Source organism: Micromonospora sp. NBC_00858 (genome assembly GCF_045207365.1).
Taxonomy (GTDB): Bacteria; Actinomycetota; Actinomycetes; order Mycobacteriales; family Micromonosporaceae; genus Micromonospora.
Genome location: NZ_CP108828.1, coordinates 2,912,359 through 3,835,104 on the forward strand (window position 1 = coordinate 2,912,359; position 922,746 = coordinate 3,835,104).

The following is a 922,746-nucleotide window of genomic DNA, read 5'->3' on the forward strand; positions in this document are numbered from 1 at the left end:
TGCCTGCTCGCCCCGAAGCGGCTCGCCGCTCTGGTCGACCAGACCGGCCCACCGGCTGGTTGAGCGGCTGAACGGCACCCGCTGGGGCTGATGGTTTCGCCCGACACGGCCCGGGGATACCGCGCGGCAGGTGGTCGAGGCCGTCGGTCACCGGATGGAGGCCAGACGCCGTCGGGCGGGTGAGGAGCGGACCGATGTCCACGCTGCCCACCGAGGAGGATCCCCGGCTGACCCCGGTACTCACCGAGGACCGGGTGTGCACGGGCGTCACGACCCTGCGGGATCGGATCTTCCTGAGCTACCCGTCGGCGGACCGGCCGGGCGTGCAGGTGGCCGAGGCGCTGCCGGACGGCCGCCGCGACCCGTACCCGAATGCCGCGTGGAATCGGGCGGGCCAGGGACCGGACGGCGCGTTCGTCAACGTCAACGGGTTACGTGCCGGGCCGGACGGCCGCCTGTGGATCATCGACGCTGGGGCGCCACAGATCGGCACCCGGCAGGTGCCCGGCGGGGCTCGGCTCATCGTGGTCGACCCGGACGGCGACCGGGTGCATCGCGTCTACCACCTCGACGCGGCGGTGCACCCCACCAGCCACGTCGACGACGTCCGGTTCCACGACGGCGTCAGCTATCTCACCGACGCCGGAGCGCCCGGCCTGATCGTGCTCGACCTCGACTCCGGGCAGGTCCGGCGGGTACTGGACGGGCATCCGAGCACCGTCGGCGGGCCTCTGGTCGCCGACGGCCGGCCGTTGCGCGACCCGGACGGCGGTGAGGTCCAGCTGCACGCCGACCAACTGGAGGTCTCACCGGACGGTCGTTGGCTCTACTACCAACCGGCCTCCGGCGGGATGTCCCGGATCGGCACCCGGTGGCTGGACGACCCGTCGGTGTCCCCCGACGAGTTGGGCCGGCGGGTCGAACGGCGGTGCGACACGCCCGGCACCGGCGGCACGGCGATCGATGCCACCGGCACCATCTACGTCAGCGACGTCGAGCGACGGCGCGTCCTCGCCCTGGCACCGGACCGCAGTGTGCGCACGCTCATCGCCGATCCGCGGCTGGTCTGGGTGGATGCGATGTGGATCGACGCCGACTCCCGGCTCTGGCTGCCGGCCGCTCAGTTGCACCTGACCGCCGGGCTCAACGGTGGGCGGTCGGCCGTCGACTACCCGGTCCGGATCTTCCGGATGCCGGTCGATTCCGGCCCGCCAGCGCTGGACCACCTCTGAGCGGAGACCGGTCGGTGCGGACGCCGCCGCAGGTCCAGCAGGTCCAGCACCGGCATGGGTACGGAATCTCGGTGGAGCAGCCGAGGGCGGATCGGTGAGGATCGGGGCATGTCCGTTCCCGCCCGTCAGATTCGCGCTCGCTACTCCGCCGACACCGTCACCGTCTACCAGGCGTATCCCCCGCAGGTCGCGCTGCCGGCGGTGGCGGCCGGCCGCTTCGTGGCCCCCTTCAAGCGGGACCGGATGACGTGGATCAAGCCGTCCTTCCTGTGGATGATGTACCGCTGCGGCTGGGCCACCAAGCCGGGCCAGGAGCGGGTGCTGTCCATCGACATCACGCGGGAGGGATTCGAGTGGGCGCTGGCGCGAGCCTGCCTGAGTCACTACGACCGGGACGTGCACGGCGACAAGGCGACGTGGTCGCGTCAGCTGAAGGCCAGCCCGGTGCGGGTGCAGTGGGATCCGGAACGGACACTGCACCTGAAAGCTCTGCCATACCGGTCGCTGCAGGTCGGGTTGTCCGGCGAGGCTGTCGCCCGGTACGTCGACGACTGGATCGTCTCGGTCACCGACATCACCCCCACCGTCCACCGCGTACGGGAACTTCTGCGCGCCAACGACGCACATGCGGCGACAGACCACCTGCCGGTCGAACATCCCTACCCATTGCCGGCTCAGATCGCCGCCGGCCTCGGCCAGCGCAGACGTCACGGCCGGAGATACCCGGACAGTGACAACGCGCAGCTGGCCGCGTCGCTCGGCGGCAGAGGCGGACGTCGATTCTTGCGTGGCCGGCGATATCCTGCCTCGCATGCATCGAAGCCGTGTGTACGCGCTGCTGATCGACACCCCCGAGGCGGAGGCCGCGCGGGCGGCGCAGTTCTGGTCGGCGGCGCTGGGCGTCAGCACCCGGTCCGATCCCGCAGAGCCACAGTTCATTGGCCTGCACGAGGCGCTGCCCGGGCTGGTCACCGCGGTCCAGGCAGTCGACGACGCCCCGCGCTTTCACCTCGACATCGAGACCGACGATGTGCCGGCCGAGACCGCACGGCTGATCGACCTGGGCGCGACCGAGGTGTCGCAGTGGCTGGAGTGCCGGATTCTGCGGGCACCCGGGGGGCACCTGCTCTGCGTGCTGCCAGTGGCGAGCCCACCGGCGGTCTTCGCCGCCCAGGCCCGAACCTGGCCCTGATCCGCCGGGTTGTCGCAGGTCGGCGCTAGGGTTCCGGCCATGGCAGAGTTCGTACTGGTGGCGGGGGCGTGGCTGGGGTCGTGGGCGTGGGACGAGGTGCTGCCGCCGCTGCGCGCGGCCGGTCACGGCACCCACCCGCTGACCCTCTCCGGCCTCGCCGAGAAGCAGGGCGTGCCGGCCGGGCAGCAGACCCACGTGCAGGACATCGTCGGTGAGATCGAGCGGCGCGACCTGCGCGACGTGGTGCTGGTCGGGCACAGCTACTCGGGCATCCCGGTGGGTCAGGCCGCCGAGCGGATCGGCGACCGGCTGACCCGGGTGGTCTTCGTCGACTCGGAGGTGCCGGTCGACGGTGGCTCGTTCGCGTCCGGCTGGTGGCAGGGCCCGGCGGCGCTGGAGGCGTTGATCGCCGACAACGGCGGCTACTGGCCGCCGCTCGGCGCGTCCGACCTCGACGGCCAGGGTCTCACCGACGAGCAGGTCACCCGGCTGGTCGAGGGCTCCACCCCGCACCCCGGTGCCACGTTGACCGAGCCGGCCGTGCTGACCCGCCCGCTCGGCGAACTGCCGGCCACGTACGTCAAGTGCCTGCTCGACGGGCCCGAACCCAACGACACCGTGGCGAAGCTGCTGACCAGCGAGCACTGGCGACTGGTCACGATGGACACCGGCCACTGGCCGATGATCTCCCAGCCCGCCGAGCTGGCCCGGCTGCTGCTGGACGCGGCCGGCTGAGCTGCTCCGCCGGCCGGGTTCTCCCCCGGCCGGCGGTGTGCTGGCCGCCTGCCTGCTGCCCGCAGCGCGGTCAGGTCGCCAACTCGTCCCGCAGCGGCGCGGTCAGGTCACCGGCTCGTCCTGCCGCGGCGCGGTCGCTGGCTCGTCGATGGTGGTGATGTGGCGTACTGGCGACGCGAACAGCCAGAGCACGGCGAGCACGCCGCCCAGGCCGGCGACGACCAGTGTCGGCCGCAGCCCGATGGTGGTGCCCAACGCGCCGCCGACCAGCGCGCCGAGGGGCCGGATGCCGTAGTTGACGGCGCTGTACGCACCGGCCCGACGGCCCCGCGCATCGTCGGGCGTGACCGCGGTGATGAGGGCGTTCAGGTTGACGTCCATCAGCATCACCCCGACGCTGGAGACCAGTTCGATGGCGGCCAGCATGCCGACCTTCGCCCAGGTCGGGCCGGCCACCAGCGCGGTCAGCGCCAGCGGCGCGGGAAAGAGGACGACGCCGATCATCGCGGTACGCCCCAACCCGATGGCGCGGGAGACCCGGGGCGCCAGCGCCGCGCCCGCCAACCCACCGATCGCGCCGGCGCCGAACGCGATGCCGATGGCACCGGCGGACAGGTCGAGCTCGCGACTCGCGTAGAGCACCAACAACGCGCTGGCGATGAAGGTGAAGAAGTTGACGGTGCTGGTGCAGCCGAGCGCGGCGCGCAGCACCGGGTGGCGCAGCACCAGGACGAGACCTTCGCGGACGAGGCCGAGGGTGGACGACCGCCGCGGTGGCGGAGGCGCCTCGGTCACCGGGATGCGGCCGAGCATCAGCGCGGAGCCGAGGAACGACACCGCGTCGACGATGACGGCGACCGGCGCGGTCAGCGCCTGGACCAGTCCACCGCCGACGGCCGGGCCGGCCACGAACGACACGGCACGGCTCATGCTCAGCTTGCTGGTGGCGTCGACGTACGCCGACCGCGGCACCAACGCGACGAAGAACGCCTGGCGCGCCATGGCGAACAGCACCGCCCCGGCACCGGTGAGCAGCGCCACCAGGTAGAGCTGGGTGAGGGTGACCGCGTCGAAGAGGTAGGCCACCGGCAGGCTGAGCAGCACCGCCGCGCGGATCAGGTCGGCGATGATCAGGAGCCGGCGCTTGTGGGTGCGCTGGTCCACCCACGCGCCCAGGAACAGGCCCAGCAGGTTGGGCAGCCAGATCAGCGCGGTGAGGACGCTGACCTGCGCGGGCGTCGCGGCGAGCAACGAGACGGCGATCAGCGGCAGGGCCAGTTCGCTGATCCGATCACCGAACTGGGAGATCGTCTCGCCGATCCAGAAGGTGCGGAACCGCCGGTCGCGGTGCAGGGCGGGTGGGGGCGCGGTGCCGACGGTGGTCACGACGCGGCCGAGTCGTCGCCGGGCTCGGGCATTACGTAGCGCAGCATCCGGACGACCTGCGCGCCGGCCGGTGGCGCCTGGTCGTCCTTGCGCCGCACGTACGGGGCAAGCAGCTCCTCGATCGCGTCCTCCAGCTGCCGCATCTCGTCGGCGGTGGCCACGAACCGGGTGTCGGCCACCCCGGCCAGCCCGCGCCACTCGGCGTCCAGCCGGGGCTCGTCCTGGAGCAGCCACTGCTGCGGAGCGTCGGCGTACCGGGCGAACATCTCTCCCCGCAGCTGGCGGCCGGCGGCCTGTCCCTCGGCGTCGTCCGGGAGCGTGAAGCGGAAGCCCCGGGCTGCGGCCTGCCACCAGCGTTCCCGCTTGCTGGTGGCGCCGTCCCAGTCGGTGACCAGGCCGAACGTCGCGAGGTGCCGCAGGTGCCAGCTCACCACCGACGGCGTGGCGCCGACGTGCGGCGAGAGCCCGGTGGCGGTGGCCGGGCCGTGTCGCTGGAGACGGTCGAGGATGGCCAACCGGACCGGGTGCGCCAGCGCCCGCAGCGCCTGCGGCTCGGTGATCTCGAAATCCCCGTACGGATTCTTGAGAGACATGTTTCGAAAGTAGTCTCTCAGGTTCCGTCGGGCAACCCCGAACTTCGCCGGATGGCTTCGGTCAGCTCACCCCCAGCCGGGCCAGCGGCTCGACCAGCTCGCGCTCCTCGTAGCTGAGGTGGGACAGCAGGGTGTCGCTCAGCAGGTCCACCGCAGCACGCAGCTCGGCCAACCCGTCCGGCGCGCCGACGTACGCGACCAGGGCCTGGTCGACGCCCTCCAGCACGTCGTGGATGACGTGGTGTTCCTGCTCCAGCCGGTCGACGACCGGGGCGAGGCGGGGATCGCGCTGCCGCAGCCGCGGGAAGAGGGCCTGGTCCTCGATGGTGTGGTGGGTGGTGACGATGCGGCAGTAGGACTCGCAGTAGACGCCGAGCGTCCACCGGTTCTGCCGCATGGTCATCGTGTTGATGTGCGACCGGGCCGTGCCGGCATCGATCTCACCGGCGGCCACCTGCTCGATCAGGTCGTGGATCTGGGCCAGCTCGCCGCGCAGGCCGTCGTGCACCTGCACCAGGTGCTGGCCGTTGGCCTGCTCCTGCGGGGTGTAGGTACGCGTCGGGTCGGGTGCGGGTCCGCTCGGCCGGGTCGACTCGTCCCAGACCTGCCGGTCGCTGCGCCGCCCGCCGTCGTCAGGGGTCGGCACCACCGCGAAGGCGCCGCTCGGGCGGGCCGCCCGCACCGGCGCGGCGACAACCCTCGCCGGCTCAGGCTCAGGCTCAGGGTCCGGCGTGCGCTCCGGCGCCGTGCCGCGGTCACGCTCGGCGGCCACCAGCTCGCGAACGGCGGGGGCCACCTCGCCGGCGAACCGGCGCAGGTCGTCGGGGTCGTCGCTGCCGAGGATGAAGGTGCTGATGCCCTCGTCCAGCGCGAGCTCGGCCAGTTCCTGCACCCACTGCTCAGCCGGCCCGTGCAGCGGGCCGCGTCCGACCGAGGCGAACTGTCCGGAGACGTTGAGCAGCCGGCGGATGTCCTCGGGCGAGCGGCCCGCCTGCCGGGCGGCGTCGTCGATGATCGCGTTGCCCTTTTCCAGGTCACCGGGCTGGAGGTAACCCAGCGAGGGCAGCCAACCATCGGCCCGGCGACCGGTGAGCTCAAGCATCCGAGGCTTGTACGCGCCCAGCCAGATCGGCACCGCGTGCGCCGGCGCCGGGCCGCGCTTGGCACCGACCACCCGGTGGAACTCGCCATCGACACGCACTCCGCCGCGCGCCTCGGCGTCCCAGAGCTGGCGGATGACCTCGATGGCCTCCTCCAGCGCCCGTACGCCCTGGCCGGGGGTCAGCCGACGGCCGCCCATCGCCTCGATGGCCTCCCAGAACGCTCCCGCGCCGAGGCCGAGCTCGACCCGGCCGCCGCTGAGCAGGTCCAGGCTGGCGACGCTGCGGGCGAGCACCGCCGGAGGTCGCAGCGGCAGGTTCGTGACGTTCGCCGACAGGTGCACCCGGGTGGTCCGCGCGGCGACGTAGCTCAGCAGCGTCCACGTGTCGAGGAACTTCGGCTGGTACGGGTGGTCCTGGAAGGTGACCAGGTCCAGGCCGACCTGCTCGGCCAGGACCGCGAGACCGACGGTGTGTCCCGGATCGTCGGCGCCGGGCGTGGTGAACGATCCGAAGACCAGGTCGTGGCCGTAGTCGCTCATCTGCGAGCCTCCCGTGTCGCGCGATGCATCATGGCCTCAACCTTATGTCATACAGAACATCTGCTGCCAACAAGGTCTGCGACGCTGCGCTATTGTCGGCGTATGACGGGTGCCACCGACGCGCGGGACCGACCCGATCCCCTCGACGAAGACCTGGGCTGGATGCTCGGGATCGTCTTCCGTGGTTACGTCCGGGCGGCCGAGCACGCGCTCACCGACTTCCCCGGTGGCCCACGCGGCTACCAGGTGCTCACCGCCGCGATCAACGGGCCGACCCGGAACCAGGGTGCGATCGCCGAGGAACTCGGCATGGACCGCACCGTGCTCACCTACGTCATCGACGACCTCGAACGACCCGGGTTCGTCGCCCGCCGGGCGGACCCGGCCGACCGGCGCAGCCGACTGGTCGACGTCACCGACGCCGGCCGCGCGGCGTGGGAGCAGCGGCGGCGGGCGCTGCGCCAGGTCGAGTCGCACCTGTTGGGGGCGCTCTCGCCGGCCGAGTCGGCGACGCTGCGGGCCCTGCTCCAGCGGGTCGCCTGCTCGGCCCAGGCCGTCGACCCACTACGCGACCTCTGCGAGGTGGTCGCGCAGGTGCAGCCCGACCCGACCCCGCCCACGCTTTCGCCAAACGCACCACCGGCGTCCGCGCCCCCGCGGCGGACGCCGGCCACCCGCACCCGCCGTCGCGGCTGAGCCGGGCAGGCGGTCTGGTCAGGCGGTCGGGTCAGGCGGCGGCCCGCTCCGGCAGCGGACGACGCCGCAGCGCCGGATCGGTGAGCACCTGCGGCGCCCAGGCGCCGTCGGGCTGGTAGAGGTTCGTTCCGGGCGCGACGATCTCGTCGATCCGGTCCAGCACCGCGTCGTCGAGGGTGAGTTCCGCACCCGCCAACAGCCCGTCAAGCTGCTCCATGGTGCGCGGGCCGATGATGGCCGACGTGACACCCGGATGCGCGACAGTGAACGCCACGGCCAGCTCCGGCAGGGTGCAGCCGACCTCCTCGGCGAGCGCGACGAGACGGTCGACCGCGGCGTACTTGGCCGCGTTGCCCGGCAGCGCGGGGTCGAAACGGGCCGGGGTGAGGGCAGGTCGGCCGGCGCTGAGATCGACCGGTCGGCCGGCCCGGTACCGGCCGGAGAGGAAACCGGAGGCGAGCGGGCTCCAGACCAGCACCCCCATGCCGAGACGCTGGCAGACCGGCAGCACCGACGTCTCGATCCCCCGGGCCAGGATCGAGTACGGCGGCTGCTCGGTGCGGAACCGACCCAGCGCCCGCCGCTCGGCCACGTGGTACGCCCGCACGATCTCGTCCGCCGGGAACGTCGAGCAGCCGAAGGCCCGGATCTTTCCGGCCCGTACCAGGTCGGTGAGCGCGCCCAGCGTCTCCTCCACGTCGGTGGTGTGGTCCGGCCGGTGCACCTGGTAGAGGTCGATCCAGTCGGTGCCGAGCCGGCGCAGGCTCTCCTCCACCTCTCGGACGATCCAGCGCCGGGAGTTGCCCCCGCGGTTGGGGCCCTCCCCCATCGGAAAGTGGACCTTGGTGGCCAGCACCACGTCGTCGCGCCGGCCGTGCAGCGCCTTCCCGACAATCACCTCCGACTCCCCGGCGGAGTACATGTCGGCGGTGTCGACGACGTTGATCCCCCGGTCCAGTGCGGCGTGCACGATGCGGACGCAGTCGTCGTGGTCGGGGTTGCCGACCGCGCCGAACATCATCGTGCCGAGACAGTGGACGCTGACCTGGATGCCGGTGCCGCCGAGGACGCGGTAGCGCATGGAGTCCCCCGAAATGGTTGGAGCCGCGCGGACGGGGGCGGCTGGCCCGTCCAGCCAACCTAGGCATTCGAGCGCACTCGAGGTCAAGTGAGCACGGGCCGGGCCCGCCGGCACCGCTCGACCGTCGTGCGTCGAGCCGTACCGGCGGACCCGTGCCGGGGTCAGCGCACGTGCACGAACACCGGGTTCGAGTAGAACCACAGGTCGTCCCACGGGCTCTCCAGCCCGTCGGCCAGCGGCTCCGCCTCGTCCGTGCTGGTGCCGCGGACCCGCGCGTAGGTGTCGGCCTCCACGTTGCGCAGCGTGTGCCGGATGACGTAGTCCGCACCCTGCCGGCGCCAGTCCCGCGGGCCGAACCGGGCCACCACCTTGGTGGTGGGGTTGGTGTCGGCGTCCGGGTTGGCGCTCGGACCGGTGACCTGACCGACGATCAGGTCGACCCGGCGGACCTCGGGGCGGTCACCGTTGGCGTTCGCGCCGTTCAGCGGACGGAACTTGATCTCGATCTCGACATCGGTGCGGTTGCGACGGCTGACCGTGATGGTCTCGCCCACCTCGGCGGTCCGGCCCTGGGAGCTGGCGGTGACGTCGAGGCTGCTGATCAGGTCACCGGTGGTGACCCAGATCCGGCCGTTGCGCAGGCCGTCCATGATGTCGCCGTAGTCCTGGCGGGCGTGCACGTAGGTCTTGCTGTACTCGCCCGGCCAGAAGTCCGAGCCGCCGCGCGTCCAGTGCACATGCGAGTCCGAGGTCGCCGTGATCCACCAGCGGCGGCCCTCGCCGAGCAGCGAGTCCCACAGCCCACCGACCCGCGCGGTCATCTGGTCGAAGCCACCGTAGGTGGGGTGGTTGCCGTACCCGCCCCGCTTGCCGCCGTTGAGCGGACCCGCCTGGTGGCCGGGCGCACCCTCGAAGCCGATGTACACGTCCGGGGCGGCGTTGTTGCCGTTACGGAACTCCCGTGGGGTGTCCTGGCCGTAGACGCCGAGGCCGGGCGCCGAGCGCGACGCGTGGTGGGCGATCACCAGCGGCTTGTGCGGCATCCCCCGGGCGACCTTGAGGAACTCCACCATCCTGGCCTCGGTGTCCCGGGCCGGGTCGGTGGGGAACGCGTCGTACTTGGCGAACCGGCTCTCCAGCTCGAACAGCTGCTTCGCCTCGTCGTCGTGGCGGGGGATCATCAGCGTGTGGTGGTCCAGCGCCGGCGCGTCGAACTCCATGCCCCAGAACTGGAGCACCTCGGGGACCAGCTTGCGTGAGCGCAGCAGGTCGGGGTACGCCTGCTCGATGTTCACCTTGGAGTGGGTCGGTCCACCGTGGTCGGTGCACATCGCCCAGCTCAGGCCGAAGTTCTTCGCCATGATGGCGTTGGTGACGATCGGGTAGACCGCGTCCGCGCCCTTGTGGAACACGATCGGGGACTTCGTGGTGTCGAACTCGCCGCTGTACTCGGAGTGGACATGGTGGTCACCGGCACGCCACGCCCGGTTCTTGGAGTTGCCCCGGTCGCCCGTGTCGTCGCCGGGCCGCCGCTCCTCGTCGGCCCAGGCCGCGCCTCCGCCGATCAGCGGGCTGGCAGCGGCCAGCGTCGCGCCGACGCCCGCGTACTTGACCAGCTTGCGGCGCGACAGCTGCCCGCGCTCGGTCTCTTCGGGTTGCTTGTCCCTCACGTGAGAGCCTCTCCTCGATCAAGCGAATGCTCTTTCGATCAAGGAGCCTTGAAGAAGGTCGTGAACGCACTCTGTACGGTGCGCGGGCGCACGATGAACACCCGGCCCGGACCTCCCGACAGGCCCGGCGCCGCCCGCCCGAGGCTGCGGCCGGCACCCCGCGACAGCACGGGGTGCCGGACCAGGATCGCCAGGTCAGGGCACCTGCCGGGTATCCCGCGTGCTCCGGGCGGCCGACGAGTCGGCCGGTCCGGTGACCACCGGTGGCGCGACGTCGACCGAGGGCAGCCCGGCCCGGCCGGCGAGCGGCAGGATCAGCTCGCTGCGACCCAGGTCGACCCGGACGGTGGCGTCCTGGTCGTCGGTCTCGGTGAACTGCGGGTCGCTCTGGCCGAGCACCAGGCCGAGCACATGGCCGGCGGGCAGCACCGCGTCGTACGCGTTCAGCGGCACGGTCACCGTGTACCAGCGGTCCGGCCGCAGCGGGGTGCTGAACCGCAACGAGCGGTGGTGCGCCGCATCGAGCCAGCCCCGGGTGAGCACGGCATGGTCGGAGACCTCGGTGATCTCCTCGGTGTCCCGGTAGCAGGCGTCGTCCGCGTCCGTGGAAGCTCCCCAGCACGACTCGGTGCTCAACGTCCGCACCCCCTCCGAGCTGCCGTACCGGATCCGCTCCGCGGTGCCGTAGTCGACCAGCCGGGCGGTCAGCTCGGTGGTCGGCCGGTCCACCCGGATCCGTAGCCGCACCGAGGCGCTGCCGGAGATCCGCAACGGCGCGGTGAGCGCGCCGGAGAGGAAGACCAACCGGCCGGCGGTCGCAGTGCTCGGCTCGGCGACCAGCTCCGCCTCGCTCAGCGACTCGTCGACGTACGCCTGCTCGCGGCCCGGCCGCGCGCCGCGCCCGCCCAGGGTGCCGGTCACGCCGTCACCGGCACCGAGGGCCACCCGTACCTCCCGGGTGCCGGGTGCCGGCCAGTCCCGTTGCGTCGTCCAGGTTCCCGGCGCGGTCTCCAGGTCGACCCGCGGCTCGTCCATCACCCCGTTGCGCAGCCCCTGCAACCAGTAGTCGAACCAGCGGTGCAGGTCGGACACCCACTCGGCACGCCGGACGTCGAACGGGTCCTCGTGGCCGGCCTGGTAGAGCCAGAGCTTGCGGGGCACTCCCTGCTCGGCCAGCTCCTGCCACCAGCGGGCGAACTGGTTGGTGGTCACATTCAGGTCGTTGACGCCGTGCGCCACGAACACGCTGGCCCGCACCCGGCCGGCCGCGGGTCGGTAGTCGCGCTGCGCCCAGAACCCGTTGTAGTCGCCGGTCTCCTCGGCGCTGTCGGCGCGCAACCGGGCCAGCACCTCCGCGCAGGCCTCGTCTGTGCGGCCGTTGACGTACGAGTGCAGGTAGCCGGGATAGTCCGTGGCACGCAGCACCCCCTGATAGCGCATGTAGTCGTACCAGCTGGAGATCGCCGAGATCGGCACGATCGTCGCCAGCCCCGGCACGCCGGTGGCGGCAACCCCGTTGGCGACCGAGCCGTCCCACGACTTGCCGATCATGCCGACCCGCCCGGTGCTCCACGCCGCGCTGACCGGTTGACCGTCGGCGGTGAAGGCGCGGGCCCGCCCGTTAAGCCAGTCCACCACCGCCTTGGCGCTGCCCACCTCGGCCGGGCCGCCGACGTCCTCGCAGCCGGTGGAGCGGGCGGTGCCGGCGAGGTCCACCGCAGCGAACGCGTAGCCGCGCGGGACGAAGTAGTTGTCGTAGAACAGCGGCGCCTTGGCGATCACGCCTGCCGCGTCGTACGTCTTGCGCTCGCTCTCGTTGCCTCGGCCGCAGCAGAGGTAGTAGGGCGAGGCGTCCATGATGACCGGCACCCGGACCCCCGCAGCGGCGGCCTCCCGGGGCCGGACCAGGTCCACCGCCACCCGGTCCCGCACGCCGTCACCGTCGGTGTCGGCCCGGGTCTCCACCCAGACGCTCTCCCGGATCGCGTCGGCATAGGAGTACGCGGGGACGGTCTGGTCGCCGACGACATGCGGCGGGGCCGGGCGGTGCTGGGCGGCCGGGTCAGCGGTCGCCGGAGCGGCGGCCACCGAGTCTGCGGCCACCGGGGCGGCTGCCACCGGAGCGGTAGGCAGCGCCGCGAGCAACAGGCCGGCCAGGACGGCGGCGACCCGGGCGCGGGTGCCGGCGGTCAACGGAGTGGGCGACATCGGTGTCCTCCCCAGGATGCGGCGCGTGGATCACATTCCATCGCATCGATGCCCTGCTTGCCTAGTGCCCGCCCGATCGCCGCCCACGACCGGCGGGGCCGTCGTCAGATCCGGGCGCGGGGCAGCCAACCCAGGAATCGGTTCCGGACCCGGGGTAACGGCAGCGTCGGCAAGTCCTGGACGGCGGCGACGAGGCACGAGCCGAGGTACATGGCGAGGGCGGCGCGCGCCCCACCGAACTCGGCGAGGAGCTGGCTCTGTTTCGTGGCGCAGGGCCATTCGCGACCGCAGCCGGTGCAGGTCCAACTAGGCGGGTTGGGCAGGTGCTCGGGCAGTCTCGCCCGGCGGTACCGGCCCACGACACTGTTGTCCGAGCGCACGTCGCGTCGCTGGGCGGCTGGGCCGCCGTTGCGTGGCGCGAGCGGCCGAACGGGCGGCAGGTAGCGCCGGACGGTCCCGAGGAGTACGCCGACGCGGATCAGCGCGTCCGGCCCCACGTGGTGGGCCAGCAACGCCGTCATCACATGGTGCCCCAGCAGGTCGAGGGAGTCACGGTTCAGGCGCAGGTCGCGGCAGAGGTCGACGAATTCGAGGGTGGCCAGTGGCACGCGGTCGTCGAGCGCGCGGCGCAGCACCTCGCGCAAGGCGGTCCCGAGGCCCTCCAGCGCGTCACCCTCGCCCAGTCCCAGGCTGTCCTGGTCCGCCACCCGCGTCAGCGCCTCGGCCACGGCCAGCCGGACGACGCGGTCAGGGTCGGTACTGTCCACTGGTCACCCCGTTCGATGGCCGGTCGTCCGGCAAGGCCCGGCCGCGCTCCGGCGTCCGGGGAATTGTGGACAAGATTCCGGTGGGCGCAACCTGCATGGCTAGGCCAGCAGGCGCAGCGATACGAATGCGGTAGTCGGAATGCGAAGTCGACCAGCCGACACACCGAGGTGGAACGGCGGGCGGACCTCCACCTGTCCTATGGTGGAACTTCCATCAAAGCCTGTTGTGTAAGTGGGAATTGTTCACAGTTCGCTCCGGCCTCGCGGCCCGGTACGTCCCGCCGCCGGCCCCGGTCCAGCATCCGGCGACACCTTCCCCGGACGGAGACAGCGGATGACGTCACCAGTGCAGACCCGAGGATTCGAGAGCCGAGATCCGGCGGCCATTCGCCACTTCCTGGCCCGGACGTACGACACGGACCTGCGCATCCGCGGCGGGGACAACGGCTACCGGCTCGTACACCAACGCATAGACACCGGGTTGTTCGCTCTCGCGACGATCGCTCAAACGGCGCACCTCGACATCGACGTGAACGGTATCGACGCTCTGGTCATCTGCCGCACCCGCACCGCCCGGGTCGAGCGCGCCACCGACGGCGCGGTCCATCGGTTCGGCCCCGACGACGTCTTCCTCACCACCAGACCCGGTCTGCCGTTCAACGTGCACTGGCAACCCGGCGAGGTGGAACTCTGCGTGCTGGACCTGGCGGTGCTGGCGCAGGTCGCCACCGCCGCGCCGGCCCGGCGACCCGGTCAGGTCCGGTTCACCGACCTCGGGCCTGCCAGTGCCGCCCACGCCCGGCAGTGGCGGAACACCACCCGCTACATCAGCGACGTCGTGCTGACCAACGCGACCACCAACGCGGAGCCGCTGGTGATCGGCAACGCGGCGCGGATGCTCGCCGCGGCGGCACTCACGGTCTTCCCCAACACGGCGGTCACCGATCCGACCACCGAGGACCGGCGCGACGCCGGCACCGCCACGTTGCGCCGGGCGATCACCTTCATGGACGAGCACGCCGACCGGGACATCACCGCGGCCGACATCGCCAACGCCGCCGCCGTCTCCCTGCGGGCGGTGCAACTGGCCTTCCGCCGTCATCTCGGCACCACCCCGATGGCGCACCTGCGTCGGATCCGGCTCGATCGGGCCCACCACGACCTGGTGCGGGCCGACCCTCGCAGGGATACCGTGTCGGCGATCGCCAGTCGGTGGGGGTTCGCCAGCCACAGCAGATTCACCGCCCGGTACCACGCCAGCTACGGGGTGCCGCCCCGCGAGACCCTCCACGCCTGACCGACGCCAGCACCGCGCGGGCTAGTCCCGGTCGCGCTCGTGGGCGTCGCGGGCGGTCTGCAACTCGGGCACAGAGCCTTCCAACAGGTCGGCGAGGCCGCGCAACTGCTCGGCGACCCGGGCACCGAGGGGGGTCAACGAGTATTCGACGCGCGGTGGAATCGCCGTGAGGACCTCGCGGGTCAGCATGCCGTCGCGCTCAAGGGTCTGCAGGGTCTGGGAGAGCATCCGCTCGCTGACCCCGTCGATGCGCCGACGCAGCGCGTTGAACCGGTACCGACCCTCGCCGAGCGCCAGCAGGGCCAGCGAAGCCCATTTCGAGGTGACGTCCTCGAACGCGGCGCGGGAGGTGCACCCGCGCGCGAAGACATCGCTGACGAGTTCCTGGGTAGGCCCCGCCGGGTCCTGGGCCGGCACGTCGTTCACCTCAACAGCCTACCTCACGATTACGAGTTCGCATGTACTGTAGATTAGTAAGTGCCTACTGTTTCGTCATCGCCGCACCGGAGGTTTCCCATGCCCACCTATGCCGTCACCGGCGCCACCGGCCGCCTGGGCCGCCTGGTGATCGAGCACCTGCTCGACGCCGGCGTACCCGCCACCGAGATCGCCGCCGTCGTCCGCACCCCGGAGAAGGCCGCCGACTTCGCCGCGCGCGGCGTCGAGATCCGCCAGGCCAACTACGACGACCCGTCGACGCTGCCCGGCGCCGTGGCCGGAGTACGCCGCCTGCTGCTCATCTCCGGTGACAATCCCGGTCAGCGCGTTGCCCAGCACACCGCGGTCATCGACGCGGCCAAGCTCGCCGGGGTCGAGCGCCTGATCTACACCAGCATCCTGCGCGCCGACACCACCAGGAACCCCCTGGCGCCCGAGCACAAGGCCACCGAGGAGGTCATCGCCGCCTCGGGTCTGCCGTACACGATCCTGCGCAACAGCTGGTACACCGAGAACTACACCGACCAGCTGCCGCAGTATCTGCAGACCGGCGTGATCCTCGGCGCCACCGGTGGCAGCAGGGTCTCCGCCGCGACCCGGGCCGACTACGCGGCGGCGGCCGTCGCGGCGCTGACCCGCCAGGAGGACGGCAACGCCGTCTACGAGCTGGGCGGGACGGCCTTCACCTTCGACGAGCTGGCCGCCGCCGTTACCGAGGTCACCGGCACCACGGTCGCCCACCGGGACCTGTCCGCCACCGAGCTCGCCGCGACCCTGGAGAACGTCGGGCTCGACGCGGGCACCGCCGGGTTCGTCGCCGCGCTCGACCACTCGATCGCCATCGGTGAACTGACGACCGACAGCGACGACCTCAGCCGGCTGATCGGCCGCCCGAGCACCCCGCTGCACGACGCCGTCCGGGCCGCGCACGCCTGACCGGCGGCCGTCGGCCACGTCGACGAGCACCGGCGGGCGACGGGTGCGTCCCTGTCGCCCGCCTGCGCTCCGGGAGCCCCCACGGCCGACACGTGCCGGACGGGCGTTTACGCCCCGCGGCGCAGCGGTCGGAAGAAGTCTCGCAGGTCGTTGGCGAGCACGTCGGGTTCCTCCAAGGGCAGGAAGTGGCCTCCGCGGGTCGGGCCACGCCATTGGCGCAGGTCACGATAAACGCGCTCGGCGTACTCGCGGGGGTAGTCCCGGTCCTCCGGGGTGAGCCGGACTCCTGCTGGCACGTCAACAGCCCCCAGGGGCGGAGTCCGGGAGTCGTCGTAGTAGGGCCTGAAGGATGAGCCGATCGTCCCGGTCGCCCAGTAAAGAGTGGCGATGGTGAGTAGAAGGTCTTTGCTGAACCGAGATTCGAGGTCTCCGTCGCAGTCGCTCCAGGCCCGATACTTCTCCACGATCCAGGCGGCTAGGCCGGCGGGAGAGTCGAGCAGGGCCGCAGCGAGGGTGTCCGGTCGGGTGCTCTGGATGGCGGCGTAGCCGTCATCGCTGCCATCGTGCTCGTTCGCTCGCGCTTTCAGGTAGGCCTGCTCGGCTGCGGACAATGGGTGGGCGTCGTCGAGAATGGGGTGCAGGTTCGGATGGTGGGTGTGGATCCCGACCACCCGCTGCCGGTGCCGGGCGCCGAGAAAGCCGGTGACATGAGAGCCGATGTCGCCGCCGTACGCGCCGAACGTGGAGTAGCTCAGGACATCCGTCATCAGCCGTGCCCATAGGTCAGCAACTACCGGAGGGGTCACCAGGCCGTGGATCGGCAGGTCCGAGAACACGAAGCCGGGCAGGGACGGAACGACGACGTCGAAGGCGTCGTCCTGCTCGCCGCCGTAGGCAGCGGGATCGGCCAGCCGCGCCGCTAGCGGCAACATCTCCACGAAGCTGCTGGGCCAGCCATGGGTGAGCACCAGCGGCAGCGGGGAGCGGGTGCCGCTGGAGGTTGCCGCGCGCAGGTGCACGAAGTGCACGCGCCGGCCGTCCAGGGTCGCGGTGTAGTGCGGCACTGCGTTGAGTTCGCGTTCCCGGGCGCGCCAGTCGAAGCCGCTGCGCCAGTAGGTCACTAGCTCGCGAAGGTAGTCCGGATCCGTGCCGGCACACCACCCGCTCGCAGTCGGGCGGGGAAAGCGGGTGCGCCCCAACCGCTCGGCCAGGTCCGCCAGCAGGTCGTCGGAGACGTCGATGGTGAACGGCACAGCTTGTGGCAGGGACGACATGAAGAGGGCCTCCGTGACCTGGGACGGATGAAATCCACATTCCCCAGGTCAGCTCGCCATATCGGCTCGCCCGATGGCTGCAAGGGAAGCGATTCGCATGCTACCGGCCGCGACGCTGCCTGAAAAGTGCTCACTCGGCTGTGGCCGGGAGCGCCACGTCGCCGGTGGTCGGCTGGGGCCGGGATCCGGCTAGCTCGGTAAGCATCGGGTGCAGCCGGGGAGCAGGAACATCCGGCACACCGCCGCGGCAGGCTGGTCAAGGTCGCGCTCGTGGGCGTCGCAAGCGGTCTGCACGGCGACACGTGCCGGTCGGCTACTCCGTCTCGTCGTCCTGTTCGGTGAGGTCGGCCAGGACGTCGGCTGCGTCCCGGTTGCCGCCGTCGGCGAGCCGTCGAAGCTCGGCGACATCGACCCGCTCGGTCGCCAGCTCGACGAGCTGATCGGTCGCGTCCTGGTCGCCCCGGTCGGCCAGGCGCCGCAGCTCGTCCATGTCGCCGCGCTCAGTGGCGAGCTCGACGAGCTGAGCCGCCGCGTCGGTGTTGCCGCTCTCTGCGAGCTGGCGCAGCTCCGCCAGGTCGCCCCGCTCACCGGCGAGCTCGACGAGCTGGTCGACCGCGTCCCGGTCACCGTTCGCGGCCCGTTCCCGCAGGCCCGCAAGATCAGAATCTGACACGATCACGTACCTTTCACCAGGCTCACGCACGACGGTTCTCCATCGGCCCGCCGTCATCGTCGGCCGCCGCACCCGCCCGGTCGACCCGACCACTCCCCCGGGCTCACCACCGAAACCTAGACAACCGGCGCCGCGTCGGGCAGCCGAACGCCTCAACAGCATCGGCTGGTGGTGCGCCCTTCCGCCGTTGTCAGGGGGCCGTCTCCGTGGGGTCGGCGAGGAGCAACCCGGTCAGCAGACTGCGCACGGTCCGCTCGAAGAGGTCCGTCCGGGGCGCGGGCGCCGAGGGCTGGCTGAACGCCGCGACCATGTGCGGGTACGCGGTGAGGTCGCCACCAGCGAAGCTGAACGACCCGGAGGTGGCCTCGCTGCGGGCGAAGAGGCTCACCACGCCGGTCATCATGGCGATCGCCTCGAACTTGGCGGTGGCGGCGCAGCGGACGGGTTCCAGGACCCGCAGGCAGTTGTCGAACCAGGCGAGGCTGTCGGGGCCGATGCCGGACGGTCGGTGACTCACGTCGAACAACCACGGGTGGCGCCGGTGCAGCGCCAACTGCCGGCGGGCCAACAGCAGCATCGAGTGCAGCCAGTCGCCCTCCGCCTGCGGGTACGGCCGCAGCTCCCCCACGGCCCGGTCGGTCATCAGGTCCAGGAGGTCGTCACGGGAGGACAGGTACCGGTAGAGCGATCCGGCGCCGGTGCCCAGCGCGGTCGCGACGGCGCGCATCGACACCGCGGCGAGTCCTTCGGCGTCGGCCAGTGCGATGGCGGCCGCGACGATCTCGTCGCGGCTGTGCGCCGGAACGGGACCGCGGCTGCCGCGTTCGGGCCTGGTCCAGATCGGTTGCCGGTCGGTGTCACCGCCGCCGGACTTCCTCGGTGCGTCGCTCACCGATCTACTGTAAACTGCAAACGTCGTTCGCAGTTTAGACATGGCGGAAGGGCGGACCGATCATGGAACGGATCACGGCACGGGACGGCGCCAGCATCGTGCTGCACTCCACGGGCAGCGGACCCGGGATCGTCGTGGTGCACGGCGGCGGGGTCACCATCGACGTGTACGGCCGGCTGGCCACGGCCCTCGCCGACCGGTTCACCGTGCACCTCTACAACCGGCGGGGACGGGCCGACGCCCCGCCCAGGTCGATGCCCTACACGTTCGACCAGGACATCGACGACCTCGCCGTGGTGCTGGAGCACACCGGGTCCGGCAATGTCATCGGCCACAGCTCCGGCGGCTTCATCGCGCTCCGGGCCGCACTCCGGCTGCCGATCGACCGACTCGCCCTCTACGACGCCGCGATCTCCATCGACGGCGGCTCACCGTCCGCGTGGCTGGAGCCCGCCCGCGCGGCGCTGCGGCGTGGCGACACCGCTCGGGGCCTCGCCATCACGGCCGCCGGCATCAACCCGCAGATGGCGGCGGCGAAGCTCCCGCTCGGCGTACGGGTCGCGATCACTCGCGCGTTCATGCGTACCCCGATCGGGCGCACGATGGGCGAGCTGCTGCCGATGACTCTGGACGAGACGGCCCTGATCCTGGCGCACGACGGCCCGGCCACCCAGTGGGACGGGGTCACCTGCGAAGTGCTGCTGACGTGCGGCGCCGACGGCCCGCCCTGCTACGTCGATCTCAACGAGGCGTTGGCCCGCGCGCTGCCACGAGCCAGGACGCTGACGATTCCCCGGAGCGGGCACGACGCCATCAACCGGGCGTACCCGAGAATGGTCGAGCCGCTCGTCGACTTCTTCGCGGCCCCGGTGACGCCGCAGCGGACGCCCCACACCTGACGGGCCACGCGGCCGCCCGGCCTGGCCGTCCCCAATGGATCTCGGCGCCATCGCGCGGCACGCACGGCCGCCCACGGTTATTGATCTTGGCTTAGGCTGGGGGACATGCCCGAATGCCCCTCGCACCGCCATCATGACGGCCACAGGTCGGGCCGCCCAGCGGCCTCGGAACACACCACCGGGCCGGCCGGCTGGTGAGTGGAGCACCCGCGCCCGCCCAGCGAGGTGAGCCGGCCGCACCGACAGACGGCCGGTCGAGGCTGGTCGACGGCTGCCGGCGACTCGCCGACTCGCGCCCCTTCGAGATCGGCATCGTCGTCGTCATCCTCGCCAACGGGGTAGTCCTCGGTCTGGAGACGTACGACGGCCTGATCGCACCAGGTGCGGCGCTGCACTGGCTGGAGTTGTTCTTCCGCGCCGTCTTCGTCGTCGAGATCGGCATCCGGCTGGCTGCGTACGGCCGTCGTCCGCAGGACTTCTTCCGGCACGGCTGGAACGTCTTCGACTTCGTGGTGATCGCGGCGATCTTCATACCGGGCCTGCACGGTGACCCGGCGCTGCTGCGCGTGGTGCGGGTCGCACGGATGATCCGGTTGGTGCGGTTCTCGCCGGGCCTTCGCACCATCGTCGCCGCCCTGTGGCGCAGCCTGCCGGGCGTCGGCGGTTTCCTCGCCCTGGCCGTGGTGACGCTCTACGTGTACGGCATGGCGGGCTGGCTGATCTTCGGCAGCAGGTACCCGGAGGAGTACGGCGACATCGGCCGGTCCCTGCTGACGTTGTTCGTGCTGCTGTCGCTGGAGACGCTGCCGGACCTCATCGAGCAGGGCATGGCCATCTCGCCGTGGACCCTGCTCTACTACGTCAGCTACGTGATCATCACCGTCAACCTGCTGCTCAACATCCTCATCGCGGTCATCGTCAACTCGATGGAGGAGGCACGCCGGTTGGAGATGACCGAGCGGCTGGCCCCCGGGTACGACGAGGACGGTGACGGCGTACCGGACGAGCTGGACCGCATCGCGCTGACCCAACGGCTGGACGACCTGCGGGCGGTGATCGCCGAGTTGGAACGGGAACTGCGGATCGACCGCGACGACGGGCACGGCCGCCCACACCGGGAGGACGCCCGTGCCGGACGATGAACCGGCCGCCGGGTGCCGGATACACCCTCCGGTGCGGCGCATTCCAGCACGTGACGGTCATCCGACGTTCTTCCGTGGCGGTCCGCGTACCAGTTAGTCTCGATGGCGTCCTACAGGTCTGACTGAAGGGCATCCGCATGACGGCCAGTGTCGACAATGCCCGCACCAACACCGACACCCCGGACGCACTCGGCACGCTGATGGACGACGTGATCCGCCCCCAGGCGGCAACTGTCGACCGGGACGGTTCCTTTCCCCGGCAGGGCGTCGACGCCCTCGCCTCGGCTGGCCTGCTCGGCCTGGCCTCCTCGACCGAGGTCGGTGGCGGCGGCCAGGGGATGCGCGCGGTCGCCGAGGTCATCGAGCGGCTGGCCGCCGAGTGCGGCTCCACGGCGATGGTTGTTCTCATGCACTACGCGGCGACCGCCGTCATCGAGGCACACGGCACGCGCGAGGTCCGCACGGCCATCGCGGCCGGCGATCATCTGACCACGTTGGCCTTCTCCGAGTTCGGTTCGCGCAGCCACTTCTGGTCGCCGACCGGCACCGCGTCGGCCGCCGACGACGGCACCGTCCGGCTCGACGCCAGGAAGAGCTGGGTCACCTCGGCCGGCGAGGTGAACAGCTATGTCTGGTCGAGCCTCCCGCTGTCCCCGGGGGCGGGTCCGATGACCCTGTGGCTCGTCCCGGCCGACAGCGCCGGCCTCAGCATCACCGGCGACTTCGACGGGCTCGGCCTGCGCGGCAACGGCTCCCGACCGATGACGGCCGACGGGCTCCGGGTCCCCACCGGCGCGATGCTGGCCGCCGACGGTGCCGGCCTGGACACCGCGCTTGGCGCGGTCCTCCCCTGGTTCCTGGTGCTGAACGCCGCGTTCTGCCTCGGCCTCGCCGACAGCGCGGTCGCCGAGGCCGGCCGGCACCTCACCAGGACCACGCTCACGCACACCGGCGCGGCCCTGCGCGACGCGCCCGTCACCCGGCGCGGCTTCGCCCAACTGAAGATCCGCACCGACGCCCTGCGCGCCTTCCTCGGCGACACCCTCACCGCGCTGGAGACCGGCCGGGAGGACGCGATGCTGCGGGTGTTGCAGGTCAAGGCGCTCGCCGGCGAGACGGCCGCCGACGTGACTGACGGCGCGATGCAGCTCTGCGGCGGCAGCGCGTTCCGCAAGGAGTTGGGCCTCGAACGCCGATTCCGCGACTCTCGTGCGGCCCGGGTGATGGCACCTACGACCGACGCCCTGCACGACTTCGTCGGTCGCGTCGCTACCGGGCTGCCGCTGCTCGACGAGGCCAACCGCTGATGTCGGCGCCAGCGGTCCTGATGGGGGCGGTCGCCTACGACCCCAAGGTGGTGACCATCTGGGAGGGCTTCCGTGCCTGGCTCCGAGAGGGCGGGCTGGACTTCGACTTCGTCCTCTACTCCCACTACGAGCGGCAGGTCGAGGACCTCGTCGCCGGGCGGATCGACGCGGCGTGGAACTCCCCCCTCGCCTGGCTACGGGCCGAACGCCTGGCGGCGGCCAGCGGCAGCGCCGTGCGAGCACTCACCATGCGCGACACCGACCGGGACCTCACCTCGGTCGTGGTGGTGCGCGCCGACTCACCGGTGCGGCAGGTCGAGGACCTCGCCGGGATGCTGGTGGCCGTCGGTGCCGTGGACAGTCCACAGGCGACGCTGATCCCGCTCGGGCACCTCGCGGCCGCCGGGGTCGAGGTCGAGGTACGCCGGTTCGACGTCGGCGTCGGTCTGCACGGCGACCACATCGGCGGCGAGCGCGACGCCGCTCGGGCCCTCATGCCCAAGGAGGTGGACGCCGCCTGCATGATCGACGCCAACCACCTGGCGTTCGTTCAGGAAGGCACGCTGCCGGCCGATGGCACCCGGATCGTCGCGCAGACCGCACGATACGACCACTGCAACATGACGGTGCTCGACCCGACGTCCGCCGGGGTCCAGCTCTTCGGCACGCTGCTGCGTGGCATGTCGTACGCCGACCCGCAGGTACGGCCGTTGCTCGACCTCGAAGGGCTGACGGCCTGGGAAGACGGCCGGACCACGGGGTACGACGCCCTCGCCCGGGCGGTCGACGCGAGCGGGTTCTACGCCGCCGACGGGCGGGTGACGGCCGCGGACTATCGGCCGTGAGCCGCGTGCCGGCCGCCGACGTCGAGATCGACCTCGGCGGCCTGGGCTTCGGCCGGGGCGCACACCTGCTGGTGCAACGCGCCCTCGCCGGGCTACCGCCCGGCGGCCGGCTGGCGGTATCCGGCCGCGACCCGGCCCTGCCCGTGCACCTGCCCGCCTGGTGCCGGAGCCGGGGCCACCGGCTCGAATGGCCGGATCCGGCCGACCGGAGCGAGCTGGCGGCGGTGGTCGTCCGGGGCACGGCGGATGACGACCGCTGGTTCGGCGCGGAGCGGGCCGGGCCCGCCCTGCCGTCGGCGCTCAGCAGTCGTCCGCCGCCGCGCTGGGGGCTCGGCGCCCGCGGTGCGCTGCTGGAGGCCGGCGGCCCCGAGGCCCGGTTCGACCTGGACGAGCGCGATCTGGTCTGGGCCGACGTCGCGCCCAAGCTGTACGCGCAGGCGGCCGCGCGGCAGTGGGACCCGGAGACCGCGGTGTCGTGGGACGACGCGTTCACGCTGCCGGCCGACGTCGAGACCGCGGTCGTGCAGGTGATGACCTACCTCGTCGAGAACGAGCAGGCCGCACTCGTCGTGCCGGCGCGCTTCGTCGGGCGCATCCACCCGCACTTCCGCGAGGTGGTGCAGCTTCTCGCCGTACAGATGGCCGATGAGGCTCGGCACATGGAGGTGTTCAGCCGGCGGGCGCTGCTGCGCGGAGCGGAGCTGGGCACGTCGTCGGCCGGCGGCCGGCAGTCGCTCTTCACGCTCGTCGCCGAATCCGACTTCGCGCTGGCCTCGTTCCTGCTCTCGGTGCTCGGCGAGGGCAGCTTCGTCGACCTGCTCTCGTTCCTGGAGCAGAACGCTCCGGACCCGGTGACCCGCCGGATCTGCTGGCTGGCGATGCAGGACGAGCGCCGGCACGTGGTGTTCGGCATGGCGCACCTGGAGCACCAGGCATCCGTGGACCCGCGGCTGCGTGACCGACTGCGGGCGGCCATCCACCGCCGGCACGACGCGCTCGTCGACACCGCGGGCCTCAACGCGGACGTCTTCGACGCGCTCGTGGTGCTCGCGGCCGGCGGCTGGCGCCCCGATGACGTGTCCGCCGGCTTCGACCGGGTGCAGGACCTGCAGCGTGCGATGGATCAGGGCCGCCAGCGCCGGCTGGTACGGCTGGGTTTCCGACCCGACGAGGCGGCCGCGCTCTCCGCCCTGCACACCCGCAACTTCATGTAGATCCAGCGCGCGGGCCGCCGGCGGTCTGCGGGCCTGCGCAGTACCGTTGAACGGTCATGAACAGGGACAACGACTCGGTCCGTGCGGCACTGCTACGACTGCGCGCCGAGACCGAGGCTCAGGCCGCAGCCATGGACGGCGATCTGCGGAGCCTCTTCGAGGCATCCCGGTCGTCCAACGCCGATGACGAGCACGACCCCGAGGGCAGCACGATCGCGTTCGAACGGGCACAGCTCACCGCGGTCCTGGAGGCGGCGCGTCGGCGCCTCGCCGAGTTGGACGTCGCGTTGCAACGGGTCGACGCCGGCACGTACGGCGTGTGCGAACGCTGCTCCCGGCCGATTCCCGCCGAGCGGCTGGTCGCCCGCCCCTCGGCGCGTACGTGTGTCGCCTGCGCCAGCCGGCGGTGATGTGGTCAGCTGCCGCAGCTGCCGCCGGCCTGAGCGTCGGCGGGCGCGGCGTCGAGGGCGATGAGGGTGAGCGGCGCGGACGGCAGCCCACCGCTCGACGACCCGGCCGGCAAGGGCGTCGAGGCCGTCCGCCTGATCCGCGGCGAGATCCGTGTCCGGGTGGAGAAGCTCCTCACCGGCCGCCCGCGGCCAACTCGGCGAGCATCCCCTCGCAGCTCCGGACGACGACCTGCGCGCCGCGTCGCTGGGCCAGCGGGAGCAGGGGATCCTCCGCCCGGTCCCTCCATCGCCACTGAGCATCGGCGGCGACCTCCCAGAGCCGCTGCACGGTCGCCTCGTGCTCGACACCGAGTCGGGCGGCCAGCCCGACCCCGTCGCCCCCGATCAGTCGCTGCGCCTCGGCGACCAGGTCGGCGTCGAAGCCCAGCCGGGAGTTGCGCAGCGCCACCAGGAGGCGTAGCTCCCGAAACTCGTGTGCACCAGCGAGGATCTGCTCGATCGCGCCGACCAGCTCGTCGGTGCCCCGGGCGGGTTCGGCCCGCAGCAGGGCCTCCACGGCGGCCAGCGCCGACCGGGCCTTGAGCGTGTCTCGGCGGTCGATGAAGCAGCGGGTCACCGACTCCCGCAGCTCGGTGAGCCCGCTGCGCCGAATGAGTTCGGCGGAGAGTTTCACCCGGCTGTCGAACCCGGCGCGGACCAGGGTGGTCGCCAACCGGATCCCGAAGAGCCCGAACCGATCCAGCAGTTCGGCGCGGACCTCGGGGCCCAGCCGTACCGGCAGCTCGCCTCGGACGAAACGGTCGGCGGAGAGCAGGTGCGCCTCCAGTTCCGGTCGGGGCACCCGGGCCAGCATGGCGAGCGCGGCGAAAGCCGACTCGCCGAGCGTCCGGCCCGCGAGGCCGAGCGCCCCGCTGCACGCCACCACGTTCACGCAGAGCGCGCTCACCCGCGGTTCGCGGTGGTGCCGTCGGGCGAGCTGACGGGCGGTGAGCAACCCGTCGATCCGGCCGCCGCCGGTCTCGTCCGCCCGGGACAACACCATGATCACATTTACCGGGGCGGCCTGCCCGACGGCACTCTCCCGGCTGGACTCCAGCACCCGCAGATCGCTGTCGCGACCATCGCGGGTCAGGTACAACACCGCGTCCGCGTCCCGCAGCACGCGTTCCATCACCGGCACGTGGCCCTGCTCACCGGTGTCGGTGACCGCCGGGGTGTCGATCAGGGTGACCTGCCGCAGCGCCCGGGTCGGCCACTGCACCACGATGTCGCGGACCTCCCCCGCCCGCCAGCCGAGATCCACCCGCATCCCGGTCGCCGACTTGAGCACCGTCAGCTCCTGCGGAGGTTGACCGGCCGGGTAGGCGGTGGCGCGCGGCTGGGCACCGTCCTCGTACCAGGTGAAGACGCCGTCGGCGCCCTCGACCGGCGCGACCTCCTCACCCATCAGCGCGTTCAGCACCGTCGATTTGCCGGAACGCCAGGGACCCGCGACCGCGATCCGCAGCGGTTGCTCCAACCGGGCCACCTGGTGCCGCAACTCCCCCAGCGCCCGGGGATTGTCCTGGTAGAGGTCGATGGCCTGGTGCAGCAAGCCCCACGCCGCCTCATCCAACCGCAACCCGACGGTCATGCCCGGGGTTCCAACAGCACCGGCGCGGGGCGGGCACCGCTCAGCTGCTGAGCCTGCTCGTAGAGCGCGGCCAACCGGGTCATCCTCAGCCGGATCTCGCGCTGCCGCTGCTCGCGCAGGGCGGCATCGGTGTCAGCCTCCTGCTTCGCGCTGCGGAAGGACTGGACGATGGCCTCCTGCAACTCCTCGGTCAGCCCGGTGAAGTGGTCCCGCAGCATCCGCTGCACCTGCCGGGCGGCGTCCCGACAGTCTCTGATCATCTGGACGAAGAAGTCGTCGACATGCCGCTGAATCGCCGTCTTGGCGGTCGCCTGCCGGCGCCGGAGCAACTGCTTGCCCTCGTCGCGGATGCTCTTGCCGCCGAAGAGCGCGCCGATGCCGACCGAGACCGGATTGATCATCGGCATTCCGGCCAGCGTGGTCGCCAGACCGAACATCAGCATGCCGCCGTACGAGCCCTTCATGCCGGTGAACAGCTTCTGACCAGTGGTGAACCGGTCGATCCTCGGACGTTCCAGCTCTGGCAGGCGGTCGCCGAAATCCTCCGGCATCGTCATCGACCACGGCGGCAGCACGTCGTAGCCGTACCGGGTGAAGTTGGCGGCCACCCGGCGGGCGATCCAGTCGCAGCGCTGGATCAGCCACTCGTGGTTCGCCTCCGCCGCCTCCACCAGGCTTCGCTCCAGCCAGTCCTGGAAGGTGTCCCAGGCGACCAACGGATCGGCCGTGTCGAACGCCTCGTCCACCGTGCGCAGGATCTGCCGGGTCCGGTCGCGCAGGTCGTACTCGATGTCGGAGAGCAGGTCGGCCATCTCGTCGGTGAGGGTGTTCTGCCACCGGGTGGTGCAGCGGCGCAGCTCGTCCACCTCACGCTGGGCCGCGTGCAGCCGGGAGATCGGCCCGGACTGCACCTCGGCCTCCTGGGTCGCCAGCTCGGCGCGCAGCGGCGCGGCCAACTGCTCCACCACCGTCCGGGCCACCCCCTGCACCGAGGCCCGGGCCAGTTGGTCGGACTTGCCGGCCAGGTCCCGCTGCAAGCGGGCGATCAGCGCGGGAAAGCCGGACTCGGCATTGAGACCGCGGTCGTCGGCCGCGGCAGCGCGCAGCCGCAGCGCCGCCGAGACCGGGATCAGCGGCACCGGGACGCCGGCGTCCGCCAGGTGTTGCCGGTTGCGCTCGGCGACCGCGCGCCAGTCCGCCACGAGATCGGTCTTGCTCTGCACCACGACCACGTTCGGATGCGAGCGCATGACGTGCAGCAGCATGTTCAGTTCGGTTACCGAGAGTTCCCGAGTGGAGTCGGAGACCAGCAGCACGGTGTCCGCGCGGCTGGGAGCGGCGACCGGGGCGACGCTGCCGAGCACGGCGATCTCGTCGGTGCCCGGAGTGTCCACCAGCACCAGTCCGCCACCGAGCAGGGCGCGGGGCAGTCCGATCTCGACGTACACCGGGCCGCCACCGGGCCGACGCCCGATCGTGCCGGCCACCCCCGCGGCGACCTGGTTGAGTGCCACCGGGGTTCGCTCGACGATCGCCGCGGGCGCGGTGCCGGCAGGACGGCCCGGGGCCGGTGGGGGCGCCTGGACCACGGCGGCGGAGGTGACGTCGGCGTGCTGCACCACGGTTGGGAGAACGGTGGTACGCCCGTCGCCTACCGGGCAGGCCGGCGCGTTGATGATCGCGTTGATCAGCTGGCTCTTGCCCTGGTTCGGTTCGCCGATGACCAGGACGCGGAGCTTCGGGTCCAGCAGTTGGGTACGCCGCTGCCGCACCGTCTGGAGCAGGTCGCCACGTCCGTGTGTGTGGCACGTGCGGGCGATCTCGTCCAGCACGTCCAACCAGATCCCCGCCATCACCGCACCAAGTGTGCGGATTTCAGCTCAATTATCAAGAGGGGCCGGATGTGGAACCGGAGAGGGCCGGATCGCCCGAGGCGATCCGGCCTTCCGTTTCCACCGGGAATCCCGGTCAGAGCAGACCGCCGGTGATGCCCAGCAGTCCGTTGTCCGACGAGGCGTGCCCCCCGTCGTGCGAGTCGCCGAGCACGCCGCCGGTGACTCCACCGGTCACGTCACCGACCGTGCCGGTGACACCGGGGAGAAGCCCGTCCACCTGGTGCGTCACGCCGCCCACCACGGACGGCACGTCGACCGGCGGGACCACGCCGCCGACGCCGCCACCGTCACCCAGGCCCAGCCCGCCCAGGGTGTCGCCGACACCGAGCGAGCCGACGACACCGTCGAGCTGACCGGTGGTGCCGGAGAGGAGACCACCGGTCAGGTCGCCACCGAGCAGGCTCGGGTCGGTGGTGCCGAGCACGCCGGTCGGGTTGCCGACCGTGCCGGTGACGTCACCGAGCAGCGGGTCGGCGATGCCGTCCACCGGCGCCACCACGTCGGCGTCGAGGGTGTGCGCCACGTCGTTCACACCGGTGAGGTCGGTGTCGAGGCCGTTCGGACCGACGCCCAGGCCGATCCCGGGCAGCACGGTGACCCCGGCGGCGAGAGTCGCCGGGTCGACGGCGATGGCGCCCAGCACGCCGGCCTTGACGTCCAGGCCGGTGGGAGAGCTGGTGATGCTGATCTGCTGCGCCACGCTCTGCAGTTGGCCGACCGCGTCAGTGGCGTCGGTCACCAGCGGGTCGAACCCGAGCTGCCCGACCGGAGCCAGCGGCGCGAGACCCTGCCCCGGGGCGTAGTCGACCACGAGCGGAACCACGTCCTGCACGTCGGCGGCGGTGATGTCGGTCAGCCCCGCGGCGTTCAGTGCACCCTCCGGGTCGAGGTCGAACGCCGACCGCGCGTCCGGGTTCGTCAGCAGGTCGAGCACGAAGTCGTGAAGGGTCTGGTGCGAGTCCATGTGCCGGTTCTCCTCGGATTGGCATCGGCGACCGTCTTTCGTCGACAGCGACGTTATTGCGGGGAGCGACCGTGGACATCGGGGCTCGGCCCGCATCTGGTCCCGCCGCGTTGGGGCCTCCGGCGCCTCCTACGTTAGGGGGACTGGGGGAAACCGTCCCGGCCAGATTAGGGTCCCGATCGGGAGCCGATCTCTGGTACGAACGTAGGAGCCCGCGGGGGCTCGCCGGGGGTGGGTCGTCGGGCGGCACCGACGCCATCACCGCTGGTCAGCCAACTCACGGGGAGTTACGAGACGGATGCCTTACGTCCTGGGGATAGACATCGGAAACACCAACACGGCCGCTGCCGTCGCGCGGCGACACGGCACGACCTGGACGCGCCCCGAGGCGGTGCCGCTGAACGCCGACTCGGCTCTCGTACCGTCGGTGTTGTACCTGTCGACGGACGGTTCGCTGCACATCGGCGAGCCCGCGACCGACGACGGCAGCCGCACCACACGGGACTTCGTCCGGCGGATCGGCGACGACGTGCCCCTGCTGCTCGGCGGCGAGCCGTGCGCACCGCAGACGCTGGCCGCCGAGCTGGCAACGTGGGTGGTCGAGCAGGTGTACGCCGTGGAGGGCGGCCCGGCCGAGGCGATCGTGCTCAGCCACCCGGCGGGCTGGCGCCCGTACCGGCGGGAGTTGCTGCACCGGGCGCTGTTCGACCTCGGCCTGCGCAACGTGACGCTGCTGCCCCACACGGTCACGGTGGCCGAGAGCCACGCGGCGCACGGGTTCGCGGGCACCACGGCCGCCGTCTACGCACTGGGTGGAAACAGCTTCGAGGCGGCACTGGTGCGGCGCACGCCGCGGGGCACGTACGAGAGCTTCGGCACGCCCCAGGGCCTCGACCAGATCGGCGGCGCCGACTTCGACGAGGTGCTGGCCGGGCACGTACGCACCGTGCTGGCCCGGGAGTTGGCCACCACCGCACGCCGGGACACCAACGCCGCCCTGCGGGGGCTCCGGTCGGAGTGTGACCGGGTCAAGCGTGAGCTGACCGTCGATCTGGCGGCCGACGTGGTGCTGACCCTGCCGACCGGGCCGGCGCGGATACCGGTGACCCGGGCGCAGTTCGAGGACATGATCCGCCCGACGGTGCAGGCCACCGTCGACCTCCTGCTCCGGACCGTGTGCGGCGCCGGCCTGAAGCCGGCCCACCTCGACGGCGTCCTGCTCGCCGGCGGCTCCGCCCGCATCCCGCTCGTCACCGAGCTGATCACCGCGGCTCTCCCGGTCCCCGTCGAGGTGGAACCGGACTCGCAACTGACCGCCGCCACCGGGGCCGCGAGGGCGGCCTGCCAGGTGGTGTCGCCGCGCCCCCGCCGGCCGGACCCGGTACGTGAACCGGCGCCGGTCAGCGGCGCCGGCCGGGCAGCCATCCCGGCGCCGCGCCGCCCTCACCACGACAACACCGTTCCGGGCGATCCGCCACCTCGACCCCCGGTGCGGGTTCTCCCACTGGAACTGCCGAAGGCGTCCCGCGTGGCGCTGGCCCTCAGCCGGGGACGCGAAGGATGACCACAATGATCATGAATGACGTCGCCGAATCCAGGCTGGTCCTGGGCAAGGGTCCGAAGGCCCTGCTGGACATGGTCTCGGAGGACCCGACCGGCCCGCTCACCGTTGGTCTGGCCGGGCCGGGCGGCCACGGCAAGACCGCACTGCTCGCGGAGCTGGCGCGGCTCCACCGGCGGGCCGGGATCGCCGTGCGCACGGGCGCTCCGGAGCCGGGCGAACAGGTCGACCCCGACGCGCTGCTGCTGGTCGACGACGCGCACCTGCTCGACGACGCCCGGCTCGGGGCGCTGCTGGGCCTGGTGTCCACCCGTCGCCACCGCCTCGTGGTCGCCCACCGCCCGTGGCCCCGGTCGGCGGCCCTCATGGAGTTGGCCGACGCCCTGCGCCGGGACGGGCAGGCGGTGCTGCTCACCCCGTTCACCGGGGAGCAGACCGCCGCCTACCTCGCCGCCGCGCCGGAGCTGAGCAGGCGGAGCGACCTGGTCGACTTCGTACACACGCAGACCGGCGGCGTGCCCCGTGACGTCGAGCGGCTGGCCCGCGGACTGCGCGGGCCGGAGTGCCCGGCGGGCACCACGGTCGAGCCACCCCGGTCCGTCGTCCTTGAGTTCGGACCGGACCTGGAGGTGCTGCCCTCCGACGTCCGCCGACTGATGCTCGCCGTCGCGGCGGGCGTGCCGCTGCCGGTGAGCATGCTCGGCGCGCTCCTCGGTCAGGAGCCGGAGGCGGTCGACGAACTGATCGCCATGACCAGGGGAGCCGGGCTGCTCGGCGCCGACGGCCGGCTCGCGCCGATCGTCCGGCGATCCGTCACCGCGCTCAGCCCGGCCAACGATCGCGCCGCGGTCTGGCGGCGGCTCACCGAATTGCAGCTCGCGCGGGGCGGCGCGGTGCTGCCGCTGGTCCGCTCCCTGCTCGCGGCCGGCGTGCTCGGCGACTGCCCGGCCTCGACGCTGGCAGCCGCCGCGGAGGAGGCGCTGGCCGACGAGCCAGCCTTCGCCGCCGAACTGTTCGCCGGCGCCACGGCGGCCGGGCGACCGGCGAACGCGCGGCAGGCGCTCGCCGCCGCGCTAGCCGGCAACCTCGACGACGCCCTGCGGCTGGCCGACCGGCTGCTGAGCGCGACCGCTCCGGCCGACCGCACGGAGGCCGCCATGGTGTCCGCGACCGCCCTGGCGCACCGCGGTCACGTCGGTCGCAGCGTGGAGCTGTACCGGTGGTCGGGCACCGCGTCGTCGGTGGCATTCGCCACCGTCGGCGGGCTCGCCTCCGGTGACCTGACCGCCGTCGCCGAACCGGCGGCGGACGGCCCGGCCGGCGAACCGCCCACGCTGCACGCCAGCGCCGCCCGGCTGATGGCCGACGGGGTACGGGAGAGCGTCACCGGCCCGCCGACAGCCGCGCTCTCCGCGCTCGTGCAGGCCGCCGCGCTGCTGGAGCCGGCCGGGCGGGCGGCACTCCTGCCGGACAGCCCGGCCGCGCTGGCCGCCCTGACCGCGGTGCACTGCGGCGAGCTGGAGATCGCCGAGCGGGTGCTGCACCGGGCCCTGGTGGCCGGTGTCGGCGGCCCGCTGATGGCCCGCCGTCACCGGCTGTTGCAGGCCTGGATCCTGATGGTCCGGGGCCAGACGCACGCCGCAGCCGAACGCCTCGCCGCGGTGACGGTCGACGGGCGCCCGTTGGAGTCACGCGACCTGCTCTTCGCCGCCGCGCTCCGGATGGGCATCGGCCGGCGCAACAGCGACCTCGGGGCGCTCACGCGTGGCTGGGGGCAGGCGCTGGAGGCGGTGGTCCGGCACCCCGTCGACCTGTTCACGCTGCTGCCGCTGGGCGAGCTCGCCATCGCGGGCGCCCGGCTGGGTGACCTGGCCCGACTGGAGCCGTACCTGCGGGAGGGCCGGTCGCTGCTGGGCCGACTCGGCGGGCCGGCACTGTGGAGCATCCCGCTGCACTGGAGTGGGCTGCACGCCGCGATCCTGACCGACGAGCCGGCGGTCGCCGACGAACACGTCACCGCCCTCCTCGCCGCGGCGGGCCACAGCCGGTACGCCGCCGTGGTCGCCGCGGCCGCCGAGAGCTGGGTGGAGGTGCTCCGGGGCGTGGTCGACCCGGTCCGGGTGGAGGCCGCCGCCCGAGGGCTGCACGACACCGGACTGTGCTGGGACGGCGCCCGCCTCGCCGGGCAGGCAGCGATCCGGACCTCGGACCGGCGGGCGATGACCACCCTGCTGGAATGCGCCCGGGTTCTGCAGGGCCGGCCGGCCGGCGGCAACGGCGGGCAGCGACCCGCGGCCGGCGAGAGCACCGCCCAGGTCGCCGACGCCATCGCCGGCCCCACCCAGCAGGGGCTCAGCGACCGCGAGTACGAGGTGGCCGAGTTGGTGCTGGCCGGGCTGACCTATCGGGAGATCGGCGACCGACTCTTCATCTCGGCCAAGACCGTGGAGCACCACGTGGCCCGGATGCGCAACCGACTGAACTGCGCCAACCGCACGGAGCTGCTGGCTCTGCTGCGCACCGTCGTCGCCGACCGTGCCAGCAACGCGGCCGGGCAGCCGTGGCCGCAACGGTCGGCCCGATGAGGCCGTCGTGCGCCGGATGCCGGTGGGCCGAGCGGAGCGGAACGTGACGCGGCCCGAGGACCGGCCGATCCGGATGAGGCTCGTCGCGCTGGCGGTCGTGCTGCTCACGCTCTGGTCGTACGCGGCCTACCTGACCAGCCAGGACGCCGCCGACCTGCTCCGGGTGCGGGCCCTGGCGGACACTCTGGGCCAGCCGATCGACCGGCTGATCCTGAGCCTGCAGGCCGAACGCCGGCTCACCGCCGAGACGAGGGCTGGAGCCGGGCTGCCGGCGACCGCGCTGGGCGGGGCACGCGAGGGGACCGACCGGGCCGCGGCCGAGGTCCGCGCGTTCACCGAGGGCACCGACCTCCGGCTGCTCACCGCCGGCGCGGTCCGCGACCGGGCCGACGAGCTGGTCCGGCGGCTGAACGGACTGGGCACCATCCGGTCCCAGGTGGACGCCGAGCAACTCGACCCGGCCGAGGCGGTCGACGGGTACGACCAGCTCGTCGATGTCGCATTCGACGTGTACGGCCCCGAGTGGGGCGCGTACGAGAGCGAGCTGGCCGCCGACACCCGTGCGGTGATCGCGCTGGCCCGCGCCCGCGAACTGCTCGCCCGGGAGGACACCCTGGTCAGCGCCGCCCTGACCGGTGACCCGGTCGACGCCGACCAGCGGCGTCGTCTGGCCGAACTGATCAGCAACCAGCGGTACGCACGCGCCGAGGCGACCGCCGGGCTGCCCGTCGACGGTCGGGGCGAGCACCAGGGGTTCACGGCAGGCCCCCGATTCGCCGGCCTGCTCGCCCTGGAGGACATGCTGCTGCGGGCAGGCAGCGCCAACGCCCTGAGCGGGATCACCATGGCGGATTGGCGGGCCGCTGCGGACGACGCCCTCGGCGCGCTGCACGAGTTGGTGACGACCACCGCGCGGAGCAGTGTCGAGCGGGCCACGCCGGGTGCGGCCGTGGTCGTGGCGCGTACCGGCGCGGTGGTGGGGCTCGGACTCATCGCGGTGATCGCGGTCCTGTTGAGCTGGGCCGGCACGGTCCGCCGGTTGACCGAAGGGCTGGCCCGGTCGGGCACCGACCGCGATCGGCGGCAGCCACCGGGTGACCTGGCGGAGCCGGGCGGCACCGCGCTGACCCGCCCCGACGTCGCGGCGGAGGTCCACTCCCCGGTCCCGGCCCGGGATGCCTCGGCGGCGGAGCGCACCCAGGACCTGTTCCTGCGGGTGACCCGACGCAACCAGGTCCTGCTGCGCGACCAGCTCAACCTGCTGGACGGCATGCAGCGGCGGGAGCGGGCCGCCGAGGAGGCCGACGAGCTGTTCCAGCTCGACCACCTCACCACGCGGGTCCGGCGCAACGTGGAGAAGCTGATCGCCCTCGCCGGTGCGACCCCGGCCCGCCGATGGCGGCGCCCGGTGCCACTGCTCGACATCGCGCGCGGCGCGGTCGCCGAGGTGCCGGAGTACCACCGGATCCTGATCGCGCCGCACTGGCCGTGGTCGCTCGCGGGTCCCGCCGTCACGGACGTCATCCACCTGCTGGCCGAGCTGATCGAGAACGCCCTCGCCTTCTCGTCGACGGACACCACCGTCCGGATCGCCGGTGAGCACCGGCCGCAGGGCTGCGCGGTCGTGGTCGTCGACGACGGGCATGGCCTCGACGCGACCGCGCTGTCCGAGGCGAACCACCTGCTCGGCAACCCGCCACCGAACGGCCCGCCCGTTAGGCCGGCGGGGTTGTACACCGCCGCCCTGCTCGCCGCCCGCTGTGGCGCCCGGATCTCGCTGCGTCCCAGCCAGCGCGGCGGGACGGCGGCGATCGTGCTGCTCCCGGCCGGGTTGGTCACGGTGACCGGTGCCGGTGGTGGCCGGGCCGGCACCGGCGACGGAACGGCCACGTCGCCCCCCGGCCCCGCGTACCCGCCGGCCCGGGGCGGAGCCGACGCGGCCGACCCGAGCGGCCACGGCGAGCTGCCGATGCGATCCGCCAACCCGGGCCGACCGGCCGCGAAACCGGCGGCGCCGGCCCCGAGACCGTCGAACTGCCGGTAGCAAGAGCAACAAGGAGACATCGATGACGCATGCAGTGGCCACCAGCGACAGCCTGACCGGCGCCCTGGACCGCCTGGTCGACCGGGTACCCGGCGCGGAGTTCGCCGTGGTGCTCTCTCCGGACGGGCTGCCGCTCGGCGGTTCCCGGCATGTCGAGGCGAAGCTGGCCGAACAGATCTCCGGTGTGGTCGCCGGCCTGCTGGCGTTGGGGCAGGCCGCCACCCGGATGTGCGAGGCGGGCGGGCTGCGTCAGATCGTGGTGCAGATGTCGCGGTCGTTCCTGTTCATCGCCACCATCCGGAACGGGACCATCCTCACCGTTCGGATCGCCGGTGACGACGCCGAGGTCGGCGACATGGCGTACGAGGTGGCGCTCTTCGTGGGGCAGGCCGAAAGGCACCTGCCGGTCCGCCTGGTACCGGCCTCCTCGGCGACGAGCGGGGACACTGGTGTACACCACCGGCACGGCTGACGAGGCGTGGTACGACGACGACGCCGGCCCGGTGGCCCGCCCCTACACGATGACCGGCGGGCGCACCGCACCCGAGCGCGGGCAGTTCGATCTGATCTCACTGGTCGTCGCCCGGCGGGCGGCCACGCCTGACGCACCGCTCTTCCCCGAACAGGCGCGGATCGTCGAGCTGTGTCACCATCCACTGTCGGTGGCTGAGGTCGGCGCCGAGCTGGATCTGCCCCTGGGCACCGTCCGGGTACTGCTCAGCGACCTGCTGGCGGCCGGGCTGATCGAGACGCACCAACCGCCGTCGCTGTCGGAGCTGCCGTCCGAGGACCTGCTTGAGGCGATACTCGTCGGGCTTCGCGCGCTGTAGGCCGAGCGAACGCCACGGCGACTGGAAGGGTCGCGGGCGCCCGTCTGGGACGAACTGAAGGGGAGACAGGTAGTGCCGGCAACTCCGCCCCAGCCACGGCGTACCGCGGCGATCATTCTGCTGGACCGGATCGTGGCCATCGCCGCGGCCGTACGGCGGGCGCTCCCCGGTCGCGGCGACGGCTCGCGGGCCACCTGGGTGGCCCTGATCGCGGCGCTCGGGGTGCTGGTCGCGACTGCGGTCTCCATCATCGGGGTGCTGCGCACGCCGGAGCGGCTGGCACCGGTGACCCTCGCCCCGCCGCCGTCCGCCGAGCAGGTGGGCACGCCGCAGGTCGGTACGCCCCGGGCGCAGGCGAGACCGGCGGCCACCAGCCCGACGAGGTCCACTCCCCCGCCAGCCCCGTCCACCACCGAACCGTCGACCAGCGCCCCCGCACCGACCGCCTCGGCGGCCGCACCCACGCCGGCCGCCCTGCGCGGCGACTTTGCCATCGCGGAGAACGCCCTGCTCAGCTACGGCGCCGCCGTGACGATCAGCAATCCCGGACCGGTGCCGGTGACGCGGTGGACGTTGGTCGTCACCCTGCCCAGGGATTCGCTGCGGGTCACGTCGGTCGAGGGCGCTCGGGCCAGCCAGAACGGAGCGGTGTGGACGTTCGTACCGGACGGCAGCGCCGGACAGGTGGCCGGCAGCGCTTCGGTGCAGGTGACGTTCCGGGTCAACGGCTCGACGGTCGGCTCCGCCCCCACGGCGTGCACCATCGACGGGGTCGCGTGCACCGGTCTGCCGGACTGAGCAGCCGACGGTAGGGGTTTCCCCACCACCGAGATCATGGGTCGCCGTATGTTCCGGAAACGCGACCTCGACCAGGCTTTCCGCTATGCGAAACAGCGATGTGACCCCCGCTCGCGGGCCGGTCGTCGAGGTGCTCGACGTGACGAAGACCTATGCCGGCGGGGGCGGTGTCCGGGCGTTGGATGGCGTGTCGGTCGCCTTCGAGGCCGGTTCGTTCTGCGCGGTGATGGGTCCGTCGGGCTCGGGCAAATCGACGCTTCTGCACTGCGCGGCGGGCCTGGATCGGCCGGACAGCGGACGGGTGCTCCTCGCCGGTCAGGACATCGGCGGGCTGCGTGAGCCGCAGCTCACCCAGGCACGGCGGCGGCGGGTCGGGTTCGTCTTCCAGTCGTACAACCTGATGGACGCGTTGTCGGTCTGGCACAACGTCCTGCTGCCGCAGCGGCTGGCCGGGGTACGACCGGACCGGGACTGGGCGCGGGAGGTGATGCGCCGCGTCGGGCTCACCGGACGGGAGAACGACCGGCCCGGCCAACTGTCCGGCGGCCAGCGGCAGCGGGTCGCGCTCGCCCGCGCCCTGGCCAGCCGTCCGGAGGTCATCTTCGCCGACGAACCGACCGGGGCGCTGGACCTGTCGACCGGCCGCGAGGTGCTCGGGCTGCTGCGCGAAGCGGTGGACGGCATCGGCACGACGATCATCATGGTGACGCACGACCCGGCCGCGGCGGCGTGGGCCGACCGCGCGGTGTTCCTCGCAGACGGGCGGATCGTCACGGAACTCGCCGACCCGACCGCCGAGAAGGTCGCGGCGCAGATGATGGCGGTGACTGTCCGATGATCCGGCTCGCTCTCGGCACCCTGCGCCAGCACCGCGGCGCGTACGCCGGCACGTTCTTCGCCGCGCTGCTGGCCGTTGCCCTGCTCGCTGGCGGCGGTCTGCTGCTCGCCTCCGTGCTCACCGCGAAGCCGCCGGCCAACCGGTTCGCGGCCGCGCCGATCGTCGTCTCGGGCGACCGCGACGTCACCCTCGAGATGGTCACCACCAAGCAGAAGAAGGACAAGGTCAAGGTCAAGCGCAAGGTCAAGTCCGAGCGGCTCACCGGCGCCGCCTCGCTGCCAGCGGACCTCGCGGGCCGGCTGGGCAACCTTCCGGGCGTCGCGGCCGCCGTCGCGGACGTCGCCTTTCCGGTCCAGACAGGTACGCCGGACGGACGTCCACTGCGCGGTGCCGACGATGCTCCCGTGATCGGACACGGGTGGGCCTCCGCACCGCTGACCCCGTACTCGCTGCGCACCGGTGAGGCACCCGGCCCGGGCCAGGTCGTCATCGACGCCGACCTCGCCAACCGGTCGGGCACCACGGTGGGCGGACGTCTCGTCGTCACCACCAAGACCGGGGTCCGCACCATGCTCGTGTCCGGTGTCGCCGCACCGGCCGGGCGGGACGGGCTGCCCGCCCAGGGCGCGCTGTTCTTCGCCGACAGCGAGGTGGCGTCGGTGTCGGGGCTGCCCGGCCCGACCGCGGTGGCCGTCCTGGCCAGACCCGGCACCGATCCGGTCGCGCTCCGCGACGCCGTCGAAGGGGTCGCCGGAAAGGCGCCCGTGCTCACTGGCGCCGACCGGGTCCGGGCCGACCTGCCCGGCGCCCTGCCGGACTACATCGGTCCCATCTCGATCTTCGGCTTCGTCATCGGCATCACGGCGTTCTCGGCCGTCTTCGTCCTCACGGGCACGGTCACCCTCGGCGTACGCCAGCGCCTGCGCGAGCTGGCCCTCCTGCGCACCGCCGGCGCGACCCCCGGTCAGCTGCGCCGCCTCCTCGGCGTGGAAAGCCTCCTGCTCGCCGGAGTCGCCGCGCTGCCGGGCGCGCCGCTGGGTGTGGTGTTCGCCCACGTGGTGGCCGCCCGGTTCCGGGAGCTGGGCGCGGTGCCGGCCCAGTTCGTCGTACAGACCAACGTGATCGTGCTCCTCGCCGCCGCGGTGGCCGGGATGCTGGTGACCTTCGTCGGTGCCCGGATCGCCGGCCGCCGAGCGGTGCGGATCGCCCCGACGCAGGCACTCGCCGAGACCGCGAACGCACCGACCGGCGGCCTCGTCCTGCGGACCGCCGTCGCGGTGGTGACCACCGCCGGCGCGATCGCCCTGCTCATCTTCGTTCCGCTCGACGGGCCGCTCGGGATGGGCATGAGCTTCGTGTCGTCCGCCCTGTTGCTGTGCACGGTCGCGGCCCTCGGCCCGGTGCTGGTCCGGGTGCTAACGGCGCCGGTGTCCCGCCTCGTCGGCGCCGGCGGCCCGACCGGTTGGCTGGCCGGCCTGGTCACCCGGGCCGAGCCGCGACGGGTCGCGGCGGTCGCCGTCCCGCTCGTGCTCATGTTCGCGATCAACGCCACCATGCTGCTCAACAGCGCCCTGCTGGACGAGTTGACGGCGCAGGAACAGGCGGAACGGACCGCGGCCGCGACGGCTCAGGTGACCGCACAGGGCGGACTTCCGCTCGAAGTCGTCGAGAGGCTCACCGCTCTCGACGGGGTGACCGGTGCGGCGGCGACGTTGCCGACGCGGGCCATCGTCGAGCAGGGCGGCAAGCCCGAGGACTACGCGACGCAGGGTCTGCTGGTCGCCGGCACCGAGGCGGTGCTCGACCTCGATCTTCGCGCCGGGACGCTGCCGGGCACGGGCACGTTCGCCGCCAGCGAATACGTGACCGGCCAGTACGGCTGGCGGGTGGGCGACGACGTGCAGATCTGGCTCGCCGACGGCCACCAGGTCCAACTGCGCCTCGCCGGGGTGTACGCCCGAGCGCGTGGCTTCGGCGACCTGGCGCTACCCGCGGACCTGGTGGCGGCGCACGACCCGCGCGGACTGGTCAGTACGGTCGGGCTGCGTTACCGCGGCGACGTACCGGACCAGATTGCCGCCTCGTGGCCCGGCCTGCGGCTGACCCCCACGCTCGGTGCGGCACCCGCCGGTGACGCGCAGAACCAGCAGGGCGCCTGGGAGCTCATGGTGGTGATCTCCCTCGGCTTCACGGCGATCGCGGTCGTCAACACCTTCGCCATCGCCACCGCCGCGCGTCGCCGCGAGTTCGCCGGCCTGCGGCTGGCCGGGGCGACGACCGGGCAGCTCCACCGGCTCGTCGGGCGTGAGGCGACGATCACGGTCACCGTTGGGCTGGTGCTGGGCATCCTGGTCACCGCGATCGTGGTCGGCGCGTTCAGTACCGCGCAGGACGGCACGTTGCGGGTGTTCGTCGACGCCGGCACGTACGCGGGGATGCTCGGCGGTGTCGCGGCACTGGGGCTGGTCGCGGGTGCCGTACCGGCCCGGGTCCTGCTGCGGCGGCGCAGCCTGCCGGCCCCGAGCGACGGACGCTGACCGTGCGCACGGCCGGATCGCCGCTCGGACCCGTCCTCCGGATCGTCGGGGGCCGGGTCCGGCCGGCGGCCGCGGTCCGGTGCCGGCGCGCCGCCGGTACGATCGCCGCGATGATCCGCACAACGATGTCGGCGCTGGCGTACCTGTTCAGCAGCCTCGTCGCTGGTGTCGTCGGCCTCGCCTGGGCCGTGGCGTCCACCCTCGGCGTCGGTCTGCTGGCGATCACGCAGCTCGGCGGCCCGGCGTTCCTCGGCGCCGCCTGGGTGACCCGGCGCCTCGCCGACCTGGAGCGGCACCGGGCCGGTTGGGTGCTCGGCACCGCGATCGCCGCGCCGTACCTGCCGATCGAGGGCGCAACCATGCGGCAGCGGGTCAGCGCGGTCGCCGTGCAACCGGCCACCTGGCGGGACCTGGCCTGGCTGGTCGCGCTGTTTCCGCTGGGCATGGCAGGCGGGATCGCCGCCATCGTGATCACCGTCGTCGATCTCGCCGCCGTCGTGGCGCCGGCGTGGGCGTGGGCGGTGCCGAACCCGCACGCACCGTTCCCGATGCGTCCGCTCATGACGACGGTGCCGGGCCGGTTCGGCCTGACCGTCCTCGGCGTGCTGCTGTTGCCGGTCACCGCGTGGTTCCTGCGGACCGCCGGGCTGCTCCAGGCCCGTACGGCCCGGGTCCTCCTGGCGCCCGGCGCGCACCGGCACCTGGTCGAGGAAGCTGCCCGCCTCGCGCAGACCCGCCGTCGGGTCGTCGACGCCCAGGCGGCGGAGCTCCGTCGGATCGAGCGGGACCTGCACGACGGCGCCCAGGCCCGGATCGTGGCCGCCGGCATGACGCTGGCACTGGCTGCCCGCAAGCTGCGGGCCGGTGCGGCCGCCGCATCCGACGTGGACCTCGCCCGCCGGCAGCTCGACGACGCCCTCACCGAGCTGCGCCGGCTGGTACGCGGCATCCATCCGCCGATCCTCACCGACCGGGGGCTGCACGCCGCTGTCGCCGCCCTGGCCGGCGACAGCCCGCTCAGCGTCGAGATTCGGGGCGACCCGGACGACCGTTACCCGCCGGCGGTCGAGTCGGCGGCCTACTTCGTCATCGCCGAGGGTCTCGCCAACGCGGGCAAACACGCCGACGCCCGGACCTGCGTCGTCACCCTCGCCCGAACCGCCGGCACGGTCACCGTCACGCTCACCGACGACGGACAGGGCGGTGCCGACCCGTCCGGCTCCGGGCTCGACGGTCTACGCCGCCGCGTCGAGGCACTCGACGGCCGGCTCACCATCACCAGTCCACCCGGCGGTCCCACCGTCCTGTCCGCGGAGCTACCCCACTGATGCGCATCGTGATCGCCGAGGACCTGCTGCTGCTCCGGGACGGCATGGTTCGACTGCTGACCGACACCGGCCACACCGTCGTCGCCGCCGTCGACACCGCACCCGCCCTGCTGGCGGCCGTCACCGAGCACCGACCCGACCTGTCGATCGTCGACGTTCGACTGCCACCCGGCTTCCGCGACGAAGGGCTCCGCGCCGCTCTGACGCTGCGTGCCACGGATCCGGACACCAAGGTACTCATCGTCTCCCAGTACGTCGAACGGGCCTACGCCGTGGAACTGCTCGCCGACGGCCGGGGCGGTGTCGGTTACCTTCTCAAGGACCGCGTAACCGCTCTCGACGACTTCCTCGACGCGGTGGAGCGGGTCGCCCACGGTGGCACCGCCCTGGACCCGGAGGTGGTCCGCCAACTGTTCACCCGCAACAGCCGCAACCACGGAGTCGACGGGCTCACCGCACGGGAACGAGAGGTGCTCGGCCTCATGGCCCAGGGCCTGTCCAACGCGGCCATCTGCGCCGCGCTCGTCCTGGCGCCGGTGTCGGTGGAGAAGCACATCACCAACATCTTCGCCAAGCTCGACCTACCGCCGGCCGAGGACGCCAACCGGCGTGTTCGTGCGGTCCTCGCCTACCTCAACCACTAGCGAGCCGTACGCGGCTCGGCCCGGCCGGCCGCCTTGTCGGTCGCGTGTCGGTGCCGTGTCGGGGCGGTGTCAGGTGCCCCGCGCACGCTCTACGGCATGACAGCTGACCTGGTGATCGAGGCCGAGGGCCTCGTGAAGAACTTCGGGAAGACGAGGGCGCTCCAAGGCGTGGACCTCGCCGTGCCCCGAGGGACGGTGCTCGGGGTGCTCGGCCCCAACGGCGCCGGCAAGACCACCGCCGTACGCATCCTCTCCACGCTCCTGACCCCGGACGGTGGCACCGCCCGGATCGGCGGCTTCGATGTCGTACGCGACGCCGAGCGGGTCCGGCAGAGCATCGGCCTCACCGGCCAGTACGCCTCGGTCGACGAGGACCTGACCGGGCGGCAGAACCTGGAGCTGTTCGGCACCCTGCTGGAGCTGGGGCGCACCGGATCGCGGCGGCGGGCCGCCGAGCTGCTCGAATGGTTCGATCTGACCGCCGCCGCCGACCGGCAGGCCAAGACCTACTCCGGCGGTATGCGGCGGCGGCTGGACCTGGCCGCCAGTCTCGTCGGCTCGCCGGACGTGATCTTCCTGGACGAGCCGACGACCGGGCTCGACCCGGCCAAACGCGAGGACATGTGGGACGTGGTCCGGTCGCTGGTCACGAACGGCTCGACCGTCCTGCTCACCACGCAGTACCTGGAGGAGGCCGACGCGCTGGCGGACTCGATCACGGTGATCGACCACGGCCGGGTGATCGCGCACGACACGCCCGAAGGGCTCAAGCGGGTGGTCGGGGGGCAGACACTCGAGGTCCGGCCGTCCGACCCCGCGCACCTGTCCCGGATCGCGGCGATCCTGTCCGAAGTCGGCTCCGGGGCGCAGGCCGACGAGATCCGCAAGGGTGTGCTCGCGGTGCCGGTCGCCGACGACGCAGCCCTGACCGAGAGCGTCGCCCGGTTCGCCGCCGCCGGCATCGCGGTCACCGAACTCTCCCTGCACCTGCCGAGCCTCGACGAGGTGTTCTTCACCCTCACCGGGCGGACCGCATCCGAGGACGACACCACCAGCCTCAAGGAGGTCGCCGCATGAGCACCCTCGTCCGCACAGACCCCACGACGAGCCCTGTGCTCTCGACGGCCGCCCCGAACCCACGACCGTTCCGGCTGGTCCGGCACTCACTGGCGCTCGCCAAGCGCAGCCTCATCAAGACCTGGCGTACGCCCGAGGCGCTCATCGACGTCACGCTGCAACCGGTGCTGTTCCTGATCATCTTCGTCTACATCTTCGGCGGCGCGGTCGCCGGCTCCACCCACGACTACCTGCAGTTCCTGCTGCCCGGCATCCTGGCGCAGACCATCGCCACCGGCGCCATAGCGATCGGCGTCAACCTCAACACCGACATCGCCAAGGGCATCTTCGACCGGTTCCGGTCGCTGCCGATCCCGCGCTCCGCGCCACTGCTCGGCGCGGTCCTGGGCGACGTCGTCCGGTACGTGATCGTCACGATCTCGACCCTCGCGATCGGCTACCTGCTCGGTTTCCGGATCGACTCCGACCCGCTGCGTGCGATCGCCGGCTGCCTGCTCGCGGTGCTGTTCGCGCTCTGCCTGAGCTGGCTGCCGGTCTTCGTGGGCATGAAGGTGCGTACCCCGGGAGCGGTGCAGGGCCTGATGTTCGCGTTGATCATGCCGCTGAGCTTCGCGTCGAACGTGTTCGTCAGCGCCGACACCCTGCCCGGTTGGATGCAGGCCTTCGTGGACGTCAACCCGATGACCCACCTGGTGGCAGCGGTGCGCGGACTGTTCCTCGGCACGCCGGTCGGCTCGCACGTGTGGTGGACGCTCGCCTGGTGCGCCGGCTTCGTGGCGGTGTTCATGCCGCTGGCGCTGCGCGCGTACCGCAAGAAGATCTGACCTAGGCGAGCAGGTCGTCCATCAGCTCGCGGATCCGGGCGACGGCGGCGGCGACCGGCCGCACGCGCCACGCGGCCAGCAACGGCTCACGCTGCTCCTCGTCTCCGAGGGCGGCGATGAGCCGTTCGCCGTGCCCGGGCGGGAAGAACGTCTCGACGTGGGTGCCGATCCGCGTACCGAGCGCGGACAGTTCGCGGGCGGCGCCGACATCGCCCCGGTACGCGGCGAGTTCGGCGCCGCCCAGCGCCCACGCCCCAATCACCGGCAGGTCCCGCGAGGACAGCGCGTCGGCGGCGGCGAGAGCCAGCAACGTGGCGGCCTGGGAGACGGCGTCATCCGCCGACGACCGCCGTACCTCGGCCACCCGCACGTACAGGACCGCCACCGCGACCCGGAGCATGGCACGCGGCTGCGGCGGCGGCCCGGCCCACGCGGCGAGAGTGCGGGTCACCCCGTCGGCGTGGGCGAGTGCCTCGTCGTACCGGGCGCGCTGCCAGGCGAGGTGCGCCAGGCCGAGACGCGCCTGCGCGATGTCCATCTGCTCGGCCTGGCCCGATGTCGCCGTCTCGCCCACCCGCCGCTCCGCCTCCGGATCGCCGGCCAGGGCGAGCTGCACGTCCAGCCGCACCCGGATCGACCGCGCGTCCTGCGTGGCGCCGACCAGTTCCATGTGCCAAACGCTGCGCGCCAGCCACTCGGCCGACCGGGCCTCCCCGCCTGGCATCAGGAACTGCCCGACGGCTCCCGCCGCCATCGCCATGCCCCAGTGGTCACCGACAACCTCGAATCGGCGGTACGCCTGCTCGGCGTCGACGATCGACGCCAGCGGCATGCCGCCGTTCTCCCGTACCGCCGCGCGGGCGAACAGGCCGAGCGCCTGCACGTACGGGTCCGGGTGCGCGATCATCTCGGCCGCGCTCTTCAGGCTCTCTTCCGGATCGGACTCGTCGAAGCCAGGCAACGCCGACGCGAGCGCGGTCAGCCGGGGCGACACCTCGGCGGGCCGCTCGGCCAGGAGTGTCCGAAGGGCCCGCCGGGCCAGCACAGCGAGCCGCAGCTCACCGCTGATGCCGGCGTTCACCCCGATCACGAGGCACGTCCAGGCGAGCCGGTCGGCGTCGGGCAGTGGCCGGCCGGTGGCCCGGCCGCGCAGGGTCGCCGAGCGTCGCCGTCGCTCCGGGTCCTCGACGTGCAACAGGCCGCGTGCCCAACCGACGACCTCGAGGTGCAGGCCGCGCACTGTCCAGAGGTGGAGCAGAGCGGTGGCGACGTCGATCGCGGCCGGCTCGTCGTCGTGCCCGAGCGCCCAGCGGAGGCCCGCGATCAGGTTGTCCTGCTCGGCGGCGCAGTGGTCGAGCGCCTCGACCTGTCCGGGGCCGACGAACCGGCCGGCGAGGGCGACGGCCAGCTCCCGAGCCCAACCGACCAGGCCGGTCATGGCGCAGGCCCGGTTGCCGGCCGCGTCGAGGCGGGCTTCACCGTACTCGCGGACGGTTTCGAGCATCCGGTAGCGGGGCAGGCCCTCTCCCTCGATCAGGGTCAGCAGGGACTGTTCGACGAGCGTCGCCAGGCCGCGTCGTACGTCCGGGGTCTGCGCGACCGCGGCGGCGAGGTCCGCGGTGAACGGCGCGGGGATGACCGCGAGCCGCTGGAGCAGCGCCTGGTCGTCGGGGGTGAGCAGTTCCCGGCTCCAGTCGACCATCGCCCACAGGCTCGCGTGCCGTTCCGGCAGGCCGCGCAGCGCGTCGTCGAGCAGCGCGAACCGGTCGGTCAGCCCCGCGAGCACATCGTCGATCGGCATGTGGCGCAGTCGTGCGGCGGCCAGTTCGAGCGCCAGTGGCAGGTTGTCGAGCCGGTGGCACAGCGCGAGCGCCCGCTCGGCGTCCCAGGTCAGCACCGCACCGCCGGCTCTCGCCCGGGACTCGATGAGCCCGAGCGCGTCGGAGTCCGGCAACACGGTCAGTCGGTGGACCGTCTCGCCGGCCAGGCCCAACGGAGCCCGGCTGGTCGCGAGGACCGCGACCTCCGGCGAGGTCACCGCCAGCAGGTCGGCCACGACGGTGGCCGCCGCGTCGAGAACGTGCTCGCAGTTGTCCAGTACGACGAGCCCATCGACGTCCGGTGCCACGGCGCGCAGGCGCTCCTCGGGGCTGAGCACCCTCCGTTCGAGGCCCAGGTTGCCGCCGGTCGCCGAGGTGTCCGCGCCTCCAAGCGCCGCGAGCACCGTGGGCAGCACCTCGTCTGGCGAGCGCAGTCCGGCGAGTTCGACCACCCGTACCGACTGCCCGGCCGCCGCCGCGCGCCGCGCCACCTCGGCGGCGAGCCGGGTCTTTCCCGCACCGCCGGTCGCCACGATCGTCACCAGAGCCGCCTCAGTGAGTGCCGCACGCACCGCTTTGACGTCCTGCTCCCGGCCGACGAGAGCGGTTACCGGGCGGCGCCATGCGGCGGGCAGGGCGATCCGCGCCGGCTGCCGGGGCGGTGCCACGACGGCCGGGGTGGTGAGCTCGCCACGCAGTAGCGCCAGGTGGACCTGTGCGATCACGGGGGACGGGTCGGTGCCGTACCGGTCGGCCAGTTCGGCGCGCAGCCGCTCGACCACCTCCAGAGCCTCCGCGTCCCGGCCCTGGGCGGCGAGGACCCGGACGAGCAGGGCAACCGACGGCTCGTCCGGCGGTGTACGCGCGACAAGCCTGCGCAGGTCAGCCTCGTCGTACGGCCCCACACCGGCGAGTGCCGCCTCCGCGCGCAGCGCGGCGACGTCCGCGAACAGGCGCGCGTCCGCGGCGGTGACGAGCTCCGGGACCTCGGGGAACAGGGCACGGGCCTGGTCGGCTGAGCTGCGGGCGGCAAGGACATCACCGGTCCCGAGTACGGCACGCGCCCGCTCGACGAGCGCCCGCGCCTCGACCGCGTCAACGGTGACCTGCTCGGCGGGCAGGCGGTATCCCGCCGGCACCGCGACCACGGGCAGCCCGAGGCGGCGTACCCGGGACACGAGCGCCTGCACGGCACCGGGCGCGTCGTCGGGGGGCGCGCCGTCCCACACGGCGTCCACGAGCAGCGCGGTGGAGACTGCCCGCCCGCGCGCGTCGACGAGCGCGCGGAGCACCGTCGCAAGCCGCTCGCCCCGGACCGGCCGGCCGTCGACGGCGAGCGGGCCGAGGATCGTGATCTGCACGGACCCAGCATCCCCCACCGGTGGTCCGGGTCGCCGGCCACCCGCTTGTGGTCATCGCTTGCCCCGGGGATCGGGGTTCAGGTCGCGGGACGCATACCCGGAGCCCGAGCGGCTGCTGAAGGCGCGGGGTGGGCCGCCCGCCGATCCGTGGGCGTGTGAGGATGCAGCTCGTGCGTGCCGTGATCTTCGACGAGTTCGGTGTCCGACCCGAGGTCCGTGAGGTCCCGGACCCGGTGCCGCCGCCCGGGGGCGCCGTCATCCGTGTCGAGGCGACCGGGTTGTGCCGCAGCGACTGGCACGGTTGGCAGGGGCACGATTCCGACATCCGACCGCCACACGTCCCCGGTCACGAGTTCGCGGGCGTCGTCACGGCGGTCGGCACCGGCGTACGCGGCTGGCGGCCCGGCGACCGGGTCACCGCACCCTTCGTCTGCGCGTGTGGGCAGTGCGCGGCCTGCCTGGCGGGCGACCAGCAGGTCTGTGAACGCCAGACGCAGCCCGGCTTCACCCACTGGGGGTCGTTCGCCGAGTACGTCGCGCTGCACAATGCCGACGTCAACCTGGTCCGGCTCCCCGACGAGCTGGACTACCCGGCCGCGGCGGCGCTCGGCTGCCGGTTCGCCACGGCGTTCCGCGCGGTGGTCAGTCAGGGGCGGGTCGGCGCCGGCGAGTGGGTGGCGGTGCACGGCTGCGGCGGCGTGGGACTCTCCGCAGTGATGATCGCCGCGGCCTGCGGCGCGCGGGTGGTGGCGATCGACATCGCCCCCGCCGCGCTCGAGCTGGCCAGGAGCTTCGGTGCCACGGTCTGCCTGGACGGCAGCACCCTCACCGGCCCGGGCGCGGTGGCCGCCGCCGTTCGGGAGGCGACCGGCGGCGGGGCGCACCTGTCGCTCGACGCACTGGGCAGTCACGCCACCTGCATAGCCTCGGTGGAGTGCCTGCGGCGGCGGGGACGGCACGTTCAGGTCGGACTTCTTCCCACCGCCCAGGGCCGCCCGGCCGTGCCGATGGAGCTCGTGATCGCGTTCGAGCTGGAGCTGCGCGGCAGCCACGGGATGGCGGCGCACGCCTACCCGGAGCTACTCGGGCTGGTCACCGCCGGCGTGCTGCGCCCAGCCGAGCTGATCACCCGCACCATCGGCCTCGACGAGGTGCCCCACGCGTTGGCCACCATGGACCAGCCCGGTCACGGGGGAATGTGCCTCATCCACCCCCAATGAAGGGGATGTCCGACGTCACGGCGATGCGGACGTGGCAGCGCTGAGTGCGCCCTCGTTCCCGCTGCGATCCAGCGCGGACACGCAGTAGGAGAGCGGGCCGTCGGCTGGGGCGGTGCGGTCGACCCAGCCCGTACCTCGGGCGGTGCCGACGAGCTGGGCGGTGTCGCCGTCCACCCGGTAGACGGCGAAGCTCGCGGCGCCGTCCCCCCGCCAGGTCAGCGCCACCCCGCCGGTGTCCGCACGCCGCACGCCGGTGACCGTGGGCGCGGCCGGCGGCGCCGCCGGTAGCTGCGCCATCACGGGTACCAGCGCCGGGCCGGCGTAGTGCGCCGCGCTGTACCGGCTGACCGCCCCGAGTTTGTCGGCCCGCACCTGCCGGGCGCTGAAGTGCACGCTTCCGCTCACCCCGTGCCGGCGGTTGAGCGTGAGCTGGCGGTCCAGCTCGGCCGGGTCGCGCCAGGCGCCACGCTCGCCCACCCGGTAGTCGGCCTGCCCGATGTAGAGCTGCACCCGGGTGCCCTTCACCGTGGCCGCCCACCATGGCAGGAGCTTGGCGTAGTCGGCCTTGTCGAACCCGATGTGCCAGTAGAGCTGCGGTACGACGTAGTCCAGCCACTGCTTTCGTACCCACAGCCGGGTGTCGGCGTAGATGTCGTCGTAGCTCTGCAGACCGGCGGTGGCTGAGCCGGCCGGGTCGGTGCGCGCGTTGCGCCAGATGCCGAACGGGCTGATCCCGAACTTCACCCACGGCTTGATCGCCTTGATCCGCTCGCTCATCTCCCGGACCAGCGTGTTCACGTTGTCCCGCCGCCAGGCGTGTTTGTCCGCGAAACCCTTGCCGTACCGGGTGAACGCCGCGCCGTCCGGGAAGTCCTGCCCGGCCTCCGGGTACGGGTAGAAGAAGTCGTCGAAGTGCACCCCGTCGACGTCGTACCGCTGGACGGCCTCCAGCATCGCGTCCTCCACGAAGGTGCGCGCTTCGGGAATTCCCGGGTTGAAGTAGAGGCGGCTGCCGGGTCGGTCGGCGCTGGGATAGGTGACCACCCAGTCGCGGTGCCGCCGCAGCGGGTGTGTCGGCGCGAGCTGGTCCAGTTTGGGGCCGGGCCCGCCGACCGTGGCCGGCTGCCCGCCCCGGTACGGGTTGAACCAGGCGTGAAACTCCAGGTTGCGGGCGTGCGCCTCGGCGACCATGAACTCCATCGGGTCCCAGCCCGGGTCGCGGCCGTCGCGTCGTCCGGTCAGCCACTCCGACCAGGGCGCGTAGTTGGACGGCCAGAGTGCGTCCCCGCTTGGGCGTACGTGCACGAAGACCGCGTTGTGGTTGCGTCGCACGGCCAGGTCCAGCCACCCGCGGAACTCCGCCCGCACCGTCTCGGCTGGCAACCCCCGCCGACTCGGCCAATCGATGTTGTTCACCGTCGTGATCCACATGCCACGCAGTTCGCGGGGCGCCTGGGCCGGCCGGCCCGCACAGGTGGGGATGCCGCCCGCCGCGCCGGCGGCCGAGTCGCCCCGCTGCGGTGCGCCGCCTTCGCCCGCAACCCGGTCCCGCAACGACCAGGCGCCGACCACGATCGCCATGACGAACGCGACGACCACTGCGACGAGCGCTCGGGCACGAAGACGGCGAACGGGGGCGGCGGGCGGAGCGGCGGCGGGCATTGCCCCAGTCTGCCCAGGGTTGCCCGGCGGATGAAACACGATGGGCCGTTACTTAACGCTCAGCTAAGTCGGGCCGCTCATGCGGTGGCCGCTTCAGCCCACCCGCTTGCCGGGCCTCGACGCCCAGGAATGCTGGGGTGTCGAGGCCCGGCCGCAGGTCAGCAGTAGAGGTTGGCTCCGGCAGGCACACCGAGGATGGCAACGAACTGCTGGTACTTGGTGACGCGACTCTGCACCTGGGCGGGGTTCCCGCCGTTGCACTCGATCGAGCCGTTGATGCTGCGGATGGTCTCGCCGAACCCGGCGCCGGTGACCATCGCGTTGTGAGCGGTCATGCTGCCCGGCCCGTTCTGGGTCATCCAGTACCAGATGGCGGTCTTCCAGGCCACCGCGGCATCGTTCTGCACCAGCCAGGGGTTGGTCAGCAGGGGCAGCCCGAGGGCGTTCCCGGCGGCGTTGTAGTTGAAGTTCCAGCTCAGCTGGATCGGCCCGCGCCCGTAGTAGGCGGCCTGCCCGGCGGGGCAGCCGTAGGGCTGGCCGGCGTCGCAGTAGTGCGGGTAGTTCGCGGTGTTCTGCTCCACGATGTGGACGAGCCCGCCGGTCTCGTGGTGCGCGTTCGCCAGGAAGGCTGCGGCTTCCTGGCGCTGGACGGTGGCACTGCCGGTCCTGGTGAACGCCGAGTAGGCGTTGAGTGCGGCGACAAGGCCGGAGTACGTGTAGAAGGAGTTGCGGCCCGGGAACATCTGGTTGAACTGGGCCTCGGTGACCACGAAGCCGCCGGGGTTGGTGGGGGGCGGGGTGGTGGGCGGTTGGCCGCTGCAGGTGTAGGGCTCCCAGTACCAGGTGCTGATGGTGGGGTCGTAGCCGGGATTGTCGTGCTCGGCGATGTAGTACAGGCCGTTGGTGAACCGCACGATGGCCCCGGTGGTGTACCAGGTGCCGGCGACCCAGTTCGGGTGGTTGCAGCTTCCCGAGGGCGGCGGGGTGGTGCCGCCGCCGCAGGCGCCGAGATCCTCCCAGACGCCGGTGGTGCCCGGGGGCGCCTCGCTCTGGGTCCACCACTTGGCCTGGTAGTTGCGGCCGTTGTGGGAGACCTGGGCGCCTCCCGTGTAGACGGCCGAGGACTGCCACGATGCTGCACAGGCCGCGGCGGATGCGGCCGTCGACGGGATGATTGCCATCAGTCCGCTGGCGACAGCCAGTGCCGCCAGCGCGACCAGGGCGCGCAGTCTCGACATGTGATCACTCCTTCCTGGGATATGACCGGCCGACGACTCGGCCTCACATAGACAGGAGTGACTGTAATATCTTCTGTTCGGAATCTTTACTATTAGCCGAGGGTCGAAGGTCCGTGCCGCGAATGCCGCGTGCCTACTGCAGAGCCGGCCGGTCGGACGTCCAGCGTCCTGGGCAGCTACCGTCGAAGCGGTAACCAGGGCAGCGGTGCAAGGGGTCGGGTGATGACACGCCGGGACGAGGAGTCGGCATCGCCTCGAGACGGCGGCGGGTTTCTGCGGTGGGTGGAGCTGGCTGAGGGCGACGCGAACGTGTCGGACTACCCGTTCACGTTGCCCGTCGTTGCCGGGCTACGGGCGGCCGGTCGGCTGGAGCTGGATCCAGCGGTGACGTTCCTGGCCGGAGACAACGGCACCGGCAAGTCGACGCTGATCGAGGCGATCGCGGTAGCGGCGGGGTTCAACCCCGAGGGCGGATCAACCAACTTCCGGTTCAGCACCCGCGACACCGAGTCCGCTCTTGGTGAGCACCTGCAACTGGTCCGCGGGATCAGAAAGCCCCGCACCGGGTTCTTCCTGCGCGCCGAGTCCTTCTACAACGTGGCCACCGAGATCGACCGGCTCGGCGTCGCCGCCGGCTACGGCGGCGCCAGCCTGCACGAGCGATCCCACGGCGAGTCATTTCTCGACCTGGCCACGCACCGGTTCAAGCCCCGAGGCCTCTACCTGCTCGACGAACCGGAAGCCGCCCTGTCCGTGCACGGCTGCCTGGCGCTACTCACCCGCATCCACGATCTCACTCGGGCCGGCTCACAGTTCGTCATCGCCACCCACTCCCCCATCCTGCTGGCCGTCCCGCACGCCCGGATCCTGCAAATCGCACCCAGCGGCGTCATCAGCCATGTCGACTACGACGACGCCCAGCCGGTGCTGCTGACCCGATCATTCCTGGCCAACCCGCAGCGCTATCTGCATCACCTCTTCAGCGACGACGGCTGACCTGAACCAGACATCCATCACCTGGGAAATGGGTCGACCGGCGGGCGGGCAGTTCAGTCCAGGACCGCGGTGGCATCGACCTCGACCAGGAGGTCAGGGCCAGCGAGCGCGCTGACGCCCAGCCCGGTGATCGGCGGGACCGGAGTGATACCCAGCTTCGCGGCTGCCCGGGCAATCCCCTCCACCAGCAGAGACATCTTGTCTGGAGTGAAATCGACGATGTATACGGTCAGCTTCGCGATGTCATCGAAGGAGGCGCCGACCTCAGCCAGCGCGGTGCCGACGTTCAGGTAGCACTGCTCGACCTGAGCGGCGAGGTCGCCCACGCCGACCGTGCCGCCGTCGGCGTCCACGGCGACCTGGCCGGCGAGGAAGACCAGCTTCGAGCCGGTGGCGACTGCCACCTGCCGGTGGGTGTCGACCTTCGGAAGTCCTTCGGGGTTCACCAGAGTGATGGCCATGCGTCCTCCTCGTCGTGGAGCCAACGGGCTCGCTCAGATCAAAACATAGCATGGCAATGTTATGTATCCTGGTGTGATGGTGAGAACAAAGGATCCGGCCGTCCGCACCTTGCTCGTCGAACGTGCGGCAACGATGCTCCGCACGCGAGAGCCCGTCACCCTCCGCTCACTGGTGGCCGGGACGGGCATGTCAACGATGGCCGTCTACACCTACTTCGGCGGCATGGAGGGCGTATGGAAAGCCCTGCGACAGGAGGGCTTCACCCGCCTGGCAGCGAGGTTCGCCACGGTACCCACCTCCGAGGATCCGGTTCAGGACCTGACGGCCCTGACCGTCGCCTACCTCGGCAACGCCCTGGACCACCCCGACCTGTACCGGGTCATGTTCGACGCGAACTTCGACCTTGAGGACCTCAAGTCCGCAGACGCGACCCTGGAGTACATGGTGCAAGCCGTCGGACGGTCCAGGCAGGTCGGCCGCTTCCGCGCCGGCACCGATCCGCTGGAGGTGGCGACCCAGACCTGGACCATCGCCCACGGGCTGGCCTCCCTGGTCGCCAACGGTCCACTGTCGTCCCAAACGCTCGCCAACGGCGTCGCCCTCTTGACCGCGCTGTTCATCAACACCGGAGACGACCCCGGCAAATGCCGTTCCTCCGTCGAGAAGGGCTGGAAGCAGTTGCACCTGCCCGCCGGATAGCCCCCGTCAAACGCCTCGTCCGTTGGCCCGCGCCGGCGGTCAGCCCTGCCAGCGCACGATCCCACCGACCACGGTGAGCGCCACCCTCAGGTCGCGCAGGTCAGCCGGCTCCACGCGGTACGGGTCGGTGGGCAGCGCGATGAAGTCCGCGAGCATCCCGGGAGTCAGCCGCCCCTTCAGGTGCTCCTCGTAGGAGGCGTACGCGCCGGCCTCCGTGAAGCAGCGCAGTGCCGCGTCGAGATCCACCCGCTCGTGCGGGTCCACGCCGCCGGGTGGGGTGCCGTCGGGCTGCTGCCGGGTGACCGCGGCGTGGATGCCGAAGAACGGATCCGGGTCCTCCACCGGGGCGTCCGAGCCGAACGCCACCGTCGCGCCGGCGTCCAACAGGCTGCGCCAGGCGTACGAGGCCAGATCCCGCCCGGCGAGCATCCTGCTGGTCAGCGGGATGTCGCTGGTGCAGTGGGTGGGCTGCATCGAGGCGGTCACACCCAGCCGGGCCAGCAGCGGCACGTCCGCCGGCCGCAGGTGCTGTGTGTGTTCGATCCGATGCCGCAGCCGCCGTACCGCTCCGGCGACGGTGGGGTTGGTGCGCGCTGACTCCTGCCAGCGGGCGTACGCCCGCAGCACCATCTGGTTCGCCGCGTCGCCGATGGCGTGCGCCGCGACGGCCATGCCGGCAGCGGCCGCCTTCGCCACCAGCCGCTCGAACTCCTCCGCAGGGGTGACCGCGATGCCGTGGTTGCCCGGCTCGCCGTCGTACGGCTCGGTCATCAGGCAGGTGTGCGATCCGAGCGCGCCGTCGGTGAAGATCTTGACCGGGCCGGTGCTGAGCCAGCGGTTACCGTCGCCGGTCGCCCAGCCCTGGTCGATGGCCTCGTCCAGTGCGGTCGACGGAATCGTCTTGTGTACCCGCAGCGGCAGGTCACCCCCGGCGTACAGGGTCTCGTAGGCGGCCCGGCAGTCCTGCCCGTCGAGGTCGTGGATGCTGGTAAGGCCGACAGAGAGCAGCCGGGGCAGGTGGGTGCGCAACTGCGCGACCAGGTCACCGGCGTGCGAGGAGCGCAACATGTCGTACGCGGCGTCCCCCGCCGCCTCCCGCAGGATCCCGGTCGGCTCGCCGCGTTCGTCGCGGGCGATCTGCCCGCCGACCGGGTCGGGGGTGCCGGCGTCGATGCCGAGCCGCCGGAGGGCGGCACTGTTGACCCAGGTGGTGTGCCCGTCGATGCTGGGCAGCACGGCGGGCCGGTCAGGGCAGACCCGGTCCAGGTCCGCCCGGGTCGGCTGCACCGGCCGGTCCCACTTGTGGCTGTCCCAGCGTCCACCGAAGAGCCAGGCGTCGGGCGGCAGGGTTTCGGCGTGCCGGCCGATGCGCGCCAACGCCTCGTCGAGGCTGGTCGTACCGCGCAGGTCCACCTGTTCCAGGCCGCGCACGTAGAGCGCCGAGTGCAGGTGGCTGTCGATCAGCCCGGGCAGCACGGTCATCCCGCCGAGGTCGACCCGGCGCGCCCCGCCGCCGGCCCGGTCCCGGCACTCGTCGAGGTCCCCGACGGCGACGATGCGCTCGCCGCGCACGAGCATGGCCTCGGCGCGCGGACGGGTGGGGTCGAGCGTGCGGATCAGGGCGTTCTCGAAAACCGTACTGGTCATGGGGTGCCTGCTTCGACGGTCGGGCGGGGTCAACCATGCTAGACAGCCGCCGACCGCGGCACAGTGGTGCCTGGACGGCGTGATGCGGGGAGCGTCGACGCCGGCCCGGCCCTGTACACGGTTGATCGTCGCGGCGGGTGGCCGTTCCGTCGCCAGGCGGGCGGTCGGCCCCCGCCGTACCCTGGTGAAGGTTCTGGCCCCAGTGATCGTGGCAGATGCGTCGGCTCATGCCGACTGCTCGCCCGGAAGGAGCACAGTGAACCGACCCCTCAGGACCGCGCTCGGCGTCGCCCTGACCACCTCCCTCCTGACCTCCGTCGCCGTCGCGCCCGCGCAGGCGCACGCCGGGGGTCAGCCGCCCGCCGTCCTCGCCCTGCCCGACGGGTTCCAGCCCGAGGGCGTTGCCACCGCCGGCCGGTACGCGTACTTCGGCTCCCGCGTCACCGGCGCCATCCACCGCGTCGACCTGGTCACCGGTGCCGGCAAGACGATCGGCGCTCCCACCGGCACCCCGTCGCTCGGCCTCAAGGTCGACCCGCGCGGCCGGCTGTTCGTCTCCGGCGGCGCGGCCGGCGACGCCCGCGTACTCGACAGCCGCACCGGCAAGGTGCTGGCGCGCTACCAGTTCGCCACCGCCCCGACGTTCGTCAACGACGTCGTCCTGACCCACGACGCCGCGTACTTCACCGACTCCAACCGGCCGGTGTTGTACCGGCTGCCGCTCGGGCGCGGCGGCGCGTTGCCGCCCGCCGACGGCTTCACCACCATCGCGCTGACCGGCGCGTACGAGCAGGTCGGCACCGGAGTGAACCTCAACGGCATCGTCGCCACGCCGGACGGCAGGGCGCTGATCGTCGTTCAGTCCGCCACCGGCACGCTGTTCCGGGTCGACCCGGCGACCGGCGTGACCACCGTCGTGGACGTGCCCGGCTACACCTTCACCAACGGTGACGGGCTGCTGCTGCTCGGCCGCACCCTCCACGTCGTACAGAACCGCCTCAACCAGATCGCGGTGGTCACACTGAACCGCGCCGGCACCGCCGGAACGGTCACCGGCACCATCACCGACCCGAACTTCGACGTGCCGACCACCGTCGCCAAGGCGCTGGGCCGGCTCTACCTGCCCAACGCCCGCTTCACCACCCCACCGACCCCGACCACGCCGTACACGGCCGTCGCGGTCCGCACCCGCTGAGCATCCCGAGGGGTACGCGCACCGCGCGTGCCCCTCGGGCCAGCCAGCCACAGACGGTGCAGCCGGTGGACGCGACTGCCAGCCGTCCGGGCCGCAGGTGTGCCACGTCTGGCCCACTGCACCGCTTCGGCCGAGACCGGCGGCCAACGTCCGGAATGGCTCATGGCTCGTTGGGATCTGGGAATCGCCGATCGGCGAGGGGCGCCGTGCACGTCGTCGGCGTCTACCGACGTCGGGCACCACGAAGGGGGCAGGTGAGTCTTCGACGCTTTCTTCGTTCCAACAGCTTTGACGGCCGCATGACAGCAAATGAAGTCAGACCGGCGTGCGCTTTCCCGGTCGGCCGCCGCGTCGGCGGCCAGTCCGTGACCGGTGTGGCTCTCGGCGTCGGATCCCGGGCACACCGATCCGGTCTGATCAGCAGGGCCGAATCCAGCAAGAACCGAGCCGCAACTTGCATGCGGCCGGGGTTGGCGCGTCCGTTGCACCACGCAATAAGCGACGACCTACCAATTGATAGACGCCAATCTTGACTTGCTAGGCAAGTCGGCGCACCGTAAAGAGTCAGAGGCAGATGCGCGCCATTGTCGGCTCAACCGGGGTGGTGTGTCCAATGCGGGCAATGCCGGATTTTTGCAGTGCATCAGGAGGCCATCCATGCGGCTAGGTCCATTCACCGGGGCATATCTCACCGATCCGGCCAGTGTGTGGCGACGCATTCTTGACGATCCCGCCGAGGTTCACTACGCCGAGGATCTGGGACTGTGGTTGATCAGCAGGCACGCGCACGTCCGGCGGGCCCTCGCCGACCCCGCGACGTTCGGCAACGCGCTCACCCTGGCGCCGGTGTACGAGGCCTGCCCGGAGGCGATGAGCGTGGTCATGCAGCTCGATGCGCCACCCACGACGGCCGCCGCGGACCCTCCGGTGCACCCGCGCACCCGCCGGGCCCTCCGGGCGACCTTCGCGAACACCCACGACCGGGCCGAGGCCGAGTACGGCCCGATCGTCCGGCGCCGGGTCGACCAACTGGTGTCCCGGCTGGTCGCCCACCAGGGCGGGCAGGTCGACCTCATCCCTGAGTTCGCCACCGAACTTCCCCTGCTGGTCGTCCTGGACATTCTCGGGGTGCCCGACGCCGACATCGGGCGGATCAGGAGTTGGGCCGACGGCCAGATCGCCCTCATCTGGGGGCAGCCGGACCCGGCCGAGCAGGTGCGCCTGGCCCAGGATCTGCTGGAGTTCTGGCGCTACTGCCAGGAGCTGGTCCAGCAGCGGCTCGACAGCGGGCAGCCCGGCGACGACTTCATCAGCCGGGCCCTGGCCTTCCGCGACGACGACGACGCGGTGCTGACCGTGCCCGAGGTGGCGAGCTTGGCCTTCAATCTCCTGGTCGCCGGTCACGAGACCACCGCCGGGCTGCTCGCCCACACCCTCGACCAGGCGCTGTCCCACCCGCAACGGTGGCGGGCGATGACCACCGACCCGCGGTCCGTGCACGCGTTCGTGGCCGAGACGCTCCGGTTCGCACCCGCCATCGACGGCTGGCTCAGGGTGACCCGCCGAGACGTCACGCTGGGGAAGGTCACCATCCCGGCGGGGGCGCGCTGCCTGCTGTTGATCGGAGCGGCGAACCGCGACCCCGCGGTCTTCGCCCACCCGGATCGGTTCGACCCGCACCGTTCCGACGTGACGGATCACCTGTCCTTCGGCCACGGGCCACATTTCTGTATCGGCGCGGCATTGGCGCGACTCGAGGCCGGGATCGCCCTCACCCGACTCGCGTCGGCCATTCCTGGCCTCCGGCTGGCACCCGGGCAACATCGTTCGTTCAAGCCCAATGTTGCATTCCGCGCACACCACACGCTGCCCGCAATAATCGATATCATGGCACCGGTCAACGACCCGGCGGTACCGGGCGCGGCGAGCGCCGAGGTGCACTCCGCTTGACACTGACCGCGATCCGTCCGCACGACAACCGGGGCTGACCTGCGGACGGATCGGGTGTGCGGCGAGCCTGCCGGGCCTGCCACGTCCGTCGCGGCGCGGGCGCCGAGGGCGGGCTCCGTCCGCACCTGGTCGCTTTGCTTGACAATCCATGTCGGTGAACGTCTTCACACCCATCGGATCCTGGGTTAAGAATTGCCTCTATGAATTTTCAGCCCATCGGTCAACCTCGATCTGACGCCTGCTACTGATTCGCTGGTGCCATGAAGGTGAGCACATGGAGCACACACCCCCGTCGAACGTTGCTCACTCCGCGGCCAGTCAGCGGTTCCGGTGGGAACTGCGCAGCTGCCGTGTCCGGCGAGGGCTGACCCAACGGGCCCTGGCGGATCTGGTGCGGTTCAGCCGGGAGACGGTCGCGGCGGTGGAGTCGGGTCGCCGCTTCGGTAGCCACGAGTTCGCCGTCCGCTGCGATGACGTGCTCAGCACCGGCGGTCGGTTGGCGGCGCTGTGGCCAGAGGTCGCGGCCGAGCAGTTGGCGGCCGACGGTCGCCGCGGCCCCCGTTCCCCGGACCCGGTGCGACTTGGTCCCCCGGTGCCGCGCCAGCGCGGTCGGCGCGACGCGCGCGACCCGGGCGCCATGGTGGACGCCATCGACGAGTTGCGCGAGCTGATCGGCCAGGTGCTCAACGGCCAACCCGACCCGGACGACCACGGACGTCGCCAGGCGGGCGAACCCCTCGACGACCAGCACTGACCTCACGAACCCGGATCACCCGCACCGGCCCGCCGGCTGCTAACTCTGGGTACAGATGCTGGTACGGGCAGTTTGTACCACGGCCAGGTCTGGTCTCTGGGCTCGGGTTCCGGCGGAATGGGACGTGCATTCGGCAACGTGCAAATAGACCGTCATCGACGAGTCGCGGGAGTCAATCTTGGCGTCGAGCACGAGGTCCCACGCGGCCCGACCCTACCCGACCCGACGGCGCAGTTGGAAGATCGCCGGCCGGATGCGACTCATCGTCGCGGCGCCACTGGTCGCCGTTATCGGATTCGCCGGTCTCGCGCTGACCGAGAGCGCGCGCCAGACGTCCCGCGCCAGCGACCTGGAGGTCCTGGCGCGCCTCGGCTCAGAGGCCGGTGACCTGGCCTACCGGCTGCAACGCGAGCGCATCGCCGCCGCCGACCTGCTCACCTACGCCGCCCCGGAGCAGCAGGACGCCTTCAGCGCGGAGATGGCCGCCACCGACGCCGCCGCCGCTCGCTACCGCCGGCAGCGCGACCGGGTGCCCGCCGACGCCGACACCAGCCGGGCACTCCTGGGCCGCATCGACGCAGCGCTGGACGGCCTCGCCCCGCTGCGCACCCAGGTGCGTACGGCGGCGCACGCCTCGGTGTCGGCGATGACCTTCAGCTACCGCATCGCGATCGCCGATCTGATCAACTTCCGGGAGAACGTCTCGCACGGCGTGGTCAACGCCCAGCTCGCCGACGGGATCCGGGCCTCGGCGGCGCTGTCGAAGACGGCGGAGGCGATCGGTCAGCAGCAGATAGCCGTGCTCCGCGCGGTAGCGGCCGGCGAGCTGACCCCCGCCATGCAGCAGGACATCACCGGCGCGCGCACCAGTTACACCGAGTCGAGCCTGTCGTTCCTGGCCCTGGCCCCCACCGACTGGAGCCTCTGGTGGGAACAGGCCGGTACCGGCAAGGAAGCACTCGCCCTGCAACGGATGCAGGACGACGTGTCTCGGGCGCAGCCGGGGACGCGACTGGAACTGGCGACCACCTCCTGGGTGTCCACGACGCAGGAGCGCTCCGCCCGCCTTGCCGAACTGCGGGGCCGGGTCGACGCCGCGGTGCTCGACGACGTCCGGGCCGCGCATGCCGACCAGCGCCGCCGGGCCGTGGCCGAGGCGGTCGGCGTACTCCTGGCACTGCTGCTGACCGCGCTGGTGACCTGGGCCGTCGCCCGGCAGATCACCCGTCGCCTGCGTCGCCTGCGCGACGCGGCCAACGCCGTCGCATTCGAACAGCTCCCCGCCGTGGTGGCCCGACTTCAGCGTCCGGACAGCTCCACCGTCGACCCCCAGGAGCTGGCCCGCCAGCAGTCCACCACGGCGCTCGAACCGTCCAGCGACGACGAGATCGGCGAGCTGGGCCAGGCCTTCAGCGCGGTGCACCGGGCCGCCGTGCAGACCGCCGCCGAACAGGCCGTCATGCGCGCCAACACTGCCGACATCTTCATCCACCTGAGTCGCCGCGAACAGCGACTGGTCGACGCCGTCCTGGCCCAGGTCGACCGGGTCGAGCGGGACGAGACCGACCCCGATCGGCTGCACCAGCTGTACACGCTGGACAACCTGGCGACCCGGATGGGACGCATCAACGCCAGCCTGCTGGTGCTCGGCGGCGTCGGCGTGGGTCGGGTACGACAACACGACGTGCCGCTGCAACAGGTGCTCCAGGCGGCCCTGTCCCAGATCGAGCACTACGCGCGGATCCGGCTCGGCATGATCGACGGGGATGTCGCCGTAGCGGCCAAGGCCGTCGACGAGGTCGTGCACCTGCTCGCCGAACTCATGGACAACGCGACGGCGTACTCGCCGCCGGGCAGCGAGACATGGGTGACCGGCCGGAGCCTCGGGGACCGGGTCATCGTCCAGATCAGCGACGAAGGGGTCGGGTTGCCCCCACCCCGGCTCCAGCAGCTCAACGACCTGCTGGCCCGTCCACCCGCCATCGACGTCGCCGCCGTACGGGCGATGGGGCTGGTCGTCGTGGGCCAGCTCGCAGCCCGGCTCGGGGCCACTGTCCAACTGCGTCGCGGCCCCCGGCGCGGCACCTTGGCCGAGGCGACGCTGCCCGCGGCGATCATCCGGTCCCTGCCACCGGAGGAGTACCTGCTCGCACCCGGCCGGCTGTCGCGCCGGGCGGCCCGTACGGCCGGCCCCCCGCCGCCGTACCGGTCGCACCAGGAACCCACCGCCGGTCGCCCCCCGGCCGAGCGGACCCTGCCGGCGGCGCCGGTGTTCCGACCGGCCCCCACCCCCGTGGACCGGGGTGAGGCCCCGACCGAGGAGCTGCTCATCTTCGAAGAGGTCAACCACTGGTTCCACACCGATGTCGTCAACGGTCACGACAGCCGGGAGTGGTCGAGCCCGGCCGACGACGCCTGGCGTACCGCTGCCCAGGCGCACACCCCCGAGGTCGCCGCGACCACCAACTCCGGCCTGCCCAAGCGACAGCCGCAGCGGCATCTCGTACCCGGCGGCGTCACCGTGCCCCAGCAGCAGCAACGGTCGGAATACCGGGACCCGGCCCAGGTGGCCACGGCAATGGCCGCCTATGCGCGCGGCGTGGCGTCCCGCCGACGTACCCCGATCAACCTCGGCAACAGATGACGCGACAGGGAGAGCACGTGAGCGACCAACAGGACCTCGGCTGGCTGCTGGACACCTTCGCCGAGCGCGCGACCGAGGTCAGCCATGCGATCGCCATCTCCGCCGACGGCCTGATGGTGGCCGCCACCCGCGATCTGCCGCCGGACCGGGCCGACCAGCTCGCCGCGACGGGCAGCGGCCTGGTCAGCCTGCTGCGGGGCGCGGCGGCCTTCTTCGACGCCGGCGCGGTGATCTCCAACGTCACACAGCTCGAGGGCGGGTTCATGTTCTCGATGGCCTTCAACGACGGCGCCTCGCTGTTGGTGCTGGCCGCACCCGAGTGCGACGTCGGCAAGGTCTCGTACGAGATGACCGAGCTGGCCAACCGGATCGGGGACGCCCTGACCCCCGCGGCCCGAGCGGCGCTCGCCCGCAGCCGCTGACATCCCGGTACCCCACGCCGGAGACCCATCCCTTCCCCTGGAGAAGACATGTCTTTCACCACCCCTCGGCGCAGCCGTGTGCTCACCGCCACGCTGCTCGCGCTCGTGTTGACCGTTGGCACGGGCTGCGCCGACGACGAATCCGGTCCGAGTTCCAGCGGATCGATAAAGATCGGCCTGCTCGCGTCGCTGTCCGGGACGTACCAGGCCGTCGGCAAGGACATCCGCGACGGCTTCGAGCTCTACCTGGCCACCCACGACGGGAAGCTCGGTGGCCGGCAGGTCGACCTCGTCGTCGCCGACGAGGGCAACGGCACCCAGACGGCGGTGCCGGCGGCGACCAAGCTGCTCAAGCAGGACCACGTGGTCGCGCTCACCGGCATCGTCGGTGGTGGTTCGGTCGCCGGGGTCTACCCCCTGCTCAACGAGACCAAGGTGCCGCTCGTCGGCTCCAACGGCCGGCCGGAGCTCAAGGACGTCACCCGGGTCTGGCACACGTCGTACCTCTCCGACGAGCCCGGCGCGGCGATCGCCCAGCACGTCCGGGACAGCGTGAAGGGGTCGGTGTACGCGATCGGCCCGGACTACCAGGGCGGCTGGGACGAGCTGCGCGGCTTCACCGACGCGTTCGCCAAGATTGACGGGGAGCTCGCCAACCCCGACGGCAAGACCACCTTCACCCCGTTCCCGGCGACCACCAACTTCACCCCGTACTTCGCCCGGATCAAGGCCTCGGGTGCCTCGGCCGTCTACACCTTCTACGCCGGCAGCGCCGCCGTCGACTTCGTCAAGCAGTACGCCCAGTCCGAGATCAAGGACGTCCCGCTGTACGCGGCCGGGTTCCTCACCGAGGGCGGCGTGCTCAACGCACAGGGCGAGGCCGCCCGGGACATCTACTCGGTGCTCAACTACTCCCCCGACCTCGACAACGCCGAGAACCGTGCCTTCGTCGCGGCGTGGAAGGCCAAGCACGACGGCTCACCGACGACGTACGCGCTGGCGTCCTACGATGCCGCGGCGGTGTTGGACCGGGCCATCGCAGCCGCCGGGAACGACCCCACCCCGGAGGCCATCAACACGGCCATCGGTCAGCTCGGCCAGATCGCCAGTCCGCGCGGCACCTGGCAGTTCTCCACCGCCACGCACTCTCCCGTGCAGAAGTGGTACCTGCGGCAGGTCCGCCAGGACGGCCGGGCGCTGTCCAACACCGTCGTGGGTGACCTCGCGACCATCGGCCGATGACCGCGGTGGCGGCTGGCACGAACCGGATCGACCCGTACATCATCCCGGCGCTGGACGGAGTCGCCTACGGGCTGCTCGTCTTCGTCGCCGCGGCGGGCCTGGTCTTCTGCTTCGGCGTCGCCAACATCCTCAACCTGGCACACGGCACGCTCTACGCGATCGGCGGATACACGGCGGCCGCCCTGCTCGACGGAGGCTGGGCGAGTCTGGCGTTGGCGCTCGCGGTCGGTGTGCTGGCCGCCGCCGCGGCGGGTGTGCTGCTCGCTGGCCTGCTCACCCCGGTCGCCACTGGCAATCACCTCACCCAGGCGCTGCTGACCTTCGGGGTGGCGCTGGCCGGCGGCAGCCTGCTCGTCGCCGGCTTCGGACCCGACGATCCGCAGGTCCGGGTCCCCGCCGCCCTGGACGGGTCGGTGGTCGTCGCCGGCCACCGCTACGCCGCCTACCGGCTGGTCTTCATCGTGGTCGCCGCGGTGATCGCCGTGGCGCTCTACCTCACGGTGCGGCGTACCAGGGCGGGAATGCTGGTCCGGGCCGCCGTCGACGACGCGGAAATGGTCTCCTGCATGGGGGTGAGTCCTGCGCGGATCCGGGCCGGTGTGCTCGCCGCCGCCGGCGCGTTGGCCGGCGCGGCGGGGGTCCTGGGCGCGCCCATCATCGGCCCCGGCACGGACACCGCCGACACCGTGCTGTTGCTGTCGCTGGTGGTCGTCGTCCTCGGTGGCCTCGGGTCCATGGCGGGCACTCTGCTCGCCGCGCTCGCGATCGGGGAGATCCAGACCCTGGGAGTGGCGCTGTTGCCGTCCGCCGCACCGTTCCTGCTGTTCGCCGCCATGGCAGTCGTTCTCGCCGTGCGGGCACGGGGCCTGGCCATCACCCGGAGGGCGACATGAGGGACGAGGTGATCCGCCAGGTACGACGTACCGTCGCGGTCCTCGTCCTGGCCGGCCTGGTCGTGGCGCCCTGGGTGGTCGACGACTACACCGCGGCGATCCTCGCCCGGACGTTGGCGCTGGCCCTGGTCGGGGTGAGCGTGGCACTGCTCACCGGCGTCGCCGGCATGCCCACCCTCGGCCAGACCGCACCGTACGCGGCCGGCGCCTACGCCTGCGCCGTGCTCGGCAGTCAGGTCTCCGACGTCGGCGTCGTGCAGCTCGCCGTGGCCGCGGGCGCCGGGGCGGTGCTGGCCGCGCTGACCGTGCCGCTCGTCGTTTCGGCCCGGGGGGTGATCGTCCTGATGATCACCCTGGCCATCGGTGAACTGGTCGTGACCGTCCTCGGCCGATGGCGGTCGGTGACCGGAGGCACGGACGGGTTGGCCGGCATACCCGCGGTCCGCCCGTTCTGGGGCCTGCCGGTCCTGGCCACCGACCAGGCGCGTTACCTGTACACCCTGGTCGTCGTGGCCACGCTGGTCGGCGCGGTGGTGCTGCTGCTGCGTACCCGGCTCGGGCTGGTGCTGCGAGCCGGCCGGGACGACGAGACACGACTGCGGGCCAGCGGGCACCGGGTGCCGCTGCACCTGTCGGGTGCACACATCGCCGCCGGGGCGATAGCCGGTGCCGCCGGTTCACTGCTGGTCGTCGCCCAGCAGTACATCTCCCCCGCCGACTTCGGCTTCGACACCTCCGCCCTGCTGCTGCTCGGTGTCGTCATCGGTGGCACGGCCTCCGTTGGCGGCGCCCTGGTGGGTGCCGCGCTCGTCATCGCCGTCCGGGACTGGCTGTTCGGGGTGCTGCCCGGTCATGCGCCGCTGGTGCTGGGCGCGCTGTTCGTGGCGACGGTCTACCTGCTGCCCACCGGCGTCAACCGGGTCCGTGGCCCACTCGGGAAATTGCGTCTGCCGACAACCCCACCGAACCGGCCGGACGCCGTGCCCGCCCGTGACCATGCTGCGGTACCGGAGCTACGCGCATGACCTGCCTGCTCCACGCCCAGGACGTCAACGTGCGCTTCGGCTCGCTGGCCGCGCTCGCCGGCGTCGACCTGTGCATCCACGACGGCCAGCGACACGCGCTCATCGGCCCCAACGGAGCGGGCAAGACGACCCTGCTCAACGTGATCGGCGGGTCGACGAGGCCGCACCGCGGCTCGGTGAGGTTCGCCGGACGGGACATCAGTCGGCTCGGCCCGGCGGCGCGGGCGCGCCGAGGCATCAACCGGATACACCAACGACCCGCGGTGTTTCCGACGCTCACCGCGACGGAGAACGTCGTGGTCGCCGCGCTGCCCCGGACCATCCGGCGCCGCAGATGGTGGCCCGGGGGACGTCACCGCACCGCGCAACACCAGGCGGGCCCCCTGCTAGACCAGATGGGCCTGACCGACGTCGCGAGGGTGCCCGCCGGTCACCTCGCACACGGGCAACGACGTCAGTTGGAGATCGCGATGGCGCTTGCCGGTCGCCCCCGCCTGCTGCTGCTCGACGAACCGGCGGCAGGGCTGTCCGCCACCGACGTCGGCCGGCTGGTCGAGCTGCTCCGCGAGCTACCCAGGGCGGTCGCCGTGTTGCTGGTCGAACATCGACTGGACCTGGTGTACGCCCTCTCCGACACGGTCACCGTGCTGCGCGACGGCCAGACGTTGGCCGCCGGAACGCCGGACGAGATCCGTACCTCGCCGCTGGTGCGGCAGGCCTATGCCGACGGGATGTCGTGATGCTGTGCGTGGAGCAGCTGTGCGCCGGCTACGCCGGCGGGATCGTGCTGCACGAGGTGAGCCTGCGGGTGCACCCCGGCAGCATCCAGGCCGTGGTGGGTCGCAACGGGGCGGGCAAGAGCACGCTCGTGCACACCATCGCCGGGCTGGTGCGAGCCTCCAGTGGTCGCATCGAGATCGGCGGCGTGCACGTGGCCGGCCGGCAGCCCCATCGCGTCGCCCAGTCCGGGGTCGGTCTCGTCCCCCAGGGCCGCCGGGTCTTCTCCCGGTTGACCGTGGCCGAGCATCTCGTTCTGGCGGCGGCACCGTGGCGGGCCGCGACCCCCGGCGGCGAGGGGTGGACGGTGGCCCGGATCCTCGAACTGCTGCCGAGGCTGGCGGTGCGGCTGCGGCACCGCGGCTGCGAACTCTCCGGCGGCGAGCAGCAGATGCTGGCGATTGCCCGTGCGCTGCTCGGCCAGCCCCGGGTGCTGCTGCTCGACGAACCGTGTGAGGGCCTCGCCCCCGACCTGGCGGCGCGGGTCCGCGAACTCATCAGTGGCCTGGCCGCCGACGGGTTGACCGTGCTGCTCATCGAGCAGCAGATCCACCACGCGATCGAGATCGCCGACCGGGTGGCGGTGCTGGAGTACGGCCGGGTGGTCTACGACCGGCCCACGATCGAGGCCCGCGCCGATCCGGCCCCACTGGCGGCGATGTTGAGCGTCGCCGCCGTCCCGCCGCCCCCCGCCGCCCGATCAAACCCTCGGCTCTGGGCCGACACCCCGTAGACCAGCCGACCCCTCTCGGAGAGGTAGACACCGATGGCAACCGCTGCGAACGATGCTGCGTACACCTTTGACAACGGCTCACCGGACGCCGTCCCACAGATGCATGCGCTGGAGTCCTTCCTGGATCCGATCACGACGCGCCGCCTGGCCCGCCCGGTACTGCAACTCGGGGCGAGCTGCTGGGAGGTCGGGGCCGGTGGTGGCTCGATGGCCCGCCGGATCGCCCGGGCGGTCGGCGACGACGGTCACGTGCTGGCCACGGACATCGACCCCAGGCACCTCGTGGCGGAGGGCAACCTGCACGTACGCCAGCACGACGTACGCACCGAGCCGCCACCCGGGGACGCGTTCGACCTGATCCACGCCCGGCTGGTGCTGTTGCACCTGCCGGACCGACGACGGGTTCTCCGCACGCTCGCCGGCGCGCTGGCTCCCGGCGGGTGGTTGGTGGTCGAGGAGTTCGACTGCACCGCGCCGCTGCGGGTGCTGACCGCACCGACGGACGACGCCGCGAAGCTCTTCGCGCAGGTGATGGACACCATGATGAGCATCCTGCAGGACCACGGAGCCGACCTGGGGTGGGCGCAGGACGTGCACACCGAGATGGCCCTCTCCGGTCTGACCGACATCGACACCATCACCCACTCGCAGAGCTGGGTCAGCGGTTCGACGGGAACGTCGCTCTACGAGACCAACTCCCGCCAGTTGGAGCCGGACCTGCTCGCGGCCGGGCTGTCAGCCAACCAGCTCCAGGCCTTCCGCAAGCTGGTCCGCGACCCCGGGTTCGCCGTCATGTCGTACCACTTCGTGTCGACGCGCGGTCGTCTACCGGGCCGCGAGGGCAGGTAGAGCGCCGCGCGGAGAACGGTGGCGCCGCAGGCGCACCCGCACGGCGCAGCCCGGGTCGCAGAGCGGCCGGGCTCCCTCCCAGGGAGCCCGGCCGTCCGCGTACCGGCGGGTCAGTGGTGGCGGCCCTCCCCCACCCGGTAGGTGCGCAGGTTCGGGTCCGCCTTGATCTGTGCCTCGGTGTACTTGATCGTGTCCCAGCCCTTCCCGGAGTAGAGCGCCGTCTGGTCGCCGTACCAGGGGGAATTCGGGTTGGTCGACTGGGAGTAGGTGAGGATCTGCCGCCCGGACGGCCCGTGCGGGCCCAGTTCGACGGCCATCACGAAGGACGAGCCGTGCACCACCTTCGGGTAGCCGACGCCGGGCACCCGGTTGTTGACGATCATGTTGAAGATGCCAGCCTCGGCGCGTCCGCCGTGGATCGGGATGCGCCGGTCTCCGCGCGGCTCGGTCTGGACGGTGCCGAGACGGGCGTCGAGCGGGATGCCGGCGAGACGCTGCACGGCGTCGGCGAGCGCGGTGCGCACGGCCGGATTGGCCGTGTCCAGCCGGCGCGGCGTGCGCACCGGGTCGGTGACGGCGAAGGTGTCGGCGAAGCGCAGCCCGTTGGCCAGGACGAACTCGGTGAACAGGTGCGCGCCGCGACTGTCCAGGTCGACGTGCAGGTCCCAGCGGGCCAGTGCGGCGCAGGCGGCGCGCAGGTCGACGCTCGCGCCGTTCGAGGCGGTGCCGGTGGGCTGGGCGGTGCAGAGCGCGACGAGGTCGTCGCGGACCAGTTCACCGCCGTACACCCGGTTGCCGAAGACGGTCTGCCACAGCCGGTCGGCGGTGAACCCACGGCCGGGCAGCCCGTCGGTGCCGGCGAGGCGCTGCTGCACCTGATCCAGACCGAGACGGGTACGCAGGCTGCGCGGGGTGCGTTCGTCGCCGATGATGCGCGAGAAGCCCTCCAGTGGCGCCTTCGGGTTGGCCAGCCAGTAACTGTCGTTGGAGTTGGTGACGTAGTCGGCGCGGATGCTGACCGGCAGGTTCGCCGGGCCGAGGATGCCGGGCACGGCGGCGTCCGGGTCGGCGCCGAGCGCGCAGGCCGATCGGGAGCCGTCCAGGACGGCCTGGCCGCTGCTGGCGTAGAGCGGCTGGAACGGCGCTGGAATGCAGGCGGCGGCGAGGGCGTCGGTCACCCGGGGCACCACCGAGTGGTCGGCGTAGAGCGCCTCACCGCGGGCGTCGGCGGCGATCACGTTGACCCAGGGCAGGAACTGGTAGCGGTCGAGCACCCGATTCAGGTCGCGGACCGTCTCGGCGCGGCCCATCTGCAGCCAGCCGTCGAAGGCCCGGTTGTTGGTGGCGTTGGCGTCGGTGATGGCGTACGCGGTCCCGGCGGTCCAGTCGAAGGTGCCGGGCACCACCACGACCGGCCCGAAGTGGGTGTCGTGGAAGGTCCGGCTGACCGGCACGGTGCCGCCGTTCGGGCCGGGCACCTGGACGGTGACGGTACGGGTGGTCATCTTCCGGGGCTGACCGTCCAGGTAGTACGAGGTGGGATCGCCGGGGACCAGCGCGAGGCGGTGCCAGACGAACCGGCGTGCCGTGGAGACGGTGTGGCTCCAGGCGAGGGTGCGGTTGTGGCCGATCTCGACGATCGGATCGCCGATCAGGGCGGCGCCCTCGACGTCGTAGCGGCCGGGAACCTTGAGGTGCATCCGGTAGAAGCGTTCCGCGCCGTCCCACGGGAAGTGCGGGTTGGCCAGCACCATGCCGCCCCGATCGGCGGTCGCCGCCTCGCCGAGCCCGTACGCGTTGCTGCCCACCCCGGCGGGGGCGCCGTCGCGGGCGGCGAGCACGGCTGCCGCGCCGGGCGCGTCCTGCGCGGCGGCCGGGCCGGTGGCGGTGGGCGGGGCGGCGGCGACGATCCCGTCGAGCAGCGCCCGCGAGCCGGCCCGGATCATGCTGGCCCAGGTGGTGCGCCAGATGTCCAGCTCGGTCAGCGGGCGCACCCAGGGCTTGGCCCGGCACGCCGGGTCGGTGAGCTTCGTCGCGCCAGTGCGGCGCAGGTAGGAGTTGTAGCCGGCGACGAAGCCGCGGATCTGGTCGCGGACGTCGTTGGACGGTGAGTGGATGCCGTCGCGGCGGCCGTCGAGCAGGCGTTGCACCGTCCGGTCGTCGATGGCCTTGCGGAAGAACAGGTCGCTGCGCACGTTCGCGTCGGTCGGGCCGGTCGCGCCGAAGTAGCGGGAGCGCTCGGCGTTGACCGTCACCACCTTCTCGGCGATGACGCAGAGGTTGTCCTCCGCCTGCACGTATCCGACGCCGAAGCCGAGGTTGGCGTAGCTCGTGGCGGTGATGTGCGGCACGCCGTAGGACGCGCGGCGGATCTCGGCCGAATAGCCGCGATCACGCTGGTGCGCGCCGGCCGGTGGCGCGCTCAGCCCCACTATGACCAGGCCCAGAGCGGTCACCGCCGCGCCGAGGCATGTTGCTGCTTTCATCGCATCCTCCCCCCGTCACGTCCCCCAGACGCCGTCGTCAGAGAGACATTCACGTTGGTCGGCATTCTCGTCGCTGCCGTGCCGCCCCGTACACCCCGGCGCGCCGATCGACCGCCCCGGTGCGGTCAGCGGTCGAACAGATACGTTGGTCGACAACCGATAAATGGATCAACATAATGCCTGCTACGGTGGGTTGTGTGTCCACCACCGACCCGTGCGAGCTGCCCGCCGACCGCGAGCGAGGTTCGAACTTCGGCTGGTCTCTTGGCATGGTGCTGCGGCGCTGGCACGAGTACGTCGAGGAGGCGCTGAAGGATCTGCCGCACGGCAGCCGCGGTTATCACATCCTGGCCGTGGTCGTACACGAAGAGGTTCCGACCCAGGCGGCCCTGGCGTCGCGCCTGGTGATCGACCGCAGCGTCCTGACGTACGTGATCGACGACCTGGAGAACGCCGGCCTCATCGAGCGGCAGTTGGACCCGCGCGACCGGCGTGCCCGGCGCATCGTGGCCACCGAGCGTGGGCGGGAGACGCTCGCCGACGCCGAGCAGCGGGTCGCGCACGCCGAGGACCACGTGCTGGCGGGGCTGCCCGAGGAGCAGCGGGCCACCTTCCGCGACTTCGCCGAACGCGCCGCCGAGGCGATCCACTCCGCCGCGCCCGGCACCGACCCCTGTGCTGCGGTGACGGACGTCCTTCGCCCGGAGGATCAGCCCACCCGCTGACTCAGACCCGACCAGGCGCGGACGACCGTGGGCCGTCCCGAACTGGCGGCGGCCCGGTGGTCTCAGTCGGCATCGGCGATCTCCTCTTCGGTCCGCCGGGCACCCGCCGGTGGAATGGGGAAGTTGCGGTTGAAGATGTTGTCCGGGTCGTACGTCGCCTTGATGGCGCGCAACCGGCTGAGGGTCGGCTCGGGAAAGGCGTCCAGGAGCCGTTCCGGACTGGTGTCGGACTCGAAGCTGAGGTACATGCCGTCGAGGTGCTCGTACAGGTCAGCCCAGAGCTTGTCGAGTTGGGACCTGCGGTCCGCGACAGTGGCGGCGAGCACCGAGAAGTTCTGGTCCCGGTGTGCGTAGGCGGTCGCCTCGCGGGCGATGTCGTTGACCGCTCCCCCGACGGAACGGAACTGCATGATCATCACGTCACCCGAGCGGATCATGGCGGCCATGACGTCCGCCGCCTGCGGGGTGATGTGATGCAGCAGGCCGCTGTGGCTGTCGGACAGTCCCTGGCCCCGATGCTGGTTACCGGGCGGTGCGACGATCGCCGGGTACGGCACTAGCTGGGCCTGCTGGTCGAGGATCGGCCCGATCTCGAGGAACGGGCTCAGGGCGGCCTGCGCCGCTTCGACGTCGTCTCCGGCGTAGACGAGGGTGACCTGGGCCGCGGCGGAGTTGCCACGGCGGGCGGGGAACAGGGAGAGGAAGCTGGTGATCTCCCGCGGCGCGTCCTCGACGAGCTGGCCCCAACGACGGAGCAGGCCGGCCGTGTCGGTCGCATCAACGACGAGCTGGGCGTAGGCGACGTTGTCGACCTCGTACGCCTCCAGTTCGAGGGCGGTGACGACGCCGAAGTTGCCGCCGGCGCCACGGATCGCCCAGAACAGGTCGGGGTGATGGTGCTCGTCGACGCGGAGCAGGCTGCCGTCCGCGGTGACGATCTCCGCGGCGACGATGTGGTCGATGGTGAGGCCGTACCTGCGGACCAGATATCCGATGCCGGCGGTGGTGGCCAGGCCACCGACGCCCACGTCACCGTAGTCTCCCGAGCTCATCGCCAGGCCGTACGGGGCGAGCGCCCGGGCGACGTGGCCCCAGCGGGCTCCCGGCTCCAGGCGGATCCGGCGGGTGGCCCGGTCGAGCACCTCGACCTTGTTCATCGTGGACAGGTCGATGACGACTCCGCCGTCGTTCGTCGATCGGCCACTGATGCCGTGCCCGCCACTGCGTACGGAGATCGGAGCGCTCTGCGTCCGTGCATAGGCGACCGCGTCGACCACTTCGGCGGCACCCTGCGGACGGATCACCAGGGCCGGTGATCCCTGCCAGCTGTAGCTGTGCCGCACCCGCTCGTACTCCGGGTCGCCCGGCTCGACGGACCGGGTGGCCAGCGACGCGGGCAGCGCGTCGTAGTCGATGCCGGGCTGGCGCTTCGCCAGGGTGACGGCGGACCGGACCGGGCCGGTCGCGGCCGCGTTCCCCGGGCGCTCCCTGGCCACGGCCTCCCGCAGCGCGGGAGCGATCTCCTGCCCGAAGGTCTGGATGAGGCGTGGATCGTCGCGGCCGATCAGGAAGGCGCTGAACCCTTCCTCCAGCACCAGCGGGAGGAGTTGGTCGACCCACTGCTCGGCCGGTCCCCGGAGGAAGCCGCGGTTACGCGACGACACGTCGACCGTGAAGAGGTTGAGCAGCCGACGGATCTGGCGCGGGTCCCGTCCGGCCTCGACCGCCGCCTCGTCGATGAGGCGGTTGGCGGTGAACCGGTCCGGCGACCGGAGGTACTCCAGGGTCGGCAACCAGCCGTTGGCCGTCTGGCCGGTCAACGCCAGCATGCGTGGCTGGTAGGCGCCGAGCCAGATGTCGATCGCATGAGCCGGCACCGGGCCGCGCTGCATGCCCGGGATCGGGTAGTACTTCCCTTCCCTCCGCAGCGGTCCGGAGTCGGCGTCGTCCCAGACGCCGCGCAGGACGTCGATCGCCTCCCGCAGCGCGGTGACGCCCTGCCCCGCGGTCAACCGACGGCCACCCATGCCCTCGACGCCGTCCCAGAACGCGCCAGCGCCGAGGCCGAGTTCGAACCGGCCGTGCGACAGCCGGTCCAGGCTCGCCGCGGCCCGGGCCAGGACGGCCGGCGGGCGCAGCGGCAGGTTCAGGACGTTCGCCGAGACCTTGAGCCGCTCCGTGCGGGCGGCGACCCAGCTCAACAGGGTCCAGGTGTCGAGGAACTCGGCGTTGTACGGATGGTCCTGGAAGGTGGCGAGATCCAATCCGACCGTCTCGGTCAGTTCGGCCAGCGTCACCACCCGATCCGGGTCGTCCGCGCTCGGCGTGAGAAACGTCCCGAACAGGAGTTCGTGTCCGTAATCAGGCATGTGCGGTTGCCACCAATCTCACCATCGCTCGGGTATCTGTTGGTCAACAACTCATATGCTGGACAACGTATTCCCTACCCTCGCGGCGACGTCACGGCAGCAACTAGCCTGCGCAGATGCGACACACCCTCACCCCGGGCGACGAGACCCTGCACGGCCACTTCTCCCCCGACTTCCCGCCGGTGCTCACCATCGAGCCGGGCGACACCGTCACCTACCGCACCCTGGACTGCTGGTGGTCGGCCGGCCCGTACCCGGGCGGGAAGAACCGGGAACGGCCCCGGGCCCCGCAGTACCAGCCCGAGCACGGACACGCGCTGATCGGTCCGGTTGCGGTCCGCGGTGCACGCGCCGGCCAGACCCTTGAGGTACGCATCGACGCGATCGTCCCGGCCACCTGGGGGACCACTGTGGCCGGCGGCTGGCCGAGCAACTTCAACGAGCGGTACGGCGTCGAGACGGACGGCGTGGTGCACGCCTGGGCACTGGACCCGGTGACGATGACCGGCCGCAACCAGCACGGCCACACCATCGCGCTGCGCCCCTTCATGGGGGTGCTCGGCATGCCGCCGGCCGAGCCGGGGCAGCACTCGACGGTGCCGCCGCGACCCCACGGCGGCAACCTGGACTGCAAGGATCTGACCGCCGGCAGCACCCTGCTGCTGCCGATCCCGGTCGACGGGGCGCTGTTCTCGGTCGGAGACGGGCACGCCGCGCAGGGGGACGGAGAGGTCGGCGGTACCGCGATCGAGTGCCCGATGGACGAGGTGACGCTGACCGTCGACGTCCGCGACGACTTCCCGGTCACCGGCCCGGTGGCGCGCACTGCGGACGCCTGGCTGACCCTTGGCGTCGGCGCGTCCCTCGACGACGCCACGTTCATGGCCCTGGACTCGATGCTGACCCTGATGCAACGGCTGCACGGCATCAGTCGTCCGGACGCGGTGGCGCTGGCCAGCGTCGCGGTCGACGTACGGGTGACGCAGATCGTCAACCAGACCGTCGGCGCGCACGCGGTGCTCCGCCACGACGCGCTGCGCTGAGCCGGCGCGACCACGTCGGCGCTGTCAGCGCCTCGATGATCCCGTCAGTGCGGGCCGCCGTCCAGGATCGCGTACGCCAGCCACCGGATCCGCTGCACTCGGTGGCCAGGTCGGCGGCGGCCACCGCGCCGTTACTGCTCCGGCGTCGCGTGCTTCGTCACTGACGGTATGCCGCACATCGCCGCAGGCAGATCGCAGGCGGTCGCCGGAGGCCGCGCCGCGACAGCCGCGGTGCGAGGCGGGCGGCCGGAGCCAGGCCGTGACGCCTCGGCAAGCAGCATTCGCAGTCCCTCGGCGAGGCCGGCGTGCCCGGTGGCCCGGATGGGGAACGGCAGCCGGGCGTCGCTGTGTCCGTCCGCTGCCTCGACGCGGAGCACCATGCCGTCGGCGTCGACGGCGACCGGTACGACCCGAGTCGACCTGGCGGTCACCGCGGGGTCGACCAGCGTCGCGAGCTGGTCGAGAACGTCGCCGTGCCGCTGGACGAGGTGCTGCAGGTGTGCGGCCTCGACGGTCGCGAGCGGGTCCGGCAGGGCGGCACGATAGGCGCTGACGCTCACCGTCATTTCGTCGCCGTCACGGATGAGGCCGACCTCGACCGGTTCGACCGCCCACAGCGCGACGGGAGGCAGGTCGAGCAGGGACAGGACAGTGTCGTCGTCGCACGAGTCCAGGCTGGCCGGGTCGAACCGGCGGGCGGTACCCAACACCCACACCCTGTCCCGCACCCGGGACCGGACGGCAACCGGAATGAGCTGCGTCACGTCGAGCCGGACTGCCCCCGGTCGACCGCGGGCGGCGACCAACAGGCCGCCGGCCTGGGTCATCGCATCGACCGCGAGAACCACCGTGCCGTCGGGCAGTACGGCGTGCTCTTCGATGAGATCTATGGCGGTGTCGCCGAGCCGGAGCCGTAGTGACGCCGTGGCGGACAGGGCGGAGCGCACCATCACGCTGGTCAAACCGGTCGCTACGGCGCGTACTCCCGCCGCTGGCGCCTCTGCCGTCGCGTCGGAGCCGGGAGCGCCATCAGCCAGCTCCGCTCGATGCCCGGCGGGATGGAACACGATGTCGGGCCCCCTCGGCCATGAAGTGAAGACGAACTCGACCTAGGGGCATGACTTTAGTAGGCAAGGCTTACCTTGCCAAGTGAGGTGGTGTCGTATCGCCGCAAGACGGCACGGCACCGAGCCCGAGGCGCCGTCACCCGGTAGGGCGGCACCTGGTGACTCTCACGCGGGCTGGTAGGTGAGGCAGTCACTCGCGGTGGCGCCCGGACCGACGGTGATGGACTCGGCGGTGCAGGCGAGGTTGGTGTTGTAGACACACTCGGAACGCGCGCACGCGCCGACCGCGCCGGTGACCTCCGCGATCCCTCCGGCCACCGACGACTCGACAAACGTCGCACACGATGCGGCGTCCCCCGTCGAGGCCACGGTGATCGCCGGAGCGTGGCAGCCGCTGTCGTTGAAACTACAGGTCGTGGCGGCGCATTCGCGTACCGGAGGCGACTGCAGCAACGTTTTCATGGTGTCTCCCTTTGTCCGGGCCAGGCGGCGGGGCGTGTCCACCCGGCGTGTGGATCTGCCGTCAATATTTGCCGCTCAGATGGAGGGCAAACCCGTTACCAGCCATCCTGCATTTAAATCTGAATAGCAATCACCACTCTAGCGGCGAACGCCGGTGACAGCAGACTTGTCGCAGTTCCTGTCTGGGTCGTGAACAAGAAAGATTAGCCTTACCTTTGTTAGGCCAGTCTTGCTTTACCTGCCGAATATCGAAGAGCCCTTTTCATCATGCGTCGTGGCTGGTCTCCACACGGTGTAGGACGAGGGTGGATATGGGCGCTGCCGGAGAACGCGGGACCTGGGTAGCCTGGACACCATGATCTTCATTACCGCCAAGTTCCGCGTCCTGCCCGAGCACGCTGACCGGTGGCCGCAGATCGCCGCCGACTTCACCGAGGCGACCCGGGCCGAGCCGGGTTGCCTGTGGTTCGACTGGTCCCGCAGCCTGGACGACCCGACCGAGTACGTGCTGGTTGAGGCGTTTCGCGACGACGAGGCCGGCGGGGCACACGTGCAGTCCGCCCATTTCCGCACGGCGCAGAAGACCCTGCCGCCGCACCTGGCCGAGACGCCGCGCATCGTGAACGCCACGGTCCCGCAGGAGGACTGGTCTTTGCTCGGCGAGATGGCCGTGCCCGAGGGGCGCTGACCGCGCTGGCGCAGGCGCGCCGGGATGGCAACAGCATCGACCCGGCACGCCCCGCCGGCGTACGTCACCGGAAGAACGCGCGCACCGGGCGGACGAACCACAACATCCAGACCACGACGATCGTCACGACCGCGCCCATGATCAGCAGAAGCCTGATCCACGGATTGTCGATGAACGCGAAGACGAAGAACCGCCCGACGAACTGAATCGCGAGCAGCACCGTGACGAGCACCCGGGTCCAGGGGCGGCCGCTGAAGAGCTTGACCGCCAGCCACGCGTAGAAAAGCCCGAAGCTGAGGTGGAACGCTTGCGGAAACCGATTCCGTACGGCGGCGTGAACAGCGAGAACGCGTGCTCGGCCACCAGGACGAACAACAGCACCCGAACCGCGGCAAGCCCGGCCGGCGCCAACCGGGGGGAACGTTGCTGTGCGGGGCGTAGCAGGGAATCAGCCATCGCGAACACTCTCCCTCAGGGCGCTCGGTGTCGATCGGCAAGCCGATCGTCACCCCACCCGGTTCACCGGCACATCCGGGCGATCCCCGCGCCGCCCCCAGAGACAACCCCGAGGACGCACCCCTACAGGTGGTGGTGGCACACCCGCGATCGCCGGGACTACGGGATATCGGCATGCGTGCGTGGCCGCCTCGTGTGGTGCTCTTCGCCGCTGACCGCCGGCTGGCGGTGCTCCGGCGCGGCGGCCGATCGGCCGCCGCGCCGGAATGCGTGGACTCGGGTCAGCTCGCGCTACAGGAGACCGTCGGCCAGGTCCAGTTGCCGTTGGCCTGGATGGTGACACCGAAATTGTTGCCGTTGCCGTTGGGCCTGGCGGTCAGTACCTGGGCGCTGGGATAGCTGGCGCTGATGTTCCAGGTGGAGAGAATCTTCGCCGGGGACGGGACGTTCATCGTCACGGTCCAGTTGCTGGAGCCGGAGACCGAGACGTTGAGGTTGTACCGGTCGCTCCACTGCTGGCCGGCGGAGAGCGACGCGCTGCAGCCGCCCCCGCCGGGCGGCGGGGTGGTCGGGTTACCGCCGCCGGAGCCGCCCAGCGTGATGTTGGAGTTCCCGCTGCTCTGGTATCCCTCGGTGGCGAGAATCATGTAGTCATGACTGCCCAGGTTCATTCCATTGCGGGCCCAGGCATCAAAGTGGTTGCCCGAGGTGATGGTTCCACCCGTCCTCTTTGACTGCCGCACACTCCAGTACTGGTAGAAGGTCCTGATGCCCTCGATGGAGGGCTGGTTGACCCGCTGCGTCTGATAGATGTCGTACGTGCCGCCATCACTGGTCACCGTGCCCTTGTAGGTGCCGGTGGGCCGGTAGGTGCCCCAGTTGTCGACGACGTAGTACTCGATGAGCGGGTTTCTCGTCCACCCGTAGAGGGTCAGATACGCGTTGCCGGATGGATTGAAACTGCCCGAGTAGCTCACGCTCCTGCGCCCGCCGGTGCTCCAGCCCTTACCGGCGACGAAATTCCCGGTGTTCTGCCAGGAGGTGCTGTAGTTCCCCCCGGCTCCCAACTCCATGGAGACCGACCCGGGACTGTCGGTCCAGAACGAATAGAAGTAACCGTTGTTGGTGCCGGTCTGATTCGAGGTCACGGCCGCCTGAGCCGGGCCGGACAGGACCGCCGAGGCCGCGACCAGCACCAGGGCGCAGGCACCGCCGACGAACAGCCTGATGCGGCCGCGGATCCGGCCTTTCGGGTGGGTGGGGGCGTCGTTCAGGTGCATGCTTCCTCCTCGTGAAGGCTGGCAGGGCGGCCAGACAGCGTGGTGCGACCCGGCAAGGCGCTCGGCGCTCGGCGGTGACGGCCACCGGGCTTCGACGTCTCACAACGCGGTGGGGGTTGGCCGGTCGCCCTGCCGTCGGCGACCGGAGGACCAGGGCGCGGGACGTGTCCTGGATCGACATCGGTCGAGGTCTGTCGATGGCGAGAGTATTGATACGGCTCAGCCTGGATGTCAACGTCTTCCGGAAACATTGCGGAAACCAATCAGGGCCTCACTTGACCTTGGTACACCGTTTCCCCTGCGCAGCGACAAGGCCGAAAGATCGCCTTAAGTCGATGACCGAAGCTGCGGCCCAGGCGATCAAGATCTGATTCGGCGACGGCCGGTACTTTCCGGAAGTTGTTGACGTGCTTGAATTCTCGCTGCAATACTCCGATCCATCAAGGTCGATGCGCTCCGCTCCGCTGCGGTTTCGGTTGACCTCTCCGCTCACACCCACAGGTCCGGACCGTGCTGCCCACACACCGGAGCGCGCCCGGGCCCGGTAGAAGGGGCACCAGATGAGCAATGTCTCCGCTGGCACGGTCATCCGGACGGGGCGACTACGCGCGGCGCTGTCCGTGCTGGCCACTGCCATCGCGATGTGCGGCGTCGTCATCGCGGCCACCGCGGCCCCGTCGAGCGCCGCCGCCTGCAACGGCTACGTTGGGCTCACCTTCGACGACGGTCCGACCGGCAGCACCAGCGCCCTGCTGACCGTGCTGCGCAACAACGGCGTACGGGCCACGATGTTCAACGTCGGGCAGAACGTCCAGAACAACCGGGCTGCGGCGCAGGCGCAGGTGGCCGCCGGCATGTGGGTCGGCAACCACAGTTGGAACCACGCCCACATGACGTCGATGAGTCAGGCTCAGATGCAGTCCGACCTGTCCCAGACGAGCTCGGCGATCCAGTCGGCCACGGGCAGCCGGCCGCAACTGTTCCGCCCGCCGTACGGCGAGACCAACTCCACCCTCCAGTCCGTCGCCTCGTCACTCGGCATGCGGCAGGTGATCTGGGACGTGGATTCTCAGGACTGGAACGGCGCCAGCGTCGGCCAGATCGTGTCCAACGCCGGCCGTCTCCAGGCCGGCCAGGTCATCCTCATGCACGACGGGATCCAGAACACCCGAGACGCGATCCCGCAGATCATCGCCAACCTGACCAGCCGCAACCTGTGCCCCGGCATGATCTCGCCGTCGACCGGCCGCGCGGTGGCGCCCGACGGCACGAACCCGCCGCCTGGCGGTGGCACCCCGCCACCCACAGGCGGAAGCTGCACCGCGACGGCGACGACCACCAACGTCTGGGGCGACCGGTACAACACCTCGGTGACGGTCAGCGGCGCCAACACCTGGACCGTGGTCGTGGCCACCACCGCACCGCAGAGGATCTCCACCACCTGGAACGGCAGCGCCAGCTGGGACGGCAGCGGCAACGTCCTGACCATGCGGTCCAACGGCAGCGGTAACACCTTCGGCTTCACCACGATGTTCAACGGCAACAGCAGCGCCCGACCACAGATCCGCTCCTGCACGGCCGGCTGACAGAGGCGGGGACGCGGCAGGTACGGCTGCTGCTCCGGACGAGGCGCGTCAGCGTAGCCGTCGGGCGGTGAACCGGGCTGGCGGCTCGGCGATCGCGTCCTGGGCCGCGATCAGCTGGATCTCCCGGGTGCCCGCCGCGAGGGTCGCCTCGAGGACGGCGAAGACGGAGGCGATGGTGCGTTCCAGCGCCGTCGCGGGTGAGCCAGTCGTCCGCAGATGCGCCAGGTACAGCGCTGCGGTGACGTCACCCCCGCCGTTCGGGTTGATCGGCAGCAGGGGCGTGGTCACCGCCCAGGCGCCTTCGTCCGAGACGGCCACCACCTCCAGCGAGCCCACCGGCACGTCGCCGTGGAGCACGCTGGTGACCAGGACGTGCCGCGGCCCCGTCTCGCGCACCACGTCGACCGCGTCCAACAAGTCGGCCAGCGAGTTCGTCGTACGGCCGGCGAGGAAGTCCAGCTCGAACTGGTTCGGGGTGATGATGTCGGCGCGCGGGACGACGACGTCCCGCAGGTACTCCGGGATGCCTGCCCGGACGAACATCCCGCGGCCGGCATCGCCCATCACCGGGTCGCAGCAGTACACCGCGTCCGGGTTGGCCGCTTTGACCTTGTCCACCGCGTCGAGGATCACCGCACCCATCGCCGGGTCACCCTGGTAGCCCGACAGCACCGCGTCGGCGCTGCCGAGGGCCCCGCGGTCCGCGATGCCGGCAATCACCTCGGCCACGTCGGCCGGTGCCAGCATCGGCCCACGCCATGCGCCGTACCCGGTGTGGTTGGAGAAGTGGACCGTCAGGACCGGCCAGACCTCGTGGCCGAGCCGCTGAAGGGGGAACACGGCCGCCGAGTTGCCGACGTAGCCGTAGGCGACGGACGACTGGATGGACAGGATCTTCACCGGCTCATCATGGCGGTTCCCGCTGGTGCCGCACGTCCGGCCCGCCGTTTCTGTCGGGTGACCCACTCCGGTTCGTGTGCCCGGGCCGGGACAGCTCGGCGAATCGAGTCAGACGAGCGGGCCGGACGAGGACGGCACCGCGAGATCGGGCGTGCTCCAGGAACGCCACAGCCGGCTGTACCCTCCCCCGGCCTCCAGCAACTGGTCGTGCGTGCCCTGCTCGGCGACGTGCCCGTGCTCCAGGACAACGACGCGGTCCGCGGTGGCCGCCTGGCTGAGGCGGTGGGCGACGATCAGCGTGGTACGACCCTCGGTGGCCGCCGCTGCGGCACGGTCGAGGTCCCGCGCGCCCGCGCTGCCGGCCTCCGCGGTGGCCTCGTCGAGGATCGCGACGAAGGGGTCGGCGAGGACGAGGCGAGCGAGGGCGAGCTGCTGGGCCTGGGCGGCGGTGAGGTGCCGGCCGCCCTCCCCCACGCTGGTGGCGAGGCCGTCCGGCAGGGTGCGCAGCCAGGCGGTGGCGCCGACGAGGTCGAGGGCGGCGGTCATCTCGGCGTCGGTGGCGTCCGGGTCGGCGAGGCGCAGGTCATCTCGGAGCGGCCCGGCGAAGACGTGCACCTCCTGGCTGATCAGGGCGATCTCCCGACGAACGCGGTGCTCGCCCAGGTGCGCCAGCGGTACGCCTCGCAGGCACACCGACCCGTCGGCGGGCGCGATGATTCCGGCGGTGATGCTGGCGAGCGTGCTCTTGCCCGCTCCGCTCGCCCCGACGAGAGCGACACGTTCCCCGGGCGCGAGACGCAGGGCGATGTCCTGCAACACGACGGGTCCGTCGTCGTAGCAGTGCCGCGCGATGACCACCTCCAGCGCCGCAGGCTCAGGCTCCCCCGTCCCCACCGTCGCGGACGGTCCTGGGCGAGCGGGCACGGAGCCCTCGGGGGAGGCGGAGTCGGGCAGTGACGTGACGCCGACGAGCCGGGCGAGGCTTGCCCCGGCCTGCAGCACCGAATCGGACTCGAGCAGCAGCAGGCCGATCGGGTTGAACAGGCGGTGGAAGTAGAGCGCGGCAGTGGTGGCCGCTCCCACGGTGGACAGGTCGTCGCGAACCAGCAGGAAACCGGCGAGCAGCACGGCGGCAAGCCCCACGAACTCCGACCGGTTGATCCGCAGCCCGAATCGCGTGTGCAGGCCAAAGATCTCCAGCGACAGGTCGCGGGCAGTGGCAGAGCGATCGGCGATGCGAGCGACGTGGGCGTCTTCCATCCGGTACGCGCGGACGGTCGCCGCGCCGCGAAGTGCCCCGGCCATCGCCTGTGCTCGCTCGCCGGTCGCCACTCGCTCGCGGGCGTAGTACGGAACCGACCGCTTCAGATACCAGCGCAGCGCCAACGCGTACGCCGGGGCCGCGGCCAGCCCGGCGAGGCCGAGCCGCCAGTCGAGGACGAAGAGCCCTGCCGCGGTCAGCACGATGGACAGGAGCGCGCCGAGAAAGGCAGGGCCGCTGGTGGCGATCACATTCGTCACCACGGCCACGTCGTCGCCGGCGCGTGCTATCAGGTCCCCGGTCCCGGCACGCTCCAGGGTGGCGGATGGCAGGTGCAGGGCGCGGTCGAGGACCCGCTCCCGCAGCCGGGCGAGCACGGTCTCGCCGAGGCGAGCGGCGACCGCGGCCCCGGCCGCGGTGAGCAGGCCGGCGAGCACCGCGGCGCCCGCGATCACACCGGCCCAGGCCACGATCCGTGCCGTGTCGGACCCGGCCATGACGTCGTCGACGAGCCGGCCGAGCACCCAGGGGGCGACGAGCCCGGTCGCGGCCGCGGCGACCAGCAGCGTCACGGCGACGGCGCTGAGCCCGGGCAGCCGGGCGAATTCGGCGCGGAGGGCGGCCCAGGTCTGCCGGGCGGTGGCCGTCGGCAGCAGTTGCCGGGATTCGGCACCAATCATGGTCGGCTCATCGGTCACCGCAGGACCTCCTCCCGGTAGCGGGCGTCGCTGGCGAGCAGTTGGTCGTGCGAGCCCTCGGCGATGACCCGCCCACGGTCGATCACAGCCACCCGGTGCGTGATCCGCAGCAGGGCTGGACTGTTGGTGATGAGCACCGTGCCCCGGGCCGCCGCCCCGCGAGCGGAGGCCAATCCCTCGGCGAGCAGCACCTCGGTCACGGCGTCGACCGCCGTGGTGGGGTTGTGCAGCACCAGCACCGGCGGGTCGGCGACGAGTGCCCTGGCGAGCCCGATCCGCTGTCGCTGCCCGCCGGACAGGTTCGCCCCTCGCTCGGTGAGCACGCGGTCGATCCCGTGCGGGTGCGCGGCCAGCACGTCCTCGGCCGCCGCGGCCCGCACCGCGGCGTGCAGGACGGTCTCGTCGATGCTGGCACCGGCGGCGAGATTGGCGCGCAGCGTCCCTTCGAACAACGCCACGTCATGCTGCTCGACCAGGACGGTGCTGCGCAGGGCGTCGATGTGCAGCTCCTCGGCGGGCACGCCGTCGACGTACAGCGTTCCCTGGTAGTCCTCCCGGGGCACCCGGCCGGACAGCAGCGCGACCAGCGCCTCGGCCTCGCTCGGGTCGTAGGCGAGCACGCCCAGGACCTCACCGGCGTTGACCTGTACGCAGACTCCGTCGAGCCCGGCGTACCCGACCTTGTCGAGGGCGAGCCGCGACGGGCTCGGAGCAGGCGTCCCGGCGGTACCCGGCCGGATGAGCGGCGCGGCACCGAGTATCCGGGCGACCCGTCCCGCCGACGCGCGCGCCATGGCGAACACCTGCACGCAGTATCCGAGCGTCTGCACGGGCTCGGCGATGAACTGGGCCAGCCCGACGACGGCGACGAGCTCGCCGATGGTGAGCCGGCCCTGCAGCGCGAGCCAGCCGGCGACGCCGGCGACCGTCGCGAGGAAGAGTCCGTTGACCGTGGTGGTGAGCCCGAGGTGCAGGCCCTTCGTGGTGGCGGCACGCAAGGTGACGTCGAGGGCGTGGCGGCTGGCGGCCGCGTACTGGCGTGCGGCGTGGTGTTGTGCGCCGATGCCGCGCAGCACGCGTAGACCGGTGACGAGGTCGACGGCGAGCGAGGTTGTGGCAGCGAGAGCCTCCTGCTGCGATGCGCTGCGCCGGGTGAGCAACGGCGCCATCCGCTGCAGGGCGAAGACCACCAGAGGTACGCCGATGAGCACCCCGAGCCCGAGCGGAACGTCGACGATGAGCAGCGCGACGGCCGCGACCACGAGGGCGGTGATCGCCGCGGCGGAGAGCCCCGCGACCCGCACCACGAGCGCGGACAACTCGGCGTCGGAGGCGGTGACCGCCAGCAGATCCCCGTCCCGCATGCCGGAGCGGTGTCCGCGCGGGTCCAGGGCACTCCTGGCGATCTCGACCCGTACGGCGTGTGCCTCCTTCTCCAGGGCGGCGTATGACAGGCGGGCGCCGGATCGGTAGGCGAAGGCGAGAACGGTGAAGAGGACGGCAAGACCGGCGAGCGAGAGCACCAGCGCGCGCACATCCCCGGTGGCGACCGCGCGGTCGATGATCACGCCGATGGCGACCGGGACGAGGGCCTCGGTGGCCTGGTGGGTGCAGAGCAGCGCGGTGCCCGCCACCACCCGGCCGCGCTGGCGGCGCAGGACGCGGCGCAGCAGCATGCCACTGCTGATGTCGTCGCCTGCCATGAGGGTCAGGACCCGGCGAGCGGGGCGAGGGCGTCAGCCGGCCGGACGGCGGACGGGATGACGTGATGGCGGCCGATCGGCAGCATCAGCGGCTTCTCCGACGTCGGATCGATGATGACCTGGCTTTCGAGGCCGAACACGGCGCGGACGCACTCCTGCGTCAGGACCTGCGCCGGCTCTCCCGCGGCGTGCAGCTTACCGGCGGCCAGCGCGATGAGGTGGTCCGCGTACCGGGCGGCCAGGTTGAGGTCGTGCAGCACCATGACGATCGTCGTTCCGCGCGTCAGGTTGAGGTCGGTGAGCAGGTCGAGGACTTCGACCTGATGGCTGACGTCGAGGAATGTCGTCGGCTCGTCGAGCAGCAACAGGTCCGTCTGCTGGGCCAGGGCCATGGCGATCCAGACCCGCTGCCGCTGGCCGCCGGAGAGCTCGTCGACCGAGCGGTCCGCGAGGTCCGCCGTCTGTGTCGCGTCCAGGGCCGCCGCCACGGCGGCGTCGTCCTCCCTGCTCCAGCGCGAGAGTGCGCGCTGATGCGGATTGCGCCCGCGCCCGACGAGGTCGGCCACGGTGATCCCTTCCGGCGCCGTCGGTGACTGGGGAAGCAGGCCGAGGGTACGGGCCAGTTGCTTGGCCGGCAGCCGGTGCACCTGCTTGCCGTCGAGCAGGACGTGGCCGGCGCGGGGCGCGAGGAGGCGTGACATCGATCGCAGCAGGGTCGACTTGCCGCACGCGTTGGCGCCGACGATCGCCGTGATCTTTCCGGGCGGCACGACGAGGTCGAGCGACTCGATGACGACGCGGTCCTTGTAGCCGAGCATGAGACTCTCGACCGCGAGCGTATGAGTGGTGGTCACAGCGAGCCTCCCGCGCGGTTCGTACGGATGAGCAGGTAGATGAGGTAGGGCGCGCCGAGCACGCCGGTGACGACACCCACGGGGTAGCGCGTGTCGAAGGCGAACTGGCCGACGAAGTCCGCTACCAGCACCAGGAGGGCGCCGACCAGGGCGGACGGCAGCAGCAGCGACCCGGCCGGGCCGATGATCCGGGCGGCGATCGGGCCGGAGAGGAATGCCACGAAGGCGATCGGCCCGGTCGCCGCGGTGGCGAAGGCGATCAGGCCGACGGCCGCGATGATGACCAGGATCCGGGTGCGTTCGAGGCGGACCCCGAGCGCCGCCGCGGTGTCGTCGCCCAGCTGCATCATGGCGAGGTTGCGGGCCTGGCTCAGCAGCACCGGGACCAGGACGGCCACAGCAATGGCCACCGGAACGGTCTCCTCCCAGGTGGCGCCGTTGAGGCTGCCGGTCAGCCAGCGCAGGGCCTCCTGCAGGTCCCATTCGGCGGCCTGGGTCAGGACGTACGCGGTCAGGCTGTCGAGCATGGCGGCCATGCCGATGCCGATCAGGACGAGGCGGGTGCCGGCGACGCCGTCCTTGAACGACAGGAGGTAGATGACCAGCGCCACGGCCAGCCCGGCGACGATCGCGAAGGCGGACACGCCGGCCTCACCAAGGTGCAGCGTCACGATCGCGAAGGCGGCCGCGGCGCTCGCGCCGGAGCTGATGCCGATGAGGTCGGGGCTGGCGAGCGGGTTGCGCAGCATCGTCTGGAAGGTGACGCCGCCGATCCCGAAGCAGGCCCCGGCCAGAATCGCGAGGACCGCCCGCGGCAGGCGGAGCGTGCCCACCGTGAAGGAGGCCCCGGGGACGTCCTCGCCGGCGATCACCGCCAGGACGTCGGCTGGCGGATAGAAGGTGCGTCCCGCCATCAACGAGACGGCGAACGCCGCGACGACGAGGACGGCCAGCACGATGAGCACGCCGCGCCGTCGACGGGTACGGCGGACCCGGCCGTGGGTGACGGCCTCGAGAGTCGCAGTGCTCACAGCTCGCGCACCTTCTGCCGACGGACGATGTAGATGAAGAACGGGGCGCCGATCAGCGCCGTCACGATGCCCACATCGATCTCCGCTGGGCGTGCCACCACCCGTCCGACGACGTCGGCTGCGGTCAGCAACGACGCGCCGAGGAGCGCGGAGAACGGCAGCAGCCACCGGTGGTCGAGCCCGATGAGGAGGCGGCACACGTGCGGGACGACCAGGCCGACGAACCCGATGGGCCCCGCGACCGCCGTGGCGGCGCCGCACAGCAGCACGGAACCGGCACCCGCGATGCCCCGCACCACGGCGACCCGCTCGCCGAGCCCCGCCGCGAGGTCGTCACCGAGCGCGAGCGAGTTCAGGGCCCGACCCGACAGGAGGCAGATCACCAGACCCACGGCGAGGAACGGCAGGGCCTGCCGGATGCTGTCGTAGGTGGCACCGCCGACCCCGCCGATCTGCCAGGAACGGAAGTTGCCGGCGACGTCGTTGCGGGGCAGCACGAAGGCGCTGATCAGCGACGCGAGCGCGGCGGACGTGGCAGCGCCCGCGAGCGCGAGCTTGAGCGGCGTGGCGCCACCGCGTCCCAGGGAGCCGACGGCGTACACGAAGACAGCCGCGAGGCCGGCGCCGAGGATCGCCACCCAGAGGTAGCTGGTCGGCGAGGAGAGGCCGAACATGACCATTCCGGTGACGACGGCGAGCGACGCCCCCATGTTCACGCCCAGGATTCCGGGGTCGGCCAGCGGGTTGCGGGTCACGCCCTGCATCACCGCCCCGGCCAGGCCGAGCGCCGCGCCGACGATCACGGCGAGCAGGGTCCGCGGGATCCGTTTGGTGACGGCGGCCTGTTCCATGGTCTCGTCCACGCCCCGGAACGCGGCGAGGATGTCGGACCAGCCGACGTTGCGGGAACCCAGCGCGACCGATGCCGCCATGAGCGCCAGCAGCACCGCGGCCGCGACGAGAAACCACAGCAGGCGTACCCGTGCCGGACGCCGCACCACGGCGACGTCCGGCAGGGCACGCGAGTCGAGCTGGGTCATGACACCTGGTCGGCAGCCTTGGCGAGCATGGCGACGTAGTCGTTCAGCACGAACGGGATGGCCAGCGGGGTCGGGTTCGCCGCGGTGCCCAGCGGAGTGGTGCCGGAGAGCATGACCACCGACCCGCGCTTGATCGCGGGGATCTTCGACAGCAGCGGGTCGGCTTGCGCGGCGGCGAGGAGCTTGTCGTCACCGTAGGCGACGATGACGTCCACGTCGTTGAAGACCTGGATCTGCTCGGCGCTCTGGTTCAGGCTGAACTTGTCCGTGCCGGCGGAGAGCGTGGCGATGCTGCCCGGCACCTTCAGGCCGAGGTCGGCGAAGAACTGGGCCCGGGTGTCGTGCGTCGTGTAGAAGCCGATCTTGCTCAGGTCGGTCGGGTCGACGTGCGTCATGAACATCGCCGACTTGCCCGCCAACTGCGGGTACTTCGCGGTGGCGTCGGTCATCTGCTTCTCGAAGTCGGCGATGAGCGCGTCGCCCTCCTTCGCCAGGCCGAGGGCCTGGCTCTCCAGCTTGATGGTGTCGCGCCACGCCGTGGCCCAGGGCCCCTCGGGGTAGGCGACGACCGGAGCGATCTTGCTCAGGGTCTCGTACTCCTGCGCCGTCAGGCCCGAGTAGGCGGCAAGGATGACGTCGGGCCGGGTGTCCGCGACGGCCTCGAAGTTGATGCCGTCGTTCTCGTCGAACAGCACCGGCGCGGTCCCGCCGAGCGACTTGAGCTTCTCGGCCACCCACGGCAGGATGCCGTCGCCGTCGTCGTCGCCGAAGTTGGCCTTCGCCATTCCCACGGGAACGATGCCGAGGGCAAGCGGAACCTCGTGATTCGCCCAGGCCACGGTTGCGACCCGCTTCGGCTTCTCCTTGATGGTCGTCGTGCCGAGCGCGTGCTTGATCGTGATCGGGAACGCTGCGGTGCTGCTGCCGGCGGCGGCGTCCTCGTCCTTTGATGATCCGCCGCAGGCGGCGAGCGCCAACGTTGCGGCCAGGGCGACGACCCCGGTCAGGAAGCGGTTTTGGCGCATGGTTCTGAACTCCAGCACTAGGTTAGGGGAGGCTAAGCTAACACACCAACATGAGAGCCCTTCGTGATCAACCCCTGCGACCCAGTCGGCCACAGCGGGAGTGAGCAGACCAGGGCGGCGGGGGTTCTCCGAGCGCCAAAGCGAGGCTAGGCTAGCCTAACTTCGGACCAGGACATGGCTCACGATCCACAAAGGAGCGGCACATGACCGTCGCCACCATTCCGGTCGAGGCCGGGCTGATCAAACGCCCGATGCTCGCCGAGGTCGTCGCCAACCGGCCGCTCACACCTCATCTGCGGCGTATCACGCTGACCGGCATGGAGATCGACCGCTTCGGCTACGGCGGACCGGACCAGCTGGCGCGGATCTTCCTCACCGCACCCGGCGCCGAACTGCACCTGCCGGACTCCGAGCAGTGGTGGCCCGCCCTGCAGGCCATGCCGGCCGAGCTGCGGCCGGTGGTTCGCAACTACACGGTCCGGCGCCTGGACGCCGGACGGCGGGAGCTGGACATCGATTTCGTGCTCCACGGCGACGGCGGACCGGCCTCCGCCTGGGCGCGGAGAGCCGCACCCGGCGACCCGATCGGCGTGCTCAGTGACGGCTCCGACTACGCCCCGCCCGTGGACACCGAGTGGCAGTTGCTCATCGGCGACGAGACCGCCATGCCGGCGATCACCGCGGCTGTCGAGGCGCTGCCGCCGGGGACCCGGGCGATCGCGCTGATCGAGGTGGGTTCCACGGAACACGAGATCGAGGTACGCACGCCCGCCGGTGTCACGCTGACCTGGCTGCACCGCGGCGGCACACCGGCGGGCGGCAGTGCTGTGGTGATCCGCACGCTGCGTGAGCTGGCGTTGCCGGCCGGCACGCCGTACGCCTTCGTGGCGGGTGAGTCCGCAATGGTCACGACCGTCCGCCGGCATCTGTGCACCGAACGGGGCATGGCCAAGGACCGCGTCTACTTCTGCGGCTACTGGAAGGTCGCCGCACACTGAACCTTCCGCCTACGGCCGCCGTCGTCCGGCATCCGCACCCGGAGCTATTTGACCTTGCGGGTCGATCGGGCCACGATGCCCTCGTACTCCGGGTGCTTGCCCAGCCACTCGGCGAGGAACGGGCAGATCGGCACCACGGTCCGACCCTTGGCCCGCGCGTCGTCCATCACGGCACGAGCCAGGGTCGACCCGACGCCCTTGCCCTCGAACGCCGGATCAACCTCGGTGTGGGTGTAGACGATGATGGTGCCGGTCAGCTGGTAGGTGACCACCCCGGCGACCACGCCCGCCTCGTCGCGCGCCTCGAACCGCTCCCGCGTCGGCGCGTCTGTCACGGTGAACTGCACCGGACCATCCAACCACGCTGTCCAGCCGGCCAATTGGTCGGTGCGAGGGCACCGCGGACCGAAGCCCCGGGCCTGCTGTCGTCAGCGGTCCGGGGCTTCGTCGTGTCAGGGCTAGAAGTCGTCGTCGAAGGCGACGGTGCCGCTGACCCCGACCTGGTACGCCGACACCCGCCGCTCGAAGAAGTTGGACAGCTCCTGCACGTCCTGCAACTCCATGAAGGCGAACGGATTGGCCGACCCGTAGTGCGGGGCGATGCCGAGTTGGGCGAGGCGCCGGTCGGCGACGTGCTGGAGGTACTCCCGCATGTCGGTCAGGGTCAGTCCCGGCACACCGTGGTCGAGCAGGTCCTCGGCGAACTGGACCTCGCACTCGACTGCCTCGGTGAGCATCTGGCGGACCTGGTCGGCGAGGTCGTCGTCGAACAGGTCGGGTTCCTCGCGACGGACGGTGTCCACGACGTCGAATGCGAAGGCCATGTGCATGGACTCGTCGCGGAACACCCAGTTGGTGCCGGAGGCCAGGCCGTGGAGCAGGCCACGGGAGCGCAGGAAGTAGACGTAGGCGAAGGCGCCGTAGAAGAACAACCCCTCGATGCAGGCGGCGAAGCAGACCAGGTTGAGCAGGAACGTCCGGCGGTCCTCGCGGGTCCGCAGCTCCCGAAGATCGTTCAGGGAGTCGATCCAGCGGAAGCAGAACTCGGCTTTGCGGCGGATCGAGGGGATGTTCTCGATGGCCGCGAAGGCGGCGAACCGCTCGGTCTCGTCGGGCACGTACGTGTCGAGCAGGTTGAGATAGAACTGGACGTGTACCGCCTCCTCGAACAGCTGCCGGGACAGGTAGAGGCGACCCTCGGGGCTGTTGACGTGCTGGTAGAGATTGAGCACGAGGTTGTTGGCGACGATGGTGTCGCCGGTGGCGAAGAAGGCCACCAGGCGGCTGACCAGGTGCCGCTCGGCCGGGGAGAGCTTGTCGAGGTCGGCGAGGTCGGCGTGCAGGTCGACCTCCTCGACGGTCCAGGTGTTGCGGATGGCGTCGCGGAACCGGTCGAAGAAGTGCGGGTAACGCATCGGGCGGAGGGTGAGGTCCATCCCGGGGTCGAGCAGCATGTGCGTGGTCCTCGTGTCGGTGGTGGTGTGGGCGGCGGTCACTGGCAGGCCTCGCACGACTCGGGGTTCTCCAACGAGCAGGCCAGTGCCTCCGCGTCGGTGGCCACGGGTGCGACAAGGGCGACGGCGGTGGGCGCGACGGTGGCCTGCTGGATCCGGGTGGCGGGGCGGGAACGCAGGTAGTAGGTGGTCTTCAGCCCGGCCTTCCAGGCGTACAGGTACATCGAGGAGAGCTTGCCGATGGTGGGCGAGGCCAGGAACAGGTTCAGCGACTGGGACTGGTCGATGAACGGTGCGCGGGCGGCGGCCAGGTCGATCAGCGCCCGCTGCGGCAGCTCCCAGGCGGTGCGGAACAGCTCCCGGACGTCGGTCGGCAGCTCCGCGATGTCCTGCACCGACCCCTCGGCGCGCCTGATCGCCGACCTGATCCGGTCGGTCCACAGGCCACGGGTCTTCAGCTCGCGTACCAGAGCGGTGTTGACCTGGAGGAACTCCCCCGACAGCGTCTCCCGCTTGAACAGGTTGGACACCTGCGGCTCGACGCACTCGTAACATCCGGCGATCGACGCGATGGTGGCGGTCGGGGCGACGGCCACCAGCAGCGAGTTGCGCAGCCCGTGGGCCTCGACGCGCTCCCGCAGCTCGGCCCACCGTGCGGTCTGCGTTCCCTCGACCCCCCACAGGTCGGGCTGCAACTGCCCCCGCGCTGCCCGGGTCTGCCCGTACGCCGGGTGCGCGCCGAAACGGCGGGCCAGCTCGGCGGACGTCTCCAGGGCGGTCAGGTACAGCTCCTCGCTGATCCGGGTGGACAGCTCCCGGGCGGCCGGGGAGTCGAACGGCAGCCGCAGCGCGAAGAACACGTCCTGCAGGCCCATCAGCCCGAGCCCGACCGGCCGCCAGCGGGGGTTGCTCGCCGCCGCCTGCGGGGTCGGGTAGTAGTTGATGTCGATGACCCGGTCGAGGAACGTCACCGCGGTACGGACCGTGGCGCGCAGCCGTTCCCAGTCGACGCCGCCGTCGGTGAGGTGGGCGGCGAGGTTCACCGAGCCGAGGTTGCACACGGCGGTCTCGGCGTCGCTGGACACCTCGATGATCTCGGTGCAGAGGTTGGACAGGTGCACCACGTTGCCCGGCTCGGCGGTCTGGTTGCACAGCCGGTTCGCCGCGTCCTTGAAGGTCATCCACCCGTTGCCGGTCTGGGCCAGGGTGCGCATCATCTTCCCGTACAGCTCCCGCGCCGGGACCTGCCGCACGTAGCGGCCCTGCGCCTCGGCCGCCCGGTACGCGGCGTCGAACCGCTCCCCCCACAGGTCGGGCAGTTCCGGTACCTCGTGCGGGTCGAACAGCGACCACAGCTCGTCGGCCTCGACACGGCGCATGAACTCGTCCGGGATCCAGTTGGCCAGGTTCAGGTTGTGGGTACGCCGGGCGTCCTCGCCGGTGTTGTCCCGCAGTTGCAGGAACTCCTCGACGTCCGGGTGCCACGGCTCCAGGTAGACGCAGGCCGCGCCCTTGCGCCGGCCGCCCTGGTTGACCGCCGCGACGCTCGCGTCCAGTGTGCGCAGCCACGGCACGATCCCGTTGGACTGCCCGTTCGTGCCGCGGATCAGCGAGCCCCGGGACCGGACCCGGGAGTACGCGATGCCGATGCCGCCGGCGAACTTGGACAGGTTGGCGACCTGGGCGTACCGCTGGTAGATCGAGTCCAACTCGTCGCGCGGGGAGTCGACCAGGTAGCAGGAGGACATCTGGGTGTGCCGGGTACCGGAGTTGAACAGCGTCGGCGAGCTGGGCAGGTAGGCCAGGCTGGACATCAGCCGGTAGAAGTCGACCGCCTCGTTCGGCGTACGGGACAACCCGCAGGCCACCCGCAGCAGCCAGTACTGCGGGGTCTCCAGCACCAGCCGGCTGCTCGGGTGGCGCAGCAGATACCGGTCGTACACCGTGCGCAGGCCGAAGTACTCGAACCGCCGATCGCCGCCCAGGTCGACGGCATCGTCGAGGATACGGGCGTGCGTGGCGACGAACGCGGCGGTGTCGTCTCCGATCAGGCCCTCGGCGTGGCTGATCCGGATCGCCGCGCTGAACGAGGTGATGCCCTGCCGGCGGACCTCCTTGTCGACGTAGGCGGCCAGCAGCCGGGCGGCGAGGCGGGAGTACTGCGGTTCCTCGCCGATCATCTCGGCGGCGGTCTGAATGGACAGCCGGTCCAGTTCGGCCGTTGTCGCGCCGTCGTACAGGCCGCTGATCGTGCGGGTCGCCACCCGCAGCGGGTCGACGTCGGTGAGGTCGTCGGTCCACCGCTCGACCGCTCGGACGATCTTGTTCACGTCCACCGGTTCGCTGGCGCCGTCGCGTTTGCGGACATGCATCTGCGTCCGCCGCCGGCCGGGCGGGGCCGGGTCGCCGGTGACCGGAGCTACCTGGGTGACCGTCACTACTCACTCCTCGCGAGTTCGAGACCTGATGGCCCTCGGACACGAGGAGACAGACACCGGCGGACGCCACGCCGACGGGCGTGGGTCAGGTGGCGTCAGCCGTCCCACGCGGCGTCGGACCGCCGCCCACCCGGGTGCGGGTGCACGGCGCGCTGGCAGGTCTTCGGACTTGCGGGCACGACCGGACTCGCCGGTCTCCTACTGGCCGTCGCTTCCCAGGCCGCTTGGCGGCCCAGTGCTGATGACGGCGGTCGTTCCCACTCACCGCTGCGGGGCAGTCCCGGATTTCCACCAGGTTCCCTCTTGCCTCGACCCCCTGGATGAGCGGCCGAACCAGCTGCACTCGACACCATATATAGGGAGGGACGCCGTTGTCACACCCCACATGTCGGTCCCGGGCGTGTCGGTGGCCGGACTGGTGATGGCCGTCACCGACGCCTGAGACCGTCCACCCCGATGCCGCGGGGACCGGGTTGACCGTTCGGACCGGCACCGATACGGTCGACCCACTATCTGCGGCGACGCGAGGGAAGCCGGTGTGAATCCGGCGCGGTCGCGCCACTGTGAGCGGTCCCATCCTCTACGGGAAGGGCCGCGAGCCAGGACACTCGGTCGTCCGCAGCCTTGCGATGGGGACGCGTCATCCCCGAGGAGGTTCGCGTACGCATGTCCAGCTCCACTTCCAGCCAGCCGTTGGTGCATCCCGCTGGCACTACCCGTCTCCTGTGGACGGTTCTGGCCGCCGTCGCCGTGCTCACGCTGCTGGCCTATCTCGTCGCCTTTGACCAGGGGGCGGTCTCGCGCAGCGGGATGTACCTGCACGAGCTGATGCACGACGGTCGGCACCTGCTCGGTGTCCCGTGCCACTGACCGCCACCAGGGCCGCGCCCACGTTCGTCAGCGTTCTCCTTCGCGGGCTGCTCGCCGGCCTGGCCGCGGGTCTGCTCGCCGGAACGTTCGCCTACGTCGCCGGTGAACCACACGTCGAGGCGGCCATCGCCATCGAGGAGGCGGCGACGCACGCCGAGCCCGCCGGTGGCGGACACGATCACGAGGATGCCCTGGTCAGCAGGTCTGGCCAGCGTGGCGGCCTGTTCCTGGCCACCGGTCTGTTCGGCGCCGCGATGGGTGGCCTGCTGGCCACCGCGTACGTCCTGCTGTCTCGCCGGCGGCGGGCCTACGACGACGGACGGTCGGGTCTGCTGCTGGCCGGTGCCGCGCTGCTCGGCGTGGTGATCGTGCCGTTCATCAAGTACCCGGCCAATCCCCCGGCCGTCGGTGACCCGGCCACCATCGACCAGCGCACCGGCACCTACCTGCTGATGGTGGTGCTCGGCCTGGTGGCGGTCTGGGCCGGTTCGCTGGGCTACCGAGCGCTCGGCGACGAGGCGCCACAGTGGCTTCGGGCCACCACGGCCCTCGGCGGATTCCTGCTGGTCACCGCGGTGTCCTACGTGGTGCTGCCGTCGTTCCAGGAGGTCCCGGACGACTTCCCCGCCACCCTGCTGTGGGACTTCCGACTGGCCTCCCTCGGCACCCAGGTGGTGCTCTGGACCGGAATCGGCCTGCTGTTCGCGGCCCTGATGAACCACAAACGGCGTCGCGGAACCGCCAACGCACCCCTGAGCACGTGACCGCCACCAGCCTGCGGCTGGTTGCCCACGGTCACACCGCCGCCCTGCGGCGGACCCGGTTCGGCGGGAGGAACGACAGCCTGGACGAGGGCGGCCTGCGAGCCGCCCTCGCCCTGGCCCCCGCCGCGCCGGTCCAGCGGTCGATCCTGGGCGCCACCGACGTCTGCCTGTCCAGTCCAGCGGCGGCGGCCACCCAGACCGCACACGCCCTCGGCCTGACGCCCACCATCGAAGCGGCGCTGGCCGACTGCGACTACGGACACTGGTCCGGACGGCTGCTGGAGGAGGTCGGCACCGAGCAGCCCCAGGCGCTGCGCGAGTGGCTGTCCGCACCGGACGCCGCGCCGCACGGAGGGGAATCAGTCCGGTCGCTGCGGGAGCGGGTCGGCCGCTGGCTGGACGGGCAGCGCGGCCGTGGCCAGCGGATCACCGCCGTCACCCACCCGATCGTGCTCCGGGTTGCGATCGTCCACGCCCTCGACCTGCCGTTGGCGACGTTCCGGCAACTGGACGTCGAGCCGCTGGCGATCGTCCGGCTCACCGGCGACGGGGCACGGTGGCGGCTACGACTGGGCGCGCCGCCGGCGTGCGGGACAGCGAACGTCGGTGCGGACCACCAACCTACGACCACCTCGACGCGACCGGCATGAGAGGCGGGACCGCGCGTCAGGAGTCGGAGCGCCCGATCCGGACGGCGACGCCGTCGAGGATCAACTCCAGTCCGAGCGTGAAGTCCGCGTCAGCGATCGTCGCGTCAGGGGTGTCGGACGGCGGCGCCTCGAACAGCGTCGAGGAGAACAGCCGGGCTGTCTCGGGGAAGCGCTCGGGTTCGACGAGACGCACCAGCGCGCGGCCGTAGTCGCGCTCGGCGTCGGCCTGCCCCTGGCCTTCGGCCCTGCCCTCGGCGAGGTCGCTGTACTGCCGTACGGACTGGACCACGTAGCCGTTGATCAGCGACAGGACGCCGATCTTGTGTGCCCAGTCGAGTCGGGTACGGGACATGACCGCCAGCCCGGTCTCCATCCAGGCGATCTGATTCGGGCCGGAGGGCGGTCCGGAGGTGGGCACGCGTGTCAGCCACGGCCGACGCTGGAACACCGCGCGTTGCGCGAAGGCCCAACCGCTCAGCCCGTCCCGCCAGTCGTCGGTGCGGGGGTCCGGCGGTACGCCCATGGCGGCGTCGGCCATGAGCGTGAGCAGCTCGTCCTTGGAGCCGACGTACCGGTAGAGCGACATTCCGGTGAAGCCGAGGACCTTGGCAACCTTGGGCAGCGTCACGCCGCCGAGCCCGTCGCGGTCGGCGATCTCCACCGCCGTGGCGACGACCCGATTGACATCGAGGGCTGCCGGCCGCCCGAGCCGCGACGACTCGGACATGCCCCACAGCCGGCGCAGCCGAGCCGGAACGAAGTCGTCGCTGGTCATGGCCCCCTCGTTCGCCTCCGGAATTCAGGACTCATCATGCCAGACGGCATTAGTATGCCTGTGATACTTTCTCCGACATACTAAGCCGGACGGGGAGAGGGACGACATGAGCATCGACACCGCACCACGCACATCGAGAGGGCCGGCGCTTCGCGCCGAACGCGCCCTCGCACCGGACCTGGCCCGGGGAGCGATGCTGCTGATCATCGCGTTGGCCAACGTCGCCGGAGTCGTCTTCGCCGGCGAGCCGGGCCTCGACAGCACGCCGCAAGGTGTGGACCGCGGCCTCAACTTCCTGCTGTTCGAACTCGTCCACGCACGCGGCTACCCGGTCTTCGCCGTGATGTTCGGCTACGGACTCGTCCAGCTCGCCCGGCGCCAGGACGCTTCCGGCGCCACACGGCAGCAGGTCCGCTCCGTGCTGTTGCGCCGCAACCTGTGGCTCGTCGTCTTCGGGTTCGCGCACGCCGCTCTGCTCTACTACGGCGACTTCCTCGGCGCGTACGGGATCGTGGGGATCGTGATGACCCTGGCGCTGCTGCGCCGCGGTGACAGGTTCCACCGGATCGCGCTGGTGCTGTGGGCACTGGCGGTCGTGGAGATCCTGGTCCTCAGCGCCGTCGTGGTGAGCCGCATCGAGGGCTCGGGCGGATCGGGTCCGCTGCCGTCGGACCACGTCGACTCCCTCGCGGCGCCCGACTACGTCACGTCCATCCTGGACCGCCTCGCCGAGTGGCCGGCGCACACGCTGACCGTCTTGCCCTTCATCTTCATCACCTGGCTGGGCATGTGGGCGGCCCGCCGCCGCGTCCTCGAAGAGTTGGCCCGCCACCGGACCCTGCTCAGGTGGACCGCCGCCCTGGGACTGGGGATCGCCGTCACCGGAGGTCTCCCGGCTGCCCTGGTCAGCGCCGGGTGGCTGCACGTCGACACGTCGACCGCCAGTCTGAGCCTCATGCTCCACGGCGCCAGCGGCATGTTCGCCGGCCCCGGCTACGTGGCCGTCTTCGGCCTGGTCGCCATGCGGGTCATCCGGCCCGGTCCCGTCGTCGGCGCGCTCTCCGCCCTGGGCCAGCGCTCCCTGTCGGGATACCTGTTCCAGTCGGTGGCCTGGCTGGTCCTCCTGGCACCCTTCACGCTCGCCCTCGGCGACCGTTTCGGCAGCCATACCGTTGGCGGCCTGATCATCGCGATCGTCGTCTGGCTGGTGACCGTGCTGATCGCCCGCCTGCTCGACAAGCGCGGGCGGCCCGGGCCCGCCGAGGTCGTCCTGCGCAGACTGACCTACGGGCCCCGGACCTAGGACCCAGGTGTACGGCGCCCCTCCGGCTCACTGGCCGGAGGGGCGCGCGGTGCGCGCTGGAGTGGATCCCAGCGTGCACCGTACGGCGGTGCGGACTCGAATCACCTGCCACGCACAGGTTGTCCGACGTCAGCCGCCAGGAAGCTGGTTGCGTCTGTTCGACCAGCCGGAGTTCGGGCAGTCGACCCGCCGAGGCACCCGCCCGGAAGAAGACAGGTATCAGAATGCGCAAGTGGCTGCCGCTGCTGACGGTCTGCCTGGGTACGTTCATGCTCCTGATCGACGTCACGATCGTGATCGTCGCCCTGCCCGACATGGTCAACGACCTGGACGCGTCCTTCCGGGTATTGCAGTGGGTCATGGACGCCTACGCTCTCGCGCTGGGCGCACTGGTGCTCGGCGCCGGCTCGATCGCCGACCGGGTGGGCCACCGCCGGGCCTACGTCGTCGGGCTCGCGCTCTTCGCCGTCTCGTCGCTGGTGTGTGGTCTCGCTCCGAACTCGGGCGCGTTGATCGCCGCGCGCGCCGTACAGGGCGTCGGCGCGGCGGCCATGTTCGCCACCACGTTCGCCCTGCTCAACAACGCCTACACCGGTCGCGACCGGGGAAGCGCCTACGGCATCTGGGGCGCGGTGTCGGGTGCCTCGGCCGCGCTGGGGCCGATCCTCGGCGGGTTGCTCACCGAGGGCGCGTCGTGGCGCTGGATCTTCCTCGTCAACCTGCCGGTCAGCGCCGCCGCCATCCTGCTGTGTCGCAGGACGCTCACCGAAGCCCACGCGCCGGTCCGCCGCAGGATCGACGTCCCTGGCATGGCGAGTTTCAGCGCCGCCGCGGCCTGCGCGACCTACGGACTCATCCGCGCGAACGAGGACGGTTGGTCCTCCGTCGGTGTCTGGTGGCTGCTGGTGGGCGCAGCGCTCCTGCTGGCCGGGTTCGTCGCGATCGAGGCCCGCACCCGACACGCCATGTTCGATCTCGCCCTCCTGCGCAACCGCTCGTTCGTCGCGATGCTGGTCGCCGGGCTGCTGCTGACGTTCGCCGCTTTCACCACGTTCACCTATACCTCGATCTGGCTGCAGTCCGTGCTGGGAATGAGTCCGCTCGCGGCGGGGCTCACCGGCCTGCCGCTGTCCGTCACCGCGTTCGGCGTCTCGGCGGTGCTGGGGCGGGTGTTGCACGGCCGCCGGCCAGACCTGGTGATCGGCGCCGGGCTGCTGTTCGTCGGGCTCGGCAGCCTGCTCACGGCGGCGCTCCTGCGCGGTCCGGCCGGTTGGCCGTCGCTGCTGCCCGGGCTCGCTCTCGTCGGCGTCGGCGTCGGCCTCGCGACACCCATCCTCGGCTCGTTCTCCATGTCCCTGGTGCCCGCCGACCGCGGAGGCATGGCGGCCGGAGCGGTCAACACCGCCCGCCAACTCGGCTTCGCCTTCGGCATCGCCGCGCTCGGCAGCGTGTTCACCGCCCGCGCCCAGAGCATCCTGGCCGGACGTGACATTCCGGACCCGGGGCGCGTCGCGCACGCCATCGCCGGCGGGCAGACACCCGGCCTGCTGCGTGCCGCTCCGGCAGCCGGTCGGCAACTGCTGGAAAGCGCGGCACACGCCGCCGGAGTGGCCGGCGTCCAGGCGACCTTCGCCGTGGCCGGAGCCGTCGGGGTCATCGCCGGCCTGCTCGTGACCGTCCTCATGCGACCCGGCAGACCAGGCCCCGCCGCCTCGGCAGACCGTCCGCCCGTCGCGGAAGGCGCGGGGCGCTGACGGTGGCCCCGGGCCCGGGAGTCCTGCCCGGTTAGGTACCGGCAGGTGGGCGACCTGGCCGGCGCACAGCGACGGTGAGCAGGCATGGTCACGGCCGGAACGGGAATCGGAGAGCCGCCAGCAGGACTGACGGAGGAGATGCGCCATGACGGACCCACCGCGCACCGGGTCGACGGACGGCGGCTTCGCCCTCGTGGAGATGTTCACCTCCCAGGGCTGCTCGAGCTGTCCTCCCGCGGAGGAAGTGCTGACCGAGATCGAGCGCGATGCCCGGACCAGGGGACAGCCCGTCTTCGCCCTCGGATTCCACGTCGACTACTGGGACGATCTGGGCTGGCCGGACCCGTTCGCCGACGCGGCGTACACCGCGCGACAGCAGGCGTACGCGCGGGCCTTCGGCTCCGGGCGCTTGTACACCCCGCAGATGGTGGTCAACGGCACCGTCGAGTTCGTCGGTTCCGACCGTCGACGGGCGTCGGCCGCGATCGCGGCCGCGCTGACCTCGGCAACCCCCACACCGCTCGCCCTGTCGGTCCAGGACTCCGCCGGAGGCGCCGGCGGCGGACAGCGCGTGATGATCGACTATCAGACCGAGCGTCCGCCGCAGCGCGCGGTGGTGAACGTGGCGATCGTGGAACGCGGCCTGGAGAGCGACGTCGCCCGGGGTGAGAATGCCGGCCGGACGCTGCGGCAGGACAACGTGGTGCGCGCCTTCACGTCGTTGGGTCTGGACGCCGAGCGTGGGCGAGTGGAACTGGAGACGCCGCCAGATCTTGACCCTCGACGGGCCACGGTGGTCGGCTATGTGCAGAACGACGGCGACAAGGCCGTCGTCGGCGCCGTGGGCATCGACCTGTCCGCCGAGCCTCGGTAACAGCCCGGATCGCCGGGCGTCAGAGGCGCAGCCCTGCCGCGAGTTCGCCGATCGCCCTCGTCGCGTACCGCTGCATCCCCGGACCGAAGGTGATGCGCGTGGCGCCCAGCCGTCCCAACTCGGCCACCGACTCCTTGTCCGTGTCGGCCGCCATGTTGATAGGACCCTCGATGCCCTCCCGCAGCACCGGGAGCACCTCGAGCGGCGCCAGAAGCGGGTACACGCAGTCGGCGCCGGCGGCCACGTACAGACGGGCGCGCGCCACGGCGTCGGCCGGGTCACCCGTCCCGACGAGGAAGGTGTCGACGCGCGCGTTGATGAAGAGTGCGTTGCCCGCTTCCGCCCGTACCTCGGCCAGCCAGTCCGCGTGCCGCTGCGGATCCTTGAGCGTGGCGTGGTTCTCGGAGTCCTCCAGATTGCAGCCGACGGCGCCCGCCTCCAGCAGCCGCCCGACCAACTCCCGGGGAGCGAGGCCGTAACCGCCCTCGATGTCAGCGGACACGGGCACCGGGACGGCCCGGACGATCCTCGCCACCGCGGCGAACATCTCGTCCGGCGGGGTCGCGCCGTCCTCGTAACCGAGCGAAGCGGCGACCCCGGCGCTCGGGGTGGCGAGCGCCGGGAAGCCGGCGTCGGCGAAGACCCGGGCACTGGCCGCGTCCCACGGCCCGGGCAGGACCAACGGGTCACCGGCGGCACGGCCGTGATGCAGGGCGCGGAAGGTGGCGGCGGTCATCTTTTTCACGTCTCCCGAAGGGATGCGGACGGTGGTGGTACGGACCGAAGGTGCGCGGACCGCTCGGCCGATGTGCCCGCTCTGAGCGCAGCGGGACCCACAACGTACCTCCGGACAGCCGAGCACGAGACGCCTGGTTCCGATCCGGTCAGGCGGTGTACCCGCCGTTGGAGTCGAGCACGGCGCCGGTGATGTACGAGGCGGCCGGGCTGGCCAGGAAGGTGACGGCCGCCGCGGTCTCGGCCGGGTCGCTGAGCCGCTGGAGGGCGAGGCTCGACACCAGGGTCTTGAGGACCTCCGGGTTCGGCGGCTCCATGCCGGTCAGCATCAGGCCGGCCTGCACCATGTTGACGGTGATGCCGCGCGGTGCCAGGTCGCGGGCGGCGCCCCTGGTGTAGCCGATGAGCCCGGCTTTGGTCGCGGCGTAGTCAGCGAGGCCGGGGACCCCGACGCGGGAGCCGACGCCCGAGCCGATGTTGACGATCCGGCCGTTGTCGCGCAACACCTTCGCCGCAGAGCGGATGATTGCGATGACCCCGGTGTAGTTGGTGGCGTGCATCCGGTCCAGGGCGGCGATGTCCGCGTCGGGGTCGTCGACCGTTCTGCCCTGCTCCACGGAGATGGCGGCGTTGTTGACCAGGATGTCCAGGCCGCCGAACCGGGCCACAACATCGTTGATCAGCTGGGGTGCCCGCGAGGTGTCCGCTTGATCGTTCTGGAAGGCGGCGGCGCGTACGCCCCGGCCCATCAACTCCTCGACGACCTCGGCGGCCTTGTCGGCGGAGCCGACGTAGGTGATCGCGACGTCCGCGCCGGAGTCGGCCAACGAACGGGCCGTGGCCGCGCCGAGGCCCCGGGAACCGCCGGTGACGAGGGCGATCTTGCCTTGGAGAGGTTGTGACATGAGTGTTCCCTTCACGTGACCAGGTTTTTGACTGTCCGGTCCACCATACGGTTGGTGGACCGGTCGGTCAATAATTGCTACGCTGGTCACATGGCCAGACCGCGGCAGTTCGACGAGGAGCAGGTGCTACGCGCCGTCCGGGACCAGTTCTGGGACGCCGGCTACGCGGCGACCTCACTGGAGGACCTCATGCGCGTCAGCGGGCTGGGCAAGGGCAGCCTATACGGGGCCTTCGGCGACAAGCACCAGCTCTTCCTTCGGGCGCTGCGCAGCTACACCGACACCAGTGGGGGCTACCTGCGGGAGATGCTCACCTCCACTCCCCGTGCCCTGGACGCCCTGCGGGCGTTCGTGATGGCACCGGTGAGCGACCCGGGCGGAGCCGCCGCCCGCCGCGGCTGCCTCATGGCGAACAGCACCTGCGAGCTGGCCACCACCGACGCTGACGTCATGGCGGAGGCGCGGCGTACCTACGAAAGCACCACCGCCCTGGTCGCCGAGTGCGTCGTACGAGCCCAGGACGAGGGTGACATGCCGAGCGATGCCGACCCGGTCGAGACGGCGCGCGCACTGCTGGCCGCGCAGCAGGGGCTCGTGTTCATGGGCCGCACCGGCCTGGACATCGACAAACTGACGGCGACGGCGCGTACCCTCGCCGCCCAGTTCCTGCCGGAGGCCTGAGACCGGCGGTCACGCGCGGCCTCGCCGACCGCTCAGCCGCTCTTGCGGGCCACGGCGCAGTATTCGGAGACGGGTGTGGTGTCGTTGCCGTCCGGACGCCACTGGGAGCAGGTGAGCAGGCCGGGCTCGAGGATGTCGAGGCCGTCGAAGAACCTGGCGATCTCCTGCGGTGTCCGCACGCACATCGGCGCGGCGCCGCCGGCGTTCCACATCTCCACGGCCTGGTCGACCGCTTCCGGGTTGACCTCGCGGGTCGGGTGGGAGATGACCAGGTAGCTGCCGGTGGGTACGGCGTCCACGAGACGCCGGACGATCCGCGTCGCCTCGTCGTCGTCGACGACGAAGTTCAGGATCCCCAACAGCATGATCGCCACCGGCTGTCCGAAGTCCAGTGTCCGGCGGGCCTGCACGAGGATCGGGCCCGGGTCCCGCAGGTCGGCCTCGAGGTAGTCCGTGGCGCCCGCCGGGCTGCTGGTCAGCAGCGCCCGAGCGTGCACCAGCACCATCGGGTCGTTGTCGACGTAGACGATCCGCGATTCCGGGGCGGTCGCCTGGGCGACCTCGTGGGTGTTGTTCGCGGTGGGTAGGCCGGTGCCGATATCGAGGAACTGCCGGATGCCAGCGTCACCGGCGAGGTGCCGCACGGCACGGCCCAGAAACTCGCGGTTGAACCGGGCCGACTGGACCAACTCCGGCATGAAGGCGAGCACCTGCTCGGCCGCCTCCCGGTCAGCGGCGAAGTTGTCCTTGCCGCCGAGGAGGTAGTTCCACAACCGGGCCGAGTGCGGGACGCTGGTGTCCACTGTGCTCGCCCGGCCCCCGTCCGTGGAAGGCGCGTCCGTCACCGAGGCTCCTCTGGTTGTGACGTGGTTGGTCCCGGACACGATAGGCCCGCGCCCCGGTGACCTTCAATGCCTGAAGATCAAAGAAACAACTGAGACGGGCTGAGCCCTTTCGGGTGCCCGGGCATGTCCTGTTTTATAGGTTCAGAGGTGACAGGAACCTTGCCAGGTTGCCAGCGCCTCCGCTCCCGGTCCGGCGTCCCATAGGAGGCAGACGCCGTGACGTCGAGTCCGCTACCCCGGATTCTTCGCCGACCCGGCGCGCCCGAGTTTCCGACGTTCCTGGAGCTCTTCTTCGATCTGGTCTTCATCTTCATGTTCTCCCGGCTCTCCGCGGGACTGGTCCACGATCTCAGCGCTCGCAACGCGGCGCAGACCGCCGTCCTGCTGCTGGCCGCATGGTGGGTCTGGGTGTTGACCGCGTGGCTCACCGACCTGTTCAATCCGCGGCTGCCGCTGATCCAGGCCACCGTTCTCGTGGTCATGTTCGGCACCCTGTTGATGGCCGTCGCGGTGCCGCGTGCCTTCGGCACACACGCGTGGCTCTTCGTCGCGGCGTACTTCGCCATCCACCTCGCCCGGGATTCGGTTCTCATCCCCGGCACCCGGGTGAACCGGCCAATCCAGGCCAGGAGCATCCGGGTCTTCTTCTGGTTCGGTGTCACCGTCGGGCCCTGGGTGGCCGGCGTGTTCGTGGACGGCACGGCCAGGCTGGTGCTCTGGTCCATCGCGGTGGCGGTCGACCTCGGGTCGGCCCGGATTGGTTGGCCGACGCCGGGGCTCGGTCGCACCGAACTCGCCAGCCAGATCTTCACCGGCGCACACCTGTCCGAACGGCACCGGCAGATCTTCATCATCTCGCTCGGCGAGTTGATCCTGGCCATCGGGATGGGCCTGGCCGCCAGCGGCTTCGAGGCCGGCCGGGTGGTCGCGTGCACAATCGCGTTCGCCAACGCGCTCCTGCTGTTCCACATCTACTTCCACCGGATCCGGCAGCTACTGGCGCCGACCGCCGTCTCGACGGTGGAACGGTTCCGCTCCGGCACCGCCACCTCGTACACCCACCTGGTCATGGTGGCGGGGGTGGTGGTCATCTCGGCCAGTGACTCACTCGTCATCAACCGCCCGTTCGGCGAGGCACCGTCGGGCTGGATCGTCGCCATCCTGGGTGGGCCCGCGCTCTTCCTGCTCGGTGGATGCCTGTTCGACTTCGTGGTCACCGGTCGGATCCTCTGGTCACGGGTGGTGGGGATGGTCGTGCTGGTCGCCGTCGGGCCCGCGATGCCGCTGCTGCCACCGCTCGCCATCATGATCGTGGCGAACCTCGTCCTGCTGCTCACGCTGATCGTGGAGACGGCGGCCCCGCGCTCGCGGCTGACCAGTGCGCCGATGCCCGCCCGGTGAGCTGCGGGAGTGCCGGCGCTGCCGCCCGGTCGACGTCAGTTCAACGCCGGTGGCCTCGCCGTACGGGTGTGCACCCGGGTGCTCAGCAGGTTCGCCACGGCGACCAGGGCGAGAACGACCACGGCGAGGAGGACGACGATGAGCGGCGGCAGCAGGTGCGTCGCCGGTGCCACCCCGCCCAGCAGGACCAGACCAGCGAGCCGCGACCTGGACACCCGACCGAACACGGTGTAGTCGAGCAGCCCACGGCCGATCAGGAAGAGAGCCGGTCCACCGAGGATGACCGCGGCCCAGGACGGTGGGGTCTCGCCGAACGGGCGGTCGATGACGAGCTTGCTGGTGACTGCCGCGCCCCCGATACCGGCCACCATGATCAGGTGAGTGATCGCGGCGGACTGGCCCAGCAGGGCGGAGTTCGTCGACTTGGCGATCGCGTCGGTCAGGAGTTCTCCCGCACGGTAGATGTAGATCCGCCACATCAGCACCACGACCAGGAAGACGACCACAAGCGCCCAGACCCGCGGAACCGTGTAGTCGCTCTGACTGAAGGTCTCCGCTGTCGTGAATATCGAGACGCCGAGCGCGATGATGACGAACTGCCGGTACCGCTCGGAGAGTCTCTCGCTGGCCGGCCCCCACTCCTCGGAGCGCGGACGCCCCAGTCGCAGCACCGGCCAGCCGAGAGCGGCCGCGGTGTACTCCACCCCGACCGCCGCCGCCCAGAGCACCAGCCGAGCCGTGTCGCCGAGCAACCCTCCACTGATCCACCCGATTGCGGCGATGGCCTCCCAGAACAGGACCCGACCGTTCCTGCCACGCCGGGACGTCTCCCGCACGATCAGCAGGTGGTAGACGCCGGAGCCGACGTGGATCGCCACGTAGGTGATCGCGAACAGCAGGCCACGGCTGCCGTACGCGTCGGGGACCGTGGCCGCCAACAGCAGGCTCGCTGCCATCGCCCCGATGAACTGCAGCTGGACCGCTGGCCGGCCCCGGTCGAGCGACTCACCCGCCCACGCGGTCAGCGCCCAGATGAACGTGAACGCGAGCAGCAGCACCACGGTCTGTGCGGCACCCGTCCAGGTGAGCTCGGTGGCCAGCTTCTCCGCGAGGGAGATCAGCGCGAAGATGTAGACCAGGTCGAAGAAGAGTTCCAGGAGTGCCGGATGCACCGGATTCCTCCGGCCCGAAACCGCAACCCCGGCGTCGCCATCCGCTGTCATCGACCACCCTGCCGCGCCCGTCCACCGTCACCGCCACCGGATGACGACACTACGGGTAATGAGAGATTGACGTAGGGTGGTTGCCCGGGGCCGGGTGCCGCGTGAAGGACCTGACGCGGTCGGTGGTTAACTGTCGAGGCGCTGCGGTCCGAAAACGCTTTCGATTGGCTGTCGTCGGTATCGGCCGTCCACCTTGCCTCGGCGGCTTCGCGCCTTCCCCGGAGCCGGTCTGGGCACTACTCTTACGAGAACCAAGGGGCAGCAAGCAAGCCACCAACCACCCTGAAATGTTTGCGAAAGGCTTTCGGTGGGCCGACGACGATCCCAGTCAGTGACGTTGAGCGACGTGGCGAGCCGGGCTGGCACCTCCGTGGCCACCGCATCCAAGGCACTGAACAGCCGCGCCGAGGTCGCCCCGGAAACCCGGGAGCGGGTGCTGCGGGCCGCCGCCGAACTGTCCTTCCAGCCCAACGTGCTGGCCCGCGGTCTGATCTCCGGGCGCACCCGCACGGTCGGGCTGCTCACTGACGAACTCGGCGGCCGGTTCGCCATACCCATCCTGCTCGGCGCCGAGAACGCCCTCGGCAACGGGCAGATGTCCGTCCTGCTCTGCGACGCTCGCGGCGACGCGATCCGCCGCCAGCACTACATCCGCACCCTGCTCGCCCGCCAGGTCGACGGGTTCATCGTGGTCGGCGACAGCAACGACCTGCGCCCGTCATTGACACAGGACATCCCGGTCCCGGTGGTCTACGCCTACGCCGAGTCAACCGATCCGCGAGACCTGTCGATCGTCGCCGACGACGAGGGCGGCGCCCGGCTCGCCGCCGAACATCTGGTGTCACACGGCCGACGCAGGATCGGGCACATCACCGGGCCGGACACCTACCGCGCGGCACGCGATCGGGTCGCCGGACTACGAGCGGTGCTCGCCGAGGCGGGGCTCACCCCCGCCGGCGACCCGCTCTACGGCGAGTGGTCGCAACGGTGGGGCCGGCACGCCGCCCGGCTACTGCTCGCCGCCCGACCTGACGTGGACGCGATCTTCTGCGGCAACGACCAGGTCGCCGCTGGCGCCGCCGACACCCTGCGCGACCTCGGTCGGCGAATCCCGGACGACGTGGCGATCGTCGGATACGACAACTGGGAGTTCTTCGCCGCCGACTGTCGACCGCCCCTGACCACCGTGGACCTCAATCTCGAACAACTCGGCGCCGCCGCGGTCAATCACCTCTTCGCCGCCATGGACGGCAACGCCGGCGCCGGCGTCATCCGGCAACCCGGCCGCCTCGTGGTACGCGAGTCCACCGGCCCCGTGCTGCATCGCTGATACCCGCTCGCCGGGACCTCGACCACCCGCGCCGGCATCCACGCCCCGACACTCAGCCGACGGGCAGGGTCGACTCGCGCATCACGACGCGACCGGGGAACTCCTCCGAGCTGGCCGCGGCACCGTCGATAGCTGCGAAGAGCCGTTGGCCGGCCACCGCGCCGAGATGTTTGAGGTTCATGTCGATGCTGGTCAAACGCGGGCGTGAGTCGGCGGCGATGGCTTCCCAGTTGTCAAAGCCGATCACCGAGATCGTTCGCGGCACATCGCGTCCGAAGTCGCGCAGCGTCTCCAGGACACCCCGTGCGATCTGGTCGCTGCCGCAGAAGATCGCGTCGACCTCGGGATGTTGCTCGACGACCATGTGTGCCGCGGCTCTCCCCCAGGACTCGTCCCACGACCCGAAGTAGGGCCGGTCGCCGACCATTCTCAGGCCGGCGGCAGCGAGCATCGCCGTCGCGCCCTCGGCGCGGTCCCGGGCCGCCTGGAAACCGGCCTCCCCGGTGATGTGGGCGATGTTGCGCCGGCCGCACGCCAGCAGGTGCTCGATGGCGAGCCGTCCACCTCCCACGTTGTCGACGGTGATCGAGATGTCCGCCGGATCGGCGGAGGGGGCGTAGACGTACACGACCGGCACGGGGATGTTGCCGGCCAGCGGCGGGCGGGGGTCGGTGCGGGAGCCCACGACCATGAGGCCGTCCACGCGCCGGGACAGCAGCGCCTGTACGTGATGCTTCTCCCGGATCGCGTCGCCGCGCGCGTCGCACAGGAAGACCGAGACCTGACCGGCCCCGGATGCGTCCTCCGCGCCCATCAGGATGGGGATCGAGAAGCGCCCCTCCAGGTCGCTCGTCAGCAGGCCGACGGTCCCGGTCCGACCACTGAGAAGCCCGCGGGCCAGGGCGTTCGGCGCGAAGGACAGCAACTCCGCGGCCTCCAGCACTCGGACTCTCGTGGTCGTCCGCACCTCGCCGCGTCCGTTGATGGCCTTGGACGCGGTAGCCACCGACACCCCGGCGAGCTTGGCGACATCGGTGAGCGTGGGCGGGCGATAAGCGGGGACCTCAGGCTCGGTGGTCATGCTTGCTCCCTCCCAGCGACCCACACCGCAGCGGTGGGCGTCGGCGAGGCCGCCGCCGGAGTGTCGTGTCGGTCAGCCAGCGGAAGCACATCCTAAAACCTTTTCGGCGACGTTGCGGCGGGGTTGCAGCCCGAACACTACACGGGGATCCCGCCGCTCTTGTGGCAGGCGGGGTCGCGGCAACTCGCCTCCTCGAAACCTCTCTCGAAACCTTGAGCAGCCGGCCGTTGGGCCACCGGAACAGCCGAGGCCCGGTCGGGTCGACCGGGCCACGGCCATCCATGGAGTGGGCGGGCAACAGCCGGCACCGCCTACGGAGCGAGCTCCTTGTTCGATCGAGCGGCGCTCGTCACGACGATCGACCTCTCCCCCCGGCTGAAGATGCCGGCCTCGACGAACGCCTTCGCGATGTGGCTGACGGTCGACACGAACTGGCCGTGATTCTTGAAGGGCGCCTGATCCCAGACCAGGTCGAGGAAGGTGGGGCCGTCGCTGCCGGGCGACGGAATGCCCGCTACGGGTACGTCGTAGTTCGGCAGGCCGTCGTTCCGCTTGCGGTTCGGCACACCGGTGTCGACCGACCCGAACACGATCGTCGGCTCGACCCGCCGGAAGTACGTCGAGGCGGCCTGGGCGTCGCCGATGTGGTACGGCCGCAGGGTGAAGCCGTGCGTGGTGAACAGCGCGTCACCCGTCGCCGTGGTGCTGTCGTGAGTGATCGCCGAGCGGGCGTAGTCGCCGTCCCGCTTCAAGTGGCGGTACAGGGACAGTTCCCGGTAGTTGCCCACACCCGGGTTCCCCAGGATCTGCATGAGGAGGGGACCCCAGAAGACCGACTGCGTGTCGGGGCGGTCCAGGGCCCGCTCGATTCGGATGCTGAACGGCATCCGAATCTCGATCGTGTCGCCCGGCTTCCAGGTCCGGCTCAAGGTCAGGTAACTGCCGGGCTTGGCGGCGACCTTCTGAGCGACGCTGTTGATCGTGACGAAGAAGCCCTTCTGCACCCAGCCCGGCACCCGCAGCTTGATGTCGAGCCGGCCGCGGCCGTTGACGGTCAGCCTGGTGCGGTCGTCTCGCGGGTAGCTCGTCTCCTGAGTGACGACGAAGCCCTTCTCGGCCCAGGTCAGCGTCGACGGTGCGTACAGGTTGACCCAGAGCGTCCTGCCGTCGGCCGACTTGAAATAGATCGTCTCCTGGTACTTGGTGTGGTTCTCCATGCCGGTGCCGCCGCAGCAGGTGCCGGTGTTGCCGTAGCTGCGGGTGGCCCCCGGGGTCAGCGGCTGGAAGTAGGTGACCTGCGGGTTGTTGACGTTCGTGTTGTCGGCGCGCGAACCAAGGATCTGGTTGAGCAGGCCGCGCTCGTAGTAGTCCAGGTAGGCCGGGTTGTGCTCGTGGAGGAACAGGTTACGAGCCAGCTTGATCAGGTTGTAGGTGGTGCAGGTCTCCGCGCCGCCCTGGGCGATCGAGTTCGCGATGTTGCCCCGGTTCTGGAACAACTCGGTGTTGTTGTTGGAACCTGGGTAGTTGCCGCCCGTCCCGCCGTTGGCGTACATCCGGTGCGGGACGACCATTCCGAGGAAGTTCTTGGCGGCCTGGAGGTACTCGCGGTCGCCGCTGTGCTCGTAGACGCGCAGGTAGCCGACGAACTGCGGCACGTGCGAGTTGGCGTGCAGCCGGTCCGGCCGACGACGACCGGGACGGGTCTGTGGCGTCGTGACGAGGATGTCGCGGTTCTCGACGCAGGCGTCGAAGAGTGACTCCCGGTTGTCGAAGCGCTTGGCGGTGTCCAGGTGCCTCGCGTCGCCGGTGAGCGCGTAGATCTCGGGGAACACCTCGTTCGCGCCCCCGGTCTCGCCCGCGATGTAGAGGTCCCACATGTAGTTCAGGTTGTCCCGGGTGATCGGGCCCGAGTACGCGGGGTGGTTCTTGTCCCCGACGGTGAGCGCGAGGTGAGCCCAGTCGGCCATCCTGACGACCACGTCGAGGGCCTTCTGGTTGTCCGTGTGGTAGTACGCGTCGAGCAGACCACGCATGATCTTGTGCTGCGTGTACCACGGCGCCCAGGTGTTGGTGGTCAGGTCGCCGCCGTAGACGGCCCACCTCGGTGGACCGAGTCGGAGCACCGCGTCCTCCGGGATCGCGCCCAGATAACCCGGGTGGGTCGGGACCCAGACGGCGGCCCCGCCGCTCTGGCTCGCCACGATGCCGCCGTCCCGGCCGTTGGGCGAGGCGTCCCTGATCGTGGAGCCTTCCTCCTCCTCGAACCGGTACCAGGCGATCGACCCGCCGCCGGTGCTCCCGTCCGCCGAGTCCAGCAACGACTGGACCTCTGGCTGGCTCAGGGCACGGTCGAAGATGTGGAACTCGTCGACGGTCGCGTCCAGGAACGGATCGCCGTACTGCGACCGCCCGATCCACCGGTTTCCGGGGTTCCCGAGGTTGGCCGGACTGAGGGTCATGGTCGTGTTCTGGCCGGCCTGCTGGCCGTTCACGTACAGCGTGCCGGTGTTCTGGGTGAGGGTGACGGCCAGATGCACCCACTGGTTGGTCGGCAATGCCGCGGCGCCGTCGATCCGCTGCTCCCCGCCGCTTCCGCTGACCGTGATCGCGAACCTCGGCACGTTGCCGGTGACACCGGCACGCGGGGTCAGGAACATGTTGACCGTGGTGTTCTGGCCGAAGTCAAACAGCCGGCTCCAGCTCTGGGCGGATGCGAGATTCACCCAGGTGGCGATGGTGAAGTCGGCGAGCTGGCTGATCGCCTCCTGGGGAAGGGCCACGTGCTGTGCCCGGCTGGGGCCGTTCAGGCGGAGGCCACTTCCGAAGCGGCCCGGCACCCGGCCGATCTGCGGCTCCTCCGGTTCCTCACCGCCCGGGTCGCCGCCCATCCGCGCGGTGATAGCGGCCTGGCACGCCGCGAGCTCGTCGACCATCCAGTCGAGCTTGCTCTTGAAGATCGGCTCTCCATGGTCGGCGTAGCCCTGCGCCAGGGCTGTCATGAAGTGGCCGGCCCAGTGGCCGCTGAGCAGCCCGCCGTCCTCCCAGCCTCCGGGGACGGAGACGCCCGGCGGGTTCGGCCGGCCGGCCTGATTGTTGAACAGCACGAGGAAGCGCCGCTCGTCGAGCTGCCGAAGGTAGTTCTTCATCCGGTCGCGCTTCTCCTGGAGCAGGCCGTCGCCCAGCGTCACGTCACGCAGTTGGAACGGCCTGACCGGGGCGGTGCCGCCGGGGCCGGGATCGGCCGGGGTCGCGCCCCGTGCGGTCGGGCCGATTGTCGCCTCGGAGGTTGTTGCTGCCTGGGCAGCGGTCGTCGGGAGCGCGCCCGCGGTGGCCACCGCGGCGACACCGACGGCTGATGCCTGAAGTACCTGACGTCGACTGGCGGGCATTTTCTCGGATTGGACCACGTGAAAATCGTCCTTTCAGGCGGGGGTACATGCTGACGGTGCGGCCTGCCTCCGGGCTTCCGCCCGGCCCTCGTCCCGGGCGTCGGCGAGCAGCTGCGCGAGTCGCCGCCGGCGTCGCCGCGCGGCGCTCCGGATGGTGAGGGCGAGGGCTGCGAGGATGGCAGCGAGGGCCAGTTGCGGCCAGGGCAGAGCCCAGGTCGTGACGGTGGCGGTGGCGGACTGGATCTCGGCGCCGGTGGGGCCAGCGCCGGGGACGGCCGGGGTGACGTCGACGCTCGTCCGAAGTCGCCCCCATGCCCAGACTCCGTCGACGCGGGCGTCGACCTCCCGGCTGCCGCCGGGAAGCATCTCGTCGACCTTCGTTGAGGTCTGCCGCGTGCCCAGGCCGAGCGGCCCGGTGGCGGTCGTCCGGCCGGCACCGGTCACCGCCACGGTGCCGTTGTTCGTCGTGGTGTACCTGAGGTGGATGGCGCCGGCCGAGAAGGGGTTCCACGAGCGCTCGTACCTGGCGGTGAGACCGCTGATCGCCAGGGCGGCCGTGACCGTACCGCTGGCCCGCAGCATGACCCGGAACCCGACCCGGCTCTCGACGGCGACCGTGCCCCCCGCGCTCGTGACCGTCGCCGCGATGCCGGCCGGGTGGTCCCCCGGCGAGGCGTCGTGCGGCACGGTGATGGTGAACGGCACCACCTTCGTCTCCTTGGGCCCGACGGTGACCGTCCTCTGCACCGTGATCCAGGTGCCGCCGTCCTCCGACTCTCGGTCGGACGGGAGCATGTTGAAGCGCCCCTTGTCGGTGAGGTAGCCGTCGGCGGCCTTCAGGGCGAAGACCGCCCTGCCGTCGCTGAGGTTCCGCACGGCCAGGTGCTCGGTCACCACCTGACCCGGGTCGAGCGTGCGCTCGATCCACCGGCAGCCGTCGGGACCCTGCTGGTTGGCTGGCTGGACCGCCCAGGTCAGGGTCGGACTGGTCGGTTCCGCCACCGCGGTGGCGGGTGCGATCGGCACGGTGACGAGCACCGCGGCCAGCAGGGCGAGCAGCCGCATCAGCGTCCGCGGCAAGGTCCGGATCATCGCGGGGTCCTTCGACGAAGGGATGTGATGGTGGGGGCCGCGGCGAGACGGCCCCCACCCGTGCGTCATTCGAACAGGGACAGGGTCAACGTCGAGGTGTACGAGCCGGCGGCGACATCGGCCGGGGTCCGCAGGTACAGGTCGGCGTTGACGGAGTACGCGTCGCCGGTGACCGCCGCGGAGTCGAACGTCGACACCAACAGCTCCTGGTCGACCAGGCCCACGTTGTTGCCGGGCTGGGTCGGTTCGTCGAGGACGGTCACCACCTCCTCGCCTCCGGAGACCAGGCCGGTGTCGCCGCCGTCGAGCAGGCGCGGCTTCCAACCAAGGTGGCCGGCGCTGATCGGAGCCTGACCGGCGCCGCCGACGAAGTCGGTGGCGCTACCCAGCACGGCCCAGGCGGCGTTGTCGGGCACCTCCTCGGCCGTACGGGTGTCGGTGACCGTCACCGTCGGCAGGGTGCCGACAAACTGACGGACCAGCAGGGTCGAGCCGTCCTCGGACAGCGCGACCGAGTTGCCGGCGATCGACATGGCGAGCACACCAGGTTCGGTGATCTCCTCGATGTCGACCGTCACCTGCACGTCGGCGTTGTCACCGGGCTCCGCCCGGGCCGGCGACTGCAACGCCACCGTCCCGACCAGCACCGCGCCCGCCGCGATCAACCGCTTTCGATTCCACGTGTTCATCTGCTACTCCAATGTCACTAGTGGTTACGGGGCCTGACGGGGATCGCCGGCACAATCGACACCGGCGTGGTCGGCGGTGCGGACGGTCGTCACGTCCTCGCCGTTGATGGGCCCGGTGGCCCGGACGGTCGCCGAGCCGGCCGCCACCGAGACCGCCCGGGTCGCGAACGACTGGTAGGCGTTCGCACCCGGCGCCACGTTGGCGACCGAACGCTGGCCGTGCGCCGTCTCCAGGACGATGTCCACCGGCGCGTCGTGCTCGTTGCGCGCCTGCACGGCGACGTACGCCCTACCGCCGACGCACCGCGCCTGCGCGCTGACCGTGACGGGCACCTCCGGTGGTACGCCCGGGTCGTCGGCGAAGACCCGCCAGTCCGTGATCGCGACCGCCGAGTAGGTGGTGCCGTTCCCGTTGGCCCGGATCGTGGCCCGCACCCGGGGCGTGGTGACGGGGTCGAAGGTGACGGTGTTGAACGCGGTGGTGCTCGTGCCGTAGGCGGATGCGCCGGTCACGTCGCGCCAGGCCGAGCCGGGCTCGTCCCAGTACTGCAGCACCCACCCGTCGGGCTCGGCCACGCCGTCGCCGGTGCCGCGGTTGGCGTCCCGCCAGAACTTCAGTTCGGCGCCGGTGATTCGTACCGGGCGCGACCAGTCGTACTGGACCCACTGGGTCGCCGGACGGGTGCCGGACCAGGTGCCCCAGAGCTGGGCCTGGCTCGGGTTCGACGGGTCGGCGCCGTCGTTGAGGGCCGTGACGCTGTTCCAACCCGCCGTGTAGGAGGCGGTCGGGGTCGCGATGGGTCCGATGTTGCCCGTGAGTGGCCCGGACAGGTCCGCCGGGATGGTGACCGTCTTGGCGGTCTCCAGGTTTCCCGCCACGTCGAGGGCACGGAACAACACGGTGTGCCGGTTGGAGTCGGGTGCCGCGATGGCGCCGCTGTAGGCGGTCCACGCGCCGGTGCCGATGGAGTACTCGATGCGGGCGACCCCGGAGGTCGCGTCGCTGGCGGTCACCGTGACCGTCCGGGTGGCGCTGTTCGCGGTGGCGGTGCTGACCGGTGCCGTGGCGTCGATGCGTACGGGGACGTTCGCGGGCGCGGAGACGTTGCCGGCGCGGTCGGTCGCGGTAGCCCGCACGGTGTGCTGACCGTCTCCGGAGACGGTGACGTCAACCGACCGCACGTCACTCGCGGTGACCGGCTCGCCGTCGTCCACCCGCGACTCGATGGTCAGCCGACCGCCACGGTCGTCGGTACCGGCGACGCGCACCCGCACCGCGGACCGGAACCAGCCGGCACCGCCCGCGCTGCCGCTGGGCGTGAGCGTCAGTGTCGGCGGGGTCTCGTCGCCCTCGGTGTCGCCGGCCGAGATGACTCGGACCTGCGCGGATACGCGACTGGCGGCGTAGCCGAGCACACTGCCCTGGATGGTGAACGTTCCGGGCGTCGCGACGTCGTCGGGTTGCACCGGGTCCCAGAAGACCGGCACCCCCAGCGTTTCGGCGCCGAACGACACGGGAACGCTGCCGGGCAGTTCGGTCTCCCCCACCTCCACCGTCATTGTCGGTGCGCTGACGGTCTCCGGCTGCGCTGCGAGGATCTTCCACTCTTCGACCGCCACCGCCGAGTAGGTGCTGCCGTTGGTCGACGCGTCGAGCACGGCGCGTACCTGCGTGGTGGTCACCGGGTCGAACGTGGTGTCCTGGAAGCCCTGCGTGCCGGTCGGGAAGCCGCTCGGATTGGGCACCTCGGCCCACTGCCCGGTGTCGAGGTTCCAGTACTGGACGCGCCAGCGGGCGGGTGCGGCGACGCCGACGCCGCTGCCCTGCGGCTGGTCGTTCCAGAAGTCGATCTGCGAACCGGAGATCCGCATCGGCTGGGCCCACGTGTACTGCACCCACTGCTGTGGCGGGTTGTTGCCCGTCCAGGTCCCCCACATGTCCGGTGGCAGCGGGTTCGATCGGACGATCTCGTCGTTGAGCGCCTTGACCCAGTACTGGGTGGGCACCGGCTGGTTGGAGACGGTTACCGTCGCCTCCTGGGCGATGTTCGGCCGGGGAGTGCGGTCCGGTCCCCTGATCGGTGTCGGCGTGACGAGCTTCATCCGCGGCGGGGTCAGCGTGTCGTCCCACTCCAGCGGGTCGATCGCCACCGAGCGGCGGAAGTGGCCGCCGCCAACGGCGTCAGCGGTGTGGTAGACGAGGTACCACGTGCCGTTGAACTCCAGGATGCCCGGGTGACTCGTCGTCGAGGAGACCGGCCGGAGCACGGTCCCCCGGTAGGTCCACGGCCCCTGTGGCGACGAAGCCGTCCCGTACGCGATGCAGGCGTGGTAGTTCGCCGGCGTGCACTGCGAGGTCGGGCCGGCGTTGTTGCCGGCGTACGCCATGTAGTAGGTGTCGTTGCGCTTGAAGACCCAGGCGCCTTCGAAGAAGCCGGTCAGGCCGGTGACGGTGCGCTGGGTGCCGACCGGGGTCTTCATGTCCTGCTGGAATTCCTGCATGCGCAGCTGGCTGAACGAGCCCCACCAGACGTACACCCGCTGGTTCGGGGCGGTGCCGTCGATGAGGATCGTCGGGTCGATGTTGTGGATGTTGTTGGCCGCGGGCACCCGCTGGGAGATGATCGGCCCGCCCGCGTGGTCGGTCCACGGGCCGGTCGGGCTGTCCGAGACGGCCACGCCGATGGCGAACTTGTCGGCCGCCGGGCTGTCCCGCTCGTTGATCGGGACGTACCAGTAGTAGCGCTTGTCGACGCCCTGGATGACCTGGCCCGCGTACGCGCGTCCCGGCGTCGCCCACGCGAAGACCTGTTCCGGGCGCATCAGCGACGGATGGTGGGTCCACTCGCCGGCTTCGACGTCCGTGGTACGAAACGCGCCCCACTCGTTCATGATGAAGTCGTTGGTGGACGGTCCGGCCTGGTCATGGCCGGTGTAGATGTAGAGCTCGTCCCGGTCGGTGTCGTTACCGGGAGCGCCGGCCGGCACGACGACCGGCGCCGGATCGGCCGAGTAGTAACTGCCGTCGCCGAGGATCGGGTTGACGGTGTTGGTGAAGGTGTACGGATCGGCGGCGTAGGCCGGCGCGGCGACCCCGACCAGGCCAGCGGCGACGAGCCCGGCGACCGCCGTCGCGGCGGCCATCCTGCGGAGCCGACGCGACGGCCGGGCGGTTGGTGGGGCGGCGCCGCGCACCACGGTGGTGTTCACGGTGTCGATCTCCTCACTGTTGGGCGGGGGTGGTGGCGGCACCGGTGCGGCGCCGCCACCACGGATGCCTAGCCGCAGCTGAGTGCGCCGAACGGCGCCTCAAACTCCTCGGTTACCGGCTGGCCGTTGACGGTTCCGGTGGCCTTCACCGTCGCGATCCCGGCCTGCACCGTCCTGGCGCGGGTGTTGAACGCCTGGTAGGCGGCCTTCCCGGGCGCGACGTTGGCCACCGTGCGCGACCCGTACGGCGTGACCAGCTCGATGGTGAGCGGCACGTCCTCGGCGTTGCGAGCGTTGACCGAGACATAGACGTTGGTGCCGGTGCACTGTGTGCGTGCCTGCACCTCGACGTCCCACGCCGGGGTCTCCGGCGGGTCGCCCACGGTGAGCGTCAGCGTGGTCCGCGTGGCACCGGCCTCGCTGACGTAGTAGGGCAGGATCAGGTCACCGATGATGGTGTAGCGACCGGGGGTGTTGACGATGTTCTCGTCGAAGTCCCAGTCGACACCGATGGCCTGGTTGTCGCGGGAGCCGTCGTTGTAGGAGACCTCCACCTTGTTCGGCAGGTAGGGCAGCTCGCCCACCTCGACGGCCTGCTCGAACGCCTCGGCGCCCTGGATCGAGATGCCGCCTGGGGACATCTCGGGCCGCACGTAGATGCGGGCCTCGGCGATCTGGCCGTACGCGTCGTTCGTGCCGTAGACCACGAACGGGTCCACGTTGGGCTCCGCGACCATCGCTGGCGTGATCTCCTGCCAGTTGAACGCGACGGTGCCGCGAGCGCCGCTGGCGTAGATCGCGTCGAGCGTGCTCGGCAGGGCGGGCACCTGGCCCACGCCGGTCCGGATGAGCACCGGCGAGCGCACCGAGTTGACGGTCTCGCCGTTGGCGCGCCAGCGCAGCACGCCCGTGCCGGCACCGCCATCCATCAGGCCCCAGATGCGGATGCGCAGGTAACTGGTTGTGACGGGTTCGAAGTCGAAATGGTTGTAGGTGTTGGTGGTGAGCCCAGCGGCGTACGTCGAGCCCTTGGTGAGGGTGACCGGCGTCCAGGTGGTGCCGTTCTCGGAACTCTCGATCGCGTACGTCGTGGCCGTGGGCCGACGGGTGCCGCCGTTGTCGTCGTACCAGTAGATGTCGGTCGACGACAGCCGCACCGGTGCGGTCCACCGGTACTGGAGCCACGCGGCACGCTCGATGCTGGTGCCGTTCTGCGTCTGGCCCCAGTTGCCCCAGCCGTTTCCGGCACCCGGGTTGGAGCTGTTCGGGGTGCTGCTCTCGTTGACCCGCTGGTGGTTCTCCCACGACGAGGTCCCACTGGTGCTGATCGTCGCCGAGGAGCCGAACTCCGCGACGACCTCCCGCTTGGCGAGGGTCGCCGCCACGGTCGCCTCCGACCGCTTCTCGCCATCAGTGGCGAAGAGCCGGAACACGTAGTCACCCTCGACCGTGCCGGTCACCCGGGTCGCCAGCGCCTTCGCGTCGGAGAAGATGACGCCCGCGCCCTGCGGCGCCGAGACGGTCTCCCAGCCGAAGGTGAGCTCGCTGTCGTAGGGGACGCCGTCGTCGGACGCCGTGCCGACCAGCCTGGTGGACAGGTTGCCGTCCGCCGAGCCGTCGCGGGTGGCGGTGACCGCAGGTGCCTGGTTCGAGACCTCCGGTACGTCACGCCCCGAGTCGAACGCCTGGATCTCGGAGATCGCCGTGAAGAAGGTCGGGTTGTTCGTGAAGGCGATGCGCAGCTTGTTCGACGTCACGGTGTCGAACAACGCCTCGTTGAACTTCGCCGACGGGACGGTCGGGCTCTTGAACTGGCCGGGTACCTCCTTCCACCCTCCGTTGCCGTCGGGCACCTGGACCCACCAGCGCGCGGGCTCGCGGTAGCCACCGGCTTGACGGTCGCTGACGAAGAACACCCTCACGTTGTCGAAGGACTTGGCCGAACCCAGGTCGAGCTCGACGTAGCCGTTCTTGTCAGCCGTGCCGTAGTTGCCCCAGTACGGCTCGTTGGCGGTGACGCCGTCGGTCACGGCCGCCAGCGACACCGGCCGCTCGGTCTCCTTGATGGCGCCGGGCGTGTAGTTCATCGAGGTGGTGCTCCAGCCCGGCGTATGGAACTGCCGCCACGGCGTCGGCCGCACACCCTGCTGGGTGTACGACGAGCTGAGGTTGGCGCCCGCCGTCAGGTTCGGCGCGTCCTCGGTGAGGTCGATGCCGGCCGTCTTGAGGTACGAGACGACGCGGTCGTCCTGGATCGGGGCGTCGACCGCGCTCGGGAAGTTGGCCCCGGTCGTCGCGGTGAAGGTGACGGTGAGGCCGTCCTCGGCCTGGACCTGGTTGGTGCCCGGGTCGTAGGTGAACTTGCCGACCTTGTCGGTGCTGACCTTCTTCTCGCCGTTCAGGAACAGGCTGTAGCCGGCGCCCAGGCCGTACTTGCTGCCGTCGGGGTCCCAGACGATGGTGACGTCCTGCCCGTGGTAGCGAAGGTTGTTGGCCATGAAGTGTTCGTAGCCGAACGTGATCGGCGACAGCTCGATCTTGTCGTCGGAGCGCGGCTGCAGGCCCGCCATGTCCTCGACGAAGATGTAGTTCATGTTGCCGAGCATGATGTGGTTCGGGTTGTTGCGGTTGTAGGTCTTCGCGGTCGCGTTCCAGTTGGAGTAGTACTCCGCCTGGTTCGCGACCCGCATGTCCGCACCCGGGTAGATGCTCCAGGCCATCCAGTCCAGCAGCCGCTTGGCGTACGCCGGGGTGATGTACTTCTGCTCCGGGTCGTAGTGGCGCAGCGCGGAGCGGACGCTGCGGTACTGCACGGTGAAGTTGATGTTGGAGAAGTTGTTGGAGCCGCCCACCCCGTAGGCCGACCGGTCGTACTGGTTGGCGGTGTAGAACGGGAAGATCGGGAAGTTGTCGCCGTAGGTCAGGAAGCGGAACCCGTCGACGTAGGTCTGCCACTGGTCGAACGGGATGAGGTTCTCGGCGTAGATGTCGTAGAGGTTCGACTCCTTGGCCGGGATCAGGTCACGGGCCGACTGGGGCAGCGGGTTGGGCCGGCCGTTGGAGCTGGCCGCGCTGGTGGCTCCGTGCGACGTGCCGGCCAGGAACATCCGCGTGTCGGGGCTCCACAGCCGGTCGAGGATCGCTGCGCGGATCTCGTTGGCACCGGTCGCCATCTCGTCGACCTTGGCCTGGTCGGCGCCGGCGATCTGGTAGAGCTGGCGGGCGGCGTCGAACGCGCCCCACACGTACGCCGACTCGGGTCGCTCGATCGTGCGCGCCCCGGGTGCGCCGGCGTTGGTCTTCGGGTAGCCGAAGGTGATGGCGTCGGCGTCGTTGCCCGGCATGTAGTTGGTGTCGTACGCGATGAGCTTGTCGTCGTTGCCGTCGTAGTGCTCAAGCTGGCCGACGCCGTCGCCCTCGAAGTAGTGCGCGAACTTCCCGGCGATCTCCTTGCCACCGCCGTGCACGTTGTAGGCCTCGAGCCCCGCCGTGCCGAGGTACTGCGAGTAGTGGTTGTTCCAGCTCGTGTGCCCCGGGCTGTCCAGGAAGGCCGAGGAGCCGGACAGCTCGCCGATGTTGAGGATCTGGCCGTACGGCAGGTAGGGCGTGCGCAGCCACTTGGTGTCCTGCAGGTGCATCGGCTGGGTCAGCGCCACGGCGTTCTGGTAGAGGTTCACCCCCTCGATCGTCGTCGGGTACTGGTAGACGTGACCGGATGCGTTCGCGTCGAGGGTGTTGTACCGCTCGCCCCACCAGCGGTAGACGATGGCCTTTTCCAGGGCGGGGTCGGGCAGGTCGATGTAGGGGACGTCCTGTGCCCAGCGGCGGTTGAACGCGGTGATGCCGGTACGTACGGCCGTGGCCGCCGACATGCCGGCGTACTCCTGGTAGCTCTCGACCGTCTTGGTCAGCGTGGCCGAGGAGACGGCGCCGACGACCGACAGCGACAGCGAGCCGTCCGCGGGCACGGTGATCTCGCGGTCCAGGTTTGTGCCGGTACGGCTGAAACCGGCACCGGTGAGGTCGATCTTGATCGAGTTCCACGCGGTGTCGACGAGTCCGTTGTTGGCGCCGCTGGTGATGGTGCGCGTGCCGGTGAGCGTCGCCGTGCCCGTTCCGGGCTGGGTGGCCAGCGGGGAAGCGGCGCGGACGGTGAAGGTCGCCGGCGAGCCGCCGGGGTTCTTGAAGTCGATGGCGGTGACCGCGACGTTGTCGTCGGTGATGAACTTGGTCAGGTCGGCGGTGACGCCGGTGGTCCCGATCGTGTACCGGCTCCTGGCGTGGCTCGGCGCGTTGAACCGGTTCGCGTTGACCTCGGTGACGGTCTGCCCCGGCACCGTGACGGTGTACAGGTTGCCGAGGTTGTTGGGGCCACCGACGTAGGCGCTGCCGGCGAATCCCATGGTGGTGAAGTTGTTGTTGCTCGCGCCGCGCATGTACAGGGATCGGCCTCGGGTCATCAGCACCGCTGACCCGAGTGTCCCGTGGACACCCAGAATGCGGTCGAGGTAGTAGTCCGTGCCGCCAGCGGCGAGATCCTTCTCGAAGATCGACTGGTGCATGTTCCCCGCGGTGAACGGCACACCGGGCATGAGCTGGTTGGCGACGTCGCCGACGTTGCTGTAGGCCGGGTCGCCGATGTCCATGGCATGGCTCTGCCCGTCGGTGTAAACCCCGACGTCGCCCTCGTTGCCGGGCAAAATCGGGCTGGCGGCGTTGGCTGGGGATGGCACACCCACAGCCCCTCCGACCACCAGCGCGGCCAGGGCGGCCCAGAGGGGCACCCTCCGCACGCGTCCATGGATCATGTTCTTTCCTCCTTGTTGTCGGTGCGGCCGAACGGGTGGAGCGTTAGCGCTAACATCGGGCCTGCCCTTCAGCCCATGACGTCCGGGTCAGCGGTCCATGGGCAGCCAGACGCGCATCGTCGAGGGCCCGCGATTGGCCCAGGCGTGGTACTCCACCAGCGCCACCTCGTCGAGTACCTCGCCGACGATCGGCGCCGCCGAGGCCGCGTCGGGTCGGTAGGGCCAGCCGTGGTCCTGCGGGTGCACGCGCCGGCAGCGCACCGTGACCCGGCCATCGACCAGGCGGGGCGGCTGGCTGTCGTCGACGCGAAGCTCATCGACGGAATCGACGCCGGGTACGTCCACCGACTCCAGGGCGAACACCAGAGGGCCGCGCTCCACCGCGACGCAGCCACGGACCGAGTCGATCCGCGCGTCCGGGTAGGTGAACCGGGGCGCCATCGGCAGCGACAGGACAACCTCGTCGCCTCGTCGCCACGTCCGATTCTCGGTGACGAAGCCGGGACCGACCGGGCGGCTGTCTCCGTCGATGGTCACCGTCGCACCCTGGGCCGCCCAACCGGGCACGCGCAACGACAGCGACCAGGGACGGTCATCGTCGCTGTCGATCCGTACCCGGATCTGCCCATCGTGGGGGTAGTCGGTCGCAATGCTCACGCACACGTCACGCCCGTCAGCGAGGCGATGCTCAACGGTGCCGGGCATGTACTGGTGGAGTTGGAGGCCCTCGTCGTCGAACGTGGCGATGTACGCCGTCAGGCTCGCCAGGGTACGGGCGACGTTGGTCGGGCAGCAGGAAACCTCGAACCAGGGTGCCCGCAGCGAGGCCGCCGCACGAAGGCTGGGCCGGTCGGCGTCGGGAAGGGTGCCGAGCTCACGCCGGTGCAGCGTGTTGGTGTAGAAGAAGCTCCGCCCGTCGGCCGACGGTGAGGTCGACACCACATTGAACAGCGTCCGCTCGATGAGGTCGGCGTACGGGGGGTCGCCGTCGGCCAGCAGCAACCGCCACGCGAGCATCACCGAGCCGACCCCGGCGCAGGTCTCGGAGTACGCGCGGTCGGGGGCCAGCAACCAGTCCTCGCCGAAGGCTTCATCCTGGTGGCGGGAGCCCTGACCGCCGGTGACGTACGTGCGCCGGGCCACCGCGTTCTTCCACTGGTTGCGTACCGCCTCCAGCAGGCTGGCGTCTTTCAGCTCGACCGCGACGTCGGTGGCGCCGGCGGCAAGGTAGTTCGCCCGCACCGCGTGCCCGCGCAGGACTGTCGCCTGCCGCACGGGAAGCTCATCCTGGAAGTACTCGCGACCGTACTCCACATCGCTGAGCCGGCCATGGCCCCGCCGGTCGACGAAGAGAGCGGCCTGGGTCAGGTAGCGGTCGTCACCGGTGACCCGGGCGAACTCCACCAGCGCGGGCTCGATCTCCGGATGTCCGCAGAGGCCGTCGATGCCGTCCGGCCCGAACGTTTCGCACACGTTGTCGGCGGCACGGCGGGCGATGTCGAGCAGCCCGTCGTCCGCGCCTGGACGCGTTCGCGCGCGGGCGACCGCGGCTTGCAGAAGGTGACCGATGCAGTAGAGCTCGTGACCCCATTCGAGGTCGGACCACCGCGGTGCCTGGCCTGGGCGACCGAACCTGGTGTTGAGGTAGCCGTCGGACTCCTGTGCCGCGGCCACCCGGCGCACGATGGCGCGAAATCTCGTCTCGAGCTCCGCATCGCCGGTCCGGCCGATCTCCCACGCCATTGCTTCGAGGAACTTGTAGATCTCCGAGTCGGAGAACTCGCGTCCACGGCGTTCGCGCGAAAGGTCGCCCTGCACGGCGAGGTCGAAGTTTCGAATCCAGCCTTCCCGCTCAAGCCAGTGCTCGATGTGCTCGAGGGTCGCGACGCCGTTGATTGATTGACGCTCAGCCCAGAATCCGCCCGTGATCCGGACTTTGTCCAGCCCGACGGGCCGCAGCCGGCCACGAATCGGCAGGACAGGGGCGGCCGCAGGTACGGTGCCGCTCATGGTCATCCCTTCATCGCGCCGGACATGAAGCCGCGCACGTAGTGTCGTTGAAGCAGCAGGAACAGCACGATGCACGGAAGGGCGAGAACGACGACGCCCGCTTCAGTAGCCCCGTAGTCGACGACACCTTGAACCTGGCCCCGCAGATTGGAAACAGCGAGCGGAAGTGTCATGCGCTCGGTGTCGTTGATGAGGATCAGCGGTGCCATGAAGTCGTTCCACGCGGCGAGGAATGCGAACAGCCCCACGGTGATCAGACCCGGCTTCACGGCGGGTAACAGCACTCGCCACAGGGCGCTGAACGACGAGCACCCGTCGACCATCGCGGCCTCGTCCAGCTCACGCGGCACCGCTTCGAAGGAGATGCGCATCAGAAAGGTGGAGAACGGCAGTTGGAACATCGTGAGGACCAGGGCCACGCCGACGAGGGAATTCTCCAGCCCCACCTGGTTCAGCAGCACATAGAGCGGGATGAGCAACGTCGCGTACGGGACCATGAGGATGGCGAGCGTCACCAGGAACAGGATGTTCTTGCCCGGGAAGCGGAACCGCGCGAACGCGTAACCGCCGAACAGGGAGATCAGCAGCGTCAGGGTGACGGTGAGCAGGGAGACGAAGGTCGAGTTCGCGAGGTAGCGCCAGATGCCGGCCTGGTAGTTGGCCAACGTCTCGTAGTTGCCGAATCCCCAACCATCGACCTGGTTCGTGCCGGCCTGCGGGCCGACCGAGGCGACCGCCGTCCAGAGCAGCGGAGCCAGGAAGATCAATCCCACCGATCCGGTGAACACCCAGTACGGTGTGCGCAGCACTATGCCGAAGATGGTGACGCCCTTGGTGCTGCGCCGGCCGACTGGCGCCACGGGTGACAGAGGTGGCCCTCCGGCAGTGGTTGAAGTGGAACTGGGCAGGGCGACCATCGTCGTCAATTCTCCTCGGACCGGAAGGCGCGCAACTGCAGCGCATTGATGAGGACCAGGGCCACCAGCACGATGACAGAGAGGGCCGCCGCCACACCGAGGTCGTTCTGACCTTGGAACGCCACCATGTAGATGAGCTGAACGACCGTGATCGTGCTGTTGTCCGGCCCGCCCTTCGTCAGGATGTAGAACTGCTCGAAGGCGAGCAGGGAGCCGGTCACGCAGAGCACGGTCGTCAGTGCCAGGGTCGGACGCAGCAGCGGCAGGGTGATCTTCCGAAAGGTCTGCCAGCGGCTGGCTCCGTCCGCGCGTGCGGCCTCGTACACGTCCGCCGGTATGCCCTGCAAGCCGACCAGCATGAGCACCATGTAGAAGCCGGCGTAGCGCCACACGATGAGGAAGGTCGTCGAGAAGAGCGCCGCGTTCGGTGAACCGAGGAAGGTGACGCCCAGACGATCCATCACGGGCGCCAGTGGGCTCGCGTACGGCGAATAGAGCACGTAGAACAACAGGGACGCCGACGCCAGCCCGAGGGCACTGGGAATCAGAAACGAGGCACGGAGCAGGTTGTTCCACCGGCTCGACTCCTGCACGAGCAGGGCCAGCCCCAACCCGAGGGCCAGCAGCAGCACGGTCGCGAGCGCTGTGTACTTGATGGTGAACACCACCGAGTCGGTGAAGAACCGGTGGTTGATCGCCTTCACAAAGTTGTCGGGAGCGTTGATCCCCTGATCGCCGGCCAACAGCGGCCATCTCGACACCGACATCTTGATGACGAGCAGCAGCGGCACAGCGAACAACGCCACCACGAACACCGCGGTCGGTGTCGCGTAGAGCCAGCCAAGCAGGGCCTGACGGCCGCGTGGGCGGGCGCGGTCCCGCATCGCCGCACTGGGCGGGCGAGACGGTGCGGTGACTCTCATGGAAACCTCTCGTTCAGTCGCGACGGGCGGTCGTTAACACGTGCGAGTCGTGTCCCGCCGCAGGCGCATGCCGGCCGACAAGGCCGTTGGACGGCACACGCCTGCGGTGAACACCTACTGCTTGAGTACGGCGTTGATCTCGCCGTTGTCCTTCTGCAGGTCGCCGCTACCGTTCAGCACCCGATTACGGACGAGGGTCAGCCAAGGGCTGTTCGGCGCGTTGAACGCCTGCTGGAAGTTCAGCGCGACGGGCGTGTCGCCCTTACCAGCCGCGTCGTTGATGGTGACCAGCCGCGGGTCCTCGGCGGCGTACTTGTTGCTCGCGAGGTCGGCGCGGGAAACCACGTCCTTGTTCTTCGCCAGCACCTCGACCTGGGCGGCCTCGGACATCATCCAGCTGAGGAAGTTCCAGGCCTGCGCCGCCTTCTTCGAGTCCTTCGAGACGCCGATGCCGTCTCCACCGACAAAGGTGGAGCCGCCACCGGTCGGGCCGGGGATAGCGGCGACACCGGCGTCGAACGGGGTCGAGGAGAGCAGCGTCGCCGGGTAGAGCATCAGTCCGACCTTGCCCTCGGTGAATGCGGCAGTCCAGGTCGGACCCGTCTCGCCCGCCGAGGAGGGCAGCACGGCACCGGACTTCCACATGTCATGCCAGGTGCTGTAGACCTTCTGGGCGGTGTCGTCGCCGAGCTTGGATTCGGTGCCGTCCTCGCTCAGCACCTCACCGCCGCCCGCCCAGACGGAGGGGAACCAGGTGAAGACGAGGCAGCCGCCGCAGTTCAGACCGGCCGCCGTGCCGTAGACGCCGGGCTTCTTCATGGCCTGCACCGCCTTGGCGGCGGCGGCGTATTCGTCGAGCGTTGCCGGCGCCTTCTCCGGGTCCAGCCCGGCGTCCTTGAACAGCTGCTTGTTCCAGAACAGCATCGACAGGTCCAGCACGAAGGGTAGGACGTGCTTCTTGCCGTCGAGCGTGCCGGCCGAGAGGTGCCCCTTGTTGATGGAGTCCTTGAAGCTGAGGCCGTCGATGTTCGCGCTGAGATCCTGGAACAGGCCCTGGTTCACCCAGTTCGGCACATAGACGATGTCCGCGGCGAAGAGATCCGGCAGGCCGTCCGATCCTGCCGCCGCGCCGACCTTCGCGACGTAGTCGTCGTTGGGTACGACGGTCAGTTTGACCTTGTTCTGGTGGCTGGAGTTGTACGCCTCGACGAGCAGCTTCGCCTGCTTCTCCAGGGGGGCGCGGGTCCACAGGGTGAGCTCGCTGCCGTCGTCGACGCCGTTGGGTCCGGCCTCGGCCGCGCTCGAGCCGCCCGAGTCGTCGCCGCTGCACGCGGCCATGCCGACAGTCAGCGCCGCCACGAGGACTCCCGCCAGCGAACGAAGGGCAGTGCGTCTGCCCAAGGTTTTTCTCATGATTCCTCTCCTAGGGTTCATCGTTCGGAGGGAGCCGCCAGGCGGTCCCCGCGAGCTGAGGCTCAGACCGGATCATTGGTTCGCTCGGGTTGCTGAGACGGGGCTAGAGCCGCCGGTGGATCCGGTCCGCGTCGCCCGCGTCAGTCGCTTGCGGTGGCGTGCCGTGTTGCCGCCCTATGTGGATCGTCTGCGCCGCGCTGTCGCAGCTGACCGCTCGACGTATTGGGTTGACCCTCGACAACGCTGCTGATCGCACCGCCTCCGTGCGCGGTGCCGCGTACGTCCTCATCGCGCCTCCGCCTCCCGCCGGATCCGGCGCGGCTCGTGCGTCACGTCGTTACCGCCGCGACCGAGGTGGTGGATGTCACTCCGCCGCTAGCGTGTCGCACGAAAACGATTTCGGCAAGATGTCGAAGCAGTAAAAACTGAACGGCCTTCGCCGATGTCCTTGCCGGCCTCAGGACGATGCCTGCGCACTTCGGTTGCCGGAAGCATGGGACCGCAAACGACTGACGGGGCCGCTGAAAAGCTTGCGAAATGGTTTCGGCGGCCCGACGCCGACCACGGCCAGCTGCGCCGAGCGAGGTGCCGCCGGTGTCCCCCGAGTGACTGGCCGGCGGCAGAGAACGGCGTTGCACCTGGCGCGGATAGCACCATCACGGAGACGACGTGGCGAAAGCTCAGCTGGACAGTCGGCGCGCAGGGCGAACCCTGCGCGCAACCAGCGCTGCGACTGTGCTCAGCCCTGACCGGGCTCGCCGGTCTGGTCCCACATCGACTTCATCTCGCCGAACGCCTGCTCCATGATCTGCACCATGGCGGCCCGGGCACGGTCGCCGTCGTGCCGCTGAATCGCCTGCGCCACGTCGGCGTGCAGCTGGAGGGCCTGCTCGTGGGGGTAGTGCGGCATCAGGTCGTAGTGGTGGCGGCCGGTGAGCACCTCCGCCACCAACTCCTGCAGCTTGACGAACATCTCGTTGCCGGAGGCGGCCAGCACCCGCCGGTGGAACTCGATATCGAGCTGGAGGAAGCGCGCCTCGTCCCCGGCCTTCCCGGCGGCCCACATCTTGGCTGCCAACCCGACGAGATCGCTCGCCTCGTCGTGGTCGACCCGGCTGGCGGCCAGCCAGGCGGCGTGCGGTTCGACGGCGGTCCGCAACTCGGTGATCGAGCGCATCTGCGCCATCCGGCCGGCCGAGGCCAGTCGCCAGCGGATCACCTGCGGGTCGAAGACGTTCCAGTCGCGCGCCGGCCGGATCAGCACTCCGACCCGACGCCGGGTCTCGATGAAGCCCATGGAGGCGAGCACCCGCAGGACCTCGCGGACGACCGAGCGGGAAACCCCGTAGCGGTCGACCAGCTCGTCGATGTTCAGGACGGAGCCGGGCGTCACCTGACCACCGCAGATGGCGGTGCCGAGGTGGTCGAGAACTTGCGCGTGCAGCCCGGCCTCGGCAGGGGCCTTCTTCTGGACGGCTGCAACCCCTAATGAGGACGGGTCCACGCCATGAAGCATATCAGTTGAAGATCACCCCTTGAATAAATCCGCTTTATCGGCCTAGCATCCGGACGTTAAGCGGATGTAAACACGAGGTTCCGCCCTACCCCCGGGGCGGCGACCACGACAGAAGGAGAGATGGACGTGCGGCGTCGATCGATATTCGGAACTTCTCTGGCCGTGGTTGCCGCCATGGGCCTGTCGGCATGCGGCGGCGGTGACGACAGCGCCGCGTCGACGACGGTGCGGGTGACCCTGGCGAATCACGTGTGGACGGAGAACATCAAGAAGGCTCTGCCCGAGTTCGAGAAGCAGACCGGCCTGAAGGTCGAGATCACCCAGCTCGGCGAGGACCAGCTCTCCGACCAGTACAACGTCAAGCTGAACGCGGGCTCCAGCGACATCGACGTGATGATGTACCGCCCCCTGCAGGAGGGGAAGCTGTTCGCCAAGAACAAGTACCTCGCCGACCTGTCCGACGAGGTGAAGTCCAACAAGGACTGGGACTTCAGCGACTTCCAGGCCGGCCCGGTGACGGCCACCTCGTACGAGGACAAGGCGGTCGGCGTCCCGATCATCACCGAGCAGGAGGTCCTCTACTACCGCAAGGACCTGCTGGCCAAGGCCGGTCTGACCGCCCCGCCGAAGACCCTCGACGAGCTCAAGACGGCCGCAGCCAAGATCAAGGCCGCTGACCCGGGCATGGCGGGCTTCGTGGCCCGTACCGGCAAGTCGCCGGCGGTCACCCAGTTCTCCAGCTTCCTCTACAGCTTCGGCGGTGACTTCGTCGACAGCAGCGGCAAGGCCACCGTCAATAGCGAGCCGGCCAAGCAGGCGTACGCCTACTACGGCGGGCTCCTCAAGGACCACGGCCCGGCGAACGTCAGCACCGACATGAGCTGGCCCGAGGCGATGGCCATCTTCACCCAGGGCAAGGCGGCGTTCTACACCGAGGCCAACTCGCTCTACAAGAACGCCACCGACCCGGCCAAGTCGAAGGTCTCCGACACCGTCGGCTTCGCGCCCTTCCCGGCCGGTCCCGCCGGTTCGAAGCCGTACAACATCCCCTCCTGGGCGCTGGGCATCAACGACAACTCCGAGAACCAGAGCAACGCCTGGAAGTTCGTCGAGTGGGCGACCAGCAAGGAGCAGACGCTCGCGCAGCAGAAGTCCGGCGTGCCGGGCGCGCGTACCTCGGTCTGGGCCAACCCGGAGGGCACGGCGACGTACCCGAAGGACCTCGTCGAGGCCATCGCGGCCAGCACCAAGGAGGGCGTGGGTCACGACCGCCCGCTGGTCAACAAGGTCGCGCAGGCGCGGGAGATCGTCGGCCAGCCGATCGTCGACGCCATCGCCGGCAAGGACGCGGCGGCTGCGGCCGACACCGCCAACGAGGCGTTCCAGAAGTTCCTGGACGACGAGGCCAAGTAAGCCTGGCGCGGGGGTGGCGGGGCCGACCGGCTCCGCCACCCCCGTCCGGCCCGCCCACCCCGGAGATCTCATGGCAGCAGTGACCACTCCCACCAGACCGCCCCGCCGCGCCACCGAGACGCCGGACACTCCGGCGTGGGCACGCTGGGCCAACGACCACCGCAAGTGGCTCTTCGCGGCGCCGGCCATGGCCTTCGTCGCCGCACTGATCATCTTCCCGCTGGCCTGGACCGGCTATCTCAGCCTCACCGACGCCGAGGGCTCGGTCCGGGCGGAGTCCGAGTTCGTGGGCTTCCAGAACTACGTCGAGGTGCTCTCGGACACCGACCGGTTCTGGCCCGCCGTCGGCCGGACCGCCGGGTTCACCGTCGTGGCGTTGCTGTTCGAGGTGGTCCTCGGCATGGCGGTCGCCTTGCTGCTGTGGCGACCGTTCCGGGGCCAGAAATGGGTCCGGGTCGCCATCCTGATGCCGTTGGTCGCCACCCCGGTCGCGGTCGGCATGATGTGGCGGCTCATCTTCGACCCGAACATCGGTCTGGCGAACCAGGCCCTCGGCTGGATCGGCATCGGACCCCAGCCATGGTTGGCCGGCCAGCACTCGGCGCTGCCCACGACGATCTTCATCGACGTCTGGCAGTGGACCCCGATGGTGGTGCTGATCCTCCTCGCCGGCCTGACCTCGCTCTCCGACGAGCCCCAGGAGGCGGCGCGCATCGACGGCGCCAGCGCCTGGCAGCGGTTCCGGCACGTCACCCTGCCGCTGGTGATGCCGACCGTGGTCGTCGCGATCCTGCTGCGCGGCATCGACGCGCTGAAGACCTTCGACATCCTCTACGCCACGAAGGGTCGCGGCGGCGGCTCATTCCACGAGGTCGAGACGCTCAACGTGTACGCCTACGGCCTGAGCTTCGACTACAACGAGTACGGCATCTCATCGACAGTCCTCATCATCTTCTTCCTGATCATCATCGGGTCGATGTGGGCCCTGACGTCCCGTAGGAAGGAGTCGCAGCGATGAGGTCCAGCCCCGCCTACCGGGTGTTCCGCGTCGTGGCGCTCACCGTCGTGGTGATCGCGCTGCTCGCACCGCTGCTCTGGATGGTCGCCGCGTCGTTCAAGACGAACGTCGACATCTACGACACGGGCAAGGCGCTCGCCTTCTCGCCCACCCTGGACAACTACGCCAACGTCCTGGAGCAGGCCAACTACGTCCAGTTCATCGGCAACAGCCTCTGGGTGGCCTTCGCGGCGACCGCGCTCTCCCTCGTCCTCGGCATCCCCGCGGCCTACTCCATGAGCCGCTTCAACATGAAGAAGTCGGCGCTCGTGGTGCTGATGGCTCGGGTCATCCCCGGCGTCTCCCTGCTGGTCCCCTGGTACTACGTCTTCTCCAACCTGAAGATGGTCGGCGGGTTCAGCGTGCTCGTCCTCAGCCACATGTTCGTGTCGCTGCCGCTGGTGGTCTACATCATGATGGGCTACTTCGACAGCCTGCCCCACGAACTCGAGGAGGCGGCGCTCGTGGACGGGCTGACCCACATCGGCGCGTTCCGCCGGATCACACTGCCGCTGTCGATACCGGGCGTGGCCACTGCCGGCATCCTGTCGTTCATCTTCTCCTGGAACAACTTCATGTTCGCCCTCGTGCTCTCCGGCGCCGACACCAAGACCCTGCCCGTCGCGATCTTCGACTTCGTCGGCTACGCCAGCATCGACTGGGGCGGCCTGATGGCGGCGGCCAGCGTCGTCACCCTGCCGATCATGGTGATCGCCCTGTTCGTGCAGAAGTACGTCGTCTCCGGCCTCACCGCCGGCGCGACGAAGGGCTGAGGACATCGTGACGACAATCGCGCGGGTCGAAACCTTCCTGGTCGCCCCCCGCTGGCTCTTCGTCCGCGTCGAGACCGAATCCGGAATCGTCGGCTGGGGCGAGGCGACCTGCGAGGGCCGATCCGAAACCGTCCGGACCGCCGTCGAGCAGCTCAGCGAGCTCCTGATCGGGCGGGACGCGCTGCGGATCGAGGACCACTGGCAGACCATGACGAAGGGCTCCTTCTACCGGGGCGGCCCGATCCTGGCCAGCGCTGTGTCCGGCCTGGACCAGGCGCTGTGGGACATCGCCGGCAAGCGCTACGGAGCGCCGGTGCACCAACTGCTCGGCGGCCCGGTCCGGGACCGGATCCGGGTCTACGGCTGGGTCGGCGGCGACGAGCCCAACGAGGTCCGCGACCACATCGCCGCGCAGGTGGAGGCCGGGCTGACCGCGGTCAAGATGAACGCCTCCGGGCGGATGAGCCCGATCGCGTCGGTCGCCGAGCTGGACGGAGTGGTCCAGCGGGTCGCCGCCGCCCGGGAGGTGCTGGGCGACGAGCGTGACGTCGCCGTCGACTTCCACGGTCGGTTCACCCTCGCCAACGCCCGCCGCGTCGCCCCGCTGCTCGAGCCGTACCGGCCGCTCTTCCTCGAAGAGCCGGTCGTACCGGAGAACTCCCACCTCATCGGCGACTTCGTGCGGTCCACGACCACGCCCGTCTCGACCGGAGAGCGGCTCTACAGCCGGCAGGAGTTCCTGCCCGTCTTCCAGGCTGGCATCGCGGTCGCCCAGCCGGACCTCTCGCACGCCGGTGGGATTTCCGAGGTACGCCGGATCGCCGCGCTCGCCGAGGTCTACGACGTGCAGCTCGCCCCGCACTGCCCGCTCGGGCCGATCGCCCTCGCGGCGTGCCTGCAGGTCGGCTTCGCAACGCCCAACTACCTGATCCAGGAACAGAGCATCGGCATCCACTACAACCTCGGCGCCGAGGTGCTCGACTACGTCCTGGACACCACGCCGCTGACCTTCGTCGACGGGCACATCGAGCGACTCACCGCCCCCGGGCTCGGCATCGAGATCGACGAGCAGGCGGTACGGGCAGCGGACAAGCGCGGGCACGCCTGGCGCAGCCCCACCTTCCGGCACCCCGACGGCTCCTACGCGGAATGGTGAGCCTGCTCGACGGCCACGGGACCGCAAGCACCATCCGCTAACCCCGCCCAGGCGGCACCTGAGAAAGGCACCACGTGAAGATCGTCGCAGCGGACGTCATCGTCTCCAGCCCTGACCGCAACTTCGTCACCCTGAAGATCACCACAGATGACGGGCTCACCGGCCTGGGCGACGGCACCCTCAACGGGCGCGAACTGTCGGTCGCCTCGTACCTGCGCGATCACGTCGTCCCGCTGCTGATCGGGCGCGATCCGCACCGCATCGAGGACACCTGGCAGTTCTTGTACCGCTCGGCGTACTGGCGGCGCGGGCCGGTCACGATGGCGGCGATCGCGGCCGTGGACGTCGCGCTCTGGGACATCAAGGCCAAGGCCGCCGGCATGCCGCTCTACCAGTTGCTCGGCGGCGCGTCGCGGACCGGCATCATGGCGTACGGCCATGCCTCGGGTCGCGACATCCCGGAGCTGTTCGACTCGATCCGCAACCATCTCGACCTCGGCTTCCGTTCCATCCGGGTCCAGACCTCCGTCCCGGGCATCAACGCCGTCTACGGGGTGGCCGCGCAGCCCAGCGCCGACGGCAAGCGGTACGACTACGAACCGGCGCAGCGCACCCCGCTGCCGGCCGAGGAGGACTGGGACACCCGCGCCTACATGCGTCATCTGCCCGGCGTCTTCGAGGCGGTACGTAACGAGTTCGGGCCCGAGCTTCCGCTGCTGCACGACGGTCACCACCGGATGACGCCGATCCAGGCCGCCCGGCTCGGTAAGGATCTCGAACCGTACGACCTGTTCTGGCTTGAGGACTGCACTCCGGCGGAGAACCAGGAGGCGCTGCGGCTGGTACGCCAGCACACCACCACGCCGCTGGCGATCGGCGAGGTCTTCAACACCGTGTGGGACTACCAGACGCTCATCCGGGAACAGTTGATCGACTATGTCCGGTCCGCCGTGACCCACACCGGGGGCATCACTGCCATGCGCCGACTGCTGGACTTCGCGGCGCAGTACCAGATCAAGTCCGGTATCCACGGCCCGACCGACATCTCTCCCGTCGGCATGGCTGCCGCCCTGCACCTCGACCTGGCCATCCACAACTTCGGCATCCAGGAGTACATGCGGCACGGAGCCCTGACCAACGAGGTCTTCCGGCAGTCCTTCACGTTCGCCGACGGCTACCTCCATCCGGGTGAGCAGCCGGGGCTGGGCGTCGAGCTCGACGAGAAGGCCGCCGACCGGTTCCCGTACGTACCGGCCTACCTCCCGTTCAACCGCCTGAAGGACGGGACCGTCCATGACTGGTGAGCACCGTGCCACTCCCCCTCGCCACGACCCGCCCCGACATGTCGTCGTGATGGGCGTGTCCGGCGCGGGAAAGACGACCGTGGCCAGGGGAATCAGCGACCTGACCGGCCTGACCTTCGCCGAGGCCGACGAGTTCCACTCCGAGGCCAATGTGGCGAGAATGCGCTCGGGCGTACCTCTCGACGACGACGCCCGCTGGCCCTGGCTCCGCTCCCTCGCCGACTGGATGGCCAGCCGGGACGCCGAAGGCGTGTCGACGGTGCTGGCCTGCTCGGCGTTGAAGCGGTCCTACCGGGAGGTGCTCCGGGAAGGACCACCGACCGTGGACTTCCTCCACCTGGACGGGACGGCGGAGATCATCCGGGAGCGGATGTCCCAGCGCGCCGGGCACTACATGCCGGCAAGCCTCCTGGACTCCCAGCTGGCCATCCTGGAACGGTTCGGGCCGGGCGAGCCGGGTCTGGTGCTCGACCTCGCGCTGCCCCCGGCCTCGCTCGTGTCGACCGCAGTCGACCGTCTCGGTCTACTTCGCCGCGACGTGCTCGCCACATAGCGCGACGAACAGCACGGCTCGGGGGCTGTCCAGGCGCTCAGGTCACGGGGCCGTCCGTGTTTCGGATCATCTGCCGGAGCACCTTCAGGGCCGTCACGTAGTCGGTGTCCTCGATGCCCTGGTCGATTCGATCGCGGATCGCCGGAGCGTGCTTCTTGAGGTCGGCACGAGCCTCGTCGCCGTCCTCGGTGATCCACAACCGTCCCTGGTCATCACGGGTGAGCCAAGCCCGCTCCAGCAGAACCTCTGCCTCGGCCTCCAGATCGTCCTCGGGCCTGAGGTAACTGCTCATCGCGAGCTTCAGCTCGGTGATGGTCATGCCGTGGCCGTCCGGCGAGATGTCGTTCTTCGACAGGTTGCGCAGCAGCCAGAACTGGGGCTGGGTGAAGCCGAACTCGGCCTGCCGGGCCCGGGTGAAGGCGATGAGGGCCTCATAGGCCACGCCGGTCCAGTACGCGGCAGGCTGAGCCGCCAGCTCGGCATCGGAAAGGTGCTGCGTCGCCATGCGGAGCCTCCGTTGAAAGATCGCTTGTGGAGCGAATCTAGAACCTCGACTTTGGTTGAGGTCAAGGAGGCACGCAAAGCTGATGGCACGCCGGCCAGCGGTGGTGGGTGAGTCGGCTTTCAGCCCTGTCGGGCCTTCTGGCGCCGGTCGTTCTTGTTGATGACGAAAGTCCTGCCCCGGCGGCGTACCACGATCGAGTTCATCTTGTTCTTCAACCCGCGCAGAGAGTTCCTGACCTTCATCGCAACCACCCTCTCCTGGTCATACCCGCTCCCGCAGGACGATCCGGCACAGCCGTGCCGTTCCACCGTCGCGGCTGCGCTCGCCGCTGACTCGGCGTTGTGCTGCAAAGGTCGCTCCCCGTTCGCGTACCCGACGGGGCGTCGCTCATGCCACGACACTCCGTGTCAGCCGGTCTGGGTCAGGTCGGTCGCTGCCGCGAGTTCGGTGACCACGTCCACGAGCCGGCGCAGGACGGGTGAGGTGTTGCCCGACAACCACACCATCTCGGTGTGCACGAAGGCGCCGGTCAGCGGAACGAACACCACGCCGGTGCGGCGAAGGCTGCGTGCCGAGCGGGCCAGGCGGGTGACTCCCAGCCCGGCGGCGACCAGGCCGAGGAGACTCTGCACGCTGGCTTCCTCCTGGACGACGTTCGGTACGAAGCCCGCTTCCCGGAACTGATAGTCGAAGGTGCGGTGCCAGGGTTCCCAGGAGCTGTGCGGGGTCATCACCCACGGTTCGTCCGCGAGGTCGGAGAGCTTCAGTTCGGTCCGCTCGGCGAGCGGATGGCCCTCGGGCAGTACGGCGCACACCGGTTCGGTCGCCAGAGTCCTGGACTGCAGGCCGGGCACCAGCGGGGGTCGGGTGAAGGCGAGGTCATAGTGTCCGCCGAGGACACCCTGCACCAGGGGCGCGATGCCGGTGGACTCCGTCGTCAGGCGAAGGTCGGGGAGTTGGTGGCGCACGGCCCGGACCACCGGCGGCAGGAGGTGGTTGGCGACGGTGGTCAGGAAGGCCAGGCTGAGGTTTCCCACCTCGCCCCTGCGTGCCCGTCCCACGACGGCGACGGCCTCCTCGGCGCGGTCCGTCACGGCGCGGGCCTCGGGGACGAACAGGGCGCCGATGTCGGTCAGGGTGGTGCCGCGGGTGCCGCGGTCGAACAGCTTCACCCCGAGGGCGCGTTCCAGGGCGGTGATCTGCTGGGACAGCGACTGCTGGGCGATCATCAGGCGGGCGGCGGCCCGCGTGAAGCTCAGTTCCTCTGCGAGGACCAGGAAATACCGCAGTTGCCGCAGCTCAGGGGTGGTCACAGGATCAGACTGTAGCCACGCCAGGAAGCGTGTGTTGGACGCTTCGCGGGCCGCCGCGCAGGATCGTTCCGGGAGCCGCACCGGCGTGCGGACACGGCCCGGGCCGTGCGGACATGACCAGCCGGGCGGCAGGACAGGCCGGAATCGCCGGCCACGGCGAGCGCCGGAACCGGACACACGTGCAGTTGCCGACCCGGTTCGCACCGCCGGACACGCAACGACAAGATCTCGAAGGAAGCCCATTCATGAGTGCAGACCGCGTCACCACACCCTTCAACGCCCGATCCACCGCCAGTGACGTCGTGGCCGGTGTCGACCTCACCGGGCAACGCGCCATCGTCACCGGCGCCTCATCGGGCATCGGCGTCGAGACCGCCCGGGCGCTCGCCGCCGCGGGCGCCGAGGTGACCCTGGCGGTACGGAACGGGGAGGCCGGCGAGCGGACAGCGAAGGACATCCACGCCACCACGGGCCAACTGGTCCGGGTCGTCCCTCTGGACCTGTCCGACCAGGGGTCCGTCGCCGCCTTCGTCACCGCCTGGAAAGACCCCCTGCACATTCTGGTCAACAACGCCGGGGTGTCGGCGACCCCGGAGATGCGGACGCCGGAGGGCTGGGAGCTGCAGTTCGCCACCAACCACCTCGGCCACTTCGCGCTCACCACCGGGCTGCACCGGGCGCTCGCAGCGGCCGGCCGGGCCCGCGTGGTGTCGCTCAGCTCCATCGCACACGTGCAGGCGCCGATCGTCTTCGAGGACATCAACTTCCACGAACGCCCCTATGACCGCCTCCTCGCCTACGGCGAGTCCAAGACGGCCACCGCGCTGTTCGCGGTCGAGGCGAACAGGCGCTGGGCCGGCGACGGCATCACCGTCAACGCGGCCAACCCCGGCGCGGTCACCACCAACCTGGGGCGCCACCTCACCGAGGAGGACTACGCGCAGCTTCCGGAGTACGACTTCAAGAACCCGGAGCAGGGGGCGGCCACCTCGGTGCTGCTCGCAGCCTGGCCGCAGCTGGAGGGCATCGGCGGCCGGTACTTCGAGGACTGCAACCAGGCCGCGCGCCACACCGCCGAGACACCGCTGAGTGGCGTCGCCGACCATGCGATCGACCCCGCGGCGGCGGAGCGACTGTGGGAGGTCTCGCTCGGCCTGCTCGCCGACGCGCAGCGGGGCTGACCGCACCGATCCCCACCACATCCCGGTGGCCCATCCCGTCGCACCACGCCGCCGCCGGCCGTGTCTCGACCGGCGGCGGCGTGGGCGGGTGAATCAGGAGTACGGAAGGCGCAGCACCGACTGGTTGCCGATGCCCAGGGTGCTCGGGTTGTTGCCGATCGCCGACCAGACCTCGACCCGGACCGTGCCGTTGCTCAGCGCGCCCAACGTGCCGGTGGCCGAGGCCAGACCGGCGTTCTGGGTGTAGTGCTCGTAGCCGGAAACCGGGTCGGTGGCGAAGTAACGCGAGGTCTCCACCCTCTCCCAGCTGCCGTTGCCGGTCAGGTCGTAGGAGACCCGCACCTGCACGCCGTTACCGACCGCCGAGCCGGCGTCCAGGAACAGGTCGAACGCGGTCTGCCCTCCGGAGTAGGCGAGGTTGAGGCCGGTCGCGGTGAAGACCTGCGGGTTCGTCGGCGTACCGTCGTGGTTTCCGTTGGCCGCCGCGACCGTGGTGGTGGCGGCGCCGCCAGCGGCGCCCAGCCCGCCGCCCGGCAGCAGGTACCGCGTCGGAGTGCCCGGCGTTGGCGGCGGGGTGGTCGGCGGCGGGGTGGTGGGCGGTGGGGTGGTCGGGGGTACGCCGCCCGCGGCGCTGCCACCACTCCAGGTGTACGCACCGGTGGTGGCCGTCCGCCCGGCCGCTACGGCCAGCGTGGTGCCGTTGGAGAACGTCACCGTGATCGGCGTGGCGGTCGGGTTCGACGCCACGTAGGTGCGCGCCCCGTTGCGCGAGAAGACGGCTGACAGCGGATGGTTGGCGGTCACCGTCGTGTCGACGGTGCCCAGCGCCGCGAGGTTGCGGATCCAGTGGAAGGTGTGTGCGCGGCTCTCCCCCTCCTCGACGGCGTAGCCGGGGTTCGCACGGAGGTTCGCCAGCGCCGTGTCGCCGTCACCGAGGGCCTGGAACTGCCAGAGGATGTCCTGCCACACCGTCGGCTGGCCGCCGTTGTTGCGGACCAGTTCGGCGTAGTTCGTCCGCACGTACGCCGGGTTGTTGCCCAGGTAGAGGTGTCCGCCGGTGACCGGCAGCAGGTTGATGCCCTGGATCATCTCCGGTTCGGCACTGAACCAGGTGGCGTACGCGCCACCGTCGCCCCAGACCATGCCGACCGTCGAGTGCCCGAAGGCGGCGGGGAAGTTCTGGTCGCTGACGTCGAACCAGTACTCCTGGATGGCCGCGGCCTGTGTGGTGTAGAGGAAGATGCCGGCGTCACGGACGGCGGTGTCGCCGGTTGCCTGCCCCCACTGGATCAGGGCGTTGGCGAAGTTCATCCCCTCCGACGAGGACTCCTGGTTGTTGCCGGAGCCGAACGAGCCGTGCCCGGACGCCCAGTCGTGGCCGGCGTAGATGTCGAAGTCGCGCAGGTAGGGGAAGCGGGTGTCGTCGCGGCGGTAGTTGTTGGCGTCCCGAATCAGCAGGTCCACCATGCCGCCGTACCGGCCGGTGGCGGCCCATGCCGGGTCGAACTTGGCCAGCGTCGCGGCGGCCGCGATGAAGTAGCCGTAGTGGAAGTGGTGGTCGTTGAGTTCCTGGTCGGAGCCGTACGACGCCGGGTAGCCGATCAGCGTGCCCCAGTTGGCGTCGTAGTAGAAGACCTTCGCGGCCTTGCCGCTGGAGGCGGTGAACCAGTCGGTGAGCGTGGTGCGGATCGCGTTCAGCGCGCTGTCCCGCGTCGCGGTGTCATTGACCAGGTCGGCCACCTCGGCCAGTCGGGCAGCCCGGCCGAGCCCCTTGCCCGTCCAGTACGTGTCGCCACCGCGCTGGTCCATCGGGTTCGCGCGGGCGGCGGCCAGGTGGCTGTTGAGCGTCGCCAGGTCGGCGCCACTGCCGTCGCCGACGGCCGGCAGTTCCGGCAGGACGCCCTGGAACTTCATCGAGGTGCGGAACTGGTTGACGCCGGTGAGCACCTTCATGCGGCCACGCGCCGACGGGTATGTCGGAGTGATCGGGGTCGAGCCGGCCAGCGACTTCCACTGGTGCGGGTAGAGGCTGACCACGGTCTGCGTGGCGCTCCCCTCCCGGGCGGTCGTGGTGAACGCGTACGTGGTCGTCAGCCCGCTGGTCGCCTGGTCGTAGGCGTACGAGACGGTGGTGCCGGTGACGTGGGCGTGCGCGTACCGGCCGTAGGTCGTCGCCAGGTCGGCGCGCTCCGTGGCGTTCGCCGTGGGCGGCAGGAGGGCGACGGAGAAGTAGCCCCGACCGGCCAGGGTGGAGGAGATTCGGCCGGCGCCGACAGTCCAGCTGGCGCCGCTGGGGGCGTACCCGACGTAGTCGTGGCCGTTGACCCGGAAGCCGATGGTGGCGCCGCTGTTGGACCAGACGTCGGCGGTGCCGGCCGTACTGATCACCGCGTCCCCACCGCTGGTCTGGAAGTACGCGAAGGGCAGGCCGTGGCCGATGGTGGCGCGCATAGTCCGCGCTCCGTCGCTCCAGTGCGGGCTGACCGTCCAGTCGGTCCAGCCGTCGACCTTGACCACGGGCGCGCCGAGCCCGGCCACGCCGACCCGGATGTCCTGGACGTACGGGTAGTGGTACTCCCCGACGCCGGTCGAGGTGCCGCTGATGGCGGGAGTGGAGTTGGCGGAGAAGCCGAGGCCGTCGGTGAAGGTGTCGTACGAGAGCGGGTGGGCGTGCAGGGGCTCGCTGAAGGCGCAGTCGGTGCGCTTCCAGAGCAGCGAGGACCACCAGTCGTTGGTGGGTATCGCACCGGCTGGCGCGTTGGCGGTGGCGAACTGTCGGGGGTTGCTGGACATCGGGCCGCAGCCGGTGGGGAGCGGGCCGACCGGGGTGGTGGTGTAGCTGCCGGCGCCGACGGGGGCAGCCTCCGCGGGGCGGGTGACGGCGACCGCGAGGCCACTGACGGCCAGGACCAGAGCGGTGGTGGCGGCCAGGGCCCATCGGCGGTGTGGGACGGGAGGTTTCATGGTGCCTCCATCGCGCGCCGAAACGCCGGCTTACCGGCCTCGACGCGTTTCGTCGTAATTGAGGAGAAGGTTAGGTGAGAGAGCGCTCTCTCGATCGGCACGGTAATCGAGCACCGAGACCCTCGTCAATGTTTCCAAGGGGTTCCGCGCTGATGTCGGCGATTCGAACACCCGACGAGCGGAGACGTGGCCGTGGGCAAGCCGTTCACGGCAGCACGCCCCACGACGACGGTGGCGGCGGTGCTGCCAGCACCGCCGCCGCCTCAGATCGCCGCATCGCGGGCCGCCCACCCGGACCGCACTCTCACCTCGTGATCACCGTGATCTGCCACCGCGCGAAGGCGGTGCTGGGCGCGCGGATGTCAGCTTGTGCCGCTCGGGCGCGGCTGTCCCGTCGGAGGGGGCCCACCGGGTCCGCCGGGTCCACCGGACATGTCGGGGCGCGGGGGCGCGCCGGACGGGGCGCCGCCACCGGGCATACCGCCGCCGGTCGGGGTGGTGGCCGCGTCGACCCGGACGGCGAGGGACACGGCGTAGCCGTGGCTGACATCACCGGTCACGGTGCCAAGTTGGAGCGCGCCGCCGTCGTCGCCGAAGACGTTGTCGTTCTGCAGGGAGACCTGCGACATGTTCCTGACTGACACCTCGTAACCCTTTTCGGCGTACACCTTGTCGCAGACGTCCTTCGGAAGGGCGACCTGGGAGGTGGCTATCGCCTTCGTGGAGTCGCTGATGCTGGCCTGGTCGGGGTAGACCTCGAAATGGATGTGCGGCCAGCGACCGGTGTAACAGGCCGGGAAGATGCTGGTGAACCGCACCTTCCCTTGCGCGTCGGCGATCTGCACGCCGCGGAGGTAGTTCTGGTCGGTGACGCCCTCGGAATACAGTGAGTAGCGGCCTTCCCGATCACACTGCCAGACGTAGACGGCCGTTCCGGCGAAGGCTCCACCGCCTTTCGCCAGGTCCTGGATGGTCAACTCAAGCGTCATGGGGACACCCTCGGCGGTGCCGCTGGCCCCACCGAAGCTCGACCGGATGTCGCTGCGGACGACGCCGCTCTGCTCCAGAACGTCCGGGCCGTTCGAGCCGTCGCCCGGGTAGGGGCCAGCGGTCTCGTCGGGAATCTCACCGGTCGTGGCGCTCGCGCCCGCCGACGAGGACGTCGATGGTGACGGGCTGCCGCCCGACCCGTTCCCGCATGCCGCCAGGCCGAGAGTGGTCACGCCCAGGCCGACCGCCCGCAGCAACTGCCGGCGGCCCATCAGGGTTCCGATGTCGAAGCCGAGACCCTGGTCGACGACATCCTCCTCGGGCCGCTCCAGCGGGCGGCCCTCGTACATCGGCCCTGGCTGGCGCTGCTGGTCATGCTGCATCAGATACCTCCGGTCGCGGCTCACGGTGTCTCCGCGAGTTCGACGATGGCCGCGGTTCCGGGGAGCCAGCTATGCCGAGGCTAGGAAACTGCTGTGAGGCCGAACCCCGGCCGGTACTCGCCGCCGTCGCCGGCAACTGATCTTGTCGGGGGTGACGGTTAGTGTGTGGGCACTGTCGCCGCGCCGGCCACGTCGGGCCGGTCGCTGACCCCCTCGGAGGCCCCTATGTCCCAGGAGACGACCTACCTCGAACTGTCCGAAGTGGACGGTGCGCACAAGTTCTACGAGGTCGTTGTCGACGACGCCATGCTGACCGTGCGTTACGGCCGGATCGGCGACCAGGGGCAGATCAAGGCAAGCGCCTATCCGGACAACGCCCGGGCCCGGGCGGCCGCGGCGAAGAAGATCGGGGAGAAGGTCCGCAAGGGGTACGCCCCGGCGGTCCCCGGCGTCCGGCAGAGGCGGAGCGTCTCCCGCCGGCAGATCGTCAGCACCCGCTCCACCGCCCACACCGCCCCGGTGCTCTGGCGCTACGACTCCGGCGCCCCCGCCTTCGGCATCTTCGTCGACGATCAGCACTGCATGGTGGGCAACGAGCACGGGGTGATCACCACCCTCGGCCACGACGCCGAGGTCCGCAGCCAGGTCCGCCTCCCCGACGGGGTGAAGTGCATCGTCGCCGACGACGCCTGGATCTACGCCGGCTGCGACGACGGCAACGTCTACGACCTCTCCGGCAAGGTGCCCCGGGTGGCGTACGCGATCGCTCCCGAGATCGACATCTACTGGCTGGACATCCACGACGGCGTGCTGGGCGTCTCGGACGCCGACGGCGGGATCGCCGCCATCGACCACGAGGACGAGTTCCTCTGGCGCCGGCCCGGGCGGGGTCGCTCCGCCTGGATGGTGCGCTGCGACGCCGACGCGCTCTACCACGGCCACTCGCAGGGCGTGACCGGCTACGACTGGCGTACCGGCCGCGAGCTGTGGCACACCACGACCGGCTCCGTGCTCTTCGGGTGGCAGGAGCCCGGCAGCGTGTTCGCCGGGACGGGAACCCGTGAGGTGGTGCGGCTGGCCAAGGACGGTCGGGTCGAGCGCAGCTACCGGTGCGACGCCCCGGTCTTCTCCTGCGCCACCGCGGAGGGCGGCCGGTACGTCTTCGCCGGCGACAGCCAGTCCTCGATCTACTGCTTCGACGCGGCGGGCACCCGACTGTGGAAGCTCGGCACCGGCTGCGGCTCGGCGTACTCCATGCAGTACCGCGACGATCGGCTCTACGTCGTCACCACCGGCGGTCATCTGGCCTGCATCGACGCCAGCGAGCCGGCGATCCGGGCGGCCCAGGTCGGCGACGTGCCGGAGGTGCTGGACGTCAAGGCGCCCCGCCAGGCGCCGCGGACCGTGGAGCCGATGGTGGTCGAGGTGACCAGCGACGCCGGTGCGGGCGTGGTGGTGCAGTGCCTGGACGATCACGGGCGGCTGCGGGTCCAGGTGGTTTCCGACGGCTACCGGCGCGACTGGTCGGTGCAGTTCCCCAAGGGCATCCGCGAGCCGGGTGCCCGCTACCTGGTGACCGAGATCCGCGAGTCCGGCCGCGGCGGGTTCTACCGCGCGTACGGCGACATCCGCCGGCTGCGCTGAGCGAGGCGTCCAGGTTCAGGCGGTCAGTGGCTGTCGGGCGAGGCGGTGGCGGAACGGCTCCGGAACAGGCCGAGTCGGAGCGCCCGGAGCAGGGTGCCGGGCCGGCTCAGCGTCGCCGGGTGGTCGAGCATGGTGGTGACCCGGCTCAGCCGGGCGTTGAGCACCGGATCGGTCAGCGAGGTCCGGAAGAGCAGATCACCGAACCACTTCGTGACCTTGTAGCCGGGCGGGTACGGTCCGTCGACGTGCGGAAGCTCGATGTCGGCGGAGGTGGAGACCTGCCACGCGGCATCGACGATCACGCGGACCTGGTCGAAGTACGCCCGCGCCGGCTCGTCCAGCTCTGGGTTCGACCGCAGGTACGCCGACAGGCAGGAGGCGTGCAACGTCGCGGAGGTCATGCCCTGGCCGTACACCGGATTGAAGGAGGCGACCGCGTCGCCGGCGGCCACCAGGCCGGCGGGCATCCGGTCGAGCTTGTGGAAGTCCCGGCGTCGACTGTCTGCCTGGTGGTACGTGACCACCCCGCCGAGCATCTCGCCATGTTCGGCGATGTCGCCGAACATCCGGGGATAGTGCTCGCGGCAGCGGGCGGTGAAGTCGGCTACGTCGCGGCTGGGCCTGTCCTCGTCGTAGCCGGCCACCAACATGATCCAGCGGTTTCCCTCGACCGAGTTGATCCCGCCGATCCGCGCGGTACGGCCCTTGCCCGCCATGGTGTGGTAGACCACCACCCAGGTATCGCTGACCTTCTCGTCCTGCTTGTAGAGCGCGGTCGCGTAGTTCAGTTTGATCGGCATCCGCTGCATCGGCGGGCGAGGCCACCCGTTGTCCGCCAGCCAGTCGCTCAGCCGGCTGGACCGCCCCATCGCGTCGACCACCAGGTCCGCCGGTTCGACGACCGGCTCCTTGCCGCCCTCCGGCACGTAGGAGGCGCCGGTGGCGCGCCGGTCGGCGAGGACCAGGCCGTCCGCCCGGCCGTACACCATCCGGATGTTCCCGACGGCGAGGGTCCGCCGCCGGATCAGCGCTTCCAGGAACGGTCGCGTCGTGATCAGCGCCGGCCCGGTGCCGGACGGCTCCGGCGGCAGCCCCAGTTCACCGTTCACGAAGATCTTCGCCGTGCCCACGTCGCCTGGCGGCGGCGGGGCGCCGAGCGCGAGCGCCTCGTCGACGATGCCCGGAAACCAGCGTTCCAACTGGATCTGACCGGAGGGCAGCAACGCGTGCACCTGGCTGCCCTGCGGCACACCGGGCCGGGGCTCACCATCCATATCGGAGGGATCCCGCTCGATGATCAGCACTTCCTCGGCGTGGTCGCTCAGCACCCGGGCCGCCATCAGCCCGGCGATGCTGCCGCCGAGTACCACCGCACGCCGCATGACCACTGTGGTCTGAGCGGGACTTTCAGCCGTTGCTATCTCGGCGAAGAGCCGGGACGGGGAGGGTGGCATGCGGTCGCTCCTCAGGTGGTCGGGAAACCTCACCCACGACCGTAACCACGATATCCACCACAGTCATTGCTCCGAGCACACGCGGGCGGCCCGGGCCGTCGCCGGCCGGGCCGCCCGATCGGTCGTACGATCAGCCGCCGAGGCTTGCTGCGGCCGAGGCGATGGTCGAGGCGAAGTAGCTCACCTGGGTGTAGACCCCGGGGTAGTTGGGTCGCGCGCAGCCGTTGCCCCAGCTGACGATGCCGACCTGGATCCAGGCGTTGTTGGCGTCGCGGCGGAACATCGGGCCGCCCGAGTCACCCTGGCAGGTGTCCACGCCACCGCTGGCGTAGCCGGCGCAGATTTCCTGTGCGGGGATGAGATCGCCGCCGTAGTTGGAGTTGCAGACGGAGTCGCTGACGAACGGGACGGTCGCCTTGAGCAGGTACCGCTGCTGCGCCCCACCCTCGCGTGCGGCGCCCCAGCCGGCGACGGTGAAGGTGCCGGTGTCGTAGGCGGTCGTGTTGGCGATCTTCAGCGTGCTCAGCCCGGTGACGGGGGTGGCCAGCCGGATCAGCGCCCAGTCCCTGCCGCTGCCGTTGTAGCCGGGAGCCCGGTAGACGTAGTTCGACCGGACGGTGATCCGGCTGGACGACTGGAGGTCGACCGTCCCGAGCGTCGCGGTGATGCTGGTGTTGGTGCCGGTGGCACCCACGCAGTGCGCCGCGGTGAGCACCAACCGCGCGCTGTACAGGGCCCCACCGCACCCCATCGAGAGCCGCACCATGAACGGGAACTCGCCCTGGGCGGCGCGGGTGCCACCGACAACGTTCGGCGTGATGGGGCTGTCGGCCGCGGCCGCCGGCGCCGCGAGAGCCAGGTTGCCCGCGGTCACCGCGGCCAACACGGTGGCCAACAGGCCAGTGAGGGTACGCCAGCGAACCATGCATTCCTCCGCATCAGGAAGGCACGCCTCGTGAGCGCACCCGATTCGAGATTGCGGTCATCATATTGATATCAATGGATCAGACAGGACATCCCCTCTGGGTCCTACTGCCGACGCTATGGATCGCGGTGACGGGTCAGAGTTGGTGGCGGACCCACACGTTCGGCTCGACGTAGACGCCGTGGTCATGTTCCACGTCGCACCAGACCGGGACGAGCGCACCCGGCACGTGCACCTGGCCGGTGCGGTCGAACGGCAGACCGGTCCACCGCCGCCACTCCTGCAGCGTGCCCGGGATGGTCATCGACCGTGGCGCCACCGACTCGATCCTCCCGCCAGCGCGCACGTGCGTACGCAACCACGGGTCCACCGGCAGGCCGTCGTCGCGGACACGGAAGGCGTACCGCTCCATCGGCTCGTCGGGAACCTCGTGCTTGCCACTGGGGCGTACCGGGGCGACCAGGGTGTGGTAGCCAAGCCGGCGGGTGTTCTCGCGCATCGCGTCGAGCATCCGAGCGGACAGGCCTCGGCCGCGGGCCTCGGGACGGACGCAGATCTCCAGCGCCGACACGGTGTTCGCCGACGTGCCGGCGAGGCGGTTGATCGTCGCCCGCTGCACGATCCGATCCCATCCGCCCGGCGGCAGCCGTTCCTCGGTCCAGGACAGCGGCACGCTGTAGGCACGCGCCACCGCCCGGTCCGGCTCAGCGGGGTCGACGGCGAGGAGAACGAACTCCGGGTACAGCCTGTCGGCCACCGCGTAGTACAGCGATGCCATCGGATCCCAGCTCATGAACTCCGGCCAGGCACCGTCGAAGTCGTCGAGCAGCGGCGCCAGTTCGGGCCGCTGCGCGACCGTCACGATTTCAAGATCCATCCGCGGACCATAGCGGATCGGTCCGCCGGTAGCACCCGGGTTTCCGTCCACCCCTTCCCTTTCGCCAGCTCACGCCGACGACCGCACGGCGGGACCACCCGGTCACCCGCACGCACGACGATGGTGCCCCGCCGACCAGGGTCGGCGGGGCACCGGTGGAGGCGCGGTCGATCAGGCGGCGAAACGGGTGTGCCGACGGCGGGACAGGAGGTAGCCGCCCACGCCAAGGGCGATCAGTAGGCCGCCGAGGCCGGCGATCAGCCCAGTGGAGGCACCGGTGATCGGCAGCGAACCGCCCCCGCCGCCGGCCGGGTTGACCATGATCTTCGCGCTGTCGTTGGCGGGGTTCAGGTCCTTGAGCGGGCCGTCGCCGGAGTAGGTGTACAGCTTCACCGTGCCGGACTGGCTGCCGGGCCGGTCGATCCGCAGTCCGAACTCGAACGTCGCCCGCTCGCCGCGGGCGATCGTGTGGCCGGCCGTGCACTCGTAGTGCCGCGCGCCTGGCTTGCCCGGCAGCCATTCCTCCTCCGTCGGGTCGACGCAGGACTTCGACACGGTGACCGCGGTGACGCCCACGGGAAGGGTCACCATGGTCGCGATGGCGAGCCCCTGCTGGCCGTCGGCTCCGGCGCGCGCGGGGCCGTTGTTGGTGTAGCCGACGGTCATCGGGACGGTGGCGCCGACCGCACCGGTGACGGTGGCGCCCACCGCGGCGGCGTCGGCGCGCTGGTCGCCGGCCACGGTCAGCGTCACCGTGGTGTCGTTGTTGACGGACTCAGTGTCGGTCTGCCCGAGCGAGCGGGCCTGTGCGCCGCTGACCGGCACCAGCTTCAGAGCCGGGTCGGTCCCCTTGGGGCCCAGCGGCCCTTCCGGCCGGTACTGGTTACGGAACTCCGCCCAGTCGGCGGGGGTGAACCAGAAGGCCCAGCTGAGGTGCCGGTTCGGCGCCCAACTGTCGGCAGGGATCGTTCCGCCGAACGTCGGGTCCACGCCGACCGCCGCACCGGGTGCCAGCGAATCGTCGAACGTGCAGGCAAAGCCGCTCATCTCGGTGACGCTGTCGCTGTACTCGCAGTTCTCGTACCGCTTGGACGGCGTGAACCCGTAGGAGCCGAACACGTACAGCACTGCCCCGTTGACGGTCTTGGTACCAGCGTTCGCCACCCTGAGCGGTACGGTGACCGACGAGCCGAGCGTGCCGTCGAGCGACAACTCGGACTCGGTGGCGAGGTCGACGCCCTCGCCGATGGCGACGGTGGAGCGGTAGGTTCCGGTGCCCACGCCGGGCACGGTGACGGTGAACAGCAGTTCGCCTCGCTGACCCACCTCGGCACCCGCGCGAGCCGTCACACGCAGGCTGAGCAGGTCCGTGGAGTCCGGCTTGTCGTCGCCCGTGCAGGTGATGATGGCACCCTCCGTCGTGCAGGCACGTTCGCCTTCCTCCTCGACGTCGGCGAACGCGGCAACCGCACTGCGGTCCACCCGCACCGTGTAGGCGCTGGGACGCCGGCTGCCGACCGGGTTGAGCTCCACCCATTTCTGCGGGCCGTCCGGGGCGACGGTGACACTGTTGGCGTAGATCGCGACGTCAGCGGCCGGTGCCGCGGCAGCAGCAGGTGCCTCGGCAGCAGCGGGGATGCCCGTGGACGCGGTCAGGAGCGCGCCGACGACGGCCAACCCGGCAAGCCAGCGCCGGGCGGGATACGGTTTCATAGCGGGGTTCCTCCGGTTATTGACGGTGGGCAGGCGGAGTTCGGCGCGGGATGAGCGCGCCAACCACCGGCCGTCCGGTTGAGCCCCCGCCGAGCAAGGTGACGGAGCACGGCGGGGTACGTCGAGCTGCGGAGCGAGGTCAGACTCTCACGGATGTCACTGAAATGGGGCACCTGACCTCGCTGAACACGCCGGAAGCTGCCGCTACGCACCGCCGGCCTGATGGGGAAACGCCTGGTCGTCACGCGCCTGGTGTACCGGTGCTCTCCCGGCGGATCAGGCGGAACGGCGTCTGCACGGTCAGCGGTGCCGCGACCTCTGTGCCCTCGATCCGGGCGACCAGGCGGCGCACCGCGAGCCGGCCGATCTCCTCCTTGTCCGGCGCGATGGTGGTGAGGGTCGGGGTGCTGAACCGTCCCTCCTCGATGTCGTCGATGCCGATCACCGCGACGTCCTCCGGCACCCGGCAACCGGCCTCGGTCAAGGCCCGGAGCGCGCCGATGGCGATCAGGTCGTTGTAGCCGAAGACCGCGTCCGGGGGCTCACCGAGGGCGAGCAGGTCACGCATGGCCCTCCTGCCGTCCAGCCGGCCGAACTCGTCGGTACGGGCGACCAGCCACGGGCGGAACGGCAGGCCGGCTGCCTCCAGGGCCTCCCGGTAGCCGCGCATGCGCAGGTGCGCCGACTGCCTGTCGCCACCCGGAGCAGCGCCGATGAACGCGATCCGGCGGCGTCCGATCGCCACCAGATGCTGGATGGCCGCGTGACCCGCGGCGACGTTGTCGATGGCGATGTGGTCGTGCGGTACGTCGTAGACGCCCTCGCCGATCAGCACGAGCGGGCGGTCGGCGGTCCGGGCCAGCACCTCTTCCCGACCGATCCGCACCGGACTGAAGATCAGGCCGTCGATGATGTGTCGCCGGGAGCCGTCGAGGAGCAGCAGCTCCGCGTCCCGGTCCGCGGCGGTGTTCTCCATAAGGAGTGTGTAGCCGAGCCCGGCGGCTTCCCGGATGGCGATCTCGGCGAGCTCGGCGAAGTAGGGATTGTTCAACTCCGGAATGGCCAGGGCGATCAGGCCGGTACGCCCCCGGCGGAGGTGCCGGGCGCTCAGGTTGGGGCTGTAACCGAGTTCGTCGATCGCCTGCTGCACCCGCTGCCGGGTCTGCTCCCCCACCGGTCGGTACCCGTTGACCACGTTGGAGACCGTGGCCAGCGAGACGCCGGCGCGCTCGGCGATGTCCTTCAGGCTGACGCCCATCCACCGACCCTTCCGGGTGCCACCGGCGGCTGGCAAGGATTGACGGGACGTCCGCCGTGCCTCTATAACGTTAAACAGGTGGTGATGGATGTCAATATGATTGCCGTTGCTTGCTGATGGAAATCCCACGGACATCTGTCGATGAGGCCCGCCCCCGGTCGAGTGACCACCCGATGCCCACCGCCAACGCGCTTCGGGCCCAGCTGCACCGCCCGCGGCGACTCGCCCCTCGGAGACGGCATGACACGTCACGTCCCCATCCGCCCCGCCCTGCCCCTGCTGCTCATCCTCGCGCTGATCGCCGGCGTCCTCGCCGCGCCGGCGCCGCCAGCCCACGCCGTACCGCCCAAAACGCCGCCGCTGACCACCCCGTGGACCAACCAGGCGTTGCTCGGCACGCCACTGCCGGAGTACCCGCGACCGCAGATGACCCGGCCGGACTGGCTCAACCTCAACGGCGAGTGGCAGCTACGCCAGTCCGCCACCGACGACGCCCCGCAGTTCAACACCAACCTGCCCGAGCGGGTCAACGTGCCGTTCCCGGTGGAGAGCGCCCTCTCCGGCATTCAGCGGGCCGCCAACGACAACCGCAACTACCTGTTCTACCGACGCACCGTCACCATCCCGCCGAACTGGTCCGGCCGGCGGACGCTGCTGCACTTCGGCGCGGTCGACTGGCAGAGCACCGTCTGGGTCAACGGCGTCCGCGTCGGAGCGCACTCCGGTGGCTACGACGCCTTCACCTTCGACGTGACCCCGCAGCTCACCAGTGGAGCCAACGAGATCGTCGTCAAGGTGTGGGACCCCACCGACACCCGGCAGAACGGCAGCCTGCCCCCGATCGGCAAGCAGACCAAGCAACCCGGCGGGATCTTCTACACGCCCAGCTCCGGCATCTGGCAGACAGTGTGGATGGAGCCGGTGTCCACGGCCTCGATCAGCAGCGTGGACGTCTACCCCAACCTGAGCAACAACACCCTGCGGGTGCGGGTCTTCACCCGGGGCGACGTCAGCGGCCACAGTGTGCTCGCCGAGGCGTTGAACGGAAACACCGTGGTCGGCACCGCCACCGGCGGCTTCACCGACTTCAGCGTGCCGGTACCCAACGCCCGCCGCTGGTCACCCGACGACCCGTTCCTCTACAACCTCCGGATCACCCTGCGCAACGCCGGCGGTGCCGCCGTCGACCGGACCACGCACTACTTCGGCATGCGCGAGATCACCACCGGCCTGGTGAACGGGGTGCTGCGTCCCAAACTCAACGGTCAGTTCGTGTTCCAGGTCGGCACCCTCGACCAGGGCTTCTGGCCGGACGGGCTGTACACCGCGCCGACCGACGCCGCGCTCGCCTTCGACCTGCAGAAGCACAAGGACCTCGGCTTCAACATGGTGCGCAAGCACATCAAGGTCGAACCGCAGCGCTGGTTCTACCACGCCGACCGGCTCGGCCTGCTGGTCTGGCAGGACATCCCGTCGATGACGGCGCAGGACATCAACCCCACCGACGCGCAGCAGGCACAGTTCGAGACCGAGGCACGCGAGATCGTCGACGAGCACCGCAGCTCCCCCGCCGTCATCGAATACACGCCGTACAACGAGGGCTGGGGTGAACGGGCCCTGGCCGACACCCGTCGGGTCGCGCAGAACATCAAGAACCAGGACCCGACCCGCCTGGTCAACCCACACAGCGGCCACAACTGCTGCCAGTCCCTCGGCAACCCCGGTAACGGCGACATCGACGACTGGCACGTCTACCTCGGACCGGACTCCCCGGTACCGTCGAACAGCCGCGTCGCCGCGCTCGGCGAGTTCGGCGGCCTGGGCATCCACACCCCGGGCCACGAGTACAGCCCGAACGGCGAATTCTTCGCCTACGAGTGGCAGACCAGCTCGACCGCGCTCACGGACCGCTACGTGGGGCTGGTGCAGGGCACCCAGAACCTGATGCTCGGCAAGGGACTCAGCGCCTCGGTCTACACGGAGATCACCGACCTGGAGGGCGAGCTGAACGGTTTCCTCACCTATGACCGCCAGGTGATCAAGATGGATCAGGCCCGCGTCCGTGCCGCCAACACCGCACTGATCAACGCGTCGAAGACCATCGGCAGCTCGGCACCCGTCGCGCTCCCGGTCAACACCCGGCGGTCGTTGCAGGTGACGACGCCCGGCTACACCAACCGGTACCTGCGCCACCAGGACAGCCTGGCCTACACCGAGGTGGTCGACGCCGGCAGCCCGGACCTGCTCAAGAACGATGCCACCTACACCATCCGGCCCGGCCTGGCCGACACCAACTGCTACTCGTTCGAGTCGGTCAACTATCCGGGGCAGTACCTGCGCCATCAGGCGTCCCGGGTACGCAACTCGCCGAACGACGGCTCCGCGCTCACGCGCGCCGACGCCATCTGGTGCGCACGGGTGGGCCTGACCGGCACGGGGGTGTCGCTGGAGTCGTACAACTTCCGGGGCAGGTACCTGCGGCACTACAACTCGGAGGTCTGGCTCAGCAACGGCACCGGCGGCGACGCGTACAACACGCCGACGTTGTGGGCCGCGGACAGCACCTGGAACATCGCCGCTCCCTGGGCACCCTGACCAGTCAGCGGCCGACGGCAGGGTCTCGTAGCCATCGGCTGACCGCGGGGGTTCCGGCCTGGCCGGGACGCCCGCGGTCAGCCGGCGTGGCGAAGCGGTAGTACTGGATGCCCCCGGCGTTCTCGTTGTGGTCAGAGGGCGGTTTCTTCGTAGACGTCGCCGGTGTCGAATGCTGAGAGTGCCACCAAATCGATGATCGCCGTCAATGTCATCTGAAGATTTCCTTCATTGTGATGGCGATGAAGGTCAGGCATTGACATCCGCCACTGTCGCAGGTTAACTCGCCGGCAATCGATGTCCTGCCGCCGGGAAGGACGACCATGGGTATGCGTCGCCGCTCGTTCATCGGTCGCGTCGCCGCAGTTGGCGCGGTCGGCGCACTCGGTGGCGCCGGCGCCGTCCTGACGACCGCCGGTCCGGCCCAGGCGGCGGTGTGGAAGAAGCGGTTGACCGGCGCGGACCTCGACACCAACAGCCGGTGGCGGGTCGCCGGCACGGACCTGGGCATTCCCTACGTGCTGGAGAACGGGTCGATCGGCTACCTCTTCGGCGACACCTTCGACACACCGTGGCCGGAGGGCCCGCCCCTGCCGAACGACTGGCGATCACCGGTCATGTTGCGCTCCGCCGTCCACCCGGGCGCGCCGGGCGGCGTGGTCTTCGACAGCGCGGCACGGGTCGCCGGCAACGGACGCGCGCCGGAACTGATGCACAACGGCCACCATGGCATCGGCATCGACGGTCTTCCGGAGGTGACCGTCATCCCGAACGACGGCATCGGCTTTCCCGAGACGGGCCGGCAGCTCATCTCCTACATGAGCATCGAGAACTGGAACTCCGCCGGCCCGGCGGGACCGCACTGGAAGTCGCGCTACGCGGGGCTGGCCTACTCCGACAACGGCAACGACTTCATCCGTACGCCGCTCAAGTGGTGGAACAGCTCCGACAACAAGGACCCGTTCCAGATGTGGACCATGCAGCGGGATGGTGACCACGTCTACGTCTTCTCGGTGCGATCAGGGCGCCAGGACGGCCCGATGATGCTGCGTCGCGTCCGGTGGGACCGGCTGTTCTACCCCGAATCGTATGAGGGATGGGGCTGGAACGGCGCGAACTGGGGCTGGGGGCGGCCCTGCACACCCATTCTCACCGGCCGCTTCGGCGAGCCGTCGGTCCGTCGCCTGAGTGATGGCACCTGGGTGATGTCGTACCTGAACTGCCAGACCGGCTGCGTGGTCACCCGGACCGCCTCCGGCCCCGACCGGGCGTGGACGGCGGAGAAGATCCAGGTGACGAGCTGGCAGGAGCCCGCTCTCTACGGCGGGTTCATCCATCCCTGGTCGAGCCGCAACGCCAACGACCTGCACCTGATGGTCTCGAAGTGGACGCGTACGCCGGACGGCCGCAGCACCGCCTACCACGTCAGCTAGTTCGTCGGCTCGGTGTGACCGGGCCGCTGACCATGGCGCTTCAGGCGCGCGACGGTCAGCACCGCTCGTAGTGGTAGCCCTGGCGTCCGAGGGGAACGACGTCACGGTCGCGCAGGATGACGGAGATCCGGGCACCGCGAGTGGCGCAGGCCCGGAGGTACGCGCCCACCGGGTTGTCGGTGTACTCGATCTCGATCAGATGGTCACCGTACGCGTCGGTGTAGCTCTGGCACTCGTCGTGGTGCTGGCACTCCTCGACCACGGCGAAGTCGAAGCCGATCTGGTCGCGGCCATACGGCGCCAGCTCCGGCGTGTTCTTCTGCGCCACCGCCAGCCCCGCGTCGTGAGCATGTTCGACCAGCAACCGCGCCAGCGCCATGTTGTGGTCGTGGGTCAACCGGTCGCCGGACCGCGTCCAGGAGTCGAGGTTGTCCGGCTCGACCGCCCGGAACCCCTTCGCCGCGCACTCGTCCATCCAGCCTTGAACGACGCCGGCGATGGCGGTCCGGCGCGCCGGCGTCGTGGTGTCCAACAGAATCTCGCCCGGCCATTCTGGATCCTCGACATACGAGCCGTCCGCCGCCTTCAGCAACAGGTCGCGGTGTTCCGCCTTCCACCACGCCGCAGCCTCCGGCTGGGTTTGGAAGGCGTTGACGTAGCAGATGTTGTAGGCGGCGCCCGAGGGCACACCGGAGTGGTCCCGCTCGACGATGGTCACACCCACGTCCGGCTCGTAGGCGCCGCCGATCTGGTAGTCGAAGCTGCCGTTGGTTGGCGGCAGCACCACGGGCCGGCCGGCACCGCTGGCCGACGCCGGGGCTGCGGACCGGCCCGAGTGGTCAGCGCGAGTAGTACTCGACGACGAGTTGCTCGTCGCAGAGGATCGGAACCTCCGTCCGCAGCGGAACCCGGACCAGGCGTGCGGTCAGACCGGTCAGGTCGACCTCCAGATACGGCGCGGGACGCTCCGGGGCGTGCGCCCCGGCCGCCGCCACGACGAACGGGGCCTTGCCCCGGCTCCGGTCCGCCACCGCGATGACGTCGCCGGGGCTCAGCCGTGCCGACGGCCGGTCCAGCCGACGACCGTTCACTGTGAGGTGCTGGTGGGTGACGACCTGGCGGGCCTGATAGATCGTGCGCGCGAAACCTGCCCGCAGCACCAGCGCGTCGAGCCGGGTCTCCAGGTCGACGATCAACTCCTCACCGGTCTTGCCCGGCCGGCGTACGGCCCGGTCGAACGCGCGCCGTAGCTGGCCCTCGTGCAGGTCGTACTGCGCCTTGAGGCGCTGCTTCTCCAACAGGCGGACCTTGTAGTCACTGGTGGTACGGCGGGCACGGCCGTGCTGACCCGGCGGGAACGGACGGCGTTCGAAGTACCGCACGCACTTCGGAGTCAGGGCGATGCCCAACGCGCGGGAGCGCTTGACCTTGGGGCGGGTCTGATTCATCCTTCACCTCTCAACTAAGGTAAGCCTTACCTTATTAGGAGGTGATCGGGTTGAGCAACCAGCCGACCGACATGACGGACGCGACAGACAGCCCGGCAAGCCGGCTCCGATCGATGCTCGTCGCCGCCCAGTCCCTGGGCCTGCACACACCGGGCTATCGGGCGGACATCGCCGGCCGGCACTCCGTCACCGGCGACGGGCGGGTACGGGTCGAGCTGCCGGCAGGCTGCCGCATGGCGCAGGACATCGCGCACCAGCGGGAAACGGTGGCGATGATCGAGGTGACCGACCTGGCACCCACCCCGGTACGCGACCGGGTCCGGGCACGCGGCACGCTCACCGGCTGGCTGAGCCCGGCCGACACCATCGACTGTGACGCCGAGGACAACCAACTGGTGACCGTTCTCGACCTCGCCACCGCCGAGTTGACCACCAGCGAGGGCACCACCGCGATCGACCCGACCGACTTCACCACTGCCCAGCCCGACCCGCTGGCCGCCACCGAAGCCGAGCTGTTGTGCCACCTCGACCATCACCACCCGCACACGGTCGAACGACTGTGCCGGCTGGTGGATCCCCACCAGTTGCACGGCGTCCGCATGGTCCGCCCGGTGCGGCTGGACCGCCACGGCCTCGTGCTACGACTCGAACTGCTGAGCTGCGACCGGGACATCCGGCTGGGGTTTCCCGCCCCGGTACGCCATCCGGACCAACTCGGCGCCCAGATCGACGCACTGCTCAGGCAGAGCCGACGCTGCCGGCCTCCGCGGGCCCACCGGTGACCAGAGTGCCGTGCGGACCGATCCTCAGGTGAGGCTGGCCGACAAAGCGGCGCGGGATGCGTCGGAGGCCGCACGGTGCGTACAGTTCCTGGTCGGACGTGAGGTGGGCCGGGCGGAATCCGGTACAGGAACGGGACGAGACAGAGACGTATGACGGCGGACAACATTACCGAAAACGGTCAGCACGCGATTGACCGGAGCCGGCTGGAGACCTGTCTCAGCGTCTTCGAAGCGTTGGAGGCCCTGCCTCCCGATCACCCCGACGTGGTGCGGGTGCAGCGGGCCACCGCGAAGCTCTACAAGGTGATCAAGCAGCGGCGACGCGAGGAGCGGCGCGACGCCATCGCGGCAGCCGACCGCGCCGTGACGGCCGCCACCGCCACCGGTGCCCCCGGCCGGATCGACGACGAGACCCAGGGCATCCCGCTCGCCTCTCCCACCGCGAGTGCCACGGCCGGGCTCCTGCACAATCCGCGCGGCTGCTACGTCTGCAAGCAGCGATACCGCGAGGTGGACGCCTTCTATCACCAGCTCTGCCCTTCCTGCGCCGCGCTCAACCGTGAGCGCCGGGACGCCCGCACCGACCTGACCGGCCGGCGGGCGTTGCTCACCGGCGGCCGGGCGAAGATCGGCATGTACATCGCGCTGCGGCTGCTGCGTGACGGCGCGCACACCACGGTGACCACGCGGTTCCCGCACGACGCGGTCCGCCGGTTCGCCGCGATGCCCGACAGCGCGGACTGGCTGCACCGCCTGCGGATCGTCGGGATCGACCTGCGCGACCCCGCCCAGGTGATCGCCCTCGCCGATTCGGTCAGCAGCCAGGGTCCACTCGACATCCTGATCAACAATGCGGCGCAGACCGTCCGCCGCTCGCCCGGGGCGTACGCACAGCTCGTCGCCGCAGAGGCCGCGGCCCTGCCGGACGGCCCGCTGCCGGAGCTGATCACGTTCGCCAAGCCGGGAGGCCAGGGCGCGCCGGCGGGCAGCCTGACCGCCGGGCCGCAGTCGACCGCGCTCACCCCGCACGCGCTCACCGCACTGGCGTTGACCAGCGGCTCCGCCTCACCGGAGCGGATCGCGGCGTCCACGGCCATCGACGCCGGCGGTCTCGTGCCGGACCTTGACTCGGTCAACAGCTGGGTGCAGCGGGTGCACGAGGTGGACCCGGTCGAGCTGCTCGAAGTGCAGCTGTGCAACGTGACGGCGCCGTTCATGCTGGTCAGCCGGCTACGACCGGCGATGGCCGCAGCGAAGGCCCGCCGCAAGTATGTGGTGAACGTGTCGGCGATGGAGGGGCAGTTCGGCCGCGGGTACAAGGGGCCGGGGCATCCGCACACCAACATGGCCAAGGCCGCGCTGAACATGCTGACCCGGACCAGCGCCCAGGAGATGCTGACCGACGGCATCCTGATGACCAGCGTCGACACCGGCTGGATCACCGATGAGCGACCCCACCCGACGAAGATGCGACTGGCGGACGAGGGCTTCCACGCCCCGCTGGACCTGGTCGACGGAGCCGCCCGGGTGTACGACCCGATCGTCCGTGGCGAGCAGGGCGAAGACCTCTACGGCTGCTTCCTGAAGGACTACGCGCCCTGCGCCTGGTGATCGGCGCTTCCACCCGCCACGGCGCGTCCAGCGGGTTTGCGACAATCACCAGGTACGCACACGCGGCCCTACCCACACCCGGGCGGCCGCCACTCGATGAGGAGAAGGTACGCATGCCATCTGACCGTGACGCGTGGCCGACGTTGGACGAGCTGCAGCGTGAGGAGATCGAGCTGGAGCTGCCGGGCCTGTCGGAGACCGACGCGTACGAGTTGGGCATGCTGGCCGTCGCCGCCGCGAGCGAGCAGCGGCTCCCGGTCGCGGTGGGTGTGTGGCGGGCCGGGCGTCAGCTCTTCCACTGCGGCCTGCCTGGTTCGACCCTGGACAACGACGCGTGGCTGCGCCGCAAGGGACGCGTGGTGATGCGGTTCGAGCACTCGTCGCTGTACATGGCCCGGCTGTGCCAGGACAAGCAGACGACGCTGACGGAGAAGTACGGCCTGCCGGCCTCCCGGTACGCGGCCGCCGGAGGTGCGGTGCCGCTGCGCGTCCGCGGCACCGGCGTGGTGGGCTGGGTGGGTGTCTCCGGTCTTCCGCAACTGGACGACCACCGCTTCGTCGTCGACATCCTTCGCAAGCTCCCGCGATAACGCTCCGATCAGCGCGCTCGCCGGTTGGCGCGCAGGGCGCCCAGAATCACGCCGGGTGACGCCAGCGAACGCGGATGTTCCCGCAACGAGACGACCTCGTTGAACCGCCGCGCAATCGTCACGTCGGTGACCGTCGCCGCGATGATCTGCCTGCTGGCCCAACTGGAGACCCGGTAGCCACGTGGGTAGGGCCCGTCGACGTGGGGCAGCGCCAGGTCGGCGGAGGTCGACAACGACCAGGCAGCGTCGACCACGATCTTCTGCAGGGCGAGGTACTGGCGCGCGGGCACGCTCAGGTCCGGGTTCGTCCTCAGGTACGTCGACAAACAGGCCGCGTGCAGGGCCGCCGCCGTCATCCCCTGCCCGTACACCGGGTTGAACGACGCGACGGCGTCGCCAACGCTGACGAGCCGGGCCGGGAACCGCTTCACCGCATGAAAGTCCCGTCGCCGGCTGTCGGCATGGCGGTAGGTCTGGACGTCGCCGAGCATCTCGTTTGCGGCGACCTCGCCGAACTCCGGCGGGAACTGGTCCCGCAGCCGGCGCACGAAGTCCTCCGCGGTACGCCCCGGGCGGCTGTCCCCGTACCCGACCATCATGGCCATCCACCGGTCACCCTCGATGGCGAAGAATGCCGCGCCGGCGACATCCGACGACATCTCCGGGCTGTGCACTGCCAGGACGACCGCCGCATCGGGGTTCGCCTCGTGGCGGCGAAACAGGGCGGTCGCGTAGTTCAGGTGCACGGTCATCCGCCGCGTGACGGGCCGCTCCCAGCCGGCCTGCCCCAGCCACTCGGAGAGCCTGCTCGAACGCCCCATGGCATCCACCACAAGATCACCGCCCTCGACGCCGGGCACCCCATCGACGTCGTAGCGGACCCCGGTGACCTCGGCACCGTCGAACATCAGACCCGTGGCGCGGGCGGTGACCACCTTGACGTTGGGCAGTCGAAGCACCTGCTCACGGATCAGCCTCTCCAGGAGAGGCCGGCTGCCCGCCAGGCTGTCGGCGTCGTTGGGAACGACAACCTTCAGGCGGCCGTCGAGGTAGTTCCGCCGGGCCGCGGGTGGAGCCTCGATCGCCCCCTGGGCCAGTGCCTGTTCGCGGAATCCCGGAAACAGCTGCTCGAACTGGAGGAAGCCGCCGGGCAGCAACGCGTGCAGTTGCGTCCCCTGTGGCACGCCGGGCCGCTCGCCGGCCGTCTGTAGGTCGTCGCGGTCGAGGATGACCACGCTCTCGGCGTAGTCGGACAACACCCGCGCTGCCAGCATGCCGGCGATACTGCCGCCGACCACGACGGCCTTGTCCAGGATCGGGAGCGCCTGGTCGGGGGGTCGCACGGCGTTCAACGCGGCGAAGACCCGGGCCGGGGAGAGGGACATCGTGCTCTCCAAGGGGTACGAGGTGAGGCGCCCTCTGCCGTGCCTGCCGCGACTGGTGCGCGGAGAGACCGGTGGACGGCCGTTCGGCATGACGCCCGACGATCGTTGCACAGACGCCCATCGCTGGCCCGCCCGGCCGGGCGGCGATGGTAATCCCATCGCACACCCGGCTACGGCGGCTGCACGCGACCCTGTCGGGCGATTGTCGGAGGGCTGCACGCGCGGTATGGACGACCGGCCACCACCCTGACACGATACTTGCGCTCCTAGTGCATAAACTTTGTCGACCGAGGTGGAGGATCGATGCACACGTCTCGCCGGAGATTGCTCTCCCTGATGACCGGGCTTGCGCTCGCCGCCGGAATGTCCGTCGCTGGCGTTCCGCTCGCCGCCGGGGCTGCCGCCACTTCGTCGTACCGTCCAGTGGTCTTCGTGCACGGCAACGCCGGTGCGGCGTCACAGTTCCAGTCCCAGGCCAAGCGCCTGGCCAGCGACGGCTACCCGCTAGACATCATCGAGGCGCACGAGTACGACTCGCCGAACATCGCCACGATCCTGCCCCAGGTGTACGCGGGGATGGACGCGCGGATCTCCCGGCTGCTGGCGGCGAGCGGCGCGGACAAGGTGGACCTGCTCGCGCACTCCCTGGGCACCTTCGTCATGCAGGGCTACCTCAACAGCTCACCGGCGCGTGCCGCCCGCGTCGCGCACTACGTCAACCTGGACGGACGAACCGCGGCGTCACCACCGGGAGGCGTACCCACGCTCGCGATCTGGGGCGAGGGCGACCCGGCGCGGGCCGTCGTGGGCGCGACCAACGTGTACTTCCCGAACCAGTCCCACACGCAGACCGTGTCGTCGCCGGAGTCATTCAGCGAGATCTTCCGGTTCTTCCAGGGCCGCGCTCCCAGGACAACGCGGATCGTGCCCCAACTGTTCGGCACCGCGCAGGTCTCCGGCCGCGCGGCGCTCTTCCCGAGCAACGTCGGCGTCACCGACGCGACGCTTGAGGTCTACCCGGTCAGCTCCCTCACGGGCGGTCGGCTGTCGAACCGGCCCGCGCATCGGGTGCCCCTGAGCGGCGACGGCTCGTTCGGACCGTTCCCGGTGCTCGCCACAGCCCGGTACGAGTTCGCGATCGTGCGCGCTGGCGCGGCGACGCACCACTTCTACTTCCAGCCGTTCCTGCGGTCCGACTCGTTCGTACGCCTGGCGACCAGCCGGCCGGGCGAGGGGCTCGGCGCGCTGGTCGACACCAGCGACCGGCACACGGCGCTGATCATCCAGCGGCAGAAGGAGTGGTGGGGCGACCAGGGTGACGCTGGCGACAACCTATGGATCAACGGTCGGGATGTCCTGAACCCGGCGAACACACCGCGCGTCAAGCGGACGATCGGCATCTTCGCGTTCGACGACGGCAGCGACGGTGTCACCGACCTGACCGCGCCGCTGCCGGAGTTCTTCAGCCAGACCTTCATCACCGGCATGGACCTGTTCATCCCGGCCACGCCGGCACACCTCGGGATCGTGCGGATCACGGTCGGTCAACGCGGCGGCGGGTTCGACGCGGTCAACGTGCCCAACTGGAAGTCCAGCGAGCATCGCGTGACGGTGAACGTCGACGACTTCTGATCGGCGTCACCGATCGGCCGGGCGGAGCGGCGAGTTCGCCTCCACGAGCGCGGGCTCGCCGCGGCCGACAGTGTTCGGCCCTCAGCCGCGGAGGCGTTCCAGCCCGTCCAGGAGCAGGTCGAGCGTGAACTCGAACTCGGTCTGACTGTCGCACCAACCGAGCATGGGGTCGGTGACGTCGTGGATCTCGGATGCCACCATGGCCGTCAGGTGCGGTAGCGCCTCGGCCATGGCGGCCAGGTCCGCCTCCGCGACGTCGGCCTCCAGGCTCCCGCCCGCCGACGCCGGGCTGAAGATCTCCTGCGCGAACCCGAGAGGCAGACTGCCGAACGCGTGCAACGCCCGGTGCGCGAGGAGGTGCGAGAACCCGGCATCGACCAGGGTGCCCACGATCCCGTCGTAGTACGCGTACAGGCCGACGGGGATGGTCCGTCGCGAGCCCAACAGTCCGGGCATCCACGGGTGACGAAGCATGATCTGACGCGCCGCGAGGAACTGCCGGCGCAACCACCCTCGCCAGTCTCCATCGCCATCGTTCGTGGAGATACGACCAACAGCGGCAACGATCTCAGCGACCACGGTCTCCACGACGCCGTCGAGGAGGGCCTCCTTGGCGGGCAGGTGATGGTAGAGCGACATGGCCTCGACGCCGAGATCGGCAGCGAGGCGGCGCATCGTCAGCGCCTGAATCCCCTCAGCGTCCGCCAGTGCGACCGCCGCTGCCAGCACGCGCTCACGACTGAGCGGTTGTCGAATTGCCTTCGCTGCCACCTGTCCCCCACCTCTTGCCAGCACCTTACATCGTATGGTTGCCTTACATCGTAAGGTCGGTGGCCGGAGCGCGACCACCTCCACGAGCCGATACGGCCCCAAGGAGCCCCAATGCCCGCGCTGATCCGTACCGCCCGCGTGACCGGGCTGCTCTACCTCGCCCTCGCCATCAGCGGCGCACTCGGCTTTCTGCTCATCCGGTCGCGACTCTTCAATGCCGACGACCCCAACGCGACGCTCGCCAATCTGGTCCAGCACGAAACACTCGCGCGCGTCGGCGTCGCCTTCGAACTGCTCATCGTCGTCACCCAGGCCCTCGCCGCCGCATGGTTCTACCGGCTGTTCCGCACCGCAGACCCACGTGCCGCCGGCGCCATCGCCGCGTTCGGCCTCATCAACGCGGTCGTGGTCCTCGTCAGCGCAGCACTGCTCGCCACGGCGGTCGACATCGCGCTCGACCCCGTGGGGGACGCGGCGGCCACCGTCCAGGTCCTCTACCTGACCAGCGGCAACCTGTGGGGCGTCGGAGGGCTGTTCTTCGGCCTGTGGCTCATCCCCATGGGACGCTGCGTGCTCCGCTCGAACTGGATGCCCCGCCCGCTCGGCTGGATCCTCGTCGGCGGCGGCATCGGATACCTGCTCAGCGCATTCATCGGATACCTCGCCCCTGACGCACAGGGCGTCGCTGACGCTCTGGTCGTACCCGCGACCATCGGCGAATTCTGGATGGTCGGCTACCTGCTGACGCGCGGCGTCCACCGCCGCGCACTCGACCAGGCACCAGCCGACCGGCAACCGGAGGCCGCGCCCCTGACCGCCTGAGTCCCGATGGCCCGAACATGGCCGAGGGCGCTCGCACCATGGGGGCCCTGCCGGTGCGGGAGCGTCACACCGCGGCGGGGGGTGACAACGCCATCTTCTGCCAGTTCCGGAACACGAAGCGGTGTACCGACTTCAACCCGAACCAGAGCGCCGGCTCCACCGCGACACGGCCGAGCCCGCGGACCGTCACCGTCGTCGTCCGGGTGACCCTCGTGCCGGCACCGGCCGGCTCCAGCTCGAACAGATCCCCGAGATGGTCGACGAAACGGTGGAAGTAGAGGTCCGTCGACTCCATGTGGAACGCCAACCGGCTCGGTGGCTCCCAGAGGGTGATCCGCTGCCGCACCACACCCTGCTCCGAGACGCACTGTCGGGCCGCGCCCACCTCACCGGGACCATCGGGCAGCCGGCACGTCGTCGGCCGGGGCGTACCCAGGTAGAACACCGGGCACCGGGGTTGCAGCTCAAGGCGCGAGTCGCAGAGCGCGGGCCACAGCACCTCCGGTGAGTGGGGCATCCTCCAGCGCGTACGCACCATCATGTCGACAACCGTAGGCCCAGCGTCGCCGCCACCCAATCGGTCAGAAGTAGCCCTTCTCGCCGTCGAGCAGCTCCCGGATCGTGTCGGCGTGACCTGCGTGCCGGGCGGTCTCCTCGATCATGTGGATCAGCATCCAGCGCAGGCTGGCGGCCGCGGACCGGAAGTCCGGGTGCCGGCCGACGTCGTCCAGGGAGTGGGCGGCGACGATGTCGTTGGACACCGCGCACTGCCGGTCGTACTCCTCAAGCAGTTGGGCGAGCGGAACGCCGTCGACCCTCATGTCGGCGTCCTCCGGCTCGTCCACGAATTGCGGCCCCTCAGCCGGGCGGCCCAGAAAGAGGACCTCGAACCAGCAATGTTCGGTCCACCGCAGGTGGGAGACGAGACCCGCCATCGTCATCAGGGGCGAGGCCGGTAGGACCGCGCGATGGGCGTCCGTCTCCGACAGTCCTTCGCACTTCCAGCGAATGATCGCGCGCTGCATCTCCAGCCAACCGACCAGCTGGCTTCGCTCGTCGGCGGTGAAGGGTGGGCGTAGGCGGGTAGTAGGCACGGGGGCACGCTACTCATGACCGCGTCGGTGGGCACGCGATTTCCCCGCCGGCCGAGGGTACGAATCGCCGCATCGAGGACGCGGGACGGCACGGGCTTCGCCTCGCGTGCTACGCAGGTGCGGTTTCCATCCTGGTGCAACCGCTGGCCGGGCTCTGGCTGAGAACAATGACCGCGTCGAGCCGATCCCTGGCCTGCAGGAGTTGGTTGATCTGCTGGTCGATGCGCTCGCGCTCGGCGTTCAGCATGGCGCGGGACTCCGGGGTGTTGACCTTCGCGTCGACGCAGGGCAGGAGGTCCAGGATGGTCCTGCTGGACAGCCCGGATGCGTACAGCATCTGGATCAGGTGAACCCGCTCGATCGCGCGGTCGTCGTAGTGGCGCTGGCCTCCGCTGCTGCGTTCCGGGATCAGGAGTGCCTGCTCCTCGTAGTAGCGCAGGGCCCGTACTGACACGCTGGTCCTGGTGGCGAGTTCGCCAATTCGCACGGCCCCTCCCGCTGGTAGTGACGCCGGCCACACGGCTTGCATCTCACGTCTACGTCAGGTTTTAGCGTAGCCCGTGTACCGAACTACCTCGAATCCACCTGGAGGCAATCATGCAGATCGCTGGTTCGATCGCGCTGGTTACCGGCGCCAACCGTGGCATCGGTCGGCACTTCACCGACAACTCCTGGAGCGCGGCGCGACGAAGGTGTACGCCACGGCCCGCCACCCGGAACGGATCGACGTTCCCGGCGTCGAGAAGCTCCGACTGGACATCACCGACCCACGGTCGGTCGAGGACGCGGCGGCGGCCGCCTCCGATGTGACCCTGCTGATCAACAACGCCGGGATCTCCACCTGGACCAACCTCGTCACCGGCGACCTGAGCAAGATCCGGTCGGAGATGGACACCCACTTCTACGGCACCCTCAGCATGGTGCGGGCGTTCGCGCCGGTGCTCGCCGGCAACGGCGGCGGCGGGATCCTCAACGTCCTCTCCGCGTTGTCGTGGTTCTCGTACGACGGGACCAACGCCTACGGCGCGGCGAAGGCCGCCGAATGGAGCCTGACCAACGGAATCCGGATCGAACTGGCCGGCCAGGGCACCCTCGTCACCGGACTGCACCTGGGCAGCGCCGACACCGACATGTCGGCCGGCTATGACGGCGACAAGGTCGACCCTGCCGCGGTTGTCCGCGCCGCCCTCGACGGCGTCGAGGCCGGCAAACTCGAAGTCGTCGCCGACGAGTGGAGCGCCAACGTCAAGGCGTCTCTCGCTGCGGACCCCAGCGCCTTCTACACCGTCACCGCCAACTGACGGCACGGCTCACCGCGGTTCAGCGCGCCGCACATCGTGGCCATTCATTGGCAGACGCGCCACTCACCGCGTTCCTTGGCCAGTGGAACGGTTTGCGTGAACCGCCCGCCCGTCTCCTGAACCATCTGAACGGTGACGGCCCCGCTGACCCGGCCGTTGTAGTTGGAGACCGACGCACCGGTGATCTCGTAGCTTCTGATCTTCAGTTGCGCGGACTGGATCCGGGTGTACTCCTCCTGCGGCATGCCGTCGCGCACCTTCTCACACAGCCGGCCGTAGGCACCCGGGTAGTTGCCGGCCTGCACGTCGTCCAGGTACGCGGCAGTGGCCTCGCGAGCCGGCCCGACCGCGTTGTTGACGGTGCGGAAGAGCCAGAAGCCGCCACACACACCACCGAGACAACACACCAACAGCACCGCGCCAACAACGATCAGAACGGTACGGGTCGTCCGGTTGGGTTTCCGGTCGGGCACAAGCATCGGCTCGTACGTCATGGCCTGGATGGTAGGGACGGCAGGCAAGCCACCACGTCGTCCCTACCCGGGGGCAGGTGGCCGCTCGGTGCCGACACTGTCTGCCGATCGTGACCGCCAAGGGATCGGAGCGTGATGCCACCTGGGCATGCTGCAACCATGCGTAGACAGGCGGGTGCATGGATTCTGATTCCGCTAGTCGGACTCCTGGCGGCTTGCAGTCCGCCCGACGAGCCGGTTGTCGCTTTGGCTGTCCACGATGGCGAGCCGATCGGCGTTCTCGTCACCTGCGACGGTGCTTTCTCTCAGCTCGGCGTGTTCGAGAACGACAACAGGAACGACGCGAGTGCACGACCGTTGATCACGTGGGGCGTAAGCGGCACACCGATGAGCGAGGTTGTGGAGGTTCCCCTGTTCGGCCAGCCGCCGGATGGTTTTGAGGTCGACGAGATCCGCGACATCCCTGCGGAGGAGGCAGGCATGGCCGTCGATGTCGAACCGCTCACCAAACTCGAGCCCGAGGTGAGATACAGCCTCAGCGGGTCAAGTCGCCATGACGGCATATCGGTAGACTTCACTGTCGCGGACTTCGCCCGGATCGGTCGGGACGAGGTGCTGGCACCGAGGGGCCGCGAGACGATGAAGATCATGTCGCGGGAGGCCTTTGTACGCAACGCCCGAAGCATCTGCAACTGATCCATGCTGCACTGTGGTGACACAGCTGCGCGAGCAGACAACTGGATCCTCCCCCGCCGCCGGGCCGGACGTCCCATGACGTCCGGCCCGGTGTCGTCAGGGCGTTCGATCAACTAGAGCCGGGCGTCGCCGGCCGCGGTGGCCTCCTGCACCGCCACGGTACGGCGGGTCTCCGCCCGCTGATCGCCGGCGTCCTCCCGGTCCGGGACGGCCGCGGCTCGGGCCGACCGGTTGGTGGTCGCAGCCGCCTGGTCACCGGTGACGCCGCCGCGGATACGGTTGTTCGCGGCCACCTGGGCGGCCGGGTTGTTGGACGTCACGGTCAACTGGCCGTTGATGATGTTGTCGTCGACAGTGACACCGCCGGTGGTGCTGGTGATGCTGACGTCGCCGCCCCAGTAGCCGCCCGAAGCGCAGCTGTCGAGGTTGCCGTTCGGGCCGAGTTGCACGCCGCCCAGGTTGCCGGCGAAGGTCGCCCGGCCGCGGACCGCGCTGCCGCACACCACACTGCCGGTGGCGCTGTTCAGCACCGACAGCGTGCCGTCGACGAACGAGTCGTGCACGTCGGTGTAGTAGGTGCCGGTGCTGCTGAGGTTACGTTCCACCTGCGTGCCGCGGTCGAGCCGAACCTCACCGGCTCCGGCGTTGACGGTCCCGGCGATCGTCGACTCCTCCACGAACAGGAAGCTGTCGATGGTCGTGGTGCCCTTCGGCCGTACGGTCACGTTGCCGGTCCGGGCGTCCTTGAGGAAGGCGCCGTATCCGCCGGCGGCCAGCACCACCTGCCCGTTGATCGTCGTGTCGGTGGCGTCCAGGTAGCCGTTCGCGGCGACGCGTACCTCGCCGCTGACGTTGCCACCGGTGACCACCAGGTTGCCGCCGGCGGCGACGTTGACGTTGCCGGTGATCGTGGTGCCGGTGAGCGCGCAAGACTCGCCGGCCGGCACGTACAGATCGTTGGGCACCGTCACCGCACCGCCGGTGCCGATGCAGTAGGTGACCAGGTCGGCGTGTGCGCTGGGGGCCACCGCCAGCACCGAGGCGGCGACGACGGCGGTCACGGTGGCCAGCTTGGCGACGGTACGTCTGGGCATCGCTGTACTCCCTGTCGATGAGGTTTGAGGACTCATGCGCCGATGTCCGATCGGGCCGCGGCCCGGACGATGGCGCCCTGCTGCCGACGGTTCAGCGTGCCGGCGGTCACCAGCGCGGTGGTGACCGTTTCGACATGCCGGACGAATTCGGCGTGCCCGGGGTAGTCGGCGTGTTCGGCGATCAGGTCGTTGATGGTGCAGCCGTCGCCGGTGTCGACGTTGGGCACCCCGGTGTCGTCGCCGTCGATGATCACCGTGCCTCGTGTGTCCGACTCGGGGCAGGTGTCGGTGTCGTCGGCCACGACGGTGAACGTCGCCGACTGCTCGGTGGACGTGTTCCCGGCGACGTCGGTTGCCCGGTACCGCAGGGTGTGGGCTCCGGCGGTCCGGACGGACACCGGGCCGGCGTACGGGGTCCAGGCGCCGGTGTCGAGCGCGTACTCGATCTTTGCCACACCCGAGTCGTCGTCAGTCGCCGTGACGGTCACGGTCGCACCGCCGACGTACCCGCCGTCGTCGTCCCGCTCGCCGGTCACCGTGGCGGAGACCACGGGTGGGGTGGTGTCCTCGGCCGGCGGGGGGACCACGGTGAAGTGGGACATCTGCTCGGCCGAGGTGTTCCCGGCGACGTCGGTCGCCCGGTAGTGCAGCATGTGCATCCCAACCTCGTCGACCACGATCGGTTGGGCGTACGGGGTGAAGGCGGCCCCGTCCAGCGAGTACTCGATGGTGGCGACGCCGGACTGCGTGTCGGTGGCGGCCAGCGTGGCGGTGGCCGTACCGATGTAGTTGCCGTCGCCGTCCTGAGCTCCGGCCAGGGCGGCCGTCACCACCGGTGGGGTGGTGTCCTCCTCCCCCGGCTCGACGATCCGGAACGACACCGAGCCGACCGGACTGAGGTTGCCGGCCTGGTCGGTGGCGCGGAACTGCACCGAGTGGTCGCCGATCGCGGTGACCTGCACCGGCTGCGTGTAAGGCAGGAAGCTGGTGTCGTCGACCTGGTACTCGACGGTTTCCACGCCCGATCCGGCGTCGGTGGCCGTGACGGTCACCGTTGCCACACCGACGTAGTTGCCGTCCCCGTCGCGGTCGCCCGAAACGGCGGCCGTCACCGCCGGCGGGGTGGTGTCGCCTCCGCCGCCGTCGGTGACCACCAGTTCGCCGACCATCTGGCTGTGGCCGGGGATCGAGCAGAAGTAGCGGTAGCGGCCCGGGGTCAGGGTCACGGTCGCCTGGTGCCGTCCGTTGTTCACGTCGAACGGGTTGGCCAGGATGTTCAGCGTGACGTCGTGGTTGTAGCCGTCGGTGGTGGTGTCGAAGGTCAGCGTGTGCGGCATCCCGGTGGTGTTACCGGTGGCCGTGCTGTTCTCCCAGATGATCGTGGTTTCGCCGGCAACCGCCTGGGCGGGTGCGGACTTGTAGCGGGTGATGTCGTCGTCGGCGGTCCAGGTCAGCACCTGGGCGGCGGCGCGCGGGGCGGCTGCGGAGGCGGGCGTCCCGGCCAGTGGGAGGACGGTGAGCAGGAGCGCCGACAGCGCGGCCGTCAGTCGTCGGGTCATGGTTTCTCCTAGAGTTCCCGCGCGCGGATGTTGCGGAACTCGATCAGGTCGTTGTCGCCGTGGTTCTGCAGCCCGATGAAGCCGCTGAGGAACTGCCGCAGATCGGTCGGCGGGTCGCCGGCACGGGAGGACTGCTTGCCCGGTGTGTTGTCGAACTCGTTGATCACCACACCGTTGCGGATCATCGTGTAGTGCTGCCCGGCCACGCGGATCTCGTAGTCGTTCCACTGGTCCTTCGGGGTGACGCCGGCCTGGGCCAGCGGCACCGGGTCGAAGTTGTAGACCGAGCCGGTCTTCTGCGGCTCGCCGGTCTCACCGTCGTAGATCTGGATCTCGTGTCCGCAGTAGATCGCCACCCACGCCGGTGAGGTCCGGGCAGACCCGACCGTGCCGCAGCTGCCCGGCGGACGCTGGTCCAGCGGGATCCGCGGGTCCGGGAATCGGGTGAAGACGCCGCTGTTGGCCCGGCCGGTGCCTGGCGCGATGTCGCGGAACTGCAACTTCAGCGAGAAGTCGCCGAACTCCTTGGTGTGCCAGAGCATGCCCAGGCCACCGCTGGACCGCAGCGAGCCGTCCGGCTGGATGCCGAACGATCCGGACGGCGCCTGCTGCCAACCGAGCAGCGACTCGGCGGTGCCGTTGAAGAGCGGCTCGTACCCGGTGTGTCCATCGCGGCCGATCTCGGACGCGGCGGCCAGCCGGGTCAGCGTGCCGGATTCGCGGGCGCTGAGCAGACCGTCGTCCTGCAACGCGCGGGTCACCGCGGTCACGTGCCGGACGAAGCTGTTGTGGTCGGCCCAGGTGCTCTCGTCGTCGATCAGGTCGTTGATGGTGCAGCCCTGCCCGACCGTACGGCTGGGCACCCCGGTGTCCGTGTCGCCGAGCCACACGGTGTCCCGGTTGTCCGGCACCGCGCAGCCCACCGTGACCGTGGTCTGCACCGTCGCCGTCTCGCCGTCGGCGTACGTGACGGTCAGCTTCGCGGCGTAGGTGCCGACCCGGGCGTACGTGTGCCGAGGGTTCGCCTCGGTCGACGTGGCGCCGTCGCCGAACTCCCACCGGTAGCTGACGCCGCCGGAGCGAGAGCCGTTGAAGGCGATGGTCAGCGGCTTGTTCTGCACGGCTACCGACGTCGCGGCCGGCGCCGGGGTGGGTGCGCCTCCGGTGTAGGTGATCCGGATCAGCTTCTGGTTGGGGTGCAGGCTGAAGAAGCCGCCTCCGTAGTCCAGCAGGTAGAGCGCGCCGTCCGGGCCGAACTTGGCGTCCATCCAGCTCTGCAGCCGGGCGTCGCCGTTGCCGCTGGGGATGATGGCCCGCAGCGACTCGGCGAACACCGGCGGGGCGGCAGTCGGCACGCCGGCTGGGTCGACGGTGACCGCGACCCGGTTGGACGCGTTCGACTGGTCGCCGATGAACCACCTCTCGTCCCAGTACTCCGGCCAGGCCACGCCGCTGTTCGTGTCGACGAGGTCACGGTGGTAGGTCGGACCGGACATGATGGCCTGGCCGCCGCCGCGCAGGTACGGCTGGGTGTAGGTGGCGTCGGCCGCGACGTAGGTCGGGAGGCCGCTGCCGTCCGTCCGCTCCGGGAACACGGGTCCGCCGCCGTCCGGGGAGTACCAGATCATGTTGTCCCGGGCCGGCGGGATGTTCACCAGGCCGGTGTTGCGCGGCGACTCGTTCTTCAGGTCGTCGCAGTCGTACCAGCCGGTGAGCACGGTCGCGTCGGTGGTGCTGCGGTCCCGGTACGGCTGCCGGTTGCCCATGCAGTACGGCCAGCCATGGTTGCCGGCCGAGGTGATGATGGTGGCGGTCTCGTACTTGGCCGGGCCCAGCGTCGGGCTCGGCGACGAGGCGTCCGGGCCAACCCAGCCAGCGGTCAGCCACTGGTGCTCCGGGTCGACCTGGAGGCGGGCGATGTTGCGCACGCCCATCACGTAGATCTCCGGTCGGGTCTTCTCGGTGCCCGGCGGGAACAGGTTGCCCTCCGGGATGGTGTACGTGCCGTCCGGCTCCGGGTGAATCCGGATGATCTTGCCGGCCAGGTCGTTCGTGTTGCCCGAGGTGCGGCGGGCGTCCTGGAACGAGATCCCCTGGTACTCCTGGGTCCAGTTGTTGCCGGAGTAGCCCTGCGATCCCTCGGAGGAGTTGTTGTCGCCGGAGCCCACGTAGAGGTTGCCCTTGGCGTCGAACGCCATGCCGCCGCCGGCGTGGCAGCAGCTGTGGATCTGCACCGGGAACTGGAGCAGATCCTTGCGGGTGGCCTGGTCGATGGTCTGGGTCGCACGGTCGTAGGTGAATCGGGAGACGGTGCGCTGCCCGACCCGCTTCACCCGGTCAACCGAGTCGTGCGGCATCCAGTAGACGTAGAGCCAGCCGTTCTGGGCGAACGCAGGGTCGGGCACGATGCCGAGCAGGCCCTCCTCGTTCTTCACGAGTTCGGAGCCGCTGCCCCGGTTGCCCATCACCTCAAGGGTGGTGAGCAGCTTGGCCTGGTTGGTGCGCGGGTCCCACGAGTGGATGGTGCCGCAGCCCAGGCCGACGTTCGGGTTGTTCCAGTCCACGATCGGGCCGCTCGGGCAGGCCGCCTTGCCGACGTAGAACACGGTGTTGTCCGGTGCGACGGTGAGCCCGTGCGGCTCGCCGATCTGGTCCAGTTGCCCGGTCTGGTTGGCCGCGGTGAGCCGTTCCACCTTGTAGTTCGCGGCGATCGTCGCCTGGCAGTCACCGCGCTGAAGGCCGGTGGTCCACTTGAGCGCCCCAGCCAGGTGCGTACGGAACGCCGCCTCGCCGTAGCTGCCCTCGGTGTGGCCCATGCCGGTGTAGAACGACCGGCCGCCGTCGTAGTCCCGACACCAGGACACCGGGTGGAACGGCCCGTTGGCGCCCGGTCCCGCGTTGTAGTGGCGCTCCTCGACCTGGGCGACGGTGTGCACCGTGCCGATCGGGTTCGGGTCCCAGTTGTCCCAGCGATCCGACCGGGTGAGCGTCATCGGCAGCGAGGCCGTAGCCGGGTGTTTCCGGTCCAGGATGTCGACGACCGCCTGGTTCACCGCGGGCGGCTCTGGTGCGGTGGTGCTGCCGGTGAACAGGCGCAGGTCGGCGAGCTGGGTCAGCGGCTCGCCGCTGTTCGCGGTGATGTTCAGCCGGAAGTGCTTGAACTCCTGCGGCGTGGCGATGTCGAACCGGCGGGTCTGGAACCGGTCCGGGAAACTCTGGCCGGTGCGCCGGTCCAGATCGGTCCAGCTCTGGCCGTCCGCGGAGCCCTGCAGGGTCCAGTCCTTCGGGTCGCGGCCGGAGGAGTCGTTGGCCGAGGTCAACGCGTAGCCGGTGATCCGCTTGGGCGCGCTCAGCTCGTACCCCACCCAGGCCGTCGGGGTGCGGACGAGCCACTTGGTGTTGGCGTCGCCGTCGGTCAGCTTTTCCTTGGTCTCGTTCGGCGGGTTCTCGCCGCTGGCGGTCACCCGGGCGACCGGCTCGGCCACCGGGATGGCGCCCGCCGGGCGGGTGCCGATCAGGCCGGTGAACCAGGCCGAGTCGACCTGCGCGCGGGCGGCGTCGGCGATGCCGACGAAACCGCCGCCGGCCTTCATGTAGCTCTGCAGCGCCGCTTCCTGGTCACGGTTGAGCGCGGCGCCGGTCGCGGAGAGGAAAACCACGCTGCGGTACGCCGAGAGCCCGGCCGTGGTGAAGACGGCGGGGTTCGTGGTAGCCGTGACATCGATGTCATGGTCTGCGCCAAGATCCCGGATTGCCTCCGCAGCACGGGAAACCGGGTCCTGCTGCTCCGCCACCGGCCCGTGGAAAACGAGGACCGCTGTCTTGTTCTCCTGCGCCGCCTTCGATGCGGCTACCGCCTTCGGTGCGGCTACCGCCCCCGGTGCGGCTGCCGCCGCCGTTGCCGGCATCAGCGTTGCGATGGCCGCTACCGCGGCGAGTGCTCGTCGTACTGTTCTTGTCATCCCCGTCCCCACTTTCGGTTCAGTCAGCTTCCGTGTGTGTGGGTGTGGCCTTGGAACCGATGGATGGCCTCTTCGGCGCCCGGCGGCATGCTGCCGTCGGCGTTGCGCACCAGGAAGATCCCGGCCATGCCACCGTCGGAGTGGAACTGCACGTGGCAGTGGTACATCCACGCCCCGGGTCCGACGCCCTCGCCTGCCAGCACCTGAAAGCCGAACGAGCTGCCCGGATTGAGGTCCTTGTTGTCGATCACCAGGCTCGGGTCGCTCGGGCCCTCGAGCATTCCGGTGCGGTTGTCCGCCCAGCGGTGGGCGTGCAGGTGGAAGGTGTGGAAGGTGCCGCCGTGGCCGATGGCGATCCACTCCACCCGCTGACCCAGGTTCGCCTCGAACATCGGGGTGTCCGGGGCCATCCGGTTGTTGATCATCATGTCGTTGAACACGACCGTGTACTGCTTCTCCGGCAGGATGTCGCCGCGACGCCGGACGATCAGCGCCCCGTACAGTCCCTTGGCGACACCGCCGGTGCCGTGGTCGGTGCCCATGGCGTGGTCGTGGTAGTGCCAGTAGCCGGCGCTGCCCGGCATGAACCGCCGGCCTGAGGCGAGGAACATCTCCCGCGAGCGCCACACGTACGTCCGGGTCTCACCGGGATTGTTGAACGAGGCGTTGAGCGGGCTGCCGTCCGAGTCGGTGCTGTAGTCCACCCCGTGTGGATGGATGGACAGCCGCTGGTTGGTGGTGTTGACCAGGGTGATCTCCAGGGTGTCACCCTCGTACATCTCCAGCAGCGGCCCCGGCACCGTGGCCTGGCCGGGCGCCAGGCCGTACCCGAACAGCCCTCCGGGCAACTGCTCGGCGTAGATGGTGACCTTTTTCGTGACACCGGCCGCGGCCCGGGCTGGGCTGCCTCGGAACGCGGCGTCGATCGCGGGGGCGGACGCGCCCAGTGCTCCGGCGGCGAGGGCTCCGGTGGCGATCAGGGATCTGCGGGACAGGTGGCGGTGGGAGCCGACGGAATTGTCGTCCATGGGTCTCCGTTCACCGGGCGAAGCCGTGACGAGGGCACGGTGCAGCGACCGCCGAGCATGAAGGGCGGCAGCACGACTGCGTGGACCTCGTCGCGGACTTTGCTCGGAAGACTCAGAACTTTCGATGGATAACAGCAACTTATGTAATCCATCGACGAAAGTACAGGCCTGATTGCAAGAAGGTTACCTTGACATCACGACGACGCTCGATTGACCATGAATGCCCCGCACGCCAATCCGCCACGCTCAGTGACCCCAGCGGCAGCCAAGGGCTCGGGTTCGGGCCGGTGTCGAGGAGACGGTCGCATGTCGACAGTTGTCGCCGTTGACCCCCCTGGCCTCGTCCGAGGCTTGCAGGAGCGGTCGGCCCGGGCCCTTCCCGCGATGGTCCTCGACCACCTCGACGGCTGGTGGTTGCGGTACGGAGACAGCGGAGCGTGGTGGGCCAGCTCGGTGCTGCCGCACAGCGACGCCGTGCCGGCGGACCTGTCGGGCACGATCCGATCCGTTGAGGAGTTCTACGCCGGCCACGGGACGTGCACCCGATTCCAGATCAGCCCGGGGGCCTGCCCGGTCGGCCTCGACGACGCGCTGGCCGAGCGCGGTTACCGCGCCGACAGCACGATGTCGCTGCAGTCGGCCCCGACCGCGCAGGTCATCGACCGGCTACCCGGGGATGGGCTGCGAGTCCGCCTGGACGATCAACCGACCGCCGCGTGGTTCGACGCCTGGCTGGCGGTGCACGCCAGCGGGGGCGACCCCGGCCGTGAGTGGGACATGCTCCGCCGGGTACGCCAGCGCAGCGGGTACGCCTCGGTGCTGACCGAGGCCGGTGTCGTCGCGGCCGGCCGTGCGGTCATCGAAACCGGCTGGGCGGGCGTGTTCGGGATGGCCACGCTCCCGGCCGCCCGCGGCAGAGGCGCTGCCAGGACCATCCTCGCCGCCCTCGCCCGCTGGGCCGCCGACCACGGCACCGAGCACCTGTACCTCCAGGTCCAACCCGACAACACCGCCGCGCGGCGGCTGTACGACGGGGCGGGTTTCACCGAGCTGTGCCGGTACCACTACCGCATCGGCGGACAGCGTCGGGGCAGCCCGGCGGACAGACGTACGTGAGCGGTTGTCAGAGGTTGTGGCGGTCGTCCGCCGGCAGGCGAGGCGGCTCCGGTGGCTCGGGAGCCTGGTCGGGCTGACCGAGCTGCGCGACATGGGTCGGGTCGAGGACCCGGGAGAGGAACGAGCGGGTCCGCTCGTGCCGCGGCGCGCCGAGTACCTCCTGCGGCGGCCCCTGCTCGACCACCACGCCGCCGTCCATGAACACGACCCGGTCGGCGACGTCCCGGGCGAACGCCATCTCGTGGGTGACCACCATCATCGTCATGCCGTCCTCGGCAAGCTTGCGCATGACGGTGAGCACGTCGCCGACCAACTCCGGATCGAGCGCGGAGGTCGGCTCGTCGAAGAGCATCAGCTTGGGCTCCATCGACAGCGACCGGGCGATCGCCGCCCGCTGCTGCTGCCCCCCGGACAACTGTGCGGGGAACACGTCGGCCTTGTCGGTCAGACCGACGCGCTCCAGGTTGTCCCGCGCGATCCGCTCGGCCTCAGCGCGGCCACGCCGCAGCACCCGGCGCTGGGCGATGGTGAGGTTGTTCAGCACGGTCAGGTGCGGGAACAGGTTGAACGACTGGAAGACCATGCCGATGCCGCGGCGCACCGCGTCGATCTCGACATCCGGGTCGGTCATCTCGACCCCGTTCACCCAGATCTTGCCGGCGGTCGGCTCCTCCAGAAGGTCGACGCACCGCAGCAGCGTCGACTTGCCGGACCCGGACGGCCCGATGACACAGACCACCTCGCCCTGACCGACCTCGAAGTCGATGCCCTTGAGCACTTCGAGCGGCCCGAAGGACTTGTGCAGGTCGCGGATCTCGACGGCGGGGCGGGGCTGTGTGGTCGTCATGCGGGTCACCGAGCCTTGGCGTATCGGAGTTCGAGGCGTCGTACCACCTGGGACAGGGGCAGGGTGATGATCAGGTAGGCGAGGCCGGCCACCAGCAGCGGGGTGACGTTCACCCGGTCGTTCAGCATGTCCCGACCGAACTTGGTGACCTCGATGGTCTGCGCCGTCACGCCCAGCACGTACGCCAACGACGAATCCTTGGTGAGCAGGATGAGCTCGTTGGTCAGCGGCGGGATCACGATCCGGAACGCCTGCGGGATGACGATCGTGCGCATGGCGGTGAAGTGCGACATGCCGAGGGTGCGCGCCGCCTCCATCTGTCCCTTCGGCACGGCCTGGATGCCGGCCCGGATGGTCTCGGCCATGTATGCCGCAGCGGTCAACCCGAGACCGATCGCGATCGAACCGAAGACGCCGCCGGGGATCTCCCGCTCCGGGAAGGCGATGGGAATGCCGTACCCGACGAGGAAGAGCACCAGCAGCGCGGGCAGACCCCGGAACAGCTCGATGTACGCCGTGGCCACCCAGCGGTACGGAGCCACCCGGGACAGCCGCATCAGCGCGAGGATGGTGCCGAACACGAGACCGAAGGCGAACGCACCCAGCGTGTAGAGGACCGTGTTGCGCAGCGCGACGGTGATGATCGTCGGGAACATCGACTGGATGATGTCGACGCGGAAGAACGCGTCTTTCAGCCTGCCCCAGTCGGCGGCGAAGACCACCGTGGCGATGATGGCGATGAAGGCCAGGTACTGGAGCCAGAGGGACAGCCGCTCTCGCTGGCGGCGTCGCAGCTTCACGTTCTTCGCTCCTTGCCTTCCCGGAGGTTGCGTACGAGGAGGGCGCGCGAGCCGCGCGCCCTCCTGCCGTCAGCTTCGATCACGCGCTCGGCTGCTTGCCGATCCACTTCTCGTAGATCGTGTTGTACGAGCCGTCCTGCTTGGCCTTGGCCAGCACCTCGTTGATCTTCTTGAGCAGCTCCGGGTTGCTGTCCTTCTTCACCGAGAACCCGTACTGCTCGCCGGTGTCGAACTCGGCGGCCACCTCGAACCCGCCCGGGTTCTTCTTGAGGTACTCGGTCCAGACCGGCAGGTCGTTGATGGCGGCCTCGACCTGGCCGTTGGAGACGGCCTGCTGCAGGGCGGCGAGGTCTTCGAACTCGACGAGCTGCAGGCCCTTCTCCTGCTCGAACTTCCGGGCGTAGTCACGGCCCGTGGTGGCCGCCTGGACGCCGAGCTTCTTGCCCTTGAGGTCGTCGAGCGCCTTGTACGGCTTGCCCGTCTTGATCAGCATCGCCTGGGTCGCATCGAAGTACGGGTCGGAGAAGTTCATCACCTTCTGCCGTTCCTCAGTGATCGTCATGCCGGCAGCGGCCGCGTCACACTTGCCGGTGTTCAGATCCTGGCCGGACTTGATCCCCTCGAACGGCGTGTCGATGATCGTCTGCTCGACGCCCAGCTCCTTGGCGACCAGATCCATCAGCTCGACGTCGAACCCGGTGACCTTGCCGCTGGCGTCCTTGGACTGGAACGGCGGGTACGGCAGGTGGGTGCAGACCGTCAGCTTGCCGGCCTCGACCAGCTTGACTCCGCTCGCCTGGACCTCGCTGTCATCCTTCTTGGCACATCCCGCGCTCACCGCCAGGGCGGCAATCGCCACGACGAGGCCGGCACTGCGGACTGCGCTCTGGAACCTCACGGCTGTGTCCCTCCGGTTCGGCTTCCCTCGTGATGGGCAGCCAGGTTGGTGCAAAGACTGTGTGACAGGCGACGGTACCTGATCCGACGAGCCGTACCCAGATCACGCCGGGGCGTTGTGGCGAAGCAGCAATATCACGCTCAGTGAACCCGACACCTGACCAGCAACCGGACCGCGTGCGGCACCAACGGGCCCGGATCCAGGCGGCGACCCCCTCCTCCCGCCGCGCGGCAGTTGAGTAGCTGACCGGCCGCGAACAAGTAGGGATCCTCGCCGGCCGACGCGGCACGACGCCAGCAGGTGGGAGACGATCAATCGGAATCACCTCACGAGCCGCCGCTACCTGGGTCGGGCGATCAGATCCGACCATCGTCCGTGCCGAAGGCGAGACGGCCGCGTCAGTAAGCCGCGCTGCGGGCACGCAGAGCGTCTGGCCTTCGCTTTGAAGGTTTCGCCGAGCCCTCCTGCTGAAATCGACGAAAAGTTTGCGCCGTTGGTTCAACGATAACGTTCAGGGGTATGACTGCTGGTATCACCGACGCCGCCCACGCCGTCGACGCTGTGACCGTCATGGGGTTGCTCCCGGCCAGGCCGCGGCTGCTCGCCCTGGGCGAGCCCACCCATGGCGAGGACGTTCTGCTCGACGTGCGAAACGATCTCTTCCGGCAACTCGTCGAGCAGGAGGGCTACCGGACGATCGCCATCGAGAGCGACTGCGTGATGGGCCTGGTCGTGGACGACTACGTCACCTCGGGCACCGGCACCCTCGACGAGGTCATGGAGCGCGGCTTCAGCCACGGGTTCGGCGCGTCCGCGGCCAACCGCGAGCTGGTGCGTTGGATGCGCGCGTACAACGACGGCCGGCCCCCGTCACAGCAGCTCCGCTTCGCCGGTTTCGACGGCCCGCTGGAGATCACCGGCGCCGCGAGCCCTCGGCAGGCACTCACCGCACTCCACGCCTACCTCACCGCCTGGGTCGACGCCGACCTGCTTCCCCGCACCGCGGAAACGCTCGACCGCCTGCTCGGCGCCGACGACCGGTGGACCAATCCCGCCGCGATGATGGACCCGTCCCAGTCCGTGGGGCAGACGCCCGAGGCCAACGAGCTGCGTCTGCTCGCCGATGACCTGGTGGCCCTACTCGACGCGCAGACACCACACCTGATCGCGGCGTCCACTTGGGACGACTGGGACCGGGCACGCCTGTACGGGCGTACCGCCACCGGGCTGCTGCGCTACCACTTCTGGATGGCCGACACGTTACCGGGCCGGATGGCGAGGCTGCTGGGCTCGCGGGCTTCGATGATGGCCGCCAACCTGCTCGCTTTCGCCGAACGGCACCCGACCCTGGTGTACGCCCACAACGGCCACCTTCAGCGGGACAGGAGCACGATGCGGATGGGCGACCTGCCGCTGGAGTGGTGGAGCGCTGGCGCGATCGTCAGCGCCCACCAGGGCGAGGGGTACGCCTTCCTGGCCACGGCCCTCGGCACGATCCGCCACCAGGGGGTTGACGCCCCGCCCCCGGACACCGTCGAGGGACTGCTGTACGCGCTCCCGCAGCAGCGTTGCCTGGTCGACACCCGCCGGCTGGCAGCCGCCCTCGCCGACACCACGCCCGCCCCCCGCGTGTCGCCCTGGTACGGCTACTCCCCGCTGGACCCGGCCCACCTGGCCAACACCGACGGGATCGTGTTCGTCAAGGACACCCGGCGGACCTAGGCCCCCAGGCGTTCAGCAACAACTGAGAGGTCGGCCGACGGGCCCGTTCGCAAGCTGCGGGGCCGTCAGAAAGGGCGACCGGCGAGCGGGCTGCTAGCGTTCGGCGCGATGTGGACCGAGGAGATCGTGGCCGGGCGCCCGGCATGGCGGCACACCCCGTCGGGCGTGGTGTTCCGAAAGGTTCCGGGCGGCTCGTTCCGGATGGGCTTGTCCGACGAGGAGTTGGACGCGGTACGCGCCATCGAGCGCAGCGGCGGTGTCGAGGACACCGTCGAGCCGTTCCTCGCCGGCGCCGAGGACGCACAGCCGGTACGCGAGGTGCGGGTCGAGCCGTTCCTGATCGCCCGGCATCCGCTGACGGTGGCGCAGGTCCGGCACTGGCTGCCCGAGTATGAGGACGACTACGCCGAGACGGACACCGGCACGGCCCGGCTCGAAGACGACCTGGAGGACCTGCTCAAGCTGTTGCCGTTCCGGGTGCCCAGCGAGGCGCAGTGGGAATACGCGGCCCGGGCCGGCACCACCACGCTGACCTTCCGCGGTGACGGGAAACCCGGCGAGGACCAACTGCTCGACGACTTCGGCGACGAGGCGCGGACCGCTGCCGGCGAGAACGCGTTCGGGCTGGCGGCGATGGGGTCGGCGAACGAGCTCTGCGCCGATGTGTGGATCCCCGGGTTCGCGGGCGCGCCAGCAGACGCGCGTGCACGGACCGGAGACGGGCCCCGGACCGTACGCGGTGGAGCCGCCGACCTATACCCGTGGCAGGACTGCGACGAGTGGCTGCTGCTGCTCTCCGCCACCCGGTACGAGCACGCCCAGTTCACGGCAGTTCGCCCGGTCGCGCCACTGCCACCCCGCCAGGTCACGCAGGGGCGCCCGAGCCGATCCACTGCGCCTGTGTGAGCAGACCTCCGAACTGCAACCGGTAGGAGATCGCTGACTTGGTCGCCGCGTCCAGGGACTCTGGCAGCTGATCGAACGACGCGGGCCAGATATCCAACAGCGAAAAGACCTCCTGACCGTCGCGGACCCGCAGGAGCAGCATGCAACGCCAGTGGGGTGAGAACTCTGGCCGCCGACCGGCGTCGTGCACCATCGCCGGCCGTAGGTAGTGAACGGTGGACAGATCCGCGTTCGCGGCAAGCCATCCGGCTCCGTGGTGGCAGTTGAATCCGTGATCGCGCGCCTCGTCGTCCAAGCGCATCAGTTCGGCGGCGTCGATCGCCTTGACGGTGCGCGGAACGCTCGATGACATCGGGTCAGTGTTCCACGTACCGACCACTTGCCAGAGATCAATTCGACATCGATGTCCTGGTCGACTGGGCCAGCGGGCCGGTGGGGTCCAGGCTCATACGATCCACCGCCAAGTGGCCGGGGCGGTTGCTTGACCCCGCGCGGCGGCCCGCACGCTTTGCCGGCGGCAGAAGTGCACGCCCGGTTTTTGCATCACCAGGGACCCTGGCCGAGCGCGATCTCCGGCCGCGGCAACCAGGCGCTCGCCATCGCCGGCAGGTTCGTCACCCGCTGCCTCGCGGTCACCCTCGCCGCAACCAACACCCTGCGAGACCGGCGATAACGAAAGCGGGGTCACCGCCATCACCGGCAGCGGCTCATGCAACCGCGCCACAGTGGACCTGCTCACACGCTGAAGCCGTAGACCTCGACCCAGCTTGATGTCTTAGCGTGCGGACATGACCGCAGCACAGATCAACGAACCGACACGCGAAGCCGACATTGAAGCGATCAAGCAGGTGGTAGCCGCTGTCGAACATTCCCAGAACAACGAGCTCCCTGATGAGTTCGTCGACCTGTTCCGGGCCGACGCGATCTGGACAACGGGCCACGGCAGGCGGCTGTTCGGCCGCGAAGCGATCTCCGTATTCACCCGTCAGGTGCTGCCCGGCGCGATGCGAGACACCAGCGTGACGTTCGACATCGAACACGTGCTGTTCATTCGCCCCGACGTCGTGGCCGTCAAGGTCCGGCAGGTGTATCAGACGCCCGACGGTCAGGAGGTCGGCACTCCGATGTTCGTCATGGCGAAGGAAGAGGGGCAATGGCGTCTCACCGCATGCCAGAACACCAGCGTGCTCAACGACGAGTGACCCGGACCAAGCCGGCCCCCAGGAGAGCGGGCCGCCGCCCGGCCCGCCACGTCAGCAGACCTTCACTCACGTGCTCTGTCGACGGAGCAGATACGAGGCGCGGTCCACGGCCTGCCCGACTTCGGCCGGATCCACCGCGGTGACGATGACGCCGTAGACCATCCGATGTGCGAGCAGTATGTCGTCCACGGTGGCGCGGTGGTCGACCAGCCCGGCCGCCTGCGCGCGCGGGAGGGTGTCTTGAATCAGGGACTGCAGACGTGTGCCGCCGGTGTACTCCGGCACGTTGCGCCGGGCGTCCACCGCCATCTCCACGAACGCGGCGGACTCCACGGTCATTTGGATCAAGCGGTCCCAGAGCCGGCCGAACGCGCCCGCGTCCGGCTCGGCGGCGATCGCCTCCAGCTGCGCGAAGTTCTCCTCGAACACCGCGAACGCCAGATCGAGCCGGGTCGGGAAGTGCCGGTACAGCACACCCTGCCCGACCTCGGCGTCCTTGGCGATCGCGCTGAGCGGCACGTGATAGCCGCGCGCGGTGAACAACCGGCGCGCCGATCGGAGGATGGCCAGCCGATTTTGCGAGGCCGCAGCCGGACCACGATTGACGCGACCGCTGGTGGAGGGCATGCTGCACTATAACAACCGGACAGGATTGTCCGGTTGGTTGCATGCCTCGGGAAGGACCAGCCATGACCGACACCACCGCGCAGTCCGCCGGCACGTTCGACCACACCTACGACGTCGTCGTGGTCGGCAGCGGCGGGGCCGGATTCGCCACCGCGCTGGGCGCGATCGACGCGGGGCTGAGCGTCCTGATGATCGAGTCAAGCGACAAGTGGGGCGGAAGCACAGCGATGTCCGGCGGCGGGATGTGGTTGCCGAACAACCCCCTGATGCGGCGCGCCGGCGTCGGCGACTCTCGCGAGGAGGCGCTCACCTACCTCGAGGCCACGGTCGGTGACACCGGGCGCTCCACCTTCCGTGAGCGCAAGGAAGCCTTCGTCGACGGCATCGAGGACTTCGTCCTCACCGCAGAGAAGTACGGCATGACCTTCGCCCGCTCCACCGACTACCCCGACTACTACCCGGAGCTGCCCGGCGGGAAGATCGGCCGGGCGATCGAGGTGAAGCCGCTCAACTCGAAGGTCATCGGCGCATGGTGGAAGACCATCAGCGCGCCCGCCGGGATGCCGATCAAGACCGACGACGTGTGGCTGCTCGGCCGCGCCTGGTCCACTCCCGCCGGGTTCATCCGCGGCGCCCAGTTCGTGTTCCGTGCGCTCGGCGGCGTCGTCCGCGGCCAGCGCCTGGTCGGCATCGGCGCCGGACTGTCCAGCGCGTTCCTGCAGGCGGTGGTGCTCAAGCATCAGGTGCCGCTGTGGCTCAACGCCCCGCTGGAGGAACTGCTGATCAGCGACGGCAGGGTCACCGGCGTGCGCACCACCCGCGATGGAAAGCCGGTGACGGTGCGTGCCACGCGGGGCGTCATGCTGGCCGGCGGCGGGTTCGATCACAACACCGAGTGGCGGCGCAAGTACCACGGCATCGACGGCTTCCCGTCCGGCAACCCGGCCAACCTGGGCCGCCCCACCGAGCTGGCGCAGCAGGCCGGCGCGGCGGTCGAGCTGATGGACGACGCCTGGTGGGGTGCCTCCGTCGCCGCCACCCCCGGCCACGACCCGTCCTTCATCGTCGGCGAGCGCTCGCTGCCGTACTCGATCATCGTGGACGCCCGGGGCGACCGTTTCGCCAACGAGTCGGAGTCCTACGTCGACCTGGGCCACCACATGCTCGAACACGACAAGGACGGCGCGTACTGGATGATCGCCGACGTCCGCCACGCGCGCCGCTACCTGCGGACCTTCGCGCTGGACCCGAAGAACAACAAGGCGATGCGCGAGGCCGGGATCATGGCCAAGGGCAGCACCCTCGCCGAACTGGCGGGCCGGATCGGCATCGACCCAACGCGGCTGCAAGCAACCGTCGATCGGTTCAACGGCTTCGCCCGCTCTGGCGTCGACGGGGACTTCGGTCGCGGAAACTCGGCGTACGACCGCTACTACGGCGACCCGACCGTGCACCCCAACGCCTGCCTCGGTCCGCTCGAGAAGGGTCCGTTCACCGCCTTCAAGGTCGTCATCGGTGACCTCGGCACCAAGGGCGGAGTGCTCACCGACGCCAACGGCCGTGCGCTGCGCGAGGACGGCACGGTGATCGACGGCCTGTACTCGGCGGGCAACAACTCCGCCTCGGTGATGGGCAGCACCTATCCCGGCCCGGGATCCACGATCGGGCCCGCCGTGGTGTTCGGGATGCGCGCCGCCCGGCACATGGCTCGCTCCGACGTATAAAAGGACCGCCGCAGACAGGTGGGCGCTGATCCAGACGTAGGTGTTGCGTGGTCGCCGAGCAACCGGACGACCGCCCAGCGCCCACCCGCCTGCGGCACATCACCACGCGCTCGGCTGGGGCCTGGCGCTGGTCCACCGCCTGGTCCTCGTGCCGCAGCACTTCCGCCGGTGATCCCTCAACGCTCTCCTCACGACAACCGTTGCGCTGCGTCCCGAATGCTCCACGATCCCGCGCAAGGAGTCAGGGGCAGGTCAGATCCTGCCCGGCGACCAGGCTGTCTGCCCGGTGGTAGAGCTCCTCGGCGATGGTGTCCCAGTCCGGGCCAAAGGCGCGGAGGTCACTGGCCGCCACTCGCAACAGCTCAACATCCTCCGGCCGTTGAAGGCACGCCAGCCGGAACGCAAGGTTCCGCGCCCAGACCGGGAGACCCATCCAGTCCTCTTCGAGCATTACCTTCAGCATCGCCACGATCTCGTCGGCTGATGCGAAGGTAATGACCTCCACGTAGGCACTAGCGACCCTGTCGTGGTGCCGCCCAGCGAGCAACCGGGCCAACTCAAGCAGCGGCATGCACTCCGGCGCAGTGGGCGGGGCGGCAGCGGTCTCCCTGGCCGTCCCATGAAAAGCCTATCGAGCACGGCGCGAAGCCAACCGAGGGTCCTCACGGCCCAGAAGCTAGTCCACTCCCAGCTTTGAGCCCCAATCCAGAGCCGGCGCAGCTGACTGTCGGGACGCCGAATTCGAACCGACGACCCCTTGACCCCAGGCAACCATCATGACGCCCCAACCCGCGTCGACTGCCGACTTCGCTGGGCCGACTCGTCCACCGCTGTCCACCGGCGTCCAGTCTGGTGCTCTCCGATTGTCGCCCAGCTAGTCACTCAGGCAGGGCGGAATCGCCCTCCACCTTGCCCAGAGCCACGGCTCCATCCCCGGATCGGATCATCTCTTCCAGGGCTTCCGCCATCGTCGCGATGCCGGGTCTTGGAATGATGACGAGGTCCGAGCACCAGAAGTACCGGCCGCCGCCAGCCTCGCCAGTTTCAGCCCACCTTCTCAGGACGCGACCGATCGCATCCGGTGTCATCAAGGTGGCGTAGCGATGGGTGCCGTCAGCGAGGTAGACGTGGGCATCGATGTTGTCGGCCATCGCCGGATCGTCGTCTTGTCCAAGCATGAACTGGACCCGCGCGCCCTGGACCACGCATTCCCACCCTGTCAACTGACCCACCGCAACATCATCGCAGCCCCGGAGGGCCAGTTTGGAAGGTGCCCATCGGCAATACTCGGCGCATGTCTCTCCAGGAGATGCGCCTCGCGCTCTACCTCCTCTTAGCGCTGCTTTTCAACGGCTTAACGATCGCGGCTTTTGTCCTAGAGGGTGGTTGGGGGGCGGCGTTCCTACCCTTGATGGGCGCCATCTTCGCAATACAGCTTGGACGCACCCTGCCGCGGAGAGATATGGGACGCCCTGAAATATCGCGACACTCGCACGGCTAACGCAGAGTAAGTCAACGCTAGGTGGGGCAATCCGTGCCAGACCCGGAACCCGCCGGGTCGTCGTCTACGCCGGCACGCACTCCTTTGACAAGAGCGGCACCAACGACGTGCCCATCGACAGCAGCTCCGACTGCCGGTCGGTCGAGGTTCGCATCTCACCGTGACCGGTGCCTCCGAGGGCCAGCTAGTGCTCCGGTAGGCCGTCCAACCGGACGCAGCAGGCCCCGGGACGCGGCGCGAGCCGGGGCAGCAGGTCGGTACGTCCCGCACCGTCGATCATGCCGGCGAGGAACGCGTGGTTGAGCCCGCACACCAGGGCGGTCTGCCGGGTGGCGAGGGCGTGGAACGGGCAGTTGCGCAGCAGCACATGGTCGCTGAGCGTTTCGGGTTCGAAGCCGAGTCCTGCGAGCGCGGGGATGAGGTCCTCACCGGCGTCGCGTACCCGTGCGCCGATGTCCCGGCCGCGTTGCCGGGCATGCCGCCGCGCCGCCTCGGGGGCGTCGTGCGGGTCGTCGGCGACCGCGTCGGCGAGGATCTCGGCGATGAGCTCGTAGCGTCGCTCGGGAACGGTGATCGCCACGCCGTCGCCAGCGGCCTCGTAGACCTTCGGCGTCCGGCCGCGGCCCCGGGGCTGGTCGGCCGGCGTCTGGTAGTGGGCCCGCAGTAGGCCGGACTCGACGAGCTTGTCGAGGTGGAACGCGGCGAGGTTGCGGGACATGCCGTGCGCCTCGGCCGCCTCCTCCCGGGTGACGGGGTGATCGGCCCGGCACACGTAGTCGTACAGCGCCCGTCGGGACCGGTCGACGAGCGCTGCCATCGCGCTCCAGCGCTCCCCCGTGCTCACAGCCCCGAGATTATCACCAGCGAAGGCTATTGAAATTCCTGCCGTGCTGGGGCAGCATGATCGATAACACCAATGGGCGTTGGTGGAAATCCTCTGGGGGTTCCCGTGCGGCTCATCGGCGGCGAACTGGCCTACCGGTACGGCGTCCGCGTCGCCGACGCGACCAACCAGGCGCAGGGCTACAACAGCACAGACAGGGAGAACTCCTGATGGATATCGCCGCATTCGTCACCTGGCTCGCGGCCGTCGGCGCGGGAGGTCGCTGAGGTGAGTGCCACCGCCCTCCGGGTGCAGCACCAGCGTCCCCGCCGCGACCCGGCCGCCGCCGAACGGGCGGCGGCGGAGTTCCTGGCCGCGCTCGGCGTCGACCTCTCCGCCGACGGGCTCGCCGACACCCCGGGCCGGATGGCCCGCGCCTACGCCGAGCTGCTTACCCCGCGCGAGTTCCAGCTGACCACCTTCGACAACGACGAAGGCTACGACGAGCTGGTGCTGGCCCGGGCCATCCCGATCCGGTCGGTCTGCGAACATCACCTGCTGCCGTTCGTCGGCGTCGCGCACGTCGGCTACCTGCCCGGCGAACGCATCCTGGGACTGTCCAAACTGGCCCGGGTGGTCGAACTGTTCGCCCACGGCCCGCAGCTCCAGGAACGCTTGACCAAACAGATCGCCGACTGGCTGACCAACCAACTGCGCCCGCGCGGGGTCGGCGTGGTCATCGAAGCCGAACACCTGTGCATGACGCTGCGCGGCGTCCGGGCCGTGGGCAGCAGCACCATCACCTCCACCCTGCTCGGCACCCTGCGCGACGACCACCGCTCGCGCGCCGAGTTCTTCACCCTGACCGGGGTCGGCGCCCGCTGATCGACGTACCTCGAAAGGAGCTGGACCGATGTCGAAGACCGGCACGTTCGTGATCGTGGGAGCCGGGCTCGCCGGCGCGCGAGCCGCGCAGACGCTGCGGGAGGAGGGCTTCGACGGCGGGATCGTCGTGATCGGCGACGAGCCAGAGCGGCCGTACGAGCGGCCCCCACTGTCCAAGGGTCTGCTGACCGGCGGTGCCGAACCCGACAGCGTGTACGTGCACGACGCCGGGTGGTACGCAGAGCATGACGTCGACCTGCGCACCGCCGCCCGCGCCGTCGCCGTCGACCGCTCCGACGGAATGGTCCAGTTCGCCGACGGCCAGCAGATCCGCTACGACAAGCTGCTGCTGGCCACCGGCGCTAGACCCCGCGACCTCGCGGCACCCGGCGTCCACCTGGACGGGGTGCTGCGGCTGCGCACCCTCGCCGACAGCCGTCGAATCGCCGCGGCGCTGGTCGACGGCGCGCACATCGTGATCGTCGGAGCGGGGTGGATCGGCCTGGAGGTCGCCGCCGCCGCCCGGCAGCGTGGCGCCACCGTCGACATCGTCGAAACGGCCGCGCTGCCGTTGCGCCGAGTGCTCGGCGACGAGATCGCCCGGGTGTTCGCCAACCTGCACCGGGACCACGGCGTCACCTTCCACTTCGACGCCGAGGTCCGCGAGATCCGCGGCACCGGTCGAGTCTCCTCGGTCCTGCTGGCCGACGGAACCGAGGTGCCCGCCGACGCCGTGGTGGTCGCCGTGGGCGTACGGCCGAACACTGAGCTGGCGACAACGGCGGGCCTCACCGTCGAGAACGGAATCGTCGTCGACGCGTCCCTGCGCACCGCCGACCCGGAGATCTACGCCGCCGGTGACGTCGCCATCGCCTACCATCCCGTGCTGCGTCGGCGCCTGCGCGTCGAGCACTGGGCCAACGCACTCCACGGCGGTGCCGCGGCGGCCCGCGCCATGCTGGGACAGCCCGTCAGCTACGACGACCTGCCCTACTTCTACACCGACCAGTACGACCTGGGAATGGAGTACGTCGGACACGCCCCGCCCGAGGCGTTCGACCGGGTCGTCGTCCGGGGCGACGTCGCCAAGCGCGAGTTCATCGCCTTCTGGACCGCTGGCGGGCAGGTGCTCGCCGGCATGAACGTCAACGTGTGGGACGTCGTCCCGTCGATTCGGCGGCTCGTCGCGGCAGGTCAGCCGGTCGACGTCGACCGACTGGCCGACCCCGCAGTGCCGCTCGACGAGCTGCAGCCGCCGCCGGTGTCGGCACCCGGGACTCAGACCGGGTAGCCGACGTCCCGCCTTGCGGAACCGGCCGACACCTACCGGTGCCGGCCGGTTCCGACGTGACTAGTTGCTGCCTTGGTCGTGTGGAACGGTGACGGTGACGGTGCAGCCAAGCGGCCGTCCGATCTCGTCGTGGCCGGCATACGTGAGGTGGTACACCCGGTCCCCACCGTTCCCGGCTCGTTCGGCCCGTAGCTTGCCACTCGTGTCCGGCGTGCCGATGGCGAAGCCACTGACGTCCGCGGCGTCACCCCCGGTCACGCCGGTCAGGGTGAACGCGTTCGGGCCGAGCACGCCGTCGTGCAGGCCCACGGTGACGTTGACGTCGACCAGCATGTGGTTCGGCGGCCACAGGACCGGTCGGTCCGCCGCACAATCGAGCTGCCGTACCGGCAACGGGTTTGCCAGGGTGGCGGTGGCGTGTCCGATGGTCGCGGTGAGCCGGCCGCCGGCTTCGTAGTACATGTGCGCGGTACGCCCATCGAAGTAGAACGTCGGCGCGGCCGAGCGGCCGAGGTCGGGCGCGGCGGACATCGAGTCGTGCACGATGCCGAGGTGGATCTCCTGGTCCAAGTCCTGCCCGACGTCCACCGCGTGCATGTTGCCGTCGGCGGCGTGGTAGATCACCAGGTTGCGGTCGTTCCAGCGCAGGAAGAACGGTCCCGAGGCGTTCGGGCCTTCGATGCCCTGCGGGGTCACGATCGGGTCGGGCTGCATGGCCCAGGTCCGCGCGTCGTTGGAAACCGCCCAGCGGATCCGCCGCGACACGGGCCCGGTCGGTCCGGGCAGTGCCGCGGTCGGGTTGTCCATGAAGACCATCAGGTACCGGGTGCCCAGGCGGGGCACGGACTGCTCGAACACTCGGGCGTAAGAGGTCTCGCCACCGGTCGTGTCGTTCCGGCTGATCGCCGTCCCGCCGTAGCTGAAGTGGATGCCGTCGTCGGAGGTTGCGTACCGGGTGATGGAGTTCTCGCCGTGGAAGTAGAGGAAGAGCTTGCCCTCGCCCTCGATCCACACCGCGTGCGGCGAGGAGATGTGGCTGACCGTCGCGTAGTACGGCAGCCAGGTGTTGCTGATCAGGGGGTTGGCGACGTACTCGGTCCACGGACCGTTGATCGAGTCGGAGTACGCGAGGGCGATCCCGCCGGGACGCTCGTGCGGCGCGTAGTACAGGTAGTAGGTGCCGAGCGGGTTGGGGAAGTAGTCGGCGGCCCGGATGACGCTCGGGAAGATGAACTCGTTCGTCGGGTTGTAGGCGAGGGTGCCCTTGTCGAACGCGGTGCCCTGGTAGGTGAACTGGGGGAAGTCGAGCTGGGGTTCGGCGGCTGCTGGCTGGGCGCCGGCCACGGCGGCGACGAGCAGGCCGGCACTGGCGGCCGCCAGGACAGCGCGTCGGGACGACGGGGCGGATGGTCTCGTCATGCGGCTTCCTCTTCGGTCGGTCGGATCGGCGGCGTAAGCGGCGAAGGGTGACGCTCAGTTAGTACACAGGGGACATCGATCGGCGGGTGCCCCCTGGCACCGCCGAGCTAATACGTATTAGCATCTATGTTTCTCGAATGTTGCGCGCTCGGCGGCGTTTCTGTCAAGAGGCGGTTCGACTCCCCGCCGATCCACCCGGGCCACACGCCAATCCGCCGGGGGCCCGACCGCTAATGCGCATTACTCCAGCGGATTTACCGCGCGGAAATCTTGCGGCCACCTCTTGACACACGCCGGTCCACCCGCCAGGCTCCTCCCCAACACCGAGCGCTAATACGCATTAGCCGCACAGGAAGGACCCGACGTGACCGCTCCCCCCCGACGCGTCACCCAGCGTGACGTCGCGCGGATGGCCGGTGTCAGTCAGGCGACGGTGTCGCTGGTGCTCAACAATCGGACCGACGCCGAGGTCCGCATCGCCGCGGAGACCCGGGACCGGGTGTTGCGGGTCATCGCCGAGACCGGGTACGCCGCCGACCCCGTGGCCCGCCGCCTCGCCTCGCGGTTCAACCGGATCATCGGCGTCTTCACGTACGAGCCCGCCTTCCCCAGCGGCAGTCGGGACTTCTTCCACCCGTTCCTGCTGGGTATCGAGGAGTACGCCGAGCGGGTCGGCTGCGACCTGCTGCTGCTCACCAGCGCACCGGTGGTGGACGGCCGGCGACGCATCTTCCACCAGGACAACCGGCTGCGTCTGGCCGACGGGTGCCTCCTGCTCGGGCGCGAGATCGACGGCGCGGAGCTGCACCGGCTCAACCGTGACGGATATCCGTACGTCGCCGTCGGGCGCCGCGACGACGCCGGCGGGCCGGTCCCCTACGTCGGCGCCGACTACGCCTCGGCGGTAGCCCAGCTCGTCGAGGGGGCGCTGCGGCGCGGTCACCGCCGCCTGACGTACGTGAGCATGGGCACCACCGCGGAATCCTCCGAAGACCGGCTCCGTGGCTTCCACGCCACCGCGACGACCGCGGAGAGCGCCGGGCAGATGTCAGCGCAGGCCGGGGAGGCCGACACGACCGTCGACACCCTGCTGGCCGACGGAACCACCGCCGTCTTCGTGGAGGACTTCGCCACGGCGGTCGCGCTGGAGTCGGCCGCCCGTCGGCGCGGCCTGACCGTGCCCGGCGACCTGTCGATCGTGACCCTCGGCGACCCGACGTCCCCGGTCCCCACCGACATCGCGTTCACCGGGTTCCGCATCCCCCGCGAGGAGATGGGCCGACAGTCGGTCGAGGTGTTGACCGGCGTCATCGATGGCAGCGCAGCCGGCCTCCAGCAACGACTTCTCGCCTGCGAACTCGTCGAGGGCATCACCCTCGGCACCCCTGATCGGGCGGTCGACCGACGCTGAGCGGTCAGCCGCGCAACTGGAAGGAAGCAAGTGGTAACCATGCGTACGGACGTCCTCGTCGTCGGGGGCGGACTGGGCGGCGTCGCCGCGGCGCTCGCCGCGGCCCGGTCCGGCCGATCCGTCATCCTGACCGAGGAGTTCGACTGGCTCGGCGGGCAACTCACCAGCCAGGCCGTCCCGCCGGACGAACACTCCTGGATCGAGCAGTTCGGCGCCACCGCCAGCTACCGGGCGCTGCGCAACGGCATCCGCGACTACTACCGTCGCCACTACCCGTTGACCGAACGGTCCCGGGCCTGGACCGACCTCAACCCCGGTGCGGGTTGGGTGAGCCGGCTCTGCCACGAGCCGCGGGTGGCCGTCGCCGTCCTCGAACAGATGCTCGCCCCGTACCTCGGTTCGGGCCGGCTGCGGGTGCTGCAGCCGTACCGGCCGGTCGCCGCGGAGACCGACGGGGACCGGGTGACCGGCGTGACGCTGGCACACCGCGACCGGGACGAGCGGATCGACGTGGTCGCGCCGTACGTCCTGGACGCCACCGAGACCGGCGAGTTGCTGCCGCTGACGGGCACCGAGTACGTCACCGGGTTCGAGTCGCAGGCGATGACCGGTGAGCCGAGCGCCCCGGCCGAGGCCCAGCCGATGAACATGCAGGCGGTGTCCGTCTGCTTCGCCCTCGACCACGTCGACGGCGACCACACCATCGACCGCCCCGCAGGGTACGACTTCTGGCGCGACTACAAGCCCGACTTCTGGGGTGACCGGCTGCTGTCCTGGAAGTCGCCACACCCCCGCACGCTGGAGATCGTCGAGCGCAGCTTCACCCCCAACCCGGACGACGACCCGCTGAGCGTCAACGCCGATCAACGCGTCAACCCCGGTGACGGCAACCTGTGGACGTTCCGGCGGATCGCTGCGCGGCGCAACTTCACCGAAGGCGCGTACGGCAGCGACATCACGCTGGTCAACTGGCCGATGATCGACTACTTCGAGGGTCCGGTCATCGACGTGCCGAACGCGTCGTGGCACCTGTCCAAGGCCCGCGAGCTGTCGTACTCGGTGCTGTACTGGCTGCAGACGGAGGCGCCCCGGCCGGACGGCGGCACCGGCTTCCCGGGACTGCGGCTGCGCGGCGACGTGACCGGCAGCTCGGACGGCCTGGCACAGGCCCCGTACATCCGCGAGTCCCGCCGGATTCAGGCCGAGTACACGGTGGCCGAGCAGGACCTGTCCCTGGCGGTCCGGGGCGACCACGGCGCGGTCAGCTACCCGGACGCGGTGGGCGTGGGCATGTACCGGATCGACCTGCACCCGTCGACCGGCGGCGACAACTACATCGACGTCGGTTCCTGCCCGTTCGAGATCCCGCTCGGCGCGCTGATCCCGCGGCGGATGGAGAACCTGCTGCCGGCTGGCAAGAACATCGGCACCACCCACGTCACCAACGGCAGCTACCGGCTGCACCCGGTCGAGTGGAACGTCGGCGAGGTCGCCGGCCTGCTCGCCGACTTCTGTCTGGCGCGGGGCGAGTCCCCGCGTGCGGTCCGCAACACCCCCCGTCTGCTGGCCGATTTCCAGGACCGCCTTACCGCTGCCGGCGTGGAACAGCGCTGGCCGCGGATCGCGGGCTACTGAACACACACACCCCCGGTGAGGAGAAGATTGTGAGAGCAGGAAAGGCAATGCGCGGCGTCGCCGTGGCACTGGCCGGCGCGCTCGCCCTGACCGCTTGCGGCGGCGGCGACGATGCCGGCGACAGCGGCCCGGCGAAGCTGCGGATGACCGTCTGGTCGGCCAACGAGGCGCACCTCAAGCTGTTCAACGAGATCGCCGACGAGTACCGCAAGAGCCACCCGGACGTGGCCGAGATCAAGTTCGACCCGCTGCCGTTCGACACCTACACCACGACCCTGACCACCCAGATCGCGGGCGGGAACGCGCCCGACCTCGCGTGGGTGTTCGAGAACTCCGCGCCCGACTTCGTCGCCTCGGGCGCGCTGCTGCCCCTCGACGACACGCTCAAGAAGGCCGAGGGTTACCAGTACGAGGACATCTCCCCCGCCACCCTCAAGCTCTGGCAGAACGACGGGAAGCTGTACGCGTACCCCTTCTCCACCTCGCCGTTCGGGGTCTTCGTCAACACCGACATGCTCAAGAAGGCCGGGCAGAAGACCCCAGCCGAGCTGATCGCGGCCGGTCAGTGGACCTGGGACAACGCCCTGGCCACCGCCGCGGCGACGGCGGCGAACTCCGGCAAGGCCGGCATGGTCATTCGGGACTTCGACTACAAGGGCTGGGACAACCTGTCCACCTTCTGGACCGGGTGGGGAGCCCAGGCTTGGAGCGAGGACGGCAAGACCTGCGGCTTCAACAGCCCTGAGATGGTCGACGCGATGACCACCCTGCACAAGGCCACCTTCACCCAGAAGGCGCTGCCCGGCCCGGGCACGACTGCCGACTTCTTCGCCGGTGACTCGGCCATGACGGTCACCCAGATCTCCCGCGCCTCGCTGCTGAAGGACGGCGGCTTCGGGTGGGACCTGGTGCCGCTGCCGACCGGGCCGAAGGGGAACTACGCGGTGGTCGGCCAGGCCGGCCTCGGGGTGATGAAGAAGAGCCCGCACGCCAAGCAGGCGGCCGACTTCGTGGCCTTCTTCACCAACCCCACGAACTCGGCGAAGCTCGCCCAGTTCTTCCCGGCGCCCCGCCAGTCGCAGCTGACCGCCGAGACCCTCGCCAAGACGAACCCGAAGCTCAAGCCGGAGCAGCTGCAGAAGGTCGTCATCGACGGCATCACCAACGGCGTGGTCAAGCCCAGCCACTCCGGACAGGCCGAGTTGAGCCAGCAGGTCCGCGCCGGCCTCGACCCGCTGTGGCAGCCGAACGCGGACGTCAAGGCCGTACTCGACGGCGTCTGCACCAAGATCCAGCCGCTGCTGGCGAAGTAAGGCCAACGACCATGACCCAGACGGACACCAGGGTGGGCCCGGCTGCTGCCGGGCCCGCCCCGGGCCCGGCCCGGCCGTTCTGGACCAGCCGCCGCCGGGACCAGCTCGCCGGTTACCTGTTCATCGCCCCGCAACTGCTCGGCAGCATCGTCTTCGTGATCCTGCCGCTGATCCTCGTGCTCTGGTACAGCCTGCACGAGTGGAACGTGCTCGCCGGGACCTTCGACTTCGTCGGGACCGACAACTACAAGGCTCTCGCCGATGATCCCAACCTCGGCGCGGTGCTGCGCGCCACCGGGCTGTTCTCGGTCGGCCTGGTGGTGTTCAACCTCGGCCTGGCCTTGCTGCTGGCCGTCCTGCTCAACCAGAGGCTGCGGGGCACGATCGTGTTCCGCACGCTGTTCTTCTCCCCCGTGGTGGTCTCGCTGGTGGCCTGGACCATCGTCTGGGGCTTCCTGCTTCAGGACAACGGCGGGGTCAACGGGCTGCTCGACACCGTCGGCGTGGACGGGCCGAACTGGCTGCGCGGCGAGGGCACCGCGATGGTGTCCGTGATCGTCGTGCAGGTGTTCAAGAACGTCGGCCTGAACATGGTGCTGTTCCTGGCCGCCCTGCAGGGCGTGCCGGCCGAGCTGTACGAGGCCGCGGAGGTGGACGGCGCGAGCCGGATGCGCCAGTTCTGGCGGATCACCGTACCGCTGATCAGCCCGACGATCTTGCTGACCTCGATCATCACCGTGGTCGGGTCGCTGCAGGTCTTCGCGCAGATCGCGGTGCTCACCCAGGGCGGACCCGGCACATCGACGACGGTGCTCGTCTACTACCTGTACCAGCAGGCCTTCCAGTTCCATCACTTCGGCTACGGCGCCACGCTGTCGATCGTGCTGTTCGCCATCGTGCTCGCCCTCACTGTGCTGCAGTGGCAGATGCGCAAGAGGTGGGTCTTCCATGAATCGTGACCTGTCCCGGCGAACCAAGCTGGTGCTCTACGGTGTGCTGCTGGTCCTGGCGATCCCGTTCGTCTTCCCGACCTGGTGGATGGTCACCTCGTCGTTGAAGCCGGTGGCGGACATCTTCGCCTTCCCGCCGCAGCTCCTGCCGACCAACCCGCGGTTCGACGCCTACCAGCGGGTGTTCGAGTTGCAGCCGTTCGGGCAGCAGTACCTGAACAGCCTCTACATCGCGCTGGTCGTCACGGTTGGCACCATGGCCGTGGCGGCGCTGGCCGGGTACGCCTTCGCGCGCATCCGGTTCCGCGGCCAGAACGTGTTGTTCCTGGTCGTCCTCGCGGGCCTGCTCATTCCGAGCGAGGTGACGATCGTGCCGCTGTTCCAGATGTTCTTCAAACTCGGCCTGGTCGACACCCACTGGCCGCTGATCCTGGTGCCGATCTTCGGCGCGCCCAGCGTCCTGGCGACGTTCATCATGCGGCAGTTCTTCATCAGCCTCCCCGGTGAGCTGGAGGAGGCGGCCCGGGTCGACGGGCTGGGCCGCTTCGCCACCTTCTGGCGGATCGCCCTGCCGCTGTCGCGGCCGGCACTGGGCGCGGTGGCCATCTTCACCTTCCTGCACAGCTGGAACCTCTACCTGGAACCGATCGTGTTCCTCTCCTCTCCGGAGAAGTTCACCCTCCCCCAGGCGCTCACCCAGTTCGTCGACGCCTACGGCGGTCCCATGTGGGACGTCCAGATGGCTGCGGCGTCAATGACCGCGCTGCCCGTCCTGGTGGTCTTCGTCATCGCGCAGAAGCAGTTCGTCGAGGGCCTCGCGCACACCGGCCTCAAGGGGTGACGACACCGGTGGTCGGCATCGACATCGGCGGCACCAAGACGGCGGCCGCGCTGGTCGACCGGGACGGGCAGGTGCTGGAGCGCCGCGAGGTGCCCACGCCTGCCCGGTCCGGGCCCGGGGCCGTGCTGGACGCCGCCGCCCGGCTGGCCACCGACCTGCTTGGCGCGGCCGACGGGCCGGTGGGGGTGGGCACCGCCGGCACGGTCGACCCCGCAACCGGCGGCATCCGGTACGCCACCGACAGCCTGCCCGGCTGGACCGGCACCCCGGTGGCCGACGCGCTGGCCGCCCGGCTGGGTCGACCCGTGCGGGTCACCAACGACGTGAACGCCGCCGCGCTGGGCGAATGCTGGGCCGGCGCCGGACGGGACCGCGCTCAGGTGCTGCTGGTGGCCGTCGGCACCGGGCTGGGCGGGGCGGTCGTCCGGAACGGCCGCGTCGAGGCTGGTGCCCGCGGCGCCGCCGGCGAGGTCGGGCATCTGCCGGCCCCGGGCGCCGAACGGCTGCGCTGCGGGTGCGGCCGGTACGGGCATCTGGAGGCGATCGCCTCCGGCAGCGGGCTGGCCGCCGCGTACTCCATCGAGACCGGCACCCGCGTCACCGGGCGGACCGTGGCGGACCGCGCCGCGGCCGGGGACGGGGTCGCCCAGGGGGTTGTGGAGCGGGCCGGAGGTGTCCTCGGCGCGGCCCTGGCGGGTTTGGTGGCCCTGCTCGATCCGGAAGCTGTCCTGGTGGCCGGCGGGGCGGCCGGCGCCCTGCTGCCCGCCGCGTCGGCCGCCTACTCGGCCGAGTTGCCCGCGGGCTGGGCCGACGTTCCGCTGCTGCCCGCCACGCTGGGCGCTGACGCCGTCGTGGTCGGCGCCGCCCGACTGGCCATCGACAGACCCGATTTCGAAAGGACCAACGGGTGAACGTGCTCGACGAGTTGGCCGGCGGGCTGGTGGTGTCCTGCCAACCGCTGCCCGACGAGCCTGACGACCCGATGCGGGACCCGTACGTCCAGGCCCGGGTGGCGGCCGCGGTGGTACGCGGCGGCGCGGTGGCGGTCCGGGTCAACGGACCGGACGACGTCAGAGCGGTACGCGCCGCCGTCGACGTTCCGGTGATCGGGCTGTACAAGCACGGCACCGAGGGCGTCTTCATCACCCCGACCGCGGCCCACGCGCTCGAGATGGCGCTGGCCGGGGCGGACATCGTCGCGATCGACGCCACCGACCGCCCCCGACCGGACGGACGCCCCTTCGCCGACACGGTCCGCGTGATCCGCGAACGGACCGACGCACTGGTCCTGGCCGACGTCTCCACCACAACCGAGGGCGTCGCCGCCGTCGAGGCCGGCGCGGACGCCGTCGCCACCACACTGTCCGGTTACACCCCGGCCAGCCCACCGACTGACGGGCCCGACCTCGGGCTCGTGGAGCGACTCGTCGCACTGCTACCCGTGCCGGTGATCGCCGAAGGGCGGTACCGCAGCACGGAACAGATCGGCCGGGCCTTCGAGGCGGGTGCACACGCGGTGGTGATGGGCAACGCCGTCACCTCACCGCTGTGGATCACCCGGAGGCTCGTGCCGGCCACCCCCCGCGCGGCGAGCGCCCCAAGAAAGAGGGAGTGAGCATGAGAAGACGTACCCTCCTGGCCACCGGCGTGGCCGGGCTGACCACCGTGGCCGTCGGCCGGCCCGCCTTCGCAGGGCCGGCCAAACGGCAGTTGACCGTGGCACTGGTCCCGTTGGACGACCGGCCGGTCAACACCTACGCCCCGCAGATGACCGCGGCGAGCGCCGGCGCCCAGGTGCAGTTGCCGCCACGGGAACTGCTGGGCCGCTTCTTCACCCCGGGCGACGGGGCCGCCATCGCCCGCTGGCTCGGCACCACCGACGGCGTCAACGGGTACGTGATCTCGGTCAGCATGCTCGCCTACGGCGGCCTGATCGCCTCACGCACCGCCGCCCCGACCCTGGCGGCCGCCCTGGAGAACCTGGCCGCGATCCGAGCCCTGCGCTCGACCCAGCCGGGGGCGGTGATCGAGGTGCACGACACCATCCAACGCCTCGCCATCACCAGCACGGGCACTGAGCTGGACAAGTACCGCGACCTGCTGGTCACCTGGGCGAAGCTCTACGACCAGGTGATGAACCTCGGGCAGGAGGAGCTGCGGGCCCAACTCGACTCCGTCCGGGCGCGGATCCCCGACCAGGTCGTTGAGGACTATCTCGCCGCGCGGGCCCGCAACCACCAGGTCAACCGGCTGATGGTCGAGTGGGTCGCCGACGGCACCATCAGCCACCTCGTGCTCTCCGAGGACGACACCGCGCCGGTCGGCCTGGCCCGAGCCGAGCGGGTGGAACTGGAGGCGCTTGTCGCTCAACTCGGCGTCAGCAGCCGGGTGGAAATCTTCCCCGGCGCCGACGAGGTCGACGCGTTGCTGGTCGCGCGGGTGATCGCGGCCGGCACGGCGCCCACCTACCGGGTGGAGTACGCCGGCGTCTCCGGCGAGGACTGGACCGCTCAACTGGAGGGCATCCCGTTCGCGGAGAACATCCGCCGGCACGTGGCCACCGTGGGGGGACGGGTCGTCAGCGGCGACGCGGACATCGTGCTCGCCGTGAACACCCCCTCATCGGCACCCGGGCAGCGGGCCGCTGACCTGGACGCCTTCGTCGGGCGGATAGGCAAGCTGCTGGCCGCCGGCACCCCGGTCATCGTGGTGGACCCGCTCATCGTGAACAAGGCGGACCACGAACTGGTCGCGCGGATGGAGAGCGGCCTGGATCTCGCGGCGCTGCTGTCGTACTCGGGTTGGAACACCGGCGGCAACGCACTCGGCCTGGCGCTCGGCCACGGCACCGCCCGGTGGGCGTACCTCCGCTCCTCCGGCAGTGGGTTCGGCGTGCCCGCCCTGCGCGGGCCCGGCCAGGCGCACGCCGAGTACCTGCTCTACCGGTTCGTGAAGGACGACCCGTGGAAGAACATCGTGCAGGTCGAGGCGTACGCGCACGCACGGGCGCAGGGCTGGGACCCGCTCGCGCTCACCCCCGAGCAGAAGGTCTACTTCGACGGCTGGGTGAGTGAGCGGCTGGTGCCGCTGACCGAGCGGTACTTCGCCGACCACTTCGCCGGGCACCACATCGTGCTGGGCCAGCGCGGCGCGAAGACGTTCACGGCGACGCTGGCTCGCTTCGAGTCGGCGCGTGTCGAGCTGCCGTGGGACCGGCTCTTCGAGGTGATTCTCGAGCCTCGGCTGAAACTGTCCTGACAGGCGCCCGAGCACCGGGCGCTGCACATCGACGACGGCTTCGAGGAGCGCGGTCAACTGCCGCGCGGGCGGGATCCTTCTCCGCTGGCAGAACCGCGCCCTCGAGGTCGGCGATGAGCCGGGAGCATCAGATGGTCACCTCGCCGCGTACGAGTGCCTTCGCGACAACGGTTCGCAGGATGTCGTTCGTGCCCTCGCCGATGCTCATCAGGATCGAGTCCCGGTAGAGGCGCTCGACCTCGAACTCGGTGGAGTAGCCGTAGCCGCCGTGCACCTTCATCGCGTCGATCGCGGCTTCGAGGGCTACCTCCGAGCAGAACACCTTGGCCATCCCGGTCTGCGCGTCGGCGCGACCGCGTCGGACCGCGTCGGCCGCCCAGTACGCCATCAGGCGGGCGGCCTGCAACTGGATCGCGATGGTGGCGAGCTTGAGCTGGATCGCCTGGAACTCGGCGATGTGTTTGCCGAACGCCTTGCGCTGCTGGGCGTAGGCCAGCGCCTCGTCGTGGGCGCGCTGCGCGATGCCGACCGACCGCGCGGCGATGTTGACCCGGCCCCACTCCAGGGCGGACAACGCCTGCTTGAGGCCGACGCCCTCGACGCCGCCGAGCAACCGGTCTTTCGGTACCCGCACGTTGTCGAGGAGGATCTCGCAGGACTCGGTGCCCTTGTAGCCGAGCTTCGGGATGTCCCGCAGGACCTGGAAGCCCTCCAGCGTCGCGTCGACGAGCAGCACGCTCATGCCGGTGTGCGCGGGCGTGGCGTGCGGGTCGGTCTTGACCAGCACCGGCAGCGGGTCGGCGTACCGCGCGTTGGTGATCCACATCTTGGTGCCGTTGACGACGTAGTGGTCGCCGTCGAGCCGGGCGGTGGTGCGGATGCCCTGCAGGTCGGTGCCGGCGTCCGGCTCGGTAAGGCCGATGCCGGTCCGCCGGGCGCCGGTGGCAAGGTCGGGCAGGTAGGCCCGCTTCTGCTCCTCGGTACCGTGCACGGCGATCATCCGGCAGGCCAGGGAGTGGCTGCCGAGGATGCCAGCGATGCCCATCCAGCCGCGGGAGAGCTCCTCGAACACCAGCGCGAACGACACCGGGTCGAGGTCGAGGCCGCCGTACTCCTCCGGCACGGTGACGCCGAACAGCCCCATCTCGGCCATCCCCCGCACGATCTCCGTCGGGTACCGCCCGGCGTGCTCCCACTCCCGCGCGACCGGGATGATCTCGCGGTCGACGAACGTGCGGAGCAGGGCGCGGAAGTCCTGCTGCTCCTCGGTGAGCGTGAAGTCCATGCGTGAGCCTCCGTCAGCGGTGGAAGACCGGCAGTGCCCGGCCGTCGTCGAGATCGTGCCAGCCGACGCGGACCGGGTCCCCGATCCGCCAGCCATGACCATCCAGGGTGGACAGCACGATCGGCCCCTCGGCGAGCCGGATCCGGGCGACCGTGTAGGGCACGGCAACCCCCGGCACGGGTGCCCGGTGCACCACGGTGAACGTGTCCACGACGCCGTCGCCGGACGCCTCGACGAACCCCAGGTCGACCATGGATGAACAGGTGGTACACAGCGCTCGCGGCGGGTGCTGGACGTGCCCGCAGGACCCGCAGGTCTGCAGCGTGTAGCGGTGCTCCCGGGTGGCGTCCCACCAGCCGGCCGTCACGTCGTCGGGCGGCGGTACGTTCATCGCTGCGCTCCCAGCACGACCGTGGCGTGCGTTGACAGGATCCCGCCGGTGCCGTGCGCCACGGCCACCCGGGCGTCGGGCACCTGCCGGGCACCCGCCTCGCCGCGCAGCTGGCGGACCGCCTCCACCAGCAGCAACACCCCGTACTGACCGGGATGGCAGTACGACAGGCCGCCGCCGGAGGTGTCCAGCGCCAGCTCACCGCCGGGACGGATCCGGCCGTCCTGGATGAAGTCGAGCACCTCGCCCGGTCCGCAGAAGCCCAGCGCTTCGATGCTGAGCGCGGCGGTGATGGTGAACGAGTCGTACACCTCCAGGACGTCCACCTCGGATGGTGTGATGCCGGCCCGGGCGAACGCCTCCCGGCCGGACTCGCGCGCACCGGTGACCGTCAGGTCCTCGACGGCGGTCATCGACGTGTTCGTCGACCGCTCGCCGTAGCCGAGGACCCGTACCGGCGGGTGCCGCAGGTCGCGGGCCCGGTCCAGCGCGGTGAGCACGACGGCCCCGCCGCCGTCGGTCACCAGGCAGCAGTCAGCGACGGTCAACGGGCTGGAGACCATGGGCGCGGCGAGCACGTCGTCGACGGTCAGCGGCCCGGCGCCGTAGCGGAACGCGGCCGGGTTGAGCAGCGCCCACTCCCGGGCGGCGATCGCGATCTCGGCCAGCTTCTCCCGCGTCCCGCCGTACCGGTGGAAGTACTGCTGCGCCGCCATCGCGTAGTACGACAGCGGGTACAGCGGGCCGTACGGCGTCTCGAACTGGGCCTCCGGGGTGTGCGTCTCGACGACCCCGCCGAGGCTGCGCGAGCGCGCCGAGCGCTGGTTCGACGCGAAGCTGATGACCACGGTGGTGACCTGGCCGGCTTCGATCGCCTGCGTGGCGCGGGCGACCATCATCTCGGCGGCCGACCCGCCGACGAACGTCGAGTCGACCCAGCGGGGCCGCAGCCCGAGATACTCGGCGAGCTGTGTGGTGGAGAAGCGGGACACCCCGGTGGTGGCCAGTCCGTCGACGTCGGCGAGGGTCAGCCCGGCGTCGGCGAGCGCCCGGGTGACGGCCTGGGTCTGCAGCGTGAGCGTGGACTTCCCGGTGCTGCCGAGGTCGCACTCGGCCGCACCGACGATCGCGACGCCGGTCACCGCGCGCCCGGCCCGTCGGCCGCGCCCAGTAGGGCCGTCGCGTGGGCAGGGCGGGCCGCGGGACGCTGCGGGCCGTACTCGCTGGCCAGGATCGTGGCGGAGAGGTCGACCCGGACGCGGTCCGCACCGACCTCGACCACGGTGCCCTCGCACCGGACGGTTTCACCGGCGAACATCAGGTTGCGGAACGTGAACGACAGCTCGTGCACGAAGCAGCGCGGGCCGAGCGTGTCCTGCAGCAGCTCGACGAAGAGCGCCCCGAAGACCTGCCCGTCCACGACCGGGCCCGGGACCCGCGCGGCGGCCACGAATTCGGGGTCGAAGTGCAGGCGGTACCAGTCCCAGGTGGCGCCGGCGTAGGCGACCATGTTGGTGAGTGTGATGGTGCGCTCCAGCGCGGGCAGCGCATCCCCGGCGTTCGGTGGCATCCGAGATGTCATGCCGCACCGTCCAGGCTGACCAGGATGATCGTCTCCTCGTTGACGGCGAGCAACTCGCCGTCCTGGTTGGTGTACGTCGCGCGCGAGGAGACCACGAGCATGTCCGCGCCGGTGCGGGTCTGCTTCTCGGTCAGGTCGTGGATCTCCCAGGTCGCGGTGATGACGTCAGCGGGGCGTACCCGGCGGTGGAACGTGTAGCTGTTGCCGCCGCGGACCTGACGGGTGCCGGGGACGTCGAGGTGCCATGAGTGCCCGGCGTAGCCGTCGCTGTCCATCGGGAGGTTCGCGTACTGGTTGGTCTCGCAGATGAGCGTCGGCGGGGCGGTCACGCCCGGCAGGCCCTGCGCGCGGGCGAACTCGGGGTCCGAATACAGCGGGTTGTCGTCGCCGACGGCCATGCCGAAGTACCGGCCGGCCGCGGCGCCGAGCGGTTCCGGCGCGGTGTACACCTTCCTCGTGCCCAGCAGTGCGCGCAGTTCGTCGGTCAGCAGGCCCACGCCGTCTCCTCCGCTCCGCTCCGGACCGCGCTCATGCCGCCTTTTCCGCTTCGCTCCGGACCGCTCGTGCCGGGTATACCGCCGTCGGGAACACCTCGAACAGGAACTCGGGGCGCAGCAGGGCTTTGCAGATCGCCCCGGTCGACGCCGGCCAGGGCGGGCTGAGCAGCCGTTCCCGCACGCCGGCCACGCCCCGGTACGCCGGCAGCGCGGACTCGACGCAGTACTCGGTCGTCTCCAGCAGGTGCTCCGGTCCGAGGCCGGCGTAGCGCAGCAGGTGCAGGATCGCACCGTAGGTCGCCTCGGCCTGCGCCACGATGTCGTCGGGGTGCAGAGCCTGCTGCGTCTGCATGTCCAGCGCCGCGAAACCGGACATGTACAGCGTCCGACCGGCCCTGACCCCGGGGGCGTAGGTGAGCGTGTCGTAGCGGGACCAGCCCGGGTTGACCAGTTCCAGGGGGTGCCGGGAGGCGGTGACGTCGATCGCGACGAGCGCGTCCGGGTGGTGCAGCCGGCTCATCAGGATGCCGCCCGCGCCCGGGTAGACGCCGGCGCCGCCGAGTCGTTCCTGCCGCACGCGGTGCGTCCGGCGGTACACGTCGCGGGTCGCCGGGGTCGAGTAGTCGTAGGTCGTGACGGCAGCGTCGAGGGACAGCCCGACCGCCTTGAGCAGCTCCCCTGCCCGGTCCAGGCAGTAGGCGTACTGCGCGGCGAAGTCGCCCGGGTGGACCACGGCGCCGGTGGCGTCGACCGGGAGCATCGTCGGCAGGTACACCGCGCCGTCGTGGCCGGTCCGTACGGTGGAGGCCCGCCAGGTGCCGGCCCGCCGGGGCTCGCTGGCGGCCAGCACCTCGCCGCCGCCATGGACCGCGTGCAGCTCGACCTCCAGCAGCGCGGTACGCCGCACGAGCCGCTCGACGACGACCGTCCGTAGCACGGGCTCGTGGTCGCCGAAGACCTCCCGCCGGACCGCGGCGGCCGCCTCGTACTCGGCGAGCCCGGCGACGGTCACGTTTTCGGTGACCCGGGTGACGTCCTGCGGCCCGAACCCGGCGGCCGCCAGGATCGTCAGCACCTTCTCGTACGCGGTGCGCGCCTGCGCCGCCATGTCCCCGGTGACCGTCATCTTGCCGACGGCCTCGTCGAACGCGGCCGAGGTGTGGCCGGAGGTCCAGGCCGCGTCGCCCTCGGCGAGGCCGAGGCAGAACGTGAAGCCGTCGTACGGGAACCAGCGGAAGGACCGCGGTCTGATGGCGTGCAGTGTCACGGGCCGTCCTTGCCTGTACCGGCGGCGGCCAGCGCCGCCATGAGCGGTTCGATGGTGTCCAGCTCTTCGAGGCGGCGTAGCAGGTCGACGACTTCGGTGGTGTCGCCACCGGCGTTGCCGCGGAACTTCGCGACGAGCTGCTCGTCGGTCAGCGGGTTGTCCGGGCCGCCCGCGCTGCGCGGCACGCTGCCGGTGACGGCCGAGCCGTCGACGAGCGTGATGCGTGCGGCGCCGGGCGCGTCGGCCGCGGCCCCGCCGGTGGGGGTGACGTGCCAGCGCACCAGCCGGGCAACGCGTTCCACCTCGGGCCGGCCGAGCGAGTCCGGGTCGTACGTCCCGGTGGTCAGGTCACCGTCGACAACGGCGGCGGCGACGCTCCACGGCAGCGAGAACTTCGCCGCGTACGGCGACGCCGGTCGCGCCAGGTCCCGCCGGGTGTCGCAGACCGTGGGCACCGAGTCGGGGTGCACGTCGACGTCGATCGCGGCGATGTCGCCGGGACCGACCCCGCCGCGGCGCACCGCGTGCAGGACCGCGTCGATCGCGGCGTGCGAGAGCTGGCACGCCGGGTACGGCTTGACGCCGATCCGGGTGGTCTCCCAGCGCGTGCCGAGGTCGGCGGTGACGGACGCGAGGTCGACCGCGCCGGCGGCGAGCGCGTCGTACACACCGTGCGGGCCGTCGAAGACGTTCGCGGGGCCGCTGGCCCCGGCCGCGGCCAGCCGGGCGGCGAGGATGCCGGCGTGCGCGGCGAACCCGGGGTGCAGTTGCTTCGTCGACGCTCCACCGTGGAGAAATGCGAGGAGCCCACCGGCCTGGCTGCCGGCGATGCCGAGAACGTCGACGGTCCGCGCGGCGCCGAGGCCGAGCAGCCGGGCCGCAACGATCGCCGAGGAGAACACGCCGGCCACCATCGTGGCGTGCAGCCCGCGGGCGTGGAAGCCGTGCGGCGCGGCGGCGGCGACCCGGCACACGGTCTCGTAGCCGACGACGGCGGCCTCGAGAACGGCCCGGCCGGCCGCGCCGACCTGCTCACCGACGGCGAACGCGGCTGGCAGCACCACGGCCGTCGCGTGGACGAGGCCGCCGGCGTGGGTGTCGTCGAAGTCCAGAGCGTGCACGAGCGTGCCGTTGGCGAGCGCGGCGGCCGGCGCCCCGACCCGGCCCCGCGACCCGATGATCGTCGCCTCCGGCGGCCCGCCGAGCGCCCGGGCGACGGCGACGGCCGGAATCGGGGCCGGCCCGCCGGACTCCCCCGCCACCGAGCCGGCGCGCAACCCACCCAGCGCCGTGCCGACCCCGTCGAGCAGGTGCCGCAGCGCCGCGGCCCGCACCGCGGCCGGCACCTCGATGTGGCCGGTGCCCCACTCGGCAAGCTCCTCGGCGATCATCGTGACGCGGCCGTGGTGTCGAGGCTGTCGGGGGTGTCGGGGGTGTCCGCGCCGGGTGCCGGCCCGGCGTCGCCGAACGCGCCGGCCGCCCGCAGCGCCGCCACCTGCTGCGCATCCAGGCCCAGAATCTCCTCGGTGACGAGCGCGACGTCCTCGTTGCGCTGCGGCGCCCGGCGGTAGGTGGGCGTCTCGTCGCCGACCCGCACCGGGGACGCGAGCTGCCGTACCTCGCCGTACCGGGGGTGGTCGGTGGTGACCACGAGGTTTCGGGCGGCGGTGTGCTCGTCCACCAGGGCCGCGCCGACGTCGTTGATCGGGCCGCACGGGATCGACCCGGCATAGAACTGCGCGAGCCAGTCGTCGACGGTCTTCTGCCGGAAGATCGCCTCCAACCGGGGCACCAGGTCGGCGCTGTTCTCCCGGCGGGTGGCGAAGGTCGCGTACGGCGAGCCGGCCTCGGCCCACTCCGGGTGGCCGACGATCTGGCACAGCCGGGTCCAGAACTTCTCCTTCGCGCAGCCGACGACCATCCAGCCGTCCTTGGCCTCGAACGCCTGGAACGGCACGAGCGACGGGTGGGCCGAGTGGTGTGTGCGTACCGGCCGGAAGCCGGCGTTCAGGTGCCACGTCGCGGGGTAGGTCAGCATCGACACCGCGGTGTCGTACAGGCTGACGTCGCAGTCCATGCCGACGCCGTCGCGGCGGGCGGCGTGCACTCCGGCCAGGAGCGAGATCGCGGCCACGAAGCCGCCCGAGTAGTCCACAAGTGACAGCCCGGACTTGGTGGGCGGCCCGTCCGGCTCGCCGGTCAGCTCCATCCAGCCGGCGAGACCCTGTAACACGTAGTCGTAGCCGGGCTCCCGCTTGCGCGGCCCGGTCATCCCGAACCCGGTGAGCGCCACACACACGATGCGCGGGTTGAGGTGCTTGAGGTCGTCGTACCGGATGCGCATCTTCTCCGGCACGTCCCCGCGCAGGTTGGAGTAGACGACGTCGGAGACCGCGACGAGTTGCTCGAAGATGTCGCGCCCGGCGGCGGTATCCAGGTCGAGGGAGATGCTGCGCTTGTTGCGGTTGAACGTCTCGAAGAAGAGCGAGTCCTCGTCCTCGGCGTACGGCGGCACGTATCGGCCGACGTCGCCGCCGGCCCGCGGATCCTCGATCTTGATGACCTGGGCGCCGAGGTCGGCCAGGTGCACGCTGCCGAACGGCCCGGCGCCGTACTGCTCGACCGCGATGATGCGCAGGTCCTCCAGCGGTCTCATGCGGACGCTCCCGTCAGCTCACCGATCAGCGCGATGATCTCGTCCTGGGCCGCGCGGATCTCGGCGGGCGGCAGCCCATGGGTCGGCGGGCTCAGCTTCACGGTGTCGGCGATGCCGTCGTAGGCCGCGATCCGGGCGGCGACGTCGTCGCGGGTGCCGGCCATGGTGAGCGCGTCGACCATCCGGTCGCTGACGCTGCCGGCGAGGTGGTCCGCGCCAGCACCGGCCCGGAACGCGTCGATGACGGCCTGCTGGTCCTCGGCGAGGCCGTGGAAGGCGAAGAAGTCGGCGTACGTGCGGACCGTGGCGTAGAAGCTGACCACACCGGCGGCGCGGCGGCGGGCGAGCGCCGGGTCGGCGGCGACCGAGCAGCACGCGGAGACGACCACGTCGAGGTCATGGCGCGCCTTGCCGTTCGCGCGGTCGATGCCGAGCGTGAGGTCGGGCAGGATCTGCTCGCGCAGGTACGCCGGTGAGCACAGTTCGTGGCTGATCCAGCCGTCGCCGATCTCGCCGACCAGTCGGGTCATCAGGGGGCCCATCGCGGCCAGGTACACCGGGATCGGCCGCTGCGGCACGGGGTACGGCCGCTCGTAGCCGCGGATGTGCATCGGTTCGAACTCGCCGTCGGCACGGATCTCGGCGCCGGTGGTGCAGGTGTCCCAGAACAGCCGTATGTTGCGGACCGTCTCGCGCAGGTGACCGACCGGCTTGCCGAACGGGACGTTGTGCCAGTCCTCGTTGAGCCGGCGCACCCCGGAGCCGAGACCGAGCACGAACCGGCCGCCGGACAGCTCGTCCAGGTCGAGCGCCTCCAGCGCGGTGATCATCGAGCTGCGGGTGAACGCCAGGACGATCGAGGTGCCGATCCGTGCGGTTGACGTCGCCCCGGCCAGGGCCGCGGCGGTGCCTGTCGCGCTGCGGTGCAGCTCGGAGACCCACAGCACCTCGGCGCCCGCGCGTTCCGCCCGGCGCCCGGCGTCGGCCAGCTCCGCGAGCGTCGCACCCCACGGCTGGTACGTGAGCCTCATTCCGTTTCCCTGCTGTCGCGGTCGCTGTCGAGGGAGAGCGGGGACTTCCCGACGGGGAAGAGGTTCTCCAGCTGTTCGGCGCCCCGGCGGTACACATAGAACGTGCGCTTGAAGGAGCAGACCTCGTCGCCGTGCTGGTTCAGCGTGCGGGTGCGCACCGTGACGATGCCGGCATGCGGGCGGGACGCGGACTCGCGCTTCTCCAGCACGAGCGACTCGCTGTAGAGCGTGTCCCCGGCGAACACCGGGTGGGTCATCCGGATCTCGTCCCAGCCGAGGTTCGCGAACGCGTTCTGGGTCAGGTCGGTGACGCTCTGCCCGACCGCGATGGCCACCGTGAGCGTCGACACCACGAGCGGCTTGCCGAACTCCGACCGTGCGGCGTACTCGGCGTTGAAGTGCATCTCGTTGGTGTTCATGGTCAGCAGCGTGAACCAGGTGTTGTCGGTCTCCGTGACGGTGCGTCCCAGGGGATGCTGGTAGATATCTCCGATCTCGAAGTCCTCGAAGAACCGCCCGGTCCAGCCCTGCTTGAGCCCCATCAGCCGACCTCCTTTTGATACCGCGCGACGTAGTTGTCACGGATCACCCGCTTGAGGATCTTGCCGCTCGAGTTGCGCGGCAACACGTCGACGACATGCCACTCGCGGGGCACCTTGTAACGCGCCACGTGCTGCCGGACGTGACCCTCCAGGGCCCCGACGTCGATCCGCGTCCCCGGGCGGCCGACCACGAACGCGGCGACGCGCTCGCCGTACACCTCGTCGGGCACGCCGACCACGGCGACCTCGTCGACCGGCTCGTGGTGGGCGATGACCTCCTCGATCTCGCGCGGGAAGATGTTGACCCCACCCGCGATGATCATGTCTTTCTTCCGGTCGACGATGGTGATGAATCCCTGTTCATCGCGCACGGCTACGTCCCCGACGGAGAAGAACCCGTCCGCGTCGTACCCGGCCCGGGTGGCCTCCTCGTCGTCGAGGTACCCGGCCAGCAGCAGCGGTGAGCGGGCGAACAGCTCGCCGGGCTCACCCGGCCCGACCTCGTTGCCGTCGTCGTCGGTGAGCCGGACCTCGTTCCAGAACCAGGGATGCCCGACACTGCCGGCCCGTTCCAGGGCGAACTCCGGGCGCAGGTTGGTGACGATGGAGCATTCGGTCGAGCCGTACAGCTCGTGCACGTCGACGCCGGGGAACGCGGCGATCACCCACTCCTTCAGAGCGACCGGCAACGCGGCGGCGTTGAAGTACAGCGTCCGCAGCGCCGACAGGTCGTACCGGGCGGCCGGCTCCTCGCAGAACCGGCGGAGGTGCTGGGCGTGCGTGGGCACCAGGAACACCGTGGAGGCGCGGCTGGCCACCATCAGGTCCAGCAGCCGCTCCGGATCCCAGGTGGGCAGCACGGTGCACGAGCCGCCGAGCATCGGGGCGGTGTAGGCGAACGCGAACCCCGCGCCGTGGTACATCGGCGCGACGGCGATCGTGCTGCGGTTGGGGCCGAGCCCGTAGTCCAGCCCGACCCCGAACGCGGTGAGGACCCGTCCCCGGTGGGTCAGCAGGACGCCCTTGGGCCGCCCGGTCGTGCCGGACGTGTACGTGACGCAGAACGGGTCGAGCTCGTCGACGGGCACCTGCGGATCGACCGCACGGCCCTGACCCAGGAACGTCTCGTACCGCTCGCCGACCTGGCCGGCGAAGCTGAGCACGAGCGGCAGGTCGTCGAGCAGCCCGTCGACGTTGCCGGCCAGCTCGTCGGCCACGATGATCCCCTTCGCCCGCGAGTGGGCCAGGATGTAGGCGTTGTCCGAGCTGTTGTTCCTCGTGTTCAGCGGCACGGTCGGGATGCCGGCCTTGGCCATCGCCGCCGATATCTCGAAGTACTCGTAGCGGTTGTTGCTCAGCACCGCGATCCGCTCACCGGGGGCGATGCCGTGCGCGAGCGTCGCGGACGCGAGCCGGTTGGAGCGCTCGTCGAGCGCGCCGAACGTCACGGCGTGCTCGCCGTCGACGACCGCGACCCGGCCGGGCGTGGCCCGGCCGAACTCGCGGATCCCGGCGGCCATGTTGAGCTGCACACCCTTCACCCGGTGCCGTCCTTCCTGAGTCGAACCGGTCAGAGTCCGTAGCGGGCGAGCACGTCGCGCTTGCCGGGGGTGAGGGCCTTGCGGGTCATCCGGCCGGTGGTGAGCCACGCGATCGCGTCGCCGTTCCTGGTGCTCGCCAGCATCCGTTCGACCAGGTATGGCGCGACGTCGTCGACGTGGTCGCACAGGATGTTGAGCTGCCTGCGCTGCCGCGCCACCTGCTCCGGCGCGGCGGCGGCCTCGCGCAGCCACCCCTCGGTGATGAGGATGCCGGGGCGGATCTGGCCGACCCGCACGTCGGTACCGGTGACCTCCTTGACCAGTGCCCGGGTGAAGAGGTCCAGACCGCGCTTGGTGGCCGAGTAGACCCCCATGCCGGGGCGGATCCGGCCGTCGCTGCCGCCGCCGAGCACGTTGAAGACCTGGCCGCCGCCGGCGGCGAGCATGCCGCGGACGGCGACCTGGGACCCGTACACGGTGCCGAGCATGTTCGTGGTGACCATCGTCCGGACGTCCTCCGGCGCGGTCTCGGCGATCCGCCGGGTGGTGTTGGCGACACCGGCGTTGTTGATCCACAGGTCGACGCCGCCCAGCGCGTCGACCGCGGCGGTCCACAGCCGTTCGACCTGCGCGGCGTCGGTGACGTCCACGGCGAAGCCGTGCACGGCGGCCGCTGCGGCGGCCTGCGGGCGCAGCCGCGCGACGGCATCGTCCACGGCCGTTTGCGTGCGCCCCGAGACGACGACGGAGTGGCCTCGCGAGAGCAGCTCGCGGGCGAGCGCGAAGCCGATCCCCTTGGTGCTGCCGGTGATGACTGCCTTGTGCATGGCTGCTCCTGCCCACTCGAGTCGGGAGAACGGGTCCGGTCAGTCGCCGGCAAACCGGGCGACCGCGTCGTCCAGCGGCACCACGTCGGCATACTTGGCGTCGAGGTCGAAGAGGTTGGCCTCGTGCGGGCCGGGATCGCGGTCGGCGCACGCCTCGCGCACCACCATCGGGCGGAACCCGTGCTGCAGGGCGTCGACCGCCGACGCGCGGACGCAGCCGCTGGTGGAGAAGCCGCCGAGCACCACTGTGTCGACGCCGGCCGCGGTGAGCCAGGCGGCCAGCGCGGTGCCGGCGAAGGCGCTGGCGTAGTGCTTGTACACGATGTACTCGCCCCGGGCAGGCGTCACCTGGGCCGGGAAGTCGCCGAGCGGATTGCCGGCGGCGAACGCGGTCAGCGCCGGCACCTTCGCGGCGAACAGGGGCGCCTCGGCGCAGGACTCGTCGGCGTACCGCACCGCGGTGAAGGCCACCGGAACCTGGGCCGCGCGGGCCGCCGCCACCATCGCGGCCATCGCGGCCAGCGCGGCCTCCGCGGTGGCCAGAAACAGCGGCGACGAGGGTACGGCGTACGCGGCGACCGGGTCGACCAGCACGAGCGCGGGCCGGGTGCCCCAGCCGAGCCGGCGGGCGAACCCGGCGCCGGCGTAGTCGGCATCGAGCGTGCCGCCGCGCGCGGTACCGACGGACATCTCAGATCACCCCGTCCGCGCGCAGGGCCGCGCGCTGCTCGGCACGATTCATCGCCGCATCGTATGCGCTGGATACATCGTTTCGCTAGGGGGAACAATGCGGGCGACAGGCTTGCCGGGCTCGTGGAAACAGTGTTTCCATTACAGCCATGCTGGTCCCGGACGGCACCGATCTCACCATCGCCGGCCACCGGGCGCCCTGGCACCTCCGGGCAGGGGCGCCGCCCGCAACGCCGCCGGGAAGACCCTGAAACGCGAACTGAGGAGCAGCGGTGCGAGCGCACGTCGAACTGATTCACGAGAATGACTACATCTGGCACGTCGGGGAGCTGCCGCACGGCGAGGGCGGGGTCCGCGAACGCCGGCTCTCGACCGACGAGGAGGATGGATCGTCCTCGCTGTCGCTGCGGTTCGACAGCGACTGGGGGCGCGGGCCCGGCGTTCCGCACGCCGACACCGAGTTCTTCGTCCGGTCCGGATCGCTGACCTACGGCGGTCAGGAGATCGGCCCCGGCGGCTACCTGCAGGTGCCGCGGGGCGTGCCGATGGACTGGATCAAGATCCGCGAGGGCTCGTCGGTGCTGCACTGGCGTGAGTACGGCGACTGCGGTTTCGACGTCGAAAAGGCACAGTGGAGCCCGGCCTCAGCGCGGTGGGACACCGCCGTCGGCGAGGTGACGGTGGTGGACTCCAACGCCATGGAGTGGACCGCGGCCCCGACGGTCGGGCCGATCACCCCGCTCTACATCAAGCTGCTGCACCGCGACCCGGTGACCAACTTCTACACCCGGCTGATCCGCGCCCACAAGGGCTGGAGTGACCACCGGCTGGCCCACCACCCCTGCTACGAGGAGTTCTACACGCTCGGCGGGAAGATGGCGTACAACTTCGGCGACATCGACGAGGGCACCTACTGCTTCCGGCCGGCCGGGGTGAAGCACGGCCACTTCGTCGCCGAGACCGACATCGACTGGATCATCCGATCGGACGGCGAGCTGATCAACTGGTACACCACCGATGAGTGGATCAAGTGGGGCGGCACGGCGACCAACTACCACGAACACGACGAGGCGCCGGTCATCTCGACCCTGCCGGTGCGGTCCCGTTCGCGCGGCCCGTGGTCCGGCGACGGGATGTGATGGCGACGGGATGTGACGCAGCCGGTGGCCGCGGCCACGTCACATCCCGGTCACACCTACCTGGCGACGTACTCCCCTCGCGGTGGGCCGGTAACCGCGCCGTCGCGAAACGCGACGTGCCCACGGACCACCGTCGCGACCGGCCAGCCGCGGACCTTGCGCCCCTCGAACGGACAGTGGTCCTGCCCGGACAGCAGCAGGTCGGTCGTCACCTCCCGCTCCAGGTCGGGGTCGACGATCGCGAGGTCGGCGTCCGCGCCCACCACGAGGTTGCCCTTGCGCCCCCACAGCCCGTAGGCCCGCGCGGGGTTCGCCGAGGCCAGCTCTGCGACCCGGGCCGGCGACAGCCCGCGCTTGTGCATCCCCTCGCTGATCAGCAGCGGGTAGAGCAGCGCGGTGCCGCCGAAGCCGGGCAGGGCCGGCCAGAGCGCGTTGCCCTTGTGCTCCTCGAGGCAGCACGCGTGGTCGGAGGCCACCCAGTCGACCGAGCCGTCGAGCACGCCGGCCCACAGCGCCTCGGTATCGGCCACCGTACGGATCGGGGGGTTCACCTTGCCGCGCAGCCCGGTCAGCGCGTCGTAGGACAGGCAGAGGTGGTGCAGGGTGACCTCGGCCCGGATGTCGACGCCGGGCAGCCCGGCCCGGGCAGCCCGGGCCGCGTCCAGCGCGTCGGCCGAGGACAGGTGCAGCAGGTTGACCGGGCAGCCGGTGGCGCCGGCCAGGGTGGTGGCCTCGCCGATCGCGACCCGCTCGGTCAGCGGCGGGCGGGCGTCGGAGTATGCCTTGAGGGTCTGCGGATCGCCGGCCGCCCGGACCCGGTCGATGAACAGCCGCATCAGCTCGGACTGCTCGCAGTGCAGCGACAGCGAGACGCGCCGGTCCGGGCCGTTGGCCGCCGCGACCGCCTCCATGATCTGGTACAGGTGCCCAAGATCGTATTCGTCGCTCATGGTGAAGGCTTTTGCGTCGCGCGAGTCCGCGCTGAGGTTGAATCCCTTGTAGAACATGTAGTACTTGAACGACGACACGCCGTGCTCGCCGACCAGCGCGGGCACCTCGCCGACCTGCGCGGTGTCCATCGGCGCGAGGTGGAACCCGTAGTCGGTGTAGGCGCGCCCACCCACGGCTGCGAGCACCTCCGGGAAGATCTCGGCGTACGGGCCGGTGCGGTTGAGGTAGTGCTGCCCGGTCCGGAAGTACGACAGCACCGTGGTCGCGCCGCCAACCAGGGAGGAGCGGGTCTCCTCGGCGGCGTCCTCGGCGAGCGAGCGGTAGATGCCCAGGTGGTAGTGCGCGTCCACCGCGCCGGGGAAGACCAGCCTGGCGTCGGCGTCGAGCACCTCGGCGGCGTCGGCCGGGTCGAGGTCGTCCCCGATGGCGGCGATCCGGCCGTCACGGGTGGCGAGATCAGCCCGGACCGTTCCCACGTACGGCAGCACCAGCGTGCCGCCCTTGACCAGCAGGTCGTAACGCGCCACCGCGTACCCCCTTCACCTTCTGCGTTTCGGACAATGTAACGGGGTTTCCATTGTTGAGAAAGGGCGGTTAGATTGGCGTCCCAAACCTCGATCGGTCCCAGCGGAGGTCCCGTGCCCGGTGCACTGAACGGCATCACGGTGGTGGATGCCTCGACGCTCTTCGCCGGCCCCCTGGCCGCCACCATCCTGGGCGACTACGGCGCCGAGGTCATCAAGATCGAGCATCCGGTCAAGGGTGACCCCGCGCGGGGACACGGCCCAGCCAAGGACGGCGTGCCGCTGTGGTGGACCATGCTCGGCCGCAACAAGCAGACGGTCACCCTCGACCTCGGTCGACCCGAGGGCGCCGCGCTGGCTCGCCGCTTACTCGCCGAGGCCGACGTGCTGATCGAGAACTTCCGGCCCGGCACACTGGAGCGCTGGGGCCTGGCCCCACAATCGCTGCAGGAACACAATCCCGGGCTGGTCATCGCCCGGGTCACCGCGTTCGGCCAGCACGGGCCGTATCGTGACCGGCCCGGCTTCGGCACCCTCGCCGAGGCGATGAGCGGCTTCGCGGCCATCACCGGCCCGCCGGACGGACCACCCACACTGCCACCGTTCGGGCTCGCCGACGGCATCGCCGCGCTCACCTGCGCCCAGGCCGTCATGACCGCGCTCTACCACCGCGACGCCGGCCGACCCGCCGGCACCGGCCACGGACAGGTCATCGACCTGGCGATCATCGAGCCGCTGGTCACCGTGCTCGGCATGCAGGCGATGGCGTACGACCAACTCGGCACCGTGCAGCAGCGCAGCGGCAACCAGTCGGTCAACAACGCCCCGCGCAACACCTACCGCACCCGCGACGGCCGCTGGGTGGCGATCTCCACCAGCGCCCAGGCCATCGCCGAACGGGTGCTGCGGCTCGTCGGGCACCCCGAGGTGATCGACGAACCGTGGTTCGCCAGCGGCGTCACCCGGGCACAGCACGCCGACGAGCTCGACGGCTACGTCGGGGGCTGGATCGCCGAGCGGGACCTCGCCGAGGTGGTCGCCGAGTTCGAGGCGGCCCAGGCGGCGGTCGCCCCGATCTACGACATCGCCGACGTCTTCGCCGACCCGCAGTACCGGGCCCTGGACACCGTGACCACGGTGCAGGATCCGGTGCTCGGCCCGCTGCGGATGCCCAACGTGCTGTACCGGATGTCCGCGACGCCCGGCGTCATCGCGTGGACCGGGCGTCCGCCCGGCGCCGACAACCAATCCGTGTACGGCGACCGGCTCGGCCTCAGCGCCGACGAGCGAGCCGACCTGCAGTCGAGAGGCGTGATCTGAGTGGGCCCCCGCACCGGTGGACCGCAACCCGACCTCGACCCCGGCGCCACCGCGCTGTGGCCGGCGCTGGTCGGGGCCCGGGTCATCGACCTGGCCCAGCCGCTGCGCCGGGGAATGCCCCAGTCACCGAACCACCCGCCGTTCCGGATGGTGATCGAGCGCCGCCACGGCGACGTGGTGCGCGCCGACGGCGGCAGCTCCGCCAACGAGGTCATCATCACCGGCGGGCACGTCGGTACCCACGTCGACGCGCTGGCCCACGTCTCGCAGGACGGACTCGTGCACGCCGGCCGACCGGCTGCGGCAGCGCAGTCCCACGAAGGCTTCGCGGAGCTGGGCATCGAGACGTTCGACCCGTACGTCGGACGGGCCGTGCTGCTCGACGTGGCCGCCGTGCACTCCACCGCCGTGCTGCCGGCGGGTTACGAGATCACTCCGGACGACCTGGAGCGGGCCGCCGGGCACACCCGGATCGCACCGGGCGACGCGGTCCTGATCGGCACCGGCTGGTCGCGCCGGTGGGGCGACGGTGCGGCGTTCGTCGGGCTCGCCGACGGCGTTCCCGGCCCCGGGGCGGCCGCCGCGCGCTGGCTCGCCGAGCGCTCGCCCAGGGTCGTCGGCGGCGAGACGATCGCCTTCGAGCACGTCGCGCCCGGACGCGGGCACGCCACCCTGCCGGTGCACCGGATCCTGCTGGTGGAGCACGGGATCAACATCGTGGAGACGATGAACCTCGCCCCGCTGCTGGACACCGGGGCCCGGGAGTTCCTGTTCGTGCTCAACCCGCTGCCCATCGTCGGGGCCACCGGCGCCCCGGTCCGCCCGCTGGCGGTCCTGCCGTGACGGCGGCCGCAAGCACGGCCGGGACCGCGACCGCGCCGGGGGACGAGCCCACGCTCAGCGCCCGGCTGGCGCGTTTCGCGGTCGACTGCCGCGACCACGGGGTGCCCGACGCCGTCCGCGCCGACATCCCCGGCCGGGTGCTGGACATCCTGGGGCTGGCCCTGGCCGCGCACGCCGACCCGGGGGCCGACGCCGCGGCGGCGGCGCTGCGCTCCGTGCGGCGCTGGGGCGGCGTCGGCGAGGCCACCGTCATCGGCTCCGGCGACCGGCTGCCCGCTCCGGCCGCCGCGCTGGTCAACGGGGTGCTGGCCCACTCGCTGGACTTCGACGACACGCACCTGCCCTCGGTGCTGCATCCGAGTGCCAGCGTCGTGCCGGCTGCGCTCGCCGCCGCGGAGGCGGTCGGGACCGGTGCGGCTGCCGGCGACGCGGCCCTGGTCCCAGCGGTGGCCGCCGGGATCGAGATCACCAACCGGCTCGGCATGGCCGGCTACCTGCCCGAAACCGGGGTCAACGTCTACTTCGAGCGGGGCCAGCATGCCACCTCGATCTGCGGCACGATCGGCGCGGCCGTCGCGGCCGGCCTGCTCTACGGCCTGGACGCCACGGGCATCGGCCATGCCATCGGGATCGCCGCCAGCATGGGCGCCGGCATCCTGGAGGCCAACCGCACCGGCGGCTCGATCAAGCAGGCCCACTGCGGCTGGGCCGCCCACGCCGGGGTGAGCGCGGCGGTGCTGGCGGCCGACGGGCTGACCGGGCCACCGACCGTACTGGAGGGACGGTTCGGCTTCTTCACCGCGCACACCGGCGACTTCACCGCCGACGCGCTGCTGCGCAGGCTGGGCACCGACTGGGAGGTGCTGCGCACGGTCTACAAGCCGTACCCGTCGAACCACTTCACCCACCCCGGCGTCGACTGTGCACTGGCGCTGCGGGCCGGTGGGCTCGACCCGGCCGACGTCGCCGAGATCGAGCTGGGGGTGGCCGCCCCGGTCCTCCGTACCATCGCCGAACCCACCGCCGAGAAGATCCGCCCGCGCAGCGCGTACCACGCGAAGTTCTCCGGCCCGTACACGATCGCGGCGGCGCTGCTCGGCGGTGGCGGCCTGGGGCTGTCGCTCGACGACTTCGCCGGCGAGTTGTCGGCCGACCGACTGGCGCTGGCGGCCCGGGTCCGGTGCGTGGCCGACCCCCGGGCGTCGGAACTGTTCCCGCGTGCGTTCGCGGCGGTGCTGCGGGTCCGGACCCGCGGCGGCGCCCTCCTGGAGCACCGGGTCGACTCGTCACGCGGCGGGCCGCAGCATCCGTTGAGCGCGGCCGATCTGGCGACGAAGTTCCAGCTCAACGCCGAGCGGGCGCTTCCACCGGCGCGGATCGCCGCGCTGCGCGACGCCGTGCTCGGCGCCGGGGTGACGCCGTCGGCGCTACTTGCGCTGACCGCCTCGGCTGCCTGAGGCCGGTCCCGGCCGGCCATGCCCACCGCCGCATCCACGCCCGCCCGGGCCGCGAATGCCCGTGCCTTGCGCGGGCGCCTACTCCGCCAGGGCGAGCAGGCGCCGGGCGGAGCGGACCACCGCCTCGTCCACCAGCCGGCCCCGCGCGTCGAGGCAGACCCCGACGCCGTCGCGGACCGCCGCGTCGAAGCGGGCCAGCAGGTCCGCCGCCGTCGCCACCTCGTCCGGTGCGGGGGTGAACGCCTCGTTCACCACCGCGACCTGCGCCGGGTGGATGCAGGCCCGGCCGACGAAGCCGAGCCGCCGCAGCGCCATCGTCGACGCGCGCAGCGCGACCAGGTCTCGGAAGTCGGTGCTGACCGGCGCCACCGGGGGCTCGATGCCGACCGCCGCGCTGGCCAGCACCACCTGCGAGCGGACGAACAGCAGTTCCCGTTCGTCCGGCCCGAGTGTGACGCCGAGGTCGGCGCGCAGGTCCGCCTCGCCGAGCTGCAGCCGCCGTACCCGGGGTGCGCGGGCGATGTCGAGGGCCGCGACCACGGCCGCCGCCGACTCCAGCAGCGGCACCACGGCGGTCGTGCCCGCCGGCAACTCGGCCGCCGACTCGGCCGCGCCGAGCACCTCATCGAGGGCGGTCAGTTCGGCGGCGGACTCGGCCTTCGCCACGCAGAGCCCGGCGAGCCCCGGCCCAACAACGGTCGCCGCGTCGACGTGGCCCAGCCGGCCCGGGTTGATCCGCACCCACCAGGCGACCCCGGGCGGCGCGGAGCGCAGGAAGGCGGCGACCGCCGAGCGGGCGGCGTCCTTGCCGGCCGGCGGCACCGCGTCCTCCAGGTCGACGATCACTGCGTCCGCGCCGCGCCCCGCCGCCTTGGCCAGCTTGTCGGGCGCGTCCCCGGGCACGTACAGGTACGACCTCAACGGCTTCGGGCCCTTCCGCTCGACACCGCCCCGGCGAGGCGCGGCCCTTGTTTCGGCTACGGATACAGTGTTTCCATTGGTGGTCGAGACGTCAAGGAGGCCTCATGGGACCGCACCCGTACGGCTGGTGGATTCTGCTGCACATCGTGCTCTTCGTCTTCTGGCTGGGCGGAGATCTCGGGGTCTTCTGGTCGAGCCGGTTCGTCCTCAGGCCCGATCTCACGCCGGCCGCCCGGGCCACCGCACTGAAGATCATGAGCGGACTCGACCTGGGGCCCAAGATCTGCCTGGTGCTCTTCCTGCCCAGCGGCGTCACGCTGATGGCGCTGGACCCGCACGGCGCGCGGGCCTTCGGGATCAACCCGTTCGGCTGGCCGATCGTCGCGCTGCTCTGGGTGTTCGCGGCGGGCTGGCTGGCCGCCACGATCTCCGACCACCACCGCCCGGGCCACCGCCGGTGGGTGCGCCGGGCGGACTGGACGATCCGGATCGTGCTGATCGCCGGGCTGGCCGGGACCGCGCTCTACACGCTCTTCGCCGCCGCACCGTTCGGCGTGGACACCAACCCGAAGTGGCTGGGCGGCAAGATCCTGCTCTACAGCGTCGCGATCGCCTGCGGACTGGGCATCCGGCTCACCCTGCGCCCGTTCGGGCCGGCCTTCGGCACGCTGATGACGACCGGCTCCACACCGGAGGTGGAGCGCACGATGCGGCGGGCGATCGACGGCTGCCTACCCTACGTGTGGGGCATCTGGGGCAGCGTGCTGGCGGCCGCGGCGCTTGGCGTGCTGAAGCCGCTCGCGGCGCTGTGACCCGGGCAGGTCGGTCAGGCGCCGTGGTAGCCAAGCTGAGCGGAGATCCGGCTGGTCGCCTTCAGCAGCGACTTCGCCAGGTCGGGCGAGTCCGGCTTGAACCGCCCCACCGGCCCGGCCACGCTGACGACCGCCACCACGTGCCCGTCGTGGTCGAAGACCGGCGCCGCGATCGACGTCGCGCCGGGCTGGCGTTCACCGCGCGAGGTGGCATATCCGCGCTTACGGATGGCGGCCAGCTCCTTGCGCAGCTTCACCGGGTCGGTGATGGTGCGGTCGGTGAGCTCGTCGAGCCGGTGCCGCTCCAGGTAGGCATCGAGCTCGTCCTCGGCGACGAAGGCCAGGAACGCCTTGGACGAGCTGCCGGCATGCAGCGGGTACGGGATGCCGATGTTGACGTCCAGCCGCAGCTCGTGCTCGGGCACCACCTGGTCGACGTACAGCCGGGTGTCGCCCCGGCGCAGCGACAGCGTGGCGGTCTCGCCCGTCTCGGCCGCCAGCGCGCGCAGCTCCGGGCCGGCCATCGCGCGCAGGTCGGTGCGGGCCAGGTAGGCACGGCCGAGCGTGACGGCCGCGTGGCCCAGTGCGTAGCGACGGGTGCTCGGGTCGACAATGATCAGCTCCCGGCTGCGCAGCGCCGTGAGGATGCGGTGCACGGCGGCCTTGGTCAGGCCCAGCGCGGTCGCGATCTCGGTGACGCCCAGGTCCGGGCGCCCGCTGCGCCCGAAGTAGAGCAGCACGTCCATCGCCCGCTCGACCGCCGCGATCGAGCGGGACTGGCCGTCGCCGTCCTCCGCCACGGGCGGTGCCGTCGCCGCGGATGTCCGACTGGTCATGGGTGGGCCTCCACAGCGCTGTTCGTTCGTCCGGTCTCCAGAGCAGTGTAGGTCGCTCGATTCGCTCGATTCCACCTAGCGAAACAGCGTGTCCTGACCACCACCGAACGACGGTTGACACGGGACAACGCCCCTCGTTACGTTTGTGGTAACGACGTTTCCTAATGCGAAACGGAGAACCTGCCAGTGTCGGTTGACAGCATCACGTTCCGCTCGGCCCTCGCCCAGTGGCCCAGTGGCGTCGGTGTCGTGACCACGGTCATCGACGGCCGGCCGCATGGCATGACCGCGAGCTCGTTCTCCTCGGTCAGCCTCAACCCGCCGCTGGTCTCCGTCTGCGTGGGCGTCCACCTCCCCAGCCACGCCCTGGTGGAGCGGGCCGGCGTCTTCGCGATCAGCTTCCTCGGCAAGGGCCAGGCCGGCATCGGCCAGCGCTTCGCCGGCATGCACCCCGGGGTCACCGACCGCTTCGGCGGGCTGGACTGGGCGCACGCCGAGACCGGCTGCCCGGTCCTGGCCAACGCGACCGCCTGGCTGGACTGCCGGGTCGTGCACGCCTACCCCGGCGGCGACCACACGATCTTCGTCGGCGAGGTGCTCGCCGCCAGCACTCCCCGGGTCGGCGCCCCGCTGCTGTTCCACTCCAGCGCGTGGAGCCAGCTCGCCGACCCGCTGCCGGAGAGGATCGACATCGCGATCGGGGGTCGACTCTCCCGCCTACGCGCGAGCACCCTGGCGACGGCCGGCTTCACGGTGCGGGCAACCCCCGGCCCGATGATCGCCGACGCCTTCCGGGCCGGCGCCGAGGAGGCCACCCTCGCCGAGCTGGACCACCTGCTGCGCGCCGGACACACCGCCGTCACCCTGGTTGAGGAGGCCGACGCCAGCCCGGTGCAGGTGCGGGCCGTGCTCGCCGACGCCACCGTGCGCGCCCGCCGCGCCTCACTTCGGGTGCGGCTGCGGACCCAGCGCGGTCTCGGCCTGGTCAACGCCATGGTCGCGATGAAGAGCGGGGTCACCGGCTTCGACACCACCCTCAGTGGTCGCACGGGCGCCCTGCGGACCCGCGACGTGGTCTTTCTCGCCCGGCAACTCGGGGTGTCCTGTCCCCGGCTCCCCGCCAACAAACCAGAGGAGTGACCCACATGTCCACCGGTGGACGGCTCATCGACGACCTCACCCCGGCCGAGCAGGATCGCGCGGCCCGGGTGGAGAAGGTGCTGCCCGCGCTGCGGGCCGCCGCCGCGCAGGCCGACGCCGACGGGGTGTTTCCCGCCGCGCACGTCGCGCTGCTGCGCGATGCCGGGCTGCTCGGCCTGGTGGTTCCGCAGGAGTATGGCGGCCTCGGCGGCGGCCTGCGCGACCTCGCCGCCGCCACCTTCGCGATGGGCAGCGCGTGCCCGTCGACGGCGTTGGCCTTCTTCTTCCACAACACCAGCGCCTCCCGGGGCCTGCTGCCGCTGGAGGCGATCGAGCGCGGCCTCTTCGATGACGCCGACGTCCCCGCCGTGCGGGCCTTCGCCGAGAAGGTGCTGACCCGGATGGCCGGTGGGGTGTGGCTGGCCAACTTCGCCAGCGAGGCGGTGAAGAGTTCGTCGGCCAACATCGCCATCTCCACCACCGCCACTCCGGCCAGCCGCGACGGCGTCGACGGCTGGTCGCTCACCGGCGAGAAGTCGTTCGGTTGCGCCACCGGCGTAGCCGACACCTACCTGGTCACCGCCCGGCTCGCCGGGCACGAGACGGCGGACGGGCTGGCACTGTTCCTGGTGCCCCGCGATGCCGCCGGGGTCGCCTCACGGCCGACCTGGGACGGCATCGGCATGCGCGGCTCGGCCAACCACGGCATCCGGCTCGACGACGTCTTCATTCCGGCCGACGAGGCGCTCACCGTGCCCGGCGCGTTCGTGAAGATGCTGCAGTGCAGTCGCGGCAGCTTCGTCGGCAACCAGCTGGCCATCACGGCGGTCTACGTCGGCGCGGCGCAGAGTGTCTACGACGACACGCTGACCAAGCTCACCCAGAAGACCTTCGCCGACACCGGCCGGCCGATTGCGGAGAGCCCCATGCACCAGGTGATCATCGGTGACATGACCGAACGGTTGGAGACGGCGTATCTCTGGCTGCGCCGCCAGTTGCTGTTGGAGACCAGCGAGCCGCCGCTGCGCCCGCACGCCGAGGTCTACCGGCAGTGGCGGTTGGCCAAGGGCTCGATCTGCGAGGCGTGCTTCGACGTTGCGGTCGGCGCGCTCAAGGCGTCCGGCACGTCCGGTGCCACCATGAACGGGGCCGTCGGCCGGGCGCTGCGCGACCTGGCGATGGGGCTGGTGATGACGTTCCCGCCGGAGCGCGGCCGGTTGGAGGCGGCCGGCTCGGTCACCAGCGACCGGTCCAACAACCTGTTCGCGGCGGTGGCCGGGTGACCGGGTCCGATCAGCCGGACCAGCCCGACCTGCCCGATCTCGCCGACCTGGTCGACGGGGTCTGGACGCCCAGCGACGCACCGCTCGGGTTCGACCTGGAGGATCCGGCGACCGGGGCGGTGCGGCGGCCCGCCGCCGGCACGCCGCCGGACCGGATCGAGGCCGCCGTCGCCGCCGCCTCGGCGGTGCACGAGGCCGGGAGCTGGGCCGCTCTGCCGGCCCCAACTCGCGCCGACGTGCTGGACGGCGTCGCCGAGGCGGTCGAGGGCGTCGCGGCCGAGATCTGCGCGCTGGAGTCGACGACCACCGGTGTGCCGATCCGGCAGACCACACCGCTGGGCGTGATCCTCGGCGGCGCGTTCCGGCTCGCCGTCGCCCAGCTACGGCAGGGCCCGCAAAGCCAGGAGTTCCACCGCGAGGACGGCCGGATCGCGCACGTCGAACGGCTGCCCTGGGGTCCGGCCGCCTGCGTGGTGCCGTGGAACGCGCCCGCGCCGATGGCCGCGCACAAGGTCGCGAACGCGCTCGCCGCCGGCTGCCCCACGATCCTCAAACCCAGCGAGTACGCCCCGTACGGCAGCCAACGGCTCGCCGCCGTCATCGGGGCGGCGCTCGCAGCCTCCGGGGTGCCGGCCGGGGTGTTCCAGCTCGTGCACGGCGGGGCCGAGGCCGGCGCGGCCCTGGTCAGCGATCCCCGGATCCGGGCGGTCTCCTTCACCGGCGGGCTCGCCGCCGGGCGGGCGGTCGCGGCGGCCTGTGCCTACGACATCAAGCCAGTGCAGCTCGAGCTCGGCGGCAACAACCCGCTGGTCGTGCTCCCCGATGCCGATATCGCCGACGTCGCCCGGGCTGCGGTCGACCTGCTCAGCACGCTCAACGGCCAGTGGTGCCGGGCGCTGGGCCGGCTGATCGTGCCCGCCGACCGGCACGACGAGATCGTCGGGGCGATCGCCGACCGGCTCACCGGCCTGGTCGCCGGCGCGCCGCTGGACCCCGCGACCGACCTCGGTCCCCTGGTGCACTCCCGGCACCTGGCCCGGGTGGTGGCCGCCCGCGACGACCTGCTGGCCCGCGGCGGGACCGCGGTCACCGGCACCACGCTGCCGACCGCCGGGCCGCTGGCCGGCGGGAACTTCCTCGCCCCGACGCTGGTCACCGGCGTCGCCGCGGCGCACACCGGCGACGAGATCTTCGGACCGGTGGCGGCGGTGCACCCGTACGCCACCGAAGACGAGGCGGTGGCGCTGGCCAACGGCACGCCGTACGGGCTGGAGGCGTACGTGCTCGGAGCAGACGAGGAGGCCGCGCTGGCCGTGGCCCGCCGGATCCGGGCCGGCGAGGTCAAGGTCAACGGCTCCTCGGTGCTCAGCCTGCACCTGTTCAGCCCGCGCCCGGCGTTCGGGCTGTCCGGGTACGGCGAGGAGGGCACCGCCGAGACCCTGCGGTTCTTCACCAACCCGCGGGTGGTCGGCGTCGAGGGCGGCTTCGCGCTGCACGGCCGGCCATGAACCCGGGCGAGACCGTCCCGCCGAGGGATGCGCCCCCGGTCACGCCCGGCGGAGTCGCGCCCGCACGCCCGGCCGACGTGCTGCGGGCGCTGCTGGACGGCGCCTCGCCGGTACACGCCCCCGGCGTACACGACCCGCTCACCGCCGCGCTGGCCGTCGAGGCCGGGCACCGGGCCGTGCACCTGTCCGGTGCGGTCTGCGCTGCGGTCGAGCTGGGCCTTCCCGACCTGGGGTACCTGCACGGCACGCACGTCGCGGAGCGGGCCGCCCGGCTGGTCCCGGCACTGGCCGGCGTGCCGCTGATCGCCGACGCGGACACCGGCTACGGCAACCCGCTGCACGCGGTCTGGACCGCCCAGCGGTACGCGGCGGCCGGCGTCGCCGGGCTGCATCTGGAGGATCAGGTCAGCCCGAAGCGCTGTGGCCACCTGGCCGGCAAGGAACTGCTGGACCGGGCGGGTGCGACGGCGAAGATCCGGGCGGTCGCCGAGGCGGGTACCGGCCTGGTGCTGATCGCACGCACCGACGCCTACTCGGTGGCCGGCCTCGAGGAGGCGATCGAACGGGCCGGCCGGTTCGCCGCCGCGGGCGCGGACGCGGTCTTCCTGGAGGGCGTGGACACCGCCGAGGAGCTGGCGGCGGTGCGTACCGCGCTGCCCGGCGTACCCCTGGTGGTGAACCGCTCGGAGGCGGGCGGCGTGCGGCCCTTCCCGCCCGACGACGCGCTCGGCGCGCTCGGGGTCCGGGTCGTGCTGCACCCGGTCGCGCCGATGCGGGCCGCGCTCCGCGCGGCTGCCGCCGCCTACGCCGCGATCGGCCGGGACGGCCACGCTGACGCGGTGCCCCGGCTTGCCTGGTCGTCGTTCACCGCGCTGGTCGGCCAGGACGACGCGCTGACTCTCGATCGGAGGTACGCCTGATGCACGTGCTGGTCGCCGGAGCGGGGCCCGTCGGGCTGACCGCAGCGCTCGCGCTGGCCCGCAGGGGCTGCGAGGTGACCGTGCTGGAGGCCGGCGACCAGCTCGCCGCCGAGTCCCGCGCCTCCACGTTCCACCCGCCGACGTTGGAGATGCTCGACGCGCTGGGGGTCGGCGCGGATCTGTTGGCGCGTGGGCTGGTCGCGCCGACGTTCGCCTACCGGGACCGCCGGGAGGGGCTGATCGCGGAGCTGGACCTCGCGGTGCTCGCCGGTGACACTCCGTACCCGTACCGGGTGCAGTGCGAGCAGTCGAAGCTGACCCAGATTCTGCTGGCCCACCTGGCCCGGCACCCCGCGGTTCGGGTCCACTTCGGCTGGCCGGTCGACTCGGTACGACAGGCCACGGATCCGGCCGACGGCGGCGTGGTCGCGGTCGCCGAGGACGGCCGGGAAGTGGCCGGCGACTGGCTGATCGCGGCCGACGGCGCCAGTTCCGCGGTACGGCGGGCGCTGGAGCTGCCGTTCGACGGGATCACCTACCCCGAACGGTTCCTGGTGGCCTCCACCGACGAGGACCTGCCGGCGCTGCTCGGCCCGCTGGCGTACGTCAACTACGTCTTCGACCCGGTCGAGTGGTCGGTGCTGCTGCGCACGCCGGACCACTGGCGGGTGCTGCTGCCCACCCCCGAGGACACCCCCGACGCCCACGAGCTGGGCCGGCTCGACGAGCGGCTGCGGGCGATCGCCGACCCGGGCCGGCCGTGGCGGGTGGCGCACGCCAGTTTGTACCGGGTGCACCAGCGGGTCGCCGCGGCGTTCCGGCAGGGGCGGGTGCTGCTGGCCGGCGACGCCGCACACGTCAACAACCCGCTCGGCGGGCTGGGCATGAACTCGGGCATCCACGACGCGGTCGCCTACGCGGAGGTGCTGGCCTCGGGCCGCGCGGCACCGGACGGCGGGGAGCTGGACCGGGCGGTGACGGCGGTGGCCGACGAGCGGCGCCGGATCGCCCTGACCTACGTGCAGGAGGTCTCCGACCAGAACTACCGCCGGATCCGGGCCACCGATCCGCAGCTGCGGTCCGCGCAGCTGGCCGGCCTGCGCGCGCTGACCGAGGATCCGGCGGCCGCCCGGGCATACCTGCTGCGCAGCTCCATGATCGCCTCGCTGCGCCCCGACGCCGGACAGCCGGTGGCACGGGCATGACGGCACCCGGCGACGGCCCGCACGGCGCGGTGATCGAGCGGGAGAATCCGTCCAGGGCCAGCGAGCTGGTCGGCACGGTCGGTGTCAGCGGGCCCGACCGGGTGGACGCCCTGGTCCGCCGGGCCGACGCCGCGCAGCGGGCCTGGGCGGCCACCGACATCGCACGGCGGCTCGCCGCGCTGGCCGCCGGCGCCGACGCGATCGCCGGACGGCTCGAACCGCTGGCCGCACTGCTGGCCCGGGAGTCGGGCAAGGTGCTCGCCGACTGCCGCGGCGAGGTCGGGTTCGCCGCCACGTACCTGCGCTGGGTCGTCGAACATGCCCCGGCGGCGTACGCGGAGCGGGAGATCGACGACGCAGCCGGCCGGCTACTGCGGCTGCCCCGGCCGTACGGGGTGGTCGCCGCGATCACGCCGTGGAACGCGCCGATCATCCTCACCCTGCTCAAGGTGGCCCCGGCCCTCGGCGCCGGCAACACGGTGGTGGTCAAGCCCTCGCCGCTGGCCCCGCTGGCGGTCTCGGAGGCGCTGCACCTGCTCACCGGGGCGCTACCCGACGGGACGCTGGCGGTCGTCCACGGCGACGCCGCCGCCGGAGCGGCGCTGGTCGGGCACCCGCTGGTGCGCAAGGTGGCGTTCACCGGCGGCGGCGTGGCGGCCCGGCAGGTGGCGGCGACCGCGGCCACCCAGACCACCCCGGTCGTGCTGGAGCTGGGCGGCAACGATGCGGCGATCTTCCTGCCCGACGCCGACCTGGGCGCCGAGCCGATGCGCCGGCTGGTCCTGGCGAGCTTCGCCACCAGCGGCCAGGTGTGCATGGCGGCGAAGCGGCTGTACGTGCACCGCAGCCGCCGCGACGAGTTCGTGGCGGCGTACCGGTCCGCTGCGGCGGAGGTGCTGCGCGTCGGTGACGCGCTCACGCCCGGGGTGAGCATGGGCCCGGTCATCTCGGCCGGCGCCGCCGCCCGGATCGAGCGGATCGTTGCAGCGGCCGTCGCCCAGGGAGCCACCGCGCTGCCGCTGGGCACCGTCGACGGCGGCACCGACCTGGCCGGCGGGTACTTCGTGGCCCCGACGCTCGTGCTGGACGCTCCGGACGACGCCGAGGTGATCGCCGGGGAGCAGTTCGGGCCGACGGTACCGCTGCTGCTCTACGACGACGAGGAGGAACTGCTGGCCCGGGTCAACGCCGACGAGCTGGGCCTTGGCGGCTCGGTCTGGTCGGCCGACGAGGAGCGGGCGTTCGCGCTGGCCCGCCGGGTCGAGGCGGGCTTCGTCTTCGTCAACACGCACAACCGCACCGGGCTGTCGCTGCGGGCGCCGTTCGGTGGGGTGAAGCGCTCCGGCTACGGCCGGGAGTACGCCGAGGAGGGGCTGGCCGAGTACGCGCAGACCTGCGTCGTGCACGCCCCCGGCCCGTTCCGGCCCGGTGGCGCCGGGCTGCCCGCCAACGCGTACCCGGGCTGAGGCCGGGCGGCGTCGGGCGGGCCCTGTCCTCAGTAGTCGACGACGACGCGGGCCGCGAGGCGCGGCTTGAGCCAGCCCGCCACCTCCAGGTGGGCGGGGTGGGACTGGTAGGCGCGCAACGCGTCCGCGTCGGTGTGCGTGCTGATCATGCAGAGGTCGTAGGAGACCGGGGTCCGCAGCGTGTCCAGGGCGACCGTCAGCGTCGCGATCTCATCAATTGTGCTGGCCAGACCTTCCAGCAGCGACTTCGCCTTGGCAGCATCGGCCGCATCGGCGAACTTCATCAGTACCACGTGTGTAAACACCTGTTCTTCCCCCTGTTCCCCGGCGTCGCCCGAGTGTATGTTCTGGAAACAGCGTTTCGCCAGGGGAACCGGAGCGGGAATGACCATCAGGGTTGCCGCCGTACAGTTCGAGGCCGGCCAGGACATCGAGGCCAACCTGGCCACCTGTCTGCGCCTGATCGCCGACGCCGCCCGACAGGGCGCGCAGCTCGTGGTGCTGCCCGAGTTCTGCAACCACCTGTCCTGGTACACCGACCGCGCCCAGGCACGCGCCCTGGCCACCCGGCCGGGCGACACGTTCCTCACCGCGATCTCGGCGAGCGCCGCCGAGCACCGGGTGTACATCAAAATCAACGTCACGCACGCCTACCCCGACGGGCGCACCGGCGGCACCAACTTCCTCTTCGGACCGGACGGGGCGGTGCTCGGCAGCTGCGACAAGCAGGTCCTGATGGGCGCCGAGAACGACCACCTCGACCCGGCGACCGAGGTCGGCCCGGTGCTCGACACGCCGATCGGCCGGCTCGGCATGTACGCCTGCATGGAGGGCGTCATTTCCGAGGTCACCCGCGGGCTCACGCTACGCGGCGCGCAGGTGCTGCTGAACAGCCTGAACTCGTTCGCCACCGATGAAGCCGCACTGCACATCCCGGTGCGGGCCACGGAGAACCGGGCCTGGGTGATCGCCGCCAACAAGGTCGGCCCGCTGCTGCCCGCCGAGCACCTGCCGGCCATGAGCCGCGGCCTCGGCGTGCCGGAGCAGTGGCTGCACGGGGCCGGCGAGTCGCAGATCGTCGCACCGGACGGCACGGTGGTGGCCAAGGGCCCGCGCACCGGTGAGGCCGTCGTCATCGCCGACATCGCTCCGGAGCGCGCCGACGACAAGCAACGCCCGGACGGCACCGACATCCTCGCGGCCCGCCGGCCGGACCTCTACGGCCCGCTCGGGAACGCGCCGACCGGCCGCCGCCGGCCGCCCGGCGCGGCGAGCCTGCCGGTCGCCGTGGTCCGGCCGCAGGACCCCGGCCAGGCGGCCGACCTGCTCGGCAAGGCGGTCGCCGAGGGCGCGCTGCTCGCCGTGCTCGCCGAGGACGCCCTCGGCAAGCACGTCGGGCCGGCCGAGGTGGCCGCGACGCTGGTACCGGCACTGCGCGGCACCGACTCGTACGCCGTGGCCACCGCCCGCGGCGCCGACGGCCCGGTCGGGCTGCTCATCGGCCCGGATGGCGTGGTCGGCGAGCAGCCACAACTGCATCGGGCCGGCGCGGCCCGCGACGCCGCGCGGCCCGGCGACGCGCTGCGCACCTTCGACCTGCCCTGGGGACGGCTGGCGATCGTGGTCGGCGACGACGCGATCTTCCCGGAGACGTTCCGGCTCGCCGCGCTCGCCGACGCCGATGTGGTCGCCGTGCCGTTCACCCCGCGCGAGCCCTGGGAGCTGGCGCTGGGCCTGCCGGAGCGGGCCGCGGAGAACCGGCTCAACGTGATCGCCGCCGGGCCACTCGGCACGGGCGCCGCGGTCTTCGCGCTCAGCGCCGACTTCACCCTCTGGACCACCTGGGCCGGGCCGTTCACCGGCCGGATCAGCAGCCCGCTGCGCACCGACATCGCCGCCGACCGGCCCGTCACGCATGCCGTGGTGGCCCCGGCGCAGGCGGCGAACCGGCTCGTCTCCCGCCGAACCGACCTGGTCGACGGCCGCCCGTGGCGGCTCGTCCAGGCCCTCACCGAAAGGCGCTGACCCGTGGCCGACACCCTGAAACATGTCGAGGACATGCTCGACAACTCCCCCACGGTCGACGTCCACGAGACGTTCCACCGGTACCAGGTACTCCTGGGTGAGCTGAAGGCCAAGATCGCCGCGCGGTTCGCGCTGACCCGCGACCCGTCCACCGAGCCGCTGGAGCACTACGGGGACTACCCGAACGGGCCGGGCGGCTCGCTGGCCGCGTACACCGGGCCCGAGGTCGACTGGCTCGTGCACTCCTGGCTGGGCAACCCGGCGGCCAGCTTCGCCAACCTGCACCTGACGTGCTGGCTGGGCCCGCAGGTCAGGGTGCCGCACCTGGGGCTGGCCCTGCTGGTCTGGCCCGGCGGCTGGTTCTACATCGACTCGGTACCCCGGCTCAACATGGTCGAGCACGGCGACTACTACGACCGGTACTACGAGCCGGTCAACGAGGAGTGGCTGCAGCTACGCGCCGACCCGGCGTTCGACTACTTCGTCAGCCGGGCCGGGTTCATCCGGGCCAGCCTCTCGCCGACGGCGTACTGCTACTCCTTCGACCGCAGCCCGGAGAACATCGAGAAGGTCAGCCAGGTGACCCACGCCCACGTCGACCGCTGGCTGCGCTGGGTCGACGAGGCCGAGCCGGTGCCGGCCGAGGAGCGGGCCGCGCTCGCCGAGACCGATCTGCGGATCCGCCGCAACATCGCCGACCGCGACCCGGCGAACGTGATGGGCGTGCGCTACTTCGGCGAGGAGACCACCAACCGGCTCGTCCGCGCGCTCTGGGGCGGCGACCGCGAACTCCCCCGGCCGTCGGCATGAGCGGTCCGCAGCGAAGCGGCGTCCGGTCGGTCTGGTGGGCCGCACGCGTGCCCGGCGCGCCGGCCCCGTTCGACACCGCACACCTGCGGGTCTACTACCCGGCCCGGCCCACCGGCTCGGACGCCGAGCGGCTCAGCGGGGTGCTGGCGGCAGACCCGGCCGGGGCGCCGTACCCGGTGGTCCTGCTGGTTTCCGGGGTCAACGTCGGGCAGGACACCTACCGCTGGCTGGCGGTGGAGCTGGCCGCGCGGGGCGTCGTCGCGGTGACCTACGACTGGGTCGGAGTGCTCTTCGCCGGCCTGCACGGCATCACTCCCGGCGTCGACCTGGACGCGGCCCGGCCGGACGGCTACGGCAGCCGGCCGACCAGCCCGTCGCTGCGCCCGGTGCTCGACGCGCTGGCGCAGCTCACCGGACCGCTCGACGGGTTGCTCGACCTCGACCGGGTGGCGCTGTTGGGCCACTCGGCCGGCGGAACGGTGGCGCTGCAGTCGGCGCGGTTCCTGCCCGAGGTCCGTGCGGTGGCCACCTACGGGGCGCACACCATGGTGGCTACCATGCTCGGCTGGCCGGCCGGCACCGTGTTGCCGGCCCAGGTGGACTGCCCGGTCATGCTGCTCGCCGGCACCAACGACGGCGTGATCAACGGCTCGGCCGACCGGTATGGCGAGGATGCGACCACCCGCGCCGACCCGATCACCCGCACCTTCGACGAGGCGCTGCCCGACGCGGGCGGCACCAACCTGCTGGTGCGGCTGGCCGGTGCCAACCACTTCGGCATCGCGCACCCGCTCGACCCCACCTCGGCGCGCGCCTTCCTCGACGAGGAGGCGACCGGCGACCCGGAGACCACCCGCGCGCTCCTGGTCGACCTGCTGTCCGGGTTCCTCGCCGTCCACCTTCGCGGCCAAGCGGCCGACGGCTTCGACCGGTTGCTGGCAAAGCTCGACACCACCTCTTCGATCGCCTCGTTCCGTCGGAGGTAAGCCACCATGCTCAAGAACTTCTGGTACGCGGTCGAGTTCTCCGACCGGGTCACCAACAAGCCGACCCGGATCACCGTGCTCGGCCAGTACCTGGCCCTCTACCGCACCCCGCGCGGGCGCGTGGTGGCCCTGTCCGACCTGTGCGTGCACCGGGGTGCGGCGCTCTCCGGCGGCTGGACGGCCGGCGAGAACATCGTCTGCCCGTACCACGGCTGGGAGTACGAGCCGGGCGGGGCGTGCACGAAGATCCCGGCGAACCAGCCCGGCCGGGGCATCCCGAGCAAGGCCCGGGTCGACTCGTACCCCGTGCAGGAGCGCTACGGCTTCGTCTGGGTCTTCATGGGCGACCTGCCCGAGGCCGAGCGGCCGCCGATCCCGGTCTGGCCGGAGTTCGACAGCCTGGTGGAGAACGGCGGCAAGTACCGCGCGGTGACCGGCGAGTTCCTGTGGAAGGCCAACTACGAGCGGATCCTGGAGAACGGCTGCGACATCGCGCACGCGCCCTTCGTGCACGGCAGTGTGTTCGGCAACCGGGAGAAGCCCGAGGTTCCTGAGTACGAGGTCGAGGTGCGCGACGAGTGGTCGGCGTTCGCCACGGTCAGCCTGCACCCGCCGCGCTCCAAGGGCCTCTGGTCGCTGATCAGCCGCAACAACGCGGACCTGGCCAACCGCCCGCCGGTGGTCACCTCGGCCGGCTGGATGCTGCCCAACATGATCAAGCTGCACGTCCGGCTGCCGATCGGCGAGCTGATCATCTACGACACCAACATCCCGGTGGACGAGACGACCACACTGGTCAAGTGGGTCGCGCTGCGCACCTTCTTCACCGGGGCCTGGGCCAACCGCAACGCCGTGCAGCGCGTCATCCGGATCTTCTACCAGGACGCCGAGGTGGTGAACAAGGTCCGCCCCGAGCTGCTCCCGTTCGACCTCGGCGCGGAGCTGCACGTCAAGAGCGACCTCATCGCGGTGCACTACCGGCGACGCCGGCAGGAGCTGGCCGAGCAGGGCTGGATGCTCTCCGACGCCGACCGGGTGACGGGCGACGTGCCGCGCCGAGAGGCAACCGTCATCCCCTCGCCAGCCCGCCGGGAGAACCCGGAGCTGGCCCGCGCCTGGATACACAAGGCCAAGGGCGACCACCCGACCGTGGCGGAGTCGCAGCGGATCGGGCTCAAGCGCATCACCGAGGAGGAGGGCGCCGACGCCGCCGCAGGGGCCGAGGCGCAGGCGAGCCCCGAACCGACCAACAGCGCGCCGACGAAGGAGCAGGCATGAGTCTCCCGCTGGAACTCTGCGAGAACGCGGTGGCCCACCTGACCGCCCGGCACCCGCTCACCGCGGTCATCGACGAGCCGCTGAGCAGCCCGATGTCGCCCGACCCGGTGGGTTCGCTGCGGGTCTGGCGGGGCGCACCGGGCCAGCCGGTGGCCAAGGTGGTCTACGTCGGGCTGGTCGTCCCGATGATCCGCCTCGACAGCCACATGGTCTTCGCCTTCACCGCCGCCGACAGCGCGGTCCCGCACTTCACCCTGGACTCGGTGTACGGCGGCGACTACTACGCGTACCACCTCGACCTGATCCCCCGGGCCGAGCTGAGCAGCCACCTGCCCTACATGGACGCGGTGTACCAGCCGCTCACCGCGGTCTTCACCGAGGCCGACGCGATGGACGGGCTGAGCCGGGCCGACATCGGGCCACGCCAGCACGCGCTGATGTCGCCGTGGATGCTGGTCAGCCGGGCCACCGAGGAGGCGTTCCGGAAGATCGGAGCCGCCGTATCCGCGTACGCCGAGCACTGGTCCACGCTGGTGACCGACGGCCTGCCGGCCGACGTCGTGGCCGGCCTGGCCGACACCGACCTGGCCGCCCGGGACACCGCCGTGCGGGTCAACCTGTTCAGCCCCGACGTCGACCCGGTCTGGGCCCGGGTCTCCCGGCTGATCGGCGAGCCGGCAACCGACCGGATCCGGGCGGAGCTGATCGGCAATGAGTGAGCCGACCGAACCGACAACCGAACCGGCGGCCGCCGAGCCGAGCGGATGGCAGCAACGGATCGCCGGCGAATGGCACGGCCGACCGTCGCTGTTCACCGCCACCGGCGTCTGGCAGGGCTTCGAGGAGATCCGCCGCTCGTCGGTCTTCGCCGACGGCGTCACCACGTACTACATGGACGGTGGGCTGGTCGGCGGGGGCGAGCTGGCCGGGCGCTACCGGCTGGGCGCGCCCTTCGCTTTCGGCGTGATCGACTCCGACGCCGACCGGGTCTACACCGGCCCCGACTTCTTCGGCACCGGCCAGCCGTACGGGTCCTTCGTGGACTCGCACTACTACGGCCCCGGTTGGCAGGTCGACCTGAACACCTGGAACCAGGTGCTGCCCGACGGCGAGACCCAGGTCTACTCGTCGATGCTCTACCAGGGCTGGGCGGTGGTGGGCTGCTTCAACGGCGTCTACACCCGAAGCTTCGACCACGACACCAACCCGGACACCCGGGAGCGGGTGGCGCGGTTCCTGTCCGCCGAGGAGCGGCGCGGTCCGGTGCCGTACATCCTGCCGACCAAGCAGGCCGGCGCGTTCACCGGTAGCTGCGAGCTGTGGGGCGCCGACCAGCAGCTGCGCGGCAAGGTCGCGGTGCGCCTCGGCCTGGAGCCGATCGACCTGCTCCGTACCCGCCGGGTGGTGGGCTGGACCGGCGCCGGCCTGGACCGGCAGTACGTGGTCGAGCAGCGCCGCGACGGCGACCGGCTGTTCTTCGAGGGCCCGGACGCCTGGGGTAACGCGCAGGGCTTCGGCCGGGCCAGCTACCCGTCCTGGCACTTTCACGCCGACGGCGGCGACGTGTGGAAGGTCAAGGGTCGCGAGTTCGCCATCGACGCCGAGCCGGGCATGTCCGCCGGTGGGCGCCTCGCCGTGGTGTACGAGCTGTTCCGGGGCAACGTGCTGGACAGCGTCCTGCACGGCCTGCTCGCCTGGGAGCCGGCCGGATGACCGCGGTGGTGGTGACCGGCGGCACCCGCGGGATCGGCGCCGGCCTGGTGCGCGCGCTGCTGGCCCGCGGCGCCCGGGTCGCGTTCTGCGGACGCAGCGCGGAGTCGGTGGCCACGGCGCTCGTCGCGCTGCGCTCCGACGCCTCGGCGTCGGCCGGCGCCGAGGTGCTCGGGGTGCGCGCGGACGTCACCGACCGCGCCGACGTGTCCGCGCTGTGGTCGGCCGCCGCCGAGGCGTTCGGTGGCGTCGACATCTGGATCAACAACGCGGGCACGAACCATGCCCGCCGCCCGCTGTGGGAGCTGGCACCGGCGGAGCTGGACGGGGTGCTCGCGGCGAACCTCGGCGGGGTGGCCCGGGCCAGCGCGGTGGTGCTCGCCGCGATGGTCAGGCAGGGCCACGGCGCGCTGTGGAACATGGAGGGCTTCGGCTCCAACGGCCAGGCCCGGCCAGGGCTGACCGGGTACGGGGCGTCGAAGCGTGCGGTCACCTACCTGACCGACGGGCTGGCCAAGGAGCTCGCCGCAGCCGGGGTCGCCGACAAGGTCACCGTGCACCACCTCTCGCCCGGCATCGTCGTGACCGACCTGCTCACCCACGACTACCCGCCGGACGAGCTGGCGAAGGCCAAGAAGATCTTCAACATCCTCGGCGACCGGGTGGAGACGGTCACCCCGTGGCTGGCCGACCGGGTGCTCGCCGGGGGCCGCAACGGCAGCCGGGCCGCCTGGCTGACCAGCCGCAAGGCCGCCGCCCGGTTCGCTGGTGCCGGCTTCCGCAAGCGCGACCTCTTCGGGGACTCCGTCGGCGGCCGCGCATGACCCGGCGCGACCGTGTGCTGTGAACGGCAGCGACTACACCGTTCTCCTCGCGCTGGAGGACTTCGTGCCGACCGGTCTGGCGCTGGTCGGGTTCTGGATCCTGGCCGGGCTGTCCGGTCGGATCGTGCCCCGGGTGGGCCCGGTCGCCCGGGTCGGCGCCGTCCTGATCGGCCTCGGCGGCCTGGCCAAGTCGACCTGGAAGCTGCTGCTGGCCGGGTTCTCGGTCGACCTGCCCTGGTTGGAGGCGGCGCTGTTCCCGCTGATGGCGCTCGGCGCGGTCGGACTGATCTGGGGCCTGGCCGGCGCGCTGCGCGGGCGCAGCGTGCCGTGGTGGCCGTTCGCCGCCGTGCTGGCCACCACCGCTGGCGTGGCGATCGCGTACGCCATCCTCCAACCGGTGTTCGCCCTCGCCACCACGGGTGTGACCACCATCAGCGTCCTGGCCGCGGTCATCGCCGGCCGACGGCGCGCCTGGGGCGCGGTGGCGCTCTACGTCGCCGGGCTGGCCTGTGTGCTGCTGCTGGTGCCGCTGCGCAACCACCCCGATCACGAGACCTTGGCCATGCAGTGGGTGGAGCAGGGCACCAACACCCTCGGCCAGGCGGCGCTGCTGGTCGCGGCGTGGCTGACCGCGCGCGCCCACACCCTGGCCTCGGCCAATCCTCACCCGACCCCCGCCCAGGAAGGAGCCGTTACGTCATGACCGACGCGCTCGGCTGGCGCCGCAAGTTCGGCGTCATCGCCCCGTCGACCAACACCATCGTGGAGCCGGACTTCTACCGGATGACGGTGCCCGGTGTGACCGCACACTTCTCCCGGATCCACATCCGCAACCAGGACCTGTCCAGCGACAGCAACTTCGAGAACCTCCTGACGCAGATCCGCGACGAGATCGGCGGGGCCTGCGAGCGGGTACTGACCTGCGAGCCCGACTACATGGTGATGGGCATGTCCGCGGAGACGTTCTGGGGCGGCGTCGAGGGCAACCGGCAATTCGTCGCCCAGATCAAGGAGGTCACCGGGCTGGAGGTGGCGACCGGGGCGGAGGCGTGCGAGCGGGCACTGCGCCTCTACGGCGCGCGCCGGATCGGCGTGGTGACGCCGTACCAGCCGATCGGCGACACGAACGTGGTGCAGTTCTTCTCCGAGATCGGTTTCGAGGTGGCCGCGATCGAAGGGCTCAAGTGCCCGACCGCGGTCTCCATCGCCCACGTCACAGAGGACGAGTTGCGCCGGGCGCTGCTGGCGGTGGACGGCCCGGACGTGGACGCCCTGGTCCAGTGCGGCACCAACCTGTCGATGGTCGGGCTGGCCGACGAGGCCGAACGCTGGCTCGGCAAGCCGGTGATCGCCATCAACGCGGCGACCTGGTGGATGGCGCTGCGCGAGAACGGGATCCTCGACAAGGTCTACGGCGCCGGTTCCCTGCTGCGCGAGTACTGAGAGGGTGGTTCGAACCACCCTCTCAGGTTCCGGGTGTCACGGCACGGGTGATCCGGCCGGCAGGGCGAGCGTCACCACCGCCCGGAAGACCGGTGCCAGGTCGTAGAGCTGACTGGCGACGAACGCGGCCAGGTCATCGGCCGGTGGATCGCGCGGCGGCAGCCGCGTCCCGGTGGTCTGGGCATTGTCGATGCGGTCGATACGAAAGGTCCGCCAGTCGTTGCGCTCGTTGTCGTGGGCGAGCAGATACCAGCGACGGCCGACCACGACCAGCCGGTGTGGTTCGACGAGCCGCCGGCTGACGACGCCGTCGTGGTTGCGGTAGGTGAACCGGACGCGTTCGTTGGTCGAGGCCGCAGCGGCGAGGACTGTCAACTGCGTGGGGTCGACCAGCGAGGCCGAAGCTGCGGGTGTCGGCAGGGCGGTCGCGGTGAGGGCACTGACACGGCGGCCCAGCCGGGGCGGAAGCACCTGCTGTAGCTTGGCCAGCGCCCGCAGCGACGCCTCGGCGATTCCGGCGACCGGCTGCCGGGCCGCTGTGCGCAGGCCGACGGCGATGGCCACGGCCTCCTCATCATCGAGCAGCAGCGGCGGCATCGCCTTGCCCGCCACGAGCCGGTACCCGCCCTGCGCGCCCCTGGTGGCCTGAACCGGGTAGCCGAGCTCACGCAGTCGGTCGACGTCCCGGCGCACGGTGCGTGGGGCGACCTGGAGTCGTTCGGCGAGTTCGCTGCCCGGCCATTCCCGGGGCGTCTGGAGCAGGGACAGCAGTCGCAGCAGGCGGGCCGACGTGTCATTCACGTTCCCATGGTGCCCTCCTCATATAGGCCCGGAGTTGGCCTACATGAGCTCTAGCGTGGTTCCTGGCGGTGCACGGACAGTGTGCCGAAACGAGGAGATGAGCGATGAAGGTTGTCCCCGACAGCTACCACACCGTCACCCCGTGGATGATCTCTCCGGGGAACACGGCACAGTTGATCGACTTCGTCGTCAGTGTCTTCGACGCCACCGAGTTGGCTCGACTGGACGTGGGCGGGGTGATCGGCCATGCCGAGGTCCGCATCGGGGACTCCGTCGTGATGATGTTCGACAAGCCGGACTGGCCGCAGACGCCGGCCTTCCTGCGCCTCTACGTTGCCGACGACGCCGAGGTGCTACGCCGGGCGGTCGAACACGGCGCGACCGTTGTCACCGACCCGACCGAGCTGTTCTGGGGCGACCGGGTCAGCCGGTTCCGCGACCCGTTCGGCAACCTGTGGTGGATCCACCAGCGGGTGGCGGAGCCAACCGAGGAAGAGATGAATCGCAGGCTCAACGACCCCGAGTTCGTCAAGGCGATGGAGTACGTCCAAGGTGCCGAGTTCTCCCTCAACCGCTGAGCGACCCTCTGCCACCGGCGCTGTCGGCGGTACGCAACGGCGCCGGGGCGGGGACGCGTCCCCGCCCCGGCGCCGTTTGCTGGCTCAGCTCCGCGGGATACCGCGACGCCTCGGCAGCACCACGACGAGGCCGATACCGAGCACGAGCACCGCGCTCGACCAGAGCAGCAGCAGCGCCGTCACGCCTCCCTCGCCCGTGGTCGGCAGCGACCCGTCGCCTCCGCCGTCGCCTTCGCCCTCGTCGTCGGTCGCGGCCCGCGACTTCACCGTGAACTTGGCGACGATCGACGTCGCCTCCGGGCCGGTCACCGGGTCGACGCCCGCGTTGCACTCGGTGTCGACCTGGGCGTGGTCGAAGACGATGTTGGTGACCGTCAGCGAGACCAGCCCCGGCTGCGAGGTGGTGTAGGTCCCGGTCAGCGTCGCGCCGGGCAGGGCCGCGTAGGCGCCGATCGCGCCGTACGCCGGGCCCGTCAGGTTCACCGTGCCGCTGCCCACCCCGCCGACCTTGACGGTCGCCTTGGGCACCAGATCACCGGCGCCGACCGCCACCGGTCCGCTCTTCGGGCCGGCCGAGAACTTCAGGCTCACCGTCACCTTGGCACCCCGCCCGGGGTTGCTGGGCGACATGCTCAGCGTGTGCGTGGCGGTCCACGCCGAGAGGCTGCTCAGCGTCTTGCAGTTCAGCTTCACGCTCTTCGGGCCGAACGGCTGGGCCGGCGTGTCGACCTCATCGGTTGCCGTCGGCGCCGGGTCGTCCGTCGCGGACGGCGGAAGCGACGGCGACGGCGACGCGGACGGCGACGGCGTTGCGGAGGCGGACGGGCTCGGCGGTGGGGTCGCGGTGCCGGTACCGCCGATGGTGATGCTCTCCACGATGGACGTCGGTGCCGGTGCGGCCTTGTGGTCGCGGTCCCCTGCCGCCGAGCAGTGCGTCGTCGCCGAGGCATTGGCGAAGGTGACCCGCCCGACGGTGAGCGTCGCCGCTCCGGCGGCGGCGGCGAAGTAGGTGCCGGTCGCGGTGATCGGGCCGAGCGGGTCCGCCGGGGCGACGGCCCGCGCCGGGTACGAGGACATGCGCAGCGTCGCGCTGCCGGAGAGGGAGCCGCCCAGGGCCAGCGTGACGTTCACCGGAACGTCACCGGCATTCAGCCCCACCGGCCCGTTGTCGGGGCCGGCCTGCGCCGTGAGCGTGACGGTCACCGTGTCGCCGACCTTCGGCGCGGCCGGCGACTGGGTCAGGGTGAAGGTGTCCTGCCAGACCGTCGGCGAGCTGCCGCTACCGGCGTCGTTGAAGTAGAGCCGGCAGCCCAGCGTCGCGGCCGTGGGACCGACCGCCGCGGCCGGCAGCGTCGCCCGGGCGGGGACCGCCGCCGGAAACGTGAGCAGCAGCAGGGGCGCCAGGACAAGGGCGAGCGCCGCCGCCCGGACGGGGAAACGACGTCGGGTCATGTGGACCTCCGGTTCCGGTAGGGCATCAGCACGAGCAGGCCGATGCAGAGCAACAGCAGGCCGGAGCCGACCAGCACGGTGACGGCGTACCGGTCCGGGCCGGCGCTCACCGGGTTGGCGTTGACCAGTGACGGGGCCGACGTACCGGCGGCGACCGCCGGACTGGTCGAGGGTGATGTCGTGGCTGCCGGCGTGGCCGACGGTGCCGCAGACGTGGGTGGGGTTGCCGGTGAGGGCTTCTGCGCCGGCTTCTTGCCGAACGTCAACGCCACCGAGACCTTGTTGGCCTCGACCTGGTCGGCGTTGCCGCTGTTGGGCAGGATCTGCGCCGCGACCACGCACTCCTGCTTGGTGCAGTCGAACGCGCCGAACTTCTGGGCCAGCTTCAGGGTGACCGTGGGCAGCTTCCCGCTGCCGTCGGCGTTGACGAACGCGGCGCCGCCGGCGAGGTTGCAGTCGGTCGGGCCCTTGAAGCCGGCGACGCACTGGCCGACGGCGATCTGCTTCAGGCTCGGGGTGAAGCCCGAACCGTTGACGATGACCTGGTGCTTGTCCGTAAGCCCGGTGGTCGCGCTGACCGTGAGGGTCGGCGCGGCGAACGCGGCCGGGGGTGCCACCACGACGGCGAGGCCGCTGCTGGTGGCGAACAGGACGGCGAGCGTGAGCGCCCGGCAGCGGAAGGTTCGCACGGCGATCTCCTGACAGGTTCGGCGCAGGCCGGCACGGGCATGGGGCGGGGCGGGGCGGCGCGGGCAGGGCTCACGACGGCACCGCCGCACGCTGAGCGGGTGTGCCGGAGCGATTGACGGCGGCGTGGTCGGTACCGAGGTAGGAGCGGACCACGTCGGGGTGGCTGCGGACCTCCTGCGGGGTGCCATCGGCGATGACCTGGCCGCCGTCCATCGCGACCAGCCGGTCGGCGAGCCGGGCGAGCAGCGGCAGGTCGTGCTCGATGATGACCATGGTGACCCCGAGTTCGTCGTGGACCCGGCGCAGCACCTCGCCCAGCGCGACGCCGTCGGCCTGGGACACCCCCGACGAGGGCTCGTCGAGCAGCAGCAGTGCCGGCTCCAGCGCCAGCAGGCAGGTGATCTCGACGATCCGGCGGGTACCGGTGGACAGCTCCCCGACCAACCGGTCGGCGAGCGGGGCAAGACCCATCAGCGTGACGAGTTCCTCGGCCCGGCGGCGCTTGGCCCGGTCGGGGCCGGTGGCACCGAGAGCCGCCGCGACGAGGCTGGTCGGCGCGGCGCGTTCGCCGGCCACCATGACGGTCTCCAGCACCGTCATGGTGGCGAAGAGCCGGGCGTCCTGGAACGAGCGCACCAGCCCGAGACCGGCCCGCCGCTGCGGCGACAGCCCGGTGACCGGGCGGCCGGCGAACAGGACCGCGCCCCGGTCGGGGCGGGTGAAGCCGGCGATGATCTCGAACAGGGTGGTCTTGCCGGCCCCGTTCGGGCCAATGATGCCGACCACCTCGCCGGCGTCGACGTCGAGGCTGGCCCCGGCGACGGCCCGCACGCCGCCGTAGGAGCGGGCCACCCCGCGCACCGAGAGCAGCGGCTCGCCGGTCACCGCCGGTCGCAGCGGGACGGTGCGCGGCGGCAGCGTGATCGAGCCACCGGATCTGGCGGCGGCCGGCGGCGGCCCGGCCACGGATCCGGCCGCCTGATCGGCGGCGGACGGTGCCGGTGCGCTGCGGCCGCGGGCGATCAGCGCGGCGAACCGGTCCCGCAGCCACAGCACCGGTCCGCCGAGCCCGGCCGGCAGCGCGATCACCACGACCAGCCAGACCAGGGTCAGTGCGGCCTGGCCGATGATGTCCAACTCCAGGAATCCGGGCACGCCGACGATCAGGAACGCCCCGAGCAGCGGGCCGCCCAGTAGCGTGATCCCGCCGACCACCACGGTGGCGACGACGTCGATGCTGGCCGAGGCGGGGAACGTGTTGACGGTGAGCTGGGTCTGCCCGTGGCCGATCACTGCCCCACCGAGACCGGCCAGCGCACCCGCGACCGCGTACGCCTGCAGGACCCGCAGCGGCACCGCGACGGTGAACGCCCGGGCGGCGTCGGCGTTGTCGCGCAGCGCCACCAGGATCCGCCCGAAGGCACCGGTGCGCAGGTTGGCGGTGACCCACAGGCCGAGCAGCAGCACCACCAGCGCGAACAGGTAGTAGTCGGTAGCCAGGTCGAAGGTGTGGCCGAGGATGCGCGGCTTGGGTACCTGCGCACCGTCGCCGAGCAGCCAGCCCTGTCGCAGCAGGAACGCGCTGGTGGCCAGCGCGAAGGCGAGCGTGGTGACGGCGAGGGCGAGCCCGCGCAGGCGCAGCGCCGGCACTCCGACCGCGACTGCGGCCAGCGCTGCCGCCGCGCAGCCGGCGAGGATCCCGAGGAACAGGTTGCCGGTCCGCACGGAGACCTGCACCGACACCGCGGCGCCGATGCCGGCGAACGCGAACTGGCCCAGGGACAGCTCGCCGGCCACGCCGGTGACCAGCCCGATCGACAGGCCGACCAGGGTGAAGCCGATGATCGCGATGAGCACCGAGGCGCTCTCGTTGCTGATCACGAAGGCCAGCACGGCGGCGATGGCGAAGCCCACCCCGGCGACGACCCGGCCCAGGTTGCGCAGCAGCCAGACCCGCTGGTACGCGGCGGGCAGCGCCGGTGCGCCGATCCGGCCCCAGCCGCCGTCCTCGCCATCGCGGCGGGCGCGGACCGGCTGGGCGAGCAGCGCGACCAGGATGACCGCGACGAGGGCCAGCTCAACGAGGCCGCCGCTGGACCGACCGGACAGCAGGATCTGCTCCCCCACCCCGATGCCCAGCGAGGCGCCGAACGCGATCGGGACGGAGGAGAACCGGGCGATCACCGCGCCGGCGAGGCCCCGCACCAGCAGGGCCGGGCCGAGCGACTCGATCGACTGGGTGCCTTGGGTCGGCGCCACGAGGATCGCCGAGAAGGCGGCGACGGCGCCGGCGATCGACCAGGCCAGGGTCGCCATCCGGGCCGCGGTGACGCCGTTGAGGGTGGCCGCGTCGGGGGCGTCGGCGGCGGCCCGGATCGCCAGCCCGAACCGGCTGCGCTTGAGAAACATGGCGAGCCCGACCAGCAGCACCGGCGTGAGCAGCAGCATCGCGGTGAACGCCGGGCCGACCGGGGTGTTGCCGACGGTGAACGACGGCATGCCGGGCGGCGTCGGGAATGTTGGGCCGCTGGCCCCCGAGCTGTTCACCAGCAGGGCGAGCACGAGCACGAACTGGGACAGCCCGAGGGTGGCGATCATGCCGATCACCCGGGGCCGGTGCCGCAGCCGGCGGACCACGCTCAGCTCGATCGCGCCGGCGACCGCGGCGGCGGCGAGCATCCCGGCCGGCAGGGCGAGCCAGTACGGCAGCACGCCGTCACCGACCAGCCGGCCGAGCACGGCGGCGCCGAACACCCCGACCGCGCCGTGTGCGAAGTTGACGAACCGGCTGGACCGGTAGACCAGCACCAGCCCGACCGCCAGCAGCCCGTACGTGAGGCCGGTGAACAGGCCCAGCACGATGCGGTCCGGGCCGAAGTCGAATCCGTCGATCACCGGATCACCGCCCTGGCCGCCGGAGCGGCCTCCGGCGCGGGCGCGCCGCCCTGTGCCTGGGGCGCGGGCTCGGCGTCCTCGGCCGGCGCGTGGCCGCCGAGCATCAGGGCCCGGACCAGGTCCGGCCGACCGGCCAGTTCGCCCGCGGTGTGCTCGGCGACCATCGCACCCTTCTCCATGAAATAGATCCGGTCGGCCAGCGACAGCGCCACATTGACCGACTGCTCCACCACCAGCAGCGAGGTGCCCAGCGCGTTGAGCCGGCGCAGCATCTCCAGCAGGCCGCCGACGACGACCGGGGCCAGGCCGAGCGACAGCTCGTCGACCAGCAGCATCCGGGGGCGCTGGATCAGCGTCTTGGCGAGCACGAGCAGTTGCCGCTCACCGCCCGACAGGGTGGCGGCGACCTGGTCCCGCCGCTCGTAAAGGCGGGGGAAGACGGCGAACGCCCCGTCGACCCCCCGGTGCACGGCGTCGCTGCGCCGACCCAGCGCGTAGCCGTGCATGCGCAGGTTCTCGGTGACGGTGAGCGAGCCGAACACCGCCTGGCCGACCACTGTGGACATGCCGAGCTCGATCCGGCGGGGCGCGGTCAGCGCGGTCACGTCGACCCCGCCGAGCCGGACCACCCCGGCGGCGGGGCGGTGCAGCCCGGAGAGCACCCGCAGCAACGTGGTCTTGCCGACCCCGTTCGGGCCGCAGATCGCGACCAGCTCGCCGTCGTCGACGCGTACGGCCGCGTCGTAGAGCACCTGGACCGGACCGTACGCCGCGTCGATTCCGGAGCAGGAGAGAGCGACGGGACGCGCGCCGCTGTGCCGTAGCCGGGCGACCTCCGCCTCGTCGGCGAGCACCCGCGCCAACCGCTCGGCGTCGGCCGTGGCGGTGCGCCGCAGCCGCCGGGCGTAGCCGGCGCCGACCAGCACCGCCGCCGCGGCCACCGCCAACGCCGGAACGGCACCGTATCGGGTATTGAGCAGGGCGAGCAGACCGGCGCCGCCCAGGCCACCGGCCAGGGACAGCACCGACGCCGCCGCCGCGAACGCGGGGCGGGCGTCCGGATGGAGCACCTCGGCGGCGACGCGCTCGCCCGCGACGGCGAGCGCGACCAGCGCACCGACGGCGACGGCCAGGCCCGATGCGAACAGCACGACGCCGACCGCGGCGGGGGCGTCCCCGACGAGCAGCGCACCGGCGGCGACGAGCAGCCCGGCCGGGGCTGCGGCGACGGCGAGGCGCAGCGGCCGCTCGCCGCGCAGCAGCACCGCAAGCGCGGCTCCGGCGAGCAGCGCGTCGCCGACCACACCGACGGCGCCGCGCGGACCGAGGCCGAACCCGGCGCGCAGCACGTCGGCGGCGAAGACCAGCGCACCGGGCACGACCAGGCCGAGGCCGGCCTGGGCCAGCACGGCGGTACGTGCGGTGGGCGGGCGGGTGGCGTTGTCGAACAGAGTGCGCAGCGCCGGTGGCCAGCCGACATCGCCCGGCAGTTCCGCGGCGGTCACGCCGGCCAGTACGCCGAGCGCCGCGAGGACGCCCGCCTCCGCCCAGTGGTACCCGGACCCGCCGCCGGTGCCAGCGGCGAGCAGCGCGGCCAGGCCGAGCCCGTTCAGCAACCCCACGTGCCAGTACCGCAGGGTGGCCGTCGCGGCGGCGACCGCGCGGCCGGCCACCACCAGGACCGCCCAGGGCAGCCCGAGCGCGGTGAGCGCGAACAGCCCCGGCACCGGGGGCGCGACGTTGACCACCAGCAGCAGCGCGGCGCCCAGCCCTGCGCCGGCGAGCAGCGCGGCCCGTACCGGATGACGGTGCGGTACCCGCTGTACGACCGCGACGGTCGCGGCCGCGCCGACCACCGCGGCGGCGATCACCGCGGCCAGCACGCTGGTCAGGTCGACACCGAGACCCCGGGCGAGTCCTGCGGCGCCGAGCAGCGGCACCCCGGTCAGGAGGCCGCCGGCCGTACCCGCGCCCCAGCCCGCGCTCCGGGAACGCCATGCCCCCGCACCGTCACGGGCGATACCCGGCGGGACGCTGGGGCGGGTGTCATCATCGGGTCGCAAAGGACACGTCCTCCCCGCGGTAGGTGAAGCAGGCGCAGCCGCTGTCGTAGCCGAACGCCCGGTAGCCGTTCGAGGCGGCGAACCGGCCCGGGCCGAGCCGCCCGGAGAATCCGGTCGCCGGCTGGAACGGCGTGTCGAGCCTGCCCACGGCCGCCAGCCACCGGTGCGCGTTGAGGTCCGCGCCGAGGTCCTTCGCGCCGGCCTGCAGCAGCAGGACCGCGTCGCAGTACGGGAACGCCACCCGGGCGTTCTCGCGGGTGCCGAACGACTCACCCCCCGCGGCGAAGATGCCCAGGCAGGTGCGTTCGGCGTCGGTGGCGGGGAAGGCGTACTCCCGGTCGGCGACGTCCTGGCTGGGGTTGAAGCCGATGCCCACCGCCCCGGTCAGCGCCTCGCGCGGGATGATGTCCGGGTTGCCGATCAGGAAGCTGGGATTGTCGTAGCTGGAGATGCCGTACCGGGCGGTGAAGCCCTGCGCGGTGGCCGAGGTGAGGAAGAAGGAGGCCAGCCGGGTCCCGCCGAGGAAGAAGACCCGCTCGACGCGCTTGGCCCGCAGGTCGACGGCGGCCTGGTTGAGCCCCGTGTTGAGGGTGCCCAGGTCGGTGCTGTCGATCCAGGCCGGGGTCGGGGTGATTCCCCGCTGCTTCAGGTACGGCACCACGTGCTGCTCGTACATCGCCCGGTTGGCCGGTGCGTCCACCGCGACGATGCCCGCCTGCCTGGCCCCGTCGAAGAAGCCCTGCGCGGCCAGCGCCGGCAGGTACGCGCGTACGAAGTCGTCGTACGCGGGGTAGGCCGGGGCGAACAGGTACGGCGCGAGCCGCTCGTTCGTCGCCTGGTCGATGGTGATCAGGGTGGCGTCCAGCACCAGGGTGTGCCGCTGTGCGTAGCAGGGGCGGGCGTTGGCCTGCAACTGACCGGTGAGCACGACCGCGAACGCCCGGTCGTCCTGGGTGATCTGGTTGCAGAGCTTCTCCTCGGCGGCCGGTGAGTCGTCGCTCGCCTCGTAGTTGCGGAAGATCGCCCGCATCCGCCGGCCGCCGATGCCGCCGTTGGCGTTGACGTGGCTCTCCAGCGCCCGCATCTGGCGCACCGGGTCGCCGGCCGAGGCGGTGTTGAACCCGGTCAGGTTCGCCGTCTTGGTCAGGTCGGTGCCGACGAACACGACGGTGACCGCGTCGGCGGTGACGCCGGGCCCGACGCCGGTGCCGTCGGCGCCGCCCACGCCGGGCAGCACCGCGCCGCAGCCGACGAAGGCGAGCAGCGCGGCGACGGTGGCGACGGCCGCCCGTACCGTCAGGCTCCGGTCCCGGCCGACGGCGTGGGTGCCAGGATCGCGGCTCATCGATGGCTCCCGAGGTAGGTGTCGAGGGCGGCCAGATCGATCACGGCGGCGGCGGTCTGGTTGCCGCCGCGTGCTCCGGCCAGCGTGGCCGCGCCCGGGCGGGCGGCGAGCACCGCGTCGAGGGCGGCGAGGTCGATGACCGCGGCCCCCTCGGCGCTGGCTCCGTTTGGCAGTCCGGCGTCGCCGAGCAGGTCCCGCAGCGCGGCGACGCTCAGGTGGGCGCCGGCTCGCCGACGTAGCTGACCGGCACCGGGAGCGTCGTCGAAGACGAGGTACGCCCCGAGCGAGCCGACCCGCACGACGGACGGCAGCAGCGTGCCGGCCGGGGCGGCGGCCATCGCGGGCAGCGGCAGGTGGTTACGGCGGTTGGCGATGCGGCGGGCGACACCCACGACGATCAGCGCCCCGCCGAGCAGGTGCACCACGAACAGGCCCCAGGGGTACGTCCGGAGCGTCACCTCGAACCGGCCGAACCCACCCAGGTCGGCCTGCACGGTGTACCGGCCGAACGCGGCGAACGGGGTGATGACGGGCACCCGGTAGGTGCGCGTCTCGCCCGGCCGGATGTCGCCGGTACCGGGCGTGCTGACCCGGTCGCCGCCGCCGTCCCGGCCGACCCGGACGTTGAGGGGCGGGTTGGGCAGCGGCTGCGGCCCGGGGTTGTGCACGGTGTAGACGAGGGTCCGGGTCGCCGCCGCGCCGAACAGGCTCCGCCAGCCCGGCCGGCCGGCGATCCTCGCCTCGACCAGGTCGAGCCGGACCGGGGCGGCCGAGACCGTCGGCGTGTCCCCTATGGCGTGCCCGGTGAGTTCCAGGGGCGCGTCGGCCTGGCCGCGCGCGGCGCCGCCGACCAGCGTGGCGTGCACGACGCACGGGCAGGGCACCGGTGGGGTGCCGAGCACGAGCTGGACCGCGAAGGTGCCGTCCGGGCGCACCGGAACGGCCAGGGCGGCCCGGGTGTCGCAGGAGGCCGAACCGGCGATGGCAAGCTGCCCGCAGGTGACGAGTTGGACCAGCGCGCCGCCGGGCCAGCCGGTGCCGGTCACCCCGAGCCGGTCGCCCGGTGCCGCCGCCGGGGCGGCGAGGGTGAGTCCCTCGGCCGCCCACGCCGGGCCGGTGGGCAGTGCCAGCCCGGCGGCCAGCACGCACACGACGGCGGTCAGGGTGCGCCCGATCCTCGTCATCCGACCTCCGCATGCGCGCGGACGCGCCGGACGCCCCGGGGGCGGGCCACCTGGGTGCGGCGGCGCCTGCGCCAGGCCAGGACCCCGGCGGCGATCAGCGCGGCGAGTGCGGCGAGGCCGGTCCAGGAGACCACGACGGTACGGGTGGTCCGTACCGTCAGCACGCCACCGTCGGCCTTCGCCGTCACGGTGGCGGTGACGACGTCGACCGGCCACAGCCCGGTGAACTGGGCACGCATCCGCGACTCGGCGCCCGGAACCAGGTCGAGCTGTGGGGTGGCGCCACGTTGGCGGATCTGATGTCCGAACATGCCGGAGGCGGTGACCGTGATGGTGGGGGCGAGGCGCAGGTTGCCGGTGTTGGCCAGGGTGTATTCCAGGGCACCGTCGACCGGTGTGGGCAGCCACGGCGTCGGGTGCGTCAGGTCCAGATCGGCGAGGTTGAGCCCGGGCACCTCCGGCCCGGCGACGCGCAGGTAGATGCGGGCGCCGACGGCCCGCTGCACCGCGACGGCGACGCCGTTGCTCTCGCTCCGGCCGCCCGGGACGGACTCCATCGCGACAATGCCGCCGACGTGGTCGCCGGGGCTGGCGTTCGTCGGGATGGTGATGGCGAACGGGATGTCGGCCTGCGCCTTGGGCGGGATCACCACGGTGCCGGCGCCGACCGCCGTCCAGATCCCGACGTCCGACTGCTTCTCGTTGAGCTGGCGCAGCGCGAACCCGCCGTCGCGTGCGGTGTTGTAGGCGTCCGCGCCGTACACGGTGAAGGTGCGCTCGGTGTCGGTGCGGTTGATCACCCGCACCGAGTCGGTGAGGGTCCGGCCGGTGGGTGACTCGAGGAAGAAGTAGAGCCGGGGGGTGGGCCCGGCGTTGGCCGGCGGGGTGGGCACGACCGCCCATTCGCCGTTGTCCGCCGCGGCGGCCGGCCCGACCGGGACGACGGTCAGCGCGACGGCGGCGACAGTGGCGGCGAGGGCCGCCGCACCGGTGCGGAGGCGACGTGGCCAGAGGGGGTGACGCACGCGGTTCCACCCTTCGACTGCTCGGTGTGGGGGCGGCCGGCTCAGCCGACTGCCCCCACCTCGAGGCGGTCCTCAGCTCAGGGTGAGCGTGAGGGTCGCAGCGTAGGTACCGGCGAGTTGGTTCGCCGGCACGGAGAGGGTCAGCCCGGCCGAGGCGTCGAAGCTGCCGCCCGTACCGGTGGCGCTGGTCGGCGCGGAGCAGAGCGTCGCCGCGTCGACCGTGCCCGGGGTACCGGCCACCGCGGTGACCGCATTGGTCGCGCCAGCGGTGCCGACGCAGGCCGGTGTCCAGGACAGGTTGCTCTTGGCGATGGTTCCGCCCGGGGTGCCGGTGAAGTCGGTGACCGTGCCGACGAGGCTCCACCCGAAGGTGCTGCCCCGGTAGTCGGTCACCGTGACGGTCGACAGGTTGCCCGTCGCCGTCTGCACGCTGCCGCCGACGGTGACGCCGGAGAACGCGATGTTGCCGGTGCCGGCGGCGCGAGCCATCGACAGGTTTCCGGCGGTCACGGTCTCCGACAGGTTGTACGACAGGGTGCAGTTGCCGGTCGTGGCCGAGCCCGTCTTGGCGACGCACGAGTCAGCCGACCCCGTCCAGGCGGAGATCGCGAACAGGGCGCCGGACTGCGCGCCGATGTACGCGGTGCTGCCGTCGGTGACGGTGTAGGTGGCGTTGATCCCACCGGTGGCGCCGGCCGTGGCCGTCGTTGCCGGGTCGCTTGTCGCGGGCGGCGGCGGGGCCCCGGTGAGCGCCTTGTAGCCGCGGATCGTGACCGTGCTGCCCGGGTTCCAGTTGGTGCCGGTGACCGTCACCACGGTGCCGGAGCCGCCACCGCTGGGGGTGATCGCGATGCCCGGCGAGCCGAGGATCGTGATCGGGACGGAGACCGTGTTGGTCCCGTCCGAGACCGCCAGGGTACGTGCCCCCGTGGTGGCGCCGCTGGGCACCGTGAGCGTGCCGGTGCCGGCGCCAGCGGCGTCGGTCGTGCCTGCGCCGGAGCCTTCGGCCGTTCCGGTGCCGTCGGGCGCGCGCAGCGTTGCGGTCAGGGCGGCGGACGGCGCGAGACCGGTCACCGCGTAGTTGATGACGTTGCCGGCCCGGGCATGCCCGGTAACGGTCTGACCGGTCACCGAGGTGACCGAGACCGTGCCGCCGAAGACGGTGAAACTCTCCACGATGGGCGTCGGGACCGGCGCTGCCTTGTGGTCCCGGTCGCCCTCCGCCGAGCAGTACGTCTTGGCGATCGGGTTGTTGAGGATCACCCGGTTGACGGTCAGCGTCGCGGCTCCCGTCGCGCCGGCCACGTAGGTGCCGGTGGCGGTGATCGGGCCGGTTGGGGTGTTGCCGGGGATCGGACCGGCCGGGTAGTTGGGTTGGGTGAGAGTGACCGGGCCGCTCTGCGAGCCACCCAGCGCCGCCTCCACCACGATCGGCACGTCACCGGGGTTGATCGCGACCGGGCCGTTGTTCGGACCGGTCGCCGCGGTGAAGGTCACCGTCACGGTCTGCCCCGGGCTCGGCGTCGCCGGCGTCTGGGTGAGCCCGAACGAGTCGGCCCAGTTGCTCGGCGAGCTGCCGGTACCGGCGTCGTTGAAGTACAGCCGGCATCCCAGGTTGCCCGGGGTGGGGCCGTACGCCTGCGCGGGGGACACGCAGACCGCGGTCGCGGCGGCGGCCAAAGCCGCCACGCCCACCGCTGTAGCCGTAGTTCTGAGCAATCCCATTGCGGTCCCGCTCTCCTTCCTGTGGGGAACGGTGCACCCCTGGCCACTGTTTCGCTGATGGAAACACTGGTTTCCAAAATTGGATAGGTTCATAAAGGCAGCCGGCCCGCCCTCCTGTCAATAGCCCGACAGGCGATTTGACGCCGGCCGATTCGATCGACCCCGCGGACACCGCAGCGTCGTCGGCGGGCCCCGTGCGGCACGGTCTTGGCAGGGGGCCGGAGATGGGGCAGAGTGGGAAACAGCGTTTCCCTTTTGGAGGTCCAGGTGCGTTACGTGATCATCGGTTGCGGCAACGTCGGCATGGAGCTGGCCCGTCGCTGGATCTCGGCCGGCCACCACGTGGTCGGCACCACCACCTCCCCCGAGCGGGTGCCCGAGCTGGCGCCCGTCTGCACCGAGGTGGCGGTCCTCCGTGGCAGCGACCGCGCGGCCGTCGAGCGGGCCACCCGGGACGCCGACGCGGTCGTGCTCACCGTGAGCCCGCGCATCGCCCGAGCCTTCGACGCCGACCAGCGCATTGCCGAGTACGCCGACACGCTCACCGCGTCCGCGCGCACCGCCGCCGCCGCGCACCCCCGGGTCGTCTTCACCAGTTCGGTGTCGGTCTACGGGGCCGGCCATGGCGCGCTGGTCGACGAGGCCAGCCCGGTAACCGACGACCCGGACGCCTCACCCCGCAACTTCATCGCCGCCGAGGCCGCCGTGCTGGCCACCCCGCGCGGCGCCGCGCTGCGGATCCCCGACGTGTACGGGCATCCGCGCGACCTCGACTATCCGACCCGGGTGAAGCTGGCCCACGAGATGCTCGGCGGCAGCGTGCCGTTCTCGGCCGAGGCCCTGCACTATCGCATCGACTACCGCGACGCCGCCGCCGCGCTCGACTTCGTGGTGAGCCGCGACCTCACGGGCGTGTTCAACGCGGTACCGGACGCGGTCGTGCCGCAGACCAACCGGGCCGTCCTCGACGAACTCTGTGCCGCCGGAGGCTGGCCCGCGCTGACCTATCGGGGCGAGATCAGGACCCCGTTCGTGCCGATCAGCTCCGGCAAGCTGCGCGCGGAAGGTTTCGCCTTCGCGCATTGAAACCGGCCGGGTCATCCGTCCGCTGTGGACGCTCAGACCAAGACCGGCTCAGCTCGCGGTCCGCGCGAGGCGACGCCCGACCAGCCGACCGAAGGCCATGGCCGGCGTCAGGCACATGCCGGAGCAGAACGCGTTGCCATTGACGGCGGCGGAGCCGATCACCTCACCGACGGCGTACAGGCCGGGGATCGTCGTGCCGTCCGCGCGGCGTACCCGCAGCATCTCGTCCACGTCCAGGCCGGCGAACGTGATCAGGGTGACCGGATGGTTCTCCAGCGCGTAGAACGGCGGCTCGACGATCGGCGCCGGCAGGTACGCCCGGCCGAAGTCGGCATCCCGGCCGTCGGCGACGAAACCGTTGTAGCGGGCCACCGTGGCCGAAAGCCCCGCCGGGTCGATGCCGGCCAGCCCGGCGAGCTCCGCCAGCCCGGGCGCCCGGTGCACGCCCCGGCGTCGGCCGCACTGGGCGTCCAGCTCGGCCGCGCTCCAGCCGTGCACCATCGGGTACGACTCGCGCAAGGCGTGGGCGTCGAAGACCGTCCAGAAGGTCATCCGGTCGACCGTGGTCAGCACCCGCTCCTTGTGGTCGATGCTGGGCTCATCCTCGGCGATCCAGCGCCGCCCGGCCCGGTCGACGTAGATCTCCCAGGGCGGCCGCTCCGGCGCCACCAGGTGCGGCCGGTGCACCCAGTCGACCCGAAGGTCGCCGTCGATCGGGGGCAGCCCGCCGAAGGTGGGGATGTAGCGGCCCAGGCCTTGCAGGCCGGCGCCGACCGACCGGCCCATGAGCAGGCCGTCGCCGGTCGAGGTGGGCGCCGCCGAGGTGGTCAGCGGGGCGCCCTCCAGCTCGGCGAAGAGCTCCGGCGCGTACCCGAATCCGCCGGTGGCGAGCACCACAGCGGGCGCCCGCCACCGCGTGCCGTCGGCTGTGGCGACCCCGACCACCGCGCTGCCCTCGGTCAGCAGTTCGGTGACGCGTACCCCGCATCGCAGGTCGATGCGGCCGGTGGCCCGATGTGCGTCGAGCATCGGGCGCAGCGCGGCCAGGATCGCCGGACCGCCGGGGACGGTGGTGGCGTGGACGGTTCGCGGCGTGCGGTACGGCTCGTGCCCGTACACGATGCGGGGGGTACCCGGATCGACGGTGAGCCCGGCGGCGAGCAGCCACTCCAGCACCGCCGGCTGTTCGCGCAACGTCAGCCGGGTCAGGTCGGCCCGCGCGGCGCCCCGACTGATCCGCCAGACGTCGTCGAAGTGCCGCTCGGGGTCATCGCTGATGCCCCGCGCATGCTGCAGCGAGAAGCCGCCGGCGGACAGGTGCCCGCCCGAGTACGGCAGGGCGCCACCGACGTCCGACGCCTTCTCCAGCAGCAGCACGGTGCCGCCCGCGTCGGCGGCGGCGATGGCACAGGCCAGGCCACCCGGCCCGGCGCCCACAACGATCGTGGTCGGCACGCCCACCTCCGGCACTCGAGTCGCGTTTCCATGGAAGCAACAGTGTTTCCATTGGATCCGCGCGCCGTCAACCGCCCTGGGCGAGCCGTTCGGCAGCGATCACCGCCCGGCGCACATTGCGCACAATTGCGACTTTCGGCGAATCTCCTCGTCGGACAGTCGCAGAGGCAGTCCAGCCTGGCACCTGCGTCTCGCGAGCACCGGCGGCGCCGATCACCAATCGACAACTGAACGCGTCCGACGCAGTGGCAGGACGCCTCCCCCGCAGCAAACGTGGACTGCCTTGGCTCTCAGCGGAGCTTTGATCCACTGTGTAACGCTGCTGGCCGGAGGGCCGCCTAATCCCATGACGCGACGATCTTGTCGCAGGCCCGGCACCGGCTCCGCCGGCCGCCGCGGCATCACGGGGTTACCACCGAAAGGGGACCGCAGGTGCGATTCCGCACAGTGATCGGCTCAGTCCTGGCATCGACGATGGTCGCAGCAGTAGGCCTCGTCGCCACCGCCGCACCCGCCGCCGCCAGGGACACCGCCACCCTGATCCAAGGCGTTACCGGCGTCGTCGACACGGCCGCGGCCGGCGGCCGGGTCTTCGTCTCCGCGAACGACCGCATCGTGGTCGCCGACGCCCACGGCACGCTCACCGGTAGCATCACCGGCCTGGCCGGCCCGACCGGCCTGGCCGTCACGCCCGACGGCAACCGGGTCTACGCCGCGCTGTCCGGCTCGAACGAGATCGCCGAGATCGACGCGGCCACCCTCACCGTCATCCGACGGATCAACCTGGCCGCGTACCCGTCCCCGGCAAACCTGTCTCTCGACGGCGACCAGCTCTGGGTGGGCTACGGCATCAAGAACGACTTTGTCGGCGGCGTCCTCGGCCTCGATCTGTCCCTGGCGGCGCCCACGCCCGTCCAGGTCGCCACCCGGATGTATGGCGCGCCCCTGGTCGCCGGCGCCGGCAACACGGTCTTCACCGCCGAGGCGGGGATCAACCCCGCCAGCCCTCGGGTGTACGACGTCAGCACGATCCCGGCGACGCTGCGGGGCGTCATCGACGGCGCCGACAACGACCTGTCGAACCTGACCGACCTCACCATCACGCCCGACGGCGCCCAGGCCATCTCGGTCTTCGCCACCTCCGGCTTCGATGTCTGGGATACCACGACCCTGGCCAAGGTCCGCAGCTACGGATCGAGGGCCGACTACCCGGGCTCACCGGGCGCGATCGCGCTCAGCCCGAACGGCGCACACGTCGCCACCGCCTTCTACGGCTCGAGCTACGGCCCCTACGCCGAGGTGTACAACGCCGCCACGGGGGTGAAGACCCTGCAGGCCCAGATGACCTACAAGGGCGACCTGGTCACCGGCAGCCTCTCTGTGCTCGGCGATGACCTCTACGCCCTGCTCAACGACTGGCCGTACAACCGGTACTACCTGTGGCGCGTGGAGGGCGCCGTCCTGCCGACGTCCACGCTAAGCCTGTCGGCCACCACCGCAGCGACCGCGCTGGACCCATTCACCATGACCGGCCGGCTCGCCTTCCCCAACGACTCCGCGCCGGGCGCACAGCCGATCGAGATCACCCGCACGCTGCCCAACGGCACCACCGCCACCCTGCCCGGCGTGACCACTGCCGAGGACGGCACCTTCACCGTCACCGACACCTCGCCGGTCGGCGGCAGCGTCAACTACACCGCCATCTGGGATGGCAGCCCCGCCTTCCGCTGGTCAAAGACCACGACCAAGGTCGACGTGGCCCAGCACCCCACCTCGCTGCTCGTGACCGGCCCGACGACCGGGAACGCCACGAAGCCGCTCACGCTCACGGGTCAGATGAGTACCGCCGGCAACGTGCCCACGCCGGCCTCCGGGTCGATCGTGGTGTACCGGGTCTACACCAACAAGCATGGTTCCGTCGGGGCCGACCTGCCGATGGTGCCGCTCGCCGCTGGCGGCTCCTTCACCATCACCGACACGCCCCCGGTGTCCGGCCAGTACACGTACCACATCCGCTTCGACGGCGATGCCACCTACGCATACGCCTACACCAGCCAGGTTGTCACGGTTCGGGGCGCGAGCAGCTGAGCGACCCGCCGCAGTAGCGGCGACGGTGCCCGTCCTGGCCACGTACCGGGCGGGCACCGTCGCTCCGGAGTGTTTCGTGGAGAGCCAGGCGGCCGTGTCCGACCGCGCGGCCTCCGGCTCGTCGAGCCGGTGCAGTCCGCGCGCCCCGCCGACGCTGAGGAGGACCGCGGGCCGGGGGCCGAGCCTCGACCGATTGCCGGGTTCGGGTTTGAGGACGACTCCAACTCAGCCTGCGGAGCCGTACGCCCGCAGGAACGCGCGTACTCCGGCGGCGTTACGGCAAGGCATCGCGGGGCGGCCCGCCCAAGCGCCGCACCGTGCTGACGGTGCCGGAGATGGACTGGGTGGTCGAGGTCATCGACGCGTACGCCGATGAGGTCCGTCCCCTGTTCTCCCCTGGCAGGCACCCGGCTGTGGGTCACCGAGCGGCGCGGCCGAATGTCATTGCGGTCGGCAGTCAGCCACTTCCAGGCCAAAGTGGACACCGCCGCGAAACGGTGCAACGGGCGCCCCGTCTCGGGGTATCGCGCACACCACGGCGGGCCACTACAGTGCCGGGAAGTCCAGGGCCGAGATGTGCAGCGCGGGTCAGTCCAGGGAAATCTGGTCGCCGGTGAGCTTGATCGTCCTGGGCGGGAGCGGCCGCGTGGCCGGGGGCGCCTTGACCGAGCCGTCGACGATGGAGAACCTGCTCCCGTGGCAGAGGCAGTCGATCGTGCCGCCCTCGACACGCGAAACCGTGCAGTTCTGGTGGGTGCAGATCGAACTGAAGCCCTTGAATTCGCCCGGCTTCGGCTGCGTGACCACGACGCCTTCCTTGGCGAAGATCTTGCCGCCACCGACCGGGATGTCGGTGGTCTTGGCCAAAGGCTGGCCGGCAGCCGGACCGCCGCCGCCGGTGCTCGTGGCGGTGGGGCTAACGGCGGTGGTGGGGGCTCCAGCCCCGTCGCCAGAGTCGTCGCCGCCGCAGGCGGCCAGAACCGCCGCCGCGCCGACCGCGCCGACACCAGTGAGCAGGGCCCGACGGCTCTGCGTACCCGGCCCGGTGAGCACCTGATCATCGCTCATACCTCGCCCCACTCTGCCGCCGCGCCCGTCATGATTCGCGGTCATGTTCCTGCGCACAGAGACCACTCTGTCAGACGGTTCACCCGGTTTGCGGGGATTTTGGCCGGTCCGGTGGGCCGGCTAGCCCAGGACTAACCCCAACGCCGTTCAGCCAGCTCCCCTTGTCGTGCTGGTCGCCATGGCACCTGCCCTCGTCCTGGCCGGAATCCGCATCTCCGACGCAGCCCGTGCCCGAGGACGCCCACCCAAGCCGCCCTCACCACCTGGCCCGAATTGAGTACGTTGCCGGCAGCGGGTTGCTCGACGCGGTGCCACGCCTGCGGGATCAGCTCATCCAGCACGCCGGAATAGACCGGCGCGGCATCCGTGACCAGCTCGTTGGGCGTCACCCTGACCAGCAGCATCGCCGCCGCACGGGCTGTTTGGAGTCGTGATCATGCGGCCGGGAAAGGAGTGGACGGGATGATGCTCGGGCTTGTAGCTTGCAAACTGACCGTGACACCGCCCGAGGAGGTGAGACCCATGAACGCTGTATCGATGTGGGTGCTCCCCCTTCCCGTCACGGCCGGGCGATTGACGTAGGTGTCGCCGGGAGCGCCTCGCCAACAAGGCACTCCCGAAAGGCAACACGTATGCACTCTCTGCAGTTCACCGCCGAGCCGTCGTCGAACGATGTGGTCGAACGCGACTCCACTGTGGGCGACGTCCCCGGACTCCCATCGCCGGCCTCCGGCACCGATCGTGCGCCCCTCATCTTCGACGTGATCATTGCCGGTTGCGGGCCGACCGGTGCGATGCTGGCCGCCGAACTGCGGCTGCACGATGTACGGGTTCTCGTCCTGGAGAAGGAAACCGAGCCCGTGTCGTTCGTCCGCATAGTCGGTATGCATATTCGCAGTATCGAGCTGATGGCAATGCGCGGACTGCTGGATCGCATTCTCGAACACGGGAGACAGCGTCCGGCCGGCGGCTTCTTCGCCGCCATCAACAAACCCGCGCCCGACCTGGATTCCGCACACGCCTATCTGCTGGGCATCCCGCAGCCGGTCATCGTTCACCTGCTCGAAGAACATGCGATCGAACTGGGTGCGCAGGTCCGGCGCGGTTGCGCAGTGGCCGGTTTCGAGCAGGACGACGACGGTGTGACCGTCGAGCTGGCCGACGGGGAACAGCTGCGTTCGCGCTATCTCGTCGGCTGTGACGGCGGGCGCAGTACGGTGCGCAAACTGCTCGGCGTCGACTTCCCCGGCGAGCCCTCGCGGACCGAGACGCTGATGGGCGAGATGGAAGTGGGTGTGCCGCAGGAGGAGATCGCCGCCAAGGTGACCGAAATCCGCGAGACCAATAAGGTATTCAGCCTCGGGTCCTTCGGCGGAGGGGTCTATCGCGTCGTAGTCCCCGCCGAGGGAGTCAGCGATCGCGCGGAACCGCCCACCCTCGAAGATTTCAGACAACAGTTGCGCACCATCGCCGGAACCGATTTCGGCGTGCACTCACCGCGCTGGTTGTCCCGCTTCGGGGATGCCACACGGCTAGCCGAACGTTATCGGGTCGGGCGGGTGCTGCTGGCCGGCGATGCGGCACACATCCATCCACCCGCCGGCGGACAGGGCCTCAATCTGGGCGTTCAGGACGCATTCAACCTAGGCTGGAAACTGGCCGCACAGATCCGCGGCTGGGCGCCGGAAACACTGCTGGACACCTACCAGGCCGAACGTCATCCGGTCGCCGAGGACGTGCTGGACAACACCCGCGCCCAGATGGAACTGTCGTCCACCGAACCGGGCCCGCAGGCTGTGCGCAGGCTGCTCACCGAACTGATGGACTTCGACGAGGTGAACCGCTATCTGATCGAGAAGATCACCGCGATCAACATCCGCTACGACTTCGGCGAAGGCCCAGACCTGCTCGGCCGCCGCCTGCGCGACATCGACGTGAAACAGGGCCACCTCTACGGCCTGCTACATCGCGGCCGCGGCCTGCTGCTGGACCGCACCGAACGCCTGACCGTCGGCGGCTGGTCAGACCGGGTCGATTACCTCGGGGATCCCACTGCGGTACTGGATGTTCCGTGCGTCCTGCTACGCCCCGACGGCCACGTCGCCTGGATCGGCGACGACCAGCAGGACCTGGACAACCACCTCTCCCGCTGGTTCGGCAAGCCCGCGAACTAATTTCGCCTGAGCAACCGAAAATGACTGCGAACACGCCTGTCTCGGATCGAGACCATGACAGGGACTGGTTCGCGTGGTCACCCCGCATATACGTGGCGAGATAGCGAGCGAACCTGCGGCGCTGTCGTCCAGGAGCTGGGGGTGGTCGGCGTTCTCGTCGGACATCCACCGCCCGCTGGCTTGGCAGAAAGTGGCCATGCCGGCGGGCGGTGGCCGGTCGTGCTGTCCAGAGGGTTCCGGCGAGCGCTGGGCGCCCACGATCCTCGATGAGAGCGCCGCCGGCTACCTCGAACAGCAACCAGGCCGCCCGAGCGGGGTAGCCATCGGTCGTACTTTGGGACGATCTGGAGTCGCACCACCGTTCGTACGATGGGCCTATGCACCCTCGCCTGCACGCTGTGTTGGCCGAGCCGCGTGTCTCACATGCCCCGCCCCGTGTGTGGCGCGACTGGGCGTTGATCGCGGTCTTCGCGCCGGCGATCGTGTTGGAAGGGATCTTGAGGCCCGATCTGCCGTGGCGGGTGGGCTGCGTCGTCGTCGCGCTCGCGCTGCTGCCCACGCTCCTGTGGCGGCGTACGGAGCCGCTCGCGATGGTGGCGATCGCGTTCGGCTCCACGACGGTCGGCCCATTCGTGCTGCCCGGCGATGCCTGCCAGATGTTCACGGCGAGCTTCCTGGTCCTACTGGTTTGCGCGCTGTTCCGCTGGGGTTCCGGCCGGGATGCCGTAATCGGTTCGTTCTTCGTGGTGGCCAAGGTGGCCGCCGCCGGCCTGTCCGGCTCGATCAACGGCGGCGAGTTGGTCGCCGGCTTCGCGGTGATGTTCGCCGCCGCCACGCTGGGTACCGCAATCCGCTTCCGCGCCGCCGCCCGGCTGCGTGAGCTCGATCAGGTGAAGCTGTTGGAGCGCGAGCGGCTCGCCCGTGACCTGCACGACACGGTGGCCCACCACGTGTCGGCGATGGCGATCCGCGCCCAGGCCGGCATCGCCGCCTCGGCGAGCCAGCCGGGCACCGCCGTCGAGGCGCTCCGCGCAATCGAGGCCGAGGCGTCCCGTGCGCTTGCCGAGATGCGCGCGATGGTCCGCGTCCTGCGCCGCAACCAGCCCGCCGACCTGTGGCCCAGCCCGCGGGTCGCCGACATCGAGCGGCTCGCCGGCCGCTTCCGCACCGGGCCGGCCGTCGACGTGGATCTCCGCGGCGACCTCGGCGACCTTCCGCCCACGGTCGGCTCCGCGCTCTACCGCCTGGCTCAGGAGTCGGTCACCAATGCCCGTCGCCACGCCCGCCATGCCACCCGCATTGAGGTCAGCGTCGCGGCCGACGACACCTCCGTGCGCCTGCGGGTCAGCGACGATGGCGAGGCCGGCGCCGCCCGCCCGACCGGCTCGCCCGGTTTCGGCCTGGTGGGCATGATGGAGCGCGCCGACTTGCTCGGCGGCACCTGCGAGGCCGGCCCCAATCCGGACCGTGGGTGGACCGTCACGGCCGTGCTCCCGCGCGAGGGGGTCGGCGCGTGACGGTACGCGTGCTCGTGGCGGACGACCAGGAGATCGTCCGTACCGGCCTCACCATCATCCTGAACACTCAGCCCGGCATCGAGGTCGTCGGTGGGGCTGGCGACGGCCGTCAGGCGGTCGAGCTCGCCCAGCGGCTCCGCCCCGACGTGTGTCTCTTCGACATTCGCATGCCAGGCATGGACGGCATCGAGGCCACCCGGGCGCTCGCCGGGCCATCGGTCCCGGATCCGCTCGCGGTGGTCGTCATCACGACCTTCGACCTCGACGAGTACGTGTACGCGGCACTGCGTGCCGGCGCCCGCGGCTTCCTGCTCAAGGAGGCTGGTCCCGACCTGCTCAGCCAGGCCGTGCACGCGGCCGCCAACGGGGACGCGCTGATCGCGCCGAGCGTCACCACGCGGCTGCTGAAGGCGTTCGCCGACGCGGGTCCAGCCGCGCCGCGGAAGCAGCCAATCGAGGCGCTCACCGACCGGGAGGAGCAGGTGCTGGTCGCCGTCGCGCGGGGACGCACCAACAAGGAGATCGCCGACGAGCTCTACATCACGTTGAGCACGGTCAAGTCGCACATCACCAGCCTGATGACCAAGCTCGGTGTGCGTAACCGGGTCGAGGTGGCGATGTGGGCGTACGAGACCAACCGCAGACGGGCGCGCTGGTGACGGAGCCGATCGGGTTGGAGATGGCCACCGCCATTCCTCCAGCACCCGTTCGGCCGGCGTTACCGTCCCGCCCGTCGTCGGGGTTGGCGACGAGTGACCGGCGGAAGTACGACGACGGCGTACGACCATGGGCCGGTCCGATTGCGGCCCTTGTGCCGATGAGCAGGGTCGGGTGCGGCGTCCACCATCGATGGCATGACAATGCGCGAGTGGCGGCTACCGGCCGCGTTGATCCTGCTGGGCCTGATACCGATGGTCGCTGGTGCGGGACGGCTTACCGAGCTGGGCACCGGACCGGAGGTCACCCCCGCGAACGCTCGCTTCGTCGCCGAGCCGCTGCCGGTGGTGCTGCACATCGTCGGCGCGGTGGTCTACACGATTCTCGGCGCCTTCCAGTTCGTTCCCAGCCTGCGCCGCCGCCGCTGGCACCGCCTCGCCGGCCGGGTGCTTGTTCCCTGCGGACTGACGGTCGCGCTCTCCGGCCTGTGGATGACCTTCGCGTACGACCTGCCGGCCCATGACAACGACGTGCTCGCCGGCATGCGGCTCGTCTTCGGCTCGGCCATGGCCGGCGCGATCATGCTCGGCCTCGCCAGCGCGCTACGCCGGGACTTCGCCCGGCACCGCAGGTGGATGGTGCGCGGTTACGCGATCGGCCTCGGCGCCGGCACCCAGGCGTTCACGCACGCGCCGTACCTCGTCGCGACCGGCGAACAGCCCGACGGGAACGTTCGGGCCGTGCTGGTGCTCGCCGGTTGGTTGATCAACCTTGCCGTGGCCGAGTGGTACCTGCGGCGTCCGGCCCGCACAACGCAGTCTCGACCGGCTCGTCAGCCGCGTGCCGCTGCCCGGTGACCGCGCTGTTGCCCCTAGATCGACTCTGATTGGCGGGGTAACAGGCACGCGTCAGCGTGGTGGCGAGGCTTGCTCTAGTGGGCGTCCATGGGCGCGGATCGCGTCCGAGACGGCGACGCCGAGCAGGACGGCGGCAGCTGCTGCAGCGACCCCGAGTGGCGGCAGGCCGACCATCACCGGCGCTAAGGCCGCGAGGACGAGGATCCCGATCGGCCGTGGGCGGGACACGCGGGCGAAGGCCACGTGCTCGAATACGGAGCGCCCGGCGAGGTAGAGAGCGGGCCCGCCGAGGATGGCGCCGACCCAGGCGGGTTTGGCGTGTCCGGTTGGATCTATGAGGACGAGTTCGGAACCGGCTGAGGTGACGAGGATGCCGGACACCATGAGCAGGTGGGAGAACTCGGCCAACCGACCGAGCCGGCCGGGATCGGCGGATGCCGCGATGGCCTCGCCCAAGATCTGGCCGGCTCGGTAGAAGTAGATCCGCCACAGCAACACCGTGGTGAGGAACGACAATGCAAGGGCCGATGTTCGTTCAGCCACGATCGGACCGCGTAGAAGACTCGATCCGGAGGTCAGGATCGTCTCACCAAGCGCGACGATGACGAGCTGCCAGTAGCGTTCGGCTAGGTGCTCGCCCGCGACGGCCCACGGGGACACCTTCGAGCGACCCAGCCACGGAACCGGCCAGCCGAGCCTGCCCGCCACGTAGTCGATCGCCAGGGCCAGCGTCCACAGCGAGTTGCGCGTCAACTCTGGTGCGAAAGCTCCGGTGATCCACGGCACGGCCGACGCGCTGAACCAGACGAGCGCCAGCATGTTGACGCGGCGCAGATCGTGACCCCGCACGGTGAGTACGAAGAAGAGGGTGCGGCCCACCTGGATCACGACGTACGTGCTGGCGAAGAGCAGGCCGGTCTCGGCGAGAGCCCCGGATATCGCGACCGCAAGGAACAGGCTCCCGAGCATCGTTGCGAGGACGACGAACTGGATCGCCGGCTGGTACGGGTCGAATCTGCTGGTCGTCCAGGCCGTCTGGGCCCAGATCCACCAGAGGGCCAGGAGCAGCAGCAGAGTCTCGCCGTTTTCCGAGAGGGAAGTGGTCAACGTGTCGGCGACGTGACCCCTGGTGTAGTCCAGCACCAACTCGTGCACGATCCGGGTGAGCGCGAAGACGTACACCAGATCGAAGAACAGTTCCAGGAAGGTCGGCCGCTGCGGACTCTCACGCTTGCGCAGCAGATTGGCCACCCTGTTCGTCGTCACCAGCCCGCCCGCTTCGTCGGCTTGTCGCTGAAGCAGTCGTACCACGGCGCCGCGCCGCCCACGGATAAGACGCCCGTCCCGATGCCTGAAGGGCCTGACGGCCGACGACGGCTGCCGCCGCGCCCAGCGTCGTGCTCTCCCGTTCAGGCAACGGCCAGCTGACCGACGTGCTATGCGCGTTCCGCGCAGGGCTGACCCCACCGCAGGCAACGACTACAGGACGTGACAGCACGGGCCGGCCTTGCCCGCCCAGCGCCTGGTCACCGCACCCGCCGCCCTCGCCGCCCACCTGTCAACTCCCCCAGCAACCGCCACGCACGACGTCGGACCAATCGACCACCACGATCGCCCGGCCTGACGCACCACCCGAACCCCGAGACAGCCGTCGTGGTCCGGCTCCGGGTACGGCGGCGCCATCCGTCGACCCTCGCCGGGTGACGGGCGTGCTCAGGACGAGCGGAGCTGCTCGCGGAACCAGGCCCGGTCGGGGTTCACCACAGCCCGACCGCCGAGCACGACGGTGGGCACGGTCTCGTTGCCGCCGGCTACCGCCCGGACAGCGGCAGCACCCGCCGGATCGCGCCAGATGTCCACCCAGTGCGCCCGCCGGGCGAGCCGGCCAAGGGAGAACCGAAGCTGAAGGCAGTAGCGACAGCCAGGTCGCCAGTACACGATCGGCCGGCCATCCGCCGCGCTGGCCCGCTGCGCCTCGGCGGCGTCCACCGACCGGGGGAAGGCCCACGGCGACAGCAGCAGTGCCAGCGCCAAGAAGACCAGCAACTCGGCGCCGCCGACGGCGGGCAAGCCGGCGCCCAATTGCGCCACCGCCACCAGCACACCGCACGCCGCCATCAGGATCGTCAGAGTCCACCGCCGCAGCACGCCGGGGACACTACCGCCAGATACGCGGATGCGCCGTTCTCGCTCGCCACCCACGGCCCAAACGTGTCCCTCACCATCGATCAGAGCCTGGGCGGTAGCGCGGTCAGCCTCGATCGAATGATCGAACATTTGTACGACGCCATGGTGGGGGACGTGGCCGGGACGCTGGTGGAACGGCATCGCTGCCGGCTGCGCCGGGGCGGGCAGATCGGTGCAGGTGCGGCATGTGGACAACGGTGAACCCCACCGGACCGACAGCCATCAGTCGCGCTCGTGCGCCATCACCGGACGGCTCACGGAGGTCGGGCACAGAGCTGAACACCCTGCGCCCAATCTGCTCCCAAGTAGAACGAGACGGCCGGTCGGTGCGGCTTTCCGATCTCAGATTCGGGTCATGGTGGAGGCGTAGCCGCCTCCACCGGGGTAGGTCCATTCGCCGGTGACCGTGGTGTCGTCGGCGCTGAACGTGCCCTCGTAGTAGGCCGGACTGCCTTTCGCCCCGGCCCAGATGGTCAACTTGTCGCCGACGATTTCGTAGACGTAGTCGAAGGTGTTGCCGGCCGCGTCGTAGAACCGCGACACCACGTCCGTGCCGACCGGCTCACCGAACGGGTGCAGGTTGCCGATGACTTCCAGACCGGTTACGGGTTGGCCGAACTGGCTCAGTTCGACGTGCTGAAGCAGGAAGAACCGGCCGGCCATCCACTCGTACCGCACGCTTCCCTCTGCGCCGCCGGTCACCGACCAGGTGCCGACCAGACGGTCCAGGGCGGTCAGTTCGGCGCTCGGCTGGGTGTTCTCAGACATCGTGTCCTCCCGGTGGGTCGTTGCCGGTACCTCGGAGGCGACGCCTTGGGCTTTGACATCGACGTTCTGTGACCTGGGTCACGATCCCGGAATGTCAAAGTTCGCGGTGCGGCCACGAGGTAGCGGCAAGCACCCCACCAAGGAGGAAGTCATGGCCACCGTCGCCGCCACCGTTCCCGCCGTCCGCCGCTCGTCCGACCGCCTGCTCCTCGCCGGCGGCCTCGCCGGACCGGTCTTCTTCGCCTCGGCCGTGACGCAGATGCTCACCCGGGAGGGCTACGACATCACGCAGCACCCGATCAGCCAGCTGGCCACCGGAAGTCTCGGCTGGATCCAGATCACCACATTCGTGCTCGCCGGCCTCGGCGGGATCGCCCTCGCCGTCGGTGCCCGGCGCACGCTCACCGAGGGCACCGGTCGGCGGGCAATGCCGATCTTCGTCGGGATCTTCGGTGCCGGGCTCGTCGCGGCTGGGGTGTTCACCATGGATCCGGAGTACGGCTTCCCGGTAGGGACCCCTGACGGGCCGGTCGGCGAAATGTCCTGGCACAGCATCGCGCACTCGGCGGCGGCCGCCATCGCCTTCACCGCGCTGGCCATCGCCGCCATCCTGCTGACCATCCGGCACGTCCGCCGTCGGGCCGCCCTGCCGGCGGTGCTGAACGGCCTCGCCGCGCTCATCCTGCTGATGCCGATGTCGTCGAGCCACATGAGCATCCAGATCGCCGTGAACGGCCTGGTCGCCTTCACCTGGACGACGGTCGTCGCCCTCTCCCTGCGCCGTTCGAGTTGATCGGCGTAGCGTGATCCGACCCCGCGAACGAGGATGACCATGAAGTATCTACTGCTCAGCTACACGCCGTCCGCCGCCTGGAACGCCGCGACCGCCGACACCCCGTCGGAGGAGGCGCTGGCCGCGTTCGCCGCGTACCAGCGGTTCGAACAGGAGCTGATCGAGACCGGCGAGTTCGTCAGCAGCGAAGGACTCGGTCACCCGGCGGTCAGCACCACGGTCCGCAGGACCCCGACCGGCGTGGTGGCCACCGACGGCCCGTTCGTCGAGCTCAAGGAGGTTCTGGCCAGCTTCGCGGTGATCGACGTGGGCAGCCAGGAGCGCGCCGTCGAGATCGTCTCGCGGATGGTCGAGGCGCTGGGCGAGCCGATGGAGATCCGGCCGATCATGGGAGAGGACTTCGCGGCATGACCCGCCGCGTCCCGCGTCGCCGGACAGCGGCAGACCGGGAGGGCCCACGAACGGCAGCACAGGCGTGACGTCGGACGTCGAGCACCTGCTGCGTACCGAGGCGCCGCAGGTCCTCGGCGCGCTGGTGCGGCGCTTCGGCCACTTCGACATCGCCGAGGACGCGGTACAGGAAGCACTGCTCGTCGCCAGCAGGACGTGGACGGCCGAAGACGTGCCGGAGAACCCGCGGAGCTGGTTGATCCGGATCGGGTACCGGCGGATGGTCGACCTGCTCCGCACCGACCAGGCTCGACGCCGCCGCGAGCGGCTCGCCGGCGTGAGCGAGCTGGCGATGCAGGACCCGGCCCGACGGGCCCGTCCTGTACTGGAGACCGACGAAAGCCTCACGCTCCTGCTGCTGTGCTGCCACCCAGCGCTGAGCCCCACCTCTCAGGTGGCGCTCACGCTGCGTGCGGTCGGCGGCCTTACGACCACGGAGATCGCACACGCCTACGGGTCGGCCGAGAACACCATGGGCGCCCGGATCAGCCGCGCCAAGCAGCAACTGGTCCGCGCCGGCGCCCGGTTCACACCGCCGACCGACGCTGACCGCGTCAGCCGGATGGACGCCGTCATGCAGGTGCTGTACCTGATCTTCAATGAGGGCTACACCGCCTCTACCGGAGACGAGCTCGCCCGCGTGGACCTGACCCGTGAGGCGATCCGGCTGACCCGCATGCTCCGCGACTCCCTGCCGGACGACCCCGAGGTGACCGGGCTGCTAGCCCTGATGCTGCTGACCGAGTCGCGGCGCGCTGCCCGTACCGACGACGACGAGCTGGTGCCGCTGGACGAGCAGGACCGGGCCCGGTGGGATCCCGAGCTTATCCGCGAGGGCACCGAACTGATTGACAGCGTCTGGCGGCGGCGCGAGGTCGGCACGTACCAGCTGCAGGCGGCGATCGCGGCCGTGCACGCCGCGGCCGCGTCGCCGGACCGGACGGACTGGCCACAGATCGCGGCGCTGTACCTGGGTCTCGAACGGCTCAGTCCGACCGCGCCGGTACGGCTGAGCCGGGTCGTCGCAGTCGCGCACGCGTACGGGCCGGCCCGAGGGCTGGCCCTGCTCGACAACCTCAACCGGGTTTACCATCTGGACGAGGAACCGCTGACCCGGCAACGCGAACGCGCGATCCGCGCACATCTGCTCGAGATGACCGGAGACACGGCCGGCGCGGCGGCGCGGTACCGCGAAGCAGCCGCCCTGACCCAGAACCAGGTCGAACAGCGATACCTCCAACGCCGAGCCCACCGGCTCGGCTGACCGATGATCGTCGGCAGGGACCAGCTGCTCGACGCCCTTCAGTGGAGCGCCTCCACCCCCTCGGGCGGAACCTTCAGCCCCCGGGCGGCATGTCCCTGCGGCGCGGCGGATCCAACCTCGCCGCGTCGCAGGGTGTGCGCCCCGCCGTCGTGGTGGTGCTACCGGCCACCGACACCGGGTGGCGCGGGTGGGCGCGGGGTGGCGCGTCAGCACCAGCCGTTGACCGGGTTGGCCGCTCCGGTGTAGTGATACGCGTCGGGGATCCAGGTGCCGTCGGTGAGCCTGTTCCACAGGGCGGTGGTGCCCCAGCGGCCGGTGTGGGTGGTGCCGTTCGCCGAGCAGGCCACGGCCGCCGTGGCGCCGTCCGCGATCGAGCCGACGACGCCGTACCCGGTGCCTGGCCCGGACCGTCGACTGATCGATGTGCCGCCGTTGCTGTCGATGATTCCCTCGGTGAAGCCGAGCGGGCCGTAGTTGTAGAGCGCCCCGCCGACGTTGACGCGCTTCGAGCCGTGCAGCGCGTAGCCCTCGTAGGCCGTGCTGCCCTCTCTCGGCACCCACTTGCCCAGGTTGTGGGTGGCGATCGCCACGTATGCGCTGTTCTGCCGGAACCCCAGGTGTACGTGCCGACTGCTGGCGGAGCCGCCGCAGGTGATGTCGGTGCCGGTGTCGCCGAGGTAGGTGCCCGCCCCGACGAACGCGCCGTCGACGTTGATGTTGTTCCAGAGGTGGTAGTAGTCCGTGGTGTACCCCCGGTCGTGGACCACCCGGATCCAGCCCTTGCACATCGTGTACGCGGTGCCGGCGCGCACGGCCAGCACCCGCTGGTCACCGCCGAACAGGTCGATCGAGCTGAACGGTCGCGGGGAGCCGGACCAGCCGTGTGGGCCACCTCTGAGGGTCCAGGACTGGCCGAGGGCGAACGGCAGGCGCATGCCGGTGCGGAAGTCCCCGTTGGCGGCCAACGTGCCGGGGGCGGTGAAGGCGTCCCTTTCCCGTTGAGCGACGACGGAGGCGGGCGCGGCCGCGGCCAGTTCGGTGAAGTTGGCCTCGCCCTCGAAGGCGACCTGCCAGCCGCCGCGCTGCTGGTGGGCGACGAAGATCCAACCGGACGGGTAGAGCCCTTCCTCGTGCGGGGCGACGAGCACGGCGGTGCCGAAGGCCCAGGCCCGGCCGTCCCGGCGGGTGACGGTCACCCGGGTGTCCTCCACACCGGCGGTGCGGATTCCCGGGTCCGCCGCGACCGCGGCCTCCTCGACCAGCTTGTCTCGTACGGCGGTGGTGACGTCGGTGGCCGGCGCGGCGTGGGCACCGCTCGGCACGGTGCTGGTCATGGTGGCAACGAGCAGGATCGCCGTGGCGGTACCGACCCAGCGTCGAGTACTGATCATGTCCTCTCCAGAGGGGGTTGAGAGGCTGACATATACCCGAAGGACGATATACATGAAATTGATTTGTGTCTATAAAGTGTGGATCGTCGTGCCGTCGGAACGGTCAGCCCGGAGGGTGGAACCGCGCGGTGAATCGGCGCAAGCTCCAACCCAACACGACCTACGTCGAACGCACCACCGGCTATACCTACAAGACCGACTCCAAGGGCCGGGTCACGCACTTCAGCGGCCGTCTCCAACTGGTGGATGGAAACCGTAACGCCTACCAGCAGCGCGTCGCCGGCAAGCCCTTCCGCAAGCTAACCGACCAGGGCGGTCACCTGTTCGCCCATATCTTCCGCGGTCCGGGCGAGCGCATCAACCTCGTGGCGATGGACTCCAACCTCAACCTGTCCGCCTGGAAACGCATGGAGATCAGGTGGGCGCGAGCCCTGGACCCAGACCATCCAAGCCCCGGCTCGGGCTCCAGCCCAGTACGGGTCGAGGGCCGGGTGCACTACGATCCAAACTCAGCGTCAACCCGGCCCACCGCGTTCACCATCACGGAACAAATAGGCGACGGCCCCAAACGCACCAACCGATTCCGCAATCCATGAGAGGTGCCGTAAGTGCCCGACGGTAGTGACAGCGACATCATCACTAGGATCGGGCAGATCCTCATGTCGATCCTGCCCGACAACGCGGCAACAATCACCGTCAACGGCGAAGCCGACATTGACTACGCCAACGCTGCCCTAGAGCTCCGGGGCCTCGACGGCACTGTGTTCTATTTTGGATGGGACGACAACCCCGACGAGGCCGTCGACGAGATCGCCGACCTGCTCATCGACCTGCGGCAAGTGATGGCCGAAGACGGCAGCGAGCCGTGGTACGGGTTCACCATGGCCGTACAGAGTGACGGCACCTTCGAGGTCGACTTCTCGTACGAGCCCCCAACTGACTGATGCTCTCCGTGAACGCATCGATTGCCTCCGCTGCTAAGGTGCGCGCCGCTGACGAAAGCGACGCATCACCCACCTGCGGACGCTGACCCGCATCTGGTCGACCCACCACGCCCCAGCGTCGACCGGCGAGGACCCGGCCGGGCAGGTGTGGCGGAGTCCGGTTCCGGCAGGGCAGCGGGTGGATCCGCGGCAGGAGCGTCCGGTTCAGGTCGGGGCCTCCGATGTAGAGGCTCGTCCGCGGATCCATGATCCAACATCCGCTTTTCGGCACGACCGGGCGAGCTACGGCAGGAGCCACTCGTCACGGTATGTAGCGCGGCTCGCGGCAGATGTGCGCACGGACCTCTGCGACCGCGTCGGCAAGGGCTTCCACTCCGTCTGTGATGGCGCGTTCGGTGAGGGTGGCGTAGCCGAAGATCAGCCCGCCGGGTCCGGCGGGCCTCAGTCGGTACCGGGAGACGCCTTGCACGGCCAGCCCGTGCCGGGCGGCGGCAGCCACGACCGCGGCCTCGTCGAGGTCGTGCGGGAGCCAGGTTACGACGTGTTGGCCCGCCGCGACACCGACTGGTTCCAGTTCGGGCAGCCGTGTGCGCAGCGCGGCCAGGAGTGCATCGCGGCGGCGGCGGTAGACCGGGCGCATGCGCCGCAGGTGCCGGTCGAATTCGCCGCGGGTGAGGAAGTCGGCGAAGGTCAGTTGGTCGATGACGGGAGAGCCGCGGTCGGCCAGTACCTTGGCCGCCGTGATTTCGTCGACCAGGTGTGACGGCGCCAGCAGCCAGCCGAGGCGCAGCCCTGGCGCCAGGGTCTTGCTCGCTGTGCCGCAGTACACGACGGTGTCGGGCGCCAGCCCCTGCATGGCGCCGATGGGCGAGCGGTCGTAGCGGTACTCCGCGTCGTAGTCGTCCTCGATCACCACGGCGCGGCGACGCTGCGCCCAGCCGATCACCCGGGCCCGCGCGGTGGCCGACAGGACCCCGCCGGTGGGCCACTGGTGCGAGGGCGTCAGCACGACGGCGTCCGCGTCGGTCTGTTCGAGCTCCTCGACGAGAATGCCGTTCGGCCCGACCGGGACGCCGATCACGTCCAGGCCGGCGGCGGCCGCGACGAGGCGGGCGTCGTCGTCCGCGGATGGGTCCTCGACGGCCAGCCGGCGGGCGCCGCGCGCCGCGAGCACCTGGAGCAGCAGCGCGACGCCCTGGCCGTAGCCACTGCAGATCACGACGTTCTCCGGGCGGGCCGACGTGCCGCGGACCCGGTTGAGGTAGTCGGTCAGGGCTGCGTGCAGTTCGGGCACGCCACGCCCGTCGAGGTAGGCGAAGTGTTCGTTCGGCGTGGTGGTGAGGACCGTGCGCACCGAACGCAGCCAGGCGGCCCGGGGGAACGACGACACGTCGGTGCGGCCGTACCCGAAGTCGATCCGGGCCGCCGGCCGATCTCCGCCGCGGCGACCCGCCGGCGTCGGAATCGGCTCGACCGCGACCTGGGTGTAGCCGCCCGCCCGACTGGTGAGGTAGCCCTCGGCGACGAGTTGCTGGTAGGCCTCGACCACGACGCCGCGTGACACTCCCAGATCGGCTGCGATGGTGCGGGTGGGTGGCAGGGACGTCCCAAGACGCAACCGGCCGGCCCGGATGCTGCCCCGGATCGAGGCGGCGATCTGCCGGTGCAGCGGTTCGGCCGCGGACCGGTCGACATCGATGAGCAGGTCCTCCGCCGTGCTCGAATTGGTCCTGGTTCGGCCCATGCAATCGGACCTTACTGGGTGTACCGATTTCCGCCAGGCTCAGACGTATGACGACAGCGACCAGCCCCCGCTTCGACGGCCGCCTCCTCACCCCGGGCGACCCGGGTTACGACGCGGCCCGCACCGTCTGGAACGCCATGATTGACCGCCGCCCGCGGATGATCGTGCGGGCCGCGAGCGTCGCCGACGTGGTGACCGCGGTGCGCCTGGCCCGCGAACTCGACCTTGAGATCGGGGTGCGCTGCGGCGGGCACAACGTGGCCGGCCTCGCCGTCCCCGCGAACGGCCTGATGATCGACCTGACCCCGTTGAACGGCGTTCGGGTCGACCCGATCCGGCGGCGCGCCCGGGTCCAGGGCGGCGCGCTGCTCGGCGCACTCGACCGGGCGTCGCAGCCATACGGCCTCGCCACGACCGCGGGTAACGTCTCGCACACCGGAGTCGGCGGCCTGACCCTCGGCGGCGGCATGGGCTGGCTCGCCCGCCAACACGGGTTGGCCTGCGACAACGTCGTCTCCTACACGATGGTCGCCGCCGACGGGGAGGTTGTGACCGCGAGCCGAACCGAGAACCCCGACCTCTACTGGGGCCTGCGCGGCGGGGGCGGCAACTTCGGCATCGTCACCGACTTCGATTTCCAACTGCACCACACCGGAACGCAGACCCTGGTCGCCGAGTTCGATTTCCGCGCCGAGGACGCCGTGCCGGTGCTCGAAGGCTGGCGGGACCTCAACACCGTCGCGCCGCGGCAGGCGACCTTCACCGCCGATGTCCACAGCACGGCCAGCGGCCCTGTCGCCACCGTCGGCTTCGTATGGGTCGGCGACCCTGCACAGGGTCACCGGTTGCTGCCGGCGATGCGCGCGCTCGGGCGCCCGGTCGCCGAGCGGGTCACCACCCCGTCATACCTCGAACTCCAGCAACGCGACGACACCACCGGCGGCCACGCCTACCGCCGGTACTCCAGCGCGCACTACCTGCGGCAGTTCCCCACCGCCGCGATCGAGGCGTTCCTGCTGCGCGGCGCGTCGGACCTGCAGGCCGGCACTCAACTGCCCGGCGTCGGCCTGCAGGCGCACGGCGGCGCCATTGCCGACGTCGCCGACGCCGAAGCCGCCTTCAGCCACCGCGGCACCACGTTCGAGTTCGGCGCCGGCTCCCGCTGGACCGAGCCATCCGAAGACGAAACCCGGATGGCAGCGGCTCGCACTGCCGGAGCCGCGCTCGACCCGTACGCCGACGGCGTCTACGTCAACTCGCTCGCCGCCGACGAGGGGCAACGAGGGGTACGCCGTGCATACCCGGCCGCCAAGCTCGCCAGGCTCACCGCCCTCAAGACCATCTGGGACCCGCACAACGTCTTCCACCTCAACCACAACATCCGGCCCAGCCACGCCTGAGCGAACAAACACCCGAGACTGCCGACTGGATCAGCCACGCCGACCGACCCGAGTGATGAGTTGTCGAGCCCGCACTCGTCATACCTACGACGGGACACGACGAGACGGAAGGATGACGTGATGAGTGCGGACATGCGGCTGGAGGAGCTGGGCGTGAGCGGGCTGGGCGAGGTCGACGAGCCGGCGTTCTCAGGGCTGGCGGAGCGGCACCGGCGGGAGCTGCACGTGCACTGCTACCGGATGCTCGGGTCGTTCGAGGATGCCGAGGACACCGTGCAGGAGACGTTCCTTCGTGCCTGGCGGCGGCGGGAGACCTTCGAGGGGCGGTCGACGTTCCGGGCCTGGCTGTACCGGATCGCCACCAACGCCTGCCTGGACCTGCTCGCCAAGTGCCGCCCGGAGCCTGCGACCGGCGGCGAGGTGCTGTGGCTGCAGCCCTACCCGGACCGGCTGCTCGATGAGCTGCCCGCGGGCGACGCGGACGAGCCGGAGACCGTCGCCGTCGCGCGGGAGACGATCGAGCTGGCGTACCTGGTCGCAGTCCAGCACCTCGCGCCGCGCCCGCGGGCCGTGCTGATCCTGCGGGACGTGCTCGGCTGGCCGGCGAAGGACGTCGCGGAGCTCCTCGGGGACTCAGTCAACTCCGTGAACAGCGCGCTGCAGCGGGCCCGCGCCGGCATGCGGAAGCACCTGCCCGCCGAGCGGCAGGACTGGACCGGCGGCGAGGAGGCCGCCGGGACGCGCGAGCTGGTGCGCCGCTTCACCGACGCGAGCGTGGCCAAGGACATCGACGGGCTCGCCGCCATGCTGCGGGACGACGTCCGCTACTCGATGCCGCCCACGCCGGGCCTGCACGTCGGCCGCGACACGGTGGTGAACGACTGGGTCGAGGATGGCTTCGCAGACATGGGGCGCCTGCGGGGCGTTCTGACCGCCGTGAACCGGCAGCCCGCCGTCGCCTTCTACCTCTGGCGGGAGCAGGAGGGCGCGTACCTGCCGCTGACGATCGACGTCCTGCGCGTCACCGGCGGGGCGATCACCGAGATCGTCACGTTCCACGACGACCAGTTCCCGCGGCTCGGGCTGCCGGAGCGCCTGCCGGCGGACGGCACGGAGTAGTCCCGGTGTGGACGCTCGTGCTGCGCGGTGGCGCGCGTGTCGCGGTGGTCGCGGCGGAGTGGTGCGACGCGTTCGGCGTCGTCACCCGTGGGCGGGTGCAGCTGGAGCTGCGCGACGGCGAGCCCGGGCCGGTCCTCGGACGCGACGCCGGGTTCTGGCTCCGCGGCACCGGCGTCCGCGCCCTGCAGAACCCCGGCCGTCGCACGGCGAGGGTGCGCATCGTCACGCCCAGGGCCGGGACCGTCACATGCCAGGCAACACACCCCGTACGCCAGTTACCGAATGATGGAGGAACGACATGAACAGCATGAATGACAACGGGGTCGTCGCAGGCCCGGCATCGGGCCAGACCAGCCACACCCACCGACTCCGCGGGCTCGCCGGCACCGGCTTCATTGCCACGCTCGCAGCGATGGTGGCCACCACCCTCGCCGCTGCGCTTGCCCAGGCCGTTGGCGTCGACTTCGAGATCCCCGATGGTGGCGAGACGATCCCGTTGTCCGGGTTCACCGTGGTGACCGGCTTCTTCTCGGTCGTGGGCATCGTCATTGCCGTCGCTCTTCTTCGTTGGAGCGCTCGCCCCGCCGAGCGATTCGTGTGGACGGCAGTGTCGCTGACCGCGATCTCGTTGGTCCCGCCTCTCGTCTCCGGGGCAAACACCGCCACCACCATCGCCCTCCTCGGGCTACACCTCGTCCCTGCGACGGTGATGATCCCCACCCTGGCGCGGAGCCTCCGCACCCGGACCGACTGACGATCCCGCAACGGGACAACGTGCGGCGCAAGGGCGTGCGCGAGCGCAATGACGTGCCCCCCGGTGCTGCCACCCTCCATTCCAGGCGCCGGTACCAGCCGCTCGGCGGGCGAAACGCCAACGGGCCACCAGGGCGCCCGCACCTAACGGCGGGCCTTGGTGGACCGGTTATGGCGCAAACGCGGAGGGCAGGCCGAGTTCGGCCCGGGCCGCCTCGATGAATCGGCGCTCGACCTCCCACAGCGCGTCGAACCGGTCGGCCGGCAACGCCTCGACGCCGCTATCCGCCCGCACGGCCGCCAGGAGCCGGGCCTGGCGCACCAGCTCCGACGAGCCGCTCACCACCTCGGATCGCCCGGCCACCAGCCGGAGCGCGGTCTTGGTGCTCTCCAGCCGCTCCCGGTGGCGGCTGCCCTCGTCGTCGAAGAACGGCATGAGATCACCCGGATCACGTGGGCGCGGCACCGCGATGATGCGGGCGGCCGGGTTGAGGACGAAGGTCACCTATTCTCGGGCCGCGCCGATGAAATCGGTGTACGCGTTCAGCCGGATGTCACGCCACTGTCGGTCCTGGTCGCGCCGCCACAGCCGGTCCTGGTCCCGGACGGTGAGCCACCCGCCGATCAGGACCGCCAGCATCGTCGTCGTCGCGGGTGACACACGCCTGGATCAGACTCACCGACACCACCGTTCGTGTTGATCTGCAAGGCACCTGACCGTCCATTGTCGCCCGCTCCGGAAGTCTCGCAACGACCCGGACCCGGCAGGTGCCGGAGGCGTGGCTCAGGGAGGGGCGGGGCGGACGTGCCCGTACCGGAGATGGGCAGGGTGAGCGAAATACCCACCCTGCCCGCCGGGGGAAACGGAACCCGACGAACGCCGACTTCGGAGGCAGCCACGGGCCGGGGCGGGTCGATGACTTCGCTGCTCAAGCCTGCCTCGATCTTGCCAACGCTCAATGCAACGGCACCCGATGACGTGCCAAACGTTCACCCGAGCGAATCGCTGCGTCCATCACGGCTCAGTACGCCCGGCCTTGCGGGGCGTGCCCGAAACGGTCGGCGGTCGGCCGGGATGAGCCTGCTCGAGTCTGGCCTGCTCGGCCCTGAACTGTTCGGCCCGTTCCCGCAGCTCGGGCGGCACGAGCTCGAGTAGCTGGTCGGGGCGCAGCGGAAGGTCGAGCAGACTCAGCTGGACTCGTTTGCGCTGCTGGTGGATACCCGGATCGAACCGTACGACGTTGACCGCGTCTTCGTTGAGGCGCAACTTCAGCCCGTCGCCGGGCTTGAGCATGCCGACAGGCGTCCCGTCGGCCGTTATGCGCAACGACGCATCCTCCGACGAGTTGTACAGCTCTACGCCGTCTTTGCCGCCTAGCACGACCGACCGACTGATGCCCGTCATGGGTGCAACCGGGGTTAGCGCGATCGACGGTGCAGACGGTGAGATGACCGGCCCGCCAGCGGCGTAGTTGTAGGCCGTCGAGCCCGTCGGTGTGCATGCGATGACAGCGTCGCCGCAGTAGTAGCCGTGCCGCGAGCCGTTGACGAGCAAGTCGACTGTCATGCTCACCAGCGGCTCGGACGCCGTTACCACGACGTCGTTGAAGGCGGTAACGCCGTCGTCGTTGGTGATGATTTCCAAACAACTGTGGGGTTCCAGCGTGTAGTCGCCGACTACGAGGCGGTCCAACGCCGCTTCCAGGCCGGCGGGAGAGACCTCAACGAGGAAGCCGACCTTGCCGTAGTTGACCCCGAGGACCGGCTTGTCTCGCCCCACGACCAAGCGCATGGCGCCAAGCATCGTCCCATCGCCGCCCAGGCTCACCACAGCGTCCAGGCGGTCGACGAACGCGCCGGCGGCGACCGCCTCGATATCTGGCCCGACCAGCGGCGCATCGGCCTCCCGCACAAGAAGGGTGCCGCCATACTGATGCACGAAGCGCTTGATGATATTTACCGAGTCGAGGACCGGCTTGGACGGGTGAACCACCAACCCAAACGTGACCTGCCGCTGCCCCATGCGGCCATCATCCCCGTAGCGGCGCTTCCGTGTTGCCGAAAGCCGGGCAGGGTGCCATACAGCTTGCCGGTACCGATGACCAGGCTTGCTGGCCTTGGCTTCGTCCGCGGGAACGGGCGCCCGAGCAGGTCAGCTATTCGCGGCCGACCCAGGTGGCGACGCACGCCTCATTGCCTTCGGCGTCGGCCAGTACCCACCACATCGGCGCGTGCGCATCGGAGACCAGGTGGCCCCCGGCGGCAAGGGCGGCGGCGATGCGAGCCTTGGCCTGATCGTGCGGGACAGCGACATCGAGGTGCATGCGGTTGCGTTGTGGGCGCGCCGCGTTCATTTGCTGCAACCCGAAGCCCGGGCCGCGGCGCGACGGGTCGAACAGGTAGTCGTCGCCGATCTGGCGATAGCCGAGCAGGGCACGCCAGAACGGCAGCACTTCCGCGCCGACGAGTGCGTCGAGGGTGACGTTGATGAGCTGAACGGCGGTCGGGTCGGCAGGGATGTCCAGTTTCTTGGCGGCGGCCGAGATCCGCCGGGCCAGCGCGATGTCGCGCAGACTCAGGGTCACTGTGACGCCGGCGCTGCGCAGGTCGATGTTGAGATACTGATGCTGTGCCTCGTCTGCGAGCCGGCCGATCTCATCGACGAGCGCGACGCCCCTGGCCAGCGAGCCGGTCGGGAAATGGGCCGAGACCACGTGGTAGAGGCAACGCCAGTCCTCGACACCGTCAGCCGCATGGAACTGCCCAGCCGTGATCTGCACAGTCATGCCGGCGAACCTAACATCGGCGGCGCGTCGGACGCCCACGCGAGCAGCCAACACTGATTACCCCTCCCCCGCTCACGGTGGTCCGGAACTCACGAACCAAGAACCGGCCGCCGAGGGACCGATTGATGCACTCAGCTCTGCCTCATCTGCTCTTCTGAGCGTCGATTCAGACGTATCCAATGGCGTCGATCAGACCCCACCTGCCGGGAATGTCGAGCAGCTCGATCCGACTGAATTTCTCGGGCAGGGCCGGCGCCACCACCAGGTCATCCCCGTACGGCTCCAAGCCGAGCACGGTTCGCAACAACAGGAGTGGCGCACCGGTGGACCCGGCCTGAGGGCTGTCCGCCGTCGGGTACTGGACGGGGTTCCTCGTCAGCTCGCGGTCGTAACCGCCGAAGGCCTCTGGCAGTCGACCGTCGAAGAACTCGGCTGCGTCGATGATGCCCTGGGCGATGTGCGCGGCTTCCTGGGTGAAGCCGTAGCGGCGTAGTCCCCAGGCGATGAAGGAGTTGTCGAAGGGCCAGACGGTGCCGACGTGGTAGCCGAGCGGGTTGTATCGGGCCTCTCCCTTCGCGAGGGTGCGCACGCCCCAGCCGGAGAACAGTCGGGGGCCGAGGAGGTGTTCGGCGATCTTCGCGGCTCGGGACTGGTCGACGATGCCGCTCCACAGCAGGTGGCCGATGTTGGAGGACAGCGCGTCGACCTGGCCGCCGTCGGCGTCGAGAGCGAGTGCGTAGTATTCGCCGTCCTCCACCCAGAAGTCCCGGTTGAACCGTTCCTTGAGCTCGGCGGCTTCCCGTTCGAGGCGGTCGGCGTACGCCGGGTCGTTCCAGAACTCGCGGGCCAGGCGGGCGCCGCGGATCTTGGCGTCGTAGGCGTAGCCCTGCAACTCGCAGGTGGCGCGGGGCAGGCCGGGCAGCCTGCCGTCGCGGTAGGAGATCGCGTCCCAGGAGTCCTTCCAGCACTGGTTTTCCAGGCCATTGACCTCGTTGCGGCGCTGGTACCAGATGTAGCCGTTGCCCATGATGTCGCCGTACTCGCCGATCCAGTGCAGAGCCGCCCGCGCCTCGTCTTCGAACTCATGCACCAGGGCGGCATCTCCGGTCCACCGCTCGTACTCGTCGAGCAGGATCACGTAGAGCGGGGTGACGTCCGCGCTGCCGTAGTACGGCGACTGCGGGCGTTTTTCGAACGCGACCAGCTCGCCGTAGCGGAACTCGTGCAGGATCTTTCCCGGCTCCTCGTCGCGGAAGTCGTCCAGCACGGAGCCCTGATCGATCCCCAGCATGCGCAACGTGGCCATGGCGAGCTTTGGGGTGAAGGGCATCGCCTGCAGGCTGGCAAAGATGGGTTCACGCCCAGTGAGGGTCGCGGACCACGGCAGGCCGGCGGCGGGCATCGCCACCTTCGGGAGCGTCAGGGGCGAGTATCGCAACGCCGCAAGGTCGACGAGGCTACGCCGATACGTCCTCGTCAACGGCTCCCAGTCACACCTCAGTTGCGGCGCCTTATCGAGCCACTGGTCGAGGTCCCGCTGGAGTTGCTGCTCGCTTCGCCTGGGGCGGCCGGGATACACATGTTCACGAACATCCTCGCCGTCCGGACGCAGCACCAGTCCTCGGACCTGCAGTGTTGTGGTCCACTGTCCGTGCGGTCCGACGAGGATCTTGTACGTCAGCCCGTGTTCGTCGATCTGCGCCGGCTCGGTCGTGGAGATGACCGTCTCGCGCCGGAACTTCTCACGCTCGTAGCCGAGATGCAGGAACCCGTCCTCGACACGCCGGTGGATCCTTCCCACTGGCTGCTGCGGCTGCGCGACCGCGATCAGAGGCGTGAAGTCGGAGTCCGCCTCGACGCGGACGGTGAACTCGGCCGGTTCTTCGGAGTGGTTGAGGATGCTCAACCGCTCCTTGAAGCTGCCAGCGATCGACCGTTCACGGATGACCGACACCTTGGCGTCCAGGTAATGGGTCGGAGCGCCCGGAACCAGGAAGAAACGCACTACGAAATACCGCGAGTCGTCCACCGCCAGCGCGTGCAGCCGCTCACCGTTGACGCTCAGCTGCCAGAGCGACAGGAATCGGGTGTCGAACGAGAAGAACCCGCACGGGACGGTGGGCGTCGCTTCGATGTCGCCACTGTCATAGCTCAACACGAAGATGTTGCCGTCCAGGATCCTGACGAGCTTCGCACTCATCTATGCCCCCCACGTTCGCGGGCAAAGGTCCGCGGATGGCGCGCGCCGGGCGACCCGGGAAAGAGCCGCTCCAGCAGGACTATGAACCGAAATTTGCCTTCGCTCGTGATCTCGTTCCGCAGCCACGCCGGCAACGGTTTCTCCTCGCCGCGGGCCATGCGGTCGAAGAACGCGTTGTCGGTACGGATGACGCAGTCGGCGTCGCGCTTCTCCCTCGACACCTGAACATCACCATTGATGATGGTGACGAGCCAATGGTCGATCCCGTGATCGTGTTCGAGGTCGAAGCGTATGGTGCCGTTGGTCTTCTTCAGCAGGCGTTCGGACCCGCGGTGGTCGAGTTCGTCGAAGAACTCACTGGTCGCATCCGACATCAGCGCCACCCCTTACAGGTCGACCGGCTCAACAGGCAGCGTCGCTCACCCAGTGGTGCCGCGGCATCACCCGCAGCGGGTGAGATTGGAACACCGGTGTCGGCCGCACCAATCTCATCCGATACGGGTGATGCCGAGGTGCCCCGGCGCGGGTGATGCTGTGTTGGTCAGAACTGACCGAGGGAGTCTGATGTCGGATCCGACGGCGGAGTTCTTCGACGGGCTCGACCACCGCGGCTACGAACCCCTGCTTCAGGAGGCCACCGGCACCATACGCTTCGATCTCGAACACGATCACGGGGTCGACCGTTGGTTCGTGGTGATCCAGCAGGGTGATGTCCGCGTTTCGAGAGAGGAGCGCGAGGCCGACTCGGTCATCCGCGCCGACAAGGGGCTCTTCGACCGGATCGTCAGCGGCGAGGAGAACCTGTACGCGGCGTGGGTGCGTAACGAACTCAGGGCCGAGGGCGAGGTGCGGCTGGCCCGCCTCATTCAGCGAGCCTTCCCGGGGCCGCCTGGCGCGCACCACCCGCGGATGTTCGCCTGGGAGCGGAGACGGCAGGCATGACTGAGGATCTCGTCAGGCTTCTCGACGGCAACACTTTCGTGGTCAGTGAGGACACCGGCGACTTCGACGCGTCTCCCACCATCCCGACCGGCCTGTTCTCGTTTGATACCCGGTTCCTGTCGAAATGGCTGCTCAGCATCGACGGTGAACGACTCAGCGCGCTCACGGTCGACGACATCGAGTACTTCGAAACGCGGTTCTTTCTCGTCCCGGTTGCTCCGACTCCTCTTGTCGACCCCAAGATTTCGGCCATCCGCGAACGCTCGATCGGTGGCAGCTTCCACGAACGGTTGACGGTGGTCAACCACCAAGGTGAGCCGGTCGACCTCCGGATCCGGTTCGAGGTCGGCAGCGACTTCGCCGATCTGTTCGAGATCAAAGACGTGCGGGAGAAGAAGGGAGATTACTACACGCGGGTCGAAAACGGGTGCCTGCGCCTCGGCTACAAGCGCGAGCAGTTCCAGCGGGAGACAGTCATCTCCAGCACCGAGCCGGCCCGGATCGACGAGCACGGGCTGACGTACGACGTCAGGATCGGGCCACGTGCCGAATGGGTAACCGAGCTGCACGTGCAGACATTGGGCTTGAACGGCCGTGATATCCGGGAGAGCCTCCAGGGCAGTCCCGGTCGGGTCAAGAAGGAGATGCGCCTGGACCTGGACCGGTGGCTCGCCGAAAGACCCCGCCTGGTCTGCGACTCCGAATCACTGATGAGGACCTACCGGCGCAGCCTCGTCGACCTCGCCGCGCTGCGTTTCACGCCGCTCACGGCCGGCGGACAACGCCTGCCTGCCGCCGGGCTGCCGTGGTTCATGGCCATCTTCGGTCGTGACAGCATCTTCACCAGTCTGCAGGCGCTGCCGTTCGCACCGCATCTCGCCGCTACGACGCTGCGCCTTCTGACGCTGGTGCAGGGCGTCGTGTTGGACGATTTTCGCGAGGAGGAGCCGGGAAAGATCATGCACGAGTTGCGCTACGGGGAAACGGTCGGGTTCGAGGAGCAGCCGCACTCACCGTATTTCGGCAGCGCCGACGCGACGCCCCTTTACGTGATCCTCATCGACGAATATGAGCGGTGGACCGGAGACGACAATGCGGTGCGGCTTCTTGAGCGCTCTGCGCGGGCGGCTCTGCACTGGATCGGCGAGTACGGCGACATCATGGGCAACGGCTACATCTGGTACCAGCGCCGCAACGAGGTCAATGGCCTGGAAAACCAGTGCTGGAAGGACTCCTGGGACGCGATCTCCTACCGCGACGGCAGGCTGCCCGGCCTGCCCCGCGCCACCTGCGAGTTGCAGGGCTACGCCTACGACGCCAAGATCCGCGGCGCCCGCCTGGCCCGCGAGTTCTGGAACGACCCGGCGTACGCCGACCGCCTCGAACGGGAAGCCGCCGAGCTCAAGGAACGGTTCAACCGGGACTTCTGGGTGGAGGACGGCGAATACTACGCACTCGCTCTCGACGCCGACGGCGGCCAGGTCGACGCGCTGTCCTCCAACATCGGCCACCTGCTGTGGAGCGGCATCGTCGACCAGTCCCGAGCCGCGAAGATCGCCGAACACCTCCTCGGCCCCCGACTGTTCTCCGGCTGGGGCGTGCGCACCCTCGCGAAGGGAGAGGCCCGATACAACCCGCTCGGCTACCACGTCGGCACCGTCTGGCCCTTCGACAACTCCTTCATCGCCTGGGGACTACGCCGCTACGGCTTCACCCAGGAAGCCGCGCACATCGCCCAGGGCATCATCGACGCAGCCGAGTTCTTCGACGGTCGACTGCCAGAGGCCTTCGCCGGACATGACCGGGAGCTGACCAGGTATCCCGTGCGATATCCGACGGCTTGCAGTCCGCAGGCGTGGTCGACGGGCACCCCTTTGCTGCTGCTGCGGACCATGCTCGGGTTGGAGCCGCGCGGGGAGCACATGGTGACCAGACCGGCGGTGTCCCGAGAGATCGGCCGGATCGAACTGCGGGACATCCCTGGCCGGTGGGGTCGCGCCGACGCGTTCGGACGCGGGCGCATCAGCTGAGAGCCGACGGTGCTCAGGCGGCGTGCCGCGCGGCCATGTCGACGACGCGGAAGGCGGCGGCCACGACCAGGACGAAGGCCACCGTCGCGGCCGCCACCTGCAGCGCGGCGAGCGCCACTGCCCACCGAAGGTGGTCAACCCAGCTCGACCATGCGTCGGTCTCCAAACCCGGGTCGGCTCGCAACCCAGCTAGGGCGTGATCCGCTGCGGGGAGGTGTGTAGCCTCCGGCCGAAGCCAACGGGTGATGACCACCGCCAGAATGAGGCGGCCGTCGGCCGCCGGTGGCAGCGGCGCCGTCGCGAGGGCGGTGCGCGACCGGTTGATGTCCGGTCGCCGCAGGCGAGGGCGTCATTAGCACTCCGTGACCCGCGGCGATCGGCGACCCCGTCCACGGACACCCGTCGAGAACTCGATACGGCGCTGGAGGAGAGACAGGGTGTCAGATCGTCCGTGGACGGGAGGTCCATTCGTGAGTCGACTCAAACAGAACCTTCCACCGTGGTGACCGCGGTGGTGGGCGGTGGCGTCAGCGATGCCACGGCCATCGCGGCGTCCCGGGGTGACGCCGAACAGTTCGGGGTGCTGTACGACCGGTACGCCGCCCAGCTCTACCGATACGCCCACCGGCGGATCGGGCCGGAACGGGCCGAGGACGTGGTCGCCGAGACCTTCCTCGCCGCGTTCCGGCGGCGGGGGGCCTACGACCTCACCCGTACTGACGCCCGACCGTGGTTCTTCGGCATCCTCACCAAAGAGATCGCCCGGCACCGCCGGGCCGAGGAGGCCCGCTACCGGGCCATGGGACGGGCCGGGAGCGGCGACATCGCCGACGGGTTCGCCGACCGCGTCGCCGCCTCGGTCAGCGCCCAGGCGAACCGCCGCCCGCTGGTCGACGCGCTACGCCGACTCTCTCCCGGCGACCGCGACGTGCTGCTGCTCGTCGCCTGGAGCGATCTCAGCTATGAGGAGGTCGCCGAGACCCTGCACATCAAGATCGGCACGGTGCGCTCCCGACTGCACCGCGCCCGCCGGAAGCTGCGCGACGCGCTCGGCTACACCAACCCCGCTGACTTCCCCGAGGTGGACCGATGAACGACCTGAAGACCCTGGACGAATTCGGCAGGACGCTCGACCCGGACACGGCCGTCCCGCCGGCCCGGCTGCGACACCGCGTGCTGACCGAGGCGAGGCATCCCCACGGCCGGTTCCGGGCGCCCCGGTTCACCGCGCCCCGGTTCGGTTGGCGCATGGCCGCGGTGGGCGGGATGGCGGCGGTGCTCACCGCCGGCGTCCTGGTCACCCAGGTGGTGCCGATGGACGGCCAGGCCCCGGCGTCCAGTGCGTCGGCCGCTGAGCGGATCCTGGCCGGCGCCGCCGCCCAGGCGCAACGCCAGCCCGCCGTCACCGTGCGGGGCAACCAGTTCGTCTACATCGAGTCGATTGCCACGGCGCTGAGCCGGAACGAGGCCGAGCCCGGGCCGGGGACGTCCAGACCGACGCAGCGCCAGATCTGGCTCTCCGCCGACGGCACCCGGGACGGGCTGCTCCGCGAGCGTCCGCGCGGCGGTGCCGGTGACTGGGACGAGACCCCGCTGCCCGGCTGCCGCGACGGCAAGAGTGTCGCCACCAAGTACGGAAAGACCGCCGAGGTGGAGTGCACGCCCACCCCCGGCCACCACGCGGACGTGCCGACCGACGCCGACGCCATGCTGGTGTACCTCTACGCGAAGGGAGCGGGCACCAAGAACCCGCGCGACCAACAGGCGTTCACCGCGGCCGGCGACCTGATCCGGGAGGCGTACCTGTCGCCGGCGTCGCTCGCCGCGGTCTTCACCGCGGTCGCCAAGATTCCCGGTGTACGGGTGGTTGGCGACGTCACAGACGAGGCCGGGCGGGCCGGGGTGGCGCTGGCTCTGAACGAGGTGCAGGGCTTCCGCACCGAGCTGATCTTCGACCGGCAGAGCTACGCGTACCTCGGTGAGCGGTCGGTGGTCGTCCGCGACCAGGATGGGATGAAGGCCGGACAGACGATCAACTCGGCAGCGGTGCTGACCGTCGCAGTCGTCAGCAGCGCCGGCCAACTGCCGAAGTGACCGGTACGGGGCGAGCGGGCGCACGGGGCCTGCCCGCCCCGTACATCGGCACTCGGAGTACAGCTGGTCACACGGGTCGTCCATGCCCGAGCCACGCGCTGCCGGTTCACCGGCAGCGCCCAAGTCAGTGATACCAAGATCAGCGCGCCGCCATGGGCAGGCCGGCGTGCCACACGGGGGAGATATCAGGATGCTCGACTCTGCCACGACCCAGGTGATCGAACCGGTCCCGCCACAACCGCCGAGTCGGCGTCGCGCACGCGGCCTCTCGGCGCTGATCAGTGGCCTGCTGACCCTGCTCCTGGCCGGTACCGCGTTGGTCGCGGTCGAGCCGCTGCGCCGCCCGTTGCCCGCGCCGACCGTCACGCGGACCCTGCCGGCGTCGACGATCATCCCCGGCACGCCCCCGGCGGTGCCGTGGCCGAAGACCGGGCAGGCTGCCCTCTCGGTGGAAGGGCTGGGCTCGCTCGGCACGTCGGGCGGGAGCAACCCGGTGCCGATCGCGAGCGTGGCCAAGGTGATGACCGCGTACCTCATCCTGACCGAGCACCCCCTCATGCGAGGCCAGCAGGGACCGAAGCTCACCGTCAGCGCAGAGCAGGCAGCCGCATACCCGAGAGAGCTGGCGCGCGGCGAGTCCCTCGTGCCGGTCGTCGCGGGCGCGGTCTTCACCGAACGCCAGGCACTCCAGGCGGTGCTGCTCCCGTCGGCGAACAACATGGCGCGGATCCTCGCCGCCTGGGACGCCGGCAGCGTCGAGGCCTTCGTCGCCAAGATGAACGACACCGCCGCCGCGCTCGGCATGACCCACACCCACTACACCGATCCGGCCGGGCTCGACTCGGACACCATGAGCACCGCCGTCGACCAGGTGATCCTGGCCCGCAAGGCGATGCAACTGCCGGCGTTCGCGGAGATCGTGGCGCAGAAGAAGGCCACCCTGCCCGTCGCCGGCACCGTGCAGAACTACAACTCCCTGGTCGGCCACGACGGCGTCGTGGGGATCAAGACCGGGTCCACCGACGAGGCCGGCGGCTGCCTCGTCTTCGCCGCCGTCGTCAAGGTCGGTGGCCGGAAAATCACCGTCGTGGGCGCCGTCCTGGGGCAGCCCGGCGCCAACACCCCTGTGCAGCTGGACCGGGTGTTCCGGGCGACCCGTCCGCTGGTCCGCGCCGCCGCCGCCGCGATTACGGTGCACCCGATCGTCCAGGCCGGCGATCAGGTCGCCACCGTGCGGGGCCCGCTCGGCACCAGCACGACGATCAACGCCTCGCAGGACCTGACCGTGGTGGGATGGCCCGGCATGCGGGTAAGGCTGGACATCGACATCCCGGCCGTACCGGCACGGCTGCCGGCCAAGGCCGAACACGGCCGGGTCAGCGCGGTCGTCGGCGAGGGCACGCCGGTCGCCACCGCGCTACGCACCGGCGTACGGCTGGAGCCGCCCAGCACCTGGGATCGCATCCGACAGCACCGCTGAGCCGGCGGCGCTCTGGCCCGACGCCGCCGGCCAGGCGCTCGGGCGGCATGAGTCTCACGGAGTCGTAGCCCTGGGCTTGTCGATTGGATCGGGGTAGCGGATGCCGAGGGGCCGGAGCGACGTCGAGGTTGGCGTGCTGGTCGTCGGATGCGGACAGGTTGGTGGAGTGTTGGCGGGGCTTCTCGGTGTCCACGGAACCGGTGTGGTGGTGGTCGACCTGCGCCAGATGACGACAGCAACAGGTTGTTACTCAGCTCGCATCGGCCGTCAAACCCGCCTGCCGATTTGCCTCTGCCTTCAGCACTCCGGATGCTTGGAGCACTTCGCTGATGGCAAGACGTAGCCGCGAAGCGAGCACCTTCCCGCAGAACCCAATATCCTCGGCGCTGGCTTGGTTGACTTCCTCGATGGCCTGCTGTGCCCGTGCGCGCGCAAGGTCGGGCTCTCGGCCGGCGAGGAAGTCGCGATGCAGCAGCCTCACCGCCTGGCTGAGGTGCTCGATCGACGCTGGAAGGCTGGCCGGTATCGGCTCACGCTGCCGTAGCGTCGATACGACCCAATGCGACATCTCTCGGCTGTTGGAATAGGCGTATTGGAGGTGCTGGGAGGCATGCTGGTAGCGGCGCAGAATTCCTAATCGTCGCCACCGCCAGGGTGAGAGAACCGCGATCTCCGCCGCCGCAGCGACCATCTCGACCGTCTTGTTTCTCTCCTCCTCTGCCGCAACCAAGCGCTGCGAGGCGCCCTCGGCCTGTCGAACGTCACGCTGCTCCAATGCCTGAGCGGCAGCCGTGAGACTACGTGCGAAGACATCCAGCGTCGGGCCGGCAGAGCGATTGACGACGCGGACGGGGTTGGCCGGAATGATCAGCAGCGCCACGGCGATCGCGGTCGTCCCTCCGATCAGCCCGTTGACGGTCCGCGCCACAGCCAGCTGTGAATGTTCCGCAGACAGCGTTCCCAGCAGCAAGGCGGTGCTTCCTGCATGCACCATGACGGCGCCGCTCCCGTGGATCAACGCTGCCGACGAGATCGCAAACGCCACGATCAAGGCGGTTTGTACAGGTCCCGTCCCGATGATCTGGAGGATCAACTGTCCGATCAGCACCCCGACAATCACCCCGGCGATAAGTTCCGCCGCTCGCCTGATCCGATTGCCAAGAGCCGCTGCGATCGTGCCGATCGCGGCGGCAGGCGCAAACAACGGCTGCGGATTGTGCAGCACGTCGCGCGCGATGAACCAGGACAGACCGACCGCTGCACCCGCTTGAACCGCGATAATGAGGTAGGTGCGAAGCCGCTCGTAAGCCCCCCGGCTTTCTCGCCACACCATCTCCTCTCCCAGACCCCGATCTCGGCTACGCACGTTCAACCTCCGAGGAGCAACGGAGGCGCGGGGTCATGTCTGCGGTCACCGCTCGGGGTGGTGGTCCTGCGAGGTGTGGCCGGGCACGCTGATGCAGCGCTGGCCTGGTAGCGACGTGCGCATGGGGCAGGCCCGGAATTCCGGGCCCTCGGGGCACGGATGCCCCAGCTCACAGACCGCCTGGCTGATTTCGTGGGCCGCTGGAGTGCTTCTTGGTCCGAGGCCACCGGCTCCATTCTCCTGGATCCCAGTCGCCTGGTCCCGGCATCAACGGAATGGATCTGGTAAGGAAGCCCATGTAGTCAACCGAACCTTGACACGGGTTCTCGCACTGCCCGCGATGGGTTCGCGGTGTGCGACAAGGCCGGGGACGGGATGCGGCGCGTGCACCTCCGGGCGGGCCAGTGGCCTGCCGGCAATAGCCGGCCGGCACGAGGGGTCGCAGAGGCTCCGGGGTCAAGGGCGGCCCGCAGGGGCCGCCGTGCAGCGACTCCCCCGTGTCCCTGGAGGGGCGGCCCCCGCACACTCCACGCCGCATCCCCACCACGGCCGGTGATGACTCGCGCTACGACGCTACGGCCGCCGCGCCCCGGCTGGCTGCCCGCCCACCAGTTCGCCACCCCGCCGGCCTGTCATTCTCCGGCGGCCCCGGGTTCCCCGGGCTTGCGCGCCAAGCCGCCGGGCACCGGCGGGGCGCAGCGGCCGCGGAGCGCGAGCCCGGCTGTCGAACTCAGCGGAGTCGGCGGTGACCCGCTAGGTGCGGCACGTCGTTGGGCGATGCCGGTTGGTTGAAGGGTCGGTACTGGGGTTTCGGGCCTGGACCATGTGCGCGGGGTCGGCGCCGGAGTGTCGAGGATCACTTCGGGCGGGGCTGCGGTCACTCAACCATATGAAGAGGTCTTCAATTGCCGAATTGCTAGTCATGCTGGGAGGGCGTGTGGCGCTACCGCTGTACGAGAGAAAAGCGGAGTTCTTCCGCACGCTCGGGCATCCGGTGCGTATCCGGGTACTGGAGCTGCTTGGCGATGGGCCGATGCCGGTGCGGGATCTGCTGGCTGAGGTGGAGATCGAGGCGTCAAGCCTGTCTCAGCAGCTGTCGGTGCTGCGCCGGGCCGGGATCGTGACGTCCCGGCGGGACGGGTCGGCGGTCATCTACGCACTCGCGGGCCCGGACGTGGCTGATCTGATGCGGGCGGCCCGACGCTTCCTCACCGAGATGCTGACAGGTCAGGCTGAGCTGCTTGAGACGCTCCGCGAGGACCAGGACAACGCCGACGACCCGTCGCTCCCGGTGCCGCGGTGAGCGCCGCCGCCCTCGCCCGCTCAACCTGGCGCCGGGTGGCTGTCCTGCTGCCGACGAAGGCGGATGTCGCCGCGATGCGTCGGCAGCCCCGCCGCGACCTCATCGCTGGGCTCACGGTTGCGGTGGTCGCGCTGCCCTTGGCGCTCGGGTTCGGGGTGTCCTCCGGCCTGGGGGCGGCCGCCGGCCTGGCGACCGCCATCGTGGCCGGGATCCTCGCGGCACTGTTCGGCGGGTCCAATCTGCAGGTGTCTGGGCCTACCGGCGCGATGACGGTGGTGCTGGTGCCGATCGTGGCGACCTACGGACCCGGAGGTGTGCTCACCGTCGGTGTGCTGGCGGGCGTGATTCTGCTGGCTCTGGCCCTGCTCCGCGCCGGCCGGTACGTGCGTTACGTGCCGGCTCCGGTGGTGGAGGGCTTCACCGTGGGAATCGCTGCGGTGATCTTCCTGCAACAGGTTCCCGCCGCGTTGGGGGTGCCGAACCCGGACGGCGAGAAGGTCGCTGCGGTGGCCTGGCGAGCGTTGGTCGAGTTCGCCAGCCACCCGAACTGGCCGGCGCTGATACTGGCGCTCGGGGTGGCGGCGGCGATGCTGGCCGGTGCGCGTTGGCGCCCCACGGTGCCGTTCTCGCTGATCGCGGTGGCCACGGCCACCGTACTCGGGCAACTGTTGTCACTCGATGTCACCCGCATCGGTGTCCTGCCGGCCACCCTTCCCGTTCCCTCGCTGGGTTTTCTGGACCTGGCCGCGGTGCCGACGTTGTTCAGCTCGGCGTTGGCGGTCGCTGCCCTGGCTGCGTTGGAGAGCCTGCTGTCGGCGACCGTCGCCGACGGCATGACCGTCAACCAGCGCCACGACCCGGATCGGGAGCTGTTCGGTCAGGGAGTGGCGAACTTGGTGACCCCGCTTTTCGGCGGTGTACCGGCGACGGCGGCGATCGCCCGCACCGCGGTCAACGTCCGCTCCGGAGCCCAGTCGCGGCTCGCTTCGCTGACCCACGCGATTGCCCTGGCGGTGATCATCTTGGTGGCCGCCCCGCTGGTGGCCTACATTCCGCTCGCCGCGCTGGCCGGGGTGCTGCTGGCCACGGCTGTGCGCATGGTCGAGGTGGGTTCGTTGGCCGCGCTGGCCCGCTCGACCCGCTCTGACGCTCTCATCATGGCTCTGACCGCGATCGCCACCCTTGCCCTGGACCTGATCGCCGCGGTGGGAATCGGCCTCGTCCTCGCTGCCGCCCTGGCCATCCGCAAGATCGCGCGTGCGGCTCGGCTGGAGGAGGTCCCGCTCGACATCACCGATCATCACGTCGAGGAGGCCGCCCTGCTCCGCGAGCACATCGTGGCCTACCGCTTCGACGGGCCGCTGTTCTTCGCCGCCGCCCACCGGTTCCTGCTCGAACTGTCCCAGGTGGCGGACGTGCGGGTGATCATCTTGCGCATGTCAAGGGTGTCGACGATCGACGGCACCGGCGCGCTCGTGCTACGCGACGCGATCGAACGTCTCGAACACCGTGGCATCACGGTATACGTCTCCGGCGTCCCAGCCGGACACGAGAAGACCCTCGACGCGGTCGGCGTGCTCGACCGACTCCGCGCCGCAGACCGCGTTTTTCCCGGTACGCCAGAGGCGATCGCCGCAGCCCGAGCCCATCTGCATCACACCGGCGTCCTGGCCACCGCGCAGCGGACCGTACTCGACCCGCCCGGACGATCATGACGGCGGCGTTACCGCAGCCAGGAAGGCGGACATGGCGATGGAACCGGCCCGACGTGCGGCGTGGGACACCTATCTGACGTTGCGTGTCGGCCTGCTACCCGACCTTGACACGCTACCGGTGGGCGACCGAAGGGTCGCGGTGAAGCTGGCCGGGCTCGCGGTCCGCATCCACTGGCATGCCCCGCTGTGGGCCGACTACGGCAGAAGGCTCATCACCGTGGTCAGTCGTGCCCGCGAACTGCAGCGCGCCGGCGACCGTGCCGGCCTCACCGCCATGCTGCGGATCATGCTCCTGTGGCTGTTCAGACTCTCCCGAGGCGCAGTCCGGCTGCCGGGCGCCCAGCAATAGCCGACCGGGGTGTGGCGTTGGGAGCTTCTCCCTGCGTGGGTGGCCGCTGGAGACGACGCCGACAGACGGGCACGCCCCGGCATCCGGAGCGGGTGTGTGGCGAGATCAACCACCGATGGGTACGTCGGCCAGATGGCGCCACAAGTCGCGGATGCTGCCGTATTCCTGGTCGGGCAGCCGCTGTAGCACCGCGATCACCTGCGGCCGGGCATGGCTGCTCGCGGCTGCGGCGAGCAGCTCAGCCCGGCCGGCGCGGCCGGCGTCGAACGCCGTAGCGATGTGGCTGGCGAGTTCGGTGCGGGTGACTGAGAGCACGACTTCTCCTCGTTGATTGCCGGCCGCCCATCGGCGCCGAAGGGATGGTTGCCAACGCGAGGTAGTTCCGTTGCGGTAAGGCGGCATGGCCCGCCGTACGAGAGAAGGATCGGCGGGCCATGCCGGGTCAGAGCGCCGCTACGGCGCGGCGAGGTAACGGTGCACGGGGAGTCCGTTCCGCCTGACAGGGGTTGCGGGCGGAACGGACTCGGAGCTTTGCCATGAGCGGGTCACCAGTCACGCCTTCACAGCATCGGCTTCCTGGCTCTCTGATGACTTGCTAACTTTAGCAAGTCATGAGATTCGTTTGGGTCGAAGGGTGGCCGGACCGGGAACTGGCTTACGCCGCACCGGTCCGGATGACCGACGCCTGGACGTCGCGGATCGCCGAGGAGTAGGCGGCGTCACCGGATGGATGCCAATAGTGGAGGCCCGGCACGGCTGCAACGGCGGCCGGACCAGTTGGGGGCCGCGGGCGGACCGCCGAACGAAAGCCAACGAGCTGACCCGGGCGCGGCTGGCGAGGTGACCGGGCGGCGTAACCGGGTGGCGGTGGTGACCGATGGCACGGCGGTGCTGGGCCTGGGTGATGTGGGGCCGGCGGCGGCATTGGCGGTGATGGAGGGCAAGGCGGCCCTATTCGTCCACCTGGCCGGGATTGACGCGGTCCCGGTCTGCCTGGGCACCAAGCACCCGGACGAGTTCGTGGCGGCGGTGCGGGCTCTGGCCCCCTCGTTCGGGGGGATCGACCTGGAGGCGATTGCCGCGCCGGCCTGTTTCGAGGTGGAGCGGCGGCTGCAGGAGGCGCTGGACATTCCGGTGTTCCACGACGACCAGCACGGCACAGCGATCGTGGTCCTGGCCGCGCTGCGCAACGCATTGCGGGTGGTGGGCAAGCGTGTGGAGTCGGCGCGGCTGGTCGTGGTCGGGGCCGGCCCGGCGGGTACGGCGACGGCGAGGTTGCTGGTGGCGGGCGGCGCCACCGATGTGGTGGTGGTCGTCCGGGGCGGGGTGCTGCACTGCGACGACATGCCCTGGTTGCCGCCGCACGAGGCACGGCTGGCCGAATTGACCAACCGGCGACGGGTCCGTGGCGGACTGGCCGATGCCCTAGCGGGGGCGGACGCGGTGGTGGGATTGTCTCGGGCGGGGGTGCTAACCCGGGCATTGGTGGCGTCGATGGGCGAGGCGCCGGTGGTGTTCGCGTTGGCCGCCCCGGAGCCGGAGATTCGTCCTGAGCTGGTGAGTGACATCGCCGCAGTGGTAGCCACTGGGCACGGCGACTACCCGAACCGGGTCGACAACGCGCTGGCGTTCCCGGGCGTGTTCCGGGGTGCGTTGGATGCGCGGGCGCCGCGGATCACAATGCCGATGCGGCTGGCCGCCGCTGATGTGCTGGCCGGGCTGGTGCCGCGGGAGGCGCTGTCGACCACCCGGCTGCTACCCGAGGTGCTCGACGAACAGGTGGCGCCCACGGTGGCCGGGGCGGTGGCGGCGGTCGCGGCCGAGCGGCGGCGCCGTGTCGCTCCGGCGGCCGGTGGCGTGCTCCGGCAGGACACGGCTCGTAACGTATCCCCGCAGGAAGGGGTGGGCCCGTGAGCACGCCGTTGTATCAGGCTAAAGCTGAGTTTTTCAAGATTTTGGGGCATCCGGCGCGGATCCGGACCCTCGAACTCCTCGCCGAACGGGAGCACGCGGTCTCGGAGCTGCTGCCGCAGGTGGGTATCGAGGCGGCGCACCTGTCGCAGCAACTGGCGGTGCTGCGCCGGGCGAACCTGGTGGTGACCCGCCGAGATGGTTCGACCGTGTACTACTCGCTGGTCAGCCCGCACGTAGCCGAGTTGCTGGCGGTGGCGCGGCGGATCCTGACCGAGGTGTTGACCAGTCAGGCCGAACTGCTGGGTGACCTGCGTGCCGCGACCGAGCGCGCTGAACCCTCGTGAACAAGCGGTCAAGGTCGGCAGCACGGTGGCCCTCATGAGCAGGAGCCGATGGCGTCGATGATCGGAGCGGACATTGGGGCTGATCGGCAAAATCCGCCGCGTAGGTCGGACGGCCGAACCCGCGCCCGGGGCCCCGGTGGGGCCGCTGCCGGCTCAGCCTGGTGTATGACCTCGAGCGGCATGGGGTACGGCTGGTGGCCTCGCCGCGGCACGCTGACGTGTTGACCGGTGTCCGACGTGGTGCGGGTGGACGTGCAGGTGCCGGGCTGCCCGCCGGAACCCGCTGCAATCGTGTCCGCCCTGCGCGGCTCGACGGGCCGGTGAACCAGACTGCCGCCGCCGAGGGTTGGACGCTCGGGGAGGGGCTGCCGCCCGGCGGGAACTCTTCGTGCAGCCGGCCCGGCTCGGGAAGCTCGGCCCCTCTCCGGCAGGGCGTCCCGCCGTCCTTCGCGGCCGTAGACAGCTCTCCGCCGGGAGGGAGCCCTCCTTCCATGCCTACGCGCGCCGGCTCAGGGGCAGGACGACGATGCCGTCGTCGTCGCTGTGAACCTCGGCGCCGGGATTGAAGGTGCAGTTTCCGAACGCCACCGGCACGTTCCGCTCGCCGGCCCCGGTCTTGGCGCTCTTGCGCGGGTTGGAGCCGAGCGCCTTGATGCCGATCGGTAGGGCGCGCAGGGCGGCGACATCGCGGACGGCGCCGTTGATCACCACACCCGCCCAGCCGTTCTCCGCCGCCATACCGGCGATCACGTCGCCCATCAGAGCCGTGTGCACGGACCCGCCACCGTCCACCACCAGCACCCGCCCCTCACCCGGTGCGGAGACGACCGACTTCAGCAGGGCGTTGTCCTCAAAGCAACGCACGGTGACCGCCGGTCCGCTGAAGGCGTGGATTCCACCGAACTGGCGCAGCTGCGTGTCGCACGAGCCGAGTTCGTCCATGTACCGGTCGTAAAGGTCCGCGGTGGGGGCCTGCATGGTTCGTCCTTCTTCCACTTTGGGTGTCGGATCCAGGGGCGGTGACGGGTGTAGCCCGGTGGCGGTGACGGCCGCTGGGTGCGGTTTGCGGCTGGCACGAGGATTCCCTTCCGCTCCGGCTGGTTCAGGAAAGGGTCCCCGCGCACGGCAGGAAGCGTCGCACTTAGTCGACCTTGACGGCGAGCACCGGGCAGCGGGCGCCGAGCAGGATCTCCTGCGCGGTGGAGCCCATGATCATCTTGCCCACCGGCGTCCGGTGCCGGATCCCGATCACCACCAGCGACACGTCCTCGGACTCGGCCAGCTCGAGGATCTCATCGGCCGCGTCACGGCCCCGCACCAACTGCCGGACGCTGTGCCGCACGCCCAGCCCGGTCAACTCCCGGCGGACACGTTCGAGGTCGTGGTCCTGAGCGAACCGCGGGTCGACGTACGCCTCCCCGCGCGAGGTGTTGACCACGAGCAGCGGCTCATCGCGGAACCGGGCCTGCTCAACCGCCGCGCACAGGACCGCCTCGCCCAACGCCGACGGCACGTACCCCACAAGCACGGTCATCCGGTCACCAACCTTTCCCGAAGCGGTCGTACGAGGAACCGGCCGAGCAGTGGCCAGAGCAGCACCACCAGCACGGTGGCGTAGATCAGCCAGGACACCCAGCCACCGAGCAGCCCGGAGAGCTCGCCACCGGAGAGCTGCAGCGCCCGCCGGCCCTGAAGCTCCGCCCGGGGGCCGAGGATCACCCCGACGATCAGCGGCAGGATCGGCAGCCCGAAGCGCCGCATCCCGAACCCGATCAGGCCGAGGGTGAGCAACAGGAACAGGTCGAACGGCTGGGCGTTGACCGCGTACGCGCCCATCGAGGCGAAGAAGACGATCCCGGCGTAGAGGTACGGCCGCGGAACCCGCAGCAGCCGGGCCCAGGCGGGCGCGAGGGGCAGGTTGAGCACGAGCAACAGCAGGTTGCCGACGAAGAGGCTGGCGATCAGGGTCCAGACCAGGCCGGACTCCCGCTCGAAGAGCAGCGGGCCGGGCTGGATGCCGTACTGCTGAAAGGCGGCCAGCATGACTGCGGCCGTGGCGTTGGTCGGCAGGCCGATCGCCAGCATGGGCACCAGCGTTCCGGCGGCGGAGGCATTGTTTGCCGCCTCCGGCCCGGCGACACCCTCGATCGCGCCCTTGCCGAACTCCTCCGGGTGCTTCGACAGCTTCTTTTCGGTCGCGTACGACAGGAAGGTCGGGATCTCCGCCCCGCCCGCCGGCAGCGCCCCGAACGGGAACCCATACGCGGTGCCGCGCAGCCAGGGCTTCCAGGAACGCTTCCAGTCCTGCCGACCCATCCAGGGGCGGCCCACCGGGATCACCTCGGCGGCCTTGCGCCGCAGGTGCGCGGCGATCCAGAGTGCCTCGCCGACGGCGAAGATACCCACCGCGACCACCACCACGTCGATGCCGTCGGCGAGTTGCGGGATGCCGAAGGTGAGGCGCTGCTGGCCGGTCTGGTCGATCCCGATCACGCCGATGACCAGGCCGATCAGCAGCGAGGCGAAGCCGCGCACCCGGGACGCGCCGAGAACCGCGGTCACCGCCACGAACGAGAGCAGCATCAGTGCGAAGTAGTCCGGCGCGCCGAGGCTGATCGCGAATGCCACCACCGGTGGGGTGACCACGACCAGCAGCAGGGTGGCGATGGTGCCGGCGACGAAGGAGCCGATCGCGGCGGTGGCCAGTGCCTGCGCGGCCCGACCCGCCTTCGCCATCTTGTTGCCCTCGATCGCGGTCACCACTGAGGACGACTCGCCGGGGGTGTTCAGCAGGATCGAGGTGGTCGAGCCGCCGTACATGCCGCCGTAGAAGATGCCGGCGAACATGATGAACGCCTGCGTCGGCTCCATCCCGTAGGTGACCGGCAGCAGCAGCGCGACCGTCATCGCTGGGCCGATGCCGGGCAGCACACCGACGGCGGTGCCGATGGTCACGCCGAGCAGCGCGATCAGCAGGTTCATCGGGGTCAGCACATTGGCGAACCCGTCGAGGAGGTGGCCGAAGTTTTCCATCAGAGGATTCCTTGCAGGACGCCGGCGGGCAGGTTGACGCCCAGCCCGATGGCAAACGTGTAGAAGGTGATCAGCGACAGGGCGACGGCGATCAGCAGGTTGCGGATGTAGTGCCGGTTGCCCAGCGCGAACGCCGAACCCCAGAACAGCAGGGTGCCGCTGATCACCCATCCGAGCCGGTCGATCAGCACCGCGTTGACCAGGAAGGCGCCGATCAGCAGGAGAACCGTCCGCCAGTCGATCGGGCTGCTCAGGTCGACGTCCTCGCCGGCTTCGGGCTCACCCGCGCCGCCGCGCGCCACGTCCACTGCGTAGATCGCGGCGACCACCAGCAGCAGTGCGCCGAGCAGGATCGGCACCGGCTTCGGCCCGATTGGGTCGGCGCTGCTGATCGCGTGCCCGATCCGCAGCGCGTCGACGATGACCAGTGCGCCGACCACGGCGAGGAATGCGCAGACGCCGTACTGCGCCGGGTCCGGCTTCGCTGTCCGAACCACGCCGTCCGGCGCATCCGCAACCGGCGGCCGGTCGTCGGCCGCTGTTGGCCGCGCCACCGGGGGCAGGTCCGGCGTACGCTCCGCGGCCGTCTCGGTCTCCGTCGTGGGGGGCACCGGATCGGCGGCCCCCGCGGTCGGCTGTGCCGGGATCGGCGGTACGACGGGAGCGGTCGCCCCCGGCGCCGCCGGGCGGGGCGGCGGGTCGCCGCCCCGGTCCGGTCGGGTCGTCATGCCGGTCACGCCAGCCCGAGCTGCTTGAGCAGGTCGGCCACGGACGCGTCCTGGTCGGTGAGGAAGGTAGCGAAGGCGTCACCGGTCACGAAGGCGTCGTTCCAGCCTCGCTTGGCCAGCTCGGCCTTCCACTCCGCGGACTCGTGCATCTTCGTCAGCGCATCGATCCAGACCTTCTTGTCGCCGTCACTGATGCCGGGCGGGGCCACGATGCCGCGCCAGTTCGTGAAGACCAGGTCGATCCCGGACGCCTTGAGGGTCGGCACCTCTTTGAGCGCCTCAATCGGCTCCTCGCTGGTCACCGCGAGGACCCGGAGCTGGCCCGCCTCGACCTGGTCGAGGAACTCGCCGAAGCCGCTGGCGCCGAAGGCCACCTTGCCGCCGAGCACCGCCGGCAGCAGTTCGCCGCCGCCGTCGTACGAGACGAAGTTGACCTGGCGCGGGTCGATGCCGACCGTCTTGGCGAGCTGCATGGGCAGCAGGTGGTCCGGCCCGCCTGGCGAGGAGCCGCCGCCGACGGCAATCTTCTTCGGGTCCTTCTTCCAGGCGGTGACCAGATCGCCGATCGTCTTGTACGGCGAATCCTTCGGCACCACGATGGCACCGGCTTCCTCGATCATCTTGGCCAGCGGGGTCGTCTGGGTGAGCGTCGCGGACGACTTGGAGGTGTAGGAGGCACCGACCACGCCCAGCCCCATCTGCATGGCGAGCTTGCCGTTGCCCTTCTCGTTCACCATCCGCTGGAGGCCAACGGTGCCGCCCGCGCCGGGCAGGTTGAACACCTGCACGCCGGTGGCGATCTTCGCGTCCTCCATCACCTTGGCGGCGGTGCGGGCCGTGGTGTCGTATCCGCCGCCGGGGGTGTTCGGCACCATGATCCGCAGGCCGGCGATCGGCTTCCCGTCATCGCCGGACCCGCCCTCGTCTTGTCCGGCGGTGGCGCCGCAGGCGCCCAGCGCCAGCGCCGTCGCGGCGGCGACACCCATGACCAGCATGTTTCTCCGAGTTGCCATCATGTTTCTCTTCCGTTTCGAAGGAGTCCGGCGGCAAGATGATGGCCTCCTGGCGGACTCCGTGTCTGCCTTCTGTCACCAGCGGAAATTGAGGTCTTTGTGGTCGCGATCACGCCCCGACGCCGCACCCTGGCCGGGCAACTGCTGGTCCTCCAGCTCGCGATCATCGTCGTGGTGCTGCTGGCCGTGGCCGCCGTGTCCCTGGCCCAGTCGGCGGCGACCTTCAACCGGGTGGAGGGCCGCCGCGTCGCCGCCCTCGGCGAGCAGCTCGCCGGCAACCGGCTTCTGCGCGACCGCCTCACCCAGCCGGCACCGGCGGAGACGATCGCGCCGCTGGTGCAGAACGTGCTGACCCAGGCCGGCGTGACCACGGTCAGCGTCGCCGACGCCCGCGGCCGGGTGGTCAGCTCCACCAACCCCACCCTGGTGGGCACCGCGGTAGTGCTAGGCGATCCCCGAGTAACCGACGGCCGTAGCTGGTTCGGCGAGCTGGAAGTCGACCGATCGCGGGAACTGGTGGCCCAGGTTCCGGTACTCGACGACCGCAAGGAAAACCTCGGCCGCTACCTGGGTGCCGTGGTGATCGGTGAGGCCTCGCCGACGTGGTCACAGCGCATGGTCGGCGCCTCCTCGTACCTCCTCACCTATCTCGGCATCGCCAGCGCTCTCGGGGTGGTCGGGTCCTGGCTGCTGGCCCGGCGGATCAAGCGGCAGACCCTGGGCCTGGAGCCGCGGGAGATCGCCGGGCTGGCGGAGCACCGAGAGGCGCTGCTGCACGGCATCGCCGAGGGCGTCATCGCGCTGGACCCGCAACTGCGGGTCACCCTGGTGAACGCCGTCGGGCGGCGGCTGCTCGACCTGCCCGAGCACTGCCTCGGCCTCAGCCTCGCCGACCTGCGCATCTCCGGCCGGCTGCGGGACGTGCTGGCCGGCACCGGCGACGGTCCGGAGGCCCGCGACGAGGTCGTCGTCCGCGCCGGCCGGGTGCTGGTGATGAACCGGATGACGGTCAACAAGGACGGTCGCCGGCTCGGTTCGGTGACCACGCTGCGGGACCGCACCGAGCTGGCCCGGCTGGAACGGGAGATCGGATCATTCCGCAGCACCGCGGAGCTGCTCCGCGCGCAGACCCACGAGTTCGCCAATCAGTTGCACACCATCTCCGGGCTGATCCAGATCGGCGAACACGACGAGGTGGTCCGGTACGTGGACGCGCTGAGCCGGCACCGGGCGTCGCTCGACCTGACCGTGACCAGCCGGATCCACGACACCGCGGTCGCCGCGCTGCTGATGGCGAAATCCGCGGTGGCCGCCGAGCGTCGCGTGGAGCTGCGGGTCTCCGAACGGACCAGCCTGGACAGGATGGAGCCGGAGATCACCGCGGACGTCGCCACGGTGCTGGGCAACCTGGTCGACAACGCCGTGGACGCCGTCGTCGACGGCCGGGACGCCGGCGGCGCCGGCGCGGCGGACGGATCGGCGTGGGTGGAGGTTGAGCTGCGCCAGGACGCCTCGTCCGTGGAGATCATCGTCCGGGACTCGGGGCCGGGGATCGCCCCGGAGCTGGCCCAGGAAGTCTTCACCCAAGGCTTCACCACGAAGGCGGCGCAAGGCGGCGAGCGCGGTATCGGGCTGGCGCTCACCCGGCTGGTCTGCAACCGGCGCGGCGGGGAGATCGCGGTGACGAACACTGAGGAGGGCGCGATGTTCACCGCACGGATGTCGGTGGCCACCATGCTGGAGGGAGTTCGTTGATCGACGTCCTGGTCGTCGACGATGACTTCATGGTCGCCCGGATCCACCGGGGGTTCGTCGAGCGGATGGACGGCTTCCGGGTCGTCGGCACCGCGGGCACCGGCGAGCAGGCCGTCGCCGCTGTCGACGAGTTCCGGCCCGACCTGGTGCTGCTCGACCTCTACCTGCCGGACATGTTCGGCCTCGACGTGGTGACCCGGCTGCGCGCCGCCCAGCACGACTGCGACATCCTGGTGATCAGCGCCGCCCGGGAGGCCGAGGCGATCCGCCGGGCGGTCCGCTACGGCGCGGTCAACTATCTGCTCAAGCCCTTCGGGTTCGACGAGCTGCGCACCCGGCTGGAGCAGTACGCCGCGCGGCGCAACTCGCTGCGTGCGGCGGTGGTCAGCGACCAGGCCGACGTGGACCGGGTGTTGTCCCGTAGCAGCTCGCACGTCACCTCCGCCCTGCCCCGGGGCCTTAGCACTGAGACCGCGGAGCTGGTGGAACGCGCACTCCGGGAGAACTCCGGCACCCTCTCGGCAGCCGAATGCGGGGACCGGGTGGGAATCTCCCGGGTCAGCGCCCGTCGCTACCTGGAGCACTTCTCGGGTACCGGACGGGCGGCGGTGTCCCTGCGCTACGGTGCGGCCGGCCGGCCGGAACGCCGCTACAGCTGGGTCGGGTGACGACTGCTGCGGGCGTGCCGGCGGACCGCCGGCGGGACAGTAGCCGGCTGCTGCCGTGGCTGGAAGAGACTGCACGCCCGGATCTCATGGTGGCCGCCGCAAGTATCACCCTGACGGTTGGCGGATTCCGCCAGCACGATGTCGGCTGTCGGGCGACGATCGCTCCTGTAGGGCCGGCCGTTTGGCTGTGAAGCAGGTCGGGAATCCCGGCCCAGCCTTGACCGGGCCATCACCTCGGTATGGGTCCAGCCGCTCGTTGGCGGGGAGTAGGTCGGCGCTCCGGGTGCACCCGACGGATCACCAGCACGGCCAGGCCCACCAAAACCGCACCGACGCCGGCCCACACTCCGAACGCGAACGCGGTGGAGTGGTCATTTGCCAGCACTCCGAGCGCGGGGCGGGCCACGGCGATGCCAACCCCACCTATGCAGGTCATCACCCCAAAGATCATGGCGCGCACCGCTTGTGGGGTGACTTCATTGGTGAAGACCTCCAGCACCGTCGTGCCCAGGGCGTAACCGAATCCCATCACTGGCAAAAACATGAACGGGCCGAGCCAGATCACCTGACTCGTGGCCACCAAAGCGGCAAGGATGAGGATGAACGCCGTGGTCAGGGCCAACCGCCGGTGCAGTTCGCCCGTGTACCCGGCCACCAACCCACCCAGCACTGAGGCAGCCGCGAACGCCGCATACATCCACCCGGCGACCCGCACGGACATGCCCAGTTCCAGCGCCAACGGCTGGAACAGAATGCGGGCGCTCCACCCGACCAACAGCAGCAGGGCGCCCAGCCACACGGCCCGGCGCACCCTCGCGTCAGCCGCCGCGCCACGAATGTCCGCCATCACCGAGGTGAGGGTGGAGACCACCCGCGGCCCGCTGACTTCCGGCAGCGTGAACGCGAGCACGAGCGCTACTCCAGCCAGGACAGAGGTGACGGCGAACGGCAGCCGCGGATCCATTTCATACAGGTACCCGGCAGTCAGGAGTGAGAGCAGTATGGACACATGGCCCGTGGCCCGGACCAGCCCGAAGGCCTTGGACGGGTTGACGTCGAGTTCGTCGTGGGCGCACAGTTCGTACAAATAGGTGCTGGCCGCCCCAGATGTCAGCGCCCACAGCAAACCCCACAGCACCCATGCCCCGAACAGCAACTGCACGGACTGGATCTGGGTGATCACCGCGAACGTCAGCACTGTCCCACCGGTTAGGGCCAGGTAGGTGCGCCGCCGCCCGATCAGGTCCGCGACCACTCCCACCGGGAACTCACATACCACCGAGACGAGCCGGAATACCGCGTCGGCAAGCACTGCCGTTGTCAGCGGGAAGCCCAGGTCCAGCAGGTAGATAAGCCAGATCGGGAACCAGAACTGCACCTCGAGCAGGAACTGGGTGGCCGCAAAGGTGCGTATTGAACGGCTGCGAAGCGCTGTCCTCATGAGCCGTTGTCGCGACGGAAGAACAGGTACACCATCACTAGCAGCACTGAGACCAGCCCAGAGGTAATGAGGATAGCGTCCGCTGGCTGTGCGGCGATCCACTCCATTGCGGAGGACTGGCCCAGGTCGTATATTGCCGTGCCCGGATCGCTGGCTATCGACCGTCCGAACTCGGTCACCGCCAAGGCCGTGCCGAGGATCGACGTCACACCGATGCCCAACAGGATGAGGTCGGTGAACATCGTCGACCGAGCTGTGCGCCTCGAGGCAAGTTCGGCCAGGCGTCGGTCGCAAATCTCGATCTTGAACCGCACCGGCTGCTCCAGGACGTTCTCGTAGTCCCAGAACTCGAGGATCGCGTCCATCTCCACGCGTACGGCGCGCTTGAGGTATTTCGACAGGTCGCGGCGCTCCATGATGATCAGCTCGGCCCGCTTGCTCAGGCTCATCAGCTGCCCCTTGAGCTGCTCAAGGTCCCAGCGGGAAGCTGGCGCCGCTGAGTCCGCCACGATCTTCGACAGGCGGGTGTCGATGCGGTCCAGAACACCGTAGAACACCTGCGCGTAACGCAACGCGTCCCACTGGTCCCGGAACGGGTCACCGGGCAACATCCGACCGCCCGCACCAGTTCGATCCATGAAGATGTAGTTCAGCCAGCGCACGAGGTGGTCGAGGTCGCCGTCCAACAATCGGTCCGCCGGGGTCGTGTCGCCGTCTCCGGCCGTCACCACGTCCTTGACCCAGTGGCGCACCACCCTCTCGATACCCGACTCGGACGGGTCCACCACGAGGCTGCGGGTGACCCACAGCGACTCGCCGAACTCCGCCGTGATCGGGTCGCCCCCAGGTGTGGCCGCGACGAGGATCTGCTCGTCCCGGTCGGCCTGGCGAAGTAGGTCGAGCACCGGATTCAAGTATCGCTGAACGGTCTCACGCGCCACCCGCTCACCCATCGTCACCGCGCGGGCCTGGAGGTCGTCGAGGTGGGCCTCGAGGCCGTCGTTGGGCTCGGTAAGCGACCGTTGCACGTCTGCCAGCAACTCCAGCAGCATCAGGCCGTGGTCGTAGAGTCGAAAGCCGATCTCGGTGACCCCAACGTGCAGGGCGTCGGTGGCCCCGCCGAACTCGCCCGGCAGGTGCTCCGGGGCCAGCTTGCCGGTGAGGACGTGGAACGTACGCTCCACGGCGTGGTCGCTGATGGTGCGGTAGAGGTTCAGTGAGCTGGTGGCCCTGGTGTGTTCCAGCACGATGGCTGGGGACGTCCCGGGGCCCTCGTTTACAGAATCGGGGACCAGGAGCTCCAGCAGCTCGTCAACGGCCGGCTGCTGCTTGGCCCAGAACTGGGCGTAAGCCCTGGGATCACGCAGAGATGCTCCGGGCACGGCGTAGTAGTCCACCACCACTGGGGCGAGGATCCGCAGCTCGGTCATCGCCCTTCCGCCTCGAGTTGCAGCGCACGGGCGTCCACGTAGAGTACGCGGCCCTTCGCCGGGCCATTGGTGACCTTCACTTCGACGAGGATGTTTTCGGAGGGTGTTCCGGCGGAGCCGACGAACTCCTTGGGCCAGGTGAGCACGCGTGCCCGCGTACCTCCCGGGGCAAGCAGCACCAGCTTCCCATCGGCGTTCAGCAGTTCCACCAAACCCGTCTTACCGGACGGGGTCAAGGTAACGTCCCTGACCGCGGACGGCTCGAGCTCCGAGACGATCTCCTCGTACGCCGGGCCCTGACGCATCTTCGCCAGTTCCTTGTTGAACTCTTTCATCACGGAGGTGGCCGCACTAGTGTCCGCCATCATGAAGTGCAGGCCCTGCACCGAGTGCACCAGCGGGCCGCCGTCCTGCAGGTAGGAAAAGTTCCCGGCGTCCCCGGCGAAGGACGGATCGGTCAGCACCGCGTGGCCGGAGAGCAGACCTTCGGCGAGTAGGTCGATCCTGCCATCGGCCAGAGCCCGGAAGCCATCCAAAGCTGAGTCGAACTCCACGAAGTCGGTCACCGCCGACTCCAGTTCGTGCCAGTAGTCGTAGCCGGCGATCCTGCCCACCCGCAACGCGCTCAGGTTCGCAGCCGGGGAGATCTGCGGCTTGCCGCCACGACGGTCGTAGAACAGGACGTACTCGAAGTCGATGAGTGGATCGGAAATCAGGAAATTGGCGCGCCGCGATCCGCTGCTCACCAGTGGAAACACCCCGACAGCGGAGCCCGAGGCGACCTGTTCCTCGGCAAGGGACCACGACGTGTAGCTGATCTCGGGGGAATACCCAGATCTGTTGAGGACCTCGACGACCAACTTCGTGACCGGTCCGCCGTCGGGCAGCTCAGGCCCCACGAACGGAGCCCACGCTCCACTGGAGATCAGCACCGGCCGGGAGGGAGAGACGGGGGAAGAACGCAGCTTGACGGCCACGATCGCCCCGGACACGACCACCGCCATCGACAGGACCAGGACCATGCCCCAATTCCGTAGCGGTTTCAGCAATGCGGATAGCGTGCGCGAGTGAGGGGACACGGCCGATCATCCTATCCGGACGACGCCACCAGGGATGCCGGCGCCGATACGCCGTGCACCATCACGTCGCGCAATGCACGCCGCTACGCTCCCCCGGGCTGGATACATCCGCGCACGCGACGATCCATCCGAAGTAGACGGGAACGTGGCCACCGCGCTCCTGCGGCCACGGGCCTGCGGCGGGTCGGGTGTTGGCCGCGCGCACGGCATGTTTCGCCGCCGCAGTGCCTCGGACGCCACTAGACGGCGTCACGGTGGAGGACGCCAACAGCAGCCTGGACGGGCCGGAGCCGTTCAGCGTCGTCTACTGCGGCACCAACGAGCAGCCGGAGACCAGCGCGCGCTACCGCCGAGTCCTGGAGCAGGCCGGCTATCAGGTCGACGCGGACCCGCTCGGCGAGAACATGCTCTTGAGAGCCCGTCTTGTGCTGGTTGGACTCCGCGCCCCGCTCGGGTTCCCGCCCTGATTCCGGTTACGCCGCCCCGCGTCGCCGTAATATGCACGGCGGTGGCTCAGTGGCCACGGAACGCCTCCTCCAGCCACCACGAGCCGCGCGCGGCGCAGACCTTGGCGTCGACCACCAGCGGCCGGGTACGGGGACCAGCGAGCCAGCGGCGTACCGGCTCGAGATCGTCGACGGTCCGGACGGTCAACCCGTCGCAGCCGTAACCACGGGCGATCGCGGCCAGGTCGGTCTCGGGGAAGGTGACCGTCTCCAACGGGTGCCCGTCCGGGCCGAAGTGGTGCACCTCGGCGCCGTACGCCGCGTCGTCGTAGATCACCACGAGGAGGGGTAGCGCCAGCCGGACGGCGGTGACCAGTTCAGACGCGGACATGACGAAGCCACCGTCGCCGACCGCGGCGACCGTGAGCCGGTCCGGCCGGGCGACCGCCGCGCCGAGCGCACTGGCCAGGCCGAGCCCGATCGACTGGAACGCCTGGGTGAAACAGAATCCGGCCACGTCCGGCACGTCAAGCCACATCGACGGGTAGCCCATGAAGTTGCCGGAGTCGACCACCACCGTCCGGTCGGGCGGCAGCAGGTCGTCCAGGGCAGCCGAGAGCGTCCTCGGGTCGATCGTCGCCGGGGCGCCGGCCCGCGCCGACCCACCCTCGTCCCGGTACGGGACCGTCCGCCACCGGCCGTGGTCGCGAATCCGTTGTGCCAGCTCCGGCGTACGCCAGCCGCCGGTCCCGGCGTCCACGGGCCCCGTGGAGCCGGCGCCCAGCCGACCGCGCACCGCCTCGGCGACCGCCGCCACCTCGCCGGCCACCGTCAGGTCAACCGGGCGGTTCACCCCGAACGCGGCCGGGTCGTGGTCTACCTGGACGACGACGGCGGAGGGCGGGATCAGTTCGCCGTGCCGGGTGGTCCACATGTTCAGCGTGCTGCCCCATGCGACGACCAGGTCCGCCGCGCCGATCAGCTCGGCGGCGAGCGGGGTGGCGAAGCCGCCGGCCACGTCGATGTTCCACGGGTTCCCGGCGAACAATCCCTTCGCAGCGGCCGAGACCGCGAGCAGCGCGCCACACGCGTCGGCGAGCCGGGTCAGCGGTTCACGGGCCGCCCGGGCGCCCCGACCCGCGATGAAGACCGGTCGACGTGCGGCCTGGAGCGCGGCCAGCAACGGCTCGACCTGCGGGGCGGTGGCCGGGGTCGGCGCGACCGCAGGGACCGGGCCGGACCATGGTTCGGTCACGGTGTGCTGCACCTCCAACGGGAGGCCCAGCACCACCGTCGCGCCCCGGGCGGCGGCTCGGTACGCCGCGCCCGCGTCCTCGGCCGCGTGCGTCGCGCGTACCCGGTGGAAGTCGGCCCCGACCGAGGTGGCGAGCGCCGGCAGGTCGATGAAGAAGTTCGACCGGGGCGCGGTCGCCTCCGGGGCCAGGACCACCATCGGGGTACGGCTCTTCGCGGCCTCGGTGAGGCCGGTCAGCGCGTTGGTGACGCCCGGACCCTGGTGCACCGAGAGCAGGCCCACCGTCCCGGAGGTGCGGGCGTACCCGTCCGCCATGCTCGCCGCGCCGCCCTCGTGGGCCGCCGCCACGAACCGGGCGCCGGCCGCCACAAGCGCGTTCGTGACATGGAAGTTGCCGCTGCCGACCACCCCGAAGACGTACCGTGCGCCGTGTCCGTACAGAACCCGCCCGACCACCTCGGCTACCCGCATCTGTGGCCCGGTCCTACCGTTCGACCAGCGCGAGGACCCGGCACGGGCTGCCGGACCCGGAGACGATCGGCAGTGGTCCGGCAATCACCACCGCGCCGGTCGCCGGCAACTGCGCCAGGTTACGTAGCTGGGTCAGGCCGTACTTATCCTGGCCGAGCAGGAACGAGTGGCACGGGAACGGCGGGTCGAATGAATGCGCAGCGCCCGCGTCGGTCCCGACCGTCTCCACCCCGACGCCCTGGATCGGCGACTCCTCGGCCAGCCAGCGGGCGCACTCGACGGAGATGCCCGGGGTACGCCCGGCGTTGGCGTACCGCTCCGGGTCGTCGCCGTACGCGTCCCAGCCGGTGCGGTAGAGCAGCCAGCCACCGGTGGGCAGGGCACCGTGTTCCGCCTCCCACGCCTTGATGTGCTCGACCTCGAGCAGGAAATCAGGGTCGTCGGCGGCGTCGGCGGCGTGGTCGATCACCACCGCCGGGGCGATCAACTGGCTCACCGGAACCTGCGACACGTCCGCGCCCTTTTGACCGGTGACCCAGTGCACCGGGGCGTCGAAGTGGGTGCCGGTGTGCTCGCCGGTGGAGAAGTTGTTCCAGTACCAGGCCGGACCGCGGTCGTCGTACCGGCTGATCTCGCTGAGCCGGAACGGCCAGGTCTGGCCGAACTGCTCGGGCAGACCCAGGATCGGGGTCTGGTCCGAGAGCGGAGCGGTGAGGTCGACAACCTGGATCCGGCCGCTGGAAAGAGCGGCGACAAACTCCTGCAGCACCGTCATGCGGCGACGGTACACCGCACCCCCGCTCCACGATGGACCCTCGAACGGGGGCGTGTCAGCGGCGCTGCCCCGCCCCCGCGGCTCGTGGGCCGGGGAGCGGCTCCCAAGCCCCGTCGTGCGGCGCGGTCGTCGTACGCCCCCGGCGGTGGCCGCCCATTCCGGACGGGGGTGGTCCTCGCACACGGAGGCTCCGGCTGCAGGTCTTCATGCTGGCATGTTCGGTGAGTTCGCTCCCCTGGCGAGTTGGACGCTACCTCTGGGGACAGGTTCTGGAGGCGAACCTGACCCCGGTCCTCCTCTCGACGCGGACAGCATCCCGAAGTACCGCAGGGTGGTCCCCGCGAACGACAGTGGCAACGCCCCGTCATCGCCGCCTTGCCCGGCGCCGGCTGGTCGACACGACTAACGTCCTCGTGCCGCCAGGTGGCGTACCGCGCCCAGGCGACGAAATTGGCCCGGCGGTGGGTCAGTGCGGGGCAGACACCGCCTCGCGGGCCAGGATCACCGCGCCGAGCAGGGCGGCGTCGTCGGGGAACCCGGAGCGGACGACCTCCGGCGGGTACGGCAGGACCTCGGCCATCCGTTCGACCAGCATTCCCCGGATCAGGTCGCTGCCGGTCACCCCACCGACCAGCACCACCCGCTGCGGATCCACCAGCAGGCAGCAGGTGACCAGGTGGCGGGCCAGCTCGTCGACCCGGGCCAGCAACGCGTCCCGGATCCCGCCGGGCTGTCCGGCCCGGACGGCGAGCCCGGCCGCCCCACCGGGCAGGACCAGCTCCTCGGCGAGCTGATCCAACGCCCGACCGGAGAAGGTCGCCTCCAGCATGACGCCGGGCCGGGCGGCACCGGCGACGGCGTACCCGATCTCGCCGGCCGCGCCGTGGTGACCGGACAGCACCTCCCCGCGTACCGTGACCGCCGCCGCCACGCCGGTGCCGAGTCCGACCACCAGGCCGGGGTCGGCGTCGCGCAGCGCGCCGAGCCGCAGCTCGGCCAGGGCGGCGGCGTTCAGGTCGTTGTCGACGGCCACCGCCGGCACGTCAAGCCGCTCCCGGACCGCCTCGGCCAGCCGCAGCCGGTCCCAGCCGGGCACGTTCGGCGCCAGGTCGATGCCGTCCGGCCGGACCACCCCGGGCGAGGCGATGCCGGCCGCCGTCAGCGGGCCGCCGACCTGCGCCACCAGCTTCGCGGCCAGCTCCAGCGCACGGTCCAGGGCCTGCGGGGCACCCTGCTCGGCGTACGTGAGCACTCGCTCCCGGGCCAGCAGCCGGCCCTGGCGGTCGGCCACCCCGACCGCCATTTTCGTGCCGCCGAAGTCGATGCCGAGCAGCAGCGGGCCGGTGCCGGTCGGTGCGACAGGCTGAGCGGCCTGGCCGGCGAGCCGGACGTTCATCGGTCCCGCCGTTCGGCACTGGAGCTCGCGGGCGTCGCGCCGGGCCGTCGCGCGCTCACCGGGCAACCGGCGGTCAGCGGCCGCGGATCCTCCGACCACCGCGCGGTCACCGGGCCGCCTGCTCGGCGGCGACCGCGTCCAGCGCCGCGTCCGCCCGGGCGAGCCGGTCCCGGACCGCCGAGAGCCGGCCGGCGACCGTGTCTAAAGTGCCACGTACCACGCCCACCTGGGCGCGGACGGCGGTCGCGCCGGGGCCGTCGACCTGGACCCGGTCGAGGACGAGCTCCGGCCGGACTGCGGCGGCGATCAGGTCGGCGACGGCCGCGTCGTCGAGCCGGGCGGTGATCCCGTCAGCCGCGGCCCGCACCGAGTCGACGGTCCAGCCGTCCGGCGCACCGCCCCGGACCAGCCGTCCGACCACCGAGTGCGCGGCCCGGAACGGCACCCCGTGCCGGGTAAGCGCGTCGGCGGCGGCGGTCGTGGTGGCCCCGGAGGCGACGATCTCCTCCCGGGTCGGCGGCTCCAGCGGCTCCAGCTCGGCCAGGAAGCCGCCGAGCAGGGCGAAGAACCGGTCCGTGCGGTCGTTGCTGTCCCAGAGCCGCACCTGCACGTCGGTGGTGGCGTTGTTGGAGTCCTCCCACCAGGCCGCGCCGACGTTGTTGAGCACGGAGGCGGCGTCAGCGGCGGTGGCGCCGGCCATCGACACCAGGTGCTCCAGCACCACCGGGTTGCGCTTCTGCGGCATGATGCTGCTGCCCTGGGTGAAGTCGCCGGGGGTGGCCACCCAGCGCCAGGTGAGCCAGTCCATCAGGGTCCGGGCCAGCCGGGCGCCGGTGGCCAGCGCCTGGGCGTTGAGTGTGCCCACCCGGACCAGGTGGTCCGCGCCGGCGACCGCCTCGTACGAGTTGGTGACCAGGCCGGCGAAGCCGAGCAGTTCCGCCACCCGGGCCGGGGCGATGTCCAGGTCGGTGCCGGCGAAGGCGCAGGAGCCCAGCGGCGAGGTGTTGAGCTGGTCGATCAGGTCGGCGTAGGCGACCGCCTCGCCCGCGAGAGCCTCGGCGTAGCCGGCGAGGGCGTGGCCGATGGTGGTGGGCTGGGCCGGCCGGCGGTGGGTGTAGCCGGTGATGACCACGTCGGCGTACCGGTCGGCCCGCTCCAGCGCGGTCCGCCCGGCGGCCAGCACCCGGTCCAGCACGCCGAGGAGCTGGTCGCGCAGCAGCATCCGGAACACCCCGGCGTCGAGGTCGTTGCGGCTGCGGGCCATCTGCACGTCCAGCTCGGAGGTGGGGACACCGCACGCCTCGGCGAGCCGCTTCTCGAGCAGGTAGTAGGTGTCCTCGAAGCTGCCGTCGAATGCTGGCGCCGGTGTGGTGTCCGCGCGCAGCTCGGCCAGCCCGCGCAGCAGCCGGGCGCCCCGCTCGGCCGGGATCAGCCCCTGCTCGGTCAGCATCACCACGTGGGCCTGGCTGGCCCGGACCATCGCCGGGTACAGGTACCCGACGTGGTGGTCGTAGGTGGGCCGCAGGTGGTGCCGCTGGTATGTGGTCAGCGCGGGTGTGCTCATGGCGGTTCCTTACTTCCTTCCAGGCCGGACGCGGCCGGTTCGCCGCCCCCGGAGGGGTCAGCCGGTCAGTCGCTGAGGCCGAGCAGCCGTTCGGCGTTACCGGCGAAGATCGCGCGGAGGTGGTCGTCGGGTAGGCCCAGCTCGTGGCAGACCCGGAGCTGGTCGTCGAGGTATCGGGTGACGTAGCCGCGCGGGAACCAGGACGAGTCGCTGCCGAACACGATCCGCTCCGGGCCGATGGTCTCGTAGCAGCGGCGGAAGAGGTCCTCCAGCGTGAGCTTGTACGGCATCCAGCGCACCCACTGATTGGAGCCTGAGGTGTCGATGTGGATGTTCGGACAGCCCCAGGCGGCAAAGAACAGCTCCTGTACGTGCTGTACCCCGAAGTGCGGCACCACGACCGCGAGCTCAGGGAAGCGGCGGGCCATCCGGGCCAGCTCGTCCGGGCTTCCGTACCGGCCGACGGTGAGGCCGCCGGCGCTGCCGTAGTGCCCGATGTGGATCAGCACCGGCACGCCGAGTCGCTGGGCGGTGCCCCAGAGCGGATCGAGGGCCTCGTCGTCCAGCGGGCCGCGCAGCAACGGGGCGAAGAGCTTCAGCCCGCGCAGGCCGCGCTCGACCACCGCGCGCTCCAGCTCACCGGCGGCGTCCGGGCCGTACGGGTCGTGGTGGGCGAAGCCGAGCAGCAGGTCCGGATGCCGGTCCACCACGTCGGCCACGGTGTCGTTGCCGCCGCCGGTGACGAAGACCGCCCGGCGGATGTTGACCTCGCGCAGCTCCTGGGCCCACCGGTCAGCCTCGTCCTGCCAGCGCTGGGCGGGCGGTTCCGGGTCGGGGAAGCTCCAGGCGCGACGCCACTGCCGGGCGTATGGAGCGGAGCCGGCGGCCCGGACAGCCGCCTCGTGCTCGCCGCCGGGGTGCATGCCGGCGGCGTGCTCGCAACCTTTGACCGTCTCGTCGGCACCGATCCGGAAGTGCAGGTGGAAGTCGACGATGTCCAGTCCACGGTCCACGGTCATGCGCTCTCCTCTGGCAGTGGTCTGGCCGGCGCCGAGAACGGCGGCGAATCGGACGGCAGCGGGTCGGCGGTGGGCGGGGCGGGCAGCTCGGCGGCCACCCAGGCGGTCACGACCTCGCGCAGTCGGGCTCCGGCCAGTTCGCGGATCTGCCGCCCGGCGGCCTCGCTGGCCAACGAGACGTGCCCGGACCAGCCCTGCCAGGGGTCCGGCCGGGACTCGACCAGGACGTATGGCTGGGTCACCGGCAGCTTCGGCTTCGGCGGCAGGTCGGTCGCAGCGTCGAGGCGTACCGCGTCGGAGTCGAAGCCGAGCACGCCCGAGGTCTCGTACGCCCCGCCGTGCCCACGGGAGACCAGCGGGCCGTAGATCTCGGCGGTCTCCGCCGGGGTGACCAGCTGGAACCAGTTGACCAGCAGCAGGCTGGCCTGCCGACGGCCGGAGACCCACTCCATGGCGGCCCGGACGGTGGACATGTTGGCGTCGTGGCCGTTGACGATCAGCAGCCGGGGGAAGCCGGCCGCGACGATCCCCTCGATCACGTCGGCGAGGTAGCCGACCGCGATCTCGGGTCGGATCGCCACCGTGCCGGGCCACGGCCGGGTCTGTCCCGGGCAGGCCGCGTATGGCACGGCGGGGAAGAGCACCCCGCGCGGGCCGGTGTCGCCGGGCACGGCGCTCTCGGCGGCGAAGCCCTCGGCCAGGATCAGGTCGGTGCCCAGCGGCAGGTGCGGGCCGTGCCACTCGACGGCGCCGACCGGCAGGACCGCGAAGTCCGCCGCCGCGGCGACCGCCGCCAGCTCGCCGCCGGGTACCCGGGAGGCCGGGACGAGTCCCCCGGGTGCCAGCCAGGATGTCACGTGGTCCACTGTGCCGCCTCGCGGGTGGCTCGGCGACCGCTCTGCAGCCGGCCGGAGACCACCATCACCACGAAGATCAACACCACCTGGAGCATGCCGTATGCGGCGGCGGTGCCGACCTCGAACGAGTACATCCGGTTGTTGATCTCCACCGAGATCGGCGCGGTCTCCGAGGTGTAGATCAGCACCGAGGCGACGAACTCACCGACGCCGTGCACGAAGGCGAGCAGTGCGCCGGCGATCACGCCCGGCAGCATCAACCGCAGGGTCACCGTGCCGAACGCTCGCCACCAGGAGGCGCCGAGGTTGCGGGCGGCCTCCTCCAGCGAAGGGTCGATCTGGGCCAGCGTCGCCGAACTGGACCGGAAGACCAGCGGCAGGAATCGCACGAAGTACGCCAGCGGCATGATCCAGAAGGTGCCGATCAGCACCTGCCCGAAGCTGAACGCGTTTCCGGTGCTGAACGCCGAGATCAGGTTGATCGCGACCACCGTGCCGGGCAGCGCCCAGGCCAGCATGACCGCTACGTCCAGCAGGCCCCGGCCGCGGAAGTTGAGCCGACGCACCGCGTAAGCGATGAGCACGCCGATCACCACGCAGCCGACGGTGGCGAGCAGGCTCATCTGCAGCGAGTTGAGGATCGGTTGGAACGCGTCTGGGTCAGAGAAGATCGTGACGAAGTTCTGCCAGGTGTACGCGGCCGGGATTACCTCGGTGGTCCAGGAGCCGTCCTGGGAGAACGCGACCAGGGCGATGGTCGCCACCGGGGCGAGCAGCAGCGCGGTGGCCAGCAGCGAGGCGGCCAGGGCCAGCCACTTGCCGAAAGGGTTGGTGATCTCCCGGCGGTGCGCGGCGACGCCCTTGGACTGGGAGCGGTAGCTGCGCCGCCCCTCGTACCAGCGCATGCCGAGCAGGAAGAGTACCGAGACCACCGCGAGCACGGAGGCGTAGGTGGACGCCATCGGCAGGTCGTTGTTGGTGCGGTTGATGTAGATCTGCATGGTCATGGTCTGGTCCACCCCGAACAGCAGCGGGGCGGTGTACGAGGCCAGCGAGGTCATGAAGACCAGCAGCGAGGCGGAGACCAGCGCCGGGGTGAGCATCGGCAGCAGCACGGTGCGCCAGACCCGGACCCGGCCGGCGCCGAGGTTGTAGGCGGCCTCCTCCACCGATGGGTCCATCCCCGCGAGGGCTGCCGAGGCGGACAGGTAGAAGAAGGGGTACATGGTGAAGGTGTGCACCACCAGCACCCCGGCGATGCCGCTGAACGGCAGCACCGGGTTCTCGGTGCCGAAGAGCTGCTGGAGGCCGCGCGGCAGGATGCCGGTCTCGCTGTAGAGGAGCTGGAACGAGATCGCCCCGATCAGCGGTGGCAGCGCCGCCGGCACCAGGATGATCGCCTCGATCAGCCGGCGGCCGGGAAACGAGAAGCGCTTGAGCAGGAAGGCCATCGACACCCCGACGATCCCGCAGAGCAGCACGCTGGCCGCCGAGATGATCAGGGAGGTGACCAGCGACGACCGGGCCACCCCGGCGCCGGTGAGGAAGCTTGTGTAGTTCGCCGTGCCGTCCTCGCCGAAGCTCTCCACGAAGGTGGCGAACATCGGCTGGACCACGTACCCGAAGAGGATCAGGGCGAGCGGGAAGACGAGCAGGTATGGGAACCAGCGTGAGTTGGTACCCCCGGCGAAGCGGTCGGTGAACCGCGGCCGACGGCCGTCGTCGGAGGGCGTGCGGTCCTCGGTGATCGGCGGGACGGTCGCCGGGCTCGGCGTGGCCGGGATGGTCGTCACGGCCGCACCACCCACATCCGCTCCCGTGGCAGCCGCAGCCCGACCTGGTCGCCGACCGCGATCCCGGCCGGTACGTCCACAGCAGCGACCTGGACCGGTTCGCCGGCCACGTCGATCACCAGGTTGGTGGCCATGCCGGTGAACTCCAGGTCGGTGATCCGGCCGGGCAGGGCGTCCGGTGCGGTGGTCGAGGTGAGCCCGATGTGCTCCGGGCGGATCGAGACCAGGCCGGTCTCCCCCGCGCGCAGGCCGTGGTCGGCCGGGGCGGCGACGGTGACCTCGTTGCCGTCGGGCAGCCCCACCGTGACGGTCTCCGGGCCGGCGCCGAGCACCGGCAGGGTAAGCACGTTGCTGCGCCCGATGAACCGGGCGACGAATGTGGTCGCCGGCCGGTGGTAGATCTCCTGCGGCGACCCGATCTGCTGCACCCGGCCGGACTGCATCACCGCGATCCGGTCCGACATTGCCATCGCCTCGGCCTGGTCGTGTGTGACGTACAGGGCGGTGGTGCCGGTCTCCTTCTGGATCCGGCGGATCTCGGTCCGGGTCTCCTCGCGCAGCTTGGCGTCGAGGTTGGACAGTGGCTCGTCGAGCAGCAGGGTACGCGGCCGGATGACCAGCGCGCGGGCCAGCGCGACCCGCTGCTGCTGGCCGCCGGAGAGTTCGTCGATGCGCCGGCCGCCGTAACCGGCGAGGTCCACCTGGCCGAGCGCCTCCTCGATCCGCCGCTTCGACTCGGCCCTGCCGACCTTGCGGATCTTCAGCCCGTACGCGACGTTCTGCGCGACGCTCAGGTGCGGGAAGAGCGCGTAGTTCTGGAAGACCATGCCGGTGTCCCGCTTGTTCGGCGGGCGGCGGGTGACGTCCTCCTGTCCGAACCGGATTCGGCCGGAGGTCGGGAAGTAGAAGCCCGCCACCATGCGCAGCGTGGTGGTCTTACCGCAACCGCTCGGGCCGAGCAGGGTGAAGAACTGTCCGGCGGCGATGGTGATGTCGACGCCGTCGACGGCGGCCGTGTCGCCGGCGCGCGCGAAGCGCTTGCTCACCGACTCCAACGTGACATCGATCATGATGTCTCTCCTCTGTCTGGTACCGGGGCTGGCCGGTCGCAGGTGGTGGGGCCGGGCCCGGTGGGCGGTGCGGCCGGGTGGCGGCGGGCGCCGGGCCCGGGTAAACCCGGTCCGGCGCCCGTCCGGTCAGCCCTTGTTCTTGATCTGGCTGTTCCAGTGGTTGATCCACTCGGTCTCGTTCTTGCCGATCACGTCCCAGTCGACGTCGAGTGGCTTGAGGTTGAGCTGGGCCAGCCACTCTGGCTTCTGGGCGATGTCCACAGCCGGGATCTGGTAGTAGTCCTTGGCCAGGTCGGCGCGGAGCTTGTCGTCGAAGAGGAACTCCACGAACTTCTGCGCTCCGGTGGTGTTGCCGCCCTTGACCGCGGCCAGCCCGTCGACCAGCACGGGAGCGCCGGAGGTCGGCATCACGAAGCCGAACGGCATGTTCGACTGGTTGGCCTGGAGCAGGATGTCCTGGAGGTTCCAGGCGCTGAGCAGGCCCTGCTGGCGGGAGAGCTTCAGGTAGAGGTCGGCCGGGTTGGCGGCGTAGGCGCCCGTGTTGGCGTCGAGCTTCTTGAGCCAGTCGTAGCCGGGCTGCGGGTTGCTGCCGTCGGCGGACTGCCGCACGATCATCGAGGCGTAGATCGACCGCATCGTGCCGGACGCGGCGACATCCCGGATGAGGATCTTGTCCTTCCACTCCGGCTTGAGCAGGTCGTCCCAGTCCTTCGGGGCCTGCTCCGGGGTGAGCGCCTTGTTGTTGTACATGATGACCTCGGGCAGCAGGATCTCACCGAACCAACGGCCCTCGGAGTCCTTGTACTGCGCGTCCATCTTGGCAGCGAACGTCGGCTGCCAGGCGGTCAGCAGGTCCTCGGTCGCGCCGGCGGTGAGCCCTTGCTGGGTGCCTCCCCACCAGACGTCGGCCTGCGGGTTGGCCTTCTCGGCGCGAACCCGCTCCAGGATCTCCTGGGCGCCGAGGTTGAGGATCTCGACCTTGCCCTTGTACTCGGGGTACTTCGCGGTGAACTGGTCGACGACGAAGGTGGAGACCTTCTTGTCGCGGGCGGTGTAGATGGTCAGCTTCTCGGCGCTGGCGCCGTCGGCCGCGTCGTCTCCGCCTCCGCCTCCGCAGGCGGTGCCGGCGGCCAGCACGGTGGCGAGCGCTCCGGCAAGGAACAGGCGACGTTTCATGGGGTACCTCCGAGGGGGAAGGGAACTGCGAGGGGATCAGGGTGTGGGCAGCAGGTTGGGCAGGCCGGACGCGGCGGCCGAGAGGGCGTAGCTCACCGCCCCGTGCAGCACGGACCGGTCGCCGAGCACCGCCCGGCGTACTTCGGTGGTGGCCGGCGCGGCGGCGGTGACGTAGTCCTGGACCCGGGCGACGGCCGCGTCGTCGAGCTGGGCGGCGGCCCCGCTGAGCAGCACCCGGCCCGGGTCGATGACGCAGGCGCACGAGACGATCAGGCGGGACCAGGCGTGCAGCACCTCGTCCAGGTACGCGGCGGCGGCCGGGTCGGTGCCGGCAAGCTCGACCAGGGCACGGACGGGTGACTCGGGACGCCGGCCCGGGCGCAGCGCGACCACCCGCTCGGCGATGGCGCTTTCCGACCAGCGGGCCTCGAACGGGCCGATCCCGTCGTGCCCCCGGTCGGCCGGGTCCAGCGGCAGGAAGCCGACCTCGCCGGCGGCCCCGCCGGCACCGCGCCGGACCTGCCCGTCGAGCACCAGCCCGGCACCGATCCCGTCGGCCACGTGCAGCAGCAGCAGGTCGGCGACGTCGCTGCCGGCGCCGGCCGCGTGCTCGCCGGCCGCCATGAGGTTGACGTCGTTGTCGACGACCACCGGCACGCCGAGCCGCCGCTGCACCGACTCCCCTATCGGCAGCCCCTCGACCACGCCCACCGACGGGGCGAGCCGGACGGCACCGCCGGAGCTGACGCCGGGCGCCGCGATGGCCACGCCGCGCAGGGCGGGCAGGGCGTCACCGGCAAGTTCCGGGATGAACCGGCAGATGGTGTCGACGATGTCGCCGGTGAGCCGGACGCCGCGGTGGGCCACCACGTTGCCGTCGCTGTCGGCGATCTCGCAACTGATCCGGGACGGCTCCAGGGAGACCGCCGCGACCAGCTCGGCGCGCGGGTTGAACTCCAGCATGGCCCGGGGCCGGCCGGCGCGGGAGGCGCCCGGCCCCCGCTCGATCAGGTAGCCCTCGGCGATCAGCTCGCGGACCAGCGGGGTGAGCGTGGCGGGGCTGAGGCCGGTGAGTTCGGTCAGCTCGGCGCGCGAGAGCAACCGGACCTGACGGGCGGTGGAGATCACGGACAACCGCTTGATCTCCTTCGACCGCTCCCGGCTCACCGGGCTCGTTGGGGGTGTCACCACGTCAGTCACACTTCCTTCCTACGGCGAATAAAGTAATGAGTCAAGTAACGAATGCGTCTCGGGGTATCCGAAAGCTGCGCTGAGCTGCGTAGACGACCTCCGCTCGCGGGATGGACGGGAGAGCGCCCCCGGCGGATGGCCGCCGGGGGCGGGCCAGAGCGGACCGGCTTAGTTTCTTTCGCAAACGAAGAAAACCTTCTCCAAGGTATTGACGGTCCGTACCGCCGATCTTTAGCGTCACCCGGCGAAGGCCTTCCAGTGTGTACGGACCAGCCGTGCCGCTGTGCACCCCGGTGATCCGACGCCGTCGGCGTCCAGCACCGTCCGCTCCCCACCAGCCATCCGACCACCCTGCCCGGCGCCGACGCGGTTGTGCGTCCGCCGCCGGTCGACGCTGGTCGGATCCGTGGTCCGGAAGGATCTGCATGCGAGCAAAGGGATTCCTGCTACCCGCCGCCCTGGCCCTGGCCCTGACGGCGACCCCCACCACCGCGTTCGCCGCGCCCGCCGACGCCGCCCCGAAGCGGCCCACCGGCGCGGTCGACCTGGACGTGCTCTTCGTCAGCGCCCACCCCGACGACGAGGCGGGCAGCCTGGCCACCCTCGGCCAGTGGAAGGAGCAGTATGGCGCCCGGGCCGGCGTCGTCACCATCACCCGCGGCGAGGGCGGCGGCAACGCCGTCGGCCTGGAGGAGGGGCCGCCGCTGGGCATCATCCGGGAGCGCGAGGAGCGCTCCGCGATCGGCAAGGCCGGCGTGGCGAACCTGTACAACCTGGACCGGGTCGACTTCTGGTACACCGCGTCGGCTCCGCTGTCGGAGCAGATCTGGGGGCACGACGAGACCCTCGGCCAGATCGTCCGGGTGATCCGACAGACCCGGCCCGAGATCATCATGACGATGAACCCGTCGCCGACCCCGGGCAACCACGGCAACCACCAGCAGGCGGCCCGGTTCGCCGCCGAGGCGTTCCAGGCCGCGGCCGACCCGAATGCCTTCCCCGACCAGTTGCGCAAGGAGGGGCTGAAGCCGTTCCGGGCAGCGAAGTTCCTGCGTACCGGCGGCACCGGCAGCTCCTCGGCCGGCCCGCAGTGCGCGGCCAGCTTCACCCCGACCGTGCCGACCGACCAGGTCTTCGGCGTATGGGAGGGCACCCCGAGCAGTAGCGGGAAGAGCTGGGCGGAGATCGAGGTCGACGCCCGCCGGGAGTACGTCACCCAGGGCTGGGCCGGCACCGCCGCCGCCCCGACCGACCCCGCCGCACGGCGCTGCGACTTCTACACCCTGGTAGACAGCCGGGTGCCCTACGACCCGTCGGACACCTCACCCGCGGCGATCCTGCGCGGGCCGGTGCTGCCGCCGGTCAAGGGTGGCCTGCCCAAGGGCACCGAGCTGTACCTGACCACCGACCGGTTCGACGTCGCCCCCGGCGAGAGCGTCGAGGTCACCGCACACGTACGCGGCGGCGACCGGAAGCTCGACGTGCCCCGGGTCGCGCTGCGCGCCCCGGACGGCTGGCAGGTCTCCGCCGGCAAGGGCCTCGGCACCGTGGTCCCGGCGGGCCAAGAGCGGACGGCGACCTTCACGGTCACCGTGCCGAAGGGCGCCGACACCGGCGCGCAGAAGCTGCTCACCGCCACCCTGACCACCAAGGGCCAGGGCACCGGGACCACCGACGAGGCGCTCCGGGTGGTCGCCGATGTCAGGGGCACCCTGGAGCCGCTGCCCGAGGTTGGCCTGTTCCGCGAGTGGGCCGCCGAGGGCGGCTACGGCCAGCTCGACACGCTGATCAAGCCGGTGCTCACCATCGGCTCGGGTCAGGGCCGCGAGGTCCGGGTGGACCTGCGAAACGTCGGTGAGACCGTACAGCGCGGCACGGTCACCCTCGACCTGCCCGCCGGGTTCACCGCCGACGCGACCACCAAGAGTTACGCCGACCTGGCGGCCGGCGCCACCGGCGCGGTCACCTTCACCGTGACCAACACCGACGCCTCGCTGCCCACCGCCAACGAAGGCGGCGAGAACGGCGACTACGGCGTCACCATCACCACCACCAGCGCCGTCGGCAGCACGGTGGAGACCGGTGCGTTGGAGATCGTGCCGGCCAGCGAGGTGCCGCACGCCGGCGGCGACCACGCGGTCGACGGGGTGGCCAGCGCGGGCGAGTACCCCGGCCCGGAGCTGGACCTCTCCCGGATTTGGGAGGGTGAGGCCAGCACGCCGCAGGACGCCTCGGCGAAGGGCCGGATCGCGTACACCGAGGACGCGCTCAAGGTGATCGTCACGGTCACTGACGACGTGCTCGGCAGGAAGGTGGTACCGCAGGACTGCAAGCGGCAGCGGCGCACCGACAGCGTGGAGATCATCGTCGACCCGAAGGGAAACTCCTCGGACACCTCCACGGTGTTCAAGGCGGGCATCTTCCCGGTCACCGACGACCCGGCCAACGGCAACCCGCCGTGCTGGCAGCGCGACGCCGACAACCGGCAGGGGCCGGGCGCCGAGACCGCTCCAGGGATGACCGTGGTCAGCCGGGTCAGCTCGCCCTACACCGGCTACACCATCGAGACGAGCATCCCCTTCGCAGTGCTGCCGGACGCGGTGGACCCGACCCGGATGGGCTTCAACGTGCTGGTCTACGACTCGGACACCCAGGACCTGTCGTCCCAGTCCCGGCTCGGTTGGTCGACCTTCACCGGCGTCCGGGCCGACCCGTACCGGTACGGGCTGGTGACCCTGCCCGGCTACACCCCGGCGGGCCGGGCGCCGAGCGCCCCGGTCTTCCCGGACACCTCCGCGCGTAGCGTTCACAGCCCGCAGACGATCGCCCAGTCTGCCGTGGACGGGGTGGCCCCGGCCGCCGTGGCCCGGCTGCCCGAGCGGGCGCTCACCCTGACCGGGCAGCGCCCGGTAGCCGGTGGCGTCGAGGTGACCGTCAAGGCGGACCGGAAGGGTACGGCGTACCTCTACGGCTGGGACGGTGACCGGGCGCTGGGCAGCCGCACCGTCGAGCTGCGGCCCGGCCGAGCGGTGAAGGTGCTGATCCCGGTGTCCGACGGAACGGCCACCTCGGTTCTGGCCGCTTTCGAGGCGAATGGCGCGGCGCTGGCGAAGCAGGCCCCGATCCACCGCTGACTCCGCTCCGGACAGTGATCTTGGGCAGTTGTCGTTCCACCGGCGGGCTCAACCAGTGGTTGCAACACTCTTCTGTGATTTTCGTTAGGGTGGTTGTGGCCCAAGGTTGAGCCCGCTGGAGCGGGAACAGATCGGGTTGGGTCGGGCTGCGGGTGAGTCGTTGCGGTCGATCACGCGCAGGTTGGGACGGGCGTCGTCGACCGTTTCGCGACTAGCGAGGACCTCCAGAGTGCGCGGCTGAACCGCCAAGGCACGGGAGGGGCGACCCGACGCACTCGGCGTGGTATCTGAGAACTCCAATTCGGCCCGCAACCTTGTAGCATGCGGCGGACGACGGCCGGCAGCTGGAGCGCGGCTCTGGTACGACTCGGCGGGCGGCACCGCCGGGTCGGGTGGCCGCGGCGCCGGTCAGGCCGGGGCCGGCGTGAGAGAGGAACCTGCTCGGCGTGTTCCAGGAACCGGACCAGACTCGGATGATCGGCGGAAACTCAATTGGCGTGGCCTCAGGCGCCAGGGGCGGGGCGTCAGGCGCCGGGCCGCCGGAGGTGTGGGACGCGGAGCTAGCCAAGGCGATGCGGCACGTTGCCGTGCTGCGCACCGGGTTCTACGTTGTCGTGCTGCTGATCGCGCTCGGTGGCCAGGTGTCCGGGGCGATGGAAGGGCTCGGCATGCCGTGGTACGTCGCCCTTCCCGCGGTTGGGGCGTTGGAGCTGGGCGGCGTCGTGGTGCTGGCGAACGCTGACGTACGCCGTCGACTAGGCGAAGGGGCGATGCTGTCCCGGGTGTTGTCGGCCGGCATCGCCACCGCCGCTGTCGCCTTCAACTGGCTGGCTCACAGTAACCACCTCGAAGGCGGTTTCTACGCGGGCATGTCGCTACTCGGTTATCTCGTGTGGCTCATGAGCAGCGAGAATCAGCGGCGGGACCGGCTGCGCGCCAGGCAGCAGCTACCACCCACGACGCCGGGGTACGAACCAGCCGGGCACTGGTTGCGACACCCGTGGCTGACCCGCCGCGCCCGCTCGTTGGCCAAAGCCGATCCCGGCCTCGGGCTGTACGGTTCGCTCGACGCGGCCCGCGCGCAGATTCGCGCCGAGCGGCGGCAGACGGCGCTCAGAAAGGTGTTGCGCCGCAAGATCAGCCGAGCACTGGACGCCACCACCGCGGACATCGCCCTGGCGGTGTACGACCTCGACGAGATCGCCCAGCGGCTGGCCGAGCAGGCGGACTACGACGGGCTCACCGCGCTGATCGCCGCCGATCTGGCACCTGCGCGCGTGCTGGCCGGGAACCTGCCGGCTGGCGGCCGCCGCCGACGGTGGCGTCGGGCCGGCCACCCCGACCCCGCCGCACTAGCCTCGGCCGCGCGGCTCCTCGCCCACGCCCCCGAGCCGCTCATGGACGCGGCCCCCGTAGCCCCCGCGGCGGACGTGGCCTCCGGCGGCTCAGCGCGGCCAGAGTCGGCCGGGGACGCCGTTCAGCAGGCGGGAGGAGACGGTGACGAGCGCCCGGGATCGGAGCGGTCCCGGGCGGTGACGCCGGACCGTACCGACCGGCAGTCGGAGCGGTCCGAAGACACGGGCCAGCTCACCTCGACCACGGATCAGCCCGACCCGCCCCCCGCTTCCGACTGGGCGGCGCTGCACGCGGAACTCGCCCCGCTCCTACCGGCAGCCCCATCGCGCCGAACGCCGCGCAACACAGCAGGCCGGTCGGCCACCAGCCGGGCGGAATCGCCGTCGACCACGGACGCGCCAGGCTCCGTCGCGGAGCCGGCCGACACCGCGCCGCGGGCAACGACCCGCCGCGCGGCACCGATGCCGCGGACCGCGACGGGACAGGCAGGTGCCGCCCGAGTCGCCGACCTGGCGGGCGAGGCGGCGCCGACCGCGCAAGTCACGCGAGAGCTACCCCTGGTGGCCGGGCGGGACCTGCCGGATCTGGTAAACACCGCGGCGAGCCGCACCACACCGCCCGTCGCGGCCCCCGACGCGGTGGAGAAGGCCACCGAGCAACGATCAGCGTCGCGACCGCGGCCGCGTCGGCGGGACGACGGGGACCCGCGACCGAGCTCGGAGACCGTTCGGCGTCGGTCGAACACCCAGTCGGCCGAGGCCGGTCGGCCCTGACGGAAAGATCCTCAACGGCCTGATCAAACGAATACTCCCAGGCCGCAGTGACCATCACCTTCAGCGACCGCTTCCCAGCCGCTGAAACCTAGTAACCAAGATCGCCGGAAACACCGTTCACGAGGCAGTCCCCCGATCCCGCTTGTATCCAATCGCATTTCGTTGGCTGTCGGCTTGACGACACCACGCTGGACGCCGGTGCCCGCCAGGCGCACTTTTCTCGGTACACGATGCGTACACAAGGGCACGCTCACTGCGGTCGAGGAGCATCGAAATGTCCAACATCGAGGTGAAATCTTACCGCTACCTGCGAACGGCGATGGTCGCTTTGCTGCTGGGCCTAGGAGCAGCTGTCGTGTACCACAGCCTGCAAGCGGGTGCTTTCCTCGCATCCGTTAGTGCCTACTACTACACCCCTGCGCAGGCGATCTTCGTCGGTGCCCTCATCGCCCTCGGAACCTGCATGATCGCTCTGAAAGGGACCAACGAGGTCGAAGACGTATTCCTCAACCTCGGCGGCATGTTTGCGGCCGTGGTCGCGATCGTTCCCACGTCGCGCGGCGCGGACTATAGGACGGCGGTTCGTGCCTGCGAGCAGGCGGACAGTCCGGCGCTCGAAAAGCTGGACTGCCCCACTGTCCGGACGTTGGCCGAGGCCACCAATGCGAACGTCGAGAACAGCACGGTTGCTCTGCTGTTCGTGGGCGCGCTGGCTCTCCTCGCCGCCGTACTCTTCTACTCGTTGAAAGACCGGAGGATGCCTGGGGCAAAGTTCCCTCGGTGGGCATTCGTCGCGACGTTGGTGGTGTACGGGGGCTGCGCCGGTGCCTTCGCGGCGTCCAAGGCATGGTTTATTGATAACGCCCACTACATCGCCGCCGTCGGTCTGCTCGCGTGCATCATCGTCGTGGCGGTGGCCAACGCACTTCGACGCGACCAGGGGCGGCAGGAGACTCTAAACGCCATTCCCGGCGCGCTAGCCCGCTCCAGGGATTTCTACGCATGGTTCGCGCGGATCCTGCTAGGGGCCGCCGGTATAGGCATCTTGCTGTGGCTTGTCGACTGGATCAGCCTGTTCCTGCTCGAGATCGTCGTCGCCGCGTTCTTTGCCGTGTTCTGGATGGTGCAGACCATCGAACGGTGGCGCGACGAGCCCCGGCCCGATGGCGGCGATCCTGGAGAGCTGTCACCCATTAAAGCGCAGCGGTCCAGCCCAGGCAGCGGACGTCCTGACCACGACCAAACTGACCGGACAGTTGGACGGGCTTAGCCTCGATAATTCGCGCCGACGCCGGTTCCGTCCGCCCGGCAGATCTGATCGCTGTTGATGTATGCAGTTCTGGTCCTGGCATCGAGGCGGCGCAGCGCGTCTGCCTGGATCGGCCAGCCAGAGTTTCCCACGAGGAACCACACCTCGGTCATCCGTACGACCGCTGGTTCCTGTTGTTGGCGCGTCATACTGTCTCCGCGCTTATTTCGAAAGACGAGAACGACATCGACATCCAAAGCGATCGAACAACGAGCCGCAAGCCATCCTCGTCCTCAAGCCCGCCGAAGACGCCGCCACCTACGATGAAAATGGCTCAAATGTACGCCGCAAATGCAGCGAAGCCCGTTACCGGCTATTCCGGCAACGGGCTTCCTACCTGCACATTCCTGTCCGTCGCGCAACTGCCGCCCGTGCCCGATGCCGAGGACTCATGATCAGGCCGCGGTCCAGCGGCACCATCTGGCTACAGCCCTTGTTGGCGTCGGTTGTGCCCGGCTTGTACCCGATGATCTCGCCGGTCCATCGTTCGCCGGTCCAGGACCCTTCCGTTCTCCTACCAACCCGTCGGTCGGCACGAACAACCGGGGAAGGAGGTGGCGGCTCCGTCACCGTGGGCGCGGTCTTGGCTCGTCGACCGCCCACTCGACTTCACCCTCCCGCGGTGCAAGCTCCCCACGACGGGTGAGGTAGCGGCATGCAAAGTCGCTCAACAACCAACCGCCTAACCAAGCGACCGCGGCGACGAAGATGAGGTCAAGAAACGCGATCGACGTAAGGCGACCAGCCCCCCAGGCGAGCGCGGCGATTACGCCAGCTGGCCAAGTGATCCATCGGATTGGGACACCTTCGTCCGACCTCATCAAACACCTCCGAATCGGGCGGCCTCGACAGAGGCCTTGAGCGTGGACCAACACGATTAATCGGAATGGGTTATGCCGGAGGCCTGTCTCGTGGCATGTCGCTCGTCGACTTATGGGCTGAGAGTTTTCCAGGAGGCTACCCCTCGCGCCTGACTTGGTAAACCGTGATCGGACCTCACCTCGGCCTTTCGTTAAGGACTGTTCAGGTCCTTGACCGAAAATCAGGAAGGGTCACCACGATGGGCGGACATCCGGGCCCTGCGCTTGCAACCGTTATGCTCCAAATGTTCCGTCGCCGCTGGCCTGACCCACGCGCGGACAAAACGTCAGCCCGTCCTCCACCTGCTGATCACGAGTATGAGCGACTTGGACCGATGCCCAGCTCAGCCACGTAGCCAAGGTGTTGGTAGCCCACAGGCAGGCCTGCATGATGAGGCTCCTGCCGGCCAGCGAACCGGCCCAACCGTCGTCGATAGCCCCGTCGCAGGACCTGCTCCGGCCGCATCCCGCCAGCTCGGGCGTCCACAGAAGCCTATGTCGCACTCTCGCTCACCGCGCGGCCATGCCAGGTTGCCGAGGCGAACGCGGAGCACAAGGAGCTCCTGAACATCTACCAGCGGCGGGACGAACAGGCCGCCGTGCGCCTGACCGTCCAGCACCTGCAGGCCACCCTTGCGGCGATCGAGGAAGCTCACGCGGGACTGAGCCGAACGGCACAGCGCGCTCGGCGGATCCCCGATCAGCGGACTGTAAGCAGGCGCATCTAGAGCCGTCCGCCGGTGAACACCAGGATCTCGCGGACCCGCTTCTTTGCGAGCTCGCAGTAGTCGATGGCGGCCTGCCTTGCGGCGCGTGCGTCGCGCCGCTCGAACGCTTCCATCAGGCGCCCTTGAACCTTCACGAACTTCTGTGAGGTTTCGGGCGTCGACCCGAATGAGCGGGTCATCACGCTCTTGATGCTGAGCCGACCGAACGTCGACGTGAGCAGCGGATTGCGGGCGAGGGACACGAGGTGCTCGTGAAACGCGTAGTTGGCGTCGAGATAGCCGTGAAAGTCCACGAACCGCTCGCCGACGAGCAACGCGGCCATCGTGTCGAAACGGCGACGCAGCTCGGCCACCTCGTCATCGGTCACCCGATGCATCGATAGCGTGATGACGCCGAGTTCGATCGCGAGCCGGGCGTCGAAGGTCTCGTCGGAGGTGCGCACGTCGAGCGGCGCGATCACGTAGCCGCGGTCCGGGTCACGGCGGACCAGCCCATCCGACGACAGCCGGGTCAGCGCGTAGAACGCAGCTGCCTGGTCGACGTCGAGTTGCGTCGCCAGTTCCTCGAGCGGCAACGCGTGGTCGGCGGGGTACACCCGGCTCAGCACGAGCTCGCGCGCGCGTCCGTAGACCTCATCGTCGCGAGCGAACTCGAACCGGCCGAACCCGCCGCGGAAGTACGTCAGCGGCTGCCCCTGGCCGGCGGTCGCGGACACCACCCGCCCCAGAAAGATCGTGTGGGTACCGCCGGCGACCGACTCGACGACCTCGCACTCGATGTGCGCGAGGGCGTCGCTGAGCAGCGGCAGCCCGAGCGCCCCAATGTGGAGGGCGACACCGCGAAACTTGTCACTGCTCGCGATGCCGAACTGCTTGGCGAGCTCGCCCTGGTCCTCGCCGAGCACGTTGACGACGTACCGCCTGGACATCGACACCGCCTGTGCGGTTGGGACGGCGTTGTTGATGCAGGCGAGCATCATCGGCGGGTCGAGCGACAGCGACGTCACGGAACTCGCGGTCATGCCGTGACGCTTGCCGTCCGCCTCGGTCGTGACGACGGTGACCCCGCTGGCGAGGTGACCGACGACGTGCCGGAAGTTGGCCGCATCCACCGACGGGTCCGTGCTGGTGCTGGCGGGCTTCATTCCCCTACCTCCGTCGTCGCTGCCGGGACTGGCTGCGGACGGTGTCACGTCCTTCTTCCCGGTGCTGCTCATTGAACAAAGCGGGCGGATGGCGGGCACTCACGCAAGCCGTGAGATTGCGGGTGCCGGGGTGCCGGGGGCCGTAAGAAGGCTGCTGCTCCGCGTCGTACCCGGCGAGGTATCCGGTGGGACTGACGGATTCCGCCATCGCGGCGGGTGAATTTCACGTTGGGGGACACTCCGCTTTCCCCGGTCCCGAGGCTTGACTTCTAGGGTGATCAACGCAGCCGTCGTGGGCCTCGGATGGTGGGGCCAGAAGATCGTCGCCGACCTGGCCAACAGCGAGCACGTTCGAGTCGTACTGGGCGTGGACGTCGCCAAATCCGCCCGTGAGCGCGGAGCCGAGCACGGCATCCGCGTGGCGACCTCGCTGGACGAGGCCCTCGCGGACGAGGCCGTCGATGCGGTGATCCTTTGCACGCCGCACCGCTTGCACGGGGAACAGATTGTGGCCGCGGCCAGGGCTGACAAGCACGTGTTCTGCGAGAAGCCGCTGACCACCAACGGCCGCGAGGCCCGTGCCGCCATCGCGGCGGTGCAGGCGGCGGGCGTGCAGCTCGGCATCGGCCACGAGCGCCGCTTCGAGCCGGCCGTCCAGCAGCTGCGCGAGATGTGCCGCAGCGGCGAGGTAGGTACCCCGCTGGTGTTCGAGGGCAACTTCAGCCAGGACAAGTTCCTGGACCTGCCGGGCGACAACTGGCGGCTGTCCACCGCCGACGCGCCGGTCGGCCCGCTGTCGGCCACCGGCATCCACATGGTCGACCTGGCGATCGCGGTGTTCGGTCGACCGGTGGAGGTGTGGGCCCGCCTCGGCATCCACGCGACGACGTTCGAAAACGGTGACACTCTCACGATCACCATGGGCTTCGAGAACGGCCGAACTGCGATGATCACGGCCATCCTCACCACGCCGTTCGTCGGCCGGGTGACGGTGCTCGGGTCCAAGGCGTGGGTGGAGATCCGTGATCGCAACCACCCCGAGCTCCCGCGCGGCTGGGATGTCACCACCGTGCACCGGGGAGCGGAGCCGAAGACGGTGTTCTTTCCGCCGCACCCGAGCGTCCGCGAGAACATCGAAGCATTCGCCCGTGCCGCCGCCGGCGAAAAGCCGTACCCGGTGTTGTACGAGGAGATGCTGTACAACGTCGACGCGTTCGAGGCGATCACCCGCTCGGCGCACAGCGGGCTCGTTGAACGGGTGGGTGGTTCGTCGTGACGACCCCAGGCGCATCGTGGTTCGACAGCAGCCGGCTTCCCTAGCGGTCCGCGCCTAACCACTCCAGCGACGAAACGTTTCGCGCGATCACCACCGAGTCGACACGATGACCGAATGCACGATTGGCCCGGACACTCCGGCAGCGAGGTTCCCGCACCAACTCCTGTCGCGTGGCTGACGCTGGGCATGTTGCCCACCGAATGGATCCCTCGGTGGGCCGCGTTCTGGCTCGCAGGGGGATACGACGGGTCAGCCCTCGTCGAGCTCGCCGGACTTCACGGCGACGACCCGCACGAGGTCCGGGCCCTGCTCCCGGCAGTCACGTAGCGGCGGCAGAGCAGCTACGACTGCGGCGAGCGCACGGTGCGAAACCGGCTGCACAAGCCCGCGCTGCTCGGCCACTCCTTTCAGCGGCGGCGAACCCTGCCTGAGGTCGCCGTCCGGCTGGTACGGCTGCTCCTACGTCCCCCTCGCCCAGCCCGAACGCGAGGCGACGGCTTATCCGCACCGACGGTCAGGAGAGAAAGCCCGCCACCACGTCCGCAAAAGGCTTCGGGTTCTCGTATGCCGTGGCGTGCCCGCCCGGGAGCCACGCCACCGTCACCGCTGGAATCGTCGCGGCGAACCATTGGGTCGCTTGCCGGAACGGCGGCGCGTCGTCCTTGCCGCACGCCACGAGCACGGGCGCCGCAACCGATCCCACCAAGGCGGTGGTGTCCGCGATCGCCAACGCCTCACAGGTGCGGGCGTACCCCTCCGGGTCGCTGGCCAGCAGGATCCGGCGCACGCGCTCGACCGCATCGGTCGCGTCCCGGCGGAACGCCTCGGAGAACCACAGCGCCTCCATCGGCTCGACGACGGCCTCGATGCCCTCACGCCGCACCGTGGCCGCCCGGTTTCGCCACATCGCTCGCATGGCGTCGGGGTAGACCGCGACGGTGTCGGCGACGACGAGTCGCTTCACAAGGTCGGGCCGTCGAGCGGCGAGCACCTGGGCGACCAGGCCGCCGAGCGACACCCCTACGAGATGGATCTGGCTATGCCTGGCGATGTCAGCCTCGATCGCATCGGCGAAGTCATCAATTGTCGCGCCCTGCGGCGGCAGCGGGGCGGACCCGTGACCCAGCAGGTCGGGCACAACGACGTCGCCCACGTCGTCGGGCAGCGCTTCGACCACTGGGTTCCAGAACCGGTGGTCGACACCCAGCGGGTGCAGTAGGACCAGTGGGGCCTTCATGCGCGCTCCCGGGCCGGAAGTCGTGGCGCCCGGTCGGGCGGGGGTGTCCGGGCGGTGTTCATCGTCATTGCCAGAGTGGTGTAATAGCCGGCTGTGCCGACCACCTCGACGACCCGCGCCTCGCCCAGTGCCTCGACAGCGGAGGCGTACGTCGCGTCGGAGACCTGGCGCGTGGTGTGCAGTTCGTCGAGCAGGTCGTACACATAACCGACCTCCGGCCGGCCACCCGCCGGCCGCACGCCTCGCGCGACGGCGTCAACGACCTCCTCGGGGAGGCCGGCCTGCAACGCCAGCGGCTGGTGGTAGCCGAACTCGAACTCCTGGTCCCAAGCCCGCGCGACGTAGAGGATCACCAGCTCCACCAGGTCGTCGTCGAGTGCGCTGTCGAACCGCAGGTACTCGCCGACCAGTTGGAGCCGGGTCATCAGTTCGGGGCTGCGCAGCAGTGGCACGAACGGCCCGAAGACCATGCCGCGCGGACCGGCGGCGATCCGTGCGGCGGCCGCGCGCTGCTCATGGGTGAGCTCGGCGTCGGAGGGCAGTGGCAGGCGGTCGCTCACGCCGCGGAACCCAGGGCCGAGTTGACATCGGGCATGACCTTCTGCGCCATCAACTCCATCGAGCGGCGGGCCAGCCTCGGGTCGACCCAGTCCAGTCCGGCGTACACGAGTTCGCCGAACTCGCCGATCTCCTGGCGGAAGGCGAGGATCTGCTCGGTAACCGACTCCGGCGTGCCGGCGATGACCAGCTTGTCGAGAACGTAGTCGAGCGTGATCTCCTCGTCCGGCTGGTCCCGGTGGGTCTTGAACAGCTCGAGGCGGCCGAGTTTCCGCATCTTCTTCAGCATCTGCGAGTAGTAGAACCGGTACGGGCTGTCCTCGTTGTCGCGGCCGTAGGCCTGCGCCACGCTAGGGTCGTCGGCGACGAACACCGTACGAGCCACGCGCCAGTCGGCCGGGTCTGCCACTTCGCCGGCGGCTTGCTTGCCCTGAACATAGTTGGGCCAATGCGTGGCCACCCATTGCGGGAGCAGGAAGTTGGACGACAGCGGGTGGAAGTCCCGTTGGCCCATCGCGATGACGCCTTTGGAGAACGGCGCCACGACGGTGCCGACGATCTCGGGCCGGGGCTGTTGGAGCGGCTTCGGCATGATGCCGACGCCGAAGTCGAGGTCGATGGTGGTCTCGGTGGTGACCTTGAAGCGGTTGTCGGGCAGATCGATTGAGTACGGCGGGTCCAGCTCCCAGATCTTCGTGATCACGTCGATCGCCTCGGCGAAGATCCGGTTGCGGTCCTCGTGCAGGATGCCGAGCGCCTCCGCGTCGGACGTCAGCGCGCCCGGGCTGATGCCGAGGATGAACCGGCCGTTGCTGAGGTGGTCGAACATCGCTGAGTTCGCCGCTACCAGCACCGGGTGCTGCTGTGACAGGTTCGTGGTGCCGGTCGCCAGCCGAATGTGCTGCGTGTCGGAGATCAGCGTTGCCAGGAACAGCAGACTGTTGGTGATGTTCTCGTGCTGGTCGGTGAGGTGCTCTCCGATGAACGCGTCGTGGAAGCCCAGCGAGTCCGCCAGGATGACCGCCTCGCGGTCCTCCCGGAGGGTTTCGGCCCACGTCCGGCCGAGTGGGTGCAGCGGCATCGAGAAGTAACCCAGTCTCACGGCGTGCTCTCGCTTCCTGTGCGTCGCCCCGCGGTCTGTTCCGCGTATCGGCAGTCTCGTTCGCGATCCGTGTCTGGGCAGTGGCGCGGCCTGTGAATCCGCAGGCGGTGAATGACGCAAGTCGTCAGTGCCGGTGCGGTGGCCAGCGCTCCACCACAGCTGTCATGCGGCTGTCGATGACGTGCAGGCGGCCGGCTTCGGTGATCAGCCCGCGCACCGAGGGAGCCGGCAGGCGGCGTCGGTTCAGCGGCCGCCCGAAACGTCGAGCACGGTGCCGGTGATGTACGACGCCGATGTTGAGAGCAGCCACACGACGGCCTCTGCGACCTCGACGGCCGTGCCCGGCCGTCCCATCGGCTGCGCGGGGCCGAGCCGCGGCACGCGCCCCGGATCCCCACCACTCGCGTGAATCTCGGTGTCGATGATGCCGGGGCGCACGGCGTTCACCCGCACCCCGTGGCGGGCCACCTCCAGCGCGAGTCCCCGGGTCATCGTGTCGACGGCGGCCTTGCTGGCGGCGTAGTCGACGTACTCCAGGGGCGAGCCGAGCTGCGCGGCGCGCGACGACAGGTTGACGATCGCGCCACCCTTGCCGCCGGTCTGGGTGGACATACGGCGGACCGCGGCACGGCAGCACGCGGCCGCGCCGAAGACGTTGACGGAGAAGACCCGGCGCCAGCGAGCCATGTCGATTTCGACCATCGATCGTTGCTGTTCGAGGACTCCGGCGTTGTTGACCAGTGCGGCCAGCGGACCCAGCGCGTCGGCGACGGTGAACAGTCGCTCGACGTCGGCCTCGTCCGCGACGTCGCAGCGCACGGTGCGCACCTCGACGCCCCGCTCGCCCAGCTGTTCGGCCAGCTCGGCCGCCTCGGCGTCGCGCGACCGGTAGCCAAGCACCAGGTCGTGGCCGCGGTCGGCGAGGAGTTCGGCGGTGGCGGCCCCGATGCCACGCGTTCCGCCCGTGACGACGGCAACCGGGCGGCTCACCGCGCCCCCCACGGCTGGGGTACGGCGTGGGCGAGCGCCGCGATGTCGTCGCCGCCGTGGCCTGCCGCGGAGGCGGTCGCGAGCAGCTCGAGCGTGACGGCGGTGAGGGGCGCGGCGTCGCCGGCCGCGGCGAGGATGAACCGGGCGTCCTTGATCCCGCTGTCGACTGCGAAGGAGAGCGGGTAGTCGCCTGCCGCCATCAGGGTGCCCTTGGCCGCGACGAACGGCGACTCCATCGGGCCGCCGTGGATCGCGTCCAGGAACGCTGTCGGGGCGAGGCCGAGTGCGCCCGCCACCGCCATCGACTCGGCGATGGCCGCCGTCACGTTGAGCACGAACGCGTTGGCCGCGAGCTTGAGCCGCGAGGCCGTGCCGGCCTCGCCGAGCCAGACGGTCCGGGAGCCGATGGCGTCGAGCACTGGGGTGACCACGGCCCGCGTGTCGGCGGGCCCGGACGCCAGCACGACGAGGGTTCCCTGCTCGGCGGGATGTTTGGTGCCGAGGACTGGCGCGTCGACGTACCGCAACCCGAGCTCGGCCGCCACGTCGGCCAGGCGCGTGGCGCCGTCGACGCCGACGGTGCTGGTCTGCAGCAGCACCGCGCCCTGCGCGAACGCTCCGTCCGCGTCGCGGAGCACCTCCTCGACGGTGTCGGCGTCCCACAGCATCGTCAGCACGACGTCGGCGTCGCGGACAGCGTCGGCGACCGTCGGGGCCACGCGGGCGCCGGCCTTGGCCAGCGGGGCCGCCCGCTCGGGCGTGCGGTTCCAGACGTTGAGCGGCAGCCCGGCCGCGGCGAGGTTGCGCGCCATCCTGGCGCCCATCACCCCGGTGCCGAGCACGGAGACGCGGGGACCGTTGACCTGACCGGAACTCGTGTATACCTTCACGCCATGATGTATACCAAGCGAATGGCGCCGTGACCACGGCCCACATCCGGCCGACGGTGGCGCTCCCCTCTGGACCATTGGCGACCGGGCTACGCATCGGCGGCCGGGTCGTCGAGGGGCGGGGCCCTCGGCTCGATGTCGTCAATCCCGCGACGGGCGGCGTGCTCGCGGTCGCTGACAGTGCCGACCAGGCCGACGTCGAGGAGGCCGTCCGGGTCGCGCAAGCGGCCTTCGACTCCGGCGTGTGGAGCCGGATGCCAATCCACGAGCGGTCGCGGATCCTGCACCGGTTCGCTGACGGGATCGCGGCGCGGATGAGCGACCTCTACCAGCTGGAGACCGCCAACAACGGCCGGCCACTGACCGAGACGAAGGCGCAGATCACCCGGCTGCCGGAGTGGTACCGCTACAACGCCTCGCTGCTGCTCGCGGACCGCGACGCGGTGGTCCCGATGCCCGGGCCCTACCACTCGTACACCAGCCGGCTGCCCCTCGGCGTGGTCACGATCCTGGCGTCGTTCAACCACCCGATGATGATCGCGTCGAAGGCTCTCGCGCCCGCGCTGGCGACCGGCAACTCGGTGGTGCTGAAGCCGTCCGAGCAGACCCCCCTGACCGCGATGTTGCTGGCCGACATCGCCCACGAGGCCGGCATTCCCGACGGCGTACTCAACGTCGTCAACGGCCTCGGCCCGGTCGTGGGCGCCGCTCTCACCGAGCACCCGTTGGTGAAGAAGGTGGTGTTCACCGGCGGCACCGAGCCTGGCCGGTCGATCGCGCTCGCGGCGGCGAGGCGCTTCGCCAAGACCACACTCGAGCTCGGCGGCAAGTCACCGGTCATCATCTTCGGTGACACCCCCGTCGACGTGGCCGCGCGCGGCGCCGCGTTCGGCGGCTTCATCGGGGCCGGCCAGACCTGCATCGCGGGTAGCCGGCTGCTGGTGCACCGCAGCATCCACGACGGGTTCCTCGACGCGCTGACCGCGGTCGCCGAGGGAATTCGCATCGGCAACCCCAGCGACGAGTCCACACAGCTCGGCCCGGTGATCTCCGCCCGAGCCAGGGACCGGATCCTCGGCCGCATCGCCGAGGGCGTGCGGTCCGGCGCCCGCGTCGTCACGGGTGGCGCCGCCGCGACCGTGCCCGGGCTGGAGGACGGCTTCTTCGTGCAGCCGACCGTGCTGGCCAATGTCACCAACGACATGACCGTGGCCCGCGAGGAGATCTTCGGGCCCGTCGTCGTGGTGATCCCCTTCGACGAGGAGGACGAGGCCGTCGCGATCGCCAACGACTCGCCGTACGCCCTCGGCTCCGCGATATGGACCCGTGACATCGCCCGCGCCCACCGCGTGGCGTCCCGGCTCGAGGCCGGGATGGTCTGGATCAACGACCACCACCGCCTGGACCCGTCCTCCCCGTGGGGTGGTCTCAAGGAGAGCGGAATCGGCCGCGAGGGCGGCTGGGAGTCGTTCCACGACTTCACGCAGGTGCGTGCGGTGACCGTCCGGACGGCGACCGACGACGTTGACTGGTACGGCGGCAAAGCGACCGGAAGGCTGAACTGATGAGCGACCTGACCATCCACCCGGTCGAGAACGGCGTGATCCTGGCCGAGCTGTCCCGGCCCCCGGAGAACCTGTTCAGCATCGAGCTGTGCGGACAGCTGGCGGCCGTGCTCGACGACCCGCCGGAGGGCGCTCACGTGCTGCGCCTGCGGGCAACCGGTGACGTGTTCTGCCTTGGCCGCGACCGTGGCGGCTCGACTCCGGCCGAGGTGCGGGCGGAGGCCGAGGCGCTCGCCGGGCTCACCCGCTCGGCGCAGCGGACGAGGCTGGTGACCGTCGCCGAGGTGCAGGGCGACGCGGCCGGGTTCGGTGTCGGCCTGGTGGCGGCCTTCGACGTGTCGGTCGCGGTGCGGGACGCGGCCTTCCGGTTCCCCGAAGTCGGCATCGGCCTCGCGCCGGCCCTGGTCCTCGCCTGGCTGCCTCGCGTGGTCGGCCGCCGGAAGGCGTTCTGGCTCACCGCGACGGGAGAGCCACTGGCCGCCGAACAGGCGGCGGAGCTCGGCCTGCTCAACGAGGTGGTCGACACGCGTGACGCCCTGACCAAGCGGGTCGACGACATGGTTGCGCAGCTGCGCGCCCGCAGCCCGCGGGTGCACGGCGACATCAAGGACATGCTCCGGGTGTTCGGCGATGTTGGCGACGAGCGCGCTCTCGACGTGAGCATCGACCGGCTCGTGGTCGGGTCGCTACGCCGTGGCGAGGGCTGACGTGGCGGCATGACGGGTTCAACCGGCGTACGGCAGACTGCTCGGGTGTCCACCGAGTCGGCCGCCGCGCGAGTGGCGGGTAGCCTGCGCGAGCGTGTGTCCAGCGGGCAGCTCCTGCCGGGGACCGCGCTGTCGCAGGCAGGCCTGGCCGAGGAGTACGGCGTCAGCCGTATCCCGGTCCGCGACGCCCTCCAGCAGCTCGCCAGCGAAGGGCTCGTCGAGCTACGCGGCGCGACCGCGGTGGTGACCCCGCTGTCCATCGACGACCTGCAGGAACTCTACGAGCTGCGTGAGGCGGTCGAACCCGTCGCCACCCGGCTCGCCGTCCCGCGGGTGGGCCGGGCCGGCATCACGCGGATGACCCATCTGCTCGCGGTGATGGATGACCCGGCCATCGGTCCGGGCACCTGGGTGGAGACCAACGCGGCTTTCCACGCGGAGGTCTACACGCTGGCCGGACGGCCGCGCATGATCGCGATGGTCGAGCAGCTGCGGCGGCTCGCCGACCGCTACATCTATTTCCATCTCGACGTGGTCGGCCAGGCCGGGCACCTGCAGGAGGAGCACCGGCAGATCCTCGACGCGGTGAAGGCGCAGGAAGCGCGGGCTGCCGCCGAGCTCACCCGCGCCCACCTCGCGTCGTCACACGCCGTCGTGCTCGACTACCTGCTCACCCAGGAGCGGGACGGGGCTTAGCGCGCCACCATCCCCGCGGACAGGTCGATGTCGGCCGCGCAGAGGCCGGGCATGTGCAGCATCGCGACGACGGCCGCGGCCACCTCGTCCTCGGTGAGCATCCGGTGCAGCGCTGCCCGCGACACGAACGCCTCCTCGGCCTCCTCGTACGTCGTCCCGGTGCGCTCGGCCTCCAGGTTGAAGTTGCGGGTCATCCGCGGCCCCTGGACCGGACCCGGCGACAGGCAGTTCACCGAGACGCCCGCCGGTCCCACTTCGTACGCGAGCGTCGCGGTCAGCCCGATCACCGCCATTTTGGAGGCGGTGTACGGCGTGCGGCGGGTCAGCGGGCGCTTGCCGCTCACCGACGCGAGGTTGATCACGTCGCCGACGCCCCGCTCGACCATCGCCGGGAGGAACGCCCGGCACATCAGGTAGATGCCGCGGACGTTGGTCGCGAAGACGTCGTCCCACTCGTCGGGCTTGATGTCGACCAGCGGCGCGACGGGGCCAGGGACGCCGGCGTTGTTGACCAGGATCCCCACCGTCTCGTCGGCCACCTCCTCGGCGAGCGCGGCAACGCTCGCCGGGTCGGACACGTCGGCCGCCGTGACCCGGATGCTCCCGGACATCGCCTTGGCCTCGGCCGCCACGGCATCGAGCCGCTCCCGGTTGCGCCCGACCGCGACCACGCGGGCGCCGCGGGCCGCGAGAGCGAGCGTGATCGCACGGCCAAGCCCGCTGCCGGCACCGGTCACGACGGCGGTACGGCCCGCCACCCGGTCGCCCGGGAAGGCGGGCCCGTCGACGGTGGTCACGCCGGACCATCGAGCAGGGCGACCGCGCGGGTCGGGCCGCCGTGGGCGCCGAGCACCTTGAGCGGGAAGCCGACGAACGTGAACCGCTTGCCGATCAGCTGGTCGAGGTTGGTGAGGTTCTCGTAGTGGGTGATGTGGTGGCGGCGGCACATCATGTGGCACGGGTAGGACTTGCTGGTCGGGTTGTCGGGTGTCGGGCTGTCCACGCCGAACGTCTTCACCCCGTGCTCGACGATCCATTCGCTGCCGGTCTCCCCGAGGCCGGGGAATTCGGTGAGGTACTGCGGCTGCCCGGCGTACCGGCCGTGCGTCCCGGTGTGCAGCAGCAGGATGTCGCCGCGCTCGACGGTCACGTCGACGGCGTCCTGCGCCGCGTCGAGATGCTCGGCGGTGATGTCCTGGCCGGCGCCGACGTGCGAGACGTCGAGGCAGACCGCCGGCCCGTAGAACAGGTCGAGCGACATCTGGTCGATTGTCTGGGCCGACGGGTCGGGGTCGAGATGGGAGAACGAGTCGACGTGGGTCGGGCCGTTGTCGTTGAAGATGATGCCCTTGGTCTGGAACGAGAAGCCGCCCACGAAGCGCAGCGCCGTCTCTTCGTGCAACGCGTGGTCGAACACCACGGTCTTGAGGTGGCCGGGATAGACCTGCATGCCCTGGTAGATGTCCTGTGACAGGTCGACGAGCTGCACGTCGACACTCCCTTCCGTCGGGCCGGCCCCGCTGACCGGGGTGGCTGGGTGTCGGAACTCTAGGGCGGCCGCGCGCGGCGCGGACGCTTCAATCGGAGTAGGTTTACGGTCATGAACGCACCGATCGGTGAAGCGGTCCGACGCCCCGGTTCGGCAGCCAGGACACCGCCCCGGCCGGGGGCCACCGCGTCGCCGTTCGACATCGCGGACCGGATCGCCGAGGTGGTGGGCGGGCCGGTCATCCTGGAGGACCCGTCGTTCCGAGTGCTCGGCTACTCCGCTTTCGTCGGCCCGATGGACCGTGGCCGCGCCGAGGCGATCCTCGGCCGCAGGATCCCGGGTGTGTGGCTCGAGCATCTGACCCGGACCGGAAGCCTCGACCGGCTCCGCGGCACCGCGGACGTCGTCGACCTGTCCGACGGCCCGTGGAAGGCGCACCGCCGGCTGATCACGGCGTTCCGGGCTGGAGACCGCCTGCTGGGGTTTGCCTGGGTCGCGGAGGGCGAGCGGCCGCTCGGCGATGGGGCGGCCCGCGCCTTCCGCCGCGCCGTCGACGAGGAGACGCCCGCCCTGCTGCGGCACCTTGAGCGGCTCGACGCCGAGGAGGCGCACCGGTCGCGGCTCGCCTCCGCGCTGCTCGACGGACTGCCCGGGGCACCTGCCGCCGCCGACCGGCTCGGCTTCGACCGGGACGGCCGCTTCGTGGTCCTGTCCGTCGCCGGTCCGGCACAGGCGCGGGCACGGACGCAGGACGGGGAGGCCGGAAGGACGCGCCTGCTGGAGCACCTGCGTCTCTGTCTTGACTCGTTCCACCGCCGCTGGGTGGTGACCCCCCGCGGCGACGGCGGGCTCGCCCTGGTGGCCCTGCGGGCCGAAGAGTCCGAGAAGATGGCCGCGCGGCTCGGCCAGGAGGTGTTGAGGCTCGCTGGCGACGGCCCGCTGCGCACCATGCGGGTCGCGGCGAGCTCGGTCGGCGCCGGCCTCGCCGTCCTGCCGAGGCTGCGTGCCGAGGCGACCGCCGCGACAGTCGTGGCAGGCGACGACGGGTCGTTCGTCGCGTACGCGGACGTCGATGCCGAGGTGCTCGTCGCGGACGTGGTTGCCGCGCTGCCGGCGGGTGTCCGGCTGTCGGGGATCGATCGGCTGCGCGCGGCCGACCGCGGCACCGGGCCAGAAGGCGGCGAGCTGGAGCGCACTCTGCGCGCGTTCCTCGCAGCGTGCGGCAGCGCCTCGGCGACGGCCCGTGAGCTCGGCGTGCACGTCACCACCGTCCGGCACCGGCTCGACCGGATAGCCGCGATTTCGGGGCTCCGGCTCGACCGCCCCGAGGTCCGCATCGCCTGCGACCTTGTGCTGCGCCGCCCCTGAGCCTGGGACACCTGTCGCCCAGCAGTCCGGCGGCCCGGCACTGACGTTTGCTGACACCCCTGTTCACACCGGCTCGCAATAGGGTGGCCGGATGACGACAGCCCAGACGGACGTGACGACGGTCGGCGTGGTCGGCCTCGGGATCATGGGGTCGGCGATGTCCGGCCACCTGCTGACCGCCGGCTTCGACGTGACCGGCACCGACCTGGCCCGGCCCGCGGTCGACGAACTGGTCGCCCGCGGCGGCCGCCCGGCCCGCGACCTCGCCGCCCTCGCGCGCGAGTCGGCGGTCGTGGTCACCTCGCTTCCGTCCGCCGCGGCGGCGCTGGAGGTGTGCCGGGGCCTCGCCGCCGCAGAGCCGGCCGACCTCGTCGTCGTCGAGACGTCGACGCTGTCGCTGGCCGTGAAGCAGGAGTGCCGCGAGCTGCTCGCCGCGGTCGGCGTACCGCTGCTCGACTGCCCGCTCAGCGGTACCGGCGCGCAGGCCCGCGACCGCGACCTGGTGGTGCTCGGCAGCGGCGACGAGGCGGCGTTCGAGAAAGCCCGTCCGGTGATGGCAGCGTTCGCGCGGTCAGTACGGTTCGTCGGGCCCTTCGGCCACGGCATCACGATGAAGCTGGTCGCCAACCTGCTGGTGTCGATCCACAACGCGTCGACGGCGGAGGCGTTCGCGCTCGGCGTGGCCGCGGGCCTCGACCCGGCCGTCCTCTACGAGACAGTCCGCGAGGGGGCGGGCGGGTCGGTCATCTTCGACAAGCGCGGGTCGCTCATGGTCGAGCGTGCCTACCGGCCGGCGACCGCGCGGGTGTCGATGTTCGTCAAGGACGTTTCATTGGTGCAGGAGCTGGCCGCGTCGGTCGGCGTCGCCACGCCGGTGCTCGACGCGACACTGCCGCTGTACACGAAGGCGGTGGACGCCGGGTGGGCCGATGCCGACGCGGCCGCGCTGCTGGAGGTCGTCGAGGCGGAGGTGCGGGGTTGAGCGGGATGACCTTGGCGCAGGCGGAGGCGGTTGCCGCCGGGACGCTGCGACACGCCCGCGCGGCCGGGGCGGCGCCGCTCGCGGTGGCGGTGCTCGACCCGGGCGGCCATGTGGTCGTGGTGAAGCGCGAGGACGGCGCGGGCATCCTGCGCGTCGAGATCGCGACCGCCAAGGCCTTCGGCGCGCTCGGTATGGGCATGTCGTCGCGGGAGATCGCCCAGCGGGCGGAGCGGCAGCCGACGTTCTTCGCCTCGCTCGCCGCAGTGACCGGCGGTCGGCTGGCGCCCGCGGCGGGAGGTGTTCTGGTACGCGACGCCGACGGCTCCCTGCTGGGAGCCGTCGGCGCGAGTGGCGACGTCTCGGACGTGGACGAGGCGTGCGTGCTGGCCGGGATCGCGGCCGCCGGTTTGGTCTGACGGCGCGCGCCCCGGTCGGCGGATCAGTCGGTGAGCTTCAGCAACCGCGCTGCCGTCCGACCGCGGATGGCCTCCCGGTCGTCGTCGCTGAGCCCGCGGGTCCCGTCGATCTGGCCGAGCGGGTCGTAGTGGCCCATGTCGAACGGATAGTCGGTGCCGATGACGACGTGATCGGCGCCCATCTGCTCGACCAGGAACTCCAGGTGCGGCGCGTCGAACACCAGGCAGTCGACGTAGATCTGCTTGAGGTAGGTGCTCGGCGGTCGTGAGATGTGGTGCCGGCCTTCGGGCCGCAACTCGTAGGCGTGGTCCATTCGGGAGGAGTAGAACGGCAGGTAACCGCCGCCGTGCACGGCGACCAGCTTGAGGTTGGGGTGTTCCTCGAGGACCCCGCCATGGATGATTCGGGTCAGCGCGAGCGTGGTGTCGAGCGGGTTGCCGATGACGTTGGTCAGGTAGTACTTCCGGAACCGTTCGCCGCCCGTGAACCCGTTGGGGTGCAGCATCACGACGACGTCGAGCTCCTCCGCCTTGGCGAAGAACGGCCGGAACCGGCGGTCGTCGAGATCCATTCCCATGACGTTGGTGTTGATCTCGACGCCCCGGAAGTCGAACTCCGTGACGCACCGCTCGAGTTCCTCGACCGCCGATCGCACGTCCTGCATCGGTACGGTGGCCAACCCGACGAACCGATCGGGGTGGTCGCCGACGATCTTGGCGAGGTTCTCGTTCTGCATCCGGGCGAGCTCACGGGCAAGCTCCGGGTCGGCCCAGTAGAAGTAGCCGGCCGGGGCCACCGAGATGGCCTGGACGTCGATGCCCATCCGGTCCATGTCGGCGATCCGTGTCTGCGGGTCGGTTGCCTGCGGCATGATCTCGCGGACGTGCTCGAGCTGGTAGGCGTTGGTCTCGTCGCCGCCGTAGTAGCTGAACGGCTCCATCTCCGGCGCCATCAGCCCCTCCACGAGCGGCTGGCAGTCGGGCAGGATGACGTGGGCGTGGATGTCGACGGTTCGGTGGGATCCGCTGGGCATGGATGACCTTCTGTTCGTTGGGACGTGGGGCGAAAGCGGACTCAGCCGACGGGCGTGGGCGCCCAGGGCAGCTGCGCGCCGGCGTACTTCGCGGCCCGGACGTCGCCGGAGCGGGCGTGACCCTCGAAGAGCTCCACGCGTGCGGCGCGGCCGCACAGCTCGCCGAGCCGGGCGCTGGCGGCGGGATCGGTAACCTCCTGGTACGTCACCGTGCGCAGGTACTTCCCGACCCACAGCCCGCCGGTGTAGCGGGCGGCACCGCGGGTGGGCAGCACGTGGTTGGTGCCGATCACCTTGTCGCCATATGACACGCAGGTGCCTTCGCCGAGGAAGAGCGCGCCGTAGTGCCGCATCTTGTCCAGCGCCTCGCGCGGGTTGCGGGTGAGGATTTGCACGTGCTCGCTGGCGTAGGTGTCGGCGAGCGCGTACGCCGCGTCGAGGTTTTCGACGACGTGCACCTCCCCGTGGTCGCGCCACGCGGGGCCGGCCATGTCGTTGGTCGACATGCCCGGAAGGATCTCGTCGACGTGGACCATGACCGCTCGGGCGAGTGCCTCTGAGGTGGTGATGAGCACCGCCGGGGAGTCCGGCCCGTGCTCGGCCTGGCTGAGCAGGTCGACGGCCACCACGAACGGATCGGCGGCATCGTCGGCCACGACGAGGATCTCGGTCGGTCCGGCGAACAGGTCGATGCCGACCTCACCGAACAGCTGCCGCTTCGCCTCGGCGACGTACGCGTTGCCCGGTCCGGCGATCAGGTCGACCTTGCCGATCGACTCGGTGCCGATGGCCATCGCGGCGACCGCTTGGACACCGCCGAGCAGGAAGATCTCGTCCGCGCCGGCCATGTGTAGGGCGGCCACGGTCGCCGCTGGGATCTTTCCGCGCAGCGGCGGGGTGCAGGCAGTGACCCGCTCGACCCCGGCGACCTTTGCTGTCACGACGGTCATGTGCGCCGAGGCGGTCAGCGGGTAGCGGCCCCCGGGCACGTAGGCACCGGCCGCGACGATCGGCAGGTGCTTCTGGCCCAGGAACACGCCCGGCTGGGTCTCCACCTCCAGGTCCTGCAGGGTGTCGCGCTGGCGTTGGGCGAAGTCGCGGACGTTGGCCTGCACGGTTCGGATGTCGTCGACGACCTCGGACGTCAGTGACGCGACGAGCTCCTCGATCTGCTCCGGCCCGAGCCTGAACGACTCGGGCGACCAGTTGTCGAACTTCTCGGAGTAGCGGCGTACGGCCTCGTCGCCGTTCGCGCGAACGTCCTTGATCACCTCACGGACGACGGCGGAGACGTCGTCGTTGCCGTGGGCGGCGGGCACGCCGCCGGTGGGGGACTTCAGGTGGGTGCTCATGGTGCTCCTGTACTGGGCGGGTGCGGTCAGGCCACGGGCTCGGCAGTGGGGCTCATTTCCTTCATGGCCTCGAGACGCGCGAGCACCTCGGCCTGGAGGGTGGCCACCGTGGGGTCGGTCTGCCGGCGCGGGCGGGGCAGATCGATGGTGATGTCCTCGTAGATCCGGCCGCCGGGCTGGAGCACGATGATCCGGTCGGACAGCTCGACGGCCTCGACGACGTCGTGGGTCACGAAGACCACAGTCTTCTTCGACTGGGCCCAGATGTCCTGTAGCTGCGCGCGAAGCCCTCGGGCGGTGATCGCGTCGAGATGGCTGAACGGTTCGTCCATCAGCAGCAGGTCGGGCTCGACCGCGAAGGCACGGGCGATGCCGACGCGCTGCTGCATGCCGCCGGACAGCTGACCGGGATAGAAGTTGGCGTTCTTCGCCAGGCCCACCATCTCGAGGTACCGCTTGGCCCTGGCCACGGTGGCCTCGCTCCGGTCATCCTGGACGTACATCATGTTCCGCATGACGCTGCGCCAGGGAAGCAGCCGCGGGTCCTGGAAGACGTAGCCCATACGGGCCGGGCCGCCATCGTCACTGGTCAGGCTGATCTCGCCGGAGGTGTGCTCCTCCACGCCCGAGATGATGTTGAGCAGCGTGCTCTTGCCGCAGCCCGAGGGCCCGACGATCGACACGAATGTCTGGCCGCTCACCTCGAAGGAGATGTCGTCAAGGACCCGGCTCGCCCGGGGAGTGCCCAGGTTGAAGGTCTTGGCGAGGTTCTTGACGGTCAGGACTGCCACGAGAGCTCCCTAGGGCTGGGGGTGTGCAGGATGAGGGCGGACGGGATCATCAGCCATCCCGCCAGCGGAAGGCGCGCTTGATCGCGCGGTCGAGCACGAGCCGGTCGAGCAGCACGATGAAGCCGACGAACAGCACGACCCAGGCGGCGAACCCGCCGAACCGGTTGGCGTCGTACCAGAAGCGGGCCCGGTAACCGACACCCCCGCCGCCGCCGAACCATTCGGCGAGCAGGACGCCGTTCCATCCGATGATGATCGCGAAGCGCACGCCGGCCGCGATGTACCCGGTGACGGCTGGGAGGACGAGGTCGCGGATGCGGCGGGTGACCGGCACGTTGTACGTCGACGACATATCGCGCAGGTCGCGGGAGACGCCCCGCACGCCCTGGGCGACGTTGACGACCACGAACGGCACCGAGGTCAGAAACGTCGTGATGATCGGGCTCATGTCGCCGAAGCCGAACCACATCACCGTGAGAAACGACCAGATGATCGCCGGGATCGACAGGCCGACCAGGACCGGGCTCTCGAAGAACGCCCGGGACAGCGAGGAGAGGCCCATCAGCACACCGATCGCGATGCCCACGACGGTCGCGAGCAGCAACCCGACGCCGAAGCGGTAGAGCGTCGAGCCGAAGTTGCCGAAGACCTCGCCGCGGGAGAACTCCTCGCCGAGTCGCTGCACCACCTCGACCGGGCCCGGGACGCGGCCGAAGAGCAGCGACATCAGGACCCAGAACAGGAAGAAGGACAGCAGCGCGGCGACCCGGGCGGCCCCGTCGGAGGTGAGCCGCTTGCGCCAGGCCGGCGTGCTCTGCTCGATCTCGCTGGTCGAGCGGCGCCGGTTGGCGGTGGCCTGGAACGTGGTGCTCATAAGGCGGAACTCCTTTCCTCCGGACGCCATGCGAGGAGCCGTGCCTCGGCCTTGAACAGGACCAGGCGCTCAATGAGGAGCATGAACACGATGAACAGGGACGTCCACGCGAGCACGGCAGCGATGTCGTAGAGCTGGTACTCGGTGCGGATCTGGAAGCCGACACCGTTGCGGCCTCCGAACACCTCGGTCAGCGCCTCGACCTTCCAGGCCACTGCGAAGCACATCCGGATCGCGGCGAACACGAACGGCACGATCGTCGGGAGCAGCACCTCCCGGCGGATCTGGTGCGGGGCCCGCCCGAAGGCCTCGCTCATGGTGACCAGGGACTTGTCGACGCCCCGGATGCCCTCGGCGACGTTGAGCGCGACGTAGGGCGCGGACACGAGCGCGACCGCGAGGATCGGCCCGAAGTTCGACAGGCCGAACACGATCAGCGACATGACCGCGTAGACGATCGCGGGGATCGTGCCAGCGATGGTCACGCCACCGTGGAAGAACGCCCGCCAGTAGTTGTACCGGCCCATCAGATAGCCGACCGGCGCCCCGATGGCGGCGGCGACCCCGAAACCGGCGAAGGTCTTCAGCACGCTCGCCGAGAAGTCGGTGACGAAGTTGCCGTTCTCGACGATCTCGACCGCCGCTTGGAAGACCTCGTGCGGGCGGGGCAGCAGCCGGGATCCGTACCACCAAGAGCCGAACTCCCATAGCAGGAACATCGCGATCCAGCCCAGGACGAGCAGGCCGGTGCGCCGCCAGCGCCGCAGCCGGCCGATCCTGCGGGCGCTCGCCTCGCGGTCGTCGGGGTCCGCGGGGGGCGCGGCCGAAGCCGCGCCCACCAGCTGATCCGTCATCATCTCTCCTTCACTCGGCCCTACCGGGCCCACTCACCCGGCCACACCGGGCCTGCTGGATGCGTCGGGACTCGAGGTTCAGGACTTCGGGATGATGGTGAAGTCGGGGGCCGGCGTGTTCTTGTCGACGAAGCCGGTCTCCTTCATCAATTCGAACAGCTTGGTCTCGCTGTCGACCCACGCCTGGTCGAGGTAGGTCGTGTCGACGAACCAGTCGTACTTGTTGGCCAGCCAGTCCTGGATGAACGCCTTCTCCTCGGGCGTCTCGGCGGCGAAGTCCTCGGGGTAGGCCTTGACGATCGCGTCGCGGTTCTTGGCCCACTCCTGCACGCCGCGGTCCCAGATCTTGACCAGGAAGGCCGCCTCCTCGGGGTTCTTCTCGACCCAGGCCTTACGAGCGACGAAGACATTGTTCTGCGGGTGGGTGACGTTCTGCGGGTCGGAAGAGAACTTCTCGGCGTAGATCTGCGAGACCGACTTGGAGTCGTAGAGCGGCTTGATCGCGCCGCTGGACAGCTGCGGAATCGAGAAGTCGGGCAGCAGCAGACCGGCGTCGGCGTCACCACGCTCGATGAGGCCGGCGGCGTTCTGCGGGTCGGTCACGACGAGCTCGAAGTCGCCGCCCCCGGCGCGCAGGTCGAGGTTGCAGAACTTGCGGGCGTAGACGCCCCACATGATCGTGATCGAGACGGCGCTGTGCGTCACGATCTTCTTGCCCTTGAGGTCGCAGATGGTCTGGGCGCTGCTCTTTGCCGACACGGCCAGGATGCTTCTGTCCGAATTGAACTTGCCGAAGATTGTTGTTTTCTCGCCGGTCTGCTTTTCCAGGTCGGGTACCTCGTACGACGCGGCTGAGACGACGTCCGCGTGACCGCCGGCGTACACCCCGTACTCGTCCCAAGAGGACGAGGTGAGGACCTGGATCCCCGCCTCCTCCTCCATCTGCTGCTTGATGCCTTGGCTCTCCATCCACTTCCAGACCGGGTCGGGAGCCATCACCATGTTGACGACGCCGCCGGCGTCCTTTGCCTCGCCGCCCTTGGCGGCGCCTGGGCGCGATCCACAGCCGGAGACCAGCAGGGCAATGACACCGGCGGCGGCCACCAGGCGCGAGCGGTGGGGACGGAAGATGCGTGCAGTGCTCATATCGTGCCTCTCAGAGTCGTTCGACCGGTCCGAGGGTGCGATCAGGGGCGACGCGCTACGACGGGCCCGGTGGTGGTTGGGGGTGGGGGTGAAGCGGTGGGGGGTGAAGTGGTGGGGATGGAGTGGTGGGGATGTGGCGCCTGAGACTGCCGTGACTAATCTTGCAAGTCAAGCATTTCTCGGAAACTTATGCATGCTCCTGTTCTCGACCAAGCGCTCGACGGCCGCCGGGTTCGCGCCTGCGTAGCCGATATTTCCGGACTCAGACGGGGTGCTAGGAAGTTGACAGCCAACGAGATGATCGTCTATCTTCGTCGTGCATAGATTATGCATTTCTGCCCGCATCGAGGGCCGACGCCTGGACACGAGAAGGAAGTGAGACGGGTTGTGAGCGTGAATCCGGGCACGACGGGCGATGGTCCGGGACGACGGCGCCGCGCGCGCCCTGCGACGAACAGCTCGACCGTGGCGCAGGCCGCCGGCGTTTCCCAGTCGACGGTCTCGCGCGCCCTGCGGGGCGACCCCCGGGTGCGGGAGGACACCCGCCGCCTCATCGAGGAAACCGCCGAGCGGCTGGGTTACCGCCCATCTTGGGTGGCTCCCCCGACGCCACAGCGCACACGCACCATCGGCGTTGTCGTCTCCGACCTGACCAACCCGTTCTTCCCGACGCTGCTCACGCCGGTGCACGACGAGCTGCAGATCATGGGCTACCGGGTCGTGCTGTTTGCCGAGCGCACCGACATCCCGACCGGGCAGGAGGCCCTGGTCAACCTGCTCAACCGGTCGATCGACGGCGTCCTGGTCACGACGGCCACCCTCGACTCGCGGCTCGGCCAGGCCCTCGCCGGGCGGGACCTGCCGGTCGTGCTTCTCAACCGGTACGTCGACGGGATGGACGTCGACCGCGTCATTGCGGACAACTACCAGGGCGGACGCGCCGCCGCTCGCCATCTGCTGGACTTCGGCCACCGCACCATCGGCGTCATCCGTGGCCCCGCCAACACCTCGACGAGCAGGGACAGGCACGCCGGCATCGTCGACGCCGGGGTCGCACTCGACGAGCGTCTCGTCCGCGAAGGACCGTACTCGCACCAGTGCGGCTACCAGAACGCCCGAGAGCTGCTCCGGCTGGCCACTCCCCCGACCGCGCTGATCTGCGGCAACGACGTGATCGCGTTCGGCGCCATCGACGCCGCGAAGTCGCTTGGCCTGGACGTGCCGGGCGACGTTTCGGTGCTCGGCTTCGACGACGTTCCGATGGCAGCCTGGGAGGTGTTCCAGCTGACCACGGTCCGCCAGCCCCTGTCGGAGATGGCACGGACGGCCGCCCGACTGCTCGTGGAGCGCATCGAGCACGGCGGCGACATCGGCGCCGGGCGCGAGCGTCTGTTCGCCACCAGCCTCGTGCAGCGGTCGACCACCCAGCGGGTGGCCCGCTGACACCCGGTGCCCACAGGGCCCGGCCGTCGCTGGTGACATGGCATGTCCTCCTCGAGAGGGGGCGGTAGGTTCGGCACCGCCCCACGCGCCACAGCCTCGCCGCGTCACGCGACGCGCCACCATGTGGGGCCACCCATTTCTGAGGCGACAGTGTGGTGAGCGACACATCGGCACGGATCCGCGGCCGGCGGCACCGTGGCCTCATGACCTCCGCCTCGCTCCACCAGGTGACTACGCCCACACCAGCCCCACGACCGCGTCCAGACGCCGACGTGCGCCTGCCGACGTGGGCACGCGAGGCCTCCGACGGCGTGGATCTGGTGGCCCTGGCGGACCGGGTCGTCGAGGCGGACCTCGCGGCGGCGTTCGACACGTTGCGCGACAACGACGAGTTCGTGTCCCGGCTACGGGCCAGCGTGGTCGAGAACCTCCGCCACCTCCGCCAGGTCATCGCCGGGCGGATCCACCTCACTGAGGTGACGCTCGCCGAGCCGTTCGCCCTGGCCCGCCTGCAGGCCCGGCTCAGGTTGCCGCAGACGGCGCTGCAGCGGTCCTACCGTGTGGGCTTCCTGACCATGTGGCACGAGTGGAGCGACCGGCTGGTCGAGCGGGCCGACCGCAACGACGTCCCGCGCGCAGAGAGTCTCGAGGCACTACGCGGCATGACTGCGCTGCTGCTCGGCTACCAGCACCAGGTGGCATCGCAGGTCGCGGACAGCTTCGCCCGGGCCGACGAGGCGCTGAGCCGCTCGCGCGAGCACGTACGCAACGGCCTCGTCCAGCATCTGCTACGCGAGGACTCCACGCCACTCCCACCGTCGGACCTGGTTCTGCTCGACTATCCCCTCGACGCCAGCCACATCACCGTGTTGCTGCCGGCGATGCCCGAAGGCGCTGCGCGCCAGATCCTCAACGCGCTGCGCGAGGCGTGCCACACCCGCGACACCCTCGTCCATCCGGTCGACCTCACCAACACGGTGGTGTGGCTAGCACACCCCCGGCCACCGGGATGGCGCGCCGCGAGGATCGCCAACCTGACCGACTGCCTCCGCGGCCTCGGCGTCGAAGCGTCGGTCAGCGACCCGCACGTCGGCGTACAGGGCGTGCGGGCCGGCTGGCTCCAGGTGCGGGACGTGCAACGGGTGCGCGCGGCGTGGGGTGCGGCGGGCAGCCCCAGGGTGCTGGGCCACCCCGACGTTAGCCTCGAGATCCTGTTGATGGCCGACTCGGTCAAGGCCCGTGCGTTCGTCCACGCCGAACTCGGACAGCTAGGTGCCGACGACGACCTGGCCGCGCGGCTGCGCGAGACCGTCGAGGCGTCCCAACGGTGGGGCAGTCATGTGACCACCGCCGCGCACCTCCACCTGCATGAGCACACCGTGCGCAACCGGCTGCAGAAGGCCGCAGAGCTGCTGGGCCGCCCGCTGACGGAGCGACGGACCGAGCTCCAGGTCGCGCTGAGGCTCGCGCGGCTGCTGACCGAGAACAACAGTCGGGCCGACAGCCCGATACTGCCGCCGCCGGTCAGTCCCGGCACGCCGGGATGACGCCCGGCGTGAGTACACCGCTCGGTCGGACCTCCCATCCTGAGGGTCCCCGCATGAGGAGCGAGCAGATGAACGGCGACGTGGCGCGTGTGAACCACTGGATGGGGCAAGAATTCGCGGGTGCGAGCACCCGTACCGCCTCGGTCACCAACCCAGCGACCGGAGCGGTGACCGCCGCGGTGGCACTGGCGTCCACGCACGACGTGGCCCGCGTGGTCGACGCCGCCGTCGCGGCGTTCCCGGCGTGGCGCGACACGTCGTTAGCCCGCCGCACCCAGACACTGTTCGGTTTCCGCGAGCTGCTGAACACACGCAAGACGGAGCTTGCCGAGCTGATCACCGACGAGCACGGCAAGGTGATGGCGGACGCCGTCGCAGAGGTCAGCCGCGGCCAGGAGGTCGTCGAAGTCGCCTGCGGGATCGCCCAACTGCTGCACGGCGCCGTGAGTGAGAACGCCGCCACCGGTGTCGACGTGTCGACCGTGCGCCAGCCGTTGGGACCGGTCGCCGTGATCAACCCGTTCAACTTCCCGGCCATGGTGCCCCTGTGGTTCGTGCCGGTGGCCATCGCGGCGGGCAACACCGTCGTGCTCAAGCCCAGCGAAAAGACCCCGTCGGCCTCAATCTGGCTGGCGCGGCTGTGGGAGGAGGCAGGCCTGCCGGCCGGTGTGTTCAACGTCGTGCAGGGTGACGCCGAAGCGGTCGACGCGCTGCTCAGACATCCCGCGATCGAGGCGGTGTCGTTCGTGGGGTCGACGCACGTCGCGCGGCACGTCTACGAGACCGCAGCCGTGTCGGGCAAACGCGTGCAGGCCCTCGGCGGCGCCAAGAACCACATGGTCGTGCTCCCCGACGCCGACCTCGACGCCGCTGCGGACGCCGCCGTCAGCGCGGGCTACGGCTCAGCCGGCGAGCGGTGCATGGCGATCAGCGTTGTCGTCGCAGTGGGACCGGTAGCGGACGACCTGGTGACCCGAATCGCCGACCGGACACGTGCCCTGTCGGTCGGGTCCGGGCGCCGCGACGTCGACATGGGGCCACTCGTGACGCGCGAGCACCGCGATCGGGTTGCCTCGTACGTCGAGGCGGCGGAGGCGGAGGGCGGCAAGCTCGTCGTCGACGGCCGCGACTGGGACGTGGATGGCGAGGCGTCAGGCTTCTGGCTGGGGCCGACGCTGGTCGACCATGTCACCCCCGAGATGTCGGTCTACCGCGACGAGGTGTTCGGCCCGGTTCTCGCAGTCGTACGATCGGAATCCTTCGACGAGGCGCTTCGCCTGATCAACGCCAACCCCTATGGCAACGGCACCGCCCTGTTCACCTCCAGCGGCCCGGCCGCCCGGCGGTTCCAAAACGAGGTGCAGGTCGGCATGGTCGGGATCAACGTGCCGGTGCCGGTGCCGGTGGCGCACCACTCCTTCGGCGGCTGGAAGAACTCACTGTTCGGCGACACGCACGCCCACGGTGCCGAGGGGGTGCGGTTCTTCACCCGCGCCAAGGTCATCACGTCGCGGTGGGGCGCGCCGAGCGGCGGAGTGCAGCTCGGCTTCCCGCAGAACACCTGAAGTGGCGACCACGGCGGCGCCCCCCGCTCCGACGCTCCTTCTTGCCTGCCTGCTCGGCGGTTCGGCCGGCTGGGCGATGACGGCCGCGGGCGCCGCAGCGAGCACCATGGCGGCCGCCTACGGCGCCGACCTTCTCTGGGTCGGCCTGCTCACCGCCGCGCTGGCCGCGCCCTATGCCGCCCTCCAGTTCCCCGGCGGGATCCTGGTCGACCGGCTCGGCGTGCGAACGGCGGCGGCCGCCGGGCTGTCCCTCGTCGTCGCCGCGCACCTGCTGGCCCTGCTGGCTCCCCTGCCCTGGCTGGCGGTGGCGGCCAGGATCGCCTCCGGGACGGGATTCGCCGTCTGCTTCGTCTCCGGAGCCGAGCTGGCGCGCAGCAGCGGCCGCGGATCGTGGGGCATGGGGATCTTCGGTGGCGTGGCGCTCGCCGCGTCGGGAGCGGCCGTGCTCGTGGTGCCGTTCGCCGAGCTCGTGCTGGACTGGCGGGCTCCCTGGGTCACGACAGCTGCTGTGACGGCCCTCGCGCTGGTACTGGCGGCGCGGCAACCGCCGGACGGAGCCCGCCGAGCGACGCCCACGCATGGCGTCCACACCGCCGGATCACCACCGTCGACGCTGTTGCGCGACGGTGAGCTGTTCCGCCTCGCCGCCGTCCACGCCGTCACGCTCGGCGTGGGCCTCGTACTCTCGTCATGGGCCACCACGTTGCTCGTCGACATCTGGTCGTTCGAGTCCACGGCGGCCGCCGTGATCGGATCGGGCGTGCTCGGCCTCTCCGTGGTGAGCCGGCCCCTCGGCGGTCACATCGCGGCGATGTGGCCCACCCACAGCCGGACGATCTGTGTCCTCGCACTGATCGCGTGCTCGGCCGCCACCGTGGCGCTGTCCCGACCGACCGCGCCGGTGGTCGCGGTCCTGGCCGTGGTGGTGCTCGGGCTGTTCAGCGGACTGCCGTTCGCGAGCGTGGTCGGCGCCGCCCAGGCGCGCTACCCGCAGCGACCGGCGGCTGCCGTCGGGATGATGAACACGGCCGCGTTCGGTCTTGTCGTCACGGCGACCCCGGCCATGGGGTGGGCAGCCGACCACGGGCACGCCTCCTGGACACTGGTCGTCGTCGCCATGCTGTGGCTGGTGCCGTTGCTCGTGCTCCCGCGCGGTGCTCAGCCACGTGCCGTGCCGCCGTCCTGACCACGGGTCCCGAGCGCGTCGGCCACCTCGTCGGCACTCAGCGCGATCTGGAGTTCGGCGAGGGACCGCACGTGCGCGGTGGACACCCCCAGCAGCTGCTCGGCCTTGCGGATGCGCAGGCCGACCGTGTTGGGGTGCACGAACAGCGCTGCGGCAGTGGCAGCGGTGTTGAGGTCGTGGGCGACGTAGGCGCGCAGCGTCTGCTCGAGAGCAGTCCCGCGCGTAGCGTCGTGGGCGCGGATCGGGGCGAGCGTCTCGGCGGCGAAGCGACGTAGCTCCGAGACGTCCTCGAGCTGCAGCAGCAGCCCGTGCACGCCCAGCGACTCGAAGCTCGCGACCGTGTCGGCCTGCCCACGGAGCTGGGCGATCGTCGCCGCACCGCGGGCACGTCGGTAGGCCGCGGGGTAGTCGGCGAGCGTCGTGCAGAGCGGCGAGACTGCCACCCCGGTGTCCGCCCCGACGCCGATACGGCGCAGCTGCCGTTGGAGCTGACCGGCGCGGTCCAAGGCGTCGGCCTGGTCCTTCGCCGGCAACAGCAACACGACGTCGTCCGCGATCGCGCTGACCAACGCACGGGGCTGAGCGGTGGCCACCAGCGACCTCGCGACCGACAGGACGCGGGCGGACCCGGCACGCTGCGTGCCGCCGTGGACCACGATCACGGCATGCGGGTTCGTCAGGTCGAGACCGAGCCGGCCCGCCCGCTCGGCGGCCGTCACCAACCCGGCTGGGTTCCCGGTGAGCAGGTCCGTGACCACCTCGCCGGACAGGCGCCACTCGACCTCGAGTGCCGTGCGGGCCCGCAGCACCTCGAGGGCGCAGACCGTGGCGGCGTGCTCGAGCGCGCGGACGTCGATGGCGGGCAGCGGCAGCACGGACCGGGGGACCCAGATCCGAGCGACCGTGTCCAGGCCGAGCATCACCGGCGTCGAGTGCGCCTCCGTGTCTTGCGTGACGAGAGGGTTCTCGTCGCGCTTCACTGCGGCCAGCTCGGCCCCAGACGGTTCCTCGGTCACCACGACCGATGTACCCAGCACCTCGGTCAGCGCCGCCGCGACCCCCGCAACGCCACCGCCCCGGAGTGCGACCTGGGTGAACTGCTCATGCACCGCCTCCCCGCGACGCAGCAACTCGTGCTGCTCGGCGAGAGCGGTGTTGGCCGCGAGCAGCTCGGCGATGGTCGCGGCCTCGCGATCGCGTAGCCTGGTCGTTTCGATCGCGACGCCAGCCTGGTCGGCGAGCAGAGAGAGCAGATCCCGCTCGTCGGCGCCGTACTCGTGGGGAACCCGCTTGTAGCAGTTGAGCGTCCCGACGGGCACGCCCGACGACACAACGGGGACCGAGATCAACGAGCGGTAGCCCTGCTGGCGCGCCACCCCACCCCACGGGAGGAAGGTCGCGTCGGCCAGGGTATCAACCACCTGCACCGACCTACCGGTGAGGAACGCCTTGCTGGAGGGAGCCTGCAGCTCGTCGTCCGGGTCCAGCATCACCGGATGGTCGGCGTTGACCTGCTGGATGTAGCTCGACGAGAGGCCGTAAGTGCCGGTGATGGCCAGCGAATTGCCCTCCTCGTCGACGATCAAGACGGCGCAGAAGTCGTAGCCAAGCAGGCGAGCCGCCGTCTCGGACACGAGGTCGAGCACCTCTGGCAGCGAAACCGGTCGATTGATCACGGTGGCGATGGTCGCGATCGCCTCGAGCCAGGGGCGCAGGTGCAGGGCACCGCTCGTCTGCATGGCGCGACTGTGCCACGACACCCGACTCCGCGCCATACCTGTGTGGCGACACATGTCCGAACGGGGCCAGCGGAGGCCACAGTAGGCGCCATGAACGATCACCACCTGTCCGAGGCCGAGCCGCCCGGGAGGTCCCGCGAGGCCGACGTGCACATCATCCGCGGCGACGACCTATCCGACGAGACACCCCAGACGTCCGGCCTGAAGCGCTTCGAGGCCGTCTCCGCCCGCCGCCTCGGGTCCCAGGACCTGTGGATGGGGCTCTCGGTGCTCCCCCCGGGCAGCAAGACCGGTGTCCACCACCACGGCCAGTCCGAGACCGCGCTCTACGTGCTCAGCGGGGTGGGTCGCTGGTGGGTCGGCGACACCCTCGACGACATGCGGGAGGCGCACCCAGGCGACTTCGTCTACATCAAGCCCCACGTCGTGCACTGGGAGGAGAACGCCAGCGGCGTCGAGCCGGTGCGGATGATCGTCGCGCGCACCACCCAGGACGCCATCGTCGTCAACCTCGAGCACCACCCGTACGGACCCGCACTCGACAACAGCGAGAGGTACGACCATGACTGAGGCGCGCCGCGCGGTCGTCGTCGGCGGCTCGTTCGCCGGACTCACTGCGGCCCTGCTGCTGCGGGAGCAGGGCTTTGAGGTCGACGTCTTCGAGCGAACCCCGACGTACCTCGACGGCCGAGGCGGCGGCATCGTCCTCCAGCCCGACACCGTCCGCTGGATCGTCGAACGACCCCACAGCTTCGGCGTCGACGACATCAGCATCGGCTCGTCGGTGACGCGTTACCTGGGCGTAGGAAACAAGATCGTGCATGAGGAGCCCGCCGCCTGGCGATTCAGCTCCTGGACAACGATGTACCGCGTGCTGCTGGACGACTTCGGCACCGACCACTACCACATCGGCGAGTACGCCGTCGGAGTCAGTCAGGACGACGACGGCGTGGACATCCGCTTCACCAGCGGCCGGACCGAGAGGGCCGAGCTCGTGGTGTTCGCCGACGGAATCTCGTCGATCGGGCGCCGGCGGCTTCAGCCGCAGTTCCAGCCGCGCTACTCGGGCTACATCGGCTGGCGTGGAACCGTGCCCGAGCGCGCGGTGTCGGTCGAGACGGCCGACCTCATCCACAACGCGACGAGCTACGCCGTCATCGACGCCTCGCACCTCTGCATGTACCCGATCCCCGACAGCAACGGCAGCCTCGCCCGAGGGGACCGGCAGCTCAACTACGTCTGGTACCGCAACGTGCCCGAGGGTCCGGAACTGGACGAGATGGTCACCGACCAGCGCGGCTTCACCGCGCCCGTCTCGGTGCACCCGGGCCAGGTGCAGCAGCGGTACGTCGACCGGATGCGTTCCGACGCCTTGGAGCTGCTGCCGCCCGCGGCAGCCGAGCTGGTGACCCGGAGCGCGCAGCCGTACATCCAGATCGTTCTCGACATCGCGGTGCGCAAGATGGCCTTCGGACGCGTGGCCTTAATCGGCGACGCTGCGTTCGCCGCGCGACCCCACGCAGCGGCCGGCACCGCCAAGGCGGCCGCCGACGCCTGGGCGCTCGCAGATGCGCTCTCTGCTGAGCCCGACATTCCGCGCGCGCTGGCCGCCTGGGAGCCGGCCCGGCTGGCGTTGGGCAACAACCTTCTCAGTCGAGTTGCCGAGATGGGTGCACGGTCGCAGTTCACGAACACCTGGGATCCGGCTGACCCAGCGCTGCATTTCGGCCTCTACGGCCCCGACCAGTAGGACGCCTCAGGTGGGGCTGTGCGACGCAGGCAACCTGGGAAGACCCCTCGACTGCGGCCTACCTGACCGCCTGGGGCTGGGCGGACGAAGAGACGGTGGGCGACGTAGCCTTCCTGTCCTCGCGGGCCCAAGGCGACCGCACCAGCGAATTCGTCACCATACGCACCGCGCTGATCCGCGTCGGTGCGGCGCATCACTCGGTTCGGGCCGCGCGGGGCGCTTGTGCCGCTGCCGCGGGGTTCACTGCCTCTGGGGATATGCGGGCGGCGGCGCGGCGGGATCGGAGTAGTTGGATGCCGATCGGCAGTACGGAGACCACGACGATGCCGATCAGGATGGCCTCGATGTTCGCCTTGACGAACGCGACCTGGCCGAGGAAGTAGCCCAGGACGGTGACGCCGACGCCCCAGAGGGTCCCGCCGAGGACGTTGTAGATGAGGAACGTCCCGTAGCGCATCCGGCTGACCCCGGCGATGATCGGGGTGAACGTCCGCACGATGGGCACGAATCGGGCCAAGATCACGGATCGGGCACCGTAGCGGGCAAAGAAGTCGTTGGCCCGGTGCACGTTTTCCTGTTTGAACAGGCGAGAGTTGGGTCGGCGGAACAGGCTCGGACCGATGCGCTTACCGAACAGGTACCCGACCTGATCTCCGGCGATCGCAGCGACGGCCACCAGCAGGCAGAGCAGCCAGAGCGGTTGGTGCAGGTAGTGGCCGTCGGCGACGAGCAGCCCGGCGGTGAACAGCAGTGAGTCACCGGGCAGGAAAAACCCGATCAGCAGCCCGGACTCGGCGAAGACGATGGCGAGGATGCCGATCAGCCCGAAGGTGGAGATCAGCCACTCCGGGTTGAGAAAGCTGGGACCCACGGCCGCCAAGGCGAGGGACGTTGACACGAGGAGACCTCCGAGAGGGGCGTGACGGGTGGAGCGGGCGGGCAGACGGGCCGGAGCGGCTAGTGGTGGCTGGCAGCCGCGCCGGAACGGTGTTGATGGGCACGCCGGTCGAGGACGCGTACGGCAAGCGCGATGATCAGGACGGCTCCCGCTCCGATGACCGCGCCGGCGAGGATGTCCGTCGGGTAATGCACACCTGACCAGACGCGGGCGAGTCCGATGACAGTGGCCAGCACCGACAGCAGGAGTCCCCAGCGCCAGGACAGGAACACCCCGACAGCGAAGGCCACCGCGAATGCCGCCGTGGCGTGGTCGCTGGGCAGGGATCCGCCTGGGTCGTGCGGAATCAGCTGGTGCACAGGGTGCGTCTGGAACGGGCGGACCTCGGTGCTGGCGAGGGCGACCACCTGACCGACGACGAACGCCAGGGCCAGCGACGCCCCGACGCGTACGAATATCGACCAACTACGCGACCTCGGGGCGAGTAGCAGCGCGACCGCCGCCAGAGCGCCGAGAAGGTAGATCAGCCAGACGGCGCACCACTCCAGCACGTCGTCGAGCGGATCGTGGTGTCCGGCGGCTGCGTTGATGAGGTGAAACAGGTGGTAGTTCATCGGGCGTCCGATCCCGTGGCCGACCCGGCTCCCTCGACCGGCTGAGCTGACCCTCTCCGCTCGCGACTGAGAGGACCCTGAAGAGCGAGGCGCAAAATCTCTCGCGGGTCATTCGCTCGATTCGCCGTCGCTGGTCAGCGGCAGTCGGACCTGGATCGTCATTGGCGGGCCGGGCAGCACCTGCACTGTCCCGCCGTGCGCCGCGACGATCTCCCGGGTGATCGGCAGGCCGAGACCACTCCCGCCGTCGACGCGGGCTCTGCTTTCGTCGAGCCGGACGAACCGTTCGAAGATGCGTTCCCGCTGGGCCTCTGGAACGCCCGGCCCGTCGTCGGTGACCTCCAAACATCCCCACCCGTCCTCGACCCGGACCCGTAGGAGCACCTCGTGGCGCGCATGATGGGCGGCGTTGTCGGCGAGGTTGCGCAGCGCCCGCCCGAGGTCGTGAGGGTCGCCGGTCACCCGGACCGGGGTGAGCTGGGTTCGGACGGTCAGGTCAGGTCGGCGGGCGGAGAGGTGGTCCCGCTCGGTGTAGGCCAGGTCGTCGAGGTCGACGTCCTCGCGGCGCAGGGCGAGGCCGTGTTCGTCGATGCGGGCGAGTAGCAGCAGGTCGGCGATCAGCCGGCCCAGTCGCTGCGACTCGTGTCGCATCAGTCGGACCAGGTCGTCGTTCGCGCCGGGTAGGGGTGTCATCGTGAGGCGGTCGAGGCCGGCCTGCAAGGTTGCCAGGGGGCCGCGTAGTTCGTGGCTGGCGTCGGCGACGAACCGCCGTTGGCTGGTCGCCGCCATCTGTAATCGGTCGAGCATGCTGTTCATCGTCTGCGCGAGTGCCGCCACCTCGTCGTGTGCTTGCGGCACCGGCACCCGGGCGTGCAGGTCGCGGGCGGTGATGCCCGCGACCCGGCGGCGGATCGCCTCCACCGGGCGCAGTGACAGGCCGACGAACAGGAACACGGCCGCGCCGATCAGCAGCAGCATCGGCGGCAAACCGGTGACCAGGATCGCGGCGATCACCTCGGTGCTCTCGTGTACTGGTCGCAACGACTGGGCCACCAGCACTGTGCGGGTGCCCGAGTTGGTGCCGACACCGATCGCGACCATTCGGTAGGGGTCTTCGACAGCAAAGGGCAACGTCCGCTGTTCCCGTAGCGTTTGACCGGCGGCGGGGCGCAGTGAGGACAGCGGCTCCGCGCCGCCGAGCGTCGGCGATGCCGCCTGCACCTCACCCGACGGCGCCAGTACCTGCACCAGGCTCTGCTCCCCCGGGCTGAGCTTCAGCGTCCGAGCGATGGTGTCGGAGTCGCCGTCAGCTACCGCGGTGGCCACCTCAGCGGCGCGTTGCCGGGCGGCCGCATCCACGGTGTGGACCAGGTTGGCCCGGGCCAGGTAGATGAAGGCGGCTGCGCCGATTCCGAAGGCCACCGCCACCACCATGGTGGCGGCCAGCGCCGAGCGCAGCCGCACGCCCAAGCGGCGGCGTGCCCACCGGGCCGGGGCCCGCAACGAGGTGCGCATGGCGGCCATATCCGCAGCCTAGGGTCCTCAGGGCTGAGAAGGCGCTGAGAGACGGCGGGGTGGTGCGATTCCCCGCCGTCTCTCGCGATCATTCGCTGCGCGGGATTTCGGGATCGGCGTCACGGGCTCCGCGCACCGCGACCAGCGCCACGCCGGCGACGAAAACTAAGCCGGCGCAGAGTGCGGCGCCGACGTCATGCGGCGGTCTGGCCGGCCAGATCCACGGCGTGGTCACCGCCGGCCCGTGCCACTGCGTGTACAGCGCGTAGAGGGCGACCATCAGGTAGGCGGTAGGGCCGGCCCATGCCTGCGCGCCGCCGAACAGGGCAGCGCACAACAGGCCGATGCCCGTCAGCCCGGCGACGTTGCGCAGCACCTCCAGGGCGCCGCCGGCCACGTGGCCACCGGCTCCGGCGGCGGCCAGCGCACCGACAGCGGCGACGGTCAGTGCCACCGCGGTGGCCAACCGGAGGAACGGTAGCCACCGTCCGGTGACGCGTTCCGGCTCGCCGAGGAGACTGGTGGCGGTGACAGCGATGGCCACGGCGCAACCGGTCTCGAAGATCAGCGGCAGCTGGAGCGCCCCGTATGCCTCCCACTGCCACCGCAGCGCGACCCTCAGGCCGACTGCGCAGGCCGCCACCGCTGCCAGGGCCGCCGGGACGCGGCGGTTGACCAGGTACAGGCGAGCCAACCGCAGCCTCGCCCGCCCCGCACCGCCCGGCGCCACCGCCGACAAGAGATTACGCGTTTCGTCCCCGGTCACGGCAGCTGCGCCAGGGTGAGCTGGCCCGCTCGCAGCGCCGCCACGTGCTCCAGGAGCCAGGCGCGCCGGGCAGTAGTCGGCAGCGCGGCTAACCGCTGCGCCGCAGCGGCGGTCGGGCTACCGGGCGGCGCCACGCTGGACGTGCCCAGGATGGCCTCCGTGACCGCCTGCTGCGCCGGATTCGCGTCGCGGCCGCCGCCCACGACGCTGTTCACGATGCTGTGCCCGGCGGCCGCGCGTAGCTCGACAGCAAATTCGTCGGTGGTCATCTGGTGGGGCAGGAGCAGGTGAAACACCGGCGGCGTGCCGCTCGTAGGAGGGCCAGCCCGACTGATGGTGACGCGATTGTCGGGCCCCTGTTCATATATCGCGGCGGATTGGCTGATCCGCACGGGTGCGCCGGGCAGGCCGACCACCTCGGTAAGTATCGGTTCGAGGGCTTCCGTCACGGCGGGCAGGTAGCCGGTGTAGGCGGGGTGCAGGCAGACCGGGATCGGGGTGTGGCTGCAGACCGGCGTGTAGCGCACCGGACGGTCGTTGCCCGCATTGTGCAGCAGCGGAATGGCGATCATGCCGTGGGCGTCGAGCCGGCCGGTGCCGGCCAGCATAACCGCGGTTCCGGCTGCCACCAGCCCGGCCGCGGTGATGGCCGCCGCGCACCGGCGTAGGCACCGCCCGCCAGCGCCGGCCGGCAGGCCGAGGGCGCCCAGCAGTGCCGCGGTCAGGCCGGCGAGGAACAGCACCTGGGCGATGGGAAGGTCGGGCAGGTAGCGGTAGAAGGTCGCCACACCCGGGTCGGGCCCGATCTCCCAGGGGCCGGCGACCAACGGCGAGATCTGCCAGTACGAGTGGTCGCCGTGAATGAATTGCAGGCTGATCTGCAGCGCGAGGAACACGCCGATCGCGACCAGCGGGGCGGTGAACCGGCTGGGGCGAAGCACCCCGGCTACGAACCCGAGCGCGGAGAACGCTGGCATGCTCACGGCGCCCACCACGGCCGGCCACCACAACGGCCCGCCCCAGGCACCCTGCCACGCGGTCACCCCGTACAGGACACCCACGCATCCCAGGTAGGCGACGATCGCCCACCAGGTGGTCGCGGCCCAGGTCGCGAGCTGGCGAGCCCATCGCGGCCGGGCCGTACCGATCACCAGGTCGGCCATGCGATGACGACGCTCCCGCCAACCCAGCCAGGCGGCGGCGCCAACCACCGTCGGCGCGAAAACCGCCAGGGTGGTCGTCTGCATGGCCATGGCCCGGACGTTCCACAACGGCGGGGACGCCATGCTCGGGCGGTAGGTGATGAACCAGAACAGCATGGCGACCAGCGGCAGCATCCACAGCATCACGCTGCGGCGCGTCTCCAGCCGCAGCAGCCCTCCCGTCACCGTGAGCGCCAGGCGCGTACGACGAGCTGTTTCGCCCGGCGCAGGCATTACTGATGCGGCGGTCACGCGCGTGCCTGCGCTAACACCGCGCTGTATCCGCGCTCCAGGGGAGCATCGCCGGCCGCGGCGGTTCCCTCGGCGCGCGCGGTCAACTCCTCCGGCGTCCCCTGGAAAACGATCTTTCCCCGGTCCATCAGGGCGACCTCGCTGCAGGCGGCACCGACATCCTCGACGAGGTGCGTGCTGACCATGACGGTGGCCCGCTGCCCCAGGTCGCGCAGCAGAGCACGGAACGCCACCCGCTGCTCGGGATCCAACCCGGCGGTCGGCTCGTCCAGCAGGAGCAGTTCGGGATCGTTGACGATGGCCTGCGCGATTCCCACCCGGCGCAGCATTCCGCCGGAGAGCGTGCGTAGCTTCGCCGTCGCCTTGTCGCCCAGGCCCACACGCTCAATCGCGGCCGCTACAGCGTGATGCACTCGCGCTGGCGGCATCTCTTTGAGCAGTGCGAAATACTCGACGAACTCCACGACGGTGAACCGCGGGTAGTAGCCGAGGGTCTGCGGCACGTAGCCGAGCCGGCGCCGGATCTGCCGGCGCTGCCCGTGCTGGTCGGGATCTCGGCCGAGCAGCCGTAACCGACCCGAGGACGGTGGGATCACCGTGGCCATCATCCGCAACAGCGATGTCTTTCCCGCCCCGTTCGGTCCCAACAAACCGAACACTCCGGGGCCGGTCTGCATCGTCACCCCGGCGACGGCCTCGGTGCGGCCGAAGCGTCGGGTGAGATCGCTGATCTCGACGTTCATGACGTTCCTCTCGGTGTCCGGGTCACGTAGAGGACGATCGCCGCGCAGCAGACGGCGAACGCCAGGTAGGCAGGCCAGAGGGCGGATTCGGTGACCGCGGCGGTGAGGCGACCGGCGGCCACCTGCCCGGACAGAACGGTGATCGTCCAGCCGAGCAGGCCCGCGGCCACGCCCACGTTCGCCGACCGGGCGACGGTCGCGGCGGCCAGGGCCAGCGCGCACACCGCGGTCATCGGGACCAGCCAGCCGAGCGTGACCACAGTGGCGGATCCCGAGGCGCCCGAGGCGGCCAGCCCGAGCGCCGCGTTCACACCGAACACCGCCATTGCCCGGACCAGCAGCACCATGCGATCGCTGACCGCCATGCTGCACGACAGCTCCCACGTGGGGTCGATCCCCGGGCCGTAGGCGAACGCGATGCCCACGGCGGCGACCGCGGGCGCGAGGAGGGCCACGTACGGCGTTCCGGTGCTCAGCGTGGCGAGCAGTCCGGCGAGCAGCACCACCGCAGTAGCGCTGACCCACCCGAGCAGCAGCGACGGCGTCGTCACTAACGCCCGGGCCAGGCCCGGCGAGCGGAGCAGGTGGCGCGCCAGCCGCTCCACCACCCCGGGATGGCGACGCCACACCTGGGCGGCCACCCCAATCCAGACCCGACCAAGATCGACGTCTTCTGGCCCGGGGCCGCGTTCCTGGGGCTCTTGGGCCTGGCGCGTCGCATCACCGCTGGTCACCGCCCACCTCCATCGTGCGCCGGCTCGTGGCGCCGCAGGGCAGCGCGCATCAGCCGGCGGATCTGGTACGCGCGGCTCTTCACCGTCCCCGCGGGAACACCCATCAACTCAGCCACCTCAGCCACGGACATGTCCTCGACGTACATCAACCGCCAGGTCTCGCGCTGCAGGCTGCCCTCCGGCCCCAGCACCTTCACGGCGTCGGCAAGCTCGGCCCTGGACAGCGCCGCATCAGCCGGGTCTGCGCCGTGCTGGTCAACGGATTCGGCCAGGGCGGAGAGCAGCAGTTCTGGTTGCCCTCGTCGGCGCAGCCACAGCGCGGCCTGGCGGCGGGCTATCCCCCACAGCCAGCCGCCGGCACCCTCACGTCGGTACGCCGCGGCGCCTCGCCAGGCGGCCAGAAAGGTCTCCTGCAGGACGTCCTCCACGTCGGGGGGCGGCAGCACCGTGCGCAGCCGAACAGCCAGCCACGGGGCGTGCCGCGAGAACAGTTCCCGCAGCGCGCTCTCGTCACCGCCAGCCACGGCAGCGATCAGATCCTCGTTGTCCATCGCCACTACTGTTGCGTTCCAGAGCGGATCGGTTCACTGATCACACACGCATTTTGTGAACTTGGCCCCCCGACGCTGTCACCCGCCGTCGGCGGCCAGCCGGTAGCCCATGCCCCGTTCCGTCTGGATGGCCCGCCGGCCGAACGGCTGGTCAATCTTGCGGCGCAAGTAGCCGACGTACACCTCGACGATGTTGGGATCGCCGTCGAAGTTGGCGTCCCAGACGTTCTCGATGATCTGCCGCTTGGACACCACGTCGCCGCAGTGGCGCATGAGGAACTCCAGCAGCGCGAACTCCCGGGCGGTCACCCGGATCGGTTGCCCGGCGCGGGTCACCTGCCGCCGGGCCGGGTCCACTGCCAGGTCGCCGGCGGTCAGGATCACCGGTCGGGCGGGAGCGCCGCGGCGGATCAGGGCCCGCAGGCGGGCCACCAGCACCACGAACGAGAACGGCTTGATCAGGTAGTCGTCGGCGCCGAGATCGAACGCGTCGGCCTGGTCGTACTCGCCGTCCTTGGCGGTCAACATCAGCACCGGCGTCCACACATCCCGCGAGCGCAGCTGGCGGCACACTTCATAGCCGTTGAGACCGGGCAGCATGATGTCGAGCACCACCACGTCGTACGGGTTCTCGGTGGCCGCCCACAGCCCATCGGTCCCGTTGTGCTGCACATCGACAGCGAATCCCTCGTCGGTCAGGCCGGTGCGGATCACCTCCGCCAGGGCGGTCTCGTCCTCGACGACCAGCACGCGCACGCCGTTCGTTCCTTCCCGCCCGTAGTCCCCGGCGGGCCCGGCCGGGTCCGCGTCACCTCCGATCATCGCGTGCAAAGGGGCGGGGCAGGCCTGCTACCCCGATGGTGAGGTGCCGTCACCGGAGCGGGGCGCCGGTGTCCTGGTCCGACACGTCCCGCTTCGTGACGTTCAGGTACGCGACCAGTCCCCGGATCGTCGCGACGAACAGGCGCTGGTGAAGACCGTGCCCAGCCCGAGACCGCCGTCGTTGGGTGCCTGGGACAGGTAGCCACGGCCATGCTGCCCACGACGATCGGCACACCGGCCCACCAGCCTCGGGCACCGCCCGTGACACGCCGACCGGAGGTGCCAGCCGCCACCGCGCACATCAGGACCACAAACGCGGCCGTGGCCCACAGCGACACCACGATGCCCGCGATCAGCAGCGACACGCCACCCAGCTGGATCGCGGCACGGACGGCGGCGACCATGACCTGCCGACCGTGGCCCAGTTTTCCGAGGGTCACGACGGCGGCAGCCACGAGGGTCAGGACGACCAGCGCGACACCGAGCTTCGGGCCGACCACGAGCATCGTCGAGGACATGCCATCAGTTGCCCGCCACGCCCGACCAGGGGCGTAGGCGCTGCCGGTCCCGACGGTTGTGACAGACATGCCGGCGCTGTCGAATGATCACCCCCTGTCCGGCGGGAGCGTCGAACAGCCGGGCAATAGCTGACGAAGTTTGCCCCGGAAATCGGCGGTGGCCATCCGGCGTACCGCCTCGGTGATCAGCTCCGGTGCGGTGGCCAGATTCAGCCGGACGTGGCCGCCGCCGGTGCCAAGGCCAAACCGGAGTTGGGCGCCACCGAGTAACGCCATGGTCCACGGTGAGGCGAGCCAGATCCCGGGCGATTTCGACCCGTCCAATGCCGCCCGCGTGCTCGCCGCGCGCGCCGCCGACCCCACCGCCACCGTGGCGGAGACATCGCCCGGCGAGCTGGCGTCACCGACCGGGACGGCGCGACGACACCTCAACGGAACGCCGGTCGGTTAGCAGCCCTCGCCTGCCTCGGACAACGACCGCATCAGCCTGCGCCTGAGCTGTCAGTCGTCGTCTTCCTCGTCCCGCGCCTGCGAGTACCCGGCGAGCAGGTCCTGAAGGCGGGTGGCGGTGTCGGCGCTGATCCGGCCCCCGTCGGCCGCGTCGGCGACCCGCTCGCTCAGTTCCCGAATCCGTTTGGCGCGGTCCTTGGGCTTGCCCCGGTCCAGATCGGCGAGCTTGTCCCGCAGCTCCTCGGCCGTCTTTGGGTCGATCTCGCTCCGGCTCTCCGCGTTGTCGATCACCGCCGTCAGCTGGGCGGCCAGCTGCCGCAGGGTGACCGGGGTGGGCCCGCCGGTCGTTGGCGGAGCGCTACCCGGATCGGACGAATCACCCGGTGCATCCGACGCCGGCTGCTCGACGGGTGTGACGGCGACCGGTGGCGCGGCGGGCGGATTGTCCGGTTCGCCGCCGAGGGTAAGCATTCCAACCACCCCGACGGCGAGGGCGAGGCCGGCCGCGACGAGCACCGCGAGCAGCCGATTCGACCGGCGCGACTGGCCTGCCGGCGATGCGGCGCGCACCGGTCGCGCCGTGGGCAGCGACCGGTCGATCAGCGTGGGCGGGTGCGCGGGCGCGACGGCCGCCCGGCTGGCCGGCAGGGTGGGCAGGACCGCGGTGGGCGGATCGGCCGGCTGGCCGGCGCCGAACCGGGTGGCGAGCTGTGCCGCCGTAGGCCGGCGGGCCGGGTCGGCCGCCAGGCAGGCGAGGCTGAGCTCTGTGATGTCGGTGGGCAGGCCGGGGATGCGCAGCGGCGGTACCGGGGTGCGCCCGGCGTGCACCTCCATCGCGTCCTCCCAGGTCTGCACGGGCAGCGGGGCCCGGCCGGCCAGGGAGCGGTAGAGCACCGCACCGAGGGCGTAGACGTCGCTGGCCGGGTTGGGCGGGCCGGCGGCCAGCCGCTCCGGGGCGAAGTAGGCCGGGGTGCCCATCAGCAGTTCGCCTGTCTGTCCGGCGAGCGGGTGGTGCGGGCCGGCGAGCGCGGCGATGCCGAAGTCGAGCACCTTGGCGCCGGTGTCGGTGAGCATGACGTTGCCCGGCTTGATGTCGCGGTGCACCACCCCGATCCGGTGTGCGGCGGCGAGCGCCGCGGCGACCTGGCCGGCCATCCGGACCGCCTCCGGCCAGGCGAGCGGGCCGCCGGTGAGCCGATCGGCGAGGTTGCGCCCGTCGACCAGCTCCATCACCAGGTACGGCACCACCGCGCCGCCGGCCAGGGTCGCCTCGCCGTAGTCGTACACCTGGGTCACGTGCGGGTGGGTCAGCCGGGCGGCCGCGCGGGCCTCGCGCTGGATGGTGGCCCGCAGCTGCGGGTCGACGGCGAACTCACCGGCGAGCGCCTTCACGGCGACGGGCCGGCCGAGCACCTCGTCGTCGGCGCGCCACACCTCGGACATCCCGCCGAGGCCGATGCGCTCGCGCAGGACGTACCGATCGTGCAACCGGAGGGTGGGCGTGAACGGCGACATGGCCGTCCAGTGTGCCCGCCCGGCGGCACCAGCCATCAACCGCCCTGCCGCCGCCGGGCTGAGCGCGCCGAGGAGACAGCGCTGGGGTACGGCGGCGGCGCTGAAAGGAGCCGCCCGCATCGGCATCGGCTGCGCCTGGCGCGGACACCACCTCACCGCCATCCGCGACCACCACCACATCACCGTCTACACCGCGGACGGCCACCCCATCGGCCATGCCACCACCAACGACACCCGCTACGTCCGCCTCACCCCCACCCCATGACACACGTCCCGGGACACACGTTTGACACACCTTCCGGGACATGACACTCCTGCCACGCTTGACTGTGGGCCACGGCTGCACAGCCCGGGCGTGCCGAGGTCGCGCTCTGGGTATCAGGAAGGCGTGGACATGGACCTGGAGCAGTGGCAGGTGTTGGCGGAGCGGCACCGGCAGTGTGATGACGACCCCCGCCGGTGTCGAGACTGCCAGGCCTACTGGCCGTGCTCCTACCGGCTTCGAGCCGATCGCCAGTTGCTCACGACGGTTGGCGAGGGTACCGCGGCGGCTCAGAGCCCGTCCATGATCGTCTAGCGCTGCAGGCCGAGGCAGGATCATGTAACAGCGGTGCGCTAGCAACTATTGCCGACGCGACCGTCGCAGCGTCGGTCGGCAAAGGCCTAAGGATCGCGGTGGCCTGCCCGACCTCGCACCTGGCCGTGGCCGACTACCTGGCGTAGGCGTTGAACGCCCGTGGCCGGGCCTGCCGCTGCCTAACAGCAAGTAAGAAACGGCGCCCCGCGGGCTACCTGGCCAGCAGGACGACCACTATCGCCAAGCACCCGAGCAGTAGGGTCCCTGCGCCGAACACCGCATAGGGCCACCACTCGCCCGAGCGTTGCGGCTGTTGGGGAAGTGGCTGGGTTGGCAGGTTCCAGACGGCGGGTGCGGCGACGCCGTTGTGGCTGCCCGGCCAGCGCGGCGGTGGGGTACGAGGTGTCGAATTAGCCATAGGGATATCTCCCGACGGGCTTCATGGTGCGCTGTTCGGTCCAGGTACCGGGCGAGATCGCGGGGGTGGTGCGGTTCCGCCCGTTCGTCAGGCCGCGCACCCGACCTTTCCATCATTTAGAGGCGTCGCGGGAATGTGGGGCGTTACATCTACACCGTCCAACGCTGCCCCCTTCGCCACCTTCGCCGCACTCACCGTGCACGACCTTGGCCCGGGTACGGCCAGGAGCGGCAGGGCGTAGCGGTGGGCACAAGTGATGATCGGTTGCTCCGTTCCGCCGGGGTTGGGGACTTATCAGTCGCACACCACGCCGTCCTTGTTGCGGTCGGTGTACCAGGCGTACTCGGGGTCGAGGCCGCGGTAGTACGGGCCGTAGCCGGCGTTGTTGGCCTCTTTGCAGGTGCCGAATCGCGGGTCGATCGTGGGCGCGGGTGGAGGCTTCGGCCGAGAGCTGGTGGGCGCCGGCCGTGGCGTGGTGTTGTGGGTGGCGGTCGGATTCGGCCGGGCTGATGACGGGCTCGGCCGCGCCGCCGACGTGGTGGGGGTAGATCGTGTCGGTGTGGGCAGTTGCTGGAGGACGTTCGAGTCGGTGGTGGCGGTCGCGCCGCCGTCGGGGGGTGCAGCGGCGGAGGGGCCGGCCTGGGTGGGGCTGTTTCCGGCGGAGGGGCGGCTCGGTTCGTCGTCGTTGGCGGCGACGATGAAACCCCCCCAGCAGCAGAGACCGAGGAGGACGGAGGCGGCGATCACCCATGGGACCGCCTTCTTCCTGGCTGCTGACGGGGGCTGGTAGATGGGTAGCTGCACGGTGTCACCGTGCGGCGCCTGGTGGGGGTCGGGTGTCATCAGTGGCGGCTTCCCTGTCGGTTGGGTAGGAGACGAATCTGGTAGGCCACGGTCCGGGCCTGACGGGCAGCAGTATTTCTTAGCTTCCCGTGTCGTCGAGGCCCGTGATGAGGAGCACGGGTGTGGCGCCCGTGGCGGGCGGCTCGGTGAGAGCGACCCGCAGCGTCACCTGGTTGGGTGCCGGCGTCGCCGCGCCGCGCTGTGCGTCATGTGCGTCCAAACTGCTGCGCCTGGGGCGGGCCGGGTCCGTGGATGCGGGCGAAGAGCGTGGGCGGCACCTGCACCCCGGCCTGGCCGGGTCAGGGAAGCGGTGGCAGGTCCGCGAGGGCGGTTGGCCGAGGTGGTCTCTGAACGGTGATGCGCCCGATGGCGACCCGCCAGGAGGCCGCCGCACGATCGGCGGCGTAAGCGACTGCCCGGCCTGCGGCTATGGGAGCGGTGGTGATGTCATCGGCCATGACACTCAGGGTCACCTCGCAGGTGTCTGTTTCGATCATGCAGCGAACGGTCGGCGCGATGACGCCTTCCCACCGGTGCTGAAGCTGCGTCAGCTGATCGCGCAGATCGTCAATGAATGCCGGCAGCGAGGCGTCCTCGGGTGCGGTGATCAAAAGGATGAGACTGACCTGAAAGACCTGCACAGAGGATTTCCCCCTTCCCGCAATGAGAGCGGGTCCGGTCGGCGACCGCGGCTGCAGGCCCGAGCAGGTCCGACACGCCCTGCTCCAGGTCGGGCTCTGCGCCGCCCCGGGCGGACCCAGTGGCCACGCCCGTACAGCTTCGCGGGTGAAGCGCTGACGGCGGTGGTGATGACCTACTCGTGAAGGTGCTGCAGGTACCAGTCGAATATCGGAACGGTCATGGGTACTTCCTCGATGAGGATGCTGCGGGTCGTGGCACACCGGCGGTGGTGAACGTCGATTCCTCGATGCCCCGACCGTACATAGAGTACATGTGAAACACTTCGCCATCAACCTGGAGGAACGCGCTAATCCCGGGCATTTCGGTGCCGCGCATGTCTTCCGTCCAAGGGCCGCCGGTCCACGGCGGACCTTTCTCCTCGGCCAGCTCATCCTGGGTGCGGAAGGTCACCGTCTTCCCGCTGTGCCACGCCGGTCACCTCGACGCCGAATGGATCTACCTCATCGACCCGGGCGCCGCCGCCATCGCCCTGCACACCGGCGGCGACACCCGTGTTGACTCCTATCGGCTCGCCGGCTGCCTGACCCGCCCAGCGTGGACCGCGGTCCACAGCTGCTCCGCCATACCCGCGGCTCGCGGTTGACCAGCGCGCGAGCCTACCGACTCCATCGGCAATCGCGCACGAAGAGCTACTTTCGTCCGTCTCGGACGAAAGTTCGGTTGAGTCGAAGGAAAGCTATAGACACGCCTACATGTCTTTTGTAGCGTCGGCCAGGTCGATGGTGTTTCGTCGCGGTTAACCGCGACGTTGGCGGCCCTGGCTGCCGGGCGACATCTGACCGCACCTGTCCCCCCTACCCCTGTCCTCCGCCCGTTCCCGACCACGCAGCCGCAGGCCGTCGGCAACCTGCTCGACGCCGCGGTGGCGGCGTGCGTCGCGACGGGCGACTCAGCCATGCCCGCACAGGTCCATCAAGGAGTTGTTGGCTTCCTCGACCTGCCCCGACCAGTCCCGAGCAAGGAGAGGCAGATGAAGAGACGACTCGCGCTCGCAGTAGCGGGTCTGACGACCATCGCGCTCGTCGCTACCCCCACCGTCGCGATGGCCGCGCCGACCAGCCCGCCGCCCGAGAGCGACTTCCAGAAGGTGACCCTCAACGACAACCCGGGCGAGCCGATGGACCTCGCGGTGCTGCCCGACCGCCGGGTGCTGCACGTGACCCGCGCCGGTGAGGTCCGGCTGCACGACCCGGACACCGGCCGCAACACGATCGCCGCGACCCTGGACGTCTACCGGCACGACGAGGAGGGCCTGCAGAACGTCGCGATCGACCCGAACTTCGGCAAGGCCGGCAACAACTGGGTCTACCTGTACTACTCCCCGCCCATGAACACCCCGGTCGACGACCCGTCGACGCCGAACGTCAACGAGGGCGACGCACCGGCCTGGGGCACCGCCGCGGACTTCGCGAAGTTCAAGGGCGCCCTCCGGCTATCCCGGTTCCGGCTGGTCAAGGACAAGCTGGACCTCACCACCGAGCAGCAGATCCTCGACGTACCGGTCGACCGGGGCATCTGCTGCCACGTCGGCGGCGACATCGGCTTCGACGCCGAGGGCAATCTGTACCTGTCCACCGGCGACGACACCAACCCCTTCGAGTCCGGTGGCTACGCGCCGGTGGACGAGCGCCTGGGCCGAAACCCGGCATACGACGCGCAGCGCACCTCGGCCAACACCAACGACCTGCGCGGCAAGATCCTGCGCATCAAGGTCGGCGCCAACGGCGGATACAGCATCCCGGACGGGAACCTGTTCCCGCAGGGCACGGCCGGCACCCGTCCGGAGATCTACCTGATGGGCCTGCGCAACCCGTTCCGGATCGAGCTGAACCGCGAGACCGGCGACCTGTACGTCGCCGACTACTCGCCGGACGCGCGCCAGGCGGATCCGCTGCGCGGGCCGGCCGGGCACGGCAAGTGGCTCGCCGCCCGCGAGGCCGGCAACTACGGGTGGCCCTACTGCGCCACCGCGGCGCTGCCGTACACCGACTACGACTTCGCGACGGGCGTGTCCGGGGCGCCGTTCAACTGCTCCGCGCCGGTCAACGAGTCGCCGCACAACACCGGCCTGCGGGAACTGCCGCCGGTGGCGCAGCCCCAGGTGTGGTACAGCTACGGCCAGTCGGCGCAGTTCCCCGAGCTGGGCACCGGCGGCATCGGCCCGATGGCCGGGCCGGCGTACCAGTTCAGCCCGCCAGGGACGCAGGGACGCGCGCCGGTGGCGTGGCCGGCCTACTACGACGGCGTCCCGCTCCTGGCCGAGTGGACCCGCGACTACGTGAAGGGCCTGCGGCTGGACGCCAGCGGCGACTTGACCGGAATCGAGCCGGTGCTGCCGTCGTTCACATTCGACAACCCGATGGACCTGGAGTTCGGTCCGGACGGGGCGCTGTACGTGCTGGAGTACGGCGACGGCTACTTCAGTGAGAACCCGGACGCGCAGCTGGCCCGGATCGACTACACGGGCTGGACGGGCAACCACACTCCGGCGCCGCAGGTCTCGGCCACGCCCACCGCCGGGCTCGCGCCGCTGACCGTCACGTTCTCCAGCGACGGCACCACGGACTACGACGGCGACCGGCTGAAGTATGCGTGGGACTTCGACAACGACGGCAAGGTCGACTCGCGCGCGGCGAACCCGACGTTCACGTACCGGGACAACGGGCTCTACAACGCCACCCTGCGGGTGACCGACCCGGGTGGGCTCTCGGCCGCCGCGTCGGTGCGGGTGGTGGTCGGTAACGCCCCGCCGGTGGTGGAGCTCGTCAAGCCGGTCGCGGGCCAGCCCTTCGCCTTCGGCGACACCGTGCAGTTCGAGGTACGGGTGACCGACGACCAGCCGGTGGACTGCTCCCGGGTCAGCGTCACGTACATCCTCGGCCACGACACCCACGGGCACCCGCAGACCACCGCGAACGGCTGCACCGGCTCGATCCAGACGACGGTGCCGTCCGGTCACGACCCGGCGACCGACCACCTGACCGGGGTGTTCGTCGCGTCCTACACCGACCCCGGCGGTGACGGCCTGCCGTCCCTGACCGGCACCGATGAGGTCGTCCTCGTCCCCAGCGCATAACGTTCGAGAAGGAGAGACCATGTGTTACGGACATGACGGGATGGCCGCGCTGCGGCGCTCCGTCGACCGGCGCAGCCTGCTGCGCGGCACGCTGGCCGCCGTCGGCGTCGGGCTCGCCTCGTCCGGCCTCGGCGCGACGGCCGCGTCGGCCACCGGCCACCGGACCGGACGGCACCACGTACCCCCGGGTCTGATCAGCATCCAGCTGTGGACCGTGCGCGACGCCCTGTGGGGTGCGCCCGGCTACGACGCCACCCTCACCCACCTGGCCCGGATCGGATATCCGCGCGTGGAGCTGGCGCTCGGCTACTTCGGTCGGACCGCCGCCCAGCTGCGCCAGTTCCTGGACGGTATCGGCATCAGGGCCAGCTCCAGCCACGACGGGATCAGCGGTACTGCCGCGGAGCTGGAGCAGAAGGTCCAGAACGCGGTCACCCTGGGCCAGCAGTTCATGGTGGTGCCTTACCTGTACTCCGAAAGCACGGACGACTGGAAACGCTGGGCGGAGCAGATGAACGTCGAGGCCGCCGCGGCGCGGGCAGTCGGCCTGCGCTACGGCTACCACAACCACGCCCACGAGTTCACCATCGACCTCGGCGGCGGCAAGCGGCCGTGGGACGTGCTGACCGCCGAACTCGACCCGAAACTCGTGCACCTGGAGGTCGACCTCTACTGGGCGGTCACCGGCGGCATCAACTCCGGCGACGGCGTCGCGGACCCCGAGGGCTTTACCCTCGACGTCATCCGCTCCGCGCCGCAGCGCGTCCTGCAGTACCACGTCAAGGACCGGGACGAGACCACCGGCGACATGGCCGACCTCGGTACCGGGACCGTCGACTTCGCCCGGATCTTCCGCGAGCACTCGGTCCTGGAATACATCGTCGAGAACGACACGCCCGACGTGACACCGCAGCAGACGGCCGAGATCGGCTACCGCTACCTGCGCAAGCTGCGGTTCTGAGGAACCGCCGACGGGAGTGCTGACGGGCACCAGGGCCGGCGGCCGGAAATCTCGGCTCTGGTGCCCGACCAGCATTTATTGTCGATAAAACTGACCGCGATAACCACTCCCTCTTCGCGAGGAGAGTGGTTATCGGCATGCCATGAAACGGCAGCAAGAAATGCGCCAACGCCGAATGCGGGCGCCGTCAGAATATTGACCTGCCAAAATTGATCTCGTAGGGTTCAGAGCACGTGGAAAGCGCTTTCTTACCACCGACCCTCGCCAAGGAGCGCGTGTATGAGACGCCAACGCACGCTACTGTTCGCCCTGCTCGCGGCCGTCACACTTCTGTTGCCGAGCACCGCAGCGACCGCCGCCGAATCCGCGACCGCCGCCAATTACCGGGTGCTGGTCTTCTCCAAGGTCACTAACTTCTACCATGACTCCATCCCGGCCGGCGTCGCCGCCATCCGGCAGCTCGGAGACCAACAGGGATTCGCCGTCGAGGCGACCACCGACGCGGGCGCGTTCACCGACGCCAACCTCGCCCGCTTCGACGCTCTCGTGTTCAACAACACCAACTCCACCCCGGCGTCCGGCGACCTCCTCGACGCCGACCAGCGGGCCGCGCTGCAGAGGTTCATCCGTAACGGCGGTGGCTGGGTCGGCCTGCACGCCGCGTCGGCGAGCGAGCGGAACTGGACCTGGTACGAGGGATTGGTCGGGACCATCTTCGACCAGCACCCGGACTTCTCCGCCACGGGCGGCACCTTCCCGGGCCGGATCAAGGTCCTCGACCACGCCCACCCGTCCACCAAGGACCTGCCGGAGCTCTGGGAGCGCAGCGAGGAGTGGTACAACTGGCGGACCAACCCCACCGGCAAGGTCCACACGCTCGCCCAGATCAAGGTGCGCGACGGCATTCCCGGGCTCGACGAGGGCACCGACCATGCCTACTCGTGGTGCCAGAACTACGACGGCGGGCGCTCCTGGTTCACCGCCGGCGGGCACAGCTCCTCGTCGTTCCAGGAGCCGGCCTTCCTCGCGCACCTGCTGGGCGGCATCAAGTGGGCCGCCGGCGCCGCCCCCGGTGACTGCGGCGCCACCAGGACCACCAACTTCGAGCGGATCCCCCTGGTCAACCAGGACCTCTCCGACCCGTTCGAACTGGCAGTGGCGCCCGACCGCCGGGTCTTCTACATCGAGCGCACCGGCGCACTGAAGGTCGTCAACCAGGACACCCTCGCGGTCACCACCCTGCTGGACTTCGCCTACACGCCGGCGCAGACCAGTCAGTCCGACGGCCTGCTCGGCATGACTCTGGACCGACACTTCGCCAACAACAACTGGCTCTATCTGCTCTGGTCCGACCGGGTGGAGAAGCAGCTGAACCTGTCCCGCTTCACCGTCGACGGCGACAGCGTCAGTCTCGCCTCGGAGAAGCGCCTGCTCACGATCCCGACCTGGCGCGGTGAGGCTCGCGCCAACTCGCACATGGGCGGCTCGGTGACGATGGACCAGCAGGGCAACCTGTACGCCGCGATCGGTGACAACACCGACCCCTTCGAGTCCAGCGGCTTCACCCCAATCGACGAGCGGAACGGCCGTCGCGCGTACGACGCCCAGGGCACCGCCGGCAACACCAACGACCTGCGCGGCAAGATCCTGCGGATCAAGCCCCTGCCCAACGGCAAGTACGCCATTCCCGACGGTAACCTGTTCGCCCCGGGCACGGCCCGCACCAAGCCCGAGATCTATGCGATGGGTATGCGGAACCCGTTCCGCATCACCGTCGACTCCAAGACGAACGCGCTGCTCATCGCCGACTACGGCCCCGACGCCCGGTCCGCCAACCCGGCCCGCGGGCCGGAGGGCACGGTCGAGTTCAACCGGATCACCAGCGCCGGCAACTATGGCTGGCCCTACTGCATCGGCAACAACATCCCGTTCAACGACTACGACTTCGCCACCGCCACCTCGGGGCCGAAGTTCGACTGCGCCGCGCCGGTCAACGACTCCCCCAACAACACCGGCCTGACCAACCTCCCGGCAACCCGGCCGGCCCTGGTCTCGTACGCCTACTCGGCCTCCCCACAGTTCCCGGAGCTGGGCACGGGCGGCGGCGGCCCCATGAGCGGGCCCGTCTACGACTACGACCCGTCCAACAAGCGGCTGACCAAGTTCCCCCAGTACTACGAGGGCAAGTGGATCGTCTACGAGCTGACCCGCAGGTGGTTCAAGACGCTGTCGATCCACGACACCGCCCAGACCTTCAGCGATCCCCGCTTCGGCCCCACCAACGCCGGTGACCTGCAGTCCATCAACGGGATCCTCGGCAACATGTCGTGGATTCAGCCGTTCGAGGCGGAGTTCGGGCCGGACGGCTCCCTCTACGTCATCGACTTCGGCGAGGGCAGCGGCAGCGGTCGGGGCGGCAGCAACGAGGGCGCCGGCATCTACCGCATCGACTACGTCGCCAACAGCCGGCCGCCGGTGGCCAAGCTGGCCGTCGACAAGGACAGCGGCCCGGCGCCACTGAGCGTCGCCTTCTCCAGCACCGGCTCCAGCGGGCCGGACGGCACCGCGATCCAGTACGCCTGGGACTTCGACGGCAACGGCAGCGTCGACTCCACCGCCGCCAACCCCAGCCACACCTACGGCACACCGGGGCGCTTCACCGCCCGGCTCACCGTCACCGCCACCAACGGGCAGACCGCCGTCGCCGTACAGGAGATCACGGCCGGCAACACGCGCCCGACGGTGACCCTCAGCGTCCCCGACGGGGCCTTCTTCGATTTCGGTGACCGCATCCCGTACACGGTGACAGTCACCGACCCGGAGGAGAGCACCATCGATTGCTCCAACGTGGTCGTGCAGACCCAGCTCGGCCATGACTCACACGCCCACCCGCTGGACAACTACGTCGGGTGCGCCGGGGTGGCAGTGACCGAGAGCAACGGCGGCGACGGGCACGGCCCGGGACAGAACCTCTACACGCTGCTCTCCGCCCAGTACACCGACGGCGGGGCGAACGGGGCACCGAAACTGGTCGGCTCGACCCGGGCCGAGCTGCAGACCAAGAGCAAGGAGGCCGAGCACTTCGACGGCCAGAGCGGCATCCAGGTCCTCGACCGCGCGACAGCGAGCGCCGGCAAGCGCATCGGCGACATCGACAACGGCGAGTGGATCAACTTCGGCCCGGTCAACCTCCGCAACATCGACTCGGTCACCTTCGGAGTCGCCTCGGGCAGCAGCGGCGGCGACATCGAGATCAGGGCCGACTCCCCCACCGGCCAGCTCCTCGGCCGGGCCACCATCGGCGGCACCGGCGGCTGGGACAACGTCGTCTCGCCCACTGTCGAGCTGACCGATCCGGGCCGCACGACCACCCTCTACCTCGTCTTCCTCAACCCGAACCAGACGGGTGGCACCCCCGACCTGATGGCGCTGGACTGGCTGCGCTTCAACGGCGCCGGGGTACGCGAACAGACCGACGCCACCGTTTCGGCCTCGGCCACTCCCACCACCGGCACCGCGCCGCTGGCGGTCGCCTTCGCCGGGACAGCCTCGCCGGCGGCTGGGCGCACCATCACGGATCACGCGTGGGACTTCGGCGACAACTCAGCCGTCGTGCACGGGGCGTCAGCCAGTCACACGTACGCCCGCCGAGGCACGTACACGGCACGACTGACCGTCACCGACAGCGTCGGGGCGACGACGTCCTCGATCGTGGTCGTGACGGTGAGCTGAGCGTCACGGGTGGCGGGGCGGAACGCCGCTCCGCCACCACCGACCCGGCGCGGCCCCGACAGCCTCCGGCAACCGCCATCCGTGGCGCTGCACTCGGTGGCCTGACCACCTTCCCCTCCGACTTCCGGGAGACAAACGATGAACTCCAGCTCCGCCCGCCCGTCCCACCATCGACCGCGAGCCCGTCACCTCGCCGTGTTGCTCGCAGCGACACTCCTGCCGCTCACCGCGGCTCCGGCGTCGGCCGCCGAACCCGACACGTCCGCCGCGGAACAGGTCGCCGCCGACCTCTGCCCGTGGGGCTACACCACCTCGTCCACGGTCTTCTTCGGCCGCGCCGGCGCCGACTCAGGCGTACCCAACCGCGACCTCGGCAACGGGTGCACCATCCTGGACGCCGTCTGGGCGAAGGCCCCGTTCGCCGACCACGGCAGCTTCGTGAGCACTGTCAGCGGCCTGACCAAAACGCTCCGGCAGGACGACGTCATCACACCGGAGGAGAGCGCGAGCATCGTACGAGCGGCGGCCGGCTCCGAGATCGGCACACCGCAGCCGGCATCGGGGACCCGCGCGCTGCCCGACGACCGCATCGGCCTCGTCCTCTACACGGTCCGGGCCACCATGTCGAGCGCACCCGAAGCCACCCTCGGCGCGCTCGCCGCCTGCGGCTACCGCAACGCGGAACCCTCGGGCGCGGTCAACAACTTCTACGGCAAGACGGCCACCGCGCTCGCGCCCCTGGTGGCCGACGCCGGACTGTCCGTTCCCTCTATCGGGATCGGCCTCGGCGACCTCCAGAACAACCTCGACGGCGTCATCGCCAACGCCAAGGCATTCGGCGCGAAGTACGTCCGCATCTCCGGATCGGGCTCCTGGACCCTCGCTGACTACTCCAGGGTGGCCGTGACCCTCAACACCGTCGGCGCCACGCTCAAGCAGGCTGGCATCACCGTCGCGTACCACAACCACGGCTTCGAGTTCACCGCCCAGAACGGCGTACGCGGCTACGACGTGCTGGTCCGCGAGACCGACCCGAACCTGGTGGCGATGGAGCTCGACCTCTACTGGGCGGCCAGCGTCGGCGTCGACCCGGTGGAGCTGATCAAGCAGTACCCGGGCCGGTTCTCGCTGTTCCACGTCAAGGACATGGCCGCCGACGGCTCCTTCGCCGACGTGGGCGAGGGCACCATCGACTTCGCCCGCATCTTCGCCTACAGCCAGATGAGCGGCATCGGCCTCTACCTGACCGAGAACGACAGCCCCCGCCCGGACGGCGTCTCGTCCGCCTGCGACAGCTACGCAAACCTCCGCGCCCTGCGCTACTGACAACTCCCACAGATTCGCCCGCTCCGGCCGACCCGCCCTGTCGGCCGGAGCGGGCGATCTTCTGCCTAGCGCCGCCGTCGGCTTCCTCAAGACAACTCGATGCGCCTACCCGTCACGACCCCGTCTACCGCAGGCATGGGGGTTCGTGTCGGCGGGGCGACGTCGACCACAAGTCCATGGTCGTCGTCCATGGTGACCTACAGCTCACGCCCAGATGACCCCCATCAGCCCTGCTGGGCCGGATTGACGGACATCACCCGGCCAGGCTCGGACCGAGCACCCCGGGCCCGCCCTGGTGGCGCAAGCTCTTCAGAACCGGTCCCGGGTTCCGAGGAGGGCGTTGTGTGCGGCGCGGCGCCACGGCGCGAGTTCAGTATCGATTTCGGCCCAACGGATGTCGTCAACGCAGGGAGCTCCGTCGATGTCAGGCAGGGCCTCGATCAGCCGCATTCGCTGGTCTTCGCTCGGGTGGGTACTCCACAGGTCGGTGGTTCGCCGGCTGAGCTGACGGGCCAGCGGCAGGTGGGCGGCCAGGCGTTGCCGGGCTTCAGCAGCCATCGTCTCCAACTGCTCGCCGTCGATGCGCGGCGCCAGATGCCACAAGTCCTGCCAGATCCGGCCGGCGAGCAGGACCGTCTCGGAGGATCGGAGGAAGGCCGCGCTGCCGGCGACCCGGCGGGCGACCAGATCCGCCCGGTACTCGGAGCGGCGGCCGTCGGGCATCGCCACACTGTCGACGAGCAGCTGAGCCGTCGCGCCGGCGACATTGGCCAGAGCGACGATTCCATGAACGATCATCCCGAGGAGAACGACCGTCCTCCTCCCCCGCTCAGCTAGCGAGTCAGCCGCGCGAACGGGGCGTCGCCAGGGGTTCCGCCCACCGGTGGCCGCTACCGCCCGGGTGCCGAACGTCCTCGCCAGCAGGGTCCTCCGTACGCCGGATCCCGGTCCACCGCGGCCAGCTCAAGGCTGTGCAGGCCACGGGGCAGCCGCACCTCGCGAACATCCGCACCGGACAGCGACAGGTGCTGCAGACCGGTGTCGGTCAGACCCACGACTGGCGGGGCGTCCTGCCACGTCAGTGACGAGACAACAGGGCGGTCTGCTAACGCGCGGGCGAGGCCACGGTCCGGGCCGGCCCACGTTAACGCCGTGCAGCGGGGCAGCTGATCGAGAGCGGACCATTGCACCGGCCCGGACGTAGGCACTCGCATCGACCCCTCACCGCTCAGGTCGAGTCGAGGCGTGGCCGCGCCGAGCGTCGCCGCCCCGGCGCCGAAGTCGACGTCGACCTGACCGCGGGTGGCGGCCGCACGGTAGGCGGCCTTCACTGCCGCCGGTAGCTTCCGGTCCCAGCGGCGCTGCCCGACCACATCGTCGGCAAGTGACTGCCAGCCCGAGTACGTGTTCGACAACGCCGGCACACCGTCAGGAACGGGCAGGGTTCCGATCCAGGTGAACCCCGGCGGCACCGCATGCCAGCTGCCAATCGACAAGTGAGCAAGGCGCCCGTCGTGGGCATGGTGATCAAGCGTCAGTGGCTCAACGCCGCGCAGCTCGTCTAGGCTCGGCCGATCTACCGAGTGCCAGCGCAGCGCATACGCCGACGTCACACGGCCTGCGACACCGGTGACCTGACATGCCCCAAATCCACCGTCTGACAACCTCATCGCGGCGACATCGCCGGGTCGTACCACTCGATCAACCACGCGGCGAAGCTACCCGACCGGGACGACGGCCGCGCTTCCCCGACCTGTGCGCCGCGGAGCCGGTGGTGATGATCTCGGAGTACGAGCGACTCGGCCCCGCCGCCCGCACGCCGACCCGCCCGCCCGCCCGCCATCGCGATCGTGGCTCCTCGCCGCAGGCGTCTAGTCACCCATAGCTCTCTTCGCCCTACCGGAAGCCGCTGTCGACCCGGCGGTGCATCTGGCCGTAGGGGGTAGACCGCGGCGGCGGCGGTAACCACCTCGCTGGGCGTGACCTTAAACGTCGACAGCGCCTGTCGGAAGAACCGTCGGGCCGCGTCGGCATCGCGGCGTGCCGAGACGAGCACGTCGATGACTTTCCGTGCTGGTCGACCGCCCGGTACACGTGCCGCCAAACCCCGTTCACCTTGACGTACGTCTCATCAACGAACCACCTGTCGCCTGGTGAGTGCCGGCAGAACCGGGCGGCGTCGGCCAGCAGCAGGGTGAATCGCTGCACCCACCGGTAGATGGTGACGTGATCGACCTCGGCGCCACGTTCGGCCAGCAACTCGTCAACGTCGCGATAGGACAGGTTGAACCGCAGATACCAGCGGACCGCGACCACGATCACCTCGGTCGGGAACCGGAACCCGGCGATCGCCGACCTCGGAGGCAGCCATGGGCCAGGACGGGTCGATGACTTCACTGCTCAAGTCTGCCTCGATCTTGCCAACGCTCAATGCAACGGCGCCGAACCGCCCGGGTGGGGCCGAGGAAGACCGTCACAACCAGCCCGTTCCTTCGGCGTTTGCCCGGCGGAGGCGGGGGAAGACCCGGCCGACCGGGCCGGGCGAGTCTGCACCCGCCATGCCCGTCGTCCGGCAGTACTGGCGATGCCGGGAGACGCGAGGATGAGCGAGGATGACCGCAGGCAGGAGCGCCGTCCCGGCGGGCAGCCGGCCGACCGGGGCCCGCAAGGCCACCTGGGCGAAGAAGGCTCCGATGAGCCGGAAGGCGGCGGCGAAGAAGGCTAGCCGTCACCGCCACGAAGCGGGCCACCGGCGCGAGAGTGGCCAAGAGCCCCGGCGAGAAGCCCACCCCGACCACGGCCCGCGTCGCGCGGAAGAAGGACACCTCCGCCACCACGGCCACGCCCACCCGCAGGCCGACGGCGAAGGCGGCCGCCGCGAAGAACGCCCCGCCGAAGAAGGCGCCCGCGACGAGGGCCGCGGCGAAGAAGGCGGCGGCGAAGAAGGCGGCGGCGAAGAAGGCCGCGGCGACCCGGGCTCGCACCACGTCCGCCACCAGGGCCCCGGCCAAGAAGGCGACCACCATGGAGTCGTTCGGCAGCCGGCGTGCGGCGCGCAAGACCTGAGCACCAACGGCAGTGCCGGGTACGGAGGGTAGGTCCCCCGTACCCGGCACGCCCTCCGCTTACAGCTCGCGAACCCTGACGTCGCGGATCTCGATCAGGTCGTTGGTGCCGTGGTTCTGCAACCCGATGTACCCGCTGAGGAACTGCCGCAGGTCCGTGGGCGGGTCGCCCTGGCGGGACGACGCCTTGCCCGGGGTGTTGTCGAACTCGTTGATCACCACACCGTTCCGGATGATTGTGTAGTGCTGGCCGACCACCCGGATCTCGTAGTCGTTCCACTGGCCCTTCGGGGTCGCCCCCGCCTGGTCCAGCCCGTTCGGGTCGAAGTTGTAGATCGAACCGGTCTTCTGCGGTTCACCGGTGGGTCCGTCGTAGATCTGGATCTCGTGACCGCAGTAGATGGCGACCCACGCCTCCGAGCTCCGGGCCGAGCCGAACGTGCCGCAGCTGCCCTCCGTCCGCTCGGCCAGCGGCGTCCTCGGGTCCGGGAACCGGACGAAGGCGCCGCTGTTGGCGTAGACGCTGCCGGCGGAGACGTCCCTGAACTGCATCCGCAGCGAGAAGTCGGCGAACTCGTCCTTGGCGTACCAGAGCATGCCCAGCCCGCCGGAGCTGCGGATCGACCCGTCCGGCCGGAGCGCGAACGATCCGCCCGGTGCTTGTCGCCAGTCGGCGAGGGAACCCGCCGTTCCGTCGAAGATGGGCTGGTAGCCGGCGACCTTGCCGATCTCCGACTGCGCCGCCGCCCGGTTCAGCGTCGTCGCCTCACGGTTGTCGACGACGCCGTCCGCCCGCAGGTCGTTGACCACGTCGCTGACGTGGCTGACGAACTGGCCGTGGTTGGACCACATCCGCTCGTCGTCGATCAGGTCGTTGATGGTGCAGCCGCCGCCGGCCTGGTGGTTGGCCACGCCGGTGTCGGTGTCGAGCATCCGCACCGTCTGCCGGCCGCCGGGCGCGGCGCACCCGACGACGACCTGGACCGTGCCGGTGGCGACCTCGCCGTTGGCGTAGGTGACCTTCACCGTCGCCTGGTAGGTGCCGTAGTCCGCGTACCTGTGGGTGGGCTTCGCCTCGTGTGACGGCGCGCTGCCGTCACCGAAGTTCCACTCCCACTTCAGGCCACCGGTCCGGGCATTGGAGAAGGCGATCGTCTTCGGGTTGCTCTGCGCCACCGCCCGCGCCGTGGCGTCGTTCGGGTTCGGCGTCGCCGGGCCGCCCTGGTAGGCGATCCGGATCAGCTTCTGGTTGGGGTGCAGGCTGAAGAACCCGCCGGCGTAGTCGAGCATGTACAGCGCACCGTCGGGTCCGAACTTGGCGTCCATCCAGGACTGGAGCTGGGTGGTGCCGCTGCCCGAACGGATGATGCTGCGCAGGTCCTCGGCGAAGGCCGGCGGCCCGTGGCTGTCGACCTTGCTCGGGTCGACGGTGACCGCGATCCGGTTGTTGGCGTTGGACTGGTCACCGATGAACCACTTGTTGTCCCAGTATGCCGGCCACGCCACGCCGCTGGCGGTGTCGACGTTCTCCCGCTGGTAGGTCGGGCCATCCATGATGGCCTGCCCGCCGCCCTTGAGGTACGGCTGGGTGAAGGTCTCCTGACCCGCCTGGTACGTCGGCAGGCCGCTCCCGTCGGTGCGCTTCGGGTAGACCGGCCCACCGCCCTGCGGCGAGTACCAGATCATGTTGTCCCGCGCCGGCGGGATGTTGACCAGACCGGTGTTGCGAGGGGACTCGTTCTTCAGGTTGTCGCAGTCGTACCAGCCGGTCAGCACTGTGGCGTCGACGTTGCTGCGGTCCCGGTAGGGCTGCCGGTTGCCCATGCAGTACGGCCAGCCCTGGTTGCCAGCGGAGGTGATGATGGTCGCCGTCTCGTACTTGGCCGGGCCGAGGTTCGGGTCCGGGCCACCGGCGTCCGGGCCGACCCACGCCGCGGTGAGCCAGTCGTTGACCGGGTCCCAGGCGATCCGCGCGATGTTGCGGACGCCCATCACGTAGATCTCCGGGCGGGTCATGCCGCCGCCCTGCTCCTTGCCGGTGAACAGGTTGCCGGCCGGCACGGTGTACGTACCGTCGGGCTCCGGGTGGATGCGGAGGATCTTGCCGTTCAGGTCGTTGGTGTTGCCGGAGGTACGCCGGGCGTCCTGGAACGACACGCCCTTGTACTCCTGCGTCCAGTTGTTGCCGGCGTAGCCGTTGGAGCCGCCGGAGGAGTTGCTGTCTCCGCTACCGATGTAGAGGTTGCCGGACTCGTCGAAGGTCATCCCGCCGCCCGCGTGGCAGCAGCTGTGAATCTGTGTGTCCCAGTGCAGCAGGTCCTTGCGGGTGCCCTGGTCGAGGGACTGCTTCGCCGCGTCGTAGGTGAACCGGGAGACGGTCCGCTGGCCGATCCGCCGGTCCCGGTCGATCGACTCGTGCGGCATCCAGTAGGCGTACACCCAGCCGTTCTGGGCGAACTTCGGATCCAGGGTGATGCCGACCAGGCCCTCCTCGTTCTTGACCAGCTCGCTGCCGCTGCCCCGGTTGCCCATCACTGCGAGGGTGGTCAGCAGTTTGACCTGCTTGGTCTTCGGGTCCCACTGGTGGATCGTGCCGCAGCCGAGGCCGACCTTCGGGTCGTCCCAGTTGACGACCGGCCCGGACGCGCAGGCCGCCTTGCCGATGTAGAACACCTTGCCGTCCGGCGCGACGGTCAGGCCGTGCGGCTCGCCGATCTGGTCGAGCTGCCCGGGCTGGTTGGTGGTGGTGAGCCGCTCGATGCGGTAGTTCGACGCGATGGTCGCCTGGCAGTCACCGCGCACCATGCCGGTGGTCCACTGGATGGCGCCGACCAGGTGGCTCTGGAACTTCGTGTCGCTCGTCCAGCTGGCCTCGGTGCGACCCATCCCGGTGTAGAAGGACCGGCCGCCGTCGTAGTCCTGACACCAGGAGATCGGGTGGAACGCGCCGTTGCCGCTCAGCCCCGGGTTGTAGGTCCCCTCCTCGACCTGGGCTAGGGTGTGCACCCGGCCGGTCGGGCTCGGGTCCCAGTTGATCCACTGGTCGGAGCGGGTCAAGGTCAGCGGCTGCCCCTTGTTCGCTGGGTGCTGACGGTCGGTGAAGTCCACCACGGCCTGCTGCACCGTGGTGTCCGGGGCCGGTCCGGCGTCCGGGCCGATCAGCCACAGCTCGGCGAGCTGGATCAACGGCTCGCCGCCGTTGGCCGTGATGTTCAGCCGGTAGTGCTGGTACGCCGTGGTGTTGGTGAAGCTGTATTGCTTGGTCTGGAACCGCTGGGGGAAGGACTCCCCGCTGCGCGTGTCCAGGTCCGTCCAGGTGGTGCCGTCCTGGGAGCCCTGCAGGGTCCAGTTCTTCGGGTCCCGGCCGGGGAAGTCGTTGGCCGAGGTCAGCGCGTAGCGGCTCACCACGACCGGCTTCGCCAGCTTTGCCGCGAGCCAGCCGGTCGGGTTGAAGGTGAGCCACTTGGTGCCGGTCGACCCGTCGATCGCCTTCGCGGCGGTCTCGTTCGGCGCGTTCTCGGCGCTCGCGGTGGCGGAGACGGGCTTCTCGGCGTTCGGCAGGCTGGCGGCCGGCCGGGTGCCGATCAGGCCGGTGAACCAGGCCGAGCTGGGCTGCGCGCGGGCGGCGTCGTGCACACCGACGAACCCGCCGCCACCCTTGACGTACGCCTGGAACGCGGCCTCCTGGGCGTCGTTGAGCGTCACCCCGTTGGCGGAGAGGAACACCAAGCCCCGGTACCGGGACAGGTTACCGAAGGTGAAGATACCGGGGTCACTGGAGTCGTCGACGGAGAATCCGTGGTCCGCGCCGAGGCTCCGGATCGCGGTGACGGCCCGGTTGACCGGGTCGTCCTGCTGGGCCACCGGACCGTGGAACACCAGCACCTTGACCGCCGCGGCGGCCTCGGCGGCCGCGGCCTTGACCGGGGTTGGGCTCGCGGCCTGGGCGGGCAGACCCAGCACGCCGAGGGCCAGCGCGGCGCTCGACGCGAGGGCACCGGCGCGGCGCAGGGCCCGCCGTCGGGCAGGCGGTGGTGGGGTGGCCGTCGAGTCGGACCGTAGCCGTCGTCCGACCCAGCGGGATAACCGGAAATGGCGTCCTTGAGCCATCTCGACTCCTCTTCAGGTTGGGATGTGGCGGACATGCGCTGCCGAGCGGTCGTGCCGGGATCGACCGGACACCGGTGTGTGGGACCACCGGCGACGCCCGGACGGGTTGGGGGTGGGTGCGGGGACGTTGCGGCGGACTGGTGGATGGCTGGGGAACCCGCCGTGGGCGCGGGGTCCCGCCGGTGGCTGCTGGTCCGCCGACAGACCAGCAGCCACCGGCCCGGTCACCGGCGCGGTGGCGCCGGTGCTCAGTTGTGCTGGTGTTCGCCGGTATCGGTGGCGGCACCGGTGCCGGCGGCGGTCGCCGGGTGGGAGTGGTCGTGGCCCGGGGGCATCGCCCCGGACTCGTCCAGGACGTGCAGCATCGTCGACATGCCGCCGTCGGAGTGGAACTGCATGTGGCAGTGCAGCATCCAGTGCCCCGGCCCGACGGAGTCGCCCGCCGCCACCTGGAACCCGAACGAGTCGCCCGGCCCGAGCGGCTTGTTGTCGATGACCGGGACGCTGTCGGCGAACGGTTCCCCGTTGCTCACCAGGCCGGTCCGGGTGTCCGCCCAGGAATGCCCGTGCAGGTGGAAGGTGTGCATGTCGTTGCCGATCCCGACGACGATGAACTCCACCTTCTCCCCCTTGCGGGCGACCAGGCAGGTCGGGCCGGGCTGCGGGTTCTGCGCGTCGCAGGTGTCAGTGGCCGCGCCGCGGCGCAGGTTGATGCTCTGCCGGTCACCGAAGACCACGGTGTAGGTGCGGTCGGGCTTCGGGTCGCCGGGTCGGCGTACCACCAGCCCGCCGAAGAGTCCCGCGCCGAGGCCCTGGGTGCCGTGCGGGCCGCCCACCACGTGATCGTGGTACCACCAGTAGCCGGCCGTGCCCGGCGACCCGGTCTTCCTGTTCCGCTGCTGGGCGAACCAGGTGTACGTGCGTGACTCGCCGGGCGGGACGAACGAGCCGCTCTGCACGGTGCCGTCGGAGAGCTGGGTGTACTTGACCCCGTGCACGTGCAGCGACACACCCAGCGGGTGCGCCGGGTCGGTGCGCAGCTGCTCCAGCGTCGCGGCGGGTACCAGGTTGTGCAGGGTGATGGCGAGGCACTCCCCCTCCATCATCTCCATGGTCGGCCCCGGGTAGGAGGCGGTCTGCGGGCTGGTGCCGTAGCCGAGCCGGATCTGGGTGCCATCCCTGGGTAACTCCACCGCGTAGAGCTGCATGCTGCGGTCCGGCTTGACGCAGCCCTCCGGCCGCTCCGCCGAGAGCACGCCGGTGCCGGCGATCGCCAGGCCGCCCGCGCCGACCAGGGTCAGCAGCACGGTCGCCGCCACCACCAGCAGCCGGCGGGTGCTCGACCGCGGGCGGCGGGGGTCGGCCGAGTGGCCCTCCTCAGCCGCCGCTGCGCCCTCGGGCGGCGGAGCGTCCTCGATCGGCGGAGCGTCCTCGGTGAGCCGCCAGGCCGTCACCGCTCACCCCGCAGGTCGACCATCCGCTGGTAGCTGCGCTCGGCGGCGCCCAGCGAGCCGGGCGGGTTGGGCTGCGCGTTCGGCCCGGTGTCCTGCTCCCACAGGTAGGTGAACCGTCCGCCCCCGTCGAGCTCTGTGAAGAACTCCGCGAACGGGATCACCCCGGCGCCGAACTCCACATCCAGGTACGAGTTGCCCTGCTGAGGGTCGGGCAGTGGGACGCCGTCCTTGACGTGGAACAGCGGGTAGCGGTGCGGGTGGGCGTTGACGTAGTCGACCGGGCGGAAGCCCGGATACTTCCGCGCCCCGCCGTACGCCCACAGGATGTCCATCTCCAGGAACACGTACCGCGGGTCGGTGAGCTCCAGGAACAGGTCGTAGAGCCGCACGTCGGGCCGGTCGGTCGCGAAGCTGAACTCGATGGTGTGGTTGTGCTGGTAGAGCTTGATCCCGCGGGCCGTGGCGGCGGCGCCCCACGCGTTGAACTCCGCCGCGGCCGCCTGGTAGCCGGCGATGGTGCGGTTGCCGGTCGGCGCGGACGCGGTGCCGATCGCCGACATGCCGAGCGTCTCGGCGGCGTCCAGCTCCCACTCCAGGTTGGTGCGGAAGTCACCCAGCCCACGGTGGCTGCCCGCCGCCTTCAGCCCGTTGTCGTCGAGCAGCTGCCGGATCTGCTCCGGAGTGATCGGGCCGACGTTGCCCTGGGTGTAGCCGGCGAACTCCACCTCCCGGTAGCCGATGCGGGACAGCTCCTCGAAGACCGCCGCGAAGCCGAGCTGGGCGATCTTGTCGCGGACGCTGTAGAGCTGGATGCCCAGATGCCCCTGCGGGATCAGGCGGCCGCTCGATTCGCCCGCCGCGACGGCCGGCAGCGCGCCGGCGAGGCTCGCCGCGCCGACCGCGACGGTGGATCCGGCGAGGCCGCGGAGCAGCGCCCGGCGGTCGATCCTGTTCTTCGCCATGGTGTTGTGGTCCTTTCGCTCGGTCAGCAGCAACTGGTGGAGGCGGACGGCATCCCGTCCGGGCAGCACGGGCTCAGCGGCGCGATCCGGACGTTGCGGAAGCTGACGACATCGGCGGTGCCGTGGTTCTGCAGGCCGATGTAGCCGCGGGCGCTCTGCCGTCCGGCCCCGCCCGGGTCATCCGCGCGGGGCGGGCTGAACACGGCTTCCGGGGTGTTGACGTACTCGTTGATCAGCTCGCCGTTGCGGTAGACCGAGTAGTGCTGCCCCACCACCCGGATCTCGTAGTCGTTCCAGGTGCCCTTCGGGGTGACCCGCGCGCCGGCCAGGTCGACCCGGTCGAACCCGTACACCGACCCGCTCTTGTACTGGTCGCCGTCGGGCCGGTCGTAGATCTGCAGTTCGTGGCCGTACTTGATGGCCACCCACTCGGGCCGGGACTCGGCCGGGTGCCCGTGCACGTCCGGGAAGCGGACGAAGACTCCGCTGTTGGCGCGACCGTCGCCGGGCGCGTCGTCGCGCCACTGCAGCTTTAGCGAGAAGTCCCCGTACGTCGCCGTGGGCAGCCAGAGCATGCCGAGGCCGGCGACCGGGCGACTGGTGATCGACCCGTCAGCGTCGCGGGTGAAGCCGCCCGCCCCGACGTGCTCCCACCGGTTGAACGACGCCGCCGAGGTGTCCAGCAGTGGCTGGTAGCCGCTCTTGTCGTCCGACTTGCCGACGCCCGAGCGGGCGGCGGCGCTGGCCAGGCGGCCGTGCTCCTTGTGGTCGATCACGCCCAGGTGGTGCAGGTGCTCGGCGACATCGGTGACGTGCTTGACGAACTGGCCGTGGTTCGGCCAGGCCCGCTCGTCCTGGATGGCGTTGTTGATCGTGCAGGCGTCCGCGACCAGCCGGTTGGGTACGCCGCTGTCCACCGTGCCGAGCCAGACCGTCGGACGGGTGTCTGGCACCGGGCAGGCGGCAGGACCGCTGGCGACCACGGTGAAGGTGATCGAGGCGGCGCCCGAGGTGTTGCCGGCCTTGTCGGTGGCCCGATAGCTGAGCGTGCGCGCGCCCGGCTGGTCGACGGTGACCGGCGCCGAGTACCGGGCGTACGTGCCACCGTCGAGGGCGTACTCGATCCGGTCGACGCCCGAGCCCGCGTCCGCGGCGGTGAGGGTGATGGTGGCGCTGCCGAGGTAGGCGCCGGTGTCGTCCTGCTGGCCGGAGAGCGTGGCGGTGGCGGTGGGCGGGGTGGTGTCCGGGGCCGGCGGGTCGACCACGGTGAACGACACCGACTGCGCGGCCGAGGTGTTGCCGGCCTTGTCGGTGGCCCGGTAACTGACCGTGTGCTGGCCGACCTGGTTGACGGTGACCGGCGCCGGGTAGCCGGCGTACGGCTGCCCGTCCAGGGAGTACTCGATCCGGTCCACGCCGCTGCCCGCGTCGGTGGCCGAGATGGTGACCGTGGCGGACCCGACGTACGCCCCGGCGCTGTTCCGCTCGCCGGTCACCGCGGCGGTCGCGGTGGGCGGCGTAGTGTCCTGGGCCGGCGGCTCCACCACCGTGAACGACACCGACTGCGCGGCCGAGGTGTTCCCTGCCTTGTCCGTCGCCCGGTAGCTCACCGTGTGCTGGCCCGGCTGATTCACGCTCACCGGCGCCGAGTAGGCGGCGTACGCGCCGCCGTCGAGGGCGTACTCGATCCGGTCGACGCCCGACTCGGTGTCGGTGGCCGACAAGGTCACCGTCGCCGACCCCACGTACGCGCCGGCGTCGTTCCGCTGGCCGGTCACGCCGGCCGAGGCGGTGGGCGGGGTGGTGTCCGGCGCGGGCGGCCGCACCACGGTGAACGACACCGACTGCGCGGCCGAGGTGTTGCCCGCCTTGTCGGTGGCCCGGTAACTCAGCGTGTGCTGACCCGGCTGGCTCACGGTGACCGGCGCCGAGTAGCCGGCGTACGGCCCGCCGTCCAGGGAGTACTCGACCCGATCGACGCCCGACTCGGTGTCGGTGGCCGACAAGGTCACCGTCGCCGACCCCACGTACGCCCCGTTGTCGTCGCGCTCACCGGTGAGCGCGGCCGAGGCGGTGGGTGGGGTGGTGTCCGGTTTCGGGGGTTCGACCACGGTGAACGACACCGACTGCGCGGCCGAGGTGTTCCCCGCCTTGTCGGTGGCCCGGTAACTCACCGTGTGCTGACCCGACTGGCTCACCGTGACCGGCGCTGAGTAGCCGGCGTACGGCCCGCCGTCCAGGGAGTACTCGACCCGGTCGACACCGGACTCGGTGTCGACAGCGGTGAGGGTGACGGTGGCGGTGCCGACGTACGCGCCGGCGCCGTCGCGCTGGCCGGTGACCGCGGCGGTCACGGTCGGCGGGGTGGTGTCCGGGGCCGGCGGCTCCACCACCGTGAACGACACCGACTGCGGCGTCGAGGTGTTTCCCGCCTGGTCGGTGGCCCGGTAGGTCAGCGTGTGCGAGCCCGGCTGGTTCACGGTGACCGGCGCCGAGTAGGTGCCGTAGGTCCCGCCGTCCAGGGAGTACTCGACCCGGCTCACTCCCGATCCGCTGTCGGTCGCCGACAGCGTCACCGTCGCCGCGCCCAGGTAGGCGCCGTTGCCGTCGCGCTCACCGGTGACCGCGGCCGCCACGGTCGGCGGGGTGGTGTCCGAGTTGCCACCGGTGACGACCAGGAGCCCGGTCATTCCGCCGTGGCCGGGGATCGCGCAGAAGTAGCGGTAGGTGCCCGGGGAGAGGACCACGTCGACGGTCCATCGGCCGCCGTTGGCGTCCGTCGGATCGGCCAGGATGTTCACGTCGACGTCGCTGTTGTACGCCGGGTTGCCGGTGTCGAACGTCAGGGTGTGCTGCATGCCGGTGGTGTTGCCGGTCGCGGCGCTGTTCTCGAAGACGAGCGTCGTCGGCCCGGCGACCGCTGTGGTCGGGGCGGAGCGGTACGCCAGGAAGTTGTCACCGGCGGTCCAGGTGAGCACCTGGGCCTGCAACTGGCGCGGCGACGGCGCGACGGCGGTGGTCGACGGTTGCGGGTCGACCGGGCGCGCGCTCGCCGGCACCGCCACCAGCCCGGCGGTCACCCACACCAGGGCGGCCGTGGCGACGGCCGCGATCGATTTCCGCAAACGGCCGGCCGGGAGCCGGCCGGGAGGTGGGTATCCGTTCATCAATGCCTCTCTCCCAGGTTCGAGGCGTGCGCCGGCAGGGCAGACGTCCCCCGTCGGTGCCAGATCACCTCTTGTCGAGATATGTCGCCCGAGCGACGAATCGCGTGGCCCCCTCCTGGCCGCACGGGATCCCCGGCCGGGGCGGATGCCACGGCCGTCCGGTGTGGATGGACTCCGTCCTGGTCCGCGGGCGAGCCGGATCGCACGCGTCGTCGGACGGCGTTCAGCGTGGAGCTGATGGGGTGAGGGTTGCGCCTCGGAGCTGAGGAGGCGTCATCGAGTAGGGACGGACATCGGTCAAACCCACCGCATCTGCGGGCCACGGGTCATACCGCTGACCCGGGGTGCCATCCCTGGTTGGGTCGGTGGCCGCCGGACGTGTTGCGCCGCCTGGGGCCATCGATCGAGACTCACCGCGCCGTCGGTTAATCTCGATGAAACATATTGATGGTTACGGACACTACTAAGTTGGTTTCGAGGTGTCCAGAGCTTTCGTCGCCCCCGGCTCTACTTTTCTATAAAGCGACGAAAGTCGCCAGCGTTGCCGACCACAAATGCGTTACACCAGGTCAGACATCCATATCGAACGATGAATTGGTGGGGAGGGTCAGGTGCGCCTGCACGTGGGTTGCGCTCTGTGGACACACAAGTCCTGGCAGGGGCGCTTCCTGGCGCACCCGCTGCCGGCCCACGAGCGGCTACGCGCCTACGCCGGCCGCGTGCACCGCGGTCAAGGGGAACACCACCTTCTACGCCACCCGGGCATGGGAGACGGTGGCGTCGTGGGCGCGGCAGACCGACCCCGACTTCCGGTTCGTGCTCAAGCCGCCGAAGGTCGTCACCCACGAACGCCGACTCACCGGCGCCGAGGAGGAGGACCGGGTCTTCCTGGACGCGATCGAACCCCTCGGCCCAGGAGCCCACGCCCTCTGGATCCAGCTTCCGGGCTCATTCCGCCCCGCCGACGTACCCGCGCTGGCTCGATTCCTACGCGGGCCGCCGACCGACCACCGGTACGCCGTGGAGGTCCGCCACCCCGTGTTCTTCGACGACCCCCGGGCAGTGCGGACGCTCGAGGAAGCGCTCGACCCGGTCGGCACGAAGTGGATCCCCTTCGACACCACCGCGTTCTTCCGCACCCCGCCGACCACCGACGCGGAACGGGAGGCGTAGACCAGGAAGCCGCGTACATCGCTGCGCACCCGCGCGCTGACCGACCGGCCCATCGTCCGGTACCTCGGCCGGGACGACCCCGCGCGGACGGTCGAGGGCTGGCAACCGTGGCTCGACGTGGTGACTGGCTGGCTGCGCGAGGAGGGCCGCTCGCCGACCATGTTCCTGCACACCCCGGACAACGCCGACGCGCCCGACCTCGCCCGCAGGGTCCACGACGAGGTCCGGGCGTGCCTGCCCGAGGTCGAGCCGCGGCCCGAGCCGACGCCGGTCGGGCCGTCGACGCTGTTCTGACCGGACGCGGCCGGCGTCGGCCAGGCGGGGGGCTCGGGGCAGCAGACGGTGCGGGTGCCGGGCACCGAGCGCACCTTGAGCCTCCGGACCGCGGTACGCGCCCAGCCCTGACCGCAGCCACACCATCCGCTCAAGACAGGCCGGCGGCGGCACCGACGCCACGCTCACTGTCCGAGATCAACTGGAACAGGGTGGTAGGGCACCGCCGTTCGAGCGGGCGAGCGGCGGGACAGTAGGTGTCCGGTCAGTGCGGCGGCGAGGCCGGCCAGCCCGGCCGCCGCGAAGCCGCCCGCCGGCACGGAGAGGTCGATCGCCACGCCGACGAGCGGGGATCCGAGCGCGAAACCAGCGCTCTGCGCTGACGATTGCAGACCTGTCGCCTCACCCCGCACGGCGGCCGGCGCCAGCCGGCTCACCGCGTCGGCCACCGTGGCAAGGGTCGGCGCGGTGAGTAGCCCGCTGCCGACGACGGCCACGCACAACCAGGGCCAGTCCTGGGCGAGCCCGGCGGGAATCGTCACAAGCCCGAGCAAGCCGAGCAGCAGCCACGTGGGCAGCGGCCGGGTCAGCGCGCCGTAGAACAGTCCGCCGACGACGGACGACACGCCGAACACCACTACGACCACGGCAGCCCAGGACACCTGACCTGCTTCTTGCAGCGTGGCGACGATGGCGAGGTCGACGCCGCTGAGCAGCGTCGTCGTGCCGAACGCCATCGTCAGCGTGGCGATCATTCCGGCGCCCAGCCACTGCCTGCGCGGGGGCCGTCCGGCCGCGCTGGCATCCGCCTCGGCATCGGCACGCACCGGGGGGTTGAGCAAGGCGATTCCGGCTCCGCCGGCCACGATCGCGGCACCGACCCCCCACGCCACCACATCGGGGGACATCGTCGCCGCACACAGGATCACCACCGCCGGGCCCACGATGTACGACAGTTCGCCCTGCACTGATTCCAGCGCAAACGCGGCCCGGCGCTGCTCCGTTGTCGTCATCGCGGCGATCGCCTGCCTGCTCACGGCCTGGGCCGGCACCATCAGCAGACCCGCCACGAAGCTGGCGACCAGCAGGAACCCATACGGCAGGATCGGTACGCTCAGCCAGAACACGACTTGCACTACGACGGTTACCAGCAGCACGGTGCGCGGGCCCCGCGAGTCGATCATGCGGCCGAGCAGCGGCCCGCCCAGCGCCACTCCGGCGGTCAGGGCCGCGGCGACCCCGCCCGCTGCCGCGTAGCTCAGCTCCAGGCCCAGCACGACATACATCGTCAGCGCCATCACGTCAGCCGTGATCGCGGCCCGGGCGAGCAGCGAAACACCCAGCAGCGATGCCATCCCTGGCACGGCTAGCACCTGTCGGTATCCGGTCACCAGCGTGACGCTAAATCATCCCTCACGTCATAAGAAGTGGGCAATTTGTTGGAGCTGGCATAATGAATGCTTATGGCCAGAGATCTTGAGACCGCGTTGCTGCGGTCGTTCGTCACCGCCGTGCGGGCGGGCAGCATCAGCCGCGCCGCGACCGCGCTCGGACATACCCAGCCCGCGCTCAGCCAGCAGTTGCGCAAGCTCGAGAGCGTTGTCGGCCATCCACTGCTTTACCGGTCGCCGTCTGGCGTCTCGCCGACCCGGGCGGGTGAGGAGCTCCTGCCGTACGCCGAACGCATTCTCTCGCTCTCCGCACAGGCACTCACCGAAACCGGACGCGCGCTTACCGGCCACTGCGTCGTCGGGTTGCTCGAAGACCTCGCCGCGTCCCAGCTTCCGCAGGCCCTCGCCGACCTCGCCCGGCTGCACCCCGGCGCGACGCTGGAGGTGCTCAGTATTTCCAGCGCCGCGATGCGGGAGGCCTACGACGCGGGCCGCGTCCAACTCGTGCTCGACGCGGTGCCGGACGTTCCCGGGCCGCCGCGCTGGACGGTACGCCGCCCGCTGGTCTGGGCGATCGGCCAGGGTGTGGACGTGGCTGCCGATCCGCTGCCGGTGGTGCTGTTCTCGAACCCGTGCTCCTGGCGTACGTCAGTGCTGGAAACGCTGGAACGTGCCGATCGGCGCTGGCGGGTGGCGTTCGAAAGCAACAGCCTGATCGGTGTGCTCGCCGCGGTACGGGCCGGGCTCGGCGTCGCGGCGCTCATGCCCGCGAACCTCGAACCGGTCATGGCCTGCCACGACGCGGACGCCCTGCCCACCCTGCCGGACGTCGAACTCGGTCTCGCACGGCACCCACGGACCGAAGGTAATCCGCTGATCGATGCCGTGGAGACCGCGTTACGTCGCATGGTCTGAGCACGAGCCCGTCGAGACCCCGAGCATGTCGTGCCCACCTTCGAACGCACGCACATCGGCTACTTGTTTCATTGACCTGCGACCGTGGCCCGGCCAGGCAGACCTCGCTGGGTGGCTCTCGAAGCACCGGGGTCGGGCACGGACAATACCGTTCGTGCCCGACCCCGGGTGCGTCAGCTCAGCCCGCGCCTACGCCTACCGGCGCGGCCGGCCGTTGCCGTCCAGCCACGGGTCCTCCGGCCGCGGCCGGTCGAACGTGGGGCGTGCCTCCGTCCAGTGGCCGCGGGTGAAGTCGGGCACCTTGACCGACTTGAAACCCTTGCCCTTCAGCGACTCGTGGCTGAGCGGGATTACCGAGCACCACGCCGCCGAGTCGTAGACGTCGATGTCCGGGGTCATGCCCAGGCGCATCAACTGGACCATCCGGAAGATGGAGATGAAGTCGCCGCCGCCGTGCCCACCGTACTGGCTGGCCAGGTTCTGCAGGGCCGGCCAGATCCAGTGGTCGTGCTGGTTCATGATCGTGCTGAAGGCACTGCCGGTCCGCCACGCGTGGTTCGTGTGACCGAGCGACTCCAGGTAGATCCGGGCGTTGTCCAGTTCCAGGGAACCCCGGGTCCCGGTGAGCGTGGTCTCCCGGCTGTACGGGTGGGGCGAGTTCACGTCGTGCTCGACCCGGATGAACCGGTCGTTGACGGTCTTGATGAAGACCTGCTTGCGGTCCCCGGAGATGTAGGGATCGTCGTCCCAGGCCGGGTGGTCCGCGCCGACCCGCGGGTCCTCCTCGCGGAACAGGGCCAGCGCCTTGGGCCGCGAGGCGACCGCGACGAGTTCGTCGAAGCGGTCGCCTCGGTTGATGTCCAGGCAGGCCGAGACCGGCCCGAGCCCGTGCATCGGGTAGTGGGCGGCGTTCATCCGGGTTTGCCAGCGCCGCCGCCAGTGCTCCGGGTAGTAGGCACCCCCGAAGGTGTACGGCCAGCGCAGGTCGTGGACGTATCCACCGGAGGCGTGCTGCAACTCGCCGAAAAGCCCCGCCTTGGCCATGTTGAACATCTGCATCTCGGGGCGGAAGTAGTTCACGTTCTCCAGCAGCATGCAGTGCTTGCCGGTGCGCTCGGAGGTGCGGACCAGGTCCCAGATGTCGTCCAGGTGCGGCGCGATCGGCAGCTCGATGGCAACGTGCTTGCCGTGCTCCATAGCCGCCTTGGCCATCGGGTGGTGCCACTCCCACGGCGTGGCGATATAGATCAGGTCGATATCGTCACGGCGGACGAGCCGCTCGAAGTCCTCCTCGCCGTTGGAGTAGCCGACCGGCTCCTTGTCCTGGAAGCCCTGGGCCATGACTCGGCTGATGGTCTCCGCGACGTGGTCGGGCCGGATGTCGCAGACCGCGGTGATCGTGGAGACGGCGGCCCACCGCATGGCCTGGTCTCCGCCGCGGTTGCCAAGGCCGATGATGCCGACGCGCACCTCGTCGAAGCCCTCAAAGGGCACGTTGGCCATGGACTTCTCTTTGCCCTTGATCCGGGCAGGTTCGGCCGCGGGCGCCGCACTGGCCGCCGCGCCCGGCAGTAGGGCACCGCCCAGTCCGGCCGCGGCGCCCAGCGCGCCCACGCCCTTCAGGACGTTGCGACGCGACGGGTGGGATCTGGCCGCCTCGGTGGACTCGCTCGGGATGGCTTCGTTGGGACTCACGTGGATCAGCTCCTCTGCGGGAATGTGACGTGTCACGCGAAATTTCAAGCAGTATCGATCACTCCACTTGCGAGCGCAATGGTCGATCAGAGATCTTCTGCTTGAAGGTGATCGTTTGGCGCACGATCCTGGCACGATTGCTTAACCATGCCGGCCGACGCGGGGAGTCAGTCAGCGCCGGACCACCCGGGCCCGGCTACCTCCGGCACCCTGGCCCGGGTGCCCAGCGGTCAGCCGTCGAGGATGACCGACCGGGACAGATTGCGCGGCTGATCGGGGTCGAGCCCTGCTGCCCCGGCTCGCAGCAGGCACAACTGTTGGACGCGGACCAGATCGGCGAGCGGATCCACCTCGGACCACTCGAAGTGTCCGCCGGTGGCCCGGACCTGGTCCGCCAGGCCGACGGGAACCTCTCCGAGCGCCCAGACGACTCGGCCGGGCCCGGTGATGCTGAGCGGACCGTGCCGGTACTCCATGGCGGGGTAGGACTCGGTCCACAGTTGGGTCGTCTCGCGTAGCTTCAGGGCCGCCTCGTGCGCGAGCCCGACCGTCCAGCCGCGTCCGAGGAAGGTGATCTGGTCGGCCGTCGCGGCCGGGCTCGTCGCGTCGACGCCACGGTCGAGAACCTGCCGTGCCTGTTCGGCGACCGGACGTAGGTCGTGACCGAGGGCCGCCCGCAACAGCGCGAGCGTGGTCGTCGCGAAGCGGGTCTGTACGACCGAACGCTCGTCGACGTCGCTGAGCACGACCGGACGGGCCATGCTCACCGCCGGGGATGTCGCGTCGGCGGTGATGACGGTGCTCGGCGCGCTGTCCCGGCGCTGCTTGAGGACGTCGAGCACCTCGGTCGTGGTGCCCGAGCGGCTAATGCAGAGCACCCGGTCGTAGCCACGGCCGAGTTGGTGTTCACTGGCCGGCCACGCGTCGGTGATGCCCTCGCCGGCGTTCTCGCGCAGGGCCGCGTAGGCCTGGGCGACGAATAGCGATGTTCCACATCCGAGCACCGCGACTCGCTCGCCGGGCTGCGGAAGGTCCATCGCCACGGACGGCAGCACGTCCAAGACACGGAGCCAGTCATCCGGCTGGGTCTTGATCTCGGCCGCCAGGAAGGTTCCTTCACTCATCGGGTGCCTCGTCCTCGTGGTTCATGCGAGCGGGTTTGGAGAGCCTCCAGAATGGAGCGATCTGATCAAGTCTGTCAAGAAAGTCACGGAATCAGTCAGGAACACGCATCGAGGCCCGGGAGGGACCGTCCACGACCGGAGCAGCAGTTACAGCGGAAGGCCTTGACGTTGCTCGGGGCGGCAACGCAGAATTCCCCCCAGCGGCGGCTTGATCGTGGAAGATTCCGACCAGAACCGGTCACGAACGATCACAGCCAGCCAGGATTCCGATCACGACTTTGGCGATGTCCTTGCGCCGGTGGAGGCGGATATGAAGAGATTCGTGCGTTCGTGGGCAGCCGTAGCGGTTGCCGGCCTGGCGCTGACAGGTTGCGGGTTCGGCGGCGATGACGGGCAGAGTGAGGGCGGCAGCACGCTGTCGTTCCTTGTGCCCAGCTACAGCGACGGCACCAAGGCGCTCTGGGAGGGCATCATCGCCGACTTTGAGGCGGCTCACCCGGACATCAACGTGGAGCTCGAGATCCAGTCCTGGGACAACATCAACGATGTTGTCCGTACCAAGGTCCAGTCGAACGCTGCACCGGACATCCTCAACATCGACGCCTTCTCCGGTTTCGCGGCGGACGACCTGTTGTACTCCGCAGACGAAGTGGTCTCGGCGAACACCAGGGCGGACTTCCAGCAGTCCTTTGCGGACAACGCCTCGATCGACGGCACTATGTACGGCCTGCCACTGATCGCCTCGGCCCGCACCATGCTCTACAACACCGAACTGTTCGAGCGGGCCGCCGTCGCGGCACCGCCGAAGACGTGGGACCAGTTGCTCGACGCGGCGAAGAAGGTGGCCGGTCTCGGCGACGGCGTCTACGGCTACGGCATGCCGCTGGGCAGCGAGGAGGCCCAGGCGGAGACTTCAATCTGGACCTTCGGCAACGGCGGATCGTGGACCAACGGGTCGACCATCGCGGTCAACACCCCCGCGAACCTCGAAGCCGTCACGTTCATGAAACGGATGATCGACGAAAAGGCCACCCAGCCCGACCCCGGGGCGTCCGACCGGACCCCCATGCTGGACGTGTTCATCCAGGGCAAGATTGGCATGGTGGTGGCGCTCCCGCCAACCGTCAGGCAGATCGCGGAGAAGAACCCGAGCCTCAAGTACGCGAGCGCGCCGATTCCCACCAAGGACGGTCAGCCGATGACCCTCGGGGTCGCCGACCACCTGATGGCGTTCAAGAACGAGGGTGACAAGCAGGAAGCGCTCAAGACCTTCCTGGACTACGTGTTCAGCGCACCGGTCTACACGAAGTTCGTCGACACCGAGGGATTCCTGCCCACCACCAAGTCCGGTGCAGCGGCGCAGGCGGGCAAGACGGAGATCGCGAGCTTCCTCGAGGTCCTGCCGAACGCCAGGTTCTACCCCAGCACGAACCCGCAATGGGCGGCGACCCAGGGCGCGATGCAGAGCCTGATGGGACAGATTGGGCAGGGCAAGGATCCCAGGGCGGTGCTGGATGAAATTCAGGCCAAGGCCAACGGCTAGCCTGCGCGGTTAACGAATGATGACCAACCAACTGGTGGAAGTGCCGGCACCCGCGGTCTCGGCGCGTCGTCAGGCACGCCGGGACCTGGTGGCGGCACTTCCATGGCTGTTGCCGACGCTGACGCTGATTGTCACTATCGTCCTGTTCCCGGCCGGCTATCTGGTCTGGACCTCGACCCGGGACGTGTCGCCAGTCGGGGTCGACCGCGGCTCGGCCGGGCTCGACAATTATGTGACGCTGTTCGACTCCCCCGCGTTGGGCAGGGTGCTGCTCAACACCGCGATATGGGTGGTCGGCGTCGTCGTGGTGACGCTGCTCGTCTCGATGGCGCTCGCGCAATTCCTTGACAAGGCCTTCCCTGGACGCCGACTGGTTCGACTCGCGGTCATCGTTCCGTGGGCGGCCAGTGTCGTGATGACGTCTACCGTCTTTTACTACGGACTCGATCCCTTTTACGGCGTCATGAACCAGTTCCTGGTCGACCTCGGGATTTTGGATACCGGGTTCGGCTTCACCCGACAGCCGGTGCCGGCCTTCCTGGTGGCCATGGGAGTGGCGGTGTTCGTCTCGCTGCCGTTCACCACGTACACGATCCTCGCCGGGCTGCAGATGGTGCCGCGCGAGGTGGTGGAAGCCGCCTCAGTGGACGGCGCCGGCTCGGTGCGGACCTACTGGAGCGTGATCTTCCCGGTCCTGCGGCCAGCGATCGCCGTCGCCGTGCTGATCAACATCATCAACGTCTTCAACTCGCTGCCCATCCTCCGCACGCTGACCGGCAGCATTCCCGGGTACGACGCAGACACCACCACTACGTTGATCTTCAAATACATCCAGCAGGACCGCCAGGTCGAGACGGCGAGCGCACTGAGTGTCGTGAACTTCGTCATCGTCCTCGCGGTCATCGGTATCTACCTCCGGGTTGTCCGGCCGATGAGGGACGAGTGAGCCTTGGCGACGACGGCAACGAGATCTCAGGGCGATGAGCGCGCCAAGAAATCGGTGCGCGCCAGCGGAGACAACGGTCGCACCCGGAGCCGTGGCGGGCAGCGCCACGGCCGCCGCCGATGGTTGATGACATTGGCCGGCGCGGTGGTGGCGTTGTTCTTCCTGGCGCCCTACCTGGTGATGTTGATCGGCTCGTTCAAGCGGCACTCGGAGATCCTGCGCATTCCGGCCACATACCTGCCGACCGAATGGGTGCCATCGAACTACGCGTCGATGTGGTCCACGCCGGAGACGCCGCTCGCCTACAACCTCGTCTCCACCGTCATCATCTCTGCCTGCGGGACACTGCTGGTCCTGGTGGTGGCCATGCCCGCCGCCTATTACACGGCCAAGCACCGCTTTCCCGGACGACTGGCGTTCCTGCTCCTGGTGCTGGTGACCCAGATGCTCCAGCCGACCGTACTCGCGGCGGGACTGTTCCGGCAGTTCCTCGCGATCGGCATCGACGACACCTGGCTCGCTATGATCCTCGTCAACGGCGCGTTCAACCTCAGCTTCGCGGTGTGGATCATGCACAGCTTCTTCGCCGGGGTGCCCAAGGAGATAGACGAGGCGGCAATGATCGACGGTGCCAGCAAACTGCAGACGCTGCGGCGGGTAACCCTGCCGGTGGTCTGGCCGGGCATCGTCACCGCGATCATCTTCACGTTCGTCGCGTGCTGGAACGAGTTCGCGGCCAGCCTCGTCATCTTGACCACGGCGGAGAACCAGCCGCTGACCGTCGCCATCACAAAATTCGTCGGTCAGTACGATTCGGCGTGGCAATACGTCTTTGGAGTCTCTATCGTCGGCATCGTGCCCGTGATCATTCTCTTCGCGTTGGTTGAAAAGCGCCTGGTGGCAGGTCTCACGGCGGGGGCCATCAAGTGAGCACGGCCGAGGCCGCCACCGACCGGGCGGACGGCCGCGACCGCGCCCAGCGCCTGCAGGCGCTGCTCGACATCCTGGGCGCGCGCGGCAGGCTGTCCGTCGCCGAGGCGGCCAGCGCCCTGCAGGTCTCCGAAGCGACGGTCCGCCGGGACTTCACCACCCTGGCGGAGCAACAATTGGCGGCTCGGACGCACGGCGGTGTCGTGGCCACGTCCGTCTCGTACGACCTGCCGGTCCGCTACCGGGGCCGGGGCGACAACGGCGCCAAGGAGCGCATCGCCGCGATCGCCTGCGAGCTCGTCGAACTGGGCGACGTGGTCGCGTTCAACGGTGGCACCACCACGTCCGCGACGGCCCGACGCCTCGCCGCGCGGGTCGACCTCGCCCAGGCCGTTCAGCGGCCGGCCGTGACGGTAGTGACGAACGCACTCAACATCGCCACCGAGATGGTGCTGCGACGCCACGTCCGTACCGTCATCCTCGGCGGTGTGGCACTGCCCCAGTCGTACGAGCTGACCGGGCCGCTGGCGACGATGGTCCTGAACGAGCTGTGGCTCGACGTGCTGATCCTCGGGGTCGACGCGTTCTCCCCCGACGGCGGCACGTCCTGTCACGACGAGGGCGAGGCCGGCATCGACGCGACGATGGTCCGGCGGTCCCGTCGGGTCGTCGTCGTGGCCGGCTCGGAAAAGCTGGGCCGGCACTCCTTTGCCCGGATCTGCGACGTCAACGCGGTGGACATCCTGGTGACCGACGACGGCGCGGACGCGAAGGTCGTCGCCGACCTACGTGCCGCCGGGGTCAACGTGTTGCTGGCCTGAGGCCGGCCCGGCGGGCCGGAGTTGGCGAGGTCGATGCGCCAGTCAATGTGGCTATCGTTCGCCAGGTATGCCCATTAGGGTCGGCGGCATGACGCCAGCCCTTGCCGCCAGCGCCTTCGACTCGCTGCGCCTCGACGCCGTGCCCGACCAGGAGGCGCTGCGCCGGGCCTACGAACTCCCCAGCGACGCGGCCGTGCGGAAGCAGATGACCGAACTCACCGAGCAGACCCGGCGGTTGATCGGCTGCTCGTCGCTGGTCCTGGTCGCCAGCGTGGACGCCGAGGGCAACTGTGACGTTTCCCCGCGCGGCGGCCCCGCCGGGTTCGTCGCCGTCCTGGACGCACGGACCGTGGCGATACCGGACGCGACTGGCAACAAGCGTCTGGACACCCTGCAGAACGTCATCGCGACCGGACGGGCCGGGCTGCTGTTCATCATCCCGGGGCGCACCACGACGCTCAGACTGAACGGCCGGGCCTGCGTCTCCACTCGCCCCGATCTGCTGTCGCAGCTGACCGCCGTGGGCAAGCCGCCGGCCAGTGCGCTGGTGGTGGGAATCGACGAGGTCTACCCGCACTGCCCCAAGTCGCTCCTGCGCACCGGCGTCTGGGAGCCGGAGAAGTGGCTGCCAGCGAACGCGCAGCCGACCTCGGCCGAGGTGACGCTGGCCCAGCTGCGGATGCCGGAGCTGACGATCGCTGACATCGAGCAGGCGGAGGCGGACTCGCTGAAGTACCGGTACGAGTAACGAGCCGCACAGCGATTGCGCCGAGCACCGCCCTTGTCAATCGGACCTTGACGACGCTCGGACGCTGCGGGGGCGGGTGGCGCTGGTCGCGATGAGGCCGTGGCGGGGATGCGGCGCGTGCACCCCGGGCAGGCCCCCGAGTGCCGCCGCCGGCGGCGGGAGTGCCGGCGCCTCACAGCCGGCGGCACCACGCCGCAGGCCTGGCCCGATTACCAGCGCTGGTCGAAGGCGCTTCAGGAGTACGGGCCGACCTCGGGAGCCTTCTAACCGCGCTCGTCCGGAGGCTGCTCTTTCGTCAGGTGCAGCAGCCAACCCTCACCGGTCCGGATGAGCGCGTATCGCCGACGGCCGGCGCGGCCGTTCAACGTGAACAGCATTCGACGCTCGGTGCGGTCGTGCTCCTCCCAGGTGCCGATGTCGGCGATCGACTTGTCGGCGTCCTCATAGGTGAGGTGATCGAGGTGGTGATCGGGCACGGCGATCGCGAGCCGGTTGTCGTCGGGACTGTCCGGCAGGCCGCGAGGCACCGCCCAGGAGCGCAGCACACCGTCCTCCTCGAGCCGCAGGTCAAAATGCGGTCGTGGTTTGCGGTGGTGGTGCAGGACGAATGCAGGTGCCACTCTCACCATTGTCCGCACACACCGGCCCCACCGCCTGCCGATGGATGCGCTACTGCTCAACCTGTTCAACGCAGACTCGCCCGGCGCCCGCAGACCTCAGTCTTCCTCCGGTCTCGTCCCGGATCTTGTCGCCGCTGACTACGACGGAGAGTTGCGTCGGCTCGGCACGACGCCTGGTGATGTGGTCCACGTCTATCGCCGTGCAGCCGCCGATGGCAGCCAGAAGCAGCTCCACCGGCGTGAAGCTGGTTCCCGGTGACATCGCACGGACGAGGACGCACTGACCACGTCGGCAGGGCTGATCCGGCTACAGGAGGTCGATGAGCTGCGGCGGGACCTCGCACGTCAGCCCCACCGAGTTCATCCGATCGGTGAGCGGCTCGCCATCCGCGGTCGGCACCACGAAGCGCGGCCGGCGGCCGGCGGCGAGATCGGCGGCATACCGCTCGCGGGCCTCGACGAGGGTCTCCCAGTCGCCCAGCCACGCGTTGACCGGATGATCGCCCGCCAACAGGTCGCGGTCCAGGTCACGCACCCGCGCCACCATGGCGGTCACTGCGTCGTTCTGCTCCCGGATCGAGCGCGCCCGCGCGTCGGCGGGTGCGTCGGGAGGTACAGCCTTCGCCGCCACGGTGGCGCGCATCGTGGCGCACGCGCTCTCGGCCACCTCGCTGACCGGTGGATTGTCGATCAGCTCGGGCCGGTCGTGGTTCGCGTACGTCCAGAGGCCGGCGCAAAACACGACGACGCCTCCGACCGCGATCACGACGACCAGGGCGGCGCCGAGGACCCACCACCCCGCGCTCCCCCGCCCCGACGGCGCGGGGCGGGCACCGGGGTACGGCGGGAGTGTGGGTGGACGGCTCACGCCTGCATCGTGTCGACCCCGGTCAAGGACCGCCAGCAGGCCGTCGAACCGATCACGATGCTCAGCTGGGCGCGAGCCTCGCGGAACTCGACCCTGCGAGCCAAGCTGGCCGGAGCACCCGTGTCGGCGAGTACCGGCGCGGGCACGGGTGAGCGAGCGGTGCCACCGACGGCGAGCAGATCCGTGTCACTCCTCAGCGCTTGTCGGGTGGGAAGACACCCGTTTCCTTCACGCCCATCGCACAACCCATTTCGGGCCTGCCGGTTCCATCGATCACTCGTCCTCGTCATCGCCTTCTGCCGGACACGCTCGCGTCAACCCATGGGGCCGCGACTGGCGGTGCTGACGACCGCCATCATGATCAGGGTGCGCTGCCGCCGTCGACTCATCAGTGCGAAGCAGGCGGTGAGCGCCACCAGCTCCACCTCGGCCCACTCACCGGTTACGTCGACGCGGATCGGCCCGCCGAGCCGGCCGGGGAGGCGCACCGCGAGTCGGTGCCTGTCGCGGACCAGCTCGCCACCGCAGCGGCCGGGCGCCCAGCGCGTCACCCCGCCAGGTCCCGGCACGTGCGACTGGCGCGGGTCGAGCCGTACCGCGGCGCCGTGCTCGGCCTGGGCGGTGACCCCGATGCGTCGGCGGTCGGTCGGCTCGACCGTCCAGAGGCCCGCGCCGGTGCGGATCTCGCCGCACCGCCACGTCCAGCCGGTATGCAGCGAGGCGCGCGGTCCGGCATCGGAGTCGAGGACGAAGGCGCCGTCCTGCTTGCGTATGGTCAGCGCGGTCATCGGTTCAGCCCTTCCGGGCGCGGCCGGGGCAGGCCGAGGATGAGGACGACGCCGACGCTCAGGTGTAGCAGCGCGAGCGTCGTCTTCGCTCCCCCGCCGACGCCGCTCGGCGGCCCGACCAGCAGTGACAGCAGCAGGACCGCGACCGCGATCGAGGTCCACCAGGCGCGCGCCCGGTTGGTGAGGCGTTCCAGCAGCGCGAGCAGCGCCCAGGCGGCCAGTGCAGCGACCGCGGCGGCCACCACGACTGCGGCCACCGTGATCTGCCGGGTCGCGTTTGCGGTGCCGGCTGCCAGGTCGACGCCGGCCGCCGAGTGCAGGATCGCGAACTCCGCCGTCGCTACCAGGGTCGCGCCGGCCGCCACTGCGGTTCGGCGCAGGAGAAGGTTGTTCGTCATGCCCTGAGTCTGTGGACCGGCCCGGGTCGGGCACGTCGGTCCGGACGCCGCGGCGGGTACATCCGTCGGCGGCGCCGCGTACTACCAAAGGAGGTGGTCCGGCGCTCCGCGAGCCCAGTAGCCTGCGCTGGTGGATGCGGCGACGTGCGACGTGGACCCGCCGCGGACGTGGCGTTCCGTCCCGGTGGGTGTGGCGACCGTGACGATGGGCGTGCTCATCGCGACCGTGCTGTGGTCCGCCACCCGCTCCGAGTCGACCGCCCTGGTCCGCGCCGATGTCGCGCTGGCGGTGGCCGCCCTGGCCCTCGTCCCGGTGGTCGTCCGCCGCCCGGAGGTCGCTGGCGTGCTGGCGGGTCTGCTGGTGGCGCTGTCGCCGGTGGCCACTCCGGTGGCGAGCTTCGCGGTGCTGTTCACCGCCCGCAACCGGCCGTTCCGGCAGGCCGCGGTGGTGGCAGCGGTCGGCGTGGTAGGCGAGGCGGTGCAGGCGGTGTGGCGGCCGATGCCCAGCCTGCCGTACGCGTGGCGGCTGGTGCTGATGACGGCCGCGTACGCGGCCTTGCTTGGCTGGGGCACCTGGGCGCAGGCCCGGTACGCCCTGCTGGCGGCACTGCGGGACCGGGCCTGGCGGGCGGAGCAGGAGCAGGAACGGCGGGTCGTCGAGGCCCGGGCGGCCGAGCGCACCCGGATTGCGCGGGAGATGCACGACGTGCTGGCCCATCGGCTGTCGCTGCTGGCAGCGGCCGCCGGCGCGATGGAGTACCGGCCGGACGCGCCACCCGAGCGGCTCAGCGCCGCCGCCGGGGTGATCCGCGCCAGCGCACACCACGCCCTCGACGAACTGCGCGAGGTCATCACGCTGCTGCGCACCGACGACGCCGAGGCGCCAGCGGACGCACCGCCCGGGCAGACCCTCGCAGACCTGCCGCGCCTGGTCGAGGAGGCTCGGGCCGCCGGGCAGCACATCGAGGTCGACGACCCGCTCGGCCCGCCGGTCGAGGTCCCCCCGACGGTCGGCCGCACCGCCTACCGGATCGCGCAGGAGGCGCTGACCAACGCCCGCAAGCACGCCGCCGGGCAGCCGGTCCGACTCGCCGTCGGCGGGGCGCCCGGCTCCGGCCTGAGCATCGCGGTGAGCAACCCGACCACACCCGACGGCGGTGCCGCCGGGCACGACGGCGCGGGTCTGATCGGTCTCGCCGAGCGGGCCGCCCTCACCGGCGGCCGCGTCGCCCACCACATCGACGCCTCGGGTCGGTTCCACCTCACCGCGTGGCTGCCGTGGCCGACGTGACGGGCCCGGTTCGGGTCGTCATCGTCGACGACGATCCCCTCGTGCGGGGAATGCTGACGATGATGCTCGACGGCGCCGACGGGATCGTCGTTGTGGGCGAGGCCGCCGACGGTGGTGCGGCGATCACCGCGGTGGACCGGCACATACCCGACGTGGTGCTGATGGACATCCGGATGCCCGGCGTCAACGGCATCACCGCCACCGAGCGCCTGCGCCGCCGCCCCCGGCCACCGGAGATCATCGTGCTCACCACGTTCGACACCGACGAGCACGTGGTGCGGGCCCTGCGGGCCGGCGCCAGCGGGTTCCTGCTCAAGGACACCCCGCCGGAGCGGATCAGCCAGGCCGTCCGCGCCGTCGCCGCCGGCAACCCGATGCTGTCGCCGGGCGTCACGCGCCGCCTCATGCAGCGGGTCGCGTCCGGCGCCGAGTCCTACGAGCAGGCGCGTACCCGACTGGCCCTGCTCACGCCCCGGGAACGCGACGTCGTCCTGGCCATCGCGCAGGGACGCTCCAACGCCGAGATCGCCACCGAGCTGCTGATGAGCGTGACCACCGTGAAGGCCCACGTCTCGCACATCCTGACCAAGCTGGACCTCGACAACCGCACCCAGATCGCCCTGCTCGCCCACGACGGTCGGCTGGCCTGATCAGGAGGTCAGCCCGTTGCGCGGACGCGGTCGGGCGCGATGGTGAGCAGGACCCGCGCCTGGTCGCGGCCCGTAGCCGTCATGGTCAAGCTCCGGGTACGGCGGCGCCATCCGTCGATCCTTGCCGGGAGGCAGTAGCGACAGCCGGGGCGCCAGTACACGATCGTCCGTCCGTCGCGCTGACCCGCTGCGCTTCGGCGGCGTCCACCGAAATGCGCGCAGCGGGTCAGATTGATCAGACTCTTCCAGGCAGATGCGCTGGCAACTACAAGGCAGCCGTGGTCTTTCCCAGGATGCTGGCGAGTGCGCCGTAGTCGACGTCTTGCCCTTCTTTGATGTCGACAGTTTTGCGTTCACCGTTGCCCATTGCCCGGAGGAACCCCTTGACCTCAGGGATGTCCGTTGCGTTGAAGACCATGAACGAGACCTTGGACTTGGCTACCGCGATGACGGCCGCGTAGTGGCCGTTCTTCAGGTAGTGCGGCTTGCCGTACTGAAGCCGTTCCTCGACACCTGGAATGGTTTGGTCGATCATCGCACGTAGTTTGTCACATACGTCGATCTGCCACGGCTGCGTCTTGTTGATGTACTGGGTGACGTCGTCGTCCACGGTCTTCTCCTTCATCACTGTTCGCTGGAAAGCATGGGCCTACAGAACGTGTCGTAGCCGAGGGTCGAGCGCCGCCTCGCTCTTACCCTTCACCGCCTGGGGCCCCGGGCTCCTGCTCCCACCCGACGAGCTTGTCCCCGGTGGGAGCGTAGGTCAGCACGACCACGCCCGAGTTGAACGCCTGCGCGCCGACCAGCCGGAGGACCACCGGCTCGCCCGACTCCTCGAAGAGGCGCACGCCACCGCCCATCACGACGGGGTAGGTGACCAGGCGCAGTTCGTCGACGAGTTCATTACGCAGCAGCCACCTGACCAGTGCGACGCTGCCGTAGACCAGGATGTCGCCGCTCACCTCGGCCTTCAGCTTGGTGATCGTCTCGGCGACGTTCTCGCTGATGACGGTGGTGTTCTTCCACTCGCCCCGGTCCAGTGTCGTCGAGACGACGTACTTGGGCATGCTGTTCATCTTGTCGGCGAAGCCCGCCTCGTCGGTCATGTTCGGCCAGGACGCGGCGAACCCCTCATAGGTGACCCGGCCGAGCAGCAGCGCGTCGGCGGCCTGCAGTTGCGCCAGCCCGGTCCGCATGGAGTCCTCGCTGACGAACTGGAAGGTGAACCGCTGCGGGTCGTCGACGACCCCATCGGCGGTGGTGAAGATGGACAGAACGACGCGTCCCATGATGTCTCCCACGTAGTTTCGGTGACCTCAGGTAGAGCCTGCTGCACGGGGGGCGGGACGGGCATCGGCGGCGACCACGCATTCCACCACTCATTGGACTACGCACTACGGAGCCAGCGTCGGGCAGGATGGTGCGATGGACGTCACGCATCCCGCCGGAGCGTCGAAGCGAGAGATCGAGGTGCTCGTCATGCTCGGCGCGCGCCTGTCCAACGCCGACATCGCCGGCAGGCTGCACATCTCCGTACGGACCGTGGAGAATCACGTCTCCTCGCTGCTGCGCAAGTACGGCGTCGCCGACCGGCGGGCGCTCGGCGAGCTCGCCGTACAGGTGCAGGCGGGGGCGCCGGTACCTGGGCGGCTGGCCGGCCTGCCATCGGCGCTCACCACCTTCATCGGCAGGAGCGCGGAGCGCGAGCACCTGATGGAGACGCTGCGCGGCGCCCGACTCGTGACCGTGGTGGGACCAGGCGGGATGGGGAAGACCCGACTGGCGGGCCAGATCGCCGGGGCGGCGGGGTCCTCCTTTCCCTCCGGTGGCGCGTTCGTCGACCTCGTCCCCGCCCGTGGCGGGTACATCGCACAGGCGGTGGCCACGGTGCTCGGCGTCAGCGAGCGCCCCCAGCAGTCGCTGGAGGACGCTGTGGTGGAGCGGCTCGGAGAGAGTCGATCGCTGCTGGTGCTGGACAACTGCGAGCATGTGATCGACGTGGTGGCACCGTTCGTGGAGCGGGTGCTGGCCGCCTGCCCGGCTACCCACATCCTCGCCACCAGCAGGGAACGCCTCGGTGTACGGGGTGAGCGTGCCGTACCGCTGGGCCCGCTGCCGCTGGAGTCCGACGCCGAGCGACTCTTCATCGACCGCGCTACCGCCGCGGACCCCGGGTTCGGGGCGGACCCCGTGGTGGTGGCCAAGCTGTGCGCGCGGCTGGACGGTATGCCGCTGGCGATCGAGTTGGCCGCGGCGCGCAGTGCCGGCCTGGGCGAGAACGGGTTGTTGGCCGCGCTCGATGACCAGCTACGGCTGGTGGCCGGCGGTAGGGGTGTGGACGAGCGGCACCGCTCGCTGCGCGCCGTCATCGGCTGGAGCTACGACCTGCTCGATGACGAGGAACAGGCACTGTTCCGGCGGCTCGCCGTCTTCGCCGGGGCGTTCGACCTCGCCGCCGTCGCCGGGGTGAGCTCTGCCGGGAGCACCCACGGTGCGATTGCCGACGTGCTTGGCAGGCTCGCGGACAAGAGCCTGGTCAGCGTGCACCGCCGAGGCGGAGCGGTCCGGTGGCGACTGCTACAGACCGTGCGCGCGTTCGCCATCGAACAGTTGGACGTCTCGGGCGAGCGGCCGGAGATCCAGGACCGGCACCTGCGCTGGGCGGCGGACGTCGCCACCGAGCTGGAGACAAGGCTGGATGGCGACGAGTGGTACGAAGAGTTCGACGGTGTCGCCGACGATCTGAGAGCCGCCCTCGCCGTCGCCCCCGAAGGCCCGGGTGAGCTGCCGCACCGGCTGGCGCAGGCACTGGCACACCTCGCCTACACGCGGCGGTTCCTGATGGAATCGCTCGGCCACTACCGGACCGCCGCCGAACGGGCCCCCGCTCCGGGCGAGGCCGCGGCGGACCTGTACGCGGCCTCCGCCGTTTCCCATGCGATCGGCGACGACGGTCAGCGGCCCTTCGACCTGCTGCTGGCCGCCGCGCAGCGGGCCCGGGTGGCCGGGGATCGTGGGGCCACGGCCATCGCGCTGGCGCAGGCGGTCACCACTGCGCGGCGGCACCCGGCAGGGTTCGCCGCCGAGGTTCCGTACGAGCGCCTGCGTGATCTCCTCGACGAGGCGGCGTCGGCAGCCGACGGGTCGAGCGACGCCGTGGTGGCGGCCCGCCTCGCCGAGGCGGCGGCCTGGGCCGCGACCGCAGACAGGTATGAGGCCGACCTGGTGCTCGCCGAGGCCGCCGTGGCAGCCGCCCGGGCCACCGGCGATCCGGTGCTGATCAGCGCGGCTCTGGACACGGTGGCCACCGCCGACATCGTGGCGGGGCGGGGCGGGGCGGTTCGCCAGATCATGGACGAACGGTTGACCCTGCTGCCCGCGATGTCCCGGCACGACCCGAACGCCGCCCCGGAGATCGTCGACACGTACCGGATGGCCCACCTGGCTGCCCTCGGCGTCGGTGACCTGCCGGCTGCCCTGTCGATCGGCCAGCGGACCATGGACGACGACCTCGCTGGCAGCTCCTATTACTCGGCCGCCCTTCTGATCACGCCGCTGGTGCTCAGCGGACGCTTCGATGAGGCGCTGCGGATGGCGGGCACCGCGTGGGAGGGTTGGCGGCGGGCCGGCCGTCCGCGCACCGGCACGATGTCGCCGCCGATGGCCGCGGTCGCCCTCGTCCACGGGCTGCGCGGCGACGACGAGGGGTACGCGCTGTGGCGTTCCCGCGCGATCGAGGTTATCGGGGAGCTACCCCCGCACTCCACGTTCGTGTCGATGGTCGACGCGCGGCTCGCCGTACACGCCGGGCGGGCCGAGGACGCCGCCGCGCTTGTCCGCCTGACGTTCAACGGCATCCGCAGCTGGTCTCCGCCCTACTCGCGGGCGGTGGGCGCCGAGCTGGCCGTCGTCGCCGGGCTTCCCGACGCGCCGGAGCTGCTGTCGGCCGCCGAGCGGCACGAGAGCGCGTGGGCCGCCGCCTGCACCGCCCGGGCCCGAGGCCGCCTCCACGGCGACACCGCAGCCCTCACCGCCGCCGTGGCGGGGTGGGAGCACATCGGCGCCCGGTTCGAACGGGCATCCACGCTCCTGCTGCTGCCGGACCGTGCCGCCGAAGGCCGCCGGGACCTCGACGCCCTCGGCGTCGAGGTCCCGGCTCAACGAGTTTGATAAAACGCCGGGCCCGTCCCGCTGCGACCGTCAGCGTTCTCCTACCACGTCGGACAGTGAATAGCCGGCTGCGCTGAACGTGCCACTGCGCTCAGAGCCCGCCGTGAAATTGGTTGATCCGTTTCGGGACGGATGCGCTGTCTGGTGTGGTGTCGGTGACAGATCCACAGTGCACCGTGTAGTTCCAGTCGCAGCGGAAGGGGTCCCTGAGGGGACGCCCGTCTCCCTCGATTCAGCAACTGACCCACCACAGTCAGCTCACTCAGGCGGCGGCGCGGTCGGCGAGTGGGCGGCGACGCCGTGCGGTGTCGGTCAGTGAACGCGGGGGCAGAGGAGCGTTGGGGTTGTACAGGTTGGTTCCGGGCGGCACGATCTCGTCGATTCGGTCGAGGGTCGCATCGTCCAGAGTGAGTGCGGCGCCCTTGAGGAGATCCTCCAGCTGGGGCATGGTCCGCGGTCCGATGATCGCCGAGGTGATGGCCGGATGGGCCACGGTGAACGCAATGGCGAGCTGCGGGAGGGTGCAGCCGATGGTTTCCGCGAGTTCGACGAGCTGCTCGACGACGTCGAGCTTCGCGGCGTTTTCTGCGATCGTGGGATCGAATCGTTCCGGCCGGATTGTGGGACGGCCGGTTGACAGGTCGATGGGCTGGTTCTTGCGGTACTTGCCGGTGAGGAACCCGAAGGCCAGTGGGCTCCAGACCAGCACACCCATTCCGTAGCGCTGGCAGACGGGCAGGACCGAGGCCTCGATCCCGCGGGCCAGGATCGAATACGGCGGCTGCTCGGTGCGGAAGCGTCCGAGGCCACGACGCTCGGAGACGTGATGCGCCTCGACGATCTCCTCAGCCGGGAACGTCGAGCAGCCGAAAGCGCGGATCTTCCCCTGGTGCACGAGGTCGCTGAGCCACCGAGAGCGTCTCCTCGATGTCGGTCGAGTCGTCGGGGCGGTGGACCTGGTAGAGGTCGATCCAGTCGGTGTTTAGGCGCCTGAGGCTGTCCTCAACCGCCTTGAGGATCCAACGGCGCGAGTTGCCACTTCGGTTGCGGCCCTCGCCCATCTGGAAGTGCACCTTGGTGGCGAGTACGACGTCATCACGGCGCCCCCGCAGCGCCTTCCCCACGATCTCTTCGGACTCTCCCCGTCCATACATGTCAGCGGTATCGACGAAGTTGATCCCCTCGTCCAGAGCCGTGTGAATAATACGGACACAATCGTCGTGGTCGGAGTTGCAGCCATCCTGGAACATCATGGTCCCGAGGCAGTAGGCACTGACTTCGATACCGGTTCCGCCGAGGGTGCGATAGCGCATGGTGATGCTTCCCTTACTGGTTCAGCCGTGGTTACACAGAGCGACAGAAGCGTCGATAGCACGGGGAACCCTAGGATCTAGAGTCGGCTCTAGGTCAAGCCGCTACCCTGAGCGGCATGGCTGAGGTCACCACGAGTCTGAGCATCGGGCAGGTCGCCGAACGCACCGGATTGAGCGTGCACGCGCTGCGCTTCTACGAGCACGAGGGCCTCTTCATCAACCCTGTGCGGCGCGGACCTGGCGGGCGCCGCGTCTACAGCCAGGATGACGTGGACTGGCTCACCGTCTGCATCATCTTGCGCGCCTCCGGCATGCCCCTGCCCGCGCTACGCCGATACGCCGACCTCGTGCGGCAAGGAGCCGGAAACGAGGAGGAACGACTCACGCTCATGCGTGAGCACCAAGCCCACGTCACCACTCAGATCGGCAAACTCGCCGAATGCCTGGACCTGATCAGATTCAAGGTCGGAGTGTATGAGGACCTCCTCGACCCAGGCAGCGCCGCCGACCACCAATGCCACGCTCCAACCCCTTCGGCACCGGAGCACCCGACCGAGATCCGCATCGGCTACGCGCGGGTGTCGGGCTCGTGAACGCGGCGCCGTGCGGGCTGACGCCACCAGCGCCGACGTCATCCTGCTGATCGCGCCCAACTACGTCACCAGCTACGTTCCGGACGCCTCGCCCGACCCGCTACGTGCTGACGCCTCTGGCGGCTGCTCGGCACTGCTGTAGGAACGGAAACTTCGGCCGCAGCTGGTTGAGCAGATTGACAGGCACCGTCATGGACATGTCCACGATGCGCCATCGCCGAGGAACCCACTAGCCGACTGGCTGACCCAAGATAAACGGCGAGCTGGTGGTGTGGGGAAGGCGAGCGGACTAACTTCGCCCCATTGCAGCGACGAGTCACCGCTGGCGTGCGGCTCCCGGGTTTCGCTCGGCGCATGCGTAGACATCGTCTACGCCGAGATGGTAGACAACGTCTACCTACTGGTCTTGGCGTGGGCTGAAGGGAAGCACTGGTGCGCGGTTCGAAGGTCGTCGGCGCAGGTCACTACCAGCCTGCGAAAGTGCTGTCCAACCATGACCTCGCCACGATGGTGGAGACGAGCGACGAGTGGATCCGCAGTCGGGTCGGCATCCGGGAACGGCGGATCGCCGGGCCCGCCGAGCCGCTCGACCTGATGGCGGCCGAGGCGGCGGCCGCGGCCCTGCGTGATGCCGGCGTGGCCGTCGAGGCGGTCGATTTGGTGGTGGTGGCGACCTGCACGGCGGTCGACCGCAGTCCCAACGTCGCCGCCCGGGTCGCGCGTCGGCTCGGCATGCCGTCACCTGCGACGATCGACGTCAACGTCGCCTGTTCCGGGTTCACCCACGCGTTGGCCACGGCTGACGGCGCCGTTCGGCTCGGCTCGGCGACGAACGCGGTGGTGATCGGCGTGGAGCGGCTGAGTGACTTCACCGACTGGACCGACCGGACGACGTGCGTGCTGGTCGGTGACGGAGCCGGCGCGGTGGTGCTGACCGCCGCCGAGCAGCCCGAGATCAGCCCGGTGGTGTGGGGCTCCTACCCAGACATGGGCGAGGCCGTGGTGATCGAGCGTGATCGCAAGTTCACCCAGGCTGGACAGACCGTCTACCGGTGGGCCACCACCACGCTGCCCGACATCGCCCGCCGGATCTGCGCCGCCGCCGGCATAACGCCGGACGATCTCGGCGGCATCGTCCTGCACCAGGCCAATCTGCGCATCATCGAGCCGGTCGCACAGCGGATCGGGGCGACGAAGGCCGTCGTTGCCCGTGACGTCATCGAATCGGGCAACACCTCGGCGGCAAGCATCCCGATCGCGCTGTCGAAACTGCTCCAACGCGGAGAGTTGCAGCCCGGTGCACCGGTGCTGCTTCTGGGCTTTGGCGGAGGATTGTCGTACGCCGGGCAGATCATCCGCTGCCCATGACCATGACTATGAACCGCGGGGGAACGGGGAGCGGATGAGCACGTACGAGAGCATCGCCGCGTTCCTCAAGCACGAGGGCGAGCTGCTCGGCACTACCGAGTGGCAGGTCATCGACCAGAGCAGGATCAACGCGTTCGCGGACGTCACCGGCGACCATCAGTGGATTCACGTAGACGAGCGGCGCGCCCTTGTGGAGAGCCCTTTCGGGAAGACCGTCGCGCACGGCGCGCTCACGCTCTCGCTATGCTCCGCCTTCCTGTCCGAGCTGATCCACGTCGACGGCGTTCGCCTGGTGGTCAACGGTGGTCTGAACAAGGTCCGTTTCCGCACGCCAGTGCTGGTCGGTTCGCGCGTCCGCGGTGTGGCCACGCTTACGCAGGCCCGACCCCTGTCCAACGGCGCCCGCGTGGTCGTACAAGTGAAGGTGGAGATCGAGGGCGAGACCAAGCCTGCGTGCATCGCGGACCAGGTGTTGGTGTTCTATGAGTGAGGGCTGCCGGAACTTCCGCCAGCGATCCGGCCTCGTATCAATTCCTGCAGAAGAATCCGGCCGGAGGTAGCCGGCGGGCAGTATCCGCATGTCGGCAGTTCAGGGTGTCGGCTCGCCAAGTGAGCCGCTACCGCCCTCCTGAGGGGGCGTGGGTGTTGAAAGGCAGCGCGAGCAGGTTTGCCGGTGCTGCCGTACCACCCGCCTTCAACACGCGGCGGGTGGTACGCGCCTATCACATCCGTCGATTCCGCTTGTCGGTTAGGGACGTCAATCACTTCCGACAATTCCTGTCTACGCCGGCTCCGGCGGCATGGTGGCCCTGACGTACGCGGTCGGTGTGGCGGCGCTCGCTGTTGACACCGGGAGCCGCGTGCTGACAATGGGCTCCACCATCGGATCAGCCGCTTCGGCGGTTACCCCACTGGCGCGGGCTCTGGACCGAGCTCCGGCCGCCGAGGTGCTGACCCTTTCCATGCGGTTGAGGCGAGGCGACCTTGCCCTTCGCGCGTCGGGCAGCCCGGTTTGCGTGAGCGGCAGGCTGGTCGGTCTCGGCCGTGGTTGAGGTGTCGGCATCTGCCGCGTGGTCGTCTTGGACGGGCTCAGGCTCCGGCATCGGTATCTCCCTGGATTCGTGGGGCGCCCTGCGGACCATCGACAGCCGACGGACGCGGACCACTCGACGCCGGCGCGGGCGCCTTGACGGTATCGCAACGCCAAGCCCGTCCGATCGACGGTCTCTAGCCCGCGTGAGGGTGGCGCCCGTCTGTGGCAGCCGATACGCGACCGAGAGTTGACCGGAAGGGCCATCCCAACCGCCGAACTGACCTTCAACTGCCGAGCGCACGGCCCGCCGCGCTTGACGGCTTCCCAGGTTGTCTTTGAAGAGCTGCGCGTAGCTCTCCATCGCCACCGAGAAAGCAGGCATGCCAGAGAACCCGCATGGCGACTCTCGGGTGGACGTCGAGGTCGGCCGGCAGCCTGGCACAGGTACGCCGCGCGCCGTCAGCGACTCGGCGGTGCAGCACAGGAGGGCTTATATGGCTCCGTGGAAATGTGTGTAGCCCATTCCTGTCGGGTCAGGTTGCGGTCGACGGCGACGCAGATCTGGGCCTTGGCAGCATGGAGATTAAACGACCAGCTGATGATTCGGCCGTCCTCGGCGCCGGAAATGAGGCTTCCGGCCGGGGTGAATGCGAGCCCGCGGATTCTTGCGGTATGGCCGGTGAGGGTGACGACGTGCTGGCGGGTGCTGGTGTCCCAGACGATGATGGTGTGGTCGTCGCCGGCGGAGGCGAGACGGCGGCCGTCTCGGCTGATGGCGAGGACCTGGACGGGCGCGGTATGGCCACTCAGTACGGCTGTTTCCCGACCGGTCGCGGCGTCCCACAGTTTGATGGTGCGGCTGTCACCCGCGGTGGCCAGCCAGCTGCCGTCGGGGCTGACCACGATATCCTGCACCGTGCTCTGCTGGGCGTTGACCCGGTTGAGCAGCTTTCCAGTAGTGATATCCCACGTGTTGACGTAGCCGCCCACGCTCGCCCCCAGGAGTCGATGCCCGTCCGGGGTGAAGGCCAACGACGTGACGATGCGGGCCGGGAACCTGGCGGTTATTTCGGACGGTTTGTTTATGTCCGTGACGTCCCACAAGGCAGGGCCGAGAGTGGCGGCTGCGAGGATACGGCCACCGGGATCGAAGTCAACGTCCGTCGAGGCACCGACTCCTTTGGTCGGGAAGGGCCGGGTCACATGCTTTCGCCCCTGGATGTCCCAGATCGTGACGATGTTATTTCGGGTGACCGCGGCGAGCAGGCGTCCGTCCGGGCTGAAAGCGACGGCCTGAACCTCGTCTGGATGCCCACCCAGTGTGACCAGGAACTTCCCGTGTGCGTCCCACAGCCGAACTGTCCTGTCGCTGCCCGCTGAGGCGATGGTGCTTCCGTCCGGACTGACCTTGACGTCCTTCACCTGTGCCGTGAACCCGGTGAATGGGGCGTGGCCGAGGTCGTGGAGCACGATGGTTCCGTTGAACCCGGCTGAGGCGAGCATGGCTCCGTCCTGGCTCATCGCGACGGAGGCCGTCTCGCTGCGGCCCCGGTCCTGGTAGGTCTGCAGGGGCTCGCGGCGTCGCAGGTCCCAGATGGTGATCACGCCGTTTTCGTCGGCCACGGCGAGCTTGTCGTCCACAGGAGCGGAGATCGACCACGCATAGCGGCCCGACAGTGGCAACGGCGGGAGCGGAACCGGCCGGTCGTCGCCAAGGTTCCACAGGTACACCCCTCGATCGTGCGCCAAACCGGCGAGAACATATCCGGAATGCCCGAAGGCGACCGAGAAGATGTGCTCGGTGGGCAGGTGGGCAATCGGTCTGCGTTTTGCCACGTCCCACACGGTCGGGTTCTCTTTCCCGTTGGCGGACACGAGGAGCCTGCCGTCGTGGCTGAAGGTCAGGGACGCGACCGGCACGTGGTGCCCGCGGAGCAGCGTGCGGGTCCCGGCCCTCAGGTCGTATAGGGCAATGTCGCCGGGTTTTGGGGTGTCCGCGCTGGCCCCGGAGCCGCCCGCGCCACTCGCGAAGCCGACGGCGACCTTTGTTCCGTCGGAGCTGAAGGCCGTGCCGGAGGCGAGGTTGTTCTCCTCCAGCCAGGTGATCTGCTGGCGTGTGTGAACGTCCCAGACGATGATGGAACCTTTGGTTCCATCAACCCCGACGGAAACGAGCAGCTTTCCATCGCTGGCGAAGGCCAGGTTCGCGACCCGGCCGGGGTGCCCCGGCAGTGTGGCGGTGCGTTCACCGCGCGCGGGGTCCCACAGCCCGATCGTGCCGTCCGCGGTGGCGGAGGCGAGTAGGGAATGGTCAGGGTTGAACGCGACGGCGTAGATAGACGGTCCGCCGACGTTGAGTTCGGTGTGGCGAGGCGCGGCTGCCGCGCTCAGCACGCTCCCCCGACTCTCGTTGCTGGAGTGGAGGTGATCCGCTTCGACGGCCAGCAGGCCGGCCAGTTCCGGATCGGTGGCGAGCAGAGATCGCGCCTGTAGCGACAGCTCGCTGGAGTGCGCGACCACCTGCTGCCGGCGGGCGTCCTGGCGCTGCCGCACCGCCACCGCGCCGCCCAGTAGGGCGAGTACCAAGAGGACGGAAACGCCTGCGACGAGGCGCTTGAGGAGACGGGCGTGCCGCCGGGCCTTGTCCTGTTCGGCTTCGGCGAGAGCGTTGCTGGCGCGCAGGAAGTCGCGCTCGTGCTGGTTCAACTCGTCGCGACGGTCATCGGCGAACGCACGCGCGGTAACCAACTGGGCGCCCCGGTACAGGGCTCCGGAATCGCGGTGCAATGAAGTCCAGGTGTGGGCGGCGTCGGTGAGCCGCCGGTGGATGAGCAGGCTCGCACGGTCGTCGGTGAGCCATCGGTGTAGCCGTGGCCAGGCACTGATCAGCGCCTCATGGGCCACCGATACAGTGCCGTCGCCCAGGACCACCAGCCGGGCCGCGGCCAACTGGTCCAGGACCCTGATCGTGACGGCCTCATCGGCGATACCCTCGAGTTCCGTTCGCGCGACGGGCCGGCGGGTGTCCTCGGTGCCATCGCCCAAGGCCGTGAGCCGGAGAAAAATCCGGCGAGCGGCTCGCTGCTCCGCTGCCCCGAACTCGGCATAAACCCGCTCGGCGGTCTGGGCGACCGCCCCCCGTACGCCCCCGCTTGCGTGATAGGCCGACAGGGTGAGGGTCGCCCCGCTTCGTCGGTGCCACGTCTCCAGCAGCGCGTGCGACACCAGCGGCAACGCGCCCGGCTCGTCGGCGGCATCAGCGAGCACCGTGGTCAGCAGATCGGATTCCACTCCCATTCCGACTTGCGCGGCGGGCCGGGTAACAATCTCACGCAGATCAGCGGTGGTCACCGGGCCCACCATCAGGTGCCCTTCGTCGCCCAGTGCGTCGGTCAGCCCCGAATAATTCATGAGGTGAGCGAGGAAGTCGGCGCGCACGCCGAGCATCACAGTGGCACGACGGTCCGCACCCTGAGTGGCGTCCAGCAGCGCTTCGATGAACTTGCGGCGTTCGTCCTTGTCGACGCAGAGGGTGAAGATCTCCTCGAACTGGTCCACCACCAACAGTGCCCGGGTTTGCGAGTGACCGGCGGCCAAGGTCGTACGTAGGGCAATGTCCAGGCCGGCTGAGTCCTCCGTCAGCTCTTCGCGCACCTGCTCGACGTCCTGACCGGACAACTTCGCAACCTCGGCCGACAAGGCCTCGAGCGGGTGCTCGGTCGGCGTCATCAACATGGTCCGCCAACGCTGCGGCGCCCGGCGATCGGCTGCGATGGTGCCCAGCAGACCAGCCCGCAGCAACGAGGACTTCCCGCTACCGGATGCCCCGATGAGGCAGCTCAGTGGCAGCCGCTCGACTCGATTCAGTAGCCGGTCAACCAACTCTGACCGGCCGAAGAACCACTCCGCCTGCTCAGGCTGGAACGACGTCAACCCCTGATAGGGGCAGCGCTCCTCATCGCGAACCGGCGTCGCCGATGCAGCCATTGCATTCGCGATGGCCGACCACCTTGCCCGCCACTCGTCGGCATCGCCACCGCACGCCTCGACGTACGCCAACGTCACCTCCAGCGAGGGCAGCCGGTCACCCTTCGCCGCATCCGCCAAGGTGCTCGCCGAGTAGTGCGCGCGCCGAGCCAGAACCCGATAGCTCGGGCTGCCAGCCCGCTCCCGCAACTGGCGCAGCTGCCACGCCAACCGGTGGACCGGGCCCGCCTTCGGGTCCAGGGGCGTTTCCCGACGGCCCAACACCAACCTCCAAGTCCTGCCTCCAGGCAGACTCCCCCGCCGCGCACCCGTGGCGGGCTTCGTGCCGTCAGGCGTCCGCTGCCCATCGTTTGGATCGAGGGCAGTATCAGGGACTTCGCGTGCCGGGTGCGGGGCGGGGGTCGCCGTTCAAGGGGTCGGTAGCTGGTCGCTCCATGCGGCCTGCGGGCACGCCTCTGACCAGCGCAGACGCCAAGCTTTGTCCGACGTTGTTTGTCCGGTGCGTGCCACGCTACCGGTCAACGCATGCACGGTCCACGGTGGACGCGGCGAACAACCTCGGTGGCCGCCACCACGAGGGATTGCCGTGCGGGATCCGTCATAAGCCCCCGCGGAGTCAATGTCTGGCCACTGAAGTAGCTACGGCCCGCTGACCGATGGCGGCCCCGCATCGCGGTGTTCGGCCCAGACGTGAGGAGAAGGGAGCGAAACAGCTTTCGGGGCGCGCCGAAAATTGATGGAAATCAAGGAGCAGCGTGACGGAAAAACGGACGCCAGTAACACACGCGGCATCATGATTCCGTTCACCTTTCGAGAACAGGGTCTATATGAATCAAACCGAGAGTACGGTCCGGCGGCGCAGCAAGGTACTCGCATCGCGGGTGGTCCTCGCGCTGACTGTGGTGCTGGGAGCCTCCCTGGTCACAGCGAGCCCCGCGTCGGCGCATACCGCTTACCCCGGCCTTCACATGCTCTGCAAAGAAGCCACCCCATGCATCAACAGCGGCAATCTGGTGCGCTTCTGGCAGCGGCACCTCTGGGCGGATGAAGGCTACAGCGACATTGACGGGGCGTTTGGATCTAACACTCACAACGCCACGGTCCGTTGGCAGCAGCTCTACAACGCCGCACACCCGGTTGACATCGACGTCGACGGCTGGGTTGGTCCGGAGACCTGGGAAGCGGCAAGCCAGAACTCCGTTTGGGGCTACCACTTCGACAAGTCGGACGGCACTTACTTGTACTACACGTATTACGGACGCAAGGAGGGCCGAACCTTCCTCATCCGGGACAGGATCTCGGACGGAGTCACCTGGTTCAAGATGCCCGGCGACAGATTGTGGACCGACACGAGCCATGGCAGCTGAGGGTTCGAAGGAGAACAAGGGATGAAGCTTCAATTCGCCGTACCGCGAAAGGCGAAGGGCGCCGGCGCGGCCCATGCATCGATGCATGGCCCGGATAAAATTGCGATGAAAAGGGGTTCCATGAAACGTCTGGCAGCACTGTGCACATTGCTCGCGGCCGTGATCGCGGGCACGCTCGTCTCCGCCAACCCCGCCTACGCTCGCAGCCAACCCGAGTGCGAGTCGTATACGTACGTCTCGAACCAGGCGGGCTACACGGTCGCCGCGCCGATCGGCAAGTACGGCGCCCTGCCGTGCTCGCTGCTCTGGGGCGACGGCGGGCCAGGCACGTTGGCCCTCCAGTGGGCCCTGAACGACTGCTACCTCGCACCCGCGGGCAAGGCGCGGCTTCAAGAGGACGCGTCGTTCGGCCAATTGACCTTCAACGCGCTGAAGTTCGCCCAGAGCAAGGCGGGCATCAGCGCGGACGGCCAGTTCGGGCCGCAGTCACGCGCGTCCCTGAAGTTCCCCTCCGAAGCCGGCGGCACCAACACCTGCGCCCGCCTGGGGCGTCCGATCGTGTAGTGGTTGATCGCTGACGATGTGTCGGTGGTGCGTCGCGGCGAGTTGACCGATAAGGCGTGGGCGGTGATCGCGCCGCTGCTTCCCGAGCCGGGTGAGGCGTGGGGGCGGTGGCGGGATCACCGTCAGGTCATCAACGGGATCCTGTGGAAACTGCGAACGGGTGCGCCGTGGCGCGACCTGCCCGAACTGTATGGGCCGTGGAAGACCCGTCACGAACGCCTGCGCCGATGGACGGCGGACGGGACATGTGATCGGATTCTGGCCGCGGCGCAGGTGCATGACGACGGCACAGCGGTGCGGTTCGCCCGGGCGAAGGTCTTCACCCAGCGCGGCTCGCTCATCTTGTGCTGGAGGGCAGTGGCGCAAGCAGGCCAGCGAAAGCCCAGCGTCTCCGCCAGAGCAGGCATAGTCCGGCCGGCGGTGCGTCCCGGAGGAGCACCGCCGGCCGAGGGGGCTGTGTCAGGAGCTGCAGGTGTTGAGCATGCTCTGCAGGGCGGACTTCTCCGACGACTGCAGCTTCAGGCTCCAGTTGTACTTCACGGTGATCCACATTTTGCTGTAGGTGCACCGGTAGGAGGACAGGGACGGCTGCCAGGTGGAGGGGTCCTGGTCGCCCTTGGATTGGTTGACGTTGTCCGTCACCGCGATCAGTTGCGGGCGGGTGAGGTCGTTGGCGAAGCTCTGCCGGCGGCTGGTCGTCCAGGAGTTGGCGCCGGAGCGCCACGCCTCGGCGAGGGGCACGACGTGGTCGATGTCGACGTCGGAGGCCGCCGTCCAGGTCGCGCCGTCGTAGGGGCTGTACCAGCGGCCGGAGGTGGCGGCGCAGGAGCTGTCGACGACGACGGAGGTGCCGTCGCGCTTGAGGACCTGCTCGCGGGTGTTGCAGCTACCACTGATCGTGATCCAGTGCGGGAACAGGTCCCGCGAGTAGCCGCTGGTCGAGCCCTGCGCCGCTACGGTCAGGGCGTTGAGCTGAGACTGCGCCGTCGCCTTCGACGGAATCCCGGGAGGTGCGGCCGACGCCGGCTGCGCGCTGACGCCGACCAGACCGGCGCCCGCGAGCGCGGCCAAGACGACTGCGGCAGCGTGACGCGTGACGCGTGGAAAACGGGCAGAGATTCGGGTTACCCCCATGAGAGCCTCCTCGGCACTGGGTGGACGGCAACCGTCTCTGACGATCATGGCCATCGAAGGATGCGTTTGTGAAGAGGCGAGGAAGTAGCCACGAAACTTCGAAGCGCTTTGCACCCGCATCTCGATCCGCTTCGGCAAGCGCAACCACTGCACCATGTAGCGGTTCACCCTGCGCGGCGACGCCCGGTCGCTCGCGCCGCTCATGCTCAACATGCGTAAGGGCGGGGCGATGTGGATCGACGCGAGCCTGGCCACCGCCGGGTACGGCCACAACGTCCTCGGGTACGGCGCGCGGCTCGGCCGCCTCACCACCGACCTGTGGGATCACGTCTGCGCCGGCACCCACCCGACGTGCTTAGCCTCGCCACCTGGCACGCCTCGGCGCGGTCGACCGAATCGTCGTCACGCACGCCGAACGCACCGCCACGCAGGTGCCGGTCGGCCGCAGCGCCGAGACCGTCGCCGCGGTCAGGACGACGGCGACCCGCAACGCCGGGGAGTGCAGGTCGCTGCGGCCCGAGGCCGCGAAGACGCGACGGTGGACCAGGATCGGCAGACGGCGAGATGGCCGACCGCTCCGCCGCCCTGCTGCTGTATGGGCGAGCCGGAGCAACGTGGAACCCGCTGCCCGCCGCAGACCTGGCCGCCGGGCTTGTGCCGCTGCAGCCGCCATACCGGCATCGGCACCAGACCCGTACGTTGATGCGGTGGCGACCATCGTGAGAATGCCGATCACGGCCCGCAAGGTGCGGCTGCTCATGCCGTTAGCCGCGCTGCTGTTCCTGGGCTCCGCACTGCTGATCCGCGCCGTCGACGACGGGGCACTACGGCAGTACTCCGGCACCGCGCTGTACGCGTCGATGGTCTGGGCCGGGGTGCTGTTCCTGTGGCCACGGACGGCGCCGGTGCCGGCCGGGACGCTCGCGATCGTCGTTTGCTGGGTGGTGGAGTGCGCGCAGCTGACCGGGATACCGGCCGAGCTGTCAGCCCAGAGCTTGGCGGCGAGACTGGCGCTGGGAGTGCAGTTCGACCCCGTCGATCTGGCCTGGTATCCGGCCGGCGTGGCCCCCCTGGTGGTGCTGCACCACTGGCTGCGCGCCCGGACCCGCCCCGCGTCGCGACCGCCGCACGACATTGTCCCGCCACCGACGCTGAACGACCTGCTCGACGTGGAGGCCGACGCCTGGCGCCGCCGGTAGAGCGCCTCAGCCCGAGATGGCTGCGACGTGGATCGTCGTCACCGCCCGGACCGCCGGTCCCTCGATCGCATTCGGGAGAGCGTGCAGGCCCCGCCCGCCGGCCGTGGCGCTGCGCACGCCCCGCAGGGGCCGGCGGGTGGTTCCCGCCGGCCCTCCGGCCGAGGTCACCGTCCATAGAGCTCGAATTCGTAGAGCGAGAACCCGTACGAGGTGGCCCGGTTGACCCCGTACACCCGCACGTAGCGGGCGCTGACCGGGGTGAAGGTGGCGTTGTCGACGCCGCCGTTGCCGGTGGTGGTGCTGAACACCGGCTGCCAGGAGGTACCGTCGCCGGAGACCTCGATCCGGTACCCGATGCCGTACGCGGCTTCCCAGCGCAGCACCGCCCGGCTGACCGTCCGGGCCGCACCGAGGTCAACCCGGAGCCACTGGTTGTCCTTGTAGCTGCTGGACCACCGGCTGCCGAGACTGCCGTCGACCGCCTTGTCCGGGGTGTTGCTGGTCAGGAACTGGGTGCTCGACGCGGTGGCCGGACGGCCCTGCGCCAGGTTGGTGACGTTGTCGCCGCGTCGCGCCGGAAACGAGACGACCTGCTGGTAGGTGGGACGGTTCTGCCAGGCGATCAGCGGGTGGGTGATGCCGCCGAGCCCGGACTGGGCGATGGAGTCGGCGCACCACTGGTCGCCGGCCCCGCAGGACGTGTCACCCGGGTAGACCGTCGTGCGCGGCACCGCGGTGGCGCGGCCGAGCGTGTCGAGCAGCGCCTGCCGGCACGCGCCAAGGTTGCCGTTGCCGCAGTACGCGCGCCCCAGCCCGCCGGCGACGGGGTCGCCGAGCACGGTCCGCAGGTCCTTGTCGACGTAGCCCCACCAGCCGTACTGGAACGACGAACCCTTGTGCGCCTGCCCTTGCAACGCCCAGCTCACGGCGCCGTCACGCCCGCCGTTCTGGCCGCCTGACGGCGCCTCGTTCACCTCGATGGCATCGACCAGGGCGGCATACAGGTCGGGCCCGAGGCCGGGTCGGAACTGGGCCGCGGCCAGCAGCGGCCACCAGGCGTCGAAGATCCGGATAGCCTCGGCGTGCTGGTAGACCTTGGAGCCGGGTGACGTCTCCACCCGGCGGGAGCCGGCCTGCTGCCAGGCCCGCAGTTTGCTCACGGCGGCGGCCAGCGCCGGGTCGGTGACCGGCGTGCTGTCGAGCACCCGCAGCAGTTCGCCGAGAACCTGCTGGCCACGCAGGTCGGTCACCGCCGCCTCGGCGGTGATCTTCACAATGTCGGCGCGGCCGAGCTTGCGCTGGGCGATGGCTGCGCGCACCGGACCGTCGAGCAGTTGGCCCCGGTGCACCGCGCCGTAGCTGAAGTTGCCGTCGGCCGCGGCGAAGTCCTGCGCCTGCTTGTTGTTCCAGCTGACGTAGTAGTCCTGGTTGACTGACTGCGGGTGGGCCGACGCCGGGGTGTAGGTGGCGTCGTTGGTGTCCGGGTTCCAGCCCACCCACTCGTAGGCCGGCTCGGCCTTCGTCGGCAGGTTCGGGTCGGCGGTGGCGGGCCGGACCGGGTTCGAGCCGGAGTTGAAGTACGCCGCCTCGGTCGAGTTGACGTAGAACCAGTTGAACGCGTACCCGACGTTGGCCGCGGACGCCTGGAACGCCGCCGCGCTGCCCATGGCCGACGGGTCGTTGTACGCCTGGAAGCCGATCGCCGAGTCGGCCTCGTGCCGGTAGGTCGAGCGCAGCTTGGTGAACGCGGTCGGCTGCCCGTTCACCAGGCCCCGGTAGGCCACCAGCCCGTACTTGGTGCGCAGCGCGCGCAGCGTGTACGAGCCGGCAGGGGTGGAGTCGGCCAGCGTCGGCGACCAGGAGTTGCGCCGCTCCAGCACCTCCATAGCCAGGCACTGGCCCCGGTGGAGGTAGCGGTTGGAGCGTAGCGTCGGGGCACTGCCGTCGGTGGTGCACAGCGGCACCGCGTACGTGTCGGTCAGGTCCTGGGAGGCCGAGGTGGCGCTCCAGGCGTAGTCCTGACCGCGACCGAGCAGCACGTAGAGGTTCAGCCCGGCGAACGCGGCGCCGCGCGCGCTGATCCCCGGCCCTTGGAGTTCCTGGAGCATGAGCAGCTGCGGGGCGAAGTAGCCGGTCTGCGGGCCGAACACGGCGACTGGGTTGCCGGTGGTGGTGTTCCGGCCGGAGACCACCACCGCGTTGGACATGCCGTGTGCGCGCAGGTTGGACAGCCCGCCGAGCAGCCCGTGGGTGGCTGTGCTGGCACCGGCGCGGGCGGCGGCCCCGCCGCTCTGTTCGTAGGCGAGGGGCTCGGCGATCACCGTGCCGGCGTCGGGGAGTACCGCGCTGGTCGCGCCCGGGGGTGTCGCGCCGTAAGGGAAGCTCTGCCCGTCGTGCAGCGTGAGCACGGTTTCCGGGTCGTTCTGCGAGCGGAACGCCTGCCAGACCCGGTCGCCCTCGGTGGTGCCGTACTTGGCCCGGGCGGCCACCCGGACCAGCGCGGACTGGATCTCGCTGCCACCGCCCCCGCCGAAGAGCCCACCAACCACACCGGCGGTGGCGATCAAATCGGTCATGGTGAAGTGCTTCGGCTTGCCAGCGCCGGTCAGCACGTATTCGCCGGGGTAATTGTCGTCGGCGATCGACTTGTCAATGTAGGCGTTGATGCCGGTGATGTAGTCGACCACGTCGGTGTAGAGCTGCTGGCCCCGGGTGCCCTTGAGGCGCAGCGCGTCCACCTGCGCCTGGAGGTCCGCCTCCGCGTAGGGCGAGTTGGCCCAGATGCTCTGCTCCAGCTCACGGTTGCCCGGCGCGCCGCCGGCGAACGAGGTGAGCGTGCCGCGACCGGCGTGCCGCAGCAGGTCCATCACCCAGAGCCGGTCCTGGGCCCCGGCGTAGCCGGCGCCGAACATGGTGCCGGCGCGGGTGGTGCCGGTGACGTGCGGGACGCCGGTGGCCTTGTCCCGCACGATGGTGACGTCCGCCCGCGGTGAAATGGTGCTTTCGACCTGCGCGGCGGGGACGCCGAACGAGGCGTCGTTGTAGAAGTGGACGATCTGCTCGTCGGTCAGCCCGGCGTAGTTGTAGACCAGGTTCGCGTACTCGTCGAGCTGGTCGCTGGAGTGTGCCGGGCGGGTGCCGAGCGTCTGGTGGGCCAGGATGGCGACCAGCGTGGCGTTGCCGTTCTGCCCGGGGGGCAGGATGTCGGCGCACTGGCCGAGGCAGTAGTCGTCGGGGGTGAAGGTGGCGGCGAGCGCCGGTGACGGCGGGATGACCGTCAGGACGCTCGTGGTCAGGGCGGCGGCGGTGAGCGCCGCGAGCCGGGCGCGAAGGGCGGGTCTGGGCATGGCGATCCTCCGGGGGACGCGGAGTCGGGCCGTTCGGTACGCCCGGCTGCTGGTGCCGACCTCTCGCCTCCGTGCCCGGGCGTTCCGCCTGGAGGTGAGAATGACTCATGTCAATCTGGGGCAATGATCGGCGCAGGACCGCCGTCCGGGATAGCCGTCGTTCACCACGAGCCAATGCCGACGTTTCGCCGTCTTCCGCCGGCCGGAACCGGCACGGTGGGGGTGGCGCCGTTGCCACCCCGTGTTGCTCTTCCGCTGGTGCGACCAGTCACCAACTCCGTCCGCCGAGCAGTTCCAGCGGAGCGGTGACGGGTCCATAGCTGCGCAGCGCGTCCTGGAAGCCGCTGGTGTAGCTGGGCGGGCGATGCGAGTCGGACGCGGGCCCGAATGGCTCATCGACAGGACCGGTAGGGCTGGTTGGGGCGATGGCCACGAGATGCCCCGCTGCTGGGTCCTCGTACGTGATACTGGGTCAGTGCGAGGATCATGGGTTCATGTCGGCCGGCTGTGGACCAACGGTGAACCGTTCCTCGCTATCGACGCCATGCGTCGGAGCGAATGGTGCGGTTACAGCAACGACGACTTCGAACGGGTCGTTGACATGGCGACGGAGGACACCGCCATCGTCGTCGGGGCTGGCAGGGCGGCTCTGGTCGGCGGGGACGGGGTTGTCCGCGACGACAGTTGGGTTGAGGTCTTCCAGTCCGAGGGCGGCACGCTCGCCTTCGTGCAGGCATCTGGGCCCGACTACCCGCGTGTGCTCGCTGCAGCACTGGAGTATCCGGACGCCGAGGACGACGAGGGTGATGACCTCGCCGTCGGCAGTGGTGAACTGGCGGTCTTCAGCACAGCAATCGACGGCGCCGGCGAGTACTCGGCCCCGTTGTTGCCGGCACGGCCAGGGCCGGTGCCAATCGTTCACGGTCCACCGCAGCAAGAGCCTGACCCGGGCATGCTGATCCAGACGGGTGACATCACCGCGTATCGGTTCAAGATCCGGTGGTACACCGAGCTGGACGACGAAAGCTGCTTTGCGCGCTGGCTCCTTATCCCTGCTGGAGACGATCGCTGAGGGCGCTACAGGCGCGGCCGCTGAACCCGGACCTCGCACCAGTGCAACGTTGCCCTGGTGTCGTGTGCCCTTGGTGGTCCGCTCCCGTCGAGTGTGGGCCGCAGCGCTGGTCGTCGTCTCGTTCTGCGCAGTCGCGGTTACAGCAAGCGGTGACGGGTCATGTGGCGGAGGGCCAGGTAGCCCGGCGGCACCGGGAGCCAGAAGGTCGCGAGACGGTAGATCAGGACGCCGGCGACGGCGGTGTCCAGCGGCACTCCGTAGAGCAGCAGGCCGGAGACGAGCGCGGCCTCGGTGGCACCGAGCCCGCCGGGGGTGGGCGCGGCGGAGGCGACGCCCTCGCCGATGACGCAGACCAGGATCACCGGAGGTAGTAGCGCGATGTCGACGGGCTGGCCGGTGGCGAGTAGGGCGAGGTAGAGGCAGAGGCCGTAGGTGAGTGTGAGCGTCACGGACGCGGCGACGAGCCGCCGGAGACGGTGCTGGTGAGTCAAGGTGCGCAGGGCGGCGATGACACGGCCGGCCGCCGCGCGTGCGCGCCGCCGGATGCGGGGTGCGGCGAGGACGGCCGCGAGGACGAGCAGCGCGACGAGGGCGCCCAGCAGCAGCGGCAGCGCCTTGGTCGCGCCGTGGGTGAGGGTACGGGCGGGCTGCCGCGCGAAGGGCAGCAGGATCGGCAGCAGCAACACGAGCGAGACCACGCCGGCGGTGCGGGAGACGACCACGGCGGTGACCGCCGCCGCGGTGTCGAGTCCTTTCTGGTGCAGGTAGCGCAGGCTGAGCGCGGCACCGCCGAGGCTGCCGGGGGCCAGCCGGTTCGCGAACGACGCTGCGACCTGCACCAGAGTGGCCTCGCCGAGCGGTACCCGGTTGGCCGCGGCCAACCGGAGCACGACGGCGCTGAGCAGGTAGGTGAGGGCCGAGCCGAGCAGCGTTGCCACGACGGCCACCGGGTTCGCGTGCACCATCAGGTGGATTGCGGTGCGTAGCTCGCCAAGTTGCGGGAGCAGGAGGTGCACGATCAGCCCGAGGACCACCAGCAGGAGGATGTCCCGTGGCGCTGTCCGGACCACCTTGGCCGGGGGCCGCTCCCGGTCCGGGCAGCGCCGCAGGATCTCCTCGCGGAGGCACTTCAACAGGTCGGGGTGGGCGTGTAGGACGTTGCGGCCGGCGCGGGAGAGCACCGGCGGTTGCAGGAACGGGACGCTGTCCGCGACCGTTTCGGCGCCGAGTCGGTCGACTGCGGCTGCGACCACACTGGCCGAGTCGACCCGGGTGGCGAGGGCGACCAGTAGTTCGACGATGTCCCGGGCCCGCTGGTCGGCCGGGGCGTCGTCGACGCCGAACCCGAGGTCGACCAGGTACGCGCGGTCGCCGTCGACGAGCACGTTGGCGGCCCGCAGGTCGCGGTGGGCAATGCCCGCCCGGTGCAGCAGCGCCACCTGTCCCCATGCGTCCCGCACGGCGGCGATCGGGACCGGCCCGACGATGGCGCTGAGCGGGGCCGCGTCGATGAACTCCTGCACCAGCAGGGCGTTTCCGCCGGGTGCGGTGGCGGTCGTGACGACGGCCGGGACTCGGACGCCGGCGCGTTCGGCCAGCAGGGTCAGGTAGGTTTCGTGTTCGCTCTGCTGCTCGGGACTCAGGTATGGCGGTGTGTCGGCGACGTGCCGGTAGCGCAGGCTCCGGTAGAGCTTGTAGGCCCAGTCCGCATCGCGTTGCTGGCCGCCGGTCACCTTCACGAACAGCCGCCGTCCATCGGTGGTGACCGCCTGCCACGGCTGGGAGCCGCGGGCGTCACCGCCGATCGGTTCCAGCCGCCGCACGTCGAATCCGCGTCGCCGCAGCGTCTCGCGTAGATCGTGGGTGGACTGCTGCGGTCCGACCTCGCCGACGGCGAGCCGGGTCAGGCCTACCGCGAGCCAACCGACGAGGATCCCACCGACCGCGTCGACTGGCAGATGAGCGCCGACGTGGATCCGCGCTACGGCGACCAGAGCGATCACCGCCCAGGCCAGGCGGTGCCAGCGGGAGTTGCCGGCCTGCGCCGCGACGAGGGCCAGGGCGGTGGCGACCGCGACGTGCCCCGAGGGGTAGCCGAGCGCTCCGGTGATCGTGTCCCGGAGGGTCAGTTCGGTCAGCAGCGCCGCCGGTCGTTGCCGGGCGACCGCGGCCTTGACGGCGACGGCGAGCCAGTACGCGAGGTTGCCGGCCAGCAGGAAACGCCACGCGACGCCGGTGCGCCGCAGGATGACGGCCGTCGCGGCGGCGACGAACACCGCCGCATACGAGCCGGCCTGCATGACGACGACCAGCACCGGCGTCAGCCCTGAGGGTAGGTGGTTGATCAGGACGAACAGGTCCCGCTCCCACAGCGCTACGGGTCGGTGCCGCACCAAGACGCTGACGACGACCAGCAGACTGGCCGAGACGGCCAGGCTGACCAGCAGCGCCGGCGACGGTCGATGCCTCCGCGTTACCACCGGTCCTCGGCTGACCCCTCATCCGGCTCGATTCCCGCTGTCGGTCCGAACCCTACGGACCGCCCGCGGGCGGAACGGTTCTTGCCCGAAAATCAACCCGCTCGGGGCGACAATCAGCAGGTGGACAAGGTGATCGCGGTGCTCAGCGGTTACCGCCGGGCCTCGTCCTGGCCCTGGTGCTCGTGTTGCCGGCGCTGGAGTCCGCTCGCGGGAGTGCACTCGCCGGACCTTGCCGCAGCCTGCTCGATTTCGAGCGACTACACACCAGACTCCCGGGGCTTGTGAGCTGACGGCGATCGCGGTCGCGCGGAGGATGTTGTGGGCGGCGGTCAGGTCCGCATCTTGGTGGAGCACGTCTTGGAATCCGGCCGACTGTCTCGAGAACAGTGGTTACGGCATCGGTGTGGGCACTTTGAGTCGGCCGTCGTGGACCTCGGCGATCTGGTCCACTGCGGCGAGGCGGGTGTGGTCGTGGGTGACGAGCACGGTGGCGGTGGCCTGTTGATGGGTGAGTCGGGTGATCAGGTCGATGATGGCGGCACCCGCTTGGTGGTCGAGGGCGCTGGTGGGTTCGTCGACTAGGAGCACGGTGGGGTCGTTCATCAACGCCCGGGCGATGTTGACGCGCTGGCGCTGGCCGCCGGACAGCTGGTGGGGGCGCCGTTCTGCCTGTGCGGCAAGGCCGACGTTGTCGAGCAGTTCCATGGCTCGGCTGCGGGCCTTGGCCGGGGAGCGTCCGTCGAGGTGTGCCATGACTTGGAGTTGTTCGGCTGCGGTGAGCGACGGCAGCAGGTTGGGCTGCTGGAACACGATGCCGATCTTGTTCCGGCGCAGGGTCGTCAGTTCGCGGCGGCTCAGGCCGGTGGTCGTGGTGCCGTCGATGTTGACGGTGCCGGCGTCGGGGCTGATGAGGGTGGCGGCGACGGCGAGCAGGGTGGACTTTCCGGAGCCGGAGGGGCCGACGACGGCGGTCAGGCTGCCCTTGGGCACGTTCAGGGTGACGTGGTCGAGGGCGGTCAGGCGGGTGTCGCCGTCGGGGTAGGTGAGGGTGATGTCGTGCACCTTGAGGCTCATCGGGCGCTCCCCAGGGCGGTCAGCGGGTCGACGGAGGTGATGCGACGGATGGACAGGGCGGCCCCGAGTGCTCCGAGCGCGATCATCACGGCGGCCGGGACGAGGATGGTGGCGGGAGTGAGGATGAAGGGCACGGCGGCGCCGGCGACGAGGGCGCCGAGGCCGGCGGCGAGGCCGGTGCCGAGCAGTGTGCCGCCGGTCAGCAGGACGATGGCTTGGCCGAGCGCGTCCTTGAGCAGGTTGGTGGTGGGGGCGCCCAGGGCTTTGAGTACGGCGAGGTCGGCGCTGCGCTGGATGGTCCAGACGGTGAAGAAGGCGCCGATGACGAGTGCGGAGATCGCGAACAGGAAGCCGCGCATGAGCTGCAGGGAGCCGTTTTCGGAGGTGTAGGAGCCGATCGCGGACAGTGAGTTGGTCTTGGCGACCGTTGTGGTGCCGGCTGCCTTGTCGGCGGCCCGTACGTCGGCGTCGGTGGTGGTGTTCAGGGCGATGACGGTGGCGGTGGGCCCGTTGGGCTTGTCGGTGGGAGGTGTCAGCTTCTGCCACTGGTCCAGGCTGGTCCAGACGACGGGGGTGTGGCTGAAGGAGGCGTCTCCGTGCACGGCGGCGACGGTCACCTGCTGCCCGCCGAGGGTGAAGGTGTCGCCCATGGCTACATCGAGGTTGTCGGCGGCGGTGATGGACAGGACCGCCGCGCGCTCGTTGATCTTGCTGCTTGCCGGGGCAAGCGTCGAGCCGGGCTGGACGCCGAATGCGGAGACCCCGATGGTCTTGTCGCCGGCGGCGGCCTTGGTGGTAGTGATGCCCAGTGGTTGGGCGTTCTGTACGCCCGGGGTCCGGGCCCACTGCTGCCATTGGTTCTCGGTGACGGTGGAGTTCGTAAACGACAGCTTCTCACCGGTGCCCGTCGCGTTGAAAGCGATCTTGTTGGCCGCCAGGCCGGTGATCGCGGAGATGTTCTGCTCACCGAGGCCGGCGGTCAGCCCTGACAGCAGCCCGACCATCAGGGTGATCAGCACGATGACGGCTCCCATCAGGGCAAAACGCCCTTTGGCGAACTTCAGATCTCTCCAGGCGACGAACACGGCTTTGGCCTGCCCTTCATGGGGTGGAAGCGGTAGGTCCCTAGCGTCGCCGCACACCCTCGAAGTCCGCGTCTGGCGCAGGGCAGCTCCTGGTGCGTCGAAAGGCTGCACGCCGGTTCTAACTTTTGATCGAGGCCGTCCCCGGAGATGACTGCCTAGGCTGGAAGAACTGTGAGGATGACTGCTACGGCCTTGACGCCCGCCACCCGCACCCTGACCTGGTGTGTGCACGTGCTGGTCGTCGGCCTGCTCGCCCTGACCGCCGGACGGGCGGTCGTTGACAGCCGTCCGCACGCCGGGGCGGTCATCGCTGTGGCCGCAGCGTGTGGGCTGGTCTACGCGGCCGGACCTTTCCTGCCCCGCATCAGCCGCTCCCGGCGCGCCGCCGCGGTATGGCTGACCGCCGTGGTCGCCATGTGGCTGATGCTGCTGGTTCTATCTGCCGACGCGGTGTGGGTGGCCTTCCCGCTCTACTTCCTGCAACTGCACCTGCTGTCACGCCGCGGCGGCCTGGCCGCCGTCGTGATCACCGCGGCGGCAGCCATCGCAGGCTTCGGCGCTCACCAGAGTTCCGTCAGCCCGGCGATGGCGATCGGCCCGGCACTCGGCGCCGCCGTGTCGATCGCGGTGGTTTGGGGGTACCAGGCCCTGTACCGCGAGAGCGAACACCGCCGGAAGCTGATCGACGAGCTCATTGCGGCCCGCACCGACTTGGCCACGGCACAGCACACCGCCGGCGTGCTCGCCGAACGCGAGCGCCTCGCCCGGGAAATCCACGACACCCTCGCTCAAGGCCTATCCAGCATCCAACTGCTGCTGCGCGCCGCTGAACGGGCACTGCCCTCCACACCGCAGAAGGCCACCCGCTACGTCGAGCAGGCCCGCCAGGCCGCCGTTGACAACCTCGCCGAGGCTCGCCGTTTCGTCGCCGCCCTCGCCCCACTTGCCCTCGAAGACACGGCCTTGACTGGCGCCCTGGAACGACTGTGCGCCACCACCAGCGCTCGCCACCGGCTTACCGCACGTTTCCACCTCACCGGCGAGCCCCGGCCGCTGCCAACCGAGCACGAGGCGGCCCTGCTGCGCATCGTCCAGTCCGCCCTCGCGAACACCGTGCGCCACGCCGAGGCAACCACCGCCGACGTCACCCTCAGCTACCTCGGCGACCACGTCGCCGTGGACATCATCGACAACGGGCACGGCTTCGACCCTCACCGGCTTCCCGCACCCGACGCCCAGAACGGCGGATTCGGGATGCCCGCGATGCGCGCCCGCGTCCTGGCCCTCGGCGGCACCCTTACCGTCGAATCCGCCCCGGGCCACGGCACCGCCCTGGCCGCCCAGTTGCCCCTTGCCTCCCCCGCCGACAACAGCGTCGAGGCAAACTCGTGACCGACACCCCCATCCGCCTGCTCCTGGCCGACGATCACCCCATAGTCCGGGCCGGGCTGCGCGCCGTACTGGAAACCGAACCCGGCATCACAGTCGTGGCCGAAGCCGCCACCGCCGAGGAAGCCGTCACCCGCGCCGGCCACGGTGACATCGACGTCGTCCTCATGGACCTGCAATTCGGCAAAGGAATGAACGGCGCTCAGGCCACCGCCGCCATTACCGCCCGCCCCGGCGCACCCCGCGTACTGATCGTCACCACCTACGACACCGACGCCGACACTCTGCCCGCCATCGAAGCCGGCGCCACCGGCTACCTCCTCAAAGACGCTCCACCTGAAGACCTCGCCGCCGCCGTACGCACCGCCGCCACCGGCCGCACCACCCTGGCCCCCGCTGTCGCCGACCGGCTCATGAGTCGGCTACGCGACCCCCGCACCGCCCTGACCCGCCGCGAGATCGAAGTCCTCACCCTGGTCGCCGACGGCCTGTCCAACCAGGCGATCGGCTCCCGGCTTCACCTCACCGAAGGCACAGTCAAGTCCCATCTCGCCCGCATCTACACCAAGCTCGGCGTCGAGTCCCGCACCTCCGCCGTCGCAACCGCAACCCAGCTCGGCCTCATCCGACGCTGACCTGACCGACCGCCCGCTGCTGGGGAGGCTCAGGCCATGGCTTCACGGTCGCTGCCGAATCTGCAGATGACGACGTGCTGCTGGCGGTGCCGATGGCGGCAGGGTCGTGGGCGGCGATCGTCGGGATGCCTCGACTCGGTGTGATCGCGGCCGCCGAGTACGAGCCGGATCTCGTGCGTCTCGTGCATCCCCGACCCAGGCACGCAGTAGCAACCGCCATCGCGGCGCTCACTGCCGGCGCCGACGTGGTCGGGCCACCCAGCCGAGATTCCCGCTGGTGTCGCTCACTGTTGGGGCGGCCCGGCAATGCCTACCCCGCAAGACGACCACCGCGACGCCGAGGAAACACAAGGGGTCACTAGGTATCCCTGAGAAGACGCCCCGACGCCTTGAGCCTCGTCCGAACGAGCCTCAACGTTTGCAAGCACGTCAGGCTCGGGACCTGGCGGACTGTCGCGGTCAGGCACAGCGCCGGCGGTCGACGCGTTTGCTCGATTGCAGCGGACGTGTGACCTGTTGATCTGCAGAACCCTCCGAAGAGGACCCGAACCTACGACACACGGTTTAGGAAACCGATGCTCTATCCCCTGAGCTATGAGGGCGCGAGGGCCTAGTCTCGCGACCTGGGCGTTCACCGGGGGTGGCAGGGAGTGGCCCGCGTTCATCCACGTCACCCGGGCCCCTGTTCGCCCAGCCTAGGACCACACCCGGAGCACACGAACCTCGGTTTGCGACCAGCGGTCGGTCGCGGTGACCCGCGTTGGCACCGGTTCACCCTGGTTGGCATCCGCTGGAGAGCACACACCGCGCACATCATCGAAGATCAACAACGTCGCGTCCATATACCCACCTTCGGCGTCGCCACCGGAGGACCACGGAGCGTTCACGCCGGGGCGCTCGGACCCCGCCGTGATACCGACTACGACGGTCCCCACCGAGCGTTCGCTCATGCCGAAGAGCGCGCACACGGCAGGGGAAGCGGCGTCTCCCCGCCCGGCTCATCACAAGCCGACGAGGCCCGGTAGGTCTCGGGAACCTCGTCCGCGCGGCGGCAATGCGTTTACGCCCGTGGCTGGATGAAGAGCGGCCGGAAGAACGATGCCTCCTCGGGGTCGGCGTGGAGGTGCCGACGCCAACCGAGAGATAACCAGAAGCCGTCGGCGCCCTCGGAGAAGGCCACGAGGCGACGGTCTGGGTGGCGGTTGTGAAGGAGGCCGATGACAGCGCGGCCGGTGCCGCGGCCGCGGTGATCGTCGTGCACCTCAATGAACTGAATCTCGAGTGCAGTGGCTCCAAGTGGCGGCACGTCGGCATAGTGATCGATCTCGACCTCGTTGTCGAGGTGAACCCGCGCGACCTCGCTGTTGTTCTCTAGGACACGCAGAAAGATGCTCTTGGAATGGGGATAGACGGGGCTGCCGTACCACCATTGGTCGTTGAATCCGAGGCCTGCTTCCTCGTACGTGAACGGGGAACCAAAACCGCTCGCCCACTGAAGTGATCTCAACAAGATTCGTGTAGGTAGCGGTATTCGAAGTGGGTGAGGTGGAGGGCGGCGCGGACGATGTCGCCGAGGCTTCGAGGGCTGGCGGTGCTGTGGTGCAGCGTGCGCCAGCGGCCGGTGAGGATCGCGAAGCCGCGTTCTCCAAGGCATCGCATTGATCGAAGTGCGGCGTTGTATGCGCGGTTGTCGACCGCGAGGTGGCGGCCGTCGGCGGGCTGCTTGTACGGGTGTGGATGCCCTGGCCAGCGCTTTCGTAGCCGGAGTCGGCCAGGGTCGGCAGATCCAGTGCCGAAGCGGCCCAGTAGAGGGCACCGGTGATGTCGAGATGCTGGGCGCAGGTCAGGTCGTGCAGGTGTCCGGGTAGCGCCTCGGAGGTCCGGATCGGCAGCCCGTCCGGGCGCATGATCGCTTGGATGTTCGCACCTGCTCCAGCGGCCGCGCGACGTCCCGAACCGCACCGCCCTGGGCGCGATGGCCATCTCGTTCTACGTGGTGCTGACCCTGTCCGGCGGTAACGACGTGATCGCCGACAATTTCCACATCAGCCTGAACGCGATGACCTGGGCGGGCCGGATCGGGCTGATCCTGCTCCCGCCGCTGGCCTACTACGTCACCTACCGGATCTGCCTCGGCCTACAGCAGCACGACCGGGAGGTGCTGGCCCACGGGCGTGGAGACCGGCATCATCCGGCGGCTGCCGGACGGTCGGTTCATCGAGGTGCACCAGCCCCTCGGCGCGACCGACGAGCACGGCCACGGCGAGTTGGAGTACGCCGGTTGGGTCGTACCGAAGAAGCTGAACCGGCTCGGCGCGCTCGGCCCGGCCATCAAGGGCTTCTTCGTGCCGATCGAGAAGCCGGCCGAGGCGCTGGTCTCCCCCGGCCACCCGCCGGTCTCGGCCCCTCCGAAGGAGAAGGAGATCAGCGGAAAGCGCTGACCGCCCGCAACACACGACCGTGGCGCCCGCCGGAATCGGCGGGCGCCAGGGTCGTTTCCGTTGCCGTACGTGCCCGCCTCCATCCCGGGTCAACTGCCGGGATCCTGCCCTTGACCAGGGCGAAACCTTGCTGACTCATGAACCCGCGCCAGAATTCGGCTACCACCCGGTCACACAAAGTTAATGAACAACGGACTGTTGACTACCCGGCAAGCCTGCCTCTAGCGTTCCCCTCAATCGAACGGCGTACGGCACATCGGAACAGTGTCGGATCCGTTCGGTCGAGTGGGACAGCCTGGACAGGAGGTCCGGTCGTGGCCATCGATGATCTACACCGTCTATTCGCGCCGGTCCAACTCGGCCAGGTCGCGCTGCGCAACCGGGTCTTCGTGCCCGGACACACCACCAACTTCGGGCGGGCCAACCAGCCCACCGACCGCCATGTCGCGTACCACGCCGAGCGGGCCCGCGGCGGCGTCGGCCTGATCATCACCGAGGCCGTCCGGGTGCACCCGACCAGCGCCGGCCGGCACATCAGCCTCGGCAGCTTCGACGACGCCTCGATCCCCGCCTACGCGGCGGTGGCGACGGCCGTACACGAGCACGGGGCGGCGATCTTCGCCCAGATCATGCACGCCGGCCGGCAGGCCAACGGGGACGCGACCCGGACCGCGGCCTGGTCCGCGTCGCCGCTGCCGTGGGCCGCCGGCGCGCACGTGCCGCACGCGATGGGCCACGACGACATCGCGGTGGTCGTCGAGGCGTTCGCCGCCGCCGCCCGCCGGATGCGCGCGGCCGGCTACGACGGGCTGGAGGTCCACGCCGGACACGGCCACCTGCTCCAGCAGTTCCTCTCCCCCAGCACCAACCTGCGCGACGACCGGTACGGCGGCAGCCCGGCCAACCGGCTGCGGCTGACCCGCGAGGTGTTGGCCGCGGTGTTCGCCACCGCCGGCGACCTGCCGGTCGGGTTGCGGGTCAGCGCCGACGAGTTCCTGCCCGGCGGCCTCGACCCGCGGGCCGTGGTGGAGATCGTCGCCCAGCTCCGCGCCGAGTTCCCGCTCGCCTTCGTGCACGTCAGCCACTCCGCCTACCACGGCAGCTACTCGCTGGCCACGCAGATGGCCGACATGAGCTTCGGGCACGCCCCGTTCCGCCACCACGCCGCCCTGTTCAAGCGGGAGTTCGCCGACCTGCCCGTACTGGCCGTCTGCCGGCTGGACAGCCTGCCCGAGGCGGCCGAACTGGTCGCGGCCGGCGACGCCGACCTGGTCGGCCTGGCCCGCCCGCACATCGCCGACCCGCACCTGGTCCGCAAGGCGATGACCGGCCGGCAGCACGAGGTGCGCTCCTGCCTGGCCTGCAACCAGGGCTGCATCGGGCGGCTGGAGACCGGGCTGCCGATCTCCTGCGTGGTCAACCCCGAGGTGGGCGCGGAACGCGAGTGGGCCGCGGCCTGGTCGGACCGGCCCGCCGTACGGCGGGTGCTGGTGATCGGTGGCGGTCCGGCGGGGCTTTCGGCGGCGCTCGGCGCGAACCGGGCCGGCCACCGGGTGACCCTGGTCGAGGCCGCCGACCGGCTCGGCGGTCAGGTCGAACTGGCCGCCCGCGTACCCGGCCGGGAACGCCTCGGGCTGCTCACCGACGACTTGGTCCGGGACGTTACCGCGGCCGGGATCGAGGTACGGCTCGGCGAACGGGTGGACGCCGCGACGGTAATGACCGGCGACTTCCAGGACGTGATCGTGGCGACCGGTGCCCGGCCGGCCCGCCGCGAACTGCCCGGCGGCCCGCCGGTGCTCGACCTGGCCGACGCGGTGGCGGACCTGATCGAGCCGGCCGGGCCGGTCACCGGCACCGTCGTGGTGCTCGACGACGACGGCACCTGGGCGGCGGCGTCGGTCGCCGAGCAGCTGGCCCGGCTCGGGGCCAGGGTGCACCTGGTCTCGCCGACCGCGAGCGTCTGCGCCCGGATCACCACCTACTCCAAGCTCGCCCTGCTGCGCCGGTTCGCCGAGCTGGGCGTACGGGCCCAGCCGATGCGCACGGTCCGTGGCGTCGACGGGTCGACGGTGGAGTTCGTCGACGTGCTCAGCGGCGACGCCGTACGCGTGGACGGGGTCAGCGCCGTCGTCGACGCCGGCTCGGCGATCGCCGACGACGAGCTCTACCGCGCGCTGGAGGCCCGACCGGACGGCCCCCGGACACACCTGGTCGGCGACGCCAACGCACCCCGCACCGCTTTCGAAGCCATCTACGAGGGACGCCTCGCCGGCGCGTTCCTCGGCCAGTACGACACCGAGCCGGCCCGCCGGGTGCTGCTCGCCCACTAGCTCGTGTTCCACCTGGCCGGACGACCAAACTGATCGATCAACCAAGGGAGACCGACATGTTCGATGTCGAGGAACGGCTCACCCTGGACGAGCGTTCCGCCGTCGACTTCGTACTCAATCTGCGCAAGCGGTGGGCCGACACGGTCTACCCGGCGCTGCGCCAGGAGTTCAACGCCGTCGGGGAACCGGCGACGACCATCGCCGACGCCGAGACCCGGCTGCGCGAGCTGCCGCTCTATCCGTGGTTCAGCCACCTGGAGCGGGTGCAGCAGAAGATGCTGTGGAAGCTGGCCGGCGACGCGGTGCTGAGCCGCCGTACGGAGCTGGTGGACCAGTTGGCCCAGCCGGCGCAGCCGAAGGGCGCGCTCAAGCTGGACGCCGACCTGGACCTGCCCGGCTGGTACACCGACTACGACATCCACATCCAGCCCGGCGGATTCTTCTCCGACGACATGTCGGCCTATGTGTACGAGTTCGGCGCCCGCATCGTGATGCTGCGCGACAACGACGGATACAAGTTCCACTCGCTGTTCACCAGCACCGCCCTGCCGGAGGTGCCCGCGGCGACCCGGGTGGTCGACATCGGCTGCGGGTTCGGCAAGAGCACCCGCCCGTTGGTCGGCAAGTACCCGGACGCGGAGGTGATCGGCGTCGACTTCGCCGCCCCCGGGCTGCGGCTGGCGCACGTCGAGGCCGAGGCGGCCGAACTGGCCATCGACTTCCGGCAGGCCGACGGCCGGGACACCGGCATCGACGCGGACTCCTGCGACGTGGTCACCGGAACGATGGTGCTGCACGAGATGCCGGCCGAGGCGATCAGGGAAACCATCGTCGAGGCGGCCCGGCTGCTCAAGCCCGGCGGTGCGCTGCGGTTCCTGGAGTTTCAGCTCACCGGCGACCCGCTGCGCGACGCGACCGTCTACGAGCACGCCGAACGCAACAACGAACCCTTCTTCCACGCGCTGTTCGGCAGCGACCTGCTGCAGATCTGCGCCGAGGCCGGCCTCACCGAGGCCTCCTGGACCCCGTTCGACGAGCGCATGCACGGCGTACGGCCGGAGGGCTGGGGCGACCGGTTCGAGTGGCACTTCCCGTGGGCGGTCCTGTCCGCCACCAAGCCGGAGGCATGATGAGCACCGAATTCGACTACCTGGGCGACGCGAAGTCCAGCAAGCTGTTCGACCTGGTCCTGCAGCTCGCCACCGACCTGCACGTGACCCGGCAGCGGCTGCGGGCGGTCGAGGCCCTGCTGGTCCGCGGCGGGCAACTCGACGGCGACGCCGTCGACGGGTTCACCGCGACGCCCGCCGAGCAGCCGGCGTTCAACGCCGACCGGGACGGGTTGCAGGCCCGCCTGCTCCGGATCCTCACCGAGGACGGCCCCGCCGAGCACCCGCTGCGCAACCAGTGGGAAGCGGCCATCGAGACGCGCAGCCGCTGATGGGCACCGAAGATCCGGCCGGCCTGATCGACCGCTACCTGCAGTTGTGCGAGGACCGGCAGTTGGCCGAGGCGAGCCGGCTGCTCGCCCCCGGCGTACTGATCGTCTTTCCGGGTGGTCGGGTCTTCGGCTCGCTCACCGAGATGGCCGCGGCGGCCACCGGGCGGTACCGCTGGGTACGCAAGCACCGGGACCGCTACCTGGTCGGGACCGAGGCCGGCGGCGACCGGACCTCGGTGACCTCGCTCGGCACGCTCTACGGCGAGGACAACGACGGGTCGCCCTTCGACCGGATCCGCTACGCGGACGTGTTCCTGCTACAGGACGGGCTGATCACCGAGCAACACGTCTACAACGACCTGGCGGTCGACCTTCCGACCAGCCGCAGCTGATCCCGACTTGTGACGAGGTATCGAGATGAGACATGGACTACGGGTGCTCGTGGGGGCCATGGCCGCCACGCTGGTACTGACCGGTTGCAACAGCGGCGACTCCGGCGGCGACGGCGCCGCCGGTGAGCCGGCCAAGCTGACCTTCGCCATCGCCTCAGCGGTGATCGGGCCGAAGGAGGAGGTGGCCGCGTTCGCGGTCGCCAAGGAACTCGGCTACTACGCCGAGGAGAAGCTGACCGTCGAGACCATCAACACCGACGGCTCGGTCGCCGCGCTGCAGGCGGTCGCCAGCGGCAGCGGCAGCGTCACCGCCGCCGACAGCGGCTCGATCCTCGGCGCGGTGGAGAAGAACGTGCCGGTCAAGGCGGTCGGCGGGCTGGTGCAGAACTGGCCCTGGGTGATCGCCGTCAAGCCGGACAGCACGATCACCGGCGGGGCCGACCTGAAGGGCAAGAAGATCGGCGTGATCAGCCTTGCGTCGGGCTCCGCGCCGTACGCCCGGGCCTTCGTCCGCGCGGCCGGGCTCGACCCGGAGAAGGACGTCGAACTGCTCCCGGTCGGTGTGGGTGCGCCGGCGGCGGCCGCGCTCAACGGCGGCCAGGTCGACATGCTGGCGCTCTACACCCAGGCGTACACGGTCATCGAGAACGCCGGCACCACGCTGAAGTACCTGCCCAACCCCGACTCGCTGACCGGCATCCGGTCGCTGTCGTGGGCGGTCAGCTCGCGCAACGAGAACAGCGACGTCAACACCCGGTTCCTGCGGGCGTCGTACAAGGCGATGCTCTTCTCGGCGAAGAACCCCGAGGCGGCCATGCGGATCGGCTACAAGGTCTTCCCGCAGATCCTCGCCGGCCAGTCGGTCGAGTCGCGGCTGGCGGCGGATACCGCGAGCCTGCAGGCCTGGCTGAAGACGGCCACCCCGGCCACCGGTACGCCGGAGGACTTCCCGGCCTGGGGTGCGATCAGCGACCAGGAGTGGGCCAAGACCCAGGCGTACACCAAGGAAGCCGGGCAGATCACCGGCGAGGTCGAGCTGAGCAAGGTGTGGGACCCGAGCCTGCTCGCCGGCGCCAACGAGTTCGACAAGGCCGCTGTCCTGCAGCAGGCCACCAGTTACACCGCGAAGTAGCCGACCGGACACGCGGAGGGATACCCGATGGCCTACCGAACAACGGCCCGCCAACTACCGACGCCCACAGTGGTCGAGGAAAGCACCTGGATCGAGGTTGATGGCCTGCACAAGCTCTATCAACCCAAGAAGTCCGATCCGACGCTGGCCCTGAGCGACGTCAGCTTCTCCGTACGGCGGGGCGAGTTCATTTCGGTCGTCGGGCCCTCCGGGTGCGGCAAGACCACCCTGCTGAAGATCCTGGCCGGGCTGAGCCCGAAGTCGCAGGGCGTGGTGAGGATCGCCGGCCAGGAGGTGACCAAGCCGCTCCCCCAGGTCGGGATGGTCTTCCAGGCCCCGACGCTGCTGCCCTGGCGAACCATCTTCGAGAACGTGATGGTGCCGGCCGAGGTCCAGAAACTGGACCCGGCCCGGCACCGAAAGCGGGCCCAGGAACTGCTGGAGATGGTCGGTCTCGACGGCTTCGAGCAGAAGTACCCGCACGAGCTCAGCGGCGGCATGCAGCAGCGCGCCGGGATCTGCCGGGCACTGGTGCACGACCCGGCCGTACTGCTGATGGACGAGCCGTTCGGCGCGCTGGACGCGATGACCCGCGAGTACATGAACGTCGAACTGCTGCGGATCTGGCGGGAGAGCGGGCAGACGGCGGTTCTGGTCACCCACTCGATCCCGGAGGCGGTCTTCCTGTCCGACCGGGTGGTCGTGCTCAGCCCGCGGCCCGGCCGGATCGCCGAGATCATCTCCATCGACCTGGAGCGGCCACGGGAGCTCGGCGTAATGTCCTCGGACCGCGCCGGCGTCTACGTGGAACGCATCCGCCGACACTTCAACGCCGCCGGCGTTATCGACTGACGGGGTTCGTCATGGCTACCACCAATCCGGTAAAGGATCCGGTCCGCCCGCGTACCGGGTCGCCCGCGCCCGCGCCGAAACCCGCCTGGCCAAAGCTGGACCTGCGGGACCGCCCCCAGCTCTGGCTGGTCCCGACGGTCTTCGTCGTGGTCGTCCTGGCCTGGGAGTACGGCGTACAGGTGTTCGGCGTGGACGAGTACGTGCTGCCGCGCCCGACGCAGATCGTCGACGCGCTCTGGCTGCAACTCAACGACGACCTGTTCTGGGGGCACCTGTGGGTGACCACCCAGGAGTCGCTGGTCGGCTTCGCGATCGGGGTGGGTGCGGCGGTCCTGCTGGGCACGTTCATCTCCCAGATCAAGATCGTCGAAGCCACCCTGATGCCGTACATCGTGGCCTTCCAGACGGTGCCGAAGGTCGCGCTGGCCCCGCTGTTCGTGGTCTGGTTCGGCTTCGGCCTGACCAGCAAGATCGTGATGGCCGCGGTGATCTCGTTCTTCCCGATGCTGGTCAACGTGATCGAGGGGCTGCGGGCCGCCGACGCCGACAAGATCCAGATGCTGACCGTGTTCGGCGCCAACAAGATGCAGATCTTCCGGATGGTCCGGCTGCCCAGTGCCCTGCCGTTCATCTTCGCCGGGCTGGACATCGGCATCGTCTTCGCCATCCTCGGCGCCGTGGTCGGTGAGTTCATCGGCGCCAAGGAGGGGCTGGGTTACCTGCTCCTACAGACCAACTACAACTTCGACATCGCCGGCATGTTCGCCGTGCTGGTGGTGCTGTCGGTAATGGGCCTGCTGGCCCACTTCGTGATCCGGCTCATCCAGCGCAAGGTCGCGTTCTGGGCCGAGGACACGAAAGTCATCGGCGCGTGAGCCGGCCGGGGGCCGACCCAAATCGCTTCGACGGGCGGGTCGCGCTGGTCACCGGCGCGGCCCGGGGCATCGGGGCGCGGATCGCGGCGACCCTGGCCGAACGCGGCGCGACCGTCGCCCAGGCCGACGTCGTCGAGCCCGACGGGTGGGCGGCGGCCGAGCTGGCCGGCGCGCACAGCCGGCACCACGTCGACGTCCGGTCGGCCGCCTCCTGCACCGACCTGGCGGCGGCCGTACTGGACCGGCACGGCCGGCTCGACCTGCTGGTCAACAACGCCGGCGTGGTCCGGCGCGGACCGGCGGCCACTATGTCCGAACATGACTTCACCGACGTCCTCGACATCAACCTGACCGGCACGTTCCGGATGTGCCAGGCCGCGTACCCGGCCCTCCGCCGGGCGGGTGGAGCCGTGGTCAACATCGGCTCCACCAACGGGCACATCGCGGTGCTGGACACGCTCGGCTACTGCGTCAGCAAGGCCGGGGTGATGCACATGGCCCGGGTGCTGGCGCTGGAATGGGCGCCCGACCAGATCCGGGTCAACGCGGTCGGCCCGACCATCGTGCCCACCGACATGACCAGCGACCTGCGCGGCGACCCGGACTACCTGGCCGCCAAGCTGGCCACCATCCCGCTGGGCCGGATGGCCGGCGAGCAGGACGTCGCGAACGCGGTCGCCTACCTGCTCAGCGACGCCGCGGCCATGACCACCGGTCAGACGATCTTCGTCGACGGCGGCGTCACCATCCACTGAGCCCGACCTCCCAAGAGGAGCTACCACCATGTCTTCGCCGGATATCAAGGCGGTCCTCGACGCGGTCGACGAGCACTTCGACACCTTCGTCGAGGAACTGCAACAGCTGTGCCGGATCCGCAGCCGCCGGCAGGAGCCGGACCAGATGGCGGCCGCCGCCGAGTTCCTCGCCGGTTCGGTACACCGCTGGGGCGGCACCGCCGACGTCGTCCCCTGGGCCGACTCGCACCCGTACGTGCTCGGCGAACTCGCCGGCGGGCAGCGCTCGCTGCTGCACTTCAACCACTACGACGTCGAGGTCGAGCCGGCCGGGGACGACGCCGACTGGATCAGCCCGCCGTACGCAGCGGAGATCCACGACGGCAGGCTGTACGCCCGCGGCGTCGCCGACGACAAGGGCGCGCTGATGTCCCGGATCCACGCCGCCGCGGCCTGGCGGCTGGCCGGTCTCGCGCCCCCGGTCACCAGCCGGTTCCTGATCGAGGGCAAGCAGTGGCTGCACAGCCCCGGCCTCGGCTCGTTCGTCGAGGCGCACGCCGACCGGCTGGAAAGCGACGGGACGCTGTGGGAGAACTCCTGGCTGGACGCGGACGGCCGGCCACTGCTCAAGCTCAGCGAGAAGGGCGTGCTCTACCTGCGCCTGTCGTTGCGGACCCTGCCCCGCGACCTGACCAGCCAGAACACCGCCCTGCTCGCATCGGCCACGATCCGGCTCGCCGCCGCGCTGGCCGCGCTACAGGACCCGGACGGCACGGTGCTGGTCCCCGGCTTCGCAGCCGGCGCCCGCCCGGTGACCGACGCGGAACGCGAACTGCTGGCCCAGGTCGCCTTCGACGGTGACTTCCTGCGCGCCCGCGCCGGCGTCGACGGGTTCCTCGGCGGGCTGGACGACCGGGCGGCCGCGGTGGCGATCCGTACCGTGCCCACGCTCACCGTGGCCGGCTTCGACGGCGGCGACATGCGCGACGACGTGACCCTGGGCATCCCGTCGCTGGCCCGGGCCAAGGTGGAGATCCGGCTGATCGCCGGCCAGGCCCCGGAGCGGGTCCTGGACGCGCTGCGCAGGCACCTGGCCGAAAGCGGCTTCGGCGACGTCGACATCGAGGTGATGGCGACCAGCCGGCCGAACATCACCGACCACCGGGACCCGTTCGTCACCCTGGTCGCCGACGCGGCCCGCCGGGCTTACGGCAACGAGCCGGTGATCGAGCCGTACACCCAGTGGATCGGCAACCAGGGCGTGCTGCCCGGCCGGCCGATCGTCGGCATCGGGGTGTCCCGGGCCGACTCCGGTGTCGACGGTCCGAACGAACAGATCCGGCTGGACGACTACCGCACCGGCATCAGGCACGTCATCGAGGTAATGGCAGCGATGGCCGCCAGTGCCGAGCGAAGCGAGGTGACGGCGTGAGCAGGATCCGGGGCACTGCCCAGCGTGGATACGTCGACCTGCCCTGGGGGCAGGTGCACTACCGGCACGGCGGTACGGCCGACCAGCCGGTGCTGCTGGTGCTGCACCAGTCGCCGCTGTCGTCGGCGACGTACGACGCCGTGATCGCGCCGCTGGCCGAGCGTGGCGTGCGGACGATCGTCGTCGACACCCCCGGGTTCGGGATGTCCGACGCACCGCCACGGCCGTGGTCGATTCCCGAGTACGCCGACGCGGTGTGGCAGGTCGCGGACGCGCTGGGGCTGGGCGCCGTACACCTGCTCGGGCAGCACACCGGGGCGACGATCGGCGCCGAGGCGGCACTGCTCGCCCCGGCCCGGGTGCACCGGCTGATCCTGCAGGGCCTGCCGCTCTACGACGACGCCGAGCGCAAGGCCAAGGTGGAGTCGTACGCCCCCGGATACGTCCCGGACCGCGACGGCAGCCACCTGCGGGTGATCTGGGACCGGGTGTACGGCCTGTACCCGCGGCTGACCCCGGACGAGGCGAACCGGCAGGTGGCCGAATACCTGATGACCGGGCCGGACTACGCGACCGCGTACCGGGCGGTCTTCGCGCACCGGTTGGACACCGCGGCGCTGGCCGCGATCCCGACGGTGCTGCTGCACGGCGGCGACGACCTGGTGGACCGGATGACGCCGGTGGTGACGGCTGCCCTGCCGCACGCGCCGCTGGTCACCATCCCGGGCGGCACGGACTTCGTCGCCGACGAGCAGCCCGAGGCGTTCGCCGACGCGGTCGCCGCCCAGGTCGTCGGGCAGGCGTCGTGAGCGAGCGCAGCGAGGTGGCGTCGTGACCGAGATTCCGGCCGGGCCCGCGAGCGTGGTGCCGGACAACGTCGTCTACACCGCGACCGTACAGGTCTCGGGTGGCCGGGGCGGGCGGGCGGAGTCGCTGACCGGCTCGTTCCGGGCCACCCTGACCCGCCCGGCACAGCGCGGCCCCGACGCCCCGGGCACCGACCCGGAGGAGTTGTTCGCCGCCGGCTACGCGGCCTGCTTCGACAGTGCGCTGACGGCGGTCGGCCGGCAGGAGCGGATCAGCCTCGGGGCGACCCGGGTCACCGCCTCGGTCTCGCTCGGCACCACCGACGGCGGCGGGTACGCGATCGCCGTACTGCTGGAGGTGAGCGCTCCGGAGTGTCCGCAGGCCGACCTGGAACGGGCCGTCCACGCGGCACACCGGATGTGCCCGTACTCGAACGCCATCCGGGGCAACACACCGGTGACGATCCGGGTCGATGGTCGACACTGAGTCCGCGCCTGTCCGGACCACCGCCACCGGCGGTGGTCCGGACAGTGGCGGCGGCCGGACGGCGCTGGTGGTCGGCCTCGCCCTGATCTACACCCTGTGGGGTTCGACCTACCTGGGCAACCGGATCGCCCTGGAGAGCCTGCCGCCGATGGTCACCACCGCCGGCCGGTTCCTGCTCGCCGCGGTGGTACTGCTGGTGATCGCCGGGTTGCGGCGGTCGCCCCAGTTGGTGCCGACCCGGGCGCAGTTCCCCGGCGTCGCGGTCACCGGCATCCTGCTGATCGGGGTAGGCAGCACCCTGCTGGCAGTCGGGCAGCAGTACGTCGACTCCGGCCTGGCCTCGCTCGTGGTCGCCGCCGTACCGCTGTGGGTGTTGGCGCTGCGGGTCTGCACCGGACAGCGACCGTCGGCGCTGGTCGTGGCCGGGGTGTTCGGCGGGGTGGCCGGGCTGGCCCTGCTACTGCTCGCGCCGGGCACCCAACTGCACCTGGCTGGCACGTTGACGGTGCTCGCGTCCAGCGGGGTGTGGGCGGTCGGTTCGTGGCTGTCGCAGCGGATGGCGCAGCCGGCCGATCCGCTGGTCGGCATCGCCTGGCAGATGCTGATCGGCGGGCTGGCGGTCGCCGTGGCCAGCGCACTGACCGGTGAGCTGGGCGGGCTGCGGCTGGCCGAGGTGTCCGGCCGTTCCTGGATCGCCTGGGGATATCTGCTGGTGGTCTGCACGATCGTCGGCTACACCGTCTACTCCTGGCTGTTGCGGCGGGCGCCGCTGCAACTCGTGGCCACCTACGCCTATGTGAACCCGGTCGTCGCGGTCGGTTTGGGGATGATGGTGCTCGACGAGCGGTTGACCGGCCGCCAGGTGCTGGCCGGGGTGTTCGTGCTCGCCTCGGTGGCGGTCGTGGTCGCGGTGGAACGCCCCCGGCAACGCGGACCGTCGTCGCCCGCCGCACCGGCCACGCCCACCTAGGCTCCGGTTGCCCGCACAGCACATTGGACAGACAGCGAGGACCACGATGACCATCACACCTGCCGTCGACAGCGAGGACAGCCGTACCAGGTCTGGCCTGGGCCGGGCGCTCTCGGTGATCAACATGATCGCCGAGCGCTCGCCGCAGACCCTGGGCGTGTCGACGATCGCGCGTGAACTGGAGCTGCCCAAGGCGGTGGCGCACCGGATCCTCAAGGAGCTGGTCGGCGACGGTTTCCTGAGCTTCGACGAGGAGACCAAGCAGTACCGGCTCGGCCCCGGCGCGCTGGCGGTGGGGTTGGCCGCGTTGCGGGCCCTGAACGTGCCGGACATCGCCCGCCGCTACATGGTGCGGCTGGTCCGGGCCACCGGCGAGACGGCGACGCTGTCGATGCGGCAGGGCTGGTCCCGGGTGTACGTCGACCAGGTGCTGTCGCCGCACGAGGTGCGGATGTCGGTGTCGTTGGGCACCAGCCATTCGCTGCACTCGGGTTCGTCGTCGAAGGCGATCCTGGCGGCCCTGCCGGACACCGAGGTCGAGGACTATCTCGACAACCACCGGCTGGAGCAGGTGACGGCGGCGACGATCACCTCGGTGGACCGGTTGCGGGCGGAGATCGCCCACATCCGGCAGCAGGGGTACGCGGTCAGCCTCGGCGAGCGGCAGTCGGGTGCGGGCAGTGTGGCGGCCGCGGTGCTCTATTCGACCGGTCAGGTGTTCGGCTCGCTGTCGTTGTGCGGGCCGCAGGACCGCTTCGACGCGCGGGCGTGTGCGGCGCACGGTGCCCTGGTCGCGGAGGCGGCCGGCGAGATCTCGGCCGAGATCGGCTTCCGTCCGGTACCGCGCCAGGCCGGTACCCGTGATCACACGACCACTGGCTCACAGCCGCTGGTCCTGCGGTTGTGAGCGTGGTTAGGATGACGACGATTCTGTTCAGCGGACCGGCGTTTCCCTCAGCCGAACAGACCGATTGTGTGGGAGGTACCCGTGGGTGACGGACCGCTCGAAGGACTCCGGGTGCTCGACATCTCGACGATCCTGGCCGGCCCCCTGTGCTGCCAGATCCTGGGCGACTTCGGCGCCGAGGTGGTCAAGGTCGAGCACCCGCAGGCCGGCGACAGCATGCGCGGGCACGGCAGCGCCAAGGACGGCCATCCACTGTGGTGGAAGGAGATCTCCCGCAACAAGCGCACGATCGGCCTCAAGCTCTCGGCGCCGGCCGGCGCGGATCTGCTGCTGCGCCTGGCCGAACAGGCCGACGTGCTGGTGGAGAACTTCCGGCCCGGCACGCTGGAACGCTGGGGCATCGGGCCGACCGAGCTGCACCGGGTCAACCCGCGCCTGGTGATCGTCCGGATCACCGGGTTCGGGCAGACCGGGCCGTACGCCGCCCGGGCCGGCTTCGGCACCTTGGCCGAGGCGATGAGCGGCTTCGCGCACCTGACCGGCGCGCCCGACGGACCGCCGACCCTGCCGGCGTTCGGGCTGGCCGACAGCATCTGCGGGATCGCCGCCTCGTCCGCGGTGATGATGGCGCTCTGGCGCCGCGACCGCCCCGGCGGGGCCGGCGGCGGGCAGGTCATCGACATGAACCTGCTCGAACCGATCATGACCGCCGTGGGACCGGGCCCGACCGTGTACGACCAGCTCGGCATCATCGGCCAGCGCAACGGCAACCGGTCGAGCAACAACGCGCCCCGCAACACGTACCGGACCAAGGACGGCGCCTGGGTCGCCGTGTCGACCAGCGCGCAGACCATCGCCGAACGGGTGCTCGAACTGGTCGGCCACCCCGAGGTGATCGACGAGCCGTGGTTCCGGACCGGCAGCGGGCGGGCCGCGCACGCCGACGAACTCGACGCGTACGTCGGGTCCTGGATCGGCGAACGGACCCGCGACGAGGTGTCCGACGCCTTCGCGGCGGCCGGTGCGGCCGTAGCCCCGGTCTACACCGCCCGGGACATCGTCGAGGACCCGCACGTCCAGGCCACCGAGATGATCACCACGGTGGACGATCCGGACCTCGGGCCGATGCGGATGCACAACGTCATGTGGCGGATGTCGGACACCCCGGGCCGGATCAGGTTCACCGGCCGGAGTCCAGGCGCCGACACCGAAGCCCTGCTGGTCGACGAACTCGGCTGCGACCCGGCCGAGATCGCCGACCTACGCAGCCGCCAGATCGTCGCCTGACCGCAACCGTCGCCGACCGCGACAGGAACCCGATGGTCGCCACCGGCGACAGGAACCAGACCGTCGCCCCGGCGACAAGGAACGCGAGGAACCGTGACCGCCACCAGCTCCACCACCACCGATCGCCTGCTCGCCGCCGTGCAGGAGGGGGTCGAGGTCTACGACCTCGGCCGGCGACTGTTCTTCGGCATGCCGCAGTCGCCGAACCACCCGGCGTTCCTGCTGACCCTGCCGCGCCGGCACGGGGACTCGGTACGCGCCGACGGCGGCTCGGCGGCCAACGACCTGCTGGTGATGGGCACCCACGTCGGGACGCACGTCGACGCCCTCGCCCACGTCTCGCAGGACGGCCGGCTGTACGGCGGCGCGGACGCGGCGGCGGCCGGTACCGGCGGCCGGTACGTCGAACTGGGGGCGCACACGATCGAGCCGATGGTCCGCCGGGGCGTACTGCTCGACGTGCCGGCCGCGCTGGGCCAGGACGTCAGCCCCGACGGGTACGAGATCACCCCCGACGACCTCGACGCCACGGTGGCCCGACAGGGCAGCCCGGTCGGTGCCGGCGACGTGGTGCTGATCCGGACCGGCTGGGGCCGGCACTTCGACGACCCGGACCGGACCCGGTACATCGGGCACGACTCCGGCGTACCCGGGGTGAGCGCGGCCGGGGCCCGCTGGCTCGCCGACCGGGAGGTGCACGCGGCCGGCGCGGACACCATCGCCTTCGAGCGGCTCGCCCCCGGCGCCGGGCACAGCTCCCTGCCGGCGCACCGGATCCTGCTGGTCGAACACGGCATCTATCTCATCGAGGCGATGGACCTGGAACCGATCGCCGCCGCCGGGGTGCACGAGTTCACCTTCATCATGGCGCCGTTGCCCCTGTTCGGGGCCACTGGTTCGCCGGTCCGGCCGCTCGCGGTGGTCTCCCGTGGCTGAGCCGACGCTGGCCCGCCAACTCGCCGAGTTCGCCGCCGGCACCGGATACGACTCGCTGCCGGCCCCGGTCGTCGACAGCGTCCGGAAACGGATCCTGGACATCCTCGGGCTGTGCGTCGCGGCCGGACCACTGCCAACCAGCCAGGCCGCCCTGGCGTACGTCGCCGAGCAGGGCGGGCGCGGGCAGGCCCGGGTCATCGGCCTGGCCGAGGCGGTGCCGGCGCCGCTGGCCGCGTTCGGCAACGGGGTGCTGGCGCACTCGCTGGACTACGACGACACCCACCTGCCGTCGGTGCTGCACCCGAGCGCGGCGGTCGTACCGGCCGCGCTGGCCGCCGCCGAACTCGCCGGCGCGTCCGGTCAGGACACCGTCGCCGCGATCGCGGTGGGCCTGGAGGTCTGCGTCCGGCTCGGTATGGCCGGCTACGACCTCGAGGCCGGCAACTCGGTGTTCTTCGAGCACGGCCAACACGCCACCTCGATCTGCGGGGCGCTCGGCGGCGCGGCCGCGGCGGCCCGGCTGCTCGGGCTCGACGCGGCCGGCATCCTCGACTCGCTCGGCATCGCCGCCTCGATGGCGTCGGGCCTGATCGAGGCGAACCGCACCGGCGGCACCGTCAAGCGCATCCACTGTGGATGGTCGGCACATTCCGCGGTCAGCGCCGCACTGCTGGCCAGGCGCGGCATCACCGGACCGCCGACCGTACTGGAGGGCCGGTTCGGCTTCTTCGAGGCGTTCCTGCGCGGCGAGTACGACGCCACCGCGATCAGCCGTGGGCTGGGCACGCAGTGGGCCGTACCCGGGATCTTCTTCAAGCCCTATCCGGCGAACCACTTCACCCATGCCGGCATCGACGCGGCCGGCGCACTGCGCGCCCGGGGGCTGGACGTCGACGACATCGAGACGATCACGCTCGGCGTGCCGACCGCGGTCATCCGCACCATCGGGCAGCCGATCGAGGTCAAGCGGGCGCCGGAGACCGGCTACCAGGCACAGTTCAGCGGTCCGTACACGGTCGTCGCCGGGCTGCTCGGTGGCGGCGGACTCGGGGTCGGGCTCGCCGACTTCACCGACGAACTGGCCCGCGACCCGTACCGCCGGGCCCTGATGGCCAAGGTCGAGGTGGTCGCCGACGAACGCTGCGACGCGATCTTCCCGAACCAGTTCCCGGCCGTGCTGCGGATCCGGACCCGGCAGGGCACGGACTGGACCGAGGAGATCCTGACCAACCGAGGGGGACCGGACCGGCCGCTGTCGGACGCGGAACTGGCGACCAAGTTCCGGGACAACGTCACCGGCCGGCTACCCGCGGCGACCATCGCCGGAATCGAAGCGGAGGTCGCCCGGCTCGACCAGGCGACCGGAATCGACGTACTGATGGCTCTGGCCGCAGGCCCGGGCAACGATAAGGAGGAGACATCATGACGGCCCTGGACCTGTTGCTGCGCAATGTACGGGTGGTCCGGCACGACAGCGCCGAGACCGAGCTGACCGACATCGGCGTGGTCGACGGCCGGATCGAGCGGATCGCCGCCGGCATCGACCCGGCCACCGCGAAGTCCGTTGTGGACGGTGGCGGCAAGCTCGCCTTCCCCGGCGTGGTCGATGCCCACCAGCACTGGGGCATCTACAACCCACTGTCGGAGGACACCGCGTCGGAGAGCCGCGCGTCGGTGCAGGGCGGGGTGACCACCGCGCTGAACTACATGCGCACCGGGCAGTACTACCTGAACCGGGGTGGGGCGTACTCGGACTTCTTTCCCGAGGTGCTGGCCGCGTCGGCCGGCCGGGCGTACGTCGACTACGGCTTCCACCTGGCGCCGATGTCCCGCCAGCACATCACCGAACTCCCCGACCTGGTCGAGTCCGGTGTCACCTCGTTCAAGATCTTCATGTTCTACGGCAGCCACGGCCTGCACGGCCGCTCGACCGACCAGAACTCGTTCCTGATGATCCCCGAGGGCGAGCGGTACGACTACGCGCACTTCGAGTTCGTCATGCGCGGTGTGCAGGCGGTCCGCGAACGGTTCCCCGACCTCGCCGACCAGATCTCGCTGTCGCTGCACTGCGAGACCGCCGAGATCATGAGCGCGTACACAAAGATGGTCGAGGAGGACGGGACCCTGACCGGGCTGGCCGCGTACCACGCCTCCCGGCCGCCGCACTCCGAGGGACTGGCCGTGTCGATCGCCGCCTACCTGGCGCACGAGACCGGGCTGCCCAACATCAACCTGCTGCACCTGTCGTCGGCCAAGGCCGTCGACGCCGCGCTGCGGATGGCGAAGGCGTTCCCGCACATCAACTTCCGGCGCGAGGTCACCATCGGCCACCTGGTCGCCGACATCACCACCGCACACGGCCTCGGCGGCAAGGTCAACCCGCCGCTGCGTCCCCGCGAGGACGTCGAGGCACTGTGGACACACGTGCTGAACGGCGAGATCGACTGGGTGGTCAGCGACCATGCCTGCTGCCGCGACGAGCAGAAGTTCGGCACCCCACGCGACGACATCTTCATCGCCAAGTCCGGCTTCGGCGGCGCCGAATACCTGCTGCCCGGCCTGCTCACCGAAGCCGCCCAGCGCGGTCTGTCGCACCAGCGGGTCGCCCAGCTCACCTCGTGGAACCCGGCCCAGCGGTTCGGCCTGACCCGCAAGGGCGCGCTCGCCGAAGGCTACGACGCGGACCTCTGCCTGGTCGACGAGGGCAGCCCGTGGACGGTCCGGGCGCAGGACTCCGAGTCGACCCAGGAATACACCCCGTTCGAGGGCTTCAAGATGACCGCCCGGGTCACCGACACGTTCCTGCGCGGTCAGCAGGTGCTCGCCGCCGGCAAGGTCGTCGGCGACCCCGTCGGCCGGTACGTCTCCCGGTCGGACCGGTAGCCGCGATGGCCCCGGTCGCCCGCAGCTATCTGTACGTCCCGGCCGACCGGGAGAAGCTGCTCGCCAAGGCGCACCTGCGCGGCGCCGACGCCCTCATCCTCGACCTCGAGGACGCCGTCACCCCGGCGAACAAGGCGGTCGCCCGTACGTCGGCCGCCGCCCACCTGGCCGACCCGCGGCCCGGCCAACTCTGGGTACGGGTCAACAGCGACCGGGCGGCCGAGGACATCGCCGCGGTGGCCAGCCCGGCGCTGGCCGGTGTCTGGGTGCCGAAGGCCGAACCGGAACTGCTCGCCGCCGTCGACGTAGCGCTGGGCGCGGCGGAGCGGCGACTCGGGCTGCCCGACCGGACGTTCCAGGTGATCGCCCTGATCGAGACCGCGCGCGGGGTGCTCGACGTGGCCCGGGTGGCGACCTCTCCCCGGGTCCTGCGACTCGGGCTCGGCGAGGCCGACCTGGCCGGCGAACTCGGCCTGCAGCCCGGTCCGGACGGGGCGGAACTCGCACCGATCCGGTCCCAGGTGGTCGTCGCCTCGGCCGCGGCCGGGATCACCGCCCCGGTCGGCCCGGTCGAGACCGTACTCGGCGACGCGGTCCGGCTCGCGGCGAGCACCCGGGCTCTGCTGCGGCAGGGCTTCCGGGCCCGGACCGCCGTACACCCCGACCAACTCGCCACCATCAACGAGGTGTTCACCCCGAGCGCCGCCGAGATCGAGGCGGCCCGGGGGGTGCTGGCCGCCCTGGCCGAGGCGGAACGCCAGGGCACCGGCATCGCCACCCAGGCGAACGGCCAGATGCTCGACCGCGCCGTGGTTCGCGCCGCCGCCGAGGTACTCGACCGGGCGGCCGGGATGGGTGACCATCCCGGCCCGCCGTCGTAGTTCCGAACTGTCAGTCAGACGGGGTAGAGGATCTTCACCCCGTTAAGGTTCAGCGCCGATACGGAGCTAAAGCCGGCGAAGCCGGCATGATCCAGTCAAGTTTGTTGATCGGCGTGCTGGATTTGGTGTGGGTGTTGTGTTTCAGGTCGCCAGTCCTGCCTGCCTGGTGAGGCGGTCGAGGGCAGTGTTGTAGGCGCGGGCCGCCGGGTGGAGTGGTGATCGGGTTGGCGGGTCGGGGTCGGTCAGTTGCGCGGTGGCGGGGCGGATGAGTCGGTCGTGCAGCCGGGTCAGCAGCATGGCGTGGTCCAGGCCGGTGTCGGTGACCTGGTAGCGGTGGGTGCCGGGGATGCGGGTGATGAGTCCGTGCAGGCGCAGTCGGCGCAGGTCGTAGGTGGCGCGGCCGGCGGGCCGGGTGTCGGGGTCGGTGCCCAGCAGCCCGGCGAGGTGGGTGCGTAGGTCGGCGTTGGTGAATCCGCCTGGGTGTAGCCGGAAGGTGAGCAGGGTTGACAGGAGGGCTTGGGCGCGGGGGTCGCCGAAGCGCAGGCCGGCGGCGTGTTGGCCGCCTACGTCGATGGGGTTGTTGACCGCGGTGAACGCGTCGGCTCCGTCATCGTGCGTAACACGCTGCTCGGCTTGGCCCCCATGGCGGGAGCAGTCAGTCAGTTCGCGGACGGAGGCGGCCGGACCGCAGCCGGCCTGGTTGCTGCTTTGCTGGCTTCCCTCGCGGGTTCGGTGACCGCATTCGAGGCGCTCATCGGTTTCGCCCCGACAGCGAAGTTGTACGTCGACGCCGCGGTCAGCCTGGAGGAGGCATGCCTGCGTTGGGACACCGGCGATGACCTCGCCACCGACGTCGAGCGAATCGAGCAGGTCTTCCATGCCGAGGCCGGCCAGTGGGGGCAGCTGACGATCCCCTCCGCCTCGACCGTCCCGGCGTCGACAGCAGCATCTGACACCCGAGACGACGGCGCCGTCGAATCTCCGCACGGCCTCTGCGGGCTACGCCGAGCATGCACTGACACAAGATGATCTTTCGCTTGGTCACGGTCCGGCCGTACCTCTGTTTGGGTGAAACGTAGGCATGGGAACGTGGTGGGTGCCGCGATGGTTCTCGGCGCCGCGGCGCTGTGGGGAACGATTGGTCCGGCGCAGACGTTGGCGGCGAGCGGCATCGGCATGGCCGCTCTGGCCGGGTGGCGACATGCGGTAGGCGGCATCTGTCTGGTGGTTCTCGGGTTCTGCCGTTCGAAGATCTCTCCATCGCCGGCAAGACGACAGTCGTGGGTCCTGCTGCTGGTGACGGGAGTAGCGAGCGCCGCGTACCAATTCAGCTTCATGTCGTCGGTGTCACACAGCGGAGCCGCAATGGGCACCGTCGTAGCCATCAGCGCAGTCCCCCTGTTCACCGGCATCGCCGGCCGCGTGCTGGACGGTGAGCGGCTGAGCGCGTTGTGGTGCAGCGGCACCGTCGGCGCAGTGGGGGGCTGCGTGGTTCTACTGCGACCCGAGACCGGGCTGGTGGACGTGGTGGGTCTTTGCTGGGGCGGCCTTGCCGGCATCACCTTCGCGGCGTACACCACAGCGATGAAACGGCTGTCGGCGCGCACCCCATCGCTGATCATGGCCACCGCCGGCAGCATGGCAGCCGGCGCGCTCGTACTGGCGCCGTGGATCCACATGGACATCGCCATGGTGGTGGATGTCCGCACCGGATTACTCGTCGTGTGGTTGGGTCTCGCCGCGACAGCCGTTCCGTACCTGTTGTACGCACGAGGTTTGCGCACCGTCAAGTCCGGTACGGCCGGTGCCCTTACGCTCGCGGAGCCGTTGACTGCGGCGTTGTTGAGCGTCGCGCTGCTCGGCGAGCGGATCGCCATGGCGCAGGCCGCCGGTTGTCTGATCATCCTCAGCGGGATGCTCGCCATCGTGGTCGATGCGCGGAGACGAACGGCCGTGGCCCAACCGACTGGTCGCGGAATGGCCATCGGTGATTCCGTAACGATGGAACTGCCGTTGATGCCTTTCGCGTCCCCGGCGCTTGGCACCACCGCCACTGTGGAGATCCCGGTCATTCGCAGGGCGCCGGCCCGCATCGAGAATCCGCGAGCCGGGCCGGCAGCAACTCCGGTCGAGGTTCCGCTTCCTGGTGCCAGGTTGAGCAGCCGTGATCACCCGTGGTTTCCGGGAATCCACCGCGGCGGTGATGGTGTGTGAGGGGTGCACGACGATGCGGTTCTGGCGGGGCAGGGCGGCCAGGAGCACGGGATCGCCGATGGCGATGCGGCACAGATGCCGGGCGGCGGCCGGTAGGGGTAGTTCCTCGCGGGCTCCCACGACGTGCGCGCCATCGGCGGCCGGGATGACCAGGATCGCGTCGGTCACGACGTCGACGTGCAGCGTGAGGCCCGGTGTCCAGCTCAAGGCCCGTACCAGTGGACGAGCGGTGACCCGGCCGGCGGCATCGGGGCGGCCCAGGTCGAACAGCACGCCATCGCCATTGCGGGCGGCGGGCTCGGGCAATGTCGGCAGCGGCGCCGGCTCCGGCGATGCGACTGGCAGGGGGCAAGTACGAGCGCCTCGACGAGCTGCTCGTCGGGCGGGCGAGGACGCGGATTGCCACCACTCACCTTGCTCCTGCCAGCGCGGAGGCCTGCCTGCGGGAGCAGCAACGCTTGGCTCGTACGCAAAGCGCGGAAACCGCAGTGGTACCTGCGAGGTGCAGCTGACGACTTCCCAGAGGCGCCCGGCGGCGGTGCCGCGTTGCTAAACCCAGCACGTAACGTAACGACGGTCAGCTATGTTGTCACGCTGCGTCGCCCGGCGCTGTCCGTCAGCCGCTGTCTGTGCAAGCACCTGTCGGCCTACTGGTCGTATGCAGAGCCAGGTACGCCAGGCCTACACAGCCCGGGAAATTTGGCGCTTCGGCTCCGTCGATGGACTGCCGGCCCAGCGGCCTACATGCGCTCGTTACCAAAGAGTCGGGCCGGCGCGCCGGTCGCGGCAGATCCGGTTGTTCCGTTCACTACCGGAGGGCTGACTTTCAGGAAGCCAGCGCCAAATAGGCCGCTGGTTTACAGCGAGGACGACATCCGACGCCTCGTCGGCGGCCTCGATGACATGCGCAACACCCTGCGAGACGCCCACAGCGAGACAAAGGCAATGTCTACCGCGAGCTACGGCTCGCCCTCACCTACAACCCCGGTGAAAACAAAATCAGCGTCGAAGCTAGGCCCGACGCTGATTACTGTGGGGTAACTGTACGTGTCCGAGGGGCCACACGAACCAATGCCCCACCGCTGGTGACGATCGGCAAGACTTTGACGCTCACACAGGTATAGCTGCCCGGCGACCTCTTCGGGTCCGCCGAAGAGGTCACCGAGCATGAAGCCCTGCTCAACGGGTGCCGGCGATGGCCCGGACCATCACGCCCAGACGTGTGCGGGCGACTGGAAACGCATGGCGGCGTGACCAACCTGACGGCCGACCGGCTCGAGGCGCTGACAGCGCCGGTCAGCCCCGCGTTCCGTGACTTCCATTGACCCGCCGAAATCCGTCAGGCGGGGACCTCGCTTGGTTGCTGGGCCGCCTCGGCGGGCTCCACGTCGGCGATCTTGCCCAGCCGGCTGGGCCACCACATGTGCCGTCCGATGTCGAGGTTCAGCGCGGTGACCAGGACCGCCCGGACGATGATCGTGTCAAGCAGGACGCCGAACGCCACCGCAAAGCCGATCTCGGCGAAGGCGGTCAGCGGGAGGGTGGCCAGCACCGCGAAGGTGCCGGCGAGGACGAGACCCGCGGACGTGATCACGCCACCGGTCGCGGCGAGGCCGATGAGTGCGGCGCGTCGGGTGCCATACCTCGCGGTTTCCTCGCGTACCCGGGTCATCAGGAAGATGTTGTAGTCGATGCCCAGTGCGACGAGGAACACGAACACGAACAGTGGCAACGACGTGTCGGCGCCGCCGAAGCCGAAAATGTGCCGGAAGACCAGCGCGCTCGCGCCCAGGGCGGCACCGAACGACAGCACTACCGTCGCTACCAGCACCAACGGCGCGACGACGGCTCGCAGCAGCAGCGCCAGGATGACGAGGACCACGACGAGCACGATCGGGATGATGAGGTTGCGGTCGTATCGGGCCGCCCGCTGCAGGTCGAGGTTGATCGCGGTGTTGCCGCCGACCTGAGCGTCCGCGCCGGGCACGGCGTGCACGCGGTCGCGTACCCGGTCGACCGTGTCGTAGGCCGCCGGGCTGTCGGCCGCGGCGTTGAGGGTGCCCACGACATAGGCGAGGCCACCCTTGGCGACGGGTTCGCTGACCGACGCCGGGTCGATGCCCTCAGTCGACGCGAGCGCCGCCTTCACCGCGGGGCCTTGCTCCGCCTTGCTGATTACGACGACCGGGTTGCCCGCACCGGCCGGGAAGTGCCGGGCGAGCACTTCCTCGCCCACGATCGAGTCCGGGTTGCCACGGAACGATTCCTTCTGGGTCAGCCCGGTCGCATCGAGCTGGACGAGGCCGATCGCCATGACGGCCAGTGCCAGGCCGGTGGCGACCCAGGTGATTCGGGGGCGGTTGGCTATCCGCTTGCCGATGTTGGCCCACAACCCGGTGGTGGTGGGCTCCGCGGAGCCGAACCGGGGCCGCACCGGCCAGAAGATCCAGCGGCCGACCGTCACGAGCATGGCCGGGAGCAGGGTCAGCATGACCGCGAGCCCCACCAGGACACCGATCGCGGCGACCGGGCCGAGGCCCTTGGTGGAGTTGGTCTCAGCGAAGAGCAGGCATAGCATGCCGATCACGACGGTGCCGGCGCTCGCGATGATCGCCGGGCCGGCGCGGTGCAGCGCGACCGCCATGGCCTCATGCCGGTCTGAGTGGCGCCGCAACTCCTCGCGGTACCGCGCCACGAGCAGCAGCGCGTAGTCCGTGCCCGCGCCGAACACGAGCACGGTCAGGATGCCCGCACTCTGCGCGTTGACGGTGAGGCCGGCGTTCTTCGCCAGCAGGTAGATGACCGCCTGGGCGGCCGTCAGCGCGACGCCGGCGGAGACGACGGGCAGCAGCCACAGCCCGGGACTGCGGTAGGTGAGCAACAGGATCACCACGACCACACCGATCGTGGCGAACAGCAGCCTGCCGTCAATGCCCGCGAAGGCCTCGCTGGAGTCCGCCGCGCTGCCAGCGGGCCCCGTGACGTGCACCGACAGCCCGCTGGCGCCGGCCTTCGCGACGTCCTTCATCGAGGTGACAATATCGCCCGCCTTGTCCCACCCCTCAGGGCCGAGATTGAGCGGGACGATGATCTGCGCCGCCTGACCGTCGCCGGAGAAGATCGGGCCGCCGACCTGACCGTCGACTTCGGCCATCTGGCCGAACCTGTGCGCATCGGACACTGTCTGCGCCCGGTCGGTCTCGGTCAGTCCGGAAGACCGCTGGTAGACGACAACGGCCGGGATCGTGTCGGCCGACGCGAACGCCGCCTGCCGGTCGAGCACCTGAGTCGACTCCGCGCTACCCGGCAGCCAGGACTTGGCCTCATTGTCCTCGACGCTGGTGAGCTTGCCGGCAAGCGGCCCAGCCACCGCGACGAGAGCCAGCCAGAACACGATGATGAGGTACTTCGTCTTGCGTCCTGTGATCAAGCTCGCGACCGACCTGGCCATGATCCCCCCGTTTGGACGTCCAATCCCCGATGGACCAGGTTATGTTCCCGTCTACCCAAGCGTCCCGACATCGGCAGTACGCACCGACACCACTGCCCCAAACCCCTAGGGGCCGACACCCTCCGGCCGCTCCCGAACCGAGGTGCCAACTGTCGGATTCGGTGAACGTCTCCCGTGGCACGAGCGGGTTCGTCGCCTGCTCCCCGCGCACGCGGCGGTGATCCGGCCGGCGACAACGAGGGTGACCCCATGGTGCGAGCGCGATTGTGTTTTCGTGCGGTTCGGCGTCGAGGTCGGGGGCCTCCGGTGCGCCGGTCGTTGGTCGTTCGTCGTTGATGGGTGATCGCCAGTTGCAGACGGAGTGCCTGCGGCGCCGGTTGTAGAAGTCGGTGATCCAGGTGGCGATTTTCAGGCGCGCCTCGGTACGGCCACGGAACTGGCGGCGGTGGACGTACTCGACCTTGATGGTGGAGAAGGTCGCCTCGGCGACGGCGTTGTCGAAGCATCCGACGCGGCCCATCGACTGGCGCACCCTCAACGGGCGCAGGCCCGGGCGAAGTCAGCCGAGGTGTACTCGCTGCCCCTGTCGCTGTGGAAGATCACCCCCGCGTGATGAGCACACTCGGACAAGACCTGCTGGCGCCGCCACGCCAATCGACCGACAATCAGACTGAACCGTCGGACTTGTGGCGGGGCCGCCTGCGTTAAGGAGGCGTCGCGCGTGCCGATCAAATTCGCTTCCTGGTCACGCACAAAAGATCTGGACCTGCATGTGCTGAGGGGCCAGACGGGGCCGGACCTGAGCGCCAGCCACCTGGCCTTCAGGAGGATGGACGACACTATCGTCTGGGCCCGGCAATACCTGGTTGATCCGACGAACGCCCACGATGTGAGCCTGACGTTCAGGCCGTTGATCCAGGGCGTGCTGACGGGCGACAGCTTCCGCGGCGCCGGAGTCCGGGTCAACAGGATCACCGGCGTCGTCCGGGTCGAAGACCTCCTGCCTCCGCTCCACCTGCGCAACTTCATCCTGGTGGCCGACGTCACCAACAACGCCGACGGCACGCAGTATCACCTGCCCATCCGCTTCCACATTCACGAGTCGGTCGCCCAGGTCTGGCTGACCCCGCCCAGCCTGACCATCCGCCCTGACGGTGCGAACCGTCCGGACGAGACCGACTACAAGTTTTCGGTTCGGGCCCGGTTCGACGACGGGGTGGTGGGCGACCTGACCGAAAGCCACGGTGTCACCTGGGGACCGGATGCCAACGTCCACGCGGGCACCGGGCGGATCTTCCTCACCCTCTTCGATTCCCCTCCGGATACGATCACCCTCACCGCCACCCTGCCGGCCGCTTTGGGCGGCGGCTCGGCGAGCGGAGACGTCCATCTGGTTGAGCCCTGGAACAGCACCAACTTCGCCAGCATCGTGCCGGGCGGGGGCTGGCCGGGCTTTATCAACCCCGCCGTCGTCCCGAACTTCCTGTTCATTGGCGACGGCTTCACCCCCGCTGATTCCGGCACCTTCGAGCAACTTGCCGTCTCTCTCGTTCACCGCTTCAAGACCAGCCACCTAACCACCCCGTTCGACCTGCTCGCGACCTCGATGAATTTCTGGCAGGTCTTCGTACCCTCCAGCGTGCGCGGCATCTCGATTCGCTGCGAGGTGTACACGACGGGCGTGGACGAGAAGCGGCGAGGCTTCATGGTCCCCAACCCGGAGAGACCGCCCGACGCCGGGGAATGGCGCCTGGAGCACCTCATCTACGCGGCCGGTCTGCCGGTCTCGACCGACCTACCCTCCAACACGGCCCGGACCAACGCGGACATCAAGACCGACTGGACCGCCTTGTATCACCCCGATCCCGCTCCGCACGCCACCGACTCACTGATCAACCGCTGGCGCCAGCTGGGCAACCGCAGCCTGGTGGAGGAGAAGGACACAACCCTGGGCATGGCGTACGGGAACCCGCCGCGCGTCAACAGCGAGAGCGACGACGAGTTCATCGCCTTCCACCCCTACCGCCTGGACCGCGACCGGCTGGATCGCTTCCTCACAACCCTGCGCGGCGACCAGGGCCACGACCTGACGGCTCTGTGGGCCGCCAGCCAGGACGGCAACCGGCCCACCAACTACGACTACGTCTTTGTCCTCTCAAGCTGCAAATGGGATCGCGGCATAAACCACGACGGCTATATCGCCATGAATGTCGAGGACTCCGCAGAGCTGCGCGGCCTGTCCATTGTCAGCGGAACGGGTGCCTACCACTGGGACCCGCCCAGCATCCCGAACTCCGTCAGCAGCCTGCGCAGTGGCCGGGCGTTGCATGAGATCGCCCACTCCTATGGGCTGGGCGATGAATATGCCCTCGCGGAGGACGCTTTCACCGGCTCGGCAGCCGACCTGGACAGGTACGGCAACCTTCAGGTGGAGACCGACGCCCAGACCGGCGGCCAGCTCGACGGCGAACAGATCAAGTGGAACTGGCTTCGGGCCCGCAAGGGGGCCCTGGTGCGCGACCTGGTCACGTCGACCGGCGCGAACCGCTGGAATGTGAAGCTCCAGCCCGGGCAGGGCGCACAGTTCGCCGTTGGCGACAAGGTCGTCCTGCGCAAGCGCGACTACCCCAATCCGCTCAGGAAGAACCCTATCGAGACCGTCTTGAGGGCGCCGGACGGCCGGACCACCGTCCTAGAGATCGACGAGCCGCGCTCGGCCGACGAGGTGACCGTGGTCGGCGCGATCAACCCGGACCTGACGTTCCTCGAGGGCGACGTGCTCTACATGCCGGCGCTCGCGCCCGACTCGGTCCGCTCAGAGACCTATCCGTTTGCGGGACTCGTGGCCAAGCACATCAAAGATTTCATCACAACCAACCATAGGCCGCTCACCCCCGACCCGTGCGACCCGGCCGAGGCCATGAAAGCGGTGCAGGACCCGATCCTGAACGGGGTCAACCTGCCCATCTGCTTCAGCGAGAAGCCCCGCATCGTCGGCCTGTACCACGGGGGAGGCACCAAGTCCTGCGGCATCTTCCATCCGGCTGGCACCTGCATGATGCACGGCACGGCGTTAGACAGCCTAGAGTTCTGCGCCGTCTGCCGTTATGTCCTGGTGGAGATCATCGATCCCTTCAAACACTTCCAGATCGACCTCCAGTACGACGACTTCTACCCGCTGCGATGAGCGACAACGCCAGCACCCTCGAGCTGATCGCCCGCCACCTGACCCTGGCGCTCAGGCCGCTTCAGCAGGCGGTCTCCGGCCCCGACGCCTTCAAGCAGTTCATGCTGCGGCTGGGCTGGGGGGTCACGTCCCTGCCGCCCGAATACACCGCCCTGGGCGCGCGGGTCGAAGCGGCCGTGCAGACCCTGGAGGCCCTGGCCGACGAGCCCTCCCCCGAGGAGGTGCTGGCGCTGTTGGGCCAGGTCAAAGATGTGTACGACGCGATCCAGTCCCTCTCGGTCGCGCCGGCCGGGGTCGACGCCGCGACGTTCCTGGCCGAGATCGGCGAGCGACTGTTCGAGTTGCTGTGGACGGAGTACCTGGCCACCAGCCTCCCCGCGGCTTACAACCTGTTCCAGGCCATGGACGTGATCCAGCTTGAAAGCGTCCCCTCGGGCTCGGGCCGCCCGGCCTTCATGCGGGCCCATTTCAGATGGGACCGGATCCCGCAGATCGCCGCCGATCCGCTCTCGCTGATCAAGGGTGTCTACGGCTGGGGCACCTCCGACTTGAACTACATCCGCATCCTCGAGCACTCGGCCGAGTTGCTGGTCGCCTTCCGCCTGCCGGCCGCTCTGCGCAATGCCGAGGAGGAGTTGACCCGCGAGTACAGCGGCATCTTCGACGACCCGCTCCATGGGACGAGCGTCGTGCTGCGGCTCCCCTTCTACTACCTCACAATCGCCGGGACCCGCCGGGAATTTGCCTTCGTCATGCGGGAGCTTCCGGCCGCGGGGGCCAGCCTGCCGGGCCTGGTGATCGAGCCGGACGTGCCCTCCGAGCTGCCGTTGACCCTGCGGCTCGCTCAGGACCTGGACCTGAAGATCCGCGCCGGCAGCGACATCGCCTCCCGCTTTGGCATCCTGGTCCGCCCGGACGGGATCAGCGTCAAGTACCCCTTCATGCCGGGGCAGGAGCTTCCGCGCGCCGGCTTCGGCCTCTCCTTCGATTTCCACCCTCCGAGCAGCGTTCTCCTGCTGGGCTCGGCGGGCGCCACCCGCCTCGAGGTGTCGGGCGCGGAGGCTGGCCTGCAGGCGAACTACCTCTCGGGTCAGCTTGAGCTGATCATGGCAGCAGACGTCCGCGGCCTGGCGCTGGTGCTGGCGGCCGGCGAAGGGGACAGCTTCGTACGCGACCTGCTGGGGGACGGCGAGAAGCGGGTGGACATCCCGCTCGGCGTGGAGTGGTCGAGCACCCGCGGCCTCCGCTTCAAGGGCGGGGGCGGATTCGAGGTCGAGCTTCCCTCTCACCTGGAGCTCGGCCCGATCCTGGTCGAAGCCGTGCAGATCCGGCTCTACCTTCCGCCCGACGCCGGGCCGCGCCTGCGGACCCGGCTCGGCGCCAACCTGACCGGCCAGCTCGGGCCGCTGACTGCCACCGTCCAGGGCATCGGCATCCAGTTGGAACTGCTCTTTGAGGACGGTAACGCCGGCCCATTTGACGTGGGGGTCGGCCTCCAATCGCCCGACGGGGTGGGGCTGGCGATCAGCGGCGGCGGGTTCACCGGCGGCGGCTTCCTCCGGTTCGACGTCGAGAAGGGCGAGTACTCCGGGCTGCTCGAGCTGGAATTCCAGGGCACCCTGGCGCTCAAGGCAGTCGGCCTGCTGAACACCATCCTGCCTGGCGGCCAGCCCGGCTTCTCGCTCATTGTCATCATCACGGCCGAGTTCCCACCCGTCCAGCTCGGCTTCGGGTTCACGCTGACGGGAGTGGGCGGGCTGCTGGGGTTCAACCGCTCAGTAATGGTCGAGCGCCTCCGCAGCGGGTTGCGGGACGGCACCCTCGACTCGATCCTGTTCCCCGAGGACGTGGTCGCCAACGCCAACCGCATCCTGTCGGACATGCGGCAGGTCTTCCCCCCCACGCCCGGCCGGTTCGTCCTCGGCCCGATGGCGCGCATCGAGTGGGGCACGCCCACCCTGATCACGATCGACCTGGGGCTGATCGTCGAGCTGCCCAACCCGGTCCGTTTGCTGATCCTCGGCATCGTGCGCATGGTCCTCCCCGACGAGAAGGCCCGCATCCTCCAGCTGCAGGTCAACTTCCTGGGCGTGATCGACTTCGAGGCCGGGACACTCGCCTTCGACGCGTCGATCTTCGATTCACGCCTGCTGAGCTTCCCCCTGTCCGGCGACATGGCGGTGCGCCTGAAGTGGTTCGGGGACGCCAACTTCCTGCTCACGGTGGGCGGCTTCCACCCGCTCTATCAGCCCCCGCCCCTCGACCTGCCCCAGATTCGGCGCATCACCCTGCAGCTGCTTGACGCCGACAACCCGCGCCTCACCCTGGAGACGTATTTCGCCCTGACCTCGAACACCGTCCAGTTCGGTGCCCGGCTGGAGTTGTACGCCGCGGCTGGCTCGTTCAGCGTCTACGGCTTCCTGTCGTTCGACGTCCTGTTCCAGTTCAACCCCTTCTACTTCATCGCCGACATCGGCGCCATGCTGGCGTTGCGGGCGGGCTCGTCCACCATCGCCTCCATCTCGCTCGCGTTCACCCTGGAAGGGCCCACCCCTTGGCACGCCCACGGCAAGGCGACCCTGAAGATCTGTTGGTTCCTCTCCATCACGGTGCGCTTCGACCGCACCTGGGGCGAACAGCGCGACACGCGGCTCGACGACATCGCCGTATTGCCGCTGCTGCGGGCCGCCCTGTCCGACCCGGGCAACTGGCAGGCGTCGCTGGCGCCCGACAAGAACCTGATGGTGACCCTCAAGCAGATCGATCCGGGCGGCCCCCCGGTGGTCTCGCCAGCCGGCGTGCTGACGATCTCGCAAAAGGTCGTCCCCCTCAACGTCGAGGTCCAGAAGTTCGGGGCCCAGACGCCAGCCGACGCCACCCACTTCCGCATCCAGGAAGTGACCGTCGGACCGGCGGGCGACGCGGCGTCGCTGGGGACGGCGGCGGCCAGAGAAGACTTTGCCCCGGCTCAGTTCTTCGAGCGTTCGGATACCCAGAAGCTGACCGGCAAGTCGTTCGAGAAATACGACGCCGGGGTCCGCATCCAGGCCTCTGAGGAACTGAAATCGGACTACGCGGCGCTCCGACTGGTGGAGTACGAGCTGTTCTACAAGGACGACCAGCGCGCCCTGGCGCCGTGGTTCGACCTGTTCCAGGTCGAACCGCTGTCCTTCGAGGCCTGGTCGGTCGGTGGCGCCGTGGCCAGGTCGCCCCTCTCGCATGCCAGGAAGGCCAAGCCCGCCGACGCCCCCGGCGAAGTCAATCTCCGGCAGGAAGAGTTCGCGGTGGTCTTCGCGCGTGACCTGAGCCCGGTGCCCACCGCAGCTTTCCACGCTTCCGAGGCCGCGGCGAATGCCCTGCTGGAGCAGATGCTGCGCCAGCAGCCGGGCCTGGCCAACGAGATCCTGGTCGTCCCCGCCTTCGAGGTGAACCGGTCATGAGCGACCCGATCGCCGCCTACACGTTCCTACCCTGGCTGCGCCAGGGAATCGCCGCGCAGATTCGACAGCCCGATACGCTGGGTCCTGGCGGGCCCGCCGAACGCGCCGAGGTGCGCATCTCCCTCAACGTCAACAACCAGGCCGATTTCGCCACCAACGACGTTCTCCTTCTCGGCCCCGGCGACGTGATCGGAATCCACCCACAGGCAGTGGTCCGGACAGAGCCGCGCAACTGGGTCACCGACTACGAGCCGAACTACCTGGCCGCCATCGACTTCTACGACGAGGACTTCCCCTGGCGGTACACCCCGGCCAGTGCAGTGCGAGTCGACGCGGCCGGTGGCCCGGTGACCGACAACGGCCAGAGCAAGCTGCGCCCGTGGATCTTCCTGCTCGCCTTGGATGAGACCGAATTCACCGAAGGTCGGCCGCCAGGCGCGCCGCTGGCGGGCATCACACTAACCGGCGACCCGAACGCGGTGTTCCCTCCGGCGGACCAGGCCTGGGCATGGGCGCACGTCCACGTCTCCCGCGACATCACCAATGCGGGGGCCAACACCCCGCAGCAGACCGTCGTCGCTCTCAAGAGCCTGGTGCACGCCAACCCCGATTCCGCCCTGTCGCGGCTGGTCTGCCCGCGCAAGCTCAAGGAGGATACGGCCTACCACGCCTTCGTGATCCCGGCCTTCGAGATCGGGCGGCTGGCCGGCTTGGCGCTGCCCACCGTCGGGCAGGATGCCCTTGCCCCTTCATGGGGGAACGGGCAGACCGAGTATCCGGTCTACTACCGCTGGTTCTTCCGCACCGCCAGGCGCGGCGACTTCGAGTACCTCGTCAACCTGCTCGAGCCGCGCCGCGTGGACGAGCGGGTGGGCATCCGGGGTATGGATATGCAGGCCCCGGGCTTCGGCGTGCCCGGCATGCGAGACGCGCCGGGCGATTCGGCCGTCATGGGGCTTGAAGGCGCGCTGAAGAGCCCGCAGGCCCGAACCCGCCCGGCCGAGTGGCCGCCTGCACCCCACCCCGCTTTCCTGACTGAGTTGGCCGCCAGGGTGAACCTGCAGGAAGACGCGCTCCAGCCCCCGGCCGATGGCGGAGAGCACCCCGACCCGGTCATCAGCCCGCCGCTGTACGGGCGCTGGCACGCCCTGCAGAGCCACCTGCACGTCGATGACCCCGGCTGGGCCAACGAACTCAACCGGGATCCGCGCCTGCGCGTTCCGGCCGGCCTCGGCACCCAGGTGATCCAGGCCAACCAGGAAGACTACATGCAGAAGGCCTGGCAGCAGCTCGGCGACGTGCTGGCCGCCAACCAGAAGATCCGCCAGTTCCAGGTCTCGATAACGGCGGGCGCCCGCGTACTCGAACGCTTCTTGAAGCCCCTTGGTCGGGACCAGAAGCTGGCGGTGACCGCCCAGGTCCACCGCCGGGTTCTGGGAAGCCCGACGACCGTCGCCCGTCAGGTGGAAAAGAGCCGCCTGCCAGCCGCCTCCCTCGACCCTGCCTTTCGCCGGATGACGCGGCCGCGCGGCGCGCTGATGCGCAAGGCCTTTCCCCAGCAGCGTGGCAGGCCGGGGGCCATGCTTTCGCGCATGAACACCCCCGGCGGAATCACCGCGGCCCCGCCCAAGCGGGCGCCGGAGAAGGAGATCCTGCTCGAGGGGGTAGCCCGATCCCTGCTGCCGTTCCCGCTGCCCGGCTGGCTTCGCGCGGTGTTGCTGTGGAAACCGCTGCGCGCGGCGATGGTGACGGCGGCTGTGCTGCTGCTCCTGTTCTCTGTCGTCACCCTCGGGCTCGGGCTGCCGGTAACCCTGCTGGGACTCGCAGCGCTCGGCGTGATCGAGTATCTGCGCGGCCGCCTGGAAGCCGCCACGCGCCTCGGCAACCAGAACCGCACGGTCGCGGCCGTGCAGGCGATCCCACCCCGGCCCGGGTTCGTGCTCACCGAGCCGGGCAACCGGTTGCCTCCGGGCATCGGCCGCAGCGGCTCGTCCGACAGCCCCGAAGCCGCTCGCTTCCGCCAGGCGCTGGTCGACGTGAACGCGCGATTCGAGAGCCCGCTGCCGGTCAAGACCATCGGCCCGCCGCTCGACTTCGACCGCGCGGCGGCCGTCGTGGAGCAGGCCCTCAATCCGGTCACGGCGATCCCGCGCCGGGCCTTGAGCCTGATTGCCATCCCGCCGACCTTCACGTATCTCAAGCCGACCGGCACCATCGTGCCGGTCATGGCTCACCCCGTGCTCAACGAGCCGATGTACCGGCCGCTGCGCGATCTCTCCAGCGAGCTGCTCATCCCGAACCTGCACCTGATCCCCAACAACACCATCACGCTGCTGGAGACCAACCCGCGCTTCATCGAGGCGTACGTCGTTGGCCTGAACCACGAGTTCGCCCGCGAGCTGCTGTGGCGCGAGTATCCGACCGACCTGCGCCCGAGCAGCTTCCTGCTGTTCTGGGAGCCGGCCGAAAGGGCCAGCCGCGACAGGCGGGTGGATCCCGCGACCCGCGCCCGGCAGTTGCGCGACTTCAAGCCACTGCACGAGTGGGGACCATCCACCGACCTGGGAACGCACGAGAACAAGCCGCTGCCCACCGGGAGCGAGCCGGGCGAGTCGCGCCTGGTGCTGGTGATCCGCGGCGACCTACTCAAGCGCTATCCGAGCGCCATCCTCTACGCCCAGAAGGCGAAGTGGGTCGAAGACCCCGACGATCCCGTCCTGCCCCGGCGGATGATCCGGGTGTTGAACGAGAGCGACCCCGATGTGAACCTCCTGGAGCCGATCTTCAAGGCCGAGGTCCTGCCCGACCTGCGCTTCATCGGGTTCGACCTAACGGCCTCACAGGCCAAGGGGTCGATCGAGCCGGAAGACGGCGACCCCGGCTGGTTCTTCGTGATCCAGGAGCGGCCCGGCGAGCCGCGCTTCGGGCTCGATATCCACGACACGACGCCGCCCACCCCGACCCGATGGACGGACCTGTCCTGGAACCACCTGGGTGACCCCGCGCAGATCGGCCTCATCGATCTGACCACCGTCCCGACCACCAACATCACGACCGTCGCCGACGACGCCATCCAGTGGGGCGTCAACGCGGCCGACATGGCGTACATCCTCTACCAGGTGCCGGTGATGGTGGCCGTGCACGCGGAGCGGATGCTGGTATGACTGATCTCGGCGAGCTTCGACAGGGCGCCGCGGCCGCCCGGCAGGCGCTGGCCAGCGCCGAAGAGAACCTGGCCGAACTGCGCCGGCGGCTGCGTGGCGGGCAGAACCGGCTCGAGCACGTCCTGCGTCGGGGCCAAGCCGGCGAGCAGGAGGCGCGAGCCATTCAGGCAGAGCTCGAGCGGCTGCAAGCCGCACGGGCTGACGGCGAGCGGGCCGCCGCAGCGGCGAAGGAGGAATTCCATCGCCTCTGGCAGTCGATCCCCGAGTCCCCCTGGGACCTGGTCGAGCAGCTCCCCGACGACCTGCCGTTCCTGCTCCTGCCGGTGCGGGTCGAGGCGCGCTTCATGCCGGGCGCGGCGGGCAGGGAACTGTGGGTGCGCATCTTCCCCGACGACATCGCGGTGCACACCCACGAGAAGGAGCTGACCGCCGCGGAGGTGAGCGACGGCCATGCCTTCTGGCGCGAGATGTGGACGGCCTCGCGTGAGACGGACCAACCTACCCGGCAGGCGCTCGAGCAGGGAGCATGGGCGAAGCTGGCCCGCTCGTCGGACAGCCGTCGGGCGGCCTGGATCGCGGCCCAGACCCGTCCCGAAACGCTGGACGTGTCCTCGGCCGACGACCTGAGCTTCCCGGCCGTCGACCCGCAGAGCCTCAAGTCGGAGAGCTGGAGCCGGGCGCCGTGCTCAACCGTCATGCCCGACCGATTCGTGGTGATGGGTTACATCGGGGGCGAGCGAGTCTTCCGGCAGGCCGGCGCGCCGGTGCCCGACCCGCTCGTCCTCGGTCCCGACCCGCTCCGGTTGGAGGCCGAATATCGGCAGACGGGCGGCGAGCTCCAGACCGGCGCGGACTTTGCCTGGGTCGGCGATTTCGATCAGGCGGTCGCGAAGGGCATGGGCCTGCGAATCCCGCTTGATGCGACCGCCGCAGAGCGCGGGTTGGACCGCCTGCTCGTGCTCGGCCTACGGCTGTCGTCCGACGCGGTCGCCGGCCAAGACCTGCTGGAGGAGCTGTTCGACAACCACCACTACGCCGCCGACGGAATGAGCCTGCTGCCGCAGGGGACGCCCACCAACAACGCCGACGGGAAAGGTTCCGGCTTTTCGAGCGCGGGCCCCGACCCGGCCGAGAGCTTCGCCCTCGAGGTCGGCCCGCCCGCTTTCGAGCCGACCGGTCAGCCACACGAGAAGACGGACGCCCAACGGCTGGCCGAGGCGCTCGGCATCGGCTACGCCCCCTTGCAGCGGCTAGACGGCGCCGGGGGGCGCGACCTGCGCGAGGCCCGGCGGTTCAACACCGCCCTCTTCCCCGCCACGCTTGGCTATTACCTAGAGGAGATGCTGGACCTGGACCTGGGCCTCATCGCCCGCGTACGGGATTTCTTCACCGGCTACGTCACCGGGCGCGGCCCGCTGCCGGCGGTGCGGGTGGGTCGCCAGCCCTACGGGGTGCTCCTGAGCTCCGATTTTTCCGCCTGGCAGTGGTCCGAGCGCGAGTTGGGCCGCCAGCCTGGATTCCTGAACGGGATGCTCGGGGTGATCCGCCGCTTGCAGGAGACCTGGCGGCAGCTAGCCGCGAGCGCTTCCCGAATCGGCGCAACCGCCGACCCGGATCAGGACTTCTTGCGCGCCCTGGGCCTGAACGCGGCCTCGATCGAGTTCTATCGCCGGCACGCGACCGGGAAAGAGACGATCTGGAACTTCTACGCCTTCACCCCTGGCAGGTTCTACGGCCCGGCCCTCATGGAGAACATCCGCCGCCAGGCCCTGGCGCTGCTGCAGGAGCTGGGGCTGCCCCTCGACCCGCCGCCGCGACTGTTCGACCTGGCCTTCTTCGTGGACCACGACCAGATCCTCGACCCGCTGGTGGACGACGTCGCAGCGGACGAGACCGAGAAGCTGTCGGAGACGAAGCTGCTCAAGAAGGCTTATCGCATCCCCGACCCCGCGAACCCGGATGGCTTCACCGAAAGCAGTTACCTGGGCTGGCTTGCCCACAGCGCCTATGACGACCTGAAGCAGCAGCGCCTTCGACACCTGTCCGGCGAAGACCAGCCGGTGCCCCGCCCCCTGCTCTACCGCCTGCTGCGCTCTGCGCTGCTGCTCTCGGTCCACGATGCGGCGACGCGCCTGTACGCCCGGTTCGACGTGCTTCCTCTCACCGCCCGCCGGGAGGTCGAGATCGCGAACGTCACGCAGGACCGGACGGTCACCCGATGGGAGCTGTTGGACGCCGAGGTCGGCCATGTCCTGCCTGCCCTGTCGCAGGCCAACCTGCCGGTGGGCGCCTGGCTGTTGACCCCCGACGGTCACGGTCAGCCCGAAGCCCTCACCATCGAGGCCGTGCGCGCCGCGCTCGCGGACCTGGTGGACCTGCCGACCGCGCGCCTGGAGCGAATCCTCGTCGAGCACCTGGACCTGTGCTCGTACCGGCTGGACGCCTGGCAGATGGGCTTCTTCGCCCGCCGTCTGGAGTTGCAGCGCTTCGTTTCGGGGAACGAGGGCCCCGGCGACGGCGAAGCCCCGCCCGATTCGCTGCGCCGCACGGGTCTCTATCTGGGCGCCTTCGGCTGGCTGGAGGACCTGCGCCCGGGCCCGTCTCAGCAGAAGGCCGACACCACCGGAATCCCGGTCACCCTTTACGACCCGACGAGCGACGGCGACCTGTTCGAGCAGCCCGACAATGGCGGCTTCATCCACGCGCCGTCGCTCAACCACGCCGTGGCGGCGGCGGTACTGCGCGGCGCCTACCTCACCCATTTCGACCCGGCCCGCCCGGAGAAGATGGCGGTCAACCTGTCTTCGGATCGGGTGCGGACCGCGCTGTCCTTCATCGAAGGGGTCCGCAACGGCCAGGAGCTTGGCGCGCTGCTGGGCTACCAGTTCGAGCGCGGCCTGCATGATCGGTATGACGACCCGTCCCTCAACCAGTACCTCCCCCTCTTCCGGGTTCAGTACCCGCTGCTGGCCGACAAGATCACGCCTGACGAGAGCGGCAGCCCCATCGAGACCAAGGAATCTCGCAATGTGCTGGACGGTTACGCCCTGGTCGAAGCCGCCTTCCTACGGGCCACCCCGGTGGCCTATCCATTCGGCGTCGAGGGCCTGCCCGCCGACTCAGCCTCGCCACACGCGGTTGCCGTCCAGGCCGAGGTCGCCCGCCTGGCCGACAGCCTCGACGCCATCGCCGACCTCCTCCTGGCGGAAGGCGTCTTCCAGGTGACCGAGGGCAACTTCGAACGGGCCGCGGCCTCGATCAAGACTCTCGCCGAGGGCGGGCTGCCGCCCGAACCCGAGATCGCTCGAACCCCGCGCAGCGGCCTCGCTATCACCCAGCGCGTAGCGCTGCACCTGCCGGGCGAAACGGGACCTGGGTCCTGGCCGGGGGCACCAACCGAGCGGGCGCGGGTCGAACCGGGCCTGAACCGCTGGCTGGGCGAGCACCTCCCCGCGCCCGACCGCATCGTCGTTAAGGTGAGTTGGGAGGGGCACCCTCCGCACGAGCAGAGCTTGGCCGGCTTGGGGCTTCAGCCCATCGACCTGGTCCTGCTGGCGGGGGATGAGATTTTGAGCCAGGAGACGGAACTGGAGAAGCGCCTGGCCTCCGCCATCCGCGTGGACCAGCACGACGACGACCTGCAGGTCACGTTCGAGTTCATGGCCGAGCCTGCCGATCCGGCAAGCGCCAACCTGTTCCAACTTCTGCCGCTGCTGCGCCGCCTGCGGAATCTGGTCACCACCGCCCGCCCGCTCTCGGCCCTCGATTTCCGCCTGCCCTCCGAAGCGAACACCAACCCGGCGGAGAACCTCAACCCTCAGGGCTACGACCTGGACGAGCTCGATGGCCGTCTGCAGACGGCCATCGGTCGGTTCGACACGGCCTTGGCAGACCTGGCCACCGCCATCCCCGTGGACGTCAACGGGGACCCGGTGGTGGGCGCCATCGTCGCGGATACCGTGCGAGGCTTCATCCTGGCTCTGGCACGTTTCGGCCTGCCCGACGCCGTACCGCTCGGCGCGGCGGGCGACTCGGACCGCGCCCGCCAGACCCTGGGCGACCAGGGACTGCGTCTGCTGAAGATCGGCCATGCGAGGCTGGTGCTAGCGACTGCGGCGCGGACCTCCGCGGCCGACGCCAGCCGGCCACCCAGCGAACGCCTCGCCGACTACCGCCAGGCCGCACAGGAGCTCTTCGGGCCGTCGTTCAACCTTGTGCCGCGCTTCTCGCTCAGCGCGCTGAGCGAGGTCCAGGCCGCCGCCGCCTTCCGCGATGCGCCGCCCGACCAAGGCCTGACCCGGTTCCATCACGAGAACCCCCTGCTCGTCGACGAGTGGCTACAAGGGGTGGCCCGGGCCCGCCAAAGCATGGGCGACCTCGAGCAGGTCCTCATCCTCAGCGAGCTGTTCGCAACCCCGGGCGGCATCCTCAAGCCGCTGCAGCTTCCCTTCCGCGCCGGAGACCATTGGGTGGCGGTCGAGTTTCCTCCCGTCCGGCCGGAGCAGATCGGCCAGCCAGGGGTGTTCTACCCGCAAGGCGAGTTCGTGTCGCTCGTGCAGTGCCTGCCGGCGAGCGGCTTCGACCCGGCCGCCCAGCAGAGCGGCCTTCTCGTCGACGAATGGAGCGAGGTGATACCCGGCAAGGTCGAGACCACCGGCATCGCTGTGCATTACAACCAGCCCAGCACCGAGCCGCCGCAGGTCCTGCTGCTTGCCGTCACGCCACAGATCACCGGACAGTGGACGTGGGGCAAGCTGGAGGGAATCCTCAACGACACCCTGGAGCGCGTGAGACAGCGGGCCGTCGAGCCAGACCAGCTCGGGAGCACTGCGCTTGGCCACCTGTTGCCGGCGGTGCTCTCGGCCGTCACCACCCGCCGCTTCGCCACCATCTCCACCGATCTGATCCACCAGACGGCGATCCGGGAATAGCCGGGCACATCTGGCGCAGACACGCGAAGGAGGGCCTGTGCCACAGATTCCGATTCCGCGCGCCACCAAGGCACTGTTTCTCTCCGAGGTCTTCTTCCCCAGCATCACCACCTGGAACAGGCTGGAGGGCCGGCCGCGCGGCCACGACTTCGACCGCAGCCTGCGAGCGGAGGTGCGCGACCCGCTGTGGATGATCTGCCGTCAGTGGCAGTTCGGCGAGTTCGACGGGGAAGACGCAGGCTCGGCGGTGGAAGCCAAGGTCCAGCTTGCGACCGCCCGGGTGAACCGCTTCGCCGGGCTCGATGGGCCCGCCATCGCCTACGACGAGCGCCTACCGCTGGAGGCCCAGGTCGAGCGCGAGCCCATCCCCCTCGACCTGATGACGCGCGCCCAGCTGGGCCGCCACTGGCTCAAACTCATCGCCGCGCTCGGCGACTTCAAGGCCCTCTATCTAGGGCAATACCCGTTCGACGACCCGCCCGCCGGTAGCGAGGCCGAGGCGCACCTGCGCAGTGACCCGCAGTCCTGGTCGACCCTGCACGCCCTGCAAAGGCGCATGCCAGACGGCGGAAAGCTGTATGAGGCCATCAAGGCCGTCCCCGACGAGCACGCCGCATGGCTGGCAGCCGCCGTGCCGGACCCGGACACGCGCCAGGCGCTGGGCGACGCGGGCCAGAGGTTCGTGGACTGGTTCAGGCGGACCTACAGCCAGTCCGAGACCGGCGACCCGGTCACATGGTCGCCCGGCTATCTGGAGTATCAGTTCGCCTGCTCCGCCCCCGCCGCCGTGGCTGGTGAGCGCCAGACCGTGCTGGTGGCCGAGCAGTACGCCCAGGGGCATCTGGACTGGTATGCCTTCGACGTGGACGCTCAGTCGGTCGGCCTCTCCGACGCGAATGGGGCGGAGATCCCGCCTGCGGTCGTAGAGGTCCAGCCGCCGCTGAGCTTCGTCCCCAGCCCGATCGTCTTCGGGGGAATGCCGGCCGCGCGCTGGTGGGAGTTCGAGGATCGCAGGACCGATTTGGGTGATTTGAAGCCCAGCACCACCGACCTGGCGACGCTGGTGCTGGCGGAGTTTGGACTGGTGTTCGGCAACGACTGGAGCCTCGTGCCCTATGTGCTCCCGATCGGCACGCTCAGCGAGGTGTTTGGGGTAGTCGTCAAAGACGTCTTTGGGGCGAGGACCCTGGTCCGCGCAGCCGGGCAGCCTGACGGCGCGGAGCGGACGCGCTGGGGAATGTACGACCTGAGCCTGCACCGTGAGGGCCGGGTGTTGGAGCGACTGTTCCTGCCTCCCGCGGTGGGGAAACTGCAGGAGAGCGCGCCGCTCGAAAAAGTCATCCTGGCGCGGGATGAGATGGCCAACATGGTCTGGGGCGTCGAGCAGACCATCCCGGCGCTGGCCGGCGGAGGCGCGAACGGCTTCGAGGCCGCCAAGGCCCTGGAGCGGCATCTGGTCTCGCTTGGGCTGCCCCACGTCGAGCCACCCAGGCTCGACACCGGCGCGCTGATTCAGTACAAACTCGGCCGCGGCGTCCCGGAGAACTGGATTCCCTTCATCCCGGTCCACAACCCCGGCTCGAGTCGGGACGTCCGCCTGCAGCGGGCGGCCATGCCGCGCCTGATCCCGGGCGCGCTGGAGGCGCCTGTGGAGCCGCGCGGCTCGTTCCTTCGCCCCGGGCTGGACGAGACTGCGCGCCGGCCCTACTTCGTCCACGAGGAGGAAGTGCCCAAGGCCGGCGTGGTCCTCACCCGCACCTACCAGCGCACCCGGTGGAGTGATGGTCAGGTCGTCACCTGGCTCGGCCGCCGCAAGCAGGTCGGCCTGGGTCAGGGCTCGAGCGGCCTCGCCTGGGACCGGATCGAGCCGCTCACCACAACGTCAACATCAGCAGGAGATCAAACGGCGCCGCTGCATTGAGTGTTGGCAGGGTCGAGGCAGGTCAGTCTTCTCCACTACATGATCGTCCTCCATGAAGAACTGCAACTGATATGAGGCCTGGTCATTGGGGAGCTGCCGCCGGCCGACAGGCTGATGCTGGACGCGTACGTGGCGCAGACCGCGGACCGGGTCTGGACCCTGCGTGACGCGACGCTGCTGACCGCTTTGGACGCCGGACGCAGGCTCGACCAGCTGCGCCAGTTTCTCGCCGACCGCGCCACCCATGAGCTGCCCAACCCGGTAACCACGCTGCTCGCCGACGTCGAGGCGCGGACCGGGAGGCTGCGTAACCTGGGCGTGGTCCGGTTGATCGAGTGCGCCGACCCTCGCCACCGACCGCGGCGCCCGATTCACCTACGTCTACGACTTCGGCGACGAGTGGACGCACACCGTCACCGTCGACGACATCCGGCCCGGTGGCCCCGACAACGCGTTCACGTTCCTCGACGGCGGTGGGGCCTGCCCGCCGGAAGAGGTCGGCGGCGCTGCCTGGTGTCAACACCTGCTCGCCGCTCTGGCCGACCCGGCCAGCCCAGACCGCGACGACGCTGTTGAGACGCTCGGCGCGGGCTTCGATCCCGCCCGTTACCACCGCGCAACGGCCGGATAGGGCAGCCGTGAGCACCAGTCGACACCGCGCGGCACTCGGCGAATTCCTGGACGCGCTGGTAACCCGGCCGCAGAGCCTGGGCGTGGAGGGGATCGTGGTGGCACTCGTCGCGCACGCCCAGCGGCTACCCGCCAGCAGTCGCCGGGAACTCGCCCGGATCGGCGCGGAACTCACCGAGCGCTACGCACGCTGACAGCCCACCGTCGACACCGTCAGCTAGCCGGACGATGTTGCCTGACGGCAAGTTAAGTTTTCCTTATCGGGTTGTCGATCTACGAGGGAAGCTCGGTACCTTGCCCGAATGCGACACATCAAGACCGTAATCGCCGCGCTCTTCGTGGGTCCGCTGGCCTGGGTCCTGCTCGCTGCTGGACAGGGCCGGTCCCTGCGGGTGTTCGCGGATGCGCAGGACAGTGGTGATGCGCTCGACCCTGACGCTCTGCTGAAGCCGTTGCTGGTACTGGCGGCTGCTGGCCTTCTCCTCGGGCTCATCGCCACCGTCCGGATCTCCCCGATCGGCTCGGTGCTGACCGGACTTGCGTACACGGTCAGCTACGCAGGCCTGTTGTTCAGCCCGGCACGGCTGCTGGACCTACTCAGTCACAAGCTGAGCGTGGCGGGTTACCAGATTGACTTGCTTACCCCCGTACGGACCGGGACGACGCTGCTGCTGGGCTCGCTGCTCCTGGTCGGGGTCGCCAGTGTCCAGCGGTGGCGGCGCTGGCCGCAGTCGGACGCCGATGAGCCGACGATCGTTGTCCCGGACACGATCAATCCGCCGGTATCGGAACGGGACCGCCCGCTCGGCGCGGACGGGCTCGGCTCGACGAAGCAGGGTGAGGATCCGACGAAGCCGGGTAAGTCCGACGAACCTGCGCCGGTGATGTCCGGCGGTTCACGCTGGACCGATTCGCCGCGCAGCCATTCCACGAACGAGCCCTGGCAGTCAGACGCGACGCGCTGGCAGTCCCCGCCGCGGGGGACGGGCTACCCGAGCTGACCGGGAAGCCCGCGGGCGCTGTTGCGTTAGGGATCGTCAAGATCACTTGTCGCAAGACTTCCTGCAAGATCGAGCTTGGGGCCCACAACTCGGTCTACAGGATCGGGACAAAAGGTGTCCTACTGGCAGCCTGTCCAGCAACCGATGGCCGCCCTTCCGCCCGTCTGGAACCTCGTGACGGGAAGATCTGCGGCGCCGAGACGGCGCGATGGCTTAATGCAACAGCGTCGTCGTGGCCGGCCCGCTCTGCCCCTGGCAAATCGGCGGTTACCGGGTAATGCGGGTCTTTCCTGACTACGATATCTGCGGAGGCGATGCCGGTGACGATGGAAGCAGAGCGCACCCTACGCGCGGAGGAGCTCACCCGACTGGGTGAACTCGCCGCCCAGCTCCGAGTGGACGCGATCCGGTGCAGCACCAGGGCGGGATCGGGGCATCCGACCTCGAGTCTGTCCGCCGCGGACCTGCTCGCGGTGCTGATCTCCCGGCACCTGCGTTACCAGTGGACGGACCCGCACGGTCGGACCAACGACCACCTGATCTTCTCCAAGGGCCACGCCTCGCCGCTGCTGTATGCGGTCTTCAAGGCGGTAGGCGCGATCACCGATCAGGAGTTGATCGAGACCTACCGCCAGTTCGGGTCGCGCCTGCAGGGACACCCCACGCCGGCCCTGCCCTGGGTCGACGTGGCCACCGGGTCGCTCGGTCAGGGACTGCCCGTCGGGGTCGGGATCGCGCTCGCCGGCCGGTACCTCGACCACCTGCCGTTCCACGTGTGGGCGCTGTGCGGCGACAGCGAGATGGCCGAGGGCTCCATCTGGGAGGCGCTGGACAAGGCCGGCCACTACGGACTGCGCAACCTCACCGCGATCGTCGACATCAACCGGCTCGGGCAGCGGGGTCCGACCGAGTTGGAATGGGACCTGGACACCTACCGCCGCCGGGTCGAGGCGTTCGGCTGCCAGGCGCTCGTCATCGACGGCCACGACCTGGCCGCGATCGACGAGGCGTTCGGCCGGGCGCGGCAGGCGACGGGTCCGACCGTGGTGCTCGCCCGGACGGTCAAGGGCAAGGGGGTGCCGGAGGTCGAGAACCAGCCCGGGTGGCACGGCAAGCCGCTGAAACCCGACATGGCCGAGCGGGCCGTGGAGGCTCTCGGCGGGGTACGCCAGATCCGCGTCACCGGGCCGCAACCCGAGTCCGCCCCGCCCGCCGGCGCCCCCGTCGGCGAGCCGCCCACGCTGCCGCGGTACGACAAGGGGGCGAAGGTGGCCACCCGGAACGCGTACGGTGACGCGCTGCGCGCGCTGGGCTCGCGGCCGGACGTGGTCGCCCTAGACGGTGAGGTCAGCGACTCCACCCGCGCCGACAAGTTCGGCGAGGCGTATCCCGACCGGTTCTTCGAGATGTTCATCTCCGAACAGCAACTGGTCGCCGCCGCGGTCGGGCTGCAGGTACGCGGCTATCGGCCCTTCGCGGCGACCTTCGCGGCGTTCTTCTCCCGCGCCTACGACTTCGTGCGGATGGCCGGCATCTCCCGGGCCGACATCGCCCTGTCCGGGTCGCACTGCGGGGTGGAGATCGGGGCGGACGGTCCCTCGCAGATGGGGCTGGAGGACCTGGCGGCCATGCGCGCCGTGCAGGGGTCGACGGTGCTGTATCCCAGCGACGCCGTGTCCTGCGCGGCCCTCGTCGCGCAGATGGTCGACCGCAAGGGCGTCAACTACCTGCGCACCACCCGAGGCAAGTACCCGGTGCTCTACGACAACGAGGACGCCTTCCCGGTCGGCGGCAGCAAACTGCTCCGCGGCGGCGACGACGACGACGTCGCGCTGATCGGCGCCGGGGTGACGGTGCACAACTGCCTCGCCGCCGCCGACGAGCTGGCGCGCGAGGGGATCAAGGCCCGGGTCATCGACCTGTATTCGGTCAAGCCGCTGGACCAGGATCGGTTGCTCGACGCCGTCCGGGCCACCGGCGGTCGGCTGCTGGTGGTCGAGGATCACTACCCGGAGGGTGGCGTGGGGTCGGCGGTCCTCGAGTCCCTGGCCGACCTCGCCGAGCCGGTGCGGGTGAAGCACCTGGCGGTACGGGGTCTCCCCACCTCCGGTACCCCGACCCAGCTGATGGACCAGGCCGGGATCGGGGTGAGCGCCATCGTCGCGGCGGCACGCGCCGCGGAGGCCCCCGGCCAATGACGCGGCGGGCGCCGTTTCACCCGTGGACGCGCGGGTAGACGCAGCATTCGCGGCAGGAGGGGGTTCGAGGTGAAGTACGCGGAGTTCATCCAGTCGGTGTCGACGCGACCGAAGATGTCACCGACGCTGGCCGAGCCGATCACCCGTGCCACGCTCGCGACGTTGGCGGAGCGGCTCAGCGGCGGCCAGGCACGGGATCTCGCCGTGCAGCTCCCCGAGGGGCTGCGGGGAGACCTACGCAAGCCCGACGAGGAGGCCGAACCGTTCGGGCTTCCCGAGTTCTTCGAGCGGGTGCAGCAACGCGCCGCGGTGGAGTTCCAGACGGCGACCGACGGGGTGCGCGCCGTGTTGGACACGCTGCGGGACGCGGTCAGCGCGAAGGAGTACGAGGACTCCATCGCCCAGTTGCCGAAGGAGTTCTGGCAGCTGACGGGGCCGGCGGCCACCCGGCTCGAACCCCGCCGGATTGGCACGTAGGGCCGGCGGCGCCGTTGCGTTATCGGATCGGCGGACGTGTTGAACCCGGGTCCAGGCCCCGCGGTTCACATCAGATCGCTTGGGCGAGTTCGGTGAACGCAGCGGCGACCCGCGAAGCGGGCGGGCGTCGACGGCGAGTTCGTAGTGGCCGCGTCGGAGGTTCTGCATGAACGCGTGTCCGGCGATGATTACCTGTGCTGTCTTGTCCGTTCGTAGCCCGCGGATCGGTCTCCACCGCTGTTTGAGCTGGCTGTGATCAGCCTCGATCGCGTTGTTCGCGTACCGTTCGACGTGGTGCCACGCGGACGGGATCAGCTCGTCGAGCACGCCGGGTAGACCGGCGCGGCGTCGGTGACGACCTCGCCGGGTGTCACCTTCAACGTCGACAGCGCTCGTCGGAAGAATCGCCGGGCCGCGCCGGCGTCGCGGCGGGCCGAAACCAGCACATCGATGACCTGCCCGTCCTGGCCGACCGCCCGGTACGCGTACCGCCACACACCGTTCACCTTGACATACGTCTCATCAACGAACCACCTGTCGCCAGGTGAGTGCCGGCAGAAGCGGGCGGCGTCGGGCAACAGCGGCGTGAACCGCTGGACCCACCGGTAGACCGTGACGTGATCGAACTCGACCCCACGTTTGGCCAGCAGTTCCTCAACGTCGCGATAGGACAGGTTGAACCGCAGATACTAGTGGACCGCGACCACGATCACCTCAGGCGGGAACCGGAAGCCCGCGAACGCGGACGTCGGAGGCAGCCACGAGTCAGGCCGGGTCGACGACTTCACTGCTCAAGTCTGCCTCTATCTTGGCGACGCTCAACGCAACTGTGAGTCAGTCAGGCAAAGGGGTTGTTGGCAGTTCCTGATTCTGTGATCAGGCATGCGAATATGTGAGTGTTAGTGTCGGTGTCGTGAAGCTTGCTGAGTGGGCGCGCCGCAACGGGGTGCACCCACAGACCGCGTACCGATGGTTCCGCGAGGGAACCATGCCGGTGCCCGCTCGGCGTCTTCCGTCGGGAACGATCATGGTGGACGTTGTCAGTGTCGACACCCAGGGCCAGGTGGTTGTCTACGCCCGGGTGTCGTCGGTCGATCAGCGAGGCGACCTTGACCGGCAGGTCGCCCGGGTGGCCGCCTGGGTCACCGGGCAGAACATGGTCGTCTCCAGCGTGGTGACCGAGGTCGGCTCCGCCTTGAACGGCCGAGGTAAGAAGTTCCTCGGGCTGCTGCGCGACCCGTCCGTGACGACGATCGTGGTCGAGCACCGGGACCGGTTCGCCCGGTTCGGCGCCGAGTACGTTGAGGCGGCGCTGGCCGCCCAGGGCCGCCGGCTGCTGGTCGCCGACCCGGCCGAGGTGGACGACGACCTGGTGCGGGACGTGACGGAGATCCTGACCAGCCTGTGCGCCCGGCTGTACGGCCGCCGGGCCGCGGCGAACCGGGCCAGCCGCGCGGTGGCCGCGGCCACCGCCAAGGACGAGTCGTGAAGCGGTACGAGCCGCCGGCCGGCTGGACCGTGCAGGCATACCGGTTCGCCCTGGACCCGAGTGACGCCCAGGTTCTCGGCCTGCGCCGCAACACCGGTGCGGCCCGGTTCGCCTACAACCATATGCTGCGCCGGGTCAGCGCGGTGAAGGCGCAACGGGCTGCCGAGGCCAGCTACGGGGTGGCCGAGGCCGACCTGACGCCGTGGCAGGGCTGGTCCCTGCCGGACCTGCGGCGCACCTGGAACGAGATCAAGCAGTGGGCGGCGCGGTGGTGGGCGCAGTGCTCCAAGGAGGCGTTCAACACCGGGCTGGCGAACCTGTCCGCGGCGCTGGGCAACTGGCACGCCTCGCGTACCGGTGCCCGCAAGGGCCGCCGGATGGGCTGGCCCCGGACCAAGAGGAAGCACGGTCGCAGGTCGGCCCGGTTCACCACCGGCGCGATCCGGGTCGACCCTGGCTACCGGCACGTGGTGCTGCCCCGGCTGGGCCGCATCCGCACCCACGAGTCCACCCGTAAGCTGGCCCGCCGGGTGAAGGCCGGCACCGCGACGATCCTGTCCGCCACGGTCACCGAGACCGCCGGACGGTGGTCCTGCTCGTTCCAGGTCGCCGTCCGGCGCACGGTCGGACGGACGGCGCACGCGCCGAAGGCCGGCCGGGTGGTCGGGGTGGACGCCGGGATCAAGCACCTGGCCGTGTTGTCCACCGGCGAGATGGTGCCGAACCCGGCGCCGTTCAAAGCCGCGTTGAAGAAACTCGGCAAGGCGCAGCGCCGTGCCGCCCGGCGGATCGGCCCCTACGACCCGCAGGCCAGGCGCAAGCGGACCGCGTCGAACAGGTGGCAGCGGGCACAGGAGGCGGTGGCTCGACTGCACGCCACGGTCGCGGCCGTCCGCGCCGACTCGTGGCACCAGCTCACCACCCGCCTGGCGCAGCAGTTCACCACGGTCGTCGTGGAGGACCTCCACGTGGCCGGGATGGTTCGTAACCGCAAACTGGCTCGGTCCCTGACCGACGCCGCCCCGGCGACGCTGCGCCGGCACCTCGGCTACAAGACCGGCTGGTACGGCGCCACGCTGTACGTCGCCGACCGGTGGTACCCCAGCTCCAAGACATGCTCCGCCTGCAAGACGGTGAAACCCAAGCTGTCACTGGCCGAGCGCACGTTCCACTGCACCGCGTGCAGGCTGTCCCTCGACCGGGACGTCAACGCCGCACGTAATCTTGCCGCGCTCGTGCGGCACGTCGACCTGGAGTCGCTGGGCGACGCAAAAACAGGACGTGGAGCCCACGTAAGACCCGTAAGACCTGCATGCGCAGGCGGGGCGGCGGGCCGTGAAGCGTCTAGGGCGTGTCCTGCCGATCATGGAAGCCAGATGATGGCGGCGATGAGGACGAGGCTGGCGCGGTAGAGAGATGCGCGTTTGGCGTAGCGGGTGGCCAGGTCACGCCATTGCTTGAACCGGTTGAAGCAGCGTTCCACGACGTTGCGCTTGCGGTAGATCGCCTTGTCGAAGGCTGGTGGCCGCCCGCCGTTGCTGCCCTTGGCGGCGCGGCGGGCGACCTGGTCGGATCGTTCGGGGATGACGTGCCGGATCCCGCGGTGACGCAACGCTCGGCGGGTCGAGTCGTGCGCGTAGCCCTTGTCCGCGATCAGCACCTCGGGACGTTTGCGGGGTCGACCCGGTCCGGGCTCGTTGACGCAGATCGCGTCCAGCAACGCCAACAGTTGAGGGTTGTCGCCGGCCTGGCCGGGAGTGAGCAGGATCGACAGCGGCCTGCCGCGTCCGTCGACGGCGAGGTGAATCTTCGTGCTCAGTCCTCCGCGGGATCGGCCGATGGCCTCGCCATCTTGCGTACCAGGCGTCGCCGCACGTGTTGCGGAGCCCCCTTTTTGCGGGCGCCAGCGGCATGCTGGTGCGCCCGCACGATCGACGAGTCCACGCTGATCGTCCACTGCACCGGTGTCCCGTCGTCATGCACCTGTGCCGCCGCGAGGATCCGATCCCACGTCCCGTCGGCCGTCCAGCGCCGCAGCCGCTCATGGCAGGTCTTCCACGGCCCATACCGTTCGGGCAGGTCACGCCACGGCGCACCGGTCCGCAGCTTCCACAAGATCCCGTTAACGACCTGACGGTGATCGCGCCACCGCCCCCGCGCACCGCCCGGCTCCGGCAGCAGCGGCGCGATCACCGCCCACGCTTCATCGGTCAACTCACCACGACGCACCACCGGCACATCGTCAACGATCAACCACTACAAGATCGGCAGGACACGCCCTAGACCGGCTCATCCGGTCAACGTCGCCCGGCAACGGACGACTGCCAATCAGGAGTCACGTTTGCTCACTGAAAGGTAACGGGAGAAACAACCGACGAAGCCCTACCGACCGGCCACATACCGCAGGCCGACGCCGCGCTCGAGCGGCAGCAGCGGAAACGCGGCGCCGGTTGTCCGCGGTCAGACGAGGATGGCGTTCACGACCTCGGTGGCCCGCCACTCGTGCTGGGCGTACAGCCAACCGAACGCCGACACCTGCACCGCCTGGGCCGCGGCGGTCAGCGGGAGGTCCTGCCAGCCGGGGATCGCCTCCAGGGCGGTGAGGAACTGACGGGTCGCGAACTCCGGCTTCATCAGGTCCCGCACGCTCCCCCAGCCGGTGCTGGGCCGCTGCTGGAAGAGCCCGACTGAGTCGTGGTCCCAGCCGATCGCCTGGTGCGGGTAGTCCTGCGACTCCGGCAGCACGCCACTGGCGTAGTTGTAGAGGTTGCTCTCCTGCATCGCGGTGGCCACCGCGATCACCAGCCCCCGGCGCGGCACACCCATGTCCCGGCCGGTACGCACGATCGCCTTGGCGTTGTCCATCTGCGCCTGGTCCAGCCCGGCGACCGGGACGATCCGCTTGGGCTTGGGCTTGGGCTTTGGTTTCGACGTCGCCTTGGGCTTGGGCGCGGGCGTTGTCGTCGACGGGGAGCTCTCCGGGGTGGGGGTTTCAGTGACCGGGGCGGCGGGCTGGCGGGCCTGCCCGCGGGAGGCCGCGTCGGCCTCGGCCCGCTGGGCGATCTCGGCGCGCTGGTCGGGGGTGCGTGACTCGCCGGCGGGGTCGGCGCCGATGAAGGTGACGCCCACGAGACCGAGGCAGCACACGGCGCCGGTGGCCACCGCCATGCGGGTCCGGCCGGGTCGGGCGGCGAAGGGGTTTCCGAGGCCGCCGAGGCGGGTACGCAGCCAACCGGTGGAGAGTCGGGGTTGGGACGTGCCGACTGGCTGATCGATGGAGGGGATATCGTCCGAACGGTCAGCCGGGCCGCCGAGGCCGCGCGGGTGGTCGGGATTGCCGTCGTTACGCATCCGCCGAGGCTAGGCATGAGAAACCATGGTCACCCAGGGTGATCAGGTGGCGGTGCTCACACTTCACCCCTGCGCAACGGGATCCCCCACCCCAGTCCGGCGGCGCCGGTAGGGATCCTCGCCATCCGGGCATACCGCCCCTCCCTCTGTCACCCGACAGCGCAGGGTACGAACGGCGCGCGCGGACGTCCCTCGCCAGGTGATCCACTAACTCGTCCGTTCGGGCGATGTCGGACTCCACCAGTTGCGACGGACGAGCGCCAGATCAGGGGATTCACCTGTATCTGATCATGGCTTCCTGGTTTATGATCATCCCCGGTTCCCCCGCTGTTCACCGGACCGACGTTCGATGCTCAGATGCCCGCCGCCACATTCCAGAGCAGGCCTGCGGCGACACCCACCACGAGGCTGAGCGCGGCAGCTCTCGCCGCGAGCCTCGCCGACCACCGCCTCGCTGGTTGCTCGGGCGGCGGAGCGGAGTGATCGCTGCCGGATGACGCTGGCGGGCGCTGTTGCGTTGCCGGTGGCCAGGGGCCGAGGCAGGCTTGGTGGGTGAAGCTACCGAGCCGTCGTCGCGCTTCGTCGCCGCCGAGGTCGGCGTACGCCGGGTTCCGTTTCCCGTCCGAGGTGATCGTCGTCGCGGTCCGGTGGTACCTGCGCTACCGGGTGGGTGGTGACTACCGCTGGACCATCACCCCCGGCCACGTGGCGGCGGGCACCTTCCGGGAGGTGGAGCCCGGCAAGCGTGTCGTGTTCGGTTGGGGTTGGGAAGGCAACCCGGACCTCGCCCCCGACGCCTCGACCGTCTCGATCACGGTCGAGCCGGTCGCCGACGGCACCAAGGTCACCCTCACCCATGAGGGGCTGACCGATCAGCAGGCGGCGATGCACGCCGAGGGCTGGAACCACTACCTCGGCCGTCTCGAGAAGACTGCCGTCGTCGGGGACGCCGGCCCGGACGAGTGGTCCGCCGCTCCCGAGCGGCTTGATGAGCTGTCCGCCGCCGACGCCACGCTGGCCGTGCTCCAGACGGTCCTGCGTGAGCTGACCTCCGAGGACCGCGCCAAGCAGACCCCCTGCGCGGAGTTCACCTGCCACGACCTCGCCGAGCACCTGTTCGGCTCCATGATCGCCTTCGGCGCGATGGCCGGCGTCAAGGTCGTGAACCCCGAGACGGGTTCGCTGGAGAACCGGGTGGCCACCATGGCGGCGCAGGCCATCGAGGGATGGCGCGCCCGCGGCCTCGACGGCACCGTCCCCGCCCCCTGCGGCGGCGAAATGCCGGCCGCCTTCGCGGCGGGCATCATGCCGGTGGAATTCCTGTTGCACGCCTGGGACATGGCCCAGGGCAGCGGCACGCGCCTGGTCGTCAGCGACGAGGTCGTGGCCTACGTCCACAAGCTCGCCGAGCGGCTCGTCCCCGGTGCCCGCGGTTCCTCGTTCAGCGACGAGGTCACCCCGCCCGCGGGTGCCGACCCGATGGAGCGGCTGGCCGCCTTCACGGGCCGTCGCCCCGTGGCCGGATGACAGGATCCGACGATGCAGATGCCCAAGACCACCGACGCTGACAAGCAGTTCTTCCGGTCCGTCGTATCCGACGCCCCAGGGGTCGAGGTCAAGCCGATGTTCGGCAATCTCGGCGCCTTTGTGAACGGCAACATGTTCGCCGGGCTGTTCGGCTCGTCGGTCGGCGTGAAGCTCGCCGCCGACGATCTGGCCGAGCTGGCGACGATCGAGGGGGCGGGACCCTTCGGTCCCGCCGAGCGACCGATGGGTGGATACCTGTCGCTGCCCCCGTCGTTCACCACCGAGCAGGCGACCGTGTGGGTCAACAAGGCTCAGGCGTACGTCGCGACGCTGCCTCCCAAGCTCAGAAAGAAGAACTAGCAGCCACAAGGGTCGGCGACGCAACGTCCCGCGCCGGGAGTCGCCGTGCGGTAGCGGGCGTCTGGCGACGTCCGCTCGTCGGCGAGATGAGGACGTCACCCGATGGACATGAGCCACCGAAGTTGACGCCTTCGGGTCCGCCGAAGAGGTCATCAAGCAGGAAGCCCTGGTCAGCGCACTGCCGATGGGATCGGAGTCTCAGCTCCCGGGAGCACCGGCGGCTGCGCGTTTGGCCGCAGAGTCAGGCGTCGATCCAGCAGCCCCGCTCCTGGCCCGCCCAGGCATCCGACAGGGCTATCGACGCGGGGCGATCATGGAGCCGCTGCGGAGTGACCACTTCGGTCTTCACTGGGAGGTCAAGCAAGCCAGATCGCCACATCGTTGCTGCTCAGCGCCGTGCCCGCGCCGAGGCCGGTTGAGCACTTCGCTAGCGGTGACCACTTCGGAGGCGTGCACCCAATCTGCTCCCAGCGCAAGGCCCGGCCCGCCTACCGGGTCGTTACCGCCCGGACCTACGCACGCTCCCCTACCAGGCGAGATAGAGCGCCGTTGAAGTCCTTTCAGCGCCGTTGAGCGCTGCGTGTGAAACAGGACGCCGCACAGACTCTGACCTGCGGAAACGAGAACCCGCAGGCAGGGGTGGGTGCAGTTGAGTGCTGTTCGGTGCGGTTGGGTGCCGTTCGGAGCCGTTCAGGGCACGCTGTTGCTCCCAACCTGCTCCCCCGATCCGGGCTCGCACCGGGCTAGTGCCGACCGGCCACCTCCGTGCTTGTTGCGCCAGGTCGTCCGCCATCCGGATCGGATGCCACCGCGCCGAATGACCTCGGCTGGCGCCGCGCTGGCCCCTGGCCGTAGGCCTCAGCCGCTCCCGATCTGCTCCCACAGCCCGTCGGATTGCAGCCGAAGCCGCCGCACTGCCCACACGAAGCCGACCAGGTCCGGACCGAGTATGGCAGGCCAACCGTGGCAACTTCGCCCAGCAACCCCGACACCTCGGACGGACCGGCAACGAGGATGCCCGAAGGTTTCAGGGGCGGCGGGTATGACGCTCACGCTTCGAACAGCAGCTGCACCGCCCGGGCGAGCCTGACCAGCCATGGTTCGGCGTCGGCGCCCAACGGACCGGAACCGTCAATCGCCCAGCTTCGGACCGCGTCCGAGCTGAGGAGGGCCGTGCCGAGCACCAGGTGGCGCAGACGGCGGGATATCCGGATGCCGTCGAGTTCCGCGAGCAGCACCGCGTCGTACAGGTCCTTCCCCGCGGAAACCCCTCTTTCAGCCTGGTCGGTGCAGAGCCATCGCAGCTTCCAGACCAGTGACAGCTCCCGGCTCGCTGTCCACAGAGCCGCGGGGGGCCGGCCGTCACGGCGCGGCACGGCGGTAAGCACCGGCGGCTCGGACTCACCGACCGGCGGCCGGGTCGACCCAGGCTTGATCCGGATCGGCGTAGGGGTCCTGCGCGATCGGGTACTGCGCGGTCGGGTACTGCGCGGTCGGCGCCGTGTGAAGGCCGGGCGTGCCGTACACGCCGGGGCTACCGGCCTGCCTCGGCACCTCGTCGCCGGCGACCTGGGTGGGCGCGTGCGGGTATGCCGGCTCGCCGTACTGCTGCGGTTCGTCCCAATCGGTCTCGACACGCTGAGGTCCGCGCCGCCACACCAGCGTGCCGATCACGCCGATCCCGCCGAGCGACAGCAGCGCGCCGATCGTGTACGCCAGCCAGATCAGCGAGCCATCGCCACCTGACGAGCCGGCACCGGCAAGCGGTGACTGTTCGATCGGAGCTGTGCCGTCGGTCGATGCCAGGGAATCGCTGACCGTCGGTGACGAAGTCGGCGTCGAAGCCGGCTGAGTCTGGGTCGGCTGTCCCGCCGCCACGATCGAGGACTCGTACGGGCCAGCCGAGCGGACGCCCCTGCGGTCCCGCCTGGGCTGCACCTGCATCGAAAGCGTCAGTGCGGTGCTCGGCAACTTCTTGCTGAACGACAGCTGGTAGGTGATGTTCAGTCCGCCGCCGGGCGGCACCGCGAGCACCCCGAAGTCGATCTGCTCGGTTGCGGTGACGGCACCGCTGTGCACACCGCGCTGGGTGAACGTCCCCACGTCGTGCAGTCCGCCGGGCATGCGCCGACGCTGTAAGTCCACCAGGTCACCGACGAGGCCATCCGCCTGTAGCAGGAACGACACGTCGACGTAGCGGAGGATCTCCTGGGATTGGTTGACCAGGTGCACGGTGAAGGGCGTGGGGTCGCCTCCGCCGGGGAACTGTGCGGGCAGGTTGTCGATGCTCACCTGACAGCATCCCTCGCCCTCGGCGAATGCCGGCGACGCCACGGTGAGGACCGTGGCCGGCACGGCGATGAGTAGGCCGAACAGGGCCGTCACGACGCTGCGACTGAACCGTTTACGCATATACCCGATCCTTGCCGACGCGCGCCGACGCCCGCCATCGGCAACCGGCCACGCTACGTCGATGCGCTACGCCAGGCAAGCCGAGATGCCCCCCAAGCCGCGCCGGGTCAGGCACCTGCTGCCAGCGCTCATCTGCCTCTTGCGCTGGTCAAACACCCGGCCAATGGGCCACCAGCGATCTGCGTGGGGCGGTTCGCATGGTGCATCGTGCGGTCCACCTTTGGCCTTGAGCTGTGCAGGAGCCGTGTGTTCAGTCCCATGGCCTCTGTCGCAGTTCATGTCCCGGTTCCCGTGTCACAAGATCAGCATTCTGGGTGGGGGCGCGCTGCCAGGCTTGACTGCAAGGCGTGGCGAATCGGCGTCAGGTGATGAGTGCGGTGGATGCCCTGCTGACCGCGGGGGTGAAGATCGATAACGTGCAGCAGTGGTGTCGAGACAACGCGCGACCGCGACACCAAGTTCACCGCGGCCTTCGACGCGGTGTTCGCCGCCGAGGGCATCGAGGTGATCAGGACTCCGCCCCGGCCGCCCCAGGCGAATGCATTCGCGGAGCGCTGGGTGGGCACGGTTCGCCGCGAATGCACGGACCGAATGCTGATCGTCGGCGAGCGTCACCTGGCGGCAGTGCTCAACGAGTACACCTCGCACTACAATGGCCACCGTCCACATCGCTCGCTGAGCCAGCAGCCACCGAACCCGCCAACGAGAGTCGTTGACCTGAACGCCGCCCGGGTCCAACGGCGACCGATTCTGGGTGGGCTGATCAACGAGTATTCGCAGGCAGCGTAGCCCGAACCGACTTTACGAGCCCCACACGCCGGCTGCAGCATGATCCGTTCGATCATGCCGCCGCGCTGGGCGGTAAGCGCGATGACCAGGCCGCACAGTTCGACGACCGGGTCACGCGAGGCCGGCCACCAACCGCCGCTCCGACACCGTCCTCATCTGGGCGCCTCGCGGTTGAGGTCCGCCGCGCGAGCAGCCGGGCCATCAGCCACCAGGCGGCGAGCGCCAGGAAGAAGTTCAGGGCGAGAGGACCTCCTGCAGGTGGAACAGGCTGGCCACCCGCTTCCCGACCGGGTCGCTGCGGTAGCCGGTCAGTACCTGGTCAGCGGCCACCTAACAGCGTTGTCAGCAGCAACGGCAGGAGCAGGACGGTCACGAGCAGGATCACTCGGACCCGACCCGAGCGCCGTTCGACGGCCCGCTTCACCCGTACGCCCAGCCGCACCGGGATGGATCCCCCTGTGCGAATGACGGAGGGCTCAGTCGTGACGGACGGACCAACTGCCATCGAGGTCCTCTCGTGATCGTTTGACGCTCTCCTCCGGGCGACCGCATACGACCGGGACGACGGCCCGTCAGCTGGGCATTCCGGCCCTGAGCTGGGCCAGGGAACGCTTCAGCAGCCGGGATACGTGCATCTGCGATATTCCGACTTCGGTCGCGATCCGCGCCTGGGTCATGTGGCGATAGAACCGCATGGTGAAAATCCGACGCTCACGCAGGGGAAGGGCGGCGAGTAACGGCAGTAGTGTCAGGTGATCGTCCACGCCCGCGTAGCCGGGATCGAAGGCGCCGATGAGGTCGATGGTCTCGATGTCGTCGGCGCCGCGGTGGGGCGCGTTGAGGGATGTCAGGCGGTAGGCCTGCGATGCGGTGAGGGCTGCCAGGACTTCGTCGACGCTCACTTCCAGGTGGTCGGCGAGTTCCGCGGTGGTCGGGTGGTGGCCCTGTCGCTGCGTGAGGTCCCCCGTGGCGGCTCGCACTCTGCTGTTCAGCTCCTGGGCTCGGCGCGGGACCCGCATCGCCCACGCCGTGTCGCGGAAGTGCCTGCGGAGGGCGCCGAGGATGGTCGGGACCGCGTAACAGGAGAACGGTACGCCTCGGCTGACGTCGAATCCGTCGACGGCCTTGACCAAGGCGAGGGCCGCGACCTGGGCTAGGTCGTCGTAGGGCTCTCCGCGTCCGGTGTATCGGCGGGCCAGTCGGCCGGCCATTGGCAGGTTGCCCTCGATGATCCGGGCCCGCAGCCTCGTACGATCGGGATGGTCGCAGCTCAGGGCAGCGTGTCGACGCAGCAGCTGCTCGCTGGTCGCTGGTCCTTCACCCGCCGGCGGATGTCGGGGAATGGTCGTCGCGGTCGTGGTGGGGGTGACCATTGTTCAACGCCCCTCACGGCTGGTGGCGGCGAAATTGACGGCCACCGGGGGCCCGGGCGACAACCTCACCGTACGCCTCATCGTGGCGATCGGCACCGCCGGAAGTCGACCGGCGGGACAGGACCCCCGCGGTGGCGGTCGGGCGGCATCGACCTGACCGGGCAGTCAGTCGGACAGGTTGGCTACCGTTCCTGGCGCGGCGTGCTCGGAACCGTCGACGATCGCCTGAGCCAGATCGGACAGCCGCCGGTTGTGGCTGCGGGCGCTGTTGCGCAGCAGCGCGAAGGCCTCACCCACGTCGACGTGGAGGCGCTCGGCGAGCACCCCCTTGGCCTGCTCGATCAGGACTCGGCTGTTGAGTGCGGTCTGCAGCTGTTCGGTGAGGATGTCGCGGCGGTGGATGGCGCGTTGCTGGAGCAGGCCGATGGTGGCCACGTCGGCCAGGGCCTGACCGATGCGGAGCTTGCCTTCGTCGAGTGCGCCCGGCTGGGTGTCGAAGAGATTCAGCGCGCCGATCACCTCGGAGCGCAGGCGCATGGGTAGAGCGTGTACCGCGGCGAACCCAACTTCGGCCGCCGCGGCGGTGAACCGCGGCCACCGGCCGGCGGCGGGCAGGTCGACCACCGACACGGATTGGCCAGTGCGGAAGCAGTCCACACAGGGCCCCTGGTCGGTCTGCAGCTGAAACAGCTCCAGCAGCCTCGTGCGTTCGGAGGAGGCGGCCACCACCTGCAGGGTGCCCTGCTGGTCGGTCAGCAGCAGCCCGGCCGCCGAGATGCCCAGCACCTCGACACACCGTTCGGTCAGCACGTGCAGGAACTCAAGCACGTCGAAATCGTCGACGAGCGTGTCGGCCATTTCCACGAACACGTCGGACAGCTGGCTCTCGCCCATGTCACTCACCCTTGTCGTACGATAGTCCCGCCAGCTCTTCGGCGGTACGGGGCCGTGGTCGGCACCGCCGCCTCGCGACGACCGGGGCCCGGCTCTCACCCGGTCCCGCCGTCGCACGCGTCGTCGGTGGAGTCGAAACGCAGCCGGCGGGCAACCACGTCACCTGCCACATCCCGCAGCCGCCGGTCGTGGGAGAAGGCGAAGGCGCGTAACCGGATGAGCGCCACCGCCGCGGTCACCCCCAACTGGACCGTGACCATTCCCGTGGCCTGGTGCACCTCGGGATGCTGCAGACCGGCCTGCTCCGGCCAACCCTCGTCCTGGTCCGACCGGTGGCGCCACCCGCCGTCCAGCAGTACCGCGCAGGCCGTGTCCGCCAACACCAGCGCGTCGGCCAACTGCTCGCCGTCGAGGCCGCCAGACCGCGCGCGGTAGAGGTCCAGCACACCGAGGCGGATCCCGCCGACCTGGAGCGGCAGCGCGAACACCGCGTGGACCCCGGCGAGCACCGCCGCCGGAGCGAACACCGGCCAGCGGGCCAGACATTCCGGCGCCGCCAGGTCGACGACCAGATCGGGACCACCGGAGCTGGCGTCCACGCACGGCCCCTCACCGAGCGTGAGGGTCAGCTCCTCGAGGTCCGACGCGGTCCGGTGACTGGCACACAGCACCTCCCGTGGGGTGGCGCGCAGCGTCACGGCGACGGCGGCGGAGTCGACGCCGGTGGCCTGAACCGACGCGGCGCAGACGTGGTCGACCGCGACCGTTCCGCCGCGGGCCGCGTCGACGACCAGGGCCCACAGCCGGGTCCTGCGTGCGGAGCTCATCGATCCGCCGTACCGGCGGCGGTCCCGCCACCGCGATTCGAGCCGGGCAGCCCCCGCGCGCTCACCGGGGAGACAACTCTGAAGCGGAGACGCGTCGCGCTGGTTCGCTCGTCCACAGCCGGCTCCGACCTGATCGTCCTCAACGGACATCCACCCTGCGGCCACCGGGATCCCGGGCGACGCTCACACCGTACTCCTGAGCGGCGCCCCGGCGCGGTCTGGCACCCGTCGACGTGGACCGCGAAGGCGGTGGCCGCCACGATCGCCGGCAGCGCGCGCGGAGGCGTACGATGATAGTTGTCGCTCGGGACCCCGGTGGCTGACAGTTCGCCGCTGGCGGACGCGCCCCACCGATCGAGGTCACCGTGTTGGCCGGCCGACGCACGACATCAACGGTCACCTCGCTGAATCTCTCGCGCCTCCAGGTCCCGCTCCGTCCTGCCGGACCGATATGCCGGCCCCGCGACACCGCGTCACACGCCCGCCATCGCCCATGCCTGCGCTGGCTCCCCACGGCATTCAGGCATGTCAGCTGCTTGTTGGAGGGCGGCGGTTCGTGATGACCGCACCGCGCAACCATTCTCACCCGGCTCCCCCGGTCGACGGCCACGACGGCACCGACGCCGCTTCCTGGCCCACGCCGGACCGACCGGTGGCGGCACGCTCGCGGATGGGCGGCCTGTGGGTCGCCGCCGTGGTGTTCGCGTTCGTGCTCCTGCTGCTCCTGATCTTCGTGCTGCAGAACGGCCAGCGTGCCGAGGTGTCGTTCCTCGGCGCGCACGGACACCTCCCGATGGGCGTGGCGCTGGTGCTGGCCGCGGTCTTCGGGATCCTGCTCGTCGCCCTTCCCGGCACGGCCCGCATCGTGCAACTCCGGATGCTCCATGGCCGTACCGCCGGACATCCCGGCGCCCGGTCCATGCCGGTTCCGCTCTCCTCGACGGCGGCCGGCACCGCCCGAGTGACGTCGCCGCGCACTATCGCCAGGACGGATGAGCCATGCCCACCACCACACAACGCCCCACGATGATCCCCCCGTCACCGCCCTCCCAACCCCGACTGCGCCTCGCCCCCACCCGGGGGCAGGCGGTCGTCGACGGCGGATGGTGGCCGCGTTCCTGGGACCCGGTGGCCGAACTCCCCGGCCTCGTCCTCGCCCTGTCCGAACGCTATGGACGGATCCGGCACATCATGCTCAACATCCACACCTGGGACAGCCGGATCCGCCGGTTGACGGTCGGGCCGGACGTGGTCCGGATCGGCTGGTTCGACACCCTCGACCCCGCCCTCCTGGTCGCCACCACCGGCCGCGACGACCAGGTCGACCTGCTCGTCGTCCCGCCCGCCACGACACCTGCGACAGCCGAGCGGGCCCTGGCCACCGCCGCCGACCCGGCCAACCTCAGACACGCACCCGACATCCTCGCCGCCGGACCGACCCCGCAGGACGCGACAACGACGACCGGCTCCGACCCGTACGCGGTGTGGGACAACGAGGGCGGCGGCCCCGCGTCAGGCGGAATCCACCGAAGCCACACCGAATCCACCACCCGTCCCCGCACCGGAGTGCCCGCATGAACGCTCTACAGACAGCCATCGTGATCGCGATCGTGGCGATCGGCATCATCGGCCTCAGCACCGCCGCCCGGGCGGTGCGGGTCGTCCAGCAGTACGAACGCGGGGTGGTCTTCCGCTTCGGCGGGGTGCGCGACGGCAGCCCGGCCCCGGCCTCACCCTCATCGTCCCCGGCGTCGACCGGCTGGTGAAGGTCAACCTGCAGATCACCACCCTCAGCGTTCCCGCCCAGGACGGCATCACCCGCGACAACGTCTCCGGACGCGTCGACGCGGTCGTCTACTTCCGCGTCGTCGATCCCGTCAAGGCTCTGGTGAACGTGCAGAACTACCTCTACGCCGTATCCCAGGTTGCCCAGACCTCGCTGCGCGCGGTGATCGGCCGCGCCGACCTCGACGAACTGCTCTCCGACCGGGACAAGCTCAACGCCGAACTCACCAGCATCATCGACACACCGACCGAAGGACCGTGGGGTGTGAAGGTCGAACGTGTCGAGGTCAAGGACGTCGCTCTGCCCGAATCCATGAAGCGGTCCATGTCCCGCCAGGCGGAGGCCGAACGCGAACGCCGCGCCCGGATCATCGCCGCGGACGGCGAATACCAGGCCGCCACCAAACTCGCCCAAGCCGCCGCCACCATGGCCGCCGACCCCGCCGCCCTGCAACTGCGACTGCTGCAGACAGTCGTAGAGGTCGCCGCCGAGAAGAACAGCACCCTCGTCATGCCGTTCCCCGTCGAACTCCTGCGCTTCCTGGACCGCGTCACGCCCGCCGCGAGCGCGCCGGCGGCGGCCGTCGCGAGCCGCCCCCCGGCCCCGGCGACGGCGGCGATGCCGGACGTGCGACGCGTGACCAGCGAGCCCGAACCGGAGGCCGCACCGATGCCGGTGGGCTGACCGGACGTGACCCCGGCCCGGTGACCCCGCCGGTCACCGGGCCGGCGCCGGTGGGATCGGCTACGACCCGGGTGCCAACCCCAGGATCGGATGTCCGGCGATGACGGCTGGCAGCGAGCCGCGAGTCAGTAAGCGGCAGGCAGGCAATCAGTCAGTCAGTCGGTGTGCGGAAGGAAGTCCCGAGCTGTGCCGGCGGTTCGGCTCCCAGCGCGACGGCGAGTTCGCGACCGAGGAGATCGTCATAGGCGGCGCCGAGGGCCGGCGTAGGGCCGTTGATCTCGCGGAGCCGGTCAGCGGCCCGGCGAGCGGCGATGGCGGTCACCCAGGCGATGCCGTCGAGCTGACGGGAGGCGGGCATCGGCGCGAGCCGCCACACCTCGACGAACACCGCCCGGGTCACCGCCACGGCGAGCGCCCGGCTGCCGAGGCTCTCACACACCTGCGCGAAGACGGCGCGGACGAGACGACGGTAAAAACGGCGGAAAGCGGCTTGGTCGCGGTCGGCGATCCGCTTGACGAGATCATTGACGGACTCAGTAGCCGGCACGACGTAGCTGGGTGGGACAGGCATCCGATGCTCCTGGTGGTGTGCCTGCGGTTGGGGCACCACCGGGGACCAGGGCAGCTACTGCGTCCCTCACCCTACGCCACCGGTCAGGTCACGGAGCGCATCGGGCGTCCCCAGTTCGCGGTCGGCGGCTCGGCGGGGAGCAGCCCGTGCGGACGCCTGGGGCTTCTAGCAAGGCCGTGGCGGTCATGTCGACGCCACCGCTCCCTCCCCATCGCCACCCAGGTTCGTCCACCTGGTCCGCTGACCCGGCGCCATCACAAATCCGCACCCGGCAGGGGTTGGCTGACACCTGCTAGACGCCGGCGCTGCTGCGCCCAGCGTGGTGCCCGAGACCCCGCGCGGCCCCACCTGTGGCTCCGGTGGGGCCGCGGCCACGGCCGGGTCAGCGCGCCGCGCCCTCCAGCACGGTGCGGGCCCGGTCGCCGTACCCAGCGGCGACGAGAACCTCGAAACGACTGGGTACGGTGGTCCTGGATGTGAAATCGCGATGCCCGCCGGTCAGGGCATAGCCGGCCGCGGCGAACGCCATCCCGAACAGCGCACCCCAGGCGAGACCCAGGGCCATGGCCCGGACGAATGCGATGGTGCTCAGGACGCCGAGGAGCAGCCCGACGAAGACGCCGAACCAGGCGCCGCTCGCGGCACCGGACAGCAGCGCCCGCGGCCAGGTCAGCCGCCCGGTGATCTGCTCCACCAAGCGCAGGTCGCTGCCGATGATCTGAGTCGTCCCCACCTCGAAGGGATGGTCGGCGGGACAGTCGACCACCTGCTGGGCCTGGGCGTAGGTGGGATAGCTGCCCAGGGACACCTGCTCAGCGGGGGCCGGGCAGGCAGTACGCCCCGACCAGCCGATGTGGTCATTCGCATCATGATCCCTCCCGGCCTGCTCGAGCTCCTCGATGTTGTTGCCCGCGTTCTCCATGGCGACCAGCCAGTCCCTACTTCAGCCAGGCGGTGCGTCGCACGAACGAGATCTCGGCCCAGATGGCGCCGAGTCCGAGGGTGCTGCCGGCGCCCAGCAGGGCCAAGACGATCAGCACGGCGGCGTAGATGAGGTGATCGTCCATGAACGGATTGCTGGCCGGCGGGAGGACCGCGGTCCACATCATCAGGGTCAGCAGCGCTCCCGCCCCGGCGACCAACCGCATCGCGACACCCAGGATCAGCGCGGCGCCGATGGCGAGCAGAGCGCCCATGAACAGCAGGTCGGTCAGGCCGGCGCCGGCGATCGAGTGGCAGAAGCCGGCGAACGGGCCCTTGGCGGCGGTTCCCAGGAACCCCTCCGTCGGGCTGCCACCGTTGACCCAAGACTTCGCGGCGGTCGTCTCGTGTCCCAGGCCGAACATCTTGTCCAGGAACGCCCATAGGAAGATCCAGCCCAAGGCGAGCCGGATGCCCGCGAGCAGATACCGGACCGCCGCGCTCAGGTGTGGGCCGACCTCGGTCCTGGGGGTCGGCGCCGATCCACGGCCACCGTCGGTGGCGGTACCGATCGGCCTGACCTGCTCCCCTGCGGGCTGGTGCCCGGCAACGTCCGGCACCAGCGGTGCCATGCCGGCGCTCAGCACGGATGTGTGTACGGCGCTGTCGTGGTCCTTGGCGATGTAGGCCATCGCGCTCACATTCCTTCGATGCTCATCGAGCAGTCCCACGACGCGAACGGCCGTGTGTGAGTCACGCGGTCGGGCCGGCGAATCGGTGCCACAACCGGGCGGCCGGCCGTGCACAGCGCGGTGCGACAGCAACGGGATCTGGTCGGCTCGTGGGCGGGTCGACGGCGGCGGGCGGTCAGCCACCGGGGGCCCGAGCGACACCCTCACCATACGCGCAGTCAGCGGGAAAGGCTTCGCGCTGACCGGGGCGAATCAGCCGGGCTGGTGGGGAAGCGGGTTCGATCCGATCATCGCCGCCTGCGGTGTGGGAGCGGTAGGCTGCGGGTGTCGCTCGGGACCCCGGTGGCTGACAGTCCACCGCTGGTGCACACGCCCTCGGTTAAGGCCCCGATGACGGCCCGATCCCGTTCTGGGAAGCAATTGCGGCGCTGCCTCGCGGACCACTCCTGCCGCAGGCCTCGCCGGTCGCGCCGGGCGGGATGAACCGATGCCGCCAACCGCTGGGCCTCGGGCCGCGCCCGTTATGAGCCGAGCGAGGTGGGTGACCGGCATCGCCAGACGACATAGAGATCCACGAAGGGACGCTGTCGTGCCGACCCAGACTCAACCGACCGACGCTCGGGCCGTGATCCAGGCGCTGGTCGGAGCAGCAACCGTGGCGGGCTACGCGCCGTCGATCCACAACACCCAGCCGTGGCGGTGGCGGGTGGGCGGGACCCGGTTGGACCTCTTCGCCGACTGCGCCCGGGCGCTCGCCGTCACGGACCCTGACAGCCGGCTCGCGACGCTGAGCTGCGGGGCCGCTCTGCAGCACCCCCGGATCGCCCTGGCCGCGCAAGGCTGGCGCCATCGTGACCCGGATGCCGGATCCGACCGACCCCGGCCATCTCGCCCGCCTGCGCGTCGTCGGGCGGGCGCCGGTCGAACTGCGGGCGGTCCGCCGTACGCACACCATCCGGCTGCGCCACACCGATCGCCGTCCCGTCACCGGCCCGGCGGTCGGACCCGACGACCTGCGCGCCATCACCGCCGCGGTGCAGGCCGAAGGAGCGTGGCTGCACATCCTGCGACCCGACCAACTGCTGGACCTCGCCGCCGCCGCCAGTCACGCCCAACAGGCGGAGACCGCCGATCCGGCGTGGCAGGCGGAGCTGGCGTGCTGGACCGGTGGCACCCGACCAGCGGGCACCGGTGTTCCCGACGACACGATTCCCCTCCGTGCTCCGCAGACGACCGTGCCCGGCCGCGACTTCGGCCACCACGGCGACCTACCGGTGAGCACCGGGCACGGCCGCATTGCCGTGTACGCGGTGCTCTACGGTCCCAATGACCAGTCAGTGGACTGGCTGCGCGCGGGTGAAGCCCTGTCGTCGGCCTGGCTCACCGCGGTCGAGCTCGGGGTGTCCGTCCTGCCGCTCAGCGCCGCCGTCGAGATGGCCGGCACCCGCCAGTCGATGCGGCGGCTGGCGGCCGACCTCGGTCATCCGTACCTGGTGCTGCGACTGGGGATGCTCGACACCGACGACGTCGGGCCGCCGCACGCGCCGCGACTGCCCGCCCAGCAGCGCATCGACCGGCCGACGCCGAAGGCATCTCGTCCCGGCCGGGCTGAAGACGACAGGCCCTCCGGGCCGAAGGGTGGCGGCCGACATGACCCCGCATCACCACCGACACCCCGCCGACCAGTACCGGCACGATCACCGCACGTCCGGACAACGCCTGGCCGACTCGGTCACCTCGGTGTTCGGGTCCTGGCGGTTCATCTCGTCCAGACCGCTGTCGTCGCGGTCTGGATAGCCATCAACGTCGTCGCCGTGCTGTACCGATGGGATCCCTACCCGTTCATCCTGCTCAACCTGCTCTTCTCCACCCAGGCCGCCTACGCCGCCCCGCTGATCCTGCTCAGCCAGAACCGCCAGGCCGACACCGACCGGGTCAAGGCCGAACACGACTACCAGGTCAACCAGCTCGCTCTGCAGTACCTCATCGCCTGGCACCGCGACACCCACGGGGCAGACTGCGACTGCATACGCCACGCCGAACCGGTCGTCCACGGGATGCTCACCGCGCTCGCGCGCGACTTGTGATGCGGCATGTCCGGGGGCACGAGGCGATCGCGCACGCCCTGCGCCCACCCTTGACCCCTCGCCGGGAAGCGCACGGGGTGTGTCTGATGGGTCGTGTCACGGACCTGAACCCCACAAGCCAAGCGCAGGCGGAGATAGCGGCGCTGCCCGCCTGCGCCGCGGGCAGCGGAGGTATGGCGAGCGGCCTGCCGGTCATCGTGGACATGCGATCGGCCAACGTTCACTGAACTCCGCTGCAGACTCACGTCTGCGCATGGAACCGGTTGGCTGCAGCGCACCCACGTTCAACGCGGCCGCCGATGAGGGAACGCAACGACCCCCAAGAGCACCAAGCGCGCCAGGCCGAACAAGCGTACGATCGAGTTATCCCGGAATCGACGACATCCCACTCCTGAGGTGCCAGCCACACCGGCCCTACCCCAAGGGGATGTCATGTCCGTCAATCGCACCCGAAACGCACCGGCAGACCCGGCCACCACAGCGCCGCCGCGGGCCGCAGCAGGCCCCACCAGCCAGGTGCCCCCCACCCTGGCGAGCGCCGCCTGGATCAGCCGCGCGAACAGCCTGCCCGGGACGTGTGGAAGACCGACGGGGACAGCCTGGCTGCCATGATTCCGACCGACCGGCGGACCGGGCCCCGATCCTGCGCGCGTGGATCGGAACAGTGATGGCAGCAATGACGGAAGCAGCCACCCGTGTCAGCGTCGGGCGCCGGTTTGCCGCGCACCCATCCCCGCCCTCACCCGACTCCGGCGAACGCCCCGCCGCCGGCACGAAGATCCACGATAGGAAGGAAACCAGCATGGCAACCATGGTCGACCGCATCCGTACATTCCTGCACAACCCGCAAGGACAACGGCTCACCCGCCAAGCGCGTGAGCAGCTCAACAAGCCCGACAACCAGCAGCGGCTGCGGAAGCTTGCGCAACGACTCCGGCGACGCGGGTGACTCCCGGCGAGCCCGTCAGATAGCCAGAGCGGCGCTGTTGCGTTGCCGGATCGATGAACGCGTTGTACCCGGGTGGGGGCCGAGATCAGATCGCCTGGGCGCCCGCGTCGAGCAGCGCACGCAGCCGCGTTAGATCGATCCGGGCAACCATCAGCCGGCCGCCAAGGCGGACTGCCGGCGCTGCAGGGCGGCCAGGATCCACTGATCGGGCGGGGTGCCGCAAACGCCATCCTCGGTGGGGTAGAGCCGGCACTGCAGGCCGTAATCCGTGCGTTGCGCGGCCGTTGTGTCGACGTCCACGCCGTCGATTCGCAGCGTCGGCGATCCGAGGAAACCGTGTGCCTGCGCGTCGACGTCAGTCTCCACCGCGCGCTCGTGGATCGGATCATCCACCCCAGCGGTGTCGAGCAGCGCCCGCAGATGCGGCACGAAGCCCTCGTGGTTCGGGCAGCCGTCGAAGTACAACACCTCGATCACGCTCATCCGTCCTTCCTCCCCGGCAGGCCGAACGGCAGCAGTCGGTGTGCGGGTAGACGACCTGGCCCTGCGGCAGCCGATGGCCCTGGTCGGCCGGCTGCATGTCCACCCCCTCCAGGATAGGTCTTTGAGGGGGCGGTGGCGGCGATGGCGGTTCATCTCGGCCGGTGACAGGTCGCAGAGGATGTCGACTTCAGCCATACACCACGGTTTGTCCTGGTCCGCCGTCACTCGTTCCACGGGCGGCACTCCGGGCCATCCGGACGCCAAGCAGGCGTGCCGGACCGGTTACCCGGCGACGGGAAGGTCACTGGTGGGCGGCGTGGCGGCGTCCACCGCAGGATGGTCATTCCGTCTGGCCGGCGGTGGGGTCTTTGGTGGCCGTGCCGGAGCGGTCCCCCGGGGAGGTTGTGCGCCGCAGCGCGTGCCGGCGTTCGGCCTCGGACTTCACCGTGGCGAGCGAGTCGGCGACCGTCGCCTCCCATCGCCGTGCGACAACCGCCGCCCACCCGGCACCCAGCGCCCAGCCATCGGTGCCCATCTCGCCGGTGTACTCCAGTCGGGTGTGGCCGCCGTCGTCGGTGAGGGTGAAGCGTTCCCGTACGTGCGGCACGGGGCCGCGTACGAGGCGGAAGTCGACGGTGTTGGGGCGGGTGAAGGCAACCGTCTCGATCGTCTGGGTGACCAGACCACGGCCGACCGCCGTACGGTGGGCGGCCAGGACCATCCCGTCACCGCGTTCCAGCACCTGGATCTTCTCCTGCTGGGCCCGGGTGGCCCGGCCGAGGTACGGCTGGGCGATCACGTCGAAGACCAGCTCACGGGGCGCGGCGATCTCGAACACCTGCGGCCCGAGCGCACGTGTCCGCCGGCCGATGCCGAGATCGAGGGTGAGCCAGCCGGTGACCAGCCCCAGGTACCCGACCGCGCCGGCCGCTGCCGCGGTCATGGCCGCCAGGGTCCAGCTCGCGCGCAGCGGTCCTGCCATGATCGTCTCCAATCTCCTGTCCGGTGCCGGAGCACCGGTTTCGCGTCAACGCGGTTTTATGGCCGTCAGCAGCGCGTAGCCGAGAACACCGTCGGCGACCGCGGCGCGGGCGGCGGCCAGCACCGCCGGGGCGCGTGCGAAGTCCACGCCGAGGGCATCGGCCCGCGCTCGGGCAGTCATCCGCACGACGGTGAGGCGGGCCTCGATCTGATCGATCATCGCGGCGATCGCGTCGTCGTGGCGTTCGGTGTGGGTGACTGTCAGCCCCGCATCGGTCAGCAGGGCGGCGTACTCGTCGAGGGGGCGCGCGTCGGCGACGCACGCGATCCACGCCCCCATCCCGGTCAGCTCGGGCGGGAGCCGGTCGGGCTCGACGGTGACGTCGGTGATCCCGACCCGGCCGCCCGGGCGGAGCACCCGGGTCAGTTCGCTGGCGGCTGTGGGCTTGTCGGGGAAGGTGCAGAACGCGCACTCGCACACGACCGCGTCGACCGACTGCGCGTCGACGGGGAGCCGCTCGGCGTCGCCTACCCGGAACCGGGCCTGGTTGCCGAGGCCGGCGGACTGCGCCGCGCCGGTGGCGAGCGCGACATTGGCACCGGAAAGCTCGACACCGGTGACATCGACACCGCACTCGGCCGCGAGCGTCAGCGCCGTGGTGCCCCGACCGCTGGCCACGTCCAGGACCCGCTCGCCGGCGCGCAGGGCGAGCCGATCGGCCAGCCGGCGGGTCAGCGCCAGGCCACCGGGGTGGTAGGAGTCGTCCAGCAGCAGCGCCGCCACGTCGGAGCCGTAGGTGGCTGCACAGCACGCCTTGGCCTGCGCCGCCGCGGCGGGTTCAATTGTCCGGTTCACCGGATGCGCCTCCCCACGTTGGTGGTGTCACGCGCCACGCCCCGTTGATCATTGCCCGCGGCGTTGGTGGTGGTGTGGCGGGCGATCTTCGACCCGTACGGTGAGTTGCTCAGCATCGGCTGCAATCCGACGGCGTTGGGGACGACGTCGGCGACGGGGACGCCGGACATGTGCTCGCGGACCTGTTCTCGGTAGCCGACGGAGTTGTAGGCGCAGAACGGGATCAGCCGGCCGTCGGGGGTGATCTCCTCGACGCAGCACTTCATCAGCTGCTTGACATTGAGCGTGTACGGATCCTGGAAATCCTGAATGACGATCATGAAGGCTCGGTCGGTGAGATTCGCGGTCGCCTCGGGCAGGTTGACCCCGCAGGCGTCGGCGCAATCGAGGGCCGCCGCCGCGGCGGCGAGTTTCTCGTTGGTGGTGTCGGTGCCCATGAACGCCGAGGCGGACCACAGCTTCTCCAAGACCTCGCGGATGGCGTCGTCCGGCACCACTCGGTTGGAGACGTAGTCAAGGTAGTCGGCGACGTTGAGCAACCTGGGGATCGGTACCACGCCGAAGTCCGGGCTGCCGGGAGCGCCGTCGGTGAGCAGGTACGTGATCGACCGGCAGGTCGGGAAGCAGCAGGGTACGGGAAAGAAGTCGCTGGCGCGGAACCAGCCGGGTAGCTGGGCGACGATCCGGTGGATGATGTCGGAGTTGGTCAACCGGGTCAGTGGGTCGAACTCGACGTGCCGGCCGGAGTGGGTGACCGGCTGGAACGACACGCTGCGCACCGCTGGATGGGTCAGCCCGTACTCGATGACCGCGCCGAGCTCGTGCTCGTTGAGGCCGCGCTCCACGGCAGCGACCAGGGTGACGGTCAGACCGGCCGCGGCACAGTTGTCCAGGGCGCGCTGTTTGATCTCGCGCAGGTCCCGGCCGCGGATCTCGCGGTGGGTGCGCTCATCAAACCCGTCGAACTGCAGGTAGATGTTGACCGCCCGGCCGGGCCGGTTGCGCTCGCCCAGAGCGTCAACGAAGCGTTTGTCGCTGGCCAGCCGGATACCGTTGGTGTTGAGGTTGACCGCCTTGATCGGGCGGACCTGCGCGGCGTCGATGAACTCCAGGACCTGCTTGTGGATGGTGGGTTCGCCGCCCGAGAACATCACCACCTCGGCCTCACCCTCGGCGGCCACGAACGCGTCGAGCATCCGTTCGCACTGCTCGAGGCTGATGGAGTAGCCATCGGGCTGGTGGCCGGAGTCGGCGAAGCAGATCGGGCAGTCCAGGTTGCAGCCGGTGTTGACCTCGATGATGCCAAGGCAGGCGTGCTGCTTGTGCTCCGGACACAGCCCGCAGTCGGACGGGCAGCCCTCGTTGACCTCGGTCTGGAAGGCCAGCGGGATCGTGCCCGGCTTGTTGAACCTGGCCGAGTCCACGTACATCTGCGCGTCGCCGTACACCAGAGCCTCGAACTGGCCGTGCTCGCGACAGCACTTACGCAGGTACACCCCGCCGTCCCGGATGTTGACCTGCGCGTCCACGACCACCTTGCACACCGGACAGATCGACTTGGTGTACTCGACGAAGATCTCATTCCGGTCCCGCTTCACCGGCGCTGAGGCGGCCGCGAAAGGTGTGGCGGCTGGTTCGACAGCGGTCATGGGCGACACTCCTTGTGAATGGCAATGGCGATGGTCCGCTTGTGCCGGGGTTGGCCTCGCTCAAGCCGACCACACCGTTGCCGGTCGCGCTTAGGTATCTGGCGCTGCGCGTGACGCCGGTCGCGCCCGGCATGGGCGACCCGATGCGACGCCAAGGCTGGACTGGCTCAGCGCTGACCCGGTCCTGGCCTCAGCCCTGGCGCGGGTGCCGTCGGCCTGATCAGGGTTTACCTGGCCGGCTGATCTCACTCCGGTCCTGCTGGCTGAGGTGGCACCGACGAGCACGGCCACGAGCTTGATCAACCAGTTGTTGCCGGTCTTGTGAATCGAGGCCTGCGACGGCGAGGGCACCTACGCGGCACCGACACGAACATCCGCCTCGCCTCCGGCCGCCGCTCTACCCGAACCTTCTCGTTGGGGCGAGCAGAACTCACATCAGCAACGGCAGCAGGCAGCGTGGCCGTTGGTCGTGCCTTGATCGTCGCCTCGTCATGCGCAGGACCGCCACTAGCGGCTTCGATACCCTCCACCGGTCTGTGCGGGACGAGACGGACAAGTCCAGAACTCAGGCGGATCTCGCCGAAACAACCGACGACCCGCGTACCGGCATGCACGACACGAGCACGGCTGGTCCGTGCTGCGCGGGTTTCGGCAGCGCGCGTAGCCGATTGGGAAGGAATGCCTCGGGCGCGGCAGCCACCGCCTACCGTGTAAGAAGGATCCGCGAACAGGGAGCAGCCAATGGCCGGCACAGTCGCTCGCGTCACCGAGATCAGCGCAACGTCCGATTTGAGCTTCGAGGACGCCATCATGATCGGCGTCGCCCGCGCCAACCAGACGTTACGGAAGGTGACCAGCGCCTGGGTCAAGGAGCAGCGGATAAACTTCGATGGCGCGGGTACCGCGACGGGCTACCAGGTGAACCTGCTGATCACATTCGTTCTCGACACATAGTGATCTCCGCCCGATCCGGTAGCCCGAGGAAGGCTCTGATGCCGGCGCTGTTGCGTTGTCGCCGGGCGCCTCGCTGGTACTCGTTGATCATGCCACCGAGGACTCGGCGGCGCCGTATCGGGGCGTCGATCGGGATGACGACGGCCGGATCGTGGTCCGGTGGGTGTTGGACGAGGCTCTGGTGTGGACGATGGCCGTTGAACTGGGCCGTATTCGTCGAGCACGGTGCGGGCGTGGCGACGTTCCTATACCTCGACGTTCCACGACCTCAAGAATGTTGATGTGCGTGGATGATTGATCGTCGTGGGGTGCGGGTTTGGGCATGAGGGCGTGCCGGTGGTGCCGAGTGTCGCCTCGGTGGGCGCCGTTCTCCAGTCGGGGGTGGTTGCCGCAGCCCTTCCGCCGCGGCCAGGTCCGCGCGCAGCGTGGTGACCTCCCCACAGGGCACCAGGACCTCCTTCTCGTTCCAATTGGCGACCCACGAGCGGACGTCGGCTTCCAGTGCCTGCACGGATTTGTGGGTGCCGCGGCGGATCATCTGGTCGGTCAGGAAGCCGAACCAGCGTTTCACCTGGTTGATCCAGGACGAGCTGGTCGGGGTGAAGTGCCGCGAAACCATGCCCTCGGGGCGTCGGTGCCGCCTGGCGTTCCCCTTCGCCCATCACACCGACGCTGCGTACAACTTCAGGCACATGTGCACCGAGACCCGACTTCGACACGTTCGTCGAGCGTCACGGCGGGCCCGGCGACGGCCAGGTGGTGGCCGGCGGCGGGGAAACCGTCGTCTGGCGGGCGTGCCTGTACGAGATCACGCCCGAGTTCGCCCACCGGCGGGGACGCGACCTGCGGGTGTACCGGCACCGCCCCGACTGCTGCGAGGCGCACGGCCGGGGCGCCGACGACCGCTGCGAGTGACCAGTTCGATCTGGCTACCGTGTACCGGACGGCGAGCAGGGCTGCCCAAGTGCGCCCTGCTCGCCCGGTCGTGCGCCATAGGCGATCAGTACATCGTTCCCGCTCCCGGCGCGCGGGTAACGACTGCCAGATGCCTCCAGGTGAAACTCATCTGCGGCGAGTCGACCGGGATCCGCTCGTGCTGGTATCGCTCGCCGTGCTGGCGCCTAACGGCTCTCGAGTCGCTGCTTCAGTGTCGCGAGGTTGGTCGGCATCTCCTTGCGTGCTTCGCGGCGGACGATGAGCGGGACGAGTAGCTTGCCGATGCCGTGGCCCTGGAAGTCGACGGCGATGGTGAGGCGGGATCGGTGGGCGGTCAGGGGTTCGACGGTGACGTCGACGATGGCCCTGATGGGGTCGGCGATGCCGCGGACGCCCAGGTCGTGGGTGGGTTGATGTGCACGACTTCGGCGGTGCTGGGACGGTTGGCGCCGCCGATGCGCCGGGTGGTCTGGCACCGCGCTCCGACGGCGGGGGTGCCCGGCTGGTCCATGTGGCCGTCGATGACACCTTTCTGCCACTCGTGGAAGCGGGTCGGGTCGGTGGCGTAGGCGAACACGTCCTCCGCCGACCGGTCCACTTCTGTAGTGGCGGTGATCGGCGGCATTCAGCTGCCCTCGGTGAACAGTGCGGCGTACCGGGTGAGGTACAGCGGCCATCCCTGGTCGTGGGCGACGCCGTCGCTGACGGCCTGCCAGCCGGGGCCGTGCCGGTCGAGGTGGCGGTGCTCCAGTTCCACCCGAGTGCGGTCTGGGGTTTCGGCGATGAACTTGACCTCGACCTCGCTGGTGTTGTCCGGGTCGGTCTCGATCTGCCATTGCGGGCTGATGTCCCAGCTGAACACGACGCGGTCCGGTGGCTCGTAGGCCAGCACCCGCGCCCAGCGGCACTCGCGGCCGTCGACGCTCCGGTCGTAGATGTGTCCGCCGACCTTCGGTTCGAACACGGTCTCGGCAATAGCTGCACCGAGGAGGTTGTGCTCCGGCGGTTTGAAGTCGCCGAACCGCTCGGTGAACACGGTGAAGGCCCGTTCGATCGGTGCCTCGACGACGATGTGCCGGCGCACCACGACTTCAGCTGCTTGGGTCATGACCTCTCCTCGGTCGGTTGTTCGGCGACGTCCTGGTAACTGTCCAGCGCGCGGTTCCAGTACGTCTCGAGCTGATCGCGCAGCGCGGCCACGCCCGCCGGGTTGAGCCGGTAGACCCGGCGGGTGCCGGCAGCGCGGTCAGTGACCAGTCCGGCGTCCTTGAGCACCTTGAGGTGCTGGGATACCGCTGGCCGGCTGATCGGCAGCGCCTCGGCGAGCTCGCCGACGGCCCGCGGTCGTTCGGCCAGGCACGCCACGATGGCGCGCCTGGTGGGATCTCCCAATGCGTCCCAGCCGTCGCCAGCATGGTAAGTAGCCACGAACGGTAAGCTACGGCTTACGGCGTTTCCGGTCAAGGAGGCCGCTGCTGGTGCGGCGGCGCCGGTGGCTGCTCGCCGTGGTCGGGATCTTGTCGATCGTCGCCGGCGTCCTTCTGCTGCTCCGCCCCGACGTCGGCGCAGTGGCCATAGCACAGGTTATCGGCGCCTACGCCATCGTGGCCGGCGTGCTGATGCTCGCCGAGGCGTGGCGACGCCGCCGCACTGCAACGAACCCTTCACGCACCGCTCGCTAACACGAACACCACCTGCAGTCCCGGACATGCTCTCGCCGGCGCGGACGCGGTCGGCCCCTTCGAGCGATGGGTGGGGCTGGACCTGTACGACCCGGAGACAAGGGCCGGCTGGCTACGGCGGCTACCGGCGAGGCGATGGTGTGCTGGCCGCGGGCTCCTGGTTCATGGTCGTCGGGCAGGTGCCGCTCGACGATCGGTGGAAGTCCGACCGTTGGCATTGCCGCCCGTCGGCGACGGCGAGGGAGGCGGCGTGGGCCGCCGTTGGCCGATGTATCGCGGGCTTCTCCGAATCTGAACAAGGGTCCTTCGATGTGGTGGTGGCGGGGTCAGTGGCCGCGGTAGAGGGCGTCGATGTCGGCGGTGTAGCGTGACTGAACCGCCTCTCGTTTGATCTTGAGGGTGGGGGTGAGTTCGCCGTCGGCTTCGGTGAGGTCTCGGGGCAGGATGCGGAAGGTCTTGACCTGTTCCGCCCGGGACACCGTCTCGTTGGCCTGGTCGACGGCTTCCTGGATCTGCTCGCGCAGCTCGGCGTTGTCTCGCTGGTCCGTCAGGGACGCGCGGGGGTAGCCATGGGTGTCGCTCCAGCGTTCCCACGCCTGCGGGTCGATGGTGACCAGCGCGGCGACATACGGCCGGTCGTCGCCGACGAGCATGCACTGACTGATCAGGGGATGCGCGCGAATGCTCTCCTCGATGGGGGCGGGGGCGAGGTTGGTGCCCGCCGCCGTCACGATGATCTCTTTCGTGCGGCCGGTGATGCGCAGGAAGCCGTCGTCGTCGAGGCTGCCCAGGTCCCCGGTGCGCAGCCACCCGTCGTCGGTGAATGTCGCCGCGGTGGCGTCAGGGTTGTTCCAATAGCCGGGGAACACCACCTCGCCGCGTGCGAGGACCTCCCTGTCGTCGGCGATGCGGATCTCCACGCCGGGTATCGGGCGGCCGACCGTACCGATCCGCATCGCGGACGGCAGGTTCAGCGTCAACGCCGGTGACGTCTCGGTCAGCCCGTATCCTTCCAGCGCTGTCAGCCCGGCGCCGCGGAAGAAATGCCCGAGCCGCTCCCCCAGCGGGGCGCCGCCGACGATCGCGGTGCGGCAGCGTCCGCCCAGCGTGGCCCGCAGTTTCCGGTAGGCGATTACGTCGAACACCACGCGCGCCAGCCGCAGCAGTACTCCTGGACCCTTTGGCGTGTCCATGGCGCGGCTGTAGCGCACGGCGACGGTGTCCGCGACCGTGAACAGCCGTTCCTGGTGCGCGTCGGCGGCCTTCTGCCGTGCCTGGGTGTGCATCTTCTCGAAAACCCTCGGCACGGCGAGGATGAAGGTGGGGCGGTGCTGCCGTAGTTGCTCGAGTACGCCGGTCATGTCGGCGCTGTGCACCAGGGTGGCGCGGGCGTGCACCATGCCGACCTGGATGAGCCGGGCGAACGCATGCGCCAACGGCAGGAACAGCACCGTCGACGCCCCCGGATGCAACAGCTCCGGCAGCACGGCGGTGGCGTTGGTGATGTCGCAGTAGATGTTGCGGTGCGTCAGCACACAGCCCTTCGGCCGGCCGGTCGTGCCACTGGTGTAGACAATCGTCGCCACATCGCTGCCCGAGACCGCCGTGCGGCGGGCGTCGACCTGAGCGTCGTCGACGGCGCGACCCCGACCGGCCAGCGCGATCAGGTCCCCGGCGTCGATCCGCCATACCTGGCGTACCGCGGGCAGGTCATCACGCAGGCCGGCGAGCATCGCGGCGTGCTTGTCGGCCTCCACCACACATCCCACCGCACCGGAGTCAGCCAGAATCCATTCCATCTGCTCCGGGCTGGACGTGTCGTAGATCGGGACGGTGACCGCCCCGATCGACCACAACGCGTAATCGACGAGGGTCCATTCGTAGCGGGTGCGGCTCATCAACCCCACCCGGTCACCGTGCCCGATCCCTGCGGCGAGCAGGCCCCGTGCGAGGGAAAGCACGTCGTCGCGGAACTGCGCGCACGTCACCGGCACGCCCCCGCCCCGCACAGATCGCGGGGCCGGCCAGGACCGGGGAACCGGATGCGGGCGCACGAACTGCACACCTTCGGGATCCTGGCGCGCGTTGTCCCACACCATGTCCGCCAGGCCCGCCGACGTGGCGCCGGTGACCACCGGCGCTACCACCACCTCCTGCACGTCCGTCCACCCCCTCCACCCACCGACGCCCGGACGGCAACCGAAGCAGCTACGCGGTCATGATGACGCGACCGGCTGCCGCCAGGACGGTGAACGACGAAACGGCGCTGTTGCGTTGCCGGTGGCCAGGGGTCGAGGCAGGCTTGGCGGGTGAAGCTATCGAGCCGTCGTCGCCCTTGGTCGCCACCGACGTCGGCGTTCACCGGGTTCCGTTTCCCCTCCGAGGTGATCGTCGTCGCGGTCCGGTGGTACCTGCACTACAACCTGTCCTACCGAAACGTGGAGAACTGCTCATCGAACGCGGAGTTGAGGTTGACCACGTCACCGTGTTCCGGTGGGTGCAACGGTTCACCCCGCTGTTGGCCGATGCCGCCCGGTTCGCCCGTCACTCGCCCGGTGATCGGTGGTTTGTCGACGAGACCTACGTCAGGGTCAACGGCGTGTGGCGCTACGTCTACCGCGCGATCGACCAACACGGGCAGGTAATTGACGTGCTCGTCTCGGCTCCCGAGATGCCGCCGCGGCCCGGCGGTTCTTCCAACGTGCACTGCGGATGCTGAAGGTGACGCCCAGCGAAGTCGTCACCGACGCCGCCCCGGTCTACCCCGCCGTGCTCGACGACCTCATCCCCTCGGCCCGGCACCACCTCGAGCAGCACGCCAACAATCCGATCGAGGCCGATCACAGCCAACTCAAACACCGGCTACGACCCATGCGCGGGCTCCGGACCGACCAGACCGCACAAGTGATCATCGCCGGACACGCCTTCATGCAAAACATACGACGCGGACACTACGAACTCGGACTCGACAGTCAGCCCAAGCTCCGAGTCGCTACGGCGTTCAGTGAGCTCGCCCAGGTGATCTGACCGCCGGACCCGATCCGGCCTGACGGCATCTCCCGATCAGACAACGCAACGGACCCTCGCCCATGCGCTCGACAATGAGCAGCGTCAGACTCTGGCCGCTTTGTGCAGGGGTGATTCCGCCGGTAGGCAAGGTCCGTCTGCACGTCAACGGGAGCAGGGCCAGGCGCGATTTGGCACTCGTCAGGCGATCTCCGCACCGCCGGGGTGATCTTTCAGTAAAATTTCAGGAGTGGACGGCGATTCGAACACTCGGCTTGAGCGCATTCTCGGCGTACCGCTCGCGCAGGATGCGGTGCGCCAGTGGCCGCAGTCTGGCGAGCTGATCCGGGGACGGGCGCGAATAGCGGAAGTGGAGTCACACTTCGTCGGGCTGCGGCTCGGCGTCGGCATGCGGCACTCCTGCGGAGACACCTTGGTCGTCGAGTGGAGCAACGATTATGGTGACGGCCGGATCTACCGCAACGTCTCGATCGCCGAGCTGCGCAATGGCGAGGCGATCCGGGTGACCGACTACTGGGGCGAGCCGTTCACCGCGCCCGAGTGGCGGCAAGCGCTAGGCGAGAAACTGGACCTGCGAGGCAGCGACGTGTGGCCAACATCCGACGACCTAACCGTCAGCTGACGCGCTGAGTCGATCCCCGAAGGTCATCGACATCGCGACCTACCTCGGCGTCACCGAGGAGGCCATAGGCCAGATCATCGCCGCCGCCCGGCTCACTGACCCGACCATCCGCTTTTGATCAACTCGGGGCGTGGCACGCGCAAGCCGGCACCTCACCACCCTCGCCCTGGCAGCCCTCACCGGCCGCACTCGACTCCGTGGCGCTGCTGGTAGATGGTGGGGTCGAAGCGTCGGTGGCCGGCGAGTCGCGAGCTGACCGTGGCAGTGAGCGCGCGTGGGATCCACCAGCCGACGCGCGCACCGGCTCCAGCGCAGGCCGTAGTCGCGCGTCAAGGTCGGGCTCGTGATAACCGAAGTTCGAGGGCGGCCTCGGGTCGGACTTAATCGGCCCAGCCTTACGGTCACCCACGGCCCGGCCTGGCAGCCCAAAAGCGGACCCGGAACCGTTCCACGTCCATGATGGGGATGGGGTGGTCCGGTTGGGCCTCGATCCGGCGCAGTTCGGCACGCCCGGTGACACTGACCTGAGCGTGGTAGCGGCCCGGCGGCCCGAGGGTCAGAATCGAGCTGGCCTGGAACTCCAACATGCCGGAGACGTGCACGGTGCCGTCGCTCAGGGCCAGGGTCACCTGCTGCTGAGCGTCCACGTCCCACCGGTCGTCGGGCGGGACGGCGGCCCACGACTCGAGCACCACCCGGGCACGGTGGTAGGAGCCGGAGGCGCTCAACAGGTACAGGACGTCGTCGCTGGCGTAGCAAAGCGCGCTGGCCCTGGCGGGCAGGTCCAGGAACTCGGCAGCCACACCCGCGACGATGATGACGCGGTGATCTGGCGCCAGCAGCGCCTCGACGCTGCCCAGTGGTTCAGTCATCGTCCCTCGCATTGGTTGCGGGGCCGGACGAACCGCCGGCCCCGCAACCGTAAGTGTCTCGTCAGGGCGCCGTGCTGGCGATGACGCTGTGGCGCCATGCCTCGAATGCTCGCCGCAAGCTCACGAACGCTGGGGTGCAGATCGGGATGGATTACCCGAAATCGCCTCGCCGCATCGACAGTGTGATGGCCGCGGTGCTCAGTTTCGAGGCGCGCGGCGACGCGATCGCCGCCAACGTGAAGCCGCGCCGGCGCAAGGCGTACGCCGCGAAGCGGATCCGGTAAATGCCGGACGCCGCCCGTTGCGGGGGATACGGGCGGCGCCGGCATCGGGCCGCGACCCGAACGCGGACCGAGGTTTGGACGGAAGGCCCGGGGTCGTTGCCCTCGGCGTTCACTGCCTCGGGCGGCCGGGTGCAGAAGTCCTTCGGACCCCGACCTTCCGCGTGGTGAAGAGTATCGGCGCCCGCTGACACTCGGGCGCCGATTATGGCGGATTTAATCCGCTAATAAGCCGTCGATTAGCCATAGCCGATCGCGCACCGAGGAGGTGCGCGGCGTGCCGATCGACGTGGAGCAGCGCAACTCTCCCGGCTGGTGGATGAAGCGGCTGCTCTTCCAGCTCAACGACCGGAACCGGCGCCAGCGGCTGTGGAAGCTGCACAACTACTACGCCGGATCGCCGCCGATGCCCGAGGGCGCGGAGGCGGCCCGGGAGTCCTTCGAGGCGTTGCACAGCCGGTGGAACTTCGCCGAGCTGATCACCTCGGCCGGGTCGGAGCGGATGACCCCGGTCGGGTTCCGCACCGCGCGGGACGCCGACGTCACCGGCGACGCCGAGGCCGCGGCGGTCTGGGAGCGGGCCGGCCTGTCGGTGGTGGCCTCGGATACCCACAACAAGATGCTCTGGCTGCACGAGTCCTACGTCATCGTCGGCGAACTGGACGACGAGACCGGCGCCCCGCTGATCACCGCGGAGGATCCGCGGACGATGGTGGGCGAGGCCGACCCGGGCAACCCGTCGCGGCTGCGCGCGGCGATCAAGGTGCTGCACGACGACGCCGACGAACAGGACAGGATCTACCCCTACCTGCCCGGCGAGGTCGTCGTCGCCTCCCGCAAGCAGCGCACCCGACGATGGGCGGCCACCCCGGACGCGTTGCCGATGCTGAGCAGCGCCCTGGGCATCCACTTCGACCCGCGCGGCTGCGACATCGACGAGAATTGCAGCGGCCGGCTGGTACCCGGCTGCCCGGCGTCCAGCGCGACGCGCCAGTCCCCAGCCGAGCCGGTCAGCCAGGCCGGCGGGTCGATGGCCAGGTCCACGCCGCCGACCGCCCGCGCTTCTCCATGCCGGTCAGCATTTCCGGCTCGGCGAGCCGGGCAACAGGGCGTTGATCTCCGCCGCATCGGCGCGCTCGTCCGACATGTCGGTCTGGTGGCTGCCTCGGCCGCCGCATGCCTGATTGGTGGTGATCCCGGTCACCCCCGCCGTCCGGCCATTGGCGGTCGCGCATGGCGGGCGGCAGGGTCGGGGGTCGACGTCGTCGCGCCAGCTCAGTCGTCCCAGCAGGTCAGGAGTGTTCGTTGCCCGCCCACCGGCGTCCCCGCCCACCCCGTTCGGCCGCGCTGCCCGTCGCGACCGGAGCCCTCGCCGCCCTGCTGGTCGGCGGAGCGGGCCTCGGCTTCGCGCTGATCGGAGACGCCGAGGCTGACTCCGGCGGCGCCGTACAGGCGCGGGCCGCCGACGCGCCGGACCTCCGGCCGGCACCGGCCACCCCCACGCCGGATCTCCCGGCGACGCCCAGTGCGGACGTCGTCTCCGGTCCGTCTCCCACCGACATCGCACCACCGACCGTTCCGGTGGCCCAGACCGAGTCGCTGCGCCAGCCGACCGCCGACCCGGCGACTCCGCGCTCGGCGACCAGCGCACCGAAGCCGACGGCCACGAGCCCGGCCATCAGGCCACCGACCACGAAGCCGACGGTGCGTCCGACGCCCGGATCGACCGGCGCCCCCTCGTTGCCGCCGCCCACCGCCACTCCCAGCCCGTCCGGCAGCCCCACCCCGGCCCCGTCCACACCTGGTCCGACCCCGTCGGGCGGCACGCCGGGGCCGAGCAGCCCGGCGCCCAGCGGCTCCCCGTCCACCGACCCGGCGTCGCCACCGGCAAGCCCCACAGGTACGACGACACCGGTCACCTCCTGACGGTCGCCGCCGTCGGAGCAGGCCGGAGCCCACGCGCTTGAGGTAGTCCGGCCGTGAAATCGCGGCGTCCCGGATGGCATTACCAAACGTCCGGCGACCGCCGCGGCCTGATCGCGTGCGGTCAAGGCCAGTGCCAGCGGTGATCGCAGGCATCGCTGATGTGAGAGTTGATCACCAAGTGATCGCGTCTACCGTGAGCCACACTGCCGCAGGGTCGCTTGCCCAGGGACCTTCCGGAAGCCAGGCGCCCGGTCGCGGCGCGGGTGAGGTCGAGGCCGACAGCAGGGCGATCCGCCAGCGGCTGGCGAACGATTCCGTTCCTGCGGAGGCGAAGCGCCACATCCTGGACCTGTTGCGGTACCTCGCCCACCGCGTATGGCGAGCGGACCTACCGCCGCAGGCGGTCCCGCCGGCCGGGGCGGGTGGCGGGGCGGATCGGGCAGCCGGCACGATGGTTGCCGTGACCGCCGCCGCCCGTGTGCCGCTTGCCACGCTGGACGCGGTGCTGGAGCGGCTGACGTATGTCAACGAGGAGACGGGCTACACCGTGGCCCGGGTGGCTACCGACCGCAGCAGCGACCTGTTGACCGTGGTGGGGTCGTTGTTGGGGGCGCAGCCTGGGGAGAGCCTGCGGTTGTCGGGGTGGTGGTCGTCGCATCCGAAGTACGGCCGGCAGTTCGAGGTCGACTCCTACACCACGGTCCTGCCGGCCACGATCCAGGGCATCCAGCGCTACCTCGGCTCCGGCCTGGTCAAAGGTATCGGGCCGGTGTTCGCCGAGCGGATCGTGGCCCACTTCGGCCTGGACACCCTGCAGGTGATCGAGGAGGAACCCGCCCGGCTGGTCGAGGTGCCCGGGCTGGGGCCGAAACGCACCGCGAAGATCACCGCGGCGTGGGAGGAGCAGCAAGCCATCAAAGAGGTGATGGTCTTCCTGCAAGGCGTCGGGGTGTCGACGTCCCTAGGAGTGCGGATCTTCAAGCAGTACGGCGACGCTTCCATCGGCGTGGTCACGAAGGAGCCGTACCGGCTGGCCGCGGACGTGTGGGGCATCGGGTTCAAGACCGCCGACACCATCGCCCAAGCCGTCGGGATCCCCCACGACAGCCCCCAGCGGGTCATGGCCGGGCTGCAGTACACCCTTTCCGAGGCCACCGACAGCGGCCACTGCTTCCTGCCTGCCACGCAGCTCGTCGCCGACGCCACGAAGATCCTCGACGTGCCCGGCGACCTCGTCACCCGCTGCCTCGACGACCTCGCCGCCGACGAGGGCGTCGTCCGCGAGACGCTGCCCGGCCCGGACGGGGAGCCGGTGCAGGCGGTGTATCTGGTGCCGTTCCACCGCGCCGAGCAGTCCCTCGCTGGCTCCCTGCTGCGCCTGCTCAACGACCGGGCCGACCGGCTGCCCCACTTCGCCGGCGTTGCGTGGGGCAAGGCCCTCGCGTGGTTGAAGGTGCGCACCCGCGCCGACCTGGCCCCGGAGCAGGAACAGGCCGTCCGCCTGGCGCTGACGTCGAAGGTGGCGGTGCTGACGGGCGGGCCGGGCTGCGGCAAGAGCTTCACCGTCCGCTCGATCGTCGAACTCGCCGCCGCTAAGAAAGCCAAGGTCACCCTCGTCGCCCCGACCGGCCGCGCCGCCAAACGACTGTCCGAGCTCACCGGGCACCCCGCGGCCACCGTGCACCGGCTGCTGCAACTACGCCCCGGCGGCGACGCCTCCTACGACCGGGACAACCCCCTCGACGTGGACCTGCTCGTCGTCGACGAGGCCTCCATGCTCGACCTGATTCTGGCCAACAAACTCGTCAAAGCTATTCCGCCCGGCGCGCACCTACTGCTGGTCGGTGACGTCGACCAACTCCCCTCCGTCGGCGCCGGAGAGGTCCTGCGCGACCTGCTCGCCGCCCCCGCGATCCCGCGGGTGCGGTTGACGCAGATCTTCCGCCAGGCCGCCCAGTCCGGCGTCGTCACCAACGCCCACCGCATCAACGCCGGCCGCTCACCCCTCCTGGAAGGCCTGTCGGATTTCTTCCTGTTCGCCTGCGACGACACCGACGCCACCGCCGCTCTGACCGTCGACGTCGCATACACCCGCATCCCCGCAAAGTTCGGGCTCGACCCGCGCCGGGACGTTCAGGTCCTCACCCCCATGCACCGCGGCCCCGCCGGCGCCGGCGCACTCAACACCCTGCTCCAGCAGCGCCTCACCCCGCACCGCGAGGGCCAGCCGGAGCGGCGAATGGGTGGGCGGGTGTTCCGCATCGGCGACAAGGTCACCCAGATTCGCAACAACTACGACAAGGGCCAGGCTGGTGTCTTCAATGGCACCCTCGGCATCGTCACCGCCCTCTCCCCAGACGAACAGACCCTCACGGTGCGCACCGACGAGGACGAAAGCATCGACTACGACTTCGACGAACTCGACGAACTCGCCCACGCCTACGCCATGACCATCCACCGATCCCAGGGCTCCGAATACCCCGCAGTGGTCATCCCCCTCACCACGAGCGCCTGGATGATGCTGCAACGCAACCTGCTCTACACCGCCGTCACCCGCGCCAAGAAACTCGTCGTCCTCGTCGGCTCGCGGCGGGCTCTCGCCGCCGCCGTGCGCACCGTCGGCGCCGGCCGCCGCCACACCGCCCTCGACCACCGGCTCACCTGACAGCTAATCGAACCGGCAGCCGGTCGACGGACGGGACGCTGAGGTCGCCGAGCACCTGGGCGCGAGCAGGGCGAAGGCGGCAAAGCGATCGGGCACGCAGCGGGCACGAAGCCCCGGAAGGCGGAACAGCGATCGTTGATCAAGGCGTTGACCTGGTGCCCCCGGCAGGATTCGAACCTGCGACACACGGTTTAGAAAGTGTGGACACGCCCGGGAGTCGCGGGGCAGTGACCTGGCTTGACCTGCGTCGCCATGCCGGCACCCACGCCCAGAAGCTGACCGCCGTTGACCCTCGACTCCCGCGCCAACGGCCACGCAACGGGCACGCCACTCCCCTGCCTTGCAAAGATCACCGGTATGAACGCTTGACCGGCAACCAGCTGGTGAGCAGAGGTTCCAGCTTCGGCCTCAGGCGGGGGCCGAAGATGCAGAGGGTCTGCTCCCACGGGTGGCCGAAGGTGCCTTCGGTCATGTCCTCCCTGAGGAAGGCGTAGTAGTCCCCGTCCGGAAACACCTCGACCGGCCACGCCCGCCTCGCCGGCCACACCTGGTCGTCGCCGGTGGCCTCTCGGTGGGGCCAGAACCATTAACTGGGATGTTGCCAATCCAGCACGAGGATCCGCTCGGAGTCGGGAAAGGCCTGCGTCATGGCCAGTAGCGCGAGGGCGTTGACCGCCGCTCGGCCCGCCGCGAACGTAGGGCGCGGGCTGGTGAACAGTGGGCCGAGGTCGATGGTTACCGAGGGCTGGGGCTCGACGATCGCGGGACCCGGTTCGGTGTAGCGAGGAGAGAAGTCGAACCTGGCCTGAAACGGTGCCCAAAAGTCCTCGTAGCGCTCGCTTGAGATCTCTTCCCACGCGGGTGCTATCACCAGAGCAACTTACCCCGGTGCGGATTTCCTCGTCGGGCAGTCGCAGACCGTCCAGGCTCCCCGGGCGGGGACAAGGTGGAGCGCCCGACCGGACGAGTCTCAATGGCGTTCGTCAAGACCGACGTGGCGACCGAGGGATTGTGAGATCAAAACGCCCCGCCGCCCTGGCACGTGGGGGTCTAGCAGCGGAAATGCTTCTCGACATCTCACACCACTCCCCCGCTGTCCGTCGACCTCTTGCCGACTAGATACGGACCGCTCGGTCAAGGGGCGGCTGACGGCTACTCCTCCACCGGCAAGTAGGCGTCCCATTCCGCGTAGTGGATTACGGCGGCGCACGCCTCGGCTGGGCCTGGTGTTCGGCCACCGCGCCACGCCGACCAGACCTCAAGCACCTCACGCGCCAGGCTGACTTCAAGCAGGTAGTCAGACCGCTGGTTCTCATCGTCCACCACAGCCTCGGCGCGCGCCTCCGGGGACCAGGGTCGGCCGGCGTAGATCGTCGCCTCATCGGGGAGCTGGTCTAGGCGCTCCACCAAGTCGATCAACCGCATACTCACACCCACCGACGCCGCGCCGGTCTACCGCAGAGTGCTCGACGAGCTGATCCCGCAGGCGTGGCACCACGTCGAGCAGTACGCGAACAACCCGATCGAGGCCGACCACAGCCAGCTCAAACACCGGTTGAGACCGATGCGCGGACTACGAACCGACAGGACAACGCAGGTGATCATCGCTGGACACGCCTTCATGCAGAACCTACGACGTGGCCACTACGAACTCGCCGTCGATGCCCCGCCGGCAACGCGGGTGTCGACGGCGTTTGCTGAGCTCGCCCAGCCGATCTGACCTCGGCCCCCACCCGGGGGACAACGCGTTCATCGATCCGGCAACGCAACAGGACCCCAGCGGATTTAGCGATCGCGGCGAGGGGCCACCAGTGGCAGGCGATTGGCGGCCGCGAAGCGCCTACGCGGCAGCGACCTCGACGTGCCGACTTCCGATCGCGAGCAGTTGCAGCAATCCGTCGACACCCCAGGCGGCCCGGCCGACGAAGAGCCCGTCCGCGGGCGTGTCACGCAGCAGGAGGGCGGCATTGTCGAGGTCGACGCCCCCCCCATACAGCAGGGCGTGGCATCCGCCTCCGTCGCTGAGACGGCGGATCTCTTCGGCGATCAGGTCCATGACAGGCGCGACCTGTTCGGGGGTCGCAGGTGTTCCGCGAGCGCCGATGGCCCACACCGGCTCGTACGCGATCAGCGCTCCTCCGATCTCGTCGGGACGCAGCAGGGACAGGGCCACCCGTACCTGCTCGGTGACGAACCGCTCCGCGCGACCGGCCGCGCGGACCGACCGCGGCTCACCGACGCAGATCAGCGGCAGCAGGCCCAGGTCGACGGCCGCGCGGGCCCTGCGCGCCACGGTCTCATCGGTTTCCCCGAACTGCTCCCGCCGTTCGGAGTGGCCCATTTCGACGACTTGGGCGCCCGCGTCGGCGACCATGCGCATGGAGATCTCGCCCGTGCAAGCCCCCTCCTCTGCCCAGTGCGCGTTCTGTGCGCCGAGCATCACGGGCGCGCCGGCGAGCTGGTCGCGGACGGCCGCGAGACTGGTGTGCGGCGGCAGGATGAAGGGTTGCACTCCCTGGGGCAGCGGCGCCTCGGCCAGTGCCGCGGCCAGCCGCCGGGCGTAGTCGCGGCTCTCCCCGATGGTCTTGTTCATCTTCCAGCTCGTACCGATCCAGAGCATGGTCGACAGACCCCTTCCTCGTCAGTGCTCAGGCGAGCGGGTGGCTGGCGAGGAACGCCTCCACCTCGTCGCGGCTCGGCATAGCGGACTGCGTGCCCTGGCGGGTCACCGCCACCGCGGCGGCGGCGTTGGCAAAGCGGAGGGCATCCGCTGGGGGGCGACGTGCGGCGAGGGCCATCGTGAGCGCGGCGACGAAGCAGTCACCCGCTCCGGTGGTGTCGACCGGACGCACCGGGAAGCCCGCGGCGGTGACGCGTTCGTCGCCGCGCAGCATCAGGGCGCCGTCGGCACCGAGCGTGACCACGACTGCAGCGGCGCCGCGGCCGCACAGGTGGACGGCCGCCGCCTCCACATCGGTACGGTCGGACAGCTCCCGCGCCTCGTGCTCATTGACGACGAGTACGTCCACGAGTGCCAGCAGTTCGTCGGGCAGGGGCCGCGCCGGCGCCGCATTGAGCACGACGAGTGCCCCGCTCGCCGCTCCGCGGCTTAGAGCCGCCTCCACTGCCGACATCGGAATCTCGAGCTGCGCGAGCAGCACGTCGCACCCGTCGATCGCCCCGGCGCCAGCCGGCACGGCTGCCTTGTCCACGCTGTCGTTCGCGCCCGGCACGACCACGATGGCGTTGTCACCGTTGGCATCCACCATGACCAGGGCGAGTCCCGTCGGCTCGTGGGCGTCGACGGCGACATGGCGGGCCGACACGCCGGCTGCGGCCAGCTCATCCAGCATCCTCCGGCCGTCGGCATCGTTCCCGACGGCGCCGACCATGTCGACCGTTGCGCCCAGCCGGGCGAGCGCCACAGCCTGGTTCGCGCCCTTGCCGCCGGCCGACCGACGCACCGCGGTGGCCTGCAGCGTCTGCCCGACCGGCGGGATTCGGGGCACCTCGGTGACGAGATCGGCGTTCAGGCTGCCCACCACGACAGCGCGGACACCGGCCCGGTCACCCACGATCGCCGTCCTTCACGCCTCGGTTCCGGACTCGTACTCGCTGATGGCGGCGACCTTTTCTGCCGAGGCGGATCCGGGGTCGAAGCGGTAGCCCAGCCACTCCTTCGCCAGCCGGCGGGCGACCTCCAAGCCGACCACCCGCTCGCCCATGCAAAGCACCTGCGCATTGTTGCTCAGCACCGCCCGCTCCACGGAGTAGCTGTCGTGGGCGGTCACTGCTCGGATTCCGGGGATCTTGTTCGCGGTGATCGCCACTCCGAGGCCGGTGCCGCAGATGAGCAGGGCCCGGTCGGCCCTTCCCTCGGCGATGAGCCGGGCCGCCGCCGCGGCAACGTGCGGGTAGTGGGTGTCCTCGTCCTGGTCGACGCCGAGGTCGATGACCTCGCTCACCCGGTCGTCGGCCCGCAGGTCCGCCGTCAGTTGCGTCTTGTAGCGTGCACCGGCGTCATCGCTGCCGAGCACAATACGTAGCTTGTCAGACATTGCCTTCTCCTTGCTTGTCACTGCTGCGCCGCAGCCGACGGCAGCCGTCCCGCCCTGTTTCAGTGCCCGTCTCCAAGTACGTCTGCGACCGCACGCAGGCACAGCGCCATCGACACCGCGCCGGGGTCCGGGGTGCCGAGGCTGCGCTCGGCCAGCGGGCGGGCCCTGCCCACCTGCGGCCGTAGCGAGGCCGTCGCCGCGGCGGCACGCTCCGCCTCCCGGGCGGCCTCCGCCCATGCCGTGGCCAGTGGTTCACCCGCAGCCACCGCGGTAGAAAGCCACTCGGTGAAGGGCAGCAGCGCGTCGAGCATCGTCTTGTCGCCGGGCTTGGCGCCGCCGGTGCTGATAAGGCTGAGGTACCCGTCACGCACGCCGGCCGCCACGGTCGCCTCGTCAGGTCGTCCGGCATCGCCGACGCGTCGGCCCATCGCCGCGATCGCCGCGCCCCACAGCACCCCCGACGTCCCGCCCGCCTTGGACGCCCACGCATCGCCTGCGGCGATGAGAAGGGAACCCGGGCCGGCTCCAGCGTCGAGGGTATGGCGTGCGGCCTGTACGGCGGCCGCGCTCCCCCGGACCATTCCCCGGCCGTGGTCCCCGTCTCCGGCGACGGCGTCGAGGCGGCCAAGTTCCTCCTCGGCCTCGCCCACGGCGTGCGCCATCGCCTCTAGGGCGGTGAGGGCGGTGGCCGCACATCTAAGGGCCGCCTCGTCGGCGGGCCGCTCCGAACGGTCCGGCACGATAGCCGGATCCCGCTCGCCGGCGATGGCGGTCGTCGCATCGGACGCGCGGCGGCGCTCGCCGGTCGCCCCGGCCACCGTTCCGGCCCCTTTCCGGTACGCCGGGGTGTCGGCCGGAGCGGACCATAGCCGCTCCAGTTCGTCGTCGAGCCACATCAGGGTTAGCGAGCAGCCCGCCATGTCAAGGCTGGTGACGAGCTCCCCCACCTCGGGTTCGACAACGTCGAGTCCGGCCTCGCGCAGCAGCCGGCTCACCGTGGCCCAGAGGATGAAGAGTTCCTCGTACTTTGTGCGGCCCAGCCCGTTCAGGATCGCCGTGACTCTCGTCCCGGCACCGTCCGGCTGCTCGGCGAGCACCCCGTTGACAAGCGTCCGGGCGAGGTCCGCCGCCCGGGGCAGTGCCTCGTCGGCGATGCCGGGCTCGCCGTGGATGCCGAGACCGAGCCCCATCCGGCCGGGCTCCACCATGAACAGCGGCTCCCGCGCGCCCGGCATCGTGCACCCGTCGAACGCGACGCCGAGGGTACGCGTGCGGCCGTTGGCGTGTTCCGCCACGCGTACGACGCCGTCAAGGTCGTAGCCCTCCTCGGCTGCCGCGGAGGCCACCTTGAACACCGTGAAGTCGCCCGCGATGCCCCGCCGCCGGGACCGTTCCGTCGCCGGGGCGCTGGCCACGTCGTCGGTGACGAGCACGTACCGCGCTTCGATCCCCTCGGCGGCGAGCCGCTGCACCGCCTGGTTGAAGTTCATCACGTCACCGGCGTAGTTGCCGGTGCTGAACACCACGCCGGCACCGCCGTCGGCGCCACGCCCAACCGACGCCGCATCGGCCGCCGATGGGGAGGTGAAAACGTTGCCGACGACAGCGCCATCGGCGAAGCCTGGCCCGACGATGCCGCAGAACGCGGGATAGTGGCCGGAGCCGCCGCCCACCACGACCGCCACCTTGCCGGGCCGGGTGGTGGTGGCCCGAACCACCCCGCCCGGCACCCCCGTCACGTACCGGGCGTTGGCGTCGAGGAAGCCCACCAGCATGTCGTCGGTGAAGTTCGCGGGGTCGTCGAAGATGCGGGTCATCTGCACTCCTTGAGGGGCGTGGGTGGCAGCGGGTCGTCCCCTGCGGCCGGCGATGTCAGCCGGGGATCAGGGAAACCTTGATCGACTTGGTGCCTTCGGCGACCAGGTCGAGCCCCTCCTGGAACTTGCTCAAAGGGAGCTGATGGGTGCAGATCTTGTCCATCGGCAGCTTCCCGGACTCGAGCATCCGGATGGCCGCCGGCCAGCAGTGCGGACCCAGGTGGGCGCCCAACACGTCCAGCTCCTTGTCGTCGCTGATGATGCTCCAGTCGACGGTGACGTCGGAGCCGAAGACGCTGTACTCGACGTAGCGGCCGAGCTTGCGGAGCAGGTTCAGACCCTGCGCCACCGCCGAGGGATGCCCGGTGCCCTCCAGGTAGACGTCCGCACCGTAGCCATCGGTGAGTTCCTTGATCAGCGCCACGGCGTCCTGCTCGGAGATGTTGATGGTCCGAGTGGCGCCGCACTGCTTGGCCAGTTCGAGCTTGGCCGGCGACATGTCCAGGGCGATCACTTCGACCGGGAACTTCGCGGCCGCGCCGGCGATCATGCCGAGGCCGATGGGGCCGCAGCCGGCGACGACCACGACGTCCTCGAACTTGATGTTGGCCCGCTCGACGGCGTGCAGCGCGCACGACAGCGGCTCGGTGAAGGCGGCGTGGGCCGGGGGCAGGTCCTTGCTGATCTTGTGGACGAGCGCCTCCGCCGGGAAGACCATGTAGGACGCCATCCCGCCCGGGTTGCGGCGCTTGAACCCGTACATGTCGTGCGGCGCGCACATCCAGTACTCGCCACGGACGCAGTACCGGCACTTCCAACACGGCACGATCTGCTCGGACACGACGCGGTCGCCGACAGCCACACCCCAGCGCCGGGCGGCCTCATCGTCGAGCTGCACGATCTCGCCGACGAACTCGTGGCCCGGGATGACCTCGGTCTCGGCCCAGGCGGGCCGGTTGGCGTCGCCCCAGAATTTCGCAGCGCCGTGGTAGCACTTCAGGTCGCTGGCGCAGATGCCCACGGCCTCGACGCGGACGAGCGCTTCGCCCAGGCCCGGCTGCGGAACCGGCACCTCCTCCAAGCGGTAATCCTCCGGGCCGTGGCAGACGACTGCCTGCATGGTCTCGGGCACGGGCTGGATGCTTGTCGCGGTCATCGTGCTTCTCCTTCATCGAGGGGTGGGCGCGCACCGCCGTGGCGGTGGTTGCTGCAAGCCGAAGAGGCAAGGGATCGGGAGTGCGGTTGCTCATCGGCCGCAGTCGGCCTGCTCGCGAGCACCTCCCCGACGGCGGTGAGGATCAGCCCCATGGAGACAGCGCCGGCGTCAGGGGTGCCGACGCTTCGCTCGGCCAGCGGTCGCGCCCGGCCGACCCGCGCGCGCTGGGATGCGGTGGCGGCGCCGGCCTCGACGGCGACGGCGGCGGCCCCCCGCCACGCGTCGGTCAGGGGGGAGCCGGCATCGAGCCGCTCCTCAAGCTCGTCGACGAAGGGCAACAGCGCGTCGAGCATGGTCTTGTCGCCCCGCTCCGCTTTGCCGACCCGCTGGATCGTCGCCGCGCCGGCACAAACGGCATCCCGCAGGCGTTCCGGTGTTACCTGGTCGGTGTTTCCGAGGGCGGCACCGACGGCGGCGAGGCTGACTCCCCACAGCAAGCCACTGGTGCCGCCGGCCTTGTCGCTGAAGGCGTCCCCGGCTGCGGTCAGCACATCGCCGACCCCGCCGTCGGTCGCCTCGGCTGCCACCTGCGCCGCACGCAGGCCACGTACCATGCCGATGCCGTGGTCGCCGTCGCCCGCTACGGCGTCGATGCGGCCGAGGGCCTCCTCGTTCTCCACGACGACATCCGCCATCGCTGCGATGGCCCGCCGAGCGACGTCGGCGGCCGCCCGGGATGCGGCGCTTGCCTCGGCCGAACCACAGTCGCCGCGCTCGTGCTCTATCGCGCCGGCCCGCCGTTCGTAGGCCGGCAGCGCCGAGGTTTCACCGCGACGGAAGGCGGCGGTGTCGGCCGGTGCAACCCAGTACCGTTCCAGCTCCTCGTCCAGCCACGTGACCGACAGCGAACAGCCGGCCATGTCGAGGCTGGTCACCAGCTCGCCGATCTCGGGCAGCACGGGTTCGATCCCGGCGGTGGCGAGCCGGCGCTGGACGTGTCGGTAGAGCACGAAGAGTTCCTCGTACTTGGTGCTTCCCAGTCCGTTGAGGATCACCGCCGCCCGGCCACCGGCGCCGGCGGGACGCTCGGCGAGAACGGCTTCGACCAGGACCTTCGCCAACTCCTCGGCGGGCACCCAGGAGGCCGCCCGGATGCCGGGTTCGCCGTGGATGCCCAGGCCGAATTCCATCTGGTTCTTGTCGACGGAGAACAGCGGCTCGGCCCGCCCGGGCAGCGTGCAGCCGCCGAACGCGACGCCGAACGAGAAGGTGGCGGCGTTGGCCGAACGCATCACCCGCTCCACGGTGTCGAGGTCGCATCCGGTGTCGGCGGCGGCACCGCCGATCTTGTAGACGAGGAAGGTGCCGGCGATGCCACGACGCCGGTCGGCCTCGTCGGGGCCGGCAGAGGCGATGTCGTCGGTTACGTACACGTTGCGGCAGTCCACACCGGCCGCCCGCAGCCGCTCCTGTGCGGCGCCGAAGTTGAGCCGGTCCCCGGCGTAGTTGCCGTAGGACAGCACCACGCCGGCGCCACCGTCGGCTGCCCGGGCGACGCGGACGATCTGCTCGGCTGACGGGGACGCGAAGACGTCGCCCAACACGCAGCCGTCGGCGAAACCGGGACCAACCGTGCCGGAGTACGACGGGTAGTGGCCGGAGCCGCCGCCCACCACGAGGCTGACCTTTCCCGCTCGAGGTCCGCCCCGCCGGAGGAAGCCCGACGCCCCGGGCACCCGCTCGACATAGCGACCGTACGCCGCGGCGAAACCAGCGATCACCTGGTCCTTGAAATCCGCCGGGTTGTCGTAGATGTGTGTCATCGCCAGCTCTCCTGCCCGCGTGTGCTCAAGGTGCGGCGGTACTTGTGGACCGTCATGAGGCCACCTCGTACCGGATGCCCGCCGCGTCCCACGCGGCCAGCACCTTCGGATCCGCTCCCGCGTCGGTGATGACGAGGTCGAACACGTCGAGCGGCACGATTTTGTGCAGGGCGACCCGGCCGAGCTTGCTGTGGTCGACCAGGAGGTACCGCCGGGTCGCGGCCTGCACCATGGCCCGTTTGAGGGCCACGATGCGCTCCTCCTGGTGGAAGGCGTCGGTCAGCGAGATCGCCGAGGTCGACAGGAACAGAGCGTCGGCCTGCAGGCCGGCGATCTGTTCGATGGTCTGCAGTCCCACAAAGGAGTCGTGCGGTACGTCGTAGACCCCACCCAGGCCGATGACGGTCAGGTCCGTCTCGGTGGCGAGCTGGCTGAGCCGGCGCAGGCCCTCCAGGAAGGTCGTCGCGACGTGCAGGGGCGCCCGCTCGCCCAGGCCTTCGATCATGTGCATGACCGTGGTCGAGTCGTCGAGTAGCACCGACATGCCTGCGTCGACGTGGCGCATCGCCGCTGCGGCGATGGCACTCTTCTCCTCGGTCCTGGACATCATCCGGTACGACATCTGGGACTCGAAGACCCCGGACGGCTGTGCGGTCACCCCGCCGTGGAAGCGGCGCACGATCCCCCGTCGTTCCAGTTGTTCGAGGTCGCGGTGGATGGTCATGATGCTCACGTTGAACGCGCTGGCGAGTTCCTGTGGAGAGCAGGAACCCTCCGCGGCCACGCGCTCGGCAATCTGCCGTTGCCGCGTCTCCGTCTTGCGCTCGCGCTGACGGACTGTTCCCTGGGCGTTGGACCGGGCGTTGTTCATGTGGTGTCCCTTGCAGGGCCGGGGGTCGGTCATGGACTGGCAGCGTGCACCGGCAATTCGCCGTGTGCCGCTTCGACAAGCTCCATCTTGATGGAGGTCATCTGCCGGGGCCCACGACCGACCCGTCGACGCGTCGTCGGAAGGGCCCGTCGGACCGCCGGATCAGCCGGCGACGACGAAGTTGTTCAGCTTGTCCGCGTTGTCCTTGGTGACAAGCACGCAGTCCAGTGCCTGCTTCTCCTGGGCCGCACCGGTCTTGCCGTTCTTGAGGAACTGGTCGGCCTGCTGCACCGCGAGCGTGGTGCCCTGGACGATGGGCTGCAGCACGGTGGCCACCATCTCCCCCGCCTTGACGGCGTTGACCGCGTCCTGGTTGCCGTCGAACCCGAGAACCTTGATCTTCGACAGCTTGCCGGCATCCTTGAGTGCCTGGATCGCGCCGAGGGCCATCTCATCGTTGCCGGCCACCACGCCGGTGATGTCGGGGTGCGCCCGGAGCATGACCTCCATCTTCTGCTTGCCCTCCGCCCGGTCCCAGTTCGCGGTCTCCCGCTGCACCGACTTCAGGTCCGGGTACTGGGCCAGCACCTCGGCGTAACCGTCGGAGCGGACCTTGGCGTTGTTGTCGGTCGGGTTGCCGAAGAGCTCGACGTACTTGCCCTTGCCGCCCATGGCCTTGGCCCACTCCTGAGCACCTACGGTGGCGCCCTGAGCGTTGTTGGACACGATCTGGGACTTCGCGATGCCCTGCTCGGCGATCTCGGCGTTGACCAGGAACACCGGGATACCGGCGTCAGTGGCCTTCCGCACCGCCCCGACGCTCTCCTTGGCGCCGGCCGGGTCGAGGATGATCGCCTTGACCTTCTTCGAGATGGCCCCGTCGATGAACTGGTTCTGCTTGTCGGGGTCGTTGTTGTGGGCGTCGACCGTGGTGTCGTACCCGAGCTTCTTGGCCTCGGCGACCGCAGTGTCGACCTCGGCCTTCCAGTACGGGTTGGAGGGGTCGACCGTGATGACGGCGACGGTTCCGCCTGCCTTGTCGCCGCCGGAGCCGGAGCCGGAGCCGCCACAAGCGGCGACGCCGAAAACCACCGCCATCGGCAGGGCGAGCAGGGCGAGTCTGCGCTTCATCGAACACCTTCTTTTTCGAGGGATGGGGGATGGGGGATGGACGTCTGTGAACGGGTGGAACGACGTCACCGGGCACCGGCCAGTGCCGGGTCGCCGGCAGTGGACGTAGGGTCGGCCGGCGGGTTCGGGGCGGCGGCGCGCTTGAGGTCGCGGCGCTTCTGCAGCATCTGCTGGATCTGGTCAACAGCGACGGCGAGGATGATGACCGCCCCCTTGATCACCTGCTGCCAGAAGACGGACACCCCGACCAGGACGAGACCGTCAACGAGGAAGCCGATGACGAAAGCGCCGATGAGTGTTCCCCGGATCGTGCCTCGGCCACCGGAGAGGGCGGCGCCGCCGATGACCACCGCCGCGATTGCATTGAGCTCGTAGAATTCGCCGCCCCGCGGGGTGGCTGCCGGCAGGTCGGCGGCGAGCAGCAGACCGACGGTGCCGGCGCAGAAGCCGGAGATGACGTAGATGAGGACCTTGACCCGCCGCACCGGTACGCCGGACAGTTCCGCCGCTCGCTCGTTGCCACCGGTGGCGTAGAGCCACCGGCCGAACGCGGTGCGGTTGAGCACCAGGGAGAACACGATGGCGAAGACGACCATCAGCCACACCGGCATGGGAATGCCGAGCGGGGTGCCGGCGAGGACCGGGATGAAGCCTCTGTTTCCCAGTGTCTCCTCACCGCGCAGCTTGGTGAAGGTCTCCCCGTTGGTGATCAGCAGCGCGATGCCACGGGCGACATAGAGCATGCCGAGGGTGGCGATGAACGGCGCGACGTTCAGCCGGGCGACCAGCAGCCCGTTGACATAGCCGACCAGGGCCCCCACCGCCAGCGAGACCAGGATCACCACCCACACCGACGGGTAGGCGACCATGTCCGAGAAGGGAACGTTGGAGCCCTGCAGCAGATAGCCGGCCATCACGCCTGACAGGCCGACGGTGGAGCCGACCGAGAGGTCGATGCCGCCGTTGAGGATCACCATCAGCATGCCGATGGCCAGGATCGCGTTCATGGCGACGTGCCGGGTCATCAGGATGAGGTTGTCCGGCTGCAGGAAGTTTGACGACAGCGACGAGAAGACGATGATGATGATCGCCAGCGCTACCAGGGCCCGTCCCTCGACGAGCAGCTTGTTGAGGTTCACCCGACGGCCGAGGATCCGAGGGCCGATGGCGGCCTGTGTGTCGCTCATTCCGATGCTCCGATGTGTAGGGCCTCAGGCTCGGGCTCGCCGGAGGCGGCCATGACTTCCTCTCGAGTGGCGGTGCCCGGGTCGAACTCCCGCACGATGCGGCCCTTCGACATGACGACCAGCCGATGCGAGGCGGTCAGCGCCTCGCTGATCTCGGACGTCGCGTACAGCACGGCGAGACCCTTGCGCGCCTCGTGGAACAGCAGGGCGAAGATCTCGCCCTTCGCTCCGACGTCGATGCCGCGGGTGGGCTCGTCGAGCAGCAGGACCTTGGGCCGGGTCATCAGCATCTTGCCGATGACGACCTTCTGCTGGTTGCCGCCGCTGAGGGAGGTGAGCGGGGCACCCGGTCCGGCGGTCTTCACCCGCACCTCCTTGATCATGGTCTGGACGTCGGCGTTCTCCCTGCCGCGGGAGACGAACGTGCGTTTGACCATGGACAGCAGGCTGGACAGCGACATGTTCGCCCCGACGGACATGAGCTGGACGAGACCGTCGCGCTGGCGATCCTCGGGGACGAGCCCGATGCCGCCGGAGATCCGCTCCTCGATCGAGAGCCGACGCAGATCCCGGCCTTCCAGGAGCGCCCGGCCGGCCGCGATGGGCTGCCGCCCGGCAAGCGCTTCCAACAATTCGGTACGGCCTGCGCCCATCAGACCGTAGAGGCACACGATCTCTCCGGCGCGCACCTGCAACGAGACGTCGTTGACTGCCAGCCGACCGCTGGCGTCCGGATCGGGTACCCGGACTTTCTCGATGGAAAGGGCGACCTCCCCGTGGCCGCGCGGCTCGCCGGTGAAGTCGTACTCGGCGGCGCGCCCGACCATCTTGGACACCACCCAGGGCAGGTCGATGTCGGCCGCGTCCTTCTTGGCGACCAGCGCCCCGTCGCGGAAGACCACCGCGTGGTCGGCGATCTCGATCGCCTCCTCAAGGTGGTGGGAGATGTACACGATCGCCACGCCCTGGGACTTCAGCTCGCGAATGACCTTGAACAGGACCATGACCTCGGCCGCGCTCAACGCTGATGTCGGCTCATCCATGATCAGGATTCGAGCGTTGGTGGCGAGGGCCCGCGCGATCTCCACCACCTGTTGCTGACCGAGGCGCAAGTCAGCCACCAGGGTGGTGGGTGCAATGTCCTCCTCCAGCCTCGCCATGAGCTCTCGGGTGATCTCCCCCTCGCGCGCGTAGGCCACGCCACCGCGGCGCGAGCGCAGCTCGCGCCCGACGAAGATGTTGTCCCGGACGTTCAGGTTCGGACAGAGGTTGAGCTCCTGGTGGATGATCGAGATGCCGCGGTCGACCGCCTGGGTGGTCGACCGCAGGTCGACAACCTTGCCGTCGAGTTCGAGGTGGCCGCTCGTCGGCCGCTCGACGCCGGAGAGGATCTTCATCAGCGTGGACTTGCCGGCGCCGTTTTCACCAAACAGAACGGTGACTTTCCCACGTCGCACCTCGAAGTTGACGCCCTTCAGCGCTCGGGTGACACCGTATGTCTTGGTGATGTCGACCGCGCGCAGCACCACGTCGTCGTCCATGCCGGGAGGCGCGTCACCGGGTACCGAGGACGCGCTGGGCGCGATCACGACCGCGCCTCGATTTCGACCGGCTGGATGACGAAGGATTTCGGCGGTCCCCCCGTCGACCAGGCTCCGTAGACCGTCACTCGCTTGCCCTTCAGCGACGCCGGGTCGATCTTGGCGAGCACGTCCTGCTGCATCCGGAGCTTGAACTGGTTGGCCACCGACTGGTAATCACTCTGTCCTGCGAAATCACCAAACTTGATGGTTCCAGTGGCGTCCCGGACCGGCGTTCCACTGAGGGCCGGCCCGACCGGGACGCGAACCGCGGTACTGTCCGGCACGCCGGAGACTTTCAGCTGCATGAAGTTCTCATCGACCTGGTCCACCGTGCCGGTCACCTTGACCGGAATGGCGTAGGAACCACTGCCCAGGTCCTGGCCGTACTGCTTGCCGGCGGCCGCAGGGTCCGCTTCGACGGCTGGCGCCAGCACCTCGAGGTCCGTTGCCTTCTCCTTGATTGCGCCCGCGACCTCGGGAAATGCTTTCGCAGCGTAGCTTTCCGCATTGAACGGTGCCGGGTTCAGCTCCGCCGCCTGCTGGGGCGAGAGGAACTTGGTGTCGAGCGCCGCCGCAACCAGGAGGGCAGCAATGACGGCGAGACCCACGAGCCTTTTCATCGATCTCGACCGATGTCCCTTCTCGGAACTCATACAGTCACCTCAAATCGGGGGTTGCCGCAGGGGCGGCGAGCGTGTGGGGAAACGCCCAAGAAGATCTGTGATGTTCGCAGCCTAGGATGTGAACTCTTGGGAGCACAAGTGTTAAGACAAGATTTCTTGGGGACACCTGCCGGACGCCTGCCCGGCCTTTCGGCGGTAGGTTTTGCCCGTTTGATACGGAACCTGACCTCGCCCCAATCCTGACGGGGTGGCCGGGTCCGGCAGCCGCCTCAGGGAAACCTGTGACTCGACCAGGCCAAGTTGCACAGGGGCGGGTTACCGGCCGGGCGGAAGCGCCGACTGCGTTCCGGGGTATCGCGGGTTGCCCGTCGCCTCGCGGCACCCTCTCTAGACGGCGACGGCAAGACGGTCAACGACGGCGCCTACCCTCGTCTGGGCCGCCTCCCCGACGAGCGCAACAACGACCTTGTGAGCTTGGTGTGGCACCGTTCCCGCGCTGAGCGGCGCGGACTGCCGCCGCCAGACCACCAAATTTCGCTGCCGTCGCTGCCAGATGTCGGTGAGGACGAAGATCCGCTGCGGCCCTGGCCAAGGCAGTGGCGGCCATCCGTACGCGTCCCGCGACGCTGCTGGTCGAGGTCCCACGAGTGCACGACATAAGCGGGGGTGTGACCCCTGCCAGCCGGACACCCCGGATTCCTGTCAGTCGCGCAGTACCGCTGTCTCCTTCGGTGCCGCCGAAGAGTTCTCCAACCAGAAGGGCCTGGTCAAGGCATCGCCGGTGGGATCGGTGTCTCAGATGAAGGGACCGCCGACAGCTCCAGGACGATCGACCCCAACGCTACTCATCGACCTACGCCGCGCTGCCGCGGTGATTTTCGGCGTCCCGTGGCACTGGCCGGCGTCAGACAGCCTGGGGGCAGCAGTACGTGACCCCTTCGACCTCTACTGGGAGGTCAAGCGGCCCGAAGCGCGGCATCGTTGCTGGTCAGCAGCCTGACCGGGAAACAGCCTAGTGAGCTCTTCGCTGCGGTGACCACTTCGCCGGCCTGCACCCAATCTGCTCCCAACGCAAGGCCCAGCCGCCACACCGGGTCCTTACCGCCCCGAGCGGCTCACACTCCCCCACCAGGCGACGCAGGCAGCAGTTGAAGTACGTTCAGAGCCGTTGAGCACTGCTGTGTGAAACAGGACGCCGCACCTACTCTGACCTGCGAAAACGAGGACCCGCACGTCGTGGTGGGTGCAGTTGGATGCCGTTCAGTGCCGTTGAGCGCTGTTTAACGCCGTTCAGTGCACCCGGTTGCTCCCAACCTGCTCCCCAATTTCGGCCCGCGAAACCGGCGGCGGTCGATCGGCTGACACGGCCAACTCGACCGGGGCGGGGTAAGAGAGCTGCTGGACCCGACCCGACCATCGCCGGTGTGACATCGAGAAGCGCGCCCTTGTCCGGCTGGTCGAGGCAGCGCAGGGTATGCCCGACGGGACCCGGGCGATGGGGTCACCAGATCGAGCGGTGACGTCTCTTGGTCGAACGCCTAGTTGATGCCTGCTCGACGTTGCAGCCAGTTCGGATCGGGTTCCGGTTGCGAGGGGCGCTGTCGCCGAGTCGTCTGGCTCCGAGGTCCGGGCTGCGTCGATGTCGGCGCCCCGAGATGGGCTGACCACTTCGATGGTCGGCACCGCCGCTTCGCGGGTGACCCGCCCGTCCGACATGCCGGGCGGGCGGGTCACCGGGTCAGGTTTGACACTCGTCAGCGGCGGTAGACCGTGTAGACCGCGCCGTTGGTCAGCGAGAGGACGGACAGGTTCCCGTCCGGGGCGGTCTCGATGTCCGTGACGACCCCGAAGTCACGGCCGATCAGAAGGCTCTCGCTCTCGGTGATCTCGTGCTTGGCGAGGTTGTCCGCCACCCGGTCGTTCAGTCGTGGGTCGTCGACGGCGATCTTCTGGCCATTGCCGGTCAGGTTGAAGTGGAACAGGTAGCCGCCGTTGAGGGCGGGCGTCGCGGCGCCCATGAACAGGTCACCCTTGAACTGCGGCCCGAGCGCTCGGCTGTTGAGGAAGCCCATCCCGCCGGGTGCGACCTCCCACTTCCAGCTGAACTCGGGATCGCTGTAGTGCGCCCCGGGGAGCATGTACAGCCTGCCGAGCGCTTGTTGCGTGCTGTCGGCGATGTTGCTCGGCGGCCAGCGCAGTTGCTGAAGGTTCTGCCCGCCGAACGTCGTCTCGATCTCCTTGAACTGGGCGACGCGCTGCACCGGTCCTGCGATCTGGATCCAGCCGCCGTTCATGCCCGGCTCCAGCCGGTTGATCTCGCTGAAGCTGTCGTCGCCGTTCTCCTGCATCCACACGTTGCCGGTGTCGGGGTCGACGGCCATGCCGAAGCCGTTGCGGTGACCGTAGGAGAAGATCTTCTGTAAGGTGGCGCCGACCTCGCCGCCCATGGCGGCGCCGGGACCGTAGAAGGGGTTGTCGGTGGGTGTGGTGCCGTCGTCGTTGAGGCGCAGGACGACGCCGCTGAGGTGGGCGTTGTCTGTTTGCGGGCCGCCGAACTGGTCGTCGGGCACGGTCGGTCCGGGGCAGACGGCGGTGGGGCCGCAGGTGAGGTTTTGCAGGTGGCCACGCCGGCCGAGGTCGCCGGTGAAGGTGTACAGCTTCCCGTCGCGGCCGAAGTCGATCACTCCGCCGTTGTGGTTGGCGCGTGCGGGCTGGCCGGCGTCCTCCTGACGGGCTCGGATGCGGATCAGGTTGCGGTCGAAGGTGAGTGTGCTGCCGTTCCACACGAACCGGTCGACCCGGTTGCCGAGCAGTGGGGTTTCGCTGAGGACGGTGGTGTCCGCGCCGGTCGTGCTCTCCGTCCAGTACAGGTAGACCCCGGGGTTCGCGGGGAAGTTGGGGTGTAGGGCGATCCCGAGCAGGCCTCGCTCGGAGCCGGAGTTGACGGCAAGGTCCAGTGGCGTGCTGGCGACGGCTCCGTTGACCACGCGTTGGATCCGCCCGGTCGTCTTCTCGAGCACGAACATGTCGTTGTCGCCGATGAATGCCAGGCCGGTGGGGCTGGTCAACCCCGTTGCGGCAGTCCGCACGGCCAGCTTCGGGTCGAGCATTGTCGGGCCGCCCTCGGCGTGGGCTGGGGCGCCGATGGCGGTCATGGACAGGGCTGATGCGGCCAGGGCCAGCATCACGGTGGCGGCTCGGGTTCGGCGGCGGGCGGGTGTTACGCGGCCGTTGGGTGATCCATTCGGCACTTGCAGGGTCTTGCGGCGTGGGACGACGGTACGGCGAGGTCGTGCGTGCATGCCAAGCTCCCTCTTGCCCGAGTGGTGGCGAGTGTTCTGCGGGCGGCGGGGGCCGGCGTGCCATCCGACTGCCGCCGCTTGGCGCGGTTGGGTTGTGGTGCTCCCCCTTCCGTTCAATCCGGGCGCGGCCGACGGCCGGGGGGCCGTTGCGTCCGGGCGAGTCTGCTGGTGGCTACCGGGTCTCCCGCCGTGGACACCCGGCATGGCCCGAGGTCGACAGCCCGCAGAACGATCGTCGGGGAAGGCGCGCCGGGACCTCGGGTCTCACTGGTAGGCACGCACCCCTGGTACACCCGGTTCACCTTCGATCGAAGAAATTCGACGGAGGCAGGGCAGGGCAGGGCACGAAGAGGCCCCTGGCCAGCGGTCATGCCGGCCAGGGGCCCCTTTGAGGCGATCAGCCTACGTCAGCCGTCGGACTCGCCGACGGGATGTAGGCGCCCGGCACGTCCTCCGGCGCGAAGATCTTGTCCTCGCCGGGGTACGGCTTCGTCCACGCGTGCGCCTGGTACCACGTGAAGTGGTTCATCTGCGCGGGGTTCGCGTAGTCGGGCTTGGCGTCGGGCCCGGTCAGCCGCTGGTGCGACTTCCACTCGTCCCACTGCGCTGCCACCTGCTGCTTGTCCGCCGGCACCGTCGCCGGCGGCACGGCTGCGGCGAGGGGGTTCTGCGGCGCGGGGGTGTCCACGCCGCAGGCAGGCGGGGTGGCCAGACCCGCGGTCAGCGAGGTCCGGTTCGGCAGCGCGGTGAACGGCGTGAAGTCTGCGTTCTGGGTGAACGCCTGACGCATCGGGCTGGCGGCGCTGTCCTTCTGGTTCATCGGGTGGATCCCGAGGATCTGCTCGATGGTCCGGATCATCGTGATCTGCGTGTAGTAGTGGCTGTCGACGACGCCGCGCTGGGCCCAGGGGCTGATGATCTGGATCGGGGCGCGGTGGCCGCCGACGTGGTCGAGGCCCGCCTGGGAGTCGTCCTCGACCACGAAGATTGCCGACCCTGCATGCCCGACGGGCGCGGGTAGCCGAGCGAACCGCAATCGTCCTGCCTGACGGGGTTCTCGACATCGGCGGGGTCCGGCACACCACGCCATCCGCAGCGGCGCGAGCCGTGACTGGGACAGCGGAAAACGGCTGGTCGTTCTGGCTGGTTGACCGAAAGAGCCGCCGCTGCCTCAGCGATCTTTGGCATCAGTACGTCGACCAGCGTGATGTCGATGTCGATGATGATGACGCCCCCGAGGAGGACGACTAACGGCCACCGAGGTTCGGACCGAGGGCCATGCCCGCCGCGGTACCGACCGCTTCTCCAACCTGGGCATCCATCGGTGGGTCGTGGAGCAAACATGGCTGGGTCGCGACTGGTCCGGACTTCTTTGGCGGCCTGCTATCGCCAAGGGTGACGACCTGAGATCCCCCCGCTTTGATGGAGCGGTGGTTACCTGCTGCCGGCTGGTGCAGGGGTGGCGATAGTTGGTTCGGCTGGTTGCGTCTGGCGGGTGTGCCAGGCGTTTTCGTACTCGTTGGGGCTGAGGTAGCCCAGTTCCTTCTGGATACGGCGGGTGTTGTACCAGCCGTCGATGTAGGCGAAGATCGCGTTCTCGGCCTCGTCGCGGGTCCGCCAGCTGGTGCGGTAGACGAGTTCGATCTTCAGCGTTGACCAGAAGTTCTCCATGAGCGCGTTGTCGTATGAGTCGCCGACGGAGCCCATCGACGGCAGGATCCCGTTGTCCTGTAAGCGTTCCGCGAAGCGGAAGGACGTGTAGTTGGCCCGCGGTCTGAGTGATGGATCAACTGGCCGTCGCGGACGTCGCGTGACCAGATGCCGTATTCGAGGGCGGCGAGGATCAGGTCGGTGTCGCAGCGGTCGGAGGTCTTCCACCCGACGATCCGGCGGGAGAACACGTCGCGGACTGCGGCGAGCCAGAACCCACCCTCCCCGCAGGGAATGCGGGTGGCATCGGCGACCCAGAGCCGGTTCGGCCCGTCGGCGGTGAACTGCCGGTTGACCAGATCCGGCGCCGGCGTGTGCCGCGGGTCCTGCTTCGTGGAACCGCCGCGCCAGCCTCGACGCAGGAACGCACCCTGCCAGCCCTGGCCGGCCATCAACCGCTCCACCCGCTTGCGGCCCACGCGAATGCCGTCACGGCGTAGCTGCCGGTGCACCCGGTCCGCGCCATAGGTGTACCCGGACGCCTCCCAGATCTCGTGGATGTTGGAGATCAGCCCCAGGTCGACCACGTCGCGGTCGCAGGGCTGTTCGGCCTGCTTGACCCACGCGTAGTAGGTCGAGGCGCCGACATTGAGGACCCGTAGCAGGAGCGCGACCGCGAACTGGTCACGGTGTTCATAAATGAACGTCATGACCGTCGCCGGGTCGGGTCGAGCTCCGCCGCGAAATACGCGCTCGCCGCTTTCAGGATCTCGTTCGCCCGGCGCAGCTCAGCGACTTCCTTGCGCAGCCGCCGGTTCTCCTCGGCCATCTCACTCATCGGTCAACTCACCACGACGCACCACCGGCACATCGTCAACGATCAACCACTACAAGATCGGCAGGACACGCCCTAGTCCGATGCTCCCTATCTGCTGGTAGCAGCGTGACCGGGCACCGGACCGATGCCCAGCCAGCGCCGCGATTCGCTGCCCTCTCAGCATGATCAGGTCTGCCGCGACCGCCCGCTCGATGACTGCATCGGCCGGCAAGATCACGCCAGCACGGATTCACATTCAGGGCTGGGCGCGCATCCCAGATTGAACCAGAAACTCAGAGCGTTTCGGCGCGAGAGACCCATGCCGGTCGCCGACCCGGGCCGCCGCCTCATCGTCAGCGCCGCCGGGCGGCCGGCATCGGCGCCACCAACGTCGCGGGTCCAATGTAGCCACGGATGAAGGAAAGGCGCAGCGCCGGTTCAGCGGCGGCATCTTGGACGATCTCCACGACCCAGCAGTCCAGACTCGACGAGTGGGGGATCACCACCGTGGGCGCCACGTTCCCGATCTTGCTTCTCCCCTACCAGCCCGAGACCCCACCGGGCCCACGCCCAACTCTGCTCGGAAGGTCGCTGGGTACGGCCGGTCGGCTCACTCGGCGCCCTGCTCCCAAACTGCTCCCAAAGTAAGGGGCGATAGCAGAAAAGCTCGTTACCGGCGACTCCGGCAACGAGCTTTCCACCTGCGGGTATTGATGGTGGGCGATGCTGGTATCGAACCAGCGACCTCTTCGGTGTGAACCGGGACGCCGCACCCCCTCTGACCAGGCGAAACCTGCAACCCCAGGTAGGGGCCAGCGCCGTTCAGAGCAGTTCAACGCGGTTGAGTGCGGTTGCACGCCGTTCAGCGCATCCCGCTGCTCCCAATTCGCTCCCCCATCACCCGGCCGGGGCCAGCACTCGGGGGGGCTCGACAGGGCGGGCCGACGTTCAGCCCGTGGGCAGGTCGACCGGTGGGCGAATCTCCGTGACGGTGCAATGGCGCCGGCCGAGCTGGACTCGTACATCCCAACGGTGTCGCCGACCACCAGGTGCCGCCACCGCGCCGGGGTCAGCGGGGCCAGCCGTATCCCGCCGCTACCGCCCGACGGGATCTCCGGCGCGTACTCGACCCACACTCGGGCCGCGTGCAGACCGGTGCCATCGCCGAGGTCCCACATCGGACGGAGCTGGCCCTGACCCGACAACGCCAGCCGCCGGCCGCCGCGCTCCGGCGAAAAGAGTTCCAAATCAGCGCGGATGACTCCGTGCTCGGCCTCCTGTCGCCGCCAGTGGCACCAGAGCACCGAACGGTCCAGCCATAGCAGCGAGGCGACCTCCGCCTACAGCTTCCAGAACAGGCACGGGACGGGACAGTCCTCACCGAGTTCCTGCAGCAGGTCGAGAGCGAGCTCCCATTCCCCTTACCGCAGGTACTCCCGGACGTCCACAGCGGTCACGCCGTTCTCGGCTCTGGCCCCCTCGGGCAGGCTCGCCTCAGCACGGGTAAGCAACGCGTGAACGGGCACGGATTACGATATCCGGTCGAGGTGGGAGCCCATCGCCCCGCCACTTCCGGCCAGGGGCGTCATCCCCTGACCGGGATGGCGACGTATTTGTACTCGAGGAACTCCTCGATCCCGACCCGTCCCCCCTCCCGTCCCAGTCCCGACTGCTTGACGCCCCCGAAGGGTGCCGCCGGGGTCGAGACGAGCCCGGTGTTGAGTCCCACCATCCCCACGTCGAGCCGTTCGCACAGGCGCAGCGCGCGGTCGATATCCCGGGTAAACACGTATCCGACCAGGCCCCAGTCCGTGGCGTTGGCAGTCCGGACGATCTCGGCCTCGTCGTCGAAAGCGACGATCGGTGCCACCGGTCCGAAAATCTCCGTCTTCAGCATTTCGCTCGACAGGTCCACTTCGGTCAGCACGGTGGGAGAGTAGAAGTAGCCAGGGCCCTCAATCGCCGTGCCGCCGGTCAGCACGCGGGCGCCACGTGAGACTGCGTCGTTGACGAGCGCGCTGATCTTGCGCCGGCTGGCCTCGTCGATGAGCGGGCCAACGTCGGTGTCATCAGCCGTGCCGGCTCCGACGCGTAGGGATCTCATGCGAGCCGCCAGCCGCCATCCAAACTCGTCTGCGATTCTTCTATGTACGAACAGGCGGTTGGCTGCCGTGCACGCCTCACCCATGTTGCGCATCTTGGCCGTCATCGCACCCTCGACGGCCAGGTCCAAATCGGCGTCCGGGAAGACGATGAACGGTGCGTTGCCACCGAGCTCCATCGACGTACGGACCACGGCCTCCGCGCACTGGGCGAGGAGGACCCGACCGACCTGCGTCGAGCCCGTGAACGACAGTTTGCGGATCTGGCCGCTGCGCAGCAGCGGCGCGACCACATCGCCGGGCCGCGAGGTGGTGATGACCTGAAGGACACCGTCGGGCAGTCCCGCCTCCTGCAGGATCCGTGCCAGAGCCAGACTGGACAGTGGGGTCTGGGGTGCCGGCTTGAGCACCATGGTGCACCCGGCCGCGATCGCCGGGCCGATCTTGCGGGTGCCCATCGCGAGTGGGAAGTTCCAGGGCGTTATGAGCAGGCACGGCCCTACCGGCTGGCGCATGACCAGGATGCGATTGCGCCCGTCGGGTGTCCTGGAAAACCCTCCGTCAACGCGGACCGCCTCCTCAGAGAACCACCGGAAGAACTCGGCCGCGTAGGCGACCTCACCGCGCGCCTCGGCAAGCGGCTTGCCCATCTCGAGGGTCATGAGGAGCGCCAGATCCTCGGTCCGGCTGAGGATGATCTCGTATGCGCGACGGAGAATGTCGCTGCGCTCCCGCGCGGGGGTGTCCGCCCAGCCGTCTTGGGCCTCGAACGCCGCGTCGAGGGCCTGCCTACCGTCCTCGACGTCGGCATCGGCGATCTCGCAGAGCACGGTCCCGGTGGCGGGGTCGTCCACGGCCAAAGTCCGCCTCGTGGCACCCGCAACCCAACGGCCACCGATCAGCAGGTGCTTGGGTACCGACGCGATCAGCTCGTCGGCGGAAAGGGTCGTTGGCATGTGTCTTCCTCTCAGCTGACCCGGCCAGAGACGACATCCGCGCAGCGGGCGATAGCCGATGTGCGGTGGCCACCCCTGCTCTCGTGCCGGTCAGCGAGCCGGTATGCGACGTACAGGGTTCGGACGCCCAGCCAACGCAGCGGCTCGGGCTCCCAGGACCGCACCCGGTCGTGGACCCACGGCAGCCGGGTCAAATCGGTGTCGTGGCGAAGAACGAGATCGCGGAGCGTGCGGGCGGCGAGGTTCGCGCTGGTCACGCCGTGCCCGACGTACCCGCCGGCCCAGCCGAGCCCGGTTTCCTGGTCGACGTGGACGGTGGCGCACCAGTCCCGCGGCACGCCTAGAACCCCGGACCATGTGTGGGCGACCTGCGCGGCGGCGGCTGCCGGGAACAGTCGCGCGAGCTGATCACGCAGCGATCGCACGGTCGTGTGGTGTGTCTGGCCGTTGTGATCCCACCGGGAGCCGAACCGGTACGGGACTCCGCGGCCCCCGATCGCGATGCGCCCGTCGGGGGTGCGCTGCAGGTAGCAGTATGCATGGGCCTCGTCGCCGAGCAACTCGGCCCCGGACCAACCAATCTCGGACCAGACGCTGTCCGGCAGTGGTTCGGTGACAATCAGGCTGCTGTTCATCGGCAGCCACGTCCGCTGGTGCCCCTTCATGGCGGCGGTGAACCCTTCGGTGGCGCGCAGGACGTAGGACGCCCGCACCCTTCCGTGCGGGGTCACGGCCAGATGAGGCCGGATCTCGGTCACCTCGGTACGTTCGAAGATCTGTACCCCGAGGCGCTCGACGACGTCGGCCAGACCACGAACGAGCTTCGCCGGCTGGATCCGGGCGCAGTGCGGAGTGAACGCCGCGGAGCGGGCCCCGGCCACTCGTACCCGCTCGTCGGTTTCCGCCCGGGACAGCAGCACTAGGTCCTCTGCACCCCAGCCCCACTCGCGCCAGCGGCTGACGCGCTCTGCCAGGCGCGCGTGCTGCGCGTCGTTGGTCGCGACGTGCAGCAGCCCGTCCTTGACGACATCGGCGTCAATGCCCTCCGCAGCGGCGCGGGCGATCACCTCCTCGACGGCGTCGAACATCGCGTGCTGCATGGCCACCGCGGCTTGGCGCCCCTGTCGTTTCGCCCAGCGCGTGACCTGCCCGGCCGGTTCTGCGCTCAGCCAGCCGCCGTTGCGCCCGGACGCCCCGAACCCGGAGAACTCCTTCTCGAGAACGGCGAGGCGGAGGTCCGGGCAAGCACGCTTGAGGTAGTAGGCGGTCCACAGCCCGGTCAGCCCCGCCCCGACGATGCACACGTCGACGTCGACGTCACCGCCGAGCCTGGGTCGGGACCTCGGCAGGCCCGCCTCCTGGTACCAGTACGAGACGTCCCCGTTGGCGTATGGCAACCCGACCCTCTTGGCAGTCATCGATGCATTCCCAACTTTAAAGATCGAAGGTGGTTTTGTCAGGCGCGGCCGCGCGCACCGACCGTTGATGCCTGGACTGACAAGGCGCTCAGCTAATGAACGTCTGCCGCGCGGCAGCGAGCCGTTCGATTCCGAGCCGGAGCCTCGGCGGAGTCGCGGCGAAGGAAACCCGGAGCCGGTCGCCGTAGCCACCGTCGTAGGCGAACATGTCCCCGGGGATCACACTGACGCCGTGCCGCAGGGCCACGGACGCGAACTCGGCGGCGTTGGCCCGCGGAAGCTGCACCCACAACGCCAGCCCGCCGGAACAGGAAGCGACCTGCCAGTCGGGGATGAGCTGACGCAAGTTACCCACCGCCAGGTCGTGCGCGGCGCTGACCTGCGCGCGGCGGTCCCGCTCGAGCTCAGCGCCGCGGCTAGCGAGCGCGTGCGCGGCGACCTCCTGCAGTAGCACCGGTGAGCCGAGGTCGATCGCGCCCTTGAGCCGGGTCAGGTTCCGGATGACGGGGATGTCGGCTCGCAGCCACCCGAGCCGCAGGCCGCCCCACAGCAGCTTGCTCAGCGAACCGACGACGACCGACTGGCCGGGCCGGCAGTGCTGGGCGAGGTACCCGGGGTCCGGTTCGTCGCCCAGCAGCAGCTGCTGTTGAGCGGCGTCCTCCATGAGCAGAACGTTCGCCCGTCGGCATGCCGCCGCGATCTCCCGCCGGCGCCCGGTGGGCAGGGTGCGTCCCGACGGATTGCTGCACGTGGCAGACAAGAGCAGGAAGCGCGGCTGATGCTCGCGGGTCAGCCGCTCGATGTCATCGGGGCGGGGCCCGACGACATCGTTCGGTACGTGCACCACACGAGCGCCGAGGGAACGCAGCGCCTCCAAAGCCCCCGCGTACAGCGGTGTCTCCGCGAGCACCGTGTCCCCGGTCGACAGCCACGCGGACGCCGCCAGAAAGATCGCCTGTTGGGCGCCGGCGGTAATCAGGATCTGGCCCGGCTCGGTCGGCAGGCCGCGCTCGGATACCTGCGCCGCGACCGCGGCGCGCAGCGCCGGCAGCCCCGCCGGGAGGTAGCCGTGGGCCCCGGCCCACGTCTGCGGAGCGTCCCGGACGACCCTCGTCCACGACTCCCACAGCGCCGGGTGGGGGTCGAGCCCCGCCGCAGCCAGGTTGACCACCCCGTCATCGGCGCCGTCCGGCTGCCGGAACACCGGCATCATGCCGAGGACGTTGGTCCAGCTGAGCCCGTCGAAAGGCGCCGAGGGGTCACGGACGACCGTGCCGCTCCCGCGGCGCGCTTCGACGAAGCCCTCCCGAGACAGGATCTGCAGCGCCGCGGCCAGCGTGCTGCGGCTGACGGAAAGGGCCTGCGCCAACTCCCGTTGCGGCGGCACCGGGGTGTGCGCCCGCAGGTCGCCCTGCTGGATGGCCAACCGGATCCGTTCGGCGAGCTGCCGGTACAGCTCACCCGTGCCGCCCTGCCAGCGGCCGAGCAAGGTGGCGAACTCGTGCGCTGTCACCCGCCGCGGGTGCCGTGAGGTCGCCGCCATGCTCGTCACCCCCTTCGTGAGGCCTCGTACGCCCAGGGCGGGGCTGCCGATGCTTCGGTGCTGGCCCCGCGACCCAGTGTCCGCGGCGCCGCGCGTCGCCGGCCAACCGCCCGGCGTCGTGGCGTCCCCAACCGTGACCAACGATCGCAAGGCCGGCATATCAGGACGCGGCCGTTCCCGCCGGCGTCAGGGTCGGGACGGCCGCGCCAGCGCGACTTGGCGCCCTGACCGCGATCATCAGTATCGACGCGGTGAACAGCGCCCCGGCCAGGAACAGGAACGCGGCCCCCTGGCCGAAGTCGCCGGTCAGCCACCCGATCACATAGGTGCCAGCAAACGAACCGACCGCACCGCAGCTGTTAATGAGCGCGGTCGCCGCACCTGCCACGTTGCGCGGCAGCATCTCCGTGATTGCGGCGAAATACGTTCCATAGGGCGCATACATCAGACCGCATGCCAGCGACAGCGACAGGAACGAGACCGCGAAGTGGTCCTCGCCAACCTGGTACGACACGTAGAACAGTACCGCGCTGGCCAGCAGGACCGGCCACACGAACCGACCACGGGATGCACTCGACCGGTCCGACCAACGGCTGTTGAGCACCATGAAAATGACGGCCAGCAGGTACGGGAAGGCGCTCAGCAGACCCGTGTTCCCGATGCCTTCCTTGGAGCCGGCCTTGATGATCGTCGGCAGCCAGAACACGAGCCCGTAGATGCCGATCGTCCAGCAGGCGTACTGGACGCAAAGGATGAGCACCCGGGGCTGGCGGAACGCCTGCGCGTACCCGGCCACCTTCGGCAGGGCCGCCTGCTCACGCTCCAGGTCAGCCTCGAGCGCGACCGTCTCACCCTTGGACATCCACGCGGCCCGGCTCGGCATGTCCTGGACGAGCTTGCGGAATACGAACGCGAACAGGATCGCCGGCACGCCCTCGATGACGAACATGGCCCGCCAACTCGTGACCTCGATCAGGTACCCCGTCACTGCGGACATCCACATCACCGTGACCGGGCTGCCGAGGATCAGGAGTGTGTTGGCGCGGCCGCGCTCACGAGCACGGAACCAGCGGGTCAGCAGGATGATCAGCGCCGGGAACACCGCCGCCTCGGTCACGCCGAGCAGGAAGCGCGTGACTATGAGGGCGGTCGGGGAAGACACGAACCCCTGAAGCGAGGAGAACAGGCCCCACAGGATCAGGCACCAGAAGGTGACGCTGACGGCGCTGCGCCGCTCCGCGAAGTGGGCGGCTGGAATCTGGAAGAGGAAGTAGCCGGCGAAGAAGCTGGCCGCGACGAGGCTGGAGATGCTCGCCGTGATGCCGAGATCCTCCGCGAGCCCCCCGGCCGTGGCGAACGAGTAGTTCGCCCGGTCGACGAAGGCGAGGCTGTAGGTGATGAACACGATTGGCATGAGACGGGACCATCGGAGCGAACCCGACTCGCGTTGAACTGCACTCATGTGAACTCCCGATGACCTTACAATCTGGCACGTCCTGGAGGTTGATCAGAGTGACACCACCCCCGCCCGCGGCAGCGGCGGTGGTGTCACCCCTGGTGCTGCGCGGTTGCTCAGACGTGGTCGGTCGGCCATCCCTTTACCTGGCAGACCTCAGGTTCGTCGGTCAGGTTCATGAGCCGCTCAAAGTACTCGTAGTCCAGCTCGAGCACGTCCAGGGTCTTGGGGTGCTGCCGACGGAGGAACACGCTCTGACCCGGCTTGGTCAGCAGTACGACAAAAGCCCGGAATCCCTCGTCCCCGGACTGAGGGATGTGGGTAGAACCCACGCCCTCGATGATGGTCGTCCCCTCCACCAGGGACTCACGCGAGTCGTACCACCAGGCACCAGAAATCGTGTACGCGATGACGCGGCACTTGTGCTCGTGGATGGGGAATTGGGTGTTCGGCGCCATGTCGTACAGGAAGATGATCTCGCCGTTCTCCCGGTCAACGGAGACGACCTTGATGAACGACCCTGTGTAGCCCAGGTCGCGCATCTCAACCCAGGGCTTGTCATCGAAGTAGACCACCGAGTCGTCGTCGCCCTGAATTACCGGCCAAGGCACTCCCGCGACAAGCCGGGCATCCTGCGCATTCATCATTTCCGTCCTACCTCTCATTGGCTCCGGAAGGGTTGAACGGGATATTGGTCCGTGCACAACAGGCCAATCAACGACTCATTGGCTTGCCGATGGGTCAGTGGGTGGACACCAGCCCTCGCCGAAGATCGCCAAGACCGGTAGATGGGGCAGCTGCTGCGCGGACACGACCTCGCTGGGACGTCCGACGAGGTGGCCGGGGATGAACGTCGCGCCGGGGCGGAGGAGGGCGACGAAGAATGGGTGGTTTGTGCCCCCCGCCATCGCCCGGCCGCCCGGCTGACCCTCAGGGGCCCTGAGGGCTGCCATCCGCCGGTCCGCCGGGGCTGCCGCAGTATCGGCAGTTCACGACCTAGAATTCCGGGCTACGAGCCCACAGCCCGGCAGCCATGCCGCCGGCTTGGCGCTGGCACACCACCGTCCAGTACCTCACCGGCGGCACCTATGTCCTCACATGACCCGCGACCTGTCCGTCGGCCGAGTTCCCTTCGAGTGCGCCGAAGAGGTCAGCAGCGCCAAAGCCCTGGTCGGCGCGTTGCCGGTGGGAACGCCGTCCCACTTCGCAGGACTCGTCATGACGTCCGCCGACCTGCCTCCAGAGCTACAAGTCGATACGACACCCTCGCCACTGACTGCCCGGTGGCCCGTCGGCGCCATCGGCGCGAGCCGACCACGAACCAGCAGCGACCTGACCACTTCGACCTTCAGAAAGTGGTCTTCGGAGCGTCGCTAGTCCACGCAGACGCGCACCAGCAAGCCTGTACCGCTCGAATAGTCGGTCAGAGCTACGCCACCTGGGAGTATTCGTTGATCAGCCCGTTGAGGATCTTCCTACGGCGCACTCGTGTGGCCGTCAGGTCGGCGACCGGTCGTGGCGGTACGTTGGTGGCGTTGGGCGGTTGTTGGCCCCGGGCTTGGTGCGGCCGGTGGTCGTTGTAGTGAGCCACGTACTCCCCGAGGGTGGCGAGGAGGTGCCGCCTGTTGTAGATCAGCATCCGGTCGAGGCACTCACGGCGGACCGTGCGGACCCACCGCTCCGCGTACGCGTTCGCCCGCGGCGCCCGAGGCGGGGTTCGCAGGATCTCGATCCCCTCGGTGGTGAAGACCTCGTCGAACGGCGCGGTGTACTTGCTGTCACGGTCCCGGATCAAGAACCTGAACCGGGCGACTCTGCCGCCGAGGTCCATCAACAGGTTCCGGGCCTGCTGAGTGACCCTGTGGGGCTCGAATATTCGGCCATGGCCCTGACCTGCAGCGTCATAGGACCAAGATCTCCGAGCCGCGCTGTTTGAGCGAACGCTCAAGGAATTTGAGCCCTCGCTCAAACAGCGCCGGTCGAAGGTAGCTCGTCCGCGAAGAACTGCAGGTCAGGGCCCGCAACCGAGTATTCGAGCCCCACAGGTCGCCGTTGGTCACCATCGGTCCACCCTTGACGGCCTGGTGACGGCCTGGGCGGGCGGGCCGCTCATCACTGCCGTGGCTCTCCGGTGAAGAAGTCGGTGAGATCGCCCAATGGCGTACCGGGCGGGGCCAAAGCGGCCGAGAAGAGCAACCACATACCGCGCGGCGGACTGAAAAGCGCCTCCATCATGCTATTTCCGCCCATGTGAGCCGGCTGCCAGCCGTGCTTCCTCATGATTGTCAAAGCCAACCGGATTTGTCGCCGAGCCGGTGGGCTTAGGGTGACGCCGTCTGGGGGTTTCGAGGTGGAAGCAAAAAGGACGCTATGGACGGTATTGGGAAGTTTGGCACCGGTGAGGATGCCGTCTCCGTAGAGATGGTGTCGAAGCGCTTGGCACATGAGCTCGCCGGCGCGCATCATGATCGGGTAGTCGTCGCCCACTTGGTCGTACAACTGCTTACCCAGCAGCCACGATTGAAGATCCGCCGCCTCATCGAGGTCTTCATTTGGCCACTCCTTGCGTATCGACTCGGGGTCCGACCAGTCGATGTTAGGGCGGTCGTCTTCCTGCTGCGGCTCCTTCTTCCGGAACACCCTGGCCTCCTCAATGAATCACATCATGTGCCCACACGTACAACGCGGCAGCTCACCGGCGAGCCGCCAAAAAAGGTGCCGCCGTCTTCGAATGGATGTCGTTCGCCGTGTCGGCCATGCGAGCGCCCACCGGCCTTGAGTCCAACGAGTGCTGCAGCGCCACCGACGTCCGGCGGCGAAGACCAACTCATGTCAACAGCATGGTGGCGCACAACAGCGACGGACATTGGACGGCCGGCCACGATGGTGTCTAAAACCAGACAGCTGTTTGAGGTCCCCAAGGTAGAGGCCTGCGTCGTTCGCAACAGCCTCGGATCCCTCGCTTGTAAGTTCTGGGCAGCCTTCCGACCGCGTCCATCCCAGGCCGGCCTGCCCCCGTCCGACCCGCTAGCAGCACATGATGGTGCGCCGTCGTCTGTCCTCGTTGCTACAGCCGCTGCTACATCCGGCATTCGCCCGACCAGCGGATTAAGAGGCACATGCCAAGTAATGGCCGCATCCGGGCAGCCTCGGTTGATGTGACCGCCGGGTCGCTCGCAAGTGTGGCTGCTCGGCACGCTGACGCCATCCTTGTATGCGTCGTCGCTGTCTCACCCGAGGGTTGCCTGCGGCCCACACATTCGGCCGATGATGTCCAGGGCGTAGACGCCGTAACGTCACCCAAGAGAGATGGAGGTGTCGGCGTGGTGGTATGTCAGTGCGGGAACTGCGGCATTCCCGCCATCGGGCGATGCGCTAATCCCCGTTGCTCAATCGCTGGTGGAGCTCCGTACTGCATGTCTCATGGCCCAATTCCAAGCGGCTGGTGTGCACTGTGCACTTGGGCGCAGAAGGCCGCTCGGCAGGCGCACTCCGACAAGGTAGACGCGCTGCGCTCAAGAGTGCGGATGATCGCTTCCGAGTTGAATGCGGCCGGGGTCCGGAGGAACGAACGCTACTTTGCGCCAATGACGACCCAGAAGACCTTATTCGGACGGCTCAAGGACGTCCGAGACCCAGCACGCGATCTCTTCGGCTGGTACGTCGGCGACTACCTCTGGGTGTTCCCTAACCGCGAGACGTCTTGGTCGATCGGCAAGAGCATCGGTCGCCTCCGGACGGTTGTCTGTCTCCGAGGTGACGTGCTGCCCGTCGGACATGGACCCGAGGCCAAGGACTGCAGCCTTTATGCCAAGGGCCTCTATCTTGGTTTTTCGGCGTTCGCCACTTCTGAGGAAGAGCCCGATCCGGTCGACCTTTGGCAACAGATCATTGACCGGTTGCACGCAGTGGCTCGGTCATCGGGGGTAACGCTCTCTACGGGGGCCTCGCCGACCGTCGATGGGCTTTGAGGGTGCGACAAGCAATTGGAGCAAGGCTTGCTCTGACGACGCATCAGGGCGATCAGGCCTGACGGGAAGTCTCCGCTCCTCCTGAGCCTGATAGCTCGATTACAAGCTGTGTGCAGCACATCCTGTCGGGCTCGTAAACTCGGTTCGGGCTGTGACGTGCGGTTTTGTACGAGGTCTGCCCGGCGGCAGCGAGGACGATCTAAACCATGACCGCTTCGCTGGTGTACCTGCTCCTGCGTCAGATTCTGCAGATGCTCACCCAACTCGCCCGCGACGGCGGCGCTAAAGACGTCGAACTGCTCGTGTTGCGCCATCAGGTCGCGGTCCTGCGCCGACAGATCCACCGCCCCGACCTGCAGCCCGCCGACCGGGTGGTGCTGGCGGCGCTGTCGCGGCTGCTGCCCCGACCGCAGTGGTCGGCGTTCTTCGTCACCCCGGCAACGTTGTTGCGCTGACATCGGCAGCTCATCGCCCGGCACTGGACCTATCCGCACGCACGCCCCGGCCGACCACCCATCGACCGGGAACTCCGCGACCTGGTGCTACGCCTGGCAACGGACAACACGACCTGGGGCCATCGCCGAATACAGGGCGAATTGGCTCGCCTGGGCTACCAGATCGCAGCAAGCACGGTCTGGAAGATCCTGCACCAGGCCGGCGTCGGCCCGGCACCCCACCGGACCGGACCCACCTGGCAGCAGTTCCTCACCGCCCAGGCCCACACGATCCTGGCCTGCGACTTCTTCACCGTCGACACCGTGCTGCTCAAACGAATCTACGTGCTCTTCTTTATCGAACTCGCCACCCGCCAGGTCCACGTCGTCGGTGTCACCGCGCACCCGACCGGTAGCTGGGTGGCGCAGCAAGCACGGAACCTGCTGATGGGCCTCGACCAGCGGGCAGACGGGCTGCAGTTCCTGCTGCGTGACCGTGATGCGAAGTTCACGGCCGCGTTCGACACGGTCTTTACCGCGGCGGGTATCGACGTACTCCGCACACCTCCGCAAGCCCCGATGGCGAACGCCTTCGCAGAGCGCTGGGTCGGCACGGTACGACGCGAGTGCACCGACCGGATGCTCATCCTCGGCGAACGGCACCTGACGAAGGTCCTGACCGAGTACACCGAGCACTACAACGGCCACCGGCCACACCGATCACTCGGCCAACGACCGCCCAACCCGCCACCGCAGGTCGTCGACCTCACCGCCGCCCGGGTCCAACGACGCCCGATCCTCGGCGGACTGATCAACGAATACTCGCAGGCAGCGTAGCCAAACTGGATTTACGAGCCCCACAGGGAAAGGTGCTGCAGTGGGAGTACGAGACCGAGCGGGAAGCCATGCTCATGGTTGATCGCCTTCTGCGCGCCGACACCGCCGGCCAGTGGCGCGAGCAGGATTCTAGGGCATCCCGAGCGTCCGGCGGCGGGAGTAGCACCCGCAGCGGCACCCCGGCCCAAACGTGTCCAGAATGACCATTGTTGGCCGGTTGATTTAAGGGGATGACTGCGCCGAGGAGTTGGCTCGCCCTGAGTCTCGTCAAGCCGAGATGCGAGGCGCCTCCTGGGCGTGGCTATGGAGCCGGCGGACAGATGACCTGTGCCAATCGTTTGATCGCCTCGTCCCAGCCAAGCGCCGCGATGTCCAGGCATTGCAGCGTGTCGAGGGTTTGCCCACCGCCGATGGAGAAGCTCGGCACGCTGATCGGTTGCAGCAGTACTGGCAGGAACCAGATCATGTCCGGCCGGCGCAGCCGCAGCTGTTCGATTGCAACGAGGACTTCATCGTTCATAAACGTCTTCGTGCGCGTTAAGTACGCGGCGGAAAAGCAGGCGACGAAGAAATCACCTTCGTTGATTTCCTTGCGGATCACGGACGCCCATCGTTGGCCAGGCAGTAGATGTGTGCGGTCGAGCCAGACTTCGACGCCCGCGCTGCGAAGCGCCGCGGCGATGCGGTCAACGTCTGCGGAGTCCTCCCTGACGTATGAAATGAAGACGCGCTTGCGGCTCATGGTCGGACGTTCTTCCTTCTGATGTGAGGTGACGCGTGGATCAAGCGCTGGGGGGAGCTGGCCGGTGCGTGCGGTCGGCCGCCGGGTCCGGGTGAGGAACTCATCGAGCGGAAGCTCGGCGAGCAGTTGCTGACACATGTTGCGGACCGCCTCGGCATCGAAGTTGCTGTCGCCGTGCTCCCCGACGACCAGTCGTTGGTGGAGGTGGGTGGTCGCCTCGAAGCCATCGACGAGCAGCGGCAGAAGCTCCGAGTGCCCGGTTTCCAGCAGGCCGAGGTTTCGCAGCATGGGGTCCTGTGGGAGGAAGAAGGTGTTCCATAGACAGGTGGCAAGCGCTACCCGGGCGACGAATCCGTGCTCTCTATGGGCGAGAGCCGGGGTCGTGAGGGTCGCAAGCCAACGCCACACGTCGGATGGCAACCGGCGCGCCCGTTGGGCGGCGGCGAGGAGCGCACGGACGGCTTCGGCGGCCTCCGCGTGTCGGCGCGCGGCGACCAGGTCGATCAGCGCCTGCTCGACCGCCCGGACCGAGGCGCGGTCCGGCGGGGCGACCGGCGGCGGTTCGGGCGTCGGGATCGCCACCGATGGCAGGCTGGCCCATCCTCGTGCGCCAGTCATGACCCGCTGGGTGACCTCTCGGGCGACGGGGTCGCGGTGACTTCGCTGCCGTACGGCCTTGACGATCTCCTCGGTGCCAGTCGGGTCGATCCCCATGCAGCTGGCCGCGTACTGGACGAACTCTTGCGCGAACCGGTGGGTTGGGATGACGTCCGCCTGCCACGCCGTGTTGGTGGCCGCCATGATCTCCAGCCATCGGTGCACGGGGTCCTCGGCGACCTGGGGTGAGTCCGGCGCGCAGCGGTTCACTGTGCCGGCCTCTATCAAATGGTCTGCTACCTGCAGTGGCGTCGGCTCGACGAGCGCCCGGTCGTCGAGCCATCGAGGACTGGTGTGCCGTCGCTGCGCGCCAGGTGTCCGGAAAGACACGCTGAGCACTGGCTCGATTTCACCCACGTCGATGTCAATGTAGGCGGCGATGTGGACTCCGCCGCGCTGCAGCTGGTCCAGCCCCGCGATGCCGATGGGCGCCGTTACCACGGCCTCGCCCCTTGCCGAGATGGCCAGTTCCCGCACGTGCATCGGCAGGCCGGTCGGCGATGCCAGCCTGCGCCGCTCCGTGAGCCGGTCGGTTGACAAATCGTAGTCGTGGATGACTAGCCCGCCGGTCCGACTGTCGACCGTCATCACGGTCATGTCGCCTGCGTCGAGGCGAGGATTGAACGCGACGGCGCCAGAGCGCACCGGCAACGGCACCACCGTCCCGTCGTCCGTGCGAACAAGCAGGTTACGACCCTGGCTCCAGTCACACAGGTGGATCCAGCGGCCATCCGGGGAATACGTCAGCTCGACGAAGTCCAGCCGGACGGCAGCGGGAAAGCCAACGACAAGCCGACGACTGCCGACCCCGAGCTCGTACTCCCAAAGCAGGTACTTCGCCATGCCCGAGTCGTCCGCGAGGCGACCGAGCCGCTCCTCCATTACACACACCCGCGAGCCGTCGTCGCTCCAGGCCACCGCATGCGCAGCGGACACAGGGACCAGCATCTGTGTGTCGGCGCTGCCGAACCGCTGCAGGTACAGCTGATGGTGCAGATGCGGGGTGCTCGGGTACGGCGAGCCGGCCTCGAACAACAGATGCAGGGCCTGCCAACGGATCCAGTCCGTGCCTGAGGGTAGGCCGAACGCCTCAGCAGTCTGCGCACGGGAGAACGCCCACGCGCCAGCCCGCTGGTGCGCTACGCCCATGCGATCCACGTAGTCGGGGTGCGACAGCACCGCTCCGCGCTCGTCGACCACGACTGACGGTGCGCGATGGCCGCGTTCCTCAGCCACACGGAAGAAGACCTGCAGCGCCTCGTAGTCGCTTATGTCCCCGCTCGTCATGACCGACTCGCCGATCGCCAGCCTACCCATGATCCGCCTCGTCCCCGTCGCGGAAGATCTGCCCCATCGTCGGGTTCCGCCAGAATGTCCGGCTCACGTTGATATCCGGCGCGATCTGGCCGAGCCGGGTCAGCGCGGTGAGGTACCGCGACGGGTCAATCCCGGCATCCTGGCACGCCGTTGAGATGGTCCGCAGCCGATGCGTCACCTCCTGCACCGAAGCCGCCACCGGCGCGGTCGGCCGCTCGGCCCGTATCGAGGCGAGCGTGTCGAGGTAAGCGTCAGTGATCTGCCCGTCGACATCGGATGGTCGCCGTCTGCTCATTTCGTTGACGACATGATGGGTGTGCAGCAGGTCAATGGCCTTCTGGAAGAAGAACAACGCGGCGGCCTGGTCACCCGCCCGCAGCCGCTGGACGCCTCCCGCGGCGATAGTCTCGGGCGAGCCGTAGTGCCGGCTAACGAGCCGCTGGTAGCGCTCCTCGCCTTCCTGCAACCACCTGCCGTCGTCTACTCCGGGGCGAACGCCGGGGCTCTGGCCACCTGCTCCCCTGGCTCGGCTCCAAACGAAATAGAACAGGGCGCACATGACAGTGACCGCCAGCACGAGGCAGAACCCGGTCGACTCCATGACGGCTCATCACATCCTGCAATATCAGGATCAACGGTGGGTACAAACATTCGAGCCTGCCGCGACGCCCGCCGGTACCCCCGAATGGGTGCCGATCGATCGCCGTCCTGGGTGCCCACCCGCCTCCACGTACATGGCACGCTGCCTCACGGCGGAGTCCTCCGACCCACCGCTGCGAGATGAGGACCTGTTCTACGGGCAACTATCGGCACCGTTGCATTGAGCGTTGGCAAGATCGAGGCAGGCTTGAGCAGTGAAGTCACTGACCAGCTCTCGGCCGTCGCTGCCTCCAAAGTCCGCGTTCGCCGGGTTCCGGTTCCCGCCGGAGGTGATCGTGGTCGCGGTCCGCTGGTATCTGCGGTTCAACCTGTCGTATCGGGACGTTGAGGAACTGCTGGTCGAACGTGGGGTGGAGTTCGATCACGTTACGGTCTACCGGTGGGTGCAGCGGTTCACGCCGCTGCTGGCCGATGCCGCCCGATTCAGCCGCCACTCACCAGGCGATAGGTGGTTCGCCGACGAGACGTACGTCAAGGTCAATGGGGTGTGGCGGTACGTGTATCGGGCGGTCGACCAGCACGGGCAGGTCATAGACGTGCTGGTCTCGGCCCGCCGTGATGCCGGCGCGGCGCGGCGGTTCTTCCGACGCGCGCTGTCGGCGTTGAAGGTGACGCCCAGCGAAGTCGTCACGGACGCCGCGGTCTACCCCGGCGTGCTGGATGAGCTGGTCCCGTCGGCGTGGCACCACGTCGAGCAGTACGCCAACAATCCGATCGAGGCTGATCACAGCCAGCTGAAACACCGGTTGAGACCGATGCGCGGTCTACGAACCGACAAGACAGCACAAGTGATCATCGCCGGCCACGCGTTCATGCAGAACCTCCGACGCGGACACTACGAACTCGCTGCCGACGCCCCGCCGGTAACACGGGTGTCTGTGGCGTTCGCCGCCCTCGCCCTGGCGATCTGACCTCGGACCGACACGGGTTCAACGCGTCGTCGATCCCACGACGCAACGGCGCCTCGGCGGCAGCTGAGGGTGCAGCCGGGTAGCCATCAGCGGTCGACCCGGCGTGGTCCGCTGGTGGTCCACGCCTCAAGGTCAGGTCAAGCCGAGGTCCGACGCCGGCACGGGACCGACTCGGTCTCCAGCCTGACCCAAATCGGAACGCATAACCATCCGCTCAACGACGCGATTGCGTGGACGACTGACCGGTAGGGGTTCGCCGTCGCCGGCTCACCAACGCGCGACTTCCGATTTCGGCGCAACGGCCGAATCATGCTTGTCGAGGAGAACGGGAAATCATTGCAGCGTGTCGATCAATTCGCGAAGCTTGTCGTCGGTTGCAGCATCCGTGCTGGCGTGCGCCATCGTTCCGTCGGAGGCGACGAAACCAACCGCGGTTGGCTTGGTCTGCCCGGCTTCGATACCGGTTGCCTGGCTGATCTGGTATCCGGCCGCACCCTTGATGTCCACGCCAACCGGCACGGGGAACGGGCCTGCCGCCTTCGACGCCTCCTCGGCCAAGGACGCGGCGTCGGCCGGGTTGAGCAGGCTGCCCTTCCAATCCGCAGGCGGTACTGCGACGAGCATGCCGATCACCCGCGGTCGGACGCCGCCCTGCGTCAACGGTAGGAGCCGGGCCACCATCTTTCGGATGCCCGTCGCGTCTCCGACGACGATCACCAACGGCGGCGGATAGTCAGCCGATGCCAGCTCGCCGCCGCCCACCCGCGGCAGGCGGAAGTCCTCGATCCTCGGACCAGACCCGTCTTGCCCGCCAGCGAGTAGCTCAGTGGAGAACGTGCCAACGTCCACAGTGTGAACGAAATCGACGTCGCTAGCCGCAATGGACAGTGTGGCTCCGTCGTCCTTGAGTAGGAGGCCTGTCGCCTGATCCAGCGACATCTCGTGCGGCTCGGGCATCCCGCCCTCGTCAGTCGAGCCGGCGCACGCATAGCGGACGGCGATGTGCCCGAGTAGGGTGTGCGTCCCCAAGCGGCGGGCATCCGGGCACGCCCGCCGGAAATGCTGCGAGCCCTCCCGAAGGACGTAGACCGGCCGCTGGCCGGCGTCCGGGTCGTCGACCCGGGTGTACGCCGGCTCGCCATTCGGGTTGTAGTCGAGCAGGACCTGGCCGTCCCAGACCGTCCAACTGCCGTCCGTCCTCTTCTCCCAATCCGTCTCCGGTTCCCCAAAGTAGTTAATGCGGGTACGCCGATCGCCGTCGGCGATCACCTCGTACTCCTGACGGAACTCCTGTCCGTCCTGCCTCATGATCATGGTGTAGCGCCCGCGAATCACGTCAAGCGTCTGCTTGACGACCCCGGTCGAAGTTCCCGCCGGCGGAGCCTGCCGCACCGGCCGCCCACAGCTGCTGATTGCCAGCACCACTACGACCCAACCGCCGATGACCGGCCACCACGCGCGCTGCGCAGGCCGGCGAGATTCCCGGGTTGTTGACTTGGGAGGTCGCGGGTCGTCCATGGCAGGACTTCCTAACGTCGTCGATGCCGGACGTTGTCGATGCCGGCCGAAACGCCTTCCCCGCCAGCGTGGCGGGTGCCACCTGCTTCGGAGGGCTGCCCCCGCTCCCAGCGTTCTCCCCGAACGCGCCGCCGTCAATTGGCTGATAGTTGTCATCGATTCGACCGCCGGCCCCGCCAAGAACCATCTCGCAGCGGCCTCTGGCCACGGATTCGAAGCCGGGCACGGTGCATGACCAGGTACTCGGTCGGCGACATGACGTGCCTGCGGCCATCGATCTCGTCTAGGGTGAGGCGGTCGAGTGCCGTCCACCCGGTGCTGGCTCTGCGACGGGCGGCGCTGCTTTGGAACTGCCTGCCCGCTGGCAAGATCGGGGCCATGGCGAGCGAGACGTCTCGGTAAGGAGGCGGCGATCGGTCACGGTCATGAGCTGAGGACGGAGCGGCTGCGGCTGCGGCGTTGGCGGGAGGCCGACCGGGCACCGTTCGCGCAAATGAACGCCGACCCCGAGGTCATGGAACACTTTCCCGCACCGCTCACCCGCCGCGTCAGTGATTTGCTGGTCGACCGTATCGAGGCCGACTTCGAGTAGCATGGGTTCGGGCTGTGGGCCATCGAGGTGGTTACGACCGGGCAGTTCGTCGGGTTCACCGGCCTGTCGGTGCCCGGGTTCGAGGCTCACTTCACACCCGCGGTGGAGATTGGCTGGCGGCTTGCGCGACCGGCCTGGGGCCAGGGGTATGCGACGGAGGCAGCCCGAGCGGCGATCGACTACGGGTTCACCCGCGCGGCGCTTCCGATGATCGTCTCTTTCACGGCCGCTACCAATGCTAGGTCCCGGGCGGTCATGGAGCGGCTCGGCATGACCCGCGACTCGGCCGACGACTTCGACCACCCCGGCGTGCCGCCGGGCCATCGGCTCCGCCGGCACGTCCTGTACCGAATCTCTCCTGGCTGGCAGCAGACGGCGGCTGTCCTGAGCAACGCACTCATTCCGCAGATGAGGACGTCGAGATAAGGACACCGCCAGGCGGACCAGCGAAAGGCCACGGATGTTGACCCCTTCGGGGCTGCCGAAGAGGTCACCACGACGGATGCGATGGTTGGTTATGGCGTTGCGGGTGGGATCCGGGCCTCAGCTGACGGGACCCGCTACCGGCTCGGCACGACGGGCAAGACGGGCCTTGTCGGTAAATGGCGCCGCACCGCAGACTCGCCTCCGGTGCGTCTGGGGCCTATGGCACAGTCCTGAGTGTGCAGCTGGACGAGTTGCCGGACTGGTTACCGGCTTGGTGTCGTGACCATCTGGGAGGCGAACCCGCCGGCGTGCTGTTCCAGTCGCATCAGGTCTCGATGGTGTTCGGTCTGCGGTTGGCCGGTGGCCGGGACGTCGTGGTCAAGGCGCGCGCCGACGACGGCCGGGCCGCTTCGTGTGTCGCGGCGCAGGCCCGGTTGGCCGAGCGCGGGTTTGCATGTGCCCGGCCGCTCACGCCGGTGGTCGGTGTCGGTGCGCTGGCCGTGCACGCCGAGGAATTCCGGCCCGGCGGCGAAGTACTGCGGGGGGACTCGCTGGACATAGCCAGGCGCTGCGCTGAGGTGTTCGCCCGGCTGATGGCCGAGCTTTCCGGCGTGACCGTCGCGCCGCCGCTGCCGAGTCCGCCCTGGGTCCGCTGGGACCACACCGATTCTGGGGTGTGGCCGACGATCGACTTTCTTGACAGCCGGGACCAGGGTGCGGTGTCCGAGCACATTGTCCAGACGGCTGAGCGGGCCCGGGGGCGCCTGCTGGCCGCCGGCTTGCCGTGCGTGCTCGGCCACGCCGACTTCGAGGCGCAGAACCTGCGGTGGCGGGGTAGGCGGGTGTGGGCGGTGCACGACTGGGACAGCCTGGCGTGGCAGCCGGAGGCGGCGCTGGTGGGAGCGGCGAGCGGGTCTTTCGCCAGTGCCGGGCCGCCCATGCTGGCGCCGATCGATAGCTCCGAGGCGTTCCTGTTGGCCTATCAAGACATTCGAGGGCGCCTGTTCTCGGCCGTGGAACTGGAGATCGCGTGGGCGGCCAGCCTGTGGATGGCTGCGTACAACGCCCGGGAAATGGCACTGTGCGGGGGCACCCCGGCAGGTGGTGATGCACTGCGGGCACAGGCGGCCGAACGCCTCCACCGGGCCAATGCGTAACATCAGCACACAAACTCAGCGAGCGCCTGCCCCCGCCGTAACGTCGGGGCACATCCGCCCTTCGAGATCATCACCGCCGCCAATACCCTCCTCGACGACCTCGGCCAAGCCCACGACACAATCAAATCGTCCAAACCAGTTGCGCACCAATCTGAGTCAACTCGGGATCCAAGATCATCAGAGTCCGGAGAAGTCGGCGCGCCGGATATCCCGCCAGCGTGGCCGGAGCAGCTCGCTCCCGACGGCCGGCTCGTCGTACCGCTGCGTCTGCGCAACCTCACCCGCGCAGTCGTCTTCGAACGCAACGGCCACCACCTGACCGGTCGCGGGTACGGCGTCTGCGGGTTCGTGCCGATGCAGGGCGCAGGCCAGTGGCGAGAGCGCCTGCAGCTGCTGGCGGGCGAGCAGGTGGGGCTTCGGTTCGACCGAGCCGTCCACATCGACGTGGAACCGCTGAGGCAGGCGTTGACCCAGCGCGGGGTCGAGGTCTGGACAGGCGTGACCGTCGGCGAACAGGAGCCCTTCGACGATCTCGACCTCTACCTGATGACCGCCCTGCCGTCGTTCTGCATGCTGGCCGCCCAGAAACCTGCAGTCGACAGCGGACTGGTCAACGCGCCGTGGATGGTCGCCACCCCCGCCGTGGTCGACGGCGCAAGCTTCGCATACCGAATGCGGCCCCGATCCACCGACGACACCCCGCACCCGAGGCAGGCCGACCGGGGGGCGGCGGTGTCAGCCGGTGCCTGCTGCGGGGGCGAAGGGTCCGTCCAGGGCAGCCCATTGCAGGAGCAGGATCGTTTTGCCGTCGGCGATGCGTCCGTCACGGACCATGGCGAGCGCCTCTGTGAAGGGCAGTTCGAGCACTTCGATGTCCTCGCCGTCCTCGTCAAGACCGCCGCCGGTTCCGGTGCGGTCGGCCGGGGTGTAGGGGGCGGCGTAGAAGTGCAGGCGCTCGGTGACCGAACCGGGGCTCATATAGGCGTCGAGGACGTGGGCGATCGGGCCGAGCGTGACGCCGAGCTCCTCGGCGGCCTCGCGCCGGATGGCGGCGAGCGGGTCGTCGCCGTCGAGCAGTCCGGCGGCGGCCTCGACGAGCATGCCGTCCCGGTGGTCGTTGACGTAGGCCGGGTAGCGGAACTGACGGGTGAGCAGCACACGGCCGCGCTCGGCGTCGTACGGCAGGACGACCGCGCCGTTGCCGCGGTCGTACGTCTCGCGCTGCTGGGTTTCCCAGCGTCCGTGGCGGCGGCGGTAGTCGAAGGTGGTGCGGCGCAGGATGTGCCAGCCCTGGGAGGTGAGCTCCACGTCGCGGACCACGATGTCGGCGTTGCGGTCCAGGTCGCGTCCGGCCCGGTCGAGGCCGGTGCGGCCGCGGTGGTCGGGGATGTCGATGCCGGGGCGGGCCATCACGCGGCCCTGCCTTCCTGCGGAGTGCGGCGCGGGATCTCGGCCGCGTCGTGGTAGACGGGCAGGCCGCGGCGGCGGGCCGTGGCGACGTCCTGGTCGGCTCCGGTGGAGTCACCGGGGAGCCGGAGCACGGCGTCGCAGTGGGTGAGCAGGCGCTCGGCGGTCGGGTAGAGCACCTGGTCGGCGAGGGGGTCCGTGGGGCCCGCGCCGGCCGAGCGCAGGACGGGCAGGGCCACCCACTCCCCGATCATGGGCACGTGGCCGGCGGCGAAGACCGGCCACGCTGCCGCTTCGAGGCGGCCGAGGTTGGCGGCCATGGCCCGCGGGTCGCCGTCGGTGCCGGAGCGGTAGGGCCCGGCGATGAGGATGAGCATCGGCTTGTCGGTCATGACGCGCTACGATACATGCAGAAACGTGCAAGAACATGAAGGAGTGTGGATGCTGGCCGCTCAACGGCGTGCTCACCTGCTGGACCTGCTCGCCCGGCAGGGCAAGATCGTCGCCAAGGACGTCGCCGCAGACCTGGGCATCTCCGAGGACAGCGTGCGCCGCGACCTGCGCGACCTTGCCGCCGAGGGACTGTGCCAGCGTGTCTACGGCGGGGCATTGCCCGTCTCCCCGGCCGTGGCGGACTACGCCGCCCGGAAGACGGTCACCCCCGCCGGCAAGCAGAAGGTCGCCGCGGCGGCCGCCGCGCTGGTGCGGCCGGGCAGCGCCCTGATCCTGGACGGCGGCACCACCGCCCTCGCTGTAGCTCATGCCCTTCCGCCGGACCTGGACTGCACCGTGATCACCCACAGCCCGACCGTCACGGCCGCGCTGCTGGAGCATCCGCAGGCCGAGGTTTTCCTGCTCGGCGGCCGCATCTTCAAGCACTCCGCGGTTGCCTGCGGCGCGGCCGCGGTCGAGGCCGCTCAGAACATCTCCGCCGACCTTTGCCTGTTGGGCGTCACCGGCGTCCACCCAGACGCGGGGCTTACCACCGGCGACGCTGAAGAGGCCGCGATGAAGCGCACCCTGGCCGCGCGGGCCGCGGACACCTACATCCTCGCCTCGTCCGAGAAGATCGGCACAGCATCACGGTTCCGCGTCCTGCCCTGGGAAGACATCAGCGGACTGATCACCGACGCCGACCCCCACCACGCAGTCGTCGAGTGGCTCACGGCGCGCGGCGTGGAAGTCCTGGCAGCCGGCTGAAACTATCGGGCCGAACAGCATGGGATCGCAGGAGATTCAAGGCACCAGCCCGCCACCGTGGTTCAGCCATCCACAGGAATCGACAATTGCTCTGCGCAAGCGCCTGCACCAGCTGTAGCTGACCGCCACGCCAGCCCCGGCGACGAGCCCTGGTTCGCGGCCAGGGCTGGCCATCCCCCGAGGTGAAGCTGATGCACGAGCACCTAGACGCCGCCGTGTGCCAGGCTCATGAGCGCACCGTAGCGGCTGATGCTGGCCCGAAGCACCGCTAGCCGTGTCAGCTGTTGAAGCGGAAATGAGAGCGGCTGTCCCACCACCAGCGGGAACGGCCCGCGACGCCTGCTCACACGGCGTCTGCGGCTGTCATGGTTCCTCGCTGGTTGACGACGTTTCACGGCGTCTTGTGCCCCGGATGACTCTCCGACCCCATTCCGCCGTCGCCCGGACTGCTAGCGGGAGACGCTCGGGTAGAACAGACGGTTCAGCGAGACTTAAATCTCGTTATCCAGTCTGCGTTGAGTTGATCGGCCTGTCGACGGTGCCCGACCACCAGTTGCCGATCCGGCGGAACATTCAGACCGAGATAGTCGAGCACCTTTTGTGCAGTGCGGGGCGGATCTGCCGCCAACTCCTCATACGTCACCTCGCAAGGCACGATGCTGTGAGAGGCGAACCAGACTGTCCAGTCCGCCTCGGATCTCTCGATCGTGGCGACAAGCCGACCAATCAGCTCTTCGTCGTAATGAGGATCCTGACCTCCGGGCGCGATGGCTTCGCCCGGATGCCAGAAATGGGTTTGCAGTGACTTTGCCCACGACACCGCCTGGGCCACGACGTCGCGTCGACGCAGGTGAACGAATCCGAGTTGACCCAACTGGGCGCTCAATAGGTCTACATCCGTCACCGCTGGTATAGATGCGGCGGCGGCAAGGCCACTTATCAGTTCCGGCAGCGTATCTGCCATGATCCTCCCGCCAAAGACACCGTTCGAAGTCTTGCCGGCGGTTAGCGCCGCTCGAACGAACGCTTCGTCGATCCGTCCATCACGCGGTCGTGCTATACGCCAGTCGTCGGCGTACTCATTCAAACTCTTGCGATTGAAGTAGGAGGCTGGGTGGCCGGCAACCCCGGACGAGTCCAGCAGACCGCACAGCAAGGTACTTCCCGAGCGGGGCGTCGCGCAGATCAGGTACGAGTCAAAACCTGGGCGTGTCACAGAGGAAGACCGTAACCAAGCGTTGACCTGGGACCAACCGAATTCCCGCACGTCGGTGGGCGAGTGAAGACGGCTCTCCGGCGCCGCCTGACCGGCTCGATGGGATGAGGAAATCGAACAGCTGGCAACGGTCGATTGGGCGTCAGTTACGTATGGCTGCGCCAGCTGGCCGGCGAGCTTCCCGGAGGTCAGCGTGGGCCACGGCCAACTGCTCACGGATCTCGGTGAGTTCGCGGGTGAGGCCGTCCTCACCGTTCGCACGTACGGCGACACGGCCGACAAGCCTAGAGGCCACGATTAGTGCGCAACCTCCCGACCGGAACCCCAGGTCAACGCCCTACGACCCGCCGAAAACCGACCCAGTGATAAGAGTCAGGTTCTAACCAGCTCAACTCGAAGGCCGGCCGCTGGCCCACATCCAGGTCCGCCGCTACCGCAAAGGGTTCGGGCGTGCCGACCTCGCCGGCGCCCGACCGCCCCGCCGTTCGTTCTTTCCTGGCGCTGGCACTGGCGTTCGCCGCCGCGGCCGTCGGCGTGCTCGGCGGGATGATCGGCCTCGGCGGCGCCGAGTTCCCTCTGCCCCTGCTGATCATGCTGTTCGGGTTCGCCGCTCTGCAGGCCGTGATCCTCAACAAGGCCCTCAGCCTGGTCGTGGTCCTCACCGCCCTACCCGCCCGGCCGTGCTGGCGCTTGTCAGCGTGCCGCCGTCCGGCGGCGTTGCTGTCAGCGTTGCTGTCGACAGCCGTTCCGCCGCGACCCAGGCCGACCTCCACCGTGGGAGTCGTCGTGGTCCGGTCCCCACGCACGTAGGTCGTCGCGCAGGTGAGCCGAATGCGGATGTGCAACGATGATCGGCATGTCGACTCCACGAAAGGGCAATGCCGCGTAGGCGCCCCGCACAACTGCGTGCCCACTCCATCTACCGGCGACCGCTTGACGGATCAACCTCTGTCATCCCCGGGCTCTCGGTCCGGGGATTGAGAGCCATCGCCTACCTCGAACGCACCCGCCTCTGGAACCAGGCCGTCACTGATGCACTGCGGACCTGGTCATGGTTCGTGCGCCACCCATGGCATCGCTTGTGGGACCCCACCTCCGGCTGTGGGGTGATGGAGTGCTGTCCGAATCCGCCCGAGCTGCGCTGGATCCTGGACGTCGCCGTTGTGGTCCTGCCTCCGAAGGATGCCCGAACCCTCCGCAAGCAGATCGCAGCCCTCGATGAGCAGTGGTGACACGCCCCAAGGGAATCTCGTCGGCTCGGGCGCGTCCGATCCGTCGTTCATGACCCCCGTCGGGGGGATGCGGACCGAAGCTGTCGAGCGCTGCCGGCTGTTGGTGTCCCGCGCCGGGGAGCAGGTGCAGGCCGTCATCGTTTGATGTTTGGCACCGGCCCAGATCGAGGCTCGCGCTGCTTCCTCGCTGCCTCAGTGCTGCCTGACGCCTCGCCTACAAGCCCTGATTACGGCGGGCCTGGTGCGGCGCTTCCGTAGGAGGAGGCCGCGCCCTCGTTCGAGCTATCGGCTGCCGTACCAGTACCGCGCCGGCTGCCCCGCCTTGTTCTGCTGCTTGCCTTAGCGATTTGCCGGGCGGCACGCTTGGCCTGCCGCAACTGCTCCTCCCGGCCCAAGGCCCGGGATACCCGCCGGTGCCTGGCCAACATTGCCACGCCGACGAGCACCACCGAGACGAACACAACCACAATGCCCCATGCCAAGCGGTGGCCATCCATACCCGCACAGTAAGGGAGACGGGCAATCTAGTATCCGGCGTACAGGTCGACTCGTCCGTCGCCCACCAGCTCAGCAACTTTCACTTGGCGGCTGAGCTGCTGTTTCGTGGGTGTTGGTGGCCGTTGTCGGTCATGGTTGGTCGGCGTTCGACGGCCCGGCGGCGGCCCGGACGGCCCGAAGACGGCCTAGGTGGACCCCTCGCTTGTAAGTTCTGGGCGCTTCGTGCGGCGACATCCGTCCTCGTACGCGACCTCGGGCGACGATCCGCACTCCGCCGTCGGTGGCCGTCCTCGTTCGGGGTCGTTGCTGTCACCGTTGCTGTCGACAGCCTGAGAGCCGTCATCGGTTAACGCTGATCGGCGCTCGACACTTGCTGCCCAAGGAACTCGCGAAAGACCCGGCAGACGTGAGAGATGGCCCGCTTGTGGTCGTCATCGCTGGCAAGGCGCCGCCCTTCAGACCACGCATCTGTCCGAAAGCCGACGAAGAAGCTGATCACGCTTGCGGCCCGCGACGCGCTGTCAGACCATACGGCTTCGCGCTGAAGGCGGGGTTGCCGTGGGGATCTTGGACCGAATTCGTGGGCGATTGAGCACGACCAACACTCCACCTTTACCAAGGCAGCCCTCGGATGCTGGCCAGCACACTGCTCCCTTCGCCCCACCCGTAGGCGGCTTTGCTGTTGTCGACGTCGAGACCACCGGCTTGGTGGCGTCTAGAGATCGCGTGGTCGAGGTCGCCGTCATCGCTACCGACCCGTTCGGGCGGGTCGTGGACGAGTGGACGACACTCGTGAACCCGGGTGGCCCCGTAGGTGCCACCAAGATCCATGGGATCACCGCCGGCGAGGTCAGGAGAGCACCCCGGTTCGCCGAACTCATCGGCGAGATGAACGCCCGTCTAGCCGGCCGCGCCCTAGTCGCTCACAACGCCCGGTTCGACCTCGGTTTCCTTGGCAGTGAGTACGAGCGAGCAGGTTGGGCCATGCCCACTTGTCCACACCTCTGCACCTTTGAGGCGAGCTGGATCTACCTCCCACGCCTAGACCGTCGTCGCCTGTCCGACTGCTGCTGGGCCACTGGAATCCGGCTCGACAACGCTCACTCGGCACTCGGAGATGCGCGCGCAACTGCCACCCTGCTGATGTCTTATCTCGATCGGAACTTTGGGCGCCCCCCGGAGCCCGACCACCTCCACCTGCCCGCCCACGCCGCTGAGGTCACGTGGCCAGTGATCCCGCGTCAAGCTCTCAACGTGACCCTGCGACGCCCGGCTGGTCCTACGCCCGTACCGGCCGAGACTGGACTCGCCGCCCTTCTCGACGACCTGCCCTTGTCATCCGCAATCGAAGAAGGCGCACCCACCAACACAACCGGGTACCTGGAGCTGTTGGCGGAGGTACTGGAAGACGGGGTGCTGACGGACGATGAAGCAGCTTCCCTCGCGGGCCTTGCAAAGACCTACTCACTGAGCCGGGAGCAGGTCGATGCGGCTCACCGCGGCTTCCTCTTGGCGCTGGCACACAAGGCCATCGAAGACGGCAAGGTCACTCGCGACGAGCGCCAAGAGTTGCTCGCCGCCGCTCAGGCCATCGGCTTCACCGACGGGATCGTCAAGGCCGTTCTCGACGAAGCTCGCACCGCTCTCGCCGAGCAACGCGGGAAGGGTTGCTTGCCGCTGCCAGATTCATGGCTGCACGGCGAACCTCTACGCATCGGCGAGGGCGTCGCCTTCACCGGTTGCGACGAGCTGCTGCGCGCTCGTCTGGAAGGCCGAGCACAAGCTGCCGGCCTCCGCGTAACCGGCTCCGTGTCCCGCAAGACCGCCGTTCTCGTAACCGACGGGGTGGACCCATACACGACCAAGGCCCAGGCAGCCCGCGAGTTCAAGACGCGGATCGTGACTCCAGAGGTCTTCGCCGAGCTGGTCCACTACGTCCAGCCGGCAAAGACTGAGGCGGCAACTCGCACCCCGGCGATAACTGTTCCCTCGCCCACCCCAGCGACCACCGCACGGATGGCCGCCACTACGACAGACTCCACCCTGCCGGCTTCCGGCCCTACGATCCGTGCCTGGGCCCGAGCCAACGGGCTGCCAGTAGGGGTAAGGGGTCGGCTCGCTACCGAGATCGTCAATGCATACGCCGTCGCCCACAGACTCGACATGGACCCAACTGGTGGCACCGCTGCCCGCAACCCGGTGAGTTGAAGCGGAACTTAGAGCCGCTACGCCGCCACCAGCGGGAATGGCCCTCGACACCTGCTCACGGGGCGTCTCAGGCTGCCATCGTTGGTGGCTGGTTGACGACGTTTGACAGTGTCTTGTGCCCCCTGTGTGCCCCACACTGCCAGGAGCGGGCGATGCCGGGTCAGCATCGCCCGGCGCTGCTCACCGAGTCCGCCAGCGTGCGGCGCCCTTCCGTCGAGATGCACCGCCTTGGCTACTCGCCTGGCTACCCGGACACCGCCCAGAGCAGCGAATTAAGAGGCACGGCCGGAGCCGCTGTCCCCGGACTGCTAGCTGGGGCAACATCGTCCGCCTGGACCCGGCTCAAGTGGTCGTCGGTTGCACCGGTTGCTGTCGGGGTTGCTGTCGTAGCGGCACGCCTGTTGGCTACCCCGACGCTGGTAGGAGACGGCACGAAGGGGTCAAACCTTGCCCGGACCTGCTCATCCCGTCCGCCGGGATGCAGGCTCATCCGGCCGGAGGACATGGCCTTAGCTACTCGCCCCTGCGATCCGCGCACGAGGGGTTGGTGCCTGCAGGACAGCTTCGGCGTCAAGGACGTCACAGAACCTCCGGACCGGCGGTGACCTTCCATGACTGGCACTGCTCTGGTACTGATGGTCACAAGATCAGGACGGCGAGATCGATCGGGCCGCCAAGAGGCAGAACGAAAGAAGCTGGCATGGGTTGGTTGAACGGAGACAGGATTACCGAGTCGTATGGTAATGGCGCATTTGCGAGTGGTCCAGTCAGGCTGAATATCGATGACGTCAAAGAGATTTGCCAGGCCATCAAAGATGCTGGTATTAGCCCTATAAAAATTGAAGGGGCACCACTGAGCCGGTTCAACATGACACCTCCTCATCCAATAAATGATTTGGGACTTGCTAGCGCCGCAGAGGTATATCACGTCCGCATATGGGGAGAGGTGGATGCAACAGATCAGTCGACGTGGAAGCGGATTGACGTGGCCTTCTCGCCGGACGGCGTTCGCTTAGAGAGTCTGATTGCCCCCAGCGAACACCAGGAGCAGATAAGGGCGACCGCCACAAGAATTCGTCGTATCGTGGAGAACGCACCGCGAGGACCCTTGGCACCTGAACGGCGAGCAAGGATTTTGGCCGCCTGCCTTAACCTCCTATTGGCCGGCGCACTGGTTGCCTGCTGGATATGGCTAGCCTCGGAGTGGAGCAGTTGGCCTGGAAGGCTCTTGGGTGCAGTCGTCGTCGCGCTGGCGTTGAAGTCCGGCATGGTTCATAGGTCTCACCTCGAAACTCGCTTCCGGCAGAATCCCGGACGGTGGTGGCTTGACCAGACGTCACGAGCGGAAATTTACAGGGAGCGGGCGAATACACGACGAGACATTAAGGTCGGACTCTGGGTCGGACTTATTTCGGGAACCATTGGTACCACGCTAGGAGCAGTCTTGGCCTGGTGGCTGGGAGGAGACAAGTAACCAACTCCGCCGGCCAGCAGACACCAACTCACCCAGGGCCCCGGCAAAGTCGTGGCGGTGTCCGACTTGAGTGGACTGGAGCAGAAGCGCCGTTGTTGATGGCAGCAAGACGGGCATGACCCATTCAGAAGATCATCAAGGTTCCTACGCCGTGTTGATCGCCGAAGTGAGTCATGCCCGCCCTGCTATCATCGCTGATCTCGTCGGTGTCGCGTGCACCGGCACTGGCCGTGTCCGAAGCCGCTGGCGGACTGCTCGCAGCGCTGGCCGATCTGCCTGACCCGCGGGCCCGGCGAGGCGTCCGGCACCGGCTGACGGTCGTGGTGAGCGCTGCGGTGTGTGCGGGTCGTACACCGCGATCGCTGAGTGGATCGCCGACGTGCCGGCGGCGACCGCGCTCGCGCTGGGCATGGCCCCGGACCGACGCCCGTCCGAGGCGATGATCCGTCGGCTGTTGCAGGCCATAGACCCGCAGCTACTGACCGCGGCGGTCAGCGTCTGGCTTACCGGCCGGGCTGCTGCCGGCACGTCGACGTCCCGGCGAGCGATCGCGGTCGACGGCAAAACCCTGCGCGGCTCGCGCACCACCGACGCCGCGGCCCGGCATGTGATGGCCGCCTGCGATCAGGCGGTCGGCGTGATCCTGGCCAGTACCGACGTCGACGGCAAGACCAATGAGATCACCCGGTTCCAGCCGCTGCTCGACCAGATCGGCGACCTGCGCGACACCGTGATCACCGCCGACGCGCTGCACTGCCAGCGTGAGCACGTCGACTACCTCGCCGAACGCGGCGCGCACTGGATCCTGACCGTCAAGGGCAACCAGCCGAGCCTGCACAGCCAGCTCGCTGGCCTGCCCTGGCGGGCCGTCCCGGACGGCACCCGCGACACCGACCGCGGGCACGGCCGCCGCGAGATCCGCACCTTGAAGGTCCTGACCCTCTCCACCGGCATCGACTTCCCACACGCCGCCCAAGCACTGCAGATCCGCCGCCGCAGACGTCGCCTGGACCAGCCGAAACGCTTCACCACCGAGACCGTCTACGCCATCACCGACCTGCGGGTGCACCAAGCGAAACCGGCGCAACTGGCCACGTGGATTCGCGGCCACTGGTCCATCGAAAACAAGATCCACTGGGTGCGGGACGTCACCTACGACGAAGACCGCTGCCAGATTCGCACCGGAACCGGGCCCGAGGTCATGGCCGCCCTACGCAACGCCGCCATCGGCGCCCTCCGCACCGCCGGAATCGCCAACATCGCCGCCGCCAACCGACATCACGCCCGCGACAGCACCCGGCCCCTGGCCCTACTCGGCATCACCTGACGACTTTACCGGGGCCCTGAGCGGGCATGACTCTCGATTCAGACTCACCCAAACTGCTTGGCCCACCCGCCACGCCGCGTCAGCTCGTCACTCGTTGCGAGAACCCTGGGCATCGTCTTGTCGGCACCGGGAGGCGCGGCAGCGTGGTACGACTGCTTCAACGCTGCCACGAAGCCGACAGAACGGGCGAGCCGATGACGACGAGCCGGGCGGGCGAGCTGCTGCGCATGCCTGGGGATCCGCAGATGGCAACGTTCCTGGAACTGTTCTACGACCTGGCGTTTGTCTTCGCGCTCACCCAACTCTCGCACGCGCTGATCCAGGATCTCACCTGGAGCGGCGCCTTCCAGACGCTGTTGCTGCTGCTGACAGTGTGGCGGGTCTGGTTCAACACGGCGTGGATAACCGACAGGTTCGACCCGCAACAACCGGCGATACAGCTGCTGGTCATCGCGACTTTGGTGGGCACCCTGGTGATCGCGATCGCGCTGCCCGACGCGTTCGGCAGGCAAGGCCTGGTCTTCGCAGGGGTATTCGTCGCAATATTCATCGGCACCAACATCTTCCTCGTGATCGCCCTGCGGGGCCACGCACCGCGGCGCACCTCCGGGCGGATACTGTTCTGGTACGGCGTGGCCGCGGTGCCGTGGATCGCCGGGGCGCTCTCGCATGGGACGGCGCGTGTGGCGCTGTGGACACTCGCGGTGGCCCTGGACTACGCCGCATACGCGCTTTGCTACCCCGCGCCGGGGATCGGCCGCACGCCCCCGTCGGATTTGCCGACCGTGGCCGAACACCTGTCCGAGCGCTACCGGCAGTTCTACATCATCGCGCTCGGCGAGTTGATCCTGGTCACCGGACTGGCGCTTCGCGGCACCGCCTTCACGCCCGACCGGACCGCTGCGTTCCTCGTGACGATCGCCACCACCGTGCTGCTGTGGCGGATCTACATCTACCGCGCCGGGGAACTGGCGGCCGCAGCCATCAAAGCGGCCCCCGACCCGGCCCGCCTTGCCGGATCGACGTCATACGCCCACCTTGTCATGGTGGCCGGCATCGTCGTCACCGCCGTCGGCGACGAACTCGTCATCACCCACCCGTTCGGACATACGCAACCGGCCTGGATCGCCGTCATCCTCGGCGGACCCGCACTCTTCCTCGCCGGGCGTGCCGGCTTCGAGTACGCGGTCTTCGCCCGCGTATCCCGGGATCGGCCGATCGGCCTGGTCGTGCTGGCTGCCCTGACACCGGCGATGCTCCTCCTGCCGCCGCTGCTGGTCGCCCTCGCCGCCACCGCAGTCCTCGCCGGGGTCGCCATCTCCGACGCCACTCGCGCTCGAGCACATCCAGCCGAACCACCGTCGCCACCAGGCGCACCATCGTGACAGGTCGCGGGCAGCTACCCCCCGGTCCGATCCACACAGAATCCCGGCCGGCCGCCGGCTGTCCGCCGGCACGACTTTGCCGGGGCCCTGCCAACTCACCGCCGACGATCCCTCGCTTGTAAGGCGCGTCCGGCGATGGTCACTGCGTCCACCACCGTTCGGCACATCCGCGAACTCCATTTGGTCCGTCCGCTGCTGTTCGGCGGCGGTCGGCTGCGCTGATGTCACCTGATGATGTCAGACACGCGCTGACCCCCACACTGCCAGGAGCGGGCAGCGGCCGGTCAACCTCGTTTGCCCATGCTCAGCTAGTGCGCCGAGGTCCAGGTACGTCCGTCGGAATCCTCCGCCTTGGCTACTCACGTAGCTACTCGCACCGCAGCGGCGTCGGCTCCTGCGGCTGGGTGCCGCGATCCGCGCTCATTCCTCTTAAGACCACCCTTCAGTGCATCGCCGGCGTCGCCCAGTTGGCCGCAACCCCCTAGCCTTGGCAGAGCCTGGTCGAGTCGAAGCGAAACGAAGAGCCCGACCGGGCTACCATTCACGGTCCATCTCTGCGTCACCACCAGGCGGCATCAACGACCCGTTGGGAGAGCAGTGGAAGTTTCCCGAGCGAAGCTCGTAACCGACGCATCTGGCGACGTAATTGTCGAGCTTCAAACTGATGCAGCGCCACCAGCTACAGAAAGTCATGACCTGAACGTCACGCTTGTATCGCACGAGGAAATCGCTTCTGAGTTTTTCGCAAACCTCAACTGCAAGCACCAGGGGGAATTCTGGTTAGGTAAATTCAGGCCGGAGCCGACCAACTCACGACGCATCCTGGAGGTGACGTCTGTAAGGCACGCGAGCCAAAGCCTTCCTATTCGGTGCGAGGCGCTCTTTGTTGAGCCCGAGAGCCCGGGCGAATGGATCAATGGGGACGGCGCTTACGAGCAATTGGACGACGTCAAGGAGAGGCGTCGCCAACTCTTCGAGGTACCCATAAAGACAGAAGGCGCGGCCGAGGATTGCCCGTCGTTCCGGGTTGTGATGCTGGTAGACAACCTACTCTTGACGCGACCGCAGCTAGTGCCAGGAATTCAGGTCTTACCAATATCAGGACCGCTCGTTAGCGCAAGTAATATCGCTGCACTCAACTCTATTCTGGGATCATTCGGCTTTGACCAATCCTGGGATCCAAATCGGCTGCCACCCCATATCGCACAGCAAAGGCCTACGGCGGCTCTAGTTGCGCCGCACGTGCTCGCCCCCACTGGAGAAGAAGCACAGAGAAAGTGCGTAGGCCTTGCTCGGCGCCTACTCGATCTGTTTGCCTTGCGCAGGGGCGACACACCTCGCCTGCTCCTGGGGGCGATCGGCAGGAATCATGACGGGAGCGTGCTTCTTGAGGGCCTTTGGCTCGAAGGTGCCGGCTACAAAGGGAACCTGGCCGGGGGCTTCATCTCCGGAGAAGATCAACATGGGCTTCTCGCGCAATGGAACATGCTGGACACAAATCCACGGATCAGGCTATGGATCTCGTTATACGCGGATGCACTCGCCGATCCGCGGTGGGATTACCGGGCACTCCGGTGCTTCAACCTTCTCGAAGGCATAGCCTCTGAGATTTTGCCCCAGGCGGCCCAGGTTCTGGACCCTTCCGGTGCCCCCTTCCCTCAACCGAACGGGCGGCCCTACACAACCACCCATGCTAGGGGAAAGATCTACCAACTGGTATGCATGGTAACCGATGCCATGAACGAGGCTACGGGTAGCCACGTGCCGAATGCCCACGCCTCTACTGCCCCGTCACTTTGGGAGTGGATCGGGATGTGGGTAAGCATCCGCAACGAGGTCGCCCACACTGGTAGCTGGGATATCCCCGACGGTCAGACAGCCAGCGCAAAGCATGAGGCGATCAAAAGGGAAATAGAATCCATCGGGGGTGAGCATGGGTTCGCTGGCGGCGTCGAGGTAATCTTGGGGGTAATGATGCGCACCGTAGATAGCACCCTAATTGCTTTCTTGAGTGGGCGGCTCTAAAACATCTCGAATGCCGGGCGTTTCAGGTCCACGAACGGCAGTCCACGCTCGGCCCCTACCCGGTTCCCGGCCTCAGCCGCCTGCGTCCGAAGTGCAGGCGACACTTGGCGTTGCATTGATGGGCGGCGGGACCGTAGTCAATCAAAGCGGACGAGTTGACGCCTGAGCTGCTGTTACGCCTGGCATTGGTGGTCAGCAGTGGGCACTGCGGGTTCCCCTCCGACGGCCTGGGAACGGCATGATCTTGACCTACTGTCGGTCCGCTAGGCATGCATCGGCGATGCATCGGCCATCCCTGACCGTCACTCAGTTAGTCACCCGCGCGAGCTTCGAATGGCTCGTCGTCCGGCCGGGGTTGAATCCTCCCCATCGTGCCTCGGCGTCGTGACGCTCCACGAAAACGGCTCGACGGAGTGCAGTCCGGGGGTAGATTGCCCCGGAACAGACTCCATCCAGCTGTCGGCTAACGTGCACGCTTGCGGCCCGCCGGACTGCGATCGGTGCCCTGCCCGCGAAGCGCCTAGCCGCGTTTGAGGTGAGCGAACCGGGTGCGGGCGTCAAGCCGGCGCCGCTCGCGGGTCAGCCGCGCGTGCAACTGGTCGCGCATGGCGATCGCTTCCGCTTCGTTGAGGTCGTCGTTGCGTTCTGCGGGGTGCACACCGTTCATTCGTCGCCAGCTGATCTCCGTATCGAGGTCGGCATACGCCTGCTCCCAGTCAGCGACGCGTTCCTCTGCGGTCTCGTATTCGTCGACCGGCTCGGGCTCTAGCGACAGCAGGTAGTCATCGAGGCGTTGGCCCACCGCGCTAGTCTCGCCGCGAAGCTGCTTCTCCTTGGAAGCCAGCTCGTTACGCAGCGTGGGCAAGTCCTTCTCCAGCTGCTCGACCCGGTCGTAGAGTGCCGGGTCCGGCCAGCGCATCTCCATCTCCCGCAGGTTGCCGTTGGGCAGCACCCCGAGGATGCCAGCGATTACGATTAGCACGCCGAGCACGACCAGGGTGATCGGTGTACCCCATGGCCACTCGATTACCGTGCCGAGGATCCCGACGCCGAACACTAGGGCGCCGAACAGCACCAGCAAGACGCGGTTCGATCTGCTTAGCCGCATGTCCTGTAGCGTAGCGGGGGCGCCAAGCAGTACCGCCGGGCCGACCGGTAGACGTGGGCTTGCGGATGTCAACGAAGACATGACTCCTTGCCCCCCAGGCAACCAACACGGCCCCTTGAACTGCTACTTACGGCCCTTGACCTGCCGGGATAGTCCGTCACCGTCCAGGCTCGTCCGATGGCGTCCGCGCCGATCGTCACTCACTTTGTCACCCAGCGCGGTGGGGTCAGACGTTGAAGTGGAACTAAGGGCAGTCGGCGCGGCATCAGCGGCAACGACGCTTCCGACCTGCTCGCACCGCGTTTCGGGCGGCCACATGGCCGGCTGGACCGACTGGCCTATGGTCGAGCAGTGCCACGACGCCTCCTCTCAAGAGCAACTAGGTTGCTCAATCGGCTGCGACCCTGGTTGCGACTTGCTCGACCGCGACGCTGGTTTCGGCTTGCTCAACGCTGGCCTAGGTGGTCCACTCTGCTCGCCAGCGCCGGTGCAGTCGGTGTCGCGTTCTTTGTGGTTATCGTCGCGCCCGGATTGATGTATCCGTCCTTCAACGCCGACGACCTTCAGAAGGCAGGCGTGACCGGGAAAGACGCCTTCACCATGCAGAACGACCGGGCAAAATTGCAGAACGACGTACGCACCACTCTTCTCCAGGGACTGGCTGGTGTTGTTGTTGCGATCGGCGCATATGCAACGTGGAGGCAGGTCAGGAATTCGCAGGAAGTGCATTCAACGGATAGGTTCATACGGGCAATCGACCAACTTGGGCGGCCCGATAAAACCCTAGAGATTTCGCTTGGTGGAATTCTTGGACTCGAAAGGGTGGCCAGGGATTCATCTAGAGATAAGAGAAGTATCGGTGAGATCCTTACCGCCTATATAAGATCACGGGAACGCGAATTCGCAGACGCGGGGGATGTTGGCCTACCCAGCCTCGCACGTCGCTCACCTGACACACAGGCAGCAATCTCGGTTCTTGGAAGGAACGGTTTTTCGGACGTAAAGCTCTACGTCGAGGACGATGTTCGGGTCCTTGACCTATCGGGCACCGACTTGCGACACGCAGACCTAAGCAATCTCGATCTTCGGGCTGCGGACTTACATAGCGCCCGGCTGTACCGTGCGTTTGTGATCAGGGCCGACTTCTCCTATGTTGACTTCGGAAGTGCCGATATGGCTCATTTCATCGGAAACGCAAGCCGCTTCGACAACGCGTGGTTCCATAACGCAGACTGCACGGATGGCCATTTCGACAGCGCCGCCTTCAAGCATGCGATTTTACAAGGCGCAGATTTTCAGGGCGCACACCTGGTGCGGGCAGACTTTCGCTTCGCTCTTCTAGGAGAGGCTAATTTTAGCGGAGCAAATTTGCGTGAAGCGCGATTCGAGGGTGCTGTGGCGGATGAAACGACAGTGTGGCCAGCCGGATTCGATCCAAGTTCTGCGGGCATCCATCTGACAAGGTTCAACAGCAGACACACGCCGTTCACGCCAGCGACTACGTCTCCAGCGGAGCGACAAAGGCTCGCTGAGGGAGGTTGACCCCTTCGTCCCGAAAGAATGATCAGCCCTCGATGAGCTGGACGACTGGCCCTGGCGAGCTGCCGGGACAGCCCATTATCGTCCGTGGACGTCCGGCATCGGCCACCTCCGTCGTCACCCAGTTGGTCACTCAGCCGCCGGCCTCGGCGTCGGCTGGCCGTAGTCTCACATGCCAGTTGTGAGCGGCATCGTCGACAATGGCCCGATTCAGGTAGACGCCAACAGCCGGAAGCGGCCCGGACTATGTCCACTAGTTCCAATCGTCAGACACACCCAACTCGGAACGGATTGCGTTCATCAACCTTTTTTCCTGCCGGCGATATGACTCAAGGAATTCCTTCTGACCCTGTCTAGATTTGTCGCCACCCCGGTTTTTTTCAACACCCTCGGCAATCGTAAACCAAAGGGCTTGGACTTCGTTCCTTACGGGCTTGGAAGCAATCAGATCCAGTTCGTATTTATGTACCTTTGCTTTCCGCACCGCATCGGTAATATCCTTCCAGGCAACCTCACTATTGGTCCAGTTTTTGTGAACCACGGACATTCCGTTATCCATGTTTTGGATGAATTCAGCATAAATTCGACGACGCTCACTGTCCCATCGGCGGGCATCCTCGCGCCGCTGCTTCCGACCCTCGAGCAAGGCGGAGATAATCTGTGTAAGAATGGCGGCCAATAGGGTGAAACCGCCAACCAGCAACGGAGTCCACCAAGCCTGTTGGTTTACTTGCTGATGCATTCCAGCCCACCAAGACATTGATACAAGGTACATTCGCCACCATCCCGTCTGCCGCCGACCCGCCCATCTGGGGAGCGGGCCGCCGCCCGGCCCGCCACGTCATCCATGAAGGAGCGGGGCCGGTCAAGGCTGGGGTTTTGACTTGCTGACGTTGTTTTGCCCGTCTTCCGGCATGGGTTTTCGGGCAGGCGTGTGTGCGGCGTCGGGGTCAAGGCTGGGCCGTGGGCCCACCCCGGCAGGGGCTTGGCCTTGATGCCGGCGCCGTGGACGCCATGCTGGTGATGCCGGAAGTCGGTGTTGTGGGTGTGGTCGCGTCGCCAGGTTCCGAGCGATGCCGGAAGGGCAGGCCGAGGTTCGGCTGCCGGTCATCCATTCGCCCCGCGAGGGTTCGGGGGCATGGTGGTGTGCGACCGTGACCGGACGGGGTCAATCAAGCGGGCGGCCTCGCCGTCGGCCGACGGGGGCCAGACGTGGCACGACCACGCGTCCGGTCACGTCCGAACCTGTTCACGCCGCCGTCTGGGCCGGTGCGAGGGCACGGATGTGCCCGTCGCGCAGGCCGTAGTAGACGAGGGTGAGCAGCTTGCGGGCCACCGCGACGGTGGCGATATTGCCTCCGCGTCGCTCGGCGACGCGGGCGCGGGTGCAGGGTCAGCCAGCCGGCCGTGTGCGGGACGCCGTGGGCGGCCTCGACCGCGGCCCACCGCACCAGGGTGGAGCCCTGCTTGGTGATCCGTCCCCGGTGCACGACGAGGTCAGACTCGCGGTGCCGCGGGGTCAGCCCGGCCCACGAGGTCAGCTGCGCCGGGCCGGGGAACCGGTCGACCTCGCCGACCTCAGCGACGAACACCGCCGCCAGGACGGGGCCGACCCCGGGGATGGCCTGGATCGCGGTGTAACCGGCGTGCCCGGAGAGTCTGGCCCGGATCGGCCCGGCGACCGCGGCGATCTCGAAATCGACCGTGTCGATCAGCCGGCACAGCGAGCTCACCCGACCCCGATACGCGCCGTCCAGCGGTGCCCGGGACAGCAGCTCCCGCCCACCGACGCCGAACAGATCCGATACGGCGATGTGCACGCCCTGCTTGGCCAACACCGCGTGCACCGATGCCTTCAACCCGCTGCGCCACGCGACCAGCTTGGCTCGATACCGCACCAGCTCCCGCAACTCGCGCACCGCCGGTGGGGCCACGTATGCCTCAGGCAACCTGCCCATCCGCAGCAGATCCGCCAGGTCCGCGGCGTCACGGGCGTCGTTCTTCACCCGCCGGTAGGCGAACCCCTTCACCCCCAACGGATGCGCCAAATGCACCCGGGCACCGCCCGCGGCCAGCACATCCGCGGCCCAGTACCAGCCATACGTGGCCTCCAGCACCACCTCGGGACCCGGACCAGCCTTCGCGATCTCCAACCCCAACGCGACCGGGTCATTGTCAATCCGCACCGTCGCGAGCTTCTCGCCCGCCTCCGTCATCCGCACGATCACCGACCGACGGCGATGCAGATCGATACCCACGATCTGCCGACCGTCGTACTCTGCCTGCATGAGGGGCCTCCTTCGTCGTGAGACGTGAGCACCCCGAGCATCCCGCCCGGGACCCACGAGGAGCGAGGCCCCGCTCCTTCATGCCATCAAGCGGACCTTGACAGCTCGTACGGACGCTGGCGGGCCGGGTGGTGGTCTGCTCGGCTCGCCCGGGTCGTCGGCTGGCGGGATGGCCCAGCGCAACCACCGGCGGACCGCGACCCGCCGACGGACCCCCGACCATCTCGGAGTCGTTGCGCCCCCGCCAGAGGCGCGGTAACCGCGACCAACCCGCCGCCGCGATCCGCCGCGCGGACCCGGCGTGCCCTTCCCTGCGCCGCGCCGATCGGGCGCGGCCCGGCCGGCTGCCGGCCCACGAACCTCAACCACCCTCGGCGCTACCGTCAGCGGCGGCCCCTGGGCTTCCCGCTCTCCGCGCCAGCCGACGGGCGATGGCGTGGCTGGCCCCGACCGGCTAAGGGAGGGGTCAGACGCGCGCCCAGGCGGCGGCGCGTGCGGCCCGTCTCGGGCCGCCTTGAAGACGTACAGAAACTTTGCACAACATCGCCGGCACGCCGGTCCTGCCCCGGTTGATGGTTGACACTGCGGCCTCGGTTGACGTTTGACACCTGGTCGTCCCGGCGCTCTTCTCGTCTGTAACCCAGGCGGGAGGAGCACCGGGTGGGACTCGCGGAGTTGAGCGTCATGGAACAGCGGTTTCACGCCGTCATGGAATGCCTCGGTGGGACTCCGAAAACGGAGGTCGCCGCCCGGTATGGGGTGTCGCGGCAGACGATCCACAACTGGCTGGCCCGGTATGCCGCCGAGGGCGTCAAGGGCTTGGAGGACCGGTCTCGCCGCCCGCATGTCTGCCCGCACCGGGTTGACGCCTCCACGGAGGCGCTGGTGTGCGAGCTGCGCCGGGATCATCCGCGGTGGGGTCCGCGTCGGCTGCGGTTCGAGGCCGGCCGTCGCGGCGTGACTCCTGCCCCGGCTCGGGCGAAGGTGTATCGGATCCTGCGCCGGAACAATCTCATCCCAGCGGTGCCCCGGAAGCGCCGGCGGGAGGACTATCGGCGGTGGGTACGTCCAGAGCCGATGGAGCTGTGGCAGATGGACATCGTCGGTGGTGTCCTCCTCGCTGACGGCACCGAGGCGAAGGTCGTCACCGGCCTGGATGACCACTCCCGCTACTGCGTGATCGCCACGGTGGTGCGTCGGGCCACCGGCCGGGCTGTGTGCGCCGCGCTCGCCGCCGCCCTGACCCGGTTCGGGACGCCGGGTGAGGTGCTGACAGACAACGGCAAGCAGTTCACCGGCCGGTTCACCAAGCCCCGCCCGGGTGAGGTGCTGTTCGAGCGGATCTGCCGAGAGAACGGCATCGTGGCCCGCAACACCAAACCCCGCTCCCCAACCACCACCGGCAAGGTGGAACGCTTCCACCAGAGCCTGCAGGGCGAATGCCTGGCGGGACGGGTGTTCGCCACCGTCGAGCAGGCCCAGGCCGCGGTAGACGCGTTCGTCGCCGAATACAACTACGACCGGCCTCACCAGGGCATCGACGACGCCTTCCCCGCCGACCGATTCCACCGGCCCACTCCAGGCCGGGACCGGACCGTGGCAGAGGCTCTGCCGCTGCACCTGCCGTCCGGGCTGCTGCCTGCCGCGCCACCGGCCCCCAGGAAGCCAGCGCCCGTCGAGGTCGACACCGCATCGGTGACCGTGTCCACCGGCCATTCCCAGCCGGTGCAACTCGTCCGGGTGGTGCCACCGTCGGGCAACCTGACCGTCGCCCAGCAGCAGGTGTGGCTCGGCCCCACCCTCGCCGGCACCCCACTCACCATCTGGGTCGACACCGACCAACTGCACGTCCTGACCGCCGACGGCGCCCGCATCAAGTCCAGCCCATCAAGGCTGTCCCAACGCGACCTCGCCCGCCTCCTGGCCGAGGGCGGCGCACCCGCCGGGCCACCGCCATTGCCGCAGCCCGAGCCGCAAAACACCGCCGTCGAGGTCGACCGGATCGTCAACGCCTGCGGCGGCATCAGCATCGCCGGCCGGCCGATCAGCGTCGGCATGCCCCTCGCAGGACAGCGGGTCCGGGTCCGCCTCGACGGCATCCTCCTGCACGTCGTTGACGAGGCCGGGCAGCTGCGCCGCACCCTGCGCTGCCCCTTGCCGCCCACCGCGCTCGGCCGCATCCGCGACGCCCGACCCGCTTCCCCAATCCCACCACCGGCCACTGCCCCCACCGTCGAGCGGGTCGTGTCCATCAACGGCAGCATCCAAGTCGCCGGACAGAAGATCCAAGTCGGAAAGGTCCACGCCCGCAAGCTCGTCACCGTCGCCCTCGACGAGCACATCATTACCGTCTACGACGCGGACAGCCCGATCAAAGCCGTCCCCCGCCGCAGCACCACCGACCTCAACCGCACCAGGGCCAAACACCAGATCATCACGGGCGCAGATCCGGGCATCAGATCTCGCAGCCCCAGGTGACGCCGAGCAGAACCTGTGGCAGGTTGACCAGGCCCGCAAACGTGAAGGCATGGGGGTGACCAATGGGCGCCTGGGGGCCTGGCCTGTTCTCCGACGACACGGCATGCGACGTGCGCGACGAGTACCGCGAAATGCTCGAAGACGGCGTGGACGACGATGAGGCCACGCAACGGATGCTCGACTCCTACGCCGATGCGCTCGACGACCCGGACGAGGCGACGTCCGTCTGGCTGGCGCTGGCCGTCACCCAATCCAAGCTCGGCCGCCTCCACCCCACGGTTCGCGACCGCGCCATCGCCGCCATCGACAGCGGAGCCGACCTGGCCAGATGGTCGGACACTCCTCGCCTTGCCGCCAAGCGCCGCGACGTCCTCGAGAAGGCACGTGCACAACTGACCGGCCCACAGCCGCAACGCAAGAAGGTGCGCCGGCCAAGCCGCCACGTCACTGACCTGCAACCCGGCGACGTTCTCAGTCACCGCGCCGCCAACGGCAACCTGGCCCTGTTGCGGGTAGCCCGGATCGACGTCGAACGGCACTCCGTCGCACCCGTCCTCGTCGCCCTCGACTTCACAGGCACCAGCATGCCGACCCAACCGGAACTCGACAGCCTCGCTGACAAACCCCAAACGCCATTCAAGCTCGACGGGCGTCCCCTGCCCTCCTGGGCCAGCGCCAGCTGGCTGGTCGCCGTCAACCAGCGGGTCGACTACAACGCCGCCGGATTCCACCGCGCTGGACGCACCATCGCACGGCCAGGTGACCCGACATTCGACACCAGGACCTACACCTCCTGGCAGCTGCTGCAACGCGAACTGGAACGCACCCTCACTGACGCGCCGGTACCCGAGCCGTGACGCCTACCATCGACCCAAGCACCTGACCTATTCGATCATGACCCCCGGCGTCAAACATCCTGCGACGCCGTTCCGTCAACCATCATGCGAGACCAGGCATCGCCGGCACGCCGGCACGCCGGCACGCCGGCACGCCGGCAGTCCGCTGTCGTACCCCGGTTGATGCGTTACACGTTGACTCCGCTTGATGGGTTACGCGATCCCCCGGCTCGCCGGCTACCGACTGTGAACCCCGGTGGTCTAGGACGCGGATGCGGCAACATCCGCTTCTGCCGATGAGCGGATGCCTTCGCTCGGGTGCTCGGCACTATCGTGATCGCATGATCATGGTGCGGAAGCTGAAGGACTACTTCGATGCCCTCGACTGGGTAACGCACCTGATGACGGAGATGCCGAGTGAGTCCCTGGGATTGCTACTCCCTGCGACGAATTCGATGTCCGGAGCCTGCTCGGCCACCTGATCGGCACAACACCAGCCGCCGCGCGCTGCCTCGGCGTTGCACCTGATCCCAGGTGGCTATTCCGCGACCGGTGTTCATCGCAGGGTAAGGGGGGTCTCGGCTTCGACGCGGGTCAGCTTCTCCGGGTTGCGGACGTAGTAGAGGCCGGTGATGCTGGCGTTCTCGACGCGGATCGCCATGACGCCGTCGATCTCGCCGTCTAGGCGTACGAGGAGTGCCGGGTTGCCGTTGACCACGGTCGGTTCACCGGTGAGCGTGCCTTCGACCTTGCCTAGACCACCGAAGAACATGCGGACCACCTTCTCAGCGCCGGTGATCGGCCGCAGTGCGGCCTGCTTTACGCCGCCGCCGTCGCTGACAAGGACGACCTCAGGGGCGAGCACGTCAAGGAGGCCCTGCAGGTCCCCGGTTTCGAACGCGCGCTGGAACGACTCCAGAGCCGCCCGGGTCTCGGTCGGGGAGACCACGTCGCGAGGGCGTCGGGCATCGACGTGCTGGCGGGCGCGGTGGGCGATCTGGCGGACGGCCGCGGGGCTCTTGTCGACGGCGGCCGCGATCTCGTCGTAGCTGACATCGAAGGCCTCGCGCAGCACGAAGACGGCGCGCTCGGTCGGCGACAGCGTTTCGAGGACGATCATGAGCGCCATCGACACACTCTCGGCGAGTTCGACGTCCTGGGCCACGTCCGGCGTGGTGAGCAGCGGCTCGGGCAGCCAGGGGCCGACATACGCCTCCTTGCGGCGCTTCATGGTGCGCAGCCGGTTGAGCGACTGCCGGGTCGTGATCCGGACCAGGTAGGCGCGCTGGTCGCGCACCTGCGCCACGTCGACCTTGACCCACCGCAGCCAGGTTTCCTGGAGGACGTCTTCGGCGTCGGCCGCCGATCCGAGCATCTCGTATGCGACGGTGAAGAGCAGGTTGCGGTGGGCGACGAAAGTCTCGGTCGCCGCGTTGGTGGCGTGGTCGCTCATCTCTCGATCCTCTCCTTCGCGGCCGGCCCCTGGTTGCCGAAGGCCTTCAAGCGTGCATCCACACAAGGTCCTTTTCGTTGGTAGCCGTTCGATCTGACCCACCTGTTTGATGCGATCGAGAATGGGACACCACCCGGCGCACGGCTGTGACACACCGAGCTGCCGACGATCCGTTGCTCAAAGGGCCGCCGATGAACGCATGCGTGCAGCGGCCCCCGCAATAAGGGCGCCGCCTCACGACATGCAGACCAGATCCGGTGACGGTCGACCAGACCGGCCACGAATGCCCGGCTAGGCCGCCCGCTCAGCGGTGGCCGGCGCCTCGCCGCGCTTGGCCCGCAGCAACTCCTGGCGCTCGTCATCCTTCACCCAGGTGAGCGAGCCGGGCTTGCGTGCCTCGTCCGCCAGATGCTTGATGGTGTGCTTGCAGACGAACTCCTTGAGCTTCGCGCCCGGGCCGCCGCCGATGTACAACCCGTTCGCGGTGTCGTCCTTGGAGGCGAACTGGAAGATACCGGCGCGACGACCCAGGCTGATGCACTGGCCGAAGAACCCCAGGTTGATGGGCACGGGCTGCTCACCCGCGAGCCGGCTGAGCACCGTGTCGGCGGCGTGCGCGCCGATCCTCGTGGCGGCCTGGCAGCTCATCCGGAACGGCAGGTCCGACGGTGCCGCCGAATCCCCGGCCGCGACGATGCGCACGTCGTCCACGCTCGTCAACGTCTCGTCCGTGAGCAGGCGGCCCAAGGCGTCGGTGCTCAGCCCGCTGCGCGCGGCCAGGTCCGGCACGCCGAACCCGGCGGTCCAGATGGTCACCGTGCTCGACAGCTCGCGGCCGCCACTGAGCTGCACGGCATCGCGAGTGACAGCCGTCACCGTCGCGTCGGGGCCTTCCGAGCACGGTCACACCGAGCCTGGCCAGCCGCTTGGCGACGGAGCGCCGACCCCGCGCGTGCAGGTACGGGCCCAGCACCCCGCCGCAGACCAGGGTCACGGTGCGGCCCGCCTCCGCCAGCTCGGCGGCGGTCTCGATGCCGGTCGGACCGACTCCGACCACCGTCACCGGGGCCGTTGCGGGAGCGGCGTCGACGACAGGCCGCAGCCGCTGCGCCTCCTCAAGGCTGGCAATCGGGTAGGCGAACTCGGCCGCTCCGGGCACGCCCGGGTCGGCGCTGCCACTGCCCACCGCGTAGATCAGGTAGTCGTAGCCGACCGTGCCGCCCGTCGCCAACGTCACGCTGCGCCCGGCCGCGTCAATACCGTTCACGGTGTCGACCACCAGCCGAACGCCCTCGCCCAGGACGTCTCGGTAGTCGACGACCGCGTCGTCGGACCCGCCCACCAGCTGGTGCAGGCGGATCCGCTCGACGAAGGTCGGGCGCGGGTTGATCAGGGTCACTGTCACGTCGTCGCGCTTCGTCAGGCGATTAGCCGCCAACACACCGGCGTATCCGCCGCCGATCACGACCACATCAGTGTTCCCAGTCATGGTGTCTCCTCCGTTTCAAGGGGTTCTGAGCCACCCCCGCTTTCATGGAGCTTCTTGATCATGGTCTGATGGCCGTGGGGAGGAAGTCGTCCGTGGCAGCACCGAAGAAGTACCCCGACGAGCTACGTCAGCGCGCTGTGCGCTTGTACCGCGAGTCGGACCCGAAGCCGGTGATCCGGCGCCTGGCCGAGCAGCTCGGCGTGCATCATGAGGCGTTGCGGAACTGGATCCGGCAGGCCGAGGCCGACGCGGGTGAGCGTTACGACCGGCCCACCAGCGAGATGGCCGAGGAGAACCGGCGGCTGCGCAAAGAGGTCGCCGAGCTGCGTCGGGCGAACGAGATCCTGAAGGCGGCGAGCGCGTATTTCGCGGCGGAGCTCGACCCGACCCGGCGACGGTCATGACGTTCATTTATGAACACCGTGACCAGTTCGCGGTCGCGCTCCTGCTACGGGTCCTGAACATCGGCGCCTCGACGTACTACGCGTGGGTCAAGCAGGCCGAACGGCCCTGCGACCGCGATGTGGTCGACTTGGGGCTGATCTCCAACATCCACGAGATCTGGGCCGCGTCCGGGCACACCTACGGCGCGGACCGTGTGCACCGGCAGCTACGCCGTGACGGCATTCGCGTCGGCCGCAAGCGGGTGGAGCGGCTGATGGCCGACCAGGGCTGGCAGGGCGCGTTCCTGCGCCGCGGCTGGCGCGGCGGCTCCACGAAGCAGGATCCACGGCACACGCTGGCGCCGGATCTGGTCAACCGGCAGTTCACCGCCGCCGGGCCGAACCGGCTCTGGGTCGCCGATGCCACCCGCATTCCCTGCGGCGAGGGCGTGTTCTGGCTGGCCGCGGTCCGCGACGCGTTCTCCCGCCGAATCGTCGGGTGGAAGACCTCCGACCGCTGCGACACCGACCTGATCCTCGCCGCCCTCGAATACGGCATCTGGTCTCGCGACGTCCGTGACGGCCAGTTGATCCATCACAGCGACAGGGGATCGAACTACACGTCTTTCCGCTTCGGGGAGCGCTTACAGGACAACGGGATTCTGCCGTCGATGGGCTCTGTCGGCGACTCGTTCGACAACGCGCTGATGGAGAACTTCTGGTCGACGTTGAAGATCGAACTCGTCTACCGCACGAGCTGGCGGACCCGCGACGAGGCCGAGAACGCGATCTTCGCCTACATCGACGGCTGGTACAACACCCGCCGCATCCAGAAGGAACTCGGCTACCTCAGCCCCGACGAATACGAGACCGCCTGGCATACCCGCCAGCACGACCCAGCCGCGCCACCTATCGTCACCCCTGCGCCAGCCGGCAGCAGGTAACCACCGCTCCATCAAAGCGGGGGGAACTCAGTTCGGCCTCAAGACACCGCGTGCCCGATCGTTGTGACATGCGTGAGACAGATCACTCCACAGGCGTGGGCTCGGCACGCGGAGTCGTCGTTCAGCCGGTGAAGGACTCGGGACCGAAGCGGCCCCACGCGATGAATGCCGCAAGAGCGAGATAGATCGAGACCACCACCACGACCTTGGCGCCGTCGTGGTAGCGCACATGGGTGATTACCGCGCCGACCATCAGCAAGACCCAGCAGACGGCAGTCACCGGCACCATGACCGGTGCGATGTCGACCACGGCGGGCAGGATCAGGCCAACCGCGGCCAGGAGTTCGAGGACCCCGAGGGTCTTGAAGAAGCCGACGCTGGCGTCTTGGTACCATGCCGCGCCAGGGATCCCGGCCAGTTTCTTCTTGGGCACGAACGTCTTGGTGATGCCGCTGCCTAGGGCGACTAGGGCGAGCAGTCCGGCGGCGATCCACAGTGCGAGGTTCATGAGGTTCTCCTTCGTTTCTAGGGGTTCGGCCTCAAGACACCGCGTTTTCGATCGTTGTGACAGTGCGTGAACCAGGTCACTCCACAGGCGTGGGATCGGCATGCGGAGCCCTTACGGTCGGAGCTGAGGCCTGGTCCCGTTCCAGCTCGGCCTCGTCGACTTCAAGGTGGACAACATCTCCCCTGAACAGCCCAGCGGCGCAACCCCGGAACAGCGGTATGAGGGCTATCTCCTACCCACGGCCGACGGCCTCCGGTTCGAGCCAGCCAACCGATGATTGAGACGCCGTGACGTCCTCCGTGAGGCGGGCCGGTATCCGGATCTGCCGCGATCCGCGCGTTACGCAAGGTGACCTCGGACGCTGCCGATCGGTGTCCGGAACTGCCGATGAGCGGACGTTTGGTTCTGGGGTGTGCCGGTAGGGTCCGCTCGTGGATCCGTCATGGGTTGAAGCTGGAGCCGTGTTCCGATGGCCGGACCGCGACGGGCTGATGCGTGCACTCGTACACGACGGTGCTGTCGTCATGTACGACGCCTGGTGGTCGCATTTGGGCAACTGGGGACTGGCGGACCCTCAGAAGGTCAAGCAGGGGCGTGTCAGCTACTACGTCGTGCACAGTTCCGTGTTGGCGGAGAAGGCAACGTTCGTGCGGTCGGAGCCGTTGACGGCCGACGAGCGGGCGGTCCATCGTCCTGACCTCCCGTTCGCCGTCGCGCAGAGCGCCAGGCTGTCTTGGCCGGCCGAGGTGTCGCAGACACCGGCCTGGGCTGCCGAGTTCTGCGCCACCACCGGCCGCCTGGAAGGTGCAGGGTTGCAGACGCCCGAGGTGTACCTGTGCCCGTTCGGTCCCAAAGGCGGCTCGAAGGCGGGTGTCCGCGTGCGAGCGGACAACGGGACCTCCTTCACCGCCGAGGAATTGATACGGAAGGCCGCTACCATCCAGGCGCCGAACGTCGGGGATGCAGTGCCGGTGCATGGAGTCGGGATCTACCGACTGGGACTGCAGCGCGGTGTCCCTGCCTTCTACCTGTGGGGAGTCGAGAGCAGGATGCTGTGATTCCGTCCGGCGGCGTCGTCGAGCCCGCGCTCTCATGCTGCGTCGCGCGCGACCACGCCGATTTTGCTGGTAGACGACCTGCTCGCGGTCAGGTGCTATAGAGCCCGTCCCACGGCTCGGAGAACCCGAGACCGTCTGGGTACAACTCAACCCAGTCGCCCCGCTCGACATCGGATTCGTCGATCAGACCGAACGTGACACCATCGTAGAGCATGTGAAACGGCCGGATCGAGACGTCGGTGAACTGGCGGTCAGACAGCTGATCGAGCAGTGCCGTCAGGCGGCGCTCAGCCTGCTCGCCGAGTTCGCCTCGCAAGTTCGGGGCGATGCCGATCAGCGAAATCTCGGATCTGCGGTGACGCCCGTCAGCGTCGAAGAGATGTAGGTAGGCATACCACCGGATGCGTTCCCGGCCCATGTCAGGCTCGTGATCGTCATCGCGGCGGGCGCCGTGCACCGCCGCGTAAAACTGGCCGTCGGCGTACCGTCCGATCGTGTCTGTGCGGTAGCCGGGTTCGCGCGCTATCGGGATGAGGTCTGGGGCTGGCATGCTGGCGAGGATAACGACCAGTGAGTGCGCTCTTCTGCCGCTGACCGCGCGTTGCTGGTGGGCACCATCCATCGCGCACCCCGTCAACAGGCGGCGGATCAGTCACACGGTGTGACGACCAGGCACTACCGGCCGACGAACTGTCACCCATCAACTAGAATAGATGCGTAACGCATCAACTGGAGCCTGACATCGCCGGCAGTCCGCCGGCAGTCCGACATCGCCGGCAGTCCGATGTCCGGTCTTGGGACCTGCGTGATGGCAGATCGATATCAGGACCTGCGTGACACTCCGCCGACTGCTGGGGTCTCAGTCCGGCAGGAGTTCGACGGCATCCTCCAGCCCGATACGACCAGGGCGTTCGACTGTTGCCCACACCCCGAACGTCATGTCGTGGTGCTCGGCAACAGTCCTCAAGAGGTGTCCGTGCTCCTGGGCGCCCTCCTGCGCGAGGTCGATCATGACGCATCGGGTAAGCCGCCGATGTGGTCGCAACACAACGTCGGAACCAATACGGACGGCTCGCCCGAGCCAGCCATCCTCCGGGAAGCCGCTGCCCGGCACGTCGACGAGCAGATTCGCCCTGAACCGCATCGAGTCGACCGGCTCCCCCACCAGGTCATGGAGTCGCCGTAGGGCGGCCGTGCTGATCAGGCTCACCGGGCCCTCGTCATGGTGCATGACCTCCGCTTCGCGCTCGATCGTCACTCGACGGCCCAACACCTCGCTGACAGCCGCATGTCCGGCAGGCTCATCCGCGGCGAAGCGGCGTCCGTCGGGCAGCTCCACGACCGGCACCGGATCGCCAACTTGCCCTCGCAGCATGAACAGACCGGGCATCCGCCGGAAGCGACGGGTGTTCTTTCCGCTGCCCAACTTCCCGTCTGCGTCACGTACCGCCCACAAGCGGTCACCAGCTAGTCCGCGCTGGTCGACCTCGGCTGTTGCGAGCTGCTCACCGAGCAGTGACTTGATCGGGTACCGGCGGATCTCGGCTAGCTTCATCGACCTCACTGTAGATCGCCGGACTGAGCAAGATCGTCTAGTTGGATGTGTCACCCACGTCCCGAGACTGATCTGTCACGGACGTCATGAGACTGGACATCGGGCTACGCCGGCATGCAAATGTCTGCATGGTGCCGGTTGATCCCGCGCAGGGCGGCACGTTCGTCTCCTCGATGAGCGCGCGGGCGGTTCCAACGTCGGGGAGTCGAGCCGCCTGACTAGGCTCGGGTGCACCGGAACGACGGTGCTCAGTCCCGGCATACTGGCCCGGTGATCGACAACGGATCGCCGGGCCGACCGGACCTCTCCTCCGCGCTGCGGTTCCTCAGCGAGCTGATCGCCTGGGTGGCCACGCCGTGGGCGCTCGCCCCGCACTCGGTGCCGCTGGCGGTCGCCTCGGTGGTCGTCCTCGTGGGGCTGCCGACCGTTTTCGCCACCCCCGGCGACAAGAACCACGTCCTGGTCCCCGTGCCCGGGGCGGTCACCATCGCGCTGGTGGGGTTGCAACTGGTCGCTGCGGCGGTCTCGGCCTGGTTCGCGTGGCCGTGGCCGGCCGCCCTGGTCGTGACCGCCGTGGCGCTGTCCACCGTGGTCACCGAGCTGCCGCGCTGGCGTCGGCTCGCCCCACTCGGCCCCGAGGGCCGGCCCTCGCACCGACCTGCCTAACCCGCCCGCGGCCGGCGACTACCTCGCCGGCCGGGCCGAGCGGGAGCTGTGCCAGCGGGCCCACCGACGGGCGGCGACCCGACCGCGCGTCGGCGGACCGGGCCGGGCGGCGTCAGGCCACCCGGCGGATGCTGCCCGCCGGCGGGGCCGGCACGGCGTCCGGGTGCAGGATCCCCGCGATCGCCTCGACCCCGTCGACCAGCCGGGGTCCGGCCCGCACGATCAGCCCGTCCGCGTCGACGGCCCAGACCTCCGCGTCCGGGAAGTGCGGGACCACCGCCGCGGCCTGCTCGGCCGCCCCGTCGAGGTGGAAGCCGCACGGGGTGACCAGCACGACCTCCGGCGCCGCCGCCCGCAGCGCCGCCCAGGTGGTGGGTGTCGAGCGGGCGCCGGGGTGGGTGGCCACCGGCTTGCCGCCGGCGGCCCGGACCTGGTCTGGGATCCAGTGACCGGCGCCGAACGGCGGGTCCACCCACTCCACCACCGCGACCCGGCGCCGGGCCCGGCCGGCCACCGCCGCGCTGACCCCGGCCAGCCGCGCCCGCAGGCCGTCCACCAGGGCCTCCGCCCGATCCGGTACGTGGGCCGCCGCCCCGACCGCGAGGATGGTGCCGAGCACCTCCTCCAGGGTGTACGGGTCCAGCGACAGCACGTCGGCCCGGCAGCCGAGGTGGTCCACGGCGTCGGCGACCCGCCCGGCGGGCAGGGCGCAGACCCGGCACAGGTCCTGGGTGAGGATCAGGTCGGGGTCGAGCCCGGCGAGCGCGCCCGCGTGCAGGGTGTAGAGGTCGGCACCCGCGGCGAGCTGCCCCTTGACGTACGCGTCGATCTCGCCGGGGCTCATCCCCCGGGTGTCCCGGCCGCCCACGACGACGGTCTTGCCGGCCCGGTCGGCCGCCGGCACCTCGCACTCGAAGGTCACCCCGACCAGGTCCTCGGCGAGGCCCAGGGCGTAGACGATCTCGGTGGCGGACGGCAGCAGGGAGACCAGGCGCATCCCGCCATCCTGCCCGCCCGCGCCCCGCGCCCCGCACCGCCCCGGCAGTTGCCCGATCCGGCCTCCGCGCCAGGGCACGGCGATAGGCTGGGGCGGCGCGCCGGCTGGCCGGTCTCTCGGGTGACCACCCCCCGGACGCCATCCGCTACGCCGCCGCCCAGGTCGACTACACCACCCCCGCCCACCCCGACCAACCCGCCGGCTGGCCTGTCGCCTGGGGCAGACAACTCGACATCCGCCCCATCTCGCTGACTGGTCGCGGTGAGGTCACTGATGGGATGGTCGCCGGCTACCTTGCCAAGTACGCCACCAAGAGCACCGAGGTAACCGGGCACCGCTCCGTCAGGCTCGACGCCGACAGCATCGGCGACTACGCCGACCCCGACGGCGACCACACCGCCCGCCTCATCGACGCCTGCTGGCGACTCGGCCGACCCACCGGCACACCCGTCCCGCTCTCCCAGCGGCCCCGGGACCACCGGCCCACACCCGGCTTCGTCGAGCCATGGGAGTGCCCCGACTGCGGCACCCACACCCGCTACGCCGCCTGCCCCGTCTGCGTCGCCCACCGTCAAGCCAGCCTTGACGCCGAACCGACGAAACCGGCGACCGGCAACCCTTACGCCCGGCTGCGGCGGTGGGCGCACATGCTCGGCTTCGGCGGCCACTTCCTCACCAAAGCCCGCCGCTACTCAGTGACGTTTCAACTGTTGCGCGATACCCGCGTGAGCTTCCGGCGGCACGAGGACCAGGTCGACGAGCAGCCCGGGATCGTCCACGCCGTCGACCACCTCGACGACACCACCCTCATCGTCGGCACCCTCACCTTCGCCGGCGTCGGCTGGCACACCACCGGTGACGCCCTGCTCGCCAACACCGCCGCCGCCATGGCACGCGAACGACGAGCCACCGGCCGCGAAGAACTCGCCCACGAACTTGGCACCAACCCGGCTGGCACCGTGCCCGCCGCTGCCTGACCCGACAGACCTGGAGGAGGTCAACCGTCATGAGCACCACCGCCCGCAGAAGCCCTGTCATCCGGCTCGTTCCCCGCACCGTCGGCACCGTCGTCGAGCCGGTCACCTACACCGTCCGCGAGGTCGCCAAGCTGCTCGGTCTCTCTCTCGGCAGCACCTACGCCCTGGTCCGGGACGGCACGATCCCCGCCACCCGCCTCGGTGGCCGCTGGGTCATTCCCCGCGCCCGTTTCCACGCCTGGCTCGACGCGGGCCTCATCGACGCGAACGCGGCTACCGGCACCGATCAGGGGCGGCGGCGCTGATGGGCCACATCGTCAAGACTCCCGCTGGCACCTACCGGGCCAACTGGCGCGATGCGTCGGGCCGGCAGAAGGCAAAGTCCTTCCGTACCAAGAAGGAGGCAGGCACGTTCCTGGCGCAAACGGAAGCCGCGCTCAGTCGGGGCATTTACGTCAATCCGCACGCGGGCCGGACCGGCTTCGGTGACTTCGCCCAGCAGTGGCTCGCCGCCAGGACGGTGGAGGCGCGGACCACCGAGCGGACTGTCTCCATGCTCCGGGCCCACGTGCTGCCCAAGTGGGGTGACTGGCCGCTGGGCAAGGTCGACTTCATGTCGGTGCAGGAGTGGGTGACGAGTTTGAGCCGGGAGCTTGCCCCGACCACGGTCGCCAAGTGCTACCAGCTGTTGTCGATGATCCTCCGCACGGCTGTGCAGGCGCGGCTGATCGCCACCAACCCTGCCGAGGGGGTGAAGCTCCCGCGCGACCGGTCGCGCGACGTCAAGCCGGTCACGATCAGCCGGGAGGACTTCTTCCGCAAGCTGCTCCCAGCCGTGCCGGCCCGCCACCGGGCGATCGTCTGCGTTGCCGCCGGGGCGGGCCTGCGCTGGGGCGAGTGCGCCGGGTTGGCCTGGTCGTCAGTTGACCTCGATCGCGCCCTGCTGCGCGTGGTCCAGGTCGCCGAGGAGACTCACGGCGAGATCCTGCTCCGCCCGTACCCTAAGAGCCGAGCCGCAGTCCGAGCCGTCCCGCTGCCGGGCTTCCTGGTGTCCGCATTGGGCCGGCTCCGCGCCAATGCCGCGGATCCGGATCCGCGAACACTCGTCTTCCGCGACCGGGTCGGGCGCCCACTGCGCCGCTCGAATTTCCGCCGTCGGGTCTGGCTGCCCTCGCTGGTCCGTGCCGGCCTGCTCGGCCAGGTCGCCAACACCGGGCCGCACCGGTACCGGGCGGTCTGGCCCGATCGCGAGGGCGTCGAGTGGTCGGCGGAGTTCACCACTGAGCGAGAGGCGGTGGCCTGCGTGGCGGCCAAGGCCGTCGGTGGGATGCGATTTCACGACCTGCGGCACGCGTACGCCACCTGGCTGGTCACTGACGGCGTACCCATCAATCTGGTACAGCGGGTCATGGGCCACGAGCAGGCGTCGACGACGCTGGATCGTTATACGCATACTCCGGCTGACTATGCCGCCCGGATCTTGGATGCCTTCACGCTGCCTGCTGACGATCTGCTGACTCCGGCGGCCGAACGGCCCAGCGAGAGCCTGTCTGACGGCCTGGAAGAGTCGCCGTGACCTGCGTTGGAGCACTCGCGCCGGAAAGGGACGACCCCCGTCGGGGGGAAGCGGACACAGCTCGTCGACTCGTGCCGGGCGTTGTCGACCAGTGCGAACGAGCAGCTGACGCGAGATGTTCTCTGCTGCCTCCTACCCGCCTAGATCAAAGGGCCTGCTGCCTCGTCGCTGCCTCCAGCCCTCGGCTTGGTCGTCTCCGCCGTAGCCCGAAACTTGTACCGGATGCGGTCGCCGACGGCCTGGGCCTCGTACGCACGTTGCCAAGCGGGCACCAATCCAATGCAGTCGCTGCGTAGGGTGAACGTCGTGAATGGCCAGCCTCATCCTCGTTGGCGAGCGCGGTTCTTGAGGATTGCGGCCAGCCTCGCCGTCATGCTCGTCGTATGCGCTGTCGGTGGCTACCTCGCGCGACCTGTCGTGGCTAAGGCGGTCTACACGCTTCTCTCACCGATCACGGGCGGGTGCATCGCCGCACCAAACGAGCCGACGAAGCTAGCTGATGAGGCGGTGTTTCAGCGGGTGCCGGCAGGCGCTTCGTCGATTGGCGGGCCGACCGTGCAGCAGCCGTGCGCCGACGGTCGCCGCGACAGTGAGAGCAAGATCTTCGGCGAGGTGACCGTCGAGTATCGCAGTGACCTGTCGGACGAGGAGATTCGAGGCCACTATGAGGCGGTTGCCCGCGAGTCGGGGTGGACGTTCGACGTCTCAGACCGGCGGCTTGTATTCGCCATGAAGACGCTGCGGGATCGTTGCCTATGGTTGAGCGTCTTCCGCGATGAAGGCGGTCGGCCCGGCTACTACAGCGTCGAGGTCACCTTCTGGCCCAAGTACGAGGACTCCTTCTGCGACGACTGAGCCAGCGGCGGTTACGACCAGGCCAGCCGAACCCCGCGGCTACATCTCGCTTACAAGCTCTGTGCGGGTCGTCCGGCGTCGTCTGTCCGCGTTCGCGACCTCGGGCGACTGTCCGCACGCTTCTGCCGACGGGCGTCCTCGTCCAGCCCGGTTGCTGTCGCCGTTGCTGTCGACGGCTGGCTATGGTCGTCATCGTGAAGACGCGGGTACGTATCCTCGCCGCCTCGATCGCCGCGCTGGCCGTGTCGGGGTGCGACGCCCCCACGATGCCGACTGCCCAAGGGACAGCTCAACCAAACGCGTCGCCGACTTGTCCCCCAGGGCTGGTTCCCGTCGATCTCACCGTACCCAGGCCGGACGGGACCAGGCTGAACGTGCTCAATGCGAGCGACGTCAAAGGACTTGAGCTCACGGTGTTCGTGGAGCTCGGGAAGCGGGGCTTCCAGATGCTCTCCACAACCGACCGGTACCGGGACGGGCGACGCTATCCCGAAGCGGCCGTGATCCGCTACGGGCCGCAGACAGTCGGGGCCGGCTGGCTCGTGTCGTCATACATCCAAGGACAGGTGAAGACCGAGTTCGACATCCACCGCTCCAACGACCGGATTGATGTCATTCTGGGAAGCGCGTTCGAGAGCATCCGCACGCCAACGGAGGCCAACCAGGCGGTTGCGGCGGCCGGGCAGCCTTCCTTACCGCCTGGCACCTGCCCTGTCCCCGACTGAGCGGGCCAGTCAGCCGTCGCAGGTCCCGAGACCCGACGTGACGTCCTAGTCGTCACTGTGGTGGGTGCGCCTTCGTCCCTGGCCGCCCGCGATCGTTGATGTCAGCCGCAGATGTCAGGCGCGCGGGGCCGACACACGGTTTAGGAATTGTCGGCGCTCGGGATTCCTCGACCCTGCTACCTGCCGTTGCCGCTGACCAGACGCCTCGCGAGGCAGCATGCCTTAACCGTCGTTGCCCGTCGGCGACTGCGGCATCGGGCACGCAACGGGCACGCCAGGGCTTTCCCCTCCTGACCACTCGCTTGTAAGGCGCGCCCGGCGATAGTCGCGGCGTCTGTCACCGTCCGGGACGTCCGCAAGCTTGACCGGTCACCGAGACCTACGCATTACGAGTCGCTAGCGACCCCGACGGTCTTGGCGCTGCGCCGCTCGATCCGGCGGGCGCCGGTGTGCGCACCAGTCCGCTGACGTCCGCGGACTTGGCTGCTCGGTTGGCGGCTCCTCGCCACTGCCGGTAGCAAAGCTCCCACGGGCGATCACCCGGACGGCAACGCGACCGGTGAGACAGCGGATCTGTTCACCACCTGGCCGCCAAAGGCAGAGGTAAGCAGGAACTGGCCCCGCCCGGCGCCGTCCGCGAGCCAAATCGGCTAACGGGTAGATTGACGCCGATGAGCGGTCTGTTGCGTCAGGAGTTGCGCGGGTTGGCCCGCAGTCGGGCGCTGTGGCTCCTGCCGCCCCTGGTCGCGCTCGCCGGCCTGAGCAGTCTTTCGTTCAACGACGACGCCTACATGTTCTACGTCTACTACGACCCGCAGACTTTCGAGGAACAGCTTGACGCGTATCACTTCGACGTCAAGGCGATCCACACCTCGGGCCTCGGCTGGGCTCAACTGGCCGCGCTGGCGGCCGGGGCGTTCCTGGTACTGCGTGATCCACGGCTGACCGGCCGCCCGGCCCGGCGCTCCCTGCCGGCCCTGGAATCGTCGCCGGCCCGGCTCCCCCCGCCGCCCCGTCCCGGCCGGTACTTAATAGCGAAGGCGGGCGTGGCCGCGCTGTTCGGTGTGCTCCTCGCCGTGGCCGACCTCGCCGCAGTACTGCCACTGGCGCCCAGAGTGGTCGCCGACCACTGGGTTCGGCGCGAAGTGGCCTCGAAGGACATCTTCTTGCCGGTACAGATCTTGGCCGACGAGTCGGTGTGGCCGGTGGTGCTTCGCGCAGCGGCCGGTGTCCCGCTGTTCGCGATCGTTGGGATCGGCCTGGCCGCGCTACTCAACCGCTGGTGGGCGGTTACGGTGGCCGTCGTCGTCCCAATCTGCGGGTCGCTGTACATGACCGCTGACCCGTTCTTCGGCGCCCTGACTGCTCCGAACCGACCGGCCCTCGCCGCGACCATGATTCCGAGCCTGGAAGCGGCCGCGATCGTCTTCCTGCTCGGCTACGGCGCGACGCGGTGGCGACTCGCCCGGGCGCCCGCAGTCCGGCCGACCGGCGCGAAAGCTTGAGGCTTCGGCCGCATACGGGCCAGAGACGGCCCGACGCTTGGCCACGGACACTCGCTTACAAGCTGTGTGCAGGTCGTCCGGCGTCGCTGTCCGCGTTCGCGACCTCGGACGACTGTGCGCGCCCCGCGGCGGGCGGCTGTCCCTGTCGTGGCTCGTTGCTGTCGACAGCCACCCGGGGTGAAAGAGTGAGCGCGTGGGGCTGGACAAGGAGGCCGCAGCGCAGCTCGCCGAGGCACGCCTGGCGGAATGGCGACGCACCGGGTATGGCGAGTGGCGCGCGATCCTCGACGACAAGGAGATGCGCCTGGTCGTCGGCGAGGACGGCAAGCGGTGCAGCGTGGTCAGCTACGCCATTGATGACGGCGAGGGTCGGATCCGCCTGTCGGTCGCCGTGGACGACGGCGGCTTGTCGGCGTCGATACCGCTGGCGCGAGACGAAATTATGAGTCCGGCCGGCACCTTCGTCACGTGACCTCTTCGTCCCGAACGCCGCTGCGACGCATCGTCTGTTGCCATCGGTTACCGTCCCGTCCCTCTCAGCCTAGCTACGACCCCGCCTGCTGTCGTTACGTGTCGGCCGCAGGTGACACGTCTGCTGCCTCCTCGCTGCTTCCGAGAGTGGCCGGAGCATGCTTCCCGGCATCCATCTGGTCCAGCTGCGGGAGGCGGTGCCCGGTTAGGCGGCGGTCTCGGGAACGAGGGCGGTCAGCTCCGCGACCTCAGCGTCGCTCAGCGCGATCCGCGCCGCCGCGAGGTTCTCCCGCAGGTGGGCCAGGCTCGTGGTGCCGGGGATGGGCAGCATCGCCGAAGAGCGGTGCAGCAGCCAGGCCAGCGCGATCTGCTGGGGCGTGGCCGCGTGCCGGGCGGCGATCGGCGCGAGGGCGGCGGCGACCTGGCCGGCGTTGTCCCCGCCGTCGCGCAGGCTGACCGGGTGCCAGGGCGAGAACACCGCTCTGGTCCGCTCCGCCGCCGCAAGCAGGTCCGCACCGGTGCGGTTGCCGATGTTGTACAGGGCGGTCACCGCGGCGATCTCCGCAATCGACCGGGCGAGTTCGAACTGCGCCACGGTGACGTTGGACAGCCCGATGTGCCGGATCCAGCCCTCGTCCTGCAGCTTCCTCAGCTCGCCGACCTGGTCCTCGAACGGGGCGTCGGTCGCGTACCCGCTGTGCAGGTAGTAGAGGTCGAACCGATCCACGCCGAGGCGGCGCAGGCTCAGCATGGCTGACTGCCGCAGGTACTTCGGGTTGCCCACCCAGCCCAGGGTCGAGTAGTCGTGGCCGCCCCGGACGAAGCCGCCCTTGCTCGCCACCACCAGCCCCGCCGGGTAGGGGTGCAGCGCCTCGCGGATCAGCAGCTCGTTGGTGTGCGGCCCGTAGACATCGGCGGTGTCGATGAAGGTGACGCCCTCCGCCACCACCGCGCGCAGCAGCGCCAGCCCACGCTCGTGGTCGGGGTACGGGCCCCAGACCTGGTCGCCGGTGAGCTGCATCGCCCCGAAGCCGACCCGTCCGACCGGAAGGTCGCCGCCAATGATGATCGTGGGCGGGGTGGACGGGGAGCCAGACGTCATGGTCATCTCGATTCTGGGTCGACGGCGGCCCCGTCGCCGACGCCGCCCCGCAACTTCGACGCCATCCTGCGCACGGCCCGCGACGTCTTCGGCGAACCGGGCGCGGAGGCCACCCTGGAGGAGGTGACCCGCCGGACGGGGTCCGTATCGGTACTCTCGACCATAACTGATTCAACCGGGATGAATTGGTCGAAGCGGTCTACCTGGCGGAGGTTCAGGCGGTCTACGACCACGGCGGAACGCCCGGGCCTATCCGTGGGGATCGACCGGGGCGTTTTCGCAATCACGAGCGGTGGCGGCGGGATTTGAACCCGCGGAGGGCGTTAACCCTCACACGCTTTCGAGGTCTGCGATCGTCCGTCTGCGATCGTCCGTCTGCGACGGTTCGGCCGGGACCGTGAGCTGGAATGCCGCCCTCTGATGAACGGCAGCATGCCCCTGCGTACGAGGGCGAACGAGACCACAACTGAGACCACTTGACGCGGCCCGCGGCACGATGGGCCAGCGGCGGTGGTCGAGGCATGGTTTACAAGCTTGACGCGTCTTGTTGCCCGCGTCGGGCTCCCTCGTCTGCCTCGTCCCGCTGGGCACCGGTAGCAGGTTGCGCGGGGGTAGCCGGCTGTGCCAAGTCCACGTGCCCAGAGGTCTCGCCAAGGTCCTCGGATGCCCCGGCGGGCAAAGCGAGTTGCCTAGTCGGTGCTGCTGCTTCCACTTCAAGCAGCCGCGCCTGCGCCACGGCAACCCGGTCGGCTAGAAGGGTCGGCTTCCACTTGGGCGAGCTCGCGTCGAGTCGACTCGATGGCGGCGGTGTCTGCCTGAGCGGCTGGCCGATCGCCGCGACGAACTCGGCCGGGCCCGCACCGACATCATCAGCCGCATCCATCACCTGCTACTGGAGCTCATCCCCGGCGGAGCGAAGAAGCTCCTCACCCGCGGCCAGGCCAGCTACCTGCTGCGCACCGCCCCACCGCCGAAGAACATCGTGGCCCAGACCCGCCACGATCTGGCCCGCGAACTCATCGAGGAACTCACCCTGATCGACGCCAAGATCCGGGGCGCCGACAGCAGTTGCGCCAGCTCGTCACCGAGCACGGCAGCTCCCTGTCCGATCGGCCCGTCCGGCGCAGCCCGGCTAATCGGCGACATCGGTGACATCCACCGGTTCCGCACCGCCGCGCATTTCGCGTCCTGGAACGGCACCGCCCCACTCGAGGCGTCCTCCGGCGACCAGCGCCGTCACCGACTGTCCCGCGCCGGCAACCGTCGCATCAACCGAGTCCTGCACACCATGGCCGTCGTCCAGCTACGCCGTGACGCGCCCGGCCGCGCCTACTACCGGCGCCGCCTCACCGAAGGCAAAACCACGATGGAAGCGCTCCGCGCTCTCAAACGCCACCTGTCCGACGTCGTCTACAAGCGAATGATCCACGACGCAAGACGTGGCCGAGCTGGTGAAACGGGTCCGGGAGGACACTCGGGAGCGACTCTGCAATCCAGCGCGGACGGCCTTATCCCGACAGCCGCCTCTTCGGACAAGTCACAACCCGGACCCGCCACCAAGAAGCCTAGAACAAAGTTGCCATGATCCCTTGACCTAGAGGGAAACCAGATGTGTGTGTCTGATCTTCGGCGAGGGGCAACGATCGGCGTGATCCGTTGGGTAGCGGTCGTCATCGTCGTGGCCGCCTTTATGAAAGCCCACATTGACGTCCTTGCACAAAGGGCTACGGCGTCAACAGCGGCTCCACGAACATCACCGACTGCCCGCGGGAGCCGACTGCGGGTAACCGCTCGATCGCGCCGTCGCGCACCGACAGCCGTACTCCGCTCGCGGGTTCGCGCGGGAAGTGCCAGGGGTGGTAGCCGAACAGCACGTGTTCGGTGTCCTCCCAGACCGGCTCCCGATACGTCCCCTGTGGGGACCGGCGGTCCTCAGGCAACCACCACACCTGCGGCTGCACCGTAGCTCCCGGCTCGACCGGGAACAGCGTGAGCGCCGGCGGGTTGGAGCGCACCGTCCACAACCGGTCACCGCCGGGCGCGAGCCGGGCCATCTGGTCGACCGGCACCGTCACCGTCGTCCCGTCTGGCCGAACTACGATGATCCCCTCCACCTTCCGCGCACTGCCGGTGCCCGTGAGCGGGTCGACCTGCTGCACCGGGTGCGCGTACCGCTCCGGGTCGGTGCCGGGTGTCCAGCGCATTGTGGCCCACCGGGCCTGGTGGTCGGCGAAGAAGACCGTGTCGCGGTACGCCCCGACGAGGCCGATCCCCCGGTCGTCTGGCCACGGCATGGTCTCCACCGGGCCGCCGCCCAGGTCGATCACCCGCAGCTGGTACCGCGACACCCGCCGGCGGTGCTTGCTGTCGACCACCGCCACCCGCCGGCCGTCGCCCAGCAGCATCACGCCCGGCATCCGCACCTCGTCGATCTCGGTCACCTCGTCGATCTCGGTCACCTCGCCGGCCGCGGAGACCAACCGGGCCGGGTGCCCGTGGCTCACCACAAGCACGCCCTGCCTGGTTTGGAGTGCCCGGCTCCAGCGCGCGGCTTCGAGCCGGGCCAGGTCCACCCGCGCGCCGTCGCGCCACCCGACCAGGGTGCCGTTCGCCTCGATCACGCCGGCCCGCGGCGGCGCACCGAACGGCGGGCCGGGCGGCTCCTCCCGGTTGCGCTGCGGGAACCTCACGAACATCCCGCGGCCGTCCGCCGCGTCGCCCGCCACCCGCGCCATCGCGCCCAGCAGGAAGCTTCTGGTCGACGGGCCGTCCGAGTTCGGCGCCGGACCGGACAGCATCGGCGCGGCGACCGACGTCCTGGTCGGTGTAACGGGCGCGGCCGGCGCGGTTGGGACGGCCGGTACGGTTGGGGTGGCCGGCGCGGTCGGGGCGGCCGACGCCGGGCTCGGGCGGCGTCCCAGCCACAGCCGCAGCGGCTCCCCGCCGTCGGCGTGCAGCAGGCCCGTCCGCTGCGCGAAGGCCAGCCCGTCGCGCAGCTCTGCCTCGCTCACCAGCAGCCGTTCGGCCAGCTCGGCGGCCGTGGTCTCCAGCGGTGCCCGGGATGCCCACCTCAGCACCGCCTCGAGATCCTCCGCCAGCGGGCCGAACCGGCTGCGGGCGTCCTGCAGCCGGACGGAACGGACCCGGTTGGGCGGTAACGACAGCACCGTGTCCACCCGGGCCGGCCGCCCGGCGCGGTAGCCGTCCGGGCCCTCGCGAACCAGGATGCCGGCGGCGGCCAGCAGCGGCAGCAGGTCACGCTTGCGGCGCACCGGCGGCACGCCCAGCTCGGCAGCGATTCCGTCAAGCCGGCGCTGCTGCCCGGCCAGCCGAGCCACCACCTCCGCGCGCTGGGCGGCGTTGCGCTCGTCGAGGTCGGCGTGGCCGGTGGTCAACGGCTCCCGGGGTGGTTGCCACAGCGGCGCGTCGAGCCATCCCGGCAGGCGCGAGTGCGCGCGGCCCCAGTCGTCGATGTGCTCCACGGTCACCGGCCCGGCGTGCTCACGGGCCGCGGCGTTGACAATGCCGGCCAATTCCATCGGCTCGTACTGCAGCTCGGACTGCCAGCCGTTGTAGCCCGGACCGACGGCGGGCCGGCCGCGCGCCAGCCAGACCGGCGGCTCGGGTGCCGGATCCGGCCAGAAGCGCAGCAACCATCGATCCCCGAACCCGTCCTCGGTGTCGCCCCGCCGGCGTGCCACCCGGACCCGGTAGCAGCCGGCGCCACCCAGCTCGAGGTCGGCCGGACCGGCGCCGCCGGTCAGCACGGTCAGCGACAGCCCCCGGGAGCTCGCACGGTAGGGAGTCTCCAGCACGTCGTCGAAGCCTGCGTGGTCAGCTGGCGGCGGGCCGTCGTGCAGCTCCACACGCACCATGTGGTGGCCGTCGCCGGCCTGACACAGGATCCAGCCGGCGCCAGCTCCGGCGAACGTGCCGGTCGGCTCGTCTTCACAGTCACGCCCGCGCGGCAACTCCGGATCGTCGCCCGGCTCCCCCGAGTCGTCCGGGTCCCGCAGGACGACGAGTCCATACTCGGGAGAGTAATCGTCGTGCTCGAACGCCCGTACGACGGCCACGGCGGTCAACGTAGCAAAATCCGGCCGTGACCGTAAGGCGGCAGCCGGGGCAGCGACAAGCGCGTCAGGCGAACCAGTCGTGAACCGCCCCGTCGGCCCCGACGGTCCACAGCACCGGAGCCACCACCACGAAGAGCGCGCCGATGACCAGCACCACCGTGGCCGCGATGCCCATCAGCGACGCCACGCCAGCGAGCGACCGGCTACGGCCAGTGGTGTGCATACCGGCGGCCGACGCGCACGAACGGCGGCAGAAGAGTGATCGGGTGGGCCCTCGTACATCTCCGGGTGGCCCTACGGCCGCTCGTCCGATGCGCCGCACCACGCTGCGGAGGTGTGCTGCAACCATGCTGGGGGATTGCGCGTCTTAAGCAACGATGGGAACCCTCGATCAGCCGTCCAGCCCAGTCCGATGGGCGGACGGCGCCGCCGTTGTCGCCGTCGTTGTCACACTGATCCTGACTGCCCGCCAGCTACGTCCGCTCGCCGAGGCGGCGGCCTTTCTCGCCCGTACAGGCGAAACGGTGGCCTCCGTGCCGGCGGCGACCTGGCCCCGCGCCGCCGCGTGGGTCGCGATTAGCATTGCCATCCTCGCGCGGTGGCGGACCGCTGCGGTGCTGGGCGCATGGTCGGCCGTGTTGTACGAGATCGTCGTGGTGGCAACGCGCCTCAAGGGCGACCAAGGCTGCGACGCGCCGCTTGACCTGCTGGTATGGCCGCTGCTGCTGGCGGTCGCGGCAGCAGTGCTGTTGAGCACCACCGCTTCGGTCGGCCGCGGCCTGGACCTGCTGACACGCCGTGGGCGTTGGCTGCTCGCAGTCGCCGCAGCGGTCACCGCGCTCACGGCGACGGCGATTCCTCTACTCGGGGAGTACAACGGGCCGTCACAAGCAGACTCCATCGATCCGGGGTTCCACGCCGTATTCGTCGTCTCGTCGCGGCTCGGCGGCGCTGTTGGCGGCCTGACATTCGCGGTCGTGCTGACCCTGGCCCTGGCCACCGTCATTGGCGTCGATCGGGCCGTGCGCAGTCGAGTCCTGACGCTGATGGGGGCGGGCGCGGCCGGGTTCGTTGCGATCCACCTGGGGCTGCCAAGGCCATTCGGTGTGTGGGACGTGCCGTTGGTGTCGGGACCCACGGAGGCCGTGCTGCTCGTAATGGGACCGGGGCTCGTCCTCGGCGCTGGACTGTTGTTGGTCCGGTCTAGCGAGCGGCCGCCACTGGTGGAACCAACCGCACCTTGACCCAACCATCGTGCGGCGCCGTCCGGACCTACGCGCCGGACGTGCCGGTTATCGAGAGCGACGATCAAGGCTCGTCCCGCGACCTTCGTCTCGCCTGCCCCACGATCTGAACATCCGCTCATCGACACGTCCGGACGGCAACCGGGCCAGCTCGGCGTGACGCTGCGTAGCGCGCGGATCGCGGCATGAGTAGCCCTGTGTCAAGCGGGGGAGGCGAGGACGGCCTGCAGAGCTCGGTGGCGGGTGGGGTCGTAGGCGACGCCTTCTTGCCAGCAGCGCCAGATCACGTGCAGCCAAGCGCGGGCGAGGATTCGAGTCGCGTGGGGGTGGTCGTGGCCCCGGGCCCGGGCCCGCCGGTAAAGGTCGGCGGCCCAGGGGTTGGCGTGGTGGGAGTCGCCGGCGAAGTCGATGATCGCTGCACGGAGTTGTTTGTCGACGGCCCAGCGAAAGCCGACGACTTTCACCTTCCCGGACTGCCTGGTCGAGGGCGCAGCCCCGGCCAGGCAGGTGAGTGCCTCGGGCGTCGGGAAGCGGCCGCGGGCGTCACCGATCTCAGCCAGAAGCCGGGCCGCTCGCACGATCCCTGCCCGGGGCAGGGACGTGAACACTGCCGCGTCGGGATGCTGCAGCAGCTGGAGCTCAATGTGCTCCTCCAGCGCGCTGATCTGCTCCCGCAGGGCAGTGAGCCCAGCCACCAACGCGGCGGTGACGTGCGCCCGGGCGGTGGCTTCAGGACCGGTGGTCCCGCGGGTAGCCACAAGCAGGTGGGCGTGCAGCAGCCCGGCTCGTGCCGGGTTGGGGTAGGAGACGCTGCGCAGCCAGTTCTGCAGTCTGCGTGGCGACAGCCAGTCGACCTTGTCCTGAGTCGCGAACCGGGTGAGGAAACTCAGGGTGATCGCGGAGTCGATGTCGCGGAACAGCCCGATCACGCCGGGCAGAACATGTTCGAGGTGGGCGCGGAGCTGATTGGCCATCGCGACACGGGCGGCGATGAGGTCCTTGCGGGCGCGGACGGTCATCCGCAACGTGAGTGTCGCGGGAGAGTCAACGGTGAGGGGACGCAGGCGATGGTGGTCGGTGCGGACGGTGTCGGCCAGGACGTAGGCATCGAAGCGGTCGTCCTTGTTACCGGCTGCGCCGTAGCGGCGGCGCAGGTGCTTGATCTGGTTCGGGGCGATCACGAAGACCGTGAGCCCCGCATCGAGGAGAGCCTCGACGATGGGCCCGTCGGGGCGTTCGATACCGACCTCGAGCACAGTGGCTTGCTGCAGGCATCGCAGCAGCTTCCGCAGCCCCCGCAGCGGTGTGCTCGACGAGCATCCGTTGGACCTCGACACCGTCGGGGCCAACGATCGCGAGGGCGTGCTCAGTACTGGCCCAGTCGATGCCCGCAGTGGGTCGACGCATCGAGGGATGGTGTCTGACACTCATCGTGTCCTCCTTGCTGTTGCAGCAGCAGGTGGGCACCCAGTGGTCTCAGGACACGGAAGCCGGTCGCTCACTGATCGGCGCTCGACGGCGCGCAGCCCTGTCGCCAGTCATACGTGCCCTGGGACCACCGGGCCCCGCGGCACTCATGCCAGACCTCTCACGGTCGAGCGGACGAGGCGGTGGCCCGGTGGAGACCAGGTGCGCCGACGACCCGAGATCGCCGGCACCAGACACGGTGCCCGACGAGACCGCCGACAGGAAGAGTCTGCGCAGTGAGCGGATACCGGCGCGACGGGCCGGCGCGTCGGTATCCGCTGGCTGCGACGATGCGTGCGGCGTGCCGGCTCAGGCTGATGGCGGGTCGGCGATGATGCGCGCGAGAGTGCGTCGGCCCATCCGACTCATGGCCGGGTTGGTCTGGTGGTAGTACCAAATTGCCCCCATTGCCTGCTCGAAGGCCCACGCTCTGCCGCGTTCCCATTCGAGATCGTCGCAGCCGAGTTGTTGCCGAAGCGCCTGGCGTGGCCCGCGTTCTAGCAGGTGCCAGGCACTCACGAGGTCAAGGGCAGGGTCGGCCGGCCCCAGCCCACCCACGTCGAGAACCCCGGCCAGCCGCCCGTCGGAGACGAGGACGTTTCCCGGAATGAGATCACCATGGGTCATTCTGTCCGGGGACTCGCCCCGCGGCAGTTCCCTCATTACCGCCCAGATCCGGCGGAGCACCGGGACGTCCAGCAGCGTCTCGCTGTGCCGGAAGCAGGTCTCCATCCACCCGTCGTGCGCTTGTAGCTCGCCCCCGCGACCCTGGCCTTCGAAACTGCGTCCCCTTGTGTCGATGGCGCGCACGCCACTGACGAACTCGGCCAGATCGTACGCGAACGCGAACGAGTCACCTGGGTCCTGCTCCGTGGCTATCACACCGGGTACCCACGTCTGTACCGACCATGGAAGCGGGTAGCCGGCGCCAGGCTCACCGACGGCGACCGGCTTGGGGGTGGGAAATCGCGTACGGCCCAGCAGCTCTCGGGCCGCTTCCGCTTCGCATTCCAGCCAGCGCCGCGCTGCCTCGACCTCACGAGGCTGAAGAGGGAACCGAGCCGTGAACCGTTCTCCGAGACGGAAGATGGCATTGACCGTTCCCTGCGAAGCGACGCGCCTGACAGGCAGGCTCCGCCACTCGGGGAACTGCGCATCCACCAGCTCACGCACCGTCTTGAGGGGGACCCTGAGCTGGCCCTCGTGCATCGACACATCCGGCAGCGTGGAGGCGGACTCCGGGCAACGACCGGTGCTGGCTGCTCGGATCATGAGCGATAGGGGTTGGCGGTGGTAAGAGGCTGGCAAGACAACCATCCTTTGTCAGGTGTTCTGGGCGGCGACTGTGGCTCGAGGGTGGCGGGTGGCGGTGGTCGCCGGCAGGTGGCAGGCCAGAGCTACCGCGGCGAGCAGCGCCAGGAAGGTGCATACACCCAGCCAACCGAAGTGGGCGTGGGCCCGGGCGCCGAGCCAGGAACCGACGCCACCCCCCAGGTAGGCGCAGGTCATGTAGGCGGTGTTGAGTCTGCTTCGCACCTCGGGGCGCAGGGCGTAGATCCGCACCTGGTTGGCGACCATGCCGGACTGCATCCCGACATCGAGCAGTAACGTGCCCAGGACCAAGGCCGCCAGGCCCAGCGCCCCGCCGAGGCTGCCGAACGCGAGGACGGCGGCCGAGGCGATGACCACGAGCATGCAGATCAGGTTGACCGCGTCGCTGCCCCGACGGTCCACCTGGCGTCCCGCGACCGGGGTGCACAGCATGGTCACCGCGTTGACCAGGGCGAGCATACCGACCGCCGGTGCGCCCAGGCCGTACGTCGGGCCCGTCAGCAGCAGCGCGACGGTGGTCCAGACCGCCGAGAAACCGGCGAAGACCGTCGCCTGGTAGAAGCAGGAGCGGCGCAGGTCGGGCTCGGTACGCAGCAAGCGCAGCGACTCGGCCAGCAGCTCCGGATACCGGTGCCCGGACGGCGGTCGTGTCGTCGGCAGTACGCGGGCCATGACCACCGCGATGAGCAGCACGACCGCTGCGGCCATAAGGTAGGGGCCCCGCCATCCCCACCAGTCGCCGATGGTTCCCGCGGCGGTGCGGGACAGCAGCATGCCGCCGATCGAGCCGCTCAGCAGCGTGCCGCTGACCACTCCGCGTTGGTCGTCGGCCACGAGGCCGGCTGCCATCGGGCCGATGATTGGCGCGACCACGGTCGTGACCCCGACGAGGGCGCTCGCGCCGATGAGCGGCGGCAGCGCGGGCGCGACGCTCGCGGCGAGCAGTCCTAACCCGGTGAGGCCGAGCAGGGTGACGACCAGCGGGCGGTGCGGGAGCCGGTCGCCGAGCGGCACCAGCAGGAAGATCCCGGCGGCGTAGCCGAACTGCACAGCGGTCACCACCAGGGCGGCCGAGTCGGGGCTGACGTGCAGGGCGGAGGCGACCAACGGGCTGATCGCCTGGGGGAAGTAGATGTTTCCGACGGCGACCCCGCAGGTGAGGGCCAGCAGCAGGATCAGCCGGCGGCTCATGCGGCACCTGCACCTTCGGGGTCGTTGGCCACGTCAGTCCACCTTCCCGCCGGTGACGTAGATGACCTGGCCGGTGACGAACCCCGCCTCGGGGCTCACGAGGTAGGACGCGGTGTGCGCGATGTCCTCGGGCTGGCCGACCCGGCCGACCCGGCCGACCGGGATGGTCTGCGCCACGATCCGCTGGTGCTCTTCGAAGCTGCGGCCTCGCCGCTGGGCCGCGACCCTGGTCATGTCGCTAACCACGAAGCCCGGGGCGATGGCGTTGGCGGTGACGCCATGCCGTCCGAGCTGGAGGGCGAGTGATTTGGTGAAGCCGATCAGACCGGCCTTCGCGGCGGCGTAGTCGACGCGGCCGGAATCGCCGAGCGCGGAGATGCTCGACATGTTGACGATCCGTCCCCAGCCGGCCGCCGTCATGTAGGGGCTCACGGCCCGGGTGAGGAAGAACGCCCCCCGCAGACTGACCCCCGTGACCGCATGCCACTGCTGGGTGCTCGTCTCCTCGACGCCGGCGTTGGGGCCGCCGATGCCGGCGTTGTTGATCAGCACCGTCGGTGATCCCAACTCGGCGGCGATCCGGGCGACGGCAGTGGCCACGGCCGTCTCGTCGTCGACGTCGGCGGCGAACGCCGCCGCTGTTCCGCCGTCGCCGGTGATGGCTTCCACGGTGCCGGCGCACTCTTCCTCGCTCAGGTCGATCACGGCGACCGCGAGGCCATCGCGCGCCAAACGCTTGGCCACCCCAGCGCCGATGCCGCGTGCCGCACCCGTGACGATCGCCGTGCGCTGCCGATTGGCCTGGTCTGTCATGTTGATCTGGTGTGTCATGCCTGGAAGTCCACGGCACGAGTCGGCGGTCACCAAATGATGTAGCATATGACTTAATGATCAGCTTCCTGCTCAGCGTCGAGGACCTCGCGGACACCCGCTTCGCGATCTCACCGATCTACCAGACCGTGCTCAGCCTGCGGGTATTGCGCGAGCCCGGCTTGTACGCGCTGCACCTGCCGTGGCGCAGGTCGGTTCTCGGCAGACTCGATGCGCCCGGTGCCGACCTGCTGATGTCCCTGGTCGGGCCAGACCGCGCCGTTGCGGATTTCCTGACGCCCCGGCCGACGGAGTTCGCCGTGACCTTCGAAGAAGAGTTGGCCGCAGTACGCCGGACGCCTCCGGATGTCGTTCGCCGCGACGTGTTGGCCGTGTACGTAGGTGGCCGGCTTCCGGACGTCTTGCAGGAGATCACCGCGGACGACGATGCTCCTGTCCTCGCACTCCGCGATGCCATCTGCGACCACCTGCAGCGTTACTGGGAGATCGCGATCAAGCCGACCTGGCCGCAGATGCGACTCGTCCTGGAAGCAGACATGACCTACCGCGCCCGACAACTGGCCGTTGGAGGCGCGCGCCTGCTCTTCGCCGACATGCACCCGAACCTGCGATGGCACGACGGCGTGCTGCACATCGACAAGATGATCGGCAGGCACCGCGTCGCGGCGTCCGGCCGAGGGCTGCTGCTGGTGCCGTCCGTGTTCTCCTACAAGCCCGCCCCGCCAGTCAGCCCGGACGAGCCGCCAGTGCTGGCATACCCCTGCCGCGGAGTAGCGACGCTCTGGGCGCCGACGCCGACCCCCGACGCGACCGCGCTCACGTCGCTCCTCGGCGCGCCCAGAACGCGGCTGCTCGGCCTCCTCGACGAGCCGCTGCCGACGGTCGAGATCGCTCGCCGGCTCACGGTGACGCCCAGTGCCGTGTCACAGCACCTGCAGGTGCTCCACGCGACAGGCCTGATCACCCGCGCCCGCGATGGACGGCACGTGCTGTACCGGCGCAGCTTTCTTGGCGATCAGCTAGCCGGCCAGTCGGTCAACCGATGACCAGGCACCGACCTGTCGGACTGCAGATCAACTCTCGGCACTGTCCACGCATCGACAGAGCCGAGTCGCTCATCCGATAAAGATCAGCTTCCCGACAGCCGCAAGATCATTAGCGAATGTCCGGGTATGCCCGGGTCCCTCCAAGTGGATCTGCATCAGATGCACTGCAAATGATCTCGATCAAACGAGGCGGACGCTGATCCACGCCGGAATCATTGCGATCGACGAAGTCGAACGCCACCCAATTCACGCTGAACACGACGTACCCACATCGGCATGTGCGCATGCTGGCCGAGTCGGCACGTCGTGACGCTGCGTAGCGCGCGGATCGCGGCAGAAGAGTGCACTGCCTGCTCTCGACCCTGTCGGCTCGGGGCCTGCGGTATCTGCGTCCGTAGGCCCCGAGGCGACGGCTCACTCGTTGTGGAGCACCTTGGCGATCGTGAGCCGGGCCGCGCCGCGGACCGGGACCAGTGCACCGAGGAGCGCGATCACGACGCCGGCGAGGGCCATGAGCGCGAGCGTCGGCGCCTGCCACACCTCCAGCACCGAGTGTGGGATGGCGATCCGGGCCGCGTCGGCGGCGGTCGGCACGATGTACCGGTGCGCAACGATCCCCAGGGGGATGCCGAGCACACTGCCGGCCGCGCCGACGACGGCCATCGACGTCAGCACCATCGTGACGACCTGGCGTGGCGTCATCCCGATCGACTTGAGCATGCCGAGGTCGCGGCGGCGTTCCCGGACGTTGAGCACGACCGTGTTGAAGACGCCGAGGGCCGCGACGGTGGACAGCAGCAGCGAGAGCACCGACGAGAAGCCGATCACGGTCACCGCGAAGTCGCTGAGCTGGGAGGTGTCCCACGCGTCGATCGCCGGGTCGGCCGCCTTGACCGCGGCGACGTACGCCGCGACATCGCCGCCACGCTTGAGCTGGACCTGGTAGTACACCTCGTGTGGTTTGACGGCGCGGTCCGGCGCGAGGTCGGTGAGGACGCGCCAGTCCACGAACACGCCGGGCGGTCCGGGCGCGCCGTCCATCGTCTCGCCGATCACGGTCAGCACCGTCCGCCGTCCGCCGAGATCCAGGGTGAGCTTGTCTCCGACGCTCAGTCCGCGCTCACGCATGAGTTCCGACGGCACGACTGTCTCGTGCACCCGTGTCATCCAGCGTCCGGCGGTGAGCTCGTCCTGGTAGCCCATCGACGAGTAGTCACCGCGGACGAAGTTGATGGTCAGCGGCTGGGTCTGCCCGATGGTGGGGACCGGCAGTCTGAAGACGGGGGTGACCCGGGCCACGTCCGGCAGCCCGCGCAGCAGTTGCTCGACCTGGGCGTCGGTCCGACTGGTGGTGGCCTGCGGCCCCGTGGGCGGCAGCTGACCGTCGGGGGCGATCCGCGTCCGGCCGTCGGACGGCCGGACCCCGATCTGTCCCGAGGCCCGGTCTTCGATCGTGGAGATCCGGGTCAGCGTGTCGGCCAGCCCGGTCGCGAACGTCACGGTGGTCACGCCGAGCAGGACGGCCACGACGGTGAAGGCGGTCCGGCCCGGTCGCGCGAACGGCAGGCCCAGCCCGAGGGTGACCGGACGCGACAGCCGGAAACCGGCGAGCCAGCGCTGGATCCGCGTCCCATGCCCGGTCCGTGGGGAGCTGCCGGCGCTGATCGCCTCGGCGGCCGACAGTCGGTGTGCCCGGCCGGCCGGCACGAACGCCGCCAGGGCGACGAGTGCCGGCACGCCGACCAGCCCGGCGACCCAGATCCAGACGCCGACGTTGATGCCGACGTCGAGCCCGAATCCCTCGAACCCGTCGCTCAGCAGCGGCTGGGCGGCGAGGGTGCCGGCGACGGTGCCAAGGACACAGCCGATGAGGGCGGGTACCGACACCATGACGAGGTAGACGGCGACAACCTGGCGCGGTGTGAATCCGAGCGCCTTGAGGATCCCGATGTGCCGGAAGCTGGAGACGACCGCGCCGCTGACCACGTTGCCCACGATGACGACCGCGACGATCAGTCCGAGCATGCCGAACGTGGCGAGGAACGGCACGTACACGCCGATGTCCGAGGCGACCTTTTCCTTGACCACGAGGTACGGCTGCGCGGCGATCAGCGCGCCCGCCGGCAGGCCGGCCGTGACGGCGGCCAGGTCGGCGTGGACCGCGGACTTCGTAGACACGTCACCGGTGAACCGGTAGAGCATCTGAACCGACGTGGGGTGCAGCGCGGTCATCTGCTCCGGTGACACCCAGGCGTCGGCGGTCTGGCTCAGACTGTGGGCCCGGCCGACGACGGTGTACCGCTTGCCGCCGAGGGTCACCTCTCCGCTGTCCGGCGGAAATCCCCTCGAGTCGGCGCCGGGTTCGGGCTGGTTGAGGACGATCTCGCCGGAGGCCGTGGGCCAGCGCCCCTGCCAGAGGTTAAGACGGTCCACCAAGCCGCCCGGGTCGGCGCGTCCCACGACGGTCAGCGGACCCCGTGGGCCCGGCCCACCGCCCTCGGTAAGGTCGAGCGTTACCTGCCCGAACGGTCCCGCCGCGGCCGCCACGCCGGTTCGCTGGCCGGTGAGCTGCACGTCGTTGACCTTGGTCGGGTCGTACACGGCGATCGCGTGTGGTCCCTGCTGCCTGGCGAAGGCGCGGTCGAACGGCGCCGAGGACGCCTCGAGCAGCGCCAGCGCCACGACAATCGTCGTGGTGGAGAGCAGGACGACCAGGCCGATGACGAACGTCTGCACCCGGCGTCGCCGGACTGCGGCCCGCGAGGCCCGCCACACGGCGCTCATGCGCGTTCCAGACTGCGTTCGCGGGTGATCCGCCCGTCGGCCAGTTCGACCACGCGGCTCGCACACCGCGTCGCGAGCCGCTCGTCGTGGGTGACGATGAGCAGGGTCTGTCCGATCTGGTTGAGGTCCAGCAGCAGGTCCATCACCTGCTCGCCGGAGCGGCTGTCCAGAGCGCCAGTCGGCTCGTCGGCGAGCAGCAGTGCCGGGCGGTTCATGAGGGCCCGGGCCACCGCGACGCGCTGGCGCTCGCCGCCACTGAGGGCCGCCGGATACGCGTTGCGCCGGTCGGCGATGCCGAGTTCGTCGAGCAGTTCCATGGCCCGCTGGCGTGCCGGGCCTGCCTTGGTACCGGTCAGCTGGGCGGCGAGCGCCACGTTGTCTATCGCCGGTAGGTCGTCGAGCAGGTTGAAGAACTGGAAGATCATGCCGATCCGGTGCCGCCGGAACAGCGCCAGCTTCGTTTCGTTCAGGCGGCTCAGCTCCTCGTGGTGGACGCGCACCGACCCGGATGTCGGCCGGTCCAACCCGGCGATCATGTTCAGCATGGTGGACTTGCCGCAGCCCGACGGGCCCATCACCGCCACCGCCTCACCGGTGCGGATCTCGAGCGACACGCCGTCCAGGGCGGTCGTGTCACCGTACTCTTTGCGGACGTTGTCCAGCTGCACGACGCAGGTGTCAGTGGTCATGGCAGCACGCTATGGCCGCGGGTAGCGCCCGGTCGTCGGTCCCGGGATGTAAACCACCGGGGCTGTCATCCCAGGGATGTACCGGCTAAGCACCGGGGATGATGTGGCACCGATCTGCGTTTGCGAAGATTCTTGGGTGGGATTGGGGGCGGTGTGGCTGGTCGGCGCTCTCGTCGCAGCCTGCGCGACCGCGGTATGGCTCGGTGTCGCACTCGTCCGGGCCCGGCGCGCGCACCGTCGGGCGCTGGAGGAGCGGGGTTGGCTCCTTGAACGGGAGCGGGAGAGCGCAGCCCGTACCGCAGTCGACGCCGAGCGTGCCCGCATCGCCCGGGAGCTGCACGACATCGTGAGCCACAACGTGAGCCTCATGATCGTGCAGGCCGCCGCCGCGCGCGAGGTGCTCACGACCATGCCCGACGATGCCGCAGCGGCGCTGTCGGCAGTGGAGGGCGCCGGACGGACCACGATGACCGAGCTACGGCACCTGCTCGGCTTGCTGGCGCCCGCGGCGGACGGCGACGATGCCACGGACGGCGCCGACCTGGCGCCCCAGCCCAGCCTGAGCAGGCTCAGCCCGTTGATCGACCGAATCGCGTTCGCCGGCCTGCCGGTAGAGGTGCGGATCTCCGGTGAGGCCCGGCCACTGCCGTCCGGGATCGACGTCACTGCGTACCGAATCGTGCAGGAGGCACTGACGAACGCGCTGAAGCACGGCACCGGAGGGAAGGCGGAGGTGACGATCCGCTACGCCGAGCACTCGCTGCGGGTGGAGGTGCTCACCAGAGGTCCCAGCGTGCTGACGGGCGACCAGCCTGCACCGCGCAGCGGAGACGGCGCCGGGCGGGGATTGCTGGGGCTGCGACAGCGCGTTGGGGTCTACGGTGGCGATCTCGACGCCCGCCGGCGGCTCGGCGGCGGGTACCGGGTCCGCGCCCGCATCCCGGTGGAGCACCCGTGAAGGCCCAGCCCGACCCTGCCAGACCGCCCGGGCCGGCGCCTTTGCCCTCGCCGCGTGTGCTCATCGCCGACGACCAGGAGCTGATCCGCACCGGCTTCCGGCTGATCCTCACCGCCCGCGGCATCGACGTGGTCGGCGAGGCCGCTGACGGCGCCGAGGCGGTGGCGGCCGAGCGGCGGCTGCGTCCCAACGTCGTGCTCATGGACATCCGCATGCCGACGATGGACGGGCTCGAGGCAACCCGGCGCATCCTGGAGTACAGCGCCCGCTGCCGGGTGCTCATGCTCACCACGTTCGACCTCGACCGATACGTCTACGCCGCCCTGGCACTCGGCGCAAGCGGCTTCCTCCTCAAGGACGTCACCGCTGACCACCTCGCCGCCGCCGTACGCCTCGTCGACACCGGCGACGCCCTCCTCGCGCCCTCGATAACCCGGCGGCTCGTCCAGCGCTTCGCCAGCGCGGACCAATCGGCCGGCGACGGACCGACTCCCGCCATCCACCGGGATCTCGCCGCGCTGACGCCGCGCGAACTGGAAGTGCTGACGCTCCTCGGCCGCGGTCTCTCCAACACCGAACTGGCCCAGGCGCTGACCCTGAGCGAGGCGACGGTGAAGACCCACGTGGCGCGGATCTTCGCCAAACTCGCCCTCCGCGACCGGGCGCAGGCGGTCGTCCTGGCCTACGAGACCGGCCTCGTCACGCCCGGCGACGCCTGATCGCACCCCACGCGTGGAGGACGGGCACGATCGATGGTCCGAAACGGTCGCTATCGGCGGGCCTGCGGGCCTGGAACAGCCCCAGCCACTGGTCGCCCGACCGGCGCGTTCTTCGCCGGCCGGGGCTGCTCGGCTCCCACAGGGATCCCAGCTACATCCCTCGGATAAGTCGTCCAGCGAGTGTCCTGTATTCGGCATGGGTCTGTGGATCTAAAGGTGTTTCCGGCCTGACCTGCCGGGCGTTGTGCCTGGTGAGGAGGGTGCCGTGATGACCGCGACACTGAACGACCAGACTGGACGTAAGAAGCGGCCCGAGCCGTCGGCGGAGGCGAAAGCCGCGGCCGAGTTGGTGCGGGCCGCGAAGGAGCAGGGCCTGTCGCTGACCGGCCCGGATGGGCTGCTGAAGCAGTTGACCAAGACGGTCCTGGAGACCGCGTTGAACGAGGAGATGACCGAGCACCTCGGCTACGAGAAACATGATCCGGCCGGCGTCGGCGCGGGCAACATCCGCAACGGCACCAGGCCGAAGACGGTGCTGACCGACGCATCGGGGCCGGTGCCAATCGATGTGCCGCGGGATCGGGCTGGCACGTTCGAGCCCCAGATTGTCCGTAAGCGGCAGCGCCGCCTGTCGGGGGTCGACGAGGTGGTGTTGTCGTTGTATGCCAAAGGTTTGACGACTGGGGAGATCAGCGCGCACTTCGCCGAGATCTATGGCGCCTCGGTCAGCAAGGAGACCATCTCCCGGATCACTGACAAGGTGATCGAGGAGATGACCGACTGGTCGCACCGGCCCCTGGATGAGATCTACGCGGCCGTGTTCATCGACGCCATCGTGGTCAAGGTCCGCGATGGGCAGGTCGCGAACCGGCCGTTCTACGCCGCGATCGGGGTCACCCTCGACGGGGAGAAGGACATCCTCGGGCTGTGGGCCGGCACGGGTGGTGAGGGTGCGAAGTTCTGGATGAGCGTGTTGACCGACCTGCGCAACCGGGGCGTGAAGGACGTGTTCTTCCTCGTCTGCGACGGCCTGAAAGGCCTGCCGGAGGTCGTCACGAACGTGTGGCCCCGCACGGTGGTGCAGACCTGCATCATCCATCTGATCCGCAACACGTTCCGGCTGACCTCACGCAGGTACTGGGACGAGTTGAAGCGGGACATCAAGCCGATCTACACCGCGGTCAACGCCACCGCGGCCCGGGCCGCGTTCGACGACCTGGCCGACAAGTGGGGCGGGCGGTATCCCGCGGTGATCCGGTTGTGGGACAACGCCTGGGCCGAGTTCATCCCGTTCCTCGACTACGACCTCGAAATCCGCACGGTCATCTGCTCGACCAACGCGATCGAGTCCCTCAACGCCCGCTACCGCCGAGCGGTCAAAGCCCGTGGGCATTTCCCGAACGAGCTGGCCGCGTTGAAGTGTCTGTACCTGGTGACCCGGTCCCTGGACCCCACCGGAGCAGGAAGAACCCGATGGACGATGCGCTGGAAACCCGCGTTGAACGCCTTCGCCATCACCTTCAGCGACCGCTTCCCAGCCGCTGAAACCTACTAACCAAGATCGCCGGAAACACCGTTAGCGAGACAGCCCCTTCGGCGTGTCCGGAAGCTGGGCGGCCCAACTCGTCATGACGTTCTGTAGCGCGCGGTTCGCGGCATGTGCGGACGACTAGTAAGGATCTTCGTGATCGATCGATCTGGTCCAGGAGCTTGTCCGCGCTGGGCGTGCTTGAGGAGGCGGAGCGCAATCGCTGCGAAACTGCCGTGTTGTCGGAGCGATGACGACCGGCGTCCCGGAAAATTCTTCAAAGAAGTCCGGGAGGGGGTGTCGGATCGGGGCGGTGGTGTTCGTAGCAGGGGTGAGGCCGCCCACAAGGGGCGGCGCCAAGGCAAAGGAACCGCGATCATGAAGCTGACGACCATGACCCAGGTCACCCTCGATGGAGTGATGCAGGGAAACGGCGCCGCGTCGGATGACCGCAGGAACGGATTCGAGCGCGGCGGATGGGCCCGGGGGGCGGGTGACGACGAGACCAGGACGTTCATCACGCAGACCTACCAGCGCGCCGACGCGTTCCTGTTCGGCCGGCGCACCTACGAGTTGTTCGCCGGCTCCTGGGGATCGATCGACCAGATGCGCGCACATCCCATCGGCGTGGCCTTGAACGAGGCCCCCAAGTACGTTGCCTCGACCACGCTCACCGCGCCGCGTTGGGAGGACACGACCGTTCTCCGCGGTGACCTCGCGGCGGCCATCAGTGAGCTGAAGGCCAAGCCCGGGGGTGAGCTGCAGGTGCACGGGAGTGGCGCCCTGGTCCGGTGGCTGTTGGAGAACGATCTGGTCGATGAGATGACTCTGATCGTGATCCCGGTGATCCTCGGCCAGGGCGCGAGACTGTTCCCGGAGACCGGTCCGGATCTTGCGCTCGACCTGGTCGAGTCGCGGGTCGACTCGAAGGGCGTGACGATCCAGGTCTACCGGCCGGCCGGGCGCCCGCGGTATGCAACGGCCTGAAGTCCCTGACCGCCGAACCACGCTGTCTTGATACCAGAGGAGATGATCTTCAGATGCAGTACCTGGTTTCCGTGATCGATGACAAGAGCAATCCCGGCAGCACGGACGGGCGGCCTGCCATCAGCGCGTTCAACGAACGGCTGAGCGCCGAGGGCTACTGGGTTTTCGCGGGCGGACTCGCGGACACCGACGCGGCCACGGTCATCGACAACCGGGGCGAGCAGGCGGTGTTCAGCGACGGGCCTTTCGTGGAGTCGAAGGAGTACCTCGCCGGCGTCTGGGTGTGGGAGGTCCCCGATCTGGATGTGGCGCTCAAGCTCGCCGCCGAGGCGTCGAAGGTCTGCGATCGGAAGATCGAGGTGCGGCCGTTCCAGTGAGCGACGTCGAGGAGGCGGTCACCCGGGCCCACCACGACGAGTGGGCCCGGGTGGTCGCCTCGCTGACCCGGCGTTTCGGTGACCTCGACATCGCCGAGGAGGCAGCGGCCGAGGCGTTCGCGACCGCCGTGGAGCGGTGGCCGGCCGACGGCGTACCCCCCAACCCCGGCGCCTGGCTGACCACCACCGCCAACCGCAAGGCCATCGACCGGATACGGCGTGAGAGCAAACGCGACGACAAGCACAAGGAGGCTCAGATGGTGTACGACGACCCGCCCGAGCCTCGCGGCGCCATCGACGACGACCGGCTGCGGCTGATCTTCACCTGCTGTCACCCGGCGCTGGCGATGGAAGCCCGCGTGGCGCTGACGCTGCGCATGGTCGGCGGGCTGACCGTGCCCGATATCGCCCGCGCCTTCCTGGTGCGGGAGACCACCTTGGAGCAGCGGATCACCCGCGCGAAGGCCAAGATCAAGGCGGCTCGGATCCCCTATCGCGTGCCGGCCGCCGAGGATCTCCCGGCACGCGTCGCCGCCGTCCTCACCGTGCTGTATCTCGTGTTCAACGAGGGCTACCTGGCGACCGGCCCCGACACCGATCCGGTGCGTCACGACCTGACCGCCGAGGCGATCCGGCTCACCCGCCTGATCAGCGCTCTGCTGCCGGAGGACGGTGAGGTGGCCGGGCTGCTGGCGCTGATGCTGCTCACCGAGGCCCGCCGCCCCGCCCGGGTCTCGGCCAGCGGCGAACTGGTCACCCTCGACGAGCAGGACCGTGGGGCCTGGGACAAGGCGCTGACCGCCGAGGGCCACCGGCTCGTGCGCGAGCGCCTCGCCGCTGCCGCCGCCGGGGTGGCCCCGGGTCGCTACCAGATCCTCGCCGCGATCAACGCCGTGCACACCTCCGCCCGCGACATCCGCGACACCGACTGGTCACAGGTCCTCGCCCTCTACGACCAACTCGTCCACCTCGACTCCTCGCCGATCGTCGCCCTCAACCGGGCCATCGCGGTCGCCGAGCTCGACGGACCGGAGGTGGCGCTGGCGGCCGTCGACCGTCTTGAGGACAAGCTGGCCGGCTATCACGCCTACCACGCGACCCGCGCCGACCTGCTGCGCCGGCTGGGCCAGAGTCAGCAGTCGCGTGCGGCCTACGACAAAGCCATCGAGCTGGCGGGCAACACCGCCGAGACCGCCTACCTGACCCGCCGCCGCGACCAACTGCGGTAGCGCCCACGGATCCCGATCGAAACCCCGCGCGCAGCGGCGGCCGGCCCCGACGCAATCAGATCGGCCCGATACCCGCATGAGATCGTCAGCTTCTACGGTCGGCACTGCACTGTCATCGGCTACTTGTTTCATTGACCTGCGACCGTGGCCCGGCCAGGCTTCGGTCGAGGCGCCCGGGCTGTCGCTCTCTTTTCGGCTGCCCACGCTGGTCGTGTGGCTCTCATTTGGCCTGCGCGGCCCGGGCGTCGCCCCAGGGCGGGGAGAGGCTCCAGAGGGGTTTGCTTGGCTCGAAGTAGCGTTGCCCTCCCGGCTCGACAACCAGGTGAATCGAGCTTCGGAGGGCGCGTTGACTGTCACATCAGACCGTGTGGTCATCGGGATGGACCCGCACAAACGCTCTGCCACGATCGAGGTCATGGCCGGCGACGAGACCATCGTCGGCGGCGGTCGCTTCGACACGGGCCGGGACGGCTACACCACGATGAGGAAGTACGCCAAGCAGTGGCCGAACCGGGTCTGGGCGATCGAGGGCTGCCAGGGCATCGGTCGGCACATCGCCAACCGGCTACTCACCGACGGCGAACAGGTCGTCGACGTCCCGCCGAAGCTGTCGGCCAGGGCGCGGGTGTTCGCGACCGGGCAGGGCCGCAAGACCGACGCCACCGACGCCCACTCCATCGCGCTGGTCGGCACCCGCATGGCCGGCCTGCGTCCAGTGGTCAACGACGAGCAGCTCGCCTTGCTGCGGATCCTGGTAGACCGCCGCCGCTCACTTGGTGAAGACCACACCCGGATGGTGTCCCAGCTGCACCAACTGCTCCTCGAACTCATCCCGGGTGGCGCGAAGAAGAGCCTGTCCGCCGCCCAGGCCAAAGCACTACTGGCCACGGTCCGGCCCCGTGACGCCGTCGGCAAGACCCGCCGGCGGGTCGCCGCAGAGCTGATCAGTGACCTCGAACGCGTCTACCAACGCTCCAAGGAAGCCGACAAGGAACTAAAGGAGCTCGTGGCGTCCACCGGAACCACGCTGATGGACCTGCACGGCATCGGACCCTCCGGCGCCGCCCGGCTGCTGGTCGAGGTCGGCGCCATCACCCGGTTCCCCAACCGGGCCCACTTCGCCTCCTGGAACGGCACCGCCCCCATCGACGCGTCCTCCGGCGAGCAGGTACGCCACCGCCTATCCCGCGCCGGGAACCGGCAGATCAACCGGGTGCTGCACATCATGGCCACCGTCCAGCTCCGCAACCCCACCGAAGGCCGCGCTTACTTCGACCGCAAGAAAGCCACCGGGAAGACATCGATGGAAGCGATGCGCGCGCTGAAACGACGCCTGTCCGACATCGTCTACCGACAGATGATCGACGACGCCACGATGGCCACGGCGACGGGCCCGGGAGGACAACGGGAGACGACTACTGACTCCAGCGTGACCAGCTCACATCCCCATGCCGGCTCTTCGGAGAAGTCACTTCCCGGACCCGCCAGACCCCAGCCTAGAACAACCCTCGCCGCGGCCTCTTGACACAGAGGGGAGCCATGTGCGCATGCTGGCCGAGTCGGCACGTCGTGACGCTGCGTAGCGCGCGGATCGCGGCATGATTGGATGCTCAGCTGCGGGTCAAGGGCCACCGTCCGTAGCAAGCTGGCTCACGGGTAGGGCGTGAGGCCACGTTGACGACGGGCACAAGCCCATCTCGCTTCTCACGTCACGAGCGTGCCCGAACTACTCGAGGTTTTCGCGGGAGATCGGCGGCCCGATCCGAAGGTCCCGGAATGTAGCTTGCAGACCGGCACGCTCCGGCGAGCAGCACATGATGCCGACGTCCACAGTGGCGGGAAGGTCGAGATAACCAAGGCGCAACAACTGCCAGGGACCGTCGCCGCTGCGGCAGTGCACGGTCACTGCGGCGCCGAAGCGGGTGACTCGCATCGAGACCTCGCTGGGAACCCCCGCGATCGGCGCCATCGACACGTCTGAGAAATCACGTGTGAAGACCGTGCTGATCTGCACAGCGTCCGACGTGACCTCCAAGCCGGCCTTCAGCCAGTTGCGCTCGTCGGCTCGGATCATCATGCCGGCCTGGTCGAACCGTGTCGTATGCGTGGCAGACACGATGACCTCGGCCGTGAAGTCACCAGTCGTCGGCTGGTAGAAGAAGTGCCCGTTGTCGGTGGTCCAGCCGTAGAACGTCTCGCGCCAGAAATCGGTCCTTAGTTCCGTGACTGCGCGGAGGACGCCGTCCTCCAGTGACCAGTCACGCGGCTCGTTCAACCACGACATGTTCTTCAGCACGGCGGAGAGCGTAATCGCCAGGCGGCCCCCGCGCAGACCCTTACGACGCCGTCCAATCTCGAAGGACGCTCAGCACGGCACATCCGGTCATCGGCATGATGGGACGCCCAAGCCGGCAACCTTCGGCTACAGCCAGTGACGGGCCCTTCAACGACCGGCGGGCGCGGTCGGCGGCAGAAGCGGATGCTGCGCGGGCTGGCCAGATGCGTCGGCCGCTGCCACCGCTGCTGTGCTACGGGGCAACGTGAGGGGATACATGATCCAATGGCGCGATGGAACTCACCAAGCAGTTCAGCGAGCAGCAATACGCTCGGGCGCTGGAGTCATGGACCTGGCTGGATCTCGACGGTAAGGCTCCGCGGTTTACCTCGCTGTTCGGCGATGTGTTCCTTGAGTCTACGGAAGGGGCATGGTGGTTCCTCGACAGCTTCGAAGGGGACCTCGTACGGGGGTGGAACACCCGTGCCGACCTCACTGCCGAGCTGGACACCGAAGCTGGCCAGGACAGGTACCTTCTGGCCAGCCTCGCTATGGCCGCATACCACCGGCGCGGGCTTCGCCTGGACGCCGGCCAGATCTATGCCTATGCGCCGCCGCCGATCGTCACCGGTAGCTTCGACGTCGACCAAATTGAGGTGTTCGACTTCGTTGCGGTGGTCAATACCGCTGGCCAGCTCCACGAGCAGCTACGGAGCACGCCCAGTTAGGAGCTGGCCCATCGAAACGGTCGGCAGACCCGCCCGTGGTGACTGCCACGGCGCTGGTCGCGGCAACCAGCGACGAACGCGCTCACATCGGCACGACCGGACGCTGATCGAGCGCGCGGTCAGCGGCAGGTGCGGATGTCACGCGGGCCTCTCCGGTATCCGTGCAAGGATCTTCTGGTGGTCATGGAACCGGTCCCAGCTACGAGGACCTGGCTGTTCGAGGCGGAGCCGGTCCATCGGTACGCGGACGACGAGCGTGAGGCCGGATACGAGTTCGACCGGCGAGAGCTGTGGCCCTAAACGGCAGTGACGTTCCGAACCACGCGAGCCGGCTACGCCATCGAGATGTACATCGAGCCGGGATACGAGGTCGTTCGGCTACGGTTGCGGACCGTCCCGGAAAGACCTGAGCTGCTCGACCTGGATTTGCGTGGCGTTCAAAGCGTCCGAGTCGAGCGCATCCATTGTCGCGAGCTGGTACGGGTCGATTTCCCGGATGACTCGCCGGCTTCCGCCCTGTGGCTACGGATGAAGCCTGCCGTCGCGCTGCACTGGTCGTATGGCGTGGCGAGTTGAGGTGGCCGCCCGGAGAGCGGCATGACCCAGCCTTCATCCAATCCGGGACCTGAGTTGACTGCCGTGTCGTGGGACCGAACGTACGCCGAGCTGCCGCTCGCCGACACTGCCCTGTTCTCCTGGATCCACGAGCGAGGGTTGCGCCCGCTGGCGCCGGTGCGGGAGGCGTACCTCGTCACGCCCGGCGAGACCGAGCCGCACGAGCGGGCGACCAGGATCGCCGTCCCGGTGGCCGAGTAATGCGGCTACTCGATGATGTAGAGCGCGCCTTCGGCGAGCACGTGCGCCGCCTTGATCCCGTCGGGCACACCGGGAGCCTCCAGCCACTCCGGCTCCAGCCGATCGGCCCAGCCGACGATCTCCGTCGCGAGTGCAAGCGCCCGCTCGTCGCGGCCGTGCACGAGCTCTAGGTGTTCTGTTCATGGACGTTGGTGACGCGTCGGGATCTTGAAATGGTGAGGACCTCCCGGGTAGGTGTGGAGCTACCAGACAGCCGCACCTGACCCATGGAGGTCCTCGTGGTTCACCGTAATGCTCCGTTGTCCGAGACTGGCAGGCTGCGTCTGGCCCGCTGTGTGGTAGACGATGAATGGCCGTTACGCCGCGCTGCGGAACGGTTCCAGGTCAGCCCGAACACGGCGAAGCGGTGGGCGGATCGGTACCGCGTCGAGGGTCCGGCGGGGATGGCCGACCGGTCCAGCCGCCCGCACCGCTCACCGCGGCGCACTGCGGCACCCATCGAACGGAAGGTGCTGCATCTGCGGGCCAAACGGCGATGGGGACCCGCTCGCATCGGGGGTCGGCTCGGGTTGGCGGCCTCGACGTGCCACGCGGTGCTGCGCCGAGCCAAGGCGCCTCGCCTGGCGCACCTGGACCGAGCCACCGGCCGACCGATACGCCGCTACGAGCACGCCGCGCCCGGAGACCTGGTCCACGTCGATATCAAGAAGTTGGGCAACATCCCCGACGGCGGCGGATGGCGCACCCAAGGCCGCCGGCAAGGGAAACTCAACCGCACCGCCACCAAAGGCCATGCCACCGACCGCTGGGGCGGTGCCCGACTCGGCTACGCCTACCTGCACACCGCGATCGACGATCACTCTCGGTTGGCCTACACCGAGATCCTCGATGACGAACGCAAAGAAACCGCTGCGGCGTTCTGGCAGCGGGCCCAGACCTGGTTCTCCGCCCACGGCATCGCCGTGCGTCGAGTCATCACCGACAACGGATCCTGCTACAAGTCGTTCCTATGGCGCGACACCCTGCGCGATCTGGGCGTCAGCGTAAAGAAGACACGCCCGTTCCGACCACAGACCAACGGCAAAGTTGAACGCTTCCACCGCACCATGACCGAGGAATGGGCCTACGCCAAGCCGTACTCCTCAGAGACCGCCCGCCGAGCAGCTCTACCCGCCTGGCTGCACGCCTACAATCACCACCGGCACCACACCGCGCTCGGCGGCCCACCCGCCAACCGCGTCCCCAACCTCTCCGGGCAGAACATCTAGGGCGAGCCGCAGGTACGCGCCCTGCTGCGTCCCGTCGAGCTCGGCGGCCAGGGCGGCGATCCGGTCGGCGGCCCGCACCCCGTGACCGGGATGTTGCGCGGCGAGGACGGCGAGCACGAACCGGATCCCCTGCGGCTCGGCGTCCCACCGGTCCAGCAACACCGGAACCTGGTCGCCGACGGTCCGGAAGACCTCCTCCGTCCAGGCGCCCGGCTGGAGGGTCTCCCCCTCGTCCCGGGCGAGCTCGGCGAACCCGACCAGGTTGTCGTTGCGGCGGCCACCGGCCACCATCAGCCACAGGTAGAGATCGCGGCGCTGCCGCGCCGGCACTACGTCCGCGACGATCAGCTCAGTCAGGAACGGCAACGCCGGGGCCGTGGCCTCGTAGCAGTCGCCCTGGTGCAGCAGGTCGTCGCCGAACAGCTCGTCGAGGACCCCGTCCCACTCCTGCGTCCCGCCTGCCAGCTCGCGCAGCAGGTCGGGAATGTCGTCGGCGGAGCCGTGCGCATGCTCCAGATCGGCCCACGGCACGTCGTCGAGCCCGGTCAGCTCCACGGTCCCGGGCGCGGAGAAGTCCGGCGTGAGCGCCAAGGGCCCCAGGGGCGGCGCCGGGACGACGGTGACCTCCGGGACCGGTGGACGCGCCTTGGTGCCGATCACCTTGATCGGGGCGGTCCAGGCGCGATGCTCAGCGATCCGGCTGACGTCGAACCGGCCGCCACCACTGGGCCGTCCGCCGTGCGCCCGCGCGATCACCGCCGCTTCGCGGCTCACCGCCTCGATCTGCCGGCGGCCAACGGTGTCAACCGGATAGGGGCCCTCGTCGAGCGCCATCACCAGCCAGCCGCCGTCCGGGTGCGGCCGGGCGAGGACGCGCGGGAACCCGTACGCCGCCAGCTCCTCAGCGGACGCCTGTGCGGCTGCCTCGTCCGGTACGACGAAGTCGTGCATTCCCGCAATCGCGCTCCAGCCCGCCACGTGCACGTCTCCGTCCTGCCGCCGATGCTTCTCCCTGCCAGCCTGCCAGCTGGCCAGTTCGGCCGTCCCGGTACACCCGACGGCCCCCGACGCCTGTAGTCGCAAGTCTGGCCGATGCCGCGCCGGTCGCGCGATGTGGAGTGGTCGCTGTCATCGTTGCTGTCCGGCGCATGACTCGCGTCGAGCACTACTGCGCGCCTGCCACGCACAGTGACGCCCGATCTGCGGCATGAGAGTGCACGTGGTCGGCAGAAAACGAGTGGCCGGGACTAGTGGCTGCTGAGATTCTGCAGGGCATGTACGGATTCCAGCCCAGTGAGAGCTTCGGCCCGGAAGTGGCCGGCCGCTATGATGACAGCCCTCGCGGGGATGAAGAGGCGGCAACCGATCTGCTTGCCCAACTAGCCGGGGATGGCGCAGCCCTGGAGTTCGCCATCGGCACCGGACGGATCGCGCTTCCCCTCGCCCAGCGTGGGGTGCCGGTCGACGGCGTCGAACTGTCCCAGTCGATGGTCGACGTACTCCGTTCCAAGCCGGGAGGTGCTGCGCTCGACGTGACCGTCGGCGACATGACCTCGATTCACACCGGGAAGAAGTACGAGGTCGTTTACCTGGTCTACAACACCATCTTCAACCTGCTGACCCAGGACGATCAGGTCCGATGCTTCGAGAACGCCGCCGCTCACCTGACAGGCACCGGTGTGTTCCTGGTCGAGGCCGCAGTTCCAAGCGCGTGGCTACCGACCCACTCTTACGCGAACCCCGAAAAGGTCGACCTCGACGCCGTGACCCTCGACGTGTGCACCTACGACCCGGTGACGCAGATCCTCGACGAGAACCATGTCCGCATTTCGAAGGACGAAGGAATCAGGTTCGGGCCGATCTCCTGCCGGCTGGCATGGCCGTCCGAGCTCGACCTCATGGCACGACTCGCCGGGCTTCGCCTGGCGGACCGCTGGGGAGGTTGGCATCGCCAGCCGTACACCGGCAAGGACATGCACGTCTCCGCCTACCGCCTTGTCTGACGACCTTCAACCAGCGCCGTCTCATGAAAGGAGCCGGGCCTGTCGCGCAGAAGAGCAATGCGCGCACATCGGCACGTCCGGACGCCCAGCGGGACGCTGGCAGTCACGGTCTGTAAGGCGCGGATCGCGGCATAGCGGATGCCGTCGGGCGACGTTGCGCGCTGCGATGGAGTCGTGATCTGGTCGCCCGTCGCTGGACGGGCGCGGCGGCCGTCGGAATCAGTCGCCCGAGTAGCCCCAGAAGTAGATCTCCGCACGTTGACCAGCGTCGTCGTGCAGCACCGCACAGCGACCGAACCATCGTCCCCTGACAAGTCCATCGATGGCGTCGATATGCGCCCGCGTCAGGCGGTCGGTTCCCGCCCGTTCCTTGGCTTCGTCTGCCGACACCGGCTCCACGGTGCGGTAATCCGGGCGTTCCTCGGGACCCAACACGTGGTCCATGTCGAGTATCGAGTGTGTCCCACACTCCTGGACGTATTCGTCAGCGAAGAGCTCCGCTATCCTTTGCGGCCGCGGACGCCGCTCCTCCGGAGGCACCCAGTCTGCGGTGAGGCCCCAGTAGTAGTCGCCCTCCGCGAACACTTTCTGACGCAGCGCCTGAAGCGCGAGGTCTAGGTCTGGCTGGTAGGGGACAAAGTAGCCCCACGCAGATGCGCCCACGACATCCTGCTTTCCGTCACGGCCTCTGCGGTGGCAGCGGCTCGGCCTGTGCGGGGACCATAGCGGCGAAGTCCGACAACCCTCGCTGAACGCCAACCCGGGGCATGAGCGCGCGGTCAGCGGCGTGAGCGTGCGTCTCTACCTGGCGCTGCCCTCGGACGCCTCGGGGCCGACGTAGTGCGGCAGCACCAACGCTTGAGCGGCGATGACGCGTTCACCGTTGGAGGTCAGCGCCGGGGACCCATACAGCTGACAGCCCTGGTCGAGAAGGCCGCTGACGCGGGCGCAGAATTCAGCATCATCGGGTCCGGTGATAAGGCGGTAGCCGAGCGGCTCAGAGAGATCTGACACTGTCCCCAGTGGCGGCCAGATAGTTCCCCGCCGTGGGGTGGTGCTGGGGTCAGTGCAAGGCTTTGACTCCTTGTCTGGCGGTGGCTTGGTTGAACCGGTAGCTGTCACCCTGAGTCACGACGACGTGGGCGTGGTGCAGGAGCCGGTCGACGGTGGCGGTGGCCAGGGTCTTGGGCATGATCTCGTGGAAGCCGGAGGGGTGCAGGTTCGAGCTGACCGCGAGACTGCGTCGCTCGTAGGCGGCGTCGACGAGGCGGTAGAAGCCTTCGGCGGCGTCCGGGGAGACCGGTAACAGGCCGATGTCGTCGATGATGATCAGGTCGGTGCGGATCAGTCTGGTCATCGCGCGGGCGACGGAGTCGTCGGGGCGGTGGCGGCGGACCATGACGCCGAGGTCTTCGATGGTGAACGAAGTGCTCTCCACAGCATTGCTAGTTCACGCAATGTGCAACACCAAGCCTCGGCATCGGCCTAGCCACCAACGGCGTCTGCACCCTCTTGCGTCGTGGGCTGCGGTGCCCTCCCAACGGTGATCAAGTTTCCGATGTCGGCGGTGGGACAGGCGGAACTGTGCCACCGCCGACATCGCTATCTACTTATGATCTTGGGGCTTGGGTTGGTGGCTGCTGAGCATGCGTACGGTGGTGCTCAACCGGATCGGCGCATCGTCGGGGCCCCTGAGGAACGGGTGGATGTAGACAGGGCGGCGCAGCAACCGGCCGGGGCCGTGGGCTTGGTTGCGCCAGTGACCGGAGACCCAGAACCGGCTGGTCTGGGAGCGCCCTTGGCTGTCTGGCGTTGGTTCCCCGTCCGGCGCTGGGATGGTGCGGCGGCCGCGGATGCGCACGATGCGCAGTTCGGGTATGGGCCGGTTGGTGCGGGCGTAGGTCTTGGCGACGGTTTTGTCGACTCGCACCGTGGTGACTTCTGCGGTTTGCTGTGCGATCAGCAGCCATGTCGCGACCAGCGCTGCCGCCGGATGGTCACCGGGGGTCAGGTGCTGTTCGGGGAGGTGGGCTGCGCTCATCGGTGCGAGCCAGCCGACCTGTTCGCGTAGCCGTTGCAGTGGTTTGCCGTGCAGTCCGGCGCCGATGGTGCGGTAGAGGACGACGGGGCGGCCTTCGGTGGTGTCGGTCCAGGATGCGGCGGTGATCTGTCGGTGTGTGACTGGCCGGGGCCAGATCAGCATTCCGTCGGTCGAGGGGATGAGGTCGCGGCTGATGCGTACGTCGGGAAGCTGCGCTGCGGCGTGTTCGGCCAGGTCGGTGAAGTCGTTGTCGATCCAGTACAGGTGTGATCGTTCGAGACCGGCGGCTATCTGCTGACGTCCGTCGGTGATTCCGAGTGCGGCGGGCAGGTTGTCGGTGCTTCGGTAGAAGCGGGTGAGCCGGTCACGGACCTTGGGCAGCTCTCCGGCGGCGATGGTGGTTGCCGGCCAGGCGGTCGTCGTGATGAGCGTTCGGCTGGGGAGTCGAGCGTCGAGGAACGCTAGGTGCAGTTCCTCGATTCGTTGTCGTGCCTGTAGATGGTTGGCGAGGCCAAGTGCCCGTACCGCGCGGTCGATGACCTTGTCGTTGCGGCCGTCGTCGATGTGGGTTTGGCAGGCCGCGCATGCTGCCCAGGAGTGGCCGAAGTCTTGGACCAGCCCTGCGGTGGGGCCGATGGTAATGGCGGTCACCTCGCCGCCGTGCAGTGTCCAGATCGGGTACGGGTCGCCGCAGAAGTCGCAGCTTCGGCGCACGGTGTCGAGCTGGCTGACCGGGACGGGCGCTGGTTCGTGTCCGTCGGTGGCGAGGTGGGTCGGGTGTACGTAGGTGGGTGGCACGCCGAGGGTGTTCAGCGGTGAGAGGCAGGTCTGACAGGCCATCTCTTCGTGCGGGGCGGTCATGCCGTGGCCCCATCGGTGGGCTGGCGGCGGTCGCGCAGGCGAGGTCCGCGACGGTGCTGTGCGGGCGGCATGGTCATGCCCAGCTGGTAGATGGCGTGGCGGTTCCGGCCCTGTCGCTTGGCGTGGTACATGGCGATGTCGGCGTGGTGCAGGGCCACTTCAGTGAAGGGGTCGCCGGCGTCGACGAGGGCCAGGCCCACGCTGGCGGTGACCGTGGCGGGGCTGTCGTCTGCGGAAAGTGCGATGGGCTGGGAGATGATCGTGGCGAGGGTGTCGGCGATGCGGTTCAGGTCGTCGGTGTGGGCCGGCAGGAGCGCGGCGTATTCGTCGCCGGCGAGCCGCGCGGCGGCGCCTCCGTGAAGGGCGGCGATGTCGGTGATGCGGTCGCCGACGTCGATGAGGAGGTCGTCTCCCCGGCCGTGGCCGTGGGTGTCGTTGATGTGTTTGAAGTCGTCGAGGTCGATCAGGGCGACGATGATGGGCTGTGCGGGGGCGGTTTTGGCGAGGGTTGCGTGCGCGGCCTGCAGGCCGGCGCGGTTGAGCATGCCGGTGAGCGGGTCGTGGAGCATCGCCGAGGTGGCGTCGGCGAGTTGGGTGCGGAGGCCGTGGATTCTCGGCCAGGCGGTGAGCCTGCCCAGGGCGAACGCCACCACTGCGGTGGCGATCATGATCAGTGATAGGGACACTGGGTTCCTCCTTCAGTGGAGAACCCGGGACGCGATCGTTTGGTAGGCGGCGCGTCCCGGGTCCTGATACGACGACGGCCCGCCTGTGGCGGGCCTCGTTTACGGGTTGGTGCCGCTCGGGCTCACGGCGTCGGTGATGACGACGACCTCCCCGAGGAGGCGTCATCGGGGTGGTTCAGTCAGCAGCGCTCGTGCCGGCGTAACTGCGAGTTGGTTGCAGCCGTTGGCGCGCGATGCGACGTCCGCCGACCGGGAGTTGGTGTCAGCGGCGCACCGGGTGTTCGGTCTGGTCGGCGCGAAGTCTGGCGGGTAGGTCGGCTGGTATCTCGGCGTAGGGTTCGACGGCCAGAAGCACCTCGGCCGGGTCGAGAATCGTCTCGATCCGGCCGAGGTGGATGGTGTCGGGTTCGTGGCGGGGTTCGGTGACCGGGTCCCAGGTGAAGTCGACGACGGTGGGGAAGTACGTGCGGTGAGGGTTCCAGCCGACCTGGATGGTGTACCGCTCGGACCCGGGTTTGGGTGTGAGGGTGTACAGGCTCATGTGTTCCTTTCCTGGGGTTGCTGCCCCTGCCCGGCACGTCCTGCGCCCACGGCTGGTCGTGCAGCAGCGGCCGCTGACCTGGATGGTTTTGCCGGGCGGGACGTTGCGTCGTCGTGGCTCACTCCCCCGTCGTGGCCCACGCTGTAAGTCGCCGGCGGGGTCTGGTCCGCCACGCCGGTGAGGGAGCACGGCGTGCTGCTGCGCCCCTGGTAGGAGGGCGAGTGGGGGCGCCGGCGGCAGGTGCGCCGATGCTCATGCCGGCAGGTGGCGGGCGCGTTCCTCTGCCACTTCGATGATCTTGTCGCGTCGCGCGGCGGGCAGGTCGACGAGCAGGTCGACGTAGTGCTGTTCCTGCGCGGTGAGCGGCTCGGCGAACGCCGCCTTGTAGGCCAGCCGCGCTGCCTCGTGTGCGGCCTCGATCGGGCCACTGTGGTCGTAGGCGGAGGTGACCTGGCGAAGCTGTGCGGCTGCCGCGAGCGGGTCTCGGGACAGCGTGGTGTCGTAGAGGCGGAAGTTCACCGGAAGGTCGGCCGCGGTGATCGCGGTGATCAGGCACAGGTTGGCCTGGACGTCGTAGGCGAATGCCTCGCTGCGGGTGGGCGTTTCCCCGCGGGCGCGCAGGGCGGCGCGTTCGGCGTGCCAGCGCAGTCGGGCTTCTTCGGCGGTGCGGGCGAGAGACAGCAGGATGCTGCGAATGGGATCCACGGTGGTTACTCCTGTTCTGAGGGGTGTTCGGGTTCCGGGTCGACGGGCTGGGGTGGGCGCCGGTGATCGCCTGCTCGACGACGGAGGGCGGCAGACCGGCGTGCAGGGCCTGCACGAGCAGGCCGGCGAGCTGGTAGGCGGGGTCGACCTGCAGGGCACGCTCGGCGGCCATGACGGCCAGGAGGCCGTCACCGCAGCGCCACGCGGTGAGCGCGAGCACGGCCGCGGGCGCCGGCACGAGCGGCTCGTCGGGCGGCGGGTGACCTCGGCTCAGAAGGTGACGTGCTGTTCGTGCGGTTGACTGTCAACGGCGAGGTCCCGCACCGGCCTGTGCGTCAGCGGCACGGTCAGCCAGGCCACCTCGTCGTCCCGTCGGTCATCGCTGCACCGCCCGACTGCCGGCAGTAGCCGAGGGCGTGCCCGCGACCAACCCGGCGCGCGAAGCCAGCCGATCGGTGGCCACGTCGTGGGCTGGGCGCGCTGCGGCGTGTCTGCCGACCACCGCGGAGGTGCTGGGGCGGAGGCTAAGTGGGGTGGCGTAGTGGATGTCGGCTGGAGGCTCGCTGTCTCTCAGGCGCCAGGTGGGACGAAGCATGTTGTCCTCCACAGGACAGCAAGAAGGCGGCCACCGGTTGGTGGCCGCCTGAAGGGATGGGGGTGCCGCGCCCCTGTCGCGTGGGCGAGGGGCGTGGGCTCTGTGCGTGCCAGATCCGAAGCTGGCGGCGGCGGCCGACCGTGACTGGTGGGCGCGATGCCGTCGCGGGAGGCGTCGGATCAGTGGCACTTGGAAAGTAGGAGAACCCTCAAGTTAGCCGTGCGGGGAGCACCGTTGGCCGGGCTGTCAGGTTCGGCCTCCTGGCAGAACCTGACAGCCCGCAATTGCCTGGCCGCTACCATCCCGTTCGCCCTCGACTTCCGAACGGGGTGCAGATCCGCGCGGATCCGGCCCGGCAGGGCAGAAATTCCGACGGCCAACGGCACGGTGGGTGGACGGCACCATCACGTCTGGAGTTGCTCCCCGGCCACGCCTCTGCTGGCAGGCGGAAAGGCGCGGCGCGGCGCGGCGGTGACGATCGCTTGTTCAGGAGCTCCAGGTGTCGAGCATGCCGTGCAGGCGGTCTTCTCGGACGACTGCAGGGGCAGGCCCCACCTGTATCTCACGGCGGTCCACATCATGCTGTAGGTGCACCGATAGGACGACAGCGGCGCTGCCATGTCGACCGATCCTGGTCGCCCCTAACCTGATTCACGTTTTCGGCCACCGCGACCAGTTGCGGAGGGTGCGGTCGTTGGCGAAGCTCAGCCGGCGGCTGGTGGTCCGCGGCACCGCCTGTGCCTGTCGGTTTGTCCGCCCCGCCGACACCCGGCCCATAGCCTGGCTTCATGACCGAATCGGACGAGCAGTCGCAGAGCGTCCGCACAGTGATCGTGGCCGGTTCCGTCAACGTCGCTGTCGCCGCAGCCAAGGTGGTTGCGGGTCTACTCTCGGGTTCGGCGGCCATGCTGTCGGAAGCCGCGCATTCGTTCGCCGACACCACGACCGAGGTGCTGCTGTTCGTGGCGCTGCGTCGTGGCCGCCGCCGGGCCGACCCCGGGCGCCCTTTCGGCTACGGTCGGGAGAGCTACATCTGGGCCCTCCTCGCCGCGGTCTTCACCTTCGTCAGCGGCGCCGGCTTCTCCATCACCCACGGCGTGCACGTCATCGCATCGGCCAAGGAGACCGGAGATTACCTCGTCTCGTACGCGGTGCTGGTCGTCTCCTTCGTCCTGGAGTCGGTGTCCCTGATGCGGACGGTGCGGCAGGTACGGCGCCGGGCCAAACGCTGGGGCATCAGTCCAGCTAGGGTCCTGCGGCGCACGCCCAACACCGCCATCAAGGCGATATTCCTGGAGGACAGCGCCGCCCTGATCGGCCTGGGGATAGCGGGTGCAGGCCTGGGGCTCGCCGAGCTGACCGGTGACCCGGTTTGGGATGGCATCGCATCGGTCGCCATCGGTGTACTGCTCCTCGTGGTGGCCACCATTCTGGCCCGCAACAACCTCGCCCTGCTCGTCGGCCGGTCAGCAAGGGAGCCAGTTCAAGACGAGATTCGCCGGGAATTGGCCGCCCTGCCAAACGTGCAAGGCATCGTGGAGCTGCTGACCCTGCAGCTCGGTCTCGACGACATTCTCGTTGTCGCGAAGATCGACTTCTCCGACCAAGTCAGGGCCGCCGACATCGAGGACGTGGCCGACGAGGCCAGACGACGGCTCACCGCGCGTAACCCGGCGATCCGGTTCGTCTTCCTCAACCCGACGGGCGCCGGCTCCTAACCCGCGGACAGTTGATGAGGGCTGGGCAGTCGGCGCCCCGGTGCTCGGCTGGTGACCATCGCCCCGCCACCGCAGGTCGACGAGCACGGTGCCGCCACCCCGTGGGCGAACCTGGCCGGCATCCTCACCCCGTCGCGCCGCCGCCGGCTGTTCTACGGCACGCCGCACGTCGTCCTGCAGTACATCTGGACCGGCCGGCCGCTGGTCATCTCCCTGTGGGTGCCCGCTGGTATTCATCCGCCCGTCCCAGCGCGTGTGTAAGCAGACGAGCGCGGCGAGCAGGACCTGATCTTCCCGCCACGGCGCGGTCGCCCTGAACCCGCCACGATCCGGCGCCCTCGGCACCGGCCAGGCATCCGCCGCGCGCACCCCGCGGTGCCGATGGGGTGGCACCAATGCGTCGGATCCCCACCGCCGGGCCGGCTGTTCCTGGGATCGTCGGTACGGCTGGCGAGTGTTGAGCAGTAGGGGCGGGCGTGGGCAAGGAGCGGGACGGTGCGGGCGGCCGGGATCGACCGACGACTTCTCTGAGCCCATCAGCGGAGTTTCCGCCCATGTCGGCGCAGGACCTTGAGGCGCTGCGCCGGCTCGGTGACCAGTGGCGGGCCGAGGAACCGGTGCGGGCGCTGCCGGTGGATCCCGAGCTTCGGCCCTCCAGGCAGGGCGCTGGCCACACCCGAGGGCCAAACGAAGAGTTCCGGCCCGACCAACCCGGTGAGCTCACCGCGACGCCAGCGGCGGAACGGCCCGACAGGCTCCTGGGCCGGCTCGCCGTGCGGGCACGTCGGGTGCTGCTCGGGCCACCCCTGTCCAGCGCGTCCACGCTGCGGGAACGCATGCGCAAACTGATCGCGCTGCCGATCCTCTCGTCCGACCTGTTGTCGTCGGTGGCGTACGGGCCGGAGGCGATGCTGACCATTCTGGTCCTCGCCGGAAGTGCGGCCCTGGGGCTGTCCTTGCCGATCGCCGGCGCTCTGGTGGTGTTGATGATCGCGGTCGGCGTTTCGTACCGGCAGACCGTGCGCGCCTACCCGCACGGCGCGGGCTCCTACCTAGTGGCCAGCGACAGCATCGGCCCCCGGGCCGGCCTGACCGCGGCGGCCGGTCTCATCCTCGACTACGTGCTGACCGTGTCCGTGTCGGTGGCGGCCGGAATCGCCGCGATCACCTCGGCTCTGCCGGCGCTGACCCCACTGTCCGTACCTCTGTCGTTGGCGGCCATCGCCGCCCTGCTGACCGGGAACCTGCGCGGGGTCCGCGTCGCGGGAAACATCTTCGCCGCCCCCACCTACCTGTTCCTGATCGCGATCGGGGGGCTGACGCTTGTCGGGCTCGCGCAGGCCGGGGCACGCGGCTTCACCGTGACCCCGACGCCACCGGTGCCCGCGACGGAGGCTCTCGGCGTGCTGCTCATCGCGCGCGCATTCGCCTCCGGCGCCACCTCGATGACCGGCATCGAGGCAGTGTCCAACGCCGTACCGGCCCTGCGTCCCACCGAGTGGCGCAACGCCCGCACCGTGCTCACCTGGATGGTCAGCCTCCTGGTCCTCCTCTTCGCGGGCCTGATAGTCCTGATCCACCTCAACGGCCTGGTCCCGCGAGCGGACGAGACCCTGCTGTCCCAACTCGCTCACCGCACCTTCCCCCACGGACCGTGGTACGCGATCGTCCAGGCAGCCACCGCGCTGGTCCTGCTGCTGGCCGCGAACACCGCGTACAACGATCTGCCCCGGTTGCTGTACTTCATGGCCCGCGACGCCTACGTCCCGCGCCGATTCCTGCACATGGGTGAACGGCTGGCCCTCAGCAACGGTCTGGTTGCCCTCTCGGTCGCCGCCGCGGTGATCCTCACCGCGTTCGGCGGTCGCACGCAGGCCCTGATCCCGCTCTTCGCGGTCGGTGTCTTCCTGGCGTTCACGCTCTCGCAGGTCGGCATGGTGAACCATTGGCGGCGCCACCGTGAACCGGGCTGGCGGCGCAGGGCCGCGATAAACGCGTTTGGAGCGGTGCTATCGGCAATCGTGCTGGTGACCGCCGCAATCACCAAATTCACCGCGGGCGCCTGGGTGGTCGTCATCGCCGTGCCGGTGCTGGTGCTCCTGTGCCTACGGACACGACGGCACTACGACCAGGTACGGCAGACGGTGTCCCTGCGCCCCGCCCCCGCGCCAACACAGTTGCCCTCCGAAAACAAGAGTGAGCCGGACATGACACAAGAATTCCTGCCCCAACACATACGCCACCTCCTCGTCGTCCCGGTCGCCCGGTTCGACCAGACAACCCTGCGTGCTCTCGCCTACGTGGTGTCGCTCGGCCAGCCGTCACTCGCCGTGCACGTCAGCCCCGAAGATCAGGAAGCCGACCGGCTCCGCGACGAGTGGACAGCCTGGGGCGACCACATCCGGCTGGAGACCGTGGCGTCACCGCACCGCGAGATCCTCGAACCCCTGGCCCAGTACATCGCCCAACTGCACGACAGAAATCCCGACATCACTCTCACGGTGGTCATACCCGAGGTGGTGGTGGACCATCCCTGGCAGAAGATCCTGCATACACGAGTCGAGCACCGCCTCCGCAAGGCCCTGCGCCGCCTACCCCGCGTCGTCATCACCAGCATGCCCATACACCTGTCCGAGGCCCCTGCCCAGACCGCTCGCTGACACGCGCTCGGGCCGACCGCATCGGCGACGTGAGCCGCACCGCCGGGGACATCCTCGCCGCCGGCTGCATCACACCGGTCATCGTCTGCGGACGCAACGATGACGCCGCCCGATTCTGCCGCCACTCTCCGGGTGACCGATGGTTCGTCGACGAGACGTACGTCATGGTCAATGGTGTGGCGGTACGTGTACCGGCCAGTTGACCAGTACGGGCAGGTCATCGACGTGCTCGTCTCTGCCCGCCGGGACGCTGGTGCGGCCCGGCGGTTCTTCCGTCGGGCGCTATCGGCGTTTGAAGGTGACACCCAGCGAGGTGGTCACCGACGCCGCCGCGGTCTACCCGGGCATGCTTGACGAGCTGATCCCGTCCGCGTGGCACCACGTCGAGCAGTACGCCAATAATCCGATCGAGGCTGATCACAGCCGGCTCAAACAGCGGTTGAGACCGATGCGCGGGCTTCGGACCGATGAGACAGCGCAAGTGGTCATTGGCGGGCACGCCTTCATGCAGAACCTGCGCTGCGGACACTACGAACTCGCCGTCGACGCCCCGCGGGCTACACGGGTCGCTGCTTCGTTCACCGAACTCGCTCAAGCGATCTGACCGCGGACCCTCGCGGGTTCAACACGTCCGCCGATCCGATAACGCAATGGCGCCGGCGGGAGACGGTGGCTTGAGCCCTGGCCCTCCTTTGACCGGGCCGCCATGGACCACGACCGCACGGTTGGTCACGTTTCCCGGCGTCTGCCTTGCCAGGTTCAGAACTGATGAACTCGGCAAGGCTTTCAACGGCGGCGAAGGACCAGCACGTCCTCGTGCGCCACCAGGTGCACGGGGATGCCGTCGTCGCGGCTGCGGCGGACGGCCATCATCCCGAACATGCTGGCCCGGTGCACGACCTGCCCGTCGCGGACGGCGGCGAGCATCGCCGCCGTCCGCTCCACCGGGGTCAGTCCGGCTGACTGCGCGGCGGCGAGCAGTTGGCCGGGCAGGTCGATCAGGTCATCGCGTTGGCGGCGTACCGGTCGGGAGGTGATCACCACGGTTCCGCCGGGACGCAGCAGTCGGTAGCTGGCGGCCAGGATGGAGGCGAACCCGTCGAGCAGGCGGGACCATCCCGTATAGGCGAGGTTGCCTCGTTCCCGGTCGGCATACAGGTGGTCCCGCTTGCGTACCCCGGTCCTCGTCGTCTGCACGAGGCCATGTGTCCCGCGCCCGTACGGCGGTGACGTGAGCACGAGGCTCACCTGGCCGACCGCCGACGCGGGCACCAGGTCGAGCAAGCCGGTGGCATCCCCGGTGAGCACCGTCGCCGTGCCGGCGGCGTCCTGCGACGTGGCAAGGGCAACGTTGGCCTCGGCGAGGGCGGTGTAGCGGGGCTCGATGTCGATCCCGATGCCCTGCCGGCCGAGGTGCATGGCTTCCACCAACGTGGTGCCGCACCCGCACATCGGGTCGAACACCACATCGCCCGGCGCGGTGTACGCGCTGATCGCGTGTGCGGCCAGGTGCGGCAGCATCTTGGCCGGATGGCTGGAGGTCTCCCGGACGTAGCGTCCTCGCCGCTGGTCACGGGCGGGTATTTGGCAGGTCAGCCACACCGAGGTGATCGGCAGGCTCTCAGCCATTGGCGCTCCCGCTCTTTATCGCGCTGCGGGTCAGGATCAGTACGTCGGTGTGGATCGCCAGCTGCGCTTGCTGGCCACGGCGGGGCGGCCGGTCGGCTGCCACGATGTGCTGCAGGTACGCCAGCCCGGCCCGCTTGGCGGCGATGACGACGTCGACCGGCAGGGCGACGTCGCCGTGTGCCAGCAACACCGCCACGCAGCCGCCCGGCGCGAGGTGGGCGCGGCAGCGGAGGAAGAAGTCGACCGGTGAGGTGTCGTCTACCGGCCAGCCGGTGACGATCAGTGTCGCCGACTCGCGGCCCCAGCCGGCGGGGCGGGCCGTCTGGAGGTGGCTGCGGCGGTGTGCCGCGATGACTGCGCGGGCCAGCTGTGGTCCTTTGGCCAGGTCGATGATGAGGTCGGATGGGTGGGTGAGGTTGTGGACCAGCCGCACGCCCATCGCGTTGGACATGGTCTCCCCCTCGTGCGGGGCGGGGACCGGCCAGACAGTGATCGGCACGGGTGGGTCGCCGGGCACCACGTCCCCCACGGGGACCGGCGCGCGGTGATGGTTTCTGTCGGTCATGGGCACGGTGGCCCCCGGACCGGCGGGCGTACTGACGATTTCCAGTGCGCCGCTGACAGGCCGATCGAACCCGCCCCTGACCTGACAGCACCGGTCATCCGGGCCGGTCTGACAGCCACGTCAGCGGGTCGGCGGTGGTGAGCACAGTGGCGAACCTGACACGACCGGTCACGACCTATCCGGGTCTGACAGACGCTCGTGGTGTCAGGTCGCGCTGTCCCAATCGGAGGTCTCGGAGCCTTCGCACTGGGCGAGGCGCTCCCGTCAAGGGGGAACATCACCATGGCAACGACCACCCGCACGAGGACCGCCAACACGGCGCTGACCACCGCCGAGAAGGCTTTCGAGCTGCTGACCTGCGAACCGGCGCCGCTGGTGTTCGACGCCCGGCTGGTGCCGGGCCTGCCAGACACCACAATGCCGTTGGACGAGCTGCGCAAGCTGCTCATGCTCGGGCGCTACGACAGCGACACCACCGACGAGCTGTGGCGGCAGCTGGCCCACCACGCCCGCGAATGCGGACCGGCCTGGGTCGTGGGCGCGATCGGCGTGGCGTTGCCCGCGTTGACGCACCTCGCGGCGAAGATCAGCCGCGGCTACGCCCGGCACACCGACGACATCGACTCCGAAGTCCTGGCCGGATTTCTGCAATCTCTGCGTAGAGCGGATCTCGCCCCACCCCGGCTATGGCTGCGGCTGTGCTGGGCGGCCTGGCGCGCCGGAGCCGCGGTCGTCAAGGCCGACGACGGCGAGGAACTGCCGCTGGACCTGTCCACCGGGTCGCGCTCACCAAGGATGCCCTACGGGCACCCGGACCTGCTGCTCGGCCGGGCAGCCGCCGCCGGCCTGATCACGGCCGAGGCCGCTGAGCTGATCAGCGCCACCCGGTTCGGCGACGCGCTGATCGAGCACCTGGCTGCCGAGAAAGGCGTGACCGCGCCAGTCCTGCGGATGCGCCGCCGCCGCGCCGAACGCGTCGTGGCCGCCGCCGTCACGCAGGGCGACCTGTCCGGACCGATCCCCCCGTCCGGCCGCTGCGAAGCCGCCATGGGGGCCCGACAACACCACCCGCTCGGCAACAGGCCGAGTACATACCGGTAACGCTGCGACAGATCAAGATCCATTTTCAACGCGATCATTGCACCTACTCGGGCACTGCTCTCGCTACCAAGCCGACCACTCCAGCCGGCGAGACCTGATCCCCGCCCCGCCATGGCAAGCGCGCGGATCGCGGCATGACCGGATGCCAAGATCGATCGGGGACTGCAGCCCAGTCTGGCCGCGCCGCTGGCGACCGGGCTTGTAGAGCTGATGAAACGCGCGTCCTGCCGGTCATCGGTCCCGACGGTGGTAGGCCACTGGAGTCGTCGAGGACGAGGAAGCCGCGGGAAGGACCGGCGAGTTGGTGAAGGCTGATCCCGGGCACGTGTTCGTGCGCCGGCCTGCTGGATGGAGCGCAATGTGGCCGCGAAGGGTGCGGGACTCAGTCGATGGTGCCTTCGATCTTGTCGGTCAGGTCGAGGATGTCAGGGACGGCGTCCAAAACGGTGACCTCGACCAAGGCGCCATCGCGGCCAAATCGGCGGCGGTACTCGTCGTAGGGGTAGTCGGCGATCGGCAGCCAGGACCGGTGTCCTCGTAGGGGGTGGTTCTTCTGCGTTACCGCCCCGGAGTTGAGCCGGCAGAGCTCGATTCGTGGGCCGTATCCGCTTGACGAGGGCGCGGGTGTCGACGTGCAGGACGACTTGGTCCTCGGTGCGGTACTCCTTCGCTTGACGCAGCCGGTCCAGTCGCTCAGCGCTGGCCCAGAAGAAGACCCGGGAGTTGATGGCGGCGAGGTACTCGGTCAGCGAGGAGCGTGGATCAATCTTCTCCGCGACGAATTTCATCGGCTTCTGATCGCGGATCACGGCCGGCGGCAGGCCGAGCGCGCGCAGAACCGTGGACTGCTTGCGAGGTGCACTCAGGAGTCGCTCACGCTCGCCGGCGTCAAGGCCGAACAGATCGATCAGTTGCTGCGTGGACAGCAGGCCGTGCCGTTGCACCGATGGCCAAGCGATCGCCGACATCGTGTGGAAGACCCGCGGATGGCGCGCGATCAGTTCCTCGACGTCCATGCCAGTCATGATGCCGGACGTCCGCGATTACGGGCCATCAGGGATCCGGTCCGACATCCTCCATCACCTGGTTCACGGGTGTTCTGCAGCGCTGGCGGTCCTCGGCGCTACGCCTACGCCTACCGAGACAACCGCTACCTGTAGCGACCGGGTGAGAGGACGTTCGACGGCCAACAGCGCGGCACGTCACCGAGGCAATCCGGACGTGCATCGTCCGCAACCGCCCGTACCATGGCCGGCGTGGCCATCGCTCGCTTCCCCAGCATCGTCATCGACTGTCCCGATCCTGGTGCGCTCGCAAGGTTCTACGGCGCGATGTTGGATTGGAAGATCGACGTCTCCTCCGACTGGGCTGAGGCCCGCGCGGAGTACGGTCAGTGCATCTCGTTCCAGCAGGTAGATGGGTACACGCCGCCGACGTGGCCAACCCAGGAACTGCCCCAGCAGATGCACCTCGATGTGATCGTTGACGACCTCGATGCCGCCGAGGCGGCAGTGCTCGATCTCGGCGCAACCAAACACCCGCACCAACCCGGTACGTCGTTCCGGGTCTTCCTCGACCCGGCAGGTCACCCCTTCTGCCTCTGCATGAACTGATCCGGACGGGCAATCCTCAATTGCAACAAGCCCTGGGCGGCTCGGCGTGATGTTCACGCTCATCGGCAAAGCCGGACGTGTCCTGCAGGTCGATCCACCAACGCCGCCCCATCAGCGGCAGATCCGGATATCTGATCGAGGCTCGCCCGCTGTGGGCCGGACGGCAGTTCCCACTCGGAACCCGCCCGATCTATTGTGCGTGCATGTCGATCAACGATCGGGATCTGGTCATCAAGGCGGCGGAAGCGGGGGCTGCGGTCGTGCGCTCTCACTACGGGATAACCCTGACACGCTTCGAGAAGTCTGCAGGGGACTTCGCCACGACGGCCGACATCGAAGCGGAGAAGGCCATCCTCGACGTCCTGCACGCTGCCCTGCCGGACGACGTCGTGGTGGGAGAGGAAAGCGGGCGCACGGGAACCGGCGGGAATGGTCGTACGTGGCTGGTCGACCCGTTGTGCGGGACGCTGAACTATGCCGTACACAACATGCTGGTCTCGGTCAACGTAGCTCTGCGAACCGGCACGCAGGTCGTCGTGGCAGCCTCGGCGGACCCGTTCGCCGATGAGGTGTTCTGGACTGATGGCGCTGGTGCGAACGTGCGTCGCGACGGCGTGGACGAGCGACTCGCCCCATCGGCCGAGTCGAGGCTGGTAGACGTCAATCTCGATCCGCCGTTCCCCAACGAGCGAGTCTTCCGGGCCGCCCGGTTACTTGCCGACGAAGGGTTCATCGAGCAGTTTCGCCCGCGCGTCGTCTCCACCACCCTGGCGGTGGCTTGGGTCGCTGCCGGCCGACGCGCCGCCTACGTGACCGATGGCCACCTACGCGACAGCGTCCACTTCGCGGCCGGTATCGCCCTCTGCCAAGCGGCCGGCTGTGTGGTCACCGGGATCGACGGCCAGCCACTTCACACCGGAGCGGGCGGTCTCGTCGTGGCCGCCGACGAACAAACGCACTCTGCCCTGCTGACCCTTGTTGAGAACCAGCGTGCAGGAAGGGATTGATCGGGTATCCCCATCTCGACACGAACGGACGCTGACCGGGCGTGCGGTCTGCGGCAGATCAGGCTGCCGGCGGTGGTCGGCGGTGACGACAAGGCCCAAAGTCGGGTCGGCACATGTACGGCTGGGATGATCGTGGCCATGTGGTTGGAGTCGCGGTGACGGCTACATCTGATCGTAGAGCGGGACCGGTACGCGGTTCGTTGGCGGTCTATCCCGGTACGTTCGATCCGTTCACCCCGGGGCACCGCGACCTGGTGGCCCGTGCTCGGGTGATGTTCGACCGGATCATCGTGTTGCTGGCGGTGAACGCCGACAAGCGACCAACCGCCGAGGCCACGGCCAGGGCCGTACGCGTGCGCGACGCCATGCCGGCAGTCTGGGGCAATGTCGAGGTGGACACCTGGACCGGCCTGACCGCTGCCTACTGCCTGCGCCGCGGCGCCACGGTCATCGTCCGCGGCGTGCGCACGGCCGCGGACCTTCGCTACGAGTACCAGCTCGCTGCGATGAACGAGCAACTCGGCATTCAGACCGTCTGGTTGCCGTCCCGTCCGCAGCTCGCCGCCACTTCGTCCACGGTCGCACGCGCATACCGCTCAGCACAGTCGACCCGTCCGTGGCATAACGCTGAATAGTGAGGCCTAGGGGGTACCGGGACGGTGGCAACGCCTCAAGGTGGGTTGCACTCTCATCGGCTAAAGCCGCGAGCGCTGGTTATGTCCCGGAGGCCATGTAGGCGGCCAGGATGTAGTTGGGGTGCCGGTCGAGGTTCTTGCGGGCCCGGTCGTAGCGCATGGTGGTTCGCGGGCGGACGTAGTCGGCCGGCGAGTGCTCCAGGATGGCGTCGATGACGCAGACCCGGTAGAAGCCGACCACGACTGACAGGCGCCGTGAGACCGTCGAGGGCTGGTACCAGCGCACGTCCTGCAGCCAGCGCACGTACCGCTCCACGTCCACCCGTGCCGCAGCCAGCGGGTCGAGGTTCTGGTCGGTGCACCAGCGCAGGAAGACTCGCAGGTCCGACTCGGTATGAATGCGAGTCTGCCCACGGTAGCGGCCCAGGAAGGCGAACACCGCGGCGCGCAGAAGGAGCTGGTCGGCAAGTATGACGCTGGAAGCGGAAGCGGAGAGGCAGTCATACATCACCGTGCGTCACCAGCTGCGATGAACACCAGCCCACCCGGCGCGGCAGATCAGTGCGCCTCACCGGCGCTGCCGAGGTGGAGCGGCAGGACCGCGGCAGTCGTCACGGCCAGTTCGCGGTGGAGAACCTCATCCCGCGGGACGAACACCATTGCGCGGCCCTCGCCGACCACCACATCCTGTTGCCGAGCATCGGTCCTTCCGCGAAAGACGTGAACAGTCACCGCATGCGGGAAGCCGGCCTCGTACGGGCGTGGGCCGCTCCACAACGCACGCAACTCACCCGTCGTCAGGCCCGTCTCCTCCAATAACTCCCGGTGCGCCGCCTGTTCAGGCGTCTCGCCCGGCTCGACATGGCCACCCGGCAGGCTCCACTGGTTCGGAGAAGCCGAGGTTTGATCATCGCGATGCTGCATGAGTACCGCCTCTGAGGAATCGACGAGGAGCACCAACGCAACTTCATAGGTCGCCATGGCGAGATCGTGCCAGGCCCCGCTGCCGGGCCGGCACCATGCGGCGCACTCATCGCGGCAGAAGCGGACGTCAGCCTCGATCATTCGAGATGGCACATACTCGGCAGCTCAGCTGGCGGGCGTCGGCGCCCGTGGCGCCAGCCGACCGCTGCGAAGGTTTCATTGCGCTGTCTGGCCGGAACCGTGTGAGGGCCTACCCGCGCTGCGAAGGTTTGACCAGACCGAGCCAATGCGCGGCCTCATCGGCCGGAAGCATGCCATCCACGGTTACCGTCGGGCGCATCAACGGGTATGGCCGGCCGGCGTTCCAGCTCCGCGGGTACGGCGGCGGATCGATGACGACGACTCGCTTTCCTTCCAGCTTCGGGATATCCGCGGGACGGCCCTCGTTCCAGATCCATTCGCCGTGGGCGTCGACCAGGTTGAAGTTCCCTCGGATGCCGCCTGCCGGTATCAGGTCCTCGCCGTCGGAGGCCGCCGCGATCTCCGCGGCGCTTGGCCGTTGACCGGGCACCAGGCCCCGCGACTCGTCGCCGATCAGGGCGGCGGCGAGGAGCGTGTGCAGCTGAAAGTTGTCGCCGACGCCGCTTATCGTCACCCGATAGCCGCGTCGGGTCGCGCGGTGCAGCACGACCAGCGGTTCGTCGTCCAGGACAAGCATCAGCCCGTACAACCAATGCGCCGTGCCGATGTGCTCACGCGTCGCGTCGATGGCGGCGGTAAGCCGCGGTCGCTCGGGCAGCACGGCCCGCACGTCCTTGCGCTGCGAGAGATACAGCACCGGCTGAACCCACTTGTCGCCGGAGAACCACGCCTGCACCAGGTTATAGGCGTCCGGCTGGGCCATCCCCCGGTTGGGCGCCGTCTCGACGAACCGCCCGATCGTCGGGCCGATCTGCTCTGCATCATCGGGGTCGGGCAGGTCCCCGAACACCGCACCGTACAACTCGGCGAAGCGGGCCGCCTGCTCCAACGCGTTGGTGGCCCGCCTGACGAGCGTCGGCACCACCACCGCCGCATCGGTGCCGTAGTCCGCCATGCTGCCGGCAATCTGGGCCAGGTCGCCGCCCATCCCGAGCGGGATCTCGGCAAGCACCGAAGTCAACCTGGCCAGGGCCGCGTCGACCTCGTCAGGGCGCGCCTTCGGCGTGGCGCCCACGATGCCCCGCAGGGCCGCGAAGAACCGCTTGTCGTCGCGGCTGTCCACCGCGCCGACCAGGTTGTCGACCCGCTTGCCCAGGTCCGCCTTGAACAGCATCAGGCGATCTTAGCGTTCGGTCTCAGGGAGTCCTTCCCGTGCCGAAGACCAAGTGAGACTGCGACCAACGCCCTCAATTCGGCATGTGCGCATGCTGGCCGAGTCGGCACGTCGTGACGCTGCGTAGCGCGCGGATCGCGGCAGATCCGGGCACTTGCTTATCGCGGCTTCGATGCGCTACCCGGGTCCTGAGCGGGCTGCGAGTCGGGTATACGCCTGGGTCGACGGGTCGGCCGGGCGTTCACGATGTCGTTCAGGGTGGATAGTCATAAGGTCGGGGCAGGGAACGGCGGTCAGGCGGTGAAGAAGCGGTGCAGTGCGGGCGCGACGACCGCCGGGGAGGCTACGTGTCCCTGGCCGGCGAACGTCTGGCGCACCGCGTTCGGGAGGAGCGCGGCAACGGCGTCCGCCGCGGGGGCGAAGAAGCCGTTGTGCTCGCCGGTGGCGATCAGCGCCGGCTGGGTGACCGTCGCGAGGCGGTCGGCCGGCGGCGGGCCGTACAGGGTGGCGTCATTGGCCAGTGTCGGGGCGAGGGTTTCCAGGCCCGGCCAGTACGGCGACTGGCGGGCGCTCTCGAGGTCGGTCTCGGACGAGCCGGCTAGCCTCATGAACAGCGCCACCGCGTCGCCGCGCCGGTCCGCCGCGAGGGCCGCGGCGAGGCGCTGCCGATACTCGTCGTAGTGGGGAGCAGAGTCTGGGTCCGGGTCGTACGGGACGTCGTACACCGCAAGCTTGTCGATCGGCAGCCCAGCCGCGGCGGCCTCCAAGGCGAACATTCCGCCGGACGAGACGCCGTACACGAAAACGGGTGGGCCGGCCTCGGCGATAAGCGCCGCGATGTCCTCAATCTCGCGCTGCACGGCGTACGGCGCGGTGTCTCCGCTGCCGGCGCGGCCACGGCGGGCGTAGTTGTAGACGGTGAAGTGCTCGGCTAGCGCCGGGACAAGCGGGGCGTTCTCGGAGCCGTCGTCCAGGCCCCCACCAACCAGGACCAGCGCCGGCCCGGTGCCCTGCCGCTCGTACACGATCGACGTGCCGTCTTTCGAGATCACCTTCATGATGCCCCCTCGTGTCGGCCGTGCCACACAGGCGCGGATCCAGGACGCCGCCAGCCCAGGACGGACGATCCGCGCGGCGACGGTACGTCATCACGACTATCCCAGTGCTCGTAACACGCCAGCGGACACGTTGCTGCGCGCTCATCGGCAGAGTCGGGCGGTAGCGGCTGGTGGGCGCGCGCTCGGCGGCATGAGTCTGCGCAGTGAGCGGATGCGTCGGCTCATCCACTACCGTCCGGGCTGTGACAGCCAAAGCAGCGGGAGCGTTTCGTCGGACGTCGATCGAGCGATCAGACCAGCGGGTCGCATGGGAACGGACGGACCATGCCTTCTTCGCTGCCGGAGCGTGTCACATCCTCGCCTGGGTCTGCCGGGATTCCTATCCAGACCGGCCCATCGAGATAACCGCGGTGCGCTTCCCGGGCGAGCGGCACGTCTTCCACACCTACGCGGCCTGGGATGGCTGGGCGTTCGACCACTCGGGCTGGAATCCCGAGCCGCAACTGCTGGCGGTCAACACAGACTTCGAAGGCCATCCGCTAGAACGCATCAAGATCACAGACAGTCTCGCTGAGTTCTGCGAGAAGCACCACCACCGCATGCCGAACCAGTACTGGCATGGCCCGCTCCCCCGTGCTCACGACTACGTCGGCCGATACACCCCGCCCTGGGCGTAGCCCCTTACCCGGGCACTCACACCGGCGAAGCACATCTGTCGAGCTGGCTGGGGCTGTCTCGCTAACGGTGTTTCCGGCGATCTTGGTTAGTAGGTTTCAGCGGCTGGGAAGCGGTCGCTGAAGGTGATGGCGAAGGCGTTCAACGCGGGTTTCCAGCGCATCGTCCATCGGGTTCTTCCTGCTCCGGTGGGATCCAGGGACCGGGTCACCAGGTACAGACACTTCAACGCGGCCAGCTCGTTCGGGAAATGCCCACGGGCTTTGACCGCTCGGCGGTAGCGGGCGTTGAGGGACTCGATCGCGTTGGTCGAGCAGATGACCGTGCGGATTTCGAGGTCGTAGTCGAGGAACGGGATGAACTCGGCCCAGGCGTTGTCCCACAACCGGATCACCGCGGGATACCGCCCGCCCCACTTGTCGGCCAGGTCGTCGAACGCGGCCCGGGCCGCGGTGGCGTTGACCGCGGTGTAGATCGGCTTGATGTCCCGCTTCAACTCGTCCCAGTACCTGCGTGAGGTCAGCCGGAACGTGTTGCGGATCAGATGGATGATGCAGGTCTGCACCACCGTGCGGGGCCACACGTTCGTGACGACCTCCGGCAGGCCTTTCAGGCCGTCGCAGACGAGGAAGAACACGTCCTTCACGCCCCGGTTGCGCAGGTCGGTCAACACGCTCATCCAGAACTTCGCACCCTCACCACCCGTGCCGGCCCACAGCCCGAGGATGTCCTTCTCCCCGTCGAGGGTGACCCCGATCGCGGCGTAGAACGGCCGGTTCGCGACCTGCCCATCGCGGACCTTGACCACGATGGCGTCGATGAACACGGCCGCGTAGATCTCATCCAGGGGCCGGTGCGACCAGTCGGTCATCTCCTCGATCACCTTGTCAGTGATCCGGGAGATGGTCTCCTTGCTGACCGAGGCGCCATAGATCTCGGCGAAGTGCGCGCTGATCTCCCCAGTCGTCAAACCTTTGGCATACAACGACAACACCACCTCGTCGACCCCCGACAGGCGGCGCTGCCGCTTACGGACAATCTGGGGCTCGAACGTGCCAGCCCGATCCCGCGGCACATCGATTGGCACCGGCCCCGATGCGTCGGTCAGCACCGTCTTCGGCCTGGTGCCGTTGCGGATGTTGCCCGCGCCGACGCCGGCCGGATCATGTTTCTCGTAGCCGAGGTGCTCGGTCATCTCCTCGTTCAACGCGGTCTCCAGGACCGTCTTGGTCAACTGCTTCAGCAGCCCATCCGGGCCGGTCAGCGACAGGCCCTGCTCCTTCGCGGCCCGCACCAACTCGGCCGCGGCTTTCGCCTCCGCCGACGGCTCGGGCCGCTTCTTACGTCCAGTCTGGTCGTTCAGTGTCGCGGTCATCACGGCACCCTCCTCACCAGGCACAACGCCCGGCAGGTCAGGCCGGAAACACCTTTAGATCCACAGACCCAGCTGGCTTAGCTACGCACGGTGATGGCCGCATCGGCCGCCTACGCGCTCGATCCGTGTCAGAAGAGAACGCGCCGCTACGCGGCATAGAAAGAGGTTCTGCGTGTCGATGCAGGACGTAGGAACGTCCCCCTGATGCGCTTGTCGGGCTTGGTGTCCCATCGCAGGAGGAGGAGGTTCATGGGTAACGGTAGCGGTGTGTCCCGGGGTGATCGCAACCGCAACGCGCGGCTTGCTCGGCTGCGGGCGTTGGTGCCGGTGACCAACGCGATCGTGGGGATCGACTTGGCCGACGCGAAGCAGATCGTCGTAGTCACCGGTCACGACTCGAAAGTGTTGGCCCGTAAGACATTCCGCTGCCGGGCCTGGTATCTGGGTGCAGCGTTGGACTGGGCGGCCGAGCGGGCCGCGGCGAAAGGGTGGGCGGGGGTGACGGTGGCGTGCGAGCCGACCGGGCACCGCTGGCGGGTCCTCGGCCAGCTCGCTGCGGACCGGGCGATGCCGTTCGTGTGCGTGCAGCCGATGCTGACGTCGTGGGCGCGGCGCAGTGAGGACCTGACCTCGGACAAGACCGACGAGAAGGACGCGGTGCTCATCGCTCGGCTGCCGTAGCGGTCTGGGCATCAGTGGCCGAAAATATCTCGCACCCCGCGTGAGCTGCTCCGCGGTCGCCGCCCAGTCCACTGACAGGAGATGTCACCTGACCGACGTAGCGTGCGGGCATGACCGAACAGATCACCGCTGAACAGAGCACTGACGGCCGGGACGACTTCGACTTCTTCTTCGGCCGGTGGCATGGCGCGATCCGCAAACTCGCCGACGTCACCGACCGCGACTGCACCGAGTGGGTCGAGTTCGAGGCAAGCTGCGATTGCGCCCCGATCCTGGATGGACTGGGCAACTTTGAGACCGCGATCATGCGTCCCGGCAGCGAGGCCGTTGAGGGAGCGACCCTGCGCCTGTTCGACCCGGCCAGCCGGACGTGGCGGATCTGGTGGATGTCGGCGCGGCTGCCGGGAGTCCTTGACGCGCCGGTCGAGGGGCGCTTCGAGGGCGACCGTGGGATCTTCGAAGGCCCGGATGAGTTCCATGGCAAGCCAATCCTCGTGCGCTACGAGTGGGATCTACTCGGCGCGGACAAGGTCCGGTGGGCGCAGCGCTTCTCCTGGGACGGCGGCGCCACCTGGGATGATCTAAATTGGACCACCATCTGGACCAGGCTCGCTTGACCTCAGACCGCTGCGTTGTGACGTACCTACGCCATACCGCTGGTGGGTGCACCGCCGGTCCCCTCGTCGCGGGTGCCTTGGTCCATGGTCCTGCCCCGTCCTAGTCTCGCGACGGTCGCCGGGCGTGCAACTGGCGCAGGATCGCCGCGGCGATGACGGTCTGGGCTTGGGTTGCGGTGAGTTTGTTGGTCTCCCGGGTGGTCAAATGCTGGTAGCGGGCGGCATGGACGGCATTGCTGCGCTGGGCGCCCCAGACCGCCCGCCAGGCGGCCAGACGCAGCGCGGGTCGGCCCTGGCCGGTGAGTTTGGTGCGACCAACGAACGTCCCGGACAGTTTGTCCCGCGGTGCGAGGCCGGCGTGCTTGACCAGGGCAGGGGCGGAAGCGAACCGGCTCGGGTCACCGGTCTCGGCGAGGATCGCCGCCGCGCCAACCACGGATAGGCCGGGGATGGAGGTGACCAGTTCGGTCAGCTTGAGCTCGTCGAGGACGCGGGTCATCCGGGTCTCGGTGTCGGCGAGCTTGTCGGCGGCGGTGTGCCAGTCCTGCAGCAGGAACGCGACCCGCTCCAGCGCACCGGGCCGGTGGGCGGTCACCCCGGTGGGGTCGGCCAGCGCGGTGAACGGGTGCCGCAGTATGCGCAGCGAGGGTTTGCACCCGCCGCGGCGGGTGATCTCACGGCGCACGGCCTGCTCGAACCGGGCCGCACCGAGGCGTCGGGTGCGGGCGAGGTCGCCGCCGTCACGCTGGCAGATCACCGTCATCGCTGCAGCCCAGGTGCGGGACCGAACGGCTGCTTGGCGGTATCGAGCGCGGCGGGCCAGACACGGCTCGGCGAGAATCCGAACGCCGATCCCTGGAACTGACCCGGTTGACGAGTAACCCTCGACCGACGCTGTTCCACCGCTGTGACCGCTTGATCTGGTCCGCCTGCACGCGCACTGTCATCGGCACGTCCGGACGATAACCGGGCCAGCTCGGCGTAACGCTATGTAGCGCGCGGATCGCGGCAGAAGCGGATGCGCCACGCGCCTCTTGTCGGGCGGGGCTAGGTTCGGCTCAGGTCTGTTGGAGAAATTGCATGAGCTGCGCGGTGAGTTCGGCCGGCTGTTCCTCGAAGATCCAGTGGCCAGAGTCCTCGATGACGCCACCAGTTACCGTCGTGGCGTACTGCGCGACCTGGGTAGGTACCGCTTCCCCGAGGCTGGCTCGGGCGCCGAGTGCGAGAACCGGCATGGTCAGCTTTGTCTTGCCGTACTCGGCGTTGTCGGCGACATCTCGGGGCAGTGCTCGGAAGTAGTCGAAGCTGGCCCGCAGATGAGCGTCGTCTTGCAGGTACCGGGCGTACTCGCGGACATCGTCATCGCCGATGCCGGTCTTCTGGACTTCCATCGAATCGGTGAACCGATCCACCCAGAGGGCCTCGCGACCGTCCACGATCTGTTCCGGCAGGCCGTTTGGGAGGCTGAAGAAGCCGAAGTTCCAGAAACCCGGTCCCTTCGGGGTCAGTGACGGGGCCTGGTACAGGCTCTGGTCAGGGATAGGCGCTTCCGTGAGCACGAGCTTGCGCACGTGATCGCGGTGAGCGGCGGCATACGCGTACGCGACCATGGTCCCAATGTCGTGTCCGACGATGCTGACGTCGTCATCGAGGCCGAGTTGGGTGAGCAGGCCGTACACGTCGCCGGCGAGGGTCTTCTTGTCGTAGCCTCCTGCCGGGGCGTCGCTGCCGCCGGCTCCCCGAAGGTCAGGCGCGATGACCGTGTAGTGCTCGGCAAGCTCCAGCAGAACCTTGCGCCACATGTACCACGTCTGGGGATAGCCGTGCAGCAGGACCAGTGTCCTGCCCCGACCGCCCCGAACATAGTTGATCGTGACGTCGCCGACCTGCGCCGTCTGCTCCGTGAAGGAACCCGGAATACGTTCGCCGCCCATTGCCACTCCCTCTGATGACACACGCGGTCCGTGGGCTACCCAACCCCGGGGCTCGTACACCTCCCGAGCGCCGGTGTATCCCCGGGGCGTACCTGACTGGCTGGGCAACGCGATGCCCCGGAAGCGACGCGGCGGGGCCGGGCTGAACGGATAGCCACACTCTCATCGGCACGACCGGGCGTTCTCGCGCCTGGATGCGCCATGGTCGACGGCTACCGATAGTGACGGACGCGCCAGCACTGCTGCGCCTTGCCTGCGGCAGATGACTGCGGTTGACCGTTCTGTTTGGCTGTCCAGAGGCGCGCGGACAGCAAGGGTCGGGCCCCGCGCGTAGCCCGGGCCAGAGCCGACGAGACCAGCCATGCCCGTACCCACTGGCCAAGGCCTGTGCGTTCCGGCCGGAATGCTCACCTGGCCGGTCGTCCCTAGTGCCCTGACCACAAACGTTGGCCGGGTTGGGTGACACACCGAGCCGGGTCCGCGACGTGGGCCCGGTGTCGGTCGAGGCTGTGCGGGTGGCAGAACCTGTTCGAGTACGCCGATTAAGCGATCCTGAAGGTCAGAAGCTGCAACGTCTCGTCCGTCGGGGGACGGGCTCAGCGGTGCGACTTCGCCGGGCGATGGTGGTGCTCGCCTCGGCCGGCGGTAATAGCGTGCCGGTCATCGCCCGTCTGGTCCAGGCCGACGAGGACTCCGTCCGCGGTGTCATTCACCGGTTCAACGAGATGGGCATGCCCAGCCTGGACCCTCAGTGGGCGGGTGGCCGTCCCCGCCAGATCAGTCCTGACGACGAACAGTTCATCGTCTCGACGGCTAACACCCGCCCGACGAAGCTCGGGCGACCGTTCACTCGGTGGAGTATCCGCAAGCTCGTCGACTACCTGGCCGGCAACCCCGACCGGACCGTAGTCGTGGGCCGCGAACGGCTGCGGCAGCTCCTGCGCAAACACGAGATCACCTTCCAACGGACCAAGACGTGGAAGGAGTCGAACGACCCGCAGCGGGAAGCAAAACTGGCCCGGATCGAGCACGTCATGCACCATTTCCCGCAGCGGGTGTTCGCGTTCGACGAGTTCGGGCCGCTGACGATCCGTCCGCAGGCCGGCTCGGGATGGCAGCCGAAGAACCATCCGGACCGGCTCCCGGCGAACTATCACAAGCTGCACGGCGTCCGGCAGTTCCACGGCTGCTACTCCGTCGGTGACGACACCATGTGGGGTGCCATCCACCGGCAGAAATCCACGGTCAACACCCTCGCTGCCCTCAAGTCGATCCGCGCGAAACGGCCGGACGGTGCGCCGATCTACGTCATCCTCGACAACCTGTCGGCACACAAGGGCATCGCCATCCGGCAGTGGGCGGCCCGGAACAAGGTCGAACTCTGCTTCACCCCGACCTACGCGTCCTGGGCCAACCCGATCGAAGCCCACTTCGGGCCGCTACGCACTTTCGTGGTCGCCGGATCCGACCACCAAAACCACGTCGCACTGGGCCGTCACCTGCACCGATACCTGCGCTGGCGCAACGCCAACGCCCGCCACCCCGACGTCCTGGCCGCTCAACGCCGCGAACGCGCACGCGTCCGCAGCGAACGACAACACCGCTGGGGCCACCCGACAACGAAAGCGGCGTAACCAACCCGGCCAACGTTTGTGGTCAGGGCACTAGCGGCATCTCCTCATGGTCGAATCCGGCGTCGTCGCCTCCGGTGACTGGCCCGTCGCTTGCGGCGGGCGAACCACTCGATGCGCGACCGGGCATCAGTGATGGTCTGCCGGCTTACGCGCGAGGATGAGCCGGTACCGTGGGCTGCTGTCCCGGTGCCGGCCCAGGCCGGTCAAGGCGACGGCCGTCGCGGTGAAGCCAGCCGCCGTCAGTTCGTCGAGGACTGCGGGCAGCGGGCTGCTGCGGTAGTACATGACGAATGGGGGGCGCCACACGGCATTGCGGACCCGCATGGCCAGGTCGAATCCGAGCGTGGCCCAGTGCGATACCGAGGTGAGGGGCGGCGGCGCGCCGACCGCGAAGGTGAAGAGCCCGCCGGGCCGCAGCGCGCGGTACACCCCCTCGAAGAGCGCAGTCCGTTCGGTGGGCAGGAAGTGCCCGAGCGCTCCGAAGGTGACCGCGAGGTCGAAGTTCTCAGCGAAAGGCAGGGCCCGGGCGTCGGCCTGCACCCACGTCGCGTCCGGATGTGCGCTGCGCGCCTGCGCGAGCATGCCCGCGCTGAAGTCGACGCCCGTGATCCGTCCTTGGCACAGCGGCCTGAGAACCTGCATGCCCGCACCAGTACCGCAGCACACATCCAGTCCCTGGCTGAACGGTCCGAGTTCGGACAGCACGTGGGCGGTCGCGCCGAGAATGCTCTCCGGGGTGCGAAAGGGCGTGTGGTCGAACTTCGGAGCCAGGAGGTCGTAGCCCCGCTGGACCGAGGACAGCGCCTGTATGCACAGTTCACGCAGAGACGGGCCTTGAGGCGAGAACACCGGCCGAGGGTACCTGCCGGACGGCGGTCCTGCCGGCTGGGCGAAGCCCGGGCAGCGTCGGCCGGAATCAAGACATCGAGGAAACGCGCACTCCACGCCCGGATCCGTTGCCCCGTCGCCGACGTCTGACCACCAGCGCGAGAACACTCACCCCAACGTCGTCGTGCACGGCTGAACGCGTCCGACCAGCGGCAGTTCGGCAAAGCCGCGAGCGGCTGGCTATGTCCCGGAGGCCATGTACGCGGCCAGGATGTAGTTGGGGTGCCGGTCGAGGTTCTTGCGGGCCCGGTCGTAGCGCTGGTGGTTCGCGGTCGGCGTGGCGGCGGCGATCTGCACGTCGCGCAGGCTGACGCCGGCGGGCGGCGGCGTGCCGGTCCATCCGCACGCCGAGGGTGTTGCGCAGGATCGGCCCGCCGGTGCGGTCGTCAACGGCCCGGTCGATGGCTCCGGCCACTGCAGGTGGCAGCGGGACGAGCACGACCTTGCCACCCTTGCCGCGCATGCGCAGTACCCGGTGGCCGTGCTCCTCACCCAGGTCGGCGATGCTGGCCCGCAGGCTTCGAAGATCCGCAAGCCGAGCAGGCCCAGAAGCGCGACCAGGGCGAAGTCGTTCGGGTTGGTCGACAGCCGGGCGGTGGTGATCAGGGCCTCGAACTGCAGGTGACCCAGCCCGAGGGTCGGCGAGGCCGGCACCGTGGGCCGGCGGACGTCGTCGGCCGGCGAGTGGTCCAGGACGGCGTCGATGACGCAGACCCGATAGATCGCGACCACGACGGACAGGCGCCGCGAGACCGTCGAGGGCTGATGCCGGCGTACGTCGTTGTGGCTACTCGTTCCGCAGTGTGTGACCTCGACGTTGCGATGCCAGCGTCGGGCGCCAAGCGTCGGGGCGTCCGGTGCCGATCGTGCTGGCCAACTTCGACCGCTTCGGGAACGGGAGGCGAGTCCCTGGCCGCCGGCAAATCCGTAGGGGTCCCGCGCTGCGGGGCCGCTTCTGCCAGGATGGCGGCCATGTCTGAGCTGGCGCTGACGATTCCCGGGTACGAGCTGCCGGACGGTGCCCGGCTTGTCGACGGGAATGTCTTACTGGAACGGCCCGGGTTCTGGCCGGTGTACCTGACCTACATGGGCGGCGAGGTGTATGACACGTCGGCGGCGTTCGACGTACCCGAGTCCGAACGCTCTGACATGGAGCGGGCGCTTCTGGATGGGGCGCGGTGGCCGGTGTTGTCGGTGCGGCTGACGCCGGCGACTCAGCGGTGGTGGCGCTGGTTGCGCATCGTCAATCGCAACATGCCCGGCGATGGCGGGCTCGACGTGCTGGTCACCTCGGATCTGGGCGGGTCGGCTGTCCGGATCGCCGGGTTGGGCGAGTTCTACGGTCCCGCATTGTGCTGGGAAGAGCTGCACGCGCTGGCCGACATGCCCGATCCGGTGCTGACCCGCGAGCAGCGGCTCTTGTTGGCATTGCCGTTCATGGGCGACGGAGTGGTGCCGGCGGATGCCCGTACGGTCGTTGCGGAGGCCTTGCGGCCCGTGGGGGCGACCGGCGACGTCGACACGCTCGTCAGTGATCTCGTGGATCCGGAGGGGTGGGGTCCGGGGATGTGGGAGATCCGGCACGGCGTACGGATGTGTCGGGCCCGGCACGCGCTGCGGCACATGCAGGACGCGTCGCTGAACGAGCTGCGGGAGGTCGATCTCGCGTTCGGTGGCCGGTTCTTTCGCAGTCGATCGGGTAGCCGGGAGTACCGGCCGCGCGCGGCGGGCCGCACGGTGCCGCGATGGCGGTTCGAGGTGGCTGAGGCCTTGGCGGACGGTGCGGGTGTGCACCTGCTGGGCCGCCTCGACGGCGAGATCCGAGACGGGGAACCGGCGCGACTCGTGGACGGTGAGGCCGACGTACCGATCGCGGCGGTTCGCGTCGGGGAGGATCCGGCGACGCGGAGGCTGGTCCTGACCATCGACGCCGAGGTGGCACCGCCGGAGCCCGGGGCGCTGATGCATCCCGTGGACGGATAGTGCATCCGTGCCTGGTGCCGGATTCCGCGGCCGAGCTGCCGCCACCTGGGCTCCCTCTGGCGGCCGGTCGCCTGCACCGTCCTGAGCCGGCGGAAAATCTGCGTGGACCGTTGCTAGCCCCGCCGCCTGGTGTGTTGTGGCTCCATGCTGCGCCCGGACGGCCGCAGCACGATCGCGATGGCGAACCTTACCGGCGACGACGTGGCCGGAGATCCGCTCGTTGTGGTCGCTACGTTCCGGAGGCCATGTAGGCGGCGAGGATGTAGTTGGGGTGCCGGTCGAGGTTCTTGCGGGCGCGGTCGCGCATGGTGATGCGAAGGTCGGCGTGGCGGGTGGCGATCTGTACGTCGCGCAGGCTCACGCCGGCGTCGAGCATGGTCGTGACGAAGGTGTGGCGCAGCATGTGCGGGTGCATCCTCGGCATCCGGATCCCGGCGGCGGCAGCCAGGTGCTTGAGCCGGCGGGTCGCCGCATGCCGGTCGATCCGCGCCCCGATGGCATTGCGCAGAATCGGACCGTCGATGCGGCCGTCCACCGCACGGTCCACGGGCCCTGGCCACCGCGGGCGGGAGCGGGACGAGGACGACTTTGCCGCCCTTGCCGAGGACGCGAAGGACGCGGTGGCCGTGTTCCTCGCCGAGGTCGCCGATGTTGGCGCCGCAGGCTTCGCAGATCCGCAGCCCAAGGAGTCCGAGCATGGCGATCAGCGCGAAGTCGTTCGGGTTGGCCGACTGTCGTGCGGTGGTAATCAGGGCTTCGAACTGTAGGTGGCCCAGCCCGAGGGTGGGTGATTCGGGTGGCACGAACGGTCGACGGACGTAGTCGGCCGGTGAGTGCGGCAGGATGTGGTCGATGACGCAGACGCGGTAGAAGCCGACCACCACCGACAGTTGGCGGGAGACGGTCGAGGGCTGAAAGCGGCGTACGTCCTGGAGCCAGCGCACGTACCGCTCGTCCGCCATGAGGCCGACTTGGTTCGGCATGGTCAGAAAGGTGCGTGTGTCACGGGTCTACTTGGGGCTGTGGTGTGCAATAGATGGCGAACGCGCTGATCGCGTAGGCCCAGGCCGCGTCGAGGTCGGCGTTGGGTGGGAATCGGTTGGCCAGCTCGAGATCGACAAGGCCGTGCGCGAGGCCCCAGATAGCACGCGCGGCTGCGATGTTGCCGCCGGTGACCTTCAGCAGGGGCGCGGCCGCCGCGGCCTCGACGCCGGGCGCGAGACGTGGACGATCCACGGAATGGCGGGCACTGAGCTCGTAGAGGTGAGGGTGCTCAAGCGCCCACCGCCGGTAGGCAGCAACGAGCGTGGCCAGGTCGGCGCCGGCCCCGGCCAGCACGGCACCGAGCCGTTCCAGCGCGCGCTGTTGCAGTGCAGCTTCGATCTCGGTCTTGCCGGCGATGTGCTTGTACAGCGAGGGTGCCTGGATCCGCAGTTCGTCGGCGAGGCGCCGCATGGTCACCGCGTCTGGGCCTTCACGTTCCAGGATCCGCTCGGCCGCGTCGACCACCTCGCCGCGGCGGTTCACCAGCGCCTCGGACAAGCCTGGATCGCTACCAGTGTCCTCATCCGGCGCGCTGGGTGGTGCCGCGCCAGCCCGGGGACGACGTCCAACCGCGACTCAACACGTAGGCGCCGACGAGGAGCACCGAGACGGTGCCATCCCAACCGACGATCGTTGCGGTGTCGGCGATGCCGCCGTGGCCGGCGTAGAGCAAGGCGGTCACCGTGAGCGCGACCTTGTGGAAGATCACCAGCTCCCACACACCTCGGTAGCTGCGCGGTGCCAGCGCAAGCAGCACGAACAGGCCCGCGAAGACGACGAGGCCGTAGGCTCGCCAGGTCTCGACGACTTTGGTCCCGCCATCGGCGTCCCAAACCGTGCCGGCCGCGGTGAGCGCGGCGCCGGCGGCGCCGACGGCGGCAAGCCACAACATGATCCTTGCGATCCGATCGCGGCCAGATCGCGGCGACCGCGCCGATGTGGTCGACACTGTGGAACTGCTGGTGATCATAAACTCTCCTCGGATCTGGCTAACATCGTTAGCCAGACCGTAGGCTAACGCTGTTAGCCGAGTCAAGAGGTAGTCGGCCCCGGGCGCGGGCTGCGAGAACTGCCGCCGCGAGTTCCTCGAGGCCTGCGACCAGGCGGGCTTCGTCCCCCCCATCGCGTACACCAGCGACGACATCATCGTCCAGCAGGCACTGGTCGCCGCGGGCATGGGCGTGACCACGATGCCGGGGCTGGCACTGCGCACCCACCACGCGCACGGAATCGAGGCCAGCGTCCTTCGCGACTTCCGGCGGCACGTCTATCTGGCCACCTATGGCGACCCGCCGGATCCGCCCGCGACCACGGCCTTCGTCAGCGCACTGCGCCACGCCGTCCAGCAGGCCCGACCAGGCGAGCCGACCCCACCCACGTAGGGTCCCGCACTCGACGAACACCAAGGAGGCGGCAGAAGATCCACCGAATCCACAAAGCCATCCCGGACGTCCGCTGACCAGATGGCGGACAAGCGTCGTCGTCGCCGTACCACTCAACCTGATCGCAGCCGTGCACTACCTGTCCGCCACCGTGAACGGGGGCGAATACATGCGCACCGTCCGGGCTGAGAACACTCTGCTACTGGTCGCCGCATTCGTGGCACTCGTGATCAGCACGACCGCCGGTATCCAGGTCGTCCGGTGCACCGCAGCAGACCACTGTCGCGTGCCGTAACACGATGTGACGCGCGGCCCGCGGCAGAAAAGTGCGCCGCCGGGTTGCCGGAGATCCTCGCTCGCCGTTGGGGGAACTGTCGTAGCCGGAATTTAGGCTGGCGCCGTGAGCATGAACGGCAACTGGCTGCGCGTTTCCCCGGACGAACTGGAGCAGGCCAGGACCGACCTCGGCTGGGCCTACGAACTCGCCATGACGGAACGGGACGACAACTCCGAACGCTGGACCGCCACCGACAAGGCATGGAACGGACTCGATTTCCTACTCGACCGGCTTGGCCTCGAGATTCCGCTGGTCCTAGGAGCGGAGGGATTCGTGGAACTGCCAGACGTCGAACCCGACAGCGAGGAGATGTTCGATTTCCTGGAGAACCTCGAAGACGACTGGGGCTACGGGCCGCCCTCCTATCTGACACCGGTCCAGGTAGAGGCTGCGGCCTCGCGGCTGGCCGCGCTCACCGAAGACGACCTCATCTGCGGCGTCGACCCGCTGGAGTTGAACCGGGCCGAGATCTACCCCGGAACCTGGGAAAGACCCGGCGAGCTGGCGTGGGTGGCACACTATCTGCCAGGCGTCAGAAGCTTCTTCGCTGCAGCCGCCAAGGATGGCGACGCGGTGATCTGCTGGCTTGACTGAGCGGCGGCTCAGCCCGCCAGGGCACCCCGAGTGGGTAGGACCGCGTTCACGAGCTAGCCGAAGGGGCATCGTGTGCCGGCTGGTGCGGGAAGCCGCAGAGCGATCGGAACCCGCGGCAAAACCCTACAAACGGTGATGGAACTTCTCATCCCGCGCGCACCGCTCACGGCAGATCAGTGCGGCGGGCGAATACGGCCATTCGACGATCGCCAGTGCTTGAGCGCGGAATCGGTGAGCCGTCGACGCGCGGACGGCACCAGCACGAACGCGCCCGCGACCACCGTACCGATCGCCAGCGGGATCACCTGCCCGTAGGGCCAACCATCGGCGAAGATGACGTCGTTGGCACCGGGTTCAGGGTCGTAGACGATCTGAATCCGGTCACCGGCGGCCAGATGTGGATCGCCCCTAACGGTCTCCAGCACGCCCAACCGATCGCCATCCCGCGCCGCGACAGCGACCGTGACGAAGCTACCATCGACCTTCGTCACGACCGCCTCCGCCGTCACACCATACTGGTCGAACCGCCACCCGTCGTAGAAACTGACCGCGGTCCCCGCCAGCAGCCCGAGGAAGAGCAGCCAGAGGAACACCGAACTGGCCCTCAGCAACGCCATGTCCCAATTCCACCGCATCCTGTCGTTCGCACGACGGTCGCGATGCCGGCCTCTGAGCAGCCAGTGCCAGGCGTACACAGCGGCGATCGTCATGAGTACGCCGAACAGCGCACCGCACGACACGAAGCCGATGGCCGCCTCCGGGACCGCGAACGCGGCCACGAGCACGGTCGTCCAGCACGCCACCGCGGCGGTGGTCGTGGACATCATGTAGACGTAGGGGTGCTTGCCCCACCACCCGAGGTCCGATCCTCGAACCATGAGGCCATGGTGCTGGACCTGTCAACACGGCGATCGCAGGCCACGGCAAGGGCTTCGCCGCGCACGAGGCCAGCCCACGGCACAAGGTCCAATTGGAGGACGCACCACCGGGCCTCGACGGCTGACCCTTGCGCCGCTACGTCCTTGTTGGACAACGATGATTCGAAGCGCTACGCGGGGAAATGGAGGCCGCCGCGAATGATTGCCGAATTTTCAGCGCACTCTCATCAGCAGTTCAGGGTGTCGGCCCGCCAAGTGAGCCGCTACCGAGCGTGACGGCTTGCCGCTGGCTACCACGCGCGGACGGCGGATGCCAGAAGCGATGCCAGAATCCACGCCTCAGTCCTTCCGGCGATTGGGTGAGCGGGGCCGGTAGGCTGCGCCGGAGCATCGCCTCCGTGCATCGATGGGAAGTATGAGTCATGGCCACGGTCTGTGTCGAAGTCACGATCGACATCCCGGCGCAGCGGGTGTGGGAGGCCGTCGCGGATGTTGGTGCGGTACACCGGCGACTGTTGCCCGGCCGGGTGGCTGATGCCCAGATCGAGGGTGACGTCCGCATCCTGACCATGCCGGACGGGTCGCGGGTCCGCGAACTCATTCTCGCGATCGACCACACCATCCGCAGGATGGCGTACACGGTGACGGACGGGCAAAGTTTGCCGTTGACCTACCACCACGCGGCGTTCCAAGTATTCGACGACGGCGATCACAGCCGGCTAGTCTGGCTGACCGATGTCCTCCCACATGCCATGATCGATGCGGTGCGGGGCCGGGTCGAGCGAGGAATCGAGGAGATGAAGGAAGTCCTCGAGTCCAACGAAGCCAAACGATAGGCAGCGCACTCTTCTCGGCACGATCGGGTTTGCTCTGCTCGAAGTAGCGTTGCCCTCCCGGCTCGACAATCCAGGCGGTTCGAGCATCGGAGGCCCCGTTGAGTGCCATTTCTGATCGTGTGGTCATCGGGATGGACCCGCACAAGCGCTCCGCCACGATCGAGGTCATGGCCGGCGACGAGACCATCGTCGGCGGCGGTCGCTTCGACACCGGCCGGGACGGCTACGCGGCGATGAGGCAGTATGCCAGCCAATGGCCGCACCGGGTCTGGGCGATCGAGGGCTGCCAGGGCATCGGCCGGCACATCGCCCACCGGCTACTGGCCGAGGGCGAGCAGGTCGTCGACGTGCCACCGAAGCTGTCCGCTAGGGCGCGGGTGTTCGCCACCGGGCAGGGCCGCAAAACTGATGCCACCGACGCCCACTCCATCGCGCTGGTCGGCACCCGAATGGCCGGACTGCGCCCGGTCGTCAACGACGAGCAGCTCGCCCTGCTGCTAATCCTGGTCGACCGGCGCCGCTCCCTCGGCGAGGACCACACCTGGATGGTTTCCCAGCTGCACCAGCTGCTGCTGGAGCTGATCCCCAGCAGAGCGAAGAAGAGCCTGTCCGCCGCCCAGGCCAAAGCACTACTTGCCACAGTCAGACCCCGTGACGTGGTCGGCAAGGCCCGACGCCGGGTCGCCGCGGAGCTGATCGGGGACCTCGAGCGGATCTACCGACGATCCAAGGAAGCCGACAAAGAACTCAACGAACTGGTGGCCTCCGCCGGCACCACGCTGATGGACCTGCACGGCATCGGACCCTCCGGCGCCGCCCGGCTGCTGGTCGAGGTCGGCGACATCACCCGGTTCCCCAACCGGGCCCACTTCGCCTCCTGGAACGGCACCGTCCCCATCGACGCATCATCCGGCGAACAGGTACGCCACCGACTCTCCCGCGCCGGCAACCGACAGATCAACCGGGTACTGCACATCATGGCCACCGTCCAGCTGCGCAACCTCACCGAAGGACGCGCCTACTTCGACCGCAAGAAAACCGGCGGCAAGGCATCGATGGAAGCGATGCGCGCGCTGAAACGACGCCTGTCCGACATCATCTACCGGCGCATGAGCAACGACGCGGTGGCCACGGCGGCGGGCCCGGGAGGACAACGGGGAACGACTACTGACTCCAGCGTGACCAGCTCCCATCCCCAAGCCGGCTCTTTGGAGAAGTCACGTCCCGGACCCGCCGAGACCCAGCTTAGAACCCCGCTCGCGGCGGTGTCTTGACACAGAGGGCGGCAGAACTGGGCATCAGCTGGGCTGTGTTCGATGGCGCGACCCGCTTCATGTGAGCATGGTGGGTGCAGGCCGGCCGTTCCCGATAGGTGGTGTTCACGTGGTGAAGGCGCGACCCGCCGCGGGTGGCGGGCGGTGGGTGGAGATCTCACCGGAGCGGATTCGTGGTTGGCTCGACGGCTTCTACAGCCGCCACGACGGCGCCACCGAGCAGGGCCTCGTGTTGACCGGCGTGAGCAACGGTGATACCGCCACGCTGTATCCGCCGCCAGGGCTTGCCGACGTGCAGGATGTCGACACGCTGCTGGCCCGCATCATCCGACCGCCCCGGATCGCCGTGCTGCTGGCCCGTAAGGGCGCGGTTGCCGCCGGTGTCGCGGACGGTGCGACCATCACCGTCTCGAAGGTCGAGCGCTTCTACGTGCAGGGTCGCACCGCGGCCGGCGGTTCCTCGCAGCAGCGCTACGCACGTCGCCGCGCCAACCAGGCCCAGGCTGCTACTCAGCGGGCTGCGGACATCGCCGCGCGGATCATGCTGCCCCACGCGCCGGGTGTTATCGCCGACCCTCACGATGCAGTCAGTGCCCTGGTCTGTGGCGGCGACCGGTCGATGATCGACGCGGTGCTGACGGACCGGCGTCTGTCGCCACTGGCGCTACTGCGTCATCCACACCTGCTCGAATCCGCCGAGCCCCGTCTGGCCATCCTGGAGGATGCGGCGGTTACGGCCAGACGGATCCGCGTCCATCTGATGCCGTGACCACGATCAGGTCCAGCAGGTCGGACCTGTACGCGATGTCCCGTAACCCGCCCGCTCTGCGGCATGAGAGTGAATCCTTGCTAGTCGCACGCAACCTCGTGGCGAGGGTCATGATCCGAGTAGATCGAGGTCACGAACGCAGAAACCGTGGTGCGCCCACTCCTCGTCCAGTACCACCTGAACGCACTCCAGCACCGACTTTCCGCTGGCATACGGCGGCCAACCCGGGCCCGCCGGCACTGGCGCGGGCGCCGAGAGCTGGTCGGCCGTCACCGTCGACAGCCAACGCTCTAGCTCAGCGCCTTGCACGTCTCGCGCGGCCAGCACCTCGTCGAGACTGGGGGCCGCCGCTCGGTCCAGGCCCTGCTCCTCCTGGTCAGGGACGAACTCGGACGCCAGCCCGATCGCGGTGAACGGCTCGGTCGATCCCAGACAGCAGCGGCGGAACCACGAGTCGTGCACGAACACCAGATGGCGCTGGGTCTCTACCGCCGACCATTCGCCGCCGACGCGCTGCTGCTCCGAACCCCTGGGCATCGCTCGCAGCCGCTCGATCGTCTCCGCCCAGCCGGCCCGCAGCTGCCGGACAGCCTGCAGCAGATCCGCCGGATCGGCTGAGCGGAGCAGCAGCCGCACCGGATACCGGCGGTCAAGCTCGGCTTCGACGTACGACGTCACCTCGACTCCGTTGACCACCAGATTGGTGACCAGCCCGTCGATCACAGCGTCCTGCATTACCACCCCGATCAGACGAGCGCGGGTCAAGTCACACTCGCGGAACTCGGCATCAGTCAGGTCCTGGTCCGTGAAGCTCGCCATGCCGGGCAGTATCCACCGGCGTACCGACAACCGCGCAGTACCGCGGGTAGAGGGTGCTGTAGCCGGGCCTGGAGGCTGCCAGCGGAAACACGCCGCCCGGCACCCCGACCGCGTCGGTCGTCTCGCGCTGATCACGCCCAGTCCGCGGCCGGTCGACGTGGAGGTCAGCGACCTGGATCGCCGGGAGCTGGCCGAGCTCCGACGGGGAGAGCCCTGGTTCCCGGCGGCCTTCGCCGCCTTCGAACGCATCTGGTCGGGCCAGCCCACCGCCGCCGACTGGGAGGCGATCACACCGTTCACCCACGGCCGGTGGGACGCCGACCGTCGGGCCCGGGTCGCCGGGGAGGCAGGGCAGCGCAACGACGACGCAGCGGCCGTCTACTACTCGGCCGGGGCCGTCGACCCGGAGGCTGTCAGGTCCGCCCTCGGTCACCTTCAGGCGCCGGTCTTGCTGCTCGCCGGCGAGTACGACGTCGAGCTCCCGCCGAAGCGCGCCGCCGAGTACGCCGGCCTGTTCCCGCGGGCCGAGTTGGCGGTGCAGCCGGGCGCCGGGCACTATCCGTGGCTCGACGATCCGGAGTGGTTCGTGGAGACGATGGCCGGATTCCTGTGTTGAGCGGTGACGGCCGCGGTGCCCAGGAGCGCCGCGGCCGTCCCTACCTGCCGTGATTCGTCAGCTGGTCGGCAGGACCGCCTGGCCCTTGCGGTAGTTCTTGCCGCTGCCGTCCGGGGTGTAGTTGTTCTCGACGTTGCCGGCCGAGTCGACCGAGAACCAGTTGATCCGGGTGCCGGCCGGGATCGTCAGGGTCTCCCCGCCCTCGCGGATGCCCGCCGAGCCGTAGAGCGTCGACGAGTACGTCGGCGTAGCGCCGTCGAGGGTGTAGAAGACCGAGGCGGGCTCGGAGACGCCGAAGGTCACGTTCACCATGCCCGGTGTCGAGCTGGGGGCGACCGTGAGGGTGCTCCCCGGGCGGGTCCGGTCCTTGGCGAAGTCCCGGGCCACCCGCATCAGCTCGACCAGGCCATTGGAGAACTCCATCGCCTCGGAGTGCGCCTCCTCCCAGTCAGGTTGGAAGGACGTGCCGACCTCGAAGTTCCAGGCGTAGATGCCGTACTTGTACCAGAGCATGTCGCCGGAGTTGCCCGCCGCCGAGTAGAGCACGTCGGAGATCGGGCCCGTGCGGGCCGGGGTGACCGCCATGTTCCGGTGCTGCTTGATGGCGGTCAGGATCCGCGAGGACGCGCCCCAGAAGGCCGACTCCTCGGCCAGCGTCGGCCGCGGCGCCGAGGTCCGGTCCGGCAGGGCGTACGCGCCCGGCGACCACATGAAGTAGTTCCCGGAGGAGTGCAGGTTCATCGAAAACTTGATGTTGGGGCGGGCAGCCAGCCAGTCGACGTTGCGGTTCTCCGGCTCGGAGAGCTCGCTCGGCCCGGCGTAGGTGCCGCTGGTGCAGCTGCTCGACGCGCCCGAGTACCCGTCGAAGAGGCTGTACTCGGTGTAGTTGCGGTTGTTGTCGACGCCCCACGAGTCCCGGCCGAGGAAGTCTGCGGCCCCGGTCGACGGGCAGTGGTTGGTCATGTTCTTGCGCTGGGAGTTGAAGTCGTAGAAGGAGTAGTGGCCGCCGTCCGGGTTGACCGACGGAGCGATCCAGATGTCCAGGTTGTTCAGCAGCTGCTTGGTCTGCCCGTCGTGCGCGTAGTTGCGCAGCAACCGCTCGGCGGTCTCGACGGTGACCAGCGGCGGCACCCACTCCCGCGCGTGCTCCTGCGCGTAGGCGAGCACCCCCGGCTTCGAACCGTCCCGAACCTTGCCGATCCGGATGGCGTACACCGGCTGCGGATCGCGGGAGACGGAGGCCGGCGCACTCAGGTCGTCGGTGAGCAGGGTCCGCGCCGCCGGCGCGACCACGCCGCCGCCCGGGCTGCCGCGATAGGTGTACGCCTTGACCAGCGACCCGGCCGCGGCGTTGAGCGCCGCGACGACCTCGGCCGCGGTGCTGGTCACCGCGCCCGCGCCGTCGGTACCGAGGGCCACCCGGATGGCCTTACCGCTCACGGTCACCGCCAGCGCCGCGTTGCCGACGCCCGGGTTCACCAGCTCCACCGAGATGTCGTTGCCACCCTGGTGCCCCCAGGCCAGGGAGTCCACCGCGACCCGGCTGGCGTTGGCGCTGCCGAGGACGGCCTGGGCGTGCCGCCGGTAGCCGTTCGTCTTGTACGGCAGCTCGACGATCTCGGCCAGGTTGGGGAACTCGGCGGCGAGCTGGTGGATCCGCGCGTACAGCTCGGTCGGCGTGAGGTAGCTGGTGACGAAGTCCTTCTGGTAGCCCGGCCCCTCCGGGCTGGTCTCCGGCGTGGGCAGCCACTCCTGCACCTTGACCTCGGCCACATCCCCGGTGGGGCTGGTGATCCGGATACGGTCCGGCCGGCTGGTCACCGCCGAGGCGCCACGGTGGTAGAGGTAGACGCCGGCGTCGACGAAGCGGGAGATGGTCTGCGTGCCGCCGGAGCCGATCGCGGTTCCCGGCCCACTGTCCCGCTCGACGGTGAGCGTGTTGCTGGCTGTCTGGCCCTGCGCCCACTTCGCCTCGACGGAGAGGACCTGGCTGGTCCCGGAGGTGTAGTAGTCCGCGCGGATGATCTTGATGTCGGAGACGTCCGGAGCGGTCGGGTCGGCCGCGGCGGCGGCGAACTCCCGGTTCTCGGCGAGGTGCGCGGCGATGGTCGACTCGCGCTCCTCGACGCGGGCCCGGGCGTCCTCGGGGCGATGCAGCACGTCGCCGAGGGTGAAGCCGGCCGCGGTCAGCCGGGCGGCTTCGCTCGGCGTGAGCACCGCGTGCGCGACCACGCCGTTCTCCGAGCGTTCGACATGGTGGTCGAGGTCCACTCCGGTGGCGACCAGCGCGTCCAGCTCCGCGGTGCCGGCGAGCAGCACCTCCACGACGTTCGCCGGCTCACCGGCGACCGGGCCGGAATCGGCCGGTGCGCCGGCGTCCGGCGCGGTCGCCGAGGCCGGACTGACCAGCAGCACGACGGCCATGGCGGCGGCCAGCGCCGCCGGGACCGGGAGGCGGCGTCGCCACCGCGCGGGTAGGGATTTCGGCATGGTGATGTCTGCCCTTCTGGCTACTCGGCCTGATGGCCGTAGGAGATGGCCGAGGGGCACGCCCGGGGTACGCGGCTCCATCCGTTGGGTCGCGTGCGGTCGTTGCGGCAACCGAGCGCGCGACACGCTGAGAAAGGGAAGGTGACGTCGTCCGGCTCCGTCGCCTCGACAGGACCCGCATCGCCGAATTGCGGGGTGTCGAACGATGGTGACGGAGGTTCTCTGGTGACAGTTGGTGGACTGAGGCAATCCTCAGCTGTCACAGCGTGAACTGTCAATCCTCTGCTGGGCCCGTTGACTCTCGGGCGGGGTCAGGTCACCGCGGAGCGGACGCCGAGGCCGATGAGGACGGTGCCGGTGAGCCGGTCGAGGGTACGGCGCACGCGTGGGGTGCGCAGCAGCCGTGCGGCTGCGCCGGTGACCGCGGTCCAGCCGGCCAGCCAGAAGGTGTGCAGCAGGGCGTGTGCGGTAGCGACCGTCACTCATCCGGCCCCGCGAGGAGCCCATGGCCCGGTCCATGACAGTTACGTACATAGATGTAGACGGTCGCTCAAACCGCATCTGGTGGATAAATGTTGCCCTCTTGACGAGGCACTTCTGTCGCAGTCTAATTGGTGATCATGTAGGGAGGCCACGCGTGGGAGAGTTCCAGTTCGCCGTTCTGACGTGGCAGGGTTTCCTTATTTTCTCTCGACCGGCGCGTGTAGATCATGGGGCTGGGACGCAACAGGCCGCCCCGGTCCGTTAGAGATATCGACCCATCGGGAAGGAGACGGAGATGAGCATGAGGTCCACGAATCGGCGGCAGTTCCTGCGGCGACTGGGAGGCACCCTTGCTGCCGGAGTAGGCATCGCGTTTTTTCCGGCTGGGTTCGCCTCGGCATCGTCCAAGACCGGTCCGACATCGACCCCTGGCTATGCGGGCGGCGGGCCGGCGTACCCGGAAGACCCCGGCTTTGTCGCCACGAGTCCAGGGGAACTAGATGCCGCTAAAGCCAGTTGGGAAACGCCGGAATATGGTTATTATACCGGCCATAATCCTTCTACTCCTGGCACAGCGGTCAATTCCCCATGGCAGCTCGTCGCGGTAAACGCGTCCACCGCCTACGCCCTAGGGTACTGGGGGCAGGGCGTCACGCTGGGCATGATGGATTCGGGCTACAGGGCTACACACGAAGCATTTCAGACCGGGCTGATCGCTTCGGTGAGAGCGGAGGGTGTCTACGGCACGTCCGGCTTCGGGTATCGTAACGCAGCAACCCCGGCGAACCCGTTTACTGCGGGCGAGCCGTTCACTGTGGCCGGCGATCAGGCGAGAACAAGTGACTACGGGCACGGGACCGGCATGCTTGGGGTTACCTCCGGCATGCGCGATGGTAAAGACCAGCACGGCATCGCCTTTGGATCGAAGATGTATGTTGCCAAGACCGGCGGTTCCGATACCCAGTCCCACGGCCCCTTCCACGATTACGTGTACTGGCATACAGCCAATAAGGCCCTGGTCGACGCAGGCGCCCGGGTCATCAACAGCAGTTGGGGCTCTTTTGTCCAGACTATTGACAGAACCCGCTTTGACGGCTTAGGAAACGACCTTGGAGTCAACGGCAACCTCGCCAACGCTTACCAACTGCCTGGCAAAGACAGCGCCAGCGCCACGGCAATGGCGACCATTATCCCCAACGAGTACCTGAAGGATCTGGAGTACCAGTATTTCTTCTTCAAGAAAAGCTATTCGAAAGGCGGCATTCAATACAATCCGAACTACCCCGGACGTTCCTTTATGGACGCCATCTGGGACGCCATCAAGGACAGCGGTACCGTCAACGTAAGGTCGTCCGGCAACAACGACTGGAGCAACCCGTATTTTCGCCCGGCGTATCCCTTCTTCAATCCCTTGGCGGAAAAGCAGTGGATAGCCGTCGGCGGGGTGCAACCGCCCACTGCGGCCAATCCCGAATACACAAAGCAGTTCGGGTATAACGAGGCGGCGCTCGCCAAATGGTGGACCGTGTCTACCCCTTCAAACAGCGTTCGGACCACGAACAGCGGTGGTGACACTAACTATTCAAACTCAAGCGGCACGTCACCGGCAACGCCCGTTGCGACAGCGGTGATGGGGGTTCTGCTCTCCCGCTATCCGAACATGGACGCGAAGCAGGTGCGTGAGCTGATGTTCACCACGGCGAACAACAAGATGTCCGACGGCGTGAGATTCCTCGGCACCGGGCAAACCTCCCCCTCCGGCGCATCCATCGCCTGGACCGCTCCCGACGGTCTTCCGGACGAACGCTGGGGCTGGGGGATTCCCGATCTGGCCAAGGGCATGTACGGCCCCGGCCAACTCCTGAGCCCCATGACCTACAACATGGATAAAGCGCCCCTGGACGTCTGGTCGAACGACATCAGCCAGATCGCGATCAAGGAAAGGGAAAGCGAAGATCTGGAGTGGCTGGCGGGCTACAAGGAGCAAGGCATTGCCTACGCCGGTGAATTCAGCCCCAACGTGCTGAACCCGGACGGCACGCTTAACGAACAGGCCTTCATGCTTCAGGGCATTTTGGCTGATCCTTACATCCAAGCTATCACTAACGGCCATCCCGAGTTGTACGACAAGATCACCTATGAAGACGCCGTCAAGTGGCGCAAGGAATGGATGGACGAGCGCGCGGCCTACATTCAGAACAACATCGACAACAACCTCTACACGGCTTCTCTGACCAAGCAAGGCCCCGGGACGCTGATCATGACGGGCGGCGACACCTACGAGGGCGGCACGACGGTTGAAGGCGGTAAGCTTTCGATCACCGGCTCGCACGCAAGCTCGATCGACGTCAAGGGCGGCACGCTCGGCGGCAGCGGTTTCGTGGCAGGCAGCATCGACGTCGACAGCGGCGTGCTGCAGCCCGGCCTGTCGTCCGGGGAAGCGGCGTCCGCGGCGTCCATCACCCTCACCGACGTCGCGCCCGGCAACGTCCTGAACGTCGGCGGCGGCGTGACCGTCAGCCGAGCGGGTCGCCTCGCCATCACCATCACCGGCGACCACGACTACACGAGCGTGCGGGCCGCGGGTGACCTGGTGCTGGACGGCGAACTCGCCCTAGACATTCGCGCGCCCCTCACTCCGGGCACGGTACTGACGATCATGCGCGGCGACTCGATCCAGGGCAACTTCCATTCCCTGCCGGAACGGCGGATCCTGAACGCGGGCCACCACCTGTTCAGGGTGTCCTACCAGGACGGCGATGTGACGCTGACCGTCGTGCGGACGCTGCCCAGGGCAGGGTCCGGCGGCGTCTAGCCGCACGTGGCCTGGCCAGCCAGGCTCAGGTTCGCCTGAGCCTGGCTGGCCAGGCCTTCGCCCAGGTTCAGCCGAGCTTCTCCAGCACGCGGGCAGATGCCACGTTGCGCGTATCGGCCTCAGCTGATAGCGCTGCATGAACGGCCACGGCAGGTCGGCGACCGGCCATAGGGTGCCGATCATGGATCCTGCGCCGGCTCGCAGGAAGCCTGCGGGCGGGCCGACCGTCTCGTTCGGCAGCCGCCGGACGTCGGTCACGGCCGTCTGGCATTCCCGATATCCGCCGCTTGCCACCGGATCTGATGACACTCTGAACGCGGAGAGTGCGGTCGCGAGCCCAGGAGAGGCGGCATCGGGATCACGGTGAACGGCTTCTGATGCGTACCGCGTTGATCGTGTTGGCCGCGCTGGCGACGGCCGTGGTCGTGGACCTGGTCTCCGGCGTGCTGATCCGCCGGGGTGCCCGTGGCCGCTACAAGTGGCTGCTGGAGCCGCTGCGGGACGCCTGCCGCCGCCCGGCGACCGCGATCCTGCTGGTCGGGGCGCTGTACTACGCGCTGCCGCCCGGACCGGCCGAGTGGCAGCGTTATCTGCGGCACGCCATCCAGCTGGTCCTGGTCGCCGTCAGTGCGTGGCTGGTGATCAAGGCATTGAACGTTGCCGAAGCGGTCGCGTTCAGCCGACTGCCGAGCGATCCGGTCACCAACCGGCGGATCCGGCGGGCCCGGACCCAGATCCGCCCGGTGCGGCGGCTCACGGTGGCCGTTATCACGGTCCTCGCAGTCGGGCTGATCCTGATCACCTTCCGGCCGGTACGCCTCTTCGGCATCTCCGTGCTGACGTCGGCGGGAGTGGTCGGCGCGGTGATCGGCCTCTCCGCCCGAACCGCGCTCGGCAACGCGTTCGCCGGCATCCAGGTCGCCTTCGCCGACGGGCTGCACGTCGGCGACGTACTGGTGGTCGACGGCGAATGGGGCCGGGTCGAAGAGGTGAAACTGACCAACGTGGTAATCCGGCTCTGGGACGAACGGATGCTCATCCTGCCGACCACGTACTTCACCGAGCGGCCGTTCCAGAACTGGACCCGGAACGAGTCGCGGGTAATCGGCAAGATCCAGATCCATGTCGACCACACCGCCGACCTGGACGACCTGCGCCGGGAGGCACGCCGACTGGTCGAGTCCTCACCGCTGTGGGATCGAGACCGGTGGGTGCTCCAGATGGTCGACGCCACCCCGCAGACCGTGGTCATCCAGGTGCAGGCCTCGGCCGCGGACGGCGCCAGCGCCTGGGACCTACGCTGCGACCTACGCGAGGGACTGATCCGCTACCTGCGCGACCAGCACCCCCAGTGGCTGCCCCGCACCCGCAGCCAGTACCAGCCCTGACCGGCGGGTTCGGCGTGGCCGCCCGGGCGCCGATGAATGAGTCGGCGCCTACCGGGGACTAGCTGGACCAGGCTGAAAGGGACGGGAGGCGGCGATGGGCGTCGACCGGGACTGCACCGAGGTGGGGGACGACTTCGTCCGGGTCACCCGTACCGTCAACGCTCCCATCGGCCAGGTTTTCGAGCACGTCATCGACGTCGACCTGAGCCACATCTTTCCCAGATTTGGACACTCGCCGGCAATCGTGGCCAGCAGCGTCACCACCGGCTGGAACACCCCAGGCGTGCGCCGGACGAACACCTCTGACGACGGCTCGACCAACGAGGACGAACTACTGACGGTGGAGCCGCCGAACTCGTTCTCGTACCGGGTCGACAATTTCAGCTCGCAGCGGCTGCGCGAGGTGGTCGACAGCATCGAGGGGTCCTGGTACTTCAGCGACCAGGAGGACGGCACCACGAGCATCGAGTGGACGTACGCCCTGAACCCGGTGGACGAGCCGGCCCGGGGCGGCCATCAAGGAGGATCTGCTGCCGCTCTACACCGAGCGGCTGAAGATGGCGATGAGCATCCTGAAGGACGACCTCGAGTGTTGACGACGGCGCCACGGACCGGCGCCACGCCCGAGGGAGCGGCCGGGCCGGCTCCGGGAGTGTGGTGACCGGGCGCGGGTCCGTCGTCGTGGGTGTCGTGGCCGCCCCCGGGGCCGCGGCCGACCTGGCACGGGAGGCCGCCACGGAGCTCGCCGACCGGCTCCGCCGCCGCGTCCCGGAGGTCGACTGGACGGTACGCCTCCAGGTGGCACGGCTCGTCGAAGGGCCGGCCGACCTCGGTCAGCTCATCGAGGCAACCCGGCGCCGGATGCTGGCCGAGGGCTGGAGTCTGGTCCTCTGTGTGACGGACCTGCCGTTGCAGACCGCGCGGCGGCCCGTGGTCGCGCACGCCAGCACCACCCACGGCGTCGCGGTCCTTTCCATGCCCGCGCTCGGCCCCGTCGCCGTGGCCCGGCGGATGGCCGAGGCCGGGGACCGGCTCCTCGCGGCACTGCTCGGCGATACCGACGCAGTCGGCGACCCAGTACGGGCCGGCCCGCGCCGGCGGCGCCTGGCCACCGGACGGCGGGCCCAGGAACTCGGCGCGCGCGTGAACCACCAGGCGTCCGGCATCGGCCTGCTGGCCGGGGTGATCGGCGGCAACCTGCGGCTGCTGCTCGGCATGCTCCGGGCGAACCGGCCGTGGCGGCTGGCCGTCCGGCTCTCCCGGCTGCTGGTCGGTGCCTTCGCGACCGCCGTCCTCGCCCTGGTGAGCGCCGATATTTGGCAGCTGTCGGCGGCCTTGGGCAACCTGCGGCTCGGCCTGCTCGCGGCCGGCTCCGTCCTGGCGGTGGTGCTGACCATGGTGCTCGGCGCGCGCCTCTGGGAGCGGGTTCCGCGCGACCCGGGTGCCCGGGAGCAGGTCGTCCTCTTCAACGTGGTCACCGTGCTCACCGTGGTGACCGGCGTCCTCGCGCTGTACGTGGCGCTCGCCGCGCTGACCATCATCGGGGCGATCGCCCTCGTCCCCTGGGACCTGCTCGCTGAATCCACCGGCCGACCGGCCGGCGTCGCCCACCAGGTCAAGCTGGGCTGGCTGGCCAGCTCGCTGGCGACGGTCGGCGGCGCGCTCGGCGCCGGACTGGAGTCCGACTCGGCGGTACGGGAGGCGGCGTACCGCTATCAGCCCGACGCGGAGCTGACCGGCGAGCAGGGTGGGCCGGACCCGACCGGCGGGGCCGGACCGGGACCGAGCGGCGAGTCCGGGTCACCGCGCAGAGACAGGTCTGAGCCGGAGCGGAACCACGAGGCCGGCTGACGGCCCCGGTCAGCGCTGTGATCAGGACCCGGTCGCGGTTGCCCCCGGCGGCGCGGATCGCCAGCAGGGCGATGTCATCCGTGGGCTGGTCCACGCGGTGAGGCTGGCCATCACGGTGGCGCAGACCACCGCGGGCCGGGACGGGGCGTGGGTGCACGCCCAACGGAGTAACAAACCGCGACGCACGCCGACGGGCGGTGGCGAACGACGGCGGACTTCGACCGGGCGTTCGTCTACCCAGCGAACCGCCGCTGACCTGGTGCGGACGGTCGCCGAGCGGGAGCCGCGGATCCCGGCGCCGTGGCCCGGCTGCCCGCGGTCGATTCGGAGCTGCTGAACCTCGCTGGCCCTTGGTACTGGGGGCCCCCACCCAGTCCTTACCACGTTGACCTGCTCACACTCCCCCACCAGCCACTATTGACAGCGCTCGACGTCCGCCCGGAGCCGTTGAGCACTCCGCGGTGAAACAGGACGCTGCACCGACTCTGACCTGCGAAAACGAGGAGGCGCAGCTCAGGGTGGGTGCAGTTGAGCGCGGTTCGGTGCCGTTGAGCGCTGTTCAACGCCATTCAGTGCAGCCGGTTGCTCCCAATCTGCTCCCCGGTTTCGGGCCGCGAATCCGGGGACAAACTGATCGCCTGGACCGGTCTCCCGTCAGAGGCCGACCCCGTGCGGACCGCCTCGCCACCGCGCGGCGCCGACCCTCGGCTGCGTGGCAGGCGCTGCCGCGGGCGAGCGCGCCCATACCTCCCAACCCGCTCCCCCACGGATACGCCAATAGGATCGTCGAGCCGGCCGCGGCCGCCCCAGCGCACGAGCAACTCCAGCCCTCCATGGGGTCCCCGCATGTGCGGGCGATTCTTTAGGCGTCTAGAAGATTGAGCGCAGTGATAATCGACAATGTGTGCCTGCAGCACCATTGCCTCGTGATTGGCCATTGCCAATATCGCGTTCCGGACGGTGCGCTGGTTCGTCGTCGTCGCGGTCAGCGGCGGCCAGGTCACCACCGTCGCTCACCGATCTTGGTACTCGTCCACCGCCCTGCCCGAGCAGCGCCACCCCGGCCAGGGCTGCCGGCGCAGGCCCAACTCGCCGCCCGGCGGGCGGTGAACACGACAACGCCAGCGGGCCGAGGACGCGGCCGCCTGATTCATCACTTCGGGCAGGTGGCGACGGTGAATGGACGCATTGGACAGTCACCACGACGGCACTGAATGCCCGAAGGTGCCGTTGCGCCTCGTGAGACGCCCCCGGATCATGGCCGTGGCACATCGTTACGCACGGGCCATTCTTCGGGGGAAACCGCCGTGGCGGAGATCAATCACTTTGAGTACGGGTGGATCACGCCCGCGTTGAGCTACGCGCTATCGGTGCTCGGCTCGTTCCTGGGCCTGATCTGTGCCACCCGCATCCGCATCGCGAGCAGCGCAGGCCAGCGGGTCTGGTGGGGCGGGTTGGCCGCCCTGGCGATCGGCGGCACCGCGATCTGGACCATGCACTTCATGGCGATGCTCGGCTTCGCCGTCGAGGGTACCCGGATCCGGTACGACCTGCCGATCACCGCGGCCAGCGCGGTCTTCGCCGTGGTGGCGGTCGGCATCGGACTGGCCATTGCCGGCACCGGGCGGGTGTCCGTACTGCGCATCGTCGGCGGCGGCCTCTTCACCGGCGCCGGGGTCGCGGCGATGCACTACACCGGCATGGCGGCGATGCGGCTCGACGGACGGCTCAGCTACGACCGGACCCGGGCGGTGCTCTCGATTGTCATCGCGGTGGTCGCCGCCGCGGTGGCGCTCTGGCTGGCGGTGACCGTCCGCCGAGGCCTGGCGATTTTCGGCTCCGCGCTGGTGATGGGCGTTGCGGTCAACGGCATGCATTTCACCGGGATGAGTGCCCTCTCTGCGCACCTGCATCCGGGCGGGGGCGAGGTCACCGGTGCGGATGTGAGCACCCTGCTGGTGCCGATCATCCTGGCGGTGATCTTCGTGGTGGTCGGCCTGGTCTACGCGCTGCTTGCGGCCCCCACGGACGAGGACCGGGCCGCAGCGGCGTACCTGAACGGCCGGCTCACCGCCGAGCCCGCCGACCGATCGGGCGAAGTGACTGCGGACCCGGTAGGGCTCCGCGCCCGGCCGACCCTGGGGCGGCCGGGCACGCCGTTCCCGTCCCGCCCGGACCGTGCTCCCCTCTGACGGATCGCGTCGGTCGTCCGTGAGGTGGGCGGCTCTAGCTGGCGTCCTGCCGGGCAGCCAGCGCATCGACGAGGCGGCGGCCGAGGCCGTGGACTATCGGGCCGCGAACATCCGCGCCGGATTCGTCTACGTGATCTCCAACATCGGGGCGTTCGGCGAGGACGTCGGAACTGGTGACGCGACCACCCACAACGCCTTCCGGCATCACGAGCATGGCGCGCACGGCGCCAGCGTCAAGGCCAAGCCCCTGCGGGGTGGGCCTACGGCCCAGCCGTTGACCCCGGCACCGCACACACGCCTGCCCGAAACCCAATGCCGGAGCCGGAAAAATCAACGTCAGCCGATCAAAATCCCAGCCTTGACCGGCCCTGCTCCTTCATGGATGACACAGAGAGGTGCCAGATCCGGTCGTTGCGCGGCCACGACCGACGCGCTGATCGCGGCACGAGAGTGCTGATGATCTTCCGGCCGGGAGGCTCTACCGCCCGGCCAACCGGCCGCGGGCTGGACTCAGGCATTGCCCGGCGCTTAGGTGTCTTTGCTGACGAGGTAGGGCCGATATGCATGCGGCGTAGGTCGGAGCCGGCCAGGACGGTGAGGGCGTCGTGGCGGGCGTACAGGCGGGCGCAGAACGAGGTGAGCAGACCTCACCGTCTCGCCTGCTGACTCAATCGGTGGTACGGCCATAGACAATCAGAGCCCAGGTGAGGCAGCCGAACGCGGCCGTGCTGGCCAGCGCGCGGACGATGTTCCAGGTGACCCAGCTGGATTCGAAGTGCTCGCGTACGGCTGCGAGATCGGCGATGTGGCCGGGATTGCCGGCCGCCGCGAGCTTGTCGTTGAGCGGGACGTTGACGGCGGTGGTGATGATGAACATCGTCAGGTACAGGGCGAACCCGCCGATGATCCACGGCAGTGCCGGGCGGCCTTCTCCGCGCCAGGCCAGGAGAGCCGACAGTGCGGCGAACACCAGTGCGCCCAGGAAGCTCAGCATGAACCAGCCGTTGACGATGGTCACGTTGATCCGCTGCATCGTGTCCACGAACGTCCGGTCGTCGGCCCCTTTGAGTGCGGGCATGACTGCGTAGGCGAAGGCGGCGAACAGCCCTGCCATGAGCCCGGTGGTGATGATGGCGGCGACCAGCGACACGTTCTGTGCGAGTCTCATGGTGTCCTATTCCTTGTCCCAGATGCCGGTGGCGGCGGTGTCGGTGGCGTAGTCGGCGAAGTCCCGGGGCTGCCGGCCCAGGGCGCGCTGAACCCCGTCGCCCAGATGGGCGTTGCGCCCGTCCAGCACGGTCGTGAACAGGTACGTCAGCAGCTCGACGACCCCCTGCGGAACCCCGTCGGCGGTGAGCGCGTCCGCGTAGTCCGCAGAGGATACCTGGACGAATTCGATCCGCCGGCCCGTCGCTGTGGAGATCTCGGCGATCGCCTGGGCGAAGGTGAGCAGCCGGGGTCCGGTCAGCTCGTAGACCTGCCCCGCGTGCCCGTCCTCCGTCAGCGCCGCCACGGCCACCTCGGCGATGTCGTCGGCGTCCACAAATGGCTCGGGCACGTTCCCGACCGGGAGGACGACCTCGCCGCCCAGCACCGGCTCCAGCAGATAGTCCTCGCTGAAGTTCTGGCTGAACCAACTGGACCGCAGGATCGTCCACTCGACCCCGGCCGACTGGATGAGCTTCTCGCTCGCCTGGGCCTCGTCCTCACCGCGGCCGGACAGCAGTACCAGCCGGGAGACGCCCGACGCCACCGCTAGCTCGGTGAACGCGCCGACCGTCTCGGGTGCGCCCGGCACGGCCAGGTCCGGGTAGTAGGACACGTACACCGTGCCGACGCCCTGCAGCACCGGCACCCAGGTCGCCCGGTCCGCCCAGTCGAACGGCTGCCCTGCGGAGCGGGAACCGACCCGAACGGGCACTCCGCTCTCCTGCAACCGCTCCACGATGCGGCGGCCGGTCTTGCCGGTTCCGCCGAGGACCAGGATCGTCTGCTGCTCTCGTTCGTTGGTCATATCGATCATTGAAGTGCAGCGGCGTGAGACTTTACATAGCCATAGCGCGCAGCTTTGTGTTTAATCGTCTACGTGGACGCAGTTGCCGGTCTTCTCGACGGACCCCGAGCCCAAGGAGCTTTCCTGCTTCGCTCGGTCCTGACCCCGCCCTGGTCGATGCGGATCGAGGACCAGGCGCCGCTCACCCTGGTGGCCATGGTCCGGGGCGATGCCTGGGTCGTTCCCGAGGAGAGTTCGGCTGTCCGGCTCAGTCCTGGGGATGTGGCGATCATTCGCGGCCCCGGCCCGTACACCGTCGCCGACGAGCCGGCCACGCCGCCGCAGGTCGTCATTCATCCGGGACAGCTCTGCACCACCCCAGACGGGCAGGAGGTGCCCGAGATGATGGAGCTGGGCGTACGCACCTGGGGCAACAGCCCGGACGGCCCAACAATGCTGCTCACCGGCACCTACACCATGCAGGGCGAGGTCAGCCAGCGGCTCCTGAGCGCACTGCCGCCACTGCTGCTCGTCCCGGGCGACTCCTGGGACTCCCCACTGGTCCCGCTGCTGGCCACCGAGATCGTTAAGGACGACCCCGGTCAGGAAGCGGTCCTCGACCGGCTGCTCGACCTGCTGCTCATCGCCGCGCTACGCGAGTGGTTCGCCCGACCCGCGGCCAAAGCCCCCGCCTGGTACAGGGCGCACAGCGATCCCGTCGTCGGCCGGGCCCTGCAGATGCTCCACAACAACCCGGCCCAGCCCTGGACCGTGGCGTCACTGGCCGCCAAGACCGGGGTCTCCCGGGCGGCGCTGGCCCGCCGGTTCACCGCGCTAGTCGGCGAACCGCCCATGTCATACCTCACCGAGTGGCGGCTGGCCCTGGCCGCCGACCTGCTCCGCGAGCCGGACGCCACCGTCGGCGCGGTCGCCCGGCAGGTCGGCTACGGCAGCTCCTTCGCCCTGAGCACCGCCTTCAAACGCATCCGCGGCGTCAGCCCCCGGGAACACCGCCTGGCCGCCCGAACGTAGCGGGCCACCGGCATCGAGGCGGCGATGCCCAACGACAACGGCGTCGCGACCCTGGTTCATGGCCCATACGTGGTGGCCGGGAAATAGGCTTGCGTCCTGCGCCGCCGGCCCCGCCCGCTCATCGCTGCCCGGCGGCTCCTCGCAGCCAGTCGGCCCACTGGTCGGCCTCCTCCAGCCGAGCGAACCCGTTTAGCGCCGCGGCCGCCAGCCCGGCTGGCAGTGGACCGCGCTCACGCAGCTCCCGCCACTGGGCCAGGTTGAGTTCCAGTACCCGGAGGCCGGGCAAATCCGCGACCCGGTGCAGGTCGCTGACGTCGGCCCCGGACAGGTCGAGGTGGGCGAGGGCCGGCAGGCCGGCCAGCGCCACGATCGCAATCGGGGAGCGGGAGGCGAGCTTCAGCCCCCACAGGGTCGGATGCCCGCCCAGCGGCGGAAGGTTGATCTCGGCGGCGTCGATCGACAGCCACTCGACTGGCACGCCGGGCGGGAGGGCCGCCGTGACCGCGGTCGCACGGTTGATCGAGACATTGCGCAGATAGTGGAGTGGCGCAAGCTCCGCCAGATCGAGGACAGCGCCGTCGTTGAGGTAGAGCTCCTGCACGTCGAGCCCCGCGAGGACGTCGGCGACCCGCCGCTGCCCCACCTGCTCGGAGTGGCTGTACTGCGGATGGACCGAGGCGCGCCGGGAGGTAACGTCGTCGCGCAGCACCGCGAGCACGTTGTGCAGCGCCGCCGCTACGGACTCGGCGAAATACCCCACCGGTCCATAGAAGTCCCTGCCGTACTGGATGATCTGCCCGGACGCGCCGTTCGGCCCGGGGTCGAGGTCGACCGCGCAGTAGTTGCCGCCCCAGTCGGTGCCGACCTTCACCCACCAGTCGTTGCGGGACACCCGCCGCACCCGGCCGGGCGGGTACGCCTCGTAGACGACCGGGAACACCGCGAACAGGTCGTCGGGACCGAAGTCGGTCCCGGGCGTGCCGGCCAGGTACTCCGCCACCACGGAGTCCAACGACAGCAGGGCCCCCGCGCCGAGCAGCCCGTACTCATCGGTGGACACGGTGCGGTACAGGGCCCGAAGGTCCTCGGGCAGCCGCAGGCCCATGGCGGCCTCGGCGGCGTGAATATCCTCTTCCGAATGCCCGGCACCGAAGTCGGGCGTGCCCCCCGTGTTCCGCGTGTACTCGGACACGAACTCCGCGACGAGGCCCCGGATAGCGGTGAGAACCTCCGGGTCGGTGGGACGGTCGGTGACGGCGACACCGGGCGGTGCCGGCATCGGCGAGGCTGGGTGGTTGGGGGGTCGGTAGTCGGGGTCGAGTACCAGCCGCACCGGCGCGACGGTGGGCAGGTCGAAGGTGTACCGCAGCTCGGCGCGTCCGGCCCCGTCGCGGGCGAGTTCGACGACGAGCGGGCGGTCCTCCCCGTCCGGGCGCAGCATCTCGTCCACCTGGCGGAGCAGGTCGTGCATGGCGAACCCGGTGTCCGCGAACGCTGACCGGCCGGCGGCGTCGAACGTGTGCAGCGAGCTGCCGGCCCGGGGCTGGTGGCGCCCTTGCAGGATCGCAATGTCGGTGCCGGCCAGCGCCGACGCCATCCCTCCCGCCAGCCCCCGCAGATCCGTCATCGCCGGTCCCCTCCACATGATCCGCGGAACAAGATAGACGGTGTTCGGCTGGCCGTGGGGGACGTGGTCAGACGCGGGCCGGGCGCCGGTCCGGGGAGCGGAAGTAGACAGCCCAGGTGACCAGCACGCAGAGCGCGTAGAAGGCGATGAATGCGAGGTACGGCATGTCTGCGCCGGCGCGGAATCAAGGCCACCATCCCGTCGAAGACCGATCAGGACGCCAACCGGCGTAAACGGGGCTCGAAGGGCGGCCGGCCACCCGCCTTCGACCCCGAGCGGTACAAGCAGCGTCATGCCGTGGAATGCGGCATCAACCGGCTCAAGCGCAACCGCGCCGTGGCCACCCGATTCGACAAGCTCGCCGTGCGCTACGAAGCCACCGTGCACGTCGCCGCGATCAGCGAGTGGCTGTGACCGACTTCGACACAGGCTCTAGAGCCGGTCGACGGCGAGACGCACCCCGAGCCCGACGAACACGACGCCGGTCGCCCGCTCGAACCATATCTTGACGCGCGGCCGCATCAGCACCGTCCGCACCCGGTCCACAAGCAGGACCAGCACCCCGCACCACAGGACGCCTTCGACCAGGTGCACGCCAACCAGGGCGACCGAGGCTGGCAGCGGCGCATAGCCGGGCGGGATGAACTGCGGCAGCAGCGACAGGTACACGAAGCCGACCTTTGGGTTGAGCAGGTTCGTCACGACGCCCTGGCGGAACGCTCCCCCGACAGTGACCCACGTCTGCTCGGCCGGATCGAGCGTGGCGATGGCTGCGCGGCTGCGCAGCGCCTGGATACCAAGCCATAGCAGGTAACCGGCACCGGCGTAGCGCACCGCATCGTACGCGAGTTGGGAGGCGGCGAGCAGGGCCGTGAGCCCGACCGCGCTCGCGATGCCCCAAACGAGGCAGCCGAACGAGATGCCGGCGTTTGCGGCGAACGCTACCGGCCGGCCAGAGACGGCCGCAGTGCGGACCATGAGGAGCGTGTCGACGCCCGGAGTGACGGTGAGGACGGCCGCGACGGCGGCGAACGCGAGTAAGGAGGCAAGCACGGAACCCCATCCAACCATGCCCCTGTTACCCCCCGGGTCACGTCCTCGGAGCCACGCAACGAACCAGGCTCGCCCCGATGACAGCTGCCAACGTCGAGCAACGCCAACGATCCAACGCCGCGGGCGGACGTTCAGTCGCGCAACCATGCCGAGGCATGCGACATCCGCGTGAGAAAGGCCAATGACAAACCGTTGAGACAAAGTGCCAAGCCTGCAGGCCCGAGACGACGTGTCTCGGGCGTCGTCAGAGGGGGCGGCCCGCTATCAAGATCCGACATCCGCTCTTCGGCAGATCCGGTCGTTCAGCGACCGGTGAGCCGGCGCCCTGATCGCGGCAGAACCGCGCACGTGATCTCGGGCTCATTGCGTCTCAGGACGTGGCGGGCCGCTCAGGTGCAAGTGATCTACTCGACGGGTGAGCAACCTGCGAGATCTCATCGTCCGCTGGCAGCGCGGCTGGGGCGTGGCTCGCGCGCTGCCCGTCGCGAAGACGTAGGCGGCGCGTTGCGGGTCCGGTGCATGCAGCCCGGCGTTGTGACGCCTGGTGGCCGGCAGCCTGCTACAGCTGCCGGCCACCAGGCGTTTGTCTGTGCTATTTCGCCGTTGCCGCCGTAGGGAAGGCGCGCAGCCGGCTCACGGGTGATGCGACGAGCACGATCACCACTGCGGCCGAGGCGGTGGCCGCGACGGCCAGCGCTGCTTTGGCGCCGATGGCTCCGGTGAGTAGGCCTGCGGTGAGTCCGCCGAGCGCTCCGCCGCCGAAGAGCAGGGTGCGGAAGACGGCGGTCATCCGGCCCATCATCGATTGCGGGGTGACCGCTTGGCGGAGGCTGACGATGATGACGCCGGCCACGCCGAGTCCGAGGTACGTGGTGAAGAAAGACAGGGCGCACAGCCCGACAACCAGCGGTCGCGGACCGGCTGCCACGACGATCAGCGTCGGGCCGAGCAGCAGGGCTGACTGGGCGACGAGGTAGACCCGCCCGATGGGGAACCGTTGGATCACCTTGCGCGAGATGACCGCGCCGAGCAGCCCACCGACCGACGCCGTTGCGAAGACGCCACCAAGGATGGTCGAGCTCAGCTGCAGATCACGGGTGCCGTAGAGGAGGAACATCGTCCACACGGTGATCATCGAGAAATTGCAGCAGAAGCCGATTCCCGCAAGCCAGCGCAGGATGCGGCTGTCGATCACCCACCGTAGGCCGTCGCGCAACTCGGTCCTCAGGTGGCGGCGTTCGGCAGCCGGCGGTTGGGGTTCTCGGGTGCGTATCAGCAGAAGCAACACCAGCGAGACCAGATACGAGACAGCGTTCACGACAATGGCCACCGGCGCGGTCACCGCGCTGATCAGGGCCCCGGCGAGACCCGGCCCGGCGATGTCGGCGGCCGAGGAGCTGATGCCCATCTTGGCGCTGGCCTCGACGTAGTGCCTGGGGTCACGAACGAGCGTGGGCACATACGACATCCAGCTCACGTCGAACAGCACCGAGGCGACACCGACAGCGCACGCGATGATCATCAGCGGAGTTATGCTCAGCGCGCCTGTCCAGTACAGCGCGGGCACCAGGGCCAGCAGCAGCATCCGGGCCAGGTTGGCGGCGAGCATGATCGGTCTGCGCCGGGCGCGGTCGACCCATACCCCGAACAGCACGGCGAGCCCGAGGTACGGGACGAGCTGCAGGAAGCGCAGGAGGCCGACCTGTTCGTCGGTGGCGCCGAAGGCGTTTATCGCGGTCAGTGGTATGGCAAGGGTGGTGACCTGCGTGCCGAGCAGGGAGATGCTCTCGCCGAGCCAGAACTTGAGGAAGTCCCGGTTGTGCCGCAGGCTTGCCGGTGGGCCGACCGTCGATGCCTGGTCTGTCATGTCCAGGGTCTGCACGACCTTGCTACCTTTCGTTGGTGCGCCGGCTGGCGGTGAGGTGGGCGACGGCCTCGGCGACGGCGTCGACCTCGTCCTCGCTGTTGTAGTAGTGCGGCGAGAGCCGCAGCGCCCAGGCGACGTCCTTGTCGGCGAAGTCGTACTGGGCGAAGTGCTGGTAACTGAGTGCCGAGTTGATCCGGTGTGTATCCAGGGCCTGCTTGAACGGCACCGGTTCCCAGCCGGCGACGTCGAAGGTGACCAGCGCGGCGGGGTTCGGACCGCGGTCGAGCACGCGTACGCCGGGAATCTGCGTGAGCTGGTCGCGTAGCCGGGCGGCCAGGGCGGGAGTGCGCCGGGAGATCGGCTCGATGCCCACGCGTAGCGCGTAGCGGGTGGCGGCGGCGCTGCCGATGACGGCTGCGTAGGGGAACTCCCAGTCCTCGAACCGCGCCGCGGTGTCGACCGGGCGATAGGTGTCAGGACCGGTCCAGCGCGCGCCGTACATGTCGATGAACAACGGCTCGAAGCCGTCGCGCAGGATCCGGTCGGCGACGTAGAGGAAGCCGGTGCCGCGTGGTCCACGCAGGAACTTGCGGCAGGTGGCGGTCAGGAAGTCGCAGCCGATCTCGTCGACGTCGATCGGGTACTGGCCGACCGACTGGCAGGCATCGACCAGATACACCAGTCCCAGGTCCCGGCAGTGACGGCCGATCTCCGCGATGGGCTGGACCAGCCCGGAGTTGGTGGGGATGTGGGTTACCGCGACCAATCGCGGACGCCGTGTTCGCATGAGCTGCGCCATCGCGTCGACGTCAACGCCGCTGCCGTCATGGTGGTCGGGTGCGTGCACGATCTCGATGCCGAACCGCTTGCGTAGCGACAGGAAGGCGATCTGGTTGGAGATGAAGTCGTTGCGGGTGGTCAGGATGACGTCACCGGGCTGGAACGGGATGGACGACAGCGCCCGGGTGTAGGCATCGGTGGCGCTGGCCGCGAAGGCGATCTCGCCTGGCTGACTACCGATCAGCTCCGCGGTGGCGGCATAGAAATCGCTGATCTCGCCGGCGCGGACGTCGGCGGCCTCGTAGCCGCCGATACGCGCCTCCAGGTCCAGGTGCTCGACCATCGCCTGGTGTACCGGCCGGGCGAGCAGGCCGCAGCCGGCGTTGTTGAAGTGGATTGCCGACTCGCAGCCGGGGGTGTCGGCCCGTAGGGCGGTGAGGTCGAGGAGCGTTTCTCCAGAAGCGGTGATAGCGCTATCATGTTCTCTCATGGTCGAGAGTAGCACTATTGTCGTTCTGGTCTCCGCGCTGCGGGCAGAGATCGCCCGCCTGGCACCCGGTGACCGGCTGCCCAGCAATCGTGACCTGGTACGTAGTCACAGCGTGAGCCCAGTGACGGTGGCGCGGGCAGTTGCGGCGCTGGCCGCCGAAGGCACAGTGGTGACCAGGCCTGGAAGCGGGACCTTCGTGGCGCCCCGCCGGTCACGCACGCCCCACGCCGCGATTGATACGTCGTGGCAGACGGTCGCGCTCGGCGACCGCAGCGTCGACGCCCGCACCGCCACCGACCTGCTCAGCCCGCCACCGACGAGCACGATTACACTGGCGGGCGGCTACCTGCACCGCTCCCTGCAGCCGACCAAAGCCCTGGGCGGGGCACTGAGCCGGGCAGCCCGGCGACCCGACGCCTGGGACCGCGCACCAACCGCCGGACTGGAAACACTGCGTTCGCTCTTCGCTCGGCTCGTCGACGCCAACGTCGACGCCGACGACGTGCTGATCACCAGTGGCGGACAAGACGCCCTTTCCATGGCGTTTCGATCCATCGCCGCGCCCGGTAGCCCGATCCTGGTCGAGTCGCCCACCTACCAAGGCGCCCTGGCCGCCGCGCGTGCCGCCGGACTACGCCCCATTCCCGTCCCGATCGATGCCGACGGCATCCGCCCCGACCTGCTCGCAGACGCGTTCGCGACGACCGGCGCCCGGCTGCTCTACTGCCAACCGACCTTCCACAACCCAACCGGCGCGGTTCTGCCACCCGAGCGCCGCCGCCAGGTCCTCGACATCGCCCGCGCCGTCGGGGCGTTCATTCTCGAAGACGACTTCGCGCGGCTGCTCGGCCACGGCGGACAGATGCCCCGCCCTCTGCTAGCCGACGACGACGACGGCACAGTGGTCTACCTGACCTCCCTGACCAAGCCCGCGTCACCGAGCCTGCGCATCGGCGCGCTGATAGCCCGCGGCCCCGTGGCTCACCGGCTGCGCGCGACCAGGCTCGTCGACGACTTCTTCCTCGCCCGACCGCTGCAGGAAGCCGCCGTCGAACTGATCAGCACACCGTCATGGGATCGGCACCTGCGCGGGCTGGCCACCGCGCTGCGCGAACGCAGCGCGGCCCTCGCCGCCGCACTCGCCACGGAGATTCCGGAATGGACGCTCTCCAGCGTCCCCCAGGGCGGCCTGCATCTGTGGGTACGCGTACCGGGACCCCTCCAGTCGGCTACCGCGATCGCCGATGCTGCCCACGCCCGAGACGTCGCAGTCAGCGTCGGCAGCGGCTACTTCGCCGCCGAACCATCAGGGGCGTATCTACGTCTCGGCTTCGCGGCTACGGCCGACCTGGCCCAGCTATCCGAAGGCGTGCACCGACTGAGCAAGGCGACAAGACACTTGCGTAGTGCCGATTCGTAAAGTGCCCGTCGCTCGCCGGCACATCATGCTCCAACCCTGGGCCGGTGCCCCCGTCCCCGGTCAGCCGGCGGTGGGCGCCCAGCCCGGCCCGGTGGCGAGCTGGATCGGCGAGCGTGAGCAGGCAGCCGGCCCCTCGACGCCGACCTCGACGTGGCCGTGGCCCGGGTTCGCCGGGCCGTCGGCTGCGGTCGCGGCTGAGCCGCCTGCCTGCCGAGGCATCGGTTCTCAGAGCGGCATTCCTGACGAGGCATGCGCCGCCATCCCCGTACGCCCTCATCTCGGCATGTGCGTATGCCGGCCGAGTCAGCACTTCGTGACGCCGCATAGCGCGCGGATCGCGGCAGATGTGCGAACCCGATCAAGCAGCCAGATCGTCTCCTCCTGGCGTTGTTGTCGAGATCGGGACAGCCCCTGGGAGGGCGCCGCAGCCATGCTGCGGAGGCGTTGCGGCAGCGGTTGGTCGCCGTGGTGGTTGATCGTTACTGTGCATTGGTGGCCCGTACACAGCTCACCGCCGAGTTGGTGGTTGACGGTCGTGTTCCGCGCGCATTGGCGCTGTCGCCGGACGGCAAGTGGGTCGCCTACGTGGTCGCCCCGGTCGGACGGGCTGGTGATCACCCCGTTAGCGAACTCTGGGTCGCCGCCACCGACGGGACCGGGTCGCCGCGACGATTAACTTCGGGTGAGGCGCACGATTCGGTGCCGCGGTGGGCCGCGGATTCGCTGCTGGTCTACTTTCTCTCCGACCGGGCCGAGCGTGGCACGGCGCAAGTACACCGGGTCGGGCTGGTCGACGGTGTCGTGGAGGCGGTCACGTCCTGGTCCAGTGGGGTGTCAGGTCACCTCCCACTGGCCGATCCCGACCTGGTCATCGTGATCGCAGCCGATGAACCGTCCGCTGAGGACCAGCGTCGGGACAGGGAGCGCGACGACGCTCGGGTGTGGGGCGAACGCGTACTCCCGGACCGGCTGCGGCTGCTCGACGTACGGAGCCGGGAGGTCCGGACACCGGATGCATTCGGCGATCGCCATGTCGTCGAGGTGGCCCAGCGGCCCGACGATGGGATGCTGGCGGTACTGACCTGGTCGACCCCCGACGTGGACCCGGGCCTGGTCAAGCCCGGTCTCCACCTGCTCGACCCGGACAGCGGCATGACACGGGACCTCGGCCCGGCCGCGGCGGACGCGTCGTCGCTCGTCTGGTGGCCCGCCGACGACGGCTGGCACCTGGCATATGTCGCGAAGACCCCGCCAGCTCTGGTGGGCGGACACGCGGTTCTCGATGTCGCCGTACCGGTGAGCGGGCCGGTGGGCGAGCACCGTAACCTGACCGCCGGCACGACCGGCTGCCCGAGCAACCTGGTCCAGGTCGACACCGGTCCGCCGCTGGCGCTGGTCGCCGACGGGCTCGATACCGCGATCCACCGGCTCGATCCGGTCGGGCCCAACCTCGTCGAGCTGTCCCGGGTCGACGGCCTCGCGACGTCGTTGACCACGAACCGGCACGGTGACGTTGTCGCGGCGGTGGTCAGCACGTCCTACGAGCCCGGAAACGTCTACGCCGGCCCCACTTGCGGGCCGCTGACGCGGCTGACCGACCTCAGGCCCGAACTCCACGACATCCCCTGGGGTGTCCAGGAACGCCTGTCATACGAGGCATCCGACGGGCTGGCCCTCGACGGCCTGCTGATCCTGCCCGCCGGCCGGTCCCACAAGGACGGGCCCTTTCCACTGGTGACACTGGTCCACGGCGGCCCGTACCACCGGCACGCCGACCGGCTCATGCTCGGCTGGGACCCGTCCGGTCAGTGGCTGGCGACCGCCGGCTACGCCGTGTTCCTACCGAACCCGCGCGGCGGCCAAGGGCACGGCCACGACTTCGCGGTGCGCGTCGCCGGCGCGGTCGGCCTCGACGAGTGGACCGACATTTGCGTCGGCATCGACCTGCTCATCGCCGACGGCGTCGCCAACCCCGACCGGCTGGGCATCGGCGGCTGGAGCCACGGCGGGTTCATGGCCGCCTGGGCGGTCGGCCAGACCAACCGGTTCAAGGCCGCCGTGATGGGCGCCGGCATCAGCGACTGGGGAATGCTCGCCGCAACCGGAGAAGGGGGAACGTTCGAGTCCGCCCTCGGCGGCAGCAGCGGCTGGGAAGGAACAGGTCCACACCGCCACGACCGGCTCAGCCCGATCTCGTACGCCTCCAAGGTCCGCACGCCGGTGCTGATCCTTCACGGCGAGAACGACACGAACGTCCCGGTATCACAGGCGGAGTTCTTCCACCGCGCGCTACGCAGGTTCGGAGTCGAGCACAAGTACGTCGTATATCCCCGAGAGAACCACTCGATCCGCGAACGCAACCACCAACTCGACGTGCTCCGCCGCACCCGCGCCTGGTTCGACCGGTGGCTCGGATTACCCCGACGTCCGACCGCCACGACCGCCACGACCGATGCGGCTGACCGCGGCAGCTAGGGCACCTCTTCCAGATACAGAGCGGCAAGCCGCGGCAGGCGTTACCGCAGTTGCTGATCAACGTCGAGGTTCCACAGCAGCCACGCACCCATCTCGGCACGAGCGGGTGGCGCAGCCCGCCAGGCGACCGTGACAGAACGTAGCGCCCGGTCGGCTGATGCAATCGGCGTACCGGGCCGCCGGCATCTCCACCCCGCGGGTCACCACCAACCAGGTCAACGCCGGAAAGCCGGTGGCCGACCCGACGCTTCTGCTACCCGGCGACCTCGTCTTCATCCCCGGCAGCCAAGGCACCATGGCCAACCCCCGCCACGCCGGCACGTACCTCGGCGACGGGCTCATCATCCAAGCCCCGAGAACCGGCGACATCGTCAAGATCACCAAGTTGAGCAGCTGGATCGATGACATCGCAGCGATTCGTCGTTTCGAGACCCGATGATCACAGATGGGTCGAACCACCGCTGGCGGATTGCCACGATCTTCTCAGCCGCTATGGCGGATTTGCCAAGTTTGCGAGAGCCGACCGACGCGGCGTCTCCGGATCGCGGCTACGTAGAGACTTTCCGCAGGATCGATGTCCGGCCATGACCGGACGTTCCTCAAACAGCTGCGTGATGCCAACCAATCCGGGTACCTACCTTGGGCACGCGAGCCTGTCCGTCGACGCCGTCACCCCGACTGGCTCCCGGTACACCGACCAGAACGGACGGCCGATCGGGTACCGGTGAGTGGTGGGCGAAGAAGAGGGGCCTATGAGGCGTATCTTCCGGTCCCGACCGGTGTTGACCGAGGAGACGCACCGGGCGACCACGTTCGAGATCTTCTTCGACATCGTGTTCGTCTTCGCCCTCACCCGGGCTCATCGCGTTCATGGGGGAACCACCAACGCTCCTGTCCATGGCGCAGGGGATGCTCCTGCTGCTGCTCCTCATGATCTCCTGGGGGGCCTACACCTGGCTGGGCAACCAGGCCCGCGCCGACACGGGTTTGGTCCCCGCCGGCACGGTGATCGCGATGGCTGCCATCTTCGTAGCCGCCCTGGTGATACCCGATGCCTGGCGGCACGGTCGCGACGTGAACGCACCGCTGACCCTGGCCGTGGCCTACATCGTGATACGGGCGGTGCAACTTGCCCTCTACTTCTACGCGGCGGCGGAAGACCGGCAATTGCGCGGCAAACTGCTCATCTTCGCGATCCCGACGGCGCTGGGCTGGATAGCGCTCATCCTCGGCGCGCTGCAGGGCGGCACCGCGCAGACCCTCCTGTGGGCGGCGGCGTTCGTCATCGACATCGGCGGCGGACGCGTCGCCTACGTCTTCCGCGGGGGGTGGCCGCTACGCAGCCCGAGGCATTTCGCCGAACGGCACGGCCTCGTGCTCATCATCGCCCTTGGCGAGTCCCTCATCTCGGTGGGAACCGGGGCCGGGACGGCGGTGGCCCGCTGGCCGGTCCTGGTAGCGGCGCTGCTCGGCCTCAGCATGACGGTGTGCCTGTGGTGGCTCTACTTCGCCAACGCCGCAGCGGCCGCCGCCCAAGCCTTGGCGCAGGCGACGGGGATTCGGCGCGACAAGATAGCCAGCGACGCGTACAGCCTGGGTCTCCTACCGCTGATCGCCGGGGTTATCTACCTTGCGCTGGGCACCGAGCAGGTCCTCGCCGACCTGGCCCGCAACCGGCCTCAGCACCCCTTCGGGGAGCCGTTGGACTGGACCTCGACTACCGCGCTGTACGGCGGGGTGGTCCTCTACCTCACCGGCCGACTGCTGTTCCTACGGCTTGCCGTCCGATCCGCCCCGACAGCGCAACTCGTCGCCGTCGGCGTGGCGCTCCTCCTCCTGCCCGCGGCCCGAGGCATGCCCTCCCTGGCCGCGCTCGGCCTGCTCACCGCCTTCCTCATCGCACTGGCCAGCTACGAGCTGCTGGCCCAGGGATCCGAGGCGGTGACGCCCTCGGGCTGAGACCGGCGCCGCGTCGTCCCTGGTGGTCCACTCGAAGGCGGCCGGCCGCATCACCCGGGGTCGACCCGCCCGACGCCAAGCCCGCCGCACCTTCATCTGGACCTGATCAGCCCATCTCAAACACGCTCTAAGGGTTGGTCATCCTCGCGAAGCCGGGTGGAGATGGCTATGCAGGAAGGTGAGGATTTCGCGTCGCGCTGGCCGGGCGGCCGGCACCAGACCGGGGATGCTCAGGAAGGTGTGGGTGGCCCTCGGGTAGCAGGTCAGGTGAGCGTCGGTGCCGTCTTCGCGGAGTCGTTCGACGTAGCGGCGTCCATGGTCGGCCAGCGGATCCAGCGCGGCCGTGACGACCAGTGCCGATGGCAGCCCGGCGAGGCTGTCGAACGTGAGGGGCGACACGCCGCGAGCGTCGAGGCCCGGTGGGACGCTCAGCTTGCGGGCTGCGCGCAACCGGGACAGCGGCAGGGTGGGATTGTCGGCGTTCTCGTCAATCGACGAGTACTCGGTCATGGTCTCGGTCCAGTCCGTGACGGGGTAGTTCAGCACCTGGGCAAGGAGCGGTGGGCCGTCCTTGCCGGCGCGCACAGCGATGAGCGCGGCGATCGTGCCGCCGGCGCTCTCGCCCATTACCGCGACAGCGCCGGGATCGACGCCCCAATCGGCGGCGTCTTCGACGAGCCGGACGAGGGTGTCGAAGCCGTCTTCGATCGGCTGGGGCAGCGGGTGCTCCGGGGCGAGGCGGTACTCCACCGATACGACCACCGCGGGGCACCGGACCGCGAGGTGGCTGTTGAGCCAGTCGTTCTGTGTGGCGGTCCCCGCGATGAAGCCTCCACCATGAAACGACACGATCAGCGGCAGTTTCCGACCTGCGTCCTTCGGTCGGTGTACGCGCAGCATCAGGCGGCGGCCAGGAAGATCGATCCTGGTCTCCTTGATGTGCGCGCGGCGGTCGGGCAAGCCAGTGACGATCCGGGCGGCACGGGACAATGCTGCCCGATTGGTCTTCTCACGCGCGGTGATCACCTGATCGTCGCTCAGGGCCTCCCAGTCCTGGGTGTCCCTGAGGATGCGGGTACCTAGTGGAGCCTTGCTTCTCATGTGTCCTCCGCGGTGCAACGACGCTATGAACCCACTGTCACAGCCAGGGCCCGCCGGTGGATTGGACGAATGTTCCCGGGCCGTCAGCCACGGACTCCGATCGAGTGCTGCGTCACGGCCGGGCAGACCACGCGACATCGTCGACGGCGAGGAACGGCGCGCTCGCCACCGCCCCAGGCGTCACCCCGGTGAAGGTCATGACGTCGCGATGAAGGTGGGACTGGTCCGCGTAACCGCTATCCACCGCCACCGCGGCGGCGGCGTGACCAGCGGCGAGGCGATGGGCCGCGTGATCGAACCGGATGAGCTGGGCGGCGCGCTTGGGGGTGATGCCGATCTGCGACCGGAACCGTGACCACAACCGTTTGCGGCTCCATCCGACCTCAGCGGCCAACCGCTCGACCCGTGTCTGCCCCCGGCCGTTCACCATCCGTCCCCAACAGAACGCGACTTCCGGATCGACCGCGTGGCCCGCGCCGTGACGCCGGGCCAACGCGACCTCCACGATCGCGAACCGGTCTTCCCACGACTTGGCGGCGCGCAGCCGCTCCTGGGTCCGCACGGCGTCGCCTCCCCAGAGGTCGTCGAGGTTGAGTACCGCCCCGCTCAGCTCCGACGCAGCACCTAGGACCGTGTGTGCGATCACGGGCGACATCCGCACCTGAAGGCACGTGAAGCTGCCAGCCTGGCCCTGCCCTCGAGCGCGGTTGGGCGCCAGTCCGGCGACGACACACCCTCGTTGTTCCCGCCCATTGCCGTCATCGACGACCAGAGCCCGGTCGCCGAGGTCGAAGACCATCATGACGGCCGGATGCGGCACCACCTCAACGTCGACGAAGCTGTTGGCCCGATCGCTGAACCCCGCCATGGTGGTGCCCGCCAGCCGACTCGGCCGCATCGGGACCGCGATGTCCCACGTAGGTGCACCGACGCGAACCGTCCCCGTAGAACGCACGTCACGATCGTACGTGTCGTCGCAGGCGGCTCCGGGTCAGTGCATCCGCACATCGGCATGTCCGGATCCCACGACGCCCGACCAGCGGCCACGTCCCGACGGCAACTGGGCCCGCTCGGCGTGACGCTGCGTAGCGCGCGGATCGCGGTTTGAGAGTGCCCGGTGCCGACCCCTCGACGCAGCGAAGCGAAGCACCCGGATGCCGGGCGACTGCGCGCGAGGGAGCGAGGACTCAGCGGGCGGGCACCGGCTCGGACGACGGCCGCCACTCTCGCCTGATCAGCCCGTAGACCCACGAGTCAGAGACCTCGCCGTTCACGACGCAGTCTTCCCGCAACGTCCCTTCACGCACGAACCCGAGCTTCTCGAGCACGCGGGCAGATGCCACGTGCGTGTATCGGTCTCAGCCTGGACGCGATTCAGGTCCAGCGTGTCGAATGCCCACCGCAGCAAAGCGCGCGCGGCCTCGGTCGCATAGCCGTGGCCCCATGCCTCATCGTCGAAGCAGTAGCCCAGCGATGCGCTGCGGTAATCCGGATTCCACCGGTTCAGGCTGCACCAGCCGATGAACGCCCCGTCGGAGTCACGATCCACGGCCAGCCGCGCCCCGGTGCCCCCCTCTGCCATCTGCCGGCAAGCCGTGATGAACCGCTCGGCGCGCACGCGCTCGCTCCACGGTGGCGCGTCCCAGTAGCGCAGCACGTAGGCGCTGCTGTGCAGCGCGAAGAGGTCGTTCGCATCCGCGTCGTCGAAGGGACGCAGTCTAAGGCGAGTGGTGTGCAGCGTGGGGGTGGGCAGCGCATGGGCGTCATGTTCCCTCCTGTGATTGGTGGCCGATCAACCAGACATCCGGTGCCGGCCACTCGCAATGGGTTTTCTTCGGCGGGCGGGCGGAACGACGTGCTCGCTCATCGGCACGTCCGGATGTATGCACCCGGACGTTCACCTTCGTCGCCGGTATCGGGCCGGCCCTGACCTTCGTTCGCGCCCGGTCATGAGCGACCGCGCGCTGACCGCCGCGTGATGCAGTCCGGGGCAAGGCCACCTTGCCTCTCGCCCCGGTTCAGGCCCACGGCGGCGGCTCATGGCAGGACGAACGAGAGGTCCCTGTGAGTTCTGCGGTTCAGCGGAATGCCGATCTTGACGCGGCGAGCGATCTCCCCGCAGCTGATGCCCAGCCCCTTGGGCGATGAGCCGTTCGGGGCGAAGAGGTACGGGGTCGTCGAAGATGACCGGAACCTGGACGGGCCAGGGGCTTTCGGGAGGGGACGGGGCGAGCAGTTCCCAGCATGAGTCCCACTCCAGGGCGAACCGGTTGCGCCGGGCGACCAGCGGGTCGAGAGGGACGCGGGCGACGAGGGCAGAGGAGTTGCCGGAGTAGCCCTCCAGAAGGATCGGATCCAGGTACCGGACCGGGACGCGACCGTGAACGGTGATTTTGCTGGTTCGGTCGCAGGAAACGCAGGCAACCAGGAGCCAGATGTCGAGGAGTTTGCCGTCGGCATTGACGCGGAACTTCCCGTCGCCGGTGCTGGCGAGGCCGGAATGGCAGTGGACGCAGTGGAACGCGAGCAGGGGAAGGCGCGTGCGCCGAAGGGTCCAGGACAGCACGATATGAGGACGCATAGACATGATCTCTCTGAAGACCTGACGGAAGGCATGGGAAAAGAGCCGACGGCGACGTCGGCGACCGATGCACGGGGAAGGTGTCAGGTCTAAAGAGCAGGCGGTGTCACGCGGGGTGAAGTCCTCTTGTGAGTGGGTCGGAGAAGAAGATCCAGTTACAACTTAGGGTGGGACGGGCTGGCGAGGCCACCCATTTTTGTCCTGGTGCCGAGCACTGAGGGGCGGTCGGCGAGTTGGGCGTGAACCACGCGCCGATCGCCGCCGCGGCCCCTTTCTGCGCTGGCCTGATGTGGGTCACCGAGCAGCCGGTCGGCGCCTTGGCGGACGGTGTCCCAGTCGGTCTTGGGTGTGCGGTCGAGGTTCCTGGCGAGCCAATGCGCGCGGTCCTCGTGTTCCCGCCGCAGTCCGGCGAGGTCAAGGTCCACGCCGGGCAGGCCGCCACGGCGTTCCAACTCCTCGACCCGCTGCAGCACCGCCGTCATCAGCCCTCGGTCGAGCGTGTGTACAGCCTCGAGGTACGCGGCGGTCGGGACGCAGAACCGGACGGCCGGGCCGGCAGTGAAACCGATCTCGCCGTTGTCCTCGTGCCGCCAGTCCACGGTGATCTCGTCGCTGTCGCCGCGGACGGTGCGCCAGAACCGCAGACTCGGAGCATTCCGCAGGTAGCCGAGGTCCAGGTAGTGCTCGCCGTGCCAGTTCGCGGCCGTGACCACCGGGTGGTCGGGCGCATTCGGGTCGATGTCCCCGAATCCGTCCTCGCCACCGGCGGTGACGAATGCGAGCGGATCGCATGCCCACTGCGCGGGGTCGGAGGCGATGAACAGCTGCAGATCGGCGGGCACCGGCTCGAGGACGTCCGGTGTGAGGACATTGACGTCTTCCCAGAGCCGGGCCAGGTAGTAGTCGACGTAGGGATGCGGATGATCGAGGCGGGTCCGCCGCAGCAGCTGGTGCCCGCCGACCTCGAGCCAGTACCAGCCCTCGGTGAGCCCGAACGAGTGCAGCGTTGGTGGGTCACCGCCCCACGACGACACCTCGTCCAGCGGATACAACTCGAAGCGGAACCTGATCATCGAGGCAGTATCCCGTACGCCTCGCCGCGTCAGCGGATGTCGACATGGCGGTCGCGACCCGGTCCGCACGGATCGCGGCATGAGCGTGCGTCCTGTGCTGCCGAGGAGACGGGGCGGGGCCACCAGATAGTGCGCCATGTCGGGCCGGGCGGACCGATATTCGGGCGTCTCGCCGGGATGCGTCCACTAGCGTCCCGCCTCATGGAGAACACCACCGTACGCACCGAACGCCTCGAGCTTCGCCCGGTGCGGGACGAGGACGTCGACCGGATCCTGGAGTACCGCAACCTGCCGCAGGCCACGCGCTGGCTACTCCGCACGCAGGTCGACCCTGCATCCTTCCGCGCGGCATGGCGACGCGCGGCCGCAGACCCCGACGACTACAGCATGGCGGCCACGCTCAACGGCGTGGTGATCGGAACCGTCTCGCTCGACGTCGTCGACGGCATGGGTCAACCCGGCATGCCACCACGGACCGAGGCCCAGCTCGGCTACATCTTCGATCCAGCCTACGGCGGAAATGGCTACGCGACCGAGGCGGTCACCGCGGTGGTGGCGCACGCATTCGACCGGCTGGGCATTCGGAGAATCACCGCTGGCTGCTTCGCGGACAACCTCGCCTCGGTGCGAATCCTCGAAAAGGTCGGCATGCGTCGTGAGCAGCACGGCGTCGGCGATTCCTGGCACGCCGAACTGGGCTGGGTGGACGGCTACACCTACGCCCTCCTCGCCGAGACATGGCATCGAGAGGCAGCACCGTAGGAGCAGCCGAAGGTTCTCAGGCTGCCATGAAGCCCTGGCCAGAATGTTCTCAGTGGGACCCAGCTCGGTAGTGCCTGTCGAGGAAAGCTGCGTAGTGTCCGGGGTCGTACGCCTCCTCCACCCACGTGATCACATCGAGGATCTCTCGGGCTTCCTCGGTGCATACGGTGGTGAGATAGTCCTTGGTCCTGGCGATGCCCGCCCCCAGCATCAGTTCCGCGTCGATGGCGCCGGCCGCGTCCATACTGGTGCCGCGAGCGCGGTGAACCAACAGCGCGTCCTCGACGGCGCCGACGTGCCACAGCTGGACGGCGCACATCCGCATCAACTGCGTGTTGCCGGGTACGGTGCCCGTTCCAGAGTAGGTCTCCGCCTCGCGTCGGGCTTCGCGCACGAGGACATCCCGCACGATCGAGACCTGGTCAGCGCCGACCCGCAAACCGTAGGCGGCCAGGTGCTGGTCGGCGTCCCGCTCGTACTGGTCATAGATGTCCATCCCCATGCACCGTGTGTAGCAGGAGCCAAGCGCTTCGGCCAGACAGCGCTCCCGAACCGCGGCAGAGCCGGATGTCTGCGCGTGCCCTCTGGCTGGAGCGAGCTTGTCCTATCCCTGTGCTCTAATCCCGTCATGCATGTCGTCGTCTGCGGCGCACTCGTGGAGAACGGCGCGGTCCTGCTGGTACACCGCAGCCCGACCCGCCGGGCATACCCGGATCTCTGGGACCTGCCCGGGGGGCACATCGAAGCGGGTGAGTCGGAACTGCAGGCCCTCGCGCGTGAGATGCACGAGGAGCTAGGGGTTCACGTTGTGGCGGAGTCCTCGTCACGGTTGGGCGACCTGCATGCCGGCAGTGGCGAGGACGCCGTCCACGTGGGCGTCTGGCAAATCAGAGACTGGGTCGGCTCTCCCACCAACCGTGCACCTGAGGAGCATGACGACATCGCATGGGTCGGGATCAGCGAGCTGGGCGGCCTTCCCCTCGTGTTTGGCGCCCTGCCGGCATTGCTTCGTTCCCTGCCTGAGCCTGACCGGCTGCCTCGTCCCGACGAAGCACGGACAACCGCATCGCCGAGCGGCCCGTAGATCCATCGCTGCTCGGCACTTCCGTCCGGTTGAATCCCCTGCATCCGGTCATCGGCTACTTGTTTTATTGACCTGCGACCGTGGCCCGGCCAGGCTTCGGTCGAGGCGCCCGGGCTGTCGCTCTCTTTTCGGCTGCCCACGCTGGTCGTGTGGCTCTCATTTGGCCTGCGCGGCCCGGGCGTCGCCCCAGGGCGGGGAGAGGCTCCAGAGGGGTTTGCTTGGCTCGAAGTAGCGTTGCCCTCCCGGCTCGACAACCAGGTGAATCGAGCTTCGGAGGGCGCGTTGACTGTCACATCAGACCGTGTGGTCATCGGGATGGACCCGCACAAACGCTCTGCCACGATCGAGGTCATGGCCGGCGACGAGACCATCGTCGGCGGCGGTCGCTTCGACACGGGCCGGGACGGCTACACCACGATGAGGAAGTACGCCAAGCAGTGGCCGAACCGGGTCTGGGCGATCGAGGGCTGCCAGGGCATCGGTCGGCACATCGCCAACCGGCTACTCACCGACGGCGAACAGGTCGTCGACGTCCCGCCGAAGCTGTCGGCCAGGGCGCGGGTGTTCGCGACCGGGCAGGGCCGCAAGACCGACGCCACCGACGCCCACTCCATCGCGCTGGTCGGCACCCGCATGGCCGGCCTGCGTCCAGTGGTCAACGACGAGCAGCTCGCCTTGCTGCGGATCCTGGTAGACCGCCGCCGCTCACTTGGTGAAGACCACACCCGGATGGTGTCCCAGCTGCACCAACTGCTCCTCGAACTCATCCCGGGTGGCGCGAAGAAGAGCCTGTCCGCCGCCCAGGCCAAAGCACTACTGGCCACGGTCCGGCCCCGTGACGCCGTCGGCAAGACCCGCCGGCGGGTCGCCGCAGAGCTGATCAGTGACCTCGAACGCGTCTACCAACGCTCCAAGGAAGCCGACAAGGAACTAAAGGAGCTCGTGGCGTCCACCGGAACCACGCTGATGGACCTGCACGGCATCGGACCCTCCGGCGCCGCCCGGCTGCTGGTCGAGGTCGGCGCCATCACCCGGTTCCCCAACCGGGCCCACTTCGCCTCCTGGAACGGCACCGCCCCCATCGACGCGTCCTCCGGCGAGCAGGTACGCCACCGCCTATCCCGCGCCGGGAACCGGCAGATCAACCGGGTGCTGCACATCATGGCCACCGTCCAGCTCCGCAACCCCACCGAAGGCCGCGCTTACTTCGACCGCAAGAAAGCCACCGGGAAGACATCGATGGAAGCGATGCGCGCGCTGAAACGACGCCTGTCCGACATCGTCTACCGACAGATGATCGACGACGCCACGATGGCCACGGCGACGGGCCCGGGAGGACAACGGGAGACGACTACTGACTCCAGCGTGACCAGCTCACATCCCCATGCCGGCTCTTCGGAGAAGTCACTTCCCGGACCCGCCAGACCCCAGCCTAGAACAACCCTCGCCGCGGCCTCTTGACACAGAGGGGAGCCAGATCCGAGAGTTAAGCGGTCAGCCGCGCACAGGGCATCTGACACGCGGGGTCACCCACCCGCGCTGACCGTCAGATCCCTCGGACGTCAAATAGCTGCTCTCTGAAGGAATGGCTACCTGCTGCCCAGCTTCACTCCGAGCACTCTCCTGGCTCTGTTTTTGGGCCACACGCCGATCCCTTGCTGGTCTCGGCACAAGGCCGTCTCGTGCGAACGCCCGGGACGGCCTCTTGGCGTTTCGGTCCGCGCCAACCTTCCTGGTTCGGACTGCGTGAGTCGCTGACCGGTCTTGTCAGGTCGTGACAGGCACCAGGCGAGTTCGATCGGCCTGACAGCCGAGACCTGGACGGTGCATGTCATCCACGGCATGCCCGCCCGGTGGGGATCTCCCAGGCTTCTGCCACGTCTGGGGCCTTCCAAGCCGTCGCAGTTGTCGGGAGTGATACTTGCCGATCTAGTGCGGACACGGACCTGCCATCGCGTCGTGGAACTCGCCGCTGGGACCGTTGTCGTCGAGCAGCGCGAACCGTATGGCGACGGCCGCGCCGTGGGCGGGGTCACCGGCACCGGGCGTCGGCGTGCCGCCGTGGAGGTCGGTCGCGACGTACCTGGGACTGCGTTGACGGCCGATGAGCTGGTGGTGAGAGCAGGTGCCTGCCGGGTCCATGATTGTGGGATGGGTGGCGAGGCATCGTTCGGGGCGACGTTGCGACAGGCGCGGCATGCCGCTGGGTTGACGTTGGAGGAGCTGGCCGAGACCTCGGGGGTGAGCGTGCGGGCGCTCAGCGACATGGAACGCGGGCGGGCGCTCGGGCCGCAACGGCGGACAGTGGCGTTGATCGCCGACGCGCTCAAACTCGAAGGCGCCCAACAGGATGAGCTGGTCGCGCTGGCCAAGGCCGGTCGGACGAGGCCGGCGTACCTGGCGGCCGCAGCGGGCCTGTCCGAGCTACCGGGGTCCATCGCCGATTTCACCGGCCGGACGGCCGAGCAGGCGTGGATCTTCCGCCAGGTGGACGCGCTTACCGGCTCCGCCGACCGGTCGGGCGCGGCAGTGATCACCGGCGGCGCCGGGATGGGCAAGACAACGCTGGTGGTAAGAGCCGCTCACCATATGCGTGACCGGTTCCCCGGTGGGGTGTGCTTTGTCGATGCGTTGGGGATGAGCAAGCGGCCGGTCGCCGAGGACGAAATCCTGGCGCGGGTCCTGCGGGCCCTGGGCGTACGGGATCAGCAGATTCCCGACGACACGGCCGAGCGTGCAGGGCGCTACCGGCAGATGCTGCGCGACGAGCGTGTGCTCGTGGTCGTGGATGACGCCGCATCAGAGGCACAGGTACGCCCGTTGCTTCCCGGTAGTGGGAACAGCCAACTCCTGGTCACCAGCCGGCGACTGCTAGCCGGACTCGAAGGCGTGCAACGGCTTCACCTGGACCCGATGCCGCCGGGCGACTCCACCGACCTGCTGCGGCGGATTCTCGCCGAGCGGGCGGACCTGCAACACGACAACGACCTGCATGGCTTGGTGGACCTGCTGGGTGGGCTGCCGCTGGCGGTACGCATCGTGGGAAACCGGCTCGTCTCACGGCCGATCTGGAGCGTCGCCGACCTGACCACACGGTTGTCGGTCGCCGAGCGACGGCTCGACCAGCTCAGCGCTGGCGATCTGAAGGTCGCCGCGGCCTTCGGGATGTCCTACGAGCAACTGCCCAAGATGACCCGGCAGGTGTTCCGCCGCACGGCACTGTCGCTCGGGCCGGACTTCAGCGCCGCGCTGGCCGCGGCGACCGGCGAAGTGACGGTCCCGGAGGCTGAGGACCACCTCGACGATCTGGTGGATCTCGGGCTGGTCGAGGCGGCGCAGGCAAGCCGGTACCGGTTGCATGACCTGGTGCGGCTGTACGCGCAGCAACGCCTTGAGCATGACGACGATGCCGCCGCGGTAGCGGCCAGCCACCGCCGGATGGTCACCTGGCTCCTGTCGACGCTCATCGCGGCGGGAAAGTGGTTCGCGCAGCACCCGGCTGAGGCAGCCGGCTCCGATTTCCGCTCCCGTGAGGAAGCCGTGGCCTGGATCCGGGCCGAGGCCGGACACTGGTTCCCGGCGCTCGCCGATGCCGCGGCGGCCGGCGACCATCGCCTGGTCGTCCAGGCCGTTGCCGCCACGCGACGGCTCGTCGGCCGCCTGCGCTACTGGCCTCACTGGGCCGAGGTGTACCTGCTCGGGCACGACTCGGCCGCCGCGATCGGCGACACCGCGCGGCAGGCGGCGTTTCTCAACGGGCTTGCGCGCACCCACACGGTGCTCGAGCAGGATGGTCAACCGGCGCTGGCCTATGCCGAACACGCGCTGGCCCTGGCGCGCCAAAGCGGCGACGTCCAGGAGGAGGCGTGGGCGTGGCAGAACATCGGCCGCGCCCGGATGAGAATGGGCCAACTGCGCACCGCCATGGATGCGGTGCGTGCCGCGGCCGAGCTGTTCGAACAGCTCGGCGACGCCGACGCCATCTGCCAGACCCTGATCGGGCGCGGCGACATCGGGATGCGACTCGGGGAAGTCGACGAAGCGCTGGCCTGCTTCCAGCGCGCGCTTGAGATGACCGAGGATCCCGCCTCGGGCATGGCACCTTCGACCGTCGAGATGACCCAGCCTTACGTACTGGGCATGACGGCACGGGCGCTGGGACAGCTCGGCCGCGGCAGCGACGGTGTCCCCCTGGCGCGGCAGGCCGCGGCCCTGTTTGAGCGCATGCAAATGCTTGATGCCCATGCGACAGCGCTGCGCATACTCGGCGAAAATCTGTACGGGGACGGCAACGCCGCCGAGGCGCGGGAGGTACTGCGGCGGGCCGCCACGATCTACGAGTCGATCGGGCGGCACGACGACGCGGCCGACTGCCGGGACAAGGCCGCCGCGAATGGCGACGGCGCCGGCAGTTCCTAGTTCTGCATCCTGTTCTGCCTGGGCCGGCGCTGCCGCAGCGGCTTGCATGGGAAGCAAAAGCGGCAAGGGCGATCGGCCCGCCGCCCTGGACGCAGGAGCATCCCATGAGCACAGCAACTGTCCGCAACGTCGTGCTGGTGCACGGCGGTTTCGTTGACGGGTCCGGCTGGCAGGCGGTACACCGGCTGCTGACCCGCGACGGGTACACCGTCAAGGTCGTGCAGAACCCGACCCTGTCCCTTGACGGCGACTCCGCCGCGACCCGCTTCATCCTCGACGGCCTCGACGGCCCGGCCGTCCTGGTGGGCCACTCCTACGGCGGAGCGGTCATCAGCGAAGCCGGCACCCACGACGCCGTGGCGACGCTGGTATACATCGCCGCCTTCGCCCCGGACAAAGGCGAATCGGTCAACACCCTGATCGCCGACCCGCCATCCGGCGCTCCCGTACCGCCCATCCTGCCCCCGCGCGACGGATTCCTGTTCCTGGACCGGGACAAGTTCCACGCCTCGTTCGCCGCCGACCTGTCCCCCGAGGACGCCACCTTCCTCGCCGACAGCCAGGTGCCCTGGGGCGTCGGCGCGCTCAGCGGCGCGGTCACCGAGCCCGCGTGGCGGCACAAGCCCAGCTGGTACCTGGTCGCCACCGAAGACCACATGATCCCGCCGCCGGCGCAGCGCTCAATGGCCCAGCGCGCCGGCGCCACCGTCGTGGAAGCCATCGGCAGCCACGCCGTCTACGCCTCCCAGCCCGGCGCCGTCGCCGACCTCATCCGCCAAGCCGCCACCTCGGTCACGCTGTAGGAGTTTCTCTTGTCTGCCAACATGTCCCGCCGTACCTTCGTCGGCGCCGCCGGCGTCGCGTTAGCCGCCACCGCCACCGGTATCGTGGCCAGCCCTGCCACCGCCGACAGCACCAGCTCGACCGGCTCGAGCGGCTCGGCCAAGCCAACCGTCGTGCTTGTGCATGGTGGCTTCGCCGACGCCAGCGCCAGCTGGAACGACGTCGTCGCACAGTTGCAACGGCGCGGCTACACCGTCATCGCCCCGGCCAACCCGCTGCGCAGCCTACCGACCGATGCCGCCTACCTGGCCAGCGTCCTGGCCGGCATCAACGGCCCGGTCATCCTCGCCGGACACTCCTACGGCGGCGCCGTCATCACCAACGCCGCGGCCGCCGCACCCAACGTCAAAGCCCTCGTGTACGTCGCCGCGTTCGTCCCGGACACCGGCGAGTCACTCGGCGAGCTCATCTCCAAGTACCCGGGCAGCGAAATCCAGGCCGCCCTCAACCCGGTCCCGTACCCGAACCCCGACGGCACCACCGGCACCGACCTGTACCTACAGGCCGACAAGCTGCGCCAGGTGTTCGCCGCCGACCTGCCCGCCTCCACCACCAGAATCATGGCGGCAACACAGCGGCCCTTCAACGCGCAATGCTTCGCCGACCTGACCCAGGGCGCCGCTTGGAAGACCATCCCCTCGTGGGGGCTGATCGCCACCGAGGACAAGGCCATCCCGCCCGCGTTGCAGCGCTTCGAATACCAGCGGGCCAACGCGCGCAAGACGGTGTCGGTGGCAGCGTCGCACTGCGCGATGGTCAGCCACCCCGATCTGGTCACCCAGCTCATCATCGACGCGGACCGGCGTACCAGATAATCATCTGAAACCCAGCAGGTCGGGTAGTGCCATGCCTGCAGGCATGGCACTACCCGGCCTCACGCCTTTGAGCTAGCCGACCGCCTGCGCCGCCTGCTTGATTAGGTGAGCCACGGCCTCGGAAACCCGACGCGCGCTGGCACGACCTGCGGGACGCGATCTCCACGCTTCCCGGCGCACTGCCGGACGACGCGCCGCCGGCGACCGGGTCATAGGACCAGTTCCGGTACGGGCTCGGGCCGCTCATCTCCGGAATCCGCGCCCACGAAGGATCCGGTCGAGAGAGTCGAACGTCGGCCCCGATTGCTCCGGCATCGCCGGGCGATCACTGCCCACGCCTCACCGTCAGTGCCACGACGAGCGCCGGCAGGACCGCGCCGCGCCGGGACACGTTTCTCATTGCCGGTTCTTGCCCGAACTCCTCCCGCCGGTCAGTTGCCGGTTGGGAGACCGGCCGAACCATCCGCGGATAAGCGCGAAACTCCGGACCGAGTCACCGTCGTCGCAATGGCGTGCCGGTCACCAGGGCAGGATGCCGCTCGCGTCGTGGAACTCGCCGCTGGGACCGTTGTCGTCGAGCAGCGCAAACCGTACGGCGACGGCCGCGCCGCGGGCGGGGTCACCAGCACCGGGCGTCGGCCTGCCCCCGTAGAGGTCGGTCGCGACGTACCCGGGTGTGACTGCGTTGATCTTTACGGGCGTGTCGCGGAGTTCCTTGGCGTAGAGGATGGTCAGCGCGTTCAGCGCGGCCTTCGACGACTGGTACGCGCCGACGTTGATCGGTATCCGGTTCCTCATCAGGGTGAGGGAGCCGACCTCGCTGGACACGTTGACGATCCGCGGTGACGGGGAGCGCAGCAGCACGGGCAGGAAGGCGTTGATGACGGCGACGACGCCGAACACGTTCGTCTCGTAGGTGCGGCGCAGGTCCTCCGGCGACGTCCGGGACGGGGTGTCGTAGCCGCTGCTGATGCCGGCGTTGTTGACGAGGATGTCCAACGCCGTGACATGCGCGGCGGCAGCCGCGACGGAGGCGGCGTCGGTGACGTCCAGCTGGAGCAGCTGCACGTCGAGCCCTTCGGCGCGCAGTTCGTCGACCGTGCGCTGGCCGCGCGAGGTGTCGCGGGAGCCGGCCAGCACGCTGACCCCTGCCTGTGCCAGCTGCCGGGCGATGTGCCGGCCGACGCCCTTGTTTGCCCCGGTGACGAGCGCGATCTTGCTGTGGTGAGCCATGGCTCGAGGCTGCCCGGCGGGGTGGGCCGGGCGACAGGCCCAGCCAGTACCAGTCTCGGCGGGCACCTTTGGGTGGTGTACGGCCGACTGTCTGGTTCATCCAGGTACCGTTTGTACCTGGCAGCTGGGCGAGCGCGGGCGATACTTGCGGCCATGGACCGTACCGAGCTTGGCGAGTTCCTGCGCAGCAAGCGGGAGCGAACGCGACCGCAGGACGTCGGCCTGCCGGCCGGCACCGTGCGCCGGACCCCGGGGCTGCGCCGGGAGGAGGTCGCCCGGCTCGCGCACATCTCGGTCGAGTACTACACGCGGCTGGAACAGGCCCGCGGGTCCAGCCCGTCCCGGCGAGTGCTCGGCGAGCTGGCCCGGGCTCTGCGCCTGAGCGCGGACGAACGCGACCATTTGTTCGACCTTGCCGGTGTCGCACCGGAATCGGCGGCCGGACCCCGCTCCGACGTCCCGGCGACCGTGTTGAACCTGCTGGAGCACATGACGGACGTCGCGGCGTTCGTGGTCAACGCCCGCTACGACGTGATCGCGTGGAACGGCCTGGCCGCGGCCCTGTTCGAGGACTTCTCCGCGGTTCCACCGGCCCGCCGCAACCTCATCTACCGCCACTTCCTGCACCCCGACCCCGCCGCGCGGCACTACGGGATGAGCGGCGCGGAGGAGTTCGGCAGGCTGGCGGTGGGCCAGTTGCGAGCGGCCGCTGGCCGGTACCCGACCGACCCGCAGATCCACGCAATGGTCGACACGCTGTACCGGGGCAGCGCCGAGTTCGCGCAGCTGTGGGACGTCCACCATGTGGAGACCGGACACCACCACCGCAAGACGATGCACCATCCGATGGTGGGCACCCTTGAGCTGAACTGCGACACGCTCGCCGTGCCCATGCGCGACCAGTACCTCGTCTGCTTAACCGCTCAGCGGGGCAGCCCGTCCCATGACGCACTGCGCCTGCTGTCGGTGGTCGGCACGCAGGACATGAGCGTTGCCGTGGACACCGAGTGACGACGTTCCGGCTGGGGCAGTTCCCGGTCGCGCGCGTCGGGTACGGCGCCATGCAGCTGACCGGGCCCGGTGTGTTCGGCCCACCGGCCAGCCGTGACGATGCCATCGCCGTACTCAGGACCGCGGTGGAGATCGGTGTGAACCACATCGACACCGCCGAGTACTACGGACCCCGGGTCGTCAATGAACTGATCCGTGAGGCCTTGCACCCGTACCCGGACGGGCTGGCGATTGTCAGCAAGGTGGGGGCCCGGCGGGACGACGCGGGTGCGGTACTGCCCTACGACGAGCCCGACGAACTGCGCAGGGGCATCGAGGACAACCTCCGGACGCTGCGGGTCGACCGCCTTGCCGCGGTCAACCTCAGGCTGATGGACGACTCACCTCCAGACGGCCGGTTCGATGCCCAACTGGCCGCGATGGTCACGGCTCGAGAGGAAGGTCTGATCGACGGAATCGGTCTCAGCAATGTCTCGCTCGCCCACCTGCGGCGGGCGCTCGCGGTCGCCGAGATCGTGTGCGTACAGAACTCGTTCAGCTTGCTCGACCGCGCTTCGATGCCGGTGCTGCAGGAGTGCGCGCGGCGCGGCATCGCGTTCGTGCCCTACGTTCCGCTGGGCTGGCCGCGAGATCGGCGCGAGGCCATCTTCAACAACCCGGCGACCGCCTCGCCCGCCGGCACCAGGCCACGCCGGCGCAGATCGCGCTGGCATGGCTGCTCGCGCTGTCCCCGAACGTCCTGCTGATACCGGGCACCGCCTCGCTGCGGCACCTGCGGGAGAACCTCGCGGTGGATCGCATCGAGCTGGACCGGGACGCCACGAACCAGCTCGACTCGGCGTTCGCCTGAGCGGCCGGGCGGCTGGGACCTACCGCCGAAGGCCCCGATGTCCCGCGACCCCGGGAGCCGGCGGCTGGCCGGCACCCGGGGAGAGCGGCGTTGCGGCGGGCATCGTTCAGGGATGGATCTGGGATCCGAAGCCGAGGTCGAGACGGACGGATTCGAGGATGGTCAGGGTGCTGCTCGTGGTGAAAACGTCGGCCGCAGCCAGCACCCCGGTGTATTTCGCGATGACGGGGGCGGCGGCTTGGTCGGTGACCGCGTCCAGGTAGGTCTTCACCGCGGCCCACGGGTTCGGGCCGTACTTCACGAAGTATGGCGTCGGATCGACCGTGGCGAGCGCGGTCTTCACGTTGTCGACGATGTCGGTCACGTACTGCTGGTGCAGGCCGATGTCGGCGCGAGTGCCGAGCCGGCCCAGGTGGCCGCCGATGTAGTGCTTCCAGGGGTAGGAAAGGGCGGTGGTGGGGGCGGAGATGAATCCGGGTATGTCGGCGCTGAGGTTGAGGTTGTAGATGGGTACCCAACCGGGCAACGCGATGTCGACGAGCATGAGGGTGTCGTGCTCCGGCAGGTGGATGTAGATGTTGTCTGGCGCGTGGTTAGAGCCGCGCCAGGCCAACTCGACGCGTTCCCCGCCGACGCGCAGGGTGCGACGGTCCTGGAAGGTGACATCGGGGGCGGGTCGGGTCGGGTCGTTGTACTGCAGCAGCAGCCTGCGAGTCTCCGCGTGGCCGACGCGCACGACATGCTTGCCGAACAACGCCGACGCGCCGATATGGTCGGCATGGTGGTGGGAGTACACCAGGTGCGTCACCCTGTTGCTGACGCCGTTGGCGGCAGCGATCTCGTCCACGGCCCGCCGGAGGTTGTGGCCGATGGTCGGCGGCGCGTCGAACAGCACGACGCCGTCGCGGGTGGTCAGGAACGCGGACTGGTAGGTGCCATCGGTGACCCAGTACAGGTTCCGCTCCACCCGTCCGACGTAGTAACCCTGACTGTTGAGGGCGGGTCCGAGCGCCGACGGGGGTACGGGCGCGTAGTCCTGCAGGGCCGAGTCGGCCTCGGCCGGCGACGGTCCCGCCACCGCGGCCATGATGGCGCCGATCGACGGCGCCGCCGCGAGCGCCGCGCCGCGGGCGAGCAACGACCGCCGGCTCGTACCGGACCGGTCGGTATTGGTTGGTGCCACAGTGACTCCTTGGAACGTGATGGTCTGAGCTTCGCGAGTCCACCGCGAGCCGTCCATAGCGGACGGCCTGCGGTGGACGGGGTCCGCTGGCTAGTCGACGCTGACGGCGTCCTTGTGTTCGAGCAGCCACTGGTGGAATGTGCGCAGTCCGGGGTGCAGCGCGCGCACCACGGTCAGGTCGCGGGCGCCGGTGAAGGTGCCGGCGGCCTCGGTGTAGTACTGGAACATGTTTCCGATCTCCGCCGCGGCGGGGATGCCGAGAGCTCGGAACTGGTCGTGGGTCAGCGGCCGGTAGGCCACCGGCTCGCCCAGTACGTCGGCGAACACGGCCGCGATCTGCGCGCCGGTCAGGTGCTCGCCGGCGATGCTGACCGTCGCACCGAGGTAGTCCTCGCCGGCGGCGAAGATGCCGAGCGCGGTGCGGCCAATGTCCTCGGCGGCGATCCCGGCCAACGCGCTGTTACCCATCGGCAGCGTGAGCACCAGCTGTCCGGACTCGTCGCGGAGCGGCCCGAACCCTTGCAGAAACGCCTCCCAATAGAAGGTGGTGCGCAGGAACGTCGTCGGCACACCGAGGTCGAGGAAGAACCGGTCCGCCTCCGCCTTCGCGTCGAAGTGCGGCACGGTGTAGGAGCCGTCGAGCACCGGTACCCGGGGATCGGTGACCGGGAGTCGTTCGCGGGTGTCCTCCAGCGTTGACCAGATCACGTGCCGCAGGTCGGCCTGCTTCGCCGCCCGGGCCGCGTTGCGTGCGTGGCCCAACTCGGTCTGCGCCGACATGCCTTCCCAGTAGTTCGTCACCACATAGGCGCCGTACGCGCCGACGAACGCGCGCCGCAGGCTCGACTCGTCGTCGAGGTCAGCCTCGACCACCTGCGCGCCACGGGAGGCCAACTCACGGGCGGCATCGGAGTCCGGCCGGCGGGTCAGCGCCCGGAGCGTGAACTCACCGCGTGGATCCGCCAGGATGGCGTTGGCCAGGCCACCGCCCTGCGCGCCGGTGGCGCCCACCACCGCGATGGTTTTCGTTTCGGACATGCCAATTCCTCCCGTGTCGGGGTCTTTGCGCGAAACCCATGCGCCGGATAGCGCACGGGCGACGGGGAGCTGTGTGCTGTGTCAGCCCGCCACGGGTCCAGCGTCGCGTGCCGGTGGACGACCAACCAGGTACAGCCTGGGCACGGCTAGCGGCAGGAATGCCCGCATTGCCGGGAATGGCGGTGGTCGGTGGTCGACAGCCGCAGGGGCCACCCGCGGCGGAACCTGCTCAGGCTGTGGCGGAATGAAAGCCAAGCTGACCCTGTCCGAGCGGACCTACACCTTCACCACCTGCGCACTGACCCTCGACCGAGCCGTCAACGCCGCCCGAAACCTCGCCGCACTCGCGACGCAGGTCAACACCACCGGGAGTGGGCCGATGACAGGACGTGGAGCAGACCGTGAGCCGGGCGAGCATCGGCTATCAGCGTCTTCGCTGTTCCGACCCCGAAGCCTGAGTCAGGGACCAACGGTCGTTTGCCCGTTCGGCTAATGGGAACAAGCCGCGGGCCCGACGCGAAGTCTGCCAGCAGTACAGCACCGGCAAGGAGATCAGATGGATGCGAGCGTAACCGCCGGACCGGACGAGACGTCACCCTCGCCGGCACCCGACCGGGTCGCCGTACTCGCCCAGTTCATCGCGAAGCCCGGCCGGGAAGCCGACGTGTGTGACGCTCTACTGCACCTGGTCGGGCCCTCGCGCGCCGATCCAGGGAACCTCAGCTACGACCTGCATCGGCTGAAGAACAATCCAGCGGCGTTTTACCTTCTGGCCAACTGGGCGGACCAGTCTGCCCTCGATCAGCACATGGCGAGCGCGCACGTACGGACTCTGCTGCGCGAGCAGACTGTGCCAGAGCTGGTGGCTCCGCCCATGGTGCGCTCCGCGCGGCTACTTTCCAGCCCGGACACCAGACCGGACAGTCCGCGGGCGACCGCGAACTCCAGCGCCCAAGTGACCCTCGTCCCGTTCTTCACCATCAGTCCGGGTGCGGTCGACGTGGTACGCCAGGCCCACCTGGCGATGGTGGAGCCGACCCGGGCTGAACCGGGTTGTCTCGACTATGACCTGTACCAGACCCGGGAGGACCCGCGGGTGATGTTCTTCTACGAGAACTGGACTGACCAGGATGCGCTCGCCAGACACATGAACACGCCGAACTTTCTTCGTTATGTGCGGGGCGAGGTCGACGGGCGACTGGTTGTCCCGTGGACCGCGCACATGATGGCGATGATCAGCCAGCCTCCCCCGGTAACGAGCCGGACCGCATCGGAGGGAGGACGTTAGGTCGGGACGGCGCCTTCTCGGCTCGCTTCGCCGCCGGAACCGCTGTACGCGAGCATGGTGCTCTCCGTCGCGCAGCACATCACGCCGGCTTGTACGGAGATCCACCACGAACGGCTGCCACATGTAGCTCCATGCGTTATCCCGCCGGAACCGGATCACGGCAGGCCCACGTGGCTCGACGTCGCTGGAGCAAAGTGGGCATGTCAGCACAGATCAAACATCGTCTACCCGAGCCCACGGCCGCCACGCCCATATCCGACTGCGGCGACCTTCCCGTCCTCGCCACCGACAACCCGGGCGTTTGGACCGACGCTGAAGCAACCGAGCTGCTCCACCCCGACAACGCCCGTCGAGTCAGGCTCCGCCGGTCGAGCTTCCGCCGGCGCGTCTGGCTCCTATCGCTGGTCCGCGCCGACCTTCGCCTCCATCAATATGCGTCTGCCTAGGTTCTGCGCTGGCGGTAGCCCCTCTGGGTCTGCCGGTCAGGCGTCCCTCGTCGGTCTGGGCTAGCGTGCGGGAAAGCGCAGGATGCGGTCGTCGCCATCGCGTACGTCGCTGTGGCCGTCGGTGTTGGACGTGGTCACCCAGAGCGCGCCGTCCGGGGCGATCTGCACTGTCCGCAGGCGGCCGTAGCGTCCTACCAGCTGTGCGGAGGGATCACCGGCCGTGTCGCCGTTGAGGGGAATGGCCCACAGCCGCTGGCCTCGCAGTGCGGCCACGTAGGCCGTGTCTCCGGCGATCGCGATGCCCGACGGCGAGGCGTCGCTGACTGGCCAGGTGACGACCGGGTTCGTGTACCGCCCCCCGTCGCTGTCGCCGTCGCCTTCCACCTGGGGCCAGCCGTAGTTGTGTCCCGGCTCGATGCGGTTGACCTCGTCAAGCTCGTTCTGCCCCAACTCGGCCGCGAACAACCGGCCGTCGGAGTCCCAGGCGAGACCTTGCACGTTGCGGTGCCCGAGGCTGTACACCGGCGATCCGGCGGTCGGGTTTCCCGGCGCCGGCGTGCCGTCGGGTGTCAGGCGCAGGATCTTGCCGTTCGGGCTCGCCGGATCCTGCGACCGGCCTGTGTCGCCGGCGTCTCCGGTGCCGACGTACAGCATGCCGTCGGGGCCGAACGCGATGCGTCCGCCGTTATGGTTCCCGCCCTTGGCGATACCGCCGAAGATCACCTCAGGCTCTCCGCCGTCGAGGTGGAAGCGGACGATCCGATTGTCCTGCTCGGCTGTGTAGTAGGCGTAGATCAGGTTGTCCTCGGCGAAGTGGGGCGACACGGCAAGGCCCAGTAGGCCGCCCTCACCGCCTGCCACCACACCGGGCACCTGGTAGACCTGCCGGGGCGCGCCGCCGCCGGGGGTCAGCTGCAGCACCAAGCCGGTGTTCCGTTCGGCGATCAAGGCGTCGCCGTTTGGCAGGAACGCCAGGCCCCACGGGACGTCGAAGCCCTGCGCGATCTCTTCGCCGGCGTCCAGATCCGGCGTTCCGGACCGGATGCTGGCCGCCATATTGGTGGCGGTGGCCGTTGGAGAGTGAGCTCGGTCGCCGGCGCCACCACACCCGGCGACGGCGCCCAATACCAATAGAGCCGCGCATACCCGTTGCCACCGTTTGCCTGCCCTAACGACTGTCATGCTGATCCTCCGAAGCCGTGATGAGGTGCCCCTTCCGTGGCCTGCGGCGCGTCTGCCGCGACCAGCGACCAAGGAGCGGTCGGATTCCAGCTGCCGACGGCGACGGCGGCAGCTGGCGCCCGAGAGAACGGGGAGCTAGGGGCTGAGGTTGGCGGTGGGTGTCGGGGATGGCGCCGCAGTGCCTAGGTACTCCTGGACGGTGTCGTGGGCGATCGCCTGGTAAAGCTCCTTAGCCTTCGCGGTGTCCGCCAGCACCACGCTCTGACCGCTCTTCATGCCGGTGCCCGCGCTCGGGCTGCCCAGGAAGGTGAGGTTGTCGCTGCGCAGGTCCCGCAGCTCCATCGCGACGTCCACCAGGTTGAAGTCCTGGTCTACCGTCATCGACTTCGTCACGGCCTGGAGGAAGGAGTTGAGCTTCACCGGGTTCGACAGGGTGCCGAGGCCAGCCGCCCGGTCGAGCAGGGCCTCAAGAAACTCGCGCTGGTGTCGTTCGCGGCTGAAGTCGCCGTCACTGAACTGGTACCGCTGGCGTATGTAGTCCAGCGCCGCGACGCCGTCCAGGTGCTGCCTGCCCTTCGTGAAGGTCCGGTGCGGAGCGTGGATCGACGTGATGGTCTTCTCGATGGCCATGTCGACCCCGCCCAGGGCGTCGACCACCTGCGCGAACCCGGCGAAGTCGATCAGGGCCACGTGGTCGATGTGCACGCCGGTGAAGGACTCGACGGTCTGCACGGTCAGCGGGGTCCCGCCCCAGGCGTACGCAGCGTTGATCTTCGCCATGGTGTCGCCGTGCCGCCCGTCCGGCGAGCGCGGGACGAAGACCCAGGTGTCCCGGGGAATCGAGACGATCTCCGCCTTCTGATGGTCGGCATCGAGGTGTAGGAGCATGATCGCGTCGGTACGGGAGTCCGCCGTCTTGTCCGGGTCACGGGAGTCGCTGCCGAGCAGGAGCACGTTCATGGCGCCGGTGACCGCCCGGGTCGGGCGCGACTCCTGCGGAAGACCCGCGAAGGCGTCGGTGCGGGCGAGGTTGCCGTCGAGCGAACGACCGTAGACGCCGACGGCGACGCCGCCTCCGCCGCCGAGCGTCAGCAGCGCCGCCAGTACGCCGATCAGAATCCGTCGAGATCGTCTTTGCACCCGCTCCAGCCCTTCCCGCCCTACCAGGGAGATCACCCCGGCCATCAGCTGGTCACCCAAAGTAATGGGGAAAGCTGGGAGGCGGCTTAGAGTTGTTCTGGCGCGCAGCAGATCACAACCGAACCCCTGCTGACCGCGGACATTGCTCAACGGAAATCCTGGGCAAATTCGGTCAGCCTCTCCGGCCTGACCCAAGTTGACGGCCGACGGGCAGCCAACGGTGGCGCCGACGGGCGACCACAGCGTTGGACCGGTCACCTGAGAGCGATGGGCTCGCAGCCTCCTGTTCTGGCTTGCCGTCAAGGTCGTGGCGATGCAGGTCGCTCTCGCGCCGCCGCGGTAGACGCCAGTGGCGCCCGGGTGGGTCGGGGCGTACCGGCGCGTCGGGCAGCGCGGAGCGGGCCAGGTCGGCTAAGCCGGCGTTGATCAGGAAGGGGACTAGGGGGGTCATGGTGGTCCCTCGGGTTCGGGCCGCGGCGTCGGGTGGCGTCGCGGCGAAAGTCACTGATGCCACCCTCCGCTACCGCGGTTAAGCTGTCCAACAGAAGAGTCCGATCCGAGCAATCATCGTTGGTGATTAATCGTGGAGCTACGCCAGCTCGAGTACTTCGTGGCGGTCGCCGAGGAGCGTCACTTCACGCGGGCCGCCGCGCGGATGCACGTAGCGCGGTCCGGGCCGTTCCGCGTCGATCCGCTCCCTTGAGCGCGAGCCCGGCGAGAGCCTGTTCGTGCGCAACACGCGCAACGTCGAGCTGACCAACGAAGGACAGGCACTGCTCACCCAGGCGCGGCACGCACTCGCCAACGTTGCCGCCGCCAAGGACGCGGTCGCCGCGGTGCAGGGACTGCTGCGCGGTCGAACAAGGCGTCAGCCCGAGCGGTCAAGCAAGTCGTAGAACTTCCGCCGGAACCCGCCAACTCCCCGACGGCATCAGCCAGGCCGGCGGCTGGGCAAGGCGAAACTTGAGGAAGGGATCGCGGGGATCGCTCGGCTGCACGCGCTGATCGGCGAGCATGTCGGCGCTAACGATGAGCCGCGCAGGTGGTGGTCGGTATCGAGACTGACCGGGGTCCGTGGGTGCAGGGCGTGATCGCTGCCGGCTACCAGGTGTATGCGATCAACCCGCTGCAGGTGGCCCGGTATCGGGAACGGCACGCCGTCTCGGGGGCCAAGAGCGACGCCGGTGACGCGCACGCCTTGGCCGACATGGTGCGCACCGACCGGCATCAGCTACGCCCGGTCGCCGGTGATCCAGGCCAAGGCCCCGGGGTAATCGCCCCTTCAGCATCGCCAGCGCCCGGCGAGGTTTAGTCGTGAACTCCACCTTCTCAGGACGCCGGCGCACCCATCGACTGCCTTCAAAGGTGGACTAACGTCGATGACCCGGTTTCGCCGGTGTCATCGACTGCCATTGCCCGGTAACCCGTCTGCCTCCGCAGCCACGACAGGCTGCGGGAACCTCCGGCGATCGCAGCCGTGGCGTAGACGTCCGCCCAGGTCAAGGAGGGACCGATCACGGTCACCGAGGCCAGGGCGTTGACCGGCCGGCCGGTGTGCGGGTCGAGGATGTGGGCGCCCCGGCGACCGGTACCGGATGTGGCGACGGCGCCGCGGCGTACCGGCAGCACGGCCAGCAGCCGGCGCGGGTCGGCGGGGTCCTCCACTCCGACCCGCCACTCCGGCTGGCCCGGCCCGGTCCGCAGGATGATGTCCCCACCAGCGTTGAGGCTGAAGTCGGCCACCGCCCGCTCGGCGAGCAACCAGCCGGCCCGCTCCACCGCCCAGCCCTTGACCAGGCCGGACGGGTCGAATCGAATCCGCCCGTCGACGCCGGGCAGCATCGCGTCGAAGTAGCCGTCGGTGCGCCAGCGGGCCTCCTCACACAGTTCCAGCACCTCGCGCACGGGCTGGTCGCAGTCCGCGAGGCGCCGCAGACCACGGTTCAGTTCGCTGATCTGGCTGTCCGGCCGGTACGTGCTGAACATCCGGTCGACCGCACGCAAATCGTCGAAGGCTGCGCCCACTGCGGCGGCAATGCCGGGTGTTTCCGCCCCGGCTCGTACGTGGACCGAGATCGGCATGCCCATGATTTGCTCGACCCACGCCCGCCGAGCGGCGGCTTCCAGGCCAGACGTCGTCACGATCCACCGCCCAGGTGCGCCGCATCCAACGCGGCCTGGATCGACTGGAGGTAGGCGTCGGTGGTGGCGGTGGCGCCGCTGACGGTGTCCACCTGCACGTCCTGCGCGCTGAGTACCTCCTGGCGCAGTTGCGGCACCGCGTAGGAGTTGATCCGCCGCGAATGGCCGTCCTCGGGCAACGCCAGCGTCGTCACGTCGGTGATCCGGCCCGCCGTGACCTGCAGCCGCACCTGGACCGGGCCGTACCCGTTGTCGACCACGCTTCCATTGACCGTCACCGTGTCGGTGGGCCGAGCCGGGGCCGCACCGCCTTGGGCGGCACCGCCCGGTGACGCGGTGCCACTCGAACCGGTCGGCGGCGCCTCGGCCGGTACGGCCGGGCCGACGATGCCAGGTGGGGCGGTACCTGATCCGTTGGGGATGCCGGACGTGCTGGTCCGGTAGCTGAAGAGCAGCACCAGTACGGCGACGGTGCTGACCAGGGCGAGCGTGATTCGCCTCATGCCACTTTCTCCTCGTCTCCCCGGCGAACATCACCGGATGAATGTCTGCCTCGGCGCAGGCCCGCCTTCCTTGAGGCCCACGGCATCTGACCTGGCGGGCGTCCGGCTCACCAGGCGAATGCTTCGCAATGGATCTGCTTGGCAGGCACGCGGGCCGCCCGCAATGCGGCCCGTACGGCGGCCATCCACTGCGGCGGGCCGCACAGGTAGACGTCGCGCTCCCGCACGTCGGGCGCTATTCGGAGCAATGCCTCCTGGTCGGACAGGTGCGCCAGCCCGGCGGGCAGCCACGACCCGCGGGCCAGCGCCGGACCGGCGAGGTAATGGATCGACGCGCCCCGGCGGCGGGCAACGGCGTCCAGCTCAGCGCGGAGGGCGAAGTCGTCCGCGCGGGTGGCGCGGTACACCAGGGCGGCCTCACCGGGCTGGTACGGCAGATCCTCCAGCAGCGCGCGGAGCGGGGTGATCCCGATTCCGGCGGCGAGCAGCAGGATCTGCGGCCGGCTGCGTACGGCGCTGGTGAGGCGCCCGTATGGGCCCTCGATGAGGACACGGGTCCCGGGGCGGGCGCGGGTGATGCGGTCCGCGTCGTCGCCGTTGGCCCGTACGGTGATCCGGAGCAGGTCTCCCCCAGCTGGGGCGGACAGCGAGTACGGGTGTGCCCGGCTCCAGCCCCTACCGGTGAGGAAACGCCAGTTGAGGAACTGCCCTGCGCGGATCGGCAGCCGGTGCAGGTCGCGACCGGAAATGTGGACCGAGAAGACCCCGGGCGACTCCCAGGTGACCTGCCGCACCCGCAACCGGTGCCGCTGGCTGCGCCATAGCGGCAGGCCCAGGCGGAACACCAGCACGCTGCCCGCACAGAGCAGGTAGCTGGTCCACCAGTAGACCCGGGTGGCCGGCGAGCCGATGAATTCGGCCCCGGTCCAGAGTTGGTGCGGCAGGGCCAGGCCGACGCCCAGGTAGGCGTAAAGGTGCAGGAGATGCCAGGACTCGTAGCGCAGCCTGCGCCGCGCCGCCCGGATGGACAGGCCCACCACCGCGATCAACAGAACGGTGCCGGCGACCGCGAGCAGCATCCCAGGGTAGGTGGTGGTCAACTGCCAGGACTCGGACACCACGTTGGTCTGGCCGGTTCCGGCGTAACCGACGACGATCAGCACGATGTGCCCCAGCATCAACCAGAACGAGCTGAACCCGGTGTACCGGTGCCACCGAGTCAGCCGGTCCTGGCCGAAGGCGCGCTCCACCCAAGGCATCCGGGCCATCAGGAGGACCTGGATCAGCAGCAGGTCACTGGCGAGCAGGCCGGTCAATCGGCCCAGCGACGACGTTGCCGCGACGCCGCCCATGGTCAGTGCCTGCAGTCCGGTGCCGTGCAGCCACAGCGCGAGCACCACGACCAGGGATGCGATTGCTCCGGCGCCTACCGCGTCCGCCCGCCACCGGGCCGGTTCCCGCAGCCGTTCCGCCGTGTGTCGACCGATCACGCTGCAAGCCTGACGGCGGAACCTAAGAAGTCGATGAGGAGCCGCTGTGGTCAGCTTGTGAACGCCGGCAGACGTACCGTGAGCAGGGCGCCCCCGGTCTCCGACCGGCCCGCCGCCACAGTGCCGCCATGGAGCTCCACAGCTTGGGCCACGATCGCCAGACCGAGCCCGGAACCGGGCATGGCGCGGGCTGCGGTGGCCCGGTAGAACCGTTCGAAGATCCGGGGCAAGTCCGCTTCCTCGATGCCGGGCCCGGAGTCGGCAACGGTCAGCTCCGCCCAGGGCGGAGTCCTGGGCTGGCCCGTACCCGGAAGACCGGTGACCGGGCGCAGACGGATCCGGACCAGTCCGCTCTCAGCGCTCCATTTGGCCGCGTTGTCGAGCAAGTTGGTGACCATGCGTTCCAGGGACGCAGGCCGGCCGGTGACCGTCACCTCGGCCAGGTCGGTAGCGAAGTCAACCCGCGGCCAGCGCTGGCGTAGCCGATGCACCGATAACCCGATCAGATCGGCCAGGTCGACCGGCTCCGCCGGCTCGGCACCGCTGTCTTCCCGGGCGAGTTCCACAAGCTCACCCACCAGCTGGGTCAGGTCGGTCGTCTGGGCGTCCAAGTCGCGCAGCAGCCCCGCACGATCTTCCGCGGACAGCGTACGGCCGGCCCCAGCCGGCCCGTCTGCCCGGATGAGTAGCTCGATGTTGGCCCGCAGGCTGGTCAGCGGGGTCCGCAGTTCGTGACCCGCGTCCTCCACCAGCAGCCGCTGCGCGGCCCGCGAGGACTGCAACGCGGCGAGCATGACATTGAAGGCCTGCGCCAGCCGGGCGATCTCGTCGCGGCCGTCAACGGTGATCCGGCTGCTCAGGTCGTTGGTCGCTGCGACATGCTCCACCGCCCCGGTAAGCCGGTGTACCGGCGCCAGTCCGGTCCTGGCCACCAGGAAGCCGAGCGCGGTGGCGGCCGCCACCCCGCAGGTGCTGACCAGCACGAGCGCCAAGCCGATCCGGGCGAGCGAGTGCTCGACCCCCGCCGTACTGATCGCGACCTGCACGGTCCCGCCATGCTCGGCCGCGGTGGTGAGCATCCGGTATTCCTGGCCACCGATGTGGATCTCCTCGAAGGTCTTCCCCTGAGTGCCGTGCGCCACGGTCAGGGCCGCCGGGGTGACCGGCAGCGGTGCGGGCCCGCCCGCCGCCAGGATCGGCCGGCCCCCGTCGTCGAGCAGCTGCGCCCGAGGACCTATGTCGTCGTCGTGGTCGCCGTCCGGATCGTCGCTGCCGTTCCACGGGTGTCCGGGCCGCTCGGCGACCGCGTGCGCGTCCGTCACGAGCTGACTGTCCAGCTGCTGATGGAGCTGGCTGGCGACCACGAAGAAGACGACCGCGGAGACCGCGACCACCGCGATCGCTACCGCGGTCGCGGACGCCACCGCAATGCGGGACCGCAGAGACAGCCGGCGCCACCGCAGGCGGCCCCGGCGGCCGCCTCTCCGACCCCGGCTCGGCCTACTCACTGCGTCCCGGTACGCAGCGCGTAGCCGACGCCCCGCACGGTCTGCAGCAACCGGGGCTCCCCCTCGGCCTCCAGTTTCCGTCGCAGATAGCCGATGTAGACGTCCAGGCTGTTGGAAGCGGCGCCGAAGTCGTAGCCCCACACCTGCTCGAACAGCACCGCGCGGGTGAGCACCTGACGGGGGTGCCGCAGGAACACCTCCAGGATCGTGAACTCGGTACGGGTCAGTTGGATCTCGCGAGCGCCCCGGCGTACCTCCCGGGTGAGGGGGTGCAGGCACAGGTCGCCATACCGCAGCGGTGGGCCCGCATCCCGGCCGGCGCTCGCGTCGGTGCCCGCCGACCGGCGCAGCAGCGCGCGGATCCGAGCCAGCAACTCCTGCGACGCGAACGGTTTCACCAGATAGTCGTCGGCTCCGGCGTCGAGCCCGGCGACCCGGTCGCCGACGCTCTCCCGAGCGGTCAACATCAACACCGGTACGTGGTTCCCGTCGGCCCGCAGCGCCTGACACATCTCCAGACCATCCCGGCGCGGCATCATGACGTCGAGGATCACCGCGTCCGGTCCCCGGTCACGTACCTCCTGCAGGCCCGACACCCCATCTGCGGCCAGGCCAACCTCATATCCGTCGAATCGAAGCATACGGGACAGAGCATCACGCACCGCCGCATCGTCATCCACAACCAAGATCCGCACGAGTAGCCCCGCCATCTCGTAGAAGCCCTGGTAGCCGTCATAGCTCACGAGGATGAGAACCAGATGAGAGTTGCCTGTGTGCGGCGATCGCTCGCCCGGCTCGGCACTCGGCCGTCCGGCCGTCCAGGCAGGCGGGCGGGCGGGCGGGCGGTGCAATCTCCGACGGCCTCGCTCGTACGACCAGCAGACGACGCGGGCTCCGGGAGCCGCTCACTACCCGGCCGGCAACCCACGCCAGGCCGGCCGGTCAGCCGGCGCACGGGTTCGTCAATCGGACCGCACAGGGAGCCAGCAGCGCGGGGATCATGACCATGGGGAACGCGGATATCCACGGCACCGCGACCAGCGTCATCGACGCTGCGAAGCGGCGGCCGGTCAGCGCCCGGGGCCGCCCGGCCCGGGTCGCACGCCGGGTGCGGAGGCATGCGCGCGATGCCGGGCGCGCAGTAGTTCGATGGCGATGGGTACGACCGAGACGAGCACGATGCCGATGAGGATGAATTCGATGTGGGAGCGGACGAACGTGACCTGACCGAGAAGGGCGCCGAGCACGGTGACCCCGGCTCCCCAGAGGCTGCCGCCGATGATGTTGTAGGCGACGAACCTGCGGTAGTGCATCCGGCTCGCGCCAGCGACGATCGGAGTGAAGGTGCGCACGATCGGCACGAACCGGGCCAGCATGATGGAGCGGGCCCCATACCGGTCGAAGAAGCCCTGCGCCCGGTGCAGGTTCTCCTGGCGGAACAGTCGGGAGTTCGGGCGTCGAAACAGCCGCGGTCCGACGCGGCGTCCGAACAGGTAGCCGACCTGGTCACCGGCGATGGCCGCCACCACGACGAGGAGGCACACCAGCCACAGCGGATACGGCAGGTAACGGCTGCCGGCGACCAGCAGCCCGGTGGTGAACAGCAGCGAGTCGCCGGGCAGGAAGAACCCAAGCAACAGTCCCGATTCGGCGAACACGATCGCGAGGATGCCGACGAGGCCGAAGGTGGAAATGAGCCACTGCGGGTCCAGGACGTTCATTCAGCTACTCCATCCGCTCAAACCGGAAGCGCCGGCCGTCGGTTGATCAAGCTCCCGTCGTCGGGCTATTGCCCAGGTGACCGGCTGATCCTCCAAAGCCGTGATGAGGTGCCCTTTCTGTGGCCCGCCGGGCGTCTGCCGGGGGACTCGCGAAAACGGAGCCCTCGGTTCCCGGCTGCCGACGGCGACGGCGGCAGTGGCGCCATGGAAAGGGGGAGCCAGGGGTCAGGCTGGCGGTGGGCGTCGGGATGGCGCGGCGGCCCCCAGGTGCTCCTGCACCGTGTCGTCCACGACCGCCTGGTAGAGCGCCTTGGCCTTGGCGGTGTCCGACAGGACGACGCTCTGGCCGCTCTTCACCCCGGTGCCCGCGCTGGGGCTGCCCAGGAAGGTCAGGTCGTCGCTGCGCAGGTCCCGCAGTTCCAGCGCCACGTTGACCAGGTTGAAGTCCTCGTCCACGGTCACCGACTTCGTGACGGCCTGGAGGAACGAGTTGAGCTTGACCGGGTTCGAGAGCGTGCCGACGCTGGCCGCCCGATCGAGCAGCGCCTGCAGGAACTCCCGCTGGTGCCGTTCCCGGCTGAAGTCGCCGTCGCTGAACTGGTAGCGCTGGCGCACGTAGTCCAGCGCCGCCGCGCCGTCCAGATGCCGGACGCCCTTCTGGAACGTCCGGTGCGGCTCGTGGATCGAGGTGATGGTCTTCTCGATCGTCAGGTCGACCCCGCCCAGGGCGTTGACCACCTGCGCGAAGCCGGCGAAGTCGACCAGCGCCACGTGGTCGATGTGCACGCCGGTGAAGGACTCCACGGTCTGCACGGTCAGCGGGGTGCCGCCCCAGGCGTACGCGGAATTGATCTTCGCCATCGTGTTGCCATGCCGCCCGTCGGCCGACTTCGGTACGAAGACCCAGGTGTCCCGGGGGATCGAGATGACCTCCGCCTTCTGGTGGTCGGCATCGAGGTGCAGCACCATGATCGTGTCGGTGCGGGAATCCGCCGTCCGGTCCGGGTCACGGGAGTCGCTGCCGAGCAGCAGCACGTTCATCGCGCCGGTGACCGCCTGGGCGGGGCGGGCGCTCTCGGGAAGCCCGGCGAAGGCGTCGGTGCGCGCCAGGTTGCCGTCGAGCGAACGCCCGTACGCCCCGATGGCGATCGTCGCACCACCGCCGAGCACCAGCAGTGCCGCCAGCACAGCGATCAGAATGCGTCGTAATCGTCGTTGCACTCGCTCCAACCCTTCACCGCCCCAGAGGGGGAACCACCCGGTGTTCGATGGTTACCCAACGTAATGGGGAAAGCTGGGAGGCGGCTTAGAGTTGTTGTAGCGCGCAGCAGATCTCAACCGAACCCCTGCTGACCGCGGACGTTGCTCAACCGAAAGCCTGGGCAAATTCGGTCATCCTTTCCGGCCGAGCGCAGTTTGACGGCCGCCGGGCCGTCAAAGGTAGCGCCGGCGGACGACCACAGCCTTCGACCGGGTGATCCGCAAGAAACGGTTGCACGTCGTCGACCGGACCGAGAGAGCCCAGCGGACGGCCGGCACAACGAGCGGACCCGGAGGCGGGGCCGGGGCCAGCGACACTCGCGCTTCTGGGCTCGGAGACGGACGTGTCGCCGCCGCCGTCGTCGCGGCCCGGATCACCTCCTCGCCGGGGTCGGATCGCCTGTTCAGGAGGTTCAGGGCCCGCCCATAGGTGCCGCACAGGAACGGCAGTGACTCTTGCCTGGCTGTCCGAGTGAGAGGAGCGCGATGATGAACGAGCACAAGTCGACACACTCACACGAAACCTTTTCCGCTGGCCCGGTTACGACCGCCACATCAGGACCGTCGGCCGCTGGACGTTCAGGCGGGGGCGCTGCGCCGCCTCCTGCAGGACAGGCAGGCCGGTCGAGGGTCTGGCGGTTGCTGCCGAGCAGGAAGGGTGGCTGGATTGCGGGCGCCGCACTGATGTCTGCGGTGATTGGACTCTCCGCCTGTACCGCTACGTCTACCGCTACGTCCTCCCCGGCGACAGCCGCTTCCCCCACGGCGACCGCCGAGTCAGGCGCCCCCGGCAGCGGCCCCGCTGGCGGTCCCCAACCCGCTGGCGCGGGATCCAACGCCCGGTCCGGACCGGCCGAAGGGGGATCGATCGGCACGGTCGACAGCGTGTCCACGCCGGGTTTCACCATTGCGACATCAGCGGGTCAGAAGGTGACCGTCAACGAGACAGCCTCCACCACGTACCAGAAGGGGACGACCTCATCCTCGGCGAGTGCCCTCACCACGGGTGAGCCTGTGCTCGTACTCGGGACGACCAGCGGAACCACGATCACGGCCACCCAGGTCGTCGTGCAACCGGCTGCCGGCGAGGGATCTGCGACGGCCTCCGCCGCAGATGTGGTCCCCTTCCAACGTGGCGCACCCAGCACGCCGAAGCAGCTCGGCCAGGTCCCAGCAAACTACACCGAGGGTTCAGGAACGGTCGTCGACGGAACGGCAGCGGACAACGCCACGAAAGCCGCGTTGGCCGCCTACCCGGGAGGCGTCGTCGACCGCGTGGTGCAGCTGAGCAGCGGCGAGTACGAGGTGCATTACATCGGTGTCAACTGGCCGCACCACATCTTCGTCGACCAGGACTTCCACGTCATGGGCGCCGAGTAGCCCTCGACCCTCACGATTGGAGCGCGCCGCCGACCGGGCGCCATGAAGTGGACCGTGACAATAGGGACGCTCGCGCCCCGGGCGGTGGTCTGCTTGGCTTTGCTCCCGGCCGGCGCGGTGGCCTGATGTGCTTTCCCCCCAAACCGCCCAGGGCCGCTCCTACGCCCCCTTCCCCTCAAGACACGAGTTCCCCTGGACACCAGTGGACTGTCGGCGGCGGGTGAATCTGAACCTGTGGGGCTCGTATTGTCGGTCTGGCTACGCTGCCTGCGAATACTCGTTGATCAATACCGACAGCCGAACCCATCACCGGTCTTGCGGACGCATTCGCTCGAATGATGCTCGGTGGGTCGGTCGCCGGTCTCTGTTCTGCGTCTGCCGCCTGCAGTAATCCCGATGTAAGCGATAGGCAAACGTGGCCTGTCCGGGGAGCAGCCGAGCGGTCACGGGCACGGCGGGTCTGACTGGCGAAGATCTGGGTATTCAGGGCGGCGTGGGGGGGCCGCCGATTGCCGACTACGGCTTTCTGTCCGACTGTCGCTCGGCGGCGCTGGTCAGCCGGGACGGCTCGGTGGACTGGTGGTGCCCGGCGCGGTTCGACAGCCCGTCGGTCTTCGGCCGGATCCTCGACTCCGACGCCGGCCACTGGGTCCTGCGCCCGAGCGGCGAGCGGGACGGCCGGCGCATCGAGCGGGCGTACATCGGCGACAGCCTCGTGCTGCGCACCGTGCACCAGACCGACGGCGGCAGCGTCGCGGTCACCGAGGCGCTCGCCACCGAGCCGGGTGCCCGCGGCCACGAGCTGGGCTCCGCGTCACCCGCGGTGCTGTTGCGCACGGTCGAGGGGCTGAGCGGCCGGGTGCGCATGTCGACCGACTTCGTGCCCCGCCCCGAATACGGCCTGCTCACGCCGTTCCTGCACAGCCAGCCGGACCGAGTTGTGGCAGCCGCCGGACCGGTCAGCCTGACCTTACGGGCAGGCGTACCGCTGACCTGCGAGCGCGGCCGTGCCCACGCTGACTTCGACGTCTCTGTCGGCCAAGTGGTCGGGTTCGACTTGGCGTACGCCCCGTCGTTCGGTGGCCCGCCGGCTGCAGAGTTGGATCCGGTCGCGGCGATCGCTGAAACCGTCGAAGCGTGGCAGGTTTTGCAGGACAGCCATCACTACGACGGCCGCTATCCCGATCTTGTCCGCCGCAGCTCCGTGATCCTGCAGGGCCTGACCTATCGGCCCAGCGGTGCGGTCGTGGCCGCCGCGACCACCTCGCTGCCCGAGCAGCTCGGCGGCGACCGCAACTACGACTACCGGTTCGCCTGGCTGCGCGACTTCTCGTACACCCTGCACGCGCTGTGGGTCGCCGCCTGCACCGAGGACACATCGCGGCACTTCGGCTGGGCGGTCCGCTCCGCGGGCCGACTCGGAATAGAGCCCGCGCCGATCATGTACGGCGTCGGGAGTGAACGGGACCTGTCCGAACACGTCCTCGATCATCTAGGCGGTTACGCGGGCAGCCGGCCGGTACGCACCGGAAACGACGCCTGGCGGCAGCGACAATTGGATGTGCCCGGCGAGGTTCTCGAGGCCGCCTACCTGCTCCGAGACCGGTTGGGGCAGTTCGACGAGGAGCTGCGGCAGATGCTGATAGATCTCGCGCATCAGACGGTGGACATCTGGCACAGGCCCGACGCCGGCATGTGGGAGATCCGAGGGGAGCAGCGGCACTACACGTCGTCGAAGGTGGGGTGTTGGGTGGCGCTGGACCGGGCGGTGCGGCTCGCGCCGCGGCTCGGGGAGGGGGCGGACCCTCGGCGGTGGGCCGCGGCCCGTGACGAGATCCACCGGACGGTGCTGGAGCGGGGCTGGAACGAGCGTATTGGGGCCTTCACGGGCGCGTTCGGGTCGGACGAGTTGGATGCCTCGGTGCTGTTGATGCCGCTGGTGAACTTCCTCCCGGCCACCGATGGGCGTATGCGGGCGACGATCGAGGCCATCGAGCGGGAACTCGCCACCGACGGCGTCGTCCGGCGCTCGGCGAACGAACCCGCCGGCTTCGTGTGGTGCTCGTTCTGGCTGGTGGGGTGCCTGGTGCTCGCCGGCGACAACCAACGAGCGACGGAGCTGTTCGAGCGCACCAGCACCAAAGCCAACGACCTCGGCATCTTCGCCGAGCAGATCGACCTGGTGACCGGTGAACACCTGGGCAATACGCCCCAGGCGCTGTCGCACATAGGCCAGATCATCGCCGCCGCCCGGCTCACTGACCCGACCATGCACTTCTGATCAACTCGGGCGTGGCGCGCGCAGGCCGGTCCTCAGACTTCAAGATCACGAGGCCGAACAAAGCCAGCGGTCAGCATCGGACCGGGAGCAATTTTGGGGTCATGGAATCGCGGTAACAGATGGTCGCGCCGGTTTGGGCGTCGGCAGCACCATTTTGAGGAGTGCATCCCTGGCTGGGCTCGACGGAGCGGCCGCGGGGACGGCGACGGACACCTGCCACCTGGGGGCGGCCGGGTCGCTGAGGGTGAGGGCATGGAGCCGCTTCGCGGATGGTTTGCGGGCGACGGGGGCTGGGACCATTGCGACGCCAAGTCCCTGCTCGACGCATTCGAGCAGGGTGTGTACGTCATTCACCTCCAGAGGTACCTGCCGTTCGAGGCCGACGGCGGTGAAGGCCCGGTCGGTGAGTTGGCGGGCACCCCAGTCGGAGGAGAAGTCGACGAACAACTCGTTACGCAGCGATTCCCAGTCGACGGTGTCACGGGCCGACAGTGGGTGCTCCGGGTGGCAGAGCAGCAGCATCGGCTCGGTCGCCAGCGGCATGAGCGTCACACCGTCTGGTGGTTGCCCCGGCAAGGCGACGAAGGCGACATCGAGGCGTCCCAGGCGAACCTGATCGGCCAGGTGTGTTGATCCGCCGTGCCGCAGCCGGATCTCTACTCCTGGATAGGTGCGCCGGAAGCAGGCTAGCAACGGGGGGAGGTTGATCACACCGAGGCACTGCTCGGTGCCGACGGACACCGTGCCCCGCAGGAGCCCCTGCACAGCAGCGACGGCATCCCGCGCGGCGTCGACGCTGGCCAGGGTGCGGTGCGCCTCGATCAGCAGCGCCCGTCCCGCCTCGGTCAGCTCGACGCGGCGGGTGCTGCGGATGAACAGATCCGCGCCGAGCTCCCGCTCCAGCGTGCGGATCGACGCCGACAGGCCCGACTGGGCGACGCGCATGCGTTCCGCGGCCCGGGTGAAGTGCCTCTCCTCGGCGACCGCGATGAAGTACTCAAGGTGTCGCAGCTCCATGATTGAGCATCATATCTGCTCAATCTCAGCGGTTTTTGCTGTTGGACGGCAGGATGTGGGTGGGTGAGTCTGGTGCCTGCCGCTTTGACGAGCAGGCCAGTGGACTGTGAAATCGGAGGTTGTCACATGCAGGCCCGCCACATCGGCGAGGCGCAGGTAGGGCAGATCGGGTTGGGCGCCATGCCCATGTCGATCGAGGGCCGTCCCGACGAACGCCGCTCCATCGCCACAATTCACGCCGCGTTGGACGTGGGCGTCACGCTGCACAACTTTCACCGCGTTCCAGCGGGTCGCCCGGCAGCACGACGTGAGTCCACAGCAGGTCTGCCTCGCCTGGATGCTCGCCAAGTCGCCGATGGTCGTGCCGATCCCTGGAGCCAGCCGACCCCAGACGATCCGCGACTCGGCGGCTGCGGCGGACCTGGTCCTCACCCACGAGGAAATCGCTGATCTCGACGGCGCCGGCGCAGCGGCCTGACCGTCACTACACATATCTGGGGACTTTCTGATGAGTTACACCGCCGAACCCACCCGCTACGGCAGCATGAGCTACCGCCGCTGCGGACGCAGCGGGCTTCGCCTACCGGCCATGTCGCTCGGCTTGTGGCACAACTTCGGGGACGATCGGCCGATCGAGAGCCAGCGCGCGATTCTGCGTCGCGCCTTCGACCTCGGGATTACGCATTTCGACCTCGCGAACAACTATGGCCCACCTTACGGGTCCGCTGAGCAGAACTTCGGACGCCTGCTCGCCGAAGATTTTCGGCCGTACCGCGACGAGTTGGTCATCTCGACGAAGGCCGGGTACGACATGTGGCCCGGCCCGTACGGCGAAGGGGGCTCGCGAAAGTACCTGCTCGCCAGCCTTGATCAAAGCCTGCAGCGGATGGGGTTGGATTACGTCGACATCTTCTATTCGCACCGCTTCGACCCGCAGACCCCACTTGAAGAGACAATGGGAGCCTTGGACAGCGCCGTACGGCAAGGCAAGGCTCTGCACGTCGGGATCTCGTCCTACTCACCCGGCAAGACCGCCGAGGCGGCCGCAATCCTGAAGGATCTCGGCACGCCGCTGCTCATCCACCAGCCCTCGTATTCCATGCTCAACCGCTGGATCGAGCAGGATCTCCTCAGAGTGCTTGAGCAGGAGGGTGTCGGCTGCATCGGATTCTCGCCGCTCGCCCAGGGGATGCTTACTGACCGTTACCTTGGCGGTGTGCCCGAAGGTTCGCGCGCCAGCCGAGACAGCTCGCTGTCGCCGGAAGCGCTGAACGAGGAGAACCTCGCCAAAATCCGGGCATTGAACGAGATCGCCGCACGACGTGGACAAACGCTGGCCCAGATGGCGCTCGCCTGGTCGCTACGCGATCCGCGAATGACCTCGACCCTGATCGGCGCCAGCAGCGTCGCACAACTGGAGGCCAACGTGGCTGCCCTCGACAACCTGACGTTCACCGAGGACGAACTGACCGAGATCGACAGATTCGCCACGGAGTCCGGCATCAATCTCTGGGCGCGTTCCAGCAGCGAGTAGTCCCCGCCCGGGGCGTCCTTTCAAGAGGACGCCCACCAACGCTCCACCAGATGCTGGTGCTCATTGCCGACGCACGCATCGATCCACACCGCCGCATGATGGCCATCGGCGGCGATGCGACGTACCTGAAGATGCCAGTCCTCGGGTATTCCTTACTACACCGCATCAAAGCCGACCTGAATCCGTTCACGGCTCTGCGGCAGCCCGTACACCATGTTTCCAGCCAGCAGATCGCTGAGCCGATGCCAGTCGCGCTGCTCGGCGCTCGCTGCGTAAGCGCGCACAGCGCCTCGGGTTCTCGATGTCTCACCCAGGGGCCGCACGCTACAGAGCAGCACCGACAGCGGGTCAGGTTCACAGGCGCCGGCAAGATTCATCGCGCTCAACGATCGAACTGATCAGTTCCTTCTGTTGGACAGCTCAATCCGGGTCAATCAGACTCCGGGGTGGATCTCGAGGGAGGCAGACCGATGGAATACCGCACCTTGGGCAACACCGGCACGGTGGTGTCCTCGCAGTGCCTGGGCACGATGACGTTCGGCAACGAGAGCAGCGAGGAGGTGTCGCACGCCCAGCTCGACCGGTTCACCGAACGCGGCGGGAACTTCATCGACACCGCCAACGTGTACTCCCGAGGCTTGTCCGAGGAGATCGTCGGCCGCTGGCTGGCGGCCCGGCGGGGGGTACGGGATCAGCTGGTCATCGCGACAAAGGGACGTTTTCCCATGGGGGACGGGCCCAATGATGCGGGCCTCACCCGCACCAACCTGTCCCGGGCGTTGGAAGCGAGCCTGCGCCGGCTCGGGGTCGAGACCATCGACCTCTACCAGGCGCACGCCTGGGACCCCCTGACCCCGATCGAGGAGACCCTCGGCTTCTTTGACGACGCGGTGCGCGCCGGCAAGATCCGATACGCGGGCGTCAGCAACTTCCTCGGCTGGCAGTTGCAGAAAGCAGCGCTGCTGACCCAGTTCCGCGGGCTCGCGCCGATCGTGACGCTGCAGCCCCAGTACAACCTGCTGGTGCGCGACATCGAGTTTGAACTGGCGGATGTGTGCCGCAACGAGAACATCGGGATCCTGCCGTGGTCCCCGCTGGCCGGTGGCTGGTTGACCGGAAAGTACACGCGTGACCATGTGCCGACCGGCGCGACCCGGCTCGGCGAGGACCCGAAGCGTGGCATGGAGGCCTATGCCCCGCGCAACGCAGAGGAACGCACGTGGCGGGTCATCGACACGGTGCGGCAGGTCGCCGAGGGGCGTGGTGCATCCATGTCACAGGTGGCGCTGGCCTGGGTCGCGGACCGCCCCGCCGTCACGTCGGTGATCCTCGGCGCACGCACGCTCGAACAGCTCGACGACAACCTCGGCGCCGCCGATCTGCACCTGTCGGAAAAGGAGACAGCTCTGCTCACCGAGGCAAGCTCGCCGAGCGTGTCCGATTATCCGTACGGCGCACCGGGCGTCCAGCAACGCTCGCGTACCCTGCCCCTCTCCATCTGAGCGACTCCAGCGGCCGCCGGGCTCAGCAGCGTCACCGTGGCTGCGCCCGGGTCTCGGGACCGGGACGCGTAGAGCTGCGGTACACCTTTGACCTGCCCACCGTGGCGCCGGTGCGGCTGGTGCTCGACCACGACTACCGACACCCCAACCACTCTGCCTCGCCGATGCCGGCGCCGCCCGTGTCGGCGTCGGCGTCGGGTGATCCCGACGATGCCCCGTTCCCGCTCAGGAGAAGTGGGTCTGCGGCCGGATGAGTCGCTCCCCGTCGATGATCAGGTCGACCTTCTCGTTGTAGAAGGCGATCAGCCCGGCGATCGGCAGGAGCGGGCCTGTGGGGAAGTCGTACGACCAGGCCAGGTCCGGGTAGACCGTGCCGTCGACACGCACGGACCAGTAGCGGCTGACCCGGCCCTTGTACGGGCAGGAGGTCGTCGTCTCTGACGGCACGAGGTGCCCGAAGTTCACCTCAGTCCGGTTGAGGTAGTAGCGAGTCGGCAGACCGGTCTCGAAGACCAGCACCGGCGACGCCGACTCGGCCAGCACGACCCCGTCGCGTTCCACCCGTACGTGGCGGGTGGACCGCAGTGCGTCCACCCGGGCATACGGATTCCGGGGGTGCACGAAGACCTCTTCGTCCTCTTCGAACCAGCTGTCCATGGCGGCCCAGTCGAACCGGACGGTGTCCGCCAACCCGGGCAGCGCGTCGTCTCCGTAGCACCGGGCGGACGAAGGACGGGAAGTCTCGCCGACGCGCAGCCCGTGCACCCGCCCGGTTCCACATCGGATCCGCTCCGTGCGGTGCTCATCGACCAGGAGGCTGCGGTTCACGTCGGCGATCGGGATGTAGTACTGGGGGTAGAAGGGCCACTCCCACACGTACTGCGCCCGCCTGGTGTCCAGCACCAGTTCGCCGGCGAAGTAGGCGCGGATCCGGCGGGGCACCGGCTCAACGCGGTCGTCCGGGGCGATCGCCTTCGGATAGTCCGGCACCTTGTCCTCCAGTTCAGCAACAGCCCCGGTTTCGGGGGATATTGGCTCAACGATCAGGAGGCGTGGGTGTCTCGCCGGTTCGGTGACGCGCCGGTACGCCTTCGCGCCGGGGCGCCCGGCGAAGGCGGGGTACCGCCAAGGCCAGGGCCCCGGCCGCTGCGGTCCATGCGGATGCCCACCGATCGGTTTGGCCAGCGCGAACCCCGCGAGGCGTGCCGCCCACGACTGCGAACGCGTACTGCGGCGGGCGGGAAGGGGTGCCCATGGCGGTGCCTGCGCCGGGGTGGCCAGGTCGACCGCGAACACCCGCCGGAAGATCGCATACTCGATGGCGATCACCGCCAGCCACGGCAGGGCCATCAGCGGTGCGAACCAGGTAAAGCTCAACCCGCTGACGGCGAAGGCGAGCAGGTTGCTCACATTGGAGATCGGCAGCAGCAGCGACGCGGAGTTGGCCAGGTTCCCGCAGGCGTACAGGTGCGGTTTCGGCCGCACCCCCACCCGAGCGGTGGTGGTCAGCACCGCCGGGGTCAGCAGCACCACCGTGGCGTCGAGGCTCAACACGGCGGTCACGATCGAGACGAGTACGAAGACCAGCCGCAGCAGACGTCGTGGTGAGCCCCGGCTGGCACGGCCGACGACCGCTCCGGCGTAGCCGAGCACACCGTGTTCGTCGGCGAGGTGCGCCAGGACCAGTACGGTGGTCAGGAACCCCACCGTCGGCCCACGCGCCACCAGTTCGCCGCGCACCTGTGGCCGGGAGACCAGCCCAACGCGACCAGCAGCCCGGCGCCGGGCACCGCGTCCGGCAGCCCGCGCGGCGGGGCTACCGCGAAGCCGAGCACCGCGGCCAACACCAGCAGACCGACGGCGGCGCTCACCGCGCCAACCCGAACCGGTCGCCGGCCCACTCGAGCACGATTAGGACGCTACCCGGCCCGTTCGGGTCGGTCGTCCCGCTGCGTTGGGATCGGACGGAACACCTCACTCGGCGGCGGGAGTTGTCTGCCGGTGCCGGAGTGATCGGAGGCCGCCGTCGGCGCGGACAGGCTCGAGCCGTACGGCCGGAGACGATCTCGGGGGGTTTCCTCCATTGCGGGACGACACGTGGTGCATGGCCTTCGTAGTCACCATTGGGGTCGAGGCTCCATAGCGCCGTTGCGAATATCCTGGGACTTTTCAAGGCGCACATGGCGGGTAACCGCGGCACAGACAACGGACAGTTGAAGGGAGCAGACGATGACCGCTAGCGTCACTGCAACTCATGACGTCCACTACAACGTGATCAGCCTCTTGTACCACACCTTGCAGGAAGCCGACACGCTACAGCAGTACATCGACGACGCTCAACGTAGTGGTGATCCGGCGGCTGCGCAGTTCTTCAAGGACGTGCAGTCGAATGACCGGGACCGGGCCCAGCGAGCGAAGGAGCTCCTGCGTTCCCAATTGGCAAGCTGACGCGGACACCGGGGCTGACGCCATCGGAAGGTTGAGGCGGCAGCCCCCTGCGCCGTTTTTCTCGTGCCTCAGGCGTCCCGGAACAGGGAGTAACCCAGTGATTGCCGGTCTACATCAGCGTCTTGAGGCCGATGAGTACGAACATCCCCGCGGGCAAAACGCCGATGGAGGCCATGCGCGCACTCAAGCGTCGTCTACAAGCAAATGATCAAAGACGCTAACAAGGCTGGGGCGGGCCCGGGAGGACACGTGGGGACGACTCTTCAATCCAGCGTGGCCAACCCGATCCCCATGATCGACACTTCGGAACAGTCACTTCCCGGACCCGCCGAACCCCAGCCTAGAGCACCGCTCCTCGCCGCCTCTTGACACAGAGGGGTGCCAGATGCGTGCACATGATCATGAAGATGCCGATTACGGCGAGTTCGGAGGCTTGGCCTTTTGCGGGTAAATCGTCTCGTGACGGGCCAGCATGGCGACGAACTCGCCGATCTTCCGCTCGCGGGTCTGCGCCCGTTTGACGGCATTGACTCGGTGGATGAGAGCGTACCGGTTGGTTTTGGTGAGTACGTCGAACATGGCTTGGGCGGTGGGGTCGGCGGCAATGGCGGCGAGGAGGTCGGCCGGCACCTCGGCTTCGGACGGCGGGGCGTAGGCGGCCGCCCACCGCCCGTCCGCCTTCGCGGCTTCCACCGCGGCGCGGCCTGGGGGCAGCATTCGCTCCTGCACCTCCAGCCGGGCCACGTGGGAGACGTTGCGTTGTGACCAGGAACTGCGGGGCCTGCGAGGGGTGAACCGGATCCAGGAGGTTTCCTGATCCCGTTTACGGGTTTGCCCGTCGATCCAGCCGAAACACAGGGCCTCGTCGACAGCCTGCTGCCAGGTCAGCGTCGTGACTGTGCCGCCCTTCTTGGTCAGGGCGAGCCAGACACCAGGCGACGTGGCGTGGTTGGCCGACAACCACGCGCGCAGCGCCTCGGCGTCCGCGACGATCAACTCATCCAGTTCGGCACTCGCCATAACGGCAGGCTAACCGCTGCGCCGTGGCCGCAGCCTCTGCCCGTCGACCAGCCCGACTCGCCGGGCTGCCGGCGCGCAGGCAGCCCGGCAGACCGTCGGGGGCAGGACCTCGACGCTCAGGACGATCTCGACGCCGGGCCGGCATGTGTGAGACTCCACGTGCACGCGCCGCGTATGGCGAGCGTCGTCCACGACCACGGGCCTCTGACAATCAACAGCGCCCCGTACGAGCCGACGACGCCCGGCGATCCAGCCGCGCACCTCACCCGCTCGATCTGCAGCAGTTGAGGATGACCTGGCTGTGGGAGGTGTGGCAATCAGCCGTGATTGTCTCCCCGTGATCGGCGGAAGTAGGAGACCGTCGTCACGGCGAGCAGCACCGCGCCAATAAAGAAATAGGTGTTGATCCCAAGGCCGGCCCACAGCTCAGCCGTGGAGATGTCTTCCGCCCCCAAAGCCGCCTCGGCGGATGCCTGTAGCCATCAGCAGGTTTTCGACCATCCCGGGAACCCCTCGGACGACGAGTAGCGCGCTGCCAAACCACAGCGGCGTGAGGAGCACCCGCCGAGGGATGCGTCGTCCCCATGGCCGGACGGTGGCTACAACGACAGCCGCCCCGACGGCCGACATGAGGATGAGAGTGATGTTGAAGATTACGTACGCCCTTAGGCCCCAAGGTCCGTCGCCGGTCGGATCGTTACCGGGGAGGAACACCGCTACCACGTGGGACACGACGAAAAAGATCAGCCACGCGAACGTGCCGTACGCCCAACGAGGGCTGCCGTGAACTCTCATATCATCAAGATCGTCCCCTCGGGCGCCATGGCGCCTCCCATCCTGAGGGGACTCATCTCCCTCACTAGAGGGAGGCTCGAATTCTCGGGCACACCCAACTTGGCACGACCGCCACCAGCGGCATGCGCCCCGAACTGATGGCCTAGTGCTCGCGGGCCACGGGCGAGTCGGATTGTGGTTGGCCTTCGATCACGGTGGACATGCTCAATTCGGCACGTGCGGGAGCACGCCAGGGCGGCGACGGTTCCCGGACCGGTTCCCGCGTCCAGCAGCCGGATGCCGGCTTCGACACCGGCGGCACCGCCTCGCCGGAGAGACATGGACTGTGGCGGCAGAGGCCATGCCGCAAGACGAGGTGCTTGTCGTGAACGGCGAGCAAGCAGCACTGGTCTACCTCACCTGGAGACGCCAGCAGGAGACCCCGCCCTGGCCGTTCCCATCCAGTAACGGCGGTAACGGCATCCAGCGGTTAGAGCCCGGCATGGAGGCCAGGCGGCCGACCGCGAGGGGTCGCCTCACCATGGGAGGCGACCCCTCGCGGTCGCTCCGGGCGGGCGGTAGGCGCGCAGCGAGGGCCTAGCCTGCGAGCGAACACACGGGCATAGCTGTTAAGGGTCGGGAGTGTGTCGATTTCCCTGTTGGGGCTCGCAAAGTGATCAATGTTCTTAGATGGCAGTCCGGTCGCCACAGGCGAGAATCAGCGCGTTGAGGGCCTTGGCCCAACAGAGCCAGTCGCTGGGTGGCGTCCGGCCAGGCGGCGGGCCGAAAGACGGACGAAAAAGCTTGACACAAGGTGTCAGATTTTGGGCCGAGGATGGTCTCACCGGTCGGCGTCGATGGTGGGCGTGGGGACCGCGCCCACAGATAGCTACGGAAAGATGCGGACTGCATGCGCGAAACGTCAGAAGATCTCAAAGAGCTTCAGGCCCTCCTCGGCGCCTCCCTCTCCCGCTCTGCCTCGCACCTCCGCTCGATCATCAACACTGAGCGCACACTGAACGCCGAGCAGCTCACCCAGGTCCTCACCGGCATCTGCACCCTCGCCTTGTCCACCGTGACGGCGAAGGGCGAGCCGCGGATCAGCGGTGTAGACGGGCGCTTCCTGCACGGCAAGTGGTATTTCGGCACGGCGCGCGGCGCCGCCAAGGCACGCCACCTCGCGGCGCGGCCCGCCGTCAGCGCCGCGCACCTGCGCGGTGAGGACCTGGGCGTGTTCACGCACGGGAAGGTGGAGGTCCTCAACCCACAGGACGGAGAGCCGGCCGCGGGCTGGCCGGACCTGCTCGCGTACTTGAAGGACTTCTACGGCGACAACTTCTTCGACTGGGACAACGACGTGCTCTATTACCGGCTGCATCCGCAATGGATGACTGGCTACGCCCCGGGCATCGCAAAGCTCACTGCGGCCTCCCTGTCCTGATCCCCAGCACGGGCCGCATTGGGACCGGCCACGTGCTGAGAGATCTGGTGAAGCGGCCGCTCAGCCCCATTTGATGACGATCTGCCGCGTAGTGGCGTGATCGGTTTGATTGACATGGGTGGGGGCCTCTCCGCCCGTGTCCTGCTGCGTTGCGAGAGGGTGGACGAAGGTTGACTGCATTGGTCAGGGGCGGCGCGAGTATGGGGGGCGAGACCATCGAGGTGGTGGGGGCTCGTACCAACAATCTGCGGGACGTGTCCGTGAGTATTCCCAAGGGGCGGCTCGTCGCCTTCACCGGCGTGAGCGGCAGCGGCAAGACTTCGCTGGCCATCGACACCCTGCACAACGAAGCCCAGCTGCGGTATCTGGAAGGGCTTTCGCCGTTCGTACGGCAGTACATCACCCAACGTAATCGGCCGAAGGTGGACCGCATCCTGGGCCTCGGCGCGACGCTCGCGGTCGACCAGCGCCGTCTGAACCGCAACCCCCGCTCCACGGTCGCGACGATCACCGGCATCGACGGGCACCTAGGGCTGCTGTACTCGCGCCTTCCAGGGATCGGCGCAGACCCGGCGGTGGAGAGTGGGGACGGGCATCTGACGACCGCTCACTTCGACCGCAATAGCCTGGAAGGGAGTTGTGCGGACTGCCACGGTGTGGGTGGGCGCTGGCAGGCGCAGGAGGACCTGGTCATCACCCACCCGGAGCGTCCGCTCTTCGAGGGGGCCTCGCCCTGGTACGCGAAATGGCGATCAGGGGAGCACGCGTTCGTACCGGCGCTTGCCGAGAAGCGGGGCGTGGACCTCGGCCGGTCGTGGCAGTCGCTGCCCGAGGAGTTCCGTCACTGCGTGCTCTACGGCACGGGTGACGAGAACATCGAGGCGACCGTCGACATGACGAACAAGAATGAGACGGCCCTGGTGACCTACACCTCGAGCCAGCCGCTGCGGGGCGCGCTCGCCGAGGTGGAGCGGGTGTTCGTGAACGCCCAGACGTCCAGCGCCAAGCAGCGCTACCTGCCGTACATGCGCAAGCAGCCCTGCGGCACCTGCGGCGGCAGCGGGTACGACCAGGTGGCCCGGTCCGTGCGGCTCGGCGGGCTGACCTACCCCGACCTGCTCGAGGTGGAAGTACGGGAGGTGCGCCGCTGGGCGAAGCGCGTGGCGGACGACCTGGGCGCCCGGCAGCGGGAGGTGGGTGAGCCACTGCTGCAGGACCTGGGCCGCAGGCTCGGAATCCTTGACCGGCTCGGCCTGGCCCATCTCCAGCTGTCCCGGAGCGCGGCAACGCTGTCCGGGGGTGAGTTGCAGCGGACCCGACTCGCCGCGCAGCTCAGCACCGAGCTGAGCGACATCATCTTCGTCCTGGACGAGCCCGGGACCGGGCTGCACCCGGCGGACAAGGCACAGTTGCTCGACATCGCCCTGGAGCTGCGCGAGGCTGGCAACACGGTGCTCCTCGTCGAGCACGACCCTGAGCTGATCGCCCGGGCCGACTGGGTCATCGACATGGGACCCGGCGCGGGCCGCCTCGGCGGTGAGATCCTGGTGTCCGGCCCTCCCGCCGACGTGGCCGCCCACCCGACGTCGCTGACCGGGCGCTATCTGGCCGGTGAGGGACCGCGGCTGCACCGGACCCCCCGCCCGACCGGCGATGACACCGGCTGGGTCGAACTGCACGGCCTGCGTGCGCACAACGTGAGCGCGGATCTGGTGAGTTTCCCCTCCGGTCGGCTCACCTGCCTGACCGGGCTGAGCGGCAGCGGCAAGAGCAGCCTACTTGGCGCGCTCGGGGCGAGCGTGGAGGCCGCCCTGAACGGGACGGCGAGCGACACGGTGCGGGAGGTCACCGGCATCGAGGGGTTCAGCTGGGTCGCCGTCGTCGATCAGGAACCGCTGGGACGGACGCCGCGATCCAACCCGGCCACCTACAGCAAGGCGTTCGACATCATCCGCAAGCTGTTCGCCGAGACCGACGTGGCGCACGGGCGCGGGACCAACGCCTCCTGGTTCAGCTTCAACACCGCGGATGGCGGCCGCTGCGAGACGTGCACCGGTTATGGCCGCAAGCTGGTCGACATGCACTTCCTGCCAGATGTGTGGGTGGTCTGCGACGCGTGCGAGGGTCGGCGTTACCAGCCGGAGGCTTTGGAGATCAGGTATCAGGGGTTGGCCATCGATCAGGTGCTGGAGCTGACCGTCGCCGAGGCTGCGGAGCATTTCTCCGCGCCCCGACAGCTCGCGGAAACGCTCGGAGCCCTGAACCAGGTGGGGCTTGGCTATCTCCAACTCGGGCAGAGCGCCACAGAGTTGTCCGGCGGCGAGGCGCAGCGGCTGAAGCTGGCCTCCGCGATCCAGCGCGGCGCTGCGAGCCGCAAGGCCGGCCTCGTCGTTCTCGACGAGCCCGTCTCGGGCCTGCACCCGTCTGACATCCAGCGTGTGGTGGATGCGCTCGATGTGTTGCTCGACTCGGGCAACACCGTCGTCGTGGCCGAACATCACATCCCCGTCGCCGCGTCGGCGGACTGGGTGATCGACCTGGGACCGGGAGCCGGCCCGGACGGGGGTGCGGTGGTCGCGCAGGGCCCCCCGGACGCCGTCGCAACAGCGGACACCCCGACCGCCGGCTTCCTCCGGCGGTACGCGGCGGGCCTGCCCCTGCTACAGGCGCGGGAAGGCGCGCGCCGCTGAGGACGAGGCCCGCCCAACACAATGGGCTCGACCAACGGGTCAGCCGCTTCGGCGGTTACCCCACTGGCGCGGGCTCTGGACCGAGCCCCGGCCACCGAGGTGCTGACCCTTTCCATGCGGTTGAGGCGAGGCGACCTTGCCCTTCGCGCGTCGGGCAGCCCGGTTTGCGTGAGCGGCAGGCTGGTCGGTCTCGGCCGTGGTTGAGGTGTCGGCATCCGCCGCGCGGGCGTCTTGAACGGGCTCAGGCTCCGGCATCGGTATCTCCCTGGATTCGTGGGGCGCCCTGCGGACCATCGACAGCCGACGGACGCGGACCACTCGACGCCGGTGCGGGCGCCTTGACGGTATCGCAACGCCAAGCCCGTCCGGTCGACGGTCTCTAGCCGCGCCTGAGGGTGGCGCCCGTCTGTGGCAGCCGATACGCGACCGAGAGTTGACCGGAAGGGCCGCCCAACCGCCCGACTGACCGTCAACTGCCGAGCGCACGGCCGCCGGTTGCGACCCAAGAATCGAGGCCAAAGACCAAGAACCGCTGGTAACAGGCTTGCAGAGACAGATAGAGCACCGCTGACACCCACGGCTGGGACTTTCAGTCCACCGGGTGGTTAGGGATCCTCGATCGGACGGCCAGGCCGTACAGGCAGGCCAGCCCGGCCAGGATGCCGAACAGGACGAACGGGCCGGCGGGGCGCCAGTTGTCGTACAGGGTGCCACCGGCGGCGAACGCGATCATGATGCCGATGCCGCCGCTGAGCGCGAACGTTCCGATGACCGAGCCCCGGGTACGGCTGGGAGCCTGTTCGGCGATCAGCACCTGACTGGAGATGACGGCGCTGACCTGGCCGAGCCCGATCAGCGCGGCGACGGCGTAGCCGAGCGGGCTGAACGGGTCTCCGACGAAGATCGTGGCGGTGTAGCCGAGGGCGGCGGTCCCCAGGGAGATCAGCACCGCGTCGGTGCGGGACAGCCGGTCGGCGATGATGCCGATGGCCGGTGCCCCGATCAGCGCGACGCCGTTGGCCACTCCCAGCAACAGACCTGCCTTGGCCAGCGCCTCGGCCTCGCTGAGCCCGAGGTGCTGGGTGCCGTACTGCTGTGCCCAGAGGGTGAGGTAGGCGCCGACGAGCGCCAGGTCGGCCCGGGCGACGAAGGCGCTGAGGTAGGCGAAGGAGACGCCGGGGCGCCGGATCTCGGCGACGCCCTCGCGCAGCAGCCTGGGGATCGGGATGTGCTCGGAGTGCGTTGTCGCCAGGCCGCCCCGGAGGGTGAGCCGCATCAGGATCGCGGTGAGCAGGGCCAGCCCGCCGACGATGAGGTAGGTCGCCCGCAGCGCGGCGGTCGCGTCCATCCCGATGCCCTCGAAGATGTCGGGCAGTTTGATCAGCACGAAGAACGTGACGAGCGCGCCGAGACCGTTGCAGAAGCCGAGGATGCCGTTGGCCCTGCCGCGGGTGGTGTCTTGGACGTAGTCGGCGACCACGGCCGTGAGCATCACGGTGACCATCGCCATGCCGACGGCGGCGACACCCCGGGCCAGGTAGTAGGGCAGGACCGAGCCGAGGAACGGTGCCATGCCGACGCCGAGGCCGAGCAGGATGTAGCCGCCGACCACGATCGGGCGCCGTCCGAGGCGGTCGGACCAGGCGCCGGCCAGGCCGACCGCCGCGATCAGGACGATCTCGCTGATCAGCCCAGCGGTGCCCACGATCGAACCCTGCTCGCCCTTGGGCACGCCCAGGATGGAGGTGAGTAGCGCGGTCTGCGCGGCCGGGATGAACGTGAACGTCATGATCGACGTCAGCGCCAGCCAGTAGTACCCGCTGATGTTGGTCCGGGTCGTGCCCGGTGAGAGCCGGAGTGGGCCGAACGTGGTGGTCTGCTCGCCGGCCTCCGGCGCGGCGGCGGTGCCTTCCTGGCTGCGCTGCACGTTGGCCCCTCTGCCCTGTTGTGGCACGAATGGAAACGCTGTTTCCACACCCTAGCGGGTCAGGGCCCGGAGGTGATCGCGTCGGTGCGGCGCATTTCTCGTCGCCCGGTCCCGGTCCGGCGCCGTCGACCCGTCCCTGGTGTCGCAACCGGCCAGCTCAGGGGCCGACGACGCCGCGGGCGTGTTCGAGGGGAAGCGGGTCAACGGCCCGAAGCGGTTCATTGTCACCGACACCCTCGGGCTGCTGGTCACGGTCTGGGTCCTGGCCGCGTCCTGGCAGGACCGCGACGGTGCCAAGGGCGCGCTGCTCGCCGCGGTGGCGGCCACCCCGATCCGGCACATGTTCGCCGACCAGGGCTTCGCCGGCCGGCTCGTCGGCTGGGCCGCCGCGATGCTGAACCTGACGTTGGACATCGTCCGGAAACCGGCTGATCAGAAGGGATTCGCTGTCCACCCCAGGCGGTGGGTGGTCGAGAGGAGTCTGGGCTGGCTGATGGGCCACCACCGGCCGGCCCGCGACCACGAACGCCGGCCGGAGACATCCGAGGACATGATCCGGTGGGCGGCCTGCGTGCGGCTGACGCTAACAGGGCCTGCTGACCAGGTGATTCGGAGCTGGCCGAACTCCTTGCTGGCCCCCGTTCTCAGACCCTGACCTTAGGCCTCGTGACCCGTACCGGAAGATTCGTGACGCCATCCCGCGGTTCCTAGGTCGATGAGAGCGAATATCTGAGGAGGGCCGAGGTTCAGGGCGGAGCCCCGAGGTCTTCGGGGTCTTGGTCTTCCGAAAACGCGGTCGGCCGGGCCGGCGCGGCCCGCTTGCGGGCCGTCTTTGATACGTCGAGAGAACAATTCGGCGGTGTCCTGCGCCGGGTGATGCTTGACGTCGTGGCCTCGGACGACGCCTGACATGATCGCGAGGCGACAACCGCGCGACTCGCGGCATGACCGGTCACGCTATACCGAGCGACCAGCGCCGGCATGACAGTCCTTCTGCGCCGCGACCGCAGCCACTTCCACATGCGGCAATCTCGCTCACTCGGATAGTGGCGCGCGCGAAGAGCCTGGCGCGCATAAGGTCGGCTCGACATGGCGACCTTCGCGAGACTAGGACCGGGCCAGGACATGGACCAAGGCACCCGCGACGAGTTGCTCGGCCGCCTGGCTGAGGCAGTCGGCTCCGTCACAGTCGCACACCCGACGCGGGTTGCCATCGACGGACCGCCCGCCGCCGGCAAGACCACCCTCGCCGACGAACTGGCCGTCGCCTTGCGCACACAGGGCCGCGACGTCATCCGCGCGACGATCGACGATTTCCTCTTCCCCCGGGCACAGCGCTATCCGCGCGGCGAGTATTCGGCCGAAGGATGCTACTTCGACGCCCACGACTACGACGCGCTGAACCGAGTTCTGCTCGATCCGCTCGGCCCAGGCGGAGATCGACGCTTCCAACACGCGGTGTACGACCGCACCGCGGATATTGCCCTGTCGCCGCCGGTCATGACTGCCCCCGGCGACGCCGTGCTGGTCTTCGACGGCGTCTTCCTCATGCGCCCGGAACTGATTGGTCGGTGGGACCTGCGCATCTTCGTGTCGACCGCGCTCGAGAAGACTGTGGATCGTGCCGTGATCCGAGAGCGCCGGGTGTTATCTCGGGCCGACGTCGAACGGCGCTGGCGCGAGCGTTACATCCCCTCCCAACAGCTCTACTTCGCTACGGTCCGCCCGACCGATCACGTCGACATCATCGTGCACAACGACGAGCCTCAGCAGCCGGTATGGGCGACCCCAACACACTGACCGCGCTCAGTTCGGCTACTTGGACACTCTCCGCAGGATCGATGTCCGGCCAGACTCCGCCCAGGTGCTCGGCGAGACGCTCCCCCGCCACCTGCGTCGGGACGGCCGGATTCGAACCGACGACCCCTTGACCCCCAGGACGATTCGCCACACGCACCAACTCATTGAGCCGATGTTGACGGCGGTGGGCCGTCGCAGGGTCCAGGAGTACCTCATCTCGGTCGTCACCTCTGGATCGCTCCTGCAACGCGTCTGCGCAGTCCGCGCCTCGTACTGGGACTAGACATGTTCGGCGCCGCCGGTCCTCCGTCGGCTGATGTGCGACAGTCGTCCGCCAACTGATCCGCGACGTCCGCGCGGATCGCGGTTACCTGTTGACTGGTGGTACGACCGCATCGCGGCACATCCGGATGCCGGGCGTTGGTGGAGGATGGGTGCATGATCGGTGACCGGTGGGGCGTGACCGACAGCGAGAAATTGCGCTGCTATCCGTGCGACGACTTCGTCGTCTCACCCGCGCTGCAGGCGTGGCGGGGTGTGCGCGTCGAGGCGTCTGCCGAAGTGGTGTGGCCGTGGGTTGCACAAGTGCGGCTTGCGCCGTACTCCTATGACTGGATCGACAACCTCGGCTGCCGTTCACCTCGAGAGCTCGTAGGCCTTCCCGAGCCGCAAGTCGGAGAGAGATTCACTACTGCTGGCGGGCGGGAGCTGGGCAGGATCGTCTCGGTCGACCCGGGGAAACAGCTGACGGGCACCATCATGGGCGCCTTCATGTCCTACGTCCTCGTGCCCCAGGAGCACGACACGCGCTTGCTGCTCAAGGTCGTCATGCAGACCACCCGCTGGGCCGCCCTCGGGCTGTCCGTCGGCGACCTGATCATGGCTCGACGTCAGCTACTGAACCTGAAGCAACTCGCCGAGCGTCACCACCACCGGGGCACGGCCAAGGATTGAGGATCAAGCCTCATCGGCAGGAGCGGACGCTGGCGGGGCGCGGTCAGCGGCAGTTGAGTGCATCTGCAACGAAGGGCAGGGGCAATTGATAACGCAGGTAATGGGTACCCGCCGTAAACCGAGGACTGCCGGTTGATGACGAACGTTGATGAGCTGTTCGCGGCACGTTTCGCCTTCCCGGTGGGCGACCGGGTGCGAGGCACCGTGTGTGCCGTCCCGATGGGTGCGGGACGGTCAGGGGTTCTGGTAGACCTTGGTCGGCCGCCGCAGGGGTGGGTCGACGTCCTGCACCTGCCGGACGACCCGACCGACTGGCCCGCGGTCGGCAAGGCTGGACTCTTTGAGGTGTTGCAACACCGGCCCGGCCAGGTGCGGCTGTTTCCGTTGGACGCCGGGATGCGCAGTCGTAGGACCCGCTTCTCGCGCTGGTCGGGTGAGGAATGGGCCGCGATCACCCGCCGGTACCCCGAGGGCGAAGCTGTCGTGGGAACCGTCACCAACGTTTTCCCAGGCAACCGCGAGTACACAGTCGCGTTCGACGACTGCTGGTCGGCGGTCGAGTATGAGGACAATGCGCCCTCGGTCGGCTGGAGCGGCCCGTTCCGCGTGACCCGACTGCTGGAGTGGACCCACCGAATCCTGCTAACGCCGGCGGCGTAGCGATCGACCAGATGGATGGGCAAAACCACGTCGATCGGGCCGAACCCCTCGGGTTCCGACGGACCGGCTGACTCACTCAACTCGGCAGATCCGTGCGCTCATGCTCCGCCGACCTGCCGCTAGGCCCTAGATCCCCTGTCGCACATCACCTGGCGGAGATGTGTAGCGGATCAGTTGGCGGATCACATGTTCGGCGCCGTCTGTCGTGTCTCAGGACCTGCATGACAGATCGGTATCAGGACCTGGGTAACACTCCGCCACCTGTGGCACTGGCCCGACGCCTGGCCAAGGTCGACGAGCTGGTCAGAACCGGCGGCGACGGCTGGAAGGAACTGATCGGCCTCTACCGTCGCCCGCCACGGGCGAGGCCGTTCGACCCCAGGCCACAACAGCACATCCGCATCCACCAGCGTTGCCGGGTGGTACGACTGTTTCAGAGGCTGACAGAAGCGGCAGAACGGGGCGAACCGATGACGGGTGGCGCAGCCCGGCTGGTGCGGGGATCGGAGGAGAAGCGGGCGACGTTCCTGGACCTGTTCTTCGACCTGGTGTTTGTCTTCGCGATCTTCCGGTTCTCGCAGGAGCTGCTGGACCATCTGAACTGGACCGGCGCCTTCCAGACGCTGGTGCCGCTGCTCGCCCTGTGGTGGGTATGGAACGAGACGTCGGGGGTAGCCGACAGATTCGACCCGCGACGGCCGGCGATACAGGTGCTGTTCATCGGGTGCATGTTCGGCAGCTTGGTGCTGGTGGCCGCGGCGCCTGAGGCGTTCGGCGAACATGGCCTGGTCTTCGCCGGCGGATACGTCGCCGTCCAGGTCGGTCGCAGCCTGTTTCTCGTGATCGTTACGCGTGGCGACGAGCGGCAGCGTCCCGAGATGCGGATGCTGTTCTGGTTCGGCGTGTCGGCGGTGCCGTGGCTCGCAGGCGCTGCCCTACAGGGTTGGCCACGTGGGGTGCTGTGGACGCTGGCGGTGGCCGTGGATTACACGGTGGCCAGACTCGGCTGGCCCACGCCGAGACTGGGCCGCGCCAGCGCGGCGGAGTTTTCGGTCTCGGGCGAGTTCCTGGCCGAGCGACATCGGCAGGGCTTCATCATCGCGCTCGGCGAGCTGATTCTGGTGACGGGGTTGGGGCTCAGCAGCAACGCCTTCGAGGCAGACCGCAGCGCGGCGGTCGTGGTGGCGTTCGCGACCACGGTGCTGCTGTGGCGGATCTACATCCACCGTGCCGGGGAGGTGTTCGGCGGGGCCGTCGCCGCGGCCCCTGAAACGCTCCGCGTCACTGTGTCGGTGCAATACGCCCACCTGGTCATGGTCGCCGGCATCGTCGCGATCTCCGTCGGCGACGAGCTCGTCATCGAGCACCCGCTCGGGCACACACAACCGGCCTGGGCCACCGTCATCCTCGGCGGACCCGCACTGTTCCTCGCCGGACGGGCCGCCTTAGAGTACGAGGTGTTCGGCCGGGTGTCCCGAGACCGCGTGGCCGGGGTCCTCGCGCTCGCCGCCATCTCGCCGGCAACGATCTTCCTGCCGCCCGTGCTGGTCGCCGCCGCCGCTGCTCTCGTCCTGGCCGCGATCGCCGTATCCGACGCAGCCCGTGCCCCACGACGCCCACCCGAGCCGCCCGGTTAGCCGGAAAGTGTCACCCACGTCCCGAGACTGGTTCTGTCACGGACCTCCTGAGACCCGACGTTGTTCGGCGCCGTCCTGTCCCGTCACGGCTGATGCTTTACATCTGCGTCCCACCAGACGCTTGACATGATTGGCTTCGGGAACCGTGGGTCAGAACAATCGGAGGCCGTACCCTGCCGACGTGATCACACGCTTCCTCGCGGTCGCAGGGCGTCGCCGCCGGATCATCCTGGTCGTCGCCCTGGTCCTGTCCATTGGTTACCTTCTGGTCCACGTCTGGGTGCCGTCCCTGAGACAACGCACGTTTCCGGCGATGGCGGCCGCTTCCGCGGTTTTCCTGATGCTGGGGATCGTCTCGTCGTGAGTTCCCCCCGCTTTGATGGAGCGGTGGTTACCTGCTGCCGGCTGGCGCAGGGGTGACGATAGGTGGCGCGGCTGGGTCGTGCTGGCGGGTATGCCAGGCGGTCTCGTATTCGTCGGGGCTGAGGTAGCCGAGTTCCTTCTGGATGCGGCGGGTGTTGTACCAGCCGTCGATGTAGGCGAAGATCGCGTTCTCGGCCTCGTCGCGGGTCCGCCAGCTCGTGCGGTAGACGAGTTCGATCTTCAACGTCGACCAGAAGTTCTCCATCAGCGCGTTGTCGAACGAGTCGCCGACAGAGCCCATCGACGGCAGAATCCCGTTGTCCTGTAAGCGCTCCCCGAAGCGGAAAGACGTGTAGTTCGATCCCCTGTCGCTGTGATGGATCAACTGGCCGTCACGGACGTCGCGAGACCAGATGCCGTATTCGAGGGCGGCGAGGATCAGGTCGGTGTCGCAGCGGTCGGAGGTCTTCCACCCGACGATTCGGCGGGAGAACGCGTCGCGGACCGCGGCCAGCCAGAACACGCCCTCGCCGCAGGGAATGCGGGTGGCATCGGCGACCCAGAGCCGGTTCGGCCCGGCGGCGGTGAACTGCCGGTTGACCAGATCCGGCGCCAGCGTGTGCCGTGGATCCTGCTTCGTGGAGCCGCCGCGCCAGCCGCGGCGCAGGAACGCGCCCTGCCAGCCCTGGTCGGCCATCAGCCGCTCCACCCGCTTGCGGCCGACGCGAATGCCGTCACGGCGTAGCTGCCGGTGCACACGGTCCGCGCCGTAGGTGTGCCCGGACGCGGCCCAGATCTCGTGGATGTTGGAGATCAGCCCCAAGTCGACCACATCGCGGTCGCAGGGCCGTTCGGCCTGCTTGACCCACGCGTAGTACGTCGAGGCGCCGATGTTCAGGACCCGTAGCAGGAGCGCGACCGCGAACTGGTCACGGTGTTCATAAATGAACGTCATGACCGTCGCCGGGTCGGGTCGAGCTCCGCCGCGAAATACGCGCTCGCCGCCTTCAGGATCTCGTTCGCCCGACGCAGCTCGGCGACCTCTTTGCGCAGCCGCCGGTTCTCCTCGGCCATCTCGCTGGTGGGCCGGTCGTAACGCTCACCCGCGTCGGCCTCGGCCTGCCGGATCCAGTTCCGCAACGCCTCATGATGCACGCCGAGCTGCTCGGCCAGGCGCCGGATCACCGGCTTCGGGTCCGACTCGCGGTACAAGCGCACAGCGCGCTGACGTAGCTCGTCGGGGTACTTCTTCGGTGCTGCCACGGACGACTTCCTCCCCACGGCCATCAGACCATGATCAAGAAGCTCCATGAAAGCGGGGGTGGCTCATCGACCTGGGACCGTCCGAAGGCCTTCCTGGTCCAACCACGCGTGCCGGCATTTAGCACTTCGCCACAGCCCGCGCTCGTCTTCGGGGCGCTGGCTTTTCCCGATTGCCACCGGCATGGTTGGCAACGTCATCCGCGACTGGGGATCAGAGCCATTCCTGCCAGACCAGCAGCTCAAGCTGAGCTGGGCGGCTTCACTGGCTGGAACAGCGTCTCGGCCCACTCCCGATGGTGCTGTCGTCGTGGATCCGCATCGTGGATGACGTATGGCTGGTCGGAACGCACCCGCAGATCAGATAAGGACCGGACTGTCAATAAGCGAATCAAGATTGGGTGAGGCCACAAGCGACCCGGAACTGCAAGGCATTGAGATCCCCATCTCTGCCGGCGGAGTTCCTGGCCGACAAGGGAAACCAGCCCTATGCTTGCCGCCGGAATGCACTGCGGCTCATCCGGGCCGAGGGGACACCAATACAAGGATTTGCGAATGCGCCGGAAGTCTGCTCACCACACTGCTGGCGTCAGCGAAATAACACCGGACGGCGAACCGCCGACCTCTACCGCAGAGGGCGTCGCGCGCCGATCCGCGGTCGCCGAGGAACAGGCGTTTCTCGACTTGGCCACGACCCGGCGCGACAGGCTGGCCGACCACCTGCAGGTCGAGCTTTCGTCCGAGGCCGTGGACGCGTTGGAACGGGCCCGGCAGCGCATGCTCCGCCAGCAGTACGAAGAGCTGCGGCGAGCACGGGAAGGGCTGGTCTTCGGCCGCCTCGACGGCCTTGATGGCACCGTGCGACACGTAGGCCGTGTCGGTGTCCGCAACGATGGCGAGGACAGTGAGCCACTGCTGGTCGATTGGCGCGCTCCCGCAGCTCGGCCGTTCTACACCGCGACGGCTGTCGACCCACAAGGTCAGGCACGGCGCCGTCACATACGCACGACGGGATCGACCGTCGTCGGCGTGGACGACGAGCCACTGGACGGGACCATAACGGCGGAACTCGTCGGTGAAGGCGCTCTACTCGCCGCCCTCGACCAGCGGCGCACCGGCCGCATGTCGACGGCGATCTCCACGCTGCAACGCGAACAGGACGACATCATCCGGGCTGAGGCGACCGGCCCGCTGATCGTTCAGGGCGGTCCCGGCACCGGTAAGACCGTGGTTGCTCTGCACCGCGTCGCCTACCTGCTGTTCGCCCACCGAAAGATGGCCGACCAAGCGGTCCTGGTCCTCGGCCCCTCGCCGCGGTTCCTCCAGTACATCGGCCAGGTGCTACCCGCGCTCGGTGAGACCGCCGTCGTCTCGGCGACCTGCGACACTCTGCTGACCGAGGTCCGCGTGGGCCGCGACGAGAGCCGGCTTCTCGCCGAAATCAAGGGCCGCGCCCTCTGGCAGATCGCGCTCGAAAACTACGTCACGTCGCTGCTCCCCCGGCCTCGCGAGCTGAAGCTGCGCTGGGAGGGCGAGTTCTACGTCGTCACAGCCGCAACAGTGGCGCAGGCGCTCGCCTCGGCGGTGCAGGGACGCCCGTACCACCGCGCCCGCGCGGCGTTCGCCGAGCAGTTGCACCACCTCCTTGCCGAAGTCGTCGTCGAGCAGCGCGAGGCGCTGATGAACGAGATGGAGGAGGGCTTCGAGGACATCCTCGCCCGCGTCGACAGGGGCATGCGGCATGACCACCACTCCGGCAGGACGTCCACCGGCAGTGACATCGACGGATTGTTCTCCGAGGAGGAGATCGAACACCTCCGTCTTCGTATCGCCGAGAACGCCACCATCGCCCGGTTCATCGAGGCATGGTGGCCCACCCTCGACGCCGAAACCCTGCTGGGTGATCTCCTGACCGACCGCACCCTGCTGGCCCGGTTCGCCCCGCAACTGTCCCCGGAGGAGATCACCGCTGTCTCGGCCGAGCCCGCCCCATGGGCATCGAGCGATATTCCCCTGCTCGACGCCCTCGCCGACCTACTCGGCGAGGTCGACGCCCCGCAACCACAGGGCGAGTTCGTCGCCGACCGCGCTCGCCGACAGCGCGGCTGGGTGTATGGCCACGTCGTCATCGACGAGGCGCAAGAGCTGTCCGAGATGCAGTGGCAAATGGCCGTACGGCGCTGTCCCAGTCGATCCATCACCGCCGTCGGCGACATCGACCAGGCGGAGGCAGCGCACCGGCACACCAGCTGGGCACAAGCGGTGCAGGCTGTTTTCGGAGACCGCTGGACCGCCGCGGAACTGACCATCTGCTACCGGACCCCACGTGAGGTTATGGACCTCACCGAACCGGTCTTGACGAAAGCTGGCAGCCACAACACTCCGCCACGGGCGGTACGCTCCTCCGGCATCGCCCCCTGGGAGCTCACGATCACGTCCGCCGAGCTTGCCGACGCCGCCGCCCAAGCTGCGCGACGGCTGCAGCAACGGTGGCATGGTGGCACGGTCGGCGTCATCGCCCCCGCGGACCGCATCGCCGAACTCCTAGCCGTGCTGAGTGATGTGCCAGTGCTCACCGCGACCCAGTCCAAGGGATTGGAATGGGACGCGACGCTACTCATCGACCCCCAAGGCATCGCCGCTGAGCCGCGCGGCTGGAACGGCCTCTACGTCGCGCTCACCCGATGCACCCAGGAACTCGGACAGCTGATACTCACGCAGCAATCGCGACACCCTGGGACAACATCTCCAGATGTTTGGCGTGTCCTCGGGACGTGAGGATCGTCCTGTCTCAACGTAAGGAGCGGTGAGCAGCCGCCGTGGATCGCCTCTGACGAGCTGTGGGCCGAGATCGCGCCGCTGTTACCGCCTCGACCACCACGTCGGCGCCGCTAACCCTGGTCGCAAGCCCCTTGATGACCGCAAGGTGCCTACCCAGGATCTGGGCTTCGGGTCGGGCATGACCTGCTGGCGGCGGTTGCTCGACTGGACCGACGCCGGCGTGCGGCAACGCCTGCACGAAGTGCTGCTGGGCAAGCTGAGAGCCGCCGAGCAGCTGAACATCTCCCGGGCGGTGATCGACGGCACGCACATCCGGGCGCTCAGGGTGCCCAAAACCGGCCAGAGCCCGGTCGACCGCCGCAAACCTCTGAGCGCATCGCCTTCGACCGACTGCACCGCGATCGTCGGCCCGCCAAACAGTTCACCCCGGCCAGGAGGCAGGGTCGGGCGCTACCAAGCGGTCACCGAGCGGGGAACGGCGGTAGAGCACGGACCGACCGTCGCGTACCCCGACAAGCAGACCACCGTCGCGCAGCGCGCGCAGGTGCTGGTTGACCGCAGTTGGCGTGACGCCGAGGCGGGACGCGAGTTCGGTGGATGACGCCGGCGTCTCCAACGCGACGAGCAGACCGGCCCGGACAACGCCCAGCAGAGCCGCCAACGCGCCCGGCGCGGCCAGCGGCTGCGGCTCCCACAGCGTCGCCACCCCACGCCCCGCATAGATGATCATCGGCGGTTCGGCTTCGGAGGCCGGCGTCGATGCGTTGAGCGTCCAGAGGCTCGGCACGAGGGTCAGGCCGCCGTTGGTCGCCCGCGTGTATTGCAGACGGGATCGCAGCCGCACCTCGACGGTCGCGTCGACGAGCCGGACTGCAGGCGAGAGCCCGTTGAACATTGCCGCAAGTCCGTGTTGGGAGATCTGCCGCGCGCGGAACGTCACATCGCCCTCAAGTAGAGCCCGCATGCGCGGCCAGTGCGGCGCAAAGCAGTGCCGCCAGTAGCCGGCCAGGGCATCGATGATCCTGGACAGCACCCGAGGGACGGGACCACGCAACGCGCGGGGCAGCGACCCCGCGCTGTGCACGGCCCGCAGGTCGCGGACGACCACGGCCGGGTCGATGGTGGCCAGCCTCGCCAGTTCATCATCGAAGTGGGTCAGCGGGGAGGACGGCCGGGGATTGAGGAAGTCAGGCGTCCAAAGTCTCGAATCAGTCAGGGCCAGCAGTGTCTCGTGGTCCAGCGCGCTTCGCGACTCGTTGACGGAGCGCACCCAACGCAAATGCAAGGGATACCGACCCGGGTCTCGCCACGCCCGCAGCGACAGCACCACTTCGTTGAGTGGCGACACCGCGAACCGGACATCAGCCAAGTCGTTATCGACCAACTCATAGCGGACCATGAAGCACAACGCTACATCGTTGGCGGCAAGGAACCGGACAGTGCGACAACTGCGATCATGCTTCCCGCAACGGTCCGGCGGCCATCCATCACGGAGTGGCTTGCCCCATACCTGAACCCGGTCGACCCAACCGCCCGGGCGCTGACCTGGTCGACGATCGCGTCCTCACTGTCAAAGGGCGTGTTCTTCAGCGTCAGCGTGCTGTACTTCACGCGCGTGGCCGGCTTCCCCGCCACGACCGTCGGGCTCGGGCTGACCATCGCCGGATGCCTCGGGGTCGGAGCGGCACTGGGCGCCGGCTACCTTGCCCGGGCGATCGGCGCGCGGCAGGTGATGGTTCTGGCCACCGCCGGACAGGGTATAGCGCTGCTTGCTTACCTGTTGGCCCGGACGCCGGCTGCGTTCGTCGTCGTCGCGAGCGTCGCGGTCTGCGGACAGGCCATGCAGCGCACCGCACTCACGACGATGATTGCGGAGTCCTTCACCGCGGCAGACCGGCTCGCCGTGCGGGCCCGGCTGCGGGTCGTGATGAATGTCTTCATCGCCCTGGGGACCGCGCTGGCGGCGATCGCCCTCGCCATCGACACGAGACCCGCGTACCAGGTGGCCATGCTGGCCACCGGAGCGTTGACGCTCGTCGCCGCCTACACGCTCGTCCGGGCACGGCGGCAGCCCCAGGCGACCCACGTAGACACCGACCCTACACAGCGGACCCAATCCGGTCGGCCCATGCGACGCTCACCGCTGCGAGACCGCACCTATCTGGCGATCACCGCCCTCTACGCGCTCCTATCCATGCAGTTCGGATTATTGACGGTCGGGATGCCACTGTGGGTCGTTGGCCATACCCAGACGCCAGCGGTGACCGTGGCGGTGCTGCTGGCCGCGAACACCGCCATCGTGTCGGTCCTGCAGCTCTGGGCGGCGCACCGAACAACCGACCTGCATTCCTCCGGCCGCGCAATCGCGCAAGCCGGCGCACTCCTGGCGCTCGCCTGCGCCCTGTACTCCATCGCCGCTTTCGGCTCACTCGCGATCGCCGTGGCCGTCCTGGTCCTCGCAGCTATCGCGCACAGTCTCGCGGAGATCCTCTCCGAGGCCGGCAGCTGGACACTCGCCTTCGAACTGGCCGACCCTGCCAACGCCGGCGCCTACCAGGGCGTCAGCCAGACCGGCGCAGCACTCGGCGCCATGCTCGCGCCCCTCGTCGTCACCGCCGCCATCGAATACGGCGCGGCGGGCTGGGCCATCCTCGCCGCCGTCTTTCTTGCCGCAGCGCTGATGACCCAGGCGCTTATCAGGGCTCGCGAAGGCCGCATGGCATGAATCAGCGCGGCCCAATCGGGCACGGTGACAGCCGGTGCGTCGGACAAGGACGAGATCAGCGTTGATGGCAGCGCGGGCATGACTCACTTCGGACGATCGATAAGGCGTAGGAACCTCGATGATCATCTGAACCGGTCATGCCCGCCTGCTACCACCAGCACGGGCGCGTCTACACCAACCACATCAAGCCGGGCACCCTCACGACGTTGCCGGGGCCCTGCACCGCGCATGCCTCTCGTGCGCGGTGCAGAACTTCCGGTTCACACGCGTCACACGATGGAGATCGACCGCACCTGGGTGTTGCCCTTGGTTTCGACGTATACCTTGTAATCGCCGACGGTGTAAGTGCCAGCAGCGTTGTTGTCGATGGTGAACGTGGCCGTCACAGGCGACTCGCTGCCGTCGATGTGGGTCTGCTTCACCGTGATGGTCAACTCGTTCTTGTTGCCCTTCAACTTCTTCACCACCGCCGACGGCTTCGCATCGGTGACCGCGTTGGCGACTGTCACGTAGACCGCGTCGGGTGAAGAGAACTCCGCGTTCTTCTGCCCATCACCGAAGGTGAAGAAGCCCCGTTGTTCGATGGCTCCGCGCCCGGGGAACGGATCAGGGTTTGAAGCCAGGTACGTCGGATTGACCGTGTACAGGTCCGTCTTGGAATCCGCGAGGACGCCCTGCACCCCGGTGTACGGGGCATCGGTGATCGCGAGGTTGACCGACAGGTAGATGGCGTCGGGGTTGTTGGCCGAGATGCGCGAGGAGAAGTACTTGTCCGCACTCTGCCCCGCAGGAACGGCCAGCGGGACAACCGCGTCGCCGACGAGAATGTTGAACTGGAAGTCGCCGTAGCCGCCGGCGACGAACTTCGCCCAAGCCGCGTCCGACATGTGGTCGGGGCGCTCCACCTTGAACTCCAGACGCATCGGCGCCACGTACGTGTTGTTCAGGTACTCGGTGTCGGTCAGGGGCAAGTAGACCCCTCCCGGGGCGTGCCCCAGTGCGAAAGCCGACGCCGTCGGGGCCGAGTTGCCGCGCCCGTTCCACATCGGGATGTTGAACGAGGTAGCGCCGAGCAGGGCCTGGGTGCCCAACTGGCTCGTGCCGACAGCGGCCGACGCGTCCTTGTAGGTTCCGACCGTGACGTCGAGCAGGTCGAGGTCCGCCCGGTCGGCGTTCAGCCCAGGGATGTTTGCCGACATGAACTTGGCACCGGCGGGCCCGGAGTACCGGGCCATCTCCAGCATGCCATCGGCCATGATCTTGGTCATCTGCACTGCCGAGTCGACCTTCATCCGCTCGTTGGCCGTGTGCCACCAGCGCTCGTTACCCGGGATGACGGCGCCGAAGGCGGTCATCTTATTGCGGAAGCTGCTGGCCAGGGTGCCACCGGTCGTGCCCTGCGGATAGACCACGTCCCTGAGGGAATAGGGATCCGCGAACTCCGCCGGATTGCGGTTGATCGAGGCTTCGTAGCTCCCGAACTGAAGAGCCGTCAGCGGGTTGTCGTGAGTAACGTACAACCCGGCGCCGACGGGCGAGCCGAGGTTGCCGATGGTGAACCCCTTCGCCTGGAAGGCGGCCGTGACCGCCGCCGTTGCCTGGCCGGAGTCAGCCGCGGTGACGTGCATGCTGCGCACATACATCGGCATGCTGAGACTGCCGGAGGCGTCCGTGTAAAAGCTCGTCGGGGTCTCTGAATTGATGCCTCCCATGAGGGCAAAGGTCAGGTTCGGCGTGCCGTTGCTCGGGTTGCGCAACAGGCTCGCCGGGATGCCCATGTACTTGCCGATATAGGCTTCGCCTTCGACACCGTCGCGGAAGAACAGGTCGGCGATGCCGTCGGCGGCCTTCTTCAATTGCATGTCGGCGGCCGTGGTTCCCAATGCGCCGAGTCCCTTGGAGAGGATGAACATTCCCCACACGATGGCATTCTTGCCATACTGCGGGGTCGGCATCTCCATCGCCACATCGGTGTTGATCTCCAGCGTGAGCGAGTCGCCGGTGATCGTGGTCTGCACCTTGGGCGTGGTGCGGGGAGCAGCCGGGAGCCAACCCTTCGTGGTCGCGGCAGCGGTGATCGCCGACACGAATCGGTCGCGCTCGGCGGAGCCGGCCCCCGCCACGTCGAGGGTGAAAATGGCCCGCGAGGCGATCTGCGTGGTGCTGCCGTAGGCGATGTCCTTGAGCGTCGGGTCGCCTTCGCGCCGGGTGACGCCAGCTGTGGCATCCGTCAACCGGAAGGCCTTGGTGCTGTCTGCGGACAAGCTCATCGACACCGACGGGGTCACCGATCCGGAGTTGCCGACGATGACCGGGAACCGCGAGTCGGAGGTGTAGCCCGCGATCGGGATCTCCTCCCGGTTGAGGTTCTTGTAGGCCCAGTTGTCGTAGAAGCTCGGGTTCGAGTTGTACGGGATGGACTGGAAGGTGGCGGTGTTCGTCGTCGAGGGCGTGCCGGGACCGCCGTCTTCGTAGATTCCCATGACGATGCGGATGCGTCGGTCGAGGGGCAACCCCGCCTCGAGCAGCGCCTTGGCCGCGAGCAGCGTCGCCAGCGTCGGCCCGCTGTCGTCCTGCAGGCCCGCCCCGTAGACCCAGCCGTCCTGGACATAGGGCGAGTGGTACGCACCAGGAGTGCCGAGGTTGCCATCGGCGTCCCGCCAGCGCGCCAGCTGGGCTGGCGAAACGGAAGCCGTCGGCGAGTCGAGGTGGCTCAACGCCATGACCATCTCCGGGGCGTCCGGGTCACCGATCTCTGCGTAGACGTACTTGTCGGGCTGGCGTTGGACGACCACCGGGAAACCCAGGTCGGTGGCCAGCTTGACCACCCAGGCGAGCTTGGCGACCTTGCGGTCGTACTCGTTCTGGTTGGCTTCGGTGTTGCTGACCGGGAAGGGGTACGCCGTCGCGGCCGTGCCGCCTCGGGAGATGGAGTCGTAGCTCGACCCGTCCAGCATCGCCCCGATCAGACTGAGCGGGTCGTAGGTGCCGTCCCCCGCCCGCGCGCTGTTGACGCGCCCAGCCAACGCCTCGACTTCCGCGTGGATCGCGTCGCGCTCGGCGTCGGACACCGACAGATCGTAGGTGGCGCTCGGCTGGAAGCGCTCCTCACCGACGCTGGTCGCGGACGCGTCAGCCGCTACACCCATGGACAGGAGCAATGACATGCCAAGTGTCATTGCAAGAGGTTTCTTCCGCAGCACCGTGATCTCCCTGAATGGTCAGACCAAAAAACGTCGGATGAATTTCGTTGTACGCGAGACACTTTCAGGCGCTTCCCAGCTTGTCAATGAGCCTTTCTGAGCAACGGTTGTAGCGCTGCGTGACCAGGTGGTGCGGTGCGGTCGTGTCCGAAGTGGACGGCGACGAGCGCGGCGGACACAAACATCGATACTTTTCAAAGGGTGACTGAACAGGTGGATCCTCGATGTCCCCCCATTGATACTTTTCAGGGCCTCCCATCGATGTCTCTTAGGGGTCACCTCGTTCATTCAGGAGCTTTAAGATCGATGATTACCCATTTTTCGATGGCCCCTCATGAATCGGGGCGGCCCTCTCGACGGCTGCGCAGAGCAGACAGCCACCGCGCGCCCCATTGCGCGGCCCTGTAGTCAACGCTGCGGGCCGACCGTCGCCCGACACACCGTCAGCCGCCGATCGGCGTACCGCTTGCCTCCGATATGGAGGTTCGGGCCGGCCGGGAACATCCCTGCCGGGTCCGGGTTCGGTGGGTCGACGCGACGACCAAGCGCCGCCTGTCCCAGTCAACATCGGTGGCGACACCGGAAGAGGCGCACGCGTGGATCGACGCAATGGTCAGCGCGGCGCAAGGAGGCGTCGATCCGGTGGCCGCGACAAGGCGACTGGCCGAGTACGGCGAGAGCGTGATGACGCTGGCGCTGCGACCGTGCAGCTGGTTGAGGGCGGCGATCCGGGCCTTAGCGGCGAGGGCGCGGTTGGGGGCGACGGTGGCGAAGGGCTCTGGCGTGGCGGGCAACGCGCTTCGTCGTCTGACGCGTCGCCACTGACGAGGAACTCGGATTCTTGCCACCACGTGCGCGAGTACGGTCCGAAGCCGCACACTCGGTAGTCGTGGGCAGAGCCTCCCCGGTGATCCTTTCCGAGGAGGCTCTGCCCACTGCTGGCGGATAGGTTGGCTATCTCATAGGCGCGGGTCCTGCTGGACCTTCAGGGCGTTGAGGATCGGGTCGCTCTCGCCGATCTCGCGGCGAAGCTCGACCTTCAGATCGCCACCGGCGTGCTCGACGGTGACCGTGTTCACGTCCGCGGTCAGCGCACCCACCTTCGCCTGCACGTCGTGGTCGTAGAGCACGACCTTGCCGTCGACCAGAACATCGAAGGCACGCTTGCCGGCCTTGACCTTCTCGATCTCCGCGAAGTCGAGGCCGATCCGGTACGTCCCGGCGGGGGCGTTCTTGAACACGTAGCTGAACGTCTCGCCGGTCCGCTGGGTGCGGAACAGCGCGTCGTCCTCGGTGCCGGCGATGTCGGCCTTGGTGGCACGCGCCTTGCCGCCGACGTAGCCCCACGGCCGCGAGCCGAGCTGCTGGTCGGGCGCCCAGACGAAGCCGTCGGCACCGACGTACCCGGACCCGCCGGCGTCGACGCCCTCCCAGTAGGCCGAGGTCGCCAGGCGGACCGGCTTGAACTGGGCTTCGCCCTTGCCGGCGTTCGACGCCACGAGCACGTCCCCGACGAGCACGCCGGGCTCGACGTCGGCGTTGTCGGCCGTCGCCGTGACCGTGGTGGACTCGCCGGCCGCCAGCTTGACCGTGCCGGCCGCGGCCGCGCCCGTGAGGGTCAGCCACGGAAGGTCGGCGGCCTCGTGCCCGTCGTCGCTGGTGCGCTTCTGCTCACTGAGCCGCACCTCGAGTGGGGCGGAGCCGGTGTTGGTCACGGTCACGTCGGCCGTCGCCTTCTGGTCCTTGTCGAGGAGCCAGTCGAAGTCACCTCCGGTGACGGTGGCGACGCCCGTGGTCAACGCCGTGTCGACCACCTCGGCCTGATCCTTCTTGGCGATGGTCACGGGGTGACTGGCGGTGACATAGTTCGGCGCCGACACCTCCACGGTGTTCTCGCCGACCAGCGCCTGGGCCTTCCACCGGCCCTTCTCGTCGGCGGTGATGACCCGCTCACCGCTCGGCCCCTTGAGCGTGACGATCGCGCCCGCGATCGGCTTGCGGTCGTTCGCGTCGGTGACCGTTCCCTCGATCGTGCCCGCAGCCGGGAGGGTGTACTCCAGCCCCAGGCCGGCCTTGAGGATGGGCTGGTTGAAGGAGTACTGGCTCGCGGGGTTGCGGTTCAGGCTCTCCACACCGACCGTCGTCGACGACCCTCGGGTGAGGGGGTTGTCGCCGCCGACGCCGTCGCCGTATCCGATCTGGATCCGTCCGTCGGCGATCAGGGTGACCGAGAAGCTCACGCGAGCCGTCCGGTCGCTGTAGAAGGTGACGTTGCGCCATTCGATGACCTGCGCCGCCAGCCCGTCCACCTCGGTCGTGCCGAAATAGATGCCCGCCTCGTCGTCGACGATGAGGTCGTCCCAGAGCGGATAGATCGCGTCGATCGGGTACGGCGACGGCAGTGCGGTGTTGTTCCCCAGCGTGCTGGCGCGGTCGAAGGTCAGCGTGCCGTTCGTCGTCACGCACACCCCGTCCCAGGCCGTGTCGTAGAACGGTTGCAGGAAGCTGGAGTCGAACCACAGCACGCCGCAGAGGTCATCGCCGTGCCACCCGGACTCCTCCGTGCCCTGGCGGTAGAGCCCGTCGGTCACCTTCATCGAGTACGAGCGACCGGCGGGGGCCACCGGCACGGGGCCCGGCTCCGGCTGCTCGGGCTGGGGCTCCGGCTCCGCCTTGTCTGCGCGCGGGTCGAGCGTCACACGCAGCGCGGCAATGGTCGGGGCCTTTAGGCCCTTCGAGCCCCGCAGCTCCACGGTCAGCGGACCGCCCTCGTGCTTCACGACGGCGGTGCGCCAGTCGGCGGCGTTCGGCCCCACGGCCGCGGCCGCGTCGTACGCGTACTCCGTCAGCGATCCGTCCACGAGGACGTCGAACACCCGCTTCCCCTTGGCCACCTTCTCGATCTCGGCGAACCCGAAGTCGATCGCGTAGGTGCCCTTGGGCGCGTCGGGAAAGCGGTAGAACAACTGCTTGTCCGGCGTGGTGCGCTGCGACTGGAACAGGGCGTCGTCCGTCGTGCCGTCGATCCCGGCCTTCGTGGAGGCGACCTTCGTCTTCCCCTCGTAGCCCCACGCCGCCTTGCCGCCGGCCTGGTCGCCGGACCAGGTGTAGCCGGAGCCGTCGGTGAACGATGGGCCGCCGGCGTTGACGCCGACCTGGTACTTCGTGGTCGTGAGCGTCACCGGGATGTAGGTCTTGGACTGGCGTCCGGAGTCGGACCTCACCACGATGTTCGCGCCGAGGACTCCTGGCTTGGCGTCCTTCGAGGAGATCGAGACCTTGACGGTCGTCGACTGACCCGGGGCAAGGGTGCCGCCGGTCGAGGAGAGCGACAGCCACGGCAGGTCGGTGAGCAGGTCGTCCTCGACGTCGACCAGCACGACGTCATCGGCGAGCTGGTCGGCCGCCCACAGCGCCCCGGTCGAGTCGGTCTCGAGGCCGCCGCCCTGGCCCACCTTCTGGCCGGGGAACCACCACGCGTTCACCAGCGAGCAGTCGTCGGGGTCGACCTGCAGCAGGCGGGTGGGCCTGTTCGAGGTGAGGTCGGTGTACCAGATGGTGTCGGACGCCTGGTTGTAGGCCAGGCCCATCACCTCGGGCAGCGGCGGGGCGCAGAAGGACAGCAGCGCACCCGCGTTGTCGTGCGACGTCCCGGCGACGGTTCCGATCATGCCGTTCCTTCGACCGCCGACGTAGAACACGTCCTCCGTCGGGTTGTAGGCGAGTCCGGTCAGCTGCAGCGTGGACCAGTCACCCTTGATCTGCCGGGTCTCCTTCCCGGTCTCCCGGTCGAAGCAGTGGATGTAGCTGGCCGGGCTGTCCTCCATCTGGCACATGTCGCCGGTCTTGGTGTCGAGCGCCATGTCGAACGCCCGGTACGCGGGGTTCCACGACGCGTCGAAGACCTTCCCGGTCGGCTTGCCCGTCACCGTGTAGGCGGTGTTGGTCCGCGCGTTGTAGTCGTGGACCCAAACGTCGCCGTCGTACCCGATGCCGGAGGGCTCCTTGTTTTCAATCTTGCCCGGGATGGCGATCCGGGTGATGACCTCACCGCCGGAGGTCGCGCCGACCTTGCCAGCCGCCTGTGCTTCCGCGGCGCTCGCCGTCGCCGCCTTGCCGTCGACGTTCGACGGCTTCATGCCGCTCGCACCGGCCTTCCACGCGGTGAGGTCGATCGTGCTGTCCGCACCCTTCCCGGTGCGCCCGGTGCGCCCGGTGGCGCCGGCGGCGTCAAGGTCGGGGTGGCGCGCGGCCTCGCCCAGGTTGTACGTGAGTGGGGCGGAACCGTTGTTGGTCAGCGTCAGCGAGCCGACACCGTTCTGGTCGGTGCCCAACAGCGCGTCGAGGCCGTCAGCCTTCAGGCCGGCGACACCCGTGGTCAGACGCGCGTCGATCTTGGCGTTCGCGTAGAGCTTGTCGAGGGAGAAGGGGTATGCCGCGGTCGTGTAGTTCGGCGCGTCGACCGTCATGGTGTAGTCGCCGACCGGAAGCTGGCGATGCACGATGCCCGTCCCGTTGGTCGTGACGCTCTCGACGAGCCCATTCTTGTTCGTGAAGGAGACCTTGGCCCCGGCCACCGGCAGCCCGTCGTTCTGGTCGACGACGGTCGCGTCGAGGTACCCGAAGTCAGGCATGTCGTAGGTGACGATCATCTCGTCGCGCAGCACCGGGGCGCTGTCGGAGAACCGGATGCCGTCGACGCCGGCCCAGCCCTGTATGCCGGTGGTGGCGTGCGCGCCGGCGGTCACCGGGTCGTTGGTTCCGATGCCGTCGCCGTACCCGAAGATCACCGTGCCGGAGCGGGTGAGCGTGGCCGAATAGCTGACCGGCTCCGTGTACTCCGACCGGTCCGGATAGGCCCAGAGTTTGGCGTTGCGGAACTCGACGACGAACGCGTCCTCGCCGTTGACCTTGGTGGCTGCCGTGAAGACTCCCCCGCCGGGGGCGAACTCGACCGGGGTCTGGACGTAGAACGGGAAGATGCCCGCACCGCCGCTGCCGGGTCCGGTGGAGGTGTCCGGGGAGATCACGCCGCGCAGGCTGATGCCAAGGGTGTCGTGGCTGCCGTTGTAGAGCGCGATCGGGAAGGGCAGCTTCACCGTCGCCCACACGCCGCTGGTGAACGTGACCGGGTCGGTGCCGCGCAGGTACTCGCCGTCGGAGACGGCGCAGCTGTAGCCGCCCTTGTCGACGACGAGCCCGACTGGGATCTCGCGCGACTCGTTCTGCGCGCCGACGGTCAGCGGGACCGTCGTGGGCGAGAAGCAGGCGTTGGGCTTGATGCCCAGCGTGTACCCGCCCTCGGGGACAGCGGCGATCGTGAACGCGCCGTTGGCATCCGTGCGTACCGGCTTCAGCGGCGTGTCCTTGACGGAGACGTCGGCGTTCGGGACGGGCTGTTTCTTGTCGTCGACAACCCTGCCGCTGATGTCGTGCCTAGCGGCGGCCGTGAGCGGCAGCTTGACGGAGGTGTCCTGGCCGAGGGAGATCGTGACGTTGGCGGTCGCGGTCAGGTAGCCGAAGACCTTGGTGCTGAGCTGGTAGTCGCCGACCGGGAGGTTCGTCGTGAACCGGCCGTCCTTGTCGGTTCCGATCGACCGGCTGAACGGCCCGCTGATCGTCACCTCGGCAGCGGGGACCGGGGCGCCGTTGGCGGTGACGACACCGGTGAGGGTGCCACCCTGCCGGGGCGCGAGCTCGAGCAGGCGGACGAGGTCGAGCCGGCCTTCGCCGTACTTGTTGTTGACGTCGGCGGTGCCGCCGCACTCGGTGTCGTCGACGTCGACGGCCGACTCGGCGAGCAGGCGGCGGGTCTCCTCCACCTGCCCGATGAGGGTCGGGTCGTAGCTCCACAGCGCCGCGACGGCGCCAGCCACGTGGGGGGCCGCCATCGAGGTGCCGGACATCTCGGTGTAGCTGTTGTTCGGGTAGGACGAACGGACAGCGACGCCCGGAGCGGAGATCTCGGGCTTGATCCGGCCACCTTCACCCTCGCCCTTGCGGGAGAACGACGCGAGCGTGCCGTCCGATGAGTAGGCGCCGACGGAGTAGGCACTCTCGGCGGAGCCGGGCGAGGAGACGGTGTCGCAGGCCGCGTACGGCGTGGTGTTGCCCGATGACCAGACGCTGAAGACGCCTGCGGCGCTCCAGGCCTCGTCGATGGCCTGGAAGAAGTCGTTGAAGCTGTGCTCGTCGGTTTGGCCCCACGAGTTGTTGATGACGTGCGGGCGCTTGGACGGGTCAGGGTTGTTCCCATGCACGTCGGTCGGGGCGAGCAGCCACCAGCCGGACTGGAGCAGCGTTTCGACGCCGGTGCTGTCGCAGCAGCCGTTTGTCGCGATCCACTGCGCGTCCGGCGCGACGCCGACGTGGTTGGTGCCGTCGTCGCCGACCATGGTGCCCATGGTGTGCGTGCCGTGTCCGTTGTCGTCGCACGGTGCGCCGGTGCACGTGCCCCGGGTGGCCATCCAGTTGTAGTTGTGGTCGACGGTGCCGTCGGGCTTCGTGCCGCGGTACTGGTGCATCAGGGCGGGGTGGTCGAATTGGACGCCCGAGTCGAGGTTGGACACGGTGATGCCCGCACCGGTGGCGCCCATGGCCCACGCCTGGGGGCCGTGGATGGCGTCCAGACCCCACGAGACGGTGCCATCCTCGGCGGCGGCCTTCGGGGCGGCGGGGCGGGCAGCCTGGTCAGCTGGGATCTTCTTGTCCACGGGCTCGACCAGCGCGACCTGCGGCGTCGCGTGGATCTCGGCGACCTGCACCCTCGAGGCCACGTTGAGGGCGAGCTTTTCGGTGCCCCCCTTGACGAACACGGTGTTGGCGATCGGGTAGGAGGTGTATTTGACGCCTGCCCGGTCGAGTTCGGTGGAGACAGATGCCAGGGAGTTCTTCGCCGCTGCGGTCAGCGCGTCGTAGACGAACTGACCACGAGCGGTCCAGTCGGTGATCTTCTTCGCCGGCCCGAGGTCGGCTTTGGTGTCAAACGTGATCCAGAAGTCGGACGCCGGCTCCGTGCGGAAGCGGTCCTTCAGGTTCGACGCGATCTTGTTGGCGGCAGCGCCAGGATCCGGCTCAGCGGCGGACGCCGGCGATGGCTGGATCATGCTCAGGCTGACCACTGCGGCCAGCGAAGCCGCGAGGGCTTTGAGTCTCATATGAGTCCTTGGCCTACAGGGGTTGATAGGGGTCGTGGTTCTTGTGGTCATCGGCACCGTCGGCACCGTCGGCGTCGGGGGCGCTGACGCGCGGCTCCCGGGGCAGCTCGGGTGGTGGCGGGTGCTCGATGGCGGCGTCGTCACGCGCGACTGGTCGCTCAGGCATACATTGCCCTACGGCTATGAATCATGGAGTCATGCTCGAGGGGACGAGTGGCCGTCGCTATCCAGCGGATACGTCAATTTTCACGACGGGTCGTCGAGGGAGTCCTCTTCTGCGAACACTCCGGCCTCTACCGCCTTGACCGCGAGCGCGGTCCGGGAGGTTACCTTCAACTTGCGCATCGCCGCACGCAGCTGTTGATCCACCGTGGCCGGCGACTTGGCCAGGATCCGGCCGATCTCCCGGTTCGTCTTGCCGGCGACAACCAGTTGGACCACGTCGAGCTCGCGCGGTGAGAGCTGGTCGCCGTACCCTCGTCGGCCGCCGCGCCACAGTCGCGGAACCTCGGCGCCGTGTTCGCGAAGCCGCTGTGCGACACGGTCTGCGTCGCCGCGGGCTCCGAGCCTGAACAGTTGCTCGTACTGTGCGGCCAGCAGCTCTCGACCTTGTTCGATCTGGCCTTGCGCTATGAGCGCCTCGGATTGACGCTCGCGGGCGAGCATGGCGTCGTAGGGGCGCGGCAACGCGCTCCAGGCGCGCGCCGCCCGGTCGTATGCCGTCGCCGCGCGGGCGTGGTCTCCGGCTGCGGCGACCAGCAGGGCACGGCATACGGTGAGGGCGGCGCGAGGCGCAGGCGCCGTACGGCCACGCAGTCCTCTGGCGAACTGGTCGCCCAGGCGTGTCGCGGCCTTCAGGTCGCCCGCGGCGAGGTGCGCCTCGATCCGGGCGGGGACGAGGTCCGTCGCCCAGACCCAGATGCCTTTTCTCCGGACGGTGTCCATCGGCTCGTTCGTGATCTGCAGCGCCCGGCCGCTGTTTCCGTCCGTCAGCCACAGTCTGGCCAGCGCAGCGGCGGCCTCCATCGTGTCGTCGGCTGCGCCGAGACGGGCAGACTCCTCGAGGACCAGCCGGAACTGCTCCTCCGCAGCGCGCCGCCGTCCGGCTGCGGCTGCCAGCCGGGCCGCGAGGCGAATGCTGCCGAGGTAGTGCGCCGGCCGGTCTCGGTCGGCATCGGCGAGTGCCGCGCTTCGCTCCGCGAGACCCTCCCACCGGCCGGTGAGCCACGCCAGGTTGGCCTGTTCGAGTCGGACGTTGTGTTGCAACCGGGACGCCTGCTCGGCCTCGGCAAGGCGCATGGCCACGGCGAGGTGTTCTTCCGCGTCGGCGTACCGACCCCAGATCAATGCGCCGGTCCCGACATTTGCGTGGATGCGGGCCACGTCGAGACGCTCCGCCGAGGTCGCGCCGTCGATGGGCAGGCCGGCGACGACGTCCCAGGCCTCCTCTTCGCCGAGCATGAGCAACGCCGCGGCTCGGTTGCCGGCCAGGTTCAGCCGCTCTGCGGGAGAATCGAATTCAGCGGTGAGCTCAGCGGCGCGATCCAGCCAACGCCGATGGGTCGACGCCGGCCACGGCCCCGCATAGGCCCATCCCAGATAGGTCATTGCCCGAGCCGCCTCGACCGGCTCATGGTCGAGGTTGGCCACCGCTTGCTCGAGCTCGCTGAGTGCGGCCTGCGCCTCACCCCCGGTGATCAGGAGCCGACCCAGGGGGTTGCGGATCTCGGCCTGCTGGCGCGCGGAGAGACCGGGGGTCTCCAACACCGAACGCAAGGTACGGATCACGCGGTGATAGACCTCGTCGACCTGTTCACGACGGCCCAGTGCGGCAACTCCAGCGATGCGCGCGACTCGTGCCCGATCCGTCGGCGGCAACACAGCCCACGACAACAGATCGACCAGCAAGTCGACCGCCTTGGTGTGGTCACCCGAGGCCATCGCCAGCTCGGCACCCTGCTCGGCGTACCGCGCCCAGGACTGCGTCTCGCCCGCCTCACGGAAGTGGTGGGCAAGGCGTGCGACAGGCGGCGGATGGATGTCCTCCAAGGCCCGGCCGGCCAGCAGGTGGAAGTGTCTGCGGTCGGTCAACGGGATCGCTTCGTAGACAGCCGTGGCGGCGAGCACATGCCGGAATCGCCACTGGCCGCGGTCGTCTCCGTCCAGGACGCCAGCGTTGGCCGCCTCCGCGATAGCGCCTCGACACGCCACTGGTGACAGACCAGCGGTCACCGCGATCGTGGCCACCGATGACCGCTCAGCCAACGTAGCCGCGGCTCGCAACACCTGCTGCGCCGTCGCCGACAGACGGCCCACCCGCTCCCGCGTGGAGTCGCGCACCGTTGGCGGCACCTGTAGCTCGCGCAGCTTCAGCCGGACCCACTGTCCGTCGCGGAAGACGAGGTCGGCGCGGTCGCACATGAGGCGAACCGACTCCTCCAGCGCCAGAGGAACGCCACCGGTCCGCTCGTGCATGAACGTCGTGAACTCCTGCGATATAGGGTTGCCGTCCAGCATCGAGGACACCAGCGCTGCCGTGTCGTTGGGTCGCATCGGCGCCAGGGCGATCCTCAGCTGGGTCACGCCAGCAGGCAACCGGGACGTCAGCCGCAGCAACAGCGATCCGACGTCCACCTCCTCCGGCCGATAGGAGATCACGAGGCTCGGCCCGTGCGATTGCTGTCGGGAGGCGACGAACAGCAGGAACTCCAAGGTCACCTCGTCGGCCCAGTGAGCGTCCTCGAGCACGAGAACGTCGACACGCAGAGCCCGCAGCAGCTCGTCCAGGGCGCGGAACAGGCGATGCCGTGCCGCCTTCGCATCGTCCAAGGGCTGCAATGCGGGCGGCAGGTCCGAGGACCATTCAGGGAACAGGGGCCGTAACGCACCCGCAAGCTCGGTGAGCCGCAATCGCGACACCGGGCGGTCGATCCCACGGAACGCGTCGACGATCGGCCCCAACGTCAGCGACTCGCGAAGCGGTGGGCACACCGAGACCAAGGCAGTGCGCTGGTCCGGCGCGGCCAACCACTCTCGCAGCAGTCGGCTCTTCCCGATCCCCGCCTCGCCCTCTACCAGCACGATCGCCGGTGGCCGGGCCAAGGCGACCCGAAGCGCCGCCATCTCCCGATCACGACCCACGAAATGCGGCGTAGAAACGGTCGGTGAAGTCCGTTCGTCCTCGTGCGAGGGGTCGAGCATGCGTGATGATCTCGCTTTTCGATGCTCGGGCGCAACGTGTCTGGTTCTGAAAGTTCCGGAATCGTCGGACCCAACGGCGGTCCACCATGTAGTCCGCAGTAGACATATCGCGTGGCCGAGCCACCCGCCTACCCCTCCGACCTGTCCGACGCCCGCTGAGCCCTGATCGCACCATGGCTGACCGCCTGGCGCCAGGCCCGCACCGACGCCGGGATCGGCGGACGTACCGCCACCCACGACCTGCGGGAGATCTTCAACGCGATCCTCTACGTCAACCGCACCGGCATCGCCTGGCGCTACCTGGCCCACGACTTCCCGCCATGGCAGACCGTCTACGGCTACTTCACCGCCTGGACCAGCGACGACCTCTTCACCCAACTCAACTACGACCTCACCGACCTGGCACGCGCCAAGGCCGGACGCGCCACCCAGCCGTCGGCCTGCGTCATCGGCACGTAGAGCGTGAAGACCTCCACCAACGCATCACTGGCCAGCCAGGGCATCGACGCCGGCAAGAAGATCGTCGGACGCAAACGCGGCATCGTCACCGACACTCTCGGCCTGCTGCTCGCGGTCATCGTCACCGCCGCCAGCGCCAGCGACAACACCATCGGCATCAACCTCATCGACCAGGCCAAAGCCATCCACCCCGCCCTGACCAAGACCTGGGTCGACGCCGGCTTCAAGAACAGGGTGATCGAACACGGGTGCCATGAGCGGACGTCACCCGTCCACTAATCGCGACGGGCCGAGCCGCCCGAGGTCGCCGACGTCACCGGTCGACGCCGCACACCGGGCTGTGGTCACCTCCAGGCCGTGGAAGCAAGCTAACGGGAGGTTCCCCCGCGCGGAATCACGCCGAGACCCAGGCCGCGCAGAGACTTCACCCATCTCTGGTGCGTGCCGGTCCAGCCGCAGGGAGCGGACATCGGACGACGCGGCCGGGGCCGTGGCCATGCTCGAGCAGACTGCGGTTCCATGTCGCCCGGGGCGGTCAGCTCAGCGACGGCGCAGCCGTTCGTCGTCGAAAACGATCTCGATCAGCGGGCTGTGCTTGAGCCAGTCCTCCAGGCGCTGGCGCTGGGTGACGCGCATGCGCAAACCGGGCTCGTCCTGCAGAGCGACTACCGCAGACAGTACGCGATGGCGCACCGCGGGATCCTTGACCGGCACTGCCGTGGCCGGCAGGTCCGCCCGAACGCCGTTCTTGAGGTGGAAGGTGAAATGCGGGTGCGCCGACAGGTTGGCGTGCCAGCTTCGCGGCACCGGCATCCCGCTGAGGTACCAGCGACCGCCGACATGGTGGAACCAGATCTCGATGCGCCTTGGGCGACCAGTGCGCCGGCCCAGGGTGGTGATGTCGATGGTGCGTGCCTCGCGCGGCGAGCCCGGACCGATGGCCAGAGCGCGCCTGACCGCGCCCACGTCGTAGCTTCTGTCCGCGGTGTCGGTCATGGTCGGCTGCCTCACTCGTGCCTGACGGAAATGGCTTTTGGGGCAAGTCAACCGTCACGCCGGGAGGGCTGCTAGGGACATCCTGGCGGATCCTTGCACGATCCTGCCCACGCGCAGGCACAGCACGGCGACGAGCCGGGCAGTCACGCAAGGCCAACGCTCCGCTGCACGGCTGACATGGCCCTGCCCCGTCCATCCAAGAGGATTGGGCAAGAGGCGAAGAGGATCATTCTTTTCGCGGGCCCGGCGCAGCGGTCTCCTGGAAGGGACACACTCCCCACGGATTCCGACGAATCCTCAGGCCCAGGAGGCACACCATGAAGGTAGCCGTCGTCACCGGTGCAAGCTCCGGCATCGGCGAGAGCGCCGCCCTGCAGATCGCCCGGCGCGGTACCGGCGTCATCCTGACCTACAGCTCCAACGAACAGGGCGCCAAGGACACCGTCGCGCGGATCGAGCAGCGGGGCGGCACTGCCGTGGCGCTGCACCTGGATCTCGGCGATACGGCGGGATTCACCATCTTCCGGGAGACCGTTGCCGAGGTGCTGCGCGAGACCTTCCAGCGGGACTCCTTCGACCACCTGGTCAACAATGCCGGATTCGCCGGCATGGCGATGATCGAGGACACCCGCGAGGAGCAATTCGACCGGCTCACGGACGGCCTGTTCAAGGGGCCCTTCTTCCTCACCCAGGCCCTGCTGCCGCTCCTCGCCGACGGCGGCGCCATCGTCAACCTGACCAGCAACTCCACGCTGCCCCAGGTGACCGCGCCGGGATACTCCGTCTACGCGGCTCTCAAGGGCGCCGTGGCGGTGCTCACCCGCTACATGGCCAAGGAGTTCGGTCCCCGCGGCATTCGCGTGAACTCGGTCGCACCGGGAGCCACCGTTACCCGCTTCGCCGACGACGCGTTCAGCAAGAACCCGCAGATCATCCCGGAACTGGCGAAGACCTTCACTCTCGGCCGCGTCGGCGAGCCCGACGACATCGGCATGGTCATCGCCATGTTGGTCTCCGAGGAAGGCCGGTGGATCACCGCCCAGGACACCGAAGTCTCCGGAGGTCAGAACCTCTGAACCACTCCTGCTGTGAGCTGTGAGCCACGCCAAGCCCCTTCCGTCCGCACACGCCGCCCACGGCTCACTCCGCGACGGGCCAAGACAGCCGCCCACAGGCCGCCCTGCCTGGTGGGGGCACCTGCGGGATCATGAATGTGTGCCCAATCCTGCCCGGCCAGCGACCCCGTGTGGAGGTTCGTGCAAAAATGAATTCATGTCTGCCCTGGACGAAATGCGTGAGCTTCTTAACCGGCATGCGCGGCCCGACATGAGCACGGCGATCGATGGCATTCAGGTATGTAAATTCACCCATCCGAATGCTTCGGCAGCCGGGATGTCCGGGACCGTGCTCGCAGTCATCGCCCAGGGCGGCAAACGCCTCGCCCTGGGCGAGCGCCTCTACGAGTATGGGCCCGGCGAGTACCTGATCGCCTCCGCCGACCTCCCCGTCACCGGCCATGTCCTGGACACCGGGCAGCCCACCCTCGGCTTCGGCATGACTCTCGCTCCCTCAGCCCTTGCTGAACTCCTCCTGGAAGCCGACCCCCGAGACCTGCCGGCCACCCCACGCACCGCATCACCCGGCATTGCCGTCTCCACGGCCTCACCTTCACTGCTGGACGCCATCGTGCGCCTGCTGCGGCTGCTGGAGCAGCCTGCAGACCGCAAGATCCTCGCTCCCATGGTTAAGCGGGAAATCCTCTGGCATCTCCTGCGCGGCGAGCAGGGAGTCTCCATCCGCCAACTCGGTCTCGCCGACAGCGGACTGGCCCACATCAACCGCGCCGTGCGTCAGATCCGGGAGAACTACGCCACCGCCTTCCGCGTGGAGGACCTGGCGGAAATCGCCGGCATGAGCGTTTCCGCGTTCCACCGCAACTTTCAGACCGTCACAGGGATGAGCCCCATCCAGTTCCAAAAACGCATCCGCCTGCAAGAAGCCCGGCTCCTGCTCGCCAGCCGCCCCACAGACATCACCGGTGTGGGCCTCAGCGTCGGCTACGACAGCCCTTCCCAGTTCAGCCGTGAATACCGCCGCATGTTCGGCACACCGCCCAGCAAGGACACCCAACTCCGCACTCCGCCAGCAGAACTCGTCACTGCGCTGCCCTGAGCTTGACCCTGTCGGGGATCTTGGTGTTTCCCGGTGCGGCAGCATGACGGACTAAGGCCTCCGTTTGGCCCTTACGCTGGGGCTGTCTCGCTAACGGTGTTTCCGGCGATCTTGGTTAGTAGGTTTCAGCGGCTGGGAAGCGGTCGCTGAAGGTGATGGCGAAGGCGTTCAACGCGGGTTTCCAGCGCATCGTCCATCGGGTTCTTCCTGCTCCGGTGGGGTCCAGGGACCGGGTCACCAGGTACAGACACTTCAACGCGGCCAGCTCGTTCGGGAAATGCCCACGGGCTTTGACCGCTCGGCGGTAGCGGGCGTTGAGGGACTCGATCGCGTTGGTCGAGCAGATGACCGTGCGGATTTCGAGGTCGTAGTCGAGGAACGGGATGAACTCGGCCCAGGCGTTGTCCCACAACCGGATCACCGCGGGATACCGCCCGCCCCACTTGTCGGCCAGGTCGTCGAACGCGGCCCGGGCCGCGGTGGCGTTGACCGCGGTGTAGATCGGCTTGATGTCCCGCTTCAACTCGTCCCAGTACCTGCGTGAGGTCAGCCGGAACGTGTTGCGGATCAGATGGATGATGCAGGTCTGCACCACCGTGCGGGGCCACACGTTCGTGACGACCTCCGGCAGGCCTTTCAGGCCGTCGCAGACGAGGAAGAACACGTCCTTCACGCCCCGGTTGCGCAGGTCGGTCAACACGCTCATCCAGAACTTCGCACCCTCACCACCCGTGCCGGCCCACAGCCCGAGGATGTCCTTCTCCCCGTCGAGGGTGACCCCGATCGCGGCGTAGAACGGCCGGTTCGCGACCTGCCCATCGCGGACCTTGACCACGATGGCGTCGATGAACACGGCCGCGTAGATCTCATCCAGGGGCCGGTGCGACCAGTCGGTCATCTCCTCGATCACCTTGTCAGTGATCCGGGAGATGGTCTCCTTGCTGACCGAGGCGCCATAGATCTCGGCGAAGTGCGCGCTGATCTCCCCAGTCGTCAAACCTTTGGCATACAACGACAACACCACCTCGTCGACCCCCGACAGGCGGCGCTGCCGCTTACGGACAATCTGGGGCTCGAACGTGCCAGCCCGATCCCGCGGCACATCGATTGGCACCGGCCCCGATGCGTCGGTCAGCACCGTCTTCGGCCTGGTGCCGTTGCGGATGTTGCCCGCGCCGACGCCGGCCGGATCATGTTTCTCGTAGCCGAGGTGCTCGGTCATCTCCTCGTTCAACGCGGTCTCCAGGACCGTCTTGGTCAACTGCTTCAGCAGCCCATCCGGGCCGGTCAGCGACAGGCCCTGCTCCTTCGCGGCCCGCACCAACTCGGCCGCGGCTTTCGCCTCCGCCGACGGCTCGGGCCGCTTCTTACGTCCAGTCTGGTCGTTCAGTGTCGCGGTCATCACGGCACCCTCCTCACCAGGCACAACGCCCGGCAGGTCAGGCCGGAAACACCTTTAGATCCACAGACCCCTTACGCTTGGCGGACCGGCGGGTTCCGGTGAACTGCGGACCGCCTCGTCGATGTCGTGCTCGGTGATGAGTGCGGGAAACCAGCTGACGTCCTCAGGGGTGCCGTCCTGAGTGCCGTGGTTGTTGTTGGCCATGTCAGCGGCCCGTTGTGCATCGTTGAGGGTGGTCAGCAGCGCAGCATCCCCCGGCCGGATGCCGAGCTTGTCGAGTGTCTGGGTATCCAGCCGGTAGCAGAGCCAGCTGTGGAAGCGGCCGGCGTCAAAGCCGAGTACCTCGAATCCGAGAATCGTGCCGGGTGGAGCGGCCGCAGGTTGCGCGAGGTTCATCCGGATTGGATGCGGAAGGTCGCCGATCCACATCTCGATCATGGTCGCCAGCTCGGTGGCCACCGGTTGCCGCCACGCTCATGCTCAGCACGTGAGCGGTGCGGGAGTCCGAAGGCGCGTGCCTGACGGCATTAGCTGCCTGTCGGAAGGATCGGTGCCACGGCTCGAACAGAGGCTGTTGCCACGGCTCGATGTCCCGGTCCGTCGGGAGAAAATCGGCGAGGCAGTCGCTGACAGTGGGGACGACGCGCGGTAGGTCGGCGGTCCAGTCCTGTCCGGCTGGTATCCAGCGGAAGCCAGCCGCGAACCCGGCGAGCGTGTAGCTCTCGGTACGCGTCACCTGCTCATGATCGACGAAGCCGAGGTCCGACGCAGAGGATTATTCGCTGGTGTGCCGTTCCCGATTGGATTCCAGGAGCTGGCGGGCAGTGGTGGCGTAGCGGATCGCGTCTTGGCGTCGAGGCCGAAGACCGCAGCCAGGTGCACCGGGTCACCGCCGTGGGCGAGGGCTTCTTCGAGTTGTCGGTCTCCGCACAGACGCTCCAGGGTGGGCGGTGTGGCTGCGGAGCGCGTTCTTGGTCCAGAAGGTGCTCACCGGGCCGACCTCCGTCGCGGTCTGCTGGTTGATCAGGAGGTATGGATTCGCGGTGCCTGGCCAGCGGCGGTTCCGGTGATCCAGCCATTGGCGCAGGAGTTGGTGGGTGAGGTCGTCCAGTGGCCGGACCCAGCCGGCGACGACGATGCGCCGGTTGCCGAGGTCGACGTCATCAAGGCGCAACGCGCGGATCTGACTGGTGCGCGCTGCGTGCATGGCGGCCAAGGCGAGCACGAGCCGGCCGCAGGGGTGGTCGCGGCGGCGACGGCCTGGTCGACGTTCGCTTCACGGTTGTGGCCAGGGCGGCATCGATGAAGCAGACAAGTGACCAGGTCCACTCACCTCCATGGGATCGACGACGGATCATGTGCTACGGTAGCCGAGTTGCAGTTTTGATTTCCGTAGACGTTTTCCAGCGCCTGATGGGGCATCTGAAACCCATCCAGGCGCTTTTCGTTTTTCGTGTCGTTTCGACGCGGGTGATCAACGCGGCGGCGTAAGGGTCCGCACAGTGCGGTCTCTAACAGCCTGCGAGGAGCAGACATGACTACAGGTACCGTGAAGTGGTTCAACGCCGACAAGGGCTTCGGCTTCATCAGCCCGGACGACGGCGGCGCCGACGTCTTCGCCCACTTCTCCGCGATCTCGGCGAGCGGCTTCCGCAGCCTCGACGAGAATCAGAAGGTGGAGTTCGACATCACCCAAGGCCAGAAGGGCCCGCAGGCGGAGAACATCCGCCCGCTTTGATCCACACTCTGCGAACGGCGGCCCGACTGATTCAGCGGGCCGCCGTTCGGCGTTTCATGCGCTCACCACGGCATCTCAAAATCGTCTGATCGGCAGAAGTCCGGCCATCTCGGTGTAGCGAGTGGGTGGCGCAAACGAGCGCCGCAGCACCGACGCTGCCTGCGGCCGAAATGGATCGGCTACTCACCCTCGCAGCTGTCTAACCAGACAGCTCAGCGGACCGGGGCGATTTGAACCCACGAGAACCTCATGTCAAGCCTCCTCCTTCAAGGCTTGTCATTGGTTGTCAAAACCCCTTGTTACCAACCGTAGCCGCCCCGACCTTGTCATTGACTGTCAGAAATGGGCGCTGAGCTGCACAGACACGATCCAGCAATGATCGCATCTTGTCACTGGTTGTCATCCGCAGGCGGGGTTTTCGGGGGGTAAACGGGGCAGGCCGACAGGGCGTCGCCAGGACCCCGCCGCACCCCACGCCCCCACCATGGGACCTAAGGTCACCGAGAAAACGACCCATCGCGACCCGCCTACCGTAGGGATGGGGGTTCGTGTCGGTGGGGCGACACGATCTATTGCCCCACCACCGGCGATGCACTTCCCAACGTCGGCAAGAGCTGGAACAGCGTAGGGTCGGCGTGCAGTGAAGGATTCGCGCCCGCCGCGCGGGTCTTCCGTCACCTGCACGCCGCGATCAGGCGAGTACCACGCTGCACGTTCACCGACCTGCTCCAGGAGGTTCGATCATGTCCAAGGACTCGACGACCAAGGCGAACGTCAAGAAGAAGGGTAAGACGATCAAGGAGAAGCAGACTGCGAAGCGCCTGAAGCGCGACGAGCAGAACGGGCATTCCTCAAACATCGTGTCCACCGGGCGCTGACGCCGGCAGCATCGCTCAATTGTCCGAATGCGGCGATGAAGGTGGGGGCTGACGATCGTCGGATCCCCACCTGCCGCTGCGGCCGTAGAGCTGCGGCAGGGCCGCTCGGGTGGTGCACAGGGTGACGACCGCGAAGTTTCGCCGGGTTCGGATCCATCGGCTGCCTCACGGGTCGGATCACCCGCCGGGCGGTCGCCAGCGGCCCGGCGGGCGATGGAATGGCGGGGGATGGAGGAAGGTCAGTCCGTGGCTCGCGCAGCCTTCATGATGAGGCCGCTGACCGGCCCTGGCTGAGTGATCAGGGACAGGTGCCCGGCGCGAACCTGCACGGTACGGGCGTGGGCGCGAGAAGCCATGAACCGCTGCGCCGCGGGTGTGATGATCTCGTCCTTGGCGCCAACCAGGTACCAGGACGGAATGGGCTTCCAGGCCGGTGTGGAATTCCTCGGTCTCGCCGGCACCGAAATCCTCCTGCAAAGCCGGACCGCCCACGGCGCCGAACTGGTCGCCGCCGACCCAGCTACCGGCCAGCGCCGAGTGCTGACCTCACTACCCGACTATGCGCGGCTGATCGTCCCCGGCGACTAGAAGTGTTCGAGCCAGCACCAGCAGGGCCCAGCGCTCGTGAACAACGAGGGATTCGAACCCACGACAACTATTCGCCGACGCCAGCCCGGCCAGACGCCGCGAGTCCTACGCACTCTTGCGCCCGGACACCGTCAGCGGGCCTGGCTGACTACTCAGTGGTCTCGTTGTCGATCAGCCGACCAGCGGGAAGCCGGCTAGGGCGTGTCCTGCCGATCTTGTAGTGGTTGATCGTTGACGATGTGCCGGTGGTGCGTCGTGGTGAGTTGACCGATGAAGCGTGGGCGGTGATCGCGCCGCTGCTGCCGGAGCCGGGCGGTGCGCGGGGGCGGTGGCGCGATCACCGTCAGGTCGTTAACGGGATCTTGTGGAAGCTGCGGACCGGTGCGCCGTGGCGTGACCTGCCCGAACGGTATGGGCCGTGGAAGACCTGCCATGAGCGGCTGCGGCGCTGGACGGCCGACGGGACGTGGGATCGGATCCTCGCGGCGGCACAGGTGCATGACGACGGGACACCGGTGCAGTGGACGATCAGCGTGGACTCGTCGATCGTGCGGGCGCACGCCGCTGGCGCCCGCAAAAAGGGGGCTCCCCAACAAGTCCGGCGACGCCTGGTACGCAAGATGGCGAGGCCATCGGCCGATCCCGCGGAGGACTGAGCACGAAGATTCACCTCGCCGTCGACGGACGCGGCAGGCCGCTGTCGATCCTGCTCACTCCCGGCCAGGCCGGCGACAACCCTCAACTGTTGGCGTTGCTGGACGCGATCTGCGTCAACGAGCCCGGACCGGGTCGACCCCGCAAACGTCCCGAGGTGCTGATCGCGGACAAGGGCTACGCGCACGACTCGACCCGCCGAGCGTTGCGTCACCGCGGGATCCGGCACGTCATCCCCGAACGATCCGACCAGGTCGCCCGCCGCGCCGCCAAGGGCAGCAACGGAGGGCGGCCACCAGCCTTCGACAAGGCGATCTACCGCAAGCGCAACGTCGTGGAACGCTGCTTCAACCGGTTCAAGCAATGGCGTGACCTGGCCACCCGCTACGCCAAACGCGCATCTCTCTACCGCGCCAGCCTCGTCCTCATCGCCGCCATCATCTGGCTTCCATGATCGGCAGGACACGCCCTAATCCGATGCAGCTCTGTACGACAAGTCGTACCGGAATCTGCATCGGAGCCAGTACGCCGAACGCAGCCCTGACTCGACTCAGATACGCCGATCGATGACGAGGACAACGCGGTCGGCCAAGCCGGCATTCGAATCGACCGACCGCGTTGCCCGCGTCTACACCCCCTCCCCGATGCCCAGTTGCACCTGGATCTCCTGGGCGCGTTCGGCCGCCGCGCTGGCGCCGTAGTGCCGAGGCATGTCCTCGGAGGTCCAGCCCAGCAGCATCAGGTCGCCCGTGTTCCCGCCGGCACGCTTCCACTCATGGGCGAAGTTGTGCCGCCAGCGGTGGGCGTGCACGTTCGCGACGCCCGCGGCGAGACCCAACCGCTTCAGCCGAATCTTGATGCCGTTGGCCGCCAACCTCCGGCCGCCACGGTCGGCGAGCCACAGATCCGGCAGTTCCGAACCCTTGTGCTTGCCTCGCGCGCGCAGGTAGCGGCTGATGGCCCGTGCCGTCTTCGGCCCGAATCGCAGCCGGCGGTCGTTGGCACCCTTGCCGTGGTAGTGCACCGACTCCGTGTTGAGGTCGACGTCATCGAGCAGGAGGTTGCCGACCTCCGACAGACGCGCTCCGGTGTTGTAGTACAGGCGGATGATCGCCTCGTCGCGCAGGTGCGGAAAGGTCTTGCCCTTGCAGGCGTCGAGGAGCTTCTTCGTGTCCTCGTCCCGCATGATCGGGATCAGCTTCTGTGGCGTCTTGGGCTGTCGGACCCGATCCATCGGAGAGCGTTCGATGTCCTCCTCAGCCAGCAACCACTTGAAGAACTGCTGCAGACCTTTGTGCTTGTTCAGCGCGGTCGAGGGCGACCGGGTCTCGATCATCCACGCCTGAAACGCCTCCGCATGCCCCCGGGTCACTTCGGTGGGGTCCTCCGCAGCGTCGGCGGCATCGGGGTCGGGCGAGTGCTCGGCCAGGTAGCGGGCCAGTTGCGCCGCAGCGAGGCGGTAGTTGTACCGCGTCGTCTCCGGGTAGTTGCCCGCCCGGAGCGTCCGGTCCCAGTCGCGGAGGTATCCCGCCCAGGTCGTGGACAGGTCGGCGGTGAGCTTGTTGAGGTCCAGTAGAGGCATGTCCGGTCACCCGTCGAGTCATGGGGTCGATAAGCGGCGTGCTCGACCTCGACGAACCACCTTGAACACGAAAAAGAGGGTTTCCACAGGCTCTGACCTGTGGAAACCCTCTCGCTGTCGGGACGGCCGGATTCGAACCGACGACCCCTTGACCCCCAGTCAAGTGCGCTACCAAGCTGCGCCACGTCCCGCCCCCGCGTGGTTTCCCCCGCGACAGCCGGTACAGCTTAGCGCAGCAGCCCCTGGCCGTCCGCACAGGCCCCACCCGGGTCGCGGCACCACCGAACCACCGCACAACCCCTACAGCGTCCTAGGAGGATAGGTGGGAGGTTGGGTGGAAAAGTGCCGGATGGGCTAGGGCCCATCCGGCACTTTGCAGAGAGAACGTCAGCCGTGTGCCTTGCCTCGGCCGCCGGGGCCGAGCTTCTTGCGGGGGCGGACCGAGATCTCGATCGGGCTGCCCTCGTACCCGAACTCCTCGCGGAGCTTGCGCTCGACGAAGCGCTGGTAGCCGGCGTCCAGCGGGGCGGTGGTGAAGAGCACGAATCGCGGCGGTGCCACTCCGGCCTGGGTGGCGAACAGGATGCGCGGCGCGCGCCCACCGCGGATCGGGTGCGGGGTGGCCTGCACCAGCGCGGTCAGCCACTGGTTGAGGTGCGCGGTCGGTACCCGGGTCTCCCAGCTGGCCAGCGCCTTGTTCAGCGCCGGGGCCAGCTTGTCGACCGCCCGGCCGGTCATCGCCGACAGGTTCAACCGGATCGCCCAGGGGATGCGGCGCAGCTCCCGGTCGATCTCCTTGTCCAGGTAGTACCGGCGGTCGGCGTCGACCAGGTCCCACTTGTTGAACGCGATGACCAGCGCCCGGCCGGTTTCGGTGACCATCGACAGGATCCGCTGGTCCTGCTCGCTGATCGGTTCGCTGGCGTCCAGCAGCACCACGGCCACCTCGGCGGCCTCGATCGCCGCCGCGGTGCGCAGGCTGGCGTAGTACTCGGTGCCGCTGGCCTGGCCGACCCGCTTGCGCAGCCCGGCCGTGTCCACCAGCTGCCAGGTCTGACCGCCGATCTCGACCAGGCTGTCCACCGGGTCGACAGTGGTACCGGCGACCGAGTCGACGACCGCCCGCTCCTCGCCGGAGAAGCGGTTGAGCAGGCTGGACTTGCCCACGTTCGGCCGCCCGACCAGCGCCACCCGGCGCGGCCCGCGCGGCCGGTTCTCCACGATCGCCGGCGCCTCCGGCAGCGCGGCGAGGATGGCGTCCAGCAGGTCGCCGGAGCCCCGTCCGTGCAGCGCGGAGACCGGGAACGGCTCGCCGAGGCCCAGCGACCAGAGCGACGTCGCCTCCATCTCGATGGAGGTGTTGTCGGCCTTGTTCGCCACCAGGATCACCGGCTTGGCGCTGCGGCGCAGCATCTTCACCGCGGCCTCGTCCACGTCGGTGGAGCCCACCATCGCGTCGACCACGAAGAGCACCACGTCGGCGGTCACCACCGCCGTCTCGGCCTGCGCCGCGATGGCCGCAGCCCGATCCTTCGCGTCCGGTTCCCAACCGCCGGTGTCCACCACGGTGAACGCCCGGCCGTTCCACTGCGCGTCGTACGGCACCCGGTCCCGGGTCACCCCGGGGATGTCCTCGACGACCGCCTGCCGGCGGCCGATGATCCGGTTGACCAGTGTGGACTTACCCACGTTGGGGCGGCCGACCACGGCCACCACCGGCTGCGGGCCGGTCGGTTCCTCGACGGTGATGTCGGGCTCACGCAGCTCGACCCACCCTGCACCCTCGCTCATGCCACGCTCCGTTCGCTGAGCAGGTCCCGCAGCTGGGCCACGACCTCGTCGATGCCCAACTCGGTGGTGTCCAGCACCACGGCGTCCGGGGCCTGGGCCAGCGGGTTGACCTTGCGGGTCGAGTCGAGCCGGTCCCGGCGGGCCAGGTCCGCGGCGGTGGCCGCCACGTCGGCGGCGTCCTCGGCGCTGCGCCGGGCCGCCCGGGCCGCCTCAGAGGCGGTCAGGAAGACCTTCAGGTCGGCGTCCGGAGCCACCACCGAACCGATGTCACGGCCCTCGACCACGATCCGACCGGCGTTGCCGATCATCTCGCGCTGCCGGCCGACCAGCAGCTCACGGACCGCCGGCACCGCGGCGACGGCGGAGACCGCCCCGGTCACCTCGGCACCGCGGATCTCCGCGTCCACGCCAACCCCGTCGACGGTCACGCCGTACCCCTGCGGGTCGGTGCCGACGCGCAGGTCCACCTCGCCGGCGACCTTCGCCACCGACGCGGCGTCGGCGAGGTCGACGCCGGAGCGCAGCACGGCCCACGTGATCGCCCGGTACATCGCCCCGGTGTCCAGGTAGCGCGCACCGATGCTGACGGCGAGCCGCCGCGAGACGGTGGACTTACCCGAACCGGACGGCCCGTCCACAGCGACCACACATCGCCCGGCCCGTACGTTTTCCTCCACCGTCGTCCTCCTCAGCCCGTACCTCACGGATCGCCGGCCTTCCGGCGCCGCAAGCGGTTTGTTTATCGTCATCAATCATGCCCGCAGCTCGCCGCGCACCGCGCGCGGTGCCGCGCGACGCGACCCGCGCCACCCGCGCGGCCGCGTCCGGGCCGTCGGGGAGCCTACCGAAAGCCGTACCCCGAACCCGGGGGTCAGTCACCCACCGCGTTGAACAGCGCGGCGACCTCGGCGTTGGTCAACCGCCGGATCCGCCCGGTCCGCAGGTCACCCAGCCGGATGGGCCCGATCGAGGTACGCACCAGCCGCGTGACCGGGTGTCCGACCTCGGCCAGCAACCGCCGGACGATGTGTTTGCGCCCCTCGTGCAGGCTCAGCTCCACCTGGGCGGTCTTGCCCAGGGTGTCGACCACCTTGAACGAGTCGACCTTGACCGGCCCGTCCTCCAGCTCGACGCCGGCCAGCAGCCGCTTGCTCAGGTTGCGCGGGATCGGCCCAACCACCTCCGCGAGGTAGGTCTTCAGCACCTCGTACGAGGGGTGCATGAGCTTGTGCGCGAGGGTGCCGTCGTTGGTGAGCAGCAGCAGGCCCTCGCTGTCCGCGTCGAGCCGCCCGACGTGGTAGACCCGCTGCTCCACCCGGTTGCCAATGAACTCGGCCAGCTCGTTGCGTCCCTTATCGTCCGCCATGGTGGTAACCACCCCGCGCGGCTTGTTCATCGCCACGTAGACCAGGCGAGTGTCGACCTGGAGGCGCTCGCCGTCCACGTGGATCACCGCGATGGCCGGGTCGACCTTGTCGCCGAGCTTGGCCACCCGCCCGTCCACGGTGACCCGGCGGCGGAAGATCAGGTCCTCGCAGGCACGCCGGGAACCCACGCCGGCGGCGGCGAGCACCTTCTGCAGGCGCTCGGCACCCTCGTAGACGGGGGCGTCGGGTTTGGGGGAACGGTTATCGGGTCGCATCAGCAAGCTCTTCTACGTCGTCGGGCAGGAAGGGTGCGAGTGGCGGCAGCTCGTCGACGGTGTTCAGCCCGAGCTTTTCCAGGAACAGCGTGGTGGTCCGGTAGAGGAACGCCCCGCTGTCCGGTTCGGCGCCGCACTCCTCGACAAGGCCGCGAGTTACCAGCGTACGGATGACCCCATCGCAGTTCACACCCCGGATGGCCGAGATCCGCGAACGGGTCACCGGCTGCTTGTAGGCGACCACGGCCAGCGTCTCCAGCGCCGCCTGGGTCAGCCGTACGGACTGCCCGTCCAACACGAACCGTTCGACATAGGTCGCGTATTCCGGCCGGGTGTACAGCCGCCAACCACCAGCCGCCCTACGCAGCTCGAACCCGTGCCCGGCGGCGGTGTAGCCGGCCGCGATCTCGTCGAGCATCGGCCCGACCCGCTCAGCCGGCTGCTCCAGCACCTGGGCCAGGATCAACTCGCTGACCGGCTCGTCCACCACCAGCAGGATCGCCTCCAACGCGCCGCGCAGCTCGGCGTCGGACAGCTCCGGCGCAGGCTCCGGCGCGACCGGCGCCCGCCGCCGCGCCACCACTTGCCGACGGCGTACGTCCCCAGCCCCGCCCCCGTCCGATTCGCCAACGCCCGCCTCCCCCACGTCAGGCTCCCCCGAGTTCTCGGAGGATTTCGGTCCCTGAAGGGGCAGTTCCTCTCCGAGATCTTGCGCGGCGGGTGCTAGAGCCGACACCCCCGGGGGGACGTCCTCGCTGTCCGAATCGGGCGTGGTGGGGGCGGGCGGGCGCGGGCGTTCCCATGGCGGGACCCAGGCAGAGGCCTGGTCGGCCAGCGAGTCCCGGCGTTCCTCGTCACTCATCCCGCTCACCGTCACCTTTCAGTGTGCTTTGCTGAGCACACGGTTGGTAGTCCCGCCTTGCGGTGGGACGGTCCCGGTCTGACCCGCGGGTGCGGTGCCGGGTTCACGCTTCACAGCCACCTGCCCACGTACGCGGGTCTTCTGGTCGGCTCCACGTGCTGCCACCGGGCCACTCCCGGCGGTGTCGCACTCAGCCGCCAGGGCGGCCAAGTTGAGCGCGGCGTTGCGGTCACGATTCATGACCAGGCCGCACGCCTCACAGTGGTATGCACGCTCGGACAGGGCGAGCTTGGTTTTCACCGCGCCGCAACCCGAGCAGGTCTTCGAGGACGGATACCAGCGGTCGGCCACGATCAGCCGACCGCCGTTCCAGGTGGTCTTGTAGGCGAGCTGGCGGCGGATCTCGGCGAATCCGGCGTCGGCAAGGTGTCGGGCCAGGCGTCGGTTGCGCAGCATCCCGGCGACGTGGAGGTCTTCTACCACGATGGTGCCGTGCTCGCGCGCAAGGCGGGTGGTGAGCTTGTGCAGGCCGTCGCGGCGCAGGTTCGCCACCCGGGCGTGCCCTCGGGCCAGCAGCGCGGACGCTCGCTGCCACCGGTTCGAGGGCCGCCGGCCGGTGCGCCGATCCGGGCCGATCTTGCGGGACAGAGCTCGTCCGAGGGTCCGCAGCCGACCCTGAGCAGCGTCGAGGTACCGCGGGTTCGGTACCAGCTCACCCGTTGATAGCGCCGCGAGGTGCTTGATGCCGACGTCCACGCCGACAACGCTGGTCGGCCGAGCCGGGGGGCGCTCGGCGCGCTCGACCTCGACGCAGAAGGAGACGTGCCACCGGCCGCAGTCACGCCGGACGATGGCGGACATAATCCGAGCGGTGCCGTTGTCAATGCGCCGGGCCAGCTTGCGGGCCGACTCGTGCAGCTTCAACCGGCCCAGCCGCGGCAGCACTACATGCTTGCGGTCCGGCTCGACGCGGATCGTGCCAGTGGTGAACCGCACCGAAGGGGTGGTGCGGCGGCGGGACTTGAAGCGCGGAAAGCCGACCGGCCGTCCCGCGCGTCTGCCGCTGCGGAAATCGGTCCAGTTCTTTAACGAGCGGGCGAGGGCGTCGAGGCCGGTGTTGAACGCCTCTTTCGAGCACTCCCGCCACCACGGTGCCACATCCGCTTTGGCGGCGTTCCACGCCTTGCGCAGGGCGGGCAGCGACCACGAGATCGGCTCAGTTAGCTGGTCGTCCGCGACACCGTAGGTACGCTCAGCGGCCCGCTGGTCCATAACTGCCTTCACGCGGGCGAGCGCCCAGTTGTGCACAACCCGGGCCGCCCCAGCGTGAGCGAGCACGTCGCGCTCCCGAGCTGGTGTGAGGTCAAGCGCGAACCGGTACGCCTGCATCGTCCTCATGCCGAGCCGCCCCGTACGGAGGCTTCGACCGCGCGGCGGGCGCGGCTTCCGGTGGCGCGGCGACCGTACAAACACGCGCACGACGAGGTGAGGATTTCCGTCACGTCACGCACCAAGTCGTCGGCACCCTCGGCCGGTCGACTACCAGCAGTCGACGGCCCCGAGCGGCGAGCGCGGCCGCCACGTACTCGGCGCCGAAGCGAGCGAACCGGCCCCGGTGTTCGACCACAGTCGTTGACATGCTCGGCTTACGCAGCAGCCCGGAGAACCTCTTGCGGTGGCCGTTGACTGCGGACCCAACCTCGGTCAGCACCCGCGAAACCGCAAGCTGAGGGCCCGTTGTCCACCTAACGACCCGGGCGACCTGCCAATCCAAGTCTGCCTCTTGCTCGGCCGACGAGACGCGGGCGTACACAACGACCAGCCCGCCAACCGGCACGACCCCAGCCATCGGCTCACCGACCATGATGAGCCGACCCAACCGGTATGTGAAAACAGACAATGCCCCGACCGCACACTGCCGCCGCGCGGTGATATGCGCGACACCCTGCGGCGCCGTCCACTCCTTCAGGTTCACAGCGATCACCAGCTCATCTAAGAGCGCCAAAGTTGCTCGACACGCAAACTACTGGAAACCCTCCGTCGCTCCCGCCCCGCCCGGTGCCTCGACTTCCCCGGCCTCCCCCATCACCGCCGACTCGGCCTCGCCGGTCGGCTCCGGGTCGGCCGGGGTGCCGGCGTACTCGTCGACGTGCAGGTCGGTGTCGCCGTCGACCGGGCCGGTCCAGCGCACAGTCAGCTCCTCCAGAGCCTGCTCCTGCACGAACGCCACCAGCCCCTCCCGGTACAGCTCCAGCAGCGCGAGGAACCGGGCTACCACCTCCAGCGTGGCCTCGCAGTCGGCGCAGAGCAGCGAGAAGGTTGCCGTGCCGGCCCGGCGCAGCCGGCCGGCGAGGATCGCCGCGTGCTCCCGGACGCTGACCCGGACCATGTGCACGTGGGCGATGGAGACCTCCGGCACCGGTTTCGGGGTCATCGCCTTCACGGCCAGTTTCAGCAGTCGCTGTGGGCCGATGCCGAGCACCAGGTCGGGCAGTGCCTCGGCGTACCGGGGCTCCAGGCTGACCGCCCGTGGGTACCGCCGACCGCCGACCGCCTCCAGCTCGGCGATGTGCGCCGCCGCCTCCTTGTACGCCTTGTACTGCAACAGCCGGGCGAAGAGCAGGTCCCGTGCCTCCAGCAGGGCGAGGTCCGCCTCGTCCTCCACCTCGGCGGCGGGCAGCAGGCGCGCGGCCTTCAGGTCGAGCAGGGTGGCGGCGATCAGCAGGAACTCGCTGGCCTCGTCCAGGTCCCATTTGTCGCCCATGGCGCGGATGTAGGCGATGAACTCGTCGGTGACCTTGTGCAGGGCCACCTCGGTGACGTCGAGTTTGTGCTTGCCGATCAGTTGCAGCAGCAGGTCGAACGGGCCGGTGAAGTTGGCCAGCCGGACGGTGAACCCGGAGGTCTCGGGGGCGTCCCCGGCGGGCAGCACACCGTCGACCTCGGCGGCCAGCTCGGCGGCGACCGTCGGGGCGGTGGCCTCGGGCGGCCCGGCCGGCGGGTCGAGGGGTGGCGCGGTCACCGGACGACCGTAGTCCACGAGACGGACACCGGGCGTTCCGGCTACCGCTCCGACTGGGCGGCGATCACCTCACGGGCCAGCTGACGGTAGTTACGCGCCCCGGAGGACGCCGGGTCCAGGGTGGTGATCGGCGCACCGGCCACGGTGGACTCGGGGAACTTCACCGTCTTGGTGATGACGGTCTGGTAGACCTTGTCGCCGAACGCCTCCACGACCCGCTGGAGCACCTGCCGGCAGTGCGTGGTGCGGCTGTCGTACATGGTGGCGAGGATGCCCTCGAGCTCCAGGTCGAAGTTGAGCCGCTCGCGCACCTTGTCGATGGTGTCCAGCAGCAGCGCCACACCGCGCAGGCTGAAGAACTCGCATTCGAGCGGGATGAGCACCCCGTGCGCGACGGTCAGCGCGTTGATCGCCAGCAGGCCGAGCGAGGGCTGGCAGTCGATCAGGATGTAGTCGTACTCCTTGCGGACGTTGCGCAGCACCCGGGCCAGGGCCATCTCCCGGGCCACCTCGTTGACGAGCTGGATCTCGGCGGCGGAGAGGTCGATGTTGGCCGGCAGCAGGTGCAGGCCCGCCACGTCGGTCTTGATGAGGACGTCCTCGGCGATGACGTCGTCCTGCATGAGCAGGTTGTAGACGGACAGGTCGAGGTTGTGCGGGTTGACCCCCAGCCCCACCGAGAGCGCGCCCTGCGGGTCGAAGTCGACCAGCAGCACCTTGCGGCCGTACTCGGCCAGCGCCGCGCCCAGGTTGATGGTCGTGGTGGTCTTGCCGACGCCGCCCTTCTGGTTGGCCATCGCGATGATGCGCGCCGGACCGTGCCGATCAGTGGGCATCGGCTCGGGAATGGGCTTGCGCATCGTGTAGGCCGCCGGATCCGCCGGACCCAGGTCCGCACCGAGCGTGGCCTGCTGCTCGCGGAGCTCCGACGTCCAGGTCTCGGCACGGTCACCGTTGCCAGCCATGTCCTCGTTTGCCCCCTCCCGACGACCCACCCGGCGTCGGAGCCGTCCGACGTCCTTCGCGGCGCCGCTGCGCACCCCGGTCGTGTCGCCCCAGGAGGTCCGCGCCGATGCCGACTGTACGCCACCGACCAGCAGGGGGTTCGGCACCGGCCCGGCGTGTCGGGACCGACCCCGACCGGGCTCAGCCGAGGGCGCGCGGGTGGGCGGTGGCGTACACCTCGCGCAGCCGCTCCACAGTGACCAGGGTGTAGACCTGGGTGGTGGTCACCGACGCATGACCGAGCAACTCCTGGACCACCCGTACGTCGGCGCCGCCGTCGAGCAGGTGGGTGGCGTAGGAGTGGCGCAGGGTGTGCGGGGAGACCGCGGCGGGCCCGTCGACCGGTAGCCCGGCTCGGCCGGCGGCGCGGCGCAGGATGGCCCAGGCGCCCTGCCGGGTCAGTGCTCCGCCGCGCGCGTTGAGGAAGACCGCCGGGGTGCCCCGGCCGGCGGCGGCCAGCCCGGGCCGGGCCCGGACCAGGTAGGCGCGCACCGCCTCGACGGCGTACCCGCCGATCGGCACCAGCCGCATCCGGCCGCCCTTGCCGCGCAGCAGCGCGGTGCCCTCGTCGGTGTCGAGGTCGTCCACGGCGGCGCCGACCGCCTCGGAGATCCGCGCGCCGGTGCCGTACAGGAATTCCAGCAGCGCCCGGTCGCGCAGCGCCAGCGGCGCGCCGTCACCGGTCGCGGTGACCGGGCCGGCGGTCTCCAGCAGCCGGACCACGTCGTCGACCGGCAACGCGCGGGGCAGCCGGCGCGGCGGGGTGGGCGGGCGGACGTCGCGGCTGGGGTCGGCGCCGGCCAGGCCCTCCCGCAGGGCGAAGCGGTGCAGGCCGCGCACCGCGCTGGCCGCGCGGGCGGCGGAGGAGACCGCCAGCGGGGGGTGCGCGTCGTCGCCGGCGCGCAGCCGGGCCAGGTGCGATTCGACGACGCCGGCGCCGACCGACGCGAGGTCGGCGACGCCGGCGTCGACCAGGGTCGCGAGGTAACGGTCCAGATCCCGGCGGTACGAGGCCAGGGTGTTCGCGGACAGGCCACGCTCGACGGTGAGGTGGTCGAGGTAGCCGCGCACGGCGCGGCGCAGGGCCGGCGCGGGCTGCTCGCCCGCGCCGGCCGGGGCCGCAATGCCGGTCAGCCCGCCACCGCTCAGGCCAGCGCGTCGGCCAGCGGGAGCACGCTCATGCCGTGCGCCTCGGCGACCGGGCCGTAGGTGACCTGGCCGTCGTGGGTGTTCAGGCCCAGCGCCAGCGCCGGGTCGCGGCGCAGCGCCTCGCGCCAGCCCTGGTTGGCCAGCTCGAGGGCGTACGGCAGGGTGACGTTGGTCAGCGCGTAGGTGCTGGTGTTCGGCACCGCGCCGGGCATGTTCGCCACGCAGTAGAAGATCGACTCGTGGACCTTGTAGACCGGGTCGGCGTGCGTGGTCGGGCGCGAGTCCTCGAAGCAGCCGCCCTGGTCGATGGCGATGTCGACGAGAACGCTGCCCTGCTTCATCCGGGAGACCAACTCGTTGGAGATCAGGGTCGGCGCCTTGGCGCCGGGCACGAGCACGGCGCCGATGACCAGGTCGGCGTCGAGCACGGCCCGCTCGATCTCGTACGCGTTGGACGCGACGGTCTGCAGGTGGCCGCGGTAGATGGCGTCGGCCTGGCGCAGCCGGGCGACGTTCTTGTCCAGCAGCAGCACCTCGGACTGGAGGCCCAGCGCGATGGCGGCGGCGTTCATGCCGGAGACGCCGGCGCCGATGACCACGGTCTTGGCCGCGTACACGCCGGAGACGCCGCCGGGCAGTACGCCGCGTCCACCGCCGGTACGCATCATGTAGAAGGCGCCCACCTGCGGGGCGAGCCGGCCGGCCACCTCGGACATCGGGGCGAGCAGCGGCAGCGACCGGTCGGGCAGCTCGACGGTCTCGTACGCGATGGCGGTGACCTTCCGGTCGACCAGCGCGTCGGTGCAGACCTTGGAGGCGGCCAGGTGCAGGTAGGTGAAGAGCACCTGCCCCTCGCGCATCCGGTGGTACTCCTCGGCGATCGGCTCCTTGACCTTGAGCACCAGCTCGGCGGTCTCCCACACCTCGTCGGCGGTGGCCAGGATCTTGGCGCCCGCCGCGGCGAACTCCTCATCGGTGATGCTGGAGCCGACCCCGGCGCCGGACTCGACGAAGACCTGGTGACCGCTGCGGGTGAACTCGTTGACGCCCGCCGGCGTGATCGCCACGCGGTACTCGTGGTTCTTGACCTCGCGAGGGATTCCGACCTTCACGATGCAGACACCTCTCTTCGGGGCTGCTCTCCCCCGACTGCTCGGTGCCGCGATGGCCCCATTGCCACCACGGTCCACCGGTCCTGCCGGCGGCAGTCTAGGCGCGCCCGGCGCCGCCGCGAGCCAGCACAGTGGCAATCGGTGCCCGGGTGTCCTGACGGAGTGTCAGGGCGACCGACCGGGCCGGCGGTGGGAGGCCACCTCAGCCGACAGGACAATGTTCGCCCATTATCGTCCCATCTGGCGGATACCGGTGCGGACAAGGAGCGAGTGGATCACTAGTGTGTCGGCCCATGACCACTCCTCAATACCAGCCGGGGTACGCCCCCGGTTACTCCGACAAGAGCAAGGTCGTCGCGGGCATCCTCGGCATCCTGCTCGGCACCTTCGGCGCCGGTCGGTTCTACACCGGACACACCAAGATCGCTGTGCTGCAGCTCGTGGTGAGCCTCGTGACCTGTGGCGTCGGGGCGCTCTGGGGCGTCATCGACGGCATCCTCATCCTGGTGAACGGCGGCACGGACGCGCAGGGCCGGCCGCTGCGCGACTGACCGTCGGACCAACGCGAAGGGGCCCCGCGGCACGCCGCGGGGCCCCTCTGCGTGTACTCCTCGCCGGTGCCACGTGTGCGGCCCCGGCGACTCTCAGCGCGGCAACGGCGCGTCCGCGCGGCGCAGCGCCGACCAGCCGGTGTCCCGGGCGCGAGCCGCGGCCAGCAGCCCGGCCACCGCGGAGGCGTTGGTGATCTCGCCGGCCAGGACCATGCCGACCGCCTCGTCCAGGTCGATCCGGACGATCTGGAGGTCGGCCTCCTCGTCGCTGCGCTCATGGCGCTCATCGGCCGGCACGTCGGCCAACTCCCGGGCCAGGTAGACCCGGACCAGCTCGTTGGTGAACCCGGGCGAGCTGTGCAGGTCGACCAGCGCGTCGATGCGGCCGGCGGTGAGGTCGGCCTCCTCGGCCAACTCCCGCAACGCGGCGGCCGGCAACTCCTCGCCGGAGACGTCCATCAGCCCGGCCGGCAGCTCCCACAGGTGCCGCCCGACCGGGTGCCGGTACTGCCGGATCAGCACCACCTGGCCGGCGTCGTCGAGCGCCACCACGGCCACCGCCCCGACGTGCCGAACGAGGTCCCGCCGCGCGGTCCCGCCGCCCGGCATGGTCACCTCCTCGCTGACCACGTTGAAGATCCGGCCCCGATAACGCTCCTCGCTGGAGCGCACCTCGTAGCGGTGCTCGACAGCGCTCACGACGCGGACGTCGCCTTCGTCGCGGCGCCGTTGCGGGCCGCCTTACGCGCCGTCGGGGCCTCCGTGGCCGCGTCCAGGTCGACCGGCAACTGGTCGGCCTGCGAGTACGCCACGGCGGCCTTGACGAACGAGGCGAACAGCGGGTGCGGGCGGGTGGGGCGGCTCTTCAGCTCCGGGTGCGCCTGGGTGGCCACGAAGAACGGGTGCAGACCCCGGTCCAGCTCGATGAACTCGACCAGCCGACCGTCCGGCGAGGTGCCGGAGATGTGCAGGCCGGCCTTGGTCAGCGCGTCCCGGTAGGCGTTGTTCACCTCGTAGCGGTGCCGGTGCCGCTCACTGATGTCAGTGCTGCCGTACGCCTCGGCGACGATCGAGCCCTCGGTCAACGTCGCCGGGTACGCCCCGAGCCGCATGGTGCCGCCCAGGTCGCCCTTGCCGGCGACGATGTCCTCCTGGTCGGCCATCGTGGCGATGACCGGATGCTTGGCCTGCTCGTCGAACTCCAGGGAGTTGGCGCCGTCCAGGCCGGCCAGGTGCCGGGCCACGTCGATCGTCATGCACTGCAGGCCGAGACAGAGGCCGAGCAGCGGGATGCCGTTCTCCCGGGCGTACCGGGCGGTGCCGATCTTGCCCTCGATGCCGCGTACCCCGAACCCGCCGGGGATGAGGATGCCGTCCACGCCGGCCAGGGCCGCCGCGGCGCCGGCCGGGGTGACGCACTCGTCGCTGGGCACCCAGCGCAGCTGCACCCGGGCCCGGTGGCCGAAGCCGGCCGCCCGGATCGCCTCACTCACCGACAGGTACGCGTCGGGCAGGTCGACGTACTTGCCGACCACCGCGACCGTGACCGTGTGCCGGGGCCGGTGCACCCGCTCCAGCAGGTCGTCCCAGCTGGCCCAGTCCACGTCCCGGAAGGAGAGCCCGAGCCGGCGCACCACGTACGCGTCCAGCCCCTCACGGTGCAGCACCTTCGGGATGTCGTAGATGCTCGGCGCGTCCGGCGCCGCGACGACCGCCTCGGCGTCGACGTCGCAGTAGAGCGACAGCTTCTCCTTGAGCTTCTGCGGGATCTCCCGGTCGCAGCGCAGCACGATGGCGTCCGGCTGGATGCCGATGTTGCGCAACTGCGCCACCGAGTGCTGGGTCGGCTTGGTCTTCAGCTCACCCGACGGCGCCAGGTACGGCACCAGCGAAACGTGCAGGTAGAAGCAGTTGTCCCGGCCCAGGTCGTGGCGGACCTGACGGATCGCCTCCAGGAACGGCAGCGACTCGATGTCGCCGACCGTGCCGCCGACCTCGGTGATCACCACGTCGGGCAGGTGACCGTCGTCGTCCGGGTCGGCCATCGCCACGATCCGCGACTTGATCTCGTTGGTGATGTGCGGGATGACCTGGACGGTGTCACCCAGGTACTCGCCGCGCCGCTCCTTGGCGATCACGTCGGAGTAGATCTGGCCGGTGGTGACGTTCGCCTTACCGGACAACGCCCGGTCCAGGAACCGCTCGTAGTGCCCGACGTCGAGGTCGGTCTCGGCGCCGTCCTCGGTGACGAAGACCTCGCCGTGCTGGAACGGGTTCATCGTTCCGGGGTCGACGTTGAGGTAGGGGTCGAGTTTCTGCATCACCACGCGCAGCCCGCGCGCGGTCAACAGGTTGCCGAGGCTGGAGGCGGTGAGGCCCTTACCCAGCGAGGAGGCGACGCCCCCGGTGACGAAAATGTGCCTGGTCGTCCGTGCTGATGGGGCCAAGGCCTGCTCCCGTGTCGTCTGTCGCGGTCATGCAGACCGCCGTGCTTGATCAGCAAAATTGATCACGCGATCCACGGGATTCCACGGTAACACCTCCCGAGCGGGTACTCGCAGGCCGCACCCGGCTGGGACACCAACGGGCCATCACGACGACGCCCGACGCTCAGGGAGCGGCCACCTCGCTCGACGACCGGGTGCCCTCCCGGGGCGGCCCCGCCACCGTCGGGGTGACCTCCTCCGACGGATCGGCCGGTCGCTGCGCCGGCGCCACGGGCGACCCCGCCGGGGCGTTCGGCATCGGCCCTCCCGAGGGCGGCTCAACCGGTTCGTCAGCGCTGGAGCCGTCGCTGGCCCGGTCAGCCGGCACGTCGGGAACCGCGGGTGACGCGACCGGCCGTGGTGGACCGGCGGGTGCGCCGCTGATCGGACGGGGGTGCACCGCGCCCAAGGGCCCACCACCGCCGGTCGGGCCGTCGCCACCACCGGCCGGACCAGCGCCGCCGGAGCCGGAGCCGGAATCGTCGTCGGCACCGTCGTCGCGAGCGCGGCTCCCGCCCGGACGGGTCCGGTCGGCGGCGTGCCCGAGCACCCGCAGCGAGGCCAGCGCGGCCATCGGCACCACCAACGCGGCGGCGGCGCCCGCGACGTCCAGCGCCGCGCCGTCGAGCACGCCACCGAGCACCGCGGCGACCGCGGTGCCGGCCAGTGCGGCCCGGACGGCCGGGTAGATGCCGAACAGCCGCATCAGCCCGCCCCACGGCTGCAACAGGGCGAACCACACCAACAGCGCCCCGGCCAGAGCCAGCACGGTCAGCGGACTGTTGACCAACGTCTCGAAGTTCTCCGTGCTGGACCGGTGCATGGCGAACCCGCCGGTGCCGTCGCCGATGGCGGACAGGAACCGGCCCAGGCTGCCCCGCTCCGCCGCCGGACGGCGCAGGTCCACCACGGCGAAGCCGATGCCGACCGCCAGGGCGGCCATGGTGGCCCAGGCCAGCCGGCTGATCGTCAACCAACCGCCAGCGCTGATCACCGCGGCCACGCTCAGCCCGGCGGTGAGCGCGATCGCACCGATCGGGTCGGCACCCAGATACGGGCTCCCGACCACCACCACGGCGAGCCCACCCACGGCCACCATCACCGCCGGCCGCCAACCGCGGTGCACCCGCTGGGCGAGCCAGCCACCACTCAACAGCGCGCCGGCCAGGAACACCCCCAGCCCGACCGTGCTCAGGCCGGCGTACCGGCCACCCTGCAACGCCGAGTAACCGACCACCCCGTTGAGCTGGAGGCGGGCGCCGGTGAGCACGTCCAGCCCGACGACAAGGGTGGTGAGGCCGGCCACCGCGCCGAACGGGCCGAGGGTGCCGGCGTACCCGGGGGTGAACCGGACCGCCGCGGTGCCGGCCGCCACCAGCAGCGCGGTGACACCGGCGAAGATCCAACCGGGGTGCTCGCCCCGCCACCAGGGCACCGCGTCGGCGAGCAGCGCGGCCGGCACGGTCAACGCCGCCGCCACCAGCACCAGCTCCGCCACCGACATGACCCGCCCGGACACCGGCATCGGCCCACTCGGGCCCGCGTGCGGGCGTGCCCGGCGCAGCAGCGGCAGCACCGCGAGGGCCAGCAGCACCTGCACCCCGGCGAGCAGGGTGAAGAACCCACCGGAGACCGTCCGCTGGGCGGCCGCCTCCCGGTCGGCGTCCGCCGGAGCGTTGATCGCCTCCGCCAGGTCGGCCGGACGACCGTCCGTACTCACCGCCGGCCGACCGAGGAAGAGCCGCTCCGGCATCGGCCGACCCAGCGCGGCCAGGGCGGTCGGTGCGAGGTCGACAAGTTGCAGATACCCGTCCCGCCCCGTGCTGGCCGAGGTGAGCCAGCCCCGCTCCCAGCCCGGCCCGTCGGCGACCGCCACGTGCAACCGGGACGGCTGGGCGGTATCGGAGATCCCGGCGACCAGCACCAGCGACCGCGGCGGCCGGGCAGCCAGCACCCGAGCCAGCTGAGCGTCCGCCGCACGGGCCTCCTCGGCGCGCACCGCAGGATCGGACCCGTCGACCGTGCCCAGGTCGACGATGCTCAGCACACACGAGCCGAGCAGCCCACGCGGATCCTCCGGCAGCGCGGAGGCGTACCGGTCGACCCGGCCGAACGGACGGGCGGCCGCCACGGCCGCGCCCGGGCCGACCGCGACCGAGCAGCGCACCGACTCCGCCAGCGACCCCGGCACTGTGCCCCAGGGCAGCACCTGCTGGTTGTAGTGGACCACGCTCTCCTGGTCGGGCAGGTTCGCGCCGATGCCGTCCGGTTGCTCGACGGCCACCCCCGTCGCCGGGCAGCCACCGGCCGTCCGGCTGCCGTTCCAGGCCGCGAAGCTGCCCGCACCCAGGGTCAACCACCCGTCCACCGGGCAGGTGGGCCGGTGCGCGGAGCGCACCGACAGCGAACCGATCGACCCGTCCTGGGCCATCCGCCACAGCGTCGGGGTGCTCTGCGGATCCACGTCCTCCCAGCGCAGCCCCGCGATCCCGGCGAGCACCACGAAGTCGGCGGTGCGCTGCGGGGTGCCCTGGGGTGGGCGGGCCGCCAACGCGGTGATGCCCAGCGCCACCACGAGCACGGTCAACAGGGCAGGGGCGAGTCGGCGCAGCATCACCGGTGTCCCGTCATCGGGGCGTCGGAGTCCGGGGCCGCCGGACCGGCAGGGTCCGCAGCCAACTCGCCGTACAGGGCGGCCAGCGCCGCGACGGTGTCCGCCTCGGTGGGCCACGTCGCCGCCCGCTCGGCGCCACGCCGGCCCAACTCGGCGCGGGCCGCCGGGTCGTCCAGCAGCGCGCGCACCGCCGCGTCGACCGCGTCCACGTCGCCGGCGGGGACCAGCGTGGCGGCGTCGCCGACCAGCTCCGGCAGCCCGCCGACCGCGGTGGCCACCAGCGGTACGCCGGCCCGCAGCGCCTCCTGCGCGAAGAGCTGCCGGGCCTCCCAGTCGCTGGTCACCACCGCGAGGTCCGCGCCGGCGAGCAGGTCGGCCACATCGGTGCGGTGCCCCAGCAGGGTCACCGGGGCGCGGGCCGCGGACGTCCGGGCGGCCAACGGCAGGTAGGCCGGGCCACTCCCGGCGATCACCACGACCGGCGGCGGTGTGCGGGTACGCCAGCGGGCCGCCGCGTCGATCAGCACGTCGTAGCGCTTCTGCGGGTGCAGCCGACCGACCGAGACGATCAGCGGCTGATCCGGGCGGACACTGAACTCGGCCCGGACGGCGGCCGGCCGTCGGCGCGGCGCGGGCAGCGTCGGCGCGGCGACCGGGGCGAGCCGGGCATCGGCGGCGCCCAGCGCGGCAGCCCGTTGCACCAGGTCCGCGGAGGCGCCGAGGGCCACCCGGGCACCCCGGGCCACCACCCGCTCGGCGAGCCGGGACACACCGCCCCGCAGCCCGCCCGCGAGCACCGCGTTGTGCCAGGTGACGATCAGCGGGGCGGACGGGCGGGCCAGCACGGCCACCAACCCGGCCCGCAGCCCGTGCGCGTGCACCACATCGACCTGCTCGGCGGCGAGCGTCCGGCGCAGGGCGAGCACCGCGCGCGCGTCGGCCGGGGTCGGGCTGGCCGGGATCTCCACCGGCTGGAAACGCGCGCCGACACCGGTGAAGTCGAACTGCTCCTGCGTCGCCGCCGGCCCGCAGACCAGCACGCTGGCGCCGGCCGCCACGAGACCACGCGCCACCGAACGGACGTGCTGGCCCACTCCGCCGGTGCTGGAGGCGAGCAGCAGCGCAATGGTGCCCGACCATCCGGTGGGCAGAATGGGCAGGCCCGGCTCACTCCTCGCGCTCACCGAGCCGCCGCCGTTCGCGACTGCGGGGCTCGCAAATCCGGCTCACTCCTCGCGCTCACCGAGACACCGTCTCCTTCCCGTCGCCCCGCTCCGGGGGGACCGTGCCCGGCGGCGGCGTGCCGGCCCGGTCCCGCGACCCCCGCCGGCCCGCCCGGCCCAGGCGCCGCAGCACCCCGGCGAGCAGTGGCCGTACGTCCCGCCGGTCGACGAACCAGACCACGGCGAGGAACACGGCCCCGACCAGAACCCCGGACAGCATGCCCTGACCGAGTGCCGCCGCCATCGTCGGGGTGCCGCCGCCCGGCGTGTCGAGCCAGCGGGTGAGGCCGAGCCCGGCGAGCGCGGCGAGCACCCCACCGAGGCCGCCGGCCGCCCCGGCCCGAGCCGCGCCGGCCAACGCCGGACGGCCGGCGCTGCGCCACACCGCCACGACCAGCAGCGCCCCGAGCACCAGCATGCCCACCGAGTTGGCGGCCGTCACCGCGAGCACCCGCTCCCGCAGCGGCAGCAGCACGCCGAGCAGCAGGACGGCGGCGGGAACCACCAGCCAGCCGACCGCCGTGGCCACGGTCGCCGCCCGGGTCTCCCCCCGGGCGTAGAGCGCCCGGGTGAGCACCGCGAACAGGCCGTAGCCGAGCAGACCCGGGGCGAACCCGATGATCGCGGCGGCGGCGGTCGACGCGGTCGACGCGTTGTTGAAGAAGAACTGCCCGATCGGCCCGGAGGTACCGATCAGCGCGGCCGCGCCGAGGCAGCTGAACAGGAGCACCCCGCGCACGGCCGGCGCGAGGGTCGCCCGGTAGGTGTCCTCGTCCCCGGCGGCCTGGGCGGCGACCAGGGTCGGGTACGCGGCGATGGCCAGCGGCACCGCCAGCACCGCCCAGGGCAGCAGATAGACGGTCTGCGCCAGGTTGTACACCCCGGGGTTGGTCTGCGCGCCGTAGGTGACCTGGTGGAGGCTGACGATCAGCGCGATCTGCTGCGCGGTGACGGTGACCGCGCCGGCCACCGCCAGGCCGCCGACCCGGGCCCGCGCGGCGGCGGGGAACCCGAACCCGGGCCGCAGGCGCAGCCGCAGCCGCCGGACCGGAATCAGCAGCGACAGCGACAGCACCACCACGCCGAGGGTGGTGCCGGCCGAGAGCAGCAGCTCGCCGCTGGGGGTCACCCCGCCGACGGTGGCCAGTCGGCCCTGGGTCGCGGTGAACCCCAGGTAGACGACGATCACGGTGAGGCTGGACAGCAGCGGGGCGAGCACCGGCCAGGCGAAGCGGCGGTGCGCCTGGAGCACCCCGGTGAGCACGATGCCGACGCCGTACAGCGGCAACTGCGGGGCGAAGACCCGTAGCATCCGGGCGCCGCTCTGCTGCTGGGCGGTGGTCAGTCCGTCGCCCAGCGACCCGATCAGCGGCCCGGCGAACAGCACGACGAGCACGGCGAGCGGCACCAGCAGGGCCAGCGTCCAGGTCAGCAATGCCCCGGTGGTCCGGGCCACCGCCGTGCGGTCGCCGACGGCGACCGCGCCGGCCAGCAGCGGTACGACCAGGCTGGCCAGCGCTCCCCCGGCGACGATCTCGAAGATGAAGTTCGGCACCGCGTTGGCCACCACGTAGGCGCCGCCGAGGTCGGTGGGCGCCAGGCTCCAGGTGAACACGGCGGTACGGCCGAAGCCGGCGAGCCGGCTGAACACGGTGAGGACGGCGATGAGTGCGGCTGCCCCGGCCAGCCGGCCGGCGCCGGCGAGGGGTGCCGGTTTGGTCACGTCAGTCGGCGAGCCGGCCCAGTGCGTCAAGCTCCCGCAGCCCCGGGGTCCGCTGGATCACCGACGTGAAGCTGACCTTCTCACTGGCGGCGGTGAGACCGGCGAGCACGGCGAGCAGCCCCGCCCGGCCGAGCGGGCCCGTCCGGGCGGCGAGCGCGACGCCGAGCAGCGCACCGAGCGCGTTCGCGCCGCTGTCGCCGACCATCACCTCCTCGCTCAGGTCATCGCGGAGCAGGCCGGCGGCGGCGCCGACCGCGCCCGCGGCGATCCCGCCGTGCGGGCCTGTGGTCAGTGGCGCGCCGAGCAGAAGCCCGGACTTGAGGGCCCGGCCGGGCCGCAGGTCGAGCAGGTTGAGCAGGTTGGCGGTGCCGGCGATCACCCCGGCGCCGAGCAGCACGTCCACGCCGCGGCCGAACGCGCCGTGGCGCTGGCGGCGCGGGTGCGCGGCGACCCGGGGGTCGGCGGCAAGCAGCGCGGCGGCACCCAGCCCGGCGGCGCCCACGCCGACGACCTTGACCAGCCCGGCGGTGACCCGCCCCTCGCGCAGCGCGGCGAGGTGGCCGGCGAAGCCCTTCGACGCCTTCTGCTCCGGCCGCGCGCCGACCACGTCGTCATACAGCCCGACGCCGCCGGCGCCGAGGCCGGCGACCAGGGCGGCCCCACCGGAGGCGGCGCTGGTGGAGCCGAACGCGCTGGCGGCGGCCGCACCGGCGGCGAGCGCCGGCCCGGCGGCCAGGGTCACCGTCCGGCCGCGGAAGTTGGTGCGCTCCAGCGCGGGCGCGACCGGGGCGGTGCGGACCTCGCGCAGCGCGTAGCGGGCGGCGGCGGCACCGGCGCCGGCGATCAACAGCCGGCCCAGCCCACTCACGCCGACGCCTCGTCGGTTTCGGACACGGAGGTACGTCGTTCGCTCACTGGGGCAGTCTAGGCAGCAGCGAGGCGGCGTTGTCGCCGACGCCGTACTGCCCGGCCTTCTTCTCGGTGAGTTGCTGCACCAGGGCGAGGCTGGTGACCAGCTGGCCCTGCACGGTGTTGGCGTTGTCGACGGTGGAGATGGTCTGGGCCAGCACCGGGTCACCGCGGACCACGGCCACCAGGTTGCCGCCGACGGAACCGTTGCCGCCCACCACGATCGACCCGGTCCGGTCGAACTGCTCGGCGATCTTGACGACCGACTCGTCCCGCTTCTCGGAGTCCTTGTCGACGTACGGCTGGCCGCTGACCACGACAACGGCCTCCGCCGAGCCGGTGACCTTGTTGTTGTCGGTGGTCAGGTAACCGGCGTTGTTGTACGCGGCGAGCACCGCCCGCCGGTCGGCGTCGCTGACCGGTGCGGCGCCCTGGGCCCGGTCCAGCAGGACACTGGCCAGCAGCGCGCTGGAGGTCTCCACACCGTGCCCGTTGCCCGGCAGGCCGGTGGTCTGCGCGGTCGGCCGGGCGGCGGTGACGGCCAGCTCCAGGAGGTTGGAGTTGTTGTCCGGGTTGATGAACTTGTCCTGCAGGTCGACCCGGCCGGTGATGGTGGCCCCGGCGAGCTGGAGCTTCTTGAGTACGCCGTCGGTGTGGTCGCGCCCGTTGGGCAGGCTGAGCACCACGACCCGGCGCCCGGCGAGGGTGCCCGGCAGGACGACCTGGGACATCTCCTCGGCGAACTCCTCCTCCAGACCGAGCTGCTTCTCCATGTTGTTGACCGTCTGGCGCCACTGCTGGTTGTCCTTGCGCAGCCCGGTGACCTGCTCCTTGAGCGAGTCGGCGACCGGGCCGTTGAGGGCGGCTGTGCCGACCACCAGGCCGATCGCCAGAGCCAGGAAGACCGCGGTGAGGGACACCACGTGGTAGCGGAAGTTGATCACGCTTGCAGCCTCTTGATCGGTCGGGAACTAGAAAAGCCGGTACAGCTGGAACACGAAATTGTCCCACCACTCGGCGGCCACGCCCAGGTAAGCCTTACCGACGGTGGAGACGGCCACCGCGGAAGCCATCGCCGCGATCGCCGAGAGCACCAGCAGCAGCAGCGACGAACCGGAGATGCTCTGCCGGTAGAGCCGGCTCACGCCCTTGGCGTCGACCAGCTTGCCGCCGACCTTCAGCCGGGTCAGGAACGTCGAGGCCATTCCGCCGCGACCCTTGTCCAGGAATTCGACCAGCGTGGCGTGGGTGCCGACCGCGACCAGCAGCGAGGCGCCCTTCTCGTCGGCCAGCAGCATGGCCAGGTCCTCGCTGGTCGCCGCGGCCGGGAAGGTCACGGCCGGGACACCGAGGCCGTTGACCCGGGGCAGGCCGGGCGCCCGCCCGTCCGGGTAGGCGTGCACGATCACCTCGGCGCCGCAGCGCAGCACGTCGTCGGTGACCGAATCCATGTCCCCGATGATCATGTCGGGGGTGTACCCGGCCTCGACCAGCGCGTCCGCGCCGCCGTCGACGCCGATCAGCACCGGCTTGAACTCCCGGATGTACGGGCGCAGCACGTCCAGGTCGGCCTTGTAGTCGTAGCCGCGCACCACGATCAGGCAGTGCCGGCCCTGCATCTGGGTCTGGATCTCCGGCACGCCCACGCCGTCGAGCAGCAGGTCGCGCTCCTGGCGGAGGTAGTCCATGGTGTTGGCGGCGAACGCCTCCAACTGGACCGAGAGCCCCTCCCGGGCGTCGGCCATCGCCTTGGCGACCGACTCGGCGTCCTGCAGGCTGCCGTGCGCCACCGGCTCGTCACCGGCGAAGACCGTGTTGCCCTCGATCCGGACCTGGTCGCCCTCGCGGATCTGCTCGAAGACACCCTCCCCGAGGTCATCCAGGAGCGGAATGCCGGCGGCGATCAACACCTCCGGGCCGAGGTTGGGGTAACGGCCGGAGACCGACGGCTTGGCGTTGAGCACCGCCGCGACCCCGACGGCGACCAACGAATCGGCCGCCACCCGGTCCAGGTCGACGTGGTCGATGACCGCGATGTCACCCGGGCGCAGCCGGCCGACCAGGCGTTTTGTCCGGCGATCAAGGCGCGCGGTGCCGAGGACTCTGCCCGGCTCCGCGTTCCGGTGCCGGCGCAACGTGGGTAGACGCATCGTGACCATCCTGGCATGTGGGGCAGGCTTTTCTGTCGCGACATGCCTGAGCAGGGCCGCCTACCCAGGGAAGCACACGTCGGCGCACGCCGGTGTGCTTGCCATCACAATACGCGGCGTCACGGACGCCTTTCCTTCGCCGCCACGGCCAGAAGCTCCTCGGCGTGGGCGATACCCAGATCCGAATCGGGTAAACCAGCTAGCATCCGAGCCAGCTCCCGGGCCCGTTCGGTGTCCTCCACCACCCGCACCCCGCTGGTGGTCACCGCGCCACCGGTGTCCTTCGCCACCACCAGGTGCCGGTCGGCGAATGCGGCAACCTGCGGCAGGTGGGTGACGACCAGCACCTGGTGGCTGCGGGCCAACCGGGCCAGCCGCCGGCCGATCTCCACCGCCGCCTGACCGCCGACCCCCGCGTCGACCTCGTCGAAGACCAGCGTGGGCGGGCCACCCGAGCCGGCGAAGACCACCTCGATGGCGAGCATCACCCGGGACAGCTCACCGCCGGAGGCACCCCGCTGCAACGGCAGCGACGGCGCGCCCGGATGGGCCAGCAACCGCAGCTCCACCTCGTCGCCGCCGTCCGGGGCGACACCCACCTCGACGCCGTTGACCGACAGCGCCGGCTCGGCCCGCCCCGCCGGGCGGGGCAGGACGGCCACCTCGATCCGGGCGTGCGGCATGGCCAGCCCGGCCAGCTCGACGGTGACCTGGTCGGCGAAGCGGACCGCCGCCTCCTGTCGGGAGGTCGACACCCGCCCGGCCAGGTCGGCCACCTCACCGGCCAACCGCTGACCGTCGCGCTCCAACTCGTCGAGCAGGTCATCGGAGGTGTCCAGGTCGGACAGTCGGGTGCGGGCCCGCTCGGCCCACGCGATCACCCCGTCGACGTCGTCGGCGTACTTGCGGGTCAGCGCGCGCAGCGCGGCACGCCGCTCGTAGACGTGCTGCAACCTGGCCGGGTCCGCGTCGAGCGTCGCCAGGTACGCCGACAGCTCGGCGGAGACGTCGGTGACCAGGGTGGCCGCCTCCTCCAGCCGGGCCGCCAGCTCGCCCAACGCCGGATCGGTGCCGGCCTGCGCCTCCAGGGTGCGCCGGGCGGTGCCGAGCAGCACCGCCGCGTCCGGTGTCTCGTCGGCCGCCTCCGCGCCGCCCGCCACGCACTGCTGAGCCACCTGCGCGGCCGTGCGCAGCCCCTCGGCGTGCTCCAGCCGCTGCGCCTCGGTCTTCAGCTCGTCATCCTCACCGGGCTGCGGATCGACCCGGGTGATCTCGTCGAGGCCGAGCCGCAGCAGGTCAGCCTCCTGGTTGCGCTCGCGGGCGTTGCGCCGTCGGTCGGCCAGGTCGTCGACCACCCGCCGCCACCCGGTGTACGCCTCACGCAACGCGTCGAGCAGCTTCTCGTGCGCCGGGCCGGCGAAGCGGTCCAGCGCGGCCCGCTGCTCGGCCGGGCGCAGCAGCCGCAGCTGGTCGGACTGGCCGTGCACGGCCACCGCCTGCTCGCCGACCTCACCGAGCATCGACACCGGCATGCTCCGGCCACCGAGATGGGCGCGGGACCGGCCCTCCACCGTCACCGTGCGACTCAGCAGCAGCGAGCCGTCCTCGTCGGGCTCGCCGCCGGCATCGGTGATCCGGGCGTGCACCGCATCCGCGACGCGGCCCTCCAGACGCAGCCGGCCCTCCACCACAGCCCGGCCAGGCTGGGCACGAACCCGCCCGGCGTCGGCCCGGCCGCCGAAGAGCAGGCCGAGGCCAGTAACCACCATCGTCTTGCCCGCACCGGTCTCGCCGGTGATGACGTTCATGCCGCCGGTCAACGGCAGCGTGGTGTCCTCGATGACGCCCAGTCCGGTGATGCGCAGCTCTTCCAGCACAGCACCCGACAGTAGACGCGAGGCCCGACAGTTGACCAGCCGACCGGCCCGCAGACGGGCCGCAGTACGGCCACGACCTGGCCGACGTACAGTTCTGCCCCGTGTTGGACGTGATCGGCCTGACCCCGGCTGAGGAGGAGCTCTACCGCTGCCTGCTCCAGCTCACCACGGCCCGAATCGACGAGCTGGCACACCGGCTGCACCGACCGCGCGAGCAGGTCGTCGCCCAGGTCGAGGCGCTGCGGACCAAGGGCCTGGTGCAGCCCACCGACACCGACCCGGACGCTCCCCTGCGCCCGACCGCCCCGGATGTCGCCCTCGGCGCGGCGTTGCTGCGCCGGCAGGAGGACCTGGAGGCGGCCCGGCGGCGGGTCACCCAACTGGCCGAGGAGTACCGGTCCGGGCTGCGTCGGCACCACGTGGATCACCTGGTCGAGGTGATCACCGGTACCCGGGTGCTCCGGGACCGGCTGCGCGATCTGCAGAATTCGGCACGTACCGAGGTGCTCTGGTTCTGCCGGGCGAACCCCCTGGCCATGGCCGGCCCGGAGAACGTCGAGGAGTTCGACGCGCTGGCCCGCGGGGTGAGCTACCGGGCCATCTACGAGCGGGACATGCTGCTGGAGCCGGGCGCGCTGGTCGACCTGGCCAAGGGGATCGCCGCCGGCGAACAGGCCCGGGTCCTGGACCGACTGCCGGTCCGACTGGCCATCGTGGACGCCCGCACCGCGATCTGCCCGCTGGTACCCGACCGCGACGGCGGCGAGCCGAGCGCCGCCGTGATCGGCCGCAGCCAACTGCTCGACGCGCTACTCGCCCTCTTCGACAGCCACTGGCGGACGGCCACCCCGCTGCGGCTGGAAGACCCGCTCACCGAGCCGGCGACCGACGGCCGGCGGGCCGACGCCGACGATCGCCCCGGCGACGGCTACCAGCCGGACGCCGACGAGGCGCGACTGCTGTCGCTATTCGTGGCCGGCGTACCGGACAAGTCCATCGCCTCCCAGCTCGGGGTGAGCCGGCGGACCGTGCAGCGGCGACTCGCCGACCTGATGGCGGCCGCCGGCGTGGACACCCGGCCCGGGCTGGCCTTCCAGGTCGCCCGCCGGGGCTGGATCTGAGTCGGACCCGGTCGGGGTGGGACGGCCCACCGGCCGCCCCACCCCGCTCACGTCAGCGCAGCCCGTACGCGTCGACCACGGTCTGGTCGACGGTGTTACCGGCCCGGTCGCGGGCGTGCACCCGCAGCGACACCGTGCCCTGCCCGGCTGGCACCTCGGCGGTGAACCGGGTACCCGATCCGCGCACCGGCGCCGACCGCCAGGTGCGCCCGCCGTCGAACGACACCTCGACCTTCAGGCTGGTGCCAACCGGCGCCGACACGCCCGCCGGCTGGCGCAGCGTCAACCCGAGCTGGTGCGGCCGACGCCCGGCCACCTCACCGCGCAGGTCGGCCGGGACCCGGTAGTCCACCTGCAGCAGCGACAGCGGCCGAGCCGCGTCCCCGGTCGGGCGGGCCGAGGTGAACTGCCAGGCCGTCTCCGTGCGGGTGGCGTAGCGCCACTCGTCCGAGGACCGCTGCGTGGTCAGGTCGAGCCGGTAGCGGGCCGACTCCGAGGTGGTGGGAACCGGCGCCCAACCACCGGCGAGATCGGCGATCTGCTTCCCGTCGCGGCTGAGCCGGGCCTGCACGGTGTCCGACTCCTCGCTGCCACCGGCCGGACTGTAGTGACCATCGGCGTCGACGAACTCGGGCACCCGAAGGTCCAGGACGTCACCGGTGCGGCTGGGCACCGGCAGCCCGGCGTTGGCCGGCACGGCCGGCCGGATCACCGGGGCGTGCCAGGTCTCGGTGTCCCGGTCATCGGCGGCATACCGCCGGGGCTGCTGGGTCAGACCACCGGTCAGCTTCCCCCAGTTCGAGAACATCATCTTGTGCAGGACCCGGTGCTGCCACCAGGCGTCCCCGGCGCTCACGAACTCCTGCCGGGTGGTGCCGGTACGCACCAGCCGCTGGTCGTCGTTCCAGGAGGTCTCCTGCCACGGACGCCAGCTGAACCGCTGCTCGGTGGCCCACTCCGAACCACCGACGTCGCCGTAGCGGGCCGTCACCTCGGCGGTGTTCTTCGCGGTGACCGTGTGCACGATCCGCTCCGGCACCCGGCCCTTCGAGACCTGCCACACGTCGTACAGGTAGGGGCTGTCCACGGTCAGCGTCAGGTCCAGCGTCGCCCGGCCCTTCCGCGCCGCCGCGATCAACCGCTGCCCGTCGTCGAACGCCACCGCCAGCGCGGGTACGGGTAGCCGGTCCCCCAGCGGGGTCCAGACCGTCCACGCGCTCCGGTCCGCAGCCCGGACGATGAGCACCGTCTTCGCACCGGCCGCCGCGGCCGCCGCGATCTGCTCCTCCTCCGAGACGTCCGGGCTCTCGGTGAGCAGCGCCGCAGCGCCGCGCACCCGGGCCAGCTCGGCCGCGGTGCCGGTGCCCGCCCAGACCAGCGGCAGCTTCCGCCGGTCGGTGGGTGCCGGCGAGTAGCCCATCAGGTTGATGTCCAGCGGACCGGACACCCCGCTGATCCGGGCGTCCACCATCGGTGCGACCAGCTGCCAGCGCGAGGAGAACTCGAACTCGCCCTGGCGCACCTGCCGGGTCGGCGTGACGTTGACCTGCTGGATGGTGCTGAAGGTCATCACGCCGTGGTCGACCTGCCGGCCGTTGCCGAAGACCCGGTGCTCGTAGAAGCTGATCGTCGCGCGCTGCTCGGCCGGCTTCGGCGTCTCGATCCGCACCGGAGTGCCCTTCCGCGGGTCGAGCATCACCGTCATGTCCCGGTCGACCATCAGCTCCGGGTCGGTGACCAGAGTGATCTGCTCGTCCAACGGGGCGCCGTGCTCGACCAGCGCCTCCAGCAGGTACGGACCCTCCTCGACCTGCACCTGCGTCTCGCCGGCACTCCAGCCGAGGTAGTCGGACTCGGGCTGCTCGCCGAACAGGGTCAACACCGGCGACACGCCCGGCTGACCCTGCATGTCCAGCACCTTCATGGTGAGGGTGTGCACCGGACCGCTGAGGGTGAGCGCGACGGCGGTACGCACCGCGATGCCGTCCGCGCCGGTGGCCACCAGCCACCCGCTGTGCACACCACGGCCCAGCTTCGCCGGGTCGGCGCGCAGCGGCACGGCGACGCTGCCGCCGGCCGGCACGGTCACCTCGCCGCCACCACCGGTGACCCCGTCGGGCTCGGCCGTGCCGCTGTCCAGGTTGCGCAGCTCCAGGGCCAGCCGCAGGGTCTGCGGGGTCGCGCTGCTGTTGGTGTACGTCACGGACCGCTCGGCCACCACGCCACCGGTGCTCAGCCGGCCGAAGTCGGCGGTGGCGGTGCCGTACACCCGCTGGCTGAGCGCCCGGGCCACGTCGACCCGGCCGCCGCCCTGCTCGAAGACGGTCAGCTCCGGGTTCGCCTTCGTGGTGCTGACCAGCGCGTCCTTGAGCTTCCCGGCGGTCCAATCCGGGTGCTCCTGGGCGAGGATCGCGGCCGCGCCGGCGACGTGCGGGGTGGCCATCGAGGTACCGGAAGCCTGGGTGTACGCGTCCCCCACCGGCGTACCCATGGTGGTGCCGGCGGCCCGGGCGGCGATGATGCCGACGCCCGGCGCGGTGATCTCAGGCTTCAGGCCGTTGTCGCCGAGCCGCGGGCCGCGGCTGGAGAAGTCCGCGAGGTTGTCGTCGCGGTCCACCGCGCCGACGGTGAGCGCCGCGTCGGCCGCGCCCGGCGAGCCGACGGAACGCGGCGCGCCCTCGTTGCCGGCGGCGATGACGAAGAGCGCACCGGTTTCGGCGGTCAGGTCGTTGACCGCCTGGCTCATCGGGTCGGTGCCGTCGCTCGCGGAGCCGCCAAGGCTCATGCTGACCACCTTCGCGCCGGAGTGGGCGGCCCACTCCATGCCCGCGATGATGGACGAGCTGTAGCCGGAGCCGCCGTCGTCGAGCACCTTGCCGACCAGCAGCTGCGCGCCAGGAGCGACGCCCTTGCGCAGCCCGTCGGAGGCGGCGCCGCTGCCGGCGATGGTGGCCGCCACGTGGGTGCCGTGGCCGTGCCCGTCCCGGGCGCTGCCGCTGCCGGAGAAGTCCTGCTCCTCGGCGATCCGGCCGGCCAGGTCGGGGTGGGTGGCGTCGACGCCGGTGTCGAGCACCGCCACCCGGACGCCCTTGCCGTCCCGGCCGGCGGCCCAGGCCGTCGGGGCGCCGATCTGCGGCACGCTGTGCTCCAGCGTCGGGCGGACCTTCCCGTCCAGCCAGATCCGGGCGACGCCGGCGCCGAGCCGGGCCGGCGAACCGGCGGTACGGGCCTGCGAGGTGCCCCGCAGCGTCGTCCACAGGCCACCGAGGTCGCCCTTGCCGACCCGCAGGGCCGCGCCGTTGATGCTCTCCAGCGGCCGGGCGTCGGTGGCGCCGGCGAGCGGCCGGACCCGGCCGGCGGCCGGCTCCTGGTAGCGCACGATCAGCGGCAGCGCGCCCTGGTCGGCGTCGCCGTATCCGTCGGCGGCCAACTCCCGCACGTCGAAGAGATCCGGGTCGAGAACCCCCGCGGACAGGTACGGCACGACGTCGCTGGGCAACACCCGCAGGCCGCCGTCGACCTCCGTGGTCTGGAAGGTGATCCGGTCACGGCCGGGGCCGGGGCGGACCGTGGCGGCGATCCGGCCGGGCGCGGCCTGAGCCAGATCGACCTGGTCGCCGGTGATCAGCGTGATGCGGACGGGCGCGGCGACGCCGGGGGTGGGCGTCGGTCCGGTGGGCCGGACGGGCGGGTCGGCGGACGCCGGTGCGGCGAGTCCGAAGACCAACGCGCCGGCCGCGCCGGCGGTAAGCCAGCGTGGGGGCCAGTGCATGCGATGCGCTCCTCTACTCCAAGGGGGCCGCTCTCAGTGAGATCGACCGATCGGAGTCTGCGACGGAGATCACTGCATGGTCACTAGGTGCGGCCCGCCGCACCGGCGACATGTCGCCAGGTGGACATCGGGCGACGGGTGCGGGGCCATGGGATGTCCGGCGGGCTCCCGCCGAACATCGGGGGCCTCCTTCACAACCCGGCCGAGGGCGGGCCGGTGCCGGGCGGCGGTGGACGACGCGTCAGCGACGAGAGCCGCGCCAGCCGTGCACCGGCAGCCCGAACTTGGCCACCAGCCGATCGGTGAACGGGCGGGCCCGCAGCCGGACGATGCGTACCGGCAGGGCGCCCCGACGCACCGTGACCCGGGCGCCCGGCGGCAGGTCGTAGACCCGCCGGCCGTCGCAGCAGAGCACGGCGAGGGTGGTGAACGGGTCAACGGTGATCACGAAGGTGGACGTCGGGGCGGTGACCAGCGGACGGCTGAACAACGCGTGCGCGCTGATCGGCACCAGCAGCAGCGCCTCCACCTCCGGCCAGACCACCGGCCCGCCGCCGGAGAACGCGTACGCCGTGGAGCCGGTGGGGGTGGCACAGACCACGCCGTCGCAGCCGTAGCGGGACAGCGGCCGGCCGTCCACGTCGACGAGGAGCTCGAGCATCTGCGCCCGCTCGCCCTTCTCGACGCTGATCTCGTTGAGCGCCCAGGACTCGATGGTGGGGCCGCCGTCGAACTCGGCCGTGACGTCGAGCGTGAGCCGCTCGTCGACGGTGTAGTTGCGCCCGACGACGTCGCGGACCGCCGTGTCCAGATCGTCGATCTCGGCCTCGGCCAGGAAGCCCACCTTGCCGAGGTTGATGCCCAGCAGGGGCGCCTTCGCCGGTCGGGCCAGCTCGGCCGCGCGCAGGAAGGTGCCGTCCCCACCGAGCGCGAAGACGATCTCGGCGCCCTCGGCGGCCTCCGGACCGGCGACCGGCACCACGCCGGGCAGGTCGAGGTCGTCGGCCTCCTCGGCGACCACCCGGACCTCGAAACCCGCGGCGATCAGGTCGGCGGCGACCGCCCGGGCGTGCTCGGTGCTGCGCCGACGGCCGGTGTGGGTCACCAGCAGCGCGGTCCGGCTCATCGGACCGACCGCTCGGCTGCGTCCGGGCGCTCAGCCGTCGGTGCCACTGCCCCGGTGCGGCCGCGTGTCCCGCGTGCCGTGCCGGAGCCCTCGCTGCTGCACGCGTTCACCCTGCGACCTCCTCCGCCGCCGCGGCCGGCGCGTCGCCGGCCGTCGTCGGGCCGTCCGGCCCGGCTGCCACCACGGTCCGCACCCGCTCCGGGTCGGCCGGTGGTGCGCCCCGGCGCAACCATACGAAGAACTCCACGTTGCCGCTCGGCCCGGGCAGCGGGCTCGCCGCCACGTCGGCCAGGCCGAGGCCGAGTTGCGCCGCCGCGGCGGCCACGTCGAGCACCGCCTCGGCGCGCAGCGCCGGATCTCGGACCACACCACCGGCGCCGACCCGCTCCTTGCCCACCTCGAACTGGGGCTTCACCATCAACGCCAGGTCGCCGTCGTCGCGGGTGCAGCCGGCCAGCGCCGGCAGCACCAGCCGCAGCGAGATGAACGACAGGTCGGCCACCGTGAGGTCGACCGGCCCGTCGATCGCGTCAGGATCGAGCGTACGGACATTGGTGCGTTCCAGGACCCGGACCCGCTCGTCGGTGCGCAGCGACCAGGCGAGCTGCCCGTAGCCGACGTCCACGGCCACCACCTCCGCGGCCCCGGCGCGCAACAGCACGTCGGTGAAGCCACCGGTCGACGCGCCGGCGTCCAGGCAGCGCCTGCCGGCGACGCTCAGCCCACCGTGGGCGAACACGGCCAGCGCACCGGCGAGCTTGTGCCCGCCCCGGGAGACGTACTCCTCGGTCGGGTTGGCGCCGGTGACCAGCAGCGGATCGGCGGGGTCGACCATCGCGGCGGCCTTCCGCGCGGGCACCCCCCGCAGCTGGACCCGGCCGGCCTCCACCAGCGCGGCGGCCTGCTCGCGGGAACGGGCCAGACCGCGGCGGACGAGTTCGGCGTCCAGCCGGTTGCGACGTGCCATGGGTGGTTCTCCGGTCTGCTCAGGCCTGGTGGTCCCGCTCAGGTCTGGTCGATGGTGGCGAGGGTTTCCCGCAGCGTCTCGTAGGCCGCCTCGTACTGCGCGATCTGGTCGGCTGGGGCGAGCGTCGCCGCGTTGGCCATCGCCTGCACGGCGGCGTCAACGGCCGGGTGCCGCGCCGCGTCGTCCCCGACGTCCGGCTGCGGCCCCGGGCCGGCCCCGTACGGCGGGCTCGGCCGGGCGGCGAACGCCCCGCCGGCCGGCGGACCGGGCCGGATACCCGGCGGCGGGCCGGGACGGGCGGCGGGCGGCGGGCCCGGGCGGGCGTCGCCGGTCACCGAGGGCTCCGGCGGTTCGGCGCGACGTTCACGGGGTGCCGTCCGGCCGCTGCTTGCGGACCGCCTTCTTGGCCGGCATGTCCGACGGCGTCGGGGCCTCGTCGCTGGTCCGGCTGATCGTCGCCGGCGGCTTTCTCGCGATGGCCTTCTTGGCCACCGCCTTCTTCGCCACGGCCTTCTTCGCGACCGCCTTCTTGGCCACCGGCGCGGAGACCGGGGCGCCTGCTGGGCCGTCCGACGGCACCAGACCGGCGTCCGGCGGCGCGGCCTGCGGGGTGGGAGCGGCGGGCGGCGCGATGGCCGGCTCGGCACCCCGCGCCTCGCGCAACTGCCGTTCCAGGTCGCGCACCCGTCGGGTCAGCTCGGCCACCTCGTCCGCGGTGGCCAGGCCGACCGCGCCGAGAGCCCGGTCGACCTCGAAGCGGACCAGCTTGGTCAGCGCCTCCCGGTTGGCGGCGCCGGTGGTGACCAGCTCCTCACCGAGAGCCTGCAGTTGGGCGGCGGTCGCGCCGCCCGAGCCGACGAGGCGACGCGCCACGTCCTGGGCCTTCTTCCGGGGCGCCTCCGCCAGGCCCATGGCCAGTTCGAGATAGGCGCGCCACGCGTCCTGCATGCCTGAGTCCTTCCGCGGGGCGGGGTGTGCAGGTGTCACGCTACCGGGCACCCCGGACTGTCCTGTGCGGTACGGTGCCGGGGACGGCGTGGCGATCAGCGAGGGGGAGACGTGGCCAGCGTGGACGAGTGCCGACAGGCATTGCAGGAGCTGGCCGCCCGGCTGGATCACAACGCCGATACGGTCCGCGAACGGATCGACCTGGACCGGACGCTCGCCTGCCGGATCACCGACCTGGACACCGCGTTCCACGGCCGGATCAGCGACGGCCGGCTGATCGAGCTGACCGACGGCGACGACCCCAAAGCCAAGATCGCTCTGAGCACGTCCAGCGACGACCTGCTCGCCCTGGTGCGCGGGGATTTGGACGTCACCGGCGCGGTGGCCTCCCGCCGGGTGTCGATCAAGGCCAACCCCTTCGACCTGATGAAACTGCGCAAGCTGCTCTGACGAGCGCCGGCCCCGCCGGGTACCTGGCGTCGGCCGACGCCGGTCGGCCAGACGACCAGGGTCGGGGTCACCCGCCCGAGGGCAGACCGAAGCTCTCCAGCGCGCGGCCCGCGTCGTTGCCCGCGGGACGGATCCGCGGAGGCGTCGGGGCCGACCAGACCGCCGCGCAGAGCGCCGCCAGCGCGTCCAGAGGCCGACCCGAGCCGCCCAACTCCAGCGTGCCGTCGTGCTCGCTCACCGACCAGCCACCGGCGTCCGCCGGACCCGGGACCCGCACCGCCGCGGCCGGGTCGAAGAGCCCCGCCAGGTCCCGCGCCACGTACGTGGGACGGCGCTTCGGCTCGGCGGCGAGCAGGTCGGGTACGCCGCTGACTCCGGTGAGCACGAGCAGGCTGTCCAACCCGGCACGGCGGGCACCCTCGATATCGGTGTCCAGCCGGTCGCCGACGACCAGGGCCCGGCCGCCGTCACTGCGCCGGGCGGCGGTCTCGAACAGCGCCGACTCCGGCTTGCCGACCACCACGTCCGGGTCTCGCTCCAGCGCGGTACGCAGCGCGGCGACCAGCGCGCCGTTGCCCGGCAGCGGTCCCCGGCCGCTGGGCAGGGTCCGGTCGGTGTTGGTGGCGATCCAGATCGCGCCGGCCCGCACGGCGACCGAAGCCTCGGCCAGATCGGCCCAGCCGACCTGCGGACCGTAGCCCTGAACCACCGCAGCCGGCTTCTCGTCCGCCCGGGAGACCGGGTTCAGCCCGACCGCGCGCAGCTCGGCGCGCAACGCCTCAGCGCCGACGACCAGCACCGGCGCGCCGGCGGGCAGCCGGTCGCGCAGCAGCTCCGCCGAGGCCGCTGCGGAGGTGAGAACCTCCTCCGGCCGGGCCGGCACACCCATCCCGGTCAGCAGGTCGGCGACGTCACTGGACCGGCGCGAGGCGTTGTTGGTGGCGTACGCCACCGCCCGTCCCTCGGCGTGCAGCCGGGCCACCGCCTCGACGGCGCCGGGGATCGGCCGGTCGATCAGGTAGATCACCCCGTCCAGGTCGAAGACGACCAGGGTGTACCCGTCGATCAGCCGCTCCCCGGCGTCCGCGCTCACCGCTGCGTCGACTCCGACTCGTCGCCCCGGGCCGGAGCAGTCCCGTCGGTGTTCACCGCGTCGCCGTCGCCGGCCGCCACTGCTCGCTCGCCAGCGGTGTCCGCCTCGGCGCTCTCGCCCGGGTGGCGATCGTCGTCCTCGTCGTCCTCGTCGTCGTCTTCGTCGTCGTCGTCTTCGTCGTCGTCGTCTTCGTCGTCGTCGTCTTCGTCTTCGTCGTCGTCTTCGTCGAGGTCTTCGTCGTCGTCTTCGTCGTCGTCGTCGTCGTCTTCGTCTTCGTCGTCGTCGTCTTCGTCGTCGTCGTCGTCTTCGTCGTCGTCGTCGAGGTCTTCGTCGTCGTCCTCGTCGGCGTCACCAGCGGCCAGGTCGGTGTCCGGTCGGGCCGGCACCGCACCGGGAGTGCCCGGGCCAGCGGCGATGTCCTCGGCCGGTTCGTCCTCGTCGTCACCCTCGATGACCACGCCGTCGAGCTCCAGCAGCCGCTCCGCGGCGTCGGTCTCGCCCTCGGTGTCCACGTCGGCGGCGCGGGAGAACCACTCGCGGGCCTCCTCGCGCCGGCCCACCGCGAGCAGCGCGTCGGCGTACGCGTAGCGCAGCCGGGCGGTCCACGGCACGGTGGCTTCGCTCGTGAGGTCCGGGACCTGGAGCATCGCCACCGCGGCGTCCTTCTGCCCGAGGTCGCCCCGGGCGCCCGCGGCGACGATCAGCAGCTCGATCGCGACGGCCTGGTCCAGCTTCTCCCGGTCGGCGCCGCGGAACAGGTCGATAGCCCGCTCCGCCCGACCCAGGGCGCGCTCGCAGTCCGCGAGCACGGCCAGGTGACTCTGCAACCCGGTCATCCGGTGGTACGTGCGCAGCTCGGCGATCGCCGTCTGCCACTCCCCCGCGTGGTACGCGGCCAGGCCGACCGCCTCACGGACGGCAGAGATACGCGACGCGAGCCGCCGGGCGGCCAGCGCATGCGCCAGCGCCTCGGCGGGGTCCTCGTCGATCAGCTGACCGGTGGCGACCAGGTGCCGGGCCACCGTCTCGGCGACCGGCTTGTTCAGCGAGAGCAGCTCAGCGCGAACGTCCTTGTCCAGGTCGGTCGCGACGATCTCGTCCGGCAACGCCGGGGCCGAACTGCGCCCGCCCTCGAACGACTCGGAGGCCGCGCCGCGGTCGTCGCGGCGGAACTCCCCCTCGCGACGCGGCCGGTCATCAGCCCGGGAAGCACCCTCACGGTCGCCACCGCGGTAGCCGCCCTCACGACGGTCACCACCGCGGAAGCCGCCTTCGCGGTCACCACCCCGGAAACCGCCCTCACGAGGCGCGCCAGAGCGCGCACCGTCGCGATCGCCGCCGCGGAAGCCACCCTCACGCGGAGCGCTCGGCCGGGAACCGTCACGGTCGCCGCGGTAGCCGCCCTCACGACGGTCGCCACCGCGGAAGCCGCCGCCCTCACGAGGCGCGCCAGAGCGCGCACCGTCGCGATCGCCGCCGCGGAAACCGCCCTCACGCGGAGCGCTCGGCCGGGAACCGTCACGGTCGCCGCGGTAGCCGCCCTCACGACGGTCACCGCCACGGAAACCGCCACCCTCACGCGGCGCACCGCCTTCACGACGGTCGCCACCGCGGAAGCCGCCACCCTCACGCGGCGCACCGCCTTCACGACGGTCGCCACCGCGGAAACCACCCTCGCGGTCGCCGCCGCGGAAACCGCCCTCACGGGGAGCACCCGAACGCGAGCCGTCGCGGTCACCGCCACGGAAACCGCCTTCACGACGGTCACCACCACGGAAGCCACCCTCGCGATCGCCGCCACGGAAACCGCCCTCACGGGGAGCACCCGAACGCGAGCCGTCGCGGTCACCGCCACGGAAACCGCCTTCACGACGGTCACCACCACGGAAGCCACCCTCGCGATCGCCGCCACGGAAGCCGCCCTCACGGGGAGCACCCGAACGCGAACCATCACGGTCGCCACCGCGGAAACCGCCGCCCTCACGCGGCGCACCGGGCCGGAAGCCACCCTCGCGACGCTCGCCGCCACGGAAACCGCCCTCGCGGTCACCGCCCCGGTAGCCGCCCTCACGAGGAGCACTCGGCCGGGAACCGTCACGGTCGCCACCGCGGAAACCACCCTCGCGGTCACCGCCACGGAAACCGCCCTCACGACGGTCACCACCACGGAAACCACCCTCGCGGTCGCCGCCGCGGAAACCGCCCTCACGGGACGGGCCGGAACGGGTGCGGTCACCACCACCCTGATAGCCGCCTTCACGACGGTCACCACCGCGGAAGCCGCCTTCACGAGGGGCGCCGGAGCGCGAGCCGTCGCGGTCGCCACCACGGAAACCGCCTTCACGACGGTCACCACCACGGAAGCCGCCCTCACGAGGCGCGCCAGAGCGCGAGCCGTCGCGGTCGCCGCCACGGAAGCCGCCTTCACGCGGCGCGCCCGAACGCGAACCATCACGGTCGCCACCGCGGAAACCGCCTTCACGACGGTCACCACCGCGGAAGCCACCCTCACGGGGCGCGCTCGACCGGGAACCATCACGGTCACCACCGCGGAAGCCACCCTCACGGGGCGCGCTCGACCGGGAACCATCACGGTCGCCGCCACGGAAGCCGCCTTCACGCGGCGCGCCCGAACGCGAACCATCACGGTCGCCACCGCGGAAGCCACCTTCACGACGGTCACCACCGCGGAAGCCACCCTCACGGGGCGCGCTCGACCGGGAACCATCACGGTCGCCGCCACGGTAGCCGCCCTCACGAGGCGCGCTTGACCGGGAACCATCACGGTCACCGCCACGGGAGCCACCGTCGCGGCCGCCGGCGTATCCGCCTCGGGTGCCGCCAGCGCTGCTGTCCCGGTCTCCCCGGTACGGGGGACGGTCGCGGTCCTCGCGGCGCGGGCCGCGGTCGCGCCCACCCGGGCCGTCAGTACGGTCTTCGTAGCGACGGGGACGGTCTCCGCCCTGCGGTCCTGAACTCACAGGTACATCCTTCCTGATTGCGCCACCAATGGCGCTACGCAGTCGAGGGCCGACCCGGATGGGGCGGCCCTCGACTGGAAGATTGTCCGGCGGTGTCCTACTCTCCCACACCCTCACGAGTGCAGTACCATCGGCGCTGGAGGGCTTAGCTTCCGGGTTCGGAATGTGACCGGGCGTTTCCCCTCCGCCATGACCGCCGTAACTCTATCGACATGTCAAACAACACCACACATGTGGTCTGTTGTTCGTTTATCGAGAGTTGCACAGTGGACGCGTAGCAGCTTAGTAGTCAAGTCCTCGGCCTATTAGTACCGGTCAACTGAACCCGTTACCGGGCTTACATTTCCGGCCTATCAACCCAGTCGTCTAGCTGGGGGCCTTACCCCCACAAAGTGGGGTGGGATACCTCATCTTGAAGCAGGCTTCCCGCTTAGATGCTTTCAGCGGTTATCCCTTCCGAACGTAGCTAACCAGCCGTGCCCTTGGCAGGACAACTGGCACACCAGAGGTTCGTCCGTCCCGGTCCTCTCGTACTAGGGACAGCCCTTCTCAAGTATCCTACGCGCACGGCGGATAGGGACCGAACTGTCTCACGACGTTCTAAACCCAGCTCGCGTACCGCTTTAATGGGCGAACAGCCCAACCCTTGGGACCTGCTACAGCCCCAGGATGCGACGAGCCGACATCGAGGTGCCAAACCATCCCGTCGATATGGACTCTTGGGGAAGATCAGCCTGTTATCCCCGGGGTACCTTTTATCCGTTGAGCGACACCGCTTCCACTCGCAAGTGCCGGATCACTAGTCCCGACTTTCGTCCCTGCTCGACCTGTCAGTCTCACAGTCAAGCTCCCTTGTGTACTTGCACTCAACACCTGATTGCCAACCAGGATGAGGGAACCTTTGGGCGCCTCCGTTACCTTTTAGGAGGCAACCGCCCCAGTTAAACTACCCACCAGACACTGTCCCTGAACCGGATAACGGTCCGAAGTTAGATACCCAAATCAACCAGAGTGGTATTTCAAGATTGCCTCCACCCATACTGGCGTATAGGTTTCACCGGCTCCCACCTATCCTACACAAGCTAATTCGAGTACCAATGTCAAGCTATAGTAAAGGTCCCGGGGTCTTTCCGTCCTGCCGCGCGTAACGAGCATCTTTACTCGTACTGCAATTTCGCCGGGCCTGTGGTTGAGACAGTGGGGAAGTCGTTACGCCATTCGTGCAGGTCGGAACTTACCCGACAAGGAATTTCGCTACCTTAGGATGGTTATAGTTACCACCGCCGTTTACTGGCGCTTAAGTTCTCCGCTTCGCCCCGAAGAGCTAACAGGTCCCCTTAACGTTCCAGCACCGGGCAGGCGTCAGTCCATATACATCGAATTACTTCTTCGCATGGACCTGTGTTTTTAGTAAACAGTCGCTTCCCCCTGCTCTCTGCGGCCATACAACGCTCCACCCGCGTGGGGCTTCACGTCTCCGGCCCCCCTTCTCCCTAAGTTACGGGGGCAATTTGCCGAGTTCCTTAACCACAGTTCGCCCGATCGCCTCGGTATTCTCTACCTGACCACCTGTGTCGGTTTGGGGTACGGGCCGCTAAGAACTCGCTAGAGGCTTTTCTCGGCAGCATAGGATCACTGACTTCACCTGAATCGGCTCGGCATCACGTCTCAGCCTTCATGTGTTGCGGATTTGCCTACAACACGGCCTACACGCTTACCCCGGCACAACCACCGGCCGGGCTCAGCTACCTTCCTGCGTCACCCCATCGCTTGACTACTACCCGTCAGGTTCCCACGCTCCCCAACATCAGCCCGAAGGCATCAGCTGGTTTGGGTGGTTAGCACAACGAGGTTCGTCAGGGACGCTCTTTCGCGGGTACGGGAATATCAACCCGTTGTCCATCGACTACGCCTCTCGGCCTCGCCTTAGGTCCCGACTCACCCAGGGCGGATTAGCCTGGCCCTGGAACCCTTGGTCATCCGGCGGAAGGGTTTCTCACCCTTCTTTCGCTACTCATGCCTGCATTCTCACTCGTGCCGCGTCCACAACTGGGTCACCCCGCTGCTTCACTCGCGGCACGACGCTCCCCTACCCATCCACACACCTGCACAAGGAATCAAGTCCAAGCGAGGTTAAAATGTGAATGCCACAGCTTCGGCGGTGTGCTTGAGCCCCGCTACATTGTCGGCGCGGAACCACTTGACCAGTGAGCTATTACGCACTCTTTAAAGGGTGGCTGCTTCTAAGCCAACCTCCTGGTTGTCTATGCGACCCCACATCCTTTTCCACTTAGCACACGCTTAGGGGCCTTAGCTGGTGATCTGGGCTGTTTCCCTCTCGACTACGAAGCTTATCCCCCGCAGTCTCACTGCCGCGCTCTCACTTACCGGCATTCGGAGTTTGGCTGATTTCGGTAAGCTTGTGGGCCCCCTAGACCATCCAGTGCTCTACCTCCGGCAAGAAACACGCGACGCTGCACCTAAATGCATTTCGGGGAGAACCAGCTATCACGGAGTTTGATTGGCCTTTCACCCCTAACCACAGGTCATCCCCCAACTTTTCAACGTTGGTGGGTTCGGCCCTCCACGCGGTCTTACCCGCGCTTCAGCCTGCCCATGGCTAGATCACTCCGCTTCGGGTCTAGGACACGCGACTGAATCGCCCTATTCAGACTCGCTTTCGCTACGGCTCCCCCTCACGGGTTAACCTCGCCACATGCCACTAACTCGCAGGCTCATTCTTCAAAAGGCACGCCGTCACCCCGCAAGGCTCCGACGGATTGTAGGCGAACGGTTTCAGGTACTATTTCACTCCCCTCCCGGGGTACTTTTCACCATTCCCTCACGGTACTTGTCCGCTATCGGTCACCAGGAAGTATTTAGGCTTACCAGGTGGTCCTGGCAGATTCACGGCAGATTTCAGGGGTCCGCCGCTACTCGGGAACACCCACAGAAGGTCAGCAACTTTCACCTACCGGACTTTCACCGTCTACGGTCAGCCATTCCAGACTGTTCGACTAGCCACTGACTTTGTAACTTCTCGAACAAGTGTCAGCTTGTTCAGCAGGGTCCCACAACCCCAACCACGCAACCCCTGACAGGTATCACACGCAGCCGGTTTAGCCTCGATCCGCTTTCGCTCGCCACTACTCACGGAATCACTAAATTGTTTTCTCTTCCTACGGGTACTGAGATGTTTCACTTCCCCGCGTTCCCTCCACACACCCTATGTGTTCAGGTGTGGGTGACTGGACATGACTCCAGCCAGGTTTCCCCATTCGGACACCCTGGGATCACAGCTTGGTTGACAGCTCCCCCAGGCCTATCGCGGCCTCCCACGTCCTTCATCGGCTCCTGGTGCCAAGGCATTCACCGTTCGCCCTTGACAACTTGACCACAAAGATGCTCGCGTCCACTGTGCAATTCTCAACAAACGACCAACCCACAACCCATTAGCCCCACACCAGCACCACCACAGTGATCGGTATGTGAGACCAGGCCATGCCTGGCAGCCCATGAAGCGCTCACGCTCCACACAAGGCTCCGAAAGAAACAACCAATGGTTGTTCTTTCAGGACCCAACAGGGTGCTCTGCATTCTTCTCCAGCCGCACCAGCACAATCCGTTCCCACCACCCCCGAAAAGGTGGCTGTACTAGGTTGTTCCGGCCGTTGCCAGAGGAAAACTCGCCAGTGTCTCCGCCATCTGAGCACCCCGACCCGACATACGCGGGCCGCGGGCTCCTTGCACCCTTTCAGGTGAAGGTGCTCCTTAGAAAGGAGGTGATCCAGCCGCACCTTCCGGTACGGCTACCTTGTTACGACTTCGTCCCAATCGCCAGCCCCACCTTCGACAGCTCCCTCCCACAAGGGGTTGGGCCACCGGCTTCGGGTGTTGCCGACTTTCGTGACGTGACGGGCGGTGTGTACAAGGCCCGGGAACGTATTCACCGCAGCGTTGCTGATCTGCGATTACTAGCGACTCCGACTTCACGGGGTCGAGTTGCAGACCCCGATCCGAACTGAGACCGGCTTTTTGGGATTCGCTCCACCTCACGGTATCGCAGCCCATTGTACCGGCCATTGTAGCATGCGTGAAGCCCTGGACATAAGGGGCATGATGACTTGACGTCATCCCCACCTTCCTCCGAGTTGACCCCGGCAGTCTTCGATGAGTCCCCGCCATAACGCGCTGGCAACATCGAACGAGGGTTGCGCTCGTTGCGGGACTTAACCCAACATCTCACGACACGAGCTGACGACAGCCATGCACCACCTGTGACCGCCCCCGAAGGACCTCACATCTCTGCGAGTTTTGCGGCCATGTCAAACCCAGGTAAGGTTCTTCGCGTTGCATCGAATTAATCCGCATGCTCCGCCGCTTGTGCGGGCCCCCGTCAATTCCTTTGAGTTTTAGCCTTGCGGCCGTACTCCCCAGGCGGGGCGCTTAATGCGTTAGCTGCGGCACAGGGAACCGGAGAGGCCCCCCACACCTAGCGCCCAACGTTTACAGCGTGGACTACCAGGGTATCTAATCCTGTTCGCTCCCCACGCTTTCGCTCCTCAGCGTCAGTATCGGCCCAGAGACCCGCCTTCGCCACCGGTGTTCCTCCTGATATCTGCGCATTTCACCGCTACACCAGGAATTCCAGTCTCCCCTACCGAACTCTAGCCTGCCCGTATCGACCGCAGGCTTGGGGTTGAGCCCCAAGTTTTCACGGTCGACGCGACAAGCCGCCTACGAGCTCTTTACGCCCAATAAATCCGGACAACGCTCGCACCCTACGTCTTACCGCGGCTGCTGGCACGTAGTTGGCCGGTGCTTCTTCTGCAGGTACCGTCACTCTCGCTTCGTCCCTGCTGAAAGAGGTTTACAACCCGAAGGCCGTCATCCCTCACGCGGCGTCGCTGCATCAGGCTTCCGCCCATTGTGCAATATTCCCCACTGCTGCCTCCCGTAGGAGTCTGGGCCGTGTCTCAGTCCCAGTGTGGCCGGTCGCCCTCTCAGGCCGGCTACCCGTCGTCGCCTTGGTAGGCCATTACCCCACCAACAAGCTGATAGGCCGCGAGCCCATCCCAAGCCGAAAAACTTTCCACCCAACCTCATGCGAGGCCAAGTCATATTCGGTATTAGCCCCCGTTTCCGAGGGTTATCCCAAAGCCTGGGGCAGGTTGCTCACGTGTTACTCACCCGTTCGCCGCTCGAGTACCCCGAAGGGCCTTTCCGCTCGACTTGCATGTGTTAAGCACGCCGCCAGCGTTCGTCCTGAGCCAGGATCAAACTCTCCAACAAAAACTTGTCGAACAGCATCCTGACAACAAACAATGTTGCCAAAGGAATCCCAACCAGCCAGACATAAAGCCCGACCAGTCCGGGGTATAAATCATAATTGGCACTGGCTTTTCAAGCACCCTGTTGAGTTCTCAAAGAACAACCACACACCGACCAGAAGCCCCACTCAGTGGAGCACCCTCTCGGGGCATTTTTACCGCATCCCCAGCGCTCAGTCGCGCTAGGCACTCTTACTACGTTACCCGCCGGTTTCCGCCGTGTCAAACCGCCGTTTCGCGGTCCGTCGTGCTTCACTCCGTATTGCGGGCACCATGTCTCGATCGGCTTGCGCCGCTCTCGTCACGGGGTCGGCAGGCCGGCCGTTGCGGTTTCCCGCGAACTCGCCCGTTTCCCTGCCGCTTGCCAACCTTACCCGGTCGGTTCCGCCTCACCAAATCCGCCTCGCGGCGAATCTGGGGCACCGCCCGGTTCAGGATCCGGTGGGCGAACCCGCCCGACCCCGAGGCCGTTGCCGCGCTCCGGCCGTTTCAGGCTTTCGCCTGTTTCGTCCGTTCCGCGCTGGCAGAGAGAAAGTTACGCGTCCGGCGGAGTGATCGTCAAATCCGCCGGACGCGTCCCCCGTCACATCGTCGACCGATGACTATCCGCCCAGCTCAACGCCCGCAAACGAGCGCTTGCCGCGGCGCAGCACCAGGTACCGCCCGTGCAGCAGGTCGGCCGGTGACACCACGGCGTCCACCTCGGTCACCCGATTGTTGTTGACGTAGGCGCCACCCTCGGCGATCACCCGACGGGCCTCCTTGAGACTGGGCACCAGCCCGGAGTCCCGCAGCAGGCCCGCCACGTCCGGCAGCTCGCCCGCGAGTCGCACCAGGCCGGCCTCGGTCAGCGCCGCGCGCAGCGTCTCCGGGGCCAGATCGTCCAGCGAGCCCCGGCCGAACAGTGCCTGGCTGGCGGCAATCGCCTGCCGGGCCTCCTCAGGCCCGTGCACCAGGGTGGTGAGCTCCTCGGCGAGCGCGCGCTGCGCCAGCCGGGCCGCCGGCCGTTCGGCGGTCGCCTTCGCCAACTCCTCCAACTCGTCGCGCGACCGGAAGCTGAAGTACCGCAGGTAGCGGTCGACCTCCCCGTCCTCGACATTGAGCCAGAACTGGTAGAAGGCGTACGGGCTGGTCATCGACGGGTCGAGCCAGACGGAGCCGCCCTCGGTCTTGCCGAACTTCGTACCGTCGGACTTCGTGACCAGCGGCGTGGTGAACGCCTGCACCGGCCCGGCGCCACGCCGGCGCACGTAGTCGACGCCGGCGGTGATGTTGCCCCACTGGTCGGAGCCGCCGAACTGAAGCTGGCAGCCATGCCGGCAGTGCAACTCGAAGAAGTCGTTGGCCTGCAACAGCTGGTAGCTGAACTCGGTGAAGCTGATGCCGATCTCCAGCCGGGCACGCACCACCTCCCGAGCGAGCATCTTGTTCACCGGGAAGTGCTTGCCCACGTCGCGGAGGAACTCGACCACCGACATCTCGCCGGTCCAGTCCAGGTTGTTCACCAGCTGCGCCGCGTTCTCGCCCGTGTACGACACGAAGGGCGCGAGCTGGTCGCGGATCCGCTCGACCCAGCCGGCGATCACCTCGGGCGGGTTGAGCGTCCGCTCGGCGCTCTCCTTCGGGTCACCGATCTGGCCGGTCGCCCCGCCCACCAGCAGCAACGGGCGGTGACCCGCGAGTTGCAGCCGACGGGCCGTGATGACCTGCATGAGCGAGCCGACGTGCAGGCTCTGCGCGGTGGGGTCGAAGCCCACGTAATAGGTGGTGGCCGCTCCGCCGTCGAGCAGCTCGCGCAGCTCGTCGAGGCCGGTCGAGTCCTGGATCAGGCCACGCCAGAGCAGGTCGTCGGTCAGGGAGGCCCGCCCGGGGGGCGGGAGGCTGCTGTCGGTCACGGTCACCGATTCTCCCCCATCGCCGGCATCGACCCGTACCGGGTTTGGCGCAAGCCGCCCCAGTTAGGCTGGCGGCCAGTTGATCGAGGAGGCTTTACCGTGGAGATGCCGGACCTGACAGGTGGCTTTGTCGCCCTGCTCGGCCTGAAGTTCGAGGAGGCGACCGCCGACCGGGTGGTCATCAGCTGGCGGGTCCGGCCGGAGCTGCACCAGCCGTTCGGCATCCAGCACGGCGGGGTGTACTGCTCGGTGGTGGAGACCGCCGCCAGCGTGGGCGGCTCGCTCTGGCTGGCCGACCGGGGCACGGTCGTCGGGGTGTCGAACCAGACCGACTTCCTGCGGGCCGTCCGGGCCGGCGAGCTGACCGCGGTCGGCACCCCGGTGCACCGGGGCCGCAGCCAGCAGCTCTGGCAGGTGGAGATCACCGATGCCGACCAGCGGCTGATCGCCCGCGGTCAGGTCCGGTTGCAGAACCTCTCCCCCGCCTGAGCAGGCACACCCGGCGGCGGAACCCTCGGGTCAGCCGCGGGCCTCGTCCAGCACCGGCTCGGCGTCCCGATCGGCGTCGGTCTCATCGGGGACCCGGCTCAGCCGTACCTCGGTGATCGCCCGGTGGTCGATGCCGGTCACCATCAGCACCCACCCGTCCAGGGTGACGTCCTCCCCCGCGACGGTGGGGATGTGCCCGAGGCGGGCCAGCACCAGCCCGGCGACGGTGGTGTAGTCGCCGGCCGGCCGCGACGGCAGCTCGACGCCGATGTCCGTCAGGTCGTGCACCGGGAAGGTGCCGGGCAGCACCAGCGCGCCGTCCGGGTCGCGGCGCACCGAGTACCCGTCCCGGTCGGTCTCGTCGTAGATCTCCCCGACGATCTCCTCCAGGATGTCCTCCAGCGTGACGATGCCGTCGACGGCACCGCGCTCGTCGACCACCAGCGCGATGTGCTGGCGCTCGGCCTTGAACTGGCGCAGCGCGTCCACCACCGGCAGCGAGTCGGGCAGCAACATCGGAGGGCGGGCGATCTCGTCGACCGGCCGGTCGTCGGGCACCCCCACCAGGTCGCGCAGGTGGATCACCCCGAGCGTGTCGTCCAGGCCGCCGTGGCGCACCACCGGCGCGCGGGAGTGCCCGGTGGCGGCCAGCACCAGCCGCGCGGCCTCCGCGGTGGTTCCGCTGTCGAGCGTGAAGACCCGCAACCGGGGTACGAGGACCGCCCGCAACCGCCGGTCGGCGATCTCCACGGCGCCGGCGATGATGGTGCGCTGCTCCTTGGTGAAGCCGTGGTTGCCGGCGACGATGTCGCGCAGCTCGTGCGGGCCGATCTCCTCCGGCTGGTGCTTGGGGTTGAGCCCGACCAGGCGGACCACCAGGTCGCTGGTGGCGCCGAGCGCCCAGACGGCCGGTCGGGTGAAGGTGGCGAGCACATCGAGCGGCCGGGCCACCAGCAGCGCCCACCGCTCGGCCGACTGCATGGCGATCCGCTTGGGGGCCAGCTCACCGAAGACCAGCGTGACGAAGGTCAACGCGAGGGTGACCACCACGATCGCCACCGTCTCGGCGGCGCTCCCGAACATCCCGAGCAGCGGCACCAGGGGCTTGGCCAGTGAGACCGCCGCGGCGGCGGAGGCCAGGAAGCCGGCCAGGGTGATGCCGATCTGAATGGTCGCCAGGAAACGGTTCGGGTCCTTGGCGAGGTGGGCCAGCACCCGCCCGGCCCGGCTGGTGCGCTCCAACCGCTGGATCTGGCTGTCCCGCAGCGACACCAGGGCCATCTCACTGCCGGCGAAGAGCGCGTTGATGACGACCAGAATTCCGACCAGGGCCAGTTGGCTCCCGTAGCTCTGCACGCCTGGCTCGCTCCCTCGTCGTGGTGGCACCGGCCGCTCCGCGCGGTGCCAGCCGGTCGGCAGCCCCGCCCGGCGTACGCGTGTCTGTGCCCCGTGCGGCGCCAGCCGAATCCTCCCCTGGCGACGCTATGCCGATTCGGCCGCCGGTGACGCGGGCAGGTCGAGGACGTACGAGTCGCCCTCCGGGCGGAAGCCGAGCCGGTGGTAGTAGGGGGCGACCATCCCGGGCGGGCTGACCACCCGGTGGAAGCCCCGTTCGGTGAAGAGGCGGCTGCGCCGGTAGACGAACTCGCCGGGGGTGAAGTCGCGGAACTTCGGGGTCACGTAGTCCAGGTCGATCTGGGCGACCCCGGGCGTCTCGGCGTGCGACAGCACCACCCCGACCACCTCATCTGCCCTGACCACCAGAAACGCGGAGTGGCCGGCGGCGTCCGGGTCCCAGTGGAAGTCGGGGTTGAAGCGGGCGATGTCCGGTGCGTGCACCCGCAGCGTGTGCGCCAGGAACTGGTCGCCGACGCCGACCTCGACGACCTGGTAGGTCTGTTCGTCGTGCCGGGTGGCGAGCATCCCGCGCAGATACCAGATGTTGATCACCGCGAGGACGATGTTGAGCCCGACCATGGGCCAGACCTCGAGTGCGCCGTTGTAGCCGATCAGCACGAGACAGCCGACGAGGTTGAGCGCGCGCAGGCGGAGGATGCGCGACTGCAGCAGCGACCAGACCAGCACCGCGGAGCCGGCCCAGCCGACGAGATCCAACCAGTTCACCCCGGCGAGGGTAGCCCCCCGCCGGCTCGGGCCGGTCGGCGGGACGCGTTCGACCGGGGACGTCGACCCCGGCGCGGCCGTCAGGCCGACGGCAGTTCGGTCAGCCGCCCCTCGCACTCGCGGTACTCGGCTCCGGTGCGCGGACAGATCCACCGGCCGTCGTCCTTCGCCACGAGCGGCTCGCCCGCCCGGCCCACCCAGCCCGCCCGGCGGGCGGGAACTCCGACCATGAGCGCGAAGTCGGGAACATCCCGGGTGACCACCGCGCCGGCCGCGATCAGGGCCCACCGGCCGATCGAGACCGGCGCCACGCAGACGGCCCGCGCTCCGATCGCCGCGCCCTCGCCGACCACCACGCCGACCGCTGTCCAGTCGTCGCCGCTCTTCAGCCGCCCCTCCGGGGTGACCGAGCGCGGGTACTCGTCGTTCGTGAGCACCGCGGCCGGCCCGATGAAGACCCCGTCGGCCAGTTCCGCTGGCTCGTACACCAGGGCGTGGTTCTGCAGCTTGACGTTGTCGCCCAGGCGGACGCCCGGCCCGACGTACGCGCTGCGGCCGATGACACAGTTCCGGCCGACCGAGGCATGCTCGCGGACCTGAGCCAGGTGCCAGACGCGCGTGCCGGGACGGATGGTGGCACGTTCGTCCACATCGGCCGTCGCGGCGATCTGCGCACCGTCGTGCGGTGCCCGGTGGGCGTCCGTCATCTCTCGTTCCCTCCGCGGTCCGGTGATCTTCTGTGCGGTGGAAACAGTAGACATTCGGCAACAAGGGCAATGTCAGAAAGCCGACCCAGTGGCCGCAGAACGGGCCATTCGAAGTGCGCGGGCAGACCAAACGGACCGAATGACCCCGGCGGCACCGCCGGAATTCCCGGTCGGTGCTGGCGCTGGCGAGGACGACCTCGGTAGCTTGCCGAATGGACGTCGCCACTAACTCCCCCCCTCAGCGGATTTTCCTGTCCTGACTAGCGAAACGGGTATCAGTGAACTCATCGCCCGCTGCCGTCGAACCAATCGGCGTTGCCGTCATCGGTGCCGGTTACTGGGGGCCGAATCTTGTGCGTAACTTCCAGACCTCTGACGCATTCCGGTTGCGCTGGCTCTGCGACCTCGATATGACCCGGGCCCGACGCGCGCTCGGTGACTACTCGACGGTCCAGGCGACCGACGACCTGGCCACGGTGCTGGCCGACGACGACGTACACGCGGTGGCCATCGCCACCCCGGCCGGCACCCACCTCGAGGTGGCGATGGCGGCGCTACGGGCCGGCAAGCACGTGCTCGTGGAGAAGCCGCTGGCGGCCGACGTCGAACAGGGGCGCGCGCTGGTGGCGGAGGCGGAGGGCCGGGGACTGTCGCTGATGTGCGACCACACCTACTGCTACACGCCCGCCGTGCTGCGCATCCGCGAGCTGCTGCACGGCGGGGAACTGGGCGAGCTGCAGTACCTCGACTCGGTACGAATCAACCTCGGGCTGGTCCAGCGCGACATCGACGTGATGTGGGACCTGGCGCCGCACGACCTGTCGATTCTCGACTTCATCCTCCCGTCCGGGGTGGCGCCGGTCTCGGTGGCCGCGCACGGCGCGGACCGGATCGGGGCGGGGCGGGCCTGCGTCGCCTACCTGACGCTGCACCTCAACACCGGCGCGATCGCGCACATCCACGTCAATTGGCTCTCCCCGGTGAAGATCCGGACCGCGATCATCGGCGGGTCGAAGCGGACCTTGGTCTGGGACGACCTCAACCCGAGCCAGCGACTCTCGATCTTCGACCGCGGGGTCGACGTGGCGTCGGCGGAGGAGCTCGGCGACGAGCAGCGCCGGGACATGCTGGTCTCGTACCGCTCGGGCGACATGGTGGCGCCGGCCCTGACGGAGCGGGAGGCGCTGCGGACCATGGTCGAGGAGTTCGCCCGGTCGATCCGCACCGGCACGCCCGCCCTGACCGACGGCCGGTCCGGCCTGCGGGTGATGGCCATCCTGGAGGCCGCCTCGCGCAGCCTCGCCAGTGGCGGATCAGTGGTCAATCTCAACGAATGGACAGACGTGCACGGGCAAATCGTCGAAACCGGTAGGGCAATTGCTCAGTCCGGCGCGGAGCGAAGCGGAGCAACGGCATGAGCGCGGTGGAGACCGCCGGGGCACGGGCCCTGGTCACCGGTGGAGCGGGCACGATCGGTTCCCACGTCGTCGACCAGCTGGTCGCCGGCGGCGCGGCCGAGGTCGTCGTCCTGGACAACTTCGTCCGGGGCTGCCGGGAGAACCTCGCCCGGGCACTGCCGCACGCCGGTGTCCGCCTGGTCGAGGGAGACATCCGCGACGTCGGGCTGGTGCACGAACTGACCCGCGGCAAGGACCTGGTCTTCCACCTCGCCGCCATCCGCATCACCCAGTGCGCCGAGGAGCCGCGGCTGGCCAACGAGGTGCTGGTCGACGGCACGTTCAACGTGCTGGAGGCGGCCGCCGCCGCCCGGGTCCGCAAGGTCATCCTGTCCTCGTCGGCCTCCGTGTACGGGCTCGCCGACGAGTTCCCGACCACCGAGCGGCACCACCCGTACCACAACGACACGTTCTACGGCGCCGCCAAGGCGTTCAACGAGGGCATGCTGCGCAGCTATCACAGCATGTACGGCCTGGACTACGTCGCGCTGCGCTACTTCAACGTCTACGGCCCCCGGATGGACATCCACGGCCTCTACACCGAGGTCCTGATCCGGTGGATGGAGCGGATCGATTCGGGTGTGCCCCCGCTGATCCTCGGTGACGGCCTGCAGACGATGGACTTCGTGCACGTCGCCGACATCGCCCGGGCCAACATCCTGGCCGCCCGGGCGGACGTCACCGACGAGGTGTTCAACATCGCCAGCGGCACCGAGACCAGCCTCAAGGAGCTGGCCCAGGCGCTCAGCGACGTGATGAAGTCCGACCTCGCACCCGAGCACGGTCCGGCCCGCGCGGTCAACGGCGTCACCCGCCGACTGGCCGACACCACCGCCGCCGCGGAGAAGCTGAGCTTCCGCGCCGAGATCGGCCTGCACGAGGGGCTTCAGGGGCTGGTCGACTGGTGGCGGGCCGAGAAGTGAGCAGCACCCGGATCCCGGTGATGATCCCCCGCCTCGGTGAGGAGGAGGCGCAGGCCGCCGCCGACGCCGTACGGTCGGGCTGGGTGGCCCAGGGGCCCCGGGTGGCCCGGTTCGAGCAGGAGTTCGCCGCCCTGGTGGGCGCCGGCCACGGCGTGGCCGTCAGCTCGTGCACGACCGCACTTCATCTGGCGCTGGTGGTGCTGGAGATCGGCCCGGGCGACGAGGTGATCGTGCCATCGTTCTCGTTCATCGCCACCGCCAACGCGGTGCGCTACGTCGGCGCCACCCCGGTCTTCGCCGACGTCGACGTCCGCACCGGCAACCTGACTGTGGCGACGATCGACGCGGTGCGGACCGCCCGGACCCGGGCGGTGATCGCGGTGCACCAGGGCGGCGTGCCGTTCGACGTCGCCGCGCTGCGGAACGCCGCCGGCCGCTGGGGGCTGCCGCTGATCGAGGACGCGGCCTGCGCCGCCGGGTCGACGGCGTACGGACGGCCGGTCGGCGCCGGCGCGACCATCTCGGCCTGGTCGTTCCATCCCCGCAAGTTGCTGACGACGGGCGAGGGTGGCATGGTCACCGTGGACGATCCGGAGTGGGCGGCCCGGCTGCGCCGGTTGCGGGAACACGGCATGAACGTCTCCGCGGCCGACCGCCACGCCAGCTCCCAGCCGGTCATCGAGGCCTACCTGGAGACCGCCTTCAATTACCGAATGACCGACATCCAGGCGGCGATCGGTCTCGTGCAGCTCGGCCGCCTCGCGGATCTGGTGGCTCACCGGCGCGCGCTGGCGGCCCGCTACCACGAGCTGCTGGCGGACCTCGAGGGTCTGGCCCCGGTCCGCGACCCCGAGTACGGCGAGACCAACTTCCAGTCGTTCTGGCTGCTGATCGACCCGGAGTACGGGACCGGCCGCGACGAGGTGCTCGCCGAGCTGGCCGCCGCCGGAGTGTCGGCCCGACGCGGCATCATGGCCGCCCACCTGGAGCCGGCCTACGCCGACGTGTCGCCCGCGCCGCTGCCGGTGACCGAGCGGCTGACCCGCGACTCGCTCATCCTGCCGCTGCACCACGCGCTGACCGAGGACGACCAGGACCACATCGTCGCCGTACTCCGCAAGCTGGCCGCCCGCTAGGTCGGGCCGTCACGGGGCGACCGAAACCGGGGCAGGCGGGCGGGTACCACCACGCCTGCCCCGGGTGGTCACCACCTATGCGGGTCTGGGGACCAGCTGCGCCGTCGGGGCGCCGTCGATCGTGCCCACGACGTTGTTCGTCCAGTCGGCGAAGGTGACGTAGCATCCGGACCCGCACCGGCTCGTGTAACCCCAGTGCGTCGGCCCGAATACGTTGTCGCGCAGTCGCAGCCCCTCACCCTCCTGGGCGTACAGCCCGAAGGCGCCGAGCGAGATGAAACTGTCGTGGACCTGGTAGTTGCGCAGCCGGGAGCCGCCCGAACTCTGGGTGAACAGCACTGCGGTGATGGCCTGCCAGTAGTTGGGGATCTCCGCGCCGGTGTAGGCGTTGACGCCCGGCTCGAGCCGGCTGTGGCTGATCTCCAGCGGACCGGTGCCGCCGTAGGGGAAGACGCCCCCGGTGTGGGCCTGGGAGGGGTCGGCCAGGTGGGCGATGTAGTTGTCGTGGAGCCAGCTGTACTCGATGGTGGTATTCGCCCCGCAGAGGCACATGCCGCCGGTGTTCGCCACGTCGACGCGGCTGAGCTGGATCGTGCAGGTGTTGCAGTCGTTGATCGCGTGATCGGTCAACGGTGCACTCTTCATGCCCAGGCCCACCGGTTCGGGCCGGATGGTCGTGTTGCTGATGTTGAGACGAAGGCTGCCCGAGGAATTCGCGTTGACCAGGATGGCCCGATTGGCGGAACCCGGTGGCGGCGCGATGATGGAGTTCGTGATGTTGACGGTGCCGTGACAGTTCGTGCCGATGTAGATGAAGGCATGGAAGTACTTGTGGTCGAGATTCACGGTGCCGTTGCACTCGTACAGGTCCCACTCCTTGCTCCCGGTGTCGTGCGGGAACACCTCCTGGTAACCGGCCGGCACCGGCAGCCGGGCATCGGACTGGCGGTACCGGCCGACCCCGGGTGCGCCCACCGAGAAGCGCTGGGGGTACCTGCCGCCACCGGTGCTGTCGGGGTTGCCGGTGACGGTCGGAGTCGGTACGGGCGGGGTGGAGCTGGGCGTCGGCGCCGCGGGTGGGGTGGAGCTGGGCGTCGGCGCCGCGGTCGGGGTGGGACTCGGCGAGGTGGGGCGGGGGGATGCCGTCGTGGGTCGAGGGGTGGGACTGGACGTGGCGGGAGCGCCGGGATTGAAGACGACGTCGACCCAGTAGTTGGTCGCCCGGTAACCCCGGTTCGGGAACCCGCCCGCGCCGTACCGGTACACGCCGTTGGCGCCCTGCGACCCGTCGGCCGGCGCGCGCAACGGGCCCCGGCTGCGATCTGCGGCGAAGTAACGGTCGTCGGCCGAGTACTGCCCCACGTTGGTGTGGTACGACACCACGTACAGCGCATTGGCCTTGACGGCCACCGAGGCCGAGAAGGCGGCGTACTGCCATCCGGACGGGCTCTCGTTGGTGAACCGCACGGTGGCGAGCCTGGTGCCGTTGATCGCCCAGAGGCTGCCCGTGTGCACGCCGGTGTTCCTCCTCGACTTGTAGAACCGGACGCCGAGGACGCTGCCGTCCTGGGTCGCGGTGAATTTCACCCCCAGTTCCACGGCCTGTCTGTCCGGGTCGGTAACCGTGCCCGGTACTGCTGAGCTGCTCCACAGCGAGTACGTTCCGGAGGGTGCCGCCGCGGGCTCCGCGCCGCCCGGGCTGGTCGCGTAGCGACCAGCCAGCGCCGTCCCAGAGATCGCCACCGCGCCGGCAACGGCTAGCACGATGACCGCTCGCGAATTCCTGACCATGTGGTTCCCTTCTCCACAAGTGGTGTCACTCGACCCGGGGCGGGCGAACGCCGGTACGGAAGATGCGGTGTCGCGGACGTCGACGGCTGGTGCGTCCGACGCGATCCAGCCACAGCCCCAGGTGAGACTCCTCGCGCCGTCTGCCCTGGCCAGCGGCGGACGCGCGCGGGGCGCCCGCCGCACGGTTCACGGGGGCGGCGAAGGCGTTGGGCTCAGCACCGCGTTCGCCGGGCGATCCGGGAGGATGCTCGCCTGACCCCTGCACGGGGTACACCAACACAACGATCGAAATGCCGCTAAGTCACCGGTATCGACGTTGAACCATGGGTGACCTGCGCGGACGGCGTGAGCGAGGGGCTCCTCCCGGTGTCGGGAGGAGCGGGCTCCGCTGTCGGGTCATGGTGCACCGCACGTCGGCGGGCAGGTGACCTCAGGTGACGGGCTGCGGCGCGGTGGCGACCAGGAGGTTGGTCAGGAAGGCCACCGTGGCAGGGGCGCACTCCCGCCGCCCCGCCAGCAACTCGTCCAGCCATGCGTCCCGGACGATGCCGGTGGTCCGCAGCGGTGCGAGGACGTCCGGCTCGCTGCGCCAGTGCTCGACCACGAGCGCCGCCACCTCGGCCGCGCCCAGCTGCGCCCGGCCGGAATGGCGCAGCCGCTGCCGTACCTTGCCGGACAGCTTCCGCGCGGTGACCCGGGCCGCCGCCGCGCGGTCACGGATGCCGCGTTGCCCCAACCGGGCGGGAACCAGCCCGGAATCCAGCGGCACCGCGGCCAGTTCGGCATCGAGCCGGTGGATGAGCTGCCCGGTCAGCAGGCCGCTCCCCTTCTGGTCTGGCGACACGGAGTGCGCCAGCTGGATGAAGCGGCGATCGAACATCGGGTTGATGAAGAAGCGGTTGACGGCCGCGACCGAGCCATGCGCTCCCGCCCATCGCTGCATGCGCTGGTAGAGATAGAAGTAGTCGGTGGCCTGCAGCCATTGCGGCGGAGCGCCGTCGAAGGATGCCGTGATCCGTTCGAGCGCGTCGGTGCGGGCGGCGGCCACGAAGCCCGGTTCGAGTGCGCGGGCGTCGACGGCCTCGTTCGCGTAGAGGCGCCAGTTCGCCAACTGGCCGATCAGGTGGGGCGAGGTGGTCGCGTCGCGGGGCTGGCCGAAGTAGTAGAACCCGCGGCAGGCTTCCCCGCCGAGGCCGGAGAGGCGATGCCCCTGCTCGAGGTGGCCCTCGGCGAGGAGCAACGGGGCCAGGGCCAGCGGGCTGGCCATGCAGTCCAGCGCCGCCGCCGCTTGTAGCGCCGCGGAGTGCGCCGCAGCCGGCGTGACCGGTGGCTGCTCGTCCAGCCAGTGGACATGCAGATCCAGCCCACCCAGCGCGCTCAGCTTCTGGGCCAGCGTGGCGTCCGAGCCGCCCCGCACGTCCAGGGTGAGCGCGCGCAGCCCTCGGCGGGTCTCCGGGGACAGCGCCGCGAGCAGGACGCGGGTGTCCTGGCCACCGGTCAACTGGAGCACGGTGCTGGGATGGTCAGCGAGGTAGGCCCCGAGGAACTCCCGCAGCATCCCGGCCATCTCGTCGGCGACCTCGGGCAGGGACGGTGCCGGGCCGTCCAGGGCGAGCGACTGCTCCACGTAGCGGTGCGTCTCCACCCGGCCCGCGTCCAGCACCGCCAAGCATCCGGCGGGCACCTTTTCGACCTGCGCGAAGACCGTGCCGAGCCCCACTTGCCAGCCCACCAGGCCCTGCAGGCCGAGCGCCCCGTGGTCCAGCCCCGCCCCGGCCAGCGCGCCGAGCGCGAGCGCACTCGTCGACACCGCGGCCACACCATCGCCCTGCCACCAGAAGAGCTGCCGGAAGCCGAGCCAGTCCGTGGCCGCCACGATCGGCTCGCCCGGCCCGGAGCGGTGCGCCGCGGCGAACGGCGGCACCAGCGCGGCGAGCACGGCGCCGTCCGCCTTCGTGCCCCGGCCCAACTGCTCGGCCAACTCGGCGGTGGCGACATCGGCGGTCCGGGTACGAACCGCCCGGCCCAGGCGCAGCGTGAAGGCGGTGCCGCTGTCGTCGACCCGATCGCCCGGGTCCGCGCCCTGGAAGGCGAGCCAGCCGTCCTCGGTGGACAGCATCCGCGCGTCGGCACCGAGGCGGGTGAGAGCCTCGGCCCGGGACGCCTCCTCGGTCGCGGTCAGCCTGCCCGGGGCGTACGAGACGGCGAGGAACGACTTCATCTCGGCAGCACCGTGGGCGGCGTTGCGATCTCACCTTGGGCAGACATGGCGGCCAGCGTAATCTCCGCCAACACGCAAGGAAAGCAGTCCCAATACGGCAAAGGCCATATGGGGTAACAGATTTCCGGCCTGTCGGTGTCGACTTCCCGACCAAGAAAAACAGCTACCCTGCTCCCCCGCCGTGGTTGACTTTCGCCGTGGTGGCCGGAACCCGGGCGAGGCGGACCCTCGCCGCTGCCTGTGCGTCGGCGGACAACAGCTTCGGCTTTCTCCGGCTGATGTTCGCCTTCGCCGTGCTCGTGTCCCATTCGCTGCCGCTCGGCTTCGGCGCGGACGACCCGGGCGCCGGCCTCACGAACGGCCAGACGGCGCTCGGCGAGATCGGAATCCTGGGCTTCTTCGTCATCTCCGGCTTTCTCATCACCCGCAGCGGCACCCGGGTTCCGGTGCTTCGATACCTCTGGCACCGTGGCCTCCGGATCCTTCCGGGCCTGTGGGTGTGCCTCGTGGTGACGGCCTTCGTCTTCGCCCCGATCGTGTCCCTGTGGGAGCGCGGCACGCTCCACGGCCTCTTCGCCGCCTCCGACGGACCGTTCCAGTACGTCGTCAGCAACGCGTTCATCGCGATCGGGCAGTACGGCATCTCCGGCCTGCTGCTGGACACCCCGTACGGGCAGCGCACCGGCACGTCGGTCTTCGACGGCTCGCTCTGGAGCCTCATCTACGAGGTGCTCTGCTACCTCCTGGTCGCCGGGTTGGCGGCCGTCGGTGTGCTGCGCCGGGCCCGGTGGCTCGTGACGATCCTCGCGCTGGCCGGGGCCGGCGTCCTGCTGCACGACCTGCTCCGGGCACCGGAGATCCCGGGGCCGCAGGGCGTGCACGGCCCGGTCTTCGGGGTCAGCGGGCTGGACAGCTACTCCCTCGTCTACCTGACCTACGTCTTCCTCCTGGGCGCCGTGTGCCAACTCTACCGGGAGCGGCTCGTCCTGCACGACGGCCTCGCCGTCGCCGCCGCCGCGGTCGTGCTCGCCACCACCCAGTTCGGCGCGTTCGCGGTGCTGGGCTACCCCGCCTTCGCCTACCTCGTCCTGTGGCTGGCGGTCCGCCTGCCGCGCTGGACCCGCCGGGTCGGCCGCCGGCACGACTACTCCTACGGCTGCTACATCTACGCCTTCCCGGTCCAGCAACTCCTGGCCCTGGTGGGCGTGCCGCGGCTCGGCCTGGTTCCCTACGTCGCGATCTGCACCGTCGCCACGGTCGCGCTCGCCGTTGGATCCTGGCACCTGGTCGAGCGGCCGGCGATGGCGCTGAAGGCCTGGTCGCCACGCCGTCGTGACACCACGACGGAGGTCCCCCGACGAGCGCCGGAGCCGGCGACCGGGAAGGTCCCCGCCGCGGTCGGGGCGGAGGAGGCGACTACCGCACGACCGCCGGCGACCAGGCATCGCGGATGAACAACTCGGCAATCCCACCGCCGTCCGCGCGCACGACCCAGAGGTCGCTCGTCGACGGTCCCTCCCCGCTGCGCGGCAGGCCGTAGATCACCCGGCGGTCGTCGAGCCACTCGATCTGGTCGTCCACGCTGCGCTGCTCGGACAGGATGGTCGACCTGGCGGTGGCGAGGTCGTACACCGCGATCCGCCAGTGCCCCGGCGCCTGGCCGGCCCGCGTCTTGACCGCGATCCGGGTGCCGTCCGGCGAGAGCGAGGGGCACTCCGCGTCCTTTCGAAGCGCGACGAGTCGCTGTTCGCGAAGGCTGCCCCGGACCAGCCAGGTCCGGCCGCCCGACGCCGCCGTCGCGTAGAAGGTGTCCCCGTCGGCGAACGTGACCCCCCAGAGATTGCGGTCCGCGGTCGTCACCCGCCTGCCGTCGACGATCAGCTGGAAGTGCTCGATGTTGGTGGAATGCCCGTCGGCAACCCTGGTCACGAGAGTCTCGGTGGAGAACTCGCCGGGGGTGGAGTAGCTGTGCCCCGCGACGAAGGTGGTCGTCGCCACGAGCGACCCGTCACGCGACAGCCGGGTGCGGCTCGGCACGCCGGAGAGCGGCAGCTCGCGGGTGACCCTCCAGTCGGGACCGAGAACCTGGGCGCGGTACGTGGTGACCAGGCCGGGCTTGGCGTACAGGCACACCGCCTCGCCGCGCCGGGCGTAGACGCGGTCGCAGGCGGCCGGGGTGAACGTTCGGGGCCCGGCCGGGTCGATGAGCGGGACCACCGCCACCCGGCCGTAGTCGCTACCGGCCACAGTGCTGCGGAAAGCGACATGGGCGTCGGCGGTCACCGCCGTGAGGTCCGGACCGGTGGGCATCTGCGGCGCCGTCGCCACGACCTGGGTCTGCTCCCGACGGACGGAGTAGATGTAGCCCACCGTGCCGAGCAGGGTGACCAGGACGATGACGGCCAGGGTCCAGACCCGTACCCGCCCGCTCATCGCTGGTCCTCCGCCGCCGCGTCGACGCCGGGCACCGCCACGGGATCGGGGCGGTGCTGCCCCGACAGCAGCCAAGCGGCCATCACCACTCCCGTCATCAACAGGCCGGCCAACAGACAGAGAGCCGCCTGGCGGCCCAACAGCTGCCACAGACTGCCGAAGGCGAGCGCGCCGGCGAACCGTGCGATCACGACGACGGTCTGGGCGGCGGCGATACCGCTCCCCCGCGCGTCGCTGGTCACTCTGCGGCTGACCAGCGCGGCGAGCACGCCGTCGGTCGCGGCGTAGAACGTACCCAGCAGGACCAGGGCCGTAGCCGTCACCCCCAGGCCGCCCAGCGGCGCGGCGGCGACCAGGTACGCGACGAGCAGCGCCAAGTGGCCCCCGACGAAGACGCGCGAGCGCCCGACCCGGTCGGCGAGGCGGCCCAGCGGGATCGCCAAGGCGAGATAGGCGACGTTCGTGCCGACGAACAGCAGCGGGAAATAGCTCGCCGCGAACTGGTCGCGATCCTGCAGGGACAGGTAGACGAACCCGTCGCCGATCGTGAACAGGCCCAGCACGCCGGCGGCGATCAGCGGACGCCGGAGGCGGGGACCGGTCAGTTCCCGGAGCACCCGCCGTACCGGCAGGGCCGCCGTCGGTCGGCGGCGCCGGTCCGGCACGAAGAGGACCATGACGGCGACGCCCAGCACGGCGAACGCGAACGACGCGACGAATACCGCCGAGTAGCCCCCTGGCAGGAACCACAGCAGCGAGAACGCCACCAATGGGCCGGCGGCCGCTCCGATGGTGTCCAGGGTCCGGTGGACGCCGAACGAGCGGCCCAGCGTGCGCGGATCCGACGCATCCGCGATGAGTGCGTCCCGTGGCGCCGTACGCAGCCCCTTGCCCAGCCGGTCCGCGGTCACCACCGCGGTGACCGCGCCGAGCCCGTGCGCGGGCAGCATGGCCAGCCGGCTCGCCGCCGAGAGGGCGTAGCCGGCGGTGGCGACCCACTTCGGCCGGTCGGACCGGTCGCCGAGATACCCGCCGAGGATTCTGACCAGCGCGCTGGCGCCCTGGTAGAGCCCGTCGACCAGGCCGTACGCCAGCACACCGAGCCCGAGCTCGGCGGTGAGATAGACCGGCAGCACCGCAGCGACCATCTCCGACGAGACGTCGGTGAGCAGGCTGACGACGCCGAGCAGCACCACGGTGGCGCCGACCCGGGGCAGCCTGCTGCCGCGCTCGCCGGCCGGATCGGCGCCTGGGCGGTCCCGGACCGATACGTACATGGCGGGGTCGCGTCAGGCCACTGACCGCAGCGCGGCCGCGAGCGCGCGCGCGACGGTTGCCTGCTGGTCGGCGGTGATCTGCGGGAACAGCGGCAGGGACAGGATCTCGGTGGCCGCCCGCTCGGCATGCGGGAAGCTGCCCGGACCGTACGGCAGGTCCGCGAACGCCGGCGTCAGGTGGACCGGACAGGGGTAGTGGATGCCCGCGCCCACGCCGGCCTCGTTCAGCCGCCGCAGGACCTCGTCGCGGCGCCCGGCGCCCCCGGGGATCCGCACCACGTAGAGGTGCCACACGTGCTCGTTCCCAGCGAAAACGACGGGACGCGTCACGTCAAGGGGCGCGAGCAGTTCGTCGTAGCGAGCAGCCGCGGCCCGGCGGGCGTCGTTCCACGCGGCCAGGCGGGTCAGCTTGGCCCGCAGCACCACCGCCTGCAGCGCGTCGAGCCGGCTGTTGACCCCGATCAACTCGTGGACGTACTTCGCCAGGCCGCCGTGACTGCCCAGGGTGCGTACCACCGTGGCCAGGCCGGCGTCGTCCGTCAGCACCGCCCCCGCATCACCGTACGCCCCCAGATTCTTGCCCGGGTAGAAGCTGGTGGCCGCGACGCCGCCGGTGCCGGCTCCGGCGCCGGTGCGGGTGGCACCCTGGCACTGCGCGGCGTCCTCCACGATCGCTACGCCGCGGCCGGCGAGTCCGGCGCGGAGCCGCTCGACCGGGGCGAGCTGCCCGTAGAGGTGGACGGGGACCACCGCCCGGGTGGCCGGGCCGACGGCGGCCAGGGCGGCGTCGACGTCGACGAGGTAGGTCGCCGGGTCGATGTCGACGAGCACGACGCGGGCCCCGATCCGGGCCACGGCCTCGGCGGTCGCGACGAACGTGTTCGCCGGCAGCACCACCTCGTCCCCGGCCCGCACGCCGGTCGCCCGCAGGGCCAGCTCGACCGCGTCCGTGCCGTTGGCAACCCCGACGCAATGCTGGACGCCCGAGAACGTAGCGAACTCCCGCTCGAAGGCCGCGACCTCCTCGCCACCGACGAACGCCGTGTTCTCGATGACGCGCTTGAAGCCGGTGCTGACCTCCTCGGCCACTTCGACGTGGGCGGCCCGCAGGTCGACGAGTGGAATCATCTGGCGCTACTCCATCTGCCGCGATCGCGGCGGGCAGGGGTCGATCAGCGACCGGGCGGACCCGACGGTGACCGGACGGCCCGGAGCCTCGGTCGGCAACCGGTCGGTGCGGGTGACGATCGGTGCGGCTGGCGGTCGTACCGGCCGACCCGGCAGGCAAGCTACCAAGCGAGGCGGGCGGCGGAAGGACCGTGACGGGTATCCGGCAGAACGGTTCTCGTCACGCCCCAGGCCGTACCGACTGGGCTAGTGTGCCAGCGACGGCGGCGCGGCGAAGCCGCCGCACGGCCACGGGCAGTTGTCCATTCAGTCGGATTCCCGAGATCCCCGTCGACACGGGATGGATAAAGGTTTCTCCTGTCGAATGGACGAAGCCCGGTAACGTGGCCGCGGCAGGCCCGGGTCATTGCGCCCATGGCACGGAGCGTGCCGTGCGGAAAAGGAAGGCGGACAGTGTCGACGGCAACCACATGGCGCGGCGTGAATCTGGCCGAACCTGATCTCCGGCCGGCGGCTGGTGCTGATGGCATCGCCTCTCCGTACGTTCCTGGTCCTGTCGACGAACGGCTCACCGGATTACCCGGCGAATCCGACGAGCGTCGGCTCTACCGGCGCATGCGCTTTATCCGCCGCTTCGAGGAAACCCTGCTCTCGCTCTTTGAAGAGGGCGTCCTAAATGGCACGACACACGCGTGCATCGGTCAGGAGGCCGACGCGGTGGCGGTGATGGAGCACCTGGTCGAGGAGGACCACGTGTTCAGCAACCACCGGTGCCACGGTCACTACCTCGCCCGCACCGGGGATGCGCTCGGGCTGCTCGCCGAGATCATGGGCAAGGAGGCCGGGATGTGTCGGGGCATCGGCGGTAGCCAGCACATCTGCGCGCCCGGCTTCAAGTCCAACGGCGTCCAGGGCGGCATCGTCCCGGCCGCCGCCGGGATCGCCCTCGCCGGCCAGCTCGACGGCAGCCGCCGGGTGAGCGTCGTGTTCATCGGCGACGGCACCCTGGGCGAGGGGTTGCTCTACGAGACGTTGAACATCGCCGCGCTCTGGCGGCTGCCGCTCCTCGTGGTCTGCGAGGACAACCGGTGGGCGCAGAGCACGCCGATCGGGGCCAACCTGGCGGGCAGCATGCCGGGCCGCTTCGAGGCCTTCGGCGTCCCGGTACGCGAGGTCGACAGCACCGACGTGCTGGAGTTGCGCGCGGCCGCCGGGGCGGAGGTCGACGCGGTCCGCCGCGGAGCCGGTCCCCGGGTCCTGCTGATCCACACCTACCGGCTGTGCCACCACTCCAAGAGCGACGACGAACGTCCCGCCGAGGAGATCGCCGCCCGGTGGGCCGTCGAGCCGTTGCTGGTCCACGGTCGTCGCCTGCGCGACGACGAACGGCGGATCGTCGACGGCGAGGTGGAGACCGCGCTGGCCGAGGTGGTCGCGACCGCGAGGGCGCTGCGGTGATCTTCGCCAAGGAGCTGAACGAGACGCTGCGCGCCTGCCTCACCGCCGACCCTCGGGTGCTCGTGCTCGGTGAGGACATCGCCGACCCGTACGGCGGAGCGTTCAAGGTGACCCGGGGGCTCTCCACCGCCTTCCCGGACCGGGTCCGCACGACGCCGATCAGCGAGGGGGCGATTGCCGGGATCTCCGCCGGGCTGGCGCTTGCCGGCTACCGGCCCATCGCCGAGATCATGTTCGGGGACTTCCTCACCCTCGTCTTCGATCAGGTGGTCAACCACATCGCCAAGTACCAGGCGATGTACGCCGGCCAGGCGGCCTGCCCGGTCATCATGCGCGCCCCCTCCGGCGGCCACCGAGGATACGGTCCGACGCACAGCCAGAGCCTGGAGAAGCACTTCCTCGGCGTGCCGCATCTGCGGGTGGTCGCCGCGTCGCTGCTGCACGATCCCCGGGCGGTCTTCGACGAGTTCCTCAGCCAGGACAGCCCGGTCCTCTACGTGGAGCACAAGCTGCTCTACCCGCAGCACCTGACCGTGCCCGAGGACGGTCGGTGGGGCGACCTGCTGGCGACGCGGGACGCCAGCCCCGGCATGCTGCCGACGGTCTGCCTCTCCGCGGTGCCCCGCGAGGAGTGCGCGGTGACCGTGCTGGCCTACGGATACCAGGCCATGCTCGCCGCGAAAGTGGTCGAACGGCTCGCCGTCGAGGAAGAGATCTTCGTCGAGCTGCTGGTGCCCGCTCAGCTCGCCCCGATGGACTGGGCGCCGGTCGAGCGCTCCGTCGGCGTCACCGGACGGCTGGTCACCGTGGAGGAGGGCAGCGGCGGTTGGTCGTGGGGCACCGAGGCGGCCGCGACGATCTCCCGCCGGCTGTTCCGGGAGCTGCGTTCCCCCGTCGACGTCGTGGCCAGCGAGCCCACCGTCATCCCGTCAGCCAAGGCCAAGGAGAGCCGGGTCCTGGTCGGCGAGGGCCGAATCGAGGCGGCGCTGCGCGCCGCGGCCGCCTGAGTCCAGGGCCCGTTGAGGAGAGAGTGTGAAGCCGGTAATCGTTCCGACCAGCGACGTCAACAGCGAGCACGGCGTGCTCGTGGAATGGTTCGTCGACGACGGAGCCAAGGTGGAGGCGGACACCCTGCTCGCCGAGATCGAGACCAGCAAGGCGGTGCTCGAGGTCGTCGCTCCCGAGGCCGGCATCGTCCTGCAGCTGGCCGAGCGGCTGCAGGAGGTCCCCCTCTCCGAGCCGATCGCCATGCTCTTCGAGACGTCGGCCGACCTCGCCGAGTACGTGCGGGAGCGCGAGACGCGGGCGGCGGCCGCGGCGGCGGCTCCGGCACCCGTCCGGGCGAGCGTCAAGGCCGTGCGGCGGGCCGCGGAACTCGGCGTCGACCTGGCTACCCTCCAACTGGGACGGCTGATCACCGTCAAGGACGTGGAGGCGACCGCCCGCGAGGCCAGCGTCGGCTACGATGCCCTCCCGGCGCCGCTGGCGGCCGAGCCCGGGGTGCAGCGCATCCTGCTCATCGGCGGGGCGCTGGGCGCCACCCAGGTCCTCGACATCCTGGCCGGATCCGCGACGCAGCGGGCCGTCGCCATTGTGGACGACGACCCGCAGCGGTGGGGTGCCGACGTGCACGGCGTGCCGATCGTCGGCGGAACGGACCGCCTCGCCGCGCTCTTCGCCGAGGATGCCTACGACGCCGCGATCATCGCGATCGGCACCTCCGTGGAGACCCGACGGCGCTTCCGTGAGATGTGCGCGCAGGCCGGGATCCCCCTGGCGAACGCCATCGATCCCACCGCCAAGATCGCTACCGACGTGGTCCTCGGGCAGGGGAACATCATCTGCGCCTTCGCGCACCTCGGCACCGGGGTGCGGATGGGAGACAACAACTTCCTCTCCGCCTTCAACTCGTTCGACCACCACAGTCGGATCGGCTCCGACAACGCGACCGGCCCGTCCTGTGTCTCGTCGGGCAAGGTGACGGTGGGCGACCGGGTGCGGCTCGGCACCGGCATCTTCATCGAGCCGAACGTCGTCCTGGGTGACGGGGTGGTGGTCGCCTCCGGCGCGGTGATCGTCCGATCGGTGCCGGCCGAGCACGCCGTCAAGACGAAGGTCGTCACGACGACGGTGGTGCCGCCGCGCCGGTCCGGCCGGTAGCACCGCCCGGGCCGGGGTGGTCCGTCAGATGCCGCGCCGCTTCCAGGACTGCCACCAGAGCCACTCCCGGCCCTTGGCGGCGACCGCGGTGAGCACCAGCGGCTGAAGGTACGGCATCACCGTCGGCCCGATCCGCTTCCGGATGCGCAGGCCGCGGTACTCCGGCAGCGCGCGGTACTCCGGCCAGCAATCCGCGGCGAACGCGATCAGCTCGCCCTCGGGCACGCTCGCGGTGCGCCCTCGGTCGTAGGCCCGCACCGCGCGCCGCAGGGCGTGGCGGGCGAGGCGCCGGCGCACCATCGCGTCGAGCCGGTGGGCGTCGGGCAGCAGATCGCCGCAGCGCCGCATCACCGCGTCGTACGCGGTCCTACGCTGGCGCAGGTCGTCCAGTTGGCCGGCGTAGTCCGTCTGCGACATGTTCGCGCCGTGCAGGCGGTAGTACGCCTGGTCCGCCCCGCGCACATAGCCGACGTCGGCGTGCGCGGCCAGCCGCATCCACATCTCGATGTCGCCGGCGTGCGGCAGTTCGGGATCGTAGCCGCCCACCTTGCGCTGCAGGTCCGTACGCACCACGACTTCGGGCGAGGTGATGCAGCCGGTGGCCTCGCGAAACCGTCGCTCCAGCCACCAGTGCCCGGGCCAGACGGTGTGGCCCAGGTCCCGGGTGCGGGCCGGCGGCGGACCGGGGTGGGTGAAATGCACCGGGTGCCCGTAGACGAAGCCGACGTTCGGGTTGGCGTCCAGCACGCCTGCCGCCCGGGTCAGGGCGCCCGGCGTCAGGAGGTCGTCGGCGGAGAGCAGCACGGCGTAGTCGCCGTCGGCCCACTCCAGCAGGCCCTCGTTGTAGGTGGCGATGTGGCCACGGTTGGTCTCGTGGACCCGGACCTCGACCCGTGGGTCCGCCGCCGCGATGGCACGCGCCTTCTCCGCCGAGTCGTCCGGCGAGGCGTCATCGATGATGAGCACGCGTACGTCGACGTCAGGCTGGTTGTCGAGCACACTGCTCACGCATGCCTGGAGATAGTCCCCGTACCGGTAGCACGGAATGACCACACTGACCGTACTCACTGACACCCTTCCGTTGGCCCGTCCGCGCCCGGTGCCGCGGGCCCGCACCGGTACCGGTGCGGGGTCCGCGGCCGTTCACGGAGTCGTCGTGAAAACCACATCAACCCAGTAGTTCGCCGCATTCCAGCTGAAGGTCGGGAAGGCGACACCGGAACCGGCTCGGAAGAGGCCGTTCCCGCCGTTCGGTGAGTCGGCGATCGCCGTCAGCGGGTAGGACACCGTCGGTTGGGTGAACTGGTTACCCGTGTAGGCGTAGCGACCCATATCCGTGTGGTACGAGACCACGTACGGTGTGTTGGCCGTGATGGCGACCGGCTGGTCGAACAGCAGCGTCTGCCAGCCGGTGCTGCTCTCGTTCGTGAAGGTCCCGGTGGCGAGCTGCGCGCCGGTGTTCGACCAGAGGGTGCCGGTGTGCGTGCCGGTGTTGGCACTGCCCTTGTAGAACCGCACGCCCGTCACGTAGCCGTCGAGTGCCGAGGTGATCCGCATGCCCAGCTCCAGGGAGTTCACCTCGGAGGCGTTGGGGATCGCCGGTACCACGGAGTCGTTCCAGACCGAGCAGGGGCAACTGACCGACGTGCCGGTGGTGAAGGTCCAGGTGTACGGCGCCGCCATCGTGTTGCCCCAGGCGTCGGTCGCCCGCACCGAGGCGGTGTAGGTGGTCGACGGGGTCAGGGCGTGCTGCGGCTGGACGGTCAGCTTGCGCGTGGTGTTGTCGTAGCGGAAGCCCGCCGGGACGGAACCGCCACTCGAGGTGAGCGAGTACTCGATGCTCTGCGGGTCGACGTCGTGGCTGAAGGTCGCGGTCGGCGTGGCATTGAGCCCGACATCGGACGCGCCCGCCGCCGGGGTCTTCGCGGTGATCGTCGGTGGCTCGGTCTCGGCCCCCACCGTGTCGACGAGGACGTCGACCCAGTAGTTCGTGTTGTTCCAGCTCAGGTTCGGGAAGCCCCCGCCCGAGCCGTACCGGTAGACGCCGTTCGCGCCGTCCACCCCCGACTGCAGCAGCCGTACGGCCGACAGCCCCGCGCCCTGGTTGGCGAAGTAGTTGCTGGTGTACGAGTAGTGCCCGGTGGGCGTGTAGTACGACGCCACATAGGTGGTGTTGGCGGCGACCGGCACGGGATTGGCGAAGGTCAGCGTCTGCCAACCGCTCGCGGTTTCGTTGGTGAACGTACCGGATGCGAGCAGTTGGCCCGACGCGGTCCACAGCTTCCCGACGTGCGTGCCGGTGTTCGTGCCGGCCTTGTAGAACTTGACACCGGTCACCAGGCTCGGCGCGCCGACCCGGAACTTCACCCCGAGCTCGTTCGGCGAGGCATCGAAGGAGTCGACTCCGGTCGGCACGGCGGTGGCCGGAAACGCCGTGCAGGGGCACTGCTGCGGTCCGACGGTCACGCTCCGGGTGGTGACCGCCCCGATGTTCAGGCTGTCGTCGGAGGCCCGCACCTTGATCTGCGCGGGGCCCTGGGCGCTCGGGGTCCAGGTGTAGGACCAGTTCCCCTGCCCGGTGGCGGCCGCCCAGGTGTTGCCGCCGTCCGTGGAGACCTCCACGCGGCCCAGTTGGCCGCCGCCGACCTCCGCCGCGGTCCCGGTGACGGTCACCGGCGTGAGGACCGCCACGGTGCTACCGGCCGCCGGCGCGGTCATGGTCACCGCCGGTCCGGTGGTGTCGGTGGATTTGGTGGCGGCGACCAGGTTGGCCTGCCGGGTCAGCGGCTGGGCGCCCATGTCGGCGAGCAGGTTGACGGTCGCCTGCTGCATGCGCTGGTCCTCGGTGCTGGGCAGCATCGTGTGCAGGCTGCTGAGCCCCCACGACCACTGCACCGTGCCGGCGCCGAAGACCAGGGCCCCGGAGGACTGGTCGCGATAGGCGACCAGGCTGTGCGTGGCCGTGCCGTTCCCGTAGTTGTTCCCCTCGTCGAGCAGCAGCGTGCCGTCGGTGATGGCCAGCGTCGTCGACGAGAAGGCCACCGCGCCCGGCGGGCGGACCGAGTTCTCGACGTCGGAGTCCCACTCGTAGCCGAGCGTGCCTACGGGGAACGTGGCCACCTGCCCGGACGCCAGGTTGTTGATGGACGGGATGTTCCGCCAGAGGCGAAGGTTCCGGTACACGGCCGGGACGGTGATCGCGTCGTTGCGGTAGCCGTTGACGGTGAAGATGGTCCCGGTGAGCTGGTTGGGCGGGGTGGCACCGCCCGAGCCGGCACCCACCGAGTCGACCCAGGTGCCGGTCCACTGCCCGCTCGGGTCCGCGATCCCGTTCGGCGGGTTCTGCCGCATCTTGGTCATCTTGTAGCAGACGAGGGTGCGGTTGTCACCGCCACCGCTGGCGACCGACGGCTCCAGCCGGGTGCGCCAGAAGACCTCGTTGCCGCTGAAGAAGGCCAGGTTCACGCCCGCCTCGCGGGCGGCGACCACGTTGTTCCACTGGGCCTGGTTCCAGTACTCGTCATGCCCGGAGGACATGAAGACCTTGTGGTCGAGCAGGCTTGACGGCTTGGTGCTCACGTCGATGCTCGAGGTGTAACTGACGTCGTACCCGTTGCGCTCGAGCCAGTAGATCATCGGGTACTCGGCCGAGAGGATGCCGTTGTCGCCGGCGATCCGCATGGGACGGTTGTAGCTCACCTTGTAGGCCCGGCCGTCGTACGCCGGCCCGCCCCCACCGTAGAGGTCCTGGCCGCCCCAGTCGTTGTACGCCTGCCAGGTCTGGTCCGAGGTCTGCACCAGGATGTCGGAGTGGTTCGCCGGATCCACGACGACGAACGGCACGTGCGCGAAGCCGGCGCCGTTGGGCTGGTCGAGCGTCGCGAGATAGACCCCGGAGACGGCGTCGGACGGCACCGTCCAGGTCACGTTGGTGGTCCAGTTGCCGCAGTCCACCAGTCCGGTGCCCGCGTCGTGCAGGCACGCCGGCTGGGTCCGGGCGGGGAAACTACTCGTCGGTGAGGTCGGCATCCTCCGCGCACCGTCACCGCCGTAGTAGCCGAGCCGGTAGATGTCGACCTCGAAGGTGGTCGGGGACTGCACCTTCAACTGGAGCGTCTCGCCCGGCTGAATACTCATCCGGGTGGAGAATCCTTCGATATCGCCCCAGGCACTTTCGCCGTACCAGTCGTCAAGCGGTGTGCCCGGTTTCGAGTTCTCACAGACGACGGGGTTGGAGCCGGTGCCACAAGGATCGGACACGGCTGAACTCGCTGACGCGGGAATCAGCACCAAGGCTGCTCCCGTGGCGGCCGCTACCGCGGCCCGAAACACCCGAGACCTCATTACAGATCGCCTGCTTCTCAAAGGAGGGCCGCCGGACGCTACTGAGCGTACGTAAGCGCCGGGGAGATACCAGATCTACAGGTGTCGCGCCGCGACACCATTCGGTCAGTATCGCGCCGGGTATCGCCCCGATGATCGTTCCCGACGCGCAGCCACTCGGCTCGCCACGCACAGCCGACCGGACGGAGTCCGGTCAGGACGGTCGGGGCACCGCCTTACCGGTGGGCGTACCGTCAATCGAGCCCACGACATTGTTGGACCACTCCGCATAGGTGACCGAGCAGTCCGAACCGCATTGGCTGGTGTGCCCCCAATGGGTGGGGCCGAAGACATTGTCGCGCAGCCGCAGGCCGATCCCGTCCTGGGCGTACAGGCCGAATGCGCCGAGCGAGATGAAGCTGTCCCGAACCAGGTAATCGCGCAAAGTGGAGATTCCCTCACTCTGTGTGAACAACACTGCGGTAATCGCCTTCCAGTAGCCCGGCACCTCCTTTCCGGTGAAGGCGTCGACCCCCGGTTCCAGGCGGCTGTTACTGATGGTCACCGGTCCACTGCCGCCGTACGGGAAGACGCCCCCGGTGTGCGCCTGGGACGGGTCGGCGAGGTGGGCGATGTAGTTGTCGTGGAGCCAGCTCCGCTCGATGGTGACGTTGGCTCCGCACAGGCACATGCCGCCGGTGTTCGCCACGTCCACGCCGCTGATCCGGATCGTGCAGGTGGCACAGTCGTTGATGGCGTGATCGGTCAGCGCGGCGTTCTGCTGCCCGCCGGCGACCGGCTCCGGCCGGATGGTCGTGTTCCTGATGTTCAGCGTGAGGCGGCCGGCGGAGTTGGCGTTGACCAGGATGGCCCGGTTGGCCGAGCCCGGCGGCGGGGCGATTATCGAGTTCGTGATGTTGACCGTGCCGTGGCAGTCGGTGCCGATGTAGATGAAGGCACGGAAGTAGATCCGGTCCAGGTTGACCGTGCCCTTGCAGTCGTACAGGTCCCATTCCTTGCTGGCCCGGTCGTGCGGTTCGTACACCCGGTAGCCGCGTGGCACGGGCAGCTGGGCGTCCGACTGCCGGTAGCGCCCGACGCCCGGTGCGCCGATCGAGAAGCGAGCGGGATAGCGGCCGCCACCGGTGGAGTCGGCGGCCCGCGCCGTGGCGGAGGCAGGTGCGGAGCCCGCCGCGGTGGGGGTCGGCACGGGAGTGGCCGGCGTGGGCGTGGCCCCGGCCGTGGTGGCCGCCTGGCACCGCGCCGGGGTCGCGCAGCCGGTCGGCTCGGCCGCGCCGCGGTCCAGTGCCACCACCGTGACGGCGGCCCCGACCAGGAGCACGCCGGCCGCCGCCAGGACCGGCCAACGCCTGCCGGTGCTACGCCTCTTCCCGGGCATCGACACCCGACCTCCTTCCGGTCCCGCCCGACCTACATCCGTTCCCAGGTCGTCCAGTAGCTGTTCGGGTTGATCACGTACTCGACCGTCGGCTCGGGGATGTGCTCCACCCGGTGGCGCCGGCTGAACCGGTAGATCAGCTCCCAGTCCTCCTTCGGCGCCACCGTGGAACTGCGGCGCAGCCGGCTGAACACCAGGTCCGACGACCGTCTCGCCACGAAGGGGTTGGAATCCAGGAAGCACCTCTCCCAGGCGAGCTTGCGGTCGAACGCCACGGAGAGGACGTCGCGCTGGAGCCCGTCCGGCGTCACCCGGCGCATCGCGGTGTAGACCCCGTCCGGCCGTGGGCGCGACGGGTCGTCGTCCTGCAGCCGGGCGAGCGCGGTCTGCAGGTGATGCGGATGCCAGGCGTTGTCGTCGTCGAGGAACGCCACGAACCGGGAATCCGCCAGGCCCATCCCGATGTTGCGGCTGATCCCCAGCACGTTGATGTTGCGGCGCAGGCTGACCACGTGCAGGCGGGGGTCGGCCGGCAGCTCGGGGATCTGGCCGCCGCCGTCGTCGACAACGATGACGACGTGGTCGGTCACGGTCTGGGCCAGCACCGACTCCACCGCCCGCCGCAATCCGTCCGGCCGTTTGTAGGTCAACACGATCGTCGCCACCAGGGCACGGGGCTTGACGCCGCCGGGCAGCGTGGCCAGCAGCCGGGCGATCTCGGACCGTTCGAACCGGTAGAGCCCGACCGCGGTGTGCCCGAGCAGCACCTTGTTGCGCAGCTCCTCGAGAGGCAGCCAGCCGAAGGTCGCGCGCAGGCGCCGCTTCACCCAACTCATCTATGAGTCTCCACTCAGCTCTGTGCGACCGTCGCCAACGGCTTATCACCGTCAGGCTCCGCCTCGCGGCCCGTTTGCGACCGGTCCGTCCGGCCGCTGCGCAGCAGCGGCCGGACGAAGGGCAGATAGACCGCCACTGCGGCCAGCCCGATGATTGCCAGCGAAAGGAAGCCGCCGCCGAGGACGAGGTGCAACCCCCAGGCCAGGACGCCCACTGCCACCCCGCCGAGCGCCGGCCGGACGCAGGCGCGCAGCATCAGCGCGGGCCGGATGCCCAACCGGGACAGCACCACGACGAAGACCGGTGCGACGAGCAGACCGGCCACCACCACCTGCCCGGCGGCCACGCCCGCGATGCCGAACCGGTGGGCGAACAACAGGAGCACCGGAGTCAGGCTGAACAGCCACCAGGCCTGCATCAGCATCAGGGTCTTGCGCACCCGGGTGGCCAGGCAGTCGTACGCCAGGTCGACGGCGACCCGGATCAGGCCCAGCCCCACCAGGAACTGCAGGGCCACCGCCGCCCCGGCCCACTGGTCGCCGTACACCAGGCGGATGACCGGGTCGGCGAGCACCCCCAGCAGCACGCAGCAGGGCACAGCGGCGGCCAGCACCACGGCCAGCGCCCGCTGGAAGCCGGCGGCGAACGCCTCCGGCGAATCCGCTAGGCGGGAGAAACCGGCGTACGACACCCGGCGCACGGTGTCCGACACGATCCGGACCGGCCAGCTCGACATGTTAAAGGCCATCGCGTACAGACCGAGCGCGGCCGGACCGAGCACCGAGCTGACGACGACCGAGTCGACGTTGACGATGCCGAGAGTGAGCAGACTCGCCGACGCCAGGGGAAGCCCGAACCGCAGCAACCGGGCGGCCTGCGTCCGGTCCCAGCCAAACCGAAGCATGTCGGGGGCACAGAGCGCGAACCCGACCAGCGCCACGATGTTGCCCGCGAGCGAGCCCCACGCGAAGGCCACCGCCCCCATCCCGGCGGCGGCCAGGGCGATCGTGACGGCGGTGTTCACGAGGAAGTTGGCGACGTCGACAACGGTGCGCCGGAACTGCTGGAACTCCCGGTTCAGCTTGCCAATCGGCACGCAGGCGATGCCGTCGATGACCACGGTGAGGCAGAGCAGCCGCAGCATTTCCGTCGCCTCTGGCGACCCCAGCAGGCGCGCCACCGCCGGCGCCGTGACGAAGAGCACGAGATAGAAGGCGCTGCTGGAGAGGGTCGACAACGTCAGGACGGTCGGCGCGAACCGCTTGATGTCGCCGTCCCAGCGCACGAGGGCCAGGCTGACGCCCATCTCGTTCAGGGAGAGCAGCATCGCCAGGACCAGCGACCCGACGGCGTACAGCCCCCACTCGTACGGCCCGAAGAACAGCCGCGCCAGCACGACACCCGTCGCGAACGTGCCCACTCGACGTACGACGGTGTTGATCATGCTCCATCGGGCCGCCGCGGCGACCTTCTGGTTCAGGTCCGTCACAGAGCCGGATCTCCCCTCTGGAGCTCCTCGGAGCGGGCGATGCCGAGGTACGCGCCCGAAAGACCGAGAAACAGGAACGACGTCCCGGCCACCATCGGAAAGCTAAGCGTGTCGAAGGTGAAGGTCACCACCAGCATCACGAATCCGACAGCTACGAAGGCCTGGCCGGTCTCCCGGCGGGCCGGATCGGTGAACCGCCGCCGGCCGGCGCCGCCGCAGTGCAGCGTGGTGACATAGACGAGGACGATGCTCACCACGCCGACGACGCCCATCTCCAACAAGGCAAGCAGATACTGGTTGTCGGTGTAGCGGTACATCAGCGGCAGGAAGGTGCCGAAGCCCCGGCCCGTCCAGAGCCGCTCGACGATGTAGGCGTTGACGCTCGCGCTCGTCGCGGTGCGGGACTGGGTGCTGTTGTCGCCGCCGTTCAACATCGCGGTGAAAAGGCCCATGATCGTCACGAAGAGGCCCGGCAGCGCCAGCCTCGCCACGGCCAGCGACGGCAGCACGGTGGCGAACGTCCACCCGATCCGCCGCGCGTTCCAGGTCGGCAGGAGCACGAGCAGCACCACGCCCAGACCCACCACGGAGGTCCGGGAGACGGTGGTGATGGCGCCCATCGCGATCAGCACGACCGGCAACCAGCGGCGCATTGCCTTGCGCTCACCGCCGTGGAACGCCTGCTGGAGAGCGAACGGCAGCGCCAGGGCCATGACGGCGGCGAGTTCGAGGGTGTTCGCGGCGGTCGCGGTGGGCCGGACGAAGGCACCCCTGGTGACCAGTTCCTGGGCGCCGCTCGACATCCCCGGGATCTGGATCCAGGCGGTCAGGCTCGTCCCCAGCACGAACTCGCCCAGGGCGACGACCGCGATGACGGTGCAGCACCGCACGAAGACCCGCAACAGCCGGTCGAGGTGGTCGTAGCTCCGGACCGACGTGGCGAGAAGCACTATGGACGTCCACACCAGGAGCTGGATCAGCCCCCGGTCGGCCGCGCTCACCTCCAGCGGCTCCGCGTCCCGTCGGGCGGCGGCGACGTAGCTGAGCAGCACGGCCACCGCGACGCCGAAGAGAGCGAGCCGGGGCGCCCGGGTGAACGGCGCCGGCCGAGCCCGCCGCATCAGCCAACTGGCCAGAAACCACACCAGGCCGACGAGAACGAACAGACTCGCCACCGTCCCGGTTGCCCCGATGCCCGGGAAGACCAACCGGGACGGCACGAGCATCAGGAAAACGACGTAGAGGGTCAGCAGTGAATGGGGTCCGAGGCTGACGATGCGCTGCTGGGAGAGATAGACCCGGCTGGTTCGCCGCAGCGCCGAGACTGCGGCGGGATGGCTAGCTTCCGTTACGCCGGTCGACATTCTGGCCTCTGTGGTGGGACCTCTCAGAGGACCGGTACGTGGTGGACGGCGCCCCCGACGGCGAGGCTTTCCACGCCCCGCTCTCCTGCCGCGGAGCCGGCCCCGTCCCGGGCCGCACGCTGAGGATCACCGTCTCCTCGGCTCCGCCGCGACTGCCGCGACCCTCGACGCCGTTCGTGACCACCGCGGGCTTTCCCAGGACAGCACGGTCGTCCCGCTCGGGGTTCGGCGGCTGCGGGCGCCGGGCCGGGGCCGGTCGGCCGGGCACGTTGGCGGAGCCGCCGGCAGCGACCGGGGCGGGCGCGGCGGCAGCGGTGGCCAGCTCCTGACGTCGCTGGCGGGACCGCGCCAGGCTCTCCACCACGAACGTCAGCAGCAGGGCGAACGCGGCGGTGCCGCCACCGGCCGCGATCACCAACTTGAGCTTGTCCTTGAGCTGCGGCTCGGGCTTCTGCGGCGGGATGATCTCGGTCATCCGGACCATGTCCCGCTCCTTGACGTCGTTCTTCGACTGGATCTTCGCCAGCTTGGCCTCGGCGTACCGCGCGATCGTCGCGGTCGAGGCAAGCAGGTGGGCCTGGTCCGTGCCGGTGACGGTGAAGGTCAGGAAGGGTCCCTGCGCGCCCTCAGCCAGCCCGACCTCGAAGTCCTCGGTCACCCCCATCTTAAGTAGCTCCGCCTGGGCATCGGTGGACTGGAGGCTGCGACCGAGGAAGTCGGCGGTGGCGACGAGGGAACCGTTGAAGTTGAGGAACGGGTTGTCGTTGTGCTCGCCCGGCGTGGCTGCATCGGACGCGGCCGGCGAGCTGAGCAGGCTGACGGTGGTGGTCGACTGGTACGAGGTCGGCACCAGCACGAAGGCGGCAATGCCGAGCCCGACCGCCAAGACCATCATCGGCAGGAGGATGTACCAGCGGGCGCGAGCCACCGAGAGGATCTCGCCTAGGTCCACGACGCCCCTCCAACTTCTCTAGGACGTCAGTCGTCGGTAATTGAAAGAGCATTCCTCGACACCGGGGACGGTTCCGCGCCGAAGGTCGAAGTCAAGCTATACAGACCGGAGGCACGACGGCTACCGCCGATCCGGTCGAGTTGCTTGCTGCATTCGTCCATGCCCCGTGGCATCCTCCACGCCTGAGTCGTCACACAGCATAAGCAGCGAGCGGACCAGAAAGGACCCGAAGGGCGTGTATTTGTCTGATGTCTTGGCGACGCTGCGTCGGCGGTGGTATCTCGTCGCCACCGGCCTGGTGGTCACCGCGCTGGCCGGCCTGGGCGCGCCCCAGGTCACGCCGCGTTACCTCGCCTCCGAGGTCGTCGTGATGCAGCCGCCGGTCTCGCCCTACGCGCCCAACCCGATGACCGGGCTCTACCCGTCGATCTCGATCACCGGAGCGGCGGTGGCGCAGCGGCTGAGCACGCCCGACGCGAAGGCCCGCCTGCGGACGGCGGGAGTGACCGGTCCGTACGCCTTCCAGCCCCGCAACACCGGCACCAACCAGGAGCCCCGGTACGTTATCGGTTCGATGACCATGACGACGATAGCGTCCGACGAGGAGAGTGGGCTGCGCGCGCTCGCCGTGCTCAGGGACGCCTTCGAGCAGGAGCTCAAGAGCTTGCAGGACCGATGGAAGGTAGCTCGGCAACTGCGCATCACCACCGCCGCCCTCGTCCCGCCGAGCGCGACGTTGCAGCCGCACTCGCCGTCACGGGCCCTGATCGGCGCCGGGTTGCTCGGCGTCATCGCGACCCTGGCGGTGACCCTCTGGACCGACGAGTTCCTCCGCCGCCGCGGCAAGCGCCGATCGGTTCACGTGACCGGGTGACCGTTCGTCCGCACCGGGGTTGCCGGCGTCGCCGCAGCTCAGGGCCAGGAAACGGGACCATTCGATGAGTCTTCTGTAAACATCCCGACACGCCGGGCAACCCAACGGTTGATTGTTTACTCAATCAGCGGCGGGGAGCGTACGCAGGGAATCAGCTCAAACGTGAACCGAGGTGACCCGGACGTGAGCAATTCCCAGCCCCACATCACCATCCTCGTGGCCAACCTTCCCGCCGAGCGCGATCGCCGAGTCATCAGGGAATGCCTGAGCCTGGAGGCAGATGGCTTCGAGGTCACCGTCATCGCGCCACGTGGCGACAAAAGCCTGCGCACTTTGCCGGGCAGTCGGAACACTCGGCTACGCCCCTATCCAACCTTTGTCTACGGCCACGGGGTACTTTCGTACGGCGTCGAATTCGGCTGGTCGTTTCTCTGCATCGCCGTCCGCCTGCTGGCCGAGGTGCTCAGTGGACGGGCGCACGCGGTGCAGGTGTGCAACCCACCCGATGTCTACTGGCCGCTGGCGCTGCTGCTGCGGGCCCTGGGCCGCCCGTGGGTCTTCGACCACCACGACCTATGCCCCGAGGTGTACGCGTCCCGCGTCGGCACCCCGAACAAATGGGCCTTCCGGGTCCTCCGGGCCTGCGAGTGGCTGACCCTGCACACGGCCACCGAGGTCGTGGCCACCAACGAGTCGTTCAAGGACAACGCCGTACGGCGTGGCGTCACGCCGGAAAGGGTGACGGTGGTCCGCAACGGTCCGACCCGGGGGGAGGTCGCCGAGCCGGGCGAAGCCACCGACCCGGCGGATGGCCGTCGGGCCGACCAGAAGGTGGTCTATCTCGGTGTCTTCGGACCACAGGACAACGTGGAGGGAGCTGTGCTGACCGCCGAGCAGTTGACGCGTCGCCGCGGGCGTACCGGCTGGCGCATGGTGCTCGCCGGCGACGGCGAGAGCATGCCGGCGCTGACCAGGCTCGCCACGGACCGGGGCCTGACGGACGTCGTGGAGTTCACCGGGTGGCTCGACGGTGTGGCCGTCGATGAACTGCTGCGCACCGCGACGGTCGCCATCCAGCCCGACCTGCCGACCCGGATGAACGAGCTGTCCACCATGGCCAAGACCGTCGAGTATCTCGGCCGTGGTGTGCCGGTCGTGGCGGTGGACCTCCTCGAGACCCGTCGCAGTGTGGGTGAGGCCGGCGCCTACGTTCCCACCGGTGCGCCGGAGGAGTTCGCCGAGGCCATCGACGAACTGCTGGACGATCCGGCCCGCCGGGCGCAGATGCGGGCCGTCGGGCTGGCCCGCTTCCGGGAGACCCTCGCCTGGGAGCACCAGGCCGACGCCTACGTCGCGGTGTGGCGCCGGCTCCTCGCCAAGCGACTCCCCCACGGCGTTGCCACGCCCGCCTCCCCGGCCGGCGCGGTGGCCGGACCGACCACGCCGGCGGGCGCCGCGGCGCCAGCCGGGCACGACCCGTCGGCGGCGACCGAGGAACGGGTAACGGCGCAGTGACCAGCATCGTCATCGCCGCCCACAACGAGCGCGCCGTCATCGGCCGCTGCCTCGACGCCCTGCTGGCCGAGGCCGCGCCCGGCGAGTTCGAGGTCACCGTCGTCGCCAACGGCTGCACCGATGAGACCGCCGCCATCGCCGCCGCGCGGCCGGGCGTACGGGTCGTCGAACTCGCCGAGGCTGGCAAGCCGGCCGCTCTGAACGCGGGAGACGACGCCACGCGCGGATTCCCACGCATCTATCTCGACGCCGACATCGTGCTCTCCACACAGGGGGTACGGGCCGTCGCCGCGGCGCTTGACGGACCGCACCTGGCCGCGACGGTCCGCCGGGAACTCGACCTAACCGGCCGGCCGACACTGGTGCGCGCCTACTTCAGCGTCCACCACCGTCTGCCGGTCTTCCGGGACGGTCTCTTCGGGCGCGGCGTGATCGGACTGTCCGAGGCTGGTCGGCATCGCTTTGACCGGTTCCCGGCGCTCGTGGCCGACGACCTCTTCCTCGACTCCTTGTTCGGGGCGGCCGAGAAACGGCAGGTCGACACGGTGAGCTCACGGGTGGCGACCCCGCGGCGCACCGGGGACCTGGTGCGCCGGCTGAGCCGGGTCCGCAGAGGCAACTCGGCCATGCGTGCCGCCGCCGGCCAGGGCCAGGTCGGGGCGCGCGTCCACCCCGCGGCCCGCCTCTCCTGGCTCCGTGACGTGGTCCTCCCCCGGCCCTGGCTCGCCCCGGCCGCGCTCTGCTATGTGGCGATCACGGTCCTCGCCGCGCTGTCCGCCCGGAGCCACGCTGAAGGCGCGGCCGGTTGGGGGCGCGACGACTCGTCCCGACAGGAAGAGGCGCATGCCCGAGTCCGACGGTAGGCACGTGCCGACCGGCACCACCGTCAACATCTGCTTCCACGGCATCGGCGAGCCGCGCCGGGACCTCGAGCCCGGCGAGGAGCGCTACTGGATCCGGCCGGACCAGTTCCACGCCATCCTGGACGACCTACTCAGCTGGCCGTCGGCGCAGATCAGCTTCGACGACGGCAACCTCTCCGACGTGCGGATCGGTCTGCCCGGGCTCACCGCCCGCGGCCTGTCGGCCGAGTTCTTCGTCCTGGCGGGGCGCCTCGGGACGGCCGGCAGCCTGGACGCGGACGACGTACGGGAACTGCAGGGTCACGGCATGACGATCGGCACGCACGGAATGCACCACCGCTCGTGGCGCGGAATGGACGAGCAGACCACGTACGACGAGCTCGTGACGGCCCGGTACCGTCTCGTCGAGGTGGTCGAGCAGGACGTCACGACGGCCGCCTGCCCGCTCGGGCAGTACGACCGGCGGGCGCTCGGCGAGCTCCGGCGGCTGGGCTACACCGCAGTCTTCACCAGTGATCGCCGGCCGGCCAGGCGAGCGGCATGGCTCCAGCCGAGATTCAGCGTCCGCCGCGACGACACGCCCGCCACTCTGCGGGCTGCCGTCGGGGCCAGCCGAGGCTGGCCCCGACGGATCCGGGGCGAGCTGGTGAGCGTGGCCAAGCGCTGGCGGTAGCCGGCGTCACCCGGCGGAGTGCACGGTCGCCGGCCCCGGCACCTCCCGGATCTTCGCGGGCCTGAGCAGGTCCCGCGCTGCTGCCCGGCTGGTCTGCCGACCGAGCAGGGCGCGGCTGGCCTCACGAGCCAGGAGCACAAACCAGTAGACCGCGGTAGACGCCAGGCCGTGCCGACGGCGGTAGAGGCGTACCCGATTGAGCGTGAGCAGCGCCCACAGCTTCGGCGAGTGCCGGGAGTCACCCTCCAGGTGCACGGCGCGGGCACCGGGTACGAAGCGCGTGACGAGACCCGCGTCCCGGGCCCGCAGGGCGAAGTGGGTCTCCTCCGAGTAGAGGAAGAAGGACTCGTCCCACGGGCCACACCGCTGCCAACACTCTCGACTGATCAGCAGCGTGGAACCCTCGGCCCAGTCGGTGACCGTCTCCCGGGCGTACCGGCGATCGTCGGTCACCACCTCGCCGATCACGGCATAGCGGCCGGCTCTCCGAGCCCCGAGAATGGCGTCCCCGAGGGCCCGGAGGATGGTGGGTTCGCGGCGCAGCGTCGTGATGAGCGCGCCGGCACCGTCCACGATGTGCGGCACCGCGATGCCGGTGCCGTTCGTGCCGAGGGCGGCCAGCAGGGTCTCGACGCAGCCCGGCCGGAGCCGGACGTCGGGGTTGAGCACGAGCACCGCCGCGTGCGGCGGCGCCGCGGCCACGGCCGCGTTGATACCGGCGGCGTAGCCCGCGTTGCGTCCCATCTCGACCACGGTCGCTTCGGGCGCCAGGCGACGCAGGGCCGCCACGGTGCCGTCGGCGGAGGCGTTGTCGGCGACCGTCAGGTGCCAGGACAACCCGCCCAGCCCCGGGCCCAGTGCCGCGAGGAGATCAGGCAGCAGCCGCTCGCTGTTGTAGGTCACCACAACGACGGCAACCCTCACCTCGGTAACGCTCACCAGGTGCTCCCATCCATGAAATGCCGGCTGTCACCGCTCGTGCAGCCTGGCGCGGAGACCGCGCAGGATTCGGCCCGTCCCGCCGCTGCGGAGTCGAGCCCCGACGGCGCCGGTGCGCACCGAGCGCGCCAGCGCGAATTGTGCCCGCCGGGCGCCGGCCACCGCCCACGACCGGCCGACGCGTCCCTCGGCCACCGGCACCTCGTCATTTGACAGCCGGCCCTTGTAGAGCGCCTCGGACTTGCCGAGGTCGATGTGCTCGATCCCATCGGCCGCACCGGCCTCGGCCATGCGGAGGCAGAGCAGGATGCCGGCGGAGTGCCGCGCCAGGTCGACGTCGTACGCGGGGAACCAGTAGGCGAGCACTGACCGGCTCCGCAGCCCGAGGTGGGCGGCGACGGGCTGGTCTCCGGCGTAGAGCGTGGAGACGACGGCCCGGCAGTCGGCCGCGGAGGACTGGGACAACTCCGTGAGCACCGCCTGGATCCACGGCGTCCGGAACCGGTCGTACTGCTGCGTCCGGCGGTACTGGTCCGACTTCCAGCGCCGCAGCGCGAGCATCACGCCCTCGCTGCGGTCCTCCCACTCGAACCGCTCCTCGCCGAGCTCGCGCACCATGCGGCGCTGCTTGCGCAGCGCCTGCCGGATCAGGTTCCCGTCGGTCATCCGGTCGTCGACGTAGCTCTGGTAGCCCTTCGACAGGTCGATGATGGGAGACCCGGCCACCCGAGCCTGGTACGGCGCGAAGGGTGCCTGATCGGCCAGCAGATGGTCGAACTCCCACACGGCCAGCCCGCACGCCTTCAACAGCCGGACCGGATCCCAGTCCAGGCCGGGACGGTGCACCAGGCCCTGGCAGTCGGAGATGCCGGAGCCGATCGGCACTCCGATGACCCGATGCCTCACCTCGTGGGGGAAGAAGCCGACGATCTTTGGGCCGTCCTGTAGCACCGCCACCCGGGCGGTGGGGCGGCTACGACCGACCGCGAGGGTGAATTCCGGGGCGAGGAAGGGATTCTGCAGCCTCGGCTGGGACTCCTGCATCTGCCGCCACTCGGCGACCTCGGCCGGGCCGAGGTCACTAGGACGGACAACGGAAATCTGCATCGGGCACCTTTCCCGGGACAACGCTGTTTTCGCCGCGGTTCATCGTGCCCGCTCCCGAAGGAAAGGTGAACCGCGGCCGGTGTCGGTTAGCCGTCTGCGCACGTGGACCGGTGGTGGCCCGTCGGCACCGTTCGGACGGCCTGACCCAGCCGTCGGTACGCTCCGGGGCTTCACGGGCGGCCAAGGGCCCGGTACTCCCAACCCGCCGCGTGCCATCGGGCCGGGTCCAGGGCGTGCCGGCCGTCGGCGATACGCGGCCTCGCCACCACCGTACGCAGCGCCGCCGGGTCGATCTCCCGGAACTGCGACCACTCCGTCAGCAGCACCACCACGTCCGCGCCGGTCGCCACATCGAAGGCGCTGTCACCGTATTCGAGCGCCGGATACGCCCAGCGCGCATTGGCCATGGCCACCGGGTCGAAAACCCGCACCCGTGCCCCCGCCCGGTGCAGGGCGCTCGCGACGTCGAGCGCGGGCGCGTCCCGGATGTCGTCCGAATTCGGCTTGAACGCCGCGCCCAGGGCCGCCACCCGGACCCCGCGCAGGTCCCCGCCGGCGAGTTCGCGTACCAGGTCCACCATGCGCCCCCGGCTGCGCTGGTTGATCCCGTCCACCTCCCTCAGGAAGGCCACCGCCCGCCCCACGCCCAACTCCTCGGCCCGGTGCATGAACGCGCGGATGTCCTTGGGCAGGCACCCGCCACCGAAGCCCAGCCCCGGCCGCAGGAACCGGCTGCCAATCCGCTCGTCGAGGCCCAGGGCCGTGGCCAGGTCGTACACGTCCGCGCCGCTGGCCTCGCACACCTCTGCCATGGCGTTGATGTACGAGATCTTGGTGGCCAGGAAGCCGTTCGCCGCGACCTTGACCAGCTCCGCGGTCTGCGGATCCGTCACCAGCACCGGGCAGCCCTGGTCGACCACCGGAGCGAACACCTCGCGCAGGCGTCGCTCGGCCCATCGGGAGGAAACGCCGAACACCAACCGGTCCGGACGCATCGTGTCGTCGACGGCGAAGCCCTCGCGGAGGAACTCAGGGTTCCAGGCCAGCTCCACGGCGTCGCCGGCCGGCGAGACGGCGTGCATCAGGTCGGTGAGCCGGGCGGCGGTGCCGACCGGAACCGTGGACTTGCCGACGACCAGCGCACGTCGGTGCAGGCCACGGGCCAACGTGATCAGCGCCGCCTCGACATGCCGCAGGTCAGCCGCGTACGAACCGGCCCGCTGCGGGGTCCCCACGCAGAGAAAATGGACGTCGCCGAAGTCGGCCGCCTCGGCCAGGGAGGTGGTGAAGCGCAGCCGCCCCGAATCCAGCGCCTTGGCCAGCAACTCGGGCAGCCCGGGTTCGAAGAAGGGCACCTCGCCCGCGGCCAGCCGCTCGATCTTGTTTGCGTCGACGTCGACGCCGAGCACCTGGTAGCCGAGCGCGGCCATGCACACCGCGTGGGTGGCCCCCAGGTAGCCGGTGCCGATGACGGTGAGCTTGTGGGCAGCGCCATCCACCGGTTCGGTGCACCCGGTGTTCATGGTTCCTCCAGAAGGATCAGGACGCGACCGACAGCGCGTGCGCCAGTCGTGCGATGACGGGGTGCGGGCGGTCAGTAGGCTCCGGAGCTGCGGACGACGGCGCTCAGCGTGCGGACCAGGATCACCAGGTCCATGGTCAGCGACCAGTTCTCCACGTACGACAGGTCGAGCCGGATGGACTCCTCCCAGGACAGGTCGGACCGGCCGGAAACCTGCCACAGCCCGGTCAGGCCGGGCTTGACGACCAGACGCCTGCGCATGTCCGACGGATAGTTGGCCACCTCACGCGGCAGCGGCGGCCGCGGTCCGACCAGCGACATGTCACCCCTGAGCACGTTGACGAGCTGCGGGACCTCGTCCAGCGACAGCCGGCGCAGCCAGCGCCCGACCCGGGTCACCCGGGGGTCCTGGCGCATCTTGAACAGCTCCCCGTCGGTCTCGTTGCGGTCGAGCAGTTCCGCCAGGCGTTCCTCGGCGTTCACGTACATGGTTCGGAACTTGTAGATGCAGAACGGCCGGCCGTTCTTGCCCACCCGCACCTGGCGGAAGATGGCGGGTCCACCGGCACCCGGGCTCACCCGGACCAGCAGGGCGATCGCGAGCAGCACCGGGGCGGCGACAATCAGCAGCAGGAGCGCCGACACCCGGTCGAAGACCGCCTTGACGACCCGCCGGCCGCCCTTCAACCGAGGGTGCTCGACGTGCAGCATCGGCAGGCCGTCGACGGGTCGGACGGTGGTGCGGTCGCCGGCCACGTCCACGAGGTTGCTGGCGACGATCAGGTCGACCTCGTCGCGTTCGAGTTGCCATCCCAACCGGCGCAGGGCGGATCCCGCCATCTCGGGACAGGAGAGCACGACCACCGTGTCCGCACCCGTGCCCGTGACGGCCGCCGGAACGTCCGCGAAGGTGCCGAGGATCGGCGGCAGCCCGCCGGCGCGCGGCTCCGCGGTTCCCGCCGGCGGATGCGGGAGACAGGCGCCGACCACGCCGAGCCCGTGATAGCACTCGCGGCGCAGCCTCCTGGTCATCTCCGCGACGGCGAGCTCGTGCCCGACCAGGATCACCCGGTGCAGCCGCTCACCGCGGGCCCACGACCGGTGGAGCTGCTGGCGGACCAGGTAGCGCATCGCGACGCCGGCGACGGTGACCAGTGGCATCGCGATGATCACGTAGCCTCTGGCGATTCGGAAGTCGAACGCGAGGGAAATGACCGCCAACGTGGCGGTAACGGCGAGACCGGTTTGGAAGACCCGGGCGTACTCATCATTTCCCACGAATAGATGGCGCGATTCATACGCTCGGTTGAGGGTGAGCGCCAGCACCCAGGCGAACGGCAGCGCAAGGGTGAGCCAGAGATGGCCACGGTTGTACGGCTCCGCCGTCGCCGGGCCGAATCTAAGGCTCAGCGCCACCACGGCCGACCCGGCACCGACCATGAGGTCGACCACGCAGAGTGTGGCCACGTAACGGGACTGCCAACCAGTCCGCAGTGAAGTGACCGAATGGCCTATCGGCGCCCGCTCACCCTCCCGCCTAGTCGTGCCGTCAATGACCTGCACGATTTCTACCAATGCACACCGCCCCCACGTACACGCGCCGACGACCAGCCACGCCCCTGCGGCTTGTCGTCCGGCTCGAGTTGGTGCGGTACCCGCGAAGACTGCGCGTCCGGGGGCCCCTTCCCGGAGGCGTTGGCGGGACCGACTGAGGTATGAGCATGCTGACCACGGACTCAATGCGCCAGCATCGTATTCGGCATTTCTGAGCTAAAGTCGAATTGCCGACAACGCACAGGCTGACCGGCGGCCGACCCTATACCGGACCGGTGTTTCACAATGGCCGTCCAGTTGCCCCGGTCAACCGAACGAGGCGGCGGTGAGACACTTTCGGACGTTCCCAGGTGACGCTTCGCGGCCGGTAACCTCGCGCTATGCGCGGAATCCTTCTCGCCGGCGGCACCGGAACGCGGCTGTGGCCGATCACCCGTGCAGTGTCCAAGCAACTCATGCCAATCTTCGACAAGCCGATGATCTACTATCCACTGTCTACATTGATCATGGCGGGCGTACGCGAAATCCTGATGATCACCACACCCGAGGATCAGGACCAGTTCCGTCGCGTGTTCGGTGACGGCGCCCAACTGGGGCTGCGGCTTGAGTACGCCGTACAGCCACGCCCGGAGGGAATCGCGCAGGCCTTCCTCGTCGGCGCCGACTTCATCGGCGCCGAATCCGTGGCCCTGGTGCTCGGCGACAACATCTTCCACGGCGTCGGGCTCGGCCGGCAGCTCGCCGGTCACGGAGACCTCGTCGGCGGTCGAATCTTCGCCTACCAGGTGGCTGACCCCGGGGCGTACGGAGTGGTCGACTTCGACGCCGACGGCAGAGTGCTAACCGGCGTCGCCGGAGCCGAGGCCCGGGAGCAGGCCGCCACCGCCGTCAACGGCGACACGGTCGCCAACCTGGCCAGCGGCTGCGCCGCGACCGGGGCGCGGATGATTCACATCTCCACCGACTACGTCTTCCGGGGCGACGCCACCGAGCCGTACCCGGAGGACGCCCGACCTGTCCGGTCAACGCGTACGGCGCAGCAAACTCGTCGGAGAGCTCGCCGTGACCCGGTTGCTCCCCGACGCCGGCTATGTCGTGCGCACCGCCTGGCTCTACGGCGCGCACGGGCCTAACTTCGTCGCGACCATGCTGCGGCTCGCCGGAGAACGCGAGCGGCTCGACGTGGTAAACGACCAGCGGGGGCAGCCCACCTGGTCATACAGGCTGGCAGAGCAGCTCGTCGTGCTGACCGGCGCGGCGCTGGCCGGCCACGCCGCCCCCGGCATCTACCACGGCACCGCCTCGGGCGAGACGACCTGGTACGGCCTGGCACGCGCCGTGTTCGGCCTGCGCGGCCTCGACCCGGACCGCATCCGGCCGACAGCCAGCGACGGTTACCGGCGGCCCGCGCCCCGTCCGGCGTACAGCGTCCTGGGCCACGGCCGCTGGGGTGCGGCGAATCTGCGGCCGCTGGCGGACTGGCGATCGGCCCTGGCTGAGGCACTGGCCACCGGTCGGACCTGTTAGGCGGGCAGCTCCAGCAAATACTCCTCGACCTCGGCGCCGCGGCCGTTGGCGTACCCCGAATCCTCGCCGACCACCACGAAGCCGCACTTACGGAGCACCGCGAGGGACGCGGCGTTGTCCTTGGCGGCGCGGGCGTGCACCGGCCGGGGCAGCTCGCGCAGCAGGGCGGCGAGGGCCGCCGTGGCGTGGCCCCGGCCCCAGCGGGCCCGGTCGATCCAGTAGCTGACCTCGGTGCGGTCACCGGCCGGGAAGGCGGTGACGTGGCCGACCACCTCGCCGTCGGCCTCGACGGTGCGGACCACGATCGCCGGGTCGGTGAGCACCCGTGCCCAGTGCCGGGCGAACTCGCGGTGGTCGGACGGGTTCGCGGCGACGAAGGCGGCCATCCGGTTGGCCTCCGGATCCTGCTGGTACAGGAAGAACTCCACGAGATCGTCTTCGCGGACCGGGCGTAGCCGCACGTCGGAGGTCATCGGGCGAGGATACGCGGCGGAGGTGTGGGTCCGGGACCTCTGGCCCGCCGGCCGTACCGTCCGGCCCTGCCGGCACGCCCTGGCGCATTGGTGCCACTGGATGCAGAGGTCCGTGCGGCAACGGAAGTGGAGGCAGGAGCCATGCCCAAGTACGTCTACGACTTCATCGAGGGTGACCGGGGCAGGGCCGACCTGCTGGGGGGCAAGGGTGCGAACCTGAGCGAGATGACCCGGCTGGGGCTGCCGGTGCCGCCGGGCTTCACCATCAGCACCGACGCCTACCGGGAGTACCTGAAGACCGGGGCGCCCCCGGACGGGCTCTTCACGGAGGTCAACGCGCACCTGCGCGACGTGGAGGCGCGGCTGGACCGGCGGCTCGGCGACCCGCACAACCCGCTGCTGCTGGCGGTCCGCTCCGGTGGCCGGTACTCGATGCCCGGGATGATGGAGACGGTCCTGGACATCGGGCTCAACGACACCACGGTCGGCGGTCTGGCCGCGCACAGCGGCGACGCCTGCTTTGCCTGGGACTCGTACCGGCGGTTGATCCAGATGTTCGGCCGTACGGTGCACGGGCTACCGGCGGAGGAGTTCGAGCGGGAGCTCGAGGCGCTGCGTGCGACGGCCGGGTCGGCCGGGCCGAACGCCGAACAGCTGCGCGACCTGGTGCAGACGTACAAGAAGATCTTCGCCGCGCAGGTCGGGCACGAGTTCCCGCAGGCCCCGCACGAGCAGCTGTACCTGGCCATCCGGTCGGTGTTCGAGTCGTGGAACTCCGAGCGGGCGCGGTTGTACCGCCGCCAGGAGCACATTCCGGACGAGCTCGGCACGGCGGTCAACGTCATGGCGATGGTCTTCGGCAACCTCGGCCCGGACTCCGGCACGGGAGTGGCGTTCACCCGCGATCCGGCCACCGGCACGCCCGGGATCTACGGCGACTACCTCACCAACGCCCAGGGTGAGGACGTGGTGGCCGGCATCCGTAACACCGTCGGCCTGCCCGAGCTGGCGCACATCGACCCGGTGAGTTACCGCCGGCTCGTCGAGATCATGGCGACGTTGGAGCGGCACTACCGGGACCTGTGCGACATCGAGTTCACCATCGAGCGGGGTCGGCTCTGGATGTTGCAGACCCGGGTCGGCAAGCGGACCGCCGCGGCGGCGTTCGTGATCGCCGCGCAGCTGGTCGACGAGGGGCTGATCACGCTGAACGAGGCCCTGCACCGGGTCACCGGCGCCCAACTGGCCCAGCTGATGTTCCCCGCGTTCGACCTGGCCGGCGCGCCCGAGCCCCTGGCCGTCGGCCTCGGTGCCTCGCCCGGCGCCGCCGTGGGCCGGGTGGTCTTCGACTCGGCCGCGGCGGCGACGGCCGACGGGCCGGTGATCCTGGCGCGGCGGGAGACCAACCCGGACGACCTGCCCGGCATGATCGCCGCGGCGGGAGTGCTCACCTCGCGCGGCGGCAAGACCTCACACGCCGCCGTGGTGGCCCGGGGCATGGGGCGTACCTGCGTCTGCGGCGCGGACGCGCTGCGGATCGACTCCGAGCGCGGCGAGTTCACCGTCGGCGACCGGGTCGTGCGGGCCGGCGAGGTGATCTCGATCGACGGGACCACCGGTCGGGTCTACCCGGGCGAGGTGCCGGTGCAGCCGTTGCTGATCCCATCGTCAGGTCTCAGCAATCCGTGCGTTTCCGCAGGGAAGGTCCGTAACGGTGTCACCACAACGTGAGGGTCGCGGCGTCCTGATGACGGTCTCTCGCTTCCGCCTGCCGACATGTCGGCAGGGTTGCGCCACCTGCCCGCCCCGCCCCAACCTTTCGGCCGGGGCGGGTAGCGCGGGTCTTCTGGTCGGCTCCACGAGGGTTCGGCGCTTGCGCGCCCCGGTCTCCGGCCACTGCGGTACCGGTCGAGCTGGCCGCCGCGAGGGCGGCGAGGTTGCAGGCGGCGTTAGCGTCCCGGTCGGCGACCAGGCCGCACACGTCGCAGCGGAAAGTGCGCACGTGCAGCGGCAGCTTGGCTTTCACCGCGCCACACGTGGAGCAGGTCTTCGAGGAAGGGAACCAGCGGTCGGCGACATGGATCCGTCCACCGTTCCAGCCGGCCTTGTACGTCAGTTGCCGCCGGATTTCCCCGAATCCGGCGTCGGCGATCTTCCGCGCCAGGCGCCGATTGCGCAGCATCCCAGCGACGTTGAGGTCTTCGACCACAACCGTGCCGTACTCGGCGCTGATCTTGGTGGTGAGTTTATGCAGCGCGTCGCCGCGCAGGTTCGCCACCCGATGGTGCAGCCGGTTTCGTTCCGCGTTGGCTTTCAACCAACTGCGGGAAGGGGTCTGGCCGGTGCGCCGGTTCGGTCCTCGTCGGCGCGAGACGCGGCGGGAGAGCCGCTTGAGCTGTTTTACCGCCGCGTCGTAATGCCCGGGGTTGGGCACATGGCGGATCTCGCCCTGGCTGTCGGCGAGGACGGCGAGGCATTTCACGCCCAGGTCCACCCCGACGGCGACGTCCTGGCGGGCCGGGGTGCGTGCGGCGCGTTCGACCTCGACCTGGAAGGAGACGAACCAGCGCCCCCGCTCGAACCTGACCGTTGCGCAGAGGATGCGGGCGGTGTCGACGGCGATACGGCGCTCAAGCTTGCGTGTGGATTCGTGGGTGCGGATCGTGCCCAGTCTGGGCAGGGTGACATGCCGACGATCGGGCTCGACGCGGATGGCGCCGGTGGTGAACCGGCACGACAACCCCGCCCGGTGCTTGGACTTGCGCCGCGGCATGCCCATCCGTCGGCCCTTGCGCTGCCCGCGCTTCGACTTCGCGTAGTTGTCGAACGCGGCGGCGGCGTTGGCCAGCCCGGTGTTGTAGGCCTCCTTGGAGTTCTCCTCCCACCAGCCAGCAAACCGCGGGTCGGTCTTCTTGACCTGGTTGAACTCCTTACGCAGGCCGATCAGCGACCACGGCCGCCACTCGGTCAACTCCGGCTCGGCCAGCCCGTAGGACGCCTCGGCGCGGCGCTGCCACCACGACGCCGACACCCAGCCCACCGCCCAGTTGTAGGCGGCGCGTGCCGCGCCGCAGTGCGAGCGCAACGCCCGCTCCTGCGCGGCGTTGGGGTCCAGGGCGAACCGGTACGCCTGCACCACGAAGCCCGGCTGCGGCTGGAACTTCTTCACCCCACATCCCCCGCAGCCTCAGCCGCCCGCAACGCAGCGTCGGCCCGGTGTCGGGCCGAGCGGCGGCCGTACAGGCGGGCACACATCAAGGTCAGCACCTCGGTCATGTCCCGCACCAGGTCACCGCTGGCTTCCTGCGCGTCGAGGACGATCAGGCGACGCCCGGACGCGGCGAGAGCGGCCTCCAGGTGCTCCACACCGAAACGGGCCAGGCGGTCGCGGTGCTCCACCACGATCACCACCGCTTCGGGTCAGCCAGCACGCGGGCGAGTTTGCGCCGCCGGCCGTTCAGCCCGGAGCCGACCTCGGCGACAACTTCGCCCACGGCAAGCCCGAGCTTGGTCACTCCCACAACCACACGGGCAACCTGCCGATCCAAGTCTGGTTTCTGGTCCGACGAGGACACCCGGCAGTACGCCACCACCCGGCCGGTCGCGAGGGTGCCCGGCTCCTGCACCAGCCAGGTCCCGGTAGCGGTGCGCACCAGGCACGGGCATCTCGCCGTCCCTGGCCCACCGCCACGCGGTCTGGTAGTGCACGCCGTTGCGTGCCGCCCACCCGCTCAACCTCACGCGATTATTTTCCACGAAAGTTGATAGACGATGAAACAACGCGCGACTGTTACCACCCTCCCCGGTCGCCCGCTACCTCGCCGGTGACCTGGCGCCGCAGGCCGACCCGCTGGTCGCGGCGGTGCACCGGCTGCTCGGGCACGCCGACGCGGTGCGCCGGCTGGGCGTACGGGCCAACGCGGACACCGGCGCGGACGCCCGGCGGGCCCGGCGGTTCGGCGCCACCGGCATCGGTCTGTGCCGCACCGCGCACATGTTCCTCGGCGAGCGTCGGGTGCTGGTGGAACGGCTGATCCTGGCGGACGGGCCGGGCGAGGTGACCGACGCCTTGGACGTGTTGCTGCCGTTGCAGCGGGCCGACTTCGTGGAGATCCTGACCGCGATGGACGGGCTGCTGGTGACGATCCGCCTGATCGACCCGCCGCTGCACGAGTTTCTTCCCCCGTTGCACGAGCTGACGGCGCGGGTGGCCCGGGCCGAGGTGCGCGGCGAGGCCTCATCATCCGGTGACCATCGCTCCGGCGGATCCTTCGTCCGGGAAGTTGTAGGAGACCTCACGCCCTCCGTCACCTTCGAGGCGGCCACGTACCCGCCACCGCTGACCGGGACCTCCTTCCTGACACCAGGTGACGCGCGGCACGGAGATGCATGCCAACCCGCCCAGCGATTGACGCCCAGGTGAAGGTGGGTTACTTGAGCAGATCGGAAACGACGATTGCCACGAAGATCAGGATGACCGCCTCGCTGATCAGCCACGAGTGGGCGTTGGCCCAGTCCCGGATCTTCGGCAGCACCGCCACCGCGCGCTGACCGAGCGCGAGCAGGGCGAGTAGCGGCAACGCCAGAAACAGCAGCGTCAGAACCAGGAATGGCAGCAGGTGCCACCAGGGCTTGTCGTGCCCGGCCAGGCTTCCAGCGACCACCAGCATGGTGCCTTCGTCGGTGGGCATGGCGATGAAGAGCAGAAAGCCCAACCCGAAAGCGAAGCGGGGGCTGGCCGCCTGCAACTTGCTCATCCACTTCGGCGGCTGGCTCCGCTCGCGGCGGGCGAAGACGATCACCATCAGCGCCAACAGCACGGCCAACACCACCCAGTCGATCAGGTGACGAGTACCGGCATGCTTGCCGTGCCCGCCGCCCATGCCCCGTACGGCGTGGAAGACGAAGTACCAGACGGTCAGCCCGATGAGCATGGCGAGGCCGGCCCCAACCAGGTAGGCGAGCGAGCTGCGCTTGGCCTCCCGGCTGGAGGCGAGGAAGACGGCGCTGATGATCTGCGGACCGGCGATCATCACCACCGTAAGCGGCAGGACGCTCAGCAAGTTCACGGTTTGCCCCCTTACGGCGTCATTCTTTCCACGCGGATCCCGCTCAGGACGTCGTTTGCGCGATCCAGTCCTGTGGCAAGCTCGTGCCCTCCGAGAGCGCGCCGACCGACGACGGCTCAGACAGCGGCGCGGCGGCCTCGAACTGCCAAGCTGGCAGAGTCGTCGAGCGTAGTCGGCAGCTGCTCGTCTGGCCCCTTCACCAAGCACCGCTCGTCCGGCGCAGGGTGTCGCCCGAGTACGGGCTGCGGTGGTCCAGCTGTCGCGTCTGCGCTCTTCCGCCGGTACCGGTAGCAAGGCGTTACGTTCGCGAGTTACGAGCCGCGAGGTGTGTCCCGCCCGTTCAGGGGTATCCGCCCGTAGTCGGTGAGATGAGGGTGGGAGGTCCATTGGATTCGTACCCTGCTGTGGAGGCCCACGGCTTGATCGGTGACCTGCAGACCGCGGCGCTCGTGGCGATGGACGGGACGGTGGACTGGTTCTGCGCCCCACGCTTCGACTCCCCGAGCCTGTTCGGTGGGCTGCTCGATCGGCACAAGGGTGGGCACTTCCAGGTCTCGCCCGATGGCGTCGACTACACGAGTAAGCAGTTGTACCTGCCCGGCACGCCGATCCTTATCACCCGCTTTCTCAGCGCGGACGGCGTGGGTGAGCTGGTGGATTTCATGCCCGTCGCGGGAGACGTCGCGACCGACCGGCACCGCCTGGTCCGCATGATCCGGATCGTCCGAGGCAGCGTGCGGTTCCGTATCGACTGCCAACCCCGGTTCAACTACGGCCGGGATCCGCACGAGCTCGACGTGTACCCGGAGGGACACGTCTTCCGCAGTCCCAGCCTCACCCTCACCCTGAGTCCCGTCGGCTTCGACGAGCTCAGGGTCGACGCGGAGATGCGACGTAGCAAGGAGGGCGTATCCATCGTCGGCACGTTCCATGAGGGCGCCTACGGCGGGGTGATCCTGGAAACAGGATCGGTTGATCAGCCGCGGGTGATTGGTACGGGCGAGGTGCGCGACCTGCTCGTGCAGACCCGCGACTTCTGGCGGCGCTGGCTCAGCCGCTCCCGGTACACAGGCCGCTGGCGGGAGATGGTCGAGCGGTCCGCGATGACGCTCAAACTCATGACGTACGCGCCGACCGGCGCGCTGGTCGCCGCCCCCACCGCAGGCCTGCCCGAGCAGATCGGCGGGGTACGCAACTGGGACTACCGCTACACCTGGATGCGCGACGCGGCATTCTCGGTGCGCGCGCTGCTCATCCTGGGCTTCACCGACGAAGCTCAGCAGTACCTGCACTGGGTGAACGACCGGGTCCGGGAGGCCAAGGAACGGGAGACGCGGCCGCAGATCATGTACCGCGTCGACGGCTCATCAGACATCACCGAGGAGACGCTCGACCACTTCGAGGGTTACCGCGGATCAGCACCCGTGCGCATTGGCAACGGCGCCGCGAACCAGCTGCAATTCGACATCTACGGCGAGGTACTCATGGCCCTCCACGTCGCCGACTGTCACGGTTTTCAGGCCACCCGCGAGGGGTGGATGAACGCGGCAGGAACAGTGGACTGGCTCTGCGACAACTGGGACCAGCCCGAAGACGGGATCTGGGAAACCCGCGGCGGCCGCCAGGACTTCACCTACGGGCGCCTGATGTCCTGGGTAGCCTTCGACCGAGCTGTCCGCCTCGCACACCGACGCGGACGACCCGGCGACACCAACCGGTGGGTGAGTGCCCGAAACCAGATCTACGACCAGATCATGGCCCGCGGCTTCCACCCCGGACCCGGTGCCTTCGTGCAGCACTACGCGTCCGACGTCCTCGACGGGTCCCTGCTCATCATGCCCACGATCGGACTCGTGTCGCCTGACGACCTGATGTGGCAGTCAACGCTGCGGGCCATGGACGCAACACTGGTCTCCGACAGCCTCGTCTACCGCTACGACCCGAACGCCTCACCCGACGGCCTGCCCGGCCAGGAGAACACCTTCACCATGTGCAGCTTCTGGTACGTCCGGGCACTCGCGCAGTCCGGACGGCTCGAAGACGCCACGCTGACCTTCGAGAAGATGCTCACCTACAGCAGCCCCCTCGGCCTCTACTCAGAGGAAATCACCCCCACCGGCGAGCAGGTCGGCAACTTCCCGCAGGCGTTCAGCCACCTCTCACTGATCACCGCCGCCGTGAACCTCGACCAACTACTCGATGGCCGCCCGTGAGCCGACCCAAGCGTCGGCGGGAGGCGTTGTGCTCAGACCGAACGATGCAACTGCTTCCACCACAGGTGCCGTCCCCGCCGGGCCGGAAACGGGTTACGGGCAGCAGAGGCGGGAGGACAGTCGGCGGCGCGTGTCCTACGACGAGTACGTCCTGGCGGCGGCGCTCACTCTCGCCCGCCGGCACAGGCCCGTCTGGTCGTGGCGGCAGTGGCGGCGTATCTGCCGCTGCGGAGGCGATCTGCCGTGCCGAAGCCGTCATCTTATTCCGATCAACCGCGGCCACTGGCCGTGCCAGGACGCGCCGAGATGACCACACACCTTCCGGTCAGCCCCGCTTGGACGTGCGGCGGTTGCGGTGCCGACTGGCCCTGCCAGACGCGGCAGCGGGAGCTGCGAGCCGAGTACGACCGCGTCCCGGTGTCGCTCGCCCTCTACCTGGCCGCTCAGCTCGTCGACGCCGCCGAGGACCTGGCCCACGTCCCCGCCGGCCGCCTACACCACCGGTTCCTCGGCTGGACCCGATGGAGCATCCTGCGACCCGGCGACGAGAAGTTCCACTACAGCGACGGCTCCCACAGATGGATCCCGCCGAACCCGGACTACGACCAGGAGGTCTGGGACGAGCAGGTCCGCCAACACAAGCACGGCCACCTGAGACAAGAGCACCCGAAGGTCCGCATCCAGCGCCTCGTCTGACGCCAGCAGTACAGCAGCGAAGTACAGCAACCGTGCCAGCCGAACCAGACCGGCAACGACGAAGACAGGCCGGATGACCTCGAACGACACCCAATCCAACCCGCTCGCCGGCAATCCAGCCGTGACCGCCGTCCGACCGTCACCACCGACCGAGCGCACAGCAGCAGACCTGAACGGCACCGGGCCGACACCCCGCCACCCGGCCCCGACCTGCTGGCCCGGGTCCGCGGCCAGCCGGGTCTGCGGCCAGTTCGCCGAACGGGGGGTGACCGTCTACTGAGTCAGGCGGCCGGATAGCCGTACAGCTCGCGCAGCCGGCTGCGGGACGCCTGGAGCCGGTCCACCACCACGGCCATGAGCCGCAGGGTGAGCTGCCGGCCAAGGGCGTCATCGGATTCGATCAGCCGCCGCACGCCCTCGGCCGTGAACTCGATTGTCGTGGTGCGTTGCACCGCGACCGCACCGAACTGCCAGCGGTACGGCGGGAAGATCCAGGACCAGCCGAGCACCCCGCCCGCGCCGATCGTCTCGATCCCCACGTCTCCGCGGCCGGGCACCGGGAAGTCCAGCGCCACCTCGCCGCGGTTGATCAGCCAGAACCGTTCGGCCGGCTGGCCGGCGCGGAACACCCGGTGCCCGGGATGCCACACCACCGGCCGGGCGTACCCGGCCAGCCGCGGCAGCCACTCCTGCGGCACGCCGGTGAGAAAGGGATGCTCCCGGAGAACGTCCAACGCGGTCATGGCGGCGCCCCTTCCTCGACCTCTGGTCACTCGTCGCGAGTCCATCGGACTCCTGCCACGGCTGCCGCGTCAGGGCCGTTGGTCCCCCTTGACGCGGGCACCATGCCTCTGACCGGGGCGGCGGCGCGGAGGGAGGCTGAGGTTGAACAGAGGAGGATGTGATGACCACCAGAACCGGTGCTTTCGTCGTGGTGGGTGTCGACGGTTCCGCCTCCGCGCTGGACGCGGTACGCGCGGGCGCCCAGGCAGCCGCCGCCCAACACCTTCCGCTGCGGGTGGTGCACGCGTTCGTCTGGCCGCTGTACGCGACCGTGCAGGGCCCGCTGCCAACCGATGTCGGGCTTCGCCGCGAGGCCGACGAACTCGTCGCCGAGGCGGTCGCCGAGGCCAAGAAGGTCTCCGCGGACCTGCCGGTCACTGGCGCGGTGGTCGACGGCACGCCCACGCCGGTGTTGCTGCGCGCGACCCGCGACGCGGCGCTGCTGGTGCTCGGCCACCGTGGTCTCGGCGGCTTCACGGAACTGCTGGTGGGCTCGACGGCCGTTCAGGTTTCCGCCCGCGCCGACTGCCCGGTGCTGGTGGTCCGGGGCGAGTCTCGGGCCGACGGTCCGGTGGTGGTGGGCGTCGACGGGTCGGCGCTGTCCACCGAGGCGCTCGGCTTCGCGTTCGCCGAGGCCGCACGGCGGGACACCACGCTGGTAGCGGTGCACGCCTGGCAGATCCCGACGTCGTTCATCGCGGGTGAGGTGCTCCCGTTGGTGTACGACCTGGACGCGGCCACCGCCGCGGAGGAGCGAACCCTCGCCGAAGCCGTGGCCGGCTGGTCCGAGCGGTACCCGGAGGTGCCGGTGCGGCAGCGAGTCGTCTACGGGGCACCGGCCCGGGTGCTGATCGAGGAGTCCGCGGCGGCGCAGCTGACCGTGGTCGGGGCGCACGGACGCGGTGCCCTCGGCGGGATGCTGCTCGGCTCGGTCAGCCACACGGTGCTGCACCACGCGAAGGGTCCGCTGGCGATCGTGCGGCACCAGGCTGGGAGCCGCAAGGACTAACGTCGCCGGCCCCGCCGCGTCGGCCGTTGCTCCGGCCGACGCGGCAGCGCGTCGAAGCAAATGCCGGCGTCGCACGCCGGGTGCGTCGACAATGACCTGACCGACCGAGGGAGAGCCGATGAACCGACCTGTCGTGGTGGGTGTGGACGGATCGCCGTCCAGCCTCGTCGCCGCGGAACACGCGGCCCGTGCCGCCCTGCTCCGGTCCCGGCCGCTGCTCCTCGTACACGGCTACCTGCACCCGCTCGGCTACGGCGTGCCGCTCAACCCGTACGACCTCGGGGTGCCGGCGCCCTCCGAGGAGGCGCAGAAGATGTTGGAACGCACGGCGGCCGACCTGGCCGACCGCTGGCCCGGCCTCGACGTCGAGGTACGCCAGGTCGCCGGCGGTCCCGGCGCCACCATGGTCGAGGCGTCCCGGCGTGCCGAACTCGTCGTGGTGGGCAGTCGAGGGCTGGGCGGGTTCGTCGGGCTGCTGCTCGGCTCGGTCGGTGCGCAGGTGGCCGCGCACGCGCACTGCCCGGTGCTGGTGGTCCGCCCGGACGAGCAGCCGATCCCGGTGAACGAGCCGGTGCTGGTCGGCGTGGACGGATCCGAGTCGTCCCGGCTCGCCGCCCGGTACGGCGCCGACGAGGCGGCGCTCCGCGACGTCCCGCTGGTGCTGGTGCATGTCGGCCCGCCGGACGGCGACCGGCCGGTCCCGGACGAGGTCGAGGAGTCACAGGCCGCGTACCACGCGGAGGCGGTGCGGCTGCTGGCCGACGCGTCCGCCGCCGTCCGGGCCGACCATCCCGGCCTGGTGGTGCGGGAGCATCCGGTCCGGGCGGCCGGCACGGCCCAGGGGCTCATCGAGGCGAGCGGCGGAGCGTCGCTGCTGGTCGTGGGCACCCGGGGCCGGCGCGGATTCACCGGGCTGTTGCTCGGCTCGGTCAGCCAGGCGGCGATCCAGCACGCGCACTGCCCGGTGCTGGTCGCTCATCCGTACGACCGGGAGGGCTGACCTGGTCGTCGTCGCCCCGGCCGAGCATCTGCAGGAAGTCGGTGGTGAGGGCGAACGGGTCGGCGGGGCCGCTGACCGGCAGCCGCCGCTCGACCTGGTCGGCCAACTCCCCGGCGGCGCGCCTGATCCGACCCCGCAACGCGCCGTCGGCGGTGCCACCGGACCAGTCCTCCGGGGCCGCGAAGACCGTGGTGGGGACCACCACCGCCCGCAGGTAGCTGAACATCGGGCGGACGGCGTGCTCCAGGGCCAGCGAGTGCCGGGCGGTGCCCCCGGTGGCGGCGATCAGCACCGGCCGGTCGACCAGCGACTCGGACTCCACCACGTCGAAGAAGGACTTGAACAGCCCGCTGTACGACGCGTTGAAGATCGGGGTGACGGCGATGATCCCGTCGGCCCCGGTCACCGCGTCGAGGGCCCCGCGCAGGGCGGCCGGCGGGAATCCGGTGAGCAGGTTGTTCATGACGTCGTGGGCGTACTCGCGCAGGTCGACGACGCGCAGCTCCACCTCGGCGCCGCGCCGGACCAGCTCGTCGCGGGTCGCCGCGGCGAGCTGGTCGGCGAGCAGCCGGGTGGACGAGGGCTGGCTGAGGCCGGCCGAGATCACGGCGAGGGTGCGGCGGGTCACCGGGCCACCTCGGGCGCCTTACCCGTCACGTCGTCGACGGCGTGGACGGTGCTGTCCTTGGTGCCGCCGGCATTGGCCACCAGCGAGGCGTGCGTGGGCGCCTCCGGCACGTGCGCCGGGCGCAGTGCGGCGAACTCCTTACGCAGCACCGGCACGACCTCCTCGCCGAGCAGGTCGAGCTGCTCGAGCACCGTCTTCAGGGGCAGCCCGGCGTGGTCCATCAGGAACAACTGCCGCTGGTAGTCACCGACGTAGTCGCGGAAGCTGAGCGTCCGGTCGATGACCTGCTGTGGGCTGCCCACGGTCAGCGGGGTCTCCCGGCTGAACTCCTCCAGCGACGGCCCGTGCCCGTAGACCGGCGCGTTGTCGAAGTAGGGCCGGAACTCCCGGACCGCGTCCTGCGAGTTGCGCCGCATGAACACCTGCCCGCCGAGGCCGACGATGGCCTGGTCGGCGGAGCCGTGGCCGTAGTGCGCGTACCGCTCCCGGTAGAGCCCGACCATCCGCTGGGTGTGCTCCTTCGGCCAGAAGATGTGGTTGGCGAAGAAGCCGTCACCGTAGTACGCGGCCTGCTCGGCGATCTCCGGGCTGCGGATCGAGCCGTGCCAGACGAACGGGGGAACCCCGTCGAGCGGGCGCGGCGTCGAGGTGAACGACTGCAGCGGGGTGCGGTGGCGGCCCTTCCAGTCGACCACGTCCTCGCGCCAGAGCCGGCGCAGCAGGTCGTAGTTCTCGATGGCCAGGGGGATGCCGGCGCGGATGTCCTTGCCGAACCACGGGTACACCGGGCCGGTGTTGCCCCGGCCCATCATCAGGTCAACCCGGCCGTCGGCGAGGTGCTGGAGCATCGCGTAGTCCTCGGCGATCTTCACCGGGTCGTTGGTGGTGATCAGCGTGGTCGCGGTGGACAGCAGCAGCCGCTCGGTACGCGCCGCGATGTAGCCGAGCATCGTGGTCGGCGACGAGGGCACGAACGGCGGGTTGTGGTGCTCGCCGGTGGCGAAGACGTCCAGGCCGACCTCTTCGGCCTTGAGCGCGATGGTGACCATCGCCTTGATCCGCTCATGCTCGGTCGGCTCCCGACCGGTGGTCGGGTCGACCGTGACGTCGCCGACGGTGAAGACTCCGAACTGCATGACCAGCTCCTCAAGTGTCGAACGGGTCCGTGGTATCCGGACACTGCGCCCAACATATTTGACGAGTCAACTATTCCGTCGGCGGTACGCCCCTCGGTGGCGCCGGTCACCCGACAACGGACGTAGGGTGCCGGCTCAGCCCCCCGCGACCGAGGGCAGCACCTGCACCTCGGCACCGTCACCCACCGGGGTGGCCAGCCCGCCGGAATGCCGGCAATCCTCCCCGTCGACGAAGACGTTGACGTAACGGCGCAGCTCGCCACGCTCGTCGCGGATCCGCCGGGCCAGCCGCGGATGATCGGCGGCCACCTCGTCGAGGACCGCCCGCAGCGTCCCGGCCGCGGTGACGCTCAGCCGGCTGGCGCCGCCCGCCTCGCCGCGCAGCGGGCCGGGCAGCAGCACGGTGACCACCTCACACCGCCGCAGCGCGGACGCAGAGCACGTCGGGCAGGTGCGCGGCCACCAACGACCAGGAGTCGCCCTCGTCGCGACTGGCGTAGACCTCACCGGAGCGGGTGCCGAAGTAGACCCCGCCCGGGGTGGCGTCGTCGGCGCACATCGCGTCGCGCAGCACCGCCGGGTAGAACGGCCCTTCGGGCAGCCCCACCGACAACGGCTCCCACTTGCCGCCGGCGTCGGCCGAGCGGAACACCCGGCAGCGGTGGTCGGTCGGGAACCGCTCGCTGTCGGCCACCAGCGGGAAGGTCCACACCATGCCGGCCCGCGCCGGGTGGGACACCATGGCGAAGCCGAAGTCGCTGGGCAGCCCATCGGCGATCGAGGACCAGGTGCGGCCGTCGTCGTCGGAGCGGTAGACGCCGTGGTGGTTCTGCGCGTACAGCCGCTCGGGGTTGCTGGCGTCCCGGGCGACCTTGTGCACGCACTGGCCGAACTCCGGCCACTCGTCGGGCATGAAGTACGCACGGATGCCGGTGTTGCCCGGCGCCCAACTCGCCCCGGCGTCCTCCGAGCGGTAGACCCCGCCGGTCGACATGGCGACCAGCAGCCGAGCCGGGTCACGCGGGTGCGGCAGCACGGTGTGCACGGCCTGGCCGCCGAACCCGGCCCCCCACTCGGGCCGGTGCGGGTGGTCCCACAGCGACCGGACCAGCTCGAAGCTGCGACCGCCGTCGGTGGAGCGGAACAGCGCCGAGGGCTCGGTGCCGGCCCAGACCACGTCCGGCTCGTCCGGGCCGGCCGGCATCAGCTGCCAGACCCGCCCCAGCGTCGCGCCGGTGTCGGCCGGGAAGGCGACCGGGGCCTGGTCGGGCTCGTCCCACGAGGCGCCGAGGTCGTCGCTGGTGGCCACGCTGGGCCCGAAGTGTGAGCTGGTCACCCCGGCGAGCAGCCGCGGGGTGGGGCGGCGGGTGTCGACCGCGACCGAGTAGACGCCGGTCATCGGGAAATGCGGGCCGGTGATCTCCCAGTTGCGCCGGTCGTCGGCGCTGGTGGCGAGAAACAACCCCTTGGCCGTGCCGATCGCGAGCAGCGTTGTCATGACGTCCTCCGAACCGTCGGCGTGCAGGTGCGGTGATTATGGCCACACCCACCGACAGTTTCACCAGGGCACACGCCGGGGCCGGGCGCTCAGCCCCGGGCGCGGGGCACGTGCCGCCGGTACGCGCTGACCGTCGGGTCACCGTCGAGCCAGAACCGCCACGGCACGTCGTGCGCCCCGGTCACGCCGACCCGCGGCCCGGCGACCACCGCCTGGGCCGACACCGGACGCTCCGGCGGACGCAACCGGACCGGCCCGTCGCCGAGCAGGTACCCGCCGTACGCCGCCCGGTCGATCCCGAGCGCGGCGCAGAGCCGGGCCGGACCACGGGCCAGGTCCACGTCCCGACGCACCGCCAGTCGACGAGCCCGCGCCGTGGCCAGGCCGTCGACCACCTCCCCGGCGCGCAACAGCACCGCGGCGGCCTCCCCCTCGACCCCGGTGACCACGTTCATGCACCAGTGCATCCCGTAGGTGAAGTAGACGTAGGCGTGCCCGGCCGGCCCGAACATCACCGCGTTGCGCGGGGTGCGCCCCCGATGCGCGTGCGAGGCCGGGTCACCGGCCGTCCCGGCGTACGCCTCGACCTCGGTGATCCGGACGGTGACCCCGCCAGCGTCCAGCCGACAGCCCAGCAGCCCGCGCGCGGCCGGCAGCAGCGGGCCGGCGAGCAGGTCCCCCAGCATCGCCAGGTCGGCGTCGACGGCGCGGTCCTCCGGCAGCAGGTCCATGACCCCGACAGTACTGTCGGTTCTCAGTGACGATTTCAGCCGGCCGGTAAGAGCACGACCGCATCCCGCACGGGGCGGCGTCTCGCCAACCCGGTGCGGTTAGTTAGCTGCCCGCCCAAGTGGCACTGGCTGAGCGAACGCCAGGTGATATGTGGCACGACACGGCTTTCAGTGCGGTTCCGAGGATCAGTTGACTCTCCCCCCGTGGGAGAGGGGAGGTTGGTGGTCATGGGAGTGCGGGGCTGAGTATCGGGGACGTCGCGAAGATGACGTTTCTGAGCGTCAAGCAGCTGCCCAACTATCACGAAATCGGGCTACTCGAACCCGCAGTGGTCGATCCGGTATCGGGATACCGCTACGACGACGTGTCGCAGGTCGCGACCGCACAGGTCATTCACCCGCTGCTGGTGACGACGCTACTCGGCGTCGGTCCCGGCGCCCGTCGATCTGACGGCCGACCGGCGTGCTGTCGAGTCAACGGAACGCGCTTATTTACGGGTCGCTGGTGCCTCGCGGCCGAGGCGGGCCCGGGCTCGGGCCATACGAATGGCGGCGGTCAAGGCCGTGATGTCGTAGGCGCCGTAGTGGCGGCGGCCGTTGATGAAGAACGTCGGGGTGCCGGACACTCCGCTGTTGTCGGCCGAGTCGATGTCGCTTTCGATGCGGCCGGCGTGGGCCTGGCTTACCAGATCGTCGTGGAAGCGTTTCTGATCCAGACCGAGGTCTCCGGCGTATTTGATTAGATCAGTGATGTTCAGCTTGTCCTGGTGTTCGAGCAGCAGGTCGTGCATCTGCCAGAACTTGCCCTGAGCGGCCGCTGCTTCGGCGGCCTCGGCTGCTAGCCGGGCTTGCGGGTGCACGTCTGACAGAGGCAGGTGACGCCACACGAAACGCAGGTCGGCGTGGCCCAGCAACTGCCGGACGACTGGCTCGGCCTTCCCGCAGTACGGGCACTGGAAGTCGCCGTACTGCACCAGCGTTACCGACGCACCGGCTGGGCCGCGGACGTGGTCCTGCTTCTCGTCGACTCCTGGGATGAGGTCGATCAGCTCCGTCATGTCGCCGAAGAGCGCCCGGGTGCGCTTGTCCCTGGGCAACATGTTGGTGACGCGGAACGCGTTCCAGGTCAGCGCTGAGGATACGATCGCGGCGCTGAGCACCCCGACTTTGGCCTCGGCCAGTTGGTCGCCGGTGAAGGCCAGGCTGGCGATCAGCAGCGACACCGTGAAGCTGACACCGGCGATCGTGCCGCTGCCGAGCACGCCCGCCCAGCCCACGGCCGGACGGATGCGGCCGTGTGAGATCCAGGTGAGCCCGGCCGAGGTGCCGATCACGGCGAGCGGCTTGCCGACGACATACCCGAGCAGCACGCCCCAGGTGACAGGCGACGTGAACGCCTGGGCCAGGAACGGACCGTCGATGCTGATGCCAGCGTTGGCCAGGCCGAACAGCGGCACGATGGCGTAGCTGGACCAAGGGTGGTAGATGCGCTGAAGGCGGTCGTTGGGCGATAGCGTATTCGCGAGGCCGATCGAAGCCGTACGCGCGAGCGTGGGCGTCGGCTGCTCACGGAACGACCGGAACAGCCCGCTGACCTGCTCGAGCTCAGCTCGGCCGGGAGAGTAGGCGAACGCGGTCAACCCGATGGCCAGTCCGGTCACCACCGGGTCGACTCCGCTGACCAGCAGCGCGCCCCACATCACGATGGCGACCGGCACGTACGCCGAGCCACGTCGGACGCCGGCTGCGCGGATGGCCAGCATGACCGCGAACGCCGCTACGGCCACCACGATTGGCATCATCTTGATGTCGTCGCTGTAGACCAGGGCGATGACGATGAGTGCGATCAAGTCGTCGACCACGAACACGGTGAGCAGGAAGATCCGGACCCGGTCGGGCACGCCCCGGCCGAGCAATGCAAGCAGGCCCAACGCGAGGGCGGTGTCGGTCGACATAGCCACGCCCCAGCCATGCGCGCCCGGCCCGCCGTGGTTGATCACCAGGAAGATCAGCACCGGGATCAGCATGCCGATCACGCCGGCCACGCTGGGCAGCACGAAACGTCGCCGGTCGCGTAGGTCGCCGAGGTCGAACTCGCGCCGCGCCTCAAGGCCGACGACCAGGAAGAACAGAGTCATCAAGCCGCTGTTGATCCAGGTGTGCAGGTCGCGGGAGAGCTCGAGGTGCCCGAGGCGCAGGGACAGTTGGGTGCGCCAGACGGCTTCGTAGGAGCCGAGGTCGATGTTGGCCCAGAGCAGTGCGGCGACGATGGCGGCCACGAGCACGCGGGCGCTGCCGGACTCAGTTCGCAGAAAGGCTCGCAGCGGTGCCGCTAGATTCCGCTTCGAGATCGTTCGGTCGCTCATCTTGGTTTCGGTCACACGTCACCTTCCGACGCGCTGGCCGGGCCAGCATGGATAGCTAGATCACGTGCCGCAAATGCGGGCACGCGACCTCTCGGTTCAGTACTGATCGCGCTGCCCCAGCTGTGGCCGACTGCGCAGAGAGCGACGAGGCCCGCCGATGCCCTGCAGGATGCGGGCGACTATCAGTGAGTTCATGGTCGGGACGACCGCGCACATGATCGACGCGATAGTGAACCCGGCCATACCCACGAGGAGGATTCGCCTGTGGCCGTAGCGGTCGCCGAGCGCGCCGGCCAGCAGGATCAGCGCGGCCAGGCCGCGACCTGGATCAGCTCGCTGTCGCAGCTCAGCGCGTCAACGTCGAGCTCGGCATGTCCATCGCCTTCCTCGACGAGGCACTGCAACGCTCGCTCGAACCCGGCGCACCGTCCACCGTGGCCCGGCCGATCACTGCGAGCCATGCGCGATGCCGGCCTCACCCCATCGTGTTCGTCGCGCCGATCCTGCCCGAACTGACAGACAGCACCGAGCAGATCGACGAGTTGATCGGCACCCTGGCCGACGCAGGGGCAGGCAACTTCTCCCGACACCGCTGTACCTGATGCGCGGCGTCACAGACCTGTTCTTCGCCTGGCTGCGCCGCCAGCATCCCGAACTGCTCTCCACGTACGCCGACCTCTACGCGCACGGCTCGTGCACGGCCCGTCATTACCGCGACCTCGTCCGGGCACGCGTGAACCAGGCATTTGCAGCGCCACGGGCTGCCGATCCCCGACGACACGACCTCCGACGAGTTCGCCCTGCTCGGCCGTCACCGAGCCGACCGCACCGACTCAGTCCTGAGCTGCCGGCACGAGTCACCGGCCAGCCGCCAGGACCAGGACCTGCGCCGCATGCAAGGCGCCGCATCGCGTTCAAGCTGTCGCGGTCGACGGAAACACTGTCGCCGCCTGGGGCGGAACGACAACCGGTTGCTGCTCGGCCGTGATCGCCGAGCAGCAAGCGGCCTGATTTCAGCGCGGCCCGACGAACTCTGTCCTCACGCTCCATGCGAACTGAATCAGCAGGGTCACTGGGGACTTCTCGGCAATGTCATGCATCACCTTCAAGTCGTCGGGGTCAGGTTCTTCACTCAGCGTGATCGTGCGCTGCAGGTAACGCTCTGCGCCTTCCTGGTCGGGTTCGTGGTAGTCGATCTCGACGGTGATGTCACCGGCGGTGTCGTACTTATAGTCGACATACTGCCGCAGCGTCTGAGCAGTGCACGACGCGAGCGCCATCAACAGGTACTCCGTCGGCGTCGGGCCTTCGCCGAGTGCGCCGTTGTGCGGTTCATCGGCGACGAACGTGAAGCCGCGGGTGGTCATGTCCGTGCGCCGGCGCTCAGTGGCCGGAAGGACAGCTCGGGCGGATGCGACGACACGATCCCGATCGGTTTCCATCAGCCGTGCCTTCCTGTAGATCCTGGTAGTGACGGTCCAGATACGCGGGTCCAGCAGCAGCCGAGCCGCAGTCTGAGCGGGGGCTGTGGCCGGGCGTATAACCCCGTGACCGGGTACCTCCGCAGGCTAGCCTTCGCGGACTAGATAGTCCAGTTGATCGCTCGTGGCCAGAACCGCTCGGCCCTCGTGAACCATCACCTCGGGGTGCCTTAAGCTGCACTGAAAGGCGATTCGGACCAAGACGCCCCCCGCTGAACTCGCTCGATGCCAAACCCAGATATGGACTCGTCAGTCCGCTAAGGCTAGGATATGCCGTCGTTCACGCATCAGGGCGGCGACCGTCGGCGCCTCCCGCGACTCGGGCCGACTCAAATCCGGACAACATGAGGAACATCGATACTCAGTGATCCGCAGTCGCAGCACGAGGCGATCCAACGACGCGAGGAACGACTCGATGGCAGCTTTCTCACCGCGCCGCTGCGGTGAGTAGAGCGACAGCTTCGCGGACGTAGCGCCAGGCGGTGGCGACGCCGATGCCGAACCCGCTGCGAGGCGGGCGTAGGTGTCGCCGTTGCGCAGATGGGCGAGGGTGAGTAGGGCTTGCCGGGCGGGGTCCAGGCGCCGCCACCGGGATCGACGCTGCTGGCGGTGGTTACGGAGGCACTCAGCGAGGTGGTTCAGGGTTCGGCCGGACAGCGGGATCGTGGCGGGGTGAGACAGCACGGCGAGGCTCCCGGTCGGGGCATCGTGGTTCGACTGCTGCCTGACCTGGAGCCTCGCCCTCATCGATCTCCGGGCTGCTCGCACCGGTCGTGACCAGCCTGGTCACGATGAAAGGGCTCAATTAACGGGTCGGCTCGCCGGACGGCTCCAAGAGGAACGATCTGATGTTTTCCAGCGCCATGTCCAGAGCAACTTCCATGGGTGCGACGTTGTGCGCGGCGTTCGCCAGCAAGTAGCCGCCTTGCAAAGCTGCCATCAACCCCGTGGCCAACTTCTCCGGGTCGGCGTCCTGGCGCAGTGCACCGCTGTCCCGCATCCGGTGCAGACCATCACTGATCAGCTTTTCCCATGCCGTAAACGTCTCCGACAGCATCGATCGAGCCTGCTCATCCTGATCGGACAGCTCGACAGCCATCGACCCAAGGCCGCACCCGTATTTGCCGTTGTTCAGCGAGTTGGCCTGGACCAGCGCGTTACGCCACCGGACCAGCCCTGAGAACGATCTCAGTCGTTCGAGCCCTCCGCGCTCGCGCTGAAGCACAAGCGCGCCTCGATATTTGACCAACGCGCGCACGAGCTCCTGCTTGTCGGCGAAGTGGCGGTAGAGCTGAGACTTGCTCGTCTGGCTGGCCTCGCGGACGTCGTCAAGGGTCGTCGCGTTCACCCCGCGCACGAACATTAGCCGGTTCGCCGCCTCGAGGATCCGCTCTCGCGTCGCGATGCCCCGTTGACTGATCCTCCGCTGATTCGTCGGCGCAGCCAACTGCTCGTCGCTCATCGGTCAAGTGTATCCAGCGCGCCAGATAACCCATGGAGAATGGGACCTTGGAGTCCATCCGGCGTCATGTCGCATTCGCGTGATGGTGAAGAACGAACGTATGCGCCGACGGCTTGATTGAACGGGTGTCCGTCCGCGAGATCATCGATAGGGCGGGTCTCTTCCTGGACTGCTTGGTCCTCGCTGTGGCAAGTTGCTGCTGCTCAGGAGTTGCTCGGCCGATGCATCGTGAGCGGCGCGCCGGAGGTCAGCGCGTGTCAACCTCTTTGACCTGCGTCTGCACGTCACACGCATCACCCGCAGCTGATCCTGGCTGCGGCCATGAAACAACAAGAGGGAATCACTGTCGCGTGTCCCGCTCCCGGCAGACGAAGACATCCCTGGCCGGCGCGCAGACCAGGGGTCCGCGCGCCGGAGGTGTCAGGCCGCCGCCCGCTTCGGGAGCTTCCACCCGGGGCGCGGGAAGTGGCAGGTGTAACCGTTGGGGTAGGTCTGCAGGTAGTTCTGGTGCTCGGGCTCAGCCTCCCAGAAGTCGCCCGCCGGGGTCACCTCGGTGACGACCTTGCCGGGCCACAGGCCCGAGGCGTCGACGTCGGCGATCGTGTCCTCGGCGACCCGCTTCTGCTCGTCGCTGGCGTAGAAGATCGCCGAGCGGTAGCTGATGCCGATGTCGTTGCCCTGGCGGTTCTTCGTCGAGGGGTCGTGCACCTGGAAGAAGAACTCGAGCAGCGCGCGGAAGTCGGTCTTCTCGGTGTCGTAGACGACCTCGATGGACTCCGCGTGGGTGCCGTGGTCGCGGTAGGTGGCGTTCGGGACGTCGCCACCGCTGTAGCCGACGCGCGTGGACACGACGCCGGGCTGGCGGCGGAACAACTCCTCCATGCCCCAGAAGCAGCCGCCGGCGAGGATCGCCTTTTCGGTGGTCACGTTGTCTCCCTACTTGTCGTCGGTGTCAGTTTTGGTGTCACTCCTGAACAGGGTGCGGTATTCGCCGTACCCTGCGTTCTCCAGGTGGTCGAGGTGGATGAACCGCAACGACGCGGAGTTGATGCAGTAGCGCAGTCCACCCTTGTCGGGGGGACCGTCGTTGAAGACGTGGCCGAGGTGGCTGTCCCCGTGCCGCGAGCGGGCCTCAGTCCGGATCATCCCGTGGCTGGAGTCTTCGCGCTCGACGACGTTCGTCTTGGCGACCGGCTTCGTGAAGCTCGGCCAGCCGGAGTTGCTGTCGTACTTGTCGACCGATGCGAACAGCGGCTCGCCGGACACGACGTCGACGTAGATGCCGGGCTCGTGGTTGTCCCAGTAGGCGTTGGCGAACGCGCGCTCGGTGCCGTCCTGCTGGGTCACGCGGTACTGCTCCGGGTCGAGCCGCGAAACGGCCTCCGGGTTCTTGTGGTACTGGGTCTGCTGGGGCAAAGCTCTCCCTTCCCGGCCTTTCGGCGTGAAGCTGAGGAACCAGGCGAAACGCACCTGGACGCGCGAATGTACAGACACCCTACGGACCGGTTGTATTCCCGCAGCCCTCACCTTTTGTGGACCATAGAGTCCGGACAGAATGCCCGGTCGTGGCCGACTGGGTGCCGTCGTTACGGTGGTTGACCTGGGACACTTCGCCGTCACAGTAGCATCCGCTTGACCCTAAGAGTGGACTTGACCGACCAGTTCTACCGCGACTAGGTTCGGGGCGTCCGGCTGTGTGCCTCCGCTGGCGACGAACGGTCCGACTTGCCCACCGGCGCCGAGTTCTACGGACGTCGCGCCACTCCCGGGGAACCGGTTGCTGCCAAACACAAATCGCCATTCAGTGGGTAAGGAACAACTGTCATGAGTGAGAGTTTCGAGGGCCGTAAGGCCGTGGTCGTCGGCGGCAGCAGCGGCATGGGCCTCGCCACGGCCCACCAAGTCGTCGCCGGGGGCGGCACCGGCGTGATCACGGGCCGAGACCAGGACAAGGTCGGGGCCGCGGTCGACGCCTTGTCGCAGAACGGAAAGGCATGGGGCATCACAGCCGAGCTGACCGACCGCGACCAGGTCGACACGTAACGCCGGGATCGCGCCAGCGGGGCCTCGACCCCGGCGCCGTCCTACCGACGACTTCGCTGTCGCGCTCGTTCCTCGACACCCTCGCGCCACAACCGCTACCGATCAGCGTGGTAAGACGCCCAGGCGAGCGCCGCTAATGCTGTTAAAACGAAATTTGCTCCTCGTGACCGTGCGAACGAGGACTGGATAAAAGGAGGTACCAGATGAAGGCGATTGTGGTGACGGACGAGGCTGCGGGAACGGCCGGGATGACGCTGGTGGAGCGGCCCGAGCCGGAACCGGCGCTGAACGACGTCGTCGTTCAGGTTCATGCGTCGGGATTCGTCCCGACTGAGATGGCGTGGCCCTCGACCTGGACCGATCGCCTCGGCCGTGACCGGACGCCGTCGATCCCTGGGCACGAGCTGGCCGGAGTGGTCACCGCTCTCGGCTATGGCACGACGGGACTGTCTGTGGGACAGCGGGTGTTCGGCCTCACGGACTGGACTCGCGACGGCACCCTGGCGGAGTATGTGGCCGTCGAGGCGCGTAACCTCGCGCCGCTGCCCGCCGCCGTCGACTTCACGGTGGGCGCGAGCCTGCCGATCTCGGGCCTGACCGCGTGGCAGGGACTGTTCGAGCACGGCCGCCTTCAGACGGGGCAGAGCGTCCTCGTGCACGGCGCGGCCGGCGCAGTCGGTTCGATGGTGACGCAGCTCGCATGTGAGTTCGGCGCCTACGTCATCGGCACCGGACGCGCTGCCGACCGTCAGACCGCGCTCGACTTCGGCGCGCAGGAGTTCGTCGACCTCGGCAACGACGCCCTGGAAGACGTCGGCGGAGTCGATCTGGTTTTCGATGTCATCGGCGGTGACATCGGGAAGCGGTCCGCAGGCCTGATTCGAGCCGGAGGAACGCTGGTGTCTGTCGTCGGGCCGCCCGAGGCGCGGCCCGCGGACGGCCTGGCGGTCGATTTCGTCGTCGTGTCCGATCGCGCCCAACTGGGCGAGATCGTCCGGCGGGTGCGGGACGGACGACTGCGGACGAACATCGGCAACGTCGCGACCCTCGACGACGCCGTCGCCGCCTTCAACCCGACCGAGCGGATCAAGGGAAAGACGATCATCCGCGTTCGCTCGTAAGGACTCGGCACACCCAAGCACGAGAACGACCCCGCAGGAGCGAGAAGTACGTCGATGGCTGGGCCTTCACGTCCCGTCGACGACATGCGGCTGGGCGAGTACGACTACCGCCACGACCCGGGAGAGATCTGATGACCATCAACGAAGGCACACCCCGATGACCGACCCAACCGAGCCGACCCGCTACGCCGTCGAGTACCCCGACGAGGCCGGATACCCCGACGAGAAAGGCACCCTCAGCCAGGACCAGGCCGTCCTCATCGACGAGGTAATCGACGATCCCCACGCCCCCGCGTTCGACTTCCAAGTCGTCAACGACGAGAAACTCGGCATCTACGACGCCATCGTCGGGGACCGAGAGGTGGCCGGGCTGACCTACAACGTTGCCGGAGACGACCGACTCGTGCTGGTGGCCACCTCGGTGTTCCCCGAGTTCCGCAAACAGGGCATCGCCACCGAGCTGATCCGACGCGTCCTGGACGACGTGCGCGTGCAAGGCAAGACGGTCACCATCAGGTGCCCGATCGTGCGCACCTTCATCGAGCACAACCCCGAGTACGCCGACCTCATCGACCCCGAGCACCCGGGAGTGACCCAGGTTCACACCCATTTGTCCTAAACCCACCTATTAGCTCCCCCAACAGAAATGTGACAATGACGATCAATCTCGAGGCCGAGGCGGCCACCCGGGAAGAGAACAACGCGGCGCTCATCGCTGCTCTGAACGAGACAAGTCTCAGCGAGGTGGAATCCAGCTGGGAGCTCGATGTCATCAACGACGCGGAGCGCGGTCGCTGGATCGCCGCCCTCGGCGCCGAAGCGATCGCCGAGCTCCCGTACCGGTTCGTGGGCGGCCGTGTCGTGCTGCTAACGACCTGGGTCGACCCCGCCTACCGACGCAATCGGGTGGCCACGGAGCTCATCGCTCGCGTGCTGGACGAGATCCGCGAGAGCGGGAAGAAGATCACCGTCATCTGCCCGGTCGTGGGTGAGTTCATTGCCCGCAACCCGGAATACCTCGATCTCATCGACAAGGTCCATCCCGGCGCTGGCGCCTACCCCCAGCACGAACCCGCGGAAGGCGACCACGACGAGGAGCTCACCGCGTTCGAGAACGACATGACCTAGCCGTCCGGCGTTCAGACGTCGTTCGAGTCGTCCAGCGGGTCCGGGATGGGCGACTGCGGACGAACATCGGCCACGTCGCGACCCTCGACGACGCCGTTGCCGCCTTCAACCCGACCGGGCCGGTCAAGGGCAAGACCATCCGGCCGTCGGCGCGGTCGGGCGGCTTTCAACATTCTGTTGACAAGACTCCGTTGATGAGCTGTGATCGGACCATGACGACCGACGACCCGTTCACCGCGCCGAACCCGGCTCGTGTCCGCGCCCACCGCACCCACGAGGCGCTGCAACGGATCAGCGAGCGACACGCCGGCACCGACGCTCAGCGAGGGCGCTGGGCGCATCCGTACGTGCTGGACCCGTGGGAGGCGGTGGCCCTGGTCACCGCCCTGGCCGCGGGTGGAGCCGAGCGGGAGCCCACGGAGGAGCCGGTCGACGGCGCCGACCTCACGGCCGCGCTGACCCTGCTGCCGCACGTCCGCGCGGAGTTGGATGCCCTGGAAGCCGGGCTGTTGACGCTGGCCCGCGACCGGGGGCTGACCTGGCAGGCCATCGCGTACGGGCTGGGCCTGGGCAGCGCGCAGGCCGCCCGACAGCGCTACGAGCGGGTCGCCGCCCGCTCGGCCGAGCAGACACGCTGACGGCGTGGCGACCCGCCCGGCCGACTGGCATGCCGCACGCCGGCCGGGCGCGCAGACTGTGCGCACGACGATTCCGGGAGGCACCCATGGAGCGCGCGGAGATGCTGGCGTACTGCCTGGCCAAGCCGGGGGCGTGGCTGGACCGGCCATGGGAGGGCGACGAGGTGGTGAAGGTCGGCGGCCGGATCTTCGCCTTCCTCGGCAACGGCGAGGGAAACCCGACGGTCGGGGTGAAGTGCGGCCAGACCCGTGAGGTCGCCGACGAGTGGCTGCACCGCCACCCCGACGACGCCCGGGTGATGGCCTACATCGGCCGGTCCGGGTGGAACACCCTGCGCCTGGACGGCGGGATCGACGAGGACGAGCTCACCGAGGCGGTCGACGCGTCGTACGACATGGTGGTGGCCAAGCTCCCGAAGCGGGAGCGCCCGACGGCCTGAACGGACCGCGGCGCCGGCGGCGAGTCGCGCCGGCGCCACGTTGGGATCAGCGGGGTACGACCCGCTCGGTGGCCCACTCCCGCCAGCCGACCAGCCGGTCCGCGGCGGCGGCCAGTTGGTCGGCGACCGGGCCGGGGCCGGTGGAGCCGGGGGTGGTCCGGGCCGCGAGGGCCGAACGGACCGAGAGCACATCGCGCACCGACGGGTCGAGGTGCTCGCTGACCGCGGCCAGATCGGCGTCGGAGACCTCCTCCAGCTCGCACTCCCGGACCGCGCAGAGCGCCACCAGCCGGCCGGTGATCTCGTGCGCGTCACGGAACGGCACGCCCCTGCGGACCAGCCAGTCGGCCACTTCCGTGGCCAGCGAGAAGCCGACCGGCGCGGCGGCCACCAGCCGGTCCACCCGCACGGTCATCGTGGAGATCATCCCCGCCAGCGCCGGCAGCAGCAGCTCCAGGGTGTCGACCGCGTCGAAGGCCGGCTCCTTGTCCTCCTGCATGTCCCGGTCGTAGGTCATCGGCAGACCCTTGAGCATGGTGAGGACGGCCATCAGGCCGCCGACCAGCCGGCCGGACTTGCCCCGGGCCAGCTCGGCGATGTCCGCGTTCTTCTTCTGCGGCATGATCGACGAGCCGGTGGCGAACGCGTCGTCCAGCTCCACCCAGCCGAACTCGTGCGAGGTCCAGAGCACCACCTCCTCGCCGAGCCGGGACAGGTGCACCCCGATCAGGGCGGTGGTGAAGAGGAACTCGGCGACGAAGTCCCGGTCGGCGACGGCGTCCATCGAGTTGGCGAACGACGTGCGGAAGCCCAACTCCTTGGCCACGGCCACCGGGTCGAGCGGCAGCCCGGAGCCGGCCAGCGCGCCAGCGCCCAGCGGGCTGATCGCCGCCCGGTGGTCCCAGTCACGCAGCCGCTCCAGGTCCCGCAGCAGCGGCTGCACGTGGGCGAGCAGCCAGTGCCCGAAGGTGACCGGCTGGGCGTGCTGCAGGTGGGTCATGCCGGGCGCGGCGGTGTCGACGTGCCGCTCGGCCTGCTCGACCAGCGCATCGGCCAGCTCGACCAGTCGGCTGGCCACGCCCCGGGCGTGGTCGCGCAGGTAGAGCCGCAGGTCGGTGGCGACCTGGTCGTTACGGGACCGGCCGGCGCGCAGCTTGCCGCCGAGGCTGCCCAGCCGCTCCAGCAGCCCGCGCTCCAGCGCGGTGTGCACGTCCTCGTCGTCGACCGTGGGACGGAACGCCCCGGAGGCGCAGGCGGCCTCCAGGTCGTCCAGGGCGGCCAGGATCCGGCCCAGCTCGTCGGGGTCGAGCAGGCCGGCCCCCGCCAGCACCCGGGCGTGCGCCCGGGAACCCGCGATGTCGTACGGGGCCAGGCGCCAGTCGAACTGCACGCTCACCGACAGCCGGGCGAGCGCCTCGGCGGGGCCGCCGGCGAACCGGCCACCCCACAGGCTCGTCCGGTTGGTGGCGGCGCTGTTCTCGGTCAGGCTCTTGTCGTCCACGCCGCCCATTGTGGGGGTCACTGGCCGGTGCCGCCCAGCCGGGCGTTCCGCGCGGCGGCCATCCGGCTCGGCAGGCCCCACAGCTGCACGAAACCCTTGGCCAGGGACTGGTCGAAGGTGTCGCCGGTGTCGTAGGTGGCCATTCCGAAGTCGTAGAGGCTCGCCTCGGAGCGCCGGCCGGTGACGGTGGCCCGGCCGCCGTGCAGGGTCATCCGCACCTCGCCGCTCACGTGCTGCTGCGCGTCGTCGATGAACGCGTCCAGCGAGTCCTTCAGCGGGGAGAACCACAGGCCGTCGTAGACCAGCTCACCCCAGCGCTGGTCGACGCCCTTCTTGAACCGGGCCAGGTCCCGCTCCACGGTGACCGCCTCCAGTTCCTGGTGGGCGGTGATCAGCGCGATCGCGCCGGGAGCCTCGTACACCTCGCGGCTCTTGATGCCGACCAGCCGGTCCTCGACCATGTCGAGCCGGCCCACGCCCTGCGCCCCGGCGCGCCGGTTCAGCTCCAGGATCGCCTGGTACGGGGTGACCGTCTCACCGTCGATGGCCACCGGTACGCCGGCGTCGAAGGTGATCACGACCTCGTCGGCGTCGCGGTCCTGCGCCGGGTCGTCGGTGTACGAGTAGAGGTCCTCGATCGGGGCGTTCCAGATGTCCTCCAGGAACCCGGTCTCCACCGCGCGTCCCCACAGGTTCTGGTCGATGGAGTACGGCGACTTCGCCGAGACGTCGATCGGCAGCCCCTTCTCCTCGGCGAAGGCGATCGCCTTGTCCCGTGTCCAGGCGAAGTCCCGGGCCGGCGCGATGATCTTCAGGTCGGGGGCGAGAGCGTTCAAGCCCACCTCGAACCGGACCTGGTCGTTGCCCTTGCCGGTGCAGCCGTGCGAGACGATCGTCCCGCCGTACTGACGCGCCGCGGCCACCAGGTGCTTGACGATCAGCGGCCGGGACAGCGCCGAGACCAGCGGGTAACGGTCCATGTAGAGGGCGTTGGCCCGGATGGCCGGCAGGCAGTAGTCGGCGGCGAACTCGTCGCGCGCGTCGACCACCTCGGACTCGGCGGCGCCGCAGTCCAGCGCGCGCTGCCGGATGGCGTCAAGGTCCTCGCCGCCCTGCCCAACGTCGACCGCTACCGCGATCACCTCGGCGCCGGTCTGCTCGGCCAGGTAAGGAATGGCGACGGAGGTGTCCAGCCCTCCGGAGTACGCCAGGACGACCCGCTCGGTCATGGTGTGGTGCTCCCTTCAACGTTGTCTTCCCTGCGGGCCCAGCCGGCGAGCTTCTCGCCGAGTGCGGCCCCGCCGACGGCCTCGCGGGCCACGACGAGGATGGTGTCGTCGCCGGCGATGGTGCCGACGATCTCGGGCAGGCCCGCTCGGTCCAACGCGCTGGCCAGGTATTGGGCTGCGCCCGGTGGGGTGCGCAGCACGGCGATGTTGCCGCTGGAGTCGACCCCGTTGAGCAGCTCGCGCAGCAGCCGCACCAGCCGGGCGGGGGCCGCCTCGGCGTCGCGCAGCGGCCGGTGGCCGTCCTCGGGGATCAGGTAGACCGCCGGCCCGTCGCCGCCGCGCACCTTGACCGCGCCGAGCTCCTCCAGGTCCCGCGAGAGGGTGGCCTGGGTGACCCCGACGCCGTCGCTGGCCAGCAGGTCGGCCAGTTCGGTCTGCGAGCGGACCACCCGGTCGCGGATCAGCTCGACGATCCGGGCGTGCCGGGCGGCGCGGGTCAACGGGGCGGTCATCGGGTCTCCCCGGTTACGACGTCGGCCCCCAGCAGGAAGGTCAGCAGCGCCTTCTGGGCGTGCAGCCGGTTCTCGGCCTGGTCGAAGACCGCGCTCTGCGGGCCGTCGAACACCTCATCGGTGATCTCCTCGCCCCGGTGCGCGGGCAGGCAGTGCAGCACGAACGCGTCCGGCGCGGCCTGGCCGAGCAGTTCCTTGTTGACCTGGTACGGCAGGAACGGGGTGATCCGGTCCAGCCCGTCGTCCTCCTGCCCCATCGAGGTCCAGGTGTCGGTCGCCACCACGTCGGCGTCACGTACCGCCTGGCCCGGATCGGTCAGCACCCGCACCGACCCGCCGGTGCCGGCGGCGATCTCCGCCGCCCGGTCCACCACGGCCGGGTCCGGTGCGAAGCCGGCCGGCCCGGCGATCCGCACGTGCATCCCGGCCGTCACCCCGGCCAGCAGGTACGACTGCGCCATGTTGTTGCCGCCGTCCCCCACGTAGGTCAGCGTGCGGCCGGCCGTGCCACCGCACCGCTCGCGAACGGTCAACAGGTCGGCCAGCAGTTGGCAGGGGTGGAAGCCGTCGGTGAGTGCGTTGATCACCGGCACGCTCGCGCCCGCGGCCACCTCGGCGATCCGGTCGTCGCCGTGGGTGCGCAGCACGATGGCCGCGACGTAGCGGGACAGCACCCGCCCGGCGTCGGCCAGCGTCTCGCCCCGTCCGAAGTGGGTGAGCTGGGTGTCCACGATGAGGGGGTGGCCGCCCAGCTCGGCGATCCCGGCGTCGAACGAGATCCGGGTCCGCAGGCTCTGCTTGTCGAAGAGCACCGCCACCGAGCGCGGCCCGGCCAGCGGCCGGTGGCCGAACCGGTCCGCCTTCATCCGCGCGGCCAGGTCGAGCACCGTGGCCTGCTCGGCGGGCGAGAGGTCGTCGTCGCGCAGGAAGTGCCGGGTCATGGGGTCGTTCCCGTCGTGGCGGTGGCGGTGGTCGGCGCGGAGTTCTTGGCAGCTGCCGACCCCTGGGAGGGCAGGTCCCCTCCGAGATCTGTGGCAGCGGCGGGGGTTGACGCGTTCAGGGCGGCGGGCAGCGCGGCGAGGAAGGCGTCCACCTGGGCGGTGGTGAGGATCAGCGGCGGGGCGAGCCGGACCACGCCCGGCTGCACCGGGTTGACCAGGAAACCGGCCTCGCGCAGCGCCTCGGACAGCACCGGCGCCACCGGCGCGGTGAGCGCCACACCGAGCAGCAACCCGGCGCCCCGCACCCCGGCGACCAGCGGGTGGTCCAACGCCTCGATCCCGCGGCGCAGCCGCTCGCCGACCCGCTTCACGTGGTCGAGCAGCCCTTCGTTGGCGATGGTCGCCACCACGGCGAGCGCGGCGGCGCAGCTGACCGGGTTGCCGCCGAAGGTGGTGCCGTGTGAGCCCGGGGTGAGCAGGTCAGCGGCCCGGCCGAAGGCCAGCGTGGCGCCGAGCGGCAGCCCGCCGCCCAGCCCCTTGGCCAGGGTGACCACGTCCGGCTCCACGCCCTCGGCCTGGTGGGCGAACCAGTGCCCGGTACGACCGATGCCGGTCTGCACCTCGTCGAGCACCAGCAGCGCGCCGTGCCGGGCGGTGATCTTCCGCGCCGCGGCGAGGTAGCCGGCCGGCGGTACGACCACGCCGGCCTCGCCCTGGATCGGCTCCAGGATCACCATGGCGGTGGCGTCGGTGACCGCCGCGTCGAGGGCGGCGACGTCGCCGTAGTCGACGTGGGTCACGTCGCCGGGCAGCGGGCGGAACGGGTCGGCCTTGGCCGGCTGGCCGGTCAGCGCGAGGGCTCCCATGGTGCGGCCGTGGAACCCGCCCCGGGTGGCGACCACGTGGCTGCGGCCGGTCCGCCGGGAGAGCTTGAACGCCGCCTCGTTCGCCTCCGCGCCGGAGTTGGCGAAGAAGACCCGGCCGGGCCGGCCGGCGAGGGCCAGCAGCAGCTCGGCCAGCGCGACCGGCGGCTCGGCGACGTAGAGGTTGGAGACGTGCCCGAGGGTGGCGACCTGCTTGGAGACGGCGGCCACCACGGCCGGGTGGGCGTGGCCGAGCGCGTTCACCGCGATCCCGCCCACCAGGTCGAGGTACTCCCGGCCGGCGTCGTCGACCACGACCGCACCGGCGCCGGAGACCAGCGCCAGCGGCGGGGTGGCGTAGTTGTCCATCATGGACTGGCCCCAGCGCTGCACCAACGTGCTCATGCCGCAATCACCATCGTTCCGAACCCTTCCGAGGTGAAGACCTCGAGCAACGTGGAGTGCGCCACCCGACCATCGACGACGTGTGCGGCAGGCACTCCCCCGCCCACCGCCCGCAGGCAGGCCTCCATCTTGGGCACCATCCCCGATTCGAGACTGGGCAGCAGCTTCGCCAGGTCGTCGGTGTTGATCTCCGAGATCAGGCTGGTGGTGTCCGGCCAGTCGGCGTACAGGCCGGCCACGTCGGTGAGCACGACCAGCTTGCGGGCCTGCAACGCGACGGCCAGCGCGGCGGCGGCGGTGTCCGCGTTGAGGTTGTGCAGCACACCGTCGGCGTCCGGCGCGACCGTGGAGATCACCGGGATCCGGCCGGCCCCGATCAGGTCGGTCACCGCCGACACGTCGACCGACTCGACGTCGCCGACCTGGCCGACGTCGACCGGCAACCCGTCCACGTACGCCGGGCGGCGTACCGCGGTGAACAGCCGGGCGTCCTCGCCGGAGAGACCCACGGCGAACGGGCCGTGCGAGTTGATCAGCCCGACCAGCTCCCGGCCCACCTGCCCGACCAGGACCATCCGGACCACGTCCATCGCCTCGGCGGTGGTCACCCGCAGCCCACCCCGGAACTCGCTGGCGATGCCGAGCCGGCCCAGCATGGCGGAGATCTGCGGGCCGCCGCCGTGCACCACCACGGGCTTGAGGCCGGCGTAGCGCAGGAAGACCATGTCGGCGGCGAACGCCCGCTGCAGCTCGGGGTCGGTCATGGCGTTGCCGCCGTACTTGACCACCACCGTGGAGCCGGAGAAACGAGCCAGCCAGGGCAGCGCCTCAATCAGCGCCTCCGCCTTGACCTGTGCCCGGGTGAGGTCGGTGCTGAGGCTCATGTGGAGTACGCCGAGTTCTCGTGCACGTACGCGTGGGACAGGTCGTTGGTCCAGATCGTCGCGGCCGCTGTGCCGGCGTGCAGGTCGATCCGGATGGTCACGTCCCGCCCGGTCAGGTCGACCTTCGAGCGGTCCTCGGCGGCGGCGCCGGCCTTGCACACCCACACCTCGTTGACCGCGACGTCCACCCCGTCCGGCTCGAACGCGGCGGCGGTGGTGCCGACGGCGGCGAGGATCCGGCCCCAGTTCGGGTCGTTGCCGAACAGCGCGGTCTTGACCAGGTTGTTGCGGGCCACCGAGCGGCCCACCTCGACCGCGTCGTCCTCGTCGGCCGCACCGACCACGTCGATGGCGATCTGCTTGGTGGCACCCTCGGCGTCGGCGATCAACTGCTGGGCCAGGTCGTGACAGGCCGCGGTGACCGCGGCGGTCAGCTCGGCCGGGGTCGGCTCGATGCCGCTCGCGCCGCTGGCCAGCAACAGCACCGTGTCATTGGTGGACATGCAGCCGTCGGAGTCGACCCGGTCGAAGCTGACCCGGGTGGCCGCGCGCAGCGCCTCGTCCAGGATCGCCGGCCCGGCCACCGCGTCGGTGGTCAGCACACAGAGCATGGTGGCCATCCCCGGCGCGAGCATCCCGGCGCCCTTGGCCATACCGCCGACCGTCCAGCCGCTGCCCCGGGCCACCGTGGTCTTCGGCCGGGTGTCCGTGGTCATGATCGCCTCGGCGGCGGCCGAGCCGCCGTCACGGGACAGACCCCGGATCGCCGAGCGGACTCCGGGCAGCAGCTTCGGCATCGGCAGCCGCTCACCGATCAGGCCGGTGGAGCAGACCGCCACCTCGCCAGCGCCGAGGATCAGCCGTGGGCTGACCGAGGTCAGCGCGGCGGCGGTGTGCTCGGCGGTGGCGTGGGTGTCCTGGAAACCGGCCGGGCCGGTGCAGGCGTTGGCGCCACCGGAGTTGAGCACCACCGCGCGGACCACGCCGCCGTGCACGACCTGCTGGGTCCAGCGCACCGGTGCCGCCTTGACCCGGTTGGTGGTGAAGACCCCGGCGACCCCGGCGTCCGGGCCGTCGTTGACCACCAGCGCGACGTCCGCGCCACCGCTGGCCTTCAGCCCGGCGGCCACCCCGGCCGCCCGGAACCCGCGAGGGGTGGTGACGCTCACGGGGCGACCCCCCAGACGGAAAGCCCTGTCGTCTCCGGCAGGCCGAGCATCAGGTTGGCGTTCTGGACGGCCTGGCCGGCCGCGCCCTTGCCCAGGTTGTCCAACGCGCTGAGCACGATCAGACGGCCGGAGTCGACGTCGACGGTGGCCTGCAGGTGGCAGGAGTTCGAGCCGAGGGTGGCGCCGGTGTGCGGCCAACGACCCTCGGGCAGCACGTGCACGAACGGCGCGTCCGCGTACGCCTGGGCCAGTACCTGCTGCGGGTCGACGCCGCGCGCCGGCGTCGCGGTGACCGTGGCCAGGATGCCGCGCGACATCGGCGCCAGCACCGGGGTGAGCGACAGGCCGGTCGCTCCGGCGGCCTGCTTGATCTCCGGTACGTGCTGGTGGGTGCCGACCCGGTACGGCGACAGGTCCCCCATCACCTCGCTGCCCAGCAGGTGCGGCTTGGTGGCCCGCCCGGCGCCGGAGGTGCCGGAGGCGGCGACCACCACCACGTCGGCGGGGCTGGCCGCACCGGCCGCGATCAGCGGCGCGAGCGCCAGGGTGATCGCTGCGGCGTAGCAGCCGGTGTTCGCCACCCGGGTGGAGCCGGCGATCAGCTCCCGCTGGCCGGGCAGCTCGGGCAGGCCGTAGGTCCAGTGGCCGGCGTGCGTACCGCCGTAGTACTGCGCCCAGGCGTACGGGTCGGCGAGCCGGTGGTCGGCGCCGAGGTCCACGATCCGGACATCGGCCGGCAATTGGGCAGCAAGAGCCGCCGACTCACCGTGCGGCAGGGCCAGGAAGACCAGGTCCGCGTCGGCCAGGGTCGCCGGGTCGGTCTCGCCGAGCACCAGGTCCAGACCGGTGAGCTGCGGGTGCACCACGTCGACGCGGTGCCCGGCCTGGCGGTGCGCGGTGGCAGCGACCAGGTCGAACTCCGGGTGCCCGGCGACCAGGCGCAGCAGCTCGCCCCCGGCGTAGCCGCTCGCTCCGGCGACCGCGACTCGGATTCCCATACTCACCTCCGCATGACTATGCAACGAAGGTTAGCAGCCATGATCAGCCGTTGCAACTTCATACAGGCGAGTGCATGGAGATGAGAGGGTGACGCGCGGCACACCCGATACGGACGTGTCCTCCGTCGGACCAGCCGACGGAGGACACGCCAGTGTCAGATCGCCTCAGGCGCCGCGCAGGATCGCCCCCACGCGCTCCGCCGCGACGGCGACCGCCGCGTCGCGGGCGGCCACCGCCTCCTCGACGGTCAGCGTCCGGTCCGGCGCCCGGAAGGTGAGCTTGTAGGCCAGCGACCGGCGACCCGCACCGAGCTGCTCACCGGCGTACACGTCGAACAGCCGCACGTCCTCCAGCAGCTCGCCGGCGCCCGCCTCCAGCGCCCGGCGCACCTGCTCCGCCGGCACCGAGTCGTCCACCACCAGGGCCACGTCGATCAGCGCCGGCGGGAAGCCGGAGACCGCCGGGGCGGGCGTCACCGGCGCGGACGGCAACGCGTCCAGGTCCAGCTCCATGGCACAGGTACGGCGGGGCAGCTCCAGCGCCGCCACCACCACCGGGTGCAGCTCGCCGGCATGTCCGACGACCGTGCCGTCGACCCGCACCTCGGCACAGCGGCCCGGGTGCCACGGGGCGTACTCGGCAGCACGCACCTCGACCCGCTCGGCCGGAACGCCGGCGGCGTCCAGCACGTCGCGGGCCGCCTCGATCGCGTCCGCCCAGCCGGCCGGCCGACCCGGACCCCACCAGCCGGCCGGGTCGAGGTCACCGGTCAGCACCACCGCGACGTGCACCGGCTGCGCCGGCACCACCGCGTCGGCGGCCGCGAACTCCGCGTCGGTGGGACGCCGGTCCACACCCATCGCCGGCGGGCTGCCGGCGTCCACCCGCGGGTGGAAGACCGCACCGATCTCGGAGAGCGCCAGGTCGCGAAGACCCCGCCCGAGGTTGCGCTTGAGGATGCCGAGCAGCGGGCCGAGCAGCGTGGTACGCAGCAGCGGCTCCTCCTCGGACAGCGGGTTGGCCAGCCGCACCGCCTGCCGGCGCGGGTCGTCGGCCGGCAGCCCGAGCAGGTCGGCCAGCTCGGACGACACGAACGGGTGCGCGAGTACCTCCACGTACCCCCGCTCGGCCAGGGACCGGGCGATCGCCCGGCGCCGATGCTGCCCCGGAGTCAGCCCACGGCCGGGAGGCGCGGTCGGCAGCACCGACGGCACCCGGTCGTACCCGTCGAGGCGGACCACCTCCTCGACCAGGTCGGCGGGGTCGGTCAGGTCGGGCCGCCAGCTCGGCGGGGTGACGCTGAGCGCGACCCCGGCGCCGCTGGCCATGCCGACCGAGCCCGGGTCCTCGGCCAACCGGTCCGCACCCTGGGCGACCGTGCAACCGACCCGCTCCAGCAGGGCGACGACCCGCGCCGGCGGGTACTCGACGCCGATCCGCCGGGTGGGCAGGTCCGCCGGCAGGCTGATCGGGGTACGCGGCCGGACGTGATCGATGTCCAGGATCTCCGCGCCGGGCGTGCCGCCGCCGTGCTCGGTGAGCAGCCGCACCGCCCGCTCCAGCGCGACCAGTGGCAGGGCCGGGTCGACGCCACGCTCCCAGCGCTTCGCGGCCTCGCTGAACAGCTTGTGCCGGCGGGCGGTCCGCCCGACCATCGCCGGGTCCCAGTGCGCCGCCTCGAAGAGCACATCGGCGGTGCCGGCGATGACCTCGCTGGTCTCACCGCCCATCACCGCGGCGAGCGAGATCGGGATGCCGGCACCCTCGCCCGCGCCGGGGTTGGGCAGCCCAGCGTCGCAGATGACCATGTCGTCGGAGGCGAGCACCCGCAGGACCCCGTCCAGGGTGGTCAGCTTCTCCCCCGGCTCGGCCCGGCGCACCACCAGCGCCCCCACGATCCGGTCGGCGTCGAAGGCGTGCATCGGCTGGCCCAGCTCCAGCATCACGTAGTTGGTGATGTCGACCGGCAGCGAGATGCTGCGGATGCCGGCGGTGACGAGCCGCTGCTGCATCCAGGACGGTGTGGGCGCGGTCGGGTCGACGCCACGGACCAGGCGGGCGGCGAACCGGTCGCAGCCGACCGTGTCGCGCACCTCCACCGGGTACGCCGGTTCGGGCGTGCCGCCCGGTGCGGGCATCAGGGCCGGGTCACGCAGCGGCACGTCGAACGCGTGCGACAACTCGCGGGCCAGGCCGCGCAGGCTCAGCGCGTACCCCCGGTCCGGGGTGATCTCCAGCTCCAGCACCACGTCGTCGAGGCCGACCACCGGCCGCGCGTCGTCGCCGGGCTTGGCCGCCACGTCCGGCGGCAGCACGATGATGCCGGAGTGGTCGTCGCCCAGGCCCAGCTCCTTCGCCGAGCAGATCATGCCGGCGGAGTTGTACCCGTACGTCTTGCGGGCGCCGATGGCGAAGCCGCCGGGCAGCACACCGCCGGGCAGGATCACCACCACCCGGTCGCCAGGGGCGAAGTTGCGCGCTCCGCAGACGATCTCCTGCGGCTCGCCGGTGCCGTTGGCGTCGCCCACGTCGACCCGGCAGAACCGGATCGGCTTCTTGAAGCCGGTGAGCTCCTCGATCTCGCGCACCTCGCCGACGACCAACTGGCCGGTGACGGTCTCCCGCAGGTCCACCACGGACTCGACCTCGATGCCGAGGTCGACCAGGGCCTGCTCCAGGTCACCGGTGGGCAGGTCGGCGGGGAGGTCGACGTACTCCCGCAGCCAACTGACAGAAACTCGCATGACTTCAGACCACCGTTCCCGTGTCTCGTACCCGCATCGCCTACGCCCCGGTCCCGAGCGCGCGGCTGAACCGCACGTCGCCCTCGAAGAGATGGCGGATGTCGCTCACCCCGTGCCGGATCATCAGGGTCCGGTCGATGCCCATGCCGAACGCGAATCCGGAGTAGACCTCCGGGTCCACGCCGCAGGCGCGCAGCACCCGCGGGTTGACCATCCCGCAGCCGCCCCACTCGACCCACTGGGGGCCGTCGCGGTGCTCCGGGAACCAGACGTCGAACTCCGCCGACGGCTCGGTGAACGGGAAGTAGTGCGGCCGCCACCGGGTCTTCGCCTCCGGGCCGAAGATCGCCCGGGCGAAATGGTCGAGGGTGCCGCGCAGGTGGGCCATCGTGATGCCCCTGTCCACGACGAGACCCTCGGCCTGGTGGAAGACCGGGCTGTGGGTGGCGTCCACCTCGTCGGTGCGGTAGACCCGGCCCGGGCAGATCACGTAGATCGGCGGCTTGCGGCTGAGCATGGTGCGGGTCTGCACGTTCGAGGTGTGCGTCCGCAGCACCAGGCCGGAACCCTCCGGTGCGATGTGGAAGGTGTCCATCAGCCCGCGCGCCGGGTGGTCGGCGGGGATGTTCAACGCGTCGAAGTTGACCCACTCCAGGTCGACCTCGGGGCCTTCGGCCACCTCGTAGCCCATCCCGACGAACAGGTCGCTGACCGACTCCATCAGGGTGTTCAGCGGGTGCCGGGCGCCGCGCGGACGGCGGTCGTACGGCAGGGTGACGTCCACCCGCTCCTCGACCAACACCCGCTCGGCCTGCTCGCGCTCCACGACCTCGGCGCGGTCGGCGTAGGCGGTCTCGATTGCCCGGCGGGCCTCGTTGACCCGCTTGCCGGCGTCGGACTTCGCGGCCGGTGGCAGCGCGCCGATCTCCCGGCGGGCCAGCGAGACCGGAGACCGGTCACCGAGGTGCGCGGGGCGTAGCGCGGTCAGCGCGTCCGGGTCGGCGGCGGCCGTGAACGCCTTCGTGGCGTCGGCGACGGCCTCGGCCAGGGCGGCCGGGTCGAGTAGGGCGACCTGCTTCGGGTCGTACGGATCGTTGCGGTAGCTCATGGCGTACGGGCACTCCCTCACGGCGGCGCCAGCCCTCACCGGGGCGGCTAAGCGAGTCTACGGACGCGCGGCTGCGCCGCAGCCCGCCGGTAGGAGTTGTGCAGGGAGCAGGTCAGACCCGCCGCCCACCGACACCGGCGGGCTGGCTAAACGAACGCCGTGGCGCGTTCATCGACGGAGACTCCCCTGCTGATCTGTCGCGCCGGGTGAGGCCACCATCAGCGCTGTGCTCTCGCCGAAGCGTACAGGCAGACCGCGGCGGCCGCAGCCAGGTTCAGGCTCTCCGCACGCCCGTGCAGCGGCACCCGGACCCGGGCGTCGGCAGCGGCGGTCAACTCCTCGGGCAGCCCGTGCGCCTCGGAGCCGAACAGCCAGGCGGTGGGCTCGGCGAGCCGTCCGGAGTCGGCCAGGTCGTCCAGGTCGCTGTCGCCGTAGCCCGTGGTGGCCAGCACGGTCAGCCCGGCGGCGCGTAGTGCGCCGACCACCTCGACCGGGTCGGCGGCGCGAACCACGTCGACGTGGAAGAGGCTGCCGGCGGAGGCCCGCACGCACTTGCCGTTGTACGGGTCGACGGCGTCGCCGCCGAAGACCACCGCGCCCGCCCCGGCGGCGTCGGCGGTGCGCAGCACGGTGCCGGCGTTGCCCGGATCACGGATCTCGGCGAGCACCGCCACCAGACGGGGCCCACCCGCGAGCGCCTGCTCCAGCGGCACGTCCAGGTGCCGGCAGACAGCGACCAGCCCCTGCGGGGCGACCGTCTCGGCCAGCGCGGCGAGCGCCTCGTCGGTCACCTCGGAAACCGGCACGTCGGCTCGGGCCGCGGCAGCGGCCAACTCCGCGTACCGGTCGAGGGCGGTGGGCGTACCAAACAGCTCGGTGACCACCCCGGGCCGGGCCAGCGCCTCGCGGACCGCCTGCGGTCCCTCGGCCAGGAAGCGGCCGGTGGCCTCGCGGTCCCGGCGGCGCTGCAACCGGCGGGCGGCGACAACCCTGGGTGTACGCGGGGTGAAGGCCATGGTGTGTGGTCCTCCGGCACGATTGAGGCGCCCCCCGGACGGCGGTGCCGACACGGGAGACGCCTCGCTCTTGTGCGCGGGGATCAGGCGGCCTGGGCCGCCGCGCCGCCGGTGCCCTCGGCCGCGACCGCGGCCCGGGCCAGCTCGACGATCGCCGCGAAGGCGGCGGCGTCGTTGACAGCCAGGTCGGCCAGGATCTTGCGGTCGACCTCGATACCGGCCAGACGCAGGCCCTGGATCAGGCGGTTGTAGGTCATCCCGTTGGCCCGGGCACCCGCGTTGATCCGCTGGATCCACAGCTGCCGGAAGTCGCCCTTGCGGTCACGACGGTCCCGGTAGGCGTACTGCATCGAGTGCAGCACCTGCTCCTTGGCCTTGCGGTACAGCCGGGAGCGCTGACCGCGGTAACCACTCGCGGACTCCAGCAGGGTACGACGCTTCTTCTGGGCGTTTACAGCCCGCTTGACGCGTGCCATCTCAACTCCTTCTTACGTAAAGGTGGCGCGCGTCAGCGGCCGAGCAGCTTCTTGATGCGCTTGACGTCGGCCTTGGCAAGCACGACCGTGCCGGTCAGCCGGCGGGTGTGGGTGGAGGGCTTCTTCTCCAGGTTGTGGCGGAGGCCGGCCTGCTGGGCAACGATCTTGCCCTTGCCGGTGACCTTGACCCGCTTACCCATACCCGTGTGGCTCTTCATCTTCGGCATGTGGAACGTCTTCTCCCCTGTTACTCGCCGCTGGTGTCGGCGGCGGTGCCGGTATTACCGGCTGCTGCGGTCTCGCCGGCCGCCGCGGTCTCATCGGCTTCCGGAGCGGCGGACTCGTCCGCTGCCCGGTCCCGAGGTGCACCGCGGGACGCCGTTGCGGCAACCGCGGAGGCCTTGACGGCCCGATGCGGAGCGAGAACCATGATCATGTTTCGACCGTCCTGCTTCGGAGCGGCCTCGACGTATCCCAGTTCCGTGATCTCGGATTCGAGCCGGCGCAGGAGCCGGTAGCCCAGCTCCGGGCGGCTCTGCTCGCGACCGCGGAACATGATCGTCACCTTGACCTTGTCGCCCGCCTTGAGGAACCGCACCACGTGACCCTTTTTGGTCTCGTAGTCGTGCGGGTCGATCTTCGGCCGAAGCTTCATTTCCTTGATGACGGTCTGCTGCTGGTTACGCCGCGCTTCGCGCGCCTTCAGTGCGCTCTCGTACTTGAACTTGCCGAAGTCCATGAGCTTGCACACCGGCGGGCGCGCCATCGGCGCAACCTCGACCAGGTCCAGATCGACGTCCGCGGCCAGCTGAAGGGCGCGCTCCAGTGGGACGATGCCCACCTGCTCACCCTCGGGGCCGACCAGTCGGACCTCACGTGCCCGGATCTGCTCGTTCACGCGTGGTTCGACGCTGATGGGGCCTCCTCGAGTCGTTTCTGCTTTCGTGCCGACCCCGCGGCTCCCGGGTGGGAACCGACCCGGAAAGCAGAAGGCCCCGGCATACGCCAGGGCCCGCTCGACCGGCCGGCACGATCATATGATCGCGCATCCGGCACCGGGACATGCCCGGAACCGGGGACCGGACCCGGCCACCGTAGCGGCGACTCGGGTGGGAGCAGGCGCTCCGCTTTCGTGGCTGTCTGCTCGCACGCGGAGACAGCCTGGTCGACTCGATAACACTACACCCCTGACCCGGTCGCCCCCAAACCGGACACCACCCACCACCTGCTGCCCGCCCGAAGGTCGACCGATCACCCGCCCTGGCCCCCGGCGGTGTGACGCCATAGGCCGGTGCAACCCGGCGCGACCCGCAGCGCGGATTGGTGGCGGGGGGCGGCGTGGGTTAGCGGCCGGTGGCGCGGTCGGCTAGGCGAGCCTGGTGCGCTTCGTGCAGCCGGCGCAGCGAGCGGACCCCCTCGACGGCCGACTCCTTGTCGGCGGCCTGCAAGGCGACCATCGGCATCAGGTCGTCGTCGTACAACTCGAGGCTGGCCCACGGCGCGCCCCGGTCGAACCGGACCCCCCGGACGACCTCCCAGGGCAGCTCGTACGAGCTGATCACGTTGCGCACCCGGACACCGCGCGCGTCGGCCTCGACCCGGGGGCGGGTGAACAGCAGGAAGGCCAGCGCACCGAAGATGCCCAGACCGATCATGGCCAACTGGTCGCCGCGCTGGAAGCTGCCGTAGCCGTTGCCGGTCGGGCCGCTCAGCGATGTGGCCACCAGACTGAACACCACCACCAGCGCGACCGCCGCAGACCAGCAGACCACTCGGATGCGGCGGGGCTTCAGGCGGACCAGTTCGGTGTCACTCACCCCACCAGTCTGCCATCCGCCCTCGTCCGACGACCGCACCACCCGCCGGAGCCGAGCCGCGCCGAGGCCGCCGAGCCGACCGCGCGTCGCTGCGGAAGATCACGCTCGATCCGGGATCTAGTGGCCTCGGCCGCGCCGGAGGCCACTACTTCCATGTTCGTGCGTGATCGTCGCGCGGCCACTCACGCCGGCAGGTGCCGCGCGGGCGGTAGATCGACTCGATTTCGGCGATGTGGGGGTGTCCCGAGCGGGCCGACACCCCCACATCGGCGATCCCGAGTCGATCAGGCAGGTCGACCGCCCGAGTGCGCTGCGCAGGCGGTCAGGCAGCGCTACGCAGGCGGCCAGGCAGCGGCCAGGCGGCCAGACCGGCGGTCAGAGCCGGCAGGCGTGGATGTTGGTGACCAGGATGGCCCGGGCGCCCAGCTCGTACAGCTCGTCCATGATCCGGTGCACGTCATCGCGGAGCACCATGGCCTGCACCGCCACCCAGCCCTCGCGGTGCAGCGGCGACACGGTGGGCGACTCGATGCCCGGGGTGAGCCCGCTGGCCCGGTCCAGCAGGCCGGCCGGCACGTCGTAGGCGAGCATCACGTAGCGGCGGGCCACCAGCACACCGTGCAGGCGGCGCAGCAACTGCTCGGCCTGCGGGTGCGCCGGTGCGGCGGCCCGACGGACCAGCACCGCGGAGGAGCGCAGCAGCGGCTCGCCGAAGACGACCAGGCCGGCCTGGCGCAGGGTGGCGCCGGTCTCCACCACGTCGGCGATCACGTCGGCGACGCCGAGCCGGACGGCGTTCTCCACCGCGCCGTCGAGGCGGATCACGTCGGCCTTGACGCCTACCTCGCCGAGGTGCCGCTCGACCAGGCCCGGGTACGCGGTGGCGATCCGGTGCCCGCCCAGGTCCTGCACGGAGGCGATGTCGTCGGGGCGGGCGGCGAAGCGGAAGGTGGCCCGGCCGAAGGCGAGGTCGACGACCTCCTCGGCCGGCGCGGCCGAGTCGATCAGCAGGTCCCGGCCGGTGATACCGAGGTCGAGGTCACCGGAGCCGACGTAGGTGGCGATGTCCTTGGGGCGCAGGTAGAAGAATTCGACGTCGTTGGCCTCGTCCCGGCAGATGAGGTCCTTGGGGTCGGTGCGCTGGCGGTAGCCCGCCTCGCGCAGCATCTGGGCGGCCGGCTCGGCCAGGGTGCCCTTGTTGGGAATGGCGACACGCAGCATGACGGAGTGCTCCTTCGATCGCAGTTCTGATCAACGGGTGGGGGCACTCACAGATGTCGGTAGACGTCCTTGAGCTCGAGACCGCTGGCGAGCATCAGCACCTGGACCTGGTAGAGCAGCTGGGAGATCTCCTCGGCGGTGCGCTGCGGCCCCTCGTGCTCGGCGGCCATCCACGACTCGGCCGCCTCCTCGACGACCTTCTTGCCGATGAAGTGCACCCCCTTGTCCAGGGCGGCGACGGTGCCCGAGCCCGGGGTGCCGGCGGCGGCCTTGGCCTGCAGCTCGGCGAACAACTCCTCGAACGTCTTCACGGAACCCGATTCTTCCAGTCGGCCGGTCAGCCGCCGAAGCCGACCCGCTGACCGTTGCTGGCCAGCGTCCGGACGGCCAGCGCGGCGTCCAGCGCGGCGACGGTGGCCGACCAGCCCTTGTCCTCCGCCGAGCCGGGCAGCCCGGCCCGGTCCCGGGCCTGCTCGATGGTCTCCACAGTGAGCACACCGTGCGCCACCGGCTTGCCCTCGTCCAGCGCCACCCGGGTGAGCCCGTCGGTGACCGAACGGCAGACGTAGTCGAAGTGTGCCGTGGCGCCACGGACCACCACGCCGAGTGCGACCACCACGTCGCAGCGGCGCGCGAGGGCCTGGGCCACCACCGGCAGCTCGACCGACCCGGCGACCCGGGCCACCACCGCCCGCGCGCCACACGCCTCGGCGGCGGCGACGGCCCGCTCCAGCATGTGGTCGGTCAACTCGCCGTGCCAACGGGCGGCCACCACCCCGACGGTCATCCCGGCCGCGTCCACCGCGTCGACGCCCGGCTCCCCGAAACCCGCCATGTTTATGCTCCGATCTCGTCGCTGGCAACCGCACGCCCCGTGGGAGCCTCGGTCACCTCGTCCAACTCGTCCAGCAGGTGACCCATCCGGTCCCGCTTGGTGCGCAGGTAGCGCAGGTTCTCCGGGTGCGCGCCGGCCGGCAGTCCCTCCCGGCCGGTGATGGTCAGCCCGTAGCCCTCCAGCCCGGCGCGCTTGGCCGGGTTGTTGGTGAGCAGCCGCATCGAGCGCACGCCCAGGTCGTACAGGATCTGCGCGCCGGTGCCGTAGTCACGGGCGTCCGCCGGCAGGCCCAGGTCGAGGTTGGCGTCCACGGTGTCCCGGCCCAGGTCCTGCAGCTGGTACGCCTGCAGCTTGTGCAGCAGCCCGATGCCGCGCCCCTCGTGCCCGCGCACGTAGAGCACCACGCCCCGGCCCTCCTGCCCGACCCGGGCCAGCGCGGCGTCCAGTTGCGGCCCGCAGTCGCAGCGCAGTGAGCCGAACACGTCCCCGGTGAGGCACTCGGAGTGCACCCGGACCAGCACGTCCTGGCCGTCACCGAGGTCGCCCAGCACCATCGCGATGTGTTCGGCCGGGTCGTGCTCGGCGCGGTAGCCGAGCGCCCGGAACACCCCGTGCCGGGTTGGCATCCGGGCGTCGGCGACCAGCTCGACCTGCTTCTCGGTCCGCCGCCGGTAGGCGATCAGGTCGGCGATGGTGATCAGCGTGAGGCCGTGCTCGGCGCAGAACTTCTCCAGGTCCGGCACGCGCATCATGGTGCCGTCGTCGTTGACCAGCTCGCAGAGCACGCCCGCCGGGCGCAGCCCGGCCAGCCGGGTCAGGTCGACCGCCGCCTCGGTGTGTCCCGGCCGGCGCAGCACCCCGCCCTCGCGGGCGCGCAGCGGCACCACGTGCCCGGGTCGGGCCAGGTCCGTGGGGTCGGTGGTCGGGTCGGCGAGCAGCCGGATGGTGTGCGCGCGGTCGGCCGCCGAGATGCCGGTGCTGACCCCCTCCCGGGCGTCCACGGTCACGGTGTACGCGGTGCCGCGGCGGTCCTGGTTGGTGTGGTGCATCGGCGGCAGGTCGAGCCGGTCGCACTCGCTCTCGGTCAACGGCACGCAGACGTAGCCGGAGGTGTGCCGCACCATGAAGGCCAGCAGTTCCGGCGTGGCCAGCTCGGCCGCGAAGATCAGATCGCCCTCGTTCTCCCGGTCGGCGTCGTCGACCACGACGACCGGACGACCGGCCGCGATCTCGGCGACCGCCTGCTCGATGCTCGCGAAGGTGCTCATGCCGGCACCACGGCGCTGGACCTGATGATTCGCTCGCTCATGCGACAGCCTCCGTGTAGGTGGGCGGGATCGAGGCGACCGGACGGACGGCGCGCGAGGTGCGCCACCAGGCGGCGAAGCCCCAGGCGCAGAAGGCGCCATAGATCAGGTACATGACCGCCGACGGGTAGAACCCGCCGCGCAGCAGCAGTGGCACGCCGACCGCGTCCACCGCGATCCAGACCAGCCAGAACTCCACCCAGCCGCGGGCCATGCCGTAGGTGGCCAGCAGGCTGCCGGTGAGGATCCAGGCGTCCGGCAGCGGGCCCCAGGAGCCCAGCGCGGCGAGCACCGGGTACGCCACGGCGGTGCCGACGGCGGCGGCCAGCAGCATCGCCAGCCGCTCCCGCCCGGTGGCCCAGCGCGGGAGCACCGCGGCGTGCCCGGCGCCGGCGCTGCGGTTGCGCTGCCAGCGCCACCAGCCGTAGACGCTGACCGCGAAGAAGAACACCTGCCGGCCGGCCTGCCCGTACAGGTCGTGCGCCTGCGGGGTGGCGAACGCCCCGCCGAGGAAGACAGTGAACAGCAACGCGTTGCCGATCATGCCGACCGGCCAGGCCCAGACCAGCCGACGCAGCCCGAGCAGCGCGGAGACCAGCCCGAACACGTTGCCGACGATCTCCCGGACCAGCACCGGCGAGCCGGCGATCTGCACCTGGGCGTCCAGCAGCCAGCCGAGCGGGCCCATCAGGCCACCCCGTCCAGGGCGGCGACGCCGCCGACCGGGCCGGTCGGGCCGTCGGCCAGCCGGGCGCCGAGCAGCCGCTCGACGTACTTGGCCAGCACGTCGACTTCCAGGTTGACCGGGTCGCCGACGCCCTTCGCGCCGAGCGTGGTCAGCTTGAGCGTGGTCGGGATCAGCCCGACGGCGAACTGGTCCGCGCCCACCTCGGCGACGGTCAGCGAGACGCCGTCAATGGTGATCGAGCCCTTCTCCACGACGTACCGGGACAGGGCGGCGGGCAGCCGGAACCGGACCGTCTCCCACTGCTCGGCCGGCTCCCGGGAGATCAGCTCACCGACCCCGTCCACGTGCCCCTGCACCAGGTGCCCGCCGAGCCGGCTGCCCAGCGCGGCGGCCCGCTCCAGGTTGACCGGGTCGCCGGGGCGCAGTGCGCCGAGCGCGGAGCGGCGCAGCGTCTCGCCCATCACGTCGGCGGTGAAGGTCCCGTCGGCCACCTCCACCACGGTCAGGCAGACCCCGTTGACCGCGATGGAGTCCCCGTGTCGGGCGTCGGAGGTGACCAGCGGGCCGCGTACGGCGACCAGCGCCGAATCGCCCGCCGTCGCCGTCACCCGGACGATCTCGCCCAGCTCCTCGACAATGCCGGTGAACATGTCAGCCCTCCCTCTTCCGAGGCAACGCGGTGATCCGCAGATCCGGACCGATCTGCGTAACGTCGACGTACTCCAGATCGATGGCCTCAGCGATGGTGGTCACGCCTGCGTCGATCAGCGCGGTCGGGCCGGCGCCGAGCAGCCGGGGCGCGACGTACCCGACGATCTTGTCGACCAGGCCGGCGGCCAGGAACGCGCCGGCCAGCCGGGGGCCGCCCTCCAGCAGCACCGCGCGGACGCCGCGCTGGTGCAGCGCCGCGAGCAGCGCCGGCAGATCGACGCGGCCGTCGGGGCCCGCGCCAACCTCGGCGGCGGTCGCGATCCAGGTCCGGGCGGCGCCGTCGCGGACCCGGGCGTCGGCCGGGGTACGCCCCGCGCTGTCCACCACGACCCGCAGCGGCTGCCGGATGGCGAGGCTGCCGTCGCGCAGGTTGCGGGCGGTCAGCCGGGGATCATCGGCGAGCACGGTGCCGACCCCGGCGAGGACCGCGTCGACCGTGCCGCGCAGCGCGTGCACGTCGATCCGGGCCGCCTCCGAGGTGATCCACATGCTGGTTCCGTCCGCCGCAGCGGACCGGCCGTCCAGGGTGGCGGCGTACTTCCAGATCACGTACGGCCAGCCGCGGCGCATCGAGGTCAGCCAGGCGACGTTGCCGGCCTCGGCCTCGTCGCCGCGTACCCCCAGGTCCACCCGGACCCCGGCGGAGCGCAGCGTGGCGGCGCCACCGGTGGCCACCGGGTTGGGGTCGGGCACGGCGATCACCACCCGGCCCACACCGGCCTGGACCAGCGCGTTGCTGCAGGGACCGGTGCGACCGGTGTGGTTACAGGGCTCCAGGGTGACCACTGCGGTGCCGCCGCGGGCCCGCTCCCCGGCCTGGGCCAGCGCGACGATCTCGGCGTGCGGGCCGCCGGCGTAGGCGTGGAAGCCCTCCCCGACGACCTGGCCGTCCGCGTCGAGCAGCACGCAGCCGACCACCGGGTTGGGGCTGGTTGTGCCCAGCCCGCGCGCCGCGAGTTCGATCGCACGCCGCATCGCCTCATCGACGGAGACGCTGGCCATCGCCTTGCCCCTGCCCTCTCACTCGCCGGTCCGCGCGCGGGCGGTCAGGGAGGCGGCATGGGGCCGCAGGCAGGCGGCGGCGGATTCCGGGTACGGCACAGCCGCCCCGGGGGGTCGACACGGCACGCTGAAGCCAGCGGCCGGCTCGGACCCGTCCGTCCCGCGCGCTGTCTCCCATCCGGACTGTCTGGGCGCGGACGAACCGCCCCCAACCGTCGGCCCCGGATTTTCACCAGGTCCACCGGACAGCAGAGCCGTCCGGGTCGCGGGCTGACCACGGTTGGACCGTGGATCACCGCCGGTTCGGAATTTCACCGAGTCCCGCCAGCGCGTGGTGGGTACAACGGCAGTCTTACACGCTGACGGGGGTGTGCCGCCACCGAGGCGAGCTACTTCACAGCGGTATCACGCTCAGGTGACGCCACGGCGCCGGTCCACCGCCACGTACGATCCCGGCTGACTCTTGGCCACCGTCTTCATCTCCGAGGCCACCGCGATCACCTCAAGGGGGTCGGTGAACCGCTTGCCGTCGTCGGAGAGGGAGACCCCGATGGAGAGGGTGACCAGGGCGGCCCGGCGGATATTGCCACGCCGGTCCTTCAGTTCGACGAAGCCGCGCTCCCGGTCGGTCGGGTCGTAGAGCGTGTCGGCGGCCTTCTCGAAGTCGACCACCGCCCTGGAGGTCAGCGGGCGGACCTGGTCCGGGGCGCAGACGATGACGAAGTCGTCGCCGCCGACGTGGCCGAGGAAGGCGGGTGGCAGACCCACCGCCACCACCGCCCGGTGCAGGCTGCGGGCCAGCGCCGAGATGAAGTCGTCGCCACGGACGAAGCCGTACCGGTCGTTGACGCTCTTGAACCGGTCGATGTCGACGTAGCCGACCGCGTAGTCCACCCCGTGCCGGACTCGGTCGCTGATCTCCCGACGGATCCGGCTGTTGCCGGGCAGCCCGGTCAGCGGGGAGACCTCCCGGAACTCCTTGTTGCGCCGCAGCGTCGACGAGACCCGAGCCACCAGTTCGGCGGTGTCGAACGGCTTGACCAGGTAGTCGTCGGCGCCGGCGCTGAGCCCGTGCACCTTGTCCACGGTCATCCCCTTGGCCGTCAACATGATCACCGGCAGGGCAGAGGTCATCGGGTCGGCCCGCAGCCGCCGGGTCAGCTCCAACCCGTCGATCCGGGGCATCATCAGGTCGACCACAGCCAGGTCCGGCCGCTGCCGCTCGATGACCTCCAACGCCTCCTGGCCGTCGCTGGCGTGGATCACCTCGAAGCCGTGCAGCCGCAGGTTGAACTCGACGAAACGGGCGATGTCCTCGTCGTCGTCGACGACGAGGATGATGTCCTTGCGATCGCCGTCGGGGTCCATCTCAGGCCCCGGGAGCCGCGCGTTCCGCCAGCGCCCGCAGGTGCCGTACCGCCTCCGCCGGGTCGGCGGCGCCGTAGACGGCGGTGCCGGCCACGAACGCGTCGGCGCCGGCGGCGGCGGCCTGCTCGATGGTGTCGGCGGCGATCCCGCCGTCCACCTCGATGCGCAGCTCCAGATGCCCGGCGGCGACGTGCCGGCGGGCGGCACGGACCTTGTCCAGCAACTGCGGGATGAACCGCTGCCCACCGAAGCCGGCCTTGATGGTCATGATCAGCAGGGTGTCGAAGCTGGGCAGCAGGTCCAGGTACGGCTCGATCGGGGTGTCCCGGTCGATGGCCAGCCCGGCCTTCGCGCCGGCCGAGCGAAGGTCCTTGGCCAGCGCCACCGGGTCGTCGCACGCCTCGGCGTGGAAGGTGACGTTGTACGCCCCGGCGTCGGCGTAGCCGGGGGCCCACCGACGTGGGTCCTCGATCATCAGGTGCACGTCGAACGGCATGGCGGTGACGGCCCGCAGGCTCTGCACCACGGGCAGCCCGATGGTCAGGTTCGGCACGAAATGGTTGTCCATCACGTCTACGTGCAACCAGTCCGCGGCGTCCTCGACGGCACGGACTTCTTCGGCGAGGTGGGCGAAATCGGCGGCCAGAATGCTCGGCGCGACGATCGGCGGCGGTACGGTCACGGGGTCAGTGTACGAACGCGGCCACCCGCCGCCCGCAGCGCGGCACCATGGCCGACGCGCTGTGATCCGGCGGTGACCAGTGGTGCAGAATTGGCCGGTCCGGACCGCCGAATCCGGACGAACAGACATCAGCGGCTGGCCGATCGACGGAAACGCGACGACACTCCAACCGGGACGGTGCCAGAGGTTGCACGCCCGCCGGGGTCTCGCCGCGGGGCGCGGTCACCGGCCGCCAGCTCCCGGGGAGGGCGGACGATGCGACGGTGGCTCGGAACGCTGGCGCTGGCCGGCGTCACGACGATGCTGCTGGCCGGCTGCGGGCCGGCGCGGGGCGCGGACGGTGATCTCACCGACGACTGGCCGGCGCTCGCGGCCCCGAAGCCGTTCACCCCCGCCACCGACACCTGCCTGCCCCGGATCACCTCGATCGTGCAGGCCAGCACGTACGAGACGGTGGACTGCGCGCGCAACCACCTGGCCGAGGCCATCCACGTCGGCGCCTTCACCGGCCCGGTCGCGCTGGCCGACACCCGACCGGAGCCCGGTTCGTCGGCGCTGCGCACCGCCCGCGCCGAGTGCGACCAGCGGGCCCGGGAGGTGCTCGGCGGCGACTGGCACACGGCACGTCTCACCCTGTCCATCTCGTTGCCCACCGTCCCGGCGTGGGCCGGCGGCGCGCGTTGGTTCCGCTGCGACCTCAGCGAGACCGACAGCATCGACAACACCAGGGCGGTGAACCGCACCGGCAGCCTGCGCGGCGCGTTGATCGGCGACACCCCCCTGACCCACCGCTGCTTCGACCCCAAGCTGATCGGCGACAACCTCAACTACATGGCGCCGGTGCTCTGCACCGAGCCGCACCGCGCCGAGTTCGTCGGCGTCTACGTGGAACGGGAGATGACCTGGGCGGAGTTCGCCCGCTCCGCCGAGCAGGCACACCGGCGCTGCATGGCGTTGATCGCCGCGTACGCCGCCGTACCGAACAACAGCGACCTGCCGTACCGGGCCGGGTCCATCTACTACCCACCGTCGCAGCGGGAGTGGGAGGAGGGCGACCGCGGCGTGCGCTGTTTCCTGTGGAGCGACGACCGCAAACTCACCCGCTCGATGCGCGGTGCCGGCCCGGAGGGACTACCCGCGATCTGAGTACCGGTGCCGTATGCTGCTGCGCCGTGGCGCTACCGACCGGCTGGGGGCCGGCCGGAGACCACCAGCGGCAGGAGGTCGGGGATGCGACGGTGGTTGGCGGCGGTCGCCGTGGGCGCGGCGGTGACCCTGGCGCTGGCCGGGTGCGGCGCACCCGCCGGAGTCGACCAGGACCTCATCGATGACTGGCCGGCGCCCGTCGCGGCGCAGCAGTTCGTTCCCGCCGCCGATGTCTGCCACCACTCCTCCCAGCAGGTCGGCTTCCTGACCGGCTACAACCCGGTGGCGTGCACCGAAGCACACCGGGTGGAGACCGTGCACGTCGGCACGCTCACCGGCCCGGGCGCGGAACGCGGCACGCCCCCGCCGGCCGGCTCGGCCGGCATGCGGACCGCGCAGGCCGGCTGCGAGACGGAGGTCAGCAAGGCGGTGGGTGCCGACTGGCGCTCCGGTCGCCTCGGCCTGACCGTCGTGCTGCCCTCGCCGCCCGCCTGGGCCGGAGGAGCCCGCTGGTACCGCTGTGACGTCACCGAGCTCGCCAGCATCGACGACACCGCCGTCGACCTGCGCACCGGCAGCCTCCGGGGTGCGCTGACCGGCGCCGCGCCGCTGGCGTACCGCTGCTTCAACCCGAAGCTGGTCAAGGACGACATCGACGCCATGGAGCCGGTCTCCTGCACCGCCAAGCACCACGCCGAGTTCGTCGGAATCTGGCGGGCACCGGACATCAGCTACGCCGAGTTCAACCGCACGACCAAGCGGACCCACCGGGCCTGCCAGACGATGACCGCGAAGTACGTGAAGGTGCCGGACAACGCCGAGCTCGACTTCCGCGCCGGGACGATCTACTACCAGCCGTACGAGCAGGAGTGGAAGAACGGCAACCGTGGCGTGCAGTGCTTCCTCTGGGTCAGCGACCGGAACCTGACCCGCTCGCTGAAGGGCGCTGGCACCAAGGGCCTCCCGGTCACCTGACCGGCCGGGCACCCCGCATCCGGCCGGGCGGCCGGGTGCGGTGCGCGTCGCCGGGACGGCTCAGCCCCGGCGTGGAACGACTCAGCCCCGGCGCAGGACGGCGAGGAACATCGCGTCGGTGCCGTGCCGGTGCGGCCAGAGCTGCACGGTGGGCCCGTCGCCCAGACCAGGCATACCGGCCGGCAGCAGCGGCCGGGCGTCGACGAAGTCCACCGGCACCCCGCTACGGCGAGCCGCCTCGGTCACCGTCACGTGCGTCTCCACGGTGTGCGGCGAGCAGGTGACGTAGGCGACCAGGCCACCCGGACGGACCGCGCGCAGCGCCGCGCCGAGCAACTCCCGCTGCAACCGGGTCAACGGCGGCAGATCGGAGGGCTGGCGACGCCACCGCGACTCGGGCCGGCGGCGCAGCGACCCCAGCCCGGTGCACGGCGCATCCACCAGCACCCGGTCGAAGTGCCCCTCCGGGAGCTTCGGGTCCGCGCCGACCTCACGGCCGTCGATTGCCAGCACGGTCACCGGCAGGCCCCGGGTCGCCTGGGAAACCAGCCGGGCCCGGTGCTCGGCCACCTCCACCGCGGTCACCCGGGCGCCACGCTGCGCGGCCAGCGCGCCGAGCAGCCCGGCCTTGCCGCCGGGACCGGCGCACAGATCCAGCCAGCGCCCGTCCGGGCCGTCCAGCGGCGCGTCGGCGAGTGCGCTGGCCACCAGCTGGGAGCCCTCGTCCTGGACGTGGGCCCGGCCGTCGACCACCGCCGGCACGTCGCCCGGCGCGCCGCCGGGCAGGTAGACGGCGTACGGCGAGAAGGCGCCGGGCGCCCCGCCGACCTGGTCGGCCAGCTCGACCGGATCGATCAGACCGGGCCGGGCGCACAGGTGCACCGGTGGGCGCTCATTGTCCTCGATCAGCAGCCGGGCCGTCTCGCCCAGGTCGCCGCCGAGCGCCTCGGAGAAGGCCCGGACGATCCACTGCGGATGGCTGTACGCCAGCGACAGGTGCCCGACCGGGTCGGTCTCCATCGGCGGGGCGAGCTTCGCCACCCAACCGTCCACGTCGAGGGTGGACACCTCGCGCAGCACCGCGTTGGCGAACCCGGTGGCGCCCGGCGCGACGGCGCGGACCAGGTCCACGGTCGACGAGACGGCGGCGTGCGCCGGCACCCGGGTGTGCAGCAACTGGTACGCCCCGATCCGCAGGGCGTCACGCACCGGCGGGTCGATCCGGGCCACGTCCCGGCCCGCCGCCTCGGTCAGGATCGCGTCCAGGGTGCCCAGGTGGCGCAGAGTGCCGTAGGTCAGCTCGGTGGCGAACGCCGCGTCCCGGCCGTACAGCCCCTCCTCGCGCAGGATGATGGGCAGCACCAGGTTGGCGAACGCGTCGTCGCGGTGCACCGCGGCGACCGCCTCGTACGCCGCACGCCGTGGCCGGTCCAACGGCGGCCGGACCGGCCGGCGGTCACCGCCGCGACCGGTCGACGGGCCACCGCGCGTCGGGCGCGTCCCCTCCGGGGCCGTCACGCGAAGTCCTCGCCGGTGCTGACCCGGACGCCGCGCGCCCAGTCGGTGGCCGGCATGGCCCGCTTGCCCGCGGCCCGGACCTCACCCAGCCGCACCGGCACGGTGGCCGTGCCGGCCAGCACCCGGGCCTTCTCCACCAGCAGCTCCCCCGGCTTCAGGTCGGGGCCGTCGGCCGCCGCCACGACCGGGCCGAGCTTCACCCGCTCGCCCCGGAAGGTCGTCCAGGCGCCCGGAGCCGGGGTACAGGCCCGGACCCGTCGGTCCACCGCGAAAGCAGGGTCGGTCCAGCGCACGCGGGCGTCCTCTACGGTCAGTTTCGGTGCCAACGTCACTCCGTCGGCCGGTTGCGGCTCGGCCCGCGCGGTGTCGTCGGCGATCGCGTCGAGCACCGCCACCAGCAGCCCTGCGCCGGATTCGGCGAGCCGCTCCAGCAGGTCGCCGGAGGTGTCGCCGGCACGGATCTCATCGGTCAGGGTGCCGAAGACCGGGCCCGTGTCCAGGCCCTGCTCCAGTTGGAAGACGCTGGCCCCGGTCAGCTCGTCACCGTGCAGCACGGCGTGCTGCACGGGCGCGGCGCCGCGCCAGGCGGGCAGCAGCGAGAAGTGCAGGTTGATCCAGCCGTACCGGGGGATCTCCAGTGCGGCCGGCGGCACCAGCGCGCCGTAGGCGACCACCGGTACGCAGTCCGGTGCGAGCTCGCGTAGCCGGTCGAGGAACTCCGGGTCACGGGGGCGGGCCGGGGTGAGCACCTCGACGCCGTGCTCGTCGGCCCACTCGCCGACCGGGGAACGGGACAGGCCGCGCCCGCGTCCGGCGGGCGCGTCGGGCCGGGTGACGACGCCGACCAGCTCGTGCCGGGAGGCGGCGACGGCGGCCAGGGCGGGCACAGCGACGGCCGGCGTACCGGCGAAGATCACACGCATCGCGGTCACCGGCCCAGGCCGAACGGGTCGGAGATGTGCGGGCTCAGCTTGACCACCGGCGGAGCTGCCGCGTCGTACCACTCGGCCTGGCGGATCGCCTTCATCGCTTCCTTGCGCCCCTCCGGGTCCAGCCGGTCGAGGAAGAGCACACCGTCGAGGTGGTCGGTCTCGTGCTGCACGCAGCGCGCCATCAGGCCGGTGCCGACGATCTGCACCGGGTCCCCGAACGAGCTGAAGCCCTTGGCGATGACGTTCTGCCGGCGCTTGGTGTCGAAGTAGAGCCCGGGGATGGACAGGCAGCCCTCGGGGCCGTCCTGCTCCTCCTCGTCGGGGAATTCGAGCACCGGGTTGATCAGGTGCCCGAGCACGTCGTCGACGTCGAAGGTGAACACCCGCAGGCTCACACCGAGCTGCGGGGCGGCCAGGCCGGCACCATTCTGCTCACGCATCGTGTCGGTCAGGTCGGCGACGAGCCTACGCAGCTCGGCGTCGAAGTCGACCACCGGATCGGCCGGCGTGCGCAGCACCGGATCCCCAAACAGACGGATGGGCTGAACGGTCACGCGGGAGGGCTCCTTCATGGGTGGGACGAGCGGTGCCGTACCAGTCTACGGAGTGCTCGGGCCGGCACCGGCCGGCGTACCTCGATCGGCCGCCGCCGGTGTGCCCAGCGTCACCGGCAGGCTCTGGTAGCCGCGCAGGGTCAGCCGGGTCCGGTGCTGGGGCGTCCCGGCCAGGGCCAATTCGGGCAGCCGGCGCAGCAGCAACGGGAAGGCGAGCTGCGCCTCCAGCCGGGCCAGCCCGGCGCCGAGACAGTAGTGCGGGCCGGCGCCGAAGGAGAGCGGGTGCGCCTGGTCGCGGGTCGGGTCGAAGCGCTGCGGGTCGGGGAACCGGCGTGGGTCCCGGTTGGCCGCGCCGAGCAGCAGCAGCGTCACGCTGCCGGCCGGCAGGTCGAGCCCGCCGCAGCGCACCGGCGCGCTGCTGGTCCGGGTGGTCAGCTGCACCGGCGAGTCGTAGCGCAGCAGCTCCTCGACGTATGCCGGGGCGAGCCCGGGGTCGGCGCGCAGCGCGGCGGCGGCCTCGGGGTGCCCCAGCAGCACCACCAGCCCGTTGCCGAGCAGGTTGGTGGTGGTCTCGAAGCCGGCGACGAGCAGCACCACCAGGTTGGCCAGCAGCTCGTGGCCGGTGAGCCGATCGCCGTCGGCGTCGTGCACCTGGACCAGCGCCGTGGTCAGGTCGTCGGCCGGGGCGTTGCGCCGGGCGACGACCAGCTCGACGAAGTAGTCGCGCAGTTCGGTGGCGCCGGCGTCGGCGACGGCCAGCTCCTCAAGGGTGATCTCCGGCTCCAGCACCCCGGTCAGGTCGCTGGCCCAGCGGCGGAACAGCGGTCGGTCGGCCGCCGGTACGCCGAGCAGCGCGCAGATCACCCCCACCGGCAGGGGGTACGCGAAGTCGGACAGCATGTCGACCGGTGCGCCGTCCCTGGCCCGGTGGCACATCTCGTCGAGCAGATCCTCGGCCTGGGCGCGCACCACGTCGCGCATGCCGGCGATCCGGCGCGGGGTGAACGCGCCGGCGGCGAGCCGGCGCATCCGGCTGTGGTCGGGCGGGTTGGTCCGCAGCATGGACCGGGCGATCGACGCCACCGCCGGGCTCTCCCGCCAGTCCGGCCAGACCTCGTCCCGCAGCGCGTCGTCCAGCACCACGAGCCGGGGGTCGCGCAGCAGCTCGTCGGCCTCCGCGTAGCCGGTCACCACGTACATGCCCGGCAGCGCCTCCACCACCGGCCCGTGCGCGCGCAGCCGCTCGTACGTCGGGTACGGATCGATCCGCCCCTGCGGCGACATGAGCAGTGTGAGCGCCTCGGCAGCCTCCATGGCCGGCCTCCCCCGTCGATGCGTCGGAGGCTCCATCATCCCGATGGCGTCCACGATCGGCAGCCCCCCGGCCGGGGTGACGACGCCGATCCGGCCCGCTGCGGGCTCAGGCTCCAGTGGTCAGGACGCCCCTGCGGGCTCACATGCCGAGGGTCGGGCCCCGCCTTCGTGGGCTCAGACGCTGGCGCCCGGGTCCCCGGCGAGGACCGCGTCGCCGGCGAGCAGCGCGGGTTCCGGCAGCGGCAGCTGGATCTTGTGGGCCGCCTCCCAGTCGTACACCAGGCCGGGGCGCACCTGCGCGGCGAAGTAGTCGATGGCGCTCATCCCGCCCACCACCGGCTCGTCGACCTCCGCGACGAGCTGGGCGGGGACCATCGAGAAGCCGTTCTGCAGGGCGGCGCTGAGCCGGCGGTGCCCGTCGACGACGAAGAAGTACTCGCCGGTGAACCCGATCTTCAGGGGCTCCAGCCCCTCGTCGCCGGCCTCGGCCACGTCGCCGACGAACTCGGTGTCCCACAGCCCACGCAGGGTGGCGATGTCCTCGGTCGGGTAGACCCGGGCCGGGTCCAGCAGCAGCAGCGGTGGGCCGTCGCGCAGCACCTCGGCGCCGAGCTTCCCCTCGTACGCGGCGATGATGTGCTCGATCACCTCGGCGGCGGAGGCCCGGGTGGTGTCACAGATCAGGTCGTAGTTGCGCAGCCGTGCCTTGTCCACCCCGTACCGGATGATGAACCGGCTGCGCTCGCTCTCACTGCGCTCGCGCAGCTTGGCGGTGGCCTCCTCCAGCGAGGCGTAGCTCTCCGCCGGCCCAGACGGACGGGCCAGCACCCGGCGGGCCGCCTCACCCGGCTCGGTGATCATGTGCACCTTGAGCGCGTCGGTGAAGAAGTGCCAGGCCAGCCGGGAGTCCATGACGAGGCGCTCGCCGGAGGCGGCGATGTCGCGCTGAAGCTGGTCGACGTAGCCGTCGACGGCCTGGTCAAGCTCGGCGTGCAGGTTGAGCTGCAGGGCGGTCATCTGCCGCTGCTGCGCCATCTCGCGGTAGAGGTCACCCACGCTGACCCGGCGCATGCCCAGCCGCTTGGCGATCTCGACCGACACGGTGCTCTTGCCGCTGCCGAGGTCGCCGTTGAAGACGATCGATTGTCCAACGGTCACGACTGGTCCACCCCTGATCACCGGCTCATTGAAGACATCATCGACCTCGCGCCCGACCGACGCGTTCCCGCCATCCTGCGAGGGCCCCAGCTCGGCGCGTCTGACGCCCCGTCGCGACCTGGAGCCGTCGTACGCCTTGGCATGACGGGCGATGCTACCACTCCGGCGCCACCGCTTTGCCGGACGCGGTGTGCGAGGACCACCGTCCCGGACCAGGTCCGGTGGCCTTCGACGCCGGCCGACACGGTCAGAACATGCTCAACGGATCGACCTGAAGGCGGACCGGATCGGCGGCCTTCCGGGCGGCGCGCACCCCGGCGGCCGAGTGCAGCGCCTCGGCCAGCGCTGCAGCCCGGGCCCGGGGCACCCGCACCAGCATCCGCTCCCGGCCCTCCTCGGCCGGCACCGGCCCGAGCACCTCGGCGTCGTCCGGCAGCCGGGCCGCCGCGAGCAGGTCGGCCACGGCCTCGGCCGGGCCGGTGACGCTGGCCATCCGCACCGCCGGCGGGAAGCCCAGCTCACGGCGCTCGGCCAGCTCACGGCCAGCGAACCAGCCAGCGTCCCAGCGCAGCAGCGCCTGCACCGGGGCGAGCGCGCCGTCGGCGACCACCACCACCCGGCCGGCCGGTGCCGGGCGGGCCAGAGCCGCAGCAGCCAGCCAGCGGCGCAGCGCCTCCTCCCCGGCACGCAGGTCGGCCCGGGTCAGCAGGGCCCACGAGTCGAGCAGCAGCACCGCGCCGTAGCCGCCCTCGGCGACCGGCTCGGCGCCCGGCGTGGCGACCACCAGGGCCGCCCCGCCGGGCACGTCGGTCAGCACCTCCTCCCGCCCCGAGGTGCGCACCGGCACACCGGGAAACGCCCGGCCCAGCTCCTCGGCGGTACGCCGGGCGCCGGTCACCGCGGCCCGCAGGCGCCGCCCACCGCACTGCGGGCAGGCGTACGCGGCGGCCACCCGGGCGCACCAGCGGCAGGCCGGGGTGCCGCCGGCCGAGGGCAGCGCGAGCGGTCCGGCGCAGTGCGCGCAGCGGGCCGGGGTGCGACAGTCCGCGCAGGAGATCGAGGGCAGGTAGCCGCGCCGGGGCACCTGCACCAGCACCGGCAGGTCCGCCCGGACGGCGTCGCGGGCGGCCGTCCAGGCCAGGCTGGGCAGCCGGGCGGTGGCCGCCCCGGGATCGCGGGCCAGCTGCGGGTCGTCGCCGGTCGGCGCGATGGCCGGGATACGGGCCCGCACGGTCGCCCGGTCAGCGACCACCTCCCGGGCCCAACCGGTCTCCAGCAGCAGCTGCGCCTCGGCGGTACGGGCGTACCCGCCGACCAGCGCGCCGGCCTCGGCGAGCTGGGCGCGGGTGAGCAGCACGTCGCGGGCGTGCGGATAGGGCGCCCGGGGCTCGGAGTGCAGGTCGTCCCCGTCGTCCCAGACGGCGACCAGACCGAGCCGGTCCACCGGGGCGAACATCGCCGCCCGGGTACCGATCACCACCGGCACCTCCCCGCGCCGGGCGGCGAGGAACGCCCGGTAGCGCCGGGCCGGACCGAGCGCGGCGGAGAGGCTGACGTGCTGTTCCGGGCCGAGCACAGCGGTGAGCGCGGCGTCCAGCCGATCGAGGTCGCGGGCGTCAGCCACCACGACCACCGCGCCGCGTCCCCCGGCGACGGTCGCGGCGACCGCGTCGGCGTAGCGGGCGGCCCAGTCCTCGCCGGGCAGCGCCGACCAGACCGCGCGAGGTGCCCGGCCGTCGGTGAGCGCGCGCAGCAGGGCCGGCCCGGTCGGGTAGTCCCGCCAGCCGCGCGGGTCGACCGCTCCCCCGGGCTCGGCGGCCGCCGGGTCGATGGTCCCGGGCTGCACGGCTGCGGGGTCAGCGGTCGCGGTCTGCACGGCCGCGGACGCGGCGGTCGCCCGGTCGGGGGCGGCTTCTGGTGGGGTGGACGCGCCGCCGCCACGGGGCTCCTTCTCGACCCGGGCGTGCCGGGGTGGCACGGCCAGCCGGAGCACGTCGGCGAGGCTGCCCGCGTACCGGTCGGCGACCGCCCGGGCCAGCCGGGCGATCTCGGGCGCCAGCACCGGCTCCGGCGAGACCACCTTCTCCAGGTAGGCGAGCCGACCGGTGTGCCCGGAGTCGTCGGCGCGGGCCAGCAGCCAGCCGTCGACGAGTTGTCCGGCGAAGCGCACCTTCACCCGGGTGCCGGGCACCGCCACGTCGTCCAGCTCGGCGGGCACCAGGTAGTCGAACGGCCGGTCCAGGTGCGCCAGCGGAACATCCACGCAGACGCGAGCGACCGGCGACCCATCCGCGGGTCGCCGGTCGCTACGCCTGGTGGCGGTCAGGCTCCCGCGGCCGACTTGAGGTCGGCGGCCCGGTCGGTGCTCTCCCAGGTCAGGTCCGGCAGCTCCCGGCCGAAGTGGCCGTACGCGGCGGTCTGCTGGTAGATCGGGCGGAGCAGGTTGAGGTCCCGGATGATCGCGGCCGGGCGCAGGTCGAACACCTCGTTGACGGCCTTCTCGATCGAGGCGACCGGCACGGTCTCGGTGCCGAACGTCTCGATGAACAGGCTCACCGGGTGGGCCTTGCCGATGGCGTACGCGACCTGGGCCTCGCACCGCTCGGCCAGGCCGGCGGCGACCACGTTCTTGGCCACCCAGCGCATCGCGTACGCGGCCGACCGGTCCACCTTGGACGGGTCCTTGCCGGAGAACGCGCCGCCACCGTGCCGGGCGTACCCGCCGTAGGTGTCGACGATGATCTTGCGGCCGGTCAGGCCGGCGTCACCCATCGGCCCGCCGATCTCGAACCGGCCGGTCGGGTTGACCAGCAGCCGGTAGCCGTCGGTGTCCAGACCGAGGCTCTCCAGCTCCGGGGCGATGACGTGGTCGCGCACGTCCGGGGTGAGCAGCGACTCCAGCGAGATGTCCGCGGCGTGCTGGCTGGACACGACCACGGTGTTTAGCCGGACCGGGCGCAGCCCCTCGTACTCGATGGTCACCTGGGTCTTGCCGTCGGGCCGCAGGTACGGGATGGTGCCGTCCTTGCGCACCGCGGCCAGTCGGCGTGCCAGCCGGTGCGCCAGCGCGATCGGCAGCGGCATCAGCTCGGGCGTCTCGGAGCAGGCGAAGCCGAACATCATGCCCTGGTCCCCGGCGCCCTGCGCGTCCAGCGCGCTCTCCGACGCCCCGGTACGCAGCTCGAAGGCGTTGTCCACGCCCTGCGCGATGTCCTCGGACTGCGCGCCGATGGAGACGCTGACCCCGCAGGATGCGCCGTCGAACCCCTTCTTCGAGGAGTCGTAGCCGATGTCGAGGATGGTCCGGCGCACGATGGTGGGGATGTCGGCGTAGGCCTTGGTGGTCACCTCACCGGCGATGTGGACCTGGCCGGTGGTGATCATGGTCTCGACCGCCACCCGGCTGTGCGGGTCTTCGGTGAGTAGCGCGTCGAGGATGCCATCGCTGATCTGGTCGGCGATCTTGTCCGGGTGGCCTTCCGTGACCGATTCGGACGTAAAGAGGCGGCGTGTCACGGCACTCCTAAGCGTGTGAAGTCATTCCGCGGCAGTGTAGTCACCACTGCGGCGGGTGTCGGGGTCGGTCGCGCCTTGTTCCACCCGTCAGGAGCGGCCGGGCAGCCGCGCCACGACGAGATCCCATACGATGTCGGCCACGTCCTCCTTGGCCTGCTCGGGCAGTCGGCTGACCGAGCCGTCCGCGCCGATCACCGTCACCGTGTTGGTGTCGGCGCCGAAGACCTTGTCCGGCCCCACCTCGTTGACCACGATCAGGTCGGCCCGCTTCCGGGCGAGTTTCGCCCGTCCGTTGGCCTCGGCCTCGCCGGTCTCGGCGGCGAACACCACCAGCAACTGCTCCGGTCGTTTGCGCTGGCCGAGCTCCGCCGCGATGTCCGGGTTCGTGACGAGCTCGATGGTGGGTGCGACGCCATCGTCCGACTTCTTGATTTTGCCAGCCGCGTACGTCGCCGGCCGGAAATCGGCCGGAGCCGCCGCCATCACCACCGCGTCGGCCTCGACGGCGGCCTTCAGCGTGGCCTCCCGCAACTCGGCGGTGGTGCCCACTCGGACCAGGTCGACCCCGGCGGGGTCGGTGAGGGAGACGTTCGCCGAGACCAGGGTGACCCGGGCGCCCCGGGCGACCGCCGCCCGGGCGAAGGCGTAGCCCTGCTTGCCGGAGGAGCGGTTGCCCAGGAAGCGGACCGGGTCCAGCGGCTCGCGAGTGCCCCCCGCGGTGACCACCACCCGGCGGCCGACCAGGTCAGCGGGGGCGTGCCCGCCCCGGGCGAGGACCCGACGGGCGACCGCGAAGATCTCCGCCGGGTCGGGCAGGCGGCCCTTGCCGGTGTCGACGCCGGTGAGTCGGCCGACGGCCGGCTCGATGACCCGGACACCCCGGGCGCGCAGGGTGGCGACGTTGGCCACGGTGGCCGGGTGCTCCCACATCTCGGTGTGCATGGCCGGGGCCAGCACCACCGGGCAGCGCGCGGTCAGCAGGGTGTTGGTCAACAGGTCGTCGGCGAGCCCGTGGGCGGCCTTGGCGAGCAGGTCGGCGGTGGTCGGCGCGACCACCACCAGGTCGGCCTGCTGGCCGAGCCGGACGTGCGGCACCTCGTGCACGTCGGACCAGACGTCGTCGGCGACCGGTTGGCCGGAGAGCGCCGCCCAGGTCGGCGCTCCGACGAACCGGAGCGCCGACGCGGTCGGCACGACACGAACCCGGTGGCCCGATTCGGTGAAGAGCCGCAGCAGCTCACAGGCCTTGTAGGCGGCGATGCCGCCGCCGACCCCGAGGACGATCCCGGCGGACATCGACGTGTGCGGGCTTACGGCTGGTCGGTCGGCTCGGCGGTGAGCAGGCCCCCGTTGATCTCGCGCATGGCGATGGAGAGGGGCTTCTCCTGCGGGGTGGTCTCGACGAGCGGGCCGACGTACTCCAGGAGGCCCTCACCGAGCTGGCTGTAGTAGGCGTTCACCTGGCGCGCGCGCTTGGCGGCGAAGATGACCAGCGCGTACTTCGACGTCGTCTTCTCGAGGAGCTCGTCGATCGGCGGGTTGGTGATGCCTTCGGGGTTGGCGATGGATCCCACGAATTAACCTCTGCGTCTTTCGAGCCGCGCGGACGCGGTGCTGAGTCTCAACGGCGGTCGGCCGTCAGCCACGCACGCGTGACCAGGCCGGATCCGGATAAGAAGAACCGAGTAAGCCTACCAGCTCCTCGACCGCCCGATCGGTGCGGTCGTGGGCCACGGTGTGGTCGAAGGCCGCCGCCACAGCGGGGTCGGGGCGGTGCCCGGGCGGGCTCAGCAGCACCAGCCGGGCGTTGGGTAGCCGCGCCCGGACCAACTGGGCGCCCGCCAGGTCCAGCGGGAGCAACACCGGCTGCCCGGCGTCGAGCCGGGCGCGCAGCGGCAGGTACGGGGTGCCGCGGCGGTGCGGGCCCATCCGGGACCACTCCAGCAGCTCGCCGACGGCCACCCGGCGGTCAAACTCGGTGGGGGCGAGGAAGACTCGGTCGACCCCGTCCACCTCCGTCTCCCGGCGTGGCCGGGTGGTGGCCGGCACCGGGATCCACACGGACGGAGAACGCGCCCGGACAAGCTCGACGACACTCTCCGTGCCCGAACCCGAAGGTCCAGACAGGACAGTGAGCCGAGCCGCCGGGCGCGCCTCGTCATCCGTGCTCACTGCTTGTTTCTACACGCTGCCAGGTTCAGTTGGCGGCGAACTCTCCAAGCAGTGCCTTGCGCTGCTGCTCGCCGAGGCCGCGCAGGCGACGGCTGTCGGCGATCTTGAGCTTCTCCATGATCTGGGTCGCCCGGATCTTGCCGATGCCCGGCATTGCCTGCAGGACGGCCGAAACCTTGAGCTTGCCCACGACGTCGTCGCCTTCGGCGCGCTCGAGGACGGCACCGAGGGTGGTCTTGCCCTGCTTGAGCTGCTCCTTCAGCTCGGCACGGGCCTTGCGGATCTCCGCGGCCTTCTCGAGCGCGGCAGCGCGCTGTTCGGGGGTCAGTGACGGGAGCGGCACCAGTTCTCCTCAGGTCCCTATCGCGGCGGGCGGGGCGCACCGCCGCATCTGTGAAACGTGGTGTCGCTGTGAACCAAGGGGTCCGTGGTTCCCAGCGCGGGGAAAACTAGCGGTCAACGGAGCTTTCGGCAACGTGGACGCGCAGTGATCATCGCAGAGTGACCGAGCCGTCAGTCAGTCACGGGCAGCCAGAACGGCCCGGCACTCGGCCAGCACCCGGTCCGCGGCGGCCCGCAGGGCGACGGCGTCGGGGCCCGCCGAGAGCACCTCACGGGAGTACGAGGGCAGCACGTTGGCCAGGCTCGGACCGAAGACGGTACGCAGATCCGCCGCGCCGGCACCCTGCGCGCCGAGCCCCGGGGCGAGCAGCGGACCCCCCACGCCGGAGAGGTCGTGACCGGTGTCTCCGATGGTCGCGCCGACCACCAGACCGAAGCTGCCGAGTGGGGTCGCACCCCTGTTGAGCTGGGAAATCTCGTCGATCACGGTCTGCGCGACGGTGCGTCCGTCGGCCGTGCGGGCCTGCTGCACGGCGGCGCCCTCGGGGTTGGAGGTGAGGGCCAGTACGAAGACCCCGCCGCCGTGCTGGGCGGCCAGCTCGAACATCGGCGCCAGCGAACCCACCCCCAGGTAGGGGCTCGCGGTGACCGCGTCGACATACAGCGGGCTGGATGGATCGAGGTACGCGGCGGCGTACGCGCTGACCGTCGAGCCGATGTCGCCGCGCTTGACGTCCAGCAGAACGAGCGAGCCGGCATCCCGTAACTGTCGGATAGTTGACTCAAGAATCGCCACTCCGCGGGATCCGAATCGCTCGAAAAAGGCCGACTGAGGCTTGACCACCGCAACCCGGTCACCGAGCGCGTCCGCGACGGTCCGGGCGAACCGGTCAAGCCCTTGAAGGTCGTCGGCGAGCCCCCAGCGGGCCAGCAGACCGGGATGCGGGTCGATGCCGACACACAGCGGCCCCCGCTCGGTGACGGCACGGTGCAACCGGGTGCCGAAGCTCTCCATCCGGTACTTCCCCTCTCCTCGTCCGAACGGCTGCCCCGCCCGGCGTACCCCTGAGCCGTTGGTCAGGGTGGCTCAGCCGGCCG

794 protein-coding genes, 2 tRNA genes, 3 rRNA genes, 36 pseudogenes and 3 riboswitches (2 of these 838 cut by a window edge) are annotated in these 922,746 nt (G+C 69.8%); of the genes and pseudogenes, 384 read left to right on the top strand and 451 right to left on the bottom strand.

Annotation, left to right across the window (positions count from 1 at the left end):
* The 5 genes and pseudogenes from OG990_RS13710 to OG990_RS13730 all read left to right on the top strand — a co-directional run.
* Positions 1 to 63, top strand: the final stretch of a protein-coding gene (locus OG990_RS13710; protein ID WP_406080775.1) for an MmcQ/YjbR family DNA-binding protein. Its footprint begins 360 nt before the window's first position; the window shows 63 of its 423 coding nt (coding positions 361-423); its start codon lies beyond the left edge, outside the window; the stop codon is at positions 61 to 63.
* 131 nt (positions 64 to 194) lie between these two features.
* A complete protein-coding gene (locus tag OG990_RS13715; protein ID WP_406080776.1) occupies positions 195 to 1,232 on the top strand; it encodes an L-dopachrome tautomerase-related protein in 1,038 nt (345 codons plus the stop codon).
* A gap of 108 nt (positions 1,233 to 1,340) precedes the next feature.
* A pseudogene (locus tag OG990_RS13720) lies at positions 1,341 to 1,925 on the top strand (DUF4291 domain-containing protein); the annotation flags it as partial.
* A gap of 118 nt (positions 1,926 to 2,043) precedes the next feature.
* Positions 2,044 to 2,424: a VOC family protein gene (locus tag OG990_RS13725; RefSeq protein WP_406080777.1), complete on the top strand. Its 381-nt coding sequence runs from the start codon at positions 2,044 to 2,046 to the stop codon at positions 2,422 to 2,424.
* Positions 2,425 to 2,463: 39 nt separating this feature from the next.
* Positions 2,464 to 3,159 carry an alpha/beta fold hydrolase gene (locus OG990_RS13730; RefSeq protein WP_406080778.1) on the top strand — a complete coding sequence of 232 codons (696 nt, stop codon included), beginning with the start codon at positions 2,464 to 2,466 and terminating at the stop codon, positions 3,157 to 3,159.
* Between the two features lie 102 nt (positions 3,160 to 3,261).
* On the opposite strand, the gene OG990_RS13735 is transcribed toward OG990_RS13730, so the two are convergent.
* The 3 genes from OG990_RS13735 to OG990_RS13745 all read right to left on the bottom strand — a co-directional run bounded on the left by OG990_RS13735 (position 3,262) and on the right by OG990_RS13745 (position 6,780).
* The gene (locus OG990_RS13735; protein ID WP_406080779.1) at positions 3,262 to 4,545 is read right to left on the bottom strand and encodes an MFS transporter; all 1,284 of its coding nucleotides are present in this window, start codon (positions 4,543 to 4,545) and stop codon (positions 3,262 to 3,264) included.
* Positions 4,542 to 5,138 (bottom strand): ArsR/SmtB family transcription factor, encoded by a 597-nt coding sequence (locus OG990_RS13740; RefSeq protein ID WP_386992145.1) that lies wholly within the window; start codon positions 5,136 to 5,138, stop codon positions 4,542 to 4,544. Before OG990_RS13740 ends, OG990_RS13735 begins: the two co-directional genes overlap by 4 nt.
* A gap of 61 nt (positions 5,139 to 5,199) precedes the next feature.
* Positions 5,200 to 6,780, bottom strand: a complete 1,581-nt coding sequence (locus OG990_RS13745) for an LLM class flavin-dependent oxidoreductase (RefSeq protein ID WP_406080781.1) — start codon at positions 6,778 to 6,780, stop codon at positions 5,200 to 5,202.
* Positions 6,781 to 6,882: 102 nt separating this feature from the next.
* On the opposite strand from OG990_RS13745, the gene OG990_RS13750 reads away from it, so the two are divergent.
* Positions 6,883 to 7,476, top strand: coding sequence for a MarR family winged helix-turn-helix transcriptional regulator (locus OG990_RS13750; protein WP_355602726.1), 594 nt, complete (start codon positions 6,883 to 6,885; stop codon positions 7,474 to 7,476).
* 31 nt (positions 7,477 to 7,507) lie between these two features.
* On the opposite strand, the gene OG990_RS13755 is transcribed toward OG990_RS13750, so the two are convergent.
* The 4 genes from OG990_RS13755 to OG990_RS13770 form a co-directional block, all read right to left on the bottom strand.
* Positions 7,508 to 8,557: an aldo/keto reductase gene (locus OG990_RS13755; RefSeq protein WP_406080783.1), complete on the bottom strand. Its 1,050-nt coding sequence runs from the start codon at positions 8,555 to 8,557 to the stop codon at positions 7,508 to 7,510.
* Positions 8,558 to 8,718: 161 nt separating this feature from the next.
* Complete coding sequence (locus tag OG990_RS13760) at positions 8,719 to 10,227, bottom strand: phosphoesterase (RefSeq protein ID WP_406080785.1); 1,509 nt, start codon at positions 10,225 to 10,227, stop codon at positions 8,719 to 8,721.
* A 195-nt stretch (positions 10,228 to 10,422) separates the two neighbouring features.
* A complete protein-coding gene (locus tag OG990_RS13765; RefSeq protein WP_406080786.1) occupies positions 10,423 to 12,435 on the bottom strand; it encodes a Xaa-Pro dipeptidyl-peptidase in 2,013 nt (670 codons plus the stop codon).
* Between the two features lie 104 nt (positions 12,436 to 12,539).
* Positions 12,540 to 13,202 (bottom strand): hypothetical protein, encoded by a 663-nt coding sequence (locus tag OG990_RS13770; RefSeq protein ID WP_355602732.1) that lies wholly within the window; start codon positions 13,200 to 13,202, stop codon positions 12,540 to 12,542.
* A gap of 334 nt (positions 13,203 to 13,536) precedes the next feature.
* Between OG990_RS13770 and OG990_RS13775 the strand changes: the two genes are divergently transcribed.
* The gene (locus OG990_RS13775; RefSeq protein ID WP_406080787.1) at positions 13,537 to 14,499 is read left to right on the top strand and encodes a helix-turn-helix transcriptional regulator; all 963 of its coding nucleotides are present in this window, start codon (positions 13,537 to 13,539) and stop codon (positions 14,497 to 14,499) included.
* 21 nt (positions 14,500 to 14,520) lie between these two features.
* Here OG990_RS13775 and OG990_RS13780 read toward each other — a convergent pair whose 3' ends face one another.
* Positions 14,521 to 14,925, bottom strand: coding sequence for a helix-turn-helix domain-containing protein (locus OG990_RS13780; RefSeq protein ID WP_355602735.1), 405 nt, complete (start codon positions 14,923 to 14,925; stop codon positions 14,521 to 14,523).
* A gap of 90 nt (positions 14,926 to 15,015) precedes the next feature.
* Here OG990_RS13780 and OG990_RS13785 point away from each other — a divergent pair, with 90 nt between their 5' ends.
* On the top strand, positions 15,016 to 15,873 hold the full coding sequence (locus tag OG990_RS13785; RefSeq protein WP_406080788.1) for an SDR family oxidoreductase: 858 nt from the start codon (positions 15,016 to 15,018) through the stop codon (positions 15,871 to 15,873).
* 107 nt (positions 15,874 to 15,980) lie between these two features.
* On the opposite strand, the gene OG990_RS13790 is transcribed toward OG990_RS13785, so the two are convergent.
* From OG990_RS13790 to OG990_RS13800, 3 genes are all read right to left on the bottom strand, one after another.
* Entirely contained in the window at positions 15,981 to 17,147 is a 1,167-nt protein-coding gene (locus OG990_RS13790) for an epoxide hydrolase family protein (protein ID WP_406080789.1), read from the bottom strand.
* Between the two features lie 313 nt (positions 17,148 to 17,460).
* Positions 17,461 to 17,820, bottom strand: a complete 360-nt coding sequence (locus OG990_RS13795; protein ID WP_406080790.1) for a hypothetical protein — start codon at positions 17,818 to 17,820, stop codon at positions 17,461 to 17,463.
* Between the two features lie 190 nt (positions 17,821 to 18,010).
* Positions 18,011 to 18,712: a TetR/AcrR family transcriptional regulator gene (locus OG990_RS13800; protein WP_386992164.1), complete on the bottom strand. Its 702-nt coding sequence runs from the start codon at positions 18,710 to 18,712 to the stop codon at positions 18,011 to 18,013.
* A gap of 62 nt (positions 18,713 to 18,774) precedes the next feature.
* On the opposite strand from OG990_RS13800, the gene OG990_RS13805 reads away from it, so the two are divergent.
* The 6 genes from OG990_RS13805 (at position 18,775) to OG990_RS13830 (ending at position 24,529) form a co-directional block, all read left to right on the top strand.
* Complete coding sequence (locus OG990_RS13805) at positions 18,775 to 19,611, top strand: alpha/beta fold hydrolase (RefSeq protein ID WP_406080792.1); 837 nt, start codon at positions 18,775 to 18,777, stop codon at positions 19,609 to 19,611.
* Positions 19,612 to 19,805: 194 nt separating this feature from the next.
* Positions 19,806 to 20,753 (top strand): ion transporter, encoded by a 948-nt coding sequence (locus tag OG990_RS13810; RefSeq protein ID WP_355602745.1) that lies wholly within the window; start codon positions 19,806 to 19,808, stop codon positions 20,751 to 20,753.
* A gap of 137 nt (positions 20,754 to 20,890) precedes the next feature.
* Positions 20,891 to 22,060: an acyl-CoA dehydrogenase family protein gene (locus OG990_RS13815; protein WP_406080793.1), complete on the top strand. Its 1,170-nt coding sequence runs from the start codon at positions 20,891 to 20,893 to the stop codon at positions 22,058 to 22,060.
* Positions 22,060 to 22,905, top strand: a complete 846-nt coding sequence (locus OG990_RS13820; protein ID WP_406080794.1) for a phosphate/phosphite/phosphonate ABC transporter substrate-binding protein — start codon at positions 22,060 to 22,062, stop codon at positions 22,903 to 22,905. The genes OG990_RS13815 and OG990_RS13820 overlap by 1 nt, the downstream gene beginning before the upstream one ends.
* Entirely contained in the window at positions 22,902 to 24,119 is a 1,218-nt protein-coding gene (locus OG990_RS13825) for a ferritin-like domain-containing protein (protein ID WP_406080796.1), read from the top strand. Before OG990_RS13820 ends, OG990_RS13825 begins: the two co-directional genes overlap by 4 nt.
* A gap of 56 nt (positions 24,120 to 24,175) precedes the next feature.
* Positions 24,176 to 24,529: a TraR/DksA C4-type zinc finger protein gene (locus tag OG990_RS13830; protein WP_355602753.1), complete on the top strand. Its 354-nt coding sequence runs from the start codon at positions 24,176 to 24,178 to the stop codon at positions 24,527 to 24,529.
* 172 nt (positions 24,530 to 24,701) lie between these two features.
* Here the strand turns inward: OG990_RS13830 and OG990_RS13835 are convergent, their stop codons facing one another.
* From OG990_RS13835 to OG990_RS13845, 3 genes are all read right to left on the bottom strand, one after another.
* Complete coding sequence (locus tag OG990_RS13835; RefSeq protein WP_406080797.1) at positions 24,702 to 26,162, bottom strand: GTP-binding protein; 1,461 nt, start codon at positions 26,160 to 26,162, stop codon at positions 24,702 to 24,704.
* On the bottom strand, positions 26,159 to 28,015 hold the full coding sequence (locus tag OG990_RS13840) for a dynamin family protein (protein WP_386992545.1): 1,857 nt from the start codon (positions 28,013 to 28,015) through the stop codon (positions 26,159 to 26,161). Before OG990_RS13840 ends, OG990_RS13835 begins: the two co-directional genes overlap by 4 nt.
* 115 nt (positions 28,016 to 28,130) lie before the next feature.
* Entirely contained in the window at positions 28,131 to 29,021 is an 891-nt protein-coding gene (locus tag OG990_RS13845) for an IniB N-terminal domain-containing protein (RefSeq protein WP_386992173.1), read from the bottom strand.
* A 298-nt stretch (positions 29,022 to 29,319) separates the two neighbouring features.
* Between OG990_RS13845 and OG990_RS13850 the strand changes: the two genes are divergently transcribed.
* The 12 genes from OG990_RS13850 to OG990_RS13905 all read left to right on the top strand — a co-directional run bounded on the left by OG990_RS13850 (position 29,320) and on the right by OG990_RS13905 (position 44,087).
* Positions 29,320 to 30,585: an Hsp70 family protein gene (locus OG990_RS13850; protein ID WP_406080799.1), complete on the top strand. Its 1,266-nt coding sequence runs from the start codon at positions 29,320 to 29,322 to the stop codon at positions 30,583 to 30,585.
* A 5-nt stretch (positions 30,586 to 30,590) separates the two neighbouring features.
* The gene (locus OG990_RS13855; protein ID WP_406080800.1) at positions 30,591 to 33,167 is read left to right on the top strand and encodes a LuxR C-terminal-related transcriptional regulator; all 2,577 of its coding nucleotides are present in this window, start codon (positions 30,591 to 30,593) and stop codon (positions 33,165 to 33,167) included.
* Positions 33,168 to 33,210: 43 nt separating this feature from the next.
* Positions 33,211 to 35,211 carry a nitrate- and nitrite sensing domain-containing protein gene (locus OG990_RS13860; RefSeq protein WP_406080801.1) on the top strand — a complete coding sequence of 667 codons (2,001 nt, stop codon included), beginning with the start codon at positions 33,211 to 33,213 and terminating at the stop codon, positions 35,209 to 35,211.
* A 22-nt stretch (positions 35,212 to 35,233) separates the two neighbouring features.
* Positions 35,234 to 35,683, top strand: coding sequence for a roadblock/LC7 domain-containing protein (locus OG990_RS13865; protein WP_406080802.1), 450 nt, complete (start codon positions 35,234 to 35,236; stop codon positions 35,681 to 35,683).
* Complete coding sequence (locus OG990_RS13870) at positions 35,661 to 36,041, top strand: DUF742 domain-containing protein (protein WP_328417562.1); 381 nt, start codon at positions 35,661 to 35,663, stop codon at positions 36,039 to 36,041. Before OG990_RS13865 ends, OG990_RS13870 begins: the two co-directional genes overlap by 23 nt.
* 72 nt (positions 36,042 to 36,113) lie before the next feature.
* Positions 36,114 to 36,839 (top strand): cellulose binding domain-containing protein, encoded by a 726-nt coding sequence (locus OG990_RS13875; protein ID WP_328417564.1) that lies wholly within the window; start codon positions 36,114 to 36,116, stop codon positions 36,837 to 36,839.
* An 85-nt stretch (positions 36,840 to 36,924) separates the two neighbouring features.
* On the top strand, positions 36,925 to 37,677 hold the full coding sequence (locus OG990_RS13880; RefSeq protein ID WP_355602769.1) for an ABC transporter ATP-binding protein: 753 nt from the start codon (positions 36,925 to 36,927) through the stop codon (positions 37,675 to 37,677).
* The gene (locus OG990_RS13885; RefSeq protein WP_406080804.1) at positions 37,674 to 40,214 is read left to right on the top strand and encodes an ABC transporter permease; all 2,541 of its coding nucleotides are present in this window, start codon (positions 37,674 to 37,676) and stop codon (positions 40,212 to 40,214) included. Before OG990_RS13880 ends, OG990_RS13885 begins: the two co-directional genes overlap by 4 nt.
* A 110-nt stretch (positions 40,215 to 40,324) precedes the next feature.
* The gene (locus OG990_RS13890; protein WP_406080805.1) at positions 40,325 to 41,542 is read left to right on the top strand and encodes a sensor histidine kinase; all 1,218 of its coding nucleotides are present in this window, start codon (positions 40,325 to 40,327) and stop codon (positions 41,540 to 41,542) included.
* Positions 41,542 to 42,186 (top strand): response regulator transcription factor, encoded by a 645-nt coding sequence (locus OG990_RS13895; protein WP_328417572.1) that lies wholly within the window; start codon positions 41,542 to 41,544, stop codon positions 42,184 to 42,186. Before OG990_RS13890 ends, OG990_RS13895 begins: the two co-directional genes overlap by 1 nt.
* Before the next feature lie 96 nt (positions 42,187 to 42,282).
* Entirely contained in the window at positions 42,283 to 43,263 is a 981-nt protein-coding gene (locus OG990_RS13900; protein WP_355602775.1) for an ATP-binding cassette domain-containing protein, read from the top strand.
* Complete coding sequence (locus OG990_RS13905) at positions 43,260 to 44,087, top strand: ABC transporter permease (protein WP_328417576.1); 828 nt, start codon at positions 43,260 to 43,262, stop codon at positions 44,085 to 44,087. The genes OG990_RS13900 and OG990_RS13905 overlap by 4 nt, the downstream gene beginning before the upstream one ends.
* 1 nt (position 44,088) lies before the next feature.
* Here the strand turns inward: OG990_RS13905 and OG990_RS13910 are convergent, their stop codons facing one another.
* Entirely contained in the window at positions 44,089 to 47,268 is a 3,180-nt protein-coding gene (locus tag OG990_RS13910) for a BTAD domain-containing putative transcriptional regulator (RefSeq protein ID WP_406080806.1), read from the bottom strand.
* 161 nt (positions 47,269 to 47,429) lie between these two features.
* Here OG990_RS13910 and OG990_RS13915 point away from each other — a divergent pair, with 161 nt between their 5' ends.
* Positions 47,430 to 48,488 (top strand): zinc-dependent alcohol dehydrogenase family protein, encoded by a 1,059-nt coding sequence (locus tag OG990_RS13915; protein WP_406080807.1) that lies wholly within the window; start codon positions 47,430 to 47,432, stop codon positions 48,486 to 48,488.
* A 15-nt stretch (positions 48,489 to 48,503) separates the two neighbouring features.
* Here OG990_RS13915 and OG990_RS13920 read toward each other — a convergent pair whose 3' ends face one another.
* Together OG990_RS13920 and OG990_RS13925 are read right to left on the bottom strand one after the other, a co-directional pair.
* A complete protein-coding gene (locus OG990_RS13920; RefSeq protein WP_406080808.1) occupies positions 48,504 to 50,150 on the bottom strand; it encodes a glycoside hydrolase family 10 protein in 1,647 nt (548 codons plus the stop codon).
* Between the two features lie 158 nt (positions 50,151 to 50,308).
* The gene (locus OG990_RS13925) at positions 50,309 to 51,388 is read right to left on the bottom strand and encodes a glycoside hydrolase family 19 protein (RefSeq protein ID WP_406080810.1); all 1,080 of its coding nucleotides are present in this window, start codon (positions 51,386 to 51,388) and stop codon (positions 50,309 to 50,311) included.
* Between the two features lie 222 nt (positions 51,389 to 51,610).
* Here OG990_RS13925 and OG990_RS13930 point away from each other — a divergent pair, with 222 nt between their 5' ends.
* A complete protein-coding gene (locus OG990_RS13930) occupies positions 51,611 to 52,384 on the top strand; it encodes an AAA family ATPase (protein WP_406080812.1) in 774 nt (257 codons plus the stop codon).
* 53 nt (positions 52,385 to 52,437) lie between these two features.
* Here the strand turns inward: OG990_RS13930 and OG990_RS13935 are convergent, their stop codons facing one another.
* Positions 52,438 to 52,845: a RidA family protein gene (locus OG990_RS13935; protein WP_406080813.1), complete on the bottom strand. Its 408-nt coding sequence runs from the start codon at positions 52,843 to 52,845 to the stop codon at positions 52,438 to 52,440.
* A 76-nt stretch (positions 52,846 to 52,921) separates the two neighbouring features.
* Here OG990_RS13935 and OG990_RS13940 point away from each other — a divergent pair, with 76 nt between their 5' ends.
* Positions 52,922 to 53,545 carry a TetR/AcrR family transcriptional regulator gene (locus OG990_RS13940; RefSeq protein WP_386992203.1) on the top strand — a complete coding sequence of 208 codons (624 nt, stop codon included), beginning with the start codon at positions 52,922 to 52,924 and terminating at the stop codon, positions 53,543 to 53,545.
* A 39-nt stretch (positions 53,546 to 53,584) separates the two neighbouring features.
* Here the strand turns inward: OG990_RS13940 and OG990_RS13945 are convergent, their stop codons facing one another.
* Positions 53,585 to 55,192 carry an amidohydrolase gene (locus OG990_RS13945; RefSeq protein ID WP_406080816.1) on the bottom strand — a complete coding sequence of 536 codons (1,608 nt, stop codon included), beginning with the start codon at positions 55,190 to 55,192 and terminating at the stop codon, positions 53,585 to 53,587.
* Positions 55,193 to 55,448: 256 nt separating this feature from the next.
* On the opposite strand from OG990_RS13945, the gene OG990_RS13950 reads away from it, so the two are divergent.
* The 11 genes from OG990_RS13950 (at position 55,449) to OG990_RS14000 (ending at position 67,676) form a co-directional block, all read left to right on the top strand.
* Positions 55,449 to 56,387, top strand: coding sequence for an SMP-30/gluconolactonase/LRE family protein (locus OG990_RS13950; protein ID WP_406080817.1), 939 nt, complete (start codon positions 55,449 to 55,451; stop codon positions 56,385 to 56,387).
* Between the two features lie 657 nt (positions 56,388 to 57,044).
* Positions 57,045 to 58,337: a cytochrome P450 gene (locus OG990_RS13955; RefSeq protein WP_406080818.1), complete on the top strand. Its 1,293-nt coding sequence runs from the start codon at positions 57,045 to 57,047 to the stop codon at positions 58,335 to 58,337.
* Positions 58,338 to 58,611: 274 nt separating this feature from the next.
* Positions 58,612 to 59,091 (top strand): helix-turn-helix transcriptional regulator, encoded by a 480-nt coding sequence (locus OG990_RS13960; RefSeq protein WP_386992211.1) that lies wholly within the window; start codon positions 58,612 to 58,614, stop codon positions 59,089 to 59,091.
* Positions 59,092 to 59,344: 253 nt separating this feature from the next.
* Positions 59,345 to 61,735 (top strand): nitrate- and nitrite sensing domain-containing protein, encoded by a 2,391-nt coding sequence (locus OG990_RS13965; protein ID WP_406080819.1) that lies wholly within the window; start codon positions 59,345 to 59,347, stop codon positions 61,733 to 61,735.
* Between the two features lie 17 nt (positions 61,736 to 61,752).
* Entirely contained in the window at positions 61,753 to 62,157 is a 405-nt protein-coding gene (locus OG990_RS13970) for a roadblock/LC7 domain-containing protein (RefSeq protein ID WP_386992215.1), read from the top strand.
* Between the two features lie 48 nt (positions 62,158 to 62,205).
* The gene (locus tag OG990_RS13975) at positions 62,206 to 63,399 is read left to right on the top strand and encodes an ABC transporter substrate-binding protein (RefSeq protein WP_406080821.1); all 1,194 of its coding nucleotides are present in this window, start codon (positions 62,206 to 62,208) and stop codon (positions 63,397 to 63,399) included.
* A complete protein-coding gene (locus OG990_RS13980) occupies positions 63,396 to 64,292 on the top strand; it encodes a branched-chain amino acid ABC transporter permease (RefSeq protein ID WP_386992219.1) in 897 nt (298 codons plus the stop codon). The genes OG990_RS13975 and OG990_RS13980 overlap by 4 nt, the downstream gene beginning before the upstream one ends.
* Positions 64,289 to 65,317: a branched-chain amino acid ABC transporter permease gene (locus OG990_RS13985; protein ID WP_406080822.1), complete on the top strand. Its 1,029-nt coding sequence runs from the start codon at positions 64,289 to 64,291 to the stop codon at positions 65,315 to 65,317. The genes OG990_RS13980 and OG990_RS13985 overlap by 4 nt, the downstream gene beginning before the upstream one ends.
* Positions 65,314 to 66,057 carry an ABC transporter ATP-binding protein gene (locus OG990_RS13990; RefSeq protein ID WP_406080823.1) on the top strand — a complete coding sequence of 248 codons (744 nt, stop codon included), beginning with the start codon at positions 65,314 to 65,316 and terminating at the stop codon, positions 66,055 to 66,057. The genes OG990_RS13985 and OG990_RS13990 overlap by 4 nt, the downstream gene beginning before the upstream one ends.
* Positions 66,057 to 66,827 (top strand): ABC transporter ATP-binding protein, encoded by a 771-nt coding sequence (locus OG990_RS13995; RefSeq protein WP_406080824.1) that lies wholly within the window; start codon positions 66,057 to 66,059, stop codon positions 66,825 to 66,827. Before OG990_RS13990 ends, OG990_RS13995 begins: the two co-directional genes overlap by 1 nt.
* A gap of 33 nt (positions 66,828 to 66,860) precedes the next feature.
* A complete protein-coding gene (locus OG990_RS14000; protein ID WP_406080825.1) occupies positions 66,861 to 67,676 on the top strand; it encodes a class I SAM-dependent methyltransferase in 816 nt (271 codons plus the stop codon).
* Positions 67,677 to 67,786: 110 nt separating this feature from the next.
* Here OG990_RS14000 and OG990_RS14005 read toward each other — a convergent pair whose 3' ends face one another.
* Complete coding sequence (locus OG990_RS14005; RefSeq protein ID WP_406080826.1) at positions 67,787 to 70,162, bottom strand: acylase; 2,376 nt, start codon at positions 70,160 to 70,162, stop codon at positions 67,787 to 67,789.
* A gap of 197 nt (positions 70,163 to 70,359) precedes the next feature.
* Between OG990_RS14005 and OG990_RS14010 the strand changes: the two genes are divergently transcribed.
* The gene (locus tag OG990_RS14010) at positions 70,360 to 70,887 is read left to right on the top strand and encodes a MarR family winged helix-turn-helix transcriptional regulator (protein ID WP_406080828.1); all 528 of its coding nucleotides are present in this window, start codon (positions 70,360 to 70,362) and stop codon (positions 70,885 to 70,887) included.
* 62 nt (positions 70,888 to 70,949) lie between these two features.
* Here the strand turns inward: OG990_RS14010 and OG990_RS14015 are convergent, their stop codons facing one another.
* On the bottom strand, positions 70,950 to 73,256 hold the full coding sequence (locus OG990_RS14015; protein ID WP_406080829.1) for an LLM class flavin-dependent oxidoreductase: 2,307 nt from the start codon (positions 73,254 to 73,256) through the stop codon (positions 70,950 to 70,952).
* Between the two features lie 116 nt (positions 73,257 to 73,372).
* Between OG990_RS14015 and OG990_RS14020 the strand changes: the two genes are divergently transcribed.
* Entirely contained in the window at positions 73,373 to 74,299 is a 927-nt protein-coding gene (locus OG990_RS14020) for an acetamidase/formamidase family protein (protein ID WP_406080830.1), read from the top strand.
* Positions 74,300 to 74,430: 131 nt separating this feature from the next.
* On the opposite strand, the gene OG990_RS14025 is transcribed toward OG990_RS14020, so the two are convergent.
* Both OG990_RS14025 and OG990_RS14030 read right to left on the bottom strand, forming a co-directional pair.
* Positions 74,431 to 75,369, bottom strand: a complete 939-nt coding sequence (locus tag OG990_RS14025) for a DUF2470 domain-containing protein (RefSeq protein WP_406081746.1) — start codon at positions 75,367 to 75,369, stop codon at positions 74,431 to 74,433.
* 162 nt (positions 75,370 to 75,531) lie between these two features.
* Positions 75,532 to 75,828, bottom strand: a complete 297-nt coding sequence (locus OG990_RS14030; protein WP_328417604.1) for a DUF1540 domain-containing protein — start codon at positions 75,826 to 75,828, stop codon at positions 75,532 to 75,534.
* Positions 75,829 to 76,183: 355 nt separating this feature from the next.
* Between OG990_RS14030 and OG990_RS14035 the strand changes: the two genes are divergently transcribed.
* A complete protein-coding gene (locus OG990_RS14035; RefSeq protein ID WP_406080831.1) occupies positions 76,184 to 76,516 on the top strand; it encodes a putative quinol monooxygenase in 333 nt (110 codons plus the stop codon).
* Between the two features lie 64 nt (positions 76,517 to 76,580).
* Here OG990_RS14035 and OG990_RS14040 read toward each other — a convergent pair whose 3' ends face one another.
* Positions 76,581 to 76,748: a hypothetical protein gene (locus OG990_RS14040; RefSeq protein ID WP_406080832.1), complete on the bottom strand. Its 168-nt coding sequence runs from the start codon at positions 76,746 to 76,748 to the stop codon at positions 76,581 to 76,583.
* A gap of 505 nt (positions 76,749 to 77,253) precedes the next feature.
* Complete coding sequence (locus OG990_RS14045) at positions 77,254 to 78,252, bottom strand: glycoside hydrolase family 11 protein (protein WP_355602827.1); 999 nt, start codon at positions 78,250 to 78,252, stop codon at positions 77,254 to 77,256.
* Positions 78,253 to 78,812: 560 nt separating this feature from the next.
* Between OG990_RS14045 and OG990_RS14050 the strand changes: the two genes are divergently transcribed.
* A complete protein-coding gene (locus OG990_RS14050) occupies positions 78,813 to 79,838 on the top strand; it encodes a polysaccharide deacetylase family protein (protein ID WP_406080833.1) in 1,026 nt (341 codons plus the stop codon).
* 48 nt (positions 79,839 to 79,886) lie between these two features.
* Here OG990_RS14050 and pdxY read toward each other — a convergent pair whose 3' ends face one another.
* The 7 genes from pdxY to OG990_RS14085 form a co-directional block, all read right to left on the bottom strand.
* A complete protein-coding gene (pdxY, locus tag OG990_RS14055) occupies positions 79,887 to 80,738 on the bottom strand; it encodes a pyridoxal kinase PdxY (RefSeq protein WP_328417614.1) in 852 nt (283 codons plus the stop codon).
* Positions 80,739 to 80,846: 108 nt separating this feature from the next.
* On the bottom strand, positions 80,847 to 82,679 hold the full coding sequence (locus tag OG990_RS14060) for an ABC transporter ATP-binding protein (protein WP_406081748.1): 1,833 nt from the start codon (positions 82,677 to 82,679) through the stop codon (positions 80,847 to 80,849).
* 14 nt (positions 82,680 to 82,693) lie between these two features.
* A complete protein-coding gene (locus OG990_RS14065; RefSeq protein WP_406080836.1) occupies positions 82,694 to 84,400 on the bottom strand; it encodes an ABC transporter ATP-binding protein in 1,707 nt (568 codons plus the stop codon).
* 5 nt (positions 84,401 to 84,405) lie between these two features.
* Positions 84,406 to 85,254 (bottom strand): ABC transporter ATP-binding protein, encoded by an 849-nt coding sequence (locus OG990_RS14070; RefSeq protein ID WP_406080838.1) that lies wholly within the window; start codon positions 85,252 to 85,254, stop codon positions 84,406 to 84,408.
* The gene (locus OG990_RS14075; protein WP_386992248.1) at positions 85,251 to 86,285 is read right to left on the bottom strand and encodes a FecCD family ABC transporter permease; all 1,035 of its coding nucleotides are present in this window, start codon (positions 86,283 to 86,285) and stop codon (positions 85,251 to 85,253) included. Before OG990_RS14075 ends, OG990_RS14070 begins: the two co-directional genes overlap by 4 nt.
* On the bottom strand, positions 86,282 to 87,325 hold the full coding sequence (locus tag OG990_RS14080) for a FecCD family ABC transporter permease (protein WP_406080839.1): 1,044 nt from the start codon (positions 87,323 to 87,325) through the stop codon (positions 86,282 to 86,284). Before OG990_RS14080 ends, OG990_RS14075 begins: the two co-directional genes overlap by 4 nt.
* A complete protein-coding gene (locus OG990_RS14085) occupies positions 87,322 to 88,368 on the bottom strand; it encodes an iron-siderophore ABC transporter substrate-binding protein (RefSeq protein WP_406080840.1) in 1,047 nt (348 codons plus the stop codon). The genes OG990_RS14080 and OG990_RS14085 overlap by 4 nt, the downstream gene beginning before the upstream one ends.
* A gap of 185 nt (positions 88,369 to 88,553) precedes the next feature.
* On the opposite strand from OG990_RS14085, the gene OG990_RS14090 reads away from it, so the two are divergent.
* Complete coding sequence (locus tag OG990_RS14090) at positions 88,554 to 89,348, top strand: siderophore-interacting protein (RefSeq protein WP_406080841.1); 795 nt, start codon at positions 88,554 to 88,556, stop codon at positions 89,346 to 89,348.
* Between the two features lie 44 nt (positions 89,349 to 89,392).
* Here the strand turns inward: OG990_RS14090 and OG990_RS14095 are convergent, their stop codons facing one another.
* The 3 genes from OG990_RS14095 to OG990_RS14105 all read right to left on the bottom strand — a co-directional run bounded on the left by OG990_RS14095 (position 89,393) and on the right by OG990_RS14105 (position 93,174).
* Positions 89,393 to 89,695: a GNAT family N-acetyltransferase gene (locus OG990_RS14095; RefSeq protein WP_386992256.1), complete on the bottom strand. Its 303-nt coding sequence runs from the start codon at positions 89,693 to 89,695 to the stop codon at positions 89,393 to 89,395.
* 111 nt (positions 89,696 to 89,806) lie between these two features.
* Positions 89,807 to 90,802 carry a ribonucleotide-diphosphate reductase subunit beta gene (locus OG990_RS14100; RefSeq protein ID WP_406081750.1) on the bottom strand — a complete coding sequence of 332 codons (996 nt, stop codon included), beginning with the start codon at positions 90,800 to 90,802 and terminating at the stop codon, positions 89,807 to 89,809.
* 38 nt (positions 90,803 to 90,840) lie between these two features.
* Positions 90,841 to 93,174, bottom strand: a complete 2,334-nt coding sequence (locus tag OG990_RS14105; protein WP_406081752.1) for a ribonucleoside-diphosphate reductase subunit alpha — start codon at positions 93,172 to 93,174, stop codon at positions 90,841 to 90,843.
* 202 nt (positions 93,175 to 93,376) lie between these two features.
* A riboswitch (cobalamin riboswitch) is annotated at positions 93,377 to 93,593 on the bottom strand.
* Positions 93,594 to 93,768: 175 nt separating this feature from the next.
* Positions 93,769 to 93,848, top strand: a riboswitch (cobalamin riboswitch).
* Between the two features lie 58 nt (positions 93,849 to 93,906).
* Between OG990_RS14105 and OG990_RS14110 the strand changes: the two genes are divergently transcribed.
* Genes OG990_RS14110 through OG990_RS14120 form a run of 3 tightly spaced genes read left to right on the top strand, consistent with a single transcriptional unit; the run spans position 93,907 to position 95,524 of the window.
* Entirely contained in the window at positions 93,907 to 94,110 is a 204-nt protein-coding gene (locus tag OG990_RS14110; protein ID WP_328417630.1) for a CbtB domain-containing protein, read from the top strand.
* The gene (locus OG990_RS14115) at positions 94,101 to 94,874 is read left to right on the top strand and encodes a CbtA family protein (RefSeq protein ID WP_406080843.1); all 774 of its coding nucleotides are present in this window, start codon (positions 94,101 to 94,103) and stop codon (positions 94,872 to 94,874) included. Before OG990_RS14110 ends, OG990_RS14115 begins: the two co-directional genes overlap by 10 nt.
* The gene (locus OG990_RS14120; protein ID WP_406080844.1) at positions 94,871 to 95,524 is read left to right on the top strand and encodes a histidine phosphatase family protein; all 654 of its coding nucleotides are present in this window, start codon (positions 94,871 to 94,873) and stop codon (positions 95,522 to 95,524) included. The genes OG990_RS14115 and OG990_RS14120 overlap by 4 nt, the downstream gene beginning before the upstream one ends.
* A gap of 16 nt (positions 95,525 to 95,540) precedes the next feature.
* Here OG990_RS14120 and OG990_RS14125 read toward each other — a convergent pair whose 3' ends face one another.
* Entirely contained in the window at positions 95,541 to 96,299 is a 759-nt protein-coding gene (locus OG990_RS14125; protein ID WP_406080845.1) for a TetR/AcrR family transcriptional regulator, read from the bottom strand.
* Positions 96,300 to 96,405: 106 nt separating this feature from the next.
* Between OG990_RS14125 and OG990_RS14130 the strand changes: the two genes are divergently transcribed.
* The 3 genes from OG990_RS14130 to OG990_RS14140 all read left to right on the top strand — a co-directional run bounded on the left by OG990_RS14130 (position 96,406) and on the right by OG990_RS14140 (position 100,230).
* Complete coding sequence (locus OG990_RS14130) at positions 96,406 to 97,602, top strand: DUF418 domain-containing protein (RefSeq protein WP_406080846.1); 1,197 nt, start codon at positions 96,406 to 96,408, stop codon at positions 97,600 to 97,602.
* A 224-nt stretch (positions 97,603 to 97,826) separates the two neighbouring features.
* On the top strand, positions 97,827 to 99,356 hold the full coding sequence (locus OG990_RS14135; RefSeq protein WP_406080848.1) for an MFS transporter: 1,530 nt from the start codon (positions 97,827 to 97,829) through the stop codon (positions 99,354 to 99,356).
* A 145-nt stretch (positions 99,357 to 99,501) separates the two neighbouring features.
* Positions 99,502 to 100,230 carry a DUF1223 domain-containing protein gene (locus OG990_RS14140; RefSeq protein ID WP_406080850.1) on the top strand — a complete coding sequence of 243 codons (729 nt, stop codon included), beginning with the start codon at positions 99,502 to 99,504 and terminating at the stop codon, positions 100,228 to 100,230.
* A 19-nt stretch (positions 100,231 to 100,249) separates the two neighbouring features.
* On the opposite strand, the gene OG990_RS14145 is transcribed toward OG990_RS14140, so the two are convergent.
* On the bottom strand, positions 100,250 to 100,966 hold the full coding sequence (locus OG990_RS14145; RefSeq protein WP_406080851.1) for an isocitrate lyase/phosphoenolpyruvate mutase family protein: 717 nt from the start codon (positions 100,964 to 100,966) through the stop codon (positions 100,250 to 100,252).
* 148 nt (positions 100,967 to 101,114) lie between these two features.
* Positions 101,115 to 101,870, bottom strand: a complete 756-nt coding sequence (locus OG990_RS14150; RefSeq protein WP_406080852.1) for an SDR family NAD(P)-dependent oxidoreductase — start codon at positions 101,868 to 101,870, stop codon at positions 101,115 to 101,117.
* Between the two features lie 90 nt (positions 101,871 to 101,960).
* Between OG990_RS14150 and OG990_RS14155 the strand changes: the two genes are divergently transcribed.
* Positions 101,961 to 102,551 (top strand): TetR/AcrR family transcriptional regulator, encoded by a 591-nt coding sequence (locus tag OG990_RS14155; protein ID WP_386992272.1) that lies wholly within the window; start codon positions 101,961 to 101,963, stop codon positions 102,549 to 102,551.
* Positions 102,552 to 102,583: 32 nt separating this feature from the next.
* Here OG990_RS14155 and OG990_RS14160 read toward each other — a convergent pair whose 3' ends face one another.
* Positions 102,584 to 103,396 (bottom strand): SAM-dependent methyltransferase, encoded by an 813-nt coding sequence (locus tag OG990_RS14160; RefSeq protein ID WP_355602863.1) that lies wholly within the window; start codon positions 103,394 to 103,396, stop codon positions 102,584 to 102,586.
* A gap of 216 nt (positions 103,397 to 103,612) precedes the next feature.
* On the opposite strand from OG990_RS14160, the gene OG990_RS14165 reads away from it, so the two are divergent.
* Positions 103,613 to 104,797: a low temperature requirement protein A gene (locus OG990_RS14165; RefSeq protein WP_406080853.1), complete on the top strand. Its 1,185-nt coding sequence runs from the start codon at positions 103,613 to 103,615 to the stop codon at positions 104,795 to 104,797.
* Positions 104,798 to 104,832: 35 nt separating this feature from the next.
* Here the strand turns inward: OG990_RS14165 and OG990_RS14170 are convergent, their stop codons facing one another.
* On the bottom strand, positions 104,833 to 105,969 hold the full coding sequence (locus OG990_RS14170) for a low temperature requirement protein A (RefSeq protein ID WP_406080854.1): 1,137 nt from the start codon (positions 105,967 to 105,969) through the stop codon (positions 104,833 to 104,835).
* A gap of 358 nt (positions 105,970 to 106,327) precedes the next feature.
* Here OG990_RS14170 and OG990_RS14175 point away from each other — a divergent pair, with 358 nt between their 5' ends.
* Positions 106,328 to 107,350: a LacI family DNA-binding transcriptional regulator gene (locus OG990_RS14175; protein ID WP_328417656.1), complete on the top strand. Its 1,023-nt coding sequence runs from the start codon at positions 106,328 to 106,330 to the stop codon at positions 107,348 to 107,350.
* Positions 107,351 to 107,402: 52 nt separating this feature from the next.
* Here OG990_RS14175 and OG990_RS14180 read toward each other — a convergent pair whose 3' ends face one another.
* The 11 genes from OG990_RS14180 to OG990_RS14230 form a co-directional block, all read right to left on the bottom strand.
* Positions 107,403 to 108,431, bottom strand: coding sequence for a LacI family DNA-binding transcriptional regulator (locus OG990_RS14180; protein ID WP_406080855.1), 1,029 nt, complete (start codon positions 108,429 to 108,431; stop codon positions 107,403 to 107,405).
* Between the two features lie 311 nt (positions 108,432 to 108,742).
* Entirely contained in the window at positions 108,743 to 111,766 is a 3,024-nt protein-coding gene (locus tag OG990_RS14185; RefSeq protein WP_406080856.1) for a beta-L-arabinofuranosidase domain-containing protein, read from the bottom strand.
* A gap of 87 nt (positions 111,767 to 111,853) precedes the next feature.
* Positions 111,854 to 112,912, bottom strand: a complete 1,059-nt coding sequence (locus OG990_RS14190) for a hypothetical protein (RefSeq protein WP_406080857.1) — start codon at positions 112,910 to 112,912, stop codon at positions 111,854 to 111,856.
* 65 nt (positions 112,913 to 112,977) lie between these two features.
* Positions 112,978 to 113,601: a hypothetical protein gene (locus tag OG990_RS14195; protein WP_328417664.1), complete on the bottom strand. Its 624-nt coding sequence runs from the start codon at positions 113,599 to 113,601 to the stop codon at positions 112,978 to 112,980.
* A gap of 24 nt (positions 113,602 to 113,625) precedes the next feature.
* Positions 113,626 to 116,811 carry an OmpL47-type beta-barrel domain-containing protein gene (locus OG990_RS14200; RefSeq protein WP_406080859.1) on the bottom strand — a complete coding sequence of 1,062 codons (3,186 nt, stop codon included), beginning with the start codon at positions 116,809 to 116,811 and terminating at the stop codon, positions 113,626 to 113,628.
* A 68-nt stretch (positions 116,812 to 116,879) separates the two neighbouring features.
* Positions 116,880 to 121,619 carry a discoidin domain-containing protein gene (locus OG990_RS14205; RefSeq protein WP_406080861.1) on the bottom strand — a complete coding sequence of 1,580 codons (4,740 nt, stop codon included), beginning with the start codon at positions 121,617 to 121,619 and terminating at the stop codon, positions 116,880 to 116,882.
* 87 nt (positions 121,620 to 121,706) lie between these two features.
* Positions 121,707 to 123,629: a glycoside hydrolase family 127 protein gene (locus tag OG990_RS14210; RefSeq protein ID WP_406080862.1), complete on the bottom strand. Its 1,923-nt coding sequence runs from the start codon at positions 123,627 to 123,629 to the stop codon at positions 121,707 to 121,709.
* A gap of 2 nt (positions 123,630 to 123,631) precedes the next feature.
* Positions 123,632 to 124,546: a carbohydrate ABC transporter permease gene (locus OG990_RS14215; protein WP_406080863.1), complete on the bottom strand. Its 915-nt coding sequence runs from the start codon at positions 124,544 to 124,546 to the stop codon at positions 123,632 to 123,634.
* 5 nt (positions 124,547 to 124,551) lie between these two features.
* A complete protein-coding gene (locus tag OG990_RS14220; protein ID WP_406080864.1) occupies positions 124,552 to 125,361 on the bottom strand; it encodes a carbohydrate ABC transporter permease in 810 nt (269 codons plus the stop codon).
* Between the two features lie 222 nt (positions 125,362 to 125,583).
* A complete protein-coding gene (locus tag OG990_RS14225) occupies positions 125,584 to 126,828 on the bottom strand; it encodes an ABC transporter substrate-binding protein (RefSeq protein WP_386992293.1) in 1,245 nt (414 codons plus the stop codon).
* Positions 126,829 to 127,621: 793 nt separating this feature from the next.
* On the bottom strand, positions 127,622 to 128,386 hold the full coding sequence (locus OG990_RS14230) for an FCD domain-containing protein (protein WP_328417676.1): 765 nt from the start codon (positions 128,384 to 128,386) through the stop codon (positions 127,622 to 127,624).
* 186 nt (positions 128,387 to 128,572) lie between these two features.
* Between OG990_RS14230 and OG990_RS14235 the strand changes: the two genes are divergently transcribed.
* The 6 genes from OG990_RS14235 to OG990_RS14260 all read left to right on the top strand — a co-directional run bounded on the left by OG990_RS14235 (position 128,573) and on the right by OG990_RS14260 (position 134,654).
* The gene (locus OG990_RS14235; RefSeq protein WP_355602887.1) at positions 128,573 to 129,811 is read left to right on the top strand and encodes a sugar ABC transporter substrate-binding protein; all 1,239 of its coding nucleotides are present in this window, start codon (positions 128,573 to 128,575) and stop codon (positions 129,809 to 129,811) included.
* Positions 129,812 to 129,881: 70 nt separating this feature from the next.
* Positions 129,882 to 130,829, top strand: a complete 948-nt coding sequence (locus OG990_RS14240) for a sugar ABC transporter permease (RefSeq protein WP_328417680.1) — start codon at positions 129,882 to 129,884, stop codon at positions 130,827 to 130,829.
* A complete protein-coding gene (locus tag OG990_RS14245; RefSeq protein ID WP_328417682.1) occupies positions 130,826 to 131,641 on the top strand; it encodes a carbohydrate ABC transporter permease in 816 nt (271 codons plus the stop codon). The genes OG990_RS14240 and OG990_RS14245 overlap by 4 nt, the downstream gene beginning before the upstream one ends.
* A gap of 7 nt (positions 131,642 to 131,648) precedes the next feature.
* Positions 131,649 to 132,797 carry a galactonate dehydratase gene (gene dgoD / locus OG990_RS14250; RefSeq protein ID WP_406080866.1) on the top strand — a complete coding sequence of 383 codons (1,149 nt, stop codon included), beginning with the start codon at positions 131,649 to 131,651 and terminating at the stop codon, positions 132,795 to 132,797.
* Between the two features lie 74 nt (positions 132,798 to 132,871).
* A complete protein-coding gene (gene manD / locus OG990_RS14255) occupies positions 132,872 to 134,101 on the top strand; it encodes a D-mannonate dehydratase ManD (RefSeq protein ID WP_328417686.1) in 1,230 nt (409 codons plus the stop codon).
* Entirely contained in the window at positions 134,091 to 134,654 is a 564-nt protein-coding gene (locus OG990_RS14260; protein WP_328417688.1) for a gluconokinase, read from the top strand. Before manD ends, OG990_RS14260 begins: the two co-directional genes overlap by 11 nt.
* Positions 134,655 to 134,691: 37 nt before the next feature.
* Here OG990_RS14260 and OG990_RS14265 read toward each other — a convergent pair whose 3' ends face one another.
* The 3 genes from OG990_RS14265 to OG990_RS14275 all read right to left on the bottom strand — a co-directional run bounded on the left by OG990_RS14265 (position 134,692) and on the right by OG990_RS14275 (position 136,472).
* Complete coding sequence (locus OG990_RS14265) at positions 134,692 to 135,159, bottom strand: MarR family transcriptional regulator (RefSeq protein WP_406080867.1); 468 nt, start codon at positions 135,157 to 135,159, stop codon at positions 134,692 to 134,694.
* 119 nt (positions 135,160 to 135,278) lie between these two features.
* Positions 135,279 to 135,401 carry a ribosomal protein bL36 gene (locus tag OG990_RS14270; protein ID WP_328417692.1) on the bottom strand — a complete coding sequence of 41 codons (123 nt, stop codon included), beginning with the start codon at positions 135,399 to 135,401 and terminating at the stop codon, positions 135,279 to 135,281.
* Between the two features lie 165 nt (positions 135,402 to 135,566).
* A complete protein-coding gene (locus tag OG990_RS14275) occupies positions 135,567 to 136,472 on the bottom strand; it encodes a LysR family transcriptional regulator (RefSeq protein WP_406080868.1) in 906 nt (301 codons plus the stop codon).
* 245 nt (positions 136,473 to 136,717) lie between these two features.
* On the opposite strand from OG990_RS14275, the gene OG990_RS14280 reads away from it, so the two are divergent.
* Positions 136,718 to 137,653 (top strand): SDR family NAD(P)-dependent oxidoreductase, encoded by a 936-nt coding sequence (locus OG990_RS14280; protein WP_406080869.1) that lies wholly within the window; start codon positions 136,718 to 136,720, stop codon positions 137,651 to 137,653.
* A gap of 93 nt (positions 137,654 to 137,746) precedes the next feature.
* On the opposite strand, the gene OG990_RS14285 is transcribed toward OG990_RS14280, so the two are convergent.
* The gene (locus OG990_RS14285; RefSeq protein WP_406080870.1) at positions 137,747 to 140,617 is read right to left on the bottom strand and encodes a glycosyl hydrolase; all 2,871 of its coding nucleotides are present in this window, start codon (positions 140,615 to 140,617) and stop codon (positions 137,747 to 137,749) included.
* A 362-nt stretch (positions 140,618 to 140,979) separates the two neighbouring features.
* Positions 140,980 to 141,990, bottom strand: coding sequence for an intradiol ring-cleavage dioxygenase (locus OG990_RS14290; RefSeq protein WP_406080872.1), 1,011 nt, complete (start codon positions 141,988 to 141,990; stop codon positions 140,980 to 140,982).
* Between the two features lie 225 nt (positions 141,991 to 142,215).
* Here OG990_RS14290 and OG990_RS14295 point away from each other — a divergent pair, with 225 nt between their 5' ends.
* Entirely contained in the window at positions 142,216 to 143,634 is a 1,419-nt protein-coding gene (locus OG990_RS14295) for a WGR domain-containing protein (protein ID WP_406080873.1), read from the top strand.
* Between the two features lie 23 nt (positions 143,635 to 143,657).
* On the opposite strand, the gene OG990_RS14300 is transcribed toward OG990_RS14295, so the two are convergent.
* The 5 genes from OG990_RS14300 to OG990_RS14320 form a co-directional block, all read right to left on the bottom strand.
* A complete protein-coding gene (locus tag OG990_RS14300) occupies positions 143,658 to 145,088 on the bottom strand; it encodes an FAD-dependent oxidoreductase (RefSeq protein ID WP_406080874.1) in 1,431 nt (476 codons plus the stop codon).
* Positions 145,089 to 145,218: 130 nt separating this feature from the next.
* Positions 145,219 to 146,013 carry a S1 family peptidase gene (locus OG990_RS14305; protein WP_406080875.1) on the bottom strand — a complete coding sequence of 265 codons (795 nt, stop codon included), beginning with the start codon at positions 146,011 to 146,013 and terminating at the stop codon, positions 145,219 to 145,221.
* A 136-nt stretch (positions 146,014 to 146,149) separates the two neighbouring features.
* Positions 146,150 to 146,890, bottom strand: a complete 741-nt coding sequence (locus tag OG990_RS14310) for an N-acetyltransferase (protein ID WP_406080876.1) — start codon at positions 146,888 to 146,890, stop codon at positions 146,150 to 146,152.
* Positions 146,891 to 147,061: 171 nt separating this feature from the next.
* Complete coding sequence (locus tag OG990_RS14315) at positions 147,062 to 148,603, bottom strand: LPXTG cell wall anchor domain-containing protein (protein ID WP_406080877.1); 1,542 nt, start codon at positions 148,601 to 148,603, stop codon at positions 147,062 to 147,064.
* A gap of 241 nt (positions 148,604 to 148,844) precedes the next feature.
* Positions 148,845 to 149,861 (bottom strand): LacI family DNA-binding transcriptional regulator, encoded by a 1,017-nt coding sequence (locus tag OG990_RS14320; protein ID WP_406080879.1) that lies wholly within the window; start codon positions 149,859 to 149,861, stop codon positions 148,845 to 148,847.
* Between the two features lie 240 nt (positions 149,862 to 150,101).
* Between OG990_RS14320 and OG990_RS14325 the strand changes: the two genes are divergently transcribed.
* The gene (locus OG990_RS14325; RefSeq protein WP_406080880.1) at positions 150,102 to 152,456 is read left to right on the top strand and encodes an AbfB domain-containing protein; all 2,355 of its coding nucleotides are present in this window, start codon (positions 150,102 to 150,104) and stop codon (positions 152,454 to 152,456) included.
* Positions 152,457 to 152,587: 131 nt separating this feature from the next.
* On the opposite strand, the gene OG990_RS14330 is transcribed toward OG990_RS14325, so the two are convergent.
* On the bottom strand, positions 152,588 to 152,716 hold the full coding sequence (locus OG990_RS14330) for a hypothetical protein (RefSeq protein WP_406080881.1): 129 nt from the start codon (positions 152,714 to 152,716) through the stop codon (positions 152,588 to 152,590).
* A 66-nt stretch (positions 152,717 to 152,782) separates the two neighbouring features.
* On the opposite strand from OG990_RS14330, the gene OG990_RS14335 reads away from it, so the two are divergent.
* Positions 152,783 to 153,886, top strand: coding sequence for a DUF4185 domain-containing protein (locus OG990_RS14335; RefSeq protein ID WP_406081754.1), 1,104 nt, complete (start codon positions 152,783 to 152,785; stop codon positions 153,884 to 153,886).
* A gap of 55 nt (positions 153,887 to 153,941) precedes the next feature.
* Here OG990_RS14335 and OG990_RS14340 read toward each other — a convergent pair whose 3' ends face one another.
* Both OG990_RS14340 and rpsD read right to left on the bottom strand, forming a co-directional pair.
* Entirely contained in the window at positions 153,942 to 154,673 is a 732-nt protein-coding gene (locus OG990_RS14340; RefSeq protein WP_406080883.1) for an endo alpha-1,4 polygalactosaminidase, read from the bottom strand.
* A 52-nt stretch (positions 154,674 to 154,725) separates the two neighbouring features.
* Positions 154,726 to 155,334 (bottom strand): 30S ribosomal protein S4, encoded by a 609-nt coding sequence (gene rpsD / locus OG990_RS14345; RefSeq protein ID WP_406080884.1) that lies wholly within the window; start codon positions 155,332 to 155,334, stop codon positions 154,726 to 154,728.
* A gap of 71 nt (positions 155,335 to 155,405) precedes the next feature.
* On the opposite strand from rpsD, the gene OG990_RS14350 reads away from it, so the two are divergent.
* The 3 genes from OG990_RS14350 (at position 155,406) to OG990_RS14360 (ending at position 158,317) form a co-directional block, all read left to right on the top strand.
* Positions 155,406 to 156,116, top strand: a complete 711-nt coding sequence (locus OG990_RS14350; RefSeq protein WP_406081755.1) for a DUF2470 domain-containing protein — start codon at positions 155,406 to 155,408, stop codon at positions 156,114 to 156,116.
* Positions 156,117 to 156,266: 150 nt separating this feature from the next.
* Complete coding sequence (locus OG990_RS14355) at positions 156,267 to 157,727, top strand: SDR family NAD(P)-dependent oxidoreductase (protein ID WP_406080886.1); 1,461 nt, start codon at positions 156,267 to 156,269, stop codon at positions 157,725 to 157,727.
* Positions 157,728 to 157,840: 113 nt separating this feature from the next.
* Positions 157,841 to 158,317 (top strand): heme-degrading domain-containing protein, encoded by a 477-nt coding sequence (locus OG990_RS14360; RefSeq protein ID WP_328417730.1) that lies wholly within the window; start codon positions 157,841 to 157,843, stop codon positions 158,315 to 158,317.
* Between the two features lie 8 nt (positions 158,318 to 158,325).
* Here the strand turns inward: OG990_RS14360 and OG990_RS14365 are convergent, their stop codons facing one another.
* On the bottom strand, positions 158,326 to 159,702 hold the full coding sequence (locus tag OG990_RS14365) for an FAD-dependent oxidoreductase (RefSeq protein WP_406080887.1): 1,377 nt from the start codon (positions 159,700 to 159,702) through the stop codon (positions 158,326 to 158,328).
* A 303-nt stretch (positions 159,703 to 160,005) separates the two neighbouring features.
* On the opposite strand from OG990_RS14365, the gene OG990_RS14370 reads away from it, so the two are divergent.
* A complete protein-coding gene (locus tag OG990_RS14370) occupies positions 160,006 to 161,334 on the top strand; it encodes an alpha/beta hydrolase (protein ID WP_406080889.1) in 1,329 nt (442 codons plus the stop codon).
* Between the two features lie 81 nt (positions 161,335 to 161,415).
* On the opposite strand, the gene OG990_RS14375 is transcribed toward OG990_RS14370, so the two are convergent.
* The gene (locus OG990_RS14375) at positions 161,416 to 162,105 is read right to left on the bottom strand and encodes a TetR/AcrR family transcriptional regulator (RefSeq protein WP_406080891.1); all 690 of its coding nucleotides are present in this window, start codon (positions 162,103 to 162,105) and stop codon (positions 161,416 to 161,418) included.
* Positions 162,106 to 162,216: 111 nt separating this feature from the next.
* Here OG990_RS14375 and OG990_RS14380 point away from each other — a divergent pair, with 111 nt between their 5' ends.
* Positions 162,217 to 162,927: a DUF4386 domain-containing protein gene (locus OG990_RS14380; protein ID WP_386992337.1), complete on the top strand. Its 711-nt coding sequence runs from the start codon at positions 162,217 to 162,219 to the stop codon at positions 162,925 to 162,927.
* 64 nt (positions 162,928 to 162,991) lie between these two features.
* Here OG990_RS14380 and OG990_RS14385 read toward each other — a convergent pair whose 3' ends face one another.
* From OG990_RS14385 to OG990_RS14395, 3 genes are all read right to left on the bottom strand, one after another.
* Positions 162,992 to 163,444, bottom strand: a complete 453-nt coding sequence (locus tag OG990_RS14385; RefSeq protein WP_406080893.1) for an SRPBCC family protein — start codon at positions 163,442 to 163,444, stop codon at positions 162,992 to 162,994.
* 64 nt (positions 163,445 to 163,508) lie between these two features.
* Positions 163,509 to 164,021 carry a DinB family protein gene (locus OG990_RS14390; protein WP_328417740.1) on the bottom strand — a complete coding sequence of 171 codons (513 nt, stop codon included), beginning with the start codon at positions 164,019 to 164,021 and terminating at the stop codon, positions 163,509 to 163,511.
* Between the two features lie 109 nt (positions 164,022 to 164,130).
* Positions 164,131 to 164,508 carry a MerR family transcriptional regulator gene (locus OG990_RS14395; protein ID WP_406080895.1) on the bottom strand — a complete coding sequence of 126 codons (378 nt, stop codon included), beginning with the start codon at positions 164,506 to 164,508 and terminating at the stop codon, positions 164,131 to 164,133.
* A gap of 110 nt (positions 164,509 to 164,618) precedes the next feature.
* Here OG990_RS14395 and OG990_RS14400 point away from each other — a divergent pair.
* Positions 164,619 to 165,322, top strand: a pseudogene (locus tag OG990_RS14400) (SDR family oxidoreductase).
* 44 nt (positions 165,323 to 165,366) lie between these two features.
* Here OG990_RS14400 and OG990_RS14405 read toward each other — a convergent pair.
* The gene (locus tag OG990_RS14405) at positions 165,367 to 165,816 is read right to left on the bottom strand and encodes a hypothetical protein (RefSeq protein ID WP_406080897.1); all 450 of its coding nucleotides are present in this window, start codon (positions 165,814 to 165,816) and stop codon (positions 165,367 to 165,369) included.
* A gap of 138 nt (positions 165,817 to 165,954) precedes the next feature.
* Between OG990_RS14405 and OG990_RS14410 the strand changes: the two genes are divergently transcribed.
* Positions 165,955 to 166,491, top strand: a complete 537-nt coding sequence (locus tag OG990_RS14410; protein WP_406080898.1) for a hypothetical protein — start codon at positions 165,955 to 165,957, stop codon at positions 166,489 to 166,491.
* A gap of 113 nt (positions 166,492 to 166,604) precedes the next feature.
* Here OG990_RS14410 and OG990_RS14415 read toward each other — a convergent pair whose 3' ends face one another.
* The 4 genes from OG990_RS14415 to OG990_RS14430 form a co-directional block, all read right to left on the bottom strand.
* Complete coding sequence (locus tag OG990_RS14415; protein ID WP_406080899.1) at positions 166,605 to 167,585, bottom strand: hypothetical protein; 981 nt, start codon at positions 167,583 to 167,585, stop codon at positions 166,605 to 166,607.
* Positions 167,586 to 167,617: 32 nt separating this feature from the next.
* Complete coding sequence (locus OG990_RS14420; RefSeq protein ID WP_406080900.1) at positions 167,618 to 169,144, bottom strand: OmpL47-type beta-barrel domain-containing protein; 1,527 nt, start codon at positions 169,142 to 169,144, stop codon at positions 167,618 to 167,620.
* 8 nt (positions 169,145 to 169,152) lie between these two features.
* The gene (locus OG990_RS14425) at positions 169,153 to 173,052 is read right to left on the bottom strand and encodes a ThuA domain-containing protein (RefSeq protein WP_406080901.1); all 3,900 of its coding nucleotides are present in this window, start codon (positions 173,050 to 173,052) and stop codon (positions 169,153 to 169,155) included.
* A 77-nt stretch (positions 173,053 to 173,129) separates the two neighbouring features.
* Entirely contained in the window at positions 173,130 to 174,134 is a 1,005-nt protein-coding gene (locus OG990_RS14430; RefSeq protein ID WP_355602950.1) for a multicopper oxidase domain-containing protein, read from the bottom strand.
* A gap of 306 nt (positions 174,135 to 174,440) precedes the next feature.
* Here OG990_RS14430 and OG990_RS14435 point away from each other — a divergent pair, with 306 nt between their 5' ends.
* Positions 174,441 to 175,250: a GNAT family N-acetyltransferase gene (locus tag OG990_RS14435; RefSeq protein ID WP_406080903.1), complete on the top strand. Its 810-nt coding sequence runs from the start codon at positions 174,441 to 174,443 to the stop codon at positions 175,248 to 175,250.
* Positions 175,251 to 175,257: 7 nt separating this feature from the next.
* Here the strand turns inward: OG990_RS14435 and OG990_RS14440 are convergent, their stop codons facing one another.
* From OG990_RS14440 to OG990_RS14450, 3 genes are all read right to left on the bottom strand, one after another.
* Complete coding sequence (locus OG990_RS14440) at positions 175,258 to 176,097, bottom strand: amino acid ABC transporter ATP-binding protein (RefSeq protein WP_386992352.1); 840 nt, start codon at positions 176,095 to 176,097, stop codon at positions 175,258 to 175,260.
* Between the two features lie 5 nt (positions 176,098 to 176,102).
* A complete protein-coding gene (locus OG990_RS14445; RefSeq protein ID WP_328417759.1) occupies positions 176,103 to 176,897 on the bottom strand; it encodes an amino acid ABC transporter permease in 795 nt (264 codons plus the stop codon).
* 79 nt (positions 176,898 to 176,976) lie between these two features.
* Positions 176,977 to 177,795 carry a basic amino acid ABC transporter substrate-binding protein gene (locus tag OG990_RS14450; protein ID WP_328417761.1) on the bottom strand — a complete coding sequence of 273 codons (819 nt, stop codon included), beginning with the start codon at positions 177,793 to 177,795 and terminating at the stop codon, positions 176,977 to 176,979.
* 519 nt (positions 177,796 to 178,314) lie between these two features.
* On the opposite strand from OG990_RS14450, the gene OG990_RS14455 reads away from it, so the two are divergent.
* Together OG990_RS14455 and OG990_RS14460 are read left to right on the top strand one after the other, a co-directional pair.
* On the top strand, positions 178,315 to 179,517 hold the full coding sequence (locus OG990_RS14455; protein WP_406080905.1) for an erythromycin esterase family protein: 1,203 nt from the start codon (positions 178,315 to 178,317) through the stop codon (positions 179,515 to 179,517).
* Positions 179,518 to 179,625: 108 nt separating this feature from the next.
* Positions 179,626 to 180,423 (top strand): formylglycine-generating enzyme family protein, encoded by a 798-nt coding sequence (locus OG990_RS14460; RefSeq protein WP_406080907.1) that lies wholly within the window; start codon positions 179,626 to 179,628, stop codon positions 180,421 to 180,423.
* On the opposite strand, the gene OG990_RS14465 is transcribed toward OG990_RS14460, so the two are convergent.
* Complete coding sequence (locus OG990_RS14465) at positions 180,383 to 180,775, bottom strand: hypothetical protein (RefSeq protein WP_406080908.1); 393 nt, start codon at positions 180,773 to 180,775, stop codon at positions 180,383 to 180,385. The genes OG990_RS14460 and OG990_RS14465 overlap by 41 nt on opposite strands.
* 436 nt (positions 180,776 to 181,211) lie before the next feature.
* Here OG990_RS14465 and OG990_RS14470 point away from each other — a divergent pair, with 436 nt between their 5' ends.
* On the top strand, positions 181,212 to 181,625 hold the full coding sequence (locus OG990_RS14470) for an SgcJ/EcaC family oxidoreductase (protein ID WP_328417769.1): 414 nt from the start codon (positions 181,212 to 181,214) through the stop codon (positions 181,623 to 181,625).
* A gap of 66 nt (positions 181,626 to 181,691) precedes the next feature.
* Here the strand turns inward: OG990_RS14470 and OG990_RS14475 are convergent, their stop codons facing one another.
* Positions 181,692 to 182,252 (bottom strand): TetR/AcrR family transcriptional regulator, encoded by a 561-nt coding sequence (locus OG990_RS14475; RefSeq protein WP_406080909.1) that lies wholly within the window; start codon positions 182,250 to 182,252, stop codon positions 181,692 to 181,694.
* Between the two features lie 62 nt (positions 182,253 to 182,314).
* On the opposite strand from OG990_RS14475, the gene OG990_RS14480 reads away from it, so the two are divergent.
* Entirely contained in the window at positions 182,315 to 183,976 is a 1,662-nt protein-coding gene (locus tag OG990_RS14480) for an FAD-binding protein (RefSeq protein ID WP_406080911.1), read from the top strand.
* A gap of 241 nt (positions 183,977 to 184,217) precedes the next feature.
* Here OG990_RS14480 and OG990_RS14485 read toward each other — a convergent pair whose 3' ends face one another.
* The 3 genes from OG990_RS14485 to OG990_RS14495 form a co-directional block, all read right to left on the bottom strand.
* Positions 184,218 to 184,481 carry a hypothetical protein gene (locus OG990_RS14485; RefSeq protein ID WP_406080912.1) on the bottom strand — a complete coding sequence of 88 codons (264 nt, stop codon included), beginning with the start codon at positions 184,479 to 184,481 and terminating at the stop codon, positions 184,218 to 184,220.
* Positions 184,482 to 184,854: 373 nt separating this feature from the next.
* Entirely contained in the window at positions 184,855 to 185,208 is a 354-nt protein-coding gene (locus OG990_RS14490; protein WP_406080914.1) for a hypothetical protein, read from the bottom strand.
* Positions 185,209 to 185,661: 453 nt separating this feature from the next.
* Positions 185,662 to 186,321, bottom strand: a complete 660-nt coding sequence (locus OG990_RS14495) for a helix-turn-helix transcriptional regulator (protein ID WP_406080916.1) — start codon at positions 186,319 to 186,321, stop codon at positions 185,662 to 185,664.
* A 267-nt stretch (positions 186,322 to 186,588) separates the two neighbouring features.
* Here OG990_RS14495 and folE point away from each other — a divergent pair, with 267 nt between their 5' ends.
* Positions 186,589 to 187,185, top strand: a complete 597-nt coding sequence (gene folE / locus OG990_RS14500; RefSeq protein WP_406080918.1) for a GTP cyclohydrolase I FolE — start codon at positions 186,589 to 186,591, stop codon at positions 187,183 to 187,185.
* 28 nt (positions 187,186 to 187,213) lie between these two features.
* Complete coding sequence (locus tag OG990_RS14505; protein ID WP_406080920.1) at positions 187,214 to 188,476, top strand: NAD(P)/FAD-dependent oxidoreductase; 1,263 nt, start codon at positions 187,214 to 187,216, stop codon at positions 188,474 to 188,476.
* Between the two features lie 60 nt (positions 188,477 to 188,536).
* Here OG990_RS14505 and OG990_RS14510 read toward each other — a convergent pair whose 3' ends face one another.
* The gene (locus OG990_RS14510) at positions 188,537 to 189,895 is read right to left on the bottom strand and encodes a hypothetical protein (RefSeq protein ID WP_406080922.1); all 1,359 of its coding nucleotides are present in this window, start codon (positions 189,893 to 189,895) and stop codon (positions 188,537 to 188,539) included.
* 364 nt (positions 189,896 to 190,259) lie between these two features.
* On the opposite strand from OG990_RS14510, the gene OG990_RS14515 reads away from it, so the two are divergent.
* Genes OG990_RS14515 through OG990_RS14550 form a run of 8 tightly spaced genes read left to right on the top strand, consistent with a single transcriptional unit; the run spans position 190,260 to position 199,303 of the window.
* The gene (locus tag OG990_RS14515; protein ID WP_406080923.1) at positions 190,260 to 191,306 is read left to right on the top strand and encodes a LacI family DNA-binding transcriptional regulator; all 1,047 of its coding nucleotides are present in this window, start codon (positions 190,260 to 190,262) and stop codon (positions 191,304 to 191,306) included.
* A 39-nt stretch (positions 191,307 to 191,345) separates the two neighbouring features.
* Complete coding sequence (locus OG990_RS14520) at positions 191,346 to 192,941, top strand: FAD-dependent oxidoreductase (RefSeq protein ID WP_328417790.1); 1,596 nt, start codon at positions 191,346 to 191,348, stop codon at positions 192,939 to 192,941.
* A gap of 29 nt (positions 192,942 to 192,970) precedes the next feature.
* Positions 192,971 to 194,254 (top strand): sugar ABC transporter substrate-binding protein, encoded by a 1,284-nt coding sequence (locus OG990_RS14525; protein WP_328417792.1) that lies wholly within the window; start codon positions 192,971 to 192,973, stop codon positions 194,252 to 194,254.
* A gap of 11 nt (positions 194,255 to 194,265) precedes the next feature.
* Entirely contained in the window at positions 194,266 to 195,213 is a 948-nt protein-coding gene (locus OG990_RS14530; RefSeq protein WP_328417794.1) for a sugar ABC transporter permease, read from the top strand.
* A complete protein-coding gene (locus OG990_RS14535; protein WP_328417796.1) occupies positions 195,203 to 196,045 on the top strand; it encodes a carbohydrate ABC transporter permease in 843 nt (280 codons plus the stop codon). The genes OG990_RS14530 and OG990_RS14535 overlap by 11 nt, the downstream gene beginning before the upstream one ends.
* Positions 196,042 to 196,956: an ROK family protein gene (locus OG990_RS14540; protein WP_328417798.1), complete on the top strand. Its 915-nt coding sequence runs from the start codon at positions 196,042 to 196,044 to the stop codon at positions 196,954 to 196,956. The genes OG990_RS14535 and OG990_RS14540 overlap by 4 nt, the downstream gene beginning before the upstream one ends.
* Entirely contained in the window at positions 196,953 to 197,660 is a 708-nt protein-coding gene (locus OG990_RS14545; RefSeq protein ID WP_406080928.1) for an N-acetylmannosamine-6-phosphate 2-epimerase, read from the top strand. Before OG990_RS14540 ends, OG990_RS14545 begins: the two co-directional genes overlap by 4 nt.
* 2 nt (positions 197,661 to 197,662) lie before the next feature.
* Positions 197,663 to 199,303 carry a DUF4127 family protein gene (locus tag OG990_RS14550; protein WP_406080930.1) on the top strand — a complete coding sequence of 547 codons (1,641 nt, stop codon included), beginning with the start codon at positions 197,663 to 197,665 and terminating at the stop codon, positions 199,301 to 199,303.
* Between the two features lie 127 nt (positions 199,304 to 199,430).
* Here OG990_RS14550 and OG990_RS14555 read toward each other — a convergent pair whose 3' ends face one another.
* The 13 genes from OG990_RS14555 to OG990_RS14615 are packed head-to-tail and all read right to left on the bottom strand — an operon-like array spanning position 199,431 to position 211,612.
* Positions 199,431 to 200,588 (bottom strand): acyl-CoA dehydrogenase family protein, encoded by a 1,158-nt coding sequence (locus OG990_RS14555; RefSeq protein ID WP_328417804.1) that lies wholly within the window; start codon positions 200,586 to 200,588, stop codon positions 199,431 to 199,433.
* Between the two features lie 13 nt (positions 200,589 to 200,601).
* Entirely contained in the window at positions 200,602 to 200,979 is a 378-nt protein-coding gene (locus tag OG990_RS14560; RefSeq protein WP_406080933.1) for a Zn-ribbon domain-containing OB-fold protein, read from the bottom strand.
* Complete coding sequence (locus tag OG990_RS14565; protein WP_406080935.1) at positions 200,976 to 202,121, bottom strand: acetyl-CoA acetyltransferase; 1,146 nt, start codon at positions 202,119 to 202,121, stop codon at positions 200,976 to 200,978. The genes OG990_RS14560 and OG990_RS14565 overlap by 4 nt, the downstream gene beginning before the upstream one ends.
* Positions 202,118 to 202,549 carry a MaoC/PaaZ C-terminal domain-containing protein gene (locus OG990_RS14570; protein WP_406080937.1) on the bottom strand — a complete coding sequence of 144 codons (432 nt, stop codon included), beginning with the start codon at positions 202,547 to 202,549 and terminating at the stop codon, positions 202,118 to 202,120. Before OG990_RS14570 ends, OG990_RS14565 begins: the two co-directional genes overlap by 4 nt.
* Positions 202,550 to 202,557: 8 nt before the next feature.
* Positions 202,558 to 203,058, bottom strand: coding sequence for a MaoC family dehydratase N-terminal domain-containing protein (locus tag OG990_RS14575; protein ID WP_406080939.1), 501 nt, complete (start codon positions 203,056 to 203,058; stop codon positions 202,558 to 202,560).
* A 31-nt stretch (positions 203,059 to 203,089) separates the two neighbouring features.
* Positions 203,090 to 204,325 carry a Rid family hydrolase gene (locus OG990_RS14580; RefSeq protein ID WP_406080941.1) on the bottom strand — a complete coding sequence of 412 codons (1,236 nt, stop codon included), beginning with the start codon at positions 204,323 to 204,325 and terminating at the stop codon, positions 203,090 to 203,092.
* On the bottom strand, positions 204,322 to 205,716 hold the full coding sequence (locus OG990_RS14585; RefSeq protein ID WP_406080943.1) for an MmgE/PrpD family protein: 1,395 nt from the start codon (positions 205,714 to 205,716) through the stop codon (positions 204,322 to 204,324). Before OG990_RS14585 ends, OG990_RS14580 begins: the two co-directional genes overlap by 4 nt.
* Positions 205,713 to 206,981 (bottom strand): CaiB/BaiF CoA transferase family protein, encoded by a 1,269-nt coding sequence (locus tag OG990_RS14590; protein WP_406080945.1) that lies wholly within the window; start codon positions 206,979 to 206,981, stop codon positions 205,713 to 205,715. Before OG990_RS14590 ends, OG990_RS14585 begins: the two co-directional genes overlap by 4 nt.
* Positions 206,978 to 208,012, bottom strand: a complete 1,035-nt coding sequence (locus tag OG990_RS14595; protein WP_406080946.1) for an LLM class flavin-dependent oxidoreductase — start codon at positions 208,010 to 208,012, stop codon at positions 206,978 to 206,980. The genes OG990_RS14590 and OG990_RS14595 overlap by 4 nt, the downstream gene beginning before the upstream one ends.
* Positions 208,009 to 208,554: a MaoC family dehydratase gene (locus OG990_RS14600; RefSeq protein WP_406080948.1), complete on the bottom strand. Its 546-nt coding sequence runs from the start codon at positions 208,552 to 208,554 to the stop codon at positions 208,009 to 208,011. Before OG990_RS14600 ends, OG990_RS14595 begins: the two co-directional genes overlap by 4 nt.
* Positions 208,554 to 210,095, bottom strand: coding sequence for a class I adenylate-forming enzyme family protein (locus OG990_RS14605; RefSeq protein ID WP_406080950.1), 1,542 nt, complete (start codon positions 210,093 to 210,095; stop codon positions 208,554 to 208,556). The genes OG990_RS14600 and OG990_RS14605 overlap by 1 nt, the downstream gene beginning before the upstream one ends.
* Before the next feature lie 29 nt (positions 210,096 to 210,124).
* Positions 210,125 to 210,922, bottom strand: coding sequence for an SDR family oxidoreductase (locus OG990_RS14610; RefSeq protein WP_386992412.1), 798 nt, complete (start codon positions 210,920 to 210,922; stop codon positions 210,125 to 210,127).
* Between the two features lie 39 nt (positions 210,923 to 210,961).
* The gene (locus tag OG990_RS14615; RefSeq protein ID WP_406080951.1) at positions 210,962 to 211,612 is read right to left on the bottom strand and encodes an isochorismatase family protein; all 651 of its coding nucleotides are present in this window, start codon (positions 211,610 to 211,612) and stop codon (positions 210,962 to 210,964) included.
* Positions 211,613 to 211,884: 272 nt separating this feature from the next.
* Between OG990_RS14615 and OG990_RS14620 the strand changes: the two genes are divergently transcribed.
* Positions 211,885 to 212,751 (top strand): DUF4437 domain-containing protein, encoded by an 867-nt coding sequence (locus OG990_RS14620; RefSeq protein WP_406080952.1) that lies wholly within the window; start codon positions 211,885 to 211,887, stop codon positions 212,749 to 212,751.
* A gap of 56 nt (positions 212,752 to 212,807) precedes the next feature.
* On the opposite strand, the gene OG990_RS14625 is transcribed toward OG990_RS14620, so the two are convergent.
* A complete protein-coding gene (locus OG990_RS14625) occupies positions 212,808 to 214,229 on the bottom strand; it encodes a dihydroorotase (RefSeq protein WP_406080953.1) in 1,422 nt (473 codons plus the stop codon).
* A gap of 111 nt (positions 214,230 to 214,340) precedes the next feature.
* On the opposite strand from OG990_RS14625, the gene OG990_RS14630 reads away from it, so the two are divergent.
* From OG990_RS14630 to OG990_RS14640, 3 genes are read left to right on the top strand one after another with little or no spacing between them, the layout of a single operon-like run.
* On the top strand, positions 214,341 to 215,546 hold the full coding sequence (locus OG990_RS14630; RefSeq protein ID WP_406080954.1) for a CaiB/BaiF CoA transferase family protein: 1,206 nt from the start codon (positions 214,341 to 214,343) through the stop codon (positions 215,544 to 215,546).
* Entirely contained in the window at positions 215,547 to 216,389 is an 843-nt protein-coding gene (locus OG990_RS14635) for a cyclase family protein (RefSeq protein WP_406080955.1), read from the top strand.
* The gene (locus OG990_RS14640; RefSeq protein ID WP_406080957.1) at positions 216,386 to 217,846 is read left to right on the top strand and encodes an MmgE/PrpD family protein; all 1,461 of its coding nucleotides are present in this window, start codon (positions 216,386 to 216,388) and stop codon (positions 217,844 to 217,846) included. The genes OG990_RS14635 and OG990_RS14640 overlap by 4 nt, the downstream gene beginning before the upstream one ends.
* 78 nt (positions 217,847 to 217,924) lie before the next feature.
* Here the strand turns inward: OG990_RS14640 and OG990_RS14645 are convergent, their stop codons facing one another.
* Positions 217,925 to 218,767, bottom strand: a complete 843-nt coding sequence (locus OG990_RS14645; RefSeq protein ID WP_406080959.1) for an HpcH/HpaI aldolase/citrate lyase family protein — start codon at positions 218,765 to 218,767, stop codon at positions 217,925 to 217,927.
* Between the two features lie 104 nt (positions 218,768 to 218,871).
* Between OG990_RS14645 and OG990_RS14650 the strand changes: the two genes are divergently transcribed.
* Positions 218,872 to 219,579, top strand: coding sequence for a hypothetical protein (locus OG990_RS14650; protein ID WP_406080961.1), 708 nt, complete (start codon positions 218,872 to 218,874; stop codon positions 219,577 to 219,579).
* 14 nt (positions 219,580 to 219,593) lie between these two features.
* Here OG990_RS14650 and OG990_RS14655 read toward each other — a convergent pair whose 3' ends face one another.
* Positions 219,594 to 220,415, bottom strand: coding sequence for an IclR family transcriptional regulator (locus tag OG990_RS14655; RefSeq protein WP_406080962.1), 822 nt, complete (start codon positions 220,413 to 220,415; stop codon positions 219,594 to 219,596).
* A 186-nt stretch (positions 220,416 to 220,601) separates the two neighbouring features.
* Here OG990_RS14655 and OG990_RS14660 point away from each other — a divergent pair, with 186 nt between their 5' ends.
* The 6 genes from OG990_RS14660 to OG990_RS14685 are packed head-to-tail and all read left to right on the top strand — an operon-like array spanning position 220,602 to position 227,937.
* On the top strand, positions 220,602 to 221,555 hold the full coding sequence (locus tag OG990_RS14660; RefSeq protein WP_386992433.1) for a flavin reductase: 954 nt from the start codon (positions 220,602 to 220,604) through the stop codon (positions 221,553 to 221,555).
* Between the two features lie 5 nt (positions 221,556 to 221,560).
* Positions 221,561 to 222,838, top strand: coding sequence for an acyl-CoA dehydrogenase family protein (locus OG990_RS14665; protein WP_406080963.1), 1,278 nt, complete (start codon positions 221,561 to 221,563; stop codon positions 222,836 to 222,838).
* Positions 222,835 to 224,346 (top strand): aldehyde dehydrogenase family protein, encoded by a 1,512-nt coding sequence (locus tag OG990_RS14670; RefSeq protein WP_406080965.1) that lies wholly within the window; start codon positions 222,835 to 222,837, stop codon positions 224,344 to 224,346. The genes OG990_RS14665 and OG990_RS14670 overlap by 4 nt, the downstream gene beginning before the upstream one ends.
* Complete coding sequence (locus OG990_RS14675) at positions 224,343 to 225,266, top strand: oxaloacetate decarboxylase (protein WP_406080966.1); 924 nt, start codon at positions 224,343 to 224,345, stop codon at positions 225,264 to 225,266. The genes OG990_RS14670 and OG990_RS14675 overlap by 4 nt, the downstream gene beginning before the upstream one ends.
* On the top strand, positions 225,266 to 226,471 hold the full coding sequence (locus OG990_RS14680) for an FAD-dependent oxidoreductase (RefSeq protein WP_406080967.1): 1,206 nt from the start codon (positions 225,266 to 225,268) through the stop codon (positions 226,469 to 226,471). Before OG990_RS14675 ends, OG990_RS14680 begins: the two co-directional genes overlap by 1 nt.
* Positions 226,468 to 227,937 (top strand): aldehyde dehydrogenase family protein, encoded by a 1,470-nt coding sequence (locus OG990_RS14685; protein ID WP_406080968.1) that lies wholly within the window; start codon positions 226,468 to 226,470, stop codon positions 227,935 to 227,937. The genes OG990_RS14680 and OG990_RS14685 overlap by 4 nt, the downstream gene beginning before the upstream one ends.
* Positions 227,938 to 227,966: 29 nt before the next feature.
* Here OG990_RS14685 and OG990_RS14690 read toward each other — a convergent pair whose 3' ends face one another.
* Complete coding sequence (locus OG990_RS14690; RefSeq protein WP_386992447.1) at positions 227,967 to 228,368, bottom strand: Dabb family protein; 402 nt, start codon at positions 228,366 to 228,368, stop codon at positions 227,967 to 227,969.
* Here OG990_RS14690 and OG990_RS14695 point away from each other — a divergent pair.
* Genes OG990_RS14695 through OG990_RS14735 form a run of 9 tightly spaced genes read left to right on the top strand, consistent with a single transcriptional unit; the run spans position 228,322 to position 237,013 of the window.
* Positions 228,322 to 229,962 (top strand): nitrilase-related carbon-nitrogen hydrolase, encoded by a 1,641-nt coding sequence (locus OG990_RS14695; RefSeq protein WP_386992449.1) that lies wholly within the window; start codon positions 228,322 to 228,324, stop codon positions 229,960 to 229,962. The genes OG990_RS14690 and OG990_RS14695 overlap by 47 nt on opposite strands.
* Positions 229,963 to 229,965: 3 nt before the next feature.
* The gene (locus OG990_RS14700) at positions 229,966 to 230,772 is read left to right on the top strand and encodes an oxidoreductase (RefSeq protein WP_406080970.1); all 807 of its coding nucleotides are present in this window, start codon (positions 229,966 to 229,968) and stop codon (positions 230,770 to 230,772) included.
* Positions 230,769 to 231,758 (top strand): alpha/beta hydrolase family protein, encoded by a 990-nt coding sequence (locus OG990_RS14705; protein WP_406080971.1) that lies wholly within the window; start codon positions 230,769 to 230,771, stop codon positions 231,756 to 231,758. Before OG990_RS14700 ends, OG990_RS14705 begins: the two co-directional genes overlap by 4 nt.
* A 6-nt stretch (positions 231,759 to 231,764) precedes the next feature.
* On the top strand, positions 231,765 to 233,036 hold the full coding sequence (locus OG990_RS14710; RefSeq protein ID WP_406080972.1) for a Rieske 2Fe-2S domain-containing protein: 1,272 nt from the start codon (positions 231,765 to 231,767) through the stop codon (positions 233,034 to 233,036).
* Positions 233,033 to 233,755 (top strand): hypothetical protein, encoded by a 723-nt coding sequence (locus tag OG990_RS14715; protein ID WP_406080974.1) that lies wholly within the window; start codon positions 233,033 to 233,035, stop codon positions 233,753 to 233,755. The genes OG990_RS14710 and OG990_RS14715 overlap by 4 nt, the downstream gene beginning before the upstream one ends.
* Positions 233,748 to 234,749, top strand: coding sequence for a hypothetical protein (locus OG990_RS14720; protein WP_406080975.1), 1,002 nt, complete (start codon positions 233,748 to 233,750; stop codon positions 234,747 to 234,749). The genes OG990_RS14715 and OG990_RS14720 overlap by 8 nt, the downstream gene beginning before the upstream one ends.
* Entirely contained in the window at positions 234,746 to 235,570 is an 825-nt protein-coding gene (locus tag OG990_RS14725) for an SDR family NAD(P)-dependent oxidoreductase (RefSeq protein WP_406080976.1), read from the top strand. Before OG990_RS14720 ends, OG990_RS14725 begins: the two co-directional genes overlap by 4 nt.
* Before the next feature lie 19 nt (positions 235,571 to 235,589).
* Entirely contained in the window at positions 235,590 to 236,273 is a 684-nt protein-coding gene (locus OG990_RS14730) for a hypothetical protein (RefSeq protein ID WP_406080978.1), read from the top strand.
* The gene (locus tag OG990_RS14735) at positions 236,270 to 237,013 is read left to right on the top strand and encodes an arylmalonate decarboxylase (protein ID WP_386992467.1); all 744 of its coding nucleotides are present in this window, start codon (positions 236,270 to 236,272) and stop codon (positions 237,011 to 237,013) included. Before OG990_RS14730 ends, OG990_RS14735 begins: the two co-directional genes overlap by 4 nt.
* Positions 237,014 to 237,049: 36 nt before the next feature.
* On the opposite strand, the gene OG990_RS14740 is transcribed toward OG990_RS14735, so the two are convergent.
* Positions 237,050 to 237,814 (bottom strand): helix-turn-helix transcriptional regulator, encoded by a 765-nt coding sequence (locus OG990_RS14740; protein ID WP_406080981.1) that lies wholly within the window; start codon positions 237,812 to 237,814, stop codon positions 237,050 to 237,052.
* Positions 237,815 to 237,918: 104 nt separating this feature from the next.
* On the opposite strand from OG990_RS14740, the gene OG990_RS14745 reads away from it, so the two are divergent.
* Positions 237,919 to 238,392, top strand: a complete 474-nt coding sequence (locus OG990_RS14745; RefSeq protein WP_386992472.1) for a VOC family protein — start codon at positions 237,919 to 237,921, stop codon at positions 238,390 to 238,392.
* Between the two features lie 84 nt (positions 238,393 to 238,476).
* Here OG990_RS14745 and OG990_RS14750 read toward each other — a convergent pair whose 3' ends face one another.
* The 8 genes from OG990_RS14750 to OG990_RS14785 form a co-directional block, all read right to left on the bottom strand.
* Positions 238,477 to 239,844, bottom strand: a complete 1,368-nt coding sequence (locus tag OG990_RS14750) for a hypothetical protein (RefSeq protein WP_406080983.1) — start codon at positions 239,842 to 239,844, stop codon at positions 238,477 to 238,479.
* The gene (locus OG990_RS14755) at positions 239,841 to 240,533 is read right to left on the bottom strand and encodes a neocarzinostatin apoprotein domain-containing protein (protein WP_406080985.1); all 693 of its coding nucleotides are present in this window, start codon (positions 240,531 to 240,533) and stop codon (positions 239,841 to 239,843) included. The genes OG990_RS14750 and OG990_RS14755 overlap by 4 nt, the downstream gene beginning before the upstream one ends.
* Positions 240,534 to 240,603: 70 nt before the next feature.
* Complete coding sequence (locus tag OG990_RS14760) at positions 240,604 to 243,429, bottom strand: ABC transporter permease subunit (RefSeq protein ID WP_406080987.1); 2,826 nt, start codon at positions 243,427 to 243,429, stop codon at positions 240,604 to 240,606.
* Positions 243,426 to 245,492 (bottom strand): ABC transporter ATP-binding protein, encoded by a 2,067-nt coding sequence (locus OG990_RS14765; RefSeq protein ID WP_406080989.1) that lies wholly within the window; start codon positions 245,490 to 245,492, stop codon positions 243,426 to 243,428. Before OG990_RS14765 ends, OG990_RS14760 begins: the two co-directional genes overlap by 4 nt.
* A complete protein-coding gene (locus tag OG990_RS14770; RefSeq protein ID WP_406080991.1) occupies positions 245,479 to 246,837 on the bottom strand; it encodes an ABC transporter substrate-binding protein in 1,359 nt (452 codons plus the stop codon). Before OG990_RS14770 ends, OG990_RS14765 begins: the two co-directional genes overlap by 14 nt.
* Complete coding sequence (locus OG990_RS14775) at positions 246,834 to 248,021, bottom strand: hypothetical protein (protein ID WP_406080992.1); 1,188 nt, start codon at positions 248,019 to 248,021, stop codon at positions 246,834 to 246,836. Before OG990_RS14775 ends, OG990_RS14770 begins: the two co-directional genes overlap by 4 nt.
* Positions 248,018 to 249,046 carry a WxL protein peptidoglycan domain-containing protein gene (locus OG990_RS14780; protein WP_406080994.1) on the bottom strand — a complete coding sequence of 343 codons (1,029 nt, stop codon included), beginning with the start codon at positions 249,044 to 249,046 and terminating at the stop codon, positions 248,018 to 248,020. Before OG990_RS14780 ends, OG990_RS14775 begins: the two co-directional genes overlap by 4 nt.
* A gap of 72 nt (positions 249,047 to 249,118) precedes the next feature.
* Complete coding sequence (locus tag OG990_RS14785) at positions 249,119 to 250,735, bottom strand: hypothetical protein (protein ID WP_406080995.1); 1,617 nt, start codon at positions 250,733 to 250,735, stop codon at positions 249,119 to 249,121.
* Between the two features lie 303 nt (positions 250,736 to 251,038).
* Between OG990_RS14785 and OG990_RS14790 the strand changes: the two genes are divergently transcribed.
* Positions 251,039 to 251,857 carry an NAD(P)-binding domain-containing protein gene (locus OG990_RS14790; RefSeq protein WP_406080996.1) on the top strand — a complete coding sequence of 273 codons (819 nt, stop codon included), beginning with the start codon at positions 251,039 to 251,041 and terminating at the stop codon, positions 251,855 to 251,857.
* A 48-nt stretch (positions 251,858 to 251,905) separates the two neighbouring features.
* Here the strand turns inward: OG990_RS14790 and OG990_RS14795 are convergent, their stop codons facing one another.
* On the bottom strand, positions 251,906 to 253,312 hold the full coding sequence (locus OG990_RS14795) for an FAD-dependent oxidoreductase (protein WP_406080997.1): 1,407 nt from the start codon (positions 253,310 to 253,312) through the stop codon (positions 251,906 to 251,908).
* Between the two features lie 474 nt (positions 253,313 to 253,786).
* Between OG990_RS14795 and OG990_RS14800 the strand changes: the two genes are divergently transcribed.
* Positions 253,787 to 255,400, top strand: coding sequence for a YncE family protein (locus OG990_RS14800; RefSeq protein WP_406080998.1), 1,614 nt, complete (start codon positions 253,787 to 253,789; stop codon positions 255,398 to 255,400).
* A 588-nt stretch (positions 255,401 to 255,988) separates the two neighbouring features.
* Here the strand turns inward: OG990_RS14800 and OG990_RS14805 are convergent.
* Entirely contained in the window at positions 255,989 to 256,468 is a 480-nt protein-coding gene (locus OG990_RS14805) for a Rieske (2Fe-2S) protein (protein WP_355603129.1), read from the bottom strand.
* Between the two features lie 752 nt (positions 256,469 to 257,220).
* On the opposite strand from OG990_RS14805, the gene rox reads away from it, so the two are divergent.
* The 4 genes from rox (at position 257,221) to OG990_RS14825 (ending at position 261,673) form a co-directional block, all read left to right on the top strand.
* Entirely contained in the window at positions 257,221 to 258,642 is a 1,422-nt protein-coding gene (gene rox, locus OG990_RS14810; RefSeq protein ID WP_406081757.1) for a rifampin monooxygenase, read from the top strand.
* 377 nt (positions 258,643 to 259,019) lie between these two features.
* Positions 259,020 to 260,159, top strand: coding sequence for a sensor histidine kinase (locus OG990_RS14815; protein ID WP_406080999.1), 1,140 nt, complete (start codon positions 259,020 to 259,022; stop codon positions 260,157 to 260,159).
* On the top strand, positions 260,156 to 260,818 hold the full coding sequence (locus OG990_RS14820) for a response regulator (protein WP_386992499.1): 663 nt from the start codon (positions 260,156 to 260,158) through the stop codon (positions 260,816 to 260,818). Before OG990_RS14815 ends, OG990_RS14820 begins: the two co-directional genes overlap by 4 nt.
* Before the next feature lie 195 nt (positions 260,819 to 261,013).
* Positions 261,014 to 261,673 (top strand): DUF2306 domain-containing protein, encoded by a 660-nt coding sequence (locus tag OG990_RS14825; protein WP_406081000.1) that lies wholly within the window; start codon positions 261,014 to 261,016, stop codon positions 261,671 to 261,673.
* Between the two features lie 51 nt (positions 261,674 to 261,724).
* Here OG990_RS14825 and OG990_RS14830 read toward each other — a convergent pair whose 3' ends face one another.
* Both OG990_RS14830 and OG990_RS14835 read right to left on the bottom strand, forming a co-directional pair.
* Positions 261,725 to 263,140 (bottom strand): low temperature requirement protein A, encoded by a 1,416-nt coding sequence (locus OG990_RS14830; RefSeq protein ID WP_406081001.1) that lies wholly within the window; start codon positions 263,138 to 263,140, stop codon positions 261,725 to 261,727.
* A 246-nt stretch (positions 263,141 to 263,386) separates the two neighbouring features.
* Positions 263,387 to 263,821: a glutaredoxin domain-containing protein gene (locus OG990_RS14835; RefSeq protein WP_406081003.1), complete on the bottom strand. Its 435-nt coding sequence runs from the start codon at positions 263,819 to 263,821 to the stop codon at positions 263,387 to 263,389.
* Positions 263,822 to 263,938: 117 nt separating this feature from the next.
* On the opposite strand from OG990_RS14835, the gene OG990_RS14840 reads away from it, so the two are divergent.
* Positions 263,939 to 264,061 (top strand): hypothetical protein, encoded by a 123-nt coding sequence (locus OG990_RS14840; RefSeq protein ID WP_406081004.1) that lies wholly within the window; start codon positions 263,939 to 263,941, stop codon positions 264,059 to 264,061.
* Between the two features lie 141 nt (positions 264,062 to 264,202).
* On the opposite strand, the gene OG990_RS14845 is transcribed toward OG990_RS14840, so the two are convergent.
* Positions 264,203 to 264,628: a hypothetical protein gene (locus OG990_RS14845; protein WP_386992509.1), complete on the bottom strand. Its 426-nt coding sequence runs from the start codon at positions 264,626 to 264,628 to the stop codon at positions 264,203 to 264,205.
* 91 nt (positions 264,629 to 264,719) lie between these two features.
* Between OG990_RS14845 and OG990_RS14850 the strand changes: the two genes are divergently transcribed.
* From OG990_RS14850 to OG990_RS14860, 3 genes are all read left to right on the top strand, one after another.
* Positions 264,720 to 265,421, top strand: coding sequence for a DUF998 domain-containing protein (locus OG990_RS14850; protein WP_406081005.1), 702 nt, complete (start codon positions 264,720 to 264,722; stop codon positions 265,419 to 265,421).
* Positions 265,422 to 265,460: 39 nt separating this feature from the next.
* Complete coding sequence (locus tag OG990_RS14855; RefSeq protein ID WP_328417829.1) at positions 265,461 to 265,832, top strand: YciI family protein; 372 nt, start codon at positions 265,461 to 265,463, stop codon at positions 265,830 to 265,832.
* 64 nt (positions 265,833 to 265,896) lie between these two features.
* Positions 265,897 to 267,135 (top strand): RNA polymerase sigma factor, encoded by a 1,239-nt coding sequence (locus OG990_RS14860; protein ID WP_406081006.1) that lies wholly within the window; start codon positions 265,897 to 265,899, stop codon positions 267,133 to 267,135.
* 206 nt (positions 267,136 to 267,341) lie between these two features.
* Here OG990_RS14860 and OG990_RS14865 read toward each other — a convergent pair whose 3' ends face one another.
* Positions 267,342 to 268,526 carry a peptidase M23 gene (locus tag OG990_RS14865; protein WP_406081008.1) on the bottom strand — a complete coding sequence of 395 codons (1,185 nt, stop codon included), beginning with the start codon at positions 268,524 to 268,526 and terminating at the stop codon, positions 267,342 to 267,344.
* Between the two features lie 128 nt (positions 268,527 to 268,654).
* On the opposite strand from OG990_RS14865, the gene OG990_RS14870 reads away from it, so the two are divergent.
* Both OG990_RS14870 and OG990_RS14875 read left to right on the top strand, forming a co-directional pair.
* Positions 268,655 to 269,122: a DNA/RNA non-specific endonuclease gene (locus OG990_RS14870; protein ID WP_406081010.1), complete on the top strand. Its 468-nt coding sequence runs from the start codon at positions 268,655 to 268,657 to the stop codon at positions 269,120 to 269,122.
* A 12-nt stretch (positions 269,123 to 269,134) separates the two neighbouring features.
* A complete protein-coding gene (locus OG990_RS14875; protein WP_386992525.1) occupies positions 269,135 to 269,470 on the top strand; it encodes an immunity protein YezG family protein in 336 nt (111 codons plus the stop codon).
* A gap of 301 nt (positions 269,471 to 269,771) precedes the next feature.
* Here the strand turns inward: OG990_RS14875 and OG990_RS14880 are convergent, their stop codons facing one another.
* Entirely contained in the window at positions 269,772 to 271,214 is a 1,443-nt protein-coding gene (locus OG990_RS14880) for a PLP-dependent aminotransferase family protein (RefSeq protein WP_386992528.1), read from the bottom strand.
* 47 nt (positions 271,215 to 271,261) lie between these two features.
* Between OG990_RS14880 and OG990_RS14885 the strand changes: the two genes are divergently transcribed.
* The 4 genes from OG990_RS14885 to OG990_RS14900 all read left to right on the top strand — a co-directional run bounded on the left by OG990_RS14885 (position 271,262) and on the right by OG990_RS14900 (position 274,487).
* Positions 271,262 to 272,614, top strand: coding sequence for an FAD-binding oxidoreductase (locus tag OG990_RS14885; RefSeq protein WP_406081013.1), 1,353 nt, complete (start codon positions 271,262 to 271,264; stop codon positions 272,612 to 272,614).
* Positions 272,615 to 272,731: 117 nt separating this feature from the next.
* Positions 272,732 to 273,733, top strand: a complete 1,002-nt coding sequence (locus tag OG990_RS14890; protein WP_406081015.1) for an RNA polymerase subunit sigma-70 — start codon at positions 272,732 to 272,734, stop codon at positions 273,731 to 273,733.
* Positions 273,734 to 273,738: 5 nt separating this feature from the next.
* A complete protein-coding gene (locus OG990_RS14895) occupies positions 273,739 to 274,035 on the top strand; it encodes a hypothetical protein (protein WP_406081017.1) in 297 nt (98 codons plus the stop codon).
* The gene (locus OG990_RS14900; RefSeq protein ID WP_328417850.1) at positions 274,032 to 274,487 is read left to right on the top strand and encodes a DUF6069 family protein; all 456 of its coding nucleotides are present in this window, start codon (positions 274,032 to 274,034) and stop codon (positions 274,485 to 274,487) included. The genes OG990_RS14895 and OG990_RS14900 overlap by 4 nt, the downstream gene beginning before the upstream one ends.
* Before the next feature lie 168 nt (positions 274,488 to 274,655).
* Here OG990_RS14900 and OG990_RS14905 read toward each other — a convergent pair whose 3' ends face one another.
* The 6 genes from OG990_RS14905 to OG990_RS14930 all read right to left on the bottom strand — a co-directional run bounded on the left by OG990_RS14905 (position 274,656) and on the right by OG990_RS14930 (position 279,846).
* Positions 274,656 to 274,991, bottom strand: a complete 336-nt coding sequence (locus OG990_RS14905; RefSeq protein ID WP_406081019.1) for a hypothetical protein — start codon at positions 274,989 to 274,991, stop codon at positions 274,656 to 274,658.
* A complete protein-coding gene (locus OG990_RS14910; protein WP_406081021.1) occupies positions 274,992 to 275,147 on the bottom strand; it encodes a hypothetical protein in 156 nt (51 codons plus the stop codon).
* A 354-nt stretch (positions 275,148 to 275,501) separates the two neighbouring features.
* Positions 275,502 to 276,509 (bottom strand): NAD(+)/NADH kinase, encoded by a 1,008-nt coding sequence (locus tag OG990_RS14915; protein ID WP_406081023.1) that lies wholly within the window; start codon positions 276,507 to 276,509, stop codon positions 275,502 to 275,504.
* Positions 276,510 to 276,642: 133 nt separating this feature from the next.
* The gene (locus tag OG990_RS14920) at positions 276,643 to 277,272 is read right to left on the bottom strand and encodes a VOC family protein (RefSeq protein ID WP_406081025.1); all 630 of its coding nucleotides are present in this window, start codon (positions 277,270 to 277,272) and stop codon (positions 276,643 to 276,645) included.
* A 166-nt stretch (positions 277,273 to 277,438) separates the two neighbouring features.
* Positions 277,439 to 279,472: a glycogen debranching N-terminal domain-containing protein gene (locus OG990_RS14925; protein ID WP_406081027.1), complete on the bottom strand. Its 2,034-nt coding sequence runs from the start codon at positions 279,470 to 279,472 to the stop codon at positions 277,439 to 277,441.
* The gene (locus tag OG990_RS14930; protein ID WP_406081029.1) at positions 279,469 to 279,846 is read right to left on the bottom strand and encodes an SCP2 sterol-binding domain-containing protein; all 378 of its coding nucleotides are present in this window, start codon (positions 279,844 to 279,846) and stop codon (positions 279,469 to 279,471) included. Before OG990_RS14930 ends, OG990_RS14925 begins: the two co-directional genes overlap by 4 nt.
* Positions 279,847 to 280,036: 190 nt before the next feature.
* On the opposite strand from OG990_RS14930, the gene OG990_RS14935 reads away from it, so the two are divergent.
* Both OG990_RS14935 and OG990_RS14940 read left to right on the top strand, forming a co-directional pair.
* Positions 280,037 to 280,414 carry an SCP2 sterol-binding domain-containing protein gene (locus OG990_RS14935; RefSeq protein ID WP_406081031.1) on the top strand — a complete coding sequence of 126 codons (378 nt, stop codon included), beginning with the start codon at positions 280,037 to 280,039 and terminating at the stop codon, positions 280,412 to 280,414.
* Entirely contained in the window at positions 280,411 to 282,444 is a 2,034-nt protein-coding gene (locus tag OG990_RS14940) for a glycogen debranching N-terminal domain-containing protein (RefSeq protein ID WP_406081033.1), read from the top strand. The genes OG990_RS14935 and OG990_RS14940 overlap by 4 nt, the downstream gene beginning before the upstream one ends.
* A gap of 198 nt (positions 282,445 to 282,642) precedes the next feature.
* On the opposite strand, the pseudogene OG990_RS14945 reads toward OG990_RS14940, so the two are convergent.
* Positions 282,643 to 282,798 (bottom strand): annotated as a pseudogene (locus OG990_RS14945) (transposase); the annotation flags it as partial.
* Between the two features lie 145 nt (positions 282,799 to 282,943).
* Here OG990_RS14945 and OG990_RS14950 point away from each other — a divergent pair.
* From OG990_RS14950 to OG990_RS14960, 3 genes are all read left to right on the top strand, one after another.
* The gene (locus OG990_RS14950; RefSeq protein WP_386989957.1) at positions 282,944 to 283,537 is read left to right on the top strand and encodes an RNA polymerase sigma factor; all 594 of its coding nucleotides are present in this window, start codon (positions 282,944 to 282,946) and stop codon (positions 283,535 to 283,537) included.
* Positions 283,534 to 284,538: a CU044_5270 family protein gene (locus tag OG990_RS14955; RefSeq protein ID WP_406081034.1), complete on the top strand. Its 1,005-nt coding sequence runs from the start codon at positions 283,534 to 283,536 to the stop codon at positions 284,536 to 284,538. The genes OG990_RS14950 and OG990_RS14955 overlap by 4 nt, the downstream gene beginning before the upstream one ends.
* Positions 284,539 to 284,728: 190 nt before the next feature.
* A complete protein-coding gene (locus OG990_RS14960) occupies positions 284,729 to 286,018 on the top strand; it encodes a D-alanyl-D-alanine carboxypeptidase family protein (RefSeq protein WP_406081036.1) in 1,290 nt (429 codons plus the stop codon).
* A gap of 250 nt (positions 286,019 to 286,268) precedes the next feature.
* Here OG990_RS14960 and OG990_RS14965 read toward each other — a convergent pair whose 3' ends face one another.
* Positions 286,269 to 287,351: an FUSC family protein gene (locus OG990_RS14965; RefSeq protein WP_328417869.1), complete on the bottom strand. Its 1,083-nt coding sequence runs from the start codon at positions 287,349 to 287,351 to the stop codon at positions 286,269 to 286,271.
* Between the two features lie 970 nt (positions 287,352 to 288,321).
* Between OG990_RS14965 and OG990_RS14970 the strand changes: the two genes are divergently transcribed.
* The 3 genes from OG990_RS14970 to OG990_RS14980 all read left to right on the top strand — a co-directional run bounded on the left by OG990_RS14970 (position 288,322) and on the right by OG990_RS14980 (position 290,751).
* Positions 288,322 to 288,687, top strand: coding sequence for a metalloregulator ArsR/SmtB family transcription factor (locus OG990_RS14970; RefSeq protein WP_328417870.1), 366 nt, complete (start codon positions 288,322 to 288,324; stop codon positions 288,685 to 288,687).
* 74 nt (positions 288,688 to 288,761) lie between these two features.
* The gene (locus tag OG990_RS14975) at positions 288,762 to 290,402 is read left to right on the top strand and encodes a SulP family inorganic anion transporter (RefSeq protein WP_406081758.1); all 1,641 of its coding nucleotides are present in this window, start codon (positions 288,762 to 288,764) and stop codon (positions 290,400 to 290,402) included.
* Between the two features lie 31 nt (positions 290,403 to 290,433).
* Positions 290,434 to 290,751: a hypothetical protein gene (locus tag OG990_RS14980; protein ID WP_406081037.1), complete on the top strand. Its 318-nt coding sequence runs from the start codon at positions 290,434 to 290,436 to the stop codon at positions 290,749 to 290,751.
* 105 nt (positions 290,752 to 290,856) lie between these two features.
* On the opposite strand, the gene OG990_RS14985 is transcribed toward OG990_RS14980, so the two are convergent.
* On the bottom strand, positions 290,857 to 291,066 hold the full coding sequence (locus OG990_RS14985; RefSeq protein WP_328417874.1) for a DUF2795 domain-containing protein: 210 nt from the start codon (positions 291,064 to 291,066) through the stop codon (positions 290,857 to 290,859).
* A 525-nt stretch (positions 291,067 to 291,591) separates the two neighbouring features.
* Here OG990_RS14985 and OG990_RS14990 point away from each other — a divergent pair.
* The 3 genes from OG990_RS14990 to OG990_RS15000 all read left to right on the top strand — a co-directional run bounded on the left by OG990_RS14990 (position 291,592) and on the right by OG990_RS15000 (position 293,333).
* A complete protein-coding gene (locus OG990_RS14990) occupies positions 291,592 to 292,665 on the top strand; it encodes an NADP-dependent malic enzyme (RefSeq protein WP_406081039.1) in 1,074 nt (357 codons plus the stop codon).
* On the top strand, positions 292,662 to 293,009 hold the full coding sequence (locus OG990_RS14995) for a metalloregulator ArsR/SmtB family transcription factor (protein ID WP_328417878.1): 348 nt from the start codon (positions 292,662 to 292,664) through the stop codon (positions 293,007 to 293,009). Before OG990_RS14990 ends, OG990_RS14995 begins: the two co-directional genes overlap by 4 nt.
* 228 nt (positions 293,010 to 293,237) lie before the next feature.
* On the top strand, positions 293,238 to 293,333 hold the full coding sequence (locus OG990_RS15000; protein ID WP_406081041.1) for a hypothetical protein: 96 nt from the start codon (positions 293,238 to 293,240) through the stop codon (positions 293,331 to 293,333).
* Between the two features lie 171 nt (positions 293,334 to 293,504).
* On the opposite strand, the gene rraA is transcribed toward OG990_RS15000, so the two are convergent.
* The 5 genes from rraA to OG990_RS15025 all read right to left on the bottom strand — a co-directional run bounded on the left by rraA (position 293,505) and on the right by OG990_RS15025 (position 297,756).
* Complete coding sequence (gene rraA, locus OG990_RS15005) at positions 293,505 to 293,987, bottom strand: ribonuclease E activity regulator RraA (protein WP_406081042.1); 483 nt, start codon at positions 293,985 to 293,987, stop codon at positions 293,505 to 293,507.
* Positions 293,988 to 294,150: 163 nt separating this feature from the next.
* Positions 294,151 to 294,543: a universal stress protein gene (locus OG990_RS15010; protein WP_406081044.1), complete on the bottom strand. Its 393-nt coding sequence runs from the start codon at positions 294,541 to 294,543 to the stop codon at positions 294,151 to 294,153.
* Positions 294,540 to 296,042 (bottom strand): tripartite tricarboxylate transporter permease, encoded by a 1,503-nt coding sequence (locus OG990_RS15015; RefSeq protein ID WP_355610459.1) that lies wholly within the window; start codon positions 296,040 to 296,042, stop codon positions 294,540 to 294,542. Before OG990_RS15015 ends, OG990_RS15010 begins: the two co-directional genes overlap by 4 nt.
* On the bottom strand, positions 296,042 to 296,770 hold the full coding sequence (locus tag OG990_RS15020) for a tripartite tricarboxylate transporter TctB family protein (protein WP_406081046.1): 729 nt from the start codon (positions 296,768 to 296,770) through the stop codon (positions 296,042 to 296,044). The genes OG990_RS15015 and OG990_RS15020 overlap by 1 nt, the downstream gene beginning before the upstream one ends.
* A 5-nt stretch (positions 296,771 to 296,775) precedes the next feature.
* The gene (locus tag OG990_RS15025) at positions 296,776 to 297,756 is read right to left on the bottom strand and encodes a Bug family tripartite tricarboxylate transporter substrate binding protein (protein WP_406081048.1); all 981 of its coding nucleotides are present in this window, start codon (positions 297,754 to 297,756) and stop codon (positions 296,776 to 296,778) included.
* A 126-nt stretch (positions 297,757 to 297,882) separates the two neighbouring features.
* On the opposite strand from OG990_RS15025, the gene OG990_RS15030 reads away from it, so the two are divergent.
* Both OG990_RS15030 and OG990_RS15035 read left to right on the top strand, forming a co-directional pair.
* Positions 297,883 to 299,538 (top strand): ATP-binding protein, encoded by a 1,656-nt coding sequence (locus tag OG990_RS15030; protein WP_406081049.1) that lies wholly within the window; start codon positions 297,883 to 297,885, stop codon positions 299,536 to 299,538.
* Positions 299,535 to 300,206 (top strand): response regulator, encoded by a 672-nt coding sequence (locus OG990_RS15035; protein ID WP_406081051.1) that lies wholly within the window; start codon positions 299,535 to 299,537, stop codon positions 300,204 to 300,206. The genes OG990_RS15030 and OG990_RS15035 overlap by 4 nt, the downstream gene beginning before the upstream one ends.
* 229 nt (positions 300,207 to 300,435) lie before the next feature.
* Here the strand turns inward: OG990_RS15035 and OG990_RS15040 are convergent, their stop codons facing one another.
* The 3 genes from OG990_RS15040 to OG990_RS15050 are packed head-to-tail and all read right to left on the bottom strand — an operon-like array spanning position 300,436 to position 304,099.
* Positions 300,436 to 301,647, bottom strand: coding sequence for an MFS transporter (locus OG990_RS15040; RefSeq protein WP_406081053.1), 1,212 nt, complete (start codon positions 301,645 to 301,647; stop codon positions 300,436 to 300,438).
* Positions 301,644 to 303,077, bottom strand: a complete 1,434-nt coding sequence (locus OG990_RS15045; RefSeq protein ID WP_406081054.1) for a hypothetical protein — start codon at positions 303,075 to 303,077, stop codon at positions 301,644 to 301,646. The genes OG990_RS15040 and OG990_RS15045 overlap by 4 nt, the downstream gene beginning before the upstream one ends.
* A complete protein-coding gene (locus OG990_RS15050; RefSeq protein WP_406081055.1) occupies positions 303,074 to 304,099 on the bottom strand; it encodes a hypothetical protein in 1,026 nt (341 codons plus the stop codon). The genes OG990_RS15045 and OG990_RS15050 overlap by 4 nt, the downstream gene beginning before the upstream one ends.
* A 311-nt stretch (positions 304,100 to 304,410) precedes the next feature.
* Here OG990_RS15050 and OG990_RS15055 point away from each other — a divergent pair, with 311 nt between their 5' ends.
* Complete coding sequence (locus tag OG990_RS15055; protein WP_406081057.1) at positions 304,411 to 304,623, top strand: hypothetical protein; 213 nt, start codon at positions 304,411 to 304,413, stop codon at positions 304,621 to 304,623.
* Positions 304,624 to 304,669: 46 nt separating this feature from the next.
* On the opposite strand, the gene OG990_RS15060 is transcribed toward OG990_RS15055, so the two are convergent.
* The 10 genes from OG990_RS15060 to OG990_RS15105 form a co-directional block, all read right to left on the bottom strand.
* On the bottom strand, positions 304,670 to 306,328 hold the full coding sequence (locus OG990_RS15060) for a thiamine pyrophosphate-binding protein (protein ID WP_406081058.1): 1,659 nt from the start codon (positions 306,326 to 306,328) through the stop codon (positions 304,670 to 304,672).
* A 13-nt stretch (positions 306,329 to 306,341) separates the two neighbouring features.
* Positions 306,342 to 307,103, bottom strand: a complete 762-nt coding sequence (locus OG990_RS15065; RefSeq protein WP_406081059.1) for a cyclase family protein — start codon at positions 307,101 to 307,103, stop codon at positions 306,342 to 306,344.
* 466 nt (positions 307,104 to 307,569) lie between these two features.
* Complete coding sequence (locus tag OG990_RS15070; protein WP_355610431.1) at positions 307,570 to 308,499, bottom strand: ROK family protein; 930 nt, start codon at positions 308,497 to 308,499, stop codon at positions 307,570 to 307,572.
* A gap of 106 nt (positions 308,500 to 308,605) precedes the next feature.
* Positions 308,606 to 310,063 (bottom strand): argininosuccinate lyase, encoded by a 1,458-nt coding sequence (locus tag OG990_RS15075; RefSeq protein ID WP_406081060.1) that lies wholly within the window; start codon positions 310,061 to 310,063, stop codon positions 308,606 to 308,608.
* Positions 310,064 to 310,128: 65 nt separating this feature from the next.
* Complete coding sequence (locus tag OG990_RS15080) at positions 310,129 to 311,082, bottom strand: amidohydrolase family protein (RefSeq protein WP_328415458.1); 954 nt, start codon at positions 311,080 to 311,082, stop codon at positions 310,129 to 310,131.
* The gene (locus OG990_RS15085; protein ID WP_406081062.1) at positions 311,079 to 311,939 is read right to left on the bottom strand and encodes a creatininase family protein; all 861 of its coding nucleotides are present in this window, start codon (positions 311,937 to 311,939) and stop codon (positions 311,079 to 311,081) included. Before OG990_RS15085 ends, OG990_RS15080 begins: the two co-directional genes overlap by 4 nt.
* Positions 311,936 to 313,732: an iron ABC transporter permease gene (locus OG990_RS15090; RefSeq protein ID WP_328415455.1), complete on the bottom strand. Its 1,797-nt coding sequence runs from the start codon at positions 313,730 to 313,732 to the stop codon at positions 311,936 to 311,938. The genes OG990_RS15085 and OG990_RS15090 overlap by 4 nt, the downstream gene beginning before the upstream one ends.
* Positions 313,729 to 314,802 (bottom strand): ABC transporter ATP-binding protein, encoded by a 1,074-nt coding sequence (locus OG990_RS15095; RefSeq protein ID WP_328415453.1) that lies wholly within the window; start codon positions 314,800 to 314,802, stop codon positions 313,729 to 313,731. The genes OG990_RS15090 and OG990_RS15095 overlap by 4 nt, the downstream gene beginning before the upstream one ends.
* Positions 314,803 to 314,928: 126 nt before the next feature.
* On the bottom strand, positions 314,929 to 315,978 hold the full coding sequence (locus OG990_RS15100; RefSeq protein ID WP_355610422.1) for an extracellular solute-binding protein: 1,050 nt from the start codon (positions 315,976 to 315,978) through the stop codon (positions 314,929 to 314,931).
* Between the two features lie 36 nt (positions 315,979 to 316,014).
* A complete protein-coding gene (locus OG990_RS15105; protein ID WP_406081064.1) occupies positions 316,015 to 317,178 on the bottom strand; it encodes an ROK family protein in 1,164 nt (387 codons plus the stop codon).
* A 416-nt stretch (positions 317,179 to 317,594) separates the two neighbouring features.
* On the opposite strand from OG990_RS15105, the gene OG990_RS15110 reads away from it, so the two are divergent.
* The 4 genes from OG990_RS15110 (at position 317,595) to OG990_RS15125 (ending at position 323,702) form a co-directional block, all read left to right on the top strand.
* Positions 317,595 to 320,303 (top strand): sugar-binding protein, encoded by a 2,709-nt coding sequence (locus OG990_RS15110; RefSeq protein ID WP_406081065.1) that lies wholly within the window; start codon positions 317,595 to 317,597, stop codon positions 320,301 to 320,303.
* A 106-nt stretch (positions 320,304 to 320,409) separates the two neighbouring features.
* A complete protein-coding gene (locus OG990_RS15115) occupies positions 320,410 to 320,544 on the top strand; it encodes a helix-turn-helix domain-containing protein (protein ID WP_406081066.1) in 135 nt (44 codons plus the stop codon).
* 256 nt (positions 320,545 to 320,800) lie between these two features.
* A complete protein-coding gene (locus tag OG990_RS15120) occupies positions 320,801 to 322,432 on the top strand; it encodes a hypothetical protein (protein ID WP_406081067.1) in 1,632 nt (543 codons plus the stop codon).
* Between the two features lie 274 nt (positions 322,433 to 322,706).
* The gene (locus OG990_RS15125) at positions 322,707 to 323,702 is read left to right on the top strand and encodes a hypothetical protein (RefSeq protein ID WP_406081068.1); all 996 of its coding nucleotides are present in this window, start codon (positions 322,707 to 322,709) and stop codon (positions 323,700 to 323,702) included.
* A 1,623-nt stretch (positions 323,703 to 325,325) separates the two neighbouring features.
* On the opposite strand, the gene OG990_RS15130 is transcribed toward OG990_RS15125, so the two are convergent.
* Positions 325,326 to 326,474: a flavin reductase gene (locus OG990_RS15130; protein WP_406081070.1), complete on the bottom strand. Its 1,149-nt coding sequence runs from the start codon at positions 326,472 to 326,474 to the stop codon at positions 325,326 to 325,328.
* A gap of 274 nt (positions 326,475 to 326,748) precedes the next feature.
* Between OG990_RS15130 and OG990_RS15135 the strand changes: the two genes are divergently transcribed.
* The gene (locus OG990_RS15135) at positions 326,749 to 327,750 is read left to right on the top strand and encodes a Gfo/Idh/MocA family protein (RefSeq protein ID WP_406081071.1); all 1,002 of its coding nucleotides are present in this window, start codon (positions 326,749 to 326,751) and stop codon (positions 327,748 to 327,750) included.
* A 514-nt stretch (positions 327,751 to 328,264) separates the two neighbouring features.
* Here the strand turns inward: OG990_RS15135 and OG990_RS15140 are convergent.
* The 5 genes from OG990_RS15140 to OG990_RS15160 form a co-directional block, all read right to left on the bottom strand.
* Entirely contained in the window at positions 328,265 to 328,987 is a 723-nt protein-coding gene (locus tag OG990_RS15140) for an alpha/beta fold hydrolase (protein WP_406081072.1), read from the bottom strand.
* Entirely contained in the window at positions 328,984 to 329,547 is a 564-nt protein-coding gene (locus OG990_RS15145) for a carboxymuconolactone decarboxylase family protein (protein WP_406081073.1), read from the bottom strand. The genes OG990_RS15140 and OG990_RS15145 overlap by 4 nt, the downstream gene beginning before the upstream one ends.
* Positions 329,544 to 330,647, bottom strand: a complete 1,104-nt coding sequence (locus OG990_RS15150) for an LLM class flavin-dependent oxidoreductase (protein WP_328415432.1) — start codon at positions 330,645 to 330,647, stop codon at positions 329,544 to 329,546. The genes OG990_RS15145 and OG990_RS15150 overlap by 4 nt, the downstream gene beginning before the upstream one ends.
* A gap of 243 nt (positions 330,648 to 330,890) precedes the next feature.
* A complete protein-coding gene (locus OG990_RS15155) occupies positions 330,891 to 331,637 on the bottom strand; it encodes an SDR family oxidoreductase (RefSeq protein ID WP_406081074.1) in 747 nt (248 codons plus the stop codon).
* Complete coding sequence (locus OG990_RS15160) at positions 331,634 to 332,527, bottom strand: NAD(P)-dependent oxidoreductase (RefSeq protein WP_406081076.1); 894 nt, start codon at positions 332,525 to 332,527, stop codon at positions 331,634 to 331,636. The genes OG990_RS15155 and OG990_RS15160 overlap by 4 nt, the downstream gene beginning before the upstream one ends.
* Positions 332,528 to 332,556: 29 nt before the next feature.
* On the opposite strand from OG990_RS15160, the gene OG990_RS15165 reads away from it, so the two are divergent.
* From OG990_RS15165 to OG990_RS15175, 3 genes are read left to right on the top strand one after another with little or no spacing between them, the layout of a single operon-like run.
* Positions 332,557 to 334,092: an aldehyde dehydrogenase gene (locus OG990_RS15165; RefSeq protein WP_406081077.1), complete on the top strand. Its 1,536-nt coding sequence runs from the start codon at positions 332,557 to 332,559 to the stop codon at positions 334,090 to 334,092.
* A complete protein-coding gene (locus tag OG990_RS15170) occupies positions 334,092 to 334,799 on the top strand; it encodes an enoyl-CoA hydratase/isomerase family protein (RefSeq protein WP_355611955.1) in 708 nt (235 codons plus the stop codon). The genes OG990_RS15165 and OG990_RS15170 overlap by 1 nt, the downstream gene beginning before the upstream one ends.
* Positions 334,800 to 334,844: 45 nt before the next feature.
* Complete coding sequence (locus tag OG990_RS15175) at positions 334,845 to 335,495, top strand: GntR family transcriptional regulator (protein WP_328415421.1); 651 nt, start codon at positions 334,845 to 334,847, stop codon at positions 335,493 to 335,495.
* Here the strand turns inward: OG990_RS15175 and OG990_RS15180 are convergent.
* Positions 335,492 to 336,292, bottom strand: coding sequence for an SDR family NAD(P)-dependent oxidoreductase (locus OG990_RS15180; RefSeq protein ID WP_406081079.1), 801 nt, complete (start codon positions 336,290 to 336,292; stop codon positions 335,492 to 335,494). The two genes, OG990_RS15175 and OG990_RS15180, sit on opposite strands and share 4 nt — an antisense overlap.
* Entirely contained in the window at positions 336,289 to 336,984 is a 696-nt protein-coding gene (locus tag OG990_RS15185) for a cyclase family protein (RefSeq protein WP_406081081.1), read from the bottom strand. Before OG990_RS15185 ends, OG990_RS15180 begins: the two co-directional genes overlap by 4 nt.
* Positions 336,985 to 337,095: 111 nt before the next feature.
* Between OG990_RS15185 and OG990_RS15190 the strand changes: the two genes are divergently transcribed.
* The 3 genes from OG990_RS15190 to OG990_RS15200 all read left to right on the top strand — a co-directional run bounded on the left by OG990_RS15190 (position 337,096) and on the right by OG990_RS15200 (position 339,750).
* Positions 337,096 to 338,352 (top strand): PucR family transcriptional regulator, encoded by a 1,257-nt coding sequence (locus OG990_RS15190; protein ID WP_406081082.1) that lies wholly within the window; start codon positions 337,096 to 337,098, stop codon positions 338,350 to 338,352.
* A gap of 91 nt (positions 338,353 to 338,443) precedes the next feature.
* The gene (locus OG990_RS15195) at positions 338,444 to 339,334 is read left to right on the top strand and encodes an NAD(P)-dependent oxidoreductase (protein WP_386990027.1); all 891 of its coding nucleotides are present in this window, start codon (positions 338,444 to 338,446) and stop codon (positions 339,332 to 339,334) included.
* A gap of 5 nt (positions 339,335 to 339,339) precedes the next feature.
* The gene (locus OG990_RS15200; RefSeq protein WP_328426562.1) at positions 339,340 to 339,750 is read left to right on the top strand and encodes a heme-binding protein; all 411 of its coding nucleotides are present in this window, start codon (positions 339,340 to 339,342) and stop codon (positions 339,748 to 339,750) included.
* A 23-nt stretch (positions 339,751 to 339,773) separates the two neighbouring features.
* Here OG990_RS15200 and OG990_RS15205 read toward each other — a convergent pair whose 3' ends face one another.
* From OG990_RS15205 to OG990_RS15230, 6 genes are all read right to left on the bottom strand, one after another.
* Positions 339,774 to 340,784 carry an amidohydrolase family protein gene (locus tag OG990_RS15205; protein WP_386990029.1) on the bottom strand — a complete coding sequence of 337 codons (1,011 nt, stop codon included), beginning with the start codon at positions 340,782 to 340,784 and terminating at the stop codon, positions 339,774 to 339,776.
* 41 nt (positions 340,785 to 340,825) lie between these two features.
* Positions 340,826 to 342,136: a histidinol dehydrogenase gene (hisD, locus tag OG990_RS15210; RefSeq protein WP_355611940.1), complete on the bottom strand. Its 1,311-nt coding sequence runs from the start codon at positions 342,134 to 342,136 to the stop codon at positions 340,826 to 340,828.
* Between the two features lie 26 nt (positions 342,137 to 342,162).
* Positions 342,163 to 342,927: an ABC transporter ATP-binding protein gene (locus OG990_RS15215; protein ID WP_328415409.1), complete on the bottom strand. Its 765-nt coding sequence runs from the start codon at positions 342,925 to 342,927 to the stop codon at positions 342,163 to 342,165.
* A 49-nt stretch (positions 342,928 to 342,976) separates the two neighbouring features.
* Complete coding sequence (locus OG990_RS15220; RefSeq protein WP_386990034.1) at positions 342,977 to 343,801, bottom strand: ABC transporter permease; 825 nt, start codon at positions 343,799 to 343,801, stop codon at positions 342,977 to 342,979.
* The gene (locus OG990_RS15225) at positions 343,798 to 344,655 is read right to left on the bottom strand and encodes an ABC transporter permease (RefSeq protein WP_406081085.1); all 858 of its coding nucleotides are present in this window, start codon (positions 344,653 to 344,655) and stop codon (positions 343,798 to 343,800) included. Before OG990_RS15225 ends, OG990_RS15220 begins: the two co-directional genes overlap by 4 nt.
* A gap of 78 nt (positions 344,656 to 344,733) precedes the next feature.
* Complete coding sequence (locus OG990_RS15230) at positions 344,734 to 345,801, bottom strand: hypothetical protein (RefSeq protein ID WP_355611931.1); 1,068 nt, start codon at positions 345,799 to 345,801, stop codon at positions 344,734 to 344,736.
* Between the two features lie 465 nt (positions 345,802 to 346,266).
* Here OG990_RS15230 and OG990_RS15235 point away from each other — a divergent pair, with 465 nt between their 5' ends.
* The 4 genes from OG990_RS15235 (at position 346,267) to OG990_RS15250 (ending at position 351,542) form a co-directional block, all read left to right on the top strand.
* Positions 346,267 to 347,244 (top strand): LacI family DNA-binding transcriptional regulator, encoded by a 978-nt coding sequence (locus tag OG990_RS15235; RefSeq protein ID WP_328415401.1) that lies wholly within the window; start codon positions 346,267 to 346,269, stop codon positions 347,242 to 347,244.
* 272 nt (positions 347,245 to 347,516) lie between these two features.
* Entirely contained in the window at positions 347,517 to 348,791 is a 1,275-nt protein-coding gene (locus OG990_RS15240; protein WP_355611927.1) for a helix-turn-helix domain-containing protein, read from the top strand.
* A gap of 101 nt (positions 348,792 to 348,892) precedes the next feature.
* Complete coding sequence (locus OG990_RS15245; protein WP_406081760.1) at positions 348,893 to 350,356, top strand: CoA-acylating methylmalonate-semialdehyde dehydrogenase; 1,464 nt, start codon at positions 348,893 to 348,895, stop codon at positions 350,354 to 350,356.
* Position 350,357: 1 nt separating this feature from the next.
* Positions 350,358 to 351,542, top strand: a complete 1,185-nt coding sequence (locus tag OG990_RS15250) for an MFS transporter (protein WP_406081087.1) — start codon at positions 350,358 to 350,360, stop codon at positions 351,540 to 351,542.
* On the opposite strand, the gene OG990_RS15255 is transcribed toward OG990_RS15250, so the two are convergent.
* Entirely contained in the window at positions 351,515 to 353,281 is a 1,767-nt protein-coding gene (locus OG990_RS15255) for a GAF domain-containing protein (RefSeq protein WP_406081088.1), read from the bottom strand. The genes OG990_RS15250 and OG990_RS15255 overlap by 28 nt on opposite strands.
* 90 nt (positions 353,282 to 353,371) lie before the next feature.
* Between OG990_RS15255 and OG990_RS15260 the strand changes: the two genes are divergently transcribed.
* Together OG990_RS15260 and OG990_RS15265 are read left to right on the top strand one after the other, a co-directional pair.
* Positions 353,372 to 353,851 (top strand): cupin domain-containing protein, encoded by a 480-nt coding sequence (locus OG990_RS15260; protein WP_406081089.1) that lies wholly within the window; start codon positions 353,372 to 353,374, stop codon positions 353,849 to 353,851.
* Positions 353,844 to 355,031, top strand: coding sequence for an FAD-dependent monooxygenase (locus OG990_RS15265; protein ID WP_386990044.1), 1,188 nt, complete (start codon positions 353,844 to 353,846; stop codon positions 355,029 to 355,031). Before OG990_RS15260 ends, OG990_RS15265 begins: the two co-directional genes overlap by 8 nt.
* A gap of 193 nt (positions 355,032 to 355,224) precedes the next feature.
* On the opposite strand, the gene OG990_RS15270 is transcribed toward OG990_RS15265, so the two are convergent.
* The 10 genes from OG990_RS15270 to OG990_RS15315 form a co-directional block, all read right to left on the bottom strand.
* The gene (locus tag OG990_RS15270; RefSeq protein WP_406081091.1) at positions 355,225 to 355,929 is read right to left on the bottom strand and encodes a DedA family protein; all 705 of its coding nucleotides are present in this window, start codon (positions 355,927 to 355,929) and stop codon (positions 355,225 to 355,227) included.
* A gap of 59 nt (positions 355,930 to 355,988) precedes the next feature.
* On the bottom strand, positions 355,989 to 356,543 hold the full coding sequence (locus tag OG990_RS15275; protein ID WP_386990048.1) for a phosphatase PAP2 family protein: 555 nt from the start codon (positions 356,541 to 356,543) through the stop codon (positions 355,989 to 355,991).
* A 108-nt stretch (positions 356,544 to 356,651) separates the two neighbouring features.
* Complete coding sequence (locus OG990_RS15280) at positions 356,652 to 358,067, bottom strand: sensor histidine kinase (protein WP_406081093.1); 1,416 nt, start codon at positions 358,065 to 358,067, stop codon at positions 356,652 to 356,654.
* A gap of 79 nt (positions 358,068 to 358,146) precedes the next feature.
* Positions 358,147 to 358,752 carry a hypothetical protein gene (locus tag OG990_RS15285; RefSeq protein WP_406081094.1) on the bottom strand — a complete coding sequence of 202 codons (606 nt, stop codon included), beginning with the start codon at positions 358,750 to 358,752 and terminating at the stop codon, positions 358,147 to 358,149.
* A gap of 68 nt (positions 358,753 to 358,820) precedes the next feature.
* Entirely contained in the window at positions 358,821 to 360,212 is a 1,392-nt protein-coding gene (locus tag OG990_RS15290) for a hypothetical protein (RefSeq protein WP_406081095.1), read from the bottom strand.
* Between the two features lie 62 nt (positions 360,213 to 360,274).
* Positions 360,275 to 361,021: an ABC transporter ATP-binding protein gene (locus OG990_RS15295; protein ID WP_406081097.1), complete on the bottom strand. Its 747-nt coding sequence runs from the start codon at positions 361,019 to 361,021 to the stop codon at positions 360,275 to 360,277.
* Positions 361,018 to 361,755 (bottom strand): hypothetical protein, encoded by a 738-nt coding sequence (locus tag OG990_RS15300; protein ID WP_406081098.1) that lies wholly within the window; start codon positions 361,753 to 361,755, stop codon positions 361,018 to 361,020. Before OG990_RS15300 ends, OG990_RS15295 begins: the two co-directional genes overlap by 4 nt.
* Positions 361,752 to 362,306: an RNA polymerase sigma factor gene (locus OG990_RS15305; RefSeq protein WP_406081099.1), complete on the bottom strand. Its 555-nt coding sequence runs from the start codon at positions 362,304 to 362,306 to the stop codon at positions 361,752 to 361,754. The genes OG990_RS15300 and OG990_RS15305 overlap by 4 nt, the downstream gene beginning before the upstream one ends.
* A gap of 78 nt (positions 362,307 to 362,384) precedes the next feature.
* A complete protein-coding gene (locus OG990_RS15310) occupies positions 362,385 to 363,062 on the bottom strand; it encodes a response regulator transcription factor (RefSeq protein ID WP_328415375.1) in 678 nt (225 codons plus the stop codon).
* Between the two features lie 62 nt (positions 363,063 to 363,124).
* Positions 363,125 to 363,715, bottom strand: coding sequence for an ABC transporter permease (locus tag OG990_RS15315; protein ID WP_406081101.1), 591 nt, complete (start codon positions 363,713 to 363,715; stop codon positions 363,125 to 363,127).
* Between the two features lie 205 nt (positions 363,716 to 363,920).
* Between OG990_RS15315 and OG990_RS15320 the strand changes: the two genes are divergently transcribed.
* Positions 363,921 to 364,097, top strand: coding sequence for a hypothetical protein (locus tag OG990_RS15320; protein WP_406081103.1), 177 nt, complete (start codon positions 363,921 to 363,923; stop codon positions 364,095 to 364,097).
* A gap of 50 nt (positions 364,098 to 364,147) precedes the next feature.
* Here the strand turns inward: OG990_RS15320 and OG990_RS15325 are convergent, their stop codons facing one another.
* Complete coding sequence (locus OG990_RS15325; RefSeq protein ID WP_406081104.1) at positions 364,148 to 365,611, bottom strand: protein kinase domain-containing protein; 1,464 nt, start codon at positions 365,609 to 365,611, stop codon at positions 364,148 to 364,150.
* Here OG990_RS15325 and OG990_RS15330 point away from each other — a divergent pair.
* Positions 365,598 to 365,876, top strand: a complete 279-nt coding sequence (locus OG990_RS15330) for a hypothetical protein (protein ID WP_406081105.1) — start codon at positions 365,598 to 365,600, stop codon at positions 365,874 to 365,876. The genes OG990_RS15325 and OG990_RS15330 overlap by 14 nt on opposite strands.
* A gap of 1,024 nt (positions 365,877 to 366,900) precedes the next feature.
* Here the strand turns inward: OG990_RS15330 and OG990_RS15335 are convergent.
* The 3 genes from OG990_RS15335 to OG990_RS15345 all read right to left on the bottom strand — a co-directional run bounded on the left by OG990_RS15335 (position 366,901) and on the right by OG990_RS15345 (position 368,466).
* Positions 366,901 to 367,410, bottom strand: coding sequence for an excalibur calcium-binding domain-containing protein (locus tag OG990_RS15335; RefSeq protein WP_406081106.1), 510 nt, complete (start codon positions 367,408 to 367,410; stop codon positions 366,901 to 366,903).
* Positions 367,411 to 367,748: 338 nt separating this feature from the next.
* Complete coding sequence (locus OG990_RS15340) at positions 367,749 to 368,090, bottom strand: hypothetical protein (protein ID WP_355611884.1); 342 nt, start codon at positions 368,088 to 368,090, stop codon at positions 367,749 to 367,751.
* 217 nt (positions 368,091 to 368,307) lie between these two features.
* Complete coding sequence (locus OG990_RS15345) at positions 368,308 to 368,466, bottom strand: DUF899 family protein (RefSeq protein ID WP_406081762.1); 159 nt, start codon at positions 368,464 to 368,466, stop codon at positions 368,308 to 368,310.
* Between OG990_RS15345 and OG990_RS15350 the strand changes: the two genes are divergently transcribed.
* From OG990_RS15350 to OG990_RS15370, 5 genes are all read left to right on the top strand, one after another.
* Positions 368,465 to 368,734, top strand: a complete 270-nt coding sequence (locus OG990_RS15350) for a hypothetical protein (protein ID WP_406081997.1) — start codon at positions 368,465 to 368,467, stop codon at positions 368,732 to 368,734. The two genes, OG990_RS15345 and OG990_RS15350, sit on opposite strands and share 2 nt — an antisense overlap.
* A gap of 387 nt (positions 368,735 to 369,121) precedes the next feature.
* Positions 369,122 to 371,227, top strand: a complete 2,106-nt coding sequence (locus OG990_RS15355; RefSeq protein WP_406081108.1) for a PQQ-dependent sugar dehydrogenase — start codon at positions 369,122 to 369,124, stop codon at positions 371,225 to 371,227.
* Between the two features lie 19 nt (positions 371,228 to 371,246).
* On the top strand, positions 371,247 to 372,188 hold the full coding sequence (locus tag OG990_RS15360) for a sugar phosphate isomerase/epimerase family protein (protein WP_386990074.1): 942 nt from the start codon (positions 371,247 to 371,249) through the stop codon (positions 372,186 to 372,188).
* A gap of 279 nt (positions 372,189 to 372,467) precedes the next feature.
* Positions 372,468 to 375,920: a ThuA domain-containing protein gene (locus OG990_RS15365; protein ID WP_406081110.1), complete on the top strand. Its 3,453-nt coding sequence runs from the start codon at positions 372,468 to 372,470 to the stop codon at positions 375,918 to 375,920.
* Positions 375,921 to 376,058: 138 nt separating this feature from the next.
* Entirely contained in the window at positions 376,059 to 377,246 is a 1,188-nt protein-coding gene (locus OG990_RS15370; RefSeq protein WP_406081112.1) for a sugar phosphate isomerase/epimerase family protein, read from the top strand.
* Positions 377,247 to 377,555: 309 nt separating this feature from the next.
* Here the strand turns inward: OG990_RS15370 and OG990_RS15375 are convergent, their stop codons facing one another.
* From OG990_RS15375 to OG990_RS15385, 3 genes and pseudogenes are all read right to left on the bottom strand, one after another.
* On the bottom strand, positions 377,556 to 378,044 hold the full coding sequence (locus OG990_RS15375; protein WP_406081113.1) for a M48 family metalloprotease: 489 nt from the start codon (positions 378,042 to 378,044) through the stop codon (positions 377,556 to 377,558).
* 92 nt (positions 378,045 to 378,136) lie between these two features.
* The gene (locus OG990_RS15380) at positions 378,137 to 378,859 is read right to left on the bottom strand and encodes a hypothetical protein (RefSeq protein ID WP_406081114.1); all 723 of its coding nucleotides are present in this window, start codon (positions 378,857 to 378,859) and stop codon (positions 378,137 to 378,139) included.
* 326 nt (positions 378,860 to 379,185) lie between these two features.
* Positions 379,186 to 379,613: pseudogene (locus tag OG990_RS15385) on the bottom strand (IS6 family transposase); the annotation flags it as partial.
* A 393-nt stretch (positions 379,614 to 380,006) separates the two neighbouring features.
* On the opposite strand from OG990_RS15385, the gene OG990_RS15390 reads away from it, so the two are divergent.
* Positions 380,007 to 380,312 (top strand): hypothetical protein, encoded by a 306-nt coding sequence (locus tag OG990_RS15390; protein ID WP_406081115.1) that lies wholly within the window; start codon positions 380,007 to 380,009, stop codon positions 380,310 to 380,312.
* A gap of 59 nt (positions 380,313 to 380,371) precedes the next feature.
* On the opposite strand, the gene OG990_RS15395 is transcribed toward OG990_RS15390, so the two are convergent.
* From OG990_RS15395 to OG990_RS15410, 4 genes are all read right to left on the bottom strand, one after another.
* A complete protein-coding gene (locus OG990_RS15395) occupies positions 380,372 to 384,421 on the bottom strand; it encodes a ThuA domain-containing protein (protein WP_406081116.1) in 4,050 nt (1,349 codons plus the stop codon).
* A gap of 248 nt (positions 384,422 to 384,669) precedes the next feature.
* On the bottom strand, positions 384,670 to 385,875 hold the full coding sequence (locus tag OG990_RS15400) for a multicopper oxidase domain-containing protein (RefSeq protein WP_406081117.1): 1,206 nt from the start codon (positions 385,873 to 385,875) through the stop codon (positions 384,670 to 384,672).
* Positions 385,872 to 386,837 carry a sugar phosphate isomerase/epimerase family protein gene (locus OG990_RS15405; protein ID WP_406081118.1) on the bottom strand — a complete coding sequence of 322 codons (966 nt, stop codon included), beginning with the start codon at positions 386,835 to 386,837 and terminating at the stop codon, positions 385,872 to 385,874. The genes OG990_RS15400 and OG990_RS15405 overlap by 4 nt, the downstream gene beginning before the upstream one ends.
* A gap of 23 nt (positions 386,838 to 386,860) precedes the next feature.
* A complete protein-coding gene (locus tag OG990_RS15410; RefSeq protein WP_406081119.1) occupies positions 386,861 to 390,004 on the bottom strand; it encodes an OmpL47-type beta-barrel domain-containing protein in 3,144 nt (1,047 codons plus the stop codon).
* Between the two features lie 635 nt (positions 390,005 to 390,639).
* On the opposite strand from OG990_RS15410, the pseudogene OG990_RS15415 reads away from it, so the two are divergent.
* Positions 390,640 to 391,471: pseudogene (locus OG990_RS15415) on the top strand (DUF72 domain-containing protein).
* A gap of 164 nt (positions 391,472 to 391,635) precedes the next feature.
* Here the strand turns inward: OG990_RS15415 and OG990_RS15420 are convergent.
* Positions 391,636 to 392,805 carry an MFS transporter gene (locus OG990_RS15420; protein WP_406081121.1) on the bottom strand — a complete coding sequence of 390 codons (1,170 nt, stop codon included), beginning with the start codon at positions 392,803 to 392,805 and terminating at the stop codon, positions 391,636 to 391,638.
* Between the two features lie 108 nt (positions 392,806 to 392,913).
* Here OG990_RS15420 and OG990_RS15425 point away from each other — a divergent pair, with 108 nt between their 5' ends.
* Entirely contained in the window at positions 392,914 to 393,756 is an 843-nt protein-coding gene (locus tag OG990_RS15425; protein WP_406081122.1) for a LysR family transcriptional regulator, read from the top strand.
* Positions 393,757 to 393,951: 195 nt separating this feature from the next.
* On the opposite strand, the gene OG990_RS15430 is transcribed toward OG990_RS15425, so the two are convergent.
* A complete protein-coding gene (locus OG990_RS15430; protein WP_328415321.1) occupies positions 393,952 to 395,451 on the bottom strand; it encodes a Gfo/Idh/MocA family oxidoreductase in 1,500 nt (499 codons plus the stop codon).
* Positions 395,452 to 395,681: 230 nt separating this feature from the next.
* On the bottom strand, positions 395,682 to 396,575 hold the full coding sequence (locus OG990_RS15435; protein ID WP_406081124.1) for an SIS domain-containing protein: 894 nt from the start codon (positions 396,573 to 396,575) through the stop codon (positions 395,682 to 395,684).
* Between the two features lie 214 nt (positions 396,576 to 396,789).
* Here OG990_RS15435 and OG990_RS15440 point away from each other — a divergent pair, with 214 nt between their 5' ends.
* The 5 genes from OG990_RS15440 (at position 396,790) to OG990_RS15460 (ending at position 401,563) form a co-directional block, all read left to right on the top strand.
* Positions 396,790 to 398,118 (top strand): extracellular solute-binding protein, encoded by a 1,329-nt coding sequence (locus OG990_RS15440; RefSeq protein WP_406081126.1) that lies wholly within the window; start codon positions 396,790 to 396,792, stop codon positions 398,116 to 398,118.
* 16 nt (positions 398,119 to 398,134) lie between these two features.
* Positions 398,135 to 399,064, top strand: a complete 930-nt coding sequence (locus tag OG990_RS15445; protein ID WP_406081127.1) for a carbohydrate ABC transporter permease — start codon at positions 398,135 to 398,137, stop codon at positions 399,062 to 399,064.
* Positions 399,065 to 399,067: 3 nt separating this feature from the next.
* Positions 399,068 to 399,994, top strand: a complete 927-nt coding sequence (locus OG990_RS15450; protein WP_355613732.1) for a carbohydrate ABC transporter permease — start codon at positions 399,068 to 399,070, stop codon at positions 399,992 to 399,994.
* The gene (locus OG990_RS15455) at positions 399,991 to 400,815 is read left to right on the top strand and encodes a DeoR/GlpR family DNA-binding transcription regulator (protein ID WP_386990113.1); all 825 of its coding nucleotides are present in this window, start codon (positions 399,991 to 399,993) and stop codon (positions 400,813 to 400,815) included. Before OG990_RS15450 ends, OG990_RS15455 begins: the two co-directional genes overlap by 4 nt.
* Before the next feature lie 88 nt (positions 400,816 to 400,903).
* Entirely contained in the window at positions 400,904 to 401,563 is a 660-nt protein-coding gene (locus tag OG990_RS15460) for an MSMEG_1061 family FMN-dependent PPOX-type flavoprotein (protein ID WP_406081129.1), read from the top strand.
* Positions 401,564 to 401,826: 263 nt separating this feature from the next.
* Here OG990_RS15460 and OG990_RS15465 read toward each other — a convergent pair whose 3' ends face one another.
* The 5 genes from OG990_RS15465 to OG990_RS15485 all read right to left on the bottom strand — a co-directional run bounded on the left by OG990_RS15465 (position 401,827) and on the right by OG990_RS15485 (position 404,237).
* The gene (locus tag OG990_RS15465; protein ID WP_386990117.1) at positions 401,827 to 402,192 is read right to left on the bottom strand and encodes a DNA polymerase ligase N-terminal domain-containing protein; all 366 of its coding nucleotides are present in this window, start codon (positions 402,190 to 402,192) and stop codon (positions 401,827 to 401,829) included.
* A gap of 40 nt (positions 402,193 to 402,232) precedes the next feature.
* Complete coding sequence (locus OG990_RS15470; protein WP_406081131.1) at positions 402,233 to 402,445, bottom strand: OsmC family protein; 213 nt, start codon at positions 402,443 to 402,445, stop codon at positions 402,233 to 402,235.
* A 45-nt stretch (positions 402,446 to 402,490) separates the two neighbouring features.
* Complete coding sequence (locus tag OG990_RS15475) at positions 402,491 to 403,051, bottom strand: hypothetical protein (protein WP_406081133.1); 561 nt, start codon at positions 403,049 to 403,051, stop codon at positions 402,491 to 402,493.
* A 314-nt stretch (positions 403,052 to 403,365) separates the two neighbouring features.
* Positions 403,366 to 403,839, bottom strand: a complete 474-nt coding sequence (locus OG990_RS15480; protein WP_406081135.1) for a hypothetical protein — start codon at positions 403,837 to 403,839, stop codon at positions 403,366 to 403,368.
* On the bottom strand, positions 403,836 to 404,237 hold the full coding sequence (locus tag OG990_RS15485) for a DUF6069 family protein (RefSeq protein WP_386990125.1): 402 nt from the start codon (positions 404,235 to 404,237) through the stop codon (positions 403,836 to 403,838). Before OG990_RS15485 ends, OG990_RS15480 begins: the two co-directional genes overlap by 4 nt.
* 130 nt (positions 404,238 to 404,367) lie before the next feature.
* Here OG990_RS15485 and OG990_RS15490 point away from each other — a divergent pair, with 130 nt between their 5' ends.
* The gene (locus OG990_RS15490) at positions 404,368 to 405,528 is read left to right on the top strand and encodes a sensor histidine kinase (RefSeq protein ID WP_406081136.1); all 1,161 of its coding nucleotides are present in this window, start codon (positions 404,368 to 404,370) and stop codon (positions 405,526 to 405,528) included.
* On the top strand, positions 405,516 to 406,178 hold the full coding sequence (locus OG990_RS15495) for a response regulator (protein WP_406081137.1): 663 nt from the start codon (positions 405,516 to 405,518) through the stop codon (positions 406,176 to 406,178). The genes OG990_RS15490 and OG990_RS15495 overlap by 13 nt, the downstream gene beginning before the upstream one ends.
* Before the next feature lie 265 nt (positions 406,179 to 406,443).
* On the opposite strand, the gene OG990_RS15500 is transcribed toward OG990_RS15495, so the two are convergent.
* Positions 406,444 to 406,788, bottom strand: a complete 345-nt coding sequence (locus OG990_RS15500; protein ID WP_406081139.1) for a DUF1801 domain-containing protein — start codon at positions 406,786 to 406,788, stop codon at positions 406,444 to 406,446.
* An 82-nt stretch (positions 406,789 to 406,870) separates the two neighbouring features.
* Entirely contained in the window at positions 406,871 to 407,467 is a 597-nt protein-coding gene (locus OG990_RS15505) for a dihydrofolate reductase family protein (RefSeq protein WP_406081141.1), read from the bottom strand.
* A gap of 136 nt (positions 407,468 to 407,603) precedes the next feature.
* Here OG990_RS15505 and OG990_RS15510 point away from each other — a divergent pair, with 136 nt between their 5' ends.
* The gene (locus tag OG990_RS15510) at positions 407,604 to 410,348 is read left to right on the top strand and encodes an ATP-binding protein (protein WP_406081142.1); all 2,745 of its coding nucleotides are present in this window, start codon (positions 407,604 to 407,606) and stop codon (positions 410,346 to 410,348) included.
* A 262-nt stretch (positions 410,349 to 410,610) separates the two neighbouring features.
* Here OG990_RS15510 and OG990_RS15515 read toward each other — a convergent pair.
* Positions 410,611 to 411,661, bottom strand: a pseudogene (locus OG990_RS15515) (aldo/keto reductase).
* 116 nt (positions 411,662 to 411,777) lie between these two features.
* Between OG990_RS15515 and OG990_RS15520 the strand changes: the two are divergent.
* From OG990_RS15520 to OG990_RS15535, 4 genes are all read left to right on the top strand, one after another.
* On the top strand, positions 411,778 to 412,254 hold the full coding sequence (locus OG990_RS15520) for a MerR family transcriptional regulator (protein ID WP_406081143.1): 477 nt from the start codon (positions 411,778 to 411,780) through the stop codon (positions 412,252 to 412,254).
* Positions 412,255 to 412,264: 10 nt separating this feature from the next.
* Positions 412,265 to 412,396: a hypothetical protein gene (locus OG990_RS15525; protein ID WP_406081145.1), complete on the top strand. Its 132-nt coding sequence runs from the start codon at positions 412,265 to 412,267 to the stop codon at positions 412,394 to 412,396.
* Between the two features lie 290 nt (positions 412,397 to 412,686).
* Entirely contained in the window at positions 412,687 to 413,622 is a 936-nt protein-coding gene (locus OG990_RS15530; RefSeq protein ID WP_406081146.1) for a beta-ketoacyl-ACP synthase III, read from the top strand.
* Between the two features lie 34 nt (positions 413,623 to 413,656).
* Positions 413,657 to 414,112: a MaoC family dehydratase gene (locus tag OG990_RS15535; RefSeq protein ID WP_406081147.1), complete on the top strand. Its 456-nt coding sequence runs from the start codon at positions 413,657 to 413,659 to the stop codon at positions 414,110 to 414,112.
* 1,002 nt (positions 414,113 to 415,114) lie between these two features.
* On the opposite strand, the gene OG990_RS15540 is transcribed toward OG990_RS15535, so the two are convergent.
* On the bottom strand, positions 415,115 to 418,852 hold the full coding sequence (locus OG990_RS15540; RefSeq protein WP_406081148.1) for a helix-turn-helix domain-containing protein: 3,738 nt from the start codon (positions 418,850 to 418,852) through the stop codon (positions 415,115 to 415,117).
* 617 nt (positions 418,853 to 419,469) lie between these two features.
* On the opposite strand from OG990_RS15540, the gene OG990_RS15545 reads away from it, so the two are divergent.
* From OG990_RS15545 to OG990_RS15555, 3 genes and pseudogenes are all read left to right on the top strand, one after another.
* Entirely contained in the window at positions 419,470 to 420,009 is a 540-nt protein-coding gene (locus tag OG990_RS15545; protein ID WP_406081149.1) for a peptidoglycan-binding protein, read from the top strand.
* Between the two features lie 21 nt (positions 420,010 to 420,030).
* Entirely contained in the window at positions 420,031 to 420,573 is a 543-nt protein-coding gene (locus OG990_RS15550; protein WP_406081151.1) for a peptidoglycan-binding domain-containing protein, read from the top strand.
* A gap of 27 nt (positions 420,574 to 420,600) precedes the next feature.
* Positions 420,601 to 420,871 (top strand): annotated as a pseudogene (locus OG990_RS15555) (transposase); the annotation flags it as partial.
* Between the two features lie 161 nt (positions 420,872 to 421,032).
* Here the strand turns inward: OG990_RS15555 and OG990_RS15560 are convergent.
* Positions 421,033 to 421,707 (bottom strand): DUF1524 domain-containing protein, encoded by a 675-nt coding sequence (locus tag OG990_RS15560; RefSeq protein ID WP_406081763.1) that lies wholly within the window; start codon positions 421,705 to 421,707, stop codon positions 421,033 to 421,035.
* Between the two features lie 707 nt (positions 421,708 to 422,414).
* Here OG990_RS15560 and OG990_RS15565 point away from each other — a divergent pair.
* The gene (locus OG990_RS15565) at positions 422,415 to 422,906 is read left to right on the top strand and encodes a DUF2809 domain-containing protein (protein WP_406081153.1); all 492 of its coding nucleotides are present in this window, start codon (positions 422,415 to 422,417) and stop codon (positions 422,904 to 422,906) included.
* Positions 422,907 to 423,070: 164 nt separating this feature from the next.
* Here the strand turns inward: OG990_RS15565 and OG990_RS15570 are convergent, their stop codons facing one another.
* Entirely contained in the window at positions 423,071 to 426,253 is a 3,183-nt protein-coding gene (locus tag OG990_RS15570) for a penicillin acylase family protein (protein ID WP_406081154.1), read from the bottom strand.
* 475 nt (positions 426,254 to 426,728) lie between these two features.
* Here OG990_RS15570 and OG990_RS15575 point away from each other — a divergent pair, with 475 nt between their 5' ends.
* A complete protein-coding gene (locus OG990_RS15575; protein WP_406081156.1) occupies positions 426,729 to 427,325 on the top strand; it encodes a hypothetical protein in 597 nt (198 codons plus the stop codon).
* A gap of 137 nt (positions 427,326 to 427,462) precedes the next feature.
* On the opposite strand, the gene OG990_RS15580 is transcribed toward OG990_RS15575, so the two are convergent.
* The 3 genes from OG990_RS15580 to OG990_RS15590 form a co-directional block, all read right to left on the bottom strand.
* Positions 427,463 to 429,805, bottom strand: a complete 2,343-nt coding sequence (locus OG990_RS15580) for a flippase-like domain-containing protein (protein WP_406081157.1) — start codon at positions 429,803 to 429,805, stop codon at positions 427,463 to 427,465.
* A 390-nt stretch (positions 429,806 to 430,195) separates the two neighbouring features.
* Positions 430,196 to 430,879 (bottom strand): ABC transporter ATP-binding protein, encoded by a 684-nt coding sequence (locus OG990_RS15585; protein WP_406081158.1) that lies wholly within the window; start codon positions 430,877 to 430,879, stop codon positions 430,196 to 430,198.
* Positions 430,876 to 431,898 carry an ABC transporter permease gene (locus OG990_RS15590; RefSeq protein ID WP_406081160.1) on the bottom strand — a complete coding sequence of 341 codons (1,023 nt, stop codon included), beginning with the start codon at positions 431,896 to 431,898 and terminating at the stop codon, positions 430,876 to 430,878. The genes OG990_RS15585 and OG990_RS15590 overlap by 4 nt, the downstream gene beginning before the upstream one ends.
* 243 nt (positions 431,899 to 432,141) lie before the next feature.
* Here OG990_RS15590 and OG990_RS15595 point away from each other — a divergent pair, with 243 nt between their 5' ends.
* Together OG990_RS15595 and OG990_RS15600 are read left to right on the top strand one after the other, a co-directional pair.
* A complete protein-coding gene (locus OG990_RS15595; RefSeq protein ID WP_406081161.1) occupies positions 432,142 to 433,356 on the top strand; it encodes a sensor histidine kinase in 1,215 nt (404 codons plus the stop codon).
* A complete protein-coding gene (locus tag OG990_RS15600) occupies positions 433,353 to 433,988 on the top strand; it encodes a response regulator (protein ID WP_406081163.1) in 636 nt (211 codons plus the stop codon). Before OG990_RS15595 ends, OG990_RS15600 begins: the two co-directional genes overlap by 4 nt.
* A 529-nt stretch (positions 433,989 to 434,517) precedes the next feature.
* Here the strand turns inward: OG990_RS15600 and OG990_RS15605 are convergent.
* Positions 434,518 to 434,588, bottom strand: a tRNA-Arg gene (locus OG990_RS15605).
* A 595-nt stretch (positions 434,589 to 435,183) separates the two neighbouring features.
* On the opposite strand from OG990_RS15605, the gene OG990_RS15610 reads away from it, so the two are divergent.
* Entirely contained in the window at positions 435,184 to 435,363 is a 180-nt protein-coding gene (locus OG990_RS15610) for a hypothetical protein (protein ID WP_406081165.1), read from the top strand.
* A gap of 128 nt (positions 435,364 to 435,491) precedes the next feature.
* Here OG990_RS15610 and OG990_RS15615 read toward each other — a convergent pair whose 3' ends face one another.
* On the bottom strand, positions 435,492 to 435,971 hold the full coding sequence (locus OG990_RS15615; protein ID WP_406081166.1) for a transposase family protein: 480 nt from the start codon (positions 435,969 to 435,971) through the stop codon (positions 435,492 to 435,494).
* On the opposite strand from OG990_RS15615, the pseudogene OG990_RS15620 reads away from it, so the two are divergent.
* The 19 genes and pseudogenes from OG990_RS15620 to OG990_RS15710 all read left to right on the top strand — a co-directional run.
* A pseudogene (locus tag OG990_RS15620) lies at positions 435,913 to 436,429 on the top strand (cytochrome b); the annotation flags it as partial. The gene OG990_RS15615 and the pseudogene OG990_RS15620 overlap by 59 nt on opposite strands.
* A 314-nt stretch (positions 436,430 to 436,743) precedes the next feature.
* Complete coding sequence (locus tag OG990_RS15625; protein ID WP_406081167.1) at positions 436,744 to 438,762, top strand: FAD-dependent oxidoreductase; 2,019 nt, start codon at positions 436,744 to 436,746, stop codon at positions 438,760 to 438,762.
* Positions 438,763 to 438,818: 56 nt separating this feature from the next.
* On the top strand, positions 438,819 to 439,892 hold the full coding sequence (locus OG990_RS15630; protein ID WP_406081169.1) for a class I SAM-dependent methyltransferase: 1,074 nt from the start codon (positions 438,819 to 438,821) through the stop codon (positions 439,890 to 439,892).
* Positions 439,889 to 440,203: a hypothetical protein gene (locus OG990_RS15635; RefSeq protein WP_406081170.1), complete on the top strand. Its 315-nt coding sequence runs from the start codon at positions 439,889 to 439,891 to the stop codon at positions 440,201 to 440,203. The genes OG990_RS15630 and OG990_RS15635 overlap by 4 nt, the downstream gene beginning before the upstream one ends.
* Positions 440,203 to 440,595, top strand: coding sequence for a hypothetical protein (locus tag OG990_RS15640; RefSeq protein WP_355605530.1), 393 nt, complete (start codon positions 440,203 to 440,205; stop codon positions 440,593 to 440,595). The genes OG990_RS15635 and OG990_RS15640 overlap by 1 nt, the downstream gene beginning before the upstream one ends.
* Before the next feature lie 25 nt (positions 440,596 to 440,620).
* Complete coding sequence (locus OG990_RS15645; RefSeq protein WP_406081171.1) at positions 440,621 to 441,727, top strand: ABC transporter substrate-binding protein; 1,107 nt, start codon at positions 440,621 to 440,623, stop codon at positions 441,725 to 441,727.
* A 27-nt stretch (positions 441,728 to 441,754) separates the two neighbouring features.
* Entirely contained in the window at positions 441,755 to 442,579 is an 825-nt protein-coding gene (locus tag OG990_RS15650; RefSeq protein ID WP_328415150.1) for an ABC transporter ATP-binding protein, read from the top strand.
* Positions 442,580 to 442,590: 11 nt separating this feature from the next.
* The gene (locus OG990_RS15655; protein ID WP_328415148.1) at positions 442,591 to 443,454 is read left to right on the top strand and encodes an ABC transporter permease; all 864 of its coding nucleotides are present in this window, start codon (positions 442,591 to 442,593) and stop codon (positions 443,452 to 443,454) included.
* A complete protein-coding gene (locus OG990_RS15660; RefSeq protein ID WP_406081173.1) occupies positions 443,451 to 444,209 on the top strand; it encodes an SDR family NAD(P)-dependent oxidoreductase in 759 nt (252 codons plus the stop codon). Before OG990_RS15655 ends, OG990_RS15660 begins: the two co-directional genes overlap by 4 nt.
* A gap of 28 nt (positions 444,210 to 444,237) precedes the next feature.
* Entirely contained in the window at positions 444,238 to 445,620 is a 1,383-nt protein-coding gene (locus tag OG990_RS15665) for a M20/M25/M40 family metallo-hydrolase (protein ID WP_406081175.1), read from the top strand.
* Positions 445,617 to 446,429 (top strand): alpha/beta fold hydrolase, encoded by an 813-nt coding sequence (locus OG990_RS15670; RefSeq protein WP_328415143.1) that lies wholly within the window; start codon positions 445,617 to 445,619, stop codon positions 446,427 to 446,429. The genes OG990_RS15665 and OG990_RS15670 overlap by 4 nt, the downstream gene beginning before the upstream one ends.
* Before the next feature lie 22 nt (positions 446,430 to 446,451).
* Entirely contained in the window at positions 446,452 to 446,913 is a 462-nt protein-coding gene (locus tag OG990_RS15675; protein ID WP_328415141.1) for an Ohr family peroxiredoxin, read from the top strand.
* Complete coding sequence (locus OG990_RS15680; RefSeq protein ID WP_406081176.1) at positions 446,900 to 447,883, top strand: EamA family transporter; 984 nt, start codon at positions 446,900 to 446,902, stop codon at positions 447,881 to 447,883. The genes OG990_RS15675 and OG990_RS15680 overlap by 14 nt, the downstream gene beginning before the upstream one ends.
* A 46-nt stretch (positions 447,884 to 447,929) precedes the next feature.
* On the top strand, positions 447,930 to 448,790 hold the full coding sequence (locus OG990_RS15685) for an IclR family transcriptional regulator (protein WP_406081178.1): 861 nt from the start codon (positions 447,930 to 447,932) through the stop codon (positions 448,788 to 448,790).
* Between the two features lie 81 nt (positions 448,791 to 448,871).
* Positions 448,872 to 450,077, top strand: coding sequence for a CaiB/BaiF CoA transferase family protein (locus tag OG990_RS15690; protein ID WP_406081180.1), 1,206 nt, complete (start codon positions 448,872 to 448,874; stop codon positions 450,075 to 450,077).
* 93 nt (positions 450,078 to 450,170) lie between these two features.
* Entirely contained in the window at positions 450,171 to 451,013 is an 843-nt protein-coding gene (locus OG990_RS15695; protein WP_406081181.1) for a cyclase family protein, read from the top strand.
* The gene (locus OG990_RS15700; protein ID WP_328415131.1) at positions 451,006 to 452,439 is read left to right on the top strand and encodes an MmgE/PrpD family protein; all 1,434 of its coding nucleotides are present in this window, start codon (positions 451,006 to 451,008) and stop codon (positions 452,437 to 452,439) included. The genes OG990_RS15695 and OG990_RS15700 overlap by 8 nt, the downstream gene beginning before the upstream one ends.
* A complete protein-coding gene (locus OG990_RS15705; RefSeq protein WP_328415129.1) occupies positions 452,436 to 453,896 on the top strand; it encodes a dihydroorotase family protein in 1,461 nt (486 codons plus the stop codon). The genes OG990_RS15700 and OG990_RS15705 overlap by 4 nt, the downstream gene beginning before the upstream one ends.
* A 5-nt stretch (positions 453,897 to 453,901) precedes the next feature.
* Complete coding sequence (locus OG990_RS15710) at positions 453,902 to 454,777, top strand: HpcH/HpaI aldolase/citrate lyase family protein (RefSeq protein WP_406081184.1); 876 nt, start codon at positions 453,902 to 453,904, stop codon at positions 454,775 to 454,777.
* Between the two features lie 141 nt (positions 454,778 to 454,918).
* Here OG990_RS15710 and OG990_RS15715 read toward each other — a convergent pair whose 3' ends face one another.
* Positions 454,919 to 455,656, bottom strand: a complete 738-nt coding sequence (locus OG990_RS15715) for a hypothetical protein (RefSeq protein WP_406081185.1) — start codon at positions 455,654 to 455,656, stop codon at positions 454,919 to 454,921.
* A gap of 225 nt (positions 455,657 to 455,881) precedes the next feature.
* Between OG990_RS15715 and OG990_RS15720 the strand changes: the two genes are divergently transcribed.
* Entirely contained in the window at positions 455,882 to 456,991 is a 1,110-nt protein-coding gene (locus OG990_RS15720; protein ID WP_406081186.1) for a DMT family transporter, read from the top strand.
* Positions 456,992 to 458,330: 1,339 nt separating this feature from the next.
* Here the strand turns inward: OG990_RS15720 and OG990_RS15725 are convergent.
* Positions 458,331 to 460,421 carry an MMPL family transporter gene (locus OG990_RS15725; RefSeq protein ID WP_406081187.1) on the bottom strand — a complete coding sequence of 697 codons (2,091 nt, stop codon included), beginning with the start codon at positions 460,419 to 460,421 and terminating at the stop codon, positions 458,331 to 458,333.
* The gene (locus OG990_RS15730; protein WP_406081188.1) at positions 460,315 to 460,962 is read right to left on the bottom strand and encodes an integrase core domain-containing protein; all 648 of its coding nucleotides are present in this window, start codon (positions 460,960 to 460,962) and stop codon (positions 460,315 to 460,317) included. The genes OG990_RS15725 and OG990_RS15730 overlap by 107 nt, the downstream gene beginning before the upstream one ends.
* Positions 460,963 to 461,163: 201 nt before the next feature.
* Here OG990_RS15730 and OG990_RS15735 point away from each other — a divergent pair, with 201 nt between their 5' ends.
* The 11 genes and pseudogenes from OG990_RS15735 (at position 461,164) to OG990_RS15785 (ending at position 481,391) form a co-directional block, all read left to right on the top strand.
* Positions 461,164 to 463,629, top strand: coding sequence for a hypothetical protein (locus OG990_RS15735; RefSeq protein ID WP_406081189.1), 2,466 nt, complete (start codon positions 461,164 to 461,166; stop codon positions 463,627 to 463,629).
* Entirely contained in the window at positions 463,626 to 467,069 is a 3,444-nt protein-coding gene (locus OG990_RS15740) for a DUF6603 domain-containing protein (protein WP_406081190.1), read from the top strand. The genes OG990_RS15735 and OG990_RS15740 overlap by 4 nt, the downstream gene beginning before the upstream one ends.
* Positions 467,066 to 470,233, top strand: coding sequence for a hypothetical protein (locus OG990_RS15745; RefSeq protein WP_406081191.1), 3,168 nt, complete (start codon positions 467,066 to 467,068; stop codon positions 470,231 to 470,233). The genes OG990_RS15740 and OG990_RS15745 overlap by 4 nt, the downstream gene beginning before the upstream one ends.
* A complete protein-coding gene (locus OG990_RS15750; protein WP_406081192.1) occupies positions 470,230 to 475,164 on the top strand; it encodes a hypothetical protein in 4,935 nt (1,644 codons plus the stop codon). Before OG990_RS15745 ends, OG990_RS15750 begins: the two co-directional genes overlap by 4 nt.
* A 37-nt stretch (positions 475,165 to 475,201) precedes the next feature.
* A complete protein-coding gene (locus OG990_RS15755; protein ID WP_406081194.1) occupies positions 475,202 to 477,085 on the top strand; it encodes a hypothetical protein in 1,884 nt (627 codons plus the stop codon).
* 114 nt (positions 477,086 to 477,199) lie between these two features.
* Positions 477,200 to 477,421: pseudogene (locus tag OG990_RS15760) on the top strand (helicase-associated domain-containing protein); the annotation flags it as partial.
* 25 nt (positions 477,422 to 477,446) lie between these two features.
* Positions 477,447 to 477,716, top strand: a pseudogene (locus OG990_RS15765) (plasmid pRiA4b ORF-3 family protein); the annotation flags it as partial.
* Between the two features lie 7 nt (positions 477,717 to 477,723).
* Entirely contained in the window at positions 477,724 to 477,909 is a 186-nt protein-coding gene (locus OG990_RS15770; RefSeq protein WP_406081195.1) for a hypothetical protein, read from the top strand.
* Positions 477,910 to 478,053: 144 nt separating this feature from the next.
* Positions 478,054 to 478,716 carry a hypothetical protein gene (locus OG990_RS15775; protein WP_406081196.1) on the top strand — a complete coding sequence of 221 codons (663 nt, stop codon included), beginning with the start codon at positions 478,054 to 478,056 and terminating at the stop codon, positions 478,714 to 478,716.
* Positions 478,717 to 479,042: 326 nt separating this feature from the next.
* Positions 479,043 to 480,914, top strand: coding sequence for a transketolase (locus OG990_RS15780; protein WP_406081764.1), 1,872 nt, complete (start codon positions 479,043 to 479,045; stop codon positions 480,912 to 480,914).
* A gap of 69 nt (positions 480,915 to 480,983) precedes the next feature.
* A complete protein-coding gene (locus tag OG990_RS15785) occupies positions 480,984 to 481,391 on the top strand; it encodes a DUF2267 domain-containing protein (RefSeq protein ID WP_386990252.1) in 408 nt (135 codons plus the stop codon).
* 70 nt (positions 481,392 to 481,461) lie between these two features.
* On the opposite strand, the pseudogene OG990_RS15790 reads toward OG990_RS15785, so the two are convergent.
* Positions 481,462 to 482,149 (bottom strand): annotated as a pseudogene (locus tag OG990_RS15790) (IS6 family transposase).
* A gap of 155 nt (positions 482,150 to 482,304) precedes the next feature.
* On the opposite strand from OG990_RS15790, the gene OG990_RS15795 reads away from it, so the two are divergent.
* Entirely contained in the window at positions 482,305 to 482,880 is a 576-nt protein-coding gene (locus tag OG990_RS15795; protein ID WP_386990352.1) for an IS607 family transposase, read from the top strand.
* Positions 482,877 to 484,292 carry an IS607 family element RNA-guided endonuclease TnpB gene (gene tnpB / locus OG990_RS15800; protein ID WP_406081197.1) on the top strand — a complete coding sequence of 472 codons (1,416 nt, stop codon included), beginning with the start codon at positions 482,877 to 482,879 and terminating at the stop codon, positions 484,290 to 484,292. Before OG990_RS15795 ends, tnpB (OG990_RS15800) begins: the two co-directional genes overlap by 4 nt.
* Here the strand turns inward: tnpB (OG990_RS15800) and OG990_RS15805 are convergent.
* Together OG990_RS15805 and OG990_RS15810 are read right to left on the bottom strand one after the other, a co-directional pair.
* A protein-coding gene (locus OG990_RS15805; RefSeq protein ID WP_328426520.1) for an IS5 family transposase occupies positions 484,244 to 485,109 on the bottom strand; the annotation gives its coding sequence in 2 pieces (ribosomal slippage) (positions 484,244 to 484,776 and positions 484,776 to 485,109; 867 coding nt in all). The two genes, tnpB (OG990_RS15800) and OG990_RS15805, sit on opposite strands and share 49 nt — an antisense overlap.
* 231 nt (positions 485,110 to 485,340) lie before the next feature.
* On the bottom strand, positions 485,341 to 486,231 hold the full coding sequence (locus OG990_RS15810) for a peptidase M23 (protein ID WP_406081198.1): 891 nt from the start codon (positions 486,229 to 486,231) through the stop codon (positions 485,341 to 485,343).
* A 552-nt stretch (positions 486,232 to 486,783) separates the two neighbouring features.
* Between OG990_RS15810 and OG990_RS15815 the strand changes: the two genes are divergently transcribed.
* The gene (locus OG990_RS15815) at positions 486,784 to 487,758 is read left to right on the top strand and encodes a TIGR03086 family metal-binding protein (protein WP_406081200.1); all 975 of its coding nucleotides are present in this window, start codon (positions 486,784 to 486,786) and stop codon (positions 487,756 to 487,758) included.
* Positions 487,759 to 487,770: 12 nt separating this feature from the next.
* Positions 487,771 to 488,118 (top strand): TfoX/Sxy family protein, encoded by a 348-nt coding sequence (locus OG990_RS15820; RefSeq protein ID WP_406081201.1) that lies wholly within the window; start codon positions 487,771 to 487,773, stop codon positions 488,116 to 488,118.
* Between the two features lie 1,049 nt (positions 488,119 to 489,167).
* On the opposite strand, the gene OG990_RS15825 is transcribed toward OG990_RS15820, so the two are convergent.
* Positions 489,168 to 489,356, bottom strand: a complete 189-nt coding sequence (locus OG990_RS15825) for a hypothetical protein (protein WP_406081202.1) — start codon at positions 489,354 to 489,356, stop codon at positions 489,168 to 489,170.
* Between the two features lie 163 nt (positions 489,357 to 489,519).
* Positions 489,520 to 490,530: a hypothetical protein gene (locus OG990_RS15830; protein ID WP_406081203.1), complete on the bottom strand. Its 1,011-nt coding sequence runs from the start codon at positions 490,528 to 490,530 to the stop codon at positions 489,520 to 489,522.
* Between the two features lie 480 nt (positions 490,531 to 491,010).
* Here OG990_RS15830 and OG990_RS15835 point away from each other — a divergent pair, with 480 nt between their 5' ends.
* Positions 491,011 to 491,319 carry an integrase core domain-containing protein gene (locus tag OG990_RS15835; protein ID WP_406081204.1) on the top strand — a complete coding sequence of 103 codons (309 nt, stop codon included), beginning with the start codon at positions 491,011 to 491,013 and terminating at the stop codon, positions 491,317 to 491,319.
* A 41-nt stretch (positions 491,320 to 491,360) separates the two neighbouring features.
* Here OG990_RS15835 and OG990_RS15840 read toward each other — a convergent pair.
* From OG990_RS15840 to OG990_RS15855, 4 genes and pseudogenes are all read right to left on the bottom strand, one after another.
* A pseudogene (locus OG990_RS15840) lies at positions 491,361 to 491,447 on the bottom strand (hypothetical protein); the annotation flags it as partial.
* 444 nt (positions 491,448 to 491,891) lie between these two features.
* Positions 491,892 to 492,692, bottom strand: a complete 801-nt coding sequence (locus OG990_RS15845; protein ID WP_406081206.1) for a SigB/SigF/SigG family RNA polymerase sigma factor — start codon at positions 492,690 to 492,692, stop codon at positions 491,892 to 491,894.
* 165 nt (positions 492,693 to 492,857) lie between these two features.
* On the bottom strand, positions 492,858 to 493,586 hold the full coding sequence (locus OG990_RS15850) for a GAF and ANTAR domain-containing protein (protein ID WP_406081208.1): 729 nt from the start codon (positions 493,584 to 493,586) through the stop codon (positions 492,858 to 492,860).
* Positions 493,587 to 493,681: 95 nt separating this feature from the next.
* A complete protein-coding gene (locus tag OG990_RS15855; RefSeq protein ID WP_406081210.1) occupies positions 493,682 to 494,413 on the bottom strand; it encodes a GAF and ANTAR domain-containing protein in 732 nt (243 codons plus the stop codon).
* 559 nt (positions 494,414 to 494,972) lie between these two features.
* Here OG990_RS15855 and OG990_RS15860 point away from each other — a divergent pair.
* The 3 genes and pseudogenes from OG990_RS15860 (at position 494,973) to OG990_RS15870 (ending at position 496,883) form a co-directional block, all read left to right on the top strand.
* Positions 494,973 to 495,443: a lipopolysaccharide assembly LapA domain-containing protein gene (locus OG990_RS15860; RefSeq protein WP_406081766.1), complete on the top strand. Its 471-nt coding sequence runs from the start codon at positions 494,973 to 494,975 to the stop codon at positions 495,441 to 495,443.
* Positions 495,413 to 495,991 (top strand): DUF5994 family protein, encoded by a 579-nt coding sequence (locus OG990_RS15865; protein ID WP_406081212.1) that lies wholly within the window; start codon positions 495,413 to 495,415, stop codon positions 495,989 to 495,991. Before OG990_RS15860 ends, OG990_RS15865 begins: the two co-directional genes overlap by 31 nt.
* A pseudogene (locus OG990_RS15870) lies at positions 495,988 to 496,883 on the top strand (SPFH domain-containing protein). Before OG990_RS15865 ends, OG990_RS15870 begins: the two are co-directional and overlap by 4 nt.
* Positions 496,884 to 497,034: 151 nt before the next feature.
* Here OG990_RS15870 and OG990_RS15875 read toward each other — a convergent pair.
* The 3 genes from OG990_RS15875 to OG990_RS15885 form a co-directional block, all read right to left on the bottom strand.
* On the bottom strand, positions 497,035 to 497,454 hold the full coding sequence (locus OG990_RS15875) for an RNA polymerase sigma factor (RefSeq protein ID WP_406081214.1): 420 nt from the start codon (positions 497,452 to 497,454) through the stop codon (positions 497,035 to 497,037).
* Between the two features lie 382 nt (positions 497,455 to 497,836).
* Entirely contained in the window at positions 497,837 to 498,376 is a 540-nt protein-coding gene (locus OG990_RS15880; protein ID WP_406081215.1) for a general stress protein, read from the bottom strand.
* 16 nt (positions 498,377 to 498,392) lie between these two features.
* Positions 498,393 to 499,067: a hypothetical protein gene (locus OG990_RS15885; protein ID WP_406081217.1), complete on the bottom strand. Its 675-nt coding sequence runs from the start codon at positions 499,065 to 499,067 to the stop codon at positions 498,393 to 498,395.
* An 860-nt stretch (positions 499,068 to 499,927) separates the two neighbouring features.
* Here OG990_RS15885 and OG990_RS15890 point away from each other — a divergent pair.
* Complete coding sequence (locus tag OG990_RS15890; RefSeq protein ID WP_406081218.1) at positions 499,928 to 501,154, top strand: DUF1003 domain-containing protein; 1,227 nt, start codon at positions 499,928 to 499,930, stop codon at positions 501,152 to 501,154.
* Between the two features lie 802 nt (positions 501,155 to 501,956).
* On the top strand, positions 501,957 to 502,103 hold the full coding sequence (locus OG990_RS15895; RefSeq protein WP_254336939.1) for a hypothetical protein: 147 nt from the start codon (positions 501,957 to 501,959) through the stop codon (positions 502,101 to 502,103).
* A 150-nt stretch (positions 502,104 to 502,253) separates the two neighbouring features.
* Here the strand turns inward: OG990_RS15895 and OG990_RS15900 are convergent, their stop codons facing one another.
* From OG990_RS15900 to OG990_RS15915, 4 genes are all read right to left on the bottom strand, one after another.
* Positions 502,254 to 502,586 carry a hypothetical protein gene (locus OG990_RS15900; RefSeq protein WP_328414955.1) on the bottom strand — a complete coding sequence of 111 codons (333 nt, stop codon included), beginning with the start codon at positions 502,584 to 502,586 and terminating at the stop codon, positions 502,254 to 502,256.
* A gap of 340 nt (positions 502,587 to 502,926) precedes the next feature.
* Complete coding sequence (locus tag OG990_RS15905) at positions 502,927 to 503,568, bottom strand: SRPBCC family protein (RefSeq protein ID WP_328414953.1); 642 nt, start codon at positions 503,566 to 503,568, stop codon at positions 502,927 to 502,929.
* A gap of 45 nt (positions 503,569 to 503,613) precedes the next feature.
* Entirely contained in the window at positions 503,614 to 504,423 is an 810-nt protein-coding gene (locus OG990_RS15910) for a methyltransferase domain-containing protein (RefSeq protein WP_328414951.1), read from the bottom strand.
* Positions 504,420 to 506,021: a radical SAM protein gene (locus tag OG990_RS15915; protein ID WP_406081767.1), complete on the bottom strand. Its 1,602-nt coding sequence runs from the start codon at positions 506,019 to 506,021 to the stop codon at positions 504,420 to 504,422. The genes OG990_RS15910 and OG990_RS15915 overlap by 4 nt, the downstream gene beginning before the upstream one ends.
* A 792-nt stretch (positions 506,022 to 506,813) precedes the next feature.
* On the opposite strand from OG990_RS15915, the gene OG990_RS15920 reads away from it, so the two are divergent.
* Entirely contained in the window at positions 506,814 to 507,026 is a 213-nt protein-coding gene (locus OG990_RS15920; RefSeq protein WP_328414949.1) for a dodecin family protein, read from the top strand.
* Between the two features lie 475 nt (positions 507,027 to 507,501).
* Here the strand turns inward: OG990_RS15920 and OG990_RS15925 are convergent.
* Positions 507,502 to 507,660: pseudogene (locus tag OG990_RS15925) on the bottom strand (IS630 family transposase); the annotation flags it as partial.
* Between the two features lie 122 nt (positions 507,661 to 507,782).
* Here OG990_RS15925 and OG990_RS15930 point away from each other — a divergent pair.
* A complete protein-coding gene (locus tag OG990_RS15930; protein WP_406081221.1) occupies positions 507,783 to 507,941 on the top strand; it encodes a hypothetical protein in 159 nt (52 codons plus the stop codon).
* Positions 507,942 to 508,296: 355 nt separating this feature from the next.
* Here OG990_RS15930 and OG990_RS15935 read toward each other — a convergent pair whose 3' ends face one another.
* The 3 genes from OG990_RS15935 to OG990_RS15945 are packed head-to-tail and all read right to left on the bottom strand — an operon-like array spanning position 508,297 to position 509,390.
* The gene (locus OG990_RS15935) at positions 508,297 to 508,587 is read right to left on the bottom strand and encodes an SRPBCC family protein (protein ID WP_406081223.1); all 291 of its coding nucleotides are present in this window, start codon (positions 508,585 to 508,587) and stop codon (positions 508,297 to 508,299) included.
* Positions 508,588 to 509,070 carry an SRPBCC family protein gene (locus tag OG990_RS15940; RefSeq protein ID WP_328414939.1) on the bottom strand — a complete coding sequence of 161 codons (483 nt, stop codon included), beginning with the start codon at positions 509,068 to 509,070 and terminating at the stop codon, positions 508,588 to 508,590. It abuts the gene before it with no gap.
* Positions 509,067 to 509,390, bottom strand: coding sequence for a metalloregulator ArsR/SmtB family transcription factor (locus tag OG990_RS15945; protein ID WP_328414937.1), 324 nt, complete (start codon positions 509,388 to 509,390; stop codon positions 509,067 to 509,069). The genes OG990_RS15940 and OG990_RS15945 overlap by 4 nt, the downstream gene beginning before the upstream one ends.
* A 50-nt stretch (positions 509,391 to 509,440) precedes the next feature.
* Here OG990_RS15945 and OG990_RS15950 point away from each other — a divergent pair, with 50 nt between their 5' ends.
* Positions 509,441 to 509,644, top strand: a complete 204-nt coding sequence (locus tag OG990_RS15950; RefSeq protein WP_328414935.1) for a DUF308 domain-containing protein — start codon at positions 509,441 to 509,443, stop codon at positions 509,642 to 509,644.
* Between the two features lie 326 nt (positions 509,645 to 509,970).
* Here the strand turns inward: OG990_RS15950 and OG990_RS15955 are convergent, their stop codons facing one another.
* Positions 509,971 to 511,803, bottom strand: a complete 1,833-nt coding sequence (locus OG990_RS15955) for an AMP-dependent synthetase/ligase (RefSeq protein ID WP_406081225.1) — start codon at positions 511,801 to 511,803, stop codon at positions 509,971 to 509,973.
* Positions 511,804 to 511,953: 150 nt separating this feature from the next.
* Here OG990_RS15955 and OG990_RS15960 point away from each other — a divergent pair.
* A pseudogene (locus OG990_RS15960) lies at positions 511,954 to 512,671 on the top strand (IS6 family transposase).
* Positions 512,672 to 512,900: 229 nt separating this feature from the next.
* A complete protein-coding gene (locus OG990_RS15965) occupies positions 512,901 to 513,293 on the top strand; it encodes a hypothetical protein (protein WP_406081226.1) in 393 nt (130 codons plus the stop codon).
* Positions 513,294 to 513,694: 401 nt separating this feature from the next.
* On the opposite strand, the gene OG990_RS15970 is transcribed toward OG990_RS15965, so the two are convergent.
* A complete protein-coding gene (locus OG990_RS15970; protein ID WP_328414930.1) occupies positions 513,695 to 514,165 on the bottom strand; it encodes a hypothetical protein in 471 nt (156 codons plus the stop codon).
* 71 nt (positions 514,166 to 514,236) lie between these two features.
* Between OG990_RS15970 and OG990_RS15975 the strand changes: the two genes are divergently transcribed.
* The 3 genes from OG990_RS15975 to OG990_RS15985 all read left to right on the top strand — a co-directional run bounded on the left by OG990_RS15975 (position 514,237) and on the right by OG990_RS15985 (position 519,037).
* Positions 514,237 to 514,449: a hypothetical protein gene (locus OG990_RS15975; RefSeq protein WP_406081228.1), complete on the top strand. Its 213-nt coding sequence runs from the start codon at positions 514,237 to 514,239 to the stop codon at positions 514,447 to 514,449.
* 274 nt (positions 514,450 to 514,723) lie between these two features.
* Entirely contained in the window at positions 514,724 to 515,860 is a 1,137-nt protein-coding gene (locus OG990_RS15980) for a hypothetical protein (protein WP_406081230.1), read from the top strand.
* Positions 515,861 to 516,823: 963 nt separating this feature from the next.
* Positions 516,824 to 519,037, top strand: a complete 2,214-nt coding sequence (locus tag OG990_RS15985) for an ATP-dependent RecD-like DNA helicase (RefSeq protein WP_406081231.1) — start codon at positions 516,824 to 516,826, stop codon at positions 519,035 to 519,037.
* Between the two features lie 349 nt (positions 519,038 to 519,386).
* On the opposite strand, the pseudogene OG990_RS15990 reads toward OG990_RS15985, so the two are convergent.
* Positions 519,387 to 519,908, bottom strand: a pseudogene (locus OG990_RS15990) (DUF2716 domain-containing protein).
* Positions 519,909 to 520,189: 281 nt separating this feature from the next.
* Positions 520,190 to 520,462, bottom strand: a complete 273-nt coding sequence (locus OG990_RS15995) for a hypothetical protein (protein WP_406081233.1) — start codon at positions 520,460 to 520,462, stop codon at positions 520,190 to 520,192.
* Between OG990_RS15995 and OG990_RS16000 the strand changes: the two genes are divergently transcribed.
* Positions 520,461 to 520,757 carry a DDE-type integrase/transposase/recombinase gene (locus tag OG990_RS16000; RefSeq protein WP_406081768.1) on the top strand — a complete coding sequence of 99 codons (297 nt, stop codon included), beginning with the start codon at positions 520,461 to 520,463 and terminating at the stop codon, positions 520,755 to 520,757. The two genes, OG990_RS15995 and OG990_RS16000, sit on opposite strands and share 2 nt — an antisense overlap.
* 120 nt (positions 520,758 to 520,877) lie before the next feature.
* Here OG990_RS16000 and OG990_RS16005 read toward each other — a convergent pair whose 3' ends face one another.
* The 13 genes from OG990_RS16005 to OG990_RS16065 form a co-directional block, all read right to left on the bottom strand.
* Positions 520,878 to 521,657: a triose-phosphate isomerase gene (locus OG990_RS16005; RefSeq protein WP_406081235.1), complete on the bottom strand. Its 780-nt coding sequence runs from the start codon at positions 521,655 to 521,657 to the stop codon at positions 520,878 to 520,880.
* A 28-nt stretch (positions 521,658 to 521,685) separates the two neighbouring features.
* Positions 521,686 to 522,612, bottom strand: coding sequence for a ribokinase (rbsK, locus tag OG990_RS16010; protein WP_406081237.1), 927 nt, complete (start codon positions 522,610 to 522,612; stop codon positions 521,686 to 521,688).
* A 12-nt stretch (positions 522,613 to 522,624) separates the two neighbouring features.
* Positions 522,625 to 523,095, bottom strand: a complete 471-nt coding sequence (locus tag OG990_RS16015; RefSeq protein WP_328414918.1) for a ribose-5-phosphate isomerase — start codon at positions 523,093 to 523,095, stop codon at positions 522,625 to 522,627.
* A gap of 59 nt (positions 523,096 to 523,154) precedes the next feature.
* Entirely contained in the window at positions 523,155 to 524,912 is a 1,758-nt protein-coding gene (locus OG990_RS16020; RefSeq protein WP_406081239.1) for a dihydroxyacetone kinase family protein, read from the bottom strand.
* Positions 524,913 to 524,967: 55 nt separating this feature from the next.
* On the bottom strand, positions 524,968 to 526,068 hold the full coding sequence (eltD, locus tag OG990_RS16025) for an erythritol/L-threitol dehyrogenase (RefSeq protein WP_328414914.1): 1,101 nt from the start codon (positions 526,066 to 526,068) through the stop codon (positions 524,968 to 524,970).
* On the bottom strand, positions 526,065 to 527,891 hold the full coding sequence (locus tag OG990_RS16030) for a dihydroxyacetone kinase family protein (RefSeq protein WP_328414912.1): 1,827 nt from the start codon (positions 527,889 to 527,891) through the stop codon (positions 526,065 to 526,067). Before OG990_RS16030 ends, eltD begins: the two co-directional genes overlap by 4 nt.
* Positions 527,892 to 527,943: 52 nt before the next feature.
* On the bottom strand, positions 527,944 to 528,795 hold the full coding sequence (locus tag OG990_RS16035; protein WP_328414910.1) for a DeoR/GlpR family DNA-binding transcription regulator: 852 nt from the start codon (positions 528,793 to 528,795) through the stop codon (positions 527,944 to 527,946).
* 129 nt (positions 528,796 to 528,924) lie between these two features.
* Positions 528,925 to 529,893: a D-ribose ABC transporter substrate-binding protein gene (locus OG990_RS16040; RefSeq protein ID WP_328414908.1), complete on the bottom strand. Its 969-nt coding sequence runs from the start codon at positions 529,891 to 529,893 to the stop codon at positions 528,925 to 528,927.
* A gap of 65 nt (positions 529,894 to 529,958) precedes the next feature.
* Entirely contained in the window at positions 529,959 to 531,080 is a 1,122-nt protein-coding gene (locus OG990_RS16045) for an ABC transporter permease (RefSeq protein ID WP_328414907.1), read from the bottom strand.
* Entirely contained in the window at positions 531,077 to 532,621 is a 1,545-nt protein-coding gene (locus OG990_RS16050) for a sugar ABC transporter ATP-binding protein (protein ID WP_328414905.1), read from the bottom strand. Before OG990_RS16050 ends, OG990_RS16045 begins: the two co-directional genes overlap by 4 nt.
* A gap of 44 nt (positions 532,622 to 532,665) precedes the next feature.
* Positions 532,666 to 533,316 (bottom strand): DUF2291 family protein, encoded by a 651-nt coding sequence (locus OG990_RS16055; RefSeq protein ID WP_328414903.1) that lies wholly within the window; start codon positions 533,314 to 533,316, stop codon positions 532,666 to 532,668.
* 1,724 nt (positions 533,317 to 535,040) lie between these two features.
* Positions 535,041 to 536,588: a PQQ-dependent sugar dehydrogenase gene (locus tag OG990_RS16060; protein ID WP_406081242.1), complete on the bottom strand. Its 1,548-nt coding sequence runs from the start codon at positions 536,586 to 536,588 to the stop codon at positions 535,041 to 535,043.
* A gap of 397 nt (positions 536,589 to 536,985) precedes the next feature.
* On the bottom strand, positions 536,986 to 537,570 hold the full coding sequence (locus OG990_RS16065) for a hypothetical protein (RefSeq protein ID WP_328414900.1): 585 nt from the start codon (positions 537,568 to 537,570) through the stop codon (positions 536,986 to 536,988).
* Positions 537,571 to 537,575: 5 nt separating this feature from the next.
* On the opposite strand from OG990_RS16065, the gene OG990_RS16070 reads away from it, so the two are divergent.
* A complete protein-coding gene (locus OG990_RS16070) occupies positions 537,576 to 537,839 on the top strand; it encodes a hypothetical protein (RefSeq protein WP_406081244.1) in 264 nt (87 codons plus the stop codon).
* A 183-nt stretch (positions 537,840 to 538,022) separates the two neighbouring features.
* On the opposite strand, the gene OG990_RS16075 is transcribed toward OG990_RS16070, so the two are convergent.
* The 10 genes from OG990_RS16075 to OG990_RS16120 form a co-directional block, all read right to left on the bottom strand.
* The gene (locus tag OG990_RS16075; protein WP_406081245.1) at positions 538,023 to 538,259 is read right to left on the bottom strand and encodes an IS3 family transposase; all 237 of its coding nucleotides are present in this window, start codon (positions 538,257 to 538,259) and stop codon (positions 538,023 to 538,025) included.
* On the bottom strand, positions 538,235 to 538,948 hold the full coding sequence (locus tag OG990_RS16080) for an IS3 family transposase (protein ID WP_406081246.1): 714 nt from the start codon (positions 538,946 to 538,948) through the stop codon (positions 538,235 to 538,237). Before OG990_RS16080 ends, OG990_RS16075 begins: the two co-directional genes overlap by 25 nt.
* Positions 538,945 to 539,076 carry a hypothetical protein gene (locus OG990_RS16085; protein WP_406081247.1) on the bottom strand — a complete coding sequence of 44 codons (132 nt, stop codon included), beginning with the start codon at positions 539,074 to 539,076 and terminating at the stop codon, positions 538,945 to 538,947. Before OG990_RS16085 ends, OG990_RS16080 begins: the two co-directional genes overlap by 4 nt.
* Before the next feature lie 1,564 nt (positions 539,077 to 540,640).
* Positions 540,641 to 542,113, bottom strand: coding sequence for an NAD-dependent succinate-semialdehyde dehydrogenase (locus tag OG990_RS16090; protein WP_406081249.1), 1,473 nt, complete (start codon positions 542,111 to 542,113; stop codon positions 540,641 to 540,643).
* Between the two features lie 11 nt (positions 542,114 to 542,124).
* Complete coding sequence (locus OG990_RS16095; RefSeq protein ID WP_406081250.1) at positions 542,125 to 543,531, bottom strand: NAD(P)/FAD-dependent oxidoreductase; 1,407 nt, start codon at positions 543,529 to 543,531, stop codon at positions 542,125 to 542,127.
* Positions 543,532 to 543,619: 88 nt separating this feature from the next.
* Positions 543,620 to 545,074: a PLP-dependent aminotransferase family protein gene (locus OG990_RS16100; RefSeq protein ID WP_406081252.1), complete on the bottom strand. Its 1,455-nt coding sequence runs from the start codon at positions 545,072 to 545,074 to the stop codon at positions 543,620 to 543,622.
* Positions 545,075 to 545,234: 160 nt separating this feature from the next.
* Entirely contained in the window at positions 545,235 to 546,479 is a 1,245-nt protein-coding gene (locus OG990_RS16105) for an MFS transporter (protein WP_406081253.1), read from the bottom strand.
* 167 nt (positions 546,480 to 546,646) lie between these two features.
* Complete coding sequence (locus OG990_RS16110) at positions 546,647 to 547,177, bottom strand: cupin domain-containing protein (protein WP_406081254.1); 531 nt, start codon at positions 547,175 to 547,177, stop codon at positions 546,647 to 546,649.
* A 782-nt stretch (positions 547,178 to 547,959) separates the two neighbouring features.
* Complete coding sequence (locus OG990_RS16115; protein ID WP_406081255.1) at positions 547,960 to 548,325, bottom strand: transposase; 366 nt, start codon at positions 548,323 to 548,325, stop codon at positions 547,960 to 547,962.
* Between the two features lie 317 nt (positions 548,326 to 548,642).
* Positions 548,643 to 549,170: a hypothetical protein gene (locus OG990_RS16120; RefSeq protein ID WP_406081256.1), complete on the bottom strand. Its 528-nt coding sequence runs from the start codon at positions 549,168 to 549,170 to the stop codon at positions 548,643 to 548,645.
* Between the two features lie 887 nt (positions 549,171 to 550,057).
* On the opposite strand from OG990_RS16120, the gene OG990_RS16125 reads away from it, so the two are divergent.
* The 3 genes from OG990_RS16125 (at position 550,058) to OG990_RS16135 (ending at position 551,772) form a co-directional block, all read left to right on the top strand.
* Entirely contained in the window at positions 550,058 to 550,501 is a 444-nt protein-coding gene (locus OG990_RS16125) for a hypothetical protein (RefSeq protein ID WP_406081258.1), read from the top strand.
* 206 nt (positions 550,502 to 550,707) lie between these two features.
* Entirely contained in the window at positions 550,708 to 550,956 is a 249-nt protein-coding gene (locus tag OG990_RS16130; protein WP_406081259.1) for a hypothetical protein, read from the top strand.
* 12 nt (positions 550,957 to 550,968) lie between these two features.
* Entirely contained in the window at positions 550,969 to 551,772 is an 804-nt protein-coding gene (locus OG990_RS16135) for an integrase core domain-containing protein (RefSeq protein WP_406081769.1), read from the top strand.
* Between the two features lie 301 nt (positions 551,773 to 552,073).
* Here the strand turns inward: OG990_RS16135 and OG990_RS16140 are convergent, their stop codons facing one another.
* Together OG990_RS16140 and OG990_RS16145 are read right to left on the bottom strand one after the other, a co-directional pair.
* Complete coding sequence (locus OG990_RS16140) at positions 552,074 to 554,488, bottom strand: toll/interleukin-1 receptor domain-containing protein (protein WP_406081260.1); 2,415 nt, start codon at positions 554,486 to 554,488, stop codon at positions 552,074 to 552,076.
* Positions 554,481 to 555,089 carry a hypothetical protein gene (locus OG990_RS16145; RefSeq protein WP_406081262.1) on the bottom strand — a complete coding sequence of 203 codons (609 nt, stop codon included), beginning with the start codon at positions 555,087 to 555,089 and terminating at the stop codon, positions 554,481 to 554,483. The genes OG990_RS16140 and OG990_RS16145 overlap by 8 nt, the downstream gene beginning before the upstream one ends.
* A gap of 283 nt (positions 555,090 to 555,372) precedes the next feature.
* Here OG990_RS16145 and OG990_RS16150 point away from each other — a divergent pair, with 283 nt between their 5' ends.
* Entirely contained in the window at positions 555,373 to 556,059 is a 687-nt protein-coding gene (locus OG990_RS16150) for an IS6 family transposase (protein ID WP_406081770.1), read from the top strand.
* A 333-nt stretch (positions 556,060 to 556,392) separates the two neighbouring features.
* Here the strand turns inward: OG990_RS16150 and OG990_RS16155 are convergent, their stop codons facing one another.
* Positions 556,393 to 557,577 (bottom strand): hypothetical protein, encoded by a 1,185-nt coding sequence (locus OG990_RS16155; RefSeq protein WP_406081263.1) that lies wholly within the window; start codon positions 557,575 to 557,577, stop codon positions 556,393 to 556,395.
* A 301-nt stretch (positions 557,578 to 557,878) separates the two neighbouring features.
* Here OG990_RS16155 and OG990_RS16160 point away from each other — a divergent pair.
* From OG990_RS16160 to OG990_RS16170, 3 genes and pseudogenes are all read left to right on the top strand, one after another.
* A pseudogene (locus OG990_RS16160) lies at positions 557,879 to 558,595 on the top strand (GNAT family N-acetyltransferase).
* Positions 558,596 to 558,831: 236 nt separating this feature from the next.
* Complete coding sequence (locus OG990_RS16165) at positions 558,832 to 559,752, top strand: hypothetical protein (protein WP_406081265.1); 921 nt, start codon at positions 558,832 to 558,834, stop codon at positions 559,750 to 559,752.
* Positions 559,753 to 559,959: 207 nt separating this feature from the next.
* Positions 559,960 to 560,052 (top strand): annotated as a pseudogene (locus OG990_RS16170) (hypothetical protein); the annotation flags it as partial.
* A 435-nt stretch (positions 560,053 to 560,487) separates the two neighbouring features.
* Here the strand turns inward: OG990_RS16170 and OG990_RS16175 are convergent.
* Together OG990_RS16175 and OG990_RS16180 are read right to left on the bottom strand one after the other, a co-directional pair.
* Complete coding sequence (locus tag OG990_RS16175) at positions 560,488 to 561,162, bottom strand: NUDIX domain-containing protein (RefSeq protein ID WP_406081771.1); 675 nt, start codon at positions 561,160 to 561,162, stop codon at positions 560,488 to 560,490.
* A complete protein-coding gene (locus OG990_RS16180; protein WP_406081267.1) occupies positions 561,162 to 561,551 on the bottom strand; it encodes a DUF4406 domain-containing protein in 390 nt (129 codons plus the stop codon). Before OG990_RS16180 ends, OG990_RS16175 begins: the two co-directional genes overlap by 1 nt.
* On the opposite strand from OG990_RS16180, the gene OG990_RS16185 reads away from it, so the two are divergent.
* On the top strand, positions 561,523 to 562,359 hold the full coding sequence (locus OG990_RS16185; RefSeq protein ID WP_406081268.1) for a DeoR/GlpR family DNA-binding transcription regulator: 837 nt from the start codon (positions 561,523 to 561,525) through the stop codon (positions 562,357 to 562,359). The genes OG990_RS16180 and OG990_RS16185 overlap by 29 nt on opposite strands.
* A 481-nt stretch (positions 562,360 to 562,840) precedes the next feature.
* Here the strand turns inward: OG990_RS16185 and OG990_RS16190 are convergent, their stop codons facing one another.
* Positions 562,841 to 563,575 (bottom strand): Stf0 family sulfotransferase, encoded by a 735-nt coding sequence (locus OG990_RS16190; RefSeq protein ID WP_406081269.1) that lies wholly within the window; start codon positions 563,573 to 563,575, stop codon positions 562,841 to 562,843.
* A 450-nt stretch (positions 563,576 to 564,025) separates the two neighbouring features.
* Between OG990_RS16190 and OG990_RS16195 the strand changes: the two genes are divergently transcribed.
* The 6 genes from OG990_RS16195 (at position 564,026) to OG990_RS16220 (ending at position 573,724) form a co-directional block, all read left to right on the top strand.
* On the top strand, positions 564,026 to 564,385 hold the full coding sequence (locus tag OG990_RS16195) for a hypothetical protein (protein WP_406081270.1): 360 nt from the start codon (positions 564,026 to 564,028) through the stop codon (positions 564,383 to 564,385).
* Between the two features lie 408 nt (positions 564,386 to 564,793).
* Complete coding sequence (locus OG990_RS16200; protein ID WP_406081271.1) at positions 564,794 to 564,952, top strand: hypothetical protein; 159 nt, start codon at positions 564,794 to 564,796, stop codon at positions 564,950 to 564,952.
* A 911-nt stretch (positions 564,953 to 565,863) separates the two neighbouring features.
* Positions 565,864 to 567,513: an exonuclease domain-containing protein gene (locus OG990_RS16205; protein WP_406081273.1), complete on the top strand. Its 1,650-nt coding sequence runs from the start codon at positions 565,864 to 565,866 to the stop codon at positions 567,511 to 567,513.
* A 1,811-nt stretch (positions 567,514 to 569,324) separates the two neighbouring features.
* Positions 569,325 to 570,314, top strand: a complete 990-nt coding sequence (locus OG990_RS16210; RefSeq protein ID WP_406081275.1) for an ISAs1 family transposase — start codon at positions 569,325 to 569,327, stop codon at positions 570,312 to 570,314.
* Positions 570,315 to 570,559: 245 nt separating this feature from the next.
* Positions 570,560 to 571,699 (top strand): low temperature requirement protein A, encoded by a 1,140-nt coding sequence (locus tag OG990_RS16215; RefSeq protein WP_406077840.1) that lies wholly within the window; start codon positions 570,560 to 570,562, stop codon positions 571,697 to 571,699.
* A 597-nt stretch (positions 571,700 to 572,296) separates the two neighbouring features.
* Positions 572,297 to 573,724, top strand: coding sequence for a hypothetical protein (locus OG990_RS16220; RefSeq protein ID WP_406081276.1), 1,428 nt, complete (start codon positions 572,297 to 572,299; stop codon positions 573,722 to 573,724).
* A gap of 520 nt (positions 573,725 to 574,244) precedes the next feature.
* Here the strand turns inward: OG990_RS16220 and OG990_RS16225 are convergent.
* Complete coding sequence (locus OG990_RS16225; RefSeq protein ID WP_406081277.1) at positions 574,245 to 574,832, bottom strand: hypothetical protein; 588 nt, start codon at positions 574,830 to 574,832, stop codon at positions 574,245 to 574,247.
* Between the two features lie 534 nt (positions 574,833 to 575,366).
* Here OG990_RS16225 and OG990_RS16230 point away from each other — a divergent pair.
* The gene (locus OG990_RS16230) at positions 575,367 to 576,374 is read left to right on the top strand and encodes a pentapeptide repeat-containing protein (RefSeq protein ID WP_406081279.1); all 1,008 of its coding nucleotides are present in this window, start codon (positions 575,367 to 575,369) and stop codon (positions 576,372 to 576,374) included.
* A gap of 250 nt (positions 576,375 to 576,624) precedes the next feature.
* Here the strand turns inward: OG990_RS16230 and OG990_RS16235 are convergent, their stop codons facing one another.
* Both OG990_RS16235 and OG990_RS16240 read right to left on the bottom strand, forming a co-directional pair.
* Positions 576,625 to 577,131, bottom strand: a complete 507-nt coding sequence (locus OG990_RS16235) for a hypothetical protein (protein WP_406081280.1) — start codon at positions 577,129 to 577,131, stop codon at positions 576,625 to 576,627.
* Positions 577,132 to 577,543: 412 nt separating this feature from the next.
* Positions 577,544 to 578,659: an IS110 family transposase gene (locus OG990_RS16240; protein ID WP_406081282.1), complete on the bottom strand. Its 1,116-nt coding sequence runs from the start codon at positions 578,657 to 578,659 to the stop codon at positions 577,544 to 577,546.
* Between the two features lie 660 nt (positions 578,660 to 579,319).
* Between OG990_RS16240 and OG990_RS16245 the strand changes: the two genes are divergently transcribed.
* From OG990_RS16245 to OG990_RS16255, 3 genes are all read left to right on the top strand, one after another.
* Positions 579,320 to 581,137, top strand: a complete 1,818-nt coding sequence (locus OG990_RS16245; RefSeq protein WP_406081284.1) for an IS481 family transposase — start codon at positions 579,320 to 579,322, stop codon at positions 581,135 to 581,137.
* Positions 581,138 to 581,199: 62 nt separating this feature from the next.
* Positions 581,200 to 581,994, top strand: a complete 795-nt coding sequence (locus tag OG990_RS16250; protein WP_406081285.1) for a DUF4259 domain-containing protein — start codon at positions 581,200 to 581,202, stop codon at positions 581,992 to 581,994.
* Between the two features lie 320 nt (positions 581,995 to 582,314).
* Positions 582,315 to 582,455: a hypothetical protein gene (locus OG990_RS16255; protein ID WP_406081287.1), complete on the top strand. Its 141-nt coding sequence runs from the start codon at positions 582,315 to 582,317 to the stop codon at positions 582,453 to 582,455.
* Between the two features lie 74 nt (positions 582,456 to 582,529).
* On the opposite strand, the gene OG990_RS16260 is transcribed toward OG990_RS16255, so the two are convergent.
* The 3 genes and pseudogenes from OG990_RS16260 to OG990_RS16270 form a co-directional block, all read right to left on the bottom strand.
* Positions 582,530 to 583,426, bottom strand: a complete 897-nt coding sequence (locus OG990_RS16260; RefSeq protein WP_406081773.1) for an RNA polymerase sigma-70 factor — start codon at positions 583,424 to 583,426, stop codon at positions 582,530 to 582,532.
* 291 nt (positions 583,427 to 583,717) lie between these two features.
* Entirely contained in the window at positions 583,718 to 584,302 is a 585-nt protein-coding gene (locus tag OG990_RS16265; RefSeq protein ID WP_406081998.1) for a hypothetical protein, read from the bottom strand.
* Positions 584,303 to 584,381: 79 nt separating this feature from the next.
* Positions 584,382 to 584,915 (bottom strand): annotated as a pseudogene (locus OG990_RS16270) (NAD(P)/FAD-dependent oxidoreductase); the annotation flags it as partial.
* A 92-nt stretch (positions 584,916 to 585,007) separates the two neighbouring features.
* Here OG990_RS16270 and OG990_RS16275 point away from each other — a divergent pair.
* Both OG990_RS16275 and OG990_RS16280 read left to right on the top strand, forming a co-directional pair.
* The gene (locus OG990_RS16275) at positions 585,008 to 585,319 is read left to right on the top strand and encodes a transposase (RefSeq protein WP_406079150.1); all 312 of its coding nucleotides are present in this window, start codon (positions 585,008 to 585,010) and stop codon (positions 585,317 to 585,319) included.
* Positions 585,316 to 586,242, top strand: a complete 927-nt coding sequence (locus OG990_RS16280; RefSeq protein WP_406079151.1) for an IS3 family transposase — start codon at positions 585,316 to 585,318, stop codon at positions 586,240 to 586,242. The genes OG990_RS16275 and OG990_RS16280 overlap by 4 nt, the downstream gene beginning before the upstream one ends.
* 121 nt (positions 586,243 to 586,363) lie before the next feature.
* Here OG990_RS16280 and OG990_RS16285 read toward each other — a convergent pair whose 3' ends face one another.
* A complete protein-coding gene (locus tag OG990_RS16285) occupies positions 586,364 to 586,750 on the bottom strand; it encodes a DoxX family protein (RefSeq protein ID WP_406081289.1) in 387 nt (128 codons plus the stop codon).
* A 431-nt stretch (positions 586,751 to 587,181) separates the two neighbouring features.
* Between OG990_RS16285 and OG990_RS16290 the strand changes: the two genes are divergently transcribed.
* Complete coding sequence (locus OG990_RS16290) at positions 587,182 to 587,808, top strand: hypothetical protein (RefSeq protein WP_406081291.1); 627 nt, start codon at positions 587,182 to 587,184, stop codon at positions 587,806 to 587,808.
* Positions 587,809 to 587,896: 88 nt separating this feature from the next.
* Here OG990_RS16290 and OG990_RS16295 read toward each other — a convergent pair whose 3' ends face one another.
* Together OG990_RS16295 and OG990_RS16300 are read right to left on the bottom strand one after the other, a co-directional pair.
* Positions 587,897 to 588,358, bottom strand: a complete 462-nt coding sequence (locus tag OG990_RS16295) for a hypothetical protein (protein ID WP_406081292.1) — start codon at positions 588,356 to 588,358, stop codon at positions 587,897 to 587,899.
* A gap of 309 nt (positions 588,359 to 588,667) precedes the next feature.
* Positions 588,668 to 589,363 (bottom strand): MOSC domain-containing protein, encoded by a 696-nt coding sequence (locus tag OG990_RS16300; protein WP_406081293.1) that lies wholly within the window; start codon positions 589,361 to 589,363, stop codon positions 588,668 to 588,670.
* 270 nt (positions 589,364 to 589,633) lie between these two features.
* On the opposite strand from OG990_RS16300, the gene OG990_RS16305 reads away from it, so the two are divergent.
* Positions 589,634 to 590,029 carry a hypothetical protein gene (locus OG990_RS16305; protein ID WP_074316118.1) on the top strand — a complete coding sequence of 132 codons (396 nt, stop codon included), beginning with the start codon at positions 589,634 to 589,636 and terminating at the stop codon, positions 590,027 to 590,029.
* Positions 590,030 to 590,141: 112 nt separating this feature from the next.
* Here OG990_RS16305 and OG990_RS16310 read toward each other — a convergent pair whose 3' ends face one another.
* The gene (locus OG990_RS16310) at positions 590,142 to 591,026 is read right to left on the bottom strand and encodes an ABC transporter substrate-binding protein (protein WP_089020099.1); all 885 of its coding nucleotides are present in this window, start codon (positions 591,024 to 591,026) and stop codon (positions 590,142 to 590,144) included.
* A gap of 92 nt (positions 591,027 to 591,118) precedes the next feature.
* Between OG990_RS16310 and OG990_RS16315 the strand changes: the two are divergent.
* The 7 genes and pseudogenes from OG990_RS16315 to OG990_RS16345 form a co-directional block, all read left to right on the top strand.
* Positions 591,119 to 592,003: pseudogene (locus OG990_RS16315) on the top strand (replication initiator); the annotation flags it as partial.
* A gap of 29 nt (positions 592,004 to 592,032) precedes the next feature.
* Positions 592,033 to 592,308 (top strand): helix-turn-helix domain-containing protein, encoded by a 276-nt coding sequence (locus OG990_RS16320; RefSeq protein ID WP_406081295.1) that lies wholly within the window; start codon positions 592,033 to 592,035, stop codon positions 592,306 to 592,308.
* Positions 592,308 to 593,579 carry a tyrosine-type recombinase/integrase gene (locus OG990_RS16325; protein WP_406081296.1) on the top strand — a complete coding sequence of 424 codons (1,272 nt, stop codon included), beginning with the start codon at positions 592,308 to 592,310 and terminating at the stop codon, positions 593,577 to 593,579. Before OG990_RS16320 ends, OG990_RS16325 begins: the two co-directional genes overlap by 1 nt.
* 297 nt (positions 593,580 to 593,876) lie before the next feature.
* Positions 593,877 to 594,434 (top strand): hypothetical protein, encoded by a 558-nt coding sequence (locus OG990_RS16330; RefSeq protein WP_406081297.1) that lies wholly within the window; start codon positions 593,877 to 593,879, stop codon positions 594,432 to 594,434.
* Positions 594,435 to 594,628: 194 nt separating this feature from the next.
* Positions 594,629 to 595,159 (top strand): LytR C-terminal domain-containing protein, encoded by a 531-nt coding sequence (locus tag OG990_RS16335; RefSeq protein ID WP_328414882.1) that lies wholly within the window; start codon positions 594,629 to 594,631, stop codon positions 595,157 to 595,159.
* Between the two features lie 671 nt (positions 595,160 to 595,830).
* A complete protein-coding gene (locus OG990_RS16340; protein WP_406081298.1) occupies positions 595,831 to 596,664 on the top strand; it encodes a hypothetical protein in 834 nt (277 codons plus the stop codon).
* Positions 596,665 to 596,819: 155 nt separating this feature from the next.
* Positions 596,820 to 597,136, top strand: a pseudogene (locus OG990_RS16345) (hypothetical protein).
* 204 nt (positions 597,137 to 597,340) lie between these two features.
* Here the strand turns inward: OG990_RS16345 and OG990_RS16350 are convergent.
* The gene (locus OG990_RS16350; RefSeq protein ID WP_406081300.1) at positions 597,341 to 598,237 is read right to left on the bottom strand and encodes an aldo/keto reductase; all 897 of its coding nucleotides are present in this window, start codon (positions 598,235 to 598,237) and stop codon (positions 597,341 to 597,343) included.
* A gap of 982 nt (positions 598,238 to 599,219) precedes the next feature.
* Here OG990_RS16350 and OG990_RS16355 point away from each other — a divergent pair.
* Positions 599,220 to 599,822, top strand: coding sequence for a transposase (locus OG990_RS16355; protein ID WP_406081302.1), 603 nt, complete (start codon positions 599,220 to 599,222; stop codon positions 599,820 to 599,822).
* Positions 599,823 to 599,961: 139 nt separating this feature from the next.
* On the opposite strand, the gene OG990_RS16360 is transcribed toward OG990_RS16355, so the two are convergent.
* Entirely contained in the window at positions 599,962 to 602,313 is a 2,352-nt protein-coding gene (locus OG990_RS16360; protein ID WP_406081304.1) for a hypothetical protein, read from the bottom strand.
* A gap of 64 nt (positions 602,314 to 602,377) precedes the next feature.
* A complete protein-coding gene (locus OG990_RS16365) occupies positions 602,378 to 602,536 on the bottom strand; it encodes a hypothetical protein (RefSeq protein WP_406081306.1) in 159 nt (52 codons plus the stop codon).
* Between the two features lie 154 nt (positions 602,537 to 602,690).
* On the opposite strand from OG990_RS16365, the gene OG990_RS16370 reads away from it, so the two are divergent.
* A complete protein-coding gene (locus OG990_RS16370) occupies positions 602,691 to 603,557 on the top strand; it encodes a hypothetical protein (RefSeq protein WP_406081307.1) in 867 nt (288 codons plus the stop codon).
* Between the two features lie 200 nt (positions 603,558 to 603,757).
* Here the strand turns inward: OG990_RS16370 and OG990_RS16375 are convergent, their stop codons facing one another.
* The 4 genes from OG990_RS16375 to OG990_RS16390 form a co-directional block, all read right to left on the bottom strand.
* Positions 603,758 to 604,813 (bottom strand): IS110 family transposase, encoded by a 1,056-nt coding sequence (locus OG990_RS16375; RefSeq protein ID WP_406081309.1) that lies wholly within the window; start codon positions 604,811 to 604,813, stop codon positions 603,758 to 603,760.
* Positions 604,814 to 605,333: 520 nt separating this feature from the next.
* Entirely contained in the window at positions 605,334 to 606,233 is a 900-nt protein-coding gene (locus tag OG990_RS16380) for an aminoglycoside phosphotransferase family protein (RefSeq protein ID WP_406081774.1), read from the bottom strand.
* Positions 606,234 to 606,347: 114 nt separating this feature from the next.
* Complete coding sequence (locus OG990_RS16385) at positions 606,348 to 607,547, bottom strand: MFS transporter (RefSeq protein WP_406081310.1); 1,200 nt, start codon at positions 607,545 to 607,547, stop codon at positions 606,348 to 606,350.
* A 33-nt stretch (positions 607,548 to 607,580) separates the two neighbouring features.
* A complete protein-coding gene (locus tag OG990_RS16390; RefSeq protein ID WP_406081312.1) occupies positions 607,581 to 608,378 on the bottom strand; it encodes an SDR family NAD(P)-dependent oxidoreductase in 798 nt (265 codons plus the stop codon).
* Between the two features lie 56 nt (positions 608,379 to 608,434).
* On the opposite strand from OG990_RS16390, the gene OG990_RS16395 reads away from it, so the two are divergent.
* The gene (locus OG990_RS16395; protein ID WP_406081313.1) at positions 608,435 to 609,424 is read left to right on the top strand and encodes a MarR family transcriptional regulator; all 990 of its coding nucleotides are present in this window, start codon (positions 608,435 to 608,437) and stop codon (positions 609,422 to 609,424) included.
* A gap of 414 nt (positions 609,425 to 609,838) precedes the next feature.
* On the opposite strand, the gene OG990_RS16400 is transcribed toward OG990_RS16395, so the two are convergent.
* Positions 609,839 to 612,208 (bottom strand): ABC transporter permease, encoded by a 2,370-nt coding sequence (locus OG990_RS16400; RefSeq protein ID WP_406081315.1) that lies wholly within the window; start codon positions 612,206 to 612,208, stop codon positions 609,839 to 609,841.
* The gene (locus OG990_RS16405) at positions 612,205 to 612,897 is read right to left on the bottom strand and encodes an ABC transporter ATP-binding protein (RefSeq protein WP_406081316.1); all 693 of its coding nucleotides are present in this window, start codon (positions 612,895 to 612,897) and stop codon (positions 612,205 to 612,207) included. Before OG990_RS16405 ends, OG990_RS16400 begins: the two co-directional genes overlap by 4 nt.
* A gap of 142 nt (positions 612,898 to 613,039) precedes the next feature.
* Here OG990_RS16405 and OG990_RS16410 point away from each other — a divergent pair, with 142 nt between their 5' ends.
* The 7 genes from OG990_RS16410 (at position 613,040) to OG990_RS16440 (ending at position 620,220) form a co-directional block, all read left to right on the top strand.
* Positions 613,040 to 613,855 (top strand): sensor histidine kinase, encoded by an 816-nt coding sequence (locus OG990_RS16410; RefSeq protein ID WP_406081776.1) that lies wholly within the window; start codon positions 613,040 to 613,042, stop codon positions 613,853 to 613,855.
* Between the two features lie 41 nt (positions 613,856 to 613,896).
* Positions 613,897 to 614,574: a response regulator gene (locus OG990_RS16415; RefSeq protein WP_406081317.1), complete on the top strand. Its 678-nt coding sequence runs from the start codon at positions 613,897 to 613,899 to the stop codon at positions 614,572 to 614,574.
* A gap of 268 nt (positions 614,575 to 614,842) precedes the next feature.
* Positions 614,843 to 616,129 (top strand): IS256 family transposase, encoded by a 1,287-nt coding sequence (locus tag OG990_RS16420; RefSeq protein WP_406078358.1) that lies wholly within the window; start codon positions 614,843 to 614,845, stop codon positions 616,127 to 616,129.
* Positions 616,130 to 616,480: 351 nt separating this feature from the next.
* On the top strand, positions 616,481 to 617,089 hold the full coding sequence (locus OG990_RS16425) for a dihydrofolate reductase family protein (protein ID WP_406081318.1): 609 nt from the start codon (positions 616,481 to 616,483) through the stop codon (positions 617,087 to 617,089).
* 53 nt (positions 617,090 to 617,142) lie between these two features.
* Positions 617,143 to 617,466 carry a YciI family protein gene (locus OG990_RS16430; RefSeq protein WP_406081319.1) on the top strand — a complete coding sequence of 108 codons (324 nt, stop codon included), beginning with the start codon at positions 617,143 to 617,145 and terminating at the stop codon, positions 617,464 to 617,466.
* Positions 617,463 to 618,695 carry an RNA polymerase sigma factor gene (locus tag OG990_RS16435; RefSeq protein WP_406081320.1) on the top strand — a complete coding sequence of 411 codons (1,233 nt, stop codon included), beginning with the start codon at positions 617,463 to 617,465 and terminating at the stop codon, positions 618,693 to 618,695. The genes OG990_RS16430 and OG990_RS16435 overlap by 4 nt, the downstream gene beginning before the upstream one ends.
* A gap of 415 nt (positions 618,696 to 619,110) precedes the next feature.
* Positions 619,111 to 620,220: an IS110 family transposase gene (locus OG990_RS16440; protein WP_406081322.1), complete on the top strand. Its 1,110-nt coding sequence runs from the start codon at positions 619,111 to 619,113 to the stop codon at positions 620,218 to 620,220.
* 201 nt (positions 620,221 to 620,421) lie between these two features.
* Here the strand turns inward: OG990_RS16440 and OG990_RS16445 are convergent, their stop codons facing one another.
* Positions 620,422 to 620,991 carry a DUF1349 domain-containing protein gene (locus OG990_RS16445; protein WP_406081323.1) on the bottom strand — a complete coding sequence of 190 codons (570 nt, stop codon included), beginning with the start codon at positions 620,989 to 620,991 and terminating at the stop codon, positions 620,422 to 620,424.
* 272 nt (positions 620,992 to 621,263) lie between these two features.
* Between OG990_RS16445 and OG990_RS16450 the strand changes: the two genes are divergently transcribed.
* From OG990_RS16450 to OG990_RS16465, 4 genes are all read left to right on the top strand, one after another.
* The gene (locus OG990_RS16450) at positions 621,264 to 621,698 is read left to right on the top strand and encodes a hypothetical protein (protein ID WP_406081324.1); all 435 of its coding nucleotides are present in this window, start codon (positions 621,264 to 621,266) and stop codon (positions 621,696 to 621,698) included.
* A gap of 177 nt (positions 621,699 to 621,875) precedes the next feature.
* Positions 621,876 to 621,998, top strand: coding sequence for a hypothetical protein (locus tag OG990_RS16455; RefSeq protein ID WP_406081326.1), 123 nt, complete (start codon positions 621,876 to 621,878; stop codon positions 621,996 to 621,998).
* A 45-nt stretch (positions 621,999 to 622,043) separates the two neighbouring features.
* Positions 622,044 to 622,274 (top strand): hypothetical protein, encoded by a 231-nt coding sequence (locus OG990_RS16460; protein ID WP_406081327.1) that lies wholly within the window; start codon positions 622,044 to 622,046, stop codon positions 622,272 to 622,274.
* A 63-nt stretch (positions 622,275 to 622,337) separates the two neighbouring features.
* Complete coding sequence (locus tag OG990_RS16465; RefSeq protein WP_328414801.1) at positions 622,338 to 622,514, top strand: GyrI-like domain-containing protein; 177 nt, start codon at positions 622,338 to 622,340, stop codon at positions 622,512 to 622,514.
* A gap of 5 nt (positions 622,515 to 622,519) precedes the next feature.
* On the opposite strand, the gene OG990_RS16470 is transcribed toward OG990_RS16465, so the two are convergent.
* On the bottom strand, positions 622,520 to 622,675 hold the full coding sequence (locus OG990_RS16470) for a hypothetical protein (protein ID WP_406081329.1): 156 nt from the start codon (positions 622,673 to 622,675) through the stop codon (positions 622,520 to 622,522).
* 117 nt (positions 622,676 to 622,792) lie between these two features.
* Between OG990_RS16470 and OG990_RS16475 the strand changes: the two genes are divergently transcribed.
* Positions 622,793 to 623,782, top strand: coding sequence for an IS481 family transposase (locus tag OG990_RS16475; protein WP_406081777.1), 990 nt, complete (start codon positions 622,793 to 622,795; stop codon positions 623,780 to 623,782).
* On the opposite strand, the gene OG990_RS16480 is transcribed toward OG990_RS16475, so the two are convergent.
* A complete protein-coding gene (locus OG990_RS16480) occupies positions 623,681 to 624,760 on the bottom strand; it encodes a hypothetical protein (protein WP_406081331.1) in 1,080 nt (359 codons plus the stop codon). The two genes, OG990_RS16475 and OG990_RS16480, sit on opposite strands and share 102 nt — an antisense overlap.
* Positions 624,761 to 625,056: 296 nt before the next feature.
* On the opposite strand from OG990_RS16480, the gene OG990_RS16485 reads away from it, so the two are divergent.
* On the top strand, positions 625,057 to 625,785 hold the full coding sequence (locus OG990_RS16485; RefSeq protein ID WP_406081332.1) for a methyltransferase domain-containing protein: 729 nt from the start codon (positions 625,057 to 625,059) through the stop codon (positions 625,783 to 625,785).
* A 219-nt stretch (positions 625,786 to 626,004) separates the two neighbouring features.
* On the opposite strand, the gene OG990_RS16490 is transcribed toward OG990_RS16485, so the two are convergent.
* The 8 genes and pseudogenes from OG990_RS16490 to OG990_RS16525 all read right to left on the bottom strand — a co-directional run.
* Positions 626,005 to 626,448 (bottom strand): hypothetical protein, encoded by a 444-nt coding sequence (locus OG990_RS16490; protein WP_406081334.1) that lies wholly within the window; start codon positions 626,446 to 626,448, stop codon positions 626,005 to 626,007.
* Between the two features lie 138 nt (positions 626,449 to 626,586).
* Complete coding sequence (locus OG990_RS16495; RefSeq protein ID WP_406081335.1) at positions 626,587 to 626,907, bottom strand: DUF1737 domain-containing protein; 321 nt, start codon at positions 626,905 to 626,907, stop codon at positions 626,587 to 626,589.
* On the bottom strand, positions 626,849 to 627,223 hold the full coding sequence (locus OG990_RS16500; RefSeq protein WP_406081336.1) for an ATP-binding protein: 375 nt from the start codon (positions 627,221 to 627,223) through the stop codon (positions 626,849 to 626,851). The genes OG990_RS16495 and OG990_RS16500 overlap by 59 nt, the downstream gene beginning before the upstream one ends.
* A 168-nt stretch (positions 627,224 to 627,391) precedes the next feature.
* Entirely contained in the window at positions 627,392 to 628,477 is a 1,086-nt protein-coding gene (locus tag OG990_RS16505) for a hypothetical protein (RefSeq protein ID WP_406081337.1), read from the bottom strand.
* A gap of 206 nt (positions 628,478 to 628,683) precedes the next feature.
* Positions 628,684 to 629,337, bottom strand: a complete 654-nt coding sequence (locus OG990_RS16510) for a GGDEF domain-containing protein (protein WP_406081338.1) — start codon at positions 629,335 to 629,337, stop codon at positions 628,684 to 628,686.
* A gap of 298 nt (positions 629,338 to 629,635) precedes the next feature.
* Positions 629,636 to 629,914, bottom strand: a complete 279-nt coding sequence (locus OG990_RS16515) for a hypothetical protein (RefSeq protein ID WP_406081339.1) — start codon at positions 629,912 to 629,914, stop codon at positions 629,636 to 629,638.
* 252 nt (positions 629,915 to 630,166) lie between these two features.
* Positions 630,167 to 630,619: a hypothetical protein gene (locus OG990_RS16520; RefSeq protein WP_406081340.1), complete on the bottom strand. Its 453-nt coding sequence runs from the start codon at positions 630,617 to 630,619 to the stop codon at positions 630,167 to 630,169.
* A 145-nt stretch (positions 630,620 to 630,764) separates the two neighbouring features.
* Positions 630,765 to 630,857: pseudogene (locus OG990_RS16525) on the bottom strand (hypothetical protein); the annotation flags it as partial.
* A gap of 1,145 nt (positions 630,858 to 632,002) precedes the next feature.
* Here OG990_RS16525 and OG990_RS16530 point away from each other — a divergent pair.
* From OG990_RS16530 to OG990_RS16545, 4 genes and pseudogenes are all read left to right on the top strand, one after another.
* On the top strand, positions 632,003 to 632,932 hold the full coding sequence (locus tag OG990_RS16530; protein WP_406081341.1) for a cation diffusion facilitator family transporter: 930 nt from the start codon (positions 632,003 to 632,005) through the stop codon (positions 632,930 to 632,932).
* 39 nt (positions 632,933 to 632,971) lie between these two features.
* Positions 632,972 to 633,166 (top strand): annotated as a pseudogene (locus OG990_RS16535) (hypothetical protein); the annotation flags it as partial.
* Positions 633,167 to 633,486: 320 nt separating this feature from the next.
* On the top strand, positions 633,487 to 635,592 hold the full coding sequence (locus OG990_RS16540) for an APC family permease (protein WP_406081342.1): 2,106 nt from the start codon (positions 633,487 to 633,489) through the stop codon (positions 635,590 to 635,592).
* Between the two features lie 101 nt (positions 635,593 to 635,693).
* Positions 635,694 to 636,196 (top strand): annotated as a pseudogene (locus OG990_RS16545) (transposase); the annotation flags it as partial.
* 182 nt (positions 636,197 to 636,378) lie between these two features.
* Here OG990_RS16545 and OG990_RS16550 read toward each other — a convergent pair.
* Both OG990_RS16550 and OG990_RS16555 read right to left on the bottom strand, forming a co-directional pair.
* Positions 636,379 to 637,221, bottom strand: coding sequence for a TRM11 family SAM-dependent methyltransferase (locus OG990_RS16550; protein WP_406081344.1), 843 nt, complete (start codon positions 637,219 to 637,221; stop codon positions 636,379 to 636,381).
* The gene (locus OG990_RS16555; protein WP_406081346.1) at positions 637,214 to 637,786 is read right to left on the bottom strand and encodes a hypothetical protein; all 573 of its coding nucleotides are present in this window, start codon (positions 637,784 to 637,786) and stop codon (positions 637,214 to 637,216) included. The genes OG990_RS16550 and OG990_RS16555 overlap by 8 nt, the downstream gene beginning before the upstream one ends.
* 282 nt (positions 637,787 to 638,068) lie before the next feature.
* Here OG990_RS16555 and OG990_RS16560 point away from each other — a divergent pair, with 282 nt between their 5' ends.
* The gene (locus OG990_RS16560) at positions 638,069 to 638,887 is read left to right on the top strand and encodes a hypothetical protein (RefSeq protein WP_406081347.1); all 819 of its coding nucleotides are present in this window, start codon (positions 638,069 to 638,071) and stop codon (positions 638,885 to 638,887) included.
* Between the two features lie 382 nt (positions 638,888 to 639,269).
* On the opposite strand, the gene OG990_RS16565 is transcribed toward OG990_RS16560, so the two are convergent.
* Positions 639,270 to 639,584 (bottom strand): DUF7002 family protein, encoded by a 315-nt coding sequence (locus OG990_RS16565; protein WP_406081778.1) that lies wholly within the window; start codon positions 639,582 to 639,584, stop codon positions 639,270 to 639,272.
* Positions 639,496 to 639,912: pseudogene (locus OG990_RS16570) on the bottom strand (DUF7002 family protein); the annotation flags it as partial. The gene OG990_RS16565 and the pseudogene OG990_RS16570, both read right to left, overlap by 89 nt.
* A 222-nt stretch (positions 639,913 to 640,134) precedes the next feature.
* On the opposite strand from OG990_RS16570, the gene OG990_RS16575 reads away from it, so the two are divergent.
* The 3 genes from OG990_RS16575 (at position 640,135) to coaD (ending at position 642,142) form a co-directional block, all read left to right on the top strand.
* A complete protein-coding gene (locus OG990_RS16575; RefSeq protein WP_406081349.1) occupies positions 640,135 to 640,500 on the top strand; it encodes a VOC family protein in 366 nt (121 codons plus the stop codon).
* A 203-nt stretch (positions 640,501 to 640,703) separates the two neighbouring features.
* A complete protein-coding gene (locus OG990_RS16580; protein WP_406081350.1) occupies positions 640,704 to 641,507 on the top strand; it encodes an inositol monophosphatase family protein in 804 nt (267 codons plus the stop codon).
* A 200-nt stretch (positions 641,508 to 641,707) separates the two neighbouring features.
* The gene (gene coaD, locus OG990_RS16585) at positions 641,708 to 642,142 is read left to right on the top strand and encodes a pantetheine-phosphate adenylyltransferase (protein ID WP_406081352.1); all 435 of its coding nucleotides are present in this window, start codon (positions 641,708 to 641,710) and stop codon (positions 642,140 to 642,142) included.
* A 79-nt stretch (positions 642,143 to 642,221) separates the two neighbouring features.
* Here the strand turns inward: coaD and OG990_RS16590 are convergent, their stop codons facing one another.
* From OG990_RS16590 to OG990_RS16605, 4 genes are all read right to left on the bottom strand, one after another.
* Positions 642,222 to 642,650 carry a site-specific integrase gene (locus OG990_RS16590; protein ID WP_406081779.1) on the bottom strand — a complete coding sequence of 143 codons (429 nt, stop codon included), beginning with the start codon at positions 642,648 to 642,650 and terminating at the stop codon, positions 642,222 to 642,224.
* A gap of 50 nt (positions 642,651 to 642,700) precedes the next feature.
* Positions 642,701 to 643,207, bottom strand: coding sequence for an NUDIX hydrolase (locus OG990_RS16595; protein WP_406081354.1), 507 nt, complete (start codon positions 643,205 to 643,207; stop codon positions 642,701 to 642,703).
* Between the two features lie 109 nt (positions 643,208 to 643,316).
* Entirely contained in the window at positions 643,317 to 644,381 is a 1,065-nt protein-coding gene (locus OG990_RS16600; RefSeq protein WP_406081356.1) for a hypothetical protein, read from the bottom strand.
* A 293-nt stretch (positions 644,382 to 644,674) separates the two neighbouring features.
* The gene (locus OG990_RS16605; RefSeq protein WP_386990432.1) at positions 644,675 to 645,439 is read right to left on the bottom strand and encodes an alpha/beta fold hydrolase; all 765 of its coding nucleotides are present in this window, start codon (positions 645,437 to 645,439) and stop codon (positions 644,675 to 644,677) included.
* 242 nt (positions 645,440 to 645,681) lie between these two features.
* On the opposite strand from OG990_RS16605, the gene OG990_RS16610 reads away from it, so the two are divergent.
* A complete protein-coding gene (locus OG990_RS16610; protein ID WP_406081358.1) occupies positions 645,682 to 646,116 on the top strand; it encodes a hypothetical protein in 435 nt (144 codons plus the stop codon).
* A gap of 86 nt (positions 646,117 to 646,202) precedes the next feature.
* Here the strand turns inward: OG990_RS16610 and OG990_RS16615 are convergent, their stop codons facing one another.
* A complete protein-coding gene (locus OG990_RS16615) occupies positions 646,203 to 647,489 on the bottom strand; it encodes an IS256 family transposase (RefSeq protein ID WP_406078358.1) in 1,287 nt (428 codons plus the stop codon).
* A 249-nt stretch (positions 647,490 to 647,738) separates the two neighbouring features.
* Between OG990_RS16615 and OG990_RS16620 the strand changes: the two genes are divergently transcribed.
* Together OG990_RS16620 and OG990_RS16625 are read left to right on the top strand one after the other, a co-directional pair.
* Positions 647,739 to 648,170 (top strand): transposase, encoded by a 432-nt coding sequence (locus OG990_RS16620; protein ID WP_406081360.1) that lies wholly within the window; start codon positions 647,739 to 647,741, stop codon positions 648,168 to 648,170.
* A gap of 110 nt (positions 648,171 to 648,280) precedes the next feature.
* Entirely contained in the window at positions 648,281 to 648,787 is a 507-nt protein-coding gene (locus OG990_RS16625) for a hypothetical protein (RefSeq protein ID WP_406081362.1), read from the top strand.
* Between the two features lie 100 nt (positions 648,788 to 648,887).
* On the opposite strand, the gene OG990_RS16630 is transcribed toward OG990_RS16625, so the two are convergent.
* Positions 648,888 to 649,550 (bottom strand): transposase, encoded by a 663-nt coding sequence (locus OG990_RS16630; RefSeq protein WP_406081364.1) that lies wholly within the window; start codon positions 649,548 to 649,550, stop codon positions 648,888 to 648,890.
* A 295-nt stretch (positions 649,551 to 649,845) separates the two neighbouring features.
* Positions 649,846 to 650,721, bottom strand: coding sequence for an alpha/beta fold hydrolase (locus tag OG990_RS16635; protein ID WP_406081365.1), 876 nt, complete (start codon positions 650,719 to 650,721; stop codon positions 649,846 to 649,848).
* 515 nt (positions 650,722 to 651,236) lie between these two features.
* Between OG990_RS16635 and OG990_RS16640 the strand changes: the two genes are divergently transcribed.
* On the top strand, positions 651,237 to 652,355 hold the full coding sequence (locus OG990_RS16640; protein WP_406081661.1) for an IS630 family transposase: 1,119 nt from the start codon (positions 651,237 to 651,239) through the stop codon (positions 652,353 to 652,355).
* 126 nt (positions 652,356 to 652,481) lie between these two features.
* On the opposite strand, the gene OG990_RS16645 is transcribed toward OG990_RS16640, so the two are convergent.
* The gene (locus OG990_RS16645; RefSeq protein WP_406081366.1) at positions 652,482 to 653,204 is read right to left on the bottom strand and encodes a class I SAM-dependent methyltransferase; all 723 of its coding nucleotides are present in this window, start codon (positions 653,202 to 653,204) and stop codon (positions 652,482 to 652,484) included.
* A 219-nt stretch (positions 653,205 to 653,423) separates the two neighbouring features.
* A complete protein-coding gene (locus OG990_RS16650; RefSeq protein WP_406081368.1) occupies positions 653,424 to 653,975 on the bottom strand; it encodes a hypothetical protein in 552 nt (183 codons plus the stop codon).
* 240 nt (positions 653,976 to 654,215) lie between these two features.
* On the opposite strand from OG990_RS16650, the gene OG990_RS16655 reads away from it, so the two are divergent.
* Entirely contained in the window at positions 654,216 to 655,226 is a 1,011-nt protein-coding gene (locus OG990_RS16655; protein WP_406081369.1) for a hypothetical protein, read from the top strand.
* Between the two features lie 229 nt (positions 655,227 to 655,455).
* Here the strand turns inward: OG990_RS16655 and OG990_RS16660 are convergent, their stop codons facing one another.
* Positions 655,456 to 655,761 carry a tyrosine-type recombinase/integrase gene (locus OG990_RS16660; protein WP_406081371.1) on the bottom strand — a complete coding sequence of 102 codons (306 nt, stop codon included), beginning with the start codon at positions 655,759 to 655,761 and terminating at the stop codon, positions 655,456 to 655,458.
* Here OG990_RS16660 and OG990_RS16665 point away from each other — a divergent pair.
* Positions 655,748 to 655,993: a hypothetical protein gene (locus OG990_RS16665; protein ID WP_406081373.1), complete on the top strand. Its 246-nt coding sequence runs from the start codon at positions 655,748 to 655,750 to the stop codon at positions 655,991 to 655,993. The two genes, OG990_RS16660 and OG990_RS16665, sit on opposite strands and share 14 nt — an antisense overlap.
* Before the next feature lie 235 nt (positions 655,994 to 656,228).
* Here the strand turns inward: OG990_RS16665 and OG990_RS16670 are convergent, their stop codons facing one another.
* Both OG990_RS16670 and OG990_RS16675 read right to left on the bottom strand, forming a co-directional pair.
* Complete coding sequence (locus OG990_RS16670; RefSeq protein ID WP_406081375.1) at positions 656,229 to 656,768, bottom strand: TetR/AcrR family transcriptional regulator; 540 nt, start codon at positions 656,766 to 656,768, stop codon at positions 656,229 to 656,231.
* A gap of 22 nt (positions 656,769 to 656,790) precedes the next feature.
* Positions 656,791 to 657,240: a hypothetical protein gene (locus OG990_RS16675; RefSeq protein WP_406081376.1), complete on the bottom strand. Its 450-nt coding sequence runs from the start codon at positions 657,238 to 657,240 to the stop codon at positions 656,791 to 656,793.
* 100 nt (positions 657,241 to 657,340) lie between these two features.
* Between OG990_RS16675 and OG990_RS16680 the strand changes: the two are divergent.
* Positions 657,341 to 657,652: pseudogene (locus OG990_RS16680) on the top strand (LysR substrate-binding domain-containing protein); the annotation flags it as partial.
* A 406-nt stretch (positions 657,653 to 658,058) separates the two neighbouring features.
* A complete protein-coding gene (locus OG990_RS16685) occupies positions 658,059 to 658,583 on the top strand; it encodes a YfbM family protein (RefSeq protein ID WP_406081780.1) in 525 nt (174 codons plus the stop codon).
* A 173-nt stretch (positions 658,584 to 658,756) separates the two neighbouring features.
* Here the strand turns inward: OG990_RS16685 and OG990_RS16690 are convergent, their stop codons facing one another.
* The gene (locus OG990_RS16690) at positions 658,757 to 659,362 is read right to left on the bottom strand and encodes a hypothetical protein (RefSeq protein WP_406081377.1); all 606 of its coding nucleotides are present in this window, start codon (positions 659,360 to 659,362) and stop codon (positions 658,757 to 658,759) included.
* A gap of 521 nt (positions 659,363 to 659,883) precedes the next feature.
* Between OG990_RS16690 and OG990_RS16695 the strand changes: the two genes are divergently transcribed.
* The 3 genes from OG990_RS16695 (at position 659,884) to OG990_RS16705 (ending at position 662,340) form a co-directional block, all read left to right on the top strand.
* Positions 659,884 to 660,297: an SRPBCC family protein gene (locus OG990_RS16695; RefSeq protein ID WP_406081379.1), complete on the top strand. Its 414-nt coding sequence runs from the start codon at positions 659,884 to 659,886 to the stop codon at positions 660,295 to 660,297.
* A gap of 98 nt (positions 660,298 to 660,395) precedes the next feature.
* Positions 660,396 to 661,571: an IS110 family transposase gene (locus OG990_RS16700; RefSeq protein WP_406081380.1), complete on the top strand. Its 1,176-nt coding sequence runs from the start codon at positions 660,396 to 660,398 to the stop codon at positions 661,569 to 661,571.
* 109 nt (positions 661,572 to 661,680) lie between these two features.
* Positions 661,681 to 662,340, top strand: a complete 660-nt coding sequence (locus tag OG990_RS16705; protein ID WP_406081381.1) for an acVLRF1 family peptidyl-tRNA hydrolase — start codon at positions 661,681 to 661,683, stop codon at positions 662,338 to 662,340.
* 108 nt (positions 662,341 to 662,448) lie between these two features.
* On the opposite strand, the gene OG990_RS16710 is transcribed toward OG990_RS16705, so the two are convergent.
* A complete protein-coding gene (locus OG990_RS16710) occupies positions 662,449 to 663,159 on the bottom strand; it encodes a DinB family protein (protein ID WP_406081383.1) in 711 nt (236 codons plus the stop codon).
* A gap of 157 nt (positions 663,160 to 663,316) precedes the next feature.
* Here OG990_RS16710 and OG990_RS16715 point away from each other — a divergent pair, with 157 nt between their 5' ends.
* The gene (locus OG990_RS16715; protein ID WP_406081384.1) at positions 663,317 to 663,775 is read left to right on the top strand and encodes an alpha/beta fold hydrolase; all 459 of its coding nucleotides are present in this window, start codon (positions 663,317 to 663,319) and stop codon (positions 663,773 to 663,775) included.
* Positions 663,776 to 663,832: 57 nt separating this feature from the next.
* Here OG990_RS16715 and OG990_RS16720 read toward each other — a convergent pair whose 3' ends face one another.
* Both OG990_RS16720 and OG990_RS16725 read right to left on the bottom strand, forming a co-directional pair.
* Entirely contained in the window at positions 663,833 to 666,265 is a 2,433-nt protein-coding gene (locus OG990_RS16720; RefSeq protein ID WP_406081386.1) for a M14 family metallopeptidase, read from the bottom strand.
* 311 nt (positions 666,266 to 666,576) lie between these two features.
* Entirely contained in the window at positions 666,577 to 666,747 is a 171-nt protein-coding gene (locus OG990_RS16725; RefSeq protein WP_406081387.1) for a hypothetical protein, read from the bottom strand.
* A gap of 296 nt (positions 666,748 to 667,043) precedes the next feature.
* Between OG990_RS16725 and OG990_RS16730 the strand changes: the two genes are divergently transcribed.
* The 6 genes from OG990_RS16730 to OG990_RS16755 all read left to right on the top strand — a co-directional run bounded on the left by OG990_RS16730 (position 667,044) and on the right by OG990_RS16755 (position 674,994).
* Positions 667,044 to 669,563 (top strand): S8 family serine peptidase, encoded by a 2,520-nt coding sequence (locus OG990_RS16730; RefSeq protein WP_406081388.1) that lies wholly within the window; start codon positions 667,044 to 667,046, stop codon positions 669,561 to 669,563.
* A gap of 377 nt (positions 669,564 to 669,940) precedes the next feature.
* Entirely contained in the window at positions 669,941 to 670,951 is a 1,011-nt protein-coding gene (locus tag OG990_RS16735) for a mechanosensitive ion channel family protein (protein ID WP_406081389.1), read from the top strand.
* A 94-nt stretch (positions 670,952 to 671,045) separates the two neighbouring features.
* The gene (locus tag OG990_RS16740) at positions 671,046 to 671,612 is read left to right on the top strand and encodes an SRPBCC family protein (protein WP_406081390.1); all 567 of its coding nucleotides are present in this window, start codon (positions 671,046 to 671,048) and stop codon (positions 671,610 to 671,612) included.
* Entirely contained in the window at positions 671,609 to 672,802 is a 1,194-nt protein-coding gene (locus tag OG990_RS16745) for a hypothetical protein (protein ID WP_406081391.1), read from the top strand. Before OG990_RS16740 ends, OG990_RS16745 begins: the two co-directional genes overlap by 4 nt.
* A gap of 930 nt (positions 672,803 to 673,732) precedes the next feature.
* Positions 673,733 to 673,912, top strand: a complete 180-nt coding sequence (locus OG990_RS16750) for a hypothetical protein (RefSeq protein WP_406081392.1) — start codon at positions 673,733 to 673,735, stop codon at positions 673,910 to 673,912.
* A 197-nt stretch (positions 673,913 to 674,109) separates the two neighbouring features.
* Positions 674,110 to 674,994, top strand: coding sequence for an MHYT domain-containing protein (locus tag OG990_RS16755; RefSeq protein ID WP_406081394.1), 885 nt, complete (start codon positions 674,110 to 674,112; stop codon positions 674,992 to 674,994).
* 34 nt (positions 674,995 to 675,028) lie between these two features.
* On the opposite strand, the gene OG990_RS16760 is transcribed toward OG990_RS16755, so the two are convergent.
* From OG990_RS16760 to OG990_RS16770, 3 genes are all read right to left on the bottom strand, one after another.
* Positions 675,029 to 675,217, bottom strand: a complete 189-nt coding sequence (locus OG990_RS16760; protein ID WP_406081396.1) for a hypothetical protein — start codon at positions 675,215 to 675,217, stop codon at positions 675,029 to 675,031.
* Positions 675,218 to 675,661: 444 nt separating this feature from the next.
* Positions 675,662 to 676,144, bottom strand: coding sequence for an anthrone oxygenase family protein (locus OG990_RS16765; protein WP_355615252.1), 483 nt, complete (start codon positions 676,142 to 676,144; stop codon positions 675,662 to 675,664).
* A 24-nt stretch (positions 676,145 to 676,168) separates the two neighbouring features.
* Positions 676,169 to 677,008 carry an NAD(P)H-binding protein gene (locus OG990_RS16770; RefSeq protein WP_406081397.1) on the bottom strand — a complete coding sequence of 280 codons (840 nt, stop codon included), beginning with the start codon at positions 677,006 to 677,008 and terminating at the stop codon, positions 676,169 to 676,171.
* A gap of 72 nt (positions 677,009 to 677,080) precedes the next feature.
* Here OG990_RS16770 and OG990_RS16775 point away from each other — a divergent pair, with 72 nt between their 5' ends.
* On the top strand, positions 677,081 to 678,019 hold the full coding sequence (locus OG990_RS16775; RefSeq protein WP_406081398.1) for an AraC family transcriptional regulator: 939 nt from the start codon (positions 677,081 to 677,083) through the stop codon (positions 678,017 to 678,019).
* 118 nt (positions 678,020 to 678,137) lie between these two features.
* Here OG990_RS16775 and OG990_RS16780 read toward each other — a convergent pair whose 3' ends face one another.
* A complete protein-coding gene (locus tag OG990_RS16780; RefSeq protein ID WP_406081400.1) occupies positions 678,138 to 679,646 on the bottom strand; it encodes an SMI1/KNR4 family protein in 1,509 nt (502 codons plus the stop codon).
* A gap of 162 nt (positions 679,647 to 679,808) precedes the next feature.
* Between OG990_RS16780 and OG990_RS16785 the strand changes: the two are divergent.
* A pseudogene (locus OG990_RS16785) lies at positions 679,809 to 680,060 on the top strand (IS5/IS1182 family transposase); the annotation flags it as partial.
* A gap of 18 nt (positions 680,061 to 680,078) precedes the next feature.
* Here OG990_RS16785 and OG990_RS16790 read toward each other — a convergent pair.
* The 3 genes from OG990_RS16790 to OG990_RS16800 form a co-directional block, all read right to left on the bottom strand.
* On the bottom strand, positions 680,079 to 680,846 hold the full coding sequence (locus OG990_RS16790; RefSeq protein WP_406081401.1) for a LysE family translocator: 768 nt from the start codon (positions 680,844 to 680,846) through the stop codon (positions 680,079 to 680,081).
* Positions 680,847 to 681,291: 445 nt separating this feature from the next.
* A complete protein-coding gene (locus OG990_RS16795; RefSeq protein ID WP_406081403.1) occupies positions 681,292 to 682,581 on the bottom strand; it encodes an MFS transporter in 1,290 nt (429 codons plus the stop codon).
* A gap of 7 nt (positions 682,582 to 682,588) precedes the next feature.
* A complete protein-coding gene (locus tag OG990_RS16800) occupies positions 682,589 to 683,836 on the bottom strand; it encodes an aminotransferase class V-fold PLP-dependent enzyme (protein WP_406081405.1) in 1,248 nt (415 codons plus the stop codon).
* Here OG990_RS16800 and OG990_RS16805 point away from each other — a divergent pair.
* A complete protein-coding gene (locus tag OG990_RS16805; protein ID WP_406081781.1) occupies positions 683,835 to 685,256 on the top strand; it encodes a PLP-dependent aminotransferase family protein in 1,422 nt (473 codons plus the stop codon). The two genes, OG990_RS16800 and OG990_RS16805, sit on opposite strands and share 2 nt — an antisense overlap.
* 60 nt (positions 685,257 to 685,316) lie before the next feature.
* Here OG990_RS16805 and OG990_RS16810 read toward each other — a convergent pair whose 3' ends face one another.
* Positions 685,317 to 685,475 carry a hypothetical protein gene (locus tag OG990_RS16810; protein ID WP_406081406.1) on the bottom strand — a complete coding sequence of 53 codons (159 nt, stop codon included), beginning with the start codon at positions 685,473 to 685,475 and terminating at the stop codon, positions 685,317 to 685,319.
* Between the two features lie 273 nt (positions 685,476 to 685,748).
* On the opposite strand from OG990_RS16810, the gene OG990_RS16815 reads away from it, so the two are divergent.
* The 3 genes from OG990_RS16815 to OG990_RS16825 all read left to right on the top strand — a co-directional run bounded on the left by OG990_RS16815 (position 685,749) and on the right by OG990_RS16825 (position 689,690).
* A complete protein-coding gene (locus tag OG990_RS16815; protein ID WP_406081407.1) occupies positions 685,749 to 687,731 on the top strand; it encodes a S9 family peptidase in 1,983 nt (660 codons plus the stop codon).
* Positions 687,732 to 687,888: 157 nt separating this feature from the next.
* A complete protein-coding gene (locus OG990_RS16820; RefSeq protein WP_406081408.1) occupies positions 687,889 to 688,170 on the top strand; it encodes a C40 family peptidase in 282 nt (93 codons plus the stop codon).
* A 431-nt stretch (positions 688,171 to 688,601) separates the two neighbouring features.
* Positions 688,602 to 689,690 (top strand): low temperature requirement protein A, encoded by a 1,089-nt coding sequence (locus tag OG990_RS16825; protein ID WP_406081410.1) that lies wholly within the window; start codon positions 688,602 to 688,604, stop codon positions 689,688 to 689,690.
* 138 nt (positions 689,691 to 689,828) lie between these two features.
* On the opposite strand, the gene OG990_RS16830 is transcribed toward OG990_RS16825, so the two are convergent.
* The 5 genes from OG990_RS16830 to OG990_RS16850 form a co-directional block, all read right to left on the bottom strand.
* Complete coding sequence (locus OG990_RS16830) at positions 689,829 to 690,791, bottom strand: alpha/beta hydrolase (protein ID WP_406081411.1); 963 nt, start codon at positions 690,789 to 690,791, stop codon at positions 689,829 to 689,831.
* Between the two features lie 112 nt (positions 690,792 to 690,903).
* Positions 690,904 to 691,659 (bottom strand): helix-turn-helix domain-containing protein, encoded by a 756-nt coding sequence (locus OG990_RS16835; RefSeq protein WP_406081412.1) that lies wholly within the window; start codon positions 691,657 to 691,659, stop codon positions 690,904 to 690,906.
* A 402-nt stretch (positions 691,660 to 692,061) separates the two neighbouring features.
* Positions 692,062 to 692,544, bottom strand: coding sequence for a GNAT family N-acetyltransferase (locus OG990_RS16840; protein ID WP_406081783.1), 483 nt, complete (start codon positions 692,542 to 692,544; stop codon positions 692,062 to 692,064).
* Positions 692,545 to 692,688: 144 nt separating this feature from the next.
* Positions 692,689 to 693,378, bottom strand: coding sequence for a DUF1062 domain-containing protein (locus OG990_RS16845; RefSeq protein WP_406081414.1), 690 nt, complete (start codon positions 693,376 to 693,378; stop codon positions 692,689 to 692,691).
* A gap of 149 nt (positions 693,379 to 693,527) precedes the next feature.
* The gene (locus OG990_RS16850; protein ID WP_406081416.1) at positions 693,528 to 694,445 is read right to left on the bottom strand and encodes a DUF5984 family protein; all 918 of its coding nucleotides are present in this window, start codon (positions 694,443 to 694,445) and stop codon (positions 693,528 to 693,530) included.
* Positions 694,446 to 694,646: 201 nt separating this feature from the next.
* Between OG990_RS16850 and OG990_RS16855 the strand changes: the two genes are divergently transcribed.
* On the top strand, positions 694,647 to 695,207 hold the full coding sequence (locus OG990_RS16855) for a GNAT family N-acetyltransferase (protein WP_406081418.1): 561 nt from the start codon (positions 694,647 to 694,649) through the stop codon (positions 695,205 to 695,207).
* 49 nt (positions 695,208 to 695,256) lie between these two features.
* Here the strand turns inward: OG990_RS16855 and OG990_RS16860 are convergent, their stop codons facing one another.
* Entirely contained in the window at positions 695,257 to 695,703 is a 447-nt protein-coding gene (locus OG990_RS16860) for a hypothetical protein (protein WP_406081420.1), read from the bottom strand.
* A 132-nt stretch (positions 695,704 to 695,835) separates the two neighbouring features.
* On the opposite strand from OG990_RS16860, the gene OG990_RS16865 reads away from it, so the two are divergent.
* The 5 genes from OG990_RS16865 (at position 695,836) to OG990_RS16885 (ending at position 702,368) form a co-directional block, all read left to right on the top strand.
* A complete protein-coding gene (locus OG990_RS16865) occupies positions 695,836 to 696,291 on the top strand; it encodes an NUDIX domain-containing protein (RefSeq protein ID WP_406081421.1) in 456 nt (151 codons plus the stop codon).
* Positions 696,292 to 696,642: 351 nt separating this feature from the next.
* The gene (locus OG990_RS16870; RefSeq protein WP_406081322.1) at positions 696,643 to 697,752 is read left to right on the top strand and encodes an IS110 family transposase; all 1,110 of its coding nucleotides are present in this window, start codon (positions 696,643 to 696,645) and stop codon (positions 697,750 to 697,752) included.
* Positions 697,753 to 698,442: 690 nt separating this feature from the next.
* Positions 698,443 to 700,710, top strand: coding sequence for an ATP-binding protein (locus OG990_RS16875; protein WP_406081423.1), 2,268 nt, complete (start codon positions 698,443 to 698,445; stop codon positions 700,708 to 700,710).
* Positions 700,711 to 700,814: 104 nt separating this feature from the next.
* A complete protein-coding gene (locus OG990_RS16880) occupies positions 700,815 to 701,513 on the top strand; it encodes an alpha/beta hydrolase (RefSeq protein WP_406081425.1) in 699 nt (232 codons plus the stop codon).
* Between the two features lie 9 nt (positions 701,514 to 701,522).
* Positions 701,523 to 702,368 carry an alpha/beta fold hydrolase gene (locus tag OG990_RS16885; RefSeq protein WP_386990541.1) on the top strand — a complete coding sequence of 282 codons (846 nt, stop codon included), beginning with the start codon at positions 701,523 to 701,525 and terminating at the stop codon, positions 702,366 to 702,368.
* 519 nt (positions 702,369 to 702,887) lie between these two features.
* Here OG990_RS16885 and OG990_RS16890 read toward each other — a convergent pair.
* Complete coding sequence (locus tag OG990_RS16890) at positions 702,888 to 703,601, bottom strand: SDR family oxidoreductase (RefSeq protein ID WP_406081427.1); 714 nt, start codon at positions 703,599 to 703,601, stop codon at positions 702,888 to 702,890.
* Between the two features lie 153 nt (positions 703,602 to 703,754).
* Between OG990_RS16890 and OG990_RS16895 the strand changes: the two genes are divergently transcribed.
* Genes OG990_RS16895 through OG990_RS16905 form a run of 3 tightly spaced genes read left to right on the top strand, consistent with a single transcriptional unit; the run spans position 703,755 to position 705,462 of the window.
* Positions 703,755 to 704,612, top strand: coding sequence for a helix-turn-helix transcriptional regulator (locus OG990_RS16895; RefSeq protein WP_406081428.1), 858 nt, complete (start codon positions 703,755 to 703,757; stop codon positions 704,610 to 704,612).
* Complete coding sequence (locus tag OG990_RS16900; RefSeq protein WP_406081430.1) at positions 704,609 to 705,358, top strand: aldo/keto reductase; 750 nt, start codon at positions 704,609 to 704,611, stop codon at positions 705,356 to 705,358. The genes OG990_RS16895 and OG990_RS16900 overlap by 4 nt, the downstream gene beginning before the upstream one ends.
* Positions 705,328 to 705,462, top strand: a complete 135-nt coding sequence (locus tag OG990_RS16905) for a hypothetical protein (RefSeq protein ID WP_406081784.1) — start codon at positions 705,328 to 705,330, stop codon at positions 705,460 to 705,462. The genes OG990_RS16900 and OG990_RS16905 overlap by 31 nt, the downstream gene beginning before the upstream one ends.
* A 106-nt stretch (positions 705,463 to 705,568) precedes the next feature.
* Here OG990_RS16905 and OG990_RS16910 read toward each other — a convergent pair whose 3' ends face one another.
* Complete coding sequence (locus OG990_RS16910) at positions 705,569 to 706,645, bottom strand: MBL fold metallo-hydrolase (RefSeq protein WP_406081432.1); 1,077 nt, start codon at positions 706,643 to 706,645, stop codon at positions 705,569 to 705,571.
* A gap of 90 nt (positions 706,646 to 706,735) precedes the next feature.
* A complete protein-coding gene (locus OG990_RS16915) occupies positions 706,736 to 707,683 on the bottom strand; it encodes an NmrA/HSCARG family protein (protein WP_406081434.1) in 948 nt (315 codons plus the stop codon).
* On the opposite strand from OG990_RS16915, the gene OG990_RS16920 reads away from it, so the two are divergent.
* Both OG990_RS16920 and OG990_RS16925 read left to right on the top strand, forming a co-directional pair.
* Positions 707,682 to 708,176 carry a zinc ribbon domain-containing protein gene (locus OG990_RS16920; RefSeq protein ID WP_406081435.1) on the top strand — a complete coding sequence of 165 codons (495 nt, stop codon included), beginning with the start codon at positions 707,682 to 707,684 and terminating at the stop codon, positions 708,174 to 708,176. The genes OG990_RS16915 and OG990_RS16920 overlap by 2 nt on opposite strands.
* A 63-nt stretch (positions 708,177 to 708,239) precedes the next feature.
* Positions 708,240 to 708,971 carry a putative quinol monooxygenase gene (locus tag OG990_RS16925; protein ID WP_406081437.1) on the top strand — a complete coding sequence of 244 codons (732 nt, stop codon included), beginning with the start codon at positions 708,240 to 708,242 and terminating at the stop codon, positions 708,969 to 708,971.
* Between the two features lie 506 nt (positions 708,972 to 709,477).
* Here the strand turns inward: OG990_RS16925 and OG990_RS16930 are convergent.
* Entirely contained in the window at positions 709,478 to 710,599 is a 1,122-nt protein-coding gene (locus tag OG990_RS16930) for a PQQ-dependent sugar dehydrogenase (protein ID WP_406081438.1), read from the bottom strand.
* A gap of 135 nt (positions 710,600 to 710,734) precedes the next feature.
* Positions 710,735 to 711,784 (bottom strand): LCP family protein, encoded by a 1,050-nt coding sequence (locus tag OG990_RS16935; RefSeq protein WP_406081439.1) that lies wholly within the window; start codon positions 711,782 to 711,784, stop codon positions 710,735 to 710,737.
* Positions 711,785 to 712,349: 565 nt separating this feature from the next.
* On the opposite strand from OG990_RS16935, the gene OG990_RS16940 reads away from it, so the two are divergent.
* The 3 genes and pseudogenes from OG990_RS16940 to OG990_RS16950 all read left to right on the top strand — a co-directional run.
* Positions 712,350 to 712,442 carry a LysR family transcriptional regulator gene (locus OG990_RS16940; RefSeq protein WP_406081785.1) on the top strand — a complete coding sequence of 31 codons (93 nt, stop codon included), beginning with the start codon at positions 712,350 to 712,352 and terminating at the stop codon, positions 712,440 to 712,442.
* Positions 712,443 to 712,467: 25 nt separating this feature from the next.
* Positions 712,468 to 712,635: a hypothetical protein gene (locus OG990_RS16945; RefSeq protein ID WP_406081440.1), complete on the top strand. Its 168-nt coding sequence runs from the start codon at positions 712,468 to 712,470 to the stop codon at positions 712,633 to 712,635.
* Between the two features lie 36 nt (positions 712,636 to 712,671).
* Positions 712,672 to 712,991: pseudogene (locus OG990_RS16950) on the top strand (transposase); the annotation flags it as partial.
* A gap of 107 nt (positions 712,992 to 713,098) precedes the next feature.
* Here OG990_RS16950 and OG990_RS16955 read toward each other — a convergent pair.
* From OG990_RS16955 to OG990_RS16985, 7 genes are all read right to left on the bottom strand, one after another.
* The gene (locus tag OG990_RS16955) at positions 713,099 to 713,881 is read right to left on the bottom strand and encodes an FAD:protein FMN transferase (protein WP_406081442.1); all 783 of its coding nucleotides are present in this window, start codon (positions 713,879 to 713,881) and stop codon (positions 713,099 to 713,101) included.
* Complete coding sequence (locus tag OG990_RS16960) at positions 713,878 to 714,384, bottom strand: FMN-binding protein (RefSeq protein WP_328414441.1); 507 nt, start codon at positions 714,382 to 714,384, stop codon at positions 713,878 to 713,880. The genes OG990_RS16955 and OG990_RS16960 overlap by 4 nt, the downstream gene beginning before the upstream one ends.
* Positions 714,385 to 714,491: 107 nt before the next feature.
* Positions 714,492 to 715,874: a ferric reductase-like transmembrane domain-containing protein gene (locus tag OG990_RS16965; protein WP_406081443.1), complete on the bottom strand. Its 1,383-nt coding sequence runs from the start codon at positions 715,872 to 715,874 to the stop codon at positions 714,492 to 714,494.
* Between the two features lie 50 nt (positions 715,875 to 715,924).
* Positions 715,925 to 717,298: an ATP-binding protein gene (locus tag OG990_RS16970; RefSeq protein WP_328414437.1), complete on the bottom strand. Its 1,374-nt coding sequence runs from the start codon at positions 717,296 to 717,298 to the stop codon at positions 715,925 to 715,927.
* An 80-nt stretch (positions 717,299 to 717,378) separates the two neighbouring features.
* Positions 717,379 to 718,077 (bottom strand): response regulator transcription factor, encoded by a 699-nt coding sequence (locus tag OG990_RS16975; protein ID WP_328426488.1) that lies wholly within the window; start codon positions 718,075 to 718,077, stop codon positions 717,379 to 717,381.
* Positions 718,078 to 718,452: 375 nt separating this feature from the next.
* Positions 718,453 to 719,103 (bottom strand): DedA family protein, encoded by a 651-nt coding sequence (locus OG990_RS16980; RefSeq protein ID WP_406081445.1) that lies wholly within the window; start codon positions 719,101 to 719,103, stop codon positions 718,453 to 718,455.
* Positions 719,104 to 719,328: 225 nt separating this feature from the next.
* Positions 719,329 to 720,291, bottom strand: a complete 963-nt coding sequence (locus OG990_RS16985; protein WP_406081446.1) for an LCP family protein — start codon at positions 720,289 to 720,291, stop codon at positions 719,329 to 719,331.
* Positions 720,292 to 721,248: 957 nt separating this feature from the next.
* On the opposite strand from OG990_RS16985, the gene OG990_RS16990 reads away from it, so the two are divergent.
* Both OG990_RS16990 and OG990_RS16995 read left to right on the top strand, forming a co-directional pair.
* Positions 721,249 to 721,743 (top strand): hypothetical protein, encoded by a 495-nt coding sequence (locus OG990_RS16990; protein WP_328414431.1) that lies wholly within the window; start codon positions 721,249 to 721,251, stop codon positions 721,741 to 721,743.
* Positions 721,744 to 722,236: 493 nt separating this feature from the next.
* The gene (locus OG990_RS16995; protein ID WP_406081448.1) at positions 722,237 to 724,024 is read left to right on the top strand and encodes a glycoside hydrolase family 15 protein; all 1,788 of its coding nucleotides are present in this window, start codon (positions 722,237 to 722,239) and stop codon (positions 724,022 to 724,024) included.
* A 99-nt stretch (positions 724,025 to 724,123) separates the two neighbouring features.
* Here the strand turns inward: OG990_RS16995 and OG990_RS17000 are convergent, their stop codons facing one another.
* Positions 724,124 to 725,041: a LysR family transcriptional regulator gene (locus tag OG990_RS17000; protein WP_406081449.1), complete on the bottom strand. Its 918-nt coding sequence runs from the start codon at positions 725,039 to 725,041 to the stop codon at positions 724,124 to 724,126.
* A gap of 244 nt (positions 725,042 to 725,285) precedes the next feature.
* Between OG990_RS17000 and OG990_RS17005 the strand changes: the two are divergent.
* From OG990_RS17005 to OG990_RS17020, 4 genes and pseudogenes are all read left to right on the top strand, one after another.
* Positions 725,286 to 725,519: pseudogene (locus OG990_RS17005) on the top strand (aldo/keto reductase); the annotation flags it as partial.
* Positions 725,520 to 725,549: 30 nt separating this feature from the next.
* Positions 725,550 to 726,575, top strand: coding sequence for an L-glyceraldehyde 3-phosphate reductase (gene mgrA, locus OG990_RS17010; RefSeq protein WP_406081450.1), 1,026 nt, complete (start codon positions 725,550 to 725,552; stop codon positions 726,573 to 726,575).
* Positions 726,576 to 726,625: 50 nt separating this feature from the next.
* Positions 726,626 to 726,973 (top strand): hypothetical protein, encoded by a 348-nt coding sequence (locus OG990_RS17015; protein WP_406081451.1) that lies wholly within the window; start codon positions 726,626 to 726,628, stop codon positions 726,971 to 726,973.
* Positions 726,974 to 727,045: 72 nt separating this feature from the next.
* A complete protein-coding gene (locus OG990_RS17020; protein ID WP_355615026.1) occupies positions 727,046 to 728,077 on the top strand; it encodes an aldo/keto reductase in 1,032 nt (343 codons plus the stop codon).
* Between the two features lie 225 nt (positions 728,078 to 728,302).
* Here the strand turns inward: OG990_RS17020 and OG990_RS17025 are convergent, their stop codons facing one another.
* Positions 728,303 to 729,802: an SLC13 family permease gene (locus tag OG990_RS17025; RefSeq protein WP_406081453.1), complete on the bottom strand. Its 1,500-nt coding sequence runs from the start codon at positions 729,800 to 729,802 to the stop codon at positions 728,303 to 728,305.
* Positions 729,772 to 729,948, bottom strand: coding sequence for a hypothetical protein (locus OG990_RS17030; protein WP_406081454.1), 177 nt, complete (start codon positions 729,946 to 729,948; stop codon positions 729,772 to 729,774). The genes OG990_RS17025 and OG990_RS17030 overlap by 31 nt, the downstream gene beginning before the upstream one ends.
* 358 nt (positions 729,949 to 730,306) lie before the next feature.
* Here OG990_RS17030 and OG990_RS17035 point away from each other — a divergent pair, with 358 nt between their 5' ends.
* Positions 730,307 to 730,525 (top strand): hypothetical protein, encoded by a 219-nt coding sequence (locus OG990_RS17035; protein WP_386990617.1) that lies wholly within the window; start codon positions 730,307 to 730,309, stop codon positions 730,523 to 730,525.
* A 414-nt stretch (positions 730,526 to 730,939) separates the two neighbouring features.
* Here OG990_RS17035 and OG990_RS17040 read toward each other — a convergent pair whose 3' ends face one another.
* A complete protein-coding gene (locus OG990_RS17040; RefSeq protein ID WP_406081455.1) occupies positions 730,940 to 731,545 on the bottom strand; it encodes a YdeI family protein in 606 nt (201 codons plus the stop codon).
* Between the two features lie 1,684 nt (positions 731,546 to 733,229).
* Between OG990_RS17040 and OG990_RS17045 the strand changes: the two genes are divergently transcribed.
* Both OG990_RS17045 and OG990_RS17050 read left to right on the top strand, forming a co-directional pair.
* Positions 733,230 to 733,760, top strand: coding sequence for a pyridoxamine 5'-phosphate oxidase family protein (locus tag OG990_RS17045; RefSeq protein ID WP_406081456.1), 531 nt, complete (start codon positions 733,230 to 733,232; stop codon positions 733,758 to 733,760).
* Between the two features lie 200 nt (positions 733,761 to 733,960).
* Positions 733,961 to 736,450, top strand: a complete 2,490-nt coding sequence (locus OG990_RS17050; protein ID WP_406081458.1) for an excinuclease ABC subunit UvrA — start codon at positions 733,961 to 733,963, stop codon at positions 736,448 to 736,450.
* A gap of 589 nt (positions 736,451 to 737,039) precedes the next feature.
* Here OG990_RS17050 and OG990_RS17055 read toward each other — a convergent pair.
* A complete protein-coding gene (locus tag OG990_RS17055; RefSeq protein ID WP_406081459.1) occupies positions 737,040 to 738,377 on the bottom strand; it encodes an MFS transporter in 1,338 nt (445 codons plus the stop codon).
* 133 nt (positions 738,378 to 738,510) lie between these two features.
* On the opposite strand from OG990_RS17055, the pseudogene OG990_RS17060 reads away from it, so the two are divergent.
* The 6 genes and pseudogenes from OG990_RS17060 to OG990_RS17085 form a co-directional block, all read left to right on the top strand.
* Positions 738,511 to 739,032, top strand: a pseudogene (locus OG990_RS17060) (transposase); the annotation flags it as partial.
* Between the two features lie 470 nt (positions 739,033 to 739,502).
* The gene (locus OG990_RS17065) at positions 739,503 to 740,177 is read left to right on the top strand and encodes a cytidylate kinase family protein (protein WP_406081787.1); all 675 of its coding nucleotides are present in this window, start codon (positions 739,503 to 739,505) and stop codon (positions 740,175 to 740,177) included.
* 438 nt (positions 740,178 to 740,615) lie between these two features.
* Positions 740,616 to 741,131, top strand: coding sequence for a polyketide cyclase (locus OG990_RS17070; protein ID WP_406081461.1), 516 nt, complete (start codon positions 740,616 to 740,618; stop codon positions 741,129 to 741,131).
* A gap of 135 nt (positions 741,132 to 741,266) precedes the next feature.
* Positions 741,267 to 741,791, top strand: coding sequence for a hypothetical protein (locus OG990_RS17075; protein ID WP_406081462.1), 525 nt, complete (start codon positions 741,267 to 741,269; stop codon positions 741,789 to 741,791).
* 263 nt (positions 741,792 to 742,054) lie between these two features.
* Complete coding sequence (locus tag OG990_RS17080) at positions 742,055 to 743,428, top strand: low temperature requirement protein A (protein ID WP_406081464.1); 1,374 nt, start codon at positions 742,055 to 742,057, stop codon at positions 743,426 to 743,428.
* Positions 743,429 to 743,609: 181 nt separating this feature from the next.
* On the top strand, positions 743,610 to 743,792 hold the full coding sequence (locus OG990_RS17085) for a hypothetical protein (RefSeq protein ID WP_406081465.1): 183 nt from the start codon (positions 743,610 to 743,612) through the stop codon (positions 743,790 to 743,792).
* 27 nt (positions 743,793 to 743,819) lie between these two features.
* Here OG990_RS17085 and OG990_RS17090 read toward each other — a convergent pair whose 3' ends face one another.
* Both OG990_RS17090 and OG990_RS17095 read right to left on the bottom strand, forming a co-directional pair.
* The gene (locus OG990_RS17090; RefSeq protein WP_406079151.1) at positions 743,820 to 744,746 is read right to left on the bottom strand and encodes an IS3 family transposase; all 927 of its coding nucleotides are present in this window, start codon (positions 744,744 to 744,746) and stop codon (positions 743,820 to 743,822) included.
* The gene (locus OG990_RS17095; protein WP_406079150.1) at positions 744,743 to 745,054 is read right to left on the bottom strand and encodes a transposase; all 312 of its coding nucleotides are present in this window, start codon (positions 745,052 to 745,054) and stop codon (positions 744,743 to 744,745) included. Before OG990_RS17095 ends, OG990_RS17090 begins: the two co-directional genes overlap by 4 nt.
* 552 nt (positions 745,055 to 745,606) lie before the next feature.
* On the opposite strand from OG990_RS17095, the gene OG990_RS17100 reads away from it, so the two are divergent.
* Entirely contained in the window at positions 745,607 to 747,829 is a 2,223-nt protein-coding gene (locus OG990_RS17100) for a HelD family protein (RefSeq protein WP_406081466.1), read from the top strand.
* A 424-nt stretch (positions 747,830 to 748,253) separates the two neighbouring features.
* On the opposite strand, the gene OG990_RS17105 is transcribed toward OG990_RS17100, so the two are convergent.
* Positions 748,254 to 749,231, bottom strand: coding sequence for a helix-turn-helix domain-containing protein (locus tag OG990_RS17105; protein WP_406081467.1), 978 nt, complete (start codon positions 749,229 to 749,231; stop codon positions 748,254 to 748,256).
* 57 nt (positions 749,232 to 749,288) lie between these two features.
* Between OG990_RS17105 and OG990_RS17110 the strand changes: the two genes are divergently transcribed.
* Entirely contained in the window at positions 749,289 to 750,557 is a 1,269-nt protein-coding gene (locus OG990_RS17110; RefSeq protein WP_406081468.1) for an MFS transporter, read from the top strand.
* A gap of 269 nt (positions 750,558 to 750,826) precedes the next feature.
* Here the strand turns inward: OG990_RS17110 and OG990_RS17115 are convergent, their stop codons facing one another.
* The 4 genes from OG990_RS17115 to OG990_RS17130 all read right to left on the bottom strand — a co-directional run bounded on the left by OG990_RS17115 (position 750,827) and on the right by OG990_RS17130 (position 764,118).
* Entirely contained in the window at positions 750,827 to 753,760 is a 2,934-nt protein-coding gene (locus tag OG990_RS17115; RefSeq protein ID WP_406081469.1) for a M20/M25/M40 family metallo-hydrolase, read from the bottom strand.
* Between the two features lie 959 nt (positions 753,761 to 754,719).
* Positions 754,720 to 760,917, bottom strand: coding sequence for a S8 family serine peptidase (locus OG990_RS17120; protein WP_406081471.1), 6,198 nt, complete (start codon positions 760,915 to 760,917; stop codon positions 754,720 to 754,722).
* A gap of 13 nt (positions 760,918 to 760,930) precedes the next feature.
* Positions 760,931 to 761,083, bottom strand: a complete 153-nt coding sequence (locus tag OG990_RS17125; RefSeq protein WP_355611568.1) for a hypothetical protein — start codon at positions 761,081 to 761,083, stop codon at positions 760,931 to 760,933.
* An 80-nt stretch (positions 761,084 to 761,163) separates the two neighbouring features.
* A complete protein-coding gene (locus tag OG990_RS17130) occupies positions 761,164 to 764,118 on the bottom strand; it encodes an ATP-binding protein (RefSeq protein WP_406081472.1) in 2,955 nt (984 codons plus the stop codon).
* 162 nt (positions 764,119 to 764,280) lie between these two features.
* On the opposite strand from OG990_RS17130, the pseudogene OG990_RS17135 reads away from it, so the two are divergent.
* Positions 764,281 to 764,826 (top strand): annotated as a pseudogene (locus tag OG990_RS17135) (IS5 family transposase); the annotation flags it as partial.
* Positions 764,827 to 765,117: 291 nt separating this feature from the next.
* Here the strand turns inward: OG990_RS17135 and OG990_RS17140 are convergent.
* Complete coding sequence (locus tag OG990_RS17140) at positions 765,118 to 765,573, bottom strand: nitroreductase/quinone reductase family protein (RefSeq protein ID WP_406081473.1); 456 nt, start codon at positions 765,571 to 765,573, stop codon at positions 765,118 to 765,120.
* 317 nt (positions 765,574 to 765,890) lie between these two features.
* On the opposite strand from OG990_RS17140, the gene OG990_RS17145 reads away from it, so the two are divergent.
* Together OG990_RS17145 and OG990_RS17150 are read left to right on the top strand one after the other, a co-directional pair.
* Positions 765,891 to 766,649: an SDR family NAD(P)-dependent oxidoreductase gene (locus OG990_RS17145; RefSeq protein ID WP_406081474.1), complete on the top strand. Its 759-nt coding sequence runs from the start codon at positions 765,891 to 765,893 to the stop codon at positions 766,647 to 766,649.
* Positions 766,650 to 766,845: 196 nt separating this feature from the next.
* Entirely contained in the window at positions 766,846 to 767,745 is a 900-nt protein-coding gene (locus OG990_RS17150; RefSeq protein WP_406081475.1) for an AraC family transcriptional regulator N-terminal domain-containing protein, read from the top strand.
* 115 nt (positions 767,746 to 767,860) lie between these two features.
* Here the strand turns inward: OG990_RS17150 and OG990_RS17155 are convergent, their stop codons facing one another.
* Positions 767,861 to 769,147, bottom strand: coding sequence for an IS256 family transposase (locus OG990_RS17155; RefSeq protein ID WP_406078358.1), 1,287 nt, complete (start codon positions 769,145 to 769,147; stop codon positions 767,861 to 767,863).
* Positions 769,148 to 769,201: 54 nt separating this feature from the next.
* Positions 769,202 to 769,606: a hypothetical protein gene (locus OG990_RS17160; protein WP_406081476.1), complete on the bottom strand. Its 405-nt coding sequence runs from the start codon at positions 769,604 to 769,606 to the stop codon at positions 769,202 to 769,204.
* 493 nt (positions 769,607 to 770,099) lie between these two features.
* Between OG990_RS17160 and OG990_RS17165 the strand changes: the two genes are divergently transcribed.
* The 3 genes from OG990_RS17165 to OG990_RS17175 all read left to right on the top strand — a co-directional run bounded on the left by OG990_RS17165 (position 770,100) and on the right by OG990_RS17175 (position 771,763).
* Entirely contained in the window at positions 770,100 to 770,453 is a 354-nt protein-coding gene (locus OG990_RS17165) for a hypothetical protein (protein WP_406081478.1), read from the top strand.
* Positions 770,454 to 770,681: 228 nt separating this feature from the next.
* Positions 770,682 to 770,885: a cold-shock protein gene (locus OG990_RS17170; protein ID WP_013283833.1), complete on the top strand. Its 204-nt coding sequence runs from the start codon at positions 770,682 to 770,684 to the stop codon at positions 770,883 to 770,885.
* Positions 770,886 to 771,628: 743 nt separating this feature from the next.
* The gene (locus tag OG990_RS17175) at positions 771,629 to 771,763 is read left to right on the top strand and encodes a hypothetical protein (protein ID WP_272618018.1); all 135 of its coding nucleotides are present in this window, start codon (positions 771,629 to 771,631) and stop codon (positions 771,761 to 771,763) included.
* Between the two features lie 239 nt (positions 771,764 to 772,002).
* Here OG990_RS17175 and OG990_RS17180 read toward each other — a convergent pair whose 3' ends face one another.
* Entirely contained in the window at positions 772,003 to 772,224 is a 222-nt protein-coding gene (locus OG990_RS17180; protein ID WP_406081480.1) for an alpha/beta fold hydrolase, read from the bottom strand.
* Here OG990_RS17180 and OG990_RS17185 point away from each other — a divergent pair.
* Together OG990_RS17185 and OG990_RS17190 are read left to right on the top strand one after the other, a co-directional pair.
* The gene (locus OG990_RS17185) at positions 772,154 to 772,351 is read left to right on the top strand and encodes a hypothetical protein (RefSeq protein ID WP_406081999.1); all 198 of its coding nucleotides are present in this window, start codon (positions 772,154 to 772,156) and stop codon (positions 772,349 to 772,351) included. The genes OG990_RS17180 and OG990_RS17185 overlap by 71 nt on opposite strands.
* Positions 772,352 to 772,599: 248 nt before the next feature.
* Positions 772,600 to 773,459, top strand: a protein-coding gene (locus OG990_RS17190; RefSeq protein WP_406081789.1) for an IS5 family transposase whose coding sequence is annotated in 2 segments (ribosomal slippage) — positions 772,600 to 772,927 and positions 772,927 to 773,459 — 861 coding nt in all. Because the reading frame shifts where the segments join, the coding sequence is not laid out codon by codon here.
* Positions 773,460 to 773,633: 174 nt separating this feature from the next.
* On the opposite strand, the gene OG990_RS17195 is transcribed toward OG990_RS17190, so the two are convergent.
* From OG990_RS17195 to ald, 12 genes and pseudogenes are all read right to left on the bottom strand, one after another.
* Positions 773,634 to 774,587 carry a tyrosine-type recombinase/integrase gene (locus OG990_RS17195; protein WP_406081481.1) on the bottom strand — a complete coding sequence of 318 codons (954 nt, stop codon included), beginning with the start codon at positions 774,585 to 774,587 and terminating at the stop codon, positions 773,634 to 773,636.
* Between the two features lie 117 nt (positions 774,588 to 774,704).
* Positions 774,705 to 774,778 (bottom strand) — tRNA-Pro (locus OG990_RS17200).
* 196 nt (positions 774,779 to 774,974) lie between these two features.
* Positions 774,975 to 776,378, bottom strand: a complete 1,404-nt coding sequence (gene der, locus OG990_RS17205) for a ribosome biogenesis GTPase Der (protein WP_386990755.1) — start codon at positions 776,376 to 776,378, stop codon at positions 774,975 to 774,977.
* Positions 776,375 to 777,055, bottom strand: coding sequence for a (d)CMP kinase (gene cmk, locus OG990_RS17210; RefSeq protein WP_406081483.1), 681 nt, complete (start codon positions 777,053 to 777,055; stop codon positions 776,375 to 776,377). Before cmk ends, der begins: the two co-directional genes overlap by 4 nt.
* A gap of 194 nt (positions 777,056 to 777,249) precedes the next feature.
* A complete protein-coding gene (locus OG990_RS17215) occupies positions 777,250 to 778,020 on the bottom strand; it encodes a pseudouridine synthase (RefSeq protein ID WP_406081485.1) in 771 nt (256 codons plus the stop codon).
* Positions 778,007 to 778,882: an SMC-Scp complex subunit ScpB gene (scpB, locus tag OG990_RS17220; RefSeq protein WP_406081487.1), complete on the bottom strand. Its 876-nt coding sequence runs from the start codon at positions 778,880 to 778,882 to the stop codon at positions 778,007 to 778,009. Before scpB ends, OG990_RS17215 begins: the two co-directional genes overlap by 14 nt.
* Before the next feature lie 18 nt (positions 778,883 to 778,900).
* The gene (gene tnpB, locus OG990_RS17225) at positions 778,901 to 780,280 is read right to left on the bottom strand and encodes an IS607 family element RNA-guided endonuclease TnpB (protein WP_406081488.1); all 1,380 of its coding nucleotides are present in this window, start codon (positions 780,278 to 780,280) and stop codon (positions 778,901 to 778,903) included.
* Positions 780,277 to 780,857: pseudogene (locus OG990_RS17230) on the bottom strand (IS607 family transposase). Before OG990_RS17230 ends, tnpB (OG990_RS17225) begins: the two are co-directional and overlap by 4 nt.
* A 48-nt stretch (positions 780,858 to 780,905) precedes the next feature.
* A complete protein-coding gene (locus OG990_RS17235; RefSeq protein ID WP_406081791.1) occupies positions 780,906 to 781,835 on the bottom strand; it encodes a segregation and condensation protein A in 930 nt (309 codons plus the stop codon).
* A gap of 110 nt (positions 781,836 to 781,945) precedes the next feature.
* Entirely contained in the window at positions 781,946 to 782,869 is a 924-nt protein-coding gene (locus OG990_RS17240; protein WP_386990838.1) for a ParA family protein, read from the bottom strand.
* 181 nt (positions 782,870 to 783,050) lie between these two features.
* Positions 783,051 to 784,034, bottom strand: a complete 984-nt coding sequence (locus tag OG990_RS17245) for a site-specific tyrosine recombinase XerD (protein WP_406081793.1) — start codon at positions 784,032 to 784,034, stop codon at positions 783,051 to 783,053.
* A gap of 20 nt (positions 784,035 to 784,054) precedes the next feature.
* Entirely contained in the window at positions 784,055 to 785,170 is a 1,116-nt protein-coding gene (gene ald, locus OG990_RS17250; RefSeq protein WP_328414256.1) for an alanine dehydrogenase, read from the bottom strand.
* Between the two features lie 293 nt (positions 785,171 to 785,463).
* Between ald and OG990_RS17255 the strand changes: the two genes are divergently transcribed.
* On the top strand, positions 785,464 to 785,721 hold the full coding sequence (locus OG990_RS17255) for a TM2 domain-containing protein (RefSeq protein ID WP_328414254.1): 258 nt from the start codon (positions 785,464 to 785,466) through the stop codon (positions 785,719 to 785,721).
* 93 nt (positions 785,722 to 785,814) lie between these two features.
* Here OG990_RS17255 and OG990_RS17260 read toward each other — a convergent pair whose 3' ends face one another.
* The 9 genes from OG990_RS17260 to recN all read right to left on the bottom strand — a co-directional run bounded on the left by OG990_RS17260 (position 785,815) and on the right by recN (position 798,703).
* Entirely contained in the window at positions 785,815 to 786,420 is a 606-nt protein-coding gene (locus OG990_RS17260; protein ID WP_406081490.1) for an NUDIX domain-containing protein, read from the bottom strand.
* Positions 786,417 to 788,168: a CTP synthase gene (locus OG990_RS17265; RefSeq protein ID WP_328414251.1), complete on the bottom strand. Its 1,752-nt coding sequence runs from the start codon at positions 788,166 to 788,168 to the stop codon at positions 786,417 to 786,419. The genes OG990_RS17260 and OG990_RS17265 overlap by 4 nt, the downstream gene beginning before the upstream one ends.
* Before the next feature lie 163 nt (positions 788,169 to 788,331).
* Positions 788,332 to 790,821, bottom strand: coding sequence for a hypothetical protein (locus OG990_RS17270; RefSeq protein ID WP_406081491.1), 2,490 nt, complete (start codon positions 790,819 to 790,821; stop codon positions 788,332 to 788,334).
* Positions 790,821 to 792,005, bottom strand: a complete 1,185-nt coding sequence (locus OG990_RS17275) for a glycosyltransferase family 4 protein (protein ID WP_406081492.1) — start codon at positions 792,003 to 792,005, stop codon at positions 790,821 to 790,823. The genes OG990_RS17270 and OG990_RS17275 overlap by 1 nt, the downstream gene beginning before the upstream one ends.
* A 55-nt stretch (positions 792,006 to 792,060) precedes the next feature.
* The gene (murJ, locus tag OG990_RS17280) at positions 792,061 to 793,767 is read right to left on the bottom strand and encodes a murein biosynthesis integral membrane protein MurJ (RefSeq protein WP_406081494.1); all 1,707 of its coding nucleotides are present in this window, start codon (positions 793,765 to 793,767) and stop codon (positions 792,061 to 792,063) included.
* Position 793,768: 1 nt separating this feature from the next.
* Positions 793,769 to 794,635, bottom strand: a complete 867-nt coding sequence (locus tag OG990_RS17285; protein ID WP_406081496.1) for a hypothetical protein — start codon at positions 794,633 to 794,635, stop codon at positions 793,769 to 793,771.
* Positions 794,636 to 794,678: 43 nt separating this feature from the next.
* The gene (locus tag OG990_RS17290; protein WP_328414242.1) at positions 794,679 to 795,620 is read right to left on the bottom strand and encodes a copper transporter; all 942 of its coding nucleotides are present in this window, start codon (positions 795,618 to 795,620) and stop codon (positions 794,679 to 794,681) included.
* A gap of 27 nt (positions 795,621 to 795,647) precedes the next feature.
* Positions 795,648 to 796,826: a putative cytokinetic ring protein SteA gene (gene steA / locus OG990_RS17295; protein WP_406081497.1), complete on the bottom strand. Its 1,179-nt coding sequence runs from the start codon at positions 796,824 to 796,826 to the stop codon at positions 795,648 to 795,650.
* Positions 796,827 to 796,945: 119 nt separating this feature from the next.
* Positions 796,946 to 798,703, bottom strand: a complete 1,758-nt coding sequence (gene recN, locus OG990_RS17300) for a DNA repair protein RecN (RefSeq protein ID WP_328414239.1) — start codon at positions 798,701 to 798,703, stop codon at positions 796,946 to 796,948.
* Between the two features lie 101 nt (positions 798,704 to 798,804).
* On the opposite strand from recN, the gene OG990_RS17305 reads away from it, so the two are divergent.
* On the top strand, positions 798,805 to 799,824 hold the full coding sequence (locus tag OG990_RS17305) for a helix-turn-helix domain-containing protein (protein ID WP_406081499.1): 1,020 nt from the start codon (positions 798,805 to 798,807) through the stop codon (positions 799,822 to 799,824).
* Between the two features lie 52 nt (positions 799,825 to 799,876).
* Here the strand turns inward: OG990_RS17305 and OG990_RS17310 are convergent, their stop codons facing one another.
* The 5 genes from OG990_RS17310 to OG990_RS17330 form a co-directional block, all read right to left on the bottom strand.
* A complete protein-coding gene (locus OG990_RS17310; protein ID WP_406081501.1) occupies positions 799,877 to 803,596 on the bottom strand; it encodes a S8 family serine peptidase in 3,720 nt (1,239 codons plus the stop codon).
* 241 nt (positions 803,597 to 803,837) lie between these two features.
* Positions 803,838 to 804,722: an NAD kinase gene (locus tag OG990_RS17315; protein ID WP_328414234.1), complete on the bottom strand. Its 885-nt coding sequence runs from the start codon at positions 804,720 to 804,722 to the stop codon at positions 803,838 to 803,840.
* A 106-nt stretch (positions 804,723 to 804,828) separates the two neighbouring features.
* Complete coding sequence (locus OG990_RS17320; protein WP_406081503.1) at positions 804,829 to 805,689, bottom strand: TlyA family RNA methyltransferase; 861 nt, start codon at positions 805,687 to 805,689, stop codon at positions 804,829 to 804,831.
* A 38-nt stretch (positions 805,690 to 805,727) separates the two neighbouring features.
* Positions 805,728 to 806,024 carry a hypothetical protein gene (locus OG990_RS17325; protein ID WP_386990786.1) on the bottom strand — a complete coding sequence of 99 codons (297 nt, stop codon included), beginning with the start codon at positions 806,022 to 806,024 and terminating at the stop codon, positions 805,728 to 805,730.
* Between the two features lie 28 nt (positions 806,025 to 806,052).
* Complete coding sequence (locus OG990_RS17330) at positions 806,053 to 806,637, bottom strand: phasin family protein (protein WP_386990787.1); 585 nt, start codon at positions 806,635 to 806,637, stop codon at positions 806,053 to 806,055.
* 111 nt (positions 806,638 to 806,748) lie between these two features.
* Here OG990_RS17330 and OG990_RS17335 point away from each other — a divergent pair, with 111 nt between their 5' ends.
* Positions 806,749 to 807,087 (top strand): SCP2 sterol-binding domain-containing protein, encoded by a 339-nt coding sequence (locus OG990_RS17335; protein WP_355613468.1) that lies wholly within the window; start codon positions 806,749 to 806,751, stop codon positions 807,085 to 807,087.
* Positions 807,088 to 807,154: 67 nt separating this feature from the next.
* Here OG990_RS17335 and OG990_RS17340 read toward each other — a convergent pair whose 3' ends face one another.
* On the bottom strand, positions 807,155 to 808,180 hold the full coding sequence (locus OG990_RS17340) for an HAD-IIA family hydrolase (protein ID WP_406081504.1): 1,026 nt from the start codon (positions 808,178 to 808,180) through the stop codon (positions 807,155 to 807,157).
* Positions 808,177 to 809,202: a hypothetical protein gene (locus OG990_RS17345; RefSeq protein ID WP_406081794.1), complete on the bottom strand. Its 1,026-nt coding sequence runs from the start codon at positions 809,200 to 809,202 to the stop codon at positions 808,177 to 808,179. The genes OG990_RS17340 and OG990_RS17345 overlap by 4 nt, the downstream gene beginning before the upstream one ends.
* Between OG990_RS17345 and OG990_RS17350 the strand changes: the two genes are divergently transcribed.
* Positions 809,191 to 810,951, top strand: a complete 1,761-nt coding sequence (locus tag OG990_RS17350) for a hypothetical protein (protein ID WP_406081505.1) — start codon at positions 809,191 to 809,193, stop codon at positions 810,949 to 810,951. The two genes, OG990_RS17345 and OG990_RS17350, sit on opposite strands and share 12 nt — an antisense overlap.
* A 294-nt stretch (positions 810,952 to 811,245) precedes the next feature.
* Here the strand turns inward: OG990_RS17350 and rrf are convergent.
* From rrf to tyrS, 4 genes are all read right to left on the bottom strand, one after another.
* Positions 811,246 to 811,362: ribosomal RNA gene (gene rrf, locus OG990_RS17355) — 5S ribosomal RNA — on the bottom strand.
* Between the two features lie 84 nt (positions 811,363 to 811,446).
* Positions 811,447 to 814,557: ribosomal RNA gene (locus OG990_RS17360) — 23S ribosomal RNA — on the bottom strand.
* 379 nt (positions 814,558 to 814,936) lie between these two features.
* Positions 814,937 to 816,453: ribosomal RNA gene (locus tag OG990_RS17365) — 16S ribosomal RNA — on the bottom strand.
* The 16S, 23S and 5S rRNA genes sit together here, the layout of an rRNA operon.
* Before the next feature lie 640 nt (positions 816,454 to 817,093).
* Positions 817,094 to 818,386, bottom strand: coding sequence for a tyrosine--tRNA ligase (tyrS, locus tag OG990_RS17370; RefSeq protein ID WP_406081795.1), 1,293 nt, complete (start codon positions 818,384 to 818,386; stop codon positions 817,094 to 817,096).
* Between the two features lie 105 nt (positions 818,387 to 818,491).
* Here tyrS and OG990_RS17375 point away from each other — a divergent pair, with 105 nt between their 5' ends.
* Positions 818,492 to 818,875 (top strand): PaaI family thioesterase, encoded by a 384-nt coding sequence (locus OG990_RS17375; protein ID WP_406081796.1) that lies wholly within the window; start codon positions 818,492 to 818,494, stop codon positions 818,873 to 818,875.
* 30 nt (positions 818,876 to 818,905) lie between these two features.
* Here the strand turns inward: OG990_RS17375 and OG990_RS17380 are convergent, their stop codons facing one another.
* From OG990_RS17380 to OG990_RS17390, 3 genes are all read right to left on the bottom strand, one after another.
* A complete protein-coding gene (locus tag OG990_RS17380) occupies positions 818,906 to 820,231 on the bottom strand; it encodes a hemolysin family protein (RefSeq protein ID WP_406081507.1) in 1,326 nt (441 codons plus the stop codon).
* A 126-nt stretch (positions 820,232 to 820,357) separates the two neighbouring features.
* A complete protein-coding gene (locus OG990_RS17385; protein WP_328414218.1) occupies positions 820,358 to 820,999 on the bottom strand; it encodes a hypothetical protein in 642 nt (213 codons plus the stop codon).
* 80 nt (positions 821,000 to 821,079) lie between these two features.
* Complete coding sequence (locus tag OG990_RS17390; protein ID WP_355614711.1) at positions 821,080 to 821,706, bottom strand: acyltransferase; 627 nt, start codon at positions 821,704 to 821,706, stop codon at positions 821,080 to 821,082.
* Positions 821,707 to 821,984: 278 nt separating this feature from the next.
* Between OG990_RS17390 and OG990_RS17395 the strand changes: the two genes are divergently transcribed.
* Genes OG990_RS17395 through OG990_RS17405 form a run of 3 tightly spaced genes read left to right on the top strand, consistent with a single transcriptional unit; the run spans position 821,985 to position 825,222 of the window.
* Positions 821,985 to 823,124 carry a Gfo/Idh/MocA family oxidoreductase gene (locus tag OG990_RS17395; protein WP_355614714.1) on the top strand — a complete coding sequence of 380 codons (1,140 nt, stop codon included), beginning with the start codon at positions 821,985 to 821,987 and terminating at the stop codon, positions 823,122 to 823,124.
* Entirely contained in the window at positions 823,121 to 824,086 is a 966-nt protein-coding gene (locus OG990_RS17400; RefSeq protein ID WP_386991587.1) for an NAD-dependent epimerase/dehydratase family protein, read from the top strand. The genes OG990_RS17395 and OG990_RS17400 overlap by 4 nt, the downstream gene beginning before the upstream one ends.
* On the top strand, positions 824,083 to 825,222 hold the full coding sequence (locus OG990_RS17405) for a DegT/DnrJ/EryC1/StrS family aminotransferase (protein WP_386991589.1): 1,140 nt from the start codon (positions 824,083 to 824,085) through the stop codon (positions 825,220 to 825,222). Before OG990_RS17400 ends, OG990_RS17405 begins: the two co-directional genes overlap by 4 nt.
* A 75-nt stretch (positions 825,223 to 825,297) precedes the next feature.
* Here OG990_RS17405 and OG990_RS17410 read toward each other — a convergent pair whose 3' ends face one another.
* Positions 825,298 to 827,013, bottom strand: coding sequence for a DUF4082 domain-containing protein (locus OG990_RS17410; protein WP_386991591.1), 1,716 nt, complete (start codon positions 827,011 to 827,013; stop codon positions 825,298 to 825,300).
* Positions 827,014 to 827,443: 430 nt separating this feature from the next.
* Positions 827,444 to 829,234, bottom strand: coding sequence for a hypothetical protein (locus tag OG990_RS17415; protein ID WP_386991593.1), 1,791 nt, complete (start codon positions 829,232 to 829,234; stop codon positions 827,444 to 827,446).
* A 197-nt stretch (positions 829,235 to 829,431) separates the two neighbouring features.
* Between OG990_RS17415 and OG990_RS17420 the strand changes: the two genes are divergently transcribed.
* Positions 829,432 to 830,688, top strand: a complete 1,257-nt coding sequence (locus OG990_RS17420; RefSeq protein WP_386991595.1) for an acyltransferase family protein — start codon at positions 829,432 to 829,434, stop codon at positions 830,686 to 830,688.
* Here the strand turns inward: OG990_RS17420 and OG990_RS17425 are convergent.
* The 3 genes from OG990_RS17425 to OG990_RS17435 are packed head-to-tail and all read right to left on the bottom strand — an operon-like array spanning position 830,651 to position 834,072.
* Positions 830,651 to 831,667 carry a hypothetical protein gene (locus tag OG990_RS17425; RefSeq protein WP_406081510.1) on the bottom strand — a complete coding sequence of 339 codons (1,017 nt, stop codon included), beginning with the start codon at positions 831,665 to 831,667 and terminating at the stop codon, positions 830,651 to 830,653. The genes OG990_RS17420 and OG990_RS17425 overlap by 38 nt on opposite strands.
* On the bottom strand, positions 831,664 to 832,944 hold the full coding sequence (locus OG990_RS17430; protein WP_406081511.1) for an MFS transporter: 1,281 nt from the start codon (positions 832,942 to 832,944) through the stop codon (positions 831,664 to 831,666). Before OG990_RS17430 ends, OG990_RS17425 begins: the two co-directional genes overlap by 4 nt.
* A gap of 12 nt (positions 832,945 to 832,956) precedes the next feature.
* Positions 832,957 to 834,072: a DegT/DnrJ/EryC1/StrS family aminotransferase gene (locus OG990_RS17435; protein ID WP_386991601.1), complete on the bottom strand. Its 1,116-nt coding sequence runs from the start codon at positions 834,070 to 834,072 to the stop codon at positions 832,957 to 832,959.
* Positions 834,073 to 834,687: 615 nt separating this feature from the next.
* Between OG990_RS17435 and OG990_RS17440 the strand changes: the two genes are divergently transcribed.
* Genes OG990_RS17440 through OG990_RS17450 form a run of 3 tightly spaced genes read left to right on the top strand, consistent with a single transcriptional unit; the run spans position 834,688 to position 837,690 of the window.
* The gene (locus OG990_RS17440; protein ID WP_406081513.1) at positions 834,688 to 835,530 is read left to right on the top strand and encodes a thiamine pyrophosphate-dependent dehydrogenase E1 component subunit alpha; all 843 of its coding nucleotides are present in this window, start codon (positions 834,688 to 834,690) and stop codon (positions 835,528 to 835,530) included.
* Positions 835,527 to 836,537 (top strand): alpha-ketoacid dehydrogenase subunit beta, encoded by a 1,011-nt coding sequence (locus tag OG990_RS17445; RefSeq protein ID WP_386991605.1) that lies wholly within the window; start codon positions 835,527 to 835,529, stop codon positions 836,535 to 836,537. The genes OG990_RS17440 and OG990_RS17445 overlap by 4 nt, the downstream gene beginning before the upstream one ends.
* 25 nt (positions 836,538 to 836,562) lie before the next feature.
* The gene (locus tag OG990_RS17450; protein ID WP_386991607.1) at positions 836,563 to 837,690 is read left to right on the top strand and encodes a biotin/lipoyl-containing protein; all 1,128 of its coding nucleotides are present in this window, start codon (positions 836,563 to 836,565) and stop codon (positions 837,688 to 837,690) included.
* A 24-nt stretch (positions 837,691 to 837,714) separates the two neighbouring features.
* Here the strand turns inward: OG990_RS17450 and OG990_RS17455 are convergent, their stop codons facing one another.
* From OG990_RS17455 to OG990_RS17485, 7 genes are all read right to left on the bottom strand, one after another.
* Positions 837,715 to 838,758 carry a glycosyltransferase family 2 protein gene (locus OG990_RS17455; protein WP_406081515.1) on the bottom strand — a complete coding sequence of 348 codons (1,044 nt, stop codon included), beginning with the start codon at positions 838,756 to 838,758 and terminating at the stop codon, positions 837,715 to 837,717.
* Positions 838,759 to 838,833: 75 nt separating this feature from the next.
* Complete coding sequence (locus OG990_RS17460; RefSeq protein ID WP_406081517.1) at positions 838,834 to 841,827, bottom strand: N,N-dimethylformamidase beta subunit family domain-containing protein; 2,994 nt, start codon at positions 841,825 to 841,827, stop codon at positions 838,834 to 838,836.
* 400 nt (positions 841,828 to 842,227) lie between these two features.
* Positions 842,228 to 843,418 (bottom strand): hypothetical protein, encoded by a 1,191-nt coding sequence (locus tag OG990_RS17465; protein ID WP_386991612.1) that lies wholly within the window; start codon positions 843,416 to 843,418, stop codon positions 842,228 to 842,230.
* 26 nt (positions 843,419 to 843,444) lie between these two features.
* Positions 843,445 to 844,248 (bottom strand): glycosyltransferase family 2 protein, encoded by an 804-nt coding sequence (locus OG990_RS17470; RefSeq protein ID WP_406081519.1) that lies wholly within the window; start codon positions 844,246 to 844,248, stop codon positions 843,445 to 843,447.
* Between the two features lie 14 nt (positions 844,249 to 844,262).
* Positions 844,263 to 845,738, bottom strand: a complete 1,476-nt coding sequence (locus tag OG990_RS17475; protein ID WP_406081521.1) for an oligosaccharide flippase family protein — start codon at positions 845,736 to 845,738, stop codon at positions 844,263 to 844,265.
* On the bottom strand, positions 845,735 to 847,102 hold the full coding sequence (locus OG990_RS17480) for an O-antigen ligase family protein (RefSeq protein WP_406081523.1): 1,368 nt from the start codon (positions 847,100 to 847,102) through the stop codon (positions 845,735 to 845,737). The genes OG990_RS17475 and OG990_RS17480 overlap by 4 nt, the downstream gene beginning before the upstream one ends.
* Positions 847,077 to 848,054, bottom strand: coding sequence for a hypothetical protein (locus OG990_RS17485; RefSeq protein ID WP_406081524.1), 978 nt, complete (start codon positions 848,052 to 848,054; stop codon positions 847,077 to 847,079). The genes OG990_RS17480 and OG990_RS17485 overlap by 26 nt, the downstream gene beginning before the upstream one ends.
* Before the next feature lie 241 nt (positions 848,055 to 848,295).
* Here OG990_RS17485 and OG990_RS17490 point away from each other — a divergent pair, with 241 nt between their 5' ends.
* From OG990_RS17490 to OG990_RS17505, 4 genes are all read left to right on the top strand, one after another.
* Positions 848,296 to 848,928 (top strand): hypothetical protein, encoded by a 633-nt coding sequence (locus OG990_RS17490; protein ID WP_406081525.1) that lies wholly within the window; start codon positions 848,296 to 848,298, stop codon positions 848,926 to 848,928.
* Positions 848,929 to 849,111: 183 nt separating this feature from the next.
* Positions 849,112 to 850,443 (top strand): glycosyltransferase family 4 protein, encoded by a 1,332-nt coding sequence (locus OG990_RS17495; protein ID WP_406081527.1) that lies wholly within the window; start codon positions 849,112 to 849,114, stop codon positions 850,441 to 850,443.
* Positions 850,440 to 851,306, top strand: a complete 867-nt coding sequence (locus OG990_RS17500) for a glycosyltransferase (protein WP_386991622.1) — start codon at positions 850,440 to 850,442, stop codon at positions 851,304 to 851,306. The genes OG990_RS17495 and OG990_RS17500 overlap by 4 nt, the downstream gene beginning before the upstream one ends.
* Complete coding sequence (locus OG990_RS17505; protein WP_386991624.1) at positions 851,287 to 851,979, top strand: polysaccharide deacetylase family protein; 693 nt, start codon at positions 851,287 to 851,289, stop codon at positions 851,977 to 851,979. The genes OG990_RS17500 and OG990_RS17505 overlap by 20 nt, the downstream gene beginning before the upstream one ends.
* A 6-nt stretch (positions 851,980 to 851,985) precedes the next feature.
* On the opposite strand, the gene OG990_RS17510 is transcribed toward OG990_RS17505, so the two are convergent.
* From OG990_RS17510 to OG990_RS17525, 4 genes are all read right to left on the bottom strand, one after another.
* Entirely contained in the window at positions 851,986 to 852,918 is a 933-nt protein-coding gene (locus tag OG990_RS17510; RefSeq protein WP_406081528.1) for a glycosyltransferase, read from the bottom strand.
* Positions 852,919 to 852,948: 30 nt separating this feature from the next.
* Positions 852,949 to 854,025, bottom strand: a complete 1,077-nt coding sequence (locus OG990_RS17515; protein ID WP_406081529.1) for a GNAT family N-acetyltransferase — start codon at positions 854,023 to 854,025, stop codon at positions 852,949 to 852,951.
* A gap of 170 nt (positions 854,026 to 854,195) precedes the next feature.
* On the bottom strand, positions 854,196 to 855,548 hold the full coding sequence (locus OG990_RS17520) for a UDP-glucose dehydrogenase family protein (RefSeq protein WP_406081530.1): 1,353 nt from the start codon (positions 855,546 to 855,548) through the stop codon (positions 854,196 to 854,198).
* 71 nt (positions 855,549 to 855,619) lie between these two features.
* Positions 855,620 to 857,014 (bottom strand): sugar transferase, encoded by a 1,395-nt coding sequence (locus tag OG990_RS17525; RefSeq protein ID WP_386991632.1) that lies wholly within the window; start codon positions 857,012 to 857,014, stop codon positions 855,620 to 855,622.
* A 467-nt stretch (positions 857,015 to 857,481) separates the two neighbouring features.
* On the opposite strand from OG990_RS17525, the gene OG990_RS17530 reads away from it, so the two are divergent.
* Together OG990_RS17530 and OG990_RS17535 are read left to right on the top strand one after the other, a co-directional pair.
* Positions 857,482 to 858,234 (top strand): sugar phosphate nucleotidyltransferase, encoded by a 753-nt coding sequence (locus OG990_RS17530; RefSeq protein ID WP_406081531.1) that lies wholly within the window; start codon positions 857,482 to 857,484, stop codon positions 858,232 to 858,234.
* Positions 858,164 to 858,628 carry an SDR family oxidoreductase gene (locus OG990_RS17535; protein WP_406081532.1) on the top strand — a complete coding sequence of 155 codons (465 nt, stop codon included), beginning with the start codon at positions 858,164 to 858,166 and terminating at the stop codon, positions 858,626 to 858,628. Before OG990_RS17530 ends, OG990_RS17535 begins: the two co-directional genes overlap by 71 nt.
* On the opposite strand, the gene OG990_RS17540 is transcribed toward OG990_RS17535, so the two are convergent.
* Complete coding sequence (locus OG990_RS17540) at positions 858,625 to 859,101, bottom strand: GNAT family N-acetyltransferase (RefSeq protein ID WP_406081534.1); 477 nt, start codon at positions 859,099 to 859,101, stop codon at positions 858,625 to 858,627. The two genes, OG990_RS17535 and OG990_RS17540, sit on opposite strands and share 4 nt — an antisense overlap.
* A gap of 141 nt (positions 859,102 to 859,242) precedes the next feature.
* Here OG990_RS17540 and OG990_RS17545 point away from each other — a divergent pair.
* Positions 859,243 to 860,754, top strand: a pseudogene (locus tag OG990_RS17545) (pyruvate, phosphate dikinase); the annotation flags it as partial.
* A 64-nt stretch (positions 860,755 to 860,818) separates the two neighbouring features.
* Here OG990_RS17545 and tnpB (OG990_RS17550) read toward each other — a convergent pair.
* Positions 860,819 to 862,270 carry an IS607 family element RNA-guided endonuclease TnpB gene (gene tnpB / locus OG990_RS17550; protein WP_406081536.1) on the bottom strand — a complete coding sequence of 484 codons (1,452 nt, stop codon included), beginning with the start codon at positions 862,268 to 862,270 and terminating at the stop codon, positions 860,819 to 860,821.
* Positions 862,267 to 862,842, bottom strand: a pseudogene (locus OG990_RS17555) (IS607 family transposase). Before OG990_RS17555 ends, tnpB (OG990_RS17550) begins: the two are co-directional and overlap by 4 nt.
* A 55-nt stretch (positions 862,843 to 862,897) precedes the next feature.
* Between OG990_RS17555 and OG990_RS17560 the strand changes: the two are divergent.
* Positions 862,898 to 863,335, top strand: a pseudogene (locus OG990_RS17560) (putative PEP-binding protein); the annotation flags it as partial.
* A gap of 196 nt (positions 863,336 to 863,531) precedes the next feature.
* Here the strand turns inward: OG990_RS17560 and OG990_RS17565 are convergent.
* Positions 863,532 to 864,170, bottom strand: a complete 639-nt coding sequence (locus OG990_RS17565; protein ID WP_406081538.1) for a GAP family protein — start codon at positions 864,168 to 864,170, stop codon at positions 863,532 to 863,534.
* Between the two features lie 386 nt (positions 864,171 to 864,556).
* Between OG990_RS17565 and OG990_RS17570 the strand changes: the two genes are divergently transcribed.
* Positions 864,557 to 866,383 carry a glycoside hydrolase family 15 protein gene (locus tag OG990_RS17570; protein ID WP_406081539.1) on the top strand — a complete coding sequence of 609 codons (1,827 nt, stop codon included), beginning with the start codon at positions 864,557 to 864,559 and terminating at the stop codon, positions 866,381 to 866,383.
* Positions 866,384 to 866,689: 306 nt separating this feature from the next.
* Positions 866,690 to 867,079: a hypothetical protein gene (locus OG990_RS17575; RefSeq protein ID WP_406082000.1), complete on the top strand. Its 390-nt coding sequence runs from the start codon at positions 866,690 to 866,692 to the stop codon at positions 867,077 to 867,079.
* 281 nt (positions 867,080 to 867,360) lie between these two features.
* Here OG990_RS17575 and OG990_RS17580 read toward each other — a convergent pair whose 3' ends face one another.
* Positions 867,361 to 867,822 (bottom strand): cyclic nucleotide-binding domain-containing protein, encoded by a 462-nt coding sequence (locus OG990_RS17580; RefSeq protein ID WP_328414200.1) that lies wholly within the window; start codon positions 867,820 to 867,822, stop codon positions 867,361 to 867,363.
* Positions 867,823 to 867,983: 161 nt separating this feature from the next.
* Here OG990_RS17580 and OG990_RS17585 point away from each other — a divergent pair, with 161 nt between their 5' ends.
* Positions 867,984 to 868,871, top strand: coding sequence for a universal stress protein (locus OG990_RS17585; protein WP_406081541.1), 888 nt, complete (start codon positions 867,984 to 867,986; stop codon positions 868,869 to 868,871).
* A 118-nt stretch (positions 868,872 to 868,989) separates the two neighbouring features.
* Positions 868,990 to 869,871, top strand: a complete 882-nt coding sequence (locus tag OG990_RS17590; protein ID WP_406081543.1) for a universal stress protein — start codon at positions 868,990 to 868,992, stop codon at positions 869,869 to 869,871.
* Here OG990_RS17590 and OG990_RS17595 read toward each other — a convergent pair.
* From OG990_RS17595 to OG990_RS17625, 7 genes are all read right to left on the bottom strand, one after another.
* Positions 869,801 to 870,499, bottom strand: coding sequence for an FMN reductase (locus tag OG990_RS17595; RefSeq protein ID WP_328414194.1), 699 nt, complete (start codon positions 870,497 to 870,499; stop codon positions 869,801 to 869,803). The two genes, OG990_RS17590 and OG990_RS17595, sit on opposite strands and share 71 nt — an antisense overlap.
* Entirely contained in the window at positions 870,496 to 871,635 is a 1,140-nt protein-coding gene (locus OG990_RS17600; protein WP_386991646.1) for an LLM class flavin-dependent oxidoreductase, read from the bottom strand. Before OG990_RS17600 ends, OG990_RS17595 begins: the two co-directional genes overlap by 4 nt.
* 135 nt (positions 871,636 to 871,770) lie before the next feature.
* On the bottom strand, positions 871,771 to 872,037 hold the full coding sequence (locus tag OG990_RS17605; protein ID WP_328414190.1) for a ubiquitin-like small modifier protein 1: 267 nt from the start codon (positions 872,035 to 872,037) through the stop codon (positions 871,771 to 871,773).
* Between the two features lie 10 nt (positions 872,038 to 872,047).
* The gene (locus OG990_RS17610; protein ID WP_328414188.1) at positions 872,048 to 873,133 is read right to left on the bottom strand and encodes an exo-alpha-sialidase; all 1,086 of its coding nucleotides are present in this window, start codon (positions 873,131 to 873,133) and stop codon (positions 872,048 to 872,050) included.
* A gap of 89 nt (positions 873,134 to 873,222) precedes the next feature.
* Entirely contained in the window at positions 873,223 to 873,864 is a 642-nt protein-coding gene (locus OG990_RS17615; RefSeq protein ID WP_386991650.1) for a DNA-3-methyladenine glycosylase, read from the bottom strand.
* Positions 873,865 to 874,352: 488 nt separating this feature from the next.
* On the bottom strand, positions 874,353 to 876,245 hold the full coding sequence (gene nhaA / locus OG990_RS17620) for a Na+/H+ antiporter NhaA (protein WP_406081545.1): 1,893 nt from the start codon (positions 876,243 to 876,245) through the stop codon (positions 874,353 to 874,355).
* 81 nt (positions 876,246 to 876,326) lie between these two features.
* Complete coding sequence (locus OG990_RS17625) at positions 876,327 to 876,575, bottom strand: MFS transporter (protein ID WP_406081797.1); 249 nt, start codon at positions 876,573 to 876,575, stop codon at positions 876,327 to 876,329.
* 26 nt (positions 876,576 to 876,601) lie between these two features.
* Between OG990_RS17625 and OG990_RS17630 the strand changes: the two genes are divergently transcribed.
* Positions 876,602 to 876,832 carry a hypothetical protein gene (locus OG990_RS17630; protein WP_406081547.1) on the top strand — a complete coding sequence of 77 codons (231 nt, stop codon included), beginning with the start codon at positions 876,602 to 876,604 and terminating at the stop codon, positions 876,830 to 876,832.
* Between the two features lie 411 nt (positions 876,833 to 877,243).
* Here OG990_RS17630 and OG990_RS17635 read toward each other — a convergent pair whose 3' ends face one another.
* The 5 genes and pseudogenes from OG990_RS17635 to msrB all read right to left on the bottom strand — a co-directional run bounded on the left by OG990_RS17635 (position 877,244) and on the right by msrB (position 880,589).
* Positions 877,244 to 877,672: an OsmC family protein gene (locus tag OG990_RS17635; protein ID WP_328414182.1), complete on the bottom strand. Its 429-nt coding sequence runs from the start codon at positions 877,670 to 877,672 to the stop codon at positions 877,244 to 877,246.
* A gap of 472 nt (positions 877,673 to 878,144) precedes the next feature.
* Positions 878,145 to 878,395, bottom strand: a pseudogene (locus tag OG990_RS17640) (transposase family protein); the annotation flags it as partial.
* Between the two features lie 121 nt (positions 878,396 to 878,516).
* Complete coding sequence (locus OG990_RS17645) at positions 878,517 to 879,173, bottom strand: TetR/AcrR family transcriptional regulator (protein WP_406081549.1); 657 nt, start codon at positions 879,171 to 879,173, stop codon at positions 878,517 to 878,519.
* A 420-nt stretch (positions 879,174 to 879,593) separates the two neighbouring features.
* On the bottom strand, positions 879,594 to 880,100 hold the full coding sequence (gene msrA / locus OG990_RS17650; protein WP_328414178.1) for a peptide-methionine (S)-S-oxide reductase MsrA: 507 nt from the start codon (positions 880,098 to 880,100) through the stop codon (positions 879,594 to 879,596).
* Between the two features lie 9 nt (positions 880,101 to 880,109).
* Positions 880,110 to 880,589, bottom strand: coding sequence for a peptide-methionine (R)-S-oxide reductase MsrB (gene msrB / locus OG990_RS17655; protein WP_406081550.1), 480 nt, complete (start codon positions 880,587 to 880,589; stop codon positions 880,110 to 880,112).
* A 408-nt stretch (positions 880,590 to 880,997) separates the two neighbouring features.
* On the opposite strand from msrB, the gene OG990_RS17660 reads away from it, so the two are divergent.
* The 6 genes from OG990_RS17660 to OG990_RS17685 all read left to right on the top strand — a co-directional run bounded on the left by OG990_RS17660 (position 880,998) and on the right by OG990_RS17685 (position 884,543).
* Complete coding sequence (locus tag OG990_RS17660; RefSeq protein ID WP_328414174.1) at positions 880,998 to 881,216, top strand: SDR family NAD(P)-dependent oxidoreductase; 219 nt, start codon at positions 880,998 to 881,000, stop codon at positions 881,214 to 881,216.
* Positions 881,217 to 881,419: 203 nt separating this feature from the next.
* Positions 881,420 to 882,337 (top strand): NADP-dependent oxidoreductase, encoded by a 918-nt coding sequence (locus OG990_RS17665; RefSeq protein ID WP_406081552.1) that lies wholly within the window; start codon positions 881,420 to 881,422, stop codon positions 882,335 to 882,337.
* 157 nt (positions 882,338 to 882,494) lie between these two features.
* Positions 882,495 to 882,956 (top strand): GNAT family N-acetyltransferase, encoded by a 462-nt coding sequence (locus OG990_RS17670; protein ID WP_406081553.1) that lies wholly within the window; start codon positions 882,495 to 882,497, stop codon positions 882,954 to 882,956.
* Between the two features lie 35 nt (positions 882,957 to 882,991).
* Positions 882,992 to 883,465, top strand: coding sequence for a GNAT family N-acetyltransferase (locus OG990_RS17675; protein ID WP_406081554.1), 474 nt, complete (start codon positions 882,992 to 882,994; stop codon positions 883,463 to 883,465).
* 212 nt (positions 883,466 to 883,677) lie between these two features.
* Positions 883,678 to 884,103 (top strand): DNA-binding protein, encoded by a 426-nt coding sequence (locus tag OG990_RS17680; protein ID WP_386991670.1) that lies wholly within the window; start codon positions 883,678 to 883,680, stop codon positions 884,101 to 884,103.
* Positions 884,104 to 884,189: 86 nt separating this feature from the next.
* On the top strand, positions 884,190 to 884,543 hold the full coding sequence (locus OG990_RS17685; RefSeq protein WP_355605879.1) for an MmcQ/YjbR family DNA-binding protein: 354 nt from the start codon (positions 884,190 to 884,192) through the stop codon (positions 884,541 to 884,543).
* A 46-nt stretch (positions 884,544 to 884,589) separates the two neighbouring features.
* On the opposite strand, the gene argH is transcribed toward OG990_RS17685, so the two are convergent.
* The 24 genes from argH to rpe form a co-directional block, all read right to left on the bottom strand.
* Positions 884,590 to 886,053, bottom strand: coding sequence for an argininosuccinate lyase (argH, locus tag OG990_RS17690; protein WP_328426469.1), 1,464 nt, complete (start codon positions 886,051 to 886,053; stop codon positions 884,590 to 884,592).
* A gap of 8 nt (positions 886,054 to 886,061) precedes the next feature.
* Entirely contained in the window at positions 886,062 to 887,273 is a 1,212-nt protein-coding gene (locus OG990_RS17695; protein ID WP_406081555.1) for an argininosuccinate synthase, read from the bottom strand.
* Positions 887,270 to 887,785 carry an arginine repressor gene (locus tag OG990_RS17700; RefSeq protein ID WP_328414161.1) on the bottom strand — a complete coding sequence of 172 codons (516 nt, stop codon included), beginning with the start codon at positions 887,783 to 887,785 and terminating at the stop codon, positions 887,270 to 887,272. Before OG990_RS17700 ends, OG990_RS17695 begins: the two co-directional genes overlap by 4 nt.
* Positions 887,782 to 888,726, bottom strand: a complete 945-nt coding sequence (gene argF, locus OG990_RS17705; RefSeq protein ID WP_328414158.1) for an ornithine carbamoyltransferase — start codon at positions 888,724 to 888,726, stop codon at positions 887,782 to 887,784. Before argF ends, OG990_RS17700 begins: the two co-directional genes overlap by 4 nt.
* The gene (locus OG990_RS17710; protein WP_406081558.1) at positions 888,723 to 889,994 is read right to left on the bottom strand and encodes an acetylornithine transaminase; all 1,272 of its coding nucleotides are present in this window, start codon (positions 889,992 to 889,994) and stop codon (positions 888,723 to 888,725) included. Before OG990_RS17710 ends, argF begins: the two co-directional genes overlap by 4 nt.
* Complete coding sequence (argB, locus tag OG990_RS17715) at positions 889,991 to 890,878, bottom strand: acetylglutamate kinase (RefSeq protein WP_386991679.1); 888 nt, start codon at positions 890,876 to 890,878, stop codon at positions 889,991 to 889,993. Before argB ends, OG990_RS17710 begins: the two co-directional genes overlap by 4 nt.
* Positions 890,875 to 892,047, bottom strand: a complete 1,173-nt coding sequence (gene argJ / locus OG990_RS17720; RefSeq protein ID WP_406081559.1) for a bifunctional glutamate N-acetyltransferase/amino-acid acetyltransferase ArgJ — start codon at positions 892,045 to 892,047, stop codon at positions 890,875 to 890,877. The genes argB and argJ overlap by 4 nt, the downstream gene beginning before the upstream one ends.
* On the bottom strand, positions 892,044 to 893,045 hold the full coding sequence (argC, locus tag OG990_RS17725; RefSeq protein WP_406081560.1) for an N-acetyl-gamma-glutamyl-phosphate reductase: 1,002 nt from the start codon (positions 893,043 to 893,045) through the stop codon (positions 892,044 to 892,046). Before argC ends, argJ begins: the two co-directional genes overlap by 4 nt.
* A 165-nt stretch (positions 893,046 to 893,210) precedes the next feature.
* Entirely contained in the window at positions 893,211 to 895,790 is a 2,580-nt protein-coding gene (gene pheT, locus OG990_RS17730; protein ID WP_406081561.1) for a phenylalanine--tRNA ligase subunit beta, read from the bottom strand.
* Positions 895,791 to 895,830: 40 nt separating this feature from the next.
* Positions 895,831 to 896,898, bottom strand: coding sequence for a phenylalanine--tRNA ligase subunit alpha (pheS, locus tag OG990_RS17735; RefSeq protein WP_406081563.1), 1,068 nt, complete (start codon positions 896,896 to 896,898; stop codon positions 895,831 to 895,833).
* Between the two features lie 218 nt (positions 896,899 to 897,116).
* On the bottom strand, positions 897,117 to 897,914 hold the full coding sequence (locus OG990_RS17740; RefSeq protein WP_406081565.1) for a TrmH family RNA methyltransferase: 798 nt from the start codon (positions 897,912 to 897,914) through the stop codon (positions 897,117 to 897,119).
* A gap of 83 nt (positions 897,915 to 897,997) precedes the next feature.
* Complete coding sequence (rplT, locus tag OG990_RS17745) at positions 897,998 to 898,390, bottom strand: 50S ribosomal protein L20 (RefSeq protein ID WP_281583696.1); 393 nt, start codon at positions 898,388 to 898,390, stop codon at positions 897,998 to 898,000.
* Positions 898,391 to 898,422: 32 nt separating this feature from the next.
* A complete protein-coding gene (gene rpmI, locus OG990_RS17750; protein ID WP_328414139.1) occupies positions 898,423 to 898,617 on the bottom strand; it encodes a 50S ribosomal protein L35 in 195 nt (64 codons plus the stop codon).
* A 20-nt stretch (positions 898,618 to 898,637) separates the two neighbouring features.
* On the bottom strand, positions 898,638 to 899,288 hold the full coding sequence (gene infC / locus OG990_RS17755) for a translation initiation factor IF-3 (protein WP_328414137.1): 651 nt from the start codon (positions 899,286 to 899,288) through the stop codon (positions 898,638 to 898,640).
* A 445-nt stretch (positions 899,289 to 899,733) separates the two neighbouring features.
* Positions 899,734 to 900,207, bottom strand: coding sequence for a PH domain-containing protein (locus OG990_RS17760; protein WP_406081568.1), 474 nt, complete (start codon positions 900,205 to 900,207; stop codon positions 899,734 to 899,736).
* 375 nt (positions 900,208 to 900,582) lie between these two features.
* A complete protein-coding gene (gene hisG, locus OG990_RS17765) occupies positions 900,583 to 901,428 on the bottom strand; it encodes an ATP phosphoribosyltransferase (protein ID WP_328414130.1) in 846 nt (281 codons plus the stop codon).
* A gap of 47 nt (positions 901,429 to 901,475) precedes the next feature.
* Entirely contained in the window at positions 901,476 to 901,757 is a 282-nt protein-coding gene (locus OG990_RS17770) for a phosphoribosyl-ATP diphosphatase (protein WP_328426468.1), read from the bottom strand.
* 8 nt (positions 901,758 to 901,765) lie between these two features.
* Entirely contained in the window at positions 901,766 to 902,263 is a 498-nt protein-coding gene (gene ribH / locus OG990_RS17775) for a 6,7-dimethyl-8-ribityllumazine synthase (RefSeq protein ID WP_328414128.1), read from the bottom strand.
* Positions 902,264 to 902,265: 2 nt separating this feature from the next.
* Positions 902,266 to 903,531 (bottom strand): bifunctional 3,4-dihydroxy-2-butanone-4-phosphate synthase/GTP cyclohydrolase II, encoded by a 1,266-nt coding sequence (locus tag OG990_RS17780; protein ID WP_328414126.1) that lies wholly within the window; start codon positions 903,529 to 903,531, stop codon positions 902,266 to 902,268.
* A gap of 37 nt (positions 903,532 to 903,568) precedes the next feature.
* On the bottom strand, positions 903,569 to 904,258 hold the full coding sequence (pnuC, locus tag OG990_RS17785) for a nicotinamide riboside transporter PnuC (protein ID WP_328414124.1): 690 nt from the start codon (positions 904,256 to 904,258) through the stop codon (positions 903,569 to 903,571).
* Entirely contained in the window at positions 904,258 to 904,908 is a 651-nt protein-coding gene (locus OG990_RS17790; protein ID WP_406081570.1) for a riboflavin synthase, read from the bottom strand. Before OG990_RS17790 ends, pnuC begins: the two co-directional genes overlap by 1 nt.
* Position 904,909: 1 nt before the next feature.
* Complete coding sequence (gene ribD / locus OG990_RS17795; protein WP_328426466.1) at positions 904,910 to 905,971, bottom strand: bifunctional diaminohydroxyphosphoribosylaminopyrimidine deaminase/5-amino-6-(5-phosphoribosylamino)uracil reductase RibD; 1,062 nt, start codon at positions 905,969 to 905,971, stop codon at positions 904,910 to 904,912.
* Positions 905,972 to 906,133: 162 nt separating this feature from the next.
* Positions 906,134 to 906,304: riboswitch (FMN riboswitch) on the bottom strand.
* 78 nt (positions 906,305 to 906,382) lie between these two features.
* Positions 906,383 to 907,339, bottom strand: a complete 957-nt coding sequence (locus OG990_RS17800; protein ID WP_328414120.1) for a response regulator — start codon at positions 907,337 to 907,339, stop codon at positions 906,383 to 906,385.
* Between the two features lies 1 nt (position 907,340).
* Complete coding sequence (rpe, locus tag OG990_RS17805) at positions 907,341 to 908,021, bottom strand: ribulose-phosphate 3-epimerase (RefSeq protein ID WP_328414119.1); 681 nt, start codon at positions 908,019 to 908,021, stop codon at positions 907,341 to 907,343.
* 255 nt (positions 908,022 to 908,276) lie between these two features.
* Between rpe and OG990_RS17810 the strand changes: the two genes are divergently transcribed.
* Both OG990_RS17810 and OG990_RS17815 read left to right on the top strand, forming a co-directional pair.
* The gene (locus tag OG990_RS17810; protein WP_386991697.1) at positions 908,277 to 909,167 is read left to right on the top strand and encodes a septum formation family protein; all 891 of its coding nucleotides are present in this window, start codon (positions 908,277 to 908,279) and stop codon (positions 909,165 to 909,167) included.
* An 84-nt stretch (positions 909,168 to 909,251) separates the two neighbouring features.
* On the top strand, positions 909,252 to 910,142 hold the full coding sequence (locus OG990_RS17815) for a septum formation family protein (RefSeq protein WP_406081571.1): 891 nt from the start codon (positions 909,252 to 909,254) through the stop codon (positions 910,140 to 910,142).
* 81 nt (positions 910,143 to 910,223) lie between these two features.
* On the opposite strand, the gene OG990_RS17820 is transcribed toward OG990_RS17815, so the two are convergent.
* From OG990_RS17820 to OG990_RS17880, 13 genes are all read right to left on the bottom strand, one after another.
* Positions 910,224 to 911,702, bottom strand: coding sequence for an RsmB/NOP family class I SAM-dependent RNA methyltransferase (locus OG990_RS17820; protein WP_406081798.1), 1,479 nt, complete (start codon positions 911,700 to 911,702; stop codon positions 910,224 to 910,226).
* Positions 911,657 to 912,583 (bottom strand): methionyl-tRNA formyltransferase, encoded by a 927-nt coding sequence (gene fmt, locus OG990_RS17825; RefSeq protein ID WP_406081799.1) that lies wholly within the window; start codon positions 912,581 to 912,583, stop codon positions 911,657 to 911,659. The genes OG990_RS17820 and fmt overlap by 46 nt, the downstream gene beginning before the upstream one ends.
* Before the next feature lie 5 nt (positions 912,584 to 912,588).
* Entirely contained in the window at positions 912,589 to 913,146 is a 558-nt protein-coding gene (def, locus tag OG990_RS17830) for a peptide deformylase (protein WP_328414115.1), read from the bottom strand.
* 45 nt (positions 913,147 to 913,191) lie between these two features.
* Positions 913,192 to 914,460, bottom strand: coding sequence for a cytochrome P450 (locus tag OG990_RS17835; protein ID WP_406081573.1), 1,269 nt, complete (start codon positions 914,458 to 914,460; stop codon positions 913,192 to 913,194).
* 174 nt (positions 914,461 to 914,634) lie between these two features.
* Complete coding sequence (locus tag OG990_RS17840; protein ID WP_328414112.1) at positions 914,635 to 915,618, bottom strand: AAA family ATPase; 984 nt, start codon at positions 915,616 to 915,618, stop codon at positions 914,635 to 914,637.
* Between the two features lie 247 nt (positions 915,619 to 915,865).
* Complete coding sequence (locus OG990_RS17845; RefSeq protein ID WP_406081574.1) at positions 915,866 to 917,881, bottom strand: primosomal protein N'; 2,016 nt, start codon at positions 917,879 to 917,881, stop codon at positions 915,866 to 915,868.
* 59 nt (positions 917,882 to 917,940) lie between these two features.
* Entirely contained in the window at positions 917,941 to 919,134 is a 1,194-nt protein-coding gene (gene metK, locus OG990_RS17850; RefSeq protein WP_355605826.1) for a methionine adenosyltransferase, read from the bottom strand.
* 87 nt (positions 919,135 to 919,221) lie between these two features.
* On the bottom strand, positions 919,222 to 920,430 hold the full coding sequence (gene coaBC, locus OG990_RS17855) for a bifunctional phosphopantothenoylcysteine decarboxylase/phosphopantothenate--cysteine ligase CoaBC (RefSeq protein ID WP_406081576.1): 1,209 nt from the start codon (positions 920,428 to 920,430) through the stop codon (positions 919,222 to 919,224).
* 14 nt (positions 920,431 to 920,444) lie between these two features.
* Complete coding sequence (rpoZ, locus tag OG990_RS17860) at positions 920,445 to 920,708, bottom strand: DNA-directed RNA polymerase subunit omega (RefSeq protein WP_074318577.1); 264 nt, start codon at positions 920,706 to 920,708, stop codon at positions 920,445 to 920,447.
* Positions 920,709 to 920,772: 64 nt separating this feature from the next.
* Entirely contained in the window at positions 920,773 to 921,306 is a 534-nt protein-coding gene (locus OG990_RS17865) for a guanylate kinase (protein ID WP_386991707.1), read from the bottom strand.
* 25 nt (positions 921,307 to 921,331) lie between these two features.
* Positions 921,332 to 921,649: an integration host factor, actinobacterial type gene (gene mihF, locus OG990_RS17870; protein ID WP_053655462.1), complete on the bottom strand. Its 318-nt coding sequence runs from the start codon at positions 921,647 to 921,649 to the stop codon at positions 921,332 to 921,334.
* Between the two features lie 174 nt (positions 921,650 to 921,823).
* Positions 921,824 to 922,663, bottom strand: a complete 840-nt coding sequence (gene pyrF, locus OG990_RS17875; RefSeq protein ID WP_406081577.1) for an orotidine-5'-phosphate decarboxylase — start codon at positions 922,661 to 922,663, stop codon at positions 921,824 to 921,826.
* Positions 922,664 to 922,735: 72 nt separating this feature from the next.
* Positions 922,736 to 922,746 carry the final stretch of an adenosylmethionine--8-amino-7-oxononanoate transaminase gene (locus tag OG990_RS17880; protein WP_386991710.1) on the bottom strand. Its footprint extends 1,264 nt past the window's final position, so the window shows 11 of its 1,275 coding nt (coding positions 1,265-1,275); the start codon falls outside the window, past its right edge — the gene reads right to left on this strand; it ends in the stop codon at positions 922,736 to 922,738.

Excerpts from the sequence above, each read along its gene's own strand:
- OG990_RS16540 (WP_406081342.1), top strand. The coding sequence starts at position 633,487 with ATGTCGGCGCAGGACCTTGAGGCGCTGCGCCGGCTCGGTGACCAGTGG.
- OG990_RS16365 (WP_406081306.1), bottom strand. The coding sequence starts at position 602,536 with ATGCACACCACTGGCCGTAGCCGGTCGCTCGCTGGCGTGGCGTCGCTG.
- OG990_RS15025 (WP_406081048.1), bottom strand. The coding sequence starts at position 297,756 with ATGGGTGTCGCCGCCGCGACGGCGCTGGCGCTGGGCGCCTGCGGCGCC.
- OG990_RS16100 (WP_406081252.1), bottom strand. The coding sequence starts at position 545,074 with ATGGCGGCGACCTCACGGCACCCGCGGCGGGTGACAGCGCACGAGTTC.
- OG990_RS13975 (WP_406080821.1), top strand. The coding sequence starts at position 62,206 with ATGTCTTTCACCACCCCTCGGCGCAGCCGTGTGCTCACCGCCACGCTG.
- OG990_RS15060 (WP_406081058.1), bottom strand. The coding sequence starts at position 306,328 with ATGCGGGTAGCCGAGGTGGTCGGGCGGGTTCTGTACGGACACGGCGCA.
- OG990_RS14720 (WP_406080975.1), top strand. The coding sequence starts at position 233,748 with ATGAGTGAGCCGACCGAACCGACAACCGAACCGGCGGCCGCCGAGCCG.
- OG990_RS15505 (WP_406081141.1), bottom strand. The coding sequence starts at position 407,467 with ATGGGACGCGTCGTTCTGTCCATCTTCACCACCGCCGATGGGGTCGTC.
- OG990_RS13885 (WP_406080804.1), top strand. The coding sequence starts at position 37,674 with ATGATCCGGCTCGCTCTCGGCACCCTGCGCCAGCACCGCGGCGCGTAC.
- OG990_RS17130 (WP_406081472.1), bottom strand. The coding sequence starts at position 764,118 with ATGCTCGACCCCTCGCACGAGGACGAACGGACTTCACCGACCGTTTCT.
- hisG (WP_328414130.1), bottom strand. The coding sequence starts at position 901,428 with ATGCTGCGTGTCGCCATTCCCAACAAGGGCACCCTGGCCGAGCCGGCC.
- OG990_RS16880 (WP_406081425.1), top strand. The coding sequence starts at position 700,815 with ATGAGCACAGCAACTGTCCGCAACGTCGTGCTGGTGCACGGCGGTTTC.
- OG990_RS17015 (WP_406081451.1), top strand. The coding sequence starts at position 726,626 with ATGCTGGTGCTCATTGCCGACGCACGCATCGATCCACACCGCCGCATG.
- OG990_RS16730 (WP_406081388.1), top strand. The coding sequence starts at position 667,044 with ATGAGCATGAGGTCCACGAATCGGCGGCAGTTCCTGCGGCGACTGGGA.
- OG990_RS14105 (WP_406081752.1), bottom strand. The coding sequence starts at position 93,174 with ATGCATGTCCGCAAACGCGACGGCGCCAGCGAACCGGTGGACGTGAAC.
- OG990_RS14955 (WP_406081034.1), top strand. The coding sequence starts at position 283,534 with ATGAACGACCTGAAGACCCTGGACGAATTCGGCAGGACGCTCGACCCG.
- OG990_RS16850 (WP_406081416.1), bottom strand. The coding sequence starts at position 694,445 with ATGATCAGGTTCCGCTTCGAGTTGTATCCGCTGGACGAGGTGTCGTCG.
- OG990_RS15265 (WP_386990044.1), top strand. The coding sequence starts at position 353,844 with ATGACTGAGGCGCGCCGCGCGGTCGTCGTCGGCGGCTCGTTCGCCGGA.
- OG990_RS14305 (WP_406080875.1), bottom strand. The coding sequence starts at position 146,013 with ATGGTTCGCTGGCGTACCCTCACTGGCCTGTTGGCCACCGTGTTGGCC.
- OG990_RS14455 (WP_406080905.1), top strand. The coding sequence starts at position 178,315 with ATGACTGCTGGTATCACCGACGCCGCCCACGCCGTCGACGCTGTGACC.
- OG990_RS16385 (WP_406081310.1), bottom strand. The coding sequence starts at position 607,547 with ATGAGCCGCCGGCTGATCCTGCTGCTGGCCCTCACCTGCGGGGTCGCC.
- OG990_RS15720 (WP_406081186.1), top strand. The coding sequence starts at position 455,882 with ATGGTTCTCGGCGCCGCGGCGCTGTGGGGAACGATTGGTCCGGCGCAG.
- OG990_RS14005 (WP_406080826.1), bottom strand. The coding sequence starts at position 70,162 with ATGAAAGCAGCAACATGCCTCGGCGCGGCGGTGACCGCTCTGGGCCTG.
- OG990_RS17430 (WP_406081511.1), bottom strand. The coding sequence starts at position 832,944 with ATGTACGTATCGGTCCGGGACCGCCCAGGCGCCGATCCGGCCGGCGAG.
- OG990_RS14595 (WP_406080946.1), bottom strand. The coding sequence starts at position 208,012 with ATGAGGCTCACGTACCAGCCGTGGGGTGCGACGCTCGCGGAGCTGGCC.
- OG990_RS13840 (WP_386992545.1), bottom strand. The coding sequence starts at position 28,015 with ATGGCGGGGATCTGGTTGGACGTGCTGGACGAGATCGCCCGCACGTGC.
- OG990_RS14350 (WP_406081755.1), top strand. The coding sequence starts at position 155,406 with ATGACGGACGCGACAGACAGCCCGGCAAGCCGGCTCCGATCGATGCTC.
- OG990_RS17505 (WP_386991624.1), top strand. The coding sequence starts at position 851,287 with ATGCCCGAGTCCGACGGTAGGCACGTGCCGACCGGCACCACCGTCAAC.
- OG990_RS15895 (WP_254336939.1), top strand. The coding sequence starts at position 501,957 with ATGGCAACCATGGTCGACCGCATCCGTACATTCCTGCACAACCCGCAA.
- OG990_RS13745 (WP_406080781.1), bottom strand. The coding sequence starts at position 6,780 with ATGAGCGACTACGGCCACGACCTGGTCTTCGGATCGTTCACCACGCCC.
- OG990_RS16050 (WP_328414905.1), bottom strand. The coding sequence starts at position 532,621 with ATGGACGACGACGTGGTGCTGCGCGCGGTCGACATCACCAAGACATAC.
- OG990_RS16040 (WP_328414908.1), bottom strand. The coding sequence starts at position 529,893 with ATGAAGCGCAGACTCGCCCTGCTCGCCCTGCCGATGGCGGTGGTTTTC.
- mgrA (WP_406081450.1), top strand. The coding sequence starts at position 725,550 with ATGAGTTACACCGCCGAACCCACCCGCTACGGCAGCATGAGCTACCGC.
- OG990_RS15015 (WP_355610459.1), bottom strand. The coding sequence starts at position 296,042 with ATGGAAAACTTCGGCCACCTCCTCGACGGGTTCGCCAATGTGCTGACC.
- OG990_RS16665 (WP_406081373.1), top strand. The coding sequence starts at position 655,748 with ATGCGGCCGTCCACCGCACGGTCCACGGGCCCTGGCCACCGCGGGCGG.
- OG990_RS17070 (WP_406081461.1), top strand. The coding sequence starts at position 740,616 with ATGATCGGTGACCGGTGGGGCGTGACCGACAGCGAGAAATTGCGCTGC.
- OG990_RS14110 (WP_328417630.1), top strand. The coding sequence starts at position 93,907 with ATGTCCAGCTCCACTTCCAGCCAGCCGTTGGTGCATCCCGCTGGCACT.
- OG990_RS16250 (WP_406081285.1), top strand. The coding sequence starts at position 581,200 with ATGGGCGCCTGGGGGCCTGGCCTGTTCTCCGACGACACGGCATGCGAC.
- OG990_RS15070 (WP_355610431.1), bottom strand. The coding sequence starts at position 308,499 with ATGAACGTCCGGCTCGCCGGCCAGGCCGCTCAGCCTGTCGCACCGACC.
- OG990_RS15645 (WP_406081171.1), top strand. The coding sequence starts at position 440,621 with ATGAGACATGGACTACGGGTGCTCGTGGGGGCCATGGCCGCCACGCTG.
- OG990_RS14735 (WP_386992467.1), top strand. The coding sequence starts at position 236,270 with ATGACCGACGCGCTCGGCTGGCGCCGCAAGTTCGGCGTCATCGCCCCG.
- OG990_RS17310 (WP_406081501.1), bottom strand. The coding sequence starts at position 803,596 with ATGCACTGGCCCCCACGCTGGCTTACCGCCGGCGCGGCCGGCGCGTTG.
- OG990_RS17215 (WP_406081485.1), bottom strand. The coding sequence starts at position 778,020 with ATGCGACCCGATAACCGTTCCCCCAAACCCGACGCCCCCGTCTACGAG.
- OG990_RS14980 (WP_406081037.1), top strand. The coding sequence starts at position 290,434 with ATGGCGATGGAACCGGCCCGACGTGCGGCGTGGGACACCTATCTGACG.
- OG990_RS14310 (WP_406080876.1), bottom strand. The coding sequence starts at position 146,890 with ATGGATCTTGAAATCGTGACGGTCGCGCAGCGGCCCGAACTGGCGCCG.
- OG990_RS17045 (WP_406081456.1), top strand. The coding sequence starts at position 733,230 with ATGCGCGAAACGTCAGAAGATCTCAAAGAGCTTCAGGCCCTCCTCGGC.
- OG990_RS15425 (WP_406081122.1), top strand. The coding sequence starts at position 392,914 with ATGGCCAGAGATCTTGAGACCGCGTTGCTGCGGTCGTTCGTCACCGCC.
- OG990_RS16045 (WP_328414907.1), bottom strand. The coding sequence starts at position 531,080 with ATGAGCGACACACAGGCCGCCATCGGCCCTCGGATCCTCGGCCGTCGG.
- OG990_RS16320 (WP_406081295.1), top strand. The coding sequence starts at position 592,033 with ATGAGCACCACCGCCCGCAGAAGCCCTGTCATCCGGCTCGTTCCCCGC.
- OG990_RS16875 (WP_406081423.1), top strand. The coding sequence starts at position 698,443 with ATGGGTGGCGAGGCATCGTTCGGGGCGACGTTGCGACAGGCGCGGCAT.
- OG990_RS14610 (WP_386992412.1), bottom strand. The coding sequence starts at position 210,922 with ATGCACAAGGCAGTCATCACCGGCAGCACCAAGGGGATCGGCTTCGCG.
- OG990_RS16685 (WP_406081780.1), top strand. The coding sequence starts at position 658,059 with ATGAACGGCAACTGGCTGCGCGTTTCCCCGGACGAACTGGAGCAGGCC.
- OG990_RS13790 (WP_406080789.1), bottom strand. The coding sequence starts at position 17,147 with ATGTCGTCCCTGCCACAAGCTGTGCCGTTCACCATCGACGTCTCCGAC.
- OG990_RS15350 (WP_406081997.1), top strand. The coding sequence starts at position 368,465 with ATGTCTTCCGTCCAAGGGCCGCCGGTCCACGGCGGACCTTTCTCCTCG.
- OG990_RS14840 (WP_406081004.1), top strand. The coding sequence starts at position 263,939 with ATGATCGAACATTTGTACGACGCCATGGTGGGGGACGTGGCCGGGACG.
- OG990_RS14615 (WP_406080951.1), bottom strand. The coding sequence starts at position 211,612 with ATGTCCGTCGGTACCGCGCGCGGCGGCACGCTCGATGCCGACTACGCC.
- OG990_RS14695 (WP_386992449.1), top strand. The coding sequence starts at position 228,322 with ATGACCATCAGGGTTGCCGCCGTACAGTTCGAGGCCGGCCAGGACATC.
- OG990_RS16920 (WP_406081435.1), top strand. The coding sequence starts at position 707,682 with ATGCCAATTCCTCCCGTGTCGGGGTCTTTGCGCGAAACCCATGCGCCG.
- OG990_RS14880 (WP_386992528.1), bottom strand. The coding sequence starts at position 271,214 with ATGGGCCGAACCAGGACCAATTCGAGCACGGCGGAGGACCTGCTCATC.
- OG990_RS16400 (WP_406081315.1), bottom strand. The coding sequence starts at position 612,208 with ATGAGCGCCGTGTGGCGGGCCTCGCGGGCCGCAGTCCGGCGACGCCGG.
- OG990_RS15460 (WP_406081129.1), top strand. The coding sequence starts at position 400,904 with ATGACGCCAGCCCTTGCCGCCAGCGCCTTCGACTCGCTGCGCCTCGAC.
- OG990_RS16825 (WP_406081410.1), top strand. The coding sequence starts at position 688,602 with ATGGGGGAACCACCAACGCTCCTGTCCATGGCGCAGGGGATGCTCCTG.
- OG990_RS14800 (WP_406080998.1), top strand. The coding sequence starts at position 253,787 with ATGGTCGCAGCAGTAGGCCTCGTCGCCACCGCCGCACCCGCCGCCGCC.
- OG990_RS14900 (WP_328417850.1), top strand. The coding sequence starts at position 274,032 with ATGAACAGCATGAATGACAACGGGGTCGTCGCAGGCCCGGCATCGGGC.
- OG990_RS16460 (WP_406081327.1), top strand. The coding sequence starts at position 622,044 with ATGTACATCGAGCCGGGATACGAGGTCGTTCGGCTACGGTTGCGGACC.
- OG990_RS14195 (WP_328417664.1), bottom strand. The coding sequence starts at position 113,601 with ATGAACACGTGGAATCGAAAGCGGTTGATCGCGGCGGGCGCGGTGCTG.
- OG990_RS16625 (WP_406081362.1), top strand. The coding sequence starts at position 648,281 with ATGACCGAACAGATCACCGCTGAACAGAGCACTGACGGCCGGGACGAC.
- argF (WP_328414158.1), bottom strand. The coding sequence starts at position 888,726 with ATGACCCGGCACTTCCTGCGCGACGACGACCTCTCGCCCGCCGAGCAG.
- rraA (WP_406081042.1), bottom strand. The coding sequence starts at position 293,987 with ATGCAGGCCCCCACCGCGGACCTTTACGACCGGTACATGGACGAACTC.
- OG990_RS14150 (WP_406080852.1), bottom strand. The coding sequence starts at position 101,870 with ATGTCACAACCTCTCCAAGGCAAGATCGCCCTCGTCACCGGCGGTTCC.
- OG990_RS16295 (WP_406081292.1), bottom strand. The coding sequence starts at position 588,358 with ATGCCAGCCCCAGACCTCATCCCGATAGCGCGCGAACCCGGCTACCGC.
- OG990_RS17035 (WP_386990617.1), top strand. The coding sequence starts at position 730,307 with ATGACCGCTAGCGTCACTGCAACTCATGACGTCCACTACAACGTGATC.
- OG990_RS17175 (WP_272618018.1), top strand. The coding sequence starts at position 771,629 with ATGTCCAAGGACTCGACGACCAAGGCGAACGTCAAGAAGAAGGGTAAG.
- OG990_RS16820 (WP_406081408.1), top strand. The coding sequence starts at position 687,889 with ATGCAATCGGCGTACCGGGCCGCCGGCATCTCCACCCCGCGGGTCACC.
- OG990_RS14215 (WP_406080863.1), bottom strand. The coding sequence starts at position 124,546 with ATGGTCGCCCTGCCCAGTTCCACTTCAACCACTGCCGGAGGGCCACCT.
- OG990_RS17790 (WP_406081570.1), bottom strand. The coding sequence starts at position 904,908 with ATGTTCACCGGCATTGTCGAGGAGCTGGGCGAGATCGTCCGGGTGACG.
- OG990_RS15095 (WP_328415453.1), bottom strand. The coding sequence starts at position 314,802 with ATGATCGATGTCACGTTGGAGTCGGTGAGCAAGCGCTTCGCGCGCGCC.
- OG990_RS16915 (WP_406081434.1), bottom strand. The coding sequence starts at position 707,683 with ATGTCCGAAACGAAAACCATCGCGGTGGTGGGCGCCACCGGCGCGCAG.
- OG990_RS15940 (WP_328414939.1), bottom strand. The coding sequence starts at position 509,070 with ATGACCCAAGCAGCTGAAGTCGTGGTGCGCCGGCACATCGTCGTCGAG.
- OG990_RS14925 (WP_406081027.1), bottom strand. The coding sequence starts at position 279,472 with ATGAGTGCGAAGCTCGTCAGGATCCTGGACGGCAACATCTTCGTGTTG.
- OG990_RS16440 (WP_406081322.1), top strand. The coding sequence starts at position 619,111 with ATGGCCGGCGACGAGACCATCGTCGGCGGCGGTCGCTTCGACACGGGC.
- OG990_RS15740 (WP_406081190.1), top strand. The coding sequence starts at position 463,626 with ATGAGCGACAACGCCAGCACCCTCGAGCTGATCGCCCGCCACCTGACC.
- scpB (WP_406081487.1), bottom strand. The coding sequence starts at position 778,882 with ATGAGTGACGAGGAACGCCGGGACTCGCTGGCCGACCAGGCCTCTGCC.
- OG990_RS14825 (WP_406081000.1), top strand. The coding sequence starts at position 261,014 with ATGACAATGCGCGAGTGGCGGCTACCGGCCGCGTTGATCCTGCTGGGC.
- OG990_RS15080 (WP_328415458.1), bottom strand. The coding sequence starts at position 311,082 with ATGACCGTGGACCGTGGACTGGACATCGTCGACTTCCACCTGCACTTC.
- OG990_RS15705 (WP_328415129.1), top strand. The coding sequence starts at position 452,436 with ATGACGGCCCTGGACCTGTTGCTGCGCAATGTACGGGTGGTCCGGCAC.
- OG990_RS15280 (WP_406081093.1), bottom strand. The coding sequence starts at position 358,067 with ATGGCCGCCATGCGCACCTCGTTGCGGGCCCCGGCCCGGTGGGCACGC.
- OG990_RS13775 (WP_406080787.1), top strand. The coding sequence starts at position 13,537 with ATGACGTCACCAGTGCAGACCCGAGGATTCGAGAGCCGAGATCCGGCG.
- argB (WP_386991679.1), bottom strand. The coding sequence starts at position 890,878 with ATGAGCCTCAGCACCGACCTCACCCGGGCACAGGTCAAGGCGGAGGCG.
- OG990_RS13945 (WP_406080816.1), bottom strand. The coding sequence starts at position 55,192 with ATGACCAGTACGGTTTTCGAGAACGCCCTGATCCGCACGCTCGACCCC.
- OG990_RS17050 (WP_406081458.1), top strand. The coding sequence starts at position 733,961 with ATGGGGGGCGAGACCATCGAGGTGGTGGGGGCTCGTACCAACAATCTG.
- hisD (WP_355611940.1), bottom strand. The coding sequence starts at position 342,136 with ATGAGCACCCACCTGAAGTCCCCCACCGGCGGCGTGCCCGCCGCCCAC.
- OG990_RS17100 (WP_406081466.1), top strand. The coding sequence starts at position 745,607 with ATGCGCCGGAAGTCTGCTCACCACACTGCTGGCGTCAGCGAAATAACA.
- OG990_RS17105 (WP_406081467.1), bottom strand. The coding sequence starts at position 749,231 with ATGGTCCGCTATGAGTTGGTCGATAACGACTTGGCTGATGTCCGGTTC.
- OG990_RS16515 (WP_406081339.1), bottom strand. The coding sequence starts at position 629,914 with ATGAGCCTGTACACCCTCACACCCAAACCCGGGTCCGAGCGGTACACC.
- OG990_RS14145 (WP_406080851.1), bottom strand. The coding sequence starts at position 100,966 with ATGACCGCCGCCACCTTCCGCGCCCTGCATCACGGCCGTGCCGCCGGT.
- OG990_RS15370 (WP_406081112.1), top strand. The coding sequence starts at position 376,059 with ATGAACTCCAGCTCCGCCCGCCCGTCCCACCATCGACCGCGAGCCCGT.
- OG990_RS15065 (WP_406081059.1), bottom strand. The coding sequence starts at position 307,103 with ATGACGGTGCTGCAGGAGTTTGTCGCCGCTCTTTCCAGCGGCCGGATC.
- OG990_RS16555 (WP_406081346.1), bottom strand. The coding sequence starts at position 637,786 with ATGACCGACAGAAACCATCACCGCGCGCCGGTCCCCGTGGGGGACGTG.
- OG990_RS17520 (WP_406081530.1), bottom strand. The coding sequence starts at position 855,548 with ATGAACACCGGGTGCACCGAACCGGTGGATGGCGCTGCCCACAAGCTC.
- OG990_RS13990 (WP_406080823.1), top strand. The coding sequence starts at position 65,314 with ATGACCTGCCTGCTCCACGCCCAGGACGTCAACGTGCGCTTCGGCTCG.
- OG990_RS17675 (WP_406081554.1), top strand. The coding sequence starts at position 882,992 with ATGACGATCAATCTCGAGGCCGAGGCGGCCACCCGGGAAGAGAACAAC.
- OG990_RS16085 (WP_406081247.1), bottom strand. The coding sequence starts at position 539,076 with ATGAGTGAGATGGCCGAGGAGAACCGGCGGCTGCGCAAGGAAGTCGCT.
- OG990_RS14285 (WP_406080870.1), bottom strand. The coding sequence starts at position 140,617 with ATGAAACCTCCCGTCCCACACCGCCGATGGGCCCTGGCCGCCACCACC.
- OG990_RS13965 (WP_406080819.1), top strand. The coding sequence starts at position 59,345 with ATGCGACTCATCGTCGCGGCGCCACTGGTCGCCGTTATCGGATTCGCC.
- OG990_RS13830 (WP_355602753.1), top strand. The coding sequence starts at position 24,176 with ATGAACAGGGACAACGACTCGGTCCGTGCGGCACTGCTACGACTGCGC.
- OG990_RS14805 (WP_355603129.1), bottom strand. The coding sequence starts at position 256,468 with ATGAGCGATGATCAGGTGCTCACCGGGCCGGGTACGCAGAGCCGTCGG.
- OG990_RS17110 (WP_406081468.1), top strand. The coding sequence starts at position 749,289 with ATGCTTCCCGCAACGGTCCGGCGGCCATCCATCACGGAGTGGCTTGCC.
- OG990_RS15470 (WP_406081131.1), bottom strand. The coding sequence starts at position 402,445 with ATGTCACCGGGAACCAGCTTCACGCCGGTGGAGCTGCTTCTGGCTGCC.
- OG990_RS15855 (WP_406081210.1), bottom strand. The coding sequence starts at position 494,413 with ATGAGCTCCGCACGCAGGACCCGGCTGTGGGCCCTGGTCGTCGACGCG.
- OG990_RS15010 (WP_406081044.1), bottom strand. The coding sequence starts at position 294,543 with ATGACCGTGCTTGTGGGGTACGTGCCGTCGGCGTTGGGCGAGGCGGTC.
- OG990_RS15745 (WP_406081191.1), top strand. The coding sequence starts at position 467,066 with ATGAGCGACCCGATCGCCGCCTACACGTTCCTACCCTGGCTGCGCCAG.
- OG990_RS14315 (WP_406080877.1), bottom strand. The coding sequence starts at position 148,603 with ATGAAACCGTATCCCGCCCGGCGCTGGCTTGCCGGGTTGGCCGTCGTC.
- OG990_RS15040 (WP_406081053.1), bottom strand. The coding sequence starts at position 301,647 with ATGAGGACAGCGCTTCGCAGCCGTTCAATACGCACCTTTGCGGCCACC.
- OG990_RS15655 (WP_328415148.1), top strand. The coding sequence starts at position 442,591 with ATGGCTACCACCAATCCGGTAAAGGATCCGGTCCGCCCGCGTACCGGG.
- OG990_RS14360 (WP_328417730.1), top strand. The coding sequence starts at position 157,841 with ATGCCATCTGACCGTGACGCGTGGCCGACGTTGGACGAGCTGCAGCGT.
- OG990_RS14180 (WP_406080855.1), bottom strand. The coding sequence starts at position 108,431 with ATGACCACCGAGCCTGAGGTCCCCGCTTATCGCCCGCCCACGCTCACC.
- OG990_RS14745 (WP_386992472.1), top strand. The coding sequence starts at position 237,919 with ATGAAGGTTGTCCCCGACAGCTACCACACCGTCACCCCGTGGATGATC.
- OG990_RS14460 (WP_406080907.1), top strand. The coding sequence starts at position 179,626 with ATGTGGACCGAGGAGATCGTGGCCGGGCGCCCGGCATGGCGGCACACC.
- OG990_RS17065 (WP_406081787.1), top strand. The coding sequence starts at position 739,503 with ATGGACCAAGGCACCCGCGACGAGTTGCTCGGCCGCCTGGCTGAGGCA.
- OG990_RS17635 (WP_328414182.1), bottom strand. The coding sequence starts at position 877,672 with ATGGAAACCGATCGGGATCGTGTCGTCGCATCCGCCCGAGCTGTCCTT.
- eltD (WP_328414914.1), bottom strand. The coding sequence starts at position 526,068 with ATGACCGCGACAAGCATCCAGCCCGTGCCCGAGACCATGCAGGCAGTC.
- OG990_RS14915 (WP_406081023.1), bottom strand. The coding sequence starts at position 276,509 with ATGGGGCAGCGGCAGGTCACGTTTGGGTTGGTGGTTCACCCGTCCAAG.
- OG990_RS13995 (WP_406080824.1), top strand. The coding sequence starts at position 66,057 with ATGCTGTGCGTGGAGCAGCTGTGCGCCGGCTACGCCGGCGGGATCGTG.
- OG990_RS17780 (WP_328414126.1), bottom strand. The coding sequence starts at position 903,531 with ATGAGCACCTTCGCGAGCATCGAGCAGGCGGTCGCCGAGATCGCGGCC.
- OG990_RS14000 (WP_406080825.1), top strand. The coding sequence starts at position 66,861 with ATGGCAACCGCTGCGAACGATGCTGCGTACACCTTTGACAACGGCTCA.
- OG990_RS14865 (WP_406081008.1), bottom strand. The coding sequence starts at position 268,526 with ATGATCAGTACTCGACGCTGGGTCGGTACCGCCACGGCGATCCTGCTC.
- OG990_RS16550 (WP_406081344.1), bottom strand. The coding sequence starts at position 637,221 with ATGGCTGAGAGCCTGCCGATCACCTCGGTGTGGCTGACCTGCCAAATA.
- OG990_RS15830 (WP_406081203.1), bottom strand. The coding sequence starts at position 490,530 with ATGCGTAAACGGTTCAGTCGCAGCGTCGTGACGGCCCTGTTCGGCCTA.
- OG990_RS15230 (WP_355611931.1), bottom strand. The coding sequence starts at position 345,801 with ATGAGCACTGCACGCATCTTCCGTCCCCACCGCTCGCGCCTGGTGGCC.
- OG990_RS16090 (WP_406081249.1), bottom strand. The coding sequence starts at position 542,113 with ATGCCAACGACCCTTTCCGCCGACGAGCTGATCGCGTCGGTACCCAAG.
- OG990_RS14710 (WP_406080972.1), top strand. The coding sequence starts at position 231,765 with ATGCTCAAGAACTTCTGGTACGCGGTCGAGTTCTCCGACCGGGTCACC.
- OG990_RS14590 (WP_406080945.1), bottom strand. The coding sequence starts at position 206,981 with ATGAGACCGCTGGAGGACCTGCGCATCATCGCGGTCGAGCAGTACGGC.
- OG990_RS16735 (WP_406081389.1), top strand. The coding sequence starts at position 669,941 with ATGCGTACCGCGTTGATCGTGTTGGCCGCGCTGGCGACGGCCGTGGTC.
- OG990_RS15665 (WP_406081175.1), top strand. The coding sequence starts at position 444,238 with ATGTCTTCGCCGGATATCAAGGCGGTCCTCGACGCGGTCGACGAGCAC.
- OG990_RS13740 (WP_386992145.1), bottom strand. The coding sequence starts at position 5,138 with ATGTCTCTCAAGAATCCGTACGGGGATTTCGAGATCACCGAGCCGCAG.
- OG990_RS16020 (WP_406081239.1), bottom strand. The coding sequence starts at position 524,912 with ATGACCCGCATCTTCGACGACCCCGCGAACTTCACCGACGACATGCTG.
- OG990_RS13725 (WP_406080777.1), top strand. The coding sequence starts at position 2,044 with ATGCATCGAAGCCGTGTGTACGCGCTGCTGATCGACACCCCCGAGGCG.
- OG990_RS17480 (WP_406081523.1), bottom strand. The coding sequence starts at position 847,102 with ATGTCGACCGGCGTAACGGAAGCTAGCCATCCCGCCGCAGTCTCGGCG.
- OG990_RS13890 (WP_406080805.1), top strand. The coding sequence starts at position 40,325 with ATGATCCGCACAACGATGTCGGCGCTGGCGTACCTGTTCAGCAGCCTC.
- OG990_RS17195 (WP_406081481.1), bottom strand. The coding sequence starts at position 774,587 with ATGCCTCTACTGGACCTCAACAAGCTCACCGCCGACCTGTCCACGACC.
- OG990_RS14585 (WP_406080943.1), bottom strand. The coding sequence starts at position 205,716 with ATGATCGCCGAGGAGCTTGCCGAGTGGGGCACCGGCCACATCGAGGTG.
- OG990_RS15875 (WP_406081214.1), bottom strand. The coding sequence starts at position 497,454 with ATGCCTGTCCCACCCAGCTACGTCGTGCCGGCTACTGAGTCCGTCAAT.
- OG990_RS16030 (WP_328414912.1), bottom strand. The coding sequence starts at position 527,891 with ATGACACACATCTACGACAACCCGGCGGATTTCAAGGACCAGGTGATC.
- OG990_RS17665 (WP_406081552.1), top strand. The coding sequence starts at position 881,420 with ATGAAGGCGATTGTGGTGACGGACGAGGCTGCGGGAACGGCCGGGATG.
- OG990_RS16800 (WP_406081405.1), bottom strand. The coding sequence starts at position 683,836 with ATGAGAGAACATGATAGCGCTATCACCGCTTCTGGAGAAACGCTCCTC.
- OG990_RS14140 (WP_406080850.1), top strand. The coding sequence starts at position 99,502 with ATGACGGACCCACCGCGCACCGGGTCGACGGACGGCGGCTTCGCCCTC.
- OG990_RS14235 (WP_355602887.1), top strand. The coding sequence starts at position 128,573 with ATGGGCCTGTCGGCATGCGGCGGCGGTGACGACAGCGCCGCGTCGACG.
- pheS (WP_406081563.1), bottom strand. The coding sequence starts at position 896,898 with ATGAGCTACCGCAACGATCCGTACGACCCGAAGCAGGTCGCCCTACTC.
- OG990_RS14815 (WP_406080999.1), top strand. The coding sequence starts at position 259,020 with ATGCACCCTCGCCTGCACGCTGTGTTGGCCGAGCCGCGTGTCTCACAT.
- OG990_RS15140 (WP_406081072.1), bottom strand. The coding sequence starts at position 328,987 with ATGAAGGCCCCACTGGTCCTACTGCACCCGCTGGGTGTCGACCACCGG.
- OG990_RS16200 (WP_406081271.1), top strand. The coding sequence starts at position 564,794 with ATGAGCAGTGGTGACACGCCCCAAGGGAATCTCGTCGGCTCGGGCGCG.
- OG990_RS15480 (WP_406081135.1), bottom strand. The coding sequence starts at position 403,839 with ATGACCGCGCTGACCATACGCAAGCAGGACGGCGCCTTCGTCCTCGAC.
- OG990_RS16380 (WP_406081774.1), bottom strand. The coding sequence starts at position 606,233 with ATGCACGAGGGCCAGCTCAGGGTCCCCCTCAAGACGGTGCGTGAGCTG.
- OG990_RS17810 (WP_386991697.1), top strand. The coding sequence starts at position 908,277 with ATGCGACGGTGGCTCGGAACGCTGGCGCTGGCCGGCGTCACGACGATG.
- OG990_RS16580 (WP_406081350.1), top strand. The coding sequence starts at position 640,704 with ATGTCGATCAACGATCGGGATCTGGTCATCAAGGCGGCGGAAGCGGGG.
- OG990_RS16595 (WP_406081354.1), bottom strand. The coding sequence starts at position 643,207 with ATGATCGAGGCTGACGTCCGCTTCTGCCGCGATGAGTGCGCCGCATGG.
- OG990_RS15810 (WP_406081198.1), bottom strand. The coding sequence starts at position 486,231 with ATGCGTAACGACGGCAATCCCGACCACCCGCGCGGCCTCGGCGGCCCG.
- OG990_RS17575 (WP_406082000.1), top strand. The coding sequence starts at position 866,690 with ATGACCACACACCTTCCGGTCAGCCCCGCTTGGACGTGCGGCGGTTGC.
- OG990_RS15465 (WP_386990117.1), bottom strand. The coding sequence starts at position 402,192 with ATGGTGAGAGTGGCACCTGCATTCGTCCTGCACCACCACCGCAAACCA.
- OG990_RS13960 (WP_386992211.1), top strand. The coding sequence starts at position 58,612 with ATGGAGCACACACCCCCGTCGAACGTTGCTCACTCCGCGGCCAGTCAG.
- OG990_RS17435 (WP_386991601.1), bottom strand. The coding sequence starts at position 834,072 with ATGATTCCACTCGTCGACCTGCGGGCCGCCCACGTCGAAGTGGCCGAG.
- OG990_RS16155 (WP_406081263.1), bottom strand. The coding sequence starts at position 557,577 with ATGGACGACCCGCGACCTCCCAAGTCAACAACCCGGGAATCTCGCCGG.
- OG990_RS17610 (WP_328414188.1), bottom strand. The coding sequence starts at position 873,133 with ATGACAACGCTGCTCGCGATCGGCACGGCCAAGGGGTTGTTTCTCGCC.
- OG990_RS15045 (WP_406081054.1), bottom strand. The coding sequence starts at position 303,077 with ATGACCGAGCTGCGGATCCTCGCCCCAGTGGTGGTGGACTACTACGCC.
- OG990_RS14240 (WP_328417680.1), top strand. The coding sequence starts at position 129,882 with ATGGCAGCAGTGACCACTCCCACCAGACCGCCCCGCCGCGCCACCGAG.
- OG990_RS15020 (WP_406081046.1), bottom strand. The coding sequence starts at position 296,770 with ATGACGACCCGACCGGACCGGGGCGGCGACCCGCCGCCCCGCCCGGCG.
- OG990_RS14480 (WP_406080911.1), top strand. The coding sequence starts at position 182,315 with ATGACCGACACCACCGCGCAGTCCGCCGGCACGTTCGACCACACCTAC.
- OG990_RS13895 (WP_328417572.1), top strand. The coding sequence starts at position 41,542 with ATGCGCATCGTGATCGCCGAGGACCTGCTGCTGCTCCGGGACGGCATG.
- OG990_RS13845 (WP_386992173.1), bottom strand. The coding sequence starts at position 29,021 with ATGGACTCGCACCAGACCCTTCACGACTTCGTGCTCGACCTGCTGACG.
- OG990_RS14520 (WP_328417790.1), top strand. The coding sequence starts at position 191,346 with ATGCGTACGGACGTCCTCGTCGTCGGGGGCGGACTGGGCGGCGTCGCC.
- OG990_RS16615 (WP_406078358.1), bottom strand. The coding sequence starts at position 647,489 with ATGACCGCGACACTGAACGACCAGACTGGACGTAAGAAGCGGCCCGAG.
- OG990_RS14465 (WP_406080908.1), bottom strand. The coding sequence starts at position 180,775 with ATGTCATCGAGCGTTCCGCGCACCGTCAAGGCGATCGACGCCGCCGAA.
- steA (WP_406081497.1), bottom strand. The coding sequence starts at position 796,826 with ATGCGTCTACCCACGTTGCGCCGGCACCGGAACGCGGAGCCGGGCAGA.
- OG990_RS16005 (WP_406081235.1), bottom strand. The coding sequence starts at position 521,657 with ATGCTCTGGATCGGTACGAGCTGGAAGATGAACAAGACCATCGGGGAG.
- OG990_RS15710 (WP_406081184.1), top strand. The coding sequence starts at position 453,902 with ATGGCCCCGGTCGCCCGCAGCTATCTGTACGTCCCGGCCGACCGGGAG.
- OG990_RS16560 (WP_406081347.1), top strand. The coding sequence starts at position 638,069 with ATGGCAACGACCACCCGCACGAGGACCGCCAACACGGCGCTGACCACC.
- OG990_RS16370 (WP_406081307.1), top strand. The coding sequence starts at position 602,691 with ATGGGAACCCTCGATCAGCCGTCCAGCCCAGTCCGATGGGCGGACGGC.
- OG990_RS16980 (WP_406081445.1), bottom strand. The coding sequence starts at position 719,103 with ATGAACGTCCTGGACCCGCAGTGGCTCATTTCCACCTTCGGCCTCGTC.
- OG990_RS15850 (WP_406081208.1), bottom strand. The coding sequence starts at position 493,586 with ATGGGCGAGAGCCAGCTGTCCGACGTGTTCGTGGAAATGGCCGACACG.
- OG990_RS14130 (WP_406080846.1), top strand. The coding sequence starts at position 96,406 with ATGAGCATCGACACCGCACCACGCACATCGAGAGGGCCGGCGCTTCGC.
- OG990_RS16830 (WP_406081411.1), bottom strand. The coding sequence starts at position 690,791 with ATGAGAAGCAAGGCTCCACTAGGTACCCGCATCCTCAGGGACACCCAG.
- OG990_RS17075 (WP_406081462.1), top strand. The coding sequence starts at position 741,267 with ATGACGAACGTTGATGAGCTGTTCGCGGCACGTTTCGCCTTCCCGGTG.
- OG990_RS16285 (WP_406081289.1), bottom strand. The coding sequence starts at position 586,750 with ATGAACCTCGCACTGTGGATCGCCGCCGGACTGCTCGCCCTAGTCGCC.
- OG990_RS16175 (WP_406081771.1), bottom strand. The coding sequence starts at position 561,162 with ATGGCCCGCCCCGGCATCGACATCCCCGACCACCGCGGCCGCACCGGC.
- OG990_RS16395 (WP_406081313.1), top strand. The coding sequence starts at position 608,435 with ATGATCAGCTTCCTGCTCAGCGTCGAGGACCTCGCGGACACCCGCTTC.
- OG990_RS16720 (WP_406081386.1), bottom strand. The coding sequence starts at position 666,265 with ATGCCGAAATCCCTACCCGCGCGGTGGCGACGCCGCCTCCCGGTCCCG.
- OG990_RS15535 (WP_406081147.1), top strand. The coding sequence starts at position 413,657 with ATGAGCACGTACGAGAGCATCGCCGCGTTCCTCAAGCACGAGGGCGAG.
- OG990_RS14965 (WP_328417869.1), bottom strand. The coding sequence starts at position 287,351 with ATGGTGTGGCGAGAAAGCCGGGGGGCTTACGAGCGGCTTCGCACCTAC.
- OG990_RS17320 (WP_406081503.1), bottom strand. The coding sequence starts at position 805,689 with ATGGCACGTCGCAACCGGCTGGACGCCGAACTCGTCCGCCGCGGTCTG.
- OG990_RS14330 (WP_406080881.1), bottom strand. The coding sequence starts at position 152,716 with ATGTCAATGCCTGACCTTCATCGCCATCACAATGAAGGAAATCTTCAG.
- OG990_RS17330 (WP_386990787.1), bottom strand. The coding sequence starts at position 806,637 with ATGCAGGACGCGTGGCGCGCCTATCTCGAACTGGCCATGGGCCTGGCG.
- OG990_RS14425 (WP_406080901.1), bottom strand. The coding sequence starts at position 173,052 with ATGCCGGCAACGGCGGCGGCAGCCGCACCGGGGGCGGTAGCCGCACCG.
- OG990_RS14725 (WP_406080976.1), top strand. The coding sequence starts at position 234,746 with ATGACCGCGGTGGTGGTGACCGGCGGCACCCGCGGGATCGGCGCCGGC.
- OG990_RS17410 (WP_386991591.1), bottom strand. The coding sequence starts at position 827,013 with ATGGTCAGGAATTCGCGAGCGGTCATCGTGCTAGCCGTTGCCGGCGCG.
- OG990_RS16925 (WP_406081437.1), top strand. The coding sequence starts at position 708,240 with ATGGATGCGAGCGTAACCGCCGGACCGGACGAGACGTCACCCTCGCCG.
- pheT (WP_406081561.1), bottom strand. The coding sequence starts at position 895,790 with ATGCGAGTTTCTGTCAGTTGGCTGCGGGAGTACGTCGACCTCCCCGCC.
- OG990_RS16350 (WP_406081300.1), bottom strand. The coding sequence starts at position 598,237 with ATGACGTCTGGCTCCCCGTCCACCCCGCCCACGATCATCATTGGCGGC.
- rpmI (WP_328414139.1), bottom strand. The coding sequence starts at position 898,617 with ATGCCGAAGATGAAGAGCCACACGGGTATGGGTAAGCGGGTCAAGGTC.
- OG990_RS14290 (WP_406080872.1), bottom strand. The coding sequence starts at position 141,990 with ATGCAGCATGACCAGCAGCGCCAGCCAGGGCCGATGTACGAGGGCCGC.
- OG990_RS15130 (WP_406081070.1), bottom strand. The coding sequence starts at position 326,474 with ATGAAGCCCGCCAGCACCAGCACGGACCCGTCGGTGGATGCGGCCAAC.
- OG990_RS15520 (WP_406081143.1), top strand. The coding sequence starts at position 411,778 with ATGGCTGAGGTCACCACGAGTCTGAGCATCGGGCAGGTCGCCGAACGC.
- OG990_RS17255 (WP_328414254.1), top strand. The coding sequence starts at position 785,464 with ATGACCACTCCTCAATACCAGCCGGGGTACGCCCCCGGTTACTCCGAC.
- OG990_RS14260 (WP_328417688.1), top strand. The coding sequence starts at position 134,091 with ATGACTGGTGAGCACCGTGCCACTCCCCCTCGCCACGACCCGCCCCGA.
- OG990_RS14470 (WP_328417769.1), top strand. The coding sequence starts at position 181,212 with ATGACCGCAGCACAGATCAACGAACCGACACGCGAAGCCGACATTGAA.
- OG990_RS13985 (WP_406080822.1), top strand. The coding sequence starts at position 64,289 with ATGAGGGACGAGGTGATCCGCCAGGTACGACGTACCGTCGCGGTCCTC.
- OG990_RS13805 (WP_406080792.1), top strand. The coding sequence starts at position 18,775 with ATGGAACGGATCACGGCACGGGACGGCGCCAGCATCGTGCTGCACTCC.
- OG990_RS14015 (WP_406080829.1), bottom strand. The coding sequence starts at position 73,256 with ATGCCTGATTACGGACACGAACTCCTGTTCGGGACGTTTCTCACGCCG.
- OG990_RS15355 (WP_406081108.1), top strand. The coding sequence starts at position 369,122 with ATGAAGAGACGACTCGCGCTCGCAGTAGCGGGTCTGACGACCATCGCG.
- OG990_RS15325 (WP_406081104.1), bottom strand. The coding sequence starts at position 365,611 with ATGTCGCCGTTCACGCCCACCCTCCGGTTGCACGATCGGTACGTCCTG.
- OG990_RS14135 (WP_406080848.1), top strand. The coding sequence starts at position 97,827 with ATGCGCAAGTGGCTGCCGCTGCTGACGGTCTGCCTGGGTACGTTCATG.
- OG990_RS17145 (WP_406081474.1), top strand. The coding sequence starts at position 765,891 with ATGAAGGTAGCCGTCGTCACCGGTGCAAGCTCCGGCATCGGCGAGAGC.
- OG990_RS14080 (WP_406080839.1), bottom strand. The coding sequence starts at position 87,325 with ATGACCCAGCTCGACTCGCGTGCCCTGCCGGACGTCGCCGTGGTGCGG.
- OG990_RS17240 (WP_386990838.1), bottom strand. The coding sequence starts at position 782,869 with ATGGCTGGCAACGGTGACCGTGCCGAGACCTGGACGTCGGAGCTCCGC.
- OG990_RS14270 (WP_328417692.1), bottom strand. The coding sequence starts at position 135,401 with ATGAAGGTCAGGAACTCTCTGCGCGGGTTGAAGAACAAGATGAACTCG.
- OG990_RS14320 (WP_406080879.1), bottom strand. The coding sequence starts at position 149,861 with ATGGGCGTCAGCCTGAAGGACATCGCCGAGCGCGCCGGCGTCTCGCTG.
- OG990_RS15195 (WP_386990027.1), top strand. The coding sequence starts at position 338,444 with ATGACGACAGCCCAGACGGACGTGACGACGGTCGGCGTGGTCGGCCTC.
- OG990_RS16835 (WP_406081412.1), bottom strand. The coding sequence starts at position 691,659 with ATGGCGGGGTTCAGCGATCGGGCCAACAGCTTCGTCGACGTTGAGGTG.
- OG990_RS15420 (WP_406081121.1), bottom strand. The coding sequence starts at position 392,805 with ATGGCATCGCTGCTGGGTGTTTCGCTGCTCGCCCGGGCCGCGATCACG.
- OG990_RS15255 (WP_406081088.1), bottom strand. The coding sequence starts at position 353,281 with ATGCAGACGAGCGGTGCCCTGCACCTGCGCCCCTGGCTCGAGGCGATC.
- OG990_RS16035 (WP_328414910.1), bottom strand. The coding sequence starts at position 528,795 with ATGACCGACCCCCGGCCCTGCAAGGGACACCACATGAACAACGCCCGG.
- OG990_RS17585 (WP_406081541.1), top strand. The coding sequence starts at position 867,984 with ATGACCACCAGAACCGGTGCTTTCGTCGTGGTGGGTGTCGACGGTTCC.
- pyrF (WP_406081577.1), bottom strand. The coding sequence starts at position 922,663 with ATGGAGAGCTTCGGCACCCGGTTGCACCGTGCCGTCACCGAGCGGGGG.
- OG990_RS14380 (WP_386992337.1), top strand. The coding sequence starts at position 162,217 with ATGCCCGCGCTGATCCGTACCGCCCGCGTGACCGGGCTGCTCTACCTC.
- OG990_RS13925 (WP_406080810.1), bottom strand. The coding sequence starts at position 51,388 with ATGTCGAGACTGCGCGCCCTGGTCGCGCTGGCGGCACTGGCTGTCGCC.
- OG990_RS17630 (WP_406081547.1), top strand. The coding sequence starts at position 876,602 with ATGTCCATCGCCTTCCTCGACGAGGCACTGCAACGCTCGCTCGAACCC.
- OG990_RS14410 (WP_406080898.1), top strand. The coding sequence starts at position 165,955 with ATGCGTAGACAGGCGGGTGCATGGATTCTGATTCCGCTAGTCGGACTC.
- OG990_RS16600 (WP_406081356.1), bottom strand. The coding sequence starts at position 644,381 with ATGCTGTTCAAGGCGGACCTGGGCAAGCGGGTCGACAACCTGGTCGGC.
- OG990_RS16420 (WP_406078358.1), top strand. The coding sequence starts at position 614,843 with ATGACCGCGACACTGAACGACCAGACTGGACGTAAGAAGCGGCCCGAG.
- OG990_RS14300 (WP_406080874.1), bottom strand. The coding sequence starts at position 145,088 with ATGCCACCCTCCCCGTCCCGGCTCTTCGCCGAGATAGCAACGGCTGAA.
- OG990_RS14065 (WP_406080836.1), bottom strand. The coding sequence starts at position 84,400 with ATGGCAGGCGACGACATCAGCAGTGGCATGCTGCTGCGCCGCGTCCTG.
- OG990_RS16845 (WP_406081414.1), bottom strand. The coding sequence starts at position 693,378 with ATGTCTATGCGTCCTCATATCGTGCTGTCCTGGACCCTTCGGCGCACG.
- OG990_RS14205 (WP_406080861.1), bottom strand. The coding sequence starts at position 121,619 with ATGATCCATGGACGCGTGCGGAGGGTGCCCCTCTGGGCCGCCCTGGCC.
- OG990_RS14405 (WP_406080897.1), bottom strand. The coding sequence starts at position 165,816 with ATGACGTACGAGCCGATGCTTGTGCCCGACCGGAAACCCAACCGGACG.
- OG990_RS13900 (WP_355602775.1), top strand. The coding sequence starts at position 42,283 with ATGACAGCTGACCTGGTGATCGAGGCCGAGGGCCTCGTGAAGAACTTC.
- OG990_RS16890 (WP_406081427.1), bottom strand. The coding sequence starts at position 703,601 with ATGGCTCACCACAGCAAGATCGCGCTCGTCACCGGGGCAAACAAGGGC.
- OG990_RS15395 (WP_406081116.1), bottom strand. The coding sequence starts at position 384,421 with ATGGCTCAAGGACGCCATTTCCGGTTATCCCGCTGGGTCGGACGACGG.
- argC (WP_406081560.1), bottom strand. The coding sequence starts at position 893,045 with ATGGGAATCCGAGTCGCGGTCGCCGGAGCGAGCGGCTACGCCGGGGGC.
- OG990_RS16145 (WP_406081262.1), bottom strand. The coding sequence starts at position 555,089 with ATGGAGTCGACCGGGTTCTGCCTCGTGCTGGCGGTCACTGTCATGTGC.
- OG990_RS15170 (WP_355611955.1), top strand. The coding sequence starts at position 334,092 with ATGAGCGACCTGACCATCCACCCGGTCGAGAACGGCGTGATCCTGGCC.
- OG990_RS15585 (WP_406081158.1), bottom strand. The coding sequence starts at position 430,879 with ATGAGCCTCAAGGTGCACGACATCACCCTCACCTACCCCGACGGCGAC.
- OG990_RS14850 (WP_406081005.1), top strand. The coding sequence starts at position 264,720 with ATGTCAAAGTTCGCGGTGCGGCCACGAGGTAGCGGCAAGCACCCCACC.
- OG990_RS16530 (WP_406081341.1), top strand. The coding sequence starts at position 632,003 with ATGACCGAATCGGACGAGCAGTCGCAGAGCGTCCGCACAGTGATCGTG.
- OG990_RS13915 (WP_406080807.1), top strand. The coding sequence starts at position 47,430 with ATGCAGCTCGTGCGTGCCGTGATCTTCGACGAGTTCGGTGTCCGACCC.
- OG990_RS15245 (WP_406081760.1), top strand. The coding sequence starts at position 348,893 with ATGGGGCAAGAATTCGCGGGTGCGAGCACCCGTACCGCCTCGGTCACC.
- OG990_RS16630 (WP_406081364.1), bottom strand. The coding sequence starts at position 649,550 with ATGACGGTGATCTGCCAGCGTGACGGCGGCGACCTCGCCCGCACCCGA.
- OG990_RS15570 (WP_406081154.1), bottom strand. The coding sequence starts at position 426,253 with ATGCCCAGACCCGCCCTTCGCGCCCGGCTCGCGGCGCTCACCGCCGCC.
- OG990_RS15100 (WP_355610422.1), bottom strand. The coding sequence starts at position 315,978 with ATGAAACGTCGCCTGTTCCTTGCCGGAGCGCTCGCCACCGTGCTGGCC.
- OG990_RS13815 (WP_406080793.1), top strand. The coding sequence starts at position 20,891 with ATGACGGCCAGTGTCGACAATGCCCGCACCAACACCGACACCCCGGAC.
- OG990_RS15225 (WP_406081085.1), bottom strand. The coding sequence starts at position 344,655 with ATGACGGATCAGCTGGTGGGCGCGGCTTCGGCCGCGCCCCCCGCGGAC.
- OG990_RS14935 (WP_406081031.1), top strand. The coding sequence starts at position 280,037 with ATGTCGGATCCGACGGCGGAGTTCTTCGACGGGCTCGACCACCGCGGC.
- OG990_RS14430 (WP_355602950.1), bottom strand. The coding sequence starts at position 174,134 with ATGGACGACAATTCCGTCGGCTCCCACCGCCACCTGTCCCGCAGATCC.
- OG990_RS14930 (WP_406081029.1), bottom strand. The coding sequence starts at position 279,846 with ATGTCGGATGCGACCAGTGAGTTCTTCGACGAACTCGACCACCGCGGG.
- OG990_RS14060 (WP_406081748.1), bottom strand. The coding sequence starts at position 82,679 with ATGATTGGTGCCGAATCCCGGCAACTGCTGCCGACGGCCACCGCCCGG.
- OG990_RS14020 (WP_406080830.1), top strand. The coding sequence starts at position 73,373 with ATGCGACACACCCTCACCCCGGGCGACGAGACCCTGCACGGCCACTTC.
- OG990_RS16620 (WP_406081360.1), top strand. The coding sequence starts at position 647,739 with ATGGGTAACGGTAGCGGTGTGTCCCGGGGTGATCGCAACCGCAACGCG.
- OG990_RS14325 (WP_406080880.1), top strand. The coding sequence starts at position 150,102 with ATGACACGTCACGTCCCCATCCGCCCCGCCCTGCCCCTGCTGCTCATC.
- OG990_RS15750 (WP_406081192.1), top strand. The coding sequence starts at position 470,230 with ATGACTGATCTCGGCGAGCTTCGACAGGGCGCCGCGGCCGCCCGGCAG.
- OG990_RS16280 (WP_406079151.1), top strand. The coding sequence starts at position 585,316 with ATGACGTTCATTTATGAACACCGTGACCAGTTCGCGGTCGCGCTCCTG.
- OG990_RS15360 (WP_386990074.1), top strand. The coding sequence starts at position 371,247 with ATGTGTTACGGACATGACGGGATGGCCGCGCTGCGGCGCTCCGTCGAC.
- OG990_RS15640 (WP_355605530.1), top strand. The coding sequence starts at position 440,203 with ATGGGCACCGAAGATCCGGCCGGCCTGATCGACCGCTACCTGCAGTTG.
- OG990_RS17835 (WP_406081573.1), bottom strand. The coding sequence starts at position 914,460 with ATGGAGGCTGCCGAGGCGCTCACACTGCTCATGTCGCCGCAGGGGCGG.
- OG990_RS15845 (WP_406081206.1), bottom strand. The coding sequence starts at position 492,692 with ATGGTCACCCCCACCACGACCGCGACGACCATTCCCCGACATCCGCCG.
- OG990_RS15075 (WP_406081060.1), bottom strand. The coding sequence starts at position 310,063 with ATGAGCACACCCGCGCTGACCACATACCAGCGGCACCACCTGCGGCCC.
- OG990_RS17120 (WP_406081471.1), bottom strand. The coding sequence starts at position 760,917 with ATGAGACTCAAAGCCCTCGCGGCTTCGCTGGCCGCAGTGGTCAGCCTG.
- OG990_RS17815 (WP_406081571.1), top strand. The coding sequence starts at position 909,252 with ATGCGACGGTGGTTGGCGGCGGTCGCCGTGGGCGCGGCGGTGACCCTG.
- OG990_RS15275 (WP_386990048.1), bottom strand. The coding sequence starts at position 356,543 with ATGAACTACCACCTGTTTCACCTCATCAACGCAGCCGCCGGACACCAC.
- OG990_RS15435 (WP_406081124.1), bottom strand. The coding sequence starts at position 396,575 with ATGAGTGAAGGAACCTTCCTGGCGGCCGAGATCAAGACCCAGCCGGAT.
- OG990_RS16485 (WP_406081332.1), top strand. The coding sequence starts at position 625,057 with ATGTACGGATTCCAGCCCAGTGAGAGCTTCGGCCCGGAAGTGGCCGGC.
- OG990_RS16425 (WP_406081318.1), top strand. The coding sequence starts at position 616,481 with ATGAAGCTGACGACCATGACCCAGGTCACCCTCGATGGAGTGATGCAG.
- OG990_RS13955 (WP_406080818.1), top strand. The coding sequence starts at position 57,045 with ATGCGGCTAGGTCCATTCACCGGGGCATATCTCACCGATCCGGCCAGT.
- OG990_RS17040 (WP_406081455.1), bottom strand. The coding sequence starts at position 731,545 with ATGGCGAGTGCCGAACTGGATGAGTTGATCGTCGCGGACGCCGAGGCG.
- OG990_RS17155 (WP_406078358.1), bottom strand. The coding sequence starts at position 769,147 with ATGACCGCGACACTGAACGACCAGACTGGACGTAAGAAGCGGCCCGAG.
- OG990_RS13855 (WP_406080800.1), top strand. The coding sequence starts at position 30,591 with ATGATCATGAATGACGTCGCCGAATCCAGGCTGGTCCTGGGCAAGGGT.
- OG990_RS16230 (WP_406081279.1), top strand. The coding sequence starts at position 575,367 with ATGTATCCGTCCTTCAACGCCGACGACCTTCAGAAGGCAGGCGTGACC.
- OG990_RS17615 (WP_386991650.1), bottom strand. The coding sequence starts at position 873,864 with ATGGACCTGCTGCCGGAGGACCGCGCCGTCGACGCCGACCTGGCGATG.
- OG990_RS14035 (WP_406080831.1), top strand. The coding sequence starts at position 76,184 with ATGATCTTCATTACCGCCAAGTTCCGCGTCCTGCCCGAGCACGCTGAC.
- OG990_RS17000 (WP_406081449.1), bottom strand. The coding sequence starts at position 725,041 with ATGGAGCTGCGACACCTTGAGTACTTCATCGCGGTCGCCGAGGAGAGG.
- OG990_RS15560 (WP_406081763.1), bottom strand. The coding sequence starts at position 421,707 with ATGGGGGTAACCCGAATCTCTGCCCGTTTTCCACGCGTCACGCGTCAC.
- OG990_RS14505 (WP_406080920.1), top strand. The coding sequence starts at position 187,214 with ATGTCGAAGACCGGCACGTTCGTGATCGTGGGAGCCGGGCTCGCCGGC.
- OG990_RS15715 (WP_406081185.1), bottom strand. The coding sequence starts at position 455,656 with ATGGAAGACCTGCTCGATTCGCTCGACGTCGGTGGCGAGGTCATCGCC.
- OG990_RS17680 (WP_386991670.1), top strand. The coding sequence starts at position 883,678 with ATGACGACCGACGACCCGTTCACCGCGCCGAACCCGGCTCGTGTCCGC.
- OG990_RS15365 (WP_406081110.1), top strand. The coding sequence starts at position 372,468 with ATGAGACGCCAACGCACGCTACTGTTCGCCCTGCTCGCGGCCGTCACA.
- OG990_RS14750 (WP_406080983.1), bottom strand. The coding sequence starts at position 239,844 with ATGACCCGACGTCGTTTCCCCGTCCGGGCGGCGGCGCTCGCCCTTGTC.
- OG990_RS14045 (WP_355602827.1), bottom strand. The coding sequence starts at position 78,252 with ATGCACCTGAACGACGCCCCCACCCACCCGAAAGGCCGGATCCGCGGC.
- OG990_RS14125 (WP_406080845.1), bottom strand. The coding sequence starts at position 96,299 with ATGACCAGCGACGACTTCGTTCCGGCTCGGCTGCGCCGGCTGTGGGGC.
- OG990_RS16300 (WP_406081293.1), bottom strand. The coding sequence starts at position 589,363 with ATGAAGCTAGCCGAGATCCGCCGGTACCCGATCAAGTCACTGCTCGGT.
- OG990_RS16450 (WP_406081324.1), top strand. The coding sequence starts at position 621,264 with ATGGAACTCACCAAGCAGTTCAGCGAGCAGCAATACGCTCGGGCGCTG.
- OG990_RS15410 (WP_406081119.1), bottom strand. The coding sequence starts at position 390,004 with ATGAACGGATACCCACCTCCCGGCCGGCTCCCGGCCGGCCGTTTGCGG.
- OG990_RS16710 (WP_406081383.1), bottom strand. The coding sequence starts at position 663,159 with ATGGCGAGCTTCACGGACCAGGACCTGACTGATGCCGAGTTCCGCGAG.
- rplT (WP_281583696.1), bottom strand. The coding sequence starts at position 898,390 with ATGGCACGCGTCAAGCGGGCTGTAAACGCCCAGAAGAAGCGTCGTACC.
- OG990_RS16790 (WP_406081401.1), bottom strand. The coding sequence starts at position 680,846 with ATGGTTGCGCGACTGAACGTCCGCCCGCGGCGTTGGATCGTTGGCGTT.
- OG990_RS17515 (WP_406081529.1), bottom strand. The coding sequence starts at position 854,025 with ATGCAGATTTCCGTTGTCCGTCCTAGTGACCTCGGCCCGGCCGAGGTC.
- OG990_RS13715 (WP_406080776.1), top strand. The coding sequence starts at position 195 with ATGTCCACGCTGCCCACCGAGGAGGATCCCCGGCTGACCCCGGTACTC.
- OG990_RS14555 (WP_328417804.1), bottom strand. The coding sequence starts at position 200,588 with ATGGACTTCACGCTCACCGAGGAGCAGCAGGACTTCCGCGCCCTGCTC.
- OG990_RS16590 (WP_406081779.1), bottom strand. The coding sequence starts at position 642,650 with ATGTATGACTGCCTCTCCGCTTCCGCTTCCAGCGTCATACTTGCCGAC.
- OG990_RS16390 (WP_406081312.1), bottom strand. The coding sequence starts at position 608,378 with ATGACACACCAGATCAACATGACAGACCAGGCCAATCGGCAGCGCACG.
- coaBC (WP_406081576.1), bottom strand. The coding sequence starts at position 920,430 with ATGTCCGCCGGGATCGTCCTCGGGGTCGGCGGCGGCATCGCCGCCTAC.
- OG990_RS14845 (WP_386992509.1), bottom strand. The coding sequence starts at position 264,628 with ATGTCTGAGAACACCCAGCCGAGCGCCGAACTGACCGCCCTGGACCGT.
- OG990_RS13765 (WP_406080786.1), bottom strand. The coding sequence starts at position 12,435 with ATGTCGCCCACTCCGTTGACCGCCGGCACCCGCGCCCGGGTCGCCGCC.
- OG990_RS17020 (WP_355615026.1), top strand. The coding sequence starts at position 727,046 with ATGGAATACCGCACCTTGGGCAACACCGGCACGGTGGTGTCCTCGCAG.
- OG990_RS17540 (WP_406081534.1), bottom strand. The coding sequence starts at position 859,101 with ATGACCTCCGACGTGCGGCTACGCCCGGTCCGCGAAGACGATCTCGTG.
- OG990_RS16960 (WP_328414441.1), bottom strand. The coding sequence starts at position 714,384 with ATGAGGCGAATCACGCTCGCCCTGGTCAGCACCGTCGCCGTACTGGTG.
- OG990_RS13905 (WP_328417576.1), top strand. The coding sequence starts at position 43,260 with ATGAGCACCCTCGTCCGCACAGACCCCACGACGAGCCCTGTGCTCTCG.
- OG990_RS14385 (WP_406080893.1), bottom strand. The coding sequence starts at position 163,444 with ATGCCCCACTCACCGGAGGTGCTGTGGCCCGCGCTCTGCGACTCGCGC.
- OG990_RS16180 (WP_406081267.1), bottom strand. The coding sequence starts at position 561,551 with ATGACCGACAAGCCGATGCTCATCCTCATCGCCGGGCCCTACCGCTCC.
- OG990_RS15905 (WP_328414953.1), bottom strand. The coding sequence starts at position 503,568 with ATGGCAGGACCGCTGCGCGCGAGCTGGACCCTGGCGGCCATGACCGCG.
- OG990_RS14210 (WP_406080862.1), bottom strand. The coding sequence starts at position 123,629 with ATGAGCGGCACCGTACCTGCGGCCGCCCCTGTCCTGCCGATTCGTGGC.
- OG990_RS14920 (WP_406081025.1), bottom strand. The coding sequence starts at position 277,272 with ATGACTGTGCAGATCACGGCTGGGCAGTTCCATGCGGCTGACGGTGTC.
- OG990_RS15860 (WP_406081766.1), top strand. The coding sequence starts at position 494,973 with ATGACCGCACCGCGCAACCATTCTCACCCGGCTCCCCCGGTCGACGGC.
- OG990_RS15295 (WP_406081097.1), bottom strand. The coding sequence starts at position 361,021 with ATGAACGTCGAGATCAGCGATCTCACCCGACGCTTCGGCCGCACCGAG.
- OG990_RS15485 (WP_386990125.1), bottom strand. The coding sequence starts at position 404,237 with ATGACGAACAACCTTCTCCTGCGCCGAACCGCAGTGGCGGCCGGCGCG.
- OG990_RS14975 (WP_406081758.1), top strand. The coding sequence starts at position 288,762 with ATGCGTCGGCAGCCCCGCCGCGACCTCATCGCTGGGCTCACGGTTGCG.
- OG990_RS16430 (WP_406081319.1), top strand. The coding sequence starts at position 617,143 with ATGCAGTACCTGGTTTCCGTGATCGATGACAAGAGCAATCCCGGCAGC.
- OG990_RS16770 (WP_406081397.1), bottom strand. The coding sequence starts at position 677,008 with ATGACCAACGAACGAGAGCAGCAGACGATCCTGGTCCTCGGCGGAACC.
- OG990_RS15900 (WP_328414955.1), bottom strand. The coding sequence starts at position 502,586 with ATGAGCGTGATCGAGGTGTTGTACTTCGACGGCTGCCCGAACCACGAG.
- OG990_RS14885 (WP_406081013.1), top strand. The coding sequence starts at position 271,262 with ATGACGACAGCGACCAGCCCCCGCTTCGACGGCCGCCTCCTCACCCCG.
- OG990_RS14100 (WP_406081750.1), bottom strand. The coding sequence starts at position 90,802 with ATGCTGCTCGACCCCGGGATGGACCTCACCCTCCGCCCGATGCGTTAC.
- OG990_RS15315 (WP_406081101.1), bottom strand. The coding sequence starts at position 363,715 with ATGTCTGTCACAACCGTCGGGACCGGCAGCGCCTACGCCCCTGGTCGG.
- OG990_RS14655 (WP_406080962.1), bottom strand. The coding sequence starts at position 220,415 with ATGACCAGTCGGACATCCGCGGCGACGGCACCGCCCGTGGCGGAGGAC.
- OG990_RS15205 (WP_386990029.1), bottom strand. The coding sequence starts at position 340,784 with ATGCCCAGCGGATCCCACCGAACCGTCGACATCCACGCCCACGTCATC.
- ribD (WP_328426466.1), bottom strand. The coding sequence starts at position 905,971 with ATGGCCAGCGTCTCCGTCGATGAGGCGATGCGGCGTGCGATCGAACTC.
- OG990_RS16675 (WP_406081376.1), bottom strand. The coding sequence starts at position 657,240 with ATGATCACCAGCAGTTCCACAGTGTCGACCACATCGGCGCGGTCGCCG.
- OG990_RS17170 (WP_013283833.1), top strand. The coding sequence starts at position 770,682 with ATGACTACAGGTACCGTGAAGTGGTTCAACGCCGACAAGGGCTTCGGC.
- OG990_RS15510 (WP_406081142.1), top strand. The coding sequence starts at position 407,604 with ATGGACGTCACGCATCCCGCCGGAGCGTCGAAGCGAGAGATCGAGGTG.
- OG990_RS15630 (WP_406081169.1), top strand. The coding sequence starts at position 438,819 with ATGTTCGATGTCGAGGAACGGCTCACCCTGGACGAGCGTTCCGCCGTC.
- OG990_RS16860 (WP_406081420.1), bottom strand. The coding sequence starts at position 695,703 with ATGGACATCTATGACCAGTACGAGCGGGACGCCGACCAGCACCTGGCC.
- OG990_RS14705 (WP_406080971.1), top strand. The coding sequence starts at position 230,769 with ATGAGCGGTCCGCAGCGAAGCGGCGTCCGGTCGGTCTGGTGGGCCGCA.
- OG990_RS14560 (WP_406080933.1), bottom strand. The coding sequence starts at position 200,979 with ATGAACGTACCGCCGCCCGACGACGTGACGGCCGGCTGGTGGGACGCC.
- OG990_RS17140 (WP_406081473.1), bottom strand. The coding sequence starts at position 765,573 with ATGACCGACACCGCGGACAGAAGCTACGACGTGGGCGCGGTCAGGCGC.
- pnuC (WP_328414124.1), bottom strand. The coding sequence starts at position 904,258 with ATGGGCCCGCTCGGCTGGCTGCTGGACGCCCAGGTGCAGATCGCCGGC.
- OG990_RS17090 (WP_406079151.1), bottom strand. The coding sequence starts at position 744,746 with ATGACGTTCATTTATGAACACCGTGACCAGTTCGCGGTCGCGCTCCTG.
- OG990_RS16095 (WP_406081250.1), bottom strand. The coding sequence starts at position 543,531 with ATGACTGCCAAGAGGGTCGGGTTGCCATACGCCAACGGGGACGTCTCG.
- OG990_RS14335 (WP_406081754.1), top strand. The coding sequence starts at position 152,783 with ATGCGTCGCCGCTCGTTCATCGGTCGCGTCGCCGCAGTTGGCGCGGTC.
- OG990_RS14570 (WP_406080937.1), bottom strand. The coding sequence starts at position 202,549 with ATGCCACCGAACGCCGGGGATGCGCTGCCCGCGCTGGAGCGCACCATC.
- OG990_RS15345 (WP_406081762.1), bottom strand. The coding sequence starts at position 368,466 with ATGCGCGGCACCGAAATGCCCGGGATTAGCGCGTTCCTCCAGGTTGAT.
- OG990_RS17670 (WP_406081553.1), top strand. The coding sequence starts at position 882,495 with ATGACCGACCCAACCGAGCCGACCCGCTACGCCGTCGAGTACCCCGAC.
- OG990_RS15615 (WP_406081166.1), bottom strand. The coding sequence starts at position 435,971 with ATGGCCATCGCGCCCAGGGCGGTGCGGTTCGGGACGTCGCGCGGCCGC.
- OG990_RS15880 (WP_406081215.1), bottom strand. The coding sequence starts at position 498,376 with ATGGAGAACGCGGGCAACAACATCGAGGAGCTCGAGCAGGCCGGGAGG.
- OG990_RS14415 (WP_406080899.1), bottom strand. The coding sequence starts at position 167,585 with ATGCCCAGACGTACCGTCGCCAAGCTGGCCACCGTGACCGCCGTCGTC.
- OG990_RS15125 (WP_406081068.1), top strand. The coding sequence starts at position 322,707 with ATGTCCAACATCGAGGTGAAATCTTACCGCTACCTGCGAACGGCGATG.
- OG990_RS17390 (WP_355614711.1), bottom strand. The coding sequence starts at position 821,706 with ATGACGGACGCCCACCGGGCACCGCACGACGGTGCGCAGATCGCCGCG.
- OG990_RS14090 (WP_406080841.1), top strand. The coding sequence starts at position 88,554 with ATGACCGTCGCCACCATTCCGGTCGAGGCCGGGCTGATCAAACGCCCG.
- OG990_RS14690 (WP_386992447.1), bottom strand. The coding sequence starts at position 228,368 with ATGTCCTGGCCGGCCTCGAACTGTACGGCGGCAACCCTGATGGTCATT.
- OG990_RS14420 (WP_406080900.1), bottom strand. The coding sequence starts at position 169,144 with ATGACCCGACGACTGACGGCCGCGCTGTCGGCGCTCCTGCTCACCGTC.
- OG990_RS15985 (WP_406081231.1), top strand. The coding sequence starts at position 516,824 with ATGGTTGCCGTGACCGCCGCCGCCCGTGTGCCGCTTGCCACGCTGGAC.
- OG990_RS13755 (WP_406080783.1), bottom strand. The coding sequence starts at position 8,557 with ATGCGCTACCGCGTCCTCGGCGGCACCGGCATCCAGGTCAGCGTCCAC.
- OG990_RS15545 (WP_406081149.1), top strand. The coding sequence starts at position 419,470 with ATGAATCAAACCGAGAGTACGGTCCGGCGGCGCAGCAAGGTACTCGCA.
- OG990_RS16865 (WP_406081421.1), top strand. The coding sequence starts at position 695,836 with ATGCATGTCGTCGTCTGCGGCGCACTCGTGGAGAACGGCGCGGTCCTG.
- OG990_RS14050 (WP_406080833.1), top strand. The coding sequence starts at position 78,813 with ATGAGCAATGTCTCCGCTGGCACGGTCATCCGGACGGGGCGACTACGC.
- OG990_RS16185 (WP_406081268.1), top strand. The coding sequence starts at position 561,523 with ATGAGGATGAGCATCGGCTTGTCGGTCATGACGCGCTACGATACATGC.
- OG990_RS15200 (WP_328426562.1), top strand. The coding sequence starts at position 339,340 with ATGACCTTGGCGCAGGCGGAGGCGGTTGCCGCCGGGACGCTGCGACAC.
- OG990_RS14665 (WP_406080963.1), top strand. The coding sequence starts at position 221,561 with ATGTCCACCGGTGGACGGCTCATCGACGACCTCACCCCGGCCGAGCAG.
- OG990_RS15780 (WP_406081764.1), top strand. The coding sequence starts at position 479,043 with ATGGAAGCAGAGCGCACCCTACGCGCGGAGGAGCTCACCCGACTGGGT.
- OG990_RS14280 (WP_406080869.1), top strand. The coding sequence starts at position 136,718 with ATGAGTGCAGACCGCGTCACCACACCCTTCAACGCCCGATCCACCGCC.
- OG990_RS17400 (WP_386991587.1), top strand. The coding sequence starts at position 823,121 with ATGAGCGCGGTGGAGACCGCCGGGGCACGGGCCCTGGTCACCGGTGGA.
- OG990_RS15305 (WP_406081099.1), bottom strand. The coding sequence starts at position 362,306 with ATGGACAACGAGGATCTGATCGCTGCCGTGGCTGGCGGTGACGAGAGC.
- OG990_RS15550 (WP_406081151.1), top strand. The coding sequence starts at position 420,031 with ATGAAGCTTCAATTCGCCGTACCGCGAAAGGCGAAGGGCGCCGGCGCG.
- OG990_RS14475 (WP_406080909.1), bottom strand. The coding sequence starts at position 182,252 with ATGCCCTCCACCAGCGGTCGCGTCAATCGTGGTCCGGCTGCGGCCTCG.
- OG990_RS16780 (WP_406081400.1), bottom strand. The coding sequence starts at position 679,646 with ATGACGGATCTGCGGGGGCTGGCGGGAGGGATGGCGTCGGCGCTGGCC.
- OG990_RS17590 (WP_406081543.1), top strand. The coding sequence starts at position 868,990 with ATGAACCGACCTGTCGTGGTGGGTGTGGACGGATCGCCGTCCAGCCTC.
- OG990_RS15920 (WP_328414949.1), top strand. The coding sequence starts at position 506,814 with ATGGCCGGCACAGTCGCTCGCGTCACCGAGATCAGCGCAACGTCCGAT.
- OG990_RS16055 (WP_328414903.1), bottom strand. The coding sequence starts at position 533,316 with ATGAGTTCCGAGAAGGGACATCGGTCGAGATCGATGAAAAGGCTCGTG.
- OG990_RS16130 (WP_406081259.1), top strand. The coding sequence starts at position 550,708 with ATGACCGCTTCGCTGGTGTACCTGCTCCTGCGTCAGATTCTGCAGATG.
- OG990_RS13935 (WP_406080813.1), bottom strand. The coding sequence starts at position 52,845 with ATGGCCATCACTCTGGTGAACCCCGAAGGACTTCCGAAGGTCGACACC.
- OG990_RS15595 (WP_406081161.1), top strand. The coding sequence starts at position 432,142 with ATGACTGCTACGGCCTTGACGCCCGCCACCCGCACCCTGACCTGGTGT.
- OG990_RS14370 (WP_406080889.1), top strand. The coding sequence starts at position 160,006 with ATGCACACGTCTCGCCGGAGATTGCTCTCCCTGATGACCGGGCTTGCG.
- OG990_RS14440 (WP_386992352.1), bottom strand. The coding sequence starts at position 176,097 with ATGACGACCACACAGCCCCGCCCCGCCGTCGAGATCCGCGACCTGCAC.
- der (WP_386990755.1), bottom strand. The coding sequence starts at position 776,378 with ATGAGCGAGGGTGCAGGGTGGGTCGAGCTGCGTGAGCCCGACATCACC.
- OG990_RS14650 (WP_406080961.1), top strand. The coding sequence starts at position 218,872 with ATGGGACCGCACCCGTACGGCTGGTGGATTCTGCTGCACATCGTGCTC.
- OG990_RS16695 (WP_406081379.1), top strand. The coding sequence starts at position 659,884 with ATGGCCACGGTCTGTGTCGAAGTCACGATCGACATCCCGGCGCAGCGG.
- OG990_RS15405 (WP_406081118.1), bottom strand. The coding sequence starts at position 386,837 with ATGGCGAAGAACAGGATCGACCGCCGGGCGCTGCTCCGCGGCCTCGCC.
- OG990_RS14155 (WP_386992272.1), top strand. The coding sequence starts at position 101,961 with ATGGCCAGACCGCGGCAGTTCGACGAGGAGCAGGTGCTACGCGCCGTC.
- OG990_RS17800 (WP_328414120.1), bottom strand. The coding sequence starts at position 907,339 with ATGGACCCCGACGGCGATCGCAAGGACATCATCCTCGTCGTCGACGAC.
- ribH (WP_328414128.1), bottom strand. The coding sequence starts at position 902,263 with ATGGCGGGTTTCGGGGAGCCGGGCGTCGACGCGGTGGACGCGGCCGGG.
- OG990_RS14510 (WP_406080922.1), bottom strand. The coding sequence starts at position 189,895 with ATGACGAGACCATCCGCCCCGTCGTCCCGACGCGCTGTCCTGGCGGCC.
- OG990_RS17645 (WP_406081549.1), bottom strand. The coding sequence starts at position 879,173 with ATGAGCGACGAGCAGTTGGCTGCGCCGACGAATCAGCGGAGGATCAGT.
- OG990_RS13820 (WP_406080794.1), top strand. The coding sequence starts at position 22,060 with ATGTCGGCGCCAGCGGTCCTGATGGGGGCGGTCGCCTACGACCCCAAG.
- OG990_RS14600 (WP_406080948.1), bottom strand. The coding sequence starts at position 208,554 with ATGGGGCTCAAGCAGGGCTGGACCGGGCGGTTCTTCGAGGACTTCGAG.
- OG990_RS17270 (WP_406081491.1), bottom strand. The coding sequence starts at position 790,821 with ATGCTGCGCCGACTCGCCCCTGCCCTGTTGACCGTGCTCGTGGTGGCG.
- OG990_RS15680 (WP_406081176.1), top strand. The coding sequence starts at position 446,900 with ATGGTCGACACTGAGTCCGCGCCTGTCCGGACCACCGCCACCGGCGGT.
- OG990_RS16075 (WP_406081245.1), bottom strand. The coding sequence starts at position 538,259 with ATGGAGAACTTCTGGTCAACGCTGAAGATCGAACTCGTCTACCGCACC.
- OG990_RS15865 (WP_406081212.1), top strand. The coding sequence starts at position 495,413 with ATGCCCACCACCACACAACGCCCCACGATGATCCCCCCGTCACCGCCC.
- OG990_RS14030 (WP_328417604.1), bottom strand. The coding sequence starts at position 75,828 with ATGAAAACGTTGCTGCAGTCGCCTCCGGTACGCGAATGCGCCGCCACG.
- OG990_RS14530 (WP_328417794.1), top strand. The coding sequence starts at position 194,266 with ATGACCCAGACGGACACCAGGGTGGGCCCGGCTGCTGCCGGGCCCGCC.
- OG990_RS17150 (WP_406081475.1), top strand. The coding sequence starts at position 766,846 with ATGTCTGCCCTGGACGAAATGCGTGAGCTTCTTAACCGGCATGCGCGG.
- OG990_RS16215 (WP_406077840.1), top strand. The coding sequence starts at position 570,560 with ATGGCAACGTTCCTGGAACTGTTCTACGACCTGGCGTTTGTCTTCGCG.
- OG990_RS13980 (WP_386992219.1), top strand. The coding sequence starts at position 63,396 with ATGACCGCGGTGGCGGCTGGCACGAACCGGATCGACCCGTACATCATC.
- OG990_RS14960 (WP_406081036.1), top strand. The coding sequence starts at position 284,729 with ATGCTCGACTCTGCCACGACCCAGGTGATCGAACCGGTCCCGCCACAA.
- OG990_RS16225 (WP_406081277.1), bottom strand. The coding sequence starts at position 574,832 with ATGCGGCTAAGCAGATCGAACCGCGTCTTGCTGGTGCTGTTCGGCGCC.
- OG990_RS17315 (WP_328414234.1), bottom strand. The coding sequence starts at position 804,722 with ATGAGCCGGACCGCGCTGCTGGTGACCCACACCGGCCGTCGGCGCAGC.
- OG990_RS14715 (WP_406080974.1), top strand. The coding sequence starts at position 233,033 with ATGAGTCTCCCGCTGGAACTCTGCGAGAACGCGGTGGCCCACCTGACC.
- OG990_RS14355 (WP_406080886.1), top strand. The coding sequence starts at position 156,267 with ATGACGGCGGACAACATTACCGAAAACGGTCAGCACGCGATTGACCGG.
- OG990_RS16240 (WP_406081282.1), bottom strand. The coding sequence starts at position 578,659 with ATGCAGGCAGAGTACGACGGTCGGCAGATCGTGGGTATCGATCTGCAT.
- OG990_RS14855 (WP_328417829.1), top strand. The coding sequence starts at position 265,461 with ATGAAGTATCTACTGCTCAGCTACACGCCGTCCGCCGCCTGGAACGCC.
- OG990_RS16870 (WP_406081322.1), top strand. The coding sequence starts at position 696,643 with ATGGCCGGCGACGAGACCATCGTCGGCGGCGGTCGCTTCGACACGGGC.
- OG990_RS13730 (WP_406080778.1), top strand. The coding sequence starts at position 2,464 with ATGGCAGAGTTCGTACTGGTGGCGGGGGCGTGGCTGGGGTCGTGGGCG.
- OG990_RS13850 (WP_406080799.1), top strand. The coding sequence starts at position 29,320 with ATGCCTTACGTCCTGGGGATAGACATCGGAAACACCAACACGGCCGCT.
- OG990_RS15820 (WP_406081201.1), top strand. The coding sequence starts at position 487,771 with ATGCAGATGCCCAAGACCACCGACGCTGACAAGCAGTTCTTCCGGTCC.
- OG990_RS14550 (WP_406080930.1), top strand. The coding sequence starts at position 197,663 with ATGAGAAGACGTACCCTCCTGGCCACCGGCGTGGCCGGGCTGACCACC.
- OG990_RS13930 (WP_406080812.1), top strand. The coding sequence starts at position 51,611 with ATGACACGCCGGGACGAGGAGTCGGCATCGCCTCGAGACGGCGGCGGG.
- OG990_RS16635 (WP_406081365.1), bottom strand. The coding sequence starts at position 650,721 with ATGGGCGGCGAACGTATTCCGGGTTCCTTCACGGAGCAGACGGCGCAG.
- OG990_RS14680 (WP_406080967.1), top strand. The coding sequence starts at position 225,266 with ATGCACGTGCTGGTCGCCGGAGCGGGGCCCGTCGGGCTGACCGCAGCG.
- OG990_RS14535 (WP_328417796.1), top strand. The coding sequence starts at position 195,203 with ATGAATCGTGACCTGTCCCGGCGAACCAAGCTGGTGCTCTACGGTGTG.
- OG990_RS16255 (WP_406081287.1), top strand. The coding sequence starts at position 582,315 with ATGATCATGGTGCGGAAGCTGAAGGACTACTTCGATGCCCTCGACTGG.
- OG990_RS15935 (WP_406081223.1), bottom strand. The coding sequence starts at position 508,587 with ATGCCGCCGATCACCGCCACTACAGAAGTGGACCGGTCGGCGGAGGAC.
- OG990_RS16405 (WP_406081316.1), bottom strand. The coding sequence starts at position 612,897 with ATGACCACTGACACCTGCGTCGTGCAGCTGGACAACGTCCGCAAAGAG.
- OG990_RS15885 (WP_406081217.1), bottom strand. The coding sequence starts at position 499,067 with ATGGCCTACATCGCCAAGGACCACGACAGCGCCGTACACACATCCGTG.
- OG990_RS13835 (WP_406080797.1), bottom strand. The coding sequence starts at position 26,162 with ATGACCGTCGGGTTGCGGTTGGATGAGGCGGCGTGGGGCTTGCTGCAC.
- OG990_RS16125 (WP_406081258.1), top strand. The coding sequence starts at position 550,058 with ATGATCGCTTCCGAGTTGAATGCGGCCGGGGTCCGGAGGAACGAACGC.
- OG990_RS16310 (WP_089020099.1), bottom strand. The coding sequence starts at position 591,026 with ATGCGCCTGGTCTCCCTGCTGCCGTCCGCCACCGAGATCGTCTACGCC.
- rpsD (WP_406080884.1), bottom strand. The coding sequence starts at position 155,334 with ATGAATCAGACCCGCCCCAAGGTCAAGCGCTCCCGCGCGTTGGGCATC.
- OG990_RS17740 (WP_406081565.1), bottom strand. The coding sequence starts at position 897,914 with ATGGCCTTCACCCCGCGTACACCCAGGGTTGTCGCCGCCCGCCGGTTG.
- OG990_RS15730 (WP_406081188.1), bottom strand. The coding sequence starts at position 460,962 with ATGGGCCGCGTCGGATGCTTCGACAACGCCGTCGCCGAGGCGACCTTC.
- OG990_RS16855 (WP_406081418.1), top strand. The coding sequence starts at position 694,647 with ATGGAGAACACCACCGTACGCACCGAACGCCTCGAGCTTCGCCCGGTG.
- OG990_RS17425 (WP_406081510.1), bottom strand. The coding sequence starts at position 831,667 with ATGAGCGGGCGGGTACGGGTCTGGACCCTGGCCGTCATCGTCCTGGTC.
- OG990_RS13785 (WP_406080788.1), top strand. The coding sequence starts at position 15,016 with ATGCCCACCTATGCCGTCACCGGCGCCACCGGCCGCCTGGGCCGCCTG.
- OG990_RS14770 (WP_406080991.1), bottom strand. The coding sequence starts at position 246,837 with ATGAGCCGCGATCCTGGCACCCACGCCGTCGGCCGGGACCGGAGCCTG.
- OG990_RS16895 (WP_406081428.1), top strand. The coding sequence starts at position 703,755 with ATGGACCGTACCGAGCTTGGCGAGTTCCTGCGCAGCAAGCGGGAGCGA.
- OG990_RS15260 (WP_406081089.1), top strand. The coding sequence starts at position 353,372 with ATGAACGATCACCACCTGTCCGAGGCCGAGCCGCCCGGGAGGTCCCGC.
- OG990_RS15320 (WP_406081103.1), top strand. The coding sequence starts at position 363,921 with ATGGTCCACGGTGAGGCGAGCCAGATCCCGGGCGATTTCGACCCGTCC.
- OG990_RS15110 (WP_406081065.1), top strand. The coding sequence starts at position 317,595 with ATGCGAGCAAAGGGATTCCTGCTACCCGCCGCCCTGGCCCTGGCCCTG.
- OG990_RS15375 (WP_406081113.1), bottom strand. The coding sequence starts at position 378,044 with ATGATCGTTCATGGAATCGTCGCTCTGGCCAATGTCGCCGGCGCGACG.
- OG990_RS17695 (WP_406081555.1), bottom strand. The coding sequence starts at position 887,273 with ATGACCGAGCGGGTCGTCCTGGCGTACTCCGGAGGGCTGGACACCTCC.
- OG990_RS17685 (WP_355605879.1), top strand. The coding sequence starts at position 884,190 with ATGGAGCGCGCGGAGATGCTGGCGTACTGCCTGGCCAAGCCGGGGGCG.
- OG990_RS17700 (WP_328414161.1), bottom strand. The coding sequence starts at position 887,785 with ATGACCGCCCCGTTGACCCGCGCCGCCCGGCACGCCCGGATCGTCGAG.
- OG990_RS17470 (WP_406081519.1), bottom strand. The coding sequence starts at position 844,248 with ATGAGTTGGGTGAAGCGGCGCCTGCGCGCGACCTTCGGCTGGCTGCCT.
- OG990_RS17375 (WP_406081796.1), top strand. The coding sequence starts at position 818,492 with ATGCCGGACCTGACAGGTGGCTTTGTCGCCCTGCTCGGCCTGAAGTTC.
- OG990_RS16740 (WP_406081390.1), top strand. The coding sequence starts at position 671,046 with ATGGGCGTCGACCGGGACTGCACCGAGGTGGGGGACGACTTCGTCCGG.
- OG990_RS14775 (WP_406080992.1), bottom strand. The coding sequence starts at position 248,021 with ATGACGAGGATCGGGCGCACCCTGACCGCCGTCGTGTGCGTGCTGGCC.
- OG990_RS16655 (WP_406081369.1), top strand. The coding sequence starts at position 654,216 with ATGTCTGAGCTGGCGCTGACGATTCCCGGGTACGAGCTGCCGGACGGT.
- OG990_RS13750 (WP_355602726.1), top strand. The coding sequence starts at position 6,883 with ATGACGGGTGCCACCGACGCGCGGGACCGACCCGATCCCCTCGACGAA.
- OG990_RS13880 (WP_355602769.1), top strand. The coding sequence starts at position 36,925 with ATGCGAAACAGCGATGTGACCCCCGCTCGCGGGCCGGTCGTCGAGGTG.
- OG990_RS17660 (WP_328414174.1), top strand. The coding sequence starts at position 880,998 with ATGAGTGAGAGTTTCGAGGGCCGTAAGGCCGTGGTCGTCGGCGGCAGC.
- OG990_RS15050 (WP_406081055.1), bottom strand. The coding sequence starts at position 304,099 with ATGGTCCTGGTCCTGTCGATGGCGGTGGTCGTGTCCGGGGCGATCGTG.
- OG990_RS16140 (WP_406081260.1), bottom strand. The coding sequence starts at position 554,488 with ATGGGTAGGCTGGCGATCGGCGAGTCGGTCATGACGAGCGGGGACATA.
- OG990_RS17710 (WP_406081558.1), bottom strand. The coding sequence starts at position 889,994 with ATGAGCACGTTGGTGCAGCGCTGGGGCCAGTCCATGATGGACAACTAC.
- OG990_RS16060 (WP_406081242.1), bottom strand. The coding sequence starts at position 536,588 with ATGCACGCACGACCTCGCCGTACCGTCGTCCCACGCCGCAAGACCCTG.
- OG990_RS14675 (WP_406080966.1), top strand. The coding sequence starts at position 224,343 with ATGAACCCGGGCGAGACCGTCCCGCCGAGGGATGCGCCCCCGGTCACG.
- OG990_RS15220 (WP_386990034.1), bottom strand. The coding sequence starts at position 343,801 with ATGAGCACCACGTTCCAGGCCACCGCCAACCGGCGCCGCTCGACCAGC.
- OG990_RS14365 (WP_406080887.1), bottom strand. The coding sequence starts at position 159,702 with ATGTCCCTCTCCCCGGCCCGGGTCTTCGCCGCGTTGAACGCCGTGCGA.
- OG990_RS14265 (WP_406080867.1), bottom strand. The coding sequence starts at position 135,159 with ATGGCGACGCAGCACCTTTCCGATGCCGAGCTGGCGGCTCAGCCTGCC.
- OG990_RS14190 (WP_406080857.1), bottom strand. The coding sequence starts at position 112,912 with ATGATCCGGACCTTGCCGCGGACGCTGATGCGGCTGCTCGCCCTGCTG.
- OG990_RS17460 (WP_406081517.1), bottom strand. The coding sequence starts at position 841,827 with ATGAGTATTCAGCCGGGCGAGACGCTCCAGTTGAAGGTGCAGTCCCCG.
- OG990_RS16935 (WP_406081439.1), bottom strand. The coding sequence starts at position 711,784 with ATGGCCGGGGTGATCTCCCTGGTAGGGCGGGAAGGGCTGGAGCGGGTG.
- OG990_RS17415 (WP_386991593.1), bottom strand. The coding sequence starts at position 829,234 with ATGAAGTCGTTCCTCGCCGTCTCGTACGCCCCGGGCAGGCTGACCGCG.
- OG990_RS16080 (WP_406081246.1), bottom strand. The coding sequence starts at position 538,948 with ATGACGTTCATTTATGAACACCGTGACCAGTTCGCGGTCGCGCTCCTG.
- OG990_RS14940 (WP_406081033.1), top strand. The coding sequence starts at position 280,411 with ATGACTGAGGATCTCGTCAGGCTTCTCGACGGCAACACTTTCGTGGTC.
- OG990_RS14435 (WP_406080903.1), top strand. The coding sequence starts at position 174,441 with ATGTCGACAGTTGTCGCCGTTGACCCCCCTGGCCTCGTCCGAGGCTTG.
- fmt (WP_406081799.1), bottom strand. The coding sequence starts at position 912,583 with ATGCGTGTGATCTTCGCCGGTACGCCGGCCGTCGCTGTGCCCGCCCTG.
- OG990_RS14295 (WP_406080873.1), top strand. The coding sequence starts at position 142,216 with ATGTCCCAGGAGACGACCTACCTCGAACTGTCCGAAGTGGACGGTGCG.
- OG990_RS17125 (WP_355611568.1), bottom strand. The coding sequence starts at position 761,083 with ATGCCTGAGCGACCAGTCGCGCGTGACGACGCCGCCATCGAGCACCCG.
- OG990_RS15190 (WP_406081082.1), top strand. The coding sequence starts at position 337,096 with ATGAACGCACCGATCGGTGAAGCGGTCCGACGCCCCGGTTCGGCAGCC.
- OG990_RS15685 (WP_406081178.1), top strand. The coding sequence starts at position 447,930 with ATGACCATCACACCTGCCGTCGACAGCGAGGACAGCCGTACCAGGTCT.
- OG990_RS16260 (WP_406081773.1), bottom strand. The coding sequence starts at position 583,426 with ATGAGCGACCACGCCACCAACGCGGCGACCGAGACTTTCGTCGCCCAC.
- OG990_RS14685 (WP_406080968.1), top strand. The coding sequence starts at position 226,468 with ATGACGGCACCCGGCGACGGCCCGCACGGCGCGGTGATCGAGCGGGAG.
- OG990_RS15890 (WP_406081218.1), top strand. The coding sequence starts at position 499,928 with ATGCCGGATCCGACCGACCCCGGCCATCTCGCCCGCCTGCGCGTCGTC.
- OG990_RS16325 (WP_406081296.1), top strand. The coding sequence starts at position 592,308 with ATGGGCCACATCGTCAAGACTCCCGCTGGCACCTACCGGGCCAACTGG.
- OG990_RS13865 (WP_406080802.1), top strand. The coding sequence starts at position 35,234 with ATGACGCATGCAGTGGCCACCAGCGACAGCCTGACCGGCGCCCTGGAC.
- OG990_RS15445 (WP_406081127.1), top strand. The coding sequence starts at position 398,135 with ATGATGACCAACCAACTGGTGGAAGTGCCGGCACCCGCGGTCTCGGCG.
- OG990_RS13920 (WP_406080808.1), bottom strand. The coding sequence starts at position 50,150 with ATGCCCGCCGCCGCTCCGCCCGCCGCCCCCGTTCGCCGTCTTCGTGCC.
- OG990_RS16110 (WP_406081254.1), bottom strand. The coding sequence starts at position 547,177 with ATGATGAATGCGCAGGATGCCCGGCTTGTCGCGGGAGTGCCTTGGCCG.
- OG990_RS16575 (WP_406081349.1), top strand. The coding sequence starts at position 640,135 with ATGGCCGGCGTGGCCATCGCTCGCTTCCCCAGCATCGTCATCGACTGT.
- OG990_RS15635 (WP_406081170.1), top strand. The coding sequence starts at position 439,889 with ATGATGAGCACCGAATTCGACTACCTGGGCGACGCGAAGTCCAGCAAG.
- OG990_RS17580 (WP_328414200.1), bottom strand. The coding sequence starts at position 867,822 with ATGACCGCGTTGGACGTTCTCCGGGAGCATCCCTTTCTCACCGGCGTG.
- OG990_RS17440 (WP_406081513.1), top strand. The coding sequence starts at position 834,688 with ATGCGCTTTATCCGCCGCTTCGAGGAAACCCTGCTCTCGCTCTTTGAA.
- OG990_RS16235 (WP_406081280.1), bottom strand. The coding sequence starts at position 577,131 with ATGTCTTGGTGGGCTGGAATGCATCAGCAAGTAAACCAACAGGCTTGG.
- argH (WP_328426469.1), bottom strand. The coding sequence starts at position 886,053 with ATGGGCGGCGTGGACGACAAGAGCCTGACCGAGAACAGCGCCGCCACC.
- OG990_RS16605 (WP_386990432.1), bottom strand. The coding sequence starts at position 645,439 with ATGAAGGTGATCTCGAAAGACGGCACGTCGATCGTGTACGAGCGGCAG.
- OG990_RS15970 (WP_328414930.1), bottom strand. The coding sequence starts at position 514,165 with ATGACTGAACCACTGGGCAGCGTCGAGGCGCTGCTGGCGCCAGATCAC.
- OG990_RS16810 (WP_406081406.1), bottom strand. The coding sequence starts at position 685,475 with ATGCCTCGGCAGGCAGGCGGCTCAGCCGCGACCGCAGCCGACGGCCCG.
- OG990_RS16805 (WP_406081781.1), top strand. The coding sequence starts at position 683,835 with ATGGTCGAGAGTAGCACTATTGTCGTTCTGGTCTCCGCGCTGCGGGCA.
- OG990_RS16340 (WP_406081298.1), top strand. The coding sequence starts at position 595,831 with ATGAGCGGTCTGTTGCGTCAGGAGTTGCGCGGGTTGGCCCGCAGTCGG.
- OG990_RS15650 (WP_328415150.1), top strand. The coding sequence starts at position 441,755 with ATGGCCTACCGAACAACGGCCCGCCAACTACCGACGCCCACAGTGGTC.
- OG990_RS14245 (WP_328417682.1), top strand. The coding sequence starts at position 130,826 with ATGAGGTCCAGCCCCGCCTACCGGGTGTTCCGCGTCGTGGCGCTCACC.
- OG990_RS16015 (WP_328414918.1), bottom strand. The coding sequence starts at position 523,095 with ATGTCTGACAAGCTACGTATTGTGCTCGGCAGCGATGACGCCGGTGCA.
- OG990_RS17600 (WP_386991646.1), bottom strand. The coding sequence starts at position 871,635 with ATGCAGTTCGGAGTCTTCACCGTCGGCGACGTCACGGTCGACCCGACC.
- OG990_RS17530 (WP_406081531.1), top strand. The coding sequence starts at position 857,482 with ATGCGCGGAATCCTTCTCGCCGGCGGCACCGGAACGCGGCTGTGGCCG.
- OG990_RS13940 (WP_386992203.1), top strand. The coding sequence starts at position 52,922 with ATGGTGAGAACAAAGGATCCGGCCGTCCGCACCTTGCTCGTCGAACGT.
- tnpB (WP_406081488.1), bottom strand. The coding sequence starts at position 780,280 with ATGAGGACGATGCAGGCGTACCGGTTCGCGCTTGACCTCACACCAGCT.
- OG990_RS16930 (WP_406081438.1), bottom strand. The coding sequence starts at position 710,599 with ATGACAGTCGTTAGGGCAGGCAAACGGTGGCAACGGGTATGCGCGGCT.
- OG990_RS15995 (WP_406081233.1), bottom strand. The coding sequence starts at position 520,462 with ATGCGGTTGATCGACTTGGTGGAGCGCCTAGACCAGCTCCCCGATGAG.